This is a genomic window from Xanthobacter sp. YC-JY1 (assembly GCF_021730305.1).
GTDB lineage: Bacteria > Pseudomonadota > Alphaproteobacteria > Rhizobiales > Xanthobacteraceae > Xanthobacter > Xanthobacter flavus.
In genome coordinates, this window is sequence record NZ_CP032674.1 from 1,401,304 (window position 1) to 2,305,625 (window position 904,322).

Below are 904,322 nucleotides of genomic sequence, written 5' to 3' on the forward strand. Positions count from 1 at the left end.
TCGTAGAGCTTCACCTGCATCAGTCCGTAATCGGCGAGGCCGTGCAGGCGGCGCGTCTCCGTCTCGCGCGGTTCGAGGAAGCGCAGCGGCTCGGGGATGGGCACCTGGAAGACGATGGTCTGCCCCGCCTTCAGCTCCGCCTCCGGGATGCGGTGGCGGGTCTGGATGATGGTGGCGTCCTGCGTGCGCGTGGTGGTGGCGACGCCGGCCGTGGTCTCGAAGAAGGTGCGGATGGCCACCGCATTGGTGGTGTCGTCCGAGCCCTGGTCGATCACCTTGAGCACGTCGTCGGCGCCGAGAATGGCCGCCGTCACCTGCACGCCACCGGTGCCCCAGCCGTAGGGCATGGGCATCTCGCGCGAGGCGAAGGGCACCTGATAGCCGGGAATGGCGATGGCCTTCAGGATGGCCCGGCGGATCATCCGCTTCGTCTGTTCGTCCAGATAGGCGAAATTGTAGGTGATGGCCGGCATGGAAGAGGCCGGCGCGGTGGCGGGCGCGTTCATTCGGCGGCCTCCTTCATGTCCTCGGTGCCGGGGGCTGTCTCGGCCTCCGCGCGCATGCGGCGGATGAGGTCGAGTTCGGCCTGGAAGTCCACGTAGTGGGGCAGCTTCAGGTGCTCCACGAAGCCGGTGGCCTGCACGTTGTCGCAATGGGAGAGGACGAATTCCTCGTCCTGCGCCGGGGCGCTCTTTTCCTCGCCCAGTTCCTTGAAGCGCAGCGCGCGGTCCACCAGCGCCATGGACATGGCCTTGCGCTCGGATTGGCCGAAGACGAGGCCATAGCCGCGGGTGAACTGGGGTGGCTCGGTGGCCGAGCCCTTGAACTGGTTCACGCTCTGGCACTCGGTGACGGAGATGTCGCCGAGCGGCACGGCAAAGCCCAGCTCTTCCACAGGAAGGCTCACCTCCACCGTGCCGAAGCGGATTTCGCCCACGAAGGGATGGGTGCGGGCATAGCCGCGCTGGGTGGAATAGCCGAGCGCCAGCAAAAAGCCCTCGTCGCCCCGCGCTAGCGCCTGCAGGCGCAGCGGCCGGTCGGCGGGGAAGGAGAGGGGCTCGCGGGTGAGGTCGCGCGGCGGCGTGCCGTCATCGGCCGGGGAGGGCTCGATGAGACCCTCGCCGCCGAGGAGATCGGTGACCCGGGGCATGGGGGTTTCCCCCCTCTCCCCTTGCGGGAGAGGGGCCGGGGGTGAGGGGTGTGATCCATCCGTGGGAACAGCGCCAAACTCCCGGCCCTCCTCCCCCTCACCCCAGCCCTCTCCCGCAAGGGGAGAGGGGGCGCCTTCGGCCTTGGTCGCCAGCCGCTCGTCCATCAGGCGGTGCGTGTAGTCGAAGGTGGGACCGAGCACCTGCCCGCCAGGCAGGTCCTTGAAGGTGGCGGAGATGCGCCGTTCGATGCGCATGGCCCCCGTATCCACCGGCACCGAGGCGCCGAAGCGGGGCAAGGTGGTGCGGAAGGCGCGGGCGAGGAAGATCGCCTCGATCAGGTCGCCCCGCGCCTGCTTGATGGCGAGGGCCGCCAGCTCCCGGTCATAGAGCGAGCCCTCGGCCATCACCCGGTCCACGGCGAGGGAGAGCTGGCCGGCGATCTGGTCGAGCCCGATCTCCGGCACGCTTTCCTCGCCGCGCCGCTTCTTGGCGAGCAGCGCGTGGGCATTGCGGATGGCGGCCTCGCCGCCCTTCACGGCCACGTACATGGATCAGTCCTCCATCACGGGCTTCACCGAGCGCGGCAGGCCCATCACGGCCCCAAGTCCGTCAGGCCCTTGCGCGGTGAGGATGAGGTCGATACCGAGCGGATAGAGCGCGCGGTTCGCGGCGAGCCGGGCGGGCAGGTCGGCGGGCAGCGGCGCGGCGGAGAAGCCGCGATGGCCCTTGATGCCGGGGCCTGCGAGGACGAGGGCACCGGCGCCCAGCTCCTGAACCTGCACGATCAGCGTCGCCGAGCGGTCCGGATAGTCCGGCTCGCCCTGCGCGAAGGCGCCGAAGTCGGGCAGCGCCGCGCCATCCGCGATCAGCGCGAAGCGGGCGGCGGCGGGGTCGTCCACCACCGGCGCGCCGGTGTGGAAGCGCAGGAAGGCGGCCACCGCCGGCGCAGCGGAGAGTGCCGCGTCGAGGAACACCGGCGTTTCATAGTCCAGCAAGGCGAGAGCGCAGGCGGCGGCCTCGCGGGAGAGCGGCGCGGGCGGGTCGAGGTCGCTCGCCAGCGGCACGGCAAGGCCCGGCTCGGCCATGGCGCGCATCACCGCGGCAAAGCTGCGCTGGGCGTCGTGCACCGGATCGGCGAAGCCGGCGGCGAGGGGCGCCGCGAAAGCGGGGACGGCCATCAGTCCTCTCCCCGCGCCATGGTGAAGAAATTGACCTTGGTGGCCTCCGTCTCCTCCGCCGCGATCGCCGCTTCCACGGCGAGGCGCCGGCGCACGGGGGTGAGTGCGTCGGTGACGGCGAGGCGCAGCGCCGAGTCCTGCCAAAGTGCATCGAGGATGGCGGCGGCCTCCGCCTTCGCCGGGTCGCGGCCGAGCAGATAGGAGACCCCGGTGGCGCCGCCCGCGAGCTGCACGGCGGCGCGCGTCACGGTCGCCTCGCCCAGGTTGAACGGGGCGCCGTCGCCGCCGGTGCGGCCCTGCACCATGATGAGGCCGGCCTCGGCCGGGCGCAGCTTCTTGAGCTGGGGCAGCGGCTGGAAGCGCTCCACGGCGGCCTGAAGCTCGGCGCGGGTGGCGCGGGCATAAAGACCCATCATGACCTCCCGCGCCGTCTGCTCCGCGGCGGGGTCGGCAACGGCGGCGATTTGTGGCTCGGTGCGGGGCGGTTCGGACCTCACGGGCGGCCTCCAGATGTCCCTGACCCTGGCGCAAACGCTGCCGCGGGGCCTTGCTGGACATGATTTGTATAATAGTCTATACAAATGCGCAAGAAGGTATCTGCGCCCTTGGCGATTTCCCGGGGGCGGACGTGGGGAGGCAGGAATGTCTGGTGCGCCGCGCAGTCTCGCCGCCGACGGTCACAGCCCGATGACGGAGGACGACATTGGCGCCGCACCCGCCGGCTCCGTCGCGCGGGGCAGCGGCGTCACCCTCTGGCGGCAGATCGCCGAGAAGCTCGAGGCCGAGATCCTCGCGGGCGCGCTCGCGCCTGGCGTGCGGCTGCCGGTGGAGGCGGACTTGGCCGAGCGGTTCGGCGTCAATCGCCACACGTTGCGCCGCGCGCTCTCCCATCTCTCCGAGGCCGGGCTGATCGAGGCGACGGCGGGCCGGGGCACCTTCGTGAAGGAGCCGCCGCTGCGCTATCCCATCGGCCCGCGCACCCGCTTCTCCGAGATCGTGGCGGCGGGCGGGCGCGAGCCCTCCGGCCGGTTCCGCGGCTCCACGGTGGAGGCGGCGGATGCGGACGTGGCGCGCGAGCTGCAGCTCGCCATCGGCACGCCGGTGCTGCGCATCGAGACCACCCACGAGGCGGACGGCGTGCCCATTTCCTGCGGCTCGGCCTGGTTTCCTGCCGCCCGCTGCCGCGACCTCGATCTCATCTATGAAGCCACCGGATCGCTGACGCGGGCGTTGGCGACGCTGGGCATCGAGGATTTCCGACGGCGCGAGACCCGCATCACCGCCCGCCCCGCCAATCCGCGCGAGATGGACATTCTCTCCCTCGCCCCCGGCCGCGCCGTGATGGTGCTGGAGCGCCTCGACGTGGAGGCCAACGGCACGCCCCTGCAATGGGGCCGCTCCTCCTTCGCGGCGGACCGGGTCCAGCTGGTTTTCAAGCCCTAGGTGCTTGCGTCAGCCAAATCTTCTGCGCGAAAAATCAGGTAGCCCCGAAGGAGATACCGTTCCATGGCCGTTGTCGCCGATGAAGCCGCCCTGCGTCGTCTCTATGGCTCCGCCGCGGGGCGCAGCGTCGCCAAGCAGCTGGACCGGCTGGACCATCACTGCCGGCACTTCATCTCGCTGAGCCCGTTCGTGCTCATCGCCACGGCCGATGCCTCCGGCGCCGCCGATGTCTCGCCGCGCGGCGATGTGCCCGGCTTCGTCGCGGCGCGCGAGCGGGAGCTGCTCATTCCCGACCGGCCCGGCAACAACCGGCTGGATTCCCTCACCAACATCCTCACCACCGGGCAGGTGGGCCTGCTCTTCCTCATTCCCGGCGTCGACGAGACCCTGCGGGTGAACGGCAATGCCTTCATCCATGACGACGAGGAGCTGACGCGCCTCTTCACCGTCGCCGGCAAGGCGCCCCGCACGGTGTTGCGGGTGGAGGTGAAGGAGGCCTATCTGCACTGCGCCAAGGCCTTCATGCGCTCGCGCCTGTGGGAGCCGGAGGCGCAGGTGGAGCGGTCCGCCCTGCCCACCATGGGCGAGATGCTGCGCGACCAGATCGCAAGCAAGGACGAAGCCAGCGCCACCTTGTCCTTCGCCACCGAGGCGCCGGAGAGCCAGGAGCAGATGGTCGCGCGTTATCGGGAGATTCTGTACTGAGGGCGGCGCCCCTCACCCGAAGCGCGGTCACCCCATGCGGGATTTGCCGATGATGGCGAAGCGCAGGCGGGAGGAGATGAAGTCGATCACCGCCACCATGATGAGCATCATCAGGATGAGGAACGACACCTTCTGCCACTCCAGCACGCGGATCTGCTCGGCCAGGTGAAGGCCGAGGCCGCCCGCGCCCACGATGCCGACGATGGTGGACTGGCGGGCGTTCGATTCGAAGTAATAGAGCAGCTGGCTCGCCAGCACCGGCAGCACCTGCGGCAGCATGCCGAAGCGCACCGCCTCCAGGGGCGAGCCGCCGGTGGAGACGACGCCCTCCACGGGCTTCCGGTCCAGCGCCTCTACGGCCTCCGAGAACAACTTGCCCAGCTCGGCGAAGCTCGCGGTGGCGATGGCGAGGATGCCGGCGAACGGGCCGAGGCCCACCACCGTCACATAGATCAGCGCCCAGATCAGCCGGTCCACGCCGCGCACGGTGTCCAGCACGCGGCGCACGGCAAAATGGGCGAAGATGTTGGGAATGACGTTCTTCGCCGCGAGGAAGCCGAAGGGGAAGGCGATGACGGCGCCGCCCAGCGTGCCCAGGAAGGCGATGGCCAGCGTCTCGCCCAAAGCGTGCATGTAGAGCGGCAACTGCGTGCCGGGATCGGGCGGCATCATCAGCGTGACGAAGTGCGCGAGCTGCGCGATGCCGGAGCCCAACCGGCTGAAGTTGAAACCGAGCTGCCAGAAGCCGAAGGCGGCGAGGCCGGCGAGCACCGCGATAACCGCGCCGGTGCGCACCCGCGTGCCGGCCGGCGGCGAGACGAGGTGCGGATGGGCGGCGGCAAGGCGCGCGCGCTCAGCGCCCGAGAGATGGATGCGGGCGCGGCTCATCGCTGTGCTCCGAAGCCGAGCAGGCGGTGGCGCACCTTCTCGGTGACGAGATCGATGATCATCACCGCCGCGATGATGAGGAGGAGGATGGCGGAGACGTCGGAATAATAGAACTTGCGGATCGCCTCCACGAGGTCCTGCCCGATGCCGCCAGCGCCGACGAAGCCCATGATGGAAGCTTCGCGCACATTGATCTCGAAGCGCAGCAGGCCGTAGGAGGCGAAATTGGAGAGCACCTGCGGCACCACGGCGAAACGCACGGTGGTGAGCCAGGAGGCGCCGGAGGCGGTGGCGCCCTCCACCGGCTTCATGTCGATATTTTCTACCACCTCGGCGAACAATTTGCCGAGCGCGCCCATGGTGTGGATCGCCAGCGCCAGCACGCCCGGCAGCGGGCCGAGGCCGAAGGCGACCACGAAGAGCAGGGCGAACACCAGCTCCGGCACGGTGCGGCAGAATTCCAGGAAGCGCCGCGCGGCGAGGCGGATGAAGGGGCTCTTCACCAGATTGGCGCTGGCGAGGAAGCACAGGCAGAAGCCGCCGATGGCGCCGATGAGCGTGCCGAGATAGGCGATCATGATGGTATCGACCAGCAGCTTCAGCCAGTGGTCGAGATTCCAGTACCACTCGGAAAGATCAGCGCCGAGCGTGTCCCAGTGCAGGACCGGCGTGATGCTCCAGAAATAGTTGGGCAGCCGGTCGGCATGGGCGAAGAAGACGGAGGGCTTCACCTCGCCCATCCATGCGGCGAGGACGATGCACACGGCAATCACGCCGAACACGATCAGCGTATGCCGCCGCCGCGCCCGCACCGCCGCATCATAATGCGCGATCAGCGGGGCGATCTGCTCGTCGGGTAGCCGGGTGATGGCGTGGGACACGTGGGCTCTGCCTGTTCCTTCCCTCCGCCCTTGCGGGAGAGAGGCCGGGGTAAGGGGGGCGTCTAGACGCAGGATGCGATGGGCGCCGTCCGCGCCTTAGGAGCCGCCGTCATGGCCGGGCTTGTCCCGGCCATCCACGTCCCGCGGCCGGGAAGCCACCGCGGAACATCGCGCATGCGGCTCGACGTGGATGCCCGGGACAAGCCCGGGCATGACGCGCATTTCTTCGCCGGGGGGCGTCAGTCTCAGTTCTTCTTCTTGCGCAGGTCGTCGACGAACTTGTTCAGCTCGATGATCTGCACATAGGCCTCGTTGTCGATGGGCTGCCAGGGCTGCTGCTTGCCTTCATAGATCTTGTCGAAGGCTCCCTTGTCGTTCTGCTGGATCGAGAAGAAGGCGTCGCGGATCTTCGCCTTCAGGTCGGAGGGCATGTCCGAGAGATAGGCGTAGGGCGAGTTCACGATCAGGTCGGACTTGTAGATGATGCGGAAGTCGTCGTACTTCGCCATCCCCTTGCGCTCCATGCGCTTGAGGTTGGATTCCTGCTCGTCGTTCCACCAGTTGAAGGCGGCGTCGCAGGTGCCCTGCTGCACGGCGATGACGGCGTTCTCGTGCGAGCCGGCATAGACCACCTTGCCGAAAAACTCGTCGGGCTTGAGGCCCATCTTGTTCAGGGCGAAGCGCGGCACGTTGTTGCCGGAGGTGGAGTTGGGATCGACCAGGCAGAGGTTCTTGCCCTTCAGGTCCTCGATGGACTTGTAGGGGCTGTCGGCCTTCACATAGAGCACCGAATGATAGCCCTTGGTGCCGTCGAGGTTCACCTCGATGGCGAAGGCATCGATCTTGGCGCCGGTCATCAGGGCGCGGGCGAAGGAGGAGGGGCCGTAGGAGGCGATGTGGATGTTGCCGGCGCGCTGGCCCTCGATCACCGCGGCATAGTCGTTGGCGATGCGGAGCGTCACCTTGGTGCCGAGCTGCTTGGACAGGTAGTCCATGAGCGGCTGGAAGCGCTCGGTCACGCCCGAGGCGTTCTCGGCCGGGATGATGGCGAACACCAGCTCGGGATACTTCGCCTTCCAGTCCTGCGCGGCGGCAGCGCCGGCGGACATCACGAGCGCGGCGGCGGCCGCGATCAGGCTACGACGGTTCAGCATGTCTCGTGCTCCTGTCGGACGAAATCGAAATTGGGCAAGCAAGGTCGGCCGGCCCGCGGTCGCGGGTCGGCGCGGAAGGCACGCGCTCAGGCGAGCGCGGCCGCTTCGGGGATGCCGTCGTTGGCGGCGACGGGACGCCGCGCGGGCATGTCCATCACCTCGCCGGCCTCCAGGCCGTAGAGATCGTGCGCCACCTGCTCGGTCAGCGCCGCGGGCGCGCCGTCGAACACCACGCGGCCCTGCGCCATGCCCACGAGGCGGTCGCAATAGGTGCGGGCGAGGTCGAGCGAGTGCAGGTTGCACAGCACGGTGATGCCGAAGTGCTTGTTGATGCGCAGCAGCGCATCCATCACGATCTTGGTGTTGCGGGGATCGAGCGAGGCGATGGGCTCGTCGGCGAGGATCAGCGCCGGCTCCTGCGCCAGTGCGCGGGCGATGGCGACGCGCTGCTGCTGGCCGCCGGAAAGGCTGTCGGCGCGCTGGGCGGCGAGGGGGGCGATGTCGAACTGGTCGAGGGCGGAGAGGGCGATGGCCCGGTCATCCGCGCTCCAGCTCTTGGTGAGCGCGCGCCAGGCGGGAACGGTGGCGAGGCGGCCCATGAGCACGTTGGTCAGCACGTCCAGGCGGCCGACCAGATTGAACTGCTGAAAGATCATCGCCGCCTCGGCGCGCCACTGGCGCAGCGCTCGGCCCTTGAGGGCGGTGACGTCCCGCCCGTCGAAGGAGATGCGGCCGGAAGAGGGGTCCTGCAGGCGGTTGACCATGCGCAGCAGGGTGGACTTGCCGGCCCCGGATCGGCCGATCACGCCCACGAAGGCGCCCTGGCCGATGGCGAGGTTCACGTTGGATACGGCCTCCTTGTCGCCGAAGCGTCGGGTGAGGCCCTCGATCACCAGCATCCGGAGGCTCCCAGAGCACGCGCCGGCCCGCTTGCAGTGCAAGCCGGCCGGACAGCGCGGTCTCGATCACTGGCCGGCGGAGAATCGATCGGCCTGAGCCGAAACGATCCACACCAGCGCGTCGGCCTTTCGATAGCGCGGCTCCACAACACCCATGTGACGATCCCGCGCCGCGCTTCTGCGTTGGGTCGGGCGGCGCCGGCGGGGGTTGGGTCGATGGTCGCGGCATCGCCGTGTGACAGGCGGTTTGTGACGGCGATGGGCGTCCTGCGCCGTGCGGTGTCAACGCCCTGTCATGATGGGCAGGCAAAAGACGGCGGTATCCGGAGGCGCGACTGCCCGTGTTGCCGGACTCAGAAACGAACGGCGCCGGGGAGGTTGGCTCCCCGGCGCCTTCGATCGACCGGACCCCGGTTATTGCTGTTCTCGGGTCCCAAGAGGGCGGTGGCGGGTCCTGACCTCAGACCAGACCGAGCAGCACAGCGCCAACGAAGCCGAAGGCCGCGCACGTCTCGATCACGGTGAGGAGATGGCCGAATGTCACCTTTTGCCTCGCAGGGTCGATCTTGAGAGAACCTTAACAAACTCTCAGACTGCGAAAAGAGGTAAGTTGTGCTGCATCGCCGCTGCAAAGTGTTGCAGCGCATGACTTTATTCGGCAGGGCGGGGGCCAAGTCGAGCCCCCTTCTACGCTTTCCCTTCCGCTGCGGCGCACGGTCGGTCGCGGTGGAATACTGCATATCAAGCGGTAATGGCGGCTTCCACGAGGTTGGCGACGGCCAGCGCCTGCCGATCGCGCCCGAAACGCCCCACCACCTGCACCCCCACGGGCATGCCGTTGGCGGCGGATAGGCCGGCCACGTTGATCGCCGGGCAGCCCATGAGCGTCCACAGCCGGTTGAAGATGGCCGAGCCGGTGGAGGCGAAGCCTTCCGGTGCGTGGCCGGGGGCGGAGAAGGTGAGGATGGCGTCCACCTCCGCGAACACATCCCCCAGCGCATGCCGCGCCCGCTTGGCGGTGCGTCGCGCGCCGTCATAGAGATCGGGCGGAATGGCGCGCGCGGCTTCAAGATGGCTGCGCAGCAGGGGCGAGAGGCGGTCGCCGTCATAGGTGAGCTCGTCGCCCAAGGCGAGCGCGGCCTCGAAATCCTGCACCGTGCCGTGGATGGCGTCGGCCGCCTCCAGCGCCTCGGGCAATTCCAGATCGAAGATGCGGGCGCCCCTCGCCTCGGCGGCACGGGCGGCGGCGTCCAGCGCGGCGTGGGCGTCGGGAGAGGCGACGCTGGCACGGGCGGTGCGCACGATGGCGATGCGGGGCGCCTGAGCGGTCTCGTCCCCGATGTCGAGGCCGCGGCCGGCGATGGCATCGGCGGCGAAGGCCACGTCGCGCACCCGCGCGCCGAACAGGCCAACCGTGTCGAGATGCCAGGAGAAGGTCTTCATGCCCAACGTCGGCAGCAGGCGGAAGGTGGGCTTGTAGCCGGTGACGCCGCAGAAGGCGGCCGGGCGGATCACCGAGCCGCCGGTCTGGGTGCCGAGCGCCAGCGGCAGCATCCCTGCCGCCACCGCCGCCGCCGACCCCGCCGACGAGCCGCCGGGCGAGAAGGTGAGGCGGCGCGGATTGCGGGTGCGCGTGGGCTGGAGGAAAGCGAATTCGGTGGTCTCGGTCTTCCCCACGACAAGGCCGCCGGCCCGGCGGGTCATGGCCACAACCGGCGCGTCGGTGCGCGGGCGATAGCCGGCATAGATGGGGCTGCCGTAGGCGGTGGGCATGTCGCGGGTGTCGAGGATGTCCTTCACCCCCACCGGCAGGCCGGCCAGCGGCGTCGCGGCGAGGCCGGGCGCGCGGGCGGCGGCGCGGGCCGAATCGAGATCGAGCGTCACGAAGGCCCCGACCGCGCCCTCGTGCTCGGCGATGGCGGCGGCGACCTGTTCGAGCACGGCTTCAGGCGTGGTGCGGCCGGAACGGATATCGGCGGCAAGATCTCGGGCGGAAAGCAGGCTCATGCGCTCACTCTGCGGCATCCATGGGCGGCCACCATGCGCAACCCCCGCCGCCGACGCAATGGCGGGGCGAGGGCGCTCCACGGCTGCTCCGTCTTCCTGTTCGGGAGGGCGGGGTGAGGGGGGCGCCGAAACGGGACGAGGCGGCGCTTCCGGAAAAGCCCGCCCCCCTCACCCCCGGCCCCTCTCCCGCAAGGGGAGAGGGGAGGAGGGCGGTGCCTCGCTCCTCACATCCCCGCATACAGCGGGAAGCGGGTGCAGATGTCGCGCACGGTGGCGCGCGCCGCGACTTCGGCCTTGCCGTTGGCCTCGGCGCCGTTCGCCGCGAGGCCGGTGAGCACGTCGGCGATCAGGTCGGCCACCGTCTCGAACTCGGCGACACCGAAGCCGCGCGTGGTGGCGGCGGGGGTGCCGAGGCGGATGCCGGACGTCACGGCCGGCTTCTCGGGATCGAAGGGAATGCCGTTCTTGTTGCAGGTCAGGCCGGCCCGCTCCAGCGCGGCTTCCGCCGCCTTGCCGGTGACGCCGAAGGGACGCAGGTCCACCAGCACCATATGGCTGTCGGTGCCGCCGGAGACGATGGCCGCGCCGCGCCGCGACAGCCGACCCGCCAGCGCCCGGGCATTTGCGACCACCTGCGCGGCATAGGTGCGGAACTCCGGAGTCAGCGCCTCGCCGAACGCCACCGCCTTGGCGGCGATCACATGCATCAGCGGCCCGCCCTGCAGGCCGGGAAAGACAGCCGAATTGAGCTTCTTCGCGAGCGCCTCGTCATTGGTGAGGATCAGGCCGCCGCGCGGGCCGCGCAGGGTCTTGTGGGTGGTGGTGGTCACCACATGGGCGTGGGGGAAGGGGGAAGGGTAGGCCCCGGCGGCGATGAGCCCCGCATAGTGGGCGGCATCCACCATCAGCAGCGCGCCCACCTGATCGGCGATGGCGCGGAAGCGGGCGAAATCGATGATGCGCGGATAGGACGAGCCGCCGGCGATGATGAGCTTCGGCCGGTGCTCCAGCGCCAGGCGCTCTACCGCATCATAGTCGATCAAGGCGGTGTCCGGCGCGACGCCGTAGCCGATGGCGTTGAACCACTTGCCGGAGAGGGTGGGCGGCGCGCCGTGGGTGAGGTGGCCGCCGGCCGCCAGCGACATGCCGAGCAGGGTATCGCCGGGCTTGAGCGCCGCCATCAGCACGGCCGCATTGGCCTGCGCGCCCGAATGGGGCTGCACATTGGCAAAGCCCGCACCGAACAGCGCCTTGGCGCGGTCGATGGCGATCTCCTCCACCACGTCCACATGCTCGCAGCCGCCATAGTAGCGCTTGCCCGGCAGGCCCTCGGCATACTTGTTGGTGAGCACCGAGCCCTGGGCTCTCAGCACCGCCTCGGACACGATGTTCTCGGAGGCGATCAGCTCGATCTGGTCCTGCTGGCGCCGAAGCTCGGCACGGATGGCATCGAACACGGCGGTGTCGCCGGCCGGGGCGGAGGTGACGTGGAGAGTCATGGGCGGTTTCCTTGTTTGGGGTTATTCGGACAAAGTTTTCCCTCTCCCGTCGCGGGGAGACGGGGCGGGGATGAGGGGGCTTTCCCCGGTCTTCCGGGCGTCATGGCAAAGGGCGTGAGCACCCCTCTCCCGCACGGGAAGTGGGCGGCGCCTCAGCATTCCGGGACGTTCACCGCGAGACCTCCCTGCGAGGTCTCCTTGTATTTGGACTGCATGTCCGCCCCCGTCTGGCGCATGGTCTCGATGACCTGATCCAGCGAGACGAGGTGCACCCCGTCGCCCCGGAGCGCGAGGGAGGCGGCGGCGATGGCCTTGTTGGCGCCGAAGGCGTTGCGCTCGATGCAGGGGATCTGCACCAGCCCGCCGATGGGGTCGCACGTCATGCCGAGATGGTGCTCCATGGCGATCTCGGCGGCGTTCTCGATCTGCGCCGGGCTCGCCCCCAGAACTGAGGCGAGCCCCGCAGCGGCCATGGCGGCAGCCGAGCCCACCTCTCCCTGGCAGCCCACCTCCGCACCGGAGATGGAGGCGTTGCGCTTGATGAGCGCGCCCACTGCCGCGGCGGTGAGCAGGAAGTCGCGCAGCTGGGCGTGGGTGGTGTCGGGGCAGATGTCGCGCACATAGCGCAACAGCGCCGGCACGATGCCCGCCGCGCCATTGGTGGGGGCGGTGACGATGCGCCCGCCGGCGGCATTCTCCTCGTTCACCGCCATGGCGAAGACGGAGACCCAATCCATGATTTCGTGCGGCGGCCGGCGATTGGCGAGCCGGTCCGCCTCCAGCTGGTCGCGGATGGCCTTGGCCCGCCGGCGCACGCGCAGGCTGCCGGGCAGGGTGCCCTCCTGCGCGAGGCCGCGATCGATGGACGCGAACATGGCGGCGAGGATGGCATCCAGCCGTTCCTCAACCTCTTCCGCCGGACGCAGGGCGCATTCATTGGCCATCTGCAAGCCGGCGATGGTGAGGCCGGTGCGGGCGCAGGCGGAGAGCAGCTCGGATGCCGTGGCAAAGGGGTGGGGCACCTCCACCGGCTCCGGCTCGCGCGGCTCTCCCTCCGCCACCACGAAGCCGCCGCCGACGGAATAGAAGATCCGTTCATCGAGCAGCGCACCGTCCTCCGCCAAGGCGCGGAAGCGCATGGCGTTGGAATGCAGCGGCATCAGCGTGTCGAAATCGAAGATCAGGTCGGCCTCGGGATCGAACGCGATCCGCGCGCCATTGACCTCGATGGACTTGCGGATGAAGAGCCGGGCCACCAGCGCCGGTACGTCGTCCGGGTCCAAAGTCTCCGGCCGCGCGCCCATGAGGCCCAGCGCGATGGCCCGGTTGGAACCGTGGCCCTTGCCGGTCCAGGCGAGCGAGCCAAACAGCTCGGCGGTGATGCGGGCGGTTCGGGCCGGCAGCGCCTCCCGGAAGCGGCGCGCCGCCACCATCGGCCCCACGGTGTGGGACGAGGACGGCCCGATGCCGATCTTGAACAGGTCGAACACGCTGGTCATCCGTCTCCCTCCGGGAACGGCGCGATTATTCTATCGTTTTTTCAAATACTTGTCGCGCATCACTTGACCCGCCCCCAAGGCGGGGCGAAGCTTGATGATGCCTGCCGGCGGGGGCGCCCGCTCGACCCCGTGCGACTTTCGTCTGGAACAGATGCGACACGTCTCCACCGCCCGCCCCGCGCCGTCCGCCAAGCTCAGGGTGGGGTTCGTGCTGCTGCCCAATTTCACGCTGACGGCGTTTTCCAGCTTCGTGGACGTGCTGCGCCTTGCCGGCGACAAGGGCGACCGCTCCCGCCCCATCGACTGCTCCTGGCAGGTGATGAGCCCGCATCTGCGGCCGGCGCGCTCCTCCTGCGGCATCGACATCCAGCCCACCTCGGACCTGATGGACCCCAGGGGGTTCGACTATATCGTGGTGGTCGGCGGGCTGCTGCGCGGGGTGCCGGCGCGCAGCGATCCCGTGGGGGAGTATCTCAAGCGTGCGGCAGCGGCGGGCCTGCCCCTCATCGGCGTGTGCACCGGCTCGTTCCTCCTGTGCCGGCTGGGGCTCATGGCGCAGCGCAAATGCTGCGTGAGCTGGTATCACTACCGCGATTTCCTCGATGAGTTCCCCACCCTCGTGCCGGTGGCGGACCAGTTGTTCGTGGTGGATGGTGACCGCATCACCTGCTCGGGCGGCGCGGGCGTCGCGGACCTTGCCGCCCGCCTCGTCACCGAGCATCTCGGCGCCGCCACGGCCCAGAAGGCGCTGAACATCCTGCTCATCGACCGCCCCCGCGCGGCCGAGAGCGCCCAGCCCGCCCCGCGCCTCGCCGAGGGGACGGTGGATGATGCGCGCGTCTCGCGGGCACTGCTTCTCATGGAGCAGAACCTCGCGGAGCCGCTGGCCATCGCCGATATTGCGGACGCCCTCGGCGTCGGCGTGCGGCAGCTGGAACGGCTGTTCGCGGATCGCCTGCGCGAGAGCCCGCAGGAAAGCTATCTGGCGCTGCGCCTGCGCCATGCGCGCTGGATGCTCGCCAACACGCGCTTCTCCGCCGCCCGCATTGCCGCCGACCTCGGCTTTGCCGACGGCTCCCATTTCGGCCGTGCCTTCAAGGCCCGCTTCGGCGCCACCCCCGCCGCCTTCCGCCGCACGGTCGCCCCCCGCCCCGCCCGCAGTGAGGGCGATGGCGAAGGGCGGGTGTTCGAGACGCCGTAGGCGGTGTTCCGCGACGATCAGACCGTCGCCAGGATCACACCGTCGCGAAGATTTTGGCGAAGTCCCAGTCGTGCTGTGCCACGCCGCTGTTGTCGTAGGTCACGTGGCCCGGCGCATCGCCATGGTCGCGGCCGAGAGACCACATGGCCAGCGAGGCAATGTGGTCGTTGCCATCCGCGAAATCCACCAGCTGCTGGGCGTCCTGCAGGGTGAAGACCTCGCTCTGCACGTCGTTGATGCCCACCATGGGGGTGATGCCCACCTTGGCGTCGATGCCGAGGGCATGGAGCTGGGCGATGGTGGCCTCGGCGGCGTCGATGGCATCCTGCCCCATGTCGCCGGAATCGTGCGCCTCGCCGAAGTTCATCACCATGATGTTGACGGTGTCGATCTCGACGCCCGCGGCATGGGCCGCGGCGAGCAGGTCGAGGTCGTCCTGGGTGAGGCCCGTGGGTAGCACCGGCAGGGTGAAGGAGACGGAAAGGTCCGGATTGGCCGCCTCCAGCGCCGCCAAGGCTTCGTTGCGCAGGGTATTGGCGGCGGTGTTGGTGAGGGCATCGCCCTCGATGTCGAAGTCGAGGGAGGTGACGCCATAGGTGTCGATCACCGACTGGTAGGCGGCGGCAAGCGCCGTGGCGTCAGTGAAATAGAGCGCCGGCTCTTCCGCATGGCCGCCGCCGAAGGAGATAGTCAGGTCGACCCCGTTCGCCTGCAGCTGATCGACCATGGATGCGATGGAACTGCCGTCGGCGAGCGTGCCGTCGGCACCGAGGCCGGCCCAGCCGATCTGGTTGTCCCCGGTGCCGACCACGAAGGCGAGCGTGAGGGAGGTGATGCCGGCATCGGTCACCTGCTGCAGCAGGTCATCCGAACCGGACACCACGGACAGGTCCACATACGGCGAGAACACCTGCCCATCGGTCGCTTGGCTGCCCGCGGCATCGGTGGTGACGGAGAGCGGTGTCGAAGCCTGCGAGGCGCCGGCCTCGTCCAGGGCGACGATGCTGAAGCTGTAGGTGGTGTCGGCCGAAAGCCCCGACACCTTGAAGCTGCGCTCCGACGTGGTGCCGACCAGTGTGCCGTCCTCATAGATGGCATAGCCCGAGACGGTGCCCACCCCGAGCACGTCGGCCGCATCCCACGTGAGGGTGACGGAGCTGTCGGTGGTGGTGGCGGCGTGAAAATCGTCCGGCGCTTCGGCGACGACGGGGGTCAGGTCTGAATAGCCGATCCGGGTCCACACATGGCCGGAGCCGACGGCGCCGTTGTCGGTCTCGGGATTGCTGGCGAGGGTCCACCATTTGGCTTCATAGACCACATGGCCGACCGTCACCTGGTCGCCCGCCGTATAGACCGTGTCGGCGGACCAGTCCGGCGCCTCGATCACCTGGAGGTTGGTGTCCGTTCCGCTGCCGGCGTCTCCCGGCGTCTCGCCTTTCGCCTCGGCGATGGCCTCGGCCCAGGAGTCGGTCAGGAGGCTGGTCTTGGCGACGATATCGTCGGGGGAGAGGTCGGCGAGGGTGACGCCCTCGAGCGTGATGGTCTGCTGGTTGACGGCGAGGATGATGACCAGGGAGCCGTTCACCTCGGCGAGGGAGAAGTCCTGCGGCAGCAGCCAGCCGAAATCGAGCTTGTCCTGCGCCGGGTCGAAGTGGATGACCTGCTGCGTGTCCCACTGCCAGCCGACGCTGTAGGTGGTGCCCGCATCCGCGGCGGCCACCGAGGACCTCGCGGCAATCGAAGCGACGGCATGGTCGTCGGCCGCGTTGAGCGCGGCGCTCCATTCGGCGAGGAGGGCGCTGTCGTCGCCCTTGATGTTGGAGAGCGACAGGTCCGCGAGGCTGACGCCTTCAAGGATGTAGGTCTGCTGATACTTCGGCAGGAAGATCACCACCGAGCCGTTCGCCTCGGCGATGCCAATGTCGGATGCGGAAAGGCCGGCGAAATCGAGCACGTCGTGCTGGGGGTCGAACGCCAGGATCGTATCGGTGCCGCGCGCGATGGCGATGTCCACGGTTGTCCCGCCGGTGACGGTATGGACGGCCGGCAGCGCCGCGCTCCATTCGGTGAAGATGGAGGGGTCATTGCCGGTGATATTGGCGATGGAGAGATCCGCCAGCGTGACGCCTTCCAGCGTGTAGCTGTGGTTGTTGCCGGCGATGGAGATCACCACCGAGCCGTCGACCTCCGAGATGGTCACGTTGTCGGCGCTCATCCAACCGAAGTCGAGGATATCGGTTGCCGGGTCGAAATCGACGGTGTCGTGCGCGCCCCACGACCAGGTAATCGAGATGGTTGCCATGCGGCCCTCCCCGAGACGGCCCGCGAACCGAAGCGGGCAATCCCACGATAGCCCGGTGCGGTCTGGAATGAAGCTCAAAGTGAGCCCCAGCGCGCCATAAACTATTGAGGAGTCTCAACAAATTCATCGCAAAATGCGAAAACAACCAGCCTTGAAATGGGGCGCGCGTGTGCGCCCCGGTGCCTCAACTTGAGGGTGCGCGGGGGGCTGCGCCGCGGCCGGCGGGGATGTCTCAGGCTTCCGGCACGTTGCGCTCCAGCTCCGCCAGCCACAGGCCGGGGCCGCTGTCGGAGGGCTGGCGCCAGTCGCCGCGGGGGGAGAGGGAGCCGCCTGAGGAGATCTTCGGCCCGTTGGGGAGCGCCGAGCGCTTGAACTGGCTGGTGAAGAAGCGCGAGAGGAACACCCTCATCCATTTGCGGATTTCGGCGAGGTCGTAGGCCCGCTTCTCCCCCGCCGGGATGCCCTGCGGCCAGCGCCCCTTTTCGGCATCCGCCCAGGCGTGCTCCGAGAGGAAGGCGATCTTGGACGGCGGAAAGCCGTAGCGGGTCAAATAGAAGAGCGTGAAGTCCTGGAGCGGGTAGGGGCCGATGATGCTCTGGGTGGACTGGATGGTGCCGCCCTCGGTGGCCGGCACCAGCTCCGGCGAGATCTCGGTGGCGAGGATGGCGTGGAGGATGCTGGCCGTCTCTTCGCTCACGTCGCCGGAGGCGGCGACGAAGCGGATGAGGTGCTGGATGAGAGTCTTCGGCACGGAGGCGTTGACGTTGTAGTGGGACATCTGGTCCCCGACGCCATAGGTGCACCAGCCGAGCCCCAGCTCGGAGAGGTCGCCGGTGCCCACCACGAGACCGCGATGGTGGTTGGCGAGGCGGAAGAGATAGTCGGTCCGCAGGCCCGCCTGAACATTCTCGAAGGTGACGTCATAGGCCGCCCGGCCCTCCGCGAAGGGGTGGCCGAGATCGGCCAGCATCTGCCGCGCGGCGGGGCGGATGTCGATTTCCTCCGCGCTGACGCCGAGCGCGCGCATCAGCGCCCAGGCATTGCCCTTGGTCTCGTCGGAGGTGGCGAAGCCCGGCAGGGTATAGGCCAGCACGTTGGAGCGGGGATGGCCGCAGCGGTCCATGGCGCGCACGGCGACGATGAGCGCCTGCGTGGAATCAAGGCCGCCCGACACGCCGATGACCACCCGCGACATGCCGGTGGAGGCGAGGCGCTGGGCGAGGCCCTGCACCTGGATGTTGTAGGCCTCGTAGCAGTCTTCGCGCAGCCGCGCCGGATCGTTGGGCACGAAGGGGAAGCGCGCCACGTCGCGCTGAAGGCGCACGGGCTCGGCGGGCGGCTCGTAGGCGAAATGGGCGGTGCGGAAGGGCGGGGCGCGGTCGCGCTCCAGCCGCGCGCACTCCCCGAAGGTGTTGACCCGCATGCGCTCCTGCCGCAGGCGGCCGAGATCGATATCCGCCACCGCCATGGTGGCGCCGGGGGCGAAGCGCTCGGCCTCCGCGAGGGTGTCGCCATATTCGAAGATGGCGGCGTGGCCGTCCCAGGCGAGATCGGTGGTGGATTCCCCCGGCCCCGCCGCCGAATAGGCATAGGCGGCGATGCAGCGGGCGGATTGGCCGCCGCACAGCAGGCGGCGGGATTCCGCCTTGCCGATGGTGATGTTGCTGGCGGAGAGGTTCAGCAGCACTTCCGCCCCGGCGAGCGCGGCCCGCGTAGAGGGTGGCAGGGGCACCCACACGTCCTCGCAGATCTCCACATGGAAGGTGAAGGGCACCTCGCCTTCCGAGCGGAACAGCAGGTCGACGCCGAACGGCACCTCCGCCCCGCACAGTTCGATGAAGCCGTCATGCTCGTCGAGGCCGGGGGCGAAGTGGCGGCGCTCGTAGAACTCGCGATAATTGGGCGGGTAGCTCTTCGGCACCACGCCGAGGATGGCGCCGCCATGGATCACCACCGCCGTGTTGTAGAGCCGGCCCTGGTGCCGCAGCGGCGCGCCCACCGCCAGCACCGGCGAGAGATCCTGCGAGGCGGCGACCAGCGTCTCCAAAGCCGTTTCCACCGCGTCGAGCAGCGGTGTCTGGAAGAGCAGATCGTCGATGGCGTAGGAGGACAGGCCCAGCTCCGGGAAGAGCATCAAGGCGACGCCGTCCTCATGACCCTTCGCGGCCATTTCCAGCGTCTCGCGCACGGCGAAATCGGGGTCGGCCACGGCCGCGCGCGGCACGCAGGCGGCGATGCGCAGGAAATCGTGGCGGTAAAGGCAGCGGAAGTCTCGCATCTCGTCCCTGTCGTCCCGGATTCGTGCGGCGGGCAGGGCAGAGAATAGGGCGCGGGCCGGCGAATGCCAGCGAAAGGGCGTCGCTGCGGATGCCCCGCCCCGGCGCAATGGCCGGGGCGGCAGGGGATCAGAACCTGCGGCAGCGGCTCATTCGGCGGCGGCCAAAGCGTCGCCGGCGGCGAGGGCGCCGGCATAGAGGTCGCGCGGCAGGTCGTCGGTGCCCACCGGGGCGAGGAAGCGGGCGAGGTGCTTCGCGCGGTCGGCGACGAACAGGTCACGGCCGATGGCGGCCACCGCGCGCGGGATGTTGTGGCGCAGGCTCGCAATGTCGCCCACCGGGCGCCCGGTGCTGGTCATGGCCGAGAAGGCGAGGAAGTGGATGTCGGCGAGGAAGGGCGCGGCGCCCGGCTCGCGCTCCACCAGCTCGAAGGCCGGGCCGAGATAGGGTGCGCTGGCGAGCGCGGCGTCGGCCTCGTCCACCGCCACCTTGTCCGCCCAGCGGGCGATTGAGGGAGCGAAATCGGCGAAGGGCGGATAGAGGCGGGCGTCGGCCTGATAGCCGGTGCCGAGCAGGATGAAGTCGGCGTCGAAGGTCGCGCCCGAATTCAGCGTGATGCGCACGCCGTCCCCGTGGGGCGTGGCCGCGTTCCAGCCGGCGTCGAGGTGGATGCGGAAGTTGGCATGGGCCACCGCCCGCTTCACCGCCGCCGGTGGCGGGAAGGAGGCCCGGCGACGGAAATGGGCCATCACCGCCCAGCGGTCGGCATCGGGCAGCGCATGGAAATGCTCCCACGCCCCGAAGAAGCCGAAGGGCTTCATGGCCGAGCCGCGGGCGAGGTCCGCGCCGCGGGAGAACAGGTCCACCACCCCCGCGCCGGCCTCCAGCAGCGCGCCCGCCGCATCGAAGGCGGAGGCCGCCGAGCCGAGGATGGCGACGCGCCGGCCGGCAAGGGCCTTCGGGTCGAAGGCGTGGGTGTGGGCGTAAAGGTGGCCGGGCAGGCCGGCGACCACATCGGGAATGAAGGGGCCGCCCGAGCCGGCGATGCCGGTGGCGAGCACCAGCTTGCGGGTGGTCTCGGTGAAGGTCTTCCCTTCCGCCGTGAAGTGGAGCCGCAGCCCCCCTTCCTTTCGCCGCCCCTCCTGCGGCTCCACCCGCGCCAGGGTGACGCCATTGCGCACCTCGACGGCGGACGCCGAGCGGAACCACGCCACATAGTCCGCCCAGATTTCACGCGGCACGGTCGGCAGCGTGGCGTAGGCCTCGACCCCATAGGCCGCCTCGTACCAGGCCTGGAAGGAGAGGCTGGGCAGGCCCAGCTCCGGACCCGGCGGCACCTTGGGGGTGCGCAGGATGGTCATGCGCGCGGGGCCGCGCCAGATGCCTTCATGGCCGGCCGGCGCGGCATCGACGACACTGACGCGGCCGATGCCGGCGCGCCGGAGGCCGAAGGCGGCGGAAAGGCCGCTCTGGCCGGCGCCCACCACCACCACATTGTGGTCGATGCCCTCGGCCGGAGGCACCCAGTCCGTGCCGGTCTCGCCGATGCGGGCGAGATCGGCCTGAGCCTGTGCGGCAAGGCGGGCGAGGGCGTTGATGTCGGGGGTGGCGGGCGTGGTCATGGTCTTGTCCTGTTGCGGGAGCGGTCAGCCAGCCTTGGCGGCGATGCCGTCGCCGACGCGGTAGGGGCCGGGGGGCCAGGTGCCGTTCACCGCGAAGTCGCCGACGATGCGCTCGCGGTAGACGCGCGGATTGTGGGAGGAGAGGGTACGGGCGTTGCGCCAGTGGCGGTCGAGGCCCACGCCGCGCCGCGCCGAAGAGGCGCCCAGCGCGTCGAACAAATGGGAGGTGGCATCGAGGATGAGGGAGGTCACCACCGTGACGCCCTGGTTCACCTCGAGGTCCGCCACGGCCACCGAAAGGTCCTGCCCCTCGGATGTCTCCCGCTCGCGGGTGTCATAGGCCCGCTGCAGCGCCTCGGCCGCCTTCAGCACCACCGCGCCGGCCCCGTAGGCGCTGGCGCGCACCTTGCCAACGATCTGGAGGATCTGGGGATCGGCGCCCGCGCGGTCGGCATTGCCGTGGCTGAACACGCGCTTGCGCGCCGAGACGAGCCGCGCCACGTCGCCCGCCGCCGCGCGGCCGATGCCGGCGAGGGTAGCGAGGTGGACGAGCTGGTAGAAGGCGACCGAATAGCGGAAGCGCTTGCGCTGCGGATTGATGAGGTCGTCGGAGAGGGTGACGTTGTCGAACTTGGCCGTGCCGGAGGCGGTGAGCTGCTGGCCGAAGCCGTCCCAGTCGTCCACGATGCTCACGCCGGGCGCGCCGGTGGGCACCTGGGCGAGGATGAAATTGCCCTCCTCATCCTCGGCGCCGAGATTGATCCAGTCGGCGAACAGGGAGCCGGTGGTGTAGAATTTCTGGCCGTCGAGGCGCAGCCGGTCGCCGTCGCGCACGATGCGGGTGTTGAAGTGGCCGACCGCATTGTCCGCCCCCTCGGTGAAGCCGCTGCCCGAGGTCTGCTTGGCGGCGATGCGCTTCACCCAGCGGTCGCGATAGTCCTTGAAGGGCGAGTTCAGCACCTCCTCGGTGAAGCCGAAATGGGCGCGCAGCGCATTGGTGACGTTGCTGTCCGCCTCGGACAGCTCGATCAGCAGGTTGAACAGCTCGGGCAAGGTGGCGCCGAAGCCGCCTTCGTCCTTGGGCAGGCGCAGGGTGGTGAAGCCGGCCTCCTTCAGGGCGGCGATCTCGGCGCGGGGCAGGCGGTGGGTCTGCTCGCGCTCCACCGCGCTGTCGCGGATGTCGCGGAAGATGGGGCGGAACCGGCTGGCGAGTTCCTCGTACCGGTCGGTGGGGCCGGCGCCCCAGGCGTCTTCGATCTGGCTCATGGACGGATGGATCCTCGGGATGAAGGGTAGCTCAGCGGCCGGCGGCGACACGCGGCGCGGAGACCGCCGTGCCGGGGGCGAAGCGGCTGGCGGGGCGGGGCAGGCCGAAATGCTCCCGCAGCGTCCGGCCGGAATAATGGGTGCGGAACAGCCCGCGCTTGCGCAGCAGCGGCACCACGTGATCGACGAAGACTTCAAGGCCCTCGGGGAGCACGTCAGGCATCAGGTTGAAGCCGTCCACGGCGCCGGCGGTGAACCAGGCCTCGATGTCGTCGGCGATGGCCTCCGGCGTGCCGACGATGACGCGGTGGCCGGTGGAGCCGCCGAAGCGGCGGATGAGCTGGCGCACGGTGAGCTTCTCGCGGTCGGCCGCGCCCACCAAAGCGTCGAAGAAGGTCTGCATCCCATCCACCGGGCGCGCCACGTCAGGCAGCGGGCCGTCTAGGTCGAGGGAGGCGGGGTCCACCTTGAGGATGCCGGCGACGCGGCGCAGCCCGTAATCGCCGGGAGTGAGCGCCCACAATTCCTCCTCGCGGCGGCGCGCCTCGGCCTCGGTGGAGCCGATGATGGTGGCAAGGCCGGGCAGGATCACGATGTCGTCGCCGCTGCGGCCGAAGGTGCGGGCCTGGGTGCGCACCGAGCCCGAGAAGGCCAGCGCCTCTTCCAGCGTATGGGCGACGGAGAAAATGGCTTCCGCATGCCGCGCGGCGAGGCGGATGCCGTCCGCCGATCCGCCCGCCTGCACCAGCACCGGCCGGCCTTGCACCGAGCGCGGCACGTTGAGCGGCCCGCGCACCGAAAAGTGCCGGCCGCGATGCTCGATGGGGTGGACCTTGGCGGTGTCGATGAATCGGCCGGTGGCCTTGTCGCCGACGAAGGCGTCGTCCTCCCAGCTGTCCCACAGGGCCGTCACCACGTCGGCGAATTCGTCGGCCCGCTCGTAGCGATTGGCATGGGCCTCCAACTCGTCGGTGCCGAAATTGCGCGCGGCTGAGGCATCGGCGGTGGTGACGATGTTCCAGCCCACACGGCCATTGCTGGCGATGTCGAGGGAGGCGAAGCGGCGGGCGAGATTGTAGGGGTCGTTGAAGCTGGTGGAGGCGGTGCCGATCAGGCCCAGATGCTCGGTGGCGGCGGCGACGTGCGCCAGCACGATGGTCGGCTCCAGCGCCTGGAAGGGGCGCAGGTCCGGCCGGTCGGAGAAGGCCGGCACGTCGGCGAGGAAGATGGCGTCGAAGGTGCCGCGCTCGGCGATCTGGGCGACCTTCACATAATGGCCGATGTCGGCATAGGCGCGGGGATCGGACGACGGCGCACGCCAGGCCGAGCTGTAGAAGCCGGCATTGAGGGTGTTGACGTTCATGTGCAGCTGGCGTGGGGCCATGGCGTCTCTCCCGAAGGGCGGAGACCGGCCGGGGACTCACATTGGAAACGGGGCCGGCCAATCGGTGCCGGCTACTCTACGACCGTAAATAAGTTTGTCTATAAATTTAATAGAAATATCGTGCAGGCCGAGCCAGATGCACCGCCGGCCGCATCCGGGCCGGCGGCGCGGGCCGTTCAGGGCGCGGGGTTTCCGTGCAGTTGGTGCAGGGCGTCGATGCGGTCCTCGATCTCCGGCGTCAGGGTCACGTCGAGCGCGCCGAGATCCTCCTCCAGCTGCGCGAGGGTGGTGGCGCCGATGATGTTGGAGGTCACGAACGGCCGGCTGGTGACGAAGGCGAGGGCGAGCTGCGCCGGGCTCAGGCCCACCTCCCGCGCCAGCGCCACATAGGCGCGCACCGCCTCTTCCGTGCCGGGCTTCTCGTAGCGCTGGGCGCGGTTGAACAGCGTCTTGCGGGCGCCGGCGGGCAGGGCGCCGTCGAGATACTTGCCGGTGAGAAAGCCCTGCGCCAGCGGTGAATAGGCGAGCAGGCCCACGTCCTCGCGCTGGTGGAATTCGGCAAGGCCGGTCTCGTAGACGCGGTTCACGAGGTTGTAGGCGTTCTGCACCGAGACGACGCGCGGGCCGATGCCCTTTTCCGCCGCGGCGAGGAAGGCGGACAGGCCCCAGGCGGTCTCGTTGGAGAGGCCGATATGGCGCACCTTCCCGGCCTTCACCAGCGCATCGAGGGCCACCAGTGTCTCTTCGATCGCCACCTCCGGGCCGTCGCCGCCGCCCCGCGCGCGGGTGGTGGCGCGCTGGCCGAACAGGGGCACGGCGCGATCGGGCCAGTGGAGCTGGTAGAGGTCGATATAGTCGGTACCGAGGCGCTTCAGCGAGCCTTCGACGGCCTCGTTGATGTTCTTCGCATCGAGCCGTGTGGTGCTGCCGTCGGCGCGGAAATAGGTGGCGTCCGAGCGGCCCACCACCTTGGTGGCGATCACCACCTTGTCGCGGCCGCCGCGCGCCTTCAGCCAGGAGCCGATGATGCGCTCGGTGGCGCCCTGCGTCTCGGCCTTGGGCGGGATGGGATAGAGCTCGGCGGCGTCGATGAGATTGATGCCGCGGTCGCGGGCGACGTCGAGCTGGGCGTGGCCCTCGGCCTCGGTGTTCTGCTCGCCGAAGGTCATGGTGCCGAGCGCGATGGACGACACCGAGATGCCGGTGCGCCCGAGGGGGCGATAATCAAGCATGGGGAAATGGAAATCCGCAGGAGGGAACGGCGCGGAAGGTGACCGCGCCGGATGGGCGCGTCAATGCGGGAAGGGGACGCCGTGGCGCTCGGCGATCAGTTCCAGGATGCGGCGGGTGTCGGTGACGAAGCGGTAGGTGCCATAGGCCTGCGCATCCGCCGGGAGGGGCGCCGCGTCGCCGAGGATGAGGACGGGCAGGCCCTGATTGTCCGGCCCGAGCAGCGCCACCACCTCGGCCCGCGGCCGCAGGAAGGACACGCGCTTCACGGTGATGCGGCTGGCGAGGCCCGGACTGCTCGCGAGCACCCCCTCGATCTGGTTGCAGTCCGGGCAGAAGTAGCGCCGGCCGGGCTTCTGCGGATCGGTGAAACCGGGGGCGAGGAGGATGAGGAAGTCGCGGCTCATTGGGCGGCACTCATGGGTTGGGGCATCCGGGCTGATGAAAAAGGCGGGGCCGCGCGGGTGTCGCGCAGGCCCGGAAGGCGGGGAGGAAGAGAAAGACGGGAGGGTCAGGCGGTGCCGGCGGTGAAGGCCTCCAGCGGCTCGCCCTCGATGATGCTGGAGGGGCGCCCATCCACGCCCACCGGCACGTCGCCCTTGAGGGTGATGCGATAGAGCTGGCGGTCGAAGTCGAGGGAATAGATGTCGCGCGGGGCGAGGTGGGCGGTGGTGCGGTTGTCCCAGAAGGCGATGGAGCCCGGCCGCCAGCGGAAGCGCACGGTGAATTCCGGCCGCGTGATGTGCTCGAACAGCAGGTCCAGCAGCTGCTGGCTCTCGCGCGGGGTGAGGCCGGTGATGCTCTTGAGGAAGGAGGGGCTGACGAACAGCACCCGCTCGCCCGTCTCCGGGATGACGCGCACCAGCGGGTGCTCGCTCACCAGCGGACGGCGGCGGTTCTTCTCCTTGAAATCGGCGGTGCCGGCCTGGCCCTCGGGCGGGGCGAAGGCGTGGATGCCGCGCAGCGTGTCGACGAAGCCGCGCAAAGTGGGGGAGAGCGCCTCATAGGCGACAGCGAGGTTGGTCCAGAAGGTGTCGCCGCCATAAGGCGGAATGGTCACGCCGCGCAGGATGGAGGCGGCGGGCGGGTTCACCGCGGCGGTCACGTCCGTGTGCCAGCCGGTCCAGGGGCGGATCAGCGGCTCGCCGGTGTGGCGCGTGGCGAACCGGTCGCGGCCGATGGAATAGACCTGCGGGTAGCCCTCGACAAAGCCGAACACGGGATGGCCGATGGTGGGCGCGCCGAAGGCCGAGGCCAGCGCCACATGCTCGGCATGGCTCAGCAGCTGGTCGCGGAAGAACACCACCTTCCACTTGAGAAGCGCGGCGCAGATCTCGTCCACCACTTCCGGCGACAGCGGACGGGACAGGTCCGGCGCCTCGATCTCCGCGCCGATATGGCCGGTGAGCGGATGCACGGCGATATGGCGCGGCGCCAGGTCGGCGAATCCGCTTTCGCGGGAGGGGACGGGCGCGGCGCTCGGCATCGGTTTTCCTTTCGTGGCAGGCGGTTGGGCTCCCGGTCGTGGCGCGGCCGGTCGCGCCGGATGGTCCTCCGGCGCGTCTCGACGGACTATATTCTATCTTTTTTATAGATTTTATTAAAAAAATAATTGACGCCCCGGACCCCGGCCATATCGTTGGGCCTCGCGATCCCCCGCATCGCGATCCCCCATCGAAGGAGACCCGGCATGGCCCCGCCCGCTGACGCAGACCTGTCCCTCGCCTCGCGCCCGCGCCGGGCGGTCCTGAAGGGGCTTCTGGCGGCTGCGTGCGTGCTGGGCGCGGCGGCGGGAGCGCCCGCCTTTGCAGCGGATGCCCAGCCCGCCTCCCAGCCGGTGCGCGGCGGCGTGCTGCGCTTCCTGGTGGAGCACGAGCCATCCACGCTGGTGACCATCGCCCACACGGCGGGGCCGACCCAGCGCGTGTCGCCCAAGGTGACGGAGGGCCTCCTCACCTACGATCTCGACTTCAACCCCCAGCCCGCGCTGGCCACCGAGTGGAGCGTGAGCCCGGACGGGCTGACCTACATTTTCAAGCTGCGCGAGGGGGTGAAGTGGCATGACGGGCGGAACTTCACCGCTGATGACGTCGCCTATTCCATCCAGCTCCTGAAGGAAGGCCACCCGCGCGGCCGCGCCACCTTCGCCTCGGTGACGGCGGTGGAGACGCCCGATCCCCACACCGCGATCATCCGCCTGTCGAAGCCGGCGCCCTATCTCCTCACCGCGCTCGATGCCAATGAATCCCCCATCGTGGCGAAGCACATTTATGCGGGGACCGATCCGCTCACCAACAAGAACGGCGCGGCGCCCATCGGCACCGGCCCGTTCCTCTTCAAGGAATGGGTGCGGGGCAGCCACATCATCCTGGAGCGCAACCCCGATTACTGGGACAAGGGCAAGCCCTATCTGGACCGGATCGTGGTGCGCTTCATCGCCGACCAGAGCGCGCGCTCGGCGGCGTTCGAGGCGGGCGAGCTCGATCTCGCCGGCGGCCCGCCCGTGCCCTATGCGGACCTCGCCCGCGTCTCCGCTCTGCCGGGGATCGGCGCCGAGACGCGCGGCTATGAATATGCCGGGCGGATGACCCAGCTCTATTTCAACTTCGAGCGGCCCATCCTGCAGGACAAGCGGGTGCGCCTCGCCATCGCCCACGCCATCGACCAGCAGAAGCTGCTGGACGTGGTCTATTACGGCTACGGCAAGGTCGCGCCCTCGGTCATCAGCCCCAAGCTGAAGGCCTTCTACGACCCCGCGCTCGAGCCCTACGGCTTCGACCTCAAGGCCGCCAACCGTCTGCTGGACGAGGCCGGCTATCCGCGCAAGGCGGACGGCACGCGCTTTGCGCTGAAGCTTTATGCCAACCCCTTCAACACCCAGGCGGCGGGCGATTTCGTCAAGCAGGCGCTGGCGAAGGTCGGCATCGCCGTGGACTTCCAGTTCTTCGATTTCTCCACCTACATCCAGAAGACCTATACCGGCCGTGACTTCGACCTGACGCTGGAATCCCTGCAGAACCTGTTCGACCCCACCCTCGGCGTGCAGCGCACGCTCTGGTCGAAGAATTTCCGCGTGGGCCTGCCCTTCTCCAACGCCTCCCACTACGCCAATCCGGAGGTGGACCGGCTGCTGGAGGCGGCGGCCATCGAGCCGGATCCGGCCAAGCGCCGCCAGCTGTGGCTCGATTTCCAGAAGGTGGTCTATGCGGACGTCGCCGCCCTCGGCCTCATCGCCACCGACGGCGTCACCATCTTCAACAAGAAGGTGAAGAACCACACCATCGGCGTCACCGGCGTCGATGCTTCCTTCGCCGACGTGTGGATCGAGAAATGACCACGCGCCGTCTGCCCCGCATCCTCAAAGCCGTGCGGCGCACCGCGCTGCAGGCGGTGCCGACCGTCATCGGCATCCTCATCCTCAACTTCTTCCTGCTGCGCCTGACCCCGGGCGATGCCGCCGACGCTCTCGCGGGCGAGGCGGGGGCAGCGACGGTGGAGACGCTCGCCGCGCTGAAATCCAAGTTCGGGCTGGACCTGCCGGTGCTGGAGCAGCTCGGCGGCTATCTCTCCAACCTCGCCCATTTCAGCCTCGGCGTCTCGCCGCGCTACAACCAGCCGGTGGCGGAGCTGATCGCCGCCCGGCTGCCCAATACTTTGAGCCTGATGGGCCTCGCCCTCGTGTTCGCGCTCGTCATCGGCATCACGCTGGGCGCGCTGATGGCCAGCTTCGCCGGGCGGCCTACGGACCGGGTGCTGAGCGTCGTCGCGCTGCTGTTCTATTCCATCCCGAGCTTCTGGATCGGGCTGATGCTCATCGTCCTGTTCTCGGTGAAGCTCGGCTGGCTGCCCACCGGCGGGGCCGAGACCATCGGCGCGAACCTCACCGGATGGGAGGCGGTGCTGGACCGGGCACGCTACCAGATCCTGCCGGCGCTCTCCCTCGCGCTCTTCTACGTGGCCATCTACGCCCGCCTCACCCGCGACGACATGATCGAGGTGCGCACGCAGGACCACGTGCGCACCGCCCGCGCCAAGGGCCTCTCGCCCTTCGCTGTCACCCGGGACCACGTGCTGCGCAACGCGCTCATCCCCGTCACCACCATGGCCGGCATCCATCTCGCCGGGCTGATGGGCGGAGCGGTGGTGGTGGAGACGGTGTTCAGCTGGCCCGGCCTCGGACGGCTCGCCTACGAAGCGGTGATGGGGCGGGACTTCCATGTGCTGCTCGGCATCCTGCTTTTGTCGTCGCTGCTGGTGGTGGCGGTGAACGCGGCCATCGACATCCTCCAGGCGTGGCTCGATCCGCGCATCGAGGTGCGCTGATGCACGGCACCGACACCTTCCCCGCCGGCGCCCTCGCCGCAAAATCCCTCGCCGCAGACGCCGAGGACCGCGCGGCGGCCGCGGCGCTGGGCGCCGAGCGAGCGCCCGCCACGCCGACCGAGCCGGAGTTCTGGCCCAACGTCCATGCGCCGGATGCCGCGCGCACCGTGACGGCGGACGTGGCGCGATTGGCGCCCGTGGGCCGGCGCCATGCGCTGCTCGTGTTCCTGTCCAATCCCACTGCGGTGGCGGGCCTCCTCATCCTCGCCGTCGTGGTGGGGGCGGCGCTGGCCGCCCCCGTTCTCTTCCCCGACGATCCGCTGGAGATGGCCGGGCGGCCCTTGCAGTGGCCGGGCCAGAACCCGCGCTTTCCGCTGGGCACCGACGCGCTGGGGCGCGACGTGTTGGCCGGGCTCGTCCACGGCGCGCGGGTGAGCCTGCTGGTGGGCGCCTGCGCCACGTTGGCGGGGCTCCTTGCCGGCATTCTGGTGGGCGCCACGGCGGGCTATTTCGGCGGCGTGGTGGACGATGTGCTCTCCAAGCTCATCGAGATCTTCCAGACGGTGCCGGGCTTCATCCTGCTCATCGTGCTGGTGGCCATCGCCCAGCCCTCGGTGCCGGCCATCGCGCTCGCCATCGCGGCGGTGTCGTGGCCGCAGGTGGCGCGGCTGGTGCGGGCGCAGTTCCGCGCCATCAAGGAGAAGGATTTCGTCGCCGCCGCGCGGGCGCTGGGCTTCGGGCATGGGCGCATCATCTTCCGTGAGATCCTGCCCAATGCCCTGCCGCCGGTGATCGTGCTCGCCTCGGTCACGGTGGCCACCGCCATCCTCATGGAAAGCGCGCTCTCCTTCATGGGGCTGGGCGATCCCAACGTGGTGAGCTGGGGCTCCATGATCGGCACCGGCCGCGATCTCCTGCGCACGGCCTGGTACCTCAGCGCCGTGCCGGGCGTCGCCATCGTGCTCACCGTTCTGTCGCTGAACCTCATCGGCGACGGGCTCAACGAGGCGCTCAATCCGCGCCTCGGCGGGGAGGGGTGAATGGCGCCGCTCATCGACGTGCGCGACCTCTCCATCGCCTTCCCGCGCGCCACCCCGGTGCGCGGCCTCTCCCTCACGGTGGAGGCGGGGGAGACGGTGGCGCTGGTGGGGGAGAGCGGGTCCGGCAAGTCGCTCACTGCCCTCGCCCTGATGCGCCTGCTGCCCGACGCCGCGCGCATCGCCTCCGGAGAGATCCTGTTCCGGGGCCGCGACGGCACTGTTACCGACCTCGCGCGGCTGGACGATCGCGCCCTGCGCCGGGTGCGCGGGCGGGACATCGCCATGGTGTTCCAGGAGCCCATGACCTCGCTGAATCCGGTGCTCTCCGTCGGCCAGCAGGTGGCCGAGGTGGTGCGCCTGCATGAGGGCCTCTCCCGCCGCGCCGCCTTTGCCCGCGCGGTGGAACTGCTCGACCTCGTGCGCATTCCCGAGCCCCGGCGGCGGGTGGGGGACTATCCCCACGAACTCTCCGGCGGCATGCGCCAGCGGGTGATGATCGCCATCGCGGTCGCCTGCGCCCCGCGCCTGCTCATCGCCGACGAGCCCACCACGGCCCTCGACGTGACCATCCAGGCACAGGTCCTGGACCTGCTCGACGCCCTGCGCCGCGACCTCTCCATGGGCCTCCTGCTCATCACCCACGATCTCGGCGTGGTGGCCGAATGGGCCGACCGGGTGGCGGTGATGTATGCCGGCCGCAAGGTGGAGGACGCGCCCTTCGAAACCCTGTTCGGCGCGCCGCTGCACCCCTACACGCGCGGCCTGCTCGCCGCCTCGCCCCGGCTGGATGCCGGCCAGCATTATTCGGCCGGCGCGCTGGCGGAGATCGAAGGCTCCATCGCCTCGGCGGCGGGGGAGGAGGGCTGCGCCTTCGCCCCGCGCTGCCCGAACGCGCGGGCGCTGTGCCGCGCCGCCGTGCCGGCCCTCGATGCCGTGGCGCCCGGCCATCTCGTCGCCTGCCCCGTCACCACGGTGGCCGCACAAAGGGAGGCGCGCCATGCCCTTGCTTTCGGTTGAGAACCTGCACGCCGGCTACGAGTCCGGCGGGCGCCTGCTGCGCGCGGTGGATGGCGTGTCCTTCGCCGTGGAGCCGGGGGAGACGGTGGGCCTCGTGGGCGAGAGCGGCTGCGGCAAGTCCTCCCTCGCCAAGGTCATCATGCGCCTCGTCTCCCCCGCCTCCGGCCGGGTGGTGTTCGACGGTATGGATGTGGGCGGGCTCGAAGGCGCGCCGCTGAAGGCCTATCGCCGGCAGGCGCAGATCGTGTTTCAGGACCCGTTCGCCTCGCTCAACCCGCGCCAGTCCATCGCCGACATCCTCACCGCGCCTTTGGCGGTCCACGGCCTCGTGCCGCGCGGCGAGCGGCTCAAGGCGGCGGGGCATGCGCTGGAGCGGGTGGGCCTGCCGCGCGAGGCGCCGACGCGCTATCCACACGAATTTTCCGGCGGCCAGCGCCAGCGCCTCGGCATCGCCCGCGCGCTCATCCTTTCCCCGCGCCTTGTCATCTGCGACGAGCCGGTGTCGGCCCTCGACCTCTCCATCCAGGCGCAGATCCTGAACCTTCTGGCGCGGCTGAAGGCGGAGCTGGGGCTCTCCTATCTCTTCATCTCGCATGATCTTTCTGTCGTGCGCTATTTCGCCGACCGGGTGCTGGTGATGTATCTCGGTCGCATCGTGGAGACGGGCTCCTGGCAGTCCATCTTTGCCCGGCCGCTCCACCCCTACACACGCGCGCTGATCGAGGCCGTGCCGACGCCCGGGCGGCGGCGCCATGCCGCCCCGCTCTCCGGCGACCTGCCGAGCGCGCGCAACGTGCCGACCGGCTGCCGCTTCCATCCGCGCTGCCCGCTGGCGACGCCCCTCTGCACCCAATCCGACCCCGCGCTGCGCCCCCTCGGGGCCGGCCGCGCCGTCGCCTGCCATCACGCGCCCGAAGAGGCGCTTCACTGAGGATTTCGCCAATGACCGCCCACGCCATTCCGCAGCCCCCCGCGAAGTCCGTGACGCCGCCGGACTATCGCTATCTCGGCAAGAGCGGCCTGAAGGTGCCCAAGCTGGCGCTGGGCACCATGATGTTCGGCGGGCCCACCGACGAGGCCACGTCCCACCGCATCATCCACAAGGCGAAGGAGCAGGGCTTCTTCTTCCTCGATACGGCGGACGCCTACCAGAACGGGCGCACCGAGGAGATCGTCGGCCGCGCGGTGAAGGGCGACCGTGACGCCTATGTGCTCGCCACCAAGTTCGCCAATCCCGGCGGCACGGGGCCGAACCGGCAGGGCATTTCCCGCAAGTGGATCATCGAGGCGGCGGAGGCGAGCCTGAGGCGGCTCGGCACGGATTACATCGACATCCTCTATTTCCACCGCGCCATCTTCGACGCGCCGCTCGGCGAGGCGGTGCGGGCGGTGGCGGACCTCGTGAAGGCGGGGAAGGTGCGCTATTTCGGCGTCTCCAACTTCCGCGGCTGGCGCATCGCCGAGGTGGCGCATCTCGCGGACCAGTTCGGCATCGACCGGCCCGTCGCCAGCCAGCCGCTCTACAACATCGTGGACCGCACGGCGGAGGTGGAGCAGCTTCCCGCCGCCCATCATTACGGCCTCGGCGTGGTCACCTATTCGCCGCTGGCGCGCGGCGTGCTCACCGGCAAATACGTGCCCGGCGCGGCTCCGGCGGCGGACAGCCGGGCGGGGCGCGGCGACCGGCGCATTCTGGAGACCGAGTGGCGGGCGGAATCCATCGACATCGCCGAGGCCATCGCCCGCCACGCGGCCGAAGCCGGCATTCCGGCGGCGACCTTCGCGTTGTCCTGGGTGCTGAACAACAGCCTCGTCACCTCGGCCATCGCCGGGCCGCGCACGGAAGCCCAATGGGACGACTACGTCGCCGCCCTCGATTACGGCTTCACCGCCGCCGACGAGGCGCTGGTGGCCTCCCTCGTGCCGGACGGGCACGTCTCCACGAAATTCTACACCGACCCCAGCCACCCGGTGGAGGGCCGCGTGCCCCACACCGGCGGGAGCGATGCGGCCGCCCGCGTTCAGGAGCGCGCGCAAGAACGCGTGGCTACGCGTGTGGCCGCGCGCGTCGGCTGAGCCAACCGAATGTTCTGCCCCTTCACGCCTTGAGCGATCAAAGGAGAGATCCCATGGCACTTGCATCGACCCAAGCCGCCCAGGCCCGGCGGCAGCTCGTCCTCAACCTGTTCATCTATCCCGGTGGGCATCACGAGGCCGGCTGGCGCTATCCCGGCGCGCGGCCGGAGCGGCTGCTCGACATCACCTTCTACCAGGACCTCGCCCGCTCGGCCGAGGCGGCGAAGCTCGATGCGGTGTTCTTCGCCGACGGGCCGGCGCAGGTGGACAACATCCGCTACGCCTCGCGCTTCCGCCTGGAGCCGCTCACCTGGCTGTCGGCCATCGCCGCCGCGACCACCCATATCGGCCTCATCGGCACGGCCTCCACCACCTATTACGAGCCCTACAACCTCGCCCGGCTCTATGCCTCGCTGGATCATCTCTCCGGCGGGCGCGCGGGCTGGAACATCGTCACCACCGCCGTGCCGCAGGCCTCGGCCAATTTCGGCCTCGCCGAGACGCCTGGCCATGCCGAGCGCTATGCCCGCGCGGCGGAGTTCGTGGACGTGGTGACTAAGCTCTGGGACAGCTGGGAGGACGACGCCCTCGTCGCCGATCCCGTCTCCGGCCTGTTCGCGGATGACAGCAAGATCCACCCCATCGAGCATGTGGGCCGGCACTATCGGGTGAAGGGCGCGCTCAACACCCCGCGCATCCCGCAGGGCCGTCCGGTCTATGTGCAGGCGGGTTCCTCGGACGACGGGCGCTCGTTTGCCGCGCGCTATGCGGAAGCCATCTTCACCGCCCACCAGACGGTGGAGAGCGCCAAGGCCTTCTATGCCGACATCAAGAAGCAGGCGGCGGGGCTGGGGCGCAATCCGGACCATGTGAAGATCCTGCCCGGCATCAGCCCCTATATCGGCTCGACGGAAGCCGAGGCGCGCCAGCTGCATGAGGCGTTCAGCGACCTCATCCAGCCGGAATATTCCCTCTCGCAATTGAAGCAGATCACCGGCGTGGACTTCTCCGGCCACCCGCTCAATGCGGTGGTGGAGCTGGACGCCTTCAAGGATGCCGGCCCGGCCAAGCTCGTGGCCAGCCGCTTCCAGCTGGTGGTGGACATCGTGCGGCGGGAAAAGCCGACGCTGCGCCAGCTCATCGACCGCCTCGCCGGCGCGCGCGGCCATTACGTGGTGGTGGGCACGCCGGAGAAGATCGCCGACGAGATCCAGCATTGGTTCGAGAGCGGCGCGGCCGACGGCTTCAACGTGATGCCGCCCTGGTACGCCGCCGGCTTCGACCTTTTCGCTTCGCAGGTGGTGCCCATCCTGCGCAAGCGCGGGCTCTTCCGCGAGGAATACACCGGCCGGACGCTGCGCGAGCATTACGGCCTGCCGCGGCCGCAGAGCCAGTTCGCCGAGGCGGCGCGCGCCACCGCCTGAGGCATTCCCCATCCCTTCGTGCCGGCGCTCCCCAGGCGGCGACACGGATCCGGCCCCTTTCCCGGTCGCTCGGGGAAGGGGCCGGGGCTGTTTCCGTTCTCCCGCGAGGTATGCCATGTCCGCTCTCGTGTCCGCGCCCGTGTCTGCTGTCCCGTCCGAAGCCCCGCACCTGCGCGGCCCGCTGGACTTTCCCGACAGCCCGCTCTCCCGCTCCGCCCGCCAGCCGCTGATGCTGGGGCTGTTCCTGAACCTTCAGGACATCCACTTCTCCGACCATCCCACCAGCAACAGCTGGACCTACGACTACAATTCCGCCCTGGTGGAAAAGGCCGACGCGTTAGGCTTCGACATCGCCTTCTCGCGCACCCAGTGGCTGCCCAAGGGCGGCTATGACGGGGAGGCCTCGCTGGACAGCTTCGTGGCGCTGGGCGCCATGGCGGCGACCACGAAGAACATCCTCCTCATCTCCACTTTGCATGTGCTCTACGGCCCGTGGCACCCGCTGCACATCGCCAAGATCGGCGCCACCTTCGACCACATCTCCAAGGGGCGCTGGGGCATCAACATCGTCACCGGCCACCGCGCCATTGAGCACGAGATGTTCGGCTGGAACCGCATCGAGCATGACCGGCGCTACGACATGACGGGCGAGCTGTTCGACGTGCTCCACCGCCTGTGGAGCGACAGCGAGAACTATTCCGTCGAAGGCCGGCTGAACCCGTGGAAGATTGTCAACGGCTACATCACGCCGAAGCCGCTCTATGGCCGGCCCATCCTCGTCACCGCGACGGGCTCGGAGGCCGGCATCGACTTCGCGGCGGGACATTCGGACCTCGTGTTCCTCACCTCGCCCGGCGGCGCGCATATCGACAGCGCGCTGGAGACGCTGCCGGCCCACATCGCCGCCATCAAGGGGCGGGCGCGGGCGAAGGGGCGGGAGGTGAAGGCCATCATCAACCCCATCATCGTCAGCCGCCCCACCTCGGCCGAGGCGCACGATTATGCCCGCGCCATCGCCGCCGGGGTGCCGGCGCCGACCCACACCTCCTTCGGCCATCGCGGCTATGACAGCGATGCGGTGGCCTGGCTCGGCCGGCGCGATGCGACGCACAAGCAGGGGCTCAATCTCGGCGGCAATATCGAGATCATCGGCTCGCCGGAAGACGTGGTGGACCAGCTCGCGGCACTGAAGCGCACCGGCATCGACGGCGTGCAGCTCAACTTCTATGACTTCGCGGCCGACCTCGACCATTTCGCCACGGATATCCTGCCGTTGCTGAAGCAGGCCGGCCTGAGGCTCTGAGACCCGTTCCATCCACCTGAGGATTGCCCCATGACCGTTGCCGTTGCCCCCCGCCAGAGCGAGCATCCCGTCGAGCCGCTGTTTCTGGAGCGCTGGTCGCCCCGCGCCTTCACCGGGGAGGAGATTCCGCAGGCCGAGCTCAACTCCATCTTCGAGGCGGCGCGCTGGGCGCCCTCCAGCTTCAATTCCCAGCCCTGGCGCTTCCTCTATGCCCGCCGCGGCACGCCCGCCTTCGACACCTTCCTGAGCCTGCTCGTGCCGTTCAACCAGCAGTGGGCGCAGAATGCGGCCGTGCTCGTCTTCGTCGTTTCGGCTCGCAGCTTCGTGCGGCCGGGAACGAGCGAGCCGGTGCCGGCGCGCAGCCATTCCTTCGATGCCGGCGCCGCCTGGGCGAACCTCGCCTTGCAGGCGACGAAGCTCGGCTGGCATGCCCACGGCATGGGCGGCTTCGATGTGGAGAAGGCCCGCACGGAGCTGAAGGTGCCTGACGATTACGAAGTGGAGATCGCCGTCGCGCTGGGCCGTCGCGGCGACAAGTCCCTGCTGCCGGAGAGCTTCCACAAGGGCGAGACCCCGAGCGGCCGCCGCCCGCTGGCCGAGACCGTGTTCGAGGGCGCCTTCCCGGCGGCGTGACCCCCTAAAAAAGCAATGGCCCCGCCGGTGCGGCGGGGCCATCAGCGTGCGGCGCAAGACGCCGGATCAGAAGAAGCCTTTGGCCGGCAGCGGCGTGCCCTTCACCAGCAGTTCGCCGATGGCCTTCGCCTTGTAGCTCGCGGGATTGTGCGAGGCGATGGTGCGGGCGTTACGCCAGTGGCGGTCGAGGTTGACGGCCCGCTCGGTGGCCGAGGCGCCGCCGGTCTCGAACAGCAGCGAGCCGGACCTCAGCGCGAGATCGTCCACCACCAGCTTGGCCTGCGCCGCCGCCTTCGCGGCTTCGGCGGCGAGCGCCTGCGCGTCCTCGCCGCGATCACGGGCATCGCTGGCGCGGTCGAGGGTTTCGGCGGCGGCGAGGATCACCGCCTCGGCGGCAAAGGCGTTGGCCGCGAGCTGGCCCACGGCCTGATGCAGGAAGGGGTCGTCGGCGGGGGTGGGCACCGGCGCATAATAGAAGCTGCGCTTGCGCCGCTTCACCAGCGCGATGGCATCCTCCAGCGCGCCGCGCGTGATGCCAGCCACCACGGTGGTGAGGAAAAGCTGCGCCTGCGTGTTGGAATAAGCGAGGCCGTAGCCACGGCCGGGGCTGTCGAACACCGCCTCGTCCGCCTCCACCCGCACATTATGGTAGCGCGTGGTGCCCGAGGCGGTGAGACGCTGACCGGCGCCGTCCCAGTCGTCGACGATCTCGATGCCCTCGCGCCGTGTGGGGATGATGACCGCCGCCACCCGCCCGTCCGCCGTCGCCGCGCGGATCAGCATGGTTTCGGCGAACAGCGTGCCCGTGCTGTAATACTTCACACCGTTCAGGCGGAAGCCGTCGCCATCGGGATCGAGCCGCGTGTCGGGCGCGAACCCGCCCGCCGGCTTGTCGCCGGATTCGGTGGAGGCGAGGCCGAAGATGGCGCCCGCCGCCACCTCCGCCTGCCAGCCCTTGCTCTTCTCATCATAGGGCAGGCGGGCGTACTGCTCGGCCACCGTGAAGTGGTTCCGGAAGATGTGCGCCACATTGGCGTCGGCGGCGGCGAGGTCCAGCGCGAGCTTGTAGGTTTGGCGGAAGGTCGCGCCCGCCCCGCCATCCTTCTCGGCGAGCCGCAGCGCGCCGAAGCCGGCCTGCTTCAGGAGCCCCACCGCCTCGAACGGCAGCACCCGGTCGCGCTCGCGCACGCTGGACCCGGCGCCGATCTCCGCGAACAGGTCGCGCCAGTCGGCGGGATCGGCCGAGCGGCGCTTGGAGGGTGCGACAGGGGGAAGGGGGATGACGGGCTTGTTCATGGCATATCCTGGTGCGTGACGCATGCGGGGCGCGCGGGGCGGCGCGGGCGGGGCAGGGGGGTCAGATTTTGGCGAGGTGGTCCGAGACGGTGATGGGCTCGGGCAGGATCTTGCGCGCCGAAAGCCAGTCCGCGGCCTTCTGGAGATTGGCGACGAATTTCTGGTCGGAGACCGGGATCGCCGTATAGGTGCGGTTGCGCGCGATGAACTGGTCGCGGATCACCGGGCTGTAGCCGGCGCGGGTCTGCACGATGGTCTCGGCTTCCACGATGTTGGCGTTGTTCCACTTCGTCTCGGCCTCGTAGGCCTCGGCCACCGCCTTGACGATTTGCGAATTGTCCTGCGCGAACTTCCGGCTGGTCACGTAGGAATTGTAGTCGATGAAGAAATCGAGGTCGCGGCCCTCGATGAAGACGTCATGCGCCTTGTATTCGAGCCGCGCGATGTCCACGCCCGGGCTCCACATGCTCCAGGCGTCCACCTTGCCGGAGGCGAGCGCCGGGGCGGCGTCGGGCGGGTTGAGATAGACGAACTTCACCTTGGAGCGGTCGATGCCGTGCTTCTCCAGCGCAGCGACGGCGAGGAATTCGCCGAGGCCGGAGCGGTTCACCGCGACGGACTTGCCGACGAGGTCCTCCACCTTCTCGATGCCGGACCCTTCCCGCGCGATGATGGCGGTGGTGCGCGGCTCGTAGAGAATGAACTGGGAGAAGACGAGCGGCGAGCCGGCGAGGATGGCGGCGAAGGCAGGCGTGGTGGAGCCGCCGAAGCCGTAGTCCGCGCTGCCGCCGGTCACCGCCTGCAGGGTCGGGGCGTGGTTGGGGAAGGGGCCGAGCCATTCCACCTTGATGCCCTTCTCGCCCAAGGTCTTCTCGAACACGCCGCGCTCCTTGGCGATGAGCGTGAGCCCGCTATAGCCCCAGGTCAGGCGCACCGTGTCGGTGTTGCGGGTATCCTTCTGCGCTTGGGCGGCGAAGGGGGTGAGGCCGGCTGCGGCGGCACCGAGGCTGGCGGCGAGGATCTGGCGGCGGGAGGGCGTGAATTCGCGGGACATGGGGCTCTCGATGGGGCTCTCGGTTGGTTCAGGCGGCCGAAAGGTCGTTCTCGACCCCAAGCTCGGCGAGGAGGGTGGCGCGATCGGCGGCGGGCTGTCCGGGCGCCGGCGGGCGATGCTCGGCGGCGATGACGCCGGCGCGCATGACGAGGATGCGGTCGGCCAGAGCGATGGCCTCCTCCACGTCGTGGGTGACGAGGAGCACGCCGGGCCGGTGGCGGGCCACGAGCGCCTTCACCAGCACATGCATGCGGATGCGGGTGAGGGCGTCGAGTGCTGCGAAGGGCTCGTCGAGGAGCAGGAGTTCCGGCTCCTGCACCAGCGCGCGGGCGAGCGCCACGCGCTGCGCCTGCCCGCCGGAGAGGTTGCGCGGCCAGTCGTCCAGCCGACCGCCGAGGCCCACCTCCTCCAGCGCCGCCGCCGCACGCTCGCGCGCGCCGCGTTCGGGCAGGCCGAGGCTGACATTGCGCCACAGGCTGTCCCACGGCAGCAGGCGGTGTTCCTGAAACACCACGGCCGGCCGCCTCGGCGCCTCGATGCGGCCGCCGTCGATGGGATCGAGGCCCGCCAGCGCGCGCAGCAGGGTGGTCTTGCCGCAGCCGCTTTCGCCGAGCAGGGCGACGAACTCGCCGCGCTGGATGGTGAGATCGAGCCGGTCGATGACCACCCGGTCGCCATAGGCGCGGGTGAGGTCGGTGACGCGGGCGGCGGGTTTTGCCTCGGCGAGGGCGGGCGCGGTCATCGGGCCGCTCCGCCGAAATTGGGGTGCCAGGCCAGCAGGCGCCGTTCCAGCAGCCGCGCCAGCGAATCCGCGACCACGCCGATGAGCGCGTAGATGACGATGGTGAGCACCACCACGTCGGTGCGCAGGAACTCGCGCGCGTCCATGGCGAGGAAGCCGATGCCCGCCTGCGCGCCGATGGTCTCCGCCACCACCAGCGCCAGCCACGCGGTGGCCAGCGAATAGCGCACGCCGGTGAGGATGGAGGGCAGGGCGCCCGGCAGGATGATGCGCGAGATCATCTGGCGGGTGGAGAGGCCCTGCACCCTGCCGAGCTCGATAAGCTTGGGGTCCACCTGCCGGATGCCGAGGGTGGTGTTGATGTAGATGGGGAAGGCGACGCCCAGCGCCACGAGGAAGATCTTCTGCCCCTCGCCCACGCCGAACCACACGATCACCAAAGGCAGCAGAGCGAGGAAGGGTATGGCGCGCACCATCTGCACGCTGCGGTCCACCAGCGCCTCGGCGAGGCGCGAGAAGCCGACGAGGATGCCGAGCGCAAAGGCGATGCTGCCCCCCACCAGGAACCCCACCGCCGCCCGCACGAGGCTGGTGCCGAGATCGGCGAGAAGAGTGCCGGAGGTCGCGAGCTTGTAGGCGGTGCGCACCACCTTGCTCGGCGCCGGCAGCACATGGGGCGCCACATAGCCCACCTGCGCCAGCACCTCACACACCACGACCAGCAGCACCGGCGCGGCCCAGGAGAGGAGAAGAAGCTGGCGCGGGCCGAGGCCGGCCCGCCGGAGCGCTGCGGCCGGAGCGGCAGCGGTTTTGGCGACCGGCCGGGCGACGGCGGGCAGGGGGAAGGTTGCTGTGTGGTCGGCGTTGCTCACGTGGGGCTCCGCGGGCTCGTCTTGAGGATTGGGCTCAGCTGGCCGCGGCGATGGTCCGGCCGGCGGCGGCCGAAGCGGGGCGGCCGAGGCGGGGGAAGACCTCCGCGGCGAAGCGCCGAAGCTCGGCCCTGAGCGGCTGGAACTGGAGCATGAACAGCTCGATGCCCGCGGCATGGAAGGCGTGGATGCGCTCGGCCACCTGATCGTAGCTGCCCACCAGCCCGGCGGCGGTGCCGCCATTGGTGCCGACGCGCGGCGATTTCGCGAAGGAGCGGATCATCACCACGTTGGGATCGGTACGCGCCGCCTGCTCCTGCTTGGCCGGCGCATCCTTGGCGGCGAGGGCGAGGAGGCGGCGATATTCCTCTTCCGCCTCGCGCTCGGTCTCGCGGGCGATGACGAAGGCGGCAAGGCCATAAGCGAGCGGCGCGCCGGCGCGGGGGCGGCGGGCCAGATCGGCGATGATCGCCTTCACGTCCGCCAGGGGCTGGCCGTTGATGAAATAGACGTCGGCATGGTCGGCCGCCAGCGCCCGGGCGGGCTCGGATTCGCCGCCGAGATAGATGCGCGGGCGGGCGCGCACCGGGCTCTTCGGCGTGAGGCGATAGTCGGTCACGTCGAAATGCGCGCCCTTATGGGTGACGCTCTCGCCGCGCAGCAGCGGCTCGACAAGGCTGATCCACTCCCGGCCATAGGCATAGCGCGCGTCATGCTCGCCGAAGGGGATGCCGGCCTTCTCGAACTCGGCCCGGTTCCAGGCATTGACGAGGTTGAAGCCGAAGCGGCCGCCCGAGATGTTCTCGATCTGCAGCGCCATCTTCGCCAGCACCACCGGGTGGTAGAGATAGGGCTTGATGGCGGCGAGGATCTCGATGCGGCTGGTGAGCGCCGCCAGCGCCGCCGAGGCGGTCCAGGCCTCGATCTGGTCCTTGTCCCCGAGGTGCGGATTGACCGTGTGCTGGGCCACCAGCGTCGCGTCGTAGCCGAGCGCCTCCGCCTCCAGCACCGTGTCGCGGTTGTGCGGCCAGGAGGCGTCGAACGGCTCGGCCGGATCCTGCCAGGCGGCCCGCGGGCCGTGAACCGGCGCCCAGACGCCGATGCGGAGGGGAGATGTCATGAGTCACCTATTTATATTAAATTTATAGACAAACTAACGAACGAGTTTGTCAACCCCTCCGGATGCCCGTCTGTCCGCCTCTTTTGGGCGCGGTGCGGCCCTTCAGATCGCAGGCGAGAAAAAGCGTAGACACGGCCTTCCGGCTATGTAAATTAATTCCATCAAATTTATCAAATAAAGGTCGGCATCCACGCTCCCGCGGGTGCCGCCCCCACCACCGCCGGCTCCGAAGCCCCCTCCCTCACCGGCCCCGCCCGGTGCGGCTGAGGTCGTGCGTCCGGCCGCCCGACCCTGAACCAGGATTGATCCATGACCTCCCGCTTCCGCTCCCCCCTCGCGGCCCTCGTCTTCTCCGGCATCGCGCTGTTCGCGGCCGGCACCGGCGCGAACGCGCAGGCCCCGGCCGCCGACAAGCCGCTGAAGATCGGCGTTTCGGCAGGTCCTTACGGCGACATCCTGCGCGAGGCGGCGAAGCTCTCGGCCGAGCAGGGGGTGAAGGCGGAGATCATCGAGTTCACCGACTGGAACCAGCCCAATGCGGCGCTGCAGGCCGGCGACATCGACCTCAACAATTTCCAGAACCGGCCGTATCTCGCCAACCAGGTGAAGACGCGCGGCTACACCATCGTCGCGCTGGATGAATCCATCCTCGTGCCGGCCGGCCTCTATTCCAAGAAGTATACGAGCTTCGCCGACATCCCGGCCGGCTCCAAGATCGCCATTCCCAACGACCCGACCAATGGCGGTCGCGCGCTGCTACTGTTCCAGAAGGCGGGGCTCATCAAGCTGAAGCCGGGCTCGGGCCTTTATGCCAGCGTGCTCGACGTGGTCGACAACCCGAAGAACCTCAAGATCGTCGAGATCGACGCCGCCCAGCTGCCGCGCTCGCTGGACGACGTGGCCGCCGCCTTTGTCTCCTCCAACTATGCCTACCTCGCCGGCCTGCAACTGAAGAGCGCGCTTCTGGCCGAGACGACGCTGGAGGAGGCCAAGCCCTATTTCACCCTCGTCTTCGCCGTCCGCGAGGATCGCAAGGACGATCCGCGCATCGCCAAGTTCATCGCGGTCTACCGCTCCCAGCCGGTGAAGGACTTCACCCTCGCCAAGTTCAACGGCAGCCTCATCCCCACCTGGTGAGCGCGCCTGCCGGACCCCATCGAGGAGCGTTGACCATGAACCCGCCTGCCGCCCGTCCGTCCCATTTGTCCCTCGCCCCGGCCACGCCCGTGCGGCCCGACTGGATCGCCCTCGCGCAGGGCGTCGCCGATGCCCTGGCGCCGGATGCCGCCGAGCGCGACCGCATCGGCGCCTCGCCCAAGCGCGAGCTCGCGCTACTGCGCGAGGCGGGATTGCTCGAACTGCTCTTTTCCCCCGAGCACGGCGGGGGCGGTGGATCGTTCACCGACGCGCTCCGCGCCGTGCGGGTGATCGGCCGGGCGGATGCCTCCATCGCCCAGTTGCTCGCCTATCACTATCTCCACCTCACCAATGCGCTGTGGCGGGCGAGCCCGGAGCGGGCGGCGGCGCTGGCGCGGGCCTCGGTGGCCGGGCGCTGGTTCTGGGGCGGCGCCTCCAACCCGCGCGATCCGGAATCGCGCCTCGCGCCGGTGGAGGATGGCTACCGCCTCACCGGCCGCAAGACCTTCGCCTCCAATGCCGCGCTGGCTGATCGCATCACGCTGCGCGCGCAGCTCGGCGACGGCTTCGCCGTGCTCGTCGTGCCCGGCGACCGGGAGGGCGTGACCCACGGCAATGACTGGGACGCCTTCGGCCAGCGCCTGTCGGAGAGCGGCACCATCACCTTCGCCGACGTGAAGGTGGGCCGCGACGAGATCCTCGGCGATCCCGCCGCCCCGCCGCCGCCGCGCACCAGCCTCGTGGTGCCGTTCCACCAGCTGCTCATCGTCAATTTCTACATCGGCATCGCCGAGGGCGCGCTGGCCGAGGCGAACCGCTACATCCGCGAGGTCTCCCGCCCGTGGCAGGCCTCCGGCGTGGAGAAAGCGAGCCTCGACCCCTACATCCTCGAGCATTACGGCAATCTCGACGTGGAGCTGCGCGCCTCCACCGCGCTGGCGGATGTGGCCGGCCTACGCTTCGAGGCGGCGACCGCGCTGGGCAATGCCATCACTCCCGAAGAGCGCAATGTCGCCGCCGCAGCGATCTATGCGGCCAAGGTGCATTCCAGCCGCACGGCGCTGGAGGTCACTTCCCGCATCTTCGAGCTGATGGGCGCCCGCGCCACGGCCGGCCATTACGGCTACGACCGCTTCTGGCGCAACATCCGCACCCACACCCTGCACGATCCGGTGGTCTACAAATCCCGCGAGGTGGGCAATTACGCCCTCAACGGCGTCATCACGCCGACCCCGCTCTACAGCTGAGGGCGGACGCCGCCATGACCTCCAAACCGCTCAACCGCGACATCCGCTTCAACGCCTTCAACATGGCCTCGCCCGGCCACACCTGGGCGGGCCTGTGGGCGCATCCGCGCGACCGCGCCATCGACTATAACAGCCTCGATTATTGGATCGACCTCGCGGTGACCGCCGAACGCGGCCTGTTCGACGGCGTGTTCATCGCCGACGTGTTCGGGGTCTATGACGTCTATGGCAACAGCCCGGACGCGGCGCTGATCTCGGCCGCGCAAACGCCGGACATCGACCCCGCTCTGGTGGTGCCGAGCATGGCGCACGCCACCAAGCACATCGGCTTCGGCGTCACCGCCAATCTCACCTACGAGCACCCCTACCAGTTCGCCCGCCGCTTCGCGACGCTGGACCATCTCACCAAGGGCCGGGTGGGCTGGAACATCGTCACTGGCTATCTGGACAGCGGCGCGCGCGGCATGGGCGACACCGCCAATCGCGACCATGACGCCCGCTACGAGGCGGCGGAGGACTTCCTCGCCGCCGTCTACAAATTGTGGGAGGGCAGCTGGGAGGAGGGTGCCGTGCGCCGCGACCGCGCCGCCCGCGTCTTCACCGATCCCGCCAAGGTCCACCGCATCCGCCACAACGGTCCCTATTACCAGGTGGATGGCATCCAGCTCGCCGAGCCCTCGCCCCAGCGCACGCCGGTGCTCTACCAGGCCGGCACTTCGGGCCGGGGGCGGCTGTTCGCGGCGAAGCATTCCGAGGCCATCTTCCTCAATGGCCAGACCCGCCCCATCCTCGCCGAGGCGGTGCGCGCGGTGCGCACGGCGGCGGCGAGCTTCGGGCGCGACCCCTACGACATCCGCATGTTCCCCGGCGCGACGGTGATCGTCGCCCCCACCCGCGCCGAGGCCTTCGACCGGCTGGCTGAGTATGCCCAATATGTCCACACCGCCGGGCAACTGGCGCTGCTCTCCGGCTGGACCGGCGTGGACCTCTCCACCCTCGATCCGGAGGAGGCCATCTCCTACGTGAAGAGCAACGCCATCCAGTCCACGCTGGAAAACCTCACCTTGCGCAGCGCCGAGCCGCTGAAGGTGAAGGACCTCGCCACCCTTTCCGCCACCGGCGCCCGCGCGCCCTTCATCGTCGGCGCGCCCGGCGAGGTGGCGGACGAGATCATCTCCTGGGTGCGCGACACGGACGTGGACGGCTTCAACCTCAACCGCCTCGTCTCCCACGAGACGCTGGCCTCGTTCGTAGATCTCGTGGTGCCGGAGCTGCAGGATCGCGGCGTCTACAAGACGTCCTACGATGAGGGTACGCTGCGCGAGAAGCTGTTCCGCCGCGGTCCCCTCCTGCCCGACACCCACCCCGCCGCCGGCTTCCGCCGGACTGCGGGGGCCGTCGCCGTCGAGAAGCCGCGCGCCACAGCCTGATCGAGACCGCCTGATCGCATATGAGCGCCGTTCGCTGCGCCGTCCTACGGAGCTTGCCCCGATGTCCGACACTGCCGCCACCTCCGGCGCCACCCTCGCGCCCGATGAAGCCGCCGCCGCCCGCGCCTTGCTGGAGACCCGCTACGGCGCGGCCGAGGCGCCGCCCGGCATCCTCCTCAACGACACCATTGCCGGCCTGCTGAGCCATCGCAGCGTGCGCGCCTTCACGCAGGAGCCCTTGCCGGAGGGGCTGCTGGAAACGCTGGTGGCGGCGGCGCAATCCGCCCCGTCTTCCTCCAACCTCCAGACCTTCAGCGTGGTGGCGGTGGAGAACCCGGCCACCAAGGCGCGCCTCGCCGAGATCGCTGGCGGGCAGAAGCATGTCATCGAGGCGCCGCTGGTGCTGGTGTGGCTCGCCGACCTCGCGCGGCTGGAGGAGATCGGCCGCCGCAACGCCCACCCCACCGATGCGCTGGGCTTTCTGGAGACGCTGTTCGTCGGCTTCATCGACGCCGCTCTGGCGGCGCAGAATGCGCTGGTGGCGCTGGAATCCCTTGGCCTCGGCGGCGTCTATCTCGGCGCGCTGCGCAACCGGCCGGTGGAACTCGCCGAGCTGCTCGGCCTGCCGCCCAATGTGGTGGGCGTATTCGGCCTCGCCATCGGCTATCCCGACCCCGCCCGCCCGGCGGACGTGAAGCCGCGCATCTCCCAGCGCCTCGTGCTTCACCGCGAGCGCTATGATGCGAGCCTGCCGCAGGACGCTTTGGACCATTACGAGGCGGCGCTGAAGGACTTCCAGAAGGGCCAGAACATCCCCGAGATCGGCTGGATCGCCGCCGCTTTGCCGCGTGTGCGCGGCGCGGAATCCCTCGCCGGCCGCGACCGCATCCGCGATGCGCTGACGGCGCTGGGTTTCGGCCTGCGCTGAGGGCTGAGCAGGGGGTGCCGCCTCGGCGCGCGGGTCGAGAACATGCCAGTCCCCGGCCGTCCACGGATGGGCGGGGAGGGTGATTTCCTGCGAATTTCCAGACGGTTCTCCGGGGCTGCGCGCCCGGGAGCCGGCGCGCTTTGTTCAATTCATATAAAATAGATTGAAATTATCATATTGGTGGTGGATGCTTCCTCCGACCGGCTCTTCCGGCCGAAGCCATCCACCCGTTCCGCCCGCCGATCCTGCCCCTCGCGGCGCGCGACCCGCCAGAGATTTCGCCCCCTGGAGGCGACAGATGACCAAAGCGCGACAGATCAAGCTCGGTGCCTTCCTGATGACGGACGGCCACCACATCGCGGGCTGGCGGCATCCCCGCGCCACCGCGAACGCCAACGTCCGCGTCGATCACTACCTGCGCCTCGCGCGCCTCGCCGAGGCGGCGAAGCTCGACGCCATCTTCCTCTCCGACTCCCTCGGCGTGCGCGACACGAACCTTGATTCGGTGCACCGCACCTCGCGCAATGTGGGCTTCGAGCCGCTGACCCTGCTCTCCGCCCTTTCGGTGGTGACGCACCATATCGGCCTCATCGGCACCGCCTCCACCTCCTTCAACGAGCCCTTCCACATCGCCCGCAAGTTCGCCTCCCTCGACCAGCTCAGCGGCGGGCGCGCGGGGTGGAACCTCGTCACCTCCTCGGGCGAGGAAGAGGCGCGCAACTTCAATCTCGATGAGCACATCCCCCACGCGGACCGCTATGACCGGGCGCGCGAGTTCGTCGAGGTGGTGAAGGGGCTGTGGAACAGCTGGGAGGACGACGCCTTCCAGCGCGACAAGGTTTCCGGCACCTATTTCGATCCCGACAAGCTCCACGTGCTCAACCATCGCGGCAAGCACTTCAAGGTGGCGGGACCGCTCAACGTCGCCCGCTCGCCGCAAGGCCATCCGGTGGTGGTGCAGGCCGGCGCCTCCGAGGATGGCCGGTCGCTGGCGGGTGAGAGCGCGGAAGCCATCTTCTGCGCCCACCGGACGCTGGCCGAGGCGCGCGCCTTCTATGCCGACATCAAGACCCGCGCCGCCAATGCGGGGCGTAATCCGGACCATGTGAAGATCATGCCCGGCGTCTTCCCCGTCATCGGCCGCACGGAAGCGGAGGCGCGGGAGAAGTTCGAGGAACTGCAATCCCTCATCCATCCGGCGGTGGGGCTTCAGCTTCTCTCGGTGGTGGCCGGGGTCGGCGACCTCTCCGGCTACGATCTCGACGGGCCGCTGCCGGACCTGCCCGTGACCAACGGCCCCAAGAGCCGCCAGCAATTGGTGATCGACGCCGCGCGGCGCGACAACCTCACCATCCGCCAGCTCTATCTCTCCATCGCCGGGGCGCGCGGCCACTGGCAGGTGGTGGGCACGGCCGAGCAGATCGCCGACCAGCTGGAAGAGCGCTTCCGCAAGGAGGGCGCGGACGGCTTCAACATCATGGCGCCGCACCTGCCGGGCGGGCTGGAGGACTTCATCGAGCAGGTGGTGCCGATCCTGCAGGAGCGCGGCCTGTTCCGCACCGAGTATGAAGGCACGACCCTGCGCGAGAATCTCGGCCTGCCGTTCCCCACCCATCCCGCCGCGCGGGACGAGCGCCTGATCGCGGAAGCGGCGGAATAGGCCGCCGCCTCTCGTAGTATCGGCGCCCGCCGAGCGGGCGCCGGGGAGCCGCCTCAGGCGGCCTTCTTGTTCACGCCGGAGGAGGCGAGGCGGGAGAGGAGCTGGTCGGTTTCCTTCTCCTCCTTCAGGGTCGCTTCCAGCAGGGGCACCGCATCGGCGAGGCCGAGCTGGGCGGCCCAGGTCTTCAGAGTGCCGTAACGGGCGATCTCGTAATGCTCCACCGCCTGCGCGGCGGAGAGAAGGCCGGCGTCCAGCGCATCGGTGCCGGCGAAGTCCTCCATGATCTCCTTGCCCTCGTCCACGATGCCGACGATGGCCGGGCAATGCTTGCCGCGCGCCGCCTTGCCGAGCATGTCGAACACCTGCTCCAGGCGCTCGATCTGACCTTCCGTCTGCTCCTGATGGGTGAGGAAGGCGGCCTTCAGCTCCTCTGACTGGGCCGATTTCGCCATCTTCGGCAGCGCCCGAAGGATCTGCTTCTCGGCGTAGTAGATGTCTTTCAGCGTCTCGGAGAAAAGATCCTGCAAAGACTTGGCCTGTGCCATGTGATGGGTCCTTTCGGTTCGCGTTTCCGCCGGTTTTTTCGCGTTGCTCCAAGCCCGAGCGGAAGCGCCGTCCGGCAAGACGGCGCCGGTCCGTCCTCGTGGGGCACGGGCGGAGCGGGGAGTGGTCTCAGGCGATGTCCCGGGAGCTGCGTGCTCGTCGGGCTGCGAGCACAACGGGCAGGGGGCGGCGGAGTTCCGCAGCGTCGCGTCGCCGGCGCCTAGCGCTGCGCCTCGCGCACGAAGGCGGCGACGGTCTTCTTGCTCTCGGCGTCGATCAGCTCTTCACCATCCTGGGCGAGATCAGAAAGCGTCTGCGCCCGGAGCGACTGGCGCCACAGCTCTTCCGCCGCCAGCATCCGGCGCTTGATGAAGCAGTCCGTCTTGTAGGCGCAGGGGTCCTTGGACTTGCCCGGGCCGCGCCGGCGGATCTCCTTGCAGGTGAAGGCGGGATCCTTGCCGTCGATGGCCTCCACGATGTCGAGCAGGGTGATCTCGCCGGGGCGCCGCGCCAGCCGGTAGCCGCCGCGGGGGCCGGGCAGGGCTTCCACGAGGCCGGCCTCGGTGAGGGCGCGCATGTGCTTGAGCAGGTAGCTCTCGGAGAGGCCGTGCATCTCGGCGAGGCTCTTGCCCGGCAGCACCTTGCCCGGCTCCAGCCAGCACAGCACCAGCGCGCAGTGCAGCGCCGCCTCCACCCCGTCTCCCAACCGCCTCATGCCTGCTCCGGATACTGCCTCGGCTCCACCACCGGCCGGCCTCTTTCCTACTCCGATAATCATCGATATAATATGTCCATGATTCTCCGCCAGAGCCTGGCGGGATCGCACATCCGAGAGCAGACAGGAGAGCTGCATGGAACCCAGGATGAACGTGGCCGAGGCCGCCCCCGCCCTTTATGCCGCCGTGCGGGCGCTGGACGGGGCGGTGATGAAGTCGGGGCTGGAGAAGCGACTCCTGCATCTCGTCAAGCTCAGGGCGTCGCAGATCAACGGCTGCGCCTACTGCATCGACATGCATGTGAAGGAGTCGCTCGCCGACGGCATTCCCGCCCAGCATCTCCACATGCTCACGGCGTGGCGCGAATCGCCCCTCTACAGCGCCCGCGACCGGGCGGCGCTGGAATGGATCGAGAGCGTGACGCTGGTGTCGCAGACCGGCATTCCTGACAGCGCCTATGCGGCGGTGACGGCCGCCTTCTCGCCCGAGGAGATCGCCAAGCTCACCATCGCCATCGGCACCATCAATGTGTGGAACCGCATCGCGGTCTCCTCGCGCATGCTGCATCCGGTGGATCGCGCCGTCGCCGCCTGAGGCGAGACCACCGGCGCGCGGGGAAGCGCTATCCCCGCGCGGCCGCGCCCCGGAGGCGCTCGGTCAGTTCCTCGATTGTCCCGACGAACCAGAGGCTTTCGCCGCCATTGGCCTCGCGCACGAAGTCGCGCAGCGGCCCGCTCAAAGCCAGATGGGCCGAGATATCGCCGATGACGGCGAGGCGCAGGCGATAGTTCACGAAGCGCTGGGTGATGCGCCCGGCAAGCCCGCTCGCCAGACGGAAGAAATCTGGGCTGAGGCGCGCCGCTGGAATGGCAATGAGGTCCGCCCCCTCGCCGAAGGCCGTGCCGAGCAGATCGTCCGTGTCGCCCTCGCTGGCAATGGGCACCGCGTCGGCCCCGCACAGCAGCACCCGCAGCCCGCTGATCTCGGTCACGACGTCGGTGCTGGGGATACCCATGGGACTTCCGTTGCGTTCGGGGGGATGATCCGAGCAGATTGAATCGATCCAGCGGGTGCACGTCCAGAGGGTGCGCGCGGCGCGAGGCGGGAGAGATCGGAATGGTGGACAATCGCACGCCGGGTGGCTCACCCATGGACGCGAACGCAGGCCGCGACTTCTGGCTGCGCGAAGGGCCCTATCTCGCCATCCTCGCCCTCACCGTGGGCGGCGTCGCCTATGTGGCGATGACGCGCCGGCCGCTGGTCACGTTCTGGGAATTCGTGGCGCTGGCGAGCTGCGCCGTGGGCATCTTCGCCGGCTGGGCGCGCGCCACGCTGAAGGAGCAGCGCGTGCGGCTGGTGGTGACGCAGCTTCTCCACTGGGGCGCCTTCCTCGCCGCCATGAACCTCGTGTTCCTGCCGAGCGTGCAGGCAGTGGCGGATGCGGATTCCACCAGCCTCATCGTGCTCCTGCTGCTGGCGCTGGGCAGCTTCGTGGCGGGCGTGCACACCCAATCGTGGCGCATGGGGCTGAACGGCGTGTTCATGGCCCTGTGCGTGCCGGCCGTGGCGTGGCTCGACCAGTCCGCCCTCTTCGTGGCGCTGGTGGGCGCCGCCGCGGTGGTCGGCGCCGGCTTCATCTTGTGGGCGCGCCTGCGGATCTGAGGCGTTCCCCGGCCGCACCGCTAAGACAGAGGCTGTTCCCCGGACAAGCGACGGCAAAGCCGGAGCGCGGATCCGGGGGCCAGCGCAAAGGTGCCCGCGCAGCGGGGCAATGCCCGGGAACGGTGGGATCAGGAAGCGCCTTCGGCGGCCCCTTGCGCCGGGACCCGGCACGCATTCCGCTATCGATGCGTGCGTCCGGGCGGCAGGGCGGTTGACCGGACGGGCGTGGCTGGTTGCGCAATCCCAGCGTTGGGGCAAATGGCGCGATACCCCTCACCCCAGCCCTCTCCCGCAAGGGGAGAGGGGGCCGGCCGGTTCCGATGCGAGCGCCCCGCCCGGTCAGCTCCGCCCGAGTGCGCGGGCGATATCGGCCTGAAGCTGCGGCAGCAGCTCGGCGTCGAAATAGGGGTTCTTCTTCAGCCAGCCGGTGTTGCGCCACGAGGGATGGGGCAGGGTATAGACCGCCACCGGGTGGGCGAGCTTTTCCCCCGCCGCGCGCACCGCCCGCCAGTTGGCCACCGTCTCGGTGAGGCTCGACTTCAGGTGCGCCGCGAGGCCGAGGCGGGCGAGGTGATAGGCCTGCGCCGGCCGCCCCACCGCAAGGATCAGCCGGAACGGCGGCAAAGCGGCGAACAGCGTGTCGTGCCAGGTGGCGACGCATTCCCGGCGCGGCGGCAGGTCGCCCCCCGCCGCATCCTGCCCCGGAAAGCAGAAGCCCATGGGGGCGATGGCGATGTGGGCAGTATCGTAGAAGGTGTCCTTGTTCACCCCCATCCAGGCCCTGAGCCGGTCGCCCGAGGCATCGGTGAAGGGCAGGCCCGAAAGGTGCACCTTCGTCCCCGGCGCCTGGCTCGCCACCAGGATGGAAGCGGTGGCGGACACCCGCAGCACCGGCCGCGGCTCGTGCGGCAGGGCCGATCCGCGCGGCGCCTCCCGGCACACCCGGCAGGCGCGGATGCGCGCGACGAGCGCGTCGAGGCCGTCCTCAGATGCTGAGCTCAAGCCCGTCCTCGGCCACGGTGAAATGGGTTTGGTCCACCTCGCCCCGCCGCGCCCACATCTCGTCGCCCATATGGGTGAGCAGGATGTGCTTCGCGCCCAGCGCCGCGCGCTTGGCCGCGATGGTCTCATAGGCCATGTGGCCATGGGGGCTGCCGGCGAAGGCGAAGCACTCGCAGATGAAGAGGTCGGCACCATCGGCGATGGGCAGGAGCGCGTCCGTCCACTCCGTATCGCCGGAGAAGGCGAGGGTGCGCTTGCCGTCGGTGATCCGCAGCGCGGTGGAGGGCGCCCCGGAGGCGTGGATCACCTGCGCCGTGGTGAGGGTGAGGGGGCCGTGTCGGGAGGTCGAGCCGGGCTCCACCTCCTTCACCTCGAAGTCGAACCGCCAGTCATTGGAGGCCATCTTCGGGAAGAGCACCTCCATGGCCGCGTCCAGCCGTACCTTGGTACCAGGCGGGCCGATGATGGTCAGGGGCGTCGTCCGGCGATGGACGAACTGGCCGTCGAGCAGGAGGAAGGGCAGGCCGCCGAAATGGTCGCCGTGCAGATGGCTGATGAATACCTGGTGAAACCCACTCGAATCGATACCGAACCGGTGCATTTGAACGAGTGAACTCGCACCGAAGTCGAGGGTTGCGACGTGTCCGTCGGTCTCCACGTGGTAGCAGGAATTTCCCCGCCCGCCGGAGCCGAACGCATCGCCGCAACCCACCACCTTTAGCTTCATGATTTCAAGCCTTTGCGCTCGGCCGCTGGGAGACCACATCGTACCAGCGCTTGAGGTGGGTGTGGTGCTCCGGCACCTCGGTGCGGATCACCCGCAGGAAATCCACCGCCACCAGCATGGTGATGTCCGCCACCGAGAAGCGGGCGCCCGCCACGAATGCCCGGTCGGCCAGCTGATCGTTGAAAAAGCCAAGCGCGGCCAATACCTTGGGCTTGTTCGCCTCGCCCCATTCCGGCACCTGCGGCACCTCCATCTGGGCCATGGCCGGGTTGAGATGCCGGAGCACCATCATGATGGGGTAGAACAGATCCAGCTCCACCTGCCGCTGCCACATTTCCACCAGCCCCTGCTCCTCCGGCGTATGGCCGAACAGGTTGGGCTCGGGCTGCAAGGCCTCGAAATAACGGCAGATGGCCATGGTTTCGGCGATGGCCGTGCCATTGTCCAGCACCAGAAGGGGCACGCGCTGGCGCGGGTTGAGGCCGGTGAATTCGGCGCTCTTGTGCTCGCCCTTGCCCAGGTCGACGGGCTCGAGCGGAACCGAAATTCCCTTTTCCGCCAGGAAGATGCGAACCCGGCGCGGGTTCGGCGCCCGGTTGGTGTCATAGAGCTTCATGGTGGCGCGCCTCCCGTGCGGTGATTGTTGAGGCCAGCGAAAGACCATGCCTGCGGCGACCGCGCAAGGGTCCGCCCGTTCCGCGATCAGGGCGCGCGGGGATGCTCGGCCCGGTAGTCGGCGGGAGGCTGGAAGGTGCCCGCCCACAGGCCCCGCCGCGCCGCCCGGGCCTCCGCCTCGTCGCGTTGATACGCCTTGCCCAGATAGGCGACGGCCAGTCCCTTCTGGACCATCAGCGCGGAGAGGTCGGTGCCGCCGACGGTGCAAAAAAACCAATGGCCGCCTGTATTTGTCGCGCTTCTCGGCCCGGCATGACACCGGGCCTGCAGCCAGCGCCTCGTCCAGCGCCTCCCGCGCGGCCTCGCCGCAGCGCCAAAGGCGGCCATCCCTCTCACAGGTCTGGCGCAGCTCCGGCGCGTCGATGCCGGCGAGGCGGACATGCGTGCCCGCAATGTCCAGCGTGTCGCCATCCACCGCCTCGGCACGCCCGTCCATATGTTCGGCGCGCGAGAGCATTTCCACGGCGGCGGCCAGCACGGCGAGGATGATTGCGGCGCGCAGAATATCAAACAAACGCATGGCGTTGGACGATCCCGCCTCGGCCGCGCGATGGACGTGGCACGGCTCGGCGGGAGGATGGGGCGGGGGCGTTAACCAATCGTTAACCCACCTGCCGCAGGAGTCGGTGCCAAGGTGACGTCACGCAGGGTGGTCGATTCCACCGGCACTCTGTTCGCGAAGGGCTCCCGCCGCATGTCCGGCCCCCTCTGCCTCCCGCTCGGCAACGCCGCGGCCTCCAAACCGGAGCCGGCGGAAGCGGCGGAGGGATTCGCGGGGCCGGCTCTCCTGTCCTCCAAGGTCTTGATCCTGCTCGCCATACTCGCCTCCGGAGGTCTTGGGCTGGCGGGCGGTCTCGCGGCCGGCCTTGCCGGTGCGATCCTGGGGGCGGCAGTCGCGGTCGCTGCCTTCGTGGGTGTGGCCCGTCACGTCCGGCGGCTCCATGCGGCGCGTGAGGCGGCCGAGGCGCGGGCTCTGGCCGCCGAGGCGGAGAGCCAGCGGGCCGCGGCCGAAAGCCTTGCGAAGTCTCGCTTTCTCGCCGAGATGAGCCACGAGCTGCGCACCCCGCTCAACACGGTGATGGGCTTTTCCGAGATGATGGCCGAGGAGGTGCTCGGTCCGCACCGGGTGCCCGCTTATGCCGGCTATGCCCGCGACATCCACGGCGCCGGCCGGCACCTGCTGGCGCTCGCCGACGACCTGCTCGACCTTGCCCGCATCGAGAGCGGGCACCGCACGCTGGTGGAGACCCCGGTGCGGCTCGATGCGCTGGCGGAAGACTGCCTCGCCATGATGCGCCCCGTCGCGGCGGAGCGGCGTCTCAGTCTTTCCCTGGAACGGCTTGGCACGCCCCGGCTGTGGGGCGACGAGCGGGCCATCCGGCAGATCGCCCTCAATCTGCTGGCGAACGCCGTGAAGTTCACGCCTGTCGAAGGCCAGGTGCGGCTCGTCGCGGCCGTGGACGCGAAGGGCGGGACAGTCCTCATCGTCGAGGACAGCGGGCCGGGCATCGCCGACAGCGAGCTGCCGCTGGGCGGCGCCCATGCGCGCGAGAGCCGGCTGGACCTTGCGACCGGCCAGGGGGCCGGGCTCGGCCTCGCCATCGCCCGGGGGCTCGCCGCCCTGCATGGCGGGGAGCTGGAGCTGGCCCGCCGCGCGGGAGGTGGAACGCGGGCGCGCGTGACCTTCCCGTCCGCCCGGACCCTGCACGGCGCCTGATCGGCCTCAGCCCTCGGAGACGCCGGCCTCGGCGAAGGTCGCCATCCCGCGATGGCAGGCCACGGCGGCCTTCACCACACCGATGGAGAGCGCGGCACCCGAGCCTTCGCCGAGCCGCATGCCGAGATCGAGCAGCGGCACGAGGCCGAGCCGGTCCAGCAACTGGCGATGGGCCTTCTCCGCCGAGACATGGCCGGCGAGGCAGTGGTCGAGGGCGTTCGGGTTCATGGCGTGGAGCACGGCGGCGGCGGCGGTCACCACAAAGCCGTCCAGCACCACCGGCACCTTCTCGTGCCGCGCGGCAATGATGGCGCCGGCGATGGCCGCGATCTCCCGCCCACCGAGGCGGCGCAGCACTTCCAGCGGATCGGAGAGATGCTCCTTGTGGAAGGCGACCGCGGCGCGCACGGCGGCGATCTTGCGCTCCAGCACCTCGCCGGCGGCGCCGGTGCCGGCGCCCACCCATTCCTCCGCCGTGCCGCCATAGAGGCCGTGGCAGATGGCGGCGGCGACCGTGGTGTTGCCGATTCCCATTTCGCCGAGGCAGAGCAGGTCCGAGCCGCCGGCGATGGCCTCCATGCCGAAGGCCATGGTGGCGGCGCAGGCCTTCTCATCGAGGGCGGCGTTCGTGGTGATGTCCGGGGTCGGATAATCGAGCGCGAGGTCGAACACCCGCAGCCCGGCGTCGAAGGTGGCGCAGATCTGGTTCACCGCGGCCTTGCCGGCGGTGAAGGTGGCCATCATCTGCTTCGTCACCTCACCGGGATAGGGCGAGACGCCGAGATCGGCCACGCCGTGGGTCGCGGCGAACACCGCCACCATCGGCCGGTTGACCGTGGGCATGGAATTGCCCTGCCAGGCGGAGAGATGCGCGGCGATGGCTTCGAGCCGCCCCAGCGCGCCCGGGGGCTTCACCAGCTGTTCCTGCCGGGCGAGCGCTGCCTCGCGCGCGCCTTCGTTGGGGCCGGGCAGGGTGGCGACGAGCTGGCGGATGTCGTCGAAGGGCGAGCCGGGATCTTGCGGGAACATCGGGCGGAATGACCTCTGGGCGCCGGCTTCGCCGGGCAGGGAACGCTGCCGCTCAATAGAGCGGGCGTCCCGATCCGGCAAATCCGACCCTCCGCCCGGCGGAGCGGAACCGTGGCTCAGCGCTCTCCCTGCTGGGCCTGGGCCACATGGTCGCGCAGTTCCTGAAGCGAGGCAAAGCGGACCACGCCGGTGGGCAGCTCGGCCTGGATCGAGCCGTCCGAATAGAGCGTGTAGGCCATGCCGCCGACGATGCCGGACTTCAGAATGCGTGGCTCGTCGGGCTCGCGGGCGGGAGCCGGAGCGGGAACCGGGGGAGGCGCGTCGGTGGGGGCGGCGCGGGCCGGGCGGGGCGGCGGCTCATAGCCGGTGCGCGGACGGGGCGGTGCGGGCGGTGCGATCGGCGCCTCGGGAGCCGGCTCTGGACCACGCTGAACCCGCTGGCGGCGCGCCTCGACCATTGGGTCGGCCGGCTGGCCGGCTTCCGGGGGCGGCAGCAGCGGGGAGGGGCCGGCGGGTCGGCGGGGCGCCGGGTTGCGCTCTGCCTGACGCTCCTGCGGGCGTTCGGGGGCGCGCTCCGGAGCGCGTTCCTGCGGACGTTCCTGGGGCCGGTCGGCCGCACGTTCGCGGGCCGGAGGCGCTGCGGCCTCGGCGTCTGTCTCCTCGGAGCCGACCAGATCGTCCACGGAGAGGCGCGGCGCTGCGCCGCGGCCGGCGCGGGCGGAACGGGCCGCCGGCTGCGCGGCGGCTTCCTCGGCCTCGGCCTCACCGGCCGGGTAGGAGCGCTCGATCTGCCGGGTCAGCCGGTCCAGCTGGCGCAGCACCAGGCCCATGGCGGTGATGACGAAGCCGCCCGAGGCAGCGACGGCGCCGGTTGTGATGAGGGTATTGCCGAAGGCCGAGACGTAGATCGTCACCCCGAGGCCGATGACCGCAAGCCCGGCCAGAGCGATGAGAACGCCGAGAAGGACCAGGAACCACCACATCTCGCACCCCGCTTCCGCATGCCGGCCTCGGCCGGTCTAATCAAAGGTGGTACCTCGGCGCGAAAATCGGCCGCTTCAAGGTTGTTTGATGGCGAGCGCGACCCTATCTAGGTCCACGCTCGGACATGTCGTATACCCGGTGTGGCGCCGGGGCAGCGATTTCGCCCCGGGCGAGACGCCGGATAGATTGCGGAGATGTTTCATGTCCTTCACGCTGCCCGACCTGCCCTATGCCTATGACGCGCTTGCGCCGTACATGTCGCGCGAAACGCTGGAATACCATCACGACAAGCATCATCTCGCTTATGTCAACAATGGCAACAATCTCCTAAAGGGAACTGAATTTGAAGGGAAAACCCTTGAGGAGATCGTCGTGGGCTCGTTCGGCAAGAACGCCCCGCTCTTCAACAATGCCGGCCAGCACTACAACCATCTCCACTTCTGGAATTGGATGAAGCCCAACGGCGGCGGCCCCATCCCCGGTGAGCTCGAGAAGAAGATCATCGAGGACATCGGCTCGGTCGAGAAGTTCAAGGAGGACTTCATCGCCGCCGGTGTCGGCCAGTTCGGTTCGGGCTGGGCCTGGCTCGCGCTCAAGGACGGCAAGCTCGTCGTGCTGAAGAGCGCCAATGGCGAGAACCCGCTGGTGCAGGGCGCGACCCCGATTCTCGGCGTCGACGTGTGGGAGCACTCCTACTACATCGATTACCGCAATCGCCGCCCCGACTACCTGAAGGCGTTCGTCGACCACCTCATCAACTGGGACTACGTGGCCGAGCTGTACAGCAAGGCCGTCTGACGGTTTCCCATCCCCGGGCCTGCGCCTTCCTTTGAGGGGCGCGGGCCCGCTCCGTTTTTCGGGGCCCGCTTAGCTCGCGAATGCCTAGCAGGCGATCAAGTGCACAACTCAGACGCGGCCTTTATGTGTTTCTTTTCCCGCCAGTGATTGACTCTGCCTGCCAAGAACATTTTGCCGTTTAACCTTACCATCGGTCAGCTGTGCTGCCACAATTGCTCCTGAGGCTGCCTTAATTTTTCGCAACGCACAGCATAATTTTGTTGCGATCCTCCTCTACTCCATCTTAGCTGTGATCCGCGTAGCCATCTGCGGTATTATGGTGGCGTATCGCGCTGGGGGCCTGGGAGCGATCCCGGAAACGGCGCGACAGGAGTTGGGTTCGGGATCCTCCATCAATGTCGTTCCTCGAAATCGAACGTCGGCCGGGCGCGATTGCGGACGCTTGCGCCCTTGTCCTGATCGCCGGTGTCGCGGTCATCGCCGCGCTCACCTTCTCCGACTACGGCCTCGGCTGGGATGACTTCACCCATTCCCAGTATGGCGACCTGCTCTATTCCTATTTCTCCTCGGGCCTGACGCAACGGAAGGTCTTTTCCTTCGTCAACCTGTATTATTACGGCGGCGGCTTCGACCTTGCCGCCGCGGCTATCGCCAAGGCGCTGCCTTTCGTCGAGGTCTTCGACGTCCGCCGCCTGCTGGGCGGGTTCGTGGGCATCGTCGGCTTTGTTCTCGTGTGGCGAACCGGGCGGCGTCTTGCCGGTCCCTGGGGTGGTCTTGCCGCCGTCGCCCTGCTGATGATCTGCCCGCTCTATTACGGCCACATGTTCATGAACGCGAAGGATGCACCCTTCGCCGTGGCCGTGGCCGGCGTACTCTATGCTTGCGTGCGGGCCTTCGACGAGTTCCCCCAGCCGTCGCCGCGCACCGTCACCTTCTTCGGCCTGTTTCTCGGCCTCGCCATCGGCACGCGCGTCCTCGGGCTGCTGTGCGGTGTGTATCTGGCCGCGGCCATCGCCTTCGTGCTGGCCGTGGAATGCGTGCGCCTTGGCATCAAGCCGGCGCTGCTCCGCACGCTTCGCTTCACCGGCCTGCTCATGCTGGGCCTGCCGCTCGCCTACTTTGTGCTCGGCATGGTCTGGCCCTGGGGCGTGGTGGAGCCGCTCAATCCTCTGATGGCGCTCAAATACTATTCCCACTTCTGGGAAGTGCCCTGGCGTGAAATGTTCGAGGGCCGGCCCATCCTGGTGCCGGACATGCCGCGCACCTACGTGCCGACCCTCTTCTCCGTGCAGATGCCCGAGCTGTTCCTGGGCCTTGCGGTGGCGGGCGCGGCCGGGGCGATCGTGTCGGCCTTCGTGGGCAGGGACACGCCGGCGAAGCGGGCTCGGCTGGTGCTCATCGTCACCGCGGCGGCTTTCCCCGTCCTGCTCACCGTCGTCACCCGCCCGGTGATGTACAACGGCATTCGCCACTTCGTGTTCGTGACGCCGGCGCTGGCGCTCCTCGGGGGTTATGCGGCGTCCTGGCTATGGCAGAAGGCTCAGGCGCTGCCGCGCCTCGCCCAGGGGGCCGTGGCCGCGACCTTCGCCGTGGGTCTCGCCGTGCCGGCGGTGGATTTCCACAACCTGCACCCGTACGAATATACCTACTACAACCACTTCGTCGGCGGCATCAAGGGTGCCGACGACCTGTTCATGCTCGATTACTGGGGCCTCGCCTTCAAGCAGGCCACGGAGGAGCTGGACGAGTATGTGGAGCAGCACCGGCGGACCCTGCCGCAGGGTCGCAAGCTGCGCGTGGCCGTCTGCGGCCCCCACTTCGCCGCCGCCGCCGAATTGGGACCGCGCTACGAGACGACCTACGACAGCAGCAATGCGGACTTCTATATGCGTCTCGGCGAGTTCTACTGCGCCGACGTGAAGGCGCCGCTGCTGGTGAAGGTCGAGCGCGAGGGCGTCACCTACGCCACGGTCTACGACGTGCGCGGCCGACCCTTCCCGAGCGTCTTTGCGGCCGGTCAGTAAGGCCAGCCATTCCCAGCGAATCGAAAAGGCCGGGCGCGAGCCCGGCCTTTTGCATTCATGTGCCGGTCTTCCGGCTCACTTGGCGCCCAGCAACTCGGGCACGCTGAGGAGGACGAACTCGTTGTCGTCGTTCTTCTGCGGGTTGCGGCCGGCCGAGTAGGGCAGGTTGTTGTCGTTGCCCACCACGATCTCGGTGGGGCTCACCATCACAACATCCTCGATGGTGAAGAAGGGCAGGTCCAGCACACCCTCGGTGCCGCCCTGCTTCGCCTTGCCGTTCGGATCCTTGATGGAAAGAAGGTCGATATAGCCGACCTTGCGCACCGCCTGGCCGGAGGTCTCCGGCGAGAAGGCGATCTTGTAGACGCGCTTGAACTGCGCCGGCTTGTCGAAGCAGGTGGGCTCGACCTTGCCAGCGGCGCAGGCTTTGAAGCGCGAGCCCTCCAGGCTGTCGCGCTCGATGACGAGGCCGTGGGTGTCATCGACCATGTTGAAGTCGCCGATGGCATTGCCCGCAACCGCCAGCGGATACTTCCACGAGCGGCCGGTCCATTCGCGCTTGCCGAGATCGAACTCGACGATGCGCAGGACCTCGGCGTCGCCCACCTTCTCCTTGCCGGCGGCGGTCGCATCGAACAGCGGGCCTTCCAGCAGGGCGTAGAGCTTCGTCTTGTCCGGGGAGAGCGCCATGCCCTCGAAGCCCTTGGAGCGATAGACGTTGAACGCGACCTTGCCGTCCGGCGCGCCGGGCGTCGTGACGGTCGGGTGATCGGGCGAGCGCATCACCTTGCCGTCCACCTTGGTCTCGAACACGGCCTTCACCTTGCCGTCGAGATCGGTCTCGATGAGGAAGGGGCCGAACTCGTCGCCGAACCACAGGCTGTCGCCCACGCGCTGGATCGATTCAAGATCGAAGTCCGAGCCGGTCAGGTAGCGCGTGGCGGTGCCTTCCATCGTGATCGGGTAGGGCACCTTGCGGTCCGGGTCGCTGATGAAGATGGTCTTGAGACGCTCGATGGTGCCGGCCTTGAAGTCCATCTTCAGCCGGTGGGCGGTCAGCATGGCGTCGGGCGAGTTGGCCTTGGAGCCGAAGCCGTTGTCTGTGAGCACCAGGAACGCCCCGTCGCCCTCGGAGACGATGCCAGAGAAACCCTGCACCGGCTGGCCCTGGAACGGCAGGGAAAGGCCGGTCTCGCGCGGGGCGGCCGGATTGGACAGGACGCTCACGCCCTTCACGCTGCCGATGGCGTCGATGCGCGCACGGTCGGCATTGGTGAACTTGCCCGAGGTCTTCAGCGCATCCGGCGCGTCGGCAGGGGCGGGGACGAAGGTCGCGGCCGGCAGGACGACATGGCCAGCGAGGACGGCCGGGAAGGCGGTGCCTTCGGCGGCTTTTTCCTGACTGTTCTTGTCCTGGGAGAGGGCAGGGGAAACGAAGGCGGCGCCGGCAAGCAGCGCGAGGGCGATGCAGTTCAGGGTGCGCATGGGAAACCTCCAAAGGTCCGTGCGCACCGCATCTGCGGCACCATCCTTGACGCAGCGGCGACAGCCGCGCGAACTTTGCATGACCTAGAGGAAGATCAGATCCATTTCAGCCGGCGGAAGGTCCACAGCAGCACGAAGCCGAGCAGCAGCAGGAACACAGAGAGCGCCCAGAAAGCGGCCGGATCGCTGCTGCCGGGGATGCCGCCCACATTCATGCCGAACATGCCCGAGATCAGGGTCATGGGCGCGAACACGACGGTCACGACGGCCAGCACCAGCATGGACTTGTTCATCTGCTCGGCGCGAGCGTCGACCATCTGGTCGCGGATGACGGAGGCGCGCTCGCGCACGCTATCCAGTTCCTCGGAAAAGCGGGCCACCCGGTCGGCGGCGTCTCGCAGCCGGTTCCGGTCCTTCGGCCCCATCCAGGGATCGTCTTCCAGCGCGAAGTGATTGAGCGCCTCGCGCTGGGGCGCGATGTGCCGGCGCAGCTTGATGGCCACCCGGCGCAGCACGGCAAGCTTGGGCAGGAGCTCCGAGGTTTCCGTGATGAGCACGGCATCCTCAAGCTCGTCCGCCTCCTCGATCAGCGTCGTCACCACGGCATCCACCCGCTCGACGAGGCGCATGGAGAGATCGGCCACGAACTCGCCCTGGGAGCGTGGGCAGCGGCCGCGGCCGAGCGCATCCTCGAAATCGGCGATGGCCGAGAGGAAATCGTGCTGAACCGAAACGATTCGGCGTGCGTCCACCCACAGGTGGACGGTGATGAGTTCCTCAGGCAGCGCGTTGCGCTGCAGGTTGATGCCGCGCAGGGAGAGCAGGGCGCCCTCGGCGAACATCACGCAGCGCGGGCGGCAATGCTCTTCCGCCATGCTCTCCAGCGCTGGGGCATCGAGGCCGACGCCCTGTCGTAACCACGTCTGCGGCATCCGGGGCAGATGGCGGAAATGCAGCCAGACGAAGCCGCCGTCGGGCGCCGTGGCCGAGACCGCGTCTTCCGGCCGGAGACGGCTCGCACCTCCTTTGCCGTCGAACATCCACGCAGAGAGAAGGCCCTGCGTGTCGATGGTGGAGGCGAGTGCGGCCATGGCGGGTCCCGTCGCTGACGTATCGTGCGTTCCTCGCACGATTGCACGACGCGAAAAAGTCTTGGCGTTACGTCACTTCAGGCATGGGAAAGGGCGTCGAGGATCCGTACCCAGCTTCGCGTGCCCTTGTGGAAGGACGTGAGGTCGTACTTCTCGTTGGGCGAATGGACGCGATCGTCGTCGAGCGCGAAGCCGATCAGCAGCGTGTCCACCCCCAGCCGGTCCTTGAACTGGCCCACCACGGGGATGGAGCCGCCCGAGCCGATGGTGACCGGCGCGACTCCCCATTCCGCCTCAAGAGCCCCGGCGGCGTGGCCGAGGTCGGGGCTCTCCGGCGGCACGAGGAAGGCGCGGGCGCCCTCGCCCCAGTGGAAAACGGCCCGGCAGTCGGCCGGCACGCGCGCCGCCACGAACGTTTCGAAGCCCGCCCGCAGCTTGGCCGGATCCTGGTCCGCCACGAGGCGGAAGGAGATCTTGGCGGTCGCCCGCGCGGGGATGATGGTCTTGGTGCCGGCGCCGGTATAGCCGCCGAACATGCCGTTGACCTCGAAGGTCGGGCGCGACTGGATCTGCTCGATCACCAGCCGGTCGCTCTCGCCGGCCGAGACCGAGAGGCCGACCGGCTTCAGGAAGGCCTCGGCGGTGAGCCCCAGCGCCTGCCAGCGGGCGCGGACCTCGGCGGGCGGCTCGCGCACGTCGTCGTAGAAGCCGGGCAGCGTCACCCGGCCATCGGCGTCATGGGCATCGGCGAGGATGGCCGCCAGCACATGGATGGGGTTGCGCGCGGCGCCGCCGAACAGGCCGGAATGCAGGTCCCGGTCGGCGCCCTCGATGGTGAGCTCGGTGTGCAGGATGCCGCGCAGCGAACTGGTGATGGAGGGCGTGCGCTGGTCCCACATGCCGGTGTCGCACACGAGCGCGAGATCGGCCGAAAGCTCGCCTGCATGGGCGGCGAGGAAGCCGGGGAGGTTGGGCGAGCCGCATTCCTCCTCGCCCTCCAGCAGAACGGTGACATCCACCGGCAATGCCCCGCGGGTCGAACGGAACGCCCGGAGCGCCTCGAGGAAGGTCAGCACCTGTCCCTTGTCGTCGCAGGCGCCGCGCCCGACGATGGTGCGCCGCCCGTCCGGCGTGGTGCCAAGGCGGGGCTCGAACGGAGGCGTTTCCCACAGGTTCAGCGGGTCCACCGGCTGCACGTCATAGTGCCCGTAGAACAGCACCCGCCGCGATGCACCGGTGTCAGTCCGGGCGACCACCACCGGATGGCCTGCGGTTGGGTGGACGACGGCGGTGAAACCGAGGGCTTCAAGCTCTCCCGCCACCCAGTCAGCTGCGTTCCGGCAAGCGGCCGCGTGGGCGGGGTCGGTGGAGATGGACGGGATCCTGAGGAAGTCGAACAAACGCGCCAGCGCCCCGTCGAGCCCTGCATCCACCGCCTTCAGAACCGGATCGAGTTCCGTTGCCGCCATCTCGCCCTCCGCCAGCGCAACCTCTGTCACGGGTCGCGATGGACCCGGAATCGCTGGGATGCTGGCGGTAGCGGGACCGTCTGGCAAGGTGCCAGACGGTTGGGCGCCAGATCAGTTGGCGGTGACGAGATCGGCGGGCGTGGCGATCACTGCGGAAGCCGGACGCCCTAGACGGCGCGCGCGCTGGAGAACCGAGCCGATGCGGCGATACAGCAGCCGCGGGGCGACCGGGGTGCCGAGCGCGGCGTCATAGCCGGTCCGGCCGGCCACGCGCACCAGCTGCTGCGCCGGAACTTCGGCAACGAGCACGGCAGGAATGCCGGCACCGAAGCGGAAGGGATTGGTGGGGGCGTCCTCCGGATCGTCCACCTGCACCACGAGCACATCGGCCGTGCCCTGGGCGGAAGGATCGGTCACTTCGTCGATGGACGCGACCTCGCGCACCGATCCCACACCAAGTGCGGACAGGGCGAGGCGCGTCGCCTGGCGACGTTCCATATTTGCATCAAGGAGGACGATGCGGGCAGTGGGTAACACCTTCATGAGGCGCTCCAGTTCATGGCGCGCCTCGGTCCCCATCCGCACGGAAGAAGGCTCGGGCACGCGTGTTGAGCATCTCTGTCGGTGCGACCCCGCAATCCCACCGACACGCTATGAACCTACCGCTAGGAGACTTCTGACGCAACACTTTCAACGCCGCTACCGCAGAGCTGCCGCCCGGGCCGACAGCGATCGCGGCCAAGCTGCCGTTAGGTACCTGCGGGCGGTGCAGAAACACCTTGAGCGATGCTGTGACCGGATCGGCCTGGTGGAGGAAGCGCCTCAGCGTTTGCTGATGCTGCCGAGGATCCCCCTCAGGATGGCCTTTCCCAGCTGGGAGCCGACCTGAGTCGCCACCGAGCGCGCCACCTGCCGCACCACAACCTCGGTGGTGGACATGCGGGTGCTCGGCCGGGGGGCGGTGGAGCCGGTACCGGCCGATCGGCCGGCCGTGGTGGGGACGCGCGGGGCCGTCGAGCCCTGCCGCGGCGCACCGCCACGCGGCACGGGCTCCACCTTGGGCGTGCCCGTGGCGGTCCCCAGGACTCCGCCCAGGATGGTGTCGAGAATGCTGCCGCCGCCCGAGGACGGTGCCGCCTCCTCCGCGTCCGGCTGGGCCTTTTCCTCGGCCCGCGCCTGGAGCATCTCGAAGGCCGATTCGCGGTCCACCGGCGTGTCGTAGAGATGCCCGACCGGGCTCTTGGCCAGGATCGCGGCGCGCTCGGCCGGCAGGAGCGGGCCGATGCGGCCGGAGGGCGGGCAGATGAGCGTGCGTTCCACCATGGAGGGGATGCCGTTGCCCTCCAGCATGGAGACTAACGCTTCGCCCTTGCCCAGCTCCATGATGACCTTGGCCGTGTCGAGGTCCGGATTGGGACGGAAGGTCTCTGCGGCCGCCTTCACCGCCTTCTGGTCGCGCGGGGTGAAGGCGCGCAGCGCGTGCTGCACCCGGTTGCCGAGCTGGGCCAGCACGGTCTCCGGCACGTCGAGCGGGTTCTGGGTGACGAAATAGACGCCGACTCCCTTCGAGCGGATGAGCCGCACCACCTGCTCCACCTTCTCCAGCAGCGCCTTGGGCGCCTCGTTGAAGAGGAGATGGGCTTCGTCGAAGAAGAAGACGAGCTTGGGCTTGTCCGGATCGCCCACCTCGGGAAGCCGCTCGAACAGCTCCGATAGCAGCCAGAGCAGGAAGCAGGCATAGAGGCGGGGCGAGCCCATCAGCTTGTCGGCGGCGAGGATGTTGATGGTGCCGTAGCCGGAGCGGTCGACCCGCATGATATCGGCGATATCGAGGGCCGGCTCGCCGAAGAACTTGTCCGCGCCCTGGTTTTCCAGCACGAGCAGCTGGCGCTGGATGGCGCCGACGCTCTGCGCCGAGACATTGCCGTAGGTCGCGGTCAGCGTCGCCGCATTGGCGGAGACGTGGGCCAGCATGGCCCTCAGGTCCTTCAGATCGAGCAGCAGCAGGCCCTGCTCGTCGGCGATGCGGAAGACGATGTTGAGGACGCCCTCCTGGGTCTCGTTCAGGCCCATGAGGCGGGCGAGCAGCAGGGGCCCCATCTCGGAGATGGTGGCGCGCACCGGGTGGCCCTGCTCCCCGAACATGTCCCAGAAGATCACCGGGAAGCTGTCGGGCGTGTAGGTGATGCCCACCTCCTCGGCGCGCTTCAGCAGGAAGTCCTTGGCCTCGCCCTGGGCGGCGACGCCGGAGAGGTCGCCCTTGATGTCGGCGGCGAACACCGGCACGCCGGCCCGCGAGAAGCCTTCCGCCAGCACCTGCAGCGTCACCGTCTTGCCGGTGCCGGTGGCGCCGGTGACGAGGCCGTGGCGGTTGGCGAGGCGCAGGGTGAGATATTCGTCCTTGGACTTGGTGTGGGTCGCCGCCGCCTCCGACCGGCCGAGGAAGCTGCGTCCTACCAGGATGCGGCCGTCCGATTCGGGGGCCGGCGCCCGCCCGCCGGACGGCGCTGCGGACGAGGTTCTCGGAACTGAAGTGCGGCTCCAGGGGCCGGCCGGCGGCGCGGCATTGGCCGGGGCGCTCTGTTCAGGGCTCGTCCCGGAATTCGTCCCTGGGCTCTTGACCATAGCGGTGTCCTCATTCGGGGCACGTGGTCCAGCCGAATCGCGCGTTCGGGTCCGGCCGCGGCATCGGGGAGTTTTCGCCCGCCTTCGGGACGCGGGCAAGCCCGTCGCTGCACCGCTTGCGCTTGAGGGCACCGTCTGGAGGGGGCGGCCGGCCGCGCTTGCGAAAGTGCGCCACGCCCGGCAATCTCACGCCAGTCTCGCCTGCGATTGCGGCGCAAGGAGATGGCATGGACGAGTTGATTGCGCGTCTGACCGAGCGTGTCGAAGTGAATGGCCCGACGGCCGAGGCCTTGGTTGCCCTCGTCATCCAGTTTCTCGCCCGAGAAGCGCCGGCCAGCGCCATGGCGCCCCTCTATGATACCCATCCCTGGGCGCGGGCGCTTGCCGATGCTGCCCCCCGCGAGGATGCGACCTTGCCCTCCGAGCGCCATTTCGGCGGCATGGCGCGGCTCATGCTGGTCGCCGATCGCATGATGGCCCATGGCCTCACCATGCCGCAGGTGCAGCTCGCCGTGCGCGAGACGGTGGCCTATGCCCGCGAGACGGTCGGCGCGGAACCCGTGAACCTCCTCGTGCGCTCAGTGCCCGGCCTCACCCACGTGGTCTGAGGCGCCGGGAAGCCGGGCAGTTGACTCGGCCCACGGTTGTGGCCTGATCTTGCTGCCGGCATGCACAAGCCGGGTTTGAAGGGGGGTCGCATGTCCTATCCCATCATCGAGATCGAAGGCGTCGGCGCGGTCTATGCCGAGAAGCTGAAGACGGCCGGAATCACAACCACCGAGGGACTGCTGGAGAAGGCCAAGTCGCCCAAGCTGCGTAAGGAGCTCGCGGTGGCCACCGGGATCGACGAGAGCCGGATCCTGAAGTGGGCCAACATGGCCGACCTGATGCGCATCAAGGGCGTGGGCGAAGAATATTCCGAGCTGCTGGAGGCGGCGGGCGTCGACACGGTGAAGGAGCTGAAGACCCGCGTTCCCGCCAATCTCACCAAGGCGATGGCCGAGGCGAACGCCAAGCGCAAGCTGGTGCGCGCACTGCCCACCGAGAGCATGGTGGAGAAGTGGGTGGCGCAGGCCAAGGAACTGCCGCCCGTGCTCACCTACTGAGCCCATCCCATCCCGCACCGGCCGCACCGGACCCGCCCGCCGGTGCGGCGCGCGTGGGGATGCATTGCGGCGGACCCTTGAAAACCGATCGTCCTGCCCGTAATAGAGGCGCGCGTGCCGCGGTAGCTCAGCTGGTAGAGCAACGCATTCGTAATGCGTGGGTCGGGGGTTCGAATCCCTTCCGCGGCACCATCTGCTGGCGTCGATAGACGTCGAAAAATCAAAGAAAACCAATTAATTGTCCGCCCCAAGTGTCGCGGGACCTCGATAGCCGTCCGTCAGCATCGCTCAAACTTGTTGGGTATCGGCCGAGCGCCATCCGGATACCAACACGATGCGTCCGACGGAGGTGCCTTTCGTGCCATCCGCCTCCCGGGTCCGCTGTGGCAGGTGAGAGGCGAGGTCCCCGGGGGTGCCGAGCCAGCGGCCGGGTAGGAGAGCGGGGTGGGGGCCAAAAACGGCGGTCGAACAAGGCGCAGGTGCCCCGCCCACGCAACTGAGCTAAAAACGATCCGGGTTTCTGATTGTTCTGGCTCAATGATCCTTCAGCTCGCGACACACCTCGATGATATGGTTCATGACCGCCCGCACGCGGGCCGCGCGCTTCAGGTCCGGGTGAACTACGAGCCATAGCTCTCGCGTGACCTCGCCCTCCATCACGCAAGTGAGGTCGTCCTGCCTCGCCAGCACATGGGGGAGTGCGGCGAGGCCGATGCCCGTCCGCACCGCCGAGATGAGGCTGGAGAGATCGTTGCTCTGGAACACGATGGGACGCCCTTGCGCCACCGTTTCGAGCCAGATCTGCTGCGGGGAGCGAGCCAACTCCTCATCATAGCCCAGGTAGACGCGGCGCGGTTCCGGCGTCGCCTCCACATAGGCCCGTGCTCCATAGAGCCCATAGGCGAGGTCGCCCAGGCGTCGGGCCACGAGCCCCTTCTCCTGCGGTCGCGACAGGCGAAGTGCAAGGTCCGCCTCGTTCCGTGACAGGCGCGCGGCGGCAGGTGTGCCGGAAACATCGACTTTGAGGCCGGGATGGCGAGCGAGCAGCGGTACGAGGCGTGGCACCAGCCAGTGGCTCGCAAGCGCAGGCGGCGCGCTGATCCGGACCCGCCCGGCGATCCCCGGCGCGGCGCCGGATGCGAAGCGCTGCACCCCGTGCACCGCCTGTTCGACGAGGTTTGCGCGATCCAGCAACTGCTCCCCGTCCTCGGTGAGCGCATATCCGCGCGGCAGCCGGTCGAAGAGCTTCAGGGCAAGCGCTTCTTCCAACGCGGCGATGCGCCGGGCGACGGTGGAATGGTCGGCATCAAGATGCCGCGCGGCCTTGGACAGGCTCCCGGATCGCGCCAGCTCGACAAAGAAGCGGAGGTCGTCCCAGTTCAGCATCGCCACATCTGCGCAAAAATCCCCAGATAGTGTGCATTTAGCAGGAATTTCTGCCCGGACCCATCGTGGCTAGGGTCTCCGCGACCTCACAGGGGATCCGCGATGACCACGACCTTCGCCATAGAGTTGATCGCGCCCGGCGGCGTCGAGTGCTTCCGAGCCGCAACCCGAACCCTCGCCGCTCCTGGGCCGGGAGAGGTCCGCATTCGCCACACCGCGATGGGCGTGAACTTCGTGGACATCTACCAGCGCACCGGCCTCTATCCGGTCGGCGAAATGCCGGCCGTGCTGGGCGTGGAGGGCGCAGGCGTGGTCGAGGAAATCGGCGCGGATGTACATGAGGTAGCGGCAGGCGATCGCGTGGCTTATGCGGGCTTGCCATTGGGGGGCTATGCGCAGGGCCGCAACATTCCAGCGAGGCGGCTCGTCCGGATTCCAGATGGGGTTGACGATCGCATCGCCGCAGCGGCCATGCTGCGAGGTGTCACCGCCCACATGCTGTTGCGCCGCGTGTTTCCGGTGGGAGCCGGCACAACCATGCTTCTCCACGCTGCCGCCGGTGGGCTGGGGCTGCTGGTGACCGCATGGGCGAAGCGGCTTGGAGCGCGCGTGATCGGCACTGCCGGTTCGTCCGCCAAGGCGGATCTGGCCCTCGCCCAGGGTGCCGACCATGTGATCCTCTACAGGGAGCAAGATTTCGTCGCCGAGGTCCGCCGCCTGACCGATGGATGCGGCGTGGATTTCGCGATTGACGGCATCGGGGGCGAGACGCTCGCGCGCACGCTCGATGCCGTGCACCCATTCGGAATGGTGGCGAGCATCGGCCAGGCTTCCGGCGCTCTGCCCCATCTGCCTTTGACGGAGCTTGGCCCACGCCGCTCTCTGGCCGTCAGCCGGCCGAGCGTTTTCGCCTATGCGGCCGATCTCTCTGCCTACAGGCGGGCGACGAAAGAGCTGTTCGGTGAGCTCGTGGCCGGCCTGCCTGTGACGATCGGCGCTGAGTTGCCGCTCGCCCGCGTCGCCGATGCCCACATCATGCTCGAGCGGGGAGAAACCACGGGATCGCTGCTGCTGGTGCCGTAGGTTTCGTCGGAACGAAGCGCCAGCTGCGCCGGCCGCCGTCTGAGACTGGGTCACCTGTAGCTGCGTGATGGGCAAGCATGGCCGCCGATCGGTCTGCTGGCTCCGCGAGCACTGGGCTCTTCATCCCGGGCGGCGGATCGCCATGGGGCGCCAGCACCGCGGCTTCGTCACAGGGGCAGCGGTGAGGCAGAATGCGGTCACGCCGTTGTCGGGCCAGACGGCTTCGATTTTCGGCGTTTTCCTCCGCGAGGCGGTCCGCGATCATCTCGCACACACGGTGCAGCAGATGATCGGACGCCAAATGGCGCTCAGGCGGGAAGGGCGGCGATGAAGTCGTGCGCATTGGACACTGCGCCGAAGACGCCGCCCTGCATCTTCACCATCTTCACGGCAGCCGCATGGTTGCCGGGGTCGGTGGCGCCGCAACAGTCCTCCAGCAGGAGGCATTCGAAGCCGCGATCATTGGCCTCGCGCATGGTGGTGTGGACGCACACGTCCGTGGTGATGCCCGTGAGCACCAAGTTGCGGATACCCCGCGTCCGCAGGATCATCTCCAAATCGGTGGCGTAGAAGGAGCCTTTGCCCGGCTTGTCGATGACGATCTCGCCCGGCAGCGGCGCCAGTTCCGGCACGATCTCCCAGCCCGCCTCGCCGCGCACCAGAACCTTGCCGCACGGACCCGGATCGCCGATGCCGGCGCCGATCTGCCGCGAGCGCCAGCGCTTGTTCTCCGGCAGGTCGGAGAGGTCGGGCCGGTGCCCCTCGCGGGTGTGGATGATCCAGTATCCCGCCGCGCGCATGGCCGCGAGCACGCGGGAGATGGGCTCCAGCGGCGCACGGGTGAGCGAGATGTCGTAGCCCATCGCATCCACATAGCCGCCGGGGCCGCAGAAGTCGGTCTGCATGTCGATGACGACCAGCGCGGTGTCCTTCGGCGAGATGACGCCGTCGAAGGGCCAGGAATAAGGGTCGGCGGCAATGACGGGCACGGGCTCCTCCAGATTGACCGGGCGCCGCATCCAGCGCCCGCCCGGCTCGGAGCAAGATGCGGGCCGCGATCTATCGTGAAACTGAAACTGAAATTTATTCAATGATTTGGCGCGAGGGGGCGGCAAGCGAAACCGCACCACAGCGGCCATCCGGGACATCTTGCATACACTAGATATGCATTTGCCCAAGTTTTAGTCCTATTTTATCACGAGCGATCTAAATCAGAGGTAGCGCGGCCCGTACGTCACCTCTTTTCGATGCATGTACGGTGCCCATCCCGCCATGGCATAGGCTTCTGAGCCAACAGGCTTTTCTGCGCTGAGCCGCCGCGCCCGCGCGAAGCAGCGCCGACGCCACCGGCAGCTGGCCCCGCGCTTGCTTTGGAACCTACGGCGGACGCGGCGCTTGCGCGAGCGAAGTCGCGGGGCGTTCAGACATCACGACCTCAGTATGCAACTGTCCATTTCTGATCTAAAAATAGGCAAATAAATGCAGTCTGACATTTCAGGATGGCGTCGCTGGGGGTTCATGGCCATAGGGCCCCTGGCCCTCTTTCTCATCTGGTATGGCGTCTTCGCTGCCGGCCTTGTCACACCGAAGCTCCTTCCTTCCCCCGTGCGCACCCTCCAGGCCATCTGGGAGAACATGGGCACAGGGCTCGGGCAGGACTTTCTCTACACGCTCCAGCGCACGCTCCACGCCTTCGCCCTCGCCGCCATTCTGGGCGTGCCGCTGGGCATCGTGGTGGGCGCCAGCGAGAAATTCTATCGCTCCATTGAATTCCTGATCGACTTCTTCCGCTCCACGCCGGCCACGGCCATGTTTCCGCTGTTCATGATCATTTTCGGCCTCGGCGACTTCTCCAAGATCTCGGTGGCGGCCTTCGCGGCCTTCCTCGTCATCCTGTTCAACGTGGCCTATGGCGTGATGCACGCGCGGCCCACCCGCATGCTGGCGGCCCGCGTGATGGGCGCCTCCCGCCTGCGCGTGTTCAAGGACGTGATGTTCTACGAGAGCCTGCCGCAGACCTTCATCGGACTGCGCACCGGCGTGTCCATGGCGCTGGTGGTGATCGTTGTGGCGGAGATGTTCATCGGCTCCGACAACGGCCTCGGCAAGCGCATCATCGACAGCCAGATCACCTTCGACCTGCCGCAGCTCTACGGCACCATCCTGGTGTCCGGCATCCTCGGCTACGGCCTCAACCTTCTGTTTCTCGCCGCCGAGAAGCTGCTGGTCCACTGGGCCGGCCGCTGACCGCCCCTGCCTTGTCCCGCCCTGCTCTGTCCTGCCCCCTGAAGGAACCGACCATGACCACCCGCCGCAATTTTGTTCTCGGCGCCGGCGCCGGCGCCGCGACGCTCGCCGCCGCCTCGTCCTTCCCCCGGCCGCTCCGGGCCCAGCCGAAGGAGAAGGTGGTGGTCTCCTGGCTCCCCATCATGCAGTCCTTCGCCTATTACGTGGCGCTGGAGCAGAAGCTGTTCGAGAAGCGCGGCATCGAGATCGAGTCCGTGCGCTTCCAGGCGCCCAACCAGATCATCGATTCCCTCGTTTCCGGCCGGGCCGATGCCGGCGCGCCGGGCGCCGCCGCCGGCATCGCGGTGATCGCCGAGACGCAGTTTCCCGGTACGTTCAAGGTGTTCGGCCTGCAGGGCGGCGGCATCAAGGTGAACCGCATCAACGATGCGCTCATCGTCGCCAACAATTCCCCCATCGCCACCTTCGGCGATCTGAAGGGCAAGTCGCTGGGCCACCTGCCGGGCATCCAGTGGCGCACCCTCTCGCGCTACATGGTGCGAAAGGCGGGCCTCGATCCGGACAAGGACGTGCGCCTCGTGGAGCTCGCCGTGGGCCTTCAGGTGCAGGCGGTGGTGGCGGGCACGGTGGATGCCACCTTGTCCCTGGAGCCGGTCGGCTCCATCGCCGTCGCGCTGGGCGAGGCCAAGCGCGCCATCACCAATCCCATGTCGCTCGCGGTCTACGACCCGTTCTATTCGGGCGTGTCGCTGCTCACCACCAAGTTCATCAAGGAGCGGCCCAAGGTGGCCAAGGCCTTCGTGGAAGCGCTCGACGAGGCCACCATCATGGCCGAGAAGAATTACACTTCCCTGCGCTCCATCCTGCCCGCCTACACGGCGGTGAAGCCGGACCAGGTGGAGATCGTGGCCCAGCCTTATCTGCGGCCGTGGACCGAGCTGAACGAGACCGACCTCACCTCCTACCAGACCTTCGTCAACGTGTTCCGGTCCGAGGGCGCGCTGAAGCAGGACTTCGACATCAAGCCCTTCATTCTGAAGCCGTCCGACCTGTCATGACCGCCCCTGTCATAACTGCGGTGGAGCCCGCCACGCGTGAGCCGGCAGGGGGCGCCCCCCTGCCGGACCTCACCTGGTTCACGCCCGGCACGCACATCACCATTCGCGGGCTCAACAAGACGTTCCGCGGCAATCCGGTCTATACCGGCTTCGACATCGACTTCCCGCGCGGGGGCATCGTCTCCATCTTCGGGCCGAACGGCTGCGGGAAGTCCACGCTCATCAACATGATCTCCGGCATCCTGCCCTATGATGCCGGCCAGATCCTGTTCGACGGCAAGACCATCGCCGAAACGCGCATCGGCTATGTGTTCCAGAACTATCGCGAGGCGCTGTTTCCCTGGCAGAGAGCCATCGACAACATCCATTACCCGCTGAAGATGATGGGCGTGCCCAAGACGGAGCGGGAGCGGCGCATCGAGAAGCTGGCGGCGCAGTTCGACCTCAAGTTCGACCTCAACCGCTACCCCTATGAAATGTCCGGCGGCCAGCAGCAGACGGTCTCCATCATGCGCGCGCTGGTGGTGGATCCGGAGGTCCTGTTCCTCGACGAGCCCTTCTCCGCGCTCGACTACGAGATGACACTGACCATGCGCGACCTTTTGCAGAAGGTGCTCACCGAGACGCGCACCACCACCCTGCTCGTCAGCCATGATTTGGAGGAGGCCGTCTGGCTTTCCGACAAGGTACTCCTGCTCACCCGCCGGCCGTCCCGCATTGCCGAATACATGGACATCGACTTGCCCCGGCCGCGCAATTCCGAAACCATCTCGGACCCGCGCTTCGTGGCACTGAAGGCCCACGCGCTGGAGGTGTTCCAGACGGCGGTGAGGAGCAGCGCCCCATGACTTCAGACGCGCCCCAGGGCCAGCCGGAAGGCCCCTTTCGCGGCTATCACGACATCGGCGGCCGGCCGGCCGGCGCGGTCGCGAAGGACGAATACGCCTTCGCCGACTGGCAGAAGCTGTCCGAGGCCATGCGCGGCGCGCTGGAGGCCAAGGGGCGCATTGTCTCCCTGGACGAGATCCGCCGCGTGTTCGAGAGCTTCGGCGAGGATCTCTACAACACCCTCGGCTTCTACGAGCGGCGGGCGGAAGCCCTCACCGTGCTGCTGGACGAGAAGGGCATCGTGCCCCGCGCCGCCGTGCTGGCGCGGATGGAGGCCATCGCCGCCATGGAATGCCGGCAGGTGGACCACGTGACCAAGACGGTTACGAACAAGCCCACGATCTCACCGCCGGCCGGGAGCGCCGCACCATGAGCGCTCCCCGCTTCGCGCCGGGCGATCGCGTGCGGATCCTCGACATCGGCAAGCCGGGCCATGTGCGCATTCCCTGGTATGTGCGGCACAAGGTGGGGGTGGTGGAGCGCCATTGCGGCGCCTATCCCAATCCCGAGGAATTGTCCTGCGCGCGGCCGGGCCTGCCGGCCATCGACCTCTATCGCGTGCGGCTCGGCCAGCGCGACCTGTGGCCTGATTATGCCGGGGCGCCCGACGATACGCTGGAGATCGAAGTCTACGACCACTGGCTCGCGCCCGCACAGGACGATGCCCCATGACCTCCACACCCGCCGAAATGAGCGCCATCCCCGTGATCGAGGGGTATGACGGCGCGGACTATTACGCCCTGATGACTCGGGCCCTGCACCAGATCCTGCTGGAGGAGGGTCTCCTCGCCCCCGAGGAGACGGACAAGGTGATCGCCGCTTTGGAGGCCCCAAGGCCCGAATGGGGCGCGCGGCTGGTGGCGCGGGCCTGGGTGGACACCGCCTTCAAGGCCCGCCTTCTGGCGGACGGCGCCAGCGCCGCCGCGGAGCTGGGCTTCACCATCAAGGAGGCGCAGCTGGTGGTGGTGGAGAATACCGACGATCTCCACAACCTCATCGTCTGCACCCTGTGCTCGTGCTATCCGCGCTCCCTGCTGGGCCAGCCGCCGTGGTGGTACATCTCCAAATCCTACCGCGCCCGTGCCGTGCGCGAGCCGCGCGCGGTGCTGGAGGAATTCGGCATGGCCCTGCCGGAAAGCGTGCATGTGCGCGTCCACGACAGCAATGCGGACATGCGCTACCTCGTGCTGCCCCGCCGCCCGGCTGGCACGGAGGACGCGCGCGAGGAGGATCTCGCCCGTCTCGTCACCCGCGACAGCATGATCGGCACGGCCCAAGTCTCCGCGTCTTAGACTGCCGGCGGCCGCCGGCCCAAGCGGCAAGGAATTCGCCGTCCTCGCCCTCCTGGTGCGCCATCATGGCTGCCTCGTCGCCCACCGCCAGTTCCTCGCCGCGGTATGGGGGCGGCTCATGTAGACGCCTGTCCACTCACCGCCATCAGCCACACCCGCAACACGCTGGGGGATGATGCGGCACCCCCGCTTGATCCTCCTCGAGGCCGGGGTGGGCGATCGGCTCGGGGAAGGCGGATGGGCGCCAGCGGGGACACGGCCGACCTGCCTTTCAGTCCGCCACGGCCTGGAGATAGGACGGGACGGGGATCGGCTTGCCCTTGGCGGTGATCTCGAAGCGGCGGAGCCAGCGCTCGACGGCGTCCCTCAGATGGGCCTCGAGCGCCTTTGCGGCACGTTCCGGCTGGGCGTCCAGCAGCAGGTCGATGATCTCGATGTGCTCGTCCAGCGCCGCCACGATCAGCCGGATGGGGATGCCCAGGAACGGATCGAAGAGGTGGCGGGTGGGGCCGAACAGCAGGTGCGTGCGCTTCAGGGCGCGCATGATCTCCGGGTTCGCGCAATAGCCGAGCAGTGTGATGTGAAGATCGGTTTCCGCCTCGTCGAAGCGCGTGCTGCTGATGGGCGTCTGGGCGCGGGTGGCGAGGATGCGGGCGCGCATGTCCGCCAGCACGGCGGCAGGCACGCGGGGGGCCGCCTGGCGCAGGGCCGCCGGCTCCAGCAGGCAGCGCAGCTCGTAGAGATGGCGGATGCGATCCGGCGTCATCTGCTCGGCGATCCAGTGGCCTGCATGATCCTTGGCGATGAGGCCGACGCCGTGCATCCGCGCCAGCAGGTCCCGCGTCACCGTCCGGCTGACGCCGAAATGCTCGGCGAGGCGCAGTTCGTTCAGCCGCACCGAACCGAACAGGGTGCGCACGAACAATTCCTGCTCGACCTCCTGATACATGCGCTCCCACTGCCGGGGCGCCGACACGTCCACCGGATCGAGCACCGCGGTGTCGGAGGCTTCGCCGCCGGGAACCCGGTAGCCGCGCCCCTCGAGCGGCTCCACCACGCCATCCTCGCGCAGCCGCTCCAGTGCCTGACGCGCCGGCGACCGACTGATCCCGAAAGCGCGGACCACCTCCGCCTCCAGCAGGCGCTCGCCGGGACGGATCTGGCCGGCGGCGATCATCTCGCGGAGCTGGTGATAGGTCCGATCCTGGAGGGAGCCGCCCGCCGCGGCATCAGCGTCCTTGCTGGTTTTTGCGTCCCCCATGGCCTGCTCCGTTCCTCCGGGCCCTGCGCGGCATCGCCCGCGCCTATCGGCAGCGACGGGCCTGCGCAAGAGGCACGTGCCCTTGACAGGACCCGTCGCATGGCTTCTAACATAAAACGTATTTTGAATCCAAAGTACGTTTTTGATCGCGCCCAGGACAGCCAGAGTGATCTTCCCGAACGCGCCCATCACCTGCGTCGAGGACCTGCGCCGCCTGGCTGCGCGTCGGGTCCCGCGCATGTTCTACGATTACGTGGATTGCGGCTCCTGGACCGGTGCGACCTATCGGGCGAATGAGGAAGACCTTGCCGCTATTCGCCTGCGCCAGCGCGTGGGCATCGACATCTCCCGACGCAATCTCTCCAGCCGCATGCTGGGCGAGGATGTCGCCATGCCAGTGGCGCTCGCGCCCACCGGTCTTGCGGGGATGCAGTGGGCGGACGGGGAGATTCTCGCCGCACGCGCCGCCGAGCGGTTCGGCGTCCCCTTCACCCTGTCCACCGTCAGCGTGTGCTCCATCGAGGACGTGGCCGCCCAAACCTCGCGGCCCTTCTGGTTCCAGCTCTATCTGATGAAGGATCGCGCCTTCATGGAGCGGCTCGTCGCCCGTGCCCGCGATGCCGGCTGCTCGGCGCTGGTGCTCACCATGGATTTGCCCGTGCAGGGTCAGCGCCACCTCGACATCAAGAACGGGCTCTCGACCCCGCCGCGCCCCACGCTGCGCAATCTCGTCAACCTCGCCACCAAGCCGCGCTGGTGCCTGAATATGGCGCGGACCGAGCGGCGCACCTTCCGCAACATCGTCGGCCATGTGGAGGGGGTGAGCGATGCCTCCTCTCTGGCTCACTGGGTGTCCGAGCAGTTCGACCAGACGCTCGGCTGGGACCATGTGCGGTGGCTGCGCCGCATCTGGGACCGAAAGCTCATCGTGAAGGGCATCATGGACCCGGAGGATGCGCGGGCCGCGGCCGGCGCGGGGGCGGATGCCATCGTCGTGTCCAACCACGGCGGTCGCCAACTGGACGGGGCGCCCTCCAGCATCTCCGCGCTGCCGGCCATCGCCGAGGCGGTGGGCGCACGCACCGAGGTCCTGTTTGATGGCGGCATCCGCTCCGGGCAGGACGTGCTGAAGGCGCTGGCCCTGGGCGCCGCTGGCGTGCTCATCGGCCGGGCATTTCTCTATGGCCTCGGCGCCATGGGCGAGGCGGGGGTGACGCGCTGCCTCGAACTCATCCATCGCGAGCTCGACCTTACCATGGCCCTGTGCGGCCTCATCGACACGTCCGACGCCGCCCGCGCGTTGCTTGACGCACCCGCTTATCCCGAACCCGCCGCGCGCATTGCCGCGCCCGTCTGAACGACACACCCCGCGCGCCGGGGTCCGCCACAAAAGGAGAGGACCGATGTTCGGCAAGTATCCGATGCACCCCGGCAGCGGGGTCAACCCGCCGTATTCCCCGGCCTATCCGGTGGAGTGGGAATGCGCGCTGCGCACGCTGGAAGTGATGACCCGCGTCGATCCCGCGAAGACGCGGGCGCTGCTCGCGGACACGCCGTTCGAGCTGGTGAACGACCGCGTCGCCTTCCGCTTCATGGCCTCGCCGGGACACACCCTGTCGCTGCATCAGGGTCGCATGTTCGACCTGATGGTGACGGTGGCGGTGCGCTACGAGGACCTATTCACCCAGACGCACATCTACATGTACTGCTCCGATCCCATGGGCATCGCGGCCGGCCGCGAGCTGTTCGGCTACACCAAGAAGGACTGTACCTTCCGCTTTGACGAGGCCGAGACGGGCGCCATCGAGAGCGCGGTGATCCGGCGCGGCGTGCCGCTCGCGGAGGTGTCGTTCACGCCCGACCCGCAGGCTCCCATCGTGCGCCTCGTGGATGACGGGGAGCAGCCCGGCGGCGAAATCCATGTGCGTCGTCTGCCGCACCCCGAGCGGCTGGAAACGGCCTATGCCGATGTCGTCTACCGCCGCACGCCCATCGCCTATTCCGCGCCTGTCGCCGGCCGCGCGGTCATGAACCTGCACGAGAGTGCCTTCGATCCGCTGACCGAGCTGGAGCCGGAAATCCTCTCCGCCCAGTTCATGGTCTCCGACGTCTACGGCGGCGGCTTTGCGGTGGAGGACCGTCGTCTGCTCAAGCGGCTCATTCCCTGAGCTGCCACCAGAACAAGAACGAAGGGAGGAATATCCATGACCCGCAAGACAGACGAGACCATCGCCCGGCTCCGGCGCCCGCCATCGCTCGCCCGCCGGGCCGTGGTGGCCGCCGGCGCGCTGATGCTGGCGATGCCGGGGCTCGCCCTCGCGCAGGACCAGAGGACGATCAAGATCGGCGTGCTCACCGACATGTCCAGTCTCTATGCGGACGTGACCGGCAAGGGCTCGGTGGTTGCCACCCAGATGGCAGTCGAAGACTTCAACGCCGCCGGCAAGCCGCTCAAGGTTGAGGTAATTGCGGCCGATCACCAGAACAAGGCCGATGTGGCCGCCGGCATCGCCCGCAAGTGGTTCGACACCGAGGGTGTCGACATGATTGTGGACGTGCCGAACTCGGCCGTCGCGCTCGCCGTGGCCGCCATCGCCCGCGAGAAGAACAAGGTGATGATCGCCTCCGGTCCCTCCTCCTCGGACCTCACCGGAAAGGCCTGCTCGCCCAATACGGTGCACTGGACCTACGACACCTATGCCCTGGCCACCGGCGCCGCCACCGCGGTGGTGGAATCCGGTGGCAAGAACTGGTTCACGCTCACCGCCGACTACGCCTTCGGCCATGCCATGGAGCAGGACGTCCGGAACGTGGTCGCCCGCACCGGCGGCAAGGTGATCGGCGGTGTGCGCGCGCCTCTCAACACGCAGGATTTTTCCTCCTTCCTGCTGCAGGCGCAGGCGTCGGGCGCGCAGGTGGTCGGCCTCATCAATGCCGGCGGCGACACCATCAATTCCATCAAGCAGGCGGTGGAATTCGGCATCCCGCAGAGCGGGCAGCGCCTGGTGGCTACGGTGCTCTATCTCACCGATGTCCACTCGCTGGGGCTCAAGGTGGCGCAGGGCCTCCAGTTCACGGAGTCGTTCTACTGGGACCTCAACGAGGGCACCCGCGCCTGGACCAAGCGCTTCGCGCCGCGCAACGACGGACGCTATCCGAGCGCCCTGCATGCCGGCGCCTATGCCTCGACCCTGCATTACCTCAAGGCCGTCTCGGCCGTCGGCAATGCAACGGACGGTGTGGCGGTGGTGGACAAGATGAAGGCCCTGCCCACAGACGATCCCCTGTTCGGCAAGGGCTCGATCCGCGTCGACGGACGCAAGATCCACCCCATGTTCCTGTTCCAGGTGAAGACGCCGGCCGAATCCAAGTATCCGTGGGACTATTACACGGTGGTGAAGTCCATTCCGCCGGAGCAGGTGTGGCGTCCGCTGTCCGAAGGCGGCTGTTCGCTGGTCAAGTCGTGAGCGTCGCGCTGGTCACGGGCGGCGGCGGCGGCATCGGGCGCGCCATCGCGCTCAAGCTGGCCGCTGCCGGGCACGACGTGGCGTTGATCGACCGCGACGTGGCGCTCGGCGCCGAGACGGCCCGGCTGGTGGAAGGGGCGGGTCGCGCCGCCCTCTTCCTCGCGGCCGATGTCTCGTCGCCGGCGGAAGTCGCGGCCTTCGTCGCCGAGACCGAGGGGCAGCTCGGCCCCATTGAACTCTTCGCCAACAATGCCGGCATCGAGGGGGCGGTTGCGCCCATCTTCGACTACCCGGACGATGCCTTTGACGCCGTGATGGCGGTGAACGTCCGCGGCGTCTTCCTCGGCCTCAAGCACGTGCTGGCGCGGATGCGGCCAAGGGGGCGGGGCGCGGTGGTCAATACGGCCTCCACCTCCTCCATCCGGGGACGGCCCGGGCTCGCCGGCTATGTGGCGAGCAAGCACGCTGTCCTCGGCCTGACCCGCGTCGCCGCGCTCGACATGGCGGGCACCGCCATCCGGGTCAATGCCGTCCTGCCCGGTCCGGTGGAGACGCGGATGATCCGCGCGCTCGACGACAAGGCGGCCGCCGCCGGTGGCATCCGAAGGGCCGGTACCGCGCCCTATGGCGCCCCGGAAGATGTGGCGAGCGTGGTCGCCTTTCTGCTCTCGCCGGCGGCCGCCCATGTCAACGGCGCCGCGTGGACAGTGGATGCAGGCGTGACAGTGGCCTGACGGCCCGGCGCCGCGACGGTTTCTTTCAATCTGGGATGAACGACTATGAAGCTCTGCCGCTATGGCGCCCCGGGCGCGGAAAAGCCGGGTCTCGTCGATGGTGACGGCCGGCTGCGCGACCTCTCCGGCATCTGCGCGGACGTTGGGCCACGGGAGATATCACCCGAGGGCCTCGCCGCCTTGGCCGCAGTGGATCCCGCCTCCCTGCCCGAGGTGGAGGGCCGGCCCCGTTTCGGCGTGCCCTACAGCGGCATGAGCAAGTTCGTCTGCATCGGCCTGAATTATTCGGATCACGCCGCCGAAGCTGGGATGGCGGTGCCGGACGAGCCGATCATCTTCCTCAAGGCGCCATCGGCCCTCTCGGGACCGGACGACCCCATCATCCAGCCGCCCCATTCGACACGGCTCGACTGGGAGGTCGAACTCGGCGTCGTGATCGGCACAACCGCTCGCCATGTGAATGCGGCGGACTCGCTCGACTTCGTGGCCGGCTACTGCGTCGTGAACGACGTATCGGAACGCGCCTTCCAGATGCAGTCCTCCCAATGGGACAAGGGCAAGGGCTGCGACACGTTCGGCCCGGTGGGCCCGTTCCTCGTCACAAGGGACGAGGTGCCTGATCCGCAGAACCTCGACATGAGGCTCGACGTAAACGGGCGGCGCATGCAGAGCGGCAACACCCGCACGATGATCTTCGACGTCCGGGAGATCATCGCCTATTGCAGCCGCTACATGACGCTCCTGCCGGGCGACATCATCGCCACCGGCACTCCGCCCGGCGTCGGCATGGGGATGAAGCCCGAGCCGGTCTGGCTCCACCCGGGGGATGTGGTGGAACTCGAAATCGCCGGGCTTGGCCGGCAGCGGCAGCAGGTGACTGCCCATAGATGAGCCCTGGCTGGGCCCCACAACGCCGATCCCGCGGTCGCCAGTGAGCCGGGTGATTTCCCGGACTTTTTTACCCGCGCATGGACGCTGATGGTCAGATTGCTCCGGTGCGTTCCGGGCAGCGACCATCGGCTGCCATTACCGCCCGCTTCTTGATCGGGCCGCCCCGAGGGCCAATCCCGCCAAGACACCGCATTCCCGCCTCTGCCGATCGTCTCAATTTTGGAACGTGACGGGCGCTCAATGCGCGCTTTCCGCTCCCCGCGCTGGCTGGTACCCAACCTCACAGAGCTGCAAAACCAACCAATGGGCAGCCGGACTCTCCCGCCGTGTGGCGAGGGCTTCCGAAGACGGAGGATCATATGGGAATGCCGATCAAACTGGCGACCGAGGCGAAGCGAGCCCAGGGACTGGATCGCCTGCTTGGCGCGAAGTCGGTCGCCATCATCGGCATGTCGTCCAAGCCACAGTCGGCGGGCCAGATCGTTCTCAAAAACCTGCGGGAGAACAGCTTTCCCGGTGCCATCCATCTGGTGGGGCGCACCCCCGGCGTCATCGACGGCCTCAGTGTGATCACCGACATGGCGGAGCTGCCGCCCGGCGTGGACCTCGCCGTGCTCACCGTTCCGGCCGCAAGTGTCGAGGCGACGCTTGATGCCTGCATGGCGCGCGACGTTGGCTCCGCCATCGTCTTCGCCTCGGGCTTTGCCGAGACGGGCGAGGAGGGGCGGCGGGAACAGGAGCGCATCGGCGCGCGGGTGCGTGTGGGCGGAATGGTCGTGGTCGGGCCAAATTGCCTCGGCTTCACCAATTACGCGGCCGGATTCAGCATCACCTTCGTGGGCGTCAACAAGGTGCCGGCGATGCCGCAGGGCGCCCGCGATGCGGTCGCCATCGTCTCCCAGTCGGGCGGGCTCGCCAATCACCTGCGCCATGGTCTGAACGCGCGCGGTGTTGCGGTTTCCTACAATATCTCCACCGGCAACGAGATGGATCTCGGTCTCGGCGATTTCGTCGATCATCTGGTGGACGACGCGGCGACGCGGGTAATCATGATCTATGCCGAGGACATCCGCCGGCCGGACGTGTTCCTTGCTGCCGCCGCCCGCGCCCGGGCCATGGGCAAGCCGCTGGTCATGCTGTTTCCCGGCCGCAGTCCCCATGCGCGGGAAGCGGCCAAGTCACACACCGGCGCGCTTGCGGGCGACTATGCGGTGATGAAGGCCAAGGTGGAGCGCGCCGGCGTTCATCTGGTGGATACCCTCGACGAGTTCATGGATGTGGCCGAGATTCTCTCGCGCTATCCGGCGCCTTCCCGCGGGGGCCTCGGTATCCTCACCTTCTCCGGCGCCTTCTGCGGCATTGCCCATGATTTCTGTGCCGATATGGGCGTGGAGATTCCGGCCCTCTCGCCGGCCACGGAAGCCGAGCTGAAGGCGCTTCTGCCGGCGTTCATCTCGCCCCGGAACCCCATCGACCTCGGCACCGAGGCGGTGTGGCGGCCGGAACTGGTGGGGGCGGGCGTCGCGGCGCTGCTCAAGGAGCCGGCCATCGGCGCGGTCGCCATCTCCATCCCCATCGTGTCGCCCGCGCACGCCAAGGCCTATGTGGAGCAGGTGGTGGCGGCGCGGGGCGAGAGCACGAAGCCGGTGGTCATGGCGATGCTGGGGGACCAACTGCCCCTGCCGCCCGAATTCGTGGAGATCGCCCGCGCCAGCAAGGTGATCGTCTCGCGCTCATCGGACCGGGTGCTGAAGGCGCTGGCGCGGATCGTCCGCCAGCCTGATCCACGGCCGGCACCCCCAGCCGCGGCGCCGATGCAGGGGCGCGATCTGCCGCAGGGCACCCTGCCGGAGTGGCTGGGCAAAAGCCTGCTGGCGGGCGAGGGCATCAGGATTCCCGGCGGCCGTCTGGTTCGGACCCTGGACGAGGCCCGGGCGGCGGCGGAGGCCATCGGCTATCCCGTTGTCATCAAGGCGCAGGCCGGCGCGCTGGCCCACAAGACGGAAGCGGGCGGGGTGATCCTCAACCTTGCCGATGCCGACGCGCTCTCAGCCGCTTGGGCGACCCTGCATGCAAACATAGCCCGCGCCCAGCCCGGCCTCGTGCTGGAGGGCGTGCTGGTGGAGAAGATGTCGCCGAAGGGCCTGGAACTGGTGGTCGGCGGCCGCCGCGATCCACGCTGGGGGCCGGTGGTGCTCATCGGCCTCGGCGGCATCATGGTCGAGGCGCTGGGCGATGTCCGCCTTGTGGCAGCGGATGCCAGCCGGGAGGAGTTCGTCGCCGAGTTCGGCAAGCTGAAGGCGTCGAAGTTGCTTTACGGCTTCCGCAACCAGCCGCCCGTGGATGTGGCGGCGGCGGCGGATGTGGCGGTGGCGATCGGCCGCCTGCTGCTGGCGACGCCTGAGATCTCCGATGTCGAGATCAACCCGCTCATGGTCTACGAGCGCGGCCACGGCGCCGTGGCGCTCGATGCCCTCATCGTCAGCGCCGGCGGCTGAACCTTCCGCCGGCAAGCAAAGCGACAGTAACGCACCAAGTATCGGAGCCTGACATGCCCGCGCTCGTGACCTACGAGGTCGAGGACAACATCGCGCTGATCGGCCTCAACAGACCGGAGAAGCGCAACGCCATGAACGACGCGCTGCTGATGGAGCTTCGCGACGTGCTCAACGATGCCGGCGACAAGATCGACGCCGCCGTGCTGTTCGGCCACGGCCAGAATTTCTCGGCCGGGCTCGATCTCGCCGAGTTGTCGAAGCGCCTGACGCCGGAGGGGCAGGCGCCGCGCAGGCGCAGGCCGCGCCATCTGTGGCACTCCACCTTCGATCTGCTCGCCCGCGGCAACTTCCCGGTGGTCTGCGCGCTCCATGGCGCCACCATCGGCGGCGGTCTGGAGCTTGCTTCCGCGGCCCACATCCGCGTGGCCGATGAAACCACCTTCTTCGGCCTGCCCGAGGGCCAGCGCGGCATCTTCGTGGGCGGCGGCGGCAGCGTGCGCACCCAGCGTATCATCGGCTATCCCATGATGGCCGACATGATGCTGACCGGGCGTATCCTCACAGCCGAGGAAGGCAGCCGCTGCGGCCTCGCGCAATATGTGGTGCCGGCCGGGGAGGCGCTGGCGAAGGCCAAGGCGCTCGCCAGCGTCATCGCCTCCAACGTGCCCCAGACCAACTGGATGATCACCAACGTCCTGCCGCGCATCAACGATTTGTCGCACGACGACGGGCTCTTCATGGAATATCTCAACACGTCCATGACGCGACCGCCCGAAGCGCTGAAGCGCCTCGAAGATTTTCTGGAAAAGCGCGCGCCGGTGCTGGCGCGCCCCGAATAGACCCAAGAAGAACTTCAATAAGACAAATAAACACATAAAAGGGGAGGACGAAATGGGCCATCTCGTCGATCGGCGGACACTTCTGCGGGCAGGCCTGGGAGCCGGTGCGGGCGCTCTGGCGGGCTTCCCGATGCGGGGAGCATCGGCGCAGGGCGATGCCGTGCGCTGGGCCTATCTGGTGCCCGGCTTCACCGTGCTTATCGCCCGCTACATGCAGCAGAAGAAGCTCGGTGAAGCGCCGGGTGTCGGCCTCGCCGCACCAAACGAATACGCGACCGTCTCCACCTATTACAACGATTTCGCCGCCGGAAACTATGATGTCTGCATCGGCAGCTGGGACGTGTTCGCCCAGCGCTTCGAAGCCGGCGTGCCCATCCGCATGCTATGCACCATCACCACCGCGAGCATGATCTCGATCCTCACCGGGGAGCCGTCGATCAAGGGCATCCCGGATCTCAAGGGCAAGACGCTGGCGGCGCCGCAATCCACTGGCACGTTCCGCATGGTGTCGAGCCTCATCAAGGAGCGCTACGGCCTGGAGCTGGGGCGTGACATCAACATCCAGGGCGTCGACAATCCGGCCTCGTCCATGACCATGGTTCTGGCCAACCGGGCGGACGCAGGTCTCTCCTGGGAGCCGAACATCAGCGCCGCACTTGCCCGGCGGAAGGACCTGTCGCTCATCTTCAACGCGGGCAACGTCTATCGGGAGATCAGCGGCGGGGCCGAACTGCCTTATTTCGGCATCGCCGTGCGCCGCGAACTGGCCGAGCGTGATCCCGAGCGGGTGCGACGCATCCGTGCGGCGTTCGAGACCGCCATCAACGGCATCATCGCCGATCCGAAGGAGGCGGTGAGCCTCGTGGCGGATTCGGCCGGCGCGCCGGCCCCGGTGCTGCTCGATGCGCTTACCTCGAAGCGGCTCAGCTTCCGCTTCGGCTCCATGGCCTCGGCGGAGGAGCGCGCCCAGATGACCAAGGCCGGCGAGTTCCTGAAGCGGAACGGACTGCTGAAGCAGTCCATTGATCCCGGTTTCTTCATCGCGTCTTGAGGCTCGAAGGCTCCTTGCGCGCGTCGCCCGCCGGGCGGCGCCGTACAGGATCGGCCTGCTCGCTGCGGTCGAGCCGCGCCGGCCCGTCGGCGGCGAGGAATGACTCCACGTGGTCCAGGAACACGCGGGTGCGCTGCGGCACGTGGCGGCCCGCAAAATAGGTCGCCGTCGCCTGGAGTGCGGGGATTTCCTCCTCCATCTCCAGACGCACGAGACGGCTGTTGGCGACGTCGCCCCGGCACATGACATTCGGCAGCACGCCGGCCCCGAGGCCCGCGATCACCAGCTCGCGCGCGACGCCGATATTGTTCACGCGGACCGTGCCGTGCCGGTCCGCGTCCCCCCGAGCCTCCTCCCGCCATATGCCTTCGGCCACCTGCTGCTCGGTGAGCACGCCCTTGACATCTGCGAGGCGGCGGGGCGTCGTGGCGAGCCGCGCGAGATATTTCGGGCTGGCATAGATGCCGCGCGTGAGCGCCGTCAGCCGACGTGACGGCACTCCCGGATTGACGAGGCTGCCGAGCTGGATGGCGATGTCGTAGGTCTCCTCCGTCACATCCACCCATCGGCCGTTGACGTGGATGTCGAGGTCGATCATCGCGTACTTCTCGGCGAAGGACGCGATGGCGCTGCTGATCCAGCCGGTGCCGAAATCGATGGGCATGCTCACCCGCAGCTTGCCGCGCAGGCTGGTGCGCCGCTGCGTGGTCTGCAGCCCCGCGCTTTCCAGCTCCGCCGCGATGCGGGAGCAGTGGTCGTGCAGCCGGCGGCCCTCGTCGGTGACCAGGATGCGCCGGCTGGTACGCTTGAGCAGGGCCGCGCCGACCTGATCCTCCAGGTGCTTGATCTTCCGGCTGACGGTGGACTTGGGCTGGCCAAGTAACCGTGCAGCTCTAGTAATGTTTTCCTGGTTGACCACCTCGAAGAACACCACCAGCGCGTTAAGGTCGAAGTTCATCTCTTCCTCCCGGGCGATGGTTTCTAGCATCGTCCCAATTTTGGAACAACGCGCTGTGCGAATCCGCGCTTTGTGCCGCTGGAGGGGGTGCTATGGTCCGTTCAACGAAGGTGCTTCGGCTCCGGGGGCTGCGGCTCCCACGCCGTAACGGCGCCATCCGCCGGTCGCGCGCAGATGCTCGCGCACCCCATGGCGGGCAATGCGGGAGGTAGGGCACACGATGAGCGACAACCTTGTTGCGACAGGGCGGCCGCCTCTGCGGCCGGTGCCCGCCCGCAAGGCTTCAAGGCGCGGTTCCGGTCAGGGTGACGCGGTGGCGACGCTGGTCGTGGTCGCGGCGATGGTCATCGCGATGCAGATCGCCAGCGGCCATGTACCCGACTACATCATGCCCTCGCCCATGAGCGTGCTGCACGCCACCGGCGACATCCTCTTCGGCGACCGCATGCACGTTCTGGTGACGCTGGCGCGCCTTGCCGCCGCGCTCGCCTTCTCGCTGGTCGCGGGGGTGATCGTCGGAGCCATCATGGGAATGGTGCCGCTGGTGCGCCCCTTCCTACGCGCCATCATCGTCATCGACACCGGCATTCCGGCGCTCTCGTGGATGTTGATCGCGGTGTTCTGGTTCAAGGACACCGAGACGCGGATCTTCTTCATCCTCACGGTGATCCTGCTGCCTTTCTACGCCATGAACGTCTATGAGGGCATCCGCGCGCTGCCCAAGGACCTCGTGGACATGGTGGAGAGCTTCCGCCCGAGCCGCTGGCAGATGCTGCGGTACATGATCATGCCGCACATCGTCCCCTACATCTTCATCACCACCAAATCGGTCGTCGGCTATGCCATCCGCATGGCGGTGTTCGCCGAGCTGGTCGCCTCGGCCATCGGCATCGGCTCGCGCATGAGCCTTGCCCAGTCCAGCTTTCGCATCGATCAGGTGTTCGCCTGGACCTTCCTGCTGGTCATCCTCAACATCGCCTTGCAGTGGGGCGTCTCGGCCATCGAGAAGCTGTTCCTGAAGTGGCGGCCGGAAGTGGCGGTGCGGTGATGGGCACGATCGATCCGGTCATCGAGATCCGCAACATCCACAAGAGCTTCGGCGGCTTCGTCGCGGTGGACGACTTCAGCCTGCGCGTCGAGCCGGGCGAGATCGTTGCGCTTTTGGGACGCACGGGGGCCGGCAAGAGCACCGTGCTCAATCTGGTGATGGGCACCATCGGCCCCGACCAGGGCTCTATCCGCGTCGCGGGCTTTGATCCCTACGCCCAGTTCCGCGAACTGAAGGGCCGCATCGCCGTCTCCTTCCAGACCGACCGGCTGCTGCCTTGGCGCACGGCGGTGGAGAATGCCGAACTCGGCCTCCTCATCCTCGGCGTGCCGAAGGCCGAGGCGCGCACGCGGGCTCTGGCGTGGCTGGAGCGGGTGAATTTGAAAGGCGCGCAGGACAAGTATGTCCATGAGCTGTCCGGCGGCATGCGCCAACGCGTGTCGCTAGCCCGCGCCCTGGCGGTGGACCCGGCCATCGTGTTTCTGGACGAATCCTTCAGCCAGCTCGACCATGCGACGGCGGGCAAGCTGCGGCGGGATTTCCATCGCATCGCCAAGGAATTCGGCAAGACCTGCCTGTTCGTGACCCATCGCATCGAGGACGCGATCGAGATCGCGGACCGGGCCATCGTGCTCAATCCGGGCGCGCGCATCGTGCTCACGGAGGAGATTACGCCGGAGCTGCGTGCCGATCCTGCACGGGTTCGCGCCTGCCACGCCCGCATTGCCGAAGCCATGGGTGGCGAAGGCGAGGCGGACGACCAGGAGAGCCTCGCCCCCGTCACCGCCGGCTGATCGCCAGAGCGGCAGTCTTTCCAGCACCGGCGGCGCTGCGCAGCCGGTGATCGGCCGGCCCATGTCCGGGCGCCGGCCGTCCCAGCTTCATCATCCGGAGGTGCCGAATGGCACGGACAGACGTGGTCATCGCCGGCTATGCCGAGACCAGGGTGGTCTACCAGAGCGGTCGCTCGGCCTATGATTTTGCCGGCCTCGCGCTGAGCGAGCTCCTCGGCAAGACGGGCATCGCCAAGGACGAGATCGATGGCCTCTCGGTAACGCTGGCCTTGAGCGAGGGCAGCAATCCGTTCTTCGCGGTCTATATGGCCGACGCGCTCGGCCTCACCCCCACCTGGCTCAATGTCGGCGGCATCGGCGGCTGCTCGGCGGCGGGCGGCGTCGCGCGGGCGATGTGGGCCATCCGCGAGGGCGCGTGCCGCATCGCGGTCGTCCTCTCCGCGGATGCGCCGAGTACGGCCTTCCGGGCGAATTACGGGGCCTACCGGCCGGAATTCCAGGACCCGCAGGGCGTGCAGGGGCCGCCTGCCACCTTCGGGCTGCTGATGAGTCGCTACGATCACCAGTATGGGCTCGATCCCCGGGCGCTGGGCAAGATCGCGGTCACCCAGCGCGCGCATGCGCTGCGCAATCCCAACGCCCTCGACAAGTTTCGCAAGCCGCTCACCATGGACGACTATCTCGCCTCGCGACCGATCGCCGACCCGCTGCGCGTGCTCGACTGCGTGATGTATTGCGACGGCGCCAACGCCTTCCTCGTGATGAGTGCGGAGGAGGCCCGCGCCCGCGGGATCGAGAAGGTCGCCCATCCCACCGCCTATGCCGAGGTCACCAACCACAACGGCGCCGATCCGCTGGCTGATATCACCGACAGCGGCTTCTACCGCATCGCGCCAAAGGTGTTCGCCAAGGCCGGGCTTACGCCCGCCGGCATCGGCATGTTCCAGCCCTATGACGACTTCACCATCGCAGTGCTGATGCAACTCGAGGCGTTCGGTTTTTGCGCCCCGGGCGAGGGCTCGGCCTTCGTGCGCGACACTGATCTTTCCTTCACCGGCACCCTGCCGCTCAATACCGGCGGCGGCCAGATCTCGGCCGGCCAGCCGGGGCTCGCCAGCGGCGGGCTGAACCTTGCCGAGGCCGTACGGCAGCTGTTCGGCGAGGGCGGCGAGCGGCAGGTGCCCGGGGTGCGCAATGCGCTGGTGACGGGCATCGGCGTCATCCCATACGGCCGCAACTGGGGCTGCAGCGCCGCGATGATCCTGGAGGTGTGAGATGGCCGAGACCGAGGGACGGCTGGTGCCGGCCGCCAACCGCTATGTCCCCTCGCAGCCGTTCTGGGACGGCGCGCGCGAGGGCCGGCTGATGCTCCAGATGTGCCTCGATACGGGCCGCTTCCAGCATCCGCCCCACCCGTTGAGTGTCTACACTGGTAGCCAGAACGTGGAATGGCGCCAGGTGAGCGGGCTCGGCTCGATCTATGCCGTGACGGTGGTCCGCGTGCCGGGGCCGGGTCTCGCCGGACGGCTGCCGTTGATTGTTGCCACGGTGGAACTGGTCGAGGGCGTGCGCCTCATCGCCAACATCATCGACAGCGCAGCGGAGAGCGTTCGCATCGGCGCTGCGGTGGAGTTGGCATGGGACCACCTCGGCGACGGCACGCCCTATCCCGCATTCCGGACGCTGGCGCAGGGGGTGGCCGATGCTCAGGATTGAGACCGAGGCAGAGCAGGCGTTCCGCCGCGAGGTGCGCGACTGGTACGAGGCGGAGCTTCCCGAAGACCTGCGCGACCTCACTTTCCGCCCGGAGCCGGCGCAGGCGCTCGGCTGGTATCGCCGCCTGTCGCAGAAGGGATGGATCGCACCGCACTGGCCCAAGGCGTTCGGCGGCATGGGCGCCTCGCCGGTGGAGCAGGTGATCCTCATGGAGGAGGCCGCCCGCATCGGCGCGCCCGAACTGCCGACGCAGGGCCTCAACCAGATCGGCCCCATCCTCCAGCGCTTTGGCACGCCGGAGCAGCAGGCACGCCACCTGCCGGCGATCCTGAACGGGGATGTGATCTGGTGCCAGGGCTATTCCGAGCCCGGGTCAGGCTCGGACCTTGCCTCTCTGAGGACGCGCGGGCGGGTGGAGGGCGACGAGATCGTCATCACCGGCCACAAGATCTGGACCACGTGGGGCCACCATGCAGACTGGATCTATGCCCTCGTGCGCACCAACGAGGAGCTGCCGCGCCGGCAGGGCATCACCTTCATCCTGGTCGACCTGAAATTGCCCGGCATCACGCGCCGTCCCATTCGCACCCTTGCCGACGAGTGCGAGTTCTGCGAGGTGTTCTTCGACGCCGTGCGGGTGCCGCGGGCAAACGTGGTGGGCATCCTCGACGGCGGCTGGAACATCGTCACCGCACTGCTCGACGAGGAGCGCATCCAGCTCGGCGCGCCCTCCCACGCCTTGCGTGCGCTGGAGCGTGTGCGCCGCATGGCGCGGGCACTGGGGCCTGTATTGGGGGCGTCGGGCCGCCTCCGGTTGGCGGAGGCCGAGACGGAGGTGGCGGCGCTCACCGCCGCCTTCCTCCAGACACCGACCGAGGCAGAGCAAGGCCGCACCCCCGACGCCTCCAGCCTCAAGATCCTGTCCACCGAGACCACCCAGCGCGTGCTGGACATCGCACAGGAACTGGCCGGCGCGGCGGCGCCGCTCAAGAGCCCTGCCTCTGTCGGCGGCACGGTCATCGACTTCAGCGAGCTGTTCCTCCAGTCGCGCCGCCTCTCCATCTATGGCGGCACCAATGAGATCCAGCGCGGCCTCATCGCCGACCGCGTGCTGAAGCTGCCGAAAGGAAAGCGGCCATGATCGCGCCGACACCCGAGCAGGTGCTGATGCGGGACAGCCTTATCCAGCTCCTCGGCGATGGCGTCTCCCGCATGCGGGGCGCGGATGGCGGCCCTCCCGACCGTGCCGTCTGGGTCGATATCTGCGAGGCCGGGTGGCCGGGCCTGCTCCTGCCGGAAGCGTCCGGCGGCTGGGGCGGCACCGCGATCGACATGGTGATGGTGCTGGAAGGCGCTGCCGCCACGCTGGCGCCGGAGCCGCTGATCGCCGCTCTGGCGACCGCGCCCCTGCTCGCCGCCTGCGGTACCGAGCCCGCCCACGCCTTGCTTGCCAATATGCTCGCCGGGCAGACGGTGGTGCTGCCGGCGGAGATGGCCATTTCTCCGCTAGCGCCGGACGGCGGCTTCGTGCTGTTCGATGCTCCATGGGCGGACGTGGCTGTCATCGGGGCGGGGCAGGGGGACGGGTTCCGCCTCGTCGCGCTGTCGTCTGCCGAGATGGAGGACGCTCCCTTGCGCCGGACCATCGACGGTGGTGCACAGCGCATTCTGTCCCTCGCCGCGGGCGCAGGGCGGCTGCTGGCGGAAGGGCCGAAGGCGGCACAGGCATTTTACGCCACGCGCGATCTGCTGCGACTCGGGGCGGCCGCGAGCCTTGTGGGGCTCGTCGCCCGCGCATTCGCGCTCACAGTGGAATATCTCGGCATGCGCAGCCAGTTCGGCCAGCCCATCGGCGCATTCCAGGCCCTCCAGCACAGGGCGGCGTCCATGCATGTGGCCCACGCGGCGGCCTGGGCGCTGGTCTGCGAGGCGGCCCTTGCCGTGGGCGGGGACAAGGAGCGGGTCGCTTGTGCCATGGCCAAGGCGAAGGCGTCGGCCACCGCGCGCGGAGTGCTGAAGGACTGCGTGCAGATGCACGGCGCCATCGGTTTCTCGGACGAATACGTCCTCGCCCCGCTGTTCCGCCGTGCGGTCACGCTCGCCTCCGCCTTCGGCACGCCGGAGGCGTGTTTGGCCGAATTGGGCTGCGAGGGCTAAGTGGCTCAGGGCAATCCGGCGCTGTCGCCGCCCAACTCCGCGGCGCGGGAGAGGAGCCTTTTGGCGGCGAGATAGAAGGGGACCTCGATGAGGAAGTCTCCAAGCCGGGCGCGGTCGAGCCCCGCTGCCCGCGCCGCTTCGAAGGCCGCGACGATCTCGCTTGCCTCGGCGATGTCATCGTCCGAAGGCGTCAGCACGGCGTTGATGATCGCCACATGGGCCGGATCCACGGCGCTCTTTGCCGCGTAGCCCAGTTGGCGTCCGTAGCGCGTATCCGCCTCGCATCCCTCCACATCGGCGAAGGTGTAGGGGCAATCGATGGACACCACCCTGGCGGCCCGCGCCTCCAGATGCAGCCGCTGCCGGGCATAGGCGAGTTCCGTGGCCGCCCGGCTGCGCGGGGCGCCGAGGTCCTCGGCCAGATCCTCGGTGGAGCAGAGAACGGCACTGACCCGCGGGCTGGCGGTGGCAATGGCGTAGGTCTGCATGACACCGCGGGCCGTCTCGATGTTCGGGACGATCTCGATGGCCCCGGCCGGCAGGCCGAGCCGCAGTTCATGCCGAGTGATCTCGGCGTCGAGGGCGGTGATCTGGGCCGGCTCGGCGACCTTGGGCAGATGCACGGCGTCCGGCCGGCCCGCGATGACCCCCGCGAGGTCGGCGAGGCCGTCGCCCTCCAGCGGATTGATCCTGACGCAGGCCACGATGCCGGCCGCGCGCCAGGCTGAGAAGGCCTCGGCGGCCATGGCCCTCGCCTGAGGGCGAAGGTTGGGCAGCGTGAAGTCCTCCAGTTCCTGGATCAAAGCGTCGGCGCCGCACTGCGCCGCTCCGAGCAGCGCGGCACGATCACCCCCGGGGACGAACAGCCAGCTCCGTCGCAGGGCCGGCCGGCGGCGGCTGTCCTTCTGCGATAGCGGATGCGTCGTTCCCACGTCTTCCTGCGGCATGATCGGCTCTCTCTTGCGAACGGGCGCAAGATGGGCCGGAGGCGGGGCGCGGCGCAAGAACGGTGTCTGATCCCCTCAGGCCACTGCGCCGCCGGTCGCCGCGAGCCGGCGATATCCGCCATCGAAATAGAGCAGCGGCTCGGCACCGCGGCAGCTGACGCCGACCACCTCGCCGACGAAGATGGTGTGCGTGCCGGCATGGTGGCGCTCGCGCAGCCGGCACTCGATCACGGCCACCGCTTCGGCAAGGAGGGGGCAGCCGGTCTCACCCCATCCGTGCGCGACGCCCTCGAACGGTTCATCGAGCCGGCGGGCGAAGCGGCCGGCCAGATCCTGCTGGTGCGCGGCGAGGATGTTTACCGCGAAGGCGCCGCTGTCGGCGATCAGCCCGTGGGAGGTAGTCTCACGGTTCACCACGGCGAGAATCTGCGGTGGGGCGGTGCTGACGCTGCAGACCGCCGTCGCCGTCATGCCGTTGAGCTGGTCGCCGCGGCGGGAGGTGATGACCGTGACGCTGGCCGCCAGCGCCCGCATGGCGGCCTTGAAATCCGCCGCCTCCACGGGCGGCGCTGCGACGGGAGCGGCGCGGCTCATCAGGCCGCCCCCTCTGCGAGGAGGTCGCGCAACTGGCCCCCGGCATATCCGCGCCGCAGGTAGCCACGGGCCTGCAGGAGCGGCACGACCTCGCGCACGAAGTCCTCGAACGTGTCGGGCAGGAAGGCCGGCGACACGACGAAGCCGTCCGCCGCCCCGCTGTCGATGATGGCGATGAGCTGGTCCGCCACCTCCGCTGCCGTGCCCACCGCACGCGGGCACATGACGCCGCGCGCATAGATGCCGCCCGCCTCGGCGATGGTCATGCCGCCGTCGGGGGTGATGCTGCGGAGCGCCGCAAGGTTCCCCTGGCTGCCGGAGGCGGCGATCTCCTTCACCGTGGCATCCATCGGCAGGCTGGAGAAATCGGTGTTGGCGTGGGCGGCCAGCGTCGAGAGGCCGGCGACCGGGTCGGCGAGGGAATCGTGCAGGGCCTCTTTCTCCTCCGCCTCGGCGCGGGTGGAGCCGATGAAGGGCATGATGGCCATCAGCACCTTGCTGGCCCCGGGGGGCCGCCCGGCGGCTTTCAGTGCGCCCGCGACATCGGCCTTGAAGGCGTGCATCCGCTCCAGATTGGGCTGGAGCGCGAAGATCACGTCCGACCAGCGCGCCGCGAACGCCTTGCCGCGCCCGGAGGAGCCCGCCTGCACGATCACCGGCCGTCCCTGCGGGCTGCGCGGGATGTTGAGTGGCCCGCGCGACTGGAACCACGGCCCGCGATGGTTCACGTAGTGCACCTTGGCGGGATCGGCATAGATGCCGGCTGCCCGGTCGAGGACGAGGGCGTCTTCGTCCCAGCTGTCCCAGAGGCGGAAGGCGAGTTCCATGAACTCGTCGGCGCGGTCGTAGCGCTCGTCATGGCCGAGATGGGGCACGGTGCCGAAGTTCAGCGCCTCCCCGTCATTCATGGAGGTGACCACGTTCCACGCCGCCCGTCCGGCGGAGATGTGGTCGAGCGTCGCGAACTCGCGGGCGATGTTGTAGGGCGCGTCATAGGTGGTGGAGCGGGTCGCGCCGAGGCCGATGTGGCGCGTCACCGCCGCCATGGCGCCGAGGATGGGCATGGGGTCCATGCGGGTCGCGTCCTGGTCGCCCCGCGCGAGGCCGGCGGCATGGCTGTCGCCATAGCGGTCCGCGATGGCGAGACGATCGGCGAAGAAGAGGAAGTCGAAGCAGCCCTGCTCCAGAAGGCGGGCGATGCGCACGTAGTGGTCGAGGCTGAGGAACGGCGTGTCATGGGCGGGATTGCGCCAGATGGCGTGGCTGTGAACCACCGGGCCGGCGATCAGGAAGCCGCACAGATGCATGGATTTTGGCATGGTTGATCCTCCCTGTCCCGATTTCGGGCAAGGCTTTCCGGTTCACGCGCCGGATGCCCCGCGCATGCTGATGATGAGACTTTGATGGTCATACTGGATGGCCCTTCCCCGACCGTGCCGGGGAAGGGTGGGCTTGGAATTGGCGTCAGGTAATGATGCCGAGGGAGACGTTCTTTCCGCCCTTGATCTCCTGGACCAGGAAGGAGCGGTTGATCTGGTCGCCACGGGCGTCGAAGTCGCAGGTGGCGCCGGCGCCGACAAACTTGATCTTCTTCCCGGCGCGGATGAGTTCGAGGCCCTTCACCACGTCGTCCACCTCCTCGCCGGGAGGATTGCAGACCTCGAATACGGATTTCGCCCATACCTTCGCATCGGATGACTTGGCGTGCTCCATGGCGAGGGCCGTCACGCACATCTGGTCATGGGCATTGCCGGCAAAGAGGAAGACGGTGCCGGGCGCCGCGCCCATCTCCTTGACGAACCTCTTGTAGGAAGGCGCGTCCAGCGGCGGCGCGGGCTGAAGGTGGTAGATGCCGTTCGCCACCTCCGGGCCCACCGCCTGGAGGAACTTGCCCTCCGCATCGGCGCCGATGGAGAGCGCGACGATCTTGGACTTGAAGCCGCCGCGATAGACCTCCTTGGCGATGGAGACGAAATCCGTCAGCAGCGACAGGCAGAACACCGCGTCCGGATCTCCGCCGAATGCCTTCTCGACTTCGGAGCGGTAGGAAGGCTGGTCCGGGTTGTACATCACCACGTCGAGCACCTTGCCGCCGAGCTTGGCGAACTCCGCCTTGAAGGGCTCGATCATGGCCACGACGAAGGGGTTCTGCTGGGCCAGCACCACCGCCGTCTTGGCGCCGATGGTCTTCATCACCTTCGCGCCGGCGGGTCCCCAGGACGTGCTCTTCGCCTGGAAGCGGAAGACCATGCCCTTGGTGTCGCCCTCGGTCACCGCATTGGCCGAGCACGAGACCATCTGCACCTTGTCGGCGGCGAGAATGATGGGCTTGGCCGCCAGTGCGATTGGGCTGCCCCAGAAGCCGCCCACCAGCTCCACCTTGTTCACTTCCAGAAGTTTCTTGGTGGCGGTGACGCCCACTGTGGGATTGGTCTCGGAATCCTCAATGAACAGCTTCAGCGGACGGCCGCCGAGGATGCCGCCGGCATCGTTCACCCATCTGACCACCATCTCGGCGGCCTTCTTCATGTCCGGGCCATAGGGGCCGGTTGCACCTGAGAAGGGCAGGACCATGCCGACGGGGATCTCGGCCGCCTGTGCCGCCGCGGGCCGGCCCAGCAAGGCGGCAGCCGGAAGCGAGGCGAGGCCGGCGACCACGTGCCGGCGAGTGAGGGGCAGACTGCGCGTCACGGCTGTTCTCCTGCTGCTGTGTCGGGTTCGGGTTCGGGGTGGAGGTGGAGCAGCGCCTCCGCGGCGCCGTCATCGATCTGCAGTGCGTCGTTGAAGCGGTTGAAGAAGCCGGCGAGCGCCGCGCGCAGCGTCAGCTCGACGATCTGCGCCTCGGTGAAATGCTGCCGGAGGTCATCGAACACGTGATCGCGGATGCCCCAGGCGCGCTGGGTGACGAGCCGGGCGTAGTCGATCACCGCGCGGTCGGCGGCATCGAAGGCGGGATGGTTGCTCTCGGGGAGGGCGGCCACCGCGTCCGCCGGCACGCCCTCGACCTCGAGCAGGGGGGTGTGGTGGGAGACGCAATAGGGGCAGGCATTGAGCTTCGAGACGGTCACCACCGCCAGCTCGATGTAGCGGAACGGCACGCCTTCCCGCGCCCGCAGCTCCATCAGCATTCGGTAGAGATGGTCGAGCGCGGGCGGCACGTGGGCGAGCACCGACGCCTGGTCGCGAAAGTCGGAATAGCCGCCGGCGAAGGCTGTGAAGACCTCCGCATAGGGGGGCGGCAGGTCGGCCGCGGTGAGGGGGGCGACGCGGGGCATCAGGCTTTCTCGCTTTCGGGCGGGAAGAAATCGGCGAAGCGGCGCTTCGGCTCGGAGACGAGGCCTTCCGGCCGCAGGATGAGGAGCAGGACGATGCCCACCCCGATCATGCCGAGCCGCAGCGCGGAGAGCTGGACGCCATCGACGCCGGGGATCACGTCCTTCAGGAAGCGGGTCGCCTCCAGGATCAGCATGATCGAGCCGGCGCCGAGGACGAGGCCAAGGTTGGATCCGCGTCCGCCGGCAATCACCGCCATGAAGGCATAGGCGGTGATGATGGGGGTGAACTGGCTCGGGTCGATATAGGTGAGGAAGAAGGCGTGCAGCGCCCCCGCGAGCCCCATGATGGCGCCGCCGATGGCGAAGGCGCGCACCCGCAGGGCCAGCACCGGCTTGCCGAGCGCCGCTGCGGCCGTCGCATCGTCGCGGACCGCGCGCAGCGCCCGGCCGAAGGGTGAGCGGACCAGCGCCTCGCTGAAGGCGAAGACGATCACCACCAGCCCCAGAGCGAAGGCGAGGATCACCGCATCGCCCCATCCGGCCGGCGTGACGCCCGCGAAGGGTCGGGGAATATCGGCGATGCCGAGCGCCCCGCCGGTGAGGTCGCCGAGGTTGAGCAGCAGGATCCGCACGATCTCCGCGAAGCCGATGGTGACGATGGCGAGGTAGTTTTCCTCCAGCCGGATGGTGAGCAGCGAGAGCAGCATGGACAGCCCGGCGCACACGGCGGCGGACAGCGCGAGACCGGCCAGCCAGCCCACATGCGGCGCGCTGATTGCCAGTGTGTAGGCGCCGAGCGCGACGAAGCCGGCGACGCCGAAATTGACCAGCCCGGCAAGGCCCCATTGCAGGTTCAGCGCCAGCCCCACGAGGGCCGCGATGGCGACGAGGATGACGACGGTGACGAGGTAGGAGATCATTGCCGCACCCTCACTTTCGGATGGCCTTGGCCCCGAACAGGCCGTTGGCGCGGAACAGGAGGAGCAGCAGGATGACGCCGAAGCTGACGATCTGCCGGAAGGAGACGGGCAGGATGAGGGCGGACATTTCCTCCGCCACGCCGATGAGCAGCGCGCCCGCCACCGCGCCGATCGGGCTGCCCAGCCCGCCGAGGATGGCGGCGGCGAAGATGGGGATCTGGTAGTTCCAGCCCATCAGCGGATCGATGGCGCGATCCAGCCCCGCCAGTACGCCGGCGAGCCCGATCAGCGCGCCGGTGAGGGCGAAGGTGATGCGGGCGATGGTGCGCCGCTCCACCCCGCGCACGGCGGCAAGGGAGGCATTGTCCGCCACCGCCCGCATGGCCCGGCCGAGCGGAGAGGCGGTGATGAGAAGGTGCAGCAGCACCAGCGCGATCACCACCACGCCGGCGGTGATGAGCTGTTCGTGATTGATGCGCAGGCCATTCCAGCGGATCGGCCGCGCCACCGCGAGATCGAAGCTTCGGGCCGCATTGCCGAAGATGAAGCGGCAGATGTTCTCCACCACCAGCGACACCCCCATGGAGGCGACGAGTAGCGTGATGGACCCCCTCATCCGCAGCCGCTCGAACACCAGGGCATCGGCGATGAGGGAGGCGAGCGCCACCGTCGCCGCGGCGACTGCGGCAGCGATCGGCAGCGGCAGGCCGAGCACCACGTTGGCCGTGTAGGCCGCATAGGCCCCGAGGGTGAGGAACGCCCCCACCGCAAAATTGGCGAAGCGCAGGATGCCGAACACCAGAGTCAGCGCCAGAGCGGGCAAGGCGAGCAGCAGGCCGGTGACGAGGCCGTTGATAAAGAGCTGAAGCGCCATGGCTCAGGCCGCCTTTCCGAAGAAGAGGCCGGCGAGGTCCGCCTGGCGGATGTCGGCGGCTGAGGCGCGCAGCGTGAGCCGGCCGGCGACCAGCACCACCACCTCGTCGGCGATGCCGAGCGCGGCGGCGACGTTCTGCTCCACCAGCAGCACGGTGACGCCCGCCTCCCGCACGCGCACCACCGCCTCCATGGTCTCGCCGACGATCTTGGGCGAAAGACCGGCCGAGGGTTCGTCGAGCAGCAGCACCTCGGGATTGGCGAGGAGGGCGCAGGCGAAGGCCAGCATCTGCCGCTGGCCGCCGGAGAGGTTGCCGGCGAGCGTGCGCGGCCTGAGCCGGAGTTCGGGGAAGAGATCGAGCACCTTCTCCCGCTGCTCCGGCCCGACGCCGGCCCGCCCGCGCAGGAATTCCGTGGCGAGCTTCAGGTTTTCGGCGATGGTGAGGGTTGCGAAGATGTTGGCTTCCTGCGGCACATAAGCGAGCCCCGACGCCACCCGGCGCGCCGGCGAGAGGGTGGTGATGTCCCGCCCGGTCACCGCCACCGTTCCCGCCCGTGTCGGCACGAGGCCCGCGATGGTCTTGATGAAGGACGACTTGCCGGAGCCGTTCGGGCCGATGACGGCGACGATGCTCTCGGCCTTCTGGGCGAGATCGATGCCGCACACGATGTCGCCGCCCCGGCCATAGCCGGCGCGCAGGCCGGAGACGGCGAGTGCGAGGGAGAGTTCCTCCGCCTTCGGATCGCAGGGGCGCGCGCTCATGCTGCCACCCCGAGATAGGCGGAAACGACGCGCGGGTCCGCCGTGGCCTCGGCGAAGGTGCCGGAGACGAGGGCGCGCCCCTGGGCGAGGACGTGGACGTGGTCGCACACCTCCTCCACCAGATGCATGTCGTGCTCGACGATGCCGAAGGAAAGGCCTTCCGCCTTCAGCTCCCGCACCAGCCGCACGATCTCCAGCCGCAGTGGCGGCGAGACGCCGGCGCCGGGCTCGTCGAGCAGGATCAGTCTCGGCTTCATCAGCAGCGCCCGCGCCATTTCAAGCAGCTTCTTCTGGCCGCCGGAGAGCATGGCGGACGGCTGGTCGGCGAGCTTCACAAGGCCCACCCGCTCCAGCAGCGCGCGGGCGAGATCGGCGTTGGCGCGCTCCTGCGCCCACCATTTGCGGCGGCCGAACAGGGCGCCGGCGACCGTCTCGCCGCTCTGGGCCGGCGGAGCGGCGAGAAGCGTCTCGAACACGGTGAGGCTGGCCAGCTCGCGCACGATCTGGAAGGAGCGGACCACGCCCTTGCCGGCCATCACATGGGCCGGCATGCCGGTGACATTCTCTCCCTCCAGCAGCACCGTGCCACTCTCCGGCCTTGCGAGCCCCGTCAGCGCGTTGAGCAGCGTCGTCTTGCCGGCGCCGTTGGGACCGATGAGGCCGGTGACCTGACCGCGGGCGAGATCGAGGGTGACGCCGTCGAGTGCGGCGACACCGCCATAGCGCCGGGTCAGACCTTTGACCTGAAGGAAGGGGCTGGGGTTCACATCGTCTCCACGGCGCAGGGCGATAGTGCCTCGCTGTTGCGCAAATGCCTTTTTGATGTGCATCAAAATCTCAGATCTTGAGCAGTTATCAGATAGTCAATCCTGATCGCTCATAGATTAGACAGGTGCATTCAGATCAAATCAAATTTATATTGCTTTGCACTTTCCAAAGTTATTTTAATGATCGGCATGTCCCGGTCGCTGGAAATTGCCCTGCTGCGCACCTTCGTTCTCCTGGTGGAGGAGAAAAGCGTGACCCGCGTCGCCCGGCGCCTGAACCGCACCCAGCCTGCCGTGAGCCTGCAGATCCGGCGGCTGGAGGCGGCGGCGGGCTTTCCCCTGTTCGAGCCGGACTTGCGGCATCTCAAGCTGTCGCGGCACGGAGAGATGCTGCTGCCCCATGCGCGCACCATGCTGCGGCTGGATGAGGAAGCCCGCCTGCGGCTTTCCGCAGACGATGTGGCGGGCCGCGTCACGCTCGGCTGTCCGGATCTCTATGCCGCCTTTCTCCTGCCGGAGACCCTGGCCCGCTTCCGCGACACCTATCCGGGCGTGGAGGTGACGGTGCGCTGCGCGCTCTCGCGGCAGCTGGCGCAGGACATGAGCGAGGGCCTTCTCGACATCGCCATCGCCACCCGCATGCCCGGCGTCTCGCCTCGTGTCGGCACCGGCACGCTGCTGCGCCCCGAACCGCTGATCTGGCTCGGCGCCGAGGGTGGGAGCGCGCACCTCGCGGACCCCATCCCGCTCGCCATGCTGCCGGACGGCAACCTCTATCGCGATTACGCCCTGGCGGCGCTTGACCAAATCGGCCGGCGCTGGCGCATCGCCTGCATCTCCGAAAGCATCGCCGGGCTGCAATCCATGGCGCTGGCGGATTCCGCGGTGTGCGTTCTCGCGCAATCCGTGCGCACGCAGGGCCTCGTGCGGCTTGGCAGTGCGGAAGGTCTGCCGCCGCTCGAGAGCGTGGATCTCATCCTGTGGGAGCGCCATCCCGGCGGCTCGTCGGCGGCCGATCACCTCGCCGCCCACATTCGCCGGTCCGTGTCGGACCGGAACTGATCGCGCCGCTCCCGGGTCGGGCGGTCAGGTCAGTGCGAGCAGGCGGGCGAGGGCCTGATCGTCGGCGAGGGCCGCGGCCTTCTCCTTGGGCGAGAGCAGCGCCAGCGCCTCGCCGCGCGAGCGGGCATCCTCGATCTTGGCCCGCGCGACGAGGCGATCGGGGCGGACGTCACCGGGCAGGCGCTTGCCTTGCGCGTGCAGTTCATTGCGATGGAAGGCGAGAAGATCGGCATCGCCGGCAAGGCGCGCGACGGCCTCCGCCGGGCCATCGGTTCCCGTGAGCGCGGCGCGCAGGTCGGTCGCCGCACGCAGCACCGGCGGCGGGTGCTGGGCCTCCGGGGTCGACAGAAGTCCGCCGGGACGGCGCGGGCGACTGGTCCACACCGCGAGCGGCACGGCGGTGAGTAGCCCGAGGATCACCGGCGACATCCACGCCATGAGCGGCCACGCAATGGCGGCGGTTGCGGCCGCGAAGCCGAGGCCGAGGAGCGTGTGGGGCCAGAAGTGCCGGAAGGCCTCCCGCCACCCGAGGCTGCCGTCATCCCGCCGCTGCGGATTCCACCCGCCGTCGCGCCCCATGAGGATGCTGACCACCGCAAAGGACTGGGACACCATGGTCACCGGCGCCATTAGGCCGGAGAGGAGGATCTCGCTCATCATGCCGAGGAAGGTCCGCCCGCCGCCGCCGAAGCCGCGTCGGGCCGTGCCGTCACCCAGCATCAGCGCGAAGGCGATGAATTTGGGCATCAGCAGCACTGCCATGGTGCCGCCGAACACCCACGCGGCGCGCACAGGATCCTGCGCCGGCCAGACGGGGAACAGGGCGAAGCCGGAGGGAAAATAGTCCGGCGGCACGAACCGCGCCTGGAGTGATGTGAGAAGGCCGGCCAGCAGCATAAGGAGCCACAGCGGCGCCGAGACATACGAGCCGATGCCGGTGAGGAGATGAATGCGGCTCGCTGCGCTGAGCCCGCGCACCGGCAGCACGGCCGCGTGCTGGAGATTGCCCTGGCACCAGCGGCGGTCGCGCACGGCGAGATCGGTGAGGGAAGGGGGCCCTTCCTCATAGCTTCCGGGAAGGCCGGCAACCATGTACACGCCCCACCCGGCCCGCACGAGCAGCGCCGCCTCCACGAAATCGTGGCTCAGGATATGCCCGCCGAACGGCTTGCGCCCCTTGAGGTGGGGCAGGCCCGCCGCCTCGGCAAAGGCGCGGGTGCGGATGATGGCATTGTGGCCCCAGTAATTGCTCTGCGGCCCGTGCCACCAGGCAAGGCCCTGGGCGATGAGGGGGCCGTAGAGGCGTCCGGCAAACTGCTGGAGTCGCGAGAACAGTGTGCGCCCGCCCACGATCACCGGCAGCGTCTGGATCAGCCCTGCATCCGTGGTGCGCTCCAGCGCGTCGGCGAGGCGGACCATGCAGTCGCCGGTCATCACGCTGTCGGCGTCGAGGATAAGCATGGCCTCATATGCCGCCCCGAAGCGGGTGACCCAGTCCGCGATGTTGCCGGCCTTGCGGTCGATGTTCTGCGCGCGGCGGCGATAGTGGAAGCAGCCGCCGGTGCGCCGGCGCAAAGCGAGGAAGGCCGCCTCCTCTGCCACCCAGACGTCGGGATCGGTCGTGTCGCTGAGGATGAACACGTCGAACAGGTCGCCGCGCCCGGTCGCTTCCAGCGAGCGCCATGTGGCCTCCAGCCCGGCGAAGACCCGGTGCGGCTCCTCATTGTAGCAGGGCATCAGGAGCGCCGTGCGGATCGTCGGGGAGGGCAGGGGGGCGTCCGGATCGATGTCGAGCGCCTTGCGTCCCGACAGAAGGCTGATGGCGCCGCCGAGCGCATTGGTGAAGGCAAGGCCGATCCACGCGAAGAGGACGACGAACAGCACCAGAACCGCGTATTCGAGATAGGTGAGCCCGCCCACGTCGAGCACCTTGTACATCTCGTAGGCGGCAACGCCGGTCAGCGCGATGGCGCCGCCGAACACGAAGGCGCGCCGGGCGATGAGCGATGCACAGAGCCGGGTGCCGGACCTGACCCGCTGCGGCCTGCGGCGGAAATCCTGCGCCGGCATGGCGAGGGGCGCTTCCGGCGGCAGAGCGGGCTCTGGCAAAAGGCGTACGGCCGGAGCGGCATTCGTCAGGGCGTCCATCGGTAGAGCCAGGTTTCGGTCAGGGGAACGTCACCCTTGAAGACGCGTGCCCTTAGTTCCGAGAGCGCCGCGCCCTTCGGCTCGAAGGCGAAGGAGAGGCGCGTGCCGGAGATTTCGGGGTTGGGCTGGAGCACCACGTCGCGGACCTCGCCCTGGCTCGCGGAGACGTCCACGCGCACGCTGTCGAGCGCCAGTCCGGGCATGGGGCCATCCACGAGATCGATGACGAACAGGCGCCGCTCATCGGTGCCGCCCGCGCGTATGCCGGCGACGCGGCCAAGGCCCGGCGGGGTGGGCATGTCCCAGGTCCAGTGCAGGCGATAGGTGTAGGTGTATTCACTGCCCTTGCGCAGGGTGTCCTTGGGGCGCCAGAAGGCGACGACATTGTCGTGCACCTCCTGCGGGGTGGGAATTTCCACCAGATGCACCGCGCCCTCGCCCCAGTCGCCGATGGGCTCCACCCACACGCTCGGGCGCTTCTCGTAGCGCGCTTCCAGATCCTGATAGTCGAAGAAGGAGCGCTGGCGCTGCATCAGGCCGAAGCCGCGGATGTTCGAGCCGGAGAACACGCTGATCTGCAAGCGCCCCGGATTTGAGAGCGGCCGCCAGAGCTGCTCGCCCGTGCCGTCGGTGATGGCGAGGCCCTCGGCATCACGGACGGCGGGACGGAAATCGTCGAAACCCGCATGATCGGCGGGTCCGAACAGGAACATGCTGGTGAGCGGCGCGATGCCCGCCTCGGTGAGGTCGGTGCGCGGATAGAGCGCCATCTCCACCGTCATCACGGTGGCGTCGCCGGGCCGGATGGTGAAGCGGTGGGCCGCCGTGGCGCTGGGGCTGTCGAGCAGAGCGTGAACGACGATGGAGGGCACGTCCGGGCGCGGCTGCTCCACATAGAAGGCCTTGAATACCGGAAATTCCTCGCCGGACGCCGAAGCGGTCTTCACCGCAAGCCCGCGGGCGGAGGTGCCGTAGCCCTGCCCCTTGGCGACGGCGCGGAAATAGCTCGCGCCCTGAAACACCGCGATCTCGTCGAGATAATCAGGCCGGTTGAGCGGGCCGTGCAGGCGGAAGCCGGAGAAGCCGAGGTCCGCGCCGCCCTGGGGCGCCTTCAGCCCATGCTCGAAGCGGAACAGGCCGGGATCATAGGCGATGCGCCGGGCGCGCCCGTCGGCCACCACGAAGACATCCACCTGGTCGCGGAACAGGAAGCCCCGGTGCAGCAGCTGCATTTCGAACGGCAGCCGCTGGCCGCGCCAGATCGAGCGGTCGGCGTTGAAGCGGATGTTGCGGTAATCGTCATAGCTGAGCTGGTCGAACTCGGCCGGGAGGGACTGGTTGCCCTGCTTGAACGGCTTTGTGGCGAGCTGGCGCGCCATGTTGCGCACCGTTTCGGCATCGAAACGCTCGCCCTCCTGAGCATAGGCTTCGGAGGTCGCGACGACCTGAATTGCCGAGAGCACGGCGGCGCCCAGCATGAATGACCTGCGGTCGAGCAATGCGTCCCTCCGCCCCCAGCTGTTCGGACATGCCTCTGCGGCATGTGGACAGGAAGGCGCGAAAGCGCGTCACGGTTCCCCGGCGAGAGCGCGACATTGGGTCTCGCTTCGGGCACCGAGGCTTGAGGGGAGCCTCGGACGGTGGATCGCCCCTTTACGGGCGTTGAGCAGAGGCCGCGTCGGCGAGGGTCCGGATGCCCGGCCGGTAGGCTTTTCCCGTGGGGCCTGTGGGGAGCGCGGCCACCACATGGATAGCATCCGGCACCTTGAACCGCTCGATGCGCGCCGCGCACCATGCGCGCAGTTCCTCGGCAGAGGCAGCGCTTCCCGCCCGCAGCACCACGGCCGCATGGAGCGCCTCGCCGAGGCGCGCGTCGGGCACGCCTGCGGCGAGGGCCTGAGCGACCGCCGGGTGGGCGCAGAGCACGGTCTCGATCTCGGCCGGGGCGATCTTGTTGCCGCCGCGCGAGACGATCTCCTTGATACGGCCGACGATCTCCACGCAGCGGTCCGGGCGCCGCCGCGCCACGTCGCCGGTGCGGAAGTAGCCGTCGCGGAAGGCGGTCTCGGTGAGGTCGGGATTGTCGAGGTAGCCGATCATGCCGAAGGGCGTGCGGATCAGGAGTTCACCCGCCGCGTCCGGCCCCGCGCCCGCGGCGCCGGCGGCAGGATCGTCCGAGATGAGGTAATCGATCCCCGGCGTCGGCCGGCCGATGGAGCCGCGCCCGGCCACCGCCTCCGTGGGCGTCAAACAGAAATCGCACGAACCGGTTTCGGTGAGGCCATAAAGGTCGAACACGCCCGCGCCGGGCAGCTGTGCCGCGATGGCCTCGGACAGATGCGACCCCAGCCCCTCGCCGCCGGTGAGGATGGTCTGCAGGTGCGGCGCGGCCACCTCGCCCTCGCCGAACAGGGTGCGCAGCATGGAGGGGACGGTCGCGAGCACGGTGGCCTCGCCAAGGCGCGCCTTGAGGCCTGCGGGCGTGAACTTGCCCACCAGGTCGAGCCGCGCACCCGTCTTCAAAGAGAGCAGCGCCACCCACAGGCCGAAGATGAAGATGAGCTGGAGCGGCAGCACCACCTTGTCGCCGGGCGTGAGGGCGAGCAGCGCCTGCAGCGCATCGAGTTTTCCGGCAAAGCGCTCGTGGGCGAGCACCACGCCCTTGGGCTTGCCGGTGGAGCCGGAGGTGAAGACGATGAGGGCCGCGCCATCCAGCAGCGGCCGGGCCGGCGGCGGTGTCTCCGCAAGGCGTGACACGGTACCATCCGCCACGAGAAATCGGGCGGCGGTCTGGTCGAGGATGGCGGTGCGCGTCATCTCTGCCGCGCCGGCGTGGAGCGGCACCGCGACGCCGCCGGCCTGCCAGACTGCGAAGAGAGCGGCAATGTCCGCCGCACGGTTGGCGACGGCGACGATCACCGGCTCATCCGGCCCGAGCCCCTCGGCGCGCAGCCGCGCGGCGAGGCCGGAGGCTGCGAGGCGCAGGGCGTCGGCGGTGTGTGTCGCGCCGCCGTCCTCGGCCACGGTGCCGGCCGCTTCGTCCAGGATGCGGCAGAGCGCGCCCGTCTTCGCCATCACGGCCCCCTCAGCCTTCGCGGGTCGGGAAGCGCGCGTCGCGCCAGGCGATGGCGGCGCGCAGCCCCTCGCGGCGGGCGACGTCGAAGAAGGCGATCTTGTCCGCCGAGCCCGCGCCCTCGATGGCGAGGTCGATCTCCAGCGCGCTCTCCAGCGCCTGCAACATGCCCTGCGTTTCGAGCGCCCGGTTCAGGGCGCGCTTGGTTTCCTTCACGAGGCTGGGGTCGATGGCGCCGATGTGCCGGGCGATGCGCAGCGCCTCTTCCTCCAGCCGGTCGGCGGAAACGACGCGGTTGATCATGCCGATCTCGGCCGCGCGCCGGGCGCTCACCCGGTCCTCGCCGAGCAGGATGATCTCCTTGGCGATCTTCGGGCCGACGATCCACGGCAGCAGCATCACCACGATGCCGGCGCCGAACTTCAGCTCCGGCTCGCCGAAGAAGGCGTCTTCCGAGGCGATGGTCATGTCGCAGGCGAGCGCCAGCTCGCATGCGCCGGCAAGGCAGGCGCCGCGCACCATGGCGATGGTGGGCTTCGGGCAGTGCCAGAAGCGCATCACCGTGTCGAAATCCTTGCGCAGCACGGGCCGCCACGCGTCGACGCCCACCGGCCGGGCCTCCATCTGCGCCTTGAGATCGAAGCCGGAAGAGAAGGCATTGCCGGCGCCGCGCACGATCACCGCCTTCACGTCCGCATCCGCCTCGGCGCGGTCCATGGCGGCGTTGATCTCGCCGAGCATCTCCTGGTCCAGCGCATTGGTGCGCTCGGGCCGGTTGAGGGTAAGGAAGGCGATGCCGTCGCGGGTTTCGTAGGCGATCTTGGTGAAGGTCATGGAAGCCTCGTTGAGAGGGATCAGCGCCGGCCGCCGGCCATCGTGGCAGCCTCGGGCCGCAGGCGCAGGCGCAGCATGGCGAGGACGCCCAGGAAGGGGCCGATGGCGAGGATGAGGAAGGCGAAGCGCCAGCCGAAGGCATCCACCGCATAGGGCAGGAGGTGGATGCTCACCAGCGTGATGAGAAAGCCGACGCAGGTCTGCACCGTCAGCATGGTGCCGATGAGGCTGCGGTCGGACAGCTCCGTCACGGCGGCGGAGAATTGCGCGGAATCGGAGATCACCGTCACGCCCCACACCAGCGCCAGCGGCAGCACCAGCCAGATCGAGGCACCGAACAGGAAGCCGATGCCTGCCGCGCACAGGCCGCTCACCGCCATGGACAGCGCCGTGACGAAAGTGCGCCCCAGCCGGTCGGCCGCGAAGCCGCCGCCCAGCGCCCCCAGGGCGCCGATGGCGACCACACAGAAGGTGGCGAGGCGGGGATCGAGGGGCGGGGCATCTCCATAGCGCGCGGCGAAGCTCGCGGCGAAGAAGGCGCCGATCCACGCCCACATGGCGTAGAGCTCCCACATGTGGCCGAAATAGCCGAGATTGGCGAGCCTGAGCGCCGGGCGCCGGAACGCATCGAGGGCGTTGGAGAGCTTCAGCGGCGGCGCCTTCGCGTGATTGGGGCCGACCTTGGCGAAGCGGATGAGGAGGGCGGCCACCAGCGCGCTCACGGCTGCGCCCGCCACCGGCGCCCGCCAGTCGAGGCCGCCCATCGCCGCCATGGCGTGGGGCGAGGCCGAGCCCAGCGTGAGGGCCGCCACCAGCATGCCGATGAGCAGGCCGAGGTCTCCCTTCGCCCAGGTGGCCGCGAGCTTCATGCCCACGGGATAGACGCCTGCCATGCACATGCCGGTGAGAAACCGAAGCAGCGGCACGGCCGGATGGGTGGGTTCGAACAGGAGGATGGCTCCGTTCGCCAGAGCGGCCACGAGGGCGGAGACGGAGAAGAGCGTCCTCAAATCGGCGCGGTCCGCCAGCGAGAGCAGGGCGCTGAGAAGGGTGCCGGCGACGAAGCCCGCCTGCACGGAACTGGTGAGCAAGGCCTCCTGAAAGGGCGACAGGCTCCACTGCGCCCGGATCGCCCCCAAAGAGGCGGTGGTGGCGAACCATGTCGCCATCGCCGCCACTTCCGCGACCACGAGGATCGCGAGGGAGAAGGCCTTGCCGTCCGTGCGGGCGGCTGTTGCCGGCGCCGTCACCTCAGCCGGCCTTCTTCAGCATGGGGCAGGCCTCGGGCGACATGGGGCGGAAGGCCTCGTCGCCGGGGATGGTCGCCACCAGCTTCAGATAGTCGTAGGGGCCCTTGGACTCCTCCGGCGTCTTCACCTGCCACAGATACATGTCGTGGATGGTGCGGCCGTCGGCGCGGATGTGGCCCTTGCCGAACAGCGGGTCGTCGGTGGGCATGGCCTTCATCTGCGCGACGACGGCGGCGCCGTCATGGGCCTTCGCCTTGTCCATGGCGGCGATGGCCTTCATCCAGTGCAGAGTTGCGGCGTAGGTGCCCGCCTGGTTCATGGTGGGCATGCGGCCGTTGTTGCGCGCGCCGAACGCCTTGCCGAAGGCGCGGGTGCCGTCATTGAGGTCCCAGTAGAAGGCGTTGGTGAGCATGAGGCCCTGCGCGGTCTTCAGGCCCAGCGAGTGGATGTCGGACAGGAAGATGAGAAGGCTGACGAGCTTCTGCTTCTGCGACAGGCCGAACTCCGCCGCCTGCTTGACCGAGTTGATGGTGTCGCCGCCCGAATTCGCCAGCGCCACCACCTTCGCGCCCGAGCCCTGCGCCTGCAGGATGAAGGAGGAGAAGTCCGAGCTCTGGAAGGGTGCCAGCGCGCGGCCCATCACCTTCCCGCCATTGGCCTTCACCACCTCGGCCGCGTCGCGCTCCAGCGCATGGCCGAAGGCGTAGTCGGCGGTCAGGAAGTACCAGGAATCGCCGCCCTGCTTGATCATGGCGCGGGCGGTGCCGTTGGCGAGCGCCCAGGTGTCATAGGTCCAGTGGACGGTGTTGGGCGTGCAGGCCTTGGCGGTGAGGTCGGACGTTCCGGCGCTCGCCACCAGGAAGACCTTGTTCTTGTCGCGGCTGATATCGGCGACGGCGAGGGCGACGGAGGAGGTGGGCACGTCGACGATGGCGTCCACCTTGTCGAGGTCGTACCAGCGCCGCGCCACTGAGGAGCCGATGTCCGCCTTGTTCTGGTGATCGGCGGAGACGACTTCCACCTTGAAGCCGTGCTTCTCCGGATTGAAATCCGCGACCGCCATCTGCGCGGCGGTGACGGAGCCAGGGCCGGCGATGTCGGAATAGAGGCTCGACTGGTCGTTCATGACGCCGATGCGGAACGTCGGCAGATCCTGTGCCGAAGCCTTGTGAGCGGTCGTGATCGGGACGGCGACGGCGCACGACAGCACGGTCGCCGCTACGAGGGCAGCGCGCATTTCTTCTCTCCCGGCGTTTCCAGTATCTTCTTGCGTCGCGGCATCTCCGTCCGCGATCTGTGGAACCAAAAGGCTCATTTGAAGATTTGTCAAACGAATAATATTTCGGTTGATTTGACGCGGCCGATCTGAGACCAAGGGGATGACCACAGGCGTTCCCGGAACGGATCAGATGGAACCGAGCTACGGCCAGATCGTCACCACCAGTGCGGCGAGCCAGATCGCCGATCAGCTCCAGCAGGCCATCATGGACGGCCGGCTGAAGGTGGATGAGCGCCTGCCGACCGAAGAGGAGCTCGCCGCGCAGTTCGGCGTGTCGCGGCCCACGGTACGCGAGGCCCTGAAGCGGCTCGCGGCGCGGCACCTCATCCGTTCCCGGCGCGGCCCCACGGGCGGAACCTTCGTCACCGGCCCCTCGCCGGAGGAGCTGGCCACCAGCCTCGGCACGTCCGTGACCCTTCTCGTTGCCACAGGCGGCGTTTCGCTGGAGGAGATGGCGACGGCGCGGCTGGAGATGGAAGCCGTCTGCTGCCGTCTCGCCGCCCAGAACCGCACGGAAGTGCACCTTGCGGCGCTGGAGGCGGAGATTGCCCTTCAGCGCACGGCGTCCCTTTCGGATCAGGATTTCTGCGCCTCCGACGTGCGCTTCCATCGCACCATCGTGGATGCCGCGGGCAATGCTTTGCTGCGCTTCCTGATGAATGCGGTGGTGGAAGCGCTCATGCCGGTGAGCAACATGATCATCTTCCGCGTCCGCGACCGGAAGGAGATCGTCGCCCATCACGGGACGCTTCTCGCGGCGCTGCGGGATCGCGACGGCGAGGCGGCTGTGGCCGCGCTCGGCGGGCTCGTGCGCTACATCCGCGCCCAGTACGAGAAGGCCGAAGAGGCCCGCAAGGCCGCAAGGCCCTGAGCAAACCGCCTGCGCGGTTCACGCACATCACAGGGAAACGTCCAATGAGCACCGAGACCTTCCGCGCCCTCATGGCGCGCAAGACCGACGCCGGGCAGGCCATTGCCATCGAGACCATCACCGAGGCCGATCTGCCGGCTGGCGACGTGACGGTGGACGTCGAATATTCGTCCTTCAACTACAAGGACGGCCTCGCTTTGAAGGGCATGAGCCGCATCCTGCGCGCGCTGCCCATGGTGCCGGGCATCGATTTCGCCGGCACGGTGCGCGCGAGCGATAATCCGGGTTTCGCGCCCGGCGACAAGGTGGTGCTGACGGGCTGGGGTGTCGGCGAGAACTGGTCCGGCGGCTTCGCCGAGCGGGCGAAGGTGAAAGGCGAGTGGCTGGTGAAGCTGCCCGCCAGCCTCACCCCGCGCCAAGCCATGGCCATCGGCACCGCCGGCCTCACCGCCATGCTCTGCGTGGATGCGCTGGAGCGCTACGGCATCACTGAAGGCGGCGACGTGCTCGTCACCGGGGCGGCCGGCGGCGTGGGCAGCGTCGCGGTGCGCCTGCTCTCGCGCCTCGGCTACAAGGTGAGCGCGCTCACCGGCCGTCCGGCCGAAGCGGACTTCCTGAAGAGCCTCGGCGCCACCGACATCGTGGACCGCGCCACCTACGCCGCCGCCGGCAAGCCGCTGGCCGGCGAGCGCTGGCATGGGGCGGTCGATACCGTCGGCGGCACCATCCTCGCCAACGTGCTCGCCGCTACCCGCTACGGCGGCGCGGTGGCCGCGTGCGGCCTTGCGTCGGCGACGGACCTGCCCACCACGGTCTTCCCCTTCATCCTGCGCAACGTGGCACTGCTGGGCGTCGATTCCGTCAATTGCCCGACTCCGCGCCGCCTCGCGGCCTGGACCCGGCTCGGCGAACTCCTCACCGAGGCCGATTTCGATCTCGTCACCCGCGAGGTCACGATCGAAGACCTGCCGCAGGTGGCTGAAGACATCATCGCTGGCGGCGTGCGCGGGCGCACGGTGGTGCGCATCTGAGCGGGCAGAGCGGGCGTGCCGCTTGGCGCGCCCGTTCGTCCTCCCCGGACCAGGGTTGAAGGCAGTCGAAGGCGCGACGTGAAGGGAACGGCTGCTAGAAGCTCGGCGGGGTACAGGCGCTGATGACCTCGCAGGGGCGCGGGCCGATGCAGCGGAAGCGGTGCGGGCGGCGGCTCTCGAAATAATAGGCATCACCCGGACCAAGGATGCGCCTGACATCGTCAACGGTCACTTCCAGCCGGCCGGAGAGGACGATGCCCCCTTCCTCGCCCTCGTGGACGAGGGGGACGACGCCCGTGTCAGCTCCGGGCTGATAGCATTCCTTCAGGATCTGCAGCTTGCGGCCGAACACGCGCTCGCCGATCTGGCGATAGGAGATCGCGCCCTTGCCGATCTCGGAGAGTTCGTCGGCGGCATAGAACGTCTTTTTCGGCTTTTCCGGCTCGAATGCGAAGAATTCCGCCAGGCCGATGGGGATGCCCTCTAGAATCCGCTTCAGGGCGCCGACCGAGGGGTTCGAGGTGTTGGACTCGATCAGCGAGATGGTCGAGTTGGTCACGCCCGTTCGCTTGGCGAGCTCCCGCTGGGAGATGCCGTGCAGCAGTCGCAGCTGGCGCAGCCGGTCCCCGATGTCCATGGCGGAAGCCCCCGTTTCGGGTGTTGCGAATATCGAAAATCATGCCATCCGAGACGTGCATTTTCAATGAGATAGTGGGTTTCAGAAAACGACTTGTTCGGTCTTCCCGATTGGCCGATGTGAGGGCAGCCATGAGGAGAGCGGCATGACCCTTCACGTCCGGACCAACCAGCCCAATCTTGAAAATTTCTGGATGCCGTTCACGGCGAACCGCCAGTTCAAGGCCGCACCCCGGCTCCTGTCGGGCGCGAAGGGCATGTACTACACCGACATCGACGGCAACGAGGTTCTGGACGGCACGTCCGGGCTCTGGTGCGTCAATGCCGGGCATGGTCGCACGCAGATTGTGGAGGCGGTCGCGCGGCAGCTGGGTGAACTCGATTTCGCCCCGACCTTCCAGATGGGCCATCCGATCGTCTTCTCGTTCGCCGAAAAGCTCGCCGCCATCGCGCCGGGCGGGAAGGACGGCGGTCTCGACCGTGTGTTCTTCACCGGGTCAGGTTCGGAATCGGTGGATACGGCCCTGAAGATCGCCATCGCCTATCAGAGGGCGATCGGGCAGGGCACACGCACCCGCATCATCGGCCGCGAGAAGGGCTATCACGGCGTCGGGTTCGGCGGCATCTCGGTGGGCGGCCTCGTCAACAACCGCAGGGTTTTCCCGCAGATCCCCGCCGACCACATGCGCCACACGCTCGACATGGAGCGCAACGCCTTTTCCCGAGGGCTGCCGGCGCATGGCATTGAACTGGCCGAGGATCTGGAGCGGCTCGTCGCCCTGCATGGGGCGGAAACCATCGCCGCGGTCATCGTCGAGCCCATGGCCGGTTCGGCCGGCGTCATCCTGCCGCCCAAGGGATATCTGGAGCGCCTGCGGGCCATTGCCGACAAGCACGGCATCCTCCTGATCTTCGACGAGGTCATCACCGGCTTCGGACGCCTCGGGACGCCGTTCGCGACCGACTATTTCGGCGTCACGCCCGATCTCGTCACCACCGCGAAGGGCCTGACCAACGGCGCGATCCCCATGGGCGCCGTGTTCGCCTCGCGGAAGGTCCATGATGGCCTCATGACCGGCCCGGAAAGCCAGATCGAATTGTTCCACGGCTACACCTATTCCGGCCATCCGGTGGCGTGCGCGGCCGGGCTTGCGACGCTGGGCATCTATGCCGAGGAGGGGCTGCTGACCCGTGGGGCGGAGCTTGCGAACTACTGGCAGGAGGCCCTGCATTCCCTCAAGGGGATGCCCCATGTCGCGGATATTCGCAATCTGGGCCTCGTCGGTGCCATCGAGCTTCGCTCGCGGGACGGCGCGCCGGGTGCGCGGGCCTATGACGTCTTCGTCGAGTGCTTCCGCAAGGGGCTCCTCATCCGCGTCACCGGCGACATCATTGCCTTGTCGCCGCCCCTGATCGTCGAGAAGCACCAGATCGACACCATCGTCTCGGTCATCGCCGACACGCTGAAAAGCGCCGCCTGAGGGTGACGCTCAGCCGCCGCAAGGACCTTGCGGCGGCTGGCCCGATCATCCGGCCTTCAAGGTTTCGGCCAGGGTGGTGAGGAGGCGGTCGGCATCCGCCGCCGAGAAGACGAGCGGCGGCCGGATCTTCAGCGTGTTGGCGTGATATCCGGTCGCCGAGATCAGCACCCGGCGCTGGCGCAGCCCGTCCACCACGGCGAGGGCGGTCGCGGAGTCCGGTTGCTTGGTGGACCGGTCCTTCACGAATTCCACGCCGATATAGAGGCCCGCGCCCCGGACATCGCCGATCCGCTCGTCGGATTTGGCGATCTCCCGGATGCCGTCCTGGATCATCCGTCCGATGCGGGCCGCATTCTCTTGCAGTCCCTCCGATTTCAGCACCTCGAAGGTCGCCCGCGCGGCGGCGATGGCCACGGTGTTGCCGCCGAAGGTGTTGAAATAGCGCATCTCGTTGCCGAAGCGCTCGATGACATGGGGCGCCACAGCGACGGCGGCGACGGGGAAGCCGTTGCCCATGGGCTTGCCCATGGTGACGATATCCGGCCGATGGCCGTGGCGCTGGAAGCCCCAGAATTTGTCTCCGGAACGGCCGAAGCCCGCCTGCACCTCGTCGGCGATCACCACGCCGCCGGCGGCGCGAACCACCTCGGCGATGGGGGCGAGGATGTCGGTCGGATCGGCATAGATGCCATCCGACGAGAACAGGGAATCGGCGATGAAGGCGGCGAGCCCCTGGCCCCGCCGCTCCAGTTCCTCGATCTCGTATTTCAGCTGGCGAATGAGCGTCGCCGCGATATCCGCGCGGTTCATCCGGTAAGAATCCGGCCCCGGGATGCGCCGGACCCACTCGCCGAGCGGCGATTTCCGGCCCAGCGACGGCGACAGCCCGGCGGTGAGGAAGGAATTGCCGGTATAGGCCTCGGACGTGATGACGATGCCCTTGCGCCCGGTATGGTGCATGGCGATCCGCAGCGCGAGGTCGTTGGCCTCCGACCCGGTGCAGGTGAACATGATGTGGCGGATGGGATCGCCGAAGGTCGGGACGATCTGGCTCGCGAATTCCAGAATGCCGTCCTGCAGATAGCGCGTGTGCGTGCACAGCGTCTGCATCTGCTCATAGACCGCCTCAACCACCCGGGGATGGCAGTGGCCCACGGAAACGACGTTGTTGTAGGCGTCGAGATATTCGTTGCCCGCGCTGTCCCACAGGAGGGTGCCCTTCGCGCGCCGGATTTCCACCGGGTTGGCATACATGAGCCGGTAGGCGGGCCCGAGCAGCGCCTGCCGGCGCTCGATCATGTCCCGGGTCGCGGGATCGAGGGCCGAGATGTTGGCCGGATCGAAGCCGTTCACCATCCCGACGTTGACCTTGCGTTCCTTCACTGCGGTCATGACGGAAACGCCTCCTTCACATGGCGGGCTGAAAGCGGGGTCGCTGCGCCGAGAAAGGTCTCGCTGATCTCGTCGGCGGAGCGGCTGAGGAAATGGTCGAGCTGCGACCAGCTCTGGTGCGTGTTGCGCAGGATGTAGGTGGCATTGTCGGGGAACTGTTCCGCCCGCCAGGTGGTGATGAGCGCGCGGGCGATGATGCGGCCCATGACCATGTGCGGCAGAAGCAGCACCTCGTCCTCCGTTAGGTCGGCGATGCTCAGATAGCCGCGCAGCAGGTCGCGGCCGGCATCGAACATGCGCTCCGATCCTGTCGGGCTCAGATGATTGAGAAGGGCTGTCGAGAGGTCGATGACGATGGCGGTGCGCACCACGTCGCCGAAGTCGATGACGCCGGAAATGAACTCCGGCCTCTTGCGGTCGACCACCACGTTCGAGCGGCTGAAATCGTTGTGCAGCACCTGCGTGCGGCAGGCCGCGAGCCGGCCCTGCAATCCCCTGAAGCGCTCCAGCCCCTGTTCGAGCTTGGCGCGGCGCTCCCTGTCGTCGATCCGGTTGAGCAGGAAGGCGAGCTTGGGAAGATGCCGGACGTCCCAGGCGATCTCGCGCGTGTCGTGCGGGTGTGAGAAGCCGGCCATGGCAAGACGCAGGCGGCCGAGGGTCGCCCCCACCTTCTCCCGCTCTTCACTGGTCGCGTCCAGCCGGTCGAGCGGCGTGCCATCGAGATAGGTGAGCACCCGCACGAGCCGCATCTGCCCATGCCCGTCCTCATGGGGGAGAAAAGCTTCGCCCGCAGACGTGCGCACCAGACGCGGGACAGGCAGGAGGGGATCCGTCAGGGCCACGTGATCGAGCAATTCGGATTGCAGCGATATCTCGCGCGGATCCTCGTCGGGATTGGAGAACTTGGCGATGTGGCGGCCCTGCGCTCCGTCCACGAGGAAGGTGTCATCCTTCTCCGTGTCGAGCCGCGTCAAAGTCCCCGAGAGGCCGAAATGGCGGTGGAGGACGGCGGCCGCCTCATCCGGCGAAATGGTGCGGAACGCGGTGGCCAGTCCTCCCGACATGAGAAGGGACTCTGGGGCGCGGGAGGGCAAGCTCGGCATCGCAATCAGCTTCCTGGGAACAGGCTTCCTTGGAACGGGAGGGCGCGGTTGGCCAATCAGGATCAATCAGACCTTGGCGATCACGCGCTTTCTCCGACCGGGCTCGGCAGGAGGGGGAGCGGCCATCGCGTGTCCGTCGGCCGCCTCCCCGGGCGTCGGGCTCTTGGGAGCCCCCTGGGTGAGATAGGCGAGGGTCATGTCGATGATGGTGGTCCGGTGCTGCTCCAGATAATCCGCGCGCATCAGGTCGCGATCGAAGATCATGGACAGGGTGAAGCGGTTCGAGATGTAGAAATAGCCCAGAGCCGAGATGGAAATGTAGAGGTCGATTGCATCCACGCCCGGCCGAAATACGCCCTGCTGCTCGCCGTCGCGCAGGATGGCGTCCACGGTGCCCGCGAGGCGGCTGTAAAGCTGGCGGATGATCGGAGACTTGGCGACGTGGCGCCCGCGGTGGATGTTTTCCGAGTTCATCATCACGATGACCTCGGGCTCCTCGATGAAGGTCTGGAAGGTCGCCTCGCACAGCCGGCGGATGGCGGCCAGAGGCGCAAGGCCCGTGAGGGGAATTTCCTCTTGCCGGCGCCGCATCGCCTCATAGGTGCGTTCAAGCACCTTCACATACAGCTCCTCCTTGGAGATGAAGTGATGGTAGAGCAGGTTCTTGCTGATCTTCGCGCGCGCGATGATGGCGTCCACGCGGGCTCCGTCGTACCCCTTTCTGGCAAACTCCATCTGTGCAGCCGCGAGGATCTTGTCCTGCGTGCCGATGGAATCGCGCTTGCGGGGTTTCTCGCTCACGATCGGGCCTTCCTTGTTGACGACATTGCCATGAGGGTGCGCGCCACCGTGCCCGTCAACCGCAAACTGCGGCGCCAGGGCGTGGTGCGACGAAGGGCTCGCACCGTTCCAGGCTGATGCGCGTTGTTTCGGCGGCGTCCCGCGTCCACCAGTCGAGTTTCGAGAAGATTTCGATCTCGAACGGGCCATCATATTCCAGCTCGTCCAGCAGACGGCGATAGAAGGCGATGTCGATGACGCCATCGCCCACCATGCCGCGGTCCTGATAAACGTCGCGCGTCGGTACCAGCCAGTCGCACAGATGGAAGGTGAGGATGCGCCCCGCCCCGGCGGCCTTGAGCCCCTCCGGGAAGTCGGGGTCCCACCAGCAATGATACACGTCCGCCACGATGCCGGTACCCGCGCCCATGACCTCGACCAGATCGAGGCAATGCCGGAACGTGTTGAGGCACGAGCGGTCGGCCGCGAACATGGGGTGCAGCGGCTCCAGACCAAGGGCAACGCCAGCCGCGCGGGCATCCGGCAAGAGTTCGGACAGCGCATCCTCCACCCGGCGGCGGGCAGCGGCGATATCCTTCTCGCCCGTGGCGAGGCCGCCGGGAACCACGACCAGGCAGGTGGCCCCCAGTTCGTGGGCGGCATCGAGCCGCCGGCGATTTTCATCGATGGCCGCAGCGCGGGCGGTGGGATCGGCGAGGTTGACCCACGCCGTCGTGCACAGGCACGGAACGAACAATCCGGCATCGCGGATCAGCCGGCCGGCCGCCGAGGGAGTGATGCCTTCCAGATACTGGTTCCACACGCCGATGCCCCGCGCGCCATGGCGCGCGTAGGTGTCCACCGCCTCGGCGAGGGAGAGGGAGGGCGTGGTGATCTGATTGATGGCGAAACGGGAGAAATCGCCGGGCACCAGACTCATGCCTGTTCTCCCGCCATGGCGCTGCGCAGGGCCGCCGTCGCGGGGGTATCGACGGCGCCGTTCACCACCAGGACGCCGAAGCCGTCGCGGGCATAAGCGGGGCTGATCTTGCCGTCGAGCACGTCTTCCAGCACCAGTTCCGGCGGGCGCGCCAGCGGGTTGCCATAGCCGCCGCCGCCGGCCTGTTCGTGCCGGATCACCGTGCCCTTGGTCACGTTGCGCGTGACCTTGCTGGCCAGCAGCTCGAAATTGCCGGACTCGGACAGGAGGTTGCGCGAGAGCGCCCCGGGCTTGCCGCCGAACAATCCATACGGCGCATGGGCATAACGGTCCGCGCGCAGCTGCATCACCGCCTCGTCGGCCAGGAGGCGGTATTGCCGGACGACGCCGAGGCCGCCGCGTGTCTTGCCGGCGCCGCAAGAATCGTCGCGCAGCGCATATTCCTCGATCATGAGCGGATAGGTCGCCTCCATGATCTCGACGGGCATGTTCGACATGTTCTGCGAGGGGTTCGTTACCGCGTCGATGCCGTCCCGCGTCGCCCGCGCTCCGAGCGCGCCGTTGATCATGTCCACCACGATGAAGGGTTCGCGGGTCTGGGTGTCGTAGCCCCCGAGGCAGACCACCGTATTGCCGCCTTCGCCTGCCGCACACACCCGCTCGGGCACGATGGCGGCGAGGGCGCCGAGCACTGTATCCACCACCCGGTAGCCGGTCAGGGCGCGGGCGGCGACGGGCGCGGGGAATTCGGGATTGAGCACGGTGCCCTTCGGCGCGCTCACGTCGACGCAGCGATAGAGGCCCGCATTGTTCGGGACATCAGCATCCAGCGCGCAGCGCACGGCGAGGTAGGTGGCCGACTTCACGAAGGACAGCGTGGAATTGATCGCGCCCTTCACCTGGGGCGACGAGCCTTCGAAGTCCACGCCGATATGGTCGCCTTTGACCGTGATGGTCACGTGGATCGGGATTTCGCTCTCGTCGAAGCCGTCGCCATCGATGTAGTCGGTGAAGGCATAGGCGCCATCGGGCCAGGTGGCGAAGGCCTTGCGCACGAGGCGCTCGCCATAGTCCAGGAACTCCGCGAGGAATTTCTCCACCATCGGAATGCCGTACTTCTCGGTGAGGCGCAGGAACTCGCGCTCTCCCAGCGCGCACGTGGCCAGCTGTGCCTCAAGGTCGCCGATGACGAGATCGGGCAGGCGCACATTCTTCGAGATGATGTCGAAGAGCGTCTTGTTGCGCACGCCCCGGTCGAACAGCTTCAGGGGCGGGATGCGCAGCCCTTCCTGGAAGATCTCGGTGGAATCCGAGGCGTTGGAGCCCGGCACGCGGCCGCCCACGTCGCAGTGGTGGCAGATCACGACGGAATAGCCGATGTGCTGCGCACCGTCGAAGATCGGCTTGAACATGAAGATATCAGGCAGGTGCATCCCGCCGTCATAGGGGTCGTTCAGGATGATGACGTCGCCGGGATTGAGGTCGTCGCCATAGTGGCGCTGAATGGCCTCCATGGCGTCGGGAACGGCGCCGAGATGCAGCGCCACGGTCTTCGCCTGGGCGAGGATGCGCCCCTTGGCGTCGCACATGGTGGCGGAATAATCGAGCACGTCGCGCACGATGGGGGAGCGGGCGGTGCGCATGACCGTGTAGGCCATGTCGTCCACGATGGATTCGAACGCGCTCTTGAGCACCGCGAAGGTGACGGGATCGATGGTCTTGTCGGTCTGGTCGAGCATGGCGCGATCCCGTCAGGCGAGGGTGATCAGGAGATTGGCGTGGGCGTCCGCCTCGGCGGTGGCGCCGGGGGGCACCACCACGGTGCTGTCCGCCCCCTCGATGACGGCGGGGCCGACGATGCGCGCCGGACAGCGCGTGCGCTCATAGACCGGCGTCTCCATATGGCCTTGCTCCGCACCGTAATAGACGTGGCGGATGCTCGCGGGTTCGTTCGAGCCTTCCACCCGCGCATGGGCGGCGCGGAAGTCGATCTTGCCGGGCCTCAGGCCACGGCCGATCACCCGCAGGCTCACCACTTCGATGGTGTCGGAGGAGGAGTAGCTGTAGATGGCCTCATAGGCCGCCTTGAAGGCCGCGTGCAGCTGATCCCGGTCCGGGAGATAGGGCACGGAGAGGGACATTTCCTGGCCGCGGAAGCGCATGTCCACCTCGCGCGTCACGCTCATCAGGTGCTCGGCCACGTCCTCGCCGGCGAGGGCGGCGCGGGCATCGGCTTCCAGCGCGGCGAAGGCCGTCTCGGCCTCGACCGGCTGGAAATCGGCGAGCTTCACCGCGAACGGACGGATGAAATAGCGCTCCACGTCGCCCGCCAGCATGCCCATGGCGGTGAACACGCCCGGCGAGGCCGGCACCAGCACCCGCGGCATGGAGAGGAGGCGCGCGATGTCTGCCGCATGCACCGGACCCGAGCCGCCGATGGCCACCAGCGTGAAGTCACGCGGATCGACGCCGCGCTCCACCGTCACCGCCCGGATGGCGCGGGCCATGTTGGCGTTCACCACGTCGCGCACGCCGCAGGCGGCATCTTCGGGGGTGAGATTGAACGGGTCGGCGAGATCGCGGGCGATGGCGGCGCGCGCCGCATCCACGGAGAGCGCGCGGGAGCCGCCGGCGAGCTGCGCGGGCAGGTAGCCGAGCAGGAGATTGGCGTCCGTCACCGTCGGCCGCGAACCGCCGATGCCGTAGCAGGCGGGGCCGGGATCGGCGCCGGCCGAGACGGGACCGACACGCATCAGCCCGCCCTGGTCCACATAGGCGATGGAGCCGGCGCCGGAGCCGACCTCGGCCACGTCCACGGTCGGCACGCTCATCATGTATCCGCCGGCCTTGATGAAACGGCTGGGCGTGGAGATGCCGGCGCGGAACTCGTATTCGCTCACCCGCGTCAGCTCGCCATTCTGGACCAGTGATGCGGAGGCGGTGGTACCGCCCATGTCGAACACCACGAGGTCCTTGATGTCCAAGGCTTCGCCCAGGCGAGAGCCGCCGACGACGCCCGCCGCCCGGCCGGACGAGATGAAGAAGACGGGCTTTTCCCGCGCCGTGCCGGAAGAGGCGAGGGCGCCGTTGGAGTTGCACACCAGCAGCGGGGCATCGATGCCGGCATCGGTGAGGCCGCGCTCCAGGCGTGTGAGGTATGCCTCCAGAACGGGCCGGACGTAGGCGTTCACGACGGTGGTGCTGGTGCGCTCATATTCCTTGGCTTCGGGCAGCACGGAAATGGAGCTGGTGACCTGCACCTGCGGGAAGTGCTCGGCGATCAGATCGGCGGCGCGCTGCTCGTGCGCGGGGTTGCGGTAGCTGTTGAGAAAGCACACGGCAAAGGACGTAATGCCCGCCTCGACCAGTTCTTGCGCGGCCTTCAGGACGGCCGCCTCGTCCAGCGGGAGAAGGACGGTTCCATCGGCACGAATGCGCTCGGCCACTTCCTTGCGGTAGCGGCGCGCGACGAGCGGAACCGGCTTTTCCCACTGGAGATCGAACATGGACGGCGTGCGCAGCCGGCCGATCTCCAGAACGTCGCGGAAGCCCTTGGTGGTGATGAGCCCGGTGGGCGCGCCCACCTTCTGCAGAAGGGTGTTGGAGCCCACGGTGGTGCCGTGGACCACCTCCTTCACGGCGTCGGGCGTCAGCCGGGCATCGGCGATGATGGCCGCGACCCCTTCGAGGACCGCCTGCTCGGGCGCCGCGGGCGTGGAGGCGACCTTGCGATGGAACACTGCGCCGCGCCCGTCGGCAAGCACGAGGTCCGTAAAGGTGCCGCCGATATCGACGCCAATGCGGGCGCCCGTCGGAGCGTGCTCCAGGCCGGTGATTGTCCCCACGACATGTCTCCTGCGTTATTGGACTGAATGGTTAGTTCTGATCCATATTCGCGTCAAGAGACGAACTGCACAAACCATTTGCGGCGGATGATGCATAAATCTACTTGCGTGACATATTGGACCATATAGTCTCATCTCGATGCCGAAGAGGGGATCACAATAATGAAGATGACGTCCATCGCCGCCCGCCTCGTCCGGGCTGCCGCCGCCACCGCCCTGCTGGCCGGCCCGCTCGCTGCCGGTGCCGCCGCGGCAGAGGAGAAGATGACGATCCGTCTCGATTTCTCGCCCTGGGGCGTGCATGCCGGCATGCACCTCGCCAAGGAAAAGGGATGGTTCAAGGATGCCGGCCTCGATGTGGACATTCAGGACGGCCGCGGCTCCGGCAACACGCTTCAGCTGGTGAATGCGGGGCAGGTGGATGTGGGCCAGATCCAGGTCGGGCTTCTGCCGCAGGCCCGCGAGAACGGCTCCACCGCCAAGGCCTTCGCGGGCATCGACAAGCGCACGGACCTTGCCGTGCTCGTCGACCAGGAGTCTCCCGTCGCCAAGGTCGCCGATTTCAAGGGCAAGAGCCTCGTGGTCTTCGCCGCGAGCCCCTGGGCGCCCTTCATCGATTACTGGCTCAAGCAGGGCGGCCTTGATCGCACCACGGTCAACGTGATGTTCGTGGACCCCTCCGCCGTGTGGGGCACCTATACCGCCAAGCGCGCCGACGGCCTGATGTCCACCGAGCCCTCCGCCATTCCGGTGGCCGCCGCCAATCGCCCCTCCAAGGCCATCCTTGCCGAAGATGTGGGCATCACCTTCCCGAGCTACGGACTCGTCGCCACCGAGAAGACCATCGAAGGCCGCAAGGAGGCGCTGAAGAAGCTGGTCGAGGTGCAGCAGAAGGCCTGGACCTATATCCGCGACGGCCATGTGGACGAGGCGGCTGAAGCCATCATCAAGCAGCGTCCCAATGCCAAGCTGGACAAGAAGGTGCTGGCCGACCAGATCAAGCTCACCATCGACTTCTTCGATACGCCGAACACCAAGGGCAAGCCCATCGGCTACCAGTCGCCGGAAGACTGGGCCAAGGCGGCGAAGTCCGCGGTGGACGCCGGCGCCATCAAGCCGGGGACGGACCCCGCCACCTACTTCACCAACGAGTTCATTCAGTGAACGCTCACGTCGCCTCCATGACGGATGCCTCGACGATGGCCTATCTCTCGATATCTGGCGTCCGCAAGACGTACGGCTCGCCCCGCGGACCCGTCACCGCGCTGAAAGGCATCGACCTTGAGGTGAACGAGGGGGAGTTCGTCTCCATCCTCGGGCCCAGCGGCTGCGGGAAGTCCACTCTGCTCAAGTGCATCGCGGGGCTGGAGGATGCCAGCGCCGGAACGATCGCCGTGGACGGCCGCGCCCTCAAGGGGCCGCCCCAGAACATGGGCATCGTGTTCCAGCGCGACGTGTTGCTGGACTGGCGCACCATCCTCGACAACGTGCTCATCACCGCGGAGTTCGCCGGGCTGAAGGGCCCGGCGGTGCGGGAGCGCGCGCTGGCGCTTCTGGGGCGCTTCGGGCTCGGCGGGTTCGAGAGCCGCCATCCCTGGGAACTCTCAGGCGGCATGCGCCAGCGTGCCGCCATCTGCCGGGCGCTGCTTTGCGATCCCAAGCTGCTGCTCATGGACGAGCCGTTCGGCGCCCTCGACGCCATGACGCGCGACGACCTCAATCTCGAACTTGCGCGCATCTGGCAGGATACGCGCAAGACCGTGGTGTTCGTGACCCACGGCATCACCGAAGCCATTTTCCTCTCCGACCGGGTCGTCATGATGGACCGCAATCCGGGCCGGATCGTCGAGATCATCGACATCGACCTTCCCCGGCCCCGCCACCTCGCCGTGCGGGAGAGCGCCGAGTTCGGCCGGTATGTCGCCCATGTCCGCCACCTCTTCGCCAGCCTGGGCGTGCTGAAGGACGATGCCCCATGAGCGCCACCGAGAATCTCGACCCGCCCATGCCCGGACGCCTGCCCACATCGGTCGTCGAGGCCGGCATGGTCATAGGCCTGCTCGCCGTTGCCCTCGTTTTGTGGGAGGCGGCGGTCTACATCTTCAAGCCCGCGCCCATCATCCTGCCGGCGCCCAGCGCCATCTGGCAGGAATTCCTGCTCTCGCCGGGCTACTTCCTCCAGATGTCCGCCTTCACGCTCTACACCACCCTCGCGGGTTTCGGCCTCGCGGTGGTGCTGGGGCTGGCGCTGGCGGTGGGCATCGTCCATTCGAAGTTCATCGAGCGCACGGTCTATACGCTCCTCGTCGCGCTCAACAGCGTGCCGAAGGTGGCGCTGGCCCCGCTGTTCGTGATCTGGATGGGCACGGGTGTTGAGCCGAAGATCGCCATCGCGCTGATGCTCGCATTGTTCTCCGTCGTCATCGACGCCGTGCTGGGCCTGAGGTCCGTCGATCCGGACATGGTGAACCTCGCCCGGGCGAGCCGGGCCTCGTCCTTCGACATTCTCCGCAAGATCCGCTTTCCCAACGCCTTGCCCAGCATTTTCGCGGGCCTGAAGGTGGCGATCTCGTTCGCGCTGGTCGGGGCCATCGTCGGCGAGTTCGTGGCGGGGTCCGAGGGATTGGGCTTCGCCATCCTGACCGCGCAGGGGCAGTTCGACACGCCGCGGGTGTTCGTCTGCCTCATGCTGCTCGGCCTGCTGGGGACGGCGCTGTTCTTCGTGGTCGAAGCCTGCGAGCGCCTGCTCCTGCCCTGGCACGTGTCGCAACGCGGCGGTGGCGGCTCAGGTCACTGAGGTGGCGGCGCAGGGGAAAGCACCCCTTTCCGCCATCCTTGCCCTGCTGGCCACGGCCCTCCTGTGGGGCAGCAACCATGCGGCGGCGCGGGCGATCCATGACGCCCTGCCGTTGCCCTCGCTGGTCTTCTGGCGCTGGGCGATCGCGCTCGCGCTGCTGCTGCCGATCGCCTTGCCAGGGCTGTTGCGGGAGCGCAGCGCGATCCGCCGAAATGCAGGTCGCATCGCGCTCCTGGGCCTTGTGGGCGTCGGGCTCTTCTCCGTCTGCCTCTATGCCGGCGCCTATCTGAGCCCGGCGCTGGAAGTGGGCCTCCTGAACGCAACGACGCCCATCTGGGTGCTGCTGATCGCCACCTTCGTCGGGCGCGCGCGGCCCCGCTTCGCGCAGATCGCCGGCATCCTCATCGCCATGGTGGGGGTCACGCTCGTCCTGATGAAGGGCCTGCCAGCGGAGATCGAAGGCTTCCATTTCGGAGCGGGCAATCTCGCCTCCATCGCCGCCGCGGTGCTGTTCGCCGTGTACACATACAGCCTCGGGCAAAATCCCATCGGCATCTCGGCCTTGAGCCTGACTGCGCTGACGGCGCTTGCCGGCTTCGTGCTCGTCTTCTGCCCGGTGTACGTGGTCTTTCTCTGCCTCGGCGGGCAGGATCCCTTCACGAGCGGGCTGAAGGTGGAGCCCGTCACCCTGGCGGTGCTGTACATCGCGGCAGGCCCGACGCTCCTGGGCAGCCTGTTCTGGATCTACGGCGCGGCGCGGGTGGGCGCGGCGCGGGCCGGCCCGTTCCTTTATTTCTCGCCGCTGGCGACCATCGCGCTCTCCGCAACGTTGCTGGGCGAGACGATCATGCCGATCCAGATCGTGGGCGGCGCGGCCATTCTGGCGGGCCTCTGGATATCGACCCGGGCGGGAACGGGGCCTGTCCGGCCGGCGTCCGAAGCCCGGCAGGGCACGCCGAGCCCGTAGGCTCGGTTGCCTTTTTGCGGAGCCCCGACGGGGGCCGTTCTCAGGCGCGGTTATCGGCGACCGCGCTCCGCACCTCATGCTCAATGAGGTGCCAGATGCGATCCACCAGCGCACCGAACGCCTCGTGGCGCTTCACTTCCAGCGCGCGCGGGCGCGGCAGGGGGATCGGGATTTCCTCCCGCACCGAGCCGGGCCGGGCGGAGAAGACGATCACGCGGTCGGAGAGGAACACCGCCTCGTCGATCTGGTGCGTGATGAGCAGGACCGTGGTGCCGCTCTTCTGCCAGATGTTGAGCAGCTCCGTCTGCATGATCTCGCGCGTCTGCGCGTCGAGCGCGGCGAAGGGCTCGTCGAGCAGCAGGATCTTCGGATTCACCGCCAGCGCGCGGGCGACGTTCACGCGCTGGCGCATGCCGCCCGAGAGCTGGTGCGGATAGTGCTGCTCGAAGCCCTTCAGCCCCGCCATGTCGATGAAGCGCTGGGCGGTGGCGTGGGCGTCGCGCTTGGGCGTGCCGGCGATGGTGAGGCCGTAGGCGACATTGTCGATCACCGGCTTCCACGGCAGGAGCGCATCCTGCTGGAACACCATGGCCCGGTCCGCGCCCGGGCGCGTCACCGTGTGGCCGGACACCTTCACCACGCCGGAGGAGGCCGGCAGCAGGCCGTCGATGATGCGCAGCAGGGTCGACTTGCCCGAGCCGCTCGCCCCCACGATGGAGACGAACTCGCCTTCGCGGATGGAGAGGTTGATGTCGCGCAGCGCCTCCACGGAGGGCTTGCCCGCGCGCTCGAAGACCTTGTTGATGCCTGCGATGGAGAGAGCTTCGGCCATGACTTTCACCGTCCGGTTCATTCTTGCCGCCACGGCGCGAGCCGGCGTTCCAGCCACTCGAAGAAGATGCTGCCCATGAGGCCGAGCGCTCCCAGCATGATCACGTAGGCGAGCAGCGTCGCCGTGTCGAAGCTCTGCCCGGCGGCGAGGATGGCGAAGCCGAAACCGGCGAACGAGCCGAAGAATTCGGCGATGATGATGGCCACCAGCGCCCGCGCCCAGGCGACGCGGATGCCGGAGACGATGAACGGCACCGCGAAGGGCAGGGTCACCGTGGTGAACACCTGCCAGCGCGAGGCGTTGAAGGAGCGCGCCGCCTCGATGAGGATCTTGTCGGTGGCCTTGAGGCCCGTCTCCGTCGTCACCAGCACCGGGAAGATGGTGAAGATGGTGACGAGCACGAACTTCGACGCGAAGCCCAGACCGAGCCACGCGATGAAGAGCGGCGCCAGCGCCACCAGCGGCACGGAGTTCAGCGCCGTCAGCATCGGGCCGGCGGTGAGCGCCAGCAGGCGGCTCGACGCAAGCGCGAGGCCGATGGCGACGCCGATCAGCACCGCCACCGGGAAGGAGGCCGCCACCGCGCTCACGGTGGCGAGCGCATTGGTCCACAGCGCGCCGTTGCCGCTCTCCTTGGCGAGAGCGCGGAACACCTCCGCCGGCGGCACCAGCAGCAGCTTGTTGGTGACCACATAGGTGGCCAGCACCTGCCAGACCGCCAGCACGAAGGCGAGCGAAATGAGCATCCGCAGAATGCCTGCGGCGCGCGAGCGCCCTTCGAGGAAGTCGTAGACGCTGCGCCAGAAGGGGGCGGCTGCGGTCATTCCGCCGCGGCCTTGTGCGCGTGGCGGGCGGTGGAAACCGCCTGCTTGCCGTAGCCCTTCTCGCCGACCACCTTGCCGTCCACATAGATGGTGCGGCCGCGCAGGATGGTGCGCACGGGCTTGCCCTTGAAGCGGCGACCGGCATATGGGCTCCAGCCGACGAGGGAGAGCACGTCCTCGTCGCGCACCTCATATTCGGTGTCGAGGTCGACCAGCACGAGGTCGGCGTCGTAGCCGGGCTTGATCTCGCCCTTGCGGTCGAGGCGGAACAGGCGTGCCGGGCGGGTGGAGGTGGCCTCCACCACGCGCTCCAGCGGCAGCTTGCCCTCGGTGGCGGCGGTGAGGAACATGGAGAGGTAGAACTGGGTGGACGGCGTGCCGGTGTGCGCCTTCCAGCCGTCGGTCCAGCCGATCTCCTTTTCCTCGCGGGTATGCGGGGCGTGATCGGTGGCGATGATGTCGATGGTGCCGTCGCGCACGCCGTCCCACAGGCCGGGCACGTTCTTTTCCGGCACCCAGTAGGACAGGGCATAGGAGCCGAGGCGCTGGATCGCGGCCCACTCGCAGCCGAGGAACAGCGCCCAGGGATTGAGTTCGCACGTCACCTTCTGCCCGCGCGCCTTGGCCTCGCGGATCAGCTGCACCGAGCCGGCGGTCTGGGTGTGCAGGATGTGCAGGTGGCAGCCCGCCGCCTTCTGCAGGCGCAGCAGGGTGGCGATGGCGGTCTCCCAGATCACGCCGTCATGGGCGGCGTAGGCCTTGGCATAGGCCAGGGCGTCGCGCTCCCCGCGCGCCCAGAACTCCTGCTCGATCACGTCCATCAGCGCCTGGTCGTGGGGATGGATCATGAGCGGCACGTCGTGGGCCGCCGCCGCCTTCATGATCTCCAGGATCTTGCCGTGGTCGTGCACGCCGATGCCCGGCATGTGCGGATAGGAGCGGCCGGTATCCACCACCATGAAGAATTTGAAGGCGGCGATGCCCGTCGCGGCCATCCCCGGCACTTCCTCGAGGATGGTGGGGGCGGGATTGAAGTTCCAGTCCACAACCGCGTCGCGCTCATAGATGGCGAACTGCTTTTCCAGGAGATCCAGGGTGTTGGGCGGCGGGGTCACGTTGGGCATGGCGACCGAGGTGGTCACGCCGCCGGCGGCGCACTGGAGCGTCGAAGTGTAGATGGTGTCCTTGTATTCGAAGCCCGGCAGCGAGCCCTCGCGGTGGTGCGAGTGCATGTCGATGACGCCGGGCAGGATGGCGAGGCCCTTCGCGTCGATGATTTCGGCGGCGGCCGGCTCCAGCCCGGGCTCGAAGATGCCGGCGATGGCGCCGTCCTTGATGCCGATGGAGGCCTCGAAGCGGCCGTCCGCGGTCACGACGAGGCCGTTCTTGATGATGGTGTCCAAACTACTCTCCCGAGGACGAGGCCCGCACGGGCCAATTTGAAAAGGAAGGGCCCGAGGCGGTCAGGACGCCATGTCGAGCGGGACCGGGCGGCCGCGGATAACGTCCAGCACCTCAGTCACGTAGTCCTGCGACAGCCCGCGCGTGATGAAGACGATGCGCGAGCCCGCCATTCCCTCCGGCCAGGCGGACAATTCCACCGGCGGCGAAAACAGGCGCTGCACCGCCTGCACGACGACAGGCTTGCTGCGGCCGGCGATGGCGAGAATGCCCTTCACCCGCAGGAGGTCGTCGCCATGGGCGATGGCCAGCGCATCGAGCCAGGCCGAGACGTGCTCCCAGTGGAGCGGCTCCTCAAAGGCGAGGCAGAAGGAGCCGATATCCTCGCGATGCTTGACCGGATCTGCCGCCTCGAACGCCTCCGCCCGCAGCCACGCGCGCACTTCGCTCGGGCGGGTATTGGGATCGGCGGGGTCGATGCCGTCGAGCAGCGTGGGCTGGGCGAGGTGGGTGAGCGAGGACAAATGCAGGCGCGCGCCGGGCGAAAGGCCGGCGATGCGCGCTTCCAGCGGGGCCAAGTCGGCGCCCGCGAGGTCCGCCTTGGTCAGCACCACCTCGTCGGCGACGCCCACCTGCTTGCGCGCCTCCGCGTGGCGGTCGAGCGTGCCCATGCCCTGCACCGCATCCACCGCCGTCACCACGCGCCCGAGGCGATAGGTGCGCGCCACGGGGAAGGTGATGAGCGCCTGGATGACCGGGCCGGGGTCCGCCATGCCGGTGGTCTCGATGATGACCCGCGCGAACGCCTTCACCTCGCCCCGCGCGCGCTTTTCGGTGAGGTCGCGCAGCGTCTCCACGAGGTCGCCCTTGACCGTGCAGCACAGGCAGCCGGTGGACAGCTCGATGGTGTTGTCGGAACTCGCGGCGATCAGCGCGTGGTCGATGCCGATCTCGCCGAATTCGTTGACGATGACGGCGGCGTCGCTCAGCGCCGGGGCGCGCAGCCAGCCGTTGAGCAGCGTGGTCTTGCCCGATCCGAGGAAACCGGTGAGCAGCGTCACCGGCGTTCGCATGTCGCGAAGATGGGCCATGGCGGCGGCTCCTCTCGCTACGCTCAACTCACTTGCCGGCGATGTAGCTCGGGTCGTAGTAGCGCTTGAGGTCGAAGGGCTGGCTCTGGGGATCGCCACCCACCGCGGCGTCGATCTTGTAAAGGTTTTCAAGGCCCGCCGCCGGAACGGAGAGGTCGGCTGGAATGGCCTTCTGCTCCTTCACGATGAAGGCGTAGGAATCCTCGACCACGTCGCGCGGCGTCTTGGTGTAGGCGGCGAGCACGTCGATGGCCGCATCCTTGTTGGCGGGATTGTCGATGAAGGCAGCCGCCTCCTTCAGCGCCTGCGTCACCGCGATGGCGGCAGGGCGCGTGGCGGGCGCCTCACCCCAGGACTTGTTCAGCACCAGGGGGGTCTGGACATAAGGCTCGCGATAGACATCGAGCAGCACGGCGCCCTCGCGCCCGGCGAGGGTGTCGAAGGGGGCGATGAGCAGCGCGCCGGCGACCTGACCATTGCCCATGGCGATGATGCGGTCGCGGGAATTGGCGATGGAGACCATCTGCACCCCGGCCGGGTCCACACCCGCCTGCTTCAGCTGATACTTCAGGAGGTTGGCGGTACCGCCCTTCACCGCGCCGGCAGTGAGCGGCTTGCCGGCGAGGTCCTTGATGGACGCGGTGCCCTTGGCGCCGTAGAGGCGCAGGATGGTCTTGTCGAGCACCGCACCGGCGATGATCACCGGGGCGCCCTTGTCGATGGCGCGCACCGCGAGGTCGCCGAGGGCGATGCCCGCATCCGCGCTGCCGGACGCCACCGCCTGCAGCAGCGCCGGGCTGTCCGACGCACGCAGCTCGCGCACGGCGATGTTCCGCTTGTCGTAGAAGCCCTTGTCCATGGCGATGGCGTGCAGCCACAACAGCGCACTCGGGGCCAGAACGGCGAGCTTCACTTCGGTTTTCGGCGCCTGCGCATGAGCCCCGGCGAGCGGAACGCTGAGGGCCAGGGCGGCGGCAACGAGGCGGGGAAGGACGCGCTTCATCATCTCTCTCCGGGAAGGGGGACGCGTCTTGCCGCGCGTCATCTGCCGAAAGAGTGCTCGATCTTTGAAGGTGCTTCAAGCATAATTCGCAATAGATAGGAATTTTGCGAAATTCCTACTGAATGATATAAAGTATCATTCGTTGGGGGAGGGTGCGGTTGGCCAGCAGGATTCTTCAGGTCATGAGTTTGTTTCGCGGACGCCCGTGGCCGCTGACGGTGGAGGAGATCGCCCAGGAGACGGGCGTGTCCCAGAGTTCCGCCTATCGTGACGTGCAGGAGCTTTGCCGGGCCGGCTTCCTCGATCCCGTCATCGGCGCCGGCTATGTGCTCGGCCCCGCCTTCATCGAGTATGATCGGCTGTTGCGGCAGGGGGACACCCTGATCCCCATCGCCTCGCGGGTGATGCACGAGCTGCTCGACCAGACCACCCAGCGCGCGACGGCGATCCTCTGCCGGCGCTACCGCGACACGGTGATGTGCGTGCACCAGGAGCACGGCAGCGCGCCCCATCCCATCACCACCTACGAGCGGGGCGTCGCCATGCCGCTCTTCGCCGGCGCCTCCTCGAAGGTGGTGCTGGCCCATCTCGACGACCGCTCGCTGAAGCGCATCTATCTCGACAACGAGGACACCATCCGCGCCCGTCTCGGACACGGCGACTGGAAAGCCTTCAAGGCCGAGGTGCGCGCCATCCGCCGCGACGGTGTGGTCGAGACGGTCTCGGAGGTCGCCGAGGGGCGCGCGGGCATTGCGGCGCCAGTGCTCGTCAACAAGCAGGTCATCGCCGGGGTCAGCCTCGTGCTCGCGGCCGAGGATCTCGCCGGCGCGTCCCAGGCCATCCGCGCCGCCGTCGTCGATGCGGGACGGCGGATTTCGGAGGAGATCGCCGGCAGCGGCACGTGGGTGGCGCGGTGATTTTGGGTGCAGTAAGCTACCCTATCTTTAAGCGCGGCAGCAAATGATGGAGCAAAATCGGGGACGTATAAGGCGAGCAGGAAAAGGCCGAAGCCCATTGCTGCGGAATGCGAGCGAGCTTAAATGATCTAAATTGAAGAGGCCGGCGGTTGCATAGGATAGAGAAATAATATGGATCACGCCTATATGATCGATGATTTAATTGACATGAGGCGATATGTATACGGCAAATTCACCGGCGGATATAATAAGCATTATGAAGATGTTGAATTTGACGGAGTTGTTAGAAAATTTGATTTTCAAGCATGTTTAATGTTCCGAATTTGGGTGCCGGCGGGTCTCGAATCGTGTGGTCCTTCTCGTATTTTTATAAATAGCCGCTCAAAATCACCACCCGATTTCGGCTATGGGCCATGGGGCGAATTTCAACTTGTGTCGGAGTCGTTTGTCGACATCGTCGAGAGGCTCGATCCTGGGGTGCATCAGTTCATACGCATCCCAGAAACTTACATAAAGGGTGGGATAAGAATAAATAAGACATACTATATAATGAATGTCGTGAGAACGGTAGATGCATTAGATGTATTGAATTCAAACGTCAGGTTGGAAAAGCGGAGAGATTACAGCACTTCAGATATCGTTTACAAATCAAAATATCATATCAATCGTCCAGTAAAATTATCATTTTATCAAAATATTATCTGTAATATTAATATGTGGCGTGGTTCTAGCCAGGATATTGATAGATTATTTTTCTCTAAAAATCTTGTCAGTGAAGTTTTGTCGAGAAAATTGTCGTCACTTCCTTACATTGTGGTTGATTTGGTCTGATCACGTGTAGGTTCACCACTTGTGAGCGACGCAGAATCCGTCAAACATAATTGCCTTCTTTCCGATACCGCGGCGACTCGGTCTTTCGGAGCCGCCGCAGTCGAGGACGTCAGATGCGTGCGCTCAGACCAGCGCGCGGGGATCATGCCGGGCGAGGCGGGCCAGCAGATAGTCCACTTCCGCCCGCGCGGTGGCGGAGAGCGCCGAGCCGGGCTTGCGCTGCGCGTCGGAGGCGATGAAGCCGCGCTTCATCATCACATATTTGCGCACAGCGAGGCCGACGCCCTGCTGCTGCTCGTAGCGCATGAGCGGCAGGTGGGCATCGAACAGATCATGCGCCTTGTCCCGCTCGCCGGCCTTCTGCAGGCGCACCACGTCGCCCAGCATCTCGGGGAAGGCGTAGCCGGTCATGGCGCCGTCCGCCCCGCGCTCCATCTCGAAATCGAGGAACAGGCCGCCATTGCCGGTGAGGATGGAGATGGGGCGCATGGAGCCTTCCTTCTGGAAGGCGCGCAGCGCCGTGATCTTCTCCAGGCCCGGCCAGTCCTCGTGCTTCAGCATCACGCAGGAGGGGTTCTCCTCAACGATCTGGCGGATGACCTTCGGCGTCATCTGCACGGTGAGGGTGAGCGGATAGTCCTGGATGACGAAGGGGATGTCGGAGCCGATGGCCTCGATGGCCTGCCGATAGTAGCCGGTGATCTGGTCGTCGGTCCGCAGGGCCGGCGGCGGGGCGATCATGACGCCGGCCGCGCCCTTGTCCATGGCGGCGCGGGCCAGCCAGCGCATGGCCGCAAGGCCCGGCGCCGAGACGCCGACGATGACCGGCAGGCGGCCGAAGCCGGCGATGAAGCGCGCGGTGACGGCGAGGGATTCCTCCGGCTCCAGCTTGGGCGCCTCGCCCATGATGCCGAGCACCGTCACGCCGGTGGCGCCAGCCGCGAGATAGCGGGCGATCAGGGTGTCGAGGGAGCCCTCGTCGATCTTCCCGTCCGGCGTGAACGGGGTGGGGGCGATGGGGAACAGGCCGGAGGCGCTGGCGTCGAGAAGCATGATGAAACCGATCAGATGCTGGCGATGAGGCCGCCATCCACGCGGATGACCGAGCCGTTGACATAGGACGAGGGCGTGCCGGCGAGGAAGGCCACCACGTTGGCATATTCCTGCGGGTCGCCGTAGCGGCCGACGGGGATGGTGGCCGTGCTTTCCGCCGCCACCTCTTCCACGGTGCGGTTCTCGCGCTCGGCCTTCTTGGCATCGAGGAACTTGATGCGGTCGGTCGCGATGCGGCCGGGCAGCACGATGTTGGCGGTGATGCCGTCGCGCGCCACCTCGCGGGAGAGCGTCTTGGACCAGCCCACCAGCGACAGGCGCAGCGCATTGGAGATGGCGAGGTTGGGGATGGGCGCCACCACGCCGGAGGAGGTGGAGGTGATGATGCGGCCCCACTTGCGCGCCCGCATGCCGGGCAGCACCCGGTCGGCGATGGCGATCACCGAGAGCACCATGTCGTTGAAGCTCTTGGCCCACAGGGCCGGGTCCTGCCCGGCGGCCGGGGTGGGGGGCGGGCCGCCGGTATTGTTGACCAGCACGTCCACCGGGCCGAGCTTCGCCTCGATCTCGGCGATGCGCGCATCAATGCCGGCGAGGTCGGAGAGGTCGAACTTGAGCGCCATCGCTTCGCCGCCCACGGCCGCGATGCGCTCTGCTACCGCACCTGCGGCGGCCAGATCGATGTCGCCCAGGGCGACCTTCGCGCCTTCCGCCGCCAGCGTCGCCGCGATGGCGCTGCCGAGCCCGCCGCCCGCGCCGAGCACGAGGGCCGTCTTGCCTTTCAGTCCGAGATCCATGGTCCATCCTTCGTCATGTCGGCGCGCGGCAAATCCGTCCGCGGGCATTCAGTCGGCGATCGCCAGTCGACCCGAAGCCGCCGTGCCGGCGGTGCGCGCAAGGTAGTCGGCCTTGCTGTACTGCATGTGATCGACGCAGAGCTGCGCCAGCGCCCAGCTGTCCGTGCCCTGGAGCAGCTCGATCATGATGTCGTGCTGCCGGCGGGAGAGCTGGAGCCCGGCGTGATCGGCGAGATTCTTGGCGCGCATGGGCAGGGTATAGCCCATGTAGTCCTGCAGCGTGCGCACCAGATAGGGGTTTCCGCAGCCGGAGAACAGCGTGAGGTGGAACAGGTCGTTGGTCTCGTGGATGCCGCGCAGGTTGCCGGCATCGGCATGGCGGCAATAGTCGGCCTGGATCTCCTTGAGGTGGGCGATCAGCTCCGGAGGTGCGGGCAGGGGGATCATCAACGCCGCCTGCCGGGTGAGCATCTCGCGCACCGCGTAGATCTGCTGCACCTCCTGCGCCGAATAGGAGCAGACGGTGGCCCCCACATTCTTCTCGCGCCGCACGACGCCGGTGCGCTCCAGCTGCACCAGCGCCTGGCGGATGTAGTGCCGCGAGGCGCCGTAGCGCGCCATCAGCGTGTCTTCCACCAGCCGGGAGCCGGGGGCGAAGCGGCCGAAGATGATGTCATCCTCCAGCCGGCGCTGCACCTCGGCCTGCTCGTCGGCCCGCGATGCGGGAAGGGACGCTTCGCTCATGCGGCGCTCCTGTTCGCCGTCTCGAATCCGGAAAGCCTGTAGCAGTCTTCCACCAGCCGCAAGGTCTCCAGATTGTCCTCGGGCGAGGTCTCGAAGGGAGCCCCGCTCGCGAGGCAGGCGACGAAATGGGCGATCGTCGCGGCATAGGAGCCGAGATAGGTCGCCTCGGGATCATAGTCCAGCCGTTCCGGCTCAGGTCCGGCGAGCGAGAGGGCGGTGCCGTCGAGCCGCAGGGTGCCGGCCTCGCCGAGGATGGTCAGCCGGTCCGCCTGCTGCGCGGGCACGCCATAGGCGGCGAAGCTCGCGAAGATGGAGACGCCGGCGCCATCAGCGGTGGAGAGCTGGATGACAGCGCCGTCCTCGCCCGCCATGGCGTTGCAGGTGCGGCTGAGGGCGGCCGCCTCCACCTTCAGCGGGCCGAGCAGCATGCGCAGGGTGTCGAGGTGATGGATCAGCACTTCCGCCACCAGCATGCGGCGTTCCTCGCGCATGAAGGGCTGGCGCTCCAGCGCCTGGAAACGTCCCTCCGCATCCGGCACGGTACCGGACGTGACGAGGGAGAGGTGGGCGGCGCGCACCGCGCCGATGCGGCCGGCCCGCAGCCATTCGGCGGCCTGCCGGTAATAGGCACGGAAACGCCAGTTCTCATGCACCATCAGGCGCACCTGCCCGCCGATATCCGCCACCAGTTGCTCGGCCTCCGGGAGCGTGGGGGCGAGGGGCTTCTGGCACAGGATGGGCAGGCCGTGGCGCGCCGCGAGGCGGGCGAGCTCGGCATGGACGGCACGGGGCGCGGCGATGTCCACCGCATCGAGGCCGCCGGCCTCCAGCATCGCCTCGGCGCTGGTGAAGACGGCGGGGATGTTGAAGGCGCCCGCCCGCTCGGCGGCGCGCTCGGCGGACGGATCGGCGATGGCCACGACCTTCGCGGCGTCGCCCAGCGCGGCCCAGCCCCTCAGGTGATGCTGGGTGACCCAGCCGGCGCCGATCAGCCCGACGCGGAGCGGCGCGGCCATCAGTGCGTCCTCCGCTGCACGGCGGCGCGAACGGCGGCGGCTCCGGTCTCCAGCGGGGCGATGGCGTCGCCCGTCTCGACGTCGAACAGATAGGCGGCGTCGGCCCGGAAGAAGAGTTCCACCTCCTGGTCCGGCGCGGCGGTGACGTGGCGCGGGAGGCGGGCGGTGATCTCGCCGCCCCCGGGCAGTTCCAGCAGGAGCAGCGTCTCGGCGCCCAGCGGCTCCACCGCGATGGTGCGCCCCGTGACGCGCCCGCCCGGCGCGCCGTCGAGGGCGGCGGGATCGATCGCCATGTCCTCGGCCCGCACTCCGAGCGTCACCTTGCGGCCGTCCCGCGCCTGGAGCACGCCGTCGCTCCAGCGGGCGAGCGGCGCATCCAGCGCCGGGCTCGACGCGCGGCGGGTGGCGGCGGTGAGCGTCGCGTCCATCAGGTTCATGGGCGGCGAGCCGAGGAAGCGGGCGACGAAGGTGTTGGCCGGCTGCCAGTAGACGTCGAGCGGCGCGCCGATCTGCGCCACCTTGCCGGCGTTCATCACGCAGATGCGAGTGCCCATGGTCATCGCCTCTACCTGGTCGTGGGTGACGTAGATCATGGTGGAGCCGAGGCGGTGGTGCTGCTTGATGATCTCGCTGCGGGTGTTGACGCGCAACGCCGCGTCGAGGTTCGAGAGCGGCTCGTCGAACAGGAACACCTGCGGTTCGCGCACCATGGCGCGGCCCAGCGCCACGCGCTGGCGCTGGCCGCCGGAGAGGGCGCTGGGCTTGCGCGCCAGCAGCGGCGCGAGGCCGAGGATGGCCGCCACCTCCTTCACCCGCCGCTCGATCTCGCCCCCCGGAATGGACCGGCGGCGCAGGCCGAAGGCGAGATTGTCGGCGACGCTCATGTGCGGATAGAGCGCGTAGGACTGGAACACCATGGCGATGTCCCGGTCCTTCGCCGGCACGTCGTTCACCACCCGCCCGTCGATGGAGAGCGTGCCGCCGGAGATGCTCTCCAACCCCGCGATCATGCGCAGCGTCGTGGACTTGCCGCAGCCGGAAGGGCCGAGCAGCACCATGAACTCGCCGTCGTCGATGGTGAGGTCCACGTCCTCCACCACGACGGGGCCGCCGCCTCCGTAGCGCTTCACGATCTTGTCGAGTTTCACCACCGCCATGGCAGCCTCACTGGATTCAGCCTCACTTGATCGCGCCGGCGGTCATGCCGCGGATCAGCTTTTCGGAGAAGAAGACGTAGACGACGATGACCGGGATGACCGAGATCATGACGCCGGTGGCGATCATGCCGATGTCCTGGAAATGGTCGCCCATGAAGGCGCGGATGCCGATGGGCAGGGTGCGCTTGTCGGGATCGGTGATGAGCACCACCGCGAACAGGAACTCGTTCCACAGCTGGATGAAGTTGAGGATCAAGGTGGTGGCGATGGCCGGCATGCCCACCGGCAGCACGATGCGCCAGAAAATCTCCAGGTCGCCGTACCCGTCCATCTTGGCCGCGTCGAACAGATCCTGCGGGATGCGCGCGAAGAAGCCTTCCAAGAGATACACGGTCAACGGCAGCTGGAGCGAGATATAGACCAGCGCCAGCCCGAACAGGCTGTTGTAGAGATTATAGTCCACCAGGATCTGGTAGAGCGAGATCAGGGTAATCTGCGGCGGGAAGATGATGGACGAGAACAGGATGCCGTAGATCAGCCGGTTGCCGCGGAAGCGATAGCGCGCGAGCGCATGGGCCGCCGCGGCGCCGATGAAGGTGAGCACCGCCACCGCGCCCACCACCACCATGGTGGAGTTCCAGAAATAGGTGGCGAAATCGGAATCCACCCAGGCGGTGCGGAACTGGTCGAGATGCATCGGGCTCGGCCAGGCATAGGGATCGGCGCTGATCTCCGCCGTGGTGCGCACCGACATGGTGGCGAGCCACAGGAACGGCCCGAGCTGGTAGATGGTGTAGACGCCCAGCACGAGCGCGAGGATGCCCCGCGAGAACAGGCGCGGCAGCGGCGCGCGGCCGGAGGCGGCGGCGAGGAATGCGGCCATCTCAATACTCCAGCCGCTCGCGTGAGCCGAGCACGCGGTTGAGGATGATGACCGCGGCGCACACCACCAGGAACCACACGGTGGCGATGGCGGAGGGATAGCCGAGGTCGAAGGTGTTCCAGTTGAAGGCGCGCTTGTAGACGTAGGTGGAGACCGTCTCCGTCGCCCACAAAGGCCCGCCCTGGGTCATGATCCAGACGAGGTCGAACACTTTCATCTTGCCGATAAAGGACAGGATGTAGAGCGACAGCAGCGTCGGCCGCAGCATGGGGACGATGATGTAGCGCAGCTTGGCGCCCCATCCGCAATTGTCGAGGTCGGAGGCTTCCAGCACTTCCTTGGGCAAAGAGTGGATGGCCGCGAGGCACACCACCATGTTAAATCCGGCCCACTTCCACGCATGGGTGACGATGACGGCGGCGAGCGCGAGATTGGGATCGCCCAGCCAGGAGGAAGCGAGGTCGCCGAGGCCCACCGCCCGCAGCATCACGTTCAGCACGCCCCAATCGTAATTGTAGATCCACATCCACAGGATCGCGACGACCACATAGGAGAGCAGCACCGGTGTGAACCAGGCGACGCGGAGGAAGCGCGCGAACGGCACGCCGGCATAGAGCGCGAGCGCCAGCAGGAGGCCGGTGGCGACATCGATGACGGGGGCGACGAAGGACCAGATGAAGGTGTTGCGGACGGCGACCCAGAAGGTCTCGTCCCCCATCAGGTCGCGATAGTTCGCGAGCCCGACGAAGGTGGCGTCCATCCCCTCGATGGTGAAGAAGCTATCATAGATGGTGCGGAACGCCGGATAGGCGGTGAGCCCGCAATAGACCAGCAAAGCCGGCCCGAGAAAGATGGCGAGGACCAGCCGCGTAGCGCGCCTGGGATCGGCGAGGGTGGCCCGCGAGGAGGCTTTCGCCTCCCCGCTCTTGGCCGTGGTTCGAAGGGAAATGGCGTCGGGCATCGCTCACTTCTTCAGGCAGGCGGCGTCCATCTTCTCCGCCGCATCCGCAACGCTGATGAGGCCGGCGGGGAAGGCGTTGTTCATGACCTGGATGTAGGTCTCGGCGCACTTGGCGCGGTAGTAGAGCAGGGGCGTGCCGAAGAAATAGGTCACGTCCTTGTTGCGGGCGTTCAGCTCGTCGAAATAGGCCTTGTGGGGGCTGACGATCTTTGCCGGATCGGACTTGAGCCCGCTCTGCAGCGACACTTCGCTGATCCACTTGGTGCCATTCTCGGCATTGGCCATGGATTTGAGCAGCGCGCCGGCGCAATCCTTGTTCTTGCCCTTGGAATACATGACGAAGCTGCCCGCCACCGCCAGCGTCTTGCAGTTCGGGCAGGCGCCCTTGTCCATGGCCGGGAACTTCATGATGCCGAGCGGGAAGTTCGCCGGCATGCCGCCCTTCTCCGGCGCGGCGAAGGCGCGGCCGGTGAACCAGCTGGGATCGGGGAAGGTGAGGGCGCCCGGAGAATTGTAGAAGTAGAAATGGGACTCGCCGAGCTTCAATGTGGAGAAGCTCTTGGGATAGGCGCCGGCATCCACCAGCTCCTTCACGAAGGTCATCACCTCCTGCACGCGCGGGTCCTTGAATGACAGCTCGCCGTTGAGGAGCTTCATGTAGTCATCCGGCCCGAGCTTGCGCAGCAGGGATTCGAACAGCAGCTGCCCGCCCGGGAAAGGCCGGTCGCCCACGCCCTGCGACACCGGCGTGATGCCGGCGGCGACGCCCTTCTTCACCAGGTCGGTGAACTGCGCCTGCGTGAGCTGGAAGGAGGCCGGCACGTCCACGCCCACCTTCTTCACCAGATCCTTGTTGTAATAGAGCTCGACCGTATAGGCCTCCACCGGCACGCCATAGACCTTGCCCTTGGAGGTCCAGGCCGGCTTGGCCCAGTCTTCGAGACCGTTGAGGTCGATGTAGCCGTCGAGGGGCTCCAGGAAGCCGCCGGCGAGGAATTCCGGCTGGTCCGGCTCCATGTAGAAGATGTCCGGGGCCTGCCCGGTGCGCACGGCAGACTTCGCCTGGGTATAGATGTCGGCCTTGGGAATGAAGCTCAGCTTCACCGTGCACTGCTTGTTGGCGGCCTCGAACTCCTTCACCCGCGCCGTCACCCACTCCTTCTTGGCGGGCTCGTCGGGCCAGTTGCTCCACATGGTGATTTCGGTCTGTGCGAAGGCGTGGCCTCCGCCCATCGCTGCCGTCATGGCGATCGCCGCGCACAGGCCGCGGCCCCACGACGTTTTTCCAGCGCCTCGAATGCTCGTCATCCACGTTCCTCCCGCTAAGTCCCGTTATGCCCCGGGTTTGCGGGGAGACTGGGCGGCGGTCGGATGATTGTCAATAATGATTCCGAAGATCGGCGCATTTTTCATCTCATTGCGCTTATAGAGGCGTATATTATTGACAATCAAACCCAGCAGGGAAATTGTCCGCTTTCAGGTCGGCGATGATCGGCACGAGGAAGGCGAGGATGGCGCGGGGACTGCGAAAAGGATTGACGAGCTACGGCGACGACGGGTTCGCGCTGTTCCTGCGCAAGGCCTTCATCAAGGCCATGGGCTATTCGGACGATGCGCTGGACCGGCCCATCGTCGGCATCACCAACACCTACAGCGATTACAACCCCTGCCACGGCAACGCGCCCCAGCTCATCGAGGCGGTGAAGCGCGGGGTGATGCTGGCCGGGGCCATGCCCATGGTGTTTCCCACCATCTCCATCCACGAGAGCTTCGCCCATCCCACCTCCATGTTCCTGCGCAACCTCATGGCCATGGACACGGAGGAGATGATCCGCGCCCAGCCCATGGACGCGGTGGTGGTGATCGGCGGCTGCGACAAGACCTTGCCCGCACAGATCATGGCAGCGGCGAGCGTGGACCTGCCCACCGTAGTGGTCCCTGTCGGCCCTATGGTGGTGGGCCATCATCGCGGCGAGGTGCTGGGCGCCTGCACTGATTGTCGGCGCCTGTGGAGCGCGCACCGCGCGGGCGAGATCGACGAGGCCGAGATCGACATCGTGAACGGCCGCCTCGCGCCGTCGGTGGGCACCTGCATGGTCATGGGCACGGCCTCCACCATGGCCTGCATCACCGAGACGCTGGGCCTCTCCTTGCCCATGAGCGCGTCCATCCCCGCGCCCCATGCCGAGCGCGTGCGGCTGGCCGAGCAGAGCGGCAAAGTCGCCGCACGGCTCGCGGTGGAGGGCGGCCCGAAGCCGAGCGAACTGCTCACGCCCGCGGCCTTCCACAACGCGCTGGTGGTGATGCAGGCCATCGGCGGCTCCACCAACGGCATCATCCACCTCACCGCCATCGCCAACCGCGCCGGCGTGCGGCTGGAGCTGGAGACGCTGGACGCCATCGGCCGCGACGTGCCGGTGCTGGTGGATCTCAAGCCCTCCGGCGCGCACTACATGGAGCACTTCCACCATGCCGGGGGCGTGCCCAAGCTCCTGAAGCAGCTCGGTGATCTCATCGATCTCGACGCGCCGACGGTGCACGGCGGCACCCTGCGCGAGATGGTCGAGGCCGCCGAGGAGGTGCCCGGACAGGACGTCATCCGGCCCCGCTCCAACCCCATCAAGGCGCAGGGCTCCATGGTGGTGCTGCGCGGCAATCTCGCGCCCGGCGGCGCCGTGCTCAAGCAGGCGGCGGCGAGCGAGCGGCTGCTCCAGCACACAGGCCGCGCATTGGTGTTCGATTCGGTGGCCGACATGGCCGCGCGCATCGACGATCCCGACCTCGACGTCACCGCCGACGACGTGCTGGTGCTGCGCAATACCGGCCCCAAGGGCGCGCCGGGCATGCCGGAGGCGGGCTATCTGCCCATCCCGAAGAAGCTCGGGCGGCAGGGCGTGAAGGACATGGTGCGCATTTCAGACGCCCGCATGAGCGGCACGGCCTTCGGCACCATCGTGCTGCACATCACGCCGGAATCGGCGGTGGGCGGACCGCTGGCGCTGGTTGAGAGTGGGGACATGATCCGCCTGGACGTGGAAGGCCGGCGCATCGACCTTCTGGTGGCGGAAGACGAACTCGCCCGCCGCCGCGACGCTCTCGCGGACGTGCCGGAGAGGCCGCTGCCGGAGCGCGGCTATGCCCGGCTGTTCCAGCAGACCGTGCTGCAGGCGGACGAGGGTTGCGACTTCGACTTCATGGTCCCGCGCTGAGGTGCGCCCATGAGCGCCGACGCCCCACTCTGTCTGCCGCCGCGCCCCGTTCAGGCGGCGCCGGCCGCGCGCGTGCTGCCGCTCGGCACGTGCGACACGCACATGCATGTGTTCGGGCCGCCCGAGCGCTATCCGCTGGTCGCCGGGCGCAACTACACGCCCCAGCCGGTGACGTTCGAAGGCTACCGGCCGGTGATGGCGGCGCTGGGCATCGATCGCGCGGTGCTGGTGCAGCCGAGCGTCTACGGCACCGACAATTCCGCCCTGCTCGACACGCTGCGGGGTGATCCGGAGCGTCTGCGCGGCGTGGTCGTGGTGGCGCCGGAGGTGAGCGACGCGGAGCTGGCCGCGCTCCATGGGCTGGGTGTCCGCGGCATCCGCATCAACCGGCGCAATCCCGGCGGGCTCTCGCTGGAGGATCTGGCGCGCCTCGCCGCGCGGATCGGGGCATTCGGCTGGCACATCCAGCTTCAGGCGGTCATCGGGCCGGGCTTCAGCCTTGCGCCCATCGTGCGCGCCTGCCCGGTGCCCGTGGTGCTCGACCATATGGGCTTCCTCGTCCCCGGCCTGCCGCTGGCAGGCGGCCCCTTCGGCGAGGTGCTGGCTCTCGTTGCCGAAGGCAATCTCTGGGTCAAGCTCTCCGCGCCCTACCGCCTGTGCCGTCGCGGGCCGGACGGATATGGCGCGCTTGCGCCCTATGTGGCCGCGCTCGTCGCCTGCCGCAGCGACCGGCTGCTCTGGGCCAGCGACTGGCCGCACACCGAGCTGTTCGAAGGGATGCCTGAAGACCTCGACCCCGCGCTCCTGCTGGGCCTCGACCGCGCCGATCCGGACACGCGCCGCCGCATCTTCATCGACAATCCCGCCGCGCTCTACGGCTTCGATTGAGATCAGGCGCTCGCCAATATCTCGGCCATGAATTTCTCGAAGCGCGGGTCGTCCGCATAGGCCACATTGATCCGCAGCGACGGCCGTCGCGGCTCCGCATCGGGATGAAACACGGCGCCCGGCGCCAGCAGGATGCCGCGCTCGGCGGCGCGGCGGGAGAGGGCGCTGTCATCCAGCCCCTCCGGCAGTTCGCACCACAGATAGAAGCCGCCACCGGGCGGGCCGAAGATGGGCAGGCCGAGCCGGCCCAAAGTCGCCTGAGCCTGGTCGGTCGCGGCGGAGACACGGCCGCGCAGCCGCTTGAGGTGGCGGCGATATTGGCCGGACGTGATGAGATCGTGGACGATGCGCTCCACATAGCCGGAGGAGTTCACGCTCGTCACCATCTTGAGCGCGCCCAGGCGTTCGATGAGGTCGCCGGAGGCCACCACATAGCCGCAGCGCAGGCTCGCCGAGAGCGTCTTGGCGAAGGTGCCCACATGGATCACCCGCTCCAATTGGTCCAGCGAGGCGAGGCGGGGGTGGGAGGCGGGGAGAATGTCTGCGAACGGGTCGCTCTCCACCACCAGCAGGCCGTGGCGCGTGGCCACCTGAAGCAGCCGGTAGGCGACAGCGGGCGTGAGGGACGAGCCGGTGGGGTTGTGGGCCAGCGACTGGGTGAAGAACAGCTTGGCGCCGGACTGCGCCGCCTTTTCGGCAAGGTCCGCCACGTCGGGCCCCTCCGGCGTGCGGCGGACGCCAAGCGTGCGCGCCTTGGCCAGCCGCAGCTTGCCGAAGAGGGGGTAATAGCCGGGCGAATCCACCAGCACCGTGTCGCCCGGCTCCACCAGCATGCGCACGATCAGGTCCAGCGCGTGATTGGCGCCCTGCGTCAGCAACACCCGCGCGGGATCGGCGGCGATGGCCCGCTCGGCAAGAAGGCCGGCAATGGCCTCGCGCAGCAGAGGAAAGCCGAAGGGGCTGCCATAGCTGGCGGGGAAGGGGCGGCGGCCGGGGCGGTTGATGGGCTTGAGATAGCGCCCCACCTCCGAGCCCTCCATCCATGAGGGGGGAGGGCGCCCGTCGCCCACGCGCACGTCGTAATGCTGCTCCAGCTGCTCGCGCAGCAGCCACACGCTGTCCACCGCCTCGATGACAGCGGGCACGGCGGGCGGACGCACCGGCGCGGCGCGCGTGCGCATCACATAGAAGCCGGAGCCGGGCCGCGCCTCGATGCGGCCGGAGGCGGCGAGCCGTTCGTAGGCCTCAACCAGCGTGTTGCGCGAGACGCCGAAGGCCGCGAAGGCGGCGCGGATGGAGGGCAGCTTCTCCCCCGGCCGCAACTGGCCGGCATCGATGCGGCGCGACAGGAGGCGGACCACGGCGTCCACCCGCGTCAGGCCCTCTTTCTCCTCAAGAAGCTGTTCGATCGTACCCATGAAGTGAAGGGTACGGCGACATCGTTTCCGACGCAAAGTGTTCCTTGCCGTACCCCTCGCCGCAGCGGAAAGTCCGCTCCAACAGGCACGCCATGCGCGGCCGACAAAAGACAGGGACGAAACGCCGGAGACCGCGCCACCTCTCGGGGGGGCGAGGGGCCTTGCCTTCGCGCCTGCCTTGCGTCCGCCGCCCGGCGATGTCGCGAGACCACAGGAAGGCCCGAAGATGACCATCGCCGCCGGCTCCAACCGTTCTTCCCGCATCGCCGGCTTCCACAAGCTGAGCCCGCGCGAGCGGCTCGATCTCGTGGCCGGCTTCGCCGGGCTGGACGACGCGCAGGTCACCCACCTCGCCAACATGGGCAATCTCGATCCTGTGCTCGCCGACAAGCTGATCGAGAACGTCATCGGCACCATGAACATTCCGGTGGGCGTCGCCACCAACATGAAGATCGACGGCGAGGACGTGCTGATCCCCATGGCAACCGAGGAATCCTCCGTGGTCGCGGCCGTCTGCAACGCGGCGAAGCAGAATTACGAGACGGGCTTCTTCACCTCGGTGTCCGGCAACCTGATGATCGCGCAGGTGCAGGCGGTGGACGTGGCCGACCCGGCCGGCGCGCGCATCCGCATCCTGGAGAAGCGGGACGAGATCAAGGCCGCGTGCGATGCCTGCGACCCGGTGCTGGTGTCGCTCGGCGGCGGCTTCCGCGACGTGGAGGTGCGTCTGCTCGACACGCCGTCGGGCACCATGGTGGTCACCCATCTCATCGTGGATACCCGCGACGCCATGGGCGCGAACGCGGTGAACACCATGGCGGAGAAGCTCGCCCCCGCCATCGCCGCGTGGAGCGGCGGTCGGGTCTATCTGCGTATCCTCTCCAACCTCGCCGACCGCCGCCTCGCCCGCGCTCGGGCGGTGTGGAAGGCGGCCGATATCGGCGGCGAGGCGGTGCGCGACGGCATGATCAGCGCCTATGAATTCGCCGCGGCCGACCCCTACCGCGCCGCCACCCACAACAAGGGCATCATGAACGGCATCTCCGCCGTGGTGCTCGCCACTGGCAACGATACCCGCGCGGTGGAAGCCGGCGCCCACGCCTTTGCCGCCCGCTCGGGCCGCTATACCTCGCTCACCACCTATGAGGTGAACAAGGACGGCAACCTTTCCGCCTCCATCGAGTTGCCGCTGGCGGTGGGACTCATCGGCGGCGCCACGAAGGTACATCCCACGGCCCGCGCGTGCCTCGCCATCCTCGGCGTCACCACTGCCGAGCGGCTGGCGCGTATCATCGCGGCGGTGGGGCTGGCGCAGAACTTCTCGGCGCTGAAGGCCCTCGCCACCACTGGCATCCAGAAGGGCCACATGGCGCTGCATGCCCAGAACATCGCCATGATGGCCGGAGCCGTGGGCGAGGAGATCGACCGCGTGGCGCGCCTTTTGGTAGAGCGGGCCAGCGTGCGCATGGACGTGGCGCAGAAGGTGCTCGAAGAGGTGCGCGGCGGCTGACCGCGCGGCGTTTCAAGAACAGTCAAAAGAACACACAAGGGAGAGAACCATGCTCAGGAAGACCCGGCTCGCGCTCGCCGCGGGCGCCGCATTCCTCGCCGCGGCGCACTTCGCCGCGCCGACGCCCGCCCGCGCGGAAATCCCCGGCAACAAGATCCGCCTCGGCGTGCTGACCGATCTCTCGGGCTTCGCCTCCGATTCCACCGGCATGGGCTCGGTGGTCTCTGCGCGCCTCGCGGCGGAGGATTTCAAGAAGGAGCATCCCGGCATCGACGTGGAGGTGATCTCCGTCGATCACCAGAACAAGCCGGACATCGGCTCCGCCACGACGCGCAAGTGGATCGCCGACGGCACGGTGGACGTGATCCTCGACGTGCCCTTCTCCTCCGTCGCCCTGGCTGTCCAGGAAGCGGCGCGCGGCTCGAACGTGGCCTTCATCGCCTCCGGTCCCGGCACGGCGCTGCTGACCGGCGAGAAGTGCTCGCCCAATACGGTGCACTGGACCTACGACACCTGGGCGCTGGCCCACGGCACGGCGCTGGCGCTGCTGAAGGCGAAGAAGGACACCTGGTTCTTCGTCACCGCCGACTATGCCTTCGGCCACGCGCTGGAGGCCGATGCCATGGCGGTGGTGAAGGCGGAGAACGGCAAGATCCTCGGATCCGTGCGCCATCCGACCAACGCCTCGGACTTCTCCTCCTTCATTCTGCAGGCGCAGGCCAGCGGCGCGCAGGTGGTGGCCCTCGCCAATGCGGTGGGCGACACCATCAATTCCGTGAAGGCGGCGGCCGAGTTCGGCCTCACCCAGAAGCAGAGCCTCGCCGCGCTGCTGATGCAGCTCACCGACGTGCATTCCCTCGGCCTGCCGGTGGCGAAGGGCCTGTTCCTCACCGAGGGCTTCTACTGGAACATGAATGACGGCACCCGGGCCTATGCCGACCGCTTCGCGGCGCAGATGAACGGCCGCCGCCCGACCGCCAACCAGGCGGGCGTCTATTCCGGCGCACTCCACTATTTGCGCGCCGCCGCAGCAGCCAACACCACCGAGGGCCAGAAGGTGGTGGCGAAAATGAAGGAGATGCCCTCCGACGATCCGCTGTTCGGCAAGGGCCAGGTGCGCGCCGACGGCCGGCACATCCACAACATGTACCTGTTCCAGGTGAAGACGCCGGACCAGTCCAAGGGGCCGTGGGACTATTACAATCTCGTCGAGACCATCCCCGCCAAGGACGCCTTCCGCCCCATCGCCGAGGGCAACTGCCCGATGGTGAAGAGCTGAGCCGGGACGCGCGCCGGAGCCTCGGCGCGGTCCTCTGACATCGCACCCCGGCCTGTCCTTCAGGCCGGGGTTTTTTGTTGGCAGGTCAGGCCGGCACGCGCCGCCGGATCCGGCCGGACGGGTCAGCGAGGCTGAGCAGATAGCGCCCGGCTTCCTCGATATCGGCGACGATCTCCGCCTCGGCCGCGGCACCGTCGCGGCGGCGTAGCGCATCGAGGGCGGCCTGGTGGTGATCGGTGCCCTTCAGCAGCACCACATATTCCGGCACCACGAAGGACAGGATGGGCCCGCAGCGCAGCCACAGATTCTCGATCATCTCGTCGAGGATGGGGATGCCGGCCAGCGCATAGATGCCGAAATGGAAGCGGCGGTGCACGTCGAGATAGGCGTCGAGCGCGCGCCGGGCGATCATGCCCCGCATGTCCGCCAGCAGGGCGTCCAGCGCGTCGATGTCGGCCGGCGTCGCCTTCTGCGCGGCCTCGCGGGTGGCGCGGCCTTCCAGCTCGCAGCGGACCATCGTGATGTCGACCAGCGCGCTCTTGCGCAGGTCCGGCACCAGCGCGGAATTGCGCGGCCCCTGCTCCAGCACGCCTTGCGCCACCAGCCGGGCGAGAGCGTCGCGCACCGGCGTGATGGAGGTGCCGAACGTCTCCGCCAGATGCCGCAGGACGAGGGCGCTGCCCGGCTCGAACCGCCCGGCGAGAAGAGCCTCGCGCAGCTGCGCATGGGCGCGATCCCACAGGGGCTCGCGGGAGAGCCGGGAGAGGTTGCGGTCGGCGACGGTCGCGTTCGTGTCCATCATCCAAGGGGAGCACCGGAAAAGCGCGTTGACAAGCAGCTTATATGTCGTTTGTTATAACAAACAACAAAAGGGAGACGCGCCAATGAAGCACAGCCTTGCCCTCGCCCGGGGATTTGCCCCGGCCCTGGCCCTCGGAGCGACGCTGGGGGCGGTCCTCCTCGCGTCGGCCGGCAGCGCCAATGCCCAGGACAAGTTTCCGAGCCGCGAGGTGCGCCTCATCGTGCCGTGGAATGCCGGCGGCTCCAACGACATCGCGGCGCGCATGCTGGCGCCGATCCTCGCCGAGAACGGTGTGCGCATCATCGTGGACAACGTGCCCGGCGGCACCGGCACCATCGGCATGGGCCGCGTCGCCGGCTCCAATCCCGATGGATACACCATCGGCATGGGCACCTCGTCCACCCTCTCCATGATCGCCCAGAACAAGACGCCCCTGCGCAACGACCAGTTCACCGGCATCGCCCGCGTCTCCAGCGATCCGCTGATGCTGCTGGTGAAGACCGACGGGGCGAAGGACGTGGATGCCTTCGTGGCGCAGATGAAGGCCAATCCCGGCAAGATCACCATCGGCACGCCGGGCAGCTACAACATCAACCACATCTTCGCGACCATGACCGCCAAGGCGGCGGGCGTGGATTATGTGAACGTGCCCTATCCCGGCGGCGCCAAGGTCATCACCGATCTGGCCGGCGGCCAGATCGACGCGGCGGTGCTGAAGCCGTCCGAGAGCATCGCGCAGATCAAGGCGGGGCAGGTGAAGCCCATCGCCATCTTCGACACTCAGCGCCTCTCCGTCTTCCCCGACGTGCCGACCATGAAGGAGAAGGGCTACGACGTCTTCCCCTACGGCCCGGTGGTGCAGATGGCCTACATCGTCGCCCCCGCCAAGATTCCGCCGGAGGTGCGCAAGACGCTGGTCGAGGCCCTCCGCAAGTCCATCCAGGATCCCCGCTTCAAGACCTTTGCGGCCGAGAACGGCGTGCTGGTGGACGACCTCACCGGCGACGCGCTCGATGCCGAGGTGAACGCGGTCCAGAAGTCGCTGAACGCGGTCGCCACCCAGGTGTTCAAGGGCGCCGAATAGCGCGCCCCGGTACGGCGCGGGCTAGATGCGCCCGCGCCCCTGTTTCCTTCCCGATCCCAGCAGAAAGGGCGCGACGTGAGCGTCATCAAGAGTGTCCGGGCCCATGTCATGGCGGCGCCGGTGGAAAAGCCGTTCACCTCCTCGCGGGGCTGGCTCTACAAGACCCGCGGCACCTGCCTGGTGGAGATTGAGACGGCGGACGGCATCGTCGGCTGGGGCGAGTGCTACGGCCCCTCCGCCGTCGCCAAGGCCTTCATCGAGACCCAGTTCGGCCCGCGCATCCTCGGCCGCGACCCGTTCGACGTGGAGGTGATCTGGGAAGACCTCTACAACCGAATCAAGGACTACGGGAACAAGGGCATGTCCATCGCCGCCATCAGCGGCATCGACATCGCCCTGTGGGACATCATCGGCAAGAGCTGCGGCAAGCCGGTGCACAAGCTGCTCGGCGGCGCCTTCCGCACCGAGGTGGATTGCTATGCGACCGGCCTCTACTTTACCGATTTCGACCGGCTGGTGGATGAGGCGGTAGAGGAAGCCGCGGGCTATGTGGACGAGGGCTTCAAGGCCATCAAGATGAAGATCGGCCTTGGCAACATCACCAAGGACTATGAGCGGGTGAAGGCGGTGCGCGAGGCTATCGGGCCGAATATCCGCCTCATGGTGGATGCCAACCATGCCTTCTCCGTGCCCGTCGCCATCCGCCTCGGCCGCAAGCTGGAAGAGCTGGATGTGGAGTGGTTTGAGGAGCCCATCTCGCCGGAGGACATCGACGGCTATGTGGAGGTCTCCCGCGCCCTCGACATGGCCGTGGCCGGTGGCGAGAACGAGTTCACCCGCTGGGGCTTCCGCGACGCCATCGTGCGCAAGGCCATGGACATCGTGCAGCCGGACGTGTGCGCCGCGGGCGGCCTCTCCGAGTGCAAGAAGATCGCGGCGCTGGCCTCCACCCACGGCGTCGAGTGCGTGCCCCACGCCTGGGGCTCGGCGGTGGGCATCGCTGCGACGCTGCACTTCCTCGGCTCCCTCGCCGACCAGCCGCCGAGCCTGTTCCCCTTCGAGCCGTTGCTGGAGTTCGAGCAGTGCGAGAACCCCTTCCGCGATCACCTCGCCAAGGAGCCCATCGTACAGGAGCGCGGCCGGGTGAAGATCCCCACCGGCCCCGGCCTCGGCATTGAGATCGACCGCTCGGTCATCGACCGCTATCGGGTGGGCTGAGCCATGCGCTTCGTGAGCTTCCGCCACGCCGGCGAAGACCGTGCCGGCGTGCTTGAGGGCGATGGCGCGGGTGTCGATGACGGGGTGTTCGACCTCGCCCATCCGGCCATGGCCGATGCTCTCGGCGGTGTCGCCGCCCATGTCCATGCGTTGATCCTCGCGGGCCTGCCCGAGACGGTCGCCCGCATCGCCGCCCATGGCCTCGCCGATGCGGCGCGCCTGCCGCTGGCAGAGGTGGACCTGCTGGCGCCCTATGTGCCGCCGCGCATCTACGCGCTCGCCTTCAATTATCGCGATGCTCTGGCCGAGCGGGGCATGGCGCCGCCGGCCGAGCCGGTTCTGTTCATGAAGCAGGCCTCCACCGTGGTCGGGCCGGGCGCGCCGATCCTGCTGCCTCCGGATATCGGCGGCTGCACCTATGAGGTGGAGATCGCCGCCATCATCGGCCGGCGGGCGGAGAAGGTGGCGCGGGAGGATGCTCTCTCCCATGTCGCCGCCTACGCCGTCTTCAACGACATCAGCGCCAGCGAGATGATCAAGCGCGACGGCGGCTTCGCCCGCGGCAAGAACCTGCCGACCTTCGGCCCCCTCGGCCCCTTCCTCGCCAGCGCCGACGAGATTGCCGATCCGCACGCCCTTGCCCTCTCGCTGGAGGTGGACGGCGCGCGGCTGCAGGAGGGCGTCTCCTCCGACCTCGTGTTCGACATCGCCGATCTCGTCTCCCGCCTGTCGCAGGCGCACACGCTGGAGCCGGGGGACGTGATCGCCACCGGGACGCCGGCCGGCGTCGCCGGCATGCGCAAGCCGCCGGCCTGGCTTCGGCCCGGCTCAGTGGTGCGCGCCCGCGTCGAGGGGCTCGGCACCCTGGTCAATCCCATCTTGGAAGGTGCGCCCTATGGCGAATGAGCGGCCCATCGTCTTCGCCACCAATGCGCTGCACCCGGATGGCGCCGCGCTGCTGGAGGGCGTCGCCGAAATCGTCGTCGGCCCCGACACCTCCGACGACACCCTGCGCCGCCTCACCCGCGCCGGCGATGCGGTGATCGTGCGTGCGAAACTCCCGGACGACGTGTTCGAGGGCGCGGATCGTGTCAAGGGCGTGGTGCGGCACGGGGTGGGGCTCGACTTCATCCCGGTCGCGGCGGCCACCGCGCGGGGCATCCCGGTGGCGAACCTGCCGGGCAGCAACACCCAGACCGTGGCGGAATATGTGTTCTCCGCGCTCTTCCATCTGCGCCGCCCGTTGGCGCGCGTCGATGCACGGCTGCGGGCGGACGGCTGGAACCCGGCGCGCGCGCTGGGAGACGGCACCAGCGAGATCGCGGGCTCGACCCTCGGTATCATCGGGCTCGGCGCCATCGGCCAGCGGGTGGCGGCCATCGGGCGGGCCGGGTTCGGCATGCGCGTCGTCGGCACGTCCCGCTCCGGCGGGGCGGTGGAGGGTGTCGAGGTCGTCGATCTCGAAACCCTGTTCGCCCAGAGCGATGCGGTGGTCATCGCCTGCCCGCTGACGCCGCAGACGAAGGGCCTCGTGGACGGGCGCCTCCTGGCGCGCATGAAGCCCTCTGCCGTGCTCATCAATCCGGCGCGCGGCCCCATCGTCGATACGGATGCGCTCCTCACCGCCCTCAAGGCGGGGTGGATCGCGGGCGCGGCGACCGACGTCTACGACACCCACCCGGTGCCGCCCGGCAGCGCGCTTTTCGGCCTGCCGAACCTGCTGATGACGCCACACCTCGCCGGCATCACCGCCACCTCCATGCGGGCCATGAGCATCGGTGCCGCCGAGGAGGTGCTGCGCATCCTCAAGGGCGAGGCGCCGAAGAACCTCGTCAATCCCGACTACCGCGCCGCGCACGCCTGATCCGCGCCGCCAGATTAGAACCGAGAGAGCCCCATGCGCATCGCCTCCGTCCGTGCTGTCCCCGTCTCCTTCCGCGTGCCTGAGGGCAAGAACGTCACCCTCGGCATCGGCCGCGCGGTGAAGCGGGATGCCGTTCTGGTGCGGGTGGAGACGGATGAGGGCCTCGTCGGCTGGGGCGAGGCCCATCACGGCCGCTGCCCCGGCGCGGTGGCGAAGCTCATCGACACCACCTTGTCCGAGCTGGTGCTCGGCATGGATGCGCTGGACGTGGTGGGCGTGTGGCAGAAGGTCTACCGCATGCAGCTCGCCAGCCACGGCATGGGCGCCGCGGCCGCCTTGGCCCTGAGCGGGCTCGACATCGCCTTGTGGGACATCCGCGGCAAGGCGATGAATGCGCCCATCCATCGCCTGCTCGGCGGCGCGCCGAGGAAGATCAAGGCCTATGCCGGCGGCATCTCGCTGGGCTGGCAGGATCCGGCGGCGCTGGCGGAGGAGGCGCAATCCTACGTGGCGCAGGGCTATCGCGCCCTGAAGCTGCGCGTGGGCGACACGCCGCGCCGCGACATCGCGCGGGTGGAGGCGGTGCGCGCCGCGGTGGGTGAGGACATCGACATCCTCGTGGACGGCAACACCGGCTGCTCGCTGGACGACGTGCGCCGGGTGATGCCGGCCTATCAGGCGGCGAAGGTGGGCTGGTTCGAGGAGCCGTTCCCGCCGCACGATTATCGCAGCTATCTGGACGCCACGAAGCTCGGCACCGTGCCGCTGGCGGCGGGGGAGAACCACTATACTCGCTTCGAGTTCACCCGCCTGATCGCGGACGGCGCCGTCTCCTTCGTGCAGCCGGATCTCTCCAAGGCCGGCGGCATCACCGAATGCCACCGGATCGCGGTGCTCGCCTCCGCCTGGAAGATGTCGGTGAACCCGCACACCTCCGCCACCGGCATCAACATGGTGGCGACGCTGCACTTGATGTGCGCGGTGGACAATCCCGGCTATTTCGAGGGCGACGTCGCCCACCACAACCCGTTCCGCGACGAGGTGTGCGGCCTGCCGTACCAGCTTTCGCCGGACGGCACCGTCACCTGCCGCGAGGGGCCGGGCCTCGGCATCGAGGTGGACGAGGCTTTCCTCGCCGCCCACCCGCTCATCGAAGGCCCGTGCTACGTGTGACCGGGACGGTCTCCGGTCAGAGGAAGCCGGTGGAAATCCACGGCACGGCGGCGACGATGATGAGGCCGACGAGCAGCGCGATCATGTAGCCCACGATGGGCTTCATGCCGGCATCCGGGCTGATGCGGCTGATGGCGCAGGCGGCGTAATAGCCGACCCCGAAGGGCGGCGCGAACAGGCCCATGCCCATGGCGAGGATCACCACCATGGAATAGTGCACCTCGTTCACCCCCACCTGCTTGGCGATGGGGAAGAGGAGGGGGCCGAACAGCACGATGGCGGGGATGCCCTCCAGCACCGAGCCCAGCACCACGAAGGCGACGATGGAGACGGCGAGGAAGCTCGCCGACCCGCCCGGCAGGGCGCGCATGGCCTCGGCCAGCGCGTTGGAGAAGCCGGACTGGGTGAGGGCCCAGGCCATGCCGGTGGCGGCACCGATGATGAACAGGATGGCGCCGGAGAGCGCGGCCGTGTCCACCAGCATGGGGAACAGGCGACGGAAATCGAACCGGCGATAGATGAGCAGGCCCGCCACCACCGAATAAACGATGCCGATGGTGGACACCTCCGTGGCGGTGGCGACGCCCTCGATCACCGCCGCGCGGATCACGAAGGGCAGGGCGATGGCCGGCACGGAGATGATGAAGGCGCGGCCTACCTCGCCCCAGCTCGCCTTGGCGACGCCGCTCAGATCCTCGTCGCGATAGCGCCACCACACCACCGAGCACAGGGCGATGGCGAGCACCAGCGCCGGCAGCAGGCCGCCGGTGAACAAAGCGGCGATGGAGACGCCCGTGACGGAGCCGATGGTGATGAGCACGATGGAGGGCGGGATGGTCTCTGTCTGCGCGCCGGTGGCCGAGAGCAGCGCCACGAGGTCGCCGGGCTTGGCGCCGCGCTTCGTCATTTCCGGGAACAGCACGGGGGCGACGGCGGCCATGTCGGCGGCCTTCGAGCCGGAGATGCCGGAGACCAGGTACATGGCGCCCACCAGCACATAATGCAGGCCGCCGCGCACATGGCCGAGGAGGCTCGCGAGGAAGGCCACCATGGCCTTCGCCATGCCGGTCATCTCGATGAGCTGGCCGAGGAACACGAACAGCGGCACGGCGAGCAGGATGAGATGGCCCATGCCCTCGTCGAAGCGGCCGATCACCACCATGCTCGGTGTGTGGGTGGAGAGCGAGATGTAGGCGAAGGTGGCGAGGCCGAAGGAGAAGGCGATGGGCACCGCCATCAGCACCATCACGCCCACGCCGAACAGGAAGAAGATCAGGAGGTTGTAATTGCCGAGGGTGCGGAACACCGGCCCCAGCGCATAGAAGCCGCCGACGATGGCGGCCACGACCAGGATGGCGATCACCGCATCCCGCCCGGTGGCGTGCTGGGCCAGCTTGAGGAGCCCCACCATCAGCATCAGCGCCGTGCCCACCGGAATGGCGGCGGCGCGCCAGGTGTTGGGGATCTCCAGCGCCGGCATCACCACATAGGCTTCCTCCTGCGCATATTCGATGGCCGGGTGGAGGATCATCAGCAGGAAGGCGACGGCGGCGGCAATGGCGATCATGTCGAAGAAGGCACGGGCGCGCGGCTTCATCATGCCGACGATGGCCGTCATGCGCATGTGCTCGCCGCGGTTCAGCGCGATCACCGAGCCGAACAGGGACAGCCAGAGGAAGAGCATGGAGGCGAGCTCATCCGACCAGATGAGCGGCTTGTGCAGGGCATAGCGGAAGATGACGCCGGCCAGCAGCACGAGGATTTCGGCCACCACCAGCACCGCGGCGGGGATCTCCGTCAGCCATCCGAGGACGGCGCTGGCCTTGACCGCCCAGGCGCGTCCGATCACGTCCGAAGGGTCATGGGTGTGTAAAGACATGGAGACCTCTTGCCCGGATGCAAGCCAGCGCATCGACTCGCCAGCGCGCTGAACGGTCTGCGAAACTCGCTCCCGGCTCAAGGGGCTAGGGGGCGGATGGGGCGCGATCCGGCCCGCCGCGCGGGGCTTGCCCACGGCATTTTTGCTTTCGGGCGCGCTGCACAACGCTTTCGCGGCGTTTTGTGCGCCGCATCAATATCTTCCGCTGCGGGGTCGAACCTGGATGCACCGCCACGCCGATGCGGCCTACGGCCGCTCGCTTGGGAGGAAGAGACAGGCCGGAGGCTATTTCCGCAGCGCCACCCGGTGGCGTGCCATGATCTCGTTCATCTCTACCCGCAGGAGGCTCATGCTCTCGGACAGCCGCATGGCCATCTCCTGGATGGCGGCCTGCGCGGGATCCTGCAGCACCAGCTTCTTCGCCTTCTCGATGCAGTAGCCGGTGAACAGCGCGTCCTGCTCCGGGCTGAGGGCGAGGCCGGACTTGAGCGCGTGCACCTCGGCCGCGTCGGTGCGGTGGGACGTGACCTTCGGGCTGTAGAGCAAGGCGTGACGCCGCCAGTATTCCGCCTCCGCCGTCTGTCCGGCCATGAGCACGACGATGGCGTCGGCGACGCGGCGCCGGTCGGCCTCCAGAGTGAGGTCGAGGGGGAGGCTTTCGGCGCTGGCGAACCGGGTCTCCCCGCTCAAGCCGTCCGGCGGATGCAGCATCGCCTCGGTCACGTCCCGCTTGAGCAGGATGGCCACCAGCGCGTGCCCCGCTTCATGGACCGCGATGGCCTTGCGGCGGATGCCGAGGGGAATCTCGTGGGCGGGCGTGACGGTCATGGCGGGTTCGCGACAGCGGGACGTGAGCGAAGCATTTCCCGTACCAGCCGCGGCCCGCCGCCGTCCTAGCGTGGGCGCTTCACCACCTCGCCGTCCTCCTTGGTGAAGCTCTCCGGCGCGGTCTCCAGCAGATCGAGCACGAGTTCCGAGGGGCGGCATAGGCGGGTGCCCTTGGGCGTCACCACGATGGGCCGGTTCACGAGGATGGGGTGCTCGACCATGGCGTCGAGCAAAGCGTCGTCGGTGACATCCGGCCCGGCGAGCTTCAGCTCGGCGACGAGCGGTTCCTTGGCGCGCAGCAGGTCGCGCAGGGGTGCGCCGGTGGCGGCGGCCAGATCCTTGAGCTGAGCCTTGGTCCATCCGGTCTTCAGATATTCGATCACCGTCGGTTCGGTGCCGGCGGCGCGGATCATGGCGAGGGTGTTGCGGGACGTGCCGCAGCGCGGGTTGTGATAGATCGTGATGGGAAAGTCGCTCATGGGGGGACCTCTCGCGGAAAAGCCAGCCGCACGCGGCGGCGACGGCGCCCGCCCGTTGGGCGAGCCGGAACAGGAACGGACTGCGGCGCGATGCCGGAGCCGGTATCGCTCAGGCTGCGAATAACGGAATTCTGGCTCTCCGGCGACCGCCGGACTAGAAGTAACCCGACGGGAGATGACGTCTGTTCTGCCTAGCGTTTAAGCAGCGCTCATATGTCGGGCTTTGCAGTCGGCGCCTCTCGTGCGAATCAGAAGATGATTTCAAATCATTCCAGCCCGGCCTCCGCGCCTGCCCCAGATGCGCGTCGCCCGGCCGGGGAGTTGAGTGACATGATGAGCCACACGGCCGAGCTTTCCGAGGACACCGTCCGTTCCACCCTGGCCAAGGTGCGCACGCCCGAAGGCGTGGCCCTCTCCGTATCGCCGGCCCTCGCCGGCGTCGTGGTCACGTCGGGCAAGGTCTATCTCTCCATCAATATCGATCCGGCCCAGGCGCGGGCGTGGGAGGATGTGCGCATCGCCGCCGAAAACGCGGTGAAGGCGCTGCCGGGCGTCGCCTCCGCCCTCGTCACCCTCACCGCCGAGCGCAAGCAGGCGCCGGCCGCCCCGGCCCCGGCCGCGCACAACCACGGCCACGCCCATGGCGGCGCGCCGGCCCCGCGCGGCATCGCCGTGCCGGGCGTCGCCTCCATCATCGCCGTGGCCTCGGGCAAGGGCGGCGTGGGCAAGTCCACCACCTCCATCAACCTTGCCATCGCGCTGCGTGACCTCGGCCTCAAGGTCGGCCTGCTCGATGCGGACATCTACGGCCCCTCGGTGCCGCGCCTCACCGGCGTCGCCCAGAAGCCAGAGACGACGCCGGACGGCAAGACCATGCTGCCGCTGGAGAATTTCGGCCTGCAGCTGATGTCCATCGGCTTCCTCGTGGAGGAAGACACGCCGATGATCTGGCGCGGGCCCATGGTCATGTCCGCCATCTCGCAGATGTTGAAGGACGTGAAGTGGGGGCCGCTCGACGTGCTGGTGGTGGACATGCCCCCCGGCACGGGCGACGCCCAGCTCACCATGGCGCAGCAGGTGAACCTGGCCGGTGCGGTCATCGTCTCCACCCCGCAGGATCTCGCGCTCATCGACGCCCGGCGCGGCGTCGCTATGTTCGAGCGGGTGAACGTGCCGATCCTCGGCGTGGTGGAGAACATGGCCTATTTCGTCTGCCCCCATTGCGGCGGACGCTCGGACATCTTCGGCCATGGCGGCGCCCATGCGGAGGCGGACAAGCTGGGCGTGCCGTTCCTCGGCGAGATCCCGCTGCACATGCGCATCCGCGAGATGTCGGACGCCGGCCTGCCGATTCTCGTCTCCGATCCCGACAGCCCGCAGGCGGATGCCTACCGCCACGTCGCCACCGGCGTGAAGGCGGCCCTCGACAAGGCCACGGCCCAGAGCCGGCAGGCGCCCCGCATCGTCATCGAGTGACGCAACGACACTTCCGGCCGGTCCAGTGCCGTCATTTTGAGCCGCCGGGGCATTTTTTCCCCGGCGCGCCGCTTATCATACCTTCCTCTGCGTTGAGCCGGAACGACGCCTGCTCTAAAAGCGGTATGACGGCCCGCCCCAGAAGCGGCGCTGCGTTGAAAGAGCCCCAGGGAGTTCTCCATGAAACGCCGTGAGTTTCTCACCGCCGCCAGCGCGGGTGTCGCCGCTTCCGCAGCTGTGGCCATGCCGGCGATTGCCCAGTCGGCGCCGGAAGTGAAGTGGCGCTGCACGTCGTCCTTCCCCAAGTCCCTCGACACCATCTATGGCGCCGCCGAGCTGATGGCGAAGCAGGTGGCCGAGGCGACCGACGGCAAGTTCCAGATTCAGGTGTTCGCGGCGGGCGAAATCGTCCCCGGCCTGCAGGCGCTCGACGCCACCACCAACAAGACCGTCGAGATGTGCCACTCGGCGTCCTACTATTACGTGGGCAAGGACCCGACCTTCGGCCTCGGCACCGCCGTGCCGTTCGGCCTCAACGCCCGCCAGATCAATGCGTGGTTCCTGTTCGGCAACGGCATGAACCTGCTGAACGAGTTCTACAAGAAGTACGGCGTCGTCATGTTCCCGGGCGGCAACACCGGCGGCCAGATGGGCGGCTGGTTCCGTAAGGAAATCAAGACGGTCGAGGACCTCAAGGGCCTCAAGATGCGCATCGCCGGCATCGGCGGCCAGGTGCTCGCCAAGCTCGGCGTCGTGCCGCAGCAGCTCGCCGGCGGCGACATCTATCCCGCGCTCGAGAAGGGCACCATCGACGCGGCCGAGTGGGTCGGTCCGTATGACGACGAAAAGCTCGGCCTCTACAAGGTCGCGCAGTATTACTACTTCCCCGGCTGGTGGGAGGGCTCCGCCGCCCTCAACTTCTTCGTCAACCAGGATAAGCTCGCCGAGCTGCCGAAGAACTACAAGGCCATCCTCACCGCCGCCATGGCGCAGGCCAACGAGAGCATGCTCGCCAGCTACGACGCCAAGAACCCGGTGTCGGTGCAGAGCCTCGTGAAGGCGGGCACCCAGCTGCGCCGCTATCCCAGCGACGTGATGGATGCGGCCTACAAGGCCTCGCAGCAGCTCTATGAGGAAATCAGCGGCAAGAACGAGGACTTCAAGAAGATCTACGAGGACATGAAGACGTTCCGCAACAACGCCTATCTGTGGTGGCAGATCGTCGAGTTCACGTACGACGACTTCATGGTCCGCGCCCGCACCCGCGGCTGATCGTCTCTTCAATCAAGGCAAAGCCCCGGAGCGTCGCTCCGGGGCTTTTTCTTTGGTCAGTGCGTTCAGCGCGTGCCGCCGGGCGTCGCCTGCGTGCGGCCGCCTTCCTGCGCGGGGCCCTTGTGCGGGTCCTGGCCCGCGGCGGTGCCGGAGCGCGGGGTCACCGTGCCGGTGGTGTCCACGGCCGGCGTCCCCGCGGTGGAGGAGCCGCCCGGCGTCGCCTGGGTGCGGCCGCCTTCCTGCGCCGCGCCCTTGTGGGAATCCTGGCCGGCGGAAATGCCGGAGCGCGGCGTGGACGGAATGCCGGGGCTCGGCGCGGTCATGCCGCTGCCGCTGGGGCCGGGGGTGGCCTGGGTGCGTCCACCTTCCTGCGCGGGGCCGCTCTGGGTGTTCTTGCCGGGCGCGGTGCCGGACGTCTGGGCGCTGGCGGCGCCGGTCATGGCGATCATGGCGGCGGCGGCGGCGACGGGAATAGCGTACTTCGCGATGTTCATGCGGGGTCTCCCTCCAATTGACTGCACGGCAGGACAACCGCCGAGACCCCAATTCGGTTCAGTACGGATTTTCGATTGGCGAAAGCGAAGTTGCTGCCGCCACGTTGCAATCGCGCGGCCCTCTGCCTAGTGTCCGCGCGCCTGAGGCCCCCTTGTCCCGCCCCGCCGGGGAGGGCGCGCCTCGGTCACGTTGATGCGAGTTGTCCCGATGATCGACCAGAGCCTTCCCGCCCACATGCGCCCCGACCGCTCGTTCCAGGCGCTGCTCCTGACCCTTCAGCGATTCTGGGCGGACCAGGGCTGCGTGGTGCTCCAGCCCTACGACATGGAAGTGGGCGCCGGCACCTTCCATCCGGCGACGACGCTCCGCGCCCTCGGCCCGAAGCACTGGAAGGCGGCCTATGTGCAGCCCTCGCGCCGCCCCAAGGACGGTCGCTATGGCGAGAACCCCAACCGGCTCCAGCACTATTACCAGTTCCAGGTCATCCTGAAGCCCTCGCCTGAGAACCTGCAGGAGCTTTACCTGCAATCGCTGGCCGCCATCGGCGTGGACCTGAAGCTGCACGACGTGCGCTTCGTGGAAGACGACTGGGAGAGCCCGACGCTGGGCGCCTGGGGCCTCGGCTGGGAATGCTGGTGCGACGGCATGGAAGTGTCGCAGTTCACTTACTTTCAGCAGGTCGCGGGCTTCGAGTGTGCGCCGGTCTCCGGCGAGCTCACCTACGGCCTCGAACGCCTCGCCATGTATGTGCAGGGCGTGGAGAACGTCTACGACCTCAATTTCAACGGCCGCGAGGGCGCCGAGAAGACCACCTACGGCGACGTCTTCCTCCAGGCCGAGCAGGAATATTCGCGGCACAATTTCGAGGCTGCCGACACCGCCATGCTGTTCGAGCAGTTCCGCATGGCCGAGGCCGCCTGCCACAAATATCTGGCCTTCGGCGACAAGGGCGAGACGCACGAAATGGCCCTGCCGGCCTATGACCAGTGCATCAAGGCCTCCCACGTCTTCAACCTTTTGGATGCGCGGGGCGTGATCTCCGTCACCGAGCGGCAGAGCTACATCCTGCGGGTGCGCGAGCTGGCCAAAGCCTGCGGCGCTGCATGGCTGAAGACGGCCGGCGGCGGCGCTGCGGCCTGAGGCTCAAGCGGTAAGGGATTGCCCCGGCCCGGGGCCGGGTGTTAGCTGAAGCCGAGCCACAACCGCCCGCCTGTCCGGACACGCCATGACCGCCACCGATGCCGGCACCCGTGACCTGCCCGGCATCAGGCCGCCGGGCGCGTCCAATCCGGGCGGCTCGTCGCCGCGCCTGCTCGCGGCGGGCGCCATCGGCAATGTGCTCGAGTGGTACGACTTCGCCTCCTACGGCTTCCTCGCGCCGATCTTCGCCCGCACCTTCTTCCCGGCCGAGAATGCGCTGGTGGGGCTCATCTCCGCCTTCGGCCTGTTCGGCGCCGCCTTCCTGATGCGGCCTTTAGGGGCCATCCTGTTCGGCCATGTGGGCGACCGGTTCGGCCCCCGCATCGCGCTCATTGTCTCGGTCTCGGTCATGAGCTGCGCCACGGTGGGCATCGGTCTGTTGCCCACCTATGCCACGGCCGGCTTCCTCGCCCCCCTGCTGCTCCTCATCCTGCGGCTGGTGCAGGGCCTGTCCATCGGCGGGGAATACACCACCTCCTCCATCTATCTCGCCGAGCACGCCATGCCGCGCCATCGCGGGCTCACCGCGGCCTTTTCCACGGCGGGCGGGCAGACCGGCACGCTCATCGGCTCCGGCGTGTGCGCGCTGCTCAGCGCGCTTCTCTCGGCGGAAGCGATGCAGGCCTTCGGCTGGCGGGTGCCGTTCCTGCTCGGCGCGGTGCTCGGCATCACCGCGCTGGTGCTGCGCCGGCCCCGGCCCGGCGATCGTGGGGGTAGCAAGGCGCGGGGGCTGCCGCTGACACGCGCGTTCCGGGAGGCCGGCGGCTCCATCATCGCCGCGATGCTGGTGACCCTGTTCATCGGCGCCGACACCTACCTGCTGTTCGTTTACCTGCCGACCTATATCGAGCAGGAGGCGGGCCTTGCCCCTGCGACCGCCCTTGCCTTCACCACCCTCGGCCTCATCGTGTCCGGCACCTGCTGCCTCCTGTTCGCCGCCCTGTCGGATCGCATCGGGCGGCGCCGGATCGTGGCAGCGGGGCTTGCCGGCTTCGTCGTGTTGTCCTGGCCGCTGTTCCTGCTGCTGCGCGGCGGCAGTCCGGGGGCAGTGCTGGCGGCGCAGCTGGTCTTCTCGGTCATGGCCGCGGCGGTCACGAGCCCGATGCCGGCGATGCTGGTGGAGCTGTTCGAGACGCCGGTGCGCTGCAGCGCCATAGGGTTTGCCTGGAATCTCGGCATCGGCGTCTCCGGCGGCCTGGCGCCCATGCTCGCCACCTATTTCGTGACGGGCCTCGGCCTCACCATGGCGCCGGCGGTCCATCTGATGCTGCTGGCGGCCGTCGCGCTGGTGGGCGTCTCGGCCCTCACCGAACGGCGGGGCCGGGTGCTGGACGGGCCTTCCGATTGGCCCTAACGCTTGAGCGGAGCAGGAACGGGATCGATGAGCAGCATCACGCGCACGGATGCCCGAGGCGTCGCCGACGGGGCGACACCGCAGGGCGTCCCCGTCCTCTCCCGCCGGCTGATGGCCGCCGGCATGCTCGGCAACGTGCTGGAATGGTACGATTTCGCCGTCTACGGCTTCCTCGCCAGCATCTTCGCCCGCAACTTCTTTCCCGAGAGCAGCCCCACGGCGGCCATGCTCTCGGTGTTCGGCGTGTTCGCCGCCTCCTTCCTCATGCGGCCGCTGGGCTCCGTCCTGTTCGGCCATATCGGCGACCGGCTGGGCCGGCGCGCGGCGCTCATGTCATCCGCCGCGCTCATGAGCATCTCCACCTTCTGCGTCGGCCTTCTGCCCACGTATGAGACGGCCGGTGTGTTCTCCGCGGTGCTGCTGCTGGTGCTGCGCCTCGCGCAAGGGCTGTCGGTGGGCGGGGAATACATGACCTCCGCCGTGTTCCTGGCGGAAAATGCGCAGGTGCGCTGGCGCGGGGCGGTGACGTCGCTGGTCATCGTCGGCTGCAATGGCGGGATGCTGCTGGGCTCGGCGGTGGGGGCGCTAGTCTCCGGCCTCATGTCGGCGGACGACCTCGCCGCCTGGGGCTGGCGCATTCCCTTCCTGCTCGGCTGCCTGCTCGGTGGCTTCGCTTTGGTCCTGCGCCGGACGGTGGCGCGCGACGTGAAACCGGTACATCGCCCGAGCCTGCCCGTGGTGGAGGCATTCCGCGAGAATGGCGGCGGCATCCTGCGAGCGACGCTCATCAACATCGTGCTGGGCATCGCCTACTACCTCTCCTTCGTCTATCTCACGACCTGGCTGCAGCAGGTGGACCACTTCACCCCCCATGTGGCGCTGGAGCTGAACGCCGTGAGCATGGCGGTGGTGATGGCGGCCTGCCTTGGCTTTGCCGCGCTCTCCGACCGCATCGGCAGGAAGCCGCTCATCGTCGGCGGCTTCCTCTGTCTTGCCGTGTTCACCTGGCCGCTCTTCCTGCTGCTGCATTCCGGCTCGGCGGGGCTGGCGCTGCTGGGGCAGCTGGGCTTCGCGGTGATCGTCTCCATCTATGGCGGGCCCATCGCGGTGGCGTTGGTGGAGATGTTTCCCCGCCACACCCGCTGCACGGCGGTGGGGCTGAGCTGGAATCTGGGCCTGGGCCTCGGCGGCGGTACAGCACCCATGGTGGCGGTCTTGCTGGTGAGTCTCACCGGCGATGCCATGGCCCCGGCCTTCTACATGATCGCCGGCGGCGTGGTGGCCTTCCTCGCCGCTCTGGGCCTCAAGGAGACGCGCGGCCAGCCGCTCGACTGAGCCCGCCCCCTCGACGCGGCGGCCGAAAGGCACTAGCACAGGCCCCGAAATTCACCCGCCGCGCGCAAGCGCCAGCCTCCCCGCATGGGGAGGACGAGCCCGAACCGATGCCCGATCTTCTGCTCGAACTGTTCTCCGAGGAAATCCCCGCCCGCATGCAGGCCCAGGCGGCCGACGCGCTGAAGAAGCTCGTCACCGACGCTTTGGTGGAGCGCGGCCTGCTTTATGAGGGCGCGAAGGCCTTCGTGACGCCGCGCCGCCTGGCGCTCGCCGTGCATGGCCTGCCCGGCCGGCAGGCGGACCAGCGGGAGGAGAAGAAGGGGCCGCGCGTGGGCGCGCCCGAGCAGGCGGTGGCCGGCTTCCTGAAAGCCGCTGGCCTCGCCTCCCTCGATCAGGCGACCATCCAGTCCGACCCCAAGAAGGGCGATTTCTACGTGGCCGTGGTGGAAAAGCCCGGCCGCGCCACCACCGAGGTGGTGGCCGAGATCGTGCCGGACATCATCCGCAAGTTCCCCTGGCCGAAATCCATGCGCTGGGGTTCCGGCACGCTGCGCTGGGTGCGCCCGCTGCATTCCATCGTCGCCACCTTCGGGGCGGAGGGGGATGAGCCGGAGGTGGTGCATTTCTCCGTCGACGGCATCGAGGCTTCCAACGTCACCCGCGGCCACCGCTTCATGGCGGCAGAGCCCTTTACCGTGAAGCGGCTGGACGACTGGATGGCGAAGCTGGAGGCCGCCAAGGTGGTGGCCGACCGCGACCGCCGCAAGGAAATCATCCTCAACGACGCCAAGGACCTCGCGCTCGCCGCCGGCCTCGAGCTGGTGGAGGACGAGGGGCTGCTGGACGAGGTGTGCGGGCTGGTCGAATGGCCGGTGGTGCTGATGGGTTCGTTCGAGGCGCGCTTCCTCGACATCCCCGACGAGGTGATCCGCGCCACCATCCGCGCCAACCAGAAGTGCTTCGTGCTGAAGGACCCCAAGACCGGGCGCCTCGCCAACCGCTTCATCCTCATCTCCAACCTCGTCGCCTCGGACGGCGGCAAGGCCATCGTCGCCGGCAACGAGCGCGTCATCCGCGCCCGCCTGTCGGATGCGAAATTCTTCTGGGACACGGACCGGCTGAACGGCCTCGCCAGCCGCATGCCCAAGTTCCAGTCCATCACCTTCCACGAGAAGCTGGGCTCGCAGGCCGAGCGCATCGAGCGCATCGTCCGCCTCGCCAAGGAGCTGGCCCCCAAGGTGGGCGCGCCGGTGGCGCTGGCCGAGGAGGCCGCTCTGGTGGCGAAGGCGGATTTGCTCACCGAGGTGGTGGGCGAGTTCCCCGAGCTGCAGGGCCTCATGGGCCGCTACTACGCGCAGGGCGAGAACCTCCCCCCGGAAGTCGCCGCCGCTTGCGAGGAGCACTACAAGCCGCAGGGCCCGAACGACCGCGTGCCCATCGCTCCGGTCTCCGTGGCCGTGGCGCTGGCGGACAAGATCGACACGCTGGTGGGCTTCTGGGCGATTGATGAGAAGCCGACCGGGAGCAAGGACCCTTATGCGCTGCGGCGGGCGGCGCTGGGGGTGATCCGGATTGTGCTGGAGAATGGGATTCGACTCAAATTGGCAGGACGAGCCGTTGAGAGGCATTGTCTTGCTTTGTTGATTCAGCTGAAAGGAGCTGAGTTCACTAAGCTGGGTAATGAGGTCTTTTCGTCAAAAGTCCAAGAGCTTCTGTCAGCTGAGGAGAGAAGCTCTCTGGCGCTGCGTATGGTTGATGCCGATAAATCCTCTACTGAGCAGATGCTGCTCGGTCAGATGGATAAGATTGTTTCCGACCTCCTCGCCTTCTTCGCCGACCGCCTGAAAGTCTACCTGCGCGATCGTGGTGCCCGTCACGACCTCGTGGATGCCGTCTTCGCCCTCGAAGGGCAGGACGACCTCCTCCTCGTCGTCCGCCGCGTGGAGGCGCTGGCCGCCTTCCTCGCCACCGAGGACGGCAAAAACCTCCTCGCCGGCTATCGCCGCGCGGTGAACATCCTGCGCATTGAGGAGAAGAAGGACGGCCGCGCCTTTGCCGGCCCCACCGTCGCCGCTTTGCTCAAGGAGCCGGCCGAGGAACATCTCGCCGCGGCCATCGACGACGTGAAGGCCCGCGTCTCCAAGGCCGTTGCGGCCGAGGATTTCGAGGCGGCCATGACCGCGCTCTCGGACCTGCGCCAGCCGGTGGATGCCTTCTTCGACGCCGTGACCGTGAACGACGTCGATCCCGCGCTGCGCGAGAACCGCCTGAAGCTGCTCGACGAAATCCGCGCCGCCACCCGCGGCATCGCCGATTTCGACCGCATCGAGGGGTAGGGCAGGGGGACTTTCCCCACTCTCGCCGTCTTGCCCGGGCTTGTCCCGGGCATCCACGTCGGGCCGAAAGTACTATCGTCTGAAAGGTGTTCCCAGCCCCACGACGTGGATGGCCGGGTCAAGCCCGGCCATGACGGGCGCGAACAGCGGGTCGAATTGTCGGGCCACGACCGGCCACACATGCCACTCTCGCGTCCCGGCCGACTGCAACGCCGCGCAGCGGAGTGGAAGGAGAGCCGGGACCCAGCGCAGGGACGGCGCGCAGCGCGCAAATCCCGAGATCGCTGGATACGGAAGCGCCTTCGGCGACCCATTGCGCTGGTCCCCGGCTCGGCACTCCGGCTGAGCCGTCGCTGGTCCGGGGCACGAGAGCGGTTCCAAGCCCCTCATTTGACAATCCCGCCCGCCCTGCCTTTAGTGGCGGCGTCGAAGGTCCCGTGTTCCCACACGGGCGTAAAAGGGAATGCGGTGCGGAGGCGAAGAGCCTCCAATGCCGCGGCTGCCCCCGCAACTGTCGGCGGTGAGCCCCTGCCAGACGCCACTGGATCCATCCGGGAAGGCGGCAGGGGCGGTGAACCGCGAGCCAGGAGACCTGCCTTCGACGAGGTCCGCGCCGGGCGGGGTGCTCCGGTTCTGCGTCCCTTCGAGCCCGCATGCGCGGGCGCTCGCACCCGTGGACCGTTCCGTGGAGCGAGGCGCGATTCCCGACAGCACAGGGCCTGAGCCGGCCGGCGACAGCGCGGAAACCGGCTGTGCGCCCGCGACGGCGCGGCATCCCGCCCCGGCCGTCACCCTCCTCATCTGCACCACCTGCCGCGCCCCCGGCGTCGAGGCTCCGCAGGAAACTCAGCAGTTGGCCGAGCGCGACGGCGCACGTCTCCTCGCCTCGGCCTGCGCCACGGCCGTCCCCGAAGGCGTGGCCGTGGAAGGCGTCGCGGTCGTAGGGGTCTCTTGCCTCGCCAACTGCAAGCGCGCGCTGTCCGCCGCCATGGTCCGGCGCGACGGCTGGACCTATGTGTTCGGTGACCTCGCTCCGGACAGCGCCGCCGATCTCCTCACCGGCGCCGCCCTGCTCGCCGGCTCCGAAGACGGCCTGATGCCCTGGCGCGGCCGGCCGGATGTTCTCAAGCGCGGCATGGTCGCGCGCATTCCCCCGCTTTCCGCTAAGGAGACCCGATGACCTCGCTCGCCCGCGTGCCCTGTACCATCGTCACCGGCTTCCTCGGCGCCGGAAAGACGACGCTGATCCGCCACGTGCTGGAGAATGCCGGCGGCAAGCGCCTCGCGGTCATCGTCAACGAGTTCGGCGACGTGGGCATCGACGGCGAGATCCTCAAGGGCTGCGGCATCGAGAGCTGCGACGAGGGCTCCATCGTGGAGCTGGCCAATGGCTGCCTGTGCTGCACCGTGGCGGATGATTTCGTGCCGGCGCTGGACCAGATCCTCGCCCGCGCCCCGAAGGTGGACCATATCCTCATCGAGACCTCCGGCCTCGCGCTGCCCAAGCCCCTGGTGCAGGCCTTCCAGTGGCCGGCCATCAAGGGCCGGGTGACGGTGGATGGCGTGATCGCCGTGGTGGATGGCCCGGCGCTGGCGGAAGGCCGTGTCGCCCCCGATCTTGCCGCGCTGGATGCGCAACGGGCCGGGGACGAGAGCCTCGACCATGACGACCCGGTGGAAGAGGTGTTCGAGGACCAGATCGCCTGCGCCGATCTCGTCGTGCTCTCCAAGTCCGACCTCTTGGACGCGGCCGGCTTCGCCGCCGCCGAGAAGGCGGTGGCCGGCGCCCTGCCGCGTGCGGTGAAGCTGGTGCGGGCTTCCGGCGGCAAGGTGGATCTGGCGGTCCTGCTCGGCCTCGGCGTCGGCGCGGAGGACGTGATCGACGCCCGCCGCACCCACCATGACGACGAGGAAGACCACGACCACGACGAGTTCGAGAGCATTGTTCTGGCTCTGCCCGAGATCGCCGATCCCGCCGCGCTGGCAGCTCGGGTGGTTAAGGCGGCGGAGACCCCGGACGTGCTGCGCGTGAAGGGCTTCGCCGCCGTGGAAGGCAAGCCGCTGCGCCTGCTGGTGCAGGGCGTCGGCCCGCGCGTGTCGCACCATTTCGACCGGGCGTGGGGCGCCGGCGAGGCGCGGCGCGGGGCGCTGGTGGTCATCGGCCTCAAGGGCTTCGACCGCGCGGCCGTGGAACAGGCCATCCTCGGCTAGCCCATGCATATCCTCGCCACCACATCGACGAGCCTGGAGGAGTTGGCCGAGCCGGTCGACCTCGCCCAGCCGCCCGGCGACATGGTGGCCCTCTCCTTCACCGACAGCGATCTCATCGGCCTGTCCGCCGCCTGGCGGGCGCGCGGCGATGCGGCCCCCAGCCTCCGCCTCGCGCGGCTGAAGGACCTGCGCCACCCCATGTCCGTGGACCTGTGGGTGGAGAAGGTCGCGGCCAAGGCGAAGGTGGTGCTGGTGCGCCAGCTCGGCGGGCTGGACTGGTGGCGCTACGGCGCCGAGCAATTGGCGGCCATGGCCCGTGCCCGTGGCATTGCTCTCGCATTGCTGCCGGGCGAGGACCAGGACGACCCGCGCCTCGCCGCCCTCTCCACGCTGCCGCAGGACACGCTCGCCCGCTGGCTCGGCTATTTCCGCGCCGGTGGGCCGGAGAACATGGCGGCCCTGCTTTCCGCCATGGGCGAGGCGGCGGGCTTTCCCGCGCCCTATGCCATCCCCGCGCCGCATCCCGTGCCGGCCACCGCCTTCCACCGCCCCGGCGCCGGCCTCGCGACGCTGGAAGAGGTGCGGGCGGTGGGGCGGCCGAACGCGCTCATTCTCTTCTACCGCTCCCAATGGCTCGCCGCCGACACCGCCGCCGTGGATGCGCTGGCGGCAGCGCTGGAGGCGCGGGGCATTGCGGCCCACTGCCTGTTCGTCCCCAGCCTGAAGGCGTCGGACGCCCGCGCCGCCGTGCGGGCGGCGACGGCGGCGCTTAATCCCGCAATCATCCTCACCACCACCGCTTTCGCGGCGGGTGATGCGGCGGAGCTGTTCCCGGAAGGCGGCCCGCCCGTGCTTCAGGCGGCTCCTGCCACCACGGCGCGGGAGGCGTGGGCGGGGAGCCCGCGCGGCTTCTCGGCGGCGGACCTCGCCATGCACGTGGTGCTGCCGGAGCTGGACGGGCGCGTGCTGGCCGGCGCGCTCTCCTTCAAGGATTTCGCGCCACCCGACGCCGACCTCGCCTTCACCGCCGCCATCAACCGGCCGGAGCCGGAGGCGGTGGCCCATGTGGCCGACCGCGCTGCCGCGCTGGTGCGCCTCGCCGCCACGCCACGCGCCGAGCGGCGGCTCGCGCTGATCCTGCCGGATTATCCCGGCGCCGAGGGGCGGTCCGGCTATGCGGTTGGTCTCGACGTGCCCGAAAGCGCGCGGCGGATGCTCGGAACGCTCGCGGCGGCCGGCTACGGCACCGGCCCCGTGCCCGACGATGCAAAGGCGCTCCTCGCCGCGTTCCGTCCCGAACCGGCACTGACACTGGAGGCCTATCGCCGCCTCTTCGCCACCCTGCCGGAGGCCGCCCAGGCCGCCGTCACCGCCGCCTGGGGCGCGCCGGAGGACGATGCGGACGTGAGCGACGGCGCCTTCCGCTTCCGCCTCGCTCGCTCCGGCACCATCACACTGGCCTTCGCCCCCGATCGCGGCGCGAATCTCGACCGGCGGGCGGACTATCACGACGCCAGCCTGCCGCCGCGCCATGGGCTACTTGCCTTCGGCCTGTGGCTGCGCGCGGGGCTCGATGCCCATGCGGTCGTCCATCTCGGTGCCCATGGCACGCTGGAATGGCTGCCGGGCAAGGCGGTGGCGCTCACCCCAGCCTGTTTCCCGCAGGTGGTGATGGGGGCGCTGCCGGTGGTCTATCCCTTCATCGTCTCCAATCCCGGCGAGGCCGCGCAGGCGAAGCGCCGGCTCGCTGCCGTCACCATCGGCCATCTGCCGCCGCCGCTGGCCGCCGCCGGCCTCAGCGAGGCCGAGCAGCGGCTGGAGCGGCTGGTGGATGAATATGCGCAGGCGGATGGCCTCGACCGCCGCCGCCGCGAACGTCTCGCCGGCCTCATCGTCGAGACCGCCGCCGAGACTGGCCTTGCCGCCACCGCCGGCGTCTCCGCCGCCACCGATCCCGACGAGGCGCTGCGCCGCATCGATGCCTGGCTGTGCGACCTGAAGGACCTTGCGGTGAAGGACGGCCTCCACATCTTCGGCGCCATGGCCGAGGGCGAGGCCGACCCGCTGCGCGCCGCTTCGGCGGAGGCGGAAAGCCGCGCGCTGCTGACCGCCCTCGACGGCCGCTTCGTGCCCGCCGGCCCGGCCGGTGCCCCGGCGCGCGGGCGGCGGGACGTGCTGCCCACCGGGCGCAATCTCTTCACCGCCGATCCGCGCACCCTGCCCACCCCCACCGCCTGCGACCTCGCCCGCAAGGCGGCGGACGAGGCGCTGCGGTTGATCCTGCAGGAACAGGGCGACTGGCCCCGCGCGCTGGTGCTGGACCTGTGGGGCAGCGCCAGCCTGCGCACGGGAGGCGAGGAGATCGCCCAGGGCCTCGCCTTCCTCGGCTGCCGGCCGGTGTGGGAGGCGGCGACCGGCCGCGTCACTGGGGTAGAGGTGTTGCCGCCCGCCGTGCTCGGCCGCCCGCGCATCGACGTCACCTTCCGCATCTCCGGCCTGTTTCGCGACATCTTCCCCGCCCAGATCGCCTTGCTGGATGCCGCCGTGCGCGCGGTGGCGGCGCGCGACGAGGAGGGGAGCGAAAACCCCCTCGCCGAGGCCCGCCGCAAGGGCCAGGACCTCTCCCGGCTGTTCGGCTCCGCCCCCGGCGCCTATGGCGCGGGCATCGAGGCGAACCTGCAACGCGGCGCGTTCGAGACCCGCGAAGAGCTTGGCCACGCCTATCTCGCCGCCGCCTCCCACGCCTATGGCGGCGCGGACGGGGTGGCGCGCCCGGCGCCCGGCCTGTTCGCGGCGCGGCTCGCCGAAGCGGATGCCCTGGTACACGGCGCGGACGATGCGGCCCGCGACCTCCTCGATGGCAGCGAGGATGCCGCCTTCATGGGTGGCTTCGCGGCGGCGGGCGCGGCGCTGGGGCGCTCGGCCCATCTTGTCGTGCTCGATACCACGGACCCCGACCGTCCCCGCGCCCGTCCGCTGAAGGAGGCGCTCACGCGGCTGGTGCATGGGCGCGTCTCCGCCCGCTTCATCGCCGGACAGATGCGCCACGGCCCGCGCGGCGCATCCGAGCTGGCGGAGACGGTGGACCGCCTCGTCGCCTTCGCCGAGACGACGGAGCAGGTGCCTTCCGCGCTGCTCGACCGTCTCCATGCGGCCTATCTGGGCGATCCGGCGGTGCGTGCCTTCCTGCTCGCGCAGAACCCGGATGCCGCCCGCGCCATCGCCCGCCGCTTCGCCGATGCCCGGCGGCGCGGCCTGTGGCATGCGCGGCGCAACGATCTCGATGCCGATCTCGACGCGCTCACCGCCGAAGCCGGCCAGGAGGCCGCGGAATGACGCCCATTCCCCCCACCCGCCGCGGTGCGTGCCCGGCCTTCCTCGCCCCCATGGAGACCGGCGACGGCCTCATCCTGCGCCTCGTGCCCGCCGATGGCCGCCTCTCCCCGGCGCAATTGCGCGGGCTGGCGGCGGCCGCCCGTCGCCTCGGCAATGGCATGATGGAGGTGACCGCGCGCGGCAGCCTTCAGGTGCGCGGGCTCACCGCCGAAACTGTTCCGCTGCTTCAGGATGCGGTGCTGGCGCTGGGCATCACGCCGCGCCTCGGCCTCGCGGTGGATGTCTCGCCGCTGGGCGGGGTCGATCCGTCGGAGATTGCGGACGGGCATAAGCTGGCCGCCGAAATCATCGCCGGGGCGGAGCCGCTGGCGGGGAAGCTGGGGCCGAAGGTGTCGGTGGTGGTGGAGGGCGGCGGCGCCGTCAGCCTTGCCGGGCAGAAGGCCGATGTGCGGCTTGTCGCGATAGGACCGGGGCAGTGGGCGCTCACCGTCGGCAATGCGCCCGCCCGCGTGCTGCCGGAGGCGGACGCCGCGGCCGAGGCCTTGGCCGCGCTCGCCGCCATCGCCGCCCTCGGCCGAGCGGCCCGTGCCGCCGATCTGCCGGGCTGCGGGGGGCGGGCGCGCCTGGCCGAAACCGCCGCGCCGCTGGGGCGCATTCCGCTTGCCGACGGCACGCTGGCCTTCGGCTTCGGCCTGCCGTTCGGGGCCGGCGATGCCGCGCAGTTCGAGGCCATCGCCGACGCGCTGGACGCCGCGGGCGCGCGCGACGTGCGGCCGGCGCCGGAGCGCACCCTCATCGCCACCGGGCTTTCGGCAGGCGCCGCCGACGCCTTCGCGGCGCGGATCGCCACCCTCGGCTGCATCACCGCTTCCGGCGATCCGCGCGCCCGCGTCGCCGCCTGCGCCGGGGCGCCGGCCTGCGCTTCGGCCCATATCCCCGCCCGCGCGCTCGCGCCGGTTCTGGCGGAGGCGTTCGCGCCGCTCATGGATGGCACGGTGTCGCTGCACCTCTCCGCCTGCACCAAGGGCTGCGCCCATCCGGCGCCAGCGAGCCTTACCTTCGTGGGCATGGACGGCGGCGTCGCGCTGGTGCATGACGGCCCGGCCTTTGGCGCGGCGCGCCCGGTGCGGCCGGTGGCGGACTTTCCCGCCGCCGTCGCATCCCTCGCCGCGACGCTGGCGGCCCGGCGCAGGCCGGGCGAAACCACCCGCGCGCTCCTCGCCCGCCTCGATCCGGCGGGCCTGTGGGCGGACGGGGCGATGAACAGACGGGCCGGAAAAGACCACGTGACGAGCCGCGCAGAATGACCCTTCCCCTCGATTACGTGCGCGACGGCACGGCCATCTACGAGCGATCCTTCGCCATCATCCGCGCGGAAGCCGACCTCTCCGGCTTCGCGCCGGAGGAGGAGGACGTGGCTGTGCGCATGATCCACGCCTGCGGCCTCGTGGAGGCGGCGCGGGACTTCGTGTTCGGCCCCGGCTCGGTTGCCGCCGCGCGGGCCGCGCTTCAGGCCGGTGCGCCCATCCTGTGCGACGCGCAGATGGTGGCCCACGGCATCACCCGCGCCCGGCTTCCGGCCGGCAACGACGTCATCTGCACCCTGCGCGATCCGGGGGTGCCGGCGCTGGCGGAAAAGCTCGGCACCACCCGCTCCGCCGCTGCGCTGGAATTGTGGGGCGATCAGCTCGCCGGGGCCGTGGTGGCCATCGGCAATGCGCCGACCGCGCTCTTTCACCTGCTGGAAATGCTCGATCGCGGCGCGCCGAAGCCGGCGGCCATCCTCGGCATGCCTGTGGGCTTCGTCGGCGCGGCCGAATCCAAGGATGCGCTGGCGGACGATCCGCGCGGCGTGCCCTTCGCCATCGTGCGCGGGCGGCTGGGCGGCAGCGCCATCACCTCGGCCGCCGTGAACGCGCTTGCGAGGGCCGGGCTGTGAAGGGACATCTCATTGGCGTGGGCGTCGGCCCGGGCGATCCCGACCTCCTCACCCTCAAGGCGGTGAAGGCGCTGCAGAGCGCGGACGTGGTGGGCTATTTCGCCAAGGCCGGCAATGTCAGCCATGCGCGCACCGTGGCCGCCGCGCACTTTCCCGCCGGCGCGGTGGAGCTGCCGCTGCTCTATCCCGTCACCACCGAGATCCATCGGCACGACGACGCCTATCGCACGGCCATCGGCGCCTTCTACGACGCCTCCGCCGCCGCGGTGGCCGAGCATCTGATGGCCGGACGCACGGTGGCGGTATTGAGCGAGGGCGACCCGCTCTTCTACGGCTCCTACATGCACATCCATGTGCGCCTCGCCGGGCGCTTCCAGACGCAGGTCATTCCCGGCGTCACCGGCATGTCCGGCTGCTGGTCGGAGGCCGGCGCCCCCATCGCGCAGGGCGACGACGTGCTGATGGTGCTGCCTGGTACGCTGGACGAGGCGGAACTGGCGCGGCGCCTCGCGGAGGCGGACGCGGCGGTCATCATGAAGGTGGGTCGCAACCTGCCGAAGATCCGGCGCGCGCTCGCCGCCGCTGGCCGGCTGGATCGCGCCGTCTATGTGGAGCGCGGCACCATGGCCGATTGCGCCTTGGTCCCGCTGGCCGAGCGGGCGGACGAGCGCGCGCCCTATTTCGCAATCGTGCTGGTGCCCGGCTGGGAGCGCGCGGCGTGAGCGGGCGGCTCACCGTGGTGGGCCTTGGCCCTGGCGCGGCGCGGCAGATGACGCCCGAGGCGGCCGAGGCGGTGGCGGCGGCCGATATCCTGTTTGGCTACGCGCCGTATCTCGCCCGCCTGCCGGAGCGGCCGGGGCAGGAGCGGCGCGCCTCGGACAACCGCGAGGAGATCGCCCGTGCGTCCGCCGCCCTTGAGGCGGCCGTGGCCGGGGCGAAGGTGGCCATGGTGTCGGGCGGCGATCCCGGCGTGTTCGCCATGGCGGCGGCGGTATGCGAGGCCATCGAGCATGGCCCGGCGGAATGGCGGGCGCTGGACGTCGAGATCGTCCCCGGCGTCACCGCCATGCTGGCGGTGGCCGCCCGCTGCGGCGCGCCGCTGGGGCACGATTTCTGCGCCATCTCCCTCTCGGACAATCTGAAGCCCTGGCCGCTCGTGGAAAAGCGCCTCGCGCTCGCCGCAGAGGCCGGCTTCGTGATCGCCCTCTACAATCCCATCAGCAAGGCGCGGCCCTGGCAGCTTGGGCGTGCGTTCGAGCTGCTGCGCGAAAAACTGCCGGGCTCCGTGCCCGTGGTGTTCGGCCGCGCGGCGGGGCGGGAGGACGAGCGCATGGCGCTTGCGACGCTGGCCGAGGCCGATCCCGCGCAAGCGGACATGGCCACCTGCGTCCTCATCGGCACCACCGAGACGCGCATCGTGCCGCGCGCGGGGATGTCGCCCCTCGTCTACGCGCCGCGCTCGGCGCCCGCGCCGTGAGCGAGGATGCCGTCGAGCCACGCCTCGGCCTCGGCCGGGCGCTCCACGGCGGTCACGTCCGGCGCCAAGGGGCGGGCGATCAGGATCACCTCGATGCCCAGCGCCCGCGCCGCCGCCATCTTGCCATAGGTGGCGCTGCCGCCGCTGTTCTTGGCCACGATGGCGTCGATGCCATGGGCCTTGAGCAGCGCATGGTCCTCCGCCTCGCCGAACGGCCCGCGTCCGAGCACGTATTCGGCGTGCGGCACCGCCAGCGGCGGCGTGACGGGATCGACGCTGCGCACGAGATAAGCGTGCAGCGGCGCCGCCTCGAAGGCGCGCACCTCATTGCGGCCGAGGGCAAGGAAGGCGCGGCGGGGCACGTCCCCCAGCGCCGCCACGGCGGACGGCACGTCGGCCACCTCGCGCCAGCGGTCGCCCGGCTGGGGCTGCCATGGCGCGCGGCGCAGGGCGAGGAGGGGCACCCCCGCCGCCGCGCAGGCGAGCGCGGCGTTGAAGGACATGCGTGCCGCATAGGGATGCGTCGCATCGATGACGGCGGCGATGCCTTCCGCCTTGAGATAGTCTTCCAGCCCGGCCGGCCCGCCGAAGCCGCCGACGCGCACCGGCACCGGCTGCGGCGCCGGATTTTCCGTGCGCCCGGCCAGCGAAAGGGTGACGCGGATATCGGCGCGGGGCGCAAGGCGGGTCGCGAGCGCACGGGCATCGCCGGTGCCGCCGAGGAGGAGAATGTGGGGTTTCATGGCTGACGCAAAGGGGATCATCGCCGCCGACACTGCCCCGGCCGGGCGCTGGCTGTCCATCGTCGGCATCGGCGAGGATGGGGCGGAAGGACTCTCCCCCGCCGCCCGCGCCGCTGTTTCCGCCGCCGCCATCGTGTTCGGCGGGGCGCGCCATCTGGCGCTGGCCGGCGATCTGGTGAAAGGCGAGGCGCGGGTGTGGCCCAGCCCCTTCAGCCTCGATGGCGTGCTTGCCGCGCGCGGGCGGCGTGTGTGCGTGCTCGCCTCGGGCGATCCGTTTCTCTACGGCGTCGGCGCCAGCCTCGCGCGCCATGTGCCGGCGGACGAGATGTCCGCCTTTCCCGCCCCCTCCGCCTTCGCGCTCGCCGCCGCCCGGCTCGGCTGGGCGCAGCAGGAGGCGGACCTCCTCTCCCTCCACGGCCGCCCTCTGGCGCGGCTGCGGCCCTTCCTGCAGGACGGCGCGCGGCTGCTGCTGCTGACGTCGGACGGCGACGGCCCGGCGCAGGTGGCGGCCTTCGCCACCGCCCATGGCTGCGGCGCCTCCCGCCTCATTGTGCTGGAGGCGCTGGGCGGCCCGGCGGAGCGCATTCGCAGCACGACGGCCGAAGCGTTCGACCTAAAAGACGTCGCCGCCCTCAACGTGGTGGCGCTGGAGGTGCGGGCCGCGCCCGAGGCCCCCATCCTCCCGCTCGCAGCCGGCCTTGCGGACGACCTGTTCGAGCATGACGGGCAGATCACCAAGCGCGAGGTGCGCGCGCTCACCCTCCCCTCCCTCGCGCCGCGACGAGGGGAATTGCTGTGGGACATCGGTGCCGGGGCGGGCTCCATCGCCATCGAATGGCTGCTGGCGCATCCCTCCCTCTCGGCCATTGCCATCGAGGGGCATGGGGAACGCGCCGCCCGCATCGGCCGCAATGCGCATAAGCTCGGCGTGCCCCACCTGAAGGTGGTGGAGGGTGCGGCACCGGGCGCCCTTGCCGGATTGCCCACGCCGGATGTGATCTTCATTGGCGGTGGGGCCAGCGAGCCCGGCGTGTTCGATACCGCTCTGGCAGCGCTGAAGCCCGGCGGGCGGATGGTGGCCAATGCGGTGACGCTGGAAACCGAGGCGCTGCTGATCGCCGCCCATGCCCGCCTCGGCGGGACGCTCACGCGCATTTCGCTGGCGCGGTCGGTGGCGGTGAAGGGCATGACCGGCTGGCGGCCCGCCATGCCGGTGACGCAATGGCGCTGGGAAAAGCCCCGGCAGGGAGAGGGCGCATGATCGTGGCCGGGATCGGCTCGAAGCGGGGCGTGTCGGTGGAGGAGGTGATCGCCGCCTTCGACGCCGCCCTGGCGCGCGCCGAGCTTGGGCGGGATGACGTATCCCTCGTCGCCACCCCGGCGATAAAGGGCGGGGAGGCCGGCATCAGCGAGGCGGCGGCGCTGCTCGGCCTGCCCTTGGTGCTGGTGCCGCAGAGCCAGCTGGAAGCCGCCTCCAGCCGGGCCAAGACCCATTCGGAGCGGGTGGTGGCGCTGCTGCGCGTGCCCTCCGCCGCAGAGACGGCCGCGCTGGCAGCGGCGGGGGCCCATGGCCGCCTGCTCGGTCCGCGCCTCGCGCTGGGCCCGGTCACCTGCGCACTGGCGCGGCGGGAGGGTGTGGTTTGACCGTCCATTTCATCGGCGCCGGCCCCGGCGCTGCGGATCTCATCACCGTGCGCGGCCGCGATCTCATCGCTCGCTGCCCGGTGTGCCTCTATGCCGGCTCCATCGTGCCGGCGGAAATGCTCGGCTGGTGCCCGCCGGGCGCGCGCATCGTCGATACGGCGCCGCTCGATCTCGACCGGATCGAAGCGGAATATGTCCGCGCTTTCGCGGCGGGCGAGGACGTGGCGCGGCTGCATTCGGGCGATCTCTCCGTCTACAGCGCGGTGGCTGAGCAGATTCGCCGGCTGGAGCGGCGGGGCATTCCCTACACGCTGACGCCCGGCGTGCCGGCCTTCGCGGCGGCGGCCTCCGTGCTCGGGCGCGAGCTGACCGTGCCGGAGGTGGCGCAGAGCCTCGTCATCACCCGCGTCTCCGGCCGGGCCTCGGCCATGCCGGAGGCCGAGACGCTGACGGCGTTCGCGCAGACCGGGGCGACGCTCGCCATCCATCTCGCCATCCATGCGCTGGATCAGGTGGTGGCGGATCTGGTGCCCGTGCTGGGCGCCGACTGCCCGGTGGCGGTGGTGGCGCGGGCGACGTGGCCCAACGAGCGGGTGGTGCGGGGAACGCTCGGCGATATCGCGGGCAAGCTCGCCGCCGATCCCATCCCGCGCACCGCGCTGATCCTGGTGGGGCGGGCGCTGGCGGCGGCGGATTTCCGCGAGAGCGCGCTCTATGACACCGCCTATGTCCGCCGCTTTCGCGGGGGTGGTGAATGATCCGCCGCTCAGCGCTTTGCGGGGTGGAAGGGCGCGCGGCCCATGAGGGCGCCGTCGCGGTCGAAGACGGCGATTTCCAGCAGAACATCCGCCCGGTCGAGGGCGCGGGCGGCGGTGGTCCAGGCGGCGCGGGCGACGCAATCGCCAAGCGGAAACCCGGCCGCACCGGCGATCTGGAAAGCTTCCGCCACCATGTTCGCGCCGGCGATGCGGGCGCTGAGATCGGCGTCGGCCCCTGCCTCGGCGGCGAGGCGCGCGAGGGCGTCGAGATCGGCGCTGCCGCGCTTGGAGTGCAGATCGAGGAAGCCCTGCGCCAGCTTCGTCATCTTGGCGACGCCGCCGGCCACCGTCACCTTGGGCACGGGGTGGGTGTGAACATATTTCAGCATGCCGCCGACGAAATCGCCCATGTCGATGAGCGCCACCTCGTCGAGCCCGTGCAGCTTCTGCACCGCCGCCTCCGAGGCGGAGCCGGTGGCGCCGGCCACGTGGTCGAGCCCCATGGCGCGGGCCACATCGATGCCGCGATGGATGGAGTGGATCCACGCCGCGCAGGAGTAGGGCACGACGATGCCCGTGGTGCCCAGCACAGACAGGCCGCCGACGATGCCGAGGCGCGGATTGAGCGTCTTCAGGGCCAGCGCCGCGCCGTCCTCGATAGAAATCTCCACCTCGGCATCTGCGGCGACGCCATGGGCGGCGGCCACCTCGGCGATGCCGGCGGCGATCATGCGACGGGGCACGGGATTGATGGCCGGTTCGCCCGGCGGAATGGGCAGGCCCGGCCGCGTGACCGTGCCGACGCCCGCGCCCGCCTTGAAGGTGACGCCCGCACCCGCCCCGCCGCGCCGCACGGTGGCGCGGACGAGGGCGCCGTGGGTCACGTCCGGATCATCGCCCGCATCCTTCACGATGCCGGCGGTGGCGGTCTCCGTGCCGCGCTCGTGCATGGCGAGGGCGAAGGCCGGGCGGGCGCCGGAGGGCAGCTCCACCTCTACAGGGTCGGGAAAGTCGCCCGTGACCAGCGCCGCGAACGCCGCCTTGGCCGCGCCGGCCGCGCAGGTGCCGGTGGTCCAGCCGCGCTTGAGCGGCCTGTCGGGTGCGTCGTCGGCGGTGTCGCCCGTGCTCATGGGCTCCGTGATAGCCGGCCGGGTGCCAGCAAGGAAGGGCTAGCGGGATGAGCATTCCGACGCCTCGCGGCCTTCTCATCGCCGCCCCGCGCTCCGGCTCGGGCAAGACGACCGTGACGCTCGCCGTGCTGGCGGCACTGCGTCGGCGGGGCAGGGTAGTGCGGGCCATCAAGTCCGGCCCGGATTATATCGACCCCGCCTTCCACGCCGCCGCCACCGGCCGGCCGGGGCTGAACCTCGACAGCTGGGCCATGCCCCCGGCGCTGCTGGATCATCTGGCCGCGCTGGCGGGGGAGGGGGCGGAAATCGTCATCGGCGAGGGGGCCATGGGCCTGTTCGACGGGGTGGCGGTGGAAAAGGGCCGCACCGGCGCGGGGGCGGATGTGGCGGCCCGGCTCGGCCTGCCGGTGCTGCTGGTGCTGGATGTCTCCGGCCAGTCGCAGACGGCGGCGGCGGTGCTGCGCGGCTTCATCGGGCATGATCCGGCGGTGCGCATCGCCGGGGTGGTGCTGAACAAATTGGGCAGCGAGCGGCACGAGCGGATGATCCGCGAGGCCGTCGCGCCGCTGGGCGTGCCGGTGCTCGGCACGCTGCCGCGCACGGCGGACATCGTGCTGCCGGAGCGCCATCTCGGCCTCGTGCAGGCGGGGGAGACGGACGATCTGCCGGCCCGCCTCGCGGCGCTGGCCGATCTTGCCGAGGCGCATTTGGACCTCGACGGCATCCTCGCCGCCGCCGCGCCATTTCGGGCGGTTGAAGGGGAGGGGCAGGGAAACAACGCCGCGCTGCTGCCGCCGCCGGGCCAAAGGATCGCGCTGGCGCAGGATGCCGCCTTCGGCTTCGTCTATGCCCACATGCTCGCCGGCTGGCGCGGGCAAGGGGCGGAGATCGTGCCCTTCTCGCCGCTCGCCGACGCGGCGCCGGATGCGTCCTGCGACGCGCTCTGGCTGCCCGGTGGCTATCCGGAGCTGCACGCAGGCCGGCTTGCGGCGGCGGACCGCTTCCGTGCTGGTGTGCATGCCTTCGCGGCGGCGGGAAAGCCGGTGCATGGGGAGTGCGGGGGCTACATGGCGCTGGGGGCGGGCCTCGTGGATGCCGAGGGCGTCCGCCATGCCATGCTGGGCCTCATCGAGCTGGAAACCAGCTTCGCCAAGCGCCGCATGAATCTGGGCTACCGGCAGGCGCGGCTTCTCGCCCCCTCGCCGCTGGGGTCGGAGGGGGCCGTGGTGCGCGGCCACGAATTCCACTACGCGACCGTGCTCTCGCGCGGGGCCGACCAGCCCCTCGCCGATCTCTCGGACGCCGAAGGCCGTCCCCTCGGCCCTGCGGGCAGCCGCCGGGGCAGCGTCACCGGCAGCTTCTTCCACGCCATCGCGCGGGGGTGAGTCTCACGGATTGCCGTTGCGCACGGCCACGGTGGCGATGCCCGCCCCGATGAGCAGCGAGCCCCCCGCTTTGTTGATGGCGCCGATCACCCGCGGGCTGCGCACCGCGCGGCGGGCGCGGGCGGCGGCGAGCGCATAGCCGAGCGCATTCAGGAAGGCGAGGGTGAGGAATGTCGCCTGAAACACCAGCAATTGCGGCAGGAAGGCCGCGTGCGGGTCGAGGAACTGCGGCAGGAAGGCCACGAAGAAGGTGATGCTCTTGGGGTTCAAGGCCGTCACCAGCCAGGCATGGGCCGTCATCTTCAGCGGCGCCGATCGTTCGGTGCGCGGCGCCGCATCGAGTGTCCCGCCGGCCCGCCAGAGCTTGATGCCGAGATAGACGAGATAGGCCGCACCGGCCCATTTCACCGCAAGGAACACGCTCGCCGACGCGGACAGGAGCGCCCCCACGCCGAGCATGGACAAGGTCATGGCCGTGAAATCGCCGAGCGCGACGCCGACCGCCATGGGCAGGGCCGTCCGCCACCCCTGCCCGAGGGCATAGGACACCACCAGCAGCACGGTGGGGCCGGGAATGACGAGGAGCACGGCCGACGCCGCGGCGAACGCCGCCCATGTTTCGAGCGCCATATCGAGACCCATGGCCCGCTTTCCTTCCGCCGCAGAGACGAGGAGGATGGACGGGGTGCGCAGCGACGGTCAACCGTCGCCTCCGAAGTCGGGTGCCGACTCAGGCTCCCTCAGCCATCAGGCCCCCTTGGCCGTCAGCGCGAGGATACGCTTCGCCACCAGCACGGCGAAGGGAATGGCGACAACGGCGCCGACGGCGGCAGCGATGGGGATGAGGCGCATGTCCTGCCCGGCGAGCGAGGGGAGGGACAGGACGATCAGCACCGCGGCACCTGCAAGGGTGGTGGCCAGCACAAGCCAGACGAGAATCGCAATCTTGAGCATGACAAAGCTCCCGCGGGCAGACGCTCAACTTCTATCCCCTTCCCCAACGGCGCCTTTGATGCGGATCAACGGGAGATGGCCGCCGCGTGTCGCATGCGTTCAGAGCATGACCGGATTGGCGGAAGCGGCGTTATAGTCCTCAGAGGCGCGCCGGTCCGCCGGGCCGCAAGCACGCCCGGTTCCCCACGGGAGGGACGCGATGCAGTGCCAGAACAAGGAAGACGATTTCCGCCAGGCCGTGCTCGACATCGTCGGCGGCAAGGAAGGTCAGGCCATCATCATCCAGGTGGTTGGCGGCAACACCATCACCGGCTTTGCCCCCCTGAGCATCGGCAAGGACTATCTGCGCTGCCAGGTGGCGGCGGGGACCGGGCAGAAGGAGCAGATCGTGCCCTTCCACTCCATCACGTGCGTGCGCTGAATCCTCTGCGTGCGCTGATACCGACCCACTGGTCCGGCTCCGGCTGATCGTATATCCCACGGGCGCCGTCGCGCCCGGCACGAGCGCGCGCCCTTCGGCAGCCCACGGCCGGAGGCAGCAAGACCCAAGGAGCATGTCCATGGCCGCCACCCAGCCCGCCTTCACGTCCGAGGCCCACCGCTTCACCCTGCTGCGCGAAAAGATGCTCATCGGCGGCGCCTGGGTGGATGCCGACGGCGGCGAGACCATCTCCGTCGACAATCCGGCCACCGGCGAGATCATCGGCACCATTCCGAAGGCGGGCGCCGCCGAGACGCGCCGCGCCATCGAGGCCGCCGCCGAGGCCTTCAAGACCTGGCGCGCCACCACCGCCGCCGAGCGCGCGGGCAAGCTGCACAAGCTCGCCGACCTGATCCTCGCCAATGCCGACGAGCTGGCGCTCATCCTCACCACCGAGCAGGGCAAGCCGCTGGCCGAGGCCAAGGGCGAGATCGGTGGGTCGGCCGCCTATGTGCGCTGGTTCGCCGAGGAAGCCCGCCGCCTCTATGGCGACGTGATCCCCTCGCCGTGGCCCAACCGCCGCATCCTCGTCACCAAGGAGCCGGTGGGCGTGTGCGCGGCGGTGACGCCGTGGAATTTCCCCTCCTCCATGCTCTCGCGCAAGATCGGCGCGGCGCTGGCGGCCGGCTGCACCGTGGTGTGCAAGCCCTCCGAGCTGACCCCCTATTCGGGCCTCGCCTGGGGCGTGCTGGCGGAGATGGCCGGCATCCCGGCGGGTGTCGTCAACATCGTGGTGGGCGATGCCCCGTCCATCGGCGGCGAGATGACCTCCAACCCGGCGGTCAAGAAGGTGACGTTCACCGGCTCGACCCCCGTCGGCAAGCTGCTGATGAAGCAGTCCGCCGACACCATGAAGAAGATTTCGCTGGAGCTGGGCGGCAACGCACCCTTCCTCGTCTTCGACGACGCCGACCTCGACCTTGCCGTGGAGCAGGCCATCGCCTCCAAGTATCGCAACGTGGGCCAGACCTGCGTCTGCGCCAACCGCTTCTACGTGCAGGCGGGCATCTATGACGCCTTCGCGGCGAAGTTCGCCGAGGCCTCGAAGAAGCTGAAGGTGGGCAATGGCGTGGACGAGGGCGTCGTGGCCGGCCCGCTGATCGACGAACGGGCGCTGGCCAAGGTGGAGCGGCTCCTTCAGGACGCCCTCGACAAGGGCGCCAGCATCCTCACCGGCGGCAAGCAGCCGGCGCTGGGCGGCACCTTCTTCGAGCCCACCGTGCTCGCCAATGCCACGCAGGACATGGCCTTCGCCCGCGACGAGATCTTCGGCCCGCTGGCGCCGCTGTTCAAGTTCGAGACGGAGGAGGAGGCGGTCTCCTACGCCAACGCCACCGAATACGGCCTCGCCTGCTACTTCTTCACCAAGGACCTCGGCCGCGCCTTCCGCGTTTCCGAGCAGTTGCAGTACGGGCAGGTGGGCGTCAATGCCGGCGTCATCACCACCGAGGTGGCGCCTTTCGGCGGCGTGAAGGAGAGCGGCGTCGGCCGCGAGGGCTCCAAGTATGGCTGCGACGACTACCTGAACATCAAGTACGTCTGCATGGGCGGCATCTGAGGCAGGAGAGCCGCCCGGCAATCCGAACAAGCGTCATGCCCGGCCTTGTGCCGGGCATCCACGTCGGGCCGATCGAAACAATTATCCAAAATGTGTTCCCGGCCTCGCCACGTGGATGGCCGGGACAAGCCCGGCCATGACGGCGGTGGCCGGCGCCCTCACGCCTCGAAATTGAAGGCGATGCCGATCCGGTTCCAGGCATTGATGGTGGCGATCGCGACGGTGAGGAACATGGCCTCGTCCGCCGAGAATTCCTCCAGCACCGCCTCCCAGGCATCCTGCGAGGCCGCGCCGGTGCCAAGCAGAGTCAGTTCCTCGGTCCAGGCAAGCGCCGCCTTCTCCCGCTCGGAGAACGCGGAGGCCTCCTCCCAGGCCGCCAGCAGGTTCAGCTTCTCCTGCGGCACGCCGGCCTTGCGGGCGACGCCGAGATGGAACTTCAGGCAGAAGGCGCAGCCATTGAGCTGCGAGGCGCGCACCTTCACCAGCTCGGTCAGCCCCTTGTCGAGGCCGGTGGCGTCCACGCCCTTGGTGAGGGCGGCGAGGCCGGCATAGATATCCGGCGCGCGCTCGGTGAACGCCTTGTAGGTGGGGCGGGCAAAGTCTTCGGACATGATGGGCCTTTCGGGGCGGGTCAGCTCTTGAGCCGGTAGCCGGTGCGGAACATCCAGCGCACGATGAGCAGGCAGGCGATGAGGAAGGCCAGCGTCATGGCCGCGCTCACCTCCACCCGCACGTCGGCGGTGCCGAAGAAGCTCCAGCGGAATCCGGCCACCAGGTAGACGACGGGGTTGAACAGGGTGACGGTGCGCCACACCGGCGGCAGCATGTCCAGCGAATAGAAGGTGCCACCGAGGAAGGTGAGGGGCGTGATGACCAGCATGGGGATGAGCTGCAGCCGCTCGAACCCGTCCGCCCAGATGCCGATGATGAAGCCGAACAGCGAGAAGGTGACGGCGGTGAGCACGAGGAAGGTCAGCATCCAGAACGGGTGCCGCACCTCCATGGGCACGAACAAAGCGGCCGTGGCGAGGATGATGAGGCCGAGCAGCACCGATTTCGTCGCCGCCGCTCCCACATAGCCCGCCACGATCTCGAACGGCGAGACCGGGGCCGACAGCAGCTCGTAGATGGTACCGGTGAAGCGCGGGAAGTAGATGGCGAAGGCTGCGTTGCTGATGGATTGCGTCAGCAGCGTCAGCATCATCAGGCCGGGCACGATGAAGGCGCCGTAGGGCACGCCCCCCACTTCAGACATGCGCGAGCCGATGGCCGAGCCGAACACGACGAAATAGAGCGAGGTGGACAGCACGGGCGAGACGATGCTCTGGCCGATGGTGCGGCGCGTGCGGTTCATCTCGTAGGTGTAGATGGCGCGGATGGCTGGCAGGTTCACTTGCAGGTTCACGAGCGCCTCACCAGGCTGACGAAGATATCCTCGAGCGAGCTTTGCTCCGTGTGGAGATCGCGGAAGGCGATGCCCTCGGCGGACAGCGCCTCCAGAAGGGCGGTGATGCCGTGGTCGCGGCCTTCGCTACCCTCGGCGGTCGTGACATAGCTGTAGGTCAGGCAGCCGCCGCCATCGGAGAGGGTCAGGTTGAACGGGGCAAGGCGCGCCGGGATGGTCGCGAGGGGGGCGTTCAGCTCCACCGAGAGCTTCTTCTTGCCCAGCGTCTTCATCAGCGCGGCCTTCTCCTCCACGAGGATCAGCTCGCCCCGGCTGATGACGCCCACCCGGTCGGCCATCTCCTCGGCCTCTTCCAGATAATGGGTGGTGAGGATGATGGTGACGCCGGAATCGCGCAGCTCGCGCACGAGGCGCCACATGTCGCGCCTGAGCTCCACGTCCACGCCCGCGGACGGCTCGTCGAGGAACAGCACCTCCGGCTCGTGGGCCAGCGCCTTGGCGATGAGCACGCGCCGCTTCATGCCGCCCGAAAGGGTCATGATGCGCGAATCGCGCTTCTCCCAGAGGGAGAGGCTGCGGATGACCTTCTCCACATAAGCGGGATCGGGCTTCTTCCCGAACAGGCCGCGGGAGAAGCTCACGGTCGCGAACACGCTCTCGAAGGCTTCGGCGGTCAGCTCCTGCGGCACGAGGCCGATGCGCGAGCGGGTCTCGCGATATTGGGAGACGATGTCGAAGCCGGACACCGTGACGCTGCCCGCCGTGGGCTTCACGAGGCCGCAGATGATGGAGATGAGGGTGGTCTTGCCCGCGCCGTTGGGGCCGAGAAGGGCGAAGATCTCGCCGCGCCGGATATCCAGCGAGACGTTGTTGAGGGCCGTGTGGCCCGTTGCGTAGGTCTTGCTGAGGCCTGAGACGGTAATGACGTTCGGCATGGGCGCCTTATAACGCGTTCCGCCCGGGCGTGGACCCGGGCGGATGTAAATTCTAAATTCGCGTGGGTGTCCGAAGCGCCCGCGCTCAGGTCTCCTGAATGGCGCTGAGCAGCCACGGGCCGGCGCCGAACGGGCCGCGTTCGCGCACGAAGGTCCAGATTTCCGTCGTCTCGCCCACGGCGTCGGAGCCGGAGGTGACGCGGCCGGTGGTGCGGTCCACCATCTGGTCGCGGATGGCGTAGCGCAGGGCAACGGTCACGTAATCGCGCATGCCCTCGCGCCAGGCTTCGGCCACGTCGCCCTGCAGCAGCTTCACGTCGGAGACCTGATTGCGCAGGCCCTTCTCCGCATTGTCGCGCAGCTCGTCGCCGAGGAAGCCAAACATTTCCGGCGTGGTGTTCGCCTTCAGCTCGCCCTGGTCCTCGCGGGAGAAGGCGGTCTGGATGGTGGAAAGCAGGCGCTCGAACGTGTCGAGGTCCGCCGGCAGCACGCCGATCTCGTCCGTCTTGCCGCCACGGGCCGGGGACGCGGAGGGCTGGGGCGGAACCGGGCCACCGGCCATTCCGGCGCCCATTCCACCGCCGACACCATAGCCGGACATCGGGCCGCTGTTCATCGGAGCGCCGGGGTTGGGCCCGCCGGGGGTGGGACCACCGGGCATCGGCCCGCCCGACATGGAGCGGCCGTAGCCGGCGGCGGCCGGGGTCGGGTTGCGGCTGCGCAGGAAGCGCATCACCAGGAAGATGACGCCGGCGATGAGGGCCACCTGCAGCAGCAGGCCGAGCATGCCCGCCATGCCGCCGAGGCCGCCGCCGAACAGCATGCCCACGAGGCCGCCGATGAGTAGGCCGCGCATCAGCGCGCCGCCGAAGCCGCTGCCGAACATGGAGGGGCGCGCCGCCGTCTGCGGCCGGGCGGCGGGATTGGTCGCCTGCGGGCCGGGCTGGGGCGTGGTGGAGCGCTGGATAGGCGCCGCGGTGCTCGGGGCGGTCTGGGTCGGGGCCGGCGACTGGAAGGTCCGGGTGCCCCGGCTGCCGAAGGAGCCGCCCTGCCGCGCGTCGGCCTGATCGGCGACGACGAGGCTCAGCGCCATCGCGACGGCGATGGCCGCAATCCCGGAAACCTTGCGCGAACCCTTGCTAAATCTAGACATCTGTCCTCGATCCTCCCGCGCGGCGACTTCCGCACCGCTGCGCATTCCCTCGGACATATGGGAGGCTCGGAGCGTTTTGCGAGGGGCGGCCGCGCGATAATTTCCCTTACGTCATGTGCGCCACCCTGGCACCGGGACAACGGTGCCGTGGGGAGAGGTCGCGCTTTCCCGCCGGTGGATCGCACTGCTAAGGTCCGCCCGCCCCCGGACGACCGAGTTGCGGAGATCGTGATGCCTGCCTTGGAGATGCCTGCCTTCGAAACGCGCGTCTCGCGCCCCGGCGCCCGTCACAGCCTCGCCGCCCTCTTCGCCGTCCCGCTCCTGGCCGGCGCCCTCCTCGCCGCTTTTCCCGCGAAGGCGGAGCCGCTGGGGGTCACGGTGCGCAACGAGAGCGTCAACGCCACCTGCGCCGAGACCGACAACGTGACGCTTAAGCTGGTGTCGGACAAGGTGCAGAAGTTCAACATCAGCGTGCGCCACCCCGCTTATCTCGGCATGCTGCTGGTGGACAACACCGATCCCGACTGGGAAACCTGCGACATGTCCGGCGATCCGGTGGTGCCGGCCGATGCCAAGGCCCCGCAGCCGCCCACCGCCGCGCCCAAGCGCATCACCATCTTCGAGACGCCGGACATGTGGCTGACCGGCTTCGTCTTCCCCACCTTCTGGCGGGCGGCGACCGTGCCCTTCCGCATCGGCGGAGACGTGACGCAGGGCCTCCACATGGTGCAGCTCTGGGTGCGCGCCGAGGGCAAGGCCGAGGAGGTGCTGGTGGTCTACCCGCCGGACGGCTACTGGCGCGCGCGGCCCATGTCGCCGGCCCACATGCGCGACACCGCCTATGGCTCGTCTTTCCTCGTCGGCCCGGTGGAGCAGGCCGAGCGGCCCATCGTGCGGCTGAAGGAAGTGGATTTCGCCCCGCAGACCCGCACCTTCACGCTGCATTTCGCCGCCGGGGGCAAGGCGCGGATGCAGGTGGTGAAGGCGGGGTCGGATGAAGTGCGCCTGGAGGTCCAGCTCGACGGCACCCCGCCCGGCACCTTCGCCGCTTTGCGCTCCATGTATGTGACGGAGGGGAATGCGGATGTCGCCCGCGTCGCGTGGCGCAGCCTTGGCAGCGGCAAGGGCGGCGCCGGCGGCATCATGGGCGAGGCGCCGGTGCTCTCCTTCGCCGATGCGCAGAACGCCTCCATGCTGTGGGCCGGCCGCCTCGTGCCCTCGCGTCACAACACCAGCGCACCGGATTTCATCTTCGACGGCTTCCAGGGACGCTGAAACGACCTTATGATACCGTCGTTTGTTGCATTTTGCGATTCATGCGAAAACCATGATCCGCGATGCACCTTGAATGGCATGGCGGCTCACGCGTAAGTCGTGTTTGCGGCGAAGACGGGAGGGTTCTCCGCCGCAATCCAGCGTGCCGGTCCCGACAGGGAGCGGCCGGCCCTCATCAAGGTGAGATGCGCCCGTACACCATGCAGCCCGTGGGCCCGCCGACGGTGAAGCCGCCGGTTCCCCCGGCCCCGGACAGCCCCACCGGAATGGACGCGCCCGCGTTCGCGCCGCCGGGGCCGCCTGCGCCGCGCGGGTCCGCCGCCGATCTCGTCACCGACCTCACCCTCTTCGCCCTGTTCTATGGCGGCCTGCTCATCGCCTTCACCGAGATGGGCCGCCGGCTCGGGGTCTATCCGGCGGTGTGGCCCACCGACGCGCTGGCGGTGGGTGTCTATTTCCTCATGTTCCGGGATGCGGTGGGGCGGCTCTCCGCCGTCGTCGCCCTCGTCTCCATCGTCGTCCATCTGGTGGCGTTCGGGCATGACGTCGGCACGGCGCTGGCCGCCGGCTGCGCCAATGCGCTGACCTTCGCCCTGGTGGGCTGGGGCTGCGTGCGCGCGGGCATGGAGCGGGGGGCGCTGCGCAGCGTGCCCATGGTGGTCAGCCTCGGCGTGGTCGCGGTGGCCGGCACACTGCCGGGCGCCATCATCACCGCCTTCGTCCAGTTCATCGACACCAATGGCGCGTTCGGGCCGCTGCTGCTGCGCTGGTGGATTCCCGAAATGGCGAGCGTGGTGCTGCTGCTGCCGCCCTTCCTGCTGTGGCACGGGCGCGCGGAAGACGTGGGCCTGCGCGGCAGCGAGGGCCGCCGCCCGAAATTCTCCCGCGAGGAGGAGCTGGCCTTCGCCAGCCTCACGCTGGCCGCGTCGCTGGTGGCGAGCGCCTATTATCGCGAGCCGCTGCTGCGCGACCTCGGCGGCGCCATCCTCCTGTGGTTCGCCTTCCGCCTCGGCCTGTTCGCCACGGCGGTGGCCTCCAGCGCCTATGCGCTGGCCGTGCTGGGGCTGGGCATGGCCCAGGTCTGGCCGCAGCCGCTGCTTCTGACCGATCTCGTTGCCACCATGCTGCGCCTTCAGGCGCGGCTCGTGCTCGTCATGCTGCCGGCGCTGCTGATCGCCGCCATCATGGCCCAGCGCAGCCGCCAGCAGCGCGAGGTGCAGGAAGACCGCCGCCGCCTCGCTTATGCTCTGGAAGGCGCCAATGACGGCATCTGGGACTGGCACTTGCCGTCCGACGCCGTGTTCTTCAGCGCCCGCGCCCACCGGATGCTCGGCCTCGACCCCGACCACGCGAAGAAGCGGCTGACGGACTATGGCGAGGTGGTCCATCCCGAGGACCTGCCCGCCGTCGCCAAGTCGCTGAAGGACCATGCCGAGGGCCGGCACCTGCTGTTCCAGGCGGAGATGCGGGCGCGGCATCGCAACGGCAGCTGGCTGTGGGTGCTGGTGCGCGGCAAGATCGTCGAGCGCGATCCGGTGGGCCGGCCGACCCGGGCGGTGGGCACCGTCACCGACATTTCCCAGCGCAAGCATCTGGAAGCCGCGCTGGAGCACGCCGCCTCCCACGATCCGCTCACCGGCCTGTCCAACCGCGCCGGTTTCGACCGGGCGCTGGAGCAGGCGCGCCGCCGCCTCGTGCGCGACGGCGCGCTGTTCGCGGTGGTGCTTATCGACATCGATTATTTCAAGTCGGTCAACGACCAGCACGGCCACATGGCCGGCGACCTGCTGCTGACCACCGCGGCGCGGCGGCTGCAATCGGCCATCCGCGCCGGCGACCTCGTGGCCCGCTATGGCGGCGACGAGTTCGCCATCATCGCCGCCGGCAAGAGCCGGGAGGAATTCGCCGCCATGGCGGACCGCCTGCACAAGCACCTGTCGCGGCCGGTGGAGGTGGAGGGGCTGGTGCTGCCGTCCTCCTTCTCCCTCGGCATGGCGGTGGCTGATGACCGCACGCTGGATGCCGCCGCCCTCATCGCCGAGGCCGACGCGGCGCTCTATGCGGCCAAGGATGCCGGCCGCGGCACCTGGCGCGCGGTGGGCATCGCCGCCCGCACCGCCGAGGAAGCCGCCCACGAGACCCCGCGCCGCCAGATGCTCCCGCATTCCGGCCTGCGCGCCGATCGCCGCCCGCCGCAATAGCGGGCGGCGTCCCGCGCTCACCCGAGGGCGTGCACGGCCTCCGCCTCCAGCACGCCGCCGGCGCCGCCATTGACGACCTCTTCCAGCCCCTTGGCTTCCACCGCGAGATTCTCCGCGAAGAAGCGCGCCACCGTGATGCGGGCGGCCAGGCGGGGATCGGTGGCGCCGGCCGCGCGCTCGGCATAGGCGGCGAGGGCGGTCCGGGCGAGGAAGGCGCCGCCGGCCGCGCGGGCATAGAGCCGCAGATAGGGGGTGGCGGTGGCCAGCGCCTTGGCCGGCTCGTCGGCCACGCGGTCCAGCATCACCCGCGTCGCGCGGCCCAGCGCGTCCACGGCCTCGGCGAGGCGCGGGCCGGCATGGCCGAAGTCGGGCGCGTTGAGGGCCGAGACCTCTTCCGCCGTTTCGCGATAATCGGCGATCAGCGCGTTCACCACATCGCCGCCCTCCTGGGGCAGCTTGCGGGTGACGAGGTCGATGGCCTGGATGCCGTTGGTGCCTTCATAGATGGCGAAGATGCGGGCATCGCGCAGGTGCTGGGCGGCGCCCGTCTCCTCCACATAGCCCATGCCGCCGTGCACCTGGATGCCCAGCGACGACACCTCGATGCCGGCATCGCTGGAGAAGGCCTTGGCCACCGGGGTCAGCAGGCTCGCCTCGGCCAAAGCGGCGGCGCGGGCGATGGGGTCGGGCAAGAGGCGCGAGCGGTCGAGCGCGTCGGCGGTCTTCAGGCAGAGCGCGCGGGCGGCGTCGGTCTCGGCGCGCATGGTGAGCAGCATGCGCTTCACGTCCGGATGGGCGATGATGGGGGCGGAGCCCTCCACCCCCGCCGCCTTGCCCTGCTTGCGATCCCTCGCAAAGGCGAAGGCGCGCTGGGTGGCGCGCTCGGCCACCGCCACGCCCTGCACGCCGACGGCGAGGCGGGCGTTGTTCATCATGGTGAACATGCAGGCGAGGCCGCGGTTTTCCTCGCCCACGAGATAGCCGATGGCGCCCTCGCCCTTCTCGCCGAAGGTCATGGTGCAGGTGGGCGAGCCGTGCAGGCCCAGCTTGTGCTCGATGCCGGCGCAGACCGCATCGTTGCGCGCGCCGAGGCTGCCGTCCGCATTCACCAGGAATTTCGGCACCACGAACAGCGAGATGCCCTTGGTGCCGGCCGGCGCGTCCGGCAGGCGGGCGAGCACGAGGTGGACGATGTTCTCGGCGATGTCGTGCTCGCCATAGGTGATGAAGATCTTGGTGCCGAAAATGCGGTAGGTGCCGTCCGCCTGCTTCACCGCCTTGCTGCGCAGGGCGGCAAGGTCCGAGCCCGCCTGCGGCTCGGTGAGGTTCATGGTGCCGGTCCAGGTGCCGGACACCAGCTTAGGCAGGAAGATGTGCTGCAGCTCGGCCGAGCCGTGGGCGGTCAGCGCTTCGATGGCGCCGAGGGTGAGCACCCCGCAGATGCCGAAGGCGGGGGAGGCGGCATTCCAGAATTCGGTGAGCGCCGAGGTGACGGAGGTGGGCAGGTTCTGGCCGCCGAACTCCTCCTCCGCCGCGACGCCGCTCCAGCCGGCCTCGCTCCACGCCTCATAGGCGGCGCGCATGCCCTCCGGCGTCGTCACGGCGCCATCCTTGAGGGTGCAGCCCTGCTTGTCCGCCACGCGGTCGAAGGGGGCGATGACGGAGCCGGCGAACTTGCCGGCCTCGTCCAGCACGGCGTCCACCACGTCGAAGGAGAGGTCGACGAGGCCCTGGGCCATCAGGCTGGGAAGCGAGGTGGACGTCTTGAGGAAATAGGAGACCTCTTCCACCGGCGCGCGATAGCTCACTGGACCCTCCCTTAAGGTTTGGGACGCCGGCTTGACCGCTCCGGGCGGGCACGCTCTAAGCACGGCGATTGCCGGTCTCCCACATCGCGGCGCCGGCCTCCTACGTCAAGAGGCGCGCCCTGACCCATTGGTCGGGGGGCGCGGGTTCCAGCCATGGCCGTGTCCGCTCCCGATCGCTCCACCCGGCTCCTCGACGCCCATGCGCCGGGCGCGGTGGAGGAGGCCGCGCGGCTGCTGGCGGCCGGCGGGCTGGTGGCCTTCCCGACCGAGACGGTCTACGGCCTCGGCGCCGATGCCGCGAATCCGGATGCGGTGGCCGCCCTCTATGCCGCCAAGGGCCGCCCGGCCTTCAACCCGCTCATCGCCCACACCGCCGATGCCGCAGCCGCCCGTCGCCTCGGCCTCTTCAATGATGCGGCGGCGCTGCTTGCCGAGCGCTTCTGGCCGGGTCCGCTGACTTTGGTCGTGCCGTTTGCGGGAGGTGAGGGCGTGTGCGACCTCGCTCGCGCCGGGCTCGACACGGTGGGCCTGCGCGTGCCCGATGATCCCGATGCGCAGGCGCTGCTCGCGGCCTTCGGCGGCGCGGTGGTGGCGCCCAGCGCCAACCGCTCCGGCCATGTCTCCCCCACCGAGGCCGGCCATGTGATGGACGACCTCGCTGGCCGCATCGATGCGGTGCTGGATGGCGGGCTGACGCCCGTGGGGGTGGAATCGACCATCGTCGACTGCACCGGCGCCGATCCCGTGCTGCTGCGCCCCGGCGGGCTGGCGCGGGAGGAGATCGAGGCGGCGCTGGGCCGGCCCCTGCTGCTCCCCGTTTCCGAGAGCGATGCCGCGCCCTTGGCGCCCGGCCGTCTCGCCTCCCATTACGCGCCGCGCGCCGCGCTGCGGCTCGATGCCGACGCGGTGGCGCAAGGCGAGGCGCTGCTCACCTTCGCCGGCGCCCGCCCGCCCGGCAGCACGGCGGCGGCTGTTGTCCTCGACCTGAGCCCCGCCGGCAGCCTCACCGAGGCGGCCGCCCGGCTCTATGGCGCCCTGCGCAGTCTCGATGCGGCGGGCGTTGACGCCATCGCCGTGGTTCCCCTGCCGCGGGAAGGTCTCGGCGAAGCCATCGCCGATCGCCTCGCCCGCGCCGCCGCACCCCGTCCCCCCTCCGATCGCGAGATGCCGCAATGACCACCCAGACCCTCGACGTCGACGGCCTCACCATCGCCATCGGCCACGCCACCGACGCCGATACCGAGGCGCTGGCGGCGCTCTGGGAGCGGGCGGGGCTCACCCGTCCGTGGAACGATCCCCATGCGGACATCGCCCTGGCCCGGCGCGGGCCGCATTCCACCATCCTGGTGGCGCGGGAAGGCGGGCGCATTGCCGGTTCGGCCATGGTGGGCCACGACGGGCACCGGGGCTGGGTCTATTACCTCGCGGTGGAGCCGGACCTGCAGGGCCGTGGCCTCGGCCGGGCGCTGCTGCGCGCGGTGGAAGACTGGCTGCGTGCCCGCGCTATCCCGAAGCTGATGCTGCTCGTGCGCCCGGACAACGAGAAGGTCCGCGGCTTCTATGCCGCCGAGGGCTATGTGGAGGAGCCGCGCATCGTCTTCTCCCGCCGCCTCGACGGGAATTGAGGGTTTCTAGCGGTTCTCGCTCAGACGCCGCGCGGGCTTTTAGGGCGCGCCTCCGGCCCACGCCGCACCCAAAGGGATGAGGCCATTGGGCCGTGCGGCGGCAATAGTCTTGATCCGGCGCAACATCCTCCCGGTGTCGCTGGAATATGGTATGGCACAAGAAAGAACGTAAAGATTGCGCCAAGGGAGGGCGTTCCGATCCATGTCCACGCTGCTCGTCACCCATCCCGCTGGTCTCAGCCACGCAACGCCTGCCGGTCACCCCGAGCGCGCTGACCGGCTCCGCGTGCTGGATCGCATCTTCGAGCAGGAGAAGTTCTCGCACCTCGTGCGCGATCTCGCGCCGCGCGGCGAGCGGGAGGACATCATCCGGGTGCATCCGGGCGACTTCGTGGACGCCATGGGCGAGGCCGTGCCGCAGGACGGGCTGGTGCGCATCGATTCCGACACCATCCTCTCACCCGGCAGCTGGGAAGCCGCCCTGCGCGCGGTGGGCGGCGCCTGCTTCGCGGTGGATGAGGTGATGGAAGGCAAGGTCACCAACGCCTTCGTCGCCATGCGCCCGCCGGGCCATCATTGCGAGACGCGCAAGCCCATGGGCTTCTGCCTGATGAACCAGGTCGCCATCGCCGCGCGCCATGCGCAGGCGAAGTACGGGCTCCAGCGCGTCGCCATCGTGGATTTCGACGTCCATCACGGCAACGGCACGCAGGAGATCTTCTGGGCCGACGACAGCGTGCTCTACTGCTCCACCCACGAGATGCCGCTCTATCCCGGCACCGGGGCGCAGGGCGAGACGGGCGCGGTGAACACCATCGTCAACGCCCCGCTGCGCTCGGGCGACGACGGTGCGGTGTTCAAGGAGGCGATGGAGACGCGCATCCTGCCGCGCATCACCTCGTTCGCGCCGGACCTGATCCTGATCTCGGCCGGCTTCGACGCGCACGTGCGCGATCCGCTCGCATCGCTGCGTCTCGTGGACACCGATTTCGGCTGGATCACGCGCCGGCTGATGGAGATCGCCGACAAGAAGTGCGAGGGCCGCGTGGTCTCGCTGCTTGAAGGCGGCTACGACCTGGAAGGCCTCGCCACCTCCGCCGCCGCCCACGTCACCGCGCTGATGCACGGCTGAGGCGGGGCGAAGGCCGGGGAGCCCGGTTCGCGCGTTCGCCACAAAGCCCGCGCGGCGCTTGAGCGAAAACCACGCAAAAACCCGCGCGGCGCCGGTCATGGACCGGCGCCGTCGCTTTTACTGCCGGTAGTGCTGGATGCGCGTGGTGCGCAGGCCGGGCAGGCCGTGGCGGTCGATGGAGGCCTGCCACGAGAGGAATTCGTCCACGGTGAGGGTGTAGCGCTTGCAGGCTTCCTCAAGGGAGAGGAGCCCGCCGCGTACGGCTGCCACCACCTCCGCCTTGCGGCGGATGACCCAGCGCCGCGTATCCGGCGGCGGCAGGTCGGCGATGGTGAGGGGTCCCCCGTCCGGCCCGATCACATATTTGACCCTCGGCCGATAGGCATCGGTCATGTCTACGCACCTGTTACTCAAACCAACTCCGATGAAGATGGCAGGTGCCGATGAAGACTTTGCTAAAGCATGGAAATAAAAGGATTTTTACTTGTCTTAATGGGGCCTGAACAGGACCTTCCCGAAGCGTAAACACAAGGCTCAGCTTTCGCATTTTGCGAAGCGGGCAAGTTTTCGGCTCATGGTGTTGAAAAGAAAGGCGGCTCGGGCTTGGCCGCAGGGCGGCGCCGGGGCGGGGAGACGCCGACGATTCAGCACTTGTTCAGCTGTCTTAATGGATCACGAAGTAATGATTGGGCGCCTGCGGGGGGCGTGCGTGCGCTGCAATATGGGTTTTGTTGGCCCGGCGTCGCGGGGGGTGGCCTTTCCCTCACCGCCCTCACGTCCCGGCTTGTAAGGGGCATCACCTTCCCTTCACCGCCGTCATGCCCGGGCTTGTCCCGGGCAACCACGTCGGGCCGACGGGACGATGGACGCAGATGTGTTCCCGACCGATCCACGTGGATGGCCGGGACAAGCCCGGCCATGACGGTGGTTTGGGGCGGGGAGGGTGGCGCAGGGCGGGATAGGCCGCCCTGTCGGTCCTAGGCCTGCGACGCGGCCTGCCGGCCGCTCACATAAGCGCGCCAGCCGCCCAGTGCGGTGATTTCCTCGGCCTGGGCCACGGCATGGGCCTCGCACAGGAAGCCCGGCACTTCCGAGCCGTCCTCCAGCCGGAGCTTGCCCACCCCCAGCGGGGCGGGGATGGCGGCGACGAAGCGGCCGAAGGCGGCCGGCTCCAGCGCCCACACCTCCACCTCCAGCCCCGGCCCGGAAAAGCCGGGGGCGCGCACCACGCCGGGCTTGCGCGGCGTGGTGTCGGGCAGGACGAAGAGGCGATAGTCCGGCGCGGTGCGGCAGCTCTTCACCAGCACGCCGCCGGCGCCGGTGAGCTCGCCGTTGAGGGGCATTCCCGTGAGGTGCGCGCCCACCACGGCGATGGGCACGGCATCCGGCGGGAGAGAGGCGCGAGCGCCGCTGAGCGGGGTCTCGTTGGTCATCTTTGTCCTCACACGGTTTCGAGCACGCAGACCACATCGCCCGAGCGGACGGTGCGGCCCGGCGCGGCGCGGATCTCGCGGACGCGGCCGGCGGCGTGGGCGGTGATGGAAATCTCCATCTTCATGCTCTCGATGATGGCGATGGTGTCGCCTGCGGCGACCACCGCCTCCTCCTCCACCAGCACCTTCCAGACATTGCCGGGGACGTTCGCCGCGACGCCGAAGCATCCCTCTGGCATCTCGCCCTCGCTGAAGGGGCCGGCGCCGTCCTCGACGACGAAGCTGTCCAGCCCCTCCGCCTTCCAGCGCGCGCGCTCCGCCTCGAAGGCGGCCTGCTGGCGGGCCTTGCCGGCGGTGATGGCGCCGGAATTGGCGGCAAGGTTCGCCGCATAGTCCGCATAGGAGAAGCGGCTGTCCTCGATGCGCACGGGATAGGCCCCGTGCGGGAAGGCGGCGCGCGCCTCCATCAGCTCCTGGTGGGACACCGGGAAGAAGCGGATCTCGTCGAAGAAGCGCAGCAGCCAGGGCGTGTCGCGGAAGGCGGGGGTCCGCCTCCACGTGTTCCACATCTGGATGGTGCGGCCGAACAGCTGGTAGCCGCCCGGCCCCTCCATGCCATAGATGCACATATAGGCGCCGCCGATGCCCACGGCGTTTTCCGGCGTCCAGGTGCGGGCCGGGTTGTACTTGGTGGTGACGAGGCGGTGGCGCGGATCGATGGGGGTGGCCACAGGCGCGCCGAGATAGACATCGCCCAGACCGAGCACCTGATAGCTGGCGCCGAAGATGATGTCCTTCACCGCCTGCTCGTCTTCGAGCCCGTTGATGCGGCGGATGAACTCGATGTTGTCGGGACACCACGGCGCATTGGGCCGCACCAGCTCCTGATACTTGCGCATGGCGAGTTCCGCCTGCGGGTCGTTCCAGGAGAGGGGCAGGTGGACGATGCGGCTCGGCACCACCACGTCCTCGGCCGCCGGCAGGCCCTTCTCGATCTCCGCGAGGGCATCGAGCAGCTTGGTGCGCGGCAGGCTCGCCCCGTCATAGTGGATCTGCAGGGAGCGGATGCCGGGGGTGAGGTCGATGAGGCCCGGGAGCTTCGCGGCCTGAACCGCCTCGGCCATCAGATGCGCGCGCAGGCGCAGGGCGACGTCGAGATGCATGTCGCCGAACTCGACCAGCAGATTGTCGTCGCCCTGCCGGCGATAGACCACGCGCACCGGCCCGTCCTCATGGATGGCGAGGATGGGGGAGGAGGTCTCCTCCGGCGCGCCGATGATGGCGGGGCCGGCGATGGGGTCTTCCGGCCGGGGCAAGGGCACGAAGCGCACGCGGTCGCCGGGCTTCAGCTGGCCCATCTTCCACTGCTCGTCGCGGGCGATGACCGCTGGGCAGACGAAGCCGCCGAGCGAAGGGCCGTCCGGGCCGAGGATGATGGGCATGTCGCCGGTGAAGTCGATGGCACCAATGGCATAGGCGTTGTCGTGCAGGTTGGAGGGGTGCAGCCCCGCCTCTCCGCCGTCCGTGCGCGCCCAGCGGGGCGTCGGCCCCATCAGGCGCACGCCGGTGCGGGCGCTGTTGAAATGCACTTCGTAGGTGGCCGAGAACAGGTCGGCGATGTCGTCCGGCTGGAAGAAGTCGGGCGCGCCGTGGGGGCCGTAGAGCACGCCGATCTGCCAGTCGCGGGTGAGCGGGGCAGGGGCGGGCACTTGCGTCGCCGGGCCGGTCGGACGCGTGGATGCGGGGGCAAGGTGCAGCGCATCGCCGGCCTTCAGCGTGCCGGTGGCATGGCCGCCAAACTGGCCCAGCGCGAAGGTCGCCCGCGAGCCCAGCACCACCGGCGCCTGGAAGGCTCCTGCCACCGCCAGATAGGCCCGCTGGCCGGCACCCTCGATGGTGCCGATGGCGAGCATCTGGCCCGCCTTCACCGGGAAGGCGGCATCATGCGGCACCGGAGCGCCATCGAGCTTGGCCGGCATGTGGGCGCCGGAGAGGGCGACCGTGGCGTCATCGTGGAAACGCAGAGTGGGGCCGTTGACGGTCATCTCCAGCGCGCAGGCGGTCTCTTGATTGCCCACGAGGGCATTGGCGCGGCGGAAGGAATGTTCGTCCATGGGGCCGGACGGCGGCACGCCCACGTGCCACAGGTTCAGCCGCCCCGGCAGCTCCTGAAGGCTGGACTGGGCGCCGGGGACGACAACTTCCACGCTGGTGGGCCGGAAGGCGAAGTCCTTCAGCGCGGTGGTCGCCACCTTGCCGGAGGCGAGGAGGTCGGACGCGGCGATGGCGGAGAGATACTGAAGGTTCGTCTCGATGCCGCAGATGGAGGTTTCCGACAGCGCCTTCTGCAAGGCGGCGATGGCGCCGGGGCGGTCATCCGCCTTGACGATCACCTTGGCGAGCATGGGATCGTAATAGGGCGTCACCTCCGTGCCGGTCTCGATCCAGCCGTCGATGCGCGCCCAGTCCGGGAACTTCACCTCCGTCAGCAGACCGGCGGAGGGCTGGAAATTGGCGTGGGGGATTTCCGCATAGACGCGCACCTCCATGGCCGCGCCCTTGGGGGAGAGCGGGCCGGCGGAGGCGATGGGGTCTTCGCCCGCCGCCTGGCGGATCATCCATTCCACGAGGTCGATGCCGAACACCGCCTCGGTGACGGGGTGCTCCACCTGCAGGCGGGTGTTTACTTCAAGAAAATAGAACTCCTGCCGCGCCGGGTCGTAGATGAACTCCACCGTGCCGGCGCTCTCGTAACGGACGCTTTCGCCGAGCTGGACGGCAGCGGCGTGGAGGCGGGCGCGTACCGCGTCTGAGAGAAGGGGGGCGGGGGTCTCCTCCACCACCTTCTGGTTCCGCCGCTGAAGCGAGCAGTCGCGCTCGCCCAGCGCCACCACGCGGCCCTTGCCGTCACCGAAGATCTGCACTTCCACATGGCGCGCCTCGGAGACGAAGCGCTCCAGATAGACGCGGGCATCGCCGAAGGAGGCGCGGGCCGTGCGCTGGACGCGCTCGAACACGTCCTTCAGCTCGTCCGGTGTGTGGCACAGCTGCATGCCGATGCCGCCGCCGCCGGCGGTGGATTTCAGCATCACCGGATAGGTGATGGCCTCGGCCGCCGCCAACGCCTCCTCGGCGCTGTCGAGCAGGTCGGTGCCCGGCAGCAGGGGCACGCCTGACGCCTTGGCCAGCTCGCGCGCGGTGTGCTTGAGGCCGAAGGCTTCCAGATGCTTCGGCTTCGGCCCGATGAAGGCGATGCCTTCCTCCGCGAGGCGGCGGGCGAAGCGCACATTCTCGGACAGGAAGCCGTACCCGGGATGCACGGCCTCAGCCCCCGTGGCCTTGCAGGCGGCGATGACGGCATCGACATTGAGATAGCTCTCGGCGGCCGGGGCCGGCCCGAGGCGCACGGCCTCGTCCGCCTCCAGCACGCCGCGGGTGAAGCGGTCGGCGTCCGAGTGGACGGCCACGGAGCTGATGCCCATGGCCCGCGCGGTGCGGATCACCCGCCGCGCGATCTCGCCGCGATTGGCGATGAGGATTTTCGAGAACATCTCAATCCTCCGCGCCGAACACGAGCACCTGGATGGGCGTCGGGTTGAACCCGTTGCAGGGATTGTTGATCTGCGGGCAGTTGGAGATGACGAGGAGCACATCCATCTCCGCGCGCAGCTCCACATAGTCGCCGGGGCCGGAAATGCCGTCCACGATGGCGAGTTCGCCCGTGGGCTCCACCGGCACGTTCATGAAGAAGTTGATGTTGGGCACGATGTCCCGCTTCGTCATGCCGTGCTTCGACACCTCGATGACGAAATTCTCGCGGCAGGCGTGCAGATACTTCACCTGATGGCCGAAGCGCACCGTGTTCGCCTCGCACGAGCAGGCGCCCGCCGAGGTGTCGTGCCGGCCGCAGGTGTCGGCCGTCACGGTCAGCATCACATTGCCTTCGCTGGAGATCAGCTTCGTGCCGGTGGACACATAGGCCGAGCCTTGCACGCGCAGCGTATCCTGCGAGGAATAGCGCTCGGAAAAGTCATCGGCCTTGTAGAACAGCGTATCCACCGCCTGCTGGCCTTCCAGATCGACGATGCGCACGCTCTCGCCGGCCTTCACGAGGCAGGAGAAGGGGGCGTTGGCGGGGACGAAGTAGTCGCGCAGGGCAGAAGACGCATCGCGGACGGGAGAAGCAAAGAACCTGGTCATGTCGTCCTCCCTCAGCGCGCGTTGTTCTCGAAGCCGCGGACGGCCTCGATGGTGGCGGTGCGGCACAGGTCGTCCGCGCCGGGAGCGGGCGCCTTAAAGCGGATGGCTTCCACCGGGGGCGGGGCATAGTCCGGCGCCGGGTCCACGGGATGCGGGCAATTGGAGAGGGCGACGATGAGGTCCATCTCCGCCCGCAGGTCCACGAAATCACCCTGCTGGCGGGCGCCGTCGATCCAGCGGAAGTTGCCGTCCGCGTCGGTGCGCACGGGGGCGAAGAAGGTGAGAGCGGGCGGAATGTCCCGCTTGTCGAGGCCGAGCTTCAGCGCCTCCAGGATGAAGTTGTCGCGCGTGTTGCGCAGCACGGTCTCGCCATAGCGGGCGCGGTTGGAGGCGGGGGTGGAGCCGCCGACCAGGGCATCGTGCATGCCGGTGGTGTCCTCGATGAGGGAGAACATCACCCGGCCCATGTCGGAGAACAGCACGCGGCCCTTTCCGAGGGCGGAGGTCCACTGCACCTTCACCGTGTCGGCGTAGTTCAGCCGCTCGGAGGCGTCGGAGGCCGACCAGGCGATCATGGAGACCGCCGCCGGGCCGTGCGCCAGATGGATGCGCAGGGCCTCGCCCGCCTTGAGCGGCGTGGACCAGTACCAGCCGCCGGGAATGGTCTCGGCATGGATCGCCGCGCCCTCGGGCAACAACGTGCCGCGCGGCGTCGGGCCGGGCAGGGCCTTGGGCGCATGCTGCTGGCCGGCCGCCTTCAATTCCTCGTAGCGGCGCTTGTTCTCTTCGATGAACTTCTGGGTTTCGACGCTGACGGTCATGGCTGTCTCCTCAAGCCGTCTTCAGCGCCGGGTCGTCCCGGCCGGTGCCCGAGGGAATGGCCGGGTCGTCCCGGCCGGGGGCGGTGGATTTCAGCTTCAGCTGACCCGCAATGCGCTTGGGCCAGACCTCGATGTCCTTGGCGATGGTGGCGCCGTAGCGGGCCTTTTCCTCCGGCCGGTTGCGGCGGCGCTCGAAGGCGATGATACGAGTGGCGAGGGTGAAGGCCTCCTTGAGGTCGTGGGTCACCATCACCACGGTCATCTCGCAGGTGTTCCACAGCTTCAGCATGAGCTGGTGGATGTCGGCGCGGATGCCGGGATCCAGCGCGCCGAACGGCTCGTCCAGCAGCAGGATCTTGGGCTTGCGCATGATGGCCTGCGCCAGCGCGAGGCGCTGCTGCATGCCGCCGGAGAGGGCGGCGGGATACTTGTCCTCCGCGCCCTTGAGGCCGACCTCCTCGATGAGGGCGCGGGCCTCGTCCTGCGCCTGCCGGCGGCGGGCGCCGAACAGCCGGCCGGTCAGGGGCGCTTCCGCCATCTCGGCGGAGAGCAGCACGTTGCCGAGCACGGTGAGATGTGGGAACACCGAATAGCGCTGGAAGACGACGCCCCGGTCGGCGCCCGGCTCGCGGGCGATGGGCTGGCCCTCGATCAGCACCTCGCCCCGCGTCGCGGTCTCCTCCGAGAGCAGGATGCGCAGGAAGGTGGTCTTGCCGCAGCCGGAGGGGCCGACAAGGGCGATGAAGGAGCGCGGCGCGAATTCGAGGCTGATGTCCTCGAGCACGATCTGCTCGCCATATTCCTTCCAGAGATGGCGTACGGAAATGGCGGTCATTTCGCGCCTCCGAACCAGGGGAAGAGGGCGCGGCGGGCGCGGGCGAGGCCGAAATCCATGGCCACCGCGATGAGCGTGATCCAGGCCACGTAGGGCAGGATCACATCCATGGCGAGATAGCGCCGCACCAGGAAGATGCGATAGCCGAGGCCTGAGTCCGAGGCGATGGCTTCCGCCGCGATGAGGAAGAGGAAGGCCGGGCCGAGGGAGAGGCGCAGGCCGTCCATCAGGCGGGGCAATATCTGCGGCAGCACCACGCGCACCATCATCTGCCAGGTAGAGGCGCCCAGCGTCTGCGCCTTGATCATCTGCTCGCGCGGCAGCTCCTCCACCCGCATGGCGAGGTCGCGCACCAGATAGGGCGTGATGCCGATGGTGATGAGGGCGATCTTGGATTCCTCGCCCAGCCCCATGACGATGAACAGGATGGGCAGGAGAGCCAGCGGCGGCACCATCGACACCATGGCGACGAACGGCGCCAGCAGCGCCCGCACGATGGGCAGCATGCCCACGAGCACGCCGATGACGAGGGCGACGATCGTGGCGATGGCCAGCGCCGAGAGCAGCCGCTCCATGCTGGCAAGGGTATCGGTCCACAGCAGATAGTCGCCAGTGCGCGCATCGGCGGTGAAGGCCATCTTCACGATGGCATTGCCGAGGGAGGGCAGGCTCGGCAGCAGCTTGTCGTCCGGGTTCTCCGCAAGGCGCTCCGCCGAGCCGAGGATGTAGGCGAGAACGACCAAGGCGAACGGGAGGACGGCAAGGAACAGCGCCGTTCCCCGATCCGGCCTGACATTGATGAGGCGCATCAGCGCTGCTCCTGAAGGGTGCGTTTTCGAATTGCGGATCAGCCCGTCCGCCGTCATGCCCCGGCTCGTCCGAGGCATCCACTTGTCCGCTTGGAGGGTTCGGGCGTGTCGGAGAGCCGACTCGCTGGGCCGTGGATCCCCCGGACAAGCCGGGGGATGACAGCTCGTCGAGTTGCCCCCCGGCGGGCTCCCTCTCCCCTTGCGGGAGAGGGCTGGGGTGAGGGGTGTGGTGTCCCTCGTCCGGGCGCCGGGGTGGGGCGGTGAAAGCCCCCTCACCCCCGGCCCCTCTCCCGCAAGGGGAGAGGGGAGGAGGGAAGGCGCTACCCCCTCAGAGCTTCCCGTCGGCGACCATCGCCATCCAGGTGTCGGTGAAGCGCAGCTTCACGTTCTTGGCGTCGCCCAGCACCTTGCCGCCGGGCAGCTCGATGCCGATGGCGTCGGCGGACTTGGCGCCGGAGCCGAGCAGCTCCTTCTCGAACAGGAACTTGCGCACGCGGTCCATGGTGGTGCCCACATCCGGCGAGCGGACGAAGGCCACCGCCTCGGGCGCCTTGGCGAAAAGGCGGGTGGCGGCGAGTTGGCTGTCGAAGCCGGCGAGGTCGGTGCCGGAGGCCTTGCCCATGGCCTCCCGCGCCGCCTTGCCTTCCGGCGTGTCGGCGGTGAAGAGGGTGGTCGTGTCGTACCAGATGCCCACCAGCGCCTTGGCGAAGTCCGGGTTGTCCTTCAGCACGGCGGTGTTGGCGACGAGGAGGTCCATGATCTCGCCGGGGATCTTGGAGGAATCGAACACCGCATGGGCGTTCTTGTCGGTCAGGATTTCCGACACCAGCGGGTTCCAGGTGACCACCGCGGTGACCGCCTTGGTCTTGTAGGCGGCGACCATGTCGGCGTCCGAGGTGTTCACCACCTTCACGTCGCGCTCCTTGAGCTTGATGCTCTCGAGCGCGCGGGCGAGCAGATAGTGGGAGACCGAGAATTCGACGAGGTTGACCTTCTGGCCCTTGATGGCGGCGAGGTCCTTCTTGCCCTTCAGGATCACGGCGTCATTGCCGTTGGAGAAGTCGCCGACGATGACGGCGGTGGTGTCCACGCCGCCGGCGGCGGGCACGGAGAGGGCATCCATGTTGGTCACGGTGAGCGCGTCGAAGGCACCGGCCGTGTACTGGTTGATGCTCTCCACATAATCGTTGAACTGCACCACATCGATCTTGATGCCGTACTTGTCGGCCCACTTCTTCACGATGCCGGTGTCGTTGGCGTAGCCCCAGGGCATCCAGCCCACATAGATCGACCAGGCGACCTTGAATTCCTTCTTGGGCGCGGCTTCGGCCGGGCCGGCGCCGAGCGCGAGGCCGGCGACGGCGGCAAGGCCCAGCGCGCCAGCGAGCGCGGATTTCAGACGATGAAGTTTGGACGAAACCGGAGTGCGCATTCAAATTCCCCTTCGCTTCGACGATTGGGAATTGGCGAGACCAGTGCCGCCAATTCCTTGGCCACTGAGGTCTCCCGGGCTTTTATCCCGCCGTGCACCCGCGCCGGATGTCTCCCGTCGCGGTGGCAGCTCTCGGACCAGCGCATCTCTTGGATGCCGGAACCCTAGCCACCAACTCGACATCTCTAGAAGCAACCGGCGTGCCAACCCATGGCGCGTTTGTTTTCAACGCCTTGCCGGAACCGCCCGGCACACGCCTGCGCCTCGGCTGGGCATGTGGAGCCGCAATTTTGTGCAGATGTGCCGGTTCTGATGCGCATTGCATACACGCGCAGGCTCGCCATCCGCCGCGCGCCGCGCCATGCTCCGGGTGAGGGAGGCGGGGCGATGATCGACCGGCGCACGATCCTGAAGGGGGCCCTTGCGGCAGGCGTTCTTTCCCGCCCGGCCTTCGCCGCGGGCTATCCGCGCGTGCCGTTCGAGGCGCTCCAGCAGATGACGGATCAGGAGGTGGCGCGGGCCCGCGCGCAGCATGGGGCGCGGCTCGCGGTGGTGCTCGGCGTGGTCAATCCGCGCGGCAACGGCCAGCTCTTCCTCGCCGCTGCGCCGGACCTCACCCATCCCGGTGGGCGGCCCATGACGCTGGATGGCGGAACGCCGTTCGCCATCGGCTCCATCTCCAAGGTGTTCACCGCCTGCCTCCATTATCAGGCGCACGGGCCGTTCAAGGGCAATCTCGGCGACTGGCTCGCCCCCCGTGCGCTCTCGCCGGGCCTTGCGCGCATTCCGCTCGCCGATATCGCGCGCTACCAGTCCGGCATGGCGCAGGACAATCAGGGCGGGGTGCATCCGCCCGGCGTGATAGTGAGCTTCGGGACGATGTTCCCCTATCTCGCGACGCTTCGGCCGCCCTCGCCGCCGGGCAGCTGCTATTCCTATTCCAACCTCAGCTGGTCGCTGCTGGCGCTGGCCGGATCGGGGGCGGGGCAGGGCAGCATGGTGGAGGGCGCCGAGCGCTACGACCGCGCGCTGAAGGCTTTCGGCGCCGGCATGGGCATGTCCGCCACCGGCATCTTCCGCTCGGCGATGAAGCCCCGCCTGCCCGCCGCCTACCGGCGCAACTGGCAGCCTTTGCCACCGGCCGCGGACTACGCGCCGACCCGCCTCACCGGCGTCGGCGCGGGCGGCATCGTCTCCACCGGCTCCGACATGCTGGCCTTCCTCACCGCCAGCATGGGCCATGGCGCGGCCGGCATGGAGAGCCCGGCCCTCGCCTATCAGCAGGGCAACATCTTCTCCTCCCCCCGCTGCGGCGGCGGGAGGGCGCCGCGCACGGCCTATGGCTGGATCATGCATGACGTGGCCGATGCCTCCGGCCCTCTCGCCCTCGTCACCAAGGACGGGGCGGTGGCGGGCTTCACGGCGTGGATGGGCTTCCTCGCCTGGCAGGGCACGGGCGCGCCTTCGCCCTTCGGCGTGTTCGCGCTCGTCAACGGGCCGGGCGCCGCCGGCCTTGGGCTCCGGGCCATGCGGCGCATCCTTGTCGCGTGAGCCCTCGCTAATTCCGTCCGCGTCAGGTAATCGCCATCCGGCAACGGGAGACGGACGAATGCGGGGTTTGGTGGGGCTGGCGGCGGCGGTGGTCGTGTTCGCGGCGCTCTACGTGACGGGGGCGCTGCTGGCGCCGGTGGCCTTCGCGCTGCTGGTCATCGCCGTGGTGCATCCGCTCCTCGCGCGGCTGGAGGCGAAGCTGCCGAAGATGATCGCCGTGCTCGGCACCCTCGTCATCACGCTGGCGGTGGTGGGGGCGGTGTCCTCGGTGGTGGTGTGGGGCTTCAGCCACGTGGCCGCCTGGGTGTTCCAGAACGCCTCCCGTTTCCAGCGCCTCTATGGCGAGGCGGCGATCTGGCTGGAGGGCCATGGCTTCGTCCTCGCCGGCCTGTGGGCCGAGCATTTCGACGTGCGCTGGCTGCTGCGCCTGTTCCAGGATCTGTCCGGCCGCCTGCAGGGCATGGCGAGCTTCCTCGTCTTCACCTTCATCTACGTGCTGCTGGGACTGCTGGAAGTGGAGGCGATGAAGAGCCAGGTCATGCGGCTGTCCCGCTCCGGCCGCGCGCCCTTCCTCGCCCCGGCGCTCGCCGACATCGCCCGCAAGATGCAGACCTATATGGCGGTGCGCACGCTGATGAGCATCGCCACCGGCGCGGTGGTGTGGGCCTTCACGCTCACCGCCGGGCTGGAACTGGCCCTCGCCTGGGGCGCCATCGCTTTCGCGCTGAACTACATCCCCTTCATTGGCCCGTTCGTGGCGACGCTGCTGCCCACCCTCTTCGCCCTCGCCCAGTTCGAGAGCTGGGAGATGGCGGTGTTCGTGTTCGTGTGCCTCAACGTCATCCAGTTCCTGTCGGGCAGCTATCTGGAGCCGCGCCTCGCCGGCAAGGCGCTGGCGGTGTCGCCGGTGCTGGTGCTGTTCGCGGTGTTCTTCTTCGCCTTCCTGTGGGGCATTGCGGGCGCCTTCATCGGCGTGCCCATCCTCATCGCCGGCCTCACCTTGTGCGCCCACCACCCCGACACGCGGTTCGTGGCGGAGCTGTTCTCCGGCCGGGTGGCGACCGAGGAGGCGGGGCAGGCGTGAGCTGATGCCCGTGAGCTGCCGCGATCGGGCGCTTTGCGCCCGGGGCGCGCGGGCTGCGTCAGGGGGCTAGGGCTGCCGGAACCGGGCGCGGATGCGGCGCTCCAGTTCGTCGCGCACCTCCCGGTAGGCGTCGAGGCGCTGCTCGCGGTTGCCGCCTTCGCCGGTGGGGTCGGGGGTGGGCCAGTATTCCACCTTGAGGGCGTTGGTGCGGGTCAGCTCCAGCGCGCGGTGGTGGGCATCGGGCGACAGCGAGATGGCGAGGTCGAAGTTTAGCCCCTCGTATTCCTCCAGATCCTCGACGCTCTGCGGCCGGTGCTTCTTCACGTCGAGGCCGATCTCCTCCATCACCGCGGTGACGAAGGGGTCGGGATCACCGGCGATCACGCCGGCCGAACCCACATAGATGGACTTGCCGAACAAATGCCGGGCCAGCGCGGACGCCATCACCGAGCGCACCACGTTCTGTCCGCACATGAAAAGAACCGATTGCGGCCGCGCTGAGCGCTGTGGCGCCGCAGGGGGCTCCATCGCCGGTCAGCCTTTCCAGTGCAGGGCGCAGATGAGCGTGAACAGGCGCCGGGCGGTGTCGAAATCCACCACCACCTTGCCGTTGAGGCGCTCCTGCAAAAGCGTCGATCCCTCGTTGTGGAGGCCGCGCCGACCCATGTCGATGGCCTCGATCTGGCTCGGCGAGGCGGTGCGGATGGCGTTGTAATAGCTCTCGCAGATCAGGAAATAGTCCTTCACCACCTTGCGGAAGGGGGTGAGCGAGAGATGGTGCTGCACCACCTGGTCGCCGCTCTCGCGCTTGATGTCCAGCACGAGGCGGTTGTCCGCCAGCGAGATGAAGAGCTGGTAGGGCCCCTCGCCCGGATCGTTGCAGGGCAGGAAGCTGTTGTCCTCGATCAGGTCCCAGATCGCGGTGGCCCGCTCGTGCTCGATATCCGGGCTGCCGGCATGGCCGATGGAGGCGTCGTCAAGGGTCACGGCGCTGAGCCGGGCCGAGGGCTTTGTCTCCGGCTTGTCGCTCATCGCTATTTCCCCGTCATCTGTTGGTGCGGATGGAGACGGACCGCCCGTGCGCATCGAGCCGCTCCACGGCGGCGAGACGCACGGCGGCCGGTCCGAGCTTTTCCAGCGCGTCGGCATCGAGCTTGAGGATGGACGTACGCTTCATGAAATCGAGCACGCCGAGGCCGGAGGAAAAGCGGGCCGAGCGCGCGGTGGGGAGCACATGGTTGGTGCCGCCCACATAGTCGCCGATGGCCTCCGGCGTCCAGGCGCCGATGAAGATGGCGCCCGCGTGCCGCACCTTCGCGGCCAGCGCGTCGGCATCGGCCGCATGGATTTCCAGATGCTCGGGGGCGATGCGATCCACCAGCGGGATGGCGTCGGCGAGATGGTCCACCAGGATGATGGCGCCATGGTCGCGCCAGGAGGCGGAGGCGATCTCGGCGCGGGGCAGGGTGGCGAGCATGCCCTCCACCGCTTTCTCCACCGCGCCCGCCAGCTCGGGCGAGGAGGTGATGAGGATGGACTGGGCGGCGGTGTCGTGCTCCGCCTGGGCGAGGAGGTCGGCGGCGATGAAGTCCGCGCTCGCATCGCCGTCGGCGAGGATCAGCACCTCGGAGGGGCCGGCCACCATGTCGATGCCGACCTTGCCGAACACCTGCCGCTTGGCCGCCGCGACGAAGGCGTTGCCGGGGCCGACGATCTTGTCCACCGGGCGGATGGTTTCCGTGCCATAGGCCAAAGCGGCCACTGCCTGCGCCCCGCCCACGCGATAGACCTCATGCACGCCGGCGAGCCGCGCGGCGGCGAGCACCAGCGGCGCGATCACGCCGTCCGGCGCCGGCACCACCATGACGATGCGCGGCACGCCCGCCACCTGGGCGGGCACGGCATTCATCAGCACGGAGGAGGGATAGGCCGCCGTGCCGCCGGGCACGTAGAGGCCCACGGCGTCCACGCTGGTCCAGCGGTGGCCGAGGGTGACGCCGGCGGCGTCCACATAGGTCTCGTCCGACGGCTTCTGGCGGGCGTGGTGCGATTCGATGCGGGCCTTGGCGAAATCGAGCGCCGCGCGCGTCTCCTCCGGGATGGAGGCCAGCGCCGCGTCCAGCTCGGCATCGCTCACCTTGATGCCGAGGGCGTCCAGATCCACCCGGTCGAAGGTGCGGGAGAGGTCCACCAGCGCGCGGTCGCCGCGGGCGCGGACGTCGGCGATGATGGTGGACACCTTGTCCTGCACGTCCACGGACGCCTCGCGCTTGGAGCCGAGGAAATCGATGAAGCGCTCGGGAAAGTCGGGCTGGCTGATGGTGAGGCGGATCGGCATGCCGCCTTGCTAGAGCAGGTTCGCGCGCGAGGGAAGCCCCAAGCGGTGCGGCGGCCTTTGCCGCGCAACCGCCCGCAGCCCGCGCCGGCCCGGAATGTCAGGCGCCGGAGGGGCTGGCGGTGGCGAACGCCTCCTGCGGCCAGAGCGGGCGGGCGAACAGATAGCCCTGCCCGAGATCGCAGCGCTGGCTGAGCAGGAAATCGGCCTCCTCCCGCGTCTCCACCCCCTCCGCGACGGTGGTCAGCTCCAGCGTCCGGCCGAGGTTGAGCATGGAGGAGATGATCTTGCAGCTCTGCGCCTCTGTGGCGATGAGCCGCGTGAACGAGCGGTCGATCTTGATCTTGTCGATGGGCAGCTCGTTCAGGTGGCGCAGGCTGGAGAAGCCGGTGCCGAAATCGTCGAGGGAGACGTGCACACCAGCCTCCTTGAGCACCGCCAGCGTGCCGCGCGCCGTCTCGAAATCCAGCAGCAGGCCAGTCTCGGTGATTTCCAGCTCGATCTGTCCCGGCGGAATGTTCATCTGCGCCAGGAGGTCGAGGATGCGCTGCGGCAGCTGCGGGTCCACGAGCTGAACCGGGGAGAGGTTCACCGCCACCCTCAGCGGCATATGCCAGGTGGCGAGGTCCTCGCCCACCCGGCGCAGCATGGCGGTGAAGAGGGCGTCGATGAGGCCTTCGTCTTCCGCGATGGGAATAAACTCGGCGGGGCCAAGGATGCCGCGCTTCGGATGCCGCCAGCGCGCCAGCGCCTCGAAACCCACCGTCTCGCCCGTCGCTAGACGCACCACCGGCTGGTATTGGGCCACGATCTCGCCGGCCTCGAGCGCGTGCCTGAACTCGGATTCCAGGCTCCGGCGCTCGCGCCCGCGCGCGTCGAGGTCGGAATCGTAGAGCGCGTAGCAATCCTTGCCCACGGCCTTGGCCTGCCGCAGGGCCTTTTCCGCCGATTGCAGGAGCACGGTCGCCGACGATCCGTCTCGCGGATATTTGCTGATGCCGATGCTGGCGGTGATGTTGATCCGGAGGCCATTGCAGTCGAACGGCTCGCGCAGCCGCGACAGGATGCGGCTCGCCAGACGGAACAGTTCCTCTGTCTCGTCAGCCCCCATGGGGAAGAGGACGGCGAATTCGCCGCTGCCGAGCCGGGCGACCATGCCGCCGCGGTGCGGCACCGAGATGAGGCGCCCCGCCAGCTGGCGCAGGAGATCGTCGCCAGCGCCATGGCCGTGGGCCTCGTTGACCGAACGCAGCAGGTCCACATCGACCACGAGGAGGGCGAGGCGCTTGCTCTTGTTTGAGGTCTCCTTCAGCTCGCGGCTGAATTCCGACTGAAACTGTAGGCGGTTGGCGATGCCGGTCAGGCTGTCGAAGGCGGAGGCGTCGTCCACCAGCTTCTGGGTCTCGCGCTGCTGGATGATGAGCTTGCGCAGCTGGCCCTCGCGGACGATCAGGATCGCGATGAGCGCGCCAGTCGCAACGATCCACGCGGCGAACAGTTCGTGGAGATGCCAGGCTTCATGCGCCTCGCCGACGAAAAAGACGGAGTGGATGAGATGGGTCTGCTGGAGGGCAAGAAATACTACGATTGCCGTTACTATTATACTTCCGAAAATCAGAATCCAACGCCGCGGCAATGTCGAAGCCGACGCTGTATTTAAAGGACGAAACAACATAGCGGCGCGAACTGCGATCCTCTGCCGGCGGGTCTCCGGCCATCTAAGCTGATTTTGCGACCTTATTACGTCCGGTTGCAAGGATCGGATCTGCCCGGCCGTGCGGACGTGTCCCCAACGGGCGTATCAGCCTGCGATACAACGCGGAAAGGCCGCCGCAAAGTGGCGGCCTCTTGTGGTCTCGATCCTGGTTAATGGCCGGCGTTCAGCTCTGTCCGGCGCTCCCGCCGACGCCGGCGGGGGGCGCGGCAACTTCCGGATGCTTGGGGGCGTGGGTGCAGCCCCAGGCGGGGCCGAGATCACGCAGGCCCGCCTCGATGCACTCGACTTCGAGCCGCACCTCGGCACCGCCGGAGAAGGTGAGGTAGACGAAGCCGGAAGGCAGGTCGCCGGGCATGAAGGTGACGGCGAGCAGGTTGAGCACGCCGGTGCGCTGCCCCTCCTCCATGCCGCGGCACTTCACGTCGCGCACCCGCTCGAAATGCAGGCCGGTGCGGCGGCGGACCGTCTCGTTGGCGACGACCTTCTGGTCCCAGTCAAAGCGGTTCAGCACCAGGGCGAAGCGCTGCAGCCGGGGCAGGAAGCCCATGTCCACCGTCTTCACCACCGCATCCTGCAGATGGGCGGAAAAAATGGCGAGGTCTTCCTCGTCGAGGGCGATGAGCTTCAGGTTTTCCATGGCGATGCAGCCTCTTGGGGGCGTGAACCGCAGATAGCGACGCGACCCGCCTGCCGCAAGGGGTTGAGGGGATGAAGGTGGTCTCGCAGCGGTCCTTCCTCCCCTCTCCCCTCGCGGGAGAGGGGCCGGGGGTGAGGGGGCTGGCGTCGCAATCCCAACCTCCGGGCAAAGGGCGAAACACCCCTCACCCCAGCCCTCTCCCGCAAGGGGAGAGGGGGCGCGGCCGGCGCCTTCCCGGGTCCCGGCCGCATCCCGGCGACGCTCAATCGGGGGGCGCACGGGCGGTCGCGTCGGCGTGCTTTGCCGGCAAGGCTGAGCCCTGTAGGTTCGCCCCGAGCGAAGGGGGACGGGGAATGGGGGCGGTCGGGTTCATGTGGCGGGGCACGAAGCGCACGGCGAAAATCGTGGCGCTGCTGATCTTCGCCGTGGTCGCCACCATCTTCGTGGTGCGGGCGGTGGATTCCCAGCGCGGCCCGCCGCTGGACCGCTGGCACACCTACCATCCCCCGGAGCTGAGCCGCAGCGCCCTCGCGACCGCCAACCTTGCCGCCTACATGGCCGCCGAGGACAAGGCCTTCGCCGGCGTGAAGGCCAACGTGACCGACAAGGTGGACCCGGAGGACCGCGTCCGCTTCAATCGCTATTTCGCGTCGAGCCCCATCTATCCGCCCGGCTTCGCGCAGGATTTCAACCGCACCTACGTGCTCCAGCCCAAGGGCGAGCCAGCGGGGGCGGCGGTGTTCCTGCACGGGCTCACCGATTCGCCCTACAGCCATCGCCATCTGGCGCAGCTCTATGCGGACCATGGCTTCATCGCCATCGTGCTGCGCCTGCCCGGCCACGGCACGGTGCCGGGATCGCTGACGCAGATCGGGCACGAGGAGTGGATCGCCGCGACCGCCCTCGCCATGCGCGAGGCCCGCAGGCGCGTGGGGCCGGACAAGCCGGTGCATATCGTCGGCTATTCCAATGGTGGCGCGCTGGCGCTGATGCACGCACTCGATGCGCTGGATGATCCCAGCCTCGTGGCGCCGTCGCGCATCGTGCTCATGTCGCCCATGGTGGGGGTGACGGAGTTCGCCCGCTTCGCCGGCCTCGCGGGCCTGCCGGCCATCTTCCCGGCCTTCGCCAAGGCGGCGTGGCTGAACATCACGCCTGAGTTCAACCCCTTCAAGTACAATTCCTTTCCGGTGCACGCCGCGCGTGAGTCCTTCCAGCTGACCCAGGTGCTTCAGGCCAACATCGAGCGCCATTCCCGCGCCGGCCGCCTCACCGGGCTGGCGCCGGTGCTCACCTTCCAGTCGGTGCTGGACCACACGGTGAGCGCGCGGGCGGTGATCGAGCAGTTGCACGCCCGTCTCGACGACAATGGCAGCGAGCTGGTGCTCATCGACATCAACCGCTCCGGTCAGTTCGAGGACCTTTTGAACCGCCGCTCCGACACCGCCATCTCGTCCCTGCTGCCGGCGGCGCCGCGCCGCTTCCGCACCGCCGTCATCGGCAACTCGACGCCGGGCTCGTCCGCCACCGTGGTGCGCGAGACGCCGGCCGGCGCGACGCAAGAGACGGTGCGGCCGCTCACCGCCGTCTATCCGGAGGATGTGTATTCCCTCTCCCACGTGGCGGTGCCATTCCCCCTGTCGGACGGGCTCTACGGGCTCGAGCCCGACCCGGCGGAAAAGTTCGGCATCCGCCTCGGCGACATCGCGGCGCGCGGGGAATATGGCGCGCTGGTGGTGGACGTGGACATGCTGGTGCGCATGTCCTCCAATCCTTTCTTCCCCTATCTGGAAGAGCGCGTCGCCGCCGGCCTGCCCCCCGCGCGGGCGCCTTAGCGGGCGGCGCGCCTTACATCCCGGCTTGTCTGCCGCGCGCGGCTCTGCAAGGGTGCCGCCACGTCAGACGAACGACGTCAGACGAACGACGTCAGAACGAACGATTGGGGACTTCACCGCCATGGGTTTCAAGGGACTTCTCGCCTCGACCGCGCTCCTCGGCACCCTCGCACTGTCCGGCGCGGCCGCCGCCGATCCGGTGAAGGTGGGGCTGGTCTCGACCCTCTCCGGCCCCTCCGCCGTGCTCGGCCAGCACATGCGCGACGGCTTCCTGCTGGCGGTCAAGGAGCTGGGGGGCAAGCTCGGCGGGCAGCAGACCGAGGTGATCGTCGTCGATGACGAGCTGAAGCCCGACATCGCCGTGCAGAAGGTGAAGGGCCTGCTTGAGCGCGACAAGGTGGACTTCGTCGCTGGCGTGGTCTTCTCCAACGTGATGGGCGCGGTGGCCAAGCCCGTGACGGCGAATGAGACCTTCCTCATCTCCGGCAATGCCGGCCCTTCCACCATCGCCGGCGCCGGCTGCAGCCCCTTCTTCTTCTCCGCTTCCTACCAGAACGACCAGAACCACGAGGTTCTCGGCAAGTATGCGCAGGACAAGGGCTTCAAGAAGGTGGTGCTGATCGCCCCCAACTATCAGGCGGGCAAGGATTCGCTGGCCGGCTTCAAGCGCTATTACAAGGGCGAGGTGGCGGACGAGATCTACACCCAGCTCGGCCAGCTGGATTTCTCCGCCGAGCTCGCCAAGATCGCCGCCGCCAAGCCCGATGCGGTGTTCACCTTCATGCCCGGCGGCATGGGCGTGAACCTCGTGAAGCAGTACCGGCAGGCGGGCCTTGCCGACACCACGCCCTTCCTCTCCGCCTTCACGGTGGACGAGACGACCCTGCCGGCCACCGGCGAGGCGGCGCTGGGCTTCTTCTCCGGCGCGGCCTGGGCGCCGGACCTCGACACCCCCGCCAACAAGGCCTTCGTCGCCGCCTTCGAGAAGGAATACGGCTATATCCCCGCGCTCTACGCCGCGCAGGGCTATGACGCGGCCAAGCTCATCGACAGCGCGCTGAAGGCCACGGGCGGCAAGACCGCCGACAAGGCCGCCGTGCGCGCGGCGCTGAAGAAGGCGGACTTTTCGAGCGTGCGCGGCAACTTCAAGTTCAACACCAACCAGTTCCCCATCCAGGACTTCTACCTGGTGAAGGTGGGCAAGCGCCCGGATGGCAAGGTGGAGACCATGGTGCAGGAGAAGGTCTTCTCCAACTATGGCGACGCCTATGCGGAAAAGTGCGACATGAAGTGAGGCCCAGGCCTCACTTCATGTCGCACCCCGGACGCATGCAGCGACAGCGGAATGCGAGCCGGGGTCCTGTGCAACGCTCCGCCGAAGGCGTCCCGACCGGAGGCCGCCGGGGCTTTCGCCAGCTTCGTCGACGTCTCTTCTAGACCCCGGATCGGCGCTCCACCTGCGGTGTCGCTTGTCCGGGGAGCAGCCTCCTGTTTAATAGCCGTCATGCCCCGGCTCGTCCGGGGCATCCACCCCACTGCTTTTTTGCTGCCGGCGATTAAGTCACTCGCCCGGCCGTGCCGTGGATCCCCCGGACACGCCGGGGGATGACGGTCCTGAAGCGGTGGCGCATCCTCCTTGAGCCGTCCCGGTCCAGCCTCGCCCCGCTCATGACCCTCACCCTCTTCCTCGTCCAGATGCTCAACGGGCTCCAGCTCGGCATCCTGCTGTTCCTGGTGGCGGCGGGGCTGACGCTGGTGTTCGGGGTGATGGATGTCATCAATCTCGCCCACGGCGTGCAATACATGCTGGGCGCCTATCTGATGGTGACGGCCACCGCGCTGACCGGCAGCTTCTGGCTGGGCCTGCCGCTGGCCCTTGCCGCCGCGCTGGTGCTGGGCCTGCTGTTGGAACGCCTCGTCATCCGCCAGCTTTATGGGCGGGACCATCTCGATCAGGTGCTGGCCACCTTCGGCATCATCCTGTTCGTGAGCGAAGCGGTGCGCATGGTCTGGGGCTCGGCGCCCCTCGCCATCCCCATGCCGCAGGCGCTGTCGGGCTCGGTGCGGCTGATGGACGGGCTGAACTATCCCGTCTACCGCCTCGTCCTCATCGGCGCCGGGCTGGGCGTGGCGGGGCTGCTCTATGTGCTGGTCACCCGCACCCGGGCGGGGATGCTGCTGCGCGCGGGGGCCACCAACGCGCCCATGGTGTCGGCGCTGGGGGTGGACATCACCGCTTTGTTCGCCCGCATCTTCGCCTTCGGCGCCATGCTGGCGGCCTTCGCCGGGGCCATGGCGGGGCCGATCCTTTCCGTGGAGCCGGGGATGGGGGACAATCTCCTCATCCTCGCCTTCGTGGTCATCGTCATCGGCGGCATCGGCTCCATGCGCGGGGCGTTCGTGGCGGCGCTGCTGGTGGGGCTCATCGACACGCTCGGCCGTTCCTTCCTGACCGACATCCTGAAGCTCGTCATGTCCGCCTCCGCCGCCAGCGCGGCCGGGCCGGCGCTCGCCTCCATGAGCGTCTATGTGCTGATGGCGGCCATCCTCTTCTTCCGCCCGCGCGGCCTGTTCCCGGCGCCGGCATGAACAGGCTCATCCTCGCCTTCGTGCTGTTCGCGGCCCTCGCCGCCGTGCCGGCCTTCGCCGACACCGCGATGCTGACGCTGGTGGCGCGAGCCATGATCTTCGCGCTGGCCGCCACCAGCCTCGGCTTCATCCTGGGGCAAGGCGGGCTCGTTTCCTTCGGCCATGCGGCCACCATGGGCATCGGCGCCTATGCGGTGGGCATATTGATGGAGGAGGGGGTGCGCGACGCCCTCGTCGCCTTCCCCGTGGCCATGGCGGCGGCCGGCCTGTTCGCGCTCGTGACGGGGGCGATCTCGCTGCGCACGCGCGGCGTCTATTTCATCATGATTACGCTGGCCTTCGGGCAGATGGCCTTCTTCGTCACCCAGAGCCTGTCGGCCTATGGCGGCGACGATGGCCTGACCCTCGCCGCCCGCTCCACCGTTGCGGGGGCGCGCTGGCTGAAGGACCCGAAGACCTTCCATTATGTGGTGCTGGGCCTCCTCGCGTTCACCGTGCTCGTCTCGACGGTGCTGGCGCGCGCGCCCTTCGGCCGGGTGCTGGCGGCAGGACGGGACAATGAGCGGCGGCTGCGCGCGCTGGGGGTGGACCCCTATGCCTATCGCCTCGTCGCCTATGTCATCGCCGGTGCCTTCGCCGGTCTCGCCGGCGCGCTCTATGCCAACCTCACCGAGTTCGTGAGCCCGGCCTATCTTTCCTGGCACCGCTCGGCGGAATTCATCGTGATGGTAGTGGCGGGCGGGCCGGCGACGGCGCTGGGCCCCGTGCTCGGCGCGCTGGGCGTGGTGCTGCTGGAGGATGGGCTCGCCCACCTCACCGAACACTGGCGCATCATCTTCGGCCCGCTGCTGGTGCTGCTGGTGCTGGCGCGCGGTGGCATCGCGACCCTGCTCGTGGGGCGGCGCGATGGCTGACGCGCTGCTGGATATCGCCGGCCTCGCCAAGGCCTATGGCGCGCTGCATGTGACGGCGGGCGTCGACCTCGCGGTGCGGCCCGGCGAGATCCATGCCCTCATCGGCCCCAACGGCGCCGGCAAGACCACCCTCGTCGGCCAGATCGCCGGCGAGGTGATGCCCGATGCCGGCACGATCCGCTTCGACGGGGCGGACATCACGCGTCTGCCAGTCCACCGTCGGGCGCGGCTGGGCCTCGCGCGGGCGTTTCAGATCACCTCCATCTTCCCCCGCTTCACCGCGCTGGAGCATGCGGCGCTGGCCGTGATGGCGGCGCGCGGGCGCACCTTCCGCCTGCTGCGGCCCGCCGCCTCCGACCGCGCGGCGCGGGAAGAGGCTGCCGGCCTGCTCGATGAAGTGGGGCTGGGCGCACGCGCCGAAGTCGCGGCGTCCGCCCTCAGCCATGGGGAGAAGCGGGCGCTGGAGCTGGCCATGGCGCTGGCCGCCCGCCCGCGCCTGATGCTGCTGGACGAGCCCATGGCCGGCACGGGGCCAGCGGAATCCGCCGCCATGGTGGCGCTGCTCACCCGCCTCAAGGGCCGCTGCGCCATCCTGTTGGTGGAGCACGACATGGATGCGGTGTTCCGCCTCGCCGACCGCATCAGCGTGCTGGTCAACGGGCGCATCATCGCCTGCGGCACGCCGGACGCCGTGCGCGCCGACGCCGCCGTGCGCGCCGCCTATCTGGGAGACGGCGAATGACCGCGCCGCTCCTCACTATTGCGGGGCTCACCGCTGGCTATGGCGGTACGCCGGCCTTGTTCGGCGTCGATCTTTCCGTTTCGTCCGGCGGCGCGCTGGCGCTGGTGGGCCGCAACGGCATGGGCAAGACCACCACGATCCGCGCCCTCATGGGTCTTCTTCCGCCCAGCGGCGGCGCGCTGACCTTCGACGGTGTGGCGCTCAAGGGCCTGAAGCCCCACCGCATCGCCCGCCTCGGCCTCGGCCTCGTGCCCGAGGGGCGGCAGATTTTCCCCACGCTCACCGTGGAGGAAAACCTCGTGGCCACCGCCGCCCCCGGCCGCTCCGGCCTGCCGCTTTGGACGCTGGAGCGCGTCTATGGGCTGTTCCCCCGCCTCGCCGAGCGGCGGCGCAACTATGGCAACCGCCTCTCCGGCGGCGAGCAGCAGATGCTGGCCATCGGCCGTGCGCTGATGACCAATCCGCGCCTCCTCATCCTGGACGAGGCGACCGAAGGGCTGGCCCCGCTCATCCGGGCGGAGATCTGGGCAGTGCTGTCGGTGCTGAAGGGGGAGGGGCTGTCGCTGATCGTCGTCGACAAGCACGTCTCGGCGCTGGCGGGCGTGTGCGACGAGGTGGCTGTGATGGAGAAGGGACGGGTGGTCCACACCGGCGCGGCCGCGGATTTCGCCGGGGATGCCGGGCTGGTGGGGCGCTATCTGGGGGTGTGAGGGGCGGCGGCGACGCAATCGCTTTCCCGGATAAGCGACGGCGCGGCAGGGGCGCCAGGCTTGTCCTGTGCGCGCGTCATCGCCCGGCTTGTCCGGGCGATCCACCCCTCCGCTGGCGCGCTGTCCGAAAGTCCGACCTGGCCCTCCCGTGGATCGCCCGGCCAAGCCGGGCGATCCACGGAATGGCAGGGCTCCCGGCCTCGCAGATCGCGCCAAGCGGTGCCGTTCCCCCTCACCCCAACCCTCTCCCGCGAGGGGAGAGGGAGGCAAACGGCGACGGGGCGCGGGGATATCAGGCTGTCGTTCCGCGCACCGACGGGGACGCATCCCGTCGCCATCTTGCGCCGCCATAACTCCCCTCTCCCCTTGCGGGAGAGGGGCTGGGGGTGAGGGGGCAGGCCGGGCTCCGGCCTCCGCAGTCCGCGCCAAGCGGTGCCAGAACCCCTCACCCCGGCCCTCTCCCGCAAGGGGAGAGGGAGAGCCCCCCCCCCTACGCCGCGCGGCGCTGGTGCTTTCCTTCGCGCACTTCCTCGATGATCTTGCGGCTGAAGCCCTCCAGATCACCGGGGTTGCGGGAGGTGATGACGCCGGCGTCGGTGACGACGGAGGCATCCTCCCAGCGGGCGCCGGCATTCTCCACGTCCGTGCGGATGGACTTGTAGGAGGTCATGCGCTTGCCCTTGGCGATGCCGGCCTCCACCAGCAGCCACGGGGCGTGGCAGATGGCGGCGACCGTCTTGCCGGCATCGTAGAAGGACCTGATGAGGGCGATGGCGGCGGGCTCCACCCGCAGCAGATCCGGGTTGATCTGGCCGCCGGGCAGGACGATGGCGTCGTAGTCGCTCTCGCGGGCCTCGGAGAGGGTCTTGTCCACCTTCACCGCGCGGCCCCAGTCCTTCTTGTCCCAGCCCTTGATCTCGCCGGCCTCGGGCGAGACCACATGCACCTGCGCGCCCGCTTCCTTCAGCCGGTCGCGGGGCACTTCCAGCTCGGACTGCTCGAAGCCGTTGGTGGAGAGGATGAGAATGCGCTTGCCGTCCAGTGGACCGGGCATGTGTGCCTCCATCGTTGTGGATATGGAGGTCAATCGCGAGAGGCAGGGGATGTTCCGAGCCAAGTGCGCTGCGAGCGTATTGCAACCTTAGGCTTTGTCGCTAGATTGAATGGCCAAGCTTGGAGGGTAGCCCGTGAAACTGAACGAAAGCGCAGTTGCTAAGCTTGTTGAAAACAACAATGGCGGAAAAGTCGAAGAAGTATATGGCCCAGCGCCGATTGGATCTTCAGCGGCTTGGGAGGTGTGGGCTTATGTTTCAGAAAAAGGACAATTTTATACGCGTTTTGTGATCGAGAAGAGTGGCTCGGATCCTCTGTATTTCTCAGATTTTCAGCAAGTATGTACGCAGCTAAATGACGATATAAACGAATACCACATTAGAAAATGGACGTTTTACGTCGCAGCGTTTTCTTTTGTGGTTGTGCTTTTAGCTATGCTTTACATCACTTTAACTCGAGCTGACGCTCAAATAATTACAGCAATTTTAGGTGTTTTGGCTAGCGGTGCCGCTTTCTTCTTCGGACGCCGCGTTGAAGCCCAAAAATAAACGGCTCCGCCATAAAATGGCGGAGCCGCTTCATGTCAGTTGTCGAGGAACGAGCGCAGCTTGCGGCTCCGGCTCGGGTGCTTGAGCTTGCGCAGGGCCTTGGCCTCGATCTGGCGGATACGCTCGCGCGTCACGGAGAATTGCTGGCCGACTTCTTCCAGCGTGTGGTCCGTGTTCATGCCGATGCCGAAGCGCATGCGCAGCACGCGCTCCTCGCGGGGGGTGAGGGAGGCCAGCACCCGGGTCGTCGTCTCGCGCAGATTGCTCTGGATCGCGGCGTCGATGGGCAGGATGGCGTTCTTGTCCTCGATGAAGTCGCCGAGGTGCGAATCCTCCTCGTCGCCGATGGGCGTTTCGAGGGAGATGGGCTCCTTGGCGATCTTCAGCACCTTGCGCACCTTCTCCAGGGGCATGCCGAGCTTCTCGGCCAGTTCCTCGGGAGTGGGTTCGCGGCCGATCTCGTGCAGCATCTGCCGCGAGGTGCGGACGATCTTGTTGATCGTCTCGATCATGTGGACCGGGATGCGGATGGTCCGCGCCTGGTCGGCGATCGAGCGGGTGATGGCCTGCCGGATCCACCACGTGGCGTAGGTGGAGAACTTGTAGCCGCGGCGGTACTCGAACTTGTCCACCGCCTTCATCAGGCCGATGTTGCCCTCCTGGATGAGGTCCAGGAACTGCAGGCCGCGGTTGGTGTACTTCTTGGCGATGGAGATGACGAGGCGGAGGTTCGCTTCCACCATCTCCTTTTTGGCCTGGCGGGCTTCCTTCTCGCCCTTCTGCACCATCTGCACGATCTTGCGGAACTCGGCGATCTCCAGCCCCGTCTCGGTGGCGAGGGCGTGGATGTCGCCGCGGATCTCGTGGATGGTGTCCTTCTCGTGGGCGACGAAGCCCTTCCAGCCGCGCGTGCCGAGCTTGGAGATGCGCAGCACCCACTTGGGGTCCAGCTCCGCGCCCATGTAGTTTTTCAGGAAGTCGTCGCGGGAGACGCCGTAGCTGTCGGCGAGACGCAGCAGGCGGCCCTCATAGCCCACGAGGCGCTTGTTGATCTCGTACAGCTGCTCCACCAGGGCGTCGATGCGGGCCTGGTTGAGCGACAGGCTCTTCACGTCGCCGACCAGCTCTTCCTTGAGCTTCTTCGCCTTGCGCTCCTGCGCGGGCGAGAGGGTCTCGTTCTTGAGCTTGGACTCGACGTTCTGGTCCTGCAGCCGGCGCAGCTTGGTGTAGCTGGAATGGATGCGGTCGAAGGTCTCCACGACCTTCGGCTTGATCTCCGCCTCCATGGCGGCGAGGGACATGGAATTCTCCATGTCGTCTTCCTCGCCCTCGGGGCCGGCGCCGTCGCCGAGCAGGCCGTCCTCGCCCGCCTCGGGGGCAAGGGCCGCCTCCTCGCCGAGCGCGGCGGGCGGGTTCTTGCCCTCGGGGCCGGCATAGGTGGCTTCGAGGTCGATGATGTCACGCAGCAGCACGCGACCTTCGGTCAGCTCGTCGCGCCAGATGATGATGGCCTGGAAGGTGAGGGGGCTCTCGCACAGGCCGGCGATCATGGCCTCGCGGCCCGCCTCGATGCGCTTGGCGATGGCGATTTCGCCCTCGCGGGAGAGCAGCTCCACCGAGCCCATCTCGCGCAGGTACATGCGCACCGGGTCGTCGGTCCGCTCGGCCGGCTCGGACTTGGTCTCGGCGCGGGCGACGGCGCGCGGGGCGGCCTCCGTCAGCTCGCCGCCTTCGGCCTCCTCCGGCTCGTCCGCCGTCTCGGCTTCCTCGCCGCCCTCTTCGGCCTCGGCTTCCTCGGCCTCGATGACGTTGATGCCCATGTCGTTGAGCATCGCCAGCGTGTCCTCGATCTGCTCGGAGGTGACTTCCTCGGAAGGCATCACCTCGTTGAGCTGCTCGTAGGTCACGTAGCCCCGCCGCTTGGCGTTCTTGATCATCTTCCGGACAGCGGCGTCGGACAGGTCGAGCAACGGCCCGTCGGGGGCGTCGGTCTCCTTCTCCGGGGCCTCTGTGGCTTCGGAAGATTGCTTCGCCATCGACTTCTCCTGCTGATCCCGCCGATTTCCAACAGCAGAACGGCGGCGCGGCTCCTCAGCCTCGCCACCTTTTGCCCTTGAACCCGGGAGCGGCTTTTTTGACGCCATCCCGTTAAACCAGCCTGAACGCGCTTCCAACCCCTATGGTCGTCGGCGGCAGGCTGCCTTCCGTCCCGTGGGCCGCGGGTCCGGCATTTCCCGCTGTGCGGGCCATGCCAGACGCTCTTGGCCAAATTGTGCCGCTCTGGCTTCCGATCAAAGCGATCGAACCGCCGAACGGCCTGAGGAGGCACCGAACCCTTCCACCAGCGCCTCGGTGCCGTCGATCGCCGAAAGGCGCTCTCGGACATCCCTGAGCCAGGCGAAATTGGCTTCGCTCGGGTCTTCCCCCAGCGTGCGCTCGGCTTCCTTCAGCTCTCTAGATAGCGCGTGAGCCTTGCGATGCAAGGCCGTGCGCTGATGCCACCAGAGCCGGACATCGGTCTCTGCGGTATCTGAATAGGCCGGCCAGTCATGCCGGGGGTTGGCGAGGGCCTTCACCCGGCGGGTCAGGGCGTCGAGATCGGAGCGGTCCAGATGGGCGGCGAGGGCCTCTCCATCGAGCCCCTCCAGATGCGCCTCGATGAGCGCGCGGCGCAGCCGGTCGGCCTCCGGATTGGCAAAGGGCAGGCTGGAGACCTCCTCGCCCGCCTCGTCCAGCAGGAAGGGGTGGTTGATGAGGCAGAACAACAGCAGCGCCTCGTTGCGCGGCAGGGCGGCCATGGGCCCGCGCACCAGCGCGCTCCTTGCAATCTCCTGTCCGCGCGGGGCCAACGGCGGGGCCGAGGGCTTGCCCGGAAACTTGCCGCCGCGTCCCCGTCCGGGTGTGAATCCGGGTGACCAGCTCTCCCGGCGGCCGGACGGCCGGGCCCGCTCGGCGGGCGCCATCAGCGCGTTGAAGCGGCCCATGAGATCGGCCCGATAGTGCTTGCGCACCGTCTCGTCGCCGATGGCGTTCACCACCTCGTTGAGCCGGCCTTCCAGCGCCGCGCGACGCTCGGGTGTTTCGAGCGACGCATTTTCGCTCTCGCGCGCCCAAAGTTCCGCTGCGAGCGGCCGGGCCTGTGCCAGAACCTGCTCCATGGCCTCCCGCCCGGAGCGGCGAATCAGGTCGTCGGGGTCCTGACCTTCCGGCAGGGCGGCGAAGGAGAGGCTGCGGCCGGCCTTCAGGTGCGGCAGAGCGAGGTCGATGGCGCGATGGGCCGCCCGGCGGCCCGCCTTGTCGCCGTCGAACAGCAGCAGCGGCTCTTCCGACATGCGCCAGAGCAATTGCAGCTGCTCTTCGGTGAGAGCGGTGCCGAGCGGTGCCACCGCACCGCCAAAGCCCGCCTCCACCATGGCGATGACGTCCACATAGCCTTCCACCGCGATGACGCGGGCGCCGGTCTGGGCGGCGGTGCGGGCGGAAAAGCCGTTATAAAGCAGGGAGCCCTTGTGAAAGAGCGGGGTCTCCGGGGAATTGAGGTATTTCGCCGGAACATCCTTCTCCAGCGCCCGGCCGCCGAAGGCCACGACGCGGCCCTTCAGATCGGTGATGGGGAACATCACCCGGTCGCGGAAGCGGTCGTAGGGGACGGGGATGTCCTCGCCGGCGATCAGCAGGCCCGCTTCCACCATGTCGGCGACGGAAACCCCCTCCTTGCCCAGCGCCTCCTTCAGGTTGAAGCGCTCGCCCGCCGCATAGCCGAGGCCGAATCGCTTCTGCGTGGCGGGGCCGATCTCCCGGTCGGCGAGATAGCCGCGCGCCTTCGCGCCGAGGCGGGATTGCAGGGTGGCTTCGAAATGCTTCGCCGCCAGCGCCATCACCTCATAGAGCGTGCGCCGCCGCTGCTCCTTGGCCGCCGCCTCCGGCGTCTCCTGCGGCAGGGACAGCCCGGCCATGGCGGCCAGCCGCTCCACCGCCTCGCCGAAGGAGGCGCCCTCCGTCTCCATCAGGAAGTCGAACACGTCGCCGTGCTTGCCGGAGGAGAAGCAGTGGTAGAAGCCCTTCTGATCGTTGACGAAGAAAGAGGCCGTCTTCTCCGCATTGAAGGGCGAGAGCCCGGCGAACTCGCGCCCCTGCTTCTTGAGCTTCACCCGACGGCCGACCACCTCCGACACCGGAAGCCGGGCGCGGATCTCGTCGAGAAAGGCGGGCGAAAAGCGCATGGGCAGGCGGAGCCGGCAATCTGTGAGGGGCGCGCGACGTCGGTCACCCAAAGTCAGGCGCCCGGAGAGCAGCCCTTCAGTCTAGCCGGGATGGCGGGCGGGGGGAACGGGGGCTACAGGCAACGAAGCCGCCTTCGTTCCCCGGACAAGCGACGGCGGAGCCGGAGCGCTGATCCGGGGTCCAGCGCAAGACTCCCGCGCAGCGGGCAAAGCCTGAGAGCGTTGGGGTTTAGCAGCGCCTTCGGCGGCTTTTTGCGCTGGGCCCCGGCTCGCATTCCGCTTTGCTACATGCGTCCGGGGCGCGAGGGCGGTAGGGGCGTCCCGCGCTTCCACGGCTATGCTAGCCTGCAGCCATGCAGGGCTTTGCCGTCTACATCCTTGCAAGTGGTCGCAACGGGACGCTCTACGTGGGTGTCACGAACGATCTGGCCCGGCGCCTGTTCGAGCATCGCTCCGGCGCCGTCCCCGGCTTCACCCGCAAATATGCCGTCCATCTCCTCGTGCATGTGGACCTGTTCGACGACCTGGATGCCGCCCGCGCCCACGAACGGCGCCTGAAGAAGTGGCATCGGGACTGGAAACTCGCCCTCATCGAGGGGGATAACCCCGAGTGGCGTGATCTGGCCGAAGACTGGCTTTGACGATCGCGTTCCCCGGACAAGCGACGGCGGAGCCGGAGCGCTGATCCGGGGTCCAGCGCAAGACTCCCGCGCAGCGGGCAAAGCCTGAGAGCGTTGGGGTTTAGCAGCGCCTCCGGCGGCTTTTTGCGCTGGGCCCCGGCTCGCATTCCGCTTTGCTACATGCGTCCGGGGCGTGAGGGCGGTTCGGTGTCGGGCAGCGGCGTGCGCAATACCCCCGCAATCCCACTTATCCACAACCTCCCGTCGTCTCCGAATTGTGTCCACAAAATGGCGTTCAGGGTGACGTTGGGGATAGACCGCCTGCATGCCGCTGATAAGCTTCGCCATTCAGGGGGGGCTGGCTGACATGGATGCGGTGATCGATTTCCTCAACACCATCTTCTGGGGCTATGTCCTGATCTACGGGCTGCTCGCGGTGGGGGTGTATTTCACGCTGCGGCTCGGCTTCGTGCAGATCGTGCATTTCCCCGAGATGCTGCGCTCGGTGCTGCGCTCCAACGACACCGACAAGTCGGGCATCACGCCGTTCCAGGCCCTGTGCACCTCGCTCGCCTCCCGCGTCGGCACCGGCAACATCGCCGGCGTGGCGGTGGCGCTCACTTTGGGCGGGCCGGGGGCCATCTTCTGGATGTGGGTGGTGGCGGCGCTGGGCATGGCCACCGCCTTCGCCGAGAGCACGCTGGCCCAGCTCTACAAGGTGAAGGACGACGAAGGCCGCTATCGCGGCGGGCCGGCCTTCTACATCGCCCATGGCCTCAAGGCCTCGTGGGCGGGCGGGCTGTTCTCGGTCTGCCTCATCATCTCATTCGGCCTCGTCTTCAACGCGGTGCAGGCCAATTCCATCGCCGACGCGGTGGAGGGCGCCTTCGGCGTACCCAAGCTCGGCACCGGGCTGGTGGTGGCGGTGCTGTCGGGCGTCATCATCTTCGGCGGCATCGCCGCCATCGCCCGCACCGCCGAATTCGTGGTGCCGTTCATGGCCCTCGCTTATGTGGGCCTCGCCTTCTACGCGCTGGCCACCCACATCTCGCTGGTGCCGAGTGTGCTTGGTCACATCGTCGGCAGCGCCTTCGGCGTGGGCGCGGCGGCGGGCGGGGTGGCCGGCTCGGTGGCGGCGGCCATGATGAACGGGGTGAAGCGCGGCCTGTTCTCCAACGAGGCGGGCATGGGCAGCGCCCCCAACATCGCCGCGGTGGCGACGCCCGATCCGCACCATCCGGTGAGCCAGGGATTCGTACAGTCGCTGGGGGTGTTCATCGACACCATCGTCATCTGCACCGCCACCGCGCTGCTGATCCTGCTGTCGGAGGTGGTGCCCTCGGCGGAACTGACCGGCACCCAGCTCACCCAGGCGGCGCTGGAAGTGCATGTGGGGTGGCTCGGGCGCTATTTCGTGGCCATCGCCATCTTCTTCTTCGCCTTCACCTCCATCATCGGCAACTATTCCTATGCCGAGAATGCGCTGGTCTTCCTCGGCCACGGCCATGTCTCGGGCGTCATCGTGCTGCGCCTCGCGCTGCTGGCCATGGTGGTGTGGGGATCGCTGCAGAGCGTCGCCACCGTGTTCAACGCGGCGGACGCCTCCATGGGGCTGATGGCCTCCATCAACCTCGTCGCCATCGTCCTGCTCTCGGGCACGGTCGTGCGGCTGACGAAGGACTACCTGGCGCAGCGCAAGGCGGGGACGGAGCCGGTGTTCGTCGCCGACGAGATGGCCGACCTGCCGCCCGGGGTCGACCGGCAGATCTGGAGCCGGAAGTAAGGGGCGGGCCGCCCCGGAAATGAGAGATAGGGGTGGAATCAGGCTGACGTTCGCCGAACGTCACCGATTCCACCCCTGAACAGCACCCGAAAAGGGGGTGTGAACGGCCGCGATCAGGCCGCCGTCAGCGCTTCCTTGACCCAGCCGGAGGCCTTGCCGAAATCCAGCGCGCCGGCATGGCGCTCCTTCAGCACGGCCATGGTGCGGCCCATGTCCTTGATGCCCTTGGCCTCGATCTCGGCGATCACCGCGGCGATGGCGGCGCGCGTGTCTGCCTCGGAAAGCTGTTTTGGCAGAAAGGCCTGGATGTAGGTAATTTCCTCGCGCTCCTGCGCGGCGAGCTCGGGGCGTCCGCCCTCGTCATAGATCTTGGCGCTCTCTTCCCGCTGCTTCACCATCTTGGCGAGCAGGGCACGCAGCTCGTCGTCATTGAGCGGGTCCTTGCCATGTCCCCGCTGCTCGATATCCCGGTCCTTGAGCGCCGCATTGATGAGGCGGAGCGTCCCGGTTCTCTTTTTATCCTGGGCCTTTAGCGCCTCTTTGAGAGCCGCGTTGATGTCGTCGCGAAGCACGATCGTCTGTCCTGTGTTGAAGCGCGCCATCGAGGGCGGCGGGGCCCGGCGACCCGATGGTCAGCCTGGACCGAGGCGCACAAATTCCTGCGAGAGGCGCTGGAAACGCGGCGCGCGAGCCTCTATCTAGGCGATCCATGACCAGCGAACAAGACCACGCCCCCAACGCCCCCGAGGGTTGGGCCGAGCCCCGGCCCACCGCCCTGCTCGTGCTCGCCGACGGAACGGTGCTCGAAGGCTTCGGCATCGGCGCCACCGGCCGCCTCGCCGGCGAGGTGTGCTTCAACACCGCCATCACCGGCTATGAGGAGATCCTCACCGATCCCTCCTATGCCGGGCAGATCATCACCTTCACCTTCCCGCACATCGGCAACGTGGGCACCAACGAGGAGGACATCGAGACGGTGTCCATGGCCTCGGCCTCCGGCGTGCGCGGGGTGGTGCTGCGCACCGCGGTGACGGATCCGTCCAACTACCGCGCCACCCGCCATTTCGACGACTGGCTGAAGGCCCGCGGCATCCCCGGCATCACCGGCATCGATACCCGCGCGCTCACCGCCCTCATCCGTGAGGCGGGCATGCCCAATGCGGTCATCGCCCATGCCCCCGATGGCGTGTTCGACATCGAGGCGCTGAAGGCGGAAGCCCGGGCCTGGCCCGGTCTCGTCGGCATGGACCTCGTGCCCGGCGTCACCTCGATCCAGCGCTTCGACTGGGACGAGACCACCTGGGACCCGGAAACCGGCTACGGACGGCAGGAGGCGCCGCGCCATCATGTGGTCGCCATCGACTACGGCGTGAAGCGCAACATCCTGCGCCTGCTCGCCCGCGCCGGTTGCAAGGTCACCGTGGTGCCCGCCACCACCTCCGCCGAGGACATCCTCGCGCTGCAGCCGGACGGCGTGTTCCTCTCCAACGGCCCCGGCGATCCAGCGGCGACGGGGGAATATGCGGTCCCGGTCATCCAGAAGGTGATCGAGAAGGGGGTGCCCACCTTCGGCATCTGCCTCGGCCACCAGATGATCGGCCTCGCCGTCGGCGGCCGCACGGTGAAGATGCACCAGGGCCATCACGGCGCGAACCATCCGGTGAAGGACCTCACCACCGGCAAGGTGGAGATCACCTCCATGAACCACGGCTTCGCCGTGGACCGCGACAGCCTGCCGAAAAATGCGGTGGAGACCCATGTCTCCCTGTTCGACGGCTCCAACGCCGGCATCGCGCTGGCCGACAAGCCGGTCTTTTCGGTGCAGTACCACCCCGAGGCGAGCCCCGGCCCGCAGGACAGCCACTATCTGTTCGATCGCTTCGTCACGATGATCGAGAAGCACAAGGCGGCCTGAGCTGTCTTCGCTCGACAAAAGAAAAGGGCCGGTGCGCGAGCGCCGGCCCTTTTCTTTTGTCGGTTCGTGCGGCGCGCAGGCTAGTTCAGGAACTCGCCATGCTCCGCCACGTGCCGGGCGAGGCCGAGGGTATGCTCGCGGACGAGACGCTCGGCGAGGTCCGGATCGCGCTTCTCGATGGCCTCGACGATATGCGTGTGATCGACGATGGAGCGCTGGGCCCTGTGCGCCTGGCCGATGGTGACCTTGCGGACGCCGCGCATGTGGGGGAACAGGTTTTCCGTCGTCTCCGCGATCAGGGCGCAGCCGGACATGCGGATGATGAGCTTGTGGAAGGCGAGATTCGCCTCCGAATATTCGGAAACGAACTCTTCCGGGTTGCGGTTGGCGAAGGCGCGGACGTTCTCGCGCAGCTGGCGGATCTCCGTCTCGGTGGCACGCTCGCAGGCGAGCCGCGCCGCCATGCTCTCCAGCGCCGCCCAGACGGTAATCATCTCGATGACTTCCTGCTTGGTCTTGCGCACCACGAAGATGCCCCGGCGGGGCACGGAGCGCACGAAGCCCTCCTGCTCAAGCAGCGTCATCGCCTCGCGGATGGGCGTGCGCGAAACGCCGAGCTTCTCTGAAAGCTGGCGCTCCTCGAGGCGAATCTCCTCGGGGTGGCTGTAGATGTCCATCTCCATGATGGCCGCCTTCAGCGCCTTGTAGGCCTTCATCCGGAAGCTCGATTCCGTCTCGATCGGCTTCACGTTGATATCCTGGTACGTCATCGCACCCCTTCGCCTTAGGCTTTCGGCAGTCAGTCGGGCCTGAAGTGATTCCCGTCTTGCGCACCAAATACATCATATCACATGCGAGGAAGAGTGCGTCGGCAAGCAATGCCGCAGGTGTCCCGAAAACTTGTGGCAATGCAGCATCTTCTGCGCAGGTGCGGGACGCTTCTTGCGTTGACAGGATGTATTTTGAATACCACGATGATCCGAGGGAAGACGGGCGACAACAAGGCCCCACCCGCCCCGGCGAAGCTTTCGCCGTGGCAATGGGCGAGCATTCGCCAGGGGAGGACACGCCAATGATTACCGTGGACGATATCCTGCGGGAAAAACGTGACACCCGCATCATCACCCTGCGCATGCACGAGACGGTGGCCGACGCCGTGCTCGTGATGAAGCGGGAGAATATTTCCTCCGTCATCATCAAGGATGTCTGCCGCACCGAGGGAAACACGGTGGTGGGCGTCTTCTCCGAGCGCGACGTGACCCGCGCGGTGCTGGAGCACGGGGCCAACACGCCGAAGGTGGTGCTGGCCTCGCTCATGAAGCGGGACGTCATCTCCTGCACCCTCGAAGACACGATCGAGACCGTGCTGCGGCTGATGGTGGAGCATCAGGTGCGTCACCTGCCGGTCATGGAGAGCTACGCACTCGTGGGCGTCATCAGCGCCACCGACCTGATGCGCCATTACCTTAAGGAATCCGAGGCCCATCCTGCACTTGAGGCCGTCTCCGGCGGCATCGAGGCGGGCCTCGCCGCCCTGCGCTGAGGCGCGGGAACTTTTCGGGGCCGCCTGTATCCCGCTGCGGCCCCGAGGTTTTTTCCGACTTTCGTCTAAGAATGACTCAAAACCCGTTTGCGAACGGCCGAACGCAGTGTTACAGTTCTGTATCTGGCATACGTAATTCAAAACTTGAAATGCCAGAGGGTGGGTTCCTCCGATCGTATCTCCGAGGGCGCATCCAAGCTGGCGCAGACCGGCACCAAAGGAACAGGGCAGGAAATTCCGGGAGTGGGTGCATGGGCAAGGCGCTTGACGGCGTGCGCGTCCTGGACATGACGCACGTTCAGTCCGGCCCTTCGGCGACGCAACTTCTTGCGTGGCTGGGCGCGGATGTCATCAAGGTGGAAATGCCGCGGCGCGGGGACATCACCCGTTCGCAGCTCAGGGACAAGTCCAACGTGGACAGTCTCTATTTCACCATGCTCAACGCAAACAAGAAGAGCGTAACCCTCAACATCAAGACCCCCGCCGGCCAGGAGGCATTGAACCGCCTCGTGGAAACCTGCGACGTGCTGGTCGAGAATTTCGGCCCCGGCGTGCTCGATCGCCAGGGCTTCGGCTACGATCAGGTCCGCACCCGCAATCCGCGGCTGATCTATGCCTCCATCCGCGGTTTCGCCGAAGCCTCGGGTGTCGACGCCAAGGCCTACGAGACCATCGCCCAGGCCATGGGCGGCGCCATGAGCACGACCGGCTGGCGTTCCGGCCCGCCGACGGCCTCCAGCGCCCAGATCGGCGACACCGGCACCGGCATCCATTGCGTCGCCGGCATCCTTGCCGCGCTGTTCCAGCGCACGGTGACGGGCGAGGGCCAGAAGGTGGACGTGGCCATGCAGGACTGCGTGGTCAACCTGCTCCGGGTGAAGCTGCGCGACCAGCAGCGCCTCGATGCAGGCCCGCTCGCCGAATATCCCGGCGCGCCCACGGGCGAATGCGTGCCGCGGGCCGGCAACTGCTCCGGCGGCGGCCAGCCCGGTGCGGCGCTGCGGTGCGCGCCCGGCGGCGAGAACGATTATTGCTACGTCATCATCCAGCCTCAGGGCTGGGCGCCGCTGATGCGGCTCGTGGGCCGCAAGGACCTGATCGACGATCCCAAGTTCGCCTCCCACGAGGCCCGCGCCCAGCGGCTGGACCAGTGCTTCGAGATCATCGAGCGCTGGACCGCCCGCCGCACCAAGTTCGAGGTGATGGAGGCGCTCAACGCCATCGACGTGCCCTGCGGGCCGGTGCTCTCCACCAAGGACATCATGGAAGACCGCGCGCTCTACGACCGCGGCTTCCTCGTGGAGGTGCCGCACCCCGAGCGCGGTACCTATGTGACGGTCGGCTCGCCCATCAGCCTGTCCGCCAATCACGTGCCGGTGGAGCGCGCGCCGCTCCTCGGCGAGCATACTGACGAGGTCCTCGCGAGCGTGGGCTTCTCGGCCGAAGAGATCGCCGGCATGCGTGCCGCCGGTGCCGTCTGACGGGGAGGGAACGACCCGTCCGAAAAACGAAACGCCGCGCCACGAGGGACAAAAAGAGGGTGGGGCGGTCAATCAGATCAAAAATATAAAAATGGTCTAAGGGGTAGGAATAATGAGCGAAATGGCAGTAAAGGCGCCAGCGACAAATCGCTGGCTCCAGTTGGTCGCCGGCGTCGTCTGCATGGTGGCGGCAGCAAACATCCAGTATTCGTGGACGCTGTTCGTCCCCGAGATCGTTTCGACGCATGGCTGGACCCGCGCGTCCGTCCAGGTGGCCTTCACCGTGTTCGTCGTGGTGCAGACCTGGCTCACGCCCATCGAGGGCTACTTCATCGACAAATACGGCCCGCGCGCGATGGTGCTGGTCGGCGGCTTCTTCACCGGCCTCAGCTGGGTGATGAACTCCTACGCCGGTTCGCTGACCGCCCTCTATGTGGCTGCGGCTCTCGGTGGCATCGGCGTCGGCTGCGTCTACGCCACCTGCGTGAACGCCGCGCTGAAGTGGTTCCCGGATCGTCGCGGTCTCGCGGTCGGCATCACCGCCGCCGGCTACGGTTCCGGCACCGTGCTGACCATCCTGCCCATCGCCGCGATGATCAAGTCGAGCGGCTATCAGGAGACCTTCTTCACCTTCGGCCTGGTTCAGGGCGCGGTGATCATGCTCGCCGCCGGTTTCCTGCGCGCGCCGTCCAAGACCGAGGTGATCTTCTCCTCGACGGTGGCCCAGTCCCGCCGGGACTACACCCTCGGTGAAGCGCTGCGCACCCCGGTATTCTACGTGATGCTGACCATGTTCGTCCTCACCGTCTCCGGCGGCCTGATGGCGGTGGCGCAGCTGGGCGTGATCGCCGAGGACCTCGGCGTGAAGCACATCAACGTCGACCTGTACTTCTTCGCCATGGCCGCGCTGCCCTTCGCGCTGATGCTGGACCGCATCCTGAACGGCTTCTCGCGTCCCTTCTTCGGCTGGATCTCGGACCATATCGGCCGTGAGAAGACCATGTTCTTTGCCTTCGCCCTGGAAGGTATCGGCATCGTCGCCCTCGGCACGTTCGGAACCAATCCCTGGGCGTTCATCATCCTCTCCGGCGTCGTCTTCCTCGCCTGGGGTGAGGTCTACTCCCTGTTCTCGGCGACGGCCGCGGATACCTTCGGCTCCAAGCACATCGGCAAGATCTACGGCATGCTCTACACCGCCAAGGGCTTTGCCGCCCTTCTGGTGCCGCTTGCCAACCTGCTGATGGAGGCGACCGGGACCTGGACGACCGTGCTCTACACCGTCGCCGCCATGGACCTCACCGCCGCCTTCGCCGCGCTCTTCGTCCTGCGGCCCATGCTCGCCCGCCATCACCGGCTCAATGCCGAGGCGGCCGCGTCTGCCGCGGCCACGCGCCAGGCCACGGCCTGAAGCTTGGATCCGGGCGGTGAAAGCTGCCCGGACTAACCTAGGTTACGCGCCGCCATGGCGGCACCGGTGTGCGGGAAAGGGGGAGGTCCCACCCGAATACGCCAGATTTCAATCCGCGCGGCCCGCTCGCGCGCCAACGAGTCCCTCCACCGCCATCTGGCGGTCCCTCAAGCCCCGGCTTCGGCCGGGGCTTTTTTCGTTTGAGGCTCAGGAAAGCAGGGCCGAGAGGGTGCCGGTGATCCGCGAACCCGGTCCGGGCCGAGCAGCGCGGCCTGGAATGACGGGGCTTGGTGCGCTCGTGATGGTGATGTAGAAGTGCGTAATGATTCGGTGTTTGTTTATGTATCTGAAGTAGACAAAAAGCTTATTTAGTTGGCGTGGTCTATGTGTGGTTTCCGACATCGGGAAGTGAGACTTGGGCTGTGCCCTCTCTTCACGGTCCGCATCTGGTCGGTGGCTGCCGAACCGGCCCTCGAAACCCCGAATTACAGCGGAAAGTAACAGTTACATAGCCGTAACGGCATTCTGTATACCAGATTCTGTGTGCACCTTCCGCCTCGGTTCGCGAACGGGTCGATGAACGGCCCGAACAAGAATGGCGACCGTCACGGGCCGTTCATCGCATTCGATGATCCCCAGTGAGAAAGGGAAGGAAATGGCTCAGAACTCCGCAGCGCCTGTCGGCGGCCCGATTGGAGGGCGTTGGCTGCAACTGCTCATCGGCGTGGTCTGCATGTCGATGATCGCCAATCTTCAATATGGGTGGACGCTGTTCGTCGAGCCCATGAACGAAAAGCATCAGTGGGGCCGCGCCTCCATCCAGGTGGCCTTCACCATCTTCGTGCTGTTCGAGACCTGGCTGGTGCCGGTCGAGGGCTGGTTCGTGGACAAGTTCGGCCCGCGGATCGTCGTGTTCATCGGCGGTATCCTGTGCGCCCTGTCCTGGTTCCTGAATTCGCGGGCCGATAGCCTCGCCATGCTCTATGTCTCGGCGGCCCTGGGCGGCACGGGTGCGGGCGCGGTCTATGGTACCTGCGTCGGCTCCGCGCTGAAGTGGTTCCCGGATCGCCGCGGTCTCGCCGCCGGCATCACGGCCGCCGGTTTCGGCGCCGGCTCCGCCCTGACGATCGTGCCCATCGCGGCCATGATCAAGTCGCAGGGCTACGAGCACACCTTCCTGTTCTTCGGTCTGCTCCAGGGCGCCGTCGTGGTGGCCCTTTCGCTGCTGCTCCAGGCGCCGAAGGAAGGCCAGCTTCCCGTGGTCAAGGCGTCCGCAACCCAGAGTCGCCGCAATTACGGCCCGGGCGAGATGGTGAAGGCCCCGGTGTTCTGGGTCATGTACCTCATGTTCGTGCTGGTGGCGGCCGGTGGCCTGATGGCGACCGCGCAGCTCGGCTCCATCGCCAAGGACTTCAAGATCGCCGACGTGCCGGTCTCCATCCTCGGCCTGACCATGCCGGCGCTGACCTTCGCCCTGTCCATCGACCGCGTGCTGAACGGCCTCACCCGCCCCTTCTTCGGCTGGGTGTCGGACAATATCGGCCGTGAGAACACCATGTTCATCGCCTTCGGCCTCGAAGCGGTGGGCGTGCTTGCCCTGGCGCACTTCGGCTCCAACCCGGTGCTGTTCGTGCTGCTGACCGGCCTCGTGTTCTTCGCCTGGGGTGAGATCTACTCGCTCTTCCCCGCCACCTGCGGCGACACCTTCGGCGGCAAGTTCGCCACCACCAATGCCGGCCTTCTCTACACCGCCAAAGGAACGGCCTCGCTGGTGGTGCCGATGGCCTCGGTGGCTGTGGCCAGCCTCGGCAACTGGGACCTGGTGTTCATGATCACCGCCGCGGTCAACGCGATCGCCGCTCTCATGGCCATCTTCGTGCTGAAGCCGATGCGCACCCGCTTCGTCGCCGGCGCCGCTGCTCAGGCTGCTGCCGAGCCTGCGAGCGCGAAGGTCACTGGCTGAGGCTCTGCCTCAAACTTTCGGCCCACCTACCCCGGGCCCAACTGAGGGAGCGGCTTGCCGCTCCCTTCTTTTTTGTTGGTCAGTTGCCGCGCGACACGGGCGCGGCGAAGGGGCCGGCATGGACCATGACGAGGTTCGAGGCCGTGCCCTTCGTATCGGTCGAGGGGGTAACGCGGGCAAAGCGGGGCTCGGGCGTCTGCAGCAGGACATCCTCGATCGGAATGCCGGGGCCGCCGGCAACCGTCATGTACGGCTTCTGCGCCGTAAGGCCGTTGGCGGCGAAGGTGAGGACGATCCCGAAAAGGCCGAAGGCCGTAAGCTCAAGCGCGTTCATAACTCTCTCCCGGCATGATGCCGAAGGGATGCGGCGCGTTTCGCCGGGCTCGATCCAAGTCGCCCGACGCATCCGCGTCCCGGTACAGTCACCTTGTACCGCGCTTGTCCAATCTCGTGGTATACAAAATACGCAGAGGCGGACCCGCAATGCTGCATAGCAGCATTGCCCCTCGCCGCCCGCAAGCGCGCACAAGCGCGCAGGCACGCCTCCTCTGGAATCAATCACTTCAGGCTTGGGCCAGCCCGCCGAGATAGGCCAGGAGGCCGGCTGTCGACCCGGATGCGCCGGGGGGGAGGGCGCCGCCCTGCACGGCGGGGAGGAACTGAGTCGCCAGCTCCTTCCCCAGCTCCACGCCCCACTGGTCGAAGGCGTTGATGCCCCACACGGCCGCCTCGACGAACACCCGATGCTCATAGAGCGCGATGATGCGGCCGAGGGAGAAGGGGTCGAGCTCCGCATAGGCGATGGTGATCGAGGGGCGGTCTCCGGGGAAGACGCGATGGGGGGCGATCGTGGCGACCTGCTCGGCTGAAAATCCCTTCTGGACGAGCTGGGCCGCGGCCTCCTCCAGGGTGCGGCCGCGCATCAGCGCTTCCGCCTGGGCGAGGCAGTTGGCCACCAGAAGGTTCTGGTGGTTCTTCAGGTTCGGCTCGTGGCCCTGCGCGGCAATGAGGAATTCCACCGGCACGGTGTCGGTGCCCTGGTGGAGCAGCTGGAAGAAGGCGTGCTGGGCATTGGTGCCCGGCTCTCCCCAGACGATAGGCCCGGTACCGCGCGCGGCCGGCCGGCCGTCGCGCGTCACGCTCTTGCCGTTGCTCTCCATGTCGAGCTGCTGGAGATAGGCCGGCAGGCGCGCGAGGCGCTGGTCGTAGGGGATGATCGCGCGGCTGGGATAGCCGCAGACATTGCGGTGCCAGATCCCGACGAGACCCAGCAGCACCGGCATGTTCTGGTCCAGCGGCGCGGAGCGGAAATGCTCGTCCATGGCGGCGGCGCCGGCGAGGAACTCGCCGAAGCGGTCCGGCCCCACGGCGATCATCACCGGCAGGCCGATGGCCGACCACACCGAATAGCGGCCGCCCACCCAGTCCCAGAATCCGAAAGTCCGCTCGCGCGAGATGCCGAACGCCTCTACCCGATCAAGCGCCGTGGAGACCGCGGCGAAATGGTCACCCACAGCCGCCTCGCCCAGCGCATCCGCGATGAAGGCGCGGGCCGTTCCCGCATTGCACATGGTCTCGACGGTGGTGAAGGTCTTGGAGGCGACGATGAACAGCGTCGTCGCCGGATTAAGCCCCTTGATCGTATCGGTGATGTGGGCGCCATCCACGTTGGAGACGAAGTGGCAGCGCGGCCCGTCATGATAGGGCGCGAGAGCCCCGGTCACCATGGCCGGGCCGAGATCCGAGCCGCCGATGCCGATATTCACCACGTCGGTGAAGGCGTTGCCGCGCGCACCGGCGATGCGCCCCTCGCGCACCGCATGGGCGAAGGCGGTGAGGTTGCGCAGGGTCTCGTCCACGCCGGTCTTCACGTCGATGCCGTCGACGGGAATGCTCTCGTCCGCGCGGTTGCGCAGCGCCGTGTGCAGCACCGCCCGGTCCTCGGTGAGATTGATGTGGTCGCCAGCGAACATGGCGTCCCGCAGCTGTTCCACGCCCGCGGCCCGGGCGAGATCCAGCAGCTGCGCCAGGGTCTCATCGGTGATCGCGGTCTTGGAGAAATCGAGCAGCAGGTCACCATAGCTGGTGGAGAAGCGCTCGAAGCGGTCGGAGGCGGCGAACAGGTCGGCGATGCGCCCGGTCCGGCCTTTCCAGGCGGCGTCGAGGGCGTCGAAGGCGGCGTCGGTCGCGCTCGGCTGGGCTTCAGTCATGGCTCGGACCTCTTGTTCAGGGGCACCACATCACGTCGAGGGGCGCACGCGCCCTCAGGACGGAGCGGATGGGCAACTCTTCGACAGGGCCGCCAGCGCAGGCACGCTCCAGCACCGCGCGCTTGGTCATGCCCTCGATGTGCAGCACCAGCGTGTCGGCCGAAACCAGCCGGGGCAGGGTGAAGGTGATGCGCGGCTCGCCCGCCGCATCCGCGCGTACGGCGGCGAGAATTTCGGGCGTCGCGGCATCGATGGCTGCGGCAAGCGTCTCGGCGCCGGGGAAGAAGGAGGCGGTATGCCCGTCGTCCCCCATGCCGAGCACCACGGCTGCGAAGGGGGAGGGAAGGGCGGCGACCCGCCCGACGGCCTCCGCAAGTCCGTCCTCCGGCGTCGCCGCGCCGGTATAGAGCGGCACGAAGCGGGCTGCGGCCGCCGGCCCCTTCAGCAGGTGGTGTCGCACTAGAGCGGCGTTGGAGCGGTCCGATGTCTCCGGCACCCAGCGCTCGTCCACGAGCGTCACCGCCACCCGGGACCAGTCGATCGGAGCGCCGGAGAGGGTTTCGAAGAAGGCGAGCGGGGTGCGCCCGCCCGAGACGGCGAGGCTCGCCGTGCCATCGCGGGCGATGCGGCGGCGCAGGGCCTCGGCCACATGGGCGGCCAGCGCCCGGGCGAGGCCGGCCGAATCGTCATAGACATTGAGGGCGATGGGTGTGGTCGGCGGGGTCACGGGAGGCCTCAGGCGTCATCGGTCCAGGTGCGCCCGTCCCGTTCGATCAGGGCGATGGCGGCGGAAGGCCCCCATGTCCCGGCCGTGTAGGGCTTGGGCTGGTCACGCGAGGCCCGCCATGCGTCGAGGATGGGATCCACCCAGCGCCAGGCGGCTTCCACCTCGTCGCGACGCATGAACAAGGTCTGGTTGCCGCGCACCACGTCCATGATAAGCCGCTCGTAGGCGTCCGGGTTCCGCACGCCGAAGACGGAGGCGAAGCTCATGTCGAGCGGCACATGCTGCAGGCGCATGCCGCCGGGGCCGGGATCCTTGATCATCAGCCACAGCTTCACGCCCTCGTCCGGCTGCAGGCGGATGACGAGACGGTTCGGCATGATGGGGCCGGCATGGTCGTCGAACACCGAATGGGGGATGGGCCGGAACGCCACCACGATCTCGGACACGCGCGAGGCGAGGCGCTTGCCCGTGCGCAGGTAGAACGGCACGCCGGACCAGCGCCAGTTGCCGATCTCCGCCTTGATGGCGACGAAGGTCTCGGTGCTGCTCTCGCCGGAGCCGAGCTCTTCCAGATAGCCGGGGACCGCCCCGCCGGCCGAGGCGCCGGCGCGATACTGGCCGCGCACCGTCATCTGCGCGAAATTGCTCTCGTTGATGGGCTCCAGCGCCTTGAGCACCTTCAGCTTCTCGTCGCGCACCGCGTCCGCGTCGAGCGAGACGGGCGGCTCCATGGCGACGAGGCAGAGGAGCTGGAGGATATGGTTCTGCACCATGTCGCGCAGCGCGCCGGCGGTGTCGTAATAGCCGGCGCGGCCGGCGGTGCCGATGCTCTCGGCCACGGTGATCTGCACATGGTCGATGTGCGCGTTGTTCCACACCGGCTCGAACAAAGCGTTGGCGAACCTGAGCGCCATCAGGTTTTGCACCGTCTCCTTGCCGAGATAGTGGTCGATGCGGAACACCGCCTCCTCGCGGAAGACGCGCCCGACCGCCGCATTCACCTTCTGGGCGGAGGCGAGGTCCTTGCCCACCGGCTTTTCCACCACCACGCGGGACAGGTCGGTGACCAGACCGAAGGCGCCGATGCGCGCGCAGATGGGATCGAACAGGTCCGGTCCCACGGCCAGATAGAAGACGCGGACGCGATCCTCTCCGATCTTCAGCGTGGCGGCGAGATCGGGCCAGCCCTCGTCGGAGAGGGCGTCCACCGCCACATAGGTCAGCCGGTTGAGGAAGCGGGCCAGCACCGCCTGATCCACATCCTCGACGCCATCCGCAACGCCGAGCGCATCGCGGGCGAAGGCGCGGAAGTCTTCGTCGGGCAGGGGGCGGCGGGAGGTGCCGATGATGCGCGCGTCGTCCGGCATCTGGCCGGCGAGGTCGCGCTCGAACAGCGCTGGAAGGAGTTTGCGACGGGCGAGATCGCCGGTGGCGCCGAAGACGACGATATCGAAGGGCTCGACAGTGACCACGCGCGCGACCATTCGGCCTTTCTCCCTCATCGGAGGCCTTGCGCCCCCTGCGCCGACCGGCCGACCCGCAGCCGGATCAAGGCCCGGCATGCCGGCGCAACTTCAGTCTAGAGCAGGCGTCGCTCGGATTGCACCGCAATCTGAGGGAACAACACTTTCTCTTCCCACGGCTTTGGAGACAGGCGCGCGACAGGCGGGAGCGCGGCGGCAAGCGGTCCACGAAAAAAGGTACTGCCGCCACAAAAGCAAATCCGCGCGACGGAGGTCGCGCGGATGCAAAATCTTGAAACCGACTGAGGGGACGCTTTCGACGGTCAGCTCGAATGCCCGGCGTTGCGGACCTCAGCGACCTCAGCGTCTCAGCGGGTGGGGCGCGGCTTGGACGGGATCAGGCCTTCGCGCTGGGCGCGCTTACGGGCCAGCTTGCGGGCGCGGCGGATGGCCTCGGCCTCCTCGCGGGCGCGCTTCTCGGACGGCTTCTCGTAGTGGCCACGCAGCTTCATCTCGCGGAAGATCCCCTCGCGCTGCATCTTCTTCTTGAGCGCCTTGAGGGCCTGATCGACATTGTTATCGCGGACGAGAACTTGCACGTGTTTACCTCTTCGAGCTGTTGCGCCGAGCCGGAGCCTTACCTGATCTGAAACGCCGGACCGCAGAAGATGGCGCGTGCGCCTGTCCTCGACCTGTCCGAAGGAAGCGCTCTCTTACCAGAAGAGGTGCAGCTTGTCCACACGCCTTGAAGCGGCGGAAAGGGGAGGCGGCGCCTTGCGCCGGCTCACTTTCCCGCGGGCCGGTTTGGCCTGGCGGGGGGAGCTCCAGGCCTCAGCAGCCAGGGGCCGGCAGGCCGGATTCGCTGCGGGCGGGCGACATGAAGATCGGGCCGCCCCGCTTCTGCGCCTCGCGGCACAGACCGTCCAGCTCGTTGCGGATGCTGGGGTCGGAAAAGCAGGTGGCGGCCTCGCGGATGCCCTGCATGAAGCGCAGCTCGATCTGGATCACCCGCCAGCTGCAATAGCGGCCGGACCGGGCCATGTGCCGGGCGAGGTCGCGCAGCCATTCGGAGAAGCGGTCCTTGATGCGATCGTCGGACAAAGACATCTGCCACCACAAATTCGGGTCATGGCTTCGGCGGTACAAGAAAACCGCCGCGGACAGCAGAGTCATGCGTCAAATGCTGCGACGCGTCATCAGGGCGATTCGTCTCAGTCCCTAGCGGAAGAGCCGGCTCACAAGTCAGCAGCCTTCGCCATCCGGTATGTTGGCGCAGGCTTCGGGGTCGCGCGAAACCCGCACAACATGGCCCATCTTGCGGCCAGCGCGGGCTTCCTCCTTCCCGTAGAGGTGCAGGTGTGTGCCCGGCTCTGCGAGCAAAGCGTGCCAGTCATGCACGTCTGCGCCGATGAGGTTGGTCATCTGCGCCCGGCCGAGACGGGAGACCTCGCCGAGCGGCCAGCCGGCGATGGCCCGCACATGCTGCTCGAACTGGGAGGTGACGGCGCCGTCCTGGGTCCAGTGCCCGCTATTGTGCACGCGCGGGGCGATCTCGTTGACGATCACCCGCTCGTTCGAGCCCTGGCAGACCACGAACAGCTCAACCGCGAACACGCCCTCATATTCGAGCGCATCGCCGATGTCCCGCGCGATGGCGCGTGCCTTCCGGGCCGCATCGGCGGTGAGGGTCGCGGGGACCGTGGAGGTGTGCAGGATGTGCTCGCGATGGACGTTCTCGGTCACGTCATAGGCGCAGAAGGCGCCGTCGCCGCGTCGCGCGGCCACCACGGACACCTCGCGCACGAAGCTCACGAAGCCTTCGAGGATGGCGCTCTGGCGCCCGAGGGCGTGCCACGCGGCGGTGAGGTCCTCGCCGGGGCGGATCATCACCTGCCCCTTGCCGTCATAGCCGAAGCGGCGGGTCTTCAGCACTGCGGGCAGGCCGAGCTGCGCGACCGCGGCTTCGAGATCGGCGAGGCTGTCCACCGGGGCGAAAGGCGCGGTCTCGATGCCGAGGTCGCGCACGAAGCTCTTCTCGGCGAGCCGGTCCTGGGTGATGGCGAGCGCCTTGGCGCCGGGCCGCAGTGGCACCCGCGCGGCGAGGAACTCGGCGGTGGCCAGCGGCACGTTCTCGAACTCGTAGGTCACCACGTCGACGCCGGCGGCGAACGTCTCCAGCGCGTCGAAATCGTCATAGGCGGCGCAGACATGCGCGGCGCTCACATGGAAGGCGGGGCTGTCCTTGTCGGGGCAGAGCACATGCGCCTTGAGGCCGAGTTCCGCGGCCGCAAGCGCGATCATGCGGCCGAGCTGGCCGCCGCCGAGGATGCCGATGACGCTGCCGGGACGAAGCATGGTCAGACGGGCCGTTCCGCCACCGCATCGGTGCGCGCGGCGCGCCAGGCGTCGAGCCGTTCGGCGAGGGCGGGATCGGAGATGGCCAGCACGGCAGCCGCTAGCAGGGCGGCGTTGGTGGCACCTGCGACGCCGATGGCCAGCGTGCCCACCGGGATTCCCGCCGGCATCTGCACGATGGAATAGAGGCTGTCGAGGCCGGAGAGTGCCTTGGATTGCACCGGCACGCCGAACACCGGCAGGGGCGTCAGCGCCGCCACCATGCCCGGCAGATGGGCCGCGCCGCCGGCCCCGGCGATGATGACCTTGAAGCCGTCCGCCTTCGCGCTTTTGGCGAAGGCATACATGCGATCCGGCGTGCGATGGGCGGAGACGATGCGGCAGTCGTGCGCGATCCCGAGCGCATCCAGCGTCTCGGCCGCATGGCGCATGGTCTCCCAGTCGGACTGGCTGCCCATGATGACGGCAACGTCAGCCGTGCTCATCCCTCGTACCTTCGCGAAAACGGAAAGCGCGGGCTTTATAGGATTGGCAGGGGCGCGGCAAGGGGGAGGGGGTGGAAACCCTCACCGCCACCGGCGGTGGAGCCAGAGCCATTGCTCGGGATATTCGCGCACCCAGCCCTCGATCACCGAGGTGACCGCCTGCATGGCGCCCACCACCTCGATCTTGCCCTCGCCGTCGCGGGGGAGGGGGATTTCCTCGGTGATCTCCACCCGGAAGCGGGCGCCGGGCAGGCGGATGACGCGCATGCCGTGCACCGGGCAATCGAACTGGCGGGCGAGGCGGGCGAGCGTCGGGTTGGTGGCGCAGGGGCGGCCGAAGAACATCACCTCGGGCCCGCCGGTCCAGTATTGGTCGATGAGCATGCCCAGATGCTGCCCCTCGGCGAGCATCCGCGCCATCTGGCGTCCCGCATCGCGGCCGGCGCGCACGAGGCCGGGCATGGTGCCGGAGCGCATCTCCTCGATGAGTTCGGCGGCGCGCTTGTTGTTGGGCGCGCGATAGAGAACGCCGCCGGGCACGTCGAACTTGGCGCCGGCGATGGCGCACAATTCCCAATTGCCGGTATGGGCGGTGAAGAACAGCGCCGGGCGGCCGTCGTCGCGCAGGCGCTGGAAGATCTCCGCGCCCTTCACCTCGATCCGGCCTGCGTTCGGATGCGCGGGATCATAGTCCCACAGGCGATCCTGCTGGGCGAACTCGGCGGCGAGGCGCCCCATATTGGCCCAGATGCCGCGGACGAGGGTGTTGATCTCCGCCGGGCTCTTCTCCGGGTAGGCGGCGGCGAGATTGCGCCGCGCCACCTTGCTGACCGCGAAGAAGGGCCCGAGCAGCTTGGCCCAGAAGGCCATGCCGCCGGCCGAGAGCCACAGCGGCCACAGGCGCAGCCACCACACGGAGAAGCGCACATAGCCCGCGACCAGCACCTCGACGGCGGGCGCGAGCGCCAGCTTCAGCCGGTGGATGGCCTTGCGGACGGGGAGGGGGAGCCGGGCCACGATTGTGTGCGCCGCCCCCGCCTCAGAACTTCACCACGATCTTGCCGAACACCTTGCGGCTTTCCAGCCGCTCCAGGCCCTCGTTGAAGTTCTCGAGGGGCACCACGGTGTCGATGACGGGCTTGACGCCACGGCCCATCTTCTCGAGCCCGTCGGCCACGTTGCGGATGGTGGCGCCGAACGAGCCGAAGATCTTGTACTGGCGCTGGAACAGCTGCATCAGGTTCATCTGCACCGAGACGCCCGAGGTGGAGCCGCAGGTGACGAGGCGCGCGCCGGGCTTCATGGAGAGCAGCGAGGCGTTCCAAGTGTCGGCGCCCACATGCTCGAACACCACGTCCACGCCCACCTTCTTGGTGATCTTGCGGACCTCGTGCTCGAAACGGTCCTTGCGATAGTTGATGACGTGGTCGGCGCCCAGCGCCTTCGCCTTGTCCATCTTCTCGTCATCGCCCACGGTGGTGATGACGGTGGCGCCCACATCCTTGGCGAGGCGGATGGCGGCGGAGCCGATGCCCGAGCCGCCGGCATGGACGAGCACGGTCTCGCCCTTTTCCAGCTTCGCATTGTCGAACAGCATGTGCTCGACGGTGGAGAAGGTGATGCCGGCGCAGGCCGCTTCCTCGAAGGAGACGCCATCGGGGGCGGGGATCACCAGCCGCTCGGGCATGTTCAGCACGTCGCGGGCGAAGCCGTCGATGTGAAAGCCGAGCACGCCGCCCACGTTCTGGCAGAGATTGTCGCGGCTCTTCAGGCAGTTGGCGCAGTGGCCGCAGGTCATGGCGCCATACATGGCGACCGTCTGGCCGACCTTGAGCCCGCGCACGTCGGCGCCCAGCGCCACGATCTCGCCGGCAGCCTCGGCGCCGACCACGAGCGGCATCTTGCGCTTGGCGAAGGCCATGCCGCGCCAGCCCCAAACGTCGATATGGTTGAGCGCCAGCGCCTTCACCCGGATCTGCACCTCTCCGGCGCCCGGGGCTTCCGCCTCGGGGAGATCGACGAGTTCGAGCTTGCGGTCGGAGACGAGCTGGAGGCCACGCATTGTTGTTCTCTGAATATGATGTCAGCGGTGGGCGGCGAGCGAGGCGGAGAGCCCGCCATCCACCGGCAGAACGGCGCCGGTCATATAGCCCGCGCCGGGGGAGAAGAGGAAGGCCACCACCTGCGCCACGTCGTCGGGCGTGGCGAAGCGGCCGGCGGGGATCTGCGCCTCCATCTTCGCCCGATAGTCCGCGAACTTCTCCAGCATGGCGGTATCGATGAAGCCGGGGGCGACATAGTTCACCGTCACGCCGCGCCGGGCGGTCTCGATGGCGAGGCCGCGCACATGGGCGAGCAGAGCGGCCTTGGAGGCGGCGTAGGCGGCATTGCCCTGGTTCGCCTGCAGCGCCGCCACCGAGCCGATGGCGACGATGCGGCCGGCCCGGGCGCGGGTCATCGGCCGCACCAGCGCGCGGGTGAGACGGACGAAGGCGAAGTGGTTCACCTGCATCACCGCCTCGGCCTTGTCCTGGTCGATCATGGCGGCGAGCGTGTCGTAGGAGGCGCCGGCATTGTGGCAGAAGCCGAAGAATGTCTCCCCGGCTTCCAGCTCCTCGGCAAATGCCTCCACCGCCGCGCGGTCGGCGAGGTCGAGGGGCCGGGCGGAGACGACGGCGTCCGGCGCCGTGGCGCGGATGTCGGCGATCAGCGCCTCCGCCTCGGCAACGGCCGAGCGGTAGGTGAAGACGACGGGATAGCTGGCCCCAGCGAGACGCCGCACGATGGCAGCGCCAAGCCCGCGGCCGCCGCCGGTGACGAGGATGGGGGCGGTCATCGGCTGAGGCCAGTCCCGGTGCGCGATCCGCTCACGCCGGCTCTGCCGCCAGCACGAGGCAGACGTTCTGGCCGCCGAAGCCGAACGAGTTGGAGATCACCCGCCGCACCTGGGCGTCGCGGGCGACGTTCGGCACCACGTCCAGCGGAATGGCCGGATCGGGGATGTTGTAGTTGATGGTCGGCGGGATGCGGCCATTCTGGATGGTCAGCAGCGACACCGCCGCCTCGATGGCGCCGGCCGCCGTCAGCGTGTGGCCGATCATGGACTTGTTGGAGGAGATCGGCGTCTGCGCCAGCTTCTCCTCGCTGAACACGCCCTTGAGGCCCACATATTCCATGCGGTCGTTCTCGGGCGTCGAGGTGCCGTGGGCGTTGATGTAGTCCACGTCGTCCGGCGTCACGCCGGCATCGGCGAGGGCATTCTTCATGCAGCCGACGATGGGGCGGCCGTCGGGGCTGGAGCGGGTGCGGTGGAAGTTGTCCGCCATCTCGCCGCAGCCTTCCAGCACGCCGAGGATCTTCGCGCCGCGGGCGACCGCATGGGCGTAGCTCTCCAGCACCAACGCGGCGGCGCCTTCGGCCATGACGAAGCCGTCACGGTTCTTGGCGAAGGGGCGGGCGGCCTCCTCCGGCTTGTCGTTGGCCGTGGTGAGGGCGGAGAGCAGCGAGAAGCGGATCAGCGCCTCGGGATGCACCGAGCCGTCCGTGCCCAGCGACAGCGCCACCTCGGTCTCACCGCGACGGATGGCCTCGACGCCGAGCTGGATGGCGGTCGCGCCGGAGGCGCAGGCGGTGGACAGGGAAATGGGCTGGCCCTGGGTGCCGAACTTGTCGGCCAGGCGATCCGCCACCGAGCCGAACAGGAAGCGCTCGTGCCACGGCCGGAACTTGCCGGAGGCGGCGGCGCCGAGGAGGTCGTGATAGACGATGGGGTAATGACCCACCGCCTCGGCGAGCTGCTGGCGCTCGGGCCATTCCAGCTCCACGGGCGGAACGGCGGCGAACAGCGGGCCGGGGAACTCGCCGGGGGTGCCGATGCCGGATTCGGCGATGGCTTCCTCGGCGGCGAGGGTCGCCAGCTTCTCGGAGAGGTTGGGGGCAGCCACGCGGCCGTCGAACAGGAAGTCCACCGTGCCGGCGATGGTGGTGCGCATGCCCTCGATGGGGAAGCGCGTGATGGTGTGGATGCCGGATTCACCCGCGGTGAGGCGGCGCCAATTGTCTTCCTTGCCCTGGCCGAGGGAGGTGACGACGCCGATACCCGTCACCACCACGATGGGGCGGCCGAACTTGTCGAGATGCGCCTGCGTCATGATCGCGGCTCCTGTCGTTGAAGCGCGCCCGCCCCGGCGCTGCTCGAAGGGCGCGCCGGGACCCGCGCTGTGGGAGGGCCCGGCACTCGCGCCGGAAAATACGCCGAAGCCGGCGCAAAGGACAATCGTCCTGCCGCCTTGTCCGCACGCCTAGAGGGGCGCCAAAGGGCGCACCAGAAGGGAGGTGTGGCCTCAGGCCTTCTCCACCAGTCCGGCGCCTTCGCCCCGCCAGTGGCCCACCTGGGTCACGATCGCGCGGGAGATGCCGTCCGCCGCCTTTTCAAGCGGGTCGCCAGCGAGCGGCGGGAACAGGGTGCCCTTGGACACCGCCAGCGCCGCGAGGGCGAGGGCGGCGATGAACTGGGCCTCGAAGCCATGGCCGATGCGGTTGGCGACGGCGCGCACGGGCAGGCCGCTCGCGGTCAGCGCCTCGGCTTCGGCCTGGGTCGCATCGCGGGCGCCGGTGACGCCGGAGATGACGGCGGTGCCCGGCGCGGTGCCGGCCTTGTCGAGAAGCGCCTTCACCTTGGCGGGCACGGCCCCGGCCACGGCGCGCTTGGCGCGCTCCGACCAGACGCCCGACAGCTTGGCGATGGGCGTCGCGCCGCGGGCCTTGGCATGCTCAGGCGATTCCAGCACCAGGAACGCGCCCATGGAGCCGGAGGCGATGCCGGGAGCGGTGAAGGCCGGGCTGAACGCGCCCTTCATGCAGAAGGCGTCGAGATCGTTGAGGAGCAGCGTGTCCTCGCGCTCGGCATTGTAGGCGCCGCCCACGAGTCCGATCTCGCTCTGACCCGCCGCGATGCGCGCATAGGCGATGCGCGCGGCGTCAACGCCCGAGCTTTCCTCGCCCATGAAGGTGCGCGAGGAGCCGGTGACGCCGTGGACGATGGAGATGTTGCCGGCGAGCAGATTCGAGAGCTGGGCCAGCGAGAGGGTCGGCCGCAGGTCCGACAGCAGGCGCTCGTTCAGGAGCCGGCCGGCATCGTTGGAGGCGGAAAGATCGTTCAGGATCGCCGCATCCACCTGGAAGTCGCGCTCGCCGCCGCCGGCCGCGACCACCATGTCGGTGTTCGACAGGATCTCGGCGTTCTTGGCGATGCCCGCGGCGTCCAGCGCAAGGCCGGCCGCATAGGTGCCGATGCGCTGCCAGGGCTCCATCTGCCGCTGGTCGCCCTTCTTCGGGATCTGGCTGTCGAAATTCACCTTCACCAGCGGATGAACCACATAGGGAGCGAAGGTGGTGTTGTCCGTCACCGGGGGCGAGCCGGCGGTGAGCGCCTGCCAGTGGGCATCGAGCCCCTCCCCAAGGGAGGAGACGAGGCCGATGCCGGTAATCCAGACGTCGCGCTGGTTCCGGCTCCGGCCTTCAGTCACGTCAGGCATCGGCAAAATCCGCAAGGGGGAAGGAGACGTACTCGGCAACCTTCATCACCACCGGCTTCATCTTGCCTTCGGGCCAGGGCAGCACGCGGAAGGTGAGTTCGGCGCTGCAGATGGGCTTGCCCTCGAGGGTGGCGTTCGTCTTGGCGACGACGAAGCCCGAACCCTCGTGCAGGATTTCCGAGTAGAGATCGAGATTCTGCCCGGGCAGCACGAAGGTGCGCAGCTTCGCTTCCTTCACGGTGGCGAGGAAGGGCATCTTCTCGAAGCGGTTGCGCGCCAGGACCAGCCAGCCGGTGGTCTGGGCCATGGCCTCGATGAGCAGCACGCCGGGCATGATGGGATAGCCGGGGAAGTGCCCCTCGAAGATGGAGCTTTCCTCGGGCACCATACCCTGGCAGTGGATCTTCTGGAGCGACGGGTCGATGGCGACGACCCGGTCGATCATCTTGAAGACTTCAGGACGCATCTATCGGCCTCAGGCCGCCTTCGCAGCGACCAACTCGTCGATGCGGGCGCAGAGGTTCTTGAGCACGAAATACTGCTCGGTCGTGGCCTTGCCGTCGTTCACTTCCTGCGTCCACTGCTCCAGCGGAAGCTTGATGCCGAACGCCTTGTCGATGGCGAACGCGATGTCGAGGAAGTCGAGGCTGTCGATGCCCAGATCGTCGATGGCGTGGCTGTCCGGCGTGATGGTGTCGCGCGGAATGTCGCAGGTTTCCGCGATGATGTTGGCCACCGTGTCGAACGTCGAAGACATGGACTGACGCCTCTCGTATGCTCGGCCCTTGCGGTCGCGGCCCGCCCGCGTGGCGCGCAGGCATGGTGCAAGGCACCGACCGGGGCCGAGGGATGGCCGCATGGCCCCTTCGGAATGAGTTGTCGGCCCCTATAGCGAAGGCTGCAAGAGGTTTCAATGGCCGACGCCGAACGGTCCGCGCGAGAGGCTTCTCCCGCGGCGGCGCCGTGCGTTGCCGCTGCTTCGCACGCCAGCCGCCCGGAGGCAAGGGGGCATGCGTCGGGGCATGGCTCCCGCCGCGCTCAAGCAGAGGCGGGAGAGCCGGCCCGGAACAGGCGTTTGACGCCCCGGCGGCGTGCGGTCGCCGGTGAGCTGGGGCCGGCACAAGCGGCCATCAGTCGGGCCATTCCGTTGGGGAATGGCCCGACGATTCGGCCTCTGCTGGCGTGGGCCTCCCTCAGATCGCGCCGGAGAAGGTATTGCACTGCTGCATGGAGCCGGTCTTCAGCCCGCGGGTGAACCAGTTCACCCGCTGCTGCGACGTGCCATGGGTAAAGCTGTCCGGCACCGCGAAGCCCTGGGAGCGCTTCTGCAGCGTGTCGTCGCCGATGGCGCTGGCGGCGTTGAGGGCCTGCTCCACGTCGCCTGGCTCCAGAATGCGGAAGCGGGCATTGGCGTGGTAGGCCCATACGCCGGCGAGGCAGTCGGCCATCAGCTCGACACGGACGGAGAGGTTGTTCGCCTCGGCCCGGGACGAGGCGCGGGCCTGGGCCTGCTGCACCTTGGGCAGGATGCCGATGAGGTTTTCCACATGGTGGCCGACCTCGTGGGCGATCACATAGGCCTGCGCGAAATCGCCGCCCGCCTTGAAGCGGTTCTTCATCTCCTGGAAGAAGGTGAGGTCGAGATAGACCTTCTGGTCCAGCGGGCAATAGAACGGCCCCATGGCCGACTGGGCGCCGCCGCAGGCCGAGCGCGTGGAGCCGGAGAACAGCACCAGCTTCGGATCCTGGTAGGTCTTGCCGTCGGCGCGGAACAGCTCGGTCCACACATCCTCGGTCTGGGCGAGGACCGCCGCCGCGAAGCGCCCGAGCTGGTCGTTGGGCGGTGCCGTCGGCCGGCCGCGCTGGGGCGCGGGGGCGGCCTGCTGGGTCGAGCCGCCGCCGCCGTTGATGGCCTCCAGCCCGCCGATCAGCACCGCCGGATTGATGCCCAGCGCCCAGCCGATCAGGCCGACAATGATGATGGTGCCGATGCCGAGGCCGCCACGGCCGCCGGGCATCTGGAACCCGCCGCCCCCGCCGCCATCGCCGCGCCGGTCCTCCACGTTGTCGCTGGAGCGGAAATCCTCCCACCGCATGCTCTTCTCCCGCAGACGCCAATGCCGGCAGCTTGCACCCTTGAACTTGAACATGGGCTGACACGGCACAAGGAGCAATCCCCGGCTCCCGTGCCGGTTCCATGCTATCAACGACGGCGTGGCCGAATCGCTCGGCCCGCCTGTCGCCGGGGCCGCATCGGGCGAACGCCGGACCGATGCCGCCGCGCCGAGAGCCGAACCCCAGCCGCACCTCGATCGAGCCGCAGCCCGCTGCGCGCCCGCGCGGCCGGCCGCCCAAGGTCAAGGTGCCCAAGGTCGCAGTGCCCGTCGCGGATGCGTGGATCGGTCTCGATTTCACGCGGGAGCGCGGCCTTTACGCCCAGGGGCATGCGCCCATCGCCGGTGCGGACGAGGTGGGGCGCGGGCCGCTGGCCGGGCCGGTGGTCGCGGCCGCCGTCGTGCTCGATCCGGAACGGGTGCCGCAGGGCCTCGATGATTCCAAGCGGCTGACGCGCGCCAGGCGCGAGGCGCTTTATCTCGAAATCTGCGCCACGGCCGAGGTGGCGGTGGCCATGGCGCCGCCCGAGCGCATCGACCGCGACAATATCCGGCAGGCGACCCTCTGGGCGTTGGCCCAGGCGGTGCGCGGATTGCCGTGCCGCCCGGCCTTCCTGCTGGTGGATGGCAACGACCCGCCCAAGGTGCCCTGCGCGGTCGAGGCGGTCATCGGCGGCGACCGGCTGATCGCCTCCATCGCCGCTGCGTCCATCGTCGCCAAGGTGGTGCGCGACCGGCTGATGGCTTCTCTCGGCGCGGCCTTTCCCGCCTATGGTTTCGAGCGGCACATGGGCTATGCGACGGCGGAGCACAGCACCGCGCTCGTCACCCACGGCCCCTGCCTGCACCACCGCCGCTCCTTCGCGCCGGTGCGCGAGCAGCAGCTCGGCCTGTTCGGCGGTGGGCCGGTCTCGGACGCCGCGGAATAGCTCTCAACGAGAGATTGGAAGCAGTCGAGAAGCTGGCGCAAGCCGGCGCCGCGCCACGCGTTTGAGCGGTCCGCTCGAATTGGCCCAATCCAAATCTGGCGCAAGATTGATGCGTGCCGATTGATCCGCCGCCGCCGGCTCCTGCACACCCGTGCGGGAAGCGCGGCCGTGGCCGGCGATGCACATGTGCCGGTGCCGCTCTTCCCCGTTCCGCCGGCGTGTCATGCGCGGCGGTTCCCTCTTGGTGGAGAAGGCGATGGTCAGTGAAAAGCTGGAAGCAAAGCTGAACGAGCTGTTGAACGGCGAGATGGAGGCCCATCACGTCTACACCCAGGCCGCCGCCTGGGCGTCCGCCCACAAGTTCGAGGGCGTGACCAAGTTCCTTCTCGGCCATGCCAAGGAGGAGATGGGGCACATGCTGAAGTTCTTCGAGTTCCTCGACGATCTCGGCGCCCAAATCGCGCTGCATGGCCACCAGCGGCCGGTGATCTCCGCGGGCAACGTCCGCGAGCTGTTCCTGCGCATTCAGGAAGAGGAGCGCAAGGTGACGGCCCACATCGTCGAGGCCATCACCCTCGCCCGCGCCGAGAACAGCTTCGAGACCGATTCCTTCCTCGAGTGGTTCTCCCGCGAGCAGCACGAGGAAGAGAAGCTCTGCCGGAAAATCCTCGACCGGATCGACCTGATCGGGGAGGGACCCCACACCGCCTATTTCATCGACAAGGAACTGGGCAGCCTCGCCGCCTGAGCCAAGGCCTGAGGCGGGGGCTATGAGGCGGGGGCCGGGGCCGGGGTCGTCCGGCCGTGGCCCTGGCTTCAGTGGTAGCCTTCGCCTTCCCGCACTTTGCCGCGGAAGATCCAGTAGACGAAGACGATGTAGCCCAGCACCACCGGCAGCAGGAAGATGACGCCGAACAGCATCAGGATCTGGCTGGGCGGGGCCGCCGCCGTCTGCCACACGGTCAGGCTAGGCGGGACCAGATAGGGGAAGGTGGAGATCGCGAGGCCGAGGAAGCCGAGCACGAACAGCCCGATGGTGCCGAAGAAGGGCAGCATCTCCCGCCCCGTCTTCAGCCAGTGCCAGACCAGATAGGTGAGCACGGCGGTGATGATGGGCACCGGCGCCAGGAAGAAGATGTTGGGCCGGGAGAACCAGCGCGTGGCGATGCGATCGAACGCCAGCGGCGTCCACAGGCTCACCAGCCCCATCAGCACGACGACGGCGAGAAGCAGCGGTATGGCGTGGCTGCGCGCCCGGTCTGCAATGACGCCCTCGGTCTTCACCAGCAGCCAGGTGGCGCCGAGCAGGGCATAGCCCACCACGACGCCGACGCCGCACAGCAGGGCGAAGGGGGTCGCCCAGTCGAGCGGGCCGCCGGCGAAGGCGCCGTCCTTCACCGTGATGCCCTGCACCAGCCCGCCCAGGATGATGCCCTGGAAGAAGGCCGCCACCAGCGAGCCGGCGGAGAAGGCGAAGTTCCAGAGCCGCCGGCTGGACGCCGCGACCCATCTGAATTCGAAGGCGACGCCGCGGAACACCAGGGCCAGCAGCATGATGATGACCGGGAGATAGAGCGCCGGCATCACCACGGCATAGGCCTTGGGGAAGGCCACCCACAGGCCGCCGCCGCCGAGGATGAGCCAGGTCTCGTTGCCGTCCCAGAAGGGGGCGACGGTGTTCATCATGACATCGCGTTCCTTCTCCTCCTTGGCGAAGGGGAAGAGGATGCCGATGCCGAGGTCGAAGCCGTCGAGCACCACATACATGATGACCGCGACGCCGATGATGAGGCCCCAGATGACGGGGAGATACCATTCCATGGTCATGTCCTCCTGCGCGTCGGCGGGTCAGGTTCCGGGGGTCATCTGGCCTTCGCCATGGGCGGCGGCGATGGGGCGGGTGGGAAGTTCGCGGGCGGGTGGCTGGATCAGGGTCTGGTCGGGACCCCGCACGATCAGCCGGTTCATGAAGTGGATTCCGGTGGCGAAGATCACCGCGTAGATGATGACGAACAGCGTCAGCGACAGCCCCACCGTCCAGCCGGCAAGGGGCGACATGGCATCCTCGGTTCGCAGCAGCCCCTCCACCACCCAGGGCTGGCGGCCCTGCTCGGTGACGATCCAGCCGGAGAGGATGGCGATGAAGCCCAGCGGCCACGCCCAGGAGGTGACGACAAGGTACCAGCGCGTCGTGGTCTCACGGCCCTTGAAGATCAGCCAGGCGCCGATCCAGCCCAGAAGGATCATGACGACGCCCACGCCCACCATGGCACGGAAGCCGAAGAAGGGGCCGAACACCGGCGGGCGATCCTGCGGCGGGAAGTCCTTGAGGCCCGGAAAGAGGCCGTCGAGGCTGTGGGTGATCATCAGCGAGGCGCCGTGCGGGATCGAGATCTCGAACAGGTTCTTCTCGGCCTTCTCGTCCGGCCAGGCGAACAGCACCAGCGGCGCGGGCTTGGTGCTGTCCCAGTGCGCCTCCACGGCGGCGATCTTGGCCGGCTGGTAGTGCGCGGTATTGAGGCCGTGGCTGTCGCCGACAAAGGCCTGGATGGGACCGACGATGGCGAGCATGCCGATGCCCATCACCATCATCACCTTGGATTCGTCCTTGAACTTGCCGGCGAGCAGATAGCGCGCGCCCACCGAGAGCACCACCAGCGAGGTGGTGAGGTAGGCGGCGAGCAGCATGTGCGGCAGGCGCCAGTGGAAGCTCGGGTTGAAGATGATCTCGAGCCAGTCGAGCGGATAGCCGACGCCGTTGCGGATCTCGTAGCCGGCCGGCGTCTGCATCCAGCTGTTGGCGGCGAGGATCCAGAAGGCCGACATGAAGGTGCCGAACGCCACCACGCAGCAGGACAGAACGTGCAGCCACGGCGGCACCCGGTTCCAGCCGAACAACATGATGCCGAGGAAGGTCGCCTCCAGGAAGAAGGCGGTGAGCACCTCGAAGCCGATGAGCGGCGCGATCACCGAGCCGACGAACTCGGCATAGCGGCTCCAGTTGGTGCCGAACTGGTAGGACAGGACGATGCCGGACACCACGCCCATGGCGAAGGAGACGGCGAAGATCTTGGTCCAGAAGCGCGCGAGGCGATGGAACACATCCTTGCCGGTCTTCAGCCAGATCAGCTCCAGAGTCGCGATGAAGGCGGACAGGCCGATGGTGAAGGCGGGAAATATGACGTGGAAGGAGACCGTGAAGGCAAACTGCATCCGCGCGAGGGTGACGGGATCGAAATCCATGGCGTCCGCTCCTGGCAATCCCGGCAGGGCTGCGCGCCATCCCGCCGCGGATGGGTGCGATGCAACCTGCAGGATGCAGGTCGGACCATAGACGGGGGGACCGGCGGCGTCGATACGCAGGCGCGTGAAACGCCCCTCCGGTCCGCTGCCCGGATGCCGCACCCTGCGCGTAACGCTAGCTGCGGCGGCGCAGGACGCAGAGGAGTGCGGCAATGAGCGCCATGATGGCGACGAGGACGATGCCCCATTCCACCGCGTTCACCAGCGCGGGACCCGACACATCCCTCATCCGGTCGGTCATCCCTCCGGCCTGCTTGAGGCCCAGCGACAGGGTGGACGTCGCGCCCGCGACGCCGAGGCTGGTGCCCAGCACGCGCATGAGGTTCAGCAGGGATCCGGCCTGCGTCGCCAGCTCCGGGGGCGCGGCCTTGAGTGTGTCGTGGTTGTTGGGGGCGATGAACAGGCCGAGGCCGGCGCCGAACAGCAGGAAGGCGACGAAGCTCATCAGCCGGCTTGCTGCGGGATCGCCGACGCCGAGGCCGAGCACCAGAAGGCCGAGGAGGCACACGCCCATGCCGCTGGCACCCAGAATGCGGATGCCGAGGCGATCGGCGAGGGCGCCGCTGAACGGCGCCACCAGCCCGAGAATCACCGGAATGATGGCAAGGCGCAGGCCCGCCGCCCACGCCTGCTCGCCATAGCCGTGCTCCAGCAGGAACGACATGAGAAAGAACATGGCGTAGAGCATGGCGTAGCCGAGCACCACGGCGCCGGCCCCCAGCGCGAAGCCGGGATTGGCGAACAGCTTCAGGTCCACCAGCGGAAACGCCGCGCGCCGCTCCTGCCGCACAAGCAGCCAGATGAGCCCGGCCGAGAGGATGACGCTGCCGATCGTCTCGGGGGAGGTGAGGCCCCAACCAGCGGCGTGGTTCAGCGCGCGCACCAGGATGACCAGAGCCGGTGCGAGCAGCAGGGCGCCCAGCCAGTCGAACCGTGCCTCGGGTCGCGCGCCGCGCGTGCGGGGCAGGGCGATCCAGCCGGCGATGGCGGCGAGAATGCCGAACGGCACCGTCAGCCAGAAGATCCACGGCCAGCCCAGCGCACCGAGCACGATGCCGCCCACCGCCGGCCCCGCGCTCATGCCGATGGCCTGCGCCGCGGCGAACACGCCCAGCGCTCGCCCGCGCTTTTCTTCCGGCACGGCGGCGATGAGGATGGCGATGCTGTTGGCGCCGAGCAGCGCACCGCCGATCCCCTGCACCACCCGCGCCGCCACCAGCGACGGCAGGTCCGGCGCCAGCGCGCACAAGGCACTCGCTGCGACGAAGACGAGATAGCCGAGGAGATAGAGCGTCTTGCGGCCATACATCTGGCACAGGCGCCCGAAGATCGGCAGGAAGGACGCGAAGGCGACGAGATAGCCGAGCGACACCCAGCTCACCGCATGCAGCCCGGCATCGAACGTGGTGGCGAGCGTCGGGAGGGCGAGCTGGACGATGGTCGCGTCGAGCTGGCCGACGAAGGCGCCGATGCAGACGAGGCTGACGACGATCCAGGAATGCCACGGCAGGGCCTCAAGCGCCGCGAGCGGGGCCGGTTCGTGCGTGAGGCGGGCGAGGCGCGCCCTCAATGGGCTGCGCGCGGACCCGTCCGCTGCGGCGCTGCCTGGAAGTCCCTGCTCCATCGTTCCATCGTCGCTGTGTACGGCCGTGTTCTAGTCGATGGCGGCTGGTCTTGTCATGCGGGCACGGTGCTGCCGCGCAAGGCTGGAGATCGGCCGGGCGATCTTCTATCACCGCCTTGGTCGGCCGCTGCGGCGGCGGGACGCAAGCGAGGACGGACGATGGCGCAAAGGCTCGATCTGACGGGGCAGGTGGCGGTGGTGACGGGCGCGGCAAGCGGCATCGGCCTTGCTGCCGCGACCGCCATGGCGGAGGTCGGCGCCCGCGTGATCCTCGCCGATCGCGACGGGGCGGCCGCCGCGCGCGCCGCCGCCGGCATCCCCGGCGCCGAGGCGCTCGCCCTCGACGTCACCGACGAAGAGGCGGTCTCCGCCGCGTTCGGGCAGGTGGTGGCCGGCCATGGCGGCCTCGACATCCTCGTGAACAATGCCGGCCTCTCCATCCGCAAGGGGCTGACGGAGCTGGACCTCGCCGACTGGGAGAAGGTGTTCGCCGTGAACGTCACCGGCGGCTTCCTCTGCGCGCGCGCTGCGGTGCCGTCCATGACGGCGCGGGGCGGCGGTGCCATCGTGAACGTCTCGTCCATCATGGGGCTGAGCGGTGGCGGGCCCTATCCCAACCCGGCCTATCAGGCGAGCAAGGGGGCGGTGGTGAATTTCACCCGCGCGCTGGCCATCGAGTTGGCGCCGGTGAAGATCCGCGTCAATGCGGTTGCGCCCACCTGGGTGCGCACGCCCTTCATCGATCCGCTGATGCGCGATCCGGACAGGCTCGCCGCCATCGAGAAGCTGATGCCGCTCGGCCGCATCGCCGAGCCGGAGGAGGTGGCGGACGCCATCCTGTTCCTCGCGAGCCCCATGGCGGCGATGGTGACCGGCCATGTGCTGGCGGTGGACGGCGGCTTCCTCGCCCAGTGAGACGCCCGGCGCAATGGACGGGAAGGCGGTCCGCCCCCGGCCTCTACGCTGCGGCGGCCTGAGCCAGCGGTCCCGTTCCCTCCATTGTGCCGTCCGCGCGCACGAAAAGCGCCGCGAGGCCGAGGCGGCGGGCGAGGGCCGGTCCCTCGCTGGCCCCGCGCACCAGCAGAGCGGTCGCCCAGGCGTCCGCCGCCATGCAGGTCTCGCCGAGCACGGTGACGGCGCACAGGTCGTTTTCCAGCGGCGCACCCCGCGCCGGGTCCATGGTGTGGGAGAGGACGCGACCGGCCACTTCCACCCGATGGCGATAATTTCCCGAGGTGGCGACGGCGGCGCCGGAGAGTTCCAGCACGCCGAGAATGTCCCGCTCGCCGGCGGATGGCCGCTCATGCGCCACCGTCCACGGCCGGCCGTCCGGCTTCAGGCCTTCGGCGCGCATCTCGCCGTCGATGCCCACCAGCCAGGAGGAGAGGCCGGCCCCGCGCATCTCGCGGGCCAGCTCATCCACGCCGAAGCCCTTGGCGATGCCGGCCAGATCGAGCCGGAGCGGCGCCAGCCGGCGGGCGCGGCAGCCGGCCGGATCGAGCTGCAAGGTCTTGGGCGGCTCGAACGAGGGCCGGCCGGCAAGCCCCGCGATGCGTCCGCCATCGGGTCCCGGCGACGCGCCGAAGCCCCATGCCCTCACCAGATCGCCCACCCCGATGTCGAACGCCCCGCCCGAGAGGCGGCCGATCTCGAGCGCGGTCGAGAGGACGTGCATCAGCTCGCGGGGGATGGGCATCCACGCCCCGATGGGCGCGGCGTTCAGCCGTTCCAGATCGGAATCGGGCCGGAAGGTCGACATCTGCTGTTCCACCTTCTCCACCGCGGCCTGGAGGCGGCGGGTGAGCGCCGCTTCCTCCACATCGTCGGCGGCAAAGAAGGTGGCGGACCAGCGGGCGCCCATGGCCGGTCCGCTCAGGGCGTGGCGCCGGAGCGCCGTCGCATCCCGACCCGCATCAATAGACATCTTCGACATAGCGTCCGCTCGATTTGAGGGTGGGAAGGTCGAGGCCCAGCGGGCGCACCACCGGCTCCAGCGCGCGGGTCACGGCCTCGGCCATGTCCCGGCCGCCGCAGACGAGGATCTGCGCGCCCTGCTTCACCAGTTCCCGCAGGCGCGGGGCATCGGCGGCAATGCGGTCCTGCACATAGGCGCTCTCGTCCGCATCCCGCGAGAAGGCAGTGCGCAGCGTGGTCAGCCGCCGCTCGGCGAGGTGCTGGGCCAGCTCGTGCTCATAGAGGAAGTCGGAGGCCGCGCTCCGCCCGCCCCAATAGAGATGCACCGGCCGGCCCGCCGCATTGGCCCGCACGAAGCCGGCCAGCGGCCCGATGCCGGCCCCCGCGCCGATGAGGATGAGCGGGCCGCGTCCCTTGGCCGGACGGAAGGTGGGATTCTCGCGGATGAAGGCATCGATGCCCTCGCCGGGCCGCAGCCCGTGCAGGAAGGTGGAGCACAGGCCGCCTTCGCGCAGCCGCACGCAGATTTCCAGCACGTCGTCGCGGGTGGAGGAGGCCAGCGAATAAAAGCGCGGCATGGCATCCCCGGGCCTCCCTTGTCCCGGCGGCACGATGCCCACGAGGTCGCCGGCCTCGAAGGCGGGCAGGGGGCCGGGCGCGCCGGTGCGCGGGTCAACGGGCGCGGTGAAGCGCAGGATCGCCACGGGCGCGCCCACCGCCTCGCCGTAAAGCTCCCGCCCCACGAGCACCAGCCGGGTGGTCTTGGGCGGCTCCGCCACATGGGTGAGCGTGAGGTCGTGCCCCAGCACGTCTCCCAGATCGTGCCCCCATTGGGCGAATTCCTGGGGCGAGCGGCGATCCACCCGTTTCATGGGCAGGAGCTGCGGGCAGCCGCGCGCGTCCAGCGCATCGGCGACATCACGCGCGAACCGGCAGAAATGCGGGAAGCTGCGATCGCCGAAGCCCAGCACCGCCACCGCCGGCTGCCCCGGCAGCTTTGCGAGGCGGGACAGGAACAGTCTGGCCGATTGGGGCGCCGCCCCCTCGCCATAGGTGGCGGCGAGCACCAGCACGCGCGGGGCGGCAAGATGTGCCGCGCTCACATCGTTCATGGCGGCGGTGTGGACCTTGTGACCGGCGGCGACGAGGGCCTTGTGCAGGGTGCCCGCGAAGCCCCAGGTGGAATTGCCCTCGCTGCCCACGAGGATCACCGTATCCGCCGCCCGAGCCGGGACATTGGCGGTGATGCGCGGCCGCGCCGCCCGCCGCCGCAGCCACAGGACGAGGCCGGTTCCGCCGAGCACGGGGACCATGGCCGAGGCGAGGCCCAGGAACAGGCCGAGCACCCAGGCGCCGCGCCCGGTGTGCAGCGTGCGCACGAGGTCGTTCATCCGCTCCAGCGTGGTTGCCGGCGTCATGGCTAGGGTGGCGCCGGTGGCGGCATCCACCAGCCGCTCGCCGTCGGCGGCGACGAGGGTGAAGACGTCGGTGGGGTCGGCGGGATCGGGGAAGGTGAGCTCGCGCAGATCCCGGAGCTTCACGGTGTTCAGGCCGGTGAGCGTGCCGACGGGAGCCGGCGCGCCGCCGCTGGCGGTGACGGCGGGGGTCGTCGCCACCGTTTCCGGCAAAAGCCCGAAGGTGCCGGCCGACATCCACAGGCCGGTCAGCGACGACAGGAGCAGGCCCACGGCCGCGAGCCGGCCGAGTTCGCCATGCCAGCGCTGCGCCGGGGTGCCGCGGATGGGCCGCAGCAGCGCGCTCATGCCGCCGAGCCGGCGGGCCAGCAGCAGGAGGCCGGACAGGCTGAGGCCGAGCATCGCCAGCGCGCCGATGGCCGCCCCCACGCGCCCCGCATCGCCCAACAGGAAGGCGCGGTGCAGGTTGGTGATGAAACGAATGGTGTCCGACACCGCGTAAGGCCCCAGCCCCGCGCCGGTGGCGGGGTCGATGCGTTCCACGCCGCGCGTGCCGCCCTCATCGAAGGCCGCCGTGAGGCTGCCGTCCGCCCGCAGCCGGATGGCGCTGACGCCGGGATGGCGCGCGGCGACCTGGGCCGCGACGTCCGCGACGCTGGCCGCCGCCGGGATCGCCGGTACGGCGGCGCGATCGAGCGCCGGCTGCACGGAAAGGACCACGCCGGTGAGGGCGGTGACGGCAAGGACCAGCGCCAGCGCGATGCCGGGCAGGCCATGGAGGCGGCGAAGCATTTTGGGGGGTGTCCGAAGGGGGATCAGAAGGTGACGGTGAAGGATTTCACATAGCCCTTGCCGGCCACGGGCTTGCCCGATGCGGCAGAGGCGAGGGGCGCGACCACCTCGGAGGGATTGTCCATCCCGTCCTCGACCGCCGTGTCCACATGGACCTGGTAGCCGGCATCGATCATGGCATCGGCGAGATCGAGGGTGATCTTCAGCGTCTTGCCGGAGCCGATGCTGGCGCCGGTGATGCCGTCGATCTCGGTGGGGCGTCCGCCGGAGGCACGCTGCCAGTCGGAGAGGTGGCGGTAGTATTTCGCCTTGCCCCCGGCCATCCAGAGCGTGCCCTTGTAGGCGCCGGCCGCATCGGTGACGTAGAGCACCACATAGGCGCCGTTGCCGCCGTAGGGCTTCAGGGTGGTCTCGAACGTGACCTGCCGCGCCTCGGCCAGCACCGGCGAGAGCAGGGTGGCGGTGGCCGCCACGGCGGGAAGAACGAATTTCATCTGATTATTCCTTTGAAGGTGCGCGGGGTCGGCCGAGGGTCACTGCACCTCGACCTTGGGCCGGGCCTTGCCCTGGAACAGGCCGTTGTCCGGCACCGGCGCGGCGGGATCGGCCGGGCCGTTCTGCGGAACGGCACCGGCGCGGGCGCCCGGGCGGCCGTCATCGTCGTCGTCGTCATCATCGTCGTCGTGATGGCGGCCGTGATGGCGCTCCTTGCCCTCCCGCCGGTGGTCATTGTCGGCGAGACGGAGGGGACGGGCGTCGGCGCGGGGGGCGTCGTCACGGCTGTGGAAGGGGAGGTCGAGGTGGTCGATCTGGGTCGCCGCCAGCGCGACGCCGAGGCCGGCGGTGGAGAGGAGGAGGGCGGTCCCGATCAGGGTGCGCGTCTTCATGGAGGGGCTCCGGCGTTTGATGACGCTGACACCCTCTCGAACCAACCTGACAGCCGCCTGAACCCCCTGCGGAATCGCGTTCAGCTTGCTGTCAGGTTCGCAGGTTCGGTAAAGCGCACGATGGCGCTGAAGCCCTCCGTCTCCCCCGGGATGGGCGAGGCAATCTCCAGCGATAGCCCCGCCCCGCGGCAGATGGCGGCGGCAATGGCGAGGCCGAGGCCCGAGCCCTCCGCCCCCGTCGGCCCCCGCTCGAACGGCCGCAGCAACTGGGCCATCCGTTCCGCCGGAACGACCGGGCCATGGTTGGAAATGTCGAGCCGGTCGGCGGTGAGGCGGACCTGGACCGGGGTGTCCGGTGCGCCATGTTTCAGTGCATTTTCAATGAGATTGCGGGCCAGAACTGCGAAGGCGTCGGGGTCGAGATCACTGACGGGCCCGCCCTCTGCCGCGATGCTCAGGTCGATGTCTTCTGCGCGTCCGGTCTGGCGGTCGAGGTCGGCGATCACATGGCGCAGTACGGGCGCGAGTGGCGCAGGCGCCTCCGCGAGCAGGCCGGCGCCTTCCGCCTTGGCCAGCTGGAGCAGCTTCTCCGACAGGCGCGAAAGGCGGCGCAGCGCGCCCGCGATGGTGCGCGCCCGCTCCTGCGCCGGCCCTTCCGGCAACTCCGCCACGAGCCGCTGGGTCTGCGCCAGGGCGGCGGCGATGGGGGTGCGCAACTCATGGGCGCTGTTGGCGGCAAAGCCCCGCTCCGCCTCCAGCGCGCCGCGCAGGCGCTCCATGAGCGCATTCACGGCGCCGGCGACGGGTGCCATCTCCTCCGGCAAACCCTGCTCCGGCAACGGCGCGAGGTTGCCTCGCCCCCGGGCGGCGATGGCATGGCGGAAGGCGAGCACCGGCTTCAAGGTGAGGCGAAGCGTGAGCCAGACACCGGCAAGCGCGATGGGCACGAGGGCGACCAGCGGCCAGATGAGCGCCATGACCGCCCGCCAGACCGCGGCGGCGCGATGGTCCAGCTCCTCCGCCGTGGTGACGATGACGGTGCCCCGCACCGCCGCTTCCGTGTAGGTGCGCAGCCGGGGCGTGGTGTGAAAGCCGGGGGCGAGGCCGGCCGGAATGGCCATCTGCTCGGCATCGCTGGACTGGAGCAGCACACGGCCCTGGGCGTCGCGCACCACATAGGTGATGAATTCGCGGTGTGGGCCCACGGGCGGCATGTGGTGCGCACCGGCCCCGTCCTCGCGCGCGAGCAGCTCGGAATAAGCGAGGGGCAGCACACGCTGGGCCACCTCCTGCAACGCGCTGTCGAAGACCTCGTCGATCTCGTGCTGCAGCACCAGCCCGGCGACTGTCGCCGCGGCGAGCCACAGCGCGGCGACCGACAAAGCGAGCCACAGGCCGAGGCGCCGGCGCAGGCTCCAGCGCCCGCTCATGCGCCGCCTCCCGGCGTACCCAGGCGATAGCCCATGCCGCGCACGGTCTCGATCACGTCGGCACCCAGCTTCTTGCGCAGGCGGGCCACATAGACCTCTATGGTGTTGCTCTCCACTTCCGCATCGAAGGAATAGAGCCGTTCCTCCAGTTGCGGCTTCGACATGAGCTGGTGCGGCCGCTGCACGAAGGCCTCGAACAGCGCCCATTCCCGCGCTGTCAGCGCGATGGTCTGCCCGGCACGGCGCACCGAGCGGGCGGAAAGGTCCACCTCGATGTCGCCGAGCGTGACAAGCGGGTTGGGATTGCCCGCATAGCGCCGGCCCACGGCGCGGATGCGCGCCGACAGCTCGAACAGGTCGAACGGCTTCACCAGATAGTCGTCGGCGCCGGCATCAAGGGCGGCGATGCGGTCGGAGATCTGGTCGCGGGCGGTGAGTACCATAACCGGCGTCGCATCGCCCGTGCTGCGCAGCTTCCGGAGGAAGTCGGAGCCGCGCCCGTCGGGCAGCATGAGGTCGAGAAGGATCAGATCGAAGGCCGCGGCATGGACGGCGTGCTCGGCATCCGCAAGGCGCGTGACCCAGTCGGCGCCGTGGCCGTCCGCGACGATCTGGTCGCGCACGGCCATGCCCAGGACGGGATCGTCTTCGATCAGCAGGATACGCATTTGTCACCTCGGCGGGGCGGGTGGCAATCTAGCGCGGCCGGACGTGGAAGGGGGGAGAGAATCTGCCTCGACGTTCAGGTGGGTGTCAGCTGGGCATGCTTTTCATCGGGCTTGATCGGAAGGAGTCTGTGCGGTGAAGCGCTCGGGGTTGGCATTGCGTAATATCCTGGCGGGCCTGGTCGTTGCCGCCCTTGCCGCCACGCCAGCGGTCGCGGGGCACGATTGCAATGTGCCTCTGGCTGACTGGCAGCCGCGGGACGCGCTGCAGAAGAAGCTGGAGGCCGAAGGCTGGACGGTGGTCTCCATCCGCTCGGACGATGGCTGCTACAAGGTGCGCGCCACCAACGCGCAGGGCGCGCGGCTGAGGGCTAAATTCGACCCCGCCCGCCTGGAGCCGATCCCCGACCGGGATGACGATTGATCGGCGGGGCAGTCGAGCTGCCGGCACTCTCGGAGCGGAATGCCCGCCCGGTTCCACCCTGCTCCCGTTCGTCAGGCGCTCAGAAAGCGCATGCGCAGGGCCTGGTCGGACATGAGGTCCTGCGAGCTGCCGCTCCACACGATACGTCCCTTCTCCAGGATGTGGTGGCGGTCGGCGAAGCGGCAGAGCATGTCGATGTTCTTGTCGATCACCAGCACCGACTGGCCGCGTTCCCTTATGCGCACCAGCGCATCCCAGATCTCGCGGCGGATGCGGGGCGCGAGACCCTCCGTCGCCTCATCGAGAATGAGCAGGCGGGGATTGGTCATCAGCGCACGGCCGATGGAGAGCATCTGCTGCTCGCCGCCGGAGAGCAGGCCGGCGCTGCGGCGGGCGAGGGGGGTGAGGGCCGGGAACAGGCCATAGACCGCCTCCAGCGTCCACGGTGAGTTTGCCCGGCCGCGGTTCGCCGCCGTGGCGACGAGGTTTTCCTCAACGGTGAGATTGGGGAACACCTGCCTTCCCTCCGGCACGAGCGCGAGGCCGTTGCGGGTGACCTTGTAGGCCGGCAACCCCGAAATGCGCGTGCCGCGGAAGCGGATGTCGCCCTGGGTGAGGGAGACGAGGCCCATGATGGCGTTCACCGTCGTGGTCTTGCCCATGCCGTTGCGGCCGAGGAGCGTCACCACTTCGCCCTCGGCGATGGCAAGGTCGACGCCGAACAGCACCCGGCTCGAGCCATAGGCCGCTCCCACCTGCCGCAGCTCCAGCATCACAGATCCTCCCCTTCGCCGCCGAGATAGGCGAGTTGCACGCGCGGATCGGCGCGCACCACTTCCGGCGGCCCGTCCGCCACCCGCGCGCCGGAGGCCAGCACGAAGACCCGGTCGGCGAGGCTGAAGACCGCTTCCATGTCGTGTTCCACCAGGAGAATGCTGAACCTCCCCTTCAGGCCGGTGATGAAGTCGATCATGCGGCGCGCCTCGGCGATGCCGAGCCCGGCCATGGGCTCATCCAGCAGCAGCACGCGCGGCTCGACGACGAGGGCCATGGCGATTTCCAGAAGCCGCTTCTCCCCGTGGGAGAGCTGGGACGCCGGCCGGTCGGCGCACTCCGACAGGCCAAGGCCGGCGAGCTGCGCCTGTGCCTTGCGGCGCAGGGGCGCCTCTTCCGCCACCTCCCGCCAGAAATGGAAGCTGTGGCCGGCGTGCGCCTGGGCGGCGAGCGCGACGTTATCGAGGACGCTCAGCTCGGGGAAGATGCTGGCGACCTGGAAGGAGCGGGCAATGCCGAGCCGGGCACGGGCATCCATCGGCAGGCGGGAAATGTCCCGCCCCTCGAACATCACGGTGCCCGCATCGGGCCGGAGTGCGCCGGAGAGGAGATTGACAAAAGTGGTCTTGCCGGCCCCGTTGGGGCCGATCACCGCCACCAGCTCGCCCGCCGCGAGCTCGAAATCCACCGCATCGACCGCATTGAGCCCGCCGAACCTGCGGGTCACGCCCGCGGTCTGAAGAAGGGTCTTGCCCATCGGAATGATCCCTTGTGAACGGGCGTCGTCTGCCCCGCCGGACCCGGCGCGAACAGGGCGCTGAGCCCGCCCCGGCCGAGGAAGACGAGGAGGATGAGCAGCGCGCCGAAGCCGAGCCGCCAGTGGATGGTGAGATCGGAGAGATATTTCTCGATGCCGAGGTAGGCGAGCGCGCCGATGATGGCGCCGAAGGGCGTCGCAAGGCCGCCGGCCACCACCATGATCATCAGCTCGGCCGAGCGGGTCCAGTCCATGTATTGCGGGCCGACGAACTCCGCCGCATTGGCGAGCATCGCCCCCGCAAGCCCGCACACCGCCGCAGAGAGGACGCAGGCCGCGAGCTTGTAGCGGAAGGTGGGAAAACCCGCCGCCTCCATGCGCCGCTCATTGATGCGGATGCCCTTCAGCACCGTGCCGAAACGCGCCCGCGCGAGGCGGATGTTGAGGCCGGCGAGCACCACCAGCATGGCGAGGGCCAGATAGTAGAACTGCCGGGAATCGTAGAGGTCGACCAGCCCGCCAAAGGTGCTGCGGACGGCGAGGTGCATCCCGTCGTCGCCGCCATAGTCGTAGAGGCTGGAGGCGCCGTAGAACATCATCTGCGCGAAGGCGAGGGTGATCATGATGAAGAAGGTGCCGGAGGTGCGCAGCGCTACCATCGACAGCGCCGCGGCCAGCAGCGCCGAGATCGCCATGGCCAGCGGCCACTGCACGAAGCCGCTCTCCACCCCGGCGTCCGCCAGGATGCCCACCACATAGGCGCCGATGCCGAGATAGAGCGCGTGCCCGAAGCTCACGAGCCCGGTCTGGCCGAGGATCAGATCGAGGCTCAGGGCGGCGATGGCGAAGATGATGACGCGCAGCCCCATATCGACCCAGAAGGGCTGGTCGGCGAGGCCGGCGACCAGCGGCAGCAGCAGGAAGGCGCCGCCGAGGAGGCCGATGGCGGGCACGCGCCATCGCGCCAGCACGCCCGGACCGGTCGGGCCGTGGTCGGACGCTTCCGGCGGCGCCTCCGGCCGGCGCAGGCCGGCGGCGGGGATGAGACCCTGCGGGCGGAAGAACAGGATGACCGCCATGAGGATGTAGATGAGCATGGACGCCAGAGCCGGCGCCACCGTGTTGGCGGCCACCGGCGAGAGCACCAGCGCCATGAGATCCTTCAGATAGGCCCGGCCGATGGTGTCGATGACGCCCACCAGCAGGGCCGCCACGAAGGCCCCCTTCACCGATCCCATGCCCCCCACCACCAGCACCACCAGTGCCAGGATGAGCACATTGTCGCCCATGCCGGGATAGACGGTGAGGATGGGCGCTGCGATATAGCCAGCGAAGCCGGCCAAAGCCGCGCCGATGCCGAACACCACGGCATAGATGGCGCCGATATTGACCCCCAGAACGCTCGTCATCACCCGGTTGCTGGCGCCGGCGCGGATGAGCATGCCCATCCGCGTCCGGCCGATGAGGACATAGAGCAACCCCGCGATGGCGAGGCCGGCACCAATCATCGCCAGCCGGTAGGCCGGATAGGGCGCGCCGGGAATGAGCTCCACTGAACCCGCGAGAAAGGCCGGGATGGGTGCGTGCAGCGGCTCCGGCCCGAACACCATCCGCGTCGCCTCGTTGAGCACATAGACGAGGCCCACCGTGCACATCACCTGGTCGAGATGGCTGCGCGCGTAGAGATGCCGGATCACCAGCCGCTCCAGCACGAGGCCGATGACGAAGGTGGCAAGGCCGGCCGCGACGAAGCCCGCAACGAAGGAGCCCGTGACCAGCGCGAAGACGACGCCCAGATAGGCGCCGAGCATGAACAGGGAGCCGTGCGCAAGGTTCACCAGATTCATGATGCCGAAGGTGAGCGTGAGCCCCGCCGCCATCAGGAACAGGATCACCCCGAGCTGAACCCCGTTCAGGAGTTGCTCGACGAACAGGAGTTGCATGACCGCCTTCCCGCTGTGTCAGGATTTCTCTTCAAGATCATCCGCGATCACTTCAGCGGGCAGTCCTGGTAATAGGCGTCCTTGGCGTCGGTCATTACCTTCTCGACGGTCTTGGTGACGAGGGTGCCGTCCTCGCCCTTCACCACCTCGCGGACATAGTAGTCCTCGATGGGGAAGTGGTTGGTGTTGAAGGCGAACTTGCCGCGGTTCGAGGCGAAGTCGGCCTTCTGCAAAGCCTTGCGGATATCGTCCTTCCGGCTCATGTCGCCGCCCACCGCCTTGACCGCGCTGGAGACGAGCAGGATGGAATCATAGGCGTGGGCGGCGTAGTCGTTGGGCAGGAAGCCGTTCTTCTGCTTGAAGTCGGAGACGAAGCGGGCGTTCGCGGCATTCGGCAAATCGACGCTCCAGACATTGCCCGAGCGCACGCCGATGGCATCGTCGCCCACCGCGGGCAGGGTGGCCTGATCCACGGTCCACACGGTGTAGAGCGGCGTCGACTTGGCAAGGCCGGCCTGGGCGTATTGCTTGACGTACTGCACGCCCATGTCGCCGGGATAGAAGATGAACGTGGCCTCGGGGGCAGCGGTGCGCAGTGCGCTCAATTCCGCGGCGAAGTCGACCTGTCCGAAGCGCGTGTAGACCTCGCCCACGAGGTCGCCCTTGAAGTTGCGCTTGAAGCCGGAAACCATGTCCTTCCCGGCCTGATTGTTGACCGTCATGACATACACGCGCTTGACGCCGAGCTTCTCGAGATAGGCGCCGAGCGCCTCGGCCTGCTGGTCGTTCTGGGACGACACGTTGAAGAAGTTCGCCGAGCAGGACTTGCCGGCGATGGGCGCCGGTCCCGAAATGGGCGAGATCACGAAGGCATCGGTGCGGGCGAGGCCGCCGTGCACCGCCATCATCTCCGAGGAGAAGACCGGGCCGACGAGGAAGTCCACGCGCTTCGACTTCACCATCTCGTCGGCCAGTTGCTTGGCGACGTCCGCCTTGCCCTGGCTGTCGCTCCAGAAGAACTCCACCTGCTGGCCACCGAGTTTGCCGCCCTCGTGTGCGACGGCAAGCTCAATGGCCGCCTGCATCTGCTTGGCGAGCACGGCGCCGACGCCGGTCTGGGGCAGGATGACGCCCACCTTGACCGGATCGGCCAAAGCGGGGGCGGCGCAGAGAAGGGACAGGGCTGTGCTGAAAAGGATGCTGGCTTTCATGGAATGCGCTCTCGGTTTCAAGGGGGCAGACGGGCGGCTTCCAGATGGCTGTTATGGGTTCGGCCGCGGCAGGAGCCCGGCCGAACAGGGATGTCAGGCGAGGCGCGCGGCCTGCTTGGTCGTCGCGTCGTCGCGGTAGCTCGCCCAGACCTCCTCCATGAAGGCGAGGCTTTCTGGGTCGAGATCGAAACGCGGCTCGGGGTCGCGATCCCAGTGGCCGTGCCGGTCTTCGCCGGCGATCAGCAGGGCGGAACGGCGCCCGAGCATCGAGCGGCAATGGGCCGGCATGTAGAAGAAGGCGATGCCGATGCGTCGGTCGTCGGACATGTTGGCGGGCGAGCCGTGCACCGTGCGCTCGTGGTGCAGGGAGAACTCGCCCGGCTCGAGCGGCATGTCGACGGCGAGGCTCTCGTCCACCGTAACCTTCTGGCCGCGCGCGAGCAGGTTGTCGGCATCGAAGGTCTCCTCGTGGACGAGGTCCGGGCCGAGATGGCTTTTCGGGATCACCTTCATGCAGCCACTCTCAGTGCTGGCGCGCGACAATGCGAGCCAGACGGTGACTTCCTGGTGCGGGTTCAGCCCGTAATAAGCGGAATCCTGGTGCCAGGAGACGAAGCGCGGATCACGCGCATTCTTGGCGAAGGCGGAGGAGCCGAACAGCAGGACATCCTGCCCAAGGATGTCCTGGACGGCGGATACGATGCGCGGATGCCGCGCCAGCTCCACGAGCCAGGGGAAGGCCAGGTGCGCCTTGATCTTCAGGCGCTTGTTGACCTCCTCGCCGGACCGGGCCTCGAAGTCTTCGATTTTATTGCGATAGAGGCGTGCCTCTTCCGCGCTTAAGGCGCGGACCGGACAGAGATATCCCTCGGAATTGAAATGCGCGACCTGTTCGGGGCTGAGCACGCCAGTCATTGCGCTTCCTCGCTGTGTTTGCGTATGCCTGCACATCTGCGGGCGGATTTGGGGCTTCGCAGGATGGCGGCGCCGGCCGACGCACACCGTGGGCTTCGCTCGATGGATCCGGATAAAAGCGACAGTGTGTAGTTTTAATCAGCCCGTTCGATTGTCAAGTTGAAGGGACGGCGATAATCTGGGCAGAATCTCGATGATGGGCGTCAAAATTTGAGCACGAACAATAAAACCGTTCGCCGCCGCGGTCGCCCGCAAGGTGATGAGGTGAAGATCGCAATCCTGAAGGCCGCGAACGAGCTGCTCGAAGAGCAAGGACTTTCGGGATTTACGATCGATGCCGTCGCAACCCGTTCGGGCACGGCGCGCTCGTCCATCTACCGCTGGTGGCCAAATCGGGGGGCTCTGGCGATTGCGGGCTTTCTCGCGGAGACTGCCCAAAAGATCGGCTACCCGGTGACGGCCTCCGCCGTTGCGGACGTGAAAAGCCAGATGATGCGGGTCGCCGAGGTCTACGGCCAGAAGGTGGGGCGCACCATTTCCGCGCTGGTGGCCCAGGGCCAGAGCGATCCCGAGGCGCTGCGCGCCCTTCTCGACGGCTACGTGCTGCCGCGCCGGGAAGAGGCGAAGAAGGCCCTCCTGCGCGGCATTGCCAATGGCGAACTGCGGGCCGACATCGATCTCGACGTGGTGATCGATGCGCTCTACGGGCCGATCTGGTACCGCATTTTGGTGCCGCACGCGCCGCTGACGCCGGAATGGGCTGCGACCCTCGCCGATTATGTGTTCAACGGCCTGCGTCCGGGGGGCGGAGCAGAATGATGGACGGCGGGGGTGCTTCAGGCCCCTGCGGGCGGGCGGTTGTAGCCGGGGGGCTGGGCGCGCTCGAACGCCGCCGCCGCGCGCACCACGTCGTCCTCGCAGTATGAACGGCCGACGATCTGCAGGCCGATGGGCATGCCCTGCGGCGAGAGACCGGCGCAGACCGCCCCGGCAGGGTGGCCGGTGAGGTTGAAGGGATAGGTGTAGAACACCCAGGACACGAGGTTGCGGTCCTCCAGCCCCTCCGGCAGGTTGCGCCCGGCCTCCAGCGCGCTCACCGGCAGCACCGGGGAAATGAGCAGGTCGTAGCGCTCGAAGAAGAGGCGCATCTTCTCGCGCAACGCGTAGCGGGCGAAGACGCTAGCATAGTAGCTCTTCATCTCCTGGCCGAGGGCCGGCATCAGGATGTCCGCCACCGCCGGGTCCAGAAGCTCGCGCCGGTTTTCCAGCACATCGCGCAGGCGGGTGCCGACGCCGGCATAGAATTCCGCAGTCCACAGGTCGGCGGGGTCGGTGTCGAACATCGCGTCCACCACCTCCACATGGCAGCCCAGCGCCTCGAAGGTTTGGGCGGCGCGGTCTGTGGCGGCGACCACCTCAGGGGCGGGGCGGGCGTAGCCGAAAGTCGGGCTGTAGGCGACCCGCATGCCAGCCACCGAGGCCTGTGCCGCGCCCATCACGTCCGGCACCGGGCCGGCGACGGAGAAGGGGTCGCGCCGGTCGTGCCCGGCCACGGCGGAAAACAGCAGCGCTGCATCGGCCATGGAACGGGCGAGGGGACCCACATGGGCCAGCGTCGGCGTCGCCGAGGTGGGCCATACCGGCACCCGGCCGAACTGGCCCTTCAGGCCCGAAAGCCCGCTGAAGGCGCAGGGAATGCGGATTGAGCCACCACCGTCGGTGCCCAGCGCGAACGGGGTGATGCCCGCCGCCACCGAGGCCGCCGCGCCCGCGCTCGACCCGCCCGGCGTCATGGCGAGGTTCCACGGGTTGCGGGTGATGCCGGTGAGCGGGCTGTCGCCGATGGGCTTGCAGCCGAATTCGCTGGTGGTGGTCTTGCCGATGAGGATGCCGCCCTGCGCTTTGGCGCGCTCCACGGCCGGGGCATCCGCCTCGGCGACGGTGTCGGCCATCGCGCGGGAACCGGAGGCATAGGGCGCCCCTTTCACCGCCATCAGGTCCTTGGCGGAAAACGGCAGGCCGTGGATGAGGCCGAGCGGCGCGCCCTTCATCACCGCATCCTCGGCGATGCGGGCAGCGGCCATGGCCTCCTCCTCCAGGATGACGAAGAAGGCGTTGAGGGTCGGCTGGGTGGCGATGGCGCGATCCAGCGCGCGGCGCGTCAGATCCACCGGCGAGACTTCGCGCCGGGCCACCATCGTGCGCAGGGCCGTCGCGCTCAGGGTGTCGAATTCGGCGGACATGAAGCTGCTCCGGCGCGCGGGGGATCTTGGAATGGTATCGCAAGGGGAGTGCTGCTGGATGGTCGGCAGTGACCATCCAGCAGACCCATACGTCTAGTCAGGGCAGAAGAGACGTATTTGCAAGGTCAGTTGAGGATGGCGAAGGCGCGCACCGGCGATCCCGAGCCGCCCTTGAATTTCAGCGGCACGCCGAAGAACTGGAACTCGCCCTTGCCCACCAGTTCCTCCAGGTTCACCAGCCATTCCCAGTGACTCATGCCGAGGTCACGGCACAGGCGGTGCTGAGCGAAGATGTTGTCGGAGGGCTTGTCGGTGGAAGGGCCCTCCACGCCCTGCATCTTCGAGCCGCGGTCATACAGCCACTTGGTGGCTTCCGCGGTGAGCAGCGGATTCTTCCACACGGAATCCAGGCTCGGATAGTTGCGGTTGTGGAAGCCCGTGCACAGCAGCACGATGTGCCCGTCCACCTTCACGCCGGCGGCCGCCTCGGCCTTCTCCATATCCTCGACGGTGATCTCGCCGAGGTCGGGGATGTGGCGCAGGTCGAAGCACACGGCCTTGCCCATGAACATCTCCAACGGCATCTCGTTGATGGCCGCGCCGTCCGGCTTCACATGGCGGAAGGCATCCACGTGGGTGCCCACATGGTCGAGCATGGCGATGAAATTCGTCTGGAACGTCATGGCGTCGCCGGGCACGCCGAGGCCCAGCGCCTTCGAGCTTTCGTGGCTCATGTGGGTGGTGATCACCGGCCGCTGGAAGAGCTTGTGAGCAGGCATGTTGTCTTCGATGAGCAGGCTGAGGTCGACAATTTTGGACATGGGGGCTCCTTGGACTGGACGGACTTGCAAAATTATGAGGCTCAGGCCGCCGGTTTCTTGCGGCCGAGGAAGGCTTCCATCACCTCGGGATCGCGGGCGAGCACCTGGCTCGGCCCCTCCCGTGCGACGCGGCCATTGGCGATGACATAGGCGTGGTCGGCGATGGCCAGCGCATAGGAGGCGAGCTGCTCCACCAGGAGGATGGTGAGGCCAGATTTGTTGAGGGCCGAGAGCACGCCCATGAGCTGGTCGACGATCTTGGGTGCAAGGCCGAGCGACAGCTCGTCGATGATGAGCAGCTCCGGCTCGGCCATCAGCCCGCGGGCAATGGCCAGCATCTGCTGCTCGCCGCCGGACATGGAGCCGGCCTGCTGGGCGAGGCGTTCCTTCAGGCGCGGAAACAGCTCCAGCACCTTGTCGCGGGTCTGCTTCGCCCGCGCGCCTTTCAGCCCGCCATGGACGTAGGCGCCGAGGATGAGGTTGTCCTCCACGCTCTGGTCGGGGAAGATCAGCCGGCCTTCCGGCACCATGACGAGGCCCTGGCCCACCTTGGCGTTGGCGCTCATGCGGGTGGTGTCGGTGCCGCGAAACAGCACCTTGCCGCCGGAGGGGGTGACGAGGCCCGTCGCGCCCTTCACCATGGAGGACTTGCCGGCACCATTGTTGCCGATCACCGCCACCAGCTGGCCGCGCTTCACCCGAAGGGAAATGTCGCGCACCGCCACCGCCGCGCCGTATCGCAATTCCATGGACTGGATGTCGAGCAGCACGTCCGCCGTGTTGGTCTCGGGAGGGGTCATGCCGTCACCTCGGCCGTGTTCGCGTGATCGAGGGAGGTGCCGAAATAGGCCTCGATGACACGCGGGTTCTCCTGCACCACGGCGGGGGTGTCGCTGGCGATCACCTGGCCGTAGTCCAGCACGGTCACCGTGTCGGCCACGGCCATGATGAGTTCCACATGGTGCTCGATCAGCAGCACCGAGACCCCCAGCGCCGCGATGCGCCGGATCATCTCTTCCAGCTCGTCGATCTCCTGGGTGGTGAGACCGGCGGCGGGCTCGTCGAGCAGCAGCAGGCGGGGCCGGGGGGCCAGCGCCCGGGCGATCTCGAGGCGCCGCTGGAGGCCGAAGGGCAGGAAGCGGGCCTCCTCGTTGGCGTAATCCTGAAGCCCCACGAATACGAGCAGGCCGATGGCGGCGCGTCGGCATTCGTCATCCTGCCGCCGCATGGCGCCGGTGCGCAGCAATGCGGCGAGTAGCCCGTAGCCGAGGCGCTGCTGGTAGCCCACCATCACGTTCTCCAGCACGGTCATCTCGCCGAACAATTCGGTGTTCTGGAAGGTGCGGGAGAGGCCGGCGCGGGCGATCTCGTGGGAGGCCTTGCCGGCGAGCTGGATGCCGTCCAGCTCGAAGGCGCCCTCGCTCGGCTGGTAGAAGCCGGAGATGGTGTTGACGAAGGTGGACTTGCCGGCCCCGTTCGGCCCGATGAGGGCATGCACCTCGCCCGGCTTCACCCGCAGCGAGGCCTTGGCCAGCGCCGTGAGCCCCCCGAACCGCACGGTGAGGTCCCGCGCCACCAGCTCGGATTTCTGGCTGCGGGGATCGAGGCGCAGGGTGTCCTCGGCGGGCAGGCCTTCGGAGGCGGCAACCGCACGCGGCACCGGCACCAGCCGCTTCAGGCCGGCGGCGAGCGAGCCCATGATTCCGCGCGGCATGACGAACATGACGACCAGCAGCAGCGCGCCATAGGCGAACTTCTGCCACACGGCGAAATCCTGCAGGTATTCCGGCAGATAGGTGAGGATATAGGCGCCCAGAACCGGCCCGAAGGTGGAGGCCGCCCCGCCCAGGATCACCATGAGCAGGAAGCGCACGCTGTCCGAGAAGGTGAAGATATCGGGTGAGATGTAGGAATTGAGGAAGGCGTAAAAGGTGCCGGCCAAGCCCGCCGTCACCGCCGCCGCCACGAAGGCCAGCGTGCGCATGGCAGTGGCGTCCACGCCCAGCGCCCGCGCCGCGATCTCGCTCTGCGACACCGCCAGCATGGCGCGGCCGTAGCGAGAGACCTTCAGATTGTGCGCGGCCGCGGTGGCGAGGAAGAGAACCACCGCCAGCACGCCGTAGAAGGCATAGCCGGACAGCCGGACCCCGAACGCATTGGGCGCGGGAATGGAGGTGATGCCAGTGGTGCCGCCGGTGAGCGACTGCCACTCGATGGCGACATTCTCCACGATGAGACCGAAGGCGATGGTGACCACCGCGAGATAGACCCCGCGCACCCGCACCGTGGGATAGGCGAGGAGCACGCCGAAGCCGGCCGCAACCAGAGCGGCGATGAGGCTCGACGAGATCATGTCGAAGCCGAGCCGCGTCGCCACGATGGCGCCGGTGTAGGAGCCGAGCGCGAACAGGCCCGCCTGTCCGAGGGAGACGAGGCCGGTGAGCCCCACCAGCACGTTCAGGCCCACGGCGATGATGCCGTAGATCAGGAACAGCATGAACAGGCGCAGCTCATACTCGTTGCCGGAGGTGAGGGGCACGATCACCAGGATGGCGGCGAGGGCCGCGAAACCCAGCAAAGTGAGATGGCGGATGAGGTGTCTCATACCTTCATCACCTCCCGCTTGCCGAACAGGCCCTGGGGGAACACCAGCAAAGTGAGGATCATGAGGGAGAAGCCGATGATCTCGCGCGCGGCCGTGGAGATGTAGCCTTCGACGAACTTCTCCATCACCCCGTAGACGAGGCCGGTGATGACCACCCCGGGCGCCGAGGTGATGCCGCCGATGATGGCCACGGCGAAGCCCTTCAGTCCCGGCAGTACGCCCATGGCGGCGGAGGCCTGCACCACCGGAGCCACCAGCACGCCGGCTGCCGCGCCCAGAAGCCCGGCGAGGGCGAAGGAGAAGGCGACCACGGCGTTCACATTGATACCCATGAGGGCGGCTGCATTCTTGTTGTGGGCGACCGCCCGCATGGCACGGCCCACCAGGGTGTGGCGCTGCAGCGCCCGCAGGCCCAGCATGGCCACCACCGCCACCAGCGGGATCACCAGCTCCTGCGGATAGATGCCCGCGCCGAGGATGTGCACGGAGGAGACCACCCCCGGCGAGGGCAGCGGCCGGGCGTAGCCCTGGGTCTGGATGGTGGCGAAGCTCTCCACCATGATGCCCACGGCGATGGTGGTGAGCATCCAGCCCACCGAGCCCTGCTGGGACAAAAAGGGGCGCACCGCGATGCGCTCCAGCACCAGCCCGAACAGCCCGCCGGCCGCCACCGCGACCAGGCAGGCGAGGCCCAGCGGCAGGCCCGCCGCCAGCAGATAGACGGCGAGCAGGCCGCCGATCATCAGCGTGTCGCCATGGGCGAAGTTCACGGCCTTGGCCGACGACCACATGATGTGGAAGCCGAGGGCCACCAGGGCATAGATGCCGCCGATGGCAAGGCCGGACAGGATGTATTGCACCACTGTGGTCATTGCGGGCGACCTGTCGGTGAGAGGGGCCCGGCCGTGGCCGGTCGAGGCGAGTGGTGGCAGGGTGGACGAGACAGAAAGCGGGAGGCGGCGAGGGAAACCGCCTCCCGCGCGGGCTCACTTGTCGTAGGGCGAGCCCTTGAGGGGGATCAGCTTGCCGTCGTGCCAGACGGTCAGCAGGTAGTATTGCGGCAGGATGGCGTCCTGGCGCTCGGGATCGGCCTTGTCGAAGGCCGGCTTGTAGGGGGCGACGAGGCCGTCACGGCTCACCTGGTAGAGGGCCTGCTGCACCTTCTTCCAGTCGAAGGAGCCGGCGATCTTGATGGCGTCGGCCAGCACGTAGACCGCGTCGTAGGAATTGGCGATGCCGGAGGGAGCCTTGATGTCCTTCGGGTCCTTGATACCGGTCCGGGCCTCCACGGCGGCGAGCAGCTTCTTGCCGGCCTCGCTTTGCGGGGTGAGGAAGGAATAGGTCTGCATCACCCGCACCCCGTTGGCGAGGGGGCCGGCCAGCTCGCCGAGATTGCCGGAGATGCCCCAGGCGCCGACAATGGCCGGCTTCCAGCTCGCCTTGTCCATGGACCGCAGGATCTGGTTGGCCTCGCGGTCGAGGGACCACACGATGACCACGTCCGCCCCGGCGTCGCGGGCGCGGATCACCTGGGGCGACATGTCCTGGTCGTTCCAGTTGAAGGTCTCGGCGGCGACCAGCTCCTTGCCCTTGGCGGCAAGCGCGGCCTTCACGTCCGGCAATGCGCCGTTGCCCCAGCCGGTGTTCTCGTAGAAGAACGCCACCTTGCCGGTCTTGGACACCTTCAGCGCCTCGTCCACCAGGAAGCGGGCGACCCACTTGTCCTTGGCGGAGACGCGGAACATGAAGTTGGGATCGCGCCCGTTCTCGATGGCCTTGGTGTTGGCCGCCCACACGCCCATGTAGGGAATGCCGATCTCGTGCACCGGGTCCACCTGCGCCAAAGCGACGGTGGAATGGAAGCCGCCGAGCACGGCGATGCACTTGTCCGCCAGCGCGATGCGGCGGGTGTTGTCGACGCCGCGCGGCGGGGCGCCGGCGTCGTCATACTGGATCAGCCGCAGCTTCTTGCCGAGCACGCCGCCCGCCGCGTTGATCTCCTCGATGGCGATCTCCGCGCCCATCTTGATGGCCTGGCCGGAAAAGGCGGCCGGGCCGGTGACGGCGGCGGAATTGCCGATGCAGGGCTCCTGATCGGCCAACGCCGCGGTGGCCGAAAGGCTGGTGGAAAGCCCAAGCGCCACCGCCGCAGCCAGAAGCTGGCCGCGCAAAATGCTCTGTGGAGGCATGTCTGTTTTCTCCTGCCGTGTACAGGACGTGCCGGGCATCACCGCCCGAAAATCATCTGCGAGATGAGGCTGATATAGGCGCAGCCTCAGGACAAAGATTATTTTCCGATCATAGATATAGGCTATGACTATAGGATCAGATAATAGGCTGGAGTGTTCTCTAGGTATCGATCATAACTAGTTGATTTTTATAGATATATATGAAAATATCGCTCATAGTTTAGGCATATGACTATATATCATGCAATTTGACAATCGCTTTTGAGCGATGCCATTTCATCTGGTGCAAAGGTGATCCATGGATCTTCGTCAGCTCAAATACTTCGTCCAGATTGCAGAAAGCGGGAATTTCTCGCGCGCGGCGGAGGTATTGCGCATTGCTCAGCCCTCGCTGAGCCAGCAGATGAAAAATCTGGAGGAAGAGCTGGGCGTCGCACTGCTCATGCGCCATGCCCGTGGCGTCACGCCCTCCGAGCTCGGCCAGCAATTCTACGACCATGCCCGCCGCATCCTGGAGGAGGTGGACCGGGTGAAGGACCAGGTCCGCTCCAAGTCGCTCAATCCCTCGGGAAGGGTGTCGGTGGGGCTGCCCACCTCCGCCTGCCGGGGCCTCGGCCTGCCCCTGATCTCGGCCATGGCCGAACACCAGCCCAACATCGCCCTTCACGTCGTGGAGGCCATGACCGGCTATCTCGACGATTTCCTTCAGGCCGGCCGGCTGGACGTGGCCCTGCTCTACGACCACAAGGCGTTCGAGCACGTGGCCTGGACCGAGATGATGGTCGAGGAGCTGATGCTGTTCGTCGCGCCGGACCACCCTTTGGCGGCGCGGGGCAGCGTCTCGTTCCGCGACATGTTCGCGTGGCCCATCGTGCTGCCCGGCGCGCCCAATGTGATGCGCACGGTGATCGAGCAGTTCGCCGCCCGCAATGACGTGGAGCCCGTCGCCATGGCGTGCGACAGCCTGCCCACCATCGCGCGGCTGGTGCGCTCCGGCCGGGCGCTGGGGGTGATGCCCCATTTCGCCTTCATGGATGAGATGGCGCGCGGCGAGATGGTGGCCGTCTCCATCCTCGACCCGACGCCATCCTGGCGGCTGTCCGTCGTCGTCTCCCAGCGCAGCATGAACCCGCGCGGCTCCGAGGCGGTGGCCCAGGTGATGGCCGATGTCATCGCCGAGATGGTCGAGACCGGAACCTGGCGCGCCAAGCTCAAGGGCGAGAAGGCCCGCGCCACCGTGAAGTGAACCCCGCCAGCCCGTCGAGACGCCCCATGGACCTCATCGTTAAGAACGCCCGCCTGCCAGACGCACCGGACCATATCGTCGATATCGCCATCGCCGCCGGCCGCATCAAGGCCATCGGGCCCGACATCACGGCCGACGCCGAGGTGGTGGATGCCGGGGGATGCCTCGTCGCGCCGGGCTTCGTGGAAACCCACATCCACCTCGACAAGTCGTGCATCCTCGATCGCTGCGCGTCCCGCCGCGGCGATCTGGAGGAGGCCATCGCCGAGGTGGCCCGCGCCAAGAAGGACTTCACGCCGGAGGACGTGTACGCCCGGGGCCGGCGCACCATCGAGAAAGCCATCTCCCAGGGCACCACCCACATGCGCAGCCACCTGGAGGTGGACCCCGGCATCGGCCTGCGCGGGTTCGAGGGGGTGATGCAGTTGGTGGAGGATTATCGCTGGGCCATGGACATCGAGGTCTGCGTGTTTCCGCAGGAGGGCCTCACCAACAATCCCGGCACGGACGAGCTGATGGTGGAGGCGCTGCGGCGCGGGGCGAAGGCGGTAGGCGCCGCGCCCTATACGGACACCGACCCCCACGGCCAGATCGACCGGGTGTTCGAGATGGCCCGTGATTTCGACGTGGACATCGACATGCATCTGGATTTCGGCGCCGACCCCACGGCGCTCGATCTCGATTATGTCTGCACGCTTACCGAACGGTTCGGCTGGGGCGGGCGGGTGGCCATCGGCCATGTCACCAAGCTCGCTTATGTGGAGCCGGAGCGGCTGGCGCAGATCGCCACGCGCATGCGCGATTGCGGCGTCGCGCTCACGGTGCTGCCCTCGACCGACCTGTTCCTCATGGGCCGGGATCGCGCCTTCGCCAAGACGCGCGGCGTCACGCCGGCCCACCTGCTGCTGCAGCATGGGGTGAACTGCTCGCTCTCCACCAACAATGTGCTGAACCCCTTCACCCCGTTCGGCGACTGCTCGCAATTACGGATGGCGAACCTCAACGCCAACATCTGCCATGTGGGCTCGGCCCACGACATGACCGAGTGCTTCCACATGGTCACGAGCCGCCCCGCCCGCCTCATGAACCTTGCGGATTATGGGCTGGAAGCCGGCAAGCCGGCGGATTTCGTCATCATCGACAGTTCCTCTCCACGCGCTGCGGTGGCCGAGCTGTCCCCTGTCCTCGCGGCCTTCAAGGGCGGTCGACGCACCCTGACGCGGGAGCGGGCGAAACTGCACTTTCCCGGTTGCGGGTGCGGACAATGAGCGGTGCCGACGCCCTTGGTGCCTTCATCCCCGGCCCGCGCCTTGCCCGGCCCGGTGCGGCGTCCGGCGTGCTCGCGGGCCTCGCCTTCGCCGTGAAGGATGTGATGGACGTGGCCGGCACCTCCACCGGCAACGGCCATCCCGACTGGCTCGCCACCCACCCGCCCGCGACGCGCTCTGCCGTGGCGGTGGAGCGCCTGCTGGCCGCGGGCGCAAGCCTTGCCGGCAAGACCATCGCCGACGAGTTGTGCTACTCGCTCACCGGCGAGAACGTGCATTACGGCACACCGCTCAATCCGGCCGCGCCGGACCGCGTGCCGGGCGGCTCCTCCAGCGGCTCGGCCTCGGCCACGGCGGGCGGCGCGGTGGATTTCGCCCTCGGCACCGATTGCGGCGGCTCCGTGCGCGTGCCGTCGAGCTATTGCGGCCTGTTCGGCATGCGTCCCACCCATGGGCGGATCCCGCTCGACGGCGTCGCCCCGTTCGCCCCCAGCTTCGATTGCGTGGGCTGGTTCGCCCGCGACGCCGCCCTGCTGGAGCGCGTGGGGCGCGTGCTCCTGGCCGATGCGGCACCCGCTCTGCCCCTTACCCGCCTCATCGCGCCGCGCGAGGCGTTCGGCCTTTTGTCGCCCGAGGCGGCAGCCGCCCTCGAGCCCTCGCTCCGACTGGCGCAGGAGACGATTGCGCCCTGTGAGGAGATCGCCCTCACAACCGACGGGCTCGATGCCTGGTCCGCCACCTTCCGCACCTTGCAGGCGGCCGAAATCTGGACCTCGGTGGGGCCATGGATCGAGCGGGTGCGGCCGGCCTTCGGGCCGGGTGTAAAGGAGCGGTTCGACGCTGCCCGTGCCGTCGCCCCCTCGGCGGTCGAAGCCGCCGCCGCTCGTCGGATCGCCATCCGCTCCCGGCTCCGCGACCTGCTGCAACCGGGCACGGCATTCCTCATGCCCACGGTGCCGCGCCCCGCTCCGCTGCGCGGCATGGCCACCGCCGAGGTGGAAGTCACCACCCGGCATCTGGCGATGAACCTGTTGTGCATCGCCGGCCTCGGCGGCCTGCCTCAGGTGTCCCTGCCGCTGGCGCAGGTCGATGGCGCGCCGTTCGGCCTGTCGCTGGTCGGGCCAGCGGGCAGCGACACCGCCTTGCTGCGCGCGGCCTCGGTGATGGCCGGGCACTGACCTTCGCGCAATGTCACTGGCGGCGGCGTTACAGCTGTAAGGGGCATTGTGGAGAGTTCAGCGGGCTTGTTCCGAGTTCGGCGCCGCGCACCGCCGGTTCGTTCTTCAGAATGGCGGCTGGGCCGTAAAGCGAACCGCCTGCCTAAACCAAGGGGCGGCAGGGTGAGCTACGCAATGCGCCTGCCCGTGGAGCGCCTGTGACGTATTCCCCATTTCCTGCCGGTCATAAGTTAGGTCCGACTGGTTTGTGTCCCGGTGGGACCGGTTGGCGGACATCGACGGGCACAAGACGCCGAGGATCGTATGGTGTCCGACGGCGCTTCTATCGATCCGCCAAGCCTCGATGATCAGTGTCTGGCCTATATGGTCAACAGCCCTGGCTCAACCTGCCTCCTGCCTGATCGTGACGACGGTCGACGCAACGCCCTGGAGGCGGCCGAAGAGGTAGCCCAAGCTCGCGGTCAGGATGAGGATCACCGCCCCGACGAAGTCAGGTGAGGTTCCGATCCGGCCACTTGGCTCACTGACCAGAGAGCCGGAAAGAAAATAGGCCGAAGCGACGAGTGAAGCAGCGACGACGCAAAGGCCAGCGAAGCGCATTCCGCCCGAGCTTGCCTGTGGCCCGGGGGGCGCGGCAGAAAATGCGCCATGCGAAGGGGTGGCAGGGGGTGTTGCGGTGGAGGCCATCCCAGGCATCGCAGACGACGCCGGCGCGTCCCCCTGCCGTCCGTCCCCGCGCGCGACGATCTCCTGCGCAAAACGCTTGAAAAAGGCTCCGGACATCTGCTTCGCCGTCGCGTCGATGAGCCGGGCGCCGAGCTGGGCGAGCTTGCCGCCGACCTGGGCCTCGACCTCGTAGCGCAGGATTGTCCCGTCGCCATCCGCCTCCAGACGCACCATTGCCTCGCCCTTGGCGAAGCCTGCCATGCCGCCCTGTCCTTCGCCGCTGATGCGGTAACTGTTCGGCGGATCGAGGTCGCAGAGAGTCACCGCGCCTTCGAACCGCGCGCTCACCGGGCCCACCTTGAGCACCACCTTCGCGCTCATCTGCGTGTCGGAGCTTTTCACCAGTTCCTGGCAGCCCGGGATGCAAAGCTTCAGGATCTCCGGATCGTTGAGTGCTCGCCAGACCACCTCGCGCGGGGCCGGGATGCGCTGTTCGCCTCTCATGTCCATGTGCGTGTCTCCCTTCCGCTTCAGGCTGGCGTGTCGATGCCGCCGAGGCAGAGGTATTTGATCTCCAGATAGTCCTCGATGCCGTATTTCGAGCCCTCACGGCCGAGCCCCGATGACTTCACGCCGCCGAACGGCGCGACTTCGGTGGAGATGAGCCCCTCGTTGATGCCGACGATGCCCGCCTCGATGGCCTCCGCCACGCGGAAGATGCGGCCCACGTCCCGACTGTAGAAATAGGCGGCGAGGCCGAACTCGGTGGCGTTGGCGAGGGTGATCGCCTCGGCCTCCGTCTCGAACCGGATCAGCGGGGCGACCGGCCCGAATGTCTCCTCGGAGAAGATGAGTGCATCCTTCGGCACGTCAGCCAGGACGGTCGGCTCGAAGAAGCTGTGGCCGAGGGCATGAGGCTGCCCACCGGTAACAATGCGGGCGCCCTTCGACACTGCATCGGCGATGTGCTCCTCCACCTTGGCGACGGCGGCGGCATTGATGAGCGGCCCCTGGGTGACGCCCTCCACCATGCCAGGGCCGACCTTCAGGAGCCCGACCGCATCAGCCAGTTTTTCGGCGAAGGCGTCGTAGACGCCGGCCTGCACCAGGAAACGGTTGGCGCACACACAGGTCTGCCCCGTGTTGCGATACTTGGAGGCCATGGCGCCCTTGACCGCCTCGTCCAGGCCGGCGTCGTCGAAGACGATGAAGGGCGCGTTGCCGCCAAGCTCCATGCTGGTCTTCTTCACGGTCGGCGCGCACTGGGCGAGGAGCAGTGCGCCCACCCGCGTGGACCCGGTGAAGGACAGCTTGCGCACGAGGGCGTTCTCGCACAGCTCCTTGCCCGTCTCGGAAGAGGGGCCGGTGATAATGTTGCAGACACCGGGCGGCAGGCCCGCGCGCTCAGCCAGCACGCCCAGCGCGAGGGCGGAGAAGGGCGTCTCGCTCGCGGGGCGGATCACCCCGGTGCAGCCTGCGGCCCAGCCCGGCCCCGCCTTGCGGGTGATCATGGCCGAGGGGAAATTCCAGGGGGTGATGGCGGCGAAGACGCCGATGGGCTCCTTCTGCACAATGATGCGCCGGCCCGGCAGGGGAGCGGGAATGGTGTCGCCATAGACGCGCTTGGCCTCCTCGGCGAACCACTCGATGAAGGCGGCTGCGTACGCGATCTCGCCTTTCGCCTCGGCAAAGGGCTTGCCCTGTTCGGCGGTCATGATGCGGGCGAGGTCGTCCTGGTTTGCCATCATCAGGTCGAACAGGCGCCGCAGGATTGCAGCGCGCTCCTTGCCGGTCTTCGCCCGCCAGCTCTTCTGCGCCGCATGGGCCACATGGATGGCGCCCGCCACTTCAGGGCGCGACAGGGCGGGCACATGGCCGATGAGCGTGCCATCCGCCGGATTGGTGACGGCTATGGTCGCACCGCTGGCGGCGGACACCCATTCGCCGCCGATGAGGTTGGCCTCTCGGAAGAGGCTCGGATCCGCGAGCCCAAGCGTCGCGGCGGAATTCTTGTCGGTCATTGCGCCCTCTCAGCTCTGGAAGTCCACGACGAGACGCACGACGGAACCATCGTGCAGCCGATCGAAGCCTTCGTTGATGTCTTCGAGCGGGATGCGCCCGCTCATCAGGCGGTCCACGGGGAGACGGCCTGCCTTGTAGAGCTCGATGTAACGCGGCACGTCGCGCACCGGCACGCAGGTGCCGATATAGCTGCCCTTCACCGTCCGCTCTTCCGCGACGAGGCTCACGATGTTCACCGGCAGCACGGCATCCGGCGGTGGCAAGCCGGCGGTGACGGTGGTGCCGCCGCGCTTGGTCATCTTGTAGGCATTCTCAAGCGCCGGCGCGGAGCCGGCGAACTCGAACACGAAATCGGCGCCGCCGCCCGTGAGCGCCCGCACCTGCTCGATGGCATCGGGGGCGCGTGCGTCCACGACGCCGGTGGCGCCAAGGTCCTTGGTGAGCTGCAGCTTTTCCGGCGACAGGTCCACGGCGACCACCCGTGCGGCGCCTGCCGCCAGAGCCCCGAGGACGGCGGCGAGACCCACGCCGCCGAGACCGACGACAGCCACGGTCTCGCCGGCCTGGACACGGGCGGTGTTCACCACGGCGCCGACGCCCGTCAGCACCGCGCAGCCAAACAGCGCCGCGACGTCGAGCGGGATATCCTTGTCTATTCGAACCAATGAACGGCGCGACACCACCGCGTGGTCGGCAAAGGCGGAGCATCCCAGATGATGATGGATGGTCTCCTCGCCCTCGTGTAGCCGGATCGCTCCGGTCAGGAGTTCGCCCTTGCCGTTGGCCACCGCGCCTGGCTCGCACAGGGCCGGCCGCCCCTGAGAGCAGGGCTGGCAATGGCCGCAGCTGGGCATGAATACCATGACCACGTGATCGCCCGGCTTCAGGTCGTCCACTCCGTCGCCGGCCTCGACCACCACGCCCGCCGCCTCGTGCCCGATGGCCATCGGCATGGGCCGCGGCCGGCTGCCGTTGATGACGGAAAGATCCGAATGGCACAGGCCCGCCGCCGCGATCTTTACCAGCACCTCGTCCCGGCCGGGTCGATCGAGCTCCACCTCCTCGATATGGAGCGGCTGGCTCTGCGCGTACGGCATCTGAGCGCCCATGCTGCGCAGGACGGCGGCTTTGATCTTCATGGCGTGGTGCTCCCTTACGTCCTTCGAGCGCGCATGCCGCCTCTGGCCCGGGCAGCTTGACACCGATTAACATAGTCTAATAATGCAAGTCACTAGGGAACGGAAACCGACATGCCGGAAATACGCCGATGAAGCCCGCCCGGTTCGACTATGTTCGCGCCGAAAGCATCGCTCACGCGGTGGAGGCGCTTGCGGGTGCAGGCGGCGACGGCAAGGTGCTCGCGGGCGGGCAGAGCCTGATGCCGATGATGAATTTTCGCCTCGTGAAGCCATCGGTTCTGGTGGATATCAACCGCATCCCGGACCTCGACCGCATCACCCTCGAAGCCGGCACGCTGCGGCTCGGCGCGCTGGTGCGCCACCGCATGACAGCGGAGGATGTGCTGGTGGCCCGGCACATCCCGGTGCTGCACGCCGCCATGAAGCATGTGGCGCATCTCACCGTGCGCAACCGCGGCACCTTCTGCGGCAGCGTGTGCCATGCCGACCCCGCCGCCGAGATGCCCATGATGACGCTGCTGCTCGACGGCACCATCCATATCGCGTCTCCGCGCGGCACTCGCACCATGCCGGCGCGGGACTTCCTCATAGGCTCCCTCGCCACCGCGCTGGAGCCGGACGAGATGGTCACGGCCGTCGATCTCGCCATACCTGCGGACGGCACCGGCTGGGCCTTCGAAGAGTTTTCCCGCCGCCACGGCGACTATGCGCTGGCGGCCGTCGCCGTGCTCATGGAACGCAGGGACGGGCGGGCGCGCAACGTGCGCATCGCCATGATGGGCATCGCCGACACCGCTCTGCGGCTGAGCGATGTGGAGGCAGCCCTCGAGGGCCGCGAAGGCACCGCCGAAGCGTTCGACGAGGTGGTCGCGCGGCTCAAGGCATCGCTGGCGCCCAACTCCGACCTCAACGCCTCCGCCGACTATCGCCGCCATCTTGCCGGCGCGCTCGCCCGCCGCGCCCTCGCCGACGCCTGGGACCGCGCCCGCGAGGCGCATATGGAGCCGGCCTGATGGAAGACCGCGCCACCATCACGCTCACCGTCAATGGGCTGACCCAGACCCGCGCGGTGGACGCGCGCCTGCTGCTGAGCGACTTCCTCAGGCACGACCTCGGCCTCACGGGAACCCATGTGGGCTGCGAGCACGGGGTGTGCGGCGCCTGCACCATCCTCCTGGACGGGCGCAGCGCGCGCTCCTGCCTCACCCTTGCCATCCAGGCGGACGGCGCCACCATCGAGACGGTGGAAGGGCTCGGCCGCATGGGCGACCTTGGCCGCGTGCAGCAGGCGTTCCGCGATCACCACGGCCTGCAATGCGGCTTCTGCACGCCGGGCTTCCTGATGACCATCACCGACATGCTGCGCCATCACCCGCTGGAAACCGACGACCAGATCCGCGAGGCCCTGTCCGGCAACATCTGCCGCTGCACCGGCTACCAGCATATCGTGGATGCGGTGCGCGAGCTGGCACGCGCACGGGGGCCGCTGACGTGACCGCGTTTGACGCCTCCGTGGAAATGCGGCCCAAGCTGGTGGGCCAGCGCATCAAGCGCACCGAGGACCCGCGCCTGCTCACCGGCTCCGGCCGCTATGTGGACGACATGAACCCGCAGGGCGTGCTGCACGTCGCTCTGCTGCGCAGCGACCAGCCCCATGCGCGCATCCGGTCCATAGACGTGGGCGAAGCCTTCGCGGTGCCCGGTGTCGTCGCCATCTTCGATGCGGGCGACATCGCCGGCGATTTCAAGCCCGCCATCCCAACGTCCCGCATGAAGGGCTATTACGCGACGCCCTTCCGGCCCCTTGCCGAGGGCAAGGTGCGCTATGTCGGCGAGCCGGTGGTCGCGGTGGTGGCCGAAAGCCGTTACGCCGCCGAGGACGCGCTGGAGCTGATCTCCATCGACTACGAGCCGCTGCCCGTCGCCGTCTCGAAGGATGAGGCAGCTGTAGACGGCGCTCCGCTCCTGCATGAGGAAGCCGGCACCAATGTGATCATCTCCCGCACCTTCGCCCGGGGCGACGTGGACGCGGTGATCGCCGCGGCGCCGGTGGTGGTGAAGGGCCGCTTCCGCATGACGCGCAAGACGCCCATGCCCATGGAAACCCGCTCCTATCTCGCCGAGTGGGACCGGCGGCGCCAGGCGCTCACCCTGCATTCCTCCACCAACATCCCCGGCATCATCTGCGACGTGCTCGGCACCTGCCTCGACCTGCCCGGCAACCGGATCCGCGTGGTGGCGCCCGACGTGGGCGGCAGCTTCGGCGGCAAGGGATCGCTGAACCACGAGGAGATGCTGGTCTGCGTGCTCGCGCGCAAGCTGGAGCGCCCGGTGAAGTTCGTCGCCGACCGCATGGAGGACCTCACCGCCATGAGCCAAGCCTTCGACGAGACCATCGAGGCGGAGCTGGCGGTGGATGCGGACGGACACCTCCTGGGCCTCAAGGCGGACGTGATCGGCGATATCGGCGCCTATTCCATCTATCCCTGGACCGGCGCGCTGGAGCCGGTGCAGGTGGTGAGTTTCCTGCCCGGCCCCTACCGCATGGAGCATTATCGCGGCCGGGTGCGCGGCGTGCTCACCCCCAAGCCGCCGACAGGACCCTATCGCGGTGTCGGCCGCCCGTCCTCCACCTTCGCCATGGAGCGATTGATGGATATGGCGGCCCGCAAGCTCGGCATGGACCCGGCCGAGATCCGCCGGCGGAATCTCGTCACGGCCGAGGAATTTCCCTACCGCACCGGCTCCGGCATCATCTGGGACCGCTCCGCCTTCCAGGAATGCCTGCAGGGCGTGTGCGATCTGGTGGATTATCCGGCGCTGGTGCGCCAGCGCGATGCGGCCCGGGCCGAGGGCCGCTGGGTCGGCATCGGCTTTGCCAGCTATGCGGAGCTGACCGGCATCGGCTCGCGCATCGCCGTCGCGCCGGGCATGCCCATCAACACCGGCACCGAGACCGCCTCCATCCGCATCGACGCGACAGGCGCCGTCACCGCCGCCTTCGGCATCTCGTCCCACGGACAGGGGCTAGAGACGACGCTGGCCCAGGTGGTGGCCGACGAACTGGGCTGCCGCATGGAGGACATCGAGATCCAGCACGGCGACAGCGCTCTCGTACCCATGGGCACGGGCACCTATGCCAGCCGGTCGGCCGTGCTCGGCGGCGGCGCCGCCACCAAGACCGCCCGCGTGGTGAAGACCAAGGTGCTGAAGGCCGCCGCCTTCCTCATGGATGTTCCGGCGGAAGACCTCGAGGCCGAAGGCGGCGTCATCCGCGCCCGCTCCTCCAATGCAACAATGACTTTTCGAGAGGTCGCCCACGCGGTCTATGCGCAGATGGGCCGCATCCCGCACGAGCAGCGGGAGGATCTCGTCGGCTCCGAGAGCTACGACCCCTATCTCGGCACGGCCTGCGCCTCGACCCACCTCGCCATGGTGGAGATCGACCCCGCCACCTTTGCCGTCACGGTGACGCGCTTCGCCGTGGCGGAGGATTGCGGGCGCATCATCAATCCGCTGATCGTGGACGGCCAGGTGCACGGCGCCGTGGCGCAGGGCATTGGCGCTGCCCTCCTGGAGGAGGTCGTGCACGACGATGGCGGGCAGTTGCTGACCGCGAGCCTCGCCGACTATCTCGTGCCCATCGCCAGCACCATGCCGCAGATCGAGATCCTGCACGTGGAGGCGGAACTGCCGAACAATATCGGCGGCTTCCGGGGCATGGGAGAGGGCGGCACCATCGGCGCGCCGGCGGCCATCGCCAATGCGGTGTCGGACGCGCTGGCGCCGCTCGGCATCGAGGTGGACACCCTCCCGGTGGCGCCCGATCGCCTCTTCCGGCTGGTGCAGGCCGCGCGGGCCTCCGCATCAGGCTGAGCCGCCCCCCGCAGACCCATCCGCAAAAAAGAGCAGGCGCCGGACCCGAAGGATCCGGCGCCTGTCCCTTTGCGGGAAGTCGGCGGTGCCGCCGGGTCAGGGCAACGGCTGCACCATCTCCTTCAGCCGAAAGCGGATGATCTTGCCGGAGCCGGTGCGCGGAATCTCGTCCACCTGATGCACCACATGGGGCACCTTGTAGGACGAGAGATGAAGCCGGCAGTGGTCCAGCAGCATGTCCGCGTCGAAGCTGGAGTCGCGTGGCACCACATACAAAGCCGGCACCTCGCCGAGCTGGGGATGAGCGACACCCGCCACGGCGCAGTCGAGCACGCTGGAGAAGAGCAGCACCACCTCCTCGATCTCCGCCGGGGCGATGTTCTGCCCGCCGCGAATGATCAGCTCCTTGAGTCGGCCGGTGATGGTGACGAAGCCGTTGCGATCGGCACGGGCGAGGTCGCCGGTGTGGTACCAGCCGTTGCGTAGCGCCTTGGCCGTTTCCTCCGGCTTGTTGTGATAGCCGAGCATGACGTTCGGCCCGCGCACGATCAGCTCGCCCTCCTGCTCGGCATCGAGGTCGCGCAGGCTCGCGGGATCGACGATGCGCAGCGCGACGCCCGGCAGGGGCAGGCCGCACGACCCCATGACGCGCGAGGACGAGGCCGCGTTCATCGTCACCATGGTGGAGGTTTCAGTGATGCCGTAGCCATCCAGCAGAGGCACGCCGAAGGCCCCTTCGAACGCCGCGTTCAGCGTCGCCGGCATGATCGCCCCTGCCGAAACGCACACGCGCAGACCCGGCAGGGAACTGCGCCCCTCCGCCTGAGCCGCCTCCATCAGATAATGGAACATGGTGGGCACGCCGGGAAAGACCGTGAACTCGCCGGTCTCGAGAAGGCGCATGGCCTCGCGGGTTGAGTATTTCTCCAGGATGTACTCGCTTGCGCCCGTGGCGAGGATGGAGAGAACCGAGAAATTCAGGGCGTAGGAATGAAAGAGCGGCAGCGGCGACAGCACCGTGTCGTCCGCATTCAGGCCCACGACCGGGCTCCAGCACGCCGCCGTCACCCACAGCATGCTGCGGCAGGTGAGCAGCACGCCCTTGGCGCGTCCGGTGGTCCCGGAGGTGTAGATGATGAAGGACGCCGCATCGATATCATCGGGATCGCGCGCAGGCGCGGCGGATGGCAGCTCCGCCAGCGCCTCGAAGCTGCGCAGATCGTCGGCCGGGGCGTCCACCAGCAGCAGGCCGGCGACGCTAGGTGCCTCAGCCCGCAATGCCTCCACCATCTCCGCGCGGGCGGCCGTGGTGATGACGATCCGGCACGCGGCGTCGGACAGGCGGTAAGACACCTCTCCGGGCGCCGCCTCGGCGCTGATGGGCACCGCGACGCCCCCGGCCCGGACAATGGCAAGGCAGGCCTCCACCCAGGAGACGCTGTTCGGCAGCAGGATCGCCACGCGATCGCCGGACCCGACGCCGAGGCCGGCGAGATGGCCGGCGAGGTTCGCCGTGCGCCGCGCCAGCTCGGCATAGGTGACGGCGCGCCGGGCATCTCGGAACGCGACTTTCCCGCCGCGCTCCGTCGCATGCCGCCGCAACAGCTCCGCCACCGGAGCGATCAGATCCGCCTTGAGCATCCGTTCCTCCCCTTTGATGACCGCGTTCTTGTGCGCGGCTGTCTTCACACCATGCAGAAGCCGCCGGAGATGGAGATCACCTGCCCGGTGATCCACGACCCCTTCGGCGAGGCGAGCAGGGCGACGGTCGGTGCGATGTCCTCCGGCTGGCCGAGGCGGCGCAGCGGATAGAATTTGGTGAGCTTGTCGCGATTGGCTTCCACCCACGAGCGGTCATGGGCGGTCTCGACGAGACCGAGGGAAACGGTGTTGGCCGTCACGCCGCTGCGGCCCAGTTCTCGCGCCAGCGACTTCATGAGGGCGATGGTGCCCGCCCGCGCCGCCGCCACGATGGCGAGGCCGGATTCGCCCACGCGCGAGGAGTCGCCGACGATGGCGATGAGGCGCCCGTCGCCCGCCTTTTCCAGATGCGGGACGGCCGCATGGGCGAGATGGATGGCGCCATAAAGGCAGGTATCGATCTGCGCCTTCCACTCCTTCTCGGTGGAGTCGGTGAACTTCTGCCGGATGGCGAGGCCGGCATTGTTGACCACGATGTTCAGGCCGCCGAAATCGGAAACGATGGCCTCGACCATCGCCTTTACGGCGGTGAAGTCTGCGACGTCCGCCTTGTAGGTCTTGGCCTCGCCACCGAGCGCGCGGATCTCGTCCACGACGGCCTGCGCCTCTTCCGCCGAGTTGCGGTAGTTCAGCGCGACGGTCGCGCCCTCGGCGGCGAGGGCGAGCGAAATCTCGCGCCCCACGTCGCGCGCCCCGCCGGTGACCAGCGCAACCTTGCCCTTGAGATTGAGATCCATGGAAAATCCGCCTTGACTGAGAGGATGGATAGAAACGGGACTGCGCCTCACTCGTAGGCGTCGGCCCCCTTCCGCAGGGTCTGCCACTGGGCGTCGTCATGGCCGCACAGGACGGTGGCGCCGCCTGCCTCGATCCTGCGGATTTCCGCGATGGAGCGATGGTGAAGATCGACGTTCCAGGTGTTCTTCGGCACCACGCCGGGGTCGAGGCTGGTCCGCAGGCTCACCGCGTCGGAGGCCAGCAGGAAGGCGCCGTCGCGGTCCAGGGTGACGAGCGCACCGGTGAGGCCCGGCGTGTGGCCTGGCAACGGGATGAGGGTGACGCGCCCGTCGCCGAACAGATCCTTCTCTCCCTCTATCAGCTCCAGGGGATTGCCCTGGTCCCACTCGATCGGGAGATAGCCTGCGGAAGCGGCATTCTCCGCCTTCGCTGCGGCGAGTTCCGCCGTGTGGACGATGACCGTCGCCTTGCGGAAGAAGCCGTTGCAGCCGCAATGGTCCGGGTGGAAGTGCGAGCAGACCACCACGTCGATGTCGTCGGCCCCAAGACCCACGCAGGAGAGCTGGGAGACCACATTGTCCTCGGGCCCCATGATCGGCGTCATGGCCCGCGCCACGCCGCCCCATCGCGCCTCGGCATCGTCCACGACGGACGGGTGGCAGCCCGTGTCGAACAGGACGTTGCCCTGGGCATGTCGCAAGAGGATCGAGGCAACCGGCAGCTCGATGCTCTCGCTGCGGTCGGCATCGGGCTGGTAGATGTGCCGCTTCATCCGGAGGCGGCCGCCGGAAAGCACGTGCATCTTCATGGCTGTTTCCTCCCGTGCGGGACCGCTCACCGCCCCTCGAAGCGCGGCGGGCGCTTCTCGGCGAAGGCATTGCGCCCCTCCTTATAGTCGAAGCTGCGGGATGCACCGTCGATGCGCGCCTGGGCGGCATCGAGATCGAGCGCCCCGGGCCCCATGGCGAGACCGTCGAGGATGAACTTCGCCCCGCTCACGGAGAGCGGCGCATTCGCCGCGATGCGTCCGGCGAGGGTTCGGGCCGCAGCCATCGGGTCGTGAGCCAGGTCGTCTGCGAAGCCGATGCGCAGCGCCTCTTCGGCGGGGATGCGATCCGCCGTGTAGAGGATGCGCTTCGCCTGCGTGAGCCCGACGAGCGAAAGCAGGCGCTGGGTGCTGCGCACGCCATAGACGATGGAAAGCTTGGCCGCCGGAATGCCGAAGATGGCGGTCGGCGCGGCGATGCGAAAATCGCAGGACATGGAGAGGTGGCACCCCCCGCCGAGGCAATAGCCGGAGACCACGGCGATGGTCGGCTTGCCGGCCCCAGCGATGGCGTCGGACGACGCATCCACCGCCACTTCATATTCCACGCTCTGCTCCAGCGTGTGGCGCACAACCGGGAATTCGGAGATGTCCGCCCCGACGCTGAAGTCGGCGCCCGCGCCTGCGAGCAGGATCGCCCGTACATCGCGGTCCGCGCCGAGCTCGGAGAATATCCGCGCCACGTCGCGCCACATGGCGAGCGTCATGGCGTTGCGCTGCGCCGGACGATTCAGCGTGACGGTGGCGATGTGGTCCGCGACGGCAACCTCGATATCCGCCATTCAGCCCTCCCTGGTCCCAACGCCCGCCTCGCCGACGACGAGGGGCGCAAGAACATGGCGCAGCTTGTCCGGGAGCGGAACCGGCCGGTTCGTGGCGCGGTCCACATAGACATGGATGAAATGCCCCTGTGCGGCCGCCACATCGTCCGCATCGCGAAAGAGGCCGATCTCGTATCGCACACTGGTGGTTCCGAGGCGCCCGACGCGCAGGCCCGCGTGCACCTTCGAGGGAAAGGACAGGGACGAGAAATACTGGCAGCGCGTCTCCGCCACGAGCCCGATGACGGGACTGGCCTCGACGTCCAGCGCACCTGTCTCGATCAGGTAATGACCGACGGCCGTATCGAAGAAAGAGTAATAAACCACGTTGTTCACGTGCTGGTAGACGTCATTGTCCATCCAGCGCGTCGTGATCTCCCGGAAGTGTCGATAGTTCTGCCGTCGGTCCGGCATTTCGCGCGCGCTCACCTGCCGCCTCCCTTCCAGGCCTGCCCGCGGGCGGGCACCAGCGGTTCTTGTCCGGCCCGTCGTGCCGCCGGACGGCGGTCGCGTCGATCGGATCCGCTGATCAATTCGTAACTTGCATTAATAGACTGAAAGTGCTGTTGTCAATGCCGCACCGACCGATACGGGACCGACGAACCGGCCTCAGACAGCATTTCCTGCGGCGCGCAAGACTCCATACTGCACCGCGGGATGAAATGACCGGGACGCGGCAATTCAAACGTCCATTTATGAAAGACATGGGTCGGTGCGGGGACAGACCAGCCGGACGCTAAGCCGGAAAGGCGCGCCGGATCACGCAGGAGGAAGACGGATGTCCAGGATTGCACACGTGGCGACGATATGCGCCGCGCTTGCCATGTCGCTGCCGGCCCATGCTCAGACCCCCGCGGCTCCGCCCGCGGCCGGCAAGATCGCCAATGACATGGTGAAGATCGGCGTTCTCACCGACATGTCGGGGCAGTTCTCCCATGAATCGGGTGAGGGATCCGTCACGGCGGTGAAGATGGCCGTGGAAGACTTCGGCGGGAAGGTGCTCGGCAAGCCCATCGAGGTCATTGTCGCCGACCACCAGAACAAGACCGAGATTGCCATCGCCAAGGCGAAGGAATGGTTCGACGTCGACAAGGTCGACATGATCGCCAACCTCATCAATTCTGCCGTGGCCATCGGCGTCGCCGGGGTGGCGAAGGAAAAGAACGGCATCGCCATCATCAACGGCTCGGGCTCCTCGCGCCTCACCGGCGACATGTGCACGCCGAACTCGATCCACTATGCGTACGACACCTATGCGCTGGCCGTCGGCACGGGGAACGCACTCATCAAGCAAGGCAAGAAGAACTGGTTCTTCCTGACCGCGGACTATGCCTTCGGCCACGCTTTGGAGGCCGACACAGCGTCGGTGGTAAAGGCAGGCGGGGGCAACGTGGTGGGCGCTGTGCGCTACCCCATCAATACCCTCGATCACGGCTCCTTCATGCTTCAGGCGCAGGGATCGGGAGCGGACGTGATTGCGGTCGCCGGCTCCGGCACCGTCTTCATCAACGCCGTGAAGGCCGCGCACGATTTCGGGCTGACGCAATCCGGCAAGCAGTCCCTCGCCGGGCTCCTCGTGTGGATCACAGATATCCATTCCATGGGCCTTGAGAATGCCCAGGGCCTCGTGCTCACCAATGCCTTCTACTGGGATCGGGACGATGAGACCCGCGCCTTCTCCAAGCGCTTCGAGGCCCGCATGGGCCGCAAGCCGCACATGGGCGATGCGGGAGACTATTCCTCCACCATGCTCTATCTGAAGGCTGTCGAGGCTGCCGGAACCGATGAGGCTCAGGCCGTCATGGCCAAGATGCGCGAGATGAAGGTCAACGACTTCTTCGCCAAGAACGGCTACATCCGCGCCGATGGCCGCTTCATCCACGACATGTACGTCTATCAGGTGAAGAGCCCTTCGGAATCGAAGGGACCGTGGGACTATTACAAGCTGGTGCAGGTCATTCCGGGCGAGCAGGCTTTCCGCCCGCTGTCCCAGAGCCAGTGCCCGCTGATCAAGAAGTAGCGGTCCCTGGGCGGCCCCGGCGTGGGGCCGCCCGCTTCCCCGGCCGGGCCTCATCCTGCGTCGCCCGGTCTTGGCTGGGCACATCCTGAGCAGGCGCATCCTCCCCCGACACCAAAATCTCGACTATCCGGTCGCCGGCCTGCGGAGCGCCGTAGAGGGCCGGATCGTAGTTGAGGCGGTAGCGCATGTCGGGGGCCTCGATGGGCTTGCGGCACTTGTTGCACACCACCACTGCGGAAAAATCGTGCCCGCAGTCGAGATGCGTCAGGACCAGCGGCGGATCGCCGGCGGACAGCCACCGGTCGCCCCACGCGCCCATGGTGATGAATGCGCCGTAGAGGTCCTTGCCCATTTCGGTGAGCCGATATTCGTAGCGCTCGGGCAGATCCTGGTACTTGACCCGATCGAACACGCCGCGCGTTACGAGCCGCCCGAGCCGTTCGGTGAGGATGTTGGGTGCGATCCTGAGCTCTGTCTGCATCTGGTCGAACCGCCGCACGCCGAAGAATGCCTCGCGCAGGATAAGAAAGCTCCAGCGGTCGCCGATGATCTCCAGGGAACGCGATACCGAGCTCGGGCGGCCGCGCGAGAAGCTCGATGACTCAGCTGTGCGTCGCGCCCGCTTCGCCGGCTCCACGGGGGTGCGGCCAGCGCCCGGTCCGTCGCGGTAGCGCACACGGTTTGCCTTCACCTCGCCGAGGCAGTGGGAACAAGCCACATAGGGTTCGCATTCCTGCCCACAGGTGGCGTGGATCAGCTTGAGCGGCGGCCCTTCCGGGTCGGAAAGCCAGCGGTCGCCGAAGCGGATCAGTGCGACGAAGCTCGGGTACAGCTCCATTCCACAGCGCGTGAGATGATATTCGGCTCGGCTTGAATTCGCCGAATAGTGCACCTGGCGGAAAATGCCGCGCACGGTGAGGCGCTTCAGCCGTTCCGCAAGCGTGCCGCGTGGCAGCCCGAGCGCGGTCCGGAACTGTTCAAACCGCCGCGCGCCGAAGAACGCCTCGCGTATGACGAGGAAGCTCCACGCATCCGACATGATGGAGATTGTGCGTCCGACCGAGCAGTTGCGTTCAAACAGCTGAGGCACCGCCTGGCTCCTGGATGCGGTCTTCGCATTCGCTCCGGGGCCCGCACGCTTCTCGTTCGGCATCTGGCCGCGCACTCCATGTGGCAATTTTCAGTCCAACTATAGTACCAATGAATCAGGACGTCGCGCGGATATCTATATGGCCGCGAGCGACCTTCGGTGCCCACCTTTTCATTCGCCGCGCCGAGGCTGCTATAAGATAAATATGCCCCCGGCGAGGGTCGTAGGTGAGTTAAGAAATTTAGACTACAGAAAAGTCGATCGAGATATCATTTATTTGATGAGGTGCGGTGTATTCTCTCAGGCATCATAAAATCTGATTGATATTTCATATGTTCAAATCAATGCGAACATGTCCATTTCTGCGGCCTCAACCTTGACTCTGGCCCCACCATTTCCCGCAATGAAAATAACAGCGGCGGCTTCGAGAGCGGTGCAGATCGCGGCGCTGTCCGAGAAACGATCCATCGTCTCCGAGAATCTCGACAGCATCGTCGACGCGTTCCCCTACGCCAGCACAGCCAGGGCTGCGACTGTGCGCATCAAGCCCCATGCCCGCGCGACGATGCCAGTCGCAAACCCGCAGCACCTGAGCGATACCGACCTGAAAAAGCGACGTTTGGCGACCTGCTGCGCCTAGGTCGAGATGCGCCGCGCGATCCCGCTGCGGCGCATGCGGCGGTGGATCGTCGTGCGGTCCACCCCGAGGTCGCGGGCGACGGCGGAGATGTTCCATCCCCGCGCACGCAGGGCCGCGACGAGCCCGTCACGCGCGGCGTCCGCCTCTCCCCTGAGGAGGGCAGGCGAGATCGCAGACCCATGGGGCAGGGCGTCCCCCGCGAGCAGGCCTTCGGGAAGGTCGTCGGGCTCGATCGTCCCTCCGGAGGAGAGGGCGCAGGCGAGATCAAGCGTGTTCATCAATTCGCGGATATTGCCGGGCCAGCGATGGTCGCGCAGCAGACCGAGCGCGACCGGCGACAGGCTGAAACGCGTTTTCTCCACCTTGCCACGCTCCTCCAGAAGGCGCTCCACCAGCCAGTCGAAATCGGCGCGGCGGCGCAGGGGCGGCAAGGTGAGCACCGCGCCGCTCAGGCGGAAATAGAGATCTTCGCGGAACCGGCCTGCGTTGACCTCGGCGCGCAGATCGCGGTGGCTCGCTGCGATGACGCGGATGTTCACGGGCACCGGCCGGGTGCGACCCAGGGGAGTCACCTCCCGCTCCGCCAGCACGCGCAGCAGGCGGGTCTGGAGGGGCAGGGGCATGTCGCCGATCTCGTCGAGAAAGAGCGTGCCGCCATCCGCCTCCAGTACCAGCCCCTTGCGGCCGCGCGCCGCCGCGCCGGTGAAGGCGCCGGCCTCGTAGCCGAACAGCTCGCCCTCGATCAGCGTCTCCGGCAGCGCGGCGCAGTTCACCGCCACGAACGGCCGCGCCGAGCGGGCGCCGGCGGCATGGATGGCCTTGGCGAGGAATTCCTTGCCGGTGCCGGTCTCGCCACAGACGATGAGGTTCATCTGCGTGTTCACCAGCCGCGCGGCGCGCTCCACCACACCGGCCATGGCGGGATCGCCGCCATTGAGGCCGGCGAGAGGCGCCGGCAGGCTTGGCGGGGCGGCGGCGACCGACCGGGTGGAAATGCGGGCCGGCAGCTGGCAGTGGGCGAACATGGGCGTACCGGTGCCGGCGAGGCGCACCATGCGCTGCGCCACCGGGCTTGCCGGGCTGAGGCGCGGCAGGTCGTCGAGGGCGATCTCGACGATGTCGGAGAGGCGGCGCCCCACCAGCGGCCGCGCGGCATCGGCCGTTGGGCGCGACTCCAGTTCGCGCCGCAACAGGGCGCGGGCCTTGCTGTTGAAGCCGGCGATGCACCCCGCCCGGTCCACCGCCAGCACATAGGGCGGGTCCACATCCGCAAATTCGGGCGAGGGCGCGAGGCGCAGGATGAACTCGCCGCGGAAGCGGTTGAGCAGGTTCGCCGTCTCGATCTTGTGAGCGATCGACTTCACCAATTGCAGCGCGAGCAGCTGGCTCTCCTTCGGCTGCGGCGAGCGCAGGGCGGAGATGTCGAGCACGGCGGCGAGCGCGCCGGAGGGATCGAACACGGGCGCCGCCGTGCAGGTGAGGGGAATGTGCGTGGCGTCGAAATGGTCGGTCTGGTGAACGGTCAGAGCCTCCCCCGTGGCGATGCAGGTGCCAACCGCGCAGGTGCCCGCGCTCGGCTCCTTCCAGTCGGCGCCGAGATAGAGGCCGGCGCGCATGAGACTGGCGTCAAAGGTGGGATCGCCGATGAAGTCGACGGTGATGCCCTTGGCGTCGGTCAGCAGCAGCACGTAGCCGAGGCCCGCCACGTCCCGATACAGCGTCTCCACACCGAAGCGCGCGGTGTGGATGAACTCGTCCATGGCGTCCTGATGCTCGCGCAACTGGGTCGAGGGTAGGATCAGGGGCTCGCGCAGCACCACCGGATCAAGACGATGCTCGCTGACGCAGCGCTGCCAGGACTGGGTGATGACCTGATCGCGCGTCGCGCGTGATGGCACAGGCAAGCCGCTCGCCGCGCGCATGAGCTCGTCGATGTGCGCGACCTGCTCCTGTCGCATGACGATCCTCCCAGATCGTTTTTATTGAGAGCGAGTGTTGCCGCGAAATGAAGCGCCGGCAAGCCTTTCCGAGGGTCAGGCGCGTGTCGGCGAAATCCATGGCGAGGGTCACGCTGCAACACCTGTGGCACGCGCGGCGCCACACCTGTGGCGCTGCCGCCTCAGGTGTCCACGCGCTACGCTCGCGGCTCCGCCTTGTGCCGCAACGGTTTGGCGCGACGGGTGCGGTTGGCCTGCCCCTTGCTCATGTCCTTCCCATCAAGCCGGCCCGAAGTCGGCGCCGAAGAATATGGCAGGGGAAGGAAACGTGGCCCGCTCCATCAGAAGCGGTGCCGTGAGCAGGCGCGCCTGCGGTTGCCTTTCTCCCTGCCGGTCCGGTCGATCTCAAGGAGGAGGAAAAGCCCATGTCCATTCAGACGCCCATGCAGTCCACCCACGGCGCCTTGTCCAACAATCCGATCCCGCTGGAGAAGGACGCGCTTCTCGCGTCCTATCGCACCATGCGTACCATCCGCGATTTCGAGGAGCGGCTGCATGTGGAGTTCGCGAAAGGCGACATTCCCGGCTTCGTCCACCTCTATGCCGGCGAGGAGGCCTGCGCCACCGGCATCATGATGCACCTCACCGACAGCGACCGCATCGCCTCCACCCATCGCGGCCACGGCCACTGCATCGCCAAGGGCGTGGATGTGGCGGAGATGATGGCCGAGATCTACGGCAAGTCCTCCGGCTCATGCCGTGGCAAGGGCGGCTCCATGCACATCGCCGATCTCTCCAAGGGGATGATGGGCGCCAACGGCATCCTCGGCGCCGGCGCACCGCTTATCTGCGGCGCGGCGCTCGCCGCCAAGTTCCGGGGTGACGGGGGCGTGGGCATCACCTTCTTCGGCGACGGCGCGGCCAACCAGGGCACGGTTCTCGAAAGCATGAACCTCGCCGCCATCTGGAACCTGCCGGTGATCTTCGTGCTGGAGAACAACGGATACGCGGAGGCGACCTCCGTCATCTACGCCACGGGCGTCGACAGCTTCCTCGACCGCGCCCACGGCTTTGGCCTGCCGGGCGTCAGCGTGGACGGCACGGACTTCTTCGCCGTCCACAAGGCGGCCGGCGAGCTCATCGCCAAGGCGCGCGCGGGCGGCGGGCCGGCGCTGCTCGAATGCAAGATGGTGCGCTTCTACGGCCATTTCGAAGGCGACAGCCAGACCTACAAGGCCAAGGGCGAGAACGACTTCAACCGCCTCAACCGCGACTGCCTCAAGATATTCGCCGATCGCGTGACGGCGGCGGGCGTCGTGTCCGATGCCGAGATCGCGCTCCTCGACCGCGAGGTGGCGAACCTCATCGACGAGGCCGTGTCCTCGGCCAAGTCGGCCCCGCAGCCGACCCATCACGAGCTGACCAGCGACGTCTACGTCTCCTACTGAGCCCTTGCAGCGAACCCGCACGGCCAAACGATTTCCTGGAGGAAACCATGTCCCGCACCCTCAGCTTCAAGCTGGCGATCAACGAAGCCCTCGACCTTGAAATGCGTCGCGACCCCACCGTCATCCTGCTCGGCGAGGACATCGTCGGCGGCTCCGGCTCGCCGGGGGAGATGGACGCCTGGGGCGGCGTGCTCGGCGTCACCAAGGGTCTCTACGGCAAGCACGGCAACCGCCTCATCGACACGCCCCTGTCCGAGAGCGCCTATATCGGCGCGGCCATCGGCGCCGCCGCCTGTGGCATGCGGCCGGTGGCGGAGCTGATGTTCCTCGACTTCATGGGCGTGTGCTTCGACCAGATCCTGAACCAGGCGGCCAAGTTCCGCTACATGTTCGGCGGCAAGGCGAAGACGCCCGTGGTCATCCGCGCCATGGTCGGCGCCGGCTTCCGTGCCGCTGCTCAGCACTCGCAGATGCTCACTCCCATGTTCACCCACGTGCCCGGGCTGAAGGTGGTGTGCCCCTCCAACGCCTATGACGCCAAGGGCCTGCTGATCCAGTCCATCCGCGACGATGACCCGGTGATCTTCTGCGAACACAAGAACCTCTACGCCAGCGAGGCCGACGTGCCCGCCGAGCCCTATGCCATCCCCTTCGGCGAGGCGAACGTGGTGCGTGACGGGCGTGACGTGACCATCGTCAGCTACGGCCTCACCGTTCACCGCGCGCTGGAGGCGGCGGCGACCCTCTCCAAGCGCAGTGGCCTCGAGGCGGAGGTGATCGACCTGCGCACCCTCTCGCCCATCGACTGGGACACGGTGATCGAGAGCGTGGAGAACACCGGCCGCCTGGTGGTGGTGGACGAGGCCAACCCGCGCTGCTCCATCGCCACGGACGTGGCGGCCTACGTCGCCCAGCACGCCTTCGGGGCGCTGAAGGCGGCGCCGCAGATGGTGACAGCGCCGCACACGCCGGTGCCGTTCTCGCCTGCGCTGGAGGACCTCTACATCCCCTCCGCCGACGCCATCGCCGCCGCCGTTCTGAAGACCCATCCCCAGGCGCTCGCAGCCTGATCGCCGGAGACATCGGACAATGACGGACACGCGCATCAAGCCCATCGTCATGCCCAAGTGGGGGCTCTCCATGGCGGAGGGCAAGGTCACGGGATGGCTGAAGCCCGAGGGCGCCAAGATCGCCGTGGGCGACGAGATCGTCGAGGTGGAGACCGACAAGATTGCCGGCGTGGTCGAGGCCGGCGACGCGGGCGTCCTGCGCCGCACGCTCGGCGCGCCTGGCACGGTCTATCCCGTCAAGGCGCTCATCGGCGTGCTGGCGGATGAAGATGTACCCGACGTCGATATCGACGCTTTCGTCGCCGCCTTCGCGGTGCCGGCGGAGACGGAAGAGGCGGCGGACGCGGCCGGTCCGCGCTACGAATTCGTTGACACGCCCGCCGGCCGCCTGCGCTACGCCCGCCGCGGCGAGGGCGAGAAGACCGTGGTGCTGGTCCATGGCTTCGGCGGCGATCTCGACAACTGGCTGTTCAACATCGATGCTTTGGCCGGCGCCGCCACCGTGTATGCGCTCGACCTGCCGGGGCACGGGCAATCTGACAAGGCGGTGGGGGAGGCTAGCCTCGCCTTTCTCTCCGGCGCTCTCATCGCCTTCATGGATGCCCTCGCCATTCCGCGCGCGCATCTCGTGGGCCATTCCATGGGCGGGGCGGTGGCAAGCGCCGCCGCGCTGGAGCATCCGGGGCGCGTGGCCTCCCTCGCGCTCATCGGCTCGGCCGGGCTCGGGCCGGAGATCAATTCCGGCTACACGGACGGCTTCGTCGCCGCTGGCTCGCGGCGCGACATGAAGCCGGTGCTGGAGCAGTTGTTCCATGAGCCGGCGACGGTCACGCGCCAGCTGATCGAGGACATCCTCAAGTACAAGCGCCTCGATGGCGTGGATGGTGCCCTCTCCGCGCTCTCGGCCAATCTCTTCCCGGCCCAGCGGCAGACCCATGTGCTGGCCGACAGGCTGAAGGAGACGGACGCGCCCATCCTCGTGGTGTGGGGCGAGACCGACCGCGTCATTCCCGCCGCCCATGCCGGCGCGCTGGAGGGCCGCGCCACGGTGGAGGTGCTGCCCGGCGCCGGCCACATGGTGCAGATGGAGAAATCCAGCCGGGTGAACGAGCTGCTGCTCGACCACCTCAAGCGCTGACCGCCGACAATTCCTGAACCCTGGAACGCCGGCGCGCCACCGCGACCGGCGAAGGAGGACCCATGTCCGATCTCAAGGACAAGAGCATCATCATCACCGGCGCAGCCGGTGGCATCGGCGCCGCCATCGCCAAGGCGCTCGCTCAGGACGGCGCGCGCATCACCGTCGCTGACCTCTCTCTCGCCGCCGCTGCCAGGGTGGCGGATGAGATCACGGCGGCGGGCGGCACCGCCATCGCCGTTCCGGTGGATGTGCGCGAGCGGGCGCAGGTGCGCGCGCTCATCGACCGGACGGCGGAGGCGTTCGGGCGGCTCGATGTGCTCTTCAACAATGCGGGCGTCGCCCAGACGCGGCCCTTCCTCGACATCACCGAAGAGGATTGGCGCTTCGTCACGGATGTGAACGCGCTCGGCGTGCTCATCGGCATGCAGGAAGCGGTGAAGACCTTCCGCAGGCAGGGCGGCGGCGGCAAGATCATCAACACCGCCTCCATCGCCGCCAAGCAGGGCTATGAGCCCTTGGCCCATTACTGCGCCAGCAAGTTCGCGGTGGTGGCTATGACCCAGGCCGCCGCCCGCGCCTTCGGCAGGGAGGGCATCACCGCCAACGCCTTCTGCCCCGGCGTGGTGGCCACCGACATGTGGAAGGTGATCGACAAGGGCTTCCGCGACAGCGGCCTGACCCACGGCGAGAACGAAGCCTTCGACACCTTCGCGGCCGGCGCCGTGCTAGGCCGCGCCTCACGCCCGGACGATCTCGTCGGCGTCGCCCGCTTCCTCGCCTCGTCCCAATCCGACTTCATGACCGGCCAGTCCCTGCTCGTGGACGGCGGCATGGTCTTCACCTGAGGAACCGCCATGACGACATCCGTACCCCAGCAATTGAGAGACATGAACCAGCGCTTCGGAGCCCTCGCCAAGGCGGCGCCGCAGGTGATGAGCGCCTTCCGGGGCCTCATGGGCGAGGCGTCGAAGTCCGGCGCGGTGCCGGCGAAGATGAAGGAGTTGGTGGCCCTCGCCATCGCCGTCCACCAGGGCTGCGCCGACTGCGTCGTGTTCCACGCCGCCAATGCGCGGAGCCACGGCGCCAGCCGCGCGGAGCTCGCCGACATTCTCGGCGTGTGCATCGAGATGGGCGGCGGGCCGTCCGCCGTCTATGCGGGCAAGGCACTGGAGGCGTTCGACGCCCTCGCCACCGAGCCGGCCTGACCCCCCCCATCAAGAACGAACCGAAGGGAGAACCACTCATGAAGGCCGCCCGCTTCCATGCCAAGCGCGACGTGCGTGTCGAAGACATCCCCGAACCGCCCGCCCCCGGCCCGCGCGAGGTCGTTATCCGCAATGCCTTCTGCGGCATCTGCGGCACCGACCTGCATGAATATGCTGCCGGGCCCATCTTCATTCCCACCACGCCGCATCCCTACACCGGCGCGAAGCTGCCGCAGGTGCTGGGCCATGAATATGGCGGCACCGTCGTCGCCATTGGCGGCGAGGTGCGGAACGTGAAGGTGGGCGACCGCGTTTCGGTGCAGCCCATGGTGTCGCCGCGCGACGACTATTTCGGCACGCGCGGCCTTTACCAGCTCTCCGAAAGCCTCGCCATCATCGGCCTCGGCTGGCAATGGGGCGGCATGGCGGAATATTCTCTGGTGAACGACTACAACGTCTTCGCCATCCCCGATTTCGTCAGCGACGAGCAGGCGGCCCTGGTGGAGCCCACCGCCGTCACCGTCTATGCGGCCGAGCGCGGCGGGGTGAAGCCGGGATCGAGCGTGCTCGTGACCGGCGCCGGCCCCATCGGCCAGTTGCAGATGCTGGCGGCGCGGGCCGCGGGGGCGACTCAGATCTTTCTCTCCGACACCAACGACAACCGCCTCGCCATGGCGCGGGCCATCCTGCCTGATGTCATCACCCTCAACCCGAAGCGCGATGCGGTGGCCGACGCCATCCGCGACCAGACGGAAGGCCACGTGGGCGTGGACGTGGCGCTAGAATGCGTCGGCGCCGAGGCGGCGCTCGCCACCGGCATCGATGCGGTGCGGCGGCAGGGCGTGGTGGTGCAGGTGGGCCTGCATGTGGGCAAGCCGGCGGTGGACACCTTCACCGTCACTTTCAAGGACATCGATGTCCGCGGCTCGTGGTGCTACTCGACCCTCATGTGGCCCAAGGTGGCGGCCCTCATCGGCAAGGGCCTGCTGCCGGCGGAGAAGGTCGTCACCCGCCGCATCGGCATCGACGAGGTGGTGGAGAAGGGCTTCGAGGCCCTGCTCGATCCCGCCGGGCAGGAACTGAAGATCCTCATCGACCTGCGCTGAGCCGCGCCTCTCCCTCGCGGCACGGCAGGTGTCACGTTTCCCGCCGTGCCGCGGGAAACGTGACTCTGGCCTAGTGCTTCGTCGCGGCACGGATCCTCTCGCTTCGGGACACGATCGTTCGGCGGTAGCGCTCGTGGTTCGGCGCCTGACGTTTCGGCACCATCGAACGTCGTCTCGGGCGGTGATAGCTTCCTGTCACCACCTGTGGGAGGGAACCATGAAGACGCTCGCAATCGCGCTCGCCCTGCTGTCGCTTTCTGCCGCCGTCGCCTCGGCTGACACCTGCGTTGCCAATGCCGACGCAAAGAAGCTTGTCGGCGCAGCGCGTACCAGCTTCCTGACCAAGTGCCAGAAGGATGCGACGACAGCCTGCGAGGCCCAGGCGACGGAGAAGAAGCTGCAAGGCGCGGCGCAGGCCAGCTTCACCAAGAAGTGCCTGAAGGATGCCGTGGGGCAGTAGGTATAGCCGCGACGCCGAGTTGTGCCGCCGCATGTGACTTGCGCCAAGGAGGAAATGGTGCCGGGTGATGGCATCTTAATTTTCGCATATCTATTTGGAAATAAATATAAATTTCAATCTTATATCAAGCTTGCGCCAACACAAATGCCAACAAATCGGGGCGATGCTCCTGGAGGGCGCTATCCGGCGAACTGCCGGGATTATGCGGGAAGAGGCGGGACGACGGCCGATCAGGCCCCCTCCCATACCCGGTTCAAGATCTGAGCGGCGAGCGCGGCCTTGTCTACAAAGGCGCCGCCGCCAGGACCGAAGGCCGCCTCTCCTAGCCCAGCGCTGCGAGCACCATCCCGGCCACGCCACAAGCCGCGAGTGTGGGAAGCATCCCGAGCCTGAGCCGGAACATGGCGAGCATGGCTAAGGCCGAGAGCGCTGCCGCACGCCAGTCGATGGAGGAGGGCACGGGCAGGTCCGGCCCGATGCCGTGCCAGTCCACGCTCACCACCTGCCGGAAGACGACGTGGATGGCGAACCACAAAGCGAGGTTTAGGATAACGCCCACCACCGCCGCGGTGATCGCGGAAAGAGCTGCCCCGAGCGCGCGGTTGCCGCGGAGCGCCTCCACATAAGGCGCCCCGAGGAAGATCCAGAAGAAGCAGGGCGCGAAGGTCACCCAGAGGGTCAGCAGGGCGCCGAGGCACCCCGCCAGCATCGGGTTGAGAATGCCAGGCGCCCGATAGGCGGCGAGGAAGCCGACGAACTGGAGCACCATGACGAGCGGGCCGGGTGTCGTCTCGGCAAGGCCGAGGCCGTCGAGCATCTCGCCCGGCGCGAGCCAGCCGAAGCCGTCCACCGCTGCCTGCGCCACATAGGCGAGCACCGCATAGGCCCCGCCGAAGGTAACGACCGCCATCAGGCTGAAGAAGGAGCCGATCTGCGTCCACACGCTCCCGCTGCCGAAGGCCAGCCACAGCACCACGACTGGGCCGAGCCACAGGGGCAGCCAGACGGCGATGATGCCGGCCGCGCGCTGCAGCGATGGCTCGGCATGGGTCAGTTCCCCCCGCTCCAACATCTGGTCCACCACACCGTGGGTGTCGGCCTTCGCGCCGCCGTGGCCCGCGCCCTGGAACAGGTCCGGCGCGGCCCGGCTGCCTGCCCATCCGGCGAGGCCGGCGGCAAGGATGATCAGCGGGAACGGTATGCAGGACATAGATGGCCAGGAAGGCGAGGCCGGCAATCACCACCATGAGGCGGTTCTTCAGCGCGCGGCGGCTGATCCGCAGCAGCGCCTCCACCACGACCGCCAGCACGGCCGCCTTCACGCCGAGGAAAGCGGCATCGATGAGCGGCACATGGCGGTACAGCGCATATAGGATGCTGAGGGTCAGCATCACGACGGCGCCGGGCAGCACGAAGAGCAGCCCGGCCGCCAGCCCGCCTGCGGTGCGGTGCATCAGCCAGCCGATATAGGTGGCGAGCTGCTGCGCCTCCGGGCCGGGCAGAAGCATGCAGTAGTTCAGGGCGTGCAGAAACCGCTGCTCGCCGATCCAGCGGCGCTCCTCCACGAGTTCCCGGTGCATGAGGGCGATCTGCCCGGCGGGGCCGCCGAAGCTCAGGCAACCGATCTTGGCCCAGACTTTCACGGCCTCCCCGAAGGTCGGGCGCGCGGGCGCGACGGCGGAGCCGCTCGTTTCCAACGTGATGGCCATGGCGCGCCCCTCACCCCTGCCTCTGCTGGCCGGCGGGCCAGTTGTGGGTTTCCTCCACGGCGTCACGGCACCAGCGATAGAAGGCGTCGTAGAGCATCATGCCGGCATCGAGCTGCTGCAGGTCTTCCCGATACATGCGGGAGAGGCCAAGAGAGGCCGCGAGGAAGCCGGCTGCCTGCGGCGACAAATCGAGCCGCGCCGTGTCGGCGGCGCGGACAATGACCGCAAGGCGGTCGAGCACGGGTGACCTGAGCCCGAATTCCTCGATAATTGTGTCGAAGGTGCAGCCCTCGCCGCGGTGGCTCAAGAAGGCGCTGTCGATATCAAAGGGCGCGGCACCGAAGGCGGCCGGTACGCCCTCTACCTCGGAGGCGCCGACGAAGAGGAAGGCGGCGTCGGGATCGATGAAGCGGCGGATCAGCCACGGGCAGGCGATGTGATCCACCTTTGGGCGGGCGCGGGTGCCCCACACCGTTCGCCCAGCCGCATCGCGCGGCGGCAGGGCTGCTTCCGATAAAACACACCGCCGCTGTCTCTCCACGCCTCGAAGCGGCCTTCCAGCGTTTCCGCCGGAAGCCCACGGAGCCGCAGCCATGCGGCTACGCCTTGGCTGAGCTTGTTGCCTTTCTGGCAGACCACGACGACGGGCCGGTCCGCCAGCGCGGGGCCACAGCTCGTCACGTCGGCGTAGGATCGCAGGCGAGTCGCCGGTAGCAGGCGTCTGTCGGCGGCGAAGTCGTCGTCGGTGCGAGGCTATCGCGACCTTCAAGCCATCCCCACCTCGCGAACCGCGCCCGATAGCCTGCGCGCAGCCGGCGTAGGTTCGGCGGCGCAGCTCGGTCAATCCCGAGCTGCAAACTTTCCAGCTCGACGTAGAGTAGATTGAACGCTCCGCCGTGGACGATGCCCTGTCTCCTACCAACGGTAATTCAAAGAGGCGTAGACGGTGCGGCGCGTGCCGTAGATCACAGAGTTCCAGTAGAAGCCGGCTGTGTAATATTCCGTGTCGAAGATATTGGTGCCCGAGAGCGAGAAGGTGGCGCCGCGTAGCCGCTGGTCGAGCTTGCCGAGGTCGTAGCGAAGCGAAGCATCCACCAGGGTATAGCCGGGGATGGCGATCTGGCCGCCATTCGCATCGTTCATGACGGCCCAGGAACTTCCGACATAGCGCAGGCCGGCACCGATGCCGAGCCCATCCAGTGTTCCCTCATGGAATGTGTAGTAGGCCCACAAGGCCGCGCTGTTGTGCGGCACACTGGAAGGGGTGGTGCCGACTTTGCTGACGCCGGCATCGTTGGCATTGTCCTGCGTGACCACCGTGTCGAGATAGGTGTAGGAGGCGATGATATCGAGGTTGGCGGTGATGTTCGCCTTGGCCTCGAGCTCGATGCCGCGCGAGCGCACTTCGCCGTCCTGCACCGAATAGCCCACGTTGACGGGATCCGTGGTGAGCACGTTCTGCTGGGTGATCTGGAACACAGAAGTCGTGAACATGGCCCGCCAGCCCTGCGGCTCATACTTGATGCCGGCCTCGTACTGCTCGCCGGTCGTTGGCTTGAAGGACCGGCCCTGGAAGTCCGTCCCAGCCACCGGCAGGAAGGAAGTGGCGTAGCTGGCATAGGGCATCACGCCGTTGTCGAACTTGTATCCCAGGCCCGCGCGCCATGTGAAAGCGGAATAATTGGCCGCAACAACTTCGTCCGTAAAGCCGTAGTCTGCGAGGATGGTGCGCGAGTAATAATTGGCTTCCTCGTTGCGCGCCCAGTCCTGGCGTCCACTCAAGGTGAGCAACCAGTTGTCGAGGGTCATCTGGTCCTGCGCGTAGACCCCGATCTGGGAGATGGTGCTCTCCGTATCCGACCAGGGGCGACCGAACGTATAGATGAAATTGTAGTCCGGGGCGAAAATGTTGATGGAGTTGTAATTGGTGGAATTCGTTCGGACTTCGCTCGCATTGTACCATCCCCCGTCGACGCCGAGCAGGATCTTGTGTGCCACCGGCCCGGTCTGGAAATCGCGGGAGAGATGTGTGTCGATCAGGAGGCTGTCCGAGACCTTCGGCCGCAACTGCACGCCGACATTGAAATATTTGTTGTCGACCACCGCAATCGGCCAGTCCCAGCCCCAGGCGGAGGCGTAATCCACATCGGAATGAGTGTAGCGCGCATTCTGGACCAGCTGCCAGTCGTTCTCGAACCTGTGCTTGAACTCGTAGCCGACCGAGGTGTTCTCGACGTTCCAGCTGCTCAGTCCGGGCGCGCCGAGATAGAGGCTCGGCGATATCTTCGGCCCCAGCTGAAACAGGCTGTTGGCCATGGGGATGCTCTGCTCCGAGCCGCCCTTCTCCGTCTTCTGGTAGTTCGCCAAGAGGGTAAGCGAGGTATTGGCGTTGGGCTGCCAGGTAACGGCGGGAGCGATGTAGATGCGATTGTCCGGGGAATAGTCGATCTGCGTGCCGCTGTCCCGAAACAGTCCGGTGAGGCGATAGAGCCAGGTGCCGTCTTCGGTCGCAGGCCCGCCGATGTCGAAGGCGCCCTGGATACGGTCGTAGTTGCCGCCGAGGATCTCGATCTCGTGCAGCGGCGTGGCCGTCGGGCGCTTGGTGACGGCGTCGATGATGCCACCCGGGGTGCCGGCGCCGTAGAGAGCCGAAGTCGGCCCCTTGACCACATCCAGGCGCTGGAGGCCATAGACCTCGATATCGCTGTCATAGTTGTTGAAGCCGTTGCGCAGGCCGTCGCGGTAATTGGCATTCTGATCGATCGCGCGGAAGCCGCGAATGTAGATGTCCGGCATCCCCTGGCCGCCGGGATAGTCCACGGCCCGCACGCCCGGGGTGTAAGCCACGGCAGAATTGAAATCCTGCACGCCGCGCTGGTCCATTTCCGCCCGCGTCACCACGCTGATGGATTGCGGGGTGTCGATGAGCGGCGTCTCGGTCTTGGTCCCGGCCGACGTCTCGAGCGCCACCACCTGCTGGGTGTTATCGCCTTCCACGTCCACGGTGCCGAGCCAGGCCTCGCCGGAGCCGGCCGCGCCCTGCGCCTGCGGCGAGGTAATGGTTACGGTGTTGGCGCTGGTGAAACGATAGACAAGGCCGGTGCCTGCCAGCAGGCGGGCGAGGCCCGCATCGCGCGAATAGGTGCCGAACAGCCCCGAGGTGCGGCGCCCGGCCACCAGATCGGATGGGAAGAGCAGGCGCAGGCCGGCCGTGTCAGCAAAGCGCGTCAGCGCGCTGCCGAGGTCCTGCGCGGGAATGCTGAAGGCGATGCCCGGCGCCCCCTCCTGCGCGTGCGCCGCGCCGGGGCAGGCTATCGCCAGCAGGGCGCAGACGGCGGTTCCCGAGAGCCATGCCGTCCGCCCCGCCTTCCCGTCCGCCCGCCGCCGGAGCCGTTCCCATCCCGCCGCCATCGTCTCTCTCTCCGTCAGGCCGGCCCACCAGCGCGCCGCCGTTCAGGACCTTCGAAGACAAGGACGAAGCGACACCGGCGACCTTGCAGCGGCGCCTGCGTTTTTTTTCGCGCTCAGAGGATGACGTTGATCAGCGGCAGGCGGACAACGCGCACTGGCAGCGTCTGCTCGATGGTCTCCAGCACCGATGCAGGATCGGCCAGTTCGAACACGCCGGTCACCTCCAGCCCCTTGAGGCGGCCGCTGGCAATGATGATGCGTGCGTGGGTGTGGCGCTGGAGCTCGGCCACCACCTCCACCAGCGGCCGGCGATCGAAGATGAGCTTGCCCCGCCGCCAGGCGGTGACGGAGTCGGCATTCACCGTCCGTGGGCCGATCACCCGCCCGCGCGCGTCATAGCGCAGACTCTGGTCGGCGCGCAGGGTGACGCCGTCCTCGCCCGCCGCCACCGTGACGACGCCCTCCACAACTGTCACCACCACCCCGTCGGGCTGCATGTCTACGTCGAAGGCGGTGCCGATCGCGCGGGTCCGCCCGTCCGCTGCAGTGACGACAAAGGGGCGGCCCGGATCGCGCGCGACGGTGAACAGGGCCTGTCCGGAGAGCAGCTTCACGCCCCGTTCGGTTGCGCTGAAATCAAGCGCCAGCGCCGTGCTGGCATTGAGAAGGACGCGCGATCCGTCCGGCAGGTCCGTCGCCCGCACTTCGTTGACACCGGTAGCAACATCGGCGGCGAGATGATCGCGGATGGCACCGGCGGCGAGCGCGCCGAGGCCCAGCGCGGCGCACGCCCCGCCGCCAATCAGCGCCCGGCGCGTGACCTTTCCGCGCGATGCCTTGTGCGCCGTATCCCGCGCGACGGCTCCGGCGCCGCCGAGCCCGTGCCACAGCGCCTCGGCCTCACGCGCCGCCGCCTCGTGCTCGGGGCTCTCGGCGCGCCAGCGCGCGAAGGCCTGTGCCTCCGCTTCCGCCCCCGGCGCCCCGGAATGGATGCGCACGAGCCATTCGATGGCGCGATCGCTTGCCGCAATGGGGGCGCGGGCGAACGCGGGCGAGACGGAGCGGGGCGTGGGCGTCATGCGCGGATACCGATGCAGGGTGCCGAGGCTAGTCCAATGCGCGCAGCCTGTCGCGGCAGTGCCGCAGGGCTTGAACCAGATACTTCGCGACCATGCTGTCGGAGACTTTCAAGCGTACGCCGATCTCTGCATGTGTCAGCCCGTCGCACCGGCTCAGCAGCAAAGCGGCGCGGGGCCTCTGTTCCAACTCGGCAAGGGCATGCACCAGCGCCCGCAATTCGTCGCGGTGCAAAGCATAGGCTTCCGGAGAGGGCGTGGCGTCGGCAATCCCGCGCAGCACTGCCTCGTCGCTGATCTGCCGGGCGGCATGACGGCGTTCTCGCCGCAGCAGATCGATGGCGATGTTGCCAGCGATGCGCAGGAGGAAGGCATGGCAGTCACGCACCCCCACCGGAGCCGGCCCCATGCCGGCAAGCCGCAGCCAGGTCTCCTGAAGGGCCTCTTCGGCAAGGTCCCGTGAACCGACGCGGCGACTGAGGTGGGCCCGCAGGTCACGCCATTGGCGCATGTAGGCCAGCATCAGATCGCTGCTGGGGTCAGTTTTCGCAATCATCGTGGCGGGGCAGGCGGCTATTCGGTGAAGAAGAGCCGAATTGGTAACCGCTTCGCCGCAAGCGAGCAATCGCGATGATTTGGAGAAATGATAAGGAAGCGTCAAAAGCAATCGTCTAAATGCGCTATGACATACATAACTGATCGTATGTTGGAAATATTCTAACGTCCGCGTATCTCACGACGCGGGTTGTCATCGTCTATCTGTGCCAAGGGATGCGTATAGAAATTCACGGTAACTATTCCACTGTGGCGAGCCCGGTGGCGATGGTGCCTGCGCAGGCATGGAGCGCAGGAAGATACGCCGCCCCTCCGGATCTCCTGGGCGCACTATCGTGGCGACTGGCCGCGCGTGTCCTTCGCGTCTGCGGCGCCACGCTGCTGGGGGACTGATCATACGCCGCATGGGCGAGTTTAGCCGTGGGCAGCTTGAGTGTGGCTGTGCGCTTGTAGCCGCCCATCATCAGGACTTGGCGCATGAGCTAGGCCCGGCCCATGACCTGGATCCGATTTTTCCGTTCAATATTTGATGGGAGGAAATTTCTCTCCCTTTGGGGCAAAAAGGCAGAACTTGTAATCGCGTTCCAGGCTACCTTCTAAGGAGATCCTCTCCGAGCCCGGCGAGGTGCTGCGCGCCGTCTCCGGATATTGCGACAGGCGGCCCACTTGGCGGCCACGGTCCGATGCAGGGCTGATCTTGGGAAAGGCATGGCAGTGGCAATCGATGTGGTTCAACTCGAAACCGACGTGCTGGTGATCGGCTCCGGCGCTGCCGGCATGATGGCGGCGCTGGAGGCCGGCAAGGAAGGCGCGGGCGTCATCCTCGCCGACCGCAGCCTCATCGGGCGCAGCGGCGCTACCATCATGGCGCAGATGACCGTGGCGGTGGCGCTCGGCTCCCAGACCCCAGACGGCTGCGAGCACCACCTCGCCGATACCCTCGCCGCCGGCCGCGAGCTGTGCGACGCCTCCCTCGCCCAGCTGGTGTGCGAGGAAGGTCCCCGCGACATCCTCCAGCTCGACGAGTGGAAGGTGGGCTGGGCGCGCAACGACGACGGCTCCATCCGCCAGGCGTTGGCGCCGGGGCACGACCGGCCGCGTTGCGTCTACGTGGACTTCCTCTCCACCGGCCCGGCGGTGGCCAAGACCCTGCGCGGCCGCGTGCTGCGCCAGAAGGAGGTCACCCGCATCGGCGACCTCTACATCACCGACATCCTGGTGACCGGCGGCGTCGCCACCGGTGCGACGGGCTTCTCGCTGGCCGACGGACGGCCCGTCGTATTGAAGGCCAAGGCGGTGGTGATCGCCACCGGTGGCCTTACCCGGCTTTACCAGCGCAACAGCGCCTCCGCCAACATGAGCGGCGACGGATACGCCCTCGCGCTGCGCGCTGGTGCCGAGCTGACCGACATGGAGTTCGTGCAGTTCTTCCCCATCGGCCACCTTGCCCCGCGCCTCGTGGGCATGGATCCCATCATGTGGGACCCCTTCCGCTACAAGCTCGGCGGCCGCCTGCTCAACGCCGAGATGCGCGAGTTCGTCAACGACTACGGCAATGAGGAGGCCGGCACCTATAACGTGACGCGCGACCGCGCCACGTTCGCAATCCTCTCCGAGGTGAAGGCCGGCCGGGGCTCTCCCGCGGGCGGCGCCTTTCTGTCGTTCCAGCACATCCCGGCGGAGACGCTGCGGGCCTCCTTCGGACCGGTCATCGACCGGCTCGCCGCCAACGGCATCGACCTCACCCAGATGCCCATCGAGGTGGCACCCATCGCGCACTACCACATGGGCGGGGTGAAGGTGGACGCCCAGATGCGCACGAGCGTGCCGGGCCTGTTCTCCTGCGGCGAGGCGAACGGCGGCGCCAACGGCGCCAACCGCCTCTCCGGCAATGCCATCACCGAAGCCTTCGTGTTCGGCCGCATTGCCGGCCGCACCGCATCGCTCCATGCGCGTTCAGCCGGGAATGCCGATGCTCCGGTGCCGGCCGGCGCGCTCGACCTCGTCTCCGCAGTGACGCCCGATGGCGGCGAGATCCACGCCGGCCTCATCGCCGACCTGCAGCAGACCATGGCCGTGAATGTCGGCCCGTTCCGCACCGAGGAGGGCCTTCGCCAGGCGCTCGCCGCCATCGCGGACCTCAAGACGCGCCTCGGCGCACTGCCGCCGGGTGCGCCCGGCCCTTACAACATGGCGCGGCTCGACTGGTTTGATCTGCGCACCATGCTCCTCGTCGCAGAGGCGGTGACGCGCTCCGCGCTCCTCCGCAAGGAGAGCCGCGGCGCCCACCAGCGCGACGATTTCCCCGCCATGGATCCCGCCTTCGTGCTGCACCATACGGTGAAGCTGGCGGGAGACGACATCGTACTCGGCCGAGCTCCGGTCGAAGGCCGTACCCTCTGCGAGGTCGCGTGATGCGTGAGACAGCCACCCTGATCGTCCGCCGCGGCCACGCAGATGAGGAGAGCCGCACCTCGACCTATGAGGTGCCCTACACGCCCGGCCAGTCGGTTCTGGACGGGTTGCGCTTCGTGCGGACCAACCTCGATTCCACGCTGTCCGTCCGCCACTCCTGCATCAATGCCAACACCTGCAAGGAGTGCATGATCATCGTCGACGGCAAGGTGGATTATGCCTGCACGGCCCGCCTTGAGCCGCGCGAGATGGTGCTGGAGCCACTGAGCAACAAGGCGCACCTTCGCGACCTCGTGACCGAGATCGCGCCCCCGGACGAGCGCTTGGAGCACGCGCTCAAGTCCGGCCTCGGTAAAGCCGTGGCGGGCGCCTGAGGACGACGGCCGCGTCGCAGCAGGCGCAGGCGTCTGGGCTACCGAGTTTGTCGCCCTGCGGAACTGGCGGAAGGGAGCGCGATGAAGGACCAGCCTTGGATGTCGCCCGACGCACCGCGCTCAGCTGCGGAAATAGGCTGGCCAGAGCGCGACGAGATCCGGCGCATAGGCGAGCGAGTTGGACAGATGCGTGCGCAGCGCCTCCTGCGCCCCGGCGGCATCGCCGGCCCTCACTGCGGCGGCCACCGCCCGGTGCTCGCCCAGCACCCGCTCCGCCTTGCCCGGCATGGGCAGATGCAGGCGGCGGATGCGGTCGATATGGCCGGAATAGCGGCGCACCATCAGCCACAGGCTGTGGATGCCGGTGGCATCGAACAGCGCGCGGTGGAAGTCGCGGTCGCCCGCATCGAAGCCGGGCAGGTCGCCGCGCGCGAGCCTCTCGTCCTGGAGGGCGATCACCCCATCGAGGCGCGCGGCGATCTCCGCATGGTCCTCGCCCAGGGCCACCGTGCGCACCGCCTCCAGCTCGATGGAGCGGCGCAGAAAGTGCGCTTGCCGGGCTAGTTCCAGATCAATGGGGCTCACCACGGTGGCGTGCTGGGGAAAGATCTCCACCAGCTGCTCCTCCTGCAGCTTGAGCAGCGCGTCGCGCACCGGCGTCGAGGAGAAGCCGAACAGGTCCTGCAACTCGGCGCGCGAGATCAGGGTGCCCGGCGGCATCTCCAGCGTGATGATCCGCTCGCGCAAATAGTCGAACACCTGCGGCGCCGCGTGGCGGGACGGATCGCGGGAGGGCCGCGCGCTGCGCGTCAGGTCCATGGTCGTCGTGTCCATGGCGGAAGGATAGCAAATCGGGCGCTTGACGCCACTGATGCATTAGAGTTTTAGTGGAACTATAAACGAGAAGGCTCCGCCTAAGGCAGGGGCCGCCGAGGAAACGACCGCCACCGGCGCATCCGCCCGCCCTCAGTCCGGGCGGCATGGATGGCGCCCGTGAAGACCGCGCATCGCAACCGCGCTGCCAACCGGCCTCTGGGAGGACATATGATTCGCCTGCAACGCCCGTCCCGCTCCTTTGCCAGCGGCGTGCTTCTCGCCGCGCTCGCCGCCACCGCGCTCACCCTCGCCGGCCCGGCGGCGGCGGACACCTATCCGCAGCGGCCCGTCACCGTGGTGGTGCCCTTCCCACCCGGCGGCGCGTCCGACAGCACGGCCCGGCTGATGTCCGCCAAAGCCAGCGAATCCCTGGGCCAGCCCGTGGTCATCGACAACCGCCCCGGCGCCAACGGCGGCACCGGCGCGACCCATGTGAAGACCGCGCCGGCGGACGGCTACACGCTGCTGGTGGGTTCCATCGGCGTCTTCGCCATCAACCCGGCGCTCTATCCGGCACTGAGCTATTCGCCGAAATCCGACTTCGACCTGATCACGGTGGCCGTGCGCACGCCCAACGTGCTGGTGGCCAACCCCGATTTCCCGGCGAATTCGGTGAAGGAGCTGGTGGAGTATCTGAAGAAGAACCCGGACAAGGTAACCTTCGCCTCCTCCGGCGTCGGCTCCTCCGACCATCTGACCGCCGCGCTGTTCTGGCAGAAGACGGGGACCTCTGGCATCCACGTGCCCTACAAGGGCGGCGGACCGGCCATCAGCGACCTCATGGCCGGCCATGCGAACGTCTCGTTCCAGAACCTCGGGGCGGTGGCGAACCAGATCAAGGCCGGCAAGCTGAAGGCCCTCGGCGTCACTGCCGCCACGCGCAATCCCGTGCTTCCGGACGTGCCGACCCTCAAGGAGGGCGGCGTGGACGGCATCGACGTTTATTCCTGGCAGGCCGCGGCAGCGCCCAAGGGCCTGCCGCCGGAGGTGAAGGCCAAGGTGGTGGCGGCCTTCAAGGCGAGCCTGTCCGATCCCGCCGTCAAGACCAAGTTCACCGACCTCGGGTTCGAGGTGGTGGCCAACACCCCGGCCGAGTTCGCCGCCTTCCAGGCCGACGAGGAGCAGCGCTGGCGCGAGGTGGTGAAGGCCGGCAACATCGTGGTCCAGTAATCGCCCACCCCAACTTCGCGCCGGGCGGTCTCGCCCGGTGCCCAAGACAAGTCTTAGAGACACGGGTTCTTGAGACATGACACGCCAGAAGACACCGGACCTTCTGCGCAGCGCGCGCTGGTTCGCCGCCGACGACCTGCGCAGCTTCGGCCACCGCTCCCGCCTGCGCCAGATGGGCTACGCCCCGGAGGATTGGGCGGGACGGCCAGTGATCGCCATCCTCAACACCTGGTCGGATTTCAACTCCTGCCACGCCCATTTCCGGGACCGGGTGGAGGACATCAAGCGCGGCGTGCTGCAGGCCGGCGGCTTCCCGCTGGAAGTGCCGGTGCACTCGGTGTCCGAGACCTTTCTCAAACCCACCTCCATGCTCTACCGCAACATGCTGGCCATGGAGGTGGAGGAGGTGATCCGCTCCCACCCGGTGGACGGCGTGGTGCTGATGGGCGGCTGCGACAAGAGCACCCCGGCCCTGCTGATGGGCGCCACCAGCGCCGGCGTGCCGGCCATCTATGTGCCCGCCGGCCCCATGCTGCGCGGCAACTGGAACGGCAAGATGCTGGGCTCCGGCTCGGACGCGTGGAAGTTCTGGGACGAGCGGCGCGCCGGCAATATCGGCGAGGCGGAGTGGAATGAGATCGAGGGCGGCATCGCCCGCTCCTACGGCCATTGCATGACCATGGGGACGGCCAGCACCATGACCGCCATCGCCGAGGCGCTGGGCATGACGCTGTCCGGCGCCTCCTCCGTTCCGGCGGCGGATGCGGGCCACATGCGCATGTGCGCGGCCTCGGGCCGGCGCATCGTGGATATGGTGTGGGAGGACCTGACGCCGGCCCGCATCCAGACCCGCGCGGCGTTCGAGAACGCCATCATCGTCGCCATGGCCATGGGCTGCTCCACCAACGCCATCATCCATCTCATCGCCCAGGCCCGCCGCGCCGGTGCCGACATCACCCTCGATGATTTCGACGCGGCCAGCCGCCGCGTGCCGGTGCTCGCCAACGTGCGGCCGAGCGGCGACGCCTACCTGATGGAAGACTTCTACTTCGCCGGCGGCCTGCCGGCGCTGATGGGGCGCCTTACGGACTTCCTTCACCTCGATGCCCTCACCGTCTCCGGCCGCACGGTGGGCGAGGCCATCGCGGGGGCGAAGGTGCACAATGACGACGTGATCCGCCCCCTCGACAAGGCCATCTACGACGAAGGCGCGCTCGCCGTGCTGCGGGGCAACCTCGCCCCGGAGGGTTGCGTCATCAAGCCCAGCGCCTGCGCGCCCCATCTGCGGGTCCACACCGGCCCGGCGCTGGTGTTCGACGATTATCCCAGCCTCAAGGCCGCCACCGATGACGAAAACCTCGACGTGACGCCGGGCCATGTGCTGGTGCTGCGCAATGCCGGCCCCCTCGGCGGCCCGGGCATGCCCGAATGGGGCATGCTGCCGATTCCCAAGGCGCTGGTGAAGGCGGGCGTGCGCGACATGCTCCGCATCTCCGACGCGCGCATGAGCGGCACCAGCTACGGCGCGTGCATCCTCCACGTCTCGCCGGAGAGCCATGTGGGCGGGCCTCTGGCCCTGCTGCGGACCGGCGACCTCGTCACCGTCGACGTGCCCAACCGGCGCATCGACATGGAGGTGTCGGCGGAGGAACTGGAGCGCCGCCGCGCCGCTTTGCCCGCGCCCGTGCCGCGCTATGAGCGCGGCTATGGCTGGATGTATTCCAAGCACATCAGCCAGGCGCATCTCGGCTGCGACTTCGACTTCCTGGAAACCTCCTTCGGTGCCGCCCCCGGCGAACCGGCCATCTACTGAGCAAGGAACCCCCCGTGGAACTGCCTCGCAACGCCTTCAAGCGCGCCATCTATGCCGGCCAGCAGCAGATCGGCCTGTGGAGCAGCCTCGCCAGCCATGTGTCGGTGGAGATCCTCGCCGGCGCCGGCTTCGACTGGCTGCTGCTGGACACCGAGCATTCGGCCAACGAGGTGCCGATGGTGCTCAGCCAGCTCCAGGCCTGCATGGAGCACCCCTCCGTCATGCCCATCGTGCGCCCGCCGGTGAACGATCCCGTCGCCATCAAGCGGCTGCTGGACGCGGGAGTGCAGACCCTGCTTCTGCCCATGGTGGACAGACCGGAACAGGCCGCCGACGCGGTGGCGGCGACGCGCTATCCGCCCGCCGGCATCCGCGGCTTCGCGAGCGCCTCCCGCGCCTCGCGCTTCGGCCGGATCAGCAACTATCACCAGCGCGCCCATGAGGAGATCTGCGTTCTGGTGCAGATCGAATCCCGGCTCGGCATGGACAATCTGGAGGCCATCTGCGCCGTGCCCGGCGTGGACGGCGTGTTCATCGGCCCCGGCGATCTCTCGGCGGCGATCGGCTATCTGGGCGACCAGAACAACGAGCAGATTGTCACGCTCATCGAGGGGCTGATCGGCCGCATCGTGACCGCCGGCAACCGCGCTGGCATCCTCACCCCCAGCGAGCCGCTGGCCCGGCGCTACATCGCCGCTGGCACCGTCTTCACCGCGGTGGGCTCCGACACCGGCCTCCTCGCCCGCAACGCCGAGGCGCTGGCGAAGCGCTTCCACGAGTAGGGCGCGCCCTACACCGCCTTCCGGTAGAGCCCGGTGAGGATCACCATGTGTGACAGCAGCGGCTGCGGCGCCGCGCGCATGCGCGTGCCGAGCCCCTCCATCAGCCGCTCGGCGAACAGCGCGCGGAAGGCGGCATCGCAAGTGCCGTCGAGGGCGGCCAGCAGCGCCTCTTGAAGCCCGGGATGGGCTTCGATCAACGCGATGACCCGCCGAACCTAATCACAAGCTCACCGGCCCTTCCTCAGCCTCACGCCCGGCCCCTCGCCGTTCTCCGCAACGAAGATCACGCCGGCGGATTCGAGGGCGGCGCGGATCGCGGCACCGCCCGCGCCGTGTGAAACTTGAGCCGTGGTAGACGCAGCGAGATACCGCAACCTAAAGCAGAGCAGCAAGAGCCGGGCGCACATGCGGGGGAATGGCGCCCGGCCCTTTCCGTCTGGCTGAACGGAGCGTCAGGGCAGACGTGTGTTTCTAGCAGAAGCCCCGCATCGGAATACCCCTCAAATGAGGGAGAGCCGGACGATCTGACACCAAACCGCCCGGCTTCTTGTACGCCCCTGTCAGGGCGATGATGGGGGCGAATGCCTCCTGCTACCACGGTCGCGTCCATTTCCCTCCAAAATCGGAAAGACTTCCGAGGGGTTATAACGAAAGGCGGGATATTCAATCGGTTGAAGTGGTTGTATGCGTCAGTTGTCAAACGCAGAGAGCAGAAGAATGGGCGGGCCAGGAGCAGGAGTGTCCGCCGAAATGCGGGGCCTAGAAGCCGGGCGGATGGGGCGGCCTGAGCGGGTCCTCAGTGCCCTAATCATCCTGATCTTCATTCTGACCCTGAGCGCCGGAGCAGCGCTGCTTTTTCACCAATACCGAGGTTTGCCCATGGGCGTCGAGACTGCGCCCGGCCACAGTGGTGGCCTCGCTTCCGACGAGACCTAGCTGGCGGGGAATTAGGCGTCAGTTCGGAGAGGGCGCGGCAGGCGCTTCTCGAGATTATTGAGGCTGGGGTCGCTCCAACGCCGGCCGAGTAGCTTCAGGCCGCCTCCGCCTCGCGGCCCGCGCTCACCATGGCTTGCGCGCAGGCGGCGTAGGTTCTGCGGTGAAGATTGCCCGCAGAGATGGCGCGTCTGAATTAGGGCCGACGCGCAGGTGCTTCGGCGTCTGGCCGCGAATTGAGCCTGCCCCTCCAGGCGGTTGAAAAGTCCAGCGTCCGTACCATGGTAAAGCTATCGCACCATCGGACGCCGAAGTGATTGCATACATCCGGTATTCTTCGATTTGCCCGCCGGCACGTTGGCTTTGACACCTCGGAAGCCACGACGTGCCGATCATGAGGCGCCGCCATTGCATATGCGATTAGGAATGGGTCTCGTCCAACTTCGATTAGCACAGTATCATCTAGATCACTCGCGTATCCTTCTGAAATTACTTGATGAAATAAAGAAATATCGACATCTTCTTCGAGCAATAGAGCGCTTCTATGTTCGCGAATCCTAAGCCAGTCCGCTAAATTATCTGCGCCGCCGGTCATTTCATCCATGATTTCTAAGGGGATCTTGAGCGCGCCAGCCTCTCCCATATGAACAATGACGTTGCCCCCAACTTCTATCCAGCTTTGAGTTCGTTCTGGCGGTTGGATTTGCCCTTTCGGGCGTGCTGGGCGGCGGGGGCAGACGCGGAACCACTCATGTTGCGGAGCGTCTGATCCCGCCGCGGGTGGAACGTTGAGGCGAAGGCGCTTGGCGTCTGCCATCCGAGCTTCGAGTGCGGGCGGTCGGTGTTGTAATCGACCTGCCATCGGGCGAGGGCGGCCCTGGCTTGGGACAGGCTGGAGAACAGCGTCTCGTTCAACAGCTCGTCCCGCAGGCGGCCGTTGAAGCTCTCGATGAAGCCATTCTGCATCGGTTTGCCGGGCGCGATGTAGTGCCACTCGACCCGGGCCGCGTCGGTCCAGGCCAGAATGGCATTGGAGGTGAACTCGCTGCCATTGTCGCTGACGATCATCTTGGGCCGGCCGCGCTCTGCTAGAAGCCTGTCGAGTTCGCGAGCGACCCTGACCCCGGACAGCGACGTGTCCGCTACCAGCGCCAGGCACTCGCGAGTGCAGTCGTCCACGATGGCCAGCATCCGGAAGCGCCGGCCATCGGTCATCTGGTCGGCGACGAAGTCGAGCGACCAGCGCTCGTTCGGTCGCAGCGGGATCATCATCGGCGCCCGCGTTCCGATGGCCCGCTTGCGACCACCGCGCTGGCGCACCATCAGCCGTTCCTCACGATAGAGCCGGAACAGCCGCTTGTGGTTGACCGTGAAACCCTCCCGCCTGAGCAGGACGTGGAGACGGCGATACCCGAACCGCCGCCGTTCCTGGGCGATGGCCTTCATCCGCTCACGCAGCAAAGCGTCATTCCCGCGCTTGGCTCTGTATCTCATGGTCATGCGGCAGAAGCCGGTGGCTTTACACGCCCGCCGTTCGCTCATCCCGTGATGCTCCACGAGATGGGCGACAGCTTTGCGCTCGGCAGCGGGCGTCACCACTTCTTTCCCAGGAGATCCTTCAGCGCGACGTTGTCCCGCATGGCGTCGGCGAGCATTCGCTTCAGCTTGGCGTTCTCGTCCTCCAGCGCCCGCAGCCGCTTGGCCTCTGATATGTCCATCCCGCCGAAACGGGCCTTCCACTTGTAGATGCTGGCGTCGCTGACCCCGTGCTTCCGACACAGGTCCGAGACCGGCACCCCGGCCTCGTGCTCCTTCAGGATCCCGATGATCTGCTCCTCGGTGAACCGGCTGCGCCTCATGTTCTGGTCCTCTCATTGGGCCAGAACGAACTCAAAGCTGGATTAGCCAGGAGGGGCAACGTCAGTTGATCGGAGCCGACCGGCACTTTCATGTCGGCCCCGTGCCTCCATCTTTTTCAACACGGAGAGGACCTCCGCGGCGGTGATCTCCGAGATTGGGCGATTTCCAAGTTCCTCCCTGGCGAACCCCAACAGCCAAGCGACCTTGTCCAGCGTTGTGGCGGACCGATTTTCCTGAGCCAGCTTTTCCAGAAGCTCGTCGGCGATGAGATTGAACGTGTTCGCTGCCGCCGTCTGACGCGCAGCTTTCTCCGCCTTTGCCTTCGCGGCTGGATCGACGCCTGCCGCCAAAGCCGACTTTGCCGCGTCCCGTGCTTTTCGGGCGTCGGCGAGCCCAACTGCCGGGTAGGCGCCCAGCGCGAGCTGCTTCTGTTTGCCTTCGAAACGGTAAGCCAAGCGCCAAAGACGGCCGCCCGTGGGCGTGACCAGCAAGTGGAGGCCGCCTCCGTCAGACAACTTCACGGGGCGCGGCTGGGGCTTTGCGGAACGAACGGCGACATCAGAAAGCGCCATATTGTTGGCATCCAGACTTGTTGGCACCTGACGATGCCAACAATCATGCCAACAAATCCGCTGAATGCCAACAGCTGATGGCTTATGCCCACTAACGCCGACCTAGCGAAAAAACCTGTATCTGGGCCATTTTCTTTATGTCGGTGAATGTCAGCTAAGGAGGAAATGGTGCCGGGTGAGGGGATCGAACCCCCGACCTTCGGTTTACAAAACCGCTGCACTACCGCTGTGCTAACCCGGCTCCGGCCCCATGCTCTAGCAGCGCCTCGAGGGCTGAACAAGCCGGGGGCGGGGGGAAATGAAAACGGCCCCGCTTTGGGCGGAGCCGTTCGCTTGGGGGAGACGCGCGGCGGTGCCGCGCGCAACCTCAGTGCCAGTGATCGATGTTGCGATCCTTGGTCTCGGGCACGAACAGAAGACCGATGACGAAGGTCATCAGCGCGATCACGATCGGGTACCAGAGGCCGTAATAGATGTCGCCGGTGGCGGCCACCATGGCGAAGGCGGTCGCCGGCAGAAGGCCGCCGAACCAGCCGTTGCCGATGTGGTAGGGCAGCGACATGGAGGTGTAGCGGATGCGGGCCGGGAACAGCTCGACCAGAGCTGCCGCGATCGGGCCGTACACCATGGTCACGAACAGCACGAGGATGAAGAGCAGCCCGATCACCGCCGCCACCTGCGGGCGGAAGATGTCGAACGGATGCGCCATCTTCACCACGTCCTTGTTGGTCGCCGCCGCCGGATAACCCGCCGTCTGGAGCGCCGCGAGGGCGTTCTTGTTGAAGTCAGGCGTATAGGGGATCACGGTGTCGTTGATCTTCAGCTGCACCGGGGACCCGGCGGGGCCGGCCTCGGTCGAGTACTTCACCGAGGACTTCGCGAGGAAGTCGCGGGCGAGGTCGCAGGGCTGGGTGTAGATGCGGGTACCCACCGGGTTGAACAGGCTTCCGCAGTTCCCCGGATCGGACACCACCGTGACCCGGATGTTCTGGATCGCCTTTTCCAACGGCGGGTTGGCGTAGGTGGTGATCATGTTGAACAGCGGGAAGTAGCTCGCCGCGGCGATCAGGCAGCCGGCGAGGATGATGGGCTTGCGGCCGATCTTGTCGGACAGCCAGCCGAAGAACACGAAGAAGCCCGTGCCGAACACCAGCGACCACGCGATCAGCAGGTTCGAGGTGTAGCCATCGACCTTGAGGATCGATTGCAGGAAGAACAGGGCGTAGAACTGACCCGTGTACCAGACGACGCCCTGACCGGCGACGAGGCCGAACAGCGCGATCAGCACGACCTTGAGGTTGCCCCACTTGGCGAAGGCCTCCGACAGCGGTGCCTTCGAGGTGGTGCCCTCTTCCTTCATCTTCTGGAAGGTCGGCGATTCTGAGAGCTGGAGACGAATCCAGACCGAGACGCCGAGCAGCGCGATGGAGACGAGGAACGGCACGCGCCAGCCCCACGCCGCGAAGTTCTGCTCGCCCACGATGGTGCGGGTGAACAGGATCACGATCAGCGACAGGAACAGGCCGAGGGTCGCCGTGGTCTGGATCCACGAGGTGTAGAAGCCGCGGCGGCCGTGCGGGGCGTGCTCCGCCACATAGGTCGCGGCGCCGCCATACTCACCGCCGAGGGCGAGGCCCTGAAGCAGTCGCAGGCCGATCAGGATGATCGGAGCGGCGATGCCGATGGAGGCCGCGTTGGGCAGGATGCCGACGATGAAGGTCGACAGGCCCATGATGAGGATGGTGACGAGGAAGGTGTACTTGCGGCCGACGAGATCGCCGATGCGCCCGAACACGATGGCGCCGAAGGGGCGCACCAGAAAGCCGGCGGCGAAGGCCAGAAGCGCGAAGATATCGCGGGTGGCCGGCGGATAGGCCGAGAAGAACTGCGCGCCGATGATGGCCGCCAGCGAGCCGTACAGATAGAAATCGTACCACTCGAACACGGTGCCCAGGGACGAGGCGAAGATGACCTTCTTCTCCTCCCGGCTCATGGGGCGAGGCTTGGCTGCCGCCCCCGCTGTGGTCACGCTCATGGAACCTATCCCTCCCATCGCTTCGGGTTCCGCCGCCGGCGGATGTCGGACCCAACAGGTCCTGCGAGAGAGGGTCTTTTCGGCGCAAGCCCACAGCGCCGTGCGCACGCGGGAGTGCGACGGATCTCAGGGCGTTCCTCCGGTAGACCCTCTGGGTTCCGCGTCATTGTTGGCGCGCGGATATCCCGCAGGGCTGGGCGCGCACGGCGCGCCAAGCGGTATCATGGCGAAGGTGTGGCAGCCTTACGATTGGTCATTGGTCTTAGGTGCAAGGCGAAAAATGCATGCGCCGCAGCATGGCGGCATGCCTTTTGGCCGGCTTCCCTACGTCAGCTCTTCTTCAGCGCGCGGCGGGCGATGCCGAGGGCGAGGGCGGCGGCATTGGAGACGTTGAGGCTCTTGATGGCGCCGGGCAGGTCGATGCGGGCCAGCACGTCGCACGTCTCGCGGGTGAGCTGGCGCAGGCCCTTGCCCTCGGCGCCCAGAACCAAAGCGAGGGGGGCACTCAGCCGGGTGTCCTCGATGTCCGCCGGCCCCTCGCTGTCGAGGCCGACGACCAGCATGCCGTTGTCCTTCAGCTCGGTCAGCGCCCGGGCGAGATTCTGCACGAGGCAGAAGGGCACATGCTCCAACCCGCCAGAGGCGCTCTTGGCCAGCACGCCGGTGGCCGCCGGGCTGTGGCGGGCGGTGGTGACGATGGCGCTGACCCCGAAGGCCGCCGCCGAGCGCACGATGGCGCCGACATTGTGCGGGTCGGTGATCTGGTCGAGCACGAGGACAAGCTCGCTCTGCGCGAGATCCTTGAGCGGGGGCGACCGCAGGTGGTCGACTTCCGCGAGGAGGCCCTGATGCACCGCGTCCGGTCCCAGCAGCTTGTCGATGTCGCCGGGGCGCACCACCTCGGGCGTGACCGGCGGGACGAGTCCCTCCTCGGCCAGGCGGTTGATGGCGTTCTCCGTCGCCATGAGCTTGCGGAAGCGCCGCTTCGGGTTGCCGATCGCCTCGGCGACCGTGTGCCAGCCATAGAGCAGCGCGACATCGTCGGCGCCGGCCCACGGCGGCGGCTTGCCGCCACCCTTGCCCTTGCGCGGGGGAAACGGCGCGCCGGATGGGCGCGGGCCGCCACGGCCGGCGAAGGGCGGGCGGGCGCCGGGGCGGCGCGGTTCGCGGGGCGGACGATCAGACATGCCGTGGCTTTGTCAGACACCGCCGCCGCGCGCAAGGGGCGTCGGAGCGCGGAGGGGCGTTTCGGTGCCGGTTGCGGCGGCACGCCGGGCCCGGCCGTCCACAGGGGCGGGGATCGAGGCGCCGGGCCGGGCGATTTCCGGTTGACTTCGGGACGGTGTTTTCACATAAACCCGGCCTCGGATGGCGATTTGAGTTCACGCTCTGCGTCACCTTCGGCCGCTGGCGCTTTCCTGCATCACCAGTCCGGCTCGAAGGCGTCCTGCTCCGGCAGGCAGGTCCGCGATGACGGGCGTCGTTATGGAGGGGTGCCCGAGTGGTTAAAGGGGACGGACTGTAAATCCGTTGGCTCTGCCTACGTTGGTTCAAATCCAACCCCCTCCACCACCCGTCGTCGCAATGCGCTCTTAGGAGCGGGGCCGGTGTTCGCCGGCCCGCGGAAGCAGGAGGGAGCCGGCCCGTCCGGTCGCCCGCCACCTCTTCCGCGCTTTGAACCGGCATGCTAAGCCAGCCGGCATGCGGGTGTAGCTCAATGGTAGAGCAGCAGCCTTCCAAGCTGAATACGAGGGTTCGATTCCCTTCACCCGCTCCAGCTTCGTCTTCTGAAATTTAGTCCGCGCCGCTCCAGCCGGCTCATGAGCGCCGATCGCCTCGGGCTCTGAGCGTTGGGTGCCGAGCCGCCGTCCGTGCGATTCGTCGGGGCGCGACCATGCCCGCGACACCGATGGCTCTGACCATTGCCCGCTCCAGACAGAAAATGGCCGTCAGGGGCGCTAGGCGCCCCTGACGGCCTGTGGAACCTCGCTCGCTGCACGGCGGCCCGGGGCCGACATCGCACACCCCACCGAGGTCGAGGTCCCAATCCTTCAAGCGGTCGTCACGCGACCGTTCACTGCACCGCGTTGATGGCGAGGCCTTCCACGTAGGTGAACTTCGCGTTGACGCCCTGCTGCAGCGTCTGGAGGTCGCTGAGGACCTTGCCGTTGGCGGCCTTCAGGGTGCGCAGGTAGCCATCCGGGCCCGGGAAGCTCACGGTGCCGGCGGCGGGATCGGTGCCGACCATGGGGGCGACGATGGTCACCTCGCGCAGGCCGAAGCCCTCGGGCAGGCCGGGCAGGCCGTCATTCACCACGACCTCGTTCAGAACTTCCGCGGGCTCGTTCTTGGCAGGCTTGGCGATGGCGGTGACCACGCCGGGCAGCTTGCGGATCAGCAGGCTCTGGCCGTTGCGGAAGGCGGTGAGGTCGCCGACCAGCGGCGGGGCGATGACGGCCCAGCGCTTTCCGGCCGGGGTCTCCAGCACGACCCGGCGGGTCGCCGGATCGGCAGAGACGAAGCGGACCTTGTAGCTGAGGACGGTGGCGGTGCCGACGCCCGGCAGGGTCACAACCTCGACCGCCTCGGGCTTCGGCACTTCGGGGGCCTGGGCCGCGGCCGGCAGGGCGGCGGCGAGGCTGCCGGCGACGATGGCCAGCTTCAGGGCATTAAACGTCATGTGGTGTTTCTTCCTGGTGGATGTTCGGATGGGGCATGTGCATCGATGCGCCCGCCACCGCAGGCCGCCGGTCTGGCGGCCCGGGTTCCGGGAGCTGCGATTTCGCTTGATCTCCGCCGCGTCGTGCGGCGGCGATGTCAGGACGCCGTGACGGCGGGAATTTTCCAGCTTCCGTCGAGAATCGACGGCTTCTTCGGGTTCGGCCAGTACATGCGTAGCATGAGAATGAACTCGCCGGAGGGCGCCGGAAGCCAGTTGGCGTCCTTGTCCGCGCCGGGGGAGTCGTGCTGGATGTAGAGATCGACCGAGCCGTCGGCATTCGTCTTGAGGTTTTGCCGTGCGCTGATCGAATAGCGGTTGAGCGGGTTGGCGACGAAGAAATAATTCTCGTCATACATGGTCAAAGACCAGAAACCCTTCACCGGAGGCAGCTGCCCCTTGGGGAAGTGCATGACATACTTCTTCGAGCCGTCATACTTGCGCGCCAGTAGGCCGCTGCCAGACTTCAGCGAGGTCGGGTAGACCGCATCCTCGGGACGGTTGGCGCCGAGGCCGATGGCCGCGATGAGGGCGCGCTGGATATAGTCCGTGCCGTACACGCCGGTCGTCGTGGTGAAGCGCCAGCCGTTCACGTTCTTGATCTCGGGGCCGGTCACGAAGTGCAGCATGATGCGGTCGACGCTGAGCTTCGGCACGCGGTTGAGCACGGCGGGGTCCGCCGCCTTGGGGTCGAAATCCTTGCCGGGCACCACGCCGATCCGCGCCAGCTTGGGCAGCATGGGGGCGTCGGCCGCGGCGGGCGGGTTGGTCTTGAGGAGGTCCGCCAGCAGCTTGAAATAGTCGACGCCGCTGAGGCCGTTCACCTGGTCACGCACCGCCGTCTTCATGTCGATGGCGGCGTCCACATTTCCCGCCGGCGGCGCATAGTCCTTCCCGAAGGCGCTGAGGGGATAGGTCTTGCAGGCATCCTGCAACGCATGCACAGCGGCGTAATCCTCCGGCGTGCCGGTGCAGTAGATGCGGCCGAGCAGCCAGACGATGGCAGTCGGGGACTTGTACTGCACGACGCCGGCCGGCAGCGTGCCCTTCCAGCCCGGCCCGGTGATGGCATAGGTCTGCGCGCCGGTGCCGGTGGTGCGCGTCCCGGGCACCTGGAACACGTCGGTCCAGCCGTCGAGCATGGGGAACAGGAAGTAGCGCCCCTTCATGTCCGGAATGCTGACGATCCACGGCTCCTTGCCCACGTCCAGCCAGGCCGTGGTGTAGAGCGTGTCGGCGTTGGGCGCGGTGACGTCGCGAAAGCTCGCATCGGGATAGGAGCGCAGGCGCACGAACTGGCCCATGGGCGCGCGGGTGCCCTCCGCTGCGGCGACATTCGTCATCACGCGGCGGGTCATTTCCATGGTTACGAGCGCATAGCCGTAGATATAGGCTTCCGACGCGGCGCGCAGATCTTCCGCGTCTGCCGCCAGCTCGTGGATGAAGCCTTCCGCCTGAGCCGAGCCCAGCGCTGTGCTCGCACCCAGAAGACCGAGACCGGCCGTCACTGTGCGCCTGGAAAGGTTCATGTGCGTTTCCCCCAATCAACAAAGGCAACGTCGTTGCATCTGGTCGCCTTGCGGCGCGGCGGGACGTTATATCAAGCCCAAGCGCCGCGTTTTGCTTTGCGCGCCATGGCAGAAGGGGCGGGGACGCATGTCGATACCTGCCGATACGGCGGGCGGTATGCTAGTGTTCGCGCCTGGGCGGAAAGCGCCGGCTTGAAAGTCAGCCTTTTTCAACGCCTGCGCCGATTTCCATGGCCATTATAGGCTGACAAGCGGCGGAAGATCTTTTCCCCGCCGAAAATTGGCTTCAACTTCTGCTGAGTGGAACGCGGCTCGCCGAACTCAGCGTGGTGGGCGTTTCGCGACGCGCCTATCGTCACTTGCCCACATTGGCGGATTGGCCGGCGGCCCGCATCACCGCATCGGTATCTGTCAGCCAGACCAGATCCTCGGCTTTCAGGGCCTCCAGCACCCGCCGCATGGCCGCGGCGCCCGCCGGCGTGCCGACGACGAAGGGGTGGATGCCGATGGCGACCACGGTCGCTTGCCGGGACGGATCGGCCTTCGCCTCCCGGGCCAGTTCGCGGACATAGTCGATCCAGAGCCGGGCGAGGTCGTCGGCTTCCTTGAAGCGGGAGAGATATTGGCCCATGTCCACCACGCTCGGCGGGTAGGGCACGAGCACCAGAGGCGACGGCTTGGTGTCGAGCCGCGACAGCACGTCGGAATCCATGCCGTCGAGGGTGTAGCGGATGCCTTCGGCGGCGGTCGCCTCGAACGTCTGCGCATCAGGATAGACGCTCGGGCTCGACCAGCCGGTGGAACGCACGCCGGTGTCCGCCTCGATCATGTCGAGCGTCTTGCGGATATAGGCGCGCTGGGCTGCGGGCCCCTCCGACAAGGGCAGGAGATCGGTGGAATTGTTCAGCCCGTGGGCGATGATCGGAGCGGACGGAACGAGCGCACGGAGCGTCGCCCACACCTGCGGCTGCGCCTTCGGGAACTGGGCATTCAGCGCGAGGCTGAGAGGAACGCCCATGTCCCTGAACAGCCGCCCGGTGCGGGGCAGGCCGAAATTGATGGCGTATTGCCGGAACCCCTCGTCCACGAGGTCGGGCGTCCGGCCCGTCATGTCGGGGCGGAAGTTGGGACCCTGTCCGTGGCCCCACGTCTCCACGTAGAGGACGAACAGCACGGCGACCTTTTTTCCGCCCGGCCATGCGGCGACGGGAATGTCCTGCCGGGGCAGGCCGGTGATCCAGTCGGTCCCCGCGCCGTCGGCCGCTTGGGCGCGCACGGGGGTCAACGCCGCGAAAGCGGCAAGGAGAAGGGCGAAGATCGCTACCCGCATGTCCCACCTGCCTGCCTGCAAGACCCCGGGCACGGACGTCCCGCGCCCGGGGCGCCGTTCAATGGATATCGTCGAGGGAGGCGGCGCCCGATCCGCCGGAGATCAGCGCCGGCCACTGCTTCGAGCCGAACGGAACCTGCGGCGGCAGGAACGCTTCCTGCCCGCGCGCCTTCATCTCCGCGATGATGGCCTTGCGGGCATCGCCTCCCATCAGCTCGTAGTCCATCAGCCGGTCGTTGTTGAAGAACAGGCCGCCCACCGAGCGGTCGGAGATGATGCGCACCACCGCGGTCAGCATGTCCTCCGGCGTGGTGGTGAAGGAGACGGTCTCGATCAGGAACAGGCGGTCGTTGATGGCCTTCTCGCCGAAATATTGCGCGAGCACGCTGAACAGCACGTTGTTCTGGCGCGCCACATAGATGGTGTTGCTGGCCCCGAAGGCCTGATCGAAGCTGCCGCCGAGATCTTTCTTCCAGCCGTCCAGCACGCCCATCCAGTGCTTCACCTGCGTCTGGGCGGCCCAGGCGATGGCGTTGCGCAGAACCGGCGCCTGCGTCTTCGCATAGGCCTGCACCGCATCGAGGGTGACGGCGCCCTTGGCGAGGCTGGCCTCCATGAAGGCGATGTTGTTCTCCAGGATCGCGCGGGAATTGGCCCGCCACGCATCAGGCATCTCCGCCGCGCCGATGGTCTCCAGCGCGCTCTTCATTTCCGTGAGATAGGCCCGCATGGGCGCGACCCAGGAGGTGTCGGCCGGCGTATCCACATAGGGCAGCACGACCTCGGAAATGGCCATGGCGCTGTGGCCCAGCGACTTCATCACCTGATAGGCCTTCGGCACCGACGGCGCCTCCAGCGGGGGCTGGCCCGGCCGGTAGAGGATCATGCGGCCACCCGCGCCGGAGAACAGCGCGAGGATGACCGGATGGTTGGCGAGGATGTTGCGGCGGAAGGCGACGCCGGCGCTGTCGTACAGCGAGAACATGGTGGTGTTGAGCTGGAGGACATTGCGATTGGCGAGGTCCTGCGCGGAGGGCGGTTGCGGCGGCCCGGAGATGGGCTTGAGATAGTCCGGTCGCTCGGCCGCCATGGCGCCGGCCAGCGGCAGTGCGGCGAGTGCCGCCGCCACGGCCCATCCGACGGAACGGTATTTCATTGTTTCCTCCTCCATATTTCATTGCGGGCAGGCGGCGCCGCTCTCGACCCACGCCTTGACCAAGGCTTTCGCTTCCTGTTGCGAGCCCGGCGCGGGCACACGTGCGCCGCCCGGATGCCAGGCCCAGCCGACCAGCGTGTCGTCGCCGATATGGGCGACGAGATCGGCGAGAGACCGTCCGCCATTGCGGCTCGGGTCCTTGATCTGGATGCATATTTCGGCGGGGCTCTTGCCTTCCCAGGCCATCTCGGCGGGCGCGAGATGCCATTCGGGATGGCCGGGCACGCCGGCCGGCTCGTAATTCGCGCCGTGATGGCAGGTGCCGCACCGCAGGCTCGCGGTGCCGAACCCGTCGGCGCCGCGTGTCACCGGCGGCTGATGAAGACGCGCGGAATTTCCCTGCCGGGGGCGATCCGTGGCGGGGTGGCAATTGGTGCAGCGCGGGTGGGTGAGCACCTTGCTCAGCTCACCGAAATACGCCGCCGAGCGTTGTGCCGGATCGGCGATGGCGACGAAGGCGTCCGGTGGCGCGAGCGTTTCGGCAGGTGCCGAAAGCGCGATCCCGGCTGCCGCCAGCAGCCCGGCGAGGGCCGTAGCAGGCAGGATCGTTGCGAGGCGCCTGTCGAACAGCATCGAAGCCCCTCAGGTCAGGAAGCGTTTGGGGTCGGCGAGCACCACGTCGCGCACCGCCTGGTGGTATTTGACGTAGCCGGAGCAGCGGCACAGATGGCCGTCGAGGGCTTCGGCGATGGTGCGCTCCAGATCAGCCCGGGGAATGGGCGCCCGTTCCAGCCGCTCCAGCAACACCTGCCCCTCATTGAGGAAGCCGGGGGTGCAATAGCCGCACTGGAAGGCGAAATGGGCGACGAAGCTTTTCTGCAGGGGCGTCAGCTCGCCGTTCGTCGCGTGGCCTTCCACGGTGCGGATGACGAGCGTGTCGAAGTCTGTGGCGGGCGCGATGCAGGTGGGCGTGGTCGAGCTGGTGCCGTCCGCATGATCCACGATGACCGCGCAACTGAGGCACTGGGCGGCGCCGCAGCCGAACTTGGTGCCGGTCATGCCCAGCACTTCCCGCAGGAAGTCGTTCATGCTCAGGCCCTCGCGGACCTCGATGGGACCGTGGCTGCGACCGTTGATGGTGAGTGAGACCGGGGGCACGCGGCTTCTCCCTTCACAACACCCGCCGGACATCGTCCGGCGTGACGGGCAAGGCACGGAAACGATGCCCAGTGGCATCGTGGATGGCGTTGAGAATGGCGGGCACCACCGGGATCATGACCACCTCGGCCATGCCCTTCGGGGGCTCATTCGGCGCGACCCGTGGCAGCACTTCAACCTCCAGCGCGTGGATGGGCAGGTCGGAGCCACGGGCGACCACATAGTCGCCGAGGGTCCAGCGGCCGTTGCCGGGTCCGTCCTCGAACGGCGGGAGGGTTTCGAGCAGGGCGTAGCCGAGGCCCATGGCGAAGCCGCCTTGCGCCTGGCCGACCACCACCTCGGGCGTGAGCACCTCGCCGCATTCCAGCACGCTGTAGGCCTGGGAGACCCGCACCGCGCCGCTCGCCTTCTGGATCTCGACCTTGACCAGCGTGCCGCAGCTCGATGTGAAGGAGGTGCCGATCCGGTTGTAGCTCGCCGGCGGGAAGGCGATGAAGCTGCGGTCCAGCACCTTGAACGCGCCGCCGCCGCGCCGTACCGCCAGCGCATCGAGGTCCACCACCCACTCGAACCCGTCCAGCGGAAAGGCCGCCTGCGCCCATGCCCAGCGGGAGAAGGCGTGGGCCATGGCGCCGGTGAGGCCGCCCATCTCGTGGGCGCGGGCGGCCACCTTCTCCTGCTTCAGCGGCGGCAGGCCGGAGAGGATGAGCGCGCCGTCGAACCAGAACGCCTCCTGCCACAGGAAGCGGCGCGGATCGTCCTGCGCGATGCCCCACAGGCTGAGTGCCGCCGGCCATAGCCCGAAGCGGAAAATGAGCCGCGCCGCCTCGGCCGCCGCCTGGGTTCCCACATGGGCGCCGATGGAGGCGCTGGTGGCGGAGCTGATCGCCGGCACCCAGCGCGGGTTGCGGGCGGCTTCGTCCTGCTCCGTCTGCGTGAGGGTGTAGGGATCTCCGGATGTCACCAGCCCGAGTTCATCGAACGCATCGATGCGGGCAACGGAGACCTCGTCCGCCCGCCGCCCGAGCAGGCCCGCAACGCGGTTCGCCACCGCCGTGCCGATGCCGTTGCCCATCTCCACCGCGTCGCAGAAGATGCGGATGCGCCCTTTGGGATCGACCTCCACCCGGCCGAGGGAGCAGTCGGCGCCCGTCCCGTAATCCTTGGCGCAGACGGCGACGCCGGTGCCGACCAGCGTCCCGGCCGGGGCCGCCTTGCGGGCGGCAGCGCGGCCCCGCCACAAGGCGTGGCCTTCGAGCTTGTCGAGGATTTCCGGCGTGCGGATCGAGACGGTCCACGGATTGCCGGTCATGGTGAGGCCGCCGGCCTTCAGCAGGTTGCGCCGCCGAAGGGTGATTGGGTCGAGCGACAGGGCCTGCGCTGCCTCGTCCACCAGGGTCTCCAGGGCCGTGGTGGTCTGGAGCACGCCGTAGCCGCGCATGGAGCCGGCCGTCACGCCACGCGTGTGTTCGGCGAGGGTGGTCACGTCCACTTTCGGGATATCGTAGATGCCGATGGCGGAGGTGGCCGACACTGCGGCCACGCTCGCCGAATAGTTGGCGAGGCCGCCACCATCGAGGACGTGGTCGGCCGCAAACGCCCGCATCCGCCCGGTGGCGCGGTCGAAGGCCACCTGCGTGTGCATGTCGAAGGCATGGCGCTTGATGCCGCCCTGGAACTGCTGGAGCCGGTCGTGGGCGAGCCGGATGGGGCGGCCCGGCAGGAACATGGCGGCCAGCGCCACGTAGAACGGGAATGGGGTATGATCGCGCCCGCCGAACCCGCCGCCCACATGGGCGAAATGGCTCTCGATCCGCTCGGGGCGAAACCCCGCCGCTGCCTCTCCCAGAAGGTGGGCCAGCTCCTCGCTCGCCTCGAGCGGCGACTGGACGCCGAGCACCATGCGCAGCGCCTTGGCCCGCGGGTCGTACCAGGCGAGGCCCCCCTCCGGTTCCAGGAACATGGGGTCCACGGACTGGGTGCGGAATTGGCGATCGAGGACGAGCATGTCCGGCGCGCTGGCGGCGATGAAGGCGCGGATGGCCTCGCCGTGGAGCGCGCCCTTCTTGTATTGGCCGCCTTCCGAGGTGGGCAGCGGCTGCCAGACGGGCCGGCCGCCGGGCTCGAAGACGCCGGGGCTGATCCAGCCCTCGATCAGCGGCGAATAGACATCCGGCTTGTCGGGCGTTTCCCCAGCGACGCGGGTGAAGCGCAAGGCGGCGTAGTTCGGCTGCGCCACGGGCCCGGTCTCGGCGCCGAACCGGGCGGGATTTTTCTCGCGCAGGATCGCCCGCGCCCGGTCATAGGCATCGAACGTCTCGAACAGCAGAAGCGCCAGCGGCTGGCCGAGATAGAGCGGTGTCTTGCCCGCCGGGCAGAGCAGGTCGCCGGCATAGAAGGGCGGCACGCGGACCCCTGCGCGCTCTAGATCCTGCGCTGTCACCACCTGCGCCGGACGGGCGCCGGCGTCCAGCGCGGAGAGATCGAGCCCGGTGAAGACGTGGGTGGCGTCGGCGGCGCGCAGGAGCAGGGCATGAGCGGTGGTCTCAGGCCACCCCTCCATGTCCGCCGCGCGGAAATCCGATGCGTAGAGCTTGGCGCCCGTCACCTTGGCGAGGGCATCGATGCGCCCGGCCGTGGCGCCCGGGAGGCGGGACGCTGCCGTGCCGGGGAGTGTCTGGCTCGCCTCGAAGCCGGCGGCCCGCACTGGCCCGATGCGGCTCATCGCCAGCATGATGCCGCTGGCGGCAACCCAGGTCACGAAATCACGCCGCGATGGACGCATGTTTTTTTCTTCCCCGGACCAAGTAAAAACCACGGTATCAGCAATTTATGGAAGCCGATACGCCATATAATTGCTGGTACCATGGAACTTAAATCAGACGTTCAGTTTTTAATTTGGATGCGCAAGCGCCCGTGCTCCCGGCGAGGGCGCATACGGTCCCGTGAAGCTGTCCGCGCTTCACACATGCTTCCGCCGACGCTGCAGCTTGCCCTGCATACCAAACGCGCCGGACTTCTTCCTATTCCCTCATTTGAGGGATGGGGCCGAGACTGCGGTCGTCAGCCCGCCTCCTGTACGGTCGGCCGGCGGTCGCCGCCGTCGCCCATCTGGAACCGCCGCAGCAGGGTGGCGTGGGAGCGGACGCCGAAGTGGCGATAGACCGCTCTCTGGTATTGCGCGACCGTGTATTCGGACAGGTTGAGGCTGACGGCGATTTCCTTGCGCGTGCGCCCGTCGAGCAGAAGGTTCAGCACCAGCCGCAGCCGGGGGGACAGGCGAGGTACGCTGGCGCCGCGATCGCTCGGCCATCCCTGCTCGTGCAGCCAGGGCAGCTCGCTGAGAAGGATATGGGCGATCCGCGCTTCCCGCTGCGAGAACGGGTCCGCGTCCCGGCGGCGGAAGAGCGCGATGGTGCTCACGGCGCGCTCGTCGATGGGCCGCAGCGAGAAGATGAAGGGGCCGATATCCGCGTCAGCGAGATGGCCGCCGACCCCCGAAGCGATGAAGGTGGCCTCATCCACGATCTGCTGTCGCGTCCGCGTGACGTGGGCATTGTGGGCGCGCATCTCGCCGAGCAGCTTCGCCGAGGTCCAGGCCATGTCCGGATGGGCGGCGGCGAGCAGGAGGCGTCCATAGCGGGCCTCGTCGAAGCCGCCATGCGCCAGTCCCAGATAGACCGGCTGCTCGCCTGGCTCCGCGAGGCAGCCGAGGCTCCAGGTCCAGCAATCAGCGCCGATCAGCGTCGAGATGCCGTCGATGAGCTGCCGCTTCACGCAGGAGAAATCCGCGCGCGAGACGATGACGTCGCCGAGCAGCCTCACGATGGCGCGCACGTCGGAAGCGGACAGGAGGTCATCCGGGGCGCAGGAGAGAGGGGACATGTCAGGGCTCATGTCGCACCCGTGCTGGCGGTGAGGCCTTTGCAATTCCTTCAAGTTCGCAAAGACAGTTGCACTGTGACGGTTCGCGCACGCGGCGGCAAGGCGCCAGCTCGCGGCGATCAGCTGCTGTCGCCGGACCGCCGCGTTGCGCATTCGCCGGCCTCGACTATTGTCCCGGCATAGCTTTGGGGAGACGCAGGTGGGTGCAGTTCGACGTGGGGCCGTCGGTTTCGCGGCCGGGGTGATTCTCACTGCCGCCATGGCTGTACCGCCGCTCGCCGCCGCGCCTGTTGAAACGCTCTCACCCGGTACGCTCTCGGTCTGCATGTTCGCCACCTTCCCGCCCTTCGTCGGCAAGTCCGACGACGGCGTCTGGGAGGGATGGGACGTGGACTATCTCAAGGCCTTCGCCGCGGCGCAGGGGCTGCGGTTCCAGCCGGTGGAGGTGGCGGATTTCGACGGACTGTGGACGCGTCCTGGTGCCGATGCCTGCGACATCGCGGCCTCGGGCATCGCTGACCTCGAGGCGCGCCGGCAGGCGACGGGCGCGGCGGGGGTGTGGTCCGATCACTATTATTTTGTGCTGCGCGCCTTCGGCGTGCGCAAGGCCGACGCCGGGAAGCTGACACGCGCGGCCGATCTTGCCGGGCGGACCATCATGGTCATCGCGGGCTCGACGGCGGATGTGGATGCCCGCAGCCGCATCGCGCACGATCAAATCGCGAACGTGACCATCATCGGCACCTCGGACGATGTGGAAAATGCCCGGCGGGTCCGCGACGGCGCGGAGGGCGAGGGGCCGTTCGCCTTCGGCTCGGGGCTCGGCACCGTTCAGTATCTTTCGAAGAAGATGGGCCTCATCCCGGTGTGGTCGCACTGCATGATGACGCCGGACGGAAAGGTGCGGAACGAGCCGTTCTCCTTCATCGTCCGCACGAAATCGACGGGCGTTGCGGAGGCGCTGAACGCCTTTATCGCCGCGACGCCCTATGGCGCGGGCCGTGGCACGGAGGGCTGTCCCGGCGAAGGCGGATAGGCGGGGGAGGGGGCCGCACCGCCCCAGGGATTAGGCCGAGGGCTTTTCGGCCAGCCAGCCCTTCACCTTGCCGATCACCGCGGCGGCGATGCTGTCCACGGATTCGCCGCTGAACTGCGCCGCCGAGCTCGATGCCTTCACATCGGCCACCGAGGCGAGCACGGCCCCGGAGGGAATGTCCACGAGGGCGACGTCGCAGGTGATGAAGATGCCCTGTGTCGTGCTCACGGCGACGCCGGCGGCGATGGGGCCCGCGATGATGGCAGTCAGGGCCGTCGCGGCAACGACCTGCCCGGTCCGCTCGGACGCGGTGGGTATGAGGAGGCTGCGCACGGTAATTTCCAGCCGCGCGGGGCGCGTGCCTTGCATCAGGCTCGGGAGGAGGCGGTGGCTCTGGGTGGTCAGGGCCGCCGCGATACGATGCTCCGCATAGGAATTGAAGCCGGCGCGCTCGATGCGGTGGAGGTCGGCGTTGGGCGTCTCCTGCTCCTTCTTCTCCAGCGCGTCGGCCTCTGCCCACTTCACGCGACTGTCGGAGGGAAACGTTACCTTCACGCTAGCAAGCGCGAGGCCGGCGACGTCGGCTTCCGTCAGCGTGTGTTTGGGCAGGGTCGAACAGGCCGCAAGAAGGACCGCGACGGCGAGCATCGCCATCGTGCAGATTCGTTGTTTCAAGCGGTCCCTCCCCACCTTGTGCTTGGCGAGGCTGTGGTGCCGGCGCGCGATTGACAAGGCGAATTCCGTTAGGGAGTGCACGTTTTGGATGTGTGTGGTTGCGGCGACACGCCGGCGCGAAGTCCAGAACGGCGGAAGAGCCTGAGGATACGCGCATGCGCGCGTGATCCACGTGGGCGCGATTGTCCCGCCTCTTGCATCCGCTTCTGAAACCCCCTATCCCACGGCGGATTTTTTGGCGGCCCGCGCGGGGCGCTGACCGAGAGTGAGAGAGACGAAATGGCCAAAGAGAAGTTCAACCGCTCGAAGCCGCACTGCAACATCGGCACGATCGGTCACGTTGATCACGGCAAGACGTCGCTGACGGCTGCGATCACGAAGATTCTTGCGGAGTCCGGCGGCGCGACGTTCACGGCGTACGACCAGATCGACAAGGCGCCGGAAGAGAAGGCGCGCGGCATCACGATCTCCACGGCACACGTGGAGTACGAGACCAACAACCGCCACTACGCGCACGTCGACTGCCCCGGGCACGCCGACTACGTGAAGAACATGATCACCGGCGCGGCGCAGATGGACGGCGCGATCCTGGTGGTGTCCGCCGCCGACGGCCCGATGCCGCAGACCCGCGAGCACATCCTGCTCGCCCGTCAGGTCGGCGTTCCGGCGCTGGTGGTGTTCCTGAACAAGTGCGACATGGTCGACGATCCGGAGCTCCTCGAGCTCGTGGAGATGGAGGTGCGCGAGCTCCTCTCGAAGTACGACTTCCCCGGCGACGACATCCCGATCATCCGCGGCTCGGCGCTGGTTGCGCTCGAGAACGGCGATCCGGCGCTCGGCCGTGACGCGGTGCTGAAGCTGATGGAGGCGGTCGACGCCTACATCCCGCAGCCCGAGCGTCCCATCGACCTGCCGTTCCTGATGCCGATCGAGGACGTGTTCTCGATCTCCGGCCGCGGCACCGTGGTGACCGGCCGTGTCGAGCGCGGCATCATCAAGGTCGGCGAGGAAGTCGAGATCGTCGGCATCCGCCCGACCGTCAAGACGACCGTGACCGGCGTCGAGATGTTCCGCAAGCTGCTCGACCAGGGCCAGGCTGGCGACAATGTCGGCATCCTGCTGCGCGGCACCAAGCGTGAGGACGTGGAGCGTGGCCAGGTCGTGTGCAAGCCGGGTTCGGTGAAGCCGCACACGAAGTTCAAGGCCGAGGCGTACATCCTGACGAAGGAAGAGGGCGGCCGCCACACGCCGTTCTTCACCAACTACCGCCCGCAGTTCTACTTCCGCACGACGGACGTGACCGGCGTGTGCACGCTGCCCGAAGGCACCGAGATGGTGATGCCGGGCGACAACGTGTCGATGGACGTGCACCTGATCGTTCCGATCGCCATGGAGGAGAAGCTGCGCTTCGCCATCCGTGAAGGCGGCCGCACCGTCGGCGCCGGCGTCGTCGCCGCCATCATCGAGTGATCGCAGCACTGGACCTCTTGTCCAGCGCGTGACGGAATAGGGCGGTGCCTTCGGGCGCCGCCTTTTTCGTTTGTATCGCCATGCGCCGTTGGATTTTTGCCGCCTGCCTCGCGGTCCTGCTGCTGCCTGCTGCGTTCCTGCAGGCCAAGGAGGCTTGCCCCGAGCGGCCGCCGTGCCGTGGCTGTGGCTGCAAGGGCGGTCCCGGCTATCGCGGACCGGACGGCCGCTGCGTTGGCTTTGTGGACCTGTCGAAGATTTGCGGCGAGCCGCCGACCCAGCGCTGCGTCTTCGAGAATGCGCCCGGCACCGGGGAGAACCGCGCCTGTGCCACCGGGAAGCCTCCGCCGGTTCAGCCACCTGCGGCCGCGCCGCGCTGAGCTGCCGGATTTCTCCCCCCGGCTTGCGTGTCTTGCCAGTGCAGGCCAATCTGGGAGGGGATCGGGTGAGACGCGTCAGGACGCAGTCCGCCCCATGCTTCCACCACATTCTCTCCGAAACTGAAGAGGCAGGCGGCTATGGCACGCGGCTCCTCGCGATTCATCGTGCTCACGGGCGGTCCGGGTTCGGGCAAGAGCACAGTGCTCGGTGCCCTTGAAGTCGCCGGGTATCCCATTGCGCCAGAGGCCGGCAGGGCGGTCATCCGCCAGCAGGTGGCCATTGATGGTCCAGCGCTACCCTGGCGGGACCGCATGGCATTTGCTGAGGCTATGCTCACCTGGGACATGCGCTCCCACGAGGAGCAGGCAGAACGCACTGGCCCGGTCTTCTTCGACCGCGGCGTTCCCGACGTTGCGGGATACCTCACCCTGTGTGGCCTCCCCATACCCGAGCATATCTCCCGCGCCTGCGCGGCGTTCAGATATGACCGCGTCGTCTTCGTCGCGCCGCCATGGCGGGAGATTTATGCCAACGACGCCGAGCGCCGGCAGGACTGGGACGAATCCGTGCGGACCCATGCTGTCATGGTCGATACGTATCGCAACCTTGGCTACGATATGGTGGAGCTGCCGCGGACCGATGTCGCGGGACGAGTGGCATTTGTGCTGGAGCGCCTCCCGGCGCCATAGCGGTGAACAGCATTAGCGGTGGAGAGGGTAGCGGAGCGCCCCGAGCCCCTTTACAGCTGCGCGGCATCCCACTAAACACAGCCGGCCGATGCGCTGGGTCACTTCCCGGCGCGGCGGAGTCTACCCTCGAGGCAGGCTGATCGCTGAAAAGCTGATTCTGCCAAGCTTTGGGGCGCAGGCCTTAGGAGTGTAGCTCAACTGGTTAGAGCACCGGTCTCCAAAACCGGGGGTTGGGGGTTCGAGTCCCTCCACTCCTGCCATCTTCGGGACGCCCACGATCCGGGCTGATGCGGGATGGCAGGTCAGGCGAGACGACGACGCCGGAATGGCACGGCTTGTAGGCGCGTTTCGGGCAGCCCATATGAGGCGAGGTCCGGCCCCGCCGAAGGCAAGCCCGCAGCAACGTCTCGCGAGAGCCGAAGCCGGCGGGAAAAGGATTTACGCGGCGTGTGCCGCTTCGCGTCATCGGAAGGTTCCGGTGCGTGGCAACCGGCGGCGCGGGAACGGGCGGCAACAGGAACGGACGGCGAGACGCCATGGCGAAGAACAGCCCGATGGAGTTCTATCAGCAGGTCCGCGCGGAAACGGCCAAGGTCACCTGGCCCACCCGCCGCGAGACGCTGATCACCACCGCCATGGTGTTCGTGATGGTCTTCCTGGCGTCCATCTTCTTCCTCGTCTCCGACCAGATCATCCGGTTCGGCGTCTCCACGCTGCTGACCCTCGGGCACTGAGGCGGGAGGCCCACATGGCGAAGCGCTGGTACATCGTTCACGCTTATTCCAACTTCGAGAAGAAGGTGGCCGACTCGATCCGCGAGCAGGCTGACCAGCGTGGCCTGACCGATCTGTTCGAGCAGATCCTCGTCCCCACCGAGAAGGTGGTGGAGGTGCGTCGCGGCCGGAAGGTGGACACCGAGCGCAAATTCTTCCCCGGCTACGTGCTGGTGAAGATGGACCTCACCGACGAGGCCTTCCATCTCATCAAGAACACGCCGAAGGTCACCGGCTTCCTGGGCGCCGACAACAAGCCCATGCCGATCTCCGAATCGGAGGCCATGCGCATCCTGCAGCAGGTGCAGGAGGGCATCGAGCGTCCGAAGCCGTCGATCTCCTACGAGGTCGGCGAGACGGTGAAGGTGTCGGACGGTCCGTTCGCCTCCTTCAATGGCATCGTGGAAGAGGTCGACGACAGCCGCTCGCGCCTGAAGGTGGCCGTGTCCATCTTCGGCCGCGCGACGCCGGTGGAACTCGAATTCGGTCAGGTCGAGAAGGTCTGACCGGAACGGCCCATCGCTCCCTCGTGGGGCGATGGTCCGAAGTCTGGTGCGCTGCTAGAGGGCGGTGCACCGGCGTGGGAGGGGAGGGGGCGTCTCGCCAAGCGCCCTTTTGATCCGCACCACGCAATCCCGCCCGCAGATCCCTCACCGGACGGCGGCGCATTCTGGGAGTTGTTGAAATGGCGAAGAAAATTACGGGTTACGTCAAGCTGCAGGTGCCCGCCGGCAGCGCCAATCCGGCCCCGCCGATTGGTCCCGCGCTCGGTCAGCGCGGTCTGAACATCATGGAGTTCTGCAAGGCGTTCAACGCCCAGACCGCCCAGATGGAAAAGGGCATGCCGATCCCGGTGGTCATCACCGCCTACCAGGACCGCTCCTTCACCTTCGAGCTGAAGACCCCCCCGGTCTCCTACTTCCTCAAGAAGGCCGCCGGCCTCGAGACGAAGAAGAAGCCCGGCTCGGGCTCGAAGACGCCCGGCAAGGGCACCTTCGTCGGCAAGGTCACGCGCGCCCAGCTCGCGGAGATCGCCGAGAAGAAGATGAAGGATCTGAACTGCGACACCGTCGAGGCCGCCGTCCAGATGATCGAAGGTTCGGCCCGTTCCATGGGCCTGCAGGTTCAGGGGTGAGCGCCATGGCGAAGGAAGGCAAGCGCATCCGCGCCGTCAACGAGGGCATCGACCGCAACAAGCTTTACGGTCTGGATGACGCCCTGAAGCTCCTCAAGGAGCGCACCACCGCCAAGTTCGACGAGACCATCGAGGTCGCGCTGAACCTCGGCGTCGACCCCCGCCATGCCGACCAGATGGTCCGCGGCGTGTGCAACCTGCCCAACGGCTCGGGCCGTACCGTTCGCGTGGCGGTGTTCGCCCGTGGCGCCAAGGCCGATGAGGCCAAGGCGGCGGGCGCCGACATCGTGGGCGCCGAGGATCTCCTCGAGACCATCCAGGGCGGCACCATCGATTTCGATCGCTGCATCGCGACCCCGGACCTGATGCCGCTCGTCGGCCGTCTCGGCAAGGTGCTCGGCCCGCGCGGCCTGATGCCGAACCCGAAGGTCGGCACCGTGACCATGGACGTGAAGGGCGCCGTCGCCGCCGCCAAGGGCGGCGCGGTGGAGTTCCGCGTCGAGAAGGCCGGCATCATCCACGGCGGCATCGGCAAGGCCTCGTTCCCGGCTGACAAGCTGGCCGAGAACATCCGCGCCTTCGTGGACGCGGTGGTGAAGGCCAAGCCGGCCGGCGCCAAGGGCACCTACCTGCAGCGCGTGGCGGTTTCCTCCACCATGGGCCCGGGCATCAAGGTGGAGCCGTCCAGCGTGCTCACCGCCTGATCGGCAAAGATCAAGCTTCTGGAAAGGCCGGGCCGGTGGGTCCGGCCTTTTCGTTTGGATGTCACGTTTCGGCGAGGTCGGCGCGGCCCTTCCGCCGGCGCATGGCAGGCGGGCGGTTGCCGTATGCAAAAAGTGCGCAAGACCGGCGATCGGGGCGTGACAAGGGTGTCGCCAGCCTTTATATGGGCTGTTTCCGGGTGGCGTGCCGCCCGGATCAGGTATTGTGGCTTTCGCCCTTGACCGGGTGGAAGGGCTGGGAGGGTTCGCCCGCCCGGCCTTGTCGTCTGTCAGGCGTTCGGGTGGCTCCTTGGAGCTTTTCGGGCGAACCAGCAGGCAAAGTCCTGTCCGAGACTGCCGGTGCCTCGATGGAGGCCTGATGGAGATGCGCCCCGCAAGGGATGTTCGCTCAATCGGGCCGAGGATCAAGGCTTAATTCCCGACATCCGCCCTAACAGGTGGTTAATGGGGAGCCAGCATAGACGGGGAAGACCGGAATTTGCCCTCTGACCGGCGTTGAGTCGGCGGAGATGAAGATCGGTTCGGAACCAGCGCCTTGCGCTTCGCGACACGGTTTTCCGTGCCCGGGCAATAGGGGACAGGGCATGTGAGCGTCGCGGAACGCGGCCTTCCATGTCGTCAGACAGGTTGGCCGCAGGACGCGGCAAGGCGCAACCGGCGGGACCGGATGCCTCCTTCGGGAGGTGGAGGGTGCCGCCAAGGCTTAAAGAGAGCCAGACGTGGATCGAGCGGAAAAACAAGAGCTCGTCACGACGCTCACGGAAGTGTTCAAGACCACTTCCGTCGTCGTGGTCGCCCACTATTCCGGCCTCACCGTGGCCCAGATGTCGAAACTCCGTCGACAGATGAAGGCCGAGGGTGCGACCGTGAAGGTGGCCAAGAACCGCCTCGCCAAAATCGCTCTGGAAGGCTCCGACGTCGCCCATGTGGCGTCCCTGCTGAAGGGACCCACCGTGATCGCCTATTCCAGCGATCCGGTTGCGGCGCCGAAGGTTGCCGTCGAGTTCGCCAAGGCCAACGACAAGTTCGTTATCCTCGGCGGCGCGATGGGCAAGACGGCCCTTAACGTGGACGGTGTGAAGGCGCTTGCCACACTCCCGTCCCTGGACGAACTGCGTGCCAAGCTCGTCGGCCTCATCCAGGCCCCGGCGACCAAGATCGCGCAGCTCACCACGGCACCGGCGGCCAAGCTCGCCCGCGTGTTCGGGGCCTATGCCAAGCAGGACGAAGCAGCGTGAGGCGGCGGCCGCCATTGGCGGCCTGATCTCGCAATTCCAAAATCCGAACCTATCTTAAGGAATATCCCATGGCTGACCTGACCAAGCTCGTCGACGAGCTGTCCTCCCTCACCGTGCTCGAGGCCGCCGAGCTGGCGAAGCTCCTCGAGGAGAAGTGGGGCGTTTCCGCCGCCGCCGCCGTGGCCGTGGCCGCTGCCCCGGCCGGCGCTGCCGCCGCCGCGGTGGAAGAGCAGACCGAGTTCACCGTGATGCTTGCCGCCGCCGGCGACAAGAAGATCGAAGTCATCAAGGAAGTCCGCGCCATCACCGGCCTTGGCCTCAAGGAAGCCAAGGACCTCGTGGAAGGCGCTCCGAAGCCCGTCAAGGAAGGCGTGGCCAAGGACGAGGCCGAGAAGCTCAAGGCCCAGCTCGAGAAGGCTGGCGCCAAGGTCGAGCTCAAGTGAGCCTTTGACGTTTCGGGTCCCGGCCTCGCGCCGGGACCCGTTCCATAGCCGGCCGCAAGGCCGGACACGGAGAGCGACGGTTCTCCCGGCAGCCGGTCCGGACAAGGTTCGGGGGCTGCCGGGAGAGCCGTCATGGTGCTGAAAGGGGATGGCGTTTCGCCCCCAACCCTTGAAGGCACGATGGCTGACAGAGGTTCCGGTGCCGGCGCGGCGAGCCCGCCTCCGAACAGGAGGACAGGGGCCGGCCCGAGAGACCAGGACGGACGAGGATCGAGATGGCGCAAACGTTCACCGGTCGTAAGCGGATCCGCAAGTTCTTCGGCAAGATCAAGGAAGTGGCCGAGATGCCGAACCTCATCGAGGTTCAGAAGGCGTCCTACGACCAGTTCCTCCAGATCGAGGAACCCAAGGGCGGACGCGACGACGACGGCCTGCAGGCGGTGTTCAAGTCGGTATTCCCCATCTCCGACTTCTCCGGCGCGGCCATGCTGGAGTTCGTCCGCTACGAGTTCGAGCCCCCGAAGTATGACGTGGACGAGTGCCGCCAGCGCGGCATGACGTTCGCTGCCCCGCTCAAGGTGACGCTCCGCCTCATCGTGTTCGATGTGGACCCGGATACCGGCGCCAAGTCCGTCAAGGACATCAAGGAGCAGGACGTCTACACCGGCGACATCCCGCTGATGACCATGAACGGCACGTTCATCGTCAACGGCACCGAGCGCGTCATCGTCTCCCAGATGCACCGTTCGCCGGGCGTCTTCTTCGACCACGACAAGGGCAAGACCCACTCCTCGGGCAAGCTACTGTTCGCGGCGCGCATCATTCCCTATCGCGGGTCCTGGCTCGACATCGAGTTCGACGCCAAGGACATCGTCTATGCGCGCATCGACCGGCGCCGCAAGATTCCCGTCACCAGCCTGCTCTACGCGCTCGGCCTCGACAGCGAGGAAATCCTCTCGACCTTCTACGAGAAGATTCCCTACGAGCGGGCCAAGGGCGGCTGGCGCATGCCGTTCGATCCCAAGCGGATGAAGGGCTACAAGGCGGTCTCCGATTTGGTGGACGCTGACACCGGCGAGGTCGTGCTCGAGGCGGGCAAGAAGCTCACCGTGCGCGCCGCCCGGCAGCTGGCCGAGAAGGGCCTGAAGTTCCTCAAGATCTCCGACGAGGAGATGGTCGGCCAGTACATCGCTGAGGACCTCGTGGACATCGCGTCCGGCGAGATCCACGCCGAGGCCGGTGACGAGATCACCGAGAAGACGCTGAAGCTGCTCGAGGAAGCTGGCTACAACGAGATCCCGATCCTCGACATCGACCACGTCAACACCGGCGCCTACATCCGCAACACGCTGGCGGCCGACAAGAACGTGACCCGCGAGGACGCGCTCTTCGACATCTACCGCGTGATGCGCCCGGGCGAGCCGCCGACGCTCGATTCGGCGCAGGCCATGTTCCACTCGCTGTTCTTCGATCCCGAGCGCTACGACCTCTCCGCGGTCGGCCGCGTGAAGATGAACATGCGCCTCGACCTCGACTGCCCCGACACCGTGCGGGTGCTGCGCCGCGACGACATCCTCTCCGTCATCAAGACGCTGGTGGAGCTGCGCGACGGCAAGGGCGAGATCGACGACATCGACCACCTGGGCAACCGCCGCGTCCGCTCGGTCGGCGAGCTCATGGAGAACCAGTACCGCGTCGGCCTGCTGCGCATGGAGCGCGCCATCAAGGAGCGCATGTCGTCCGTCGACATCGACACCGTGATGCCGCAGGACCTCATCAACGCGAAGCCGGTGGCGGCTGCGGTGCGCGAGTTCTTCGGCTCCTCGCAGCTGTCGCAGTTCATGGACCAGACCAACCCGCTCTCCGAGATCACGCACAAGCGGCGTCTCTCGGCGCTTGGCCCGGGCGGTCTGACGCGCGAGCGCGCCGGCTTCGAGGTGCGCGACGTGCACCCGACCCACTACGGCCGCATCTGCCCGATCGAGACGCCGGAAGGCCCGAACATCGGCCTCATCAACTCGCTGGCGACCTTCGCCCGCGTGAACAAGTACGGCTTCATCGAAGCGCCCTACCGCCGTGTGGTGGATAGCAAGGTCACCGACGAGGTGGTCTATCTCTCCGCCATGGAGGAGGGGAAGTACTACGTCGCGCAGGCCAACATCCCGCTCGACAAGGACGGCCGCTTCGAGGAAGACCTCATCGTCTGCCGCCATGCGGGCGACGTGCTGCTCGTGAGCCCCGACCGCGTGGACTTCATGGACGTGTCGCCGAAGCAGCTCGTTTCGGTGGCCGCGGCGCTCATCCCGTTCCTTGAGAACGACGACGCCAACCGCGCGCTCATGGGCTCCAACATGCAGCGCCAGGCGGTTCCGCTGGTGCGCTCGCAGGCGCCGCTCGTCGGCACCGGCATGGAGGCCGTGGTGGCCCGCGACTCCGGCGCCGCCATCGCCGCCCGTCGCACCGGCGTGATCGATCAGGTGGATGCCACCCGTATCGTCATCCGGGCCACGGAAGAGGCCGACCCGTCCAAGTCGGGCGTCGACATCTACCGGCTGATGAAGTTCCAGCGCTCCAACCAGTCCACCTGCATCAACCAGCGTCCGCTGGTGCGCGTGGGCGACCAGGTGAAGCGGGGCGACATCATCGCCGATGGCCCGTCCACGGAGCTGGGCGAGCTCGCGCTCGGCCGCAACGTGCTCGTCGCCTTCATGCCGTGGAACGGCTACAACTTCGAGGACTCGATCCTCCTCTCGGAGAACATCGTCAAGGAAGACGTGTTCACCTCGATCCACATCGAGGAATTCGAGTGCATGGCCCGCGACACCAAGCTCGGGCCTGAGGAAATCACCCGCGACATTCCCAACGTCTCGGAAGAGGCGCTGAAGAATCTCGACGAGGCCGGCATCGTCTATATCGGCGCCGAGGTCCGCGCGGGCGACATCCTCGTCGGCAAGATCACGCCGAAGGGCGAGAGCCCGATGACGCCGGAAGAGAAGCTCCTTCGCGCCATCTTCGGCGAGAAGGCCGCCGACGTGCGCGACACCTCGCTGCGCCTGCCGCCGGGCACCACGGGCACCATCGTCGAGGTGCGCGTGTTCAATCGCCACGGCGTGGACAAGGACGAGCGCGCGCTCGCCATCGAACGCGAGGAGATCGAGCGTCTCGCCAAGGACCGTGACGACGAGCAGGCGATCCTCGATCGCAACGTCTACGGCCGCCTGACCGAGATCCTCGACGGCAAGGTCGCCATCGCGGGGCCGAAGGGCTTCAAGAAGGAAACCGCCGTCACCCGCGAGATCCTCGGTGAGTATCCGCGCTCGCAGTGGTGGCTGTTCGCCGTCGCCGACGACGCCATCATGGCCGAGCTGGAGGCGATCCGCGCCCAGTACGACGACTCGAAGAAGCGGCTCGAGCAGCGCTTCCTCGACAAGGTCGAGAAGCTGCAGCGCGGCGACGAGCTGCCCCCCGGCGTTATGAAGATGGTCAAGGTCTTCGTCGCGGTGAAGCGCAAGATCCAGCCCGGCGACAAGATGGCCGGCCGCCACGGCAACAAGGGCGTGGTCTCGCGCATCGTGCCCGTGGAGGACATGCCGTTCCTTGAGGACGGCACCAACGTCGACATCGTGCTGAACCCGCTGGGCGTGCCGTCGCGCATGAACGTCGGGCAGATCCTCGAGACGCATCTCGGCTGGGCCTGCGCGGGCCTCGGCCGGCAGGTGGCCGCCGCGGCGGAAGCCTATTATTCGCGTCAGGACCTGAAGCCGGTGCGCGATCGGCTGGAGACCATCTACGGCAAGGAAGAGATCGATCAGCTCAAGGATTCCGAGCTGCCCGAACTCGCCGAGAACCTGCGCAAGGGCGTGCCCATGGCGACGCCGGTCTTCGACGGCGCGCACGAGGCGGACATCGAGCAGGAGCTGGAGCGGGCGGGTCTCGACCGTTCGGGCCAGTCCACTTTGTTCGACGGACGCACCGGCGAGCCGTTCGATCGTAAGGTGACGGTCGGCTACATCTACATGCTGAAGCTGCATCACCTGGTCGACGACAAGATCCACGCCCGGTCCATCGGTCCTTACTCGCTCGTCACCCAGCAGCCCCTGGGCGGAAAGGCGCAGTTCGGCGGCCAGCGCTTCGGCGAAATGGAGGTGTGGGCCCTCGAAGCCTACGGCGCCGCCTACACGCTGCAGGAGATGCTGACCGTGAAGTCGGACGACGTGGCCGGCCGCACCAAGGTCTACGAGGCCATCGTGCGCGGCGAGGACACGTTCGAGAGCGGCATTCCCGAGAGCTTCAACGTGCTCGTGAAGGAAATGCGCTCGCTCGGCCTCAACGTCGATCTCGAGAATACCTGACGGGCGCCAGAGCCCGTCGCACCCGCGAAAAGCGGATTGCCCGACCGGCGCTTCTGCCGGCCGGGCCTCAAGTTAAAGGCCCACTTCGTTTGGGAGCCAGCTCATGAATCAGGAAATCCTGAACGTCTTCAATCCGACCGTTCCGGCCCCGAGCTTCAATCAGATCCGCATCTCGATCGCGAGCCCGGAGAAGATCAAGTCGTGGTCCTACGGCGAGATCAAGAAGCCGGAAACCATCAATTACCGCACGTTCAAGCCCGAGCGTGACGGCCTGTTCTGCGCGCGCATCTTCGGTCCGATCAAGGACTACGAGTGCCTGTGCGGCAAGTACAAGCGGATGAAGTACAAGGGCATCATCTGCGAGAAGTGCGGCGTCGAGGTCACCCTGTCGCGCGTGCGCCGTGAGCGCATGGGCCACATCGAGCTCGCCGCCCCGGTGGCGCACATCTGGTTCCTGAAGTCGCTGCCGAGCCGCATCGGCCTGCTGCTCGACATGACGCTCAAGGACCTCGAGCGCATCCTGTACTTCGAGTATTTCGTCGTCATCGAGCCGGGCATCACCAAGCTCAAGTACCGTCAGCTCCTCTCCGAGGACGACTACCTGCGCGCCCAGGACGAGTATGGCGAGTCGAGCTTCACCGCCATGATCGGCGCCGAGGCCATCCGCGAGCTGCTGCGCTCCATGGACCTCGAGAAGATCGCTGCGGACCTGCGCCAGGAGATCGCCGAGGCGACCACCGAGCTCAAGCCCAAGAAGCTCGCCAAGCGCCTGAAGATCGTCGAAGCCTTCCAGCTCTCCGGCAACAAGCCGGAATGGATGATCCTCACCCACGTGCCGGTGATCCCGCCGGACCTGCGTCCGCTCGTCCCGCTCGACGGCGGCCGGTTCGCGACGTCGGACCTCAACGACCTCTACCGCCGCGTCATCAACCGCAACAACCGCCTCAAGCGGCTGATCGAGCTGCGCGCGCCGGACATCATCATCCGCAACGAGAAGCGCATGCTTCAGGAGGCGGTTGACGCGCTGTTCGACAACGGCCGCCGCGGCCGCGTCATCACCGGCGCCAACAAGCGTCCGCTGAAGTCGCTCGCCGACATGCTGAAGGGCAAGCAGGGCCGGTTCCGCCAGAACCTGCTCGGCAAGCGCGTGGACTATTCCGGCCGCTCGGTCATCGTGGTGGGCCCGGAGCTGAAGCTCCATCAGTGCGGCCTGCCCAAGAAGATGGCGCTGGAGCTGTTCAAGCCCTTCATCTATTCGCGCCTCGACGCGAAGGGCCATTCGGCGACCGTCAAGCAGGCGAAGAAGCTGGTGGAGAAAGAGCGTCCCGAGGTTTGGGACATCCTCGACGAGGTGATCCGCGAGCACCCGGTGATGCTGAACCGCGCGCCGACGCTCCACCGCCTCGGCATCCAGGCGTTCGAGCCGGTGCTCATCGAAGGCAAGGCCATCCAGCTGCACCCGCTCGTCTGCTCGGCGTTCAACGCCGACTTCGACGGCGACCAGATGGCCGTGCACGTCCCGCTCTCACTGGAAGCCCAGCTGGAAGCGCGCGTGCTGATGATGTCCACCAACAACATCCTGCACCCGGCGAACGGCCAGCCGATCATCGTGCCGTCGCAGGACATCGTGCTCGGCCTCTACTACCTCTCCATCATGAAGGAGAAGGAGCCCGGCGAGGGCATGATGTTCGCCAACATGGCGGAGATCGACCACGCGCTGAACGCCAAGGCGATCACCCTCGCCACCAAGATCAAGGGCCGCTACATCGGCATCGGCCCGGACGGCAAGCAGTATTCCAAGATCTATGAGACCACCCCCGGTCGCATGAAGATCGGCGAACTGCTGCCCAAGGATCCGAAGCTCTCCTACGACGTCGTCAACAAGCTGATGACGAAGAAGGAAATCTCCAACATGATCGATGCCGTGTACCGGCACTGCGGTCAGAAGGAGAGCGTGATCTTCTGCGACCGCATCATGGCGCTCGGCTTCTACAACGCGTTCCGTGCCGGCATCTCGTTCGGCAAGGACGACATGGTGGTGCCGAAGAAGAAGTGGGAGCTCGTCGAGGAGACCCGCGCGCTCACCAAGGAATACGAGCAGCAGTACAATGACGGCCTGATCACCCAGGGCGAGAAGTACAACAAGGTCGTCGACGCCTGGGGCAAGTGCTCCGATCGCGTCGCCGAGGAGATGATGAAGGAAATCTCTTCGGTCAAGAAGGACCCGAAGACCGGCCGCGAGAAGCAGATCAACTCGATCTACATGATGAGCCACTCCGGAGCGCGTGGGTCGCCCGCTCAGATGAAGCAGCTCGCCGGCATGCGCGGCCTCATGGCCAAGCCGTCGGGCGAGATCATCGAGAGCCCGATCATCTCGAACTTCAAGGAAGGCCTGACCGTGATGGAGTACTTCAACTCCACCCACGGCGCGCGTAAGGGCCTTGCCGACACCGCTCTGAAGACGGCGAACTCGGGTTACCTCACCCGTCGTCTCGTCGACGTGGCGCAAGATTCCATCATCACCGAGCGCGATTGCGGCTCGGAGAAGGGAATCCACATGCGCGCCATCATCGACGCGGGCCAGATCGTGGCCTCGCTCGCCTCGCGCGTCCTCGGCCGTACCGCGGCGGAAGACATCGTGGAGCCGGCGACCGGCGACGTCATCGTGCCCAAGGGCCAGATGATCGAGGAGCCGCACGTCGAGCGGATCAACAAGTCGGGCATCCAGGAAATCAAGATCCGGTCGGTGCTGACCTGCGAGACCCGCAACGGCGTGTGCGGCACCTGCTACGGGCGCGACCTCGCCCGCGGCACGCCCGTCAACATGGGTGAGGCGGTGGGCGTCATCGCCGCCCAGTCCATCGGCGAGCCGGGCACCCAGCTCACCATGCGCACCTTTCACATCGGCGGCGCGGCGACCCTCGCCGACTCGTCCTTCGTGGAAAGCAACTTCGAGGGCACCGTCCGCATCCGCAATCGCAATGTGGCGCGGAATTCGGACGGCGACCTGGTGGTGATGGCCCGCAACCTAGCGGTGGTCATCGTCGATCATGACGGCACCGAGCGAGCGGTCAACCGCGTGCAGTACGGCGCCCGCCTCAAGGTGGACGAGGGCGACACCATCAAGCGCGGCCAGCGCATCGCCGAGTGGGATCCCTACACCCGCCCGATCCTCTCCGAGGTGGACGGTACGGTGGCCTTCGAGGACCTGATGGAAGGCTCCTCGATGAACGAGCAGGTCGACGAGTCGACCGGCATCGCCAAGCGCGTGGTGACGGATTCGCGGTCCGGCCGTGGGCCGGAACTGCGTCCGGCCATCCTCATCAAGGGCAAGGACGGCAAGATCATCAAGCTGCCGCGCGGCGGCGACGCCCGCTACGCGCTCCCGGTGGAGGCCATCATCTCGGTGGACCCCAACCAGACCCTCAAGGCTGGCGACGCGGTGGCCCGCGTGCCCTTGGAAAGCGCCAAGACGCGCGACATCACGGGCGGTCTGCCGCGCGTGGCGGAGCTGTTCGAGGCGCGTCGTCCGAAGGATGCGGCCATCATCGCGGAGATCTCCGGTTCCATCCGGTTCGGCCGTGACTACAAGAACAAGCGCCGGCTCTCCATCGAGCCGACGGATGGCGGGGATCCGGTCGAGTACCTGATCCCGAAGGGCAAGCACATCCATCTCCAGGACGGCGACGTGGTGGAGAAGGGCGACTTCATCGTCGACGGCAACCCGGCGCCGCACGACATCCTGGCGATCAAGGGCGTGGAAGAGCTTGCGGCCTTCCTCGTGAACGAGATCCAGGAGGTCTACCGGCTCCAGGGCGTGCACATCAACGACAAGCACATCGAGGTGATTGTCCGGAACATGCTCCAGAAGGTGGAGATCGACGACTCCGGAGAGACCGACTTCCTCGACAACGAGCAGGTCGACCGGCTCGAGTTCCTCGAGGCGAACGAGAAGGCCGCGGAGGAGGGCAAGAAGCCCGCCACCGGCCATCCCGTGCTCCTGGGCATCACCAAGGCGTCGTTGCAGACCCGCTCCTTCTTCTCGGCGGCCTCCTTCCAGGAGACCACCCGCGTCCTCACGGAAGCGGCGGTCAACGGAAAGATCGACCCGCTGGAAGGCCTCAAGGAGAACGTCATCGTCGGCCGCCTGATCCCGGCCGGCACGGGCGCCCAGATGTCTCGCCTGCGCACCATCGCGACCAACCGCGACGATCTCATCGTCGCGACCCGCGACGAGCAGGGCGAGGGCCAGCCCCTCGTGGAAGGCCCCGCCGACGCGGCGGAGTGATCCCGGCGTCAAACGCCCCGATGAATTGGAAAGGCCGCCTCCGGGCGGCCTTTTCTTTTGCCGGTTTGCCGGCCAGCAGACGGAGCAGATCGGGTCGATCTCCGGCATTGCCGAGCTGACGGTAGCTCGCTGACATTGCTCGCGATCTCCAGGCTGAATCGGGGCGCGTACCATGGTCAAGCTGAAGCGTAATCTCGGGCCGGTCGAGGCGGTGGGGCTTTCGGTTTCGGTGATGGCGCCGACCATGTCCATGGCGCTCAACGTGACGCTGGCAGTGGGCGCGGCCGGGGTGGCTGCGCCCCTCGGCTTCGCCGTCGGCACGCTGCTGGTGGCCATCGTCGGCTTTTCCTTCGTCTTCTTCGCCCGCAAGACGACCCGCGCCGGCTCGGCCTATTCCTATATCGGCCAGACCTTCGGCCCGCGGGCCGGCTTCATCGCCGGCTGGTGCATGCTGCTCCTCTACATTGCCGGCGGCTCGGGCAGCGCGGCGCTGGTGGGCGACTTCCTGCGCGCCGCCTTCGCCGATCACGGCATCCATATCGGCGGCTGGTGGCTCGCGCTGGGCGTCGCGGCGCTCCTCGCCGGCACGCTCTTCGCTTACCGCGACATGGCGGTCGCCGCGCGGCTCATGCTGCTGCTGGAACTGGGCTCCATCTGCGTCATCGTCTATCTCGGGGTAAAGATTCTCACCGCCGTGAGCGCCACCGGCGGCCTCACGGCCGCGCCGTTCCGGCCCGACCCGGCCATGGGCTGGTGGGGTGTGGGCTATGCCGTGGTGTTCGCCGTGCTCTCCTTCGCCGGCTTCGAGGCGGCGGCGACGCTGGCCGAGGAAACGGGCCAGCCCGGCCGTGCCATCCCCGTCGCGCTCTTGGGCTCGGTGGTCCTCGCCGGCCTGTTCTTCGTCTTCGCCTCCTACATCCAGGTGGTGGGCTTCGGCGTCGACAACATGAAGGCGCTCGCCGCAGACGAGGCGCCGCTCAACACGCTGGCGCTGAAATACGGCACCGTCCGCATGGCGACCGCGCTGGACATCGCCGCCGCGGTCTCCGCCGTCTCAGCGGTGCTCGGCACGCTCTCGGCCGCCGGGCGCATGCTGTTCGTGCTTGGTCGCGCAGGATTGTCGGAGACGGCGGCTCGGGTGCATCCCGTCCACGGCACGCCCTCGGTGTCGGTGGTCGTCGTGGGTCTGCTGATGCTCGCGGGGCTCCTCGCCTGGGCGCCCTTCATCGGCCCAGCGGATTATTACGACAATGTGGGCACCATCGGCGTCTTGGCCCTGATCGTCGCCTATCTCGGCGTCACGCTGGCCGCTTTCACCCACGCGGTGAAGGCGAAGAGCATGGTCTGGCTGGCCCTGGGGCTACTTGGGACGCTGGCGATGCTGTGGCCGCTCTACAATTCGGTCTATCCCGTGCCGGCCTTCCCGGGGAATCTGTGGCCTTACGTCGTCGCCGCCTGGATCGCGCTCGGCGCGGCACTGGCGACGCTGCGCCCGGGCGTCCGCGACGCCGAGCCCTGAGGCGCCGCCGATCTGGCTTCAGTCCTGCATGGCCGTTTCTGGGATGCGAAGATTGCGGTGCCTTTCCGACAGGAGGGGGCGGCGGATGCGCGTCTCGGGATCGGCTCGTGTCAGACACATGCGCGAGCAGGCACAAGGCGCGTCGCATGAACGACACGGGTTCAACCGGGACGGAGCAATGGGTCGTCTGGAACGGCTCTCTGGGCGTGCTCGACATGGTCACCATCGGCCGTGTCGAGGCGGACGCGGGCGGGCGGCAGGCGTGGCTTGATGCGCCCTACGGCATCGTCGGCCCGTTCAGCCTGGACGAACTGGAGCAGACGGGTCGCATCGCCTTCGGGGCCTGCTTCGTCATGTCCCGCCGGCGCTGGCAGGAAGATCAGGTGGAGCTGCGACTGGCGGCGCAGAAGGCGCGCCGCGCGCTCATGGCCATGTTCGACGGGGAAGACGACAGCACCCACCGAGAAGCGCTCGGCCTGCCGCTGGACGGCCGGCTGGATGCCGCCGAGATCAACGCCGCCTTCCGCCGCCGCGCCAAGACCGCCCATCCCGATGCCGGCGGCAGCGATGCCGACTATCGCCGCATCGCCGAGGCGCGCGACGCCCTGCTGGAGATGCTGGCGACGGTGTAAGGGCGGCCGTGATGGTCAAGGCTGGCGCCATCGCCTATGGTGCGCCCCCATTTCCAGCCTGATCGTGTCTCAGTGAGCTTCGCCGCAATTCTGCAAGCAACCCTCGATTTGACCGAGGAGGTCGACGCCGTCGCGCGTCCGGCCGATGCTGTCGTCTCCGACTTCTTCCGCACCCGGCGCGATATCCCCGCGCCGCAGCGCGGCCCGATCTCCGAGCTGCTCTATATCCTGCTGCGCCACCACGCCCGTCTCGGCTGGTGGCTGAAACGGCATGGGCGTCCGGACACCCCGCGCAACCGGCTTCTGGCCTGGCTGGTGCTCGGCGCCGGCAAGACGCGGGATCAGGTGCAGGCGCTGTTCTCCGGCGTCAAGTTCGGCCCCGCGCCCCTTTCCGAGCAGGAGCGCGCGCTTCTGGTCAAGCTGCAGGGCGCGCGGATCGACCATCCCTCCATGCCGGAGGATGTGCGCTACGAATGCCCCGAATGGGGCGCGGAGGAGCTGCATCGTCGGTTCGGGGAAGACTTCCCCCATGAGATGGCGGCGATGCTGACACCGGCGCCCCTCGACCTGCGCGTCAACCCCATCAAGGCCGACCGCGCACAGATGCTGTCGGCCCTGCGTGCGCTGGGCCTGCCGGCCGAGCTGTCGCCCCTCTCGCCCTATGGCATCCGGGTTAACGAGCGCCCGGCGCTCAACCGCCTGCCCATGCTGAAGACGGGCGAGGTGGAAATCCAGGACGAGGGCTCCCAGATGGTGGCCGTCGTCGTGGATGCGAAGCCCGGCGACCGGGTGGTGGATTTCTGTGCCGGCGCGGGCGGCAAGACGCTCGCCATCGCCGCCCAGATGAAGAACAAGGGCCACGTCATCGCCTGCGACGTGCTGGAGAACCGCCTGAAGCGCGCCGCCGAGCGGTTCCGCCGGGCCGGCCTCCACAATATCGAGACGCGCCCGCTCGCCAGCGAGACCGACCGCTGGGTGAAGCGCCACAAGGGCGGCTTCGACCGTGTGCTGGTGGATGCGCCATGCAGCGGCACCGGCACATGGCGGCGTAATCCCGATGCGCGCTGGCGGGTGCTCGGGCCGGGGCTCGATGCGCTGCTGCCGCTTCAGGCCCGCATCCTCGCCAGCGCGGCGCGGCTGGTGAAGCCGGGCGGGCGGCTGGTCTACGCCACCTGCTCTCTGCTCGCCGAGGAGAATGAGGAGCAGGTGGCCGCCTTCCTCGCGGCGCACCCGGCCTTCCGTGTGGTTCCCCTGAGCGAGGTGGCGCCGCAGATCACCGGCTCGGCGCATCCCGACTATCTGGCGCTAACCCCCGCGCGCCACGACACGGACGGCTTCTTCGCCGCCGTGCTGGAGCGCGAGGCCGCGCCGATCCCCGAGACTGCCCCGATCCCCGAGTAGGCGCGCCTCACTTCTTGCGCAGCGGCACGCCCTTTGTGGTGAAGCGCTGCGCCCCCGCAGGGGCGGGCCGCACCGGACGGCGCGTGCCGGCCGCCTTGCCGGTGCCGGGCGGCTGGTGGGCCGGCACGAGCTGGTCGGGGCGCGGGCCGATGAGATCGGCGCGGCCCATGGCTTTCAGCGCCTCGCGCAGCAGCGGCCAGTTGTCCGGATCGTGGTAGCGCAGGAAGGCCTTGTGCAGCCGGCGCTGGCGCAGCCCCGTGACGGTCGCTACCCGTTCGCTGCCGCCGCGCCGCACCGCCCGGAGCGGGTTGACGCCGGTGTGGTACATGGCGGTGGCGGTGGCCATGGGGGAGGGCAGGAAGGTCTGCACCTGGTCGGCGCGATAGCGGTTCTTCTTGAGCCAGAGCGCGAGGTTCATCATGTCCTCGTCGGTCGTGCCCGGATGCGCGGCGATGAAATAGGGGATGAGGTAGTATTTCTTCCCCGCCTGCTTCACCGCGGCGTCGAACATCTCCTTGAAGCGGTCATAGGTGCCGATGCCCGGCTTCATCATCTTGTCGAGCGGGCCGCGCTCGGTGTGCTCCGGGGCGATCTTCAGGTAGCCGCCCACATGGTGGGTCACCAGCTCCTTCACATATTCCGGGCTCTTCACGGCGAGGTCGTAGCGCACGCCGGAGGCCACCATCACCTTCTTCACCCCCTCCACCTCGCGCACCTTGCGATAGAGGCGGATGAGGTCGTCGTGGGAGGTGTTGAGGTTGGGGCAGATGTCCGGGAAGACGCAGGAGGGGCGCCGGCAGGCCGCCTCGATCTTCGGGTCCTTGCAAGCCATCCGGTACATGTTGGCGGTGGGGCCGCCGATGTCGGAGATGACGCCGGTGAAGCCCGGCGTCTTGTCGCGGATCAGCTCGATCTCGCGCAGGATCGAGCCCTCCGAGCGGTTCTGGATGATGCGCCCCTCATGCTCGGTGATGGAGCAGAAGGTGCAGCCACCGAAGCAGCCACGCATGATCGTCACCGAGAAGCGGATCATGTCCCACGCCGGGATCTTCGCTTCGCCATAGGAGGGATGCGGTGCGCGGGCGTAGGGCAGGTCGTAGACCGCATCCATCTCCTGCGTGGTGAGGGGAATGGGCGGCGGGTTCAGCCACAGATCGCGGTCGCCGTGGCGCTGGACCAGCGGGCGGGCGTTGCCGGGATTGCTCTCCCGGTGCAGCACGCGGGAGGCGCGGGCATAGGCCTCCTTGTCCACCTCCACCTGCTCATAGGCGGGCAGGCGGATGACCACGTCGCCGGGGCGGCGGGCGGCGCCCTCGTCCGAGGCGTCGAGATCGTCGGCGTGAAGCTCGGTGTAGTGCTCGGGCACGCGGCGGAACAGGGCGACGCCGCGCACGTCGTCGATGTTGCGCGGGGCCTCGCCGTCGGCGATGCGGTTCGCCACCTCCACCACGGCGCGCTCGGCGTTGCCGTAGATCAGGAGGTCCGCCTTGGCGTCCGCCAGGATGGAGCGGCGCACCTTGTCGGACCAGTAGTCGTAATGGGCGATCCGGCGCAGCGAGGCCTCGATGCCGCCGAGGATGATGGGCACATCCTTGTATGCCTCGCGGCAGCGCTGGGTGTAGACGATGGTGGAGCGATCCGGCCGCCGCCCGCCTTCGCCACCGGCGGTATAGGCATCGTCATGGCGCAGCCGGCGGTCCGCCGTGTAGCGGTTGACCATGGAGTCCAGGTTGCCGCCCGTGACGCCGAAGAACAGGCGCGGCTTGCCCAACGCCTTGAACGGCTCCGCCGACTGCCAGTCCGGCTGGGAGATGATGCCGACGCGAAACCCCTGCGCTTCCAGCAGACGGCCGATGATGGCCATGCCGAAGCTTGGGTGATCCACATAGGCATCGCCCGTGACCAGAACGATGTCGCACTGATCCCATCCGAGCGCCGCCATCTCGGCGCGGCTCATGGGCAGGAAGGGTGCCGGCCGGCTGGCCGGGGCGGGCCAGGGCAGGAAAGTCAAAGGCTTTGCGGGGCAGACCTGTGTGTCCATGGGTGACGAATAGGGATCAAAGGCCGCAAATTCAACCGATCGAAGCCCGCAGGGGAACACATCTTCTCGTGCAGGCCGGTTCTCGTGCAAAGCCAGCTTGCGGACACGAAAGATGCGCGAGCCGGCGTAGCGGGCTAGGTTGGCCCCAGATTTTCACAGCCCAGAAGTGTCTGCCTTGAAGAAGATCGGCTTTCTTTCGTTCGGCCACTGGACGCCTTCGTCCCAGTCGCAGACCCGCTCGGCGGCGGATGCGCTGCTGCAATCCATCGAGCTTGCCGTGGCCGCGGAGGAACTGGGCGCGGACGGCGCCTATTTCCGCGTCCATCACTTCGCCCGCCAGCTTGCGGCTCCGTTCCCGCTTCTGGCGGCCGTGGGCGCGCGCACCAAGCGCATCGAGATCGGTACCGCCGTCATCGACATGCGCTATGAGAACCCGCTCTACATGGCGGAGGATGCCGGCGCGGCCGATCTCATCGCCGGCGGCCGGCTTCAGCTTGGCATCAGCCGCGGGTCACCGGAGCAGGTGATCGATGGCTGGCGCTATTTCGGCTATGGCCCGCCGGAGGGGCAGACCGCCGCCGACATGGCCCGCCGCCACGCCGAGGTGTTCCTGGAGGTATTGAAGGGCGAAGGCTTCGCCCAGCCCAATCCCCGGCCCATGTTCCCCAACCCGCCCGGCCTCCTGCGGCTTGAGCCGCATTCGCAGGGCCTGCGCGAGCGCATCTGGTGGGGCGCCAGCTCCAACGCCACGGCAGTTTGGACGGCCAAGCTGGGGCTCAACCTGCAAAGCTCCACCCTGAAGGACGACGAGACGGGCGAGCCCTTCCATGTCCAGCAGGCGGCACAGATCCGCGCCTATCGCGCCGCATGGGCCGAGGCCGGCCACACCCGCACCCCGCGCGTCTCGGTGAGCCGCTCCATCTTCGCGCTCGTGGACGACCGCGACCGCGCCTATTTCGGCGGGGGCGGCAAGGAAGAGGATTCCATCGGCTTCATCGATGAGAAGACCCGCGCCATCTTCGGCCGCAGCTACGCCGCCGAGCCGGACGCGCTGATCAAGCAGCTCGCCGAGGACGAGGCGATTGCCGAGGCCGACACGCTGCTCCTCACTGTGCCGAACCAGCTGGGCGTCGACTACAACGCCCATGTCATCGAGGCCATCCTGACCCACGTGGCGCCGGCCCTCGGCTGGCGCTGAGAGGAAGAGGGGCGCTGCCCGCCGGGGAGCGCCCCTGAAGTCCCCCGCGGATGCGCGGAGGAGGCCTTGTGAATGACCAAGGCACCTCAATCTCTCAGCGCAACCGGTTCACGAGCCACAGCGCGCACCACGATCCGAGCAGGGTGACCACCATCATGGCGGCGAGCGCGATTTGCATCACCCCGCCTCCCGCAGCCGCCACCGACGTCGACCCGCCCATGAACGGACCGAGCAGGAGCGACACAACCATGCCGCCCGCGGGGGCGACGAGAAAGGCACCGACGAGCGACACCACGATGCTCACGATCCAGCCAAGGACTCCTCGGTGTTTCGTCCAAGCCTCATGGACCCCGACGGCGAGTGCGCCGAAAAGAACAGCAAGCGCGATCATCATCGGCCCGCCGACGCTGTCCATAGGAATTGCGCCGCTCGCCTGAAGTAACAGGATGCCGACCACTGCAATCGGCACGATGTATTGCATGATGTTCCTCCCTGCTGCTTTCATGGCAGCGTGACACCACCGCCTTGGCGGGTAGAATACATCAAACAAGCAGCAAGTTCGTCATGCGCTGGTCCATATGCCAGCACCGGCGCGGCCCCTGTCCGCCGCGCCTTCCGTGGGGCGCGGGACGACGAAACCGGATGGGGAAGGACAGATATAATTTGTATTGCAATGCAAATTATATTCTGCTCTTCATGCCGCATGACACTCGATCCCGCTTCACCGCGCGCCCGCTTCGGCGTGCGTTTCGCGCTGCTTGCCCGTCGCTGGCGGCGGGCGCTGGACGCCCGTCTCGCAGAGGCGGGGCTGTCTGACGCCACATGGGTGCCGCTGGTGCATCTCCAGGAGTCCGGCGACGGCATCACCCAGAAGGAGCTCGCGGCGCTGGTGGGCATCGACGGGTCGAGCCTCGTGCGCCTGCTGGACATCCTGAGCCGGCAGGGGCTCGTGGAACGCCGTGTCGACGCCTCCGATGGGCGCGCGCGGCTGGTTCACCTCACTGAAGCGGGCAGGGCGCGGGTCGCCGAGATCCGGAGCGAGCTGTCCAGGGGGGAGGCGGAGATGTTGGCGGACCTCTCGGACGCCGATATCGCAACCATGCTCGGGCATTTCGAGCGCATCGAGCAGCGGCTGCAAAGCCTTCAGGTCCAGCGCCGGGAAAAGGCGATGCCATGAGCCTGTCTGACCCCCCCCACGCGGCGTCTGCCGATTCCGACGCCCTTGCCACCCGCCGCTTGGACGCGGCGCGCCATCTGCTCAAGCCGCACCAAATCCGCGAGAGTTGGGCGCTCGCCGCCCAGCCGTGGCAGCGCAATGCGGCGCTGGCCGGCTTGCAGGCATCTCTCGCGGCGGCGATCGCCCTGCCGCTGGCCCTCGTCTCGCCCTGGCCGCACCTTGTCGGCTTTGCCTCGCTGGGAACGCTCGCGGCCCTGTTCGGTCGTTTCGCTCCGCAGGCGGGGCGGGGCCGCATCGTCCTGCTCTGCGCCATGTGGCTGACCGTCTCGGTGCTCGCCATGTCGACAGCGGCGTGGCTCGGCGCGCCCTATCTCCTACAGCTGGCCCTCTTGGCCCTTGCCTGCGGCCTGTTCTTCTTCGTCGCCAACACCGGGCAGTATGGGCCGCCGGGCGCGCTCATCTTCGTGTTCGCCGCCGGGGCGGCGATGGGCCATGTGGCGTCCTGGCAGGAGGTGGTCGAGCGCGCGACCGCGACCGCGCTGGCGGCTGGACTGACGTGGCTGATCTGCGTGGGGACGGAAGCGTTCCGCCAGCAGGAAACGCCCGAGGCGCCTTTTCCGGTGGAGCCGGTTCGGCCGCTGGACCATCGCCTCATCGCGGCGGCGCGGATCACCCTCGGCTCGGCGATCGCGGCGTTTGCCGCCTATGCCGCCGGCGCGGCGCATCCCGCCTGGGCGGCCATGGGCACGGTGGCGGTGATGCAGGGGACGCACCTGCACATCAGCATGAGCCGCGCCATGCAGCGTATGTCCGGGACCGTGGTCGGCGCGGGCCTTGTCTGGCTCATCCTCTCGCAGGAGCCATCGGTGTGGAGCGTGGTCGCTCTGCTCATCTTCCTTCAGTTTGCGACCGAGATGATCATCGGCGCGAACTACGCCCTCGGCCAGATCCTGGTGACCCCCATGGCCCTGCTGATGAGCTACCTCGCGGCCCCCGGCGCGGCGGGGACCGCCATGGCGCCGGAACGGGTGTTCGATACGCTGGTCGGCGCAATCATCGGCATCGTGCTGGCGGTGGTCTGCTCGACGCTGGATGACCGGCTCTATCTCGCCCGCCACCATGCGGCGCACGCGGATCGCGGGAGCGCGAGCCGCTAGAGCCGATGGCGACGGCGCGAGGGAGATCGCATCCGCGCTCCGGCGCCGCGTTTACCAGCCGCTGCAGAGCCGCATCCAGTGGCGGTGTTCGCGCGGGACGCGGCCGGCTTCGCAGGCGCGCCGGGCGTCGCCGTCAAGCGCCATGAAGCACGACTTGCCCTCGCGCAGGTGCTGGCACCAGCCGCGATCGTAAGCGTCATTGAACGACATGAAGCACGATTTTCCTTCGACATAGGCCTGGCAGAAGCCGCGGTCCGGCCCGTCGAAGGTCATGAAGCAGGATCGCTTCTTGGAGCAGATTTCGGGCACCGGCTGAGCCTGGGCGGAAACGCCGCCCAGCGCTGCCAGAAGCATCAGCAATCCGAGAAGCCGTCTCATAAGGTCCGCCGTTCTTGGTTCCTGTCGACGGGGCTTGCGCCACCGTCGACAGGAACGGGGCGTCAGGCCTTGTGGCGGATCTTACCATTCATCATGGTCAGCTCGACCTTTGCCTTGTGGATATCGCGGGGATCGCCCTCGAGGATGTTGCGGTCGAGCACGATCAGGTCGGCGAACTTGCCGACCTCCAGCGATCCGATCCTGTCGTCCATGCGGAGCTGGTAGGCGGCGCCCATCGTGTTGGCGTGGATCGCCTCGGCCACCGTCAGCCGCTCGTCGGCCGGCACAAGCACGGCGGCGTCCTCCTTGCCGATCAGCCGGCGGGTCACGCCCACCTCGATGGAATCAAGGGGCTTGTAGGTGGAGAAATAGCCCGCCGCCGGCCAGTCGGTGCCGAACGACACGCGCCCGCCCTGGTTCAGGATGGTCTTGGTGCGGTACAGCTTGCTGGCGCGGGGCTGCCCGTAGCGGGCCAGCATGTTGATCATCGTGTCCGGATCGGCCGACGACCAGTTGGCGGAGAACTGCGCCGTCACGTTCATCTTGGCGAAGCGGGGGGAATCGCTGTCCTCCACATAGACCAGATGGGCGATGGCATTGCGGCGGTCGCGCTTGGGATTGGTCGCGATCGCCTTCTCCATGGCGTCCAGCGCCACGCGGGCCGTGCGCTCGCCGCAGGCATGGACGTGGACGTCGTAGCCGGCCGCGTCCACCGCCCCGATCAGCTGGTGCCACTGGGCCTCGGTGAAGGGCGAGGCGCCGATGGAGTTGGGCATGTCGGCATAGGGCTCGATCAGCCACGCCGTGTACCCGCCCTGCGAGCCGTCGCCGACGATCTTCACGATGTCCACGTGCACCAGCTCGCTCGACACCCGGCTGCGGACGTCCTTGAACTGTTCGACCACGTCGTCGATGGGCAGGCTCTTCACCGAATAGGAGGCCGATACCCGGAACGGCAGCGCATCGCGCTTCTCCGCGTCCACATAGATGTTGATGACGGCGCCCTGGTCGGAGCCGATGGGCGGCACGCCGGCGTCGAACAGCGAGGTGATGCCGGCCGCTGCGGCCTTGGGCAGCCAGCGATCCAGCAACTTGCCCAGGTTGGCGGCGGTGATCGGCTCCACCGCATTGACGAGGGCGAGCACGGCGTTGACTTCGAGAACATAGCCGGTGGGCTCGCCCTTCTCGTCGCGGGCGTAATAGCTGAAGCGCGGGATGGGATCCGGCGTGTCGCGGGTCACGCCGGCCATCTCCAGCGCCTTGGAATTCACCCACAGGCTGTGGCCGTCGATGGCGAAGAAGAAGGCCGGCCGGTCGGGCAGGATGCGGTCGAGGTCCGCCCGCGTCGGGCCCTCCGGCGGGAACATGTCCACGCGCCAGCCGAAGCCACGGATGGGGCCGGTGGGGTTCTCCTTGGCGTATTGCTCGATGGCCGCGAGGGCATCCTTCATGGTCGGCAGCTGAAGGTCGATGCCGGAGGTCAGGAAGGCGCCGAGCAGGGGATGGGTGTGCCCCTCCACGAAGCCCGGCATGAGCAGGCGGCCCTTGAGGTCGATCACCTGCGTCTTCGGGCCGGCGAGCGCCATGGCCCCGGCCTCGTCGCCCACATGGATGATGGTCTTGCCGCGCACCGCGACCGCCTTCGCCCAGGGCTGGGCGCCGGCGACGGTGTAGACCAGCCCGTTGTGGAATACGAAATCGGCCGGGCCGCTGGTGGCGGCGCGGGCATCCTGTGCCTTCACCTCGGTCGCGCGGAACACGGGCGCGATGGCCGCCGCCGCCGTCATCGCCATGCCGGCTCCGAGAAGCGAGCGGCGGTTCAGGCCACTCGCCCGGCCGAACGCCTCGAAATAGGGTGCCCACTCACACGCGATGCACATGCCAACCCCTCCCACGCGCGGCGAAGTGCGTCGCAAATCACCCGCCTTTCCATAGGGTAACCTGATCTTGCAGCGGTAAAAACGACTTCTTTTGTGGTTTGCAGCCTGTTGCAGCGCAGGACGCAGCCGATCCCTTGACGCGCGCGCTTACGTACCCAAATCAAGGGCCGCCGGCCCCCAGGCCGGCCATGACATCGCACGATGCGTGCGAGGTGCTTGTACCCATGTTGCTCGAAGGAGGATGTGGCTATGAGAACCACGCGAGACGGGCGGCCGCAGGCGCCGCCGTCCTCTCAATCTGAAGGCGTCCTGGTGCATCCGGACCAAGTGCTGGATCATCCGTTCATGAGTGATGCGGAGAAGCGGACGCTGCTGTCGTCCTGGGCGTCGGATCGCCACGCGGTCGAGAATGCCCCGGCACTCAGGCGCCTCGACAGCGGCGCGGTCGTTCCCGTCGACGACATTCTCGCCGCTTTGGCGGCGCTTCCCGCCGATCCGCCGTCCCTCGATCAGGACGCCGGCTGGACAGCCATGGAGCGGCGCCAGCGGCCCTTCTTTCCGCCCTGGCGGAAAGCGCGGTGGAGGGTGAAAGGCGGCCCGCCGCCGCGCGGCGGCGCACGCGCCGCTTTGCGGCTGGTGCCGGCGTTCGACGTGAACGCGTGACGGGACGGTGCGGCGCTGGTGCGAGCCGGCGCCGTGCCGAAGCCGCCGCATCACCCAGCAGGTTGCCGGCGGGTCGGGAAGATCAGACCCGCGCCTGTGCCGGCGCAGGCACGACGGCGACGATTTCCAGCTCGTGGCGTCGTCCGTCCCGGGCGGTCCAGGAGATGGACTGGTTTTCGGACAGTCCGATCAGCGCGGCGCCTATGGGCGTCATCACCGACACCTTGCCGTCCGCGATATCCGCATCTTCGGGATAGACGAGCCGCACGGTGCGCGTGCTGTCCGCCGACCTGTAGGTGACGGTGGCGCCCATCTGGACCGAGTTCGCCGGCGTGCGATCGGGCGACACGAGCCGCGCCCGTTCGAGTTCGGACAGCAACTCCTCCGCGACGTCCGGGATCCGGTCGAGGGCGGCGGTGGCGAGGCCGGTGAGGCGCTCGTGATCGGCGCGGTTGAGGACGAGCGCCGGCAAGCGCGCGCGGCGGGATGGCTTTGTCATCTGGATGGACTTTCAAACAGGCGCAGGCCGACGCTGCTGCTGGAAGGCTGTCGCCGGCTCAAGACGCGATTGGGGGCTGGTCTGCGCTATCGCTGGTCGCCGCGCGCGATGCGGGCACGGCGTCGCGTCACCCCGGCGCCCGGGGCGCAAACGCCGGACGCGGGGCTACTGTCCTGCGATGGGGCAGGGGCGGCAGTGGTGGTGGCGATCAGCGCTCATGCGGTCATGAGGCCCCCGACCTTCCCTTATGTCAAGTCGCGCCAGCCACGCCCCAGCCGGTGGGCCGGCGTCAGCCGGAGGCGGCGTCCTCGGCCGTTCCGAAGGTGCTGACCTCGGCCGCCGTGGCGGCGATCAGCTCGTGGAGGCCGGACAGCCGCCGCTTCTTGTACGCCGCCACGAAGGGCACGGGGGCAGGGTCACACGTCGTCCGCAGTACTCGCAGCCGGCCGGACGCGATGTCGTCGCCATAGCAGGCCGGCGGCAACACGCTGATGCCTGTGTTGGCGATCATGAGCGTGGCGATCACCGTCATGCTGTTGCACAAATCGGGGCGCTGGGCCGAGCTGCCGCGGTCCAGCAGCGACAGGATGGTGCTGTAGTGCACGGAGTTCTCGCCGAGGGAGAGAACCCTCAGGCGCGTCAGGTCCTGGGCGGACAGCACATGATCCGGCAGATCCATGCCGGCGCCGGCCATCCACCGGAACGCCACCATGCCGAGTGGATGGACCACCAGCGCCGGGTCTGCGATCTCGCCCGGCAGCAGGACCACATCGAGGTCACCGGCCAGCATCCGTGCGCGCAGCGGCGCGGTGAGGGAGATGTCCAGCTCCAGCGAGATGTGGGGGTAGCGCTCGTGCACGGTGGCGACGAAAGCTGGAAGCCAGGTCATGGCCACCAGCTCCGCAACGCCGACCCGCACGATGCCGGAGAGCATCTGCCGGGGCGTGATGTGGTGGAGGATCTCGTCGTGCAGTTGCAGCGCGCGCTCGGCGTAGCTGACGAGCTCGCGCCCTTTCGAGGTGACCGCGATCTTTCTCTGGCTTCGGTCGAACAAGGCGACGCCGAGTTCGCTCTCAAGCTCCTGGATGCGGGCCGAGACGGTTGATTGCGTTGCATTCAAATTGTTTGCTGCAGCTGCGAAGCTTCCGAGGCGGATGATCTCCAGGAAGGTTTGTAGTTGCCGGAAATTCATTTTTATTTTCCTCCCGCTGATCGATTATTCCGTCGCGTCTCAATCGAAAACAATCGCTTTTTGCGCTCAACCCACATGGTTACGCTGCTCTCGGCTGGGGGAGACTCCCTGCCGAAACACAGCCCCGTGCAGGCGAAGCCGTCTGCATCCGCCCGCCGTGGTCGGCCACACGCGCCGTATCGCCACGCGGGCTCGCAGCGCGCCTGGGCGGGAAAAACAGAAAAAGCGCTCCGTCACGGAAGCGTCTGGGAGGAATGAATGGCCCCGAACCCGCAGACGTCGCCCATGAGCGACGCTGATCTGTCGCGCCATGCGAAACGCGCCGTGCTGGCCTCGACTGTCGGCACCATGATCGAGTGGTACGATTTCTATCTGTACGGCCTTGTCGCCGCGATCGTCTTCGGCAAGCTCTACTTCCCGTCGCAAGATCCCTATTCGGCGACGCTGCTCGCTTTCTCCACCTTCTTCCTCGGATTCGTCGCGCGGCCGGTGGGGGCCATCATCTTCGGCCATTTCGGCGATCGCATCGGCCGCAAGGGCACACTGGTGGCGACGCTCATGCTCATGGGCATCAGCACCGTCTTCATCGGCCTGGTGCCGACATACGAGCACATCGGCATCTGGGGTGCCGTCGCCCTGACCGTGCTGCGTGTCCTGCAGGGCATCGGCGTCGGCGGTGAGTGGGGCGGGGCGATCGCGGTCGCCACCGAGTGGTCCAAGTTCAACCGCAGCCGGGGCCTCGCGGCCAGCTGGCCGCAGTTCGGCTCGCCCCTCGGCATGCTGCTCGCCGTGGGCATGCTCACGCTCACGTTGCAGATGGGCTCCACCGAGTGGTTCGAAACCATCGGCTGGCGCATTCCCTTCCTGGTCAGCGCCCTGCTGATCTTCGTCGGCCTCTACATCCGGCTCGGGGTTCTGGAAACACCGGTGTTCCAGCGCATGCAGGAGAAGAAGGAAATCGCCCAGGCGCCGGTGATCGAGGCGGTCCGCGGCTTCTGGAAGGAAATTCTCCTCACCTGCCTGATGCGGACGGGACAGCAGGCGCCGTTCGTGATCTTCACGACGTTCCTCCTGTCATATGGGACGTCGCAGCTCGGCCTGCAGAAGTCGTTCCTGTTCAACTGTGTGCTGGTGGCGGCGACACTCTCGCTCTTCACCACGCCGTTCTTCGGCTACCTGTCGGATCGCATCGGCCGCAAGCGGATGTACCTGATCGGCGCCTTCACCATGATGGTGTTCGCCTTCCCCTATTTCTGGCTGCTCGACACCGGGGTTCCGGCCCTGATCGTCCTCGCCATCCTGGTGTCGCTGCCCATCCACGACATGCAGTATGCGCCGCAGGCGGCGTTCATCGCCGAGAGCTTCCCGCCCAGCGTGCGCTACTCCGGCTCCTCGATCGGCTACCAGCTCGCCTCGATCACGTCGGGCGGCCCGGCACCGATCATCGCAGCCTTCCTGCTGCACACCTACGGCACGTCAGCGGCGATCAGCGCCTACATCGCCTTCATCGCCGCGATCAGCTTCGTCTCGACCCTCTTCCTGAGGGACCGCTCGCGCGACGACTACACGAGCAATGCCGGCTGGGTGCGCGATGATGGATCCGTGGCCGTCCATCCCGGCGCATCCCCGATGACACCGCGTGCGGCCTCGTCACCGAGCGAATAGGCCGAGCGCAACAGTGAAGAGAGGGACGGCCTTGTGCTGTCCCTCTTGTTCCAAGGCATCGATTTTAACGATCAAAAAATATCGAAAACAATCGTTTTTTACGGTCAACCCCAGCCTCTAGGATTTACCTGCCAGACAAGAAGAGGGTGGCTCACCGCGAGACCTGCCCCCGGATCTGGCGGGACCTGAAACGGGAGGAAAAGTCATGGTCAAGATTTCAGGGCATAAGCCGGCGCTCTCTCCGCTGGAACAAGCCAAGGCCAACCCGCTGATGCTGGGATTGTTCCTGCCCATCCAGTCCGGCGCCTGGAGCCCTTCGACGGCCCCGCGCGATACATCCTGGACCTTCGACTACAACGCCCGCTGCACGGTGATGGCGGAAGAGCTCGGCTTCGACCTGGTGTTCGGGCTGGCCCAGTGGATGGGCAAGGGCGGCTATGGCGGCGAGATGAAGTTCCGCGAGATGGCGACGGATCCGCTGCTGGTGACCGCTGGTCTTGCGGCGATCACCCGGCGCATCCTGCTCGTGTCCACCGTGCATATCCTCTACGGCTGGCATCCGCTGCATCTCGCCAAGTTCGGCGCCACCATCTCGGAGATGAGCGGCGGGCGCTGGGGCCTCAACATGGTCACCGGCTACAAGAAGAGCGAGTTCGAGATGTTCGGTCTCGAGCAGATCGAGCATGACCACCGCTACGTGATGGCCGACGAGTTCGTGACCATGATGAAGCGCCTGTGGTCGGAGGATGAGAACATCACCGTCGACGGCCGCTTCTGGAAGATGAAGGAGGCCTTCATCGCGCCGAAGCCCGCCGGCGGAAAGTGCGTTCTGGTCAACGCTTCCTCGTCGGGCGCGGGGCTCGACTATGCGGTGAAGCACTCCGACCTGATCTTCGTCACCAGCCCGGCCGGCGCCAACCTCGACCGCGCCTGCGCTGCGCTCCCGCCCCATACGGCCCGCATCAAGCAGGCGGCGGCGGCCCAAGGGCGAGATGTGCGCACCCTCATCAATCCGCACGTCATCTGCCGCGAGACCGAGGCGGAGGCCTGGGCCCAGTACGACGCCATCCTGCGCCACCAGGACCCCGTGGCGGCGGAGAACTTCTACCGCACCTTCACCGGCGGCGATCAATCTTCCTGGAAGGCGGCGACGCGGGAGGAATGGACCATCGGCGGCAACGTCCACATCGTCGGTACGCCGACCCAGGTGGTGGAAGGCTTCCAGCGCCTCAAGGCCGCCGGCTGCGATGGCGTTCAGGTGAACTTCTACGACTTCCTTCCTGACCTGAAGTTCTTCGGTGAGCGGGTTCTGCCGCTCATGCGCGAAGCGGGCCTGCGCCTCGACCAGCCCCTCGCCACCGCCGCCTGATCTTCGATCTATCCGGAGACTTTCCAGCCATGTCCGAGACCAAGTCTGCCCCCTCAGCCGTCTCCGCCAACGAACTGCGTGCCTTCGCCGGTCATTTCGCGACCGGCGTTGCGGTGGTCACCACCGCCCATCCCGACGGTGCCCTTCACGGCCTCACGCTCAATGCGGTGACCTCGCTGTCCCTCGACCCGCCGCTCTACCTGATCTGTCTCGATCATCGGTCGAACACGCTCAAGGCGCTCAAGGAGAGCGGCCACTTCGCGGTGCATTTCCTTGATCGCAGCCAGTCGGAGATCTCCCGCGTCTTCGCCTCCAAGCAGGAGGACAAGTTCGCGGGCGTCGAACACGTCGTCGGCGAGAGCGGAAGCCCGCTCATCGGTGGTGTCCTGGCCGCCGCTGAATGCCGGCTGTCGGAAATCTGCACGGTCGGCGACCACATGATCGTCATCGGCGAAGTGCAGCGCACCCATGTGTTCGGGGGCGAGCCGCTGCTCTATCACCGCGGCGGCTACACGGCGCTGGAAGTCGAGAGGAAGGTCGCATGAGCACCTCTTCCAGCACCCCCAAGCCGCTGGCCGGACTGCGCGTCCTGGAGTTCGCGCAGATCGCCGCCGGCCCCTTCACCGGCAGCCTCCTGGCCGATCTCGGCGCGGATGTGGTGAAGGTGGAGCGTCCCGATGGTGGCGACGGCATGCGCGGCTGGCCGCCGCTTCATGACGGGCCTGAGGCGGGGGAGGGGGTCTTCAGCGGCAATTTCACCTCGCTCAACCGCAACAAGAGGTCCATCGCCCTCGACATCAAATCGCCGGCGGACCGCGACCGGCTGCTTACGTTGATCGAATCTGCCGATGTCTTCATCGAGAACTTCCGCCCGGGCGCCCTCGTCCGGGCTGGGCTCGGCTATCAGCAGCTCCAGGCGCGCAACCCGCGCCTGGTCTATTGCTCCATCACCGGCTACGGCCAGTCCGGTCCCTATGCCCAGAAAGGGGCGTTCGACGTCACCGTGCAGGCCATGAGCGGGGTGATGAGCGTGACCGGCGAGCCGGACGGCCCGCCCGTGAAGTGCGGGGTTCCGGTGGGAGATTTCGCCACCGGCCTCTACGCTGCCTTCGTCACGCTCGCCGCGGTGATGCGGGCGCGCGAGACGGGGCGGGGCGCCTATGTGGACTGCTCCATCCTGGGGGCGTTGCTGGGCATATCCGCGCTGCAGACGAGCGAATATTTCGGCACGGGCGTGCCGCCGCGCCGGCTCGGCTCGGCTCACCCGCGCAACGCGCCCTATGCCGGGTTCGACGCATCGGACAAGCCGTTCACCATTGCCGCTGGCAATGACAAGCTCTGGCGCGACACCTGCGACATCGTCGGGCGGCCCGATCTCGCCGATGACCCGCGCTTTGCCACCCAGTCCCTGCGGGCGCGCAACCAGCAGGAGCTGGCGGCGATCCTCCAGCCCATCTTCGCCACCCGGACGGCGGCGGAATGGCTGGCGGCGTTCGACGCGCAGGGCGTGCCCTGTGCACCCATCAACGACTTCGCCGAGATCCTGTCCGATCCACATGTGCAGGACAGGGGCTGGGTGCTGCCCATCGCCATGCCCAATGGTGCGGTGGCCGACACCGTGGGCTTTCCGGTGGGACTGTCGGACTTCGCGTTCGAGATCAGCCGGCGGCCGCCTTTGCTTGGCGAGCACAATGACGAGGTGTTCGAGGAATGGACCGCGCGACCCCTGAAAGCAGCGCAGTGATCGACCTCAGCGAGGCCGGAGTGCTCAGGATCGCCACGCTGGCGCGTCCCGAGCAGGCCAATGCCCTCGACCCGGCGCTGGTGGCCGGCCTGAGCGCGTTCGTCCAGCAGGCTACGGAGGAAGGGCGGCCGTTCGCGCTGGCGGGCGGCGGGGTGTTCTGCGGCGGCTTCGATCTCGCCGGCTTCGAGCAGCAGAGCGAAGGCGACTTGCTGCTGCGCTTCGTGCGGCTCGAACTGCTGCTGCAGTCCGTGAGCCGCGCACCCGTGCCATCCTTCGCCCTCATCGCAGGGGCGGCCATCGGGGCGGGTGCAGACCTCGCCGTGGCCTGCACCTACAGGATCGGCACTCGCCGGGCGCGCTTCCGCTTTCCCGGCTTCCGCTTCGGCGTGGCGCTGGGCACGCGGCGACTTGCAGCCATCGTCGGAACGGATCGCGCCCGCGCCATCCTGCTGGCAGACGCGACCGTCGGCGCCGAGGAGGCGCTGGCGATCGGTCTTCTCACGCACCTGGTCGAAGAGGACGACCTGCTGCCGAGCGCGGAACTCATCCTCGCCGCGCAGAGCGGACTGACGCCGCCGGCCACCGCCCGCATTCTCGGCCTGACCGGACCTGACACCGGCGATGCCGACCTCGCCGACCTCGTCCGCTCGTTGGCGGCGCCGGGGCTGCGGGAGCGCATTGCGTCCTATCGCGCGGGCAAGACGCGCTGAGCGCGCTTGCGCCGTAGCACAGACCTGACGCCCGACCCGTCTCGCGGGGACGGCTCAGTCGGCCGCGCCCGCGCGCGGATTGAGGCGGATGCGACGGCTGGTCGAGGCACGGCTTTGCTGCTTCTGCTGGGCTTTCAGCCGCGCGACGAACACGTCCGCCGCGCGCAGGATGTGGTCGCGGCCGAGCCGCTCGGCCTTCTCCCCGTCTCCCGCGACGACCGCGGCCATGATGGCGGAGTGCTCATCCCAGATGTTGCTGGGCATGCCCACGTCCTCTCTCAGCACTTCGCCCATCACGCGGCGCAGCGCCGGCCAGTGGGGTGACGTCGTCTCATTGAGGAGCGGATTGCCGGATATCTCGCCGAGAAAGGCGTGGAAGGCGATGTCCGCCTCGATCTGTTTGTCGAGCGAGCCGCTCTTCACCGACTCAAGTCCCATCTCGATGAAGCGTGTGCCTTCCGCTTTCGCCCGGGCGCTGCCGTTGCGCGCGGCGAGGCTTGCGGCGAGCCCTTCGATGGCGGCGCGGATCTGGTAGAGGTTGCGGATGAAGTCCACGTCGAGCGGCGCGACGATCAGGCCCCTGCCTTCCGCCTCCTTCACCAGCCCCCGACTGCGCAGCAGAAGCAGCGCCTGCTGGACCGGCTGGCGCGACACGCCATAAGCGCGCGCCAGCTCGTCCTGGATCAGGCGCGAATTCGACGGGAGATCACCGCGGACGATCTCCGCGGTGATGGCCTCGACAACCTGGTCGACAAGGCTGGGCTGGCTGGCAAGCGCGCGCATCTGTCCCCTCTCTGAGCCCCAAATATACCCCCTGCCGGCCGCGTCTGGATAGGGCTTGCATTTGATTTTCGAATTCGTATTCTGAATTCGAATTCAGACTGGACATTCAGTCCGGCACGCCTGCCCCGGGAGAAACGCCAGATGACCACCTTCAATCGACGCTCGTTCCTTCAGTTCACTGCCGCCTGCGGCGCTGCCATGGGCGGTGTCTCGCTCACGGCGCCGGCCGTGTTCGCCAAGCCCGAGCCGCTGAAGCTGAAGTTCGGCAACGACCTGCCGGACAGCCATTCCGTGAACGTGCGCCTGCGCGAGGCCATCGCCGCCATCTCGGCGGAAACCGGCGGCGCGCTCGACATCTCGCTGTTCCCCAACAATCAGCTGGGCAGCGATCCGGACATGATGAGCCAGCTGCGCTCCGGCGCCCTTGAGCTCGCGACCATGCCGGGCACCGTGCTCTCCACCATCCTGCCCATCACGGCCCTCACCGGCGTGGGCTTCGCCTTCACCAGCTATGACAAGGTGTGGGCGGCCATGGACGGGGCAGTGGGCGACCTCATCCGCTCCAACCTCGTGAAGGCCAACCTCGTCGGCTTCGACAAGGTGTGGGACAACGGCTTCCGCCAGATCACCAGCTCCACCCGGCCGATCCGGGAGCCGGGCGACCTCGCCGGATTCAAGATCCGCGTGCCGCTGGTTCCGCTGTGGGTCTCCATGTTCTCGGCCTTCGGCGCATCGCCGGTATCGATCCCGCTCGCCGAAGCCTATTCGGCGCTCCAGACGAAGATCGCCGATGGGCAGGAAAACCCGCTGGCGCTCATCTACACCGCCAAGTTCTTCGAGGTGCAGAAGTATTGCTCGCTCACCAACCATGCGTGGGACGGCTTCTGGCTGCTGGCCAGCGGCAAGGTCTGGAAGAGTGTGCCGGATGACCTGAAGCAGGTGATGGCAAAGCACTTCAACGCCGCCGCCATCAAGCAGCGGTCGGATATCGTGAAGGCCAACCAGACCCTGCAGGCCGATCTCGAGGCGAAGGGCCTCGTCTTCAACACCACCAATGCCGAAGTCTTCCAGCAGGCGCTCGCCAAGACGTCCTTCTACAAGGATGCCCGCGCCAAGTTCGGCGACGAAGCCTGGAACCTGCTTCAGAAATTCGCCGGCCCCGTCGGTTGAACGGGAGGCCGACGTGCAGCTCGAGATGGGCATCGCCCCCGCACGGGCCGTTGCCGCGACCGGAATTCCGGCGCGCATCGGCACCTTGATCCGCAACGTGACGGGGGCCGCCGTGGCGGTCCTCGTCGTGGCCGAAATTCTCGTGCTGTTCGCCGGCGTTCTTGCGCGCTACGTGTTCCACGCGCCGCTGATCTGGTCGGACGAGCTGGCGAGCATCCTGTTCCTGTGGCTCGCCATGCTCGGGGCCGTCGTCGCGTTCGAGCGCGGCGAGCATATGAGGATGAGCGCCTTCGTGGGCGGCCTGCGCCAGCCGTTCCGTGGCTTCTTCGATGCGCTGGCCATCGCGGTTCCGCTGCTCTTCCTCTCGCTGGCCCTCGGCGCGGCCTACGAGTTCGCGGTGGACGAGATCATCGTCTCGACCCCCGCCCTCGACATCTCCGCCGGCTGGCGCGTGGCGGCGCTGCCCGTGGGCTTCGCGCTCATGCTGGTTCTGGCGGTGCTGCGCCTCATCGAACGGACGGATTGGCGGGTGACGCTCGCCGCCGTGGCGCTCGTGGTGGTGGCGGCGGCGGTCTTCGCCGCTTTGCGCCCCTCCTTCACCGGTCTCGGCAACCTCAACCTGCTCATCTTCTTCGTGGGACTGGTGGGGGCGATGGTTCTGGCCGGCATTCCCATCGCGTTTGCCTTCGCCACGGCCACCTTCGGCTACATCGCGCTCACCACGCGCCTGCCGCATTCGGTGGTGATCGGACGGATGGACGAGGGCATGAGCCACTTCGTCCTGCTCTCGGTGCCGCTGTTCGTCTTCCTCGGCGTGCTCATCGAGATGACCGGGATGGCGCGGGCCATGCTGGCCTTCCTTGCCAGCCTGCTCGGCCATGTGCGCGGCGGACTGCAATATGTGCTGGTCGGGGCGATGTATCTCGTCTCCGGCATCTCCGGCTCCAAGGCCGCGGACATGGCCGCCATCGCCCCCGTGCTGCTGCCCGAGATGGAGAAGCGCGGGGCGGATCGCGGCGAGCTGCTCGCCCTGCTCGCCGCCACCGGCGCGCAGACAGAGACCATTCCGCCCTCCCTGGTGCTGATCACCATCGGCTCGGTCACCGGCGTTTCCATCGCTGCGCTGTTCGCGGGCGGCCTCATGCCGGCTTTGGTGGTGGGCGCGCTGCTGTGCTGCGTGGTGTGGCTGCGCAGCCGCAAGGATGACCTCTCCGGCGTGCGCCGGGCGAGCTTCGGCGAGATCGCGAAGGCGCTCGTGGTGGCGCTGCCGGCGATCGCGCTGCCGTTCATCATCCGGGCGGCGGTGATCGAGGGCGTCGCCACCGCCACGGAGGTGTCCACCATCGGCATCGCCTACGCGCTGCTGGCCGGGCTCCTCATCTATCGCCGGTTCGACTGGCGGCGGCTCTATCCCATGCTGGTGGATACGGCGGCACTTTCGGGGGCGATCCTCCTCATCATCGGCGCCGCCACGGCCATGGCCTGGGCGCTCACCCAGTCCGGCTTCTCCGCTGCGCTGGCCCACATGATGACGAGCCTGCCGGGCGGTGCCGTGGGCTTCATGTTGGTGTCCCTCGTCGCCTTCATCGTGCTCGGCAGCCTGCTGGAAGGCATTCCGGCCATCGTGCTCTTCGGGCCGCTCCTGTTTCCCATCGCCCGGCAGGTGGGGGTGAACGAGGTGCACTATTCCATGGTGGTGATCCTCGCCATGGGCATTGGCCTCTTCGCCCCGCCGTTCGGCGTCGGCTACTACGCGGCCTCCGCCATCAGCCGCATCCGGCCGGACGAGGGCATGCGGCCCATGATCGGGTACATCGCGGCGCTCTTCATCGGCACGCTCATCGTCGCCGCCGTGCCGTGGATCTCAACCGGCTTCATCCGTTGATCGCGCGGCCCCGAGCGCCGCATTCGGAGATCGCATCATGACTGACGTGCTGAATTTCGGGCAGATGCTCGCCGCCCACGCGCGCCTATCTCCCGAGCGGATCGGTGCCCGCGACCTGGAGCGGGAGATGAGCTTCGCGCTGTGGAATGTGCGGGCGTGCCGCCTCGCCAACGCCCTGCTCGGGCTCGGCCTCGTCAAGGGCGACCGGGTCGCGGTGCTCGCCTACAACTGCATCGAGTGGGTGGAGATCTACGCCGCCACGGCCAAGGCCGGCCTGGTGGCGGTGCCCATCAACTTCCGCCTCACCGGACGGGAAGTGCGCTTCATCGCCGAGAATGCCGACGTCGCCGCCCTCATCGTGCAGGATGCGCTGGCGGGCGTGGTGGAAGAGGTGCGCGCCGACCTGCCCATCGGCGACGAACGCATCATTCATTTCGGCTCTCGGCCGGCACCTGCGGGCTTTCGCGACTACGAGGCGCTGCTCGCCGCCGCCTCGGCGCGCGAACCCGGGCAGGTGGTGCTGGAGCATGATCCCTGGACGCTCATGTACACGTCCGGCACCACCGGCAACCCGAAGGGGGCCATCCGCAGCCATCGCGGCAGCGCGCTGCTCGCGCTCACCACCGAGATCGAGCTGGGCATCCACCGCAAGGACGGCGCCCTGCTGGTGATGCCCATGTGCCATGCCAACTCGCTCTATTTCTTCGGCGCCTTCGCCTATTGCGGCGGCACAATCAACATCTACTCGCGAGCGAACTTCGATCCCGAGCATTGCGTACGCACCTTGGCGGAAAGCGGCGCGAGTTTCACGTCGCTGGTGCCCACCCATTACGTGCTGATGCTCGGCTTGTCCGGTGCCGAGCGGGCGCGCTACGACCTCGGCTCGGTGACCAAGCTCATGGTCTCGTCAGCCCCCGCGCGGCCGGACACCAAGCGCGCGGTGATGGAGATGTTTCCCAATTCCGGCCTGTTCGAGCTTTACGGCGCGACAGAGACCGGCTGGGTGACTTTCCTGCATCCCCATGAGCAGTTCTCCAAGCTCGGCTCGGTGGGGCGCGAATGCATCGGCTCGGCGCCGATCCGCCTCCTGGACGAGGACGGCAACGAGGTGCCGGACGGCAGCGTCGGCGAACTCTTCTCGCGCACGCCCTACACCTTCGACGGCTACTGGCGGCTGCCGGAAAAGACCCGCGAGGCCTTCCGCGGCGACTATTGCTCTGTGGGCGACATGGCGCGGCGAGATGCGGACGGATACATCCATCTCGTCGACCGCAAGAGCAACATGATCATCTCCGGCGGGGAGAACGTCTATCCCTCCGAGGTGGAGCAGGTGCTCGCGGCTCATCCACAGGTGCGCGACGTGGCGGTCATCGGCGTGCCGGACGGCAAATGGGGCGAGCGCGTCCACGCCGTCATCGTCACCGAGAACGGCGCCTCGCTCTCCGAGGCGGCGCTCGCGGAATGGGCGAAGGATGGGCTCGCCGGCTACAAGCGCCCGCGCTCCTTCGATTTTGTCCGTCACGAGGACATTCCCCGCAACGCCACCGGCAAGATCCTCTATCGCGAGCTGAAGACCCGCTTCGCCCGCGAGAAGGTCTGACCCCCAAGGTTCGCCGCATCAGAACAGCGCCGCGCTGCTGCGCAGGCGCCAGGGAGAACGTCCATGAAGGTCTCTGCCGACAGCGTCGCCGCCATGGTGGCTAAGGTGTTGAAGCAACGCGGCGTGAAGCGCGTGTTTGCCCTGTGCGGCGGGCACATCATGCCGCTGTGGATGCGTCTCGACGCCGAGGGCATCGCCATCATCGATGTCCGCGACGAGCGTGCGGCGGTGCATATGGCGCAGGCACACGCGGAGCTGACGGGCGACCTCGGCGTCGCCCTTGTGACGGCCGGGCCGGGCGTGACCAATGCCATCACCGGCATCGCCAATGCCAATGTCTCGCGGGCGCCGGTCCTGATCCTGTCCGGCGCCTCGCCCCGTCCGCAGGAGAACCGCGGCGGCCTTCAGGACATGGACCAGAGCCAGCTGCTGCGCCCCATCACCCGTTATGCCCGCACCGTGCGCGAGCCCTCCCTGGCGCTTGCCGAGCTGGACGAGGCGATCTCGTGTGCGCTGGGCGAAGGCGTCGTGCCCGGGCCGGCCTTCATCGATTTCCCGGTGGACACCCTGCGCGCTCCTGTCCCCGAGGCGCTCCAGATGGCGGAGCATATGACCGCCAAGCCGCGCGTGCGCGCGCTGCCTGACCCGGACCGTGTCGCCGGGGCGGTGGATCTCCTGTGGAGCGCGCGGCGCGTTCTCGTCATCTCCGGCCGCGGTGCGCGGCAGGCGGGGCCCGAACTTTCCGCATTCCTCGATCGGCTCGGCGCCATCTATCTCGACACCGGCGAGAGCCGCGGCGTAATCCCCGATGACCACCCCGCCGTGGTCGGCGCCATGCGCGGCGCGGCCATGGGCGATGCGGACGTGGTGCTGACCGTGGGGCGCAAGCTTGATTTCCAGCTCGGCTTCGGTTCGCCCGCCGTGTTCGGTGCCGCGCAGTTCGTGCGCATCAGCGATGCCGCCGCCGAGGTGCGCGACAACCGGCGCGGGGCGGTGGAGATCGTCGCGGACGTGGCGGCGACCCTCGGCGCCATGGTCGAGGCCGCCGGCAATCGCGCGTCCGCCATCGATCCGGACTGGGCGGGCAAGCTGCGCGACGGGCACCGGGCGCGTGCGGCGAAGCTGCGCCAGTCCATGGCTGCCGCCCCCGCCGGCGCTGACGGCCGGCTCCACCCCAATCGCCTGCTCGCCGCCTTGCAGGACGCGGTCGGCCGTGATGCGGTGGTCATCAATGACGGCGGCGATTTCCTCGCCTTCGGGCGCGTCGGCCTCAGCGCCGATGCGATGCTCGATCCCGGGCCGTTCGGCTGCATCGGCGTGGGGGTGCCCTACGGCATCGCCGCCAGCCTCGAATATCCCGACAAGCCGGTGCTGGTGGCCACCGGCGATGGCGCCTTCGGCTTCAATGCCATCGAGATCGACACGGCGGTGCGCCACAAGGCGCCGGTGCTCATTGTCGTCGCCAATAACGGGGCGTGGCAGATCGAGGTTCATGACCAGGAGGAGACCCATGGCAAGGTGGTGGGCACGCGCCTCCAGCATTCCGATCATGCCATGATGGCGCGGGCCTTCGGCATGCATGCCGAGCGCGTGGAGCGCGAAGAGGACCTAGCCCCCGCCATCGCCCGCGCGCTGGCCAACCGGCCGGCGCTGCTGGATGTGGTCGTCACGTCGGACGCGGTGTCCTCCGATGGCAAGTCGGGCCTCGCCTGGGTGCCCGATCTCCAGCCGCTCGCGGCCTGGGACGAGGCCGAGCGGGCATGGCGGCAGGGCTGAACCCCGGGCACGTCTCGCCGCTCACCGCAGGGCGGCGGCATCGCCAGTATGGCGCTCTGTCGTCATTGTAGGCCGGCTTCCAATTCGCTGATATTTCGATTCCGTATCGAATGACCGCACACCGAAGGACGTTCCCATGAGTGGCGCCGAAGTCTTTTTCGTTTCAGCAGCGCGTACGGCCATCGGCGATTTCGGGGGAAGTCTGAAGGACGTGCCGGCAACGACGCTCGGCGCGCACGCGGCCCGCGCCGCCATCTCCCGGTCCGGCCTTGCGGCCGAGGAGATCGGTCAGAGCGTGGTCGGCAATGTCATCCATGGCGAGCCGCGCGACATGTACATCTCCCGCGTCGTGGCCATGGAGGCGGGCGTGCCGAAGGAGGCGCCGGCGCTCACGGTGAACCGTCTGTGCGGCTCCGGCCTCCAGGCGATCCTCACCGCCGCCCATGGGATCATGCTTGGCGATGCGGAGACCGCGCTCGCGGGCGGTACCGAGAGCATGAGCCGTGCCGGCTACCTGCTGCCCGGCGCCCGCTGGGGGCAGCGCATGGGCAATGCGCAGGCAGCGGACATGATGGTGGGTGTGCTGACCGATCCGTTCGGCCACGGCCACATGGGCGTGACCGCGGAGACCGTGTCGCAGCGCTACGATGTCAGCCGGGAGGCCCAGGACGCCGCTGCGCTCGAAAGCCACCGGCGGGCCGCGCACGCCATCTCGGCGGGATACTTCAAGGACGAGATCGCCCCCTTCGAGCTCTCCGGCCGGAAGGGCACCGTCATTTTCGACACGGATGAGCATGTCCGGCGCGAGGCGAGCCTTGAGGATTTCGCGCGGCTGCGCCCGGTCTTCGCCAAGGGCGGAACCGTCACCGCCGGCAATTCATCGGGCATCAATGACGGCGCGGGCGCAGTCGTCCTCGCCTCGCGGGAGGCGGTCGCCAAGCGCGGCCTGACGCCGCTGGCGCGCCTCGTCTCCTGGGGGCTCGCGGGCGTCGATCCCGCGGAAATGGGTATGGGCCCGGTGCCGGCCGTGCGCACAGCCCTCGCCCGCGCGGGCATTGGCGTGGACGACCTCGACGTGATCGAGTCCAACGAGGCTTTCGCCGCTCAGTCCTGCGCGGTCGGAGCGGCGCTCGGTTTCGACCCGGCCAAGGTCAATCCCAATGGCGGGGCGATCGCACTCGGCCATCCCGTGGGGGCGACCGGGGCCATCCTGACCGTCAAGATCCTCCATGAGCTCAAGCGCATCGGCGGCAAGTACGGGCTTGTCACCATGTGCATCGGCGGCGGGCAGGGCATCGCCATGGTGGTCGAGGCGGCCTGAGGCACCCTCGACGTCCTTGCGCGTGTGGGCGGGGCAATGACGCGCGCCCACACGCTCTTCCCTCAGGCTCCGGCCGCGATGGCGTCGAGCCGGTCTTTCAAGGCCGCCGGAATGCTCACCCCCGCTTCCGCCGTCAGCCGGCGGGCCGCGGCGCGGCGGGTCCCGGGGAGGCGCGCGCCCTCCTGCTCCACGATGGCCGCGAACAGGTGCGCCAGCCGCGCCGCCGCGTCGGGCCCGGCCAGCGGGCCGGGATCCACCGCGATGAAGAACTGCCCGGTGCGCGGCGAGCCGCCGGCATTGTCGGCGAAGGAGGAGGCGTCGATGGAGAGGTTCGCCCCCGTGATCCAGGCCGCGAACAGCTCCACGATCAGCGCCAGCCCCGCGCCCTTGTGACCGCCGGAGGGCACCATGGTGCCCCCGTCGAGAGCGGCGGCGGGATCGTCCGTGGGCTGGCCGTTGCGGTCGAGCGCCCAGCCGAGGGGGATCGTCTGGCCCCGCTGCTGGTGCACCACGATCTCGCTCTTGGCGATGACGCTGGAGGACTGGTCGAGCACCAGCGGGTCTTCACCGGCGCGGGGCACCGCGAAGGCGACGGGATTGGTGCCGAACACCGGCCGCGTGCCGCCCACCGGGGCGATGGAGGCCGGGGCATTCACGAAGCCCAGCGCCATCAGGCCGGCCCTGGCGATGCGCTCCACATGGTAGCCCACGACACCGCAATTGTAGGAGTTGGTCACCGCCAGCGCCGCGATGCCCTGCGCCTTCGCGGCCGCGACCAAGGCCGGGAGCCCGAGATCGATGGCGGGATGGGCGAAGCCGTCTTGTGCATCCACACGCACGAGGCCGGGCCGCGGGCGGGTCAGGTCCGGCGCGGCATGGCCATCGATCTTCTTGACCTTGGCATGGGCGCAGTAGGTGGGCAGGCGCGCAAGGCCGTGGCTGTGCACGCCCTCGGCCTCTGCGGCCACCACCGACGCGGTGACCGAGAGGGCGTTGGCCGGGCTGACGCCGCAGGCGATCAGCGCCCGGAAGGTCAGATCCTCCACCTGCTTGAGGCTGAGGCTGGCGATGGGCACGGAAGGTTTGGCGCTCACGCCGCCTCTCCCTTTTCCGCCTCGCTGGCGTAGCCATACAGGGTGCGGGCGGCTTCCTCCGTCACGAGGCCTTCGGCGATGTCCTCGGCGAGGCGCGCCGGATCGCGGTCCGCCGGGTTGCCGAAGCCGCCACCGCCGGAGGTCTTGATGGTCACCGTGTCGCCGGCCTGCAGCGGAATGCCCGAGACCTTGGAATTGAGGCTCACGGCTGAGCCGTCCGCCCGCGTGACGGTGGTGGAGGAGAGGGAGCCGGGCTTTCCGCCCTTGATGCCGTAGGGCGGGAAGCGGAAGCGTTCGAAATTGGTGGAGAGGGAGCCCTCCGGCGCCTCAAGCCGGAACTCGCGCACGAGGCCGAGCCCGCCGCGGTTCTCGCCCGCGCCGCCGCTGTCCGGCAGGAGGCCGTAGCGGGTGAAGACCACGGGATACTTCGCCTCCACCATCTCGATGGGCGCGTTGGTGTTGTTGTGGAGCCCGCAGGACAAAGCGCTCGCGCCATCTCCGCCCGCATGGCCGCCCCAGCCGCCCACCTCGATGTCGAAATAGACCTGCCGCTTGGCATTCGGCCGTACCAGCGAGACCGCATAGACGTAGGAGATGGCGTAATAGGCCGCCGGAATGCGCTCCGGCGCGATCTGGGCGAGGGCCCCGAACACGGCGGTGGCGATGCGGTGGTTCACCACCATGCGCCCGGCGACGGGGGCGGGGAATTGCGCGTTCACCACGCTGCCTTCGGGCAGGACGACACTCACCGGCCGGTAGCAGCCGGAATTGGCGGGGATGTCCGAGCCCAGGGCGGCGAGCAGCGCGTAATAGACCGCCGAGCAGGTCATGGCCGGCGTGTTGTTCACCGGGCCGCGCACCTGCGGGCTGGAGCCGGCGAAATCGAGGGTGATGGACTCCCCCGCCTTGGTGATCGTCACCTCAAGGCGAATGGGCTCCTCCGACTGACCGTCATCGTCCACCGTCTCCACGAAGGAGGCGGTGCCGTCCGGCAGCGCGGCGATGGCCGCGCGCATCATGCGCTCGGAGCCATCGAGGATGGCGGACATGGCGGCGGAGAGCGTCTCGCTGCCATATTTTAGGGCGATGCGTGCCACCGCCTTGGCGCCGATGCCCAGCGCCGCGATCTGGGCATTGAGGTCGCCGCGCGTCTCCTCCGCCTGGCGCACATTGTAGAGCAGCATCTCGAACACGCCGGTGTTGAGCGTGCCCTTCTCCACGAGGCGCAGCGGGGGAATGCGGATGCCTTCGTGGAAGATTTCGGTGGCCGCCGCGTAGTAGGAGCCGGCCGCGCCGCCGCCCACGTCCACATGGTGGCAGAGCGTGCCGACGATGGCGACGCGCTTGCCGTCCACGAACACCGGGCGGAAGGTCTGGATATCCGGCAGATGCTGTCCGCCGGCATAGGGATCGTTGGTGACGATGACGTCGCCCTCGGACCAGGCCTCCAGCGGAATGTGGGCCTCCAGAATCCGCTTCAGGCAGTCGGACATGGAATTCAGATGCACCGGGATGCGGGCCGACTGGGCGATGTTGCGGCCCTCGGCATCGAACACGGCGGTGGAGAAATCGAGGATCTCGCGCACCACGGTGGAGCGGCTGGTGCGCCAGATGGTGAGGCTCATTTCCTCGGAGGCGGCGACCAGCGCATTGCGGATCACCTCGAGGCGGACGGGATCGATGGGTGTCATGACGTGAAGGTCCTCAAGGTGTCAGTGGCGCTGGGTGCGCTCGGCCACGAGCGCGCCGGTGGCATGGGAGCGGATGGTCCAGCCGGCGGGCAAGTAGGTGGCGGTGTAGACCTCCTCCACCACGGCGGGGCCGGCGATGCTCTCGGCGGTCACCGCCTCGCGGGCCACCACGCGGGTGTCCACGAACCCGCCCCGGCCATAGACGGAGCGGGACTTGTCTGCGGCGGCGACGCCCGCCACGGCCGGAGCCGGCGTGGGCTTGGCGAGTCGGCCGATGGCGGACAGGCGCAGCGCCACCACCTCCACCGGCACGGCGGGCTCGTCATAGGAGAAGCGCTGGCGGTGCAGCGCGTGGAAGGCGGCGGCGGCGCGGGCGATTCCCTGCGCGGAGAAGTCGGCCTCGTCCAGCGGCACGCGCAGGTCGAAAGCCTGGCCCTGGTAGCGCAGGTCCAGCGCCCATTCGAAGCCGCGATTTCCGGCTGCGACGCCATCTTCCGCCAAGAGCCGGTCGCCATCCTGCGCCAGCTGGACGGCGCGCTGGGCGAGGCTGTCGCCGAGGTCCGCCAGAAGCCCGATCTGGGTGGAAGAGAGGTCGTGGGTGATGTCCGACCACAGGATGCCCCAGGCCGACAGGGTGGAGGCGTGGGCAGGGAAGATCACCTTGTTCATGCCCAGCTCCTCGGCCACCTCGCAGGCATGGACGCCACCGGCGCCGCCGAAGGAGAGAAGGGCGAAATCCTCCGGGTCCATGCCCTTCTCGAACAGGGACAGGCGGATGGCGGTGGCGAGGCTGGAATTGGTGACGGCGATGACGCCCGCCGCCGTCTCCTCGGCCGAGAGCTTCAGCTTGCCGGACACCTCGTCCGCCGCCCGCGCGGCTGCGGCGCGATCAAGGCCCATGCCGCCGCCCATGAAGCTCGATCCGTCGAGCCGGCCGAGCAGCAGGTTGGCGTCGGTGACGGTGAGGCGCTTCCCGCCGCGCCCGTAGCAGGCCGGGCCGGGCTCGGCGCCCGCGCTGTGGGGTCCGATGCGCAGGCGTCCGCCGTCATCCACCCAGGCGATGGAGCCGCCGCCGGCGCCGATAGTGCGCATCTCGATCATGGGCAGGCGCACGGGCAGGCCGTCCACTTCGCCTTCATTGACCATGGAGACGTTGCCCTCGTGGACCACGGACACGTCGAAGCTGGTGCCGCCCATGTCCACGGCGACGAGGTTCGGTTCGTCGAGCGCCACCGACAGGCGCTTGGCCGCGGCCGCGCCGCCGGAGGGGCCGGACAGCAGCAGCCGCGCCGGCTCGCGTCCGGCCTTCGCAAGGCCCGCCACGCCGCCGTTGGACTGGACGAGATAGACCTGCGTCTGCGGCACCTCTTCCTTCAGCTTGCCGGCGAGGCGATCGGTGTAGGTCTTCACCACCGGCACCAGCAGCGCGTTCAGCGTGGTGGTGGACATGCGCTCGTATTCGCGCAGCTCGGGGGAGATGTCGGAGGAGAGCGAAATCTCGATGCCCGGCAGGAGGTCGCGCAGGATAGCGCCGGCCTGCTGCTCGTGGACGGGATTGGCATAGGCGTTGAGGAAGCAGACGGCGACCGACTTCACGCCGGCCTGGTTCAGCTGGCCGGCCAGCGCCTTCACCTCGGCCGGGTCGAGGGCGGTGATGATGCGGCCGTCGGCGCCGATGCGCTCGTTGAGGCCGTAGCAGAAGCGGCGCTTCACCAGCGCCGGCTGGGGCGAGGCGGTGATGGCATAGACATCGGTGCGGCCGTGGCGGCCGATCTGCATCACGTCCTCGAAGCCGGCGGTGGTCACCACCGCGCCGAGGGGGAGCTTGCGCTCCAGCACCGCATTGGTGGCGATGGTGGTGCCGTGCAGCAGGTATTGCACCTCATCCAGGGAGAAGCCGAAGCGCTGGCTTGCCTGCTTGATGCCGGTGAGCAGGCCGATGGACGGATCGGACGGCGTGCTCGGCGTCTTCATCTGGTGGATCTCGCCGGTGCGCCCGTCGAGGATCTCGATGTCGGTGAAGGTGCCGCCGATGTCCACGGCGATACGGATGGAAGGGGTGCTCATGGGGTCACTCGATGTCTTGATGAAGGGGCGGGTCAGATGAGGCCTTCGGCGGAGAGGCCATCCACCAGGGACGCGAAGGCGGCGCGCACCATGTAGAACTGCGCGCCCACCACGGTGACGGACACGTCGTGCGCCTTGGCGAAGGCGCGCTCCGGCTGGGTCCAGCAGGGCATCACCCAGGGCTTGCCGGCCGCCTTCGCGGCAGCGGCGATGCGGGCGATGTCGGCCTTGTCGGCGTCGGAGAAGGTGTAGCGCTCGTTGCCCGCGGCCATCGCGAGGTCGGTGGGGCCGGCGAACAGGCCGTCCACCGTTGGCAGGGCCGCGATGGCCTCCACGTCGGCGAGGGATTCCCGGCTCTCGATCATCGGCCAGCACTTGACCCGGGCGTTCTCGTCCGAAGCGTAGGTGGGCGAGGCGGGGCCGTACATCACCGTGCGGCCACCGGCGTAGGAGCGCACCCCGAGCGGGGGATATTTGGCGGCGCCCGTCACCTGCCGCGCATGGTCCACGCTGCCGATGTGGGGAATGATGACCGCATCGGCGCCGAAATCGAGCGCCTGCTGGATCGGCTCGGTGAGCGGGCCGAGCACTTTGGCGTAGACCTTGATGCCCAGCGCCCGGCAGAACGGGATCACCCGGTCGAGGTCGTCGAGGTTGAAGGTGCCGTGCTCGATGTCGAGCACCACGGCGGTGAAGCCGGCATCCCGCGCGATCTCGATGTGCGGGAACACCGGGGCGGTGAGCCAGAAGGCGAAGGAGGCGAGGGAGGAGGTCACGTCAGGGCTCCGAGCGTCAGGCAAGGCTCTCCCGTTCCCGCGCAAGGCGGGTCGGCGGCAAAGCGGTGGGAAGGGGCCGGCGTCAGCCGCCGGCCGATGTCATTTCACGAAGGTCCGGGTGAGGCCGGCGGTGCGGTCCACGACCAGCACGACGGCGAGGGTCAGCACCACGAGCAGCACCGAGATGGCGGCCGCCATGGGGTCCGCCTGCTGATCCACGTGGTTGTACATGGCCACCGGCAGCGTCTGCAGGCGCGGTCCGGTCATGAACAGGGAGAGCACCACCTCGTCGAAGGAAACGAGGAAGCACAGCGCCGTAGTGGAGACGAGCCCCGAGCGCATCATGGGCAGGGTAACGCGGAAGAAGACGGTGAGCGGCCGCGCGCCGAGCATTCCGGCCGCCTCCTCCACCGTGAGCGGCAGGTTGGCCAGCGCCGTGGAGAGCACCCGCACCGCATAGGGCAGCGTGACGATCAGATGGGCGGCCACCAGCCCCTGGAAGGAGCCGATGAGGCCCATGGGCGCGAACACCAGCAGCAGGGCGAGGCCGAGCACGATGGTGGGCAGCAGGAGCGGCGCCGAGAACAGATTGGAGAGGGCTTCCGCGCCCGGCGGCTTGAGGCGCACCAGCGCATAGGCCGCCGGCAGGCCGATGCCGAGCGACAGCACGGTGACCACGAAGGCCAGCGCGAGGCTGATCCAGAAGGCGTTCATCATCACCGAATTGGCGAAGATGGCGCCATACCACTTCACGCTCCAGCTGGAGGGCGGGAAGGCCATGAAGTCGTCGCCGCTGAAGGAGATGGGCAGCACCACCAGCAGCGGCGCCAGCAGGAACAGGAACATCAGTCCGGCGGCGATCTTCAGGGCCGGGGAGACGGGGCGTTCGTCCATGTCTCTCCTCCTCAGGCGATGCGCCGCAGGGCGCGGGCGTAGAGCGTGAGGGAAATGCCGAACACCACGAGCACGATCATGGAAAGCGCGGCGGCGAGCGGCCAGTTGAGCGTCACGATGGCCTGGTCGTAGATCTCGGTGGCGAGCAGGAACACGCGCCCGCCGCCGAGCAGCTTCGGCGTGACGAAGGAGGAGATGGCGAGCACGAAGCACAGGAGCCCGCCCAGCGCCATGCCGGGCGCAGTGAGGGGCAGCACCACCCGCCAGAAGGTCTTGAGCGGCGAGGCGCCCAGCGTCAGCGCCGCTTCCTCCAGCCGCGGATCGAGCCGGCCGAAGCCGGAGAGCAGCGCGAGGATCATGTAGGGCATCAGGATCTCGGTGAGGCCGATGACGACGCCGGTGAGGTTGAACATGAGGCGCGGCGGCTCCGCCATGCCGAGGGCCATCAGCGCGTTGGCCACCAGCCCCCGGTCGGAGAGGATGGCGATCCAGCCATAGGTGCGCACCACAGCGGAGGTGAGCAGCGGCGCCACCACCAGCACCATCAGCACGGTTCTCCATGTGCCGGTGGACCGGTGCAGGTAGAGCGCGATGGGGTAGGAGGCGATGAGCGTCAGCACGGTGATGAGGAGGCTGACCCCCACGCTGTTGGTGATGAGCTCCAGCGTGAAGCTGTCGGTGAGGGCGTTGGTCCAGGTGTCCAGATTGTAGCCCGCCCCGAGCGCGCCGGAGGCCTGCGCCTCGCGGAACGACATCTTCAGCAGGTTCACCACCGGCCACAGGAAGCCGATGGCATTCACCACGGCGATCGGCAGCAGCAAGGCGCTGGCCGTGCCGAGGGGGCCGAGCCGTCGCGGTTCCGCGTGGCAGAGAGTGAGGCTCGTCATGACGCGGCGTACACGAACGTGTCCTGGGGGCGCCAGGACAGGGTGACGGGCGTGCCCGGGGCAAGCAGGGCCTCGCCGCCGCGGGTGGAGGCCTCGGTCTTCAGGAGGGTGCCGGCGGCTTCCACCTCATATTCGAGGATGTCGCCGGCGAAGGTGGCGCGGGTCACGGTGCCGGAGAGCTGGTGCAGCCCCGCATCGGCCGGGGCCGGACCGGTGGACAGGACCATGCGGTGTGGCCGCACCATCACGTCCACGTCGCCCTCGAAGCCGGGGGCGGAAACCGTGATCCCCGCCACCTGCGCCACGCCGCCGGACGCCCGGCCGGACAGTCGGTTGATGCGGCCGACGAAGCCGGCCACGAAGGCGGTCTTGGGGTGCTCGTAGATCTCGTGGGGCGTGCCCACCTGCTCCAGCCGGCCGTGGTTCATCACCACCACCTTGTCGCAGATGGTGAGGGCTTCCATCTGGTCGTGGGTGACGAAGATGGCGGTGATGCCGAGCCGCTTCTGGATGTCACGGATCTCGGTGCGCATCTCGTCGCGCAGCTTGGCGTCGAGGTTGGAGAGCGGCTCGTCCAGCAGAAGGATGGAGGGCCGCACCACCAGCGCGCGGGCCAGCGCCACGCGCTGCTGCTGGCCGCCGGAAAGCTGGGCCGGGCGATGGTGCTCGCGGCCGGTGAGGCGGACCATGGCGATGGCCTCCTTCACCCTTTGAGCCGCCTCGGCCTTCGGCACCTTCCGCATCTCCAGCCCGAAGGCCACGTTGCGGGCGATGTCCATGTGCGGGAACAGGGCATAGGACTGGAACACCAGCCCCATGTCCCGCTTGTAGGGCGCCACGCCGGTGAGGTCGCGGCCGTCCACGACGATATGGCCGGAAGAGGCGGGGACCAGCCCGGCGATCATGCGCAGCGACGTGGTCTTGCCGCAGCCCGACGGGCCGAGGAAGGCGACGAGCTCGCCCTTGGCCACATCGAGATTGAGGTCGTCCACCGCGGTGAAATGGTCATAGCGGCGGGTTAGGCCCCGCAGGGACAGGAAGCCCTGTCCCTGCGCCAGGCGCGTCATCTCGGCGGGCTCGGCGTGGATCATGGCTGCCCTCACCGGCTGGCCGGCAGGACGCGGCGGCGCCACTGCTCCGCGATCTTGTCGCGCACCTGCGCGAGGGCGATCCAGTCCACCGCCATCACCTTGTCGAGGTTCTTCACGGCGGTGCGGTCGAGCGCGGCACCGGTGATCTCGGCCTTGGAATTGGTGGGGGCGTAGAACATGGTCTCGGTGAAGCTCTTCTGCGCCTCGGGGGAGAGCGCATAGTTCACGAAGGTCTTCGCCGCCTCGGCCGCGGGGGCGCCGGCCACCAGATTGATGGTGTTGATCTGGAAGATGGTGCCTTCCTGCGGGATGGTCGCCTTGATCTTCCCGCCGGACTGCTCGCTGTTCACCTGGGCGCGGGCGTTATAGCCGACGCCGAGGGCCGCCTGCCCGGTGATGATGGGGGCGTAGACCTCGGGCTTGGGCTCCCACGTCTGCACGTTGGGGGCGATCTCGGCGACGGCGGCGAGGCCCTTGTCCACGTTGGCGAGATAGTCGGTGCCGCCATTGGCCTTGTTGAGGATCAGCACGAGGCCGAGGCCCTGGATGTCCGGCACGCCGGGGATCACCACCTTGCCCTTGTAGGGCGCCTTGGCCATCTCCATCCAGGACTTGGGAGCCTCCTTCACCTGCTCCGCATTGTAGAGCAGCACGAGGTTGTCGAAGGTCACGCCCACGCCGGCCACGCTGGGGATGCGGGCGTTGGGATAGAGGTCCTTCACGTTGGGGATGTTGGTCTCGTCGATCTTGGTGAAGAGGCCTTCATCCGTGCCGGCCTTGGAGACGGACACGTCCATGATCACCACATCCGCCTGCGGCGCGGCCTTCTGGGCGCGCAGATTGCCCAGCATGGCGGCGGAGGAGGGCAGGGGGAAGAAGGTGACCTTGATGTCCGGATGCGCCTTCATGAAAGGCTCAAGGACCGCCTTCGTGTAGCGCTCCTGGAACAGGCCGGAATAGGCCATCACCGTCAGGTTGGTTTCCGCCGCGGCCGGACCTGCCATGAGGCCGGCGGCGAGGAGGCACAGGGTTCCGAACTTGTGTGCTGCGTTCATCTGGTTGTCCCTCTGGAAAGGTGACCGGGCCGCTTGGGCGGCCTCTCGTGAAGGGTTGAATCAGCGGTTGGGCGGGCTCAGGCGGACAGGAGCTTCGCCTCCACCATGGCGCGGGCGCCGGAGATGTCGGGAAGCTTCTCGCCGGCCGCGAGGCGCGACAGGAGGACGACCTCCGCCTCCTGCATGGCGATGGCGCGGGCCGCCACCGCCGGTGCCTCGGCCGGCTTCAGCACCACCACGCCGCTCTCGTCGCAGAGCACGGCGTCGCCGGGCGAAACGGTCTGGCCGCCCACGTTCACCGGCACGTTCAGCGCGCCTTCGAGGCCGAGCAGCTTGGTGGTGATGGGCGAGGGGCCACGGCACCACATGGGCATGTCCACGCGCACGATTTCCGAGAAATCTGTCGCCGGGCCGTCGATGACGCCCGCCTTCACCCCGGCCATCTTCATGGCGTTGGTGATGACCCCGCCCCAACAGGCATGCCGCGCGTCGCCGCAGCGCTCGATCACCACCACGTCGCCGGGGCGCACATAGGCGGTGAGATAGTGCAGCAGGGTGGAATCGGCGTGCGGAATGCGCAGGGTCACCGCGGTGCCGGCCACCCGCTTGCCCGGCAGAACGGCGCGGATGTCGGGATCCACGAAGCCGGAATGCAGCACGTGGCCGATGGTCGCCACCTCGCACTTTTCCAGCTCGGCGACGAGGTCCGGCGCAATCTGCTCCGGCATGGGGTTGACGATGAACATGGGGCAGGCTCCGCTCAGGCGAGGACGTGGTGGCGGGCAACGGGAACGTTGGCGCGCACCTTGCCGGTGTAGGAAAAGTCGAGGCGCGCGGAGGTGAAGCCGATCCCGTCCGAGCACTGGGCCGCGATGTGGCCCCAGGGGTCGATGACCATGGAATGGCCCCAGCACCACTTCCTGCCACCGGCGTGGGAGCCGGTCTGGCCCACCGCGAGGAACCAGGTCTGGGTTTCGATGGCGCGGGCGCGGGCCAGCACCTCCCAATGATCCTTGCCGGTCATCAGGGTGAAGGCGGCGGGCAGCACGATCACGTCGGCGCCCTTGTCGGCCAGCTTGCGGAACAGCTCGGGGAAGCGGATGTCGTAGCAGATGGCGCAGCCGACGGTGGTGTCGCCGATCCTGTACGTCACCACCTCGTCGCCACGGCTGACCGTGTCGGATTCGCGGTAGACAGTGCCGCCGGTGATCTCCACGTCGAACAGGTGGATCTTGCGGTAGCGGGCGATCTCGCTGCCATCCGGGCCGAACACCAGGGTGGTGTTGTAGAAGGCGTTGCCGTCTTTTTCGGCGACGCTCCCGGCATGGATCGCCACCTTTAGGCGCCGCGCGAGGCCGGACATGAGCTGGTAGGCCTCCCCTTCCGGGAAGATCTCGGCGGAGGCCTGAGTCTCCTCGGGCGTGTCGCCGAGGCAGGCGTAATATTCCGGCAGGACCACGAGGTCGGGACGTTCGAGAGCGACCGCTTCCTCGATCAGTGCTTTGGCGGCGCTGAGGTTCGCCGCCTTGTCGCCCTGGCTGTTCATCTGGATGAGCGAAACCTTCACGCCCCTGCCTCCTTGCTGGTGAGGCAAGCAGAGCAGAGGCGCCAAGGCCCGACAAACGCGAAATAATTGTCCGCCGTGACAAGCAATGCTTATGAGAACGGCATAGGCGGGGGCTGCTTATTCCGTGTGCAGCGCAGCATGCCCATCGAGAGGGTCGCCGGCGGCGATCGCGGCGGCCATGTGGGCGATCAGGCCGGGCAGGGGGCTGCCGGGTTCGTCGCGGAAAATGGCGTGCAGGTTCAGGGGCGGAATACGCGCATCCACATCCAGCAGCACGAGTTCTTCCCGCTCCAGCATCTCGGCAACGACCACGTCGGGCAGAACCGCGACGCCCATGCCGTCGCGTACGAGGCGGGTGATGGTGGCCAGCGAGTTCGAGTTGAGGATGCGGACGAGGTGCGGGTCGAGTCCGGAGGATTCGATGAGCTTCTGCACGTTCTGGTGCGGCTGCGATCCGCGCGAGAAGGCGAAGATGGGCTGGGTGGTGATGTCCTCCAGCATCAGGCGGCGGCCGTGCAGCCCGAGGCGTGGGGAGGCGACCCACACGCAGCCATAGCTGCACAGCTCGATGTTGCGGCAGCCCGGCGCCAGCACCGGGCCGGCGATGAGCGCAAGGTCCACTTGGCCCTCGAGCAGCATGCGCGCCACCGTGAGGCTGTTGTCCACGGTGAGGTCCAGGTCCACCTCGGGATAGATGGACTTCACATGCTCCACGAGGCGCGGCAGCCACGCATAGACGATGGTGTCGATAGTCCCGATGGCCACCCGCCCGCGCAGCCGGTGCGGATCGCCCACGCCGAGCCTGAGATCGGCCGCGAGCCGCACGATGGTCTCGGCCTGGGCCAGCGCCCGCTCGCCGGCCGGCGTGAGGCTGACATTGCGCAGGTCCCGGTCGAACAGGCGCACGCCGAGGTCCTTCTCCAGCGTCGCGATGCGGTTGGAGACGGCCGCCTGCGTCGTGCAGAGCCGGTCCGCCGCGCTGGAGAAGCTGCGCAGCCGGGCAACCCAAAGGAAGGTTTCAAGGAACCTTATGTTCATTCGCCCTGAAGGCTCCCGCCGCGACCGAAGGGCGCGATCATGCCCCTTGCGACCAGAACTGCAACCTCCGCCAGGGAGCGAACCTCGGGAGCCGTGGGAAGGCGGCTGTTATGGCTGGCGCAGTCGGCTAGAGCGCGTACGCTCACGGACCAATCAGGGGATTATGGGCTGGAATGGTGCTGCGAGAGAGGATTGAACTCTCGACCTCTCCCTTACCAAGGGAGTGCTCTACCACTGAGCTACCGCAGCGTGCCGGCGGGCCGCACGGAAGCGGGAACCGCGGCGACGGGTGTGCCGTCGTCAGGAGCGCTCCTCTAGTACATGCGGCGCTGCGGTGCAAGGGGCTCGGCATCGATGGCAGTGGATGACGTAGCCGGCCGGCCCGGTTGGGCGTTCGGCGGGCGGCGGTCGCTGAAAAAATGCGCCTGCTTGCGGCTTGAGCGTTTCCTTCCGCACGGCTAGCCTTCGTTGCACGAGGCCTGGATGGGGGAAGTCATGGCAGCGGACAAGGCGCGCAAGGAAACCATCGGCGCCGTCCGGCGCACATTCGCCCCCTGGAAGGATCCAACCCAGACCCCGCTCATCCGCTTCGAGAATGTCGTCAAGCGGTTCGGCGATTTCACCGCGGTCAATAACGTCAGCCTCGATATCTATGAGCGGGAGTTCTTCGCCCTGCTCGGTCCCTCGGGCTGCGGCAAGACCACCCTCATGCGGATGCTCGCCGGCTTCGAGGAGCCAAGCTCCGGCCGTCTGACGCTTGCGGGGGAAGATCTCGCGGGGGTGCCGCCCTACCGGCGGCCGGTGAACATGATGTTCCAGTCCTACGCGCTGTTCCCGCACATGAACGTGGCGGACAACATCGCTTTCGGCCTGAAGCAGGACAAGATGCCGAAGGCCGACATCGACGCCCGCGTCGAGGAGATGCTGACGCTGGTGAAGCTGGAGAAGTTCGCCAAGCGCAAGCCGCACCAGCTCTCCGGCGGCCAGCGCCAGCGCGTCGCGCTGGCCCGGTCGCTTGCCAAGCGCCCCAAGGTGCTGCTGCTGGACGAGCCCCTCGGCGCCCTCGACAAGAAGCTGCGCGAGGAGACCCAGTTCGAGCTGATGGACCTGCAGATGGACCTCGGCATGACCTTCCTGATCGTGACTCACGACCAGGAGGAGGCCATGACGGTGGCCGACCGCATCGCCGTCATGAACCATGGCGTGCTGGTGCAGGTGGACCCTCCGGCGGAGATCTACGAGCAGCCCGCCACGCGCTACATCGCCGACTTCATCGGCGAGGTGAACCTGATCGAATCGACCGTCACCGCCTGCGAAGGCGAGATCACGCGCCTCACCTCGGAGATCACCACGTCTCCCCTCACCGTGGCGCATCCCTGCGAGGTGGCTGCGGGCGGCAATGCCTGCATCGCCATCCGGCCCGAGAAGCTGCGCATCTCCCTCGATCCTCCGCCGGAGGGGAGCGAGAATGTCTTTGCCGGGGAAATCTGGGACATCGGCTATCTGGGCGATCTCAACATCTACCATGTGGAGCTCGCGTGCGGTCAGCGCCTCAAGGTGTCCCAGCCGAACCTGTCGCGCCGCGTGGCGCGGCCCATTTCATGGGACGACAAGGTGTGGGTCACGTTTGATCCCGACGCCGGCGTCCTTCTGACCCGTTAGGAGGCAATCATGGCCATGGCGGGCGAGAAGGGCAGGGGCCGCTGGGTGGTGATCGCGGTTCCCTATCTGTGGCTTCTGGCGCTGTTCCTGGCGCCCTTCCTCATCGTGTTCAAGATCTCGCTGTCGCAGGATGTGGTGGCCCAGCCGCCTTATGCGCCGCAGCTCGATCTCTCCAACGGCCTTGCGGGCATCACCGAGTTCCTGTCCGGCCTCTCCTTCGCCAATTATGGCTATGTGCTGGATTTCTCGAACGAGTTCCTGGAGGCCTACGGCTCCAGCCTCGTCATCGCCTCCATCTCCACACTTCTTTTGCTGCTGGTCGGCTATCCCATCGCCTACGGCATGGCGCGGGCGCCGCGCTCCATCCAGCCGACGCTGCTGATGCTGGTGATCCTGCCCTTCTGGACCTCGTTCCTGATCCGCGTCTACGCCTGGATCGGCATCCTCTCGCCGGAGGGACTGCTCAATCAGGGCCTGATGGCGCTGGGGGTGATCGACACGCCGCTGGAGATCCTGAACACCAATCTCGCGGTCTATATCGGTATCGTCTACTCGTACCTGCCATTCATGGTGCTGCCGCTCTATTCGGCGCTGGAGAAGCTGGATCTCACGCTTCTTGAGGCCGCGGCCGATCTCGGCTGCCCGCCGGTGAAGGCCTTCTGGAAGATCACCTTCCCGCTCTCTATCCCCGGCGTCGCCGCGGGTGCGCTCTTGTGCTTCATCCCGGCGGTGGGCGAGTTCGTGATCCCCGATCTGCTCGGCGGTTCCGACACGCTGATGATCGGCAAGTCGCTGTGGACGGAGTTCACCGTGAACCGCTCCTGGACGGTGTCTTCGGCGGTGGCGGTGCTGCTGCTGCTCGTGCTGGTGATCCCCATCGTGATCTACCAGAACATCCAGCAGCGCGAACTGGAGGCAGGCAAATGAGAAAGGGCCTCACTTGGTTCAACGTCACGTCCATCGTGCTGGGCTTCGCCTTCCTCTATATCCCGATCATTCTTCTGGTGATCTACTCCTTCAACGCCTCGCGGCTCGTCACCGTGTGGGCGGGGTTCTCCACCCAGTGGTATTGGTCGCTGCTGGAGAACGAGCAGCTCATCGATGCCGCCTGGGTGACGCTGCGCATCGCCTTCTTCTCCTCGCTGGTGGCCACCGTGCTGGGCACCATGGCGGCGCTCGCCCTCACCCGGTACGGGCGGTTCGGCGGGCGCACGCTGTTCTCGGGCATGATCTATGCGCCCCTCGTCATGCCCGAGGTCATCACCGGCCTGTCGCTGCTGCTGCTGTTCGTGGCGGTGAACTTCGACCGCGGCTTCTGGACGGTGCTGCTCGCCCACATCACCTTCACCATGTGCTTCGTGGCGGTGGTGGTGCAGTCGCGCCTCGTCACCTTCGATCGCACGCTGGAGGAGGCGGCGCTGGATCTCGGCTGCCCGCCCTTCCAGACCTTCTTCAAGATCACCCTGCCGCTCATCCTGCCGGCGGTGGTGTCCGGCTTCATGCTGGCCTTCACCCTGTCGCTGGATGATCTCGTGATCGCGAGCTTCACCACCGGCCCGGGCGCCACCACGCTGCCCATGCGCATCTATTCGCAGGTGCGCCTCGGCGTGACGCCGGAGATCAATGCGGTCTGCACCATCCTCATCGCCATTGTGACGGTGGTGGTCATTGTCGCCTCCATCGTCACCAAGCGTGCGGAGAACCAGCGGCAGGCGGAGGAGAGGGCGGCCCTGCAATAGGCGCCGTGGAACGGGCGCGTCGCGCGCCCTAGATCGCGGCGAACCGCACGATGACGCTGCCGTGGATGACGCTGCCATCGGCGACGGCTTCCGCTGGCCATGCTCCGGAGGGCCGGCTCCCCGCGGGAGATGCGGCGGCGGCAAAGGCGCTGAAGGCAGTCACGATCTGGATCATGAGCAGCAAGGCGCCGGCCAGCATCGCCCCGCCCATCAGCAGCGCGAGCCCACGGTTGCGGTCGGCGGATACGGAGGCGGCGGTGGCCATGCAACATGCTCCCGGTGTTCGAGTGACCGGGAGCGTGGCAGCAAATCGTTAACCATAACCTTAAGTTTCGGCATCCCGGGTCCGCGCCCGGAAGGCCGCCTCAGCGGCCCTCGCGCACCCAGGCGGCGGTGATGACGCCGAGCAGCAGGAGCAGGCCGGAGAGGCCCGCGAACATCGGGAACAGGCCGATGCCGCGCACCACCGAGACGTCTCGCGTCTTCAGGCCCATCCAGTCCTCGCCGGCCAGCCGGTCGGAGGCGGAAACCTGAACGAGGCGCGGCACCTGCCCGTTGAGGTCGGCGAGCCGCCACACGCCGCCGCCCGTGGCTGCAGCGATGGGGGCGAGCACCTCGCGGGTGCTGGTCACCTCGGCGAATTCCTTGGGGTTCAGAGGGCCGATATTGGCGAGGGCGTTCAGCGTGCCATTCTGCGCCCGCCACAGGCCCAACTCGTCCGCCGGCGTCTTGGCCTGCCACAGGCCGGGCTCGACCTGCGCGAGGGTGAGGGTGCGCAGCGCGCCGGAGGGCGTGGTGACGGTGGCGGGCGGCACCTGATCCGCCATGGTCTGGCGCTCCACCACCAGATCGCGGCCGGACACGGTGAGCTTGAGGCGCTCCTCCTCCAGGTCCGGCTCCTTCATCAGCCAGTGGGAGAGGCGGCGCAGCAAATCGATGTGCGGACCGCCGCCCTCATAGCCGCGCGCCCACAGCCAGATGTGGTCCGAAAGGAGGAGGGCGACGCGGCCCTCGCCCACCCGGTCCACCAGAAGCACCGGCTTGTCGCCGGGCGCGGACATGAGGCTGGTGCCGGAGCGCGCCTGCGCATCGATGACGCGGAAGAAGCGGCTCCAGTGGGGTGGGTCGCTCTCCGATCCTGGCAGGTTGCGAGTGACGGGATGGCGCTTGCCGGGGTCCGTGAGCTTGGCGTGATACGGAGCGTCGGTGGCCTCGCCGCGCGGTATTCCGGGAAGGATCTCCTCCAGCGGCGTGTTGTAGAGCGAGCCGGTGTCGAGGAAGTCCGTTCCCGCCGCCACCAGCACGGCGCCGCCGGCCCGAACATAGCGCACGATATTGTCGAAATAGATCTGCGGCAGCACGCCCTGCTGGGCGTAGCGGTCGAAGATGATGAGGTCAAAATCCTTGATCTTGGTCTGGAACAGCTCGCGGGTCGGGAAGGCGATCAGCGAGAGTTCATTGATGGGCGTGCCGTCCTGCTTCTCCGGCGGGCGCAGGATGGTGAAGTGGACGAGGTCCACATTGGCGTCGCTCTTCAAGAGGTTGCGCCAGGTGCGCTCGCCCACGTTCGGCTCGCCGGAGACGAGGAGCACGCGCAGCTTGTCGCGCACGCCGTCGATGGCCACGGCGGTGCGGTTGTTCACCTGCGTCAGCTCACCCTCGAGCGGGGGCACCTCGAACTCGACGATGTTGGGGCCGGCGTGGGTGATGTCCACATCGATGCTGGCGCTGCGGCCGGTGGTGACGGTGGGCCGGCCGATCACCTCGCCGTCGCGGCGGATGGTGACGGGCACGCGGGCGCCGGCGGGGGCGCCTTCGTCCGTCACCTTGAAGGTCACGGTCTGCTTCTGGCCGACGATGCCGAAGCGCGGCGTCTTCTCCAGCGCCACGCGGCGGTCGCGCTCGCCGACGCGGCCGGTGATGAGGGCGTGGACGGGGGCGGAAAAGCCAAGCGCGCCGGCATTTTCCGGCGTGTCGTGGACCCGCCCGTCGGTGATCATGATGGCGCCGGCCACCCGCTCCGGCGGCACATCGGCGAGGCCGGCCGAGAGGGCGGAGAACAGGCGCGTGCCGTCCACCGAGCCGTCGCCTGCATCGGCCTCGATGGTGCGCACCTCGACGCCGGAAAGCTTGCCGAGCCGCTCGGCGAGCTGGGCGCGGGCGGCCTCGGTCTGCTGGGTGCGCTCGCCGAAGGATTGCGACTGGCTCTTGTCCACCACCAGCGCCACCACGGAGGACAGTGGCTCGCGCTCCTCGCGGGTGAAGGAGGGGTTGGCAAGCGCGAGCAGGCCCACGGCCAGCGCCAGCGCGCGGAACACCGAGCCGCGGGTGCGGGAATAGACCAGCAGCCCGGCCAGCAACGCGGCCGCGACCGCGACCGCGATCAGCGCCGGCAGCGGCAGGAAGGGGGAAAAGGTGAGGCCGTAGCTCATAAGGTCCGTGTCTTCCTCACTGCCCCAGCCGCTCCAGAAGCGCCGGCACGTGCACCTGGTCCGCCTTGTAGTTGCCGGTCAGCACGTACATCACCATGTTGGCGCCGGCCCGGAAGGCGATCTCCCGCTGGCGCGGTTCACCGGGGGTGAGCGGCAGCATCGGCTCGCCCGAGCGCGAGACGGCCCAGGCGCCGGCCAGATCGTTGGAGGTGATGATGACGGGGGACACGCCGTCGCCGGCGCGGGCGGGGCGGTCGGCATCGTCGCGGGCGGCGGGGAGCGCCTCCACCCAGGTGGTGCCGCCGGTGAAGCGGCCGGGGAAATCCTTTAGGAGATAGAAGGCCTTGGTGAGCACGTGGTCGCGTGGCACCGGTTCCAGCTCGGGGATGTCGAGACGGGAGAGGATCTCCTTCAGCCGCGCCTGCGCCGGGGTGAGCGGCGCGCCGGGGCCGCCGGGGGATTCGATGGCGTCGCGCGTGTCGAAGATCACCGTGCCACCCTGCTTCATATAGGCGTCGATGCGCGCCAGAACCGGCTGCGCGGGCACCGGTGTGTTGGCGAGGATGGGCCAGTAGAGCACGGGGAAGAAGGCGAGTTCGTCCTTCCCGATATCGACCCCCATGGCCTCGCCGGCCTGCAGCGCGGTGCGCTGGGCGAGGAAGGTGGCGAGGCCGTCGAGGCCGGCGCGGGAAATGTCGTCCACCTCGCTGTCGCCCGTCACCACATAGGCGAAGCGGGTCTGCGTGGTGGCCTTCAGGGCGAAGCTGTCGTCCGCCTGCGCCGGGGCGGGCAGGAAAGCGCCGGCAGTGGCGCCCAGCATCACGGCGGCGAGCAGGACGGCGGCGGCTCCTGGGCGCGGCCGCGTCCCGCCCATGCGGGAGAGACCGCCGGCGAGGAACAGCACGGCCAGCGCATCCAGCAGCAGCAGCAGCATGGCGCCGATGAGGATCGGCCCGCGCATGTCGCGCGGCGCACTCTCCTGCAATGGCTCCGTGCGGCCGCCCAGCGCCGCGAGGTCGAGCGCCTTGGGCCGGTCGGCGGGGAGCAGGGTGTTCACCGCCACGAGGCCGTCCGGCGGGCCGTAGAAGCCGGGCGGATGGTCGGCGGTGGAGCGGCCGCGATAATCGGCGGGCAAAGCGCGTGCGGTGGGGCCGGCGGGACGGAAGGCGCCGAAGCCGTCGAGCACGCGGGCGGGCGGCAGCGCCGCCACATCCGGCCGTCCGGCGGGCTGGACCGCGGTGCCGGCGGGCGCCGTCTCGGGCGGGGGCGGGGCGTCGGAGAGGGCAACCACGTGGCGCAGCATCTCAACAAATGTGCCGGAAAGGGGAAGGTTCGACCAGGACGTGTCGCCGGTGACGTGGAACAGCACCAGCGCGCCCTTGCCCCGGCGGGTGCCGGTGACGAGGGGCGTGCCGTCCGCCAGCGTCGCCCAGGTGCGGTCGCCCAGTGTGCCGTCCGGCTCGGCGAGCACCTGCCGGTTCACTGTCACGTCGTCGGCGGGCTTGATGTCGCGGAAGGGGCCTTCCGGCGTCAGGGAGCCGAGCTTCTGCGGCGTCTCCCATGAAAGGGAGCCGCCGAGCACACGGCCGCCGCGGCGCAGGCGTACCGGCAGGAGATCGTCCTGCGCGTTGGCGAGGCGCGGCCCGGCGAAGCGGATGAGCACGCCGCCGTCTTCCACGAACTTGGCGAGGCGGTTGCGGGTGGCGGGCGGGATGGTGCCCACGTCGGTCAGCGCCAGCACGGGCAGGCGCTGGTCGAGGAAGCGGTTGATGTTCTCGGTGGCCGATCCCGTCTCCGCCACGCGTAGGTCGGCGAATGGGCCGAGGGCGCGGGAGAGGTAATAGGTGGGCGCAAGGAGCGGCTGCCCGGTGTCGGTGGAGGTGCCGGAGACGACGCCCACCGACCGCCGCCGCCAGCGCTTGTCGAGAAGCTGCACGGCACCGGCCGAGTGCTCGCCGGCAATCTCCAGCCGCGCCACTTCGTTGCGCAGTTCCACCGGCAGGTCGAAGCGGGCGTCCACCTCGCTCGTTCCCTCCGGCAGGGTGAACGGGGCTTCGGCGAGCACAAGGCCACGCATGTCGCGGGCCGTCACCCGCCCGGCGCGCGGGGCGCCGGCGGTGGGGCGCAGCACCTTCACCGTGAGCGCCTCAGCGGCATTCTCCGCGCCGGCCAAGGCTAGCGGCTCGGCAACACCGCCGCCCACCACCAGCAGACGCGCCCCGGCGCCGAGGTCGGCGAAGGCGCGGGCGGTGTCGGGATCGGCGCCGAGATCCACGCCATCGGAAATATAGACCACGCCGGCAGCGGGCTCGGTGACGAGGAGGCGCCCGGCCAGCGCCAGCGCCTCCTTGCGGGCCGGCGCATAGGGCACCGGCTCCAGCGAGCGCAGGCGATCGCGGGCGGCGGCGGGGGTGGAGAGGGGCGCCTCACGCGGCACGTCGCCGGTGGGGATGAGCGCGACGCCGCGTCCGTTGGTCTCGGCTTCGTCGATGAGGGCCGCGGCGGCGCTGCGGCGCGCCTCCCAGCTCGCGGCGGCGGGCCAGCCCTGATCGATGACGAGGAGAAGCGGCCCCGAGCCGGTCGGCGCCGCCGCAGGCGGGTTCCAGATGGGGCCGGCGGCTGCGAGGATCACGAGAGCCGCCAGCAGCATCCGCAAGGCGGTGAGCCACCACGGCGTGCGCGCCGCGCTCTCCTCCTTGGGGGTGATGCCAAACAGCAGGCGCAGCGGGGGAAAGCTGACCTCGCGCGGCTTCGGCGGCACCACGCGCAGCAGGAACCACAGCAGCGGCAACGCCAGGAAGGCGGTCAGCAGCAGCGGCGCGGAAAAGGCGAGGGGAAGACCGAACATCAGGCCGGCCCTCCGGAAACGTACGCATGTCCGCCGCCCTTGGGCATGGCGGAAGGGCCACCGCCCACGCTCATGCGCTGGTGCAAAGCGAGCAGCATTTCGCTGGCCGGCCGGTCGGTGCGGTGGATGGCGAAGCTCCAGCCCAGGCGTTCAGCGGCGGCTCTGATGCGGGTGCGGTGCTCCACCAGCTTCAGGTCATAGTCGGCCCGCCAGCTCTCCGCCCGACCCACGGTGAGGCGCGCGCCCCCCTCCGGCTCGCGGAACTCGATGCGTCCGGAGAAGGGGAAGGTCTCTTCCGTGGGGTCCACGATCTGCACCAGATGGCCGTGGGCGCCCGAGGCGGCCAGCATGTGAAGGCGCTCCGAAATCTCCTCTGCGGGGCTCCAGAAATCGCTCAGCAGCACGATCTCGGAGAGCGGCGAAGGGCCGAATTCGGGCGGCAGGCTCGTCGGAAGGCGGGGCGCCAGCACCACGGCCTCGGCCATGCGCTCGACGATGCGGCGATTGGCGGAGGGGCGCATCAATTCGGGAATGCCCACGCGCTCGCCGCCCTTCACCAGAAGCTCGGCGAGAGCGAAGGCAACCACCAGCGCCCGCTCGCGCTTCGGTGCCTGTCCGCGGGAGGCGTAATCCATGGAGGCGGAGAGGTCGGGCCAGATCCACACCGTGTGGCTCGCCTCCCACTCGCGTTCGCGGACATAAAGATGATCGTCGCGGGCGGAGCGGCGCCAGTCCACGCGGTTGGCCGGCTCGCCGTCCACGAAACGGCGATACTGCCAGAAATTCTCTCCCGTGCCCGCGCGGCGCCGCCCGTGCAGGCCGTGCTGCACGCTCATGGCGATGCGGCGCGCCTCCAGCACGAGGCGCGGCATGGCCGCCGCGAGGTCTGCGGCGGCGAGGGCGGACGTCTCTACGGCGTGACGCTGCGCGTCCTCGGGCGAGCCTTTTTGCGGGGCGTTGGCCATGGGAGCGGCCATGGGCGCGGGCCGGTCCGCGCTCACCCGAGCCGCTCGGTGAGGCGGCGGATGATGTCGGTGACGCTCTGGCGTTCGGCCCGGGCGGCGAAGGTCAGCGCCATGCGGTGCTTCAGCACCGGCTCGGCGAGGGCCACCACGTCGTCGAGGGAAGGCGCATAGCGCCCGTCGAGCAAAGCGCGGGCGCGAACCGCCAGCATCAGCGCCTGGCTGGCGCGCGGGCCGGGGCCCCAGGCGATGTAAGCCTGCTCCGGCCCTTCGGCGCCGGGACGGGCCGAACGGACGAGGGTGAGGATGGCTTCCACCACCGATTCGCCCACGGGAAGGCGGCGGACGAGGCGCTGGGCGGCGATGAGATCGTCCACCGTCATGGCGGCGCGGGGCTTCTGCTCCTCCGCCGAGGTGGTCTCGAACAGGATGCGCCGCTCGGCGTCGCGATCCGGATAATCGACGTCGATCTCCATGAGGAAGCGGTCGAGCTGCGCCTCGGGGAGGGGATACGTGCCTTCCTGCTCCAGCGGGTTCTGGGTGGCGAGCACGTGGAAGGGCTTGGGCAGGTCATGCCGCTCGCCGGCGACGGTGACGTGATATTCCTGCATGGCCTGCAGCAGGGCCGACTGGGTGCGCGGCGAGGCGCGGTTGATCTCGTCCGCCATCAGGAGCTGGGCGAAGATCGGCCCCTTGATGAAGCGGAAGGCGCGGCGGCCGCCGGCCGATTCCTCCAGCACTTCGGCGCCGAGGATATCGGAGGGCATGAGGTCCGGCGTGAACTGCACGCGGCGGGCGTCGAGCCCGAGCACGGTGCCCATGGTGTCAACGAGCTTGGTCTTGGCAAGGCCGGGCACGCCCACCAGCAGGGCATGGCCGCCGGCGAGGATGGTGATGAGCGCGCGCTCCACCACCGTCTCCTGGCCGAAGATGACGTTGGAGATGGCCGCGCGGGCGGCCTTCACATGGGCGGCGGCGGCTTCCGCGTTGCGGATGATCATCTGGTCGAGGTCGAAGGTCTCGCCGGCAGCCGACATATGCTCATCTCCTACACGCCAAATACGAACCGCACGCCCAAATTGCCTGCATGCCGAACACGCACCGCAAGCTTGCTGCCAAAAGCGGCAACAAAACGCCTCCGGCCTTCATCCGCCGGACCGTTTCGCCCTTTGCCTGTTTAACGGGCAACGGGCGGGCCGGTCCATGCGCCGGCCTGGGACGGATGCCGCACCGCGGAGCCGCCATGCTGTCTCCTCGCGAAAAGGCCCGTCTCGCGAAGTCTTGCAAACGTCGCGCCACCCGGACAGAGAGCTTACGATATGATGCGCGCCCGTCGAGCCCCCGCGGAGACGACGCGGGTGCGTCGCACTCACGTCATCGCGAGCCAGCCGCCTTTCGCAGCGTGACCCGGCCAAGGAGACCAGATGCCTGCCCCCGCGCCAGACACGCCAGCGATCCCGCCCCCCACTTCCGATGCGCCGTCGGCGTCGGGCCGGCTGGAGGCGCTGATGGCGGCCGCGCGCGCCGGCGGCGGCAAGGGGCCGGCGCCGGTGGAGCTGTGGAACCCGCCCGATTGCGGCGACATGGACATGGTGATCCGTGCCGACGGCAGCTGGACCTACATGGGCACCCCCATCACCCGCCCGGCTCTGGTGAAGCTGTTCGCCTCCGTACTGGCGCGCGAGGGCGAGCGCTTCGTCCTGAAGACGCCGGTGGAGAAGGTGGGCATCAGGGTGGAGGATGCCCCGTTCCTCGCGGTGGATCTGGCCGTGGAACCGGCGGCTGAGCCGGATGCGGCCGTGGGCCGCACCGCGAATCGCACGCTCGTCTTCCGCACCAATCTGGATGACGTAGTGCGCTGCGGCCCGGGCCACGAACTCCGCTTCGCTCCTGGCTCCGGGGAGGGCGAGGTGGTGCCTTACCTGCATGTCCGGCGGGGGCTTGAGGCGCGGTTGTCACGCGCCGTCCATCTGGACCTCATGGATCTCGGGGAGGTGCGGGAGGAGGGTGGCGTCCCCATGTTTGGCGTGGCGTCAGGCGGCCTCTTCTTCCCCATCCTGCCGGCGGCCGAACTGGGACTGGACTGATGCGGGCGTCCGATGATGCGTTCTCCGAGGCCAACAGCGCAGGCGGCAGCCTCGACGATTTCATGCGGCGCGCGACGGAGCGTCTGTCGCGGGAGCCGCCTCCCTTTTATTCGGAAAGCGCCTTTCTCACCCTGAACGGCGACCACGCCTTGCAGCCGGAGAAGGTCAGCCTCATTCCGCAGGACCGTCCGCGACACGCGGCGGTGCTCGTGCCGGTGATCGCGCGGCCGGAGCCGACCATCCTTCTCACCCTGAGATCGTCCCACCTCTCGCAGCATGCGGGACAGGTGGCCTTTCCCGGCGGGCGCATCGATCCCGGAGACAAGGACGAGGTCGACGCTGCCTTGCGCGAGGCGCGCGAGGAGGTGGGGCTCGATTCGGCGCTGGTGCGTCCGCTCGGCTTTCTCGACGGCTATCTTTCCGGCACCGGCTTCTGGATCGTCCCGGTGGTGGGGCTGGTCGATCCCGCCTACACGCTCACGCTCAATCCCGCCGAGGTGGACGAGGCGTTCGAGGTTCCGCTCGGCTTCCTCATGAGCCCGCGCAACCACGAGCGCCAGTCTCGGGAGTGGAAGGGCACGCTGCGGCATTTCTACGTCATGCCGTTCGAGGGCCATAACATCTGGGGCGCCACGGCCGGAATGTTGCGCAACCTTTACGAGAAGGTTTACGCCTGATGGCGCGCAGCCTGCTCATCGAACTGGCGCTGTTCCTCACGCCGTTCCTGCTCTACGGCGCCCTGCTGATCGCAACCAAGGGATCGGCTGTGCCGGCCAATTGGTCGCCACGTGCTCTCGCGATCACCGCCGCGGCGGCGGTGGCCTTGGTGGCGCTGGGGCTGTTCTTTTTCGAGCACGGCCGTGTGGCCCCGCCCGGCGCCCATTACGTCCCCGCGCAGACCAAGGACGGCGTGTTCGTGCCGGGACATTTCGAATGACCGCCAGCGTTGCCGGGGCCCCCTTCTGGGCGACGCCGGGCCTCGCGCCGCTCCTTGCCGTGCTGAACGGCCAGGGGGAGGAGGCGCGGGTGGTTGGCGGGGCGGTGCGCAACGCTCTCCTCGGCCTGCCCGTGATCGACGTGGATATCGCCACCACCGCCTTGCCGCAGGAGGTCGTCGCCCGTGCAGCCCGCGCTGGCCTCAAGGCGGTGCCGACCGGCATCGAGCATGGGACGGTTACGGTGGTGTCCGGCCATCACGGCTACGAGGTCACCACCCTGCGGGAAGATGTGGAGACCGATGGCCGCCGCGCCGTGGTCCGCTTCGGCCGGAGCTGGCAACACGATGCGGAGCGGCGGGACTTCACCCTGAACGCGCTCTATGCGGCACCCGACGGCGCGGTGCTGGACCTCGTGGGCGGCCTTGCGGACCTTGAGGCACGGAAAATCCGCTTCATCGGCTCACCCGAGGCGCGCATTCGCGAAGACTATCTGCGCATCCTGCGCCTGTTCCGCTTCCACGCGGCCTATGGGGCGGGCGCAGTGGACCAGGCGGCCTTTTCCGGTGCGGTTCGCCTGCGGCAGGGCCTGCTGGCCCTCTCTCACGAACGGGTGCGCGCCGAATTGCTCAAACTGCTCCTCGCCCCCGGGGCGGCGGCGACACTTGCCGTCATGAGCGATGCGGGTCTGATCCAGCCGCTGATCGGCGGCATCGCCGATGCCAACGCGTTCGCACGGCTGGTGGAGATCGAGGCGCTGTGGCGCGCAGAGGGCTGGAAGGTGCCGCCGGCCGCCATAAGACGGCTCGCCGTCCTTGCCCTGCGCGTGCCGGACGATGCCGAGCGGCTGCGCGAAAAGCTGCGCCTGTCCAATGCCGAGGCGCGGCACCTCGCCCTCATGGCCGGCCCTGTGCCGGACATTGCCGACGATGCGGCGGCGCAGGCCTTCATCTACCGCACTGGGGTAGATGCCGCGCGCGACCGCGCCCTTCTGGCGGCGGCTCACGGACGGCCGGGCATGGAACGGATCGGCCGGCTCACCGCTCAGTGGGCGGTGCCGCGCCCGCCATTCGGCTCAGCGGACCTGATGGCGCTGGGCCTCAAGCCGGGACGGGCGCTCGGAGCCGCCCTGCGACAGGCGGAGGCGGACTGGATCGACGCCGGCTTTCCCGAGGAGCCCGGCTCCATCGCCGCCCTGCTGCGGGCGGCGATCGCCGCGGATGATGGGTCGTTGTAGACCCTAGTCCTCGTCGTCTTCTTCCTCGTCCTCTTCCTCGAAATCGGCGATCTCGAGCTTCTCCACCGCGACGGCGGGCAGGGTTTCCCTGCGGAACTCGCTCACGTCCTCGGCGAACCACACCACCGAAATCTCCGTCTCGGAGGCGGTGACGACGGTGAGGGCGGGGCTGCCGGACTTGAGCTGAACGATGTCTCCGGGGGCGAACGCCATGGCTGTGTCTCCGGGCCGACCGCGAATGGGCCGACGCAGCAGCAGCCTTAGTGCCCCTTTATGACGGGCCGATCACGGCCACTTCACCACCGGGGGCATGGAGGAGAGGATCGAATCCACATTGCCACCCGTCTTGAGGCCGAAGATCGTGCCGCGGTCATAGAGCAGGTTGAATTCCACGTAGCGCCCGCGGCGGATGAGCTGTTCCTCCCGGTCCTCCGGCGTCCACGGCGTCGCCATGTTGGCGCGCACGAGGCGGGGATAGACATCGAGGAAGGCGAGGCCCACGTCGCGGGTGAAGGCGAGATCGTCCTCCCAGCGGCCGGTGCCGGCGGCGGCGGAATCGAGATAATCGTAGAAGATGCCGCCGATGCCGCGCATCTCGTTGCGGTGCTTGAGGAAGAAATAGTCGTCGCACCACGCCTTGTAGCGGGCGTAGTCCGCCACCTTGTGGGCGGTGCAGGCGGCTTCCAGGGCCTTGTGGAAGGCGATGGTGTCTGAATCCTCCTGCGTGCGCCGCCGGGCGAGCACGGGGGTGAGGTCCGCCCCGCCGCCGAACCACGCCTTGGTGGTGACGACGAAGCGCGTGTTCATGTGCACGGCCGGCACATGCGGGTTCGCCATGTGGGCGATGAGAGAGATGCCGGAGGCCCAGAAGCGGGGATCCTCCGCCGCGCCGGGGATCTGGGCGCGGAACTCGGGGGCGAACTCGCCGAACACGGTGGAGGTATGCACGCCCACCTTCTCGAACAGCCGCCCGCGCATGAGGGCCATGGTGCCGCCGCCGCCGGGCGCGCCGGTATGGTCGGTGCGCGACCAGGGCGTGCGGACGAAGCGGGCGGGGGAGGGGCCGTAAAGCGCGGGATCGGCTGCTTCCTCCAAAGCCTCGAAGGCGGCGATGATGCGACCCTGCAATTCCTCGAACCAGGCGCGGGCCTCGGCGCGGCGGGCATCGAGCAGCGCATTGCCGGGCTCGGCGGGGGCGGCAGGCTCGGTGGCGGCAGGCTTGGGATTTTCCATGGGCGTTCCGCCTTCGGTGTTCTTCTGGCTGGCGGCGCTTCTATCGCCTCCCTGCGGCGGAAGAAAGCTCAGGCCGGCAGGCCGCCGGTCTGCCGCAGCGCCTCGGCGAGGACGATGCCGGCACTGACCGCGACATTGAGCGAGCGCATACCCGGCCGCATGGGAATGCGCACCCGCGCATCCGCCGCGTCATGCACCTCCGGCGGCACGCCGGCGGATTCGCGGCCGAACAGGATCACGTCTTGGGGCTCGAAGGAGAAGCCGAACAGCGGCTCGGCGCCGGCGGTGGTGAGTAGGACGAGGCGCCGGCCCTCGGCGCGTCGCTCCGCATCGAAGGCGGCAAAGGAGGCGTGCCGCCGCCAGACCACCTGGTCGATGTAGTCCATCCCCGCGCGGCGGAAACCGGCATCTCCCACCGGGAAGCCTGCCGGCTCGATGATGTGCACTTCCGCCCCGAGGCAGGCACCGGTGCGCAGGATGGCACCGGCATTCTGCGCGATGTCCGGGCAATAGAGGGCGATGCGCAGGGTCAAGAGAGGGCTCCGGCGGGGACGCCGCCGGAGCGGGTCGTCAGGTCAGTTGCTGCAGGTCATCTTGTTCCAGGTCGAGCTGAGCGGGAACAAGGTGAGCGTCAGCTTGGTCGGCGCGGGGACCGAATTGTAGCTGCTCTGCTCGCACACGTCGTCATACGGGAACGTGTAGGCCTTGCCGTTCAGGGACGCCGAGTGGATGTACTGGGAGTAGAGGTTCTGCGGCAGGCCCTGGTACGGCTTCACCGAGCAGTTCGAGATGCTGTTGGTGCTGTTGATGAAGGTCGAGCGGAGGAACGCGGCCTGCATCCACCTCTGCAGGCTGGCGACGGGTCCCGAATCGCCGCTGGCGAACGTGGGGCCATTCTGCCAGAGATCCTTGGACGACGGCTTGTTGAAGACCGTGGCGGCGCCGCCCGTCGTCGGCTTCAGCGTGATCTGGGTGCTAGAGGTCGTTCCGGTATAGGGGGTCGTGACGCTCCCGACCTGGTTGTTCAGGGTGAAGCTCTTGCCCGCCTTGGAATAGGTGCTCAGAACCAGAGCGATGTAGCTGTCCCAGTAATTGGTCGGAAATTTATAGCCAGCCTCCATCCCGTGGTTGGGGCTGAGCACCTGGGTCGGACGCCCCTTTTTGTCGGTGATAAGCAGAGTGCTCCACGGAGGCGTTGCGACGAGGGCCTTGACGACGGTCTGGGCCGAGTTGGAGTCGGTAAAGCCTGCCGTCACCGTCTTGGAGGCGTTCTGCAGCACCATCTTCATGGGGATGCCGAGTGAATCCACCTGCGTCGTGTTGACGTTGAAGTTGTTGTCCGGCCCCCACGTATATTCGGCGAAGTCGATCACCGAGGTGTGGTTCTTGCTCGACGTGTTCCAGGGCGCCGGCGAATTGGGCGCAAGAGGCCCGCTGCCGTTGCCCGTCGGAGTAACTGTGAGATAGGAGGGCTGGCAGAAGGAAATATAGATCCGCCCGGAATTCAGGCGCGGAACATTGAAAGTATACGTGCTGGTCGAATCGGTATTGAAGCCGTAGTCGGACGGCGTGTTATTCGATGTGTTCAGCGGTTTTGTTTGTCCTGCCGCATCGCTCACCAGATAAGATGTGGGATTGGCCGGGTCCTGGCCATAGACGGTGACATACATCTTGCCGGTAATGCCGGTGTTGTTGACGATCGTCACTGGAACCGTCTGGGCATGGGCGGCTCCTGCCGCGCCGATGCTGGCCACTGCCGCGAGGCAGGCCAAAGTGCGTCTTGCCATTCGTTTCTCCCCGTTCTGATTGGGCGCGCGGCACACCCGCCCTCGCGGTCCGGGACGGGTGGGGCCGACACCGGCAGGACGGGGCAGACTGCGCCAAAGGAAAGCACGGCCACGCTACCGCTCGACTGGCGGTAGTGCAATGCTTGATCTTAACCATAGGTCGGAGGCGCGGGTCTCGGAGATCCTTGGCGGCTGCCGTTTGGCGGTATCCGTGGGGCACCCCGTCCCGACCTTTCGCAGCGACATGGAGTTGTCGCAGTGCAGGACCGCGTGCCGCATCGCCATGATCTGGACAAGATGGGGCTAGGGTGCAATTAGAGGCGCTTGAAATTGGCGGCTCGCATGTCCATGCGGCTGCCCTGTTGCGTGCGGCCTGTTGCCGGCGGTTTCAGAGGCCGGCGGCTGCGGGACGTGCATCGGGACGACAACATTATCGGGGACTGCGCCGTGGCACATACGGAGACGTCGGACACGACGACGCGTCGGGACTTCCTCTACATCGCAACCGGCGCCGTGGGCGCCGTCGGTGCCGCCGCAATGGCGTGGCCCTTCATCTCCCAGCTTCAGCCCGACGCGTCCGTGCTCGCGCTCTCCACCACCGAGGTGGACCTCTCCCCCATCGCCGAGGGGCAGATCGTCACGGTGCAGTGGCGCGGCAAGCCCATCTTCATCTCCCACCGGACCCCGGCGGAGATCAAGTCGGCGGTGGACACGCCCCTCTCCGACCTCAAGGACCCGCAGCCCGACTCGGCGCGCGTGAAGACGGGCAAGGAGCAGTGGCTGGTGGTGATCGGCATCTGCACCCATCTCGGCTGCGTGCCGCTCGGCCATCAGGGCCAGTACAACGGCTGGTTCTGCCCCTGCCACGGCTCGGTGTACGACACCTCCGGCCGCATCCGGCAGGGACCGGCACCGCTCAATCTCGAATTGCCGCCCTACGCCTTCACCACCGACACCAAGATCGTGATCGGCTGACGCGCGCATCGTCGCCGCTTTCAAAAAGGTTGGACTCATGGAAGGACATTCCACCTACCAGCCCAAGGGGAAGGTCGCGCAGTGGTTCGAGAGCCGCTTGCCGATCGTCGGGCTGATCCATTCCTCGGCCATCGCCTATCCGGTGCCGAAGAATCTCAACTACATGTGGACCTTCGGCGCGATCCTGAGCTTCATGCTCGTCTGCCAGATCGTCTCCGGCGTCGTGCTGGCCATGCACTATGTGGCCTATGCCCCGGTGTCGTTCGCCCGCGTCGAGCACATCATGCGCGACGTGAACTACGGCTGGCTAATCCGCTACATCCACGCCAACGGCGCCTCGATGTTCTTCATCGCGGTCTACATCCACATCTTTCGCGGCATGTACTACGGGTCCTACAAGGCCCCGCGCGAGGTGCTGTGGATCCTCGGCGTCATCATCTACCTCCTCATGATGGCCACCGCCTTCATGGGCTACGTGCTCCCCTGGGGCCAGATGTCGTTCTGGGGCGCCACGGTCATCACCAACCTCTTCTCGGCCATTCCCTGGGTCGGCACCACCATCGTGGAGTGGCTTTGGGGCGGTTACTCGGTCGGTGATCCCACGCTCAACCGCTTCTTCTCGCTGCACTATTTGCTGCCCTTCATGATCGCCGGCGTGGTCGGCCTCCACATCTGGGCGCTCCACCATGTGGGCCAGAACAATCCGGACGGCGTGGACATCAAGAACGTGGCGAAGGACTCGGTGCCCTTCACCCCCTACGCGACGATCAAGGACATCTTCGCGATGGTGGTGTTCCTGATCTTCTTCTCCTGGTTCATCTTCTATATCCCGAACTATCTCGGCCACTCGGACAACTACATCCCGGCCAACCCGCTCTCCACGCCGGCGCATATCGTGCCTGAATGGTACTTCCTGCCGTTCTACGCGATCCTGCGCTCCATCCCGGACAAGCTCGGCGGCGTGCTCGCCATGTTCGCGGCGATCGCGGTGCTGGCCTTCCTGCCCTGGCTCGACACCTCCAAGGTGCGCTCGGCCAAGTACCGTCCGCTGTTTCGCCAGTTCTTCTGGGTGTTCGCGGTGGTTGCCGTCCTCCTCGGCTACATGGGCTCCCAGCCCGCCGAGGGCGGCGCGCTCATCATCTCGCGTATCCTGACGGCCTACTACTTCATCCACTTCCTCGTCATCCTGCCGCTGCTCGGCCTGTTCGAGCGCCCCAAGCCCGTGCCGGCCTCCATCGCGGATGCCGTGCTCGCCAAGGCGAAGGGCGGAGCGGTGGTGGTCGCCGGGGCGGCCGGTCCCGAGACCAAGTGATCGGCGCGGAGAGAACAGCAATGACCATTCGTAGCTCTCTCTTCGGTGCCGTCGCGGCGGCACTGCTCCTGACAGCGGGCGCCTCCGGCGCCCGCGCCCAGGATGCCCACGCCCAGCCGCGTCCGCATCGCATGTCGTGGTCCTTCGCGGGTCCCTTCGGCATGTACGATCCGGCGCAGCTGCAGCGCGGCTTCAAGGTGTTCAAGGAAGTCTGCGCCGCCTGCCACTCGGCCAATTACCTGTACTTCCGCAACCTCGCCCAGGAGGGTGGCCCGCACTTCACCGAGGCGCAGGCCAAGCAGGTGGCGAGCGAGTACCAGATCACCGACGGTCCGAACGATGCCGGAGACATGTTCCAGCGTCCGGGCCGCTTGTCCGATCACTGGCCGGCGCCGTTCCCGAACGACAACGCCGCCCGCGCCGCCAACGGCGGTGCCCTGCCGCCGGACTTCTCGGTGCTGGCCAAGGCCCGCTCCTACCATGTGGGCTTCCCCGGCTTCATCACCGACGCCTTCATCCAGTACCAGGAGCATGGCGTGGACTACATCCACGCGCTGCTTACGGGCTATGAGGATGCTCCGGCCGGCGTCCATCTGCAGCCGGGCCTGAACTACAACGTCTATTTCCCCGGCCACCAGATCGCCATGCCGAAGCCCCTCAGCGACGGCCAGGTGGACTACACGGACGGCTCGCCCCAGACGGTCGACCAGTATTCCCAGGACGTGGCGGCCTTCATGATGTGGGTGGCCGAGCCGCACCTCGACCAGCGCAAGCGCATCGGTTTCCAGGTCATGATCTTCCTGATCGTGCTCGGCGGCCTGCTCTACTTCACCAAGAAGAAGGTGTGGTCGAACGTCGCTCACTGATCGGGCGCGCCCGCGCGACGTCCGACCGAACGATCAAGGGCCCCGCAAGGGGCCCTTTTTCGTTTCGGCTCCTCACCGATCACGACTGCGCGGGATGGGCGCTTTTGGCGGCTGCGCTGCTTTCCCCCGTGCCGTCGCCGCCTTAGCTTCTCCGCCAAACCGGAGCCTGTCATGACCCCTGCCGACTTCGCCGCGTCCATCCGCACCATCGAGAATTATCCCAAGCCCGGCATCCTGTTCCGCGACATCACCACCCTGCTCGGCGACGCCCGCGCCTTCCGAAGGGCGGTGGACGAGCTGGTGCAGCCCTGGGCGGGCGCGAAGATCGACAAGGTGGCCGGCATCGAGGCCCGCGGCTTCATCCTCGGCGGCGCGGTGGCGCATCAGCTCTCGGCCGGCTTCGTGCCCATCCGCAAGAAGGGCAAGCTGCCCCACCAGACGGTGCGCATGGCCTACGCCCTCGAATATGGCGAGGACGAGATCGAGATGCATGTGGACGCCATCACGCCCGGCCAGAGGGTGCTGCTGGTGGATGACCTGATCGCCACCGGCGGGACCGCCACCGGCGCGGTGAAGCTGCTTCAGACCTGCGGGGCGGTGGTGGAGGCGGCGTGCTTCATCGTCGACCTGCCGGACCTCGGCGGCGCCGAGAAGCTGCGCGGGATGGGTGTGTCGGTCCGCACGCTGGTGGCCTTCGAGGGTCATTGATCGAGAGCTGACCCGGGAGCCTCAGATTAGCCGGAGGCCCTTCAGGCTCGCGTGCCCGTCCTTGCCGACGATGATGTGATCGTGAACCTCGATGCCCAGCGGCTTCGCCACGTCGATGATGCGGCGGGTCATGTCGATGTCAGCGCGCGAGGGGGTGGGGTCGCCCGAGGGGTGGTTGTGGCAGAGGATGAGCGCGGAGGCGGAAACCTCCAGCGCCCGCTTGACCACCTCGCGGGGATAGACGGGGGCATGGTCCACCGTGCCCGTCTGCAGCACCTCGTCGGCGATCAGCTGGTTGCGCTTGTCGAGGAAGAGCACCCGCACCTGCTCGCGATCGGCATAGGCCATGGCGGTGCGGCAATAGTCGATCACCGCGCTCCAAGATGACAGCGCCGGCCGCCGCTTTACCTGCCCCTTGGCGAGCCGCTGGGCCGCCGCCTCCACCACCTTCAGCTCGGTGATGATGGCGTCCTTCACGCCGGGCACCTCGGCCAGCAGCTGCACCGGAGCTGCCACCACCTCTGCGAAGGAGCCAAAGCGGTCCACCAGCGCCTTGGCAAGCGGCTTCACGTCCCGCCGCGGGACGGCACGGAACAGCACCAGCTCGAGCAGCTCGTAGTCGGCGAGGGCCTGCGACCCGGCCGAGCGGAAGCGCGCGCGAAGCCGGTCGCGATGCCCGTGGAAGTGGGGCGCCTCGTTCAGGCCGTCTTCCGGAGCTTCGGCCATCCGGCTCCCTCAGGCGGTGATGTAAGGCGGCTTGTGATAGCCCTTGGGGCTCAAGGTGAAGATCTCGACGCCGGTCTCCGTCACGCCAACGGCATGCTCGAACTGGGCGGAGAGCGAGCGGTCCCGCGTCACCGCCGTCCAGCCGTCGGAGAGCACCTTCACATGCGGGCGGCCGAGATTGATCATCGGCTCCACGGTGAAGATCATGCCCGGCACCAGCTTCGGCCCCTCGCCGCGACGGCCCACATGCACGATGTTGGGTTCGTCGTGGAAGACCTGCCCGACGCCGTGGCCGCAGAAGTCGCGCACCACGCTCATGTGCTGCGGCTCCACGAACTCCTGGATGGCGGCACCGATGTCGCCCACATGCGCGCCCGGACGGATGGCGCGGATGCCCCGCATCATCGACTCATAGGTCACGTCCAGCAGCCGCTCCGCCCGGCGGGGGATGGCGCCTACCGGAAACATGCGGCTCGAATCGCCGTACCAGCCGTCGACCACCAGCGTGACATCCACGTTGACGATGTCGCCGTCGCGCAGCGGGCGGGCGTTGGGCATGCCGTGGCACACCACATGGTTCACCGAGGTGCAGACCGAATAACGGTAGCCGCGGTACATGAGGGTGGCGGGGTAGGCGCCATGGTCCATGGCGAAGTCGAAGATGAACTCGTCGATGGCGGTGGTGGTCACCCCCGGCCCGATCATTTCCGCAACGGCATCGAGCGCCTTGGCGGTCAGCGCGCCGGCCCGCCGCATGCCCTCGAAGCCTTCCGGCCCGTAGAGCTTGATATGGCCGGTCTTGCGCAGCGGCGCGTTTGCCGCCTCAACATAGTTCATGGCGCTGCCTTCACGGACGACGCGCGAAGCCGTCCTCAATCTCGGAATTCAGTCTACACAATTAGTCCTTGCCGGCGTCAAAGCAAGCTTGGTCGTCATCTTGGCCTTGCGGAATCTCGGGCCCGGGCGGGTTTCCGGCGATTTCGTGCGGCCGGCGCGACCCGGTAAGATCGCCCGATCCGAATCGTGATGAGCTCCATGTCCATTCGCCGCCTGCCCCCCGTCCTCATCGACCGCATCGCCGCCGGCGAGGTGGTGGAGCGGCCGGCTGCGGTGGTGAAGGAGTTGGTGGAGAACGCGCTCGATGCCGGGGCGCGCAGCATCGAGGTTGTGATCCAGGCCGGCGGGCGGCGGCTCGTGCGCGTCACCGACGACGGCTCGGGCATGGGGCCGGACGATCTCGCCTTGTGCGTGGAGCGCCACGCCACCTCCAAGCTCTCCGGCGAGGACCTGCTCGCCATCGCCACCCTCGGCTTCCGGGGAGAGGCGTTGCCCTCCATCGGCGCCGTGGCGCATCTTGCCATCGCCAGCCGCCCGCCGGGTGCCGCCCATGCCTTCGAGGTGCGCGTGGATGGCGGCGTGGTGACGCCGCCGCGTCCGGCCGCCTTGGGTGGCGGCACGCGGGTGGAGGTGCGCGACCTCTTTTATGCGACGCCCGCCCGCCTCAAGTTCCTTAAGTCCGACCGGGCGGAAGGCGTGGCAGCTGCCGATGTGGTGCGGCGCCTGGCTCTGGCCCGGCCCGACGTGGCCTTCACCCTCGCCACCGACGAGCGCGCCCCGGTGACGTTTCCCGCCCGCCCGGACGACGAGGCCGGCCGTGCGCAGCGGCTCGCCGATGTGCTGGGCGCCGATGCGGGGCGCAATGTCATCGCCGTCTCCGGCGTCCGGGAAGGGGTTCGGCTCGATGGCCTCGCCGGCCTGCCGACCTTTTCCAAGGCCAATTCGCTGAGCCAGTATCTGTTCGTCAACGGCCGCCCGGTGCGCGACAAGCTGCTGATGGGCGCGGTGCGCGCGGCCTATGCGGACCTGTTGCCGTCCGATCGCTATCCCGTGCTGGCGCTGTTCTTCACGCTCGATCCGCGTGACGTGGATGTGAACGTCCATCCCGCCAAGACCGAGGTGCGCTTCCGCGACGGGGGCAACGTCCGGGCGCTCATCGTGCGCACGCTTTCCGATGCGCTGGCCGCCCGCATCCCGTCCACCGCCGCCAGCATGGCGGATCGCCTCGTGGCGCTGGCGCAGACGCCCAGCCTTCCCGCCCGCACCGCTCCGGGCCTTGCGGAGCCGGAGCGCGGCGGCGCCTTCGCCGGCTTCCGGGCGGCACCACGGCTCGATTACGACTGGCGGCAGTCGCCAGCGCGTCCCGAGCCCTTCCGGTCGGGCGAGGAGCAGGTGCGCCTTGAGATTGCCGAGCCTTCGGCCGATGCCCGCGCCGATGCCGCGCCCGTCTCGGCCGTCGATCTCGACCGGCCTCTGGGGGCAGCCCGCGCACAGCTGCACGAGACCTATATCGTCGCCCAGACCCGCGAGGGCCTCGTCCTCATCGACCAGCACGCCGCCCACGAGCGTCTCGTCTACGAGAAGCTGAAGGCGGCCATGGAGCGGGATGGAGTGGCGCGGCAAGGGCTGCTGATCCCGGCCGTGGTGGACCTTGACCCGGCCGATGCCGACCGCCTCACCGAGCGCGCCGCCGACCTCGCCGCTTTGGGGCTGGTGCTGGAGTCGTTCGGCCCGGGCGCGGTGCTGGTGCGGGAGGTGCCGGCTTTGCTGAAGGATGCGGATGTCACCCGCCTCGTCACCGACCTCGCCGAGCATGCCGCCGAGTGGGACGATGCGCTGCCGCTGGAGCGGCGCCTGCTGCATGTGGCCGCCACCATGGCCTGCCACGGCTCGGTGCGGGCGGGGCGGCGGCTGAGGGTCGAGGAGATGAACGCGCTGCTGCGCGAGATGGAGCAGACGCCCAATGCCGGCGAGTGCAACCACGGCCGGCCGACCTTCGTCACGCTCTCCCTGAAGGACGTTGAGAAGCTGTTCGCGCGGCGGTAGGGGAGGCTGTTCCCACGCGTGGCGCGGTCATCGCCCGGCTGTTCCGGGGGATCCACGCATCCGCCTGTGCTGTCAACAGAGAATGGATGCCGCCCGGCCCAAAAGGGAATCGCCCGCACTAGGCGGGCGATGACGGCCACGGGTGTTGGACTAGCGCGGGAGCCCGCCCGTCTCAGGCCTTCTTGAGCAGCTTCTGCAGGTCGCGGCGGATCAGTTCGTTGCCGGCGATGATGTGGCCGTTGTCCAGCATCTTGTCGCCGTCATCCATGTCGGAGACATAGCCGCCCGCTTCGCGCACCAGGACGATGCCGGCCGCCATGTCCCACGGCGACAGGTTGCGCTCCCAGAAGGCGTCGAAGCGGCCGGCGGCGGTCCAGGCGAGGTCGATGGCGGCGGAGCCGGTGCGGCGCAGGCCCGAGACCTGCGGCTGCACCAGTTCGAGCTCGCGGTTGAACTGGGCATGGTCGCCCCGGCCCATGTGGGGCACGCCGCAGCACACCACGCAATCGGCCAGCTTGCGCCGGGCGGCGACGCGGATGCGCCGTTCGTTGAGATAGGCGCCCTGGCCGCTCTCGGCCACGTAGAGCTCGTCGCTCACCGGATTGTAGATCACGCCCGCTACCGGCACGCCGTTGCGCACCAGCGCCAGCGAGATGGAGAAGATCGGGATGCCGTGCAGGAAGTTGGTTGTGCCGTCGAGCGGGTCCACCACCCAGGTGTTCGCCGGGTCGGTGCCTTCCACCGCGCCGCGCTCTTCCATCAGGAAGCCGTAGTTGGGCCGGGCGCGGGAGAGTTCGGCGAAGATGGTGTCCTCGGCCTTGCGGTCGGCGGCGGAAACGAAATCGCCGGGGCCCTTCATGGAGACCTGAAGCTGCTCCACCTCGCCGAAGTCGCGGGCGAGCGTGCGCCCCGCCTTGCGGACGGCCTGGACCATGACAGTGATGAGGGGCGAGCGGATCATGAAAAACCTGACGTGAGGCCGAAAGCCGGCGCGCCCGGCGCCGGGGCAGCGGGCAGGGAAAGCGATTGAACCAGCGTTTGCCCGCCTTAGCTGCCCCCGTCAAGGCGCGTTCGGCCGCGCCCCGGGATCGTTTGGAGGTAGCCGTCTAAGCTCAGGAGCGCAGCGGCGACCAGGCCGGGTCCGAGCCATAGCTCGGGGTGGGCAGGCGCTGCTCGTTATAGCCGGTCACGTCCACGGTATAGAGGGACGGGCCGGAGGCGCCGCCCGGATCGCGGAAGAACATGAGCACGCGGCCGTTGGGGCAGAAGGTCGGCCCTTCATTGTGGTAGCCCTCGGTGAGCACGCGCTCGCCGGAGCCGTCGGTGCGCATCACGCCGATGGCGAAGCGGCCTTCCGCCTGCCGCGTATAGGCGATCCAGTCGCCCTTGGGCGACCACACGGGCGTCGAATAGCGGGCATTGCCGAAGGAGATGCGCTTGGCGCCGGAGCCGTCCGCATTCATCACATAGATCTGCGAGGTGCCGCCGCGGTCGCTCTCGAAGCAGATCTGCCGCCCGTCCGGCGAATAACAGGGGGCGGTATCGATGGCCGCCGTATCGGTGAGGCGGGTGGTGGCGCGCGAGCGCAGGTCCATGACGAAGATGTTCGAGTTGCCGCCCTGCTGGAGGCTCATGATGACCTTCTGCCCGTCCGGCGCGAAGCGGGGCGAGAAGCTCATGCCGGGGAAGTTGCCGACGATCTCCCGCTGGCCAGTTTCGATGTTGAGCAGGAACACCTTGGGATCACCCTGTCCGTAGGACATGTAGGTGATTTCCTGGCTGGTGGGCGAGAAGCGCGGCGTCAGCACCAGGCTGTCGCCGCGGGTGAGGTAGCTCACATTGGCGCCGTCCTGGTCCATGATGGCGAGGCGCTTGATGCGGCGCTCCTTCGGCCCGCTCTCGTCCACGAAGACGATGCGGGTGTCGAAATAGCCCTTCTCGCCGGTCATCTTCTCATAGATGGCGTCGGCGACGATGTGGGCGATGCGGCGCCAGTTCTCCGGCTGGGCCACGAACTGCTGGGCCGCGAGCTGCTGGCCGGCGAACACATCCCACAGGCGGAACACCACCTGTACCCGCCCGTCGGCCTGCCGCGTGACGCGGCCGGTGAGCAGGGCCTGGGCGTTGATGACGCGCCAGTCCTGGAAGCGGGGCGTATCGGGGTTGGTGATCTGCTCGACGAACGCCTTCGGATCGATGGGCGCGAACAGGCCGCAGCGGCGCAGGTCCGAGGTGATGACGCCGGAGATGTTGCGCCCCAGCTCCGGCTCGCCCAGCAGGTCGGTGATGGCGATGGGGATGGGCTTGAAGGCGCCGGGGGTGATCTCAATGCGCGCGGCCTGGGCATGGGCCGCGCCGAAGCCGCCATGGAGGATCCCCGCGGCGCCGGCGGCCATGCCCGTCATCAGGAAGGCGCGGCGGCCGAGCCCACGCGCCAGCGTCCCGCCGAGGGGCGAGGCACCGGCGTGAACATCGTCGAGTGGGCGCTGGGAGTTTTCCGGGCGTCCGGACCGCGTCATTTTATCCTCGTTCTCTTCGGGGCCGGGCGGCGCCGCGTGCCGGCGAACCGGGGGCGCCGGCCTCTCTATTGGCTGAACATCTTGTCGCTGAGGGTGATGCCGAGGGTCTTCCACTGGGCATACTTCTCAGGCCGGAACATCTTGTACGGCTGGCACTGGGTGATGGCGCGCACGCCAATGCTCGCCACCGCCTGGAACGTGGGGTTGGACGCGCCCGACTGGCCGGGCACCACGCGGGGCGTCGCCGAGAGCGTGCCGTCCTGGTTGAAGGAGATGTCCACGTCCACCAGCGTCGGCGCGTTGAGGTTGCCGGGAATCTCGGTCCAGCAATCGCGCAGCCGGCGCTTGAAGGCGTCGATCTCGCTCACGCTGAGCGTTGCCGCCTGTCCGTTCGGCACGCCGATGGAGGAGGTGTTGGAAATCTCGCTCGCGCTCGCCACCTGGCGGGTGGGCGTGCGCTTGTCGATCAGCTGCTTGATCTGGTCGGTGTTGAACTCGCGCGGCTGGGAGTTGGCCTCGATGGGCTTCGGCGTCTCGCGCGGCGGCGCGGGCTTCTTGGGCGGCAGCGGCGGGGCAGCATCAGCCTTCGCCTGATCCTGCGGCTGCTCGTGCTTCTTCGGCTCGTTCTTCAGCGCCACCTCTGCCGTTTCCTTGGGCGGGGGCGCCTGCTCGGCCTTCTGCTGGGTCTGCTGCTCGGCCTTCTGGGGGGGCGGGGGCGGAGGCGGGGGAGGAGGGGTGGTCGCCTCCACCGGCGGCTTGTCGCTGACCTTCAGCTTGGGGTCTTCCACCGGGGTCGGCGGGGCGACCTTCTCGGCCACCTGCTTGGGCTTTTCGGTCTTCTGTCCGCTGGTGAGGCCGCGGGTGAGCTTGGTGTAGTCGGAGGCCGAGATCACATCCACGGGCACAGTCTCGGTCATCGGCTCAAGCGTCTTCACCCCGGAGAAAGACACCAGGGTCAGAGCGAGCACGCCCACATGGAGCGCCGTCGATGCCGCGAGGCTGCTGCGCATGGGATTGATGGTTCAGCCCCCCTGCTCGACTTCGGTGACCAGAGCCACCTTCTTGAAACCCGCCCCCGAGAGGCGGCCCATGACACGCATGATCTGTCCGTAATTGGCGTTCTTGTCGCCGCGGACGAAGATTCGCTCCTCGAAGCCGCCGCGCGCCTGCGTCACCGCTTGCAACTTTGAGACCAGATCCTCGTACTTGATCTCGCTGTCGCCGAGATAGATCTGCCCGTTGGGCCGCACCGAGAGGGTGATCGGCTCCTTGTTGTCCTGGTTCACCGCGCTCGCCTGCGTCTGTGGCAGGTCGATGGGCACGCCCACCGTGAGCAGCGGCGCCGCCACCATGAAGATGATGAGCAGCACCAGCATGACGTCCACCATGGGCGTCACGTTGATTTCGGCCATGACAGGGGCGGCGCGCCGGCGCGAGCGCCGGCTCTGCCAACCTGCTGCCCCTCCGCCCGACATGCCCATGGTTCAGCCCCGCTCGTCGATCTGGCGCGAGAGGATGGCGGAGAACTCGTCCGCGAAACCCTCCAGCCGCTGGGCCTGGCGCCCGACCTGGGAAATGAACTTGTTGTAGAAAATCGTCGCGGGGATGGCGGCAATGAGGCCCATCGCGGTCGCGAACAGCGCCTCCGCAATGCCCGGCGCCACCACGGCGAGCGAAGTATTCTTGGATGCGGCGATGGACTGGAACGAGGTCATGATGCCCCAGACCGTGCCGAACAGGCCGACGAACGGGCCGGCCGAGCCGACGGTCGCGAGCACCAGCAGGCTGTTCTCCAGCCGCTCCACCTCGCGGGCGATGGTGACGTTCATCACCTTGTCGAGCCGCTGGTTGAGGCCGGCGAGGGAACGGGCGCCGCCCTCATAAGTGCGCTTCCACTCGCGCATGGCGGCGACGAAGATCGCGGCCATGCCGTGGTTGGAGCGTCCCGCGAGGGTGCGGTAGAGGTCTTCGAGGCTCTGGCCGGACCAGAACACCTGCTCGAAGCGGTCCATCTCCCGCTTGTTGCGCGAGAACAGCATCCACTTGTTGATGATGATGGCCCAGACCCAGATCGAGGAGACGATCAGGCCGATCATCACCAGCTTGACCACGATGTGGGCTTGCAGGAACAGGCCGAGGAAGGAGAAGTCGGCGGCTGGCGGCGGCACGGCGCTGCCGATCGGATCCTGGGCGAGCGCGGGCAGGGTACCGAGAAGGAGGAGGCCCACCGCCGTGGCGATCGCCGGCGTCAGGCGGGAAACGGTGCCGGTGCGGCTCGTCACATCAATCATCCTCGGCTCCGCGGCGCCCTCCTCAAGGAGGGGCCGCTTCTGCGCTCGGGAGGGGGCGTACCCGCCCGGAGCATCCGGCTCCCGCCTCGGCTGGATGCCGCGCGGGTTTCGAGCGCCGGACGTCACATTCAAAGTTCGCGGGCCCTTTGAACGGGCGAAACTGTCTAAACTTTGACGGGCGTGCCGGTCTGCGCTGCGGTGCGAAGGCGTCGCAGCCCGGTGAAGCTGTGCATGAACGCGCTTAATGCGGCGTTAGCGCAGCGCCGTGGCGGTAACGAAAGTCGCGATTTCCCAAGCGTCAGCGGCGGATTTCGCCGAGCGCCTCCGCCTCGCGGGCATCAGCGAGGGTCGCCTGACGCAGGGAATCAGGGATGCGCTTGGCGCGGCCCTCGGAGACGAAGGCCACCCGCACGGTGGCGGAGACCAAGAGTTCCTCCCCGCGCTTCACCTGCTGAAGCAGGGTGATCGAGGCACCCGCCACATCCTTGGAAAGGGTGACGATCTGCAGCACGTCGTCGATGCGCGCGGGCTTCAGGAAGTCGATCTGCATGGCGCGCACGACGAAATGGAAGCCGGGGGCTTCCTCCGCAGCCTGCGCGAAGAGTTCGCCCTGCACCACGCCCAGAAGCCGCATGTAGTCGGAACGGCCACGCTCCATGAAGCGCAGATAGTTGGCGTGATAGACGATGCCGGAGAAATCCGTGTCCTCGTAATAGACGCGCACGTCCAGCGCATGGCCGCCGGGAATGAGGCGGCCGGCGAGGTGGAGGCTCGTATCGGACGGGGAGGGAGTCGGACGCTCGATCATGGCGCCTCCCATAAACGAGACCGCGCCCCTTGTGAACAAAGGGCGCGGTTCGGCCGGTACGGAACCTGGGGGGCGTTGGCGACCATACCGACGTTCTTGACCGGCAGTCCTGCCGGTATTTCGGTCAGCCGTTGCTGGACGCGTCCGGCTGCGTCTCGTTGGCGCGGCGACGACGCTCGGCCATGAACTCGTCGAACTCGGCCTTGTCCTTGGCCTGACGCAGGCGATCGAGGAAGTCGCGGAACTCCTTCTGCTCCTCTTCGAGGCGGCGCAGTGTGTCCTGGCGATATTCATCGAAGGCGCGGTTGCCGCTGGAGGGAGCCGAACGGGTCCAGCATCCAAAGCCCTTCATCGTCTCTCCTCCCTGTTCCTGCCAGCGGGCGAAGCTGCGCTTGCCGCATCCGAACCGTCCGCTGCCGATGGCGAAGGCGAGGATGGCGAGGCCCAGCGGCCACCAGGCCATGAAGCCCAGCACCGTGAGCGCGATCCACGCCGGTTTACCGTAGCTGTCGAGCTTGTAAGCGAGCTCCATGGCTGTCGTTCCCGGTTAATGTAAATAACATTCACATAGATAGGTCGCAGGGTGCTTCTTGTCAATGGGCGCCTGCCGCGACCCTACTCGGAGGGGGCGCCGAGGCCCTTCAGATAGACGAGGAATCCGGCTTCAAGAAGGTCGTCCGCGTCCATGGGCAGCTTCCGCCGTCCGCCATCGGCGCGGCCGAAAAGCGAGGCGATGCCATGAGCGAGGGACCAAGTGTGCAGCGCGACCATCAGCGCCGGCGGACGGCCGGGGCCGGGAATGTGAGAGACCAGAACTTCGGCGGCCTCGCGCAAAGCGCCGAAGGCCTTGTCCCCCGCCTGCTTCAAACCCTCGTGACGGTCGGGGGAGAGGCCGGATTCGAACATGGCCACATATTCCGCCGGCCGGCTGCGGGCGAAGGCCAAATAGGCGCGGCCGACCCGCTCGAACGCTTCCGAGGCCTTGGGGCGGCCGCCCTGCCAGGCGGCCTGCAAGGTCTCAGTCAGCCGCTCGAACCCTGCGGTGGCAACGGCTGCGAGCAGTTCGTCCCGGTCGCGGAAATGGCGGTAGGGGGCGGCGGGGCTGACCCCCGCGCGGCGTGCCGCCTCGGCGAAGGTGAAGCCGGCGACACCCTTCTCGGCCACGAGATCGAGCGCGGCCTGCATCAGGGCTTCCCGCAGGTTGCCGTGATGGTAGGAGCGCGTTTCGCCGTTCCGGGTCCAGCTCATGTCAATGTGCTTTACATTCCGCGCGCGCTGCCGTCGACTCGTCCGTCACTCGCCTTCGTCGAACAGCGGCATCTGCTTGACGGATGGCGGCTCCGCAAGCCCGAGGTGCCGGAAGGCGGCGCCGGTGAGCATCCGCCCGCGCGGCGTGCGCTGGATGAGGCCCTGCTGCACGAGGAAGGGCTCGACGATCTCCTCGATGGCGTCGCGCGGCTCCGACAAGGCGGCGGCGAGCGTGTCCACGCCCACCGGGCCGCCGCCGTAGAATTCGGCGATCACCGTGAGATAGCGCCGATCCATGGCGTCGAGGCCGGCGGCATCCACCTCCAGCGCGAGGAGGGCGCGGTCTGCAATCTTGCGGTCGATGCGCTCCGCCTCCGCCACCAGCGCGAAATCGCGCACGCGCCGGAGCAGCCGGCCGGCGATGCGCGGGGTTCCGCGCGCACGGCGGGCGATCTCGGTGGCGCCGTCCGGGGCGATGGCGATGCCCATCACCCGCGCCCCGCGCACCACGATCTTCTCCAACTCCTCCACCGTGTAGAACTGGAGGCGGACGGGAATGCCGAAGCGGTCGCGCAGCGGCGTGGTCAGCAAGCCGGAGCGAGTGGTGGCGCCCACCAGGGTGAATTTCGGCAGCGAGATCTTTACCGAGCGGGCGGCGGGGCCTTCTCCGATCACGAGATCCAGCTCGTAATCCTCCATTGCCGGATAGAGGATTTCCTCCACGGCGGGGGAGAGACGGTGAATCTCGTCGATGAAGAGCACGTCGCGCTCTTCGAGATTGGTGAGGATGGCGGCAAGGTCGCCGGCCTTGGCGATGACCGGGCCGGAGGTGGAGCGGAAGCCCACCCCCATCTCGCGCGACATGATCTGCGCCAGCGTGGTCTTGCCGAGGCCGGGCGGCCCCACGAACAGCACGTGGTCCAGCGCCTCGCCGCGCGCCCGTGCCGCCTTGATGAAGATTTCCAGATTGGCGCGCGCCTGCGCCTGGCCGACGAACTCCGACAGGAGCTGCGGGCGCAGGGTGGAATCGGCGGCATCATCGCCGCGCTTTTCGCCCGAGAGGAGGCGGGTGTTCATGACGAGAGCCTTGCGCTCCTCGGGACCAGCGACTCGCGCGACTGTAGTGCCTGCCGGCCGGGTACGGAAGGGGAACGGACCGGCCCGGCGTGATCTGGATTAATGCGCGCGCGGGCAGCACGTGGAAAGCTGCCGCCTCCATCTCAGGAGGTCGCCATGGGCCGTGCCATGAAGGAGCTTCCGCTCGCGGAGGTCTACAAGCTGATCGAGCCGGGGCCGGTGGTCCTGCTCACGACGGCGGCGCGGGGGCGGGCCAACGTCATGGCCATGTCATGGCACATGATGGTGGAGTTCACCCCGCCGCTGATCGCCTGCATCGTCTCCTCCGCCGATTTCAGCTTCAGGGCGCTGCGCACCACGAAGGAATGCGTCATCGCCATTCCCGCCGTGGCGCTGGCAGAGAAGGTGGTGGCCGTGGGCAACTGCTCCGGCGAAGAGGTGGACAAGTTCTCCGCCGTCGGGCTCACGCCCGTTCCCGCGGCGCTGGTTCAGGCGCCGCTGGTGGCCGAGTGCTTCGCAAACCTTGAGTGCCGGGTGGTGGAGACGCGCCTCGTCAACCGCTTCAACCTGTTCGTGCTGGAAGTGGTGAAGGCGTGGCGCGACCCGGCGCAGAAGGCGCCGCGCACCATTCACCATCGCGGCTACGGCACCTTCTCGGTCGATGGCGAGGAACTGAAGATCGCCTCGCGCATGCCCTGAGTGGCCTACTTGGCCAGTTCCTTGAGCCCGAGGCGGATCAGCGTCTCGGTCTTCGCGTCCTCACCGGCCGAGCGCAGGGCGGCGGCGATGGCGGCGTTGGCCTGGGGCGCGCCATAGCCGAGATTGACGAGGGCGGACATCGCATCCGCCGCCGCGCCGCCGGCGACGGGGGCCGCCGCCGGGGCGCCACCGATGTCGGCGAGGGAAACCGAGCCCGCGCCGAAGCCGGGCATCTTGTCCTTCAGTTCGGTGATGATGCGGGTGGCGACCCGTGGCCCGACACCGGGCGCGCGCGCGACTGTCGTCTTGTCGCCCAGCGCGATGGCCTGCGTCAGCTCCGAGGCGGTGAGGGTGGAGAGCACCGCGAGCGCCGTCTTGGTGCCGATGCCTTGAACCCCTTGCAGCAGGCGGAACCAGTCCCGCTCCGCCGCCGAGGAGAAGCCGAACAGGCGGATCGCGTCCTCCCGGACATGGGTCTCGATGAACAGCGCCGTCGCCTCGCCCGCCCGCGGAAGGGCGGAGAGGGTGCGGCCGGAGCAATGGACGAGATAGCCCACGCCGTGCACGTCGATGATGGCGTGGTCCTCGTTCAGTTCGTCCACCACGCCTTTGAGCTTCCCGATCATGTGCGACCCTTCAGCCCGTGGCTGCGGTGAAAAAGACGAAGGTGGCGAGCGCGCCGAGGCCGGTGCGAACCATATGCAGCTGCCCCCAATTGGCGATGAGCCGGCGCGTGTGCGGCCCGGCTTCCTCTTCCCGCGCGCCCATGAGCGCTCGGTTGGTGGGCATGATGCCGACCAGCGTGAACGGCCAGTTGGCGATCATCAACACCGCGCCGGCGAGCCAGCGCCAGTCATTGTCCGTGGCGAAGGCGGTGGCGCCCAGCAGGGCGCCGGCCAAAGCCAGCGTCGCCTGCATGGCGAAGCCGCGCCGATAGGCCGGTTTCCACTGGGCGAGCGCCGCACCGTCCGGCAGCATCAGCCGCGCAGGCTGCTCCACCGCATTGATATAGAAGGCGGCGCCGGTGAAGACGGCCGCCGTGACGAGCGCCAGCTGTCCATAGATCATGGCGAGCATCCCCTGGGGTCGCCGGGGAGTTTACAGCGCCGCGCGCGCACGCGCAGCCGCACCGCGATGGTGGGCGTGCGTGATGGCGATGGCGAGGGCGTCGGAGGCGTCGTCGGTCTCGGGCGTCGCCTTGGGCAGGAGGATGCCGATCATCATGCGCACCTGGGCCTTTTCGGCCCGGCCGGCGCCCACCACGCTCTTCTTCACCAGCAGCGGCGCATATTCGGCAACGGGCAGCCCCATCTGCGCCGGGGCCAGCATGACGACCCCGCGTGCTTGGCCGAGCTTCAGGGTCGATGACGGGTTCATGTTCACGAACGTCTCCTCCACCGCCGCCTCGGCCGGGGCGAAGCGCAGGAGAACATCCACCAGACCGCGATGCAGGAAGGCCAGCCGCTCGGCCATCTCGCCCGCCTCGGGGGGCAGGATGGTGCCGCAGGCGACGAAGGAGAGGCGCGAGCCCAGCACGTCGATGACGCCCCAGCCCGTGCGGCGAAGGCCCGGGTCGAGGCCGAGGATGCGAATCGCGTTCAGGTCCATGGGGCCAAGGTGCGCCAGCGGGCGAACCGGGGAAAGGGGATGCCGGGAGACCGGCACCCCATCCCTCAGCGCGTGGCGCCGGCGGAGCTTGCGACCCGCGTCGCAGCCTTAGTGGGGGTGGCACCGGCCACCACATCGGGGGCCTGCTCCTGCCATTCCGGCTTGATGGTCACCGTATTGGCGGCGGCGACCGGTGTCGCGGGAACGAAGGCGGTGGAGGCCTGCTGGGCCTTGGCCAGCACGGCGGGATCGGCGTCGCGGCTCAGGATGTCGCGCTTGCGGGCGCTGTCCTCGTCGCCCTGACGGGCGGCGAGATCGAGCCACTTCCAGGCTTCCGCCGCGTCGGCGCTCACGCCGAGGCCTCGGGCATAGATGACGCCCAGATTGTACTGGCTGTCGCGATGGCCGAGATCGGCGGCGGCGCGGAACCACTTGAGCGCGCCGACCCAGTCCGGCTTGCCGTTGAGGCCCGGCAGGGTGCCCTCGGACAGAAGCATGGCAAGAGCGTGCATGGCGCGCACGTTCCCTTGCTCGGCGGCCCAGGTGTAGAAGCGTCGCGCCTCGCCCATGTCCTTTCCGGCCGACTCATAGAGTGCGCCGAGCCTGAGGGCGGCCGGGGCAGAGCCCCGCTGCACCGCATAGCCGAGCCATTTGGTGGCGGCGTCGAGATCGACGTCGGTGCCCCGGCCTTCCGCATAGCGGCCGGCGACGAGGAAGGCGGCGGCGGGATCGCCGTCGCGGGCGGCGGTCTGCAAAGCCGACGGGCCGATGGCCGGCGGCAGTTCGGTCGGGGTCACCCCGGCGACGGCAGGGGCGGCGAGCCGGCGCAGGGCTTCGGTCAGGCCGGTGACGATCTCCGGCCCGTTGCGCACGGCCATGCCCACGCTGAGGCCGGTGAAGACGGTGGTCGCACCCGCAATCAGGGCCACCATGGCAATGTGGCGGCGCCGCGCGAACAGGCTGGCGAACACACCCGGCGTGTGCGGGCGGCGTTCGCGGGCCTTCTCGGTCTTGCGGGGACGCTTCTCGACGCGCGGACGCTCCTCCTCCGCTTCCTTTGCGTGCGCGGGGGGCGTGCCCCAGTCGACGCGGCGGTTCGGGCGCGGCCACGGCACGTCGCTCGCGGCGGCGCGAAGGGTGCTTTCAAGCGGATCAGCCTCGGCGGCGTCGCCTGCGGAGCGATGCTGCGGCTGCGTCGCGGCATGGTCGGCGCGGGCCTGAGGGGCCGGCTGGTGCTCCGGCTCCTGGTAGGCGGGTTCCTGGTAGGCGGGCTCCTGGTAGGTATGGGGCTGCGGGGCCTCCTCATAGAGGGGCTCCTGATAATATCCCCGCTCCGGATACACCGTCTCTTGATACGCGGCTTCGTGTGCCGGCGCCGTCCGGGGGGCATAGGTGCCGTCCCCTTCCTGCGCGAGGGCGACGGAAATGCTGTCGAGCTGCTGCTCCAGCTCGGTGGCGTAGAGCTCGCCGGCCCGGCGCTCCATCTCGTCCTGGCGGGCTTCGAGAGCGGCAAGGCCGCGCTTCAAGCCGAGCACGGCGGAACCGTCCGGATGGTCCGAAACTTTTGCCGCCACGGCTGCGGCGGCCTCGTTGGCGACCGAGCGGGTATCCTCGCGGACATTGCGGACTTCTTCGCTGAGGCGCCGGAGGCCTGATTCGATCTCGTCGAGCCGGCCAAGCCGGTCATGGGCCTGACGCAGCTGGTCCGACAGGCCAGACAGGTGCCGCTCCATCGCATCGACGAGCGGATTGCCCGACCGGCCGTTCTCCTCCGCCGCGGCGAGACGCGCAGTGATGGCTCCGAGCCGCTGGGAGATTTCAAGTCCGAGCGCCGGCGAGACGCTCGCCGCCTGATCGGAAATCTGCCCGGACATCTGATCGAGCCGGGCGTGGACGCCGTTGAGCGATTCGAGAAGGGAGGTGCGCAGGTGTTCGCTTGCCTGCGCATCGCCGGCGCGGCCGCGCGCCTCCACCTCGGCGAAGCGCCGCAGGAGGGCATCGGCATTGCGCTCGAAATCGCCGGCCGCCTCGGTGAGACGCCGGGCGGCCTGTTCGCCGGCGAGGGCGACGCCCTCGGCGCAGGCGTTGAGCCGCTGGGCGAGCTTCGCCATGGCGTCCTGTCCCTGCGGACTGGTGACGAGGCGCTGCACGAGGTCGCGCATCTCGTTCATCTGGCTCTGCAGGCGGGCGACCTCCACCGGGTCCACGGCGCGGGCGCCGAGAAGGTCGATCTTGCGGCCGAGGGCATCGATGCCCGATTCGACCACCTTGAAGCGCTCGCCAAAGCGGTCGTTGCGGCCCACCTGGCCCAGGCTGTCGCGGATGGAGGCGAGCTCGTCGAGGATTGCCTGGTCCGCCCCGTCCCGGGTTGCGCCGGCCTCGCGCAGGTCATCGACGCGGCGGGAGAGAAGGGTGATGGCGCGGTCCATCTCGGTGACGGCCCGCTTGGGGGCTGCCGTCGCCAGACGCTCACGCAGGATGCCGATTTCTCCGCGCAGGGCCTCGATGGCCGAGGCGGGGAGATCGAAGACGTCCCATGCGGGGACGTCCGGATGATCGGCCTGCGCATGGGGATCGAAGCCGTGATGGCTTTCGAAGCCCGGGCGTGTCCGGGCCGTGCGCTCAAAACGCTCCATTGCGGCCTCCCGCGGGGCGAACGGACGACCTTGAGGTGTCAAAGTACCATGCCCCGATTCGGTGATGTCCTCAGCTCAGAATCTGGGATCAAGGTAAATTGCCGGTTAACCATGCGCGCCGCGGTCGGCAGGGGCGATCTGGCGGTGACGGGCGGCACAGGTGGACGCTCTCGCCGGGTCGAGAGTGCATTGCGGCGAAATCTGGCCGCATCTTCATCGCAATTTTCATCGCCCGCAGCCCGGGTAGCGCGCCCCTACGTCCGGGCTATCTGTTCGGCACCCTCCGCTGCGGCAACCTGAGAGAGCTTGAGCGGCGCTGTTCGAGCAGCAAGTGCGTCTATCTAAGTCTATGATTTTATAGACTTGTAACTGTTACTTTCCCCTACGGTAGCCCCTAGAACCTCCCCACGACAGCGGCGCGACGGTAGGCATAGTGGCGCTGCGGCACCTCGGGGTTCGGTCTGATCATTTCCAGTCCGCCGAGACAGCCGGTTCCGCTCTTGGGGAGCGCACGTGACGTGCGTGGGGGGGGCGGCGACCACGACATGATCGTCACCGGCCATCGTCCGCGCCACGGACTTTATGGCGATAAGGGGAATAGAGGCATGGACGCCAACACGTTCGAGAAGACTTTCGACCACGGACTGGGATCCGTCGTTCCTTCGCAGACCCATGTGGCTGCCGAGGCCTACCGCGAGGGCGTGGTCTTCACCATCGGCGACCTCTCCCGCGAGTTCGGGATCACCCTGCGCGCCCTGCGCTTCTACGAGGACAAGGGCCTCATCTCTCCCCGCCGTGATGGCATGACCCGGCTTTATTCCGAATCCGATCGCAAGCGTCTGGCTGTGATCCTGAAGGGCAAGCACCTCGGCTTCACCCTGGGGGAGATCCGGGCGCTGGTCGCGGCCCATGAAGGTGGCGAGAGCGAGCTGTCTCTGTCGCGCGATCGCTGCCTGTCGCAGATCGCCCAGCTTGAGCGTCAGCGCGGCGAGATCGACACTGCCATCGCCGAGCTGAAGTCCATGGCCACGGCGTTCGCCGCCTGAGGCCGAAGGAGAGGCGGTGATGCCGCCTCTCAAGAGACCTGAATGCGAGCGGCCCGGTCTTGCCGGGCGCTCATTTTCTTACGGCGGGCGCCGGATCAGGCGCTCAGCTTCGCCAGCAGAGCGTCGGACAGCTCGAAATTGGCGGTGACGGTCTGCACGTCGTCATTGTCCTCGAGGGTCTCGACGAGGCGCATGAGCTTCTCGCCGGTCTCGTCGTCCACCGCGACGGTGTTCTGCGGCCGCCAGATGAGGGCGGCCTTGCTGGGCTCGCCGAACTTCTGCTCCAGCGCCCGCTGGACTTCGGCCAGGTTGTCCGCCGCGCAGATCACCTCATGACCATCCTCGCTGGAGGACACGTCGTCCGCGCCCGCCTCGATGGCCGCTTCCATCATGGTGTCCGCGTCCGCCTTGTTGGCCGCATACTCGATGCGCCCCACACGGTCGAACATGAAGGACACCGCGCCGGTCTCGGCGAGGTTGCCGCCCGACTTGGTGAAGTAGGAGCGGACTTCCGAGGCCGTGCGGTTGCGGTTGTCAGTGAGCGCCTCGACGATCACGGCGACGCCGCCCGGGCCGTAGCCCTCATAGCGAATCTCGTCGTAATTCTCGGTATCGGCACCGGACGCCTTCTTGATGGCGCGGTCGATATTGTCCTTGGGCATGTTCTCGGCGCGGGCCGCGAGGATGGCGGCGCGCAGGCGCGCGTTCATGTTGGGATCCGGCAGGCCCATCTTGGCCGACACCGTGATTTCGCGCGCCAGCTTGGAGAACAGCTTGGAACGCATCGCGTCCTGCCGCCCCTTGCGGTGCATGATGTTCTTGAATTGTGAATGCCCGGCCATGGCCACCGTCCCGTTGTGCGGACCCGCCCCGCGCCCCGCGCAAGCGGCGCCGCCCGGACCGATCCTGTTGACTGGATCGGGCCTTATAGGCGGCCCGACGGGAAAAGGGCAAGGAAGCGGGTGCAGCATGGCGCGGCCGCGCATTTCCTGCCGCTAGGGCAGGGGGGCGTCAGTCCCAGAAGGTCGGCCGGGACGGCTCCAGCCCGGCGCCGAGGCGCACGGCCGCTACCTTTACCGCAAGGCCGGTCCGGTCGTCTGTCTCCACCGCGACGCCGGACAGCGCCGCCGGGCCGGACGCCGGCTCGAACCGGCCGGAGGCGAGCTTGCGGGTGAAGCGCCGCAGCGGCTCTTCCTTGTCCATGCCGATCACGCCGTCATAGGCACCGCACATGCCCGCATCGGTCATGTAGGCGGTGCCGCCGGAGAGAATGCGGTAATCGGCGGTGGGGACATGGGTGTGGGTGCCCACCACGAGGGAGGCGCGGCCGTCACAGAAATGACCGATGGCCTGCTTCTCGCTGGTGGTCTCGGCGTGAACGTCCACCACGATGGCATCCACCATCTCGCCCAGCGTGGCCCCGTCCAGTGCCCGATCGAGGCCGGCGAAGGGGTCGTCGAGCGGGTCCATGAAGATGCGGCCCATAACGTTCAACACCAGCACCCGCGCGCCGTTGCGCGCTTCCACCAGTGTGGCGCCGCGGCCGGGGGTGCCGGGCGGATAGTTCAGCGGACGGACCAGAGCGGGGGCGCGCTCGATGAAGACGAGGGCGTCGCGCTGGTCGAAGGCGTGGTTGCCGAGGGTGATGGCGTCGGCGCCGGCGGCGCGCAGCTCGTCATAGATCGCCTCGGTGATGCCGAAGCCGCCGGCGGCATTCTCGCCATTCACCACAACGAGATCGAGGGACCATTGGGCGACGAGGCCCGGCAGGTGCGACACGACGCATTCGCGGCCCGAGCGGCCGACGACATCGCCAAGAAACAGAATGCGCATGAACTTTTCCGGCAGGCACGAAAGAGGGGCAGCGGGCGGGCGTCAGGGGCGCGCCGTCACGCTGAAAGATTCCCTTTCCGTTATCATCATGTCCACCGGCTCGTCATGGGGTTCGGCGGGAACCTCTTCGACCTCCTGGCACGCAAAGGCATAGCCCAGAGCCCGCACCGGGCGTCGGACACGAAGCAGGGCGAGCGTGCGGTCATAGAAGCCGGCGCCGTAGCCGATGCGGTAGCCGCGCCGATCAAAGGCGGCGAGGGGCACCGTCAGCACGTCGGGAACGACTTCCTCGGCATCGGCGGGCGGCTCGGGGATACGGAAGGCGCCTGCGGGGATCAGCGTATCTTCGGCCCGCCACAGTCGGAACAGCAGCGGCCGGTCGCGGCCGAGGATGACAGGCAAAGCGAGGCGGGCGCGCCGGGCGCGCAGCTCGGCCGCAAGCGGGGCGGTGTCGATCTCATCGCGGAAGGCACAGAAGAGAGAGACAGTCAGGCCGGAGATGTCGCCCAAGGCGGCGACAGCATACCGAGCCGCGGCTTCGGACGCTGCCCGGCGGGCCTCCGGCCCCATGGCCGCGCGCCGTCCGAGAGCGAGGAGGCGCAGCCGCTTCTTTTCGGCGGCCAGACGTTCGCCGGCCGCATCTTCAGAGGCCATGTCGTTTGAAGCGTGTCGTGAAGGGAAGACGTGCGGAGCCACAAAAGCCGTCGGAGGTCGATCCCGGGAAACCTACAACGTAGGTGGGCGCCATATGTCCAAGCCCGGAGGCGAGGTCAGGGACAGCTCCCTTAAGGATCGATAAGGCCCCGGGGAAAAGTCTCCTAACGAGCCCCGCAGCCCCGCATTGCCAATGTAGGGACGAAAGGGGCGTGACGCCAGTCCCTTCGGGCCGAAGCTTCAGCCCATCCCCACCGTTCCGCGCTCCTTGGGCGCAAGCTCCGCCACAAGGCGCTCGATGCGCTCGGCCACGGCGTCGATGGTGCGGGCCACCTCTTCCTCGCTGGCCTCGATGCGGGCCATGGCGGAGGCGCGGGCGTCGCGCTGGCTCTCGATATCGCTCTCCAGCGCGCGGATGCGGCCGCGGGCCGAGGCCAGCTCGTCAGCGATGGTGATGGCGGCCATGACGACGAGGCGCTGGTCGCCGATCTCGCCGAACGCGCCGCGCAATTGCGTGATGCGGTCGTCGATGTCCCGGGCGAGGCGGATGAGGTGTTCTTCCTGCCCCTCGTCGCAGGCCATCCTGTATTGCCGGCCCGCAATGGTGACGGAGACGTGCGGCATCGCCTCAGCCACCGTGGGTCGCGAGCACGTCGCGAATGGTGCTCATGGCCACGTCGAGGCGGCGGATGATCTCGCGCCCCGCTTCTTCCACCTCGCCGGCCTCCGCCTGGGCCACGTCGAGCTCGGCGGCGAGCCGGGCGCGGTCGTTGCCGAGGGCGTGGAGCTGGGCCAGCAGCGCCTCCTGATGCCGATCGGCGTCGCGCCGGCGATCGATGGCGTCGGTGAGCGCATCGAGCGCGGCGTGGAGGCGCCGGGTCGCCGCCTCAATGGGGGCGTCCTGCAGCGGCGGGCGTTGCTTCAGCGCGTACATAGGCAGACTTTAGCCGAGTCGGACGGTCGGCGGAACGCCGCTCTTTCCAGTCTGTCAACATGAATGCGGCGCCCTGAGGAGGCAACCCGCAACCGGGGCGCGAGAGCGATGTTGCGCTGCACCGTGTCCGAAGCGCGATCTTGCGTCGCCGCGACGATGCAGCGCGCCCAGTGGTGTCATGCCCGCCTTGACGCGGGGAGATGAGGCAGGTTTGACAGCGCGGTGAGCCTTGGTACAAGGCGGCTCAAATGCCGGACCCTGGGTCCGGGCGGGCCGTGCCAGCTTCGCCGACGGACCCAAGCGCCGGGCCCGTGAACCCCTGAGTGCCTCTAGCCGGCCGGCTGCCGAGAGCGCCGGCACCGGAGATACGGGAATATGTCCAGCCGCACGAGCGACAGCATCACGAGTCACGACCGCCTGGCCAACGCCATCCGGTTCCTCGCGATCGATGCCGTCGAGGCCGCCAACAGCGGCCATCCGGGCCTGCCCATGGGGGCGGCGGACATCGCCACCGTGCTGTTCACGAAGGTGCTGAAATACGATCCCTCGCGTCCGTTCTGGCCGGATCGTGACCGCTTCGTGCTCTCCGCCGGCCACGGCTCCATGCTGCTTTACTCGGTGATGCATCTCGCCGGGTACGAGAAGGTGACGATCGACGAGATCAAGCGCTTCCGGCAGCTCGGCTCGCTGACGCCCGGCCATCCCGAGAATTTCGTCACCGAGGGCATCGAGACCACCACCGGCCCGCTCGGGCAGGGCATCGCCACCGCCGTGGGCATGGCCATGGCCGAGCGTCTGCTCGCCGCCCGCTTCGGTTCGGACGTGGTGGACCACTACACCTACGTCCTCGCCTCCGATGGCGACCTGATGGAGGGCATCAGCCAGGAGGCGGCGGACCTCGCCGGCCACCTGAAGCTGTCCAAGCTCATCGTCATGTGGGACGACAACAAGATCTCCATCGACGGCCCCACCTCCATCTCTGGCTCCACCAACCAGCTCGCGCGCTTCGCCGCCTCCGGCTGGGCGACGGCAGCCGTGGACGGGCATGATCCCGAGGCGATCCTCGCCGCGCTCGAGGCCGCCAAGGCCTCCGACCGGCCGACCTTGATCTCCTGCCGCACCACCATCGGCTTCGGCTCGCCCAAGAAGGCCGGCTCCGAGAAGGTCCACGGCTCGCCGCTCGGCGCCGAGGAGATCGTCGCCACCCGCGCCGCCCTCGGCTGGGAATCGCCGGCCTTCGTGGTGCCCGAGGATGCGCTCAATGGCTGGCGCGCCGCCGGTGCCGCCGGCCGTGCCACCCGCGAGGCGTGGGAAGCCCGCTTCGCTGCCCGCCCGGCCGAGGAACGCACCGAATTCGAGCGCCGGGTCGCCGGCACGCTGCCCGCGGCGCTGGAAGGCGCCATCGTCGCCGCCAAGGAAAAGGCGGTGAAGGACGGCGGCGCAGTCGCCACCCGCAAGTCGTCCGAGATGGTGCTGGACTTCATCACCCCGGCGGTGCCCGAGATGGTGGGCGGCTCGGCCGACCTCACCGGCTCGAACAACACCAAGGCCAAGGGCGCGAAGTCCGTGACGCCGGACGACTTCTCCGGCTCCTTCATCCATTACGGCGTGCGCGAGCACGGCATGGCCGCCGCCATGAATGGCATGGCGCTGCACAAGGGGCTCATCCCCTTCTCCGGCGGCTTCATGGTGTTCTCGGACTATTGCCGCCCGGCCATCCGCCTTGCGGCGCTGATGGGCGAGCGGGTGATCCACGTGCTCACTCACGATTCCATCGGCCTCGGCGAGGATGGCCCCACCCACCAGCCGGTGGAACACCTCGCGGCGCTGCGCGCCATTCCCAACCTCCTCGTGATGCGCCCCTGCGACACGGTGGAGACGGCCGAATGCTGGCAGATTGCGCTACAGTCCACCGACAGGCCCTCGGCGCTCATCCTGTCGCGCCAGAACCTGCCGATCCTGCGCACCGACGCCACGGCCGTGAACCGGTCGGCGGAAGGCGCCTACGAAATCCTCGCTGCGTCCGGGCCGGCGCAGGCGAGCCTGTTCGCCACCGGCTCGGAAGTGTCCTTGGCGGTTGAGGCTGCCAAGCTGTTGGAGGCGCAGGGTGTTCCCACCCGCGTCGTCTCCATCCCCTCGTTCGAACTGTTCCTCGAAAGGCCCGCCGCAGAGCGGGCGAAGGTGATCGGGGACGCTCCGGCCAAGGTTGCGGTGGAAGCCGCGATCCGCATGGGGTGGGACGCTATCGTCGGTTCGAACGCCGCCTTCGTGGGAATGACATCGTTCGGCGCCAGCGCGCCCGCAAAGGAGCTTTACGCCCATTTCGGCATTACTGCCCAGCAGGTCGCGGCGCGCGCGCTCGACCAGCTCCGGCAGGCCTGAGGTTCGGCGCACGGCGGGCGCGAGAGGACCGCGCCGCGGGTGAACCGCAGGCGCGCAACGCAATTCAGGGAGGCCGGGCTTCAAGCCGGCTCAGGAGGACCCAATTATGAGCGTCAAGGTGGCCATCAACGGTTTCGGTCGCATCGGTCGCAATGTGCTGCGCGCCATCATCGAATCGGGCCGCACCGACATCGAGGTGGTGGCGATCAACGACCTCGGCCCGGTGGAGACGAACGCCCACCTCTTCCGCTTCGACAGCGTGCACGGCCGCTTCCCCGGCGAGGTCAAGGTCGCCGGAGATACCATCGACGTGGGCCGCGGCCCCATCAAGGTCACCGCAGTGCGCAACCCCGCCGAGCTGCCCCACAAGGAGCTGGGCGTGGACATCGCGCTGGAATGCACCGGCATCTTCACCTCGCGTGACAAGGCTGCGGCGCACCTCGCCGCCGGCGCCAAGCGCGTGCTGGTCTCGGCCCCGGCCGACGGCGCGGACCTCACCGTGGTGTTCGGCGTGAACCACGAGAAGCTCACCAGCGAGCACCTCGTCGTCTCCAACGCCTCCTGCACCACCAACTGCCTCGCCCCCGTGGCCAAGGTCCTCAACGATGCCGTCGGCATCGAGAAGGGCTTCATGACCACCATCCACTCCTACACCGGCGACCAGCCCACGCTGGACACCATGCACAAGGACCTCTACCGCGCCCGCGCGGCAGCCATGTCCATGATCCCCACCTCCACCGGTGCCGCCAAGGCGGTGGGCCTGGTGCTGCCCGAGCTGAACGGCAAGCTGGACGGCACGTCCATCCGCGTGCCCACGCCCAACGTCTCGGTGATCGACCTGAAGTTCGTCGCCAAGCGCGCGACCAGCAAGGAAGAGATCAACGAGGCGATCATCGCCGCGGCGGCGCAGGAGCTGAAGGGCATCCTCGGCTTCACCGACCAGCCCAACGTCTCCATCGACTTCAACCACAATCCCAACTCCTCCACCTTCCACCTCGACCAGACCAAGGTCATGGAAGGCACGCTGGTGCGGGTGCTGTCGTGGTACGACAACGAGTGGGGCTTCTCGAACCGCATGGCCGACACCGCAGTCGCCATGGGCAAGCTGGGCTGACCGGGAAAAAGGAGGCGCCATCATGATCGCCTTCCGCACCCTCGACGACGCCGTGGACCTCGCCGACAAACGGGTCCTCGTTCGCGTCGACCTCAACGTTCCCATGGAGAGCGGGCGCGTCACCGACGCCACCCGTCTCAAGGCCATCCTGCCCACCATTCGGGACATCACCGGCAAGGGCGGCAAAGTCGTCCTGCTGGCGCACTTCGGGCGGCCCAAGGGCCGCGACGAAAGCCAGTCGCTTGCCCCGGTCGCCAAGGCCCTTGAGGGCGAGCTCGGCCGCAAGGTTGCCTTCGCCTCCGATTGCATCGGCGACGAGGCGAAGAGCGCCGTCTCCCGCCTCGCTTCCGGCGAGGTGATCGTGCTGGAGAACACCCGCTTCCATGCGGGCGAGGAGAAGAACGCGCCGGACTTCATCGAAGCCCTCGCGAGCCTCGGCGACATCTATGTCAACGATGCCTTCTCCACCGCCCACCGCGCGCACGCCTCCACCGAGGGGCTGGCCCGCAAGCTGCCGGCCTATGCCGGCCGCTCCATGGAAAGCGAGATCGAGGCACTGACCAAGGCCCTCGAGGCGCCCCAGCGCCCCGTGCTCGCCGTTGTCGGCGGCTCCAAGGTGTCCACCAAGCTCGAACTGCTCGGCAATCTCGTGCAGAAGGTGGATATCCTGGTGATCGGCGGCGGCATGGCCAATACCTTCCTTGCCGCTCTCGGCAAGAAGGTGGGCAAGTCGCTCTGCGAGCATGACCTCGGCGATACCGCGCGGGACATCCTGGAGAAGGCCAAGGCGGCCGGATGCGAGATCGTCCTGCCGGTGGATGCGGTGGTCGCCACCGAGTTCAAGGCCAATGCCGCGCACCGCGTCGCCAGCGTCGATGACTTGAAGGATGACGAGATGATGCTGGATGCCGGCCCGGAGACGGTCGGCATCGTCAAGCAGAAGCTCGACGCGGCGAAGACCGTGGTCTGGAACGGGCCGTTCGGCGCGTTCGAGCTGACCCCGTTCGACGCCGCGACGGTGGCCGTGGCCCGCTATGTCGGCGACCTCACCCACAAGGGGAAGCTGCTCTCGGTTGCGGGCGGCGGCGACACCGTGGCTGCGCTCAACCATGCGGGGACGGCGGAGCGCTTCTCCTACGTCTCCACTGCCGGCGGTGCCTTCCTCGAATGGCTTGAGGGCAAGGCGCTTCCGGGCGTGGAGGCTCTGCGGCGCTGATATTGCGCTGCGGAATGAAATGACGAAGATTGCGCCCGCCCGGTCCTCCGCGGCGGGCGCTTTTCGGGTAGGGCACCGGTCGGGAACCCGGTGCCGGCTCCAGGACTTGCAGGCGCGCAGACAGATGCGCCGCGGTTCGGGCGCAAAGACAATCAATCTGCCGGAGTGCCACGCTCCGGCGTCCATGCCCGCCGAGGGGCGGCAACAAGGCAGGTGAAGAACATGACGGCGGAGCTCGACGCGATCGCGCAGAAAATGGTGGCCGACGGCAAGGGCATTCTCGCGGCAGACGAGAGCGGCGGTACCATCAAGAAGCGGTTCGATGCCATCGGGGTCGAATCCACCGAGGAGAACCGTCGCGACTACCGCGAGCTGATGTTCCGCTCTCAGGGCATGGACTACATCTCCGGCGTCATCCTCTATGACGAGACCATCCGCCAGAAGGCGAAGGACGGCACCCCGCTCGTCTCCGTCATCGAGAAGTCCGGCGCCATCCCCGGCATCAAGGTCGACGCCGGCGCCAAGCCGCAGCCCTTCTGCCCGGGCGAGACCATCACTGAGGGCCTCGACGGCCTCGCCGGTCGCCTCAAGGAGTATTACGACCTCGGCGCCCGCTTCGCGAAGTGGCGCGCGGTGATCGACATCGACACCACCAAGCACATCCCGTCCTACACCTCGCTGCGCGCCAACGCCCACGCGCTCGCCCGCTATGCGGCGCTGTGCCAGGAAGCGAAGATCGTCCCGATCGTCGAGCCCGAAGTGCTCATGGACGGCGCGCACGACATCGACACTTGCTACCGCGTGACCGAATGGGCGCTGAAGACGGTGTTCGAGGAGCTGTACTACCAGCGCGTCCGCCTGGAAGGCATGGTGCTCAAGCCCAACATGATTGTGCCCGGCAAGAAGAGCCCGGCGCAGGCCTCGGTGGCCGAGGTGGCGGAGAAGACCGTGCGCGTGCTGAAGGCCTGCGTGCCCACCGCCGTGCCCGGCATCGCCTTCCTCTCCGGCGGCCAGTCGGACGAGGACGCCACCGCCCATCTCGACGCCATGGTGAAGCTCGGCGGCCTGCCCTGGAAGCTCACCTATTCCTATGGCCGCGCTTTGCAGGCCGCGCCCCAGAAGGCGTGGTCCGGCAAGCCGGAGAACGTGGCCAAGGCGCAGGCCGCCTTCGCCCACCGCGCGCACATGAACTCCCTCGCGGCCCTCGGCAAGTGGTCGGCCGAGGAAGAGCGCAAGGCCGCCTGAGCATCGGGCACATCACGTTCGGAAAGGGCCGGCTTGCGCCGGCCCTTTTCTTATGGTCTGGCGAAAGCCGACGACATTCCGCGTCCGTGCCCCCAATTCGCCGATTTCTTGGCAGACCGATCAGACCATGGCCAATCCTCCGCCCGCCACTGGCGCCCGCCTCATGCTCGTCTTCACCGTCACGCCTGCGCTTGACCCGCGCACGGTGGAGGCGGCGGTGCGCGCGGGCGATGTGGCCTGCGTGGTCCTGCGCGCTCCTGTCGGCGAAAAGCTCGATGCGGCGCGGCTCGCCGAGATCGCAGCAGCGGCCCAGCGACATGATGCGGCGGTGCTGCTCGAAGGCTCCGAGGGGCTCGTCGCTGCCGCCGGCCTCGACGGCGTGCACGTGGCGGCCGGACCGGGGCTCGATTCGGTGCTGCGGCTGCTGAAACCCGCCGCCATCGTCGGCGCGGGCGGGCTGGTCACGCGCCATGAGGCCATGGTCGCGGGGGAGAGCGGGGCTGACTATGTCGCTTTCGGCGCGCTGGCGCCCGAGGCCGGAGACTTCTTTCGCGTGCGCGACCTCGTGGAGTGGTGGGCGGAGCTGTTCGAGGTCCCCTGCGTCGGTGTCGCCTCGACCCTCGACGAGGTGACGGCGCTCGCCGGGGCCGGCGCCGATTTCGTTGCGCTCTCGGACGCACTGCTGGCATCCGGTGAAGGCGCGGCTAAAGTGGTCGCGGCGGCACAGGCGCGCCTTGCAACGGGCGACGACGCGCAATGATGTCGGCCGTCCGCGCGCCCTTCCGCAAATTGAGATTTGCCGTTTCGGGCCGCGCCGTGCTGCTCGCCGTCGCGGTGGCGGGAGCGCCGTCCCTGGCTTATGCGCAGGCGCCGGCCGGCGGATCGTCCTCGACCCAGCCGGCGAAACCCGCCGCGAAGCCCAAGACCGATGCGAAGCCGGATGCCAAGTCCGGGAGCAAGCCGACCACGAAGCCGGATCCAAAAGCTGCCCAGCGCCCGCGCGAACCCGTGCCCATGCCGCTGCTGGGCCAGCAGATCTCCTATCCCAGCCTCGATACGCCGGGCGGCTCGGGCGATATCGCCTATGGCGCCTACCAGCGCGGCTATTACATCACCGCCTTCAATGAGGCCCTGAAGCGCGCCCGCGCCGGAAACGATCCGGCGGCGATGACGCTGCTCGGCGAGCTTTATTCCGAAGGTCTCGGGGTTCCGCTTGATCCCAAGAAGGCCATCGAGTGGTACCGCAAGGCGGCGGACGCAGGCTCGCCCGGCGCGTTGTTCGCGCTCGGCAACATGACGCTCGCCGGCCGTGGCGTTCCCTTGGACGAGCCTGCCGCGGCGCAGCTTTTCAAGCAGGCGGCCGAGAAGGGGAGCGCGGGCGCGGCCTACAATCTCGGCCTGCTCTATCTCCAGGGCCGAAAGATCCCCAAGGAGCCCTCCGAGGCCGCACGCTGGTTCGAGCTCGCCGCCGCCAAGGACGTGGAAGACGCCCAGTACGCGCTGGGCGTGCTGCTGAAGGAAGGCAACGGCGTTGAAAAGGATATTGCCGCCTCGGCTCGTATGATGGGGGCCGCCGCCCGACTCGGCCACATCACGGCGGAGGTGGAATTCGCCATCATGCAGTTCAACGGCACCGGCGTGGCCAAGGACGAGGCCGCCGCTGCCGCCCTGTTCCGCAAGGCGGCGCTGGCCGGCAACGCCATCGCCCAGAACCGCTATGCGCGGCTGCTCGCAGTGGGACGTGGCGTGACGCAGGACAAGGTGCAGGCCGCGGCCTGGCATCTGGTCGCCAAGAACCGTGGCCTCGGTGATCCGATGCTGGACGAGGTGGTGGCCAAGCTGCCGGAACCGGATCGCAAGAAGGCGCAGACCCAGGCCGCACGCTGGGAATCCGGTCGCTCCTGAAGACGGAGTGATGAGGGGGGCCGAGCGAGGGCTCGGTTGTGGCCCTTTTGCAACGCCGGCCGCCGCCGTATCGCTGCCTTCACCCCTGCACCTCCGCGCCATGATGACGCCACGTCCCGGCATCAGTGAAGGGCGTGTCGGACGAGGGGCGTTGTCGCCTCTCCCGGCCTTTCGGGCAAACACCTCATTCACCTGCCGTGCCGGTTTCTGCACGTGGGAGAGGGAGGCTCGTACCGGCCCGAAGGGCGATGATAACGGCCCGGAAACCATGGCGAGCGGGAGTGGCCCGCATCCTCCGGTTTTTGGCCCTCGGAGCGGCCAAGAGGCCGCGTACGGAACGTTCGCTTAACCGGACGGCTTTAGACCCGAAGCCTCCGGTGCAGCGTTGAGAAGGGAGTTACCGGATGCGTTTCCTCAGCCTTGCTCGCGGCTTCCGGTTCGCGGCTCTGTTTGGCTTCGCGCTGGCGCTTGCCGCGTGCGCCAACAATCCCAACCAGAATGCCGGCGTCGGCGGCGCGGGTGGCCCTCCCGGTTCCCCTCAGGAGTTCGTGGTCGCCGTCGGCGATCGCGTGTTCTTCGAGAGCGACCAGACCGATCTCACCCCGCAGGCCCGCGCCACCCTGGACCGTCAGGCCCAGTGGCTCCAGCAGTACAACCGCTACACCTTCACCATCGAAGGTCATGCGGACGAACGCGGAACCCGCGAATACAACATCGCGCTGGGGGCTAAGCGCGCCCAGAGCGTGCGTGACTACCTCGCCTCCCGCGGCATCGACCCGGCCCGGATGCGCACCATCTCCTACGGCAAGGAGCGCCCGGTGGCGGTGTGCAACGACATCTCGTGCTGGTCTCAGAACCGCCGCGCGGTGACGGTGTTGAACGGCGGCGGCGCCTGATCCTCTTTCCGAAGTCTCGCGAAGGCCGGCGCCCACGGGTGCCGGCCTTTGTGCGTCCAGCTCCCGCTGAACCTCGATCGGTCCACGGCAAGTCGTTGCCGGGTCACACTTTGGACGCGATCAGCAGGGTAAAGTCGCACAGGCCGAACCGGTAATTTTTCGGCCGTGCTCCCCGCCACCAGCCCCAAGCAAAAGTCACATGAAGATGCGCCTGCGCCCGGTCGGTGTTCTTGTTCGCACCTATGCCGTCCTTTTCAGCCTTGCCTGCGCTGCGGCCCTCGGCACGGCAGCGCCGGCGGCTGCGCAGAACGACGGGAACCTCTTCGGCAACCTGTTCAAGCCGCCTCAGCCCGCGCAGGAAGCTTCGCGCGAGGATCCCGAGCTGATGGAGCGGATGGAGCGTCTGGAATCGACCCTCCGCCAGCTCACCGGACAGGTCGAGCAACTGCAGTATCGCAACCAGCAGCTCGAAGCGCAGGTACGCCGGCTGGAGGAGGCCGGCGGCGGCCGACCCTCCGCTGCGCCGTCTGCGGCCGCGCCCGTGGCCGCGCCGGTCCAGGCGCCGGCGGTGCTTCCTTCCGGCCGTCCGGCCGCAGCGCCAGCCGCCCCGGTGCGCCGCTCCGACGCCTTCGATCCGAACATGGACCCGGCCGCGCCGGGCGCGCCCCAGCCGCTCGGCTCGCCCGCGAGCGCCACGCCCGCGCCGCGCGCGGTGGATGTCGCCCCCGTCCGTCCAACCGGCGGACAGCAGGTGGCCGCGCTGCCGTCCGCCGGCGCCACCGTGCGCGAGCTTTACGATGCCGGCCAGTCCCAGCTTCAGCGACAGGACTATGCCGGCGCCGAGCAGACCTTCCGCCAGATCATCCAGTCGTCGCCCAACGACCGCCTGATCGCGGACGCGACCTTCATGCTCGGCGAGAGCCTTTTCCTGCGGCAGAACTATTCCGACGCCGCAGCCTCCTTCCTCGAGGTCTCCACCAAATACCAGAACTCCGCGCGCGCCCCCGAGGCGCTGCTGCGGCTCGGCCAGTCGCTCGCCGGCCTCGGCGAGAAGGAGACGGCCTGCGCCACCTTCCAGGAGGTGGACCGCAAATATCCTCGCACGGCCTCCTCCGTCCGGCAGGCCGTGGAGCGCGAGCAGAAGCGCGTCGGTTGCTGAGGCCGATGGCGGCGGATTCCGCAAGCCTGTCTCCCGACTCCCGCTCGGCGGTTGCCGACAGCGAACTCGACGCCCTCTTTTCCAGCTTCGCCGGCCGTCCGGCCGTTCTCCTCGCTGTTTCCGGCGGGCCTGATTCCACAGCTCTGCTCCACCTCGCCGTCCGCTGGCGCGCTCGGTATCCAGGTGGCCCGCGGCTTTTTGCGGCGACGGTCGATCATGGATTGAGGCCCGCGGCAGCCGAGGAGGCGGCCGATGTGGCGCGTTTGGCCGCTCAATTGAAGGTGCCGCATCGCACGCTTCGCTGGCAGGGCGAAAAGCCCGACCGCGGCCTGCAGGAGGCGGCTCGCGAGGCCCGCTATGCGCTGCTCGCCGCCGAGGCCCGCCGGGTTGGAGCGCCGGCGCTCGCTTTGGCCCATACCCGCGACGATCAGGCGGAGACCGTGCTGTTCCGCATGGCGCGGGGCTCCGGCCTCGCCGGCCTTGCAGGAATGAGCGCCGAGACGGCGCGGAGCGGCCTTACCCTTCTGCGCCCCTTCCTCGATCTGCCGAAGGTGCGGCTCGTGGAGACGCTCGATGCGGCCGGCATCGCCTATGCGAGCGACCCATCCAATGTGGACGCCCGCTTCGCCCGCCCCCGCCTGCGCGCCCTCGCCCCCGCCTTGGAACGGGAGGGCCTCGACGCACGCGGCCTCGCCCGCCTTGCCCGCCGTCTCGCCCGTGCCGACTCGGCACTGGAGGCGGTGACGGACCGGGTGGAAGCGGAACTGGTTACCGTCGAGAAATCGCACGCCGCCATCGCGGCCGCGCCGTTCGCCGCGCTGCCGGAGGAGATTGCGCTCCGTCTGCTGGGCCGCTGCGTCGCGGCGCAGGGAAGGGAAGGACCGGTCGAACTGGCCAAGCTCGAGGTTCTGCTGGCCGCGCTTCTGGCCGCGCTGGCGTTGCCGGCTGCTCCATTTCGCCGCACCCTGGCCGGTGCCAGTGTGACCGTCCGGAGGGGGCGGGTGCTCGTATCCACCGCACCACCCCGACGGCCGATCGGGACCATCGCGACGAATTCAAGTGCGCAGAAGGCGCCTGTCCTTGGCAAGACGGGGCCTCGCACCTAAATTAGGCGCAGGACGGTGCGGGAGGTTCCACCGACGGCGGTGCGGTGCGGAGGTTTTCCTTCCGTATGGTGAGGCGTCGAAGCAGGACCACCCTTCTGTCCCCACGAGGGTTCAATGAACGCCAATCTACGCAATTTCGCCCTTTGGGTGATCATCGTCCTGCTGCTGCTGGCGCTGTTCTCGCTGTTCAACAGCCCGGGTCAGCGCACGAACGCGAACGAAATCTCCTTCTCGCAGCTCCTCAACGACGTGGACGCCGGCAAGGTGCGCGAGGTCGTGATCGAGGGGCCGAACATCACCGGCACCTATTCCGACCGCTCGGGTTCCTTCCAGACCTACGCGCCGAACGACCCCTCGCTCGTGCAGCGCCTGTACGGCAAGGGCGTGCAGATCACCGCGCGCGCGCCGTCGGACAACGTGCCGTGGTTCGTGAGCCTGCTGCTCTCCTGGCTGCCCTTCCTGGCGCTGATCGGCGTGTGGATTTTCCTGTCGCGCCAGATGCAGGGCGCCGGCGGTAAGGCCATGGGCTTCGGCAAGAGCCGCGCCAAGCTCCTCACCGAGGCGCACGGCCGCGTGACCTTCGACGACGTGGCCGGCATCGACGAGGCGAAGAGCGACCTCACCGAGATCGTGGAATTCCTGCGCGACCCGCAGAAGTTCCAGCGCCTCGGCGGCCGCATCCCGCGCGGTGTGCTGCTCGTCGGCCCGCCCGGCACCGGCAAGACGCTGCTCGCCCGCGCCATCGCGGGTGAGGCCAACGTGCCGTTCTTCACCATCTCCGGCTCGGACTTCGTGGAGATGTTCGTGGGCGTCGGCGCGAGCCGCGTGCGCGACATGTTCGAGCAGGCGAAGAAGAATGCGCCGTGCATCATCTTCATCGACGAGATCGACGCGGTGGGTCGCCACCGCGGCGCCGGTCTCGGCGGCGGCAATGACGAGCGCGAGCAGACCCTTAACCAGCTGCTGGTGGAGATGGACGGCTTCGAGGCGAACGAGGGCATCATCCTCATCGCCGCGACCAACCGTCCGGACGTGCTCGATCCCGCGCTGCTGCGTCCCGGCCGTTTCGACCGTCAGGTCATCGTCCCGAACCCGGACGTGGTCGGCCGCGAGCAGATCCTGAAGGTGCATGCCCGCAAGATCCCCGTCGCTCCCGACGTGAATCTCAAGACCATCGCCCGCGGCACCCCCGGCTTCTCCGGTGCGGACCTCGCGAACCTCTGCAACGAGGCGGCGCTGATGGCGGCCCGGCGCAACAAGCGCATGGTCACCATGGCCGAGTTCGAGGACGCCAAGGACAAGGTGATGATGGGCGCCGAGCGTCGCTCCCTCGTGATGACCGAGGAAGAGAAGATGCTCACCGCCTATCACGAGGGCGGCCACGCCATCGTCGCCCTCAATGTTCCGGCGACCGACCCGGTGCACAAGGCCACCATCATCCCCCGTGGCCGGGCACTCGGTATGGTCATGCAGCTTCCGGAGCGCGACAAGCTCTCCATGAGCTACGAGCAGATGACCTCGCGCCTCGCCATCATGATGGGCGGCCGCGTGGCTGAGGAACTCGTGTTCGGCCACGACAAGGTGACGTCCGGTGCGGCCTCCGACATCGAGCAGGCGACCCGCCTCGCAAAGATGATGGTGACGCGCTGGGGCTTCTCCGACCTGCTCGGTCAGGTGGCGTACGGCGAGAACAACGAGGACGTGTTCCTCGGCATGTCCATGCAGCGCCACCAGAACGTTTCCGAAGCCACGGCCCAGACCATCGACAAGGAGGTCCGACGGCTCGTGGACGAGGGCTATACCGAGGCGAAGCGCATCCTCACCGAGAAGTACGACGACCTCGAAGCTCTGGCCCGCGGCCTGCTCGAATACGAGACGCTCTCGGGCGACGAGATCGTGGACCTCCTCGACGGCAAGACGCCGAACCGGGAGAGCGTGCTCGAGCCCTCCAACCCGCGTGGCTCGGCCATTCCGACCACCAAGCGCCCCCGCCCCGGCGGTGCCGGCGGCTCCATCGAGCCTCAGCCCCAGGCCTGAGACGAATGATCGACCGGAAAACGCCCGCGCAAGCGGGCGTTTTTCGTTTGTGACGAGCGTCCTCGTCCGCGGTGCGCGCCCTGCGCTGGGCTCGGAGGGCAAGTTCTGCGCGGAGCCCATCGACACAATCGGCCGCGCGAGGCATAGGCAGGGCTCATGTCCCTCCTCGCCCGCACCTCCATCGTCTCGGCGGCAACCCTCGTGTCCCGCGTGTTGGGCTTTGCACGGGATGCGGCCACGGCCGCCGTGCTCGGCGTAGGGCCGGTAGCGGATGCATTGGCGGCGGCCATGGCGCTGCCATTGCTGGCGCGCCGGCTGCTGGCTGAAGGCGCCTTCAATCTCGCCTTCATTCCGGCGCTCGCCCGGACGAGCGGGGTCGTGGGAACGGGCGATGAAGCGGCTGGCCGGCTGGCGGGAGCGACCCTGCTTCTGCTGTGCGGCCTCCTTCTCGTGTTCGCGGCCGTCGTCGCGCTCTTCATGCCGCAGGTGATCGGCCTGATGGCGCCGGGCTTCGAGGCGGGCGGCCAGCGGGCGGACGTCGCCATCCTCTGCGGTCGTGTGGTGGTGCTCTACATCCCCCTTGCAGGGCTCGCCGCCATCTTCGGCGGCATCGCCAACTCCGCGCATCGCGTGCTGTTGCCGGCGCTGGCTCCCGCTGCGGCCAATGTCACGGTGCTCGCGGTTATCGGTGTGCTGCTCGCCAAGGGGCTGATGGAGAGCGATGCCGCAGCCTTCGCCATCGCGGCGGCGCAGGTGGGGGCGGGCTGCGCCCAATTCGCCATCATGAGACTGGCCGCCGGGGGCTGTCCGGCCCAGCCGCTGTTCCGCGTTCTGACGGTTCGCGATCTCCGGGCGGCGCTCGGTGTGCTGCGGGCGGCGTCGCCCGCCTTGCTGTTTGCCGGGCTGAGCCAGCTTCGCTTCATCATCGTGGTCGCCGCCGTCTCCGCCACCCCGGGCGCCGCCGCCGCCCTGAACTACGCGCAGCGGTTGATGGATCTCCCTTTGGGCCTCGTCGGTGCCAGCGCGGGGGCCGTCCTCGTGCCGGCGCTGCTCCGGCGGGGGAGAGCCGAGGCCGCGGACGATGCCGGGCGCGCGGTGCTGGCGGCGCTTGCCTTCGCCTTGCCAGCGGCGGTCGGGCTGGCTGTTCTTGCCGAGCCCATCGTGGTCACCCTGTTCCAGCGGGGTAGCTTCGACAGCGAAGACGCCCGGTTCACCGCCGCGCTGCTGGCCGTGCTCTCGCTGTCGCTGCCGGCGCAGGGCCTGGAGCGCATCCTCTCCGCTGCCGCTTCCACGTCCGGACAGATCAAGGCGGCGGAGCGAATCGCGCTCGGCTCGCTGCTGCTGTGCATGGTTGCCGCTGCGGGGCTCGGAACGGTGGGCGGCCCCTTGATCGCGGCGGGGGCGGTGGCGCTGTCCGCCGTGGCGTCCATCCTGGCCCTGGGGGGCGTCCTCATCGCCCGTGGCGCGCTGCGCTTCTCGGCGCCGGTGCTGCTCTCGGCTGCCGGTCTCGCGGCCGCGAGCCTCACCATGGGGGCCGGGGTTGGCGCACTCGCCACGATGTGGCCCGTGCCCGAGGGGACGCTGGTGGGCACCCTGCGGCTGGCCGGGCTCGTCGCGAGCGGCGGCGTCATCTACGGCGCCGGTGCGCTCGTGGTGAAGGCGGGAGTCTCCAAGGCCTGGACGGGCCGCGTCTGAGCCAGGCAGCAGCGTTGCGGGCCGTGCCCTTGCGCCGTGCCGCCCCAGGTGGCATGACGCGCCGCATTCACTTTTGCGGGCCGTTGCCCGTGTTCAGGTCGAGCGGCGCGCCGCTCTTTGGGGAGTTCGCCATGGCGGCGGTCGCAGAACGCGTATTTTCCGGCGTGCAGCCCACGGGCAACCTGCATCTCGGCAATTATCTCGGCGCCATCAAGCGCTTCGTGGAGCTGCAGAAGAGCCACGAGTGCATCTATTGCGTGGTCGACCTCCACGCCATCACCGTCTGGCAGGACCCGGAAGAGCTGAAGCGCCACACCCGCGAGGTGACGGCCGCCTTCATCGCCTGCGGCATCGATCCCAAGGCCCACATCGTGTTCAACCAGAGCCAGGTGTCCGGCCACGCCGAACTCGCCTGGGTGTTCAACTGCGTCGCCCGCATGGGCTGGCTGAATCGCATGACGCAGTTCAAGGAGAAGGCCGGCAAGGACCGCGAGAACGCCTCCGTGGGCCTCTTCGCCTACCCCACCCTGATGGCCGCCGACATCCTGCTCTATCGCGCCACCCACGTGCCGGTTGGCGACGACCAGAAGCAACACCTGGAGCTGACGCGCGACATTGCCCAGAAGTTCAACACGGACTTCGCCCCCTCCATCGCCGCCAACGGCTATGGCGAGGGCTACTTCCCCATCACCGAGCCGCTCATCGCCGGGCCGGCGACGCGGGTGATGAGCCTGCGTGACGGTTCGAAGAAGATGTCGAAGTCGGAGGCCTCCGACTTTTCGCGCATCAACCTCACCGACGATGCCGACACCATCGCGGGCAAGGTGCGCAAGGCGAAGACCGATCCCGAGCCGCTGCCGTCCGAGGAAGAGGGCCTCAAGGGTCGTCCGGAGGCGGACAATCTCGTCGGCATCTTCGCGGCCCTGTCCGATACCGCCAAGGCGCAGGTGCTGGCGGACTATGGCAATGCCCAGTTCTCGGCCTTCAAGGCGGCGCTTGTGGACCTTGCCGTCGCGAAGCTCGGCCCCATCGGCACCGAGATGCAGCGCCTCATGGCCGATCAGGCTGCCATCGATGCCATCCTCATCGACGGTGCCGACCGCGCGCGGGTGATCGCCGACCAGACCATCCGCGACGTGAAGGACATCGTGGGCATGGTGCGCTGAGGAGCCAGCCCGGCGCGGCCTTGCCCGCGCCGGATGCCGCGCCTAAGTGTGGGGCATAGTCCCCCGCCGCCGAGGAGGCCGTGATGCCGCAGATGAACGCCACGGTCGATCCGGAAGAGGTCTCCCGCTTCGAGGCGCTCGGCGCGCAGTGGTGGGACGTGAAGGGCAAGATGGCGCCCCTGCACGCCATGAATCCCGCGCGCCTCACCTTCCTGCGTGACACGCTGGTCCGCCATTTCTCCCGGGACGCCCGGTCGCTTCGCCCGCTGAAGGGCCTCTCCCTCGTCGATATCGGCTGCGGCGGAGGCCTGCTCAGCGAGCCGCTGTCCCGCATGGGGGCCGATGTGACGGGCATCGATCCCGCCCCCGGCAATGTGGACATTGCCCGCGCCCACGCCGCGCAATCGGGTCTCACCGTGACCTATGAGGCCGAGACCGCCGAGGCGCTGGCCGAGCGGGGCGCCCGCTTCGATGTGGTGGTGGCGCTGGAAGTGGTGGAGCATGTGGCCGATGTCGGGCTGTTCGTGCGCACCGCTGGCCGTCTGGTGGCGGATGGTGGCCTGCTGGTGCTCTCCACTTTGAACCGTACGCCCAAGAGCTTCGCCCTCGCCATCGTCGGCGCCGAATACGTCCTGCGCTGGCTGGAGCCCGGCACCCATCGCTGGGAGAAGTTCGTGACGCCGGAGGAGCTGGAGGCGACGCTCGCTTCAGCCGGCTTTGCCGCTCGGGAGAAGGTGGGCCTCGCCTACGAGCCCTTTTCCGGCGATTTCCGCCTGACCGAGGATCTCTCGGTGAACTATTTCATGGTGGCGGAGCGCGAGGCCTAGGCCTCAGTTCCGATCTTCCGGCAGCACGGGCAGGGGGAACACCTCCACCTCGTCCTCGCGCAGGGCCTTAACCTCTTCCACAGTCGCCTCGCCGCGGATGGGACGATGCTCGATCTCCCCGTCATGCATCTTGCGGGCGAGGTCGGCGAAGCTGTCGCCGACATCATCCGAGTTGGCGACGATGTGGTCGCGCAGCTGGCGGATCAGCGTGCGCAACTCGCTGTCGGGCCGCGCCATCATCGCCACGGGCGTCGCCTCAGACGAAGGCGCTTCGGCAGCCGCGCCACCGTCGGGCAGGCTCGTGGGTGCGCCGACAGGCTCCCTGTCCGGCATCCCCTTGTCGGTGCGCGCGACGGACGGGGCCATCACCGCCTTGTCGACCTTGGCTGAGTTGCAGGTGGGGCAGGTGACGAGGCCGCGTGCGCGCTGGGTGTCGTAGCTGGCCGAGGATGGAAACCAGCTCTCGAACTCGTGGCCTTCGTCGCACTTGAGAGTGTAGCGGATCATGAGGAGGCACGCACCACGTGGAGGTGGCCGATCTGCCCCGGCTCGGTGATCTCGAACCGGCGGCCATTGGCGAGCGAAGGCACGCGGGCGCGCGCCGCGGCGACTTCCGCCATGTCGATCTCGGCGAGGATCACGCCCGGGTCAGTGCCGCCCTCGGCGATGACACGGCCCCAGGGGTCGATCACCAGTGAATGGCCATAGGTCTCGCGGCCATTCTCGTGTCGCCCCCCCTGCGCGGCTGCGAGGACATAGGCGCCGTTCTCGATGGCGCGGGCGCGCAGCAGCACATGCCAGTGGGCTTCCCCGGTCGGCCGGGTGAAGGCGGATGGCACGGTCAGCACCTTGGCGCCGCCCTCTGCGAGCGCCCGGTAGAGCGAGGGAAAGCGCAGGTCGTAGCAGATGGTCATGCCGAGGCGGATGCCGTCCACGTCGGTCAGGATAGCACGCTCGCCGGGCCGGTAGGCGTTCGACTCGCGGTAGCTCTCGCCCTTGCCGAGGTCCACGTCGAACATGTGGATCTTGTCGTAGCGGCCGGTGATCTCGCCGTCCGGGTCGATAACGAAGCCGCGGTTCACTGCCTTGGCGTCGGAAACCTTCAGCGCGAGGGAGCCGATATGGAGCGTGATGCCCAGTTCGCGCGTCAGCTGGCGCAGGGCTGCGAGGGTGGCGTCGTTGCCCTCTTCCTGCAGCTTCTCGAACAGGACCTTGCGATCCAGCTCCATGATGTTGGTGACTTCCGGCGTCTGGACATAGCGCGCGCCATCCCGCGCCGCCTCGCGGATGAGGGCGGCGGCGGCGTCCAGGTTCGCGGCCGGTTCGCGGCCGCTGCGCAACTGGACCAGACCGACGCGGAGGGTCTTGCCGGTGGGCGCGTCGGGCGCGGTCGGTTCCGAGGTGGTCATGAGGCTTGCTCTCTCGCTGCCGCCGGAGCCGGGATCGCCGTGTCGCGCCCGGCGCGGCGCGACATCAGACAGATATGGTCTTCCCGGCCGGAATGCACGGGGCCCGTCGTCCGCGTGCCCCGGGCCCGGGTCAGGCCGCCAGCGCGTCCAGCCGGCCGGCTTCCTCCAGAGCATAGAGGTCGTCGCAGCCGCCCACATGGGTCTCGCCGATGAAGATCTGCGGCACGGACGTGCGGCCATTGGCGCGGCGGATCATCTCCTGCTGGCCCTCGGCGTCGGTGGTCACGTCGATTTCGGTGAAGGTCAAGCCTTTGCGCCGCAGCAATTCCTTGGCGGAATGGCAGTAGGGGCACCAGCTCTTGGTATAGATTTCGATGGGCTTCATGATGTCACGACAGATGGGACGGCTCGGGGGGCGTGCCGTCACGAAAGCGTCGCATCATAAGGGCTCAGCCGAATTCGACAACCCGCGCAAACGTGAGGGCATCAATGCCGGTGGCACCGGCGCGACGGAGCGCCTGCGCACAAGCATCGAGCGTCGCGCCGGTCGTATACACGTCATCGACCAGCAGCACGCGCCGGCCTTCAATGCGATGGGCCGCGTTATGCGGCACTGCAAAAGCGCCAGCGACATTTGCGCGTCGTGCATTGCGCCCCAGAGCGGTCTGCGACGGCGTCCGGCGCCGCCGCACCAGCGCGCCGGCTTCGACGGGCAAGGCTGTGGCCGCCGCCACATGCCGGGCAAGGAGCGCCGCCTGGTTGAACTTGCGCCGCCACAGCCGGATCGGATGGAGCGGCACCGGCACGATGATCTCGGCCGAGCCCGTAAGATCGGTGCCGGCCTGCAGCATCAGCCGCGCCATGGGGGCCGCGAGATCGAGGCGGTCGGCGTATTTCAGCTTGTGCACGAGGCCACGGGCCACGTCGTCGAAGGTGACAGCCGCGCGGGCGCGATCATAGGCCGGCGGATCGGCGAGCGCCTCGGCTGAGAGCCAGCCATCGCCGAACACGCGGTCAGGATCATGGCTGAACGGCGCGCCGGTCCGCTCGCAATAGGGCCGGCTGATGAAGGAGAGCTTGCCCCAGCACGGCCCGCACAATCCCCCCGCCGCCCCGGTGATGCTGCCGCAGGCGATGCAGGTAGGCGGCAATGCGAGGCCGAGAAGAGCGGAGCCGAAGCCGCGCGCCACGGCGCCGGCCCGGCCGATCCGCTCCGAAATATCAGCTGCTGAAAGACCCATGGCTGCCCCCGGATCGATTTTCCGTCCGGGGGCGGCGCCTGTAAAGCCGCGCCTTTGCTCAGCGCGGGGTGAAGGTCCGCAGCAGCAGGGCGTTGGCGATGACGCTGACCGAGGAGAGCGCCATGGCCGCCGCCGCCACCATGGGCGACAGGAGCAGGCCGAGGCTGGGATAGAGCACGCCGGCCGCAATCGGCACGCCCGCCGCATTGTAGAGGAAGGCGAACAGCAGGTTGCGGCGGATGTTTGCCATGGTGGCACGGGAGAGGGCCCGTGCGTGGGCGATACCGGCCAGGTCACCCTTGAGCAGGGTGATGCCCGCGCTCTCCATGGCGATGTCGGTGCCCGTGCCCATGGCAATGCCCACGTCCGCCACGGCGAGAGCCGGGGCGTCGTTCACGCCGTCACCGGCCATGGCCACCACATGACCTTCCTTGCGCAAGCGCTCGACCACCTCGGCCTTGCGGGCGGGCAGAACTTCCGCTTCCACTTCGATGATGCCGAGGCGCTTGGCCACGGCCAGCGCCGTGGTCCGGTTGTCACCCGTGAGCATGACCACGCGCACGCCGTGCTGCTGGAGGCGCCTCAACGCGGCCTCGGTCGTATCCTTCACCGGATCGGCGATGGCGACGAGGCCGGCCGCCTTGCCGTCGATGGCGACGAACACCGCCGTCGCGCCCTCTCGGCGGAAGCTCTCGGCGATCGCCGTCTGATGGTCGGTGTGAATACCGATCTCGCTCATGAAGGCGGCGTGGCCCACGGCGACAGCGTGGCCTTCCACCTGCCCGACGATGCCCTTGCCCGCCGGGCTCTCGACACCGGACGGTTCGGAGGTGACCAGCTCGCGCGCTGCCGCCTCATGCACGATGGCGGCGCCGAGGGGGTGCTCGCTCGCCCGTTCCAGCGCGGCGGCGAGGCGCAGCACCTCATCCTCGCTGCGGCCGTTGAAGGCGCGCACGGCGATCACCTTGGGCTTGCCGACGGTGAGGGTGCCGGTCTTGTCCACCACCACCACGTCCACCTTCTCCATGCGTTCCAGCGCCTCGGCGTTGCGCACCAGCACGCCGAGCTGGGCGCCGCGGCCGACGCCCACCATCACCGACATGGGGGTGGCGAGGCCGAGGGCGCAGGGGCAGGCGATGATGAGCACGCTCACGGCCGCCATCAGAGCGAAGGTGAGACGGGGCTCGGGGCCGACCGCCATCCACACCGCGAAGGCGACGACGGCGGCCGCGAACACCAGAGGCACGAACCAGCCGGAAACCTGATCCGCCAGCCGCTGGATCGGCGCGCGCGAACGCTGCGCCTGGGCGACCATCTGCACGATCTGGGACAGCAGGGTGTCGCGGCCCACCTTCTCCGCCTTCATGGTGAAGACGCCGGAGGCGTTGACCGTGCCGCCGATGACCTTCTCGCCCGGCTCCCGGGAGACGGGCAGCGACTCGCCGGTGACGAGGCTTTCGTCCACCACGGCGCGGCCGTCCGCCACCGTGCCGTCCACCGGCACCTTCTCGCCGGGGCGCACGCGCAGGAGGTCGCCGGGGGCGACGAGGCCGAGATCGATGGTCTCGTCCGAGCCGTCGGCCCGGATGCGCAGGGCAGTCTTGGGCGCGAGGGAGAGCAGGGCCTTGATGGCGCTCGATGTCTGCTCGCGAGCGCGCAGCTCCAGCACCTGCCCGAGCGCGACCAGCACGGTGATGACCGCCGCTGCCTCGAAATACACGGGCACGCCGCCGCCATGGGCGTGGAAATCATGCGGGAACAGGCCGGGCGCGAAGGTGCCCACGAGCGAATAGAGGTAGGCGACCCCCGTGCCCATGGCGATGAGGGTGAACATGTTGAGATGCCGCGTCTTCAGCGACAGCCAGCCGCGCTGGAGGAACGGCCATCCCACCCAGAGCACCACAGGCGTCGCGAGGACGAACTGGACGTAGTTCGAGATCTGCTGCGGCAGCGGGGACCAGCCGAAAAGGTGCCTCCCCATCTCCAGCACGAAGACGGGCAGGGTAAGGGCGAGGCCGATCCAGAAGCGGCGGGTCATGTCCACCAATTCGTGGTTCGGCCCCTCGTCGAGGGTGACGACCTCCGGCTCCAGCGCCATGCCGCAGATGGGGCAAATGCCGGGGCCGATCTGCCGGATCTCCGGGTCCATCGGGCAGGTGTAGATGGTGCCGGCCGGGACCTCGGCGGGCGGAGGCGGCGCGCTGCCGCCCACGTAGCGCACGGGATCGGCCTTGAACTTGGTCTCGCAGGACGACGAGCAGAAGAAATAGGGCTTCTTCTCGTGCCGGGCCGAGTATTTGGCGGTGCCGGGCGACACCATCATGCCGCACACCGGGTCCTTCACCGGCGCGAGATAGGTCTCGGGCGCCGCCTCGAACTTGGTCTTGCAGCCGTTGCAGCAGAAGAAATAAGTGCGCCCCTCATGCTCGGTCGTGGGCTTGCCGGCCGCCGGGTCGGTCTTCACGTCCATGCCGCAGACCGGATCCTTCACCGTCTCGGGCAAGGCCGGCCTGGCAGCCGCCGACAGGTCGAGCGGCGGCGGTGCCTTGCCACCACAGCAATCGCCGCCGTGCGAGGAATGGTCGTGCGATGAATGATCCTGTGCCATGGCGGCTCCGCAAATCCGGTTGCCAGCGTTAGGCCGCATCGGGGCAGATGGCCTTGCGCTGGCTCATGTTCAAGACGGCAATAACCCCCCTGGGGGTATTCTCTCTTGTCCAATATACCCATAGGGGGTATAGGGCAAGCCATGCGCAGCCCGACCAAAGAGCAAGTCCAAAAGCGCTTGAGCCGCATTGAGGGCCAGGTGCGCGGCCTCTCCCGCATGGTGGAGGAGGATCGCTACTGCATCGACATCATCACCCAGCTCTCGGCGGTCCGCGCCGCCTTGCGGCGGGTGGAGGAGGAGGTGCTGAAGGATCATGTGGGGCATTGCGTCGAGCACGCCATCCGCTCGGGCGACGCGGAGGACCAGCGTCGCAAGGTGGCGGAGCTGATGGAGGTGATCGTCCGCAGCGAGCGGTAACGGAGGGGCTCAGGCCCGCTCGATGAAGGTCAGCTCGCTCTCGTCGTAGGCACGCCGTTCGATCTCGCGGAAGCCGTCCGGCGTCACGAACAGGCCGGTGCGCTCCTCGATGATGAGCAGTGCATCCGCGGTGAGCCAGCCGCCTTCGACCGCAGCGGCGATCGCCTGCTCGGCGAGGCCCTTCCCGTAGGGCGGATCGCAGAAGACGAGGCCGTAGGGTTCGCCCAGTCCCATGGGTCCGAGGCTAGTGGCGTCGCGGCGGAACACCTTGGTGACGCCAGTGAGGCCCAGCGCCTCCACATTGTCGCGGACGAGGCCTCGCGCCTCCGCCGCTTCCTCCACGAACAGCGCAAAGCGCGCCCCACGGGACAGCGCCTCGATGCCCAGTGCACCGGTGCCGGCGAACAGGTCGAGTACCCGCGCGCCGTCGCACGGATCGCCATAAGCGTGGGCGAGCATATTGAACAGGCTCTCGCGCAGCCGGTCGGAGGTGGGGCGCGTGAGGCTGGAGGACGGGCCTTTCAGTGCCCGCCCCTTGAGTCGGCCACCCACGATGCGCATGGGTCAGACGTTCCCGTCAGCGCTTGCCGCGCGGACCGCCCGGCTTGCCGGGGCCTGAGCGTCCGGCGCCGGGCTTGCCCCCCGGCTTTCCGCCGGAAGGCCGACCACCGGGCTTGCCGAATCCCTTGCCGGGGCCCTTCGCGCCGAAGCCCCCGGGCTTTCCGCCCGGCCGCCCGGCAGGCTTGCCGCCACCGGGACGATCCTCGAACGAGCGGGTGCGGCCGGCTGGCTTGTCGCCATAGCTGCGCTCGCGCGGCGGCCTGTCACCGAAATCGCCGCGACCTTCCGGCCGGGGCCGGGCACGGGCGGGGCGCTCGCCCTCGGCCTTGTCTCCGCCGAAGCTGCGCGCGCGTGCGGGCTTGTCGCCATAGTCGCCGCGACCCTCCGGCCTGGGCCGGGCACGGGCGGGACGCTCACCCTCTGCCCTCTCGCCTGCGAAGCTGCGGCCGCGTGCTGGCTTGTCACCGAAGTCGCCACCACGACCCTCGGGGCGCGGACGGCGGGTCGGACGGTCGCCCTCGGGCCTGTCCCCGCCGAAGCTGCGACTGCGGGCGGGCCTTTCACCGACATCGCCGCCACGTCCCTCAGGGCGCGAGCGGAACGGACGGTCGCTCTGGGGGCGGTCGCCTTCGCGGCGGGGCCCGGAGCGCTTGACGCCGCCGTCATCCTCATAGCGGCGCGGCCGCTCGTCGCCGCCGCCGGAACGTGTCGGGCGACGGCGGAAATCTTCCTTTTCCTCGCGCGGGCCGCGTCCACGCGGCGCGTCATCGCGGAAGGAGGGGCGACCCTCGCGGCGCGGACGCTCAGCGGCACCTTCGTCCCGGCTGCGACGGAAGGGACGGCCCTCGCCTTCGCCGGCGGCGGAACGGGCGCGGCGCGGCGCCTCGTCCTTCGGCGCGCGCACGCGCTCAACCTTCACGGAGCGACCCTTGCGGTCGGCGACCGTGCCGACCCGCTCGGTGCCATGCTCCTCGCTGGCGCGTCGGCGAATGCGCGGCGCGGCGGGGCGGATGATGTCCTCGACGGGCGCGTCGAACTCCTCCCGCTCGCGGCTGGCGCGGCGGGCCGGCACCTTCAGTCCGCCGGCCTTGTCAGCCTCGGCCTGACGGCGTCCGGCGGGGCGGTAGGCCGGACGCACGGGGGCTTCCTCGATCTCCCGCTCCACCAGAAGGCCAGTGAAATCGGCCCCGGCTGCAGCGGCAAGGTCTGCGCCGATCTGGTCGCGCAGCACGCGGGTGCGGACTTCCTCGACGCTGCCCTCGGGAATCTCGCCCAGCTGGAACGGGCCGTAGGACACGCGGATCAGCCGGTTCACCGCGAGGCCGAGCGCGCCGAACACGTTGCGGATCTCGCGGTTCTTGCCCTCGCGCAGGGATACAGTGATCCAGGCATTGGCGCCCTGCACGCGATCGAGCTCGGCCTCGATGGGGCCGTACTCGACGCCGTCCACGGTGATGCCCTTGATGAGCGTATCGAGCTTCGCCTGGTCGATCTCGCCGTTGGCACGCACGCGATAGCGCCGCAGCCAGCCGGTCTCGGGCAGCTCCAGCACGCGGGCGAGGCCGCCGTCATTGGTGAGCAGCAGCAGGCCCTCGGAATTGAGGTCCAGCCGGCCCACGCTGACGAGGCGCGGCAGGCCCTTGGGCAGGATCTCGAACAGCGTCGTGCGGCCTTCCGGGTCGCGGTTGGTGGTCACGACGCCCTTGGGCTTGTGGTAAAGGAAGAGGCGGGTGCGCTCCCGCTCGGGGAGTGGCTCCCCGTCTATTGTGATGGCATCAGCGGGCGTGACGGTGACGGCAGGGCTGGTGAGCACCTCGCCGTTGACCGCCACGCGGCCGGCCTCGATCCATTCCTCGATCTCGCGTCGCGAGCCGAGGCCGGCGCGGGCGACGACCTTGGCGACACGCTCGGCCTCCTTCTGAGGGGCGGCGGGAAGTTCGCGCTTCTGGCGCGGAACGCGGTTCTTGTCCTTGCGGGGCGGTGATGTGCGCGGCATGAGGGGGAGTTAGCACAGCGCAGGCTGCGCGGCGAGCGCGGCGATGGGCTGGGCGAGATCAGGGGCGGTTAAAGGCACCATGTCGGGAACCTTCATGCAGATGGCGCTCAACGAGGCGCGCGCGGCGGCCGAGCGGGGCGAGGTTCCGGTCGGCGCGGTTCTCGTGCGCGGGTCGGAGGTTGTCGCCCGCAATGGCAACCGCACGCGCGAGCTGAACGACCCCACCGCCCACGCGGAGATGCTGGTGATCCGCGCGGCGGGCGCGCAGTTCAAATCCGAGCGGCTGATGAACTGCGATCTCTACGTGACGCTGGAACCCTGTGCCATGTGCGCGGCGGCGCTTTCCTTCGCGCGCATCCGTCGGCTTTATTTCGGCGCGCCCGATCCCAAGGGCGGCGCCGTGGAGCATGGTCCCCGCTTCTTCTCCCAGCCTACCTGCCACCATACGCCGGAGGTCTATGGCGGCATCGCCGAGCGGCAGGCGGCCGAGGTGCTGCGGAGCTTCTTCCAGGAACGCCGGTAGCTGAACTACGGCCGTCCCTGCGCCAGGAAGGGCATCGCCACATCGAGCGTCGCCTTCGGGGCTTCCTCCGCCAGGAAATGGCCCGCCTCGATGGCCTGTCCTTCCACCTGCGGCGCGAACGCCTTCCAGGCCTCCAGCGGGCTCGCGCCCCGGCTCGGGATGCCGGCTGCGCCCCACAGCGCGAGCGTCGGGCAGGAGAGGGTGCGCGCGGCGGCGATGTCCGCCTCATCGTGGGCGAGGTCGATGGTGGCGCCGGCCCGATAGTCCTCACACATGGCGTGCAGCCGGTCGGGCGAGGAAATCGCGGCACGATAGGCCGCCATGGCGCGCGGATCGAAGGCCGAAAGGTCCTTGTGCGCGGTCCAGCTCGCCATGGTCCAGTCGAGGAACCATCCGGGATTAGCACCCACCAGCTTCTCGGGGAGGGGCTTGGGCTGGGCCAGCATCGCCCAGTGATAGACCTGCAGCGCCCGCGCCCGGTCCATGCGATGCCACATCACGTAGGTGGGCACGATGTCGAGCACCACCAGCCGGTCGAGGCGGCCGGGATGGTCCAGCCCGAGCCGGTAGGCGGCCCGGGCGCCGCGGTCATGGCCCATGACGGAGAAATGGGCAAAGCCCAGGTTTTCCATCACCTCCACCATGGCGGCGGCCATGGCGCGCTTGGAATAGGGGAAATGATCGGTGCCGCCTTCCGGCGCCGCGCTCCAGCCGTACCCGGGCAGGTCGGGGATGATGAGGGTGTGCTGCTCGGCAAGCTTCGGCGCCACGCGGTGCCACATCACGTGGCTCTGGGGGAAGCCGTGGAGCAGGAGCAGGGGCGCGCCCGTTCCCCCCTGCCGCAGAAAGATGCGGCCGGCCTTCGTGTCCACATAGTGTGAGGCAAATCCGGGAAACAGATCAGACAGATCAGACACATGAACCTCCCTTGAGCCGTCCCGTGGGCCGGGGCGGCCGGAATTGCGGACAGCTCTTCAAGACGGGATCAAGGCGGCGGGTTCCGGGATCAGTCGAACACCTTGTCGGCCGCCGTGATGAGACCGAGGCTGGGCGAGGACGCGCAGAAGCCGGCGAGCTTTTCGGCATTCTTCACGAACTTGTCCGTGTCGATGACCGGCGGGGCGTCGTCGTCCTTGTAGTAGGCGTCGAGCCACGTGAGGATGATGGTGATCGTATCCTTGTCCGCCTGCAGGAATTGCTGGCAAGTCATGGTCGAAAGGTCCCATTTCTCGGCCGCCGCGGGGCTCAGGCCCGCGAACAGGACGATTGCACCGACACCCAGACGTTTCAGCATCGCGCCCTCCCATGGTGCTGCGGCCCCTCGGCCTGCGGTGGCATGATGCGCCGGGGAGGGAAGCGGCACCAGCCGGAGGCCGGCACCGCGGCCGAGCACGTTCACGCGAGCGCGGATGAGGCCTCAGCGCGCGTCGAGCACCGCCGCGCAGGCGTCCGGCAGGTCGGCGAGGGTGAGGGGCGGCTTGGGCTTGGAGGGCTCCTTCTCCGGCTTGGGGTGCAGCACGGCGTCGGTGAACCACCAGTCCAGCTCCGATCCGCAGCCATCGCCTGTCGGCGTGGCTTCCTGCGGCCGGCAGTCGGGGCTGGAGGCCGGGCAGGTGAGGCGGATGTGCATGTGGTAGTCGTGCCCCCAATAGGGCCGCACCTTGGCGAGGAACGAGCGGTCCCCCGTCGCCTCCCGGCAGAGTGCCTTCTTGATGGCGGCATTGACGAAAATGCGCTCCACCCGCGGCTCGACGGCGGCGGCGCGGATCACTTTCCAGGTGTCCGGCCGCCAGTTGGCGGGGTCGATGTCCTTGCGGTCGGCGCGGACCATCATTGAGGCGGACAGCTTTTCCCGTTCCTCGCGGGTGAGTTCCCGGCCGGGGCTGGGCGTCAGCCAGATGTCGGCGTCGAGGCCGATCTGGTGGGAGGCATGGCCGGTGAGCATGGGACCGCCCCGGGGCTGGGCCATGTCGCCGACCAAAATCCCTTGCCAGCCAGACACTTTAGGCACCTGCGCCGAGAAGCGTTCAAGGAAGGCCACGAGGTCCGGGTGGCCCCAATTGCGGTTGCGCGACAGGCGCATGACCTGCCAGTTCGGACCATTGACCGGCAAGGCTTCGCCGCCGGCCAGGCAGCCCTTGGAATAGAAGCCGATGCTGCGCGCGGCCATGGGGGCCGGCTGGGTGGCGCGGCCGAACAGTTCCTTGGCGGGCACCGGGGCTGCGGGCTTGGCCGCCGGCTGGGCCTGGGCGGCGGTGCCGAGGAGGGCGATGACTGCCGCCGCGGCGAGCCGGCGCATCAGCTCGTAACCTTCTGGGCCAGAACGACGAATCCTCCATCGCTCCGGGTTCCGGGATGGGCGGGCAGGTCGGTGAGGAACAGCGTCGCGCCCGGCGCCACCAGCGCCGCCACCTGCTTGTTGATGGAGGGATCGACGCTGATCCGGGCCAGCGCATTCTGCGCCTGACCGGCCGCGACGCCGCTGCCCTCATAGGAAACGGCGCTCCAGCGGGGCGCGGTCCCGTCCTTGCTCATCAGCACATAGACGAGATTTCCCAAGGGGTTCTGCGGATCGCGGATGCTCACGGGACCCTGCACGGCGGTCTGCGCGCCCTTGAGGACGGTGATGGTGCTGTCGGCCCGGCTGACCACCATGGAGACCGGCTCCGGGGCGGCGGTGGCATCCTGGGGGGCGCCCTCGCCGGTGGCGGAGGTGGCGAGCTGCTGCTCCAGCCCCTCGCTCATGATAAGTCCCGGATGCAAAACATCTTCTGGCGCCGAATGGCTGTCGGCGATGATCACCGGGGTGCCCAGATGGGTGATGCCGAAGACCAGCTTGGAGAAGGCCAGCGGCAGGTGCACGCAGCCGTGGGAGGAGGGGTATCCGGGGAGGCCACCCGCATGCAGGGCCACGCCGGACCACGTCAGGCGCTCCGTGTAAGGCATTGATGCGTCGTTATAAAGCGAGGAATGGTGGTCCACGTCCTTGCCCAGGATCGTGAATACCCCGGTAGGGGTATCGTGCCCTTCCTTGCCGGTGGAGACCGTGGATGCCCCTATCCGGACACCGTTGCGGTAGACGAAGCACAATTGGTCCGTCAGATTTATCACGATGGCGACGAAGCCGTCCGGCGCGCGCTCGGGATACCAGACGTAAGTGCCTGGTTTCAGAGCCTTAATTTCCGCGAGGTCGGGATCGTCGGCGGCGATGGCGGGCAGCATCGCATCGGCCACCACGGCACCGGCGAGGGTTGCGGCGAGCTTCAGGGTTCCGCGGCGGGAGAGGCTGAACGGGACGGCCATCGGCGATTCACCCCAGGTTTCCGAATCGGGTTTCACCACGTTTTCGCCCGGGGTTCGGTGCCTGTCCAATGCTGTCAGCTCTTGAATCGACCAAATCAGCCGAGCATGGGCACCATCCGCGCCACCGCGATGCCCTCCGGGGTGATCCGGCAGGCGAGGGCGAGGGCCTCCACCCCGGCGTCCCGCGCCCGGTCGAAGGCGCGCTTGTAGGCCGGGTCGAGATCGCGGGCGAGGGCGATGGATTCGGCCGAGGCGATCTGGCTGATATAGACCATCACCGCCCGCCGCCCGGCCGCCACCTCGCCGGCCAGCTCCTCCAGATGCTTCGCACCCCGGGCGGTCACGCAGTCGGGGAACTCGGCCTTGCCGGGGGCGCGCATGAGGTGGACGTTCTTCACCTCCACGAGGCAGTCGGGACGGGCGTCGTCTTCCAGCTTGATGTCGACGCGGCTGGCCTTGCCGTATTTCACCTCCCGCCGCATCCGGGCGTAGCCGGAGAGGGGCGGCACCTGGCCGGCGGCGATGGCCTCGGCCACCAGCAGATTGGGGTGCATGGTGTTGACCCCCACCCATTCCGGCCCGGCACCGAAATCGGCCTCCACCAGCTCCCAGCTCAGGGCCAGCTTGCGGGCGGGGTTGAGGGAGCGGGAGAGGAGCACGCGGCTGCCGGGGGCATCGAGCCCCAGCATGGCGCCGGAATTCGCCACATGGGCGGTGGTCTCGGTGCCGTCGTCCAGCACCACGTCGGCGAGGAAACGCTTGTAGCGCCGGACCAGCCGGCCCGGCAGCAGGGGGGCCGCGAACAGCATCAGGAGGCGCGGGCGGTCGAGTAGCTATGGTCGTTGAAGCGGCGCATAAGTTTGGTTTCTAGATCGGATGGATAATCAAAGGTCGCAGCGGCAGCGGGCCAGCATACGAGGTTGATCTTGTTTTTTGGTACAATCAGAAATCTCGATTCGCACGGATCTACCCAATGCCTCTCGACGTCGAAAAAAAGCAGATGGTATTAGAGTATTGCGAGCGCGATCTACCAGATAACATTTGGTTTTTAAGGCAATTTGATTTTGTAGACAATATCCCACTGAAGCAAAAATTAGCACAAGAATTCTACGCGGCAAGGTACATCTACAAACTTGGAGAAGCTCTTTCAGTTGATGAAGCCCGACTTCATGCGCATTTAAAATTTCAAATAATGCAATATGCGTCAATATATGAGGCGATTATAGTTTACCTTCTATGGGATAAATTTACATCACATTCAGAGTTGGAAAAGATTCAATACCATAAAACATATAAATTGGCTGCGACTTTTCCAGGCGGATTGAATATCACAAACGCAGACGGAGAAGAGGTGTTCTTGTGTGTTCAAAGAAAAGAAAAAACTAGTACATTTTCGATAAAATTCGACGACAAAGTTGATGCGGCAGTTGCAATCGGATTCGTTCAAGAGTCAATTGGAAGCGAAATTAAGGAATTCTATCGTCTGAGAAATGCAATTCATTTGGAAACGGCAATAAAAAAATCGATTGAATATGAGTTAGGTCAGGCGCAGTTGGCTTATTGGAGGATGCAGCCATTTATCGAGTACATTAAGGCTCAGCTTCCCGTTCTCCTTCGTGATGGAGAGGGAGGTGCCACTTCTCTCCTAAGTGCCCCCCCGGTTGATCATGTGATGGATAGTGCGCCAGTCGCGGATAATTTGGAAGCTGCAGTCCCTCCTTTGCCTCCGGCTACCTGATTCTTTCCATCAGCCGGCCCGGCAGCAGGGGGGCCGCGAACAGCATCAGGCGCGCACGTCGCTGCGGCCGGCGAGGCACATGAGGGTCTGGGTGGCGGTGGCGCAATGGATGCGCGCGCCGTCAGCCTCGGCATAGACCTCCACCTTCGCCACGGTGAGGGTGCGCCCCGCCCGCGTCACCTCGCCCACGGCCACCAGCCGCTCGCCCTTGCCGGGGGCCATGATGTTGATCTTGTACTCCACCGTCAGCACGGTCGAATCCGGCGGAAACAGGCTGAAGGCGGCATAGCCGCCGGCGGTGTCGGCGATGGCGCCGATGGAGCCGCCGTGGAAATAGCCGTGCTGCTGGGTCACCTTGTCCGCATAGGGCAGCACGATCTCCACCCGGCCCGGCGCCACCGCGCCGAGCTCGGCGCCGAGGAGGATCATGAAGGGCTGGCGGGCGAAGCTGTCGCGCACCTTGGTCTCGAAGGCGGGGTCGCGGGGGGTGAAGGGCTCGGTCACGGTGGCCGTCATGCTGGGAAGGGGAGGGGAGGGAGCATAGCCGGGCGATGACGGCACCTCCAACTGAAAGGCGGGGCCGGCCGGCGCTGCGGAGTTTCCCCGCGTTGACACCAGCGGGGCCGGCGCCTTTGCTGCGCTGGGGCCGCGGAGTGCCGCGGCATGGGGGCCGGTCACATGAGCTACGTCTATCTTCTCATCGCCATCGTCGCCGAGGTCATCGCCACCTCGGCCCTCAAGTCGGCGGAAGGCTTCACCAAGCTCGGCCCCTCGGTCATCGTGGTGATCGGCTATGCCATCGCCTTCTTCTGCCTGTCGCTGACGCTCCGCACCCTGCCGGTCGGCATCGCCTATGCCATCTGGTCCGGCGTCGGCATCGTGCTCGTCACGGGTTTCGCCTGGATCTATTACGGCCAGAAGCTGGACCTCGCGGCGCTGATCGGCCTCGGGCTCATCATCGCCGGCGTGGTCGTCATCAACCTCTTGTCGAAGAGCGTCGCCCACTGAGGCGAAGCATCGGCGAGACGCCTACAGCTCCTCGGCGCCTTCCTTGGCGCGGGAGAGGAGCTTTTTCGCCTCGATGAGCGCGTCCTTCTCCGGGTCGTGCACCACGGCGCCGAACGCGCCGGCGAGGGCGGCGAGCACGGCCATGGCGCTCACCTCCTCGCGGATGTCCCCGGTCCACTTGATGTCGGCGGCCACGTCCCGCGCGCCCAGCACCGGGGCGAGGGCGGGATATTTGCCGCCATCCTCCCCCACGTCGCGAAACCGCAGGGTGAAGCCGGCATCCTCGCCGTGGAGGGTGCAGGGCAGGTAGCCGGAGGTTTCCAGCGGCACATAGCCGTCATCCAGCACCAGCTTGAGCTTAAAGGCATCGAGCGCCGCCTGAAGCGCGGCACGGTCGGGCACATCGGCCCGGTTGAGATAGGCGGTGCGGGCGCGCGCCATGGCGGGCAGCTCCAATGACTTGACTGAAAAGGGTGCCGGTCGGGCCGGCGGCGGATGAAACGGGGGAAGTTTAATTGAGACGCGTGGCTGACGGTATCCCGCCGCATCAGCGTGTCGCGCCTCGCGCCCCGGACAAGCGAGGCGCCCCGGGCGCATGGAGCGTCAGCCCAATGCGAGCCGGGGCCCAGCGCTAAAGACCGCCGAAGGCGCTTCCGGCCCCCGACGCTCTCAGGGCATTGCCCCGCTGCGCGGATATTCTGCGCTGGACCCCGGATCAGCGCTCCGGCTGCGCCGTCGCTTGTCCGGGGAACGAGGCACCGGGCGCCCGCAAAGGCAGCGCGATGTGAGGGGCGGTAAGCCCGTGCATGACGACCGGACAAAGCGGAATGCGAGCCGGAGCCCGCACCCGGAAACGAAAACGGCGCCCCGGCGGTGAGGCCGGGACGCCGTGTTCAGGGCTCGAAACCGGCGCCGGGGCGCCAGCGCCGCAGGCCTCAGACCGAAATCAGGCTTCCTCGCCTTCCTCGGCGGCCAGTTCGGCGGCCACGGCGGCGCGCTCGATGGCGAGCTCGGCCTCGATCTCGGCGTCTTCGTCACGGGCGGTGCGCACGTCCTCGCCGCGGGCCTGACGCTCGGCCTCTTCCGCGTTGCGGGCGACGTTGACCTGCACGGTCACCTCGACCTCGGGGTGCAGGCTCACCGGCACCACGTGCAGGCCCAGGGTCTTGATGGGGTGGTTCAGCACGATCTGGCCGCGATCGAGGTGGAAGCCGGAAGCGGTGAAGCCGTCGGCGATGTCGCGGGTGGAGACCGAGCCGTAGAGCTGGCCGCTCTCGCCGGCCTGACGGATCATCACCACGGCCTGGCCGGCGAGCTTCTCGGCCACCGCCTCGGCGTCCTTGCGGCGCTCCAGGTTGCGGGCCTCGAGCTCGATCTTCATGGTCTCGAAGCGGTCCTTGTTCGCCTTGGTGGCGCGCAGGGCCTTGCCGTTCGGCAGCAGGAAGTTGCGGGCGAAGCCGTCCTTGACCTTCACCACTTCGCCCATCTGGCCAAGCTTGGCGACGCGCTCGAGAAGAATGACGTCCATTTTGATTCTCCTGTCTCTGATCGTTGGATTGGGTTGAATTTCAGCGGTCGTTCGCGGCGGGCGGGCTTTGCCCCGTGCCCATGCGCGAGCGGAAGTCGAACATGGCGTCGACGAAGCCGAGCACCGCCATGGCGAGGATCGGCCAGCCGAGCACGGCCGTGGTGAGCCACAGCGCGCCGAGAATGAGGAAGCGGGCCGAGTGGCCGATGGTCACGGAATGGACCACGGCGAAGCCCGCGAGCGCATACGCGCACACCAGTGTCGCGGCCGCGGCGGAGGCGGACAGTCCCACCATCGCCCCGGCCATGGACAAGGCGATCGCCACCGCCAGCACCAGCGAGGTGACGGGCGGCAGGCGGAAGGCCGACAACGTCGGCCACGGACGCCTGAGGCGCCCGGAGATCAGCGCGGCGCGGGCCGCGAGATAGAGGCAGACGAGCTGCGAGACCATGGACATCACCGCCGCCATGCCCGGCAGCAGGCGCGCCACGATGGCGCCCACGGCGGCGGGATCGGTCGGCTGCGCGCCCGGCAGCACCTGGCCCGAAAGCAGCGCCTCGAACGCGGCGATCACCGCCCGGCGATAGCTCTCGTAATCGCCGGCGACGGCGAACAGGGCGATGATGACGGCAAGGGTCGAGACGGCGGCCGAGAGCAGCACCAGCCCGCCCACCGGGAACCACACCAGCCCGTCGCGCCCGGCGGAATCGGGCCGGGCCAGCATTGCCGCATAGGACAAGGCGAAGGCCGGTCCGCCGAGGCTGACCATGTATGTCAGGAGGAAGGTGCCGCCGAAGCCGAGGCCGAGGCCTGCCCCGCCCACCATCACGGCGACGAAGGCCGCCAGAGGCGAGAAGGCGATGCCGGCGATCATCACCGGCAGGGGCGAGAGATAGAACAGGGGCACGGCCAACGCCGATCCCGCCGCGGCTCCGGCGGCAAGAAGGGCGGATGCGAGGCCGGCAGCCACGCCTGTGAGAAGAAGGTACACCATCTCGACAAGCTGTCCCGCGGGTGCGGTTAGAGGCGGGTTTTCCGCCCCAGCAGACGCTCCGGAGGTCATTCCCCGAAGCGCGTCGCTAAAGGAAGGGCGCCCTCCCGAAGGGGGCGCCCCAATCAGCGGATCAGGCGATCAGCGGATCACGAAGGGCAGCAGGCCCAGGAACCGCGCGCGCTTGATGGCGGTGGAGAGCTCGCGCTGCTTCTTGGCGGAGACCGCCGTGATGCGCGAGGGCACGATCTTGCCGCGCTCGGAGATGTAGCGCTGCAGGAGACGCACATCCTTGTAGTCGATCTTCGGCGCGTTCGGGCCGGAGAAGGGGCAGGTCTTGCGACGGCGGAAGAAGGGACGGCGCTGACCGCCGCCGGCGCCACCGGACGATGCGAAAGCCATCAGTTCTCCTCCTCGGCCTGCACTTCTTCAGTCGGACGCGGACGGCGGGGGCGATCCTCGCGGCCGCCGAAGCGGTCGCCACGATCACCGCGGTCGCCACGCTCTCCGCGCTCGCCACGATCGTCCCGGTCACGCTTCTGGAGCATGGCGGACGGGCCGTCCTCGTGCTCCTCGACGCGCAGGGTGAGGATGCGCAGGACGTCCTCGTCGATGCGCTGCTGGCGCTCCAGCTCCTGCACCGCCGCCGCGGGGGCGTCGATGTTGAGCAGGGTGAAGTGAGCCTTGCGGTTCTTGTTGATGCGATAGGTGAGGGACTTCACGCCCCAATACTCGGTCTTACCGACCGAGCCGCCATTCGCCTCGATGACACCCTTGAATCGGGTGGTGAGTTCCTCGACCTGCTGCGCCGTGACGTCCTGGCGCGCGAGGAACACGTGCTCGTAGAGCGGCATGTGTTCACTGCCTTTCGGTTTCACTCTTCCGCCCACCGGCGCCAAGCCCTTCTTGCCTTTCGGAAAGGCGCGAAGCTCGGAAGGCGGGGACACGGGACGACGGACTTTCGCCCTGCCTTCCTAAACCTTGGCCAAACCCGTGGGATGGGCCGCGGCAAAAGAAGACCGTCCGTTCAGCCCCCGGCCGGGTGCGACGGAAGCGGGGCGTATAGCAGGTTTCGACGGAAAGGCAAGGCGCCCCGGACAAGCGACGGCGGCGCCGGAGCGCCGATCCGGGGCCAGGGAAACATCCGCGCAGCGGGGCAAAGCCCGAGCGTGCGGGATTAGGAAGCGCCTTCGGCGGTTCCTTGCGCTGGACCCCGGCTCGCATTCCGCTCGCGCTGCATGCGTCCGGGGCGCGAGGTGGTTCTCCCGCCCCTGTTCCCTCAGTACAGCCCGACGCTGGCCGGCGGGCGGGGCGCGGTGGAGGCCGGCTTGGTGTTGGCGGGCTTGGCGCTGACGGGCTTGGGGGCGGTGGAGGCCGGCTTGGCGCCGGTGGAGCCGGTCGTGTTGGCGGCGGCCGCCGTGCTCTGCGCCTTCGGCTTCTTCTTGGGCGCCGGGTTGAGGGAGGCGACCTTGGGCTCGGGCATCGCCTTGTTCATGGCGATGAGCTGCGAGACGGTCACGAACTTGTAGCCCTTGGCGAGGAGGTCATCGAGCGTCTTGGGCATGGCATCCACCGTGGTGGGGTGGATGTCATGGGCGAGGATGATCGCGCCGGGATGCACATGGGAGACAATGCGGTCGTGGATGACGGTGGGATTGCGGTCCTTCCAGTCCAGCGGGTCCACGGACCAGTAGATGAAGGTGGAGCCGAACTTCTCGCGCAGGTGTGCGCGCAGCGCCGGGGTCATGGCGCCGTAAGGCGGGCGCACATTGTGGATCTTGAGGCCGGTGATCTGCTCGATGGCGGCGTTGGTGTCGCCGATCTGCTTGTCGGCGGCGGCCACGGGGATCTTGGGCAGCTGGGGGTGGTCCCAGGAATGGTTCGCCACCTCGTGCCCCTGCGCGATCATCTGCTTGATGATGTTGGGCGAGGCGACGGCGCGGCTGCCGAGCACGAAGAAGGTGGCCTTGATGCCGCGCTGCTCCAGCATCTTCAGCAGGCGTGGCGTGGTCTCGGGGTTCGGGCCGTCGTCGAAGGTGATGGCAATGTAGGGGCCATCGACCGTCGCCGAGGAGTAGGCGATGAGGTTGTGCGGATTGGTGCCGGTCAGCTCCGCGGCGGGTGCCGACATGCCGGAGCCCGACGAGAGGTTGGCCGGGGCCGGCTCCATCATGGAGGAGGGCACCGGACCGGTCATCAGAGCGGGCTTCGGCGGGGTGAAGCTTGAGGTGGGCGGCGCGGAAGGCGCGGTTCCGGACGGCGTCAGCGTCTGCGCGCAGGCGGGGACGATGACGGTGGCGGAGAGGAGAGCGGCGGCAAGAAGCGCCGGAAATCCCCGGATGGCCTTCACTTCAGGCTTCACGGCGGAACCACTTTCTGATGCGGACGTGCAGAGCTGCGCCCAATGTCCCTCGCTCGTTATGGATAAATTGTGAAGCGGGCGTGGCCAAGCCCCGCTTTCCTTATCGTAAGGTTGGCTTGACACAGTCGCGCCGATTGACCGGGTGATTCCCCTGCCTTGACTCGCCCACAATCCCGGTGTCTCTGCGCTCCCCAATTTCCAGCCGGAGGGCCGCCCATGAGCGAAGGGTCGCGCACAACACCCCAGACCGCCTTCATTTTCCCGGGTCAGGGCAGTCAGGCCGTGGGGATGGGCAAGGCCCTCGCCGACAATTTTCCCGCCGCCAAGGCGGTCTTCGAGGAGGTGGACGCCGCCCTCGGAGACAGCCTGACCAAGGTGATGTGGGAAGGTCCGTCCGACGAGCTGACCCTGACCGCCAACGCCCAGCCGGCGCTGATGGCGGTATCCATTGCCGCGCTGCGGGTTCTCGAATCGGAAGCCGGGCTTGATCTGGCCCGCGAGGCGGCCTTCGTCGCCGGCCATTCGCTGGGCGAATATTCGGCGCTGGCCGCCGCCGGTGCCCTCACCGTCACCGAGGCGGCGCGGCTCCTGCGCATCCGTGGCCGCGCCATGCAGGATGCGGTGCCGGTGGGCCAGGGCGCCATGGCCGCCCTGCTCGGCCTTGACTACGACCAGGCCGTCGCGGTGGCGGCGGAAGCCGCCGGCGACGACGTGTGCGAGGCGGCCAACGACAACGCCCCCGGGCAGGTCGTGGTCTCCGGCACCAAGGCCGCCGTGGAGCGGGCCATCCTCATCGCCAAGGAGCGCGGGGCGCTGAAGGCGGTGCTGCTGCCGGTGTCCGCCCCCTTCCATTGCCGCCTCATGGGCCCCGCGGCCGAGGCCATGGAAGTGGCCCTTTCCGGCTCCACCGTGATGACGCCGCGCGTGCCGCTGGTGGCCAATGTGCGCGCCTCCCCGGTCACCGACCCCGCCGAGATCGTCCGCCTTCTGGTGGAGCAGGTGACGGGCACCGTGCGCTGGCGCGAAAGCGTCATCTACATGGCTGGCGCGGGCGTCACCCGCGTGGTCGAGGTGGGCGCCGGCAAGGTGCTCTGCGGCCTCGTGAAGCGCATCGACAAGCAGATCGCGGCCAGCGCCGTGGGCACGCCCGACGACGTGGCGGCCTTCATCGCCGCCCGCAACGCGGCCGCTTCCGCCGCCTGACATCTTCTCACCGACGGACGCCCTCCCCGGAAAAAAATCCGGGCGAGGGCGTCCGCGCGTCGGGACACCACCCGACCAAGCCGATACAACCGGCGGCGCAAAAGCCGCGACACCCGAAAGAAACTGGGGGCTGACATGTTCGATTTGACCGGCAAGACCGCGCTCGTGACCGGCGCCACCGGCGGCATCGGCGGCGCCATCGCCAAGGCGCTGCATGCCCAGGGCGCCACCGTCGCCGTCTCCGGCACCCGCCGCGAGGCGCTCGATGCCATCGCCGCCGAGATGGGCGGCGAGCGCGTCATCGTGCTGCCCTGCAACCTCGGCAACACCGAAGAGGTGGAGAAGCTCATCCCCGCCGCCGAGGAGGCGCTGGGCGGGCATGTGGATATCCTCGTCAACAATGCCGGCATCACCCGCGACAACATCTTCATGCGCCTGTCGGATGAGGCGTGGGACCAGGTGATCGCGGTGAACCTCACCGCCGCCTTCCGCCTGTCGCGCGCGGCCGTGCGCACCATGATGCGCCGCCGCTCCGGCCGCATCATCTCCATCACCTCCATCGTCGGCGTCACCGGCAATGCGGGGCAGGGCAACTATGCCGCCGCCAAGGCCGGCATGATCGGCATGTCCAAGTCGCTGGCGCAGGAAGTCGCCTCGCGCGGCGTGACGGTGAACTGCATCGCCCCCGGCTTCATCGCCACCCCCATGACCGACGCGCTCAACGAGAAGCAGCGCGAGGGCATCCTCAAGGCCGTGCCCGCCGCCAAGCTCGGCACGCCCGAGGACATCGCCGCCGCTTGCGTTTACCTCGCCTCCAACGAGGCCGCCTACGTCACCGGCCAGACGCTGCACGTCAACGGCGGCATGGCGATGATCTGACCCGATCCCGTCGCGTCCACCCGGTACCTTCAACCGGGTGGACGTTGTACGCGGGATGGGAACTCATCTATTCTTGATGTGCGTGCGGGGGCATGGGAGGCACGCATGAGGATAGAGCGGGTGCGCGCGGGCTCTCGGCCGGCGGATGTGCCTTTGCGGCAGAAGCCGAGGGGCGCGCTGTCGCGTTTCTGGGGCCGCATTCTCGATTTCTCGCTCGTTCTGTGGGTGGTCCGGGTTCCGCTGCTCAGCGTCCTCCTCGGCCTCGCCATGATGGCCGGCGTGACGCAGGCGCAGGACGTGACCCTCGACGTCGCCATGGCCGGCGCCCCGGTGGGCGCGACAGCCGGCGTCTCCCGCGCAATCCTCTCCCTCGTCGGTGCCGTCTTCCTGCTGTGGGCCATGCCGGTGCACTACGCCGCGCGGCTGCTGGTGGAGACGGACAACGGCCTCGCCGCCAAGGTCGCCCGGCGCGATTCCGCCGCCGGCCGCCGTGGCATTGCGGGGCACGACTGGCTGATGGCGGCGATGGTGCGCGAGGTGCCCCGCCTCATCGGCGTGCTCCCCTTCCTCATCTTCGCCATCGGCGCCAACGCGGCCATCTCCAACCTGCCGACGTTGGCGGACCGCCCCGCCGTCGATGCCGCCCACCACCAGCTCGTGCTGCTGGTCTGGGCCATGCTGGCGGCGGTGCCGCTCTTCTATCTTTATTGCGTGCTGCGCGGACGGCTGACGCAGGTGCAGGCCCTGGCCGCGCTCGATCGCGCGCTCGGGCGCTGGCTGAAGCCGGTGTTCGGGCTGCTCGGCATCGCGCCCCGGCGGGACGATGCCGAGGGCCAGCTCCACGCCTCCGGCCGCCTCGCGCTCCTGGTCTACGCATTGCTGGTGGTGGCCGTGCTGGTGGCGAGCCCGCACTGGCTCGCCGCGCGCCTGCCGCTCGCTTATGCCGTGCCGCTGATCTTCGGCGGCTGGGTGCCCATCCTCGCCTATTTGTCCTCGGTGGGGCGGCGCTTCCATGTGCCGATCCTGACCGGCCTGTTCATCGCCGGCGCCATCGGCGTCTATGTGTTCGGCGACAATCACGCGGTGCGGACCGTGACCGCCGACGAGCCGGCCTACCGCCGCACCAGCCTCGTGCAGGCCGTCCATCTGTGGATGCAGGCCAATAGCTGCGCCGGGCAGCCCTCGTCCTGTCCACGCCCGATCATCGTCGCCGCGGCCGGCGGGGCGAGCCGGGCGGGCTTCTTCACCGCCAGCGTGATCGGCCATTTCCTCGACTACGACCAGCAGAAGCCGGCCTTCAGCTTCACCCGCGCCGACGGCTCCAAGGTGAGCCGCGTGGCGCGGGATGACGGGCGCTTCACGCCGGCCATCCAGAGCGCGCTTGATGGGAAGGACATCGCCACCCGCCTGTTCGCCATCTCCGGCGTCTCCGGCGGCTCCTACGGCGCGGCGGTGGTCGCCGCCGCCTTGTCCGCCCGCACCGGCAAGGCGCCGCCTTGCCCGGAGAAGGCGCCGGCCCACTGGTTCGGCGGCGCCATCCATGGCTGGCGCGACTGCCTGGAGAGCATGACGGCGGACGACTTCCTCACCGCCACCTTCTTCGGCCTCGCCTTCCACGATCAGGTGCAGCTCTTCCTGCGCGATCGCGCCGCGCTGCTGGAGGAGGCCTGGGAGGCGAGCTTCGCCCGTCACGCGGGGGCGCCGGGCGCCCCTGCCGGCCCGGGCGCCGCCCGCCGCCTCTCCGAGCCGTTCCTCAGCGCCCCGCGCGATCCCGAGCACTGGGTGCCCTATCTCGTCCTCAACGGCACCTCGGTGGAGACCGGCCAGCGCATCATCACCACCGACCTCCTGCCGACCTACGCGGCCGCCAGCCGCTGCCCGAGCGGCGGCCCCAACGCCGAATGCCCCATCTTCACCCACGCCATCGACTTCCACAGCCTCGTGCGCTCGGACCTCGACGTGCGGCTCTCCACGGCGGCCACCAATTCGGCCCGCTTCCCGGTGATCTCGCCGCCGGGCTCCATCTATCAGGTGGACACGGACGTGGTGGACCGCATTGTGGACGGCGGCTATTTCGAGAATTTCGGGGCCGAGAGCGCGCTCGAGCTGGCGCAGGCCATGGTGGACGTGGAGCCGGCGCTCGCCCCCTTCGTCCTCGTCATCTCCAATGATCCGCAGAGCGTGCTCACCGAGGAGCGCACCGCCCGCGGCGTGGTGGTGCCCGACGCCGCCGAGCACAGCTTCCTGCCCGAGGTCGCCGGTCCGTTTGGCGCCATCGGCGCGGTGCGCGGCGGACGCGGCCGGCTCGCCGTCGCCCACGCCGCCGCCTGGCTCGATGCCCGCTTCGGCGGGCGCTGCCCGGTGAACCTCGTGCAAATCAAGGTCTGGCCCGAGGATAGCGCCGGCCGCTGCCCGGTGGGCACCGCCACCCCGGAGAAGATCCGGCAGGTCTCCATGAGCTGGTGGCTCTCCAAGCCCGTGCAGATGAACCTGCACGAGCAACTGGAGCCCACCGCCGACCGCTGCAACAACCGCACGGCGGTGGAGCAGGTGTGGAGCGCCCTCGCCACCCGCTCGGAAGCCTGCACCGGGCCGGCGCCCTGAGGGGCGAAGGCTCCGCACCCCGCCATCTCCAGCGTCGCCGGGTCAAATCGTCGCGTGCCGTATTGCGGTGCGGCACGGTTGGTGTTTTCATCTCTCCGTTGCGGCGCTTCAGGCAGGGAATTTCGGGTCGCAGGGGGTGGCCCGAACGCTCCTTGCGCCGCGTGCTGGTGCCGGTTCGCAAGTCATCGAAGCTCCAGCGCAGGCGTTGCCGGGAGGCGGGAAAGGATCGAGCGGACGAGCGCGGAGGCGGCCGATGGAACGGTTGCTGGAAATACTGCTGCGACGCGTCATCGTGGATGGCGCGCTGAAGGTCACGACGGCCTCGGGCCGGAGCTTCACAGTGAGTACGCCCCCCCGCGCCGGACCGCCGCCCGCGCCGCTCGCCGTCCGCTTCACCAGCGCCGAGGCCGAGCGCGGCATCATCCTCGATCCCGAGCTGAAGCTCGGCGAGGCCTATATGGACGGCACGCTGGTGATGGAGGTCGGCAGCATCGCCGATCTCCTCGCGCTGCTCATGTCCCAGCCCGCCGCCTTCAATCCGAGCGTACCGGCCAAGGCATTCCATGTGCTGCGGCGGCTGGGCCGGCGCATCGCCCAGTTCAACCCGCCCGAGCGGTCGCGGCGCAACGTGGCGCACCATTACGACATCGACGGCCGGCTCTATTCCCTCTTCCTCGATCACGACCGGCAATACAGCTGCGCCTATTTCGAGCATGAGGGGCAGAGCCTCGACGACGCCCAGCTCGCCAAGAAGCGCCACATCGCGGCGAAGCTGGTGCTGGACCGGCCGGGGTTGAAGGTGCTGGACATCGGCTCCGGCTGGGGCGGGCTTGCGCTCTATCTCGCGGAGATGGCGGGGGCGCAGGTCTCCGGCGTCACCCTCTCGCAGGAGCAGCTGGCGCTGGCCACCGCCCGCGCCGACGAGCGGGGCATGGCGGGGCATGTCTCCTTCGCGCTGCGCGACTATCGGGACGTGGAGGGTCCGTTCGACCGCGTCGTCTCGGTGGGCATGTTCGAGCATGTGGGCGTGGCCCATTACGGCGAATTCTTCCGCAAGGCGAAGGGCCTCTTGAAGGAAGACGGCGTGATGCTGCTGCACGCCATCGGGCGGTCCGACCCGCCGGGCGTCACCAACCCGTTCATCGCGCGCTACATCTTCCCCGGCGGCTACATTCCCGCTTTGTCGGAGGTGACGCCGCACATCGAGAAGAGCGGGCTCGTCGTCACCGACATCGAGCTGCTGCGGCTGCATTATGCCGAGACGCTGAAGGCATGGCGCCAGCGCTTCCTCGCCCGCCGGGAGGAGGCGGCGCGGCTCACCGACGAGCGTTTCTGCCGGATGTGGGAATTCTATCTCGCGGCCAGCGAGATGGGCTTCCGGCACCAGGGGCTGAACGTGTTCCAGATCCAGCTTGCCCGCCGGCAGGATGCGGTGCCGCTCACCCGCGGCTACATCGCCGAGGCGGAAGCACGGCTCCGCCGGGCCGAGGCCGGCTGCGCCACGCCGCTGCGGCTCGCGGGGGAATAGCCCCCGCGAGGACCGCCCTCAGACGAAATACAGCCAGGTGATGAGGGCGAAGGGCGGCAGCAGGAAGGTGAGGGACCACGCCATGTAGCCGAAGAAGCTCGGCATCTTCACGCCGCGGTGGCGGGCGATGGAGAGCACCATGAAGTTGGGCGCGTTGCCGATATAGGTGATGGCGCCCATGAACACCGCGCCGGCCGAGATGGCCTCCAGCGTCACCGCCAGCGGCCCCATCAGCTGGTGGGGGTCGCCGCCGGCGAGGTTGAAGAAGACGAGATAGGTCGGGGCGTTGTCGAGGAAGGCGGAGAGCGCGCCCGTCAGCCAGAAGTACCAGACATTGACCGGCTGGCCGTCCGGGGCGGTGACGAGATTGACCAGCGGGGCCAGCGCGCCGCTGGTGCCGGCCTTGAGGATCGCGATCACCGGAATGATGGTGAGGAAGATGGCGGCGAACAGCTTCGCCACCTCCTTGATGGGTTCCCAGTCGAAGCCGTTGCGCTCGCGCACCAGCGCCGGGGTGATGGCCAGCGAGATCAGGGCGAACACCAGGAGCAGAACGTCGCGCACCACCCATTGCAGCTCCACGTGGGTGCCGTAGACGTCGAAATTGATGCCCGGCTTCCACAGCGCCGAGATGAGGATGGCGCCGATGATGCCGCCCAGCAGCGGCACGTTCTGCGCGCCGCGCAGGCCGAGGCGCTCGGTGGTGGGCGTCGGGTCCGGCGCCTTGCGCGCGGTCGCATCCTCGCGGCTGTAGAAATAGCGGTCCAGCAGGTAGTAGGCGACGAGCAGGAAGGCCGCGACCACCGCCGTGTCGTGCAGCAGATGCGTGGTTGTCCAGAAGAAGTTCACGCCCTTCAGGAAGCCGAGGAACAGCGGCGGATCGCCCAGCGGCGTCAGCGAGCCGCCGATGTTCGACACCAGGAAGATGAAGAACACCACCGTGTGCACGTTGTGCCGGCGTCCGTCATTGGCGCGCAGCAGCGGGCGGATCAGCACCATGGAGGCGCCGGTGGTGCCGATGAGGCTGGCGATGACCGTGCCGATGGCGAGGATCACCGTGTTCACCAGGGGCGTGCCCTTGATGTTGCCGGTGACGAGGATGCCGCCGGACACGGTGAACAGGGCGAACAGCAGGATGATGAAGGGGATGTATTCCAGGATCGCCGTATGCACCACCTCGTGCGCCGTCGCCGACGGCCCGTAGGTGAGGGAGAAGGGCACGGCGAAGGCGAGGCCCCAGAACAGCGCCACCTTGCCGTAATGGTGGTGCCAGAAGTGCGACGCGAGCAGCGGGAACAGGGCGATCGACAGCAGCATTCCGGCAAAGGGAATGCCCCAGAGCAGCGGGAGCTTGGCGCCGTTGAGGGCGGGGACTCCGTCCGCCGCCAGTGCCGGCGCGGCCGAGAGGGTGGTCAGGAGGAGTGTTGCGGCAATTCCCGAAGCGACTCTCATCCCGCGACCCGGCGCCGTCATCGCCACCCTCCCCGTAGATATCCCAGGGTTTGATGGACGATGGGCCGGCATGTGGCAAGGCCAAACCGGCCCCGTTGTCCGACAGGAGAACCGCCCGCGCGCCCCGGACGCATGCCGCGCCGGACGCATCCAGCGTCATCGGAATGCACCGGCCATGCCCCTCTCCCCTCGCGGGATAGGGGTGGGGTGAGAGGGGAGAGGTGAGGGGTGAGGGGTGTGGTTCCCCTTGCCCCGTCGGATGGGTCGTGCGGCGCCAGCCCCCTCACCCCCCGGCCCCTCTCCCGCGAGGGGAGAGGGGGGACGGCCCGCTGCGCGGGAGTTCTTGCGCTGGACCCCGGATCAGCGCTCCGGCTGGCGCCGTCGCTTGTGCGGGGAACGGTGGGGGGGGCTCGCGTTGGCCGCCGTCGCTCGAGGAAGCGCTTCGGCGGTGCGGGAAGGTTGACCGCAGGGTTGGTTTCTGTCCTAGTCCCGGCCGTTTCGACGCCTGACGGACCCATGACCCAAGATCGTATGACGGAGCACGCCCCCGAGCGCGCGCAAGAACGCACCCAGGACCGCTACAACGCCCGCGAAGCCGAGCCGAAGTGGCAGAAGACCTGGGCCGAACGCGGCATCTTCCGCACGCGCAACGACGACCCGCGTCCGAAATTCTTCGTCATGGAGATGTTCCCCTATCCGTCGGGGCGCATCCATATCGGCCACGGCCGCAACTATGTGATGGGCGACGTGCTCGCGCGCTACAAGCGCATGCAGGGCTTCAACGTGCTCCATCCCATGGGCTGGGACGCCTTCGGCCTGCCGGCGGAGAATGCCGCCATCGAGCGCGGCATCCACCCCAAGAGCTGGACCTACGAGAACATCGCCTCCATGCGCGAGCAGCTCCAGCTGCTCGGCCTCTCGCTGGACTGGAACCGCGAGATCGCCACCTGCGACCCGTCTTATTACGTGGAGCAGCAGCGCATCTTCCTCGACTTCCTGGACAATGGCCTCGCCTACCGGAAGGAGAGCGAGGTCAATTGGGACCCGGTGGACAACACCGTGCTCGCCAACGAGCAGGTCATCGATGGCCGCGGCTGGCGCTCCGGCGCCATCGTGGAGCGGCGCAAGCTGTCGCAGTGGTTCCTGCGCATCACCCAGTTCGCCCAGGAGCTGCTCGACGCCATCGACACGCTCGACCGCTGGCCGGACAAGGTGCGCCTCATGCAGCGCAACTGGATCGGCCGCTCGGAAGGTCTCGAGGTGCTGTTCGAGTTCGCCAAGGGCTCGCTCGCCGCCGGCAAGCTGCCGGCCGACACCAAGGCGGTGAAGGTCTACACCACCCGCCCGGACACCCTGTTCGGCGCCTCCTTCCTCGCGCTCTCGCCCGACCATCCGCTGGCCAAGCACCTCGCCGGCACGGACGGGCAGCTCTCCGCCTTCATCGCCGAGTGCAAGCGCGGCGGCACCTCGGCGGAAGAGATCGAGACGCAGGAGAAGAAGGGCTACGCCACCGGCCTCAGCGTCGTCCATCCGCTGGACGCCACGCGCACCGTGCCGGTCTATGTCGCCAACTTCGTGCTGATGGACTACGGCACCGGCGCCATCTTCGGCTGCCCGGCCCACGACCAGCGCGACTTCGACTTCGCCACCAAATACGGCCTCGCCATCACCCCCGTGGTGCTGCCCGAGGGCGCGGACCCCGCCACCTTCTCGGTGGCCGAGGGGCCGTATGACGGCGACGGCACCCTGTTCAACTCCGCCTTCCTCGATGGCATGAGCGTGCCCGAGGCCAAGGAGGCGGTGGCCCGCCAGCTGGAGCGCTTCCGCGTCGCCGGAGAGCCGCAGGGCACAAGGCGGGTGAACTTCCGCCTGCGCGACTGGGGCATCTCGCGCCAGCGCTATTGGGGCTGCCCCATCCCGGTCATCCATTGCGACGATTGCGGCCCGGTGGGCGTGCCCCGTGACCAGCTTCCGGTGGAATTGCCGGACGACGTCACCTTCGACCGTCCCGGCAATCCGCTCGACCGCGCCAAGGCGTGGCGCGACGTGCCGTGCCCCAAGTGCGGCAAGCCGGCCCGGCGCGAGACGGACACCATGGACACCTTCGTGGATTCGTCCTGGTACTTCCTGCGCTACGCCTCGGACAACGTGGAGAAGCCGCTGGACAAGGCGGCGGTCTCCCACTGGCTGCCGGTGGACCAGTATATCGGCGGCATCGAGCACGCGATCCTGCACCTGCTCTATTCCCGCTTCTTCACCCGCGCGCTCAAGCATTGCGGCCGGGTGGACCTGGAAGAGCCGTTCGCCGGCCTCTTTACCCAGGGCATGATCGTCCACGAGACGTACAAGGATACCGAGGGCAAGTGGCTGTTCCCGGAGGAGGTGAAGCTCCTCGGCAACGGCAAGGCGGTGCGGATCTCGGACGGCACGCCCGTCACCGTCTCCCCGCCGGAGAAGATGTCCAAGTCCAAGCGCAACGTGGTGGCGCCCGAGGTGGTCGCGGATACCTACGGCGTGGACTGCGCCCGCTGGTTCATGCTCTCCGACACCCCGCCCGAGCGCGACAGCGAGTGGACGCAGGGCGGCATCGAGGGCGCCTGGCGCTTCGTGCAGCGCGTGTGGCGCCTGGTGAACGAGGCGGTGGAGCTGGGCGCCAAGCCCGGCGCGCCGCGCCCCGCGACCTTCGGCGAGCAGGCCCTCGGCCTGCGCCGCGCCGCCCACGGGTTGGTGGCGACGGTGGCCGAGGACATCGAACGGCTGCGCTTCAACGTGGCCGTGGCGCATGTCCACGAGTTCGCCAACGCCTTCGGCTCCGCCATCGCAGCCGCCCGCTCGGCGCCCGAGGTTCCGGAAGACCTCGCCTTCGCGCTCCGCGAAGCCGCCGAGATGCTGACCGGCGTCGTGGCGCCCATGACGCCGCACCTCGCGGAGGAGTGCTGGGGCGTGCTCGGCCACGGGTCGCTGGTGGCGGAGGCCTCTTGGCCGGCCACCGAGGCCGATCTGCTGCGCCGTGACACGGTCACACTTCCGATCCAGATCAATGGCAAGAAGCGCGACGATATCGTCGTCCCGCGCGAGGCGACCCCGGCCGAGGTCGAGGCCGCCGTGCTCGCGCTGGAAAGCGTCCAGCGGGCACTCGACGGACGCGCGCCGAAGCGTATCATCGTGGTGCCGCAGAGGATCGTGAATGTCGTCGCCTGATCCGTCCTTCCGCATGCGCCCCACCGCCCTTCTCGGGCGGCTGATGCTGGTGTGCGCCCTTTCCGGGGCGCTCGCGGGCTGCTTTCAGCCGCTCTATGCCGAGAATTCCACCACCGGCGGGCCGGCGCTGCTCGACAAGATGAAGGACGTGGAGATCGTCCAGATCCAGGGGCGGCTCGGCAACGACCTGCGCAACGACCTGATCTTCGCCCTCACCGGCGGCGAGGGGAATCCCAAGGGCGCGCCGCTGCAGATGATCATCACGGTGGATTCCTCGGTCTCCACCGCGCTCATCAATTCGGCCTCGGGCTTGCCCGAGAACCAGATCATCCGCGTCACCGCCAACTGGCGCATCATCAAGGCGGATGACAAGAAGAAGGCCACCGTGACGGAAGGCGCCGCCACCGGCACGGCCACCATCGACACCAGCGACCAGCGCTTCGCCAATTACAGCGCGCAGATCGACGCCGAGAAGCGCGCCGCCCGCTCCGTGGCGGACCAGATCAAGGCGCAGCTCGCCGCGTGGTTCATCCGCACCGGCAACGCGCCGCCGGCCCGTTCGGCGAGCTGAGCGGATGGTCGCGGTCCGGCCCGGCGACGCCGACGCGGCGCTCGCCCGGCGCGACCGGACAAAGAGCGTCATCCTCATCTACGGACCCGACACCGGCCTCGTGCGCGAACGCGCCGAGGGACTGGTGCGCCGCGCCGTGCCCGATGCCCACGATCCCTTCGCGCTGGTGCGGCTGGAGGGCGACGAGATCGCCTCCGATCCCCGCCGGCTGATCGACGAGACCTCCACCATCGGCCTGTTCGGCGGCGAGCGGGTGGTGTGGGTGCGTGCCGGCTCCAAGAACATCGTGCCCGCGATCCAGCCGGTGCTCTCCAACCCCTGCGACGCGCTGGTGGTGGTGGAGGCCGGCGACCTGAAGAAGGGCGCCCCGCTCCGCACCCTGTGCGAGAACGCCCAGAACGCCCTCGCCATCGCCTGCTATGCCGACAGCGAGCGGGATCTGGCCCGCCTCGTCGATGCGATGATGGCGGAGGCCGGCCTGTCCATCGATCGCGACGCGCGCGAACTGCTCGTCTCGCTCATCGGCGGCGACCGGCTGGCCTCGCGCGGCGAGATCGCCAAGCTCATCCTCTATGCCATGGGCACCGAGCGGGTGACGCTGGAGGATGTGCGCCTCATCGTCGGCGACGCCTCGGCCCTGGCGCTGGACGACGTGGTGGATTCCGCCCTCGCCGGCGAGACGCGGGACGCGCTGGCGGCGCTCTCCAAGGCCTTCGGCGCCGCGACGCGGCCGGATGCCGTGCTCGGCGGCTTGCTGCGCGCACTCACCGCCTTGCATCCCATGACGCTGGCCGTGGCGGGGGGATCGAGCCCCGAGACGGTGGTCGGCTCCGCCCGCCCGCCGGTGCATTTCTCGCGCAAGCCCAAGCTGGAGAAGGCCCTGCGCGGCCTCGATCCCGACCGCTGCATGAAGGCGCTGCTCGCCGTGGACGACGCCGTCCTCGCCGCCCGCCGCAACGCGCCCCTCGCCCCCGCCATCTGCGAGCGCGTGGTGCTGCAGGTGGCCCAGCAGGCGGGGCGGCGGCGGTAGGGGCGCTCTTAGGCGTCGTCATTGCGGGGCCTGTCCCAGCCTTCACTCCCGAACCGCCGTCATGGCCGGGCTTGTCCCGGCCATCCACGTGGTCCGGCTGGGACTAATCCTACGGACAGTGGCGCCGTCGGCCCGACGTGGATGCCCGGCACAAGGCCGGGCATGACGGCACCGATAGGGGTGAGCGCCGCTCACAGGCGGGCGATATCAACCCGGACGGACCCGCCCTTCGGGCCATTTTCCGCCATCGGGCGCTGGCGCCCAGCGATGCCATAAGTCCGGGGAGGGCGGCTTCGTCTCGCGTGCCGCCCGCACCAGCCTGCCCGGAGCGTCGCATGAACTGGATCCTGCCGGAACGCATCGACAACCACTTCCCCGGCCACCGTGCGGTGGTGGCGGTGTTCGCGGTGATCACGGCCATGACCATCGGGCGCAGCCTGTTCCACATGTTCGCGCCGGATGGCGGGGCGCAGTCTGTGGCGCATATTCCGCTGAGCACCTTCTCGCCCGTGCAGGCGGGGCAGGCGGTCATTTTCGTCTTCGCGCTCTGGGGCCTGTCGCAGCTCATCATGGGGCTGCTCTACGTGGTCGCGCTGGCGCGCTATCGGGCGCTGATCCCGCTGCTGCTGGTGTTCATCGTCGTGGAATATACCGGCCGCTATTTGCTCGGCCACATGCGCCCGCTGGATGTCACCCACGCCCCGCCGGGCAAGATCCTGGACCACGTGATGATCCCGCTTGCCCTGGTGCTGCTGTTCTTCAGCCGGCCCGCCTTCGGCCGGCGCTGAGGCGCGCCGCTCAGGCCCTGTCGCGGGCCAGCTCGGCGAAATGGCCCTTCATCTGCAGCCAGAAGAGGGCCGCCAGGCCGGGCAGGCCAGCGACGGCGGTGAGGATGAAGAATAGCGGCCAGCCCGACGCCTCGGCGATGGCGCCGCTGGAGGAGCCGAGCAGGGTGCGGCCCACCGCGGTGAGCGCCGTCAGCAGCGCGTACTGGGTCGCGGTGTGCTCCCGCGCGCCGCACAGGGCCGAGAGATAGGCCACGAAGATCACCGTGCCGATGGCGCTGGTGAAGTTCTCGATGAGGATGACGCCCGTCAGCACCGCCTCGTTCGGGCCCACATAGGCCTGGAGCGTGAAGCCGAGGTTGGAGGTGATCTGCAGCACGCCGGAGATCCACAGGCACGTCACCAGCGGACGGGCACGGGCGATCCAGGCGCCGACGAAGCTGCCGGCGATGGTGCCGCCGAAGCCCACCACCTTCACGATCTCCACGTAAGTCGCCTTCGAGAAGCCGATGTCCAGCACGAACGGCCCGGTGAGCACGCCGGCGAAGGCATCGCAGAATTTGAACAGCATCACGAACAGCAGGATCATCACCGCCTGGTTGCGGCGCAGGAATTCGCCGAACGCGCCCACGGTGGTGGCGACGAGCCGATGCCCGGTGCCTTCGTCCGGCGCGCGCACCGGCGCCCGGGGCTCGCGGGCGAACAGGGTGGCGATGACGCCGATGGCCACGCACCCGGCGGCGATCATGTAGCCCCAGAACCAGCTGGTGCCGCGCGGCAGGCCTAGCGCCGTCTCCAGATAGGCGACCAGCGCGATGACGCCGGCGCCGGTGGCCAGCATGGCGATGCGGTAGCCGGTGACGTATCCGGCCATGCCGGCGGCCTGTTCGCGGGCGCTTTCCAGCCGCTCCACGCGGAAGGCATCCACCGCGATGTCCTGCGTCGCCGAGGCGATGGCCACGGCCAGCGCGCAGGCGGCGACGCCGAAGGGGGCGGTGATGGGGTCCTGGAGCGCGAGCGCCGCGATGGCGGCGATGAGCACGATCTGGCAGGCCAGAAGCCAGCCGCGCCGCCGGCCGAGCAGGCGGGACAGGATCGGTACGTCCACCGCGTCCAGCACCGGCGCCCACAGGAATTTCAGGGTGTAGGGCAGGCCCACGAGGCTGAACAGGCCGATGGCGGTGAGCGTCACCCCCACGTCCTTCATCCACAGCGAGAGCGTGCCGCCGGTGAGGGCCAGCGGCAGGCCGGAGGAGAAGCCGAGCAGGCTGACGGAGAGCACGTCGCGCTGGGTATAGAGCGCGACGGCCTCCTTCAGGGAGCGCCGGCGGGGGGCGTCGGCGCCGGTCGGGCTGAGGCTTTGCTCGGTCATCTCGATCCTTCCGCCATTCCCGGAACGCCGGTGGCGTGCCGCTGCGGGATGCTGCGCGCGGCATCCCGGTCTCGCCCTGCTTTATGAGCGTGACCGGTGAAGAGGTCCCTACCGCGGCAGAAAGGGCCGGTCCGCGCTCACGCCTGCGGATGGCTCCACAGGCCCTGCTCCACCTTGGACACCGCGATCACGGCCTGGGTGCGGCTTTCCACCCCGAGCTTCTGCAGGATGGCGGAGACGTGGGCCTTCACGGTGGCTTCCGAAACTGACAGCTCGTAGGCGATCTGCTTGTTGAGCCGGCCCTCGGCCAGCATCATCAGCACCCGCACCTGCTGGGGCGTGAGGGTGGAGAGGCGGGCGATGATGGCGTCGGTCTCGGCATCGGCCTTGGTGGTCACGTTGATGTCGGGCGGCAGGAACGTCTCGCCCTTCAGCACCTGCGCCACCGCATCGCGCATGTTGCCCACGCTCATGCTCTTGGGGATGAAGCCGGAGGCGCCGAGATCGAGGCAGCGGCGGATCACCGCCGGCTCCTCGTTGCCCGAGACCACAACCACCGGTATCGCCATGTACTGGGCGCGCAGATAGATGAGGCCGGAAAAGCCCCGCGCGCCGGGCATGGTGAGATCGAGCAGGATGAGGTCGAAGTCCTGGTCGCGTTCCAGCAGCGCCGTCAGATCGTCGAAGGTGCCGACCTCCTCGATCCTGGCATCGGCGCTGCGGCCGAGCACCGCCTCGCGCAAAGCACCGCGGAACAGGGGATGGTCGTCGGCGATGACGAGGCGCAGTCCGTTCCCGGCATCTTCCACCATGCTTCCTCCCCCGCAAGGCTTCAGCTTCTTGTCGCTTGTCCGCCGCAACGTCCGCGCGAATCGATTCTGCGATCATCAATCCGTGGCGAAGCGGTGACAAGCCGATCAGGGAAATTGACCAAGCGTTCCGGTGAAAGTCAAAACCACCTCGCGCCGGTGCGGCCGCTCGCGATGCTCCACGAGGTAGATCCCCTGCCACGTGCCGAGCCCCGGCCGCCCGCCACGCACCGGGATGGAGAGGCTGGAATCGCTGAGCATGGTGCGCACATGGGCCGGCATGTCGTCCGGCCCCTCGGTGTCGTGCACCCAGCGGAAATTGCGCGGCGCGAGGGTGCGCAGGGCTGTGAGAAGATCGGTCTGCACGTCCGGGTCGGCATTCTCCTGGATGGTGAGGGAGGCGGAGGTGTGCCGGCAGAAGACGGTGAGCACGCCGTCGCCGGCCGAAATCTCGCTGAGGAAGGCGGTGGCCTCGCGGGTGATGTCGGTGAAGCCCTCCCCGGGCGTCTCCACGTGAAGCACCGCCTCGGCGTGGCGCACGGCTCCGCTCAGTCTCGCCGGGGTGCGGCTGGTGCGCGCCATGGTGATCTCTCCTCCTGCTTGCGCGGCTTTCGCCCGCCACGTACCAGTTGGGGACCTGTCACGCCGCGCCTTCGGGGCGGTTATTCCCGAACCATCAGGGTCCTTCAATGTCGAAGCTGGTTCTCGATCCCGCCGTGTTCTCCGACGCGGCCGTCGCGCCCGACACGCGCATGGTCAACGATGCCATCGTGAAGGTCCTGGGCGCCATTCCCGACCGCTGGGCGACCCCGCTGCCGGACATCCGCGCCGCCCGCCTCGCCGGCAAGGGCGTGTTCCCGCTGGCCCCGGAGAGCCCGCGCGCCTCGGTGGAGACCATTCCCGGCCCGCGCGGCCCGGTGCCGGTGCGAATCTTCCTGCCGGACGGGGCGCCGAAGGGCGTCTATCTCCACATCCACGGCGGCGGCTGGACGGTGGGCTCGCCGCGCGAGAACGAGGCGCTGCTCGACCGCATCGCCGCCAATTGCGGCCTCGCCGTCGTCTCGGTGGACTATGCGCTGGCGCCGGAAGAGCCCTATCCCGCCGGCCCGGACGATTGCGAGGCGGCTGCGCTTTGGCTGGTGAAGGAGGGCAAGGCCCGTTTCGGCACCGAGCGCTTCGCCATCGGCGGCGAATCGGGCGGCGCGACGCTGGCGGTCGTCACGCTGCTGCGCCTGCGCGACCGGCATGGCATCGCACCCTTCTCCGCCGCCGTGCTCACCGCCGGCTGCTACGATTTGCGCCTGACCCCCTCCGCCCGCAACTGGGGCGACCTGCCGCTGGTGCTGAACACGCGCGACATCACCTTCTTCGTCGGCAATTACCTGCGCCTTCAGGGCAAGGCGGACGACGCGGACGTCTCGCCGCTCCTCGCCAACCTCAAGGGCCTGCCCAAGGCGCTGTTCATCGTCGGCGGCCGGGACGCGCTGGTGGACGACACGCTCTTCATGGCCAATGCGTGGGCCGCGGCGGGTAATGGGGCGGAGCTGGAGGTCTATCCCGGCGGCTGCCACGTCTTCATCGCCTTCCCCGGCACCATCTCCGACCAGGCGCTGAAGCGCATCGACGGCTATCTGACGGAGTTCTGAGGCGGGCATCTGCACCGCAGTCCGTTCGGAGAACAGCTCTCGTGCCCCGGACGCATGCAGCGACAGCGGAATGCGTCCGGGACCCAGCGCAAGGGTTCGCCGAAGGCGCTTCCGACACTGCACCGCTCTCAGGCACTGCCCCGCTGCGCGGGAGTTCTTGCGCTGGACCCCGGATCAGCGCGCCGGCTGACGCCGTCGCTTGTCCGGGGCACCCCCCTCACAGCTTCTCCTGCCCGTTGGGTGCGCGGAATTCGTCGATGAGGCCGCGCAGGCGCTTGTAGAAGCGCTCGGCATAGTCGAGGGCGCGGTCCATGTCGGATGTATCGGCGTTGGGCCCCGGCGTCGGCGGCAGAGGCGGGATGGGCGGAAGCTGGGCCGCGCGGCGCAGCGTCTCGTTTTCCGCCTGGAGGCGGGCGATCTCCGTCTCATAGGCATCACGCGAATCCGGCACCGCCTCGCAGGTGAAGCCGGCGCCGCGCTTGGCGCACAGGGAGACGCGGCCGGTTTCCCGGTCGAGCTTCAGCGCGCCGCCCTCGACCGGCGCGAAGGAGAAGCGCGGGGCGGCGGTTTCCCCGGCCGGCGAGGCGGGGGCCTGCGCGAACGCCGGCGCCGCCAGAAGCGTGGCGGCGAGGACCGCCGCGAGGGAGAGACCGGCCGACTGCGCCGGATGAGCCGGGAAGACCATGCGCGCCTCCGCATTGCGCGGCCCATTCCGCCGCGTCACTCCCGCTAGATAATCACGCCGATCGGGGCCGGAAGGGGGCAGGGCGCCTCAGGCCACGTCCGGCCGGTAGGGCGCGCGTCCCGAGGTGAGCGCCTCGTCCAGCAGATCGATGCGGTCCTGACCCCAGAACACCTCGCCATCCAGCACATAGGACGGCGCGCCGAACACATCGGCGGCGAGCGCCTTGACGCGGTTTTCCAGATAGATGGCGGCGATCTTCTCATTCTGCGCTGCCGCCACCAGCTCGGCCCCGGGCAGGCCCACGGCGTCGGCGCAGGCGGCGATCACCTCGGGCAGGCCGAGATTTTCCTGCCGCTCCCACACCCCGGAGAAAATGCGGCCCATGAGGTCGCCGGGCGCGTGCCCCGCCTCGATGGCGGCGATGATGGTCTGGTCGGCCAGCGTGCCGTCGAACGGCCAGTGGGTGGGGTGGACGTTGAGCGCCACGCCGCGCTTCTCGCGCCAGCGCTGCAGCTCGAGAATGCGGTAGCGCTGGCGCGGCGGGGCGCGCTTGGGCAAGGGCAGCCCGCCCGTCTCGGCGAAGACGGGGCCGAGCGACACCGGATGAAAGCGCACGGTGACGCCATGGCGCGCGGCGACCGCCATCACCGGGCCATGGCCCAGGAAGGTCCAGGGGCTCACGCTGGAGAAGAAATAGTCGAGGCTACGCGGCGCGGCGGCGGTGGGGCTCATTCGGGGCAGGCCTTCTTGCGTGACGTCCTTGGGCAGGGGGATGCTAGAGGCTCTTTCCACCGCCTTGAAGCCCACTGATCCAGATCAATCAGCGGATCAATCGACCGATCCGGAAGTTGTCCTTGCGCGGGGCGGCTTGACAGGGCGGCGCACGGTGCTTCCCTTCAGGCGGCCCGGAGACGTTCCGGGAGGCGGTATGAGCGACGAACGGGAATCCGAGCTGGTCGGGCTCCAGAGCGAGCTGGCAGGGGTGGCGCTGAGGGCAGCCATGGCCAAGGATCCGCCGGGCGGACCCGAGGCGGCGGCCGCAGCCGGCGGTGCAAAGGCGCGGCGGACCGTGCGGATGAATCCGCTGGCATGGATGGCGGTGTCGTTTCTGGCCGGCGCGGTGGCGGGTTCGCTGCTCCGCCCGGTCAGGTGGGTGCGCAGAGGAAGGGACGCGGGATGAATTTCGACCAGCTGACGCGGAATCTGAAGATTCTGCTGCGCACCAACACCATCATTGCCGAAATCCACCTGCGCCACATCGCGGCCCGCGCCGGCCTCTTCGCCTTCGCCGCTCTGGTGGCGAGCTTCGGCGTGGTGATGCTGGGTGTCGCGCTGTTCCTGGCGCTGGAGCAGTCCATGGGGCCCATCTGGGCTGCCGTGGTGGTGGGCGGCGGCGGGCTCTTCCTCGCGCTCATCGTGGCCATCATCGGCGCGACGCTGAAGCCCTCCCGCGAGCTGGCGCTGGCCAACCAGGTGAGCCAGTCGGCCATGGATGCGGTGTCGGCGGACCTGCGCGCCACCCAGGCCAACGTCGCCTCCTACGCCTCGCTCGCCGCCGTGCCGGGGCTGATCCTGCCGGCGCTGACGCTGCTCGCCCGCCTGTTCCGCCGCCAGCCGCGGGCTTGAGGGTTTCGGGCGCCGTCATCCGTCGGCTAGTCCGGAAGTTGGCGGTTGCCGACTTCCGTTCGCAAAGGCGGACCCGGCTGCAGCCGTGTTCCGGGGGATTCACTTCGCCGCCTTGCGGCTCTCAGTGTCCCGGAACGCTTTTCGCGGCGGGGTGGATCGCCCGGACAAGCCGGGCGATGACGCGACGAGGGGCCGTTCGCCCGCCGAAGACGCGCGCGCAGACCAACCCTCGCAGGGGCGACCGCCTGCCTTACGCCTTGCGCACCCAGCGCCCGTTTTCGTCCTGCTGCCAGTAGGTGAGCTCGTTGCCCGGCACCGCCTTGGCCTCGCGCCACCGCTCGCGGGCCTTGGCCACCTGCTCGTCGTCGCGCCCGTCGAAGAGATGGACGACGCGCGCATAAGGCGAGGCATCGGCGAGCGGCACCGCATCCACCAGAAAGCGCACCTGGGCGCCGTTGGGGTTCGCCTCGGAGGTGGCGATCAGCACCGGCTGGCGCTCGGGCAGCGGCTGCGCCTCCGTGCCGTGGGGCAGGAAGGACGCCTCGCTATAGGTCCACAGATGGGAATCGAGCGCGTCCCGCCGCTCCGCCGACCCGCACTGCACCACACACCGCCAGCCGCGCTCCAGCGACTTCTCCAGCAGCATCGGCAGCACCTGCTCCAGAGGGCGGCGCTCAAGGTGGTAGAAGAGGATTTCTGTCATTGCGCGGAGGCTAGCACGCGGGGGCGGGAGCGTCCTGTCTCGTGGGGCGGTCGTCCTCCGGCTTGACCGGAGGACTTGTGGCACCGTTGGTCCCAGCCGTCAGCGGTTGGCGTCGGCGGGGAAGGGTGCCCTCCGGTCGAGCCGGAGGGGCCGGTGGTGAGAGAGGCAGCCCCCTCACCCCTCGTAGTGATCCTTCACCAGCTGGTCGAGCAGACGCACGCCCCAGCCCGAGCCCCAGCTCTTGTTGATGTCGCTCGCGGGCGAAGACATGGCCGTGCCGGCGACGTCGAGATGCGCCCACGGGGTCTTGTCCACGAAGCGGTGCAGGAACTGGGCGGCGGTGATGGAGCCGGCGTTGCGGCCGCCGGTGTTCTTCATGTCGGCGAACTTGGAATCGATCAGCTTGTCGTATTCCGGGCCGAGCGGCATGCGCCACACCCGTTCGCCGGTCTCCTGGCCGGCCTGGGTGAGGCGCGCCGAGAGCTCGTCGTCGTTGGAGAAGAGGCCGGCATATTCCGAGCCCAGCGCCACCAGGATCGCGCCGGTGAGGGTGGCGAGGTCGATCATGAACTTGGGCTTGAAGCGCTCCTTGGCGTACCAGAGCACGTCGCACAGCACGAGCCGGCCCTCGGCATCGGTGTTGATGATCTCGATGGTCTGGCCGGAGAGCGAGGTGACGATGTCGCCGGGGCGCTGGGCGGCGCCGTCGGGCATGTTCTCCACGAGGCCGATGAGGCCCACCGCGTTCACCTTCGCCTTGCGGGCGGCGAGCGCATACATGAGGCCGGTGACGCAGGCGGCGCCGCCCATGTCGCCCTTCATGTCTTCCATGCCGGCGGCCGGCTTGATGGAGATGCCGCCGGTGTCGAAGGTGACGCCCTTGCCGATGAAGGCGACGGGGGGCTCGTCCTTGGCGCCGCCGTTCCAGCGCATCACGACGACGCGGCTTTCCTTGATGGAGCCCTGGCCGACGCCGAGCAGCGCCTTGAGGCCGGCTTCCGCGAGGGCGGCATCGTCCAGCACCTCGATCTCGACGCCCACGCCGGATAGATGCTCCTCGGCGCGACGGGCGAATTCCGGCGGGTCGAGCACGTTGGCGGGCTCGTTCACCAGGTCGCGGGCGAACAGGACGCCGTCGCCCACCGCCTGCCGGGCGGCATAAGAGCGCTTGGTGCCGGCCTCGTCGGAGACGAGGAGGGTCACGGCGCGGGCGGTCGGCTCGGCGTCGTCCTTCTTCTTGGTCTTGTAGCGGTCGAAGCTGTAGCTGCGCAGCGAGATGCCCAGTGCCACCTCGGCGGCGGCGTCAGCGGAGATCTTGGTGCCGGGCAGATCGAGCACCACGCTCGCCTCGCGGGCGGAGGCGGGGAGCTTGCCGGCGATGAGGCCGCCGAGCTTCAGGAAGTCCTTGGGCTTGAGGTCCGCCGCCTTGCCCACCGAGATGACGATGAGGCGCGGCGCCTCGATGCCGGCGGGGGCGAGCAGGTCCAGCGCGCTCCAGGCCTTGCCCTTGAACTTCTCGGCGTCGAACGCGCGGGTCAGCGCCTTGTCCGCCCCCTTCACCAGCTTCTGCGCCTGCGTGCCGAAGGCGAGGCTTTCGTCGGTGAGCACCACGAGGACGCCCTTGGCGGCGGCGGTGAGCCGGGCGAACGAGACGGTGACGGGATCGGACATCAGGCGCTCCAGAAGCAGCGGGAGGGGCAGAATGGATTCAGAATATGCGTCGCCCTTGTCTAGCCCGGTCGGCGGACAGGGGGAACCGCCCTTGGCGTCACGGTGGTGCCGCCGCGCCCGAGCTTTCGGGGCTGGGGCTTAGATAGGTGCCGGGGCGCGGTTGTGAACCGTTGTGCCAAAAGAAAAGGGGGCGCCAGGCGCCCCCATTCCTCATCTTCCCGAAAGGAAAGCCTCACTCGGCGGCTTCGCCACCGGCGGCCGCGGCGGCCTTGTCGGCCTTCTCCTTGGCGCGCTCCTGGGCCTTCTGGCCGGGCTCGGCCTTCTTCGGGTTGTTGCGGGTTTCGCGCTTCAGCAGGCCGGCGGCGTCGAGGAAGCGGGCCACGCGGTCGGTGGGCTGGGCGCCCTTCTCGAGCCAGGCCTTCGCCTTCTCGGTGTCGAGCACCACGCGGGTCTCGGAATCCTTGGCGAGCAGCGGGTTGAAGGTGCCGATCTTCTCGATGAAGCGGCCATCGCGCGGGGCGCGGGCGTCGGCGACGACGATGCGGTAGTAGGGACGCTTCTTGGCGCCGCCGCGGGCGAGACGGATCTTGAGGGACATGGTCTTCTTCCTTTTTAAATCAGTGTCTTGATTGTCGTGTTCGGGTGATCGTCCGGTGTTTCCGGTATCGAAGTGACGGCTGTCGAGGAGGCGGCGTCACTTCTTCTTGCCGGGCCCTCCCACTCCGGGAAAGCCCTTCGGCAGGCCGGGGAGCCCGCCGGGGAATTTGGAGGGCAGGCCGCCGCCGGGCAGGCCGGGGAAGTTCGGCGGCAGGCCGCCGGGCGCGCCGGGGCCGCCCTTGCCCATCTTTTCCGCCATCTCCTGCAGCATCTCGGGCGAGGGGCCGCCGCCGCCGAAGCCCATCATGCCGGCGAGACCGGCGAGCGGGCCGCGCTTGCCGGCGGCGCCGCCGAGCGACTTCATCACGTCGGCCATCTGGCGGTGCATCTTCAGGAGGCGGTTGATCTCCTCCACCTTGGTGCCGGAACCGGCGGCGATGCGGCGCTTGCGCGAGGCGTCGAGCAGCTTGGGCGCGCGGCGCTCCTTGGGGGTCATCGAGTTGATGATGGCCACCTGCCGCTTGAACACCTTGTCGTCGAGATTGGCGTTGGCGATCTGGTTCTTCACCTTGGCGACGCCGGGCATGAGGCCCATGAGCCCGCCGAGGCCGCCCATCTTGGCCATCTGCTCCAGCTGGCCGCGCAGGTCGTCAAGGTCGAAGGTGCCCTTGCGCATGCGCTCGGCGGTGATCTTCGCCTTCTCGATGTCGATATTTTCGGCGGCCCGCTCCACCAGGGCGACGACGTCGCCCATGCCGAGGATGCGGCCGGCCACGCGATGGGGATCGAAATCCTCCAGCGCGTCCATCTTTTCGCCGGTGCCCAAGAGCTTGATGGGCTTGCCGGTGACGGCGCGCATGGAAAGCGCGGCGCCGCCGCGGCCATCGCCGTCGGCGCGGGTCAACACGATGCCGGTGAGGCCGACGCGGCCGTCGAAGGCCTTGGCGGTGTTCACCGCGTCCTGGCCGGTGAGGCTGTCGGCGACGAGCAGCACTTCGTGCGGGCCGGTGACGGCCTTCACCTCGGCCACCTCGGCCATCAACCCCTCATCGAGGGTGACGCGGCCGGCGGTGTCGAGCATCACCACGTCGTAGCCGCCGAGCTTCGCCGCCTCGATGGCGCGCTTGGCGATCTGCACGGCAGACTGGCCGGCGACGATGGGAAGGGTGGCGACCTCCACCTGCTTGCCCAGGGTGGCCAGCTGCTCCATGGCCGCCGGACGGCGGGTGTCGAGCGAGGCCATCAGCACCTTGCGCTTGCCGCGTTCGGTGAGGCGCTTGGCGATCTTGGCGGTGGAGGTGGTCTTGCCCGAGCCCTGCAGGCCGACCATCAGGATCGGCACCGGGGCGGGGGCGTTCAGGTCGATGGGGTCGGCGTCGGAGCCGAGGGTCGCCACGAGCTCGTCGTGGACGATCTTCACCACCATCTGGCCGGGGGTGACGGACTTGATGACCTCCACGCCCACGGCGCGCTGGCGCACGCGGTCGGTGAAGGACCGCACCACGTCCAGCGCCACGTCCGCCTCGATCAGCGCGCGGCGCACCTCGCGCATGGCCTCGCCGACGTCGGCCTCGGTGAGAGCGCCGCGCCGCTTCAGCTTGTCGAGTATGCCGCCGAGGCGGTCGGAAAGGGTATCGAACATGGGCACCCATGCGTTGAGGGTTCACACCGGACGGTTCTGATCTCCCGCGCTGCGCAGGACGAGATGACGCCGCATCAAGCCAACGCAAAGCACGCCCGAGGGCGCATCGCGCTGTCGGGCGGGGGCCTCCGGGCTCTCGGCCCGGTCGGCGGGATCGGCATGGCCGTCCGTGTGAAGCTGGGGCTGTTAGCAGGTTTGGGCCCGGGAGGCAAATGTGCCGCCGAAACGGGCAGGCGCGCGGCCGTGGCGCGCGCCCATCCTTCACCCACTCCGGGCGGTGAGGCAAGCAGCGCCCTGCAAGCGAAGTTTGCACCGAACGCCCCTACACGCTGTCATTGGGAGAGCGCATGTTTCCCTTAGCGCATCACGCGCGGGTCCGCCGGCCACCGGCGGGGAGGAAGCCATGCCCCAGACGCCTTCGACCGCTGACCCCGAAGCGAGCCAGATCGTTCCCTTTCCCGCCGATTTCCGCATCGCGGAGATCGCGACCAACGGCACCACCCTCCATGTCCGCACCGGCGGGCAGGGGCCGGCGGTGCTGCTCATCCACGGCTATGGCGAGACCGGCGACATGTGGGGCGCGCTCGCCAACGCATTGGCGCCGACCCATACCGTCGTGGTGCCGGACCTGCGCGGCATGGGCCTCTCGGCCAAGCCGGCGGGCGGCTACGACAAGAAGACCCAGGCCGCGGACATGGCCGGCGTGCTCGATGCCCTGGGCATCGAAACCGCGGCCCTCGTCACCCACGACATCGGCAACATGGTGGGCTTCGCTTTCGCCGCGCTCTACCGCGATCGGGTGACGAAGTTCGCCCTCATCGACGCGCCGCTCCCCGGCGTCGGGCCGTGGGACGAGATCCTGAAGAACCCGCTGCTCTGGCATTTCCGCTTCGGTGGGCCGGACATGGAGCGCCTCGTCGCCGGGCGCGAGCGCATCTATCTCGATCGATTCTGGAACGAGTTCTCCGCCGATCCCAGCCACTTCTCCGAGGCCGCGCGGGAGCATTACGCCGCGCTCTATGCCCAGCCCGGCGCCATGCATGCGGGCTTTGCCCAGTTCGCCGCCTTCGACCAGGACGCGGTCGACAATGTGGAATTCCTCACCCACGGCAAGCTCGCCATACCGGTGCTGGCGCTGGGCGGCGAGCATTCCTTCGGCCTCGGCATGGCCGAGGTAATGCGCTTCGCCGCCACCGACGTGACCGGCGACGTGGTGCCGGGCAGCGGCCACTGGATCATGGAGGAGAACCCCGCCGCCACCATCGCGCTGGTGACGGACTTCCTCGACGGGAAGTAGACGCCCGCTCAGGCCCGTCTCCCCCCTGCTCGGCGGTCGTGCTAAATCACGGCCGTCACAGGAGGTCAGCCCATGTCCGAGAACAACGAGTTCACGCGCTTTTTCGGCGGTTCGCCGGCCTGGGTGCTGGTGCGCCTCGTGCTGCTCTCGGTGGTGGTGGGCGTGATTCTGGCCGCCCTCGGGCTCGACCCGATGAACATTCTCAACAGCCTCCAGCGGCTCATCCGCAATCTGTTCAGCTTCAGCTTCGAGGCGGTGGAGCGCATGTGGCGCTATTTCCTCCTCGGCGCGGTCATCGTCATCCCGCTCTGGATCCTCATGCGCGTGTTCGGCCGGCGCTGAGGCCGTGTCGCTCGCCGCTGTCTCGGGGGGCGTAACGCACCGCCGCGTGCTCGCCATCGCGCTGCCCATGACGCTGGCGCACCTCACCACGCCTTTGCTGGGCGTGGTGGATGCGGCGGTGGTGGGCCGGCTCGGCAGCGCGTCCATGCTCGGCGGCGTGGCGCTCGCCGCCGTCATCTTCGACATGCTGTTCTGGGTGTTCGGCTTCCTGCGCATGGGCACGGTGGGCCTTGCCGCGCAGGCGCTCGGGCGGCGCGATGCGGTGGAGGAGCGGGCCGTGCTGGCGCGCGGGCTGCTGGTCGCCGGTGCGCTCGGCCTCCTGATCGTGCTCCTGCGCACGCCCATCGAGAGCGCGGCCTTGTCTCTGGCCGGGGCGAGCGACGAGGTGAATGCGGCGGTGCGCGACTATTATGCCGTCCGCATCTTCGCCGCGCCCTTCACGCTGGCGAACTATGTGGTGCTGGGCTGGCTGGTGGGTCTCGGCCGCACCGGGCGGGCGCTGGCGCTGCAGGTGGGCATCAACTTCCTCAATATGGTGCTGTCGGCCGCCCTCGTGCTCGGCGCCGGATGGGGCGTCGCCGGCTCGGCGGCGGGCACGCTGGTGGCCGAGATTGCTGGGGCAGTAGCGGGCCTTATCCTGTGCGGCGCGCTGCTGGGCGGGCGCCTCGGGGTGGCGAAGGCGGTGCTGCTGGACAAGGCGCGCCTGTCCCAGACTGTCATGCTCAATCGCGACATCATGATCCGCACCGCGGCGCTGATGTTCGCCTTCTCCTTCTTCGCCGCGCAGGGCGCGCGGGCCGGCGACGTGACGCTCGCCGCCAACGCCATCCTGCAGAACATGGTGATGGTCGCGGCCTATTTCCTCGATGGTTTCGCCACCGCCGCCGAGCAGATCTGCGGCTCCGCCGTGGGGGCCCGGCGCAAATCGGATTTCTCCGCCGGGGTGCGGCTGTCCATCGTGTGGGGATTTGCCTTCGCGGTGCTGGCGGGGGTGGTCTACCTCGTCACCGGCCCGGCCATCGTGGACGCCATGAGCACCAGCCTGGAGGTGCGGGCCGAGGCGCGCATCTATCTCCTCTACGCCGCTTTGCTGCCGGTGGCGGGCGTCACGGCCTATGCCTTCGACGGCGTCTATATCGGTGCGCTCTGGTCGCGCGACATGCGCAACCTGATGATCGCCTCCCTCGTCGTCTATCTCGCCGTGTTCCTGGCCCTGCGCCCGCTGGGCAATCACGGCCTGTGGCTGGCCATGCTGGCCTTCCTCCTCGCGCGCGGCGGTTTCCAGGCACTGCGACTGCCGACGCTCGTGCGGCGGACCTTCGGCTGAGGCCAAGCCCGCGCGGCGCTTGAAGCGTCACCCGCTCGGCATCGGTCGAAGACCAAAGCCGGTGGGATCAGTCCAGCTCAGGGAAGACGTGCGCCCCGTCCGCGCCCAGCGGCAGGTCGCGCACCCATGTCACGGCGGTGAGCGGCAGCGGCGCGTAAAGATGGGGGAAGAGGGCGCCGCCGCGCGAGGGTTCCCACTTCAGCGCCGCGCCCAGCGCCGCCGCCTCCACCGCCACCAGCTTCAGGTCGCTCTGGCCGGCGAAGTGCTTCGCCGCCGTCTCGCGCGCTTGGGCAGCGGTGGAGAAATGGATGTAGCCGTCCGCCACGTCCACCGGCGCCCCGGTAAACACGCCCGCCTGCTCGGCGGCGGCCCAAAAGGCGGCGGGGGCGATCTTGTAGATGAGGCTGGCGGCAGTCACGGGCGATGCTCCTCGGTGGATCGGCGACGCACATAGGGCGACACGAACGAAAGGGCAACTGCGCTCGCCTTATGGTTGCATACGGACTGAAGTCCTGTACAAATGGGGAACAAATTCTTATCGTCCATGCATCGGGGGGCGCGGCGTCGCGCGGGTGGCCCCGGTGCGCATCCGGATTCGCTGTCGAGGCCAAGGAACGTCGAGGCAAGGAACGTCTTTCCCATGCTGACCCACGGTAAGATCTGGCGTGCCGTCGACGAACTCGCCGAGCAGCACGGCCTGTCCACCTCCGGCCTCGCGCGGCGGGCGGGGCTCGATCCAACCACGTTCAACCGCTCCAAGCGCGTGACCATCGACGGCCGGCCGCGCTGGCCCTCCACCGAGAGCATCGCCAAGGCGCTCGCCGCCACCGGCACCAGCCCGGAACACTTCTTCTCCTTGCTGGACGCCTCCGATAGGCCGGCCCATGGCGGCGGCGCGGGCTTTGCCGAAGACGCACCCGCCCCCCCGACGCGGCCGCTCAATGCCATTCCGCAGATCGGCTTCGCCCAGGCCGGCTCAGGCGGCTTCTTCGACGATGCAGGCTTCCCGGTGGGCGCAGGCTGGGACGAGATCGTCTTTCCCGACGTCCACGATGCCCACGCTTATGCGCTGGAAATCGCCGGTGATTCCATGGAGCCGGTCTATCGCGACGGCGACGTGGTGGTGGTCTCCCCCGCCTCCGAGCCGCGCCGCGGCGACCGGGTAGTGCTGAAGACCAAGGAGGGCGAGGTGCTGGCCAAGGAGCTGGTGCGCAAGACCGCCCGCCACATCGAGCTGCGCTCCCTCAATCCCGCCCACGAGGACCGGCAGATTCCCCTCGATCAGGTGGACTGGATCGCCCGGATCGTGTGGGCGAGCCAGTAGGAGCGGGCCGGTTCCTCAAAAGATAAATGTACAATTCACTGCGATGACGATGAGCGGGATGGCGCAGAACATCGTCCACACGCAACCGAGAGCGATAAAGAACAGGGTGAACGAAGTCGGGATCGGAGAACCCAAACCGTAAATTTTTGGCCGATCACCGGTTCTTACAACGTGATCTGCTATTTTTTTGCTTTGCCGGTGAGCTAAAGCCGCTTGAACGCAGGCCCAGAGCGCCGCCAAGCTAACAATGACGAGCATGTTCCACGCGCCAACGCTTGCCTTGCGGCAATCGGCGCCATGGGCGTCTGGATCGAGATTCGACAGGATCAGGAGCGCGACGAGGCAGAGCGAGACGCTCGCCGCGGCTGCGGCCCAAGCCATGCGCTGGTAGACGACCGGCCGAAATGCGTCATCTCGATCGAACATCACCAGCGTCCCAAGTCTCAGGAATCAAGCGATCCTACCCCAGCAACGCCTCCAGCGTCTCCAGCCGGTCCGCCTCGCCCGGCGGCTTGTCCCATCTGAGGCGGGCGATGCGGGGGAAGCGCATGGCGATGCCGGAGCGGTGGCGGGTGGAGCGGGCGAGGCCCTCGAAGGCCACTTCCAGCACCAGCCCTTCGTCCTTTTCGTGCACCACCTCGCGCACCGGGCCGAAGCGGTTGATGGTGGCGCGGCGCACGAAGGCGTCGATCTGCTTCAATTCCTCGTCGGTGAAGCCGAAATAGGCCTTGCCCACCGGCACCAGCACGTCCTCGCCCTCGTCACCTATCGTCCACACCCCGAAGGTGTAGTCCGAATAGAAGGACGAGCGCTTGCCGTGGCCGCGCTGGGCATACATGAGCACCGCATCCACCGTGTGCGGATCGCGCTTCCACTTCCACCATGGCCCCTTGGGCCGGCCGGGGAGATAAGGGCTGTCGGCCCTTTTGATCATCACCCCTTCCACCGCCCCGGCATCCGCCCCTGCCCCGGCGGAGGCGGGGTCGCGGCGGGCGGCGGTCAGCTCCTCCCAGGTCGAGAAGGGCACCATGGGCGAGAGGTCGATGCGCGGGGTCTGGAGCCGGGCGACGAGCGCTTCCAGCCGGGCGCGGCGGGCGGCGAAAGACTGCTCGCGCAGATCGTCCGTGCCGTCCACGAGCAGGTCATAGGCGCGGATATGGGCGGGGAATTCCGCCAGCATCTTCACCGTCACCGTCTTCCGGTTCAGCCGCTGCTGGAGCACGTTGAACGGCTCCACGCGGCCATCGCGGACGATGAGCAATTCGCCGTCCATGGCGCCGTCGAAGGTGATGGCTTCCGCCATGTCTGGAAAGGCGTCGGAGATGTCCTCCCCGGTGCGCGAATAGAGCCGCACCACATGCACCCCGTCCGGGCCCGTGCCGGCCACCGCCTGCACGCGGATGCCGTCCCACTTCCATTCGGCGCTGAAAGCGGCCGGGTCGAGGGTGGTGAAGTCCGTTTCCTCGATGGCGTGGGCCAGCATCACCGGGCGGAACGGGGCGGGGTTGGAGGTCTCCGGCCGCGGCCCGCGCCCCTCCACCCAGGCGAACAGCTCCTCATAGGGCGGCTCAAGGCCGGGCCAGACCAGCTCCACCTCGTCGGGCGTCACCGCTCCAAGGCTCGCCACGGCTGTCTTGGCAAGGCGCGCTGAGGCGCCCACCCGCATGGAACCGGTGATGAGCTTCAGGAGCGCCCAGCGGCCGGTCTCGTCGAGGCCGTCCAGCCAGTCCGCCAGATGCCGGGGCAGGGACACCTTGGAGAAGGTGGAGAGGCCATGGACGATCTCGGACAGCAGCGGCGCGTGCGGCCGCGCGCCCTCCGGCCGGGGCCACATGAGCGCGACGGTCTCCGAGAGGTCGCCCACATAATCATAGGACATCTCGAACAGCACCGGGTCCGCCCGTTCGGCAATCAGCGTCCGCACGACGCCCGGCTTGGCATTGGCGAAGGACAGCGCCCCGGTGAGCGCCGCCAGCGCGAGTCCGCGCTCGGGGTCCGGCGTCGAGCGGAAATAGTCCGCCATGAGCCGGATCTTGGCATTGCGCCCGGCCTCATAGGACATGCGATCGAGCAGCGCGGCGAAGCGGTTCATGGGCGCCGGCCTTGTCCAACTGCGACCAACATCGCTCCCTGACGCGCCACCCTCTCCGCCGTCATGGCCCGGCTCGTCCGGGCCATCCACGCCTCCGCCGGAGGGGCGCCCGGAAGGGAGGCGGCGGACTTGCGGCGCGGTGGATCCCCCGGACGAGCCGGGGGATGACGGCTGGAGAGGGGCCGGCTCACCTCTGGCGTCAGGGGCAGTGCCGCCGGCCACTTGGTGGCCTGCCTCTCCGCCGTCATGGCCCGGCTTGTCCGGGCCATCCACGCCTCCGCCGGAGGGGCGCCCGGAAGGGAGGCGGCGGACTTGTGGCGCGGTGGATCCCCCGGACGAGCCGGGGGATGACGGTTGGAAAGATCGCGATCAAGGCCGGGCAATGTCATCGTACAGATCCAGCCAGTGCGGATTTTCACGTTCGATGAGATTCATTTTCCACTCGCGCGGCCATTTCTTCAGCCGTTTCTCACGTGTGATGGCCCCATAGGCCGTGTCATGCTGTTCGAAATAGACGAGCTGCTTGACGCCGTAGGTTTTCGTGAAGCCTTTTGCTTCTTCGCTGCGGTGTTCGAAAACTCTGCGCACGAGATCGTTCGTCATTCCGATGTAGAGCGTTCCATTGGGTTCGCTGGCGAGGATGTAGACGAAGAAGGCGGCGCTCATCCCCCCGCCTCCTTCTCCCCCTCCGGCGCCGGCACCACCGCCTCCTCGTCCTCCTCGCCGTAGCCCACCATGTGGAGGGGGCGGGCGCGGAGCTGGCGGGTGTGGGCCCAGTGGACGAGGGCGTCCTCGGCGCCGTGGGTCACCCACAATTCCTCGCAGCCGGTGGCGCGGATGGAGGCGCAGAGGCCGTCCCAGTCGGCGTGATCCGACACCACCAGCGGCAGTTCCACCCCCCGCTGCCGGGCGCGGGCCCGCACGCGCATCCAGCCGGAGGCGAAGCAGGTGATGGGATCGGCGAAGCGCCGCGCCCACAGGTCCGTCATGGAGGAGGGCGGGGCAATGACGATGGCCCCGGCGAAGGCGGATTTCGGCGCGCCCTTCACCGGCAGGATCTCGCCGAAATCCATGCCGCAGCTCGCATAGTACTCGGTGATGTTGACCAGCGCGCCATGCACGTAGATGGGCGCGTCGTGCCCCGCCCGGCGGATCAGCGCCATCATCCGCTGCGCCTTGCCAAGGGAGTAGGCGCCGACGATGTGGGTGCGCTCGGGGAAGATGCGCACCGAGGCGAGCAGCTTGTCCACCTCGCCCGCCGCCGGAGGATGGCGGAACACCGGCAGGCCGAACGTCGCCTCGCTGACGAAGACATGGCAGCGGATCGGCTCGAACGGCGCGCAGGTGGGGTCGGCGGCATCCTTGTAGTCGCCGGAGACGACGATCACGAGGCCGTCCTTCTCAAGCCGCACCTGCGCCGAGCCGAGCACATGGCCGGCGGGATGAAGGCTCACCTTCACCCCGTTGAGGATGATCTCCTCGCCATAGGCAAGCGCCTGCGTCGCCCCCGCGAAGCCCGGCCCCATGCGCAGGGCCATGATGTCCAGCGTCGCGCGGGTGGCGAGCACGTGGGCATGGCCGGCGCGGGCATGGTCCGAGTGGCCGTGCGTGATCACCGCCCGCGGCACGGCGCGGGTGGGGTCCACATAGAAGTCGCCGGCCGGGCTGTAGAGGCCCTTGGGCGAGGGGCAGATGAGGTCTTCCGGGCGCATCACTTTATCGGGCGGGTTCACCACTATATGGGGAGACTTGCGCGCCTGCGCGAGGTTCCCCAACTGCGAGATCGAGCTTGTCCGCTGCTGCCTTCGACACCTCCGGCGATCCCGTCCTCGACCGACGGCTCGACTGGGCGCGCGCCTTCCTGGCCGAAGCCGATTTCGCCGCCGCCGCCGAGCTTCTGGCCGAGACGGTAGAGGCGGCGCCGAATTTCGCCGCCGCCTGGTTCCTGCTCGGCGAGGCGCGGGAAGGGCAGGGCGAAGGCGAGGCCGCGCGGGAGGCCTATGGCCGGGCGCTGGCGCTCGATCCCGCCGACCGGCTGGGCGCAGGGCTGCGCCGCGCGAGGCTCGGCGGGGCGCCGGAAGGGGCGGAAGGCGTCATGTCGGCGGCCTATGTGCGCACCCTGTTCGATCAATATGCCGACCGCTTCGACACCGCTTTGCGCGAGAAGCTCGCCTATCGCGGCCCCGAGCTGCTGCTGGAAGCGGTGCGGGCCGGCTGCGATGCCCTCGGCCGGGAGCTGCGCTTCGGCGCGGCGCTGGATCTCGGCTGCGGCACGGGCCTCGCCGGCGTGCTGTTCGCGCCGCTGGTCGAGCGGCTCGACGGGGTGGACCTCTCCCCCGCCATGCTGGAGAAGGCGCGGGCCCTCGGCCTCTATGCCGCCCTCGAAGCTGGCGAGATGGGCGCGGCGCTGGGGGCGATGCCGGCCGGCGGCCTCGATCTGGTCATCGCCGCCGATGCGCTCTGCTATGTGGGCGATCTCGCCCCCATCTTCCACGCCGCCCGCGCCGCGCTGGCCCCGGGGGGCCTCTTCGCCTTCACGCTGGAGACCCATGAGGGCGAAGGCGTGCTGCTGCGCGAGACGCTGCGCTATGCCCACGCCGAGCAATATGTCCGCGCGCTGGCGCAGCATGTGGGGCTCGCCGTCGTCCTGCTGGAGCGGGCCTCCACCCGCTCGGAAAAAAGCGTGCCGGTGCCGGGCCTCGTGGGCGTGCTGGCGGCCGACTGAGGCCGCTTCAGCCTCTGGCGGCGTTCCGTCCCGACAGCAGGGTGATGGCGAGCGCCGCCACGCACAGGCTGAGGCCGGTGGCGCAGACGGCGGCCCAGCCGCCCCACACCCATGCCATGGTGGCCACGGCCGAGCCGAAGGCGCCGCCGAGGAACATGGTGCCCACCAGGATGGTGTTGAGGCGGGCGCGGGCGGCGGGCCTGAGCGCGAAGATGCGGTGCTGGTTGCCCACCAGCGCACTCTGGATGCCGAGGTCGATCAGCACCACGCCGACGCCCAGGCCGGCCAGTTGCGGCCACAGCGAGAAGAACAGCCACGCGGCGAGCGCCAGCACGGTGCCGAGCACCACCACGCTGGACGGTCCCCGCCGGTCGGTGAAGCGGCCGAACAGGGGCGCCGCGAGCACACCCACCAGCCCGAGGATGCCGAACAGGCCCGCCGCCTCCGCACCGAGGCCGAAGGGCGGCCCCTCCAGCCGGAAGGCGAGGATGGTCCAGAAGGCGATGAAAGAGGCGAAGATCAGCGCCTGCGTGATCGCCGCCCGCCGCAACGTCGGGAACTCCTTCCACAATCCGAAGAGCGAGGCCATCAGGCTGCCATAGCTCAGCGTGCCTTCCGGCTTGCTGCGCGGGAGCATGGCCGCCATGAGCGCGGCTGCCGCGAGCGCCATGGGCACCGCCAGCCAGAACATGGCGCGCCAGCCCGCATGGGCGGCGACGAAGCCGGCCAGGGTTCGGCTGAGCAGGATGCCGGCAAGAATGCCGGACAGCACGGTGCCCACCGTCGCCCCGCGTTTCTCCGGCGGCGCCAGATGGGCGGCGAAGGGCACGATCTGCTGCGCCACCGTGGAGCCGAGGCCGAGCAGGAGAGACGCGGCGAGCAGCGCCAGCGCGCCCTGCGCCAGAGCAGAGAGGGCGGCGGCCGCGGCCACGGCGACGAAATGCACCACGATGAGCCGCCGCCGCTCCATCTGGTCGGCCAGGGGCACCAGCAGGAACAGGCCCGCGGCATAGCCGAGCTGCGTCACGGTGGGCACCAGCGGCGTAAGCGGGCCAGGCAGGTCCGCCTCCATCACCGCCAGCATGGGCTGGTTGTAATAGATGTTCGCCACGGCGATCCCGGCGGCGGCGGCCATGGCGAAGATGCGGGCGAAGCCCAGCTGGTTCGGGCTCGGGGCAGAAGCAGACATGAATGGTCTCTGGCCGGGGCGGCCGGGGCAGGGCGACAGAGCGTGGGGAGGCAGGCAGGGTGCCCGATGCCCGGTCTTTCGGGGATGAGTTGCGGCGCAACATAGCCCACGCCCGCAAGGCAGGCGAGTTGCGCCCGCGCGCAGCCGCTCTCCGGGCCACGCGCCCGGTGCAGACCTGAAATCCCGCGCGAAACCCCGTCCCCGGGGACGCCGACCGCTCCCCTCAGGCCACCGGCAGGGAGAAGGGCTCGCCCTCGAAGGCGTCGGCGCCGCGGCCGATAGAGTGAATGGCGGCAACCATCCGTCCCTCCCGCTTCAGCGCCGCATCGGCGAGGGAGACGATGCGCGGGTTGGGCGTCGCGGTGGGCGAGGCATGGCGCAGGCGCTGGGCCAGCTCCATCTCGTCGCGATCCGGCAGCAGCGCGCAGAGCGTGGCATAGGCCGCCGCCGTGGAGCGCGAGATGCCGGCATAGCAATGGATCACCAGCGGCGTCTGCCGCGGCCAGGCGCGCACGAACTCGAACAGCTCGAGCATGTGGGCCTCGCCCGGGGCAACCAGGCCCTCGATCTCCTCCGCGATGTCGTTGATGCCGAGGAAGAGGTGGTTGGTGGGGTCGACGTTGCTCGGCCGGGTCAGCACCGTGCCGCCATTGATGAGGGTGATGACATGCCGCGCGCCGGTCTGTTCCACCGTTTCGTGCAGCTTGGCGAGGGAGCAGACATGGATCATGGCGCAAGCTCCTCGAATCTCTTGAGGAAACGGGCTTTCGCCGTTTCCGCCTCCCAGGGGGTGAGATAATCCTTTTCCACCCCAGCGTCGAGGCGGGCCGGGCGGCCGAAAAAGGCCTTGGCCTCTTCCTCCGCGAATCCCGCCAGCCGCGTTGACTCGAAATAGGCCGAGGCGCGGTCCGCCGCCTTGACGATCTTCAAAAGTTGATCGGGCCAGCCCACCGGCAGCGAGAAACGCACGCAGATGGCACTGAGGAGGCGCGCCTCCACCGCCTTGTAGTCGCCGCCCAGCACCGCCTTGAAGGGGGAGATCATGTCGCCGATGACGTATTCCGGTGCGTCGTGCAGCAGCACGCACAGGCGCCAGCGGGCGTCGAGATCCGGATGGGTGCGGCGGGAAATTTTCTCGACCAGCAGGGAATGCTGCGCCACCGAGAAGATGTTGGCGCCGGAGGTCTGGCCGTTCCAGCGCGCCACGCGGGCGAGGCCGTGGGCGATGTCCTCGATCTCCACGTCGAGGGGGGAGGGGTCGAGCAGATCGAGCCGGCGGCCGGAGAGCATGCGCTGCCATGCGCGCGGCGCGGCGCGGCGGGGGGCGGTCTTTGCAACGGGTTTGGCAATAGGTTTGGCGGGGACGTCAGGCTCAGTCACGAATCGCGTGCTCCTCGGATCGGGGAAAGGTAAGCTCCGGCCGAAACCTCACAAGCCGCCCGTCACGGCTCCGGCTGCCTAGCCTCGCCCGAGACCCTTCATGTCCGATACCCATGAGAGCGAAACGGCCGTTCCCCCGCGGGTGGAGGTGCGCCCGACGCTTGCCGCCAGCGCCGCCGTGTTCCGCGGCCCCCTCGTGCTGCTCGCCCGCCGCGCCGCCAATCCCGGCGCCGGGCTGTGGAGCCTGCCGGGCGGACGGGTGGAGCCGGGCGAGACGGTGGCCGAGGCCGCCATGCGTGAATTGATGGAAGAGGTGGGGGTCGAGGCCGAGATCGTCGGCCTCGCCGCCGCCCGGGACATCATCGTCCGCAACCGCGAGGGGGAGCTGAAGGCCCATTTCGTGGTGCTCGCCCATGCCGCCCGCTGGCGCGGCGGGGAGCCCATGCCGGGCGAAGAGGCGGCGGAGGTGGGCTGGTTCCGGCCCAACGAGGTCGCCGGCCTCACCACCACCGAGGGGCTTGCCGAGGTGGTGGCCAAGGCCGCGCTCCTGATGGGCGAGATGTGAGCCGCGGGTTCGCCGCCCCCTTGACCGCGGACGGCGGGCGCCGCAGGAGTGGCGGCGGAACCATGCTGATGCGCGCGCCCTCTCGTCTCCTCGCCCTTCTTCTCGCCTGCGGCCTCGTGCTCGCCGGCCCCGCATCGTCCCGCGCCGCCGGGCCGACGGAAGGCGCCGCGCCGCCCTATGACGGCGACCTGATGCGGCTCGCGGAGATTCTCGGCGCCCTGCATTACCTGCGGCCCCTGTGCGGCGTCACCGCCGAGGCGCAGCGCTGGCGCAACGAGATGCAGGCGCTCATCGACACCGAGCAGCCCTCGGATGCCCGCCGCGCCAAGATTATCGCCAGCTTCAACCGCGGCTATTCCAGCTATGCCGAGGTCTATCGCAGCTGCACGCCGGCCGCGCGCGTGGCGGTGGATCGCCAGCTCGACGAGGGCGGGCGGCTCACTCACGAAATCGTGGTGCGGTATGGGGGGAATTGACCCCTTCTGTGTTAACCTTTTGGTCAGAACTCGCCTGAATCCCCCAGCGTGAAGTGCTAGATATCCGGTGCGCCGTTCGGTTCTGCGGCGCGGAGGCAGCCCATCGTGTCCACCTTGACCAACCCCGTCATCGACCTGCCCGAAATCTCGGACATGGCCGCCGATGACCGTCACGCCGCCCTGACCTATCTGAACGATGCGTGGGTCGAGGCCGTGCGCGAAGGGCTGGACGAGGACTGCCTGGTGCAGGCCGCGCTCTTCACCGCCCTGCGCAGCCTCGTCGCCACCTATGGCGAGGCCGCCAGCTCCGAATATGTCGCGCGCGTCGCCGAGCGCGTCGCCGCCGGCGAATACACCGTGGTCAGCCGCTCGCACTGAGCGCTGCGACGAGCCCCCCTCGTCGCTTTTCTCTTCGTCGCATTCCTCCCGCCGGGCGTTCTCGCGAACGTCCGGTTTTTCTTGTGCGCCGGCTCAAAAGAAAACCGGCGCCCCGAAGGGCGCCGGCTTGGTCTTGGTTTCGCTTTCACCGCCGTCATCCCCCGGCTTGTCCGGTGGATCCACGGAGCGGCCGGGCCGGATCATTGATGTCGATGCCGGTCCGTCGGCGGGGTGGATGCCCCGGACAAGCCGGGGCATGACAGCATAGAGGAAGTGTCCTCAGGCCGCGTCGCGCTTGTTCTGGCGGTTGCTGATGAGGTCTTCCACCACGCCGGGATCGGCCAGCGTCGAGGTGTCGCCGAGGCTCTCGAACTGGTCTTCCGCGATCTTGCGCAGGATGCGGCGCATGATCTTGCCCGAGCGGGTCTTGGGCAGGCCCGGCGCGAACTGGATGAGGTCGGGCGAGGCGATGGGGCCGATCTCCCGGCGCACCCAAGCCACCAGTTCCTTGCGCAGCTCCTCGGTGGGCTCCACGCCGTCCATCAGGGTGACATAGGCATAGATGCCCTGGCCCTTGATGTCGTGCGGGAAGCCGACCACGGCGGCCTCGGACACCTTCGGATGGGCGACGAGGGCGCTTTCCACCTCCGCCGTGCCCATGCGGTGGCCGGAGACGTTGATGACGTCGTCCACGCGGCCGGTGATCCAGTAGAAGCCGTCCGCGTCGCGGCGGCAGCCGTCGCCGGTGAAGTACTTGCCGGGATAGGTGGAGAAGTAGGTCTGCTCGAAGCGCTCATGGTCGCCATAAACCGTGCGCATCTGGCCCGGCCACGAGTCGGCGATCACGAGGTTGCCCTCGCAGGCGCCCTCCTGCACCGCGCCCGCCGCATCCACCACTTCCGGCTGGACGCCGAAGAAGGGACGGGTGGCCGAGCCGGGCTTGAGCTTGGTGGCGCCGGGCAGCGGGGTGATGAGGATGCCGCCGGTCTCGGTCTGCCACCAGGTATCGACGATGGGGCAACGGCCCTCGCCGACCACGTGGTAATACCACTCCCAGGCTTCCGGATTGATGGGCTCGCCCACCGAGCCGAGCAGGCGGAGGGAGGCGCGCGAGGTGCGCTTGACCGGCTCCTCGCCCGCCTGCATCAGCGAGCGGATGGCGGTGGGGGCGGTGTAGAAGATCGACACCTGGTGCTTGTCGATCACGTCCCAGAAGCGGGACACGCTCGGATAGTTCGGGATGCCCTCGAACATCAGCGTGGTGGCGCCGTTCGCGAGCGGGCCATAGACGATGTAGGAGTGGCCCGTGACCCAGCCCACGTCAGCGGTGCACCAGTAGATGTCGCCGGGGTGATAGTCGAACACGTACTGATGCGTCATGGACGCATAGACGAGATAGCCGCCGGTGGTGTGCAGCACGCCCTTCGGCTTGCCGGTGGAGCCGGAGGTGTAGAGGATGAACAGCGGATCTTCCGCATTCATCGGCTCGGCCGGGCATTCGTCCGTCACCATGGCGGCGGCTTCGTCGTAATAGACGTCGCGGCCGGGGGTCATGTCCACCTTGCCGCCGGTGCGGCGCACCACGATCACGTGGTCCACGCCGCCGTCGATCTGGTTCACCGCCGCGTCCACATTGGCCTTCAGCGGCACCTTGCGGCCGCCGCGCAGGCCCTCGTCGGCGGTGATGACGACCTTGGAGCCGCAGTCGGCGATGCGCCCGCCGAGGCTGTCCGGCGAAAAGCCGCCGAACACGATGGAGTGAATGGCGCCGAGCCGCGCGCAGGCGAGCATGGCGAACGCCGCCTCGGGGATCATCGGCAGGTAAATGGTGACACGATCACCCTTCTCCACGCCGCGGTTGCGCAGGATGTTGGCGAGCTTGTTCACCTCGGAGGAAAGCTCGCGATAGGTGATCTTGCGGCTCTCGTCGGGGCTGTCGCCCTCCCAGATGATGGCCACCTGGTCGCCGCGGGTCTCGAGGTGCCGGTCCACGCAGTTGTAGGCGACGTTGGTCACGCCGTCCTCGAACCACTTGATGGAGACGTGGCCCGGATCATACGAAGTGTTCTTCACCTTCGTGTAGGGCGTGAACCAGTCGATCCGCTTGCCGTGCTCGCCCCAGAAGGCGTTCGGGTCGTTGACCGAGGCGGCATACATGGACTGGTAGTGCGCGTCGTCCACATAGGCTTTCTGGGCCCACTGGGACGGAACGTCATAGACCTTGTCGGACATTCTTCTGCCTCCCTCGCGCGGACCGCTTCGTCCGCTGTCCATCATTCACGGCGGTACCCGCCTTGGTTGGGGCGGATTATGCTGAGCGCCTCGACGCTTCACAAGGCACCGCCGGTCAAGACTTTGGGCTCATAGCCCTTGGTTGGTCTCCGGGGTGCGCTCCCCCGTTCGGCCTCGCATGGATCCACACCGGCGCACCGCCAAGGCCGCGCGCGATGCCGCAGCCGGCGCGGCTCCCGCGATCGGCCCGCGGGGCGTATAGACAACCGCCCGCGATGCGCCGCAGAAAACGCCCGACAGGATACACCCGATGGACCTCTGGACCCGTCTTCTCGTCCTTCTTGCCGGCCTTTTCGGTGCGGCCGGTGTCGCGTCCGCGGCTGCTGCGGCCCATGTGGGCGGGGGCACCAACCTCGAAACCGCGTCGCACTTCCTGCTGTTCAACGCCGCGACTTTGGCGGCGCTGGTCGCTCTTGCCCTCCAACTCACGCGCGGCGGCGTGCTGCTGAAGGTGGGGGCGAGCACCATCGCGCTCGGCACGCTCCTCTTTTCGGGCGATCTCGCCGCGAGGGCCTTGATGGACGTCAAGCTCCTGGGCGGCAGTGCGCCATTTGGCGGCAGCCTCATGATCCTCGGCTGGCTGATGGTGGCCGCGACCGCGCTTCTCGCCCGGCGGCACTGAGCCGGTTCGGCGTCACAACCTGCGGGCGGCGACGCGGGCCTCCGCCCAGCCGATCAGGGTGTCGAGACGATCGCCCCCACCCAGCATGAGGCTGACCGGCAGCTGGGCGATGTTGGCGGTGACGGTGAATTCCGGGCCCAGTCGCACGAAGTCCTTCTGCGTCGTCACCAGCCGCGCGCCGAGGCGCCGGGCCTCGCCCGCGAGATGGGCCATCTCCTCGGGGCGATAGGGGTGATGGTCCGGAAAGGCGTGGCGCCCGACCAAATTGAGCCCTTCCGCCTCCAGCGTGGCGAAGAACTTCTCCGGTCGCCCGATGCCGGCGAAGGCCACGAGCGGCCTGCCGCGCAGCGCCGCGATGGCGGACGCCTCGGGCGCGAGGTACCCGCTGAGCACGGGCAGGTCTGCCGCGCGGGCCGCACCGGCCACCACCGCGCCGGGGGCGCCATCGCCGATCACCAGCACCGCGTCCGCCTTGGCCAGTTGCGGGGCGAGCGGCGCACGCAGGGGGCCGGATGGCGTGACGCAGCCATTTCCGACGCCGACGCCCCCGTCGATCACCAGCAGCGTGCAGTCCTTGTGCAGGGAGGGATTCTGGAAGCCGTCGTCCATCACCACATGGGTCGCGCCGGCCTTCACTGCCAGTTGCGCTCCGCCCAGCCGGTCGCCGCCGGCGACGATGGTCGGGGCATGGCGGGCGAGCAGCAGGGCCTCGTCGCCCACTTCGGAGGCGGTGTGGTGGGCAGGATCGACCCGCAGGGGCGCCTTCGCCTCGCCGCCATGGCCGCGCAGCAGCGCGAAGGGCTGCGCGCCGCGCGCCTTGAGCCGCTCGATGAGGGCGATGGCGGTGGGGGTCTTGCCCGCGCCGCCCACCGTGGGATTGCCGATGCAGATCACCGGCACGTCCACCATGCCGCCGGCCTGCCCCAGCCGGCGCAGGGCCACGCCGCCGATGATGGCGGCGATAGGCGAAAGCAGGGCGGCGGCTAGGCCCGGCCGGTCGCGCCACCAGAAGGCGGGCGCGTGCAGCATCAGCGGGCCTGCAGGCGGATGTGGACGAGATAGGGTTCGATGGCGACCAGCGTGCGGTCCAGCGCGCCGCCCAGCGACGTCACCGCCGCGTGGGCCGCATCCGCCATCTCGCCATGCAGCTGCGGGTCCTTGATGAGGGCATAGGCGGCGCGGGCGATGCCCAGCGCGTCGGTGACCTCCGCCGCGCCCTCATCCGCATCGAGCCGCTCGTAGATGTTGGCGAAGTTCCACACATGGGGGCCGTGCAGCACCACCGCGCCGAGCTTCGCCGGCTCGATGGGGTTCTGCCCGCCATGCTCCACCAGCGAGCCGCCCATGAAGACCACCGGTGCCATGCGATAGAACAGGCCCAGCTCGCCGATGGTGTCGGCGATGTAGATGTCGGTCTCGCGGTCCGGCAACTCGCCGAGGCTGCGCTGACGGGTGGCGAGGTCCGCCGCCTGGGCGAGCGCCGCCACATCCAGCCCGCGCTCGGGATGGCGGGGGGCGATGACGGTGACCAGCTCCGGGATCTTGGAGGTCAGGATCTCGTGCGCTTCCAGGATCAGCGCCTCCTCGCCCTCATGGGTGGAGGCGGCGAGCAGGATCGGCCGCTTGCCGAGCGCCTTGTCGAGCCGCTGGAGCTCCGCCGGGTCGGCGGAGGGGGGCGGCACGTCGAATTTCAAATTGCCGCAGACTTCCACCCGCGGCGTGCCCAGCGCCCGGAAGCGCGCGCCGTCCTCCTCGCTCTGGGCGAGGCACAGGTCCACGCGGGAGAGCAGCGCCCGCGCGCTCTTGGGCAGCTTCTTCCAGCGGTTGGCGGAGCGCTCGGACAGCCGGCCGTTGACCAGCACGACGGGCGTGCCGCGCCGGCCCAGCTCCGCGAGCAGGTTCGGCCACAGCTCGGATTCGGCGAGCAGCACGAGGTCCGGCGACCAGTGGTCGAGGAAGCGGGCGACGAAGGAGCGGGCGTCCAGCGGCACGAACTGATGGATGACGCCGGGGGGCGCCCGCCGTTCGGCCACGCGGCTGGAGGTGAGCGTGCCGGAGGTGAGCAGCACGCGGAAGCCGCGCTGGCTCAGCCGCTCGATCAGCGGCAGGACGGAGATGACCTCGCCGACGCTGGCGCCATGCACCCACACCAGCGGGCCCGGGGGGCGCTCGGTGCTGGCATAGCCGCGCCGCTCGGACAGGCGCGCCGGATCTTCCTTGCCCTTGCGGACGCGATAGGAGAGCCACGCCGGCGCCAGCAGCGCCGCCACGGAACTCGCCCGCCGGTAGGCCCGGAGGGTGAGAGGCAGCTTGCGCCCCTTCATGCCCGCGCCTTCATCGACGCGACGTCCGCGCGGCCAGCGCCTCGGCCCGGCGGGTGACGTCCTCAAGGCTGGCCTGCACCTGGTCACGGGCGGCGATGAGGCCGGCCTCGTCCACGTCGCGGTCGACCCAGATCGGCGCGCCAGCGACGGCCGCGCCCTTCCCGAACGGCAGGTTCAGGCTCGCGCGGTCCCAGCTCTTCAGGGTGATGCGATTACGGGTCGCCATGGCGACCGGGATGATAGGGCGTCCCGAGTAGCGTGCAATGGTAACGACGCCCATGCCGACCTTGCGGGCGATCTTGGGCACGTCGGCGGTCATCGCCACGTTGATGCCTTCCGCAAGGGTATCCAGCATCTGATAGGTGGCGGAGACCGCCCCCTTGCGGTGGAAGTCGCGCTTGGAGGTGGCGCCGGAGCCGCGAATGGTTCCGACGCCGAGCTTCTCGGCGGCGATGGCGTTGATCTCCGCATCCGCATGGCGGGAGATCAGCACCTTGGCCTTGTGGTGGGGCTTCATGGCGAACGGCGTGAGGAAATGCTGGCCGTGCCAGAAGGTGACGATCACCGGCAGGTGCTCGTCGATGGCCTCGAAGACGTCGGGCGGTTCGACGACGAAATCGGTCGTATGCGCCACCAGCTTGAAATAGGACGCAAACGTCGTTCCCGCTGCCACCTTGAAGGCGCGGTTTGTCCTCAGTCGCCGCCACATCTATGGTTTGCCCACTGTTGTTGCGTCCCGCATCTGGTGCGGGACGAGGAACCCGAACTTCACCCGCCCTGAACCTTGCCGGTTTCCGGATCGAGGAGGCGGTGGAGGTGTACCACGAAGTAGCGCATCATGGCGTTGTCCACCGTCTGCTGCGCCTTTGCCTTCCAGGCCGCCGTCGCGCTGGCATAGTCGGGATAAATGCCGACGATGTCGAGCTTGGTCAGATCCTTGAACTCGGAGCTGTCGATCGCGGTGAGCTCCCCGCCGAAAACCAGGTGGGGCAACTGCTTCTTCGTCTCAGTCATGGCGTATCCAATGCGGCTTTGAAAGAAACGGGTGCGCCCATCGCCTCAAGTGCGGCCTGGTGCAAGGGTGCGCCGGCGCAGACGAGGGGGGCGTGGCTGGGAACCGGCGCATTGTAGCGCAGCGCCATGCCGTCGTGGCCGGTGAGGCGGCCCTGCGCCTCGCTCACCACGAGATCGGCGGCGGCCAGATCCCAGTCATTGGAATTGCCGCCGGCGAGGGCGACATCGATCTCGCCGGTGGCGACCCGCGCGAGGCGCAGCGCCAAAGAGCGGATGCGCGGCAGGCGCTCGATGCGGGCGGCGCGGGCGATGCGGTCGAGATCGGCCGGCGGGCCGGCGACCCGGGCGCCTTCTAGCCGCGCGCGGGCGTCGATGGCGAGGGGGTGGCCGTTGCGGAAGGCGCCGGCGCCGGCCATGGCGGTGAACATCTCGTCTGTGACCGGGGCGAACAAGGCGGCGGCCACCGGCCGTCCCTCCACCACCAGCGCCACGGACACTGCCCAGTCGCTGCCGGCCGCCATGAAGGCGCGGGTGCCGTCGATGGGGTCCACCACCCACAAGCGCTGGGCGGAGAGGCGCGCGGGCGTGTCGGCCGATTCCTCGGAGAGCCAGCCGGCGGCGGGATCAAGCGCCGTCAGGTGCTGCCGCAGGAAGGCGTCCACCGCCATGTCGGCCTCGGTGACCGGGGAATCGTTGCCCTTGGTCCAGGTCTTCACGCCGGCCGCGAACATGCTACGCGCCATCTCGCCGGCCTCGGCCACCGTATCGACCATACGGCGGGCGAAGGCATCATCGATGGCGGACCGGGGATGATCCCCGCCGCCGGCGCGCGTCGGTTCGGTGCTCATTGCCCTGCCAAATAGGGGCGCAGGCGCCGCGAGGCAAGCCACCTCATGCTGCACCGCGTCAATCGGACCACCCCGAAGGGTGTCGTTACGGCAGGAGAGGCAGGATGGTGTTGGGCAGGAGGGTGTCGAGGGCGAGGCCCACGAACAGGATCAGGCCGGCATCGCGATTCGACTTGAAGACGGCGAGGCAAAGCTCGGGATTGTCGATGTCGAGCCGGCGCACCTGCATCCACAGGTGAATGGCGAAGCCGATCAGGCCGAGATAGGCGAACGGCCCCACCGGCACCGACATGAGCGCCGCCGCGAACAGGAACACCACCAGCGCGTAGCACAGCGACACGGCTAGGCCGGTGCTGCGCCCGAACAGGAGCGCGGTGGAGCGCACGCCGACGATGGCGTCGTCCTCCTTGTCCTGATGGGCATAGATGGTGTCGTAGGCGAACACCCAGAGCACCGAGCCGGCGAATAGCAGCAAAGCGGGATCAGCGATGGTGCGCATCACGCTCGCCCAGCCCATGAGCGCGCCCCAGGAGAAGGCGATGCCGAGAATGAGCTGCGGCACCGAGGTGACGCGCTTCATCAGCGGGTAGACGGCCACCACGCCGAGGGAGGCGATGCCGGTGACGATGGCGAAATGCGGCAGCGAGAGCAGGACCGCGAGGCCGACGAGGGCCTGAAACACGAGGAAAGCAAAGGCCGCGGGAACGCTCACCTGCCCGGATGCGATGGGGCGGCCGCGGGTGCGCGCCACCTGCCGGTCGATCTTGCGGTCGAGGATGTCGTTCCAGGTGCATCCCGCCCCGCGCATGGCGACGGCGCCGATGGCGAACAGCACCAGCAGCTTGGGCGAGGGATAGGGGTCGTCATTGGCGATGGCGGCGAGCGCCGTGGACCACCAGCAGGGCAGAAGCAGGAGCCACGAACCGATCGGACGGTCCATCCGCGCGAGTCGCAGGTACGGACGCACCGGGCTCGGGGCCAGGCGCTCCACCCAGTTACCACGGGGGGCATCAGCGATCGGTGGGGCGGCAGCCCCTTCGCGGGCACTCAATCCGGCGACCTCACTTCAGCGCGTTGCCGTTGAGGGTGCCGAAGACGCCAGTGTTCTTGCCGGAATCGATGCTGTAGCCGGTGGTGATACCGAGCGCGCTGGACATGGAGCCCTGCGGCGGGGGCTTGTTGGGGCCGCCAACGCCGGTCGCGCCGTTGGCGGCGGCTTCGCAGACCCGGTTGCGGATGTCGACGGTCTTCTTGCTGGAGGCGTTGGCCTGATCGATCGCCTGCTGCGGGATCTGGCACCAGTCCTTGTTGTCGGCGAGGAACTTCACCCACTTCTGCTCGGCGGCGGCGAAGGCGCGAAACGCGGGGCAGAGCACCTGCGGATCCTTTTCCTTCTTGTTCACCACCGCCTGCAGGGCCTTGCCCTTCTGTTCCAGTTCACCGCGCACCGACGCGACATCGCTCTGGCAATCCGCCAGAGCGGCGCCGGCGGACAGCGCAGTCGCGACCAGAGTGGCCGAAATCGCGAGCGTGAACTTCTTCATGAGGCAGAGCCCCTCCTCATCGGGATCCCTCGGGACCGCAGGTTTGATATACAGACCCCCAACTTTGGGCAATATCACGGCGGAAGCCGCAGAAAGCTATCACGCATTCCCTAACGGAGTGCGTCGGCGCTGGATACCCCCTTTCCGTGTCGCCCCTCTCGCCGGGGCCTGACAGGGGGGCTCGCGCAGGTAACAATTTTCTAAGGATGCACGACAGGGCTGCGCAGATGCGGTTGTGGGAGCGCGGCTGCGGAGAGGGGGCGTCCTCCACACTCCGCGGCGCGTTCCCCCAAGGCGCCTTTTCGAGATCGGCCGCGGAAACACGGTCCAGCTGGGACGCGGCGGTCAGTGGGGCTTCGAGGGGGCGGTTAGGTCGGTCTGAACCTCAAATTGCGAAGAGAGGCTTTGTGCTGGCTTGGTTGCGGAGGTCAGGAAGTTCTGGCTCGCGATATAATTGAATTTCCCGGTTTCTGCAGCGTAAAGTAAGCGAAAGCCTAGCGTGCCGACCGCCCAGATGATGGCTCGGACGGTGCTTTTTAGCCCGTGGGGAATGGGTTTGTCCTCGAACGACGAGACTTTTTCGAAGCCTACGGTGCGCAAAAGCTGTCGCATCGATGTGGCTGTGAATGAAATTTCATGTGTAACGTCGCCATAGCGGATGCTATTTCCGAAAATGCCGGATGCATTTGGTGTGTGTATGAAGATAATTCCGTTCGGCTTCAGTATGCGGAATATCTCATCTGATATCTGGAATAATTCACATTTTGATAAATGCTCGAAGATGTCGAAGCAAATTACGACATCAAGGCTGTTGGATTGTGTGTTTGAAAGAGCTTGATTGATATCACTTAGATATGCTTCTGGTACGCCTCGGCTGTGTGCCAGGTCGATCATTTCGGGAGAGATGTCGAAACCCGATATGTTTTTATAGTTCGCCTGTTTCAGCCAGTAGATGACGTCTCCGGCGCCGCATCCGACATCGAGTATTTTTATTTTACGATCCGCCGGAATATGGCGACTGATGAATGAGTTTATGTGCGGGCCGCGTACGGAATATCCAATAGATGCATCATGGCCGCCTTGGTTGCTCGATACGTACGCATTGTATAGACGCGTTTGCCATTCTTGCATCGGACGCCTCCCTTACTCGTTCGTTGTTTTTTCCAGCATAATGTGGATGAGCGCGGGGCGGTATCTAATCGTCAGTCGTATATCCCTATGTCGGAATCTATTGGGTGAAGTTAGGTAGCCTGTTCCGCTTTGTGGTGGTAATTATGGGTCAGCTCCTCTCCGGGCCGGCTGGGCCTCCGCTTCCGGTGGTTGCCGCTTGACGGCGCGCTCGGGCGTCGGTAATTTCGCGCAACTTTTGAAAGGGACGGCGCCGACATGCGCAAGATCGTTATTCTTCTCGTAGGGTGGTGCGCCACTTTCCGTCCGGCCTGAAGGCCGTGACGAACGAGGTGGCGCGTGACGAGGGGCCTTCGGGCCCCTTCGTCGTTTCTGAGCCGGGGCGCCGGCACGGAATTCGGGAGCGAGCCGGGCCGCAGGCCGGGTGGAGACAAGGATAAAAGTCCGGCGTAGCGCGCCGGCCGGGACCGGATGGATCCCGCAGGGAGTTGGACCATGAGCAAGCAGATGACCGGCGCCGAAATGGTGATCCAGGCCTTCGCCGACCAGGGCGTCGAGCACATCTTCGGCTATCCGGGCGGCGCCGTGCTGCCGATCTACGATGCGCTGTTCCACCAGAACCACATCGAGCACATCCTCGTGCGCCACGAGCAGGCGGCGGTGCATTCGGCCGAGGGCTATGCCCGCTCCTCCGGCAAGGTCGGCGTCGTGCTCGTCACCTCCGGCCCCGGCGCTACCAATGCCGTCACCGGCCTCACCGACGCGCTGATGGATTCCATCCCGATCGTCTGCATCACCGGGCAGGTGGCGACCCACCTCATCGGCAACGACGCCTTCCAGGAATGCGACACGGTCGGAATCACCCGCCCCTGCACCAAGCACAATTATCTGGTGCGGGACGTGAACGACCTCGCGCGCACGCTGCATGAAGCCTTCTATGTCGCGCAGAACGGCCGGCCCGGACCGGTGGTCGTCGACATCCCGAAGGACGTGCAGTTCGCCACCGGCACCTATGTCGGCCGCGAGAACATCCAGCACAAGACCTACCGTCCCAAGCTCGACGCCGAGGCGCCGCAGATCGCGGCGGCGGTGGAGATGCTGGCCGGGGCGAAGCGGCCCATCTTCTACACCGGCGGCGGCGTCATCAATTCCGGGCCGGAGGCGAGCCGCATCCTGCGCGAGCTGGCGCGCATCACCGGCGTGCCCGTCACCTCAACCCTCATGGGCCTCGGCGCCTTCCCGGCGGCCAACCGCCAGTGGCTGGGCATGCTGGGCATGCACGGCACCTACGAGGCCAACATGGCCATGCACGGCTGCGACGTGATGGTCTGCATCGGCGCGCGCTTCGACGACCGCATCACCGGCCGCCTCGATGCCTTCGCGCCGGGCTCCAAGAAGATCCACATCGACATCGACCCCTCGTCCATCAACAAGAACGTCAAGGTGGACCTGCCCATCATCGGCGACTGCACCCGCGTGCTCGCGGACATGCTCGCTGCCTGGAAGGCGCGGGACCTCTCCATCGACAAGGGTGCGCTGGACGCCTGGTGGACGCAGATCGACCGCTGGCGGGGGCGCAACTGCCTCGCCTACCGGCACTCGGACGAGATCATCAAGCCGCAATATGCCATCGAGCGGCTCTACAATCTCACCAAGGACCGGGACGTCTACATCTCCACCGAGGTGGGCCAGCATCAGATGTGGGCGGCGCAGTTCTTCCGCTTCGAGGAGCCGAACCGCTGGATGACCTCCGGCGGCCTCGGCACCATGGGCTACGGCCTGCCGGCCGCCATCGGCGCGCAGAAGGCGCACCCCGACGCCCTGTGCATCGACATCGCCGGCGAAGCCTCCATCCTCATGAACATGCAGGAAATGTCGACCGCCGTGCAGTTCGACCTGCCGGTGAAGATTTTCATCCTGAACAACAAGTACATGGGCATGGTGCGCCAGTGGCAGGAACTGCTGCACGGCGGGCGCTACTCCCACTCCTATTCGGAGGCGCTGCCCGACTTCGTGAAGCTGGCCGACGCCTATGGCGGCGTGGGCATCCGCTGCGACAAGCCGTCCGATCTCGATGCGGCCATCGAGGAGATGATCGCCATCAAGCGGCCGGTGATCTTCGACTGCATCGTGGACCAGCAGGAAAACTGCTTCCCCATGATCCCCTCGGGTCGCGCCCACAACGAGATGATCCTCGGCGACATGGCCGTGGATCTCGACGAGGCCATCACCGACGAAGGCAAGATGCTGGTGTGAGGCGCGCAGCCGCCGGGCGGAACCGCCCGGCGCTGGCCAGACGGACGTAAACCCCGCACCCCACCCCTCTCCCGCACGGGGAGAGGGGGTCTCTTCTCGGCGCCCCGCCGCTCTCTTTTCGATCCGAGACTTCCATGCCCAACTCTTCCGAGCCCATCGAGCGCCACACCCTCTCCGTCCTGGTCGACAACGAGCCGGGCGTGCTGGCGCGCGTCATCGGCCTGTTCTCCGGCCGCGGCTACAACATCGACAGCCTCACGGTGTCCGAGGTGAGCCACGAGGGGCACCTCTCCCGCATCACCATCGTCACCACCGGCACGCCCATGGTGATCGAGCAGATCAAGAACCAGCTCGACCGACTCGTGCCCGTGCACCGGGTGCGCGACCTTACCGTGGAGGCCTCCTCCCTGGAGCGGGAGCTGGCCATGGTGAAGGTGCGCGGCGTGGGCGAGGCCCGCGGCGAGGCGCTCAGGCTCGCCGAAGCCTTCCGCGCTCGCGTCATCGACGCGACGCGCGAGAGCTTCGTGTTCGAGATTACCGGTAAGTCGGACAAGATCGACCAGTTCGCCTGGCTCATGGAGCCCCTCGGCCTGGTGGAGGTGGCGCGCACCGGCGTGGTGGCCATCTCCCGCGGCCCGGAAGCCATGTGAGGATCGTGGCCTGACCGTGTGACCGATCGGAAACAGGCGTTCACCGGCAGGGGTGCCGGGCGAAACGCCTGTTTCCATTTGCCGCGATCCGGTGCAAAGGAGCCGCGGCCATCCCCCAATTCGAGATAACGCCCATAAGGAGACAATGATGCGCGTTTACTACGATAGCGACGCCGACCTGAACCTGATCAAGGGCAAGAAGGTCGCCGTCATCGGCTATGGCAGCCAGGGTCATGCCCACGCGCTCAACATGCGCGACTCGGGCGTGAAGGATGTCATCATCGGCCTGCGTCCCGGCTCCGCCTCCGCCAAGAAGGCCGAGGCCGAGGGCTTCAAGGTGATGGCGCCCGCCGAGGCCGCCAAGATCGCCGACGTGGTGATGATGCTCACCCCCGACGAGCTGCAGGGCGACATCTATCGCGAGAGCCTCGCCGACAACATGAAGCACGGCGCGGCGCTGCTGTTCGCGCACGGCCTCAACGTGCACTTCAACCTCATCGAGCCCCGCAAGGACCTCGACGTGCTGATGGTCGCCCCCAAGGGCCCCGGCCACACCGTACGTTCCGAGTACCAGCGTGGCGGCGGCGTGCCGACCCTCATCGCCATCGCCCAGGATGCCTCGGGCAATGCCCATGACCTCGGCCTCTCCTACGCCTCCGCCATCGGCGGCGGCCGCGCCGGCGTCATCGAGACCACCTTCAAGGAAGAGTGCGAGACCGACCTGTTCGGCGAGCAGGTGGTGCTCTGCGGCGGCCTCGTGGAGCTGATCCGCGCTGGCTTCGAGACGCTGGTGGAAGCCGGCTACGCCCCCGAGATGGCCTATTTCGAGTGCCTCCACGAGGTGAAGCTGATCGTCGACCTCATCTATGAGGGCGGCATCGCCAACATGAACTACTCGATCTCCAACACCGCCGAATACGGCGAGTATGTCACCGGCCCCCGCATCATCACCGCCGAGACCAAGGCCGAGATGAAGCGCGTGCTGAATGACATCCAGTCCGGCAAGTTCACCCGCGACTGGATGCTGGAGAACAAGGTCAACCAGGCCTCCTTCAAGGCCACCCGCGCCCGCGTCAACGCCCACCCCATCGAGGAAGTCGGCGAGAAGCTGCGGGCCATGATGCCCTGGATCAAGGCCAAGGCCCTCGTGGACAAGTCCAAGAATTGATCCTCACTCGCTGAGGCACGCCCCGGAGCGGCGAAGGCTGCTCCGGGGCTGTTTTATGGGCGGGGGCTCACCGATCCCTGGTCATTTTCCCGGAGCCGCGCGCGCGTTCTGATCCACCGGGAAAGCCATGAACCGGGCGATGCGCCAGAGGCCGTCGGGGTCGCGGCGGAAGATGTCCATGCCCTCGTCGCGCGAGAGCGCATTGCCGTCCGGCCGCTCGGTGAGCACCCAGGTGAGGCGCACCATCGCGAGGTCGCCGGACACCAGGATTTCGTGGATCTGGCAGAGATAAGCGAGCTTGCCGGCCGACTTGGCTAGGGCCTTGGCGATGCGCGCGCAGACGGCCGCCTTGTCCCCCGCCGGGGCGCCCTGGACGTCGGATTTCAGGTCGTCGGCGAACAGGTCGCAGGTGGCGGCGGCATCGCCCCGGTTGAACGCCTCGGTCCAGGCGGCGAGGCGAGCGCGGATGGCGGCTTCGACGGCGCGATCCGCCGCGGACCGATCCTCGGCGTGAGCGAGTGTCGGCGCCAGCAGAAGAGCGAGGACAAGGACGGCGCGGCGCAGCATCTCGCAGGTCTCCGCGCCGGCGGGCGCAGAGCGACTAGAGCACCGCCGCACGTAGCCCGGCAACCGTCAGTCCGTGATGCGCGCCTGAATGGTCAGGATGTCCCACGCCGGTGCCTCCGGCGGGTTGGCATAGACGGTGGTGAAGCTGCCGATGCCACCGTCCGGCCCAACCCAGCGGCGGGCCTCGCCGCCAATCTCGGCGCCATGCACTTCGATCAGGATGGCGGAAGTGGTGGCCGAGCCGTTGGCGATGGCCAGCCCGTCTCCGTCCTTGGGCGCGAAGGCATCCACCGCGCCCGCACCGAGTCGCTTCTCCGCCGCCCGCGCCACCGGTGGCGCGCCATCGGGCAGAGCAAGACGCTGGCGCACGATCTCCCCGCGCAGCACGCCGGCCAGTTCCCAAACCGTCTGCTCGCACACCGGCAGGGCGGCGCCGGGGGCGAGCACGGTGGCGATAACGGTGAAGCGGGTCATCTGGTCCGCATAAAGCTGGTACTGGCGGAACGGCTGGTCATCGAGCCGGGCGAAAACCTCCGGGAGCCAATCGTCATGAGCCACCAGCCGGCCCATGAGGTCGTGGCCGATCATCAGGATTTCGCGCGGATCATCCGCCAGTTCCACCATGGACTGGATGTCCCACGAGAAGCGGCGGAGCGGCTCGGGCGGGGCGGCGATGGTGTCCGGCAAGGGCTCGGTCCCTGTCTCAGTGGTCATGATCGTGATCGTCGTGGTGATGATCGTCGTGCTCGCTGGCCGTCTTCGGTTTCGGCTTGACGAGGGAAGCCGTCAGCACGCTGCCGGCGGCGATGATGCCGTCGTCGTCCACCCCATGGCCGAGGGCCGGCCGCCGCATGCTCTTCGCCGGCAGGCCGAGCGCTTTCAGGCGATCGCGGGTGGCGACCATGTCGGCGAGGGGCACGACGGTGTCGTCCTCGCCATGGATGAACACCACCGGCGGCTGCGTGCGCGGCACGCCAACATCGCGTGCCTCGGGCAGGGCGCCGCCGAAGGCGATGATGACGGCGGGCGGCACGGCCCGGCGCAGGCCCACGTCGAGCGCCAGCATGGCCCCTTGCGAGAAGCCGACGAGGGCGAGATGGTCGCCCGGCAGGCGCCGTGCCGCCAGCATCTCGTCGAGAAAGGCATCGAGCAGCGGCGCGCTGGCAGTAAGGCCGGCGGTGATGGCGTCAGGGGAAAAGCCCTCGCCGGGAAACCAGCGGGCGCCTGCCGACCCGGGGAAGGGCGCCTCGGCGGCGAGGAAGTCCGCCTTCGGCAGTTCGGGCGCCCAGTTCAGGGCAAGGTCGATCACCTCCTGCCCGCATCTGCCCTCGGCATGAAGCAGCACCACGAGATAGACCGGCTTGCCGCAGGAGAGCGCGGCGATCTTCGGCCCGGCAGTGATCTGCGGCGTCTCTGCCGATGCGGTTGCGCAGGCGGTCATTGGGCCGTCGTCCGAAGAGTGGGCCGGACCGGGGCGTGTCGGCTTTGCGACGTGGCGCCCAGCTCCTCTTCGGGCGGACAATCCTTTCGGAAAAACAAGAGCATGGCCATTCCCACCCAAGGCGCGTCCCGCGCCTCCGGCGCGCGTGATGGGGCGCGACGCAAGAACAGGGCCGGGCCGAAATCGGGCTCCGCACGCGCACGACGCGTTGCCGCTCGATCACCGCTCCGGGGAGGCGCACAATTTGGGATGCTAGATCTGTGTGCGCCTGCAATGCCGCGATGCACAAAATGTCCGGCGAATTCATATGAATCTATAGAAACATTACTTATCAATAGCTTGCATCATGAACTGCCTTTTGCATTCTTTCCGTTGACAACCCATTTTTCCAGAAATAGCCTTTTGTCCGACAAAGCCTGCTTTTGGGGATTTTCCGCCCGCGATGGAACGGTTTGACCGCATCAAGGTCCCTTCCGCCTACGAGATGGTCGCGGAGGCCATCGAGGCCGAGATCGTGTCCGGCCGGCTGCGGCCCGGGGACGAGATCGGCACCGAGGCGGCGCTGGTGCGGCAGTTCGGGGTGAACCGCTCCACTGTGCGCGAGGGCATCCGCGTGTTGGAGCAGGGCGGTCTCGTGCGGCGGGAGGCGAGCCGCAAGCTGTTCGTCTGCGAGCCACGGGCGGGCGGCCTCTCCACCCGCATCAGCCGCGCGCTGGTGCTGCAGGATGTGACCTTCCGCGAATTGTTCGACACCGCCATGGTGCTGGAGGTGGGGGTCGTCGAAGGCGCGGTCTTCCATGCGGACGCGGCGACGCTGGCCGCGCTGGAGCAAAATCAGGAGCGCCTTGAAGCGGCGGTGAACAATCCCGTGGTGGTGGCGGAACTGGATTCCGAGTTCCACGCTTTGCTCGCCCGCGCCTGCGGCAACCGCGTGCTGGAAATGGCGCGCGAGCCCGCCGCCTTGCTGTTCTTTCCCTCCACGGAGATGATCTGCCGGAGGGTGCCCGAGGGGGCCGGGCGCATGGCGCAGGCGCACCGTTTCATCATCGATGCCGTCAAGGCCCGCGACCTCGAACTCTCCCGCACCTGGATGCGCCGGCATCTGGTGGACTGGCGCAAGGGCTTCGTGCGGGCTGGCCGGGAGATCGACGAGCCGGTGGAGCGCATCTTCGCGCGCTACGCTTTGAGCAAGTCGCAGAGTTGAAGTGAAGTAAAGCCAAGATGATCGCCGGAAAACCGGCGGCTTTGGAGGGAATGCCTTGGAACACGTCAACTCGGTCCATGGGGCCGGGCGGCGCGCGTGCGCCGGCTCGCGGCCGGGGAGGGGGGCATGAGCACCTCTTCCAGCCCGGTGGAAACATCCGCGCCTGTCGCCGCGCATCTGGCGGTGGATGGCCTCGGCCTGTGGTTCGGCGGGCTGAAGGCGCTCACCGATGTGTCCTTCGAGGTGAAGCCCGGCACCATCACCGCCCTCATCGGCCCGAACGGCGCCGGCAAGACCTCGCTATTCAACTGCATTTCCGGCTTCTACCGCCCGCGCGCCGGTTCCATCCGCCTCGATGGCGTGGACATCACCCGCACGCACCCGCCGGAGCGGGCGAAGGCAGGGCTGGCGCGCACCTTCCAGAACATCGCGCTCTTCAAGGGCATGACCGTGCTCGACAACATCAAGCTCGGCCGGCACGCCCACATGAAGACCAACCTCTTGCAGGCGCTCACCTATTGGGGTGCCGCCCGGGCCGAGGAGATGGAGCTGCGCGCCGAGGTGGAGCGCCAGATCATCGATTTCCTCGAGATCGACCACATCCGCAACAAGCCCGTCGCCTCCCTCTCCTACGGCCTCCAGAAGCGCGTGGAGCTGGCCCGCGCCCTCGCCATGCGTCCCCGCCTCCTCATGCTGGACGAGCCCGTCGCCGGCATGAACCGGGAAGAGACCGAGGACATGGCCCGCTTCATCCTCGACGTGAAGGAGGAGTGGGGCATCTCCATCCTCATGGTCGAGCACGACATGGCGATGGTCATGGATATCTCCGACCATGTGGTGGTGCTCAATTTCGGCAAGGTGATCGCCCAGGGGCTGCCCGCCGAAGTGCAGGGCAATCCGGAGGTCGCCGCCGCCTATCTCGGTTCCGGCGATCCCGCCGAGCTGATGCGGCGCCTCTCGGGCGTGGGGGAGGCGGCCTGATGGATTGGCTCTTCTTCACCGAGGTGACGCTGGCGGGGCTCGGCTCCGGCGCGTTGCTGTCGCTCACCGCTCTGTCGTTCGTGCTGATCTACAAGGCGACGCGCGTCATCAATCTCGCGGTGGGCGAGATATTGATGCTGGGCGGCTATCTCTTCTTCGCCTTCGTCACGGCCTTCGGGCTTGCCACATGGCTCGCCATTCCGCTGGCCATCGCCGGCGGCGCCCTGTTCGGCTTCGTGGTGGAGCGCACGCTCATCCGGCCCATGCTGGGCGAAAGCTCCATCTCCGTGCTGATGCTCACCGTGGGGCTCGGGTCCGTGCTCATCGGCGCCACGGAGCTGATCTGGAACACCGATCCGCGGGCCCTGCCGGACTTCATGGGGCAGACGCCGGTGTTCATCGGCGAGGCCTATGTCTCGCGCAAGATCGCCATCGGCTTCGTGGTGTCGGCGCTGGTGATCGCCCTGTTCCTGCTGCTGTTCCGCTTCTGGCGTGGCGGCGTCGCCCTGCGCGCCACGGCGACCGACCAGGCGGCGGCCTATTCCTGCGGCATCAACGTGCCGGCCGTGTTCTCGCTGGCCTGGATGGTGGCCTGCGCCACCGCCGCCGGGGCGGGGCTGCTGGTGGGGGCCATCGGCGGCATTTCGCCCACCATGGGCGTGTTCGGCCTCTCGGCGCTGGTGGTGGTCATCATCGGCGGGCTGGACAGCGTGCTCGGCGCGCTCATCGGCGGCATCCTCATCGGCCTCGTGGAGGCCTGGGCCGGCACCTTCCTCGGCGGCGAGTACAAGCTCGTCACCACCTTCTCCATCCTCATCGCGGCGCTGATGATCCGGCCCTACGGCCTGTTCGGCACCGTGGAGATCGAGCGGCTCTGATGCGCATCGCAACCGCCAAGGAAACCTACATCGCCGACGAGGGGCTGCTCGTCACCGCCACGCAACGCGCGTGGATGGGCGTGCTCCTCGCCATGCTTGTGCTCGCGCCCTTCATGCTCAACCAATACTGGTTGTATCTGGCCTGCCTCGTCGCCATCAACGTGGCGAGCGCCACGGGGCTGAACATCCTCACCGGCTATACCGGCCTCGTCAGCCTCGGGCAGGCGGCCTTCATGGCGGTGGGGGCCTATACGGTCGCCTTCTTCGAGGGGCAGGTGGGCACGCCCTTCCTCCTCAACATCCTCGCCGCCGGCCTCGTGTCCGCTTTGGTGGGCGTGCTGGTGGGCATTCCGAGCCTGCGGGTGAAGGGGCTGTACCTCGCCATCGCCACCATCGCGGCCTCGGTGATCCTGCATTTCGTCTTCACCCACTGGGTCTCGGTGACGGGCGGTGTGCGCGGCATCAATGTCGCGCCGGCACGGTTCTTCGGGCTGGAACTGGCGAGCCCGTTCGCGCTCTATTTCGTCATCGTGCCCATCACCTGCCTGATGGTGCTGGGCGCGGCGAACCTGTTCCGCACGCGCATCGGCCGCGCCTTCATCGCCATCCGCGACCGGGACATCTCGGCCGAGGTGCTGGGCATTCCGCTGCTGCGCTACAAGCTCATGAGCTTCGCCCTCTCCTCCTTCTATGCGGGCGTGGCGGGCGGCATGTGGGCCTATTTCTTCCGCGTGGTGACGCCGGAAAGCTTCCCCTTCGCCACCTCCATCTTCTTCCTCGCCGCGGTCATCGTGGGCGGGCTCGGCACCATCATCGGCTCGGTGCTGGGCGCGGCCTTCATGACGCTGGTGCCGGAGCTGCTGAAGTATGTGGTGGATTGGCTCGCGCCCATCTTCCCCAATGCCGGCGCCGCGCTCTCGCCGGTGCGCACCATCGTGTTCGGGGCGCTCATCATCCTGTTTCTCGTATTCGAGCCGCATGGACTTGCAGAAATGGTGCGCCGTGCGCGCCGCTTCTTCCATCTGTGGCCGTTCCGGACGTGACGAAAGACAAGACGAAGTAAAAATCCCAAGGGAGCAAACGCCAATGACCAGTCTCAACAGACGCCAGATCATGGGCCTCGCCGCCGGCGCCGGCCTTGCCTCGGCCTTTCCGGGCTTCACCGCCTACGCGCAGGAGAAGGAGATCGTCATCGGCGGGTCCATCCCGCTCACCGGCGTGTTCGCCTTCGCCGGTGTCGCCATCGAGGCCGGGATGTCCGATTATGTGAAGCTCACCAACGAGGCGGGCGGCATCGCCGGGCGCAAGCTGCGCCTCGCCTATGAGGACACCGCCTACAAGGTGGATACCTCGGTGGCGGTGTTCAACAAGCTCACCACCCAGAACGACATCCATCTCTATTATGGCGACAGCACCGGTTTCGCCAAGACCATCAACGAGGAGCTGAACCGCCGCGGCACCATCCTCATGGCCGGCGCCTCCTTCGGCAGCGAGCTGAACAATCCCGAGAAGTATCCGTTCCAGTTCATGGCCGGGCCGGACTATGTGGAAATGTTCGCCATCCTGCTCGAATACATCGCCAAGGCGCAGCCGGGGGCGAAGCTCGTCTTCGTGAATTCGGACACCGAGTTCGGCCGCGATCCCATCGAGGCGAGCGTGAAGCGGGCGAAGGAGATGGGCCTCGACGTGGTGGCGCAGATCGTCACGCCGCCCACCGCGGTGGACGTGTCGACCGAGGTGCTGAAGCTGCGCCGCGCCAATCCGGACTTCACCATCTTCCACGGCTACGTGCTGGCGCCGCTGCCGGAATTCATGTCGCAGGCCAAGCAGCTCGGGCTCAAGACCAAGTTCATGGGCACCTTCTGGTCCATGGACAACTCGCTCTGGGCCAATGTGGGCGCCCCGGCGGACGGCTTCATGGGCGTGATGCCGTATCGCTACTATTACGACACCTCGCCCGACGCGCCGATCCTTGAGAAGATCCGCAAGCTGCGCCCCACCTATCAGGCGACGGGCTACATGCAGGGCTTCCTCACCGCCATGCTCATGGGCGAGGCGGCCAAGCGCACGCTGGCGGCGGGCAAGGAGCTGAACGGCAAGACCCTCAAGGCCGCGCTCAATTCCATCAAGGACTTCGACACCGGCGGCATCATCGGCGTGCCGATCTCGGTGCCCGGAAACTCCGTCCCCGTCGGCCGCATCTACCAGTTCAACGCCGCCGACAAGCAGATGAAGCCGGCGTCCGACTGGATCAGCCTGAAGAAGTGATGGCGATGACCGCGCACGCCATACTCGACATCTCCAACATCGAGGTCGTCTACAACAAGACGATCCAGGTGCTGCGCGGCCTGTCGCTGAAGGTGGAGGCCGGAAAGGTGGTGGCGCTGCTGGGCTCCAACGGCGCCGGCAAGTCCACCACCCTCAAGGCGGTCTCCGGCCTTCTCGCGCTGGAGGACGGCGACGTCACCTCCGGCGCCATCACCTTCGACGGCGCGCCGAGCGGCGCGCTGAAGCCGCACGACCTCGTGCGCCGCGGCCTGTTCCATGTGATGGAGGGGCGGCGCATCTTCGAGGATCTCACGGTGGAGGAGAACCTCGTCGCCGCCACCTATGCGCTCACCGGGCGCAAGGCCAGTTCCGGCAGGGCATCCTCGTCCTTCGATGCGGTCTACGAATACTTCCCCCGCCTGCACGAGCGCCGCAATGGTCGCGCCGGCTATCTCTCCGGCGGTGAGCAGCAGATGCTGGCCATCGGCCGCGCGCTGGTGGCGGAGCCGAAGCTGATCCTGCTGGACGAGCCCTCCCTCGGGCTCTCGCCCAAGCTGGTGGAGGAGATCTTCACCATCATCGCCCGCATCAATCGCGAGCGGGGCGTCTCCATGCTGCTGGTGGAGCAGAATGCGGCGGTGGCGCTCGCCGTCTCCCACTATGGTTACATCATGGAGACCGGCAAGATCGTGCTGGACGGCCCCACCGAGCGACTGATGGCGGACCAGGACGTGCGCGAATTCTACCTCGGCATGGCCGGGGAGGCGGGGGCGAAAAGCTACCGCGACATCAAGCACTACAAGCGCCGCAAGCGCTGGCTTTCGTGAGCGCGCGACCATGACCGCATTTGGCTTTCCCGACCTCACCCTGCCGCAGATGCTGCGCCTCAACGCGCAGCGCATCGGCGCGCGCACCGCCATTCGCCAGAAGGATTTCGGCATCTGGAACCCGGTGTCGTGGCAGGCCTATTTCGAGCGCGCCGCCCTCGCCGGGCATGGCCTTCGTGCCCTCGGTCTGCCCGAGGGCGGGCATGTGGCGGTGCTCTCGGAAAACCGCATCGAATGGGTGCTGACGCAGCTCGGCGCCGGCCTCCTCGGCGCGGTGACGGTGGGCGTCTATCCCACCAGCCCGGCCAATGAGGTTGCCTATGTGCTCGGCCACGCGGAGGCGGAGATCGTCGTCTGCGAGGACCAGGAGCAGGTGGACAAGGTGCTGGAGCGGCGGGCGGAGCTTCCGAAGCTCCGGCGCATCGTGGTGGTGGAGAAGAAGGGCCTGCGCACCTATACGGGCGGCGAGGTCATCGCCTTCGACGCGATGATCGAGATGGGCGCCGCCCACCGCGCCGCCCAGCCCTGGATCATCGAGGAGGCTCTGGCGCGCCAGTCCCTCTCCGATGTGGCGCTGATGATCTACACCTCGGGCTCCACCGGAAAGCCCAAGGGCGCGATGCTCACCTATCGCAACCTGCGCGCCGAGGCGATCGCGCTGTCCGAGCGGCTGGGGCTCGACGAGACCACCACCCACGTCTCTTACCTGCCGCTCTGCCACGTGGCCGAGCAGATGCTCACCACCATGGCGCCCATCTATCTGGGGTCGCAGGTCAATTTCGGCGAGAGCATCCGCACCATCCAGGAGGATCTGCGGGAGGTCGCGCCCTCCATGTTCCTCGGCGTGCCGCGCATCTGGGAGAAGCTGGCCGCCTCCATCACCATCAAGATGATGGAAGCGGGCGGCCTGCGCCGCGCGCTCTACGAACGCCTCGTGAAGGTGTGCGAGCCGTTCGCCGAGAAGCATCCCTCGGCGCGGACGTTGAAGGAGCGCGCGCTCTTCTTCATTGCCTACCTGCTCTACTTCCGCGCGCTGCAGAATTTCATCGGCCTCCGGCGCGCGAAGGTGGCGATGACCGGTGCGGCGCCCATCTCTCCCAACATCGTGCGCTTCTTCCGCACCCTTGGCGTGCCCCTGGTGGAGGTCTACGGCGCAACCGAGACCACCGGCATGTGCACTGGCCAGAGGCTCGACGACCTGCGCCCGGGCTGCGTCGGCCCGGCTGCGGAGGGCGTCGAGGTGAAGCTCGGCCCGCACAACGAACTGCTGGTGAAGGGCGACCTCGTCTTCGCCGGCTACTATCGCAACGAGGAGGCGACGGCCGCAGCGCTGCGCGACGGCTGGCTCCACACCGGCGATGTGGTGGAGATGGTCGGCGATCAGGTGAAGATCGTCGATCGCCTCAAGGACATCATGATTACGGCGGGCGGCAAGAATTTGAGCCCATCGGAGATCGAGAACGTCGCCAAGTCCTCCGTCTTCATCAAGGAATGCATCGTCATCGGCGAGGCACGCAAATATGTCTCCGCCCTCATCCAGATCGATTTCGAGACGGTGGGCAAATGGGCGGAGGAGAAGTCGCTGGCCTACACCAATTTCCGCAACCTCGTCGAAAATCCGCAAGTGCGCGCGCTGATCGAGGGCGAGGTCGCCAAGGCCAATGCGGAGCTGGCGCAGGTCTCCCACATCCGCCGCTTCCACCTCCTCACCAAGGAGCTGGACCACGACGACGACGAGGTGACGGCGACCATGAAGATCCGCCGCTCCAACATCCAGAAGAAATACGCCACCGAGATCGAAGGCCTCTACGCCTGAGCGGCACGGCTGCAAGGACCCTCCATGCCAGACGCCTATATCTTCGACCATGTGCGGACCCCGCGCGGCCGCGGCAAGCCGGATGGCGCGCTGCATGCGGCAACGCCGGTGCATCTCGCCGCCACCGTGCTTTCCGCCTTGCGCGACCGCACCGCCCTCGATACGGCGGCTGTGAGCGACATCGTGATGGGCGTCGTCATGCCCATCGGCGAGCAGGGCCAGTGCCTGCCGCGCATCGCCGCGCTGCGTGCAGGCTATGACGATGAGGTGGCGGGGGTGCAGATCAACCGCTTCTGCGGCTCCGGGCTGGAAGCGGTCAACATGGCCTCCGCCAAGGTGATGGCCGGCCAGGCGGACATGGTGATCGGCGGCGGCTGCGAAAGCATGTCGCGCATTCCCATCCTCTCGGACGGCGGGGCGTGGAGCCAGGACCCGGACGTGGCCTTCGCCACCCGCTTCGTGCCGCAGGGCATCAGCGCCGATCTCATCGCCACCAAATGGGGCTATGACCGCGCTGCGGTGGATGCCTTCGCCGTGGAGAGCCACCACCGTGCTGCACGGGCGTGGGCGGAAGGCCGCTTCGCCCGCTCCATCGTGCCGGTCACCGACCATATCGGCGAGGTGATGCTGGACCGCGACGAGACGGTGCGGGGCAATTCCAGTGTCGACGATCTCGCCCGCCTCAAGCCCGCCTTCGCGGCCATGGGGGCGGACCCCGGCTTCGACGCGATCGCGCGCCTGCGCTATCCCGAAGTCGGCGAGATCGCCCATGTCCACCACGCCGGCAACTCCTCCGGCATCGTGGACGGCGCGGCGGCCGTGCTCATCGGCACGCGGGAGGCCGGGGCGGCGGCGGGCCTGAGGCCACGCGCGCGCATCCGCGCCTTCGCGGAGATCGGCTCGGAACCCACCATCATGCTCACCGCGCCGTCCTTCGCGGCCGAGAAGGCGCTGAAGCGCGCGGGGATGCGGGTCACCGACATCGACCTCTACGAGATCAACGAGGCCTTCGCCGCCGTGGCGCTGCGCTTCATCGACGCCTTGGGGCTGGACCCCGCGCAGGTGAACGTAAACGGCGGGGCCATCGCCATGGGCCACCCGCTCGGCGCCACCGGAGCCATGATCCTCGGCACCGTGCTCGACGAACTGGAGCGAACGGGCAAGGCCACGGCGCTCGCCACCTTGTGCATCGGCGCCGGCATGGGCGTCGCCACCATCATCGAACGGGTCTGAGCCATGCTGCGAACGGAGATCGACGGCGACGGCATCGCCATTCTCGTCCTCGACCAGCCCGGCCGATCGGTGAACACGCTGGGCTGGGAGCTGGTGGAGGCGCTGGAGGCCGAGGTGGATCGGCTGGCGGCGGACGGCGCCGTCTCCGGCATCATCGTCACCTCGGGAAAGTCGTCCTTCCTCGCCGGGGCAGATCTCGCGATCATGAACGGCCTCGCGGCGTCAGACGTGACATTGCCGGAGGCGGCGCGCCGCATCGGCCGCATGGGGGCGCTGTTCCGCCGGCTGGAGACGTGTGGCAAGCCGGTGGTCGCCGCCGCGCCCGGCACGGCGCTGGGCGCGGGGCTGGAGCTGATGCTCGCCTGCCATCACCGGCTCGTCACTGATAATCCCAAGGGCTTGTTCGGCTTGCCGGAGGTGACGCTCGGCATATTGCCCGGCGCTGGCGGCACCCAGCGCGTGCTGCGGCGCCTGGGCATCGCCGCCGCCTTGCCGATCCTGGTGGATGGCCGGCCCATGAGCGCCGCCGAGGCGCAGGCGGCCGGGCTCACCGACGCCATTGTGGCTGCGGAGAATCTCATTCCCGCCGCCAAGGCCGCTTTGCGCGAGGGGCGGGTCAGCCCGGTCGCGCCATGGGATGTGAAGGGCTTTCGCCTGCCGGGCATCGCGCCCACCAGCACGGCGGCAGGCGATCTCTTCGCCCTTTGGAATGCCCGCGTGCTGGCGCGGACCAGGGGGGAAGACCCCGCGCCGCGCGCCATCCTGTCCTGCGTGTTCGAGGGCGCGCGCCTGCCCCTGGACAAGGCGCTGAAAGTGGAGCGCGACTATTGCGCTGGCCTCATTCAGAGCCCGCAGGCGCAGGACAAGATCGCCGCCTTCTTCGCCCGCCAGGCCGCCAAGGCGGCCGCCGTCTGAGCGGGCTCCCGGATCAAGGACACGCGGCCCTGCCGCACGAGAACAAGGACCATCCCATGCCGCTTCCCGCCGCCTTCGAGGGCCGCCTCAAGATCCCCGCCGTTTCGGCTCCCATGTTCCTCACGTCCGGCCCGGATCTCGTCGTCGAGGTCTCGCGCTCGGGCATGGTCGGCACTTTTCCGGCGCTGAACGCCCGCACCAGCGAGGGTTTTCGCGACTGGGTGCGCGAGATCAAGGGCCGCCTCGCCGAGGTGGAGGATGCGGCGCCCTTCGGCGTGAACCTCATCGTTCACAAGTCCAACCCGCGCGTGGAGGCGGACCTCGCCATCTGCGTCGAGGAGAAGGTGCCGCTCGTCATCACCTCGCTCGGGGCGGTGCCCGATCTCGTGAAGGCGGTGCATTCCTATGGCGGCGTCGTCTTCCACGATGTCATCAGCCGCCGCCATGCGGAGAAGGCGGCGGAAGCCGGCGTGGACGGCATCATCGCCGTCTCAGCCGGCGCGGGCGGCCATGCGGGGCAGATCAGCCCCTTCGCCCTCGTCACCGAGATCCGGCAGGTGTTCGCCGGCACGATCCTGATGGCCGGAGCCATCAATACCGGCGCGCAAATTCTCGCCGCCCGCGCGGCCGGGGCGGACCTCGCTTATATGGGCACGCGCTTCATCGCTACCCGCGAGGCCATGGTGCAGCAGGAGTTCAAGGACATGATCCTGTCCTCCGCAGCTGCCGACATCCTCTACACGCCGGCCATCAGCGGCGTGAACGCCAATTTCCTGAAGCCCAGCATCCGCGCCGCCGGGCTGGACCCGGACAATCTCCAGGGCCACGCCAAGCTCGACATGTCCAATGAGGCCAAGGCCTGGAAGACCGTGTGGTCGGCGGGGCAGGGGGTGGGCGGCATCGCCGATCTGCCGGGCGCCGCCGAATTGTGCGCGCGTCTGCGGGACGAATATCGCGCGGCGCTCAAGGCGCTTTGCTCGGATGCGTTCGCCGGGGCCTGAGCAGCCAAGTGGCGGAATGGGGGCGCGACGGCGCAGGTGATGGACCCGCGCCGACGCCGGGGCTACGGTCTGGCTCCCGCTTGCTGCCCCTGACGCCTGCCCAATGCCCGTTTCCGGAACGCACCTCGTCGATCCGCCCCATGCCGAGCCTCCGCTGGGGCGCGTGATGAGTCTCGATGGCCTGCGGGGCTTTGCCTCCTGCACGGTGGCGATCTTCCATTTCTTCTACGCCTTCACGCCTGGCCCCTTCCGCTCCTGGGGCCGCACGGGTTTCTCGGTCTCCGACACGCCGCTCGCCGTGCTGTGGAACGGGCATTTCTCCGTCGCCGTCTTCTTCGCCTTGAGCGGCTTCGTGCTGGCGGCCTCGGCGCCGCGCACGCTGAAGGAAGCGCCTCTGTTGATCGGCCTCCGGTACTTCCGCCTCGCTTTGCCGGCGCTCGCCGGTTCGCTGATCGCCTGGTTCTGGATCACCGGCTTTCCCGATGCAGGCAAGGCGGCGCAGGCGCTCTCAGGCAGTTCGTGGTTCCGCTGGACCCATCAGCCGCCCCTCCCGCCCTTGTGGGTGGCGGCGTGGGAAGGGGCGGTGGGGGTGTTCGTGCAGAAGGGCCAGCCGCTGTTCGACAATCCGTTATGGACCATGCGCATCGAGCTGACGGGCTCGTTCCTCATCTATGGCGGCTATGCCCTCATACGCGGCCGTGCGCGGGTGCCGGCGCTGCTGGCCGGGCTCGTTGGTCTTGCGATCGCAGGCAATTTCTCACTCGCTGCCTTCTGCGGCGGGGCGCTTCTGTTCGAGCTGCGCGGCTGGCTGAGGCCGCTGCCCATGTGGGGCACGCTGCTTGCGCTCCTCGGCCTCGTGCTCGGCGGTACCTATCCCGGCCATGCGGACGGGCCAGGCCTTGCCGACGCCATCCTCTCCCGCCTCGGCGCCGAGGGATGGCGGGAGGCGGGGGCGCTGCTCGTCATCATCGCCTTTCTCACCACGCCCTGGCTGCGCGATCTGTTCGAGCGGCCGGCGCTGCAGCATCTCGGCGCGCTCTCCTTCCCGCTTTATCTGGTGCATGTGCCGCTCATCGTCGGGCCGGCGGCATGGGCCTTCGTTCATTTCGCGCCTCTGGGCGTGGCAGGGCTCGCGCTCTTGTTCGCGCTCACCGCGCTCGCGACGTTCCTCCTCGCCAGCCTGTTTCTGGTGCTGGTGGAGCGGCCGGTGCTGGATGGCCTGCACGCCGTCCGCAAATGGGGCCGGGCGCGGCTGGCCGAGGCGTGAGCGCTGCGTTCGCTTAAGTAGCCGCGCGGGCTTGTGCGTTGCCTTCGCTCAGGCGCCGCGCGGGCTTAGAGAGCCACCGCCATCGCCGGAATGGGGATCACCTCTTCGTCGTCCGGCCCGTAGTCGCGCCACATGAGGAGTGCGAACGGGGCGGGGGCATCGAGCACGGTCAGCGGGGCGTGCCAGGTGCCCGGCGCCAGCGTGATGCCCTGTCCCGGCGCGGGCAGGAAGGCTTCCGCCGCCGTGAGGTCCGGCCCGTCCTCGGCCGTGCCCGGTGCCACCACGATCACCCAGCGCGCGGCCGCCATGGGCACGAAGCTCTGGGAGGTGAAGACGTGCCGCTCGATCACCTCCACCGCCACCGGCTGCGGCACCGGCGAAGCGAGGATGATAGAGAGGCTGGCGGGCACATCGGGCTTCAGGTTGGCTAGCCCCTTGTCGAAGGAGGTGCGCACGCCCACCGTCTCTGGCACCGCGAACACCTCGCCATAGGGCGCGAAGGCCGCCGCCGTCAGCGGGCGCGGGACGAGAGGCCTCACGCGCCGCCGCCCGCCACCGCGAGCACCGCGTGCAGCAGCACGTTGGCGCCGGCGGCGCACTCCTCCGGCTTGGCGGATTCCAGCTCGTTGTGGCTCACGCCATCCTTGCACGGCACGAAGATCATGGCGGTGGGCACCACCGTGGCGAGGTGGAAGCTGTCATGCCCCGCGCCGGAGACGATGGGCCGGTGCGGCAGGCCGAGCCGGTCGGCGGCGGCGGCGATGGCGCCGGTCATGGCCGGGTCGAAATGGGTGGGTTCCTTGCGCCAGATGGTGTCGAGGCGGATGTCCACCTTCCGCCGCGCGGCGATCTCCTTGACCTGCGTCTGAAGCGCCTTGTCGAGAGCATCCAGAATGGCGGCGTCCGGCGTGCGGAACTCGCCGGAAAAGGCGATCTCGCCGGGGATCACATTGCGCGAGGGCCGCGCGATCACCGCCTCGCCGACGCTGCCCACCGCGTTCGGCCCGTGGGCCTTGGCGAGGCCCTCGATGGCGAGAACGATCTCGGAGAGGGCGGCGAGCGCATCCTTGCGCAGATGCATGGGCGTGGAGCCCGTATGGCTCTCGAAGCCGCTGATGCGAGCGTCATACCAGATGATGCCCTGGCCGTGCTCCACCACGCCGATGGGAAGGCCCTCGGCCTCCAGGATCGGCCCCTGCTCGATGTGCAGTTCGAGGAAGCCGGAGAATTTCCGCGCGCCGACCTCTTCCGGGCCGCGATAGCCGATGGTGTCCAGCGCCGCGCCGACGCTGATGCCCTCCGCATCGGTGCGGGCGAGGATGTCGGAGACCGGCAGGTCGGCCACATAGCCCGCCGAGCCCATCATGGCCGGGGCGAAGCGGGAGCCTTCCTCGTTGGTCCAGTTGCAGACGCAGATGGGCGCCTCGGTCTCGATGCCCGCGTCATTGAGCGTGCGCACCACTTCCAGCGCCGCCATCACGCCCAGGATGCCGTCGAACTTGCCGCCGGTGGGCTGGGTGTCGAGATGCGAGCCGATGCCGAGCGGCGGCCTGGTCATGTCCTTCCCTGGCCGCAAGGCGAACATGTTGCCGAGGCCGTCCACGCTCACGGTGCAGCCGGCGGCCTCGCAGGCGGCGCGGAACCAGTCGCGCACCTGCCGGTCCTCCTCCGACAGAGTGAGACGGCGCACGCCGCCCTTGTCGGTGCCACCGAAGCGGGCGGTCTCGATGATGGAGCTCCAGAGGCGGTCGGCGTTAATGGTCAGGTTGGTGGCGGGTGCGGACATCAATTCACCGGAACGGGGGTTTCAGCCAGAACACAGCGCACGTCGCGGCCGGGGCCGAGATGGACGAGCGGCGGCGGCGCAGTGGTGCAGCGCGGCTGCACGAAGGCACAGCGCGGCGCAAAGGAGCAGGCGACGGGCGCCTTGTCGAGGGAGGGCGGCGTGCCGGGGATGGTCTCCAGCCGAGCCCCGCGCGCCGCCCCATGCACGGTGGAGGCGAGCAGCCCGCGCGGATAGGGATGCTGCGGCGTGCGGACGATCTCGCCCAGCGTGCCGGTCTCCACGATCTGGCCGGCATACATCACCGCCACCTTGTCGCAGATCTCGATGGCGACGCCGATGTCGTGGGTGACGAAGATCACCGACATGCCCATCTCCCGCTGCAACTCGCGCAGCAGCAGCAGGATCTGGATCTGCACGGTGGCATCGAGCGCGGTGGTGGGCTCGTCCGCCAGCAGGATCTTGGGGCGGCAGGCCAAAGCGAGGGCGATCATGGCGCGCTGGCGCATGCCGCCGCTCATCTCGTGGGGATAGGCATCCAGCCGGCGCTTTGCCGATGGGATGCGCACCAGCTCCAGCATCTCCAGCGCGCGGGCGGTGGCGTCGCGCTGGCTCGCGCCCTCGTGGCGCATGACCGATTCCGAAATCTGCCGGCCGATGGTGTAGACCGGATCCAGTGCCAGAGCCGGCTCCTGGAAGATCATGGAGACGGTGCGCCCGCGGAAGTCGGAGAGCGTGGCGTCGTCCATGGCGAGCACATCCTGCCCCGCCACATGCACGCTGCCGGAGATCACCGAGCGCCGCTTGGGCAGGAGGCGCATGAGCGCGCGCATGGTGACGCTCTTGCCGGAGCCGGATTCACCCAGCAGCCCGAGCACCTCGCCCTCGCCGAGGGAGAGGGACACGCCGTTCACCGCATGGACGGTGCGCTCGCCGGTGAAGCGGATGGTGAGGTCGCGGATGTCGACGAGGGGCGTTGGGACAGCAGCCATCATGCCTCCTCCGGCATCTGTTCATGAAAATCGGTTTCGCGCTGGAAGGCTGCGCCGATGCGGATCAGCGTCGCCTCGGCGAACGGCCGGCCGATCACCTGCAGGCCGACGGGAAGTCCCGTGCCGGTGAAGCCGCAGGGCAGGCTCACGGTCGGCAGGCCGAGATAATTCACCGGGCGGGTGAAGCGGGTGATGCGCTGGATCATCGCCTCCGCGCCCGGCCCGCCGTCCGTGTCGGTCTCGGCGATGGTGGGGGCGGGCATGGGTGCGGTGGGGGCGAGCACGGCATCCACCTCGGCAACTGCCGCGAGGTGCTCGGCCAGCGCCGGCCCGCGCCAGCGGAGCGCCTCCAGATAGGTCACGGCGGGTATGGCGAAGCCGTTCTCCAGCCGGGAGCGGATCTGCGGGCCGTAATCCTGCGGGCGCTCCAGAAGCCACGCCTTGTGACTGGCGGAGGCCTCGCAGTTCAGCACCACCTGCGAGGCGCCGGAGAGCTTCATCTGGTCGGGCAGCGACACGCTGACGATGCGCGCACCGCCGCGCTTCAGAGTGGCGATCGTCTCGTCCAGCACGCGGGCGACCTCGGGGTCGAGATCGTCCACATAGAAGGCATCGGGGATACCGATGGTGAGGCCCTTGAGGCGGCCTTCGGCGGCGGCGAGATAGTCCGGCACCGGGGCGGTGGCGGTGGTGGGATCTAGCGGATCATGCCCGGCCATGAGGCTGAGCAGGATGGCGCAATCCTCTACCGTGCGGGCCAGCGGGCCGATGGTGTCGAGGGAGAAGGAGAGCGGCATGGCGCCGTAGCGGCTCACGAGCCCCACAGTGCTCTTCAGCCCCGTGACGCCGCAGAAATGCGCGGGCATACGGATGGAGCCGCCGGTGTCCGAGCCGAGCGCGCCATAAGTGAGCCGCGCCGCCACCGCCGCTCCCGAGCCGGAGGAGGAGCCGCCGGTGACATGGGCGGTGTTCCACGGGTTCCGCGCCGCACCGAAATGGGCGTTGTGGCCGGTGGGGCCATAGGCGAATTCCACCATGTGCAGCGCGCCGAGCCGCACCGTGCCCGCCGCCTTGATGCGGGCGAGCGCCGTGGAGTTCGTTGTCGCCACCTTCTCCCGCAGGATCTTCGAGCCGCAGGTGGAGACGTGGCCGTCCTCGTAGAACATGTCCTTGTGGGCGAGGGGCAGCCCGTGCAGCAGACCCTTCACCTCGCCCTGCGCCAGCGCGGCATCGGCCGCATCGGCGGCGGCCAGCGCCGCTTCGGGTTCGATGGCGATGAAGGCGTTGATGGCGGGCTGGAGCCGCGCGATGCGGGCCAGGCACGCCTCGGTTGCTTCGCGGGAGGAGAGCACGCCGGCGCGGATGGCCATGGCGGCTTCCGCCAGCGTCATCAGCGCCGGATCGGCCGGTGCGCCGGCGGAGGGGCGGAGCGACAGGCTCATTGGCCGCCCTCCTTCGGCTCCGCGCAGGGCCGCTGCACCGCGAGGAAGGTCGCCGGCTCCAGATCGAACGGCAGGGTGCCGGCGATGGCCGAGAAAGCGGCGAGGCCCGGCGAAATGCCGGAAGCGATGCGCGCCGCATCACTGGCGGGAAGATCGAGGCCGGCGGCGCGGATGATGGCGGCGGCGTCTTCAGACGAAAGATGCTGGCTCATGCGGCGACCTCCGTCGCGGCGGGCGCGCGGCTATGGCCGGAGCCCGGGATCACCATGTGGCAGGCGGCGAGATGCGCATCGGGCGCCGTATCGCCCGGCGTCGCCGGGGAGAGCGCCGGGCCCACCCGCCCGCATACCTCTTCCGCGAAGGAACAACGGGTGTGGAAGCGGCAGCCGGCGGGCGGATCGATGGGGTTGGGCGGATCGCCCGAGAGCGGCGGCGTCTCGGTGCGCTTGTCCGGGTCGAGGGCCGGCATGGCGGCGAGCAGAGCGCGCGTATAGGGGTGGGCGGGGGCCTCCCACACCTGATCCACCGGCCCCACCTCCACCACCTGTCCGAGATACATCACCAGCACGCGGTCGGAGATGTAGCGGACCACGTTGAGGTCGTGGCTGATGAAGACATAGGTGAGGCCGAACTCGCGCTTGAGGTCGGTGAGCAGATTCAGCACCTGCGCTTCCACCGACTTGTCGAGCGCCGAGACCGCCTCGTCGAGGATCACGAGCCGGGGGTTCAGCGCGAGGGCGCGGGCGATGTTGACGCGCTGGCGCTGGCCGCCGGAGACCTCATGGGGATACCGGTTGGCGAAGACCTCGGGGCGCAGGCCCACCTTGCCCATCAGCTCACGGGCAAGCGCGCGTGCTTCCTTGTCGGCGACGCCGTGGACCTTGGGGCCGAAGGCGATGCTGTCCTCGATGGTGAGGCGCGGGTTCAGGGACGCATAGCTGTCCTGAAACACCATCTGCATGCCGCGCCGGAACTCGCGCATGGAGAGGCTGTAGCCGACGACCTGGCCGTCGAACAGGATCTCGCCGGAGGTGCGCGGCATGAGGTGCATGAGCAGGCGCGCGGTGGTGGACTTGCCGCAGCCGCTCTCGCCCACGATGCCGAGCGTCTCGCCCTTGGCGACGGCGAAGGACACGTCGTCCACCGCCCGCACGGTCTTCTTCTCGGCGAACAGGCCGCCGCCGATGGGGAAGTGCTTGGTGAGGCTGTTGACGGCGAGCAGCGGCTGGGCCGGTCCGCCGAGGTCCTCGAGAGGTTCGATGGTGCTCAATTGCGGATGTCCATGGCGCTGCGCAGCCCGTCGCTGAGCATGTTGAAGCAGATGGAGACGGCGAAGATCATCACGCCCGGCAGCGCCGCGACGCCCGGATTGACGTAGATGGCGGTGCGCAGGGTGTTCAGCATCAGGCCCCACTCGGGCTCCGGCGGCCGGGTGCCGAGGCCGAGGAAGGAGAGGCCCGCCGCGAGGATCATGGAGACGGAGATGAGCCCCGTCGCATAGACGAAGATCGGCCCCAGCACGTTGCCCAGCATGTGCACGCGCATGATGGTGAGCGCCGAGGCACCCGACGCCCGCGCTGCATCCACGAAGTCCAGCGAGCGCACCGAGGTGGTGACGCTCTCCGCCACGCGGGTGATCTGCGGCACGAACACGACGGTGAGCGAGACGATGGAATTGACGATGCCGGCGCCCAGCACGCCGGAGATGGCGATGGCCAGCAGCACGGAGGGGAAGGCGTAGAACACGTCGATCGTACGCATGATGATCGTGTTGACCTTGCCGCCGAGATACCCCGCCAGCAGCCCGAGGCTGGTGCCGATGCCGAAGGCGAGGATCACCGGCAGGATGCCGATGAGCAGCGAGAGGCGCCCGCCATAGACGAGGCGGGAGAGCATGTCGCGGCCGAGCTCGTCGGTGCCCAGCGGATAGCCCGGCGTGCCGATGGGGCGCAGCCGGCGGATCATGGAGCCCTGGTAGGGATCGGCGAGGCCGAGCCAGGGCGCGAAGATGGCGGCGAGCACGATGAGGATGAGGATGGCCGCGCAAGCCATGCTCACCTTGTCGCGGGAGAGGCGGCGGGCCACCGTCGCCCAGTAGCCGCGGGCCTTCTCGACGGGGGCCGCCTCGAGGGCGGCGTCGCTGGTCATCGCCACGATCAGGCCCTCTTGATGCGCGGGTCGATCGCCGCCTGGGCGATGTCCACTACGAGGTTGAGGAAGACGAAGAACAGCGCCAGCACGAGGATCGTGCCCTGCAGCAGCGGCAGGTCGCGTTGGAAGATCGCCGAGTTCAAAAGGAAGCCGGTGCCCGGCCAGGAGAAGACCGTCTCGATGAGGATCGAGCCGCCCAGCAGATAGCCGAGCTGGAGGCCCATCACGGCGATGGCGGTGGGCAGGGCGTTCTTCACCACATGGCGGAACACCTGGGTCTCGCGCAGGCCCTTGGAGCGCAGCGCCTCGACGAAATCCTGCGAGAGGATGTCGCCGGTCAGCGCGCGCACCGTGCGCGTCACGATGCCCATGGGGATCACCGACATGGTGACGGCGGGCAGGATGAGGAAGCGCAGATGCTCCCAGTTCCACGCCCAGCCGCCCGGCCCCATGCCCACGGCGGGCAGCCAGTTGAGCCACACCGAGAAGATGATGACCAGCACCATGCCCAGCCAGTAGTGGGGTACGGAGACGCCGGCCACCGCGATGGAGGTGGCGAGCTTGTCCACCCAGGTGTTGCGGAAATAGCCGGCGATGAGGCCGAAGAAGGCGCCCATGACGAAGCCGATGAAGGCGGCCGTCACGGCGAGGATGAAGGTGTTGCCCACCGCCGCTGTGACTTCGCTGAGCACGGGTCGGCCGGTGGCGATGGAGGTGCCTAGATTGCCGTGCAGGGCCTTCCAGATCCAGATGCCGAACTGCACCGGCAGCGGCTGGTCGAAGCCGTAGGCCGCGCGCATCTGCGCCGCGAGTTCCGCGGAAGCGTCGGGCGGGAGCACCGCCACCAGCGGGTCGCCGGGTGTGATGTGCACCAGAAGGAAGCACACCAGCGCCACCGAGACGACGATGGGGATCACGTAGACGATGCGCCTGAGGACATAGACCAGCACGGGGCCACCTTGTGGATGCTGATGGGGCGCGGGGCCGGTGGGCCCCGCGTGGGTCGCTTCTGTTCTCCCCCCTCTCCCCTTGTGGGAGAGGGGTCGGGGATGAGGGGGAAGGGCTTCTCGGCCCCCGACACCGTCCGGCCGGTGACGGCCCCCTCATCTGTCTCGCGGCTGCGCCGCGATCCACCGCCTCACTGGCTGATGGACACCGGCGAGAAGTCCACGAACCAGCTCTTGGGCTGCACGAAGCCCTTGATCTTCGGGCTCAGCGCGCGGGGGCCGACATCGTGGGCGACCCACAGGAAGGCCGCGTCGTCCACCGAGGCCGCGTGCAACTCGGCGAGCGCCGCATCACGCGCGGCGGGATCGAAGGAGTTGCGCGCCTTCTTCACCAGCTCGTCGAACTTCGGGTTGTTGATGTAGCCCCAGTTGTTGGACACCGGCGGCGCCATGCCGGACTGGAGGAAGCGCACCATGGCGAAGAAGGGGTCCATGGCGGCGTAAGTGATGTTCACCGCGTTGGAGCCGTTGGCGGAGGGGTCCTTCGCGCCCTTGCGCCAGTTGGTGAACAGCGTGTTCCACTCGATCACGTCGAGCTTCACGTCGAAATAGCATTCGGCCAGCGCCTGCTGCAGGTATTCGTTCATGGGCAGGGGCAGCATCTGCCCCGAGCCGGACGCCGACGTCTGCGTTGTCACCTTCAGCTTCTTGTCGGGGCCGAAGCCGGCCTCCTTCATCAGCTTCTGGCCTTCCTTCACATCATACTTGATCTGGAAGGTGGGGTTGCCGCGCCAGGGGTGGCCGGGCTCCACGGTGCCGGTGGCGGGGGCCATGAGGCCGCCGAGCAGGCCTTCCTTCATCCCCTCGCGGTCGATGCAGAGGTTCGCCGCCTTGCGCACCCGGATGTCGTTCCACGGCGAGCCCTCGATGCGGGAGAACTGCCAGGGCCAGACGTGCGGCTGCTCGTTCGCCTCGATCTTGAAGCCGCGGGACTTCAGCTGGGGCAGGGCGTCGGGCGCCGGTGCCTCGATCCAGTCCACCTGGCCGGCGAGGAGGGCGGCGGTGCGGGCGTTGGCCTCGGGCATGGGCAGCAGCACCATGCGGTCGGTCTTGGGGATGCGGTCCTTGTCCCAGTAGACGGGGTTCTTCACCAGCTCCAGCCGCTCGCGCGGCACGAAGGCGGCCATCTTCCACGGGCCGGTGCCGGAGGCGCTGCGGGCGAAGATGGTCCAGGCCGCGGCGGCCTTCGCCTTCGCGTCGGCGCCCTCGGCCGTCTCATAGAGCTTCTGCCAGTGGGCGGGGCTCGCCATGAACAGGTTGGTGAGGTTGTAGGGCAGGAAGGAGTCCGGCTCCTTGGTGGTCAACTCCACCGTCAGGTCGTCGATCTTCTTCGCCGATGCGAGGGTGGGCATGCGCGAGGCGGTGACGCCCACCTGGCTGGCATCGAACTGGGGTGCCTCCTTGTTGAGCACCTTGTCCACGTTCCACACCACGGCATCGGCGTTGAACGGCGAGCCATCATGGAAGGTCACGCCGGGGCGCAGCTTGAAGACCCACTTGGTCTTGTCCTGATCGTCCACCTTCCATTCGGTGGCGAGGCCGGGAACGAGGACGCTGGGCTTGGTGGCGGAGGACAGATCCCACAGCACCAGCGCGTCATACATGGTGAGGCCGGTGAAGCGATTGCCCTCGAAGCCCTGGTCGGGCTGGCCGAGGGTGCGCGGAATGTCGGCAGCCGTCATGCCGATGCGCAGGGTGGTCTCAGCAGCGGCAAAGCCCGGTACCAGAAGGGCCGGGACGGCGATGGCGCCCCCCGTGGCCACGAGAAAGGCGGCCGTCCGCAGGAGGCGGCTGGCCGGGCTGTTGCGCAGGTCTTTCTTGAGCATCGTCGAGTCCTCTTCGGCGCGATGCCCATGCTGGCTAGCAACCCCTGTGCCATGCGGTCGAAGCCGCCGCGATCCTTTGTGCCGCTACGGAATGCTTGCAACAGTTCGTCGTCAAATCATCAACGAATTACGCATGTGCCCACCTATTAGGCAGAAGCGGTCCATCGCATGCATTTTGGCCTCGCCGGCGTGCGTGCCGCTTTTCAGCGCGGCCTGCGGGTGCTTCCTTTGGGGCGGGCAGGGGAGGGCGCTTTGAAGATTCTGGTTCTCAACGCGAATACCAGCAAAGCCGTGACCGATCGCATGGTGGCGGCGCTGGGCCGTCGCGCGCCCGCGGGCGTCGAACTTGTCGGCGTCACGGCCACGTTCGGCGAGCCCTATGTCACCACCCGCCAATCCGCGGCGGTGGCGGGCCATGCGGCCCTGGAGGCGGTGGCGTCGGCCGTGGCGAAGGAGCGGGAGGAAGGGCGCCCGCCGTTCGATGCCGCCCTCTATGCCTGCTTCGGCGAGCCGGGGCTTGAGGCGCTGCGCGGCGCGTTCGCCTTCCCATTTGCCGGCATGGCCGAGGCGAGCATCCTCACCGCGCTCCAGTTGGGCGAACGCTTCTCCATCGTGGTGCCGCACGGCGAATGGCCGGCCATGCTGCGCGAGCTGATGCGCCGCACCCATCTGGACGGGCGCTACGCGGGCATCGCCATGGTCCCCGGCGACGCCCTCGGCCTGTCCGCGCGCCATGCGGACGGCTCCTCGGACAAGACGTGGGCCGTGGCGCGGGTGGTGGAGGAGACCATCGCCGCGCAGGCGCCCGACGTGCTCATTCTCGGCGGAGCGGCCCTGGCCGGCTATGCGGCCGAGATCGAGGTCGCCGCGCCCCTGCCCGTCATCGATTCCCTCGAAGCCGGCTTCGAGCAGGCGCTGGCCCTCGCGCGGCTCGGCTCCTGCCGCAGGGAGAGGCGCTGAGAGGCTTACTGGGGCTTGGCCTTGCAGGGGATTTCTGTCGTGCCGGGCCGGGCGGGCTGCTATAGGCGGGGGCCGGCGCCTGCGCGCGACCGGCGCCCGTTCCCGCGCGAGGGGCGGCTGCTGCAGCGAGTTCCCCCTTGATCGTTGATCCCCTCTTCTATGCCGCCGCTGTGCCGGCCACCATTGTGGTGGGCCTCTCCAAGGGCGGCTTCACCGGCCTGTCGGTGCTGGGCCAGCCCATTCTGGCGCTGGTGATGTCGCCCATCCAGGCGGCCGCCATCATCCTGCCGGTGCTGATCGTCCAGGACGTGGTGAGCCTCTACGCCTACTGGCGCCGCTGGAGCCGGAAGGAGCTGCTGCGCACCCTTCCCGGCGCCATCGCCGGCATCGTTCTGGGCTATCTCCTCGCGGCCTCGGTGTCCGACGCTGCGGTGGCCTTCGGCATCGGCGTGCTCTCGGTGGCGGAGGCGGGGCGCTCCTTCCTGTCGCGGCGGCTGAAGCGGACGCCGGGGGAGTCCGGTCCCATCGCCGCCGCGGTGTGGAGCGCCGTTTCCGGCTTCACCAGCATGATCGCCAATGCGGGTGGTCCGCCGTTGATGATCTATCTGCTGCGGCGCCCGCTTCCCGTGCAGCAGTTCGCGGCGACGGCCACCGCCTTCTTCGCGGTGGTGAACTGGGTCAAGCTGCCGTTCTTCCTCGCGCTGGGTCAGGTCTCGTTCCAGAATCTGGCGACCTCGGCCGTGCTGATTCCCATCGCCGTGCTCTCGACCATGGCCGGCGTCTGGCTGGTGCGGCGGGTCTCGCCTGAGCGCTTCTTCGGCCTCGTCTATGCCATCCTCGCCGTGGTCGGCGTGAAGCTGATCTATGACGGGGTGACGCACTTCTGAGCGCGCCCCCCGTTGCGTCCGCTCAGGTCAGCGGCGTCGGCATGAGCCCTTGGACCGACGGCCGCGCCTTCAGCCGTACGTACCAGGCGGAGAGGTTGGGCAGGTCCGGCCGTTCCAGCCCGGTGCCCTCCAGCGGCATGTTGAACCAGCGGTGGGCGCAGCAGGCGAGGGGGATATCGGCGACGGTGAGGCTCTCGCCCACCAGATAGTTTCGGCCGGCGAGCGCCGCCTCCACGATGGCCACCGCCGCGCTGAGACTGGCGAAGGCCGGCGCGAGGGCCTTCGGATCGCGCTTGTCCGGCGCGGTGCGCACGATGCCCCAGGTCAGCGCGCTCAGGGGGGCGGCGACGGTGCCGAGCTGGAAATCCATCCAGCGCCCGGCCTCGGCCTGCGCTTGGAGGTCGGCGGGCATCAGCGTGCCGAGCCCGTGGCGGGTGGCGAGATAGCGCACGATGGCGTTGGATTCCCACAGCACGAAGCCGTCATCCTCTATCACCGGCACCCGGCCCACCGGGTTCATGGCGCGGAAGTCCGGGGTGTCCACCACGCCGAACGCGCCGCCCGCCTCGATCCGCTCGAAGGGAAGGCCGAGCTCCTGCGCGGTCCAGATCACCTTTTCCACATTCACGGAATTGATGCGGCCCCAGACCTTCAGCATGTGCTGTCCTCCGCTTGTGCGACGCGGCGCTTCTAGCCCCGTTCGCGGGCAGGCGCGAGCTTTCAGCGCTCGGTGAAGGCGCGGGCCATGGCGTCGGCGAGGGGGCGGAGCAGATAGCTCATCACCGTGCGGGAGCCGGTATGGAAGGCGACCTCCGCATCCATGCCCGGCTGGAGCCGGCTCCGCAGGTCGGCCGGCACGTCCGTCTCGTCCACGCCGACGCGGGCGAGGAAATAGGGCTGGTGGGTGGTCTCGTCCACCAGCCGATCGCGCGAGACCGACGCGAGATGGCCGAGCACCATGGGCGTTGTGCGGCCATGGAAAGCGGGAAAGCGCACTTCCACCGCCTCATGGAGGTCGAGCCGGTCGATGTCCTGCACCGGCACGCGCGCCTCCACCACCAAAGGCGCGTCCACGGGCACGATCTCCAGCAGCGTGTCGCCGGGGCGCACCACGGCACCCACCGTGTAGATGCGCGGATTGATGTTCTGCACGATCCCGCCGCTGGGGGCGCGGATATCGATGCGCTCCAGCACGCTGCGAGTGACCTGAACTTTCTCCTTCAACTCCGCCAGCTTCTCGCGGATGTCGAGCAACTGGGAGCCGACATCCTCCGCCCGCTGCTGCGTGAGCTGGACGATCTGCATCTTCTGCTCGCCGATGGAGCCGCGCGCCTTGGCCTCGTCGGCAATGTTGCGGCCGACGAGACCGTCCAGCCGCGCCTTTTCCCGCTCGAGCGAGGAGACGCGCGACTTGTTGACGAGGTGCTTGCGCTCCAGCTCTCGAACGGCGGTCAGTTCGTCCTCGACGAAGGCCAGTTGCTGCCGGGCCGAGGCGCGTTCCTGGGCAAGTCCCTCCAGCTCATGGCCGAACTGGACGATGCGTCCGTTCAGGATGTCGATCTGGCTCTGGAAGGCGGCGCGGCGATCGCGGAACTGGGCGATCTGGTCGGCCATGGCCTCCCGGACGGCGGGCACGCGGGCAAGTTCCAGAAGCTCGGGCGGGAAGGTGATGGCGGGAGCATCGTCCCGCTCGGCGACGAGGCGGGCTTCCAGGGCGAGGGCGGCCCGGCGCTGGGCGAGGGCGGCTTCGTCATTGGCCCGCGACTGGGTGGGATCGAGCCGGAACAGGGTTTCGTCCCGCCTCACCGTCTGCCCCTCCTGCACCAGGATGGCGGCGACGATACCGCCTTCCAGATGCTGCACCACCTGCCGCTTGCTCTCGACGCCGATCACGCCCGGCGCGACCACGGCGCCGTCGACGCGGGCCATCGCCGCCCACCCGCCGAAGCCAAGGAAGGTGACGGCGATCAGGGCATAGCCGAGCAGCGCGACGCTGCGATAACCCGACGGCGGCCGGGGCGAGGCGCCGGCGAAGGGGCGGTCGGGGAAAGCGGGTGAGGTCATGCCCGCCTCACGGTTGGTTCGCCGGACCGGCCGACGAGGCCGGCGCGGCGCCGAGGCCGGCGACGGATTTGCGGACGCGAACAGTCGGTGCGCCACCCGCGGCAGAGGCTGCGGGCTGGGGCATCTGTGTGGGCGCCGAACCCTGGGCGACGCGCTTCATCACCTCGTCGCGCGGGCCGAAGGCGAGGGCGGCGCCATCCTTGAGCGCGAGCACGAGATCGCACTGGGCAAGGGCGGCCGGCCTGTGGGTGATGAGCACAACCGTGCGGCGCGCCGCCTTCAACTGCTTCAGCGCTTCGGTGAGCGCGGCCTCACCGGCGGGGTCGAGGCTGGCATTGGGTTCGTCCAGCACGATCAGCGCCGGCAGGCCGAACACCGCGCGGGCGAGGCCGATGCGCTGGCGCTGTCCGCCCGAAAGGGCGAGGCCGCCGTCGCCGATCTCGGTGTTGTAGCCCTGCGGCAGCTGCTGGATCATCTCGTGAACGCCGGCGAGCTGCGCCGCCGCCACCACGGCCTCCGGCTCGGCCGCGGTGAAGCGGGCGATATTCTCCGCGATGGTGCCGGCGAACAGCTCCACGTCCTGCGGCAGGTAGCCGACATGGCGGCCGAGCTGCTCCTCGTCCCAATGGGCGAGGTCCGATCCGTCGAGCCGCACTGCGCCGGAGGCGGCTGGCCAGACGCCGACCAGCGCCCGCGCGAGGGTGGACTTGCCGGCCGCCGTCGGGCCGATGACGCCGAGGACGCTCCCGGCATCGAGGCGGAAGGACAGCTGGCGCAGCACCGCCACCTCGCGGCCCGGCGCCCGCACGAACAGGTTCTCCACGCTCACCGTTCCCGTGGGGTCCGGCAGGCGCAGCCGCTCGGGCGGGGGAGGGGCGGCGCGCAGCAGCAGCTGGATGCGGCCATAGGCGGTGCGCATGTTCACCACCGATTTCCAGTTGCTCACCGCCTGCTCGATGGGCTGGATGCAGCGCCCGACCAGGATGGAGCCGGCGATGATCATGCCGGGCGAGATCTGCTTCTGGATGGCGAGCCACGCGCCGAGCCCGAGCACGATGCTCTGCACCAGCGCCCGATTGAACTTGGTGATGCCGATGAGAAGCGCCCCCCGGTCGCCGGCCCGGCTCTGCCAGCCCATGGCGTCCTCGTGCGCGGCGTTCCAGCGCGCGCGCAGCGCCTGGGACATGCCCATGGCCTTCAGCACTTCCGCATTGCGCAGGGTGGCGGTGGCGAGGGCATTGGCCTTGATGCCGGCGCGACTCGCCTCGGCGAGGCTCTGGCGGGTGGCGCGGTTGTTCAGCACGGCGAGGAAGCCGGAGAACAGGCAGCTCGCCACCGCCAGCACTCCGTAATAGGGATGCAGCAGGGTCGCGCAGATCATGTAGATGGGCACCCACGGCACGTCGCAGAGAGCGGCGAGGCCGGCACCGGCATAGAAATCGCGCACGGTGTCGAGGTCGCGCAGCGCCTGCGCCTGTCCGTTGCCCGGCGCGCGCAGCGCCATGCGGCGCACGGCATCGAACACATCCGCCGCCACCTTGGTGTCGAAGGCGATGCCCGCCCGCTCCAGCAGGCGGGAGCGCAGTCCCTCCAGCGCCGCCCACACCAGATAGAGGAAGGCGGTGATGAGGGTGAGCAGCACCAGCGTCTCGATGCTGCGGCTGCCGAGGACCCGGTCATAGACCTGCATCATGTAGATGGAGGCGTTGAGGCCGAGGAGGTTGATGAAGAAGCTGAACACCACGACGCTGACGAAGGCCGGCCGGATCGTCCGCAGAGCATGGTCCAGCGCCGTCGGTGCGCCCGCGGCGGCTGGTTCTCTCGATCCCGTAACGCTCATGCCCCAGCGTCTCCGGCCCGGCTTCGGGCCTGTGCTCGTCTCGCGCGCGACGGCGCTCCTCCCTTGTATGCGGGCGAAGCGGCCGGCGGAAGCCGCGCAGCGACACGGCGCGGCGGCAATCTGCCGTGTCCTTGCGGCAGGTGGGCGTCTTCGACTTTGCCACAATGCGGTGCGAAGATGACGGCACGGAAAGACCATGGCCCGCATCTTCGCCTTCCTCGTCGTCTTCATCTCGCTGCTCGGCGCGGCGCCCTGGCTCGTGCCCGTGGCGAAGGAGAGCGCGAAGCTCCTCGCTGCCCGCGACGATCCCGCCGCCCTTGCCGATCTCGGCCTCCGGGACTTCACCGGGGAAGACGCCGCGCGTGCCATCGCGGCGGCGCTGGCGGAGGACGATACGGCCCTCGCCACCTCCTATCTGGCCTTGGCCGATGCCCGGCACCTCGCCGTTCCCCCGGAACTGCGCAAGCAGGTGGAGGCGGCCAACGGCGGGGCGGCGCAGGCGCTGCATTCCGCCAAGTCGTTCGGCATGGGCTTCGTCACCGGCCAGCCCAATGATCTCGCCGGCCTTGCGGGGGCGGCGGCGAGTGACCTGATGGTGTGGGGCGACATCCGCGACGCCGGCCGCGAAGGCCTCAAGATGGCCCGTGGCGAGGAGCCGGATCAGCTCATCCTCGGCCTGTCCGCGGTCGGCATCGCCGTCACCGCGGGAACTTACGCCACCGTGGGCGCGAGCCTGCCGGTGCGCATGGGCATCTCGCTGGTGAAGGTGGCCAAGCGCACTGGCCGCCTCTCCGCCGGCCTGCTGCGCGCCTTCACCCGGGCCGCCCGCGAAAGCGTGGATTTCGTCGCCCTGCGCCGCCTCCTCTCGGGCTCGACGGCGGTGGACGGGGCGGCGGTGAAAAGCGTCGTGCGCACCGATCGCCTCGCCACACTCACCCGAATGCTGGATGACACCGCCCGCATCGAGGCGAAGGCCGGCACCCGCGCCGCGCTGGAAGGCCTGAAGGTGGCCGAGGGCGGACGTGACCTCTCCCGCGTCGCCCGCCTCGCCGACGCCAAGGGCGCCCAGACGCTCGCCATCCTGAAGACGCTGGGGCGCGGCGCCATCGCCATCACCAGCCTGTTGTTCCACCTCATCTGGTGGGGCTTCCTCGCCGTCTTCTATCTCTTCGCGCTGGTATCGAGCTTCAATTCCTTCTGCGTGGCCTGCGCCCGCCGGACGTGGCGGCACAAGCGGCGGCGGGGGCGCCGGCACGCGGCGTCCGGCGCGATGCCACGCGGAACGCTCTTCGTGCGGCGCGCGCCGACCGTTGCGCCCGTGGCGGAGATCGCGGTTCCCGCTGTTGCCGCCGCCGATGTCATCGCCGAGGCCACCCGCGACGTGCTCGCCGCCACCGAGGCGGTGCGGGCGCTGGCGCGGGACGGCGAGACGGGTGGGGAGTTGGCAGGCGGGGAGGGACCTTCTAGTTTCCCGGCCCGCGCGCCCGAGCGGCGCGACACATTCCCGCTCGCCGTTCCCCGCGAAGGTTCCTCATGCCCCATTTCTCCTCCGACGGTGTCGATATCGCCTATCTCGATCAGGGCGCCGGCGAGCCGGTCCTCCTGATCCACGGCTTCGCCTCCACCAAGGAGATCAACTGGGTCGGCCCCTCCTGGACCAAGACGCTCACCGAGGCGGGCTACCGCGTCATCGCCTTCGACCATCGCGGCCATGGGGAATCCGAGAAGCTCTATGATCCCGCGCTGTACGACACCCGCGTGATGGCAGAGGACGCCCACCGGCTGCTGCGGCATCTCGGTCTCGATCGGGCGGATGTGATCGGCTACTCCATGGGCGCGCGGGTCGCTGCCCAAATGGCACTGCATTTTCCCCATGCGGTGCGCTCGGCCATCTTCGGCGGCCTCGGCATCCATCTCGTGGAAGGCGCGGGCCTGCCGCAGACGGTGGCGGACGCGCTGGAGGCGCCGAGCCTCGACGACGTCACGGACCCCATGGGCCGCATGTTCCGCGCCTTCGCCGATGCCAACAAGGCGGACCTGAGGGCGCTGGCCGCCTGCATCCGCGGCTCGCGGCAGGTGCTGTCGCGGGAGGAGGTGGGGCGCATCTTCCAGCCGGTGATGGTCGCCATCGGCACCCGCGATGCGGTGGCCGGCGCCGCCGCGCCGCTGGTGGCGCTGCTGCCGGACGGCACCCAGCTCGATATCCCCAACCGCGACCACAATCCCGCCGTGGGCGACAAGGTGTTCAAGCAGGGCGCTCTCGACTTCCTGAAGTCCCGGCCCTGACGCCGGCCGGCGGGAGCCTCTCGCCTTGCCGCAGCATGTGCTAGAACAGGGGCAAGTTTGATCCCCGAGGAGGCAGAGATGCCGCAAGTGCCGATGGTTTCCCAGATGCCGGAGCTTGCCGTGCCGCGCGTGACGCGCCTTGGCACCGAGCGCTGGCACGATGTGGTGGACCCCGTGTGGGCGCGCCTGCGCAACGAGGCCGAGGAGGCCGCCGAGCGCGAGCCGCTGCTTGCCGGCTTCTTCACCAGCGCCATCCTCGGCCAGCCCAGCCTCGAAGCCGTGATCGGCGAGCGCATCGCCGCCCGCCTGGGCGACACCGACCTGCCGGGCTCGGCCATCCGCGCCGCCTGGCTCGATGCGGTGGCCCGCGACAAGGACATTTCCCAGGCCCTGCGTGCCGACGTGATGGCGGTGGTGGACCGCGACCCCGCCGCCGACCGCACCCTGGAACCGGTGCTCTATTTCAAGGGCTTCCACGCCATCCAGTCGCACCGGCTCGCGCACTCCCTGTGGGGCAACGGGCACAAGGATTTCGCGCTCTACCTCCAGAGCCGCGCCTCATCCGTCTTCGCCGTGGACATCCATCCGCAGGTGCCCATGGGCCGAGGCGTGTTCTTCGACCATGCCACCGGCATCGTCATCGGCGCGACGGCGGTGATCGAGGATGACGTCTCCATCCTCCAGGGCGTGACGCTGGGCGGCACCGGCAAGGAGAGCGGCGACCGCCATCCCAAGATCCGCCGCGGCGTGCTCATCGGCGCCGGCGCCAAGGTGCTGGGCAACATCGAGGTCGGCCGCTGCGCCCGCGTCGCCGCCGGTTCGGTGGTGCTGAAGCCCGTGCCGCGCAATTCGACCGTCGCCGGCATCCCGGCCAAGGTGGTGGGCGAGGCCGGCTGCGCCGAGCCCGCGCGCTCCATGGACCAGATGTTCGAGGACAACATCTGGTCCGGTGCGGACATCTGACCCCGCCGGCTTGAACGCACGCCCGATGGCGGCCATAAGGCGGCCTTCCGCTCTCAGGAGGATACCCCTTGGACAAGACCGAGATCGAGCAGGTGCAGCGTTATATGCGGACCCTTTTCAACAATCCGCAGATCAACGTGGCGGCCCGCGCGAAGCCGAAGGGCAGCGCCGAGGTGTTCCTCGGCGAGGAAGCCATCGGCACTCTGGACAAGGACGAGGAGGACGGCGAGCTTTCCTATCATTTCCGCATGCCGGTTCTGGATAAGGACGCTCCCAGCTACCTGCGGACCAAGTTCGGCAACCCGAAGTTCAAGGTGGTCGCCTTCGCCAAGTCGAAGGACACGGCCGAGGTCTATCTCGGCGAGGATTCCATCGGCACCCTCACCAAGGACGAGGAAAAGGGGAAGGTCGTGCAGAACTTCCGCATGGCCATCTTCGAGACCGACCTCGAGTGATCGCATCGCGGTAGCCACGGCCGCCCATCCCGTGCTTGCGCCTTCGCCTGAACGCGCTACACCTCTGGCATATTGAATCCAGAGGGGAGGGCGCCGTGGCGCTGCTGGAGGTCTCCGGGGAGCGGTTCAGGGTGGAGGTGACGGGTCCGGAGGGCGCGCCGCCGCTCATTCTCTCCCATTCCCTCGGCTGCACACTCGGCATGTGGGACGAGGTGGTGCCGTTGTTCGCGGGCCGCCGCCTCGTCCGCTACGACGCCCGCGGCCATGGCGAGAGCGCGGCGCCCGACCAGGTCTATTCCATGGGCGACCTCGGCCGCGACGTGCTGGCCATCATGGACCGGCTCCATCTCGCCACTGCCGATTTCTGCGGCCTGTCGCTCGGCGGCATGGTGGGCCAGTGGCTGGCGCTGAACGCGCCGCAGCGCCTCACCCGCCTCATCCTCTCCAACACCACCGCCCACGCCGGCCCGACGCGCTTCTGGGATCACCGCATCAAGGCAGTGCGCAAGGATGGCACGGGTCCGATTGCCGATTCTGTCATCGACAGCTGGTTCACGCCCGAGTTGAAGGCACAGCGTCCGGCGCGGGTGGCGGAGGTGCGGGCGATGGTGACGGGCACCAGACCCTCCGGCTACATGGGCACCAGCGCCGCCATGCGCGACATGGATTTCCGCACCGACGTGGCGCGCATCGCCACCCAGACTTTGGTCATCGTCTCCGACGGCGACCGCTCGACGCCGCCGGCCTGGGGCGAGGCCATCGCCGCCGCCATCCCCGGCGCGAAGCTGGCGCGCCTGCCGGGCGGGCACCTCTCCGCCATGGAGCAGCCGGAGGCGTTTGTGCGGACCGTCTCGGCCTTCCTCGGCTAGGCGCGCGCTCGCGCCGCGCCGGCCGGGCGTGACATCGCCCGGCGCTTGTGGAAGATGCCGCGCGAATGCGTGGAGGCGCGGCATGGCATCCCTTCAGAGCGGTCACGGCCACGATCACGACGACCACGATAGCCACGACCAAGACCACCACCACGACCACGCCGGCCATTCGCACGGTCCTGGCGGGCACGGCCATTCCCACGCTCCGCCGGATTCGCTGCGGGCCTTCGCCATCGGCGCCGGGCTGAACCTCGGCTTCGTCGTCATCGAGGCGGGGTTCGGCTTCATGTCCGGCTCGCTCGCCCTGCTGGCGGATGCGGGACACAATCTCTCCGACGTGCTCGGCCTGCTGCTCGCCTGGGGTGCTGCGTGGCTGTCGCGCCGGGCGCCGACGCCCAAACGCACCTACGGCTATGGCCGCTCGTCCATCCTCGCCGCGCTCGCCAATGCGATGCTGCTGCTGGTCGCCACCGGTGGCATCATCCTGGAAGCCTTCGGCCGGATCGCCGATCCCGCGCCGATCCAGACCGGAATCGTGATGGTTGTGGCGCTGGTGGGCGTCGGCGTGAACATCGGCACGGCACTGCTGTTCATGGCGGGGCGCAAGGGCGACCTGAACGTCCGGGGCGCCTTCGTCCACATGGTGGCGGATGGCGCGATCTCGCTGGGCGTGGTGATCGCCGGCGCAGTCATCGCGCTCACCGGCTGGCTGTGGCTCGACCCAGTGGTGTCGCTGGCCATCTCCGTCGCCATCGTCGCCGGCACGTGGGGGCTGCTGCGGGACAGCGTGAACCTCGCCATGGACATGGTGCCTGCGGGCGTCGACGCCGCGGAGGTGGAGGCCTATCTCGCCGCGCGGCCGGGCGTGAGCGAGGTACACGACCTGCACATCTGGGGACTCAGCACCACCTCAGTGGCGCTCAGCGCCCATCTGGTGCGGCCCGGCGCGACGCTGGACGATGATTTCCTGTCGGAGACGTGCGCGGAGCTGAAAGCCCGCTTTGGCATCGCCCACCCGGTGCTTCAGGTGGAGGAAGGGCGCATGCAGTGCGCCCTCGCGCCGAGGGACGTGGTGTAGAAGCCGATCGCCCGCATGCGGCGGGCGATCGGGCGAAATCAGGCCGCCTTTGGCGCCTGCAACCCTTCCAGCGCCTCGCGGGCGATGGGCTGAAGGCCCTCGCCGCCGTGCGCCACGTGCTCGGCGATCTTGGAGCGCATGCGCGGGTCCCAGAACTTCTTGATGTGGGTGCGCGTCGCCTCCACAGCCGCCTCGTGCTTCTGCGCGGCGAAGGCGGTGGCGATCTGGTTGGCCATATAGACCAGCTTCTCGGTGGAGTTATGCGACATGGTCCCGTTCCGATGAAGCGGGCGCGATGCGCCCGGGATGGGTGAAAATCTCGAAGCCGTCATCGCGCACGATGGCGGCAAGGGTGATGCCCGCCGCCTCCGCCGTCCGGATGGCGAGGGAGGTGGGGGCGGATACCGCGGCGATGACGCCCACGCCCAGCACCGCCGCCTTCTGCACCATCTCGATGGAGACGCGGCTGGTCAGCAGCAGCAGGCCGCGCGCGGTGTCGAAGCCGGCGTCGGCGGCCATGCCGACGAGCTTGTCCAGGGCATTGTGGCGGCCCACGTCCTCCGCCAGAGCGAGGATGCCCCGGCCGGGTTCGAAATAGGCTGCGGCGTGCACCGCGCGGGTTTCGCGGTTCAGCGCCTGAAGCGGGCCGAGCGTGGCCATGGCGCCCAGCACCACATCCGGCGCGAAGACGGACGTCGCGGTGACATGGGCGGCGGGCTTCACCGCCTCGGCAAGGCTCTCCACGCCGCACAGGCCGCAGCCGGTGGGGCCGGCGAGCGCGCGGCGCCGGGCGGAGAGATGCTTCATCTTCTCCTCGGCGATCCACATGCGCGCCTCGATGCCCTCATCGACGACGATCACATCGCGGGAGAGGATCTCCTCCTTCGCCGCGACGATGCCCTCGGTGAGGGCGAACCCCAGCGCGAAGGCGGCGATGTCGGTGGGGCTCGCCATCATCACCGCATGGGTGGTGCCGTTGAAGGTGAGGGCGACCGGCACTTCCTCCGGCACCGCCCGGGTGCCGGAAGAGACCTGCCCGTCCCGCAGCTGCACGCGCTCCACCCGCCGCGCCGGAGGGGGCGCGGGGAGGTCGGCAGGCAGGGGGCAGGCAGGCTCGTCGGTCATCTCGTCCATTCAGATGGGAACACCTGAGGGCACCCGGAAGGGGGGAGCAGGGGGCGAAGCCCCCGGCCCTCACTCCGCCGCGATGCGGCGGCTGGTGCGGCTGAGGTTCTCGTATTCCTCCTGCCACTGGGTCGGGCCGTTGGAGGGCGAGACCTGCACCGCCGTCACCTTGTATTCGGGGCAGTTGGTCGCCCAGTCCGAATAGTCGGTGGTCACCACGTTGGCCTGAGTCACCGGGTGATGGAAGGTGGTGTAGACCACGCCGGGCGCGACACGATCGGAGATCACGGCGCGCAGCGAGGTGGAGCCGGCGCGGCTGTCCAGCTTCACGAAGTCGCCGTCGCGGATGCCGCGGACCTCGGCGTCGTGGGCATGGATCTCCAGCACATCCTCGGCGTGCCAGACCACGTTCTCCGTGCGCCGGGTCTGGGCGCCCACGTTGTACTGGCTGAGGATGCGGCCGGTGGTGAGCAGCAGCGGGAAGCGCGGCCCGGTCTTCTCGTCGGTGGGCACGTACTCGGTGAGCATGAACTTGCCCTTGCCGCGCACGAAGCCGCCGATGTGCATGATGGGGGTGCCTTCCGGCGCCTTCTCGTTGCAGGGCCACTGCACCGAGCCCATCTCGTCGAGCAGCTTGTAGTTCACGCCGGCGAACGAGGGGGTCAGCGCCGCGATCTCGTCCATGATCTCGCCGGGATGGCTGTAGTTCATGGGGAAGCCGAGGGCGTTGGACAGCATCTGGGTGACTTCCCAGTCCGCATAGCCGTTCTTCGGCGCCATCACCTTGCGGATGCGCTGGATGCGGCGCTCGGCATTGGTGAAGGTGCCGTCCTTCTCGAGGAAGGAGCAGCCCGGCAGGAAGACGTGGGCGTAGTTGGCGGTCTCGTTCAGGAACAGGTCCTGCACCACCAGGCACTCCAGCGCGGCGAGGCCGGCGGAGACATGCTTGGTGTCGGGGTCGGACTGGAGGATGTCCTCGCCCTGCACGTACATGCCCTTGTAGGTGCCTTCCACGGCCGCATCGAACATGTTCGGGATGCGCAGGCCCGGCTCGTCGTCGAGCCCGACGCCCCACAGGGCCTCGAACGCGGCGCGGGTGGCGTCGTCCGAGATATGGCGGTAGCCCGGCAGCTCGTGCGGGAACGAGCCCATGTCGCACGAGCCCTGCACGTTGTTCTGGCCGCGCAGCGGGTTCACGCCCACGCCGTTGCGGCCGATATTGCCGGTGGCCATGGCGAGGTTGGCGATGGCGATGACGGTGGTCGAGCCCTGCGAGTGCTCGGTCACGCCCAGGCCGTAATAGATCGCGCCGTTGCCGCCGGTGGCATAGAGCCGGGCCGCGCCGCGCACCGCATCAGCGGGAACACCGGTGTACTTCTCCACCGCCTCGGGGGAGTGGCGCTCCTCGGCGACGAAGGCGGCCCATTCCTGGAACTCCTCCCAGTCGCAGCGTTCGCGCACGAACTGCTCGTTCACCAGCCCTTCGGTTACGATGACGTGGGCGAGCGCCGTCACGATCGCCACGTTGGTGCCGGGGCGCAGCGGCAGGTGGTAGGCCGCCTCGATGTGGGGCGAGCGCACCACGTCGGTGCGGCGCGGATCGACCACGATGAGCTTGGCGCCCTGGCGCAGCCGCTTCTTGAGGCGCGAGCCGAACACCGGGTGGCCGTCGGTCGGGTTGGCGCCGATGATGAGCACCACGTCGGACTCTTCGATGCTGTCGAAGTCCTGCGTGCCGGCCGAGGTGCCATAGGTCACGGACAGGCCGTAGCCGGTAGGCGAGTGGCAGACGCGGGCGCAGGTGTCCACGTTGTTGTTGCCGAAGCCGCCGCGGATCAGCTTCTGGACGAGGTAGGTCTCCTCGTTGGTGCAGCGCGAGGAGGTGATGCCACCCACCGAACGCTTGCCGTACTTCTCCTGGATGCGCTTGAACTCGGAGGCGGCGTATTGGATCGCCTCCTCATAGCTCACTTCCTTCCACGGCTCGTGGATGGAGGAGCGGATCATGGGCTTCAGGATGCGGTCCTGGTGGACGGCATAGCCATAGGCGAAGCGGCCCTTCACGCAGGAATGGCCGCGGTTCGCCTTGCCGTCCTTGTAGGGCACCATGCGCACCAGCTCGTCGCCGCGCATCTCCGCCTTGAAGGTGCAGCCGACGCCGCAATAGGCGCAGGTCGTCACCACCGAATGCTCGGGGGTGCCGATATTGTACATGGCCTTCTCGTTCAGCGTCGCGGTCGGGCAGGATTGCACGCAGGCGCCGCAGGAGACGCACTCCGAGGAGAGGAAGCTCTCGTCCATGCCGGGCGAGACGCGGCTGTCGAAGCCACGGCCGGAGATGGTCAGCGCGAACGTGCCCTGCACTTCCTCGCAGGCGCGGACGCAGCGATTGCAGACGATGCACTTCGACTTTTCATAGGTGAAGTAGGGGTTGGACTCGTCCTTCCCGAGCTTCGTGTGGTTCTCGCCCTGATAGCCGTAGCGCACGTCGCGCAGGCCCACGACGCCGGCCATGTCCTGCAGCTCGCAGTCGCCGTTGGCGGAGCAGGTCAGGCAGTCCAGCGGGTGGTCGGAGATGTACAGCTCCATCACCCCCTTGCGGATCTTCTTGAGCCGCTCGGTCTGGGTCTTCACCACGATGCCATCAGCCACCGGCGTGGTACAGGAGGCGGGCGTGCCGTTGCGGCCCTCGATCTCGACGAGGCACAGGCGGCAGGAGCCGAAGGCGTCGAGCATGTCGGTGGCGCAGAGCTTGGGGATCTGGTTCCCCACCTCCATCGCGGCGCGCATGATGGAGGTGCCTTCCGGCACCTGCACGGTCATGCCGTCGATGGTGAGCGTGACCAGCTTCTCCGACTTGGAAGCCGGCGTGCCGTAGTCGATTTCATGGACGAGCGACATGGGGGCGTTCCTTTACGGTCATTCGGCCGCGACCGGGAGCTTCGGCGTGGCGCCGAAGTCTTCCGGGAAATGGGTGAGGGCGCTGACGACGGGGTAGGGCGTGAAGCCGCCGAGCGCGCAGAGCGAGCCGAGCTTCATGGTGTGACAGAGGTCTTCCAGCAGCGCGAGGTTCTGCTCGCGCTTCTCGCCGGCGACGATCTTGTCGATGGTCTCGACGCCACGGGTGGAGCCGATGCGGCAGGGCGTGCACTTGCCGCAGCTCTCGTGGGCGCAGAACTCCATGGCGAACTTGGCCATGTGGGCCATGTCCACCGTGTCGTCGAACACCACGATGCCGCCATGGCCGATGAGCGCGTCCTTGGCCGCGAAGGCCTCGTAGTCGAACGGCGTGTCGAACTGGTGCACCGGCAGGTAGGCGCCCAGCGGCCCGCCCGCCTGAACCGCCTTCACCGGACGGCCGGAGGCGGTGCCGCCGCCGATCTCATTGACCAGCTCGCCCAGCGAGATGCCGAACGCTGTTTCGAACAGGCCGCCATGCTTGATGTTGCCGGCGAGCTGGATGGGCATGGTGCCGCGCGAGCGGCCCATGCCGAAGTCGCGATAGAACTTGCCGCCCTTGTCGAGGATGATCGGCACGGTGGCGAGCGAGACGAGGTTGTTGATGACCGTGGGCTTGCCGAACAGGCCCACATGCGCCGGCAGCGGCGGCTTGGCCCGGACGAGGCCGCGCTTGCCTTCCAGGCTCTCCAGCAGCGAGGTTTCCTCGCCGCACACATAGGCTCCGGCGCCCATGCGCATTTCCATGTCGAAGGAGACGCCGGAGCCGAGAATGTTGTCGCCGAGCAGCCCCGCCATGCGGGCCTTCTCGATGGCCTTCTCCATCACCACGAAGGCGAGGGGATATTCCGAGCGGCAATAGACGAAGCCCTTCGTCGCGCCCACGGCGAGGCCGGCGATGGTCATGCCCTCGATGAGGCAGTAGGGGTCCGCCTCCATGATGAGGCGGTCGGCGAAGGTGCCCGAGTCGCCCTCGTCGGCGTTGCAGACGATGTACTTCTGGTCGGCCGGGGCAGCGGCGACCGTGCGCCACTTGATGCCGGTCGGGAAGCCGGCGCCGCCGCGACCGCGCAGGCCGCTGTCCACCACCTCTTCCACCGTGGCGGCGGGGCCCAGGTCGATGGCCCGCTTCAGGCCGCGATAGCCGCCGTGCGCCTCGTACTCGGTGAGGGAGAGCGGATCGATGATGCCGATGCGGGCGAAGGTGAGGCGCGTCTGCTTCTTCAGCCAGGGCAGCTCATCCACCACGCCGATGCACTTGGGATGGTCGGCGCCGGTGAGGAAGCCGGCGTGCAGAAGCTCGTCCACGTCGGCGGGCGTGACCGGGCCGTAGCCGATGCGGCCGCGCTCGGTCTCGATCTCCACCAGCGGCTCCAGCCAGAACATGCCGCGCGAGCCGTTGCGGGTGATGTCGGCGGTGATGCCGCGGGCGAGAAGGCCGGCCTCAAGCCGCTTGGCGACGCGGTCTGCGCCGCAGGCGATGGCGGTGGCGTCGTTGGGAACGAAGATGCGGGGGGACTTCATCACACCTCTCCGAAGTGCTTGCCGGCGGCGACGCATTCGGCGATTTCGTCCACCGTCGCGCGGTCGAGGCGGCCGACCAGTTGCCCGTCCACCAGAGCGGAGGGGGCGCAGGCGCACAGGCCGAGGCAGTAGATGGGCTCAAGCGTCACGCGGCCGTCGGCCGAGGTCTCGCCCATGGAGACGCCCAGCTTCTCTTCCGCATAGGCGGTGAGGGCGGTGCTGCCCATGGACTGGCACGCCTCGGCGGCGCAGAGCTTCACCACGGTGCGGCCCGGGGGCTCGCGGCGGAAGTCGTGATAGAAGGTGAGGACGCCATAGACCTCGGCGCGGGAGAGATTGAGCGTCTCCGCGATCATCGGCACCACGGGATCGGGCACGAACCCGAACGTCTCCTGCATGGCGTGCAGGATCGGCATGGTGGCGCCGTCCAGATGCTTGTGCTCTGCGATCACCTGCGCTGCGCGCTCGGTGCTCCAATCCTCATAGACCGCCATGGACGTCTCACTTTCCCCAACTGACCGAGGCCGCGTTGCCGCTGCTTCGTGTTGCTTGGGGGAAAGTGTGTCACATGCAGCCTCTCGATCAAGGCAGCTGTGGGATGTTGCGATAGAACATCTCTATCAAGCCGCACCCGTTCGAGACGGCCCGGAACCGGGAATCAAGGCGCTGGCCTGCGTCATTCCGGTCAGTCTGGGATGGTTCTTGGTATATTGATCGTGTTTTTCTATGCGAACACGGTTTTGGGAGCGGCTTTGGCCGCTCCGTTTTATTGCATTGCAGCAATTGCAGGATCGGTCAGCGTGGCCTGTTCGAGCTTCGGCGCGATGCGCCGGGCTTCAGCGACGAGAGCTGCCGTGATGGGCGTGGTCGGCTCCCGATGGGGCACCACGAGGCCGATGGAGTGGGAAATGTCCGGCTCCAGAATCGGAATCGACCGCACCGTCGAAGTCAGCCCAAGCGAATCCGCGAGCATGGCCGGCATCACGCTGGACCACAGGCCGGTGCGAACATGGGTGAACAGCACGATCATCGAGTTGGATTCGAGCGTCGGCTTGTGGCTGGCGCCGGCGGCTGCGAGGAGATTGTCCACGATGCGCCGGTTCTGCATGTCCGGGGTGAGCAAGGCGAGCTGCAACTCGGCCACTTCCGCCCACGTCACGCTCTCCCGGTCGCCATACTTGGCGTCGGCGGCGGTGACGAGGCGGTAACGCTCGCGATAAAGCGGCACGGTGTTCACGCGGCCGAGGGGCTCGTTGTCGAGATAGGTGAGGCCGGCGTCGATCTCCAGATTTTCGAGGTGGTTCAGGATCTCGATGGAGGTGCGCGAGATCACCGTGAAGCGCACGTCCGGATGGCGGGCGCGGAACGGGGTCGTCAGCGCCGCCACCATGGGCAAGGCGGTGGGAATAGCGGCGATGCGCAGGGGGCCGGCGAGGCCGCGCTTCAGCGCGTCGATGTCCTGCCGCATGGCGCGGGAATCGGCCACGATCCGCCGCGCCCATTCCAGCGTCCGCTCGCCCTCAGGGGTGAAGCCCATGAAGCGGGAGCCGCGCTGCACCAGGAGCACCCCCAGCGTGTCCTCCAGCTGCTTGATGCCGGCGGAGAGGGTGGGCTGGGTGACGCCGCAGGCTTCGGCGGCCCGGCCGAAATGACGTTCACGGGCAAGAGCGATCAGGTATTCGAGCTTGTCTATCATGCCGCCATATCAGTGCGCCGGGCGGTGGCGCGCAAGGCGGCTTCGTTGCCGCACCGCAGCGCTGGCGAATGTCATCCACTGCCACGGCGCGAAATGGGAAACATCGCTGCCGGCGGCGGTGGTAGGCGGAAGGTGCATCCGCTGAGTCGCACAACCCCTCCTCTCGCGAACGTGACCTTAAGCACAGGAACCGTCCACCATGAATTAAGGTTATATTAGGGATGGCGATGGTGCGGCGGACCATCAGCCGAGTTCGGGGAGAGGGAGTCCCGAGATGCCCCGCGTAGCCAATGGGTCTGTTCTGATTTCCGTGGTCGTGATGCTGTTCGCCACCCTGCTGGTGGCGACGCCCACCCTTGCCTTCCTGACGCAGCCGCAGGAGCGCCCGTCCGAAACGCCCAGGCCGCCTGTTCGCAGCGTATCCGCCTTCGCCTGACATCCTATCGTCATCAAGCTTGGCTGTGGCTTGCACGGCCCGGCTTCCTGGCGATAGTGCTCGTCTTGAGCCCCATGCCCCGGGGCATGACGCGCGGCGAACCGCGCCAAATTCGATGCCAGCGCCTTCGGCCCGGATGTCTGCTGCCCTGACCGGCATCGAACGCCCGGCGGGAACGATTGGGTCGACGCATGCGTCTTAAGCCTGAGCGGGCTTTTCGCCAGCGCCAGCCTTGAGACAGCGCGTGGCCTACGACGCGCCGAGACGCTTGGGATGGGGTGGAAAATGGCAGAACGATCGGAGCAAGGTGCGCGGCAGGCCCCAAAGCTTGGCGAGGGCGAGCCGCCATCGGGACGTGGCAGGGATGATGGGCTGCTGGCCCTGATCGCGGCCCTCGCCCTGGGCCTCGCCCTTGCACTTGCGCCCCTTGGCGGCGAGGCCAAAGCGCAGTCGCGCGGAATGTTCCCGTCACACAGCGGGTCGCCCCTCACGGACTTCTTCTCGGCCTTGTTCGGCGGGCGCCCGTCCTACCGGTCCAGCGAACAGCCCCGCATCCTCGTCACCCCGCGACCGCTCGACGTGGCGCCGAGCTACAGCGGCGGCGGGCACGGCTTCTGCGTGCGCACCTGTGATGGCCGCTATTTCCCGCTTCCCGGCCGCGCTGGGGTGGAGAAGAGCGATATCGCCCAGTGCGCCGCCTTCTGTCCGGCGGCGAAGATGACGGTGGTCAGCACCTCGGATCCCGCGCGCGGCATCGACGGGGCTGTCACTCGCGAGGGCAAGCCCTATTCGGAACTGCCCAATGCCTATGTCTACCGCCAGCGGCTGGTGGAGGGCTGCACCTGCAACGGCAAGGTCGGCGGCCTCACCCATGTGGACGTCATGGAAGATCCTACGCTCAAGCGTGGCGATGTGGTGATGACCAGAGAGGGTAGCCGCGTCTTCACCGGCAAGACCAAGGGGCCGCCTTATCGCACGGCGGACTTCGTCGAGCCGTCCCGTTTCCCCGAGCTGCCGCGCTCCATGCGGGCGCGCCTCGACGAGCTCACGGTGGCCTCGCGATAGGGCGCTACCTGCGCTTCGATGCCTGCCGGGCGACGTTGAGGGCGACGGCAGCCTGTATCAGCGTCTTGAAGGCGCCGGCCTCCACGTCCTCCCCTTCATGAATGTCGATGGCCCGGCGGGTGCCGCCGCCGAGGCCGGCATTGAAGAGCCCGCTCGGGTCATCCAGCGCCGCGCCGTGGGTGAAGGTGAGCTTCACATAGGTCTTGTAGACCTCACCGGTGCAGAGGATGCCGGCATGTTCCCATGTGGGCACGCCGGACGGATTGGTGGGCTTCACCCACTTCACCACCTCGGTCACCTGCGGATCGGCCTCGTGGATCAGCGCGCGCACGCGGGCCAGTACGGCGCCGCGCCAGTCTGCCAGTCCCGCAATCTTCGCGTCGATGCGGGCCGCAGGGGAATCAGGGTCGCTCATGCAACCTCCTCGGCTGTCCGAGAGGCGGCGCGCGTCCGACCGGATGATTCAGACGGCCGCCCGGCTGCGCGCCGACTTGCGACTGCGACGGACGGTGCCATCGGACGGAACGGCACTGGCTTCGGTCGCCGGAGCGTCGCCGGTGGATGCCTCTTCTTCGGCGCTGCCGTCGGTTTGATCAAGCAGGGCGCGGATGCGCGCGGCAAGGTCTCCTCCTCCGCCGTCCGCCACGGCTTGGCGGATGGGGGAGCCATTGCCCTCCAGCCGAGCCGTGAGGGCGGCGAGGCGGGCCGCGAGGTCGGTCATGCTTTCGCGCAGGATCGCGTTGCCGGCGCCGTCGGCAGGAGCGATTTCGCTCGCCAGCGGGACAGGCGCCGCGCTGCCGTCGTCCCGGCGGCGCTGCACGGCCTCTTCCATGAGGGCATGGTCGGCCTTGAGCATGCGCAGGGCATCCTCAAGCCGCCGGTTCTCGGCTTCGGCCGCGACGAACTCGCTGGCGCGGCGCTGTTCGAAGGCGTGGACGACGGAGCGGTTGGCGTCGAGGTCGGCCTCCGCCGTGGCGAGGGTCTGGGCGAGCCGGTCGCGCTCGGCCTCCAGCGCGGCGATGGTTTGAGCCCGCACCTCGCTCTCGGCCGCCTTCAGGGCGAGGGCTTCCTGCGTTTCCGTGAGATCAGTCGAAAGCTCGGTGGCGGCCTGCGCGGCGATGGCGCGGGCCTCGAGGGTAGCCGCACGCTCGGCTTCCAGCGTGGCGGTGGTCTCTTCGAGCCGGCGGGTGGTGTCGGCAAGGCGGGCGCTCAGGCTCGCCACGTCCGCTTCGAGTCCAGTGATGCGGGCGCGGGCGGAGGACAGCGCCTCCTCGCGGGCCTTCAGGGCCTCGGCCTGGGCGCGGGCATCGCCGGTGAGGGTCCCGTGGGCGGCTTCCAGCGCGGCGAGGGCCGCGGTGCGGTCGGCCAGCGCCTCTTCGAGGCGGGCAACGGTGGAAGTGCGGTCGGCGAGCTGGTCCTGGGTTTCGCCCAGCAGCACGTCGCGCTCGGCGCTGGTGGCCTGCAGCAAGGCGTGCTGCGCCTGGAGGGTCTTCAGCTCCCCTTCCAGCTCGAAAGTGCGCTGGCGCTGGGTCTCGATGGTGGCGGCATTGGCGACGATGGTGTCGCGCATGGCGTCGGATTGCAGCTCCAGCCGCCGCTGGTTGAGGGCGAAGAAGGCGCGCTGCTGGTCCTTGTCGGCCTGCACCTCGAAGATGGAGATGGGCACGGCCGCCTCGACCCTTTTGGTGGTGAGCCGGACGGCCCGGTGCCAGACGGCGGGCAGCACGAGCAGAGCCACGAGCGTTGCGATCAGCACGCCCAGCATGAAGTACATGATCTGCTCGATCACGCGCGCACTCGCCCTTTGCCTAGAGGCCACATCGGCGAAGCCGCCCTGCGACCGAGCCTTCCGCCCGCCGTTGCGGACGGGCGCCAGCCTCATTCATGCCATGGCCCGCGCGCGCGTGCCAGCGCCGTCAGGCCCCCAATGCGATCAGAAGGGGTTCCAGGTGGGATTGGGGGTGAACTTGAGGTAGCCGAGATTGGCACCGAGGCGCACGCCCACGCCAGAGCGGATCGGAACGACCACGATCCCGTCGGCGCCCAAAGCGGTCATGCCGAATCCCGCGACGAGATAGGCCGAGCCGGAGATGCCGCCGAAGCGGCGGAAGATGTCGTCTACGCTCTTGAGATTGTAGACGAGGATCATGGTGCGGGCGCCGTCTCCGCCGAAGTCCCAGCCCACCGATGGACCCTGCCAGTAGACCTTCAGGTCGCCGGCGTTGCGGGTATAGAGCACGCCCTCGCCGTAGCGCAGGCCGCCGATGAAGGCGCCGGCGCCTTCCTGGCCGAGGATGTAGCCGTTGGGCTGGCCCCACTGGCCCACCGCCTTCTCGATGGACAGCGCCAGCCCGCGGGAGACGCTGCCGAAGAAGGAGTGACCCTTGCTCACCAGTTCGTTGGTTGAATAGTTCTGCGGCGTCTGGCCCTGTGCGGCGGCCGGGGCAAGCCCGGCGGCAACCGGCAGGCCCGAGACGAGGCCCACGGCGACCGCCAGCGCGCGGGCGGTCTTCAGGAGGCTCCGGGGGAAGCGGACAGAAGAGAAGCGCACGGAAGCAAAGCGCATGGGGTCTCTCGCGGTGGGCTTCGGCCGGAGGGCTTCAGCGGGCGGGCGGTGAAATTCGCAAGCAGCGGGACGAATCGGGTCGATTATGGCGACCAGTGTGACCGCGCAAAGGCGTGCCGTCGCTTGTCCCGAGCCGTTGCATCACAATCACCATGGTGATCGCGTATTATCGCAGCGTTAATCGGCGGTGCTCGCGCGGGCCGGGCCGCCGGCGCCCCAGGCAATAAAACCGTGCACCTTGTAGCCGGTTTCGGCGTGGCCGTAGGTCAGCGGGCTGCCGTCCGGGCGGGTGACGCTGCCGCCCGCTGCGGCGACGAGGGCATGGCCGGCGGCGCTGTCCCACTCCATCACTGTCCCGAGGCGGGGATAAAGGTCCACCTTGCCCTCGGCGAGCAGGCCGAACTTGAGGGCCGAACCGGCCGGGATGCGTTCTGCCACGTCATAGCGGCCGATCAGCGCGTCCGTGGCGGGGTCGCCGTGGGAGCGGCTGGCCGCGACGACGATCGGCCCTTCGGGGACGGCGCGGCAGGCGATGGGCGTCCAGTCCTGCGCATCCACCGCCGCGCCGGGCGCGCGGATGGCGCGGAAGGCGGCGCCGGGCCGGCCGGCGAACAGCAGCGCCCGCGCCGGGGCATAGACGATGCCGAGCACCGGCGTGCCGTCCTCCACCAGAGCGATGTTCACCGTGTATTCGCCATTGCCGGAGATGAACTCCTTGGTGCCGTCGAGGGGGTCGACCAGCACGAAACGGTTGCCGCAGTTCACCTGCGCCCCCAGCGCCATGGCCTCCTCCGCTACCACCGGAACGCCGGGCAGGATGCGGGCCAGCGCGGCGCAGATGATCGCTTCCGCCGCATGGTCGGCCGCCGTCACCGGGCTGAGGTCCGCCTTGTGGCTGGGATCGATGCCCTCCGCCTCGATGCGCCGGATGGCAACGCCAGCCTCAAGCGCCGCCTCGGCCAGCCCCGCGAGGATGGCAGCATCGGTGGGCGCGGGGGAGCGGGGAGGGCGCTGGGTCATGATGGGTCTCGATGGGCTCGTTCCGGCCGTCTCTAGACGGGTGGGGACCCCGTGTCGATGCGGCGGGAGGCTCGCGCGGCTTGTGGCCCTTCCCGGCGGCGGTGTATCAGGGCCGGCCGTCCCTTGAGACGGATTCGTCATTCGAGACGCATGCGGTGCCCGGCGCCGTCTCCGTCGCCGCCCGGGAAACGTCATGTCCGCCGACGCCCCCCGCATTCCGCTCGCCGTTTCCGCGCTCGATCTCGGCGCGCTCCTGTGCTCGCGGGTCTGCCACGACGTCATCAGCCCGGTGGGCGCCATCGTGAATGGCCTCGAGGTGCTGGAGGACGAGAACGCCGCCGACATGCGCGACGTCGCCCTCGACCTCATCGCCAAGAGCGCTCGGCAGGCCTCGGCCCGCCTCCAGTTCACCCGTCTCGCCTTCGGCGCGGCGGGCTCGGCCGGCGCCCGCCTCGACACGGGCGATGCGGAGCAGGTGGTGCGCGGCGTGATTGAGGATCAGCGCACGTCGCTGGAATGGACGCTGCCGCGCGTGCTGCTGCCCAAGAACCGGGTGAAGCTGCTGCTCAACCTCGTCCTGCTGGCCGGCACCACCGTGCCGCGCGGCGGCGTCATCCGCGTCACCGGGGCGGGGGAGGGGGACGACGTGACGTTTGCCCTCGTCTCCACCGGCCAGAGCGCCCGCATCCCGCAGGGCATCGAGGCGCTGGCCAAGGGCACCCTTCCCGAGGGTGGGCTCGACGCCCATTCCGTCCAGCCTTTCTATGCCGGGCTTCTCGCCCGCGACTGCAGCCTTTCGATCGGCTTCACCCAGGACGGCGATACGGTTACCCTGACCGCCGCCTGATCGTACCCAAGGACGTGGCTCCATGAGCCTGACCGCCCGACTTCTCCTGCTTGTCGCGCTGCTCTGCGGCGCGCTGGGGCTGGCGGGTGCGACCAGCGGTGCGGTGTTCGCCAATGTCGGCTGTCATCACGAAGCTGCGCAGGGCACGCCGGCCAAGGCGGGCCCTGACGAGGTGACCGCCGCCGTGGCGGCGAGCCTAGCGGCCTCCGTTTCGTCCGAGCAGCACGCCTCATCGCATCGACCCGCGCGGCCGGTCGCGACGACGCACCTTGGCCATGCGGGTGGTGCCTCCGTGCCATCCGGCGCGTCTTGCTGCTTCGGCACTGGCTGCCTGATGGCCTGTCATTGGGTCGCGCTGGAGCTTGTCCCGGCCGTCGCGCCGCTCGGCGTCGGCGTGCGTCTTGGCTTCGCCACCGCGGGCGATTGGCCCGCTGGAGGGCCGGAAGTCCAGCTGCCGCCGCCTAGAAACCGGGCCTGAAGGCCACGGCGCCGGCCGATGGCGCCGGAACGGACATTTATTCGAACAGGAGAGACCCCATGCGGTCCCGCACTTTCGCGGCGCGCTTTCGCGCGGCCGTGCCCTTCACCTTCGCTGCTGTCGTTGTCGCCAGCTTTCTGTCCGTCAGCCCGGCGGCGGCCCAGTCGGCCATGCCCGGCGGTCCGATGATGCACGACATGCAGAACATGCCCCATGCCATGGGCGGTCCGGCCTCGGCTGCGGCCGACACTCCCTCCACGGCCGCGTTCAAGGCCGCCGGGGCGCGGATGCACAAGGACATGGACATCGCCTATTCCGGCGACACGGACGTGGACTTCGTGCGCGGCATGATCCCCCACCACGAGGGGGCGGTCGCCATGGCCAAGGTTGAACTCGCCTTCGGCAAGGATCCCGAGATCCGCAAGCTCGCGGAGGGGATCATCAAGGCCCAGGAGGAGGAGATCGCCTTCATGAAGGCCTGGCTTGCCCGCGCGCCGGCCAAGAAGTAGCCCAAGCCCCGAAAGGCAAGAGGGCCCGAGACGTTACGAGGCCCCAAACGCAAGAGGCCCCGCTGGAGCGGGGCCTCATGACGAGAAGGAAAGGGAAAGGGCAGTCAGGTTAGACGGCGATGCGCTCGGCACCGTGCATGGGCTCCCGCAGCACATAGCCGCGGCCCCAGACCGTCTCGATGTAGTTCTTGCCGGCGGACGCGTTCGCCAGCTTCTTGCGCAGCTTGCAGATGAACACGTCGATGATCTTCAGTTCGGGCTCGTCCATGCCGCCGTAGAGATGGTTCAGGAACATCTCCTTGGTGAGGGTGGTGCCCTTGCGGAGCGAGAGCAGCTCCAGCATCTGATATTCCTTGCCGGTGAGGTGGACGCGGTTGCCCTCCACCTCGACGGTCTTGGTATCCAGGTTGACGATGAGGTCGCCGGTCTGGATCACCGACTGGGCATGGCCCTTGGAGCGGCGCACGATCGCGTGGATGCGGGCGACCATCTCGTCCTTGTGGAAGGGCTTGGTGAGGTAATCGTCGGCACCGAAGCCGAAGCCCTTCACCTTGTCTTCCGTATTGGCGAGACCCGAGAGGATGAGGATCGGCGTCTTCACCTTCGCCACGCGAAGAGAGCGCAAGACCTCGAACCCGGACATGTCGGGCAAATTCAGGTCCAGCAGAATGATGTCGTACTCGTAGACCTTACCGAGGTCCACGCCTTCCTCACCGAGGTTGGTCGTATAGACGTTAAAGCTCTCGGTCTTCAGCATCAGTTCGATGCCTCGGGCCGTAGCACTGTCGTCCTCGATGAGCAAGACGCGCATGGCTATCCCTTTCCTCGCAACTAGCCGAAAGGCGGCGGCGCCGACTTTCGTTGCTCGGCCATCGGGGTGATTCGCGTTACGTGTGTAGAATCGTTAACAGAACTCGATTCCTGCCCACAAGAGTCTGCGCAAAAATCTTTGTGCATGAGAGTCAAGACTGACTCCGTTTCAGGCACTTAAGGTTTTTCCACAGGCCCCACGCAAACCGTCCGACCACCCCTCGCCCGAGCCCCTTGATCCGGCGTCCGGCTGAGCGCGCGGCGGCGCATCACCCGAACCGTAGCGTCATCATTAACGAAGGCGGTAAACGATTGGTTGCCGACGGGGCGGTTCGTACGATTTTCCCGCGACGGCGACGCCGAAGGTAAGGAAAGGGCAACCAGCACAGGACATTCTCATCGCCCGGAGGCCCCGGCGCACATGGCAGGCAATATGGGCAGGCAGCATGCGCGATGACCGAAGGGCAGCGTCATAAGTACCGGAGTAGACGCCGATGAAGTCGCGTGACCCCCTGATCCGTGCCAAGCGGTTCCAGATCGACGATGCGCGCCGGCGCCTCGCGCAAATCGATACGATGATCGCCGAGTTCGAGCGCATGGCCCAGGAGCTCGACCGCGACATCGCCGCCGAGGAGTCGCGCTCCGGCATCACCGACCCGCGCCACTTCGCTTATCCGCCGCTGGCGCTCGCCGCGCGCAACCGCCGGGACAATCTGCGGCGCTCCGCTGATGACCTCAAGGTGCAGCAGGACGAGGCCAAGGCCACGCTCGCCGAGGCGGAGGCCGATCTGGCGCTGGTGGAGGCGGCCGGCGAGATGGACCGTTCCGCGCGTGTGGAAAACGCAACCCGCCGCCCGCCGCTGCGGCCCAACGCGCCAGTCCGCTTCTGAGTGCGGTATGGCTTAAGTTTCAAGGGGGTACGCGGGTAGCCGTCGCTGCAGTGCGGGAGACGATTTTTCTCGTCTGCGGGCGGTTCCTGCAACCTTGAGGCTTCCATTCGGGTCTACCGCTCCGGTAGCTTCTGCTCGGCCAAACCCCGAGCACGAGTGTTCCGTGACTCCCCACCGCAAGGTCCATGCCCTCGTCGATGCGGTTGCCGCCGGCGATCTGCGCGCGTTCGAGGAGCTTTACCGGCTGACCAGCCCGAAGCTCTACGGCATCGTGCTGCGTCTGCTGCGCCGGCCGGAGCTCGCCTCGGAAGCCATGCGGCAGGCCTACCGACGGGTGCGCTCGGAGGCGCATACCCTTCGGCAGAACGAAGACCCGGTGTGCTGGATGGTCTCCATCGCCCGCGGCTGCGCCCTCGACATGGCCTGGAAGCGCCCGGTGGGCGACGCCTTCGAGCCGTTCGACGCCGCCCAGCGCGGTAACGATCCCATCGCTTCGCCCCACCGCAGCCCGGCTTTGACGCGGCTCCTCACCTGCCTCGGGCGGCTGCCGGAGGAGCGGCGGCGGATGCTGCTGCTCGCCTTCTATGACGGCTGGAGCTATGAGGCGCTCTCGGTCTATTTCGATGCGCCCGCGCCGGCCATCCGCGCCTGGATGGCCCGCAGCATTCACCAACTGGGCGAGTTCCTGGGGCGGCGGTCATGAGTTTCACCCCATGAGCCCCGCCTCGCCCGATCGCCTGCCCGAGCGTGTGGCGCCGCCCGATGCGGACCGCATCCTTGCCGCCGAATATGTGCTGGGCACCCTCGACAATGAGGACCGCCGTCGCGTGCGCGCCCGCTGCGCCGCCGAGCCGCAGTTCGCCGCCCTCGTCCGCCTGTGGGAGCGCCGGCTTGCGCCGCTGCACGAACTGGCGGTGCCGGTCATCCCCTCGCCCGATATCTGGCGCGCCATTGCCTCGGATCTGAGGAGCGCCCCGCCGGCGCTGCGCGGGGCGACCATGCCGCGTGGCATGTCGCCTTCGCCCGATCCGCCCCGCCGGCCGGCCATGCCGGAAGGACGGCCGCTGCGCTCCGGGACGGGGGCGGGGGAGGGCGCGGTCTCGCGGGTCCGCCGGCTGTTCGGCCTCGGTCGGGGCGCCGAGCCGGGGCGTGTCGAGCCTTTGCGGGGTGCCGAGCGGCCGTCCCGCCGCCGGTCCTTCCCGCCGCTCGAGGCCGGCCCGATGGGGCCGGCCCAATCGATGGATCCAGGCCGGGCGCCGGTCGGGGCGATCCGGGACGCGCGGTCCCCGGGGCTGCTGTCTCCCGTAACGTCCGAAATGTCGCATCCGGCCTTGCCCCGGCCGGAGAGCGCGTCCATTGCCCCGCGGTTGCCGGAGCCGGCAGCGCCGCTGCAACTGGTGCCGCCTCCGCCGCGCCCCCGCCCGGCGCCCGAGCCGCTGACGCCCCCGCCGGCCTTCATGTTCCTGGAGCCTGATCCGCCGCCGGAGCCCGTCGCCGGGGCGCCTGCGCCGGCCGGGGATGGCGCGCCCGTCGAAACGGCGCCGGTCGCGGAGAGCCTTCCGCTGACCGCACCGGTGACTGAGCCGGCCGAGGCAACTCCGCTGCCGGAAACGGCCGCGGCCGTTCCGGAGCCGCCCGTGGTGGAGGAGGCGACGGCTTCGGCGGTTTCGGGTGAAGTGCCGGATATGGCCGAGCCCGCGCCGGTCGCTCCCGTTTCCCCGCCGCCGCCGGTTGAAACGGAGCCGGCCGTGCTGGAGGCCGCTCCGCCGTCTGTTTCCGAAGCGGTGCCTGAGCCTGTCGCGGTGCCCACGTTGCCTGAGCCTATCCCTGCGCCCACGGTGCCGGATGTGATCGAGGCCCCGGAGCAGAAACTGGAAGAGGGGGCAGAGGCGGTCGCTCCGGCTGCCGTATCCGCAGATGCCCCCGAGGCGTCTTCCCCTGAAACCGCGCCCCAGGAGACGCCGGCGAGCGAGCCCCCGTCCGCCGATCCTGCTGCCGGCGAGAAGGCCGAGGAGGCGCCGTTGCCCGGATGGGCGGCTGAGGTCGCTTCTGGTGAGGTGTCGGCGCTGCCGGACGAGCCGAATCCACCCACGCGCGTCGTCGTGCGTCATGGTCCCTGGCGCGGGATTTCCCTTCTCCTCGCGCTGCTCTGCCTGGGGCTGGGTGGAGTGGCGGCCTATCGCGAATGGGTCTGGCCGGGTGAGGGCTATTGGGTCGCGGTGATGCAGGCGGAGCCGCTGCCGGCGGTATCGGTGCGGATCGATCCGGATAGCGGCGCCGTCCATGTGCGCTCGTTTGCCCCGGCACCGCCGGAGGGCGAGACCTATCGCCTATGGCTGGTCTCTCCCTCCGCCAGCGCGCGCCTGATCGGCGCCTTCTCGTCAGGCTTGTCCGAACGCCTGCCCGAGCTCGCGCGGCTCGGCCGGAAGGGGCTTGCGGGCACGGAGCTGGTGGTGACGCGTGAGCCGGCCGACCGGCCGGACACGTTGAAGGGGCCTGAGTCCACCGTGGTCTATCGCGGGCGGCTGGTGCCGGAATGAGCGCCCTCTAGCGCGACGGCTCGGCGGCGATTACGCCGTGTCCCGGCAGCTCACGTGGGGCGCTGACGGCCTCGCCGGCGGGGGGCTGGGCGATGACAGTGCGGTTGCGGCCCAGAGCCTTGCCGGAATAGAGCGCGCCGTCGGCGGCGATGATGAGGTCGGCAATCGTGTCCGGCCCGCCGCTGCCCGGAATGTAGGTCGCTGCGCCGACGGTGAGCGTGACGCCGATGTCGTGGCCACCGATATCGCGGAGCTGCTCTTCCACCAGCAGCCGCAGCCGCTCGGCGGTGGCGAAGGCGCCCTTCGCTTCCGCCCCCGGCAACAGGATGCAGAATTCCTCGCCCCCATAGCGTCCCGCCACATCGTTGGCGCGGATGCTTTGGGGCACCAGGGCGGCAAAGTGCTTGAGCGCCAGATCGCCCACGTCGTGGCCGAAGCGGTCGTTGACCGATTTGAAATGGTCGAGGTCGGCGAGGAGCAGCGAAAAAGGCTGGCGCCGGGCGCGGGCGAAGCGCAGCAGCTCCTCCCCCCGCTGGAGGGCGGCGCGGCGATTGAGCAGGCCGGTGAGGTCGTCGAGGGAGGCGACCTTCTCCAGCACCATGTACAGGCTGCCGAAGGTCCAGCAGATGGCGAGGCCGAGGCCGGCGATGACGACCAGCACCTCCGCCGGGCCGCCATTGCCCGGCAAAGGGAGCAGCCCGAACTGCACGCCGACGCCCCGGATCGTGTAGCCGGCGGCCACCATGATCAGGACGATGGCGGAGGCGACGCGCGAAATGATCGGGCCGCAGCCGGGCGTCTGCAGCAGGGCGCGTCCGGCTGTCGCACTCCAGCAGCCGACGAGAATGGAGCTGATGGTCACGCGGTCGGCCATGTTGTTGCCGCTCCACAGCGACAGGCCGAGAAGACCCGTGCCGAGCAGCGCCACCGTCGCGACGGCGGCGAGCCCCGGCGGGCGTTCATCGAAGACGCGGATGCCGCTGTAGATGAGCCCCATGCCGATGAGGATGCAGCCATTGCCGACCAGCACGCTCGCCGGAAGCCCGATGTCCACGCGCGCGGCAAGGAAAACGCACCCGGCGGTGAGGAACAGGTTGGCGAGCGACCACACGAACAGGCAGGACTGCCGCAACCGCCATCCCGCCAGAAGTTGCAGGCCAGCCAGCAGCAGGCCCACCACGGCCGAGACCGACAGCACAGTCTGGACCTGGAAATCCATGTCTGGGGCCGCTCCGGGGGCGTTGAACCACACGCGGGGAGAAAAATGGGTTGTATGCGCCAATAGCGTGTAGATGACGTGCGCACAAGTCGTTCGTCCTACTATTGTACGGCGTAATTTTGTTTCCGAACTTGGACGGTGTCCTGCGTGCAACTGAGACGGCGCAACACTGCCCCCCTGGAGGGGGGGCGTTGCGTCCCATGGCCGTACTATCGGGCCCATGGGCCTTCGCTATGATGCGCGCGCGGATGGCCGGCGGCGCTGGTTCGTTCGCGAAAAGAGCCAGCGAGGACAATATGGCCGATCCGACCCTTCCCCGCCCCGTCGACCGTGCGCTGGATCCGGGCTTCCGCCACGGCCAGTCCACCGAGCCGAATTATTCGGGCGTCGCGTCCTTCTTGCGCCGGCGCTATGCCCGCGATGGCGGGGGCGCCGAGGTGGTGGTGTGGGGGGTGCCGCTCGATGTCGCGGTGTCGAACCGGCCCGGCACGCGCTTCGGGCCGCGCGCTATCCGCGCCGCGTCCTCCATCCTTGACGGTGATCCCTTCTATCCGTTCGGCTTCGACCCGTTCGAGACGCTGGACGTCGCGGATGGTGGGGACTGTGTGTTCGATTACGGCCTGCCCGCCGGCATTCCCGGTGCCATCGCGGCGCAGGCTGCCGCCCATTACGCCCGGGGCAGCCACCTCGTGACCCTCGGCGGCGACCATTTCCTGACCTACCCCATCCTGCGGGCGCTGACGGCGCGCCTCGGGCAGCCGGTGGCGTTGGTGCAGTTCGACGCCCATCAGGACACGTGGGACGACAACGGGGACCGGGTGGACCACGGCACCATGATCACCCGCGCCGTGAAGGACGGCCTGATCAGGGTGGACCGCTCCATCCAGGTGGGCATTCGCACCCATGCGCCTCGCAGCTATGGCATCGAGATCGTGCACGGGAATGTCGCGGGCGAGATGGGGCCTGCGGCCCTCGCGCGGCAGATCTGCGAGCGGGTGGGGGATGCGCCGGTCTATCTCAGCTTCGACATCGACGCCCTCGATCCCGCGTTCGCGCCGGGCACCGGAACGCCGGTCTGCGGCGGGCTCTCCACGCGGGAGGTGATCGCCTGCCTCAGGCGTCTGGGCGCCCTCGACCTCAAGGGATTCGATGTGGTGGAGGTGTCGCCGCCCTACGACCATGCGGAGATAACGGCACTGGCCGGCGCGACGCTCGCCTCGCTCTATCTGTGCCTCCTGGCGGAGCGCAAGGAGGGCGGACGCTCGCCCGGGCTCTAAACCGAAAGGCGCACGGAGGATGGCTATACCTTTTGGCGGACGGGCAGGATAAGGGAAGGCAAGCTCACCGAACGCCATTGCCAGCTTCAGGAAGGGGAGAGATGGGAAAGCGGTCCGCCGTCTCGGCCTATGTCCTGCCCGCTTCGGGCATCCTGCTGGCGCTGACCTTCTTCCTGTGGCCGAGCCTTTCGCCTGCGGCATCGGGCTTCCTGCCCGGAGTGCTGGCCTTCGGCTCGATCGCGCTGCTGTGCGGATCGGCCTTCTCCGCCGTCGGCCATGCGGACGTGGTGGAGGCGCGGCTCGGCCAGCCCTGGGGCACCCTGGTGCTCACGCTCTCGGTGACCGTCATCGAGGTCTCGGTGATGGCCTCCCTGATGCTCAACGGGGAGAACAACCCAACGCTCGCCCGCGAATCGGTGCTCTCCGTGCTGATGATCGTGAATGCGGGCATCGTCGGGCTGTGCCTTCTGCTCGGCAGCATCCGCCATCGCGAGCAGACCATTCAGCAGCAGGGCATCTCGGGTTATCTCTCGGCGACGATCGCCCTCGGCGTGATGCTGCTGATCCTGCCCAGCGAGACGCGAGCCGGAGCCTCGGGCATCTTCTCGCCATTCCAGCTCGTCTACATGTCGGCGATCGCGCTCGCGCTCTATGCCGCCTTTCTCTACATGCAGACGGTCCGCTACCGCGAACATTTCAACGCGCAGCCGGAGGGGCATGCGGAAGCCCCCCCGGAGCTGGGGGCGTTCATTCTCGCCATCGTCATGCTGCTGGCGAGCCTTGGAGCGGTGGTCGCGCTTTCGGGCTGGGTGGCGATGTCGTTCGAGGACTTCATCTCCCAGTTCGCCCTGCGCGACCCGGATGCTGTGATCGGCGCGCTCGTCGCGACCCTCATCCTCCTGCCGGAAGGCATGAGCGCAGTGCGCGCCGCCGCGCGCAATCACCTGCAGCACTCTCTCAACATCGCCCTCGGCTCGGCGCTCGCCACGGTGTCGCTGACCATCCCGGCCATGGCGTTCATCAGCGTCATGATCGGACGGCCCATGGTGCTCGGCCTCGACAACGAGGACCGCACCATGCTGCTGCTCACCTTCGTCCTCGCGGTGCTCTCCTTCGGCACCGGAAAGACCAATGCGCTCAATGGGGTGATCCACCTCATCGTGTTCTGCGTCTATGTGATGCTGCTGTTCGCGCCCTAAAGCGCCGGTGGGTCGTTGTGCGGCGGTGGACATCGGGCGGGTCGAGTGGCATGTTCCGCGCGACTTGAACGAGGCGCGGGCCGTGAAGAATTTTCTGCTCTACATCTTCACCTGGTGGAACAAGCAGACCGTCGGCACCATGTGGTGGACGAAGCGCTTCGGCGAGTTCGTGGGCGAGGACGAGTTCGGCAATCGCTACTATCGCACCAAGGGCGGCAAGATTGACCCGACGCTGGGTTTCGAGCGCCGCTGGGTCATCTATCCCGGCTATGCCGAGGCCTCGACGATTCCTCCGGGCTGGTGGGGCTGGATTCATCACCGCGTGGACACGCCGCCGGTGGATGAGACCTACACCGCCCGTTCCTGGCAGAAGCCGCACCGCCGCAACATGACCGGCACGCCTGGCGCCTACCGCCCCAAGGGCTCGGTGCTGGCCGGTGGCCTGCGTCCCCGCGTCACCGGCGACTACAAGGCCTGGACGCCCGGCGAATAGGCCGCGGCCTCGGCGCTTCGGCGTCGCGCGGTACTTCTGCACGGTCTCCTTCTGCGGCGGCTCCTTCCGGCACCGCCTTGCCGCCGCCTGATTCAGGCGGTCTGAAGGGGAGAAGGGCCGGCCCGCTTCCGGCGTCGCCGCCTTCATTCCACGGGTTCACAGACTGATGCGCTTCCTCTGCTCCGTTTCGCTGCTGGCCGCCGGCCTGATCGCCGCCGCGATGCCTCAGGCGCTGGCGCAGAGCCGAGGCACCATCGAGCAGACACCGCTGCCGCCGCCCGGAACGATTCCCAACCAGCGTCCGCTGCCCGCGGTGCCCAACAGCGTTCCGGTGATCGCCGCCCCGCCTGCGGCTCCCGCGCAGCGCCCGGCGGCCCCGGCTGCGATTCAGCGTGGCCCCGCGCCCCCGCCTCCGGCCGCCGCGCAACAGCCTCCGGGCGGCCTCCAGCCCGCCCCTCCCGGGGATGAGGGCGACGTAGTGGTGGTGCAGCCGCCGACGCAGAAGATCGCCAACGACTATGCGGTCTATGCCGGCCTCGACAAGATCACGGGACGCATCACCTCGTTCGATATCGCCATCGGCGAGACCGCCCAGTTCGGCGCGCTGCAGGTGACGCCCCGCGTCTGCTACACGCGCCCCGCGACCGAGACGCAGAACACCACCTCATTCACCGAAGTGAACGAGGTGACCCTGCAGGGGCAGGCCAAGCGCATCTTCACCGGCTGGATGTTCGCGGCGAGTCCGGGCCTGCACGCGGTGGAGCACCCGATCTATGACGTCTGGCTGATCGGCTGCAAGGCGGCCTCGCCGGTCACGGCCCGGGGCCAGCAGTAGAAGTCGCCCTCCACCTCGAGGGCGTTTTCCAGCAGCTTGTGATAGTGCCGTCGTGACACCTCCAGCGCCCCGAAGGTCTTGAGGTGGCTGGTGACGAACTGCGTATCGAGCAGCCGGAAGCCGCCGGCAATCAGCCGCCCCACCAGATGCACCAGCGCCACCTTGGAGGCGTCTCGCTCGCGGTGGAACATGCTCTCGCCGAAGAACGCGCCACCCAACCGCACACCATAGAGCCCACCCACAAGTTTCCCGTCGCGCCAGGCTTCCACGGTGTGGCAGCGCCCGCGGGCGAACAGTTCGCCATAGAGGCGGCGGATGGGATCGTTGATCCAGGTCTTGTCGCGGCCTTCCTGCGGCTCGGCGCAGCCGTCGATCACCGCCTCGAAATCGCTGTCCACGCGGACCTCGAACTTGTCCGCGCGGACCGTGCGGGCGAGGCGGGAGGAGACGTGGAAGGCGTCCAGGGGGATGATGCCGCGCCGCTCGGGCTCGATCCAGTAGAGGCCGGGATCGTCGGCGCTCTCGGCCATCGGGAAGATGCCGCAGGCGTAAGCCTTCAGCAGCACATCGGGCGTGATCTCGACGATCTGGTCGTTCGGCCGGCTCATGACGGGCCATCCTACCAGCAAATCAAGCGCCCGTGTGGCGCGGCGGCGTGACGGCACAGTCTCGGGCCACCGCGACCCATTGACACGCGCCGCGCTCGCAACGGGGCGCCGATGTCAGCCCCGCTTGAGGAAATCGCCGATGCGCCGGACCGCTTCCACCATGTCCGGGCCCGACCCGGCGTAGGAGAAGCGCAGGAACTGGCGGCCGTGGAAGGGGTCGAAATCCACCCCCGGGGTGGCAGCCACATGGGCGGCATCGAGCAGGCTGCGGGCGAAGGCGGCCGAATCGTCAGTGAAGTCGGAGACATCGGCATAGAGGTAGAAGGCGCCGTCCGCCGGCAGGAAACGGCCGAGACCGGCCGCGGGCAGCCCTTCGGTGAGGATCCGGCGGTTCTCCACGTAGGTCGCCTTCACCTGATCCATCTCGGCGCGGCCTTCGAAGGCAGCGTCGGCGGCGATCTGCGACAGGGTGGGCACCGAAATCGAGAAATTCTGCTGGAGCCGCTCCATGGTGCGCGAGACGCCGGGCGGCACCACCATCCAGCCGACGCGCCAGCCGGTCATGCAGAAGTATTTGGAGAAGGAATTGATGACCGTGACGTCCTCGCCGATCTCCACCGCACTCACGGCCGGGAAGGCGTAATCGAGGCCGTGATAGATCTCGTCGGACACGAAGGCGAGGCCGAGATCCCGGGCGCAGGCATGAAGCGCCGTCAGGGCGGCCCGGTCCATCATGGTGCCGGTGGGATTGGCGGGGCTCGCCACCAGAACACCCTTGAGCGGCGCGGCGCGGTGCGCCTCCATGAGCCGCTCGGGGGTCAAAGCGTGGCGGTCTTCCGCGCGGGTCTCGATCAGCACCGGCTCGCAGCCGAGGGCGGAGAGGACGTGGCGGTAGGGCGGATAGCCCGGCGCGGCAATGGCTACGCGATCGCCCGGCTCGAACAGCGCAAGGAAAGCGAGGACGAAGCCCCCCGACGACCCGTTGGTGACGACGATCCGCTCGGGATCGACGCAGACGCCGTGCTGCTCTTGGTAGTGGCGGGCGATGCGCGCCCGAAGGGCGGGAATGCCGAGGGCGGCGGTATAGCCCACCTGTCCGGCCGCAAGCGCCGCCGTCGCCGCCTGCCGGGCCACCAGCGGCGCAGGGGCTGCCGGCTGGCCCACCTCCAGATGGATCACATGCCCGCCCTGCGCCTCGATCCGGGCGGCGTGCTCCATCACGTCCATGACGATGAAGGGCTCGACCGCGCTGCGCCGGGAGAGGAGGGGAAGAACCTGCCGCATTGCCGAAATTCCGTTGCGTTCCTGCGGGTGCAAGCCGCGCCGATGCTCGCGCTGCCGTGCTGCCGCCTTATTCTGCCTGTCCCTGAGGCGGGTTCGCCCCAACGTGAAGGCCAGCGGATTGACCTCGGCATCTGCCGAAGCCAGTGTCCGGCAGTCTCGTAACCTGTGCCTCGGAGCGAGCCAAGGCGGATATCGGCTTAGTCCCTGCGTGAATGGCGGCTTGCGTGGTGGTTGACGGAATGGAACGAGCCCAAGCGGATCAGCGGATCGGATGGGGGGATCGTGCCGGTGGCGCGCTTCGCGCAGCCGGGCGCGTGCTCTGCCTTGCTGCGGCGACGTCCCTGCCGCTCCAGACGGCATGGATCGGTGCCGCGCAGGCTCAGGAAACGGTGCCCCAGAAGGGGCCGCAGACCATTCAGGACACCGAGATCGAGGCCCTGCTCAAGGATTACACCCGCCCGATCCTGAAGGCGGCGGGGCTTGCCCAGCAGAATGTCGAGGTGGTGCTCATCTCAAGCCGCGCCTTCAATGCCTTCGTGGCGGATGGCCGGCGCATTTTCGTGAATACCGGCGCTCTCGTCGATTCGGTGACGCCCAACCAGATCATCGGCGTGCTCGCCCACGAGACCGGCCATATCGCCGGCGGCCATCTCGCCCGCATGCGAGAGCAGATCGCCGGTGCGCAGACCATGGCGATCGTCGCCATGCTTCTGGCGGCAGGCGGTGTCGCAGCCGGCGCGGCGAGCGGCATGAATGGCCGCGACGTGGGCAATGTCGGCGCAGCCGCAGTCTCGGCGCCGCAGGAAATGATCCGGCGCTCGCTGCTGTCCTACCAGCGCGGCGAGGAATCGGCCGCCGACCGATCGGCGGTGAAGTATCTCAATGCCACCGGCCAGTCGGCCAAGGGTATGCTGGAGACGTTCGAGCGCTTCCAGAACGACCAGCTTTTCATCAGCCAGCGGGTCGATCCCTACGTGCTGAGCCACCCCATGGCGCGCGAGCGCATCGGCGCGCTGGAGCAGCTCGCCAAGTCGAGCCCCTATTACGAGGTCAAGGACCCGCCGGCGCTGCAGGCGCGGCACGACATGATGCGGGCGAAGCTCATCGGCTTCATGGAGCGACCCGAGGCGGTGGCGCGGCGGTATCCGCCGTCCGATACCTCCATGGCGGCGCAGTATGCGCGAGCCATCTCGGCCTACCGCTTTGGGAACGTCGATTCGTCCATCCGCCAGATCGATGCCCTGATCGCCAAGGAGCCATCAAATCCCTACTTCCTGGAGCTGAAGGGACAGGCGCTGCTGGAGGCCGGGCGAGCGGGCGAGGCGATCGCTCCGCTGCGCAAGGCGGTGCAGATGACCAACGGCGCGCCGCTCATCCGGGCGATGCTGGGGCAGGCGCTGGTGCAGTCTGGCAATCAGTCCAACACGCAGGAAGCGATCCGCGAACTGATCCAGGCAACCCAGCGCGATCCCAATTCCCCGTCCGCATGGCGCTCCCTCGCGCTCGCCTATGGACGTTCCGGTGACACCGCCAATGCCGACCTTGCCTCGGCGCAGTCGTATTTCGCATCCGGCGACTTCAAGCTCGGGCGTGAGCTTGCCGCCCGCGCCCGCATGAAGTTTCCGCAGGGCTCGCCCGGCTGGCTCAAGGCCGACGACCTCGTGAATTTCAAACCACCCGCATCGGCCGCCAACCAGCGCTGATGCTCAAAGACCGCTTTTCACCCAAGGAGCCCCGCATGTTCTCCCCCACGGGCCTGGCCCGAACCGGCTTTCGGCACCTCGCCGCCCGCCTTTCCGCGCTGGCGCTGGCCGCCGTGCCGGCCTTCTTCCTCGCCGCAAGCCCGGCCGCGGCCTTCACGGACGCGGAGAAGAAGGAACTCGGCGGTATCATCCGCGAGTATCTGATCCAGAACCCGGAAGTCCTCCAGGAAGCCATCTCCGTGCTGGAAAGCCGGCAGATGGTGGCCGATGCCTCCCAGCGCAGCAAGGCGGTCGCCGAGCTGAAGCCGCTGCTGCTGTCCAGCCCGCGCGGCATCGTCGCCGGCAACCCGCAGGGTGACGTCACGCTGGTCGAGTTCTTCGACTACAATTGCGGCTACTGCAAAAAGGCGCTGTCGGACCTTCAGGATCTCATCAAGCAGGATCCGAAGCTGCGCGTGGTGCTGAAGGAGTTCCCGGTGCTCGGCCAGGGCTCGGTTGAGGCCGCGCAGGTGGCCGTGGCCGTGCGCATGGTTGCCCCCGAGAAGTACATGGCCTTCCATCAGGCCCTGCTCAGCGGCCGTGGCCAGGCTGACCGCGCCAAGGCGCTGGCGGCGGCGAAGGAGGTCGGCATCGATCCCGCGCTGATCCAGAAGCAGGCCACCTCGCCCGAGCTGAACGCGACCCTCGACGAGAGCATGAAGATCGCCGAGGCGCTCTCGCTCAACGGCACACCGTCCTATGTGGTCGGCGATCAGGTGGTGATCGGTGCCGTCGGTTTCGACAAGCTGAAGGCCGCCATCGCGGAAGCCCGCAGCAAGCAGGCCGGCAAGTAAGGGTCAACAGACCCGATCGCCCGCAGGCATGGCCCGCCTTTCACATGGCAGACCGTCCTGCGGGCGCTCTTTCCATCGGACGCGCGCACCCCTATAAGGCTGCGACCCGGCCGACAGGAGGCCGGCGGCAGATCACGCACGGATGACAGACACTGTCCACGTCCTGAACGGGCCCAACCTCAACCTGCTCGGAACCCGCGAGCCTGGCATCTACGGCGCGGCGACGCTTGCCGATGTCGAGGCATTGTGCCGGGCCGAGGGGGAGGCGCTGGGCTTCGATATCGTCTTCCGCCAGACCAATTCGGAAGGCGCGCTGGTGGATTTCATCCAGGCGGCGCGTGGAGCGCGGGGGATCGTCCTCAATGCCGCTGCCTACACCCACACCTCCGTCGCGCTGCGCGACGCGGTGTCCGCGGTGGGGGTGCCGACCATCGAGGTGCATCTGTCCAACGTGTTCGCGCGGGAAGACTTCCGCCACCATTCCTACCTGTCGCCCGTCGTCCGCGGAGTGATCTGCGGCTTCGGCCCCCAGAGCTATGTGCTGGGCCTGCGCGCCGTCGCCGGCCTGCCGCAGACCCCTTAGATCCAGCAACGCCCTCGCGCGGCCTGATGGCCGGCCAGAGCCAGGAACATCATGAAGCCCTCCAACCCTCCCATCGACACCGCCATCGTCAAGGAGATCGCCGATCTCCTCTCGGGCAGCGACCTGACCGAGATCGAGGTGGAGCACGAGGGCCTGCGCATCCGCGTGGTGCGCGCGCCCGCCCCGGTCACCATCGCCCAGGCGCCCTACGCCGCTCCTTATCCGGCAGGCGCGCCCGTCGCGGCGGTTGCCCCGGCGGTTGCGGCCGAGGCCCCGGCGGACCTCTCCAAGCATCCCGGCGTCGTTGCTTCCCCGATGGTGGGCACCGCCTATCTCGCCGCCGAGCCGGGCGCTCCCCCCTTCATCGAGGTGGGTGCCAGCGTGCGCGAGGGGCAGACCGTGCTCATCGTCGAGGCGATGAAGACCATGAACGCCATTCCCGCGCCGCGGTCCGGTACCGTCACGCGCATCCTCGTGGGCAACGCGCAGCCGGTGGAATACGGCGAGCCCCTGCTCATCATCGAATGAGCGCGCCCGCACGAGGCAGGCACCCACGAGGCAGGCACCCACAAGGTACGCACCGCTGATGTTCAGAAAAATCCTCATCGCCAACCGCGGAGAGATCGCGCTGCGCATCCTGCGCGCCTGCAAGGAGCTGGGCATCGCGACGGTGGCGGTCCACTCCACCGCCGACGCCGACGCCATGCATGTGCGCCTCGCGGACGAGAGCGTGTGCATCGGCCCCCCGCCGGCCCGCGAGAGCTATCTCAACATCCCCTCGCTGCTCGCCGCCTGCGAGATCACCGGGGCGGATGCGGTACATCCGGGCTACGGCTTTCTCGCCGAGAACGCCCGCTTCGCCGAGATCCTTGCCGATCACAACATTCATTTCATCGGTCCCAAGGCGGAGCACATCCGCATCATGGGCGACAAGATCGAGGCCAAGAAGACGGCGCAGGCCCTCGGCATCCCCGTGGTGCCCGGCTCCGATGGCGGCATCCATTCGGACGAGGAAGCCCACCGCGTCGCGGCCGAGATCGGCTTCCCGGTTCTGGTGAAGGCGGCTGCCGGCGGTGGCGGGCGCGGCATGAAGGTGGCGATGACCGCCGACGACCTGTCGCAGGCCCTCTCCACCGCCCGCACCGAGGCCAAGGCGGCGTTTGGCGACGATGCGGTCTATCTGGAGAAGTATCTCTCCACCCCGCGCCACATCGAGGTGCAGATCCTGGGCGACGGCAAGGGCCACGCCATCCATCTCGGCGAGCGCGACTGCTCGCTCCAGCGCCGCCACCAGAAGGTGTGGGAAGAAGCGCCGTCCCCGGTCATCACCGCGGCCCAGCGGGCCGAGATCGGCGAGACCTGCGCCGCCGCCATGCGCAAGCTCGGCTATATCGGCGTCGGCACCATCGAGTTCCTGTACGAGAATGGGAACTTCTACTTCATCGAGATGAACACCCGCATCCAGGTGGAGCATCCGGTGACGGAGATGGTCACCGGCATCGATCTCATCAACGAGCAGATCCGCGTGGCGGCGGGCGAGCCGCTGACCCTCACCCAGAAGGACGTGGTGATCGAGGGCCATGCCATTGAGTGTCGCGTGAATGCGGAGCACCCGACCACGTTCCGCCCGTCGCCCGGCAAGATCACGCACTATCACGTGCCCGGCGGCCTTGGCATCCGCGTCGATTCCAACGCCTATCAGGGCTACGTCATTCCCCCCACCTACGACAGCCTCGTGGGCAAGCTCATCGTTCACGGCAAGACGCGGGACGAGTGCCTGCGCCGCCTGCGCCGTGCGCTGGACGAGTTTGTGGTGGACGGCATCGACACCACCCTCCCGCTGTTCCGCACGTTGGTGCGCACCCGCGACGTCGCCGAGGGTCAGTACGACATCCACTGGCTGGAGCACTTCCTCGCCGAGGGTGAGGGCAAGAACGTCGGCTGAGGCAAGGCGAACTGAGCCCCAACAGATGAAAAAGCCCGGCCAAGTGCCGGGCTTTTGCTTTTGGAGGGGCGTTGCCCCCTCAGCCGAACTTGGCCGCTCGCTTGAGCTGGGAAGCCGCCGTCGCGAGTTCGCGGACCTTGGCGAAGTTGCCGGCGCGGATGGCATCGGTCGGCACCACCCAGGAGCCGCCCACCGCCACCACGTTGGGCAGGGCCAGATAGTCGCCCGCATTCGCCGGGCCGATGCCGCCGGTGGGGCAGAAGCGCAAATGGGGCAGGGGCCCTGCGATGGACTTCAGGAAGGCCGCGCCGCCCGAGGCCTCCGCCGGGAAGAACTTCAGCACCTCGAACCCCAGTTCCGCCAGCCGCATGGCCTCGGAGGCCGTGGCGCAGCCGGCCATGACGGGGATCGGCGTCTCGGTGAAGGCGGCGGCAAGCTCCGGCGTGGTGCCGGGGCTGACAAGGAAGGTGGCGCCGGCCTCGATGGTCGCCTCGATCTGCGCGCGATTGGTTACGGTCCCGGCGCCGGCGATGGCGCCTTCCACCTCGGCCGCGATCAGACGCAGCGCTTCCATCGCCACCGGCGTGCGCAGGGTGACCTCGATCAGCGGCAGGCCGCCTTCCACCAGCGCGCGGGCGAGCGGCACGGCATCCTCAAGGCGCTCGATGACCACCACCGGCACCACCGGGGCCTTGGCGACGAAGGGGAGGGGGCTCGGAAGGCTCATGAGGTATCTCCGTTAAATCGTTTGAAGCGCAGTCCTGCGGCCGTGTCGAGCCCAATCGCTCCGGTCAGCCCACGTCGAAGGTCACGCCCTGGGCCAGCGGCAGGCTGGAGCCGTAATTGATGGTGTTGGTGGCGCGGCGCATGTAGGCCTTCCAGCTGTCCGAGCCCGCCTCGCGCCCGCCGCCGGTCTCCTTCTCGCCGCCAAACGCGCCGCCGATCTCGGCGCCCGATGGCCCGATGTTCACATTGGCGATGCCGCAATCCGAACCCGCCGCCGAGAGGAACCGCTCCGCCTCCCGCAAATCGGTGGTGAAGATGGCGGAGGCGAGGCCCTGCGGCACCTCGTTGTTGAGGCGGATGGCGTCGGCGAGGTCCGAATAGCGCAGCACGTAGAGGATGGGCGCGAAGGTCTCCGCCGCCACACTGTCCGTCTGCGCCGGCATCTCCACCAATGCGGGGCGGACATAATAGGCATCGAGGGCGAACTCGGCCCCCAGCCGCTCGCCGCCGGTGACGATGCCGCCCGCCGCGCGCGCCGCCTCGAGCGCCACTTGCATGGCCTCGAACGCCCCCGCATCGATGAGCGGGCCCACCAGTGTGCCCTCTGCTCGCGGATCGCCGACGCTCACGGAGGCGTAGGCCGACTTCAGGCGGGGCAGGAGCGCATCATAGACGCTCTCATGCACCATCAGCCGGCGCAGCGTGGTGCAGCGCTGGCCGGCCGTGCCCATGGCCGCGAAGGCGACGGCGCGCAGGGTCAGATCGAGGTCGGCAGAGGGGCAGACGATGGCGGCATTGTTGCCGCCCAACTCGAGGATCGACCGCCCGAAGCGCTGCGCCACGCGCGGCCCCACATGGCGGCCCATGGCGGTGGATCCGGTGGCGGAGACGACCGGCACACGCGCATCGTCCACCAGCGCCTCGCCGGCGGCGCGGCCACCCAGCACCAGCGTGGAGAGGCCTTCCGGAACACCGCCGAAGCGGGCGGCGGCGCGGGCGAAGATGGCGTCCACGGCAAGAGCGGTCAGCGGCGTTTTCTCCGACGGCTTCCACACGACGGAATTGCCGCACACGAGGGCAAGCGCTGCATTCCAAGCCCACACCGCGACCGGAAAATTGAAGGCGGAGATGACGCCGACCACGCCCATCGGGTGCCAGGTCTCCATCATCCGGTGGTCCGGTCGCTCGGTGGCGATGGTGAGGCCGTGGAGCTGGCGGGAGAGGCCGGTGGCGAAGTCGCAGATGTCGATCATCTCCTGCACCTCGCCGAGGCCCTCGGAGGTGATTTTGCCGGCCTCCAGCGTCACCAGCGCCGCAAGGTCGGACTTGGCGGCGCGCAGTTCCTCGCCGAACAGGCGCACGAGCTCGCCGCGCCGCGGCGCCGGCACCATGCGCCATTGGAGGAAGGCGGCATGGGCGCGGCCGATGGCGTCCTGAACACCGGGGGCGTCCATCTCCGTGATGCGGGCGATGACTTCCCCGGTCAGCGGCGTCACCGCGGCGCGCGCGCCTTTGAGGCGGTCGGCCGGGATGCCGAGGCGTGCCAGCAAGGCGTCTGCGTCCGCTCCAATTTCGCCGGTGCCGGGAAAGCGCGCCATGGTCGTCTCCTCGTTCTGATTTGGCCTGTTCTAGCCGTCCTCTCGGCCGGCGGGAACCATCGGGCGCGGCCGGGGGTTTTCGGCGAGGGGGCGAGGCGCGTCGAAGCGCGCCCTTCAACTTGCGCGGAGGACCGAAAATGCCCCACGCCACCAACCCTGACACCCTCGGCACCAATCCCGGCCCGGCGACCAACGCCCTGTCCGGCCTCTCCGATACCGAGCGCGACCGCATCCGCTGGCGGGCCCACGCGCTGTGGCGGGAGGACGGCTGTCCGCAAGGCCGCGACCGGGAATACTGGGAGCGGGCGGAGCTGGAAATCCTCAAAGGCCGGCGTTCCTACTGACGGAGGCTCCAAATGCCTGCAAAATCAAAGGCCCAGCAGATGGCGGCGGGCGCCGCCCTCTCCGCCAAGAGGGGCGAGCGCAAGAAATCCTCGCTCAAGGGCGCCTCCCGCGAGATGGTGGACTCCATGAGCGAGAAGGAGCTTCATGACCTTGCCGCCACCAAGCAGAAGGGCAAGCCTTCCCATGTCTCCAATGACTGAGCGGTGAGCCGGCCATGGCGCCGCGTGCCTTCTGGAAGGGCTATCTGAAGCTCTCCCTCGTGACGTGCCGGGTGTCCATGACGCCGGCCACCTCTGAGCGGGAGAAGGTGCGCTTCCACACCCTGAACCGGGTGACGGGCAACCGCATCGTCTCCCGCTATGTGGACGAGGTCTCCGGCAAGCCGGTTTCCGAGGAGGACGAGGCTCGCGGCTACCAGACCGGCGACGACAGCTATATCCTTGTCGAGGATGAAGAACTCGACGACGTCGCGTTGGAGACCACCCGCACGATCGACATCGAGAGCTTCGTCGCGCGGGACAGCATCGGCTGGGTCTATCTGGATAAGCCGCATTATCTCGTGCCCGACGACGAGGTGGGCGCGGAAGCCTTCGCGGTGATCCGCTCGGCCATGGAGGAGACGAAGACGGCGGCGCTCTCGCACCTTGTCATGTATCGCCGCGAGCGGGGCGTCATGCTGGAGCCGCGCGGGCGCGGGCTCATTCTGTGGACCCTGCGCTACGGCGACGAGGTGCGCCATTTCGATGGTGCGCCGGAGGCGGAGGAGGCGCCGGACAAGGCAACGCTCACCCTCGTGAAGAAGCTGATTTCCGAGCGAACCCAGGCGTTTGAGCCCGAGATGGTGCACGATCCGGTGCAGGAAGGTCTCATCGACCTCATCGCCTCCAAGCGCAAGAAGCGCCCGGCGAAGAAGGCGGCCAAGCCTGTCGCGGAGGAGGCGACGGGGGGAAATGTGGTGAGCATCATGGATGCGCTCCGCCGCAGCCTCTCCACCGAGAAGGGCAAGCGCAAATAGGGGTGCGCCCGCCCTACGTACCCGGCAGCGGCACGGCCGCCGCCCGAAAGTCGCCCCACGGGTCGTGGCCGAGATTCATCAGCCTTGCCAAGGCATTGCCCACATTGAAATGCTGCGGGCCGATGGCCTCGCCCAGCTCATCCCAGGCCAACGGCATGGACACCGGCGCCCCCGGCCGCGCCCTTGTGGAATAAGGCGCCACAGCCGTCGCCCCGCGCTGGTTGCGCAGGTAGTCCACCAGAATCCGCCCCTTGCGCTTGGATTTGGTGATGGTGGCGACGAAGCGGTCCGGGCTGTCGGACGCCATCTCTTCCGCCATCGCCTTGGTGAAGGCCTTCAGCCGAGCCCAGTCGGCCTTGGGCGTGAGGGGCGCGCAGATGTGCAGGCCCTTGCCGCCCGATGTCTTAAGGAAGGCGGAAAGTCCTTTCTTCTCAATCCGTTCGCGCACCTCCTCGGCGGCGGAAATCACGTCCCGCCAGGGGACGTCGTCGCCCGGATCGAGGTCCATGGTGAGGAGGTCAGGCCGCTCCCAGTCTGCCAGGGTGGCGCCGAAAGGGTGGATCTCCAGAGCCGCGCCCTGGACCAAAGCGGTGAGGCCGTCGAGGTCGCGGATGGCGAGGTAGGGGGCTTCGTCCTTCGCCTTGGGATCGGGGACCTGGAGGATGTTCTTGTCCAGCCCCTTCCACGGGTGCTTCTGGAAAAAGCGTTGACCATCAATGCCTTCCGGGCAGCGCACCAGCGCGAGCGGGCGGCCGGTGACGAAGGGGGCCATGAAGCGCCAGACCTGCGCATAATAGTCCGCCAGCCCCTCCTTGGTGAGGCCGACATCCGGCCAGTAGACCCGGTCCGGATGGGTGAGGCGCACCCGGCGCTTCAGCGTGGGCGGGTCGGAAGCCTTTGGTTCAGAAGGACTTTCCCGCACGATCTCCGTTGCCGGCTTGTCCTCCCTGAGGCCGCGGAAGGCGGCGTGGCGCAGGTGGCCGTCGCCGGTCCAGGCGCCGAATTCCACCTCCGCCACATGGAGCGGCTCGACGAAGGTGACGCCCCGCGCTTCCTCCGCCGTGAGCTTGACGGAGAAGCGGGAAACATCAGTCTTTTCAGAGGTTAAGAGCTTGTGGAGATCAGCCGCGACGCGCTGGGTGAAGCCGGTTCCGACCCGCCCCACGTAACGCAGCTTGCCGTCCTCGAACACCCCTAGAACCAGTGAGCCGATGGCGGTGCGCGAGGTGGTGGAGGGGACGAAGCCACCCACCACAAACTCCTGCCTTTCCAGGCACTTGGACTTGATCCAGTCGCGCGATCGGCCGCTGTGATAGGGGGCGGTTTTCAGCTTCGAGACCACGCCTTCCAGGCTCAGGCGGCAGGCGTGGCGCAGGACGAGGGCGCCGTCGTCCTCGAAATGCGCGCTGTAGCGCACCTTGTCCCCATCCTGTCCCACCAGTTTTTCCAGCAAGCCCTTGCGATCCTTGAGGGGAAGGGGTGTCAGATCGTGGCCGTCGAGGTGGAGAAGATCGAAGACGTAATAGACGAAACGGTCGCTGCGCCCCTCCGAAAGGTCGGCCTGAAGGGCGGAGAAATCGGTGGCGCCATTGCCGGATTCCACGACGATTTCACCGTCGAAAAGCGCGGTTCGGATGGGGAATCGGTTGAGTTCGGCAGGGATGCCGGTGCCGAACCTGTCCGTCCAGTCGAGTCCGGTGCGGGTGAGGAGGCGCACCTTGCCGTTTTCGCCCCGCGCCTGGATGCGGTAGCCGTCGAACTTGATCTCGTGGAGGTATCGCGTGCCGGCCGGCGCCTTCGTCGCCAGAGTGGCGAGGGCGGGGGGTATGAAGGCGGGGAGGGGGGCGGCCTTCGCTCCCCTGGGCAGGGTGAGCGGGGTGCCGGTGGTCCCCGTCGTGTCATGGGGCGGGGGATCGTCAGCGGGCGGGGTGGGGGACTTCTGCGCCGCCTTCTTCGTGCCCGTCGCCCCGGCTTTGGCGGCGCGCATTTTCGGCGGCGGATCATCGGCCGAAAGGGCGTCCACGGCTCGGCCGGAGACGACCGACAGCGGCTCCTCTTCGAGGATATCCGGCGCGCCTTCCGGCCGGGCGAATGCGTCCTCGGCCTTGATGAGCAGCCAGTTCTCGTTCTTCTCTCCGCTGCGCGGGGCCATGCGCACCAGATGCCAGCGGCCGTGCAGCTTTTCGCCGTCCAGAGTGAATTCCATATGGCCCTTGGCATAGGCCTTGTGCGGATCGCCGATGGGGGTCCAGGTGCCGCGATCCCAGATGATGACGCTGCCGCCGCCATACTGGCCCTTGGGGATGGTACCCTCGAAACCGCCGTAGTCGAGCGGGTGGTCCTCCACATGCACGGCGAGGCGCTTCTCGCCGGGCACGAGGCTGGGGCCGCGGGTGACGGCCCAGCTCTTCAGCACCCCGTCCATCTCCAGCCGGAAATCATAGTGCAGGCGCCGGGCCGCATGTTTTTGGATGACGAACGACCCTTCCGGTCGCGCCGCCTCGCCCTTCGCCTTGCGCCGGGCCGCTCCTGAGGGCTCTGGGGTGGCGGCGAAGTCGCGCTTGGCGCGGTAGCGTTGCAGGTCGGCCATGGATCAGCTCGCCTTGCGCGTGGATTTGCGGGCGGTGGCGGGCTTCGCGGCCGGCTTTTTAGCGGGCGCCTTGGCGGCGGCCTTGCCGGCTTTGGCAGACGCCTTTTTGCCCGTGCCGTCCCCGCCCGAAGCCTTGGCGCTGGCGCGCAGAGCGGCGAGCAGGTCCACCACCTTCTCCTCCTTGCGCGGCGCCGCCTTGGGCAAAGGCTTGCCCTCGATCTTGGCGCGCACCAGCTCGGCGAGAGCGGTTTCGTAGCGGTCCTGATAGGCTTCGAGATCGAATTTGCCCGCCTTGGTCTTGATGATGTGGGTGGCCAGCTCCCGCATCTCGTCGGTGATCTTCACATCCGGCACCTCGGCGAAGGCTTCTTCCGCCGAGCGCACCTCGTAATCGAAGGAGAGGGTGGAGGCGAGGAGCGCGCCGCTCTCTCCCGAGGGGCGGATGAGCAGCTTGCGCACGCGGCGGAACAGGAGGGCCTCGCCCAGCGCCGCCACCTTCTGCGCCGCCATTCCGCGCTTCAGCAGGTCGAACACTTCGGCGGCGGCCTCGTCCACGGGGGCGAGGAAATAGGGGCGGTCGAGATACACCGTGTCGATGCCATCGCAGGGCAGGAAGGCGTCGATGGAAATGGTCTTGTCGTTGTCGGGCAGCACGGCGGCCGCCTCTTCGGGCTCGATGGTGATGTATTCGCCCTTGGAGACCTCGTAGCCGCGCACCTGATCGTCGTTTTCGACCGGCTTGCCGGTCTCCTCGTCCACATATTGCCGGCGCAGGCGATGGCCGCTCTTGCGGCTCAGCATGTGCAGGCTGATGCGCTCGGAGGTGGACGCAGCCGCGTAGAGGCCGACGGCGCAGCTCAGCGCGCCGACCGTGAGAAATCCCTTCCAGCTCGCCCGTGGCGCCATCTCGCCCCTCGTTGCAGCCGTTCTCTCAACGCCGCTCACAGCACACCCGCGCGGATATGCGGGCAAGGGAAATCGGTTCCTTTCGCCGTCATGCCCCGGCTTGTCCGGGGCATCCACTTCGCCGCCAAAACGGTGCTTCGGAAGGCGGGGCGGACCCGCCCGAACCGTGGATCCTCCGGACAAGCCGGGGGATGACGGAGGTGAGAGAGCCTCACCCGTGCAGGCGGCGGGCGTAGAAGAGCGCCAGCAGCCGGGCCTCGGCCTCGGAGCCCGCACGGATGGGGGCGGAGGCGTCGTCCAGCACGCGCCATGTCCAGCGGCGGTCGTGGCAGTCGAGGCGGGCGATGGGCATGCCGTCGCACACCAGCATTTCGGTTCCCGGCGCCTGCGCGCGCCACTCGAGGATCGGCTCGGAGCCCGGCGGCGCCTGGAAGAAGTTGCCGGCCTGATGGAGAAAATGGCGGATGCTTCCGCTGCTTGCGGCATCGTGTTGCATCGGTGGTCTCCTTTGCAGAACCAAGTTGTCGCGCGGCCCTTTGGTTCCGTGGCGTTGCGGCGCCGTGCCGCGCATGCTGTAGAAGATGTTTCCGGAAGGAGAGGCGGGATGGTCGCGTTCTACGATGCGGGCGAGGTCGAGGCGGCGCTGACCTATGAGCGTCTGGTGCCGGCGCTGCAGGCGGCCTTCGCCGCGGCGCAGGTGGAATCGCCGGTGCGCGGCGTCCACCATGTGGGCAATGAGGAGACCCCCGGCCGCCTTCTCACCATGCCCGCCTGGCGGCCCGGCCAGGTGTTCGGCGTCAAGCTGGTGAACGTGTTCCCCACCAACGGCGCGCGCGGGCTCGGCGCGGTGCATGGCGTCTATGCCCTGTTCGACGGCTCCACCGGCATTCCCACCGCCATCATCGAGGCCGATGCGCTCACCAACCGGCGCACGGCGGCGACCTCGGCGCTGGCCTCCACCTTCCTCTCGCGCATGGACAGCGAGACGCTCACCTTGGTGGGCACCGGCAATCTCGCCTTTCAGCTGGCGCAGGGCCATTGCGCCGTGCGGCCCATCCGCCGCGTGCTGGTGTGGGGCCGCGCCCCTGAGCGCGCCGCCGCCATGGCGGCCAATCTCGCGGCGCTGGGCCTGCCGGCGGAGCCGGTGAGCGACCTCTCCGCCGCTGTCGCCGCCGCCGATATCGTCACCAGCGCCACCACCTCGAACGATCCGCTGGTGCTGGGGCAGGATGTGAAGCCCGGCACCCATGTGGATCTCGTGGGCGCCTTCACCCCCACCATGCGCGAGAGCGACGACGCCCTCATCCGCGCCAGCGATGTCTATGTGGACACCTATGCCGGCGCCCTCGGCGAGGCCGGCGACCTGCTGTTGCCGGTGGCGGCGGGGGTCTGGTCCACCGATCAGGTGAAGGCGGACCTCTACGAGCTGTGCGCCGGCACGAAGGAGGGGCGCACGGACCCTAAGGCGATCACGCTGTTCAAGTCCGTGGGCGCGTCCATCGAGGATCTGGTGGCGGCGGAGCTGGTGGCGGGGAGGTAGGGTCCCGCCACCCCGCGACATGCGCCGGGCTGGCGTTCAGCCGGCCGCCGACAGCGCGGCGTCGAGCGCCTGTGAGACGCGCGCGTCGTCGGGCGCCACGTTCGGTGCGAAGCGGGCGACGACGCGGCCGTCGCGGCCCACCACGAACTTCTCGAAGTTCCAGATCACGTCGGACGTGGCGGGGGCGGAGCGGCCGCGGCTGGACAAGAGCGCGCGCATGGCCTCCGCGCCCTCGGCCTCGGGCCGGGCCGCCACCAGCGCATCATAGAGCGGATGGCGAGTGGCGCCCGTAACCGAGATCTTTTCGAACATGGGGAAGGTGACGCCATAGGTCAGGCTGCAGAAGCTGGCGATCTCGCTTTCGGTGCCGGGCTCCTGACCTGCGAAATCATTGGCGGGGAAGCCGAGGATTTCGAGCCCCTGGTCTTTGCGCGCCTCATACAGCTTTTCGAGCGCCGCATACTGCGGGGTGAGCCCGCATTTGGAGGCGACGTTGACCACGAGGAGCACCTTGCCGCTGAATTCACCGAGCGTCGCCGGCGTGCCGTCGATGCGCTTCAGGGGGATGTCGAACAGCGTCTGGGACATGAGAGCCTGCCGGGATGCGTTGCGTCGGCACGCAGGCTAGCACGCCCTCCGTTACCTGCGCAGATCGCGCTGCGTCAGGTGGTCAGGCGTCGCGCTCCAAAGCAGCAAGACGCATGTAGAGGGTCGAGCGGGCGATGCCGAGGCGGCGGGCGGCGCGGGTGAGGTTGCCGCCGCAGGCCTCCACCGCGGCGCGGATGGCGGCTTCCTCCACGGTGCGCAGATCGGTGGCGGCGGGCGCGGCGGCGGCCGCCGTGGCGATTTCCGGCGGCAGGTCGCCCACATCGATGGGCGCGTCGGCGCTGCCCATGGCGATCAGCATCTCCACCACGTTGCGCAGCTCGCGCACATTGCCGGGCCAGGAATAGGCCGCGAGCGCCGCGCGGGCGGCTTCCGTGAAGCGCGGGGCGGGAAGGCCGGCGCGGGCGGCGGCGCTGCGGCCGATATGATCGAGCAGGAGCAGCACGTCCTCGCCCCGCTCGCGCAGGGGCGGAATGCGCAGGCGCAGCGCGGCGATGCGATAGAACAGGTCCTTGCGGAAGCGCCCCGCTGCCACCTCTCCGGTGAGGTCGCGATTGGTCATGGAGACGAGGCGCAGATCCACCCGCCGCCCGGTGTGGCCGCCGACGCGATAGACCACGCCGTCTTCGAGCACGCGCAGCAGGTAGGATTGCAGCTCCAGCGGCATCTCGCCGATCTCGTCGAGGCAGAGCAGCCCGCCATCCGCCGCCTCCACCTTGCCCTGCTTGCCCGAGGTGTCGGCGCCGGTGAAGGCGCCCTTCTCGTAGCCGAACAGCTCGCTGGCGATGAGATCGCGCGGGAGCCCACCGCAATTGAGCGGCACGAAGGGGCCGGCGGGGGCGCGTGCGCCGTGGATGGCGCGGGCGAACACCTCCTTGCCCACGCCGGTCTCGCCTTCCAGCAGAATGGGCAGGCCGCTCTCCGCCATGCGGCGGGCCTTGGCCTTCACCTCCTGCATGATCGCGCTCTCGCCGATGATGGCGTCGAAGGCGAGGGGCTCCAGCTCCCGGCCGGGATCGCGCTGGGAGGTCTCGCGCGAGGCGGGTTTGGGCCGGCGGGCGGCGTGGAGCACCACGACGCCGCCGATCTCCTCGCCATCCTCGCGCACGATCTCGACGCTGGCGCCGGGCAGCAGCTGGGCGATGCGGGCGGCCCAGGCGTCGGGCGTCACGTCCTTCAAGGCGGTGAGGCGGCCGTCGGTGATGAGGCGGTCCGAGCGCCGGGCGGCCTCCTTCAGCGCGCGGTCGGTGGAATAGATGAGCGCGCCGGAGCGGCCGAAGGCGAGGATCTCCTCGGTGAGCCAGAGCGAGCGCTTGGAGAGGAAATGGCGCAGCACCTGCTCGTGCTCCATCTCCATGCGCCGGCCCAGCACCGCCTCGATCTGGTGGGCGAGGGCCACCGCATGGGCGAGGTTCTGCGGGTTGAAGGTGTCGGTGGAGCCGGAGATGTCCACCGCGCCGATGATCTCCCGGTCGAGGGGATGGCGCACGGGGGCCGCCGCGCAGGTCCAGCGCTGGACGGGGGCGCAGAAATGCTCGGCGGCATGGATCTGCACCGGGCGCCCGCAGGCGAGCGCGGTGCCGATGGCGTTGGTGCCGATCTCGGCCTCGCACCACAGGCCGCCCTGCTGGAGCTTCACCTCCTGCCCGGTGTCGAGGGCGCGGGCGTCGCCCTCCGCCTCCAGGATCGTGCCGTCCGGATCGGAGAGGATGAGCATGGAATGGGCGTCGGAGAGGAGGTGACGCGCCTCCTCCATGGCCGGGCGGGCAGCGGTGACGAGGCGGTTGTTCTGGTGGCGGCGGCGGAACAGCTCCGCCTCGCTCACCAGAGGGGCGGCCGCGCGGTCGGCGGCGATGAGATGGAGGCGGGAGCGCTGCCAGGACGCCATCACCGCCGGGCGGATGACGGCGGAGGCGGCGCCGTCCTGGTGAAACGCCTCCCAGGCGCGCGCAATCTCGCGATGTGGCACCAGCTCTGCCCTCCGGGCCGGGCGGCGCGGCGTTCCCGTTGCGCCGCCTGAGCCATTGGCCGGCGGGCCGCCCCGGCCGGTGGCCGAAGTGCCCGCAGGCGGGTTCACTCCCTGATATGCCGCATTCTGACCGCCGGCATCGAGGCCGGCGGCGGCGGCTTTGGCCGGAGAATACGCGCACTTTCATGCCTCTCGCAAGTCCGGCCGGGGGGTGGGCGTCAGTCGTCGTCTGAAACGATCGGGCGGCGGACAACAAGTGTCCGGAAACCGGACAGTCGAAGACTTCCATATTACATGATGCGTTGCACAAATATCAGGAGAATCCTCGAATTTATACAGTCTAGCCGCATTGGCACGCATCCTGCCCCTGATGCTGCGAGCCGGCACCCAAAAGCCAACGCCGGCAAGACAGGGAGGAAACGAGCGTGAACGTTCCCGTGGGAAACCTGCGCAGCGTCCAGGTGCTCGGCATCGATGCCGGCGGCACTATGACGGACACCTTCTTCGTGGATCAGGACGGCGACTTCGTCGTCGGCAAGGCCCAGTCCACGCCGCAGAACGAGGCCCTGGGCCTCATCGCTTCCTCTGAAGACGGGCTCGCCAACTGGGGCATGTCGCTCCATGAGGCCCTCGCCCAGCTCCAGACGGGCGTCTATTCCGGCACCGCGATGCTCAATCGCGTGGTCCAGCGCAAGGGGCTCAAATGCGGCCTCATCGTCAATCGCGGCATGGAGGATTTCCACCGCATGGGCCGCGCGGTGCAGAGCCACCTCGGCTACGCCTATGAGGACCGCATCCACCTCAACACCCACCGCTACGACCCGCCGCTCGTGCCCCGCCAGCTCACCCGCGGTGTCATCGAGCGCACGGACATGATGGGCACGCAGGTGATCCCGCTGCGCGAGGAGAGCGCCCGCGAGGCGGCCCGCGACCTCATTGCCGCCGACGTGGAAGGCATCGTCATCTCGCTGATGCACTCCTACAAGAACCCGGTGAACGAGCGCCGCGTGCGCGATATCGTGACCGAGGAAGTGGAGAAGAGCGGCAAGAAGATCCCGGTCTTCGCCTCGGCCGATTACTACCCGGTGCGCAAGGAAACCCACCGCACCAACACCACCATCCTCGAAGGCTACGCCGCCGAGCCCTCGCGCCAGACGCTCTCCAAGATCTCCAACGCCTTCAAGGAGCGCGGCACCAAGTTCGACTTCCGCGTGATGGCGACCCATGGCGGCACCATCTCCTGGAAGGCGAAGGAGCTGGCGCGCACCATCGTCTCCGGCCCCATCGGCGGCGTGATCGGCGCCAAGTATCTCGGCGAGGTGCTGGGCTACAAGAACATCGCCTGCTCGGACATCGGCGGCACCTCGTTCGACGTGGCGCTCATCACCCAGGGCGAGATGACCATCAAGAACGACCCGGACATGGCCCGGCTCGTGCTGTCCCTGCCGCTGGTGGCGATGGACTCGGTGGGCGCCGGCGCCGGCTCCTTCATCCGGCTCGATCCCTACACCCGCGCCATCAAGCTCGGCCCGGATTCGGCCGGCTACCGGGTGGGCGTGTGCTGGAAGGAGAGCGGCATCGAGACCGTCACCATCTCCGACTGCCACATGGTGCTCGGCTATCTCAACCCCGACAACTTCCTCGGCGGCGCAGTGAAGCTCGACCGGCAGCGCTCGGTGGATGCCATCAAGGTGCAGATCGCCGACAAGCTCGGCCTCTCCGTGGAAGATGCGGCGGCCGGCATCATCGAGCTGCTGGACTCCGATCTGCGCGATTACCTGCGCTCCATGATCTCGGGCAAGGGCTATTCGCCCCAGAGCTTCGTCTGCTTCTCCTATGGCGGCGCGGGGCCGGTCCACACCTACGGCTATACGGAAGGCCTCGGCTTCGAGGATGTGATCGTGCCCGCCTGGGCGGCTGGCTTCTCCGCCTTCGGCTGCGCGGCGGCGGACTTCGAATATCGCTACGACAAGTCCCTCGACATCAACATGCCGCCAGACGCCCCCGAGGCGGACAAGGTGAAGGCGGTCGAGACGCTTCAGGCGGCGTGGGAAGAGCTCACCCACAATGTGCTGGAGGAGTTCAAGCTGAACGGCTATTCGGCCGACCAGGTGACGCTCCAGCCCGGCTACCGCATGCAGTATCGCGGGCAGCTCAACGACCTGGAGATCGAGAGCCCCATGGCCTCCGCCGCCACCGCGGGGGACTGGGACCAGCTCACCGACGCCTTCAACGCCACCTATGGCCGCGTCTATGCGGCGTCCGCCCGCTCGCCGGAGCTAGGCTATTCGGTCACCGGCGCCATCATGCGCGGCATGGTGCCGATCCCCAAGCCCCGCATCCCGAAGGAGCCGGAAGAGGGCGAGACCCCGCCGGAGGAAGCAAAGATCGGCACCCGCAAGTTTTATCGCAAGAAGAAGTGGGTGGACGCGCAGCTCTACAAGATGGAAGCGCTGCGCCCCGGCAACCGCGTCATGGGCCCCGCCATCATCGAATCCGACGCCACCACCTTCGTGGTGCCCGACGGCTTCGAGACCTGGCTCGACGGGCATCGGCTCTTCCACCTGAAGGAGGTGTGAGGGAGCACGGTTACTCCCTCTCCCCTTGCGGGAGAGGGTTGGGGTGAGGGGTGTCCCTCCCTTTGCTCCGAAGCCGGGACATGCGGCGCCGCCCACCCCTCACCCCCAGCCCCTCTCCCGCAAGGGGAGAGGGGAGAAACGGGAAGATGCCCTCTCCCGCACGGGGAGAGGGGAGCAAACCCAAACAATCTCAAGAGGAAACGAACCCATGAACGTCAACGTCAAGCAGACCAGCCTTCAGGGCGCTACACGCGGCATCGTCCGTGGCGGCGAGACGCTCAAAGAGCATCGCGACCGGCTGATGACCGCCACAAAGGCCACCGGGCACTATGCCGGCCTCAAGAAGCTGGAGCTCCGCGAGAGCGAGCCCATCCTCTACAACAAGCTGTTCTCCCGCCTGCGCGCCGGCGTGGTGGATGCCCGCGAGACCGCCAAGAAGATCGCCGCCTCTCCCATCGTGGAGCAGGAGGGCGAATTGTGCTTCACCCTCTACAATGCGGCGGGCGACAGCCTTCTCACCTCCACCGGCATCATCATCCATGTGGGAACCATGGGTGCCGCCATCAAATACATGATCGAGAACAATTGGGAGGCCAATCCCGGCGTCCACGACAAGGACATCTTCTGCAACAACGACAGTCTGATCGGTAACGTCCACCCCTGCGACATCCACACCATCGTCCCCATCTTCTGGGAGGGCGAGCTGATCGGCTGGGTGGGCGGCGTCACCCACGTCATCGACACCGGCGCGGTGGGGCCGGGCTCCATGGCCACCGGCCAGGTGCAGCGCTTCGGCGACGGCTATTCCATCACCTGCCGCAAGGTGGGCGCCAATGACGAGCTGTTCCGTGACTGGCTGCACGAGAGCCAGCGCATGGTGCGCACCACCCGCTACTGGATGCTGGACGAGCGCACCCGCATCGCCGGCTGCCACATGATCCGCAAGCTGGTGGAAGAGGTGGTCGCGGAAGAGGGCATCGAGGCCTATTGGAAGTTCGCCTACGAGGCGGTGGAGCATGGCCGCCTCGGCCTTCAGGCCCGCATCAAGGCCATGACCATCCCCGGCACCTACCGGCAGGTGGGATTCGTGGACGTGCCCTACGCCCATGAGGACGTGCGGGTGCCCTCCGATTTCGCCAAGCTCGACACCATCATGCACGCCCCCTGCGAGATGACCATCCGCAAGGACGGCACCTGGCGGCTGGATTTCGAGGGGTCGAGCCGTTGGGGCTGGCACACCTACAATGCCCATCAGGTGAGCTTCACCTCGGGCATCTGGGTGATGATGACCCAGACACTCATCCCCTCGGAGATGATCAACGACGGCGCGGCCTACGGCACCGAGTTCCGCCTGCCGAAGGGCACCTGGATGAACCCGGACGACCGCCGTGTCGCCTTCTCCTATTCCTGGCACTTCCTGGTGTCCGCCTGGACGGCCTTGTGGCGCGGCCTGTCGCGCTCCTATTTCGGCCGCGGCTATCTGGAGGAGGTGAATGCGGGCAACGCCAACACCTCCAACTGGCTCCAGGGCGGCGGCTTCAACCAGTATGACGAGATCCACGCCGTGAACTCGTTCGAGTGCGCCGCCAACGGCACCGGGGCGACCGCGGTGCAGGACGGCCTCTCCCACGCCGCCGCCATCTGGAACCCGGAAGGCGACATGGGCGACATGGAGATCTGGGAACTGGCCGAGCCGCTGATCTATCTCGGCCGGCAGATCAAGGCCTCCTCGGGCGGCTCCGGCAAGTATCGCGGTGGCTGCGGCTTCGAGAGCCTGCGCATGGTCTGGAACGCCAAGGACTGGACCATGTTCTTCATGGGCAATGGTCACATCTCGTCCGATTGGGGCCTGATGGGCGGCTATCCCGCCGCCTCCGGCTATCGCTTCGCCGCCCACAAGACCGGGCTGAAGGAGCTGATCGCCTCCGGCGCCGACATCCCGCTCGGCGGCGACACGGACCCGGAGAACCCCACCTGGGATGCGATGCTGCCCAAGGCGCAGATCAAGCGCGACAAGCAGGCCATCACCACCGAGGAGATGTTCTCCGACTACGACCTTTACCTCAACTACATGCGCGGAGGCCCCGGCTTCGGTGATCCGCTCGACCGCGAGCCGCAGGCCGTGGCCGACGACATCAACGGCGGCTACGTGCTGGAGCGCTTCGCCGGCGATGTCTACGGCGTGGTGGTGCGGAAGGGGGCGGACGGCCTCGTGGTGGTGGACGAGGCGGCCACCAAGGCGGCCCGCGCGCAGATCCGCAAGGACCGCATCGCAAAGTCCGTCCCCACCCGGGAATGGATGAAGGGCGAGCGCGAGAAGATCCTCGCCAAGGAAGCGGGCACCCAGGTGCAGCAGATGTTCGCCGCCTCCTTCAAGCTGGGCCCGAGGTTCGAGCAGCAGTTCCGCAGCTTCTGGGATCTGCCGGAGAGCTGGGTGCTCAACGAGGAAGACATCGGCGTGCCCACCTACGGCTCGCGCTACTCCATGGACATCTCCGAGCTGCCGGACGTGACCACCGTGCAGTTCGTGGAGGAGTGAGGGGTCTTACGCGCTCTGACACCCTCTCCCCTCAAAGTCGGCTTTTGCCGACTTCGACCTTCACGAACCGAACTCGGCAACAGCCGAGTTTGGGCGGGAGAGGGCTGGGGTGAGGGAGTATCGCCCCCTTGTCCCGGCGCCCGGCCCCAGCCGGAGCCTTACCCCTCACCCCCGGCCCCTCTCCCGCAAGGGGAGAGGGGAGGACTCTCAAAACCAATCAGGAGGAAACCATGTCCTATACCCGCGCCAAGATCGTCGATCTCGTGGAAGGCAAGATCGATCCCGATACTCTGCACCAGATGCTCTCCACCCCGAAGGACCCCGAGCGGTTCGTGACCTATGTGGAGATCCTGCAGGAGCGCGTGCCGTGGGATGACAAGATCATCCTGCCCCTCGGCCCGAAGCTCTACATCGTGCAGCAGAAGGTCTCGAAGAAGTGGACCGTGCGCTGCGAGTGCGGCCACGATTTCTGCGACTGGAAGGACAATTGGAAGCTGCACGCCCGCGTCCATGTCCGCGACACGCCGCAGAAGATGGAGGAGATCTATCCCCGCCTCATGGCTCCGACGCCCTCGTGGCAGGTGATCCGGGAGTATTTCTGCCCCGAGTGCGGCACGCTCCATGATGTGGAGGCGCCGACCCCCTGGTACCCGGTGATCCACGACTTCGAGCCGGACATCGACGCCTTCTACACCGAATGGCTTGGCCTGCCGGTGCCGGAACGCGCCGCGGCGTGAGGAGTGGGTCGTGGCTCTGGTGCGGACTTCGCCGTTCGCGCCCCCTCTCCCCTCGCGGGAGAGGGCCGGGGTGAGGGGGCTGACACCGCACAAAGCGCCGCGGGGGCGTGGTGAGCGGAAGAATACCCCTCACCCCCAACCCCTCTCCCGCAGGGGGAGAGGGGAGTAAGGCCGTTCAAGCAGACGGGGCAGTCGAGCCTCTTGCAAGGCCCGCCGGGCTCTTCGCCGGGAGCCCGGCGTCACGCGGGAGGAAGGGGGCTCAGGGCACCCCTTCCTTTCGCCGCTTCAGGCGCCGGCGCCTTCCGTATTTCCGGTCATCGCCCTGCCGGTCATCGCCGTGCGGCGGCCGGCGGCGCGGGGGGCGGGCGGGTTGATGGCGGCGAGGACCGCCACGGCGAGGCCGATGACCAGCACCCACACCGCCGGGCGGGGTCCGAGGTCGAAGGTGAAGTTGGCGTCCAGCACCAGCCACGGGTCCACCCGCGTCGCGACCGCATACCAGAGCATTTCCACGCCGGCGGTAAGCGCCGCCCCGGCCACCGAGAGGCCGGCCATACGGAGCGGCGTCACGGTCTTCCCGCCGCGTCCGGCCACGCGGAAGGCGAAGAGCAGCAGGAAAATGCCGGCCATCAGCACCGGCTCGGTCACATCCAGCTTCGACTGCATGAAGAAATGCACCGTGCCCAGCACGGCGATGGCGTAGACGGCCATGTGCAGCCGGTTCCAGCGGGTCGAGCCGAGCCGCCGGATGGCGCCATCGGTGGAGGTGGCGCCCAGCGCCACCAGCAGCGCCACCGCCACCGCGCCGATGGTGAGATAGATGCGCAGCACGATCTCGCTGAGCGCGCGGCCGAAGCCCTGATCGATGATGTAGAGCGTGAGATGCAGCGCCGCGTAGCCGAGCGCCGCGAGGCCGAAGATGCGCCGGCCGAAATAGAGCTTGGGCATGTTGAACAGCCGCCGCAGCGGCGTCACCGCCAGCGTCACCGCGAGCAAGCGGATGGCCCACAGGCCGGTGAAATGGATCGCCTCCGTCCATGGCCGCGCGCCCAGCTGGCCGTTGGCGGCAAGGCCCACCAGCCACACCGCCGGCAGGATGCTGGAAACGAGGAACAGGGTCTTCTCGGGGCTGAAACGGCCGGACCGCTCGTGAAACAGGGGCATCGGGACCTTTCCGGCAATGCTGTGCAGGCGCCCGCCCGGCGCCTGCTTCCCCTTACGCCGCCCCCTGCGGCGGCGTTACGGCCCTCGCCTGCACGATGGCGTGAGGTGGGACGTGGGTGTGCTTCAGGCGTTCAGCTCGCCGTCGATCTGCGCCTTGAGGCCGGGATCGATGCCGAGCGCGCCCGCGAGCCAGTCCAGATAGGCGTGCTCGGCGTCGTTGTCCGGCCGGATGGCGAGGGCGGAAGCCGCGTAGATCTGCAGCGCCGCCTCGGGCGTCGTCGCGGCGGCGACCACCTCGTTGGGATCGACCGGGGTCGTGAGGATGGCGATCAGCGCGTCGCGTTCCGGCGAACCGGCCCCCATGCGCTCCAGCCCGCCGCCGATGCGCGACACCTCGTCCTCGTCGATCTCCCCGTCCGCCTGCGCCGCGGCCGCCATGGCAGAGAGCAGCACGCCGGAGAAGGCTTCCGGGCCCCCCGGCGCGGCGGCGGGGGAGAAGGCGGCGTCCGGTGTGCCGGAGGAGAAGGCCGAGCGCCCGCCGGAACCGGCCTGCCACTTGCGCAGCGCCTTCCACGCCAGCATCCCGATGACGGCGAGCCCGCCATACTTGATCAGGCTGCCGCCGCCCGACGCGCCGGACGGCTGGTGGCCGGGCTGGGGCGAGGGCTGCGGCTGGCGATAATCGGAGGGCATCTCCGGCGGGGTATAGCCGCCGGCCTGACCCGAGCCGCCGCGACCGAGGGCGTCCGAGGCGAAATCACCGAGATCGCCCCCCGTACCGCCGGACATGCCGCCCCCCTGCGTGGAGCCGCCGGACGGCCCGCCCGCGCGGCCACCGCCCAGGATCTGGCCGAGAATGTCTTCCAGCCCGCCGGAAGAACCGCCCGAGGCGCCGCCGGACGGGCCGCCCTGCGGCGCTCCGCGCCCACCGCCGAGCACCTGCCCGAGAATGTCGCCGAGGCCGCCCGGCAGGCCCGAAGGCGCCCCGCCCGATCCGCCGCGCTGGCCACCGCCGCCGAGCACCTGCCCGAGGATGTCGCCAAGGCCGCCCGGCAGTCCCGAAGGTGCCCCGCCCGAACCGCCGCGCTGGCCGCCGCCGCCGAGCACCTGTCCGAGAATGTCGCCGAGCCCGCCCGGCAGCCCGCCTCCGCCTTGCTGGGCGCCGCCGCCCCGCACGCTGCCCGAGCCGAGCGCCGCGCCGATGAGCTGTCCCAGAAGATCACCCGTTCCGGCCATGGCTTCCTCCCTGTTGGTGCCGCCACAGGCGCAAGGCCCGGCCGCGATCGAGGCTGCTAGCACCTTATTGAGTCCAACCGCGGGCACGGTCTCACGCTAGGGAAGGCCCATGGGAAGGTCCATGCCCGCGTTCGAGCTAAGGACGAAGCCGGCACCCGGACAAGCCCGAAGATGCTGCGTTCCAGTCTGGCGCGCTTACGAAGTCGCGAGCAGATGGCGCCGGATTTCGTCCGCTGCCGCCGCCGCATGGGTCTGCGCCAGATCATGTCCCGCCCCCGGCACGATGCACAGGCGGGACGCGGGGAGCAGGCTAGCGAGTCTTTCCCCGACCGCCACCGGGCTGATGGGATCGGCTTCGCCCCACAGCAGCAGCGTCGGCGCGCGGACCGTCGACAGTCGGTCGGACAGGTCCTCGACCGGATCGGCGATCCAGCGCGCCGCGTCCGGGAAGGCGCCGAAATAGTCCGCCCGCCAGTCTTCCCCGCCGAGGTCGGCCACCGGAACTCCGCCGGACGTCACGCACAGAACCAGCGTCTTGACGAGATGCGGGAAGGCGAGCGCCAGCTTCAGTGCGATATACCCGCCCATGGACTGGGCGACGATGGCCACGGGCTCGCGCATCCGCTCCGCGACCAGCCCGACCAGATCGTCGATGCTGTTCACGTCCGCGCGGGCCGGCTGGCGGCCCAGTCCGGGCCAGGAGAAGAACGTGCCGTCCCATTCGGCCCGGTCCGCGACGGGCCGCCAGAACGCGGCGTCCCCCGTTGCGCCGGGCAGGAACAGCGTCTCGATCATGATTTGGCTGGCGGTCGGGACAAGGTCCTAGACCGCCACCGGTGCCTTGATGGCCGGGTGGGGGTCGTAGCCCACGATCTCGATGTCCTCGTAGCGGAAGGCGAAGATGTCCGTCACCGCCGGGTTCAGCCGCAAGGAGGGCAAAGCGCGCGGGGTGCGGGAGAGCTGCTCGCGGGCCTGATCGAGGTGGTTCACATAGAGGTGCGCGTCGCCCAGCGTATGGACGAAATCGCCGACGCCGAGCCCCGTCACCTGCGCCACCATGTGGGTGAGCAGCGCATAGGAGGCGATGTTGAACGGCACGCCGAGGAACACGTCCGCCGAGCGCTGGTAGAGCTGGCAGGACAGCTTGCCCTCCAGCACGTAGAACTGGAACAGGCAGTGGCAGGGGGGCAGGGCCATCTTCGCCACATCAGCCGGATTCCAGGCGGTGACGATGAGGCGGCGCGAATCGGGGTTGCGGCGGATGTCGGAAACCACCTGCGCGATCTGGTCGATCACGCCGCCCTCCGGCGTCGGCCAGGAGCGCCACTGGTGGCCGTAGACCGGGCCGAGATCGCCCTTGGCGTCCGCCCACTCGTCCCAGATGGAGACGCCGTTTTCCTTCAGGTAGCGGATGTTGGTGTCGCCGGCGAGGAACCACAAAAGCTCGTGGACGATGGATTTCAGGTGCAGCTTCTTGGTGGTCACCAGGGGGAAGCCGCGCGCCAGATCGAATCGCATCTGGTGCCCGAACACCGAGAGGGTGCCGGTGCCGGTCCGGTCGTCCTTGCGCACGCCCTCGTCGAGAATGCGGCGCAGGAGCTGCTGGTAAGCTTCCATTAGGTATGTCCGGCCAAGATCAAGCGCCATAAGGCTTTCGCCGTCCGACTTTAGCCCGCCCGCCCGGACGCGGCCAGCACCCGCCGGCCTCCGTCCACATGCGGGCGGGAACATGGTTGCCGGCGTCTTATGGCAGGGCTGACGCTGGGACAGGTGTGGCATGGCGGGGGCTGATGGCGAAAAAGTGAGTGATTTCCGCTGCGTATGACCCTTGGAGACCCCCTTTTTCGCCACGACGTAGCCGTATTAGACCAGCATTGAACGCTCAAGTTGACGATCAAGGGCAAGACACATGAGCTCCCAAACCAACCTCAAGGCCGCGCTGATGGAAGTTCGCGCCTATCTGGCGCAGGAAGCCCAGGCCGAGGACTTCCGCAACGAAGCCGCCTGGGAGGCGGGTTCGAGCCGCGAGGAGCACGCCGCCAGCGATGCCCTCACCCGGCTCGACGAGGTGCTGCGCCAGCTCAAGGCCCAGCAGCGCCCCTGCAAGGACGAGCACACCGTGAAGGGTGAGCGCGCCCATTCGCGCGGTCACGAGCGGGTGCGCCTGCACCCGACCGAACTCGCGGCCTGAACAAGGATTTCCCCTCTCCCGCCGAAGGGAGAGGGCGTTTGCGTCTTTCCGCCTACCCCCGCACGCCGGCGCCGCCGATGGCGTCGAACAGCGCGGCATCCGCGCCGAGGCCGGCATTGGGGGTGGTGAGCAGCGTGTCCCCGTAAAACACCGAATTCGCCCCCGCGAGGAAGCACAGGATCTGCGCCTCGCGGCTCAGGGCGGCGCGTCCGGCAGAGAGGCGCACCCGCGAGGCGGGCATGACGAGGCGGGCGGTGGCCACCATCCGCACGATCTCCAGCGGGTCCACCGGCGGGCGATCGGCGAGGGGGGTGCCTTCCACCGCCACCAGCGCATTCACCGGCACGCTTTCGGGATGCGGATCGAACCCCGCCAGCACCTGCAGCATCGCGGCGCGGTCGCGCATGGTCTCGCCCATGCCGATGATGCCGCCGGAGCACAGTTCGATGCCCGCCGCGCGCACGGAGGTGAGGGTGTCGATCCGGTCCGCATAGGTGCGGGTGGTGACGATCTCGCCGTAGAAATCCGGACCCGTATCGAGATTGTGATTGTAGGCGGTGAGCCCCGCCTCGGCGAGGCGCTGGGCCTGATGCGGCTCCAGCATGCCGAGCGTGACGCAGGCTTCCATGCCGAGGCCGCGCACGCCGCGCACCATCTCCAGCACGGCGTCGAACTCGCGCCCTTCCTTCACCCGCCGCCACGCCGCGCCCATGCAGAAGCGCTCGGCGCCGTTGGCCTGCGCCTGCTCGGCGAGGGCGACGACGGAGGCTGGATCGAGAAACTTCTCCCGCGTCAGGTCCACCTCCGCATGGCGGGCGGACTGGGAGCAATAGGCGCAATCCTCCGGGCAGCCGCCGGTCTTGATGGAGAGCAGGCTCGCGCGCTGGACCTCGTTGGGGTCGTGATTGGCACGGTGGACGGCATTGGCCCGGCCCACCAGCTCCAGCAATGGCAGGTCCATGAGCGCCGCGATCTCGTCAACGCTCCAGTCGTGGCGGATCGTGCCGTCCTCAGTCTTGGCCATGCCCATGCTCCTGCTTCCGCGCGATGTGGGAGGGCCGGTCTAGTCGTGTTTGCGGCGCGTTCCAATACCGCCGGCCTTCCCAAATGGGTGACTTGACCTATGCGTTCGCTGCAGTGCAGCGTTGACATTGGGCTTTCGTATACATCACAGTGTCCCCGTTCCAAGGGGGGCCCCGGAAGGGGCTGAGATATCGCAAGTTCGCGGAAGTTATCCTTCCGCGGCGCCGCGATGACCCTTCGAACCTGATCCGGGTCATACCGGCGAAGGGATCGGAACTTGTGCTCCCGGCGCTCAGCGTCGCCCCGCACCCGTCTCCTAGCTCTACACCCCGGGTCTCGTTGAAAGCGCAAGCTGAACGGAGATCCGCAATGCTGGACGAAGCCTCGACGTCCTCCCTGAAAGTCACCACCGGGCCGCTGCCCCATTCGCGCAAGGTGTTCGTCTCCGCCACCCGGCCGGACGTGCGCGTCGCCATGCGCGAGATTTCGCTGACCGACCCGTCTGAGCCGCCGGTGAAGGTGTACGACACCTCCGGCCCCTATACCGACCTCGATGCCGTGATCGACCTCACCAAGGGCCTGCCGCAGCTGCGCGCCCAGTGGATTCGCGAGCGCGGCGACGTGGAAGAGGTGGAGGCCCGCGCCGTCCGCCCCGAGGATAACGGCCTGAAGGAGGGCCAGTCCTCCACCCTGCCGCAGTTCGATCTTTCCGGCCGCAAGCCGCTGCGCGCCAAGGCGGGCAAGCGCCCGACCCAGATGGCCTATGCGCGCGCCGGCATCATCACGCCGGAGATGGAATATGTCGCCGCCCGCGAGAACCTCGCCAAGGTGAATGGCGGCGCCCATCCGCACCATCAGGCCATGGGCCTCGGCGCGGCGATCCCCTCCGACATCACGCCGGAATTCGTGCGGCAGGAAGTGGCGCGCGGCCGCGCCATCATCCCCAACAACATCAACCACCCCGAAACCGAGCCGATGGCCATCGGCCGGAACTTCCTGGTGAAGATCAACGCCAATATCGGCAATTCGGCCGTGACCTCGGGCGTGGCGGAAGAAGTGGACAAGCTGGTGTGGGCCACCCGCTGGGGCGCCGACACGGTGATGGACCTGTCCACGGGCAAGAACATCCACACCATCCGCGAATGGATCATGCGCAACTCGCCGGTGCCCATCGGCACCGTGCCGCTCTACCAGGCGCTGGAGAAGGTCAACGGCGTCGCCGAGGACCTGACCTGGGAGATCTTCCGCGACACGGTGATCGAGCAGGCCGAGCAGGGCGTGGACTACATGACGGTGCACGCCGGCGTGCGCCTGCCCTTCGTGCCGCTCACCGCCAACCGCGTCACCGGCATCGTCTCGCGCGGCGGCTCGATCATGGCCAAGTGGTGCCTCGCGCATCACAAGGAGAGCTTCCTCTACGAGCATTTCGAAGAGCTGTGCGAGATCCTCGCCCAGTATGACGTGGCCTTCTCCCTCGGCGACGGCCTGCGCCCCGGCTCCATCGCGGACGCCAACGACGCCGCCCAGTTTGCGGAGCTGGAGACGCTCGGCCAGCTTACCGAGATCGCCTGGAAATACGACTGCCAGGTGATGATCGAGGGCCCCGGCCATGTGCCGCTGCACCTCATCCGCGAGAATGTGGAGAAGCAGCTCAAGGTCTGCCACGAGGCGCCGTTCTACACCCTCGGCCCGCTGGTGACGGACATCTCCCCCGGCTACGACCACATCTCCTCCGCCATCGGCGCGGCGATGATCGGCTGGTTCGGCACGGCGATGCTCTGCTACGTCACGCCGAAGGAGCACCTCGGCCTGCCGGACCGTGACGACGTGAAGGCCGGCGTCATCTCCTACAAGATCGCCGCCCACGCGGCCGATCTCGCCAAGGGCCACCCGGCCGCGCGCATCCGCGACGATGCGCTCTCCCGGGCCCGCTTCACCTTCCGCTGGCGCGACCAGTTCGCGCTCTCGCTTGACCCGGAGACGGCCGAGCGCTTCCACGACGAGACGCTCCCCGCCGAGGGGGCCAAGGTGGCGCACTTCTGCTCCATGTGCGGGCCGAAGTTCTGCTCCATGAAGATCTCGCAGGAGCTGAAGCTGGAAGCCGGCGACATCGCCCGCGCCCAGGCCGACAACCTCGCCTCCGCGGGCATGGCCGAAATGGCCCAGAAGTTCCGCGACGGCGGCGGCCTGATCTACACACCGGCCCCCGAAGTCGCCCCCCCGCCGCCCGCCGCGGCGGAGTGAGGGGCATCTGAGCGTCGCCCTCCGGCTTGACCGGAGGGCGATAGGCTGTGGCAAGGGGATGCCGATACAATAGCCCAGGCCCCCTTTCCATACGACAGCTTGGCCTTGTGGGTACCGCTCGGTGAGTGCCATATTCAGGCACCATAGGGAGCTGGCCTCATATGCCTATTGTCAACCTCGGTCGCCTGACGACCGTCAGTATTTCGGACGTCTGGAAGAGTGAGGCTCACGATTTTACCCCTTGGCTTGCTCAATCCGATAATCTGAAGCTGCTCTGCGATATCCTCGGCATTGAGGAACTGATCGACGTTCGTCGGGAAGACCCGGTCGGACGCTTTCGGGTCGATATTGTCGCGCGCGAGCAGGACGGCGGCACGATCGTCATCGAGAACCAATTCGGGAAGACCGACCATGGTCATCTCGGACAGATCATGACCTATCTGGCGGGGCAGCAGGGGCCGGTGACGGTCGTGTGGATCGCCGAGCGGTTCAACGAGGAGCACCGTGCGGTCATCGACTGGCTCAACGCCAACACCGATGACGAATATGCCTTCTTCGCCGTTGAGGTTGAGGTCCTGCGCATCGGAAGTTCCGAGCCCGCGCCGTGGTTCAATGTCGTGGCCAAGCCGAACATCTGGAGCCGCACGGTACGAGTTCGGTCGGCCGAGGGAGAAGGCGGCGAGCTAGCGACCCGCCATCAGCAGAGGATGGCGTATTGGGCGGCTTTTTCAGAATACCTTCAAGCCAATAATTCGGAGTTCCGTATTCGCCGCGCATGCAAGGACCATTGGTTTGAATTCCCCACTGGGCGGAGCGGGTCCGTCATTTCAGCCACGATTAGCGTGGAGCGCTACAAGCGGATCGGAGTGGAGCTTTACAACCACGGCGATGTCACCAAGGGGATCTTTGACCGGCTTTTGGCCCAGAAGCCCGAAATTGAGGCGGAGATTGGCACGCCGCTCGAGTGGCAGAGGCTTGACGGAAAGAAGGCGACACGCATCGCACTCTTCAAAACGGGAGAGGACCCGTCAGATCCGGAAGAATGGCCGCGGCAACACGCGTGGATGATGGCCCAAATGGTGAGGTTCAAACGCACCTTCTCGCCCAGGCTTTTGGCAATGCCGGCGCCGGATTTGAGCAACGGCGCAAAAGCCGAAATCTCCGAGCACGAGGATATTATCTAGAAGACATCTTGGTATGCTTCGCGCAAGCCTTGGATTTCAATACCCCAATTGGACTCTAGTTTGTGGCTGTGCCGGCCACGTGTCTTGCGTTCTATAAATGTCGCCACCTCCCCATCACCACCCCCAGCGCCTGCTCCGGCGTTGCGCGCGCCCAGTCGGGCATCTGGTGGCAGAAGAAGGTGGCTTGGCGCTTGGCGTAGCGGCGGGTGTCGCTCTGGCCCTCGGCGATGGCGTCGGCGAGGGACATCTCGCCTTTCAGATAGCGCGTGAGGGCCGGCGCGCCGTGGGCCTTCAGCACCGTGCGGTCGGGGGCGAGGTTGCGGGCGGCGAGGGCGCGCACCTCCTCCAGCGCCCCGGCGGCCATCATCGCCTCGAAGCGCACGTCGATGCGCTGGCGCAGCAGGTCGCGGTCCACCTCCAGCACGATCTTCGCGCAGCGCGCCGCGTCCAGCACCGGCGGCTGCGCATCCCGATGCCAATCGGTCAGCGAGCGGCCGGTGGCGTGGATCACTTCCAGCGCGCGCAGCACACGCTGGCGGTCGTTTACCTTCAGCCGCGCGGCGCTCTCGGGATCGCGCGCGGCGAGGCGGGCGTGGAGGGAAGGGCTGTCCAGCGCCTCGGCCGCGCCGCGCACCTCGGCGCGCACGGCTTCGGGAATGGCGGGAATTTCGGCAAGTCCCTGCGTCAATGCGCGGAAATAAAGCCCCGTGCCGCCCACGAACACCGGCAGGCGCCCGGCCGCACGCGCCGCGGCGAGGGCGCGCTTGGCGTCCTCCAGCCAGCGGCCGACGGAATAGTCCGTGTCGGCATCCACATGGCCGTAGAGGCCGTGGGGCACCTCGGCCATTTCCGCGACGGTCGGCCGCGCCGTGAGTACGGACAGATCGCCGTAGACTTGCATGGAATCTGCATTGAGGACGATGCCGCCCGTCCGCTCGGCGATGCTCAGCGCGAGCGCCGACTTGCCGCTGGCGGTCGGACCTGCGATGAGCACTGCCAACGGTTTTCCCCCTTCGAGCTTCGAAAATTCCATGGCCTACGTCGCGACGCTGATTTCAAACCCATCTGCCCCGGCTTTGACCTATGAGGCAATCCATGCCGCGCTCGCGGTGCTGCCGCAGGCGCAGGACCCGGTGGTGCTGGAAGACGGCGTGGCCGTGGACATCCATTTCGCGCCCGAGCTTGCGGCCGATGCGGGCGCGCTGGCGGACGCGGTGCGCGGCGCGCTCGGGGACGCCCCCATCGACGTGGTGGTGCAGCTTGAGACCGGCCGGCGCAAGCGCCTGTTCCTCGCCGACATGGATTCGACCATGATCGGGCAGGAGTGCATCGACGAACTGGCCGACCTCGTGGGCCTGAAGGCGCACGTCTCCGCCATCACCGAGCGCGCCATGCGCGGCGAGATCGCCTTCGAGCCGGCTTTGCGCGAGCGCGTGGCGCTGTTGCGCGGCCTTTCGGCGAGCGTGGTGGGCGATGTGCTGCGCGAGCGCATCACCCTCACCCCCGGCGGGCCGGAGCTGGTGGGCACCATGAAGGCCAACGGCGCCTATGCCGCCCTCGTCTCCGGGGGCTTCACCCTGTTCACGCAGGAGATCGCCGCGCGCATCGGCTTCGACGAGAACCGCGCCAACGAACTGCTGGTGGAAGACGGCACGCTGCTGGGCGCGGTGGCCGAGCCCATCCTCGGGCGCGACGCCAAGCTCGCGACGCTGGTGGAACTGCGCGACCGGCTGCACCTTGCCCCGTCCGAGACCATGGCCGTGGGCGACGGCGCCAACGATCTCGCCATGCTGGGAGAGGCGGGCCTCGGCGTCGCCTATCATGCCAAGCCGGCGGTGGCGGCGGCCGCCCATGCCCGCATCGACCACGGCGACCTCACGGCGCTGCTCTACATGCAGGGCTACAGCCGCAGCGAGTTCCGCGTCGCCTGAGGGCTTGCCCGCTCACTCGGTAAGGAGGGGACTGTCATCGCCCGGCTTGTCCGGGCGATCCACGGGCGGGCCGGGTCGAATGATCGTGGAGCGCGCAGGCGCAAGGGTGGATCGCCCGGATAAGCCGGGCGATGACGCGCGCTGAAGGCGGGTCAGACTCCCGCGCCTTGCTTTACTGCGCGGTGCCCTGGCCGGCAGCGGCGGCGCCCTGCTGATTCTGGGCGTTCTGCGAGCGCGGCAGCGGGATGATGCGCACCTTGCGCTGACCCGGCTGCTCGGAGGCGGGCGCGAGCGGCGCGGCGACGGTGGCGGCGACGGGACCACCCGCCGCAGCTTCGGCCGCAGCGGTGCTGCCCGCCGGTGGCTTCGCGGCCGCCTTGCCGCCCTTGGGCGTCTCGGCGGGGCGGGGCGCGGACATTTCGCGCGCCTGTTCCTCGGTCACCAGGATGTCGCCCTTGCGCAGGGTGGTCTCGTCCTCAAGCCCGGCGAGGGCCTGCGCCCAGGACTGGCCGGCCGGTTTGCACGTGCAGGAGGGCACCAGCTCCTTGCGGTAGCGCAGGGCGTTGGGCAGCGACATGTAGGACTGGCCGGAGATGCTCACCGCCGACTTGATGTCGCCGCTATAAGTGAAGAGCTGCGCATCCGAGCCCGGGCACAGCCGCTTGCAGAGCTGGTCGTCCTGCGCGTAGCGGGTGGAATTGGTCGAGCTCGCCATGGGGAAGAAGTAGCCGTCGCAGGTCCGCACGCACACGGTGCGCGAGGAATAGGTCTTCGGCTGCTCCAGCGGCATCAGGTCGAGGTCCGGCGAGGTTTCCTCGCTCTGCGGCTGCTGGGAGCCGAAGATGGCCTCGAAGAAGTTCTTCGGCTTGGCCGGCTCGGCGGCGCGGCGGGCGGCCTGGACGGCGGCGGTGTATTGCGGGCCGCAATTGTTCTGGGCAAGGGCGATGATGAGCGCCCGGCGCTGGCCGCCATTGTCGGCGCCGCCGCGCTCCAGCCCGGCGATCTGCGACCTGAGGCGCGAGACCTGATCGTCGATCTGGTCGCACTGGGGCGGACGGGGCGGGCCCTGGAAGATGAGGAAGCCGCGCGGCGCATCGCAGCCCATGCCGCGCGCCTGGGCGGACAGACGGTCGAGATCGCCGCGGAGCTTGGCGGCCTGCGCCTGCTGGTTGGCGACGCCGCCGGCGCTGCGGTCGAGGGCCATCAGCGAGCCTTCGAGCTGCTGGCAGGTGGGGCTGCCGGCCTGCGCCAGCGCGGTGCCCGCGGTGGTGAGGGCGACCATGAGGCCCAGCGCCAGACGGCGCGCAGCCCCTCGCACAGCCTTCCCACGGGCTGCAATCCGGGCCATCCGAATGGCGCCGATCCCTCGCGCGGACTCCATCCTCAGCTCTTCTCTCCACTGGCGCCGTGCCGATCCGGCGCCCCTCTATAGACCGACAGCGGGGGACAATGGTGACGAAACTGTGGCCCCTCTCCGGAAGGTGAGGGGCCGGCCCGGTTGCGTTCCGGCCCGCTCAGCCGCGGCCGCGCGAGCGGATGTTGAAGCTGTCGAAGGCATATTCGGCGATCTGCCACCACACCAATTGGTCGGCACGGATGGCGTTCATGGAATCGAACGCCTGCTTGAAGGCCGGGTTGGTGGCGGCCAGCTCGTTGTAGAGCTCGAAGGCCGCCTTGTAGCCCGCTTCCATGATGGACTGCGGGAAGGGCTTCAGCTCCACGCCCTGCTGCACCAGCCGGCGCAGCGCCGGAGGGTTCACCGAATCGTACTTCGCCAGCATCCAGTTGTTGGCCGCCTCGGCGGCGTTGCGGACGATGGCTTGGTAATGCTTCGGCAGCGCGTTCCACTGGGCGCTGTTGATGACGAGGTGCAGCATGGCGCCGCCCTCCCACCAGCCGGGATAGTAGTAATACTTGGCCACCTTCACGAGGCCGAGCTTCTCGTCGTCATAAGGGCCGACGAACTCCGCCGCGTCGATGGAGCCGCGCTCCAGCGCCGGATAGACGTCGCTGGGGGCGATCTGCTGCGGCACCACGCCGAGCTTCGCCAGCACCTGCCCGCCGATGCCGCCGATGCGGAACTTCAGGCCCTTGAGATCGTCGACGCCGGCCAGCTCCTTGCGGAAGAAGCCGCCCATCTGGCAGCCGGAATTGCCGAGCGGCATGGAGGTGACGTTGTACTTGGCGAGCACGCCGTTGATGATCTGCTCGCCGCCGCCGAAGAACCACCAGGAATGCTGCTGGCGCGAGTTGAAGCCGAACGGCACGCCGGTGCCGAAGGCCAGCGCGGTGTCCTTGCCGGTATAGAAATAGGTGGCGGTCTGGGCGCACTCCACCGAGCCGGTGGAGACCGCATCGAGCGCCTGCAGGCCGGGCACCAGCTCGCCCGCCGGGAAGGTCTGGATCTGGAAGCGGCCGTCGGTGGCCTCGGCCACATACTTGGCGAAGATCTGCGCGGTGCCGAAGATGGTGTCGAGGGAGCGCGGGAAGGAGGAGGTGAGCCGCCACTTCACCTCGGGCTGGGTCTGCGCGAGAGCGGGGGCGGCAACCGCGCCGGTGGCGAGCGCGGTGGCGGACGCGCCAATGAAATGGCGGCGCTTGATCTCCATGGATGTGCTCCTCGGGCCGTTGATCGGGCTCTATGGGGTAGGGCGAAACCTTGCGATGGGGCGAAAGGGGTGTCACGCGGCGCGGCAGCCGTCAATGTCGTCGGTCGCCGGCACGGCGATATTGCGCGGCTCTTCCGCTGCGGGCGGGGCATCCCATATGTCGATGGCCTGCCTGTGGCAGCTTTCCGGGGAGTTCCATGACGCACGCTTTCTCGACCACCCGTCCCAGCCTCACCCGCCGTCTCGGGCGCCTCGCGCTGGCCGGCGCGCTCGGCGTCGCGGCGCTCGCGGGCGGGCCGGCGCTGGCGCAGGAGCCCAACCTCATCTTCCGCAAGTCCACGGTCTGGAAGTTCCTGACCCCCGACGACAAGCTCGCCGTCTACGGCATCGACGACCCGGTGGTGGAGGGCGTCGCCTGCCACTACACGACCCCCGAGAAGGGCGGCGTGAAGGGTATGGTGGGCCTCGCGGAGGAAGTCTCCGACATCTCGCTCGCCTGCCGCCAGGTGGGGCCGATCTCGTTCAAGTCGAAGTTCGAGCAGGGCGACGTGGTGTTCCGCGAGAGCCGCTCCTTCTTCTTCAAGAAGATGCAGATCGTCCGCGGCTGCGACACCAAACGGAACGTGCTCGTCTATCTCGTCTATTCCGACAAGCTGATCGACGGCAGCCCGAAGAACTCCACCTCCACCGTCCCGATCATGCCGTGGGGCGGCAATACCGACGTGCCGAAGTGCGCGGATTTCCTGAAGTAGCGGCAGGATGAACGCCGCGCGCCCGGGCCGGTGATCCCTCCGCCCGGACGCGCGGCGCGGTACTCAGAGGAAGGTCACCTTGCCCGTGCCGATGTCGTACATGGCGGCGGCCGACTTCAGCTGACCGGCGGCCGCCCGCTCGGAGAGGATCGGCCCTGCGGTCTGCGCCAGCTTGGCGTTCAGCTTCACGTTCTGGTCGCTGGCGGCGGCGAGGAGATCGGACGGATTGCTCCGCATGGCCTCATAGACGGCCGGGCGGATGGCGTTGACGAGGCTCGGCAGGTGGCCGGGCGGCAGGGTGTTGTCCTTGATGGACGTGATGGTCGCCTGCACCGCGCCGCACGAGGCATGGCCGAGCACGAGGATCAGCTTCACGCCGAGCACCGCGGTGGCGAATTCCAGGCTCGCCAGGCCGTTTTCATCGATGAAGTTTCCGGCCACGCGCACGATGAACAGTTCGCCCGGCCCCTGGTCGAACACCAGTTCCGGCACCACTCGCGAATCCGAGCAGGCGACGATGGCCGCGAACGGCTGCTGTCCCGTCGCGCGCTTCAGGCGGCCGGCGGAATAGTCCGCCTGCTGGGGCGTGCCGGCCACGTAGCGGGCATTGCCGTCCACCAGGCGCTTCATGGCCTCGTCTGGCGTGACCGGGGTCGCCGTGCCATATCCACCGCTGGTCTGGGCGAAGGCGGAGGCGGCGAACAGCGGCGCGGCCGCAAGGGCCAGTCCACCCGCCAGCCCGCCGGCGAGGAGGCGTCGGCGTCCGATGGATGGTGATGAGCACGTCTCGCACATGGGCGATCCTCTCCCGGTAACGGTGGTTCAGGCATGTTTGGACCCGCCCGCAGCGTGTCGCAGGGGCAGGTCAGGGCCGAACATAGCTGATCCGGGAGCGATGGACCGTACCCGGCGATCACAAATCGCTGACCTAAAGCTTTGCCTTAAATCGCCATTTTCGCCTTCGGCGCGGCGGCCGGGACGGCCCGCCGGAGCCGGGCTAGCGCGAGCAGGTGATGGCCACCGTTTCCGGGCAGAGCGGGCCGGTGCAGGTCGCTGCAGGTGGGGCGACGCTGGAGGGGGTGAAGGCGGAGGCGTGCGCCGTCACGCGGCCGAAATCGATGACCTGGCTGTAGGCGTGGGTGCGGCACCAGGCTTCCGCCACCTTCTGCCCGCACGGCGCGCCGGAGGCGAGGCAGGAATCGATGCTGGAGCCGTCGGAATTGTCGATGAGGAAGATGCGCGTCTCCGCCATGGCCGGCGCCATCAGCGACAGGCTCGCCACGGCGACGGCGGCGAGGGTTCGGATCAGCGGCATGGACAGGTCGGCACCTCTTTTACAGGCGCGTCCCGAATGCGGCGGCGCGCTTTCGGGTCACGGGCGGGATCATCGGATGCGCCCCGACCCCCGCCCGGCGCAACTCAGCCGGGGATAGACGCTCACGAAGGGGCAGGTCAAGCTGGGGAAGATAACGATATCCGGAGGTGCGGGGCCACGTCGGGCGGCGTGAAACATCTTGACGAGCGCCCGCGCCCGAACCATTGTCCCGCGCCATGAACGGCGGTCTCGTCACCATCTGCGCCATTGCGGCGATTATTTGCGGTTAGCCGAAAAGCTGGCCGCGGCCGTCCTTTGCTCATCTTCTTAGACAAGGATCTGGACGCCCCGGCCGGTGGACCGGCTTGGCGCTTGTGCTGCGCCATTCGGGGGAACGATCCATGGAGCTCAGGCTCTACAACACGCTGACCCGCTCGAAGGACCTCCTGCGTCCGCTCGATCCCGCCAACGTGCGCATGTATGTCTGCGGACCGACGGTCTACGACCATGCCCATATCGGCAATGCCCGCCCGGTCATCGTCTTCGACGTTCTGTTCCGGCTGCTGCGGCGCCTCTACGGGGCGGAGCAGGTCAAGTATGTCCGCAACATCACGGACGTGGACGACAAGATCAACGCTCGCGCCGCCGAGCGCTCCATCTCCATCCGCGACCTGACGGAAGAGACCTACCGCTGGTTCCGCGAGGACACGGCCGCGCTGCACTGCCTGCCGCCCACCGTGGAGCCGCGCGCCACCGAGCACATCGAGGAGATGCGCACGCTCATCGAGCGGCTCGTCGCCTCCGGCCATGCCTATGTGGCGGAAGAGCATGTGCTGTTCCACGTGCCCTCCATGCCGGACTATGGCCGCCTCTCCCGCCGCTCGCTGGACGAGATGATGGCTGGCGCCCGCGTGGACGTCGCCCCCTATAAGCGCGACGCCATGGACTTCGTGCTGTGGAAGCCGAGCGCCGCGGGCGTGCCCGGCTGGCCCTCGCCCTGCGGCATCACCACCCCCGGCCGCCCCGGCTGGCACATCGAATGCTCGGCCATGAGCTGGAAGCACCTGGGCGAGACCTTCGACATCCATGGCGGCGGCATCGATCTCGTCTTCCCGCACCACGAGAACGAGATCGCCCAGACCCGCTGCGCCTTCCATTCCGGCGTCATGGCGCAGATGTGGATGCACAACGGCTTCCTGATGCTGGAAGGCGAGAAGATGTCGAAGTCCCTCGGCAACTTCGTCACCATCCGCGAGCTGCTGGACGAGTGGCCGGGCGAGGTGCTGCGCCTCGCCATGCTCTCCACCCACTATCGCCAGCCCATCAACTGGACCCGCCAGGGCCTCGGCTTCGCCGCCAAGACGCTGGACAAGTGGTATCGCGTGATCGGCGACGTGGAGGCCGAGACCGGCGACGCCAACCCGTTCGAGACCGAGATCGCCGATCGCCTCGCCGACGACCTCAACACGCCCTCCGTCATCGCCCACCTGCACCACCTCGCCGAGGTGGCGGAGCACGAGGACACCTCCTCCGCTTTGCGCCGCCGCTTCAAGGGCGCGGCCAACCTGCTGGGCCTGCTCGGCGATACCGAAACCGGGTGGCGCGCGCGGCAGAAGGAAGGCATTGCCCTCGACGAGGGGGTGATCGCCGATCTGATCGCCCAGCGCATCGCCGCCCGCAAGGCGAAGGACTTCAAGCGCGCCGACCAGATCCGCGAGGAGCTGGCGGCCAAGGGCATCGTGCTGATGGACAACAAGGACGGGACCACCAGCTGGGAGGTGTCGCGATGAGCGCGATCGCCCTGCGTCCCTATCTTCCCGCCGATGCCCCGGTGCTGGCGGCGCTGTTCCGCGCCGCCATCGCGGAGCTGACCGGCGAGGATTACGACACCGAGCAGCAGGAGGCGTGGGCCGCCAAGGCCGACGACGCCGAGGCCTTCGCCGCCCGCCTCGCCGCCAGCCTCACCCTCGTCGCCCTGCGCGGCAAGGAGGTGGCCGGCTTCGTCTCGCTCAAGGACAACGCCCACATCGACATGCTCTATGTGGCGCCCGATGCCGTCGGCACCGGCGTCGCCAAGGCCCTGTGCGACGCCGCCGAGACGCTGGCCAAGGCGCGTGGCAGCCGCAAGCTCACCGTGGACGCCAGCGACACCGCCCTCGGCTTCTTCCAGAAGCGCGGCTACGAACCCCAGCGCCGCAACATGGTGCCGCTGGCCGACACCTGGCTCGCCAACACGGCCATGGAAAAGAAGCTGGGGGAAGGGGCCGGGCAATGACGGCATCAGCCGCAGACGGGCGTGAACGCCTCTATCTCTTCGACACCACCCTGCGCGACGGGGCGCAGACCAATGGTGTTGATTTCACCGTGGCCGACAAGCTGCGGGTGCTCTCCCTGCTGGACCGGCTGGGCATGGACTATGTGGAGGCCGGCTATCCCGGCGCCAATCCCACCGACACCCAGTTGTTCGCGCAGAAGCACGAGGCGAAGGCGCGCGTGACCGCCTTCGGTATGACCAAGCGCCCCGGCCGCTCGGCCTCCAACGATCCCGGCGTCGCGGCGCTGCTGGCGGCCCATTCGGATGCCATCTGCTTCGTCGCCAAGTCCTCCGCCTATCAGGTGCGGGTGGCGCTGGAGACGACCAAGGAGGAGAACCTCGCCTCCATCCGCGAGAGCGTCGAGGCGGCGATTGCCGCCGGGCGCGAAGCGCTGGTGGATTGCGAGCACTTCTTCGACGGCTTCAAGGAAGACCGCGACTTTGCCCTCGCCTGCGCCCGCACCGCCTATGAGGCCGGCGCGCGCTGGGTGGTGCTGTGCGACACCAATGGCGGCACCTTGCCCCACGAGGTGGAGGCCATCGTCGCCGAGGTGGTGAAGGTGGTGCCGGGCACCAATGTGGGCATCCACGCCCACAACGACACCGAGCAGGCGGTGGCGAATTCGCTCGCCGCCGTGCGGGCCGGCGCGCGGCAGATCCAGGGCACGCTGAACGGCCTCGGCGAGCGCTGCGGCAACGCCAATCTCTGCTCGCTCATCCCCACCCTTTTGCTCAAGAAGGACTATGCGGAGCGCTTCGATATCGGCGTCAGCGAGGAGGCGCTGGGCGAGCTGGTCCACGTCTCCCGCACGCTGGACGAGATGCTGAACCGCGCCCCCGACCGGCACGCGCCCTATGTGGGCGAGAGCGCCTTCGCCACCAAGGCCGGCATCCACGCCTCGGCCATCCTGAAGGACCCCGCCACCTACGAGCACGTCGCACCGGAAAAGGTCGGCAATCGCCGCCGGGTGATGGTCTCCGACCAGGCCGGGCGCTCCAACGTCCTGTCCGAGCTGGAACGCCTCGGCGTGCAGGTGGACAGGAAGGACCCGCGCATCTCCCGCCTTCTGGAAGAGGTGAAGGAGCGCGAGGCGCTGGGCTACTCCTACGAGGCGGCGGACGCTTCCTTCGCCCTGCTGGCCCGGCGGATGCTGGGCTCGGTGCCCGACTATTTCGCGGTGGAGCGCTTCAAGGTGAACGTGGAGCGCCGCTACAACGCGCAGGGCGAGCTCGTCACCGTGGCGGAAGCCATCGTGAAGGTGAAGGTGGACGATGAGACGATGATCTCCGCCGCCGAAGGCAACGGCCCGGTGAACGCGCTGGACGTGGCCCTGCGCAAGGATCTCGGCAAGTATCAGCCCTTCATCTCGGGCCTTCACCTCACCGACTATCGCGTGCGCGTGCTGAACGGCGGCACGGAGGCGGTGACGCGGGTGCTGATCGAGAGCGCAGACGAGACCGGCGACCGCTGGACCACGGTGGGCGTCTCTCCCAACATCATCGACGCCTCCTTCGAGGCGCTGCTGGATTCCATCACCTGGAAACTGCTGAAGGAAGGCGCGCCGGCCTGATAAACGTCCTCTCTCATGCACTGCTGCAAACGCCATTTGCAGCAGTGCGCGAGGGGATTGCCTGAAATCAATGTCTACCCTGTTACCGGGACTAAGGTTTCATCCAAGCTTGATAGCGAGCTTGCAGGCTCAAAGCCTGCGAATATCGGGAGCTTGGTCATGTCCAACGTTCAATCCCGCTTCGACGTCTCCGATCCGATGGTCGTGACGCGAATCCTGTGCGGCCTCTTCTATTTTCCCCACGCGATTTCCAAGATCATCGGCTTTTCCGGTGCCGTCGGATTCTTCGCCAAGGCGGGCCTCATGCCGCCGGAAGCCTTCGTGGTGCTCTCGATCGTCATGGAGCTGACCTGCGGGATCGGCCTCACCTTCGGGCTGTTCACCAAGTATGTGGGGGTCATCTCGGCCGGGGTCATGGCGGTCGCCGCCTATGCCATCGTCGCGGTCTATGGCCTCGGCTGGTTCTGGGCCGGGCACGGCATCGAGTATCTGGTGTTCTGGGCCGTCGCCTCGCTGGCAGTCGCGCTCGATGCGTGGAACCGTAATCCCGGCGTCTTCGGCCTGTTCGCATGGCCCCTGAAGCGGACCAAGGCGGTCACGGCCTGACAGGCCCGCGAACCGGAATGCAAAAGGGCCGGGCAGCGAATGCCCGGCCCTTTCTTTTCAGTTCCCCGCCAGCGCCTTCAGCGCGGCAAGCACCGCTTCCGTATCTGCCCCCAGCCGCGGGCTCGCGCTCTTTGCCACCTGCCGCTCGCCGTCGAGCACGATGGGGCTCGCTACGGCCGGAATGGTGCCGCCGCCGGCCTCGGCGAGGTCCACGCGCAGGCCGCGGGCCTTCACCTGTGGATCCTCGAACACCTGCGAGACCGTATTGATCGGCCCCGCCGGCACGCCCTTCGCCTCCAGCGCGGCGAGGAGGTCGTCGCGGGCGAAGGTCATGGTCAGCGCGGTGAGTTTCGGCACCAGCACGGCGCGGTTGGCGACGCGGGCGGGATTGGTGGCGTAGTCGTCCTGATGCGCCAGCTCCGGCGCGCCGAGCACGGCGCAGAAGCGGGCGAACTGGCCGTCATTGCCGATGGCGGCGATGAAATAGCCGTCCGCGCAGGGGAAGACCTGATAGGGCACGATGTTGGGATGGGCATTGCCCATGCGCTTGGGCGCCTTGCCGGAGGTGAGGTAGTTCATGGCCTGGTTGGCGAGCACGCCCACCTGGGTGTCGAGCAGCGCCATGTCCACATGCCCGCCGGTGCCGGTCTCGTCCCGCCGCCGCAGCGCGGCGAGGATGCCCACGGTGGCATAGAGGCCGGTGAAGATATCGGCGAAGGCGACGCCCACCTTCTGCGGCTCCCCATCCGGCGCGCCGGTGAGGTCCATGATGCCGCCCATGCCCTGCACGAGGAAGTCATAGCCCGCGCGCGGCGCATAGGGGCCGTCCTGCCCGAAGCCGGTGACGGAGCAATAAACGAGGCGCGGGTTTTCTCTCCTAAGGCTCTCATAGTCGAGCCCGTATTTCTTCAGGCCGCCGACCTTGAAATTCTCGATGAGCACGTCGCTCTGCCGCGCGAGATCGCGGATGATCTTCTGGCCTTCTTCCGTCTCGAAATCCACCGCCACCGAGCGCTTGCCGCGGTTGGTCGAATGGAAATAGGCGGCGCCGAGGTCCGCCCCGTCCGCCCCCTTCAGGAAGGGCGGCCCCCAGGTGCGGGTATCGTCCCCGCCGCCGGGCCGCTCCACCTTGATGACCTCCGCCCCGAGATCGGCGAGCAACTGCCCGCACCAGGGCCCGGCGAGGATGCGGGCGAGTTCAAGGACGCGAAGGCCGGCGAGGGGAGGGGACATGGGGGGACTCGCTTTTACCGGCCGGCGATTTCAAAACCATCGTCATGGCCGGACTTGATCCGGCCATCCACGTGGCAGGGCCGGGAACGATGTTCGGTTGTCAGCGCATGTGGCGAGACGTGGATGCCCGGGTCAAGCCCGGGCATGACGCTGTTTCTGAAAGGGCAGATCTTCCCGCTCTCAGAAGAACGCCTGAATCCCCGTAATCGCCCGGCCGAGGATCAGCGCGTGGATGTCGTGCGTGCCCTCGTAGGTGTTCACCGTCTCCAGGTTCGCCGCGTGGCGGATGACGTGGAATTCGGCGGAGATGCCGTTGCCGCCGTGCATGTCGCGGGCGGTGCGGGCGATGTCCAGCGCCTTGCCGCAATTGTTGCGCTTGAGGAAGGAGATGGCCTCGATGGGCAGCTGTCCCTCATCGAACATCCGCCCCGCGCGCAGCGCGAGCTGGAGGCCGAGCGCGATCTCGGTGGCCATGTCCGCCAGCTTCTTCTGCACCAGCTGGGTGGCGGCCAGCGGCCGGCCGAACTGCTTGCGGTCCAGCGTATACTGGCGGGCGGCCGCATAGCAGGCTTCCGCCGCGCCCATGGCGCCCCAGCCGATGCCGTAGCGGGCGCGGTTGAGGCAGCCGAACGGGCCGGGCAGGCCGGCGGCGTTGGGCAGGAGGTTCTCCTCCGGGATCTCCACGTCTTCCAGCACCACCTCGCCGGTGATGGAGGCGCGCAGCGAGAGCTTGCCCTCGATCTTGGGGGTGGAGAAGCCCTTCATGCCGCGCTCCACGACGAAGCCCTTGATGGCGTTGTCGTGCGCCGCGGACTTCGCCCACACCACCGCGAGGTCGGAGATGGGCGAATTGGTGATCCACATCTTCGCGCCGTTGAGGCGATAGCCGCCGTCGATCTTCTCGGCGCGGGTGCGCATGCCGGCGGGATCGGAGCCGGCGTCCGGCTCGGTGAGGCCGAAGCAGCCGACCCACTCGCCGGTGGCGAGCTTGGGCAGGTACTTCTTGCGCTGCTCTTCGGTGCCGTAGGCGTAGATGGGGTGCATGACGAGAGAGGACTGCACGCTCATGGCCGAGCGGTAGCCCGAATCCACCCGCTCCACCTCGCGCGCGGCGAGGCCGTAGGCCACGTAGCCGAGGCCGGCGCCGCCGTATTCCGCCGGGATGGTGGGGCCGAGCAGGCCGAGCTCGCCCATCTCGTTCATGATCTCGCGGTCGAACCGCTCGTCGAGATAGGCCGAGGTCACGCGCGGCAGCAGCTTTTCCTGCGCGTAGTCGCGGGCGGTGTCGCGCACCAGCCGCTCGTCCTCGGTGAGCTGGCTGTTGATATCGAAGGGGTCGGCCCAATCGAAGATCGGCTTTCCGGATGCGGCCATGGTGCGTCTCCCGCGCTTGAAGGTACCGCCGGGTGGCGGCGGGCATTTACATTCCTACCAGTCGGTATATAAATAAAAGCCAATCGTCAAGGAGCACGACGCTGCAGGATCGAGGCGACCACGAACAGGATGCGCCGGCCCGCCCGGCCCCCGCCCGGCGGCGCGGACGTCCGCCGAAATCGGCGGCGCTGCGCGTCGCGGCGGAAGGCGACGGCGCACGCCTCGGCCGTCCGCCGATGATGAACGACCCGCGCGCGGAAATCCTGCGGCAGGCGGCGCAATTGTTCGCGCAGAAGGGCTATGTGGAATCCTCGCTCAGCGAGGTGGCGCGGTCGCTCAACTATTCCAAGGGCGCCATCTACAATTATTTCTCCTCCAAGCAGGAGATCTATGACGCCATCATCATCTTCACGCTCACTGGCCTCAACGACGCGTCAGCGGCGGCGGTGAAGCGGGAGGACACGCCGGCCGAACAGCTCAAGCAGTTCATGGTCGCCCACGCCCGCTTCCTCGCCGACAATTACGATTGCTTCGTCACCATGCTGGTGGGCTTCTCCGGCATGGCCAATACCGGGCTGAAGGACGATGCCCTCGCCTTGCGCGACGCCCATGAGGGCCTGCTGCGCCGGATCATCGCCGACGGTGTCGCCGACGGCTCCTTCCGCGCGGTGGGCGCGGCCATGACCGGGCGCGCGGTGCTCTCGCTGCTGAGCTGGATGGTGCGCTGGTTCAAGCCCGGCGGCGACAAGTCGGCGGAAGACGTGGCCCTCGAATATCACGACTTGCTGGTGCGCGGGCTGGTGGCCTGAGGGCGGAAGGAAAGGCGGCGCCGGATGGCGCCGCCCTCTGATCGTCAGTTCGGATCGGCCACCACGCGGTAGACCACATGGCCACCCACGAACTGGGGCAGGTACCAGTTGGGCCCGCACTGCTGATAGGCGACAGCGCCCACCACCACCTGCGTGCATTCATCCGGCAGCGAATAGACATAGCTGCCGATGGCCGCGGCCGTGACCGCCGCACCCACCGCCGCCCCGGCCGCCGCCGCACCCCACCAGCCGTTCGGATAGTAAGGGCCGGGCCAATAGCCGGGATGGTAGGGCGGATATGGTCCGGGTCCGGGCCAGGGATGCGGCCCAGGTCCCGGTCCAGGTCCGGGGTGCGGTCCAGGTCCGGGTCCAGGTCCGGGTCCAGGTCCCGGTCCAGGACCAGGGTGCGGTCCGGGGCCCGGCCCAGGTCCAGGGTGAGGTCCAGGCCCAGGATGAGGCCCCGGCCCGGGGTGCGGTCCGGGGTCGGGGTTGGGGGCCGGCTTGGGAAAGTGTCGGCCCGGGTCGGGATTGGGCGCCGGTTTCGGGAACTGGCGGCCGGGATCGGGATTGTGCGCCGGCGTGGGGAAATGGTGGCCGGGCGGGATCGGTCGGTTGAAGCTTGGGTGCGCGTTGTAGTGGGGCGACGCATTCATGTGCGGGGCAGCCATGTCGAATCCGCCGCGCCCAAATCCCCCGCGACCGAAATCGCCGTGGCCGAAGCCACCGCCCCCGTGGAAGGCGAAGCCGCGGGCCTGCACCGGCCCTGCTGTGGCCGCGGCGAGGGCGAGGAGGCTCGTCGCCACGCCAAGGCGCTTGGCGAGCGACCTGGTGCGTGATCTTGCGTGCTGAGCCATCACTTGCCTCCCTTGCCGGTGGTGGCCTCGGGCTTCAGCACCTCGATGCGCACCACGTCCTTGCCGGGCGTGAAGGTGAACACGTCATCGCCGAAGGTCGGAGCGGTGACCCATTTGAGGCGGGCGGAGAAGCGCGGGCTGCCGTGGACCCGGTGATCGACTAGTGCGATCTTGAGCGGCAAAGGCGTATCGCCCTGCTGGACCCAGAACTCCACGTCCACATTGCGACCGAGGAGGACGTAATGGTCGGTCGCCACGCCATCCACCTTGGCGGTGCCGACGGCGAAGCCGCGATGGAACGGCTTCAGCGCGGTCGCGGGATCGGACCACTCGTAGAGGTCGGCGAGCGGCAACTCCACGTCGAGGGTCTGGGCGGCGTCGATGAGCGTGTCGCGGATGGTCGGTTTGGCAGGCACCTGCCCGTAATAGCCTTCCGCCGGCGCGACGATGGTGAAGGTCTTCCCGTCGAGGAAATATTGCCGCTTCACCGTGTCCGTCTCGCTGTCCACCCGCACGTGACCGGGGAACTGGACGAAGTAGTGCACGGTGCCGCCGATCTCCACCTGATGGCCGCCGCGCAGCACGGTCTCGATGGTGGTGTCGGCGGTGAATTCGAAGCGGGTCAGGCCGGCGAGATATTTGCCCATGGCGGTCAGGCCGGTGACGACGGCGGGGTCGATCGCCGCTGCCGACTGGTTCTTTCCGGGGCCGGGGGGCGCGGCGGCCGCGGGTGCGCCTCCGCCGCCCCACACGACGCCGGCCACGGCAAAGGCCGCGGCGGCGCGCTTCAGGCTGTTCGCAGTGAACATGAATGCCTCACAGGGTCGCGATTCTGCTGGCCGGATGGCCGGCTGGCCCTGGTGGGGCGCCCTGTTCGCGTGGGCTGCGGGGGACCGTTCCGCGTCGCCGCCAGCGCCGCCCGGCGTCCCCGTCTTCCGGCCATGCGGCGGAGATGCCGTCTGCCGCTGCCCATCCGGGCCGCCCCGGCCCAAGGTATGGCCAAGCTAGCAGAGAACGGTACTGCGGGAAGCGTACCCCGTCATTGACACCAACAAAAAGGCCCGCGCGAAGGCGGGCCTTTGGGTCTCGTTGCGGCAACCTCGCTTCGTCACGCCACGCAGGCAAGGAAGCCCTCTTCGAGCAGGTCGCGCTTCAGCTGGCGGCCGATGAAGACGATGCGGCTCAGCCGCTTCTCGTCGTCCTTCCAGGGGCGCTGGTGGTCGCCGTCGAGGATCATGTGGACGCCCTGGAACACGAAGCGATCGGGGTCGTCCTTGAAGGAGAGGATGCCCTTCGAGCGCAGGATGTTCGGCCCCTCCACCTGCACAATGTTCTGCACCCAGGGGAAGAACTTGTCCGGGTCCAGCGGCTTGTCGGTGGAGAAGGAGACCGACTGGATCTCCTCGTCATGTACCGCCTTCAGCCCGTGGTGGTGGTGGTCATGATCGTGGTCGTGATGGTCGTGGCCGCAATCGGGGCCGCAGGCCTCGCCGTGCTCATGATGGTGGTGATGGTGCTCGTCTTCCTCGAGGAAGGCGGGCTCCAGCTCCAGCACGCGCTCCAGGTCGAAGGCGCCCTGGTTCAGCACCTTGGCGATGTCGATCTCGGACTTCTGGGTGCGATAGAGCTTGGCGTAGGGGTTGATGCCGCGGATGCGGGCTTCCACCGCGTCGAGTTCCGCGCCGGTCACGAGGTCGGTCTTGTTGAGGAGGATTACGTCGGCGAAGGCCACCTGGTTCTTCGCCTCGGGGGCGTCCTTCAGGCGGTCGGACAGCCACTTGGCGTCGGCCACCGTGACCACGGCGTCGAGCTTGGTCTTGGCCTGCACTTCCTCGTCCACGAAGAAGGTCTGGGCGACGGGCGCGGGGTCGGCGAGGCCGGTGGTCTCCACGATGATGCCGTCGAAGCCGCCCTTGCGGCGCAGCAGGCCGTCGATGATGCGGATGAGGTCGCCGCGCACGGTGCAGCAGATGCACCCGTTGTTCATCTCGAACACTTCCTCGTCGGCGCCCACCACGAGGTCATTGTCGATGCCGATCTCGCCGAACTCGTTGACGATGACGGCGAATTTCTTGCCGTGGGGCTGCGACAGGATGCGGTTGAGCAGCGTGGTCTTGCCGGCGCCCAGGTAGCCGGTCAGCACGGTGACGGGGATCTTCTCGGCCTGCGTTTCAGCCATGGCTTCACCTTGGTACGGCGGCGGCCGCGCATGGCGGCCGCCGGAGGGGTACGGGCGCTCGCTCAGCTCGACAGGGCGGTGGAGAGCTCGCGCACGTTGGAGTGCATCATGTCGATGTAGGTGCTCGCGGGGCCTTTGTCATCGGACAGCGCGTCGGAATAAAGCTCGCCGCCCACCTTGGCGCCACTCTCCTTGGCGATGCGCTGGATGAGGCGCGGGTCGGTGACGTTCTCGACGAACACCGCCGGGATCTTCTGCGCCTTGATCTGGCGGATGATGCGACCCACGTCCTTGGCCGACGCCTCGCTTTCGGTGGAAACGCCCTCGGGGGCGATCAGGGTCAGGCCGTAGGCCTCGCCGAAATAGCCGAAGGCGTCGTGCGAGGTGATGATGCGGCGCTGCTCGGCCGGGATCTTGGCCATGGAGGACTTCACCTCGGCCTCCAGCGCGTCGAGCTTGGCGGTGTAGGCGGCGGCGTTGGCGGTATAGGCGTCGCGGCCGTCCGGATCGGCGGCGATCAGGCCGTCGCGGACGTTGGCGACGTAGATCTTGGCGTTGGCGATGGACTGCCAGGCGTGCGGGTCGATGCCGCCGTGGTCGTGGCCGCCTTCCTTGGCGTGGTCGTGCTTGTCCTTGCCCTTGCCCTTCGGCTTCTCGTCGTCGTCATGATCGACGAAGCCGGTGCGCGGCGTGATGCCCTTGGTGGCGACGACGATGGGCGCCTTGGTACCGGAGGCCTTGATGAGGCGATCCATCCAGCCCTCGAAGCCGAGGCCGTTCACGAACACCACCTTGGCGGCGGCCACCGCCTTCGCGTCGGCGGGGGTGGGCTGGTAAACGTGGGCGTCGCCATTGGGGCCGACGATGGTGGTCACGGCCACGCGGTCGCCGCCCACCTGCTTCACGAAATCGCCGAGGATGGAGAAGGAGGCCACCACGGGCATCTTCTGGGCGGGCGCCTGCGCAAGCGCAGGTCCGGCCATGGGCAGGCCAAGGCCGGCGGCCAAAGTGCCGGCAACGCCGGCGGCGAGGAGGAGGCGTCGGGAGATCATGAAAGTCCTCTTCAGGCTTCAAGGTGACGGCGAGGGACGAAGCGGCCGGCGAGGCCGCCGATTGGCCCGAGGATGACCGCGCCGGCATAAGCGAGCCCGGCGACCAGGATGATGGATGGGCCGGACGGCGTGCCGAGGTGGTAGGAAACGAGCAGCCCCGCGACGCCGGAGCCGAAGGCGATCAGCGTCGAGGTGGTGACGAGGGCGGTGAGGTCCCGCACGAAGAAGCGCGCGGTGGCCGCCGGCAGCATCATCAGCCCCACCGAGAGCAGCGTGCCCAGCGCGTGGAAGCCGCCCACGAGGTTCAGCACCACCAGGGACAGGAAGGCGATGTGGCTGACGCCGCCGCTGCGGCTCACCGAGGCGAGGAAGGTCGGGTCCACGCATTCCAGCACCAGCGGCCGCCAGACCACGGCGAGGGTCAGGAGCGTGACGGTGGTGATGCCGGCAATCAGCATGAGCGTCGCGTCGTCGATGCCCAGCACGGTGCCGAACAGCACATGCAGCAGGTCCACGTTGGAGCCGCGCAGCGAGACGATGAGCACGCCCAGCGCCAGCGAGATGAGATAGAAGGCCGCCAGCGAGGCGTCCTCCTTCATCCCCGTGGCCCGCGCCACCACGCCCGCGCCCACGGCCACCAGAAGGCCGGCCGCGAGGCCGCCGGCGGTCATGGCGTAGAGATTGAGGCCGGCGAACAGGAAGCCGATGGCAGCGCCGGGGAGGATGGCGTGGGCCATGGCGTCGCCCGTCAGCGACATGCGCCGCAGCATCAGGAACGCGCCCACCGGCCCCGCGCCCAGCGACAGCGCAAACACGCCGGCGAGCGCGCGCCGCATGAACTCGAACTCCGCGAAGGGAGCGAAGAAGGTGTCAAAAAGGCTCATCGAACCATCCCGGGCCGCGCGCCGCGCGAAAGGCGGCCGGCCGGATCAGTCATCGCCATGCCCTTGCGCTTGGCCGGGGAGCCGATCCGGTGGGTTGGAGGAACCGGATCGGCCTCGGACGGAGCCCGTGGTCCCCGGCCAAGCGAAAGAGCAGCGATGTGCGTCCATGGAACCGGCTGAGGCCGGTCGGTGAAGTCTTTCCGTCAGGCCGCGTCGGAGCAGGGGAGGGCGTCATCCCTCCACGACTCGCCCAGGCGGCGGGCCTTGAGCAGGTTCTCGGGGCCGAGCGCTTCCGCGGTGGGGCCCCAGGCGACGGGGGTGCGGGCGAGGAGAAGCGTCTCCGGGAAGGTCGCGCGCACCAGGTCGAAATCGTGCAGCACCGCGATGACGGTGCGCTTCTCGCCGTGCCAGCGGCGGACGAGGTCCACGAGGTCCGACACGGTCTTGGCATCGAGGGCCGTGAACGGCTCGTCGAGCAGGATCACGCGGGCGTCCTGCAGCAGTAGGCGGGCGAAGAGGGTGCGCTGCATCTGCCCGCCGGAGAGCGTGCCGATGGGGCGGGTCTCGAAGCCTTCGAGGCCGACGGCGGCGATGGCGTGCTCGATCTTGGTGCGGTCGGCGCGGCCGATGCCGCCGAACAGGCCGGCCCGCCGCCACAGGCCCATGGACACCATGTCATAGACATGGATGGGGAAGCTGCGGTCGATCTCGGCGCCCTGCGGCAGGTAGGCGATCTCGCGTGGGTCGAGGCCGTGGCGGTCGATGCTGCCGCCGAGCGGCTTCAATGCGCCGCCAATGCCCTTGAGCAAGGTGGACTTGCCGGCGCCGTTAGCGCCGCAGATGGCGAGCAGCGCGCCCTGCTTCACCTCGCCGGAGAGGTGATGCACGGCCGGATGGCGCTCATAGCCGAGGGTGAGGTTGCGGAACGAAATCTGCGCGCTCATGCACCGCCTCCCGTCACCAGCAGCACGGCGCCCCACAGGACGATGATGAGCGCCGACACCAGCGCGAGCCGTCCGGCCAGGGACATGCGCAGCACCGATGCGCCGATGCGCACGGGCGGCCTGCGGTCCGCCGGGGAGGCTGCATGGGCGTGAGCGGCATGTGCAGCGGCGTGCCCATGGCTGGCCGGGTCGTGTCCCCCCGCGGCGGCAGCGCCCACGGGCGCGGCGCGGTCCTGCCGGGCGGTCGCCTCGCGGGCCGGCGGCGTCGCTGCGGAAGGGGAAAGGGACAGGGACATGGGGTCCGGCGTGCTGTTTTCGATGGCTAGTTGATACAGTGTATCGCTCAGCCTTGTCCAGCCCGCCGACACCCCACCGCACGCTTTTGTGCGGTTCCCCTCAGTCAGTCGGCGTGCCTATTCGGCGGCCGCGGAAAAGGCGCGGAAGCTGCGGAACTCGGTGATGTCCCGCGCCCCCTCCAACGCCGCCGCCTCGGCGAGGAAGCCGGTGACGCGGCTGCCGTCGTCCAGCTCCACCTGCCCGAGGCCCAGGGGCGCGGGAATGGTGGCGAGGAGGCGGCCGACGCCCTCGAAGGGCAGGGACCACACCTCGCCCTCCACCGCCGCGCCGTCCGCAGTCACGCGAACGACGCCGGGGCGGGGAATCGCGCCCGGGAGAAGCTTCATGCGATAGGACGGCACGGTCTTCGCGGCGCGCACGAAGCGCGCGCCCATGGCCTTCAGGTCGCCATTGAGCGGCATGCCGGAGAGGTGGGCGCCGAACACGCAGACATCGAGCCGTCCCGGCTCGCTGGCAGGCGCGAGCGCAGGCAGAGCCGGCGCCGGCGCATGGCCGCAGCCCAGCGGCAGGGTGCCCGCCGCCACATAGGCGCGGCCCAGCGCCGCCATCTCCGCGTCCCGCCCGGCGGGAGCGAGGAGGGTGATGCCATAGGGCACGCCGGCCGCGGTGATCTTGGTCGGCACGGCGATGCCGCACAGATCCATCAGGTTCACGAAATTGGTGTAGGTGCCATTGCGCGAATTGAGGCGGATGGGATCGGCCAGCACCTCTTCCACCGTGTAGGCGGAGGGCGCGGTGGGCAGCAGCAGCGCGTCGATGCCGGCGAGGATGGGGGCGACGCGCGCGCGCAGCTCCTTCAGCCGGTACATGGCGCGGAAGGCATCCGCCGCGCTCGCCTTGCCGCCCGGCTCGGTGATGGCCCGCGTCACCGGATGCACCGCATCGGGGTCGGTGGTCAGCAAATGCTCGGCGGCGATCCAGCGCTCCGCCACCCACGGCCCCTCATAGAGCAGGCGCGCGGTCTCGGCGAAGGCGGAAAAATCGATCTCCTTCAGCACGGCGCCCAGCGCGGCGAAGCGCGCCAGCGCTTCCTCATAGGCCACGGCGGATTCGGCATCGCCGAAGAACTCCCGCTGCGCCTCGGGCAGGATGCCCAGCACCGGCGCGGGCGGCGCGGCGGTGAGCGGGCCGACTGGCAGATCGCGCGAATAGGCGTCCTGCTCGTCGAAGCCGGCGATCACGTCCAGCACCGCCATGGCATCGTCCACGGTGAGGGCGAAGATGGAGATGCAGTCCAGCGTCTTGCAGGCCGGCACGAGGCCGGTATTGGGCACAAGGCCGAGGGAGGGCTTCAGCCCCACGATGTTGTTCAGCATGGCCGGCACGCGGCCGGAGCCGGCGGTGTCGGTGCCCAGCGACACCGGCACGATGCCCGCGCCCACCGCCACCGCCGAGCCGGAGGAAGAGCCGCCCGGCACCAGCTCCGGGTTCACGGAATTGCGCGGGATGCCATAGGGCGAGCGCACGCCCACGAGGCCGGTGGCGAACTGGTCCAGATTGGTCTTGCCGATGATGAGCGCGCCCGCCGCCTTGAGCCGCGCCACGACGGTGGCATCGCGCTCCGGCACATAGGCGAAGGCCGGGCAGGCGGCGGTGGTGGGCAGGCCGGCGACGTCGATATTGTCCTTCACCGCCACCGGGACGCCGTAGAGCGGCAGGTCCGTGTTGCTGGCGGCTTCCAGTGCGGCCGCCTCGGCCAGCACGTCGGCTTCCTCGCGCAGGGTGATGAACATGGCCGGGTCGTCATGCACCGCAAGCCGGGCATAGACGCCGCGCACCGTATCCGAGACGGAGCGGAGGCCGGACCTGTGGGCTTCGAGGAGGCTGGCGACGGTCTGCATGGTCTACCCTGATGACGGCGCTCCACGCGCCTGATGGCAGGGGTCTAGCAGGAAGCGCGCCACTTGTATGCAATTTCTGATAAATTCATAAATATCAGATGGTTGATTTAAAAGAGTTGCGCCCCGCCGCGGCTGGATTTGCCACTGCGGGGCGCAGGAAACGGGGTTTGTGCCCAGAAATTAGGCGCCGTTTACGGGCGGGTGCCGTTCTGCTCCGACGGCGAGAGTGTCCGGCCGGGCGCCGCATCGGGCGCTGTGGTCAGCGGCGGGGGATTTCCGCGCGGCACCGTGATGTTTTCCGGTGCGGTCTCGCTTGGCGCCGGCGTGCCGCGGTTGGAGAACATGTTCGCCGCGACCAGCGCGAGGACCAGCACGAATGCCGCGGCGATAAGCATGCCCTGGCGTTGCATGGGGCTCTCCTTTTTGTGGATGTCGCCCCTTCAACGCCCCGGCCCCGGTGTCGGGTTCCGCTTTGTGACGCTCAGTCGCGGAACACCACGGTGCGGGAACCGTTCAGCAGCACCCGGTCCTGCAAGTGCCAGGAGATGGCCCGGGCCAGCACGCGGCGCTCGATGTCGCGGCCCTTGCGCACGAGATCCTCGGGCGAATCCTGGTGGGAGATGCGCTCCACGTCCTGCTCGATGATCGGGCCTTCATCGAGGTCCGAGGTCACGTAATGGGCCGTCGCGCCGATCAGCTTCACGCCGCGCGCATGGGCCTGGTGGTAGGGCTTGGCGCCCTTGAAGCCGGGCAGGAAGGAGTGGTGGATGTTGATGCACTTGCCCGAGAGCTTGGCCGACAGCCCGTCGGACAGCACCTGCATGTAGCGCGCGAGCACGGCGAGTTCCGAGCCGGAGGACTGGAAGATTTCCCAGACCTGCGTTTCCTGCTCCAGCTTGGTGGCCTTGGTCACCGGCAGATGGTGGAAGGGGATGCCGTCGAAATCGAGGTGGGCATAGGTCTCACGCGGGTGGTTGGAGACGATGCCGGAGATCTCCATGGGGATCTCGCCGATGCGCCAGCGATAGAGCAGATCCGCGAGGCAGTGGTCGAACTTGGAGGCGAGCAGCAGCACCTTCCGCTTTTCCGACACGGGGCGGAGCGTGAAGCTCAGCGAGAAGGTCTCCGCCACCGCCGAGAAGCCGGAGCGGATCTCGGCGAGGCTGGCCTCGCCCTCCACCACGTTGAACACCACGCGCATGAAGAAGCGGCGGGTCTCGGTGTCGTCGAACTGCTGCGCCTCAAGAATGTTGCAGCCCTTCTCGAACAGGAAGGTCGAGACGCCGGCGACGATGCCGGGTCGGTTGGGGCAGGAGAAGGCGAGGATGAACGGCTCGTTGGGGCTGGTCATGGTGCGTCCTTAAGATGCGTCCTGGGGTGGCGCGCCGCGCGAGGTCGCAGGCGGGCGCCTTTCGGCAATTCGGGGGTGGCAGAGGAGGCGCGCGCCGCGCTGCCGTCAACCTCGATCGGTGCCGGAGAGGGCGAAGCCGTATTCCGCCGCGCTCGCCGCCAGCCAGCGCAGAAAGGCGGGCGCGAAGGTGTTGCCCACCGCGAAGCGATAGCTGGGCGCGTTGTCCCGCTGCCAGAAGGTGACGCCCACGTGGGAGACCGGCGTGGTCGCCGCATCGCCCGGCTGGAAGGCGCGGGGATCGAGATCCACCGCCACGCCCTTCACCAGCGCCTCGCGCGCCTTGGGGCCGCAGATGTCGAGCACGAGATTGGCGTCGCTCTGGTCGGTCACGGCGCCAAGGTCGGTCGCCAGCTCTTCCAGACGCCGGCGCAACGCGGCGCCGCTCGATCCTTCGGAAAACACCTGCCATTTGCCGGGGCCGGTGCCGACGGCTTCCAGTCCGGCGCCGCTGCTCGCCTTCGGCGCATCGACGAGCGGCAGGCCGGACGCGGTGGCGGCGGCGATCAAAGCGGCGGTCTTGCCCTTGCGGGCGACCAGCGTCGCGGCGGCAAGGTTCGTCACCACCTGCGCTGTGACGCCGGTGATGCCTTGAACGCCATAGTGCCCGGCCGGGAGGAGACGGGCGGGGGAGAGGGACTGGAAGAGGTCAGACACGCTGCTTCTCCCCTTCGGGATCGACAAAGTGGGGAGAGCACACCTCGACCTCGATGTCACCGCCCCGCACCGGGTCATAGGCGCGCAGCGTCTCGCCGATGCGCTCCGGCCCGCGCTTGAGGAGGCCGAGGCCGATGGAGTGGCCGAGGATGGGCGAATAGGCGACGGAGGTCATGTAGCCCTCGTCATTCTCAGTGGTGGGGGCCGCGCCGAGCGCGAGGAAATGCGCCCCGGCCTTGAGCCGCGCGCTCCGGTCCACCGGACGGAAGCCGACGAAGGTGGGCCGGTCGGGATCGGTGAAAGCGGGGCGTCCCGCCATCACGCGGCCGATGAAGTCCTTCTTGGTGGAGGCCATGCGGCCGAGGCCGAGGTCGCGGGCGGAGGTCTGCCCGTTCAGCTCGCTGCCGGAGACATGGCCCTTCTCGATGCGCAGCACGGCCAGCGTCTCGACGCCGTAGGGCGTGATGCCATAGGGCGCGCCGGCCGCCATGATGGCCCGCATCAGCGCGTCGCCATGGCGGGCGGGCACCGCGATCTCGTAGCCGAGCTCGCCGGAGAAGGAGAGGCGGAAGACGCGCGCCTCGACGCCGCCCATCACCGTGGTCTGGAGCGCGCCCATGAAGGGCAGGCCGGTGTTGGAGACATCCGCGCCGTCCACGAGCTTTGCCAGCACATCGCGGGAGCGCGGGCCGGAGACGGCGATCTGCGCCCACTGTTCGGTGATGGAGGCGAGGCACACGTCCAGTTCCGGCCACAGCACCTGCAGGCAGAACTCGAGATGCTGGAACACCTTGGCCGCGTTGGCGGTGGTCGTGGTCATCACATAATGGTCGTCGGCGAGGCGGGCGGTGGTGCCGTCATCCATGACGATCCCGTCCTCGCGCAGCATCACGCCGTAGCGCGCCTTGCCGACACCGAGGGTGGAGAACATGTTGATGTAGACGCGATCCAGCAGCCGGCCCGCGTCCGGCCCCTGAAGGTCGATCTTGCCGAAGGTGGAGACGTCGATGACGCCGACGCTTTCGCGCGTCGCCTTCACCTCGCGGTTCACCGCCGCCTGCCAGTCCTCGCCGGCCTTCGGGAACCAGGCGGCGCGCAGCCACTGTCCGGTCTCCACGAACACCGCGCCCTGTTCCTCCGCCCACTGATGGGTGGGGGTGGGGCGGCTGGGCTTGAAGTCCACGCCGCGATGGTGGCCCGCGAGCACGCCGAGGGCCACGGGCGTGTAGGGCGGGCGGAACACGGTGGTGCCGGTCTGCGGAATGCCCTTGCCAGTCAGCTCCGCCATGATGGCGAGGCCCGCCATGTTGGAGGTCTTGCCCTGGTCGGTGGCCATGCCCATCGTGGTGTAGCGCTTCAGCAGCTCCACCGCCCGGAAGCCTTCGCGATGGGCGAGGGCCACGTCCTTGGCGGTCACGTCGTTCTGCTGGTCCACGAAGGCGGGGCCCTTGGCGTGCACCTGCCAGAAGGCCTTGAGGCCGTTGGGCGCATCGCCCGCCACGGGGGCGGGAGCCGCGACGGGCGCGAAGCCCGCGTCCTCGGCCGCAGCGGCACCCAGCGCGGTGCCATCGGCGAGGCTTTCGGCGAGCGTCAGGTGCCCGGCCGCCGCGCCCGCCACCGCCATGCCCACCGGCAGGGCGCCGGGCACGAAGGCGGCGATGTCCTCGCGCCAGATGGGCCTGCCACCCTGATGGCAGGTGAGGTTCACATTGGGCGTCGCGCCGCCGGAGACGCCGAGCGCCTCCACGGAGAGCGTGCGAACGCCCTTGGGCGTGCGCACCGTGACGCTCGACAGGCATTTGCCGGAGGTGGCGATGACCTCGCTCCCGGTGAGGAGATCGACGCCCAGCGCCTTGGCCCGCGCGGCCAGCGCCGGGGCAACAGCCTCCCGCACGTCGGCGATGGCTTCCAGCTTCACGCCGGCCGCGGCGGCATCGAGCAGCGCGGCGACGGCGTGGTCGTTGTTGGTGAAGCCCGCCGCCCGCGGCCCCGCGCCGACGCCGAAGCGCGTGGCATAGGTGGCGAGCGCCAGCGCCGACATGACGCCGGGCCGGTCATTGCCGGGGAAGACGATGGGCCGGTCGAAGGCGCCCGCCGCCAGCACGGAGCGCTTCGCGATGAAGCGCCACAGCCGCTGGCGGGGCTGGAACGGGGCGGGGACGGCGAGATGGTCGCTCACCTTCTCCACCGCGCCGAATTCGCCGCCGTCATAGGCGCCGAACACGGTGGTGCGCGGCATGAGGCGCACATTGGGCAGGCTCGAAAGTTCCGCGAGGGCGCGCGCCACGAAATCCGCCGCGCTGCGGCCGTCGATCTCGGCCTGCTCGGACAGGAGCCGGCCGCCGAGGCGGAAATCCTCGTCCGTCAGCACCGCCCGTGCGCCGGAGCGCCCGGCCGCAAGGGCCGCCGCAAGGCCGGCGGCGCCGGAGCCGATGACCAGCACGTCGCAGAAGTGGGTGGCCTTCTCGTAATGGTCCGGGTCGGCTGCCTCGGCGGCACGGCCAAGGCCGGCGGCGCGGCGGATCATGGGCTCGTAGACCTTCTCCCAGAAGGCGGCGGGCCACATGAAGGTCTTGTAGTAGAAGCCCGCGCCGAGGAAGGGCGACACGAGCTGGTTCATGCTGAGGAGATCGACGTCCAGCGAGGGCCAGCGGTTCTGGCTGGTGGCCTCCAGCGCGTCGAACAGCTCGATGGTGGTGGCGCGGGTGTTGGGCTCGCGCCGGGCGCCGGAGCGCAGTTCCACGAGCGCGTTGGGCTCCTCCGAGCCGGCGGTGACGATGCCGCGCGGCCGGTGATACTTGAAGGAGCGGCCGACGAGGCGCACGCCATTGGCGAGCAGCGCAGAAGCCAGCGTGTCGCCGGGATGGCCGGTGTAGCTTTTGCCGTCGAAGCTGAAGGAGAGGGTGCGGCTGCGGTCGATCAGCCCCCCTGCGGAAAGCCGGGTCATTCGGCCGCCTCCGTCCCGGTGAAGCGCATGGTCGTGAAGCGCACTGCGGTGATGGCGTGGGTGCGGGTGTCGCGCGTGACGGTGAGCCAGCGGCGGCAGCCGCCCGAGTGGTACCAGAGCTCGTCCATCACGCCGGCGACGTTGTCGCGCTCGTAGACATAGGCGTTGAAGGCGTCCGGCGCCTCAGGATCGGCCGGGTCCGGCCGGGTCGGCGCGGCATCGCCGAGATAGGCGAACTCATGGGACGACCTCGCGCCGCAATAGGGACAGGTGATGCGCATGGGTCAGGTCCGGGTGGGATGGTGAGCGGTGTGGCTCCCCGCTCGCCTCGCGGGAGAGGGGCGGAGGGTGAGGGACGCAGGCGCGCCCATCAGTGCAGGTTCGGCTGGGCGCCGACTCCCTTTTCGTCGATCACATGGCCGGTGCGGAAACGGTCCAGGCGGAAGGCGGCGTTGAAGCGGTGCGCCTCTTCCTTGGCGATGGTCCAGGCGAAGCACCAGCCGGAGGCGGGCGTCGCCTTGAAGCCCCCGTAGTTCCACGCGGTGTTGAGGAACAGGCCGGGCAGGGGCCCCACGTCGATGATGGGTGAGCCGTCCATGGACATGTCCACGAGGCCGCCCCAGGAGCGCAGCATGCGCAGCCGCCCGATTAGCGGCATCAGCGCCATGCCGCCCTCGGCCACGTCCTCCACCACCGGCAGGTTGCCGCGCTGGGCGTAGGAATTGTAGCCGTCGATGTCGCCGCCGAAGACGAGGCCGCCCTTGTCCGACTGGCTGACGTAGAAATGCCCCATGCCGAAGGTGATGACGCCCGGCACCAGCGGCTTCAGCCCCTCGGAGACGAAGGCCTGTAGCACATGGCTCTCGATGGGCAGGCGCAGGCCGAGATGCTTGGTCAGCCGCGAGGTGGAGCCGGCGACGGCGAGGCCGACCTTGCCGGCGCGGATCGGGCCGCGATTGGTCTCCACGCCCACCACCGCGTCACCCTCGCGGATGAAGCCGGTGACCTCGCAGTTCTGCACGATGTCCACGCCCAGCCTGTCGGCGGCGCGGGCATAGCCCCACACCACGGCATCGTGGCGCGCAGTGCCGGCGCGGGCCTGCATCAGCCCGCCCTTGATGGGGAAGCGGGAATTGTCGAAATCGAGGAAGGGGCAGAGCGCCTTCACCTGTTCGCGGTCCAGCAACTCGGAATCCGCGCCCGCGAGGCGCATAGCATTGCCGCGCCGTGCATAGGCGTCGCGCTGGCCGTCCGAGTGGTAGAGATTGATGATGCCGCGTTGGGAGACCATGGCGTTGTAGTTGAGGTCCTGCTCCAGGCCCTCCCACAGTTTCATGGACCACTCGTAGAACGGCTCGTTGCCGGGCAGCAGGTAGTTGGAGCGGATGATGGTGGTGTTGCGCCCCGCATTGCCGGAGCCGATATGCCCCTTCTCCAGCACCGCCACGTTGCGGATGCCGTGCTCCTTGGCGAGGTAGTAGGCGGTCGCGAGGCCATGGCCGCCGCCGCCGACGATGATCACGTCATAGGAGGGCTTGGGCACTGCATCGCGCCAGGCGGGCGTCCAGCCCTTCTGGCCGTTGAGCGCGTTGGCGATCAGGCTGAATACAGAATAGCGGGACATCGAACCCCTCGGAACACCTCTGCACACCTCCGACACCGTTCGGCGCGGACGCGGCTGCACCCCTTTGGAAAAGATATAGCCCCACCAAAAACCACAGGTAATATAAATCCTGCTTATTCTGTGGGGATGCCCGTGCGCGAGCTGCTGCCGTTCGATCTGAAGGCGCTGGAGATCTTCCTCGCCGTCTGCGAGGCCGGCGCCATGGCGGGCGCGGCGCGGCGGCTCGGCCTCACCCAGCCGGCGGTGTCGCAGGCGGTGGCCGAGCTGGAGACGCGCATGGGCGTCGCTTTGTTCGATCGCAGCGTCCGGCCGCTGGGGCTCACGGCCGCGGGCGGCGTGCTCCGGCAAAAGGCGAGCGCGCTGCTCTCCGAGGCCCGGCAGATCGTGCCGGCGCTGAAAGAGACCGAGCACGGCCGCCTGCCGCTGATCCGCGCCGGCCTCGTCGATTCCCTCTCCCGTGCGCTGTCCGCGCCTCTGGCCGGGCGGCTGTGCGCGGTGGCGGAGGAGGTGTCGTTGCTCGCCGGCCTCACGGCGGCCCACGCGAGTGCGCTGCTGTCCCGCCAGCTCGATCTCTTGGTGGGCGTGGACGAACTCGCCGACATCGAGGGGCTGGAGCGCTTCCCGCTTTTGACCGAGCCCTATGTGCTGCTCCTGCCAGCCGGCGAGAGGGCGCCCGAGCGGGTCGAGGAGATGGCGCGCCTCGCGCAGCGCCTGCCGCTGGTGCGCTTCTCCGCCCGCTCGCGCACCGGCATCGAGGTGGACAGGCAGCTGCGCCGTCTCAAGCTCGATTTGCCGCGCCGGCTGGAGTTCGACACGCCCTTCGGCGTCTCCGCCACGGTGGCGGCGGGGGAGGGGTTCGCGGTGACGACGCCGCTCTGCATCTTCGAGGCGGGGCTGGATGGCGATCAGGTCCGTTACGCGCCCCTGCCTGGGCCGGCTTTCTCCCGCAGCCTGACGCTGATCGGGCGGCGGCAGGAACTCGGCCGCCTGCCGCGTGACGTGGCGACCTTCTGCCGGCAGACGCTGGAGGAAGCGGTGCTGCCGGCCCTGCGCGCCACCCTGCCGTGGCTGGGCGACACGCTCGCATAGATGGTGCGGGACGCCTTGCGCCGCCTAAGGCCAAGCTTTGAATCTTCGCCCGTCTCCGGCCGAAAAAGTCACGCGTCCGACCTGACGTTAAGTTTGTGCGGAAAAGTCCGGCGTGCCGGAGGCCCATGCCCGCTGTCGGCCCCAAGAGTTTAATGATACCCCTCATACGTTTTCGGGAGTTCATATAAACGGGGTGGGGAAAAACATGAGGATCGGTGGAGTTCTATTTGCGGCGGTAATCCTGGCTGGCTCTGCCTCTGCGGCAGGCGCGCAGACCATGAGCTATGCGCAGGCGGGCGCCCTTCTGGCGCGCAGCTGCGGCCCGGACATCAACAAGTTCTGCTCGAACGTGAATCTGGGCGAGGGCAAGCTGCTCGCCTGCATGGACGGGAAGATCAATCAGGTCAGCGCCAAGTGCAAAGCCGACTATGCGACGGCGAAAACCTCCATCGCCGAGCGTGATGCGGCGCAGGATTCCATCCAGGAAGTCTGTTCGGCGGATACGGCGCGCCTGTGCCCCGGCATGGTGCCCCAGGACGGCAACCTGCTCTCCTGCCTGCTTCAGGCGACGCGCGTGGTGAGCGACCGCTGCAACGCCGCGATCACCAACGCCGGCTACCGCTGAGCACTTCCTCCTCTTCTGATCTCGAACCAAGGACGATTGCGATGACATCGCCTTTGACCCGCCTCGCATTGGCCGCGCTGCTCGCTGCCGCCGTGCCGGCGATCACCCCCGCCAAGGCCCAGACCGCCCTTTCCGATGGCCAGATCCTCAAGGGTCTGGAAGGACTGAGCGAGAAGGCCCCGACCATCACGGCGCAGCAGCTGCGCTCCATGGTCCAGACCCACATGGCCCAGAACCCGGGCGAGGCGCTCACCCGCCCGTCGCTGGCCCTGAAGCTGGACCAGCTGCCGCAGATCAATGTGCAGATCCAGTTCCGCCTCGGCTCCGCGATCATCGAGCCGTCGTCCTACGGCACGCTCGGCGCGATCGCCGACGCCATGCACAACCCCATCCTGCACGGCTACAAGTTCATCGTCACCGGCAACACCGATGTGACCGGCCCGCGCGAGGTGAACCTCAAGCTCAGCCAGGCGCGTGCGGATGCGGTGGTGAGCGCGCTCGTCACCGTGTTCAACGTCAATCCCACGCGCCTCGAGGCGGTGGGGCTCGGCGAGGAAGTGCTGCTTGATGCGAAGCGGCCGACGGACCCCATCAACCGGCGCGTCCAGATCTTCACTGTGGGCCGCCTCGCACCCTACGTCGCCCAGCGCTGACGCATCGACGATCGTGCATGAGGAAGGCGCCGACCCCGGCGGGGGCGGCGCCTTTTTCGTTGCGTCCAGGCCGGTGGCGCGGCCTCTCGCCGCGCGCGGAAATCCCGTTATCCTGAGGAGCCTGCGCGGCGCGCGGGCCAATACTGGGAGGACAGGATCATGCTCGCTCGACGCCGGTTCATCTCCTGCGCCATCTGCTCCCTGGCGGGGTTCGTCGCCACGCAGGTCGGTGGCACTCAGGCCATGGCGCAGGGCCAGGCTGCGCCCGCCGCGGCGCCCGCGGGGATCTCGCGCAAGGTGCTCGGCCGCACCGACGTGCCGGGGGACAAGTATGTCGCCATCCTGATGGAGGCGGAGTTCGACGGCGGCCTCAAGGTGGCGCGCCACACCCATCCCGGCATCGAGAGCACCTATCTCATCGCCGGCGGCGGCGTGCTCTCGGTGAAGGGCCAGCCCGACCGCACGCTGGCACCGGGCGACGGCTTCCAGATCCCGCCCGAAGTGCCGCACGCCTTCCAGGTGGGGGGCGACAAGACGAAGCTCGCCATCACCTACATCGTTGAAAAGGACAAGCCGCTGGCGACGCCCGCGCCGGAGTGAGGCGCGCGTCGCTTGTGGGGCCGACGGGAGTGACGACCGGGAAGGGGGCATGGCTGGCATGGGTGATCTGTTCACGCGGTTCGCAATGGCCCCGCGGCGCGCGCCGCCCGACACAGGGGCCGGGACGTCCAGGCGTTTCGACCGCCGGGCGTTTCTCGGCTGCGCCCTCTGCGCGGCGGCGCTTGCCGTGCGCCCGGCGCGGGCGGAGCAGATCGTGCCGGGGGTCGATCGTCTCTTCCTCAAGCGCATCGACTATCCCGACGAGCGCCATGTGATCGTGCTCGCCGAGGTCGATTATGGCCCCGGTGCGCTGCTGCCGCGCCACATCCATCCGGGCGTCGAAAGCAGCTACATGGCTGCCGGTTTCGGCACGCTCGCCATGGACGGGCACGCCGATCTGCTGGTGCCGGCGCGGCAGGGTTTTCAGGTGCCGGCGGCGCTGCCTCACAGCTTCCGGGCGGGCGTCGAAGGTGCGCGTATCGTCGCCAATTATGTGGTGGAGAAGGACAAGCCCCTCTCCACCTGGGTGCCCTGATGATTTCGCAAGCAAAAAAGGCCCCGGTGCGGTTTGCGCCGGGGCCTTTTCTATTTGGTTCGGGGGAAGAGGATCAGATGTCGAGGGTGTTGTCCCGCTCCCACTGGGTGAGGTGGCGCGAGAAGGCGTTCCATTCCTCGTTCTTCAGCTTCAGGTAGCCGTCGACGAAGGGCTTGCCGAGGCGGTCGGCCAGCACCTTCGACTTCTCCAGCGCGCGCATGGCATCGAGCAGGTTGAGCGGCAGGCGCTTGGCGCCCTTCACCTTGTGCCCGTCGGTGTACATGTTGATGTCGAGGCGCTTGCCCGGATCGCGCTTGTTCTCGATGCCGTCGAGGCCGGCGGCGGCGAGGCCCGCCTGCAGCAGATAGGGGTTGGCCGCGCCGTCGGCGAGGCGGAACTCGAAGCGGCCCGCATCGGGGATGCGGATCATGTGGGTGCGGTTGTTGCCGGTGTAGGTAACGGTGTTCGGCGCCCAGGTGGCCCCCGAGATGGTGCGCGGGGCGTTGATGCGCTTGTAGGAATTCACCGTCGGGTTGGTGAGGGCGCAGAGCGCGTCCGCATTGTGGATGAGGCCGCCGATGAAGTGGTAGCCCAGCTCCGACACGCCCAACTCGCCCTTGGGATCGGAGAAGGCGTTCTTGCCCTTCTGCCACAGCGATACATGGGCATGGCAGCCCGAGCCGGTGAGGTTGATGAAGGGCTTCGGCATGAAGGTCGCGCGCAGGCCGTGCTGCTCCGCGATCGACTTGACCATGTATTTGAAGAAGACATGGCGGTCGGCGGTGAGGAGCGCGTTGTCGTAGTTCCAGTTCATCTCGAACTGGCCGTTGGCGTCCTCGTGGTCGTTCTGGTAGGCGCCCCAGCCGAGTTTCAGCATGGCGTCGCAGATGTCCTTGATGACATCATAGCGGCGCATGAGGGCGGACTGGTCGTAGCAGGGCTTCTCGGCGGTGTCGGCGGTGTCCGAGATGGACTTTCCGTCCGGCGTGATGAGGAAGTATTCGCACTCGACGCCGGTCTTCATCTCGTAGCCGAGGGCGGCGGCGGCGGCGAGCTGCCGCTTCAGCACGGTGCGGGGCGCCTGGTCCACCTCCTTGCCGGCCATGTAGAGGTCGGCGGCAAGCCAGCCGATCTCTTCCTTCCACGGCAGCTGGATGAGGCTGGTCGGGTCCGGCACGGCGAACAGGTCGGGATCGGCCGGCGACATGTCGAGCCAGGTGGCGAAGCCGGCGAAGCCGGCGCCTTCCTTCTGCATGGGGCCGATGGCGGCGGCGGGCACCAGCTTGGCGCGCAGGCCGCCGAAGAGGTCCACGTAGGAAATCAGGAAATACTTGATGCCGCGGTCCTTCGCGACCTTGGCGAGGTCGATCTGGGCAGCGGCGGAAGCGCGGCCTTCGGCCTCGCGAAGCGGCGTGCGGAAGTGGTCCATGCGAAATTCCCCGGAATTTGGAAGCGGTGTTCTTTGAAAAAGGCCGCGCCGATCGAGCGGCGCGGCCTGTAGGGTCGGATCAGTATCCGCCGGTCTTGCCGGGCACCCAGGTGGTGCCGGCCAGCGGCACGCCGGCCATGGCGGCGGCCTCCACGGTCAGCGCCACGAGGTCTTCCGGCTCCAGATTGTGCAGGTGGCTCTTGCCGCAGGCGCGGGCAATGGTCTGCGCCTCCAGCGTCATCACCGACAGATAGTTGGCGAGGCGGCGGCCGGCCTTCACCGGATCGAGCCGCTTGGACAGCTCGGGATCCTGGGTGGTGATGCCGGCGGGGTCGCGACCCTCGTGCCAGTCGTCATAGGCCCCGGCGGTGGAGCCGAGCGCCTGGTATTCGTCTTCCCACTGGGGATCGTTGTCGCCGAGCGCGACGAGGGCGGCCGTGCCGATGGCCACCGCGTCCGCGCCGAGCGCCAGAGCCTTCGCCACGTCCGCGCCGGTGCGGATGCCGCCGGAGACGATGAGCTGCACCTTGCGGTGCATGTCCAGGTCCTGGAGCGCCTGCACGGCCGGGCGGATGGCGGCGAGGATCGGGATGCCCACGTGCTCGATGAACACGTCCTGCGTCGCCGCGGTGCCGCCCTGCATGCCGTCGAGCACCACCACGTCGGCGCCCGCCTTCACCGCCAGCGCGGTGTCGTAATAGGGCCGCGAGGCGCCGACCTTCACATAGATCGGCTTCTCCCAATCGGTAATCTCGCGCAGCTCCTCGATCTTGATCTCAAGGTCGTCCGGGCCGGTCCAGTCGGGATGGCGGCAGGCCGAGCGCTGGTCGATGCCCTTGGGCAGGGTGCGCATGGCGGCCACGCGATCGGAGATCTTCTGGCCGAGCAGCATGCCGCCGCCACCGGGCTTGGCGCCCTGGCCGATGACGATCTCGATGGCGTCGGCCTTGCGCAGGTCCACCGGGTTCATGCCGTAGCGCGACGGCAGGTACTGGTAGACGAGGGTCTTGGACTGGCCGCGCTCTTCCGGCGTCATGCCGCCGTCGCCGGTGGTGGTGGAGGTGCCCACCGTGGAGGCGCCACGCCCCAGCGCTTCCTTCGCCTGCGCGGAGAGCGCGCCGAAGCTCATGCCGGCGATGGTGACGGGAGTCTTCAGCGTGATCGGCTTCTTGGCGAAGCGCGTGCCGAGGGTGACCTCGGTGCCGCACTTCTCGCGATAGCCCTCCAGCGGGTAGCGCGACATGGAGGCGCCGAGGAACAGGAGGTCGTCGAAGTGGGGCAGCTTGCGCTTGGTGCCACCGCCACGGATGTCATAGATGCCGGTCGCCGCGGCCCGGCGGATCTCGGCCAGCGTCGCCGGATCGAAGGTCGAGGAGAAGCGCGGCGGGGTGCGCGGCGTATTGTTGTGGGCGGTCATAGGGTCCTCACCCGGAAAAGTTCGAATGCGGTCGGTGCGTCCCGCCCGTGGCGGGAGCGACGGCGGCGCGCGTCAGTAGGCGGACGCGTTGTCCACGTGGAAGTTGTAGAGCTGGCGGGCGGAGCCGTAGCGCTTGAACTCCGAGACATCGACCGCGCCTTCGAGGCCGGCGGCCTTCAGCTTCTGGGCGAGGAGCGCCTTGTGCTCGTCCCGCATCTCCTTCTCGATGCAGTCCGCGCCGAGGCTCTTCACCGTGCCGCGCACGAAGAGCTTCGCCTCGTAAAGGCTGTCGCCCAGCGCCTCGCCGGCATCGCCCAGCACCACGAGGGAGCCGGACTGACCCATGAACGCGCTCATGTGGCCGATGGAGCCCTTCACCACGATGTCCACGCCCTTCATGGAGATGCCGCAGCGGGCGGAGGCATTGCCATCCACCACCAGCATGCCTCCATGGGCGGTGGCGCCTGCCGACTGGCTGGCATCGCCGCGCACATGCACGAAGCCGCTCATCATGTTCTCGGCGACGCCCTGACCGGCATTGCCGTGGATGATGACGGAGGCTTCCGCATTCATGCCGGCGCAGTAGTAGCCGACATTGCCCTCGATCTCGACGGTGAGGGGCATGGCCAGCCCGACGGCCACCGCGTGGCGGCCGTTGGGATTCAGCACCCGCCAGCGGCGGGCGTTGGATTCAGCGGTGGCCTTGTGAAGGGCCTCGTTCAGCTCGCGCAGCGGCGTGGTGGCGAGGTCGAAGGTCACGTCGGGCGCAATGGCGTTCACTGTGCGCGCTCCCAGAAATACACGGTGGCGGGCTCGGGCTCGAAGACCTTGGCCTTGGAGATGCCGGGCAGGTCGACGAGCGCGCGGTACTCCGAGCCGAAGGCGACATACTGGTCGGTCTCGGCCATCACGGCGGGCTTGCAGGCGATGGGATCACGCAGCACGCCGAAGCCGCTCTCGGTGCCCACCACGAAGGTGAAGAAGCCGTCGAGGTCCTTCAGGCCGGCTTCCAGAGCCTGCCCGAGGGAGGCGCCTTCCCGCATCCGCCAGGTGAGATAGCCGGCGGCCACCTCGCTGTCGTTCTCGGTCTCGATGGTGATGCCCTCGCGCTTCAGCTGGCGGCGCAGGGCATTGTGGTTGGACAGCGAGCCGTTGTGCACGAGGCACTGGTCGGCTCCTGTGGAGAAGGGGTGCGCCCCGGCGGTGGTCACTGCGCTCTCGGTGGCCATGCGGGTGTGGCCGATGCCGTGGGTGCCGCGCATCTGCGCGAGGCCGAAGGTCTCGGCCACGGAGGAAGGCAGGCCGACCTCCTTGAAGATTTCCATGCGCGAGCCGGTGCCCACCACCGCGACCTCGGGATGGCGCTCGGCGAGGAAGGCGCGCACGGCGGCCTCACGCACCTGCGGGATTTCCACCACCGCGTGGGTGCCGTGGAGGGCGAGGGCGGGCATGCCGTTCGCCGGGCCGGACAAGCCGGCGGCGAGGCCCTCGAAATCATAGCCCCTGGCGGCGCGCAGGGAGAGCTTCACACTGTCCTTGCCGCCTGCGCCATAAACCGCGAAGCCCGCGCTATCGGGGCCGCGATCGGTCATGACGCAGAGCATGGACGCGAGCATGGCGCCCAGCTCGCCCTCGAGCTTCGGGTCCTTGAGGAAAAGTCCGACGATGCCGCACATGGCGTTTGATTTTGCTCCATTGCGGGCCGCCGCTGCGGCCTTGTCACAAAGGAGTACGCCCGTTAGGCAAAGGCGTCAATCATCGGAGAATATAATTTTCTCTGCAGGAAAATTTTCGCGATCGGGACGGGCAAGGCGTCCCGCCGGCTCAGTGCCGGTCGCGGCCGTAGACGATGATGGACAGGTAGGTCATCGGCGCCTTGATGAGGTCTTCCGGGCCATGGGCGGCGCCGGAATCGAACATCAGCGCATCGCCGGGACGCAGGTGATAGGTGCGGTCGGCGTGGCGGTAGAGCACCTCGCCGGAGAGCATGTAGATGAACTCCACGCCCGCATGGCGGAAGCCGGTATAGGGCGCCGCCTCCTCCGTGAGGGTGATGAGATAGGGTTCCACCACGATGTCGCCGCCGAGGCCGTGGCCGAGCAGCTCATACTGGTGGCCCACCTTGGTGCCGCGCCGCTCGATGATGACGCCCTGCTGCGCCTTGACGAAGGAGCAGTCGCGCCGCTCCTCGAACGCCGAGAAGAGCGTGGTGAGCGGCACGTTGAGCGCCTTGGAGATGGATTGCAGCGTGGCGAGGGACGGCGAGATCTGCCCGTTCTCGATCTTCGACAGCATGCCCACCGAGATGCCGGCCGCGCCGGCAAGGTCGGAGACGGTCAGGTCGAGCTCGCGGCGGATGGAGCGCACCTGCACGCCCAGCGCCTCCTCCAGCGTCACAGCCTCCGCCGCGGGCGCGCTGGACCCGGTGACATAGTCGGCTGCCTCCTGGTCGACGCTCTTCGGCTCGGCGACGCTCTTCATCTTGCGCTCGGGCACACCATCCCCCGTCGTTCCCCGTCCCGCCCGGCCGCAACCCTGCGCCCGAGCGGTGATTTGCCGGCCATTGTGCCAGCTTCCGCGCAAGAATGCATCGCACCGTTGGCGACTCGCGCCACGCCGCGTGGGCGAGCAATCAGCACCTCCCGCAGGGCGCCCGGGCGCCCTGCGGGAGCGGCCGGCGCTGCGCCCCCGTCACGCGATTCCGTTCAGTAAGGGTTGAATCGCAACGCTTTGCGACGATCGCGGGCGACCCTTGTCCACAGCCCGCAGGCGCCGCTCCACCGACAACGCGCCGGCTCTGGACACGGCCCAACTTCCTCACTATACACTCGCCGCTCCGAAGGGGTTGACGCCCCTCCGGACCCGGGCCCCGGCCCGGCGGATGCCCAGGTAGCTCAGTTGGTAGAGCATGCGACTGAAAATCGCAGTGTCGGTGGTTCGATTCCGCCCCTGGGCACCATCATCGTTCTAAAATTCTTGAAATTAACGCGTTTCGCAGCGCGAGTTTAGTGGGCGCCATCTCCGTGCGCCCTTTGGAGCCCAGCCCGGACCTCAGCATGCCCCCGGATAGCGTCGACCGAAAAGCCGGCGCTCGCGTCATCGATGGCCGGCTAGCTCGCTCTCCCGTCACATGCGCTGCCGAGCCTTAGATCCCTCGATCGCTCTGGCGCGTGTGCATCCACCGTTGCGATGACACGGTCCCGCAACCGCCCTATGGTCATCTGCGAATCACGTGGGCGGCGATAGGGGCGGCGATGTCGAGCGTCCGGGTACTGTTACTTTATCCTCGGTTCGCGCAGGACAGTTTCTGGCGCAATCTGGAGCTGGCGCGGCTTAAGGGCGCGCGCTGCATGGCGCCGCCGCTGGGCCTCATCACGGTTGCGGCGCTGCTGCCCGCCCACTGGGAGGCGCGGCTTTGCGACCTGAACGCCCGCACCCTCGACCCTGCTGATCTTGCATGGGCGGACGTGGTGTTCGTCAGCGGCATGCTGCCCCAGCGCCAGGAGGCGCTGGCCGCCGTCGCCGCCATGCAGGCGGCGGGCAAGGTGGTGGTGGTCGGCGGGCCGGATGTGTCCTCCAGCCCCGAAGCCTATGCGGCCGCCGACTTCCGTGTCCTCGGCGAGGCGGAGGCGACGCTCTCGGCCTTCGTCGAGGCTTGGGAGGGCGGAGCCCGTTCCGGCCTCATCACCGCGCCCGAGGAGCGGCCGGACGTGTCCCGCACGCCGGTGCCGCGCTTCGATCTGCTCCATTTGCCGGACTATCTGTTCGTGGGCGTGCAGTTCTCCCGCGGCTGTCCCTTCACCTGCGAGTTCTGCGACATCATCGAGCTCTATGGCCGGGTGCCGCGCACCAAGACGGCGGAGCAGATGCTGGCGGAACTCGATGCGCTGTACGCGCTCGGCTATCGCGGCCATGTGGATTTCGTCGATGACAATCTCATCGGCAACAAGAAGGCGGTGAAGGCCTTCCTGCCGCACCTCATCGCGTGGCAGCAGGCGCACGGCCACCCGTTCCATTTCTCCACCGAGGCCTCGCTCAACCTCGCGGACGACACCGCGCTGCTCGATCTCATGGCGAAGGCCGGGTTCTATCTGGTGTTCGTGGGCATCGAGAGCCCCGATCCCGAGGTGCTCCGCTCCACCCAGAAGAAGCAGAACACGCGGCGGGACATCGCCGCCAGCGTCCACCGGATCTATGCGGCGGGCATGGTGGTGATCGCCGGCTTCATCGTCGGTTTCGACAATGAGGCCCCCGGCGCGGCGGACGCCATGGCGGAGCTGATTGAGGAAGCGGCCATTCCGGTGGTCTCGCTGGGCCTGCTCTATGCGCTTCCGGACACCCAGCTCTCGCGCCGGCTGGAGCGGGAAGGGCGGATGTTCCCGCTCAAGGAAGAGGACTTCCAGCATGGGGACCAGACCGGCGCCGGCCTCAATTTCGCGACGCTGGAACCGCGCATCGACGTGCTGCGGCGCTACCGCGAGGTCTATGCCCGGGTCTATGCCCCGCGCGCCTTCTTCGGCCGCATCCGCCGCCTGTCGGAGCTGGTGGGGCGGCAGGAGGGGGGCGTCACCTCGACCGAGCCGCCCGCCCCGCCGGAGCCCATCGACGTCAGGCAGCTGCTCGCCGATCTCGGACGGCTGTTCGGCGTGCTCGCCACCGTCACCTGGCGCCACCCGCGGGCGGCGGTGCACATCTGGCCGGTGGCGCTGCGCGGGCTGAAGCGGCTGGACAGGCTGGAGCAGTTGCTCTCGCTGGCGCTCTTCTACATGCATCTGGGCCCCTTCTCCCGGAAGGTGGTGCGCGATGTCTCGCGCCAGATCGCCGAGATCGAGGCGGGCCGCTGGGTCGATCCCCGCGAGGCGGCGCCCGCGCAAAGCCCGCTGCGCGCCGCAGAATAGCCCGAGGCCACAAGCATTAAGGTTGACGTCGCCATTCCCTTGGGTTCAATCCGGAGCGCGCTCCGGACTGGTCGGCGCTGTCTTCACAATCTGGTCTTGCCATGCGCCGTCTTCGCCGTTTCGCTCTTCCCCTGTTCGCCGTCGCCTTCTCCGCTCTGGTTCCCGCAGCCGCTTCGGCGGCCGGCGGATGCACCGCGCGTCCGTCTCCGGCGCTCTCCATGCCGGCCGGCGTCAAGGCGCTGAAGGAAGGCCAGCCGCTGCGCATCCTCGCCATCGGCTCTTCCACGACCGCCGGCGCGGGCGCGTCGAGCTCCGACCAGAGCTATCCGAGCCAGCTGGCCCGTCGACTCGCCACACTCATGGGCGAGGGGCGCGTGACGGTGATGAATGCCGGTGTCTCGGGAGAGACCGGCCCGTCCACCCTCGCGCGCCTGCAGTCGCTGGTGCAGAGCCAGCCGGCGCCGCATCTGGTGATCTGGCAGGTGGGCACCAACGATGTCGTGTTCGGCGGCGATCCGACCCGCCTGCGCGCGACCGTGACACAGGGGCTTTCGGCCATCGCGGCGGCGGGCGCCGCGGCGATCGTGATCGACCAGCAGTATTTCCCCGGCATCACCGATGTCGCGCGCTACGAGACGTTCGTGGACGCGGTGGATTCCACGGCGACGGGCCGGGGCGTTCCGCTCCTGCGCCGCTATGCCATGATGAAGCAGTGGGCCGCGCAGGATCCGCAGGGCTTTCGCAAGACCCTGGCGTGGGACAGCTTCCATATGAATGACGCGGGCTATTCCTGCCTTGCCGAAGCCCTGGCGCCGGCCATTGTCGCCGCGTCTCGGCAGGGCAGCGGCGGCACCGCGATGGCCCCGGCGAAGCCGGCCCGCTGAGCTTCGAGCCCAAGCGGACCGGACTTCGTTTCAGGCCGCCGCCGCGCCGGTCCGCGCGAGCCAGTCGCGCATGGCCGTCATGTCGGTGGGCGTGAGGCCATGGCCGCCCGGCAGCACGTGGTGCTCCACGCGGGCGCCTCGCTCATTGAGCTGGGCGGCGAGCCGGGCCGCGTTGGACGCGGGCACGATGGGGTCCGCCGCGCCCGAGAGCATCAGCACCGGCGTTCCCGGAAGAGAGCCTGCCGGCGGGTTCGCCAGGGGCACCATGGCCCGCAGCAGGGCCGCGCCGGAGAGCGCGTCCGGACGCAGCATCAGCATGGCCGCCGCGATGTTGGCGCCATTGGAGAAGCCCACCGCCACCGGGGCGGCCAGGCCATAGGCGGTGCGCGCCTCGCCGATGAAATCGGCCAGCTCGGGGGCACGCCGCACCACGTCTTCCTCGTCGAACACGCCTTCCGCCAGCCGGCGGAAGAAGCGCGGCATGCCGCCTTCGCTGATCTTGCCGCGGGGCGACAGCAGCGCCGCGCCGGGCGAGAGCATCCGGCCGAGGGGGATGAGATCGTTCTCGTCGCCGCCGGTGCCGTGGAGCAGCAGCAGCGGCGCCGCGGCCGGATCGGTGGCGGGCACGAAGCGGTGGGTGAAGGAAAGGGCGCCCCGCGCGGGGGCAGCGGGGGTCGCAGGCAGGGCGTTCATGGGGGCAGATCCTTTCGGTGCCCGGCCGCTGGCGCGGCCGGGCGATGATGGGGTGTCGGGTCTGTCCGCTCAGGCGACCTGCGGCAGAACCCGCTCGATCTCGGCGCGGTGCGCCTCGTACTGGGCCGGCAGCTTCAGCGCCTCGCCGAGATGCTCGGGCGCCTCGTCCACGGCGAAGCCGGGATCGTCCGTGGCGATCTCGAACAGCACGCCGCCGGGCTCGCGGAAGTAGACGGAGCGGAAGTAGTTCCGGTCCCGCTGCTCGGTGACATGGCGGCCGTGGCGGGCCGTCAGCTTCTCCACCATCTCGGCCTGGGCCGCGTCGTCAGAGGCGCGGAAGGCGATGTGGTGGACGCTGCCGCGTCCCTGCCGACCGGAGAGGAAGCCGCCGGCCTCGCGGATGTCCACGATGCCGCCCACGGCCACGCCCGGCGCCCGGTAGCGGATGCGGGTGCCTTCGCGACCGGCCTCCTCGAAGCCGAACACGTCGGTGAGGATGTCCGCGGTGGCACCGGCCTCCTTCAGCAGGAGGGTCACGGAATGCATGCCGCGGATGGCGTTCGCCTCCGGCACTTCGCCGCCGGCCCAGGCGGGCTCGGCCTCGATGCCGGGGACGCCGACGAGAGCGATGCGCATCCCGTCCGGGTCCTTGAACGCGATGACCGTCTCACCGAAGCGCTTCTCCGGCAAATCGGGCGAGAGGCCCGCGCCGATGAGGCGCTCGGTCCAGTAGCTCACCGCCGCCTCCGGGATGCGGAACGCAGTCTCCTGCGTCTCGCCCACGCCCGCCCGGCCGGTGCCGGCGGCTTCCCAGGGGAAGAAGGTGAGGATGGAGCCGGGCGAGCCGGCGGCGTCGCCGAAATAGAAGTGATAGGTGCCGGGATCGTCGAAATTGACGGTCTTCTTCACCAGCCGCAGCCCGAGGGTGCGGGTGTAGAAGTCGAGATTGCGACGGGCCGGGCCGGCGATGGCGGTGACGTGATGAAGTCCGATGCTGCGCATGGTCTGCTCCTTGATCCTCTGGGCGGCACCGTGGGCCGCCGTTGAAACCAATCTATGCAAGCATTGGCGGAATGAAAGTGGATGTTGATTGCATCCGCGCAATCTAAAAATGCGAGGGGTTGGGTCGGTCCCACAGCGCTGTCGTGCGAATTGCGAGGACAGCGTTGCGTGGCGGTATGATCGTGGCGCGTACCCCATGCGCCTGTGGCAAAAATGCTTTTACGTGACGGAAATGCGCATGAATCCTTGGCTTCGTCGGCGCGTGGAATCCCCTTCCGGCACACGCAATGGTAAGGATCGCTGCATGGGCAAGGGGCGGGGCCTTGCCAGCAAAAGCCGGATGGTCAGGCATGCTGGTAAAGCGGTACAATACTCGGGTTGCGGACCCGAGCAGGGGTAGCTTGGGGGCTGGGGTGTCCGTGCGCGGCATCGTGCTGGCCGTGGCGCTGGGCGCGATGGCGGGACCGGCGCTGGCGGCGCAGCAGACCGCGTTGGCGGATGCCGACCCCGAATTCAACGCCTTGTTCGACCAGTCCCTGAAGCGTCCGGCGGACGTGGAGCTGGCCTTCCGCCTCGCCCGGCGTGCGGTGGAGGTGGGCGACTACGAGGCCGCCATCGGCGTCTACGAGCGCATCCTCTTCTACAATCCCAAGCTGGTGCGCGTGCGCCTCGAACTGGCGCGGCTCTATTACCGGCTGGGCTCTTATGAATCCGCCCGCTCTTATTTCGAGCCCATCGCCCAGTCGCCGGAACTGTCCGGCCAGGAGCGGGACAATATCGCTGCCTATCTGGTGGAGATCGACCGCCGCCTCTCCACCAACCAGTGGAGCGTCTACGGGCAGGTGGGCGTGCGCTACCAGTCCAACGCCAATTACGGCCCCTCCAGCCGACTCGTGATCGGCCAGGATGTGGGCGCCCTGCTGCCGCCGAGCGCGGCCGCGCAGGCAGACGGCAACGCCTTCGCCCTCGCCTCCATCCGCCACGTCTACGACTTCGGCAACCAGCGCGGCGATGTCTGGGAAACCAACCTCAATCTCTATTATTCGCAGCAGTTCCAGCTGCAGCAGCTGAACCTCGGCTTCGCCGAGTTCAACACCGGCCCGCGCTTCGCGCTGGCGCCGGACGCGCTGCCGGGCTCGTCCATCCGCGCCTATGTGCTCGCGGGCGGCGTGGCGCTGGGCGGCTCCGGCTATCTCGGCACCTACGGCGCGGGCGTCTCGCTCTATCTGCCGTTCAGCGCCTGGTTCGGGCTGGAGCCCTTCGCGGAGATCCGCCAGCGCGACTACCAGTCGTCGCAGGACTATCCCACCGCCTCCTTCCAGAGCGGCGAGATGTGGACGGTGGGCGGCAACGCCTTCGGCCGCATCACCGACGACTGGCGCTGGCGCGCGCGGCTCTCCTACAACGACGCCTCGGGCGACCTGCGCTGGTACTCCTACAACACCTTCGCGGTGGACCTCGCCCTGCCGTTCGAGTTTCAAGGCTTGTGGGGTGTGAAGCGCTGGATTGTCATCCCGAGCGTCGGCTACACGCGCTACAATTATGACGCGCCCAACCCGTTCATCACCAAGTTCATCACGGAACAGGACAACCAGTACCGGGTCGGCCTCGCGCTTGACGTGCCGGTCCACGAGCAGTGGGGGCTGCTGACGCAGGTCCAGTACAGCTGGTCCACCTCGACCTTGCCGAACTATGCATTCGACAATTTCAGCGTTTCCATTGGCCCGAACGTGCGGTTCTGAGGAGCAACGCATCATGCCCATCAGCACCCCCGCCCGTCTCCTGGCGTCCGTCGCCTCCCTCGCCATCGTGGCCGCCACCGGCCCGGCGCTGGCGCAGAACAGCGTCGGCACGGCCGCCGCGGTCAATCCCCGCTCCACCGGCAATGCCGGGTCGGGCGTGCGGACGCTGGAGCTCGGCTCCAGCATCATCCACCGCGAGCGCATCGAGACCAGCTCCGCCGGCAGCGTTCAGGTCCTGTTCGTGGACAAGACCACGCTCAACATCGGCCCCAACTCGAACCTCGTTATCGACGAGTTCGTCTACGACCCCAACGCCAAGGCCGGCTCCATGGCGCTCACCCTCACCAAGGGCGCGGCGCGCTTCGTCGGCGGCAATGCCAGCCACACCGGCGGCGCCGAAGTAAAGACGCCGGTGGCGACCATCGGCATCCGTGGCGGCGTCGCGGCCATCATCCACCGCGACGGCGAGACCCAGGCCATCCTCCAGTTCGGCACCCTCACCGTGGTGGGGCCGGGCGGGGAGACGGTGGTGATCCGCCGGCCCGGCTTCATGGTCACGGTCGGGCGCGGTGGCATGAACGGTCCGGTGCGCGTGTCGCAGGGCCAGATCGATGCGGTCATCGCCCAGACCCGCAGCCAGACCGGCCAGACCGGCGGGCGCCGCGGCCCGGTCGCGGACACGACCGGCCTCGACCGCGGTTCCAGCCATCCGTGCGGCGTGCCGGTGCAGGGCCAGACCACTATGGACCTCGCGGCGGCGACCTGCCGGTCGGTGAACACCCAGCTCCAGGGCGAGGCGGACACCATTGCCCAGCAGGCCTCCCAGCAGAACCAGGGCAACGTCGTCATTCCCGTCACCCCGCCGCCTTATGGCTACGGTGGCGGCGGCGGCTTCCCCGGCGGCTATGGCGGCGGTGGCGGCTTCCCGAGCTTCCCCAACCTGCCGACCTTCCCGAATATCCCGGGCTTTCCGGGCTTCCCCGGTGGCGGCGGGGGAGGGGGCGGTGGCGGGCCGATCGGCTACTGACCGGGCCTAGAGGAGCGCGCGGCAGCGCTCCGTCAGCACGTCGAGCGGATCGCGGGCGGCGAGTTCCGCCCGGTGCATCCGGCCGGCTGCTGCGGCGATCATGGCCATGTCCCTGTCTTCCAGCGCCGCCAGAACCGGCTTCGGCGCCACCCGTGCATCGGGATGGAACAGCGGGAAGTTGCGGCTGAGCCCGGCGGCGGCGAGCGCCTCGCCGTTCAGCCAGTGTTCCACATGCACCGAGAAGGTGACTTGCGGCACGCCGGCCGCGAGCGCATCCGCTGCCACGCCGGCACTTCCTTGGTGGATGAGCAGGCGGCTCCGGGCCATGGCCTCCGCCATGGAGACCGGCCGCCCGTGCACGACGGCCCCGGCCGCCGAGAGCGGCGCCAGCCAGGACGGATCGACGCCCGGCACGAAGATTTCCAGCCGCGGGGCCAGCGCCATCAGCACCGCCGCCACGTCCGGGCGCGAGGCCACGTCGGTGTGGACATAGGCGAAGACGGTGCGGGCGCCGGGTGATGCTTCGCGCATGGCTTCGGCCATCACGGGCCCTTCGGCCTGCCGGCTGCGCAGGTCCGCATAGGGATCGAGCAGCTGGAAGCTGCGCACGAAGGCGTCGTCGCCGGTGAAGAGGGCGCCGATGCGGTCGATGGGGGCAAGGCCCTCGTCCGCCAGCGCGGCGTTCACCGCCGACACCACCTCCGCGTCCGTGTGGAGCGGCGGCACGAAATCGTGGAACACCGGCATGGCGTCCAGATCGGCCGGCGGCAGGCAATAGGCGGTGCTCGCCTGCATCACCGGGCAGCGCCCGCGCGCGGCAAGCCCGGCGAGGGGGGCATAGTCGCAGACCATCAGGTCCGGCCGCTCGGCATCCAGCAGGTCGCGCCACGCGCGCAGCACCGGGCGCACGCAGTCGGGATCGCGCAGGCCGACGCGCGCAAGGCTGTCGGTCAGTGTCGCCGAGGCGGGGATATGGTCGTTGGCGCGCGGGGCAGGGGCGGGCCATGGCGGCGCCTGGATGAGGCGGATGCCGGCCTCGGCCAGTGGCCCGGCGTTCTGCAGATAGCGCACCGCGGCCGCCACCTCCGAGCCGGCTTCGGCGAGCCGCCGGCCGAGGCGCGCGAGTTGGACGGTGTGGCCGAACCCCGCGCCCTGCTCCCAGGTGAGCAGCACCCGCCGTGCCATGGCCCCTCCGCTCGTCGGCATCCCTCATCGACTGGAGTGGCCCACGCGGCGGGATCTGTCCAGCGGGGGGAAGGGCGCGGTTTGCACATGACCTAAGCAATCTGCCGATCTTGAGGGCAGGAGCTGCGTGCCTCATCGTGCGGCAGTCGTCATTCCGCGACGCTCCGGGCGCCCGTGGCCTGCCGCTGCGGCGTCCGGCGCCGCTGGCATGGCGGTTGCAGTCCACGGCAGCGAAACCGAGGAGCTTTTTTCATGAGCCTGATGCGTTCCGTTTTCGCCGCGGTCCTCGCCACGCTGGCGGCAGCGCCGGCTCTGGCCGAGACCGACGTGAAATTCGCGCTCGACTGGAAGTTCGAAGGGCCGTCCGCGCCGTATTTCGTGGCGCTGGACAAGGGCTACTACAAGGCCGAGGGCCTCAACGTGACCATCGACAGCGGCCCCGGCTCGGTGGCCGGCATCGCCCGTGTGGCGGCGGGCACCTATCCCATCGGCTTCTTCGACATCAACTCGCTGATGAAGTTCCGCGATCAGAACCCGGACAAGAAGGTCGTCGCCGTCCAGATGGTCTATGACGAGCCGCCCTTCGCCATCGTCAGCCTGAAGAAGACCGGCATCACCAAGCCGAAGGACCTCGAGGGCAAGATCCTCGGCGCCCCCGCGCCGGACGGTGCCTTCGCCCAGTGGAAGGCCTTCGTGAAGGAGAACGGCATCGACGCCGAGAAGGTGAAGATCGAGAATATCGGCTTCCCGGTGCGCGAGCCCATGCTGGCCGATGGCAAGGTGGACGCCATCACCGGCTTCTCCTTCTCCTCCTTCTTCAACCTGCGCCAGAAGGGCGTGCCGGCGGATGACATCGCGGTGATGCTCATGTCCAAGCACGGCCTCGTGCTCTACGGCAACGCCATCATGGTGAACCCCGATTTCGCCAAGGCCCATCCCGAGGTGGTGAAGGGCTTCGTGAAGGCCACCATCAAGGGCATCATCGACACCGCCAAGGATCCCAAGAGCGCCATCAAGTCCGTCATGAAGCGTAACGAGACGGCCGACGAGGCCATTGAGCTGGCCCGCCTCGAAATGGCGCTGAAGGACAACATCGTCACCGACTGGGTGAAGGCCAACGGCACCGGCGACGTGGACCCCGCGCGTCTTGCGAAGTCCATCGACCAGGTGGGCATCACCTACGAGTTCAAGGCCAAGCCCACCGCCGCGGACATCTTCACCAGCGAGTTCCTGCCGCCGGCGGCAGAGCGGAAGATGTGAGGCGATTTCGTACCCCGGACGCATGCAGCGACAGCGGAATGCGAGCCGGGGTCCAGCGCAAGGGACCGCCGAAGGCGGCCTAATCTGAGGCCGCCGGGGCTATCGCCGGCTTCGCCGACTTTTCCCCTGGACCCCGGATCAGCGCTCCACCTGCGGTGTCGCTTGTCCGGGGAGCGGCCGACGCCGAACCGAAAGGCCTTCCCGTGATCGTCCTCGACAATGTGACCCTGACCTATCCCGGCCGCACCGGCCCGGTGACGGCGCTGGCCGGCACCACGCTCCATGTGCGCAAGGGCGAGTTCGCGGCGGTGGTGGGGCCTTCGGGCTGCGGCAAGTCCACGTTGATGAAGCTCGTCACCGGCCTCATCCGCCCCACCTCCGGCACCGTCTCCATCGACGGCGCGGAGGTGAAGGGGCCGGTGAAGGTGGCGGGCATGGCCTTCCAGCATGCCAACCTGCTGCCGTGGCGCACCGTGCTGCAGAATGTGATGCTGCCGCTGGAGATCGTCGAGCCCTACCGCCGCCGCTTCTCCCGCGACAAGGCCGAGTTCCAGGACAAGGCCATGGCGCTGCTCAACGTGGTGGGCCTCGGCGCCTTCGCCGATCGTTTTCCGTGGGAGATGTCCGGCGGCATGCAGCAGCGTGCCTCGCTCTGCCGCTCCCTCATCCACCAGCCGGCGCTGCTGATGCTGGATGAGCCCTTCGCCGCGCTGGACGCCTTCACGCGAGAGGAGCTGTGGTGCGTGCTGCGCGACCTCTGGCAGGAGTTCGGCTTCACCGTCATCCTCGTGACCCACGATCTGCGTGAGGCTGCCTTCCTCGCGGACACAATCCACGTCATGAGTGCGCGCCCCGGCCGCATCGTGGAGACGCGGCAGGTGCCGTTCCCCCGGCCGCGCGATCTCGATGTCTGCTACCGGGCCGAGTTCACCGGATTGGTCCACGAGCTGCGCAACAAGATCGCCGAAGTGCGGCAGGCGGCGTGACATGATGAAGAAGCTCTCCGTCGAGAACCTCGCCCCGGTCTACTTCACCGTCGCATTGTTCGTGATCTGGGAGGCGGCGTGCCGCCTGTTCAAGATCGATACCTTCATACTCCCGGCGCCCACCGAGATTTTCGCCGCCATGGTAAAATACTGGTGGCCGCTGCTGAAGAACTCGTTCGTGACCCTGTGGACCACCATGGCGGGATTCGCCATCGCGGTGGTGTTCGGCATCGCGCTGGGGGTGGTGGTGGGCTGGTCGCGCACCATCTATCGCGGGCTCTATCCGGTGATGATCGGGTTCAATTCCGTGCCCAAGGTAGCGGTGGTGCCCATCCTCATCATGTGGTTCGGCATCGGCGAGGTGCCGGCCATCCTCACCGCCTTCCTCATCTCCTTCTTCCCCATCGTGGTGAATGTCGCGACCGGCCTTGCCACCACCGAGCCGGAGCTGGAGGACGTGCTGCGCGCGCTCGGCGCGTCCAAGCTCGATATCATGCGCAAGGTTGGCATTCCCCGCACCGGGCCCTATCTCTTCGGGGCGCTCAAGGTGGGCATCACGCTCGCTTTCGTGGGCGCGGTGGTGTCCGAGACCATCGGCGCAAATGCGGGGGTGGGCCATCTCATGGTGCAGGCGGGCTCCAACTTCCAGATGCCGCTCGTGTTCGCCGGCCTCATCTCCCTCGCCATCCAGGGCATCCTCATGTACGCGATCTTCGCCGTGTTCGAGCGCCGCATGGTGGCCTGGGCCTTCCGCTCGTCCCAGAGCGCGGGAGGCTGAGAGCGTGGCGATCGCCTTCGTCCTGAACGGCGAGCGGATCGAGGTGGCGGATGCCGCCCCCTCCATGACGGTGCTGGACTTCCTGCGCACCCGCCGCCGCCTGACCGGGACCAAGGAGGGCTGCGCGGAAGGCGATTGCGGCGCCTGCACCATCGCCCTCGGCCGGCAGGAAAGCGGGGCGGCGCGCTGGCAGGTCGCCAATTCCTGCATCCTGCTGCTCTCCCAGATCGACGGCAGCGAGGTGAAGACGGTGGAGGGGCTCGCCGGCCCGTCCGGCCTCCACCCCGTGCAGACGGTGCTGGCCGAGAGCGACGGCACCCAGTGCGGCTTCTGCACGCCGGGTATCGTCATGTCGCTCTATGCCCTCGCGCAGGAGCGGGCAGGCGAAACGCCGGTGAGCGATGCCGATATCCACGAGGCGCTGGCGGGCAATCTCTGCCGCTGCACCGGCTATCGCCCCATCGTAGATGCCGCCCGCGCGCTCTGCGCTGCCCCGCCGGTGGCGGAGCCTGAGAGCGTCCCGCCGGTTGCCGGCACCCGCATCGCGGGACAGGGGGAACTGCATCTCGTGCCGCAGACCCTCGCCGAACTGGTGGCGCTGCGCAGCGCCTATCCGGACGCGGTTCTGATCGCCGGTGCCACCGACCTCGGCCTCATCCCCGCAAAGAAGCGGCAAGGCTTCCCCCTCGCCATCTCCACCCGTCGCGTGACGGAGCTGAAGCGCATGGGGTGGGAGGGCGACCAACTCGTCCTCGGCGCCGCCGTCACCTATGCGGATGGGCTGGAGACGGTGGAGGCGGCTTTTCCCGCTTTCGGCGCCCTCATCCGCCGCATCGGCTCGCGGCAGATCCGGACCATGGGCACCTTCGGCGGCAATCTCGGTACCGCCTCGCCGGTAGGCGACACGCTGCCGGTGCTGCTGGCGCTGGATGCGGAGGTGGAGCTTGCCGGGCCCGCCGGCGTGCGGCGCATGAAGGTGGCCGAATTCCTCACGGGGTATCGCCAGACCGCGCTGGCGCGGGACGAGGTGATCGCGGCGCTGCGCCTGCCGCGTCTTGCGGAGGGTGAAGAGCTGTTCGCGTGGAAGCTATCGCGCCGCTTCGATCAGGACATCTCCACTCTGCTCGGCGCCTTTCGCGTGCGGGTGGATGGCGGACGGATGGCGGCTCTCGCAGCGGCCTTCGGCGGCATGGCGGACCGGGCGAAGCGTGCCCCAGCTCTGGAAGCTCTCGTCATCGGCGCACCATGGGGCGATATTCCGCCCGGAGGTATCGAAGCTGCGCTGGACGCTGATTTCGCACCCCTCTCCGACCATCGCGCCAGCGCCGCCTATCGGCAGGCCGCCGCCGCCAATCTCGTACGGCGCCTGCACCTCGCCACCACGCGCCCCGGTGTGCTGCTGGAGCTGGAGGCGCTATGACCCGCGCCGTCCATGTCCCCGCCCGTCACGAGAGCGCCAACGCCCATGTGAGCGGCCGTGCCGTCTATCTGGACGACATGCCGGAGCCGCCCGGCCTGCTCCACGCGGCCTTGGTGCTCAGCCCCCATGCCCGCGCGCGCATCGTCGCCATCGACCTGTCCGCCGCCCGGGCTCTGCCGGGCGTCGTGGCGGTGGCGGCGGGCGACATTCCCGGCGTCAACGACATTGCCCCCATCCGCACCAACGAGCCGCTGCTGGCGGCGGGTGAGGCGGACTATGTGGGCCATCCCGTCGCCGCCGTGGCCGCGCCGACCCTCGATGCCGCCCGCGCTGCCGCCGCTCTGGTGCGGGTGGAATATGAGGTGCTGCCCGCGCTGCTCGATCTCGATGCGGCTTATGAGGCCGGTGCTCGCGTCGCGCCGGACCAGCAGGTGGGGCGAGGCGATGTGGCGGCCGCGCTTGCCGGCGCACCCTTGCGCCTCTCCGGCGAGGTGCGGTGTGGCGGGCAGGACCATTTCTATCTGGAAGGGCAGATCGCCATCGCCATCCCCGGCGAGGACCGGGACATGTTGGTCCATTCCTCCACCCAGCATCCCACCGAGGCGCAGCATGGCGTCGCCCGTGTGCTGGGCCTGCCGTTCGCGGCGGTGACGGTGGAAGTGCGGCGCATGGGCGGGGCCTTCGGCGGCAAGGAGAGCCAGGCCACCATCGTCGCCGCCATCGCGGCCCTCCTCGCCCATCACGCCCGAAAGCCGGTGAAGCTGCGCCTGCCGCGCGAGGTGGACATGGAAGCCACCGGCAAGCGCCATCCGTTCCGCGTGCGCTGGGAAGCCGGCTTCGACGGGGACGGGCGCATCGCCGGGCTCGACATGGAATTCGCCGCCGATTGCGGCAACGTCGCGGACCTCTCGCCCGCCGTGGTCTCCCGCGCCCTGTGTCACGCGGACAATTGCTATTTCATCCCGGCGACGCGCTTCCGCGGTGTGCTGGTGAAGACCAACACCGTCTCCAACACCGCCTTTCGCGGCTTCGGCGCGCCGCAGGGGATGCTCGCCATCGAGGTGGTGATGGACGAGATCGCCCGCCATCTCGGCCAGCCCATCGAGGTCGTGCGCGCCGCCAACCATTATGGCGCGGCCCCGCGCAACATCACGCCCTATGGGCAGGAGGTGGAGGACAGCCTGATCGAGGAGGCCATGGCCCATCTCGATGCCAAGGCGAACCTTGCCGCATGGCGCACCGAGATCGACGCCTTCAATGCGCAGAGCCCGGTGATCCGCAAGGGCCTCGCCACCATGCCCATCAAGTTCGGCGTCTCCTTCAACCTGACGACGCTGAACCAGGCGGGGGCGCTGGTGCATGTCTATACGGACGGCTCCGTCCACCTGAACCACGGTGGCACGGAGATGGGGCAGGGGCTGTTCGTGAAGGTGGCGCAGGTGGTGGCGGATGCCTTCGGAATCCCGCTCGACCATGTGCGCGTCTCCGCCACCAGCACAGCGAAGGTGCCGAACACCTCCCCCACGGCGGCCTCCTCGGGCTCCGACCTCAACGGCATGGCGGCGCTGATCGCGGCGAAGGAAATCCGGGGCCGCATGGCGGGCGTTGCGGCGGCGCATTTCGGTGCGCCGGTGGAGGAGGTGGTGTTCGCCGAGGGCCGCGTGAGCGTGGGCAATCGCAGCCTCTCCTTCGGCGAAGCGGCGCACATGGCGTGGCAGCAGCGCGTGCCGCTCTCCGCCACCGGCTTCTACAAGACGCCGAAGATCCACTTCGACATGGCGAAGTCCGAAGGGCGGCCCTTCTATTATTACACCTACGGCGCCGCCGCGGCCGAGGTGGCGGTGGATACGCTCTCCGGCGCGGTGCGGGTGCTGCGGGCGGAGATCGTGGGCGATTGCGGGCGCTCGCTGAACCCAGCCATCGACATCGGACAGATCGAGGGCGCCTTCGTGCAGGGCATGGGCTGGCTCACCTGCGAGGAACTGAAGTGGGACGCCCGCGGTCGCCTCGCCACGCGCGGCCCCTCCACGTACAAGATCCCCGGCTCGCGCGACGTGCCGCCGGTGCTCAACGTCCACCTGCTCGACAAGCCCAACGCGGAAGAGACGGTGCTACGTTCCAAGGCGGTGGGCGAGCCGCCGCTGATGCTCGCCATCTCGGTCTGGCTGGCCATTCGCGACGCCCTCGCCGGCCTGCCGGGAGACGGGCCGGTGCATCTGGATGCCCCCGCGACACCCGAGCGCGTGCTCGCCGCCGTCGCCGCGCGGCGGGAGGGGCAAGCGCGGGCGTGAATGCGCAGACGGTCGCGCCCGGATACCGTCGGTTCGATGCCCTTGGCGCCTGACGATACGGGTGGGAGGGTGCTTGATGCGCCGTCTTCCCCAATGTCAGCGGGATCGGCCACCGCGATTTGCGTTGCCTGACGGGGTCGGTGTCGGATATGTCCCGGCGGCGGCACCGCTGCGGGGCGCGGGTGCGATTGAGAGGATGTAAAAGATGGCGCTTACCGGTCTCATCCCTTCCCTCCGTCTCTCGCTCCTGTCTGCTGTCTTCGCCGCATCGGCCTTCGCCCTTCCCGCCGCCGCCCAGACGGCCGCCGCGCCGGCTCCGGCCGCTGCGCCTGCTGCCGCTTCTGCCGACCCGACCGAGACCCACTCGGTGCACGACGACTGGACCGTGCGCTGCAAGGGCAAGGACGACAAGCGCGGCTGCGAGGCGGTGCAGACGCTGCAGACCCCCGACCTCGCGCACATCCTCGCCCATGTCGCGGTGCGGGCCGAGAAGAGCGGGCCGGTGCGCCTCATCGTCCTCACCCCGCCCGGCGTGTGGCTGCCGTCCAACGTGGCGCTGAAGGTGGGTGGCGTGGCGGACGTGGTGCTCACCTTCAAGCGCTGCGGCCAGCATTGCGTCGCCTCCACCGAGCTGACGCAGGATCAGCTCACGGCGCTGAAGGCCAGCTCCGGCAAGGGTGAGATCGTGTTCGAGGACGGATCGCGCCGCCCGGTCATTCTGCCGCTGTCGTTCAAGGGGCTCGGCGCCGCCATGCAGGCCAGCCTCAAGGGCTGATTTTCCGCCGCAGGCAAACAGCATTGAAGGCCGGTGCCAGAGCGCCGGCCTTTTTCGTTTGCGCGTCCCGTCTTGTGCTGGTGCGGGCGCTGTCAGTTCGCCGGAGGCTGCTGCGGGTCCGCCACTGACGCGCCGCCATCCATGGCCCGTTCTGCGGCGGGGGCGGTGGTGCGTCCCTTCACCGCCTCCAGCAGGGGCAGCGCCGCGCCCGAGCGCTCGATGAGGCTGAGCGGGTCGGCCATGATGCTCGGCTCGTCCCACGGTCCGCGGACGCTGAACGGCAGGTCAATGGCGCCGGTCTTCGCGCCCTTGGTCGCCGGCAGAGCGGCGTGGCCGGCGAGGTCCAGCGCGCGCTGGGCGATGGAGAGGGAGCCGGTCATCTCGATCTGCGCGCGCGGTCCGCGCATGGCCAGCTCCTCCACCGTGCCCACGCCGTCGCTGATGGCGATGCGGCCGTTGATCTCGGTGAAGGCGGTGCGCCCGCCGCGCCAGTCGCTGGTCGCGGAGAGGGGACGCCGCTCGATGCGCTGCAGCAGCTGCGCCACGTCGAAGCCGTTGAGATAGCCGTTGGCCGCGGTCAGTCCCGCGCTGCCCTGAAGGTTCGCGGCGATGTCCTGGATGCTGCGCCCGGCCCCCGTCACGTCGACCTGAAGCGTCCCGGTGCCGTCGATGCGGCGGAAACCGCCGATGTCGTCGAGGGCGCGGGCGAGCTCCACGTCGGTCGCTTCCGCCTCCAGCCGCAGCTCCGCGCCCGCTGAGCGGTGGGCCTGGGGGGCGGCAGCGTCGGGGGGCGCGGGGGCGAGGGTGAGGGAGGCACGCAGCACGCCGCCCCAGCCATGGGCCTCGCCGATGGCGAGCACGAGACGGCCGGCGGACAGAACCGCGCTGGCGGCGACGGTGGACAGCGCGGTGTCGCCCACATCCACCCGGGCCGCCGAAAGCCGCAGGTCAAGGTCGCAGGCGCCGAGGGCGGAGAGATCGACCGCCCCCCGGTCCCAGCCCTGCCGGTCGCCGCCGGTCAGGCGCATGGCGCCGTAGGGGGCCAGCGTGATGTGGTCGGCGGCAAACGTGCCCTGGATGAGGGGGCGTTGACCGGAGACCTTCACCAGAAGGCCGCCGTCGCCGCGATTGCCGTCGAGATCGACGCTCGCCTCGGTCAGGGCCACCTCGCCCTTCTCAAGCTTGAGGCGGGAGGCGAGGGAGAAGGGGCCGAAGCCGCTGCGCGTGGGCGCTTCCATGCCGGCCCAGTCGAACAGGTCGCGCAGCGAATCGGCGTCCGCCGTCACCGCGCCGTCCATGGTTGGCGACTTGCCGAGCGCCGCGCGGCCGTGGAAGCGGGCCTTGGCGCCGTCCGTCGCCACGGTCACCCGCATGGGGGCCGGCGTGCCGGCCATGAAGGCGGTGATGTCGTCGATGAACAGCGTTGCGTTCACCGGCTGCTCGCGCCAGTCGAACTGGATGGCGACGGCGATGCCCGCGCGGTCGAGTACCCGGTCGAGGCTGGCGGTGATGCCGCTCACCAGCTCGCGGGTCAGTCCGCTGCCGCTGCGCCATGCGATGGTGCCGTCGACGATGCGCAGTTCGGGGCGGTCGGTGGCCGCAAGCACCGGCGCGATGCCGAGGGCGGGCGCCATGCCCTCGCCGGTGAGGACGAGGGTGGGGTGCTCGACGATCACGTCGTTCACGGCCACCCGTCCGGCGACGAGCTGGAGCAGGTCGAGCCGCGTGACCACGTTCTCGGCATCGAGCGACTGGCCGGCCGGGAGCGGGAAGCTGACCTTGCCGAGCACGACGCGGGGGGAGGGGAAGAGGCGAATCGAGGGCTCGCCAAGAATCTCCACCTTCTGGCCGGTGGAGCCGGCGAGCGCCTGCGCCGCCACCCGCCGCAGCTCGGCGGCCGGCACCAGGAAAGGCAGTACCGCCATGGCGACGAGCAGCAGCGCGGCACCCGCGCCCAGCACGGATGCAGCGATGAGCCCGGCCCGGCGGGTGTTCTGGCCGACACGCAGCATGAAGATACAGATGTCTCCGAGGGAGCAGGCGGGGCGATGCGCGCGACGCCTGTGGCCACGTTGGATCGTGGCCGCACCTTTAGCGGGCTCTGTGTCGCTTTGATGGCCTGGGGGATGTGCCGGCGGGCGGCTCAGTCCCGGGCCGGGGAACTGCCGCGTGCGCCGTCCGCCGAAGCGGCCAGGGCGGATGACGACATGCGGGCGAGGAGCATCACCGGCCCCAACCCGACGAGGAGAATCACCAGCGCCGCCAGCGCCCCGTCCTCATAGGTGCCCCGCGCCGCCTCGCCATAGACGTGGGTGGCCAGCGTTTCGAGGCCCAGCGGTCGCAGCAGCAGGGTGGCCGGCAGCTCCTTCATGGCGTCCACGAACACCAGAAGGGCGGCGGTGGCGAGGGCCGGCCGCAGCAACGGCAGCAGCACCCGGCGCACGGTGCGCGGCTGCGACGAGCCAAGGCTGCGGGCGGCCATGTCGAGATGCGGGGAGAGTTTGGCGAATCCCGCCTCGATGCCGCCGACGGGAATGGCGAGGAAGCGGATGGCGAGCGCCATCACCAGCGCCGCCCCGGAGCCCGACAGCAGGAGGCCGGTGGAGATGCCGAACGCCTGCTTCATCGCGGCATCCAGCATGTTGTCGAAGCCGGCGAGCGGGCTGAGCAGGCCGACCGCGAGCACCGTGCCCGGCACCGCATAGCCGAGGCTCGCAACCCGGGCGAAGCCGGAGGCGAGGGGGGCGCGCGTCAGCCGCTGCCCGAGCGCCACCAGCAGGCCGAGGCCGAGGCCGAGGGTGACCGTGCCGGCGGCGAGGGCGGCTGTGGTGGCGGCTTCTCCCAGGATCCGGGTGGGAAAGCCTGTCTCCGCCATGCGCCGCGCGGCCGAGATGGACAGATGCAGCAACGGCACGAGGAAGCCGAGCATGACCGGCAGGGCGCAGAGGGCGGCGGCGGCGAAGCCCTGTAGCCCGGTCAGCCGCAGCGGCGCCTGCGGCCGGGCCGAGCCGGTGGCGACGAATCGGCGGGCGCGCCGCGCCCAGCGCTCCAGCAGGATCAGCCCCAGCACGAGAGCGAGCATGACGAGGGCGATCTGCGCAGCGCCCGGCAGGTTCGAGCGGTTCACCCAGGTGGAATAGATGGAGACGGTGAGGGTGCGCACACCGAGGAATTCGGAAGCGCCGATATCGCCCAGCACTTCCAGCAGCACCAGCGTCAGCCCCGCCACGATGGCGGGGCGGGCCAGCGGCAGGCCGATGCGCAGGAAGGCGCGCCAGCGGCTGGCGCCCAGCGTGCGCGCGACTTCCAGCGCCGCCGCCGATTGCAGCACGAAGCTCGCCCGCGCCGAGAGGTAGACGTAAGGGTAGAGCACGGCCGAAAGCACGAGAATGCAGCCGCCGGTGGAGCGGACATCCGGCAGGCGCAGGCCGCGCGGGCTGGCGATGCCCAGCAGCGCGCGCAGCGCCTCCTGCACCGGCCCGAGGGGGTGCAGCACGTCGAGATAGGAGAAGGCGACGATGTAGCCCGGCACGGCCAGCGGCAGCAGCAGCGCCCATTCCAGCACCGAGCGGCCGGGAAAGGTGCAAGTGGCCACCAGCCAGGCGCACGGCACTGCCACCACCAGCGTCACCACGCCGACACCGAGCACCAGCAGGCCGGTCTCGGCCAGCGCATCGGGCAGCACGGTGGCGATGAGGTGGGGCCACATGTCTCCCGACCCGCGCGCGGCGATGCCGGCGAGGGCGAGGAGCGGCAGCAGAACGAAAAGAGCCACCAATCCCGACGCCATGAGGAGCGGGGAGAGGTGGCGGGGGAGGCGGAGCCGCGTCGCGCGCGGCTCGCCGGTCAATGCGGTCTCAGCCATCGGCCGTCAGTTGTCGAAGCCGACCTTGTCGATAAGCTCGCTGGCGCGCTTGCGGTTCTTGGCGATGTCCACCAGCGGGATGGGATCGACCTTGAGCGGCCCCAGCGCGCCGATGATGGGATCGACCTCGGCCGCGGCGATCACCGGATATTCCAGGTTCTGCTTGGCGTAGATCGCCTGCATCTCCGGGGAGACGGCGAATTCGAGCAGCTTCACGGCGGCGTCCTTGTGGGGCGCGTTCTTGGCCACGGCGGCGCCGGAGACGTTCACATGGGTGCCGCCGCCCTGGAAGGTGGGGAGCAGCACGTTGATGCCGTCGCCCCACGTCTTCTGGTCCGCGCCGCCCTTGCCCGAGCGCATCAGGCCCACATAGTAGGAATTGCCCACCGCCAGATCGCAGATGCCGCCGAGGATATCGCGGGCGCCCTCTCGGTCGCCGCCGGCCGGCTTGCGGGCAAGGTTCGCCTTCAGGCCGCGCAGCCAGGCCTCGGCCTTCTCCTCACCGTGATGGACGATGTAGGCCGCCACCAGCCCCACATTGTAGGGGTGCTGGCCGGAGCGGATGCAGATCTTGCCCTTCCATTTGGGGTCGGCCAGATCCTCGTAGGTGATGGCCGAGAGCTTCACCTCGTCCTTCGCCGCATAGACGAGGCGGGCGCGCAGGGAGAGGGCATACCAGTTGCCGGCCGGGTCGCGCAGGTTGGCGGGAATGGCGGAGAGGGCGGGGGAGGTCACCGGCTGGGTGATGCCGGCATCCACCACGTCGAGCAGGTTGCCCACGTCCACGGTCATCAGCACGTCGGCGGGGGAGCTGGCGCCCTCCGCCTTCACCCGCTCGGCGAGGCCGTCCTTGATGAATACGCTCTTCACCTCGATCCCCGTCGCCTTGGTGAAGGCCTCGAAGAGGGGGGCGGCAAGGCCGGGCTCGCGGGTGGTGTAGACGTTGACGACCTGCTGGGCGCTGGCGCCCTGCGCCGCGACAAGCAGTGCGCCACCGGCGAGAAGGCTGCGCAAGAGATGAAGGCGACCCATTGAAATCCCCACACGCGGGCTCGGAACGAGCACGAAAAGACTATGGAGAATTGGCTAGCCCGAGGCGTTACGAAGGGTCAATGAAGAAGGGTGTGAGCCCGGAAACATTGGAAATTATCTAATTCCGAAATGCTTTGCCGCGCGATCACCCAGTTTATACTTTCTCCAATCTGGTTCACGGCCCAAACAAAAAGCCCGGCATGAGAGCCGGGCTTTGCGTCGGTATCGTGCGGATGGCGGAGGGATCAGTCCTCGTCCATCTCGCCGATGTGATGCTGGGCGTAGAGCTGGAGGCCGAGCTTGGACACGAGGTCGAGCTGGGTCTCGAGGAAGTCGATGTGGCCTTCCTCGTCCGCCATCAGCTCCTCGAAGAGGTCGCGGCTCGGATAGTCCTTCACCGAGTGGCAGTAGGTGGCCGCTTCCTGGTAGAGGGCGCGGGCATCGAGCTCGGCGGCGAGATCGCAGTCGAGGATTTCCTTCACGTCCTGGCCGATTCGCAGGGGGTCGAGCACCTGCATGTTCGGGAAGCCGTCGAGGAACAGGATGCGGTCGGTGAACTTGTCGGCGTGCACCATCTCCTCGATGGACTCGGCGCGCCACTTCTTGGCCAGCGCCTTGTAGCCCCAATTGTCGAGCATCCGGTAATGCAGCCAATATTGATTGATGGCGGTCAGCTCAGAGCGCAGGCCCCGATTGAGGTATTCAATAACCTTCGGATCGCCCTTCATCATCAGCTCCTGGTGCCGTAAGGACAGTTAGTTTGGATTAAGCGTTAGACTAATTCTAATGTGGTGGCAAGGTACCCAAGGGTACGCCCGGCTCATCGCCGGGCGGTTCGTCGTGCTTTTAGGAAGCTTATTCGGCCGCGACCATTCCGGTAAGTCCCGCGACGGGACATTCGTCGGCGCAGGCGCCGCAGTCGTGGGCCTGCACCTGATCCATCAGGGTGCGGATGGTTCGGGCGCAGCGTCCGCACTGGGGCGAGCAGCCGAGGCAGCGATAAACTTCGCTGGGGGAGCGCAAAGGCGTTCCGGCAAGTGCATCAAGCACCTGACGATCTGAAAAGACGTTGCATGAACAAACGATCATGGCGCGGCTCGAAGCTAACTTGGAAGGCTTCTAAAAACTTGTTTCTATTACATTTTTCGCAGAGGGCGGTCGGATCCGTCAACTCCGTAGATATGCGACATGGTGGGTCGCGCGCCGTTCGGACAGGGTTTTGGATGAACAATGGAGTTGTTCCATTGTGCGGATACCACCCGATCGGTGGCTGAACACCGTTTGCCGGCGTTCAAGCCGGCAAAGTGAGCCGGGCGATCATGCCGCGGCGCCGGCCGAGATCTTCGCCGGCCTGATTCATCCCGACGGGATCAATCTCAAGGGTTCCGCCCAGCGCCCGTGCCGCTTCCGCCATGCGGGTGAGACGCAGCGGGCGCCCCTCCGCGGCGAAGCGGTCATCCGGCGAGAGGCCGGACAGCGGATCGAGCGCCGCGGCCGCCTCCGTCGCGTCAAGGCCCATGCCGGCATCGCTCAGCTGCACCTTGGTGCGCGGTCCCTTGTCACCCTCGTTGTCGGTAAAGACCGAGACAGCCACCGCCCCGCCGGCCGGCGTGGCCGCAACGGCCTCTTCGACCAGCATCGCCACGAGGTCCGCGAGCGGCGCTTCGGCGGCCTGGGCCGTGACTCCTCCGGCATCGTCGAGGCGCAGCGCCAGCCGTCGCCGCCGGGCAGCGGGAAGAAGCGCGGCCACGGCGGCGCGCACCGCCGCCGACACGTCACAGGTGACGGCTTCCGTAGGTGCAGTCGGCTGGGAGAGCGCGTTGAGGTCATCAAGCGTGGCGTTGAGGGACTTCAGCGCGTCCCGCAGGGGATCGCTCAGGGCCTCGGCGGGCGCCTCGCGAAGGATCGCCATGGGGCCTTCGAGTCCGGCGCGGAGGCGGCCGGCGAGGCGCGGCAGGAGGTTCGTCGCGGGTTCCGGCTCGGGCACCGCCACGGGCGCCAGCTCGGGCTGTTGCGGCACCGGACCGATGACGACGCAGAGGATCTGGTCCTCGGCACCGGCGCGGGTCACGGCCGCCAGCCCCGGCAGGAGCTCGCCCTCGCGATTGCGCAGTGCGAGCGCGACCTGCGCGGAGGCGCCGTCGTCCCGCACGCGGTCGAGGGTGGCGACGGCGTCGGCGCGGTCGGTCGGCCCGACGGCGGTGGTGAAGGGTTCGCCGGCGAGATCATGGGCCGGAAAGCCCAGCCGCTCGGCCGCCGCGAAATTGGCGAGGCGGATGGTGCCGTCCATCTCCAGCAGGAAGACGGGCCAGGGCACCATGTCGAGCGCCGCGCGGCGGGCGCTCGCGCGGGCCTCGCGGTCGTCGTCGGTGGTGTCGAGGGCGCGGATGACGTGGATCAGCGCCGGCCGGCCGAGAAATGGCGCGGCGACGAGGCGCACTTCCACCGGCAGGCGGGTGCCGTCCGGCGTCAGCACATGGAGGGCGCCGGATTCGCGGGAGAGGACCCGCTCAAGCCCGCCGGCCTCCGCCAGTGCGTCCAGTCCGCTCCAGCCGGTGAGGGCGAGAAAGGCCCGGTTGGCGTGGACCAGCTCGCCTTCCTGCTGCACCAGCAGGCTCACCGGAAGCTTGTCCAGCAACTCCGCCTCATCCCCGGAGGCGGGCGGGGGCTCCGGCTCGGCGTATGCGGCGTCCAGATTGTCGGGGGGCGCGGTATCCGGCGGAATTCTCGGCCAGTCCTCGATGGCGGCGGCGAGGGTCCGGGCGATCTCGCGGAAGGCGGAGCTTTCCTGCGGCGACAGGCTGCCCTGCCGGAGCGGCACCACATTCCGGCCGAAGGCGACCGGGGGCTGGGGGGCAGGAGCGCTCGCCTGCGGCGCTTTCGGCGGCTGGGGCAGCGGCGCTTCCGCCGCGGTCACGATACCGAAGCCGCGCACGCCCCTGAGCCGGCGCTCCGCATCGAACAGGGGCGCGCCGCCGAGACTGAGGTCGAGCGGGGATTCGACGCCCACCGGCGGCACCGTCGCCGTGCGCTCGGTGAAGCTTTCGCCCGAGGCCATGGCATCGATGAGCGCGTCGGCGTCGGTCAGGTGGCCGTCACGCTCAAGATCCGCGAAGCTCGCGCCGAGGAAGGTGCCGGAGCGGCTGCCGAGCGCCGCCGCGAACAGGGGGGAAAGCGCGCGCAGGCGTCCCTCCGCATCGCTCTCCCAGGTCACGCGCAGCGGCTGGGCCAGCAGGGGGCGCAGCGCCGCCGGCACGGCCGGTGCCGCCGCCGGGAGCGTCGGCGAAGGCGCAGCGGGCGCGAATGCGGCCGGGTCCGCGAAGAGGAGCGCGGGGCCGGAGGGCAAAGCGAGGGCGGCAAAGCGCAGGGTGCGGGGCGAGAGATCCCCGGGCAGGCGCAGCCGCGCCACGCCGAAGCCGGCGGCGGTGCGCCGGGCGAGGCGGGTGGCCACCGTTGTCACCGGCTCGGGTGCCGGTTCGCCGGGCGCGATCGCCAGCCGTGCGGCTGCCGACGTCGCCGCGAGGATACGCCCGGAGCCGAGGTCGAGGAGGAAGGAGGCGAATTCCTGCCGCGCGAGGGGCGCCAGCACCGCCTCCGCGCCTGGAAGAGCGGACGCGATGGCTTCCACGCCCTCCCCGGAGAGGGGAGACGGGTCGTCCGGGCTGCCGTGGTGCTGCGTCATCGTTTGCAGGATCGCACCTTGCGGAGGAGGAGTGAACCAAGGCGGGACCACCCCGCCGGCTCATATTCTCGCTGCCATTGATTAACGTCAGTGCAACTTCGCCGCGCGCCTGCCATTCATATTGGCGAAGCGGCGGTACCGTAGATTAAGATCGGTCGCTGCGCGGTGGCTTGCGCCGCCCGACACCCGGAGGAGAGACGGCCATGACGACGAAATTCGGTCCGGAGCTGGAACTGCCGCCTGAAATGCGTGCCATTGCCGAGAAGAACGTGGCGCAGGCCCGGCAGGCGTTCGAGACCCTGTTCCAGAATGCGCGTGAGACGGTCGGCGAGAGCGAAGGCCATATCGAGGAGGTCCGCTCCAACATCAAGGACTTCCGCCAGAAGGCCATCGGCCTGATGGAAGCCAACGTCGAGGCGAGCTTCGACTTCCTGCACAAGCTGGTCGCGGCCAAGAGCCCGCAGGAGATGATGAGCCTGCAGGCGGAGTTCCTCACCAACCAGCTGAAGTCCGTCTCCGAGCAGGCGAAGGCCTTCGGCGACGACGCCAAGGCCCTCGGCGAGAACGCCGTGCGCACCATGGACGAGCACGCCCGCACTCTGGCCGAGCGGCTGAAGGCCCTCGCCGCGTCCGCCGCCCAGAGCGCCCAGGCTGTCGCCCAGGACCTGAAGACGGTGGGCGAGACGGCCGTGCGCGAGGCCCAGGCCGCCGCGGCCAAGGCCACCGACCCCAAGCAGCAGGGCTGACGGGATTACTCTACCCGTCCGCACCTACCCCCGTAGTCGCGGAAGCTTGACTTGTGCAGCGCAGAATTTCATTTTGCGCTGCACGTTTACTGCTGTATAACCCTATTGTCGGGGTTAAACACAGCTCACCTATGAATGCTCGAAACGCAAGCGTTGCACGGCGCTGCGCCTTGCGTGTCGTTCTGGTGGCACTGCAGCAATACACCTCGGCACGGATCGCCATGCCCCGTTTCCGAGGATGACATGAACGACACCTTCATCAAGGCTTATCAGGACCAGATCGAGGCGGCGAAAAAGGCGTTCTCGACCCATGCCGTTCCGGGCGTCGAAGTGCCGCCGGCCGTGCGCGAGATCGCCGAGAAGGGCATCGCCACCTACCGCGAGAACTACACCAAGCTGAAGGCCGCTGCCGAGCAGGTGAACGCTGCCCTCGAGGACACCTGCACCACCGCCTCCAAGGGCGTGGCCCAGTACAATGCGAAGGTGCTCGAGGCGGTTCAATCGAACGTGAACTCGGCCTTCGACTATTTCAATTCGCTGCTGTCGGCCAAGACCGTCGCCGAGGCCGTGGAGCTCTCCACCGGCCACGCGCGCAAGCAGTTCGAGGCCCTGACCGGCCAGGCCAAGGATCTCTCCGCCCTCGCGCAGAAGGTCGCGGCCGACTCGTCCGAGCCGATCAAGTCGTCGGTCGAGAAGACGATCCGTCCGGCCGCCTGAGCCTTCGCTCCATCAACGACCGCCGCGTCCGGGCCAGCGTGCTTGACGCGGCGGGTCCGCCTTGTCATGACGCGGGGCGTTCCACCCCGCGAGTTTTCGCATGCGTGCCCTCGGTTCCGTATCGCCGCTCCTGCTCGTCGGCCCCTCGTGGGTCGGTGACATGGTTATGGCGGCGAGCCTTGTGGACGTGCTGCGCCTGCGCGAGCCCGGCCGGCCCATCGATGTGCTGGCGCCGCCCGCCTCCCTTCCCGTCGCCCGCATGATCCCCGGCGTTCGCCGCACCATCCCGCTGGGGCTGGGCCATGGCGAGCTCGGCCTTCTCGCCCGCTGGAAAGCCGGCCGCGCCCTGCGCGGCGAAGGCTACGGCAAGGCGATCATCCTGCCGCGGGCCTTCAAGGCCGCCATCGTTCCGCTCGCCGCCGAGATTCCCGAGCGCGTGGGCTATCGCGCCGAACTGCGCAGCGCGCTTCTCACCGACGCCCGCCCCGACCCCGATCGCAAGACCGCCCGCACGCTGGATCGCTTCGTCGCGCTCGGCCTGCCACCGGGCTCCATCGCCCGCGCGCCGCGTCCGCGGCTGATGCTGCCCGATGGCGCCGTGGACGTGGCCGCCGCCAAATACCCCCTCGCTGGCGAGGGGCCGGTGATGGTGCTGTGCCCGGGTGCCGAGTACGGGCCGGCCAAGCGTTGGCCGGCGGCGAAGTTCGCGGCGCTTGCCGCGCTGGCGGTGAAGGAGGGCTATCGCATCCGTATCCTCGGCTCGCCCAAGGATGCCGACGCGGCGGACGCCATCGAGGCCTCGGCCGGCGTGCCGGTGGACAATCTCGTCGGCCGCACCACCCTCTTCGAGGCCGCCGCCATCCTCGCCGGGGCGGACGTGGTGATTTCCAACGATTCCGGCCTGATGCACATCGCCGGCGCCTTCGACCGCAAGTTGGTCGTGATCTACGGCGCGTCATCCGAGAAGATGACGCCCCCGGCCTCGCCCTTCGCCCGCGTGGTCTCCCGCGACCTGCCGTGCCGGCCCTGCCACAAGCGGGAATGCCCGCTGAAGACGCTGGCGTGCCTCGAAGGCATCGCCGCAGAGGACGTGCTGGCCGCGGCCGAGCAAATGCGCCGATGAAGCTGCTGCTGGTGAAGCTGTCGTCGCTGGGGGACGTGGTCCACACCTTCCCCGCGCTGACGGATGCCGCCGCCCGCGTGCCCGGCCTCACCGTGGACTGGGCGGTGGAGGAGGCCTTCGCACCGGTCGCCCGGCTCCATCCCGCCGTCCGCCGCACCATCACCGTTCCGCTCCGCCGCATGCTGCGCCGGCCGTTCGCCGCGCTTTCGGGCGGGGAGGTGGGGCGCGTGCGCGGGGCGCTGGCGGCCGAGCCTTATGATCTCGTCATCGATGGCCAGGGGCTGATGAAGAGTGCCGCCGCGGCGACGCTGGCCCGCGGCCCGCGCCACGGTTTCGACAAGGCGAGCGCGCGCGAAGGGCTGGCAAGCCTCCTTTATGGCGCGCGCCACCATGTGCCCGAGGTGGAGCACATGGCGGTGCGCCTCCGGAAGCTTTTCGCGGCGGCCCTAGGCTATCGGCTCGATGATCTGCCCGCCGACACGGGCCTGCGGCCGGCTCCCGGCGGCGTGCCCTATCTCGTCTTCCTGCACGGCACCACGTGGCCGACCAAGACGTGGACCCTCGACGGCTGGCGCGCCTTGGCGGGGCTGGCGGGTGAGGCGGGGGTGGAGGTGCGCCTGTTCGCCCACGGCACCGAAGAGCGTGCCCGCGCCGAGGCCATCGCCGCTGGGAAGGACAACGTGCGCCTGCTGCCGCCCCAGGGGCTGGAGGGGCTCGCCCCGCAGATCGCCGGAGCGGTGGGCGTCGTGACGGTGGACACCGGCCTCGGCCATCTCGCCGCGGCCTATGGGGTGCCGACCGTCGGTCTTTATGGACCCACCAACCCGGTGCTGACCGGCCTGTTCGGCTCGCGCGTCGTGGAGCTGAAGGCGCGTCGCGACTGTGCGCCCTGCGAGAAGGCCCGCTGCCGCATCGCGCCCGCGACCATCGAGGGGCCACCCTGCCTTTCCGACATCTCCGCCGCCGAGGTCTGGCAGGCGCTCGGGAGGTTGAGCGCGGCAGCCTGATACTGGCGGCTTCGGCAATGGTCGAGATGGACAAGGTATCGGCGGGGTGGCACACCCTGCGTCCGATGGACTGGATGGGATGCCCGCTATGACCCGATCGGTGGCGTTGAGTCGTGACCTTCTGCTCGTCACCGGCGGCGCGGGCTTCATCGGCTCCAATATCGCCCGCGCGGCGGCGGAGGACGGCTATCGCGTGGTGGTGGCCGACTGGCTGGAAGACGGCCCCAAATGGCGCAACATCTCCGACATCCCGCTCCATGACGTGATCCGTCCCGAGACGATCAACGACTTCGTGGAGAAGGAAGGCGGGCGGCTCGCCGCGGTGGTCCACATGGGCGCCATTTCCGCCACCACCGAGCGCGACGCCGACAAGATCGTCGCCCGCAACATCCGCGCGACGCTGGACCTGTGGGACCTGTGCGCGCAGAAGGCGCTGGGTCTGATCTTCGCCTCCTCGGCCGCGACCTATGGCGACGGCACCCAGGGCTTCCGCGATTCCGAGGCGGGGGACGATCTCGCCGCGCTCGCGCCGCTCAATCCCTATGGCTGGTCGAAGCTGTTCGTGGACCGCCGCATCATGGCGGATATCACCGAAGGCCGGCCCCGGCCGCCGCAGTTTGCGGGCCTGCGCTTCTTCAACGTGTACGGACCCGGCGAGGCCCACAAGGGCGACATGCGCTCGGTGGTCCACAAGATCTATCCGAACGCCGAGGCGGGGGAGAGCGTGACGCTCTTCAAGTCCCACGACCCGCGCTACACGGACGGCGGGCAGCTGCGCGACTTCGTCTATGTGGGCGACTGCGTGGAGGTGGTGCGTTGGCTGCTGGAGAGCCCGGACGTGTCCGGCATCTTCAATGTGGGCACCGGGGAGGCCCGCTCCTTCGCGGATCTCGCGACGGCCGTGTTCACCGCGCTCGGCAAGGCGCCGAACATCACCTATGTGGACATGCCGGAGAGCCTGCAGAAGGCCTACCAGTATTTCACCCAGGCCGACGTCTCCAAGCTGCGCGCGGCCGGCTTCACCCGGCCGTTCACCTCGCTGGAAGACGGTGTTTCGACCTATGTGAACCGCCACCTCAAGCCGCGCAACACGGCAGGGTGAGAGCGGCGGCTCGGCCTTACGGGCGCCGGAACGGGCCCCCGTTTCGCAAGAACTGACACCTGAATATCGGTATATGGGTGCCGTCAGGGGCAGTGGCGGCGCCGTTTTGCGCGTCACATCGCGGCGGCCCGCGAATACAAGCGGTCGCGCTCTACTGTAAGCGCTTGCAGCGTTGGTACGCAACGCCGCGACAGCGCGGGCAATGGCCGGAGCCTCAATGGCCCAGCCAAATTGCAGATATACCAGCAGTCATCCCGGCAAAACGGAAAGCAGGAGGGGAGGGTGCGTCTCTCTTGCCACCCGGCGAGCGGCGGCGAGTGCAGGAATATTTTCCTTTAATCAAAAAATCATTATTTATCAATATGATACTGGAATAAATGGATGTGTTAATGCATTATGTTAAGTGGTATTTTAAAACCGTACATTGGCATCATTACTCGATAATCAATTGTTTTTAATAATGAAATTGAAATTTCGCGCGAGGCCTTTCGCGCCCAGCCATGTAAGATAACATTAAACATTAACAATAAATAATTGATTTATATGAAAAATTCTACTTTCTTAAAGTGACTTGCGATGCGCGCGATGCGCCACGAAGGGGCCGCGAAGCCTTCCCTGCCCCATCCGGCGATATGGATGGGAGCGGTGCGGTCGTGGCGGTGCGGAGGTATCCCGGCGCCCAGCCTTCACCGTCTGTCGGTTTGCGGGCGGGGGACCCATGCCTATAGTCGCGGCTGTTTCGCCGGAGGTGGCGGTGGAGGAGTCGTGATGGGACTATGCCGGTCCGGCCGTGCGAGCCGCGCCTCACGCCGGTGCCCAAGCGTGCCGGTCATGGTGCGCGCCTGATGGCGGAGGCTACGTCGGCTCCCGAACTCGTTCTCGTCCTCGGCGGCGCGCGCTCCGGCAAAAGCCGGTTCGCGGAAGGCGAGACCGTGCGCCATCCCGGCCCCTGGACCTATGTCGCCACAGCCCAGCTCGGCTATGGCGGGCAGCCTGACCCGGAGATGGAGGCGCGCGTCGCGCTGCATCGCGGCCGCCGAGGCGCAGGGTGGGAGACCGTGGAGGCGCCGTTCGATCTCGCCGCCGCGCTCGGCGCGCTCCCGCCGGATCGGCCGGTGCTGGTGGATTGCCTCACCCTTTGGCTCACCAACCATCTCCTCGCCGACCACGACCTCGACGCCGAGGCGGCGGCGCTGGAGGCCGCCCTCGTCGCCCGGCCTGGGCCGACCATCTGCGTCGCCAACGAGGTCGGCTTCGGCATCGTCCCCGACAATGCCCTGGCCCGCCGCTTCCGCGACGCCGCGGGCCTCCTCAACCAGCGCCTCGCCGCCCGCGCCCGCAAGGTGGTGCTGGTGGTGGCCGCCCTGCCCCTGACCGTGAAGGACGTAACCCCGTGAGCGATCCCGTCCCCCCGTCCCCGGCCGAAGACGAGGCCGCCGCCCGCCATCGCGCCAAGATGGAGAAGCGCAAGGCGGTTCAGGACAAGGAGGTGGCCGAGAAGACCATCGAGAAGGGCCTGCTCGTGGTCCATACCGGCCCCGGCAAGGGCAAGAGTACGGCCGCCTTCGGCCTTGCCTTGCGGATGCTGGGGCGTGGCGGACGGGTCGGCGTGGTGCAGTTCATCAAGGGCGCCTGGCAGACCGGCGAGCAGGACGCCTTCCAGGCCTTCGGTGATCGGGTGAGCTGGCACACCATGGGCGAGGGCTTCACCTGGGAGACACAGGATCTCGCCCGAGACAAGGCCGCCGCCGCCCGCGCCTTTGGCAAGGCGCGCGAGCTGATGGCGGACGAGACCATCTCCCTCCTCGTCCTCGACGAACTGAACATTGCCCTGCGCTACGACTATCTCGACCTCGCCGAGGTAGTGGCCACCCTCGCGGCGCGGCGTCCCGGCCTGCATGTGGTCGTCACCGGGCGCAATGCGAAGCCCGAGCTTCTCGCCGCAGCCGACCTCGTGACCGAGATGGGGCTGGTGAAGCACCATTTCGCCGCCGGGGTGAAGGCGCAGCCGGGCATTGAGTTCTGATGGCGCGCGCGCTGATGTTCCAGGGCACCGGCTCGGATGTGGGCAAGTCCCTCATCGTCGCCGGCCTTGCCCGCGCCTTCACCCTGCGCGGTCTCAAGGTGCGGCCCTTCAAGCCGCAGAACATGTCCAACAATGCAGCCGTGACGGCGGACGGCGGGGAGATCGGCCGCGCGCAGGCGCTGCAGGCGCGGGCCGCGCGGGTGCGCGCGAGCGTGCATATGAACCCCGTGCTGCTGAAGCCGCAGGGCGAGACCGGCGCGCAGGTGGTGGTGCAGGGGCAGGTCCATGGCACCGCCAAGGCCGCCGCCTACCAGTCCCTCAAGCCGACGCTCATGCCCGCCGTGCTGGACAGCTTCGCCCGTCTGAAGGGCGAGGCCGACCTCGTGCTGGTGGAAGGGGCGGGCAGCGCCTCCGAGGTCAATCTGCGCGCGGCGGACATTGCCAACATGGGCTTCGCCCGGGCGGCGGACGTGCCGGTGGTGCTAATCGGCGACATCGACCGGGGCGGCGTCATTGCCAGCCTTGCCGGGACGAAGGCGGTGATCGACCCGGCCGATGCGGCCATGATCCGCGGCTTCATCGTCAACCGCTTCCGGGGCGACCCGGCGCTGTTCGCCTCCGGCATGGATCTGATCGCTCGCCTCACCGGCTGGGACGCCCTCGGCCTCGTGCCGCACTTTCCCAATGCGGCCCGCCTGCCGGCGGAGGATGCCCTCGCCCTGTCGGCGCCGCCGCCGCCCAAGGCCGGGGCCCGGCTGCGCATCGCCGTGCCGATCCTGCCCCACGTCTCCAATTTCGACGATCTCGATCCGCTCGATGCCGAGCCGGGCGTCGAGGTGCGGCGCATCCGCCCGCACGAGAGCCTGCCGCTCGATACCGATCTGGTGCTGATGATCGGCTCCAAGGCGACCATTGCAGACCTTACGGCGCTGAAGGCCGGCGGCCTGCACCATGACATTCTCGCCTTCGCACGGCGTGGTGGGGCGGTGCTTGGCCTGTGCGGCGGTTACCAGATGCTCGGCCGGACCATCGCCGATCCCGATGGCGTGGAGGGCGAGGCCAGCATCGCCCGCGGCCTTGGCTTGCTCGATGTCCATACGGTGCTGACCGGCGAGAAGCGGCTGGAGGAGGTGAGCGGCACCGCCGAGGGCGCCCCCTTCCACGGCTACGAGATGCATATGGGCGCAACCCACGGCGCCGATTGCGATCGGCCCTTCGGCCATCTCGCCGATGGGCGGCCGGAAGGCGCGCGCTCGGCCTCGGGCCTTGTCGCCGGCACCTATGTACACGGCCTTTTCGCCTCCGATGCCTTCCGCGCGTCCGTGCTCGGCCGACTGGGCGGGGAGGGCGGCGGCATCGCCTATGAGGACGGCGTTGAGGCGACGCTGGATGCGCTGGCAGTCCATCTCGCCACGCATCTCGATCTCGACCGTCTGCTCACGCTGGCGCGCTGACCCCTCAGACCATCAGGCCGACGGCCGCGCCGGCGAGCACCAGCAGGATCATGAGCGCGTCCGCCCGGCGGTAGACCTTCAGCGCCATCCGCACGTCCTGCGCCGTGGCCTCGCGCCGGCCGTCGCCCATATAGGCGTCCTGGGTGAGAACGCCGGCATAGACCTTCGGGCCGTTGAGCTGCAGCCCGAGCGCCCCCGCCATCGCCGCTTCCGGCCAGCCCGCATTGGGCGAACGGTGGCGCGGGGCGTCGCGCAGCATGGCGCGGTGGGAATGGCGGGGATTGGCGCCGGGCGTGAGCGCGGCGCCGGCGATGATGAGCATTCCGGCGAGGCGCGAGGCGGGCAGGTTCACGTAGTCGTCTGCCCGCGCGGCGGCCCAGCCGAAGGCGGCGTGACGCTCCGTGAGGTGTCCGATCATACTGTCGGCGGTGTTGAGCGCCTTGTAGGCGGCGCCCCCCGCAAGGCCGGCCACGCTCAGCCAGAGGGTCGGGGCCACCACGCCATCGGAGAAATTCTCGGCGAGGCTTTCGATGGAGGCGCGGGCGACGCCCGAGGCGTCCAGCGTCTGCGGATCGCGGCCGACGATATGGCCGACGGCTTCGCGCGCGGCATCAAGGCTGCCGGTCTCCAGCGCGTCGGCAACCCGCGCCACGTGCCAATGCAGGGACCGCTGCGCGATGAGGCTCGATCCGGCGAGGCCGAGAATGAGCAGCCCGAAGGGGAGGGGACGCAGCAGCGCCTCCAACGCGAGGGCCGGCAGGGCGGCCGCCGCGAGCACCAGCACGACCGTCACCACACCCATCAGCCGCCGACGGCCGGGGGCGAATCCCGGGCGGTTCAGCCGGCGGTCGAGAAAGAGGATGAGGCGGCCGATCCAGATCACCGGATGGCCGATCCGCCGCACCAGCGCAGCCGGATACCCCAGCAGCACCTCGAAAAGGACCGCCAGTGCCGCGACGTCAAAGGCCATTCTCTCCCCCGCTACCGCACTGCGGAAAAATATTGCACCGCTCGCGTGATACCTGAGTTGTTATTGTTGCATTGCAACTAAAAGATCGCCAGAATCGAACTCGTGCGTTATATTAGGGGCTTACCAGTGGTTCGTGCGGGGGCATTGACACCAGCAGGGATGTTGCGGACATGACGATGCTGAAGATCCGCCCGAACAGCACCGTGACAGAACACTTTCGCGACCCGGCCATTCCGCTCGTCCCGGACCATATGCGCATCTATGCCGTCGGCGACGTCCACGGCCGCCTTGACCTGCTCACTGCGCTCCAAGCCGCCATCGACGAGGACATGGCCGCTCACCCCGGCCCCGACTGCGTCGAGGTCTATCTCGGCGACTATGTGGATCGCGGCGCGCAGTCGTCCGGCGTGCTGGATGCGCTGCTGCAGCGGCAGAAGGATCGCAAGGCGATCTGCATCTCCGGCAACCATGAAGCGGTGATGCTCGAGTCCCTGCTGTCGCAGGAGTCCTTCTCGCGCTGGCTGCGCATGGGCGGGCTTGAGACCGTCTTCTCCTATGTGCGTCCCGCCGCCGGTGCGGATGAGGCCAGGCTCTGGAATGAGTGGCGCGCTGCGGTGCCCGCCGAGCACATCTCGTTCCTGCGCAAGCTCACCAGTTTTTTCGTCTGCGGGGACTATGTGTTCGTCCATGCCGGCCTGCGCCCGGGCATCCCGCTGGAAGAGCAGAGCCGCGAGGACATGATGTGGATCCGGCGCGAGTTCCTGGATCATCCGGATTGGTTCGGCCACTGCGTCGTCCACGGGCACACGCCTATGAAGGACCCGGAAGTGCTGAGCAACCGGATCAACATCGACACCGGCGCCTATGCCACCGGCCATCTGACCTGCCTGGTGCTCGAAGGTGCGGATCGCTTCCTTATCGCAACCTGAGCGCGACGGTAGCGCTGCGTTGCAATCGCGCACGATCGCTGAGTCGCAGCCGCGTCGCCGCTTGCAAAAAGCGAGACTATCAGGCCATTGGCAGCATTAACCTTTACAGCTCGCGCTGCCCCTACCTTAGTACGGTTTTCCGTGTGGCCGATGAGTCACATAGGGGGTAGAAACGGCGTCGTTGAGCCATTTCTGTGTTGCTCTGCAATATGCCCTCCGGCCCCTGCGTGTTAGGTAGAAGCACGTATCCCACGGGGGCTCTGGCAGTGCATTTTGCCACCGAAAATTGGCTTGGACGGTTCCGTCGCGTGACGGGGATGGCCGTATCCGTCGCCGTGTCTGTCGCATTGGCCGGCTGCAATCTCCTTCCCGCCTCCGGGCCCTATTCGGTCGAGGTGACCAATCCCGCGACGCAGGACACCGATGGCCTGAGCTACAAGCTCGTGCCGTTGACCGCCCAGGTGGTCAGCGTGCTCTCGACGATGGATTCCCAGGGCCTGATCGGCACGTTCCGCAACGATCGCCGTCCGGTGCCGGACATCAAGATCGGCGTAGGCGACATCGTCGGCGTGTCGATCTTCGAAGCTTCCTCGGGCGGTCTCTTCATCCCCGCCGAGGCGGCCTCGCGCGCTGGTAACTTCGTCGACATCCCCACCCAGACGGTGGACGTCAACGGCAACATCTCTGTGCCCTATGCCGGGCAGGTGAGGGCGGCCGGCCTGCAGCCCGCGCAGGTGGAGAAGGAAATCGTCGAGCGCCTGCGCAATCGCGCCATCGAGCCCCAGGCGGTGGTCTCGGTGAAGTCCCAGCGCTCCAATTCGGTGACGGTCATCGGCGAAGTGAGCGCGCCGGTGCGTTTCCCCCTCACCCCCACGGGCGAGCGCGTGCTTGACGCCGTGAGCCGCGGTGGCGCCACCTCCAGCAAGGGCTACGACCTGTTCGTGACCCTCCAGCGCGGCGGTCGCGAGGCGACCATCAGCTTCAACCGTCTGGTGCGTGAGCCCGCGAACAACGTCTATCTGCAGCCGGAAGACACCATCTACATCTTCAGCCGCCCGCGGACCTTCCTGGCCTTCGGCGCGACCGGCAAGCAGGGGCAGTTCAACTTCGACAACGACGCCATCAGCCTCAGCGAGGCGGTGGCCAAGGCGTCGGGCCTTGTGGACGCGCAGGCGGACCCGCAGTCGGCCTTCCTGTTCCGCATCGAGAACCGCACCACGCTCGAGCGGATGGGCGTGGACGTCTCGAACCTCCCCGAGAAGCGGATCGCCACCATCTATCAGGTGAATTTCCGCGAGCCGACGGGCTACCTGCTCTCCACCAAGGTGCCGATGCGGGACAAGGACGTCCTCTACATCGGCAACGCCGGTTCGGTGGAACTCACGAAGTTCCTGAACCTCGTGCTCCTCGGCGCGCTGACCGTGGAAAGCATGACCAACACCAACGCCAACCTCTACGGCGTGAACTGAGGATTTCCGCCGCCACGAAGGCGGCGGGGCCTCTCCAGACATGAAAATGCCCCGGCCGGTGCCGGGGCATTTTCTTTTTGCGGCGTGACCATTTTCTTTTGCGGCGTGACTTGGCGGGAGGCGCTCGGCCGGCAATTTTGCGTCGCGTCGCGCGGGCGCGCTATGTTTCGGTCCCGAAGGGCGAAATGGCCCCGCGACATACCGCGTTGGAAGGGTGAGGGCGCGATGTTCATTGCCTTCTTCGAGGCGCTCAAGGCCGCAGGCGTGCCGGTCTCGGTGCGGGAATATCTCACCCTCATGGAGGCCATGGACCGCGACGTGGCCGGCCGGCAGGTGGATGCCTTCTACTATCTCGCCCGCGCGAGCCTCGTGAAGGACGAGCGCCACCTCGACCGCTTCGACCAGGTGTTCGGCCGCTGCTTCAAGGGGCTAGAGCAGGCGCTGGGCGAGGAGGGGCATTCCATCCCCGAGGACTGGCTGCGCAAGCTGGCCGAGAAGCACCTGACCGACGAGGAAAAGGCGCAGATCGAGGCCATGGGCGGCCTCGACAAGCTCATGGAGACGCTCAAGAAGCGACTCGAGGAGCAGAAGGGGCGCCATCAGGGCGGCTCCAAATGGATCGGCACGGCCGGCACCTCCCCCTTCGGTGCCTACGGCTACAATCCCGAGGGCGTGCGCATCGGCCAGGACGGCAACCGCAATTTCCGCGCGGTGAAGGTGTGGGACAAGCGCGAGTTCAAGGACCTCGACGACGGGGTGGAGCTGGGCACCCGCAACATCAAGGTCGCCCTGCGCCGGCTGCGCAAGTTCGCCCGCATCGGCGCGCCCGACGAACTGGATCTCGACGGCACCATCCGGGAAACCGCCCGCCAGGGCTATCTCGACGTGAAGCTGCGGCCGGAGCGGCGCAATGCGGTGAAGGTGCTGCTGTTCCTCGACGTGGGCGGCTCCATGGATTGGCACGTGGAGCAGGTGGAGGAGCTGTTCTCCGCCGCGCGCATGGAGTTCAAGCACCTCGAGCACTTCTATTTCCACAACTGCGTCTATGAGAGCGTGTGGAAATCCAATGCCCGCCGGGCTTCCGAGCGCATTCCCCTGTTCGACGTGCTCCACACCTACGGCCACGACTACAAGCTGATCTTCGTCGGCGATGCCTCCATGAGCCCCTACGAGATCACGTTCGCCAACGGCTCGGTGGAGCACAACAATGCCGAGCCGGGGAAGCTGTGGCTCGAACGCCTGCTCACCACCTATCCCAAGGCGGTCTGGCTGAACCCGGTGCCAGAGCCGCACTGGGGCTATACGGAATCCATCCGCCTCGTGCGCCACATCCTGGAAGGGCGCATGTTCCCCCTCACTGTGAAAGGCATCGACTCCGCCATGCGGGAGCTGACGTGACGGCCACTTCTCCCGCGGGACCGATCAGTTATTCGCATCTGCCCCGCCTCGGCGGCGCGGGAGTGCGGCTGGAGCTGGACCGGGTGGCGCTCGCCTGGAGCATCGGCCCGCGCGAGGGCCGGCTGCCGTTGGCGGACATCACATCGGTGCAACTGCGCTTCCTGCCGGCCAAGTTCGCCGCGCCCAGCTTCGAGATGGAGATCGCCGGGCGCGATGGCACGCGTCTGAAAGCGGGCTCTGCCTCGCGCATCTCGCTCACCGGTGTGCGCGACCAGCGGGAGGATTATGCGGCGTTCGTCCGGGCTCTGCACCGGGCGCTCGCCAACACGGCCGCGCGGCCCCGCTGCCGCGGCGGCTATGCGCCGTTCCGCTTCTGGATGATGGTCGCGGCGGGCCTTGCTGCGCTCGCCGGCCTGCTTGCGGTCTTCGGCTTCGCCATCTGGCAGCAGGAATGGGCCTTTGCCCTGTTCCTCGGTGCGCTGGGGGCGTTCGTGGTATGGCCCACCGCCGAGATGATCTGGCGCAACCGGCCCGTCACCTACACGCCCGAGGCCCTGCCGCGTCACCTATTGCCGGCGTGAGGCCACCGTTTCCTCTTCCTCGGCCTTGCGCATCAGCCCGGTGGCCACATCCGAGAGGCGCGGGGCGGGCAGGGCGGTGAAGGGCAGCGGCCGTGTCACCGCGATGGCGGCAAGGCCGAGCCGGGCCGTGAGCAGTCCGTTCACCACGCCCTCGCCCAGCCGGGCGGAGAGCCGCGCGGCCAGACCCTGGCCGACGATCTGCTGCACCAGCGTATCGCCCGCCGCCATGCCGCCGGTGACGGCGAGATGCCCGAGCACATGGCGCACGAGGCGGAAGGTGCCGAGCGTGCCCGGACGCCCGCCATAGAGATAGGCGAGGCGGCGCATCAGCGTCACCGCGCTGTAGAGCACGAAGGCGAGGTCCACCGCCGCGCGGGGCGACACCGCGGTGACGACGGAGACGTTGCGAGCGGCGTCCGACACCATCTGCCGTGCCTGCGCATCCAGCGAGGGCAGCAACGTGCGCTCGGCGAGGCGCACGAGGTCGGCACCGTCGATGATGCCGGAGAGATGGCCTTCCAGATCCATGCGCGCCCGCGCGAGGGTGGGGGCGTGGGAGGACAGCTTCAGCACGTCCTTGACCACGCCTCCGGCGAGCGGCCGGTCATCCTCGGCCAAGGCGCGCTCGGCGCGGTCGCGGATGTCGTCGAGGCGGGCCAGCCGCGAGAGCCCCGCCACCTCGCGCGCGATGATCAGCATGGCGGCGATGAGAAGTAGCGCGGTGACGCCGATGCCCACCCAGCCGAGCCACGGCGCGCGGGCGTAGAGGTCTTCGACCAGCTTGCTGAGCCCCACATAGGCGGCAAGGCTCAGCACGCCCCCGAGGGCGGACCAGAACAGCCCGGCAAGGGACAGGCCCCAGCCGCGCTTCGGCGGCACCGGAACGGGCAGAGCGGCTTCCACCTCGGCCATTTCGGGCGGCGCCAGGGTGATGTTCGCCTCGTCGAGGCGGAACACCTGCGGCCGCCGGGGGGAATTGCGCTCGTCGCTCATGGTGCTGAGATGTCCCCGAATTGCGGCGTCCGCAAGGGCCGGGCGCGCGCGCCAACCGCGCAGGGCGCCGCTCACAAGCCGGCGAGCGCGGCGAAGTGTGGCTTGCCCCGGCCGGCGCGGGGCTCCAATAGGGGCGCAAAGAGGGGCGTTCCCGTCCACCAGAAGAGAGCCGCGACCCAAGAATGGCCGACGTGACCCTGCCTGCCGCCTTCCTCGCCGGCCTCGCAAGCTTCGTTTCCCCCTGCGTCCTGCCTCTGGTGCCGCCTTATCTGTGCTTTCTCGGCGGCAGCACGCTGGAAGACCTCGCCGGCGCCGAGCCGGTGAAGGAGGTGGAGCGGCGCGCGCTGGTCGGGGCGGCGCTGTTCGTCTCGGGCTTCAGCGTGGTGTTCGTGGCGCTGGGGGCGGGCGCCTCGGCCATCGGCGATGTGCTCCGTGCGCATCTCGACGTGCTGTCGATCATCGCCGGGCTCGCCATCATCGTCATGGGGCTCAACTTCCTCGGCGTGTTCCGCATCCATCTGCTGCACCGCACGGCGCGGCCGCATGTGCAAGCGCCGGCAGGATTGTGGGGCGCCTTCGTGATGGGCCTCGCCTTCGCCTTCGGCTGGACGCCGTGCCTCGGCCCGGTGCTGGGCGCCATCCTCGCGGTGGCGGGATCGGAGGCGACGGTCTCCAAGGGCGCGGGCCTGCTCGCCGTCTATTCGCTGGGACTCGGCGTGCCCTTCCTGGCGGCGGCGTTCGCCGTGCGGCCGTTCCTGCGCGGCCTCGTCCATATGCGCAAGATGCTGCCGGTGGTGGAGAAGGCCATGGGCGCGCTGCTGGTGCTCACCGGCATTGCCTTCATGTCCGGCTGGATCGCCCATGTGAGCTACTGGCTGATCGAGACCTTCCCCTCGCTGTCCACCATCGGCTGAGGAGATTGCGCGTTGGCGGGGCTTCCGGGATACTCCGCGCCCCGAACCCTTCCTCGCGCGCCGGCGCAATGCCGGATCATCCCGCGCACGCCCGCAAGCCACCCGAGGCAATCCCATGAAGATCACCTGGTACGGCCACGCCGCCTTCCGGCTTGATTTTGCCGACAAGGCCGTCCTCATCGATCCCTTCTTCACCGGCAATCCCAGCTTCCGCTCCACCGTGGAGGAAGCCTCGCGCGGGGTGACGCATATCCTGCTCACCCACGGCCACGGCGACCATATCGGCGACACGCTCTCGCTGGTGGAGGACGCCGCCGACGCCAGCCGGACCCTGCCGGTGGTGGCCAATCCCGAGCTGTGCGCCTACCTGTCGGCCAAGGGCGCGGGCAATGCGCCGCAGATGATGAACACCGGCGGCAAGCTCGACCTCGGCGGCTTCACCGTGACCATGGTGCGCGCCGACCATTCCTCGGGCGGCCCTGCGGCGCCGTCCGAATATCTCGGCAACCCCACCGGCCTCATCGTGAAGGCGCCGGGCGAGCCCACCGTCTGGCACATGGCCGATACGGACATCTTCTCCGACATGGGCCTGCTGTGCGAGATCCACGCGCCGAAGGTGGTGTTCATCCCCATCGGCGACCGCTTCACCATGGGGCCGGAGGTCGCGGCGCTGGCGGTGAGGCGTTTCCTGCCGGGCGTCGAGGTGGTGGTGCCGATCCACTACGGCACCTTCCCCATCCTGGTGCAGGACGCCTCCGCCTTCGTTGAGGCGCTGAAGGGCCACCCGGTCAAGGTCGTCGTCCCGGAGAGCGGCGGCTCGTTCGAGGTCTGAGCGGGGAGGGGGCTTCTCCTGAGCGGGGGCTTCCCGGCCCCGCCCATTGCGTCCCGGCGCCCGCAAGGCTAGGCCTTGCGGGACCAGAACAGGCTGAAGACAGGCCGCATGAGCGAACACACCGTCCGTACCGCCATTTATGGCGGCTCCTTCGATCCGCTCACCAACGGCCATCTGGACGTGGTGCGCTCCGCCTGCCGCCTCGCCGACCGGCTCGTGCTGGCGGTGGGCATCCATCCCGGCAAGGCGCCGCTGTTCGCCGCCGAGGAACGGCTCGCCATGCTGCGCGAGGTGTGCGGGCCGGTGGCGGCGGAAGAGAATGCGACGCTGGAGGCCATCACCTTCGACGATCTCATCATCACCACCGCCCAGCGGCTCGGCGCCACGCTGCTCATCCGCGGCCTGCGCGACGGCACGGACCTCGACTACGAGATGCAGATGGCCGGCATGAACGGCACGCTGGCGCCGGGCATCCAGACGGTTTTCCTCCCCGCTTCGCCCCGCGTGCGCCCCATCACCGCCACTCTGGTGCGGCAGATCGCGTCCATGGGCGGGGACGTCTCCGCCTTCGTGCCGCCGCAGGTGCTGGCGCGGCTCGATGCCAAGTTCAAGCGATAGCGCCCTCATTCGCCGCCGCGCCCATGCGGCCAAACCGCCCCGAGGCCGGGGCTTTCCGGGAGAGACCCATATGACGCGCCTATTCGGCCGCTTCCTCGCCGCAGCCTTCGTCGTGCTCGCCTTCGCGCTGCCGGCGGCGGCGCAGACCAAGCAGGAGGCAGAGAACATGCTTTATCTCGACACGGCCTACGGGCGGGTCGTTATAAAGTTGCGCCCCGATCTCGCTCCCAAGCACGTCGCGCGCATCAAGGAACTCACCCGCACGGGCTTCTATAACGGCGTGCCGTTTCACCGGGTGATCGCCGGCTTCATGGCGCAGACCGGCGATCCCACCGGCACCGGCACGGGCGGCTCCGGGCAGAAATTGGCGGCGGAATTCTCCAACACCCCCTTCACGCGCGGCGTCGTCGGCATGGCGCGGGCTTCCTCGCCCGATAGCGCCGATTCCCAGTTCTTCATCATGTTCGACTCCGCCCCGAGCCTGAACGGCCAGTACACGGTGCTGGGCCAAGTGGTGTCGGGCATGGAGTTCGTGGACAAGATCAAGAAGGGCTCCGGTGCCGGCGGTACGGTGTCCAATCCCGACAAGATCGTGAAGATGCAGGTCGCCGCCGACGCCAAATAGGCGTCAGCAAGAAGATGCCCCGCCGCGGCCGGCTCAGCCGCCGCAGCGGTTTCCCCGACCGGCGCCCGGTGCGCCGCAAGTGAAGGAAGAGATTGATGAGCGATGAAGTCCTGATCCTCGAAACCACGAAGGGCCCGGTGACCATTGCGTTCCGCCCCGATCTGGCCCCCGGCCATGTCGCCCGCATCAAGGAGCTGGTCTCCGAGGGCTTCTACAACGGCGTGCCGTTCCACCGCGTGATCGAGGGCTTCATGGCCCAGACCGGCGATCCGACCGGCACCGGCATGGGCGGCTCGGGCAAGAAGCTGAAGGCGGAGTTCAACGCCCAGCCCCACGTCCGCGGCACCTGCTCCATGGCCCGCGCGCAAAACCCCGATTCCGGCGACAGCCAGTTCTTCATCTGCTTCACCGACGCCCGCTTCCTGGACCGCCAGTACACGGTGTGGGGCGAGGTGATCGACGGCATGGACAACATCGACCAGATCAAGCGCGGCGAGCCCGTGAAGGATCCGGACAAGATCGTTACCGCCAAGCTCGCCCCCAAGGCGGCCTGAGCTTCGGTTCCCGCACAGGTCGAAAACAAGAAGGGCGCCCGCTGGGGCGCCCTTTTTCATTCCTCAGAAGGCTTTGTGCCTCAGGCCTCGTTGACCACCCTTGGGCGGGCGTTCTTCAGGTAAGGCGGCTTCGGAATGGAGGCGTGCGCCGAGCGCAGCGCGGCCGACCAGCGCTCGCGCAGATCGTGGAAATAGGGCTCGCCGGGCTCGATGCGATAGATCAGCTCGGAGTGGAGCGAATCCGGCGTCACCACCATCACGTCGATGGGCAGGCCCACGCCGAGATTGGAGCGCATGGTGGAATCCATGGAGATGAGGCTCGATTTCAGCGCCTCGGAAATCTCCATGTCGTAGTTCACTGCGCGGTCCAGCACCGGCTTGCCGTATTTGTGCTCGCCGATTTGCAGGAAGGGGGTGTCCTGCGTGCACTCGATGAAATTGCCGGCGGAATAGACCATGTAGAGCCGCAGGCTGTCGCCGGCGATCTGGCCGCCGAGAAGGAAGGACACGTCGAAGCTGACGTTGGACTGCTCCATGAAGGCGCCGTTGACCTTGTGGACCTGGCGGATGGCGGTGCCCACAAGCTGGGCGGCCTGGAACATGGTCCGGCAGTCGCGCAGCTGCCTGCGCTCCCCGATTTCGTGGTCCTCCACGCCCTCGTTCAGCATGCTGACGACCGACTGGGAGACGGAGAGATTGCCGGCGGTCGCAAGGCCGAGCACATGGTGGCCCGGCTCCTCAAAGATGTGGAGCTTGCGGAAGGTGGAAATGTTGTCGAGGCCCGCATTGGTCCGGGTGTCGGCGATCAACACCAGACCATCCCGAACCAGAACCCCACAGCAATACGTCATCGCCTGTCCCCAAGATTGGCGGGGGGACTATAGCGACCCGCCCGTGAGCCGGGCAACGGGCGGATGATGTCGCATTGGGGAGAAAGCGCACGCCTGCGTCTGCGGGACCGGCCCGGAAGCCGCCTAGTCCTGCTCCTCCTCCTCGCAGCGCCGGAACGGGCCGAGCTCGGTCAGCACCGCCGAATCTTCCTCCACATGGGTGCGCTCGCGCTCCAGATATTGCGCGACAGCGCCGGCGAGGCCTTGGTGCACGATGTAGTGAGCGGAGAAGGTGGCCTTGGGCAGATACCCCCGCGCCAGCTTGTGCTCGCCCTGCGCTCCGGCCTCCACCACCTTGAGGCCCGTGGCGATCGCATAGTCGATGGCCTGATGGTAGCAGACCTCGAAATGCAGGAAGGGATGGTGCTCCACCGCGCCCCAGTAGCGACCATAGAGCGTCTCGGCGCCGATGAAATTCAGGGCACCGGCGATGTAGCGCCCGTTGCGGCGGGCCATCACCAGCAGAATCTGGTCGGCCATGCGCTCGGCGGCGCGCTGGAAGAACTGGCGGTTGAGATAGGGCGTGCCCCATTTGCGGCCGCCGGTGTCGAGATAGAACATGAAGAAGGCGTCGAAGGCTTCTTCCGTCAGGGTCTTGCCGGTGAGCCACTCGATGGAGATGCCATCCGCGATGGCCTCCCGCCGCTCCTTCTTCAGCGCCTTCCGCTTGCGGGAGGCGAGTTCGGCGAGGAAATCGTCGTAGGTGGCGTAGCCCGCATTGGTCCAGTGGAACTGCCGGTCGGTGCGCTTGAGGAAGCCCAGAGACGCCAGCTCCTCCCATTCCTCCTCGGTGGAAAAGGTGACATGGGCCGAGGACGCGCCGCGCAGCCGCACGAGCTGCTTGATGCCGGCGCCCAGCGCCAGCCGGCCCACCGGATCGTCCGGATCCTTCAGAAGGAGCCGCCGGCCGGTGACGGGGGTGAAGGGCACAGCCACCTGAACCTTGGGATAATATTCGCCGCCGGCCCGCATATAGGCGTCGGCCCAGCCCTGATCGAAGACGTATTCCCCGCGCGAATGGGATTTCAGATAGGCCGGGCAGACCGCGGCGGCTTTGCCATCCGGCCCGTCGAGCACGAGGTGCTGCGGCAGCCAGCCGGTGCGCGCGGCGGCGCAGCCGGATTCCTCTAGGGCAGAGAGGAAAGCGTGGCTCACAAACGGTTCGGGGTGGGCCGCCCCGCCCGCCGCACAGGCGTCCCAGTCGGCCGCCTTGATCTCGGACAGGTTGGGCAGGATGCGGATGTGGGCGTCGGGCATCGAGCTTAAGTGTGCATTGCGGCAGAGACTAACCACCGCGACAGGACGCCGCAGATTTACGCCCCTATCCCTGCGGCGTGAACCCCTCGAACACGATCTGGTCCGCGCCGGCCAGCGCGCGGGCGGCATCCTTCGGGCTGCGAACGGTCCAGGCGGTGACGGGCACGCCCCGCGCGCGCGCCGCGATCAGCGCCGGATGGTCCAGATCGGTGAAATGATAGGTGATGAAATCGTAGCCGCTGGAGGCATGGTGATCCATGTCCGCCAGCATCCGTGCGCGCTCGGGCGTCATGCCCGGCCAGTGGGCGCCGTCATAGCGCGCCTGAGCGATGATGCCGCGGGGAATGTGCGGCGCACGGGCTTTCGCCTCGGCCAGCATCTGCGGATCGAAGGAGATCAGCGCGACCTTGCCGCCATGGTCTTTGAGCACATCCACCGCCCGCACCGCGAGCCGCGTGTCGCCGGACAACGCGCTCTTGATCTCGATGAAGAGCGGCACCCGCCCGCCGACGCAAGCAAGGAAGTCGGCGAGGGTGGGAATCGTGTCCGGCGTGCCCATCAGAGCCGTGCGGCCCAGTTCCGCCGCGCTCAGCGCCGAGACCGCGCCCTTGGCCGCCGTGAGGCGATCGAGGGTGAAGTCGTGGAACACCACGGCCTCGCCGTCGGCGCTGATCTGGATGTCCAGCTCGATGGGATGGCCCGCGACGGCCGCCGCCTCGGCGGCCGACAGGGAGTTCTCGATGCGGCCGCGGTCCTTGTCGTGCAGGCCGCGATGGGCGACCGGGCGGGCAGTGATCCAGCTCAGGTCGCCCATGGTCATCTCCGCTCAGGCGATCTCGACGATGGCTTCCACTTCCACCGAGGCATCGAAGGGCAGGCCGGAGACGCCCACCGCCGAGCGGGCATGCCGACCCTTGTCGCCCAGCGCCTCGACGAAGAAGTCCGAGCAGCCGTTCACCACCTTAGGATGGTCGGTGAAGTCGCCGGTGGCATTGACGAAGCCGACGAGCTTCACGATCCGCACCACCTTGTCGAGGTCGCCGATGGCGGCCTTCACCTGGGCGAGGATGTTGATGGCGCAGAGCTTCGCGGCCGCCTGGCCGGCCGCCACGTCCACGCCCGCGCCGAGCTTGCCGGTCGCCATCTTGCCTTCGCCGTCGACGGAAACCTGCCCGGAAATGAACAGCAGGTTGCCGGTGCGCACCGCCGGCACATAATTGGCGATGGGCGGCTTGGGGCTCGGCAAAGTGATTCCGAGTTCGGCGAGCTTCTTTTCGACGGATGAAGTCATGATGGCCTCCTGCCATATGCAGCGCGCAATTAAGCCATCCTCTTCGCCGAAGAGCCGCGCCGGCGCAAGCAACGCGACACGCGGGCGGCACGCATGCGTTGTCCGCGCCGGACGCCCGGAAGGAGTTGAGACATGAGCACGCATTTGCGCCTCGCCGCGGCGATGATGGCCGGCCTGTGGAGTTTCTCCGCGCTGCCTGCCGGCGCGGTGAACCTGCTGCCGCACAAGGCGACCTACCGCCTCTCCCTCGACGGCTCCAAGCCCTCGGGCCAGCTCGAGGAGATGAACGGCGAGATTCGCTACGAGATCACCGGCGACGCCTGCGCCGGCTACACCACCGTCACCAGCCAACAGAGCGCCGCCTCCACCGGTGGCGAGCCGCTGCGCCAGACCGTCACCTCCAAGGCCTGGGAGGACGGCGCCGGCAAGACCTATCGTTTCCTGGCCACCACCGAGGGCGGCGACGACGACGGGCTGGAGCTTGAGGCCAATGTCGAGCGACAGGAGCCGCCGGCCCTGAGGGTCGTCGTCACCAAGCCCGAGTCGGCCACCTTCACCCTCAAGGGCAACATCCTGATGCCCACCGAGCATGTGAAGAAGGTGCTGGCCGCAGCTGCGGCGGGGGAAAGCGTCTATCAAGCCAAGGTCTATGACGGCGCGAGCGACCCGCAGAAGGTGTTCGACACCCTGGCCGTCATCGGCCGCCCCAGCACCGACGAGAGCCGCCTCGCGGCCCCGGCCAAGGCGACGCTCGCCGGGCGCACCTTCTATCCCGTCACCATCAGCTATTTCGACGAGGGCGGCGTGGACCGCACGCCCGCTTATGTCATGAGCTTCTCGCTCTATGACAACGGCGTCGTGGGCAGCCTAAAGATCGACTACGGCCGCTTCGCCTTGGTCGGTGCCATGGCGTCGTTCGAGGTGCTGACGCCGCCCGGCGCCTGCACGGAATAGGCGCCTATGCGCTATGTCCATGTGATGCTGCGCGGGCGGGTGCAGGGCGTCGGCTATCGCGCCTGGTGCGCGCGGGAGGCGGAGGGGCGCGGTCTCCTGGGCTTCGCGCGCAACCGCCGTTCCGGCGCCGTGGAGGCGGTGTTCGCCGGCCCTCCGGAGGTGGTCGAGGCCATGCTCGCGGCCTGCCGCTCCGGCCCCGCCGGCGCCCGCGTCGACGAGATGCTGGTGCATGAGGTGTCCGACGCGGCGCTGGCCGCCGGCGGGCGCGACCGCTTCACCGTGCTCGAAACCCTCTAGTTTTCCCTGCCCGTTCCGGCATCGCTCGACGCCGCAGCCCCGCGCTCGCCGCGGTGGCGCCTCGCCCTCCGCGACAGTATAGAGGCGCTGATGAGGAGTGCCCCGTGACCGACACTTATCTCGACAGGGATGCGCCCGCGTCCGCAGCGGCTGGCGCGCAGGGGGCCCCCTTCTGGGCCCGGCCCGAAGGCGTCGCCTTCATCGTCGGCCTCTGGATGGTCCTGCACGCGGTGATCGCGGTGGTGTTCGAGATCGCGGTGAACGCGGACGACGCCATCGAGAGCTACATGGTGCAGTCGCTGGAGCTCTCCTACGTCCCGCGCAACCCGCCGCTGTTCGACTGGCTGCTGTGGGCCCTGCAGCGCGTGCTCGGCGTCGGCACCCTGTCCTTCGCAGTGCTGCGCTACACGCTGCTGTTTGCCTGCGCCATGCTGGTCTATCGGGTGGCGCGGCGGATGATCGCCGATCCGCGGTTGCAGGCGCTCGCCACCTTCTCGCTCTCGTTCATCTGGGTCATCGGCTATCACAGCCACCGCATCCTGACCCATTCCAACGTGATGATCGTCGCGATCGCCGGCGCCTTCCTCACGGTGATGGCGCTGAGCCGCCATCGGAGCCTCGGCCTTTATGCCGGGCTCGGGCTGTGGATTGCCGCCGGCACGCTCGGCAAGTTCGGCTTCGTCGCCTTCCTCGGCGTGCTGCTGGTGGCCTGCCTGCTGGAGCCGACCTACCGGAAGGTGATTCTCGATCCCCGCCTGCTCGTCACCTTCGTGGTGGCAGCGGTGCCGCTCGGCATCTACGGCTTCGCGCTCTGGCACTACGGACAGAACGTCGCCGAGGCCACGGCCCAGACCATCGGCATCACCGGCGCGGGATGGGACGCGGTGGTCTCCGCCACGGTCGGCGCCCTGTTCGGCTATGTGCTGCCTTTGGTGCTGGTCGTCGCGCTGGTGTTCCTCCCCTACAATCGCGGCGATGGGGCCACGCCCGACGCCCCCGAGCGCGGCGCCGCGCGGCGCGTGCTGCGGTCCGTCATCGTCATCGGCATCGCCGTCACCTTGGTTTCGACGCTCGCCATGGGCACCGCGAGCCTGCGCGACCGCTATTTCCACGTCTTCCTGCTGCTGCTGCCGGTCTATCTGTTCGCCGAGCTGGAACGGCTCGGCGGCTGGCGGCCGCGGGTGTGGATCTATCTCACCCTGCTGGCGGTGGTCAGCGGCGGCATCATGGTCTCGCGCATGGTGGTGCCGCTGTGGCCCGACCCCCGGCTGTGCGGGCGCTGCATCGCCGCGGAGCCCCTCTACAAGCTTCAGGTGGCGGTGGCGAACAAGCTCGGCGCCGCCCCGACCCTCGTCGCGGACGACCGGACCTCCGCCGGTCGGCTGAGGGCCGCCATCCCCGGGGCGCGGGTGGTCATCGTGCGCGAAAACCAATACCGGCCGCCGTCCCGCCCCACCACCGGCTGCGCCCGCGTCACCGGCATCTTCAACGGCCTGCCCAAGTTGCTCCTGCCGCCGGCGGATCAAAGTACCATCGAAGTGTCGGTGAAATGGTGGTCCCCCTGGATGAATCCCCACCGCTGGAGCGATTGGCAGATGACCATTCTCCCGCCGGACGACCCGCTGTGCCGCTGACACCCGAGCCCGCGCCCCCCGCCGGTCTCCTGATCCGCGAGGCCCGCCCCGGCGACCTTCCCACGCTGGTGGCGCTGTTCGCCGCCGACACGCTGGGCGGCCATGGCGACACCACCGCACCGGATGCGCTGGACCGCTATCGCGCGGCTTTTGCCGCCATTGCGGAAGATCCGCGGGCGCACCTTTATGCAGCCGAGCTGGAGGGGCGTGTGGTGGGCACGTTCCAGCTGGTGTTCGTGACCAGCCTCCCGGGGCAGGGCGCCAGGCGCGCATTCCTGGAAGCGGTGCAGGTGGACGGGAGCCTGCGCGGCCAGCGCATCGGCGAGGCCATGGTGCGCTTCGCCATGGAGAAGGCGGCTGCGGAAGGTGTGGCCGCGCTCACGCTCACCTCCAGCAAGCTGCGGTCCGATGCACATCGATTCTATCGCCGGCTCGGCTTCGCGAATTCCCACGAGGGCTTCAAGATCGTTCTGGCCTAGGAGGCGGGCGCCTTCGGTGGTCCCCCCTTGCCCCGGCCCCGGGGGGTGTCTACCTCTTACCGAAGCGGCGGCACAGGCCGCAGGGAGGGCATGATGGCCGCAGTCCAGTCTTCGCCGATCGAGCTTTATTATTGGCCGACGCCTAACGGCTACAAGATCAGCATCATGCTCGAGGAGTGCGGGCTTCCCTACACGGTGAAGCTCGTGAACATCGGCAAGGGCGACCAGTTCCAGCCCGATTTCCTCGCCATCTCCCCCAACAACAAGATGCCCGCCATCGTCGATCCCGATGGGCCGGGGGGTGAGCCGATCTCGGTGTTCGAGTCGGGTGCCATCCTGCAGTATCTCGGCCGCAAGACCGGCCAGTTTTATCCCTCCGACGAGCGCAAGCGGGTCGAGGTGGAGCAGTGGCTGTTCTGGCAGATGGGCGGCCTCGGCCCCATGGCCGGGCAGGCGCACCATTTCCGCATCTATGCGCCGGAAAAGATTCCCTACGCGGTCGAGCGCTACACCAACGAGGTGCACCGGCTCTACGGCGTCATGAACACGCGCCTGAAGGACCGGGAGTATCTCGCCGGCGACTATTCCATCGCCGATATCGCCTGCATCGGATGGGCCAAGCTGTGGGAGCGGCAGGGCCAGCACATCGAGGAATTCCCCCACTTCAAGGCCTGGCTGGAGCGCGTGCTCGCCCGCCCGGCGGTGCAGCGGGGCCTCGCGGTGAACCAGGAGGAGCGTGCCAAGCACGACCTCTCCAAGGACAAGGAAGCCCAGAGCATCCTGTTCGGCCAGCGCGCCCGCACCTGACGGCAGTAAGGTTCACGCGACCGCGCGGACCGACCACGCACGCCATTGGGGGGCGCATGCAGAAGGATTTTCGGGCCGACCTCGCCCGCGCCGGGGCGCTGCATCGGGAAGGGCGCCTGGATCAGGCGATCCCCATCTACCGGGCGATCTTGCGCGAGGCCCCGAATTCCTTCGAGGTGGCGCGGCTGCTGACGCTAGCGCTGCTTCAGTCGGGCCGTCCGAAGGAAGCCCACGCGGTCGCGCGCAAGGCGCGGGACGGCCACAAGTCCAATCCCCACGCCCAGCTCATCATGGGCGCCGTCTACCAGGCCGAGGAAAAGTGGGACCGCGCCCTCGCCGCCTTCGAGAAATCGGCAGAGCTCGACCCTGGCCTCGTGGAGGCCCACTACCTCGCTGCCAACACCCTGGCGCGTCTTGGTCGTCTGGAAGAGGCAGTGACGGGCTATAACCGCGTGCTGGGGATTGACGGCAGGTCGGTCGAGGCGCGGGCGAACCGCTCGACGGCATTGCTCCAACTCGGCCGTCTTCAGGCTGCGCTCAGCGATATCGAGCAGCTCATTTCCCAACTGCCGGGCGAGGCGCGATTCTGGGCGGCCAAGGCGACCACGCTTTACGAACTCAATCGTCCGGGTGAAGCCGTGAATGCGGCGACGCAGGCGATCCGCCTCGCACCGAGGTCAGCGGAGGGGTACGTCATCAAGGGCCGAAGCCTCATGGCGAGCGGTCAGCTCAAGGAGGCGCGAGACTGCTTTGTCGCCGGCCTTGAGCGCGACCCTTCGGATATGAAGGCGCGCGAGGCGTTGATCGTCGTGTTGCGGCATCTGGAGGAGTTCCCGGCCGCGCTCGCTCAGTGCAACCTCGCTCTGGCCCAGACCCCCGGTGCAGCCCTCTTCCTGCAGCATCGCGCCGAAATCCGCCGGGCGGAAGGCGATTTCGCCGGGGCGCTGGCCGATGTGGAGGCCGCCCTCGCCGCCGATCCGCGGCTTGCCTCCGCCCATGTCACCCGTGCCCGCCTTCTCGGCGACCTTGGCCGCCCGGATGAGATGCGCCCGGCGCTGGACACTGCCCTTCGCCTTGACCCCAACGAGCCCAATGGCCGCTTTATGGCTGCCGCCGACGATCTGGCGCGGGGGCGCTGGGAGGTGGGCTGGGCGGCGTACGAATCGCGCGATCACCTGCTGCCGCCGCCCTATCGGCCGCTGGATTTCATCCGGTGGGACGGGCGCGAGCGGCCGGAACTGCTCGTGGTGGTGGGCGAGCAGGGAATCGGCGACGAGCTCTTGTTCTTCCGTCTGGTCCGATCGCTCGCCGATGACGGGATCCGCACGGTGCTTCTGACGCGGCCCGGGCTGGTGCCGCTGCTTAAAAACCTTGATGCGCGCGTCGCCGTCGCCGGAGACCTGTCGGCCATCGACACCACTCAGCCGGGTCTGCGCTGGGTTCCAGCCGGCAGCCTGCCGCTCCTGCTGCAACCGAAGCCCGAGAAATGGCCAGCGGCGCCTTATCTCACGGCCCCGCCGGAGCGCATCGCCAAGTGGCGCTGGGTGCGCGACGAGGGGAGCTTCAACGTCGGCATCAACTGGCAGGGCAACCCGTCCCGGAACGTGGATGTCGGCCGGTCCATTCCGCTCGCGGCGTTCGCGCCCCTCGCCGAGATTCCCGGCGTCCGTCTCGTCAGCCTCCAGCATGGGCCGGGGACGGAGCAACTCCGCAAGGTGGCATTCGCCAATTCCATCATCGAGCTTGGCGACGATTTCAACGCGGACGGCATTTTCATCGATACTGTCGGCATTCTCCATCACCTCGATCTCGTCGTATCGAGCGACACGGCGCTGACCCACCTGTGCGGTGCGCGGGCGCACCCGACCTTTGGGGCTTTGCGCGCGGTGCCGGACTGGCGATGGGGATATTCCGGCGACCGCAGCGTCTTCTTTCCCAGCGTGCGTCTGTTCCGGCAGTCCGAGGCGGGCGAGTGGGGCGGGGTTTTCAACGCAATCGCCGACGAAATCCGTGCCATGGCGGCAGGGCGCTGAGCTGGCCCGACGCGGGTTGGCAGCGTGAATTTCGATGCCGCAGAGCAGTTTGGCGGGGAGAAGCCGTGCAGGGAATGGCTATGGCGCCTTGCAAAGGGCGCAGCGGTCCGGCATAGGAAGGGGCGTTGGAGACGTGGCCGAGAGGCTGAAGGCACTCGTTTGCTAAATGAGCAGACCCCCAAAAGGGTCTCGAGGGTTCGAATCCCTCCGTCTCCGCCACTTTCCCCATAAGGTTTTGAAAAAGCCCGCGGTTTTGGCGGGCGGCAGTGCAGTGTGCGCTTCCACCCACTGACCGGCCGGCCATAGTGCTCAAGAGCCCAACCGCCCAACCGCGTCATCCCCGAGGCGCTGGAATCACGGCTTGGGTGATCGAGACACAGCCTCATGTCGGGGCTCATTCCTACTCCTGCCAGTTTATGGCAGCTGCCGGTGGTGTAGACTTGCGGGCATGTCCCGTTCGGAACGCCTTCTCGACCTTCTCCATGCTTTGCGGCGCCATCGTCACCCGGTGAGCGGCAAGGTCCTGGCGGATGAGATCGGCGTCAGCATCCGCACCCTCTACCGCGACATCGCCAGCCTTCAGGCGCAGGGCGCGACCATCGAGGGCGAGCCCGGCGTTGGTTACGTCCTGAAGCCGGGCTTCTTCCTGCCGCCGCTGATGTTCTCGCCGGAGGAGATCGAGGCGCTTGTCCTCGGCTCCCGCTGGGTGGCGGAGCGGGCGGACAATCGCCTGCGTGACGCGGCCCGCAGCGCGCTGGCGCGCATCAGCGCCGTCCTGCCGCCCGATTTGCGGGACGAGCTGGACGCGTCTTCCCTCCTGATCGCGCCGGGTGCGGATATTCCGGCCGACGCGATCGATCCCGCCATTCTGCGAAAAGCGATCCGGACGGAACGCAAGCTGTCGATTGCCTATCGCGACGGCTCCGGCGCGCCGTCGCAGCGTGTGGTCTGGCCGTTCGCGCTGGCCTTCTTCGACCATGTGCGCGTTCTGCTGGGATGGTGCGAACTGCGCCAGGACTTCCGCTCCTTCCGCACGGACCGCATCGCCCTCGCCGACCTTCTGGATGCACGCTATCCCGAGCGTCGTCAGGCTTTGCTGAAGCGATGGCGGATCGCCCAGAAAAAGCAGCCGCCGGACGCATGATGCTGCCGGAATCTGGCAGTATCGAACTCTAGGGTCTCGCCTGTCCTTCATGACAGGAACCCGAAATGACCAACAAGAACAACGTTCTCCTTTACGTCTCCGATGCGGTGGCGAGCGCCGCCTTCTATGCGACGCTGCTTGGAATGGAGCCCGTCGAAGCGAGCCCGAGCTTCGCCATGTTCATCCTCCCGTCCGGGCTGGGCCTCGGCCTATTGGGACGCGGCGGCGTGACGCCCGCGCCGGTCGCCGCCGGTGGAGGCTGTGAAATCGGCTTCAAGGTGGATGCGCCCGCGGCGGTCGATGAGACGCACGCCGAATGGCTGGCTAGGGGCGCGGCCATTGCTCTGCTGCCCATCGACCTCGAATTCGGCCGAAGCTTCGTCGCGCTCGATCCGGACGGCCACCGTCTGCGCGTCTATGCCCTGAGCCAGGAGATGTAGGCGTTGGCGGTGCTGGCCCTGCTCATCCCATGGCCCGGGCCAGCGCCGTGAGCACCCGCGGGTCGCCCATCTGCGCCACGTTGAAACGCAGGAAGGCGCTGGCGGACTGGGCCACGCTGAAGACGTTGCCGGGGGCAAGGATCACCCCTTCTTCCCGGCAGCGTCCCGCGATCATAGCGGACTCAAGCCCCTCCGGCAGGCGGCACCACAGATAGAAGCCGCCTCGTGGCATCAGCCATGGGACGATGCCGAGCCGGCCGAGCTGTTCCGCCGCCTCCAGCCGGGCGCGGGTCAGGCGATGGCGCACCTCCTCCATGTGCTTGCGATAGCCGCCCCCGGTGAGGATGCCCGCCACCAATTCGCCCGCCACCGGGCTGACCGCGCCGAAGCTCGTGGCGATCTGCAGGTCGCTCAAGGCCTCGATCCACTCCGGCCGTGCCGCGATGTAGCCGCAGCGGATGGCAGAGGAGAGGGTCTTGGAGAAGCTGCCGATGCGGATCACCTGGTTGAGGCCATCGAGGATGGCGAGGCGCGGGGAGGGCGCCGGCTCGAAATCGGCGAAGATGTCGTCCTCGACGATGGTGAGCCCGTGCGCCTGCGCGAGCGTGAGGACGCGGTGGGCCGCCTGGGGGGAGAGGGTCGCTCCGGTCGGGTTCTGGAGCGCGGAGTTGGTGATGTAGAGGCACGGCGTTTCCGCCCCCAGCACCCGCTCGAACGCGGCCGGATCCGGCCCGGTGTGCGTCATGGGAACGCTGACGACGCGAACCGGATGGGCGCGCAGCAGCGCCTGGAAGTTGAAATAGCAGGGGTCGTCCACCAGCACGGCATCGCCCGGCCGCAGCAACAGCCGGCAGATCAGATCGATGGCCTGCGTGCCCGAGCCGGTGAGCATCACCTGGTCGAGCGTTGCGCCGATACCCTCCTCGGCGAACCGCCCGAGCAGCAGCCGGCGCAGCGCCGCTGGGCCGCGCGTGCCGCCATATTCCGTGAGCAGAGCGCCGTCCGCGCGGGCGAGCGTCCGCAGCCCCTTGCGCAGGGCGGAGACGGGCATCCAGTCGTCCGGCAGCCAGCCGCAGCCGGGCTTGAGCACGGACGGCCCGGCATCGAGCGATTGCTTCGAGACCCAGAACGGGTCGATATCCGGCGCGCGCGGCGCATCCGCATGGCCGAGCGCCATCAGCGGCGGATCGCGCGGCAGGCCGGTGGCGGTCGCGTAGAAGCCCGAACCGCGCCGCGCGCGGATGACGCCTTCGGCCTCCAGCCGGTCATAGGCCTCCACCACCGTGGACGGCGAGACGCCCATCGCCGCGGCGAAGCGGCGGACCGAGGGCAGGCGATCACCGGGCGGCAGGGCGCCGCCTGAGATGCGGGCCCGAATTTCCGCCATCAGGGCCTCGGTGCGTGTCGTGCCGGGCTTTGGCAATGCCACTGTGTGGTTCCGTGAACTAATACAGTTTGGCAGAATTGTATGTGAGTGTGGCTGTCTCCGCCACCGGCGCAGGCGTATCGCGGGCCCGAAAGCGAGGTCACATGGAACGCAATGCAGCCGGCTGGGGCAGCGGATTTCTCGGCGTCGTCATCTTCAGCGGCTCGTTGCCGGCGACGCGGCTCGCCGTCGTCGATTTCTCGCCGCTCTTCCTCACCTCCGCGCGGGCCGTCATCGCCGCGATCATTGGCGGGGTGTTCCTGGCCGCGCATCGGCAGGTGCGACCGGCCGCGGATGACCTCTTATCCTTGGCCATCGTCGCCATCGGCGTCGTGGTCGGGTTTCCGCTGCTCACCGGACTGGCGCTGCAACACATCACGGCGGCCCATTCCATCGTCTTCATCGGCCTCTTGCCGCTCGCCACCGCCATCTTCGGCGTGCTCCGTGGCGGCGAGCGGCCGAAGCCGGCCTTCTGGCTGTTCTCCTGCGTCGGAGCGGCGACTGTGGCAGGCTTCGCGCTGTCACGGAGTGCGGACGGCTCACTGTCAGGCGACATGCTGATGATTGGCGCCGTCGTGCTCTGCGGGCTCGGCTATGCCGAGGGCGCGACGCTCTCGCGGCGCCTCGGCGGCTGGCAGGTCATCTCATGGGCGCTGCTGCTGGCGTTGCCCTTCATGGCAGCGATTGCCCTGACCGTCCGCCCCGACCACTGGACGGGAATCGGAATGCCGGCCTGGGCGAGCCTCGCCTACGTCTCGGTGTTCAGCATGCTGATCGGATTCGTCTTCTGGTATCGCGGCCTGGCCCTGGGGGGAATCGCCGGGGTCGGACAGCTCCAACTGTTGCAGCCCTTCCTCGGGCTGATGCTGGCAGCCGCGGTGCTGGGGGAGAGCATCGCCTGGCCCATGCTCGCCGCCACCGGCGTGGTGGTGCTGTGCGTGGCCGGCGCCCGGCACTTCGCCCGCCGCTGAATGGCAGGGTGAACCGAGCGCCTCGATTCGAGCCCGGGTGCCATAGGGGAAACCGTTGCGCGGTATGGTGCGGCGGCAGAAAAGTCGCCTCAATCGCGGGACACCGGCCGTTTCTGCTTGTCGTCACGACCGGGGGCCGGCGGGGCCTGGAGCCGGTGCGGCGGCCCATCGGGGCGGCACCATGGTGGGTGTCCCCAACGACGGGAACGGGTCGCCTCAAAGGCTCAGCTCAAGCGCATCGCCGAACCCGGTGTTGCAAAAATACACAATCATTATCAATGACTTAACCTTAATGACCTTCGGTCATGCGGCGAATGGGGCTTGGTATCGAGGTAGGCCATGACCTAGCGTGCCATTCCTGCAACACCCGCTGGAAAAGCACCCTCTCGGGGCCGTGATCGGCATGGTTTGGATTGATCACAGGTTGGCCTTTTGTATGTTGGCTTTGCGACGAAGGGGGGCAGTCCCCGGTCGACCGGTCCGCGCTCGGGGGGTCTGAGGGCGGAATGGGAATCGGGGCAAGAACCCTCTCGGGGTGCAGCCGCACCGGCGAAGCGGAACTCGCTCCCTCGGAACCAACTTGGAGGTCACGATGAAGATGGTGAAGAGCCTTCTCCTCGGCAGCGCGGCGGGTCTCGTCGCGGTCGCTGGAGCCCAGGCCGCCGACCTGCCTGTCAAGGCAAAGCCGGTTGAGTATGTGAAGGTCTGCTCTGCGTATGGCGCGGGCTACTTCTATATCCCCGGCACCGACACCTGCATCAAGATCGGCGGCTACGCCCGTTTTGACACCTATGTGAACGCTGTCGGCACCTTCAACCCGGCCATCTCGTCGACCACCGGCACGGCCTTCAACGGTCCCGGCGTCGGCGTGTTCGCCTATCCCTTCACGGATGGCGATGATCCGGACTACCTGACCCGCGTCCGCGGCGTCATCGACTTTGACGCCCGCACCCAGACCGACTACGGCACGCTCCGCTCCTACGTGCGCTTCGGCGCCGAGTGGAACTCGCAGTCTGGCGCCGGCGTCGGCGCGAGCAACGGCCTCTACTTCGAGCGCGCGTTCATTCAGTTCTCGGGCTTCACCTTCGGTTACACCCAGTCGTTCTTCGACCCGGGCGTTGGCTACATGCTGACCACCCCGTATGCGGGTTCGAACCGTTGGACCACCATGCTCGCCTACACGGCGCAGTTCGGTAACGGCTTCTCGGCGACCATCTCGCTGGAAGACGCTGCCAACCGCACCACCGGCGTGCAGATGACCGGCTCCACCGCGACGCCTGTCTTCAACGTCACCACCGCCGCCACCGGCCTGACCTACACCAACTACCAGGGCGGTCAGCAGGCTCCCGACATCGTCGCGAACCTGCGCTATGACGGCGCTTGGGGTACGGCTCAGCTGTCTGGTGCTCTGCACCAGGTCGTGAGCACCCTTGCTCTGTATAACGGCTTCTACCCGGGCATGGGCACCACCAGCGAGTGGGGTTGGGCGATCGGCGGTCACGTCGAGTTCAAGCTCCCGATGCTTGCGGCTGGCGACAGCCTCTTCATCCAGGCTGGCTACGAGCAGGGCGCCGTGTCCTACATCGGTCTGTCGGGCACGTCGCAGGGCCAGGCCACCTCGGTGGGCTCGGTCAGCCTGACCCAGGTCGGCGGTTCGCTGTTCGCTTCGGGCGCCTTCTACACCGTGGCTGATGCCGTGGCCGACCTCTTCGGTCAGCCCGCGCTCACCACCGGCTGGGCCATCCAGGGCCAGTTCCGCCACTACTGGACCCCGGGCCTGCGCTCGGCGCTCTATGCTGGCTACCTGAAGTACGAAGTTCCCACGAACATCGTCGCCGCTCAGAACTTCAACATGTGGCAGGTTGGTGTGAACACCATCTGGTCGCCGGTGAAGAACCTCGATATCGGCGCAGAACTTCTGTACTCTAAGGTTGACGGCTCTGTGCCGCTCGGCCAGTACGCTGCGGTCAACGCTGCGGGCGCCACCATCGGCTCGCTCGTGGGCGGCTCCACCGACATCTGGTCGGGCGGCGTCCGCGTGCAGCGCAACTTCTGATCCTTCGCGATCGGACGAAGAACCCCGGTGGGCAACCACCGGGGTTTTTCTTTGTCTGTACTTCACCTTGCGGGGGCTTTTTGTCTTCGCCATCGAGTGTGGTCTTTATCTGAGACCCATCGCGCATTTCCCGTGCGCGCGTCGATGTGCCGGCCGCGCCATCACAGTCCGGCGCCCGCGCAATTTCGGCATTGCTCGAATTTACTTCGCGCTATACTGCGCTCAGGCCATGAGCGGATCGCGGCACGCCCGCCGTCTGCATTTTCAATTTTTCGCTTCTACCGCGGACGCGGGTTGCTCTGTGAGTGCCATCTAGGGTTGGCAATGGCGGCTCTGCACGTCTGTACACGTTGAGCCCGCTGCTGGTCGCTCGTGATTACCGCGAGAGGGGTCGATGCCGATCGCCCGCGCCGTCGTATTGCGCCGTCTCCACTGCCTGATCCTTGCCGGCGGGGTCGTCGTCGCGGCAGGTTGGGCGCAGGGACGGGCTGCCGCCGCGGACCTGATATCGCAACGGGCAGCCGACGCCCGCGTGAGAGCCTGCACGGCACAAGGGCCGGGCTTTGTCTTCATTCCGGGTACTGACACCTGCCTGCGTGTCGGCGGGTACCTTTGGGTCGAGGGTTATTACAACACCTATACCCAGTACCCGCCGAACTACGACAAGACCTATTCCATCTCGACCGGCGGGCTCATTCTCGACACCCGCACGGCGACCGACTACGGCACGGTGCGCGCCTATTTCGAGACGCGGTTCCGGTGGCGAACATCCGATCCCTGGTCGGATGGCCCGATAACACCCACGGGCTCGAAGCCGGCGCAGATCGACCTGCGCGACGCCTACGTCCAGATTGCGGGCTTCACCATCGGCCACGGCCAATCGGTTTTCGATTTCTATGGCAACGCCAACGTGCTGGGCACCGACCCTGCCACCATCGGCGACGACACGCGGCTGAACCTCGTCAGCTACACCTACGAATTCTCCAAAAACCTCAGCACGAGCTTTTCGCTGGAAGATGCGGCGAACCGCCAAAGCGGTATTCTCGCCCGCAATCCAAACCTCTTCGGCCCTTATGACGATCAGGGTGGAGTGAGCGCTCCCGATTTGGTCGCGAACCTGAAATACCAGGCGTCCTGGGGCACGCTGCAACTGTCCGGCGCCCTGCATCAGGTCAGTGCGACCGCTGTGCAGACTCCGACCGTCACGCTCGGCGGCGGCTGGGGCTATGCGCTGCAGGCGGGCGTCATGTTCAACCTGCCGGCGCTCGGCGAGGAGGATACGCTCTATCTCCAGTCGGCCTATACGAGCAGCGCGACGTCCTATCTCGGCCTGCAGGATCCCTCGGGCGACTATGGCGTGCCGGACGCTTTCGTCGGCGCTGGCAGGAACGTCACTAGGGTGTCCGGCTGGAACGTCACCGCCTCGCTCCTGCACAATTGGAACGAGCGGTGGAGTTCGGCCCTGTTCGGCGGCTATGCCGCTTACGAGTTCAACACCACTGGCATCCAGGCCTTCTATGGCGCGTCGGGTGGCAAGAATTACAATGTCGGTGGCTATGTCGCCTTTGCACCGGTGAAGAAAGTCTCCATCGCCTTGCAATATGACTACACCTACAATTCCGCCACCAGCTACAGGCCCACGGCCTTCGCGCCGGCGCTGCCTTCGGTGGGCGCACAGCAGGTGCTTCTGTTCATCTCCCGCGATTTCTGAGGTGACCCGGCACACCGCGGCGCCCCTCTAATGCCGTCTTCACCCGCGAGGCTTCCGGTGCGACGGCGAAGTATGCTGAAGTCCCCTTCCGGCTCCCGAGAGCGGGGCGGACAGCGGGGTGTGCGTGGTGCGGCAAGGCGAGGCGAACACGGCGGGCGAGGGCGGGCTCGAGCAGGGCCAGCCGCGCCGGGGCAAGGGCTGGCAGCGCCTGTGGCCGCTGGCCGCCGGGCTCGCTGCGCTCGCCGCCCTTACGGTCTTCACCATCCTGTTCGCCCGTGGCCCCATCGAGGCCGATCTCGATTCGGCGGCGCGCGATGTGCTTGCGCGTACGGGGGAGTCCTGGGCGTCCGCCCGCTTCCAGGGCCGCGACGCCACCATGGAGGGCGAGGCCCTGGCCGAGGAGGCGCGGGCGAAGGTGCGCGCTTCGCTGGAAGGCCTGTTCGGCGTTCGCGTGGTACGCGATGCAACCACCCTTCTTCCCGAGCGGCACCCCTTCACCTTCAGCGCGGTGAAGGACGGGCGCACGATCGCCCTCGATGGCTACGTTCCCTCCGCCGATGCCCTCGTGCGGATCGTCGCGGCTGCGCGCAGTGGCGGGGAGCAGGTGACCGGGCAGAACCGGCTGGTGCGGGCCCGCGGGGCGCCGCCCGGTGATTTCGCGGCGCTGGTCATCTTCGGCCTCGGCCAGCTGAAGCGCTTGCCGTCCGGCCGGCTCACGCTGTCGGATGGCGCAATTGCGCTGGAAGGGCGGGCCCGCGACCTCGCGAGCTATGACGAACTGGCCCAGACCCTGCACGGCCCGCTGCCCGGCGGCATGGTGCTCGCGCGCTTCGAGGTGCGCCCGCCGGTCGCCGCCCCGTTCCTGTGGTCGGCGGTGCGCGATGGGACGGTGCTGCGGCTCAGCGGCTACGTTCCATCGGCAGATGCGCGGTCCGAGGTGGCGAAGGCCCTGTCCTCGACCGTGCCGGGCATCGGCATCAAGGACGACACCCTGCTCGCCGATGGTGCGCCGAGCGCGGAGCTCTGGATGCGGGCGGTGCGCTTCGCTGGCGCGGCCCTGGCCCAGCTTCCCGAGGGACGGGTGACGCTGTCGGATTCGACCATTTCCATCGAGGGCGCCGCGCCCAGCTTCACCTCCTTCGACATCCTCCTCACGCTGCGCCGGCAGCCGCCCGAAGGCTTCCAGATCGTGCGCTTCGCAGTGGAGCCGCCGCGCGCCTCGCCGTTTACCTGGCAGATCGAACGCAGTCCCGAGCAGGTGCGGCTTTCCGGCTTCGCGCCGTCCGAGGAGGCCCGACGCCTGCTGCTGGACGCCGCGCGCTCGGGCTTTCAGGGCGTGCCGGTCGCCGACGACCTGCAGCTCGCTTCCGGCGGCCCGGCGCCCGAGGTATGGGCGAGCGCCGCCAGCTTCGCCGTCGCTCAGCTCGCCCGCATGCATGCCGGCTCGGCGGAGGTGTCCGGCACGCGGATGGTGCTGTCGGGCGAGGCGGCCGATTCTGCGGGCTACCTTGCCGTGATGCAGGCGGTGCGGACGCCGCCGGCCGGTGTCATCGTCGACGCCAAGGGCGTGCGGCCGCCGGCCATCTCGCCTTATGTCTTCTCGGTCCGGCGGGAGGCCGGCGAGCTCACGGTCTCCGGCTTCTATCCGGACGAGGCGGTGCATCTCGCCATCAAGGCCGCGCTGGAGCGCGACTTCCTGCGCGAAAAGGTCAATGATGTGTCGGCGGTCGGCGGCGGAGCGCCATCCGGCTTCCGCGACGCGGTGCTCGCCGGGCTTGCCCAGCTCTCCCGTCTGTCCTCCGGCGAATTGAGTGTCGCCGATGCGCAGATGCGCCTGAGCGGAACGGTGCTCGACACAACCGTGGGAGGCGAGGTGGAGGCGGCACTGAAGCGAGCTGCGCGACCGCCCTTCGTGGTCGAGACGGCGCTCCAGCTGGCTCCGTCCGCCCCGCCGGTGAGCGTGGCGGAATGCGGCCGGCTGGTCGGGGAGCTGCTGTCGCGCGGGACGGTCCGCTTCGTCGGCGCCACGGCGGACATCGATCCTTTGAGCCGCGGCCTCGTGGATCGTATTGCCGCCGTGCTGAAGCGATGCCCGGAGGGGCTGGTGCGGGTGTCCGGCCATACGGACGGCATCGGCGATGCGGCTGCCAATGTGCGCCTCTCCGAGGCGCGGGCGAAGGCCGTGGTCACCGCGCTGGCCGCCGAGGGCATCGCCCCTGACCGGCTGACGGCAGCCGGGCTCGGCTCGGGTCAGCCGGTGGCCCCCAATGACACCGAGGCGGGCAGGGCGCTGAACCGGCGCATCGAGGTCGAGGTGAAGGAGCGCGCGCCATGATCTATCTCGCCGTCGCGCTTTGGCCTTACGTGCTCGGGGCTGCGGTCATCGGCCTGGCCACCGGCTACGCGCTCGGCCGGAACGGGGGGAGCCGGCCATGACCGCCTTTGCCGTCGAGGTGGCGCTGCTTCTCGCCCTCGTCTTTGGTCTGGCCCTTGCCGTCGGCTATCGCATCGGCCGTAAGCAGCGTCCGCCCGAGCCGTTGCAGGTCGCGGTGCCGCCCCCGCCCGCCGCCATGGAGCGTCAACCCGCCCCGGCCACGTCGGCGCCCCCACCGGAGCCGCCGATCGTGGTCGAGCCCGCTCCTTCGCCTCAGCAGGATCTGTTCGCGCGGCTCGGCATCGCCGACATGAATGCGGTGCCGCCTCTGGATGACGAGGAGGAGGACGAGCCACCGCCCCCGGCCGTGCCATCGCCGACCCGTCCGGCCCCGCGCGCCCGGCGCCGGCCGCCGGAGAGCCTGCCGGGCATGCGCCCGCCCGCCCTCGCCGCGCCGGAGGGCGGGGGGGCGGACGATCTGAAGCAGCTGAAGGGCATCGGGCCGCAGAACGAGCAGCGGCTCAACGAGATCGGCATCTTCCATCTTCGGCAGATCGCCGCATGGACGCCGGAAGAAGCCGCCTGGGTCGGCAGCTATCTGGCCTTCCCCGGCCGCATCGAGCGCGAGGACTGGATGGGGCAGGCGAAGGCCATTCTCGAGGGTGGAGCACCGCCGCCCCGTCGGCGGCGATGAGCCGGGCTCAGCGCCCGCCGCGCAGGTCGGCTTCCATCTGGAGCTTGCTCGGGATGTTGAAGCGCACCTTGTAGACTTGGTAGTTCTCCATCACCCGCTGCACGTAATTGCGGGTCTCGGAGAAGGGGATGCACTCCACCCAGTCCACCACGTCCACGTCCGGGTCGCGCGGGTCGCCGTAGCGGGCGATCCACTTGGCGACGCTGCCGCGCCCGGCGTTGTAGGCGGCGAAGGCCAGCACGTAGTTGCCGCCATATTGCGCCACCAGCTCGCCCAGCTCGGCGGCGCCGAACTGCACATTGTAGGACTGGTCGCTCATCAGCCGGCGCTCGTCATAGGCGACGCCCGTGATCTTGGCGACCTGCCGTCCGGCTTCCGGCGTCACCTGCATCAGGCCCATGGCCTTGGCGCTGGAGACGATGGCGGGGTTGAACTGGCTTTCCTGCCGGGCGATCGCATAGACCGCCGCCTTGTCCACCGGATCGCCGATGGGGCTGTAATTGGGCAGGCCGAAGGTCGGGAAGGCCTCGGCCTCCAGCGGATGGCCCTCGGCAAGCCCTTCCTTGCCCACCACGAGCGCGCCGCGCGGATCGTTGTTGGATTCGGCGAGGGTCGCGAGCATGGCGAGCTGGCTCGAATCCTCCATCCGCCAGGCGAGGTCGTAATAGATGGTCAGCGGGATATCGCGTGCGCCCACCGCATAGAGCATGCGGATCGCCTTCACCGGCTCCAGGCGGGCGAAGGTGTCGCGCGCGCCGAAGGACGGGGAGGGCGCGCCGCGCAGCACCACCGGCGCCATGCCGAGCTTGGTGCGCGAGAGCTGGCCGTAATAGGTCGCCGGGAATTTCGCCGCCGCCTGATAGGCGGCATTGGCCCGGCCGCGGTCGCCCATGGCCTCGGCCGCGCGGGCCTGCCAGTAATAGGCGCGCGAGAGGGTAATGGGGTGCTTCTGGTCGTCGTCGACCTTAGCGAAATGCTGGGCCGCCCGGCTCGGGTCCTTCAGGAAGCGCAGGGCGATCCAGCCGGCGGTCCACTGCTGCTCGGCGCGATAGTTGTCGGCCTGCGGCGGCACGCCGGTGGCGGCGACCTTGTAGGCGGTCTGGAAATCCCCGGCATCGAGCAGTTCACGCGCGACAAGGCGGCGCTCGATCCACCATTCGTCGGGGTCCGCCAGCACCTGATCCGAGCTGGAGCCCGCGAGCAGCGCACGCGCCGCTTCCTGCGGCTTGTCGGCCCGGCGCAGCAGCTGGGACTTGGCGAAGAGATAGGCGGGATCGCTGGACAAGGTGAAGGGCACGAGGCCGAGCAGCTTCTCGCCGTTCGCCTCCTTGCGCGCGATCGCCATGCGCGCCTTGGTGAGCGCCACGATGTCGCTGCCGGCGCGCGCGGCGGCGCGCAGGGCGCGATCCGTGTCCGGCTTGTAGCTGAAGTGGTCGGCCCTGAGCTTGTGGTCGGCGCGGGTCAGGAAGCCGGAGAACTCGTCGATGATCTTGCTCTCGAAGAGCTCGTTCAGCTCGTCGTTGCGCCAGGCGTCGCGGACCCACTCGGCCGCGTCCTGCCGCTTGCCGATGGAGACGAGATAGCGGGCGAGCGCCACCTTGCCCTCGCCGGAGAGCGGCGCCTGATCGGCGAAGAAGGCCTGCGCCTTGGCCGGATCCTTGTTCTCCTGGAACAGCACGCGCTCGGCGCGACGGCGCAGGGTGGACTGGGTCGGCCAGCCCGGCTTTTCCTGGATGAATTCGTTGATGGCGTTGAAGCCGAGATCGTTCGGGGCGTGCCGGATGACGAGCCATGTCACCAGCGTGCGCGCCACCGGATCGTCGAGCTGCTGGGCCGCCCCCATGGCCTCGGCGGCGCGGCCGTTGCGGGCGGCGGTCACCGCGACCTTGAGCGCGGCGAGGTCACCGCCGGGGATGCTGGACGAAGTGCCGACCGTCGGCGCGGGCTGATGGACGGTGGGCGCGACGCGAGCGGCAGCGGGCTTGCCGGCTGCCGGCTTGGTGGTCGCGCTCTTGCTCGCCGCCGGCTTTGCGGCCGCGGCAGGCTTGGCAGGCGTGGACGACTTCGAATCCTTGGCCTTCGTGTCCTTGGCCTTGGCATCCTTCGATTTGGAATCAGCCGTCTTGCTGTCCTTGGATTTTGCGTCCTTGGACTTGGCGTCGGACGACTTCGAATCCTTGGAGGCGGACGCGGACGGCTTGGCCGGGGGTGTCGGCGCGGATTCCGCGACCGCCGGCATCGCCCCGCTCCAGGCAAGGGCGAGCGCAAGCGCGCTCACGGACATCAGGCTCGATACAGGCGACATGAAGCTTCCTCGCGGGCGCGGGCTGTGGCGGCGTGTTCCCCCACCCGCATGTTCGGCCACCGGCGTTGACGAAACCCTAACCTCAATGAAGTCCGAAAACCGGGCGAAACCACGGCTTTCGGGATCCCGGCAGTTGTGCCGGGGCAAATCTGCCGCGGGCTACCCCTTTGCGGCAGTTCGCTACCATTCCCGAAGGGCATTTTGCCTTGATGGCAATGATCGTCGTAGCGCATCCCCCTTTCCGGCCGGGCGGCAAAAGGATAAGGGTCAAGGTCCGCACCCGCCGCTCTCCCGAGCCGGCGCGGCGCCGGGCCGGTCGTTCGCGACAGGTCCCGGCCAACCACAAGCTCCCAGGAACCCAAGGCGTTCGCCATGTCGCCCATCCCGTCTGCGTCCCGTTTCCGCGGCTCGTTCACCGCCCTCGTCACCCCGTTCCGCGACGGCGTTCTGGATGAGAAGGCGTTCCGTGCCTTCGTGGACTGGCAGATATCCGAGGGGACGCACGGCCTCGTTCCGGTCGGCACCACCGGCGAAAGCCCCACCGTCTCCCATGAGGAGCACAACCGCGTGGTGGAATGGACCGTGGAGCAGGCCGCCGGCCGCGTTCCGGTCATGGCCGGCGCGGGCTCCAACAACACCGCCGAGGCGGTCGCGCTGGCCGAGCACGCCCAGAAGGTTGGCGCCGACGCGCTCCTCGTGGTCACGCCCTATTACAACAAGCCCACGCAGGAAGGGCTTTATCGCCACTTCAAGGCGATTGCCGACGCGGTGGACCTGCCGATCTTCATCTACAACATCCCGAGCCGCTCGGTGATCGACATGTCGGTCGAGACCATGGCTCGGCTGTTCGAGATCAAGAACATTGCCGGCGTAAAGGATGCCACCGCCTCCATGACCCGCGTGTCGCTGCAGCGGCAGGTGCTGGGGCCGGACTTCATCCAGCTCTCGGGCGAGGATGCGACCGCGCTCGGCTTCATGGCCCATGGCGGCCACGGCTGCATTTCGGTTGCCTCCAACGTCGCGCCGCGTTTGTGCTCGGAGTTCCAGCTGGCCTGCCTCGCCGGCGACTTCAAGGCGGCGCTGGCGATCCAGGACAAGCTGATGCCGCTGCACACGGCGCTGTTCGTGGAGACCAACCCGGCCCCCACCAAGTATGCCCTCTCGCTCCTCGGCAAGATGAGCGAAGAGGCGCGCCTGCCTATGGTGCCTGTCTCCGAGACCACCCGCGCCGTGGTGCGCAGCGCGATGGTGCAGGCCGGCCTCATCAACTGAGGTCGATGGATCGGGGGATCAGGCGACCCGCCGTCGCCTGATCCCCCGTTCTCCAACGCTCCGCCAACCGACCTGACCCCTTGCGGCTTGCTTCGGCGGTGCGCTGCGACCACATTCCCCCATCATGACATCCAAGAAGACCGAAGCCCCCCGCAAGATCGCCGCCGACAACCGGCGCGCCCGCTTCGATTTCGAGCTCGGCGAGACGTTCGAGGCCGGCATCTCCCTCACCGGCACCGAGGTGAAGAGCCTGCGCAACGGCAAGGCCACCATCGGCGAGAGCTACGCCGCCCAGAAGGAGGGCGAGATGTGGCTCTACAACGCCTATATCCCCGAATATCTGGAAGCCAACCGCTTCAACCATGAGACCCGCCGGCCACGAAAACTGCTGCTGCACAAGCGGCAGATCGCCAAGCTCGGCCAGGCCGTGGAGCGCGAGGGCATGACGGTGGTGGCGACCAAGATCTATTTCAACGATCGCGGTCGCGCCAAGGTGGAGCTGGCGCTGGCCAAGGGCCGCAAGGCGCACGACAAGCGCGAGGCCTCCAAGGAACGCGACTGGGCGCGCGACAAGGCGCGCCTGATGCGCGAGCGCGGGTGAGGGAAAGGGCGCCATGCCGGGCAAGATCGCCTTCGACCATTGCGTCGTCCATGTGAGCGATTTCGCCCGCTCCAACGCCTTCTATGCGTCCGTGCTGGGCGCGGAAGTGGTGACGGTGGGCACGGGCTTCGCCTACCGCTTCGGTGACCGCCAGCTGAACCTGCACGGGCCGGGCGTCGACCCGGTGCCGGTGGCGCGCCTGCCGGTGCAGCCGGGCAATTCCGATCTGTGCTTCCGCTGGGATGGGCCGATCGCGGAGGCCGTGGCGCACCTCGCCGCCCACGGCATCACGCCCGAACTTGGCCCGGTTCGTCGCTTCGGCGCACAAGGCCATGGCACCAGCGTCTATTTCCGCGATCCGGATGGGTCGCTGCTCGAATTCATCTCCTACGACACCTCTCAGGGGGACGCGTCATGAGCACTTCCGGCTACACCAGCCTGCCCGATGACCTCCCGTCGCCGGAAGACGATGGCCTCGCCGCGCACCTGCCGGGGCTCGAGCTGCCCATCATCACCCTTCCCGCCACGGACGGCCGCCACATCGATCTCTCCGGCCTCTCCGGCCTGACGGTGGTCTACGCCTATCCGCGCACGGGAGTTCCCGGCCAGCCCATGCCGGAGGGCTGGAACGCCATTCCCGGTGCGCGCGGCTGCACGCCCCAGTCCTGCGCCTTCCGCGACCATTTCGCCGATCTGCGCGACGCCGGCGTGGAGCATGTGTTCGGCCTGTCGCTGCAGGACAGCGACTATCAGCGCGAGGCGGCGGAGCGGCTCCATTTGCCGTTCCCGCTGCTCTCCGATCATCGGCATGAGCTGACGACGGCGATCCGCCTGCCGACCTTCGAGGTGGAGGGGGCGAAGCTGCTGAAGCGCATCACCCTCATCATCGAGGAGGGCGCCATCAGCCATGTCTTCTATCCGGTTTTCCCGCCGGACCGGAACGCGACGGACGTGCTGGCCCATCTGCGCCGGCGGCGGGAGGACTGACCGCTCAGCCCGGGCTGCTCAGCCCAGGCTGGCGCGGACGGCGGAAAAGACGGAGCGGAACATCTCGGGCGTCAGCACGCCGGTGTTCGTATTGTAGCGCGAGCAGTGGTAGCTCGCGAACAGCCGCACGCTGCCCACCTCGTCCGACACGCCGTGGCCGAACTTCAGCCGCGAGGCCTTCTGGCCCAGCGCGGCCAGGGTCGAATCGTGGGCGATCTTGCCCAGCGTGACGATGGCCCTGAGCGCCGGCATCTCGGCCATGGCGGCGGAGAGGAAGGGCCGGCAGGTGCGGATCTCCTCGGGCGTCGGCTTGTTCTGGGGTGGCACGCAGCGCACCGCATTGACGATGCGCGCGCCGGTGAGGGTCAGGCCATCTTCCGGGTGCGCCGCATAGGGGCCGCGGGCGAAGCCGTATTCGATCAGCGTCGCGTAGAGCAGATCGCCGGCATAGTCGCCGGTGAACGGGCGCCCCGTGCGATTGGCGCCGCGCAGGCCCGGCGCGAGACCGACGATCAGCAGGGGCGCGTCGACCGGCCCGAAGGCGGGCACGGGCGCATTGTGCCAAGCGGGTTCATTCGCCCGCCATTCCTCGCGAAAATCCACGAGGCGCGGGCAAAGTGGGCAGTCGCGCCCCGGCTCGGACGCCGCGGCAGGCCGGGCGGCGGCTGTCTTGGCAGCCATCTTGGCGGGCACGGGCGGCGTGTCAGTCGTTGCCGTCGCCGGCCGCGGTCGTGGCGCTGCGCCGCTCGAGGAAGCGGGGCGTCTCCTGCATCCGGCCCTGCCGCTCTGACGGGTCGCGGCCGATCTTGGGCTGGAGGTCCACCAGATCGATGAAGACGTCCGCCTGGCGGCGCAGGTCATCCGCGATCAGCGGCGGCTGGGTGGAGATGGTGGACACCACCGAGACCCGCACGCCCTTGCGCTGCAACGCTTCCACCAGCGAGCGGAAGTCGCCGTCGCCGGAGAACAGGACGATGTGGTCCACGTGCTCGGCGAGCTCCATGGCGTCCACGGCGATCTCGATGTCCATGTTGCCGCGCACACGACGGCGGCCCTGCGCGTCCGTGAACTCGCGGGCAAGCTTGGTGACCACCGAATAGCCGTTGTAGTCCAGCCAATCGAGCAGCGGCCGGATGGAGGAGTATTCCTGGTCCTCGATCAGCGTCGTGTAGTAGAACGCGCGAAGGAGGTATCCGCGGCTCTGGAACTCCTTGAGGAGCCGCTTGTAGTCGATATCGAAGCCCAACGCCTTGGTCGCGGAATAAAGGTTGGCGCCATCAATGAGAAGAGCGATCTTTTCCTGGCCCTGCATACAAAAGTCCGCCGATGGAATGGGATGGGCAGAACGGGGAACGGCTGCAAACCACGTCGTCCTGTCGCCTTTCTCCGACGAAGAACCGTTCAAGGCAAGCGAAAAAGGCGCGGCGCTTGGTCGGCAGGGTTGCCCCTTTGGCCGAATTGCTGTATCGACGCCCTCTTCTCAAGGCCTGTATTCTGTGCGCATCGCGCATAAGGGAGTGACGAGCCCATGGCCCGTGTCACCGTAGAAGACTGCATCGACAAGGTGGACAACCGGTTCGAGCTGGTTCTGCTCGCCGCCCACCGCGCGCGCATGATCTCGTCCGGCCAGCAGATCACCATCGACCGGGACAACGACAAGAACCCTGTCGTCGCCCTGCGCGAGATCGCCGACGAGACCGTGAGCCCCGAGGATCTCAAGGAAGACCTCATCCACTCGCTGCAGAAGTACACCGAGGTGGATGAGCCCGAGCCCGAGGCCGTGCCGCTCATCGCGTCCAGCGACAGCTCCGGCGGCGAGGACAGCGACGTCATGCTCGACCGCATGACCGAGGAAGAGCTGCTCGCCGGCCTTCAGGGCCTCGTGCCCCCCGAGCATAACGACGACGACGAGGGCTGATCGCCGCTTCGGCGACGGACCCAACGTTCGCGGCCGGGCACTGCCCGGCCGTTTGCGTTTCGGGCGCCCGTCGCCGGCATTTCGCGGCTAAAACGATTTGCCCATCGGTTGACGCCTCCTTCCGGGGAGCCTAACGTCCGCGCCATGCTCCGTTCCGGATACCATATGCCGGGCCTCCTTCCGGCCCTGCGGCGAATTCGTCGCCCGGTCGACCCTGTCGGCCGGGTAGACTTGCGCGCCTGAGGCCGTCGACGGCCGCGGCGCGATCCTCCGCCGGGGCAGGCCCATCAGGTGACTGCCCAGAGAATTGCGCGGCAAGGCCCGCATCAGTCCGGATCGTCCCCCATGTCCAGCCGTGAACCCGCCGCTCAGCGCGACGGCTCCTCCCCTGTTCGTCCTCATCACTCCTCGTACCGCCTCGCCGTCGCGGCCGAGCCGGCCACCAACCTCCTGCTGCGCCTGCTGGAGCCGTTCGTGATCCACGACGTCCTGCCCGGCCGCATCGACTGCCGGACGGATGCGGACACACTCACCGTCACGATCGAGTTCGCCGCGGAGGAGGCCGTCGCCGTGCGCCTCGGCCAGAGGCTCGGCGTCATGGTCGGCGTCCGCAGGGTGGACCTTGCGACCGCCGAAGAGACGGCGCAGATGCGGGCGGCCTGACGGAAACGGCCATGCTCAACACGTTCGCGGACATTTCCGTCATCGTCCTGCCGGTGTTCGGCATGGTGCTGGTGGGCTACATCTCCGCCCGCATCGGCCTCGTCAGCGAACGGGCGACGGACGGGCTGGCGGAGTTCGTGTTCAGCTTGTCGGTGCCGGTCCTCATCTTCAAGACGCTGACCGAATCGAAGCTGCCCGAGGCTCAGCCCTGGGGCTACTGGATCGCCTATTTCGCCGGGGCCTTCTTCGTGTTCGCCATCGCCATGGTGGCGGCGGAACGGCTGTTCGGGCGGGGGCGGCAGGAAGCGGTCATCCACGGCTTCGCCGCGGGCCAGGCCAACACCGTGTTCGTTGGTGTGCCGTTGATCCTGAAGGCCTATGGCGAGGCGGGAGCGGTGCCGCTGTTCCTGCTCATCGCCATCCACCTGCCGGTGATGCTGGTGGCGGCCACCGTGCTTCTGGAGGGCAGCCACGGCTTTTCCCGTGCGACCATGATGCGGCTCGGCAAGGCGCTCGCCTTCAATCCCATCCTGCTCGGCATCTATGCCGGGGCGCTCGCCAAGGTGGTGGGCATCCAGGCCGTGGGCGTGCCGAAGCAGATGATCGATCTTCTCTCGGCCGCGGCGACGCCCTGCGCGCTCATCTCCCTCGGCCTGTCGTTGAAGCGCTACGGCATGGCGGGGGGCGATCTTCTGCCCTCGGCGCTCATCAGCTTCCTGAAGCTCATCGTCCATCCGGCGGCGGTGTTCGCGCTCACCATGGTCTTCAGCATGCCGCCGGTGTGGGCCGGCGTGGCGGTGCTGTTCGCGGCCATGCCGAGCGGCGTCAACGGCTACCTGCTGGCGCAGCGCTATGGCGTGGGGGTGGCTGCCTCCACCAGCGCGGTCTCCCTCTCCACCGGGCTCGCGGTCGTCACCGTGGCATTCTGGCTCTACATCCTCGGGGTCGGCTGAGGCGCGTCGAGCTCCAGCCGCGTGCGGATGTCCCCGGGCGTCGCGCCGCAGGTCCTGAGCGCCAGGAGGCTGGTGGCCGAATTGCTCTTGGAGAGCTTGTGGCCGCTGCCGTCCAGGATCAGCCGGTGATGGTGGTAGACGGGCGTCTCTAGGCCCAGGAGCCGCTGCAGCAGCACGTGGACCGAGGTGGCGTGGAACAGGTCCATGCCGCGGATGACGCGGGTGATGCCCTGCAACGCGTCGTCCACCACCACCGAGAGATGATAGGACGTTGGCACGTCCCGCCGCGCCAGCACCACATCGCCCCACTGCGCCGGATCGGCCGGCGCCGCGACGGCCGGGCCTTCCGGCAGATCCCGGGCTTCCGGCCAGAAGAGCGGCCCGCTGCCGACGGCCTTAAGCGCTGCCGCCATGTCGAGCCGCAGCACATAAGGCTCGCCCGCCGCCCGCCGCTGCGCGCGTTCCCCATCGGACAGCCCTGAGCGCTGGAAGGGATAGAGCGGCGCCCCGTCCGGGTCCCGTGGGGCCGGGCGCCCCTGCTTCGCCTCGGCCTCGATTATCGCGCGCGCGATGTCGGAACGGCTCTCGAAGGTGGGATAGACGAGGCCCATGCCCTCCAGTCGCGCCAGCGCTTCCGCATAGTCGGCGAAATGCTCGGACTGGCGCCGCGGCGGCGCGGCGGGCACGATGCCGAGCCAGGCGAGGTCATCGAGGATGCCCCGTTCGAATTCGGGTCGACAGCGGGTGGTGTCGATGTCCTCCATACGCAGCAGGAAGGTGCCGCCGGTGCGCGCCGCCGCCTCGGCATTCACCAGCGCCGAGAAGGCGTGGCCGAGATGCAGCCGGCCGTTGGGGCTCGGCGCGAAGCGGCAGACGAAGGGAAGGGGAGGCTGGGGCATGGCGTGCGCTATTAGAGCGATATCCCGGTGTGACAGACAAGCCTGCGGGTTTGCGCAATGAAGGAGCCGCTGCTCACCGACCAAGGCGTATTCGACCGCGCCTTCGCGCAATTGCTGGAGCTGGATGATCGCCTCGTTCCGGTGGCGGAGGTGGCCGGCCGCCCGGCCCTGCGCCGCCGGTCGCCCGGATTCGCCGGCCTGTGCGCCGTGGTGATCGCGCAGCAATTGTCGGTCGCCTCGGCGCGGGCCATCTCCGCCCGGTTCGAGGCCGCGCTGGGCGGGACGCCCACGGTGGAGGCCATGCTGGCCGCGCCGGTGGAGACATTGCGCGCAGCCGGCCTGTCCGCACCGAAGATCCGCACCCTCACCGGCATCGCCCGCGCGCTCGCGGAAGGCGAGGTCGACCTTGAGGCGGTGGCGCGCCTGGAGGCGGACGCCGCGGCCGAGGTGATGACGCGGCTACCCGGCATCGGGCTTTGGACCGCCGACATCTACCTCCTGTTCTGTCTCGGCCGCGCCGATGCCTTTCCCCATGGAGACCTCGCGCTGCAGGTGGCGATGGGCGATGCGTTCGAGCTGGGCGGCCGCTGCACGCCCCTCGGCCTGCGCGCCATCGCCGAGGACTGGCGGCCGCTGCGTGGCGTGGCGGCTCATCTGCTGTGGGCGTATTATGGTGCGCGGCGCGCCCGCCTCGGCGCCCCGGCCTGAGAAGAGCGTGCCCATGTCCTTTCCCCTCGACGGCGTTTCCCTCGACGAGCCCATTCTCGACGGCCCGCGCCTGCGTCCGCGCAACGGCGGCGCGCCTGACAGTCTCGTCGTGCTGCTGCACGGCTATGGTGCGGACGGGCGCGACCTCATCGACCTCGGCAATGCCTGGGCCGACCTGCTGCCCGGCACCGCCTTCATTTCCCCCCACGCCCCCGACCCCTGCGGGGAGGCACCGGTGGGCCGGCAGTGGTTCCCGCTGAGCTTCCGGGATCCCCACGAACTGGCCCGCGGAGCCGAGGGTGCGGCGCCAATGCTCGCTGCGTTCCTGGAGGTGGAACTGGCGAAATACGACCTGCCGCCGTCGCGGCTGGCGCTGGTCGGCTTCAGCCAGGGCGCGATGATGGCGCTGAAGATCGCGACCACCGCCGCCGTCGCACCGGCCGCCGTGGTCGCCTATTCGGGGCTGTGGGTGGAAGCGGCGGGCGGGGTGCCGCGCGACCTGCAATTGCACACGCGCCCGCCCATTCTTCTGGTGCACGGCACGGAGGACGAGGTGATTCCGGCTCAGGCGCTGTTCGCCTCCGCCCGCGGCCTCGCCGAGGCCGGCGTGCCGGTGGAATGGCACCTCAGCCAAGGCCTCGGGCACGGCATCGACGATGGCGGCCTCGCCCATGGCGGCGCTTTCCTCGCCGAGTTCCTCGCACCCAAGTCGCGCTGAGACGGTAACGGAAGCAGGCACAGCCGGTGGCGCGAGTAAATGCCCGGAAATGGCCGTGGTTTGGCCTCGGCTTCACAACAGTGACACGGAGCATATAGAGTATCCGCCGCGTACCGGGATCGTCAGGCGCGATTCGGGTGCGAAGACGAGGAGTTCGGTCCTTGACCACTGCTTTGTCACCAGGTGCCTGGCCAGCGCTCGTGCTCAACGCGGACTACCGCCCGTTGAGCTATTACCCGCTGTCGGTCTGGAGTTGGCAGGACGCCATCAAGGCGGTCTTTCTCGACCGGGTGAACATCGTCGAATATTACGACAAGGCGGTGCGAAGTCCGGGCTTTGAAATCCGACTGCCGAGCGTCGTTTCACTGCGCACCTTCGTGAAGCCGACGCGGCAGCCCGCCTTCACCCGCTTCAATGTCTTCCTGCGCGACCGCTTCTCCTGCCAATATTGCGGCTCCCGCGAGGATCTCACCTTCGACCACGTGATTCCGCGTTCGAAGGGAGGCCAGACGACCTGGGAGAACGTGGTCGCCGCCTGCTCCCCCTGCAATCTGCGCAAGGGCGGCCATATGCCGGCGGATGCGGGGATGTGGCCCGCCCAGACGCCCTTCCAGCCCTCCGTCCACGATCTCCATCAGAACGGCCGGCATTTCCCGCCGAACTACCTGCATGAGAGCTGGATGGACTATCTCTACTGGGATACCGAGCTGGATCCGTAGGCGATATAGCCTCGCCAATATCCGGCAGCTTCAGCGCCCACGAACCCGCATGCGCAGGCACGCTTCAATTCAAGACGCGAAACGTTCCGAAGCCGGCTCCGCTGGAACAGGCTCGGAACTTCGCCGCATGTGCGGCCCCGCGTGAGGCCGCACACCGCACGTCGTCAGCCGACGGCAATCTCCTTGCCGCTCGCGCCCCATTCGGTCCACGAGCCGTCATAGAGGGCGAGGGGCTGCTTCCCGACCATTTCCAGCGCCACCCAGAGGATGGCCGCCGACACGCCCGAGCCGCATGAGGTGATCACCGGCCGCGAGAGATCGAGGCCGGAGCCATCGATGGCCTTGCGCAGCTCGGCCGGCGGCAGGAGGCGGCCGTCCTTTACGATCTGGCCGTGCGGCAGGTTGAAGCTGCCCGGCATGTGGCCGGAGGGCAGGCCCTCGCGGGGTTCCGGCGCCTCGCCGCGGAAGCGGGCGTCCTGGCGGGCGTCCAGCACCTGCGCGGAGCCAGTCTTGAGCGCCTGATCCACGCGCTCGATGTCGGCGACGAGGGAATGGTCGAGGCGGGGGGTGAAGCTGGCCGGCAGGCGGCGCACCGGTCCGTCTTCCAGAGGACGTTCCTCGGCCTTCCACTTGGGCAGTCCGCCATCCAGCAGCTTCACGTCGCTCGCGCCGAAGGCCCGGAAGGTCCACCACACGCGCGGCGCGGAGAACAGGCCGACGGAATCATAGACCACGATGCGCAGGCCGTCGCCGATGCCCAGCGCCCCCACGGCCACCGCGAAGCTGTGCGCGTCCGGCAGCATGTGGGGCAGGGAGGTGGAGTGGTCGGCGATGGTGTCGATGTCGAAATGCACCGCGCCGGGAATGTGCTCGGCGAGATATTCCTTGGCGCCGCTGCGGCCGGAATTCGGCATGTGCCAGGAGGCGTCCACCACCACGAGGTCCGGCGCGCCGAGATTGGCCGCGAGCCATTCAGTGGAGACGAACGGGCTCTGCGGGGTGTCCACCGGCAGGGTGCTCTCGGGCGATGTGCTCATGACGATCTCGCTCGCGTTTGGGCGGGGCGCGGTTTCCTCGGCCGGAACGCGCCCCGCGTCAAGCCGTCAGACGAGGACGTTCGGTACCTCGGCCTTGCGCTCCAGCCACGCCGGGACCGGCAGGTTCTTGGAGCGCAGGAATTCGGGGTTGAACAGCTTCGACTGGTAGCGGGTGCCATAGTCGCAGAGGATGGTCACGATGGTGTGGCCCGGACCCAGCTCCTTCGCGAGGCGGATCGCGCCGGCGACGTTCACGCCCGACGAGCCGCCGAGGCACAGGCCTTCGTGCTCCAGCAGGTCGAACACGACGGGGAGGGCCTCTTCGTCCGGGATCTGGAAGGCGGCATCCACCGGCGCGTCGACGAGATTGGCGGTGATGCGCCCCTGCCCGATGCCCTCGGTGATGGAGGAGCCCTCGGCCTTCAGCTCGCCGGTCGTGTAATAGGAATAGAGCGCGGCGCCCATGGGATCGGCGAGGCCGATCTTGATGTCCTTGTTGCGGGCCTTCAGCGCCATGCCGATGCCGGCCAGAGTGCCGCCGGTGCCGACGGCGCAGATGAAGCCGTCCACCTTGCCCTGCGTCTGCTCCCAGATTTCCGGGCCGGTGGTGTCGATATGGGCTTGGCGGTTGGCCACGTTGTCGAACTGGTTGGCCCAGATGGCGCCGTTGGGCTCGGTCTTGGCCAGCGCCTCGGCGAGGCGGCCGGAGACCTTCACGTAATTGTTGGGATTGGCGTAGGCCACGGCCGGCACTTCCACCAGCGTCGCGCCGGCGAGGCGCAGCATGTCCTTTTTTTCCTGGGACTGGGTCTCGGGAATGACGATCACGGTGCGGAAGCCGAGCGGCGCCGCCACCAGGGCGAGGCCGATGCCCGTATTGCCCGCCGTGCCTTCCACGATCACGCCGCCGGGCTTCAGCTCGCCGCGGGCCACCGCGTCCTGGATGATGCCGAGTGCCGCGCGGTCCTTCACCGACTGGCCGGGATTGAGGAACTCCGCCTTGCCGAGGATGTCGCAGCCGGTCTCTTCGGAGGCCCGCTTCAGACGGATAAGGGGTGTGTTTCCGATAGAGTCCACAAGGCCGTTACGGATCATGGAAGAAATACCTTCATCGCAATGTGAAATTTAATGGGCCTTATGCTGCCTCGGCGCGCGTCTCCCCTCAATAGCGGCGTTGCAGGGCCGGCGCAAACTCATGGGATTGCGCCGGGAAGAGGCTCAGCGGACGGCCGCGCGCGCCTCTGCGGGGGCCGCGTGCCGCAGATGCTCGAAGGCGCGCAAAGCGCGGTCGCGGGCGGCGGCGTGGTCCACGAGGGGCTTGGGATAGGTGTGGCCCAGCCGGATGCCGGCGGCCGCGAGGGTGTCCTGCGGGGCGGTCCATGGCTGGTGGATGAGCTTCGCCGGCAGGCGCTTCAGCTCGGGCACATAGGTGCGCACATAGGTGCCGTCGGGGTCGAATTTCTCGCCCTGCATCACCGGATTGAAGATGCGGAAATAGGGCGCGGCATCGAGGCCGGAGCCGGCGACCCATTGCCAGGAGGCGGCATTGTTGGCGGCGTCCGCATCGACCAGCGTGTCCCAGAACCAGTCTTCGCCGGCGCGCCAGTCGATGAGCAGGTGTTTCGCGAGGAAGGACGCCACCACCATCCGCACCCGGTTGTGCATCCAGCCCGTCTGCCAGAGCTGGCGCATGCCCGCATCCACCAGCGGATAGCCGGTGAGGCCGCGCCGCCAGGCCTTCAATTCGCCCGAGCATTCGCGCCAGGGGAAGGCATCGAAGCTCTGCTGGATATTGCGCCGGGCGATGTCTGGCTCCTCGGCGAGCAGATGGTAGGAAAACTCCCGCCAGTACAGTTCAGCCTCGAACTTGGCCGCATCGCTGCCCGGCACCTCGCCGGCATCCACCGCGTGGCGCACGGCGAAGAGGATCTGGCGTGGGGACACCTCGCCGAACCGCAGGTGGGGCGAGAGGCTCGAGACGTGCTCGAGGTCCGGCCGGTCGCGGCCCGTGGCGTAGCCCTTGAGGCCGTCGGCGATGAAGGCGGACAGGCGCGCGCGCGCCGCTGCCTCGCCGACATGCCAGGCGGTACGCAGGCCCCCGGCCCAGTCGGGCTTTTCCGGCTCCAGTGCGAAGCTTTCCAGCGTGTCGCCCTCCGGCGCACGGGTCACGCCCTTGAGGCGCTTGGGTGCGGGCAGGGGCGGGGAGAGATCGCGCTCGCGCAGGGCAGCGCGGTGGAAGGAGGAGAAGGTGCGCGGCATGCGCCCCGATCCGCCCAGCACCGTTCCCGGCGGGTGGAGCAGGTGGGCGCAGAAGTGCAGCACGCGGCGATCCTCGGCCGCCAGCCGGGCGGTGATGGCCCGGTCCAGCTTGCCCTCGGCCTCGCCCGCCCGATCATTGAACGCGACCGTGGCCGCGCCCAGCGCGGCAGCCACCTCCGGCACGATGCGTGTGGCTGGTCCCTGCCTGAGGATCAGCGGAATGCCGTGATGGGAGAGGTCTGCCCGGAGCGCCCTCAGGGATTGGGCGAGCCACCAGCGGGCGGCGCCGCCGAGCGGGCGGATGTGGGGGCTGTCCTCGTCGAGGACATAGAGCGCGGCGATGGGCGCGCCGGTCTCGGCGAGGGCGTTCAGCGCCGGGTTATCGGCCAGGCGCAGATCGTCGCGGAACCACAGGAGGGATGGAGCGGCTGTCATGACGCACCTTCCTACGCGGACGGGGCAGGGGAGGTTCACTCCCTTTTCCCGTCCGGCGCAAGAGGGGCGTCACAAGAGGGCCATCGTGCCCTCAGTGGTCCATGTTCACGTCGCGCGTCTCCTTGCCCAGCACCAGGGCGATGAGGGTGAGGAGTGCCATGACCGAGAGATAGATGCCGACCCAGAACGGGCTGCCGCCGCCATAGCTCCACAGCGCCACGGCGATGAACGGGGCCACCGCCGCGCCGAGGATGGAGGAGACGTTGTAGGAGATGCCCGAGCCCGTGTAGCGCACATTGGCCGGGAACAGCTCCGGCAGCAGCGCGCCCATGGGGCCGAAGGTGAGGCCCATCAGCGTGAAGCCGATGATGAGCCATGCCATCACGCCCACCGGCCCGGCGGAGAGAATCGGCACCCACAAAAGGCCGAACAGCACGATGGCGGCGGTGATGCCGATCAGCGTGCGGCGGCGGCCCCAGCGGTCGGCCCAGGGGCCGGAGACGAGGGTGAAGATGCCGAAGAACACCACGCCGCCGATCATCATCAGCACGAAGGTGCGGTAGTCATATCCGAGCCCCGGCACCGCCGCCGTGGTCGGGGCGCGACCGTAGCTGAGCGAGAAGGTGGTCATCAGGTAGAACAGCACGTAGGTGGCGAGCATGTAGAAGGTGCCGAGGATGAGCTCACGCCAGTGCGTCTTGAACGCCGCGGCCAGCGGCAGCTTCTGGATGCGGCCGTGCTCCAGCGCCTTTGCGAAGGCGGGGCTCTCCACCAGCGAGATGCGCACCCACAGGCCGACGATCACCATCACCGCCGAGAACAGGAAGGGCAGGCGCCAGCCCCAGGAGAGGAAGGCATCGGACGGGCGGGACGGATCGCTCGACGGCATCAGTGCCGCGATGGCGAGGAACAGGCCGTTGGCGATGATGAAGCCGATGGGCGCGCCAAGCTGCGGGAAGGTGCCATAGACGGCGCGCTTGCCCGCCGGCGCATTCTCGGTGGCCACCAGCGCCGCGCCGCTCCATTCGCCGCCGAGCGCGAAGCCCTGGGCGAGGCGCAGGATCACCAGCAGCAGGGGCGCGAACCAGCCGGCGGTCTGGAAGGTGGGCAGCAGGCCGATGAGGAACGTGGCGATGCCCATGGTGAGCAGCGCGCCCACCAGCGTCAGCTTGCGCCCCTTCTTGTCGCCGAGATGGCCGAAGAAGATGGCACCCAGCGGCCGCGCCACCATGGCCGCGCCGAAGATGGCGAACGATGCGAGCAGCGCCGTCGTGTCATTGCCGGCCGGGAAGAACAGGTGCGGAAACACCAGCACCGCCGCCGTGGCATAGACGTAGAAGTCGTAGAACTCGATGGTGGTGCCGATCAGGCTCGCGAGGATGACGCGCGAGCGGGGATTGACGGCGGGCGCCGCATCGGCGGCGAAGGTCGTGGACATGCCGGTACTTTCCAACTGCGCCCCGTAAAGGCCGGGAGCCGTTGGCGGCGGCTGAAGGGTCCGGCAATTTTCTGTCGCGACGGCAGGGGGCAGAGAAGGCCGGCGCGCAGGCTGTTTGCGGGTTCTGATAGTTTATTGCGCCCGCCTTCGCCAGTGCTTGCATCCTGAGCCGACGAGAGGCCGCCCTGCGGGCAGCGCATGGCGGACCGGCGCCGATCGTCTCCCATCCCCATCGCAAGCTGTGGATGACGGTGATGACTTCCCGGCTCCCCCCATCGGGCTCCAGCCTGTCACGGGCACGTGAAAATCGAGCCGGCGCAAGGCCCGTTAGGAATTTGATAACCTGCGGGTAGGCACCATATATAGTAGGAAGAGGGGTCAGATGGCCCCAATTGGTGGCAAAGAGGGGTTTGACCGGCGGGCCAGACTCGCACTAGCGTTCGGTCCTCGGCAGCCGGCATCCCACGGGTACGTATCGGTGAATGCTGGCGGGCCTCCCGGAACCCGCGAACTTCCGACCCGCCTGGCGCGGCGCGCTGCGCCATGCCTGTCGGTTTGTCACGTCCGCCATATTCGTCCTGTAGAATGATCGGCCCGAGCGGGGCCGAGCCGAAGGAGCACCGGTCATGCGCGTTGAACGCCGCTACACGCAAGAGGGTCGTTCCCCTTACGCGGACATCGCCTTCCGCGAGACCGTGAGCGAGATCCGGAACCCCGACGGCTCCGTGGTCTTCCGCCAGGAGGGGATCGAGGTTCCCGCGCAGTTCTCGCAGGTCGCCTCCGACATCCTCGCGCAGAAATATTTCCGCAAGGCCGGCGTGCCCGCGCGCCTGAAGAAGGTGGAGGAGAATTCCGTCCCCTCCTTCCTTTGGCGCTCCGTGGCCGACGAGGCGGCGCTCGCCGCCCTCCCCGAGAACGAGCGCTATGTGGGCGAGACCACCGCGCAGCAGGTATTCGATCGTCTGGCCGGCACCTGGACCTACTGGGGCTGGAAGGGCGGCTATTTCGACAGCGAGGCCGACGCGCAGGCCTTCTTCGACGAGCATTGCTACATGCTGGCCATGCAGATGGCCGCGCCCAACTCGCCGCAGTGGTTCAACACCGGCCTGTTCTGGGCCTACGGCATCGACGGGCCGGGGCAGGGCCACTTCTATGTGGACTACCAGACCGGCGAGCTGATGGCCTCCACCTCGGCCTATGAGCATCCCCAGCCGCACGCCTGCTTCATCCAGTCCGTAGGCGACGACCTCGTCAACGAGGGCGGCATCATGGACCTGTGGGTCCGCGAGGCGCGCCTGTTCAAGTACGGCTCCGGCACCGGCTCCAACTTCTCCGCGCTGCGCGGCGAGGGAGAGAAGCTGTCCGGCGGCGGCCGCTCGTCCGGCCTCATGAGCTTCCTCAAGATCGGCGACCGCGCGGCGGGCGCCATCAAGTCCGGCGGCACCACCCGCCGCGCCGCCAAGATGGTGGTGGTCGACGCCGACCATCCGGACATCGAGGCCTATGTGGACTGGAAGGTGATCGAGGAGCAGAAGGTCTCCTCCCTCGTCACCGGCTCCAAGCTCAATGCCAAGCACCTCAAGGCGGTGCTCAAGGCCTGCGTGAACTGCGAAGGCAATGGCGACGACTGCTTCGACCCGGAGAAGAACCCGGCCCTCAAGCGCGAGATCAAGGCCGCCCGCAAGGCGGCGGTGGCCGACGCCGCCATCCGCCGGGTGATCCAGTATGCCCGCCAGGGCTACAAGGACATCGATGTCGCCATCTACGACACCGATTGGGACGGCGAGGCCTACATCACCGTCGCCGGCCAGAACTCCAACAATTCCGTCCGCGTCACCGACGACTTCCTGCGCGCCGTCGAGGCCGATGAGGACTGGAAGCTCATCCGCCGCACCGACGGCAAGGTCGCCAAGACCATCAAGGCCCGTGAGCTCTGGGAGAAGATCGGCTCGGCCGCGTGGCACTGCGCCGATCCCGGCATCCAGTTCCACACCGCGGTGAACGACTGGCACACCTGCCCGGCGGCCGGCGAGATCCGCGCCTCCAACCCGTGCTCGGAATACATGTTCCTCGACGACACGGCCTGCAACCTCGCCTCGTTGAACCTCCTGCAGTTCCGCGACGCCGAGAAAAGGTTCGACGTGGAGAGCTACGAGCACGCCGTCCGGCTGTGGACCGTGGTGCTGGAAATCTCGGTGCTGATGGCGCAGTTCCCCTCGCGCCGCATCGCCGAACTCTCCTACGAGTACCGCACCCTCGGCCTCGGCTACGCCAATATCGGCGGCCTGCTCATGTCGAGCGGCATTCCCTATGACTCCCCACAGGGCCGCGCCATCTGCGGTGCGCTCTCGGCCATCATGACCGGCGTCTGCTACGCCACCTCCGCCGAGATGGCGAAGGAGCTGGGCACGTTCGCGGCCTATTCGGCCAATGCCCAGTCCATGCTGCGGGTGATCCGCAACCACCGCCGCGCCGCCCATGGCATCGCCGAGGGCTATGAGGGCCTCTCCATCTCCCCGGTGCCGCTCGATCACCTCTCCTGCCCGGACACCCGCCTCGTCGCCCACGCCACCGCGGCCTGGGACAAGGCGCTGGAGCTCGGCGAGAAGCATGGCTACCGCAACGCGCAGGTGTCCGTGATCGCCCCCACCGGCACCATCGGCCTGGTGATGGACTGCGACACCACCGGCATCGAGCCCGACTTCGCGCTGGTGAAGTTCAAGAAGCTGGCCGGCGGCGGCTACTTCAAGATCATCAACCGCGCCGTGCCCGAGGCGCTGCGCACCCTCGGCTACAAGGAAGCCGAGATCGCCGAAATCGAGGCCTATGCGGTGGGCCACGGCTCGCTCGCCAACGCGCCGGCCGTCAACCACGGCTCGCTGCGCGCCAAGGGCTTCGACGACGCGGCCATCCAGAAGGCCGAGGCCGCGGTGAAGACCGCGTTCGACATCAAGTTCGCCTTCAACCGCTGGACGTTCGGCGAGGAATTCCTCGCCAACACCCTGAAGGTGCCGGCGGCCCAGCTCGCCGACCCGAAGTTCGACCTCCTCGCCTTCCTCGGCTTCTCCAAGGCCGACATCGACGCCGCCAACGTGCATGTCTGCGGGGCGATGACGCTGGAGGGCGCGCCGTTCCTCAAGCCGCAGCACCTGCCGGTGTTCGACTGCGCCTCCCCGTGCGGCCGCATCGGCAAGCGCTATCTGTCGGTGGAGAGCCACATCCGCATGATGGCGGCGGCGCAGCCCTTCATCACGGGCGCCATCTCCAAGACCATCAACATGCCCAACGACGCCAGCGTCGAGGATTGCAAGGCGGCCTACCTGCTGTCCTGGCGCCTCGCGCTGAAGGCGAACGCCCTCTATCGCGACGGCTCCAAGCTCTCCCAGCCCCTCAACGCCCAGCTGGTGGCGGACGAGGAGGACGAGGACGACGCGCTGGATGCCGTGCTCTCCCAGCCCAACGCGGCCCGCACCGCGTCGGTCACCGAGAAGATCGTCGAGCGGGTGGTGGAGCGCATCGTCGAGCACCGCGTGCGTGAGCGCGAGAAGATGCCCGACCGCCGCAAGGGCTACACCCAGAAGGCGGTGGTGGGCGGCCACAAGGTCTATCTGCGCACCGGCGAATATGATGATGGCCGCCTCGGCGAGATCTTCATCGACATGCACAAGGAGGGCGCGGCGCTCCGCTCGCTCCTCAACAACTTCGCCATCGCCATCTCGCTCGGCCTCCAGTACGGCGTGCCGCTCGAGGAATATGTGGACGCCTTCACCTTCACCCGCTTCGAGCCCGCCGGCCCGGTGCAGGGCAACGACACCATCAAGTACGCCACCTCCATGCTCGACTACGTGTTCCGCGAGCTGGCGGTGAGCTATCTCGGCCGCAACGACCTCGGCCATGTGGACCTGTCCGAGACCGGCTTCGACGCGCTCGGCAAGGGCGTGGACGAGGGCAAGGCGCCGACCAATCCGTCGGCCCGCATCGTCTCCAAGGGCCTCGTGCGCGGCAAGACGGTGAACCTGCTGGTGCCCCAGCCTGTCGCCCCCGAGCCGCGCTCCGGCACGGACAACGTGACGATGCTGCGCGCAAGCACCGTCGGTGCCACCGCGCTGAAGACTGACACCGCCGAACTCAAGGATCCGGCGCCCCAGCCGGAGGAGATCGAGGAAGCGGTGGAGAGCCTGATGGAGAAGTCGCTCCCCTGGTCCGCGACCGCCCGCAAGGCCGAGGCGCGCGCCGAAGCCAAGGCCAAGGGCTACGAGGGCGAAGCTTGCCCCGAGTGCATGAACTTCACCATGGTGCGCAACGGCACCTGCCTGAAGTGCGACACCTGCGGCGGGACGACCGGCTGCAGCTGAGGTATTTTCGCCTCCGTAAGAACAATGCCCGGGCCTGCGGTCCCGGGCATTTTTCGTTTTGACAGGGTCTTGAGCCTTGGATGTCGACTCGCCTCTCTGCATCGGGCTTCCCGCCGCAGCGTCGGATTGGAGAAACGGATCTCGCGCCACGGGATTGGGAAGCCGGCCCACATCCCCCGACGGTGGATGTCTGAGCGGAAAATGTGCGGTGGAGCGCGGGTTCTGGTTGACGCCTCAATGCAATTTCTGAATATGGCGTGGTTTCGTTTGCCCCGCCGATATTCGCCGCCAGCCCCATCAGAGATGGGTTCGCTGCCGCCCTTTGACACACGTGAAATCTGGTACCATGGCAGGAGGCCGATATGGATTACGCTCATCCGCTCGCGCTGGCGGTTCGCCGTATCGGCCAGAAGGCCGGAGTACTCAGGCCTCTCGTTAAATTGTACCGCAAGATTGCCAGGACCGGCTACGAAGATGCCTTCGGCGTGGCGCTCCTGAACGATGTCAGGACGGCCGACATCGTCTGGGACGTGGGCGCCAATACTGGCCTTTACAGCCGAAAATTGGCCGAGGCCGTGGGGGTGACTGGAAAGGTCGTCGCTTTCGAACCCACACCCTCAACCCTTCAGGCGTTGCGCGGCACGATTGCGCCCTATCCTCAGGTGACCGTCGTTCCGGTTGCGCTTGCCGACTATTCCGGCGTGGCACATTTCGGCACCAGCGACCATCACGAGAGCAACACGCTCAATGCCAGTGCCAAGTCGAGCGAATGCATCGAGGTGAAGGTCGAGCGGGGCGATGTCTATGCGGTCGATCAGTGTCCCAATGTCATCAAGATTGACGTTGAGGGCTTCGAGCTCGATGTGGTCAGGGGCCTGACGCGGACGCTGGCGCAGCCCCAACTGCGGTCTGTTTTCGTGGAAGTCCACTTCCTCGAAATGGCTAAGCGGGGCCTAGATGACGGTGCGGGGCAACTGAAGGCTGCCCTCGAACGAGTCGGCCTTCGTGTCACTTGGCTCGATCCATCCCATATCGTCGCGCGCAGAGCATAGCAGACCGCAGACGGAGGCGGGGCAGCCCTCCGTCCCCGGACAGCGCCTGATCAGGCGGCGTTCTTGATGCTCAGGCCGTCCTCGTAGGACACTTCCTTGTAGTGCGAGACTTCCGCATATTTCAGCCCCACGTCGGCGAGGGCATCGAGCTTGGCGGCGGTGTCGAACTTCTTGAGCTTCACCTTGTCCACGTAGAAGGTGTCGATCAGCTCATTGTAGACCGAGGTTTCGTCGAGGAAAATGGCGAAGATCTTCACGTCGCCGAAGCGAATCAGCAGGCGGTTGCCCTGCGGCAGATCCGAGATATAGACGAAATACTTGCCCTCGCCGTCGAGGGCGGCGCCGAGCGTTTCCACCAGCTTGGGCAGGCTCTCGTAGCTGGTGATGGAGCCGGCAAGGAAGCCGATGGCGGGCTTGCCGTCCTCGCACACCGAGAACACTTCCTTCAGCACCGCCTCAGGCCCGTCGTAGGAAATCTCGCCGCGGAAGCCGAAGCGGCCGGCCACATGGGTGTCGGCATTCAGCGTCGGCTTCAGGAGCCGCCCCTCGGTGCTCAGCTTGGCAAAAGGCGTATCAGCAACAGCGGTCATGGAAAAATCCTTGGGTGAGGTCGCGGTGGGCGAGGCCCTTTTGGGCGTGCCGTGGAGAACCTCGTGTGCGCCGGCCTGGGAGGGCCGGACCGGGCACGAGGCCCCGGTCTGCCGTGCCCCTTCGGACACGACCTCTTGTCCAGCGGAGGCGTGAGGCCTCAGTCGCCGGTAATCAGCACCTCCGGGACCTCGTTGGGGTCCTCCACGTCCAGGCCGTCCTCTTCGGCGAGGGGGACGTTGACGAGGCAGACGTCGCCGTCATCGACGACGATCTCGATGGGGGTGAGGGATTTGCCCTTGCAGGGGCCGATGAAACAGGCGCCGGTATCGGGGTCGAACTTCGCCTGGTGCCGCCCGCAGGCGAGGAAGTTGGCCTCGCGGTCCAGGAATTCGCCGGGATAGGCGTCGAGCCGCTTGCCCTCGTGCGGGCAGACATTCTCGTAGCCGTGGAAGCTGTTGCCGCGGCGCGCGATGAAGATCGGCCACGCCTTCTTGTTGCCGTCCGCGTCGAGCCGCGCGAGCACGAAGCCGCGGGCGTCGCCATCCTGAATCTCGTAGGTGGCGCAGATGGCGAAGAGTTCGGTCATTACAGAGCTTTCTCAGGTCCGGAGGGACCGGGAAAGCTCGTGCAAGAATTGGGCCGCCGCTCCGGCGGCCCCGATTGTCGTGTCTCCGACACAGCCCGCCGGAGGGCGGAATGGCCGGTGGCGGGACTGATTTCCTCGGGGGAGATCAGTCCACGTCGTCGACGCTCTCCGGCCCGCCGCCATAGGCGCGCTGGGCGAGGGCGGCCTGCATGAACGGGTCGAGATCGCCGTCCAGCACCTCCTGCGGCGTGCCGGAGGTAACGCCGGTGCGCAGGTCCTTCACCAACTGATAGGGCTGGAGCACATAAGAGCGGATCTGGTGGCCCCAACCGATGTCGGTCTTGGCCGCCTGCTCGGCCATGGCCTCCGCCTCGCGCTTCTTCAGCTCGAGGTCGTAGAGCTTGGCGCGCAGCATGTTCCAGGCGGTGGCGCGGTTCTTGTGCTGGGAGCGGTCACCCTCGCTCACCACGGCGATGCCGGTCGGGATGTGGGTGAGGCGCACCGCCGATTCCGTCTTGTTCACGTGCTGGCCGCCGGCACCGCCGGAGCGCATCGTGTCGACCCGCACGTCCGCTTCCTTGATGTCCACCACGATGCGGTCGTCCACCACGGGATAGACATCCACCGAGGCGAAGGACGTCTGGCGCCGGGCGTTGGAATCGAAGGGCGAGATGCGCACGAGGCGGTGGACGCCCGCCTCGGTCTTCAGCCAGCCATAGGCATTGTGGCCCTTCACCTGGATGGTGGCGGACTTCAGGCCGGCCTGCTCGCCCTGGCTCTCGTCCATCAGCTCCACCTTGAAGCCGTGGCGCTCGCACCAGCGGCGATACATGCGCAGCAGCATCTCCGCCCAGTCCTGGCTGTCGGTGCCGCCGGCGCCGGCATGGACTTCGAGATAGGAGTCGTTGGAATCGGCCTCGCCCGAGAGCAAGGCCTCCAGCTCGCGCCGGGCCAGCTCCGCCTTCAGCCCGTCGAGGGCTCCGGCGGCCTCGGAGATCACACCCTCGTCGCCTTCCGCCTCGCCGAGATCGATGAGCTCGATATTGTCCGCAAGGTCGCGCTCCACCCGATCGATGGCGCCGAGGCCATCCTCCAGGCTGGTGCGCTCCTGCATCAGCTTTTGCGCCCGCTCGGGATCGTCCCAGAGCTTGGGATCTTCAACGATGGCATTCAGCTCCGCGAGACGACGGCGCGAACGGTCCACGTCGAGGTGGGACCGCAACAGGTCGAGGGAGGCTTTGATCTCGTCGACTTTTGCGGCGAGTTCCGCGCGCATGGCTCATCTTTCTCCGGCTGAGGGCCGCGGAAAATAGCGGCGGGGGGCGCGGGTGTAAACGCCGGGCCGGCGGGGAGGGGGCTTCGGGGGCAGAAAGCTTCAGCCGGCGCGCCGTGCCGCGAGCCAGGAGCCGATGTCCGCCGCTTCGATGGGACGGGCGAACAGGAAGCCCTGCGCCGCGTGGCACCCGAGGAATCGCAGGAGATCGGCCTGCGCCTGCGTCTCGACGCCCTCCGCCACCACCGTCATGCCGAGGCTGTGGCCTATGCGGATCACCGCTGTTGCCAGCGCCTGGGCGTTCTGGTCTTGCTCGATGGAGAGCATGAAGGACCGGTCGATCTTCAGCTCGGCAATGGGGAGGCGCGAGAGGGCGCTGAGGCTGGAATAGCCCGTGCCGAAATCGTCCATGGCGATGCGCACGCCGAGGGCCTCGATGGCGCGCGCGGTGGCGAAGGAGTTCGGGTGCTGGTCCATCATCACCCGCTCGGTGATCTCGACCCTGAGGTCCGAAGGCTTCAGGTCGTACTCGCGCAGCGCGCCAGAGATGAAGCCGACGATATCGCCGCTGCGGAAACTGAGCGGGGAGAGGTTCACCGACACGTGGGGGACGTCGACGCCCTCCTGCCGCCATGTGGCGATACGCTGGCAGGACGCCTCGACCGCCCATTCGTCGATGCTCTCGATGAGGCCATATTCCTCGGCGAGCGGGATGAAGCGGGTGGCGGGGACATCGCCGTGGATCGGATCCGTCCAGCGGGCGAGCGCCTCCACGCCGTGGAGCGCGCCGGAGGAGAGCAGCACCTGCGGCTGGTAGACGAGGCGCAAAGCGCGGTTCTGGATGGCCTCGCGCAGCGCGACGGACAGCACCAAGCGGTCCAGCACCCGGCGGTTCAGCTCCTCGGTAAAGAAGTGGAACTTGCCGCGGCCTTTGCGCTTGGCCTCGTGTACGGCGGTATCCGCGTGCTTGAGGAGCGTTTCCGCGTCCGTTCCATGGTCGGGATAGAGCGCGATGCCGACCGACGCGGACATGGTGAGGTGGAGCGCCTGCGCCGTGATGGGCGCGGCCACGTATTCCAGCAGCCGCCGGGCGATGCGGGCCGCCTCCTCCGCGGTGCAGTCATGCACCAGCACGAGGAATTCGTCGCCGCCGGTCCGCCCCACCACGTCACCGGTGCGAAGCTGCGCCTTGAGCCGGCGGGACACTTCCACCAGCAGCTGATCGCCCGTTGAATGGCCGAGCGTCTCGTTCACGTCCTTGAAGTGGTCGATGTCGAGGTAGAGCACGGCGAGCGGCTGCTCCAGCGTGCGGGCCTCCACCAACAATTCCTCGAGGATCGCGTGGAGCTGGCGCCGGTTGGCGAGGCCGGTCAGCGTGTCCACATTGGCCAGCATCTCGATGCGCTTCTTGGCCTCGAAGCGCTCCAGCGCCAGGGCGCAGAGATCGGAGCAGGCAGCGACGACGTTCTCCAGCCACGGCGTCGGGCCGTGGGCGGTCTGGAAATAGAAGGCGAAGGTGGCCGCAACCTTCCCGCCGCGCAGTTTCACAGGGATGGACCAGCAGCCGGTGATGCCGGGCGGGATGGGAATGTCGCGGAAGTCCTCCCAGAGGGGACTGGTGGCGATGTCCTCGACCAGCACCGGCGTGCCGCGGAAGGCCGCCGTGCCGCAGCTGCCGCTGCGGGGGCCGATGGGTAGGCCTTCGACGGCGGCGGAAAACTCGGCCGGAAGGCTCGGGGCCGCCAGCACCGTCAGACGATCGTCCGCGGTGACGCCGAGAATGGAGCAGAGCGCGTTGGGTGCGAGGCCCTGCACCTTGCGGCACAGGATGTCCATGATGTCGGCCATGGGCGCATCGGCGGCCAGTGCGCCGAGCACCTGACGCTGGAGGTCCTCCACGAGCCGGGTGTGGGTGATGTCCGCGACGACGGCGACCACTTGCTCCAGCACGCCGGTCTGGCGATCCATGATCGGAGTGACGCTTGCCGACACCCAGACCTCCATTCCCGATTTGCCCTTGAGCGCAACGTCTTCGGACAGGGCGATGCGCCGGTCCATGGCGTCCTGGATGTGGTCTGCGAAGCAGGCGTTCCCCAGCCGGCCGCAAAACAACTCGGCCAGGGTGACGCTCTCCGGCCATTCCGTACCGTCATCCAGCATGTCACGGAAAGCGGGGTTGGCGTAGATCACCTTGCCGTGCGCGTCGGCGACAAGCACGCCGCGGTCGGTCTTCTCGGCGACAGCGGCTAGGATTGCGAGGCTCTTGGTGTGCACGGGCGGGTTCAGAGTGGGGCGGACGAAGGCGATGTAATAGGTCTCCCGTTTATGCTTCGCGCGGGTGACGGAGACGAGGCCCTCCACGCGGGAGCCGTCGTCCCGCGTGATCAAGAGGGGAAGCTCTCCACTGGGCTCCCCTCCCGCGCCGGGAATGAGATCGCCCACGGGGCGCCCGATCGCCTCCCCCTCGTTCAGTCCCCACAGGCGCTCGGCGGCCGTGTTGATGAACGTGACGAGGTTGTTCGTGTCGAAGAAGACAACAGCCTCGCGGCCTTGGGCGCGGGCAGCTGCTGGGCGATCCGCCATATTCCCGTCCATGGCTGAAGCTCCCGGCTGTACGCCCTCTGCGTGAGAGGACGCCACAAGGCCATCCACGCGCGAAAACTTCAGCTTACCCAATGGCAAGTGGCACGCGTGACTAGCTTACCTATCTCGGCGGGCTTGTACAGGAACGGTACGAGAATGAGGTTAATCTGCGTCAAAATCCGGGCTGGTGGCCGGGGGCAGAGACCGCATAACGCAAGGCTATGACCCGTCGGGAAAGCTTGCCAATGCAGCGCCGCTGCATCCCGGAAGACGCGGGCACTTTGCGCTGCAGCATACTGACGCACAGCAACGCTCAAGCGCCCGCCGCGGGCCTGCCGACCGCTGTGAGCGGGGGAGGGGGCCGCGGGGGGATCAGGACTTGAGCTTCAGTAGAGGCCGCCGGTCCCGGTCCGGGCCACTGGGGTGACGGGCTCGGGATTCGACCCATCGGTGCCCGCATAGCCCGCCACCGAATAGCCGTCCGGCGGCGCAGTGCCGGGCTTGAAGGCTTCGAGGATGGCGTTGCCGTCGCCGGCGCTGGTGCGCTGGCCGCTCTTGCGGTCGATGCGGACCAGCTTGATGCCGGCGGGCACGCGGAACGGGATGGCCGGGCGATCGGCGATGGCCACCTTCATGAAGTCGCGGGCGATGGGCGCCGAGAGGAGGCCGCCGGTGGAGCCCTTCCCCATGGGCTTGGGCTTGTCGTAGCCGAGATAGATGCCGACCACGATTTCCGGCGTGAAGCCGATGAACCAGGCGTCCTTCTCGTCGTTGGTGGTGCCGGTCTTGCCCGCGATGGGCTTGCCCAGCTCCTTGAGCGCCGTACCCGTGCCGCGCTGCACGACGCCCTCCATCATGGAGGTGATCTGGTAGGCGGTCATGGGGTCGAGCACCACCGGGCGCCGGTCGATCAGCGACGGCTCCGGCTGGTTTTCCCACTTGGTCGCCTCGCAGCCGCGGCACTCTCGCTCGTCGTGGCGATAGATGGTGTGGCCGTAGCGGTCCTGGATGCGGTCGATTAGCGAAGGCGTCACCTTGCGACCGCCATTGGCGATCATGGCGTAGGCGCCGGTCATGCGCATAAGCGTGGTTTCACCGGAGCCCAGCGCCATGGCGAGGTAGGGCGGCATGTCGTCATAGATGCCGAAGCGCTTGGCATATTCGGCGATGATGGGCATGCCCACGTCGTTCGCTAGGCGCACGGTCATGACGTTGCGCGACTGCTCCAGGCCGAAGCGCAGCGTCTGCGGGCCGTAATACTTCTTGGAGTAGTTCTCCGGCCGCCAAGTGTCCTGGCCCTGCTGCTCCAGCTCGAACGGCGCGTCGACCACAATGGTGGACGGCGTGTAGCCGTTGTCCAGGGCGGCCGAGTAGACGATGGGCTTGAACGAGGATCCCGGCTGCCGCATGGCCTGCGTCGCACGGTTGAACTGGCTCTCGTCGTAGGAGAAGCCGCCGGAAAGGGCGAGCACGCGGCCGGTGGTGGGCTCCATGACCACCATGGCGCCTTCGACGCCGGGCGGCTGGCGCAGGCGCCACTGGCCGCCGGAGCTGCCGAGCGGCTCCACATAGACCACGTCGCCGGGCTTCAGAACCTGGTTGATGGCCTTGCGCGTCCATTTGGCGCCCTCGGCCGGGATCAGGCCGACCTCGCGCTCGATGGACCTTTGGCCGGATTTGGTGCGCGACGGCTGGAGACCGATGCGGGCATTGTCCTTGCTCACGTCGAGCACGATGGCGAGGCGCCAGGGAATGTCTGTCCATTCCCGCACTTCGCCCAACTTCACGCCCCAGTCGTCGCCGGGCACGAGGTCGATGTGGGTGACGGGCTTGCGCCAGCCGCGCTCCTCGTCGTAGCGCACCATGCCGTCGGTCAGGGTCTTCTTCGCCAGCACCTGCAGCTTGGGATCGAGCGGCGTGCGCACGGAGAGGCCGCCTTCGTAGAGCTTGCGCTCGCCGTAGCGCTCGTAGATCTGCCGGCGTACCTCTTCCGCGTAATATTCCGCAGCGAAGATCTGCGCGCCCGTGGCGCGGGGGGTGACCTCCAGCTGCGCCCGCTTGGCGGCCTCGCCCTCCTGCTGGGAGACGAAGCCGTTCTCCACCATGCGGTCGATCACCCAGTTGCGGCGATCGGTGGCGCGGTTGCGCTCGCGGAAGGGGTTGTAGTTGGAGGGAGCCTTCGGCAGGGCGGCGAGATAGGCCACTTCCTGCACATTCAGCTCGTCCACGGACTTGTCGAAATAGACCAGCGCCGCCGCGGCGATGCCGTAGGCGCCCATGCCGAGATAGATCTCGTTCAGGTACAGCTCGAGGATGCGGTCCTTGGAGTAGGCGCGCTCGATGCGCAGAGCGAGCAGGGCTTCCTTGATCTTGCGGTCAAGGCTGCGCTCGTTGGTCAGGAGGAAGTTCTTCGCCACCTGCTGGGTGATGGTGGAGGCGCCTTGGGCGCGGACGTTCTTGCCGTAGTTCTGCGCGAAGGTCAGCGCGGCGCGGAAAATGCCGGTGGGGTCGATGCCCCCGTGCTCGTAGAAATTCTTGTCCTCGGCCGAGAGGAACGCCTCGATCACGAGGCGCGGCACGGACTGGATGGGGATATAGAGGCGCCGCTGCTTGGCATACTCCGCCACCAGCGCACCGTCCGCCGCATGGACGCGGGTCATCACCGGCGGCTCGTAATTCTGCAGCTGGGAGTAGTCGGGCAGGTCCTGGGAATATTTCCAGACCAGATAGGTCGCGCCCGCCGCACCCGCCAGCAGGACCAGCGTCGCGAGCGCGAACAGGAAACCCAGGAACCTCAAAATCACCCGCATCTCGCAGCTTCCTCCCGCCGCAACCCGAGGGACGCCCTACGCCGGGCCCTGACTGCCGCCGGTCCGGCCGTCGCAATCCTCGCCTGACCGCACGCTGTCCACGCCGACCGCCAACCCGGCGGCCGCCTTGGCATGACCGCGATCTTCAAGAGCGCGACTTGCCATAACCCGACTTGGCACCGATGCGAAGCGACTACATTGGGAAACCCAGGGCCCCAAGGCAACCGTTCACCGCATTTGCGCTCGCCTTAACGTTGCGTCACGGTGGGCGGCCAGTATCGGAATTCGTCAACCGTGTCCGCCCTCAGGGACTCGCACGGCCACCGCTATGGGGGCGAAACGTGGCCTCTTCGCGACGGAAGAGCGCTTTCGGCCGGGGGCTCCTTTCGAACCGGATACCCCACATGAAAAGGGCCTCCCGAAGGAGGCCCTTTCACATTCAGGACAGGTTTGGCCGGAAGGCGTCAGCCGCCGAACAGCTTGCGCTGCCACCAGCCCGAGCGGGGCTTGGCGGGGGGCGTGGTCTCTTCGGCCGGCGCTGCGGGCGTCTCGGGCGCCGGGGCAGGCTCGGCAGCGGGGGCCGGCGTTGCCGCCTCGGGAGCAGCAGCCTCAGGGGCGGGCTCGGCGGCCGGCTCGGAAGGCGCTTCCGCCGCAACGGGTGCGACCGGGGTGGCGATGCCGCCCTCGGACAGGATCACCGGCGCCTTCTCGCGAATGGTGGAGCGACGACGGCGGGGCGCCGCCTCGGCGCTTTCCGCCACCGGCTCGGGCGTGGGGGCCGGCGTGGCGGGGGCTTCGGCTACCAGCTCGGCCCGGACTTCAGCGGGGGCCTCGGCAAAGGTGGGCGCGGTGACGGGAGCTGCCGCAACCTCGGCCTCTGCGGCCACCGGCTGCTCGTCGTCGCTTTCCTCGGAGCCGTCGCTCTCGCCGTCGGCGCTCCCCGGAGCATCGTCGTCGCGCTCGCGGCGGTTGCGACGGCCACCGCGGCGGCCGCGGCGACGGCGACGGCGGTCGCCGTTCTCGTCGTCGGAACGCTCGCCATCGGCGCGCTCGTCTTCGCCACGCTCTTCGTCGTCGCGCTCGTCATCCTCGCGGGCGTTCTCGTCGCGCGTGCCGTCCTGGGCCTCAGAGGCTTCAGCGGAGGCGTCATCCTCCTCCTCGCCTTCGGCACCCTCGGCGCTCTCGCGGCCTTCTTCGCGATCACCCCGCCGGCGACGGCGGCGGCGGCGGCGCTTGCGGCCGGCCTCGTCGGTCCGCTCGCCATTGCCCTCGGACGCTTCGGCCTCAGCCTCAGCCTCGGTCTCGGCTTCCTCGACGATCTCCTCCTCGTCCTCCTCGAGGAAATCCTCGTCGGGCAGGATGGAGTCGGGCTGCACCACCGTGCTCGGCCGCGGGGCGGCGGGCGCGGGTGCGGCCAGATCACCCTTCTCGATGATGAAGGGCTGGTGGCCGGTGACACTTTCGTCCGCCGCGACGGAGAGGGTGACGCTGAAGCGCTCCTCCAGCTCGCGCAGATGGGCGCGCTTCTGGTTCAGCACGTAGAGCGCCACCTCGGTGCGGGTGCGGGCGATGAGATTGTGGGTCTGCGAGCGCAGCAACTGCTCTTCCAGCGCGCGCAGCAGCTGGAGCGAGACAGAGGCCGCCGAGCGCACGTGCCCGGTGCCGCCGCAGTGCGGGCACACCTCGATGGAGCTTTCCAGCACGCCGGTCCGGATGCGCTGGCGCGACATCTCCAGAAGGCCGAAGTGCGAGATGCGGCCGATCTGGATGCGGGCGCGGTCGTTCTTGAGGCAATCCTTGAGCTTGCGCTCCACCGACCGGTTGTTGCGCTTCTCCTCCATGTCGATGAAATCGATCACGATGAGGCCGGCAAGGTCGCGCAGGCGCAGCTGGCGGGCGATTTCCTCGGAAGCTTCGAGGTTCGTCTTGAGGGCGGTGTCCTCGATATGGTGCTCGCGGGTCGCCCGGCCCGAGTTCACGTCGATGGAGACGAGCGCCTCGGTGGGATTGATGACGATGTAGCCGCCGCTCTTGAGCTGCACCACAGGGGAGAACATGGCATCGAGCTGCTGCTCCACGCCGTAACGGGCGAAGATGGGCTGCGGCTCGCGATAGGGCATCACCGACTTCGCATGGCTCGGCATGAGCATGCGCATGAAGTCGCGCGCCTCGCGGAAACCCTCCTCGCCGGCGACGTGGATGTCGTCGATGTCCTTGTTGTAGAGGTCGCGGATAGCGCGCTTGATGAGCGAGCCTTCCTCGTAGACGAGGCTCGGCGCAGTGGAGGAGAGGGTCATCTCCCGCACCGTCTCCCACAGCCGCAGGAGATATTCGAAGTCGCGCTTGATCTCGGTCTTGGTGCGGTTGGCGCCTGCGGTGCGCAGGATGATGCCCATCCCTTCCGGCACCTCCAGGTCCTGCACCACTTCCTTCAGACGCTTCCGATCCACGGCGTTGGTGATCTTGCGGGAGATGCCGCCGCCACGGGCGGTGTTCGGCATCAGCACGGAATAGCGGCCGGCGAGGGAGAGGTAGGTGGTGAGGGCCGCGCCCTTGTTGCCGCGCTCTTCCTTGACCACCTGCACCAGCATCACCTGACGGCGACGGATGACTTCCTGAATCTTGTAGCTGCGGGCGCGGCGCTGCGGCGCGCGCTCCGGCACCTCCTCGAGGGCGTCCTCGTCGGCGCCGAGGTGCTCGATTTCCTCTTCCTCGTCGATCTGGTCGACATCGCTGTCGTCCTCGTCTTCGTCCTCGTCCTTGTCGCGCTTGCGATCATGCCGGCGGCCGCGATGACGGCGGGAGCGGGGCTGCTCCTCGTCGTCGGAGCGCTCCTCGCGAGCGGACTCCTCAGGGGCCTTCTCTTCTGGAGCCTCGTCGGAGTCCTCTTCGTCTTCCTCGTCCTCGTCCTCTTCGGCGTCGTCGTCCTCGTCGGTCTCCGACTCGGGCGCCTCGTCCTCGCCGGACGCGGAGGTAACGGTCACTTCCTCGCGGATCACCGCTTCGCCTTCGAGAATCGGCGCGGGATCGCTCTCGCCCTCGGCGGCCTCGCGGCGGCGCAGGGCCTCCTCGTCATCCGCCGCCTGCTCCTGCGGGGCGGGGAGGGGGGTGCCCAGGGGAGCATCGATGGCGGCCTCGACCACGGCGGCAGCGGCTTCCGCGGCCTCAGCGGGGGCCACCAGCGCGCTCATTGGCTCGGCGTGATGCGCGGAAGACACCTCCGGGGCCTCGAAGGGGGCCTCGGTGACGGCATCCTGTGCGGGCGCGGCGCCTTCGGCAGCTTCAAACTCTTCGGCAGCAGGTGTCTCGCCGGCTTCGGGGGCCGGATGCTCCACCGGCTCGGCGGCGGTGCTGATGCTCTGGTCCGGCTGGGAGCGCTTGGCGCGGCTGCGCTCGCGGCGGCGATCCTTGAGGTCGGCCTCGTCCTCGGCAAGGCGCGCGGCGCGCTCCTCCTCCTCGATCAAAGCGAGGCGGTCGGCGACCGGGATCTGGTAATAGTCGGGATGGATCTCGCTGAAGGCGAGGAAGCCGTGGCGGTTGCCGCCGTACTCGATGAAGGCCGCCTGAAGCGACGGCTCCACGCGCGTCACCTTGGCGAGATAGATGTTGCCCCGCAGCTGCTTGCGGGATGCGGACTCATAGTCGAATTCTTCGACCCGGTTCCCGCGCACGACCACGACCCGGGTCTCCTCCGGGTGGGTCGCATCGATGAGCATCTTGTTGGCCATGGAAATCTCTCTTCACGGCGCCGGGAGCAATGCTCCGCGACGGCCGCGGCTCGACCCCTGCGGGCGCTGCCGCGACACCGTTCTGGCGCCGGATGTGATGACGTGAGGAAGAAGGGGAGGCACAGGTACGCCCAAGCGCGTCGCTCGCACGCTCGGGGGCGGGGCACACGGAAGCGCGCTCAGCGCGCATGTCGTGCGGAAAAAATTCCATGCCCTCGGCTACCCGCTCCTCGATGAAGGGTTCAGGCCGGGGCGGAGGCGGGCGCCTCGTTCCGGCCACGGTACACACTCGCCCGATTCCCCAGATCGTCCCCTCGCGGACCATCGGCGAAGCTGGCTTCGAGGCATGCCGCCCGCGCCGGTTCGGCGCTTGCCTAAAGGGTCCTCGGTGACGGGGGATCGTCCCTGAGGTGCCGCCGTCGGCAATTGGGGCTGCCTTGATTCCGGGCTATCGCATGCGCAGCGACCCGCCCGGATTCTCGACACGCCCTGCGGCAGCCGCGGCAACCGGGGCCGAAGAGCCTGTTCCGGAACGCGAACTGTGTACGGTTCCCTTCTTACCCGCCCGACTTCCCGCTTGGCAAGGATCATGCGTCCTGAACCTCGCACCGGACGGCTATAACGCTCCGTCAACGGGCCGTTTACACCCCCGCCTTAAGCCTGCCCCTCTCTTGTGGCCCGCTTCTGACCGCTGCCGACGGGCGGCCTGCACGAGGGTGAGATTGCGATGATGCGACGCCGCCCCGGCCCCGCCGCCTTGTCTGTTCTCCCCAGGTGGGGGCTGCGCGGCGCTGCTGCTTTCTTGATCCTGTTCACTTTTGTGGCAGGGGTCGCCTGCCCCGCTTGGGCGCAGGGGGAGGGGGGCGCACCGGCACTGGCGCGGGAGGCGCGGCTCGCCGGCGACGCCAAGCGCACGCGGCTGATCGTCGACCTCGATCGTGCCCCCGCTTTCCGGGCCTTCACCCTCGCCAACCCGCCACGGGTGATTCTCGACCTCTCCGACGTCACCTTCGCCCTAAAGCCCGATGCCGGTCAGCTCCGACGCGGACTGGTGACGGCGTACCGATTCGGTGTCTTTGCGCCGGGCAAGGCGCGCATGGTGCTGGAAGTGTCCGGCCCGGTCGCCATCGACAAGGCGTTCGTGCTGGACGCGGTGGACGACCAGCCGGCCCGTCTGGTGGTGGACCTCGTCAAGGCCGATGCGGACGCCTTCGCCCGCTCCATCGCCACCGAGGCCGAACAGCGCACCGCGCTACCGGCTGCGGCTGTCGCCGCGCCGCCGGCCGGCGGCACGCGCCCGGTCATCGTCATCGATCCGGGGCATGGCGGCATCGATTCCGGCACGTCCGGCTATTCGGCCTTCGTCGAGAAGACCATCGTGCTGGAAACCGCCCTCGCCCTGCGCGACCGGCTGGAGAAGGCCGGCGGGTATCGCGTGGTGCTGACCCGCACCACCGACACCTTCATCCCGCTCGCCGACCGGGTGCGCATCGCCCGCACGAACCGGGCCGACCTGTTCATCTCCATCCATGCCGATGCGCTCGCCCGCGGCGATGGCAGGGCACGCGGCGCCAGCGTCTACACCCTGTCGGAGACCGCCAGCGACACGGAATCCGCCCATCTGGCGGACAAGGAAAACAAGGCCGACCTCATCGCCGGCGTCGATCTCTCCGACGAGACCGACGAGGTGGCGGGCATCCTCGTGGATCTCGCCCAGCGGGAGACACGCAATTTCTCCGCGCTCTTCGCCCGCACGCTGGTCGGCAGCATGAAGGCGGCGACGCGGATGCACGGCACGCCGCTGAAATCTGCCGGCTTCCGCGTGCTGCGCGCCCACGACGTGCCGTCCGTGCTGGTGGAGCTCGGCTATATGTCGAGTCCCGACGACCTCAAGCAGCTCACCTCCGAAGCCGGTCGGGACCGCATGGCCGACGCCATCGCGGCCGGCGTCACGCAGTTTTTCGCCCACAAGGGGGCGGCGGGACATCAGGCGGTGGAAGACGGCGATTCCGGTCCTGGCCGGTAGAGCGTGATCCGATCGGGTGGTCGCGCAATCGCTCGATGGAAGGTTCGAAGGGGCCAGCCATGGCCGATGGCCAAGCCGGTGCGGCGAGTTCGATACTTCCAAATGTGACGTTTCGCGGCTGCGATTAACCTTGGGCGGGGTCTCTCCTAGTCACAGTGTTGAGCGTGAGCTAGACCATTTCCCCAATATCAAATCATAGAACGGCGCGCTCGCTTGAGCGGACAACCGATCGTGAAACTGGGTGTGTGATCCACACTCTACTTGGGGGGCGAAGTTGGCTGACAATCAGAATACGGCACCTGGACCGTTGCTTTCTGGCGTGACCGTGATCGATCTTTCGCGAGTGCTCGCGGGGCCGTTCTGCACAATGAACCTCGCCCATCTCGGCGCGCGTGTCATCAAGGTGGAAATTCCCGGAACTGGCGACGATTCGCGCGCGTTCGGCCCGTTCGCCAACGGGAAGTCCATGTATTTCTCAGCCATCAACTGCAGCAAGGAGAGCATCGCGCTCAATCTCAAGCAGGCCGACGATCGCGCCATCTTCGAGAAGCTGCTCGAAAAGGCCGATGTGCTCGTCGAGAACTATCGGCCTGGCACCATGGAGAAGCTCGGCTACGGCTGGGATACGCTCCACGCCCGCTATCCCCACCTTATCTACGGCGCCGCCTCCGGCTTCGGCGATAACGGCCCTTATTCCCGCCGTGCCGCCTATGACATGGTGGTGCAGGGCATGGGCGGTATCATCAGCCTTACCGGCTATCCCGGCGGGCGGCCGGTGCGGGTCGGCATCTCCATCGGCGACATCGCGGCGGGGCTCTATCTGACCATGGGGCTCAATGCGGCCCTGTTTAAGCGCGCCCAGACCGGCGTCGGCTGCAAGGTCGACATCGCCATGCTGGATTGCCAGGTGGCGATAATGGAAGACGCCATTACCGCGTATGACAAGACCGGCGAGGTGCCGGGTCCGCATGGCACGCGCCACCCCTCCATCGCTCCGTTCCAGGCCTACAAGGCCTCCGATTCCTACGTCATCATCGCCGCCGGCAACGACCACCTGTTCAAGTTGACTGCGGAGGCTCTGCAGGAGCCGGCCCTGCTCACCGACCCGCGCTTCGCCACCAACGAGCTGCGCCACGAGAATGTGGATGCCCTGCAGGACGAGATGGAGAAGGTGCTCGCCAAGCAGCCGGTCGCCCACTGGCTCGATGCGCTCAACGGCAAGGGCGTGCCGTGCGGCCCCATCAACGACATCCCGCACATGATGCAGGACCCGCAGGTGGCGGCCCGCAACATGGTGGTTTCGGTGAATGATCCCGTCGCCGGGACCATCAAGGTGGCCGGCAATCCCATCAAGGTAATCGGCCAGCCCGAGCCGGCCACCTTCGCGCCGCCGCCGGAGCTTGACGCCAACCGCGCCCAGATCCTCGCCGAGTTCGTCGGCGCCGGTGCAGGAGCCAAGGCATGAGCGCCCCCGCATCGCCGACGCCGGCCCCGGCGCCCATGGTTATCGCCTCGGTGACCAACGGGGTGGGCACCATCTCCCTCAACAACGTCGCTCGTCGCAACGCCCTGAGCGCCGCTCTGCTGGACGCCTTCATCGACGCTCTTGCGGACTTCAAGGCCAAGTCGGTGCGGGCGGTGATCCTGCGCGCCGCGCCGGGCCTCAAGGTCTGGTCCGCCGGGCACGACATCAAGGAGCTGCCGCGGGGGCACGAAGACCCGCTCGGCTACGGCGATCCCCTGGAGCGGGCGCTGCGGGCCATCCGCAGCTATCCCGGGCCAGTGATCGCCATGATCCAGGGCTCCGTCTGGGGTGGCGCGTTCGATCTGGTTCTTTCCTGCGACATCATCATTGGCGACGAGACCAGTGAATTTGCCATCACGCCGGCGAACCTCGGTCTGCCCTACAACACGACCGGCCTTCTCCATTGCCTCAACCGCCTGCCGCTGAATCTCATCAAGGAGATGTTCTTCACCGCGACCCCGGTGAAGGCGGACGATGCGGCGCGCTGGGGCATCCTCAACCATCTGGTGCCTTCGGCTCAGATCGAGGCCTACACTCAGTCCCTCGGCGAGCACATCACCACCAAGGCGCCGCTGGCAATTGCGGTGGTGAAGGAGCAGCTTCGGGTGCTCTCGGACCTGCAGCCGGTGGCGGCACAGGTCTTCGAACATATCGAGGACATGCGTCGGCAGGTCTACGAGAGCGCGGACTACGAGGAGGGGATCAACGCCTTCTTCGAGAAGCGTAAACCGCAGTTCAAGGGGGTCTGATCCGGCCGGCGAGCGGCGCGGTGCGACCCGCTGTGCCGGGGCGGTGGCCCCGCCTTAAATGCGGCCCTGCCGCCCGTTGCAGTTCCGCGCCCGCTCGTCACCAGGCCGTGTTGGCCGGGGCATGAGCCCCGGCCGTTCCGCCCGGATGCTCGGGCGGCGCCACGTTGCTCATGTGTGACTCTTGTCGACATGAGCCTTGCCCTGCGCCAGCGACCGAGTACCATGGCCCGGGCCGGGTCTCCCGCTGGGATTTGAAACGATTGAAATTCCCGCCGGAAGCCAAGCTGCATCGAGCACAAAAGCGGACAAAGACGCCGCATTCCGTGTGGGAGGAAATTGATGATCGACCGTCGCCGTGGCCTTGCGGCCGCGTTCGCCCTTGCGGCTGCCTTCACGCTCGGCGGGCCGGCCAGCGCCCAGACCAAGCTCAAGTGGGCGCATGTCTACGAGCCGTCCGAACCCTTCCACACCGCCTCCGTCTGGGCTGCGGGCGAGATCGCCAAGCGCACCAACGGGCGCTACCAGATCGATGTCTATCCCTCCTCGCAGCTCGGCAAGGAGAGCGACATCAACCAGGGCCTGACGCTCGGCACCGTGGATATGATCATCTCCGGCTCGAGCTTTGCCGGAAAGGCCTATCCGCCCATTGGCGTCACCTATTACCCCTACACCTTCCGCGATGCCGGCCACCTGCTGGCCTACGCCAAGAGCGACGTGTTCAAGGATCTCGCCAAGGGCTACGAGGACAAGACCGGCAACCATATCGTCGCCGTCACCTATTACGGCGTGCGCCAGTCCACCTCGAACAAGCCGTTCAAGACCTGCGCCGAGATGAAGGGCCTCAAGATCCGCGTGCCGGACGCCCCGGCCTATCTCGCTATGCCCAAGGCCTGCGGCGCCAACATCACCCCCATCGCCTTCGCCGAGGTCTATCTCGCCCTCCAGAACGGCACGGTGGATGCGCAGGAAAATCCGCTCACCACCATCGAGGCGAAGAAGTTCTACGAGGTGCAGAAGAACATCGTGCTGACGGGCCACATCGTGGACCACCTCAACACGATCATCTCCAGCAGCCTGTGGAAGAAGCTCTCGCCCGAGGACCAGAAGATCTTCACCGAGGTCACCCAGGAAGCGGCCGCCAAGGCCACGGCCGAGGTGGCGCAGCGGGAGAAGGAACTGCTCGACATCTTCAAGCAGAAGGGCCTCACCGTGGTGGAGGTGGACACGGACGACTTCCGCAACACCGTGATGAAGAACATCACCTTCGAGAGCTTCGGCTATCGCAAGGCCGACTGGGACCGCATCCAGGCCATCAAGAGCAACATGTGAGGCTGGGCGGTCTCCGGCTGCTCATATCGCCTCACAGGTCTCAACAACCGTCATGCCCCGGCTTGTCCGGGGCATCCGCGGTGCCGCCGATGCGGTGCCCGTGATGCTCTCGCCGTTCTCGCCGATACGTGGATCCCCCTGACAAGCCGGGGGATGACGGCGGCGGGCAGGGCTCCGCTTTCTTGATTTCCGCGCGCACCTTTCCCTCAGCCCGGACCCCTTCATGGCCCAAGAAGTCCACACCCGCGTCACCGGCGAGGAACTCGCCCATACGTTCGAGCAGCAGGAGGAGGTGGACCTCTCCGGCTACGCCTTCGAGGACTGGATCACCCTCGCCATCTTCTGGATCATGGCGGGGCTGGTCTTCACCCAGTTCTTCACCCGCTACGTGCTGAACGACAGTTTCTCGTGGACCGAGGAGCTTGCCACCTATTGCCTCGTGGCGGTGGTGTTCATCGGTGCGGCCATGTGCGTGCGGCTCTCCCGGCACATCCAGGTGGACCTCATCTACCGCTTCCTGCCGGAGCGGGCCGGGCACGTGCTCTCGCTGTTCGTGGACCTCGTGCGCACCAGCTTCATCGCCTACGGCGTGTGGCTGATGGTGCGCTACATCGCCCTCGTCGGCGACGAGCCCATGGTGATGGTCGATGCGCCGAAGAGCGTCGTCTACTACGCGGTCCTGTTCGGCTTCGTGATGATGCTGATCCGCTCGGTCCAGGTCGCCATCGGCAACATCCGCCGCGGCTACAGCGTGCTCGAACGCCCCGAGGCGTTCGAAGGCACCTACGATCACAAGGGGGACTGAGCCATGTGGCTGCTCATCGGCGGGTTCCTCTTCCTGATGCTCTGCGGTGTGCCGGTGGCCATCGCCATGGCCGGGGCGTCGCTCGTCTACATCCTCGTCAGCGGCACCGTGCCGGACGTGGTCATCGCCCAGCGCATGATCGCCGGCGTGGAGAGCTTTCCGCTTCTGGCGGTGCCGTTCTTCATCCTTGCCGGCAACCTCATGAACATCGCCGGCGTCACCGGGCGCATCTATGCCTTCGCGGTGGCGCTGGTCGGCTGGATGCGCGGCGGCTTGGGCCAGGTGAACATCATCGGCTCGGTGATCTTCTCCGGCATGTCCGGCACCGCCATTGCCGATGCGGCCGGGCTCGGCACCATCGAGATCAAGGCCATGAAGGACCATGGCTATTCCACGGAGTTCGCGGTCGGTGTCACCGCCGCCTCTGCGACGCTGGGGCCGATCATTCCGCCCAGCCTGCCGTTCGTGATCTACGGGATGCTGGCCAACGTCTCCATCGGCGCGCTCTTCCTCGGTGGCGTGGTGCCCGGCGTGGTGATGACGCTGCTGATGATGGCGACGGTCGCCTATTTCGCCCGCCGCAACGGCTGGGGCTCCGATGCCGCCTTCAACTGGCGGCAACTGCTCTCGGCCAGCATCGAGGTCGTGATCGTGCTGGCCTTCCCGGCGGCGGTCTATGTGATGATCGAGGTCGGGCTCTCGACCAACCAGGCCGTCCTCATCGCCCTCGCGGTGCTGATCGCCCTCGACTGGTACTTCGACTTCTCCGCCGTCATGGCGCTGATGACGCCGGTCATCCTCATCGGCGGCATGACGCTCGGCTGGTTCACGCCCACTGAGGCGGCGGTGGCGGCGGTGATCTGGTCGCTGTTCCTGGGGCTGGTGCGCTACCGCTCCATGACATTGAAGACGCTGGCGAAAGCGACCTTCGATACCATCGAGACGACGGCATCGGTGCTGTTCATCGTCACCGCGGCGTCCATCTTCGCGTGGCTGCTGACGGCGAGCCAGGCGGCGCAGATGCTGTCGGACGCCATCCTTGGCTTCACCCAGAACAAGTGGGTGTTCCTGGCGCTGGCCAACCTGCTCATCCTGTTCGTGGGCTGCTTCATCGACACCATCGCGGCCATCACGATCCTGGTGCCGATCCTGCTGCCCATCGTGCTCAAGCTCGGCATCGACCCGATCCATTTCGGGCTCATCATGACGCTGAACCTGATGATCGGGCTGCTGCACCCGCCGCTGGGCATGGTGCTGTTCGTGCTGGCGCGGGTGGCGCGGCTCTCGGTGGAACGCACCACCATGGCCATCCTGCCCTGGCTGGTGCCGTTGATGATCGCGCTGCTCGCGATCACCTACATTCCCGGCCTCACCCTCTGGCTGCCCCATGCCATGGGGCTTGGACGCTGAGGGCGATCAGGCGCCCGTCCGTCCCTCGGGGGCGGACGGGGCGATGACGCGGCGGCCTTCCTCGGCCTTGTAGTAATACTGGCTCGCCACCAGCCAGCCCTTCAACGGCCGCAGGGGCGGGATGCAGGTGAGCAGCAAAAGGGGCAGCGTGGTCACGAGGTGGACCCAGTAGGGCGCCTGGAAGGCCACCTCCAGCCAGATGGCGAAGAGAACCGCCGGCACGCAGGCGAAGCACATGACGAAGAAGGCCGGCCCATCCGCCGGATCGGCGAAGGAATAATCGAGCCCGCAGACCTCGCAGGCCGGGGCAATCGTCAGGAAGCCATTGAAAAGGTGGCCCTCGCCGCAGCGGGGGCAACGGCCTCTCACGCCCGTCGAAAGGGGCGAGAGCCTCGGCCAATGTTGTTCGTTCATGTCTTCTCCCGGGCCGGTGCGGGCGTCTGCCCATCCGGCGTCACGCGGGTCTGGCGATTGTTCGCCGGCGCAGTGTGCTCCCGTCAGGTAAGTGTCGACCGAGCCACCCGCAAGTGAGACCGAGTCGCAGCGGCACCAGGCCGCATCCATCCTGACGCAGGGGGTGACACGCGGCCGGACGCCCTTTATTCGGCTTTCAGGAGGCGCAACCCAAGGGAACGGGGCGGGCATGGATATCGTTTTCGTCGGTGCCGGGCTCGCCAATTGCCTGATCGCCGCCCGCATCGCCGAACGGCGCAGCCGCGTGCGGGTGCTGTTGCTGGAGGCCGGCGAAAGCGTCGGCGGCAACCACAGCTGGTCCTATCATTCCAGCGATTTCGGCCGCATGCAGCACGCCTTCCTCAGCCCGTTCCGCGCCCATGTGTGGATGGGGCACGACGTGCACTTCCCGGCCTACTCGCGCATCCTCAAGGGCCATTACGGCACCATCACCTCCGAGCGCATGTCGCAGGTGATGCACGAGCGCCTCCATCCATCCATCCGGCTCAACGCCAAGGTGGCCCATGTGGCGGCCGATCATGTCGTCCTCGCCGGCGGCGAGCGCATCGATGCTGGGGCGGTGATCGACGGACGCGGGCCGGTCTCGTCGCGCCACCTTGACCTCGGCTTTCAGAAGTTCCTCGGCCAGGAGGTGCAGCTCACCCGTCCGCACGGCCTGCACCGGCCTTTCATCATGGATGCGCGGGTGGAGCAGATCGACGGCTATCGCTTTGTCTATGTGCTGCCGCTGGACCCGCAGACGCTGCTGATCGAGGACACCTATTATTCCAGCGGCGCCGAACTCCCCATCGAGACACTGCGCGGCCGCATCGCCGCCTATGCCGCCACGCAGGGCTGGGAGATCGACCACGTGGTGCGCGAAGAGGAAGGCGTCCTGCCCATCGCCCTTGGCGGCGATATCGGCGCCTTCCTGGCCGAGGCGCCCCAGGGGGTCGCGCGGGTCGGGCTGCGAGCGGCACTGTTCCACCCCACCACCGGCTATTCCCTGCCGGATGCACTGGAACTCGCGGACCTCGTGAGCGAGCTGCCGGATATGTCGGGCCCGGCGATCGCCGCCTTCGTGCGTCAGCACGCGGCCCGACGCTGGGAGAGCCGCGGGTTCTTCCGGCTGCTCAACCGGATGCTGTTCCGCGCGGCCGCGCCGGATCGCCGCTATGCCATCCTCGAGCGCTTTTACCGCTTGCCCGAGGACCTGATCCAACGCTTCTACGGGGATCGCCTCACGTTCAAGGACAAGGCACGCATCCTTACGGGCCGTCCGCCCGTATCGGTGCTGAAGGCCCTTTCCTGCCTCCCCGAGACGAAATCCGCTATCGGTCCCAGATAATGCTCGACGTCACCAAGTCTCCCCGCCGCGCCGCCGTCATCGGGTCCGGATTCGGCGGGCTCTCCCTCGCCATCCGCCTGCAGGCAGCCGGCATCGCTACCACCATCTTCGAGCAGCGGGACAAGCCCGGCGGCCGGGCCTATGTCTACGAGGACAAAGGCTTCACCTTCGATGGCGGGCCGACCGTCATCACCGACCCCTCCTGCCTCGAAGAGGTCTATGAGGCGGCCGGACGGCGGCTCAGCGACTATGTGGACCTGATCTCGGTCTCGCCCTTCTACCGGCTGCTGTGGTCGGACGGCCGGCAGTTCGACTATGTGAACGAGCAGACCGCCCTCGACGCCCAGATCGCCGCCTTCAACCCGGCGGATGTGGAAGGCTACCGGCGCTTCTTCGCCTATTCCAAGGCGGTGTTCGAGGAGGGCTATCTCAAGCTCGGCGCCGTGCCGTTCCTGAATTTCTCCGACATGATGAAGGCCGGCCCGCAGCTGGCGAAGCTCCAGGCGTGGCGCTCGGTCTATTCCATGGTGTCGAGCTTCATCAAGGACGAGCACCTGCGGGAAGCCTTCTCCTTCCACTCGCTGCTGGTGGGCGGAAACCCCTTCTCCACCTCGTCCATCTACGCCCTCATCCATGCGCTGGAGCGCAAATGGGGCGTGTTCTTCCCCCGCGGCGGCACCGGCGCGCTGGTGCGCGGCATGGTGAAGCTGTTCACCGACCTCGGCGGTACCATCCACCTTTCCGCCAAGGTCGATGAGATCGTCGTTGAGGGCGACCGCGCCACCGGCGTGCGCGTCGGAGGGGAGATGCGACCGTTCGACCTCGTCGCCTCCAACGCGGACGTGGTGCACACCTATGCCCACCTCATGCGCAACAGCGCGCGCGGGAAGGCGGAGGGCGCCAAGCTGGCGCGCAAGCGGCATTCCATGTCGCTGTTCGTCATCTATTTCGGCGCCAACCGCACCTGGGACCATCTCCAGCACCACACGGTGCTGTTTGGCCCGCGCTATCGCGGCCTTGTGGACGAGATCTTCAAGGGCCCGCGCCTGCCGGACGATTTCTCGCTCTATCTCCACGCACCGACCGTGACCGACAAGTCGCTGGCGCCGGAGGGCTCCACCGCCTTCTACGTGCTCTCCCCCGTGCCGCATCTCGGCATGGCGGAGATCGACTGGGAGGTGGAGGGCCCGAAGTATCGCGACCGCATCCTCGGGCATCTGGAGCAGCGTCTGCTGCCGGGGCTCAAGGAAAGCCTCGTTACGACGCGCATCCTGACGCCCTTCGGCTTCCGGGACGAACTCTCCGCTCATCTCGGTTCGGCCTTCTCGGTGGAGCCGATCCTCACGCAGTCGGCCTGGTTCCGCCCGCACAACCGCGACGACAAGATCGCCAACCTCTATTTCGCCGGCGCCGGCACCCATCCGGGCGCGGGTGTGCCCGGCGTGGTGGGCTCGGCCAAGGCGACGGCCGGCCTTATCCTCGAAGATCTCGGCATCGCCGCCCGGTCGCCGGCATGAGTGGGGCAGACGCTGCTCCGGACGTGGTGGGTGCGAGCGAGGAGGCCATCGCCAAGGGCTCCAAGAGCTTCGCCGCCGCCGCCCGGCTGTTCGCGCCGCGCATGCGCGAAGACGCGGTGATGCTCTATGCGTGGTGCCGCCACTGCGACGACGTGGTGGACGGGCAGGAGCTGGGCCACGGCCGCATCGCGAGCGCGCAGACGCCGGCCGAGCGGCTGGATGCCCTGTTCGAGGAGACACGCCGGGCCTATCGCGGCGTCCCGTCCTCCCATCCCGCCTTCGCCGCCTTCGCCGAGGTGGTCCGCCGCAACGACATTCCCGAGCGCCATCCCCTCGACCTGCTCGAGGGCTTCCGCATGGATGTGGAAGACCGCCGCTACGAGACCCTCGATGACACGCTCACCTACTGCTACCACGTGGCCGGCGTGGTGGGGGTGATGATGGCGCTGATCATGGGGGCGCGGGACGAGGTGGTGCTGGACCGGGCGAGCGATCTCGGCCTCGGCTTCCAGCTCACCAACATCTCCCGCGACGTGATCGAGGATGCCGGCATCGGCCGCGTCTATGTGCCGGAGACCTTTCTTCTCATGGAGGGCGTGCCGGACGGCGGGATCGCCGCACCCGAACATCGTCCGCAGGTCGCCGCCGCCGTCGCGCGGCTGCTGGACGTGGCCGAGCCCTATTACGAGCAGGCGGTGATCGGCATGGGCGCCCTGCCGTTCCGCGCCGCCGCCGCCGTGGGCGCCGCGCGCTGCGTCTATCGCGCCATCGGCACCGAAGTGCGCCGGCGCGGGCCGAAGGCGTGGGATGCGCGCGTCTCCACCACCAAGGCGCAGAAGATCGGCTATCTCATGCAGGGCATCGGCCTCGCCCTCGCCACCCGGCGCAGCGGCCCGCAGCCGCCGCGCCCGACGCATTTGTGGACACGGCCGCGATGACCCATTTCGCCGTCGTCGCCCCGCCGCTGCCGGGGCACTACAACCCCTTGCTGGTGCTCGCCCGCGAGCTCGGCGCGCGTGGCCATCGCGTCACCTTCGTCCATATGGCGGATGCGGCGCGGCTGGTGGAAGGCAGGGGCGCGGGCTTCGCGGCGGTGGGCGCGCGCGATTATCCCGCTGGCGCCCTCGACGCCTATGTGAACCGCCTCGCCAAGCCCACAGGCCTGTTCGGCCTTCTGGGTACCCTGCGCGCGACCGCCGCGCAGACGGACATGCTGTGCCGCGATCTGCCCGGCGTGCTTCGCGACGTCGGGGCGGACGCGGTGATTGCGGACCAGACGGAGGCCGCCGGCACGCTGGTGGCGCGTCATCTCGGCCTGCCGGTCATCTCAACCGCGACGGCGCTCTTGCTCAACCGCGAGGTGGGCGTGCCCCCGCCCTTCGTGCCCTGGCCCTATGAGGCGGGGGAGAAGGCGCTCGTTCGCAACAAGGGCGGCTATCGCGTCACCGATTTCCTCATGTCCTCCATGCGCAAGGTTCTGGCGCGCCATGGCGCGGCGTTCGGGCTCGACCCGTTCGCCGATGGCGGCTTCTCGCCACTGCTCACCGTGGCGCAGATGCCCGAGGGGCTGGATTTTCCCCGCACCGAGCTGCCCGCCACCGTCCATTACGGCTCGCCATGGCGCGATGCCGCCGCCATCCCGGCCGCGACCGCGCCGTTGCCGAATGCTGAGGGCAAGCCCCTCGTCTTCTGCTCGCTGGGCACGCTGCAAGGGGCGCGCGCCGATCTTTTCCGCAAGGTGGCGCTGGCGGTGCGGGAGGTGGGCGTGCGCCTGCTCATCGCCCATGGCGGTCTTCTCTCGCAGGCTGAGGTCGCCCGGCTGAGCGATCTCGCCGAGGTGCGCGCCTTCGTGCCCCAGCAGGAGGTTCTGAAGCGCTGCGCGGCGGCTGTGCTCCATTGCGGGATGAACACGGTGCTCGATGCCATGGCCGAGGGCGTGCCGCTCGTCGCCATGCCTATCGCCTTCGAGCAGCCGGCCACGGCCGCGCGCCTCGCCTATGCGGGCGTGGCCGAGGTCGTGCCCGCCGGCCGCGCCAGCCAGAAGCGGCTCACAGCAGCGCTGCGCGCGGTGCTGGAACAGCCGAGCTATCGCGAGAATGCGCGGCGTATCGCGGCCGAAATGGCGCAGGGGCGCGGCGTGAAGGATGCCGCCGATCTCATCGAGGCGGCGGTGGTCAGCCCCGCGCTTGTGACCGTCTGAGGCGATAGAGCACCTGCCGCCGCAACGGGTGTCCCGGCGGCGTCGACGGCAGGTCGAAATCCCCGTTTTCGTCCCGCACCATGCCGAGCCGTTCCATCACCGCCCGCGAGCGAAGGTTCGCCGGCACGGTGATGGCGACGATCTCCTCCAGTCCCAGCGTCTCGAAGCCGAAATCCAGCGCCGCCCGCGCCGCCTCGGTGGCGTAGCCGTGGCCCCAGAAGGCGGGATCGAACCGCCAGCCGATCTCCACGGCCGGGGTGAAGTGCTCCGCGTAGGGCACGTGGACCAGCCCGCAATAGCCGGCGAAGTCGGTGACGCCGGGCGCCTCCACCACCCACAGGCCGAAGCCGTGGCGGGCGAAATGCGCCTCGGCACGATCCGCAACCGCATCGCTCGCGGGGCGATCGGGCACCGGCATGAGAAATTCCATGGTGCGTGGGTTGGACTGCATCCGCCACAGACCATCGCGATCCGATGGGCGCCAGGGGCGCAGCGTGAGGCGCGCGGTAGCCAGCGTCGGCGCGGTCATGGCCGGCGTCTCATGCGCCCTCGATCAGGCTGCGCAGGCGTTCGGCGGCCACGGTGGAGGGGAGAGGGCGTCCCTCCAAGGTCGCGACGGAGCGGATGCCGAGTGCCGAGGTAAGCAGGATTTCCTCGGCCGAGGCGAGGTCATCCACCGTCAGCGGCCGTTCCTGCGCACCGGCGGCGACCACCTCAGCCCGCATCACGCCGGGCAGGACGCCCTCGGACAAAGGCGGCGTGATGAGTACCCCGTCTATGACTGCGAACAGGTTGGCGATGGAGGTTTCCGCTACGCCGTCGCGCGTGTTGAGCAGGATGGCGTCATCCGCGCCCCGTCGCGCCGCTTCCTGCCGCGCGAGGATGCCGTCGAGATAGTTCAGCGACTTCACCTGCGCGAGCGGCGAGCGGTCGTTGCGGCGGGTGCCCTGCGCGATCACGAGGCGCGCGGCCGGCAAGGGCGGGGAGAGCGGCGCGGCGGTGATGACCAAAGTGGGCTTCGGCTCGGCCGGCGGCAGCACGCCGCGTGGGCCGGTGCCACGGGTGAGGGTGAGGCGCAGCACGCCCTCGCTCAGGCCGTTCGCCGCCGCGGTTTGCGCCAGCGCCGCTGTGAGATCGATGGCCGGCAGGGGCATGCCCAGCACGTCGGCCCCGGCGGCGAGGCGGGCGAGGTGCGCGTCCACGCGCAACACCTTGCCGCCCTTGATCCGCAGCGTCTCGAACAGGCCATCTCCAAGCGTGAAGCCGCGATCGAAGGGCGAGACGGTCGCGTCCGCCTCCTCCACAAGCGCGGAGCCGAGGAACAGCTTCATGCGCCCTCTCCCGAAAGCGCGCGCAGCATGGGCGAGAGCTTGATGAGGCTCTCCTCATATTCGTCCGCCGGATCGGAATCCGCGACGATGCCGCCGCCCGCCTGGGTGAGCAGCGTGTCGCCGGAGCGGGTGATGGTGCGGATGACAATGGAGGAATCCATCGCCCCGTCAAAGCCGATCCACGCAACCGAGCCGCAATAGACGCCGCGCGGGGTGGGCTCCAGCTCGTGGATGATCTCCATGGCGCGGATCTTCGGCGCGCCGGTGATGGAGCCGCCGGGGAAGCAGGCCTTCAGGAGGTCCACCGGGCCGAGGCCGGGCCTCAACCGGCTGTCGATGACCGAGACGAGGTGATGGACGCTGGCGAAGGTTTCCAGCCCACACAGCACCGGCACTTTCACGCTGCCCACCTCGGAGACGCGCGAGAGATCGTTGCGCATCAGGTCCACGATCATCAGGTTTTCCGCCCGGTCCTTCACCGAGGCGAGAAGCGCGTCGGCCAGCGCCTTATCCTCTGCCGGATCGGCGCTGCGGCGGCGTGTGCCCTTGATGGGGCGCGTCTCGACCCGCCCGTCCGAGGAGAGGGAGAGGAAGCGCTCGGGGGAGGCGGAAAGCACCGCGAGCTCGTCGCCCGCACGCAGGAAGGCGGCGAAGGGGGAGGGGCTCAATGCGCGCAGGCGGGTGTAGAGGGCAAGGTCGGTGAGGCCCGCCGGCACCTTCGCCCGCATCTGGTGGGTGAGGTTGGCCTGGAAGATGTCGCCGGCGCGGATGTATTCGATCACCCGCGCGACGGCGGCCTCCACCTCCGAGCGCGGCTGGTCGGGCGCGAATGTGCCGGTGCGGCTGAAATCCGCGGCGGGCGCCGTGCCCGGCGCGGTGGCGATCCGGTCGAACAGCTCCTGTGCGCGGTGCTGGGCGCGGGCCTCGGCCGCATCTCCGGTTTCGGGCCGGCCGTTGGAGACGATGAAGGCGCGCTTCTCCAGCCCGTCGAAGGCGAGGATGGCGTCGTAGAAGCCCATGGCCATCTCAGGCACGGAGGGCGTCGCCGGCCGGGGCGGCGGCAGGCGCTCCAGATGCCGGCCCAGCTCATAGCCGAGATAGCCCATGGCGCCGCCGAGGAACGGCACGGGCGCCGAGGAGGGGCCGAGACACGGCGGCAGGTCGCCGGGATTCAGCGCACGGGCCAGCACGTCGAACGGTGTGCCGGGCACGAGATCGCCGTTCAGCCGGACGCCGTCCGCGCCGGAGGTGATGAAGGCATAGGGATCCGCGCCGATATAGGACCAGCGCGCCCGCACGTCGCTGTCCGCCGCGCTGTCGAGAAAGGCGCATTGGGGAGCGTCGGCGAAGGCCTGGAACGCGGCGAACGGGTCGCGATACGGGATTTCAACGATAAGCACAGGGGGCGACCGATTCAGAACGCTTCGGTCCCACCATGGCGCTACGGCGCCGCCGGGGCAATCCGCGCGGGCGAGACGACGCAGGCTCCGCCGCGACCGCCGGCCGCGGAGACCTCACCCCGATCCGCGACAGCAGCCCCGGATGGCGGTGTCTCAAGCGTGCGCGAACCGTCTCACGCCGCCTTGGCGAATGGCGGCTGGTCTTCCGGCTGCTCCGCCTGCGTGGCGTTCAGTAGCTTGGACTGGACAATTTCGGCAACTGCGACCAGTTCGGTGCTCCAGGCGAGCGCCGATTGCTGCAGGAACGCCGCCTCGCGGGTGACGAAGGCAGACGGGTTCTGCTCGCGCGAGAGCTGGCCGAGAAGCTCCACCTGCTCCTGCACCTGCCGGCCGACGAACTGCTGCAGGTGCGTGCTGACCGCGACCGGGCAGTCGAAGAACAGGTTCTTCCATGCGGTCACCGGCCAAGCCATGGGCGGCGTGGCGGGCGACAGCGCGCGGGCGAGACCCTGGAACATCACCGAGTCGTTCATGTCCATTTCTCCCGTCTGACGATGACCCCCGGACCTGAGCACTCCCCCAGCGCCCACTGGAATTACCGTTTCACGGATGTGAGACTTCGGCGTTGCGGAAGGTCAAATGCCTTGCGCGCCGGATCGGGGAAAATCACATTTCCACGCGTCGCCCCTCGGGCGACATCATCATCGCACTCCGCCGGCCCGCTGCCTATGGTTGCGCCGGCCCGGCGAAGGGCGAAACAGGCTTCCGTCAACGCATCGTGATGTCCGCGCTCGGGACGGAGCCACAGGCCGCAAGGTCGGGGAGAAAAAAGCATGACCCAGTTGCCGCACGGCTTCCGTCAGATCCGCATGGAGCTTGCCCGCGAGAAGGGGCATCCGGATGGCGCCCGCAATCACGGCTACAGCTTCGTGGCGCCCCTCGACAGCGCCGGCCACATCGATGCGGCGGAGTGGGCCAAGCATCGCGACAGCTGCCGGGTGGTGAAGTTCCGCCCCGATGAGGCCGACGAGGTGGGCCATCTGGTGCGCCGGCCCGGCGGCAGCTGGGCGTTCCGCTATGACATTTCCGGCACCGACGATGACGAGGCCGGCTACCGCTTCGGCGACGAGCGGTTCGAGGTGGGGGAATATGTCTCCGTCCACGAGGACGACGAAATGCACACCTTCCGTGTGGTGTCGGTGGTCTGATCCGCGAATGCGGTCCGCCCGAGGGGCGGACCGCTGCTTCGTCAGTAGCTCTTGTATTCGGCCGTGCCCTTGGACAGGGCGAATTCCTCCTCCGGCGACAGCACCAGCTTGTGCCGGCCCCAGATGCCGAAATAGGCGATGCCGGCCGCGAACCAGATGGCCACGCCGATCACGCCATTGCGGTAGATCGGGTCGGAGAGCTGGAACCAGATGGTGACGATCGCGATCACGATGGTCGCCACCGCACCGGGGATGCCGAACGGGCTCTTATAGGGCCGCTCGATGTGCGGCATGTTCTTCCGCATCAGGATGAAGGAAATCGCCTGCATCACGTAGGAGAGCATGGCGCCGAACACCGCCATGTTGAGCAGCGTGCCGCCGATGGCCGCGGCGCCCGCCTCCGCCCCCAGCGCGAACCAGATGCCGATCATGATGACGAGGCCCACCACAGCGCCGGCCACCATGGCCACATGCGGGGTCTTGCGGCCGCCATGGGTGACGGACAGGCCGCGCGGGAAGTAGCCGGCCCGCGACAGCGAATAGATCTGCCGGCCCTGGGCATAGATGATGGTGTGGAACGAGGCGATGAGCCCGATCACCGCCACCAGCGCGAGGAGCTTCGCCAGCCCGTCGCCATAGATGGCCTTGAAGCCGTCCAGCAGCGGCTCCAGCGAGGTGGAGAGGCCGAAGGAGCCGTTCGCCACCGACGAATTCAGCCAGAGGATCATGAAGGCGGAGACGATGAGCGTCGCCATGCCCAGCATGATGCCCTTGGGCATATCCGTCTTCGGGTCCACCGATTCCTCCGCCGCCAGCGGCAATTGCTCGATGGCGAGGAACAGCCAGACGGCGAAGGGCAGGGCGGCCAGCGCGCCGCCGATGCCGAAGGGCAGGAACGGCCCGCCGCCATTGGGCAGTTCCACCGCCGTGCCGTCCGGCCCGACGCCGATGTTCAGCGCCCAGCGGGAGAAGTTGGCCACCGGAATGGCGCTGACCCAGAAGGCGACGAGGCAGGCCAGCGCCGCCAGCGTCACCACCAGCGTCACGCGGAATGAGAGCTCCACGCCGGCGATGTTGAGGCCCACGAAGATGATGTAACCGAAGATCCAGTAGACCGGCTGGAACGCCGGCGGCGTGCCGAAGATGGAGCCCATGTAGGAGCCGATGAAGGACACCACCACCGCCGGGGTGATGACATATTCCACATTCTCGCACAGGCCGGTGACGAAGCCGCCCCACGGGCCCATGGTGGTGCGGGCGAAGGAATAGGCGGCGCCCGTGTGAGGCAGGGCCGGCGACATCTCGGCGATGGAGAAGGTGAGGCCCAGATACATGATGGCGATGATGACGGCGGCGATGAACATGCCGCCCCAGCCGCCCGAGGCAATGCCGAGGTTCCAGCCCGAGAAATGGCCGGAGATGACCGCCCCGACTCCCAGCGCCCAGAGCGACCAGACGCGGGCGTGCCGCTTCAGGGCGCGCTGCTCGAAATAGGAAACATCAACCGTGGTGTAGGTAACGCCGGATTTGCTGCCTTCGGCCATGCCCAGCCCTCCGATAGCACCAGAGTAAGGTCCGGCGCGCTTGCCCTACAGGCAACTTTGTTGCCATTCCCTAATGGTGAGGGCAAAAACCGTCAGCGCGCGCCGAGATGCAGCGGCGGCAGGCCGGTTTCGAGCAGGAGATCGCTCTCGTCCTTCAATTCGACGCCGGTGATCTGGCGGGCGAATGCCTCGCGAATGTGCCAGGCGAGCTTGAAGGCGGCCAGATCGTAGGCAAGACCCTCCGGACGCACGTTAGAGATGCAATTGCGCTCCGCGTCCGATCGGCCGGGCTTGGGATTGTAGGTGAGGTAGAGGCCGAGGCTGTCCGGCGAGGAGAGGCCGGGCCGCTCGCCCACCAGCAGCGCCACGGCGCGCGCCTTCAGCAGGTGCCCTACCTCGTCGCCGAGCGCCACCCTCGCCTGCGAGGCGATGACCACCGGCGCGGTGGTCCAGCCGGCGTCAGTGATCCGTGCCTTCAACGCCGCGAGGAAGGGGAGCGTGTGGGCGTGGACGGCGGCGGAGGAGAGTCCATCCGCCACCACCAGCACAAGGTCCACCGGCTCGCCCGCCGCCTGCGCGAGGCGGGTCCGGCTTTCGTCCGAGAGCCGCCGCCCGAGGTCCGGCCGGCGCAGATAGACGTCGCGCGCCTGCGCCGCGCTTTCGGCGCGCAGGGTGGAGAAGCCGAGGCCGCGCACCTCCTCTTCCACCCGCGCCGCATCGAATGGCGTATGCACGGCATCGCGCGCCTGGGCATGGGCGAGGGCGAAGCGCAGCACTTCCTCGGTGGGCAGGCTCGCACCCGTGCGGCCCAGAGCGATGCGGGCCGGGGTGTGGCGGGAGAGCTTCGACCAGGGATCGCGCGCGATCATGCGGCGCGCTCCACCACATAGCCAAGCAGGGGATGGCGGGCGTCGGCCGGCAGCAGGCGCCCGTCCGTGCCGGTGATGTCCATCTTCTCCAGCCACGCCTCGAACTCCGGCGCCCGCTTCAGCCCGAGCACCTCGCGGATATAAAGCGCATCGTGGAACGAGGTGGACTGATAGTTCAGCATCACGTCGTCGGCGCCGGGAATGCCCATGATGTAGGTGACGCCAGCCGCCCCGAGCAAGGTGAGCAGCGTGTCCATGTCGTCCTGATCGGCCTCGGCATGGTTGGTGTAGCAGACGTCAACCCCCAGCGGCACGCCGAGCAGCTTGCCGCAGAAATGATCCTCCAGCCCGGCGCGGATGATCTGCTTGCCGTCATAGAGATATTCCGGGCCGATGAAGCCCACCACCGTGTTCACCAGCAGCGGATCGAAGGCGCGGGCGACGCCGTAGGCGCGCGCTTCCAGCGTCTGCTGGTCCACCCCGTGGTGCGCGCCGGCCGAGAGGGCCGAGCCCTGGCCGGTCTCGAAATACATGGCGTTCTGCCCCACCGTGCCGCGCTTGAGGCTGCGGGCCGCATCGGTGCCTTCTGCGAGCAGTTTCAGGTCGATGCCGAAGGAGCGGTTCGCCCCCTCCGTGCCGGCGATGGACTGGAACACGAGGTCCACCGGCGCGCCGCGATCCATCAGCGCGATCGCGGTCGTGATGTGGGTGAGCACGCAGCTCTGGGTGGGAATCTCGAAGCGCGAGATGATCTCGTCCATCAGCTTCAGCAGGCGGTCGATCACCGGCACGCTGTCGGAGGCGGGATTGATGCCGATCACCGCATCGCCGCAGCCATAGAGCAGGCCGTCGAGAATGGCGGCGGAGACGCCGGCCGCGTCGTCGGTGGGATGGTTGGGCTGGAGGCGCACCGCCATGGTGCCGGGCAGGCCGATGGTGTTGCGGAAGCGCGTCACCACCCGGCACTTGCGAGCGGCGAGGATCAGATCCTGATTGCGCATGATCTTGGAGACCGCCGCCGCCATCTCCGGCATGAGGCCGGGCGCGAGGGCCGCCAGAACCTCCGGCGTTGCGGCGGGGGAGAGCAGGAAGTCGCGGAAGTCGCCCACCGTCATGGCCGAGACCGGCGCGAAGGCCGCGCCATCGTGGCTGTCGAGGATGAGTCGTGTCACCTCGTCCCCTTCATAGGGCACCAGCGGCTCGGCGAGGAAGGTCTTCAGGGGCAGGTCGGCGAGGCACATGCGCGCCGCCACATTCTCCTCCGCCGTGGCGGCGGCGATGCCGGCGAGCATGTCGCCCGAGCGCGGCGGGGTCGCCTTGGCCATCAGGTCCTTGAGGTCGGAAAAGACGAAGGACTTCGCTCCGATGCGATGGACATGAGCCATGGCGCGCTCCGATCGGGCGGGCGCGGCGCATCTGCCGCGTCCTCAGGCCCTAGCGATAAGCAACAAATATGCCTTCGAGGAAAGCCCCGTCTATTTCGGCACGCCGTTGATGACGAAGAGCGCGTTGAGGAACTGGTCCGGCGGGAACTTGCCGAAACTCTTGGCATAGATGTCGCGGATGCGGTCAGTCCGGTAGAGATCGGCGAGGGTGGTGTCCACCAGAAGGCGGAACGCCTGATCGCCGCGTGGCAGGCCCAGCGCATAGGTTTCGAAGGTGAAATACTGGTCCGAGAGGCTGAGGCGGCTGCCGAACGGCGTGTTCGCGATCAGGTAGTTGAGGATGCCGCGGTCACCGAAATAGGCGTCGAGCTTGCCTTCGGCCAGTTGCTTCAGGCCGTCCGGATGGTCGGTGACGGTGACGATGGTGGCGGCGATGCCCATCTGCGCGAGGGTCGAGCGCAGCGTCTCCTCGGTCGTGGTGCCCTTCAGCACGCCGACCTTCTTGGCCCGCAGCTCTTCCAGCCCCTTCACCGCCGGACCGCGCGTGACGACGCCGGCGCCATCCAGGAAGGTGGGCAGCGAGAAGTCGACCAGCGCCCGCCGCGACATGGTCATGGAGGTGGGCTCGCACAGGATGTCGATGCGCCCGTCGCGCACCGCCTCGAAGCGGTCCTCGGCCGAGACCTTCACGTATTCCACCGGCAGGTTGGGCAGCTTGAGGGAGCGCTTGAGCGCATCCGCCACCTCGCGGCAGAGATCCACGATGTAGCCCGCCGGCTGGCCGTTGCTGGCGGCATATGAATAGGGCGGGGCGAACTGGCGATAGCCGATGCGGAAGGGGTCTCCCTTTGCAAGGCGGTCCAGCGTCTGCGCGCCGGCCGGCGCGGCCAGCGCGAGGAGGAGGGCGGCGAGTCCGGCGACGATGGTCGCCACACACAGTCCCGCGAACCTGATGTTTGAGCTGAACCCCAGCCCGATCTGCCCACCCATCCGCGCCCCCTTGTGCCGCCCCCCGCGGTCCATTTCGCCTGATCTTGCCCGGCCGGCCGGGCGCGGCCAAGGGCTTCGGCGCCTCTTGAGGGACGCGGGCGCGCATTGTGGCGCGAAAGCAACCCTCCCGGCTTCCCGCCGCCCTTGGCGTACGCCTGCGGCGCCCATCCGTGGCCGTTCCGCCGCAGCCCTCCCGGCTTTGTCCGGAAGCGAAATTGTTATATTGAAATGGATATAGCTTTGCCGGCCACGCCGGCTTTTTCTGCCGGGGAATTGGACATGACCGTGTTGCTCAACCGGCGCCGCATGTTGGGTGCCATCGCCGCCGCGACAGCCGGCGCCTGCGCCGCGCCGATCACTTCGGCGCTGGCCGCCCCGGCGAAGGGGCTGGAGATTCTCGGCGCGCCGAACGGCTCCACCATCGTGCTGCTGCGCCTTCTCCAGTCCGGCGCCCTCAGCGCGAGCGCGCCCGACGCCACCTTCCGCCTGTGGCGCGATACGGACGAATTGCGCGCGGCCATCGTCTCCGGCCGCACCAGCCTGTTCACGACACCAACCCATGTTCCGGCGAACCTCGCCAATCGCGGCCTGCCGCTGAAGCTGTTCGCCATCCTCTCCATGGGCCATCTGTTCGTCATCTCGTCCGACGCGAGCATCACCTCGTTCAAGGATCTCGCCGGCAAGGAGCTGGTGGGCTTCTTCAAGAACGACATGCCCGACCTCGTCTTCCGCTCCATCGCCCGCGGCTACGGCATGGACCCGGACAAGGACATGACCATCACCTATGTGCGCACCCCCATGGAAGCGGCGCAGATGCTCGCCGCCGGGCGCGCCACCACGGCCATCCTCTCCGAGCCGCCGGCCACCGCCGCCATCATGATGGCGAAGAAGGAGGGCCGCACCCTGAACCGTGCCATCAGCCTTCAGGACGACTGGAAGAAGCAGCATGGCGGCCTCGGCCTGCCCATGGCCGGCATCGCCGTGCACGAGCGGCTGATCGAGGAAAGCCCCGAGCTGCTCAAGGCCATGGCCGCCGGCCTGCCCGGCGCGCGCGACTGGGTGCTGTCCGATCCGGCTGCCGCCGGCCAGCTGGGTGAAGAGAAGATGGACATGAAGGCGCCCATCCTCGCCAGCGCGCTCTCGCATTTCAACGTGGTTGCAGAGCCGGCGGCGAAGCTGAAGCCCGGCCTCGTCGCCTTCTACGAGACGCTGCTCTCCTTCCAGCCGGAGGCGCTGGCCGGAAAGCTGCCGCCCGACAGCTTCTATCTCGACTTCTGAGCGCCGCCATGGCGGTTCCTGCGCGCCCGCTCTCCCCTGCGCTCCTGTCCGCCATCTGGGGGATGGCGGGGCTCTTGGCTCTGGCTGGCGCGTGGCAATGGGGGGCGATGGTCTTCGGGCCGTTCGTGCTGCCGAGCCTTGCGGAGACAGGGGAGGCCGTCGTCCGGCTCGTCGACAGCGGAAAGGCCGGGCCGGCGCTGCTGGCGACGCTGGTGCACGCTCTGGCCGGCTGCGCCGCGGGGGGCGCGGTTGGCTTCCTGCTTGGCGTGGCGGGCGGGCTGGCGATGCCAGTGGGGGCCATGTCCTATCCGGTCTTCACCGCGCTTCTCGGCACGCCGCCCATCGCCTGGGTGGTGCTGGCGCTGCTCTGGTTCGGCCCCGGCGGTGGTGCCGCGACCTTCACGGTCGCCATCACCGCCGCGCCCATCCTCTTCATCGCCACGCTCCAGGGCATGCGCAGCCGCGACCGTGGGCTCGCAGAGATGGCCCAGCTCTATCGCGCGCCGGCTTTCATGCGTTTCACCGATCTCGTCCTGCCCGCGCTGGCGGACTTTCTCATTCCCGCGCTCGCCACCGCGCTCGCCTTCTCCTTCAAGGTGGCGGTGATGGCCGAGGTGCTCAGCGGCGCGGACGGCGTGGGCGGCGGCATCGCCACTGCACGCTCCCATTTCGACCTGCCGGAAACCATGGCGTGGATCGTGCTGGCGATCGCCGTGCTGATCCTCGCCGACGCCCTGCTGCTTGCGCCCCTCCGGCGTCGGCGTGCCGGGAGGGGGGCGCCCGTGCCCCTCTCGGCGGAGGCGTGAGAATGCTGTCCCTGAGCGGCCTGAGGCTGCGGTTCGGCGCGGCCGAGATCATCGCCGGGATCGACCTTCATATCGGCGCGGGCGAACTGGTGGTGCTGCTCGGGCCGTCGGGCTGCGGCAAGACCAGCCTCCTGCGCATCGCCGCCGGGGTCGAGCGGGCGACCGCGGGACGGGTCGAGAACGGCTTTCGCCGCGTGGCCATGGTGTTTCAGGACCCGCGCCTGCTGCCCTGGGCGGATGCGCGCGACAATGCCGCCTTCGGCCTCAAGGCTGCGGGAATGGGCAAGGCCGAACGCCGCACCATCGCCGAGGCGATCCTGCTGCGCCTCGGCTTTTCGGCGGGGGATCTGGACAAGCGCCCGTCCCAGCTCTCGGGCGGCATGATGCAGCGGGTCGCCATCGCCCGCGCCTTCGCTCTTTCGCCGGACCTCGTGCTGATGGACGAGCCGTTCTCTGCCCTCGACGTGGGTCTGCGCCACGATCTCCAGGCGCTGCTGCGGGCCGAGGTGGAGGGCGCGGGTGCGGCGGTGCTGTTCGTCACCCATGACGTGACCGAGGCGGTGCGCCTCGCGGACCGGATCGTCGTCTTCTCCCCGCGACCCGCTTGTGTGGTGGCGGACGTGACGCAGGCGCCCATGCTCGCGTCGGTCGGTGCGGCCTATGAGGCCTCCGCCGCGCTGCTGCGCCGGGCCGAAATCGCCGCCGCCCTTGCGCCACCTGGGGCATCGCCGCTGGCCTTGGCGGGCGCACGCGAACGGCTCTCCCTCGCAGGCAAGGCGAGCGCTGCGCGGCGCTGAAGCGGCAGCGCCCTATTTAATGCGCGGCTTGTGCGCGGATGTCGGCGCCGCCTCCGCTGCGGCGCGCCGGACGCGTTCGGCGAAGCGGGCCACGGCGTCCTGCTCCAGCGTGCGCTGGATGGCCTTGGCGGCCACCACCCCGTCGGCCATGGAGGTGACGCAGCACGGATGCATCCGCTGCGCGATCTCGCCGATTGCATAAAGGTTGGGGACCGAGGTTTCGCAATCGAGGCTGGTCTCGACGAAGCCGCGCGCATCCCGCGCGAGGCCGAGGTGGCGCGCGTAGGGCAGATAGGGCTCCCAGCCATAGAGCACGAGGAAACGGTCAAACCGCTCGCCCGCCACCGCCGGCACATCCGGCTCCACCGGATAGGGGCCGATGCGTACGTCCGCTGGTGGTACCTTCTCCAGGAACTCGCGCCGCGCCCTTATGGTGCGGGCGAAGAGGGTGACGCGGGCGGCACCGCGCTTGCGCACGAAGATGTAATTCTCGAACGCATTGTCGCCGCCACCGAGGATGGCGACCGAGCAACCCTCGAAATCCGCATTGAAGAGGGTCTGGCCCGGCCCGATGATGACGTCGTCGGAGGCGGTGAAGCCCCCCTTCACCGGCCGCACGCCAGTGGCAAGGACGCAGGCGCGCCCCATCACAATTTCTCCGGTGGCGGTCGTGATGCGGAAGCCGCCGGGCACCACCTCCAGCTCGGTCACCGCCTCGCCGGTGCGGCAGACGATGTCGTGGTCGCGCATGTGGCGGTCGACTTCGGCCGCGATCTCGATGCCAGTCTTGTCGCGGATGGGTGCGATCCACTGGTTGGGGTAGGGATTGTCGTTGCCGAGCCCGCCCAGCACCGGCCGGCGCTCGACGATGCAGGGCCGGAAGCCGAGCATCTTCAGCCAGAGCGCGCACGACGCCCCGGCTGGACCGCCGCCGATGATTACCGCGTCGAACATGCCGATCCCGATCCAGCCTGCGCGCCCATGGCGCCTGTCGCAGCTTATGCGAGGCTGTCGTCCGCGGCTAGGAAGGGCCGCCTTGCGGCCTCAGGCCGGCATTAGCTGCCGGCGCGCCAGAGCCTCTTCCCAATCCAGCGCCGAGCGGACGATGACCTCGAGATCGTCGAACCGCGGTTTCCAGCCGAGCTCGGCCTGGATGCGGCTGGAATCCGCGATCAGGCGGGCAGGATCGCCCGGCCGACGCTCGCGCAGCAGAACAGGGAAATGGACCCCAGACACACGGCGCACCACGTCGAGCACCTCGCGCACCGAGAAACCACGGCCATAGCCGCAATTATAGACCAAGCGAGACGACCCAGCCCTCAGGCCATCCAGCGCGGCAAGGTGCGCCGCCACGAGGTCAGCCACGTGCACATAGTCGCGGATGCAGGTGCCGTCGGGGGTGTCGTAATCCTCGCCGTAGAGATCGACGTGGGGCCGGCGGCCCGCAACGGCTTCGGCCGCCACCTTGATGAGGTGGGTCGCGCGGCGCGAGGACTGGCCGCAGCGCCCGGCCGGGTCGGCACCAGCCACGTTGAAGTAGCGCAGCACGGCGTGGGAGAGGCCGTGCGCCGCGGCGATGTCCGTCAGCATCCATTCAGTCGCGAGCTTCGAGCGGCCATAAGGGGTGATCGGGAGCTTGTCCGCCGTTTCGGGGATGAGTTCGGTTCCACCCTCGCCATAGACGGCCGCGGTGGAGGAGAAGATCAGGCGCTCGACGCCGCTCGTCACCGCAGCCTCGAACAGGGCGCGGGAGCGCACCGTGTTGTTCATGTAGTAGTCGAGCGGCTGGGCGATGGAATCCACCACCACGATCCGCGCGGCGAAATGGACGATCTCGCGAATCTGGTTCGCCTTCAGGACCGACTGCACCAAAGCGACATCACCCACGTCGCCGACCACCAGCGTCGCGGCGGCCGGAACGGCATGGCGGTGGCCCGTGGAGAGGTCGTCCAGCACAACCACGCGCTCACCGCGATCGACGAGGGCGTGAGCCATGTGGCTACCGATATAGCCCGCGCCGCCCGTTACCAGAATAGACATCTCGCTGATCTCCAGCCGCCTGCAATCCTTTCGCTCATTCCCTATCGCAGTGCAATAAAAACGTGCCGAATGGCTACCTCGGGTGGTTGCGGCCTCGTAACACGTTGTCATCTCACGTCGGTTGCACGGCTGTCGCAACGCAGAGTAAGGCAGTGGTCGGCATCGCAGGAGGTTGAGATTCGATGCGCGGCGTGCCGCAGGACGTTCCGAGACTCTCCCTGCGGCCATTGCGCGTCGCGCTGTTCGTGCACGCCTTCTATCCGGACCATGTCTACGGCACCGAGGCCTACACGCTCGCTCTGGTGCGCCAGTTCAAGGCTCTGGGACACGTCCCCACCGTTGTGACCGCGCGGGCGGCCGGCGAGCCTGAACAGGCGGAGGAGATCGTACGCTACGAAGTCGAGGGCATTCCGGTAGTGCGGATCGATCGCAACCGGACGCCCTCCCACTCGGCCCGCGAAGACTACGACCACCCCGGCCTTGCTCCGCTCCTCGAACGCATCCTGCACACGCTCGCGCCGGACGTGGTGCACATCTGTCACCTCGCCAATTTCACTGCCGTCCTGCCGCATGTGACCGCGCGGCTGGGCATTCCGACGTTCGCGACGCTCACGGACTTCTTCAATCTCTGCATCACCACCCGGCTGGAGCTGCCGGATGGCGGCCTGTGTCACGGGCCCAATGCGATCCGCAGCAATTGCCTGTCCTGCGGCCTGCTCGCGCGGTCGGCCGAACGGCCGGACAGCGCATTCTGGCGGACGCTGGCGCAGCCCGCCGTCCGTTCCGCTGCCGCTGTGACGGCCGCCACGCTCGCACCCGTGCTGCCGTTCTCGCTCGGCCGCGACGCGCGGGCCGTTCGCGACCGGGCGCAGGTGCTACGCGTCGCTTTCGCCCATTGCCGGGCGGCCTTTGCGCCCAGCGCCTTCCTTGCCGAGCTGTTCGATGCGCACGGGGCGGGGCCGCCGCTGTTCCGCTCGCCGTTCGGCGTCGAAATCGACCGCGCGCCCAAGCCCGCCGCGCCCGCCCGGCCGGTGCGCTTCGGCTTCATCGGCCAGCTCGCCTATCACAAGGGGCCGCACCTGCTGCTCCAGGCGTTGCGGGCGCTGCCGCGCGATGCCTTCACCGTCGATATCTGGGGGTCTGAGAGCCTGTCGCCGGCCTATGCCCGCGATCTGCGCGGGGTGGCGGAGCAGACGGTTCCGCCCTTGCCGGCGCGGTTCCGCGGCACCTTTCCGGAAGCGGAGATGGCGGGTCTGCTGGCAGAGGTGGATGTGCTGGTCATGCCCTCCACCTGGTTCGAGAATGCGCCTTTGACCCTGCTGAAGGCCCTCGCCACGCACACGCCGGTGGTGGTCTCCGACGTACCGGGCATGACCGAGTTCGTGGAGGAGGGCGTCAACGGCTTCTCCTTCCCGCGCGGCGACGCGGAGGCACTGGCCCTGGTGCTCCAACGCTTCGTGGACGAGCCCGGCCTCGCTGCGGCCCTCAGCCGGACGACCTCCTACGAGCGCACCGAGCGCGACATGGCGCTCGACCTTCTCGCCATGTACCGCGCCTTCGGCGCTGTACCGGCAGACACCGTGCCGGTCTCTGCTTGAGGGGGCCGGCATGAGGATCGCCATCCTCGCCTCCGGCGTCCTGCCGGTGCTTGATGGTGTCACCGTCAGCGTCGATGCCCGCGTGCGCCGGCTGGTGGCGCGGGGCGACGAGGTGCTGCTGCTGGCGCCCGCTTCTGCCGACCGGACCCGCCCCGCCGGTCTGCCGCCGGCCGTCACCTTTGCGGCATTGCCGAGTGTGCCCTTCGGCGCGGCGGCTTCGGACCGCAACGTGGTGCCTGAGGCTGCGGCCGAGATCGACCGGGCGCTTGCCGCTTTCCGACCCGACCTCATTCACGTGGATGAGCCCGAGCGTCTCGCCCTGGGCCTGCGCCGCCTTCCCGCCCGTGCGTTCGCTCGGCGCCACCGCGTGCCGCTGGTCGCTTTCTTCCACACCAATTTCGCCGATTATCTCGGATCTGGCGGCAACCGTTACGGTCTTTATGCCCCGCTGCGCGCGGTTGTCTGGCGGGCGGTGGCGCAGCTCTACAATCGCTACGCCGCCACCCTTGTCCCAAGCGCGGCCAGCTTGGCACGGCTCCGACGTTTCGGCCTCGCGAACGGCCTCACCGGCCGGTTCAATGGGACGGATACGCAGGACTTCCATCCCGATCTGCGCCGTCCCGGCTACTGGAGTGCGCGCTGGGGCCGCCCCGATCTCGATGGACGGGCCGTGATGCTGATCGCCGGACGGCTGACTGCCGACAAGGGGTGGGCGGACTGGCGGCAGGTGTTGCCGGCGCTCGCCGAGAGGCTGGGCGACTCACTTGCAGTGGTGGTTGCGGGCGACGGCGCGCTGCGGGGGGACGTCGAGCAACTGGTCGCGGCGCTGCCCTGCGGCTTCCTCGCTGGGCCGGTGCCACGCGCGGAAATTGGCGCCCTTCTCGCCAACAGCGATCTTTACGCCACCTTGTCGCGCTTCGAGAACGCCAGCTTAGCTGTCTACGAGGCCCTCGCGAGCGGTCTTCCCGTGCTTGCGCTTGAGGCCGGCGGCCTGCCCGGGCAGGTGCGCCACGGCGTCAACGGCCTGCTGTTCAGGCCCGGGGATGCGCCCGGCTTCGTAGCGGGCGCCGCACGACTGGTGGAGGACGCGGCGGCCCGCCACGCCCTTCGCGCGGGGGCGCTGGCGGAGCGTCCGCTTCTGGACTGGGACCGCGCCTTCGCCGCGTGGCTCGATGCGCTCAGCGCGGTCGATCCTTGATCAGTCCCAGCGCGCCGGCCTCCTCGGCCAGCGCCGTCAGGGCCGCGTCGATCTGCTCTGGCCGGTGCGACGCGGAGAGGAAGAAACGCAGCCGCGCCGAGCGTTCCGGCACCCCCGGCGGCAGCACCGGGAACGCGTTGATGCCGCGCTCCAGCAGGCGCTGGGCGAGGATCACGGTCCTGATGGTCTCGCCCACCATGATCGGCACGATGCCGGCGCCCCAAGATGGACCTACGTCGAGGCCGAGTGCGGCGGCGCCATCGCGGAAGGCCCGGCTGTTGGCCTGAAGCCGCTGCACGCGCTCAGGCTCTTCCAGCATCAGGCCCAGCGCCGTGCGCGCGGCTTCCGCCACCGGCACCGGCAGGCCGACGCTGTAGACCATGCCCGGCGCAAAGGCCTTGAGATAGCCCACCATCGCCGACGGCCCGGCGATGTAGCCGCCGCAGCTCACCAGCGACTTGGACAGCGTGCCGAACCAGATGTCCACGGCCCGCGGATCGACGCCCGCATGCTCGGCGATGCCGCGTCCCGTCGCGCCCAGCACGCCGAGGCCGTGCGCGTCGTCGATCATCAGCCAGAAGCCGAACCGCTCCTTCAATGCGACGAGACGGGCGAGGTCCGGCCCGTCGCCATCCATGGAGAACAGTCCCTCGCTGACGACCAGCACCCGCTCGAAGCGGTGGCGCTCGCGACTGAGCATCGTCTCCAGCGCATCGAGATCGTTGTGGGGGAAGGTGCGGCGGGTGGCGGGCGAATATTGGGCGCCGAGCACCACGCTGTTGTGCATGAAGGCGTCGGTGACGACGAGATCCTTCGGGCCCATCAGCGTCGGGAGGGCGGCGATGGCGGTGGCATGGCCGCTCACGAACGCGACGGCATCCTGCGACCCGTAGACGTCAGCCAGCGCCCGCTCCAGCGCCAGATGCGCCGGCCGCTCGCCCGACGACAGGCGGCTGCCGGAGACGCTTGTGCCCCATGTCTCGACCGCGGCGGCGACGGCGCGGGTGATGCGCGGGTCACCATTGAGGCCGAGATAATCGTAGCTCGCGAAGTTGACGACCTCGCGCCCGTCGATGCGCGCGGTGGCCCCGGACCGTCCTTCGTGCAGCCGGTGATAGGGGTTCTTCAGCCCCAGCATGTCGGCCGCCGCCTGCTGCGCCGTCAGTTCCTTGTAGCGCGGCAGGCTCTCGAACGAGAGCAGCCCGTCCCGGTCGACGAAGGCGGGTGAGGGAGCGGGCGCCGGCGCTGCCGTGCCCGCACGCATCTCGCCCAGCAGATGCGCGAGATCCTCGTCTGACAAGCCGCGACGCCCGCTCATGGCACGGGCCTCACGAACCTGTCCCCGCAGCGTCGCGTGCCGATGCGGCGGCCATCTCGGTCAAGGCCTCGATGGACTCCGCATCGAGCCGCACGCCGTGACGGGCCGCAAGGGCGGCTTCCTCGGGAGCGAGGACCACAGCCGGTGCGGCCGCCTCGGCAGGTGCGGCATTCTCGGGCGTCCTGAGGCTCGACAGCGCGACAGCCGCCAGATCGTCCAGCGTGCGCCCGCTGCCGATGGAGAGCAGCGGCAGCTCAAAGCCGAACTTCTTCTCCAGCGTCAAGCGCAGCTCCAGAGCCATCAGCGAATCCATGCCGAGCTCGGACAGCGCGGCCGTACCTGTCACCGCGTCCGGCGGCAGGCGCAGGATGCCAGCGACCTCACGGCCCAGCACCTCGCGCAGAAGGACGCGCGCCTCCGCATCGCCGAGACCGGCGATCTGCTCCATCAGATCCTCGCCGCTCCCCGCTGCCCCGTCGGCCGCGGTGGAGAACAGGCGGGGGAAGGTGGGCGTGCGCAGCACCGGCAGCTGGCTCGCGATGGCGGTGCGGTTCACCTGCGCGTAGACGTTCACCACGTCCGCGGCATCGCCCTGCGCCATCAGCCGGCCGAGGAAGCCGAGCGCCTCGGCGGAGGCGATGCCGGCGACGCCGGTGGCCCGCGTCAGCCTCTGGCCGAGTTCCTGGTCCTTGGCGATGACGCCGGCATCGGAGATCGCACCCCAGGCGACCGCAAGGCCCGGAAGCCCGCGCGCGCGGCGGTTGCGCACCACGCCCTCCAGGAAGGCGTTGGCCGCCACATAGGCACCCTGACCGGGACTGCCGATCATGGCCGAGGCGGAGGAGTAGACGACGAAATGGTCGACCGGATGCCTCTCGGTGATCCGGTCGAGGGTCAGAACGCCGTCGACCTTCGGCGCCAGAACGGCGTCGAGGCTCTCCGCATCAAGGTTGGGAATGGCGCCGTCGCGCAGCACCATGGCGGTGTGGACCAAGCTGCGAAGCGGGCCGTGCGCGGCGACGAGCCGCTCCACCAGAGCCTCGAGCGCCGCCTCGTCACGCGCATCCGCCTGCTCGACGACGATCCGCGCGCCGGCCGCGCGGGCCGCCTCGATGCGTGCAAGATCGCCGGCCACACGCACGCCGGAGCGCGAGGCGATGGCCACCGTACCGGCGGTCTGGGCCGCCAGCCACAGGGCTGTCTCAAGCCCGAAGCCGCCATTGCCGCCGAGCACGAGATGGACGCCCTCGCGCAGCGCGGGCGTCTCCGGCGCGTTGGAAGCGACACGGCCCGTGCGGGGCGGGCGCACCACGATCTTGCCCACGTGCCGTGCCGCTTGCATCTGGCGGAAGGCGTCTTCCGTCGCCGATCCTTCCATGACGCGGTACGGAATGGGTTGGAGCGAGCCGTTCGCAAAGGCTTCGCCGATCTCGGCCATCAGCGCCGTCGCCCGCGCCTTGTCGTGGGCAAGCAACTGGTCGAGGTCCACGCCGAAATAGCTGATGTTGCGGGCGAAGGGGCGTAGCCCCACCGTCGTGTTGGAGAGGAAGTCGCGCTTGCCCAGCTCGACGAAGCGACCAAACGGCTTCACCAGCTTCAGGCTTGCCGCCATGGCGTCGCCGGCCAGCGAGTTCAGCACCACGTCGACCTTGCCGTGATCGCGCGCGATGTCGCGGGCGAAGGCGAGATCGCGGGAGTTGTAGACGGCCTCCACGCCCAGCGCCTTGAGGAGAGCCGCCTTTTCCGGCGTGCCGGCGGTGCCGATCACCCGCGCGCCGCGCGCCAGGGCGATGCCCACGGCCGCGAGGCCCACGCCACCGGCGGCGCCGTGCACCAGCACGGTCTCGCCAGCAGTCAGGCGGGCGCGGTCGACGAGGGCGTACCAGGCCGTGGCGAACACCACCGGTACGGCGGCTGCCGCCTCAAGGGCGAGCGTCTCCGGCACCTTGAAGGCGAACCACGCCGGCACTGTCACATGGGACGAGAACGCGTCGGGGGCAAAGCCCATCACGCGGTCCCCCACGGCGTGATCGCTGACGCCGGGACCCACCCGCGTCACCGTGCCAGCCATCTCGAAGCCGAGTGACGCACCGGTAAGGCCCGGTCCGAGGATGTCATCGTCCAGCGCGCCCAGCGCCAGCATCACGTCGCGGAAATTGAGGCCGGTCGCGGCCACCTCGATCTCGATCTGCCCGGCATCGGGGGCGATGCGCGGCTCGGCGCGCCACTCCATGGCCCCGAGCGCGCCCTGGCGGCCCACATGGAGCCGTGTGCGATGGGCGTCGTCGATCGAAGCCGCCTCGTGGGCAGGACCGCGGCGAACCCGGATGGCATATTCCCCCGTGGGGCGCGAAACCCGTTCCGTCTCCAGCCCGGACGCGTCGATGATGCCGCGGACGCGGCGCGCGGACGCGGCGTCGAGCGCCCCCACGTCGATGAGGCGGATGTCGAGGCCGGGCGTCTCGTTCATCGCCACCCGGACGAAGGCCGAAACGGCGACCGCCATCGGATCCAGCACCTCACCCGGCTGTTGCCGGCCACGCACCGTGATGATCCAAAGCGGCGTGTTCGCCGTCGCCGCCCAGGCGATCTGGGCCTTGAGGTCGAGCAGGGCGGACGCCAATGCGTCGCGCGGTGCCGGCTCGGCGTCGAAGACCATCGGCAGGACCAGCGCCCGCGGGGTGGTCTTCGGCTCGGGCGGCGTTCCGCCGATGACACGATCGGCAGGGCCCGCCAGCGCCAGCGCGAAGGCCGGGGCACGATCGCCGATGACCCAGACAGGCGCGGTCGCCTCGGGGGGCGGCGCGGGGAGGGACGCAGTGAGCAGGACGGTGCCGGAACCGTCGATCCGGGTGGCATCAACCACACCGGCGCGCCGCAGGGCATCTTCCACCAGTTCCGGAGCCGGCCGCTGTCTCGCCGTGGCGGCGTGGGGATCGGCTGCGCCCAGCAGAAGGTCGAGCGCAGGGTCGAAGGCCGGAACGGCGATCGCGACCTGTGCGCCGGCGCAGAGGGGGGCGACGCGCTCAAGCACGTCGATGTCGGCGGTGGTGTCGGCAAGGCCGAGCACGAGATCGACGGGCAGGAAGGCCGCATCCGGTGCCGCGCCGTCGACCACGGCAAAGGCGTCCATGCCCGGCATGGACGCGAGGCGCTCACACTCGGTGGCATTGGCGCCGACGATCGTCACCTGAGCGCGACCATCGCGGGCGAACGGAAGCAGGAGGGCCATCAGCGCAGCGCCGGGCCGCGAGCCGGCAACGATCTGGATCGGTCGCGGCGCGCAGGCGGCAATACTCGCCTCGATGGCTTCGCGCAGGGTTCCGAGCGTCGCGGCGGCGGAGACCGACTCCGTCTCGAACTGCTCGGCCAGGTGTGCGGGAAGGTCTGAGCCCCCTCCCGAGAGCGACGCGGGCAGGCTGGCCATGAGATGCGCGGCAAGGCGGATCTCGGCATTCGCCTGCGGAAACCGCTCGGCGAGCGAGCGGAAGATCAGCTGGGACGGAGGAGGAGCCGCCTCCTTCAGGTGCCAGCCCGTTTCATAATGGTCGGCAAGGCCGCAGGCGGCCAGATAGCCCATGAGGACCGCCGCGCGGCCTTCGGAGGCGCGCAAGAGGAGGCCGGCATCGGCTTCGGATGCGCACTCATACGCGAAGGAGCGCACGAAAGCGCGTAGCAACAGCGCCGCGTCGCTCGCTTCGGGCTGCACCTCGAACGCGCGGCCGGGCGGCGTCGCCGCGTCCATGCGCACGGGCTCGATGTCCACATGGAACTGGCGTTCCTCGTCCGGACGCTGGGACAGCACCACCTCGCGCAGCACGAGATCGGCGACCTCGGCGACGACGCTGTCGTCGGCGGCGAGCAAGGTGAGGTCCACCACCGCGGTAAAGCGGTTCTTGCGCTTGCGGCGCATGATGCTTCGGGTGACGGCGGCGCCCGGCTGCCAGACCCTGAGCGCGCCAAGGCGCACCGGCAGATGGGTGTGGGTCTCGCCCTCCACCACGTCGGCGTCGAGGAACAGCATGTGCAGCGCCGCGTCGAGCGCGGTCGGGTCGATCAGCAGCCTGTCCTGATAGGCGCCGAGCGGCGGACGGCCCGGCGCGATCTGCGCGATGCCGGAGTCGGCATCGCGGACCACATGGCGTACGCGGCGGAAGCTCGGCCCGTAATCGAGGCCGCAGCGGATGGCGGCGGCATAGACCTCGTCCTCGCTCACCTGCCAGGCGGCGGAAAGCTCCGGCCCGGGCTGGCGCGCGGCCTCACCCACCGCGAGCGAGAGCCGGCCGGTGGCGTGCAGCACGAAAGCGCCGCCGGCGAGCCGGTGGCGGGACCAGATCTCACAGGTGCGGGTGGTCGCCTCGAAGCGGGTGGAGACCTCCCGCATGCTGCCCTCGGCGAGGGCGAGCGGACGCAGGATGTCGAAATCGGAAAGCTCCAGCGGGCCTTCGCCGAGTTCCGCGCGGCCGACCGAGAGCATCATCTCGGCAAGCGCAGCGCCGGGCACCACGGCTACGCCGTCCACCCGGTGGTCGCCGAGATAGGGCACGATCTCCGCGTCCACCCAGGCATGCCATTCCGGCACGCCCTCGCTCACCTTCAAGCCCAGCAGGGGATGGGGCGCGGGCGCATCGTTGAGCCGTCCGTAGAGGCCGATGGCCTCCGACGTGGTGGGCAGGACGTAGTGTTGCCGGTCCCAGGCATAATTGGGCAAAGAGAGGGGCGGGGGAGGGGAGCCGAAGCCCCGCTCTGCGTCGGGTTCGAGGCCGCGCGCCGCAAGGCGGGCGACCAGCGCACGCACCGGATCGCCGTCGGTCTGGTCGTCCCGCTCGGAGAGGCTGCCGAGGCATTCGGCGGCGACGCCGGCCTCGCGCAGGGTGTCGCTCGTGGGGCCGACCAGGATGGACCGTGCGCCGATCTCGACGAAGTGGGTGCCGCCCAGTGAACCGGCAGCCTCGACCGCCGCCGCGAAACGCACCGGCAGGCGGATGTTGTGCCACCAGTATTCGGCGTCGAGGGCCGGTCCGGCGAGGACCGACCCGGTCACGGTCGAGACGAAGGCGGCGCGGGTTTCGCGCGGGGCGAGGCTTTTTAGGTCCTCGCGGATGGCCTGTTCGGCCCCATCCAGGAGGCCGGAATGGAACGGATAGGCGATATCGAGGGCGACGGTGGCGATGCGCTGCAGCCGAGCCGCCTTTTCCGCGAGCGCGATCGAGGTCTCCGGCCCGCTGAGCGTCACCGATCCCGGGCCGTTATAGGCCGCGACCACGAGGCCGGGCGCGGCGAGAGCGGCGACGAAGGCATCCGCCTGTGCCGGCCCGGCGGCGAGCGCGATCATGCGGCCGAGGCCGGCAACGCTCTCCTGCCGCTGGCTGCGGTGGTGGATGAGATGGACGGCCTGCTCCAGATCGAGCGCTCCGCTCGCCAGAGCTGCGGCCACCTCGCCGACGCTGTGGCCCAGCACCACGTCGGGTACCACGCCCTCCGCCTCCAGCGCGGCCGTGAGCGCGGCCTGGATGGCGAAGAGCAGCGGCTGTGCCACGCTGGTGCGGCCGAGGCGGGTGGCGAGGTCCGGTGCTTCCAGCGCTTCCGCCAGAGACCAGCCGCCGATGTCCCGATAGAGGGCATCGATCGCGGTGAAGGCCGCGCGAAAGGCGGGGTTACGGACGAGTGCCGTTCGCCCCATGCCCACCCACTGGGCGCCATTGCCGCTATAGACGAAGACCGTTTTTCCAGGGCGCCCCTGAACCTTGCCCGTGGCAACGGAGGGGGCCGCCTCTTCCCGGGAAAATCCGCGCAGGGCCGCCGCCATGTCCCTGGCATCGCCCACCGGCAGTGCGAGCCGAAGGTCCATCCGTTCACGCTGGTGGAAGGCGGCGGAGGCGATCATCGCGGGCGGCACGTCCCCGGCCTCGATCCGCTCGGCATAGCCGGCGGCAAGCCCCCGCAGCGCGGCCTGGGACCGGGCGGAAAGGAGAAGCAGGCGCGCCCCGGAAGCCGGCTGCTGCTCGGGCTCCTTCTCCGGTGCGCGCAGGATCACGTGCGCGTTGGTGCCGCCGAAACCATAGTTGGATACGCCGGCGAACGGCGTGCGGGTCAGGTCGAGGGCCACCTCTTCTCGCGCCGGCGCGAGGTTGAGCGCGGCGAAATCGATGTAGGGGCTCATCTCGTCGAGATAGAGCGTGCGCGGCAGGCGGGCTTCGGCGAGGGCCATGCCGGCCTTCACCAGCCCCGCGAGGCCGGAGACGCATTCGAGATGTCCGATATTGGACTTGACCGAGCCCACCGGCAGCGCCGCCGAACGGCCCCTGCCAAGCGCGGAGCCGATGGCGCTCGCCTCGATGGGGTCACCCACCGGCGTGCCCGTGCCATGTGCCTCGACAAATGCGAGCTGGTCCGGCGTGATGCCGAGCCGCTGATAGAGCGCGGACATGAGGGCCGCCTGGCCCTCAGCGGAGGGCAGTGAAATGCCGGAGGTGCGACCGTCCGAATTGGCGGCGGCGCCGACGATCCCGGTGCGAATCCGCTGACCGGCCGCGCGGGCGTCCGACGCGCGCCGCAGCACGATGGCGATGGCGCCCTCCGACCGCACGTAGCCATCGGCGGCCGCGGAGAAGGGGCGGCAGCGCCCCGTCGGCGACAGCATGGAGGCGCGCGAGAAGCCGATGAAGGGCGCCGGCGACAGAAGCAGGTTCACGCCCGCGACGACCGCGGTGTCGATCAATCCGGCATCGAGCGCAGCCGCGGCCTGGACCAGCGCCACGAAGGACGATGAGCAGGCGGAATCTACCGTGAAGCTCGGGCCGCGCCAGTCGAAGATGTAGGAGATGCGGTTCGAGATGATCGACAGGGAATTCCCCGTCATGAAATGGCTCTCGATGGCCGCGGGATCGCCTGCCGCGCCGGACTGGTAGTCCACGTTCGAGGCGCCGACATAGACGCCGATCTCCTGCCCCGCGGTGCGCGAGGGGGGCAGGCCGGCATCCTCCAGGGCCTCGAAGACCACTTCCAGCAGCAGCCGCTGCTGCGGGTCGATCTGCTGCGCCTCGCGCGGCGAGATGCCGAACACCGCCGGATCGAAGCCGAAGGGGTCCTCCAGATAGCCGCCGGCAAAGGTGTAGCTGAACCCCGGCTCGGTGCGACGCGGGTGCAGCGCGCGCTCGATGGGCCAGCGCCCGGTCGGAAAGTCGCGGACGGATGACTGTCCGGACTTCAGAAGACGCCACAGCGCATCGGCACTCGCCGCGCCAGGCAGGCGCAGGGCGTGTCCGACGACCGCAAGATCAAAGCCACCCTGACTGGAAACAATCTCAGAACGCAACCCCGTCGTCTCCCGCTGTGCTTTTCGGGTCCGCGCCCGACAATGCCGCCATTGCACTTTCGCACGGTCAGACGCGGCCCGAGATCACCCGGGGCAGTTCGGGCGCCCGACGCGGCGTGTCGTCGAGAGCCCATTCGAGATATTGCCGCGCCGCAGTTGCGACGGGAACCGGTGGCCGCAGGCTTTGAACAAGACGATCCCAACGGTCCGAGTCGGTGGCGGCCAGAAGGCTTTCGCCCCAGTCGGTAGCATTGCCTACCCCCACGTGCAGTCCGTCGACGCCGTCACGTACATGCTCGGCCATGCCGCCGATGTTGGAGCACAGGATCGGCCGGCCAAAGCGGCGCGCTTCCTGGATCACCACTGGTGAATTTTCCCACCACACCGATGGCACGACCACCCAGTCGATGCGCGCCATGCGGCGAGGGAGATCGTCCCGATGGTAGGCGCCGGGCCAGTGCAGCACGCCCTCTTCCATCAGCGGCCGGCGCAGCGCCTCGATGCGCGCTCGGAAAACGTCATCCTGCTTCTCGAGATTGGCGCCGTGAATCTCCAAGTGCAGGTTTCGGCGCTGGGCGCGGCTGAGGTTGTTGAGCGCGGCGAGCAGCACGTCCACGCCCTTGAACGGCGTCACCTGGCCGAAGAAGGCGAAGCGGTTGCGGCGGCCGTCCCCGGCGAGCGGGCGCGGCGGCAGGCGCTCGCCCGTCGGCTGACCGTTCTCGATCACCGTGATCCGGTCGGGCGCGATGCCCCAGTCGATGTAGCGCTGGCGCAGGAATTCGGACGGCGCGATGAAGCGGTCCACAGCATCGAAATGGCGGCGGATGAAATGCTTCCGCAGCCAGAAGTCCTCCTCGCTGCGTTCGGGGAAGCAGACGGTGCAGGCTTCGGGCATTGCCGAGTAGCACAGCTCATTGGTGCCGGCCTTCACCATCTGGCCGCCGTTGCTGCACATGGCGTAATATTCATGAAACGTGAGAATTAAGCGCGCATCTGGGCAGGTCCGGCGAATTTCGCGCAACATCTCAAGGCCGATGTTGGCATAATGGTGGACAAACACCACGTCGGGCCGTACCCGTTCCAAGAAGTCGCGGAAGGCGCCGAACACGCTATGCCGCAACCCCGACTGGAACTTGAACCAGTTCGAGATTCCGGTGCTCCAGAGATACTCGTTGGATCTCAAGGGGCTGATGAGCCCGCTGAGACTACGGCCTTCATGCCGGGCGAGGAGGATGACGTTGTCGGCTGCCTGACTCTCTCTCAGGGACGTGAAGAGCTGGTGGGCAGCAACTTCTGCGCCGCCGGTGCTGAACTCTCGGTGGCCGTGAGCGATGACCAGAATTGTTTCGGTCATGCTCCCGCCTCCAAACTCTTCCTAGCTTCAAATTTCTCGATGTCACTACGCCAGCGCGTCTCGTGAAGCCATGCGTTGAAGAGCGTCACGCCGAGCCGGAACTCTCCCGAGCCCTGGAAGCCGAAAGACTGCCGCTCCAGATGCGTGAGCGTGATGTCCGCGCAGACCCCCACGCGTCTGCCGCCTCCTCTGGCCTTCAGGCAGAGGTCGGAATCCTCAAAATCGCCAATAAGATAGCTTTCGGAGAAGCCGCCGAGGGACAGGACTTCCAGCCGGTCGCCGAGCAAACATGCGCCCGTCGCCGCGGGCCATTCCACGACAGAGCCAGGCGTTGCGTCGAGAGGAGGCAGTCCTTTGCCGGGGTGGTCATTCATCCACACGCCGAATGAATTTATGTAGCGAAAAACCATCCCGTCATGCTGGACTCCGCCGGAGGGAAACAGCAGCCGGGCGCCGAGGAGGCCGTAGTCGGGATGGTCGTCGAGCCGCCGGCTCATTGCGGCGAGCCAGCCGGAACTCATTGGTACCACATCGGAATTAAGGAACAGCACCTGCCGCCCGCGGGCCAGCGAAAGCCCCAGATTGCTGGCGCCGGAGAAGCCGCGGTTGCGGCCGCCCCATACCAGGGTAAGGGGGACGCCGTAGAGCTGCCACCAGGTGTCCAGGGCCGCGAAGACCGGGGTACGGATGGCCGGGTCATCGACCACGTAGATGACCTCGCAGGTGTTGCGGATGAACGGGTCGTCGGCAAATTCCAGCAGCTGATGCTCGACGAAGTCGTACCGTCCGAACAGTGGGATGACGAGCGACACCTCCGGCTCGGCAGGCACGGTTCCTGCACGTTCCACCCAGGTTTTCGAGGCCCGTTCGGTGCGGTTCAGGAGGGCTTTCAGCACCGTTCCGTCGTGCCGGGCGATGCGCTCGACCATCCGCTCGGGGGGCACCGGGAAGGAGAAGGCCCAGCGGGCATACCCCACCGCGTCGCGAGGGGCGGGATCGACCCCGCGCTCGTGCAGCAGGACGAGAGTGTCCCCATCGCGGGCGATGAGGCGGGCGGTGCGGCCGAATCCGGCGGGGAGCGCCTGCAGGAAGCCGGCGTCTGCGCAGTCGGCGCCGTAGTCGGCGGCGAAGGCGTCAAAGATGTCCTGCCGGTTCCAGCGCACCGGCGCCTCCAGCGGCTGGCAGAGCCCGGCCTCGTCCACCAGGAAGAACGGCCCAGCCCCCAGCGTCCATCCGACGCAGAGGCCGCCGGCGCCGGGCACGCACTTGAGGATCTCCATGTGGCCTTGGGGCGCGCCGGGCCGAGGGGAGCGGACGGCGGAGCGGGCGACGGCGGCCAAATGCTCCGGCAGGTCGCGGACCAGATCGATCAGCTGGGCACGGGCGGCGGCGTATTCGGCGAGGATGCGGGAAAGGTCGCGCTCCAGCCGCTCGGGCGGGAAGGCGGCGACCTCACCGGCGCGGGTCTGCTCGCCGGCGCGGGCGACGATGCGGCTTCCCGTCGGGGTGGGGCGGAAGGCGAGCAGCAGGCCCTGCACTTCGCCGGCGAAGCCATAGGCGGCGGCCACATCTGGCCGCGGCACGGAGATGGAGATATCCGGCGCCAGACAGCCCTGCGGGCCTTCCAGCGAAAGCGCGGCATTTCCCGTGGCCCAACCCGTGAGCACTAGCAGATCGCCGTCCCGGAACACGCGGTCGAGCCCGGCGCCGGACACGGGACGATGGCCGTCGCTGTCGAGCACAGGGGGCCAGACCGGCCCTGCATCGCCGGCCGGGGGCGCCACCGCCGGAGCCGCGTCGGTCTCGATCCGGGCGGATGAGCCGAGGTCAACGGCTTCCGGAGCGCTACGCCGGAACAGATATGAGAGCCAGCCCATCCCCTTCTCCGCTCGCCTCTGCCGCACGCCTAGGTTTGGCTGCAGAAATGTTCAATTAGCGTTCGGGGTGGGGGGTGTCAAACCCGATGACGCAACGCAACAGCGAGGCACCAGACGCGCTTGACGGGGGCTAGCCCAATAACTTGGAGGTGGGTCTTGACGATCGAGCTTACCGGCCGCGTGAGCTGGAACATATCAATCCATTCGATAAAAATAGTCCTTCCGCCGCTGTAGGGCGACATCCCGCTTGTCAGCCATCGGGTGAAAGATCGCCAAGCTGTCAATACGACGATCTAGCTGAAGAAACTCTTCAACAACAGAATATTGTGGCCGATCAAAATAGTCATGAATCATAATTGTAGCATCGTCTCTACAGGAAATCGCTGCATCGGCTGCAACGGAAACTCTAAAGCGTCCGTCAATCAGTATAAGATCAGCAGATGATTCCTTTGTTGGCCACGAGATGTAGTTTTCAATCTGTCGATCTGTAGGGCGATTAAGGGGGAATCCCCATTTTCCGGTCGGTCCCACAAATGCATGGCGGAGATGGAGGCGTCCTGTATCAATGAATTTCCGAAGCGAATACTTCTTTATAATATCGGTACAGAAATTAAGGTCAGTTTCAATCGAGGTGATCCGTTGTGCCCCGGAATGGCATGCGAGCGGTGTTGTTCCTCCTGCGCCGAATTCGAGGTAGTGGTCGCAGTCCTTAAGATAATTTGCAATCTCCGAAATTTCCGCAGGGGTGGCAACGATCTGACTGAGATAGGGAGCCTCAATTCGGGAGATCTGATTTAGATCTTTGACAGGATGCACGAAGGCACCAGAAATTGGCGCTTCGAAACACTGGGGCGTCACGTTGAATTCATTGAGACAGGTAAAGTTCAAGCTAGGCGAACTCAGATCCACGAGTTTGGCACGGGACTTCCTCGCAAGCGTCGGCATCAAGGCCTCGTAATGACCCGTCCATCCCTCGCAGAGGGACGCCGCGTAAAAATCGATGAATTGACGATTGAATGTCATGAGAGGCAAGAATGCGGCATATCTGTCGTCAATATCGATAATAGAGTTGTCGGGGGATCGCAGAGTGGGCCAGTACATCCATTCCGGATCGTGATGGCCGTTACGAATAAAACTGGCGGAAAAAGAGTTGGAGCGGGCTAGGTCGCATAGATCTGCGGCGCGCTCATCAGCGATATCGCAAGGCCATACATCGAACTCTATTCTTATAAAATTATTATAATCCTGAAGGGCAGTCGTCGCCGCTATAATTTTAAGATCGACATTCCCGGGAATTAAGAAGTCTCCCTTTGAATGCGGAATCGAATCGAAAATTTCTGCACGAGAGAGCTCAACTGTGCGTAAGAAGCTCGTGCCCGGCGGTCGCGATCCGTCGAAAACGGCAAATACGTCACCATATTTTTCGAAGACACTTGCAATTCGGTTATAGGTGCGTGTCAGAAGTTCGCTACCTACCTGTCGATGGGCGTCGAAAATGACGCACAGGCGATCTGACTCTTCCATCCTTGCTCCTCACGGTCGAATTTTCATTCCTTTATGAGATATCGCTGGAATGTCGGCAACCCGGAGTTATCAACGCCCGTCCTCCTCCACCTTATTTCAAGGGGGCGGTCATTTTTTTTGAGGCGATGTCGCTTGATATTCGAAGGCGCTGGAGCGTTCGGCGAATCAATTTGACGCGTAGTCCGTTGGGCCTCCTCTGCGTCGTTCGATCACCGACGCGCGAGGTCGCGGACAAAATCCTCGATGTCGGAAGAGCCGACGGCGACCTTTCTCAACATGGGTGTGTCGCGCGTCTTTGCTTCCCTAATCGCGGCCATGGACCGAAATATGTAGGGGCGAGGCTCGCGCGTCCAGTCCGTAAACACCAGCGCCTTTGCGTTAGCCAGGGGGCCGATGACGGTATGAATGTATTGCTCTTCGGGAATGGCTGAAAATTCGAAACTTTCGCGGAGATGGAGATCGCTGTGATAGGTGGTAAGGAACTTGTCGATGTGAGGCCTCGTCAAGCTCCACCATGTACCTCCGTCGAACATTCGGTTGATCTTGGCTTTGCCCTTCTGCTGCAATAGTCCGAGACGTCTGACGGAGTCGACCATTTCCGGAGTCCACGCGCGATCCAGTCGCTCGACTGTTCTGGGATTGGTGGCGAATGAGTCGAGGAAGAAAAATCGCTCGTATCGGGCGATCCAATCCGGGTGGCCTGTGGGGTAAATCTGAATCCACTCGATGTCGCTCTTCATGCGGGCGGAAAACTCCGACTTGGCGATGAGCGGGATGGTGTCTTCGGTAATGAAGGCAATCCGGGCGTAGTCCTTGGTTCGAATTGCCTGCTGTATCGTGGCGACGCAAGCCTTGACGGTGTTGAAGCCGCCCCAGAAGATTGGAAGTCGGACGTCAGCCAATGTAATGTTCGGGTGCCGGGTGGCGGCCTCGGTATAAGGTGTTATGTCTGACTTTGAGTCGACATGAATATAAAAGTCACCAATATCAGTAAAATAATCGGCAAGTAGCGAGGCTCCTGCAGCGCTCTTCATGTAGCATAGGCATATAATCGCAAGCGACATATTTTTTTGCCTTCCTGTTATATGTGTTTATACGATCTTCCGCGCCGCTGCCATTATCACCATTCCAAGCGTGACGATTCCGAGTATCATTGAATTAAGTAATATTTGATTGAAAAATGAGCTATAGTATTCGGAATAATAAGACATTCGAAGGGTGTCTATTATTTGGCATAGTGGATTGTACATGAGAATGTTGGCTAGGCGTTCCGGAATTGCGTCGGGGAGGAAAAAGATGCCGGATATACCCCACAACAGGGGGCCGAGGATGTTGCCGAACAGATATGCGATCGGCAGCAGCGGCCCAAGGGCGCCAAATATCAGGCCGGTGCCGACCCCGAAAAGCCACGCCTGAATCAGTGCGAGAAGAAATCCCTGCCAGTTCGCCACAGCCGGCTGGTGGCCGATGGCCGCGAGCGTTCCGAGCACGATGAATACAACGAGCGTCGCGGTGACGATTTCTAGGATTATTCGGGATGCAAAAAGGTCGAAAAGATCAACTCCTGGGAAATAGAGCAGGGACCGGTTCTGGGAAAGTGTCTGCATGATCTGGCGGTGTCCGTAGAGCCAGACGACGAAGGGCAGGACGCCGGTCATCAGGAAGATCGGAACATCGGTCCCGATGGCTGCCGGACGGCCGAGGATCGCTGTGACCACGATCGCGATCGTCAGATGCGCCAGAGGGATCAACAGCCCCAACAGGAAGCCGAAATAGCCCGTCCCGAACCGCGTCTGCAGGTCGCGCATGATAACGGCACCGACCACGCGGGCGTGCATGGCCGAGGCGTCGGCCCAGGTTTCGGCGGCGTGGCGGGTGCGGGTCTCGCCCGGATGTCCGCGTGCGTGTCCGTGGGTGTTTCCCGGGGCGGAGCGGGGGCGCTGCATCCTCAGGCCTCCATCGCCTGGCGGTGGACCTCGATGGCGTCGTTGATGTCCTCGAACACCATCAGCCGCCCCTTCTGCAGCACCATCCCGGCCGAGCAATATTCCTTGATGGTGCCGGTGGAATGGGAGGCCATGATGAGCCCGGCCCGCGCCCGCCGCTCGGCGAAGGCGCGGGCGCATTTCAGCTGGAAGCGGGCGTCGCCCACGGCGGTGATCTCGTCCACCAGATAGAATTCGAACTCGATGGCCATGGAGACCGCAAAGGCGAGGCGCGAGGTCATGCCCGAGGAATAGGTCTTCACCGGCATGTCGAGGTCGCGCCCCAGCTCCGAGAAGTCCTCCACGAACTCCGTCACCTCGGCGATGTCCGCATCATAGACGCGGGCGAGGAAGCGGATGTTCTCCCGCCCCGTCATTTGCGGATGGAAGCCGCCCGCGAACCCCAGCGGCCAGGAGATGCGCACCGAGCGGTAGATGCGCCCGGAGGTGGGCGCCTCGGTGCCGGCGATGAGCTTCAGGAAGGTGGACTTGCCGGCCCCGTTCTGGCCCAAAAGACCGTAGCTCGCCCGCGTGTCGAGACTCACCGACACGTCGGAGAGCACAACCTTGCGTCTGAGGTGCGTCCAGTAGGTCTTGGTGAGGTGGTCGGTGACGATCATGCCCGCCTCACGACTTGATGTGCCGCATCAGCTCGAAGGCCGAGACCAGCAGCAGCCACATGAGCCCGAATACCAGCGCCGCCGCCACCGGTAGCCAGAAGCGGTGCGGCCAGTCGTGCTCCTGCGCCAGCACTGGCTTCACGAAGGTGGCAAGGTACATGCCCTGCCGCTCCGCCGCCACCCGCGCCTGCTCCAGCGCCGCCGCCGCTGCCGTATATTGCCGCTCGGCGATCTGGCGTTCGAGATCGAGCGCGTCATAGCGCGTCATCACCGCGGAGAGGGTATCCTTGTCCGATCCCGTGCCGCTGGTGAGGCGCGCTTTCAGCAGCGCGATGTTCTCGCGCACCGCCTGCCGCCGCGCGTCGAGCAGCATGAATTGCGGCGCGTCCGGGCTCAGGGTGCGCCGGGCGGTGGCGATCTCCTGGTCGATGAGCACCTGGTCGCTCTCGAGGTCGGCGATGAGCTTGGCGATGCCCTCGTTGGTGCGGGCGGGATCGATGACGCCCACCTCGTTGCGCAGGTCGCGCACCGCGGCGCGCGCCTTGCGCAGTCGCGCCTCCGCCCGCGCGACCTCCTTCTCGGCCTGTGAGATGGCGTCCGTGCGGGTGCGTTCGCCGAGCTTGTTCACCATGTCCTCGGAGAGAGCGACGATGGCCTGGGAGATCTTGAGCGAATCCTGCGGTGAGAAGGCCCACACCTTCACGGTGATGATGCCCGACGGCGCCTCGATGGCGGTGTCGATCTGGCTGCGCCAGCTCCGCTCCAGCCGCTCGATGGGGCGATTGGGGTTGAAACGGGAGAACCAGTCGATGCCGGGGCGGGAATAGAGCTGGCGCAGGTTCACCCGCTCTTCCAGTGCTTCCACCACGGCGAGGCTTTTGACGTAATTGGCGATGATGAGGCTGTCCTGCACCTCGGCCAGGCCGCCGAGACCGGCGCCGGAGAGCGTCTCCAGCCCCGCATGTTCGGATGCGCGCACCGCGAAGCGCGCCTCGGAGAGGTACTGGCTCGATGCGATGAAGACGAAATAGAGCGTGGCGAGAAGGGTGGGAATCACCGCCACGACGATGAAGCTCGCCATCAGCGGCAGGCGGAACTCGGCGATGGCGCGCACTTCCGCGCCCCAGAGGGCCGCGGCCGAGGGCCGCACCACGGAGCGCTGCAGGCGCGCCTCGCGGGCCTGTCGCCTGAGCTCCTCGCGCAGCCGCGAATTGCGGCGCACAAGCAGGTCTGGCGACCCGCCCCGTGCCGGCAGCCGGACGCGCGATGCGACCTCCTGGTTCACTCCTAGACCCTCCCGGAGCGCCCCATACTGCCCCAGTTCTCCAGCCTGCGCGCCGCCGCAACCGGCGCGCGTGCCGGGACACGCCGCTACTAGCAGCCGGCGGGCTTGTGTGTCTATCCTCGCCGCCTGCCGGCCAGACCATGGCCTGAGATTACCCAACAAAAGGTTCGCGTTGCAGATGCCTCGTCCGTTCGTCGCCGGTCCGCCCTCAGCCGATCCCGTGCCGGACGGGGACGACGCCCTCGCCGCCCGTCTCGACCGGATGGAGGAGACCCTCGCCCGCCTTGCGGCCGGGCAGGAGGAGATCGTCCGCCGGCTGGAGGCGCTTCAGGACCATGCCAATCTCGTCGGCTACAAGGTGGAGCAGATCGCGGCCGGGCGGCCGTCCCGCACCTTCAACCTGTCGCTACCGCTGCCGCTGGAGCGGCTGCGCGATCTCATCGTGGCGCCCGGCCCCTCCGTCGGCACGCTCGTCGAGATGTGGCGCGCCGCCGGCCGCACCACCGTTGTGCCGGAGCGCGATAGCGCCGGCCTGCTGAAGGCGCGCGCGCAGCCGGCCCGCCGTGCCCGCACCTTCGGCCGCGACTTCACCGGCCTCGTGTTCGGGCGCAAGGGCGTGGTCTACCGTGTGCGGCCGCACCATCCGCCGGTGCCGGCGCGCCCGCGCATGCTCCACATCATCCCCAACGTGTTCGTGGGCGGCTCGACCCAGTTGGTGGTTGACCTCATGGAGCGCCTCGGCCACCGCTACGAGATGCAGGTGCTCACCGCCGCCTTGCCGCCGCAGGGCCGGCACGAGAACATGGTGATCCACCATTTGCCCCTGGGCAGTCCGACGAGCGCCTTCGCCCACGTCCTGGCGCAGGTGGCGCCGGACATCGTGCATATCCACTATTGGGGCGACAGCGACCGGCCCTGGTACGAGGCGGCGCTGGAAGCGGCGCGGCCGACCCCGGCCGTGCTGGTCGAGAACGTCAACACGCCGGTGGAGCCGCTGCGCGATGCGCGGATCTCCACCTATGTCTTCGTCTCGGACTATATCCGCGCCGCCTTCGCGCCGGACATCGCCAACGGACGGGTGGTCCACCCCGGCATCGACCTCGACGCCTTCACGCCCGGCCCCTGGATCGGGGATGCGGCGGACAGCATCGGTATGGTCTATCGCCTCCATCCGGACAAGCTCGGCGAAAACTCCGTGGACCCGCTGATCGCGGTCGCGCGGCGCCGGCCCCAGACGCGGATCATCGTGGTGGGCGACGGCGAGCTTCTGCCCGTGTTCCATGCCAAGGCCGTTGCGGCCGGCGTCATCCACAACTTCGAGTTCGCCGGTACCGTGCCCTATGCGGATCTCCCGACGCTCTATCGCCGCTTCCGGGTTTTCGTGGCGCCGGTGGTTCGGGAGAGCTTCGGGCAGGTGACGCCCTTCGCCATGGCCATGGGGCAGGCGGTGGCCGGCTTCAAGGTTGGCGCCCTGCCGGAAATCCTCGGCACCTCGGAGACGCTGGCCAAGGATTCCGAAGGGCTTGCGGGCGTCATCTGCGACCTGCTGGACGATCCCGCGCGGCTCGACGCCGTCGGCGCCCACAATCGCGAACGGGCGCGGATGTTCGGCCTCGACGCCATGATCGCGGCCTATGCCGAGATTTATGCACAGGCGCTCGGCCGACCCACCGACCTCATGCCGGGCTTCCCTCGGGCCAGCCTGTTCGCTGAAGTTTAACCAACGTTGCTGCATATTGCGGTGCGATACGGACTGGCGGGTTCGAATCGTTCGCGCTAAGGTAGCATCTGAGGTGGTGGGCTGGTCCCAACGGCAGGTGCCGACTGAGGCTTGATCTTGGCCGCTTCTGTAAACTTCACTCTGTGGAGGGTGCGGGGAGGCGGTGCCTCGCGCCGGCGGTGCATGACATCACTGGTTGTGGGGGGCGCAGGCGTCATCGGGCGTCGTCTGTGTCAGAAGCTTGCGGAAAGTTCGGTCGGCACCATCGCCACCACCCGCCGGCTTGAGCATGCGCCCTTCCATCGTGGCGTACGCTGGCGTGCCCTCGATCTTGCGACCTTCACCGGCTGGGATGACCTGCTCGACGGCGTCAGCACGGTCTATCATCTCGCCTGGTCCACCATCCCTTCCAGCGCCTGTCTCGATCCCGCCCGCGACATTCTGGAGAATGTGGTGGGCAGCGTGCGCCTCATGGAAGCCGCGCGCCGCTATCCCGGCATCCGCATCGTCTTCGCCTCCTCCGGCGGCGCCGTCTATGGCGCGCCGGAGCAACTGCCGGTGGCAGAGCATCACCCCGCCAAGCCGTTCAGCGCCTACGGCATCTCCAAACTCATGGTGGAGCATTACCTGGAGAAGTTCCGCCGCTTGCACGGCTTGGACGGCATCGCGCTGCGCATCGGCAATTGCTACGGCGCGGGGCAGACCGAGCTGGGCGGCCTCGGTGCCGTCACCCTCTTCACCCGCGCTGCCCTGCGAGGTGAGCCGGTGAAGCTGTTTGGCAACGGCTCCACCGTCCGCGACTACGTGCACGTGGACGACGTGGTGAGCGCGCTGCTCGCCGCCGGACGGATGCACAATGTGCCCGGCCCGGTGAACATCGCCTCCGGCACCGGCCATTCCCTGTCCGAGCTGATCGCCAAGGTCGAGGCGGCGGTCGGGCAGCGCATCATCATCGAGCCCATCGCGGCCCGCCCCTTCGACGTGCCCGCCTCCGTCCTCGACATCCGCCGCGCCAGCGAGCGGCTTGGCTGGGCCCCCGTCATAGATCTCGATCTCGGCATCGAGATGCTCGTCAACGAGCTGAGGACCGAAGCAGACGTTCAATGCGGGTCGCCCTTTACGTCCATTGCTACTTCCCCGACCATTTCTACGGCACCGAAAGCTACACTCGCACCGTAGCGCGGGAGCTGAAGGCGCTCGGGCACGAGCCGGTGGTGGTCACGGCCACCTTTCCGGGCGAGCCGGCCCAGGGCGCGCTGGTGGAGCGCGACAGCTTCGACGGCATCCCGGTCATCCGCATCGACCGCAACGTCCATCCCAATGCCGCCCTGCGCGACACCTTCCACCTGCCGGCCCTGCGCTTCATCCACGAGCGCATCCTGAGGGACATCCGGCCGGACATCGTGCATGTGTGCCATCTCATCAACCACACCACGGCGCTGCTGGAGGTGACGGGGCGGCTCTGCCTGCCCACGGTCGCCACCTTCACCGACTTCTTCGGCTTCTGCTTCAACAACAAGCTGGATGCCGCCGACGGCAGCCTCTGCGCCGGGCCGGATGCCGACCGCGCCAATTGCGTCGCCTGCGCGTTCTTCGCCGGCGGCAAGGACAAGGGGCCCGTGCAGGGTCTGCTGCGCGCCGTGGTGCCGCCAGTGGTGGCGCGCGCGTCGCGCCTCGCGCCGGCCGACTGGCGCGGCACCATCGCCGCCCTCAAGGAGCGGCCGGGCCATCTCGCCGCCGCCTATTCCGCCTATGCCGGCGCGCTCACCCCCACCCGTTTCATGCTGGAGAGCTATCGCAGCTCGGACATCCGCGTGCCGCTGGTCCTGTGCCGCTTCGGCATCGACATCGACCGCGCGCCCAAGCCCGAGCGATCCGGCGGGCCGCTGCGCCTCGGCTTCATCGGCCAGCTCGCGCCCCACAAGGGCCTGCACCTGCTGCTGGAGGCCATGAAGTCGGCGCCGGCGGAGGCCTTCAGCCTCGACATCTATGGTGACGAGCGCATGGACCCGGCCTATGCCGCAGAGGTCCGCGCGGCCTCGGCCGGGCTTCAGGTGGCGTTCCGCGGCACCTTCCCGGTGGAGCGGATGGCCGCGGTGCTGGCGGAGATCGACGTGCTCGTCATCCCCTCCGTGTGGGTGGAGAACAGCCCGCTGATTCTGCTCCAGGCCCTCGCCACCCACACGCCGGTGCTGGTCTCCGACGTGGAGGGGATGAGCGAGTTCGTGGAAAACGGCGTCAACGGCTTCACGTTCACAAAAGGCTCGGTGAAGGCGCTGTATGGCAGGCTGGAAGCCTTCGCGCGGGATCCGGGCCTTGCCCGCACCCTGTCCGCCGGCACGCGATACGATCGCACCTCGCGCCATATGGTCGAGGATGTGGTCGCCTTCTATGATCGCGCCCGCCAAGGCAGGGCGTCGGCCTGAGGGCGTCGGGGTACTTAGCGGGGAGACGGAAGAGGCGTGATGAGCATCGAGGCGGAGACGATGGCGGGTTCGCAGAGCGACGGCACGACAGCGGGTGAGCGGGCGGACGACGGGGCGGGCGCGCGCGCCCAGGCCGCGGCGCCGGCCACCGTCGCCTCGGGCATCGCCGGGGATTTCGATGCCTGGCTCGCGCTCAATCTCGCCGAGGCGGCGCCCGAAGGCGCCATCGCGCCGTTTCCGCCTGAAGAGCTGATGCACAACACCACCGGCCTCACCGCCACGCGCGACTTCGCCAGCCACGGCGTCGATTTCCTGCGCGCGCTGCAGGCGCTGAGCCCGGTGCCGCTGGCCAGCTACCGCTCGCTGCTCGACTTCGGCGTCGGCGTCGGGCGGCTGGCGCGCATGTTCCACGGCTTTTCGGGTCGTTACGTGGGCATGGACGTGGATGCCCGCCACCTCGCCTGGGTGGGGCAAAACCTCGCCCATGTGGAGCCGGTGCTGAGCGTGCCCCGCCAGCCGCTGCCGGCGGCGGACGGCAGCTTCGATGCGGTGGTCTCCATCTCCGTCTTCAGCCACCTGAGCGAGCGGGACCACCTGTTCTATCTGTCGGAGCTGCACCGGGTGTCGGCTCCCGGGGCGCTCCTGTTCCTCTCCATCCACGGCGACCGGGCGTTCGCGCGGGCGTGTGACGAGACCCCCATCTTCGAGATGCTCGCCATCCCCGAGCCGGAGCTTGCGGCCGCGCGGCCTTCAATGGGGGGCGGGCACGGGTATGTCTTCATCCGCCAGGACGGGCATCTCACCAGCGCGGCCTACGACTACGGCATCACCTTCGTCAGCGCGGCCTATGTGCGTGCCCACTGGAGCCGCTGGTTTGACGTAGTGAAGGTGGGCGCAGGGGCGCTGCACGATTTTCAGGACGTCGTGGTCCTGAGAGCGAGGTGACGATGGGCCTGCCGTCGGCGCCGCCCATCCGGGTGCTGATCGAGCGCAGCCGCGCCTTCGTGGTGCTACCGTTCGTGAAGCCGGCGCTGCGCTGGCGTCGGTTGCCGCGTACCTTCGGCACCGGTGCGTCGGCCTCGCAGCAGTGGTTCCGCCTGCTGCGCCTCACCTTCGCCGCTGCGGTGCTGGTTCCGGCCGCACTGTGCGCCTTCTATGCGGGCGTGATCTCGAGCCCCGTCTATGTCTCCGAGGCGCGCCTCGCCGTGCGTGAATCCCTCGGCGAGAGAGCCATGCCGGACTCTGGCGAGGACGGTGCCCGCGGCGCCATCGCGGGGGTCATGCGCGGTCTTTCCAGCCTGTTCGGCGGGGCTACGGGCAGCCAGTCGCAAGCGCCGTTCGTGCTCGCCAACTATATCGCCAGCCGCTCCTTTGTCGCCGCGCTCGACGCCGACGGCTGGCTGCGCCGCTTCTTCTCTCGCCCCGGGCTCGACCCACTTTCCCGCCTCTCCCCTGATGCGACGCTGGAGGAGCTTTGGCGCTATTGGAACCGCCACGTCTCCGCCGCGGTGGATCGCCGCTCGGAGATCGTGCTGCTGCGCGTCCGCGCCTTCTCTCCGGAGGATGCGCACACCATCGCCGAGCGCGTCGTCCACGACGGCGAGGTGCTGCTGAACGACATCGTGTCCCGCTCCCGCGCCGACAGCGTCACCCGCGCCGCCGACCAGCTGAGCCGGGCCAAGGCGCGCTATGTGACCGCACTCGCCCGCCAGCAGGAATGGCGCGGCCGGCAGCGCGCCGTCGATCCCGTCCAGGCGGCCGAGGCACTGGGCGCGAGCCTTTTGCGGCTGGAACAGGAGCGCATCTCGGCCGACAAGGAAATGCGCGCCTTGGAAAAGCTCTCCGCCCCCGATGGTCCGGCTCTCGGCGTGCTGCGCGACAGGGTGCGGGCCATCGATACCGAGATCGCCGCCTTCAAGGCGCGCATGGGCGGGGCGGGCAGCGGGCAATCCTCCGCGGTCAACGCGCTCACCTCCTTCGAGGAGGCAGAGCTGGAGGTGCGTTTCGCGGAGACCATGCAGTCCATCGCCGTTGCCGGCCTGCAGGAGGCGGAGCGGCGGGTGCGGGCGCAGAGCGCCTTCGTCAACGTGTTCGTGCCGCCGAGCCTGCCCACCACCGCCACCGAGCCGAGCTGGTGGCGCACCGGCCTGTTCGTGCTGGCGCTGGCCGGCATCTTCTGGCTCAACGCCATGGTCCTGGCCGCGGTCATCCGCGACCATCGCCGGTGAGGCGCCGATGATCGCGCCCCACCTTGACCTTCAGGGGGAAAACCGGCGTGCTCTTTAGCATCGACGAAGACGCCGGCAGCCGCATCGTCGGCTGGATCATGCCGGACAATCCTGCCGCCACGCCCCGCGTCGCGGTGCTTGTGGGCGGAGAATTGCGCAAGGCGATCCCGGCCACCGTGCTGCGACCGCTGCTGCGCGAGCAGGGCCTGCACGAGACCGGCATCTGCGGCTTCGTCGTGGACGAGCATGTGATCCCAGGGCTTGCCGGCCTCACCGACATCGAGCTTTATGACGAGACCACCAACATCCGCATCTACCGGCGCCGCCCGCCCTCGGCCAAGGCCGATCAGAAGCTGTTCCGGCTGGAGACGCGGGTGGTGCCGCAGGCGCAGCTGAACCTGCCGCTGCAGGATCTCTTCCACATGCCCTTCACCAGGCTGGAGCGCATCCCCGAGGAGGCGGTGAAATCCATCCTCGGCATCGCCTTCACCCAATCCATCTTCTGCACCGGCCGGGTGTTCTTCCGCACCTACGAGCCGCTGCTGCGCGACCGCGGGTTCAAATGCACGGTGTTGCTGCGGGATCCGTTCGAGGAACTGGCCGAGGAGCTTCTGGTGCTGCGCTGGGCGGTGAAGACGCCGAACCTTGCCGCCTCGGTGCTCACCGACGTCTACAAGCCGCTGGTGGACAGCCTCGCCAAGGCGGACCTAGCCGATATGGCCGAGCTGGAAATCTGGCTCGGCACCCTCTCCGCGTTCGAGCGCAGCCTGATCGCCAATCCCATGGCGCGGCTGCTCACCTGCCGGGGCTCCGATGACGCGCTGGACACCTCGGCGGTCGAAAACGCCCTCGACACCCTCTCCGAAATGGATGTGGTGGGCCTTGCCGGCGACGAGGATGTGTGGTGGGAAACCCAGCGCGTGGTGCTGGATCTCGACCTGCCGCCGCTGCCGGAACTCGCCTGGTCGCGACAGGTGGGCGAACTGCGCGAACGGGTGGCCGAATGGCCGGCGGCGCAGGACCTTCTCGCCGTCGACGCACGCATCTTTTCCGACGTCACCGCTGCCGTCGGTCGTGTGGACGAGGCCACGGACGAGGCCGCCGAGGATGGCGGCACCGGTGCTGCCGAATCGGACCAGCACACGCCTGCGTAAAAGGGACGGGCTCCTGGTGTGCCAGCCTGCACGCTGTCTCTGCCGTTATGCCCGGCCTCGCGCGGCGCATCCCCATGGGGCGCTCCCAGCGCCGTGTGAAAGACCGTTCCCGACCGCGCCATGTGGATGGCCGGGACAAGACTGGCCATGATGGATCGCGAAACGGTGGAGCGGTCTCAAGTCGGGCCGGCGCCGCCCTCTGCCCGGCAGCCCTTGCCTTACCGCGTCCGGGCGTAGACGCTCGCCACGTAGAGCGCGCCGATGGCCCAGGCGGCGAACAGGATGGAGAAGACGGCGCCGGCCTGCAGTGGGGGGGTGGGGAAGGCCTTCTCGTGCGGGAGGGTCGGGGCCATGAAGGCGAGGATATAGACCTGCTGGCGTGCCCGTTCGGCGCGCGCGCCGAGAAGCTCTGCCTCGGCCTGCTTCAGTCGCTGCTCGGCGAGGCGGCGGCTTGCCTCCAACTCGGCGCCGGCGACGAGATTGCCGCTGGAACCGGCGGAGGCGGCATCGCCGAGGAGAGAGGTGTCGAGCGCCGCGATCTTCTCATCCAGCGAGCGCAGCCGCTCCTTCAGGGCCCGCACCACGGGGGAATCCTCGTCGAGCCGGGCCCGCGCGGCGTTGAGGTCGGTGTTCAGGGCCGAGCGCTGGTCGCGCAGCTTGGAGATGACCGCGAAGGCGTCGCTGGCGCTCCTGGTCGGATCCAGCGTGCCTTGGGCGTTGCGGAAGGCTTCCAACTCGGTGCGCACCACCGCAAGCTCGGTGAAGGCGGCCCGCTCTTCGGCCTCGGCCTGCACCACCCGGTCGCTGCGGTTGCGGGCGGTAAGATCGTTGGTCACCTGCTCGGCCTGGCGGACCACGGCGGCGGCGAGCAGGGCCGCGCTCTGCGGGCTGAAGGCATAGACCTGCACCTTGATGACGCCGGACATCTGCTCGAGGCTGACGCTGACCTGCCGGTTCCAATAGGTGACGAGATCTTCCGTGCTGGCCTCGGGCGACAGGGCGAACACCGGGTCGCGATCGGAGATGCCGAAGATGCGCTTCAGGTCGAGCTGCTCCTGGAGCGCGTCCACCATGGCGCGGCTGCGCAGGTAGTCCACGACGACCCGCGCCTCCTGGGTGTTGGCCACCTGCGGAATGCCATTGGCCGCAGGGGAGGCCGAGGCGTTGGAGACGGTTTCCAGATTGCCGCGCACCACGAGGCGCGCCTCGGAGCGGTACTGGGGGGCGGCGACGAAGGTGAGATAGAGCAGGGTCGCCACCGCCGGCAGCAGCACCAGCAGCCCGAAGCTGCCGAGGGCGAGTTCCGTGCGGGTGAGATGGGCGCGGCGCCCTTCCGCAAGGGTCGCCTGCGCCTCGTTCCGTGATGCGGCGCGGCGACGGGATATGGCCGCGCCGACGCCGCGCAGCAGCGGAAGCGGCAGGAAGCGCTGGATCCGCGCGACGGCCGGGGAGGCGGCGACGGCTGGCTCCTGAGCCACGGCTGGCTCCTGGGTGACTCTGTCTGGGGCGGCGGCGGTCCTGCCGACCCGCGCGCGGGTCGATCCGTTGTCGCGGGTCGCCTGCGCCGGGGAGACCATGCCGGCCCTATTGCGCCACCGAGACCGTGCTGACCACGGGCTGGGCGACGGAGTTGAACAGCGAGGTGATCTTCTGCAGGTCCGCCAGCGGCGCGTTGGCGACGTAGATCGCATCCTTGTTACGGATATGGAACCCGCGGGCGAGGAAGACGAAGTTCGGATCGCGCATGTTCCAGCGGTAGATCACGCGCACGTAGCCGTTGCTCTCCAGCGGCTGAGAGTCCGGCCGCAGGCGGGAGGCGAAGCGCACCGGCTCGATGCGCATCAGATAGACGCCGGAGGGATCGGCACGGGCGTCGAGCACGCCGCCGACACGTGCCACCGCCTCTTCGAGCGTGATGCCCACCGCGTCGAAGGGCACAATGGTCGGGTTTCCGGCTGCGCCGAACACTGTGTAGGTCTGCGGGTCGCGGATCAGCACGATCTTGTCCAGCGGGCGGACGTAGACGTCCTCCTTGGGATCGTTGAGCAGCGCCTGCATGGGCACCGTCACGGTGCTACCGCCACGGCTCAGGCGCACGAACACCTCGTGGGCGGGAATCTTGATGCCGCCGGCCGCCGCGATCACGTCCAGCACGCGGTCGCCGCGCGGGGAGAGGGGGACGACGGCGCCGGATGTCGCCTCGCCAAGCACGGTGGCGGCGTTGCTGACGCTGCGCGTGACCACCACCACCACCTGCGGCTCGATGGCCTTGCCGCTCAGCTTCTCGACCACCGCGGTCTCGATCTGCGCCGTGGTGCGCCCCGCCACCGAGATGCGCCCGGCATAGGGAACGGTGATGGAGCCGTCCTGCGCCACCTGCTGCTCCGGGATCGCGGCACTGCGCGAGCCGGTGCCGAGCCGATCGATGACCGGACCGGAGAACAGGCCGCCGGCTGCCGCCTCCCAGATGGTGACAGAGATGACGTCGCCGACGCCCACCACGTAGCGGGTCGGCGGACGATAGTCGCCGAAGCGCCCGCCGAAGGAGGCGGGGCGCTCCTGCGCCAGAAGCGAAAGGGTGCGGTCGTCAACGTCCACCAGCAGATAGCGCTGATCGTCGGACGGCTGCGCCATCTCGATCTCGACGCGCGACGGTCCGGAAGAGGGCAGCGCCGTGCAGCCGCAGGTTGCGGCTGCGAGCAGCAGCGACGCGAGAAATTTTTTTGCCGACAACATTGACGCGCTACGGTCCCGCCGCTGGAGGAGCAGGGCTGTTATACATCCCCTCGCCTTGCACAGCGACCTAGCCACACAACGTTTAAGGGAGCGTTGCGGTACTGCAACACGTCAACGTTGTCCCGCAAAATTGCGCAGTCGGTACGTGCAGTTGCAAGGTAAAGCGCTCCCATCGGCACCGTAGATTACCTACGGGAAGACGGTAATGAGGTAAGTCTGGCATGTCGCAGCACTTGGTCGCAGCAGGGTCAGGTCCCCCCAAACGGCCCCTCGCCATCATCAGCGGCGGATCGAGCGGCATTGGCCTCAGCGTGGCGGAAGTCCTTGGAAAACGGGGTTGTACGGTTGCGATCCTCGCCCGCGATCCGGCGCGCCTCGCTCAGGCCCGCGCGAATCTCGAGGCACAGCGAATCGTCGTGTCCGCCCACGCGCTCGACGTGCGCGACGTTGCGGCATGCACTGCGCTGGTGGACTCCCTTGTCTCGGAGCACGGGCCGCCGCTCTGGGTTGTGGCGAGCGCCGGCATCGTCGAGCCGGGCTTCTTCCTGGAGCAGGATGCCGCGGCCACCCTGGCCCAGATGGAGATCAATTTTCTCGGCACCACGAATCTCGTGCGTGCCGCAGCCCCGTCCATGGTGGCGGCGGGGCGGGGGCACATCGCCATGGTCGCCTCCGCCGCCGGCCTGTTCGGGGTCGCGGGCTATGCCGGCTATTGCGCGTCCAAGTTCGCGGTGCGTGGCTTCGCCGAGGCGCTGCGCATTGAGCTGGCCGCCGCGGGCGTCAGCGTGACGGTCTCTGTGCCCCCGGACACCGACACGCCGCAGCTCGCTTATGAGCGGCCGCTGCGTCCCGCCGCCATCGCGCCATTTGCCGGTTCCGGTCGCCCGCTGCCGCCGCAGGTTGTGGCGGCGCATCTCGTCCGCACCGCCGAGCGCGGGGGCTTCCTGTCCGCGCCGACGGCGCAGCTTGCCGCGATCGCCCGGATGCAGGGCCTCGCCTCCGGCGTTTTCGCACGCGTGCAGATGCGGCTGCTACGCCGGAACAAGCCCTGATGTCTCAGCGCCCCAGCGCGTCCAGCAGCGGCTGGATGGCGGGGCCGTAGCGCCGCCAGCGGCCGACCGAGGTGGCGTAGAGCGGCTCGCGCACCTGGGTGATGCTGGCCGTGCGCACCGGCCGCTCGGTCTCGTGGAACTTCAGGCAAACCGGGTCCCATTCCTCCCCGCAGGCGGCGATGAGGCGGCGGGCGGCGCCCTCGATGTCGGCGACCACCGCCTCGTAGTCCATGGGCAGGATGGTGCCTTCCGGCAGCACCTCGTCCCAGTGCGCCATCAGCCCGGCATAGGCGTGATGGTGGCGAGCGAGTTCACCGAAATCGTAGCTGTAGGGCAGGTCGTCCCGGAACAGCTTGGAGAAGCAGGAGATGGCCGTGTCTACCGGATCGCGCCGGCAATGGATGATGACGGCGCGCGGGAACAGGATGTGGATGAGGCCGAGATAGAAGTAGTTGTTCAGCATCTTGTCCGCCACCAGGCGCTTGCCGGGGGCGCGGGCGGGCAAGGCGTCGAGATAGGCGGACGTGATCTCGGCCATCTCCGGCCGCTCGATGAGATGCATCAGCTCGGGATAATGGACCATGCCGCCGAAGGCCTGGTCGATGCGGTTCACCGCGCGGTGGAACAGGTCCATCTCGCCGCCGCCCTGGATGGCGGGATGGCTGGCGAGGATCTGCTCCACCAGCGTGCTGCCCGAGCGCGGCATGCCGACGATGAAGATGGGCCGCGCCTGCACATGTCCCATCCCGGCCCGCTCGGCCATGAAGGCGGGGGTGAAGATGGCGCGGATGCGCTCGAAGGTGGCGAGCGACGCGGGCTCGTCATAGGTCAGCTGCGCCCGCTTCAGCCGGGCGCCTGCGATGAACTGCTCCATGGCCTCGGCATGGCGGCCGAGGTCGTCATAGGCCTTGCCGAGGGCGTAGTGGAGCGGGATGCGCTCGGTCTCGCCGGCCTCGGCGGCGAGCGCGCCCTCCAGAGCCGCAACCATATCCTCGTCCGGCCGCACCTTGCGGGCCGCGACGAGGTTGATGCGGCTGTTGACCGAGGCGGGATCGTTCGCCAGCGCCCGCTCGAACAGGGCGCAGGCGCCGCGCAGGTCGCCAGTTTCCATCAGCAGAAGGCCGAGCACGTTCAGCGCGTCGAGATCATCCGGGGCGAGCGCCAGCGCGCGGCGGGCCGCGTCCATCGCCTCGTCGCCGCGCTCCAGATCGCGCAGGATGCGGGCGAGCAGGACGAGGGTCGGCACATGGTGCGGGTTGGCGCGCAGCGCCCGCTGGCAGGCCGAGCGCGCGCCCTCCGCCTTGCGCTCGTTGAGCAGGCCCTGCGCCAAATAGAAGGCTGGCTCCGGCCGCTCGGGCGCCGCCGCGATGGCGAGCGCCAGCACGGCGAAGGCCTCCTCGCTGCGCTCCTGCGCGAACAAGGACAAGGCGAGGGAATTGTAGGGCTCCACATAGTCCCGCCGCTGGGCGATGGCGGTGTGGAAGGCGGCGTCCGCCTCACGGAAGTCGCCCTGCTCGCGCAGCACGTTGCCGAGATTGTGCCAGGCTTCCGGATAATGCCCGCGCTGGGCCAGCGCGGCGCGGAAGGCGGCTATGGCCTCGCTTGGCAGACCCTTGGCGCGCAAGGCGTTGCCGAGATTGTTGTGGGCCTCGGCAAAGGCGGGGCGCAGCGCGATGGCCCGGCCGTAGCAGGCGAGGGCCTCCTCCAGCGCGCCGGTCTCGAACAAGGCGATGCCGAGATTGTTGTGCCCGGCCGCATAGGCGGGATCGGCCGCGACCGCCGCGCGCCCTGCGGCGACGGCGCCCGCCCGGTCGCCGGTCTGGCGGCGCATCTCGCACAGATTGCTGTGGTAGGAGGCCCGGCCGGGATCAGCCCCGGCCGCCCACGCCATGAAGGTGACGGCTTCAGCCGTGCGGCCAGTCTGCGCGAGGATGACGCCGACAAGGTGCGCCGCCTCCGCCGTTGCCGCCTGCTCGCCCAGAACGGCGCGCTGGACGATGGCCCGCGCCACCGCCTCCGCCCCGCCGAGGTCTCCGGCGCGGTAGAGCTCCCACGCGCGCTCCAGCGTCGGCAGAGGGCCGCCGCGATCCGCGCCCATCCCCTCCGCCATCAGAACCGCAGCCGCAGCTGTGCGGATGCCGTGCTGTTGGAATAGCCGTCGCCGAAGCTGCCGCGATATTCGAGGTAGCCGTCGAGATTGGCCGAGAGCGCGAAGGAGAGGCCCGCCGCAGCCAGCGCCATGTCGCTCGGTCCCCCCGACAGGATATTGAAGGCGATGGTGCTGTCGGACAGGAAGGCGGCGCCGAGGCTCGCGCCCGTGTCGAGATATTCGTGCTGCCAGCCCGCCTCCAGCCGCAGCGTCACCGGCAGGGTCGAGAACGACAGGGGCTGGATGACGCGCAGGCCAAGGGTGGATTGCAGCGACTGGGTGGTGTCCGCGGCGACGTTCAGGTTGAACACGCCGGCCCCGCGCTCGGCGAAGGTCTCGGTGCCGAGCGCCGCATAGGCGAGCCGCAGATAGGGCTCGAGCTTGGCTCCGGGGGCATAGGCGTAGTCATAGCCCGCCTCGCCCACCACCGCGCCGGCATTGCCCGCAAAGTTCGAGCGCGCGGTGAAGAGCGTGCCGCCGTACGCGATGGAGCGGCTCATGTCGTAGGTCTGGTAGCCGTAGGTGCCGAACAGGTTGGCGTAGAAGGCGCCCCACTGCTTTTCCGCATAGAGCGAGGCGGTCCACTGGTCCACCGATCCCGAGGCCGGAGTGGTGAAGCCGAGATTGGCCGTCTGGTAGCTGAAGACGGCGCCGCCACGCGCATTGTCGCCGAACGCCCGCTCGATGCCGCCGAGCACGCCGCCGCCGGAGCTGGAGACCGTGCCGTTGCTGGTGTCGTAGCTGCCCCAGTTGCCGAACGGCCGCAGCCACACGCCGTTCTGCGGCGCCGGCGCGGCTGCCGGCGAGAGCGCGGCCCACGGGCTGGAGCTTCCCGACGCGGAGCCGGTCGCGGCATAGGCGTTGCCGGAGAGGTTCACCTCACCGGCGCCATAGGAGAGGAGCGCGCTGCCGCCGCTGGGCAGGGCGCCGGTACCACGCGTGGCGGCGAGCTGCTGGCTGATCTGCCCGTTGATGGTGCCGAACGAGGCCATGCCGGCCGTCTTCGCATCGGCCAGCGGCGCGCCGGACATCTGGTTCAGCAGGTTCGCGACCTGCCCGTCGGTGCCGGAATAGAAGCTGTCCAGTACCGGGCTCAGCGGCGAGGAGAGGGAGAGCCGCTGGTAGTTGAGATCGATGCCCGCCGCCAGCGAGCGACCCGCGAGGGAGAGGCCCGCGAGGGAGGTGGTGGCGTTGCGCGTGAGCACCAGCGTTGCCCCGTCCGCATCATAGGTGACGGCGGCGGAGAGCAGGCTGTTGGGGGTGGTCACGTCGGCGAAAGAACCGGAGATGTCGGACGAGGCGACGAGATCGTAGCTCGTGGTCTTCGCCCGCAGCCCGGAGGCGCCCAGCACCGCCACCGTGCCGCCCAGATCGGCGCTGGTCGCGACGATGGGCGCAGCGGTCCATTGCGGGGAGAGATAGACGCCCAGCGTGCCGCCTGCGGACTGGGTGTAGGACTTGGTTTCGATGGCGCTGTCGGAGGTGAGGATCAGCGTGCCCTGGTCCTTCACCGCGAAGGTGCCGATGCCCACCGCCGTGCCGGTGAAGGCGAGGCTCACCGGCGTGCCGTCGCCGCCGACGCTGACATTCGCGAGGCTCTCCAGCGTGCCGGAATAGGCGAAGGCCGTGTCCACGCCGGCCAGCACCGTGAGGCTGCCGAGCCCGCCGCCGAGCACATCGCCGCTGAGCGTGCCGCCGCTCCATGTGATGGCGTCGGCATAGGTGGAGGAGAGGGCGAGATCGCCGTAGACGGCGCCGTCCTGCAGCAGGACGCGGGTGGCCGAGCCCTCGCCGGTGAGGTCGATGGCGATGCCGGCGGTGTTGCCCTCGGCGGCGATGATGCTGCCGCGATTGGTGAGCGTGCCGATGCTGCTGCCGCCGGCCACCTTGATGGCGGTGGCATTGCCCGAGGCGCCGGTGGTCGCGGCGATAGTGCCGGTGTTCACGAGACCGTCCGTCAGCGTCACCACCCCGGCCACGGCGAGCGCGGTGTCCACCTTCAGGGTCTCGAGCGTCGTCACCTCAGCCGCGCCCAGCGCCTTGCCGTCGATGGTGGAGCCGATGGCGATGCCGATGGCGGTGGCGTCCGTGCCGCTCGCCTGCGCGGCGATGGTGCCGGTGTTGGCGAGCGCGCCGCCCACCGTGCCGGAGGCGAGCTGGAGGCCCACCGCCGTGGCCTTCGCGCTGCGGCTCGCACCGGTGGCGTCGGCCCCGGCGATGGCCATCACGGTGCCCGAATTCACGATGCTGCCGCCGATGCCGCCGGTGGCATTGAGCGCGAGGCCATAGGCGAAGGCCGAGGCATCTGCCGTGCCGCCGATCGCGGTCGCGGAAGCGTTGGCGACGGCGCCGATGGTGCCCGTATTGATGAGATCGCCACCGATGCCGGCGCCGGCCCCGGTGAGGAGGCCGAAGGCCGAGGAGACGGCGCTGGCGTCGGTGGAAACCGTCCCGCCGCTGCCCGACGCGGTGACGCTCGAAAGCGCGGTCGCGCCGATGGTGCCGGTGTTGGTGAAGCCGCCGGAGATCTTCCCCGGGCCCGACAGCATCACGCCCAGCGCCATCGCCGAGCCGACGCCGTGGGCCGATGTTTTCACTTCGCCGCTGCCGCTGCCGGCGGCCGAGACCGTGGTCTTGGCGCTCGCCCTGGAGAGGATGTCGGCAGTGTTCGAGAAGCCGGCCATGCCGTCGGCGGAAGCGATGATGCCGCTGGCGAGCACGATGCCGGTGGCGTCCGCGTCGGCCTCCGCCTTGCCACTTGCCGCCGTGGCGCTCGCTACCGCGCCGAAGGTGCCGGAGGCGATGGCGGCGATATCGCCGGAATTCACCAGCGATCCGGTGACGGCGCCGGGCAAGGTGAGGATGCCCATGGCCACTGACAACCCGTCCGCGACGGAGGTGGCCTGCGCGCTCGCGCCGGCGGCCGAGCCGACGGTGGTGATGGTGAGCGCCTGATCGACCGAGATCACGCCGGAATTGGTGAGATTTCCGGCGAGTCCGTCGAGGCGCGCATAGACGCCGTAGCTCGCGGCGATGGCGCCGTCGAGGCCGGGCAGGCTGCTCAGCGCCGTGGACTGGTTCAGCGCCGAGACTACCGCCGCGCCGTCGGAGAGGCTTGCGTTCGCCGCGGCGACGTTGGTCAGCGCGACGGCGGAGGAGAGGGCGATTGTGCCGGAATTGGTGATGCCCGTGGTCGCGACCGTTCCGGTGGAGGGGCCACCCGCCACCTCGGTGATGTTGAGGCCGAAGCTGTTGAAGGAAGAGGGGCCGGAGGTCGCCGTGGCCGTCGCCGTCTTGCCGTCGCCGCCCGCGGTGGCGGAGAGGTTGGAGGCATAGGTGGAGGAGACATCGATGATGCCGGAGTTCGTCACCTCGGCCACGTTCGGTGCGCTGATATAGACGCCTGCGGCGGAGTTGGTGGCGAAAAGCAGGGCGCCGGACAGGAAGTTCGCGCCGGCGCTGTAGGTGACGGTGGCTTCTGCCTCCCGCTCCGACAAAGCGAGGCCGGACTGCGAGCCGGTGGCCTTCGAGGTCAGCTTGATGACGCCCGAATTGCGCACCGTGGCGCTGTAGTCGCTGGCGGCATACCCGCTGGCGACCACGCTGATGCCGGCGAGGTGGGTGTAGAGATAGCCGCTTGCCGCCACCTCGGCCTTCTTCTTCGTCGGATTGCCATCGAAACTGGCGGTCGACTGGCTCTGCAGCGAGGCCGTGGCCGAGAGGTTGACCGAGCCGCTGTTGAGGATGGGGCCGGTGAGGGTGTCGGCGGCCACATTGATGCCGGTGAGGGTGACGGCTGCGAAATTCTGCTGCGCGACGCGGGTTTTATCGAGCGCGGAGGCGGATGCGCTCGCGGTCGTGTCGGCGACGCCGGTCACGTCGATGCTGCCGCTGTTGGTGAGGTCGCCCAGGCTACCGTTGGCGAAGGAGACGCCATAGGCCGTCACCGAGCCGCCCACCGAGCCCATTTCCGGGTTCGTCTGCGGGCTCTTGGGATCGTTGTAATTGAGCAGGGCCGCGGTGTTGTAGGCACTGACGCTCGCATTCGAGACGCTGAGGGCCGAACCTCCGACGGAAATGGTGCCGGTGTTCTGAAAGCTCGTGATCTGTGCCTCGGTGGTGCTGATCCCCGAGGCGAAGACGACCGCGCTGGATTCAATCAGACGGGCCGGGGGAATGTTCAGGGTGGTGGCGACGGTGAAGTTGGTGGTGTGGGTGATGGAGGCCACCACATCGATGATGCCGGAGTTCGCCAGGGTGGCACCCGAGACGCCGGGCGGCATGCTGGCGCCGAGCTGGCTCATCTGGACGCCGATGGCGCGGGCGGTGGCGGCCGCCAGAAGCCAGGCAGCCGAGGATGTCACCAGTTTCTCGGTGATGGCCCCGCGCGCGCGGACGGAAATGGTTCCGGCATTGTCGATGCTGTTTGCCGCGGCGCTGCTCACCGAGAGCACCCCGATCGCCGAGACGTTCGTGGTGAGCGTCATCGAGCTATTGCCAGCGACCGGGCTGTAGACGGCGGTGACATCGTTGGAGATGTCGAGAACGCCGCTGTTGGTGTTAACGATGCCGCCGGCGAAATACGTCGCGACGTGAATGCCTTGGGCATATTCGTTGACGGCGACGTCGCCGCTACCGATGACCGGAGCGGCATTGATGATGCGGCTCGCCTGGATGCTGCCGCTGTTCTCGATGCTGCCGGACAGCGGGGTGGGCGAGGGAGCCGGGTAAATCAGGATGCCCTTGGTTTCGGCACTGGTGCTGGGCTGGGTGCTGCCAGCGGCGACGCTCAGCTTGGTGAGGGATTGGGTGACGCTGATGGTACCGGCATTGAGGATGCCGTTCGTCAGCGAGGGGGCGTCCACGGTCAGCGCGAAGGACGAATTCTTCGCTGTCTCGGAATAGACGATGCCGCCCTGGTTGATGACGCTGCCGAAGGGAGCGCCGGGCGTCGAGGTGCTCACCACCACCGGGGCGGCGACAACCATGCCCGAGGGGATCACATAGTCCCCGGCATTGGCCACCGGGCCGGCCAGCGCGAGCGCGAGCAGCGAGGTGGAGGCGAGCAGGCTGGTCGCAAACAGGCGGGACATGCGCACCTCTCCCGGAACAACGGGGCAGCTTTGGTTGCAGGACGGACGAGTGGAAACCTAACGGAAGTTACCTCCCGATTCGGCATAAGCGCAACGCTAAGCTGGCGGTTGTCGGCCACCATTCCGCGGCATTCTCCGCCTTGGTTAAGGCGTTGCGGCGCACACAGGAAATGCTGCTCCTGCGCACTTGATCGCCCCCAGCTGCACGGCGAGACTGGGGCGTCGCCGCCGGGGCGGCCGGGCACCTGTTTCATGCGTCTCCTGCTGGTCGAGGACAATCACGAGCTTGCCGACTGGCTCGCCAAGATCCTGCGGCGGGACAATTTCGTCGTGGACGTGCTGAACGACGGGGAGGCGGCCGACCAAGCGCTGAGCCTCGAGACCTATGATCTTGTCATTCTCGACCTCGGCCTGCCCCGCATGGGCGGGATGCAGCTTCTGAAGCGCCTGCGCAGCCGGGCCAATGCGGTGCCGGTCATCATCCTCACCGCCAATGCCAGCCTCGACGGGCGTGTGGCCGGGCTGGACGAGGGGGCGGACGACTATCTCGCCAAGCCCTTCGACATCGCCGAGCTGGAGGCGCGCATCCGCGTGCAGCTCCGCCGCTCGGCGCGCCGGCCTGATCCGGTCATCACCTGCGGCACGCTCGCCTTTGACACCAACACCCGCCTGTTCCGCCTCGGCCCCGAGCCGCTGGCGCTGACCCCGCGTGAGCATGCGGTGCTGGAAGCCCTCCTCATCAAGGCCGGGCAGACGGTGAGCAAGGCCCAGCTCTCGCAGAGCATCTTCGGCCTCGATGATTTGGCCGACCCCAGCGCCATCGAGATCTACGTTCACCGCCTGCGCAAGAAGCTGGAGGGCTCCGACGTGCGGATCGTGACCCTGCGTGGGCTCGGCTATCTGTTGCAGCATGCGCATTGACAGCCTCCGCCTCCAGCTCCTGCGGTGGCTGCTGCTGCCGCTGGCGGGGCTCGTGGCGGTCAACGTCTTCACCAGCTGGCGGCAGGCGAGCGCCACGGCCGATCTCGTCACCGACCGCACGCTGGACGCCTCGGTGCGCGCCATCGCCGAGGATGTGCGCATCGATCGCGGCGTCATCGACGCCATCGTGCCGCCCGTCGCGCTGGAGATGTTCGACACCGGGCATCGCGACCGGGTGTTCTACCGTGTGGATACCGCTGCCGGGCGGCTGCTCACCGGCTATCCCGATCTGCCGCTGCCCGAGCCGCCGCCGAAGGCGAGCGCGCCGGTGCATTTCACCGGCAGCTATCGCGGTAATGATCTGAGGCTCGCGGCCCTGTCCTATCCGCTGGTGGGCGCCACCGACGGGGAGCGGGTGACGGTGGTGGTGGGTGTCACCCTCGCGGGCCATGCGGCCATGGTGCGGGAATTGTGGGTGGGCAATTTCGGCCAGCAGCTCATCCTTCTGGTGGCGGCCGGCGTGCTGGTCATCATCGGCCTCGGGCGGGGGCTGGCGCCGCTGATGCGGCTGCGCGAGGCGGTGATGGAGAAGGGGCGGGACGATCTTTCCCCCTTGCCGGACCACGCCGTGCAGAGCGAGCTGCGTCCGCTGGTGGCCGCGCTCAACACCTATATGGGCCGGGTCGCCGGGCAGATGGCGGCGCAGCGCCGTTTCGTCGCCAATGCGGCCCACCAGTTGCGCACGCCGCTGGCGCTGCTCTCCACGCAGGTGGCCTTCGCCCGCCGCACCGGGGAGGCCGCCGAGCGGGCGGAGGCGCTGGCGGGCGCCGAGGAAAGCACCCGCCGCCTTGCCCGCCTCGCCTCCCAGCTCCTCACCTTGTCCCGCGCCGAGCCGGGCAGCCGCCGTCCGCGCGACGAGGATATCGACCTCGCCCAGTCCGCCCGGCAGGTGCTGGAAGGGCTGGCCCATCTCGCGGTGGAGCGGGACATCGATCTCGGCCTCGACGTGAATGCCGCCGCCGTGACGCGCGGCGATGGCGCCATGATGCGCGAGGCGGTGGTGAACCTCGTGGAGAACGCCCTGCGGTACACGCCGAAGGGCGGCACCGTCACCGTCACGGTGGACGGCGGGGCAGGGGAGGCGGGTTCCGAGGCTGTGCTGGTGGTGGAGGATTCCGGGCCGGGTATTCCGCTGGAGGAGCGCGACAAGGTGTTCGAGCGCTTCTACCGGGTGCTGGGCACGCCGGGGGAGGGTTCCGGCATCGGCCTCTCCATCGTGCGCGAGGTGGTGGATGGCGCGGGCGGAACGCTCGTCCTCGGCACGGCGGCGGCGGGCGGGCTGAGGGTTGAGATGCGGCTGCCGGGCGTGTGACACGGCTCTCGTGCCCCGGACGCATGCAACGAAGTGGAATGCGAGCCGGCGCCCAGCGCAAGGGTCCGCCGAAGGCGGCAATAACACCCACCACAGTCGGGTATCGCCGGCTTCGCCGGATTTTCCCCTGGACACCGGATCGGCGCTCCGGCTGCGCCGTCGCTTGTCCGGGGCACCGGAAACGGCAACGGCCCCGGAGGTCATCCGGGGCCGTCGTGCGTGAGGGATCAAGCCCTCAATTCTGCTCGCTGTAGGGCACTGGACGCCACTTCACGAGACGGTTCTCCACCAGCGTGATGAGGAATTCCATCACCAGCGCCACCACCGCGAGGATGATCATGGCCGCGAACACGCCGTTGGCGTTGAACGCGCCCTGGGCGGTGGCGATCAGGAGGCCGACGCCCTGCTTGGCACCGAGGAATTCGCCCACCACCGCACCCACCAGCGCGAAGCCGAAGGAGACGTGGAGCGAGGCCAGGATCCAGCTCATGGCCGAGGGGATGATGACGCTCGTGGTGATCTGGAAGGGCGAGGCGCCGAGGATCTGGGCGTTGGCGATCATGGCGCGGTCGGCCTCGCGCACGCCCTGGAAGGCATTGGCGAACACCACGAAGAACACCATCACCACCGCCAGCGCCACCTTGGACGCCATGCCGAGGCCGAGCGCGATGATGAAGATGGAGCCGAGCACCACGCGCGGAATGGAATTGGCGATCTTGATGTAGATGGAGAACACGTCCGCCAAGAGCTTGTTGCGGCCGAGAACGATGCCGCACACGATGCCGCCCACGGCGCCGATGAAGAAGCCGAGGATGGTTTCCTCCAGCGTCACCATGATCTGCACCCAGAGCGGGCCCTGCGAGGTGCCTTCCGTCATCCACACCCAGATCTGCTCGGCGATGCCGGAGGGGCTGGCGAAGAAGAACGGGTCGATGAAGCCGGTGCGCGCGCCGATTTCCCAGATGCCGAGCACGGCGACGAGGATGGCGATGCGCAGCGAGATGACGAGGGCGCGGCGGGCCTTCAGCCGGGCGCGGGCCTTGGCCTCGATCTCGGCCTCGGTGGGCACCGCGCGGGCGGCGGCGAAGGGGGCGGAAGCGGCGTCTGCCTGCATGGTCATGGTCGTTCCTCCCGTTCAGTGGCCGGTGTCGAGGGTGCGCTGCTGGCCGATCTGCACTTCCTCGCGCAGGTCGTCCCAGATGGTGCGGCAGCGTTCGACGAAGGCGGCGTCGTAGCGGATTTCCGCCATCACCCGGGGGCGCGGCAGGTCGATGGTGTAGACGCTCTTCACCGTGGCCGGGCCGGCGGTGAGCACATAGACCTTGTCGGCGAGGGCAACCGCCTCTTCCAGGTCGTGGGTGACGAACACCACCGAGGCGCCGGAGCCGGACCACAGGCTCAGAAGCTCGTCCTGCATGTTGGTGCGGGTCTGCACGTCGAGGGCCGAGAAGGGCTCGTCCATGAGCAAGATCTTCGGCTCGTTGATGAAGGTCTGCGCGAGGGCCACGCGCTTCCTCATGCCGCCCGAGAGCTGGTGCGGATAGTGGCTCTCGAAGCGGGCGAGGCCCACGCGGGCGATCCAGTCGCGCGCCTTCTCATAGGCCTGGGCCCTGGGTAGGCCGCGATAGAGCGGGCCGGCGGCCACGTTGTCCAGCACCGAGCGCCAGGGGAAGAGCGCATCCGCCTGGAAGACGAAGCCCACGTCCTTGTGGATGCCGTTGACCGGCTGGCCCATCACCCGCACTTCGCCGGCGCTGGGCTTGGCGAGGCCGGTGACGAGGTTGAGCGTCGTGGACTTGCCGCAGCCGGTGGGGCCGACCACGCAGGCGAACTCGCCGCGGTCCACGCTCATGTTGAAGTCCCGGAGCGCCGTCATGGACTTGCCGTTGGGCGTCAGGAACCGGCGGGTGACGTTGTCGAGCTCGATGGCCGGGCCGAGGCCGGCGGCCGTGAAGGCTCCGGGAACCACCGCCGGGCGGGCGGGATCGAGGGTCTGAAGGGACATGAGTTTCCTCCCGCCGCCGGCGCGGGGCGCGGCGACCTCAATTCTTTCGGGGTGTGATGAGGGGCGCCGCGACGTGGTCGCAGCGCCGGGGTCAGCGGACGCGGGTCAGGTGCCGCGCGTCAGTTGCCGAGGGTTTTGGCGGCGTTGTCCACGTAGGTGGTGGTGTAGGTCTTGGACAGGTCGATGGCCTTGCCCTGCACGTTCTTGGAGAACGCCTCCAGCACCTTCAGCACCGTCTCGGGACCACCGGCGGGCATGCGGCCGTCGGGCGTGAACTGCGCCTTCCCCTCGGCGAGACCCTGGATGTAGAGGTCCTTGTCGCCGACGTAATAGTCCTTCGGCATCTTCTCCGCGATCTCCGCCGCCGAGTGACTGGCGATGAAGCGCATGGTGCGCACGAAGGCGTTAGCGAGCTTCTGCGCCTCCTTCGGATGGCTCTCCAGCCAGCTTGCCTGCACGTAGAACGAGGCGGCGGGATAAAGGCCGCCGAGGGCCGCCACGGTCTTCTCTGGGGTGCGCATGTCGATGAGGATCTTGGCGACGCCCATCTTCACTAACTGGCCGATGGTCGGCTCGGTTGTCATGCCGGACTGGATCTGGTCCTGCTTCATGGCGGCGATGAAGGTGTTGCCCGCGCCCACCGGCAGCAGGGAATAGTCGCCGGGCTTCAGGCCGCCCTTGAAGGCGAGATAGCGGGTGAGAAAGTCGGTGGAGGAGCCGAGGCCGGTCACGCCCAGCGTGCGGCCCTTGAAGTCGGCCGGCGACTTGATCTGGTCGGCATACTTGGTCGCCACCATCTGCACTTCGCCGGGCGCCTGGCTGAACTGTACCACGGAGGTGATGAACTTGCCCTTGGCCTGGAGGTCGATGGTGTGATCGTAGAATCCCACCACGCCCTGCACGGCGCCGGCGAGCAGTTCGTTCTCCGCCTCGACGCCGGCGCGGGAGTTGATGAGCTACACGTCGAGCCCTTCCTCCTTGAAGTAGCCGAGCGCATTGGTGAGGGCGGCGGGCAGGTAGATCTGCTTTTCCATGCCGCCGACGATGATGGTCAGCTTCTCAGCATGAGCGGCGGCCGGGCCGAGCAGGCCGGCGGCAATGACGGCCGCGCCGGCGAGCGCCTTCAGGCGACCGCGCGCAAGAATGCGAGCAGAGGATTTCAGCATGTGATGCCCTTCCCTTGAGGGCGCCCTGCGCCCGCGTTTCCCGGTGGTGGACCTGCGGCGCTTATGAGACGGCCGGCTTCTCCACGCCAACACGGATAAACCCATGCAGCTTTCAGTCGGCTTTCATTCCTGAAAGGAACCCTAAAGGAATTGGAATGCCCTTTCGTCAGCTCGCCGGCCATGTCATGAGCAGCGAGGCTGTCAGGATCGGGCTGGAGAAACGCATCATGTCGCTGCCGTCGCGCGTCGTCGCCTCGCTCAAGGCGTCCATCGGCGATGTGGTGTTCGGCATGGAGGACGGCACCGTCTCCATCTTCGGCCTCGTCTTCGGCGTCGCCATGAGCACCAACGATCCCCGTGCGGTGCTGATCGCCGGCGCCACCGGCGCGGCTGCGGCGGCCGTGTCCATGATGGCGGGCAGCTATCTCGATGCGGAATCGGTGCGTGACGCCCGCCGCGCCCGGCGCAAGGGGCCGGTGGATGCGACGGAGGCCGCAGCGCAGGTGGAGACCGTCGCGGCGGCACTCACCCGCGGCGGCATGGCGGCGGCCGACGTGGCGCAGGTGTCAGAAGCGCTGAAGCGCGCGCCGCGCGCCACCCTCGGCCTGCGCTCCGAACTCGACGAGGCGGACGACGGCGCCAGCCCCACCTCGCACGCCTTCTGGATGTTCGTCTCGGACCTGTTCGCCGGTTTCACCCCGGTGCTGCCCTTCGCCTTCCTGCCCATGGACCAGGCGCGGATCGTCTCGCTGGTGCTGACGACGGTGCTGCTGGTGGCGCTGGGCATCGGCCGCGGCATCGTGGGGAAGCGCTCCATCGTGCGCGCCACGGCGGAGACGCTGGCCATCGCCGCCTCCGCCGCTGCGGCGGGCGTGCTGGTGGGGCGGCTGCTCTCGTAAAGCTCAGCGGCGGCGGCCGCGTCGCGGCCTGGTTTAGTCCGCGGGCGGTCTCAGCGTCTTTGAACGTCCGCCATGCGCGCCTCAAACCGCGCCACCAGCCCGGACGGCATCCACGCCTTCACGACGCCGCCCTTCCCGAGCAGTCCCATCTCGATCAGAAGAGACCCGAAGCTTCGCCGGCCGGGCTCGCTCACCATCGGGCCACCCGACTCCTGCCAGCTCATCCGAAGCGTCGGCTCGCCTGCCTCTTCGTCGATCGTCCACGACAGGTCGACCTTGCCGCCGGGGACGGACAGCGCCCCATGCTTGGCCGCGTTCGTCGCCAGCTCGTGAAGGAGCAGGGAGAGCGAGAGCGTGGTCTTCGGACCGAGTTCGATATCGGGGCCGGATGTCGCGATGCGGCCGTCGTCCCCATGAAGTTCGAGCATCGGTCGCACGACGCTCATCATGGAGGCCGCCATCCAATCCTGCTGGAGCAACTGATCGTGCGCGATGCCCATGGCCGCGATACGCCGGCAGAGGGCGTCGACCGCATCGCGCTCCTGCACGCTCTTGAGCGTCTGGGTCGCAATGGCCTGAACCATGGCCAGCGTATTCTTCATCCGGTGCGTGATCTCGGCATTCAGGATGGCCTGCTGCTTCTGCGCTTCGTCACGCTCGCGCAGGGCCTGCCGGAGCTCCAGCTGCCGCATGACCTGACGGGCGAGCACCTTGAGGGCGTCCTGCTGAAGCTGGGAAAGCTGCCGGGGCTGGTAATCCAAGACGCACAGTGTGCCGATGGCATGGCCTTCGGTGGTCTTCAACAACGCGCCTGCATAGAAGCGCAGGTTCGGCTCCCCCGTGACCAGGGGATTGCAGGCAAAGCGCGGGTCCTGGGTCGCGTCAGGAACGAGAAGAAACTCCTGTTCCAGGATCGCCTTGGCGCAGAACGAGCTGTCCAGGGGCGTCTCGCGGACCCCCAGGCCGACCTCGGCCTTGAAGAACTGACGATGTTCGGCGATGAAGTTCACGACGGCGATCGGCGTTTCGCAGATGCGCGAGGTCAATTCGGCAATCTCGTCGAAATCCCGCTCTCTCGGGCTGTCCAGCATATTGAAGCTGGCGAGCGCCTTGAGCCGCTCATTCTCCTTCAACGCTGTATTCAAAGGCGCATCCCGAGCTTGCCGACAGGTCGATTCTCAATGGCACTTTCTCGCAAGGGAGCATAGCGCTTTTCACCGAAGCCCCCGAATGCGCGGAGCGGGGCAGGGGCCAGCGGTTGGCCCGCGACCTGGTGTCCCTCGTGTGCGAAGCGGCGGCGTCTGGCATTGAACTTGTTTGCGCCCTGGCGGAGGAGCCAAGGGAGGAAGCCCGATGCAGCAAAAGCCGGACGCCGACGACTATCTCGCACTCTTCGGTCGCTACAAAGAGGATTTCGGGGATGTCTACATGGACCCCGAGGACGAGCGCTTCCGCCTGCTGTTCGACCAGATCTGCCGCATGCTGACCCAGCCTTCGCCCTTCAATCTGGCCCTGCCGGAGCAGTTCCGCTCCACGGCCTTCCGCTATCTCGAGGGCGATCCGCACACGGTGGCGCACATGACCACCATCGAGAACCGGCACTTCATGCTGAGCGACCTGTTCGACTACGTCCACCTCGTCAACACCATGGGCGGCCGCTGGGACCAGCGCGGGCGCTAAGGCGCCGCCCTACTGCGGTTCGGCGAACGCCTGCCGCACAACCGAACGGGCGCCGCGCGACCAGGCATAGTCCGCCCCCATGCGCAGCCCGCTCGAACGTAACATGACGAGTTCGCCCGTGCGTGCGTCCCGCAGCTCGATCCGCAGCGTGAACTCTGTGCGGCTGATGCGGGTGACGACCCCCACAAGCGAGAGGTCGGCGCCAAGGACGCGGGCGACCTCAGCGTCGCAGCCGTGACAACGATAAAGCGTACGTGTGCGCACCTCTTCGCCCGCCGCCGGCGCGACGTCGACCAGCGCATAGCGCGAGTTGGCGGCGACCAGCCGCCGGGCCTCCTCGGTCGCCTCGTCGAGATGGCGGCGGTCGGAGGCTGCATCCCCGGCGACCCCAGCGCCGCCGCTGAAGTCATCCAGCTCGAAAGCGAACACCGCCACGCGGGTTGGGGCATTCTCCGCCGCCCCGGCGGGTGTGGCGAGGCCGAGAAGCAGCGCGATGACGTAACGGAGGCGTTTCGGTGCGGTCTGGCAAGGCATGGGGGTCTCCCTTGGCGTGAGCGGACGCGGTTCAATCCTGCGGCACGGTCAGGATCTGGCCGGCGATGAAGGATTCCGCCCGGCGCCATGCTTCGTCGTTGTCGCCCCGGAAGGTGTAGAGCTTCTGGAACACCACGCGCCCGGCCTTCGCGGCGACCACCTCCACCTTGGCCATCTGCACCAGCGTGCTCATCTTGTGGATGCCGCCGACCACGAGCAGGTCGGCGCCCGCCTGCTTCGCCGCCTCGGCCAGCTCGGGCACCGCGCCGGCCGTGAGGGTGCAGGGGGCGGGATCGCAGTGGGGCGTCACCACGCGCAGGCCTCCGCCGGCGGCAAGGTCGGTGGCGAGGGCGGCCATGAAGGCCTTCAGCCGTGCCTGATGCTCGGCGGTCTGGTCGCGCGGCTCGCCGGAGGAGTCGCTGTAGGTGAAATCGATGATCGCCACGCCGGGCGGCTCGGCGGCCATGGCGCCGCCGCCCATGAGCGTCGCGAGGAAAGCGAGGGCGGGCAGGAACGGGAAGGGGCGCAGCGCCATGGTCGTGTCTCCGGTCTGATGGCCTGAGCGTGCCGCTCGGACCGCCCCTCGGCCAGAGACGGGTTCACGCCGGGGGCCGGGAAGATTTCCCGACGTGCGCCGGCGATCTTCCGCCCGCGCGCCGGCGTCCCTAAGGTCTTGCACCGGCATCGCGGCCGCTGCCGCGATGCCCGCCTGCGAGTAAACCGATGACCCGTTCCCGGCTCGACCTCAAGCTCCGGCTGACCCTCCAGATCGCCGGTCTAATGGCGCTGTGCCTCGCAGGAGCGGTGGGCTGGCTGCTCCTCGACGGCGCGCGGGCGGGCGAGGCGCAGGTGGCCCGCATCGCCGATCTGATGGCCCGCGATCTCGCGTTCCAGCGCCAGCAGATGCAGTGGGTGCGCGGCGCGCCAGGGGTGTTCCCCGATCTCCAGCGCCTCGCGCCGGCCCTGATGGCGCCGGGCCTGTGCATCGCCTTCCGTCCCGCCGGCGCCGATGGCTTGCAGCGCCTGTGCAGCGGCGCCGAGCCGGACGACGGGCGCACGCCGGAGCTGTTCCAGCGCCTCTATGACGGCCTGTTCGGCGCGCGGGGCACAGCAGAGCGCACCGTGGAAGTGGCGGGCGCGACGGAAGGCGTCGTCACCGTCAGCCTCGCCCCGGAGACTTTGGCGGGCAAAGCGTGGCGCGAAGTGAGCCGCCTCGCCGGGCTGGTTGCGGCCATGCTGCTGGTGCTGTGCGCGCTGGTCTATCTCGCTCTGGCGCGGGCGCTCAGGCCCACCCGCACCATCCGGGACGGGCTGGACCGGCTGACCCACGGCGACCTCTCCGCCCGCATGCCGGCCTTCGATCTCGCCGAACTGTCGGCGGTGGGGCAGGTGTTCAACGCGCTGGCGGGGCGGCTCGAGGCTGCCTTGGCGGAGAGCCGCAGCCTCACGCGTCGGCTGATCGCGGTGCAGGACGAGGAGCGGCGCTCCCTCGCCCGCGAGCTGCACGACGAGTTCGGCCAGAGCCTCGCCGCCATCGGCGCAGTGGCGGCCCTTGCCGGCCAGACGGCGGCGCGCGACTGTCCAGCCCTTGTGCCGGAATACCAGAGCATCGGCCGCACTGCCCAATCCATGATGCAGGCCCTGCGCGGTGCGCTTCTGCGCCTGCGGCCACCGGAGGTGGAGGAACTCGGCCTCGTTGCCAGCCTGGAGGGGCTGGTCGCGGGATGGAACGGCCGGCTTGGCGCCACGACCCGCTTCAGCCTCGATGTCTCCGGCCGGCTCGATCCGCTGGAACCGGCCTTCGCCGCCGGCCTCTACCGGATTGCGCAGGAGGCCATCACCAATGCCGCGAAGCATGCCGGCGCCTCCCGCGTGCGGCTCGTCCTCGCGCGCGAACGGGGGCCGGCGGGCGATGCCGTTGCGCTCACCGTGGAGGATGACGGCCGGGGTTCCCAGGCGCCGGCGGCGGACGGGTTCGGCCTGCTCGGCATGCGCGAGCGCGTGGCCGCCATGGGGGGCGAACTCTCCATCGGGACCGCAGCCGCCGGTGGCCTTCTGCTGCGTGCCGTGCTCCCGCTCCCGGCCGGGGAGGCAAGATCATGACCCAACGCATCATGCTGGTGGACGACCACGCCGTGGTGCGCGAGGGCTACCGCGCCCTTCTGGACCGCCAGCCCGGCCTCGCCGTGGTGGCGGAGGCGGGGGAGGGGGCCGAGGCCTACCGGCTGTTCAAGCAGGCGCGGCCGGATCTTGTGGTAATGGATCTGTCCCTGCCCGGCTTCGGCGGCGTGGAGGCCATCCGGCGCATCCGGCAATGGGACGGGACAGCGCGCATCCTCGTCTTCACCATGCACCAGAATGCCGCCTTCGCGGTGCAGGCCATCCGCGCTGGGGCGCAGGGCTACGTGACCAAGAGCAGCCCGCCGGAGGTGCTGATCGGCGCGGTGCGCGACGTGCTTGCCGGCCGCATGGCGTTGAGCCCGGACATCGACCACGAGCTCGCGCTCTCCCGCCTCAAGGGGACCCCTTCAGTCGCGGAGGTGCTGAGCCCGCGCGAGTTCGAGGTGCTGCGGCTGCTCCTCGCCGACAAGGGCACCGACGACATCGCCGAGACCCTGAACCTCAGCCCCAAGACGGTGGCCAACATCCGCTCCCAGATCCGCGCCAAGCTCGGCGTCCAGTCTGACATCGCCCTGACGCTCCTCGCCCTGCGGCAGGGGATTTCGGCCTGAGGCGATCAGGCCGCGGTGACCGCCACGGCTTCGATCTCGAACCGCCATTCCGGCCGGGCGAGGGCGGCGGCGATCACCAGGGTCGAGGCCGGTTTGTGGCCCTTGAGCAGCGCGGTGCGCAGCGCGCCGTAGCCGGCATAGTCGGCGGGATCGGTGAGAAACGCGGTGACCTTGGCGAGGTCGCCGAGCCCCATGCCGGCGGCCGCGAGCACCGCCTCCAGATTGGCGAAGGCGGCGCGCACCTGCCCCTCGAAATCCGCCGGCACCTGCCCCGAAGCGTCGATGCCCACCTGTCCAGAAATGTAGAGCGTGCGCACCGGGCCGCTGGCGAGCATGGCGGGGCTGTAGGGCAGGGCGGCGTCGGCGGGGGTGGCGAGTACGGGCGAGAGGGCGGGCATTCAGGCCTCCGGAGAGCAGGCGAGGGCGAGGATCGCGCGGGTGAGCGGGTCGGCGCCGCCGGCCAGGGGATCAAGTAGGGTGAAATGGTTGCGGCGCGCCGGCTCCATGTGCTGCACGGCGCCGCCACGCGCTGCCCACAGCTCGGCGAAATCGCGGCTCCATCGCTTGAAGCCGTCCGTCTCCTCGCCTCCTACGGCAGCCAGCAGCGGCATCAGCCGCGCGCCGGGTGGAAGGTCGCCGAGGCGCAGCAGCGGGCTCATCGCCGCCGCTTCCGGCGCGGAGAGGCCGAGGTCGGCATTGATGGAGGTGTGCCGCAGGGGGCGCAGGTCATACACGCCGGAAAGTCCGGCGAGGGCGCAGATGGGGCCGTCGCCCCGTTCCGCCTGATCGAGCGCCAGCATGGCGGCGAGCTGCCCGCCCGCCGAATGGCCGGCCACCACGATGCGGGAGGGGGCGAGGTTGTCCACCACCCAGCGCAGCGCGAGACGCATCTCGTCCAAGATGTCGGCTAAGCGCACGCCGGGCACGAGATCATATCCCGGCGCCACCAGCGTCACCCCGGCGGCGAGGCAGGGACCGGCGATGAAGGAGACATCGGACTTGTCCAGCGCCCGCCAGTAGCCGCCATGGATGAAGAACAGCACCGGCGCCCCTTCGCCCGCCGGGAACACATCCAGAAGACAGCGTGGCCCCGGCCCGTAGCGCTGGTCGAGCCGCCAGCTGCCGGCCGCACGCAGTGCCGCGCCGAGACGGCGATGGCCGTCATAGACGCTCTCGCGCTCGGGATGCCGGCGGCGCAGGGCGTATTCGGCTTCGAGCGCGGGATCGATGAGGGTATGCGGCATGGGATTTCCGAAAACTCACAGGCCGAGATAGGCGGCGCGCACGCCGTCGTCATGGAGCAGGTCGGCACCCGCGCCGTCGCGGACCACAGACCCTTCGGCGAGGACATAGCCGTGGGCGGCGCTGCGCAAGGCCATGCTCGCATTCTGCTCGGCAACGAGGAGGGACATGCCCTCGGCATTGAGGCGGCGGATGGTGGCGAAGATCTCCTGCACCACCTTGGGCGCGAGGCCCATGGAGGGCTCGTCCAGCAGGAGAAGGCGGGGGCGGCCCATGAGGGCGCGGCCGATGGCGAGCATCTGCTGCTCGCCGCCGGAGAGCAGCCCCGCCGCCTGCCGCCGCCGCTCGGCGAGGCGCGGGAACAGCGCGAACACCATGTCGAGATCGGCGGCGACGCCCTGCGCCCGCCGTGGCCACAGCCGGCGGAAGGCGCCCATCTCCAGATTTTCCTCCACCGTCATGGGCGCGAACACCCGGCGCCCTTCCGGCACCAGCGCCAGCCCGCGCGACAGGCGGGAGGAGGTGGAGAGGTTGGTGATGTCCGCCCCGTCGAACATGATGCGCCCCGCCGTGGGGCGGATAAGGCCGGCGAGAGTGCGCAGCAGGGTCGTCTTGCCCGCGCCGTTGGCGCCGATGAGGCAGACGGACTGCCCGCGCGCCACCTTCAGGGAAACCGCGTGCAGCACATCGGTGCCGCCATAGCCGGCGACGAGGCCTTGCACCTCAAGCATCGACCGCCTCCTCGCCGAGATAGGCGGAGAGCACCTCCGGGTGGCGGCGGACCTCTTCCGCCGTGCCCTCGGCGATGCGCCGACCGTTGTTGAGCACCAGAATGTCGTGGGAGAGCGACATGACCATGCGCATGTTGTGCTCCACCAGCAGCACGGTCATGCCGTCGCGGTTCAGGTCGCGGATGGTCTCGGCCATCTTGTCCGCCTCGGCGTGGGGCAGGCCGGCGGCGGGCTCGTCCAGCAGCAGCAGGCGGGGCTCGCAGGCGAGGGCGCGGGCCAGCTCCAGCACTTTCATCTGCCCGAAGGCCAGCGATCCCGCCGGCAGACCGGCCTTGGCGGCGAGGCCGAAGCGCTCCAGCAGGGCCATGGCGGTGGCCTCCATCGCCCGTTCCTCGGCCCCCACGGACGGGATGTGGAGGAGGGCGGACAGGGTGGTGGCGCGGCCGCGCAGATGGCGGCCCACCATCACGTTCTCCAGCACGCTCATCTCGCAGAAGATCTGCAGGTTCTGGAAGGTGCGGGCGATGCCGCGGCGGGCACGCGCGTGGGTCGGCAGGCGGTCGATGCGCGCGCCGTCGAACTTTATGGCGCCGTCGGTGGGGCGGGTGACGCCGGCGATCATGTTGAACAGCGTGGATTTGCCCGCGCCGTTGGGGCCGATCACCGCCTTGATCTCCCCGGCCTTCACGCGGAAGGAGAGGTCGTCCACGGCGGTGACGCCGGCGAAGCGGCAGGTGAGGCCTTCGACCTCCAGAAGATCACCGGTGCTGCGCGGCGTGTTCATGCCCGCCTCCTGCGCACAAGGCCGGCCAGCGCCGCGGGGATGCCGGCGAGGCCGCGGGGAAAGAGGATCAGCACCACCAGCAGGCCGAGGCCGAACAGCATCAGCTCGGCATCCTCGTAGTCGAGCAGGATCTGCGGCACGGCCGTGTAGATCAGCGCGCCCAGCATCGGCCCGTAGAAGGTGCCCGCGCCGCCGATGGCGACCATCACGAGGAGCATGATGGAGGGCGCGATGCCGAAGGTTTCCGGCGAGGCATACTGGTTGATGTGGACATAGAGACTGCCCGCGATGCCCGCCATGCCGGCGCTGAGCACGAAGACAGCGAGCTTGGTGCGGAAGCTGTCGATGCCAAGCGACTGCGCGCCTAGCTCGTTGGTCGCCACCGCGCGGATGCTGCGGCCGATGCGCGAGGCGAGGAGATTGGAGATGGCGAGCATCACCAGGAAGGCCACCGCCCAGGCCAGCGGAAAGGCCTTCGCTTCGGTGTCCAGGGCATGGCCGAAGATCGAGAAGGGCGCGACGCCGAGGAGGCCGTTGGGCCCGCCGGTGAGCCCCACCAGCTGGGTGAAGAAGACGACGAGGATGGCGTTCCACCCCAGCGTCGCCATGGCGAGGTAATGCCCCCGCAGCCGCAGCGCGGGAATGCCGATGAGGAGCGCGCCGAGACCGGCGACGACGGCGGCCGCCGGCAGCCCGGCCCAGGGCGGCAGGCCATAGCGCACGTTGAGGATGCCGCTCGCATAGGCGCCGAGGCCGAAGAAGCCGGCATGGGCGAGGGAGATCTGGCCGCCATAGCCCATCAGCAGGTTGAGCGAGGCGATGAGCACCAGATTGATGAGGGCGAGATTGGCCAGCGAAATCCAGTAGGCGTTGGGCACCACGAAGGGCACCGCCGCCAGCGCCAGCCACACCAGCGCGAGGCGGGCATGGCGGGACAGGCCGCGCCGGGGGAGGCGGCTGTGGGTCATTGGTCCGGTCTTCGCCTCGATGCTCGCCATGGCCTCACACCTTCACGATGTCGGCCCGGCCGAGCAGGCCGGAGGGGCGAACGAACAGGATGAGCAGCAGCACGGCAAAGGCGATGGCATCCTTGAAGTCGGACGAGATGTAGAAGCTGCCGAATGCCTCCAGCAGTCCCAGCGCCAGCCCGCCCACCACGGCGCCCGGCAGGCTGCCGAGCCCGCCCAGCATGGCGGCGCTGAACCCCTTGAAGCCGAACATGGCGCCCTGGTCGTAGGAGGCGAGGGTGAGGGGCGTGACAATAGCCCCGGCCAGCGCCCCCGCGAGCGCAGCGATGCCGAAGGAGAGCAGCACGGTGCTTCCCACATTCACCCCGACGATGGCCGCCGCCTCCCGGTCCGCCGCCGCCGCGCGCAAAGCCTTGCCGAGGATGGTGCGCTCGAAGAAGGCGTGCATCACCACCAGGAAGGCAAGGGTGATGGCGATGATCCAGAGCGTCTGGCTCTGGATGCTCACCCCGCCGACCGAGAGCGCGGTGTTGCCGGAGAAGCCGGAATAGCCCACCGGCTTCTTGCCCAGCACCAGCATCACGAGGCTGCGGCTGACGATGGAGAGGCCGATGGTGACGAGGGTGATGACGAGGGCATCCGGCTTTTTCAGCGGCTGCACCGTGAGCCGCTCGGAGAGCAGGCCCACGATGCCCACCAGCACCACCGCCGTCACCACCGCGAGGCCGATGCTGGAGAAGGCGCCGATGAGGAGGGCGGTGACCATGCCGCCCATCACCACCCATTCCCCTTGGGCGAAATTCATCGCGCCGGTGCTCTTGAAGACCACGTTGAAGCCGAGCGCCACCAGCGCATAGACGGCGCCCGTGCCGATGCCGGCTGACAGAACCTGGAGGAGGGCGGTTGCGGTCTGCATGGGGGTGACGGCCAGCCTTCGGCGCGTTGGAAATGACGTGCCCCGTCAGGGGATGAAGGTCCCGGCCGCCGCGCTCCGGAGCAATCAGGGCTTTCCCCCGTGGACGCGGACGGCCGGGACAGGTTCGGGCTGGGCGCGAGGCCCGCCCGCTTCCTCGGAACGAGACGCCCGAGGGGTCAGAAACTGCGCATGCGGTTGGTCTCGAACAAGGGCACCATCACCCCCAGTTCCGCGAGGCGGGCGCGGGCGTTGCCGGCGAAGGTGGCGAGCGCATCCTCCTCGGCCGCGCGCGGCGCGCCGCCGAGACCGGCCTCGGCCGTGATCGCATCGGCTTCCGCTTCGGCCGCAGCGTGCTCGGGCGCGAGCCAGGGGCAGTGATAGCCCTTCAGCACCACGTCCCGCACATAGTCGGACAGCTCGGCGGCGATGGTCTCGCGCTCCGCCTTCGTCCAGCCCTCCGCCTTGGCGGCGAGATAGAGCCAGCCGAAGGCGGCGTGGCGCTCCTTGTCGGCAATCACGAAGTCGAGCATGGACTGCACGGCCGGATTGGTGGCGGCGGCGCGCCAGGCCTTCGCGAGTTCCAGCTCCAGCCCGTCCTCGAAGGCGGCGTGGGCGGCCACGTAGGCGTCGAGCAACTGGCCGGCATCCATCACCCGGCGGTGCAGGTGGCGGTTGAAGACGGCCTCATAGGCCTTGGCCGCCGGCCGGGCGAGGCGACCGCCGAAGGTCTCGGCGATCTTGTCGTAGCACTCGACGTGCCACGCCTCTTCGGTGTTGCGGGTGGTGAGGTAGAATTTCGGGTCGATCTCCCGGCCCACCTCCATGCAGAAACGCACGATGAGGGCCGGCGTCTCGGTGAGGCCGGTGGCCTCGGTCCACACCCGCCGGCTCCAGGTGCGGCGGGCGGCGGCGCGCACTTCCTCCGGATAGGTCTCCGGCTTGAGCGCGCTCCAGTCCACGTCGCGATGCGGGTTCCAGCGGCCGGCCTTGCCCGTGTCATAGAGCGCGCGGATCTCCGGCAGCGTGACGTTCATCTCGAGCGGAAACCGCCGCTCGACGAGAAGCCGCACCGGCGGCAGCGAGGGCTCGGCCCGCGTGGCGTGGAGCGGCATGTCAGATGGTCCCGAGCTTGGGATGCGTGAACGGGGGCAGTTCGATGCCGAGCGCGCGCATCTGCTCGCGGATGCGCTGCACGGTCGCGATGAAGACCGGCTTTTCCTCGTCCTCCACGGTGGCGCCAAGTCCCGCCTCGTAGGTGATGCGGTCGGCCTCCACCTCGGCGTTGGAGGCCGGGTTCTCCGGCGCCAGCCATGCGCTGTGGTAGCCGTTCAGCTCCACCTTCTCCATCATGGTGATGACGGCATCCTCGATCATCTTCTTCTGATCGGGGGTGAGCTGCTCGCAGATGGCTTCGAGGAAATACCAGCCGAAGGCGCAGTGCCGGCTTTCATCGCGCATGATGTAGCGCACGATCTGCTTGGCGACCGGATCATGGGTGACGTCGTTCAGGTGCTTGAAGACGTCGAAGGCGATCTCCTCCGCCGTGCAGACGAGGGCGGCGATGATGCCCTCCAGCGGCACGTCGGCATTGAGGGCGGCGCGGCGCACGCCGTGGGTGGAGACGGAGCCCTCGAAGAGCTGCTGCACCGGCTTCTCGATATAGCCGCCGAGCTTCTCCGCCATGGCGTGGCAGACCTCGGCGTGGCGCGCTTCTTCCTGGGAGCGGATGGTGAAGAAGAGCTGCATGTCGGAGGGGCGGTTCTCCACGCCGAAGCGCACCTGAAGCGCCGGGCTTTCGGAGATGGCGCCATACTCGCTCCACGCCCGGCGGCTCCAGTAGAGCCGCGCCGCGTAGCGCTGCTCGTCGGTGTATTTCGCGGGGTCGAGCTGGTCCCAGTCCACGTCGGTCTTGGGGTCCCACTGGTTCCGCGTCGCCGCGTGGAACAGCTCGCGGATGCGCGGCAGATCGGAATTGAAGGTCAGCGGAAACCGGTCCTCGGGGGCATCCAGCAGCGTCTGGACCATCTCGAACGCCTGCTCGGCGGACATGTCACGCGAAAGGGCCATGGGTGTTTCCTCCCGTTGGTGTTTCCCGTCAGGCGTAGTCGGCGAGGTTGAAGCGGCCATCGCGCCAGTTGACCAGCACGATGTCCTGCTTCGAGAGGCCGGAATGGCGCTCGGGCGAGAAGGTGAAGACGCCGGAGATGCCGGGGAAATCCTTGATCTGCTCCATGCCCTGGCTGAGCTTGGAGACGTCGCCGCCCACCTTCTTCAGCGCCTCGCGGGCGAGCAGCGCGCCGTCGTAGGATTCCGCCGCGTAGATGCTGGCGGGACGCTTGAAGCGGGCCTCATAGGCCTTCATCATCTTGAGGATGCCGGCCTTGAGCGGGTCGCTGTCCGGCAACTGGTCGCCCACGGGCAGCTTCAGGCTGGCGAGGAGCAGGGTGTTGGCGGCGTCGCCGGCGAGCTTCATGTAGTCCGCCGAGACGAACCCGTAGCTGTGGATCAGCGTCTTCTTGTCGAGGCCCAGCTGCTGCGCCTGCTTGAGGAAGACGACGCCGGCGGGGGTCACCGTCCAGCAGATGATGGCCTCGGCCCCGGCATCGCGGATGCGGGTCAGCTGGGGCATCATGTCGGTGTCGGAGGGGGCGAAGGATTCATACATCACGTCGAGGCCGCGCTTCGGCCCGACGATCTTCATCTGCCCCACCGCGCCCTGGCCGAAGCCGGACGTGTCGGCGATGAGCGCCACCTTCTTGATCTTCTTCTTGTCGAGATAATCGGCGATGCGCTCCAGCACGTCGCCGTCGTCCACCGTGCTCTTGAACACATACTGGCGTTCGGCCACCGGCGTGACGATAGCGAGGGCGCCCTCGGACGAGATGAAGGGCACCTTGGCGGCGTTGGTGATGGGCGCCATGGCGAGCGCGATGCCGCTCATGTTGCCGCCGCTCAGGATCACTTCCACCTTGTCCTGGCTGATGAGCCGGCGGGTGGCGGTGATGCCCTTCTGGGTCTGGCTCTCGGCGTCGTAATAGGTCCACTCGATCTTGCGGCCGCCCATGCCGCCCGCCGCGTTGAACTCGTCCACCGCGAGTTCGAGGCCCGCTTTCATGTCCTCGCCGAGGAAGGCCGCCGGCCCGGTCACGGAGAGGATGGAGCCGACGCGCAGCGGCTCGGCGGCGCGCGCGGCGCTGCTCCACAGGCCGGCCACGGTCCCGGTGCCGGTGGCCGCAAGGGCGGCGGCGGGCACCATCTTCAGGAAGCTGCGTCGTCCGAACTGCACTTCTGGCCTCCTCTGGAAGGGCGCTTCGGGCGCCTCGTTCATCGTGCCCCGGACGGAATGCCCGGAGCGGAAACGGCTGCGGGCGCGGCGGTCAGTCGTCGTGGACGCCGCTGCGGTCGATCTCGGCGGCGGGACCGCCGTCGCGGGAGAGGGGAACACTCAGCGAATAGCGCACGAGATCGGCGCGGTGCACCGTGTGGCCGGACAGAGCGAGCCGGCCCGTGGCGTCGCGGTAGCTCAGGGCGCGGATCAGCACCGGCGCGCCCTTGGAGAGGTGCAGATACTCCACCTCCTCCGGCCCGGCGACGCCGGCCTCGATGGTGAAGTCGCCGGTCTTCAGGTCCACGGCCTGCCACAGGCGGTGGAGGGGCGAGCCATGCACCGCCTCTTCCGTCCAGTCGGCGGTGAGGTCGGCCGGCAGATAGCGATAGTCGATGGCGAGCGGCACGCGCGCCGCCGCACGCAGGCGCTTTATGAAGAGGACCTTCGCGCCGATTTCGGTCTCGAGGCTCGACGCGATGGTCTCGTCGGCTGCGATGCGCTCGAAGGCGAGCACGGTCGCCTGCATGGGCATGCCGGTGGCGGCCCACTGGTTCAGGAAATCCATGCCCGGATTGAAGCGCTCCTCCAGCTTGCGTACGGCGACGAACGTGCCGAGGCCACGGCTGCGGGTGAGCAGGCCCTCCTGCACCAGCTCCGCCACCGCTTGCCGCGCAGTGTCTCGGCTGACCGAGAACATGGCGCAGAGCTGCTCATCCGAAAAGAAGCGCCGGTCGCCCTGGTCCCACTTGAGGATCAGGCCGATGAGCCGCTGCTTGATCTGGGCGTAGAGCGGCAAAGGGGAGGCGCGATCGAGGGGCGGGAAAGGCCCCTCGGCATCCAGTGCGGCAACGCTTGTCAACGTCTCGGACATGATGCGTGACCCTGGCGCAATCGCGCTCGCTGGGACCCGACCGAAGCGTGCTTCAAGCCGGCTTTATATGAATGTATGATCAAGCATACATTTCACGCAACAGCTTTCTTCGCAGTTCTTAATTGGGGGCGCATCTGCACAGAAGCAGGAGGGATATCAGCGGCCCCAAAAGCACGCGGGCCTGCGCCGGAGTAACTCCGAACGCAGGCCCGGCTGGGGCGGAGGCGCTGGCGAAGCCCGGAAGCGAGGCGAACGGCCTCGCGGTCTCCGACGCCGCAGGTGTGGCCGCGGGCTACTTGCCGATGCGGTGGAGCGGGCGCCCACCCACACCGAGGCACAGGGCGATGAGGATTTCGTCCGGCCGCGGCGCGTCAGGGATGGCGATCTCCGTCGAATCCATGTCGTCGAAGCTCCAGATGTTGTTCTTGTTGGTGAGCGGCATGAGGAGCGGCGCCCCCGGTCCGCCCATCTTCTTGGTGCCGGGGATGATGTCCTTGCCGGTGCCGACCGCAGCCCGGACCGGTGCGCCGAACCGCGGATGCAGCAGGGCGGCCGAGTGTTCCAGCTCCCCGTTGACCCCGACCACGGCCCCCTTGCCGTAGCTCACCACCTCATCCGGCGCGATCCCCAGCGCCGCGACGCCACGGGTCGCCAGCAGGCCGCCCACTTCCGCGCCGAGGTCGTAGAGCGGGGTTAGGTCCTCCACATACTTGCCCGCGTAGGGATTGGCGATGACGGCGGCCACCGTAACCTTGCGGCTGGGCGGGGAAACCTCGCGGCCCATTTCCTCATGGGTCTCTTCCACCTGCACCACGAGCTTGCGCACCTTCAGCAATGACATGACATTTCCTTCGGACTTGGATGACGGGCGAAACCTCGGTCAGCTCTTCAGCAGGGCGCATTCGCTCTGGGAGAGCGGGCGGAAGGCCTCCTCGGCGGGAATGGTGGCGCGCAGCTTGTAGTAGTCCCACGGCGCCTTGGATTCGGCGGGCTTCTTCACCTCGAACAGGTACATGTCGTGGATCTTGCGCCCGTCCGCACGGATGCGGCCCTCGCCGAACAGGGGGTCCTTGATGGGCTTGGCCTTCATGGCGTCCACCACCTTGCGGCCATCCTTGGCATCGCCCAGCTCCGCCACCGTCTTCAGATAGTTGAGGGTCGCGGAGTAGACGCCGGCCTGCACCATGGTCGGCTTGGCGCCGCGCATCTTCTCTGCGAAACGCTGGGAGAAGGTGCGGGTCTTGTCGTTCATGTCCCAGTAGAAGGGCGAGGTCAGGATCAGCCCCTGTGCGACAGGCAGGCCCATGGAGTGAACATCGGAAATGTAGATGAGCAATCCTGCGAGGTTCTGTCCGCCGGCCACGATGCCGAATTCAGCCGCCTGCTTGATGGAGTTAGTGGTGTCCGCCCCGGAATTGGCGAGGCCGACGATCTTTGCTTTCGAGCCCTGCGCCTGCACAAGGAAGGAAGAGAAGTCGGACGTGCCCAGCGGAACGCGCACGCGGCCCACCACCTTGCCGCCGTTCTTCTCCACCACGTCTGCCGTATCGCGCTCCAGCGCCTGGCCGAAGGCATAGTCGGCGGTGAGGAAGAACCAGGTGTCGCCGCCCGTCTTCACGATGGCCTGTCCGGTGCCGTGGGCGAAGGCCCAGGTGTCGGAGGTCCAGTGCACGGTATTGGGCGAGCAGGCCTTGCCGGTGAGATCCGAGGTGGCGGGGCCGGAGGCCAGCATCACCTTGTTCTTGTCCCGCGTGATCTGGTTGACGGCGAGGGCGGCCGCCGAATTCGTCACGTCGGTGATCATGTCGACGCCGTCCACGTCGAACCAGCCGCGGGCGACGTTGGCGGCAATGTCGGCCTTGTTCTGGTGGTCGGCGGAGACCACGTCGATGGTCCAGCCCTTCTGCTTCAGGCCGGAATCCTCGATGGCGAGCTGCGCGGCGACGACGGAACCGACACCGCCCATGTCGGCATAGGCGCCGGACTGGTCGTTCAGGACGCCGATCTTCACCGTCTTCGGGGCCTGCGCGCTCGCCGCGGTCGTTGCGGCAAGAAGAATGGCAAGTCCCATAAGGATGCGTGATTTCATCTTGTTTCCTCCCTTGTTTTTGTTCGTTCTGCTTGCGGATTCCCCGTTATGTCCCAGAGCTTCGTTTGGCGCCGAAGGTCAGAGGGTCTTCAGGTAGGAGATGACCGCGGAATAGTCCCGACCGCGCCCGCCATTGGCCGCGTAGCGCCCGAAGATGTCCTCCGCCGCCGCGCCGAGGGGGGTGCGGGAGCCGCTGGCGTCGGCGGCTTCCTGCGAGAGGCGCAGGTCCTTCGCCATCAGCTCGGTGGCGAACCCCGGCGTGTAGCCGCGATTGGCCGAGGCGGTGGGCACCGGGCCCGGCACCGGGCAATGGGTGGTGAGCGCATAACACTGGCCCGAAGAGGTGGAGGCCACCTCGAACAGGGCCTGATGGGAGAGGCCGAGGGATTCGGCGAGGTTGAACGCCTCGCTGACGGCGATCATCGAGACGCCGAGGATCATGTTGTTGCAGATCTTGGCGACCTCGCCATTCCCAGGCCCGCCGCAATGCACGATGCGCCGCCCCATGGCCGCAAGCAGCGGCTGGCCGACGGCGAAGGCCTCATCCGTGCCGCCGGCCATGAAGGTCAGCGTGCCGGCGGTCGCGCCCTCGGTGCCGCCGGAGACCGGCGCGTCGAGGGAGAGCAGCCCCGCAGCCGCGGCCAGATCATGGGCCGCGCGGGAACTGGTGACGTCGATGGTGGAGGAATCGATCATCAGCGCGCCCGGCGCCATCTGGGGCACGGCCCGCGCCCACACCTCGCGCACAGCCGCCCCGCTCGGCAGCATGGTGATGACCACGTCCGCGCCGGCGAACAGGCCGTCCTCCGACGCGGCGACCTTCAGCCCCGCCTCGGCGGCTGCCGTGCGCGCCTCGGCCGACAGGTCGAAGCCGGTGACCGAATGATTGGCCTTCTGGAGGTTGGCCGCCATGGGGCGGCCCATGTTGCCGAGGCCGATGAAGACGATATGTGCCACGCCGAAAATCCCCTTCTCACGCGACCGACGCCTCTGAAGAGCCGCGCGCGAATGTGCCGCAACGAGGATTAGCTGTTCCTCCACGGACAGGCGCTGCTTATGTTTCCGCCATAGTTGTGCAGAAATGGGCAGCGGGGCGCGGCATGAACTGGGACTATCTGCGGGCGCTCATCGCGGTGGCGCGGGGTGGCACGCTGTCGGCAGCGGCGAAGATGCTGGGCGTGAAGCATTCCACGGTGAGCCGTCATCTGGCGGGCCTGGAGGCGGAGATCCGCACCCGCCTCGTGGTGCGCGCGCCGGGCGGGCTGACGCTCACCGACGCAGGCCTGCGCCTGCTGGAGGCCGCGGAGGCCATGGAGCTTCAGGCCCAGACCGCGCAGGACGAGATATCGGGGCGCGACGTGTCCATCTCCGGAACGGTGCGCATCGGCGCGCCGGATGCCTTCGGCGCCTATTTCCTGTCGCCGCGCCTCACCCGCCTCCTGGACCAGAACCCGGCGCTGAAGGTGCAACTCGTGGCCACGCCACGCTCCTTCAACCTCACCAAGCGCGAGGCCGATATCGCCATCGCCCTGACCATGCCGGAGCGCGGCCGTCTCGTGACCCGCAAGATGGCGACCTATGGGCTCGGCGTGTTCGCCAGCGCCGCCTATCTCGCGGACAAGCCCGCGATCCGCAGCGTGGACGACCTGCGCCGCCATCGCTTCATCAGCTATATCGACGACCTCATCTTCACCCGCGAGCTGGACTATCTTGGAGAGGTCGCCACCGGCATCGATGCCGCCTTCCAGAGCTCGAACCTCTTTGCCCAGATGCATGCGGCGCGGGCGGGGCTGGGCGTGTGCATCCTGCCCTACTTCCTCGCGTCCGGCTGTCCGGACCTGAAGCTGGTGCTGCCCGATGCGGTGCGCCTCGTGCGGTCATGGTGGATCATCGTCCACGAGGAGCAGAAGAACATCGCGCGGGTACGCATCACCGCGGATTTCATCACGCAGGAACTCGCCAACGAAGCCGCCCTGCTGATGCAGCCGGCCGCGCATAACCTGTGAGGCGGCCTGCGCCGCGCCGGTCCGTCGCTGTCAGGTCCAGAAGGCCTTGATCGTCGGCGCCTCGGTTGCAGCGCACGCGTATCCCGTACGCAGGGCCGGGGTGATCTGCTTCGGGTCGAGCAGGTTCTCCGCTCTCGCATTCCCCCGTTTCCGCACGGCTGCCTCAACCGTCCAATGGCGAGGGAGCGGGGATGAGGCTAAAGAACCTCAAGCTGGCGAGGAGAACGATTCATGCCGAAGCCCCCATTTCGCCGAACCGGTCTATCGTCGCGCGACGCTGCCGAAGCCGCGTTCAAGTCGGCGACGACCAAGCCGGTCGAAGCCCCGCCCAAGGCTCCTGTCATTCCCAATGCCCGGGAACTGGTTTCCATTCGGATCGATCGTGACGTGCTGGAGCACTTTCAGGAGGGTGGCCCCGGCTGGCAGGAGCGGATCAACGATGCGCTCAGGAAGATCATCGAGGGGAAGTCCTGAGCCTTCGCGCCGAGGGACGCCGCCCACGGATCGAGCCTAATCCCCCGAAGGCCGACCGGCCTGAGCCCGCGACCCGTTACCTTCGCTTCCCGCCGCCACATCGAGGTTCGCGGGCCGCTCGGCCTCGGCTTTGACCTCATCAAGTGCGAGCAGCAGCGAGGCGACCCGGTTCGCGGAAGACCGCCACTCGGCGAGGCGGGCATAGCTGTCGGTGATCCAGTTGAAGGCGGCCTGCACGATGGTGAACGCCGCGGAGGCCTGGACCACCTCACCGAGGCTCATCAGGCCGACGAGGTATTTCGGCATGCAGAGCAGCAATCCGATCACCGGCGTCAGCAGCAGGTTCGTCTGCGATACCAGCGTCATGCCCATGAGCTGCCAGCACAGGGCGCGCCATTGGGCGATCACCTTCGCCAGTGCATCGCCGATGACCCCGCGTCCGTCCGGCCGCGCATCGGGCGCGAGAGGGTGTTCTCCACTTTCGCGCAGATGAGCCCCGATCGCCCGCAGGTCTGCCTCGGCGCGCTTGCTTTCCCCCAAGACGCGCATCAGGTGGCGCCCGATGAACATCATCGCTGCCGTGACCAGCGCCGAATAGCCCACGACAGCGAGCACAAGATAGCCGGGAATGGTGATGTGCCGGCCAAGTGCCGGGAGGACGAGCGAACCTCCGACACTCCAGAGCACCCCGATGAACGTTATGGCATTGAGCACCGAAGAGAGCAGGCCGACCGCGAGATCCACGGGCACGTCGGTGGCGACCTTCGCGTCATCTGCAATGCGATATTCCGGGGTCTGATGCTCGCCGAGCATGAATCTCAGCCGACGAGAGCGCGCGCCGCCCAGCCAGAAGTCATACAGGTGGCTGCTGAGCCATTGGCGCCATTCGCGCTGCATCGTCATGCGGCCCCAGACCGAGACGATGGCAAGGAAGATGCTGGCGGCGGCCAAGGGTACGAAATGCTGCGCCTGCCGCCACAGCTCCTGCCCATCCCTTCGACCGACCGCATCGAAGAAATCGCGGTTCCAGAAATTCAGCAGATACTGGGTCCACAGCTGCAGGAACACTGTGGCCACCATCAACGCCACCAGGAACCACGCGCGCCAGGCGGAGCCGCCGCGCCAGAACCCCGCCGCACTTTCCCAGAAACGCGACAGAAGGCGCCGTTGGTCTGGCAGAAGGTACGGATCGTGCGACATCGCAACCATCCCAGAAACGCCGGACAGGCACCACGGCGCGCCGCGCTGAAGGGGCGGCCGTCAGCCTCCTCCACGCTCGCGCCGCCGGTCAAGGGCCGAGCGTGCGCCGGGCGCGCCCCGGCATCAGGCCCCTATTTTTCCTCGATGGAAATGCCGCTCTTGCCGAAATTGATCTCGATGCCGGAGGGCTTCTGGCGCTCCTTGTAGAGTTGGTAGCCGACGACGCCGACGACGATCAGGAGTACGCCGATAGCCAAATAAAGAATATTGCGGTTGAGCATCGCGATCGACCTTTGTGACGGGGCAGTCTGGTGTGGCACCACGCTTGTTTTCGCCCCCAAAATGGGAGGCACCGACGCTGTGCGCGTGAGTAGTTTCCGATCCTGCTCTTTCTTCGATCGGACGTGCACCCTGCAGACGGTGCGTTCCCCCGCCGCGGCTTGCCGCGATCGTGCCCTGCCGGCGGCGGCGTTCTGCCGCCGGTAGATCTCACGACTGCATCCGTCGGAGGGCGCTCTATGGTGCTGATGCACAGAACCTGGTGCGGCCTGTTCGGCTGGGACGAAGATTCCAGCGGCACGGCGGCCCTATTGCTTCGGGACAATGCAAATGATGCTGCGGATTCTGATCGTCGAGGACGATTTCATGATCGGGGTCCATCTGGCCGAGATGCTCGAAGACATGGGCCATGAGGTCTGCGCCGTCGAAACCACCGAGGCGGAGGCCGTCGCAGCCGCCGATCGCTGGAATCCGGACCTGATGATCGTGGATGCGTATCTGCGCACCGGCAGCGGCATTGCGGCGGTGGAGACCATCTGCCGAACCCGGAAGGTGCCGCATGTCTTCGTCAGCGGCGATCCGGCGCGCGTCAAGGCGGTTATGCCGGCTGCCGTCGTCGTGGAGAAGCCGTTCCGGCCCGAAGTACTGACCACCGCCATCCAGCGCATGATCGACGGCCTGCCGCCGCTCTGAGCGGAACGGCGGCCGGCGTTCACACGGGCCGGCCAACGCATGTGGCCGCCCCGTATCCCGATCCGTCTCGATGCGTCAGATGCGCAATCCCTGGAGCCCGCCCAGCAGCCACAGCACAAGGATGACGACCAGGATCAGGCCCAGCACACCACCGAGCCCGCGGGTGCCGTAGCGGTTGAAGCCATAATATCCTCCGCCGCCGAACAGCAGGATAAGAACCACGATCAATAGGATTGTGCTCACGTTCCAGTCTCCTTTATTGATTTTTCGACTGACGAAACGCTTCGCGCTCTGATCACCAGATGTCTCTGGCTCGCAGGCCTTCAGGCCACGTCAAGCGGCAGGCGCCCCGCTTCCGCAGAAACGCCGTATCTCTTGCATTTTAGCTTCGCCTGAGCGTGGCGGCAGGCTCGGAAACTACTCAGCTTCGCCGCAGTCCGCCGCTCACGAGGGCGAGCCTAGCTGAAGTTTTCGCCGGATCCGGTCCACGTCGCGGCGAGCGCGATACGGGCGAGGGCCGGCAGGGATTTCGCGCCGGTCTTCTTCATGATGGCCGCCCGGTGGTTCTCGACGGTGCGCTGGCTGATGCCGAGGTCCGCGGCGATGTTCTTGCTGGGATGACCGGCGAGCACCAGATCGAGGATCTCCCGCTGCCGATGGGTGAGTGACGACAATTGCTCGGCCGCCGCCGCGTGCCACACCGGCCTCTGCGCGTTCTGCGCTTGGTCGAGCGCCTGCGTGACACAGGCGAGCAGGTCCCTCCGGCCGACAGGCTTCTCGATGAAGTCGAAGGCGCCGGCCTTCATGGCCTCGACCGCCATCCGCACATCGCTGTTCCCGGTAATCATGATGGCGGCCATGCCATGGCTGGACGCCTGCAGGTGCTTCAGCAGCTCCAGCCCCTTCATTCCGGGCAGATAGGCATCCACGAGCAGGCAACCGGGCCGCCCGCTGCCGAAGGCCTCGATGAAAGCCTCGCAGCTGTCATAGTCCTCGACCGTCCGGCCATCCTCCTCCTGCACGCTGCGCATGCCCTGCCGGACGAGATCGTCATCATCGTCGATGAAGACGGTGGGCGAGGCCGCCGGGGCGTGTTCGCCCACCGGGGCGGGGGCATCCTGCGCCACGGGTGAAGGACGGGCGGCAAGCAGTCTCTGGATGATGAGCGTCAGCTCGTCTGCCTTCACCGGCTTGTTGAGCTGCACGCAGTCCTGGCCCGCAATGTCGCGCAGGGTGGTGGTGGAGATGTCGCCGGTGACGATCACCACGGGGATCCGCCGTCCCAGCCGGGCCCGCAGGCGCGATGCTGTCTCCAGCCCCGTCATGCCGTTGGGCAGGTTGTAGTCGGCGAGGATCAACTCGGGCCGGATCGCGTTGCGCTCCACCAGAGCTACCGCCGTGTCGCCGTCGGGCGCCACGGTCACGGCATGTCCCTCGGTGGTGAGCAGCAGCTCCAGCAAAGAGCGCACGTCCGGGTCGTCCTCGATCACGAGGACCGCGGCAGCCTTGCGGCTCCCCGCATCCTTGCCGGGCAGCGGGGCAGGCAGCGTCGGGACGCGCCGCTCGGGCGCCGGGGGCGCGCGCTTCACGTCGATGGAAAACACCGACCCATGTTCCGGGCGCGAGCGCACCTGGACGGGATGCTCCAGCAGCCGGCCGAGCCGCTGCACGATGGAGAGGCCAAGGCCAAGGCCGAGATTGCGTTCGCGGGCGGCGTTGTGAAGCTGGTGGTACTCGTCGAAAATGGCGCGCAGCTCGGTCTCGGGAATGCCGATCCCGGTGTCCCATACCTCGATGCGCAGCCACGGCCCATGCCGGCGGCAGCCCACCAGCACCCGGCCGCGCGGCGTGTATTTCAGCGCGTTGGAGATGAGGTTGCGCAGCATCTGCTCCAGAAGGCGCGGGTCGCTTTCCACCGAAAGACTGCACGGGATCACGCTCAGGCTCAGCCGTTTGCTGCGCGCGTGATAGGTCAGCTCCTCCCGCATGCGATCCAGCAGATCGTTGATGGGGAAGGTCACGACCTCGGCCTTGATGGTGCCGGCCTCGATCTGGTTGATGTCCAGCAGCGCGTTCAGCATGCCGGACATGGCACTGATGGTCTCGTCGAGCCGCTTGACCAGCCGCTCGACCTTCTCCCCCGATGCCACCTTCGCCAGAAGCCCCTGAAGCAGGACCAGCGACTGCAACGGCTGGCGCAGATCGTGGCTGGTGGCGGCAAGGAAGCGTGACTTGGCGTTGTTGGCCAATTCCGCGTCGTGCTTGGCGGTTTCCAGCGCATCGGCGGCCCGCCGGCGTTCGGTCACATCGACGAACGTGATGACCACGCCGTCGACGCCGCCGGCCTGCGTCCGGTAGGGCAGGATGCGGCGCAGATACCAGGCGCCGTCCCGGGTCTCGATCTCCTGCTCCTGGGCCGCCTGATCCGACAGCACGGCCTTGACGTCGGTGATCAGCGTCCCGTCGGCGGCCAGCGAGGCGAGATCCGAGAGCGGCCGGCCCACATCGCTCGGGATGACGTTGAAGAGCGCGCGTGTGGCCGGCGTGAAGAAGCGGATCTTCATCTCGGTGTCGAGGAACAGGGTCGCCACGTCCGTGCTGTAGAGCACGTTCTGGAGGTCGCTCGACGTCGTGCGTTGCCGCTCCAGCGTTTCCTGAAGCTGGCCGTTGAGGGCCGTCAGCTCCTCATTGAGGGACTGCAACTCCTCCTTGGACGCCAGAAGCTCCTCATTGGTGGACTGGAACTCCTCGTTGACGGACAGCGCTTCCTCGTTCACCGCCTTCTGCTCTTCGCTGGAAAGCTCGAGGTTGCGGATGGCGCCTTCGAGTTCCGCGCGGGTGGTTTCAAGCTCCCGCTCCAGCTCGGTCACGCGCGAGACATTGCGCGTGGGGTGCGACGGGGCAGGAGAGACGCCGGGCGTGGCGGCATCGAGGAAGCAGACCAGCAGCAGGTCCTCGCCTTCGCTTTGCAACGGATGCACGGCGATGCTGAAGGAGAAGGGCTCGCCATCCCGGCGGGCGCGGCCGCCCGTGACCACGACGCGCTTCTTGTCCTGGCTGGCCTGATGGATCGCGGCCCGGAGCTTTGTGCGGATGCCCTCCCGCGCCATGGAGAGCAGGTCCTGGGTCGGGTGGCCGGGAACAAGCCGCAGGTAGGGGTCTGTTGACCCCAGATAGTACAGGCACTCGCAGGCGCGGTTGATCAGCACCGCCGCCGGAGCATACGAGTCCAGAACCACCTGCCGGCACAGTTCGGCGAAGGCCGCCTGCCGCGACGGGGTGGCAACCTTGGCCGGACGGGCGGGAAGGTACACCCCATCCTTCGTGCCGATCGGAAAGGGCAGCGCACCGGGCCGGCGTTGCCCGACACGCCGGTAAAGCCGCAGGGGCTTGGAGAGGAGCGCGAAGCGGAGGTCGCCTCCGTTCACCTCTTCGGAGGTTCCCAGCAGCAGAAGGCCATTGTCGAGCAGCGCGAAGTGGAACAGGGAAATGGCCTTCGCCTGCGCCTCCGGCGTCAGATAGATCAGGAGGTTGCGGCAGGAGATCATGTCGAGGCGGGAAAAGGGCGGGTCCGCCAGCACGTTCTGCACGGTGAACACCACCGCGGCGCGCAGGTCCGCCGAGACCCTGAAGCCCCCGCTGTCCTTCACGAAAAACCGTTCGAGGCGCTGCGGTGAGACACTCTCGGTGACGGCATCCGGATAGAAACCCTCCCGCGCCTTGGCGACGGCATCGGGATCGACGTCGGATGCGAAAACCTGAAGGTGGACGCTGCGCTTGAGCGCCGCGATCGCCTCGAAGAACAGCATCGCCAGCGAATAGGCTTCCTCCCCCGTGCTGCACGCGGGCACCCAGATGCGCAGGGGCCGACCCGGCGGGTGGTCCCGGACCAGATCGGGGATGATCTTTTCCTCGAGGGCCGTGAACACTTCGGGATCACGGAAGAAGCCGGTGACGTTGATGAGCAGGTCCTTGGCCAGCAGGTCCAGCTCCACCGGGTCCTTGCGCAGCACCTCGAGATAGCGGTCCATCTCCCCGGTGCCCATGGCGGCCAGGGCCATGCGCCGCTCGGTGCGGCGTTGCAGCGTGCCCGGCTTGTAGAGGGTGAAGTCGAAGGCGGTGCTTGCCCTGAGCAGGGCGACGATACGCGCCAGGGCGGAGGGCGCGGGCGCATCGGCGGGCTGCCGGGCGCGGGCGAGAAGGGCCTCGGGGATTTCCGTCACCGGCGCGACCAAATCCACGGCCCCGGCGCCGATGGCGCTGCGCGGCATGCCGTCGTAATCGGCCTCCTTTGGGTCCTGCGCGACGGTGAAGCCGCCCTTCACCCGGACGGCCTCAAGGCCGATGGTGCCGTCCGTGCCGGTTCCCGAAAGCACCACCCCCATGGCGGCGGCGCCATATTCGCCCGCCAGCGACTTCAACAGGAAATCGAACGGGAGGCGCGCGCCGTGCGGCGCCTCGGGCGTGGAGAGGCGCAGGTGGCCAGCCTCTACCGAGAGGTAGAATGCGGGGGGAATGACATAGAGATGATCGGCCTCCACCGGCATGCCGTCGGCCGCCTGCTGCACCACCATGGAGGTGTGCGGGGCGAGGAGATCAGCCATCAGGCTTTCATGGGTGGAATCCAGATGCAGGACCAGGATGAACGCCATCCCGTGACCGCCGGGCAGTGCCGAAAGCAGCCTCTTGCAGGCATCGAGCCCGCCGGCCGAAGCCCCGACGCCGACCACATGGAAGTCCTGTGGCCTGTGCGACGCGGTTGCTCCACCCGCGGAACGTTCACGGGATCGTGGCGCGGTCGAACGCGCCGCGCGCGAGGGCAACTTCGGCATCGTTTTTATCTGCTCACCACAAGGAGCTATCGCGGACGCGCTCCAAACATTCGGCAATTGCCGCAGAATTCTCGGACAATCGCGACGATTAGTCCTTGTTTCCTATCAATAATGAAGTCGTCGAAAGCCGCGCCAAACAGCAGATCTGGAAATCGGATACAGTGACGCTCAAGTCGGCCCTTATGTACAAGAGCACATCCGGTAGTACCATGATAGGGTTCTTATTGAACCGCGGCCCTTGGCATCGGCGGTACAGGGCTCGGGTACCGCCCGGACCGGTTTCGTCGCGGGCCGGCAGCCCGCTGCCAGGTCCATGATCGAGCGCAATGCGGCGGGGGCGGGACGCGGGTAGGGAATTGCGGTGGATCAGACGCACATGGCCGATCATCGCCTTGCCCCCGAGCGCCCGGTGCGAACCCGGATCGCGCAAGTAGTCTGGCGTCGCAAATGGCAGATCGGCGGCGCCGTACTGCTCGCTGCCGCCCTCGCCTGGGCGCTGATGCGCTGGCTGCTGGGGCCGGAGGTCGTCGTCTATCCCGTCACCCGCGGCGAGCTGGTGAAGACGGTGGTGGCGAGCGGCCATGTGGAGACGGCGTTCCGCGTCGAGATCGGCAGCCAGATCACCGGGATGGTCCGGGAGGTGCTGGTGGATGAAGGGCAGGCCGTCACCCAGGGCCAGCCCCTCGTCGCCCTCGAAACCAACGAGCTGAAGGCCCTTGAAGTGCAGGCCGACGGTGCGAAGGCCCAGGCGGAGGCGCGCGTCCGCCAGATGCGGGAGCTGACCCGCCCGGCCGCCGAGGAGGCGCTGAAGCAGGCTAAGGCGAACCTGGCCAATGCCGAGGCCGCCTATGACCGCGCCCAGCAGCTGGCCAAGTCCGGTGCCGGCACGCGCGTTACGCTCGACGACGCCACGAAGAACATCGATGTGGCCCGCACGCAGGTGCGCACCGCGGAACTTCAGGTCTACACCTCCAGCCCGGGCGGCAGCGACTATGTGATGGCCGAGACCCAGCTGAACCAGGCCAGCGCCAACCTCGAAATGGTGCAGGCGCGCCTCGGCTACGCCACCATCACCGCCCCGCGCGACGGCGTCCTCATCTCCCGCAACGTGGAGCGCGGCGCCGTCGTCCAGGCGGGCAAGGCGCTGCTGGTGCTGGCCCCGGCCGGCGACATGCAGCTGGTTCTCCAGATCGACGAGAAGAATCTGGGCCTGCTGAAGCTCGGCCAGACCGCATTGGCCTCGGCCGACGCCTATCCCGACCAGCGCTTCGCGGCCACGGTGACCTACATCAACCCCTCCGTGGATATCACCCGCGCCTCGGTGGAGGTGAAGCTGACGGTGGTCGATCCTCCGGCCTACCTGCGGCAGGACATGACCGTTTCCGTGGACATCGCCGTGGACCGCCGGGCGGCGGCGGTGATCGTTCCGGCCCGCACGGTCCACGATGCCACCTCCGCCGCGCCCTGGGTGCTGGTGGTGCGCGATGGCCGGGCGCGGGTGCAGAAGGTGCGCATCGGGCTGCGCGCGGGCGAATATGTGGAGATATTGGAGGGCGTCGCCCCCGGGGAAATGGTGCTGCCGCTCTCGTCCGGCGTGCGCGCCGGCCAGCGCATCCGGCCGGTGCAGGCGTGAAACGCTGGCTTCCCTTCGCCTGGATCGCGGCGCTGCGCTTCCTCGCCGAGGGGCGGATGCAGACCACCTTCATCCTGAGCGGAATCGCCATCGGCGTGGGGGTGATCGTCTTCATGTCGGCCATGCTGGCCGGGCTCCAGGCCAATTTCATCAAGCGTGTGCTCACCTCCCAGCCACAGATCCAGCTGCTGCCGCCCGACGAGGTGGCCCGGCCGCTGCGGCGGGGGGAGGGGGTGTTCGAGGCGGCGGTGGTGCAGCGCCCTGCCCAGCGGGTGCTCTCCATCGACCAGTGGCAGGCCATCCGCGATGCCATGCGGGCGCGGCCGGACGTGGTTGTGGCGGCCCCCACTGCATCCGGCGCCATGCTGGCGGTGCGGGGCGATGCCAGCCGCTCCATCACCCTCACCGGCATGGAGCCGGAGCAGTATTTCAAGATCGTTCGGGTGCCGGACTATATCGTCGCGGGCGAGCTGCGGCTGGGCACCGACGACATCCTCATCGGCACCGAGCTGGCCAAGGACCTCGGCGCCTCGGTGGGCGACAAGCTCAACGTCACCTCCGCCGAGGCGCGCAGCCGCATCCTCACCATCACCGGCATCTTCGACCTCGGCAACAAGGGCGCCAACCAGCGCAACACCTTCGTGGCGCTGCGCACCGCCCAGAGCCTGCTCTACCTGATCGGCGGCGTGACCACCATCGATCTGACGGTGAGCGACATCTACGCCGCCGAGACCATCGCCCAGGAGATCGAGGCGAGCCTGCCGGTTCAGGCGGAGAGCTGGATCGCCACCAATGCCCAGTTCTTCACAGCGGTGCGGGCGCAGCAGAATTCCAATACGCTGATCCGCCTGTTCGTGGCGCTCTCGGTGGCCTTCGGCATCGCCGCGGTGCTGATCGTCTCGGTGATCCAGCGCTCCAAGGACATCGGCATCCTGCGGGCCATGGGCACCGCCCGGCGGCAGATCCTGCAGATCTTCCTCATCCAGGGCGGGGTGCTCGGCTTCCTCGGCTCCCTCGTCGGCTCCGTGCTCGGCGCCGGCGCGCTGATGCTGTGGCACCATCTGGCGCGACAGGTGGACGGCACCGAGCTGTTTCCGCTGGTGCTGGAGCCCGGTCTTTTCGTCGCCGCGGCGGCGATCGCCACCCTCACCGGCGTCGCGGCGGGCGTCGCCCCCGCGGTGCGGGCGGCAAGCCTTGATCCGGTGGAGGCGATCCGTGGCTGACGTGCTCGTGCTCGACCAGATCCGCAAATCCTACAATGTGGGCACGCCGGTGGAGGTGGAGGTGCTGCATGGCATCGACCTCGCCATCCGTCCCGGCGAATTCGTCGCTCTCATGGGGCCGTCCGGCTCCGGCAAGAGCACGCTGCTCAACATCATCGGGCTGCTGGACCGGCCCACGTCCGGGCGGCTCCTCATCAATGGCGAGGACACCACCGACCTGCCGGACGCGGCCCTGACCAAGCTCAGGGGCCACACCATCGGCTTCGTGTTCCAGTATCACTATCTGATCTCGGCCTTCACCGCGGCCGAGAACGTGATGATGCCCATGCTGGTGGATCGCGGCCACCCCGATCGCCAGATGGAAGAGCGCGCCGCCGAATTGCTGGACCGGGTCGGCCTCGGCAAATGGCGGGACAACCGGGCCACCAACATGTCCGGCGGGCAGCAGCAGCGCGTCGCCGTCGCCCGCGCCTTGGCCATGGACCCCACCCTCGTTCTCGCGGACGAGCCCACGGGCAATCTCGATACGGCCTCGGCCAATGCGGTGTTCGAGCTGATGCGGCAGATCAACCGCGAGCGGTCGACCACCTTCCTGATCGTCACCCACAATATGGACCTCGCCCGGCAGTGCGACCGCATCGTCGAGGTGGTGGACGGCCGGATCACGCCGGCGCGGCAGCCGCCCGGCTGATCTGGGCGCGATGTTCCGCCCTAGAAAAAGGCCGGATAGCCGAGGATGGGCAGCAGCCGGGAAATGATCGCCCCCAGGCAGACCAGAGCGACGAGGATCTTGAGAAGCTGTGCGAGCCGGCCATCCGTGCAGAACTTATCGATGGCCCAGAACAGGATCGCGCCGACAACAACGATAATCAAAATCCCGATGACCAGACTGATCATGACAACCTCCCGTCGCCCATGCGAACGCAATACGAGATTACCACATACAACCAGAATGATGCGGTCTTGTGTGGCTCAATCTTGGCGTTGGCTTCGTGCGGGGTCCTACCCTCAGGATGAAGCGATAAGGGGGCGCATCCATGCCCCCTTATCGCCGGTCCGTCAGGTCGGGTTTTCCAGATTGAACTGGCCAGTATGCTCGTCATAGCCGAACAGCTCGCCGTAGCGGCCCCAGGTGATGAGCGCACGCAGGGTGGTTTCGGCGAAGTCCTCGGACATGTGGTCTTCCAGCTCTTCGCTGAAGCGGCTGAAGGGCGCGCGGTGGGTGGGACGCTCGTCCAGAACCCGGCGGATCAGGCCGGCCAGCGGCACGTAGGCCATCAGGTGATCCGCGAACAGGCGCTTGCGGACATCCACCTCGGATTCCGCGAAGTGCCGACCGGCCTCCGACAGCGTCACGTCGCCCGCTTCCACCCCCGCGAAACGCAGCAGCTGCAACGTCTCGACAATCGGGAACAGCTCGTCCACCTCCATCTGCAGGGCGGCTGCGAGAACGGGAAGATCGGCCCTGCCATTGTAAGGCGGCGCGGCCAGCGTCTCCATCAGGCCCGAGAGGAGGTTGGTGGAGATGTTGGGCAGAGCGGTGCCGATGCCCGCGGTGCCGGCGCCCTCGTGCCTGGGCTCGCTCTTTTCCAGCGGAGCCCGCTGGGTCATGCGGCCATAGATGTCATCCACGATGGCGCGGAACACCGGGTCGAGGCGCGCGCGCGGATGCGGCAGGTCGATCTTGATCTCCGCCGCCACCCGGCCGGGATTGGAGGAGAAGATCAGGATGCGGTCACACATGAGCACCGCTTCCTCGATGTTGTGGGTGACCATGAGGATGGACTTGATCGGCAGCCTTCCCTCAATCCACAGGTCGATCAGGTCGGTGCGCAGGGTCTCGGCGGTGAGCACGTCGAGGGCGGAGAAGGGCTCGTCCATGAGCATCAGGCGCGGGTGCACCACCAAGGCGCGGGCGAAGCCCACGCGCTGGCGCATGCCGCCGGACAGCTCCTTGGGATAGGCGCTCTCGAAGCCGTCGAGGCCGATGAGGTCGATGGCCGCGAGCGCCCGGCGCCGGCCTTCCGCTGCCGGCACGCCGATGGCGTCGAGACCCACCTCCACATTCTCCAGCACGGTGAGCCAAGGAAAGAGCGCGAAGCTCTGGAACACCATGGAGAGGCCCTCGCACGGGCCGGTCACGGGCTTGCCGCACCATTCCACGCGACCGGTTGTGGGCTTCACCAGGCCGGAGATGATGCGCAGGAGCGTGGACTTGCCAGAGCCCGAGCGGCCCAGCAGCCCCACCACTTCCCCCTCATTGATGGTGAGGGCCACGTCGTCCAGGACAACCAGATCGGAATTTTCGCCCTTGTGGTAGATCTGGCGGACGCCTGAAGCGGAGACGAGGACTTTCTTTTCGCTGTCGACGGCAGAGGCGTTGTGTTCCATCAAGGTCATCTCATCCTCCATCAGTCGAGGCGCAGACGGCGGCCGGCGAAGACATAGAGCGGGCGCCAGAGCAGACGGTTGAACAGGATCACGAAGATCGACATCACCGCGATGCCGAGCACGATGCGCGGATAGTCGCCGGCAGCGGTGGCATCGGCGATATAGGCCCCGATGCCGTGGGCGCGCAGCGTCGTGTCACCCCAGCTCGCGACCTCGGCGACGATGGAGGCATTCCAGGAGCCTCCGCTCGCGGTGATGGCGCCGGTGACGTAATAGGGGAAGATCCCCGGCAGCATCACCTTCTTCCACCAGCTCCAGCCGCGGATCCGGAAGGTGCCCGCCGCTTCCCTCAGGTCGTTGGGGAAGGCGCTCGCCCCGGCCACCACGTTGAACAGGATGTACCACTGGGTGCCGAGCACCATCAGCGGCGACAGCCAGATGTCCGGGTCGAGGCCGAGCCGGACGATGGCCACCACCGCGAACGGGAAGATGATGTTGGCCGGGAAGGCCGCGAGGAACTGGGCCATGGGCTGCACCCGCTCGGCCCAGGCCGGCCGAAGGCCGATCCAGACGCCGATTGGCACCCAGATAAGGGTGGCGAGGGCGATCAGCACGATCACCCGCAGCATGGTCAGTACCCCGAGGCCGAAGGCCTGCGCCACCTCCGGCAAGGTCAGTTCTGTGGCGACGAAGGTGACGATGGTCCACAGGCAATAGGCCGTCACCGCCAGCACAAGGGCGAGCCACACCTTGTCCGAGAGGGGACTAGACAAAGCCCTGCGGGCGTCCGCCGGCACCGCCACCTGAAGGGCAAGGCGCTGGCGTGGGACAGCGGACAGCAGCGCGCCCAGCGGCCGCAGCAGACGCTGGAACAGGCGCGTGCGTCGGGCCGCCGAGAGCAGCCAGGAGGAGGGCGCGGCCCCGCTGGCGGAGGTCTCCACCCGGAACTTGTCTGCCCATGCCACCAGCGGGCGGAACAGCAGCTGGTCGTAGATGAGGATGACGGCCAGCATGGCCAGCACCGCCCAGCCCACCGCCGGCAGGTTCTGCTCCTTGATGGCGAGGGCCACATAGGAGCCCACCCCCGGCAGGGTGATGGTGGTGTCGCCCACCGAGATGGCCTCCGACGCCACCACGAAGAACCATCCCCCGGACATGGACATCATGGTGTTCCACACCAGCCCCGGCATGGAGAAGGGCACTTCCAGCCGCCAGAAGCGCTGCCAGCCGGTGAGGCGGAAGGAGCGGGTGGCCTCGTCGAGGTCGCGCGGCACGGTCTTCAGCGACTGGTAGAAGCTGAAGGTCATGTTCCAGGCCTGGCTGGTGAAGATGGCGAAGATGGCCGCCAGTTCCACCCCCAGCACCTTGCCCGGGAAGAGGGACATGAAGCCCACCACGGTGAAGGACAAAAAGCCAAGCACCGGCACGGACTGGAGGATGTCCAGCATCGGGATGAGCACCATCTCCGCCCGCCGGCTCTTGGCCGCCAGCGCGCCGTAGAGGAAGGTGAAGACCAGCGAGGCGAGGATGGCAGCCAGCATGCGCAGCGTGGTGCGCAGCGCATACTCGGGCAGCTGGGCGGGATCGAGGGAGACGGGCGTCTGGTTCAAGGCGGCGAGGGGCACGAGGGTGCCCTGACCCCCATGCACAATCAGGATGAGCGCGCCGAACAGCAGGCCGAAGGCCAGCGCATCCCACAGGTTCGGCGCGAAGCGCCGCCGACGGCCCGCTTCCAGGGCCGGGTGCTGCATCGTCATGACTACAGATCCGAATGCGATGGGAATTTACGGCGCCGACGGGCAGCCGGTGCCGGGAGGCTTCGCATGGGACTGGGGCTCACCTTGTCCTTACGGGACAGCAGGAACCGCCTTGCCCGAGGCCGCGCAGCGGAGCACTGCCATGCGACGCGGCCGTGACGGCGCCGCATTGGGGCTGTGGTCAGCCGGGATGGCTACAAGGCCAGCGCCCGTGCGCGCATCGGCTTCGATCGCCGTCCTCGTTACGATGAGAGAACGCGATAGGTTTGCGGAAATACAGCGCCCGCATGGCTCACCTCTTGTCCCCGGAGCCTGCCGGCGGGACGGTGAACCGGACGCGAAACGTCAGGTCCGCGCGACCGCAGGCGGGCTCGAGCTAGATCGACTGGAACTGTCCATCACTCGCTTGCTTTCAAGAAATCCGGCCGGCCTGACGGTGGAGTGTTCGATAGGCCCGCGAACGGGCATGCTCCATCTCCGGGGCGTCCGGTGTCGCCGCCTATCGCGCCGGGCGCCGACAGGGTCAAGGGGAAAAATGCGCCGTGCGGCAAGCTGTCCGTAGGGGTGCCGCACAGGCAATTTCGCCGCGCCCGGACGATCGACAGCAATGGACCGCGGGCGCGCGCCGCATGGTGCGGGGCTGACGGAGGGGCGGACTCCATCGGGCTCGCCGGCATCCTTACGGCATCTTCCGATGCGGTAAGCTCGACGCGGGGGGCGTCAGCGCGAGGCCTTCGCGCCAGCAACCGGCATTGGGGCGCACCGTTGCCGCCGTGCGCACGGTCCTTGGCGCGTTCAGGTTCTTCGGAGGCAGCCTCCTGCCCAAAAAAAACCGGAAGGCGAGAGCTATCCCAGATAGCTCTCGATGACTGCCCGGTCGCGCCGCAGCTCGGCGGCCGGGCCGCTGAGGGCGACGCGCCCGCGCTGCAGCACATGGGCCTCGTCTGCTGTATCGAGTGCGAGCAAGGCGAGTTGCTCGACCAGAAGCACCGAGAGGCCATCGTCGGCAAGGCCCCGCAGCGCCTTGAGAATGGTCGTCACCACCTGCGGCGCGAGGCCGAGGGATGGCTCGTCCAGCAGCAGCACCTTCGGCCGCATCATCAGCGCGCGGCTCACCGCGAGCATCTGCTGCTCGCCGCCGGAGAGGTTGCCGCCGAGGATGTGCTGGCGTTCCTTCAGCACAGGGAAGCGGGCGAACTCCCGCTCCAGTCCCTCGGCGATGGTGCCGGCGTCGAGGCCGGCGCGGTCGGCGCCGATCACGAGATTGTCCCGCACGGTCAGGCCCGGAACGATCTGCCGCCCTTGCGGCACATGCACCAGCCCGGCGCGCGCCAGCAGATGGGGCTTGATGCCCGCGGTCGGCCGGCCGTCGAAGCGGATGGTTCCGGAGCGGGGGCTCACGATGTTGGACAGCGTGCGCAGCAGCGTGGTCTTGCCGGCCCCGTTGGCGCCGATCACCGTGACGAGGCGGCCCGGCGCAAGGCGCAGCGAGACATCGTGGAGGATGCCCACGGGTCCGATGGCGACATCGATGTGATCGACCTCGATCATGCCGCATCCCCCACGGCGCCGAGATAGGCGCGGATGACTTTCGGGTCCTTCTGCACCTCGGCCGGCGTGCCGCTGGCGATGGGGTTGCCGAAATCGAGCACCGTCACGCGGTCGGCGAGGCCCATCACGAACTCCATGTTGTGCTCCACCAGCAGCACGCTGATGCCGGCATCGCGCAGCTTCGCCACGATGCGCGCGACCTCGCGGGCCTCCTGCGGGTTCACGCCGGCCACCGGCTCGTCCAGCAGTAGGATCGCGGGCTTCTGGGCGATGGCGCGGGCGAGTTCGACCAGCTTGCGATGGCCGTAGGACAGGTCCTTGGGCTTCATGTCGGCGAGCTGGCCAATACCGAGGAAGGCGAGGATGGAGGCTGCCTCCGCGCGCTCGCGCGCCTCATGGCCGGCGCCGCCGAGAAAGGCGAGCACATCGGCCGCAAGGCCGCGGCGCCGCTCCATGCCCAGCATGACGTTTTCCAGCACGCTGACGCCCTGGATGAGCTGGAGGTTCTGGAATGTCCGCACAAGACCCAGGCGGGCGCGCCGGTGCGCGGGCAGGTCGGTCACGTCGACGCCGCCGATGCGGATGTGGCCTGAGGTGGGGGCGTAGAGCCCGGCCACCACGTTGATGAACGTGGACTTGCCGGCGCCGTTCGGGCCGATCAGCGCGTGAACGGTTCCGGGCTCGACCGAGAGGGTCGCCTCGCGCAGCGCCACCACGCCGGCATAGCTCTTGGTCACGCTTTCCACGTCGAGCCGTCCACCGGCGCGTCCGCGTCCGGCAATGGCAGGATGGAAGGCGGGAGCGGCTTCGGGTGCGACGGCGGCGGTCGCCCGACGGCGGCCGAACAGGCCGATGGCGCCCTCGGGGAAGACCAGCAGCACGACCAGCAGGATGCCGCCATACAGCATCAGCCCGATATCGTGGACGGCGGCGATGGCCTCGGCGATGCCAATCAGGATCGCGGTGCCCAGCAGCGGCCCCGCCGAACGTCCGAGCCCGCCGATGACGGTGGCGATCAGCAGCGAGATGGTGAGGCGGATATTGAAGGCGTCGGAGGAGACGAACCCGCTCTGGTGCGCGAACAACACGCCGGCGAGGCCCGCCAGCGCCGCGCTCGCCGCGAACACGCCGATGCGCCAGAGCGGCACGTTGAGCCCCACCGTCGCGGCGAAGGATTCGCTTTCCTTGATCGCGTTGAGGCGTCGGCCGATGGCGGAGCCGAACACGTAGTCGCTGCCAACCTGCACAAGCAGGAGGATGCCCGCGGCCACCCAGAAGAAGTAGGTCGGCCCCATGCGGAAGTTGCCGAAGTCGATCTGCGGCACGCCCATGACGCCCATGGTGCCGCCGGTGACCGAGACCCAGCGCTGGGCCACGATCTCCACGATGAAGCCGAAGGCCAGCGTCGCCATGGCGAGGTAGAGCCCGCGTGTCCGCAGGGCGACCGCGCCCACCAGCAGGCCGGCGAGAAGGCAGGCGGCGAGCGCCACGCCCATGGAAAGGGTCAGCGGCCATCCGTAGGTGGTGGCGAGGATGGCGGAGACATAGGCCCCCACCGCATAGAAGCCGCCGTGGCCGAGCGACATCTGCCCGGACAGGCCGAGCAGGATGTTGAGGCCGATCACCGCGATGGCGGTGTAGGCGAAGGTCTGTCCCACATGCACGAAGAACGGATTGGGCGCGATGAGGGGAAAGATCGCGATGACCGCGATGGCGAGGGCGTAGGCGGCGAGGCGCGGGGTGCGGGGCATGATCGGGGCTCCTCAGCGCACGTCGGCACGTCGCTCGCCGAACAGCCCGGACGGGCGCACGGCGAGGAGGGCCATGACGAAGAGCAGCGGGTAGAGATCGCCGAAGGCGCTGTCCCAGTAGTTGGAGAAGGCCTCGGCGACGCCGAACAGGAGCCCGCCCAGCAGGATGCCCACGGGATTGGTGAATCCGCCGACGGCCGCCACCGCGAGCGCCTTGATGGTGAAGATCAGCCCCATGTGCGGATGCACGGAAACCAGCGGCCCGACAAGCACGCCGGAAATGCCGGCCATGAGCGCGGCAAGCACGAACACCAGCACGACGACGCCGCGCACATCGATGCCGAACAGCGAGGCCGCTTCCGGATTGAAGGCCACCGCATAGACGGCCTTGCCCCAGCGCGAGCCGAACAGAAACCAGTAGAAGGCACCAACGACGATGAAGGCGGTGATGATGATCGCCGCCTCCTCAAAGAAGATACCGACGCCGAGGATGCTGATGACGTTGTCCCGCGTCTTGGAGAACAAGGGCGGCGCATATTGCGCGGACTTGCCGAAGCCGAGCTCGACGATGTTCTGTAGGATCAGTGCCGCGCCGGCGGTCGTGAGCACCCAGGAATAGGCGCCGGCGCGGTCGCCGAGCCGGTCGAGCGGGCGGATGGCGAAGCGCTCCAGCAGATAGCCGAGCACGCCCATGAGGACGAGCACGCCCAGCACGGCGAGCGGCGCGGGCACGCCTGCGGTCAGCATACCGATGGAGGCGAAGGCGCCCACCATCAGGAAGTCACCCTGGCCGAAGTTCAGCCGGTGGGTCGCGAGATGGGTGATGAACAGGCCCTTGGCGGTGAGCGTATAGATCGCGCCCATGGCGATGCCGCTGACCAGCAGCTGGAAGAAATTGAGCAGCGTCACGATACCCCTCCCGCGCCGGGCGGATCGGACGGACGCACTGCGTAGGGTCTCGTGGACATGCGCTCTCCCGAAGGTCTTCCGGGCCGGTCTGGCGCCGGCCTCGTCGTGCGAACTCAGCGGCCGGCGTCGGCCGGCGCAAAACGTGTCATGCCCGGGCCCCCGCCGCAGACGCGCATCCGCGCGCCGAGCGGCGGGGCATCGGCCTCCTCCATCGGTACGTCTGCAAGCCGCCCCGTCAGGCGCACGCCGCAGTCGAGGTCCACCACCGCAACCGCATAGGGGCCGTCCGCCTGGAAGCGGGTCGGCGGACGGCGCACGAGCGTCCAGGAGACGAGCACGCCGTCCCCCTCGACCGTGACCGGCTCCATTCGGGGGCTGTGGCAGGTGGGGCAGAGTTCGCGCGGACCGGCATCGAGCTGGCCGCACGCGGCACACCGCAGGATCTCGACGGGGGAAAAGGCGGAAGACATGGGACGGGCGTGATCCTGATGGCAGCGGACGGGGCGGGCTCAGCGACCCTGGAAGTCGGCGTCGCGCTTATCGCGGAAAGCGGTGGTGCCCTCGACGATGTCCTGGCTCTGGCCGAGATCGAAGAAGGAGCGGGATTCGAGCCGCAGCGCTTCGCCCATGGGCATGCCGACGGCGCGCCGCATCACCTCCTTGGCGAAGCGGTGGGAGAGGGGCGAGCGCTTCGCCAGCATCTGCGCATAGTCGAGCGTGAAGGCCACCAGCTCTTCGGCGGGCACGATGCGGTTGACGAGGCCGATACGGAACGCGTGCTCGGCGTTCACACGATCGCCGGAGAGGATGATCTCCATGGCATGGCCGAGGCCGACGATCTGCGGCAGGCGGATGAGCCCGCCATCGCACGCATGAAAGCCCCACTTGGCGTCCTGCAGGGCAAATTCCGCGTTGGGCGCGCAGAAGCGGAGGTCGCAGGCGAGCGCCAGCTCGAACCCGCCGGAGATGGCAAAGCCGTTCACGGCGGCGAGGATGGGTTTGTCGATCTCCACCGAGCGGGTGATGCCGCCGAAGCCCGGGCCGTTGGTGTAGCGGGTGCGGAATTCCGGCGCCGGGGTGCGGGCGAAATTCACCGTATAGGTCTTGAGGTCGGCCCCTGCGCAGAAGGCCTTGTCGCCTGCGCCCGTGACCACGGCCACGTGGGCGCCGTCGTCGCGATCGAAGTCGCGGAAGACTTCGACCAAATCGTCGTTGGCGGCGAAGTCGAGGGAGTTCATCACCGCCGGGCGGTCGATGGTGATGAGCCAGACCTTGCCGTGGCGGTCGCAGCGAATGTCGCCCATGGGATGTTCCAATGCTGTGTGGGGGCGCGCGCTCAGGCGTCGGTGGCGCGCAGGATGTTGACGGTGCAGGCGACGCCCGTGCCGCCGAGATTGTGGGTGAGGGCCACCTTGGCCCCTTTCACCTGGTTGGTGTGCATGCCGCGCAGCTGGAGCACGCTCTCATAGATCTGGCCGAGGCCGGTGGCGCCCACGGGATGCCCCTTGGCGAGCAGGCCGCCGCTGGCATTGATCGGCCGGTCGCCATCCACCGCTGTGCGGCCCTCGGCGGCGTAGCCGGCACCGGCCCCGCGCGGCATCAGGCCGAGATCTTCCGCGTCGATGATCTCGGCGATGGAGAAGCAGTCGTGAAGCTCCACGCAGCTCACCTCGTCGGCCGTGATGCCTGCCTGGGCATAGGCGCCCTGGGCTGCGGCCACCGTCGCCTCGAAGGTGCACAGGTCCGGATGGCCGGCGATGCGCGCGCTGCCGCGCGCCTGGGCCGAGGCCAGCACCTGGACAGGTTGCGGGATCACGTCTCGCAGGCGGTCACCGGACACGAGCAGCACCGCCGCCGCGCCATCGCTCGCCGGGCAGCAGTCATAAAGGCGAAGGGGATCGCAGATCAGGCGGGCATTGCCGATCTCTTGGGTGGAGAGATCCGCCCCCATCTGGGCGAGGGGGTTCTTCAGGCCGTTGCCCTTGTTCTTGCGGACCACGGCGGAGATGTCGTCGCGCGTCGCGCCGTAGCGCTGCTCGTAGAGGCGCCAGGCGAGGCCGAACAGGCCGGGGAAGGTGAGCCCGCTCACCCCGTCGCTGCGAAAATCCATGGCGCAGTTGAGCGCCGAGGTGACGGCTGCCGTGTCGGCGTGGGTCATCTTCTCCGCGCCCACGGCGAGCGCCATGTCGCACATGCCGGTCGCCACCGCGAGGTAGGCATGACGGAAGGCGATGCCGCCGGAGGCGCAGGCGCCCTCCACCTTGGTGCAGGGAATCTGCGGCAGGCCGAGCCCGTCCGCCACCAGCCCCGCCAGCACCTCTTGCCCCAGCAGTGGGCCGGCGACGAAGTTGCCAAGATAGAGCGCGCCGATGTCGCTCCGGTCGAGGCCCGCCTCGCGGATCGCCGCATCTGCCGCGCGAATGGCGAGGGCTTCGATGGACGTTTCCGAGTGGCGACCAAAGGTTGAGGAGCCGATGCCGGCGACGAAAACGGGCCTCATGAGGCGGCTCCCTGCTGCTGCGTCCGCGCGGCCGCGTCGTCTTCCGCCAGCCGGCGGCGCAGCTCGGTCTTGAGGATTTTTCCGTAGTTGTTCTTGGGCAGCGCTGCCTCGAAGCGGTAACGCTTGGGGCGCTTGAAGCGGGCGATGTTGTCGAGGCAGAGCTGGTCCAGCTCGGCAGCGTCGACCTCCGCCCCCGGGCGCACGGCGACGAACGCCACCACCTCCTCGCCCCAGTCGGGATGGGGCGCGCCGATGACGGACACCTCCAGCACGCTCTCATGCCGCAGCAGCACTTCCTCCACTTCGCGGGGATAGATGTTGCTGCCGCCGGAGATGATGAGATCCTTGGAGCGGTCGCGCAGCGTGAGGTAGCCGCGCGCATCGAGGCTGCCCACATCGCCGGTGTAGAGCCAGCCGTCGCGCAGGGCGGCGGCCGTGCCGGCGGGATTGTTCCAGTACCCTTCCATCACGCAGTCGCTGCGGGTGATGACTTCGCCCACTTCGCCGGCCGGCAGATCGTGCCCGTCCTGGTCGACCACCCGCACCTCCTGCCCGGAGCGGGGGAAGCCGCAGGAGCCCAGCACGGCGTCATCCGCCGGAGCACCATCGGCGCCGACATGCAGGCTCTTGGGGAGCAAGGTGATGGTCATGGGGGATTCCCCCTGGCCGAAGATCTGGCACAGCTTCGGCCCGATGACGCGGAGCGCCTGCTTCAGGTCGGCGACGTACATGGGCGCGCCGCCATAGTAGATGGTCTTCAGGTTGGACAGATCCGCGGAGATCGTGGCGGGATGGTTCACCATGCGCGTGAGCATGGTCGGAGCCGCGAAAATCGTGACCTTGCTGTAGCGCGCGATGGCCTCCAGCACCTCCTCCACATCGAAGCCGGGCAGCACCACCTGATGCCCGCCTTTCATCAGGAAGGGCAGGGCGTAGAGGCCCGCGCCGTGGGAGACCGGCGCGCATGCGATGTGCGTGTCATCGGTGTCGATGGGATCGACATCGGAATAATAAGCGAGCGACATGGCCAGCAGGTTGCGGTGGCTGAGCATCGCGCCCTTCGGCTTGCCGGTGGTGCCGGAGGTGTAGAACAGCCAGGCGCGCTCTTCCGGCGCCGCATCCTCGCAGGCCATAGGCTCGGCGGCGACAAGGCGGGCGTAGGCCTCGGCGCCGGTCGAGATGACCGCAAGCCGGGCGAGGGTGTCGATCTCCGCCGCAAGGGCCTCGGACAGGCCGGGCGTGGTGAAGAGCGCCTCGGCCTCTGCATCCTCCGCGATGCCGATCACCTCGCGCGGATGCAGCTTGGCGTTGACCGGCACGGCGCACAGGCCGGCGATCCAGCAGCCGAGAAGGCATTCGAAGAAGGCGCCGGTGTTCTCCATGAAGAGCACGACACGCGCGCCCGGCTTGAGACCCATCGCGCGCAAACCGCCGGCTATTCGGGCCGACCGCTCGGCGAAGGCGGCGTAGGTGAGGGTGCCGTTGGCATCGGTGATCGCGGGATTGTCCGGCAGGCGACGCGCGGTCTGCAGGATGAGCGTGGCGATGCTCATCGGTCCTCCCTACCATTTAGTATTTATATTTACTGATGAGTCAGGCTAGCTGTTTTGCGAGTTTTATGCAAGCATGCGACACAGTATTTGTTCGAAGGCTGGCGCGCCGGATGCTTTCTCCGGCAAGCCGATCCTCGTCATCGTAGAAAGCAGGACCCGCCAGTTCATGAGTGACACTCCCAGCGCGGCGACCCGCGCTCCCGCGCCGGGGCGTGCGGCCTTCGACCGAGACGAGCAACGCCGCCGCAAGCGCGAGGCGGTGCTGCGGGTGGCTGCATCCGCCTTCAACCGTCGCGGCTTCGCCAACACGTCCATGGATGATGTGGCGTCGGTTCTCGGCGTGTCGAAGCCGACGCTCTACCAGTATTTCAAGAGCAAGCAGGAGTTGCTTTACGCCTGCCACCAGGTGGCCATGGACAATGGCGAGGCGGGTCTTGCTCTCGCCGCGGCCCATGACGGTACTGGCCTCGAAAAGCTGATCATCTACCTGCGCCGCTACATGGAAGGCATCTTCGGCGACCTTGGAAACTGCCCGGTGCTCACCGACGTCGATTCGCTGGTGCCGGAAGATCGTGCGAACGTGGTGGCCCGCCGCAAGCGCATCAGCGCCGCCACGAAGGAGCTGATCGCCCTTGGCGTCGCCGACGGCTCCATCGGCCCCTGCGATCCGAAGCTTGCGAGCCTGTTCGCCCTCGGCGTGGTCAACTGGATTCCGGCCTGGTATCGGGATTCCGGCCCCAACACGCCGGAGGAGATCATGGAGAGCTTCGCGGCGCTCCTGATCTCCGGCCTTGCGGCCCCGGCCGCGCCCAAGCGCCAGCGCGCGAAGGCGAAGCCGAAGGCCTGATTGCAGGTCGGGCCTATTTCGGCGCCGGAACCACGGTGTCGCCCTTCCAGATGCCGAGGAAGATGTCGCCCTGGCCGAGGCATTCGTGATCGTTCGGCCCGAACGGCTTTGCCGGCGTGGCGGAGATCGCCTGGACGCCGTCGATGTTCTCGATGGCATCCCGCAGCTTCGCCGGGTCCGACTTGCCGACCTTGTCCACGGCGGCGAACATGATCTGGCCCGCGTCATAGCCGAGCGCGGCGACAACCGGCCAGCGATAGTCCTTGCCGTACTTCTCGGTCATGCGCTTGTTGAAGGCCTGCGCCTTGGGATCGGAGAGATCGAGCGCCTGGCCCATGGCGGTGCCCTGGATGGCCTCCACGCCCACGATGTCCTTCACCTTCAGGGACGACAGGCCCCAGTTGCCGGCGAAGGTCGGCTTGTAGTCGAGGCGCGGCAGGGGCCGATACGGCAGCTCGAACGACTCGTGGAAGTGCAGGATGAGATCGGCGCCGGCGTCGCGCATCTTGATCATCTGCGGGGTCAGGTCGTTGACGCCGGGCGCCGCCGCCTCCACCGCCACGAGCTCCACGCCGCGCGCCTTCAGGCCGGCGGTCGCCTCCTGCGCGGCGAAGTTGCCGTAGCCGGTGGTCGAGTGAAGCAGGCCGATCTTCTTGTAGTTCTTCACCGCCCAGTCGAGGATCGCGTCGATCTGGTACTTCTCGATCATCGAACAGCGGAAGATGAAGCTCGGCTTCTGGTCAATGAACTTGGTGGTGATATCCGTCGCCGCGGAGGGGCCGGCGATGAGCGGAACGCCCGCGCGCTGGAGCACCGGTGCAAAGGCCATGACATTGCCGCTCGAGACCGTGCCGATGACGCCCGCGACGCCGTCGTTCTGGATCAGGCGCTGCACCACGGAGACCGCGCGCTGGGGATTGGCCTCGTCGTCATAGACCACAAGCTCGATGGGCGTCTTGCCGCCCTTGGCCTTGTAGTCCTCCAGCGCGAGCTTGATGCCCTGCAGGTAGCTCTCGCCGAAATCGACGATGGCTGGCGGCCCGCTGAGGCCTTCCACGACACCGATCTTCACCGGCGTCTGGGCCAGTGCCGGGCCGGCCGCCCCGAGCAGCAGCGCGAGCGCCGTGGCGGCGCTTCGGAGCAGTGCGCCTCTTACCGCTTCCATCCGAACCATACCCATTCCTCCCCTTCACCTCTCATCGGTTCAGCGGCCCCAGCGTGGCCACAAAACTCGTGAGTAAGTTTTATATGCTTTTTAGTAGGCGTATCGGATCGTGTGGCGCTCTGCAAGGGGCGGAACGCAAGCCGGCGCGTATCTCGAATCCCGCTGGTACGGCCCTTCCTGCCCGAGGCCGCGCCTTTAAGCGTGCGGAGGCGGCGCGAAGCTGGGGCTTGCCGCGCAGATGCTCAATTCGGGGAGGAGCAGGAGAGGGGGGAATCATTCCGCCGCGTTCAAGCTGGCGCCGGATCGCCTCCGCGGAGGGCACCGGAACTTGCGCCCGTGACGACAGACGGCGTCCTGTGCCCCGGACGGGCTCGGGCATCAGGAGAGAGGGTCTAGATTTCTGAATGGCTTGCGATGGTACAGGTGGGTGGGCTCGAACCACCGACCTCCGGTTCCACAGACCGGCGCTCTAACCAACTGAGCTACACCTGCACGGCTTCCGGCGCGCCGGGCGCCGGAAGAGAGGGCGGAACCTACGCGGGGCGCTCCGCAATTTCAAGGGGGCGAAAGCCACTGGCCACAGCGGCATTGTGCGCGGGGTCAAATCGAGTACCGGCGCGGGCTCGCGCCTGGTCGGCCCGGTCCGGGGGCATTGCCGGGCTTCAGTTGGCGCGGGACGGGATGTCCTCGTCCTGCACCAGTTCCTCGACCTTGGTCATGATGGAGACCCAGGTGCGATGCTCCTCCACCTTCCCGCCGATCTCGAAGCTCTCGGCCATCCGGTGGGCAAAGGCGACGCCCTCCGGCCCGTATTGCTCGGCGATGATGAAGGCGGTCCGCCAGACATCTTCCTCGGTCACCATGGGTCTCATCCTTCCTTCGCCCCGGGGCAGCAAGCGCGAAGCGGATTTGTCACAAATCCAACACCAGCAGGTCGCCTTTGGCACGCGAGACGCACGCCAGGAACCAGCCCTGTTCCTTCTCCTCGGGCTTGAGGCGCTTGTCGCGGTGGTCCACCTCGCCCTCCAGCACCTTCACCTTGCAGGTGCCGCAGGCGCCCTGCTCGCAGGAGGTGGGGATCTTCACACCCGCCTCTTCCATGGCGGTGGAGACGGAGCGGTCGCCGGGGATCTTGATGACCTTGCCGGTGGAGGCGATCTTCACCTCGAACACCTTGTCCAGCAGCGGGGGCGGTGCCTTGCCGGTGAAGCGCTCCACATGGATGCGGTTGACGCCGAAGCCCTTCTGCTGCGCGCTGGCGATGATTGGGTCGAGCCACCAGTCCACCCCGCACAGGAAGAGGTGCGTGTCATCGGGCCGGTCCCCGAGCAGGTTCGCGGCGTTGAGGCGCGGCTCGGTGGCCTCGAAATAGAAGGTGGTGTTGGCGGCGAAGGCCGACGCCTCGATGGTGGACTTGAACGAGCCCGGCGAGCCGCCCGCGAAGAGGTAGTGGAACTCGAAGGGGATATTCTTCGCCTTCAGATGATCGGCGATGGAGAGGATGGGCGTCGCGCCGATGCCGCGGGCGAACAGCAGCGCGCGCTTGGTGTCGCGCGGCACAGCGAAGCGGTTGCGCGGGGTGCCCACCGCGAGGCGGTCGCCCTCGTTCACCTGCTGGAACATAGCTTTGGAGCCGCCGCGGCTGTTGGCGTCCTTCCACACGCCGATCACGTAGCGATGGCGCTCGCTCTCGCTGTTGATGAGCGAATATTGCCGCACCAGACCGCCGGGGATGCTCACATCCACATGGGCGCCCGCCGTGAAGGCCGGCAATTCGCCGCCCTCGGCGGGGATCAGCTCGAAGGAGGCCATGTTTTCGGCCTCGATCGTCTTCTTGGCCACGATCACCGGGCTCAGGGCATCGTCCGACATCGCATCCTCCAAACCATCCGCACAGGAACGCTGATGGGAGGAGGTGCAAACGTGGGGCCAATTTCGCTGCGGTGCGGCAGATGGTGTCCGCGTGGGACTGTTCAGGCGAGCCGCGCCAGCGCCTCCTTGGCGAGCTTGCGCGTGAGGTCGGCGGCGGGCAGGCGCGGGCTCAGGGCGGCGGACTGGCCGCACCAGAGGTTGGTGAAATCGTCTCGGCCCTCGGCCTCGGCCTTCGCGCGCAGCGGGGCGAGGGCGCCGCCGGAGGTCGGGAAGGCCGATGCCTCCGGCGCGATGGGGCCGATCTCGCGCATCACGCGGTTCATGATGCCGCGGGCCGGGCGGCCGGTGAAGATGTTGGTGAGCGCTGTGCTCTCGTCCGTCGCCGCCTCCAGCGCGGCGCGGTGGACGGCGGGCACCTTCGCTTCCGGAGAGAACATGAAGGCGGTGCCGATCTGCACCGCCGAGGCCCCCAGCGCCAAAGCCGCCACGATGCCCCGCGCATCGGCGATGCCGCCGGCGGCGATCACCGGTACCTTCACCGCATCCGCCACCTGCGGCACGAGGGAGAAGGTGCCCACCTGCCGGGCCACGTCCTGCCAGCTGATGGGCGTCTGCGAATAGTCGCCCCCGAGGAAGAGCGCGCGGTGGCCGCCCGCCTCGAACCCCATGGCGATGATGGCGTCGCAGCCATGGTCCTCCAGCCAGCGCGCCTCAGCCACGGTGGTGGCGGAAGAGATGATCTTCGCCCCCGTCGCCTTCACCCGGGCCATGAGGTCCGGCGCTGGCAGGCCGAAATGGAAGCTCACCACCTCGGGACGCACCTCCTCCACTACGGTGCAGAAGGTGTCGTCGAACGGGGCACGGGAGGGGGATGGTGTGCTGGCGGCCGGGTCGAGCCCGGCCTCGACATAATAATCGGCGAGACGCGCCCGCCAGCGCAGCGCCCGCGCCGGGTCGTCCTGCGGTGGGGTGTGGCAGAAGAAGTTGAGGTTCAGCGGCTTGTCGGGCAGGCCGGCGCGGATCTTCGCCACCGCCGCCTTCAGATCATCCGGCGCATACATTGCGCAGGGCAGGGACGCGAGCCCGCCGGTCGAACCCACCGCGATGGCGAGTTCCGGCGAGCCGGGGCCGGCCATGGGGCCGAGCAGGATGGGATGGGCGATGCCGAACAGATCGAGGATGCGCCGGTCCGGCCAGCGGGCGGCAGCTTCGGCATTCAGGGCATCGGTCATGGCGTCGGTCCTCCCGCGGGGCTGGCCGCCATTATCGCGTTTCCGCCAATCATTGAAATTGAAATATTCTGATATTATCGTTCACTTCTGATGATGGAATGGCGATGATGGACCTGCGCGATTTCCGCTTCCTGGAAGCCGTGGCCGAGACCGGCAGCGTCACCCGCGCCGCCGGGCGGCTCGGCTGCGTGCAATCCAATGTCACCACCCGCCTGCGCAAGCTGGAGGACCGGCTCGGCCAGAAGCTGGTGGAGCGCATCGACGGGCGCATGGTCCCCACCGCCGCGGGCGCGCTTGCGCTCGATTATGGCGCGCGCATCGTCCGCCTGTCGGAAGAGGCGGAGAAGCGGCTGCGCTCGGCGGCCGAGGCCTTTCCGCCGCTGCGTCTCGGCACCATGGAGACCACCGCCGCCGTGCGCCTGCCGCCGCTGCTGAAGGCGGCGCGGGCGAAGCTGCCGGACCTGCGCCTGTCCATCACCACCGGCACCAGCGGCGAGCTGGTTGCGGCGCTGGGACGGGGCGACATCGACCTCGCCTTCGTGGCCGAGGAGGCGGTGGAGGCGCGCTTCGCCAGCGTGCCGCTGTTCGAGGAAGAGCTGGTGGAAGTGCTGCCCATGGGCGGCGCGGCGGAGGCTGCGGCCGTCGTTTTCCGGGCCGGCTGCTGCTACCGCGCGCGCTTCGCCGAAGCGTTCGGCGACCTGCCTTTGCTGGAGCTTGGGACGCTGGATGGCATCATGGGCTGCGTCGCTGCTGGGCTCGGCCGCACGCTGCTGCCGGCAGCGGCGGTGGAGCGCTGGCGCCGGGCGGGGGAGGTGGAGACCCGTCCCCTTCCTGCCGGGCGGGGCCTTGTGCGCACGCTGGCGCTCTTCCGCCCCGCGAGCCCGTCCCGTCGCTCCATCGATGCCCTCATCGGCCTTGCCGGCGCGTGAGCAGGGGCGCCTTTTTCCATCGCCTCGCAAGATCGTGCGCAGGGCGGGTGTAACGGCGAAGGTCCGCCGCACGAACACGGCCGTAGAAACCACACGCGCGCTCCGGCGTTAAGGTGGGAGGCGGTTCAGGTCGAACCGGGTGAGCGAGGAAGAATGAACAAGCCCTGGAACCCGCTCGCGATACCGCAGCCTTCCTCATCCGCCACCGGGGACACCGGGCGCGGCGCCGCGATTGCGCGTTTTCTGAAGGTGCGGGGACAGACCGAAGCGCTGGCGCGGGATCTCCATCCCGAGGATCAGACGGTGCAGTCCATGCCGGATTGCAGCCCCACCAAATGGCACCTCGCCCATGTCTCGTGGTTCTTCGAGACCTTCCTGCTGGTGCCGCATCTTGCCGGCTATAAGGTCGCCAGCACGGACTTCGCCTTCCTGTTCAATTCCTATTACGAGGCCGCCGGCCCCCGCCACGCCCGCTTCGCGCGCGGGCTCATTACCCGCCCCACGGTGGATGAAGTGGCCGGCTATCGCCACCATGTCACCGAGGCCATGACCGATCTTCTGGCCGGCGCGGACGAGGAGGCCTTCGCCCGCCTTGCGCCGCTGGTGGAGATCGGCCTCAACCACGAGCAGCAGCATCAGGAGCTGATCCTGATGGACATCCTGAACCTGTTCGCCGCCAACCCCCTGCGCCCCGCCTATCGGCCCGACGGCCCGGCGGCCGGGGGGCAGGCGGCTGCGCTCGCCTTCCTCGACTATCCCGGCGGCATTTTCGAGATTGGCCATGCGGGGGAGGGGTTCTCCTATGACAATGAAGGCCCGCGCCACGAGGTGCTGCTGCGCCCCTTCCGCCTCGCCTCCCGGGCCGTGACCAACGGCGAATGGCTCGCCTTCATCGCGGACGGCGGCTATCGCCGGCCGGACCTGTGGCTGGCGGATGGTTGGGCGCGGGTGAAGGCGGGGGAATACGAGGCGCCGCTCTATTGGGAGTTGCACGACGGGGACTGGCAGGCCTTCACGCTCAATGGCTTGAACCGGCTCGATCCTGCCGCGCCGGTGGTGCATGTGAGCTATTACGAGGCCGACGCCTTCGCCCGCTGGGCCGGCAAGCGGCTGCCCACGGAAGCTGAATGGGAAGTGGCCGCGCGCGGCCTGCCGGTCGCCGGCAACTTCCTCGACAGCGGCGCGCTGCGCCCGCTTCCGGCGGCCACCGACGATCTGCCCGCGCAGATGTTCGGCGATGTCTGGGAATGGACCCAGAGCCCCTACGTGGCCTATCCGGGCTACCGCCCCGCGCCCGGCGCGCTCGGCGAATACAACGGCAAGTTCATGTCGTCGCAGATGGTGCTGCGCGGCTGCTGCTGCGCCACGCCCGAGGGCCATGCCCGGGCCACCTACCGCAATTTCTTCTATCCCCACCAGCGCTGGGCCTTCGCCGGCCTGCGCCTTGCCGAGGATGCCTGATGCGCGCTTCGACCCTTGTTCGCGCCGAACAGAGCCCGCAGACCCCCGAGCGCGCCGCCTTCCGCGCCGACGTGATCGAGGGGCTGTCCGCCAGCCCCAAGCAGCTTGCGCCCAAGTATTTCTATGACGAGGCCGGCTCTCGCCTGTTCGATCTCATCTGCCGCCTGCCCGAATATTATCCCACCCGCACCGAGCGTGGCGTGCTGAAGGCCCATGCGGGTGACATCGCCGCTCTCGCCGGGCCGGGCGCCAGCCTCGTGGAATTCGGTTCCGGATCGAGCGTGAAGGTGCGCCTCCTGCTCGATGCGCTGGAGTGGCCGGCCGCCTATGTGCCGATCGACATTTCCGGCCCGCACATGCGCGCCGCCGTCGCCGCGCTGGCGCGGGATTATCCGACGGTCGCCATGACGCCGGTGGAGGGTGATTTCACCCGGCCGCTGGAGCTGCCTCACCTCGGCGAGGGCGGGCGGCGCATCGGCTTCTTCCCCGGCTCGACCATCGGCAATTTCACGCCGGCGGAGGCCGAGGCATTCCTGACCCATGCGCGGCAGTCGCTGGGCGCTGGCGCGGCGCTGGTGCTCGGCTTCGATTTGCCGAAGGAGCGCGCGGTGCTGGAAGCCGCCTATGACGACCATCAGGGCGTCACCGCCGCCTTCAACCTCAACCTGCTGACGCGGATCAACCGCGAGCTGGGGGCAGACTTCGACCTCGCCGCCTTCCACCACCGGGCGCTCTTCAACGAGGCCGAAAGCCGCATCGAGATGCATCTGGAGAGCCGTGCGGCGCAGACCGTGCGGCTCGACGGCGCGCGCTTCACGTTTGCGCCCGGCGAGACCATCCACACGGAGAATTCCTACAAGTATGCCGTGGCGCGCCTGATGGGCATGGCGCAGGCCGCCGGCTGGCGGCAAGCCGCGCTCTGGACCGACCCGCGCGGGTGGTTTGCGGTTGCGGTGCTGGAAGCGGTGTGAGCCGGGAAACAAACCGGCTTCCGCCTCGTTAGTCCTCCACCATGGCACGCTTCTGGGAAACCGAACTCCTCCGCCCCATCTGGCTACACGACGGCTCATGGCTGGCGACGGTGGGCGATTGCGGGCGCGTGCTGCTCCAGCGGTTCAGCGAGGGGGAGAAGGGGCCCGAGCTGGACTCGGCCCTCAAGGCGCTCATCGGTGCCGCAGAGGCAGGACGTCCGGAAGATGTGGCCTTCGCCGAGCGGCAGGTGCGCCTCTTCTTCCAGGTCCGCGCCTTGCTGTGAGGCAGGGCGCAAATGCGGCCATCATGTGACCGCGATCATCCGCTATATGTTCTCGATGATCTGCGCCGAATGCGACCGTTGCCACCGCCGCTCCATCCTCTCGCCACGCGGCGAGGAGGAGGGCAAACTCGAAAACTCCAGCGAAACCGCTGCGCTCGCCTTGCGCTGCGACCTGTGCGGCAGTCGCCGGGTGCGGCTCGTGCGCGTGGCGTCGCCATTCGAGGCCGTGGCCTTCATCAACGGCCGGCTGGCGACGGATCGCTCCGGCGGGTAATTCAAGCGATTTAGGAGAGCATCAGGCCCGGCTCGGAGCGGCCATTGTGATACGAACGCTCGGAAGCGCCGAAGCCGTGGAGTGAGCCGCTGGAGTAGAGGGCGCCGTTCTGGATGTTGCGCCCCTCGGCATCGAGGGCATAAACGCCAACCCAGGTGCAGTGATCGCCGTCGTCGTCCGCCATTGCGAAGGCAAGATCGCGATCGAAGCAGACGGTTTCACTCTGGAGGAGAAGTTTCCCCTCTTCGCTTACCATCGCCATGACAAGATAGGCGTTGGGGGTGCGGCTAGATGTCATTCGCGTACCTTTCCGCCCCCGGATCGGTCTTTTTGCAATACAGAATTGGTAATTCCACACCGCGACACTAGGAACCTTACGCCTTAGACGAACGTCGCGCTACTGTTACGTTCTGGATTCGAGGGGGGTGAGGCTTTTCGAGCACATGGGATCGGTTGTCGTCTCCAATATCGTCCTTCTTGTGGTTGCGGCTCTGGTTGTGGTTGGCACGTTGTCCAGCCTGCTCGCCGCCCGCTTCGGTGCGCCGATCCTCCTCGTCTTCCTCGTCGTCGGCGTCGCCGCCGGTGAGGGGGGGCCGGGCGGAATCCATTTCGACGACTATTGGGCCACCTACATGGTGGGCTCCGCCGCGCTGGCGGTGATCCTGTTCGATGGCGGCCTCCGGATGCGGGTCGCGTCCATGCGCGGCGCGATCCTGCCCGCCGTGGGCCTTTCGACGGTGGGCGTCGCCTTCACCGCCGCTCTGGTGGCGCTGGTGGCCGCGCCGCTTCTCGGCCTCGGCTGGATGGAAGCCCTGCTGGTGGGCGCCATCGTCGCTTCCACCGATGCCGCGGCGGTGCTGTTCCTCGTGCGGGCGCAGGGGCTACATCTCGGCCGGCGGGTGGGCTCGGTGATCGAGATCGAGTCGGCCACCAACGATCCTGCCGCGGTGTTTCTCACCGTTCTACTGGTGGAGCTCCTCACCAGCCACCTGGCCGATCCCGGTCTCATGGTGGTGTTCGGCGCGCTGCGGGAGATGGTGGTGGGCGCGGTGCTGGGCGTCGCCGGCGGCTATGCGCTCGTGGCGCTGCTCAATCGCGTGGACCTGCCGGGCGGCCTCCATCCGGTGATGGTGGTGGGCGTGGCGGTGCTGCTGTTCGCGCTCACCTCGCTGCTGCACGGCTCCGGCTTCCTCGCCGTCTATCTCGCCGGTCTGGTGGTCGGAAACCGCCCGGTGCGGGCCATCGCCTCCATCACCTCGTTTCTCGATACCATCACCTGGCTCTGCCAGATCGTGATGTTCGTGATGCTAGGCATGCTCGTCTCGCCCGAGAAGATCCTGCAATACGCCCTGCCGGCGCTGGGGGTGGCGGCCTTCCTCATTCTTGTCGGGCGGCCGGCGGCGGTGTTCGCCTGTCTCGCACCGTTCCATTTCTCGCTGAAGGAGAAGCTGTTCGTCTCCTGGGCGGGCCTGCGCGGGGCGGTTTCGATCTTCCTTGCGACCATCCCCATGCTGGCGCACCTGCCCATGGCCGAGGTGTATTTCAACGTCGCCTTCGCGGTGGTGCTGGTCTCGCTCATCTTGCACGGTTGGACCATGGCCTATGCGGCGCGGCGGCTCGACGTGGCGCTGTCCGATCCCGATCCCGGCGTGCGGCGTTTCGAGATCGACCTGCCGGGGCAGACCGACATGGAGCTGGTGGCCTATCCCGTCATGGCCGCGACGCCCGCGGTGGGGCAGGCGCAGCTTCCCCCATGGGCGCGGCTCGTGATGGTGGTGCGGGCCAACGAGACGCTGACCCCGGAGGCGGCCGGTCCCCTGAAGGCGGGGGACTATGGCTATCTGCTGGCGCCGCCCAAGCGCGTCCACCAGCTCGACCGCATGTTCCGCCCGGAGGAGACGACGCCGCTGGACGACAGCGCGGCCTTCCCCTTCGTCGGCGAGGTGCGGCTCGGCGATCTCGCCAGCTTCTACGGCCTCGCCGTGCCGGACAGCGAACTCGGCCTCACCATCGCCGACGCCTTCGCTGACCGGTCCGACGACCAGCCTGCGCCGGGCATGCGTATCGCCTATGGGCATGCGGTCATCGAGGTGCGCGGCGTGACGGACGGGCGGGTGACCTATGCCGTGCTGCGACTGGAGGCGGGGCGGCTCAAGCGCTCCATCGCCCGGGTCCGCCGCCTGCTCGGTTTTCCCCCGGAGCAGGATGAGGACGACGAATAAAGGGCGAAGTCGCGCCACCGTCATGTTCATGCCGCGAGCGTGGGCGAGACAGGGCCGCCGTTGAAGTCGTCCGTACACGGAGATCCACTGGATGCGACTGTTCATGCGCCGCCGCGGCGAGGCGGGCCCCGCCCTCGATGCCTCGCGTGCCCTCGCGGACCTGGTGCGCACCACCCTGTCGCTGGAGGAGGAGGCCACCGTCTCCGTCTCCGAGATTTCCTGCGGTGATCCGGCCTGCGGCGGGGCCGAGACGGTGGTGCTGGTGATGCGCCCCGGCCGCCGCACCGAGGCCGCCAAGGTGCTGATGCCCATGGCGCAGGTGACGCCGGAGGCGCTGCTGGCGGCGCTCCGGCCGCTGATGCCGGGGGAGGCGGGCGTCTCCACCGGGCTTTCCGAAGGCGCCGGAAGGGTCTAAAGGGCGCTGGCCCGCCGGGCCCCGACCCCTTGCCATCGCGAATTTCCCATGTCCCATCCGCAATTTACGCCCCGTCCGCTCAATCCCATCTATGCCGGGCTGCCCACCACCATCTTCGAGGTGATGTCCGGGCTCGCCCGCACCCATGAGGCGGTGAACCTCGGCCAGGGGTTCCCGGACGATCCCGGCCCCGAGGACGTGCGCCGCAAGGCGGCCGAGGCGGTGGTGGACGGCTGGAACCAGTATCCGCCCATGATGGGCCTGCCCGAGCTGCGCCACGCCGCCGCCGCGCACTATCGCCACTGGCAGGGGCTGGAGCTCGATCCCGAGGCGGAGATCATGGTCACGTCGGGGGCCACCGAGGCGTTGGCCGGCGCGCTCTTCTCGCTCATCGAGCCAGGCGACGAGGTGGTGCTGTTCCAGCCGCTCTATGACGCCTATCTGCCGCTGGTGCAGAGGGCTGGGGGCATTCCCCGCCTCGTGCGGCTGGAGCCGCCCTCCTGGGCCATGACACCGGAGAAGCTGGATCAGGTGTTCTCCGAGCGCACCAAGCTCGTCCTGTTCAATAATCCCCAGAACCCCACCGGCGTCGTCTACGACCGCGCGCAGATGCAACTGCTCGCCGACTATTGCGTGCGCTTTAACGCCTATGCGGTGTGCGACGAGGTGTGGGAGCACGTGGTATTCGACGGCGTCACGTTCGAGCCGCTGATGGCGCTGCCAGGGATGCGCGAGCGCACAGTGAAGATATCTTCCGCCGGCAAGATCTTCGGCATGACCGGCTGGAAGGTGGGCCTCGTCTTCGCAGCGCCCCATCTCATGAAGGTGCTGTCCAAGGCCCACCAGTTCCTCACCTTCACCACGCCGCCGAACCTGCAGGCGGCGGTGGCCTACGGGCTCGGCAAGCCGGACGATTATTTCACCACCATGCGCGCCGGCCTCCAGCGCTCCCGCGACCGCCTCGTGGCGGGGCTGAAGGAGCTGGGCTTCGAGGTGCTGCCTTCGCGCGGCACCTATTTCCTCTCCATCGACCTCGCCGCCCAGGGAAACGCCCGCGAGCCCAACGCCTTCGACGACGAGGCCTTCTGCCTCGATCTCGTGAAGACCCGGAAGGTCGCGGCGATCCCGGTTTCCGCTTTCTACGCGGAGGATGCGGTGAAGAGCGTGGTGCGCTTCTGCTTCGCCAAGCACGACGCCACCATCGACCGGGCGCTGGCGCATCTGGCTGATCTCGCGCGCAAATCCTGACCAAAGGTCAAGTTGAGCGCGGGCTTGGCTGTTCACGAATGCGTCATTACTGTCACTTCCATCGCGTAAGGCGTGACAAAAGCTTAATTGGACCAGAGCGCTGAATTGTTGTTGCATCGCGGCGCGAACGGGTCTGACGCTGCGGAGTTTCGAGGACATTCATGCCAGCCGAGAATGCACCGGGTAGCGCGAAGAGCGGCGGATCGGCCGGCCGCAAGATGGTCCTCGCAGTCCTGTTTCTGGCCCTCCTCGGCGGCGGGGCATGGGTCTGGGACAAGAAGCCGTGGCTCGCCGCCAGCGGGCAGAAGGCTCCGCCGCCGCCGCGCGTGGTCGCGGTGCTCGCCGGCAAGGCCGAGCGCACCTCCCTGCCGGTGCGCGTCGAGGCTTTGGGCACGGTGGAATCCATGGTCACGGTGCCGGTGCGCTCGCGCGTCGCCGCCGCCGTGGAGAAGGTGGGCTTCGCCGACGGCGCGACCGTCAAAGAGGGCGACCTCCTCTATCAGCTCGACCCACGGGTGATCGACGCGCAGATCCTGCAGGCCGAGGCGACCCTCAACCGGGACAAGGTCCAGCTCGAAAAGAACCTGCGCGACGTGGAGCGCTATGCCGGCCTCGCCACCCGCAACGCGGTCTCGCAGGTGCAGGTGGACGATGCCCGCACCACGGCTGACGTGCAGAAGGCGGTGGTCGCGCAGGACGAGGCCAACCTTAAGGCGCTGAGGGTGCAGCGCGGCTATTACGAGATCCGCTCTCCGGCCACCGGCCGCATCGGCGTGTCCTCGGTGCGTCCCGGCACGGTGATCCGCGTGGACGACACCCTCGCCACGGTGCGCCAGCTCGCGCCCATCTATGTCGCCTTCGGCCTGCCCGAGCGCTACATCGCCGGCCTCAGGGCGGCGAAGGATGCCAAGGTGTCCTTCACAATCCAGGGCACCGGCGAGACCATCTCCGGCGGGACCGTGGCGGTGATCGACAACACCATCGAGCCGCAGACCGGAACCCTCACCGCCCGCGCTATCTTCCCCAATGCCGACGAACGGCTGTGGCCGGGCGCCCTCGGCGCGGTGACGGTGACGCTGCGCATCGAGGACAACGTGGTCGCGGTGCCGAGCGAGGCGGTGCAGAACGGGCAGGACGGCCCGTTCGTCTTCATCGTCGACGACGGCATCGCCCATGTGCGGCCGGTCACCGTCACCCGCACGGTGGACGGGCGCAGCGTGATCGCCAAGGGGCTCGACGGCGGCGAGACGGTGGTGACGGATGGCCAGCTCTCCCTGCGCGAGGGCAGCCGCGTGAGCGTGCGCACCCGCACCGCCGTGCCGGCCACCGGGAGCTGAGCCCATGTTCTCCGAACTGTGCATCCGACGCCCGGTGATGACGACGCTGATCATGCTGTCGCTCGTGGTGGCGGGCCTGTTCGCCTATCGCCAACTTCCCGTCGCGGCGCTGCCGCGGGTGGATTTCCCCACCATCAACATCTCGGCGAGCCTGCCGGGCGCCAGCCCCGAGACCATGGCGACCTCGGTGGCGACGCCCATCGAGCGCCAGCTCGCCACCATCGCCGGCATCTCCTCGCTCACCTCCTCGTCCACCCAGGGCTCCACGTCGATCACCGTGCAGTTCGACCTGAACCGCAGCATCGACGCGGCGGCCCTCGACGTGCAGTCCGCCCTCTCCGTCGCCCAGCGCCAGCTGCCCGACGAGATGACCACCCCGCCGAGCTTCCGGAAGGTGAATCCCGCCGACGCGCCGGTGATCCTGCTCGCCATCTCCTCGGACACGCTGCCCCTGTCGGCGGTGAACGAATATGCCGACACGCTGATCGGCCAGCAGATCTCCCAGCTCCCCGGCGTGGCGCAGGTGCAGATCTACGGCTCGCAGAAATATGCCGTGCGCATCCGGGTCGATCCGGCCGCCGCCGGCGCGCGCAACATCTCGGCCGACGACATCCAGCGGGCGGTGGAGGCAGCGGCCTCCAACACGCCGCTCGGCATCGTCTCCGGGCCGAAGCAGGCGCAGACCATCGACATGGGCACGCCCAAGGCGGACGCCTCCCAGTTCCGCCGGGTGGTGGTGAAGGCGCGCGACGGCTCGGTGGTGCGGCTCGAGGAGATCGCCGTCGTCTCGGACGGCGTGGAGAACGAGCGCGTCGCCAGCTGGTTCAACGACCGCCGCGCGGTGGTGCTCGCCGTGGTCCGCCAGCCCGACGCCAACACCGTGCAGGTGGTGGACGAGGTGCGCGACCGCCTGCCCCAGTTCCGCGCCCAGCTGCCCGGCTCGGTGGGCATCGAGGTGCTGAACGACCGCTCCGTCTCCGTCCGCGACGCGGTGGCGGACGTGCAGAAGACCCTGTTCGAGGCGATCGTCCTCGTGGTGCTGGTGATCTTCCTGTTCCTGCGCAACGTGCGCGCGACGATCATCCCCTCGCTGGCGCTGCCTTTGTCCATCATCGCCACCTTCGCGGCCATGTGGGGCTTCGGCTATTCCATCAACAACATGACGCTGCTGGCGCTGACGCTGTGCGTCGGCTTCGTGGTGGACGACGCTATCGTCGTGCTGGAGAACATCTATCGCCACGTGGAGGCGGGGGAGAGCCCGTTCCGCGCGGCGCTGCGCGGCTCGCGCGAGATCGGCTTCACCATCATCTCCATGACGCTGTCGCTGGTGGCGGTGTTCATTCCCGTGCTGTTCATGGGCGGCGTGGTGGGCCGGGTGTTCCGCGAGTTCGCGGTGACCATCTCGGTGGCCATCCTCGTCTCCGGCTTCGTCTCCCTCACGCTCACGCCCATGCTGTGCGCCCGCGTGATGAAGCCGGTGGACCACACGAAGAAGCCCGGCTGGTTCTTCCGCGTCACCGAACGGATGTTCGACTCTTGGCTCAACGCCTACCGGGTGAGCCTCGATTTCGTGCTGCGGCACAAGCCCTTCATGCTGGTGGTGACGTTCGCCACCATCGGCCTGTCGGTATATCTCTACATCGTCATCCCGAAGGGCTTCTTCCCGCAGGAGGACAACGGCTTCATCACCGGCACGGTGGAGGCGGCGACGGACAGCTCCTTCGCCGCCATGGTGGAGCGCCAGAAGCAGGTGGCGGACGTGGTGCGCGCCGATCCGGCCGTGGACTATATCGTCTCCACCGCCGGCGCCACAGGCAGCAGCCGCACCACCAATACCGGCCGCCTGTTCATCGCCCTGAAGCCCAAGGGCAACGGGCCGGGCGAGCGCGTGGGCTCAGCCAACGACGTGATCCAGGGCCTGAGGAAGCGCGTTGCGCAGGTGCCCGGCGTCAACGTCTTCTTCCAGCCGGTGCAGAACATCAACGTGGGCGGCGTCGCCTCCAAGAGCCAGTATCAGTACACGCTGCAAAGCCCGGACACGGAGACCCTCTACGCCTTCGCCCAGACGATGGAGCAGCGCCTTGCGCAGCTTCCGGGTCTTCGCGACGTGACCTCCGACCTCCAGATCACCAATCCCCAGCTCACCATCGAGCTGGACAAGGACAAGGCGGCGGCCCTCGGCATCACCGAGCAGCAGCTGCGGGATGCGCTCTACACCCAGTTCGGCACCCGCCAGATCGCGACGCTCTACACGCCCACCAACCAGTTCGCGATCATCGCCGAGGTGCAGCCCATCTTCCAGCGCGACCCGAGCGACCTCGGCCGCGTCTATCTGCGCACGACCTCCGGCAATGTGGTGCCGCTGGAGACGGTGGCGAACATCAAGCGCACGGTGGGCCCGCTCTCGATACAGCACCAGCAGCAGCAGCCATCCGTCACCATCTCCTTCAACCTCGCGCCGGGCACCTCGCTCGGGCAGGCGGTGGAGGAGATCAATGCGGCGGCCGCCGAGGCACGCGTGCCGGATAGCGTCATCCCCGGCTTCCAGGGCACCGCGCAGGTGTTCCAGGATTCGCTCTCCAACCAGCCGCTTTTGATCCTGGCCGCGGTGGTGGTGATCTACATCGTGCTGGGCGTGCTCTATGAGAGCTTCATCCACCCCATCACCATCCTCTCGGGCCTGCCCTCCGCCGGCATCGGTGCGCTGCTGACCCTGATGGCGGCGGGAATGGAGCTGTCGGTGATCGCCATCATCGGCATCATCATGCTGGTGGGCATCGTGAAGAAGAACGCCATCATGATGATCGACGTGGCGCTGGAGCGGCGGCGCGCCGGGGCGGCGGCGCAGGACGCCATCCGCGAGGCTGCGCTGCTGCGTTTCCGCCCGATCATGATGACCACGCTCGCCGCCATCTTCGGCGTGCTGCCCATCGCGATCGGCGCCGGAGCCGGCTCCGAGCTGCGCCAGCCCTTGGGCGTCGCGGTGGTGGGCGGCCTTCTGGTGTCGCAGCTGCTCACGCTGTTCATCACGCCGGTGGTCTATCTCTATCTCGACCGGCTGGACGCTATCGTGCACCACGCCGTCTCCGGCCGGCACGAGGACAAGGCCCATCCCGCGCATCCGGTCCCGCCGGTGCCGCCGGAGCGGATGGCGGCGGAGTAGGGGGCTTCTGCCACCCCGGCGCGCATGCCGGTGGGAGCTACCTCCGGGTGTTGCACCCGCGCCCCATGACAAAATGATTAAGGAACCGTGACCATTCCTCGCCTTGCGAGGAATTGCCCCAACGTCGCCGCTTTGTTATCCCGCCTGTGGCGAGGTTTGCGCGCGGGCGGCTGCGCGCCTTGATCCGGGGGCGGGGCATGAATCTCAAGTATCGGCCGGATATCGATGGCTTGCGCGCCGTCGCGGTCGTGGTGGCGCTGCTGTTTCACGCCCACATTCCCCCGTTTCGCGGCGGCTTCATCGGCGTCGATATCTTCTTCGTCCTGTCTGGCTACCTGATTACCTCCATTCTGTACAACGACATGATGAAGGGCGAGTTCTCCCTCGTCGATTTCTACGACCGCCGCATCCGGCGCATCTTCCCGGCGCTGTTCGTCGTGCTGCCGGTGACCACCTTCATCGCCGCCTTCCTCCTGATGCCGCGGCAGATGGTGCTGTTCGCGCAATCCATCATTCCTTCCGCCCTGTTCTACGCCAACATCCACTTCCAGGGCCTGATGAACTATTTCGGCCCCCAGGCCGACGAGACGCCGCTGCTCCATCTGTGGTCGCTGGCGGTGGAGGAGCAGTATTACATCTTCTTCCCGCTGCTCATGTTCGCCTTCCTCAAGACCGGCGGGCGGGTCGCGCTCGGCCCGCGGCGGATGGCGATCCTCGGCTTCCTCATCATCGCCGTCGTCTCTGGCGTCTATGCAGAACTGAGCGCACGCACCCAGCCCACCGCCTCCTTCTTCCTGCTGCAGAGCCGCGCCTGGGAATTGCTGGTCGGCGCGCTGCTGGCGCTGGTGCACATGCCGAAGGTGTCGGAGAAGACGGCCAACTGGATCGGCGTGGCGGGGCTGCTCGCCATCGTGGTCCCGGTCTTCGCCTACAGCCACGACATGACCTTCCCGGGCCTCTCCGCCGCGCCCATCGTGTTCGGCACGGCGGCGGTGATCTATGCCGGCACCATCAACCCCGCCGGCTATGCCAACTTCCTGCTCAGTCGCCCGAAGGTGGTCTATGTGGGGCGCATCTCCTATGCGCTCTATCTCTGGCACTGGCCGCTGCTGGTGTTCGGCAAGACCTATATGGGCCGCGCGCTGACCTATTTCGAAGCCGGCGGCATGCTCATCGTCGCCTTCATCTTCGCCTCGCTGTCGCTGAAATACGTGGAGACGCCCCTGCGCCACGCCGGCTCGCTGGGCGGCAAGCGCCGGGGCCGCTTCGCGGCCGGCATCATGGCCATGGCCATGACGCTGGCCGTGGGCGTGCTGTTCGAGCGCCTGGGCGGTGGCTTCTACCCCATCTCCCCGCTGGGCGCCCGCGCCGAGGCGGCCATGGAGGACAGGAGCCCCTTCAGCCGCTCCTGCAACAACTCCCCCAAGGGCTTCAGCGCCGCCGTGCTGAACCCGGCCTCCGCATGCTCGGTGGGGCCGGGCGCGGCCAAGGGCGAATATGACGTGGTGGTGTGGGGCGATTCCCACGCCGGCGCCTCCTTCATCGGCATCGCCGAGCAGGTCGCCGCCCTCGGCCACACCGCCCGGCTCCAGACCATGGCCGGCTGCCCGCCTTTGATCGGCGGACAGGCCCATCGCGACGACATGCCGAGCTGGACCTGCACCGCCTTCAATGCCGAAGTGCTGCAGGAAATCCGCCGCATCAAGCCAAAGGTCGCCGTGCTGGTGGGCCGCTGGGCCATGTGGACCAGCAAGGCCGGCCCGGCCTTCACCCTCACCTCCGACGAGGTGCCGGGCGGCGGCGTGCGGTCCAGGGAGGTGAGCCAGAAGGTGTTCGCCCACATGCTGGACCGCACCCTGAAGGACCTCTCCGACCTCGGCATCCACGTGGTTCTGGTGGGCCAGACGCCGGAGTTCGGCCGCTCCCCCGGCCGCTGCGTGGCCGAGAAGGAGTTCTACAACCGCAGCAAGCTCGGTAATTGCCTGGAGCTGCCGAGCGCGGCGGCGGACAAGGTGCTCGGCATCAGCAACCAGATGATCGCCAAGGCGGCGACGAGCTTCCCCGGCACCACCACCTTCCTGCTGTCGGACGTGTTCTGCCGGGACGGGACCTGCCGCGCCGGCGACGGCGAGAAGTTCTTCTATGTGGATGCCGATCACCTCTCGGCCACCGGCGCCCACCACATGAGCCAGGACCCCGCGCTGCGCACGGCCCTGCTCAAGGCGCTGGGCGAGGGCGGCAACACCAGCGCCTCGCTCGCCCCGGCGACGGCCAAGGACTGACCGGGGCGACCGGCCGCCCGCTGGTTCTCACCTACCCCCTGCGGCTCCGCTTTTCCTGAGCTGGAGCGTGGCCGCGCGGAACCGCAGCGAACGTTGCGTCAGCCCCGGATGGGCGGCGCGGCGGGCTTCCGCGCGATTTGCCCCAGCCGGATTTTGTCGGTAAGCGGTCCCCGCGGGGGCGTGCGCGTAGGGCGCGCCGATCAAGGACACCAGGATGAGTCTGGCCTACCGGTCCGACATCGACGGCCTTCGGGCCATCGCCGTCGGCAGCGTGGTTCTGTTCCATGCACGAATTCCGCCCTTTACCGGGGGCTATATCGGCGTCGACGTCTTCTTCGTCATCTCCGGCTTTCTCATCACGTCCATCCTCCATCAGGAGATGACGGCGGGCACCTATTCGCTGGTCGATTTCTACGATCGCCGCATCCGCCGCATCTTCCCCGCGCTATTCCTGATGATGGCGGCGACGACGCTGTTCGCCGCGCTCATCCTGATGCCGCGGCAGATGCAGGGCTATGTGGGCACGCTGGTGCCCTCGGCCCTGTTCTTCGCCAACATCCATTTCGAGAGCCTGCTCAACTATTTCGGCCCCGCCGCCGACGAGGTGCCGCTGCTGCACCTGTGGTCGCTGGCGGTGGAGGAGCAGTTCTACATCTTCTTCCCGCTCGTCCTGTTCGTGCTCATGAAGCTGGGCGGGCGCCGGCTCGCGGTCGGGGTGCTCGCCCTCATCGCGCTCGCCTCGCTCGCTTATGCCGAGAGCATCGTGGAGACCGAGCAGTCGGCCGCCTTCTTCCTGCTGCAGAGCCGGGCTTGGGAGCTGCTGGCCGGATCGCTCCTCGCCATGGTGACGCTGCCGCGCCTGCCGGAGAAGGCCGCGTCATGGCTCGGCATCGCCGGGGCGCTGGCCATCGTCGTCCCGGTGTTCGCCTATGGCAAGGAAACCGTCTTTCCCGGCCTCTGGGCCCTGCCGCCGGTGCTGGGCGCGGCGGCGATCATCCTGTCCGGCGGATTCGCGCCGAACGGCATCGTCGCCCGCGTGCTCAGCCTGAAGGGCATGGTGTATGTGGGCCGCATCTCCTACGCGCTCTATCTGTGGCACTGGCCGATGCTGGTGCTCATCGCGATCTGGAAGGGGCGGCACACCACCTATATCGAATCCGGCATCGTCATCCTGGTGGCCGGCATCATCTCCGGCCTGTCGCTGAAATATGTGGAGGCGCCGCTCCGGCGCGGCAGCGCGCTGGGCGGGCGTCGCCTGATGCGCATCGGCGCAGGGGCCTGCGCTATTCTTCTCACCGTGGGCGTAGCCTTGGCGCTCCAGAAGGCCGGTCGGGGGATGTTCCCCATCTCACCGCTCGGCGCGGCGGCGGAGGCGGCGGCCGACGACCGCAGCCAATTCCAGCGCACCTGCAACAACAACGCCCGCTTCTGGACCCCGGACCAGATGCAACCCATCGCCACCTGCGCGCTCGGGCCGGGGGCGGCGAAGAGCAGCTACGACATGCTGGTGTGGGGCGATTCCCATGCCGGCGCGACCTTCCTCGGCATCGCCGAGGTGGCGGAGAAGCTGGGGCTGACGGCGCGGCTCCAGACCATGGCCGGCTGCCCGCCGCTCGTGGGTGGCATCGCGCGGCAGGATCACAACAACGGTGCCGTCTGCGCCAGCTACGTCGCCGCCGTGATGGACGAGATCCGCCGCATCAAGCCCAAGGTGGTGGTGCTGGTGGGCCGCTGGTCCATCTGGACGACGCGGTCGAGCGCCGGCTTCTCCCTCATCAGCAGCGAGATTCCGGGCGGCATGACGCGTGACCGGGCCACCAGCAAGCAGGTGTTCGCCCACATGATGGAGCGCACCGTCGCCGAACTGCGCCAGATCGGCCCGCAGGTGATCGTGCTGGGCCAGTCCCCGGAATACAAGCCGGCCCCGGCCGGCTGCGTCGCGACGCGCGAGTTCAACGGGACGGGCGGTGCCGAAGGCTGCATGAGCCAGCCGCGCGCCAGCGCGCTCGACATGGTCGGCTTCGGTAACGACGTCATCACGGCCACGGCCGGCCGGCATCCCGGCGTCTCGGCCTTCCGCATGGCGGACATCTTCTGCCGGGACGACCGCTGCACCGCGGGGGAGGGCACGCGCTTCTTCTATGTGGACGGCGATCACCTCTCCGTCACCGGCGCGCGCTATGCGGTCCAGGACAAGGCGTTGCGCCAGACACTGATGCAGGCGCTCGCCGCCGGTGGGGCGACCACCGCGACGGCGAACGACTGAGGAGAGAAGGGGCTGCGGGCCTACCGGCCCCGGCTCAGTCCTTGTCGAGCAGGCCGGCGAGCTTCAGGGCGACGCCCTGCGAGCCTTCCACCTTCAGCCGGCCGGTGGAGAAGGCCATCATCGGCCCGATCCGGCCGGTGATGAGCTTGTCCAGCGTGTCGGTGGAGAGCTTCAGCACCGCATCGGCCTCGCCCGTGCCTTCGCCCACCTCGACGCTGCCGCCGGTGGCATCGAGCAGGATCGCCTCGCCCGTGTCGCTGAGATCGAAGCGCACCTTGTAGCCGAGCTCGGAGAGGGCTTCGGCGCGATCGCGGATGGCTTCGACGAGGGAGGCGAGATCGGCCATTGGGTTTTCCTGGGCAGGCGTCCGTCCCCCGGGCTGCGGAAGCGGGAGGCGGAGGAGAAGGGAAAGCCGCCGCGGCAACATCCACCGCGGCGCGCGGTATTCAGAACATGGCCTCATCGAGCGCCATCATGGACCCCTTGCCGGCCTTGATGGAGCCCCACAGGGCCGCCACCTCGGGCAGCAGCTTCTCCATGAAGAAGCGCGCGGTGACGATCTTGGCATCGTAGAAGGCGGCGTCGTCCGGGTTGGAGACGCGCTTCTCGTAGGCCACTTCCGCCATGCGCACCCACATGTAGCCCAGCGCCACGAGCCCGAACAGCCGCAGATAGTCGGTGGCGGCGGCGCCGGCCTCCTCCGGGTCCTTCAGGCCCTTCTCGGCGATGTGGGCGGTGGCGAGCTGGAGCGCGCCGAACGCCTTGGAGAGAGGGGTGATGAGCGGGCCGAGATTCTCGTCGTCCAGCTTCGCATCCATGTAGTTGAGCACGGGATGGAAGAAGGAGCGCAGGTAGCGGCCCATGTGCGCCGGCAGCTTGCGGCCCACGAGGTCCAGCGCCTGCACGCCGTTGGTGCCCTCGTAGATCATGGCGATGCGGGCATCGCGCACATATTGCTCCATGCCGTGGTCGCGGATGTAGCCGTGTCCGCCATAGACCTGCATGCCCATGGAGGTGGCCTCGAAGCCGAGGTCGGTGAACAGGGCCTTCACGATGGGCGTCATCAGCGCCGTGAAGTCCTCGGCGCGCTTGCGCTCCTCCGGATCTTCCGCCCGCTCCATCAGATCGAGCGCGCGGGCGACCCAGCCGGCGAGCGCCCGGCAGCCCTCATTGTAGGCCCGCATGGTCATCAGCGTGCGGCGCACGTCGGGATGCACGATGATCGGATCGGCCGGCTTGTCCGGATGCTTGGCACCGGAGAGGGCGCGGCCCTGCAGGCGCTCCTTGGCGTAGACGACGGCGGCCTGATAGGCGGCTTCGCCAAGGCCGAGGCCCTGCGTGCCCACGGAGAGGCGCTCCGAATTCATCATGGCGAACATGGCGCGCATGCCCTTGTGGGGCTCGCCGACCAGCCAGCCGGTGGCCTCGTCGAACGACATCTGGCAGGTGGACGAGCCGTGGATGCCCATCTTGTGCTCGATGCCGGTGCACAGCACGCCGTTGCGCGGGCCCACCGAGCCGTCTTCCTTCGGCAGGAACTTGGGCACCAGGAACAGGGAGATGCCCTTGATTCCCTTGGGCGCGTCCGGCAGGCGGGCGAGCACGAGGTGGACGATGTTCTCCGTCATGTCCTGCTCGCCGGCGGAGATGAAGATCTTGTTGCCGGTGATCTTGTAGGAGCCGTCCGCCTTCGGTTCGGCCTTGGTGCGCACGAGGCCGAGGTCGGTGCCGCATTGCGGCTCGGTGAGGCACATGGAGCCGGACCACACGCCATCCACCATCTTGGGCAGGAAGCGCTCCTTCAGCTCCTCGGAGGCGTAGGCCTTGAGCGCCTGATAGGCGCCGTGGGTCAAACCGGGGCAGATGCCGAAGGCGAGGTTGCCCGAGCAGAGCATTTCCTCCACCAGCTTGTTCACGCTCGCCGGCAGGCCTTGCCCGCCGTATTGCGGATCGCAGGCGATGCCGTTCCAGCCGCCCTCACGGAAGGCGGTGTAGGCCTCCTTGAAGCCCTTGGGCGTGCGCACCACGCCATTCTCATAGGTGCAGCCTTCGAGGTCGCCGGACTGGTTGAGCGGCGCGAGTACCTCGGTGACGAACTTGCCCGCCTCCTCCAGCACCGCATCGATGAGATCGGGCGAAAGTTCCTCCAGTCCCTTGAGCTTGCTCAGCTCCTCGCTGCCGTGCAGCTCGTGGAGGACGAAGCGCATGTCGCGCAGCGGGGGGGTATAGACCTGCATGGCGTTGGCTCCCGTGTTGTGTTTCTCCCCTCTCCCCTTGCGGAGAGGGGGCGGGGGTGAGGGGGCGGCCGCCTGCTCCGGAGCGTTGTGCCCGGCGGAGCCATACCCCTCACCCTGACCCTCTCCCGCAAGCGGAGAGGGGATTCCTTCGCTCAGTTCCTGAGCGGCCGGCCGGTTTCGAGCACGTGCTCGATGCGGTCCAAGGTGGCGGTGGTGCGGATGAGCTTCATGAAGCCTTCCCGCTCCAGCTCCAGCACCCGCGCCGCCGGGACCGGGGCGATGTGGTCCGCATCACCGCCGGTGAGCACCTCGGCGAGGGCCGCGGACACCACCTTGTCGTGCCGGGTCGCGAGGCCCTTCTTCGCGAAGCCTTCCACCGCCATGTCCATGGCCGCCTTGCCGGAGGGGCCGGGCAGGAAGAATTCCACGGGCTTGGGCGGCTGGTAGCCATCCACCATGGACAGGGCCTTGGCCTTGGCGTCGGCCAGAAGCCGGTCGCGGTTCATGGTGATGCCGTCACCCTCGCGCAGGAACTTCAGCTCCTTCGCCTCGGCGGCGGACTTGGCGACGGTGGCGGTGGAGACCGTCTCGAACACCTTCGAGGGGGCCGGCATGGGTCCCTTCGGGAATTTCGGATCGGCCGCCCAGCGCTCCAGCATGGCGGTGCAGCCGCCCCAGGCCGGCAGAACCCCGACTCCGCACTCGACAAGCCCGATATAGCTCTCGGCATGGGCCTGAACGGCACCGACATGCAGCAGAATCTCGCACCCGCCGCCGAGGGCCAGGCCGGACGGCGCCGCCACCACGGGGAAGGGCGCGTACTTCACGTCCTGATAGGTCTTCTGCCCGGCTGCGACCAGCTTCTCGACTTCGCCGAAGGCGCCGATGTTGCAGGCAAACAGAGCGAGGCCGAGATTGGCGCCGACGGAGAAGTTCGAGCCCTCGTTGTAGATGACGAGCGCCTTGTACTTGTCCTTCACCAGCTTCAGCGCCTTGGCGAGCATCGTGATGATGCCCTCGTCCAGCGAATTGCTCTTGGAGGTGAATTCCAGGCACACCACGCCGTCGCCAATATCCCACAAGGCAGCAGAGCCATTCTTGGCCAGCGGCTGGGACTTCAGCTTGATGTCGGCGAGCAGCAGCACACCTTCGGGCCGGACGATATCGCGGTAGGTGCCATCCAGCGTAAGGTATTGGCGCTGGCCGTTTTCCACCCGGTAGAAGGGTTTGTCGGCGGCGCGCGCCAGCAGCGGCGGCGCCTCTTCCCCGTCCGCTTTCAACAGCTCGATCAGGCGGGCCGCGCCGATCTTGTCGATCAGCTCGAACGGGCCGGATTTCCAATTATATCCCAAGCGCATGGCATCATCGATGGAGACGATGTCGTCGGCCGCCTCGGGCACGAGGCGCGCGGCATAGGCGAGGGTGCGCACCATGACGGAGCGGGCATAGCGCCCGCCTTCGCCGGGGGCGGAGAGAAGGGCGAAGAGATCCCGCCCGCCGCCGTCCTCAAGCTCGGCCACCTGCGCCTTGGCCTGCGGGCGATAGGTGCCGGTGGAGAGGTCGATGGCCTCCTTGAGCTTCTGTCCGCCCTCGCGGTTGAGCCGGTAGAAACCGCCTTTGCCCTTGCGGCCGGTGTAGCCGGTCGAGATCATTTTCTCGATCAGCGGCTCGTCGCGAAGCGTTGCGTGGAAGGGGTCCGTGGCCGGAAGCGCCCGCTTCAGCGAGCCCTGGACGTGGGGCATCAGATCGAGGCCCACGAGGTCGATAAGGCCGAACACGCCGGTCTTGGGAAAGCCGAACGGCCGGCCCATCACCGCGTCCGCATCCTCCACTTTCATGCCCAGCGCGAAGGCCTCGCCCACCGCCAGCTGCAGCCAGTAGGTGCCGAGCCGGTTGGCGATGAAGCCGGGGGTGTCCTTGCACATCACCACCGTCTTGCCGAGCTTCACGTCGGCGAAGCGGGCGACGGCAGCCACCGTGTCCGGATTCGTCTCCGGGCCGGAGACGATCTCCAGAAGCCTCATGTAGCGGGGCGGATTGAAGAAATGCGTGATGAGGAAGTCGCGGCGGAAGCTATCGGGCAGTCCCGCCGTTAGGTCCGCCAGCGGAATGGTCGAGGTGTTCGAGGACACGGCAGATCCGGGCCGGCGCGCCGCCTCGATCTTCGCGTAAAGCGCCTGCTTGAGGTCGAGGCGCTCGATGATGGCCTCGATGATGAGGTCGCAGTCGGCGATGTCGGCGAGGTTGTCCTCGATGTTGCCGGGCTTCACCAGCTTCGCCGCAGCCTTGGACATGAAGGGCGCGGGATCGGCCTTCAGCAGCTTCTCCACCGCCTTCTCGGCGATGGCGTTGCGGTTGGCTGCGCCCTCGGGAACGATGTCGAGGAGCAGCACCTCCACGCCCGCATTGGCCACATGGGCGGCGATTCCGGCGCCCATGACGCCGGCGCCGATGACGGCGACCTTCTTGATTTCAAAGGACATCCGGCCCTCCTCAGACGCGCTCGAGGACGGTGGCGATGCCCTGTCCGCCGCCGATGCACTGGGTGGCGAGGGCATACTTGCCGCCTTCGCGCTTCAGCAGCGCGGCCGCCTTGCCGACGATGCGCGCGCCGGTGGCGCCGAGGGGATGGCCGAGCGCGATGGCGCCGCCATCGAGGTTCAGAACCTCATCCTTGATGCCGAGCTCCCGCTGGCAGGCGAGGGCCTGCGAGGCGAAGGCCTCGTTCAGTTCCACCACCTCGATCTCGGACACGTCGATGCCGGCGCGGGCCAGCGCCTTCTTGGTCGCGGCGACGGGGCCGATGCCCATGATCTCCGGCGCGCAGCCGGCCACCGCCACGCTGCGGATGCGGGCGAGGGGGGTAAGGCCGTTCTTCAGCGCATAGTCCTCGGAGCACACCAGCACGGCGGAGGCGCCGTCGGTGAGGGGAGAGGCGGTGCCGGCCGTAACCGTGCCATGCTCGTCGAAGGAGGGCTTCAGGGCGGCGAGGGCCTCGGCCGTCGCGTCGCGGCGGATGCACCCGTCCTGATCGACCGTCTTGTTGACCTTGCCGTTGGCCTTGATGGCGACGATCTCGTCCTTGAAGCGGCCTTCCGCTTCGGCCTTCGTCGCCTTCTGATGGCTCTTGAGGGCGAAGGCGTCCTGGTCGGCGCGGGTGATCTGCCACTTGGCCGCGACATTCTCGGCGGTCTCGCCCATGCCCATGTAGGCCTGCGGCATGGACTTGTAGAGCGCGGGATTGGGCATGGGGTTGAAGCCGGTCATGGGCACGCGGCTCATGCTCTCGATGCCGGCGCAGATGAACACTTCGCCCGCACCGAGCTGGATCTGCCCGGCGGCATTGTGGACCGACTGCATGGAGGAGCCGCAGAAGCGGTTCAGCGTCACGCCGGCAACGCTCTCGGGCAGGCCGGCGATCATGCCGATGAGGCGGGCGACGTTGAAGCCCTGCTCGGCTTCGGGGAAGGCGCAGCCGACGATCAGATCCTCGATGTCCTCCACCTTCACGCCGGTGCGGGCCACGAGCTCGGCCACCACCTGGGCGGCAAGATCATCGGGGCGCACGCGCGCCAGATCACCCTTCTTGGCGAGGGTGAAGGGCGAGCGGGCATAGCCTGCAATCACGACGTTTCGCATCGGCGCGTTCATTGGGCTCTCCTGCCTGTCCATTGTTGTCGTCCGCCGCTTTGGTGCGGCGGGTTTTCGCGGTTGTTCGCCGCCGCTTCACGCGTCGGACGTAACGGGGCGATCCGCGCGAATGAAAAATCCGCCCGGGGAACGCCCCACGAAAAACTCAGGATGGCCTGCGCCGGGCCCGGCTGCGGCCGGGCGGCGTCGGCCTAGCCGGCGGCCTTCTGGTCGCCGGTCTCGCTGCTGGCAAGGGCAGACAGGGCCTGCTCCTCGATGTCCTTCAGCTCGATGATGGTCTCCTCGAGGGCGAGGCGCTGGTCCTCCAGCATCTCGAGGCGGTCCTGGACCTTCTTGAGCAGCAGGCGGATCTGCTCGCTCTGGCTCGGGTCGAGGTCGTAGAGGTCGAGGTAATCCTTGATCTCGCGGAGCGAGAAGCCGAGGCGCTTGCCGCGCAGGATCAGCGCCATGCGGGCGCGATCGCGCTTGGTGTAGACACGCATGGTGCCGGCGCGGCGGGGGGTGATGAGACCCTTGTCCTCGTAGAATCGGATGGTACGCGGCGTGACCGAGAGGTCCCGCGCCAGCTGCGTGACGGTGAAGAACGTGTCGGTCAAAGCGGACGCGCCGCCACGTTTGCCAGAGGATGCCACCAGTTCACCTATACGTCACCCAGTCGCCCTGAAGATACATGCTTTGACCTTCTCCGCAAGACCCGTTTGGCAGATGACGGAACGGTTGTGCCTTCACAACCGGTCGAGCCGGCGGGTCGCCACAAGGTGGTGGATAGAAGCCCGGCCAGCGCTGGGAAATCTAGACAGCATCGCTTCCATTTCGGCACTGTTGCATCGGCGCAACGCCCGCCGAATTCCCCAGCGTCTTGGCCCGCTACGCTGCAGGAAGTCGGTTGACGGATCATCCGCGAAAGGCATGCTGGGTGACGTATAGGGCACCGATAAAACGTATAGTGCACCGCAGCGTGCCGGGCCCGGAGGAATAGCCTAGGAGGGGGTCTTCATGACGATGCACAAGTGGGCCAGAGCCAGTCGCGATTGGTCACGGCACGTGGCTCCGGTGCTTGCCATTCCCGCCATTGCGATTCCCGTCGCACTGGCGAGCAGCGCCGCCCACGCCGGCGGATTCGGGCTCCGCGAGCAGAGTTCCTACTATCAGGGCACGTCTTTCGCCGGCACGGCGGCCGGCGGCGACGGCCTCGCCTCCATGTTCTGGAACCCCGCGGCCATCAGCTTCAATCCGGGGCTGAGCGTGGAAGGCAACGTCACCTATATCGCGCCGCATGCCTCCATCGACGTGTTCTCGGCCACCGCGCCCATCACCGGCACCAGCCTGGGCAATGTCGGCGTGAGCGACATGGTGGACAACGGCACGCTGCCGACCTTCTTCGCCACCTATGCCTGGGACAGGTGGGCGATCGGCTTCGGTGTCACCTCGCCGTACGGCCTCGTGACGGACGCGCCGTGCAGCTGGTCTGGGCGCTATTACGGCTGCTACAGCAGCATCTTTGACATGAACGCCCAGCTCTCGGTGGCCTACAAGCTCACCGACTGGATGACCATCGGCGGTGGCCTCAACGTCAATTACATCAACGCGAAGCTCACCAACGCGCAGTTCGCGGGCTTCGCGCCGCCGAGCAATAATCTCTATGCCCAGGTCAACGGCGACGACATCGGCTACGGCATCAATCTTGGCGTGCTGTTCACGCTGGCGCCAGGCACCACGCTCGGCATCGGCTACAAGTCGCAGATCTCGCAGACCTTGAACGGCATGCTGGACGTGTCCGTCGCCAACATCGTCCCGGTCAAGAGCGTCAACGCGACGGCCGGCCTGACGCTGCCGGACCAGATCACCGCCTCGTTCCGCTCGAAGCTCGATGCCCAGTGGACCGTGCTCGGCACGGTGGAGTGGACCAACTGGTCGACCGTCCAGGAACTGACGGTGAAAGCCTACGGCCTGCCGGTCAGCACGCTCGACCTCCAGTGGAACGACGGCTGGTTCTTCTCCGGCGGCGTCGAGTATCAGTGGGACCCCAAGCTCGCTCTGCGCGCCGGTATTGGCTACGAGCTGACGCCCGTGCCCGATTCCACCCGCTCGCCGCGCCTGCCCGACACCAACCGCTTCTGGCTCTCGGGCGGCTTCACCTACAACTTCACGCAACAGTTCGCGGCGGATTTCGCGTACACCCACATCTTCGGCGAGACGAGCCCGATCCTCCTCACCCCCGCCGATCCGGCCAATGCCCTGCGTGGAACGCTGGTCGGCCAGGTGAGCAACGGCTATGTGGACATCATCTCCGTGGGCCTGCGCTACAAGTTCGATGCGCCCCAGGCAGCGGCCCTCATCACCAAGTAGGGCCTTGCGCCATCCCCGGCGGCGTCCGCGCCGCCGGTTTGCGCCTTACTAGACCCGGCACAAACCGCCTTTCTGGCGCAATCGCGCGCCAGCATTCTTGAATCACGGCGTTGGTGACCCAACGTCGGAGATCACGCCGCCGGCTTGCCCAAGAAAACAGAAAAGCGCCGGCGCAGGAGGGACATCATGCTCCATCGCACCGATGCGGCGGCCATCGCCATCTCGCCCGTGCCCGAGCTTCTGGAGGCCAGCGTCGCCGCGCATGGCGCGAGGCCGGCCCTGAGCTTCCTCGGCCGTAAGTGGACCTATGCCGAGGTCGGCGCCGCGGTGAACAAGGTGGCGGCAGGGCTTCAGGCCATGGGCGTGGGCAAGGGCACCCATGTGGGCCTGTGCCTGCCCAACACGCCCTATTCCGTCATCTTCTTCTTCGCGGTGATGAAGGCCGGCGGCACGGTGGTCAACTTCAGCCCGCTCTATGTGGAGCGCGAGCTGAGGCACCAGATCCGCGATTCCGGCACCACCATCATGGTGGTCCCAGACCTCAAGCTGATCCACTCCCGCGTCCTGGCGGTGGCGCATGAGGCGGGGCTGAAATCCATCATCGTCTGCCCCATGTCCGGCATCCTGCCGTTTCCCAAGGGGCTGCTCTTCAACCTGTTCAAGCGCAAGGAGAAGGCGGTCTACAGCACCGGCGACGGGATGCATGTGGACTATGCTTCCCTGCTGAAGCACGGCGACCGCCCCAAGCCGGTGGAGGTGGACCCGGCCAAGGACCTCGCGGTGCTCCAATACACCGGCGGCACCACGGGCGTGCCCAAGGGCGCCATGCTCACCCATGCAAACGTTTCGGCCAATGCCCGCCAGCTGGTCCAGCATGCGGAGTGCGAGCGCATCGGGGTGAAGCGGGTGCTGGGCGTGCTGCCCCTGTTCCACGTCTTCGCCATGCAGACGGTGATGCTGATCCCCATTTGCCTCGGCGCCGAGATCATCCTGGTGCCGCGCTTCAACCTCATGTCTCTGCTCGACGATATCGAGCGCGAAAAGCCCACCATGTTCCCCGGCGTGCCGACGATCTATGCCGCCATCAACAATGTCGGGGACATCGAGAAGCGCGACCTCTCCTCCCTCACGCTTTCCATCTCCGGCGGCGCGCCGCTGCCGCTCGACGTGCGCACGCGCTTCCAGGAACTCACCGGCTGCCCCCTGGTGGAGGGCTATGGCCTCTCCGAAAGCTCGCCGGTGGTGAGCGCCAACCCGCCTCTGGGCCTCGTCAAGGATGGTTCGGTGGGCACCGCTCTGCCAGAGACGGTGATCGAGATTCGCGACCTCGCCGATTCAACCCGCCTGATGCCCGTGGGCCAGAAGGGTGAGGTGTGCGTGCGTGGTCCGCAGGTGATGGCCGGCTACTGGAATCGCCCGGACGAAACGACCGCCGTCTTCGTGGACGGGGCATTGCGCACCGGCGACGTCGGTCTTCTGGACGAGGACGGCTATCTGTTCCTCGTGGACCGCATCAAGGACGTGATTCTGTGCGGTGGATATAACGTCTATCCCCGGATGATCGAGGAGGCGCTCTACCTCCATCCGGCGGTGGCCGAGGCGGTAGCCATCGGCATTCCCGACAGCTATCGCGGGCAGGCGCCCAAGGCCTTCGTCACCCTGCGCAAGGACGCGCAGGCGACGCCGGCCGAGCTGATGGAGTTCCTCTCCGCCCAGATTTCCAAGATCGAGATGCCCAAGGCCATCGAGATTCGCGACAGCCTGCCCAAGAGCGTGGTGGGCAAGCTCTCCAAGAAGGAACTGGTGGAGGAGGAGCGCCAGCGCGCCGCCGCCGGGTGAAAGTGGCGGTCGCAGCCCCGTATCCCGTTGCGGCCGCCGCCGTATAGTCCGCCGTCGTGGCCGGTCGCGCCGGAACGGTACGGCGATGGGGGAGGGCATGCCCCCGCAGGGCGCCGCCCTTGCCTATCAGCCCCACCTCGTGTATGTGCCCGACCCATTCCGCACGCGGACACAGGCCAGATCGGCCATCCGGTGCCATTCGCCATTGGCGAAGGTACGTCCGCGGAGGCTCAACCGGAGAATACCAAAGTGGCTCTTCCCGACTATTCGATGCGTCAGCTCCTCGAAGCTGGCGTGCACTTCGGACATCAGTCCCACCGTTGGAACCCCAAGATGGCTCCGTACATCTTCGGCGTTCGCAACAACATCCACATTCTCGACCTGTCGCAGACCGTGCCGGCGCTTCACCGTGCCCTGCAGGCCGTGTCCGACACCGTGGCCCAGGGTGGCCGCGTGCTGTTCGTCGGCACCAAGCGCCAGGCGCAGGAGCAGGTGGCGGACGCCGCCCGCCGTTCCGCCCAGTATTATGTGAACTCCCGCTGGCTCGGCGGCATGCTCACCAACTGGAAGACCATCTCCAACTCCATCGCCCGGCTGAAGAAGCTGGAGGAGATGCTGGCTGCCCCCGAGGCGTCTTCCGGCTACACCAAGAAGGAGCGCCTGACGCTCTCCCGTGAAAAGGAGAAGCTGGACAAGGCGCTCGGCGGCATCCGCGACATGGGCGGCCTGCCGGACCTCCTGTTCGTGATCGACACGAACAAGGAAGACATCGCGGTCAAGGAAGCGCAGCGCCTCGGTATCCCGGTGGCGGCCATCCTCGACACCAATTGCGATCCCGACGGCATCGCCTATCCGGTCCCGGGCAACGATGACGCCGGCCGCGCCATCCAGCTCTATTGTGACCTCGTCGCCCGCGCCGCCATCGACGGCATCGGCCGCGGCCACAGCGACCTCGGCTACGACGTGGGCGCCGAAGAGGCCCCGCTCGTCGAGGACCTGCCGGTCGAGACCAGCGTGTGGTCGTCCTTCGAGCCCCTCTCTGGTCCCCGCGGCGTCGCCGACGACCTGAAGAAGCTCACCGGCGTGAGCCCCGAGATCGAGCAGAAGCTCAACGATCTCGGCGTGTTCCACTTCGGCCAGATCGCCGGCCTCGATGCCAACGATGCGCACCGCATCGGCGAGGAAGTGGGCCTGCCGGGCCGCGTGGACGGCTGGGTTGTCCAGGCCAAGGAGATGTCTGCCGAGGTCGAGTGACACCCGTCACCGTCCTTGTCGCAGATCTGAAAACGAATCGAGAGTAATGGGGCGCGCACCGCGCCCCCACGGCCGGCTCGGGCGCACCGTGGCCGGCCGTGGCGCGAGAAGAAGGGATTGAACATGGCTGCGATCACCGCCGGGCTCGTGAAGGAACTGCGCGACAAGACCGGCGCAGGCATGATGGACTGCAAGTCCGCGCTCACCGAGACGAACGGCGACGTCGAGGCTGCCATCGACTGGCTGCGCAAGAAGGGTCTCGCCAAGGCCGCCAAGAAGGCTGGCCGCGTGGCCGCCGAGGGCCTCGTTGCGGTCGAGTCTTCCGGCCACTACGCCGCTGCCGTCGAGGTGAATGCCGAGACCGACTTCGTGGCGCGCAACCCGGACTTCCAGGCGTTCGTGCGTGAGGTGGCCAAGGTCGCCCTCAACACGGACGGCTCCTTGGAGGCCGTCGCCGCCGCCAAGTTCCCGGGCGAGGACGTCACCGTCGCCGACCGCCTCACCGCGCTCATCGCCACCATCGGCGAGAACATGACGCTGCGCCGCTCGGTGAAGCTCACCGTCTCCAAGGGCGTTATCGCTTCCTACGTCCACGGCGCCGTGGTCGAGGGCCAGGGCCGCATCGGCGTGCTCGTGGCGCTCGAGTCCGAGGGCGACGTGGAGAAGCTCTCCACCCTCGGCCGGCAGATCGCCATGCACGTGGCGGCCCTCAACCCGCTGGCGCTCGACGCCTCCGGCATCGACGAGGCCACCATCGCCCGCGAGAAGGCCATCCTGCTCGAGAAGCACCAGGGCAAGCCCGCCAACGTGCAGGACAAGATCGCCGAAAGCGGCATGAAGAGCTTCTTCAAGGAGAACACCCTCCTCGACCAGCCCTTCGTGCATGACGGCTCCAAGTCCGTGGCCCAGGTGCTGAAGGAGGCCGAGGGCCAGGTCGGCGCTCCGGTCAAGCTCACCGCGTTCGTGCGCTACGCGCTCGGCGAGGGCATCGAGAAGGAAGAGACCGACTTCGCGGCCGAGGTGGCCGCCGCCGCCGGCCAGTCCTGATCGCAGGCGGGGAGGGGGCTCCCATGACCGCCATCTCCGACGACTCGGACTATCCGGAACCCCCGGCGCCCTTCGCGGCGCCGGGACTGCCTTATCCCCGCATTCTGGTGAAGGTCTCGGGCGAGGCCCTGATGGGCGCCGAGCCCTTCGGCCTGCATCCGCCCACCGTCGCCCGCATCGCCCGCGACCTCGTCGCCGCCCGCGCGGCGGGGTGCGAGGTGGCGGTGGTCGTCGGTGGCGGCAACATCCTGCGCGGCGCGCGGGTGGCGGACGAAAATCTCGATCGCGCCACCGCGGACCACATGGGCATGCTCGCGACCGTCATGAACGGCCTCGCGCTGGAACGGGCCATCGAGGCCGCCGGCGCGCCCGCCCGCACGCTTTCCGCCATTCCCATGCCGACGGTGTGCGAGCCCTACGCCCGCCAGCCGGCCATGCGGCACCTGCGGCGCGGCCGCATCGTGGTGCTCACCGGCGGAACGGGAAATCCCTATTTCACCACCGACACCGGTGCCGTGCTCCGCGCGGCCGAGCTCGACTGCGACGCGGTGCTGAAGGCGACCAATGTGGACGGCGTCTATTCCGCCGACCCCAAGCTTGATCCCTCCGCCACCCGCTACGACCGCATCACGCACGACGAGGCGCTGTCCCGCGACCTCAAGGTGATGGATGCGGCGGCGTTCGCGCTTGCCCGCGAAGCGGCGTTGCCGATAATCGTGTTTTCCATCCGTGAGCCGGGCGCCATCGCCACGGCGGCGATGGGAGAGGGGCGCGTCACGGTCGTCGCGCCCTGATCCGGCGAGACGGACCGCGGCTTGAGGTTTTCCGGACGGACAGGGGGCGCTGTCGACGGATGAAGGCAAACGGCTCGCTCCGGGGCATCGCCCTGGGCGCGAGCCGCGTTCGGCACGGCCACTGAATTGCCGTGCCGGCCTGCCATGTCCACGCGAGCCGCGCCCTCGACCCGAACGCCACCCGCCGCACCTTTCCCGCCGGGACAACGCCGATGCATGGAATCCGAAACGTTTCCGTGCGATTGAAGCGTGCCCGCGATCTTGAAGACAGAGGATAGTCATGACCACCGGGACCTTCGACATGGCCGATCTCAAGCGCCGCATGCATGGCGCGGTCGGCGTGCTCAGGGACGAGCTTGGCGGCCTGCGCACCGGCCGCGCCTCGGCCAGCCTTCTCGAGCCGATCACCATTGAGGCCTATGGCGCGCGGATGCCGCTGAACCAGGTGGCCACCGTCTCCGTCCCCGAGGCCCGCATGCTCTCCGTGCAGGTGTGGGACCGCGGCATGGTGAATGCCGTCGAAAAGGCGATCCGCGATTCGAATCTCGGCCTCAATCCGGCGACGGAAGGCCAGGTGCTGCGTCTGCGCATCCCTGAACTCAACCAGGAGCGCCGCCAGGAACTCGTCAAGGTTGCGCACAAATATGCCGAGGCCGCCCGGGTCGCGGTACGTCATGTGCGTCGCGACGGGATGGACCTGCTGAAGAAGCTGGAAAAGGACAGCGAGATGGGTTCCGATGAACTCGACCGCCTGTCCAAGGACGTCCAGAAGGCGACCGACGAGACCATCTCCGAGATCGACCAGACGCTCGCCCAGAAGGAAAAGGAAATCCTGTCCGTCTGAGCGGGGACAGCGGCGGCGGGAGGCCAGGGACGCGGTTGACCGATGCCGGTCGGCTGCCACGGTTTGAGAGCCAACGCGGTTTGAGGACGAAGGTGTGAGCCCTGAGCAAGCCATGACCCTGCGCGCCGCGAGCGACGCCGCCGTCCCCGGCCGGCCGTCGCCGGCCACGCCTGCGTCCGCCGGTCAGCCGACGCCCGCTCCTGCCGGCCAGTGCGTTCCCGTGCATGTCGGCGTCATCATGGATGGCAACGGCCGCTGGGCCACGTCCCGCAAGCTGCCGCGCGTGGAAGGGCATCGCCGGGGCGTGGAGGCACTGCGCCGCTGCGTGCGCGCCGCCCGCGAGATCGGCATCCGCTTCCTCACCATCTACAGCTTCTCCGCGGAGAACTGGTCCCGTCCCGTCACCGAGGTGACGGAATTGATGCGCCTGCTGAAGTTCTTCCTGCGACACGACCTGGCCGAGCTGAACTCTGCCAACGTGCGGGTGAAGGTGATCGGCGAGCGGGCGGCCCTTGCGCCCGACATCCGCCAGCTCCTGGACGATGCCGAGGCGCTGACCTGCACCAATACCGGGCTGACGCTGGTCGTCGCCTTCAACTACGGCGCGCGGCAGGAGATCGCCTCCGCCGTGGCGCGCATCGCGGCGGATGTGGCGGCCGGGCTGGTAAAGCCCGAGGATGTGGACGTGGAGATGATCTCCCAGCGGCTCGAAACCGCCGGCATCCCCGATCCCGACCTCATCGTGCGCACCTCCGGCGAGCAGCGGCTGTCCAATTTCCTGCTGTGGCAGGCCGCCTATTCGGAATTCGTGTTCCTGCCCATCTACTGGCCTGATTTCGACAAGGCCGCCCTCATCGCGGCCATCGACGAATATGCCCGGCGCGACCGGCGGTTCGGCGGCGTGACGCCTCGCCCCGGACCCTGACCCACGTGCATTTCGGCTCCGATCTCGGGCACCGGACCCTTTCCGCTCTCGTGCTGGTGCCGCTGGTGCTCGCCACCGCGTGGTATGGCGGCATTCCCTTTGCAATTCTGTGGGTAGCGGCGGGGCTCCTCGTCCTCAATGAATGGGCGGTCATCGCTCGCCTCGATCATCGCCCGGTCTATCTCGGCCTCGGCGGCCTCGGCATCGTCGCCGGTGGCGTGCTGGCGGTGACATCGGACCCGACCTGGGCCTTCAGCGCCGTCGTGCTGGGTGCGGCAGCCTGCAGCCTCGCGGTGCCGCGCCAGAGCGCCTGGGCCATGGCCGGCGTGCTGGTGGCGGCCAGCGCAGCGCTTCCTGTGGTGGTCTTGCGCGGCAGCTCGGCGCTCGGCCTCTCCGCGGTGCTCTATCTGTGCGCCGTTGTCTGGGCGACGGACATCTTCGCCTATTTCACAGGTCGCGCGCTGGGCGGGCCGAAGCTGTGGCCGCGGGTGTCGCCGAACAAGACCTGGTCCGGCGCCATCGGCGGAACCCTGCTCGGCACCCTCTGCGGCCTTGCCGTGGCCTACGTTTCCGGAGCGCCGGCTTTGCTGCCGCTCGCCGGCCTCTCCCTCCTGCTCAGCATCGTCAGCCAGGCTGGTGACCTCGCGGAATCGGCGTTCAAGCGCCTGTTCGGTGTGAAGGATGCTAGCCGGCTCATTCCCGGCCATGGCGGCCTGCTCGACCGGCTGGACGGCTTCGCGGCCGCCGCGCTGGTGGCGGTCGTCGTCGCGGTGCTCCGCAATGCGGGCGACCCGGCGACTGGTCTGCTTTTGTGGTAGGACGCTCCCCATGAAACGTCTCTCCGTGCTCGGGGCCACGGGCTCCATCGGCCATAGCGTCCGCAAGGTTCTCGCGGACGCCCCGGACCTCTACCGGGTCGAAGCCGTCGTTGGAGGTCGCGACGCCGCAGCGCTTGCCGAGACCGCCCGCGCCCTTGGCGCCAGCTTCGCGGCAGTGGCTGACCCCGCGGCTGGCGCGGCCCTGAGGGAGGCCCTCTCCGGAACCGGCATCGAGAGCGGCGCCGGACCGGAGGCGGTACTGGAAGCCGCGCGGCGCGACACCGATGTGGTGGTGAGCGCCATCGTCGGCTGCGCCGGCCTAGCCCCGACGGTCGCCGCGTTCGCGCCCGGCCGGCGCATCGCGCTCGCCAACAAGGAATGCCTCGTCGCCGCCGGCACCTTCTTCATGGCCGAGGCGGCGCGGCTCGAAACCGAAATCCTCCCGGTGGATTCCGAGCACAACGCCATCTTCCAGGCACTGGCGGCCGGCCCGCAGCGTGCGGTGGAAAAGATCACCCTCACGGCGTCCGGAGGCCCCTTCCGCCTCAAGAGCCGGGAGGAGATCGCCCGCGCGCTGCCGCAGGACGCGCTGAAGCACCCCAACTGGAACATGGGCGCGAAGGTCACCATCGATTCCGCGACGCTCATGAACAAGGGGTTGGAGCTGATCGAGGCCCAGCACCTGTTCTCCGTCACCGCCGACCAGCTGGATGCGGTGGTGCACGCCGAGTCGGTGGTGCACGGCCTCGTCTCCTTCATCGACGGTTCGGTGACGGCGGGGCTGGCGCTGCCGGACATGTGCGTGCCCATCGCACACTGCCTCGCCTATCCGGAGCGGGTGGCGACCTCCTGCCGCAAGCTCGACCTCGTGGCCCTCGGCCGCCTCAGCTTCGAAGCGCCGGACGTGGCCCGATTCCCGGCACTCGCCTTGGCCCGGGAGGTGTTGAAGCAGGGCGGCGTCGCCGCCACCATTCTCAACGCGGCGAACGAGATCGCCGTTGCGGCCTATCTGGACGGTCGGATCGGCTTCTACGGCATCACGGACATCGTCGCGGCGACCCTCGACCGTATCAATGGTGGTCCGGCACCTTCGAGCGTCGCCGACGCGCTGGAGGCGGACCAGCTTGGGCGCCGCACCGCCTCCGGACTTCTGCCCAAGTTTGCCGCAAAGGCGTCTTAAGAGCAGTTTTCCGTCCGCAGGTCCGGTGCACCGAGGCTGGCGAGCGCGGGATAAGTGTGTAGGGTTGGCCCGCTCCGGGCGCCCGGGAGATGAGGAACGGATGATGGATGTGATTTCCGGTCTCGGTGCGAACCTTGGCACGCTGTCCTCCACTCTCCTCGGCTACGTCATTCCCTTCCTGTTCGTCCTGACGCTGGTGGTGTTCTTCCACGAGCTCGGCCATTTCTGGGTGGCCCGCCGCGCCGGTGTCCGGGTGGTGACATTCTCGTTGGGCTTCGGACCGGAGATCGCCGGCTTCAACGACAAGCACGGCACCCGCTGGCGCATCGCCGCGATACCCCTCGGCGGCTATGTGCGGTTCTTCGGCGATGAGGATGCGGCTTCCACGCCCGATTCCGCGCGCCTCTCCCAGATGACGGCCGCCGAACGCAACGAAAGCTTCTTCTACAAGCCGGTAGCGTGGCGCGCGGCCATTGTCGCGGCCGGTCCGATCGCCAACTTCCTCCTGGCCATCGCCATCTTCGCCATCGTCTTCATGGTGTTCGGCAAGCAGGTGACGGCACCGCGTGTCGACCAGATCAATCCCGGCAGCGCGGCGGAGATGGCGGGCTTCAAGCCCGGCGACCTGGTGCTGGAGATCGACGGCGCCAAGGTGGACAGCTTCTCCGACATGCAGCGCATCGTCGGGTCCCATGCCGGCCAGCCGCTCGCCTTTACCGTCGCCCGGGGCGACCGCGAGGTTACGCTGACGGCCACGCCCGAGCTGAAGGAGGTCAAGGACCCCTTCGGCAACAGCCACCGGACCGGCCTCCTGGGAATCTCCCGCTCCCTCGCCGCCGGCGACGTGACGACTCAGCGCTTCGGCCCGGTCGAGGCCATCGGCATGGGCGTGCAGGAAACCTGGTTCGTGGTGGCCCGCACCTTCGATTACCTCGGCGGTCTCGTGGCCGGACGCGAGTCGGCGGACCAGTTGGGTGGCCCCATCCGCATCGCGCAGGTATCCGGGCAGGTCGCGACATTTGGTATCGGGGCACTTCTGTCCCTGGCCGCGGTGCTCTCCGTGTCTATCGGATTGCTTAACCTCTTTCCCATCCCGCTGTTGGATGGCGGCCACCTTCTGTTCTACGCTTTCGAGGCGATCCGTGGCCGCCCGCTGAGTGCGCGGACGCAGGACATCGGCTTTCGTATCGGCCTTGCGCTTGTGCTGATGCTGATGATCTTCGCCACCTGGAATGACGTGCTGCATATTGCTGCAATGTAAGGGATTTTGATTTGTCGCACCGGGGTCGTGGCGAGCGGGCAACGGTCTCCGGAAAAGGTCAGTCTTCAGCCGCGGCTTGGTTTGCACCTGCGGTAAAAGACTGTACAAGCGGCAGCGCAGGGTGAGAATCCGTCCCTGTGACCTGGCCTTCGGTCGGGGAAGGGCGGCGGGTTCGAGAACAACGAAATTTCAAGGTTGCGCACCATATGACTGCTTCGCTCCGGGTTCTGAGAAATCTGGCCGCCGCCTTTGGTCTCGCCGCCTGCGTTGCGGCGGGTTCGGTGGCCGGTTCTCTCGTTGTGGCGTCCCCCGCTGCAGCCCAGTCCAGCTCCATCGTGGTCGAAGGCAACCGCCGTGTGGATGCCGACACCATCCGCTCCTACTTCGGCTCTGGTCCCTATACCGCGGCCAAGATCGACGAGGCCTGGAAGGCGCTCTACGCCACCGGCCTGTTCTCGGACGTGCAGATCAACCAGTCCGGCGGTCGCATCGTGGTGCGGGTGGCCGAGAACGAGGTGATCAACCGCGTCGTCTTCGAGGGCAACAAGAAGATCAAGGACGAGGTGCTCGAGGGCGAGGTTCAGTCCAAGCCCCGCGGACCGTTCAACAAGACGGTCGTCCAGGCGGACACCCAGCGCATCATCGAGGTCTATCGTCGGTCGGGCCGCAGCGACGTGCGCGTCAACCCGGTCACCATCGACCGCGGCAACGGCCGCGTCGATCTGGTCTTCGAGATCAAGGAAGGCGACAAGACCGGCATCAAGGACATCAAGTTCGTCGGCAACAAGGCCTTCTCGGACTGGAAGCTGAAGGACGTCATCTCCACGACCCAGACCAACTGGCTGTCGTTCCTGAAGTCCACGGACGCCTATGATCCGGATCGGGTGAACTCGGACCAGGAGCTGCTGCGCCGTTTCTACCTGAAGAACGGCTATGCCGACTTCCG

812 protein-coding genes, 9 tRNA genes, 1 other RNA gene, 6 pseudogenes and 3 riboswitches (2 of these 831 only partly in view) are annotated in these 904,322 nt (G+C 68.2%); of the genes and pseudogenes, 388 read left to right on the forward strand and 440 right to left on the reverse strand.

The window, feature by feature from the left end; genetic code table 11:
* The 4 genes in view from D7006_RS06565 to phnG are tightly spaced (at most 29 nt apart) and all read right to left on the reverse strand, a layout consistent with a single transcriptional unit that may run on beyond the window.
* Positions 1–473, reverse strand: partial view of an alpha-D-ribose 1-methylphosphonate 5-phosphate C-P-lyase PhnJ gene (locus D7006_RS06565; RefSeq protein WP_237356866.1) — the 5' portion only. 550 nt of this gene lie to the left of the window's left edge; 473 of the gene's 1,023 nt are visible here — the first part of the coding sequence; it begins with the start codon at positions 471–473; its stop codon lies off the left edge, out of view.
* A gap of 29 nt (positions 474–502) precedes the next feature.
* A complete protein-coding gene (locus tag D7006_RS06570) occupies positions 503–1,699 on the reverse strand; it encodes a carbon-phosphorus lyase complex subunit PhnI (protein WP_237355997.1) in 1,197 nt (398 codons plus the stop codon).
* 3 nt (positions 1,700–1,702) lie between these two features.
* Positions 1,703–2,329, reverse strand: coding sequence for a phosphonate C-P lyase system protein PhnH (gene phnH / locus D7006_RS06575; protein ID WP_237355998.1), 627 nt, complete (start codon positions 2,327–2,329; stop codon positions 1,703–1,705).
* Entirely contained in the window at positions 2,329–2,826 is a 498-nt protein-coding gene (gene phnG, locus D7006_RS06580) for a phosphonate C-P lyase system protein PhnG (protein ID WP_371745052.1), read from the reverse strand. Before phnG ends, phnH begins: the two co-directional genes overlap by 1 nt.
* Before the next feature lie 145 nt (positions 2,827–2,971).
* On the opposite strand from phnG, the gene phnF reads away from it, so the two are divergent.
* Both phnF and D7006_RS06590 read left to right on the forward strand, forming a co-directional pair.
* Positions 2,972–3,772 carry a phosphonate metabolism transcriptional regulator PhnF gene (gene phnF / locus D7006_RS06585; protein WP_371745053.1) on the forward strand — a complete coding sequence of 267 codons (801 nt, stop codon included), beginning with the start codon at positions 2,972–2,974 and terminating at the stop codon, positions 3,770–3,772.
* Between the two features lie 63 nt (positions 3,773–3,835).
* A complete protein-coding gene (locus tag D7006_RS06590) occupies positions 3,836–4,477 on the forward strand; it encodes a pyridoxamine 5'-phosphate oxidase family protein (protein WP_237355999.1) in 642 nt (213 codons plus the stop codon).
* A 27-nt stretch (positions 4,478–4,504) separates the two neighbouring features.
* On the opposite strand, the gene phnE (D7006_RS06595) is transcribed toward D7006_RS06590, so the two are convergent.
* From phnE (D7006_RS06595) to D7006_RS06625, 7 genes are all read right to left on the reverse strand, one after another.
* Positions 4,505–5,365 (reverse strand): phosphonate ABC transporter, permease protein PhnE, encoded by an 861-nt coding sequence (phnE, locus tag D7006_RS06595; protein ID WP_237356000.1) that lies wholly within the window; start codon positions 5,363–5,365, stop codon positions 4,505–4,507.
* Positions 5,362–6,246 carry a phosphonate ABC transporter, permease protein PhnE gene (gene phnE, locus D7006_RS06600; protein WP_237356001.1) on the reverse strand — a complete coding sequence of 295 codons (885 nt, stop codon included), beginning with the start codon at positions 6,244–6,246 and terminating at the stop codon, positions 5,362–5,364. The genes phnE (D7006_RS06595) and phnE (D7006_RS06600) overlap by 4 nt, the downstream gene beginning before the upstream one ends.
* 245 nt (positions 6,247–6,491) lie before the next feature.
* Entirely contained in the window at positions 6,492–7,400 is a 909-nt protein-coding gene (gene phnD, locus D7006_RS06605) for a phosphonate ABC transporter substrate-binding protein (protein WP_237356002.1), read from the reverse strand.
* An 86-nt stretch (positions 7,401–7,486) separates the two neighbouring features.
* Complete coding sequence (gene phnC, locus D7006_RS06610; RefSeq protein ID WP_169122537.1) at positions 7,487–8,299, reverse strand: phosphonate ABC transporter ATP-binding protein; 813 nt, start codon at positions 8,297–8,299, stop codon at positions 7,487–7,489.
* A gap of 741 nt (positions 8,300–9,040) precedes the next feature.
* Entirely contained in the window at positions 9,041–10,300 is a 1,260-nt protein-coding gene (locus tag D7006_RS06615; protein WP_237356869.1) for an amidase, read from the reverse strand.
* A 230-nt stretch (positions 10,301–10,530) separates the two neighbouring features.
* Positions 10,531–11,805, reverse strand: a complete 1,275-nt coding sequence (gene glyA / locus D7006_RS06620) for a serine hydroxymethyltransferase (RefSeq protein WP_237356003.1) — start codon at positions 11,803–11,805, stop codon at positions 10,531–10,533.
* Positions 11,806–11,957: 152 nt separating this feature from the next.
* Positions 11,958–13,304, reverse strand: a complete 1,347-nt coding sequence (locus tag D7006_RS06625; RefSeq protein ID WP_237356004.1) for an L-serine ammonia-lyase — start codon at positions 13,302–13,304, stop codon at positions 11,958–11,960.
* Between the two features lie 151 nt (positions 13,305–13,455).
* Between D7006_RS06625 and D7006_RS06630 the strand changes: the two genes are divergently transcribed.
* Positions 13,456–14,505, forward strand: a complete 1,050-nt coding sequence (locus tag D7006_RS06630; RefSeq protein WP_229645404.1) for a GlxA family transcriptional regulator — start codon at positions 13,456–13,458, stop codon at positions 14,503–14,505.
* Positions 14,506–14,539: 34 nt separating this feature from the next.
* Here the strand turns inward: D7006_RS06630 and D7006_RS06635 are convergent, their stop codons facing one another.
* The 8 genes from D7006_RS06635 to D7006_RS06670 form a co-directional block, all read right to left on the reverse strand.
* Positions 14,540–16,807, reverse strand: a complete 2,268-nt coding sequence (locus tag D7006_RS06635; RefSeq protein WP_237356005.1) for a fibronectin type III domain-containing protein — start codon at positions 16,805–16,807, stop codon at positions 14,540–14,542.
* A 232-nt stretch (positions 16,808–17,039) separates the two neighbouring features.
* Positions 17,040–19,085, reverse strand: a complete 2,046-nt coding sequence (locus tag D7006_RS06640; protein WP_237356006.1) for an NAD(+) synthase — start codon at positions 19,083–19,085, stop codon at positions 17,040–17,042.
* Between the two features lie 147 nt (positions 19,086–19,232).
* A complete protein-coding gene (locus D7006_RS06645) occupies positions 19,233–20,705 on the reverse strand; it encodes an FAD-dependent oxidoreductase (RefSeq protein WP_237356007.1) in 1,473 nt (490 codons plus the stop codon).
* Positions 20,706–20,729: 24 nt separating this feature from the next.
* The gene (locus tag D7006_RS06650; RefSeq protein WP_237356008.1) at positions 20,730–21,971 is read right to left on the reverse strand and encodes an acyl-CoA dehydrogenase family protein; all 1,242 of its coding nucleotides are present in this window, start codon (positions 21,969–21,971) and stop codon (positions 20,730–20,732) included.
* A 31-nt stretch (positions 21,972–22,002) separates the two neighbouring features.
* Positions 22,003–23,355: an LLM class flavin-dependent oxidoreductase gene (locus D7006_RS06655; RefSeq protein WP_237356009.1), complete on the reverse strand. Its 1,353-nt coding sequence runs from the start codon at positions 23,353–23,355 to the stop codon at positions 22,003–22,005.
* Between the two features lie 176 nt (positions 23,356–23,531).
* Positions 23,532–24,587, reverse strand: a complete 1,056-nt coding sequence (locus D7006_RS06660) for an aldo/keto reductase (protein WP_237356010.1) — start codon at positions 24,585–24,587, stop codon at positions 23,532–23,534.
* Between the two features lie 60 nt (positions 24,588–24,647).
* Complete coding sequence (locus D7006_RS06665; RefSeq protein WP_237356011.1) at positions 24,648–24,992, reverse strand: DUF3088 domain-containing protein; 345 nt, start codon at positions 24,990–24,992, stop codon at positions 24,648–24,650.
* A gap of 104 nt (positions 24,993–25,096) precedes the next feature.
* A complete protein-coding gene (locus D7006_RS06670; protein WP_237356012.1) occupies positions 25,097–26,071 on the reverse strand; it encodes a TauD/TfdA family dioxygenase in 975 nt (324 codons plus the stop codon).
* 204 nt (positions 26,072–26,275) lie between these two features.
* Here D7006_RS06670 and D7006_RS06675 point away from each other — a divergent pair, with 204 nt between their 5' ends.
* The 9 genes from D7006_RS06675 (at position 26,276) to D7006_RS06715 (ending at position 36,401) form a co-directional block, all read left to right on the forward strand.
* Entirely contained in the window at positions 26,276–27,919 is a 1,644-nt protein-coding gene (locus D7006_RS06675) for an ABC transporter substrate-binding protein (protein WP_237356013.1), read from the forward strand.
* Positions 27,916–28,908 carry an ABC transporter permease gene (locus D7006_RS06680; protein WP_237345994.1) on the forward strand — a complete coding sequence of 331 codons (993 nt, stop codon included), beginning with the start codon at positions 27,916–27,918 and terminating at the stop codon, positions 28,906–28,908. The genes D7006_RS06675 and D7006_RS06680 overlap by 4 nt, the downstream gene beginning before the upstream one ends.
* The gene (locus D7006_RS06685) at positions 28,908–29,948 is read left to right on the forward strand and encodes an ABC transporter permease (RefSeq protein WP_237356014.1); all 1,041 of its coding nucleotides are present in this window, start codon (positions 28,908–28,910) and stop codon (positions 29,946–29,948) included. The genes D7006_RS06680 and D7006_RS06685 overlap by 1 nt, the downstream gene beginning before the upstream one ends.
* The gene (locus tag D7006_RS06690) at positions 29,949–30,965 is read left to right on the forward strand and encodes an ABC transporter ATP-binding protein (RefSeq protein WP_237356015.1); all 1,017 of its coding nucleotides are present in this window, start codon (positions 29,949–29,951) and stop codon (positions 30,963–30,965) included.
* On the forward strand, positions 30,946–31,896 hold the full coding sequence (locus tag D7006_RS06695) for an ABC transporter ATP-binding protein (RefSeq protein ID WP_237356016.1): 951 nt from the start codon (positions 30,946–30,948) through the stop codon (positions 31,894–31,896). Before D7006_RS06690 ends, D7006_RS06695 begins: the two co-directional genes overlap by 20 nt.
* Before the next feature lie 11 nt (positions 31,897–31,907).
* Complete coding sequence (locus D7006_RS06700) at positions 31,908–33,041, forward strand: aldo/keto reductase (RefSeq protein ID WP_237356017.1); 1,134 nt, start codon at positions 31,908–31,910, stop codon at positions 33,039–33,041.
* A 53-nt stretch (positions 33,042–33,094) separates the two neighbouring features.
* The gene (locus D7006_RS06705) at positions 33,095–34,465 is read left to right on the forward strand and encodes an LLM class flavin-dependent oxidoreductase (RefSeq protein WP_237356018.1); all 1,371 of its coding nucleotides are present in this window, start codon (positions 33,095–33,097) and stop codon (positions 34,463–34,465) included.
* A gap of 115 nt (positions 34,466–34,580) precedes the next feature.
* Positions 34,581–35,768 (forward strand): LLM class flavin-dependent oxidoreductase, encoded by a 1,188-nt coding sequence (locus D7006_RS06710; RefSeq protein ID WP_237356019.1) that lies wholly within the window; start codon positions 34,581–34,583, stop codon positions 35,766–35,768.
* A 30-nt stretch (positions 35,769–35,798) separates the two neighbouring features.
* Positions 35,799–36,401 (forward strand): nitroreductase family protein, encoded by a 603-nt coding sequence (locus D7006_RS06715; RefSeq protein ID WP_237356020.1) that lies wholly within the window; start codon positions 35,799–35,801, stop codon positions 36,399–36,401.
* A 66-nt stretch (positions 36,402–36,467) separates the two neighbouring features.
* Here the strand turns inward: D7006_RS06715 and D7006_RS06720 are convergent, their stop codons facing one another.
* The 5 genes from D7006_RS06720 to D7006_RS06740 all read right to left on the reverse strand — a co-directional run bounded on the left by D7006_RS06720 (position 36,468) and on the right by D7006_RS06740 (position 41,482).
* Positions 36,468–37,697, reverse strand: coding sequence for an acyl-CoA dehydrogenase family protein (locus tag D7006_RS06720; RefSeq protein WP_237356021.1), 1,230 nt, complete (start codon positions 37,695–37,697; stop codon positions 36,468–36,470).
* 61 nt (positions 37,698–37,758) lie between these two features.
* The gene (locus tag D7006_RS06725; protein ID WP_229643488.1) at positions 37,759–38,751 is read right to left on the reverse strand and encodes an NrtA/SsuA/CpmA family ABC transporter substrate-binding protein; all 993 of its coding nucleotides are present in this window, start codon (positions 38,749–38,751) and stop codon (positions 37,759–37,761) included.
* Between the two features lie 28 nt (positions 38,752–38,779).
* The gene (locus tag D7006_RS06730; protein ID WP_237356022.1) at positions 38,780–39,493 is read right to left on the reverse strand and encodes an ABC transporter ATP-binding protein; all 714 of its coding nucleotides are present in this window, start codon (positions 39,491–39,493) and stop codon (positions 38,780–38,782) included.
* A complete protein-coding gene (locus D7006_RS06735) occupies positions 39,490–40,365 on the reverse strand; it encodes an ABC transporter permease subunit (RefSeq protein WP_371745054.1) in 876 nt (291 codons plus the stop codon). The genes D7006_RS06730 and D7006_RS06735 overlap by 4 nt, the downstream gene beginning before the upstream one ends.
* Positions 40,366–40,399: 34 nt before the next feature.
* On the reverse strand, positions 40,400–41,482 hold the full coding sequence (locus D7006_RS06740; RefSeq protein WP_237356023.1) for an LLM class flavin-dependent oxidoreductase: 1,083 nt from the start codon (positions 41,480–41,482) through the stop codon (positions 40,400–40,402).
* A 309-nt stretch (positions 41,483–41,791) separates the two neighbouring features.
* On the opposite strand from D7006_RS06740, the gene D7006_RS06745 reads away from it, so the two are divergent.
* The 5 genes from D7006_RS06745 to D7006_RS06765 all read left to right on the forward strand — a co-directional run bounded on the left by D7006_RS06745 (position 41,792) and on the right by D7006_RS06765 (position 47,884).
* Positions 41,792–42,619, forward strand: a complete 828-nt coding sequence (locus tag D7006_RS06745; protein WP_237356024.1) for a MetQ/NlpA family ABC transporter substrate-binding protein — start codon at positions 41,792–41,794, stop codon at positions 42,617–42,619.
* A 35-nt stretch (positions 42,620–42,654) separates the two neighbouring features.
* A complete protein-coding gene (locus D7006_RS06750; protein ID WP_237356025.1) occupies positions 42,655–43,866 on the forward strand; it encodes an acyl-CoA dehydrogenase family protein in 1,212 nt (403 codons plus the stop codon).
* Positions 43,867–43,880: 14 nt separating this feature from the next.
* Entirely contained in the window at positions 43,881–45,296 is a 1,416-nt protein-coding gene (locus D7006_RS06755) for an LLM class flavin-dependent oxidoreductase (RefSeq protein ID WP_237356026.1), read from the forward strand.
* A gap of 61 nt (positions 45,297–45,357) precedes the next feature.
* A complete protein-coding gene (locus tag D7006_RS06760; protein WP_237356027.1) occupies positions 45,358–46,224 on the forward strand; it encodes an NADPH-dependent oxidoreductase in 867 nt (288 codons plus the stop codon).
* A gap of 298 nt (positions 46,225–46,522) precedes the next feature.
* The gene (locus D7006_RS06765) at positions 46,523–47,884 is read left to right on the forward strand and encodes an LLM class flavin-dependent oxidoreductase (RefSeq protein WP_237356028.1); all 1,362 of its coding nucleotides are present in this window, start codon (positions 46,523–46,525) and stop codon (positions 47,882–47,884) included.
* A gap of 53 nt (positions 47,885–47,937) precedes the next feature.
* On the opposite strand, the gene D7006_RS06770 is transcribed toward D7006_RS06765, so the two are convergent.
* Positions 47,938–48,429, reverse strand: coding sequence for a ferritin-like domain-containing protein (locus tag D7006_RS06770; RefSeq protein ID WP_169122512.1), 492 nt, complete (start codon positions 48,427–48,429; stop codon positions 47,938–47,940).
* A gap of 218 nt (positions 48,430–48,647) precedes the next feature.
* On the reverse strand, positions 48,648–49,142 hold the full coding sequence (locus tag D7006_RS06775) for an Rrf2 family transcriptional regulator (RefSeq protein WP_237356029.1): 495 nt from the start codon (positions 49,140–49,142) through the stop codon (positions 48,648–48,650).
* 136 nt (positions 49,143–49,278) lie between these two features.
* Here D7006_RS06775 and D7006_RS06780 point away from each other — a divergent pair, with 136 nt between their 5' ends.
* Positions 49,279–49,737, forward strand: a complete 459-nt coding sequence (locus tag D7006_RS06780) for a carboxymuconolactone decarboxylase family protein (protein ID WP_169122510.1) — start codon at positions 49,279–49,281, stop codon at positions 49,735–49,737.
* Positions 49,738–49,765: 28 nt separating this feature from the next.
* Here the strand turns inward: D7006_RS06780 and D7006_RS06785 are convergent, their stop codons facing one another.
* Positions 49,766–50,158, reverse strand: coding sequence for a DUF4180 domain-containing protein (locus D7006_RS06785; protein ID WP_237356030.1), 393 nt, complete (start codon positions 50,156–50,158; stop codon positions 49,766–49,768).
* A gap of 134 nt (positions 50,159–50,292) precedes the next feature.
* On the opposite strand from D7006_RS06785, the gene D7006_RS06790 reads away from it, so the two are divergent.
* Positions 50,293–50,805 (forward strand): hypothetical protein, encoded by a 513-nt coding sequence (locus D7006_RS06790; RefSeq protein ID WP_237356031.1) that lies wholly within the window; start codon positions 50,293–50,295, stop codon positions 50,803–50,805.
* Positions 50,806–51,144: 339 nt separating this feature from the next.
* Here D7006_RS06790 and D7006_RS06795 read toward each other — a convergent pair whose 3' ends face one another.
* From D7006_RS06795 to D7006_RS06810, 4 genes are all read right to left on the reverse strand, one after another.
* Complete coding sequence (locus D7006_RS06795) at positions 51,145–51,807, reverse strand: uracil-DNA glycosylase family protein (RefSeq protein ID WP_237356032.1); 663 nt, start codon at positions 51,805–51,807, stop codon at positions 51,145–51,147.
* A complete protein-coding gene (locus tag D7006_RS06800) occupies positions 51,791–52,534 on the reverse strand; it encodes an MBL fold metallo-hydrolase (RefSeq protein ID WP_237356033.1) in 744 nt (247 codons plus the stop codon). Before D7006_RS06800 ends, D7006_RS06795 begins: the two co-directional genes overlap by 17 nt.
* A gap of 4 nt (positions 52,535–52,538) precedes the next feature.
* Entirely contained in the window at positions 52,539–53,150 is a 612-nt protein-coding gene (locus D7006_RS06805) for a glutathione S-transferase family protein (RefSeq protein WP_229643475.1), read from the reverse strand.
* Between the two features lie 86 nt (positions 53,151–53,236).
* Positions 53,237–53,383, reverse strand: a complete 147-nt coding sequence (locus D7006_RS06810) for a thermonuclease family protein (protein ID WP_237356034.1) — start codon at positions 53,381–53,383, stop codon at positions 53,237–53,239.
* A 205-nt stretch (positions 53,384–53,588) separates the two neighbouring features.
* On the opposite strand from D7006_RS06810, the gene D7006_RS06815 reads away from it, so the two are divergent.
* Positions 53,589–53,804 carry a hypothetical protein gene (locus D7006_RS06815; protein WP_237356035.1) on the forward strand — a complete coding sequence of 72 codons (216 nt, stop codon included), beginning with the start codon at positions 53,589–53,591 and terminating at the stop codon, positions 53,802–53,804.
* A 39-nt stretch (positions 53,805–53,843) separates the two neighbouring features.
* A complete protein-coding gene (locus D7006_RS06820; RefSeq protein ID WP_237356036.1) occupies positions 53,844–54,926 on the forward strand; it encodes a HAMP domain-containing sensor histidine kinase in 1,083 nt (360 codons plus the stop codon).
* Between the two features lie 6 nt (positions 54,927–54,932).
* On the opposite strand, the gene cobT is transcribed toward D7006_RS06820, so the two are convergent.
* Complete coding sequence (gene cobT, locus D7006_RS06825; RefSeq protein ID WP_229643472.1) at positions 54,933–55,955, reverse strand: nicotinate-nucleotide--dimethylbenzimidazole phosphoribosyltransferase; 1,023 nt, start codon at positions 55,953–55,955, stop codon at positions 54,933–54,935.
* A 116-nt stretch (positions 55,956–56,071) separates the two neighbouring features.
* A complete protein-coding gene (locus tag D7006_RS06830) occupies positions 56,072–56,938 on the reverse strand; it encodes a hypothetical protein (protein ID WP_237356037.1) in 867 nt (288 codons plus the stop codon).
* A gap of 202 nt (positions 56,939–57,140) precedes the next feature.
* Here D7006_RS06830 and D7006_RS06835 point away from each other — a divergent pair, with 202 nt between their 5' ends.
* Positions 57,141–57,737, forward strand: a complete 597-nt coding sequence (locus D7006_RS06835; RefSeq protein WP_169122501.1) for a superoxide dismutase — start codon at positions 57,141–57,143, stop codon at positions 57,735–57,737.
* 395 nt (positions 57,738–58,132) lie between these two features.
* Positions 58,133–59,761 (forward strand): glycosyltransferase family 39 protein, encoded by a 1,629-nt coding sequence (locus D7006_RS06840; protein ID WP_237356038.1) that lies wholly within the window; start codon positions 58,133–58,135, stop codon positions 59,759–59,761.
* A gap of 75 nt (positions 59,762–59,836) precedes the next feature.
* Here D7006_RS06840 and D7006_RS06845 read toward each other — a convergent pair whose 3' ends face one another.
* The 5 genes from D7006_RS06845 to D7006_RS06865 all read right to left on the reverse strand — a co-directional run bounded on the left by D7006_RS06845 (position 59,837) and on the right by D7006_RS06865 (position 66,431).
* Entirely contained in the window at positions 59,837–61,246 is a 1,410-nt protein-coding gene (locus D7006_RS06845) for an esterase-like activity of phytase family protein (RefSeq protein ID WP_237356039.1), read from the reverse strand.
* A 95-nt stretch (positions 61,247–61,341) separates the two neighbouring features.
* The gene (locus D7006_RS06850) at positions 61,342–62,337 is read right to left on the reverse strand and encodes a zinc transporter ZntB (RefSeq protein ID WP_169122498.1); all 996 of its coding nucleotides are present in this window, start codon (positions 62,335–62,337) and stop codon (positions 61,342–61,344) included.
* Positions 62,338–62,414: 77 nt separating this feature from the next.
* Positions 62,415–63,806: a M20/M25/M40 family metallo-hydrolase gene (locus D7006_RS06855; RefSeq protein WP_237356040.1), complete on the reverse strand. Its 1,392-nt coding sequence runs from the start codon at positions 63,804–63,806 to the stop codon at positions 62,415–62,417.
* 111 nt (positions 63,807–63,917) lie between these two features.
* Positions 63,918–64,349, reverse strand: a complete 432-nt coding sequence (locus D7006_RS06860; RefSeq protein ID WP_237356041.1) for a hypothetical protein — start codon at positions 64,347–64,349, stop codon at positions 63,918–63,920.
* Positions 64,350–64,628: 279 nt separating this feature from the next.
* Entirely contained in the window at positions 64,629–66,431 is a 1,803-nt protein-coding gene (locus tag D7006_RS06865; protein WP_237356042.1) for a helicase HerA-like domain-containing protein, read from the reverse strand.
* Between the two features lie 227 nt (positions 66,432–66,658).
* On the opposite strand from D7006_RS06865, the gene D7006_RS06870 reads away from it, so the two are divergent.
* The 3 genes from D7006_RS06870 (at position 66,659) to D7006_RS06880 (ending at position 67,729) form a co-directional block, all read left to right on the forward strand.
* A complete protein-coding gene (locus D7006_RS06870) occupies positions 66,659–67,039 on the forward strand; it encodes a hypothetical protein (RefSeq protein ID WP_229643466.1) in 381 nt (126 codons plus the stop codon).
* A gap of 90 nt (positions 67,040–67,129) precedes the next feature.
* Positions 67,130–67,537, forward strand: coding sequence for a DUF4332 domain-containing protein (locus D7006_RS06875; protein WP_237356043.1), 408 nt, complete (start codon positions 67,130–67,132; stop codon positions 67,535–67,537).
* A 116-nt stretch (positions 67,538–67,653) separates the two neighbouring features.
* Positions 67,654–67,729 (forward strand) — tRNA-Thr (locus D7006_RS06880).
* 342 nt (positions 67,730–68,071) lie between these two features.
* On the opposite strand, the gene D7006_RS06885 is transcribed toward D7006_RS06880, so the two are convergent.
* Positions 68,072–68,923 (reverse strand): LysR family transcriptional regulator, encoded by an 852-nt coding sequence (locus tag D7006_RS06885; RefSeq protein ID WP_237356044.1) that lies wholly within the window; start codon positions 68,921–68,923, stop codon positions 68,072–68,074.
* A gap of 102 nt (positions 68,924–69,025) precedes the next feature.
* Here D7006_RS06885 and D7006_RS06890 point away from each other — a divergent pair, with 102 nt between their 5' ends.
* Positions 69,026–70,006 carry a quinone oxidoreductase gene (locus D7006_RS06890; protein ID WP_237356045.1) on the forward strand — a complete coding sequence of 327 codons (981 nt, stop codon included), beginning with the start codon at positions 69,026–69,028 and terminating at the stop codon, positions 70,004–70,006.
* Between the two features lie 308 nt (positions 70,007–70,314).
* On the opposite strand, the gene D7006_RS06895 is transcribed toward D7006_RS06890, so the two are convergent.
* Positions 70,315–71,025, reverse strand: a complete 711-nt coding sequence (locus D7006_RS06895; RefSeq protein WP_371745055.1) for a cysteine hydrolase family protein — start codon at positions 71,023–71,025, stop codon at positions 70,315–70,317.
* A gap of 499 nt (positions 71,026–71,524) precedes the next feature.
* On the opposite strand from D7006_RS06895, the gene D7006_RS06900 reads away from it, so the two are divergent.
* Genes D7006_RS06900 through D7006_RS06920 form a run of 6 tightly spaced genes read left to right on the forward strand, consistent with a single transcriptional unit; the run spans position 71,525 to position 75,491 of the window.
* Positions 71,525–72,253 (forward strand): ABC transporter permease, encoded by a 729-nt coding sequence (locus tag D7006_RS06900; RefSeq protein ID WP_237356047.1) that lies wholly within the window; start codon positions 71,525–71,527, stop codon positions 72,251–72,253.
* Positions 72,254–72,306: 53 nt separating this feature from the next.
* The gene (locus D7006_RS06905) at positions 72,307–73,311 is read left to right on the forward strand and encodes an ABC transporter substrate-binding protein (RefSeq protein WP_237356048.1); all 1,005 of its coding nucleotides are present in this window, start codon (positions 72,307–72,309) and stop codon (positions 73,309–73,311) included.
* A complete protein-coding gene (locus D7006_RS06910; protein WP_237356049.1) occupies positions 73,308–74,159 on the forward strand; it encodes an ABC transporter ATP-binding protein in 852 nt (283 codons plus the stop codon). Before D7006_RS06905 ends, D7006_RS06910 begins: the two co-directional genes overlap by 4 nt.
* The gene (locus D7006_RS25280) at positions 74,156–74,572 is read left to right on the forward strand and encodes an SH3-like domain-containing protein (RefSeq protein WP_256444960.1); all 417 of its coding nucleotides are present in this window, start codon (positions 74,156–74,158) and stop codon (positions 74,570–74,572) included. Before D7006_RS06910 ends, D7006_RS25280 begins: the two co-directional genes overlap by 4 nt.
* Positions 74,569–74,871, forward strand: coding sequence for an SH3-like domain-containing protein (locus D7006_RS25285; RefSeq protein ID WP_256444961.1), 303 nt, complete (start codon positions 74,569–74,571; stop codon positions 74,869–74,871). The genes D7006_RS25280 and D7006_RS25285 overlap by 4 nt, the downstream gene beginning before the upstream one ends.
* A complete protein-coding gene (locus D7006_RS06920; protein WP_237356050.1) occupies positions 74,868–75,491 on the forward strand; it encodes a nitrile hydratase subunit alpha in 624 nt (207 codons plus the stop codon). The genes D7006_RS25285 and D7006_RS06920 overlap by 4 nt, the downstream gene beginning before the upstream one ends.
* 271 nt (positions 75,492–75,762) lie before the next feature.
* Here the strand turns inward: D7006_RS06920 and D7006_RS06925 are convergent, their stop codons facing one another.
* Positions 75,763–76,752, reverse strand: coding sequence for a GntR family transcriptional regulator (locus tag D7006_RS06925; protein WP_237356051.1), 990 nt, complete (start codon positions 76,750–76,752; stop codon positions 75,763–75,765).
* A 238-nt stretch (positions 76,753–76,990) separates the two neighbouring features.
* Here D7006_RS06925 and D7006_RS06930 point away from each other — a divergent pair, with 238 nt between their 5' ends.
* From D7006_RS06930 to D7006_RS06965, 8 genes are all read left to right on the forward strand, one after another.
* A complete protein-coding gene (locus tag D7006_RS06930) occupies positions 76,991–78,109 on the forward strand; it encodes an alpha-hydroxy acid oxidase (RefSeq protein ID WP_237356871.1) in 1,119 nt (372 codons plus the stop codon).
* 46 nt (positions 78,110–78,155) lie between these two features.
* Complete coding sequence (locus tag D7006_RS06935; protein WP_237356052.1) at positions 78,156–78,920, forward strand: acetoacetate decarboxylase family protein; 765 nt, start codon at positions 78,156–78,158, stop codon at positions 78,918–78,920.
* A 36-nt stretch (positions 78,921–78,956) separates the two neighbouring features.
* The gene (locus tag D7006_RS06940) at positions 78,957–80,219 is read left to right on the forward strand and encodes an ABC transporter substrate-binding protein (RefSeq protein WP_371745056.1); all 1,263 of its coding nucleotides are present in this window, start codon (positions 78,957–78,959) and stop codon (positions 80,217–80,219) included.
* On the forward strand, positions 80,216–80,953 hold the full coding sequence (locus D7006_RS06945) for an SDR family NAD(P)-dependent oxidoreductase (RefSeq protein WP_237356053.1): 738 nt from the start codon (positions 80,216–80,218) through the stop codon (positions 80,951–80,953). Before D7006_RS06940 ends, D7006_RS06945 begins: the two co-directional genes overlap by 4 nt.
* 45 nt (positions 80,954–80,998) lie before the next feature.
* A complete protein-coding gene (locus tag D7006_RS06950) occupies positions 80,999–81,844 on the forward strand; it encodes a fumarylacetoacetate hydrolase family protein (RefSeq protein ID WP_237356054.1) in 846 nt (281 codons plus the stop codon).
* Between the two features lie 365 nt (positions 81,845–82,209).
* The gene (locus D7006_RS06955; protein WP_237356055.1) at positions 82,210–84,342 is read left to right on the forward strand and encodes an acetate--CoA ligase family protein; all 2,133 of its coding nucleotides are present in this window, start codon (positions 82,210–82,212) and stop codon (positions 84,340–84,342) included.
* A gap of 53 nt (positions 84,343–84,395) precedes the next feature.
* Entirely contained in the window at positions 84,396–85,181 is a 786-nt protein-coding gene (locus D7006_RS06960) for a crotonase/enoyl-CoA hydratase family protein (protein WP_229643562.1), read from the forward strand.
* A gap of 130 nt (positions 85,182–85,311) precedes the next feature.
* A complete protein-coding gene (locus tag D7006_RS06965; protein ID WP_237356056.1) occupies positions 85,312–86,232 on the forward strand; it encodes an ABC transporter substrate-binding protein in 921 nt (306 codons plus the stop codon).
* Here D7006_RS06965 and D7006_RS06970 read toward each other — a convergent pair.
* Positions 86,219–87,190, reverse strand: coding sequence for a LysR family transcriptional regulator (locus D7006_RS06970; protein ID WP_237356057.1), 972 nt, complete (start codon positions 87,188–87,190; stop codon positions 86,219–86,221). The genes D7006_RS06965 and D7006_RS06970 overlap by 14 nt on opposite strands.
* Positions 87,191–87,503: 313 nt before the next feature.
* Here D7006_RS06970 and D7006_RS06975 point away from each other — a divergent pair, with 313 nt between their 5' ends.
* From D7006_RS06975 to D7006_RS07000, 6 genes are all read left to right on the forward strand, one after another.
* The gene (locus D7006_RS06975) at positions 87,504–88,238 is read left to right on the forward strand and encodes an ABC transporter permease (RefSeq protein ID WP_237356058.1); all 735 of its coding nucleotides are present in this window, start codon (positions 87,504–87,506) and stop codon (positions 88,236–88,238) included.
* Positions 88,238–89,032 (forward strand): ABC transporter ATP-binding protein, encoded by a 795-nt coding sequence (locus D7006_RS06980; protein WP_237356059.1) that lies wholly within the window; start codon positions 88,238–88,240, stop codon positions 89,030–89,032. Before D7006_RS06975 ends, D7006_RS06980 begins: the two co-directional genes overlap by 1 nt.
* Before the next feature lie 107 nt (positions 89,033–89,139).
* Positions 89,140–90,306: a thiolase family protein gene (locus D7006_RS06985; RefSeq protein WP_237356060.1), complete on the forward strand. Its 1,167-nt coding sequence runs from the start codon at positions 89,140–89,142 to the stop codon at positions 90,304–90,306.
* Position 90,307: 1 nt separating this feature from the next.
* Positions 90,308–90,748 carry a Zn-ribbon domain-containing OB-fold protein gene (locus D7006_RS06990; protein ID WP_237356061.1) on the forward strand — a complete coding sequence of 147 codons (441 nt, stop codon included), beginning with the start codon at positions 90,308–90,310 and terminating at the stop codon, positions 90,746–90,748.
* Positions 90,735–91,889, forward strand: coding sequence for an acyl-CoA dehydrogenase family protein (locus D7006_RS06995; protein ID WP_237356062.1), 1,155 nt, complete (start codon positions 90,735–90,737; stop codon positions 91,887–91,889). Before D7006_RS06990 ends, D7006_RS06995 begins: the two co-directional genes overlap by 14 nt.
* Positions 91,886–92,905, forward strand: a complete 1,020-nt coding sequence (locus tag D7006_RS07000) for an acyl-CoA dehydrogenase family protein (protein WP_237356063.1) — start codon at positions 91,886–91,888, stop codon at positions 92,903–92,905. The genes D7006_RS06995 and D7006_RS07000 overlap by 4 nt, the downstream gene beginning before the upstream one ends.
* A 5-nt stretch (positions 92,906–92,910) precedes the next feature.
* Here the strand turns inward: D7006_RS07000 and D7006_RS07005 are convergent, their stop codons facing one another.
* The 9 genes from D7006_RS07005 to D7006_RS07045 all read right to left on the reverse strand — a co-directional run bounded on the left by D7006_RS07005 (position 92,911) and on the right by D7006_RS07045 (position 101,044).
* Positions 92,911–93,852 carry a CoA ester lyase gene (locus D7006_RS07005; protein WP_237356064.1) on the reverse strand — a complete coding sequence of 314 codons (942 nt, stop codon included), beginning with the start codon at positions 93,850–93,852 and terminating at the stop codon, positions 92,911–92,913.
* A 75-nt stretch (positions 93,853–93,927) separates the two neighbouring features.
* The gene (locus D7006_RS07010; RefSeq protein ID WP_237356065.1) at positions 93,928–94,446 is read right to left on the reverse strand and encodes a flavin reductase family protein; all 519 of its coding nucleotides are present in this window, start codon (positions 94,444–94,446) and stop codon (positions 93,928–93,930) included.
* On the reverse strand, positions 94,446–95,765 hold the full coding sequence (locus D7006_RS07015; protein WP_237356066.1) for an LLM class flavin-dependent oxidoreductase: 1,320 nt from the start codon (positions 95,763–95,765) through the stop codon (positions 94,446–94,448). Before D7006_RS07015 ends, D7006_RS07010 begins: the two co-directional genes overlap by 1 nt.
* 145 nt (positions 95,766–95,910) lie before the next feature.
* Positions 95,911–97,137, reverse strand: coding sequence for an ABC transporter substrate-binding protein (locus tag D7006_RS07020; protein WP_169122467.1), 1,227 nt, complete (start codon positions 97,135–97,137; stop codon positions 95,911–95,913).
* Positions 97,134–97,721: a carboxymuconolactone decarboxylase family protein gene (locus tag D7006_RS07025; RefSeq protein ID WP_237356067.1), complete on the reverse strand. Its 588-nt coding sequence runs from the start codon at positions 97,719–97,721 to the stop codon at positions 97,134–97,136. Before D7006_RS07025 ends, D7006_RS07020 begins: the two co-directional genes overlap by 4 nt.
* A complete protein-coding gene (locus D7006_RS07030) occupies positions 97,721–98,641 on the reverse strand; it encodes a branched-chain amino acid ABC transporter permease (protein ID WP_237356068.1) in 921 nt (306 codons plus the stop codon). The genes D7006_RS07025 and D7006_RS07030 overlap by 1 nt, the downstream gene beginning before the upstream one ends.
* A 10-nt stretch (positions 98,642–98,651) precedes the next feature.
* A complete protein-coding gene (locus D7006_RS07035) occupies positions 98,652–99,515 on the reverse strand; it encodes a branched-chain amino acid ABC transporter permease (protein ID WP_229643548.1) in 864 nt (287 codons plus the stop codon).
* 3 nt (positions 99,516–99,518) lie between these two features.
* A complete protein-coding gene (locus D7006_RS07040) occupies positions 99,519–100,277 on the reverse strand; it encodes an ABC transporter ATP-binding protein (RefSeq protein WP_237356069.1) in 759 nt (252 codons plus the stop codon).
* Positions 100,274–101,044 carry an ABC transporter ATP-binding protein gene (locus tag D7006_RS07045; protein ID WP_237356070.1) on the reverse strand — a complete coding sequence of 257 codons (771 nt, stop codon included), beginning with the start codon at positions 101,042–101,044 and terminating at the stop codon, positions 100,274–100,276. The genes D7006_RS07040 and D7006_RS07045 overlap by 4 nt, the downstream gene beginning before the upstream one ends.
* Before the next feature lie 189 nt (positions 101,045–101,233).
* Between D7006_RS07045 and D7006_RS07050 the strand changes: the two genes are divergently transcribed.
* Positions 101,234–102,106: a LysR substrate-binding domain-containing protein gene (locus D7006_RS07050; RefSeq protein ID WP_237356071.1), complete on the forward strand. Its 873-nt coding sequence runs from the start codon at positions 101,234–101,236 to the stop codon at positions 102,104–102,106.
* A gap of 24 nt (positions 102,107–102,130) precedes the next feature.
* Here D7006_RS07050 and mdoH read toward each other — a convergent pair whose 3' ends face one another.
* The 6 genes from mdoH to D7006_RS07080 form a co-directional block, all read right to left on the reverse strand.
* Positions 102,131–104,254, reverse strand: a complete 2,124-nt coding sequence (mdoH, locus tag D7006_RS07055) for a glucans biosynthesis glucosyltransferase MdoH (RefSeq protein WP_237356072.1) — start codon at positions 104,252–104,254, stop codon at positions 102,131–102,133.
* Entirely contained in the window at positions 104,242–105,732 is a 1,491-nt protein-coding gene (locus tag D7006_RS07060; RefSeq protein ID WP_237356073.1) for a glucan biosynthesis protein G, read from the reverse strand. Before D7006_RS07060 ends, mdoH begins: the two co-directional genes overlap by 13 nt.
* Positions 105,733–105,907: 175 nt before the next feature.
* Positions 105,908–107,329, reverse strand: coding sequence for a class I adenylate-forming enzyme family protein (locus tag D7006_RS07065; protein WP_237356074.1), 1,422 nt, complete (start codon positions 107,327–107,329; stop codon positions 105,908–105,910).
* A 10-nt stretch (positions 107,330–107,339) separates the two neighbouring features.
* Complete coding sequence (locus tag D7006_RS07070; protein ID WP_237356075.1) at positions 107,340–108,161, reverse strand: enoyl-CoA hydratase/isomerase family protein; 822 nt, start codon at positions 108,159–108,161, stop codon at positions 107,340–107,342.
* A gap of 20 nt (positions 108,162–108,181) precedes the next feature.
* Positions 108,182–109,411 (reverse strand): MFS transporter, encoded by a 1,230-nt coding sequence (locus tag D7006_RS07075; protein WP_237356076.1) that lies wholly within the window; start codon positions 109,409–109,411, stop codon positions 108,182–108,184.
* A 1-nt stretch (position 109,412) separates the two neighbouring features.
* Positions 109,413–110,648: an ABC transporter substrate-binding protein gene (locus D7006_RS07080; protein WP_237356077.1), complete on the reverse strand. Its 1,236-nt coding sequence runs from the start codon at positions 110,646–110,648 to the stop codon at positions 109,413–109,415.
* 172 nt (positions 110,649–110,820) lie between these two features.
* Between D7006_RS07080 and D7006_RS07085 the strand changes: the two genes are divergently transcribed.
* A complete protein-coding gene (locus D7006_RS07085) occupies positions 110,821–111,561 on the forward strand; it encodes a FadR/GntR family transcriptional regulator (protein ID WP_237356078.1) in 741 nt (246 codons plus the stop codon).
* 44 nt (positions 111,562–111,605) lie between these two features.
* Positions 111,606–112,592, forward strand: a complete 987-nt coding sequence (locus D7006_RS07090; protein ID WP_237356079.1) for an MDR family oxidoreductase — start codon at positions 111,606–111,608, stop codon at positions 112,590–112,592.
* A gap of 94 nt (positions 112,593–112,686) precedes the next feature.
* Here D7006_RS07090 and D7006_RS07095 read toward each other — a convergent pair whose 3' ends face one another.
* Complete coding sequence (locus D7006_RS07095; RefSeq protein WP_237356080.1) at positions 112,687–113,229, reverse strand: cupin domain-containing protein; 543 nt, start codon at positions 113,227–113,229, stop codon at positions 112,687–112,689.
* 145 nt (positions 113,230–113,374) lie between these two features.
* On the opposite strand from D7006_RS07095, the gene D7006_RS07100 reads away from it, so the two are divergent.
* Positions 113,375–114,709 carry an aspartate aminotransferase family protein gene (locus tag D7006_RS07100; RefSeq protein ID WP_237356081.1) on the forward strand — a complete coding sequence of 445 codons (1,335 nt, stop codon included), beginning with the start codon at positions 113,375–113,377 and terminating at the stop codon, positions 114,707–114,709.
* A gap of 45 nt (positions 114,710–114,754) precedes the next feature.
* On the opposite strand, the gene D7006_RS07105 is transcribed toward D7006_RS07100, so the two are convergent.
* From D7006_RS07105 to D7006_RS07130, 6 genes are all read right to left on the reverse strand, one after another.
* Complete coding sequence (locus D7006_RS07105; protein ID WP_237356082.1) at positions 114,755–116,101, reverse strand: aspartate aminotransferase family protein; 1,347 nt, start codon at positions 116,099–116,101, stop codon at positions 114,755–114,757.
* Positions 116,098–117,165, reverse strand: a complete 1,068-nt coding sequence (locus D7006_RS07110; protein ID WP_237356083.1) for a phosphotransferase — start codon at positions 117,163–117,165, stop codon at positions 116,098–116,100. The genes D7006_RS07105 and D7006_RS07110 overlap by 4 nt, the downstream gene beginning before the upstream one ends.
* Positions 117,166–117,270: 105 nt before the next feature.
* The gene (locus tag D7006_RS07115; protein WP_237356084.1) at positions 117,271–118,005 is read right to left on the reverse strand and encodes a TetR/AcrR family transcriptional regulator; all 735 of its coding nucleotides are present in this window, start codon (positions 118,003–118,005) and stop codon (positions 117,271–117,273) included.
* A gap of 55 nt (positions 118,006–118,060) precedes the next feature.
* Entirely contained in the window at positions 118,061–118,924 is an 864-nt protein-coding gene (locus D7006_RS07120) for a sugar phosphate isomerase/epimerase (RefSeq protein ID WP_237356085.1), read from the reverse strand.
* Entirely contained in the window at positions 118,921–120,663 is a 1,743-nt protein-coding gene (locus D7006_RS07125) for a hydantoinase B/oxoprolinase family protein (RefSeq protein ID WP_237356086.1), read from the reverse strand. The genes D7006_RS07120 and D7006_RS07125 overlap by 4 nt, the downstream gene beginning before the upstream one ends.
* Positions 120,664–120,675: 12 nt before the next feature.
* Entirely contained in the window at positions 120,676–122,769 is a 2,094-nt protein-coding gene (locus D7006_RS07130) for a hydantoinase/oxoprolinase family protein (protein ID WP_237356087.1), read from the reverse strand.
* Positions 122,770–122,931: 162 nt separating this feature from the next.
* On the opposite strand from D7006_RS07130, the gene D7006_RS07135 reads away from it, so the two are divergent.
* Genes D7006_RS07135 through D7006_RS07150 form a run of 4 tightly spaced genes read left to right on the forward strand, consistent with a single transcriptional unit; the run spans position 122,932 to position 126,533 of the window.
* Positions 122,932–123,933 (forward strand): ABC transporter substrate-binding protein, encoded by a 1,002-nt coding sequence (locus tag D7006_RS07135; RefSeq protein WP_237356088.1) that lies wholly within the window; start codon positions 122,932–122,934, stop codon positions 123,931–123,933.
* Between the two features lie 17 nt (positions 123,934–123,950).
* Positions 123,951–124,748, forward strand: a complete 798-nt coding sequence (locus D7006_RS07140; RefSeq protein ID WP_210257715.1) for an ABC transporter ATP-binding protein — start codon at positions 123,951–123,953, stop codon at positions 124,746–124,748.
* Positions 124,745–125,566, forward strand: coding sequence for an ABC transporter permease (locus D7006_RS07145; protein WP_229643530.1), 822 nt, complete (start codon positions 124,745–124,747; stop codon positions 125,564–125,566). The genes D7006_RS07140 and D7006_RS07145 overlap by 4 nt, the downstream gene beginning before the upstream one ends.
* Complete coding sequence (locus D7006_RS07150) at positions 125,547–126,533, forward strand: DMT family transporter (protein ID WP_237356089.1); 987 nt, start codon at positions 125,547–125,549, stop codon at positions 126,531–126,533. The genes D7006_RS07145 and D7006_RS07150 overlap by 20 nt, the downstream gene beginning before the upstream one ends.
* 40 nt (positions 126,534–126,573) lie before the next feature.
* On the opposite strand, the gene D7006_RS07155 is transcribed toward D7006_RS07150, so the two are convergent.
* The 5 genes from D7006_RS07155 to D7006_RS07175 are packed head-to-tail and all read right to left on the reverse strand — an operon-like array spanning position 126,574 to position 131,687.
* Positions 126,574–127,365 (reverse strand): ABC transporter ATP-binding protein, encoded by a 792-nt coding sequence (locus tag D7006_RS07155; RefSeq protein ID WP_237356090.1) that lies wholly within the window; start codon positions 127,363–127,365, stop codon positions 126,574–126,576.
* A 17-nt stretch (positions 127,366–127,382) separates the two neighbouring features.
* A complete protein-coding gene (locus tag D7006_RS07160) occupies positions 127,383–128,189 on the reverse strand; it encodes an ABC transporter permease (RefSeq protein WP_237356091.1) in 807 nt (268 codons plus the stop codon).
* Positions 128,186–129,592: a dihydroorotase family protein gene (locus D7006_RS07165; RefSeq protein WP_237356092.1), complete on the reverse strand. Its 1,407-nt coding sequence runs from the start codon at positions 129,590–129,592 to the stop codon at positions 128,186–128,188. The genes D7006_RS07160 and D7006_RS07165 overlap by 4 nt, the downstream gene beginning before the upstream one ends.
* 60 nt (positions 129,593–129,652) lie before the next feature.
* Positions 129,653–130,681: a GTP-binding protein gene (locus D7006_RS07170; RefSeq protein ID WP_237356093.1), complete on the reverse strand. Its 1,029-nt coding sequence runs from the start codon at positions 130,679–130,681 to the stop codon at positions 129,653–129,655.
* 28 nt (positions 130,682–130,709) lie between these two features.
* Positions 130,710–131,687 carry an ABC transporter substrate-binding protein gene (locus D7006_RS07175; protein ID WP_237356094.1) on the reverse strand — a complete coding sequence of 326 codons (978 nt, stop codon included), beginning with the start codon at positions 131,685–131,687 and terminating at the stop codon, positions 130,710–130,712.
* Between the two features lie 179 nt (positions 131,688–131,866).
* Between D7006_RS07175 and D7006_RS07180 the strand changes: the two genes are divergently transcribed.
* Positions 131,867–132,601: an IclR family transcriptional regulator gene (locus D7006_RS07180; RefSeq protein WP_237356095.1), complete on the forward strand. Its 735-nt coding sequence runs from the start codon at positions 131,867–131,869 to the stop codon at positions 132,599–132,601.
* Positions 132,602–132,772: 171 nt separating this feature from the next.
* Entirely contained in the window at positions 132,773–133,432 is a 660-nt protein-coding gene (locus D7006_RS07185) for a DUF1629 domain-containing protein (protein WP_237356096.1), read from the forward strand.
* A gap of 123 nt (positions 133,433–133,555) precedes the next feature.
* On the opposite strand, the gene D7006_RS07190 is transcribed toward D7006_RS07185, so the two are convergent.
* The 8 genes from D7006_RS07190 to D7006_RS07225 are packed head-to-tail and all read right to left on the reverse strand — an operon-like array spanning position 133,556 to position 141,351.
* Positions 133,556–134,485, reverse strand: a complete 930-nt coding sequence (locus D7006_RS07190; protein ID WP_237356097.1) for a dihydrodipicolinate synthase family protein — start codon at positions 134,483–134,485, stop codon at positions 133,556–133,558.
* Positions 134,486–134,496: 11 nt separating this feature from the next.
* Positions 134,497–135,282: an SDR family oxidoreductase gene (locus tag D7006_RS07195; protein WP_237356098.1), complete on the reverse strand. Its 786-nt coding sequence runs from the start codon at positions 135,280–135,282 to the stop codon at positions 134,497–134,499.
* A 48-nt stretch (positions 135,283–135,330) separates the two neighbouring features.
* Positions 135,331–136,026 carry a GntR family transcriptional regulator gene (locus D7006_RS07200; RefSeq protein WP_169122439.1) on the reverse strand — a complete coding sequence of 232 codons (696 nt, stop codon included), beginning with the start codon at positions 136,024–136,026 and terminating at the stop codon, positions 135,331–135,333.
* Positions 136,023–137,042: a Gfo/Idh/MocA family protein gene (locus tag D7006_RS07205; protein WP_237356099.1), complete on the reverse strand. Its 1,020-nt coding sequence runs from the start codon at positions 137,040–137,042 to the stop codon at positions 136,023–136,025. The genes D7006_RS07200 and D7006_RS07205 overlap by 4 nt, the downstream gene beginning before the upstream one ends.
* Positions 137,042–138,199 carry an ABC transporter ATP-binding protein gene (locus D7006_RS07210; protein ID WP_237356100.1) on the reverse strand — a complete coding sequence of 386 codons (1,158 nt, stop codon included), beginning with the start codon at positions 138,197–138,199 and terminating at the stop codon, positions 137,042–137,044. Before D7006_RS07210 ends, D7006_RS07205 begins: the two co-directional genes overlap by 1 nt.
* A gap of 22 nt (positions 138,200–138,221) precedes the next feature.
* A complete protein-coding gene (locus tag D7006_RS07215; RefSeq protein WP_237356101.1) occupies positions 138,222–139,082 on the reverse strand; it encodes a carbohydrate ABC transporter permease in 861 nt (286 codons plus the stop codon).
* A 1-nt stretch (position 139,083) separates the two neighbouring features.
* Positions 139,084–140,043, reverse strand: a complete 960-nt coding sequence (locus tag D7006_RS07220) for a carbohydrate ABC transporter permease (RefSeq protein WP_237356102.1) — start codon at positions 140,041–140,043, stop codon at positions 139,084–139,086.
* 3 nt (positions 140,044–140,046) lie between these two features.
* On the reverse strand, positions 140,047–141,351 hold the full coding sequence (locus tag D7006_RS07225; protein ID WP_237356103.1) for an ABC transporter substrate-binding protein: 1,305 nt from the start codon (positions 141,349–141,351) through the stop codon (positions 140,047–140,049).
* Between the two features lie 203 nt (positions 141,352–141,554).
* Here D7006_RS07225 and D7006_RS07230 point away from each other — a divergent pair, with 203 nt between their 5' ends.
* Together D7006_RS07230 and D7006_RS07235 are read left to right on the forward strand one after the other, a co-directional pair.
* A complete protein-coding gene (locus D7006_RS07230) occupies positions 141,555–143,252 on the forward strand; it encodes an IlvD/Edd family dehydratase (RefSeq protein WP_237356104.1) in 1,698 nt (565 codons plus the stop codon).
* A 9-nt stretch (positions 143,253–143,261) separates the two neighbouring features.
* Complete coding sequence (locus D7006_RS07235; RefSeq protein WP_237356105.1) at positions 143,262–144,140, forward strand: amidohydrolase; 879 nt, start codon at positions 143,262–143,264, stop codon at positions 144,138–144,140.
* Between the two features lie 2 nt (positions 144,141–144,142).
* Here D7006_RS07235 and D7006_RS07240 read toward each other — a convergent pair whose 3' ends face one another.
* Positions 144,143–145,558, reverse strand: a complete 1,416-nt coding sequence (locus tag D7006_RS07240; RefSeq protein ID WP_237356106.1) for a PLP-dependent aminotransferase family protein — start codon at positions 145,556–145,558, stop codon at positions 144,143–144,145.
* Between the two features lie 226 nt (positions 145,559–145,784).
* Here D7006_RS07240 and D7006_RS07245 point away from each other — a divergent pair, with 226 nt between their 5' ends.
* Both D7006_RS07245 and D7006_RS07250 read left to right on the forward strand, forming a co-directional pair.
* Entirely contained in the window at positions 145,785–147,068 is a 1,284-nt protein-coding gene (locus D7006_RS07245) for a hydroxymethylglutaryl-CoA reductase, degradative (RefSeq protein ID WP_237356107.1), read from the forward strand.
* Between the two features lie 49 nt (positions 147,069–147,117).
* The gene (locus tag D7006_RS07250) at positions 147,118–148,347 is read left to right on the forward strand and encodes an ABC transporter substrate-binding protein (RefSeq protein WP_229643511.1); all 1,230 of its coding nucleotides are present in this window, start codon (positions 147,118–147,120) and stop codon (positions 148,345–148,347) included.
* Between the two features lie 85 nt (positions 148,348–148,432).
* Here D7006_RS07250 and D7006_RS07255 read toward each other — a convergent pair whose 3' ends face one another.
* Entirely contained in the window at positions 148,433–149,149 is a 717-nt protein-coding gene (locus tag D7006_RS07255; RefSeq protein WP_229643510.1) for a GntR family transcriptional regulator, read from the reverse strand.
* An 82-nt stretch (positions 149,150–149,231) separates the two neighbouring features.
* Here D7006_RS07255 and D7006_RS07260 point away from each other — a divergent pair, with 82 nt between their 5' ends.
* The 5 genes from D7006_RS07260 (at position 149,232) to D7006_RS07280 (ending at position 154,488) form a co-directional block, all read left to right on the forward strand.
* Positions 149,232–150,233: a tripartite tricarboxylate transporter substrate binding protein gene (locus D7006_RS07260; RefSeq protein ID WP_237356108.1), complete on the forward strand. Its 1,002-nt coding sequence runs from the start codon at positions 149,232–149,234 to the stop codon at positions 150,231–150,233.
* A 75-nt stretch (positions 150,234–150,308) separates the two neighbouring features.
* On the forward strand, positions 150,309–151,451 hold the full coding sequence (locus tag D7006_RS07265; RefSeq protein WP_237356109.1) for a mandelate racemase/muconate lactonizing enzyme family protein: 1,143 nt from the start codon (positions 150,309–150,311) through the stop codon (positions 151,449–151,451).
* A gap of 3 nt (positions 151,452–151,454) precedes the next feature.
* Positions 151,455–152,357: a fumarylacetoacetate hydrolase family protein gene (locus D7006_RS07270; RefSeq protein ID WP_237356110.1), complete on the forward strand. Its 903-nt coding sequence runs from the start codon at positions 151,455–151,457 to the stop codon at positions 152,355–152,357.
* Positions 152,347–153,315: a hydroxyacid dehydrogenase gene (locus tag D7006_RS07275; RefSeq protein WP_237356111.1), complete on the forward strand. Its 969-nt coding sequence runs from the start codon at positions 152,347–152,349 to the stop codon at positions 153,313–153,315. The genes D7006_RS07270 and D7006_RS07275 overlap by 11 nt, the downstream gene beginning before the upstream one ends.
* 33 nt (positions 153,316–153,348) lie before the next feature.
* The gene (locus D7006_RS07280) at positions 153,349–154,488 is read left to right on the forward strand and encodes a mandelate racemase/muconate lactonizing enzyme family protein (RefSeq protein ID WP_237356112.1); all 1,140 of its coding nucleotides are present in this window, start codon (positions 153,349–153,351) and stop codon (positions 154,486–154,488) included.
* A 16-nt stretch (positions 154,489–154,504) separates the two neighbouring features.
* On the opposite strand, the gene D7006_RS07285 is transcribed toward D7006_RS07280, so the two are convergent.
* The 3 genes from D7006_RS07285 to arsC all read right to left on the reverse strand — a co-directional run bounded on the left by D7006_RS07285 (position 154,505) and on the right by arsC (position 157,674).
* A complete protein-coding gene (locus tag D7006_RS07285) occupies positions 154,505–156,367 on the reverse strand; it encodes a TRAP transporter large permease subunit (protein WP_237356113.1) in 1,863 nt (620 codons plus the stop codon).
* 285 nt (positions 156,368–156,652) lie between these two features.
* Entirely contained in the window at positions 156,653–157,195 is a 543-nt protein-coding gene (locus D7006_RS07290; protein WP_237356114.1) for a hypothetical protein, read from the reverse strand.
* A 65-nt stretch (positions 157,196–157,260) separates the two neighbouring features.
* Complete coding sequence (gene arsC / locus D7006_RS07295; protein WP_169122421.1) at positions 157,261–157,674, reverse strand: arsenate reductase (glutaredoxin); 414 nt, start codon at positions 157,672–157,674, stop codon at positions 157,261–157,263.
* Between the two features lie 330 nt (positions 157,675–158,004).
* Here arsC and D7006_RS07300 point away from each other — a divergent pair, with 330 nt between their 5' ends.
* Positions 158,005–159,150, forward strand: a complete 1,146-nt coding sequence (locus D7006_RS07300; protein WP_237356115.1) for an Mrp/NBP35 family ATP-binding protein — start codon at positions 158,005–158,007, stop codon at positions 159,148–159,150.
* A gap of 180 nt (positions 159,151–159,330) precedes the next feature.
* Entirely contained in the window at positions 159,331–160,422 is a 1,092-nt protein-coding gene (locus D7006_RS07305) for a TRAP transporter substrate-binding protein (protein ID WP_229643500.1), read from the forward strand.
* A 65-nt stretch (positions 160,423–160,487) separates the two neighbouring features.
* Here D7006_RS07305 and D7006_RS07310 read toward each other — a convergent pair whose 3' ends face one another.
* The gene (locus tag D7006_RS07310) at positions 160,488–160,916 is read right to left on the reverse strand and encodes a hypothetical protein (protein WP_237356116.1); all 429 of its coding nucleotides are present in this window, start codon (positions 160,914–160,916) and stop codon (positions 160,488–160,490) included.
* Positions 160,917–161,151: 235 nt separating this feature from the next.
* On the opposite strand from D7006_RS07310, the gene D7006_RS07315 reads away from it, so the two are divergent.
* From D7006_RS07315 to D7006_RS07365, 11 genes are all read left to right on the forward strand, one after another.
* Positions 161,152–162,057 carry a glycine--tRNA ligase subunit alpha gene (locus tag D7006_RS07315; RefSeq protein WP_210257712.1) on the forward strand — a complete coding sequence of 302 codons (906 nt, stop codon included), beginning with the start codon at positions 161,152–161,154 and terminating at the stop codon, positions 162,055–162,057.
* Positions 162,058–162,142: 85 nt separating this feature from the next.
* Entirely contained in the window at positions 162,143–163,471 is a 1,329-nt protein-coding gene (locus tag D7006_RS07320; protein WP_237356117.1) for an MFS transporter, read from the forward strand.
* A gap of 27 nt (positions 163,472–163,498) precedes the next feature.
* A complete protein-coding gene (locus D7006_RS07325) occupies positions 163,499–164,806 on the forward strand; it encodes an MFS transporter (RefSeq protein ID WP_237356118.1) in 1,308 nt (435 codons plus the stop codon).
* Between the two features lie 107 nt (positions 164,807–164,913).
* On the forward strand, positions 164,914–167,142 hold the full coding sequence (gene glyS / locus D7006_RS07330; RefSeq protein ID WP_237356119.1) for a glycine--tRNA ligase subunit beta: 2,229 nt from the start codon (positions 164,914–164,916) through the stop codon (positions 167,140–167,142).
* A gap of 413 nt (positions 167,143–167,555) precedes the next feature.
* Positions 167,556–167,757: riboswitch (cobalamin riboswitch) on the forward strand.
* Between the two features lie 58 nt (positions 167,758–167,815).
* Positions 167,816–168,322 carry a DUF1636 family protein gene (locus D7006_RS07335; RefSeq protein ID WP_237356120.1) on the forward strand — a complete coding sequence of 169 codons (507 nt, stop codon included), beginning with the start codon at positions 167,816–167,818 and terminating at the stop codon, positions 168,320–168,322.
* Entirely contained in the window at positions 168,319–169,353 is a 1,035-nt protein-coding gene (gene cobW / locus D7006_RS07340) for a cobalamin biosynthesis protein CobW (RefSeq protein ID WP_237356121.1), read from the forward strand. Before D7006_RS07335 ends, cobW begins: the two co-directional genes overlap by 4 nt.
* A 3-nt stretch (positions 169,354–169,356) precedes the next feature.
* The gene (cobN, locus tag D7006_RS07345; RefSeq protein WP_237356122.1) at positions 169,357–172,689 is read left to right on the forward strand and encodes a cobaltochelatase subunit CobN; all 3,333 of its coding nucleotides are present in this window, start codon (positions 169,357–169,359) and stop codon (positions 172,687–172,689) included.
* Positions 172,686–173,996 carry a precorrin-3B synthase gene (gene cobG / locus D7006_RS07350; RefSeq protein WP_237356123.1) on the forward strand — a complete coding sequence of 437 codons (1,311 nt, stop codon included), beginning with the start codon at positions 172,686–172,688 and terminating at the stop codon, positions 173,994–173,996. The genes cobN and cobG overlap by 4 nt, the downstream gene beginning before the upstream one ends.
* Positions 173,993–174,628, forward strand: a complete 636-nt coding sequence (locus D7006_RS07355) for a precorrin-8X methylmutase (RefSeq protein ID WP_237356124.1) — start codon at positions 173,993–173,995, stop codon at positions 174,626–174,628. The genes cobG and D7006_RS07355 overlap by 4 nt, the downstream gene beginning before the upstream one ends.
* Positions 174,625–175,350 carry a precorrin-2 C(20)-methyltransferase gene (locus D7006_RS07360; protein ID WP_237356125.1) on the forward strand — a complete coding sequence of 242 codons (726 nt, stop codon included), beginning with the start codon at positions 174,625–174,627 and terminating at the stop codon, positions 175,348–175,350. The genes D7006_RS07355 and D7006_RS07360 overlap by 4 nt, the downstream gene beginning before the upstream one ends.
* Complete coding sequence (locus D7006_RS07365; RefSeq protein WP_237356126.1) at positions 175,347–176,105, forward strand: precorrin-3B C(17)-methyltransferase; 759 nt, start codon at positions 175,347–175,349, stop codon at positions 176,103–176,105. The genes D7006_RS07360 and D7006_RS07365 overlap by 4 nt, the downstream gene beginning before the upstream one ends.
* Here D7006_RS07365 and D7006_RS07370 read toward each other — a convergent pair.
* Positions 176,075–176,848: a cobalt-precorrin-6A reductase gene (locus D7006_RS07370; RefSeq protein WP_237356127.1), complete on the reverse strand. Its 774-nt coding sequence runs from the start codon at positions 176,846–176,848 to the stop codon at positions 176,075–176,077. The two genes, D7006_RS07365 and D7006_RS07370, sit on opposite strands and share 31 nt — an antisense overlap.
* On the opposite strand from D7006_RS07370, the gene cbiE reads away from it, so the two are divergent.
* The 3 genes from cbiE to cobM are packed head-to-tail and all read left to right on the forward strand — an operon-like array spanning position 176,847 to position 179,250.
* Positions 176,847–178,109 (forward strand): precorrin-6y C5,15-methyltransferase (decarboxylating) subunit CbiE, encoded by a 1,263-nt coding sequence (gene cbiE, locus D7006_RS07375; protein ID WP_237356128.1) that lies wholly within the window; start codon positions 176,847–176,849, stop codon positions 178,107–178,109. The genes D7006_RS07370 and cbiE overlap by 2 nt on opposite strands.
* Positions 178,106–178,492 carry a cobalamin biosynthesis protein gene (locus tag D7006_RS07380; RefSeq protein WP_029557630.1) on the forward strand — a complete coding sequence of 129 codons (387 nt, stop codon included), beginning with the start codon at positions 178,106–178,108 and terminating at the stop codon, positions 178,490–178,492. The genes cbiE and D7006_RS07380 overlap by 4 nt, the downstream gene beginning before the upstream one ends.
* A complete protein-coding gene (gene cobM / locus D7006_RS07385; RefSeq protein WP_237356129.1) occupies positions 178,489–179,250 on the forward strand; it encodes a precorrin-4 C(11)-methyltransferase in 762 nt (253 codons plus the stop codon). Before D7006_RS07380 ends, cobM begins: the two co-directional genes overlap by 4 nt.
* A gap of 8 nt (positions 179,251–179,258) precedes the next feature.
* Here the strand turns inward: cobM and D7006_RS07390 are convergent, their stop codons facing one another.
* Positions 179,259–180,380: a cobalt-precorrin-5B (C(1))-methyltransferase gene (locus D7006_RS07390; RefSeq protein ID WP_237356130.1), complete on the reverse strand. Its 1,122-nt coding sequence runs from the start codon at positions 180,378–180,380 to the stop codon at positions 179,259–179,261.
* A 47-nt stretch (positions 180,381–180,427) separates the two neighbouring features.
* Between D7006_RS07390 and D7006_RS07395 the strand changes: the two genes are divergently transcribed.
* Entirely contained in the window at positions 180,428–181,765 is a 1,338-nt protein-coding gene (locus D7006_RS07395; RefSeq protein ID WP_237356131.1) for a cobyrinate a,c-diamide synthase, read from the forward strand.
* A gap of 3 nt (positions 181,766–181,768) precedes the next feature.
* Here the strand turns inward: D7006_RS07395 and D7006_RS07400 are convergent, their stop codons facing one another.
* The gene (locus tag D7006_RS07400) at positions 181,769–182,395 is read right to left on the reverse strand and encodes a LysE family translocator (protein WP_237356873.1); all 627 of its coding nucleotides are present in this window, start codon (positions 182,393–182,395) and stop codon (positions 181,769–181,771) included.
* A gap of 117 nt (positions 182,396–182,512) precedes the next feature.
* On the reverse strand, positions 182,513–182,719 hold the full coding sequence (locus tag D7006_RS07405) for a hypothetical protein (protein WP_237356132.1): 207 nt from the start codon (positions 182,717–182,719) through the stop codon (positions 182,513–182,515).
* A 199-nt stretch (positions 182,720–182,918) separates the two neighbouring features.
* Between D7006_RS07405 and D7006_RS07410 the strand changes: the two genes are divergently transcribed.
* The gene (locus tag D7006_RS07410; RefSeq protein WP_169122402.1) at positions 182,919–183,140 is read left to right on the forward strand and encodes a hypothetical protein; all 222 of its coding nucleotides are present in this window, start codon (positions 182,919–182,921) and stop codon (positions 183,138–183,140) included.
* 139 nt (positions 183,141–183,279) lie between these two features.
* A complete protein-coding gene (locus tag D7006_RS07415; protein ID WP_305852710.1) occupies positions 183,280–184,758 on the forward strand; it encodes an NAD-dependent succinate-semialdehyde dehydrogenase in 1,479 nt (492 codons plus the stop codon).
* Positions 184,759–184,916: 158 nt separating this feature from the next.
* Here the strand turns inward: D7006_RS07415 and D7006_RS07420 are convergent, their stop codons facing one another.
* The 4 genes from D7006_RS07420 to D7006_RS07435 all read right to left on the reverse strand — a co-directional run bounded on the left by D7006_RS07420 (position 184,917) and on the right by D7006_RS07435 (position 188,308).
* Entirely contained in the window at positions 184,917–185,369 is a 453-nt protein-coding gene (locus D7006_RS07420; RefSeq protein ID WP_237356133.1) for a carboxymuconolactone decarboxylase family protein, read from the reverse strand.
* Between the two features lie 20 nt (positions 185,370–185,389).
* Positions 185,390–186,151: an ABC transporter permease gene (locus tag D7006_RS07425; protein WP_169122731.1), complete on the reverse strand. Its 762-nt coding sequence runs from the start codon at positions 186,149–186,151 to the stop codon at positions 185,390–185,392.
* An 8-nt stretch (positions 186,152–186,159) separates the two neighbouring features.
* A complete protein-coding gene (locus tag D7006_RS07430) occupies positions 186,160–187,098 on the reverse strand; it encodes an ABC transporter ATP-binding protein (RefSeq protein ID WP_229643396.1) in 939 nt (312 codons plus the stop codon).
* A gap of 85 nt (positions 187,099–187,183) precedes the next feature.
* A complete protein-coding gene (locus D7006_RS07435) occupies positions 187,184–188,308 on the reverse strand; it encodes a TIM44-like domain-containing protein (protein ID WP_237356134.1) in 1,125 nt (374 codons plus the stop codon).
* A gap of 174 nt (positions 188,309–188,482) precedes the next feature.
* On the opposite strand from D7006_RS07435, the gene D7006_RS07440 reads away from it, so the two are divergent.
* Both D7006_RS07440 and D7006_RS07445 read left to right on the forward strand, forming a co-directional pair.
* Positions 188,483–189,526 carry a hypothetical protein gene (locus D7006_RS07440; RefSeq protein WP_237356135.1) on the forward strand — a complete coding sequence of 348 codons (1,044 nt, stop codon included), beginning with the start codon at positions 188,483–188,485 and terminating at the stop codon, positions 189,524–189,526.
* A 266-nt stretch (positions 189,527–189,792) separates the two neighbouring features.
* Positions 189,793–191,727 (forward strand): diguanylate cyclase domain-containing protein, encoded by a 1,935-nt coding sequence (locus tag D7006_RS07445; protein ID WP_237356136.1) that lies wholly within the window; start codon positions 189,793–189,795, stop codon positions 191,725–191,727.
* Positions 191,728–191,744: 17 nt separating this feature from the next.
* Here D7006_RS07445 and D7006_RS07450 read toward each other — a convergent pair whose 3' ends face one another.
* Entirely contained in the window at positions 191,745–193,535 is a 1,791-nt protein-coding gene (locus tag D7006_RS07450; RefSeq protein WP_237356137.1) for an acyl-CoA dehydrogenase, read from the reverse strand.
* A gap of 153 nt (positions 193,536–193,688) precedes the next feature.
* Here D7006_RS07450 and D7006_RS07455 point away from each other — a divergent pair, with 153 nt between their 5' ends.
* The 3 genes from D7006_RS07455 to D7006_RS07465 all read left to right on the forward strand — a co-directional run bounded on the left by D7006_RS07455 (position 193,689) and on the right by D7006_RS07465 (position 196,292).
* On the forward strand, positions 193,689–194,711 hold the full coding sequence (locus D7006_RS07455) for an L-threonylcarbamoyladenylate synthase (protein ID WP_237356138.1): 1,023 nt from the start codon (positions 193,689–193,691) through the stop codon (positions 194,709–194,711).
* The gene (locus D7006_RS07460) at positions 194,708–195,160 is read left to right on the forward strand and encodes a GNAT family acetyltransferase (protein ID WP_237356139.1); all 453 of its coding nucleotides are present in this window, start codon (positions 194,708–194,710) and stop codon (positions 195,158–195,160) included. The genes D7006_RS07455 and D7006_RS07460 overlap by 4 nt, the downstream gene beginning before the upstream one ends.
* 202 nt (positions 195,161–195,362) lie before the next feature.
* Entirely contained in the window at positions 195,363–196,292 is a 930-nt protein-coding gene (locus tag D7006_RS07465) for a histone deacetylase family protein (RefSeq protein WP_237356140.1), read from the forward strand.
* A 117-nt stretch (positions 196,293–196,409) separates the two neighbouring features.
* Here the strand turns inward: D7006_RS07465 and D7006_RS07470 are convergent, their stop codons facing one another.
* The 8 genes and pseudogenes from D7006_RS07470 to D7006_RS07505 all read right to left on the reverse strand — a co-directional run bounded on the left by D7006_RS07470 (position 196,410) and on the right by D7006_RS07505 (position 205,822).
* Complete coding sequence (locus D7006_RS07470; protein ID WP_012113328.1) at positions 196,410–196,685, reverse strand: DUF1153 domain-containing protein; 276 nt, start codon at positions 196,683–196,685, stop codon at positions 196,410–196,412.
* 584 nt (positions 196,686–197,269) lie between these two features.
* A pseudogene (locus tag D7006_RS07475) lies at positions 197,270–197,671 on the reverse strand (amidase); the annotation flags it as partial.
* 62 nt (positions 197,672–197,733) lie between these two features.
* Positions 197,734–201,276, reverse strand: coding sequence for an urea carboxylase (uca, locus tag D7006_RS07480; RefSeq protein WP_237356141.1), 3,543 nt, complete (start codon positions 201,274–201,276; stop codon positions 197,734–197,736).
* A 1-nt stretch (position 201,277) separates the two neighbouring features.
* On the reverse strand, positions 201,278–201,925 hold the full coding sequence (locus tag D7006_RS07485; protein ID WP_237356142.1) for an urea amidolyase associated protein UAAP2: 648 nt from the start codon (positions 201,923–201,925) through the stop codon (positions 201,278–201,280).
* Between the two features lie 11 nt (positions 201,926–201,936).
* Positions 201,937–202,746, reverse strand: a complete 810-nt coding sequence (locus tag D7006_RS07490) for an urea amidolyase associated protein UAAP1 (protein ID WP_237356143.1) — start codon at positions 202,744–202,746, stop codon at positions 201,937–201,939.
* 10 nt (positions 202,747–202,756) lie between these two features.
* Positions 202,757–203,581: an ABC transporter ATP-binding protein gene (locus tag D7006_RS07495; RefSeq protein ID WP_029557650.1), complete on the reverse strand. Its 825-nt coding sequence runs from the start codon at positions 203,579–203,581 to the stop codon at positions 202,757–202,759.
* A complete protein-coding gene (locus D7006_RS07500; RefSeq protein ID WP_237356144.1) occupies positions 203,578–204,390 on the reverse strand; it encodes an ABC transporter permease in 813 nt (270 codons plus the stop codon). The genes D7006_RS07495 and D7006_RS07500 overlap by 4 nt, the downstream gene beginning before the upstream one ends.
* Positions 204,391–204,718: 328 nt before the next feature.
* The gene (locus D7006_RS07505; protein ID WP_229645631.1) at positions 204,719–205,822 is read right to left on the reverse strand and encodes a putative urea ABC transporter substrate-binding protein; all 1,104 of its coding nucleotides are present in this window, start codon (positions 205,820–205,822) and stop codon (positions 204,719–204,721) included.
* Positions 205,823–205,891: 69 nt separating this feature from the next.
* Positions 205,892–206,001: riboswitch (guanidine-I (ykkC/yxkD leader) on the reverse strand.
* Between the two features lie 208 nt (positions 206,002–206,209).
* Between D7006_RS07505 and D7006_RS07510 the strand changes: the two genes are divergently transcribed.
* A complete protein-coding gene (locus tag D7006_RS07510; protein WP_237356145.1) occupies positions 206,210–207,373 on the forward strand; it encodes a serine hydrolase in 1,164 nt (387 codons plus the stop codon).
* A gap of 58 nt (positions 207,374–207,431) precedes the next feature.
* On the forward strand, positions 207,432–208,457 hold the full coding sequence (locus tag D7006_RS07515; protein ID WP_237356146.1) for an AI-2E family transporter: 1,026 nt from the start codon (positions 207,432–207,434) through the stop codon (positions 208,455–208,457).
* Between the two features lie 66 nt (positions 208,458–208,523).
* Here D7006_RS07515 and D7006_RS07520 read toward each other — a convergent pair whose 3' ends face one another.
* The 5 genes from D7006_RS07520 to D7006_RS07540 form a co-directional block, all read right to left on the reverse strand.
* Entirely contained in the window at positions 208,524–208,985 is a 462-nt protein-coding gene (locus D7006_RS07520; protein ID WP_169122384.1) for a low molecular weight phosphatase family protein, read from the reverse strand.
* Between the two features lie 6 nt (positions 208,986–208,991).
* Positions 208,992–209,489 (reverse strand): UPF0262 family protein, encoded by a 498-nt coding sequence (locus tag D7006_RS07525; RefSeq protein ID WP_169122383.1) that lies wholly within the window; start codon positions 209,487–209,489, stop codon positions 208,992–208,994.
* A gap of 13 nt (positions 209,490–209,502) precedes the next feature.
* A complete protein-coding gene (hisD, locus tag D7006_RS07530; RefSeq protein ID WP_237356147.1) occupies positions 209,503–210,795 on the reverse strand; it encodes a histidinol dehydrogenase in 1,293 nt (430 codons plus the stop codon).
* Positions 210,796–210,892: 97 nt separating this feature from the next.
* Complete coding sequence (locus D7006_RS07535) at positions 210,893–212,428, reverse strand: bifunctional diguanylate cyclase/phosphodiesterase (RefSeq protein ID WP_237356148.1); 1,536 nt, start codon at positions 212,426–212,428, stop codon at positions 210,893–210,895.
* Between the two features lie 244 nt (positions 212,429–212,672).
* On the reverse strand, positions 212,673–213,146 hold the full coding sequence (locus tag D7006_RS07540) for a DUF2948 family protein (protein WP_237356149.1): 474 nt from the start codon (positions 213,144–213,146) through the stop codon (positions 212,673–212,675).
* 371 nt (positions 213,147–213,517) lie between these two features.
* Here D7006_RS07540 and D7006_RS07545 point away from each other — a divergent pair, with 371 nt between their 5' ends.
* The 6 genes from D7006_RS07545 to D7006_RS07570 all read left to right on the forward strand — a co-directional run bounded on the left by D7006_RS07545 (position 213,518) and on the right by D7006_RS07570 (position 219,936).
* Positions 213,518–214,981 carry a carboxylesterase gene (locus D7006_RS07545; protein WP_237356150.1) on the forward strand — a complete coding sequence of 488 codons (1,464 nt, stop codon included), beginning with the start codon at positions 213,518–213,520 and terminating at the stop codon, positions 214,979–214,981.
* 121 nt (positions 214,982–215,102) lie between these two features.
* Positions 215,103–216,275, forward strand: a complete 1,173-nt coding sequence (locus tag D7006_RS07550; RefSeq protein ID WP_237356151.1) for an ABC transporter substrate-binding protein — start codon at positions 215,103–215,105, stop codon at positions 216,273–216,275.
* Between the two features lie 374 nt (positions 216,276–216,649).
* Positions 216,650–217,570, forward strand: coding sequence for a branched-chain amino acid ABC transporter permease (locus D7006_RS07555; RefSeq protein WP_229646828.1), 921 nt, complete (start codon positions 216,650–216,652; stop codon positions 217,568–217,570).
* A complete protein-coding gene (locus D7006_RS07560; protein WP_237356152.1) occupies positions 217,567–218,484 on the forward strand; it encodes a branched-chain amino acid ABC transporter permease in 918 nt (305 codons plus the stop codon). The genes D7006_RS07555 and D7006_RS07560 overlap by 4 nt, the downstream gene beginning before the upstream one ends.
* Positions 218,477–219,226 carry an ABC transporter ATP-binding protein gene (locus D7006_RS07565; protein WP_237356153.1) on the forward strand — a complete coding sequence of 250 codons (750 nt, stop codon included), beginning with the start codon at positions 218,477–218,479 and terminating at the stop codon, positions 219,224–219,226. The genes D7006_RS07560 and D7006_RS07565 overlap by 8 nt, the downstream gene beginning before the upstream one ends.
* A complete protein-coding gene (locus D7006_RS07570; protein ID WP_237356154.1) occupies positions 219,223–219,936 on the forward strand; it encodes an ABC transporter ATP-binding protein in 714 nt (237 codons plus the stop codon). The genes D7006_RS07565 and D7006_RS07570 overlap by 4 nt, the downstream gene beginning before the upstream one ends.
* 490 nt (positions 219,937–220,426) lie before the next feature.
* Here the strand turns inward: D7006_RS07570 and D7006_RS07575 are convergent, their stop codons facing one another.
* Positions 220,427–220,990 (reverse strand): type 1 glutamine amidotransferase domain-containing protein, encoded by a 564-nt coding sequence (locus D7006_RS07575; RefSeq protein WP_237356155.1) that lies wholly within the window; start codon positions 220,988–220,990, stop codon positions 220,427–220,429.
* 133 nt (positions 220,991–221,123) lie between these two features.
* On the opposite strand from D7006_RS07575, the gene D7006_RS07580 reads away from it, so the two are divergent.
* Entirely contained in the window at positions 221,124–221,537 is a 414-nt protein-coding gene (locus tag D7006_RS07580; RefSeq protein WP_237356156.1) for a hypothetical protein, read from the forward strand.
* Positions 221,538–221,572: 35 nt separating this feature from the next.
* Here the strand turns inward: D7006_RS07580 and rpoD are convergent, their stop codons facing one another.
* Entirely contained in the window at positions 221,573–223,573 is a 2,001-nt protein-coding gene (gene rpoD / locus D7006_RS07585; protein WP_169122373.1) for an RNA polymerase sigma factor RpoD, read from the reverse strand.
* Between the two features lie 255 nt (positions 223,574–223,828).
* Positions 223,829–225,760, reverse strand: a complete 1,932-nt coding sequence (gene dnaG / locus D7006_RS07590) for a DNA primase (protein ID WP_237356157.1) — start codon at positions 225,758–225,760, stop codon at positions 223,829–223,831.
* Between the two features lie 353 nt (positions 225,761–226,113).
* Between dnaG and D7006_RS07595 the strand changes: the two genes are divergently transcribed.
* Together D7006_RS07595 and D7006_RS07600 are read left to right on the forward strand one after the other, a co-directional pair.
* On the forward strand, positions 226,114–226,401 hold the full coding sequence (locus D7006_RS07595) for a GIY-YIG nuclease family protein (protein WP_237356158.1): 288 nt from the start codon (positions 226,114–226,116) through the stop codon (positions 226,399–226,401).
* Positions 226,402–226,747: 346 nt separating this feature from the next.
* Complete coding sequence (locus tag D7006_RS07600; protein ID WP_229645645.1) at positions 226,748–228,163, forward strand: sodium:alanine symporter family protein; 1,416 nt, start codon at positions 226,748–226,750, stop codon at positions 228,161–228,163.
* Between the two features lie 113 nt (positions 228,164–228,276).
* Here D7006_RS07600 and D7006_RS07605 read toward each other — a convergent pair whose 3' ends face one another.
* Entirely contained in the window at positions 228,277–228,735 is a 459-nt protein-coding gene (locus D7006_RS07605; protein ID WP_169122369.1) for a GatB/YqeY domain-containing protein, read from the reverse strand.
* 137 nt (positions 228,736–228,872) lie between these two features.
* Between D7006_RS07605 and carA the strand changes: the two genes are divergently transcribed.
* Positions 228,873–230,078 carry a glutamine-hydrolyzing carbamoyl-phosphate synthase small subunit gene (gene carA, locus D7006_RS07610; RefSeq protein WP_229645646.1) on the forward strand — a complete coding sequence of 402 codons (1,206 nt, stop codon included), beginning with the start codon at positions 228,873–228,875 and terminating at the stop codon, positions 230,076–230,078.
* Between the two features lie 80 nt (positions 230,079–230,158).
* Here the strand turns inward: carA and D7006_RS07615 are convergent, their stop codons facing one another.
* Complete coding sequence (locus tag D7006_RS07615; protein WP_169122367.1) at positions 230,159–230,848, reverse strand: GntR family transcriptional regulator; 690 nt, start codon at positions 230,846–230,848, stop codon at positions 230,159–230,161.
* A gap of 302 nt (positions 230,849–231,150) precedes the next feature.
* On the opposite strand from D7006_RS07615, the gene D7006_RS07620 reads away from it, so the two are divergent.
* From D7006_RS07620 to oxlT (D7006_RS07635), 4 genes are all read left to right on the forward strand, one after another.
* Positions 231,151–231,621 (forward strand): CBS domain-containing protein, encoded by a 471-nt coding sequence (locus D7006_RS07620; protein ID WP_237356159.1) that lies wholly within the window; start codon positions 231,151–231,153, stop codon positions 231,619–231,621.
* Positions 231,622–231,872: 251 nt separating this feature from the next.
* On the forward strand, positions 231,873–233,102 hold the full coding sequence (gene frc, locus D7006_RS07625) for a formyl-CoA transferase (protein WP_237356160.1): 1,230 nt from the start codon (positions 231,873–231,875) through the stop codon (positions 233,100–233,102).
* Positions 233,103–233,283: 181 nt separating this feature from the next.
* Positions 233,284–234,510 (forward strand): oxalate/formate MFS antiporter, encoded by a 1,227-nt coding sequence (oxlT, locus tag D7006_RS07630; protein ID WP_237356875.1) that lies wholly within the window; start codon positions 233,284–233,286, stop codon positions 234,508–234,510.
* Between the two features lie 655 nt (positions 234,511–235,165).
* Positions 235,166–236,473, forward strand: coding sequence for an oxalate/formate MFS antiporter (gene oxlT, locus D7006_RS07635; protein WP_169122364.1), 1,308 nt, complete (start codon positions 235,166–235,168; stop codon positions 236,471–236,473).
* 79 nt (positions 236,474–236,552) lie between these two features.
* Here the strand turns inward: oxlT (D7006_RS07635) and D7006_RS07640 are convergent, their stop codons facing one another.
* The 16 genes from D7006_RS07640 to D7006_RS07715 form a co-directional block, all read right to left on the reverse strand.
* Positions 236,553–236,807 carry a hypothetical protein gene (locus D7006_RS07640; protein WP_169122363.1) on the reverse strand — a complete coding sequence of 85 codons (255 nt, stop codon included), beginning with the start codon at positions 236,805–236,807 and terminating at the stop codon, positions 236,553–236,555.
* 229 nt (positions 236,808–237,036) lie between these two features.
* Complete coding sequence (pgi, locus tag D7006_RS07645) at positions 237,037–238,683, reverse strand: glucose-6-phosphate isomerase (protein ID WP_237356161.1); 1,647 nt, start codon at positions 238,681–238,683, stop codon at positions 237,037–237,039.
* A 16-nt stretch (positions 238,684–238,699) separates the two neighbouring features.
* The gene (pgl, locus tag D7006_RS07650) at positions 238,700–239,410 is read right to left on the reverse strand and encodes a 6-phosphogluconolactonase (protein WP_237356162.1); all 711 of its coding nucleotides are present in this window, start codon (positions 239,408–239,410) and stop codon (positions 238,700–238,702) included.
* A gap of 8 nt (positions 239,411–239,418) precedes the next feature.
* On the reverse strand, positions 239,419–240,894 hold the full coding sequence (zwf, locus tag D7006_RS07655) for a glucose-6-phosphate dehydrogenase (protein ID WP_237356163.1): 1,476 nt from the start codon (positions 240,892–240,894) through the stop codon (positions 239,419–239,421).
* Positions 240,895–241,241: 347 nt separating this feature from the next.
* On the reverse strand, positions 241,242–241,472 hold the full coding sequence (rpsU, locus tag D7006_RS07660; protein ID WP_012113273.1) for a 30S ribosomal protein S21: 231 nt from the start codon (positions 241,470–241,472) through the stop codon (positions 241,242–241,244).
* 232 nt (positions 241,473–241,704) lie between these two features.
* Positions 241,705–241,980, reverse strand: coding sequence for a hypothetical protein (locus D7006_RS07665; protein ID WP_237356164.1), 276 nt, complete (start codon positions 241,978–241,980; stop codon positions 241,705–241,707).
* 135 nt (positions 241,981–242,115) lie between these two features.
* Positions 242,116–243,228, reverse strand: coding sequence for a 5-(carboxyamino)imidazole ribonucleotide synthase (locus D7006_RS07670; RefSeq protein WP_237356165.1), 1,113 nt, complete (start codon positions 243,226–243,228; stop codon positions 242,116–242,118).
* Between the two features lie 2 nt (positions 243,229–243,230).
* On the reverse strand, positions 243,231–243,713 hold the full coding sequence (purE, locus tag D7006_RS07675; RefSeq protein ID WP_237356166.1) for a 5-(carboxyamino)imidazole ribonucleotide mutase: 483 nt from the start codon (positions 243,711–243,713) through the stop codon (positions 243,231–243,233).
* A gap of 81 nt (positions 243,714–243,794) precedes the next feature.
* Complete coding sequence (locus tag D7006_RS07680; RefSeq protein WP_237356167.1) at positions 243,795–244,730, reverse strand: lipid A biosynthesis lauroyl acyltransferase; 936 nt, start codon at positions 244,728–244,730, stop codon at positions 243,795–243,797.
* 22 nt (positions 244,731–244,752) lie between these two features.
* Positions 244,753–245,775: a zinc-binding dehydrogenase gene (locus D7006_RS07685; RefSeq protein ID WP_237356168.1), complete on the reverse strand. Its 1,023-nt coding sequence runs from the start codon at positions 245,773–245,775 to the stop codon at positions 244,753–244,755.
* 21 nt (positions 245,776–245,796) lie between these two features.
* Complete coding sequence (locus tag D7006_RS07690; protein WP_237356169.1) at positions 245,797–246,549, reverse strand: SDR family NAD(P)-dependent oxidoreductase; 753 nt, start codon at positions 246,547–246,549, stop codon at positions 245,797–245,799.
* Positions 246,550–246,580: 31 nt separating this feature from the next.
* Entirely contained in the window at positions 246,581–247,864 is a 1,284-nt protein-coding gene (locus D7006_RS07695) for a beta-ketoacyl-ACP synthase (protein WP_229645656.1), read from the reverse strand.
* Positions 247,865–248,056: 192 nt separating this feature from the next.
* The gene (locus tag D7006_RS07700) at positions 248,057–249,250 is read right to left on the reverse strand and encodes a beta-ketoacyl-ACP synthase (protein WP_237356170.1); all 1,194 of its coding nucleotides are present in this window, start codon (positions 249,248–249,250) and stop codon (positions 248,057–248,059) included.
* On the reverse strand, positions 249,243–249,716 hold the full coding sequence (locus D7006_RS07705) for a 3-hydroxyacyl-ACP dehydratase FabZ family protein (RefSeq protein ID WP_169122353.1): 474 nt from the start codon (positions 249,714–249,716) through the stop codon (positions 249,243–249,245). Before D7006_RS07705 ends, D7006_RS07700 begins: the two co-directional genes overlap by 8 nt.
* A 9-nt stretch (positions 249,717–249,725) precedes the next feature.
* Positions 249,726–250,007 carry an acyl carrier protein gene (locus D7006_RS07710; RefSeq protein WP_012113283.1) on the reverse strand — a complete coding sequence of 94 codons (282 nt, stop codon included), beginning with the start codon at positions 250,005–250,007 and terminating at the stop codon, positions 249,726–249,728.
* 436 nt (positions 250,008–250,443) lie between these two features.
* Positions 250,444–251,346 carry a neutral zinc metallopeptidase gene (locus D7006_RS07715; protein WP_169122352.1) on the reverse strand — a complete coding sequence of 301 codons (903 nt, stop codon included), beginning with the start codon at positions 251,344–251,346 and terminating at the stop codon, positions 250,444–250,446.
* A gap of 176 nt (positions 251,347–251,522) precedes the next feature.
* On the opposite strand from D7006_RS07715, the gene D7006_RS07720 reads away from it, so the two are divergent.
* Positions 251,523–252,293, forward strand: coding sequence for a ribonuclease HII (locus tag D7006_RS07720; protein WP_237356171.1), 771 nt, complete (start codon positions 251,523–251,525; stop codon positions 252,291–252,293).
* Between the two features lie 256 nt (positions 252,294–252,549).
* Positions 252,550–253,041, forward strand: coding sequence for a ferritin (locus D7006_RS07725; RefSeq protein ID WP_029557685.1), 492 nt, complete (start codon positions 252,550–252,552; stop codon positions 253,039–253,041).
* 68 nt (positions 253,042–253,109) lie between these two features.
* On the opposite strand, the gene cydB is transcribed toward D7006_RS07725, so the two are convergent.
* The 3 genes from cydB to D7006_RS07740 all read right to left on the reverse strand — a co-directional run bounded on the left by cydB (position 253,110) and on the right by D7006_RS07740 (position 257,220).
* Entirely contained in the window at positions 253,110–254,114 is a 1,005-nt protein-coding gene (cydB, locus tag D7006_RS07730) for a cytochrome d ubiquinol oxidase subunit II (RefSeq protein ID WP_229646830.1), read from the reverse strand.
* A 27-nt stretch (positions 254,115–254,141) separates the two neighbouring features.
* A complete protein-coding gene (locus D7006_RS07735; RefSeq protein ID WP_237356172.1) occupies positions 254,142–255,536 on the reverse strand; it encodes a cytochrome ubiquinol oxidase subunit I in 1,395 nt (464 codons plus the stop codon).
* A gap of 175 nt (positions 255,537–255,711) precedes the next feature.
* Complete coding sequence (locus D7006_RS07740) at positions 255,712–257,220, reverse strand: MFS transporter (protein WP_237356173.1); 1,509 nt, start codon at positions 257,218–257,220, stop codon at positions 255,712–255,714.
* A gap of 159 nt (positions 257,221–257,379) precedes the next feature.
* Between D7006_RS07740 and D7006_RS07745 the strand changes: the two genes are divergently transcribed.
* Positions 257,380–258,135, forward strand: a complete 756-nt coding sequence (locus D7006_RS07745) for an SDR family NAD(P)-dependent oxidoreductase (protein WP_237356174.1) — start codon at positions 257,380–257,382, stop codon at positions 258,133–258,135.
* 43 nt (positions 258,136–258,178) lie between these two features.
* Here D7006_RS07745 and D7006_RS07750 read toward each other — a convergent pair whose 3' ends face one another.
* The 6 genes from D7006_RS07750 to D7006_RS07775 all read right to left on the reverse strand — a co-directional run bounded on the left by D7006_RS07750 (position 258,179) and on the right by D7006_RS07775 (position 264,326).
* Positions 258,179–259,153, reverse strand: coding sequence for an FAD:protein FMN transferase (locus D7006_RS07750; RefSeq protein WP_237356175.1), 975 nt, complete (start codon positions 259,151–259,153; stop codon positions 258,179–258,181).
* Positions 259,134–261,341 (reverse strand): PepSY domain-containing protein, encoded by a 2,208-nt coding sequence (locus D7006_RS07755; RefSeq protein WP_237356176.1) that lies wholly within the window; start codon positions 261,339–261,341, stop codon positions 259,134–259,136. Before D7006_RS07755 ends, D7006_RS07750 begins: the two co-directional genes overlap by 20 nt.
* Positions 261,342–261,364: 23 nt before the next feature.
* Positions 261,365–261,835 (reverse strand): DUF2271 domain-containing protein, encoded by a 471-nt coding sequence (locus D7006_RS07760; RefSeq protein WP_237356177.1) that lies wholly within the window; start codon positions 261,833–261,835, stop codon positions 261,365–261,367.
* 39 nt (positions 261,836–261,874) lie between these two features.
* Positions 261,875–262,228, reverse strand: coding sequence for a hypothetical protein (locus tag D7006_RS07765; protein ID WP_237356178.1), 354 nt, complete (start codon positions 262,226–262,228; stop codon positions 261,875–261,877).
* A gap of 80 nt (positions 262,229–262,308) precedes the next feature.
* Positions 262,309–263,658, reverse strand: a complete 1,350-nt coding sequence (locus D7006_RS07770) for an ATP-binding protein (protein ID WP_237356179.1) — start codon at positions 263,656–263,658, stop codon at positions 262,309–262,311.
* On the reverse strand, positions 263,655–264,326 hold the full coding sequence (locus D7006_RS07775) for a response regulator transcription factor (protein ID WP_237356180.1): 672 nt from the start codon (positions 264,324–264,326) through the stop codon (positions 263,655–263,657). The genes D7006_RS07770 and D7006_RS07775 overlap by 4 nt, the downstream gene beginning before the upstream one ends.
* 229 nt (positions 264,327–264,555) lie before the next feature.
* Here D7006_RS07775 and D7006_RS07780 point away from each other — a divergent pair, with 229 nt between their 5' ends.
* Complete coding sequence (locus D7006_RS07780; RefSeq protein WP_371745059.1) at positions 264,556–264,747, forward strand: PepSY domain-containing protein; 192 nt, start codon at positions 264,556–264,558, stop codon at positions 264,745–264,747.
* 71 nt (positions 264,748–264,818) lie between these two features.
* Here the strand turns inward: D7006_RS07780 and D7006_RS07785 are convergent, their stop codons facing one another.
* The 6 genes and pseudogenes from D7006_RS07785 to D7006_RS07810 all read right to left on the reverse strand — a co-directional run bounded on the left by D7006_RS07785 (position 264,819) and on the right by D7006_RS07810 (position 270,347).
* Entirely contained in the window at positions 264,819–265,520 is a 702-nt protein-coding gene (locus D7006_RS07785) for an ABC transporter ATP-binding protein (RefSeq protein WP_237356181.1), read from the reverse strand.
* The gene (locus D7006_RS07790) at positions 265,520–266,278 is read right to left on the reverse strand and encodes an ABC transporter ATP-binding protein (protein ID WP_237356182.1); all 759 of its coding nucleotides are present in this window, start codon (positions 266,276–266,278) and stop codon (positions 265,520–265,522) included. Before D7006_RS07790 ends, D7006_RS07785 begins: the two co-directional genes overlap by 1 nt.
* Positions 266,245–267,147 (reverse strand): branched-chain amino acid ABC transporter permease, encoded by a 903-nt coding sequence (locus D7006_RS07795; protein WP_237356877.1) that lies wholly within the window; start codon positions 267,145–267,147, stop codon positions 266,245–266,247. Before D7006_RS07795 ends, D7006_RS07790 begins: the two co-directional genes overlap by 34 nt.
* A 165-nt stretch (positions 267,148–267,312) precedes the next feature.
* A pseudogene (locus D7006_RS07800) lies at positions 267,313–268,221 on the reverse strand (branched-chain amino acid ABC transporter permease); the annotation flags it as partial.
* Positions 268,222–268,268: 47 nt separating this feature from the next.
* The gene (locus tag D7006_RS07805; protein WP_237356183.1) at positions 268,269–269,432 is read right to left on the reverse strand and encodes an ABC transporter substrate-binding protein; all 1,164 of its coding nucleotides are present in this window, start codon (positions 269,430–269,432) and stop codon (positions 268,269–268,271) included.
* A gap of 93 nt (positions 269,433–269,525) precedes the next feature.
* Positions 269,526–270,347 (reverse strand): phytanoyl-CoA dioxygenase family protein, encoded by an 822-nt coding sequence (locus D7006_RS07810; RefSeq protein WP_237356184.1) that lies wholly within the window; start codon positions 270,345–270,347, stop codon positions 269,526–269,528.
* A gap of 264 nt (positions 270,348–270,611) precedes the next feature.
* Here D7006_RS07810 and D7006_RS07815 point away from each other — a divergent pair, with 264 nt between their 5' ends.
* A complete protein-coding gene (locus D7006_RS07815; protein ID WP_237356185.1) occupies positions 270,612–271,166 on the forward strand; it encodes a TetR/AcrR family transcriptional regulator in 555 nt (184 codons plus the stop codon).
* A 17-nt stretch (positions 271,167–271,183) separates the two neighbouring features.
* On the opposite strand, the gene D7006_RS07820 is transcribed toward D7006_RS07815, so the two are convergent.
* The 6 genes from D7006_RS07820 to D7006_RS07845 all read right to left on the reverse strand — a co-directional run bounded on the left by D7006_RS07820 (position 271,184) and on the right by D7006_RS07845 (position 278,205).
* Entirely contained in the window at positions 271,184–272,590 is a 1,407-nt protein-coding gene (locus D7006_RS07820; RefSeq protein ID WP_237356186.1) for an amidase family protein, read from the reverse strand.
* Between the two features lie 125 nt (positions 272,591–272,715).
* Positions 272,716–273,411 (reverse strand): cyclase family protein, encoded by a 696-nt coding sequence (locus tag D7006_RS07825; protein WP_229644344.1) that lies wholly within the window; start codon positions 273,409–273,411, stop codon positions 272,716–272,718.
* Positions 273,412–273,452: 41 nt separating this feature from the next.
* Entirely contained in the window at positions 273,453–274,211 is a 759-nt protein-coding gene (locus D7006_RS07830) for an ABC transporter ATP-binding protein (protein WP_237356187.1), read from the reverse strand.
* Positions 274,208–276,016 (reverse strand): ATP-binding cassette domain-containing protein, encoded by a 1,809-nt coding sequence (locus tag D7006_RS07835; protein WP_237356188.1) that lies wholly within the window; start codon positions 276,014–276,016, stop codon positions 274,208–274,210. Before D7006_RS07835 ends, D7006_RS07830 begins: the two co-directional genes overlap by 4 nt.
* A complete protein-coding gene (locus tag D7006_RS07840) occupies positions 276,013–276,888 on the reverse strand; it encodes a branched-chain amino acid ABC transporter permease (RefSeq protein ID WP_237356189.1) in 876 nt (291 codons plus the stop codon). The genes D7006_RS07835 and D7006_RS07840 overlap by 4 nt, the downstream gene beginning before the upstream one ends.
* 114 nt (positions 276,889–277,002) lie before the next feature.
* Complete coding sequence (locus D7006_RS07845) at positions 277,003–278,205, reverse strand: ABC transporter substrate-binding protein (RefSeq protein ID WP_169122329.1); 1,203 nt, start codon at positions 278,203–278,205, stop codon at positions 277,003–277,005.
* Between the two features lie 298 nt (positions 278,206–278,503).
* On the opposite strand from D7006_RS07845, the gene D7006_RS07850 reads away from it, so the two are divergent.
* From D7006_RS07850 to D7006_RS07860, 3 genes are read left to right on the forward strand one after another with little or no spacing between them, the layout of a single operon-like run.
* Positions 278,504–279,451, forward strand: a complete 948-nt coding sequence (locus D7006_RS07850; protein WP_237356190.1) for a LysR family transcriptional regulator — start codon at positions 278,504–278,506, stop codon at positions 279,449–279,451.
* Positions 279,452–279,477: 26 nt separating this feature from the next.
* Entirely contained in the window at positions 279,478–280,719 is a 1,242-nt protein-coding gene (locus D7006_RS07855; protein WP_237356191.1) for an amidohydrolase family protein, read from the forward strand.
* Positions 280,716–281,897, forward strand: a complete 1,182-nt coding sequence (locus D7006_RS07860) for an amidase (RefSeq protein ID WP_237356192.1) — start codon at positions 280,716–280,718, stop codon at positions 281,895–281,897. The genes D7006_RS07855 and D7006_RS07860 overlap by 4 nt, the downstream gene beginning before the upstream one ends.
* Before the next feature lie 381 nt (positions 281,898–282,278).
* Here the strand turns inward: D7006_RS07860 and D7006_RS07865 are convergent, their stop codons facing one another.
* The 3 genes from D7006_RS07865 to D7006_RS07875 are packed head-to-tail and all read right to left on the reverse strand — an operon-like array spanning position 282,279 to position 285,724.
* Positions 282,279–283,073 carry a carbon monoxide dehydrogenase subunit G gene (locus D7006_RS07865; RefSeq protein ID WP_237356193.1) on the reverse strand — a complete coding sequence of 265 codons (795 nt, stop codon included), beginning with the start codon at positions 283,071–283,073 and terminating at the stop codon, positions 282,279–282,281.
* Positions 283,074–283,093: 20 nt separating this feature from the next.
* Positions 283,094–284,584 carry an NAD-dependent succinate-semialdehyde dehydrogenase gene (locus D7006_RS07870; RefSeq protein WP_237356194.1) on the reverse strand — a complete coding sequence of 497 codons (1,491 nt, stop codon included), beginning with the start codon at positions 284,582–284,584 and terminating at the stop codon, positions 283,094–283,096.
* 9 nt (positions 284,585–284,593) lie between these two features.
* Positions 284,594–285,724, reverse strand: coding sequence for a zinc-dependent alcohol dehydrogenase family protein (locus tag D7006_RS07875; protein ID WP_237356195.1), 1,131 nt, complete (start codon positions 285,722–285,724; stop codon positions 284,594–284,596).
* A 128-nt stretch (positions 285,725–285,852) separates the two neighbouring features.
* Here D7006_RS07875 and D7006_RS07880 point away from each other — a divergent pair, with 128 nt between their 5' ends.
* The 3 genes from D7006_RS07880 to D7006_RS07890 are packed head-to-tail and all read left to right on the forward strand — an operon-like array spanning position 285,853 to position 289,600.
* Positions 285,853–286,737 (forward strand): xanthine dehydrogenase family protein subunit M, encoded by an 885-nt coding sequence (locus tag D7006_RS07880; protein WP_237356196.1) that lies wholly within the window; start codon positions 285,853–285,855, stop codon positions 286,735–286,737.
* On the forward strand, positions 286,737–287,219 hold the full coding sequence (locus tag D7006_RS07885) for a (2Fe-2S)-binding protein (RefSeq protein WP_237356197.1): 483 nt from the start codon (positions 286,737–286,739) through the stop codon (positions 287,217–287,219). The genes D7006_RS07880 and D7006_RS07885 overlap by 1 nt, the downstream gene beginning before the upstream one ends.
* 23 nt (positions 287,220–287,242) lie before the next feature.
* Complete coding sequence (locus D7006_RS07890) at positions 287,243–289,600, forward strand: xanthine dehydrogenase family protein molybdopterin-binding subunit (protein ID WP_237356878.1); 2,358 nt, start codon at positions 287,243–287,245, stop codon at positions 289,598–289,600.
* A gap of 96 nt (positions 289,601–289,696) precedes the next feature.
* Here the strand turns inward: D7006_RS07890 and D7006_RS07895 are convergent, their stop codons facing one another.
* Genes D7006_RS07895 through D7006_RS07915 form a run of 5 tightly spaced genes read right to left on the reverse strand, consistent with a single transcriptional unit; the run spans position 289,697 to position 294,100 of the window.
* Positions 289,697–291,241, reverse strand: a complete 1,545-nt coding sequence (locus D7006_RS07895) for a class I adenylate-forming enzyme family protein (RefSeq protein ID WP_237356198.1) — start codon at positions 291,239–291,241, stop codon at positions 289,697–289,699.
* Between the two features lie 44 nt (positions 291,242–291,285).
* Positions 291,286–292,038 (reverse strand): SDR family NAD(P)-dependent oxidoreductase, encoded by a 753-nt coding sequence (locus D7006_RS07900; protein WP_237356199.1) that lies wholly within the window; start codon positions 292,036–292,038, stop codon positions 291,286–291,288.
* A gap of 47 nt (positions 292,039–292,085) precedes the next feature.
* Complete coding sequence (locus D7006_RS07905) at positions 292,086–292,847, reverse strand: N-acyl homoserine lactonase family protein (RefSeq protein WP_237356200.1); 762 nt, start codon at positions 292,845–292,847, stop codon at positions 292,086–292,088.
* A gap of 26 nt (positions 292,848–292,873) precedes the next feature.
* Entirely contained in the window at positions 292,874–293,647 is a 774-nt protein-coding gene (locus D7006_RS07910; RefSeq protein WP_237356201.1) for an enoyl-CoA hydratase-related protein, read from the reverse strand.
* Positions 293,648–294,100, reverse strand: coding sequence for an acyl-CoA thioesterase (locus D7006_RS07915; protein ID WP_371745105.1), 453 nt, complete (start codon positions 294,098–294,100; stop codon positions 293,648–293,650).
* A gap of 364 nt (positions 294,101–294,464) precedes the next feature.
* Between D7006_RS07915 and D7006_RS07920 the strand changes: the two genes are divergently transcribed.
* Entirely contained in the window at positions 294,465–295,706 is a 1,242-nt protein-coding gene (locus D7006_RS07920; RefSeq protein ID WP_237356203.1) for an ABC transporter substrate-binding protein, read from the forward strand.
* Here the strand turns inward: D7006_RS07920 and D7006_RS07925 are convergent.
* Positions 295,696–296,859, reverse strand: a complete 1,164-nt coding sequence (locus tag D7006_RS07925; protein WP_237356204.1) for a helix-turn-helix domain-containing protein — start codon at positions 296,857–296,859, stop codon at positions 295,696–295,698. The two genes, D7006_RS07920 and D7006_RS07925, sit on opposite strands and share 11 nt — an antisense overlap.
* Before the next feature lie 289 nt (positions 296,860–297,148).
* Here D7006_RS07925 and D7006_RS07930 point away from each other — a divergent pair, with 289 nt between their 5' ends.
* A complete protein-coding gene (locus tag D7006_RS07930; protein WP_237356205.1) occupies positions 297,149–297,436 on the forward strand; it encodes a hypothetical protein in 288 nt (95 codons plus the stop codon).
* Here D7006_RS07930 and D7006_RS07935 read toward each other — a convergent pair.
* A complete protein-coding gene (locus tag D7006_RS07935) occupies positions 297,433–299,394 on the reverse strand; it encodes a sigma-54-dependent Fis family transcriptional regulator (protein WP_237356206.1) in 1,962 nt (653 codons plus the stop codon). The genes D7006_RS07930 and D7006_RS07935 overlap by 4 nt on opposite strands.
* Before the next feature lie 404 nt (positions 299,395–299,798).
* On the opposite strand from D7006_RS07935, the gene D7006_RS07940 reads away from it, so the two are divergent.
* From D7006_RS07940 to D7006_RS07970, 7 genes are all read left to right on the forward strand, one after another.
* Positions 299,799–300,821: a thiamine pyrophosphate-dependent dehydrogenase E1 component subunit alpha gene (locus D7006_RS07940; RefSeq protein ID WP_305852711.1), complete on the forward strand. Its 1,023-nt coding sequence runs from the start codon at positions 299,799–299,801 to the stop codon at positions 300,819–300,821.
* 47 nt (positions 300,822–300,868) lie between these two features.
* Positions 300,869–301,891 (forward strand): alpha-ketoacid dehydrogenase subunit beta, encoded by a 1,023-nt coding sequence (locus tag D7006_RS07945; RefSeq protein ID WP_229644325.1) that lies wholly within the window; start codon positions 300,869–300,871, stop codon positions 301,889–301,891.
* Between the two features lie 19 nt (positions 301,892–301,910).
* Positions 301,911–303,029 (forward strand): acetoin dehydrogenase dihydrolipoyllysine-residue acetyltransferase subunit, encoded by a 1,119-nt coding sequence (locus D7006_RS07950; protein WP_229644324.1) that lies wholly within the window; start codon positions 301,911–301,913, stop codon positions 303,027–303,029.
* 62 nt (positions 303,030–303,091) lie between these two features.
* A complete protein-coding gene (locus tag D7006_RS07955) occupies positions 303,092–303,877 on the forward strand; it encodes a glucose 1-dehydrogenase (RefSeq protein ID WP_237356207.1) in 786 nt (261 codons plus the stop codon).
* Between the two features lie 9 nt (positions 303,878–303,886).
* On the forward strand, positions 303,887–304,237 hold the full coding sequence (locus tag D7006_RS07960) for a carboxymuconolactone decarboxylase family protein (protein ID WP_237356208.1): 351 nt from the start codon (positions 303,887–303,889) through the stop codon (positions 304,235–304,237).
* A 38-nt stretch (positions 304,238–304,275) separates the two neighbouring features.
* Positions 304,276–305,343, forward strand: a complete 1,068-nt coding sequence (locus D7006_RS07965) for a 2,3-butanediol dehydrogenase (protein ID WP_237356209.1) — start codon at positions 304,276–304,278, stop codon at positions 305,341–305,343.
* Between the two features lie 217 nt (positions 305,344–305,560).
* Positions 305,561–305,803: a hypothetical protein gene (locus tag D7006_RS07970; protein ID WP_229644320.1), complete on the forward strand. Its 243-nt coding sequence runs from the start codon at positions 305,561–305,563 to the stop codon at positions 305,801–305,803.
* Positions 305,804–306,125: 322 nt separating this feature from the next.
* On the opposite strand, the pseudogene chrA reads toward D7006_RS07970, so the two are convergent.
* The 5 genes and pseudogenes from chrA to D7006_RS07995 all read right to left on the reverse strand — a co-directional run bounded on the left by chrA (position 306,126) and on the right by D7006_RS07995 (position 312,522).
* Positions 306,126–307,512, reverse strand: a pseudogene (gene chrA / locus D7006_RS07975) (chromate efflux transporter).
* A 10-nt stretch (positions 307,513–307,522) separates the two neighbouring features.
* Positions 307,523–308,262 (reverse strand): annotated as a pseudogene (locus D7006_RS07980) (chromate resistance protein ChrB domain-containing protein); the annotation flags it as partial.
* Between the two features lie 165 nt (positions 308,263–308,427).
* A complete protein-coding gene (locus D7006_RS07985) occupies positions 308,428–310,923 on the reverse strand; it encodes a TonB-dependent siderophore receptor (RefSeq protein WP_237356210.1) in 2,496 nt (831 codons plus the stop codon).
* A gap of 113 nt (positions 310,924–311,036) precedes the next feature.
* Complete coding sequence (locus D7006_RS07990; RefSeq protein ID WP_237356211.1) at positions 311,037–312,002, reverse strand: FecR domain-containing protein; 966 nt, start codon at positions 312,000–312,002, stop codon at positions 311,037–311,039.
* 28 nt (positions 312,003–312,030) lie between these two features.
* Complete coding sequence (locus tag D7006_RS07995) at positions 312,031–312,522, reverse strand: RNA polymerase sigma factor (protein WP_237356212.1); 492 nt, start codon at positions 312,520–312,522, stop codon at positions 312,031–312,033.
* 740 nt (positions 312,523–313,262) lie between these two features.
* Here D7006_RS07995 and D7006_RS08000 point away from each other — a divergent pair.
* Together D7006_RS08000 and D7006_RS08005 are read left to right on the forward strand one after the other, a co-directional pair.
* Positions 313,263–314,969, forward strand: coding sequence for an FAD-binding protein (locus D7006_RS08000; protein ID WP_237356213.1), 1,707 nt, complete (start codon positions 313,263–313,265; stop codon positions 314,967–314,969).
* Positions 314,969–315,343 carry a 2Fe-2S iron-sulfur cluster-binding protein gene (locus D7006_RS08005; RefSeq protein ID WP_237356214.1) on the forward strand — a complete coding sequence of 125 codons (375 nt, stop codon included), beginning with the start codon at positions 314,969–314,971 and terminating at the stop codon, positions 315,341–315,343. The genes D7006_RS08000 and D7006_RS08005 overlap by 1 nt, the downstream gene beginning before the upstream one ends.
* A 120-nt stretch (positions 315,344–315,463) precedes the next feature.
* Here D7006_RS08005 and D7006_RS08010 read toward each other — a convergent pair whose 3' ends face one another.
* On the reverse strand, positions 315,464–316,162 hold the full coding sequence (locus tag D7006_RS08010; RefSeq protein ID WP_237356215.1) for a GntR family transcriptional regulator: 699 nt from the start codon (positions 316,160–316,162) through the stop codon (positions 315,464–315,466).
* Positions 316,163–316,387: 225 nt separating this feature from the next.
* On the opposite strand from D7006_RS08010, the gene D7006_RS08015 reads away from it, so the two are divergent.
* From D7006_RS08015 to D7006_RS08025, 3 genes are all read left to right on the forward strand, one after another.
* The gene (locus D7006_RS08015; RefSeq protein ID WP_237356216.1) at positions 316,388–317,389 is read left to right on the forward strand and encodes a tripartite tricarboxylate transporter substrate binding protein; all 1,002 of its coding nucleotides are present in this window, start codon (positions 316,388–316,390) and stop codon (positions 317,387–317,389) included.
* Positions 317,390–317,465: 76 nt separating this feature from the next.
* Positions 317,466–319,202 (forward strand): L-arabinonate dehydratase, encoded by a 1,737-nt coding sequence (araD, locus tag D7006_RS08020; RefSeq protein WP_237356217.1) that lies wholly within the window; start codon positions 317,466–317,468, stop codon positions 319,200–319,202.
* 14 nt (positions 319,203–319,216) lie between these two features.
* Positions 319,217–319,984 carry an HpcH/HpaI aldolase/citrate lyase family protein gene (locus D7006_RS08025; protein ID WP_237356218.1) on the forward strand — a complete coding sequence of 256 codons (768 nt, stop codon included), beginning with the start codon at positions 319,217–319,219 and terminating at the stop codon, positions 319,982–319,984.
* Positions 319,985–319,992: 8 nt separating this feature from the next.
* Here D7006_RS08025 and D7006_RS08030 read toward each other — a convergent pair whose 3' ends face one another.
* The 8 genes and pseudogenes from D7006_RS08030 to rlmB form a co-directional block, all read right to left on the reverse strand.
* Positions 319,993–320,181: a hypothetical protein gene (locus D7006_RS08030; RefSeq protein ID WP_237356219.1), complete on the reverse strand. Its 189-nt coding sequence runs from the start codon at positions 320,179–320,181 to the stop codon at positions 319,993–319,995.
* A gap of 30 nt (positions 320,182–320,211) precedes the next feature.
* Positions 320,212–320,304, reverse strand: a pseudogene (locus D7006_RS25380) (transcriptional regulator); the annotation flags it as partial.
* A gap of 809 nt (positions 320,305–321,113) precedes the next feature.
* Positions 321,114–321,560 carry a DUF4411 family protein gene (locus tag D7006_RS08040; RefSeq protein ID WP_371745061.1) on the reverse strand — a complete coding sequence of 149 codons (447 nt, stop codon included), beginning with the start codon at positions 321,558–321,560 and terminating at the stop codon, positions 321,114–321,116.
* A 26-nt stretch (positions 321,561–321,586) separates the two neighbouring features.
* Positions 321,587–322,776 (reverse strand): IS3 family transposase gene (locus D7006_RS08045; RefSeq protein WP_237356221.1). Its coding sequence is split into 2 segments (ribosomal slippage): positions 321,587–322,527 and positions 322,527–322,776, totalling 1,191 coding nucleotides; the frame shifts between segments, so codons are not numbered across the junction.
* A 42-nt stretch (positions 322,777–322,818) separates the two neighbouring features.
* Positions 322,819–323,349, reverse strand: a complete 531-nt coding sequence (locus D7006_RS08050; RefSeq protein WP_237356222.1) for an integrase arm-type DNA-binding domain-containing protein — start codon at positions 323,347–323,349, stop codon at positions 322,819–322,821.
* A 166-nt stretch (positions 323,350–323,515) separates the two neighbouring features.
* Positions 323,516–323,590, reverse strand: a tRNA-Thr gene (locus D7006_RS08055).
* Positions 323,591–323,716: 126 nt separating this feature from the next.
* Positions 323,717–325,384 carry an MFS transporter gene (locus D7006_RS08060; protein ID WP_237356223.1) on the reverse strand — a complete coding sequence of 556 codons (1,668 nt, stop codon included), beginning with the start codon at positions 325,382–325,384 and terminating at the stop codon, positions 323,717–323,719.
* 329 nt (positions 325,385–325,713) lie between these two features.
* Positions 325,714–326,571 (reverse strand): 23S rRNA (guanosine(2251)-2'-O)-methyltransferase RlmB, encoded by an 858-nt coding sequence (rlmB, locus tag D7006_RS08065; RefSeq protein WP_237356224.1) that lies wholly within the window; start codon positions 326,569–326,571, stop codon positions 325,714–325,716.
* 300 nt (positions 326,572–326,871) lie between these two features.
* Between rlmB and D7006_RS08070 the strand changes: the two genes are divergently transcribed.
* Positions 326,872–326,956 (forward strand) — tRNA-Tyr (locus D7006_RS08070).
* A gap of 131 nt (positions 326,957–327,087) precedes the next feature.
* Positions 327,088–327,161 (forward strand) — tRNA-Gly (locus tag D7006_RS08075).
* 297 nt (positions 327,162–327,458) lie between these two features.
* Here D7006_RS08075 and D7006_RS08080 read toward each other — a convergent pair.
* The 8 genes from D7006_RS08080 to D7006_RS08115 all read right to left on the reverse strand — a co-directional run bounded on the left by D7006_RS08080 (position 327,459) and on the right by D7006_RS08115 (position 337,161).
* Entirely contained in the window at positions 327,459–328,064 is a 606-nt protein-coding gene (locus D7006_RS08080; RefSeq protein WP_237356225.1) for a hypothetical protein, read from the reverse strand.
* Between the two features lie 137 nt (positions 328,065–328,201).
* Complete coding sequence (locus D7006_RS08085; RefSeq protein ID WP_237356226.1) at positions 328,202–329,632, reverse strand: DUF1254 domain-containing protein; 1,431 nt, start codon at positions 329,630–329,632, stop codon at positions 328,202–328,204.
* A 355-nt stretch (positions 329,633–329,987) separates the two neighbouring features.
* Positions 329,988–330,962, reverse strand: a complete 975-nt coding sequence (locus tag D7006_RS08090) for a polysaccharide deacetylase (protein WP_237356227.1) — start codon at positions 330,960–330,962, stop codon at positions 329,988–329,990.
* A 58-nt stretch (positions 330,963–331,020) separates the two neighbouring features.
* Positions 331,021–332,118, reverse strand: coding sequence for a hypothetical protein (locus D7006_RS08095; RefSeq protein WP_237356228.1), 1,098 nt, complete (start codon positions 332,116–332,118; stop codon positions 331,021–331,023).
* A gap of 18 nt (positions 332,119–332,136) precedes the next feature.
* Positions 332,137–332,751 carry an Isoquinoline 1-oxidoreductase subunit gene (locus D7006_RS08100; RefSeq protein ID WP_237356229.1) on the reverse strand — a complete coding sequence of 205 codons (615 nt, stop codon included), beginning with the start codon at positions 332,749–332,751 and terminating at the stop codon, positions 332,137–332,139.
* A 9-nt stretch (positions 332,752–332,760) separates the two neighbouring features.
* Positions 332,761–333,276, reverse strand: a complete 516-nt coding sequence (locus tag D7006_RS08105; protein ID WP_237356230.1) for a (2Fe-2S)-binding protein — start codon at positions 333,274–333,276, stop codon at positions 332,761–332,763.
* A gap of 13 nt (positions 333,277–333,289) precedes the next feature.
* Positions 333,290–336,061, reverse strand: a complete 2,772-nt coding sequence (locus D7006_RS08110) for a xanthine dehydrogenase family protein molybdopterin-binding subunit (RefSeq protein WP_237356231.1) — start codon at positions 336,059–336,061, stop codon at positions 333,290–333,292.
* A gap of 278 nt (positions 336,062–336,339) precedes the next feature.
* Positions 336,340–337,161: a LuxR C-terminal-related transcriptional regulator gene (locus tag D7006_RS08115; protein WP_237356232.1), complete on the reverse strand. Its 822-nt coding sequence runs from the start codon at positions 337,159–337,161 to the stop codon at positions 336,340–336,342.
* 199 nt (positions 337,162–337,360) lie between these two features.
* Between D7006_RS08115 and D7006_RS08120 the strand changes: the two genes are divergently transcribed.
* Positions 337,361–338,197, forward strand: coding sequence for an ABC transporter substrate-binding protein (locus tag D7006_RS08120; RefSeq protein WP_237356233.1), 837 nt, complete (start codon positions 337,361–337,363; stop codon positions 338,195–338,197).
* Between the two features lie 30 nt (positions 338,198–338,227).
* Here the strand turns inward: D7006_RS08120 and D7006_RS08125 are convergent, their stop codons facing one another.
* Positions 338,228–338,851, reverse strand: a complete 624-nt coding sequence (locus D7006_RS08125; protein WP_237356234.1) for a hypothetical protein — start codon at positions 338,849–338,851, stop codon at positions 338,228–338,230.
* A 300-nt stretch (positions 338,852–339,151) separates the two neighbouring features.
* Here D7006_RS08125 and tuf point away from each other — a divergent pair, with 300 nt between their 5' ends.
* From tuf to D7006_RS08200, 15 genes are all read left to right on the forward strand, one after another.
* Entirely contained in the window at positions 339,152–340,342 is a 1,191-nt protein-coding gene (gene tuf / locus D7006_RS08130; RefSeq protein ID WP_229645841.1) for an elongation factor Tu, read from the forward strand.
* Between the two features lie 44 nt (positions 340,343–340,386).
* Positions 340,387–340,719 carry a hypothetical protein gene (locus tag D7006_RS08135; protein WP_237356235.1) on the forward strand — a complete coding sequence of 111 codons (333 nt, stop codon included), beginning with the start codon at positions 340,387–340,389 and terminating at the stop codon, positions 340,717–340,719.
* Positions 340,720–340,857: 138 nt separating this feature from the next.
* Complete coding sequence (locus D7006_RS08140; protein WP_237356236.1) at positions 340,858–341,409, forward strand: AAA family ATPase; 552 nt, start codon at positions 340,858–340,860, stop codon at positions 341,407–341,409.
* Between the two features lie 183 nt (positions 341,410–341,592).
* Positions 341,593–341,669: transfer RNA gene (locus D7006_RS08145), tRNA-Trp, on the forward strand.
* Between the two features lie 276 nt (positions 341,670–341,945).
* A complete protein-coding gene (gene secE / locus D7006_RS08150; protein ID WP_169121424.1) occupies positions 341,946–342,143 on the forward strand; it encodes a preprotein translocase subunit SecE in 198 nt (65 codons plus the stop codon).
* A 14-nt stretch (positions 342,144–342,157) separates the two neighbouring features.
* Positions 342,158–342,688: a transcription termination/antitermination protein NusG gene (gene nusG, locus D7006_RS08155; protein WP_029557789.1), complete on the forward strand. Its 531-nt coding sequence runs from the start codon at positions 342,158–342,160 to the stop codon at positions 342,686–342,688.
* A 179-nt stretch (positions 342,689–342,867) separates the two neighbouring features.
* A complete protein-coding gene (gene rplK, locus D7006_RS08160; protein WP_169121423.1) occupies positions 342,868–343,317 on the forward strand; it encodes a 50S ribosomal protein L11 in 450 nt (149 codons plus the stop codon).
* Between the two features lie 5 nt (positions 343,318–343,322).
* Positions 343,323–344,021, forward strand: a complete 699-nt coding sequence (rplA, locus tag D7006_RS08165) for a 50S ribosomal protein L1 (RefSeq protein WP_169121422.1) — start codon at positions 343,323–343,325, stop codon at positions 344,019–344,021.
* Between the two features lie 737 nt (positions 344,022–344,758).
* The gene (rplJ, locus tag D7006_RS08170; protein WP_168456326.1) at positions 344,759–345,277 is read left to right on the forward strand and encodes a 50S ribosomal protein L10; all 519 of its coding nucleotides are present in this window, start codon (positions 344,759–344,761) and stop codon (positions 345,275–345,277) included.
* Positions 345,278–345,345: 68 nt separating this feature from the next.
* Complete coding sequence (gene rplL, locus D7006_RS08175; RefSeq protein WP_029557790.1) at positions 345,346–345,720, forward strand: 50S ribosomal protein L7/L12; 375 nt, start codon at positions 345,346–345,348, stop codon at positions 345,718–345,720.
* A 275-nt stretch (positions 345,721–345,995) separates the two neighbouring features.
* Positions 345,996–350,072 carry a DNA-directed RNA polymerase subunit beta gene (gene rpoB / locus D7006_RS08180; RefSeq protein WP_237356237.1) on the forward strand — a complete coding sequence of 1,359 codons (4,077 nt, stop codon included), beginning with the start codon at positions 345,996–345,998 and terminating at the stop codon, positions 350,070–350,072.
* Between the two features lie 103 nt (positions 350,073–350,175).
* Complete coding sequence (rpoC, locus tag D7006_RS08185; RefSeq protein ID WP_169121420.1) at positions 350,176–354,360, forward strand: DNA-directed RNA polymerase subunit beta'; 4,185 nt, start codon at positions 350,176–350,178, stop codon at positions 354,358–354,360.
* Positions 354,361–354,532: 172 nt separating this feature from the next.
* Positions 354,533–355,879 (forward strand): APC family permease, encoded by a 1,347-nt coding sequence (locus tag D7006_RS08190; protein WP_237356238.1) that lies wholly within the window; start codon positions 354,533–354,535, stop codon positions 355,877–355,879.
* 146 nt (positions 355,880–356,025) lie between these two features.
* Positions 356,026–356,511, forward strand: a complete 486-nt coding sequence (locus D7006_RS08195; RefSeq protein ID WP_237356239.1) for a J domain-containing protein — start codon at positions 356,026–356,028, stop codon at positions 356,509–356,511.
* 108 nt (positions 356,512–356,619) lie between these two features.
* Positions 356,620–357,912, forward strand: a complete 1,293-nt coding sequence (locus D7006_RS08200; RefSeq protein ID WP_237356240.1) for an RsmB/NOP family class I SAM-dependent RNA methyltransferase — start codon at positions 356,620–356,622, stop codon at positions 357,910–357,912.
* A gap of 7 nt (positions 357,913–357,919) precedes the next feature.
* On the opposite strand, the gene D7006_RS08205 is transcribed toward D7006_RS08200, so the two are convergent.
* The gene (locus D7006_RS08205) at positions 357,920–359,953 is read right to left on the reverse strand and encodes a YgiQ family radical SAM protein (RefSeq protein ID WP_237356241.1); all 2,034 of its coding nucleotides are present in this window, start codon (positions 359,951–359,953) and stop codon (positions 357,920–357,922) included.
* 175 nt (positions 359,954–360,128) lie between these two features.
* Between D7006_RS08205 and D7006_RS08210 the strand changes: the two genes are divergently transcribed.
* Positions 360,129–361,151 carry an LLM class flavin-dependent oxidoreductase gene (locus D7006_RS08210; RefSeq protein WP_237356242.1) on the forward strand — a complete coding sequence of 341 codons (1,023 nt, stop codon included), beginning with the start codon at positions 360,129–360,131 and terminating at the stop codon, positions 361,149–361,151.
* Between the two features lie 94 nt (positions 361,152–361,245).
* On the opposite strand, the gene D7006_RS08215 is transcribed toward D7006_RS08210, so the two are convergent.
* Entirely contained in the window at positions 361,246–361,632 is a 387-nt protein-coding gene (locus D7006_RS08215; RefSeq protein ID WP_237356243.1) for a hypothetical protein, read from the reverse strand.
* A gap of 222 nt (positions 361,633–361,854) precedes the next feature.
* On the opposite strand from D7006_RS08215, the gene D7006_RS08220 reads away from it, so the two are divergent.
* Together D7006_RS08220 and D7006_RS08225 are read left to right on the forward strand one after the other, a co-directional pair.
* Positions 361,855–362,328, forward strand: coding sequence for a MarR family winged helix-turn-helix transcriptional regulator (locus D7006_RS08220; RefSeq protein WP_237356244.1), 474 nt, complete (start codon positions 361,855–361,857; stop codon positions 362,326–362,328).
* Positions 362,325–363,485 (forward strand): FUSC family protein, encoded by a 1,161-nt coding sequence (locus D7006_RS08225; protein WP_237356245.1) that lies wholly within the window; start codon positions 362,325–362,327, stop codon positions 363,483–363,485. Before D7006_RS08220 ends, D7006_RS08225 begins: the two co-directional genes overlap by 4 nt.
* A 51-nt stretch (positions 363,486–363,536) precedes the next feature.
* Here D7006_RS08225 and D7006_RS08230 read toward each other — a convergent pair whose 3' ends face one another.
* Positions 363,537–363,758: a hypothetical protein gene (locus D7006_RS08230; RefSeq protein WP_237356246.1), complete on the reverse strand. Its 222-nt coding sequence runs from the start codon at positions 363,756–363,758 to the stop codon at positions 363,537–363,539.
* A gap of 167 nt (positions 363,759–363,925) precedes the next feature.
* Positions 363,926–365,743: an amidohydrolase gene (locus tag D7006_RS08235; RefSeq protein ID WP_237356247.1), complete on the reverse strand. Its 1,818-nt coding sequence runs from the start codon at positions 365,741–365,743 to the stop codon at positions 363,926–363,928.
* A gap of 345 nt (positions 365,744–366,088) precedes the next feature.
* On the opposite strand from D7006_RS08235, the gene D7006_RS08240 reads away from it, so the two are divergent.
* A complete protein-coding gene (locus D7006_RS08240) occupies positions 366,089–366,406 on the forward strand; it encodes a hypothetical protein (protein WP_237356248.1) in 318 nt (105 codons plus the stop codon).
* Between the two features lie 82 nt (positions 366,407–366,488).
* On the opposite strand, the gene rnk is transcribed toward D7006_RS08240, so the two are convergent.
* Positions 366,489–366,905 (reverse strand): nucleoside diphosphate kinase regulator, encoded by a 417-nt coding sequence (gene rnk, locus D7006_RS08245; protein WP_237356249.1) that lies wholly within the window; start codon positions 366,903–366,905, stop codon positions 366,489–366,491.
* Positions 366,906–367,194: 289 nt separating this feature from the next.
* Positions 367,195–368,097: a LysR family transcriptional regulator gene (locus D7006_RS08250; RefSeq protein ID WP_237356250.1), complete on the reverse strand. Its 903-nt coding sequence runs from the start codon at positions 368,095–368,097 to the stop codon at positions 367,195–367,197.
* Between the two features lie 285 nt (positions 368,098–368,382).
* Here D7006_RS08250 and D7006_RS08255 point away from each other — a divergent pair, with 285 nt between their 5' ends.
* The 5 genes from D7006_RS08255 (at position 368,383) to D7006_RS08275 (ending at position 373,585) form a co-directional block, all read left to right on the forward strand.
* Positions 368,383–369,762, forward strand: coding sequence for an MFS transporter (locus D7006_RS08255; RefSeq protein ID WP_229643152.1), 1,380 nt, complete (start codon positions 368,383–368,385; stop codon positions 369,760–369,762).
* Positions 369,763–369,967: 205 nt separating this feature from the next.
* Positions 369,968–371,131 (forward strand): LLM class flavin-dependent oxidoreductase, encoded by a 1,164-nt coding sequence (locus D7006_RS08260; protein ID WP_237356251.1) that lies wholly within the window; start codon positions 369,968–369,970, stop codon positions 371,129–371,131.
* Between the two features lie 29 nt (positions 371,132–371,160).
* A complete protein-coding gene (locus tag D7006_RS08265) occupies positions 371,161–371,676 on the forward strand; it encodes a flavin reductase family protein (RefSeq protein WP_237356252.1) in 516 nt (171 codons plus the stop codon).
* Positions 371,673–372,875: a CaiB/BaiF CoA-transferase family protein gene (locus tag D7006_RS08270; RefSeq protein ID WP_237356253.1), complete on the forward strand. Its 1,203-nt coding sequence runs from the start codon at positions 371,673–371,675 to the stop codon at positions 372,873–372,875. Before D7006_RS08265 ends, D7006_RS08270 begins: the two co-directional genes overlap by 4 nt.
* A complete protein-coding gene (locus tag D7006_RS08275; protein ID WP_237356254.1) occupies positions 372,842–373,585 on the forward strand; it encodes an enoyl-CoA hydratase/isomerase family protein in 744 nt (247 codons plus the stop codon). The genes D7006_RS08270 and D7006_RS08275 overlap by 34 nt, the downstream gene beginning before the upstream one ends.
* 54 nt (positions 373,586–373,639) lie before the next feature.
* Here D7006_RS08275 and D7006_RS08280 read toward each other — a convergent pair whose 3' ends face one another.
* The gene (locus tag D7006_RS08280; protein ID WP_237356255.1) at positions 373,640–374,368 is read right to left on the reverse strand and encodes a GntR family transcriptional regulator; all 729 of its coding nucleotides are present in this window, start codon (positions 374,366–374,368) and stop codon (positions 373,640–373,642) included.
* 141 nt (positions 374,369–374,509) lie between these two features.
* Here D7006_RS08280 and D7006_RS08285 point away from each other — a divergent pair, with 141 nt between their 5' ends.
* From D7006_RS08285 to bktB, 5 genes are all read left to right on the forward strand, one after another.
* Positions 374,510–375,538 (forward strand): TRAP transporter substrate-binding protein, encoded by a 1,029-nt coding sequence (locus D7006_RS08285; protein WP_237356256.1) that lies wholly within the window; start codon positions 374,510–374,512, stop codon positions 375,536–375,538.
* A gap of 25 nt (positions 375,539–375,563) precedes the next feature.
* Entirely contained in the window at positions 375,564–377,423 is a 1,860-nt protein-coding gene (locus D7006_RS08290; RefSeq protein ID WP_371745106.1) for a TRAP transporter large permease subunit, read from the forward strand.
* 37 nt (positions 377,424–377,460) lie between these two features.
* Positions 377,461–379,023, forward strand: coding sequence for a class I adenylate-forming enzyme family protein (locus D7006_RS08295; protein ID WP_237356258.1), 1,563 nt, complete (start codon positions 377,461–377,463; stop codon positions 379,021–379,023).
* A 63-nt stretch (positions 379,024–379,086) separates the two neighbouring features.
* A complete protein-coding gene (locus tag D7006_RS08300) occupies positions 379,087–380,799 on the forward strand; it encodes a thiamine pyrophosphate-binding protein (RefSeq protein ID WP_237356259.1) in 1,713 nt (570 codons plus the stop codon).
* 136 nt (positions 380,800–380,935) lie between these two features.
* Entirely contained in the window at positions 380,936–382,120 is a 1,185-nt protein-coding gene (gene bktB / locus D7006_RS08305; protein WP_237356260.1) for a beta-ketothiolase BktB, read from the forward strand.
* A 62-nt stretch (positions 382,121–382,182) separates the two neighbouring features.
* On the opposite strand, the gene D7006_RS08310 is transcribed toward bktB, so the two are convergent.
* From D7006_RS08310 to D7006_RS08365, 12 genes are all read right to left on the reverse strand, one after another.
* Positions 382,183–383,214 (reverse strand): Ldh family oxidoreductase, encoded by a 1,032-nt coding sequence (locus D7006_RS08310; protein WP_237356261.1) that lies wholly within the window; start codon positions 383,212–383,214, stop codon positions 382,183–382,185.
* On the reverse strand, positions 383,211–384,905 hold the full coding sequence (locus D7006_RS08315) for a hydantoinase B/oxoprolinase family protein (protein WP_237356262.1): 1,695 nt from the start codon (positions 384,903–384,905) through the stop codon (positions 383,211–383,213). The genes D7006_RS08310 and D7006_RS08315 overlap by 4 nt, the downstream gene beginning before the upstream one ends.
* A 21-nt stretch (positions 384,906–384,926) precedes the next feature.
* Positions 384,927–386,972 carry a hydantoinase/oxoprolinase family protein gene (locus D7006_RS08320; RefSeq protein WP_237356263.1) on the reverse strand — a complete coding sequence of 682 codons (2,046 nt, stop codon included), beginning with the start codon at positions 386,970–386,972 and terminating at the stop codon, positions 384,927–384,929.
* Positions 386,973–387,004: 32 nt separating this feature from the next.
* Positions 387,005–387,748: an aldolase/citrate lyase family protein gene (locus D7006_RS08325; RefSeq protein WP_237356264.1), complete on the reverse strand. Its 744-nt coding sequence runs from the start codon at positions 387,746–387,748 to the stop codon at positions 387,005–387,007.
* Positions 387,749–387,847: 99 nt separating this feature from the next.
* Positions 387,848–388,642, reverse strand: coding sequence for an ABC transporter permease (locus D7006_RS08330; RefSeq protein WP_169121393.1), 795 nt, complete (start codon positions 388,640–388,642; stop codon positions 387,848–387,850).
* A gap of 11 nt (positions 388,643–388,653) precedes the next feature.
* Entirely contained in the window at positions 388,654–389,529 is an 876-nt protein-coding gene (locus tag D7006_RS08335) for an ABC transporter permease (RefSeq protein WP_237356265.1), read from the reverse strand.
* Positions 389,526–390,620 carry an ABC transporter ATP-binding protein gene (locus tag D7006_RS08340; RefSeq protein ID WP_237356266.1) on the reverse strand — a complete coding sequence of 365 codons (1,095 nt, stop codon included), beginning with the start codon at positions 390,618–390,620 and terminating at the stop codon, positions 389,526–389,528. Before D7006_RS08340 ends, D7006_RS08335 begins: the two co-directional genes overlap by 4 nt.
* 8 nt (positions 390,621–390,628) lie before the next feature.
* Positions 390,629–391,675, reverse strand: coding sequence for an ABC transporter substrate-binding protein (locus tag D7006_RS08345; protein ID WP_237356267.1), 1,047 nt, complete (start codon positions 391,673–391,675; stop codon positions 390,629–390,631).
* A gap of 77 nt (positions 391,676–391,752) precedes the next feature.
* Positions 391,753–392,421, reverse strand: a complete 669-nt coding sequence (locus D7006_RS08350; protein WP_169121390.1) for an RraA family protein — start codon at positions 392,419–392,421, stop codon at positions 391,753–391,755.
* Positions 392,422–392,435: 14 nt separating this feature from the next.
* Entirely contained in the window at positions 392,436–393,242 is an 807-nt protein-coding gene (locus tag D7006_RS08355; protein ID WP_237356268.1) for a carbon-nitrogen hydrolase family protein, read from the reverse strand.
* 117 nt (positions 393,243–393,359) lie between these two features.
* Positions 393,360–394,280, reverse strand: coding sequence for a LysR family transcriptional regulator (locus D7006_RS08360; RefSeq protein WP_237356269.1), 921 nt, complete (start codon positions 394,278–394,280; stop codon positions 393,360–393,362).
* A 174-nt stretch (positions 394,281–394,454) separates the two neighbouring features.
* Positions 394,455–394,529: transfer RNA gene (locus D7006_RS08365), tRNA-Thr, on the reverse strand.
* Between the two features lie 246 nt (positions 394,530–394,775).
* Between D7006_RS08365 and D7006_RS08370 the strand changes: the two genes are divergently transcribed.
* The 3 genes from D7006_RS08370 to D7006_RS08380 are packed head-to-tail and all read left to right on the forward strand — an operon-like array spanning position 394,776 to position 397,681.
* Entirely contained in the window at positions 394,776–395,942 is a 1,167-nt protein-coding gene (locus D7006_RS08370; RefSeq protein ID WP_237356270.1) for an ABC transporter ATP-binding protein, read from the forward strand.
* A 9-nt stretch (positions 395,943–395,951) separates the two neighbouring features.
* Positions 395,952–396,869 (forward strand): ABC transporter permease subunit, encoded by a 918-nt coding sequence (locus tag D7006_RS08375; protein WP_229643172.1) that lies wholly within the window; start codon positions 395,952–395,954, stop codon positions 396,867–396,869.
* Positions 396,866–397,681 (forward strand): ABC transporter permease, encoded by an 816-nt coding sequence (locus D7006_RS08380; RefSeq protein ID WP_169121387.1) that lies wholly within the window; start codon positions 396,866–396,868, stop codon positions 397,679–397,681. Before D7006_RS08375 ends, D7006_RS08380 begins: the two co-directional genes overlap by 4 nt.
* Before the next feature lie 28 nt (positions 397,682–397,709).
* Here the strand turns inward: D7006_RS08380 and D7006_RS08385 are convergent, their stop codons facing one another.
* The 5 genes from D7006_RS08385 to D7006_RS08405 form a co-directional block, all read right to left on the reverse strand.
* Positions 397,710–397,946 carry a hypothetical protein gene (locus D7006_RS08385; RefSeq protein WP_237356271.1) on the reverse strand — a complete coding sequence of 79 codons (237 nt, stop codon included), beginning with the start codon at positions 397,944–397,946 and terminating at the stop codon, positions 397,710–397,712.
* A 100-nt stretch (positions 397,947–398,046) separates the two neighbouring features.
* Complete coding sequence (locus D7006_RS08390; RefSeq protein ID WP_237356272.1) at positions 398,047–400,113, reverse strand: hypothetical protein; 2,067 nt, start codon at positions 400,111–400,113, stop codon at positions 398,047–398,049.
* A 16-nt stretch (positions 400,114–400,129) separates the two neighbouring features.
* Positions 400,130–402,961: a DUF4159 domain-containing protein gene (locus D7006_RS08395; protein ID WP_237356273.1), complete on the reverse strand. Its 2,832-nt coding sequence runs from the start codon at positions 402,959–402,961 to the stop codon at positions 400,130–400,132.
* A complete protein-coding gene (locus D7006_RS08400) occupies positions 402,961–403,926 on the reverse strand; it encodes a DUF58 domain-containing protein (protein ID WP_169121518.1) in 966 nt (321 codons plus the stop codon). The genes D7006_RS08395 and D7006_RS08400 overlap by 1 nt, the downstream gene beginning before the upstream one ends.
* 32 nt (positions 403,927–403,958) lie before the next feature.
* On the reverse strand, positions 403,959–404,924 hold the full coding sequence (locus D7006_RS08405; protein WP_371745107.1) for an AAA family ATPase: 966 nt from the start codon (positions 404,922–404,924) through the stop codon (positions 403,959–403,961).
* Positions 404,925–405,347: 423 nt separating this feature from the next.
* Between D7006_RS08405 and D7006_RS08410 the strand changes: the two genes are divergently transcribed.
* From D7006_RS08410 to D7006_RS08425, 4 genes are read left to right on the forward strand one after another with little or no spacing between them, the layout of a single operon-like run.
* On the forward strand, positions 405,348–406,010 hold the full coding sequence (locus tag D7006_RS08410; protein WP_237356275.1) for a DUF1285 domain-containing protein: 663 nt from the start codon (positions 405,348–405,350) through the stop codon (positions 406,008–406,010).
* Complete coding sequence (locus D7006_RS08415) at positions 406,010–406,687, forward strand: CoA pyrophosphatase (protein WP_237356276.1); 678 nt, start codon at positions 406,010–406,012, stop codon at positions 406,685–406,687. Before D7006_RS08410 ends, D7006_RS08415 begins: the two co-directional genes overlap by 1 nt.
* Positions 406,687–406,947, forward strand: a complete 261-nt coding sequence (locus D7006_RS08420; protein ID WP_169121380.1) for a DUF6111 family protein — start codon at positions 406,687–406,689, stop codon at positions 406,945–406,947. Before D7006_RS08415 ends, D7006_RS08420 begins: the two co-directional genes overlap by 1 nt.
* On the forward strand, positions 406,944–408,182 hold the full coding sequence (locus tag D7006_RS08425; protein WP_237356277.1) for a CCA tRNA nucleotidyltransferase: 1,239 nt from the start codon (positions 406,944–406,946) through the stop codon (positions 408,180–408,182). Before D7006_RS08420 ends, D7006_RS08425 begins: the two co-directional genes overlap by 4 nt.
* 3 nt (positions 408,183–408,185) lie before the next feature.
* Here D7006_RS08425 and D7006_RS08430 read toward each other — a convergent pair whose 3' ends face one another.
* From D7006_RS08430 to D7006_RS08445, 4 genes are all read right to left on the reverse strand, one after another.
* Entirely contained in the window at positions 408,186–408,395 is a 210-nt protein-coding gene (locus D7006_RS08430; RefSeq protein WP_169121378.1) for a YodC family protein, read from the reverse strand.
* A 72-nt stretch (positions 408,396–408,467) separates the two neighbouring features.
* Entirely contained in the window at positions 408,468–409,415 is a 948-nt protein-coding gene (hemF, locus tag D7006_RS08435; protein WP_237356278.1) for an oxygen-dependent coproporphyrinogen oxidase, read from the reverse strand.
* Between the two features lie 68 nt (positions 409,416–409,483).
* Positions 409,484–409,948: a tRNA (cytidine(34)-2'-O)-methyltransferase gene (locus tag D7006_RS08440; protein ID WP_237356279.1), complete on the reverse strand. Its 465-nt coding sequence runs from the start codon at positions 409,946–409,948 to the stop codon at positions 409,484–409,486.
* A 42-nt stretch (positions 409,949–409,990) separates the two neighbouring features.
* On the reverse strand, positions 409,991–411,202 hold the full coding sequence (locus D7006_RS08445) for a beta-1,3-glucanase family protein (RefSeq protein WP_237356280.1): 1,212 nt from the start codon (positions 411,200–411,202) through the stop codon (positions 409,991–409,993).
* Between the two features lie 447 nt (positions 411,203–411,649).
* Here D7006_RS08445 and petA point away from each other — a divergent pair, with 447 nt between their 5' ends.
* The 4 genes from petA to D7006_RS08465 all read left to right on the forward strand — a co-directional run bounded on the left by petA (position 411,650) and on the right by D7006_RS08465 (position 415,063).
* Positions 411,650–412,177 carry a ubiquinol-cytochrome c reductase iron-sulfur subunit gene (gene petA / locus D7006_RS08450; RefSeq protein WP_169121374.1) on the forward strand — a complete coding sequence of 176 codons (528 nt, stop codon included), beginning with the start codon at positions 411,650–411,652 and terminating at the stop codon, positions 412,175–412,177.
* A gap of 37 nt (positions 412,178–412,214) precedes the next feature.
* Positions 412,215–413,489, forward strand: a complete 1,275-nt coding sequence (locus tag D7006_RS08455) for a cytochrome b/b6 (protein ID WP_169121373.1) — start codon at positions 412,215–412,217, stop codon at positions 413,487–413,489.
* A gap of 20 nt (positions 413,490–413,509) precedes the next feature.
* On the forward strand, positions 413,510–414,355 hold the full coding sequence (locus tag D7006_RS08460) for a cytochrome c1 (RefSeq protein WP_237356281.1): 846 nt from the start codon (positions 413,510–413,512) through the stop codon (positions 414,353–414,355).
* Positions 414,356–414,526: 171 nt separating this feature from the next.
* Positions 414,527–415,063 (forward strand): adenine phosphoribosyltransferase, encoded by a 537-nt coding sequence (locus D7006_RS08465; protein ID WP_229643181.1) that lies wholly within the window; start codon positions 414,527–414,529, stop codon positions 415,061–415,063.
* Positions 415,064–415,084: 21 nt separating this feature from the next.
* Here D7006_RS08465 and radC read toward each other — a convergent pair whose 3' ends face one another.
* Together radC and map are read right to left on the reverse strand one after the other, a co-directional pair.
* A complete protein-coding gene (gene radC / locus D7006_RS08470) occupies positions 415,085–415,789 on the reverse strand; it encodes a DNA repair protein RadC (RefSeq protein WP_024279755.1) in 705 nt (234 codons plus the stop codon).
* A 9-nt stretch (positions 415,790–415,798) separates the two neighbouring features.
* Entirely contained in the window at positions 415,799–416,626 is an 828-nt protein-coding gene (map, locus tag D7006_RS08475; protein ID WP_237356282.1) for a type I methionyl aminopeptidase, read from the reverse strand.
* 198 nt (positions 416,627–416,824) lie between these two features.
* On the opposite strand from map, the gene mutL reads away from it, so the two are divergent.
* Positions 416,825–418,672, forward strand: a complete 1,848-nt coding sequence (gene mutL, locus D7006_RS08480; protein WP_237356283.1) for a DNA mismatch repair endonuclease MutL — start codon at positions 416,825–416,827, stop codon at positions 418,670–418,672.
* Positions 418,673–418,844: 172 nt separating this feature from the next.
* On the opposite strand, the gene D7006_RS08485 is transcribed toward mutL, so the two are convergent.
* From D7006_RS08485 to ruvB, 9 genes are all read right to left on the reverse strand, one after another.
* Positions 418,845–419,633, reverse strand: a complete 789-nt coding sequence (locus D7006_RS08485) for an inositol monophosphatase family protein (protein ID WP_210257556.1) — start codon at positions 419,631–419,633, stop codon at positions 418,845–418,847.
* A gap of 151 nt (positions 419,634–419,784) precedes the next feature.
* The gene (gene tolB / locus D7006_RS08490; protein ID WP_237356881.1) at positions 419,785–421,077 is read right to left on the reverse strand and encodes a Tol-Pal system beta propeller repeat protein TolB; all 1,293 of its coding nucleotides are present in this window, start codon (positions 421,075–421,077) and stop codon (positions 419,785–419,787) included.
* Positions 421,078–421,256: 179 nt separating this feature from the next.
* Positions 421,257–422,201 (reverse strand): cell envelope biogenesis protein TolA, encoded by a 945-nt coding sequence (locus D7006_RS08495; protein WP_237356284.1) that lies wholly within the window; start codon positions 422,199–422,201, stop codon positions 421,257–421,259.
* A 12-nt stretch (positions 422,202–422,213) separates the two neighbouring features.
* Positions 422,214–422,672 (reverse strand): protein TolR, encoded by a 459-nt coding sequence (tolR, locus tag D7006_RS08500; RefSeq protein WP_029557868.1) that lies wholly within the window; start codon positions 422,670–422,672, stop codon positions 422,214–422,216.
* Positions 422,673–422,675: 3 nt separating this feature from the next.
* Entirely contained in the window at positions 422,676–423,287 is a 612-nt protein-coding gene (tolQ, locus tag D7006_RS08505; protein ID WP_371745108.1) for a protein TolQ, read from the reverse strand.
* Positions 423,288–423,780: 493 nt separating this feature from the next.
* Positions 423,781–424,290, reverse strand: coding sequence for a tol-pal system-associated acyl-CoA thioesterase (gene ybgC / locus D7006_RS08510; RefSeq protein WP_169121366.1), 510 nt, complete (start codon positions 424,288–424,290; stop codon positions 423,781–423,783).
* Between the two features lie 124 nt (positions 424,291–424,414).
* Positions 424,415–424,822 carry a DUF2852 domain-containing protein gene (locus D7006_RS08515; RefSeq protein ID WP_237356285.1) on the reverse strand — a complete coding sequence of 136 codons (408 nt, stop codon included), beginning with the start codon at positions 424,820–424,822 and terminating at the stop codon, positions 424,415–424,417.
* A gap of 83 nt (positions 424,823–424,905) precedes the next feature.
* On the reverse strand, positions 424,906–425,538 hold the full coding sequence (locus tag D7006_RS08520; protein WP_237356286.1) for a TetR/AcrR family transcriptional regulator: 633 nt from the start codon (positions 425,536–425,538) through the stop codon (positions 424,906–424,908).
* A 45-nt stretch (positions 425,539–425,583) separates the two neighbouring features.
* Positions 425,584–426,615: a Holliday junction branch migration DNA helicase RuvB gene (gene ruvB / locus D7006_RS08525; protein WP_237356287.1), complete on the reverse strand. Its 1,032-nt coding sequence runs from the start codon at positions 426,613–426,615 to the stop codon at positions 425,584–425,586.
* Positions 426,616–426,783: 168 nt separating this feature from the next.
* On the opposite strand from ruvB, the gene D7006_RS08530 reads away from it, so the two are divergent.
* Positions 426,784–427,314, forward strand: coding sequence for a flavin reductase family protein (locus D7006_RS08530; protein ID WP_237356882.1), 531 nt, complete (start codon positions 426,784–426,786; stop codon positions 427,312–427,314).
* 5 nt (positions 427,315–427,319) lie between these two features.
* Here the strand turns inward: D7006_RS08530 and ruvA are convergent, their stop codons facing one another.
* From ruvA to D7006_RS08550, 4 genes are all read right to left on the reverse strand, one after another.
* On the reverse strand, positions 427,320–427,940 hold the full coding sequence (gene ruvA / locus D7006_RS08535) for a Holliday junction branch migration protein RuvA (protein WP_237356288.1): 621 nt from the start codon (positions 427,938–427,940) through the stop codon (positions 427,320–427,322).
* Positions 427,941–427,950: 10 nt separating this feature from the next.
* On the reverse strand, positions 427,951–428,382 hold the full coding sequence (locus D7006_RS08540; protein WP_371745065.1) for a DUF1772 domain-containing protein: 432 nt from the start codon (positions 428,380–428,382) through the stop codon (positions 427,951–427,953).
* A 30-nt stretch (positions 428,383–428,412) separates the two neighbouring features.
* Positions 428,413–428,922 carry a crossover junction endodeoxyribonuclease RuvC gene (gene ruvC, locus D7006_RS08545; RefSeq protein ID WP_024279740.1) on the reverse strand — a complete coding sequence of 170 codons (510 nt, stop codon included), beginning with the start codon at positions 428,920–428,922 and terminating at the stop codon, positions 428,413–428,415.
* Positions 428,923–428,987: 65 nt separating this feature from the next.
* Positions 428,988–431,558, reverse strand: coding sequence for a tetratricopeptide repeat protein (locus D7006_RS08550; RefSeq protein ID WP_237356289.1), 2,571 nt, complete (start codon positions 431,556–431,558; stop codon positions 428,988–428,990).
* 605 nt (positions 431,559–432,163) lie between these two features.
* Between D7006_RS08550 and D7006_RS08555 the strand changes: the two genes are divergently transcribed.
* Positions 432,164–432,604, forward strand: coding sequence for a MerR family DNA-binding transcriptional regulator (locus D7006_RS08555; protein WP_229643189.1), 441 nt, complete (start codon positions 432,164–432,166; stop codon positions 432,602–432,604).
* A gap of 95 nt (positions 432,605–432,699) precedes the next feature.
* On the opposite strand, the gene D7006_RS08560 is transcribed toward D7006_RS08555, so the two are convergent.
* The 6 genes from D7006_RS08560 to D7006_RS08585 all read right to left on the reverse strand — a co-directional run bounded on the left by D7006_RS08560 (position 432,700) and on the right by D7006_RS08585 (position 436,025).
* A complete protein-coding gene (locus D7006_RS08560) occupies positions 432,700–433,446 on the reverse strand; it encodes a YebC/PmpR family DNA-binding transcriptional regulator (protein WP_169121359.1) in 747 nt (248 codons plus the stop codon).
* Between the two features lie 169 nt (positions 433,447–433,615).
* Complete coding sequence (locus D7006_RS08565) at positions 433,616–434,437, reverse strand: TIGR00282 family metallophosphoesterase (protein WP_169121358.1); 822 nt, start codon at positions 434,435–434,437, stop codon at positions 433,616–433,618.
* Between the two features lie 42 nt (positions 434,438–434,479).
* Positions 434,480–435,091 (reverse strand): 5-formyltetrahydrofolate cyclo-ligase, encoded by a 612-nt coding sequence (locus tag D7006_RS08570; RefSeq protein ID WP_237356290.1) that lies wholly within the window; start codon positions 435,089–435,091, stop codon positions 434,480–434,482.
* A 31-nt stretch (positions 435,092–435,122) separates the two neighbouring features.
* Positions 435,123–435,277, reverse strand: a non-coding RNA gene (gene ssrS / locus D7006_RS08575) — 6S RNA.
* Positions 435,278–435,331: 54 nt separating this feature from the next.
* Complete coding sequence (locus D7006_RS08580; protein WP_024279734.1) at positions 435,332–435,715, reverse strand: cell division protein ZapA; 384 nt, start codon at positions 435,713–435,715, stop codon at positions 435,332–435,334.
* A 4-nt stretch (positions 435,716–435,719) separates the two neighbouring features.
* The gene (locus tag D7006_RS08585; RefSeq protein WP_051460620.1) at positions 435,720–436,025 is read right to left on the reverse strand and encodes a DUF4164 domain-containing protein; all 306 of its coding nucleotides are present in this window, start codon (positions 436,023–436,025) and stop codon (positions 435,720–435,722) included.
* Positions 436,026–436,400: 375 nt separating this feature from the next.
* On the opposite strand from D7006_RS08585, the gene tkt reads away from it, so the two are divergent.
* The 13 genes from tkt to ubiG all read left to right on the forward strand — a co-directional run bounded on the left by tkt (position 436,401) and on the right by ubiG (position 452,773).
* Positions 436,401–438,407, forward strand: a complete 2,007-nt coding sequence (tkt, locus tag D7006_RS08590) for a transketolase (protein ID WP_237356291.1) — start codon at positions 436,401–436,403, stop codon at positions 438,405–438,407.
* 106 nt (positions 438,408–438,513) lie between these two features.
* Positions 438,514–439,521 (forward strand): type I glyceraldehyde-3-phosphate dehydrogenase, encoded by a 1,008-nt coding sequence (gene gap, locus D7006_RS08595; protein ID WP_169121354.1) that lies wholly within the window; start codon positions 438,514–438,516, stop codon positions 439,519–439,521.
* Between the two features lie 22 nt (positions 439,522–439,543).
* Positions 439,544–440,737 (forward strand): phosphoglycerate kinase, encoded by a 1,194-nt coding sequence (gene pgk, locus D7006_RS08600; protein ID WP_237356292.1) that lies wholly within the window; start codon positions 439,544–439,546, stop codon positions 440,735–440,737.
* Between the two features lie 222 nt (positions 440,738–440,959).
* Entirely contained in the window at positions 440,960–441,982 is a 1,023-nt protein-coding gene (locus tag D7006_RS08605) for a class I fructose-bisphosphate aldolase (protein ID WP_169121352.1), read from the forward strand.
* A gap of 127 nt (positions 441,983–442,109) precedes the next feature.
* A complete protein-coding gene (locus tag D7006_RS08610; RefSeq protein ID WP_237356293.1) occupies positions 442,110–442,742 on the forward strand; it encodes a thiamine phosphate synthase in 633 nt (210 codons plus the stop codon).
* A complete protein-coding gene (locus D7006_RS08615) occupies positions 442,739–443,887 on the forward strand; it encodes a tetratricopeptide repeat protein (RefSeq protein WP_237356294.1) in 1,149 nt (382 codons plus the stop codon). Before D7006_RS08610 ends, D7006_RS08615 begins: the two co-directional genes overlap by 4 nt.
* 404 nt (positions 443,888–444,291) lie before the next feature.
* A complete protein-coding gene (gene pal / locus D7006_RS08620; RefSeq protein ID WP_024279727.1) occupies positions 444,292–444,783 on the forward strand; it encodes a peptidoglycan-associated lipoprotein Pal in 492 nt (163 codons plus the stop codon).
* Positions 444,784–444,982: 199 nt separating this feature from the next.
* The gene (gene ybgF, locus D7006_RS08625; RefSeq protein WP_237356295.1) at positions 444,983–445,942 is read left to right on the forward strand and encodes a tol-pal system protein YbgF; all 960 of its coding nucleotides are present in this window, start codon (positions 444,983–444,985) and stop codon (positions 445,940–445,942) included.
* Positions 445,943–446,085: 143 nt separating this feature from the next.
* Complete coding sequence (gene tilS, locus D7006_RS08630) at positions 446,086–447,048, forward strand: tRNA lysidine(34) synthetase TilS (protein ID WP_371745109.1); 963 nt, start codon at positions 446,086–446,088, stop codon at positions 447,046–447,048.
* A 114-nt stretch (positions 447,049–447,162) separates the two neighbouring features.
* On the forward strand, positions 447,163–449,085 hold the full coding sequence (gene ftsH, locus D7006_RS08635) for an ATP-dependent zinc metalloprotease FtsH (RefSeq protein ID WP_169121348.1): 1,923 nt from the start codon (positions 447,163–447,165) through the stop codon (positions 449,083–449,085).
* Between the two features lie 156 nt (positions 449,086–449,241).
* Entirely contained in the window at positions 449,242–450,780 is a 1,539-nt protein-coding gene (murJ, locus tag D7006_RS08640) for a murein biosynthesis integral membrane protein MurJ (protein ID WP_237356297.1), read from the forward strand.
* Positions 450,781–450,911: 131 nt separating this feature from the next.
* Positions 450,912–451,946: a tryptophan--tRNA ligase gene (trpS, locus tag D7006_RS08645; RefSeq protein ID WP_237356298.1), complete on the forward strand. Its 1,035-nt coding sequence runs from the start codon at positions 450,912–450,914 to the stop codon at positions 451,944–451,946.
* A gap of 83 nt (positions 451,947–452,029) precedes the next feature.
* Entirely contained in the window at positions 452,030–452,773 is a 744-nt protein-coding gene (gene ubiG, locus D7006_RS08650) for a bifunctional 2-polyprenyl-6-hydroxyphenol methylase/3-demethylubiquinol 3-O-methyltransferase UbiG (RefSeq protein ID WP_169121345.1), read from the forward strand.
* 3 nt (positions 452,774–452,776) lie between these two features.
* On the opposite strand, the gene D7006_RS08655 is transcribed toward ubiG, so the two are convergent.
* From D7006_RS08655 to D7006_RS08675, 5 genes are all read right to left on the reverse strand, one after another.
* Positions 452,777–453,280, reverse strand: a complete 504-nt coding sequence (locus D7006_RS08655) for a DUF1178 family protein (protein WP_237356299.1) — start codon at positions 453,278–453,280, stop codon at positions 452,777–452,779.
* On the reverse strand, positions 453,277–454,182 hold the full coding sequence (locus D7006_RS08660; protein ID WP_237356300.1) for a carbon-nitrogen hydrolase family protein: 906 nt from the start codon (positions 454,180–454,182) through the stop codon (positions 453,277–453,279). The genes D7006_RS08655 and D7006_RS08660 overlap by 4 nt, the downstream gene beginning before the upstream one ends.
* Positions 454,183–454,312: 130 nt before the next feature.
* Complete coding sequence (gene grxC, locus D7006_RS08665; protein WP_169121342.1) at positions 454,313–454,567, reverse strand: glutaredoxin 3; 255 nt, start codon at positions 454,565–454,567, stop codon at positions 454,313–454,315.
* 64 nt (positions 454,568–454,631) lie between these two features.
* Positions 454,632–455,423 carry a ComF family protein gene (locus tag D7006_RS08670; protein WP_237356301.1) on the reverse strand — a complete coding sequence of 264 codons (792 nt, stop codon included), beginning with the start codon at positions 455,421–455,423 and terminating at the stop codon, positions 454,632–454,634.
* A 58-nt stretch (positions 455,424–455,481) separates the two neighbouring features.
* The gene (locus D7006_RS08675) at positions 455,482–458,031 is read right to left on the reverse strand and encodes a heavy metal translocating P-type ATPase (RefSeq protein ID WP_237356302.1); all 2,550 of its coding nucleotides are present in this window, start codon (positions 458,029–458,031) and stop codon (positions 455,482–455,484) included.
* Between the two features lie 141 nt (positions 458,032–458,172).
* On the opposite strand from D7006_RS08675, the gene D7006_RS08680 reads away from it, so the two are divergent.
* Positions 458,173–458,448: a metal-sensitive transcriptional regulator gene (locus D7006_RS08680; RefSeq protein WP_024279715.1), complete on the forward strand. Its 276-nt coding sequence runs from the start codon at positions 458,173–458,175 to the stop codon at positions 458,446–458,448.
* A 9-nt stretch (positions 458,449–458,457) separates the two neighbouring features.
* On the opposite strand, the gene rsmD is transcribed toward D7006_RS08680, so the two are convergent.
* Both rsmD and D7006_RS25335 read right to left on the reverse strand, forming a co-directional pair.
* Positions 458,458–459,009, reverse strand: coding sequence for a 16S rRNA (guanine(966)-N(2))-methyltransferase RsmD (gene rsmD / locus D7006_RS08685; RefSeq protein WP_237356303.1), 552 nt, complete (start codon positions 459,007–459,009; stop codon positions 458,458–458,460).
* Positions 459,010–459,025: 16 nt separating this feature from the next.
* Complete coding sequence (locus D7006_RS25335) at positions 459,026–461,005, reverse strand: pseudouridine synthase (protein WP_305852712.1); 1,980 nt, start codon at positions 461,003–461,005, stop codon at positions 459,026–459,028.
* Between the two features lie 79 nt (positions 461,006–461,084).
* Here D7006_RS25335 and D7006_RS08695 point away from each other — a divergent pair, with 79 nt between their 5' ends.
* Positions 461,085–461,528, forward strand: a complete 444-nt coding sequence (locus tag D7006_RS08695) for a nucleoside deaminase (RefSeq protein ID WP_237356304.1) — start codon at positions 461,085–461,087, stop codon at positions 461,526–461,528.
* A 5-nt stretch (positions 461,529–461,533) separates the two neighbouring features.
* On the opposite strand, the gene D7006_RS08700 is transcribed toward D7006_RS08695, so the two are convergent.
* The 5 genes from D7006_RS08700 to sfsA form a co-directional block, all read right to left on the reverse strand.
* Positions 461,534–462,445 carry an alpha/beta fold hydrolase gene (locus D7006_RS08700; RefSeq protein ID WP_237356305.1) on the reverse strand — a complete coding sequence of 304 codons (912 nt, stop codon included), beginning with the start codon at positions 462,443–462,445 and terminating at the stop codon, positions 461,534–461,536.
* 89 nt (positions 462,446–462,534) lie between these two features.
* On the reverse strand, positions 462,535–462,822 hold the full coding sequence (locus D7006_RS08705) for an HdeA/HdeB family chaperone (RefSeq protein WP_156026371.1): 288 nt from the start codon (positions 462,820–462,822) through the stop codon (positions 462,535–462,537).
* A gap of 123 nt (positions 462,823–462,945) precedes the next feature.
* Positions 462,946–463,827, reverse strand: a complete 882-nt coding sequence (gene mepA / locus D7006_RS08710) for a penicillin-insensitive murein endopeptidase (RefSeq protein WP_237356306.1) — start codon at positions 463,825–463,827, stop codon at positions 462,946–462,948.
* Entirely contained in the window at positions 463,827–464,831 is a 1,005-nt protein-coding gene (locus D7006_RS08715; protein WP_237356307.1) for a L,D-transpeptidase, read from the reverse strand. Before D7006_RS08715 ends, mepA begins: the two co-directional genes overlap by 1 nt.
* Positions 464,832–464,926: 95 nt before the next feature.
* Entirely contained in the window at positions 464,927–465,640 is a 714-nt protein-coding gene (gene sfsA / locus D7006_RS08720) for a DNA/RNA nuclease SfsA (protein ID WP_237356308.1), read from the reverse strand.
* 164 nt (positions 465,641–465,804) lie between these two features.
* Between sfsA and D7006_RS08725 the strand changes: the two genes are divergently transcribed.
* On the forward strand, positions 465,805–466,569 hold the full coding sequence (locus D7006_RS08725) for a hypothetical protein (protein ID WP_237356309.1): 765 nt from the start codon (positions 465,805–465,807) through the stop codon (positions 466,567–466,569).
* Positions 466,570–466,614: 45 nt separating this feature from the next.
* On the opposite strand, the gene D7006_RS08730 is transcribed toward D7006_RS08725, so the two are convergent.
* A complete protein-coding gene (locus tag D7006_RS08730) occupies positions 466,615–467,073 on the reverse strand; it encodes a PaaI family thioesterase (protein WP_371745067.1) in 459 nt (152 codons plus the stop codon).
* Positions 467,074–467,247: 174 nt separating this feature from the next.
* Here D7006_RS08730 and D7006_RS08735 point away from each other — a divergent pair, with 174 nt between their 5' ends.
* Positions 467,248–467,577, forward strand: a complete 330-nt coding sequence (locus tag D7006_RS08735) for a multidrug efflux SMR transporter (protein WP_024279705.1) — start codon at positions 467,248–467,250, stop codon at positions 467,575–467,577.
* A 21-nt stretch (positions 467,578–467,598) separates the two neighbouring features.
* Here the strand turns inward: D7006_RS08735 and D7006_RS08740 are convergent, their stop codons facing one another.
* From D7006_RS08740 to D7006_RS08765, 6 genes are all read right to left on the reverse strand, one after another.
* Positions 467,599–468,018 (reverse strand): hypothetical protein, encoded by a 420-nt coding sequence (locus D7006_RS08740; RefSeq protein ID WP_169121330.1) that lies wholly within the window; start codon positions 468,016–468,018, stop codon positions 467,599–467,601.
* 505 nt (positions 468,019–468,523) lie between these two features.
* Positions 468,524–469,105, reverse strand: coding sequence for a 50S ribosomal protein L9 (gene rplI / locus D7006_RS08745; protein ID WP_169121329.1), 582 nt, complete (start codon positions 469,103–469,105; stop codon positions 468,524–468,526).
* A 40-nt stretch (positions 469,106–469,145) separates the two neighbouring features.
* On the reverse strand, positions 469,146–470,099 hold the full coding sequence (locus D7006_RS08750) for a DUF2232 domain-containing protein (protein ID WP_237356311.1): 954 nt from the start codon (positions 470,097–470,099) through the stop codon (positions 469,146–469,148).
* 138 nt (positions 470,100–470,237) lie between these two features.
* Complete coding sequence (gene rpsR, locus D7006_RS08755; protein ID WP_169121327.1) at positions 470,238–470,498, reverse strand: 30S ribosomal protein S18; 261 nt, start codon at positions 470,496–470,498, stop codon at positions 470,238–470,240.
* Positions 470,498–470,950, reverse strand: a complete 453-nt coding sequence (rpsF, locus tag D7006_RS08760) for a 30S ribosomal protein S6 (RefSeq protein WP_169121326.1) — start codon at positions 470,948–470,950, stop codon at positions 470,498–470,500. The genes rpsR and rpsF overlap by 1 nt, the downstream gene beginning before the upstream one ends.
* 425 nt (positions 470,951–471,375) lie before the next feature.
* On the reverse strand, positions 471,376–472,458 hold the full coding sequence (locus tag D7006_RS08765) for a polysaccharide deacetylase family protein (protein WP_237356312.1): 1,083 nt from the start codon (positions 472,456–472,458) through the stop codon (positions 471,376–471,378).
* 216 nt (positions 472,459–472,674) lie between these two features.
* On the opposite strand from D7006_RS08765, the gene fabD reads away from it, so the two are divergent.
* From fabD to D7006_RS08785, 4 genes are all read left to right on the forward strand, one after another.
* Complete coding sequence (gene fabD / locus D7006_RS08770; protein ID WP_169121320.1) at positions 472,675–473,661, forward strand: ACP S-malonyltransferase; 987 nt, start codon at positions 472,675–472,677, stop codon at positions 473,659–473,661.
* A 135-nt stretch (positions 473,662–473,796) separates the two neighbouring features.
* Entirely contained in the window at positions 473,797–474,540 is a 744-nt protein-coding gene (gene fabG / locus D7006_RS08775; RefSeq protein WP_024279697.1) for a 3-oxoacyl-[acyl-carrier-protein] reductase, read from the forward strand.
* Between the two features lie 105 nt (positions 474,541–474,645).
* A complete protein-coding gene (locus D7006_RS08780) occupies positions 474,646–477,144 on the forward strand; it encodes a hypothetical protein (protein WP_237356313.1) in 2,499 nt (832 codons plus the stop codon).
* 253 nt (positions 477,145–477,397) lie between these two features.
* Positions 477,398–478,672 carry a cyclopropane-fatty-acyl-phospholipid synthase family protein gene (locus D7006_RS08785; RefSeq protein ID WP_237356314.1) on the forward strand — a complete coding sequence of 425 codons (1,275 nt, stop codon included), beginning with the start codon at positions 477,398–477,400 and terminating at the stop codon, positions 478,670–478,672.
* Positions 478,673–478,690: 18 nt separating this feature from the next.
* Here the strand turns inward: D7006_RS08785 and D7006_RS08790 are convergent, their stop codons facing one another.
* Complete coding sequence (locus D7006_RS08790) at positions 478,691–480,124, reverse strand: sodium:proton antiporter (RefSeq protein ID WP_229645761.1); 1,434 nt, start codon at positions 480,122–480,124, stop codon at positions 478,691–478,693.
* Positions 480,125–480,640: 516 nt separating this feature from the next.
* On the opposite strand from D7006_RS08790, the gene leuS reads away from it, so the two are divergent.
* The 4 genes from leuS (at position 480,641) to D7006_RS08810 (ending at position 485,714) form a co-directional block, all read left to right on the forward strand.
* Positions 480,641–483,325 (forward strand): leucine--tRNA ligase, encoded by a 2,685-nt coding sequence (gene leuS, locus D7006_RS08795; RefSeq protein ID WP_237356315.1) that lies wholly within the window; start codon positions 480,641–480,643, stop codon positions 483,323–483,325.
* Positions 483,312–483,896, forward strand: coding sequence for an LPS assembly lipoprotein LptE (lptE, locus tag D7006_RS08800; protein ID WP_237356316.1), 585 nt, complete (start codon positions 483,312–483,314; stop codon positions 483,894–483,896). The genes leuS and lptE overlap by 14 nt, the downstream gene beginning before the upstream one ends.
* 4 nt (positions 483,897–483,900) lie before the next feature.
* Positions 483,901–484,926, forward strand: a complete 1,026-nt coding sequence (gene holA, locus D7006_RS08805) for a DNA polymerase III subunit delta (RefSeq protein ID WP_237356317.1) — start codon at positions 483,901–483,903, stop codon at positions 484,924–484,926.
* Positions 484,927–485,261: 335 nt separating this feature from the next.
* Positions 485,262–485,714 (forward strand): hypothetical protein, encoded by a 453-nt coding sequence (locus D7006_RS08810; RefSeq protein WP_229645764.1) that lies wholly within the window; start codon positions 485,262–485,264, stop codon positions 485,712–485,714.
* A 10-nt stretch (positions 485,715–485,724) separates the two neighbouring features.
* On the opposite strand, the gene D7006_RS08815 is transcribed toward D7006_RS08810, so the two are convergent.
* From D7006_RS08815 to D7006_RS08825, 3 genes are all read right to left on the reverse strand, one after another.
* Entirely contained in the window at positions 485,725–487,083 is a 1,359-nt protein-coding gene (locus D7006_RS08815; protein WP_237356318.1) for an MFS transporter, read from the reverse strand.
* A 137-nt stretch (positions 487,084–487,220) separates the two neighbouring features.
* Positions 487,221–487,895: a response regulator transcription factor gene (locus D7006_RS08820; protein ID WP_169121311.1), complete on the reverse strand. Its 675-nt coding sequence runs from the start codon at positions 487,893–487,895 to the stop codon at positions 487,221–487,223.
* A 105-nt stretch (positions 487,896–488,000) separates the two neighbouring features.
* Positions 488,001–488,474, reverse strand: coding sequence for a secondary thiamine-phosphate synthase enzyme YjbQ (locus D7006_RS08825; protein ID WP_237356319.1), 474 nt, complete (start codon positions 488,472–488,474; stop codon positions 488,001–488,003).
* A gap of 107 nt (positions 488,475–488,581) precedes the next feature.
* Between D7006_RS08825 and D7006_RS08830 the strand changes: the two genes are divergently transcribed.
* The gene (locus D7006_RS08830) at positions 488,582–489,538 is read left to right on the forward strand and encodes an alpha/beta hydrolase (protein ID WP_237356320.1); all 957 of its coding nucleotides are present in this window, start codon (positions 488,582–488,584) and stop codon (positions 489,536–489,538) included.
* 217 nt (positions 489,539–489,755) lie between these two features.
* Here D7006_RS08830 and D7006_RS08835 read toward each other — a convergent pair whose 3' ends face one another.
* Together D7006_RS08835 and D7006_RS08840 are read right to left on the reverse strand one after the other, a co-directional pair.
* The gene (locus D7006_RS08835; protein WP_237356321.1) at positions 489,756–490,223 is read right to left on the reverse strand and encodes a hypothetical protein; all 468 of its coding nucleotides are present in this window, start codon (positions 490,221–490,223) and stop codon (positions 489,756–489,758) included.
* 87 nt (positions 490,224–490,310) lie between these two features.
* Entirely contained in the window at positions 490,311–490,955 is a 645-nt protein-coding gene (locus D7006_RS08840) for a 2-hydroxychromene-2-carboxylate isomerase (protein WP_237356322.1), read from the reverse strand.
* 196 nt (positions 490,956–491,151) lie between these two features.
* Here D7006_RS08840 and D7006_RS08845 point away from each other — a divergent pair, with 196 nt between their 5' ends.
* Together D7006_RS08845 and D7006_RS08850 are read left to right on the forward strand one after the other, a co-directional pair.
* A complete protein-coding gene (locus D7006_RS08845) occupies positions 491,152–491,403 on the forward strand; it encodes a hypothetical protein (RefSeq protein WP_169121306.1) in 252 nt (83 codons plus the stop codon).
* Positions 491,400–491,849 carry a phage holin family protein gene (locus D7006_RS08850; protein WP_169121305.1) on the forward strand — a complete coding sequence of 150 codons (450 nt, stop codon included), beginning with the start codon at positions 491,400–491,402 and terminating at the stop codon, positions 491,847–491,849. The genes D7006_RS08845 and D7006_RS08850 overlap by 4 nt, the downstream gene beginning before the upstream one ends.
* Positions 491,850–492,099: 250 nt before the next feature.
* Here the strand turns inward: D7006_RS08850 and D7006_RS08855 are convergent, their stop codons facing one another.
* The 4 genes from D7006_RS08855 to ffh all read right to left on the reverse strand — a co-directional run bounded on the left by D7006_RS08855 (position 492,100) and on the right by ffh (position 496,462).
* A complete protein-coding gene (locus D7006_RS08855; protein ID WP_169121304.1) occupies positions 492,100–492,552 on the reverse strand; it encodes a DNA polymerase III subunit chi in 453 nt (150 codons plus the stop codon).
* A 174-nt stretch (positions 492,553–492,726) separates the two neighbouring features.
* Entirely contained in the window at positions 492,727–494,223 is a 1,497-nt protein-coding gene (locus tag D7006_RS08860) for a leucyl aminopeptidase (protein WP_237356323.1), read from the reverse strand.
* A gap of 232 nt (positions 494,224–494,455) precedes the next feature.
* Positions 494,456–494,821, reverse strand: a complete 366-nt coding sequence (gene rpsP / locus D7006_RS08865; protein ID WP_169121302.1) for a 30S ribosomal protein S16 — start codon at positions 494,819–494,821, stop codon at positions 494,456–494,458.
* Positions 494,822–494,917: 96 nt separating this feature from the next.
* Positions 494,918–496,462, reverse strand: a complete 1,545-nt coding sequence (ffh, locus tag D7006_RS08870) for a signal recognition particle protein (protein WP_237356324.1) — start codon at positions 496,460–496,462, stop codon at positions 494,918–494,920.
* A 403-nt stretch (positions 496,463–496,865) separates the two neighbouring features.
* Here ffh and D7006_RS08875 point away from each other — a divergent pair, with 403 nt between their 5' ends.
* The 3 genes from D7006_RS08875 to D7006_RS08885 all read left to right on the forward strand — a co-directional run bounded on the left by D7006_RS08875 (position 496,866) and on the right by D7006_RS08885 (position 499,428).
* On the forward strand, positions 496,866–497,759 hold the full coding sequence (locus D7006_RS08875; RefSeq protein ID WP_237356325.1) for an alpha/beta fold hydrolase: 894 nt from the start codon (positions 496,866–496,868) through the stop codon (positions 497,757–497,759).
* A 72-nt stretch (positions 497,760–497,831) separates the two neighbouring features.
* Positions 497,832–498,101 carry a DUF6460 domain-containing protein gene (locus D7006_RS08880; protein WP_237356326.1) on the forward strand — a complete coding sequence of 90 codons (270 nt, stop codon included), beginning with the start codon at positions 497,832–497,834 and terminating at the stop codon, positions 498,099–498,101.
* Positions 498,102–498,105: 4 nt separating this feature from the next.
* Positions 498,106–499,428, forward strand: coding sequence for an MATE family efflux transporter (locus tag D7006_RS08885; protein WP_237356327.1), 1,323 nt, complete (start codon positions 498,106–498,108; stop codon positions 499,426–499,428).
* Positions 499,429–499,495: 67 nt separating this feature from the next.
* Here the strand turns inward: D7006_RS08885 and D7006_RS08890 are convergent, their stop codons facing one another.
* A complete protein-coding gene (locus tag D7006_RS08890) occupies positions 499,496–499,846 on the reverse strand; it encodes a DUF952 domain-containing protein (RefSeq protein WP_237356328.1) in 351 nt (116 codons plus the stop codon).
* A 222-nt stretch (positions 499,847–500,068) separates the two neighbouring features.
* On the opposite strand from D7006_RS08890, the gene D7006_RS08895 reads away from it, so the two are divergent.
* Complete coding sequence (locus tag D7006_RS08895; RefSeq protein ID WP_237356329.1) at positions 500,069–500,752, forward strand: helix-turn-helix transcriptional regulator; 684 nt, start codon at positions 500,069–500,071, stop codon at positions 500,750–500,752.
* Positions 500,753–500,767: 15 nt separating this feature from the next.
* Here the strand turns inward: D7006_RS08895 and D7006_RS08900 are convergent, their stop codons facing one another.
* The 4 genes from D7006_RS08900 to D7006_RS08915 all read right to left on the reverse strand — a co-directional run bounded on the left by D7006_RS08900 (position 500,768) and on the right by D7006_RS08915 (position 504,556).
* On the reverse strand, positions 500,768–501,178 hold the full coding sequence (locus D7006_RS08900) for a hypothetical protein (RefSeq protein WP_237356330.1): 411 nt from the start codon (positions 501,176–501,178) through the stop codon (positions 500,768–500,770).
* Positions 501,179–501,212: 34 nt separating this feature from the next.
* On the reverse strand, positions 501,213–502,844 hold the full coding sequence (locus tag D7006_RS08905; RefSeq protein ID WP_237356331.1) for a cisplatin damage response ATP-dependent DNA ligase: 1,632 nt from the start codon (positions 502,842–502,844) through the stop codon (positions 501,213–501,215).
* 369 nt (positions 502,845–503,213) lie between these two features.
* Positions 503,214–503,510 (reverse strand): GIY-YIG nuclease family protein, encoded by a 297-nt coding sequence (locus tag D7006_RS08910; RefSeq protein WP_229645777.1) that lies wholly within the window; start codon positions 503,508–503,510, stop codon positions 503,214–503,216.
* Complete coding sequence (locus D7006_RS08915) at positions 503,507–504,556, reverse strand: ligase-associated DNA damage response exonuclease (RefSeq protein ID WP_237356332.1); 1,050 nt, start codon at positions 504,554–504,556, stop codon at positions 503,507–503,509. The genes D7006_RS08910 and D7006_RS08915 overlap by 4 nt, the downstream gene beginning before the upstream one ends.
* 77 nt (positions 504,557–504,633) lie before the next feature.
* On the opposite strand from D7006_RS08915, the gene D7006_RS08920 reads away from it, so the two are divergent.
* Positions 504,634–505,569, forward strand: coding sequence for a methyltransferase domain-containing protein (locus D7006_RS08920; RefSeq protein ID WP_237356333.1), 936 nt, complete (start codon positions 504,634–504,636; stop codon positions 505,567–505,569).
* A 7-nt stretch (positions 505,570–505,576) separates the two neighbouring features.
* On the opposite strand, the gene D7006_RS08925 is transcribed toward D7006_RS08920, so the two are convergent.
* The 3 genes from D7006_RS08925 to D7006_RS08935 all read right to left on the reverse strand — a co-directional run bounded on the left by D7006_RS08925 (position 505,577) and on the right by D7006_RS08935 (position 508,048).
* Positions 505,577–506,758 (reverse strand): MFS transporter, encoded by a 1,182-nt coding sequence (locus D7006_RS08925; protein ID WP_237356334.1) that lies wholly within the window; start codon positions 506,756–506,758, stop codon positions 505,577–505,579.
* 223 nt (positions 506,759–506,981) lie between these two features.
* Complete coding sequence (locus tag D7006_RS08930; protein ID WP_237356335.1) at positions 506,982–507,488, reverse strand: tyrosine phosphatase family protein; 507 nt, start codon at positions 507,486–507,488, stop codon at positions 506,982–506,984.
* A complete protein-coding gene (locus tag D7006_RS08935) occupies positions 507,485–508,048 on the reverse strand; it encodes an HD family hydrolase (RefSeq protein WP_237356884.1) in 564 nt (187 codons plus the stop codon). Before D7006_RS08935 ends, D7006_RS08930 begins: the two co-directional genes overlap by 4 nt.
* Positions 508,049–508,238: 190 nt before the next feature.
* Here D7006_RS08935 and D7006_RS08940 point away from each other — a divergent pair, with 190 nt between their 5' ends.
* From D7006_RS08940 to D7006_RS08950, 3 genes are all read left to right on the forward strand, one after another.
* Positions 508,239–508,703 (forward strand): NUDIX hydrolase, encoded by a 465-nt coding sequence (locus D7006_RS08940; RefSeq protein WP_229645781.1) that lies wholly within the window; start codon positions 508,239–508,241, stop codon positions 508,701–508,703.
* A gap of 68 nt (positions 508,704–508,771) precedes the next feature.
* Positions 508,772–509,179 carry a TIGR02301 family protein gene (locus tag D7006_RS08945; RefSeq protein ID WP_309298285.1) on the forward strand — a complete coding sequence of 136 codons (408 nt, stop codon included), beginning with the start codon at positions 508,772–508,774 and terminating at the stop codon, positions 509,177–509,179.
* A gap of 105 nt (positions 509,180–509,284) precedes the next feature.
* A complete protein-coding gene (locus D7006_RS08950) occupies positions 509,285–509,557 on the forward strand; it encodes a hypothetical protein (protein WP_229645783.1) in 273 nt (90 codons plus the stop codon).
* Between the two features lie 279 nt (positions 509,558–509,836).
* Here D7006_RS08950 and acs read toward each other — a convergent pair whose 3' ends face one another.
* Entirely contained in the window at positions 509,837–511,789 is a 1,953-nt protein-coding gene (acs, locus tag D7006_RS08955) for an acetate--CoA ligase (protein WP_237356337.1), read from the reverse strand.
* A gap of 310 nt (positions 511,790–512,099) precedes the next feature.
* Here acs and D7006_RS08960 point away from each other — a divergent pair, with 310 nt between their 5' ends.
* Positions 512,100–512,471, forward strand: a complete 372-nt coding sequence (locus D7006_RS08960; RefSeq protein WP_229645785.1) for a DUF423 domain-containing protein — start codon at positions 512,100–512,102, stop codon at positions 512,469–512,471.
* A gap of 12 nt (positions 512,472–512,483) precedes the next feature.
* Here D7006_RS08960 and lpxK read toward each other — a convergent pair whose 3' ends face one another.
* The 8 genes from lpxK to D7006_RS09000 all read right to left on the reverse strand — a co-directional run bounded on the left by lpxK (position 512,484) and on the right by D7006_RS09000 (position 519,332).
* Positions 512,484–513,497 (reverse strand): tetraacyldisaccharide 4'-kinase, encoded by a 1,014-nt coding sequence (lpxK, locus tag D7006_RS08965; protein WP_371745110.1) that lies wholly within the window; start codon positions 513,495–513,497, stop codon positions 512,484–512,486.
* Positions 513,498–513,499: 2 nt separating this feature from the next.
* Positions 513,500–514,795, reverse strand: coding sequence for a 3-deoxy-D-manno-octulosonic acid transferase (locus D7006_RS08970; RefSeq protein ID WP_169121289.1), 1,296 nt, complete (start codon positions 514,793–514,795; stop codon positions 513,500–513,502).
* A gap of 10 nt (positions 514,796–514,805) precedes the next feature.
* Positions 514,806–515,504 carry a lysophospholipid acyltransferase family protein gene (locus D7006_RS08975; RefSeq protein ID WP_169121288.1) on the reverse strand — a complete coding sequence of 233 codons (699 nt, stop codon included), beginning with the start codon at positions 515,502–515,504 and terminating at the stop codon, positions 514,806–514,808.
* Between the two features lie 59 nt (positions 515,505–515,563).
* Positions 515,564–515,809: a DUF4170 domain-containing protein gene (locus D7006_RS08980; RefSeq protein ID WP_237356339.1), complete on the reverse strand. Its 246-nt coding sequence runs from the start codon at positions 515,807–515,809 to the stop codon at positions 515,564–515,566.
* Positions 515,806–516,657, reverse strand: coding sequence for a 3'(2'),5'-bisphosphate nucleotidase CysQ (locus tag D7006_RS08985; RefSeq protein WP_237356340.1), 852 nt, complete (start codon positions 516,655–516,657; stop codon positions 515,806–515,808). The genes D7006_RS08980 and D7006_RS08985 overlap by 4 nt, the downstream gene beginning before the upstream one ends.
* Before the next feature lie 85 nt (positions 516,658–516,742).
* On the reverse strand, positions 516,743–517,597 hold the full coding sequence (gene ubiA / locus D7006_RS08990; RefSeq protein ID WP_229643585.1) for a 4-hydroxybenzoate octaprenyltransferase: 855 nt from the start codon (positions 517,595–517,597) through the stop codon (positions 516,743–516,745).
* Positions 517,598–517,718: 121 nt separating this feature from the next.
* Positions 517,719–518,201, reverse strand: coding sequence for a hypothetical protein (locus D7006_RS08995; RefSeq protein WP_169121284.1), 483 nt, complete (start codon positions 518,199–518,201; stop codon positions 517,719–517,721).
* A 345-nt stretch (positions 518,202–518,546) separates the two neighbouring features.
* Positions 518,547–519,332 (reverse strand): bifunctional 2-polyprenyl-6-hydroxyphenol methylase/3-demethylubiquinol 3-O-methyltransferase UbiG, encoded by a 786-nt coding sequence (locus D7006_RS09000; RefSeq protein WP_237356341.1) that lies wholly within the window; start codon positions 519,330–519,332, stop codon positions 518,547–518,549.
* Positions 519,333–519,824: 492 nt separating this feature from the next.
* Between D7006_RS09000 and D7006_RS09005 the strand changes: the two genes are divergently transcribed.
* The 3 genes from D7006_RS09005 (at position 519,825) to ilvC (ending at position 523,403) form a co-directional block, all read left to right on the forward strand.
* A complete protein-coding gene (locus D7006_RS09005) occupies positions 519,825–521,585 on the forward strand; it encodes an acetolactate synthase 3 large subunit (RefSeq protein ID WP_237356342.1) in 1,761 nt (586 codons plus the stop codon).
* Positions 521,586–521,719: 134 nt separating this feature from the next.
* The gene (gene ilvN, locus D7006_RS09010; RefSeq protein WP_169121281.1) at positions 521,720–522,235 is read left to right on the forward strand and encodes an acetolactate synthase small subunit; all 516 of its coding nucleotides are present in this window, start codon (positions 521,720–521,722) and stop codon (positions 522,233–522,235) included.
* 148 nt (positions 522,236–522,383) lie between these two features.
* A complete protein-coding gene (ilvC, locus tag D7006_RS09015; RefSeq protein WP_024279649.1) occupies positions 522,384–523,403 on the forward strand; it encodes a ketol-acid reductoisomerase in 1,020 nt (339 codons plus the stop codon).
* An 81-nt stretch (positions 523,404–523,484) separates the two neighbouring features.
* Here ilvC and D7006_RS09020 read toward each other — a convergent pair whose 3' ends face one another.
* The 3 genes from D7006_RS09020 to D7006_RS09030 form a co-directional block, all read right to left on the reverse strand.
* Entirely contained in the window at positions 523,485–523,970 is a 486-nt protein-coding gene (locus D7006_RS09020; RefSeq protein ID WP_237356343.1) for a nuclear transport factor 2 family protein, read from the reverse strand.
* A gap of 66 nt (positions 523,971–524,036) precedes the next feature.
* Positions 524,037–524,684 (reverse strand): hypothetical protein, encoded by a 648-nt coding sequence (locus tag D7006_RS09025; protein WP_237356344.1) that lies wholly within the window; start codon positions 524,682–524,684, stop codon positions 524,037–524,039.
* The gene (locus tag D7006_RS09030; protein ID WP_237356345.1) at positions 524,674–525,411 is read right to left on the reverse strand and encodes an alpha/beta hydrolase; all 738 of its coding nucleotides are present in this window, start codon (positions 525,409–525,411) and stop codon (positions 524,674–524,676) included. Before D7006_RS09030 ends, D7006_RS09025 begins: the two co-directional genes overlap by 11 nt.
* A gap of 442 nt (positions 525,412–525,853) precedes the next feature.
* Here D7006_RS09030 and D7006_RS09035 point away from each other — a divergent pair, with 442 nt between their 5' ends.
* The 11 genes from D7006_RS09035 (at position 525,854) to D7006_RS09085 (ending at position 537,801) form a co-directional block, all read left to right on the forward strand.
* Positions 525,854–526,615 (forward strand): FadR/GntR family transcriptional regulator, encoded by a 762-nt coding sequence (locus tag D7006_RS09035; protein WP_237356346.1) that lies wholly within the window; start codon positions 525,854–525,856, stop codon positions 526,613–526,615.
* A 126-nt stretch (positions 526,616–526,741) separates the two neighbouring features.
* Positions 526,742–527,596 carry an ABC transporter ATP-binding protein gene (locus tag D7006_RS09040; protein WP_237356347.1) on the forward strand — a complete coding sequence of 285 codons (855 nt, stop codon included), beginning with the start codon at positions 526,742–526,744 and terminating at the stop codon, positions 527,594–527,596.
* A complete protein-coding gene (locus D7006_RS09045) occupies positions 527,596–528,474 on the forward strand; it encodes a branched-chain amino acid ABC transporter permease (protein ID WP_229643594.1) in 879 nt (292 codons plus the stop codon). Before D7006_RS09040 ends, D7006_RS09045 begins: the two co-directional genes overlap by 1 nt.
* Positions 528,474–529,517, forward strand: coding sequence for a branched-chain amino acid ABC transporter permease (locus D7006_RS09050; RefSeq protein ID WP_237356348.1), 1,044 nt, complete (start codon positions 528,474–528,476; stop codon positions 529,515–529,517). Before D7006_RS09045 ends, D7006_RS09050 begins: the two co-directional genes overlap by 1 nt.
* 43 nt (positions 529,518–529,560) lie before the next feature.
* Positions 529,561–530,742 (forward strand): ABC transporter substrate-binding protein, encoded by a 1,182-nt coding sequence (locus D7006_RS09055; protein WP_169121274.1) that lies wholly within the window; start codon positions 529,561–529,563, stop codon positions 530,740–530,742.
* Positions 530,742–531,569: an ABC transporter ATP-binding protein gene (locus D7006_RS09060; protein ID WP_371745073.1), complete on the forward strand. Its 828-nt coding sequence runs from the start codon at positions 530,742–530,744 to the stop codon at positions 531,567–531,569. The genes D7006_RS09055 and D7006_RS09060 overlap by 1 nt, the downstream gene beginning before the upstream one ends.
* 10 nt (positions 531,570–531,579) lie before the next feature.
* A complete protein-coding gene (locus D7006_RS09065) occupies positions 531,580–533,385 on the forward strand; it encodes a long-chain fatty acid--CoA ligase (protein ID WP_237356349.1) in 1,806 nt (601 codons plus the stop codon).
* 24 nt (positions 533,386–533,409) lie between these two features.
* Positions 533,410–534,618, forward strand: coding sequence for an acetyl-CoA C-acetyltransferase (locus D7006_RS09070; RefSeq protein WP_237356350.1), 1,209 nt, complete (start codon positions 533,410–533,412; stop codon positions 534,616–534,618).
* A 3-nt stretch (positions 534,619–534,621) separates the two neighbouring features.
* Positions 534,622–535,533: an enoyl-CoA hydratase-related protein gene (locus tag D7006_RS09075; protein ID WP_237356351.1), complete on the forward strand. Its 912-nt coding sequence runs from the start codon at positions 534,622–534,624 to the stop codon at positions 535,531–535,533.
* Between the two features lie 56 nt (positions 535,534–535,589).
* A complete protein-coding gene (locus tag D7006_RS09080) occupies positions 535,590–536,534 on the forward strand; it encodes a nitronate monooxygenase family protein (protein ID WP_237356352.1) in 945 nt (314 codons plus the stop codon).
* A 103-nt stretch (positions 536,535–536,637) separates the two neighbouring features.
* Positions 536,638–537,801 carry an acyltransferase gene (locus D7006_RS09085; protein WP_237356353.1) on the forward strand — a complete coding sequence of 388 codons (1,164 nt, stop codon included), beginning with the start codon at positions 536,638–536,640 and terminating at the stop codon, positions 537,799–537,801.
* A gap of 65 nt (positions 537,802–537,866) precedes the next feature.
* Here D7006_RS09085 and D7006_RS09090 read toward each other — a convergent pair whose 3' ends face one another.
* The 9 genes from D7006_RS09090 to D7006_RS09130 form a co-directional block, all read right to left on the reverse strand.
* Positions 537,867–538,340, reverse strand: a complete 474-nt coding sequence (locus tag D7006_RS09090; RefSeq protein ID WP_237356354.1) for an ureidoglycolate lyase — start codon at positions 538,338–538,340, stop codon at positions 537,867–537,869.
* Positions 538,337–539,587, reverse strand: coding sequence for a Zn-dependent hydrolase (locus tag D7006_RS09095; RefSeq protein ID WP_237356355.1), 1,251 nt, complete (start codon positions 539,585–539,587; stop codon positions 538,337–538,339). Before D7006_RS09095 ends, D7006_RS09090 begins: the two co-directional genes overlap by 4 nt.
* On the reverse strand, positions 539,587–540,579 hold the full coding sequence (locus D7006_RS09100) for an ABC transporter ATP-binding protein (protein ID WP_237356356.1): 993 nt from the start codon (positions 540,577–540,579) through the stop codon (positions 539,587–539,589). Before D7006_RS09100 ends, D7006_RS09095 begins: the two co-directional genes overlap by 1 nt.
* Positions 540,576–542,018: an amidase gene (locus D7006_RS09105; RefSeq protein ID WP_237356357.1), complete on the reverse strand. Its 1,443-nt coding sequence runs from the start codon at positions 542,016–542,018 to the stop codon at positions 540,576–540,578. The genes D7006_RS09100 and D7006_RS09105 overlap by 4 nt, the downstream gene beginning before the upstream one ends.
* The gene (locus tag D7006_RS09110; RefSeq protein WP_229643607.1) at positions 542,015–542,230 is read right to left on the reverse strand and encodes a hypothetical protein; all 216 of its coding nucleotides are present in this window, start codon (positions 542,228–542,230) and stop codon (positions 542,015–542,017) included. The genes D7006_RS09105 and D7006_RS09110 overlap by 4 nt, the downstream gene beginning before the upstream one ends.
* Positions 542,227–543,288, reverse strand: a complete 1,062-nt coding sequence (locus D7006_RS09115; protein ID WP_237356358.1) for an ABC transporter ATP-binding protein — start codon at positions 543,286–543,288, stop codon at positions 542,227–542,229. The genes D7006_RS09110 and D7006_RS09115 overlap by 4 nt, the downstream gene beginning before the upstream one ends.
* Complete coding sequence (locus D7006_RS09120; protein ID WP_169121505.1) at positions 543,285–544,166, reverse strand: ABC transporter permease; 882 nt, start codon at positions 544,164–544,166, stop codon at positions 543,285–543,287. Before D7006_RS09120 ends, D7006_RS09115 begins: the two co-directional genes overlap by 4 nt.
* Positions 544,167–544,174: 8 nt before the next feature.
* Positions 544,175–545,119 (reverse strand): ABC transporter permease, encoded by a 945-nt coding sequence (locus tag D7006_RS09125; protein ID WP_169121261.1) that lies wholly within the window; start codon positions 545,117–545,119, stop codon positions 544,175–544,177.
* Positions 545,120–545,307: 188 nt separating this feature from the next.
* The gene (locus tag D7006_RS09130; protein WP_237356359.1) at positions 545,308–547,002 is read right to left on the reverse strand and encodes an ABC transporter substrate-binding protein; all 1,695 of its coding nucleotides are present in this window, start codon (positions 547,000–547,002) and stop codon (positions 545,308–545,310) included.
* Positions 547,003–547,254: 252 nt separating this feature from the next.
* Between D7006_RS09130 and D7006_RS09135 the strand changes: the two genes are divergently transcribed.
* Positions 547,255–547,962 carry an aspartate/glutamate racemase family protein gene (locus D7006_RS09135; RefSeq protein WP_237356360.1) on the forward strand — a complete coding sequence of 236 codons (708 nt, stop codon included), beginning with the start codon at positions 547,255–547,257 and terminating at the stop codon, positions 547,960–547,962.
* 137 nt (positions 547,963–548,099) lie between these two features.
* Positions 548,100–548,849, forward strand: a complete 750-nt coding sequence (locus D7006_RS09140) for a sulfite exporter TauE/SafE family protein (RefSeq protein ID WP_169121258.1) — start codon at positions 548,100–548,102, stop codon at positions 548,847–548,849.
* Positions 548,850–548,871: 22 nt separating this feature from the next.
* On the opposite strand, the gene D7006_RS09145 is transcribed toward D7006_RS09140, so the two are convergent.
* The 3 genes from D7006_RS09145 to D7006_RS09155 form a co-directional block, all read right to left on the reverse strand.
* Positions 548,872–549,507, reverse strand: a complete 636-nt coding sequence (locus D7006_RS09145; protein WP_237356361.1) for a glutathione S-transferase family protein — start codon at positions 549,505–549,507, stop codon at positions 548,872–548,874.
* 62 nt (positions 549,508–549,569) lie between these two features.
* The gene (locus tag D7006_RS09150; protein WP_237356362.1) at positions 549,570–550,913 is read right to left on the reverse strand and encodes an HlyD family type I secretion periplasmic adaptor subunit; all 1,344 of its coding nucleotides are present in this window, start codon (positions 550,911–550,913) and stop codon (positions 549,570–549,572) included.
* A gap of 7 nt (positions 550,914–550,920) precedes the next feature.
* The gene (locus tag D7006_RS09155) at positions 550,921–552,753 is read right to left on the reverse strand and encodes a type I secretion system permease/ATPase (RefSeq protein ID WP_237356363.1); all 1,833 of its coding nucleotides are present in this window, start codon (positions 552,751–552,753) and stop codon (positions 550,921–550,923) included.
* Positions 552,754–552,949: 196 nt separating this feature from the next.
* On the opposite strand from D7006_RS09155, the gene D7006_RS09160 reads away from it, so the two are divergent.
* The 6 genes from D7006_RS09160 to D7006_RS09185 all read left to right on the forward strand — a co-directional run bounded on the left by D7006_RS09160 (position 552,950) and on the right by D7006_RS09185 (position 558,404).
* Complete coding sequence (locus tag D7006_RS09160; RefSeq protein ID WP_237356364.1) at positions 552,950–554,359, forward strand: hypothetical protein; 1,410 nt, start codon at positions 552,950–552,952, stop codon at positions 554,357–554,359.
* Positions 554,287–555,039, forward strand: coding sequence for an alpha/beta fold hydrolase (locus tag D7006_RS09165; protein WP_237356365.1), 753 nt, complete (start codon positions 554,287–554,289; stop codon positions 555,037–555,039). Before D7006_RS09160 ends, D7006_RS09165 begins: the two co-directional genes overlap by 73 nt.
* A gap of 78 nt (positions 555,040–555,117) precedes the next feature.
* Positions 555,118–556,002 carry a serine O-acetyltransferase gene (gene cysE, locus D7006_RS09170; protein ID WP_210257553.1) on the forward strand — a complete coding sequence of 295 codons (885 nt, stop codon included), beginning with the start codon at positions 555,118–555,120 and terminating at the stop codon, positions 556,000–556,002.
* A 68-nt stretch (positions 556,003–556,070) separates the two neighbouring features.
* Positions 556,071–556,457 carry a DUF3126 family protein gene (locus D7006_RS09175; RefSeq protein ID WP_229643817.1) on the forward strand — a complete coding sequence of 129 codons (387 nt, stop codon included), beginning with the start codon at positions 556,071–556,073 and terminating at the stop codon, positions 556,455–556,457.
* A 95-nt stretch (positions 556,458–556,552) separates the two neighbouring features.
* Positions 556,553–557,326, forward strand: coding sequence for a 3-oxoadipate enol-lactonase (gene pcaD / locus D7006_RS09180; RefSeq protein ID WP_237356366.1), 774 nt, complete (start codon positions 556,553–556,555; stop codon positions 557,324–557,326).
* 82 nt (positions 557,327–557,408) lie between these two features.
* Positions 557,409–558,404 carry a cation diffusion facilitator family transporter gene (locus D7006_RS09185; protein ID WP_237356367.1) on the forward strand — a complete coding sequence of 332 codons (996 nt, stop codon included), beginning with the start codon at positions 557,409–557,411 and terminating at the stop codon, positions 558,402–558,404.
* A 38-nt stretch (positions 558,405–558,442) separates the two neighbouring features.
* Here the strand turns inward: D7006_RS09185 and D7006_RS09190 are convergent, their stop codons facing one another.
* The 6 genes from D7006_RS09190 to D7006_RS09215 all read right to left on the reverse strand — a co-directional run bounded on the left by D7006_RS09190 (position 558,443) and on the right by D7006_RS09215 (position 565,707).
* Positions 558,443–558,673, reverse strand: a complete 231-nt coding sequence (locus D7006_RS09190; protein WP_024279615.1) for a formate dehydrogenase subunit delta — start codon at positions 558,671–558,673, stop codon at positions 558,443–558,445.
* Positions 558,663–559,529, reverse strand: coding sequence for a formate dehydrogenase accessory sulfurtransferase FdhD (gene fdhD, locus D7006_RS09195; RefSeq protein WP_237356368.1), 867 nt, complete (start codon positions 559,527–559,529; stop codon positions 558,663–558,665). Before fdhD ends, D7006_RS09190 begins: the two co-directional genes overlap by 11 nt.
* Positions 559,530–559,598: 69 nt before the next feature.
* Positions 559,599–562,430: a formate dehydrogenase subunit alpha gene (gene fdhF / locus D7006_RS09200; RefSeq protein ID WP_237356369.1), complete on the reverse strand. Its 2,832-nt coding sequence runs from the start codon at positions 562,428–562,430 to the stop codon at positions 559,599–559,601.
* 18 nt (positions 562,431–562,448) lie between these two features.
* Complete coding sequence (locus D7006_RS09205; protein WP_237356370.1) at positions 562,449–564,011, reverse strand: NADH-quinone oxidoreductase subunit NuoF; 1,563 nt, start codon at positions 564,009–564,011, stop codon at positions 562,449–562,451.
* On the reverse strand, positions 564,011–564,505 hold the full coding sequence (locus D7006_RS09210; RefSeq protein WP_237356371.1) for a formate dehydrogenase subunit gamma: 495 nt from the start codon (positions 564,503–564,505) through the stop codon (positions 564,011–564,013). Before D7006_RS09210 ends, D7006_RS09205 begins: the two co-directional genes overlap by 1 nt.
* A 272-nt stretch (positions 564,506–564,777) precedes the next feature.
* Complete coding sequence (locus tag D7006_RS09215) at positions 564,778–565,707, reverse strand: LysR family transcriptional regulator (protein WP_168456480.1); 930 nt, start codon at positions 565,705–565,707, stop codon at positions 564,778–564,780.
* A 274-nt stretch (positions 565,708–565,981) separates the two neighbouring features.
* Here D7006_RS09215 and D7006_RS09220 point away from each other — a divergent pair, with 274 nt between their 5' ends.
* Both D7006_RS09220 and D7006_RS09225 read left to right on the forward strand, forming a co-directional pair.
* Positions 565,982–566,143, forward strand: coding sequence for a hypothetical protein (locus D7006_RS09220; protein WP_169121246.1), 162 nt, complete (start codon positions 565,982–565,984; stop codon positions 566,141–566,143).
* A gap of 459 nt (positions 566,144–566,602) precedes the next feature.
* Entirely contained in the window at positions 566,603–567,208 is a 606-nt protein-coding gene (locus D7006_RS09225) for a DUF2865 domain-containing protein (RefSeq protein ID WP_237356372.1), read from the forward strand.
* Between the two features lie 4 nt (positions 567,209–567,212).
* Here the strand turns inward: D7006_RS09225 and D7006_RS09230 are convergent, their stop codons facing one another.
* The 4 genes from D7006_RS09230 to cysQ form a co-directional block, all read right to left on the reverse strand.
* Positions 567,213–567,623 (reverse strand): DUF1801 domain-containing protein, encoded by a 411-nt coding sequence (locus D7006_RS09230; protein WP_237356373.1) that lies wholly within the window; start codon positions 567,621–567,623, stop codon positions 567,213–567,215.
* A gap of 48 nt (positions 567,624–567,671) precedes the next feature.
* Positions 567,672–568,997: a hypothetical protein gene (locus D7006_RS09235; RefSeq protein WP_237356374.1), complete on the reverse strand. Its 1,326-nt coding sequence runs from the start codon at positions 568,995–568,997 to the stop codon at positions 567,672–567,674.
* Positions 568,998–569,141: 144 nt separating this feature from the next.
* On the reverse strand, positions 569,142–569,774 hold the full coding sequence (locus D7006_RS09240; RefSeq protein WP_371745074.1) for a DUF1134 domain-containing protein: 633 nt from the start codon (positions 569,772–569,774) through the stop codon (positions 569,142–569,144).
* A gap of 177 nt (positions 569,775–569,951) precedes the next feature.
* Positions 569,952–570,794 (reverse strand): 3'(2'),5'-bisphosphate nucleotidase CysQ, encoded by an 843-nt coding sequence (cysQ, locus tag D7006_RS09245; protein WP_237356375.1) that lies wholly within the window; start codon positions 570,792–570,794, stop codon positions 569,952–569,954.
* A 193-nt stretch (positions 570,795–570,987) separates the two neighbouring features.
* Between cysQ and chpT the strand changes: the two genes are divergently transcribed.
* From chpT to D7006_RS09260, 3 genes are all read left to right on the forward strand, one after another.
* Positions 570,988–571,641, forward strand: a complete 654-nt coding sequence (gene chpT / locus D7006_RS09250; RefSeq protein ID WP_169121241.1) for a histidine phosphotransferase ChpT — start codon at positions 570,988–570,990, stop codon at positions 571,639–571,641.
* 22 nt (positions 571,642–571,663) lie between these two features.
* Entirely contained in the window at positions 571,664–572,119 is a 456-nt protein-coding gene (locus D7006_RS09255) for a hypothetical protein (RefSeq protein WP_237356376.1), read from the forward strand.
* Positions 572,120–572,289: 170 nt separating this feature from the next.
* Complete coding sequence (locus D7006_RS09260) at positions 572,290–572,628, forward strand: DUF305 domain-containing protein (protein ID WP_371745111.1); 339 nt, start codon at positions 572,290–572,292, stop codon at positions 572,626–572,628.
* 109 nt (positions 572,629–572,737) lie between these two features.
* On the opposite strand, the gene ctrA is transcribed toward D7006_RS09260, so the two are convergent.
* Positions 572,738–573,439: a response regulator transcription factor CtrA gene (gene ctrA / locus D7006_RS09265; RefSeq protein ID WP_024279602.1), complete on the reverse strand. Its 702-nt coding sequence runs from the start codon at positions 573,437–573,439 to the stop codon at positions 572,738–572,740.
* A 493-nt stretch (positions 573,440–573,932) separates the two neighbouring features.
* Between ctrA and D7006_RS09270 the strand changes: the two genes are divergently transcribed.
* The 3 genes from D7006_RS09270 to D7006_RS09280 all read left to right on the forward strand — a co-directional run bounded on the left by D7006_RS09270 (position 573,933) and on the right by D7006_RS09280 (position 576,868).
* Complete coding sequence (locus D7006_RS09270; RefSeq protein WP_169121239.1) at positions 573,933–574,328, forward strand: flagellar export protein FliJ; 396 nt, start codon at positions 573,933–573,935, stop codon at positions 574,326–574,328.
* A 163-nt stretch (positions 574,329–574,491) separates the two neighbouring features.
* Positions 574,492–575,031 carry an RNA polymerase sigma factor gene (locus D7006_RS09275; protein ID WP_237356377.1) on the forward strand — a complete coding sequence of 180 codons (540 nt, stop codon included), beginning with the start codon at positions 574,492–574,494 and terminating at the stop codon, positions 575,029–575,031.
* A 10-nt stretch (positions 575,032–575,041) separates the two neighbouring features.
* Positions 575,042–576,868 (forward strand): hypothetical protein, encoded by a 1,827-nt coding sequence (locus tag D7006_RS09280; protein WP_237356378.1) that lies wholly within the window; start codon positions 575,042–575,044, stop codon positions 576,866–576,868.
* 7 nt (positions 576,869–576,875) lie between these two features.
* Here the strand turns inward: D7006_RS09280 and D7006_RS09285 are convergent, their stop codons facing one another.
* Entirely contained in the window at positions 576,876–578,087 is a 1,212-nt protein-coding gene (locus D7006_RS09285; protein ID WP_237356379.1) for a GGDEF domain-containing protein, read from the reverse strand.
* A 296-nt stretch (positions 578,088–578,383) separates the two neighbouring features.
* Between D7006_RS09285 and speB the strand changes: the two genes are divergently transcribed.
* The 4 genes from speB (at position 578,384) to D7006_RS09305 (ending at position 581,891) form a co-directional block, all read left to right on the forward strand.
* Positions 578,384–579,364 carry an agmatinase gene (gene speB / locus D7006_RS09290; RefSeq protein WP_229643832.1) on the forward strand — a complete coding sequence of 327 codons (981 nt, stop codon included), beginning with the start codon at positions 578,384–578,386 and terminating at the stop codon, positions 579,362–579,364.
* Positions 579,365–579,465: 101 nt separating this feature from the next.
* A complete protein-coding gene (locus D7006_RS09295) occupies positions 579,466–580,563 on the forward strand; it encodes a calcium:proton antiporter (protein WP_169121234.1) in 1,098 nt (365 codons plus the stop codon).
* An 82-nt stretch (positions 580,564–580,645) separates the two neighbouring features.
* The gene (locus D7006_RS09300) at positions 580,646–581,056 is read left to right on the forward strand and encodes an NADH:ubiquinone oxidoreductase subunit NDUFA12 (RefSeq protein ID WP_237356380.1); all 411 of its coding nucleotides are present in this window, start codon (positions 580,646–580,648) and stop codon (positions 581,054–581,056) included.
* A gap of 166 nt (positions 581,057–581,222) precedes the next feature.
* The gene (locus D7006_RS09305; protein WP_371745075.1) at positions 581,223–581,891 is read left to right on the forward strand and encodes a DUF2155 domain-containing protein; all 669 of its coding nucleotides are present in this window, start codon (positions 581,223–581,225) and stop codon (positions 581,889–581,891) included.
* Here the strand turns inward: D7006_RS09305 and aat are convergent.
* Positions 581,828–582,499, reverse strand: a complete 672-nt coding sequence (gene aat, locus D7006_RS09310; protein ID WP_169121231.1) for a leucyl/phenylalanyl-tRNA--protein transferase — start codon at positions 582,497–582,499, stop codon at positions 581,828–581,830. The two genes, D7006_RS09305 and aat, sit on opposite strands and share 64 nt — an antisense overlap.
* Before the next feature lie 114 nt (positions 582,500–582,613).
* Positions 582,614–583,783: a pyridoxal phosphate-dependent aminotransferase gene (locus D7006_RS09315; RefSeq protein ID WP_237356381.1), complete on the reverse strand. Its 1,170-nt coding sequence runs from the start codon at positions 583,781–583,783 to the stop codon at positions 582,614–582,616.
* Between the two features lie 239 nt (positions 583,784–584,022).
* Between D7006_RS09315 and D7006_RS09320 the strand changes: the two genes are divergently transcribed.
* From D7006_RS09320 to accC, 5 genes are all read left to right on the forward strand, one after another.
* Positions 584,023–585,486 carry a M48 family metalloprotease gene (locus D7006_RS09320; RefSeq protein WP_237356382.1) on the forward strand — a complete coding sequence of 488 codons (1,464 nt, stop codon included), beginning with the start codon at positions 584,023–584,025 and terminating at the stop codon, positions 585,484–585,486.
* 35 nt (positions 585,487–585,521) lie between these two features.
* Complete coding sequence (locus tag D7006_RS09325; protein WP_169121228.1) at positions 585,522–586,319, forward strand: DsbA family protein; 798 nt, start codon at positions 585,522–585,524, stop codon at positions 586,317–586,319.
* A 142-nt stretch (positions 586,320–586,461) separates the two neighbouring features.
* On the forward strand, positions 586,462–586,902 hold the full coding sequence (aroQ, locus tag D7006_RS09330; RefSeq protein ID WP_169121227.1) for a type II 3-dehydroquinate dehydratase: 441 nt from the start codon (positions 586,462–586,464) through the stop codon (positions 586,900–586,902).
* Positions 586,903–586,953: 51 nt separating this feature from the next.
* Positions 586,954–587,430 (forward strand): acetyl-CoA carboxylase biotin carboxyl carrier protein, encoded by a 477-nt coding sequence (gene accB, locus D7006_RS09335; RefSeq protein ID WP_210257552.1) that lies wholly within the window; start codon positions 586,954–586,956, stop codon positions 587,428–587,430.
* 58 nt (positions 587,431–587,488) lie between these two features.
* Complete coding sequence (accC, locus tag D7006_RS09340; protein ID WP_169121226.1) at positions 587,489–588,847, forward strand: acetyl-CoA carboxylase biotin carboxylase subunit; 1,359 nt, start codon at positions 587,489–587,491, stop codon at positions 588,845–588,847.
* A 79-nt stretch (positions 588,848–588,926) separates the two neighbouring features.
* Here accC and eda read toward each other — a convergent pair whose 3' ends face one another.
* Both eda and D7006_RS09350 read right to left on the reverse strand, forming a co-directional pair.
* Entirely contained in the window at positions 588,927–589,574 is a 648-nt protein-coding gene (gene eda, locus D7006_RS09345) for a bifunctional 4-hydroxy-2-oxoglutarate aldolase/2-dehydro-3-deoxy-phosphogluconate aldolase (RefSeq protein WP_229643836.1), read from the reverse strand.
* A 64-nt stretch (positions 589,575–589,638) separates the two neighbouring features.
* Positions 589,639–591,171, reverse strand: a complete 1,533-nt coding sequence (locus D7006_RS09350) for an aldehyde dehydrogenase family protein (RefSeq protein ID WP_237356383.1) — start codon at positions 591,169–591,171, stop codon at positions 589,639–589,641.
* Between the two features lie 137 nt (positions 591,172–591,308).
* On the opposite strand from D7006_RS09350, the gene D7006_RS09355 reads away from it, so the two are divergent.
* The 3 genes from D7006_RS09355 to D7006_RS09365 are packed head-to-tail and all read left to right on the forward strand — an operon-like array spanning position 591,309 to position 592,531.
* Positions 591,309–591,515 carry a DUF2934 domain-containing protein gene (locus D7006_RS09355; RefSeq protein WP_237356384.1) on the forward strand — a complete coding sequence of 69 codons (207 nt, stop codon included), beginning with the start codon at positions 591,309–591,311 and terminating at the stop codon, positions 591,513–591,515.
* Between the two features lie 12 nt (positions 591,516–591,527).
* On the forward strand, positions 591,528–591,716 hold the full coding sequence (locus D7006_RS09360) for a DUF3008 family protein (RefSeq protein ID WP_169121222.1): 189 nt from the start codon (positions 591,528–591,530) through the stop codon (positions 591,714–591,716).
* A 14-nt stretch (positions 591,717–591,730) separates the two neighbouring features.
* On the forward strand, positions 591,731–592,531 hold the full coding sequence (locus tag D7006_RS09365) for a Ku protein (RefSeq protein ID WP_237356385.1): 801 nt from the start codon (positions 591,731–591,733) through the stop codon (positions 592,529–592,531).
* Positions 592,532–592,544: 13 nt separating this feature from the next.
* Here D7006_RS09365 and ligD read toward each other — a convergent pair whose 3' ends face one another.
* The 3 genes from ligD to D7006_RS09380 all read right to left on the reverse strand — a co-directional run bounded on the left by ligD (position 592,545) and on the right by D7006_RS09380 (position 596,523).
* Complete coding sequence (gene ligD / locus D7006_RS09370) at positions 592,545–595,121, reverse strand: DNA ligase D (RefSeq protein WP_237356386.1); 2,577 nt, start codon at positions 595,119–595,121, stop codon at positions 592,545–592,547.
* Positions 595,122–595,124: 3 nt separating this feature from the next.
* A complete protein-coding gene (locus D7006_RS09375) occupies positions 595,125–596,027 on the reverse strand; it encodes a Ku protein (protein WP_237356387.1) in 903 nt (300 codons plus the stop codon).
* Positions 596,028–596,238: 211 nt separating this feature from the next.
* Positions 596,239–596,523, reverse strand: coding sequence for a hypothetical protein (locus D7006_RS09380; protein ID WP_229643842.1), 285 nt, complete (start codon positions 596,521–596,523; stop codon positions 596,239–596,241).
* Positions 596,524–596,631: 108 nt separating this feature from the next.
* On the opposite strand from D7006_RS09380, the gene D7006_RS09385 reads away from it, so the two are divergent.
* The gene (locus D7006_RS09385) at positions 596,632–597,567 is read left to right on the forward strand and encodes an ornithine cyclodeaminase family protein (RefSeq protein ID WP_237356388.1); all 936 of its coding nucleotides are present in this window, start codon (positions 596,632–596,634) and stop codon (positions 597,565–597,567) included.
* Positions 597,568–597,603: 36 nt separating this feature from the next.
* Here D7006_RS09385 and D7006_RS09390 read toward each other — a convergent pair whose 3' ends face one another.
* Positions 597,604–598,155, reverse strand: coding sequence for a glutathione peroxidase (locus tag D7006_RS09390; RefSeq protein WP_237356389.1), 552 nt, complete (start codon positions 598,153–598,155; stop codon positions 597,604–597,606).
* Positions 598,156–598,237: 82 nt separating this feature from the next.
* Positions 598,238–600,142: a sigma-54-dependent Fis family transcriptional regulator gene (locus D7006_RS09395; protein ID WP_237356390.1), complete on the reverse strand. Its 1,905-nt coding sequence runs from the start codon at positions 600,140–600,142 to the stop codon at positions 598,238–598,240.
* 425 nt (positions 600,143–600,567) lie between these two features.
* On the opposite strand from D7006_RS09395, the gene D7006_RS09400 reads away from it, so the two are divergent.
* The 3 genes from D7006_RS09400 (at position 600,568) to D7006_RS09410 (ending at position 605,997) form a co-directional block, all read left to right on the forward strand.
* Complete coding sequence (locus D7006_RS09400) at positions 600,568–602,721, forward strand: hydantoinase/oxoprolinase family protein (protein WP_169121214.1); 2,154 nt, start codon at positions 600,568–600,570, stop codon at positions 602,719–602,721.
* 208 nt (positions 602,722–602,929) lie between these two features.
* Positions 602,930–605,260, forward strand: coding sequence for a hydantoinase B/oxoprolinase family protein (locus tag D7006_RS09405; protein ID WP_237356391.1), 2,331 nt, complete (start codon positions 602,930–602,932; stop codon positions 605,258–605,260).
* 230 nt (positions 605,261–605,490) lie between these two features.
* Entirely contained in the window at positions 605,491–605,997 is a 507-nt protein-coding gene (locus D7006_RS09410; protein WP_169121212.1) for an acetone carboxylase subunit gamma, read from the forward strand.
* Between the two features lie 285 nt (positions 605,998–606,282).
* Here the strand turns inward: D7006_RS09410 and D7006_RS09415 are convergent, their stop codons facing one another.
* The 4 genes from D7006_RS09415 to D7006_RS09430 form a co-directional block, all read right to left on the reverse strand.
* Positions 606,283–607,161 carry a sulfite oxidase heme-binding subunit YedZ gene (locus D7006_RS09415; protein WP_237356392.1) on the reverse strand — a complete coding sequence of 293 codons (879 nt, stop codon included), beginning with the start codon at positions 607,159–607,161 and terminating at the stop codon, positions 606,283–606,285.
* Between the two features lie 123 nt (positions 607,162–607,284).
* Positions 607,285–608,397, reverse strand: coding sequence for a tellurite resistance TerB family protein (locus D7006_RS09420; RefSeq protein WP_237356393.1), 1,113 nt, complete (start codon positions 608,395–608,397; stop codon positions 607,285–607,287).
* Between the two features lie 195 nt (positions 608,398–608,592).
* Complete coding sequence (locus D7006_RS09425) at positions 608,593–609,192, reverse strand: alpha/beta fold hydrolase (RefSeq protein ID WP_237356394.1); 600 nt, start codon at positions 609,190–609,192, stop codon at positions 608,593–608,595.
* Positions 609,193–609,219: 27 nt separating this feature from the next.
* Positions 609,220–610,014, reverse strand: a complete 795-nt coding sequence (locus D7006_RS09430) for a thymidylate synthase (RefSeq protein WP_169121208.1) — start codon at positions 610,012–610,014, stop codon at positions 609,220–609,222.
* A gap of 292 nt (positions 610,015–610,306) precedes the next feature.
* On the opposite strand from D7006_RS09430, the gene D7006_RS09435 reads away from it, so the two are divergent.
* Positions 610,307–610,588, forward strand: coding sequence for a hypothetical protein (locus D7006_RS09435; protein ID WP_237356395.1), 282 nt, complete (start codon positions 610,307–610,309; stop codon positions 610,586–610,588).
* Between the two features lie 52 nt (positions 610,589–610,640).
* On the opposite strand, the gene bioB is transcribed toward D7006_RS09435, so the two are convergent.
* Positions 610,641–611,612 (reverse strand): biotin synthase BioB, encoded by a 972-nt coding sequence (gene bioB / locus D7006_RS09440; protein WP_169121206.1) that lies wholly within the window; start codon positions 611,610–611,612, stop codon positions 610,641–610,643.
* Positions 611,613–611,765: 153 nt separating this feature from the next.
* Positions 611,766–611,899, forward strand: a riboswitch (TPP riboswitch).
* A gap of 81 nt (positions 611,900–611,980) precedes the next feature.
* Here bioB and thiC point away from each other — a divergent pair.
* Complete coding sequence (gene thiC, locus D7006_RS09445; protein ID WP_169121205.1) at positions 611,981–613,855, forward strand: phosphomethylpyrimidine synthase ThiC; 1,875 nt, start codon at positions 611,981–611,983, stop codon at positions 613,853–613,855.
* A 161-nt stretch (positions 613,856–614,016) separates the two neighbouring features.
* A complete protein-coding gene (locus D7006_RS09450; RefSeq protein ID WP_237356396.1) occupies positions 614,017–615,039 on the forward strand; it encodes a DUF4268 domain-containing protein in 1,023 nt (340 codons plus the stop codon).
* Positions 615,040–615,130: 91 nt separating this feature from the next.
* On the opposite strand, the gene miaA is transcribed toward D7006_RS09450, so the two are convergent.
* A complete protein-coding gene (gene miaA / locus D7006_RS09455; protein WP_237356397.1) occupies positions 615,131–616,072 on the reverse strand; it encodes a tRNA (adenosine(37)-N6)-dimethylallyltransferase MiaA in 942 nt (313 codons plus the stop codon).
* Between miaA and serB the strand changes: the two genes are divergently transcribed.
* Positions 616,071–616,970, forward strand: a complete 900-nt coding sequence (gene serB / locus D7006_RS09460) for a phosphoserine phosphatase SerB (RefSeq protein WP_229643853.1) — start codon at positions 616,071–616,073, stop codon at positions 616,968–616,970. The two genes, miaA and serB, sit on opposite strands and share 2 nt — an antisense overlap.
* A 172-nt stretch (positions 616,971–617,142) precedes the next feature.
* On the opposite strand, the gene D7006_RS09465 is transcribed toward serB, so the two are convergent.
* Both D7006_RS09465 and D7006_RS09470 read right to left on the reverse strand, forming a co-directional pair.
* Positions 617,143–618,252 (reverse strand): DUF2865 domain-containing protein, encoded by a 1,110-nt coding sequence (locus D7006_RS09465; RefSeq protein WP_237356398.1) that lies wholly within the window; start codon positions 618,250–618,252, stop codon positions 617,143–617,145.
* Between the two features lie 232 nt (positions 618,253–618,484).
* Entirely contained in the window at positions 618,485–619,573 is a 1,089-nt protein-coding gene (locus tag D7006_RS09470) for a TRAP transporter substrate-binding protein (protein ID WP_229646999.1), read from the reverse strand.
* A 203-nt stretch (positions 619,574–619,776) separates the two neighbouring features.
* Here D7006_RS09470 and D7006_RS09475 point away from each other — a divergent pair, with 203 nt between their 5' ends.
* The gene (locus D7006_RS09475; protein ID WP_024279558.1) at positions 619,777–620,331 is read left to right on the forward strand and encodes a CreA family protein; all 555 of its coding nucleotides are present in this window, start codon (positions 619,777–619,779) and stop codon (positions 620,329–620,331) included.
* Positions 620,332–620,394: 63 nt separating this feature from the next.
* On the opposite strand, the gene D7006_RS09480 is transcribed toward D7006_RS09475, so the two are convergent.
* Positions 620,395–621,126 carry a carbonic anhydrase gene (locus D7006_RS09480; RefSeq protein WP_229644885.1) on the reverse strand — a complete coding sequence of 244 codons (732 nt, stop codon included), beginning with the start codon at positions 621,124–621,126 and terminating at the stop codon, positions 620,395–620,397.
* 202 nt (positions 621,127–621,328) lie between these two features.
* Positions 621,329–621,646 (reverse strand): hypothetical protein, encoded by a 318-nt coding sequence (locus D7006_RS09485; RefSeq protein WP_169121199.1) that lies wholly within the window; start codon positions 621,644–621,646, stop codon positions 621,329–621,331.
* Between the two features lie 401 nt (positions 621,647–622,047).
* Here D7006_RS09485 and cysS point away from each other — a divergent pair, with 401 nt between their 5' ends.
* The 4 genes from cysS (at position 622,048) to D7006_RS09505 (ending at position 626,137) form a co-directional block, all read left to right on the forward strand.
* On the forward strand, positions 622,048–623,436 hold the full coding sequence (gene cysS, locus D7006_RS09490; protein ID WP_229644883.1) for a cysteine--tRNA ligase: 1,389 nt from the start codon (positions 622,048–622,050) through the stop codon (positions 623,434–623,436).
* Positions 623,433–623,921 carry a GNAT family N-acetyltransferase gene (locus tag D7006_RS09495; protein ID WP_237356399.1) on the forward strand — a complete coding sequence of 163 codons (489 nt, stop codon included), beginning with the start codon at positions 623,433–623,435 and terminating at the stop codon, positions 623,919–623,921. Before cysS ends, D7006_RS09495 begins: the two co-directional genes overlap by 4 nt.
* Complete coding sequence (gene cimA, locus D7006_RS09500; RefSeq protein WP_237356400.1) at positions 623,918–625,531, forward strand: citramalate synthase; 1,614 nt, start codon at positions 623,918–623,920, stop codon at positions 625,529–625,531. The genes D7006_RS09495 and cimA overlap by 4 nt, the downstream gene beginning before the upstream one ends.
* 159 nt (positions 625,532–625,690) lie before the next feature.
* Positions 625,691–626,137 (forward strand): DoxX family protein, encoded by a 447-nt coding sequence (locus tag D7006_RS09505; protein WP_169121195.1) that lies wholly within the window; start codon positions 625,691–625,693, stop codon positions 626,135–626,137.
* A gap of 57 nt (positions 626,138–626,194) precedes the next feature.
* Here the strand turns inward: D7006_RS09505 and D7006_RS09510 are convergent, their stop codons facing one another.
* Together D7006_RS09510 and D7006_RS09515 are read right to left on the reverse strand one after the other, a co-directional pair.
* Positions 626,195–627,370, reverse strand: a complete 1,176-nt coding sequence (locus D7006_RS09510) for a CaiB/BaiF CoA-transferase family protein (RefSeq protein ID WP_237356401.1) — start codon at positions 627,368–627,370, stop codon at positions 626,195–626,197.
* A gap of 180 nt (positions 627,371–627,550) precedes the next feature.
* Positions 627,551–628,744 carry an acyl-CoA dehydrogenase gene (locus tag D7006_RS09515; RefSeq protein WP_169121193.1) on the reverse strand — a complete coding sequence of 398 codons (1,194 nt, stop codon included), beginning with the start codon at positions 628,742–628,744 and terminating at the stop codon, positions 627,551–627,553.
* 236 nt (positions 628,745–628,980) lie between these two features.
* Here D7006_RS09515 and D7006_RS09520 point away from each other — a divergent pair, with 236 nt between their 5' ends.
* The gene (locus D7006_RS09520; protein ID WP_237356402.1) at positions 628,981–629,553 is read left to right on the forward strand and encodes a TetR/AcrR family transcriptional regulator; all 573 of its coding nucleotides are present in this window, start codon (positions 628,981–628,983) and stop codon (positions 629,551–629,553) included.
* 44 nt (positions 629,554–629,597) lie between these two features.
* Here the strand turns inward: D7006_RS09520 and D7006_RS09525 are convergent, their stop codons facing one another.
* The 14 genes from D7006_RS09525 to D7006_RS09590 form a co-directional block, all read right to left on the reverse strand.
* Positions 629,598–629,771, reverse strand: a complete 174-nt coding sequence (locus D7006_RS09525; protein ID WP_169121191.1) for a hypothetical protein — start codon at positions 629,769–629,771, stop codon at positions 629,598–629,600.
* A 635-nt stretch (positions 629,772–630,406) separates the two neighbouring features.
* The gene (locus tag D7006_RS09530; protein WP_237356403.1) at positions 630,407–631,216 is read right to left on the reverse strand and encodes a DUF2092 domain-containing protein; all 810 of its coding nucleotides are present in this window, start codon (positions 631,214–631,216) and stop codon (positions 630,407–630,409) included.
* A 299-nt stretch (positions 631,217–631,515) separates the two neighbouring features.
* Positions 631,516–632,586: a GTP-binding protein gene (locus D7006_RS09535; protein ID WP_237356404.1), complete on the reverse strand. Its 1,071-nt coding sequence runs from the start codon at positions 632,584–632,586 to the stop codon at positions 631,516–631,518.
* Positions 632,587–632,648: 62 nt separating this feature from the next.
* A complete protein-coding gene (locus D7006_RS09540) occupies positions 632,649–633,638 on the reverse strand; it encodes a metal ABC transporter solute-binding protein, Zn/Mn family (protein WP_229644878.1) in 990 nt (329 codons plus the stop codon).
* 11 nt (positions 633,639–633,649) lie between these two features.
* A complete protein-coding gene (locus D7006_RS09545; protein ID WP_237356405.1) occupies positions 633,650–634,522 on the reverse strand; it encodes a metal ABC transporter permease in 873 nt (290 codons plus the stop codon).
* A gap of 203 nt (positions 634,523–634,725) precedes the next feature.
* Positions 634,726–635,466 (reverse strand): zinc ABC transporter ATP-binding protein AztA, encoded by a 741-nt coding sequence (gene aztA, locus D7006_RS09550; RefSeq protein ID WP_237356406.1) that lies wholly within the window; start codon positions 635,464–635,466, stop codon positions 634,726–634,728.
* Positions 635,463–635,762 (reverse strand): hypothetical protein, encoded by a 300-nt coding sequence (locus D7006_RS09555; protein WP_237356407.1) that lies wholly within the window; start codon positions 635,760–635,762, stop codon positions 635,463–635,465. Before D7006_RS09555 ends, aztA begins: the two co-directional genes overlap by 4 nt.
* Positions 635,763–635,879: 117 nt before the next feature.
* Positions 635,880–637,664 (reverse strand): allophanate hydrolase, encoded by a 1,785-nt coding sequence (gene atzF, locus D7006_RS09560; RefSeq protein WP_237356410.1) that lies wholly within the window; start codon positions 637,662–637,664, stop codon positions 635,880–635,882.
* Between the two features lie 191 nt (positions 637,665–637,855).
* Positions 637,856–638,074 (reverse strand): hypothetical protein, encoded by a 219-nt coding sequence (locus D7006_RS09565; RefSeq protein WP_237356411.1) that lies wholly within the window; start codon positions 638,072–638,074, stop codon positions 637,856–637,858.
* 71 nt (positions 638,075–638,145) lie between these two features.
* Positions 638,146–639,015, reverse strand: coding sequence for a formyltetrahydrofolate deformylase (gene purU, locus D7006_RS09570; protein WP_169121183.1), 870 nt, complete (start codon positions 639,013–639,015; stop codon positions 638,146–638,148).
* Between the two features lie 105 nt (positions 639,016–639,120).
* Positions 639,121–639,729 (reverse strand): sarcosine oxidase subunit gamma, encoded by a 609-nt coding sequence (locus tag D7006_RS09575; protein WP_237356412.1) that lies wholly within the window; start codon positions 639,727–639,729, stop codon positions 639,121–639,123.
* Positions 639,722–642,676, reverse strand: a complete 2,955-nt coding sequence (locus D7006_RS09580) for a sarcosine oxidase subunit alpha family protein (RefSeq protein ID WP_237356413.1) — start codon at positions 642,674–642,676, stop codon at positions 639,722–639,724. The genes D7006_RS09575 and D7006_RS09580 overlap by 8 nt, the downstream gene beginning before the upstream one ends.
* Positions 642,673–642,957: a sarcosine oxidase subunit delta gene (locus D7006_RS09585; protein ID WP_237356414.1), complete on the reverse strand. Its 285-nt coding sequence runs from the start codon at positions 642,955–642,957 to the stop codon at positions 642,673–642,675. The genes D7006_RS09580 and D7006_RS09585 overlap by 4 nt, the downstream gene beginning before the upstream one ends.
* Positions 642,958–643,046: 89 nt before the next feature.
* On the reverse strand, positions 643,047–644,300 hold the full coding sequence (locus D7006_RS09590; RefSeq protein ID WP_237356415.1) for a sarcosine oxidase subunit beta family protein: 1,254 nt from the start codon (positions 644,298–644,300) through the stop codon (positions 643,047–643,049).
* A gap of 126 nt (positions 644,301–644,426) precedes the next feature.
* Between D7006_RS09590 and D7006_RS09595 the strand changes: the two genes are divergently transcribed.
* The 5 genes from D7006_RS09595 to D7006_RS09615 all read left to right on the forward strand — a co-directional run bounded on the left by D7006_RS09595 (position 644,427) and on the right by D7006_RS09615 (position 647,802).
* Positions 644,427–645,389, forward strand: coding sequence for a LysR family transcriptional regulator (locus D7006_RS09595; RefSeq protein WP_237356416.1), 963 nt, complete (start codon positions 644,427–644,429; stop codon positions 645,387–645,389).
* Positions 645,390–645,666: 277 nt separating this feature from the next.
* On the forward strand, positions 645,667–646,014 hold the full coding sequence (locus D7006_RS09600; RefSeq protein WP_237356417.1) for a cysteine rich repeat-containing protein: 348 nt from the start codon (positions 645,667–645,669) through the stop codon (positions 646,012–646,014).
* A gap of 41 nt (positions 646,015–646,055) precedes the next feature.
* Positions 646,056–646,667 carry an OmpA family protein gene (locus D7006_RS09605; protein WP_229644870.1) on the forward strand — a complete coding sequence of 204 codons (612 nt, stop codon included), beginning with the start codon at positions 646,056–646,058 and terminating at the stop codon, positions 646,665–646,667.
* A 159-nt stretch (positions 646,668–646,826) separates the two neighbouring features.
* Entirely contained in the window at positions 646,827–647,267 is a 441-nt protein-coding gene (locus tag D7006_RS09610; RefSeq protein WP_237356418.1) for a cupin domain-containing protein, read from the forward strand.
* A 49-nt stretch (positions 647,268–647,316) separates the two neighbouring features.
* Entirely contained in the window at positions 647,317–647,802 is a 486-nt protein-coding gene (locus D7006_RS09615; RefSeq protein ID WP_237356419.1) for a hypothetical protein, read from the forward strand.
* Between the two features lie 73 nt (positions 647,803–647,875).
* Here D7006_RS09615 and glnT read toward each other — a convergent pair whose 3' ends face one another.
* The 5 genes from glnT to D7006_RS09640 form a co-directional block, all read right to left on the reverse strand.
* Complete coding sequence (gene glnT, locus D7006_RS09620; RefSeq protein ID WP_237356421.1) at positions 647,876–649,231, reverse strand: type III glutamate--ammonia ligase; 1,356 nt, start codon at positions 649,229–649,231, stop codon at positions 647,876–647,878.
* Positions 649,232–649,310: 79 nt separating this feature from the next.
* Positions 649,311–650,648: an FMN-binding glutamate synthase family protein gene (locus tag D7006_RS09625; RefSeq protein ID WP_168456546.1), complete on the reverse strand. Its 1,338-nt coding sequence runs from the start codon at positions 650,646–650,648 to the stop codon at positions 649,311–649,313.
* 72 nt (positions 650,649–650,720) lie between these two features.
* Positions 650,721–651,428: a protein glxC gene (locus D7006_RS09630; protein WP_024279532.1), complete on the reverse strand. Its 708-nt coding sequence runs from the start codon at positions 651,426–651,428 to the stop codon at positions 650,721–650,723.
* Positions 651,425–652,324, reverse strand: a complete 900-nt coding sequence (locus D7006_RS09635) for a glutamine amidotransferase family protein (RefSeq protein WP_237356422.1) — start codon at positions 652,322–652,324, stop codon at positions 651,425–651,427. The genes D7006_RS09630 and D7006_RS09635 overlap by 4 nt, the downstream gene beginning before the upstream one ends.
* Positions 652,325–652,472: 148 nt before the next feature.
* Positions 652,473–653,129: an XRE family transcriptional regulator gene (locus D7006_RS09640; RefSeq protein WP_237356423.1), complete on the reverse strand. Its 657-nt coding sequence runs from the start codon at positions 653,127–653,129 to the stop codon at positions 652,473–652,475.
* A 402-nt stretch (positions 653,130–653,531) separates the two neighbouring features.
* Between D7006_RS09640 and D7006_RS09645 the strand changes: the two genes are divergently transcribed.
* From D7006_RS09645 to D7006_RS09655, 3 genes are all read left to right on the forward strand, one after another.
* Positions 653,532–653,607 (forward strand) — tRNA-Phe (locus D7006_RS09645).
* A gap of 295 nt (positions 653,608–653,902) precedes the next feature.
* Positions 653,903–655,546: a B12-binding domain-containing radical SAM protein gene (locus D7006_RS09650; protein WP_237356425.1), complete on the forward strand. Its 1,644-nt coding sequence runs from the start codon at positions 653,903–653,905 to the stop codon at positions 655,544–655,546.
* A gap of 101 nt (positions 655,547–655,647) precedes the next feature.
* A complete protein-coding gene (locus D7006_RS09655; protein ID WP_169121120.1) occupies positions 655,648–656,430 on the forward strand; it encodes an SGNH/GDSL hydrolase family protein in 783 nt (260 codons plus the stop codon).
* A 30-nt stretch (positions 656,431–656,460) separates the two neighbouring features.
* Here D7006_RS09655 and D7006_RS09660 read toward each other — a convergent pair whose 3' ends face one another.
* Together D7006_RS09660 and D7006_RS09665 are read right to left on the reverse strand one after the other, a co-directional pair.
* Positions 656,461–657,123 carry an alpha/beta hydrolase gene (locus D7006_RS09660; RefSeq protein ID WP_237356427.1) on the reverse strand — a complete coding sequence of 221 codons (663 nt, stop codon included), beginning with the start codon at positions 657,121–657,123 and terminating at the stop codon, positions 656,461–656,463.
* A gap of 69 nt (positions 657,124–657,192) precedes the next feature.
* Complete coding sequence (locus tag D7006_RS09665) at positions 657,193–658,125, reverse strand: ring-cleaving dioxygenase (protein WP_169121118.1); 933 nt, start codon at positions 658,123–658,125, stop codon at positions 657,193–657,195.
* 413 nt (positions 658,126–658,538) lie between these two features.
* On the opposite strand from D7006_RS09665, the gene D7006_RS09670 reads away from it, so the two are divergent.
* Together D7006_RS09670 and D7006_RS09675 are read left to right on the forward strand one after the other, a co-directional pair.
* Positions 658,539–659,867 carry a lipopolysaccharide assembly protein LapB gene (locus D7006_RS09670; protein ID WP_237356429.1) on the forward strand — a complete coding sequence of 443 codons (1,329 nt, stop codon included), beginning with the start codon at positions 658,539–658,541 and terminating at the stop codon, positions 659,865–659,867.
* Between the two features lie 13 nt (positions 659,868–659,880).
* The gene (locus D7006_RS09675) at positions 659,881–660,894 is read left to right on the forward strand and encodes a FecR domain-containing protein (RefSeq protein WP_237356430.1); all 1,014 of its coding nucleotides are present in this window, start codon (positions 659,881–659,883) and stop codon (positions 660,892–660,894) included.
* 6 nt (positions 660,895–660,900) lie between these two features.
* Here D7006_RS09675 and D7006_RS09680 read toward each other — a convergent pair whose 3' ends face one another.
* Complete coding sequence (locus D7006_RS09680; protein ID WP_237356432.1) at positions 660,901–662,079, reverse strand: hypothetical protein; 1,179 nt, start codon at positions 662,077–662,079, stop codon at positions 660,901–660,903.
* A 252-nt stretch (positions 662,080–662,331) separates the two neighbouring features.
* On the opposite strand from D7006_RS09680, the gene D7006_RS09685 reads away from it, so the two are divergent.
* The 6 genes from D7006_RS09685 to D7006_RS09710 all read left to right on the forward strand — a co-directional run bounded on the left by D7006_RS09685 (position 662,332) and on the right by D7006_RS09710 (position 669,589).
* On the forward strand, positions 662,332–663,339 hold the full coding sequence (locus D7006_RS09685; RefSeq protein ID WP_237356434.1) for an ABC transporter substrate-binding protein: 1,008 nt from the start codon (positions 662,332–662,334) through the stop codon (positions 663,337–663,339).
* A gap of 203 nt (positions 663,340–663,542) precedes the next feature.
* Positions 663,543–664,325: an ABC transporter ATP-binding protein gene (locus D7006_RS09690; RefSeq protein ID WP_237356436.1), complete on the forward strand. Its 783-nt coding sequence runs from the start codon at positions 663,543–663,545 to the stop codon at positions 664,323–664,325.
* A 1-nt stretch (position 664,326) separates the two neighbouring features.
* A complete protein-coding gene (locus D7006_RS09695; protein WP_371745079.1) occupies positions 664,327–665,103 on the forward strand; it encodes an ABC transporter permease in 777 nt (258 codons plus the stop codon).
* Between the two features lie 4 nt (positions 665,104–665,107).
* Entirely contained in the window at positions 665,108–666,523 is a 1,416-nt protein-coding gene (gene xdhA / locus D7006_RS09700) for a xanthine dehydrogenase small subunit (protein ID WP_237356438.1), read from the forward strand.
* Positions 666,520–668,814: a xanthine dehydrogenase molybdopterin binding subunit gene (xdhB, locus tag D7006_RS09705; protein ID WP_237356439.1), complete on the forward strand. Its 2,295-nt coding sequence runs from the start codon at positions 666,520–666,522 to the stop codon at positions 668,812–668,814. The genes xdhA and xdhB overlap by 4 nt, the downstream gene beginning before the upstream one ends.
* A gap of 205 nt (positions 668,815–669,019) precedes the next feature.
* The gene (locus D7006_RS09710; RefSeq protein ID WP_237356441.1) at positions 669,020–669,589 is read left to right on the forward strand and encodes an invasion associated locus B family protein; all 570 of its coding nucleotides are present in this window, start codon (positions 669,020–669,022) and stop codon (positions 669,587–669,589) included.
* A 92-nt stretch (positions 669,590–669,681) separates the two neighbouring features.
* Here the strand turns inward: D7006_RS09710 and D7006_RS09715 are convergent, their stop codons facing one another.
* The 6 genes from D7006_RS09715 to D7006_RS09740 all read right to left on the reverse strand — a co-directional run bounded on the left by D7006_RS09715 (position 669,682) and on the right by D7006_RS09740 (position 678,168).
* The gene (locus D7006_RS09715; RefSeq protein WP_237356443.1) at positions 669,682–671,601 is read right to left on the reverse strand and encodes an AsmA-like C-terminal region-containing protein; all 1,920 of its coding nucleotides are present in this window, start codon (positions 671,599–671,601) and stop codon (positions 669,682–669,684) included.
* A 131-nt stretch (positions 671,602–671,732) separates the two neighbouring features.
* Positions 671,733–673,454, reverse strand: a complete 1,722-nt coding sequence (locus tag D7006_RS09720) for an iron ABC transporter permease (protein WP_237356444.1) — start codon at positions 673,452–673,454, stop codon at positions 671,733–671,735.
* Between the two features lie 6 nt (positions 673,455–673,460).
* Entirely contained in the window at positions 673,461–674,486 is a 1,026-nt protein-coding gene (locus D7006_RS09725) for an extracellular solute-binding protein (RefSeq protein WP_237356445.1), read from the reverse strand.
* A 245-nt stretch (positions 674,487–674,731) separates the two neighbouring features.
* Positions 674,732–675,214 carry a bacterioferritin gene (gene bfr, locus D7006_RS09730; RefSeq protein ID WP_169121107.1) on the reverse strand — a complete coding sequence of 161 codons (483 nt, stop codon included), beginning with the start codon at positions 675,212–675,214 and terminating at the stop codon, positions 674,732–674,734.
* Positions 675,215–675,341: 127 nt separating this feature from the next.
* Complete coding sequence (locus D7006_RS09735) at positions 675,342–675,575, reverse strand: bacterioferritin-associated ferredoxin (RefSeq protein ID WP_081762651.1); 234 nt, start codon at positions 675,573–675,575, stop codon at positions 675,342–675,344.
* 202 nt (positions 675,576–675,777) lie between these two features.
* Complete coding sequence (locus D7006_RS09740; protein ID WP_237356446.1) at positions 675,778–678,168, reverse strand: PAS domain-containing protein; 2,391 nt, start codon at positions 678,166–678,168, stop codon at positions 675,778–675,780.
* A 203-nt stretch (positions 678,169–678,371) separates the two neighbouring features.
* Between D7006_RS09740 and D7006_RS09745 the strand changes: the two genes are divergently transcribed.
* From D7006_RS09745 to D7006_RS09780, 8 genes are all read left to right on the forward strand, one after another.
* Positions 678,372–678,914: a phasin family protein gene (locus tag D7006_RS09745; RefSeq protein ID WP_169121105.1), complete on the forward strand. Its 543-nt coding sequence runs from the start codon at positions 678,372–678,374 to the stop codon at positions 678,912–678,914.
* 243 nt (positions 678,915–679,157) lie between these two features.
* Positions 679,158–679,631, forward strand: a complete 474-nt coding sequence (locus D7006_RS09750) for a phasin (protein ID WP_169121104.1) — start codon at positions 679,158–679,160, stop codon at positions 679,629–679,631.
* Between the two features lie 100 nt (positions 679,632–679,731).
* Positions 679,732–680,754 carry a lipopolysaccharide heptosyltransferase II gene (gene waaF / locus D7006_RS09755; RefSeq protein WP_237356447.1) on the forward strand — a complete coding sequence of 341 codons (1,023 nt, stop codon included), beginning with the start codon at positions 679,732–679,734 and terminating at the stop codon, positions 680,752–680,754.
* On the forward strand, positions 680,751–681,761 hold the full coding sequence (gene waaC / locus D7006_RS09760) for a lipopolysaccharide heptosyltransferase I (protein WP_237356448.1): 1,011 nt from the start codon (positions 680,751–680,753) through the stop codon (positions 681,759–681,761). The genes waaF and waaC overlap by 4 nt, the downstream gene beginning before the upstream one ends.
* Before the next feature lie 88 nt (positions 681,762–681,849).
* A complete protein-coding gene (gene rfaD, locus D7006_RS09765) occupies positions 681,850–682,863 on the forward strand; it encodes an ADP-glyceromanno-heptose 6-epimerase (RefSeq protein WP_237356449.1) in 1,014 nt (337 codons plus the stop codon).
* An 845-nt stretch (positions 682,864–683,708) separates the two neighbouring features.
* Positions 683,709–684,260, forward strand: a complete 552-nt coding sequence (gene cobU / locus D7006_RS09770; RefSeq protein WP_237356450.1) for a bifunctional adenosylcobinamide kinase/adenosylcobinamide-phosphate guanylyltransferase — start codon at positions 683,709–683,711, stop codon at positions 684,258–684,260.
* Between the two features lie 59 nt (positions 684,261–684,319).
* Entirely contained in the window at positions 684,320–684,889 is a 570-nt protein-coding gene (gene cobO / locus D7006_RS09775) for a cob(I)yrinic acid a,c-diamide adenosyltransferase (RefSeq protein WP_237356887.1), read from the forward strand.
* The gene (locus D7006_RS09780; protein WP_237356451.1) at positions 684,889–686,343 is read left to right on the forward strand and encodes a cobyric acid synthase; all 1,455 of its coding nucleotides are present in this window, start codon (positions 684,889–684,891) and stop codon (positions 686,341–686,343) included. Before cobO ends, D7006_RS09780 begins: the two co-directional genes overlap by 1 nt.
* A 4-nt stretch (positions 686,344–686,347) precedes the next feature.
* On the opposite strand, the gene cbiB is transcribed toward D7006_RS09780, so the two are convergent.
* Entirely contained in the window at positions 686,348–687,313 is a 966-nt protein-coding gene (gene cbiB, locus D7006_RS09785) for an adenosylcobinamide-phosphate synthase CbiB (protein ID WP_237356452.1), read from the reverse strand.
* 170 nt (positions 687,314–687,483) lie between these two features.
* Here cbiB and D7006_RS09790 point away from each other — a divergent pair, with 170 nt between their 5' ends.
* From D7006_RS09790 to D7006_RS09805, 4 genes are all read left to right on the forward strand, one after another.
* On the forward strand, positions 687,484–688,242 hold the full coding sequence (locus tag D7006_RS09790) for a metallophosphoesterase family protein (RefSeq protein ID WP_237356453.1): 759 nt from the start codon (positions 687,484–687,486) through the stop codon (positions 688,240–688,242).
* A gap of 317 nt (positions 688,243–688,559) precedes the next feature.
* Positions 688,560–689,711 (forward strand): polysaccharide biosynthesis/export family protein, encoded by a 1,152-nt coding sequence (locus D7006_RS09795; RefSeq protein ID WP_169121097.1) that lies wholly within the window; start codon positions 688,560–688,562, stop codon positions 689,709–689,711.
* A gap of 225 nt (positions 689,712–689,936) precedes the next feature.
* A complete protein-coding gene (locus D7006_RS09800; RefSeq protein ID WP_169121096.1) occupies positions 689,937–691,109 on the forward strand; it encodes a VWA domain-containing protein in 1,173 nt (390 codons plus the stop codon).
* Positions 691,106–691,690: a hypothetical protein gene (locus D7006_RS09805; protein WP_169121095.1), complete on the forward strand. Its 585-nt coding sequence runs from the start codon at positions 691,106–691,108 to the stop codon at positions 691,688–691,690. The genes D7006_RS09800 and D7006_RS09805 overlap by 4 nt, the downstream gene beginning before the upstream one ends.
* Here the strand turns inward: D7006_RS09805 and D7006_RS09810 are convergent.
* Positions 691,676–692,683 carry a YcjF family protein gene (locus D7006_RS09810; RefSeq protein WP_237356454.1) on the reverse strand — a complete coding sequence of 336 codons (1,008 nt, stop codon included), beginning with the start codon at positions 692,681–692,683 and terminating at the stop codon, positions 691,676–691,678. The two genes, D7006_RS09805 and D7006_RS09810, sit on opposite strands and share 15 nt — an antisense overlap.
* Before the next feature lie 182 nt (positions 692,684–692,865).
* On the opposite strand from D7006_RS09810, the gene D7006_RS09815 reads away from it, so the two are divergent.
* From D7006_RS09815 to D7006_RS09835, 5 genes are all read left to right on the forward strand, one after another.
* A complete protein-coding gene (locus D7006_RS09815; RefSeq protein ID WP_169121093.1) occupies positions 692,866–693,597 on the forward strand; it encodes a cytochrome c biogenesis CcdA family protein in 732 nt (243 codons plus the stop codon).
* Positions 693,598–693,712: 115 nt separating this feature from the next.
* Positions 693,713–694,429, forward strand: coding sequence for a metal-dependent hydrolase (locus tag D7006_RS09820; protein ID WP_237356455.1), 717 nt, complete (start codon positions 693,713–693,715; stop codon positions 694,427–694,429).
* A gap of 108 nt (positions 694,430–694,537) precedes the next feature.
* Positions 694,538–695,047, forward strand: a complete 510-nt coding sequence (coaD, locus tag D7006_RS09825) for a pantetheine-phosphate adenylyltransferase (protein ID WP_229643950.1) — start codon at positions 694,538–694,540, stop codon at positions 695,045–695,047.
* Between the two features lie 70 nt (positions 695,048–695,117).
* A complete protein-coding gene (locus D7006_RS09830) occupies positions 695,118–695,672 on the forward strand; it encodes a peptidylprolyl isomerase (protein WP_229643951.1) in 555 nt (184 codons plus the stop codon).
* A gap of 95 nt (positions 695,673–695,767) precedes the next feature.
* Complete coding sequence (locus tag D7006_RS09835; protein ID WP_024279472.1) at positions 695,768–696,226, forward strand: peptidylprolyl isomerase; 459 nt, start codon at positions 695,768–695,770, stop codon at positions 696,224–696,226.
* An 80-nt stretch (positions 696,227–696,306) separates the two neighbouring features.
* Here D7006_RS09835 and D7006_RS09840 read toward each other — a convergent pair whose 3' ends face one another.
* The 4 genes from D7006_RS09840 to D7006_RS09855 form a co-directional block, all read right to left on the reverse strand.
* Positions 696,307–697,077, reverse strand: a complete 771-nt coding sequence (locus D7006_RS09840; RefSeq protein ID WP_169121088.1) for a proteasome-type protease — start codon at positions 697,075–697,077, stop codon at positions 696,307–696,309.
* Positions 697,078–697,200: 123 nt separating this feature from the next.
* A complete protein-coding gene (locus tag D7006_RS09845; RefSeq protein WP_237356456.1) occupies positions 697,201–698,373 on the reverse strand; it encodes a GNAT family N-acetyltransferase in 1,173 nt (390 codons plus the stop codon).
* Between the two features lie 64 nt (positions 698,374–698,437).
* Positions 698,438–699,187, reverse strand: coding sequence for a glycerophosphodiester phosphodiesterase family protein (locus D7006_RS09850; RefSeq protein WP_237356457.1), 750 nt, complete (start codon positions 699,185–699,187; stop codon positions 698,438–698,440).
* Positions 699,188–699,199: 12 nt separating this feature from the next.
* The gene (locus D7006_RS09855; RefSeq protein WP_169121085.1) at positions 699,200–699,664 is read right to left on the reverse strand and encodes a RidA family protein; all 465 of its coding nucleotides are present in this window, start codon (positions 699,662–699,664) and stop codon (positions 699,200–699,202) included.
* Between the two features lie 132 nt (positions 699,665–699,796).
* Here D7006_RS09855 and D7006_RS09860 point away from each other — a divergent pair, with 132 nt between their 5' ends.
* The 9 genes from D7006_RS09860 to D7006_RS09900 all read left to right on the forward strand — a co-directional run bounded on the left by D7006_RS09860 (position 699,797) and on the right by D7006_RS09900 (position 707,452).
* Positions 699,797–700,618: a cell envelope integrity EipB family protein gene (locus D7006_RS09860; RefSeq protein ID WP_237356458.1), complete on the forward strand. Its 822-nt coding sequence runs from the start codon at positions 699,797–699,799 to the stop codon at positions 700,616–700,618.
* Between the two features lie 6 nt (positions 700,619–700,624).
* Complete coding sequence (locus D7006_RS09865) at positions 700,625–700,915, forward strand: acylphosphatase (protein WP_169121083.1); 291 nt, start codon at positions 700,625–700,627, stop codon at positions 700,913–700,915.
* Positions 700,916–701,019: 104 nt separating this feature from the next.
* Complete coding sequence (locus tag D7006_RS09870; RefSeq protein ID WP_237356459.1) at positions 701,020–702,549, forward strand: glycosyltransferase family 39 protein; 1,530 nt, start codon at positions 701,020–701,022, stop codon at positions 702,547–702,549.
* Positions 702,540–703,028 (forward strand): GNAT family N-acetyltransferase, encoded by a 489-nt coding sequence (locus D7006_RS09875; protein ID WP_237356460.1) that lies wholly within the window; start codon positions 702,540–702,542, stop codon positions 703,026–703,028. Before D7006_RS09870 ends, D7006_RS09875 begins: the two co-directional genes overlap by 10 nt.
* Positions 703,029–703,121: 93 nt before the next feature.
* Entirely contained in the window at positions 703,122–703,835 is a 714-nt protein-coding gene (locus tag D7006_RS09880) for a glutathione S-transferase N-terminal domain-containing protein (protein WP_169121080.1), read from the forward strand.
* Positions 703,836–703,891: 56 nt separating this feature from the next.
* Positions 703,892–705,868 (forward strand): tetratricopeptide repeat protein, encoded by a 1,977-nt coding sequence (locus tag D7006_RS09885; RefSeq protein WP_237356461.1) that lies wholly within the window; start codon positions 703,892–703,894, stop codon positions 705,866–705,868.
* Positions 705,869–705,995: 127 nt separating this feature from the next.
* Positions 705,996–706,087, forward strand: a tRNA-Ser gene (locus D7006_RS09890).
* 229 nt (positions 706,088–706,316) lie between these two features.
* Entirely contained in the window at positions 706,317–707,012 is a 696-nt protein-coding gene (locus tag D7006_RS09895) for a YafY family protein (RefSeq protein WP_237356888.1), read from the forward strand.
* Positions 707,013–707,077: 65 nt separating this feature from the next.
* Complete coding sequence (locus tag D7006_RS09900) at positions 707,078–707,452, forward strand: VOC family protein (RefSeq protein WP_237356462.1); 375 nt, start codon at positions 707,078–707,080, stop codon at positions 707,450–707,452.
* A gap of 22 nt (positions 707,453–707,474) precedes the next feature.
* On the opposite strand, the gene D7006_RS09905 is transcribed toward D7006_RS09900, so the two are convergent.
* Positions 707,475–708,839 (reverse strand): PLP-dependent aminotransferase family protein, encoded by a 1,365-nt coding sequence (locus D7006_RS09905; RefSeq protein ID WP_237356463.1) that lies wholly within the window; start codon positions 708,837–708,839, stop codon positions 707,475–707,477.
* Positions 708,840–708,982: 143 nt separating this feature from the next.
* Between D7006_RS09905 and D7006_RS09910 the strand changes: the two genes are divergently transcribed.
* The 5 genes from D7006_RS09910 (at position 708,983) to D7006_RS25385 (ending at position 716,684) form a co-directional block, all read left to right on the forward strand.
* Positions 708,983–709,849, forward strand: coding sequence for a DMT family transporter (locus D7006_RS09910; RefSeq protein WP_237356464.1), 867 nt, complete (start codon positions 708,983–708,985; stop codon positions 709,847–709,849).
* Positions 709,850–710,441: 592 nt separating this feature from the next.
* Complete coding sequence (locus tag D7006_RS09915) at positions 710,442–711,905, forward strand: porin (protein ID WP_237356465.1); 1,464 nt, start codon at positions 710,442–710,444, stop codon at positions 711,903–711,905.
* Between the two features lie 394 nt (positions 711,906–712,299).
* On the forward strand, positions 712,300–713,616 hold the full coding sequence (locus D7006_RS09920) for a porin (RefSeq protein ID WP_229643965.1): 1,317 nt from the start codon (positions 712,300–712,302) through the stop codon (positions 713,614–713,616).
* Positions 713,617–713,734: 118 nt separating this feature from the next.
* Entirely contained in the window at positions 713,735–715,951 is a 2,217-nt protein-coding gene (locus D7006_RS09925) for an OmpA family protein (protein ID WP_237356466.1), read from the forward strand.
* A 97-nt stretch (positions 715,952–716,048) separates the two neighbouring features.
* Positions 716,049–716,684, forward strand: coding sequence for a hypothetical protein (locus D7006_RS25385; protein ID WP_371745080.1), 636 nt, complete (start codon positions 716,049–716,051; stop codon positions 716,682–716,684).
* 7 nt (positions 716,685–716,691) lie between these two features.
* On the opposite strand, the gene D7006_RS09935 is transcribed toward D7006_RS25385, so the two are convergent.
* Complete coding sequence (locus tag D7006_RS09935) at positions 716,692–718,989, reverse strand: lytic transglycosylase domain-containing protein (protein ID WP_237356467.1); 2,298 nt, start codon at positions 718,987–718,989, stop codon at positions 716,692–716,694.
* A gap of 372 nt (positions 718,990–719,361) precedes the next feature.
* Between D7006_RS09935 and dapA the strand changes: the two genes are divergently transcribed.
* The 4 genes from dapA to D7006_RS09955 all read left to right on the forward strand — a co-directional run bounded on the left by dapA (position 719,362) and on the right by D7006_RS09955 (position 721,849).
* Positions 719,362–720,261 carry a 4-hydroxy-tetrahydrodipicolinate synthase gene (dapA, locus tag D7006_RS09940; RefSeq protein ID WP_210257541.1) on the forward strand — a complete coding sequence of 300 codons (900 nt, stop codon included), beginning with the start codon at positions 719,362–719,364 and terminating at the stop codon, positions 720,259–720,261.
* 124 nt (positions 720,262–720,385) lie between these two features.
* Complete coding sequence (smpB, locus tag D7006_RS09945) at positions 720,386–720,862, forward strand: SsrA-binding protein SmpB (protein WP_024279430.1); 477 nt, start codon at positions 720,386–720,388, stop codon at positions 720,860–720,862.
* Positions 720,863–720,875: 13 nt separating this feature from the next.
* Positions 720,876–721,280 carry a VOC family protein gene (locus D7006_RS09950; protein WP_237356468.1) on the forward strand — a complete coding sequence of 135 codons (405 nt, stop codon included), beginning with the start codon at positions 720,876–720,878 and terminating at the stop codon, positions 721,278–721,280.
* The gene (locus D7006_RS09955) at positions 721,277–721,849 is read left to right on the forward strand and encodes a peroxiredoxin (protein ID WP_237356469.1); all 573 of its coding nucleotides are present in this window, start codon (positions 721,277–721,279) and stop codon (positions 721,847–721,849) included. Before D7006_RS09950 ends, D7006_RS09955 begins: the two co-directional genes overlap by 4 nt.
* Before the next feature lie 18 nt (positions 721,850–721,867).
* Here D7006_RS09955 and D7006_RS09960 read toward each other — a convergent pair whose 3' ends face one another.
* Positions 721,868–722,530 carry a uracil-DNA glycosylase gene (locus D7006_RS09960; RefSeq protein WP_237356470.1) on the reverse strand — a complete coding sequence of 221 codons (663 nt, stop codon included), beginning with the start codon at positions 722,528–722,530 and terminating at the stop codon, positions 721,868–721,870.
* A gap of 22 nt (positions 722,531–722,552) precedes the next feature.
* Positions 722,553–723,161: an NYN domain-containing protein gene (locus D7006_RS09965; RefSeq protein ID WP_029558161.1), complete on the reverse strand. Its 609-nt coding sequence runs from the start codon at positions 723,159–723,161 to the stop codon at positions 722,553–722,555.
* A gap of 216 nt (positions 723,162–723,377) precedes the next feature.
* Between D7006_RS09965 and rpoZ the strand changes: the two genes are divergently transcribed.
* From rpoZ to D7006_RS09980, 3 genes are all read left to right on the forward strand, one after another.
* A complete protein-coding gene (gene rpoZ / locus D7006_RS09970; RefSeq protein WP_024279425.1) occupies positions 723,378–723,767 on the forward strand; it encodes a DNA-directed RNA polymerase subunit omega in 390 nt (129 codons plus the stop codon).
* 345 nt (positions 723,768–724,112) lie between these two features.
* Positions 724,113–724,430, forward strand: a complete 318-nt coding sequence (locus D7006_RS09975) for a hypothetical protein (RefSeq protein WP_237356471.1) — start codon at positions 724,113–724,115, stop codon at positions 724,428–724,430.
* Positions 724,431–724,441: 11 nt separating this feature from the next.
* Positions 724,442–725,383 (forward strand): AEC family transporter, encoded by a 942-nt coding sequence (locus tag D7006_RS09980; protein WP_169121067.1) that lies wholly within the window; start codon positions 724,442–724,444, stop codon positions 725,381–725,383.
* Here D7006_RS09980 and gluQRS read toward each other — a convergent pair.
* On the reverse strand, positions 725,362–726,282 hold the full coding sequence (gene gluQRS, locus D7006_RS09985) for a tRNA glutamyl-Q(34) synthetase GluQRS (protein WP_237356472.1): 921 nt from the start codon (positions 726,280–726,282) through the stop codon (positions 725,362–725,364). The two genes, D7006_RS09980 and gluQRS, sit on opposite strands and share 22 nt — an antisense overlap.
* Before the next feature lie 57 nt (positions 726,283–726,339).
* Between gluQRS and D7006_RS09990 the strand changes: the two genes are divergently transcribed.
* The 3 genes from D7006_RS09990 to D7006_RS10000 all read left to right on the forward strand — a co-directional run bounded on the left by D7006_RS09990 (position 726,340) and on the right by D7006_RS10000 (position 728,427).
* A complete protein-coding gene (locus D7006_RS09990) occupies positions 726,340–726,990 on the forward strand; it encodes a DNA-3-methyladenine glycosylase (RefSeq protein ID WP_237356473.1) in 651 nt (216 codons plus the stop codon).
* A gap of 13 nt (positions 726,991–727,003) precedes the next feature.
* Complete coding sequence (locus D7006_RS09995; protein ID WP_237356474.1) at positions 727,004–727,708, forward strand: alpha/beta hydrolase; 705 nt, start codon at positions 727,004–727,006, stop codon at positions 727,706–727,708.
* A gap of 161 nt (positions 727,709–727,869) precedes the next feature.
* Positions 727,870–728,427: an HNH endonuclease gene (locus tag D7006_RS10000; protein WP_081762648.1), complete on the forward strand. Its 558-nt coding sequence runs from the start codon at positions 727,870–727,872 to the stop codon at positions 728,425–728,427.
* A 164-nt stretch (positions 728,428–728,591) separates the two neighbouring features.
* On the opposite strand, the gene sseA is transcribed toward D7006_RS10000, so the two are convergent.
* From sseA to D7006_RS10020, 4 genes are all read right to left on the reverse strand, one after another.
* On the reverse strand, positions 728,592–729,464 hold the full coding sequence (gene sseA / locus D7006_RS10005; protein ID WP_229644853.1) for a 3-mercaptopyruvate sulfurtransferase: 873 nt from the start codon (positions 729,462–729,464) through the stop codon (positions 728,592–728,594).
* Positions 729,465–729,530: 66 nt separating this feature from the next.
* Positions 729,531–730,559 (reverse strand): cysteine synthase A, encoded by a 1,029-nt coding sequence (locus tag D7006_RS10010; protein ID WP_024279417.1) that lies wholly within the window; start codon positions 730,557–730,559, stop codon positions 729,531–729,533.
* A 123-nt stretch (positions 730,560–730,682) separates the two neighbouring features.
* On the reverse strand, positions 730,683–732,158 hold the full coding sequence (locus D7006_RS10015) for a deoxyribodipyrimidine photo-lyase (protein ID WP_237356476.1): 1,476 nt from the start codon (positions 732,156–732,158) through the stop codon (positions 730,683–730,685).
* Positions 732,159–732,249: 91 nt separating this feature from the next.
* Entirely contained in the window at positions 732,250–733,596 is a 1,347-nt protein-coding gene (locus D7006_RS10020; protein WP_237356478.1) for an MFS transporter, read from the reverse strand.
* Between the two features lie 626 nt (positions 733,597–734,222).
* On the opposite strand from D7006_RS10020, the gene D7006_RS10025 reads away from it, so the two are divergent.
* Entirely contained in the window at positions 734,223–737,951 is a 3,729-nt protein-coding gene (locus D7006_RS10025) for a vitamin B12-dependent ribonucleotide reductase (protein WP_237356480.1), read from the forward strand.
* 362 nt (positions 737,952–738,313) lie between these two features.
* On the forward strand, positions 738,314–739,003 hold the full coding sequence (locus tag D7006_RS10030; RefSeq protein WP_237356481.1) for an FkbM family methyltransferase: 690 nt from the start codon (positions 738,314–738,316) through the stop codon (positions 739,001–739,003).
* Between the two features lie 50 nt (positions 739,004–739,053).
* Here D7006_RS10030 and D7006_RS10035 read toward each other — a convergent pair whose 3' ends face one another.
* The 6 genes from D7006_RS10035 to D7006_RS10060 all read right to left on the reverse strand — a co-directional run bounded on the left by D7006_RS10035 (position 739,054) and on the right by D7006_RS10060 (position 750,574).
* Entirely contained in the window at positions 739,054–739,593 is a 540-nt protein-coding gene (locus tag D7006_RS10035) for a hypothetical protein (RefSeq protein ID WP_229644847.1), read from the reverse strand.
* Between the two features lie 158 nt (positions 739,594–739,751).
* Positions 739,752–740,180, reverse strand: coding sequence for a Rieske 2Fe-2S domain-containing protein (locus D7006_RS10040; RefSeq protein WP_169121056.1), 429 nt, complete (start codon positions 740,178–740,180; stop codon positions 739,752–739,754).
* Positions 740,181–740,325: 145 nt separating this feature from the next.
* Entirely contained in the window at positions 740,326–741,456 is a 1,131-nt protein-coding gene (prfB, locus tag D7006_RS10045; RefSeq protein ID WP_169121055.1) for a peptide chain release factor 2, read from the reverse strand.
* Positions 741,457–741,555: 99 nt separating this feature from the next.
* Positions 741,556–744,048: an EAL domain-containing protein gene (locus D7006_RS10050; RefSeq protein ID WP_237356482.1), complete on the reverse strand. Its 2,493-nt coding sequence runs from the start codon at positions 744,046–744,048 to the stop codon at positions 741,556–741,558.
* A gap of 374 nt (positions 744,049–744,422) precedes the next feature.
* Positions 744,423–746,846 (reverse strand): penicillin-binding protein 1A, encoded by a 2,424-nt coding sequence (locus D7006_RS10055; RefSeq protein WP_237356483.1) that lies wholly within the window; start codon positions 746,844–746,846, stop codon positions 744,423–744,425.
* Between the two features lie 464 nt (positions 746,847–747,310).
* Positions 747,311–750,574: a ribonuclease E/G gene (locus D7006_RS10060; RefSeq protein ID WP_237356484.1), complete on the reverse strand. Its 3,264-nt coding sequence runs from the start codon at positions 750,572–750,574 to the stop codon at positions 747,311–747,313.
* A gap of 802 nt (positions 750,575–751,376) precedes the next feature.
* Here D7006_RS10060 and D7006_RS10065 point away from each other — a divergent pair.
* From D7006_RS10065 to D7006_RS10090, 6 genes are all read left to right on the forward strand, one after another.
* Entirely contained in the window at positions 751,377–752,600 is a 1,224-nt protein-coding gene (locus D7006_RS10065) for an N-acetylmuramoyl-L-alanine amidase (RefSeq protein ID WP_237356485.1), read from the forward strand.
* A 367-nt stretch (positions 752,601–752,967) separates the two neighbouring features.
* Positions 752,968–754,065 (forward strand): CaiB/BaiF CoA-transferase family protein, encoded by a 1,098-nt coding sequence (locus D7006_RS10070; protein WP_237356486.1) that lies wholly within the window; start codon positions 752,968–752,970, stop codon positions 754,063–754,065.
* A complete protein-coding gene (gene scpB / locus D7006_RS10075; protein ID WP_237356487.1) occupies positions 754,062–754,874 on the forward strand; it encodes a methylmalonyl-CoA decarboxylase in 813 nt (270 codons plus the stop codon). The genes D7006_RS10070 and scpB overlap by 4 nt, the downstream gene beginning before the upstream one ends.
* A gap of 339 nt (positions 754,875–755,213) precedes the next feature.
* Complete coding sequence (locus tag D7006_RS10080; RefSeq protein WP_237356488.1) at positions 755,214–756,203, forward strand: sialic acid TRAP transporter substrate-binding protein SiaP; 990 nt, start codon at positions 755,214–755,216, stop codon at positions 756,201–756,203.
* A 223-nt stretch (positions 756,204–756,426) separates the two neighbouring features.
* A complete protein-coding gene (locus D7006_RS10085) occupies positions 756,427–757,008 on the forward strand; it encodes a TRAP transporter small permease (protein ID WP_169121050.1) in 582 nt (193 codons plus the stop codon).
* A 3-nt stretch (positions 757,009–757,011) separates the two neighbouring features.
* Positions 757,012–758,418: a TRAP transporter large permease gene (locus tag D7006_RS10090; protein WP_237356489.1), complete on the forward strand. Its 1,407-nt coding sequence runs from the start codon at positions 757,012–757,014 to the stop codon at positions 758,416–758,418.
* Positions 758,419–758,424: 6 nt separating this feature from the next.
* Here the strand turns inward: D7006_RS10090 and D7006_RS10095 are convergent, their stop codons facing one another.
* Positions 758,425–758,832, reverse strand: a complete 408-nt coding sequence (locus D7006_RS10095; protein ID WP_169121048.1) for a DUF983 domain-containing protein — start codon at positions 758,830–758,832, stop codon at positions 758,425–758,427.
* 229 nt (positions 758,833–759,061) lie between these two features.
* Here D7006_RS10095 and crtY point away from each other — a divergent pair, with 229 nt between their 5' ends.
* From crtY to D7006_RS10115, 4 genes are read left to right on the forward strand one after another with little or no spacing between them, the layout of a single operon-like run.
* A complete protein-coding gene (gene crtY / locus D7006_RS10100) occupies positions 759,062–760,219 on the forward strand; it encodes a lycopene beta-cyclase CrtY (RefSeq protein ID WP_229643973.1) in 1,158 nt (385 codons plus the stop codon).
* The gene (locus tag D7006_RS10105; protein WP_237356490.1) at positions 760,219–761,736 is read left to right on the forward strand and encodes a phytoene desaturase; all 1,518 of its coding nucleotides are present in this window, start codon (positions 760,219–760,221) and stop codon (positions 761,734–761,736) included. Before crtY ends, D7006_RS10105 begins: the two co-directional genes overlap by 1 nt.
* Positions 761,733–762,674, forward strand: a complete 942-nt coding sequence (locus D7006_RS10110) for a phytoene/squalene synthase family protein (protein ID WP_237356491.1) — start codon at positions 761,733–761,735, stop codon at positions 762,672–762,674. The genes D7006_RS10105 and D7006_RS10110 overlap by 4 nt, the downstream gene beginning before the upstream one ends.
* Positions 762,671–763,936, forward strand: a complete 1,266-nt coding sequence (locus D7006_RS10115; protein WP_237356492.1) for a glycosyltransferase — start codon at positions 762,671–762,673, stop codon at positions 763,934–763,936. The genes D7006_RS10110 and D7006_RS10115 overlap by 4 nt, the downstream gene beginning before the upstream one ends.
* Here the strand turns inward: D7006_RS10115 and D7006_RS10120 are convergent.
* The 4 genes from D7006_RS10120 to D7006_RS10135 all read right to left on the reverse strand — a co-directional run bounded on the left by D7006_RS10120 (position 763,911) and on the right by D7006_RS10135 (position 767,200).
* Positions 763,911–764,465, reverse strand: coding sequence for a GNAT family N-acetyltransferase (locus tag D7006_RS10120; RefSeq protein WP_237356494.1), 555 nt, complete (start codon positions 764,463–764,465; stop codon positions 763,911–763,913). The two genes, D7006_RS10115 and D7006_RS10120, sit on opposite strands and share 26 nt — an antisense overlap.
* Positions 764,466–764,475: 10 nt before the next feature.
* A complete protein-coding gene (locus D7006_RS10125) occupies positions 764,476–765,267 on the reverse strand; it encodes an aminotransferase class IV (protein ID WP_237356496.1) in 792 nt (263 codons plus the stop codon).
* On the reverse strand, positions 765,264–766,667 hold the full coding sequence (gene pabB, locus D7006_RS10130) for an aminodeoxychorismate synthase component I (protein WP_237356497.1): 1,404 nt from the start codon (positions 766,665–766,667) through the stop codon (positions 765,264–765,266). The genes D7006_RS10125 and pabB overlap by 4 nt, the downstream gene beginning before the upstream one ends.
* 173 nt (positions 766,668–766,840) lie before the next feature.
* A complete protein-coding gene (locus D7006_RS10135; protein ID WP_169121041.1) occupies positions 766,841–767,200 on the reverse strand; it encodes a hypothetical protein in 360 nt (119 codons plus the stop codon).
* A gap of 300 nt (positions 767,201–767,500) precedes the next feature.
* Between D7006_RS10135 and D7006_RS10140 the strand changes: the two genes are divergently transcribed.
* Positions 767,501–767,875 (forward strand): hypothetical protein, encoded by a 375-nt coding sequence (locus D7006_RS10140; protein WP_169121040.1) that lies wholly within the window; start codon positions 767,501–767,503, stop codon positions 767,873–767,875.
* Positions 767,876–767,916: 41 nt separating this feature from the next.
* On the opposite strand, the gene D7006_RS10145 is transcribed toward D7006_RS10140, so the two are convergent.
* From D7006_RS10145 to D7006_RS10160, 4 genes are all read right to left on the reverse strand, one after another.
* Complete coding sequence (locus D7006_RS10145; protein WP_237356498.1) at positions 767,917–769,419, reverse strand: amino acid permease; 1,503 nt, start codon at positions 769,417–769,419, stop codon at positions 767,917–767,919.
* Between the two features lie 92 nt (positions 769,420–769,511).
* Entirely contained in the window at positions 769,512–770,288 is a 777-nt protein-coding gene (gene eutC / locus D7006_RS10150; RefSeq protein ID WP_237356499.1) for an ethanolamine ammonia-lyase subunit EutC, read from the reverse strand.
* Positions 770,285–771,673 (reverse strand): ethanolamine ammonia-lyase subunit EutB, encoded by a 1,389-nt coding sequence (locus D7006_RS10155; RefSeq protein WP_237356500.1) that lies wholly within the window; start codon positions 771,671–771,673, stop codon positions 770,285–770,287. Before D7006_RS10155 ends, eutC begins: the two co-directional genes overlap by 4 nt.
* A gap of 90 nt (positions 771,674–771,763) precedes the next feature.
* The gene (locus D7006_RS10160) at positions 771,764–772,606 is read right to left on the reverse strand and encodes an amino acid ABC transporter substrate-binding protein (RefSeq protein WP_237356501.1); all 843 of its coding nucleotides are present in this window, start codon (positions 772,604–772,606) and stop codon (positions 771,764–771,766) included.
* A 336-nt stretch (positions 772,607–772,942) separates the two neighbouring features.
* On the opposite strand from D7006_RS10160, the gene D7006_RS10165 reads away from it, so the two are divergent.
* Genes D7006_RS10165 through D7006_RS10175 form a run of 3 tightly spaced genes read left to right on the forward strand, consistent with a single transcriptional unit; the run spans position 772,943 to position 775,544 of the window.
* Positions 772,943–773,941: an ABC transporter substrate-binding protein gene (locus D7006_RS10165; RefSeq protein WP_237356503.1), complete on the forward strand. Its 999-nt coding sequence runs from the start codon at positions 772,943–772,945 to the stop codon at positions 773,939–773,941.
* Between the two features lie 8 nt (positions 773,942–773,949).
* On the forward strand, positions 773,950–774,747 hold the full coding sequence (locus D7006_RS10170) for an ABC transporter permease (RefSeq protein ID WP_237356511.1): 798 nt from the start codon (positions 773,950–773,952) through the stop codon (positions 774,745–774,747).
* Positions 774,748–774,749: 2 nt separating this feature from the next.
* Positions 774,750–775,544 carry an ABC transporter ATP-binding protein gene (locus D7006_RS10175; RefSeq protein WP_237356513.1) on the forward strand — a complete coding sequence of 265 codons (795 nt, stop codon included), beginning with the start codon at positions 774,750–774,752 and terminating at the stop codon, positions 775,542–775,544.
* A gap of 12 nt (positions 775,545–775,556) precedes the next feature.
* Here D7006_RS10175 and D7006_RS10180 read toward each other — a convergent pair whose 3' ends face one another.
* Both D7006_RS10180 and galE read right to left on the reverse strand, forming a co-directional pair.
* Entirely contained in the window at positions 775,557–776,498 is a 942-nt protein-coding gene (locus D7006_RS10180; RefSeq protein ID WP_237356515.1) for an NAD(P)/FAD-dependent oxidoreductase, read from the reverse strand.
* A gap of 90 nt (positions 776,499–776,588) precedes the next feature.
* On the reverse strand, positions 776,589–777,584 hold the full coding sequence (galE, locus tag D7006_RS10185; protein ID WP_237356516.1) for a UDP-glucose 4-epimerase GalE: 996 nt from the start codon (positions 777,582–777,584) through the stop codon (positions 776,589–776,591).
* Between the two features lie 182 nt (positions 777,585–777,766).
* Between galE and D7006_RS10190 the strand changes: the two genes are divergently transcribed.
* Both D7006_RS10190 and D7006_RS10195 read left to right on the forward strand, forming a co-directional pair.
* The gene (locus D7006_RS10190; protein WP_237356517.1) at positions 777,767–779,182 is read left to right on the forward strand and encodes a glycosyltransferase; all 1,416 of its coding nucleotides are present in this window, start codon (positions 777,767–777,769) and stop codon (positions 779,180–779,182) included.
* Between the two features lie 10 nt (positions 779,183–779,192).
* On the forward strand, positions 779,193–780,380 hold the full coding sequence (locus tag D7006_RS10195) for a glycosyltransferase (protein WP_237356518.1): 1,188 nt from the start codon (positions 779,193–779,195) through the stop codon (positions 780,378–780,380).
* Here D7006_RS10195 and D7006_RS10200 read toward each other — a convergent pair.
* The 9 genes from D7006_RS10200 to D7006_RS10240 form a co-directional block, all read right to left on the reverse strand.
* The gene (locus D7006_RS10200; RefSeq protein ID WP_237356519.1) at positions 780,361–781,698 is read right to left on the reverse strand and encodes an aminotransferase class I/II-fold pyridoxal phosphate-dependent enzyme; all 1,338 of its coding nucleotides are present in this window, start codon (positions 781,696–781,698) and stop codon (positions 780,361–780,363) included. The two genes, D7006_RS10195 and D7006_RS10200, sit on opposite strands and share 20 nt — an antisense overlap.
* Before the next feature lie 10 nt (positions 781,699–781,708).
* Positions 781,709–789,016, reverse strand: coding sequence for a type I polyketide synthase (locus D7006_RS10205; RefSeq protein ID WP_237356521.1), 7,308 nt, complete (start codon positions 789,014–789,016; stop codon positions 781,709–781,711).
* 67 nt (positions 789,017–789,083) lie between these two features.
* Positions 789,084–790,370: a glycosyltransferase family 4 protein gene (locus D7006_RS10210; protein ID WP_237356522.1), complete on the reverse strand. Its 1,287-nt coding sequence runs from the start codon at positions 790,368–790,370 to the stop codon at positions 789,084–789,086.
* Positions 790,367–792,247 carry a glycosyltransferase family 2 protein gene (locus tag D7006_RS10215; protein ID WP_237356524.1) on the reverse strand — a complete coding sequence of 627 codons (1,881 nt, stop codon included), beginning with the start codon at positions 792,245–792,247 and terminating at the stop codon, positions 790,367–790,369. Before D7006_RS10215 ends, D7006_RS10210 begins: the two co-directional genes overlap by 4 nt.
* Positions 792,248–792,442: 195 nt before the next feature.
* A complete protein-coding gene (locus tag D7006_RS10220) occupies positions 792,443–793,771 on the reverse strand; it encodes a hypothetical protein (protein ID WP_237356525.1) in 1,329 nt (442 codons plus the stop codon).
* A 209-nt stretch (positions 793,772–793,980) separates the two neighbouring features.
* On the reverse strand, positions 793,981–794,805 hold the full coding sequence (locus D7006_RS10225; protein WP_237356526.1) for a beta-1,6-N-acetylglucosaminyltransferase: 825 nt from the start codon (positions 794,803–794,805) through the stop codon (positions 793,981–793,983).
* Between the two features lie 57 nt (positions 794,806–794,862).
* Positions 794,863–795,717: an ABC transporter permease gene (locus tag D7006_RS10230; protein ID WP_237356527.1), complete on the reverse strand. Its 855-nt coding sequence runs from the start codon at positions 795,715–795,717 to the stop codon at positions 794,863–794,865.
* Between the two features lie 2 nt (positions 795,718–795,719).
* A complete protein-coding gene (locus tag D7006_RS10235) occupies positions 795,720–796,376 on the reverse strand; it encodes an ABC transporter ATP-binding protein (protein WP_237356528.1) in 657 nt (218 codons plus the stop codon).
* A 7-nt stretch (positions 796,377–796,383) separates the two neighbouring features.
* On the reverse strand, positions 796,384–797,661 hold the full coding sequence (locus tag D7006_RS10240) for a hypothetical protein (protein WP_237356529.1): 1,278 nt from the start codon (positions 797,659–797,661) through the stop codon (positions 796,384–796,386).
* 178 nt (positions 797,662–797,839) lie between these two features.
* Between D7006_RS10240 and D7006_RS10245 the strand changes: the two genes are divergently transcribed.
* From D7006_RS10245 to D7006_RS10270, 6 genes are all read left to right on the forward strand, one after another.
* Positions 797,840–799,381, forward strand: coding sequence for a glycosyltransferase family 4 protein (locus tag D7006_RS10245; RefSeq protein ID WP_237356889.1), 1,542 nt, complete (start codon positions 797,840–797,842; stop codon positions 799,379–799,381).
* Between the two features lie 183 nt (positions 799,382–799,564).
* The gene (locus tag D7006_RS10250) at positions 799,565–800,560 is read left to right on the forward strand and encodes an NAD-dependent epimerase/dehydratase family protein (RefSeq protein WP_237356530.1); all 996 of its coding nucleotides are present in this window, start codon (positions 799,565–799,567) and stop codon (positions 800,558–800,560) included.
* Entirely contained in the window at positions 800,485–801,807 is a 1,323-nt protein-coding gene (locus D7006_RS10255; RefSeq protein ID WP_237356531.1) for a glycosyltransferase family 4 protein, read from the forward strand. The genes D7006_RS10250 and D7006_RS10255 overlap by 76 nt, the downstream gene beginning before the upstream one ends.
* A 39-nt stretch (positions 801,808–801,846) precedes the next feature.
* Positions 801,847–802,752 (forward strand): class I SAM-dependent methyltransferase, encoded by a 906-nt coding sequence (locus D7006_RS10260; protein WP_237356532.1) that lies wholly within the window; start codon positions 801,847–801,849, stop codon positions 802,750–802,752.
* A 2-nt stretch (positions 802,753–802,754) separates the two neighbouring features.
* Positions 802,755–804,035 carry a hypothetical protein gene (locus D7006_RS10265; protein ID WP_237356533.1) on the forward strand — a complete coding sequence of 427 codons (1,281 nt, stop codon included), beginning with the start codon at positions 802,755–802,757 and terminating at the stop codon, positions 804,033–804,035.
* 47 nt (positions 804,036–804,082) lie between these two features.
* Complete coding sequence (locus D7006_RS10270; protein ID WP_237356534.1) at positions 804,083–805,189, forward strand: hypothetical protein; 1,107 nt, start codon at positions 804,083–804,085, stop codon at positions 805,187–805,189.
* A gap of 218 nt (positions 805,190–805,407) precedes the next feature.
* Here the strand turns inward: D7006_RS10270 and D7006_RS10275 are convergent, their stop codons facing one another.
* Together D7006_RS10275 and D7006_RS10280 are read right to left on the reverse strand one after the other, a co-directional pair.
* Positions 805,408–806,667, reverse strand: coding sequence for a hypothetical protein (locus D7006_RS10275; RefSeq protein WP_237356535.1), 1,260 nt, complete (start codon positions 806,665–806,667; stop codon positions 805,408–805,410).
* A 106-nt stretch (positions 806,668–806,773) separates the two neighbouring features.
* Positions 806,774–807,823, reverse strand: a complete 1,050-nt coding sequence (locus D7006_RS10280) for a polysaccharide biosynthesis/export family protein (protein ID WP_237356536.1) — start codon at positions 807,821–807,823, stop codon at positions 806,774–806,776.
* Between the two features lie 323 nt (positions 807,824–808,146).
* On the opposite strand from D7006_RS10280, the gene D7006_RS10285 reads away from it, so the two are divergent.
* Complete coding sequence (locus D7006_RS10285; protein ID WP_237356537.1) at positions 808,147–808,977, forward strand: SDR family NAD(P)-dependent oxidoreductase; 831 nt, start codon at positions 808,147–808,149, stop codon at positions 808,975–808,977.
* A gap of 4 nt (positions 808,978–808,981) precedes the next feature.
* Here D7006_RS10285 and D7006_RS10290 read toward each other — a convergent pair whose 3' ends face one another.
* Together D7006_RS10290 and D7006_RS10295 are read right to left on the reverse strand one after the other, a co-directional pair.
* Positions 808,982–811,075, reverse strand: coding sequence for a tetratricopeptide repeat-containing sulfotransferase family protein (locus D7006_RS10290; protein WP_237356538.1), 2,094 nt, complete (start codon positions 811,073–811,075; stop codon positions 808,982–808,984).
* Between the two features lie 11 nt (positions 811,076–811,086).
* Positions 811,087–816,219: an autotransporter outer membrane beta-barrel domain-containing protein gene (locus D7006_RS10295; protein ID WP_237356539.1), complete on the reverse strand. Its 5,133-nt coding sequence runs from the start codon at positions 816,217–816,219 to the stop codon at positions 811,087–811,089.
* A gap of 252 nt (positions 816,220–816,471) precedes the next feature.
* On the opposite strand from D7006_RS10295, the gene D7006_RS10300 reads away from it, so the two are divergent.
* Both D7006_RS10300 and D7006_RS10305 read left to right on the forward strand, forming a co-directional pair.
* A complete protein-coding gene (locus D7006_RS10300) occupies positions 816,472–817,140 on the forward strand; it encodes a response regulator (RefSeq protein WP_237356540.1) in 669 nt (222 codons plus the stop codon).
* A complete protein-coding gene (locus D7006_RS10305) occupies positions 817,130–818,512 on the forward strand; it encodes a sensor histidine kinase (protein WP_237356541.1) in 1,383 nt (460 codons plus the stop codon). The genes D7006_RS10300 and D7006_RS10305 overlap by 11 nt, the downstream gene beginning before the upstream one ends.
* A 235-nt stretch (positions 818,513–818,747) precedes the next feature.
* Here the strand turns inward: D7006_RS10305 and D7006_RS10310 are convergent, their stop codons facing one another.
* The 3 genes and pseudogenes from D7006_RS10310 to D7006_RS10320 form a co-directional block, all read right to left on the reverse strand.
* Positions 818,748–819,632, reverse strand: coding sequence for an ABC transporter permease (locus D7006_RS10310; RefSeq protein ID WP_371745082.1), 885 nt, complete (start codon positions 819,630–819,632; stop codon positions 818,748–818,750).
* Positions 819,633–819,647: 15 nt separating this feature from the next.
* Positions 819,648–820,517 carry an ABC transporter ATP-binding protein gene (locus D7006_RS10315; RefSeq protein WP_237356542.1) on the reverse strand — a complete coding sequence of 290 codons (870 nt, stop codon included), beginning with the start codon at positions 820,515–820,517 and terminating at the stop codon, positions 819,648–819,650.
* Positions 820,518–820,636: 119 nt separating this feature from the next.
* Positions 820,637–821,683, reverse strand: a pseudogene (locus D7006_RS10320) (ABC transporter substrate-binding protein).
* 155 nt (positions 821,684–821,838) lie between these two features.
* Between D7006_RS10320 and D7006_RS10325 the strand changes: the two are divergent.
* A complete protein-coding gene (locus D7006_RS10325; RefSeq protein WP_237356543.1) occupies positions 821,839–822,582 on the forward strand; it encodes a VIT1/CCC1 transporter family protein in 744 nt (247 codons plus the stop codon).
* Positions 822,583–822,632: 50 nt separating this feature from the next.
* On the opposite strand, the gene D7006_RS10330 is transcribed toward D7006_RS10325, so the two are convergent.
* A complete protein-coding gene (locus D7006_RS10330; RefSeq protein WP_237356544.1) occupies positions 822,633–823,715 on the reverse strand; it encodes an HWE histidine kinase domain-containing protein in 1,083 nt (360 codons plus the stop codon).
* Positions 823,716–823,935: 220 nt separating this feature from the next.
* Between D7006_RS10330 and D7006_RS10335 the strand changes: the two genes are divergently transcribed.
* Positions 823,936–824,262, forward strand: coding sequence for a hypothetical protein (locus tag D7006_RS10335; RefSeq protein WP_169120986.1), 327 nt, complete (start codon positions 823,936–823,938; stop codon positions 824,260–824,262).
* Positions 824,263–824,271: 9 nt separating this feature from the next.
* Here the strand turns inward: D7006_RS10335 and D7006_RS10340 are convergent, their stop codons facing one another.
* A complete protein-coding gene (locus tag D7006_RS10340) occupies positions 824,272–824,796 on the reverse strand; it encodes a DUF3280 domain-containing protein (RefSeq protein ID WP_237356545.1) in 525 nt (174 codons plus the stop codon).
* A 31-nt stretch (positions 824,797–824,827) separates the two neighbouring features.
* Positions 824,828–825,331, reverse strand: a complete 504-nt coding sequence (locus D7006_RS10345) for a DUF2380 domain-containing protein (RefSeq protein ID WP_237356546.1) — start codon at positions 825,329–825,331, stop codon at positions 824,828–824,830.
* 188 nt (positions 825,332–825,519) lie between these two features.
* On the opposite strand from D7006_RS10345, the gene D7006_RS10350 reads away from it, so the two are divergent.
* Entirely contained in the window at positions 825,520–826,899 is a 1,380-nt protein-coding gene (locus D7006_RS10350; RefSeq protein ID WP_237356547.1) for a histidine kinase, read from the forward strand.
* Positions 826,896–827,528, forward strand: a complete 633-nt coding sequence (locus tag D7006_RS10355) for a response regulator transcription factor (protein WP_237356548.1) — start codon at positions 826,896–826,898, stop codon at positions 827,526–827,528. The genes D7006_RS10350 and D7006_RS10355 overlap by 4 nt, the downstream gene beginning before the upstream one ends.
* A 5-nt stretch (positions 827,529–827,533) precedes the next feature.
* On the opposite strand, the gene D7006_RS10360 is transcribed toward D7006_RS10355, so the two are convergent.
* The 13 genes from D7006_RS10360 to mmsB form a co-directional block, all read right to left on the reverse strand.
* Entirely contained in the window at positions 827,534–827,926 is a 393-nt protein-coding gene (locus tag D7006_RS10360; protein ID WP_237356549.1) for a RidA family protein, read from the reverse strand.
* Positions 827,927–828,772, reverse strand: a complete 846-nt coding sequence (locus D7006_RS10365) for an alpha/beta hydrolase (RefSeq protein WP_237356550.1) — start codon at positions 828,770–828,772, stop codon at positions 827,927–827,929.
* Positions 828,773–828,787: 15 nt separating this feature from the next.
* The gene (locus tag D7006_RS10370; RefSeq protein WP_237356551.1) at positions 828,788–829,501 is read right to left on the reverse strand and encodes an ABC transporter ATP-binding protein; all 714 of its coding nucleotides are present in this window, start codon (positions 829,499–829,501) and stop codon (positions 828,788–828,790) included.
* Positions 829,494–830,285 carry an ABC transporter ATP-binding protein gene (locus D7006_RS10375; RefSeq protein WP_237356552.1) on the reverse strand — a complete coding sequence of 264 codons (792 nt, stop codon included), beginning with the start codon at positions 830,283–830,285 and terminating at the stop codon, positions 829,494–829,496. The genes D7006_RS10370 and D7006_RS10375 overlap by 8 nt, the downstream gene beginning before the upstream one ends.
* Positions 830,282–831,283, reverse strand: coding sequence for a branched-chain amino acid ABC transporter permease (locus D7006_RS10380; protein WP_237356553.1), 1,002 nt, complete (start codon positions 831,281–831,283; stop codon positions 830,282–830,284). Before D7006_RS10380 ends, D7006_RS10375 begins: the two co-directional genes overlap by 4 nt.
* 4 nt (positions 831,284–831,287) lie before the next feature.
* The gene (locus D7006_RS10385) at positions 831,288–832,169 is read right to left on the reverse strand and encodes a branched-chain amino acid ABC transporter permease (protein ID WP_237356554.1); all 882 of its coding nucleotides are present in this window, start codon (positions 832,167–832,169) and stop codon (positions 831,288–831,290) included.
* 176 nt (positions 832,170–832,345) lie between these two features.
* On the reverse strand, positions 832,346–833,281 hold the full coding sequence (locus D7006_RS10390) for a hypothetical protein (RefSeq protein WP_237356555.1): 936 nt from the start codon (positions 833,279–833,281) through the stop codon (positions 832,346–832,348).
* A 1-nt stretch (position 833,282) separates the two neighbouring features.
* Positions 833,283–834,236, reverse strand: a complete 954-nt coding sequence (locus D7006_RS10395; RefSeq protein WP_237356556.1) for a ferritin-like domain-containing protein — start codon at positions 834,234–834,236, stop codon at positions 833,283–833,285.
* A gap of 28 nt (positions 834,237–834,264) precedes the next feature.
* Entirely contained in the window at positions 834,265–835,455 is a 1,191-nt protein-coding gene (locus D7006_RS10400; RefSeq protein WP_237356557.1) for an ABC transporter substrate-binding protein, read from the reverse strand.
* A 91-nt stretch (positions 835,456–835,546) separates the two neighbouring features.
* The gene (locus D7006_RS10405; RefSeq protein ID WP_237356558.1) at positions 835,547–836,368 is read right to left on the reverse strand and encodes a GntR family transcriptional regulator; all 822 of its coding nucleotides are present in this window, start codon (positions 836,366–836,368) and stop codon (positions 835,547–835,549) included.
* Between the two features lie 292 nt (positions 836,369–836,660).
* Positions 836,661–837,209 carry an amino acid synthesis family protein gene (locus D7006_RS10410; RefSeq protein ID WP_237356559.1) on the reverse strand — a complete coding sequence of 183 codons (549 nt, stop codon included), beginning with the start codon at positions 837,207–837,209 and terminating at the stop codon, positions 836,661–836,663.
* 39 nt (positions 837,210–837,248) lie between these two features.
* A complete protein-coding gene (locus tag D7006_RS10415; RefSeq protein ID WP_169120959.1) occupies positions 837,249–838,457 on the reverse strand; it encodes an ABC transporter substrate-binding protein in 1,209 nt (402 codons plus the stop codon).
* Positions 838,458–838,535: 78 nt separating this feature from the next.
* A complete protein-coding gene (gene mmsB / locus D7006_RS10420; protein ID WP_237356560.1) occupies positions 838,536–839,414 on the reverse strand; it encodes a 3-hydroxyisobutyrate dehydrogenase in 879 nt (292 codons plus the stop codon).
* Positions 839,415–839,557: 143 nt separating this feature from the next.
* Here mmsB and D7006_RS10425 point away from each other — a divergent pair, with 143 nt between their 5' ends.
* Entirely contained in the window at positions 839,558–840,463 is a 906-nt protein-coding gene (locus D7006_RS10425) for a LysR family transcriptional regulator (protein WP_229644693.1), read from the forward strand.
* A 231-nt stretch (positions 840,464–840,694) separates the two neighbouring features.
* Positions 840,695–840,937, forward strand: a complete 243-nt coding sequence (locus tag D7006_RS10430) for a BrnA antitoxin family protein (protein ID WP_237356561.1) — start codon at positions 840,695–840,697, stop codon at positions 840,935–840,937.
* A gap of 36 nt (positions 840,938–840,973) precedes the next feature.
* Here D7006_RS10430 and D7006_RS10435 read toward each other — a convergent pair whose 3' ends face one another.
* Both D7006_RS10435 and D7006_RS25290 read right to left on the reverse strand, forming a co-directional pair.
* Positions 840,974–842,137, reverse strand: a complete 1,164-nt coding sequence (locus tag D7006_RS10435; protein ID WP_237356562.1) for an SbmA/BacA-like family transporter — start codon at positions 842,135–842,137, stop codon at positions 840,974–840,976.
* A 131-nt stretch (positions 842,138–842,268) separates the two neighbouring features.
* A complete protein-coding gene (locus tag D7006_RS25290; protein ID WP_256444967.1) occupies positions 842,269–842,394 on the reverse strand; it encodes a hypothetical protein in 126 nt (41 codons plus the stop codon).
* 352 nt (positions 842,395–842,746) lie between these two features.
* Between D7006_RS25290 and D7006_RS10440 the strand changes: the two genes are divergently transcribed.
* Positions 842,747–843,109 carry a response regulator gene (locus tag D7006_RS10440; protein ID WP_237356563.1) on the forward strand — a complete coding sequence of 121 codons (363 nt, stop codon included), beginning with the start codon at positions 842,747–842,749 and terminating at the stop codon, positions 843,107–843,109.
* A 75-nt stretch (positions 843,110–843,184) separates the two neighbouring features.
* Here the strand turns inward: D7006_RS10440 and D7006_RS10445 are convergent, their stop codons facing one another.
* On the reverse strand, positions 843,185–843,352 hold the full coding sequence (locus tag D7006_RS10445; RefSeq protein ID WP_169120945.1) for a DUF3309 family protein: 168 nt from the start codon (positions 843,350–843,352) through the stop codon (positions 843,185–843,187).
* Positions 843,353–843,567: 215 nt separating this feature from the next.
* Positions 843,568–847,941 (reverse strand): chemotaxis protein CheB, encoded by a 4,374-nt coding sequence (locus tag D7006_RS10450; RefSeq protein WP_371745084.1) that lies wholly within the window; start codon positions 847,939–847,941, stop codon positions 843,568–843,570.
* 376 nt (positions 847,942–848,317) lie between these two features.
* Between D7006_RS10450 and D7006_RS10455 the strand changes: the two genes are divergently transcribed.
* From D7006_RS10455 to D7006_RS10465, 3 genes are read left to right on the forward strand one after another with little or no spacing between them, the layout of a single operon-like run.
* On the forward strand, positions 848,318–849,574 hold the full coding sequence (locus D7006_RS10455; RefSeq protein WP_237356565.1) for an efflux RND transporter periplasmic adaptor subunit: 1,257 nt from the start codon (positions 848,318–848,320) through the stop codon (positions 849,572–849,574).
* Positions 849,571–850,797 carry an FtsX-like permease family protein gene (locus D7006_RS10460; protein ID WP_237356566.1) on the forward strand — a complete coding sequence of 409 codons (1,227 nt, stop codon included), beginning with the start codon at positions 849,571–849,573 and terminating at the stop codon, positions 850,795–850,797. The genes D7006_RS10455 and D7006_RS10460 overlap by 4 nt, the downstream gene beginning before the upstream one ends.
* The gene (locus tag D7006_RS10465) at positions 850,790–851,488 is read left to right on the forward strand and encodes an ABC transporter ATP-binding protein (RefSeq protein WP_237356567.1); all 699 of its coding nucleotides are present in this window, start codon (positions 850,790–850,792) and stop codon (positions 851,486–851,488) included. The genes D7006_RS10460 and D7006_RS10465 overlap by 8 nt, the downstream gene beginning before the upstream one ends.
* A gap of 20 nt (positions 851,489–851,508) precedes the next feature.
* Here D7006_RS10465 and D7006_RS10470 read toward each other — a convergent pair whose 3' ends face one another.
* The 10 genes from D7006_RS10470 to D7006_RS10515 all read right to left on the reverse strand — a co-directional run bounded on the left by D7006_RS10470 (position 851,509) and on the right by D7006_RS10515 (position 863,209).
* A complete protein-coding gene (locus D7006_RS10470) occupies positions 851,509–851,694 on the reverse strand; it encodes a hypothetical protein (protein ID WP_169120935.1) in 186 nt (61 codons plus the stop codon).
* A gap of 162 nt (positions 851,695–851,856) precedes the next feature.
* The gene (locus D7006_RS10475; RefSeq protein WP_371745086.1) at positions 851,857–853,197 is read right to left on the reverse strand and encodes an AAA-associated domain-containing protein; all 1,341 of its coding nucleotides are present in this window, start codon (positions 853,195–853,197) and stop codon (positions 851,857–851,859) included.
* Positions 853,198–853,208: 11 nt separating this feature from the next.
* Entirely contained in the window at positions 853,209–854,945 is a 1,737-nt protein-coding gene (locus D7006_RS10480; protein WP_169120933.1) for an ABC transporter permease subunit, read from the reverse strand.
* An 846-nt stretch (positions 854,946–855,791) separates the two neighbouring features.
* Positions 855,792–856,496, reverse strand: a complete 705-nt coding sequence (locus D7006_RS10485; protein ID WP_229644680.1) for an ABC transporter ATP-binding protein — start codon at positions 856,494–856,496, stop codon at positions 855,792–855,794.
* Positions 856,493–858,247 carry an ATP-binding cassette domain-containing protein gene (locus D7006_RS10490; protein ID WP_237356568.1) on the reverse strand — a complete coding sequence of 585 codons (1,755 nt, stop codon included), beginning with the start codon at positions 858,245–858,247 and terminating at the stop codon, positions 856,493–856,495. The genes D7006_RS10485 and D7006_RS10490 overlap by 4 nt, the downstream gene beginning before the upstream one ends.
* Positions 858,248–858,259: 12 nt before the next feature.
* Positions 858,260–859,156, reverse strand: a complete 897-nt coding sequence (locus tag D7006_RS10495) for a branched-chain amino acid ABC transporter permease (protein ID WP_169120928.1) — start codon at positions 859,154–859,156, stop codon at positions 858,260–858,262.
* Positions 859,157–859,269: 113 nt separating this feature from the next.
* Positions 859,270–859,626, reverse strand: a complete 357-nt coding sequence (locus tag D7006_RS10500) for a Zn-ribbon domain-containing OB-fold protein (protein ID WP_237356569.1) — start codon at positions 859,624–859,626, stop codon at positions 859,270–859,272.
* A 39-nt stretch (positions 859,627–859,665) separates the two neighbouring features.
* Positions 859,666–860,460: an enoyl-CoA hydratase/isomerase family protein gene (locus D7006_RS10505; protein ID WP_237356570.1), complete on the reverse strand. Its 795-nt coding sequence runs from the start codon at positions 860,458–860,460 to the stop codon at positions 859,666–859,668.
* 32 nt (positions 860,461–860,492) lie between these two features.
* Complete coding sequence (locus D7006_RS10510) at positions 860,493–861,656, reverse strand: beta-ketoacyl synthase N-terminal-like domain-containing protein (protein ID WP_237356571.1); 1,164 nt, start codon at positions 861,654–861,656, stop codon at positions 860,493–860,495.
* A complete protein-coding gene (locus D7006_RS10515; protein WP_237356572.1) occupies positions 861,653–863,209 on the reverse strand; it encodes a long-chain fatty acid--CoA ligase in 1,557 nt (518 codons plus the stop codon). The genes D7006_RS10510 and D7006_RS10515 overlap by 4 nt, the downstream gene beginning before the upstream one ends.
* Positions 863,210–863,375: 166 nt before the next feature.
* Between D7006_RS10515 and D7006_RS10520 the strand changes: the two genes are divergently transcribed.
* Positions 863,376–864,056, forward strand: a complete 681-nt coding sequence (locus tag D7006_RS10520) for a TetR/AcrR family transcriptional regulator (protein ID WP_169120918.1) — start codon at positions 863,376–863,378, stop codon at positions 864,054–864,056.
* A 13-nt stretch (positions 864,057–864,069) separates the two neighbouring features.
* On the opposite strand, the gene D7006_RS10525 is transcribed toward D7006_RS10520, so the two are convergent.
* The 5 genes from D7006_RS10525 to D7006_RS10545 all read right to left on the reverse strand — a co-directional run bounded on the left by D7006_RS10525 (position 864,070) and on the right by D7006_RS10545 (position 868,325).
* On the reverse strand, positions 864,070–865,236 hold the full coding sequence (locus D7006_RS10525) for an ABC transporter substrate-binding protein (protein ID WP_237356573.1): 1,167 nt from the start codon (positions 865,234–865,236) through the stop codon (positions 864,070–864,072).
* Between the two features lie 400 nt (positions 865,237–865,636).
* Positions 865,637–865,713: transfer RNA gene (locus D7006_RS10530), tRNA-His, on the reverse strand.
* Between the two features lie 170 nt (positions 865,714–865,883).
* Positions 865,884–866,084 carry a hypothetical protein gene (locus tag D7006_RS10535; RefSeq protein ID WP_169120914.1) on the reverse strand — a complete coding sequence of 67 codons (201 nt, stop codon included), beginning with the start codon at positions 866,082–866,084 and terminating at the stop codon, positions 865,884–865,886.
* Positions 866,085–866,133: 49 nt separating this feature from the next.
* Positions 866,134–867,093: a PDR/VanB family oxidoreductase gene (locus tag D7006_RS10540; protein WP_169120912.1), complete on the reverse strand. Its 960-nt coding sequence runs from the start codon at positions 867,091–867,093 to the stop codon at positions 866,134–866,136.
* Positions 867,094–867,194: 101 nt separating this feature from the next.
* Entirely contained in the window at positions 867,195–868,325 is a 1,131-nt protein-coding gene (locus D7006_RS10545; RefSeq protein WP_237356574.1) for a nitronate monooxygenase family protein, read from the reverse strand.
* Between the two features lie 98 nt (positions 868,326–868,423).
* On the opposite strand from D7006_RS10545, the gene D7006_RS10550 reads away from it, so the two are divergent.
* The 5 genes from D7006_RS10550 (at position 868,424) to D7006_RS10570 (ending at position 872,244) form a co-directional block, all read left to right on the forward strand.
* Positions 868,424–869,254, forward strand: a complete 831-nt coding sequence (locus D7006_RS10550; protein ID WP_237356575.1) for a LysR substrate-binding domain-containing protein — start codon at positions 868,424–868,426, stop codon at positions 869,252–869,254.
* A 153-nt stretch (positions 869,255–869,407) separates the two neighbouring features.
* The gene (gene egtB / locus D7006_RS10555; protein WP_237356576.1) at positions 869,408–870,715 is read left to right on the forward strand and encodes an ergothioneine biosynthesis protein EgtB; all 1,308 of its coding nucleotides are present in this window, start codon (positions 869,408–869,410) and stop codon (positions 870,713–870,715) included.
* On the forward strand, positions 870,715–871,686 hold the full coding sequence (egtD, locus tag D7006_RS10560; RefSeq protein WP_237356577.1) for an L-histidine N(alpha)-methyltransferase: 972 nt from the start codon (positions 870,715–870,717) through the stop codon (positions 871,684–871,686). Before egtB ends, egtD begins: the two co-directional genes overlap by 1 nt.
* Positions 871,687–871,727: 41 nt before the next feature.
* Positions 871,728–871,970 (forward strand): hypothetical protein, encoded by a 243-nt coding sequence (locus tag D7006_RS10565; RefSeq protein WP_169120906.1) that lies wholly within the window; start codon positions 871,728–871,730, stop codon positions 871,968–871,970.
* Between the two features lie 25 nt (positions 871,971–871,995).
* On the forward strand, positions 871,996–872,244 hold the full coding sequence (locus D7006_RS10570) for a hypothetical protein (protein ID WP_229644662.1): 249 nt from the start codon (positions 871,996–871,998) through the stop codon (positions 872,242–872,244).
* A gap of 10 nt (positions 872,245–872,254) precedes the next feature.
* Here D7006_RS10570 and D7006_RS10575 read toward each other — a convergent pair whose 3' ends face one another.
* Entirely contained in the window at positions 872,255–872,542 is a 288-nt protein-coding gene (locus tag D7006_RS10575) for a hypothetical protein (RefSeq protein ID WP_237356578.1), read from the reverse strand.
* A 127-nt stretch (positions 872,543–872,669) separates the two neighbouring features.
* On the opposite strand from D7006_RS10575, the gene D7006_RS10580 reads away from it, so the two are divergent.
* From D7006_RS10580 to D7006_RS10610, 7 genes are all read left to right on the forward strand, one after another.
* A complete protein-coding gene (locus D7006_RS10580) occupies positions 872,670–874,466 on the forward strand; it encodes a potassium/proton antiporter (RefSeq protein WP_237356579.1) in 1,797 nt (598 codons plus the stop codon).
* Between the two features lie 91 nt (positions 874,467–874,557).
* Positions 874,558–874,881 carry a hypothetical protein gene (locus D7006_RS10585; protein ID WP_237356580.1) on the forward strand — a complete coding sequence of 108 codons (324 nt, stop codon included), beginning with the start codon at positions 874,558–874,560 and terminating at the stop codon, positions 874,879–874,881.
* 48 nt (positions 874,882–874,929) lie between these two features.
* Positions 874,930–876,129, forward strand: a complete 1,200-nt coding sequence (locus D7006_RS10590) for an aminotransferase (RefSeq protein WP_237356581.1) — start codon at positions 874,930–874,932, stop codon at positions 876,127–876,129.
* A gap of 218 nt (positions 876,130–876,347) precedes the next feature.
* Positions 876,348–877,466: an efflux RND transporter periplasmic adaptor subunit gene (locus D7006_RS10595; protein WP_237356582.1), complete on the forward strand. Its 1,119-nt coding sequence runs from the start codon at positions 876,348–876,350 to the stop codon at positions 877,464–877,466.
* A 4-nt stretch (positions 877,467–877,470) separates the two neighbouring features.
* The gene (locus D7006_RS10600) at positions 877,471–880,629 is read left to right on the forward strand and encodes an efflux RND transporter permease subunit (protein ID WP_237356583.1); all 3,159 of its coding nucleotides are present in this window, start codon (positions 877,471–877,473) and stop codon (positions 880,627–880,629) included.
* A gap of 197 nt (positions 880,630–880,826) precedes the next feature.
* Positions 880,827–882,911 carry an acyltransferase family protein gene (locus D7006_RS10605; protein WP_237356584.1) on the forward strand — a complete coding sequence of 695 codons (2,085 nt, stop codon included), beginning with the start codon at positions 880,827–880,829 and terminating at the stop codon, positions 882,909–882,911.
* Between the two features lie 214 nt (positions 882,912–883,125).
* The gene (locus D7006_RS10610; protein WP_237356585.1) at positions 883,126–885,177 is read left to right on the forward strand and encodes an acyltransferase family protein; all 2,052 of its coding nucleotides are present in this window, start codon (positions 883,126–883,128) and stop codon (positions 885,175–885,177) included.
* Between the two features lie 34 nt (positions 885,178–885,211).
* On the opposite strand, the gene D7006_RS10615 is transcribed toward D7006_RS10610, so the two are convergent.
* The 5 genes from D7006_RS10615 to D7006_RS10635 form a co-directional block, all read right to left on the reverse strand.
* Entirely contained in the window at positions 885,212–885,523 is a 312-nt protein-coding gene (locus D7006_RS10615; protein WP_169120886.1) for an SCP2 sterol-binding domain-containing protein, read from the reverse strand.
* 100 nt (positions 885,524–885,623) lie between these two features.
* Positions 885,624–887,414, reverse strand: a complete 1,791-nt coding sequence (locus tag D7006_RS10620) for an acyl-CoA dehydrogenase C-terminal domain-containing protein (RefSeq protein ID WP_237356586.1) — start codon at positions 887,412–887,414, stop codon at positions 885,624–885,626.
* 152 nt (positions 887,415–887,566) lie between these two features.
* A complete protein-coding gene (locus D7006_RS10625; RefSeq protein WP_237356587.1) occupies positions 887,567–889,897 on the reverse strand; it encodes a 3-hydroxyacyl-CoA dehydrogenase/enoyl-CoA hydratase family protein in 2,331 nt (776 codons plus the stop codon).
* A 10-nt stretch (positions 889,898–889,907) separates the two neighbouring features.
* On the reverse strand, positions 889,908–891,053 hold the full coding sequence (locus D7006_RS10630) for a thiolase family protein (RefSeq protein ID WP_237356891.1): 1,146 nt from the start codon (positions 891,051–891,053) through the stop codon (positions 889,908–889,910).
* 203 nt (positions 891,054–891,256) lie between these two features.
* Positions 891,257–891,661, reverse strand: a complete 405-nt coding sequence (locus tag D7006_RS10635; protein WP_210257537.1) for a MerR family DNA-binding transcriptional regulator — start codon at positions 891,659–891,661, stop codon at positions 891,257–891,259.
* 400 nt (positions 891,662–892,061) lie between these two features.
* Between D7006_RS10635 and D7006_RS10640 the strand changes: the two genes are divergently transcribed.
* From D7006_RS10640 to bamA, 11 genes are all read left to right on the forward strand, one after another.
* Positions 892,062–893,414, forward strand: coding sequence for an OmpP1/FadL family transporter (locus D7006_RS10640; RefSeq protein WP_237356588.1), 1,353 nt, complete (start codon positions 892,062–892,064; stop codon positions 893,412–893,414).
* Positions 893,415–893,600: 186 nt separating this feature from the next.
* Entirely contained in the window at positions 893,601–895,253 is a 1,653-nt protein-coding gene (locus tag D7006_RS10645; protein WP_237356589.1) for a long-chain fatty acid--CoA ligase, read from the forward strand.
* A 249-nt stretch (positions 895,254–895,502) separates the two neighbouring features.
* Positions 895,503–896,507: a 30S ribosomal protein S2 gene (locus D7006_RS10650; protein ID WP_237356590.1), complete on the forward strand. Its 1,005-nt coding sequence runs from the start codon at positions 895,503–895,505 to the stop codon at positions 896,505–896,507.
* Between the two features lie 123 nt (positions 896,508–896,630).
* Positions 896,631–897,554, forward strand: coding sequence for a translation elongation factor Ts (gene tsf / locus D7006_RS10655; protein WP_024279302.1), 924 nt, complete (start codon positions 896,631–896,633; stop codon positions 897,552–897,554).
* Positions 897,555–897,577: 23 nt separating this feature from the next.
* Positions 897,578–898,348: a UMP kinase gene (gene pyrH, locus D7006_RS10660; RefSeq protein ID WP_024279301.1), complete on the forward strand. Its 771-nt coding sequence runs from the start codon at positions 897,578–897,580 to the stop codon at positions 898,346–898,348.
* A gap of 280 nt (positions 898,349–898,628) precedes the next feature.
* The gene (frr, locus tag D7006_RS10665; protein ID WP_169120870.1) at positions 898,629–899,192 is read left to right on the forward strand and encodes a ribosome recycling factor; all 564 of its coding nucleotides are present in this window, start codon (positions 898,629–898,631) and stop codon (positions 899,190–899,192) included.
* Positions 899,193–899,304: 112 nt separating this feature from the next.
* Positions 899,305–900,117 (forward strand): isoprenyl transferase, encoded by an 813-nt coding sequence (locus D7006_RS10670; protein ID WP_237356591.1) that lies wholly within the window; start codon positions 899,305–899,307, stop codon positions 900,115–900,117.
* A 5-nt stretch (positions 900,118–900,122) separates the two neighbouring features.
* Complete coding sequence (locus D7006_RS10675) at positions 900,123–900,935, forward strand: phosphatidate cytidylyltransferase (protein WP_237356592.1); 813 nt, start codon at positions 900,123–900,125, stop codon at positions 900,933–900,935.
* Between the two features lie 10 nt (positions 900,936–900,945).
* A complete protein-coding gene (dxr, locus tag D7006_RS10680; RefSeq protein ID WP_237356593.1) occupies positions 900,946–902,115 on the forward strand; it encodes a 1-deoxy-D-xylulose-5-phosphate reductoisomerase in 1,170 nt (389 codons plus the stop codon).
* A 103-nt stretch (positions 902,116–902,218) separates the two neighbouring features.
* The gene (gene rseP, locus D7006_RS10685) at positions 902,219–903,376 is read left to right on the forward strand and encodes an RIP metalloprotease RseP (protein ID WP_169121478.1); all 1,158 of its coding nucleotides are present in this window, start codon (positions 902,219–902,221) and stop codon (positions 903,374–903,376) included.
* A 206-nt stretch (positions 903,377–903,582) separates the two neighbouring features.
* On the forward strand, positions 903,583–904,322 hold the start of the coding sequence (gene bamA / locus D7006_RS10690; RefSeq protein WP_229644645.1) for an outer membrane protein assembly factor BamA. The gene runs 1,759 nt beyond the window's last position; only the first 740 of its 2,499 coding nucleotides appear in the window; it begins with the start codon at positions 903,583–903,585; its stop codon lies beyond the right edge, outside the window.

What these genes read in the sequence shown, in the direction of transcription:
- D7006_RS08390 (WP_237356272.1), bottom strand. Translation starts at nt 400,113, where the DNA reads ATGAGCTACGGCCTCACCTTTTCCCCCTTCCTGCCGCTGCCGGCGCTG.
- D7006_RS09410 (WP_169121212.1), top strand. Translation starts at nt 605,491, where the DNA reads ATGTCCTATACCCGCGCCAAGATCGTCGATCTCGTGGAAGGCAAGATC.
- phnC (WP_169122537.1), bottom strand. Translation starts at nt 8,299, where the DNA reads ATGCTGGTGATCGAGGGCCTCACCCGACGCTTCGGCGACAAGGAGGCC.
- D7006_RS07180 (WP_237356095.1), top strand. Translation starts at nt 131,867, where the DNA reads ATGAGTTTGTTTCGCGGACGCCCGTGGCCGCTGACGGTGGAGGAGATC.
- D7006_RS07285 (WP_237356113.1), bottom strand. Translation starts at nt 156,367, where the DNA reads ATGTCTTTACACACCCATGACCCTTCGGACGTGATCGGACGCGCCTGG.
- D7006_RS09045 (WP_229643594.1), top strand. Translation starts at nt 527,596, where the DNA reads ATGGATTGGCTCTTCTTCACCGAGGTGACGCTGGCGGGGCTCGGCTCC.
- waaF (WP_237356447.1), top strand. Translation starts at nt 679,732, where the DNA reads ATGCGTGCCCTCGGTTCCGTATCGCCGCTCCTGCTCGTCGGCCCCTCG.
- cobW (WP_237356121.1), top strand. Translation starts at nt 168,319, where the DNA reads ATGACCTCGCTCGCCCGCGTGCCCTGTACCATCGTCACCGGCTTCCTC.
- hemF (WP_237356278.1), bottom strand. Translation starts at nt 409,415, where the DNA reads ATGGAAAATCCCAAGCCTGCCGCCACCGAGCCTGCCGCCCCCGCCGAG.
- D7006_RS09920 (WP_229643965.1), top strand. Translation starts at nt 712,300, where the DNA reads ATGCCGATCGCCCGCGCCGTCGTATTGCGCCGTCTCCACTGCCTGATC.
- D7006_RS09040 (WP_237356347.1), top strand. Translation starts at nt 526,742, where the DNA reads ATGAGCACCTCTTCCAGCCCGGTGGAAACATCCGCGCCTGTCGCCGCG.
- phnE (WP_237356000.1), bottom strand. Translation starts at nt 5,365, where the DNA reads ATGAGCCGCGCCCGCATCCATCTCTCGGGCGCTGAGCGCGCGCGCCTT.
- D7006_RS07040 (WP_237356069.1), bottom strand. Translation starts at nt 100,277, where the DNA reads ATGAGCGCGCGCCCCTGCGATCCGAAGGCGGAGGAACTCTCCCTCGCA.
- rseP (WP_169121478.1), top strand. Translation starts at nt 902,219, where the DNA reads ATGGATGTGATTTCCGGTCTCGGTGCGAACCTTGGCACGCTGTCCTCC.
- D7006_RS07225 (WP_237356103.1), bottom strand. Translation starts at nt 141,351, where the DNA reads ATGACGAGCATTCGAGGCGCTGGAAAAACGTCGTGGGGCCGCGGCCTG.
- D7006_RS10425 (WP_229644693.1), top strand. Translation starts at nt 839,558, where the DNA reads ATGAACTGGGACTATCTGCGGGCGCTCATCGCGGTGGCGCGGGGTGGC.
- D7006_RS10315 (WP_237356542.1), bottom strand. Translation starts at nt 820,517, where the DNA reads ATGTCCCTTCAGACCCTCGATCCCGCCCGCCCGGCGGTGGTTCCCGGA.
- D7006_RS10350 (WP_237356547.1), top strand. Translation starts at nt 825,520, where the DNA reads ATGACCCGTTCCCGGCTCGACCTCAAGCTCCGGCTGACCCTCCAGATC.
- D7006_RS09935 (WP_237356467.1), bottom strand. Translation starts at nt 718,989, where the DNA reads ATGTCGCCTGTATCGAGCCTGATGTCCGTGAGCGCGCTTGCGCTCGCC.
- D7006_RS10120 (WP_237356494.1), bottom strand. Translation starts at nt 764,465, where the DNA reads ATGACCGCGCCGACGCTGGCTACCGCGCGCCTCACGCTGCGCCCCTGG.
- D7006_RS06740 (WP_237356023.1), bottom strand. Translation starts at nt 41,482, where the DNA reads ATGACATCTCCCCTCCGCATCGGCGTCTGGGCGCCGGTTCACGGCCCG.
- D7006_RS09715 (WP_237356443.1), bottom strand. Translation starts at nt 671,601, where the DNA reads ATGCTGCGTGTCGGCCAGAACACCCGCCGGGCCGGGCTCATCGCTGCA.
- bfr (WP_169121107.1), bottom strand. Translation starts at nt 675,214, where the DNA reads ATGAAGGGCGATCCGAAGGTTATTGAATACCTCAATCGGGGCCTGCGC.
- D7006_RS06675 (WP_237356013.1), top strand. Translation starts at nt 26,276, where the DNA reads ATGGCCCCGCCCGCTGACGCAGACCTGTCCCTCGCCTCGCGCCCGCGC.
- D7006_RS06925 (WP_237356051.1), bottom strand. Translation starts at nt 76,752, where the DNA reads ATGGGGGACGCAAAAACCAGCAAGGACGCTGATGCCGCGGCGGGCGGC.
- D7006_RS07770 (WP_237356179.1), bottom strand. Translation starts at nt 263,658, where the DNA reads ATGAGCGGGCGCTGGAGCCTGCGCCGGCGCCTCGGCCTGTGGCTCGCT.
- D7006_RS09680 (WP_237356432.1), bottom strand. Translation starts at nt 662,079, where the DNA reads ATGGCACGGCGGGTGCTGCTCACCTGGGAGCAGGGCGCGGGGTTCGGC.
- D7006_RS09165 (WP_237356365.1), top strand. Translation starts at nt 554,287, where the DNA reads ATGCCCCATTTCTCCTCCGACGGTGTCGATATCGCCTATCTCGATCAG.
- gap (WP_169121354.1), top strand. Translation starts at nt 438,514, where the DNA reads ATGAGCGTCAAGGTGGCCATCAACGGTTTCGGTCGCATCGGTCGCAAT.
- D7006_RS09910 (WP_237356464.1), top strand. Translation starts at nt 708,983, where the DNA reads ATGGAACGCAATGCAGCCGGCTGGGGCAGCGGATTTCTCGGCGTCGTC.
- D7006_RS09605 (WP_229644870.1), top strand. Translation starts at nt 646,056, where the DNA reads ATGACATCGCCTTTGACCCGCCTCGCATTGGCCGCGCTGCTCGCTGCC.
- D7006_RS07315 (WP_210257712.1), top strand. Translation starts at nt 161,152, where the DNA reads ATGCGCCCCGACCGCTCGTTCCAGGCGCTGCTCCTGACCCTTCAGCGA.
- D7006_RS10210 (WP_237356522.1), bottom strand. Translation starts at nt 790,370, where the DNA reads ATGACCGAAACAATTCTGGTCATCGCTCACGGCCACCGAGAGTTCAGC.
- D7006_RS08405 (WP_371745107.1), bottom strand. Translation starts at nt 404,924, where the DNA reads ATGATCATCCGCAACGCGGAAGCCGCCGCCGCCCATGTGAAGGCCGCC.
- D7006_RS09215 (WP_168456480.1), bottom strand. Translation starts at nt 565,707, where the DNA reads ATGATAGACAAGCTCGAATACCTGATCGCTCTTGCCCGTGAACGTCAT.
- D7006_RS06770 (WP_169122512.1), bottom strand. Translation starts at nt 48,429, where the DNA reads ATGGCACAGGCCAAGTCTTTGCAGGATCTTTTCTCCGAGACGCTGAAA.
- zwf (WP_237356163.1), bottom strand. Translation starts at nt 240,894, where the DNA reads ATGGTCGCGCGCGTGGTCACTGTCGAGCCCTTCGATATCGTCGTCTTC.
- D7006_RS10475 (WP_371745086.1), bottom strand. Translation starts at nt 853,197, where the DNA reads ATGACCTTGATGGAACACAACGCCTCTGCCGTCGACAGCGAAAAGAAA.
- D7006_RS07485 (WP_237356142.1), bottom strand. Translation starts at nt 201,925, where the DNA reads ATGACCAGGTTCTTTGCTTCTCCCGTCCGCGATGCGTCTTCTGCCCTG.
- cobN (WP_237356122.1), top strand. Translation starts at nt 169,357, where the DNA reads ATGCATATCCTCGCCACCACATCGACGAGCCTGGAGGAGTTGGCCGAG.
- tsf (WP_024279302.1), top strand. Translation starts at nt 896,631, where the DNA reads ATGGCTGCGATCACCGCCGGGCTCGTGAAGGAACTGCGCGACAAGACC.
- D7006_RS06590 (WP_237355999.1), top strand. Translation starts at nt 3,836, where the DNA reads ATGGCCGTTGTCGCCGATGAAGCCGCCCTGCGTCGTCTCTATGGCTCC.
- D7006_RS07945 (WP_229644325.1), top strand. Translation starts at nt 300,869, where the DNA reads ATGTCCCGCACCCTCAGCTTCAAGCTGGCGATCAACGAAGCCCTCGAC.
- D7006_RS09505 (WP_169121195.1), top strand. Translation starts at nt 625,691, where the DNA reads ATGTCCAACGTTCAATCCCGCTTCGACGTCTCCGATCCGATGGTCGTG.
- tuf (WP_229645841.1), top strand. Translation starts at nt 339,152, where the DNA reads ATGGCCAAAGAGAAGTTCAACCGCTCGAAGCCGCACTGCAACATCGGC.
- D7006_RS09360 (WP_169121222.1), top strand. Translation starts at nt 591,528, where the DNA reads ATGCCTGCAAAATCAAAGGCCCAGCAGATGGCGGCGGGCGCCGCCCTC.
- dnaG (WP_237356157.1), bottom strand. Translation starts at nt 225,760, where the DNA reads ATGCGCTTTTCGCCCGCCTTTCTCGACGAGATCCGCGCCCGGCTTCCG.
- D7006_RS09075 (WP_237356351.1), top strand. Translation starts at nt 534,622, where the DNA reads ATGCTGCGAACGGAGATCGACGGCGACGGCATCGCCATTCTCGTCCTC.
- D7006_RS08350 (WP_169121390.1), bottom strand. Translation starts at nt 392,421, where the DNA reads ATGTTCATCGTCAACCCCATGCCGGAGCAGATTGCGCCGGACCTCGTC.
- glyA (WP_237356003.1), bottom strand. Translation starts at nt 11,805, where the DNA reads ATGACTCTCCACGTCACCTCCGCCCCGGCCGGCGACACCGCCGTGTTC.
- chpT (WP_169121241.1), top strand. Translation starts at nt 570,988, where the DNA reads ATGTCCGCCGACGCCCCCCGCATTCCGCTCGCCGTTTCCGCGCTCGAT.
- D7006_RS07925 (WP_237356204.1), bottom strand. Translation starts at nt 296,859, where the DNA reads ATGCCGAACGAGAAGCGTGCGGGCCCCGGAGCGAATGCGAAGACCGCA.
- egtB (WP_237356576.1), top strand. Translation starts at nt 869,408, where the DNA reads ATGAACAAGCCCTGGAACCCGCTCGCGATACCGCAGCCTTCCTCATCC.
- D7006_RS07420 (WP_237356133.1), bottom strand. Translation starts at nt 185,369, where the DNA reads ATGTCCGAAGACTTTGCCCGCCCCACCTACAAGGCGTTCACCGAGCGC.
- D7006_RS07325 (WP_237356118.1), top strand. Translation starts at nt 163,499, where the DNA reads ATGAGCAGCATCACGCGCACGGATGCCCGAGGCGTCGCCGACGGGGCG.
- D7006_RS09120 (WP_169121505.1), bottom strand. Translation starts at nt 544,166, where the DNA reads ATGACCAGCGACGCCGCCCTCGAGGCGGCCCCCGTCGAGAAGGCCCGC.
- D7006_RS09995 (WP_237356474.1), top strand. Translation starts at nt 727,004, where the DNA reads ATGTCCTTTCCCCTCGACGGCGTTTCCCTCGACGAGCCCATTCTCGAC.
- leuS (WP_237356315.1), top strand. Translation starts at nt 480,641, where the DNA reads ATGACCCAAGATCGTATGACGGAGCACGCCCCCGAGCGCGCGCAAGAA.
- D7006_RS09035 (WP_237356346.1), top strand. Translation starts at nt 525,854, where the DNA reads ATGGAACGGTTTGACCGCATCAAGGTCCCTTCCGCCTACGAGATGGTC.
- D7006_RS08975 (WP_169121288.1), bottom strand. Translation starts at nt 515,504, where the DNA reads ATGTGGCGGCGACTGAGGACAAACCGCGCCTTCAAGGTGGCAGCGGGA.
- D7006_RS07705 (WP_169122353.1), bottom strand. Translation starts at nt 249,716, where the DNA reads ATGCGTCCTGAAGTCTTCAAGATGATCGACCGGGTCGTCGCCATCGAC.
- ligD (WP_237356386.1), bottom strand. Translation starts at nt 595,121, where the DNA reads ATGGCCGACCTGCAACGCTACCGCGCCAAGCGCGACTTCGCCGCCACC.
- D7006_RS07355 (WP_237356124.1), top strand. Translation starts at nt 173,993, where the DNA reads ATGACCCTTCCCCTCGATTACGTGCGCGACGGCACGGCCATCTACGAG.
- ruvB (WP_237356287.1), bottom strand. Translation starts at nt 426,615, where the DNA reads ATGAACACCCGCCTCCTCTCGGGCGAAAAGCGCGGCGATGATGCCGCC.
- rnk (WP_237356249.1), bottom strand. Translation starts at nt 366,905, where the DNA reads ATGACAAAGCCATCCCGCCGCGCGCGCTTGCCGGCGCTCGTCCTCAAC.
- D7006_RS08110 (WP_237356231.1), bottom strand. Translation starts at nt 336,061, where the DNA reads ATGCGTCCATCGCGGCGTGATTTCGTGACCTGGGTTGCCGCCAGCGGC.
- D7006_RS10505 (WP_237356570.1), bottom strand. Translation starts at nt 860,460, where the DNA reads ATGGGCGACATTCGCTGCGACCGCCACGGCAAGGTCTGGCTCATCACC.
- D7006_RS10110 (WP_237356491.1), top strand. Translation starts at nt 761,733, where the DNA reads ATGAGTGGGGCAGACGCTGCTCCGGACGTGGTGGGTGCGAGCGAGGAG.
- D7006_RS06640 (WP_237356006.1), bottom strand. Translation starts at nt 19,085, where the DNA reads ATGCGAGACTTCCGCTGCCTTTACCGCCACGATTTCCTGCGCATCGCC.
- D7006_RS07095 (WP_237356080.1), bottom strand. Translation starts at nt 113,229, where the DNA reads ATGGACATCGGGGACCGGCTGCGCCAGCTGCGACTGCTGCACGGCATC.
- D7006_RS10500 (WP_237356569.1), bottom strand. Translation starts at nt 859,626, where the DNA reads ATGTCTTCCGCCTTTTCCCCCGTCGAGATCCTGCGGTGTGCCGCGTGC.
- D7006_RS08300 (WP_237356259.1), top strand. Translation starts at nt 379,087, where the DNA reads ATGAAGGTCTCTGCCGACAGCGTCGCCGCCATGGTGGCTAAGGTGTTG.
- D7006_RS07665 (WP_237356164.1), bottom strand. Translation starts at nt 241,980, where the DNA reads ATGTCTTTGTCCGACGATCGCATCAAGGACCGCTTCTCCGAATGGCTG.
- D7006_RS08000 (WP_237356213.1), top strand. Translation starts at nt 313,263, where the DNA reads ATGGCAGTGGCAATCGATGTGGTTCAACTCGAAACCGACGTGCTGGTG.
- D7006_RS10195 (WP_237356518.1), top strand. Translation starts at nt 779,193, where the DNA reads ATGAGGATCGCCATCCTCGCCTCCGGCGTCCTGCCGGTGCTTGATGGT.
- D7006_RS06655 (WP_237356009.1), bottom strand. Translation starts at nt 23,355, where the DNA reads ATGGCCCCACGCCAGCTGCACATGAACGTCAACACCCTCAATGCCGGC.
- D7006_RS06840 (WP_237356038.1), top strand. Translation starts at nt 58,133, where the DNA reads ATGTCGTTCCTCGAAATCGAACGTCGGCCGGGCGCGATTGCGGACGCT.
- D7006_RS08815 (WP_237356318.1), bottom strand. Translation starts at nt 487,083, where the DNA reads ATGACCGAGCAAAGCCTCAGCCCGACCGGCGCCGACGCCCCCCGCCGG.
- D7006_RS10260 (WP_237356532.1), top strand. Translation starts at nt 801,847, where the DNA reads ATGAGCATCGAGGCGGAGACGATGGCGGGTTCGCAGAGCGACGGCACG.
- D7006_RS06775 (WP_237356029.1), bottom strand. Translation starts at nt 49,142, where the DNA reads ATGAGGCGGTTGGGAGACGGGGTGGAGGCGGCGCTGCACTGCGCGCTG.
- D7006_RS08190 (WP_237356238.1), top strand. Translation starts at nt 354,533, where the DNA reads ATGGTCAAGCTGAAGCGTAATCTCGGGCCGGTCGAGGCGGTGGGGCTT.
- D7006_RS06780 (WP_169122510.1), top strand. Translation starts at nt 49,279, where the DNA reads ATGGAACCCAGGATGAACGTGGCCGAGGCCGCCCCCGCCCTTTATGCC.
- D7006_RS07155 (WP_237356090.1), bottom strand. Translation starts at nt 127,365, where the DNA reads ATGGCCGAAGCTCTCTCCATCGCAGGCATCAACAAGGTCTTCGAGCGC.
- tkt (WP_237356291.1), top strand. Translation starts at nt 436,401, where the DNA reads ATGTCCAGCCGCACGAGCGACAGCATCACGAGTCACGACCGCCTGGCC.
- D7006_RS07080 (WP_237356077.1), bottom strand. Translation starts at nt 110,648, where the DNA reads ATGCGCGCTGCCCTCGTAGCGGCGACCGTGCTGTCGTGCGCCGTCGCC.
- D7006_RS08445 (WP_237356280.1), bottom strand. Translation starts at nt 411,202, where the DNA reads ATGGCAAGACGCACTTTGGCCTGCCTCGCGGCAGTGGCCAGCATCGGC.
- D7006_RS08430 (WP_169121378.1), bottom strand. Translation starts at nt 408,395, where the DNA reads ATGGCGTTCGCCCCCGGAGACATCGTTCAGCTCAAGTCCGGCAGCCCC.
- D7006_RS09880 (WP_169121080.1), top strand. Translation starts at nt 703,122, where the DNA reads ATGGCCGCAGTCCAGTCTTCGCCGATCGAGCTTTATTATTGGCCGACG.
- D7006_RS07810 (WP_237356184.1), bottom strand. Translation starts at nt 270,347, where the DNA reads ATGACTGGCGTGCTCAGCCCCGAACAGGTCGCGCATTTCAATTCCGAG.
- D7006_RS10640 (WP_237356588.1), top strand. Translation starts at nt 892,062, where the DNA reads ATGACGATGCACAAGTGGGCCAGAGCCAGTCGCGATTGGTCACGGCAC.
- D7006_RS10595 (WP_237356582.1), top strand. Translation starts at nt 876,348, where the DNA reads ATGGTCCTCGCAGTCCTGTTTCTGGCCCTCCTCGGCGGCGGGGCATGG.
- ctrA (WP_024279602.1), bottom strand. Translation starts at nt 573,439, where the DNA reads ATGCGCGTCTTGCTCATCGAGGACGACAGTGCTACGGCCCGAGGCATC.
- D7006_RS09905 (WP_237356463.1), bottom strand. Translation starts at nt 708,839, where the DNA reads ATGGCGGAAATTCGGGCCCGCATCTCAGGCGGCGCCCTGCCGCCCGGT.
- D7006_RS09540 (WP_229644878.1), bottom strand. Translation starts at nt 633,638, where the DNA reads ATGATCTCCCGACGCCTCCTCCTCGCCGCCGGCGTTGCCGGCACTTTG.
- D7006_RS08925 (WP_237356334.1), bottom strand. Translation starts at nt 506,758, where the DNA reads ATGTCTGCTTCTGCCCCGAGCCCGAACCAGCTGGGCTTCGCCCGCATC.
- D7006_RS08140 (WP_237356236.1), top strand. Translation starts at nt 340,858, where the DNA reads ATGGCACGCGGCTCCTCGCGATTCATCGTGCTCACGGGCGGTCCGGGT.
- D7006_RS10535 (WP_169120914.1), bottom strand. Translation starts at nt 866,084, where the DNA reads ATGGTGACCGAGGAAGATGTCTGGCGGACCGCCTTCATCATCGCCGAG.
- D7006_RS10165 (WP_237356503.1), top strand. Translation starts at nt 772,943, where the DNA reads ATGACCGTGTTGCTCAACCGGCGCCGCATGTTGGGTGCCATCGCCGCC.
- D7006_RS09230 (WP_237356373.1), bottom strand. Translation starts at nt 567,623, where the DNA reads ATGAGCGACCCTGATTCCCCTGCGGCCCGCATCGACGCGAAGATTGCG.
- rplL (WP_029557790.1), top strand. Translation starts at nt 345,346, where the DNA reads ATGGCTGACCTGACCAAGCTCGTCGACGAGCTGTCCTCCCTCACCGTG.
- D7006_RS09895 (WP_237356888.1), top strand. Translation starts at nt 706,317, where the DNA reads ATGTCCCGTTCGGAACGCCTTCTCGACCTTCTCCATGCTTTGCGGCGC.
- D7006_RS07820 (WP_237356186.1), bottom strand. Translation starts at nt 272,590, where the DNA reads ATGTCCGCCGAATTCGACACCCTGAGCGCGACGGCCCTGCGCACGATG.
- D7006_RS10470 (WP_169120935.1), bottom strand. Translation starts at nt 851,694, where the DNA reads ATGATCAGTCTGGTCATCGGGATTTTGATTATCGTTGTTGTCGGCGCG.
- D7006_RS10145 (WP_237356498.1), bottom strand. Translation starts at nt 769,419, where the DNA reads ATGGCCGAAGGCAGCAAATCCGGCGTTACCTACACCACGGTTGATGTT.
- D7006_RS10245 (WP_237356889.1), top strand. Translation starts at nt 797,840, where the DNA reads ATGCCTCGTCCGTTCGTCGCCGGTCCGCCCTCAGCCGATCCCGTGCCG.
- D7006_RS09375 (WP_237356387.1), bottom strand. Translation starts at nt 596,027, where the DNA reads ATGGCGCCACGGGCGAGCTGGAAGGGATTTCTCACGGTCGGCGCGCTG.
- D7006_RS10180 (WP_237356515.1), bottom strand. Translation starts at nt 776,498, where the DNA reads ATGTTCGACGCGGTAATCATCGGCGGCGGTCCAGCCGGGGCGTCGTGC.
- D7006_RS06665 (WP_237356011.1), bottom strand. Translation starts at nt 24,992, where the DNA reads ATGAGCCGCGACTTCCTCATCCTCCTCGCCCCCGGTTTCACCGATCCG.
- D7006_RS08220 (WP_237356244.1), top strand. Translation starts at nt 361,855, where the DNA reads ATGACACTCGATCCCGCTTCACCGCGCGCCCGCTTCGGCGTGCGTTTC.
- D7006_RS06810 (WP_237356034.1), bottom strand. Translation starts at nt 53,383, where the DNA reads ATGGTCCAGAAGGGACTGGCCGTCGCCTATCTGGGCAAGGCGTATCAA.
- D7006_RS06830 (WP_237356037.1), bottom strand. Translation starts at nt 56,938, where the DNA reads ATGTGGTGGTTCCTGGTCCTTCTCGGCGTTCTCATCGCTCTGGCCGGG.
- D7006_RS07185 (WP_237356096.1), top strand. Translation starts at nt 132,773, where the DNA reads ATGGATCACGCCTATATGATCGATGATTTAATTGACATGAGGCGATAT.
- D7006_RS09160 (WP_237356364.1), top strand. Translation starts at nt 552,950, where the DNA reads ATGGCCCGCATCTTCGCCTTCCTCGTCGTCTTCATCTCGCTGCTCGGC.
- D7006_RS07690 (WP_237356169.1), bottom strand. Translation starts at nt 246,549, where the DNA reads ATGACCGCCCCCATCCTCGTCACCGGCGGCGGCCGCGGGCTTGGCGCT.
- D7006_RS07700 (WP_237356170.1), bottom strand. Translation starts at nt 249,250, where the DNA reads ATGCCTGACGTGACTGAAGGCCGGAGCCGGAACCAGCGCGACGTCTGG.
- D7006_RS06660 (WP_237356010.1), bottom strand. Translation starts at nt 24,587, where the DNA reads ATGCTTGATTATCGCCCCCTCGGGCGCACCGGCATCTCGGTGTCGTCC.
- D7006_RS07850 (WP_237356190.1), top strand. Translation starts at nt 278,504, where the DNA reads ATGGATCTTCGTCAGCTCAAATACTTCGTCCAGATTGCAGAAAGCGGG.
- D7006_RS07370 (WP_237356127.1), bottom strand. Translation starts at nt 176,848, where the DNA reads ATGAAACCCCACATTCTCCTCCTCGGCGGCACCGGCGATGCCCGTGCG.
- D7006_RS07805 (WP_237356183.1), bottom strand. Translation starts at nt 269,432, where the DNA reads ATGAAAGCCAGCATCCTTTTCAGCACAGCCCTGTCCCTTCTCTGCGCC.
- D7006_RS10415 (WP_169120959.1), bottom strand. Translation starts at nt 838,457, where the DNA reads ATGAAATCACGCATCCTTATGGGACTTGCCATTCTTCTTGCCGCAACG.
- D7006_RS09815 (WP_169121093.1), top strand. Translation starts at nt 692,866, where the DNA reads ATGGCCGACGTGACCCTGCCTGCCGCCTTCCTCGCCGGCCTCGCAAGC.
- D7006_RS07670 (WP_237356165.1), bottom strand. Translation starts at nt 243,228, where the DNA reads ATGCTTCGTCCCGGCAGCGTCATCGGCATCCTCGGCGGCGGCCAGCTC.
- D7006_RS08835 (WP_237356321.1), bottom strand. Translation starts at nt 490,223, where the DNA reads ATGGTCTTCCCGGCTCATCCGGCGCAGTCGGCCGGTCTCTCCCTCGCG.
- arsC (WP_169122421.1), bottom strand. Translation starts at nt 157,674, where the DNA reads ATGAGCGACTTTCCCATCACGATCTATCACAACCCGCGCTGCGGCACG.
- D7006_RS09095 (WP_237356355.1), bottom strand. Translation starts at nt 539,587, where the DNA reads ATGTCCGCACCCGCCACCAACCTGACCATTAACGCCGACCGCCTCTGG.
- D7006_RS07575 (WP_237356155.1), bottom strand. Translation starts at nt 220,990, where the DNA reads ATGCCCGGTCCACTGGACGGCAAGCGCATTCTCATCCTCTCCACCAAC.
- D7006_RS07880 (WP_237356196.1), top strand. Translation starts at nt 285,853, where the DNA reads ATGAAGCCCGCCCGGTTCGACTATGTTCGCGCCGAAAGCATCGCTCAC.
- D7006_RS09790 (WP_237356453.1), top strand. Translation starts at nt 687,484, where the DNA reads ATGACGATGCTGAAGATCCGCCCGAACAGCACCGTGACAGAACACTTT.
- D7006_RS08880 (WP_237356326.1), top strand. Translation starts at nt 497,832, where the DNA reads ATGTCCGAGAACAACGAGTTCACGCGCTTTTTCGGCGGTTCGCCGGCC.
- D7006_RS09305 (WP_371745075.1), top strand. Translation starts at nt 581,223, where the DNA reads ATGCGCTTCCTCTGCTCCGTTTCGCTGCTGGCCGCCGGCCTGATCGCC.
- D7006_RS10450 (WP_371745084.1), bottom strand. Translation starts at nt 847,941, where the DNA reads ATGCCGAAGTTGCCCTCGCGCGCGGCGCGTTCGACCGCGCCACGATCC.
- cobU (WP_237356450.1), top strand. Translation starts at nt 683,709, where the DNA reads ATGGCGGAGGCTACGTCGGCTCCCGAACTCGTTCTCGTCCTCGGCGGC.
- D7006_RS10295 (WP_237356539.1), bottom strand. Translation starts at nt 816,219, where the DNA reads ATGTCCCGCCTGTTTGCGACCAGCCTGCTCGCCTCCACCTCGCTGCTC.
- D7006_RS10135 (WP_169121041.1), bottom strand. Translation starts at nt 767,200, where the DNA reads ATGAACGACTCGGTGATGTTCCAGGGTCTCGCCCGCGCGCTGTCGCCC.
- D7006_RS06960 (WP_229643562.1), top strand. Translation starts at nt 84,396, where the DNA reads ATGCCCGCGCTCGTGACCTACGAGGTCGAGGACAACATCGCGCTGATC.
- D7006_RS07855 (WP_237356191.1), top strand. Translation starts at nt 279,478, where the DNA reads ATGGACCTCATCGTTAAGAACGCCCGCCTGCCAGACGCACCGGACCAT.
- D7006_RS10630 (WP_237356891.1), bottom strand. Translation starts at nt 891,053, where the DNA reads ATGCGAAACGTCGTGATTGCAGGCTATGCCCGCTCGCCCTTCACCCTC.
- D7006_RS06950 (WP_237356054.1), top strand. Translation starts at nt 80,999, where the DNA reads ATGAAGCTCTGCCGCTATGGCGCCCCGGGCGCGGAAAAGCCGGGTCTC.
- D7006_RS08985 (WP_237356340.1), bottom strand. Translation starts at nt 516,657, where the DNA reads ATGAGCACCGAACCGACGCGCGCCGGCGGCGGGGATCATCCCCGGTCC.
- oxlT (WP_237356875.1), top strand. Translation starts at nt 233,284, where the DNA reads ATGGTGGCGGCAGCAAACATCCAGTATTCGTGGACGCTGTTCGTCCCC.
- D7006_RS08050 (WP_237356222.1), bottom strand. Translation starts at nt 323,349, where the DNA reads ATGGCGCTTTCTGATGTCGCCGTTCGTTCCGCAAAGCCCCAGCCGCGC.
- D7006_RS10380 (WP_237356553.1), bottom strand. Translation starts at nt 831,283, where the DNA reads ATGGCGAGCATCGAGGCGAAGACCGGACCAATGACCCACAGCCGCCTC.
- D7006_RS07290 (WP_237356114.1), bottom strand. Translation starts at nt 157,195, where the DNA reads ATGACCGTCACGCCCGCCCACGAGATTCCCCTCGGCATCCGCCGCAAG.
- D7006_RS08570 (WP_237356290.1), bottom strand. Translation starts at nt 435,091, where the DNA reads ATGGCCTCTGAAGATGCGGCCGGCGAACGTCTGGCCGCCGAAAAGAAG.
- cysS (WP_229644883.1), top strand. Translation starts at nt 622,048, where the DNA reads ATGGAGCTCAGGCTCTACAACACGCTGACCCGCTCGAAGGACCTCCTG.
- D7006_RS08195 (WP_237356239.1), top strand. Translation starts at nt 356,026, where the DNA reads ATGAACGACACGGGTTCAACCGGGACGGAGCAATGGGTCGTCTGGAAC.
- D7006_RS07275 (WP_237356111.1), top strand. Translation starts at nt 152,347, where the DNA reads ATGGCGAATGAGCGGCCCATCGTCTTCGCCACCAATGCGCTGCACCCG.
- D7006_RS09660 (WP_237356427.1), bottom strand. Translation starts at nt 657,123, where the DNA reads ATGAACGCCCTGCCTGCGACCCCCGCTGCCCCCGCGCGGGGCGCCCTT.
- D7006_RS06725 (WP_229643488.1), bottom strand. Translation starts at nt 38,751, where the DNA reads ATGTCCCGCGAATTCACGCCCTCCCGCCGCCAGATCCTCGCCGCCAGC.
- D7006_RS07380 (WP_029557630.1), top strand. Translation starts at nt 178,106, where the DNA reads ATGATCGTGGCCGGGATCGGCTCGAAGCGGGGCGTGTCGGTGGAGGAG.
- ubiA (WP_229643585.1), bottom strand. Translation starts at nt 517,597, where the DNA reads ATGGACCGTCCGATCGGTTCGTGGCTCCTGCTTCTGCCCTGCTGGTGG.
- D7006_RS07695 (WP_229645656.1), bottom strand. Translation starts at nt 247,864, where the DNA reads ATGACGCAGGCGCATCTCGACAAGTTCGGCCGCCCCATCGTGGTGGTG.
- rsmD (WP_237356303.1), bottom strand. Translation starts at nt 459,009, where the DNA reads ATGCGCATCGTGGGTGGCCGACTCAAGGGGCGGGCACTGAAAGGCCCG.
- D7006_RS08370 (WP_237356270.1), top strand. Translation starts at nt 394,776, where the DNA reads ATGGCAGCGGACAAGGCGCGCAAGGAAACCATCGGCGCCGTCCGGCGC.
- mdoH (WP_237356072.1), bottom strand. Translation starts at nt 104,254, where the DNA reads ATGGACGCCCTGACGAATGCCGCTCCGGCCGTACGCCTTTTGCCAGAG.
- D7006_RS09240 (WP_371745074.1), bottom strand. Translation starts at nt 569,774, where the DNA reads ATGCGCTTTGCTTCCGTGCGCTTCTCTTCTGTCCGCTTCCCCCGGAGC.
- D7006_RS09965 (WP_029558161.1), bottom strand. Translation starts at nt 723,161, where the DNA reads ATGCAGGGCCAGGAAAAGATCGCTCTTCTCATTGATGGCGCCAACCTT.
- D7006_RS09085 (WP_237356353.1), top strand. Translation starts at nt 536,638, where the DNA reads ATGCCCGTTTCCGGAACGCACCTCGTCGATCCGCCCCATGCCGAGCCT.
- gluQRS (WP_237356472.1), bottom strand. Translation starts at nt 726,282, where the DNA reads ATGCCCCAGCCTCCCCTTCCCTTCGTCTGCCGCTTCGCGCCGAGCCCC.
- D7006_RS07005 (WP_237356064.1), bottom strand. Translation starts at nt 93,852, where the DNA reads ATGCCGCAGGAAGACGTGGGAACGACGCATCCGCTATCGCAGAAGGAC.
- xdhB (WP_237356439.1), top strand. Translation starts at nt 666,520, where the DNA reads ATGACCCGCGCCGTCCATGTCCCCGCCCGTCACGAGAGCGCCAACGCC.
- D7006_RS09405 (WP_237356391.1), top strand. Translation starts at nt 602,930, where the DNA reads ATGAACGTCAACGTCAAGCAGACCAGCCTTCAGGGCGCTACACGCGGC.
- D7006_RS10575 (WP_237356578.1), bottom strand. Translation starts at nt 872,542, where the DNA reads ATGACATCTAGCCGCACCCCCAACGCCTATCTTGTCATGGCGATGGTA.
- D7006_RS07510 (WP_237356145.1), top strand. Translation starts at nt 206,210, where the DNA reads ATGATCGACCGGCGCACGATCCTGAAGGGGGCCCTTGCGGCAGGCGTT.
- D7006_RS08255 (WP_229643152.1), top strand. Translation starts at nt 368,383, where the DNA reads ATGAGCGACGCTGATCTGTCGCGCCATGCGAAACGCGCCGTGCTGGCC.
- egtD (WP_237356577.1), top strand. Translation starts at nt 870,715, where the DNA reads ATGCGCGCTTCGACCCTTGTTCGCGCCGAACAGAGCCCGCAGACCCCC.
- D7006_RS07205 (WP_237356099.1), bottom strand. Translation starts at nt 137,042, where the DNA reads ATGGCCGCGCCGCTCCGCGTCGGGCTGATCGGCGCCGGCTGGGTCACC.
- D7006_RS09865 (WP_169121083.1), top strand. Translation starts at nt 700,625, where the DNA reads ATGCGCTATGTCCATGTGATGCTGCGCGGGCGGGTGCAGGGCGTCGGC.
- D7006_RS09980 (WP_169121067.1), top strand. Translation starts at nt 724,442, where the DNA reads ATGCTCAACACGTTCGCGGACATTTCCGTCATCGTCCTGCCGGTGTTC.
- D7006_RS10600 (WP_237356583.1), top strand. Translation starts at nt 877,471, where the DNA reads ATGTTCTCCGAACTGTGCATCCGACGCCCGGTGATGACGACGCTGATC.
- D7006_RS08290 (WP_371745106.1), top strand. Translation starts at nt 375,564, where the DNA reads ATGGGCATCGCCCCCGCACGGGCCGTTGCCGCGACCGGAATTCCGGCG.
- cbiE (WP_237356128.1), top strand. Translation starts at nt 176,847, where the DNA reads ATGGCTGACGCAAAGGGGATCATCGCCGCCGACACTGCCCCGGCCGGG.
- D7006_RS08750 (WP_237356311.1), bottom strand. Translation starts at nt 470,099, where the DNA reads ATGGTGTACCTTCTTCTCACAGGCGTGGCTGCCGGCCTCGCATCCGCC.
- D7006_RS08790 (WP_229645761.1), bottom strand. Translation starts at nt 480,124, where the DNA reads ATGAGAGTCGCTTCGGGAATTGCCGCAACACTCCTCCTGACCACCCTC.
- D7006_RS10105 (WP_237356490.1), top strand. Translation starts at nt 760,219, where the DNA reads ATGCTCGACGTCACCAAGTCTCCCCGCCGCGCCGCCGTCATCGGGTCC.
- D7006_RS07435 (WP_237356134.1), bottom strand. Translation starts at nt 188,308, where the DNA reads ATGTCCGAGGGAATGCGCAGCGGTGCGGAAGTCGCCGCGCGGGAGGAT.
- D7006_RS10340 (WP_237356545.1), bottom strand. Translation starts at nt 824,796, where the DNA reads ATGCCTTGCCAGACCGCACCGAAACGCCTCCGTTACGTCATCGCGCTG.
- D7006_RS09545 (WP_237356405.1), bottom strand. Translation starts at nt 634,522, where the DNA reads ATGAGCCTTTTTGACACCTTCTTCGCTCCCTTCGCGGAGTTCGAGTTC.
- dxr (WP_237356593.1), top strand. Translation starts at nt 900,946, where the DNA reads ATGAAACGTCTCTCCGTGCTCGGGGCCACGGGCTCCATCGGCCATAGC.
- D7006_RS08060 (WP_237356223.1), bottom strand. Translation starts at nt 325,384, where the DNA reads ATGAGCGTGACCACAGCGGGGGCGGCAGCCAAGCCTCGCCCCATGAGC.
- D7006_RS07735 (WP_237356172.1), bottom strand. Translation starts at nt 255,536, where the DNA reads ATGGATTTCGATCCCGTCACCCTCGCGCGGATGCAGTTTGCCTTCACG.
- pgk (WP_237356292.1), top strand. Translation starts at nt 439,544, where the DNA reads ATGATCGCCTTCCGCACCCTCGACGACGCCGTGGACCTCGCCGACAAA.
- D7006_RS09495 (WP_237356399.1), top strand. Translation starts at nt 623,433, where the DNA reads ATGAGCGCGATCGCCCTGCGTCCCTATCTTCCCGCCGATGCCCCGGTG.
- D7006_RS10230 (WP_237356527.1), bottom strand. Translation starts at nt 795,717, where the DNA reads ATGCAGCGCCCCCGCTCCGCCCCGGGAAACACCCACGGACACGCACGC.
- D7006_RS09100 (WP_237356356.1), bottom strand. Translation starts at nt 540,579, where the DNA reads ATGATGGCTGCTGTCCCAACGCCCCTCGTCGACATCCGCGACCTCACC.
- ruvC (WP_024279740.1), bottom strand. Translation starts at nt 428,922, where the DNA reads ATGGACCTGAACGCGATTCGCATCCTCGGCCTCGACCCGGGCCTTCGC.
- D7006_RS09795 (WP_169121097.1), top strand. Translation starts at nt 688,560, where the DNA reads ATGGCCGTATCCGTCGCCGTGTCTGTCGCATTGGCCGGCTGCAATCTC.
- D7006_RS07220 (WP_237356102.1), bottom strand. Translation starts at nt 140,043, where the DNA reads ATGCCCGACGCCATTTCCCTTCGAACCACGGCCAAGAGCGGGGAGGCG.
- D7006_RS06765 (WP_237356028.1), top strand. Translation starts at nt 46,523, where the DNA reads ATGACCAAAGCGCGACAGATCAAGCTCGGTGCCTTCCTGATGACGGAC.
- D7006_RS09615 (WP_237356419.1), top strand. Translation starts at nt 647,317, where the DNA reads ATGGCTGGCATGGGTGATCTGTTCACGCGGTTCGCAATGGCCCCGCGG.
- D7006_RS10015 (WP_237356476.1), bottom strand. Translation starts at nt 732,158, where the DNA reads ATGACAGCCGCTCCATCCCTCCTGTGGTTCCGCGACGATCTGCGCCTG.
- D7006_RS08840 (WP_237356322.1), bottom strand. Translation starts at nt 490,955, where the DNA reads ATGAGCCCCACCGCCGCCGCGCCGCGTAGCCTCGACTATTTCTTCTCC.
- D7006_RS10050 (WP_237356482.1), bottom strand. Translation starts at nt 744,048, where the DNA reads ATGGACGGGAATATGGCGGATCGCCCAGCAGCTGCCCGCGCCCAAGGC.
- D7006_RS07560 (WP_237356152.1), top strand. Translation starts at nt 217,567, where the DNA reads ATGAACAGGCTCATCCTCGCCTTCGTGCTGTTCGCGGCCCTCGCCGCC.
- D7006_RS08560 (WP_169121359.1), bottom strand. Translation starts at nt 433,446, where the DNA reads ATGGCCGGGCATTCACAATTCAAGAACATCATGCACCGCAAGGGGCGG.
- D7006_RS09850 (WP_237356457.1), bottom strand. Translation starts at nt 699,187, where the DNA reads ATGGGCGACCTGAGCTGGATCACTGCCCGCCCGGTCGCCCATCGCGGC.
- D7006_RS08375 (WP_229643172.1), top strand. Translation starts at nt 395,952, where the DNA reads ATGGCCATGGCGGGCGAGAAGGGCAGGGGCCGCTGGGTGGTGATCGCG.
- D7006_RS08605 (WP_169121352.1), top strand. Translation starts at nt 440,960, where the DNA reads ATGACGGCGGAGCTCGACGCGATCGCGCAGAAAATGGTGGCCGACGGC.
- D7006_RS06710 (WP_237356019.1), top strand. Translation starts at nt 34,581, where the DNA reads ATGTCCGCTCTCGTGTCCGCGCCCGTGTCTGCTGTCCCGTCCGAAGCC.
- D7006_RS10370 (WP_237356551.1), bottom strand. Translation starts at nt 829,501, where the DNA reads ATGCTTGAGGTGCAAGGCCTCGTCGCCGGCTATGGCGGCACCGATGTG.
- rpsF (WP_169121326.1), bottom strand. Translation starts at nt 470,950, where the DNA reads ATGCCGCTCTACGAGCACGTGTTCCTCGCGCGCCAGGACGTCACGGCG.
- D7006_RS07235 (WP_237356105.1), top strand. Translation starts at nt 143,262, where the DNA reads ATGAGCGCCGACGCCCCACTCTGTCTGCCGCCGCGCCCCGTTCAGGCG.
- D7006_RS06705 (WP_237356018.1), top strand. Translation starts at nt 33,095, where the DNA reads ATGGCACTTGCATCGACCCAAGCCGCCCAGGCCCGGCGGCAGCTCGTC.
- D7006_RS06870 (WP_229643466.1), top strand. Translation starts at nt 66,659, where the DNA reads ATGGACGAGTTGATTGCGCGTCTGACCGAGCGTGTCGAAGTGAATGGC.
- D7006_RS10265 (WP_237356533.1), top strand. Translation starts at nt 802,755, where the DNA reads ATGGGCCTGCCGTCGGCGCCGCCCATCCGGGTGCTGATCGAGCGCAGC.
- D7006_RS10225 (WP_237356526.1), bottom strand. Translation starts at nt 794,805, where the DNA reads ATGAAGAGCGCTGCAGGAGCCTCGCTACTTGCCGATTATTTTACTGAT.
- D7006_RS08580 (WP_024279734.1), bottom strand. Translation starts at nt 435,715, where the DNA reads ATGCCGCACGTCTCCGTCACCATTGCGGGCCGGCAATACAGGATGGCC.
- D7006_RS07710 (WP_012113283.1), bottom strand. Translation starts at nt 250,007, where the DNA reads ATGTCTTCGACGTTCGACACGGTGGCCAACATCATCGCGGAAACCTGC.
- aroQ (WP_169121227.1), top strand. Translation starts at nt 586,462, where the DNA reads ATGACAGACACTGTCCACGTCCTGAACGGGCCCAACCTCAACCTGCTC.
- D7006_RS09835 (WP_024279472.1), top strand. Translation starts at nt 695,768, where the DNA reads ATGAGCGATGAAGTCCTGATCCTCGAAACCACGAAGGGCCCGGTGACC.
- D7006_RS07875 (WP_237356195.1), bottom strand. Translation starts at nt 285,724, where the DNA reads ATGAAGATCAAAGCCGCCGTCCTGCGCAGCATGGGCGCTCAGATGCCG.
- D7006_RS08610 (WP_237356293.1), top strand. Translation starts at nt 442,110, where the DNA reads ATGGCCAATCCTCCGCCCGCCACTGGCGCCCGCCTCATGCTCGTCTTC.
- D7006_RS09055 (WP_169121274.1), top strand. Translation starts at nt 529,561, where the DNA reads ATGACCAGTCTCAACAGACGCCAGATCATGGGCCTCGCCGCCGGCGCC.
- D7006_RS09065 (WP_237356349.1), top strand. Translation starts at nt 531,580, where the DNA reads ATGACCGCATTTGGCTTTCCCGACCTCACCCTGCCGCAGATGCTGCGC.
- D7006_RS08265 (WP_237356252.1), top strand. Translation starts at nt 371,161, where the DNA reads ATGTCCGAGACCAAGTCTGCCCCCTCAGCCGTCTCCGCCAACGAACTG.
- D7006_RS10090 (WP_237356489.1), top strand. Translation starts at nt 757,012, where the DNA reads ATGTGGCTGCTCATCGGCGGGTTCCTCTTCCTGATGCTCTGCGGTGTG.
- D7006_RS06625 (WP_237356004.1), bottom strand. Translation starts at nt 13,304, where the DNA reads ATGACCAGCGTGTTCGACCTGTTCAAGATCGGCATCGGGCCGTCCTCG.
- D7006_RS10215 (WP_237356524.1), bottom strand. Translation starts at nt 792,247, where the DNA reads ATGGGCTGGCTCTCATATCTGTTCCGGCGTAGCGCTCCGGAAGCCGTT.
- D7006_RS07210 (WP_237356100.1), bottom strand. Translation starts at nt 138,199, where the DNA reads ATGGCGGTGGTGAAACTCGACAAGATCGTGAAGCGCTACGGAGGCGGC.
- rpoZ (WP_024279425.1), top strand. Translation starts at nt 723,378, where the DNA reads ATGGCCCGTGTCACCGTAGAAGACTGCATCGACAAGGTGGACAACCGG.
- D7006_RS10175 (WP_237356513.1), top strand. Translation starts at nt 774,750, where the DNA reads ATGCTGTCCCTGAGCGGCCTGAGGCTGCGGTTCGGCGCGGCCGAGATC.
- D7006_RS06645 (WP_237356007.1), bottom strand. Translation starts at nt 20,705, where the DNA reads ATGACCACGCCCGCCACCCCCGACATCAACGCCCTCGCCCGCCTTGCC.
- rpsP (WP_169121302.1), bottom strand. Translation starts at nt 494,821, where the DNA reads ATGTCCCTCAAGATCCGTCTCGCCCGCGGCGGCGCCAAGAAGCGTCCC.
- D7006_RS10510 (WP_237356571.1), bottom strand. Translation starts at nt 861,656, where the DNA reads ATGAGGCCCGTTTTCGTCGCCGGCATCGGCTCCTCAACCTTTGGTCGC.
- miaA (WP_237356397.1), bottom strand. Translation starts at nt 616,072, where the DNA reads ATGGAATTTTCGAAGCTCGAAGGGGGAAAACCGTTGGCAGTGCTCATC.
- D7006_RS08485 (WP_210257556.1), bottom strand. Translation starts at nt 419,633, where the DNA reads ATGATCCGCTCGCCCCTCATCACTGTCATGGTCCAGGCCGTCCGCAAG.
- D7006_RS10170 (WP_237356511.1), top strand. Translation starts at nt 773,950, where the DNA reads ATGGCGGTTCCTGCGCGCCCGCTCTCCCCTGCGCTCCTGTCCGCCATC.
- frc (WP_237356160.1), top strand. Translation starts at nt 231,873, where the DNA reads ATGGGCAAGGCGCTTGACGGCGTGCGCGTCCTGGACATGACGCACGTT.
- D7006_RS10200 (WP_237356519.1), bottom strand. Translation starts at nt 781,698, where the DNA reads ATGAGCGGGCGTCGCGGCTTGTCAGACGAGGATCTCGCGCATCTGCTG.
- D7006_RS07570 (WP_237356154.1), top strand. Translation starts at nt 219,223, where the DNA reads ATGACCGCGCCGCTCCTCACTATTGCGGGGCTCACCGCTGGCTATGGC.
- D7006_RS07550 (WP_237356151.1), top strand. Translation starts at nt 215,103, where the DNA reads ATGGGTTTCAAGGGACTTCTCGCCTCGACCGCGCTCCTCGGCACCCTC.
- D7006_RS10190 (WP_237356517.1), top strand. Translation starts at nt 777,767, where the DNA reads ATGCGCGGCGTGCCGCAGGACGTTCCGAGACTCTCCCTGCGGCCATTG.
- D7006_RS10540 (WP_169120912.1), bottom strand. Translation starts at nt 867,093, where the DNA reads ATGTCGGACGATGCCCTGAGCCCGGTGATCGTGGCCAAGAAGACGATC.
- D7006_RS09325 (WP_169121228.1), top strand. Translation starts at nt 585,522, where the DNA reads ATGTTCTCCCCCACGGGCCTGGCCCGAACCGGCTTTCGGCACCTCGCC.
- D7006_RS08615 (WP_237356294.1), top strand. Translation starts at nt 442,739, where the DNA reads ATGATGTCGGCCGTCCGCGCGCCCTTCCGCAAATTGAGATTTGCCGTT.
- ilvC (WP_024279649.1), top strand. Translation starts at nt 522,384, where the DNA reads ATGCGCGTTTACTACGATAGCGACGCCGACCTGAACCTGATCAAGGGC.
- D7006_RS09655 (WP_169121120.1), top strand. Translation starts at nt 655,648, where the DNA reads ATGCGCCGTCTTCGCCGTTTCGCTCTTCCCCTGTTCGCCGTCGCCTTC.
- D7006_RS07070 (WP_237356075.1), bottom strand. Translation starts at nt 108,161, where the DNA reads ATGACCTTCACCAAGATCGCCTACGAAACCCGCGACGGCATCGCCTTC.
- D7006_RS07990 (WP_237356211.1), bottom strand. Translation starts at nt 312,002, where the DNA reads ATGACGCCCACGCCCCGCTCCGTCTCGCCCGCGTTCGCCCGCGCCCCC.
- D7006_RS06835 (WP_169122501.1), top strand. Translation starts at nt 57,141, where the DNA reads ATGTCCTTCACGCTGCCCGACCTGCCCTATGCCTATGACGCGCTTGCG.
- D7006_RS10285 (WP_237356537.1), top strand. Translation starts at nt 808,147, where the DNA reads ATGTCGCAGCACTTGGTCGCAGCAGGGTCAGGTCCCCCCAAACGGCCC.
- D7006_RS07905 (WP_237356200.1), bottom strand. Translation starts at nt 292,847, where the DNA reads ATGAAGATGCACGTGCTTTCCGGCGGCCGCCTCCGGATGAAGCGGCAC.
- thiC (WP_169121205.1), top strand. Translation starts at nt 611,981, where the DNA reads ATGCTGGACGAAGCCTCGACGTCCTCCCTGAAAGTCACCACCGGGCCG.
- araD (WP_237356217.1), top strand. Translation starts at nt 317,466, where the DNA reads ATGACACGCCAGAAGACACCGGACCTTCTGCGCAGCGCGCGCTGGTTC.
- D7006_RS10455 (WP_237356565.1), top strand. Translation starts at nt 848,318, where the DNA reads ATGGCCGATCATCGCCTTGCCCCCGAGCGCCCGGTGCGAACCCGGATC.
- D7006_RS07305 (WP_229643500.1), top strand. Translation starts at nt 159,331, where the DNA reads ATGAAACGCCGTGAGTTTCTCACCGCCGCCAGCGCGGGTGTCGCCGCT.
- D7006_RS08995 (WP_169121284.1), bottom strand. Translation starts at nt 518,201, where the DNA reads ATGAAGAAGTTCACGCTCGCGATTTCGGCCACTCTGGTCGCGACTGCG.
- D7006_RS10220 (WP_237356525.1), bottom strand. Translation starts at nt 793,771, where the DNA reads ATGGAAGAGTCAGATCGCCTGTGCGTCATTTTCGACGCCCATCGACAG.
- D7006_RS07725 (WP_029557685.1), top strand. Translation starts at nt 252,550, where the DNA reads ATGGTCAGTGAAAAGCTGGAAGCAAAGCTGAACGAGCTGTTGAACGGC.
- D7006_RS10620 (WP_237356586.1), bottom strand. Translation starts at nt 887,414, where the DNA reads ATGCAGGTCTATACCCCCCCGCTGCGCGACATGCGCTTCGTCCTCCAC.
- D7006_RS10485 (WP_229644680.1), bottom strand. Translation starts at nt 856,496, where the DNA reads ATGATCGAGGTCGATCACATCGATGTCGCCATCGGACCCGTGGGCATC.
- D7006_RS07540 (WP_237356149.1), bottom strand. Translation starts at nt 213,146, where the DNA reads ATGGAAAACCTGAAGCTCATCGCCCTCGACGAGGAAGACCTCGCCATT.
- D7006_RS10055 (WP_237356483.1), bottom strand. Translation starts at nt 746,846, where the DNA reads ATGCGGGTGATTTTGAGGTTCCTGGGTTTCCTGTTCGCGCTCGCGACG.
- D7006_RS09000 (WP_237356341.1), bottom strand. Translation starts at nt 519,332, where the DNA reads ATGCAAGAATGGCAAACGCGTCTATACAATGCGTACGTATCGAGCAAC.
- D7006_RS09210 (WP_237356371.1), bottom strand. Translation starts at nt 564,505, where the DNA reads ATGGCGGTCTATGAGGATTGGAGCACCGAGCGCGCAGCGCAGGTGATC.
- D7006_RS07060 (WP_237356073.1), bottom strand. Translation starts at nt 105,732, where the DNA reads ATGCTGGGCGCCGCCGTGCTCTCGGCAATTCAGGTCGTCGCGACCTCC.
- D7006_RS07085 (WP_237356078.1), top strand. Translation starts at nt 110,821, where the DNA reads ATGGAACCGAGCTACGGCCAGATCGTCACCACCAGTGCGGCGAGCCAG.
- D7006_RS10670 (WP_237356591.1), top strand. Translation starts at nt 899,305, where the DNA reads ATGACCCTGCGCGCCGCGAGCGACGCCGCCGTCCCCGGCCGGCCGTCG.
- D7006_RS07865 (WP_237356193.1), bottom strand. Translation starts at nt 283,073, where the DNA reads ATGGACATGAGAGGCGAACAGCGCATCCCGGCCCCGCGCGAGGTGGTC.
- D7006_RS07125 (WP_237356086.1), bottom strand. Translation starts at nt 120,663, where the DNA reads ATGCTCGACCAGACCGACAAGACCATCGATCCCGTCACCTTCGCGGTG.
- D7006_RS09750 (WP_169121104.1), top strand. Translation starts at nt 679,158, where the DNA reads ATGAACGACACCTTCATCAAGGCTTATCAGGACCAGATCGAGGCGGCG.
- D7006_RS07105 (WP_237356082.1), bottom strand. Translation starts at nt 116,101, where the DNA reads ATGACCGCAGTGAAGGAACGCAAGGTCAACGTCGGGATGGTGAACGGC.
- D7006_RS10030 (WP_237356481.1), top strand. Translation starts at nt 738,314, where the DNA reads ATGGATTACGCTCATCCGCTCGCGCTGGCGGTTCGCCGTATCGGCCAG.
- D7006_RS08465 (WP_229643181.1), top strand. Translation starts at nt 414,527, where the DNA reads ATGACCCCTGCCGACTTCGCCGCGTCCATCCGCACCATCGAGAATTAT.
- D7006_RS07750 (WP_237356175.1), bottom strand. Translation starts at nt 259,153, where the DNA reads ATGTCGAAGATGTCTATTGATGCGGGTCGGGATGCGACGGCGCTCCGG.
- D7006_RS10155 (WP_237356500.1), bottom strand. Translation starts at nt 771,673, where the DNA reads ATGGCTCATGTCCATCGCATCGGAGCGAAGTCCTTCGTCTTTTCCGAC.
- D7006_RS09425 (WP_237356394.1), bottom strand. Translation starts at nt 609,192, where the DNA reads ATGATCGAGACGCTGTTCCTGCCCGGCGCAACGGGGGACGCCGCGTTC.
- D7006_RS07775 (WP_237356180.1), bottom strand. Translation starts at nt 264,326, where the DNA reads ATGCGTATCCTGCTGATCGAAGACGATCCCGTCCTGGGCATGGCCGTG.
- D7006_RS08080 (WP_237356225.1), bottom strand. Translation starts at nt 328,064, where the DNA reads ATGACGTTTAATGCCCTGAAGCTGGCCATCGTCGCCGGCAGCCTCGCC.
- D7006_RS07795 (WP_237356877.1), bottom strand. Translation starts at nt 267,147, where the DNA reads ATGGGGCTGCGCGTCATCATCTTCGCCATCGCCGCCCTGAGCCTCGAT.
- D7006_RS08860 (WP_237356323.1), bottom strand. Translation starts at nt 494,223, where the DNA reads ATGTCCGATCCCGTCACCGTCTCGTTCGCCCGGCTCACCGCCGCCGCC.
- D7006_RS09485 (WP_169121199.1), bottom strand. Translation starts at nt 621,646, where the DNA reads ATGCCGCTGATCCGAACCCTCGCCGCCGTCGCCGTGGCGAGCCTGTCG.
- D7006_RS08345 (WP_237356267.1), bottom strand. Translation starts at nt 391,675, where the DNA reads ATGAACGCAGCACACAAGTTCGGAACCCTGTGCCTCCTCGCCGCCGGC.
- D7006_RS09255 (WP_237356376.1), top strand. Translation starts at nt 571,664, where the DNA reads ATGAGCCTGACCGCCCGACTTCTCCTGCTTGTCGCGCTGCTCTGCGGC.
- D7006_RS07915 (WP_371745105.1), bottom strand. Translation starts at nt 294,100, where the DNA reads ATGCCGGACCGACGGCAGAACTATCGACACTTCCGGGAGATCACGACG.
- D7006_RS25285 (WP_256444961.1), top strand. Translation starts at nt 74,569, where the DNA reads ATGAGCGCTCCCCGCTTCGCGCCGGGCGATCGCGTGCGGATCCTCGAC.
- D7006_RS07970 (WP_229644320.1), top strand. Translation starts at nt 305,561, where the DNA reads ATGAAGACGCTCGCAATCGCGCTCGCCCTGCTGTCGCTTTCTGCCGCC.
- D7006_RS07250 (WP_229643511.1), top strand. Translation starts at nt 147,118, where the DNA reads ATGCTCAGGAAGACCCGGCTCGCGCTCGCCGCGGGCGCCGCATTCCTC.
- D7006_RS08085 (WP_237356226.1), bottom strand. Translation starts at nt 329,632, where the DNA reads ATGAACCTTTCCAGGCGCACAGTGACGGCCGGTCTCGGTCTTCTGGGT.
- D7006_RS08100 (WP_237356229.1), bottom strand. Translation starts at nt 332,751, where the DNA reads ATGCTGTTCGACAGGCGCCTCGCAACGATCCTGCCTGCTACGGCCCTC.
- D7006_RS08015 (WP_237356216.1), top strand. Translation starts at nt 316,388, where the DNA reads ATGATTCGCCTGCAACGCCCGTCCCGCTCCTTTGCCAGCGGCGTGCTT.
- D7006_RS07640 (WP_169122363.1), bottom strand. Translation starts at nt 236,807, where the DNA reads ATGAACGCGCTTGAGCTTACGGCCTTCGGCCTTTTCGGGATCGTCCTC.
- D7006_RS10140 (WP_169121040.1), top strand. Translation starts at nt 767,501, where the DNA reads ATGACCCAGTTGCCGCACGGCTTCCGTCAGATCCGCATGGAGCTTGCC.
- D7006_RS07920 (WP_237356203.1), top strand. Translation starts at nt 294,465, where the DNA reads ATGTCCAGGATTGCACACGTGGCGACGATATGCGCCGCGCTTGCCATG.
- D7006_RS07555 (WP_229646828.1), top strand. Translation starts at nt 216,650, where the DNA reads ATGACCCTCACCCTCTTCCTCGTCCAGATGCTCAACGGGCTCCAGCTC.
- rfaD (WP_237356449.1), top strand. Translation starts at nt 681,850, where the DNA reads ATGACCCGATCGGTGGCGTTGAGTCGTGACCTTCTGCTCGTCACCGGC.
- D7006_RS08905 (WP_237356331.1), bottom strand. Translation starts at nt 502,844, where the DNA reads ATGAACCGCTTCGCCGCGCTGCTCGATCGCATGTCCTATGAGGCCGGG.
- D7006_RS10430 (WP_237356561.1), top strand. Translation starts at nt 840,695, where the DNA reads ATGCCGAAGCCCCCATTTCGCCGAACCGGTCTATCGTCGCGCGACGCT.
- D7006_RS10440 (WP_237356563.1), top strand. Translation starts at nt 842,747, where the DNA reads ATGATGCTGCGGATTCTGATCGTCGAGGACGATTTCATGATCGGGGTC.
- D7006_RS07025 (WP_237356067.1), bottom strand. Translation starts at nt 97,721, where the DNA reads ATGCCCCGCGTCGCCCCCCTCACCGCGGCCGACCTGCCGCCCCCCTAT.
- purE (WP_237356166.1), bottom strand. Translation starts at nt 243,713, where the DNA reads ATGAGCACGGCTGACGTTGCCGTCATCATGGGCAGCCAGTCCGACTGG.
- D7006_RS10305 (WP_237356541.1), top strand. Translation starts at nt 817,130, where the DNA reads ATGCGCATTGACAGCCTCCGCCTCCAGCTCCTGCGGTGGCTGCTGCTG.
- D7006_RS07200 (WP_169122439.1), bottom strand. Translation starts at nt 136,026, where the DNA reads ATGAGCGAAGCGTCCCTTCCCGCATCGCGGGCCGACGAGCAGGCCGAG.
- D7006_RS07270 (WP_237356110.1), top strand. Translation starts at nt 151,455, where the DNA reads ATGCGCTTCGTGAGCTTCCGCCACGCCGGCGAAGACCGTGCCGGCGTG.
- D7006_RS07505 (WP_229645631.1), bottom strand. Translation starts at nt 205,822, where the DNA reads ATGCGCACTCCGGTTTCGTCCAAACTTCATCGTCTGAAATCCGCGCTC.
- rpoB (WP_237356237.1), top strand. Translation starts at nt 345,996, where the DNA reads ATGGCGCAAACGTTCACCGGTCGTAAGCGGATCCGCAAGTTCTTCGGC.
- D7006_RS06790 (WP_237356031.1), top strand. Translation starts at nt 50,293, where the DNA reads ATGGACGCGAACGCAGGCCGCGACTTCTGGCTGCGCGAAGGGCCCTAT.
- D7006_RS08735 (WP_024279705.1), top strand. Translation starts at nt 467,248, where the DNA reads ATGAGCTACGTCTATCTTCTCATCGCCATCGTCGCCGAGGTCATCGCC.
- D7006_RS09960 (WP_237356470.1), bottom strand. Translation starts at nt 722,530, where the DNA reads ATGGCTGCCAAGACAGCCGCCGCCCGGCCTGCCGCGGCGTCCGAGCCG.
- D7006_RS09080 (WP_237356352.1), top strand. Translation starts at nt 535,590, where the DNA reads ATGCCGCTTCCCGCCGCCTTCGAGGGCCGCCTCAAGATCCCCGCCGTT.
- D7006_RS08410 (WP_237356275.1), top strand. Translation starts at nt 405,348, where the DNA reads ATGCCTGCCCCCGCGCCAGACACGCCAGCGATCCCGCCCCCCACTTCC.
- D7006_RS10520 (WP_169120918.1), top strand. Translation starts at nt 863,376, where the DNA reads ATGAGTGACACTCCCAGCGCGGCGACCCGCGCTCCCGCGCCGGGGCGT.
- D7006_RS08260 (WP_237356251.1), top strand. Translation starts at nt 369,968, where the DNA reads ATGGTCAAGATTTCAGGGCATAAGCCGGCGCTCTCTCCGCTGGAACAA.
- D7006_RS08380 (WP_169121387.1), top strand. Translation starts at nt 396,866, where the DNA reads ATGAGAAAGGGCCTCACTTGGTTCAACGTCACGTCCATCGTGCTGGGC.
- D7006_RS09900 (WP_237356462.1), top strand. Translation starts at nt 707,078, where the DNA reads ATGACCAACAAGAACAACGTTCTCCTTTACGTCTCCGATGCGGTGGCG.
- D7006_RS07300 (WP_237356115.1), top strand. Translation starts at nt 158,005, where the DNA reads ATGATGAGCCACACGGCCGAGCTTTCCGAGGACACCGTCCGTTCCACC.
- D7006_RS06630 (WP_229645404.1), top strand. Translation starts at nt 13,456, where the DNA reads ATGCGACACGTCTCCACCGCCCGCCCCGCGCCGTCCGCCAAGCTCAGG.
- bktB (WP_237356260.1), top strand. Translation starts at nt 380,936, where the DNA reads ATGAGTGGCGCCGAAGTCTTTTTCGTTTCAGCAGCGCGTACGGCCATC.
- radC (WP_024279755.1), bottom strand. Translation starts at nt 415,789, where the DNA reads ATGGCCGAAGCTCCGGAAGACGGCCTGAACGAGGCGCCCCACTTCCAC.
- ffh (WP_237356324.1), bottom strand. Translation starts at nt 496,462, where the DNA reads ATGTTCGATACCCTTTCCGACCGCCTCGGCGGCATACTCGACAAGCTG.
- fdhF (WP_237356369.1), bottom strand. Translation starts at nt 562,430, where the DNA reads ATGTCGCTCGTCCATGAAATCGACTACGGCACGCCGGCTTCCAAGTCG.
- D7006_RS07965 (WP_237356209.1), top strand. Translation starts at nt 304,276, where the DNA reads ATGAAGGCCGCCCGCTTCCATGCCAAGCGCGACGTGCGTGTCGAAGAC.
- D7006_RS06905 (WP_237356048.1), top strand. Translation starts at nt 72,307, where the DNA reads ATGACCACCCGCCGCAATTTTGTTCTCGGCGCCGGCGCCGGCGCCGCG.
- D7006_RS06845 (WP_237356039.1), bottom strand. Translation starts at nt 61,246, where the DNA reads ATGCGCACCCTGAACTGCATCGCCCTCGCGCTGCTTGCCGGCGCCGCC.
- D7006_RS09435 (WP_237356395.1), top strand. Translation starts at nt 610,307, where the DNA reads ATGAGCTCCCAAACCAACCTCAAGGCCGCGCTGATGGAAGTTCGCGCC.
- D7006_RS07940 (WP_305852711.1), top strand. Translation starts at nt 299,799, where the DNA reads ATGTCCATTCAGACGCCCATGCAGTCCACCCACGGCGCCTTGTCCAAC.
- D7006_RS09580 (WP_237356413.1), bottom strand. Translation starts at nt 642,676, where the DNA reads ATGACCCGGCTTTCCGCAGGGGGGCTGATCGACCGCAGCCGCACCCTC.
- D7006_RS08930 (WP_237356335.1), bottom strand. Translation starts at nt 507,488, where the DNA reads ATGATCCATGTCTGCTCCCTCGCCAAGCTGCACGAAACGGTGGAACAG.
- D7006_RS10020 (WP_237356478.1), bottom strand. Translation starts at nt 733,596, where the DNA reads ATGTCCACGACCTTCGCCGCCGATGCGGCGCCCGCCGTCAATCCCCGC.
- D7006_RS06680 (WP_237345994.1), top strand. Translation starts at nt 27,916, where the DNA reads ATGACCACGCGCCGTCTGCCCCGCATCCTCAAAGCCGTGCGGCGCACC.
- D7006_RS08125 (WP_237356234.1), bottom strand. Translation starts at nt 338,851, where the DNA reads ATGGCGATGCTCGCCGTCGCGGTCCTTCTTGCGGCCTGTTCGACCCTG.
- glnT (WP_237356421.1), bottom strand. Translation starts at nt 649,231, where the DNA reads ATGGACCACTTCCGCACGCCGCTTCGCGAGGCCGAAGGCCGCGCTTCC.
- D7006_RS06800 (WP_237356033.1), bottom strand. Translation starts at nt 52,534, where the DNA reads ATGAAGCTAAAGGTGGTGGGTTGCGGCGATGCGTTCGGCTCCGGCGGG.
- D7006_RS10010 (WP_024279417.1), bottom strand. Translation starts at nt 730,559, where the DNA reads ATGATCCGTAACGGCCTTGTGGACTCTATCGGAAACACACCCCTTATC.
- fdhD (WP_237356368.1), bottom strand. Translation starts at nt 559,529, where the DNA reads ATGACCGACGAGCCTGCCTGCCCCCTGCCTGCCGACCTCCCCGCGCCC.
- D7006_RS09430 (WP_169121208.1), bottom strand. Translation starts at nt 610,014, where the DNA reads ATGGAAGCTTACCAGCAGCTCCTGCGCCGCATTCTCGACGAGGGCGTG.
- D7006_RS06890 (WP_237356045.1), top strand. Translation starts at nt 69,026, where the DNA reads ATGACCACGACCTTCGCCATAGAGTTGATCGCGCCCGGCGGCGTCGAG.
- D7006_RS08295 (WP_237356258.1), top strand. Translation starts at nt 377,461, where the DNA reads ATGACTGACGTGCTGAATTTCGGGCAGATGCTCGCCGCCCACGCGCGC.
- D7006_RS06690 (WP_237356015.1), top strand. Translation starts at nt 29,949, where the DNA reads ATGGCGCCGCTCATCGACGTGCGCGACCTCTCCATCGCCTTCCCGCGC.
- D7006_RS09020 (WP_237356343.1), bottom strand. Translation starts at nt 523,970, where the DNA reads ATGCTGCGCCGCGCCGTCCTTGTCCTCGCTCTTCTGCTGGCGCCGACA.
- mutL (WP_237356283.1), top strand. Translation starts at nt 416,825, where the DNA reads ATGTCCATTCGCCGCCTGCCCCCCGTCCTCATCGACCGCATCGCCGCC.
- D7006_RS09585 (WP_237356414.1), bottom strand. Translation starts at nt 642,957, where the DNA reads ATGCGCATCACCTGTCCCTATTGCGGCGCGAGGTCGTCCCATGAGTTC.
- D7006_RS09990 (WP_237356473.1), top strand. Translation starts at nt 726,340, where the DNA reads ATGAAGGAGCCGCTGCTCACCGACCAAGGCGTATTCGACCGCGCCTTC.
- D7006_RS07740 (WP_237356173.1), bottom strand. Translation starts at nt 257,220, where the DNA reads ATGGAGCAGGGACTTCCAGGCAGCGCCGCAGCGGACGGGTCCGCGCGC.
- D7006_RS08895 (WP_237356329.1), top strand. Translation starts at nt 500,069, where the DNA reads ATGCTGACCCACGGTAAGATCTGGCGTGCCGTCGACGAACTCGCCGAG.
- cobT (WP_229643472.1), bottom strand. Translation starts at nt 55,955, where the DNA reads ATGTTCCCGCAAGATCCCGGCTCGCCCTTCGACGACATCCGCCAGCTC.
- D7006_RS08855 (WP_169121304.1), bottom strand. Translation starts at nt 492,552, where the DNA reads ATGACAGAAATCCTCTTCTACCACCTTGAGCGCCGCCCTCTGGAGCAG.
- D7006_RS09530 (WP_237356403.1), bottom strand. Translation starts at nt 631,216, where the DNA reads ATGTTCACTGCGAACAGCCTGAAGCGCGCCGCCGCGGCCTTTGCCGTG.
- D7006_RS09285 (WP_237356379.1), bottom strand. Translation starts at nt 578,087, where the DNA reads ATGGATTTCCAGGTCCAGACTGTGCTGTCGGTCTCGGCCGTGGTGGGC.
- D7006_RS07790 (WP_237356182.1), bottom strand. Translation starts at nt 266,278, where the DNA reads ATGGGCAAGACCCTTCTTCAGACCGCGGGCGTGACCCGCAGGTTCGGC.
- D7006_RS07490 (WP_237356143.1), bottom strand. Translation starts at nt 202,746, where the DNA reads ATGACCGTCAGCGTCGAAACCCAGAAGTTCATCGAAGAGAACAAGCGC.
- D7006_RS06750 (WP_237356025.1), top strand. Translation starts at nt 42,655, where the DNA reads ATGAACCCGCCTGCCGCCCGTCCGTCCCATTTGTCCCTCGCCCCGGCC.
- D7006_RS08875 (WP_237356325.1), top strand. Translation starts at nt 496,866, where the DNA reads ATGCCCCAGACGCCTTCGACCGCTGACCCCGAAGCGAGCCAGATCGTT.
- D7006_RS09380 (WP_229643842.1), bottom strand. Translation starts at nt 596,523, where the DNA reads ATGCAACACGATGCCGCAAGCAGCGGAAGCATCCGCCATTTTCTCCAT.
- ybgC (WP_169121366.1), bottom strand. Translation starts at nt 424,290, where the DNA reads ATGATCGAGCGTCCGACTCCCTCCCCGTCCGATACGAGCCTCCACCTC.
- D7006_RS07050 (WP_237356071.1), top strand. Translation starts at nt 101,234, where the DNA reads ATGTCCCGGTCGCTGGAAATTGCCCTGCTGCGCACCTTCGTTCTCCTG.
- D7006_RS09005 (WP_237356342.1), top strand. Translation starts at nt 519,825, where the DNA reads ATGAGCAAGCAGATGACCGGCGCCGAAATGGTGATCCAGGCCTTCGCC.
- D7006_RS08910 (WP_229645777.1), bottom strand. Translation starts at nt 503,510, where the DNA reads ATGAGCGCCGCCTTCTTCGTCTACATCCTCGCCAGCGAACCCAATGGA.
- D7006_RS07065 (WP_237356074.1), bottom strand. Translation starts at nt 107,329, where the DNA reads ATGGCGAAGACGGGCGCGCTCTGCCGCATCCTGGACGAAGCGGCCGGC.
- D7006_RS07960 (WP_237356208.1), top strand. Translation starts at nt 303,887, where the DNA reads ATGACGACATCCGTACCCCAGCAATTGAGAGACATGAACCAGCGCTTC.
- D7006_RS07760 (WP_237356177.1), bottom strand. Translation starts at nt 261,835, where the DNA reads ATGAAATTCGTTCTTCCCGCCGTGGCGGCCACCGCCACCCTGCTCTCG.
- D7006_RS06685 (WP_237356014.1), top strand. Translation starts at nt 28,908, where the DNA reads ATGCACGGCACCGACACCTTCCCCGCCGGCGCCCTCGCCGCAAAATCC.
- fabD (WP_169121320.1), top strand. Translation starts at nt 472,675, where the DNA reads ATGAGCGAAGGGTCGCGCACAACACCCCAGACCGCCTTCATTTTCCCG.
- D7006_RS08935 (WP_237356884.1), bottom strand. Translation starts at nt 508,048, where the DNA reads ATGCTCTCCGGCCGCCGGCTCGATCTGCTCGACCCCTCCCCCCTCGAC.
- cobO (WP_237356887.1), top strand. Translation starts at nt 684,320, where the DNA reads ATGGAGAAGCGCAAGGCGGTTCAGGACAAGGAGGTGGCCGAGAAGACC.
- D7006_RS07600 (WP_229645645.1), top strand. Translation starts at nt 226,748, where the DNA reads ATGGATGCGGTGATCGATTTCCTCAACACCATCTTCTGGGGCTATGTC.
- D7006_RS06855 (WP_237356040.1), bottom strand. Translation starts at nt 63,806, where the DNA reads ATGGCGGCAACGGAACTCGATCCGGTTCTGAAGGCGGTGGATGCAGGG.
- D7006_RS07310 (WP_237356116.1), bottom strand. Translation starts at nt 160,916, where the DNA reads ATGAACATCGCGAAGTACGCTATTCCCGTCGCCGCCGCCGCCGCCATG.
- D7006_RS10040 (WP_169121056.1), bottom strand. Translation starts at nt 740,180, where the DNA reads ATGACCGAACTCTTCGCCATCTGCGCCACCTACGAGATTCAGGATGGC.
- D7006_RS10035 (WP_229644847.1), bottom strand. Translation starts at nt 739,593, where the DNA reads ATGACCGCTGTTGCTGATACGCCTTTTGCCAAGCTGAGCACCGAGGGG.
- prfB (WP_169121055.1), bottom strand. Translation starts at nt 741,456, where the DNA reads ATGCGCGCGGAACTCGCCGCAAAAGTCGACGAGATCAAAGCCTCCCTC.
- D7006_RS25335 (WP_305852712.1), bottom strand. Translation starts at nt 461,005, where the DNA reads ATGCCGCGCACATCACCGCCCCGCAAGGACAAGAACCGCGTTCCGCGC.
- D7006_RS09710 (WP_237356441.1), top strand. Translation starts at nt 669,020, where the DNA reads ATGGCGCTTACCGGTCTCATCCCTTCCCTCCGTCTCTCGCTCCTGTCT.
- D7006_RS07390 (WP_237356130.1), bottom strand. Translation starts at nt 180,380, where the DNA reads ATGAGCACGGGCGACACCGCCGACGACGCACCCGACAGGCCGCTCAAG.
- D7006_RS09745 (WP_169121105.1), top strand. Translation starts at nt 678,372, where the DNA reads ATGACGACGAAATTCGGTCCGGAGCTGGAACTGCCGCCTGAAATGCGT.
- rpsR (WP_169121327.1), bottom strand. Translation starts at nt 470,498, where the DNA reads ATGGCTTTCGCATCGTCCGGTGGCGCCGGCGGCGGTCAGCGCCGTCCC.
- D7006_RS08740 (WP_169121330.1), bottom strand. Translation starts at nt 468,018, where the DNA reads ATGGCGCGCGCCCGCACCGCCTATCTCAACCGGGCCGATGTGCCCGAC.
- D7006_RS09725 (WP_237356445.1), bottom strand. Translation starts at nt 674,486, where the DNA reads ATGGGTCGCCTTCATCTCTTGCGCAGCCTTCTCGCCGGTGGCGCACTG.
- oxlT (WP_169122364.1), top strand. Translation starts at nt 235,166, where the DNA reads ATGGCTCAGAACTCCGCAGCGCCTGTCGGCGGCCCGATTGGAGGGCGT.
- eda (WP_229643836.1), bottom strand. Translation starts at nt 589,574, where the DNA reads ATGAGCCTTCCGAGCCCCCTCCCCTTCGTCGCCAAGGCCCCGGTGGTG.
- D7006_RS10250 (WP_237356530.1), top strand. Translation starts at nt 799,565, where the DNA reads ATGACATCACTGGTTGTGGGGGGCGCAGGCGTCATCGGGCGTCGTCTG.
- D7006_RS08515 (WP_237356285.1), bottom strand. Translation starts at nt 424,822, where the DNA reads ATGGAGCTCGCTTACAAGCTCGACAGCTACGGTAAACCGGCGTGGATC.
- D7006_RS07470 (WP_012113328.1), bottom strand. Translation starts at nt 196,685, where the DNA reads ATGACCGATGCCTATCGGCCGAGGGTCAAATATGTGATCGGGCCGGAC.
- D7006_RS07615 (WP_169122367.1), bottom strand. Translation starts at nt 230,848, where the DNA reads ATGACGTACCAGGATATCAACGTGAAGCCGATCGAGACGGAATCGAGC.
- carA (WP_229645646.1), top strand. Translation starts at nt 228,873, where the DNA reads ATGACCAGCGAACAAGACCACGCCCCCAACGCCCCCGAGGGTTGGGCC.
- D7006_RS10610 (WP_237356585.1), top strand. Translation starts at nt 883,126, where the DNA reads ATGAGTCTGGCCTACCGGTCCGACATCGACGGCCTTCGGGCCATCGCC.
- D7006_RS09025 (WP_237356344.1), bottom strand. Translation starts at nt 524,684, where the DNA reads ATGACCACTGAGACAGGGACCGAGCCCTTGCCGGACACCATCGCCGCC.
- D7006_RS06935 (WP_237356052.1), top strand. Translation starts at nt 78,156, where the DNA reads ATGTTCGGCAAGTATCCGATGCACCCCGGCAGCGGGGTCAACCCGCCG.
- D7006_RS06910 (WP_237356049.1), top strand. Translation starts at nt 73,308, where the DNA reads ATGACCGCCCCTGTCATAACTGCGGTGGAGCCCGCCACGCGTGAGCCG.
- D7006_RS09610 (WP_237356418.1), top strand. Translation starts at nt 646,827, where the DNA reads ATGCTCGCTCGACGCCGGTTCATCTCCTGCGCCATCTGCTCCCTGGCG.
- D7006_RS10390 (WP_237356555.1), bottom strand. Translation starts at nt 833,281, where the DNA reads ATGCCGCTCCACGCCACGCGGGCCGAGCCCTCGCTGCCGCCGGTGCGG.
- D7006_RS09260 (WP_371745111.1), top strand. Translation starts at nt 572,290, where the DNA reads ATGCCCGGCGGTCCGATGATGCACGACATGCAGAACATGCCCCATGCC.
- D7006_RS06805 (WP_229643475.1), bottom strand. Translation starts at nt 53,150, where the DNA reads ATGAAGCTCTATGACACCAACCGGGCGCCGAACCCGCGCCGGGTTCGC.
- D7006_RS07170 (WP_237356093.1), bottom strand. Translation starts at nt 130,681, where the DNA reads ATGGCCCATCTTCGCGACATGCGAACGCCGGTGACGCTGCTCACCGGT.
- D7006_RS07935 (WP_237356206.1), bottom strand. Translation starts at nt 299,394, where the DNA reads ATGCGACAGGAGCAGGTCGCGCACATCGACGAGCTCATGCGCGCGGCG.
- tolB (WP_237356881.1), bottom strand. Translation starts at nt 421,077, where the DNA reads ATGACGGGCATGGCCGCCGGCGCCGCGGGGATCCTCCATGGCGGCTTC.
- D7006_RS06955 (WP_237356055.1), top strand. Translation starts at nt 82,210, where the DNA reads ATGCCGATCAAACTGGCGACCGAGGCGAAGCGAGCCCAGGGACTGGAT.
- D7006_RS10335 (WP_169120986.1), top strand. Translation starts at nt 823,936, where the DNA reads ATGCAGCAAAAGCCGGACGCCGACGACTATCTCGCACTCTTCGGTCGC.
- D7006_RS08565 (WP_169121358.1), bottom strand. Translation starts at nt 434,437, where the DNA reads ATGCGCATTCTGTTTCTTGGCGATGTCGTCGGCCGCTCGGGCCGCGAA.
- D7006_RS08205 (WP_237356241.1), bottom strand. Translation starts at nt 359,953, where the DNA reads ATGGACACACAGGTCTGCCCCGCAAAGCCTTTGACTTTCCTGCCCTGG.
- D7006_RS09190 (WP_024279615.1), bottom strand. Translation starts at nt 558,673, where the DNA reads ATGTCGCATAACTCCACCGAGAAGCTGGTCTATATGGCCAACCAGATC.
- D7006_RS07445 (WP_237356136.1), top strand. Translation starts at nt 189,793, where the DNA reads ATGGACGCGCCCGCGTTCGCGCCGCCGGGGCCGCCTGCGCCGCGCGGG.
- D7006_RS06900 (WP_237356047.1), top strand. Translation starts at nt 71,525, where the DNA reads ATGGCCATAGGGCCCCTGGCCCTCTTTCTCATCTGGTATGGCGTCTTC.
- D7006_RS08555 (WP_229643189.1), top strand. Translation starts at nt 432,164, where the DNA reads ATGGACGCCAACACGTTCGAGAAGACTTTCGACCACGGACTGGGATCC.
- waaC (WP_237356448.1), top strand. Translation starts at nt 680,751, where the DNA reads ATGAAGCTGCTGCTGGTGAAGCTGTCGTCGCTGGGGGACGTGGTCCAC.
- D7006_RS07400 (WP_237356873.1), bottom strand. Translation starts at nt 182,395, where the DNA reads ATGGCGCTCGAAACATGGGCGGCGTTCGCCGCGGCGTCGGCCGTGCTC.
- D7006_RS09955 (WP_237356469.1), top strand. Translation starts at nt 721,277, where the DNA reads ATGAGCACTTCCGGCTACACCAGCCTGCCCGATGACCTCCCGTCGCCG.
- D7006_RS08115 (WP_237356232.1), bottom strand. Translation starts at nt 337,161, where the DNA reads ATGTCCCCTCTCTCCTGCGCCCCGGATGACCTCCTGTCCGCTTCCGAC.
- D7006_RS08820 (WP_169121311.1), bottom strand. Translation starts at nt 487,895, where the DNA reads ATGGTGGAAGATGCCGGGAACGGACTGCGCCTCGTCATCGCCGACGAC.
- D7006_RS09855 (WP_169121085.1), bottom strand. Translation starts at nt 699,664, where the DNA reads ATGACTTCATCCGTCGAAAAGAAGCTCGCCGAACTCGGAATCACTTTG.
- D7006_RS08980 (WP_237356339.1), bottom strand. Translation starts at nt 515,809, where the DNA reads ATGACTGAGACGAAGAAGCAGTTGCCCCACCTGGTTTTCGGCGGGGAG.
- D7006_RS09625 (WP_168456546.1), bottom strand. Translation starts at nt 650,648, where the DNA reads ATGACCGCCCACAACAATACGCCGCGCACCCCGCCGCGCTTCTCCTCG.
- D7006_RS10125 (WP_237356496.1), bottom strand. Translation starts at nt 765,267, where the DNA reads ATGAAGCTGTTCCTCGGCTCCGCGCTTGTGGAGGAGGCGGACGCGACC.
- D7006_RS10115 (WP_237356492.1), top strand. Translation starts at nt 762,671, where the DNA reads ATGACCCATTTCGCCGTCGTCGCCCCGCCGCTGCCGGGGCACTACAAC.
- D7006_RS07175 (WP_237356094.1), bottom strand. Translation starts at nt 131,687, where the DNA reads ATGATGAAGCGCGTCCTTCCCCGCCTCGTTGCCGCCGCCCTGGCCCTC.
- D7006_RS07885 (WP_237356197.1), top strand. Translation starts at nt 286,737, where the DNA reads ATGGAAGACCGCGCCACCATCACGCTCACCGTCAATGGGCTGACCCAG.
- D7006_RS10480 (WP_169120933.1), bottom strand. Translation starts at nt 854,945, where the DNA reads ATGACGATGCAGCACCCGGCCCTGGAAGCGGGCCGTCGGCGGCGCTTC.
- D7006_RS10060 (WP_237356484.1), bottom strand. Translation starts at nt 750,574, where the DNA reads ATGGCCAACAAGATGCTCATCGATGCGACCCACCCGGAGGAGACCCGG.
- D7006_RS06970 (WP_237356057.1), bottom strand. Translation starts at nt 87,190, where the DNA reads ATGAACTTCGACCTTAACGCGCTGGTGGTGTTCTTCGAGGTGGTCAAC.
- D7006_RS08725 (WP_237356309.1), top strand. Translation starts at nt 465,805, where the DNA reads ATGCCTCTCGACGTCGAAAAAAAGCAGATGGTATTAGAGTATTGCGAG.
- serB (WP_229643853.1), top strand. Translation starts at nt 616,071, where the DNA reads ATGGCCTACGTCGCGACGCTGATTTCAAACCCATCTGCCCCGGCTTTG.
- D7006_RS09225 (WP_237356372.1), top strand. Translation starts at nt 566,603, where the DNA reads ATGTTCCCGTCACACAGCGGGTCGCCCCTCACGGACTTCTTCTCGGCC.
- D7006_RS07720 (WP_237356171.1), top strand. Translation starts at nt 251,523, where the DNA reads ATGCCGCCGCGCCGAGAGCCGAACCCCAGCCGCACCTCGATCGAGCCG.
- speB (WP_229643832.1), top strand. Translation starts at nt 578,384, where the DNA reads ATGGCCGATCCGACCCTTCCCCGCCCCGTCGACCGTGCGCTGGATCCG.
- D7006_RS09830 (WP_229643951.1), top strand. Translation starts at nt 695,118, where the DNA reads ATGACGCGCCTATTCGGCCGCTTCCTCGCCGCAGCCTTCGTCGTGCTC.
- rpoC (WP_169121420.1), top strand. Translation starts at nt 350,176, where the DNA reads ATGAATCAGGAAATCCTGAACGTCTTCAATCCGACCGTTCCGGCCCCG.
- D7006_RS07035 (WP_229643548.1), bottom strand. Translation starts at nt 99,515, where the DNA reads ATGGCGCTTCAGCTCTTTATCAACGGCCTCGTCACCGGCCTGCTGCTC.
- D7006_RS10515 (WP_237356572.1), bottom strand. Translation starts at nt 863,209, where the DNA reads ATGAGCATCGCCACGCTCATCCTGCAGACCGCGCGTCGCCTGCCGGAC.
- cimA (WP_237356400.1), top strand. Translation starts at nt 623,918, where the DNA reads ATGACGGCATCAGCCGCAGACGGGCGTGAACGCCTCTATCTCTTCGAC.
- D7006_RS07410 (WP_169122402.1), top strand. Translation starts at nt 182,919, where the DNA reads ATGCAGTGCCAGAACAAGGAAGACGATTTCCGCCAGGCCGTGCTCGAC.
- D7006_RS08005 (WP_237356214.1), top strand. Translation starts at nt 314,969, where the DNA reads ATGCGTGAGACAGCCACCCTGATCGTCCGCCGCGGCCACGCAGATGAG.
- D7006_RS09860 (WP_237356458.1), top strand. Translation starts at nt 699,797, where the DNA reads ATGAGCACGCATTTGCGCCTCGCCGCGGCGATGATGGCCGGCCTGTGG.
- D7006_RS08280 (WP_237356255.1), bottom strand. Translation starts at nt 374,368, where the DNA reads ATGCGCGCGCTTGCCAGCCAGCCCAGCCTTGTCGACCAGGTTGTCGAG.
- D7006_RS09030 (WP_237356345.1), bottom strand. Translation starts at nt 525,411, where the DNA reads ATGACCGCCTGCGCAACCGCATCGGCAGAGACGCCGCAGATCACTGCC.
- D7006_RS07010 (WP_237356065.1), bottom strand. Translation starts at nt 94,446, where the DNA reads ATGAGCCGCGCCGCTCCCGTCGCAGCGCCGCCCGTGGAGGCGGCGGAT.
- D7006_RS08915 (WP_237356332.1), bottom strand. Translation starts at nt 504,556, where the DNA reads ATGCGCCCGGAAGACCTCATCTGCCCCTCGCCCAAGGGCCTCTACAGC.
- D7006_RS09070 (WP_237356350.1), top strand. Translation starts at nt 533,410, where the DNA reads ATGCCAGACGCCTATATCTTCGACCATGTGCGGACCCCGCGCGGCCGC.
- ruvA (WP_237356288.1), bottom strand. Translation starts at nt 427,940, where the DNA reads ATGATCGGGAAGCTCAAAGGCGTGGTGGACGAACTGAACGAGGACCAC.
- D7006_RS10625 (WP_237356587.1), bottom strand. Translation starts at nt 889,897, where the DNA reads ATGTCCTTTGAAATCAAGAAGGTCGCCGTCATCGGCGCCGGCGTCATG.
- D7006_RS09185 (WP_237356367.1), top strand. Translation starts at nt 557,409, where the DNA reads ATGGCATCCCTTCAGAGCGGTCACGGCCACGATCACGACGACCACGAT.
- D7006_RS08095 (WP_237356228.1), bottom strand. Translation starts at nt 332,118, where the DNA reads ATGAAATACCGTTCCGTCGGATGGGCCGTGGCGGCGGCACTCGCCGCA.
- D7006_RS07455 (WP_237356138.1), top strand. Translation starts at nt 193,689, where the DNA reads ATGGCCGTGTCCGCTCCCGATCGCTCCACCCGGCTCCTCGACGCCCAT.
- D7006_RS10615 (WP_169120886.1), bottom strand. Translation starts at nt 885,523, where the DNA reads ATGGCCGATCTCGCCTCCCTCGTCGAAGCCATCCGCGATCGCGCCGAA.
- D7006_RS09060 (WP_371745073.1), top strand. Translation starts at nt 530,742, where the DNA reads ATGGCGATGACCGCGCACGCCATACTCGACATCTCCAACATCGAGGTC.
- grxC (WP_169121342.1), bottom strand. Translation starts at nt 454,567, where the DNA reads ATGAAGCCCATCGAAATCTATACCAAGAGCTGGTGCCCCTACTGCCAT.
- D7006_RS08400 (WP_169121518.1), bottom strand. Translation starts at nt 403,926, where the DNA reads ATGGCCAACGCCCCGCAAAAAGGCTCGCCCGAGGACGCGCAGCGTCAC.
- D7006_RS07160 (WP_237356091.1), bottom strand. Translation starts at nt 128,189, where the DNA reads ATGACCGCAGCCGCCCCCTTCTGGCGCAGCGTCTACGACTTCCTCGAA.
- D7006_RS07895 (WP_237356198.1), bottom strand. Translation starts at nt 291,241, where the DNA reads ATGCTCAAGGCGGATCTGATCGCTCCGGTGGCGGAGCTGTTGCGGCGG.
- D7006_RS09390 (WP_237356389.1), bottom strand. Translation starts at nt 598,155, where the DNA reads ATGTCCCAGACGCTGTTCGACATCCCCCTGAAGCGCATCGACGGCACG.
- D7006_RS07745 (WP_237356174.1), top strand. Translation starts at nt 257,380, where the DNA reads ATGGCGCAAAGGCTCGATCTGACGGGGCAGGTGGCGGTGGTGACGGGC.
- galE (WP_237356516.1), bottom strand. Translation starts at nt 777,584, where the DNA reads ATGTCTATTCTGGTAACGGGCGGCGCGGGCTATATCGGTAGCCACATG.
- D7006_RS07830 (WP_237356187.1), bottom strand. Translation starts at nt 274,211, where the DNA reads ATGACCCCTCCCGAGACCAACACGGCGGACGTGCTGCTCGACATCCAG.
- D7006_RS06760 (WP_237356027.1), top strand. Translation starts at nt 45,358, where the DNA reads ATGTCCGACACTGCCGCCACCTCCGGCGCCACCCTCGCGCCCGATGAA.
- D7006_RS10325 (WP_237356543.1), top strand. Translation starts at nt 821,839, where the DNA reads ATGCCCTTTCGTCAGCTCGCCGGCCATGTCATGAGCAGCGAGGCTGTC.
- D7006_RS07240 (WP_237356106.1), bottom strand. Translation starts at nt 145,558, where the DNA reads ATGGGTACGATCGAACAGCTTCTTGAGGAGAAAGAGGGCCTGACGCGG.
- D7006_RS08270 (WP_237356253.1), top strand. Translation starts at nt 371,673, where the DNA reads ATGAGCACCTCTTCCAGCACCCCCAAGCCGCTGGCCGGACTGCGCGTC.
- D7006_RS10585 (WP_237356580.1), top strand. Translation starts at nt 874,558, where the DNA reads ATGCGACTGTTCATGCGCCGCCGCGGCGAGGCGGGCCCCGCCCTCGAT.
- D7006_RS09480 (WP_229644885.1), bottom strand. Translation starts at nt 621,126, where the DNA reads ATGTGCGAGACGTGCTCATCACCATCCATCGGACGCCGACGCCTCCTC.
- D7006_RS06570 (WP_237355997.1), bottom strand. Translation starts at nt 1,699, where the DNA reads ATGTACGTGGCCGTGAAGGGCGGCGAGGCCGCCATCCGCAATGCCCAC.
- D7006_RS07545 (WP_237356150.1), top strand. Translation starts at nt 213,518, where the DNA reads ATGTGGCGGGGCACGAAGCGCACGGCGAAAATCGTGGCGCTGCTGATC.
- D7006_RS06885 (WP_237356044.1), bottom strand. Translation starts at nt 68,923, where the DNA reads ATGCTGAACTGGGACGACCTCCGCTTCTTTGTCGAGCTGGCGCGATCC.
- fabG (WP_024279697.1), top strand. Translation starts at nt 473,797, where the DNA reads ATGTTCGATTTGACCGGCAAGACCGCGCTCGTGACCGGCGCCACCGGC.
- rplA (WP_169121422.1), top strand. Translation starts at nt 343,323, where the DNA reads ATGGCGAAGGAAGGCAAGCGCATCCGCGCCGTCAACGAGGGCATCGAC.
- D7006_RS08230 (WP_237356246.1), bottom strand. Translation starts at nt 363,758, where the DNA reads ATGACCTTCGACGGGCCGGACCGCGGCTTCTGCCAGGCCTATGTCGAA.
- D7006_RS07405 (WP_237356132.1), bottom strand. Translation starts at nt 182,719, where the DNA reads ATGCTCAAGATTGCGATTCTCGTCTGGCTTGTGCTGGCCACCACCCTT.
- cobG (WP_237356123.1), top strand. Translation starts at nt 172,686, where the DNA reads ATGACGCCCATTCCCCCCACCCGCCGCGGTGCGTGCCCGGCCTTCCTC.
- D7006_RS09535 (WP_237356404.1), bottom strand. Translation starts at nt 632,586, where the DNA reads ATGGCTGAAACGCAGGCCGAGAAGATCCCCGTCACCGTGCTGACCGGC.
- D7006_RS09780 (WP_237356451.1), top strand. Translation starts at nt 684,889, where the DNA reads ATGGCGCGCGCGCTGATGTTCCAGGGCACCGGCTCGGATGTGGGCAAG.
- D7006_RS07000 (WP_237356063.1), top strand. Translation starts at nt 91,886, where the DNA reads ATGATCGCGCCGACACCCGAGCAGGTGCTGATGCGGGACAGCCTTATC.
- D7006_RS08670 (WP_237356301.1), bottom strand. Translation starts at nt 455,423, where the DNA reads ATGGGTCTTTCAGCAGCTGATATTTCGGAGCGGATCGGCCGGGCCGGC.
- D7006_RS10545 (WP_237356574.1), bottom strand. Translation starts at nt 868,325, where the DNA reads ATGACCGATGCCCTGAATGCCGAAGCTGCCGCCCGCTGGCCGGACCGG.
- D7006_RS09950 (WP_237356468.1), top strand. Translation starts at nt 720,876, where the DNA reads ATGCCGGGCAAGATCGCCTTCGACCATTGCGTCGTCCATGTGAGCGAT.
- D7006_RS07520 (WP_169122384.1), bottom strand. Translation starts at nt 208,985, where the DNA reads ATGGAGCCCCCTGCGGCGCCACAGCGCTCAGCGCGGCCGCAATCGGTT.
- D7006_RS06930 (WP_237356871.1), top strand. Translation starts at nt 76,991, where the DNA reads ATGTTCTACGATTACGTGGATTGCGGCTCCTGGACCGGTGCGACCTAT.
- D7006_RS07415 (WP_305852710.1), top strand. Translation starts at nt 183,280, where the DNA reads ATGGCCGCCACCCAGCCCGCCTTCACGTCCGAGGCCCACCGCTTCACC.
- D7006_RS06875 (WP_237356043.1), top strand. Translation starts at nt 67,130, where the DNA reads ATGTCCTATCCCATCATCGAGATCGAAGGCGTCGGCGCGGTCTATGCC.
- D7006_RS08550 (WP_237356289.1), bottom strand. Translation starts at nt 431,558, where the DNA reads ATGGAGCGTTTTGAGCGCACGGCCCGGACACGCCCGGGCTTCGAAAGC.
- D7006_RS09820 (WP_237356455.1), top strand. Translation starts at nt 693,713, where the DNA reads ATGAAGATCACCTGGTACGGCCACGCCGCCTTCCGGCTTGATTTTGCC.
- D7006_RS09105 (WP_237356357.1), bottom strand. Translation starts at nt 542,018, where the DNA reads ATGAGCCTGTCGCTCCGCCCCTCCGCCGGCGCACCGGCCGATCCGGCG.
- tolR (WP_029557868.1), bottom strand. Translation starts at nt 422,672, where the DNA reads ATGGGCATGTCGGGCGGAGGGGCAGCAGGTTGGCAGAGCCGGCGCTCG.
- D7006_RS10070 (WP_237356486.1), top strand. Translation starts at nt 752,968, where the DNA reads ATGAACCTCGCCCATCTCGGCGCGCGTGTCATCAAGGTGGAAATTCCC.
- ubiG (WP_169121345.1), top strand. Translation starts at nt 452,030, where the DNA reads ATGCCGCAGATGAACGCCACGGTCGATCCGGAAGAGGTCTCCCGCTTC.
- D7006_RS07620 (WP_237356159.1), top strand. Translation starts at nt 231,151, where the DNA reads ATGATTACCGTGGACGATATCCTGCGGGAAAAACGTGACACCCGCATC.
- D7006_RS09840 (WP_169121088.1), bottom strand. Translation starts at nt 697,077, where the DNA reads ATGACGTATTGCTGTGGGGTTCTGGTTCGGGATGGTCTGGTGTTGATC.
- D7006_RS09740 (WP_237356446.1), bottom strand. Translation starts at nt 678,168, where the DNA reads ATGACGCAGCACCACGGCAGCCCGGACGACCCGTCTCCCCTCTCCGGG.
- D7006_RS10385 (WP_237356554.1), bottom strand. Translation starts at nt 832,169, where the DNA reads ATGCAGACCGCAACCGCCCTCCTCCAGGTTCTGTCAGCCGGCATCGGC.
- D7006_RS09385 (WP_237356388.1), top strand. Translation starts at nt 596,632, where the DNA reads ATGGTCGCGTTCTACGATGCGGGCGAGGTCGAGGCGGCGCTGACCTAT.
- D7006_RS10280 (WP_237356536.1), bottom strand. Translation starts at nt 807,823, where the DNA reads ATGGCGCAGCCGTCCGACGATCAGCGCTATCTGCTGGTGGACGTTGAC.
- D7006_RS09150 (WP_237356362.1), bottom strand. Translation starts at nt 550,913, where the DNA reads ATGACCTCACCCGCTTTCCCCGACCGCCCCTTCGCCGGCGCCTCGCCC.
- glyS (WP_237356119.1), top strand. Translation starts at nt 164,914, where the DNA reads ATGCCCGATCTTCTGCTCGAACTGTTCTCCGAGGAAATCCCCGCCCGC.
- D7006_RS07835 (WP_237356188.1), bottom strand. Translation starts at nt 276,016, where the DNA reads ATGAGACACCTCATCCGCCATCTCACTTTGCTGGGTTTCGCGGCCCTC.
- D7006_RS07955 (WP_237356207.1), top strand. Translation starts at nt 303,092, where the DNA reads ATGTCCGATCTCAAGGACAAGAGCATCATCATCACCGGCGCAGCCGGT.
- D7006_RS07910 (WP_237356201.1), bottom strand. Translation starts at nt 293,647, where the DNA reads ATGGCGGATATCGAGGTTGCCGTCGCGGACCACATCGCCACCGTCACG.
- D7006_RS06720 (WP_237356021.1), bottom strand. Translation starts at nt 37,697, where the DNA reads ATGAACAAGCCCGTCATCCCCCTTCCCCCTGTCGCACCCTCCAAGCGC.
- D7006_RS09145 (WP_237356361.1), bottom strand. Translation starts at nt 549,507, where the DNA reads ATGCTGAAGGTCTGGGGCCGCATCAATTCCGTGAATGTGGAAAAGGTG.
- acs (WP_237356337.1), bottom strand. Translation starts at nt 511,789, where the DNA reads ATGTCCGACAAGGTCTATGACGTTCCGTCCCAGTGGGCCCAGAAAGCC.
- D7006_RS09295 (WP_169121234.1), top strand. Translation starts at nt 579,466, where the DNA reads ATGGGAAAGCGGTCCGCCGTCTCGGCCTATGTCCTGCCCGCTTCGGGC.
- D7006_RS09885 (WP_237356461.1), top strand. Translation starts at nt 703,892, where the DNA reads ATGCAGAAGGATTTTCGGGCCGACCTCGCCCGCGCCGGGGCGCTGCAT.
- D7006_RS08225 (WP_237356245.1), top strand. Translation starts at nt 362,325, where the DNA reads ATGAGCCTGTCTGACCCCCCCCACGCGGCGTCTGCCGATTCCGACGCC.
- bioB (WP_169121206.1), bottom strand. Translation starts at nt 611,612, where the DNA reads ATGGCCAAGACTGAGGACGGCACGATCCGCCACGACTGGAGCGTTGAC.
- D7006_RS07255 (WP_229643510.1), bottom strand. Translation starts at nt 149,149, where the DNA reads ATGATGGACACGAACGCGACCGTCGCCGACCGCAACCTCTCCCGGCTC.
- D7006_RS08780 (WP_237356313.1), top strand. Translation starts at nt 474,646, where the DNA reads ATGAGGATAGAGCGGGTGCGCGCGGGCTCTCGGCCGGCGGATGTGCCT.
- D7006_RS08335 (WP_237356265.1), bottom strand. Translation starts at nt 389,529, where the DNA reads ATGACGAGCCTCACTCTCTGCCACGCGGAACCGCGACGGCTCGGCCCC.
- D7006_RS07755 (WP_237356176.1), bottom strand. Translation starts at nt 261,341, where the DNA reads ATGCTTCGCCGCCTCCATGGCCTGCCCGGCATCGCGCTGGCGCTGGTC.
- D7006_RS10490 (WP_237356568.1), bottom strand. Translation starts at nt 858,247, where the DNA reads ATGCCCCGCACCCCGCGCCTCGCCGCCTACGCCCTCGCCATCGCGGTC.
- D7006_RS08215 (WP_237356243.1), bottom strand. Translation starts at nt 361,632, where the DNA reads ATGCAATACATCGTGCCGATTGCAGTGGTCGGCATCCTGTTACTTCAG.
- D7006_RS08320 (WP_237356263.1), bottom strand. Translation starts at nt 386,972, where the DNA reads ATGAGCACCCCTTCCATCCGTATCGCCGTGGACATCGGCGGCACCTTC.
- D7006_RS07525 (WP_169122383.1), bottom strand. Translation starts at nt 209,489, where the DNA reads ATGAGCGACAAGCCGGAGACAAAGCCCTCGGCCCGGCTCAGCGCCGTG.
- D7006_RS09130 (WP_237356359.1), bottom strand. Translation starts at nt 547,002, where the DNA reads ATGCTCAAGAAAGACCTGCGCAACAGCCCGGCCAGCCGCCTCCTGCGG.
- D7006_RS08425 (WP_237356277.1), top strand. Translation starts at nt 406,944, where the DNA reads ATGACCGCCAGCGTTGCCGGGGCCCCCTTCTGGGCGACGCCGGGCCTC.
- D7006_RS07320 (WP_237356117.1), top strand. Translation starts at nt 162,143, where the DNA reads ATGACCGCCACCGATGCCGGCACCCGTGACCTGCCCGGCATCAGGCCG.
- hisD (WP_237356147.1), bottom strand. Translation starts at nt 210,795, where the DNA reads ATGCCGATCCGCCTCACCATCAGCCAGCCCGACTTTCCCGAGCGCTTC.
- D7006_RS09685 (WP_237356434.1), top strand. Translation starts at nt 662,332, where the DNA reads ATGAGCCTGATGCGTTCCGTTTTCGCCGCGGTCCTCGCCACGCTGGCG.
- D7006_RS07715 (WP_169122352.1), bottom strand. Translation starts at nt 251,346, where the DNA reads ATGCGGTGGGAGGATTTCCGCTCCAGCGACAACGTGGAGGACCGGCGC.
- D7006_RS10355 (WP_237356548.1), top strand. Translation starts at nt 826,896, where the DNA reads ATGACCCAACGCATCATGCTGGTGGACGACCACGCCGTGGTGCGCGAG.
- D7006_RS06755 (WP_237356026.1), top strand. Translation starts at nt 43,881, where the DNA reads ATGACCTCCAAACCGCTCAACCGCGACATCCGCTTCAACGCCTTCAAC.
- D7006_RS06995 (WP_237356062.1), top strand. Translation starts at nt 90,735, where the DNA reads ATGCTCAGGATTGAGACCGAGGCAGAGCAGGCGTTCCGCCGCGAGGTG.
- D7006_RS08360 (WP_237356269.1), bottom strand. Translation starts at nt 394,280, where the DNA reads ATGAACATAAGGTTCCTTGAAACCTTCCTTTGGGTTGCCCGGCTGCGC.
- D7006_RS09280 (WP_237356378.1), top strand. Translation starts at nt 575,042, where the DNA reads ATGAGCCCCGCCTCGCCCGATCGCCTGCCCGAGCGTGTGGCGCCGCCC.
- pyrH (WP_024279301.1), top strand. Translation starts at nt 897,578, where the DNA reads ATGACCGCCATCTCCGACGACTCGGACTATCCGGAACCCCCGGCGCCC.
- D7006_RS08850 (WP_169121305.1), top strand. Translation starts at nt 491,400, where the DNA reads ATGAATTTCGACCAGCTGACGCGGAATCTGAAGATTCTGCTGCGCACC.
- D7006_RS08785 (WP_237356314.1), top strand. Translation starts at nt 477,398, where the DNA reads ATGGAACGGTTGCTGGAAATACTGCTGCGACGCGTCATCGTGGATGGC.
- D7006_RS09635 (WP_237356422.1), bottom strand. Translation starts at nt 652,324, where the DNA reads ATGTGCGGCATCGTCGGACTTTTCCTCAAGGACCCGAAGCTCGAGGGC.
- D7006_RS07900 (WP_237356199.1), bottom strand. Translation starts at nt 292,038, where the DNA reads ATGGATCTCAATCTCAAGGGCAAGGTTGCGCTGGTCACCGGCGGGGCG.
- D7006_RS07460 (WP_237356139.1), top strand. Translation starts at nt 194,708, where the DNA reads ATGACCACCCAGACCCTCGACGTCGACGGCCTCACCATCGCCATCGGC.
- D7006_RS08695 (WP_237356304.1), top strand. Translation starts at nt 461,085, where the DNA reads ATGTCGGGAACCTTCATGCAGATGGCGCTCAACGAGGCGCGCGCGGCG.
- D7006_RS10435 (WP_237356562.1), bottom strand. Translation starts at nt 842,137, where the DNA reads ATGTCGCACGATCCGTACCTTCTGCCAGACCAACGGCGCCTTCTGTCG.
- D7006_RS06980 (WP_237356059.1), top strand. Translation starts at nt 88,238, where the DNA reads ATGGGCACGATCGATCCGGTCATCGAGATCCGCAACATCCACAAGAGC.
- aat (WP_169121231.1), bottom strand. Translation starts at nt 582,499, where the DNA reads ATGAGCCGGCCGAACGACCAGATCGTCGAGATCACGCCCGATGTGCTG.
- phnH (WP_237355998.1), bottom strand. Translation starts at nt 2,329, where the DNA reads ATGGCCGTCCCCGCTTTCGCGGCGCCCCTCGCCGCCGGCTTCGCCGAT.
- D7006_RS08540 (WP_371745065.1), bottom strand. Translation starts at nt 428,382, where the DNA reads ATGATCTATGGACAGCTGGCGCTCGTCACGGCGGCCGTCTTCACCGGC.
- D7006_RS09355 (WP_237356384.1), top strand. Translation starts at nt 591,309, where the DNA reads ATGCCCCACGCCACCAACCCTGACACCCTCGGCACCAATCCCGGCCCG.
- D7006_RS09515 (WP_169121193.1), bottom strand. Translation starts at nt 628,744, where the DNA reads ATGGCCGCATCCGGAAAGCCGATCTTCGATTGGGCCGACCCCTTCGAT.
- D7006_RS08385 (WP_237356271.1), bottom strand. Translation starts at nt 397,946, where the DNA reads ATGGCCACCGCCGCCTCCGTATCCGCCGACCGCAACCGTGGGCTCGCG.
- D7006_RS09365 (WP_237356385.1), top strand. Translation starts at nt 591,731, where the DNA reads ATGGCGCCGCGTGCCTTCTGGAAGGGCTATCTGAAGCTCTCCCTCGTG.
- D7006_RS09845 (WP_237356456.1), bottom strand. Translation starts at nt 698,373, where the DNA reads ATGCCCGACGCCCACATCCGCATCCTGCCCAACCTGTCCGAGATCAAG.
- D7006_RS07785 (WP_237356181.1), bottom strand. Translation starts at nt 265,520, where the DNA reads ATGCTGGAGCTGCGGCAGGTGGGAGCGGCCTATGGCTCGAGCCGGGTG.
- rplK (WP_169121423.1), top strand. Translation starts at nt 342,868, where the DNA reads ATGGCGAAGAAAATTACGGGTTACGTCAAGCTGCAGGTGCCCGCCGGC.
- D7006_RS08040 (WP_371745061.1), bottom strand. Translation starts at nt 321,560, where the DNA reads ATGGGAGAGGCTGGCGCGCTCAAGATCCCCTTAGAAATCATGGATGAA.
- D7006_RS06965 (WP_237356056.1), top strand. Translation starts at nt 85,312, where the DNA reads ATGCGGGGAGCATCGGCGCAGGGCGATGCCGTGCGCTGGGCCTATCTG.
- D7006_RS08285 (WP_237356256.1), top strand. Translation starts at nt 374,510, where the DNA reads ATGACCACCTTCAATCGACGCTCGTTCCTTCAGTTCACTGCCGCCTGC.
- D7006_RS06815 (WP_237356035.1), top strand. Translation starts at nt 53,589, where the DNA reads ATGCGTGCCCGCAATGTCCAGCGTGTCGCCATCCACCGCCTCGGCACG.
- D7006_RS06635 (WP_237356005.1), bottom strand. Translation starts at nt 16,807, where the DNA reads ATGGCAACCATCTCGATTACCTGGTCGTGGGGCGCGCACGACACCGTC.
- D7006_RS08250 (WP_237356250.1), bottom strand. Translation starts at nt 368,097, where the DNA reads ATGAATTTCCGGCAACTACAAACCTTCCTGGAGATCATCCGCCTCGGA.
- atzF (WP_237356410.1), bottom strand. Translation starts at nt 637,664, where the DNA reads ATGCAGACCGTCGCCAGCCTCCTCGAAGCCCACAGGTCCGGCCTCCGC.
- D7006_RS09510 (WP_237356401.1), bottom strand. Translation starts at nt 627,370, where the DNA reads ATGTCCCCTCCCCTCGCCGGCCTTCGCGTCCTTGAACTCGCCCGCATC.
- D7006_RS08825 (WP_237356319.1), bottom strand. Translation starts at nt 488,474, where the DNA reads ATGGCGCGCACCAGCCGCACCCCGGCGAGACTGAGCGGAGCCGTGCGC.
- D7006_RS06670 (WP_237356012.1), bottom strand. Translation starts at nt 26,071, where the DNA reads ATGCCGAGCGCCGCGCCCGTCCCCTCCCGCGAAAGCGGATTCGCCGAC.
- D7006_RS08715 (WP_237356307.1), bottom strand. Translation starts at nt 464,831, where the DNA reads ATGGCCGTCCCGTTCAGCCTCTCCCGCCGCGGAACCCTGAAGCTCGCC.
- D7006_RS10095 (WP_169121048.1), bottom strand. Translation starts at nt 758,832, where the DNA reads ATGAACGAACAACATTGGCCGAGGCTCTCGCCCCTTTCGACGGGCGTG.
- map (WP_237356282.1), bottom strand. Translation starts at nt 416,626, where the DNA reads ATGAACTATGTTGAGGCGGCAAACGCGCCGCTGCGCAAGACCGGCCAT.
- D7006_RS08315 (WP_237356262.1), bottom strand. Translation starts at nt 384,905, where the DNA reads ATGACACCCATCGATCCCGTCCGCCTCGAGGTGATCCGCAATGCGCTG.
- sseA (WP_229644853.1), bottom strand. Translation starts at nt 729,464, where the DNA reads ATGAGCACATCGCCCGAGAGCACCCTGCCGGTGGACACCCCGCAGAGC.
- D7006_RS07845 (WP_169122329.1), bottom strand. Translation starts at nt 278,205, where the DNA reads ATGCCTCCACAGAGCATTTTGCGCGGCCAGCTTCTGGCTGCGGCGGTG.
- D7006_RS09415 (WP_237356392.1), bottom strand. Translation starts at nt 607,161, where the DNA reads ATGCCCCTGTTTCACGAGCGGTCCGGCCGTTTCAGCCCCGAGAAGACC.
- D7006_RS25385 (WP_371745080.1), top strand. Translation starts at nt 716,049, where the DNA reads ATGACCGCCTTTGCCGTCGAGGTGGCGCTGCTTCTCGCCCTCGTCTTT.
- rpoD (WP_169122373.1), bottom strand. Translation starts at nt 223,573, where the DNA reads ATGGCGAAGCAATCTTCCGAAGCCACAGAGGCCCCGGAGAAGGAGACC.
- D7006_RS10395 (WP_237356556.1), bottom strand. Translation starts at nt 834,236, where the DNA reads ATGGCCCTTTCGCGTGACATGTCCGCCGAGCAGGCGTTCGAGATGGTC.
- D7006_RS09520 (WP_237356402.1), top strand. Translation starts at nt 628,981, where the DNA reads ATGATGAACGACCCGCGCGCGGAAATCCTGCGGCAGGCGGCGCAATTG.
- ilvN (WP_169121281.1), top strand. Translation starts at nt 521,720, where the DNA reads ATGCCCAACTCTTCCGAGCCCATCGAGCGCCACACCCTCTCCGTCCTG.
- D7006_RS08940 (WP_229645781.1), top strand. Translation starts at nt 508,239, where the DNA reads ATGTCCGATACCCATGAGAGCGAAACGGCCGTTCCCCCGCGGGTGGAG.
- D7006_RS08660 (WP_237356300.1), bottom strand. Translation starts at nt 454,182, where the DNA reads ATGACCACCTCGGAACCGACCGCGCCCGACGCGCCCACCGGCAAGACC.
- D7006_RS07280 (WP_237356112.1), top strand. Translation starts at nt 153,349, where the DNA reads ATGCGCATCGCCTCCGTCCGTGCTGTCCCCGTCTCCTTCCGCGTGCCT.
- D7006_RS10300 (WP_237356540.1), top strand. Translation starts at nt 816,472, where the DNA reads ATGCGTCTCCTGCTGGTCGAGGACAATCACGAGCTTGCCGACTGGCTC.
- nusG (WP_029557789.1), top strand. Translation starts at nt 342,158, where the DNA reads ATGGCGAAGCGCTGGTACATCGTTCACGCTTATTCCAACTTCGAGAAG.
- D7006_RS08010 (WP_237356215.1), bottom strand. Translation starts at nt 316,162, where the DNA reads ATGGACCTGACGCGCAGCGCGCGGCCCTCCCGCGATCCGTCCCGCCAC.
- D7006_RS07245 (WP_237356107.1), top strand. Translation starts at nt 145,785, where the DNA reads ATGACCATCGCCGCCGGCTCCAACCGTTCTTCCCGCATCGCCGGCTTC.
- D7006_RS09975 (WP_237356471.1), top strand. Translation starts at nt 724,113, where the DNA reads ATGTCCAGCCGTGAACCCGCCGCTCAGCGCGACGGCTCCTCCCCTGTT.
- D7006_RS07890 (WP_237356878.1), top strand. Translation starts at nt 287,243, where the DNA reads ATGCGGCCCAAGCTGGTGGGCCAGCGCATCAAGCGCACCGAGGACCCG.
- trpS (WP_237356298.1), top strand. Translation starts at nt 450,912, where the DNA reads ATGGCGGCGGTCGCAGAACGCGTATTTTCCGGCGTGCAGCCCACGGGC.
- smpB (WP_024279430.1), top strand. Translation starts at nt 720,386, where the DNA reads ATGACATCCAAGAAGACCGAAGCCCCCCGCAAGATCGCCGCCGACAAC.
- aztA (WP_237356406.1), bottom strand. Translation starts at nt 635,466, where the DNA reads ATGAGCGCGCAGATTTCGTTCCGCAACCTCACCCTCGGCTATGAGCGC.
- D7006_RS07565 (WP_237356153.1), top strand. Translation starts at nt 218,477, where the DNA reads ATGGCTGACGCGCTGCTGGATATCGCCGGCCTCGCCAAGGCCTATGGC.
- D7006_RS06895 (WP_371745055.1), bottom strand. Translation starts at nt 71,025, where the DNA reads ATGCGGCGCCCGGTCAATCTGGAGGAGCCCGTGCCCGTCATTGCCGCC.
- D7006_RS07995 (WP_237356212.1), bottom strand. Translation starts at nt 312,522, where the DNA reads ATGCTGGCCTACATGCGCCAATGGCGTGACCTGCGGGCCCACCTCAGT.
- D7006_RS09315 (WP_237356381.1), bottom strand. Translation starts at nt 583,783, where the DNA reads ATGCGGCAGGTTCTTCCCCTCCTCTCCCGGCGCAGCGCGGTCGAGCCC.
- D7006_RS09050 (WP_237356348.1), top strand. Translation starts at nt 528,474, where the DNA reads ATGCGCATCGCAACCGCCAAGGAAACCTACATCGCCGACGAGGGGCTG.
- phnF (WP_371745053.1), top strand. Translation starts at nt 2,972, where the DNA reads ATGTCTGGTGCGCCGCGCAGTCTCGCCGCCGACGGTCACAGCCCGATG.
- D7006_RS07090 (WP_237356079.1), top strand. Translation starts at nt 111,606, where the DNA reads ATGAGCACCGAGACCTTCCGCGCCCTCATGGCGCGCAAGACCGACGCC.
- D7006_RS09205 (WP_237356370.1), bottom strand. Translation starts at nt 564,011, where the DNA reads ATGAAGTCCCCCCGCATCTTCGTTCCCAACGACGCCACCGCCATCGCC.
- D7006_RS08240 (WP_237356248.1), top strand. Translation starts at nt 366,089, where the DNA reads ATGAGTGATGCGGAGAAGCGGACGCTGCTGTCGTCCTGGGCGTCGGAT.
- D7006_RS25280 (WP_256444960.1), top strand. Translation starts at nt 74,156, where the DNA reads ATGACTTCAGACGCGCCCCAGGGCCAGCCGGAAGGCCCCTTTCGCGGC.
- D7006_RS09110 (WP_229643607.1), bottom strand. Translation starts at nt 542,230, where the DNA reads ATGAGCCAGCATCTTTCGTCTGAAGACGCCGCCGCCATCATCCGCGCC.
- D7006_RS08960 (WP_229645785.1), top strand. Translation starts at nt 512,100, where the DNA reads ATGGACCTCTGGACCCGTCTTCTCGTCCTTCTTGCCGGCCTTTTCGGT.
- D7006_RS09600 (WP_237356417.1), top strand. Translation starts at nt 645,667, where the DNA reads ATGAGCTATGCGCAGGCGGGCGCCCTTCTGGCGCGCAGCTGCGGCCCG.
- D7006_RS08810 (WP_229645764.1), top strand. Translation starts at nt 485,262, where the DNA reads ATGAACTGGATCCTGCCGGAACGCATCGACAACCACTTCCCCGGCCAC.
- D7006_RS08330 (WP_169121393.1), bottom strand. Translation starts at nt 388,642, where the DNA reads ATGGACGAACGCCCCGTCTCCCCGGCCCTGAAGATCGCCGCCGGACTG.
- D7006_RS09650 (WP_237356425.1), top strand. Translation starts at nt 653,903, where the DNA reads ATGTCGAGCGTCCGGGTACTGTTACTTTATCCTCGGTTCGCGCAGGAC.
- D7006_RS10375 (WP_237356552.1), bottom strand. Translation starts at nt 830,285, where the DNA reads ATGAACACGCCGCGCAGCACCGGTGATCTTCTGGAGGTCGAAGGCCTC.
- rplI (WP_169121329.1), bottom strand. Translation starts at nt 469,105, where the DNA reads ATGGACGTCATTCTTCTCGAGCGCGTCGCCAAGCTTGGCCAGATGGGC.
- D7006_RS06865 (WP_237356042.1), bottom strand. Translation starts at nt 66,431, where the DNA reads ATGGTCAAGAGCCCAGGGACGAATTCCGGGACGAGCCCTGAACAGAGC.
- D7006_RS08395 (WP_237356273.1), bottom strand. Translation starts at nt 402,961, where the DNA reads ATGTTCGGTCTTCCCCTCGCCTTTTCCGCGCCGCTGCTGCTGACCGCC.
- D7006_RS07595 (WP_237356158.1), top strand. Translation starts at nt 226,114, where the DNA reads ATGCAGGGCTTTGCCGTCTACATCCTTGCAAGTGGTCGCAACGGGACG.
- D7006_RS09915 (WP_237356465.1), top strand. Translation starts at nt 710,442, where the DNA reads ATGAAGATGGTGAAGAGCCTTCTCCTCGGCAGCGCGGCGGGTCTCGTC.
- cydB (WP_229646830.1), bottom strand. Translation starts at nt 254,114, where the DNA reads ATGGAATGGTATCTCCCCGTCATCTGGGGCCTCATCATCGGCGTCGCG.
- D7006_RS08520 (WP_237356286.1), bottom strand. Translation starts at nt 425,538, where the DNA reads ATGAGCTGGACCCGGAACGGCGAAACGCGCTCCTACCATCACGGCAAC.
- D7006_RS07120 (WP_237356085.1), bottom strand. Translation starts at nt 118,924, where the DNA reads ATGAGTCTGGTGCCCGGCGATTTCTCCCGTTTCGCCATCAATCAGATC.
- D7006_RS08275 (WP_237356254.1), top strand. Translation starts at nt 372,842, where the DNA reads ATGGACCGCGCGACCCCTGAAAGCAGCGCAGTGATCGACCTCAGCGAG.
- D7006_RS08970 (WP_169121289.1), bottom strand. Translation starts at nt 514,795, where the DNA reads ATGAAGGGGCGCAAGCTGCCTCTCACCCTCCGGGCCTACCGGCGGGCG.
- pal (WP_024279727.1), top strand. Translation starts at nt 444,292, where the DNA reads ATGCGTTTCCTCAGCCTTGCTCGCGGCTTCCGGTTCGCGGCTCTGTTT.
- dapA (WP_210257541.1), top strand. Translation starts at nt 719,362, where the DNA reads ATGTCGCCCATCCCGTCTGCGTCCCGTTTCCGCGGCTCGTTCACCGCC.
- D7006_RS10255 (WP_237356531.1), top strand. Translation starts at nt 800,485, where the DNA reads ATGCGGGTCGCCCTTTACGTCCATTGCTACTTCCCCGACCATTTCTAC.
- D7006_RS10645 (WP_237356589.1), top strand. Translation starts at nt 893,601, where the DNA reads ATGCTCCATCGCACCGATGCGGCGGCCATCGCCATCTCGCCCGTGCCC.
- cbiB (WP_237356452.1), bottom strand. Translation starts at nt 687,313, where the DNA reads ATGGCCTTTGACGTCGCGGCACTGGCGGTCCTTTTCGAGGTGCTGCTG.
- D7006_RS07515 (WP_237356146.1), top strand. Translation starts at nt 207,432, where the DNA reads ATGCGGGGTTTGGTGGGGCTGGCGGCGGCGGTGGTCGTGTTCGCGGCG.
- ybgF (WP_237356295.1), top strand. Translation starts at nt 444,983, where the DNA reads ATGAAGATGCGCCTGCGCCCGGTCGGTGTTCTTGTTCGCACCTATGCC.
- D7006_RS08495 (WP_237356284.1), bottom strand. Translation starts at nt 422,201, where the DNA reads ATGCGCAGCAGCCTCGCGGCATCGACGGCGCTCCATGTGGGCGTGCTC.
- D7006_RS07190 (WP_237356097.1), bottom strand. Translation starts at nt 134,485, where the DNA reads ATGCTTCTCGACGCCAGCGCCTCCGGCCTGTTCCCCATCGCCCCCACC.
- D7006_RS10365 (WP_237356550.1), bottom strand. Translation starts at nt 828,772, where the DNA reads ATGCCGCATACCCTCATCGATCCCGCGCTCGAAGCCGAATACGCCCTG.
- phnD (WP_237356002.1), bottom strand. Translation starts at nt 7,400, where the DNA reads ATGCTGAACCGTCGTAGCCTGATCGCGGCCGCCGCCGCGCTCGTGATG.
- D7006_RS10410 (WP_237356559.1), bottom strand. Translation starts at nt 837,209, where the DNA reads ATGTCATTGCTGAAGGTGCGCAAGCTCGTGGTGCAGGTGGAAGAGACC.
- frr (WP_169120870.1), top strand. Translation starts at nt 898,629, where the DNA reads ATGACCACCGGGACCTTCGACATGGCCGATCTCAAGCGCCGCATGCAT.
- D7006_RS07430 (WP_229643396.1), bottom strand. Translation starts at nt 187,098, where the DNA reads ATGCCGAACGTCATTACCGTCTCAGGCCTCAGCAAGACCTACGCAACG.
- purU (WP_169121183.1), bottom strand. Translation starts at nt 639,015, where the DNA reads ATGACCAGCCCCAACGAGCCGTTCATCCTCGCCTTCTCCTGCCCCAAC.
- coaD (WP_229643950.1), top strand. Translation starts at nt 694,538, where the DNA reads ATGAGCGAACACACCGTCCGTACCGCCATTTATGGCGGCTCCTTCGAT.
- D7006_RS10310 (WP_371745082.1), bottom strand. Translation starts at nt 819,632, where the DNA reads ATGACCATGCAGGCAGACGCCGCTTCCGCCCCCTTCGCCGCCGCCCGC.
- D7006_RS09640 (WP_237356423.1), bottom strand. Translation starts at nt 653,129, where the DNA reads ATGAAGAGCGTCGCCGAGCCGAAGAGCGTCGACCAGGAGGCAGCCGAC.
- murJ (WP_237356297.1), top strand. Translation starts at nt 449,242, where the DNA reads ATGTCCCTCCTCGCCCGCACCTCCATCGTCTCGGCGGCAACCCTCGTG.
- D7006_RS06730 (WP_237356022.1), bottom strand. Translation starts at nt 39,493, where the DNA reads ATGACCGCGCCCGCCCTCGCCGAGGCAAAACCCGCCGCCCGCGTCACC.
- D7006_RS06860 (WP_237356041.1), bottom strand. Translation starts at nt 64,349, where the DNA reads ATGAAGGTGTTACCCACTGCCCGCATCGTCCTCCTTGATGCAAATATG.
- D7006_RS09350 (WP_237356383.1), bottom strand. Translation starts at nt 591,171, where the DNA reads ATGGCGCGCTTTCCCGGCACCGGCGAAATTGGAGCGGACGCAGACGCC.
- D7006_RS09590 (WP_237356415.1), bottom strand. Translation starts at nt 644,300, where the DNA reads ATGTCCCGCTATTCTGTATTCAGCCTGATCGCCAACGCGCTCAACGGC.
- D7006_RS07030 (WP_237356068.1), bottom strand. Translation starts at nt 98,641, where the DNA reads ATGATCTCCTACCTCGTCACCGTCGTCATCCTCGTCGCCATCGCGGCC.
- rlmB (WP_237356224.1), bottom strand. Translation starts at nt 326,571, where the DNA reads ATGTCTGATCGTCCGCCCCGCGAACCGCGCCGCCCCGGCGCCCGCCCG.
- D7006_RS07145 (WP_229643530.1), top strand. Translation starts at nt 124,745, where the DNA reads ATGAGCGCCACCGAGAATCTCGACCCGCCCATGCCCGGACGCCTGCCC.
- accB (WP_210257552.1), top strand. Translation starts at nt 586,954, where the DNA reads ATGAAGCCCTCCAACCCTCCCATCGACACCGCCATCGTCAAGGAGATC.
- D7006_RS06700 (WP_237356017.1), top strand. Translation starts at nt 31,908, where the DNA reads ATGACCGCCCACGCCATTCCGCAGCCCCCCGCGAAGTCCGTGACGCCG.
- D7006_RS08945 (WP_309298285.1), top strand. Translation starts at nt 508,772, where the DNA reads ATGCGCGCGCCCTCTCGTCTCCTCGCCCTTCTTCTCGCCTGCGGCCTC.
- eutC (WP_237356499.1), bottom strand. Translation starts at nt 770,288, where the DNA reads ATGATCGCGCGCGATCCCTGGTCGAAGCTCTCCCGCCACACCCCGGCC.
- D7006_RS08900 (WP_237356330.1), bottom strand. Translation starts at nt 501,178, where the DNA reads ATGTTCGATCGAGATGACGCATTTCGGCCGGTCGTCTACCAGCGCATG.
- crtY (WP_229643973.1), top strand. Translation starts at nt 759,062, where the DNA reads ATGGATATCGTTTTCGTCGGTGCCGGGCTCGCCAATTGCCTGATCGCC.
- D7006_RS07135 (WP_237356088.1), top strand. Translation starts at nt 122,932, where the DNA reads ATGAAGATGACGTCCATCGCCGCCCGCCTCGTCCGGGCTGCCGCCGCC.
- sfsA (WP_237356308.1), bottom strand. Translation starts at nt 465,640, where the DNA reads ATGCTGTTCGCGGCCCCCCTGCTGCCGGGCCGGCTGGTCCGGCGCTAC.
- D7006_RS08415 (WP_237356276.1), top strand. Translation starts at nt 406,010, where the DNA reads ATGCGGGCGTCCGATGATGCGTTCTCCGAGGCCAACAGCGCAGGCGGC.
- D7006_RS09465 (WP_237356398.1), bottom strand. Translation starts at nt 618,252, where the DNA reads ATGGTCGCCCTCACCACCGCGGGCACCGCGCTGGCGCAGGCCGGCAGC.
- lptE (WP_237356316.1), top strand. Translation starts at nt 483,312, where the DNA reads ATGTCGTCGCCTGATCCGTCCTTCCGCATGCGCCCCACCGCCCTTCTC.
- D7006_RS09720 (WP_237356444.1), bottom strand. Translation starts at nt 673,454, where the DNA reads ATGGCTGAGACCGCATTGACCGGCGAGCCGCGCGCGACGCGGCTCCGC.
- D7006_RS07110 (WP_237356083.1), bottom strand. Translation starts at nt 117,165, where the DNA reads ATGTCGGGAGGACTGGCCACCGCGTTCCGCACCATTTCGCCGGATGAG.
- D7006_RS08235 (WP_237356247.1), bottom strand. Translation starts at nt 365,743, where the DNA reads ATGTGCATCGCGTGTGAGTGGGCACCCTATTTCGAGGCGTTCGGCCGG.
- D7006_RS09420 (WP_237356393.1), bottom strand. Translation starts at nt 608,397, where the DNA reads ATGGCCGGAACGGGTGATCTTCTGGGACAGCTCATCGGCGCGGCGCTC.
- scpB (WP_237356487.1), top strand. Translation starts at nt 754,062, where the DNA reads ATGAGCGCCCCCGCATCGCCGACGCCGGCCCCGGCGCCCATGGTTATC.
- D7006_RS09270 (WP_169121239.1), top strand. Translation starts at nt 573,933, where the DNA reads ATGAAGTCGCGTGACCCCCTGATCCGTGCCAAGCGGTTCCAGATCGAC.
- D7006_RS06695 (WP_237356016.1), top strand. Translation starts at nt 30,946, where the DNA reads ATGCCCTTGCTTTCGGTTGAGAACCTGCACGCCGGCTACGAGTCCGGC.
- D7006_RS06940 (WP_371745056.1), top strand. Translation starts at nt 78,957, where the DNA reads ATGACCCGCAAGACAGACGAGACCATCGCCCGGCTCCGGCGCCCGCCA.
- D7006_RS07870 (WP_237356194.1), bottom strand. Translation starts at nt 284,584, where the DNA reads ATGACCGACAAGAATTCCGCCGCGACGCTTGGGCTCGCGGATCCGAGC.
- D7006_RS08845 (WP_169121306.1), top strand. Translation starts at nt 491,152, where the DNA reads ATGAGCGACGAACGGGAATCCGAGCTGGTCGGGCTCCAGAGCGAGCTG.
- D7006_RS06785 (WP_237356030.1), bottom strand. Translation starts at nt 50,158, where the DNA reads ATGGGTATCCCCAGCACCGACGTCGTGACCGAGATCAGCGGGCTGCGG.
- ftsH (WP_169121348.1), top strand. Translation starts at nt 447,163, where the DNA reads ATGAACGCCAATCTACGCAATTTCGCCCTTTGGGTGATCATCGTCCTG.
- D7006_RS10525 (WP_237356573.1), bottom strand. Translation starts at nt 865,236, where the DNA reads ATGGGTATGGTTCGGATGGAAGCGGTAAGAGGCGCACTGCTCCGAAGC.
- D7006_RS08530 (WP_237356882.1), top strand. Translation starts at nt 426,784, where the DNA reads ATGAAGGAGCTTCCGCTCGCGGAGGTCTACAAGCTGATCGAGCCGGGG.
- D7006_RS10290 (WP_237356538.1), bottom strand. Translation starts at nt 811,075, where the DNA reads ATGGGCGCGGATCGCGGCGGCCCTCTGCCGACGCTGGAGCGCGCGTGG.
- D7006_RS06850 (WP_169122498.1), bottom strand. Translation starts at nt 62,337, where the DNA reads ATGGCCGCACTCGCCTCCACCATCGACACGCAGGGCCTTCTCTCTGCG.
- D7006_RS10235 (WP_237356528.1), bottom strand. Translation starts at nt 796,376, where the DNA reads ATGATCGTCACCGACCACCTCACCAAGACCTACTGGACGCACCTCAGA.
- D7006_RS10025 (WP_237356480.1), top strand. Translation starts at nt 734,223, where the DNA reads ATGCGCGTTGAACGCCGCTACACGCAAGAGGGTCGTTCCCCTTACGCG.
- D7006_RS08655 (WP_237356299.1), bottom strand. Translation starts at nt 453,280, where the DNA reads ATGATCCGCTACACTCTCAAGTGCGACGAAGGCCACGAGTTCGAGAGC.
- D7006_RS08680 (WP_024279715.1), top strand. Translation starts at nt 458,173, where the DNA reads ATGCGCAGCCCGACCAAAGAGCAAGTCCAAAAGCGCTTGAGCCGCATT.
- D7006_RS10565 (WP_169120906.1), top strand. Translation starts at nt 871,728, where the DNA reads ATGGCACGCTTCTGGGAAACCGAACTCCTCCGCCCCATCTGGCTACAC.
- D7006_RS08455 (WP_169121373.1), top strand. Translation starts at nt 412,215, where the DNA reads ATGGAAGGACATTCCACCTACCAGCCCAAGGGGAAGGTCGCGCAGTGG.
- D7006_RS09595 (WP_237356416.1), top strand. Translation starts at nt 644,427, where the DNA reads ATGCCCGTGCGCGAGCTGCTGCCGTTCGATCTGAAGGCGCTGGAGATC.
- uca (WP_237356141.1), bottom strand. Translation starts at nt 201,276, where the DNA reads ATGTTCTCGAAAATCCTCATCGCCAATCGCGGCGAGATCGCGCGGCGG.
- D7006_RS09450 (WP_237356396.1), top strand. Translation starts at nt 614,017, where the DNA reads ATGCCTATTGTCAACCTCGGTCGCCTGACGACCGTCAGTATTTCGGAC.
- D7006_RS07440 (WP_237356135.1), top strand. Translation starts at nt 188,483, where the DNA reads ATGCCTGCCTTGGAGATGCCTGCCTTCGAAACGCGCGTCTCGCGCCCC.
- D7006_RS07500 (WP_237356144.1), bottom strand. Translation starts at nt 204,390, where the DNA reads ATGCGCCTCATCAATGTCAGGCCGGATCGGGGAACGGCGCTGTTCCTT.
- cysQ (WP_237356375.1), bottom strand. Translation starts at nt 570,794, where the DNA reads ATGACCCAGCGCCCTCCCCGCTCCCCCGCGCCCACCGATGCTGCCATC.
- holA (WP_237356317.1), top strand. Translation starts at nt 483,901, where the DNA reads ATGGTCGCGGTCCGGCCCGGCGACGCCGACGCGGCGCTCGCCCGGCGC.
- D7006_RS09565 (WP_237356411.1), bottom strand. Translation starts at nt 638,074, where the DNA reads ATGCAACGCCAGGGCATGCTTATCGCCGCGGCATTCGTGCTGGTCCTC.
- cysE (WP_210257553.1), top strand. Translation starts at nt 555,118, where the DNA reads ATGCCGCAAGTGCCGATGGTTTCCCAGATGCCGGAGCTTGCCGTGCCG.
- D7006_RS07985 (WP_237356210.1), bottom strand. Translation starts at nt 310,923, where the DNA reads ATGGCGGCGGGATGGGAACGGCTCCGGCGGCGGGCGGACGGGAAGGCG.
- D7006_RS08090 (WP_237356227.1), bottom strand. Translation starts at nt 330,962, where the DNA reads ATGCGGGTAGCGATCTTCGCCCTTCTCCTTGCCGCTTTCGCGGCGTTG.
- D7006_RS10345 (WP_237356546.1), bottom strand. Translation starts at nt 825,331, where the DNA reads ATGGCGCTGCGCCCCTTCCCGTTCCTGCCCGCCCTCGCTTTCCTCGCG.
- D7006_RS09320 (WP_237356382.1), top strand. Translation starts at nt 584,023, where the DNA reads ATGGAACGAGCCCAAGCGGATCAGCGGATCGGATGGGGGGATCGTGCC.
- pgi (WP_237356161.1), bottom strand. Translation starts at nt 238,683, where the DNA reads ATGACTGAAGCCCAGCCGAGCGCGACCGACGCCGCCTTCGACGCCCTC.
- D7006_RS07215 (WP_237356101.1), bottom strand. Translation starts at nt 139,082, where the DNA reads ATGGCCGCATTCCTCGCCGCCGCCTCCGGCCGCGCGCCGCTGCCGCGC.
- D7006_RS07840 (WP_237356189.1), bottom strand. Translation starts at nt 276,888, where the DNA reads ATGACCACAGTGGTGCAATACATCCTGTCCGGCCTTGCCATCGGCGGC.
- accC (WP_169121226.1), top strand. Translation starts at nt 587,489, where the DNA reads ATGTTCAGAAAAATCCTCATCGCCAACCGCGGAGAGATCGCGCTGCGC.
- D7006_RS09675 (WP_237356430.1), top strand. Translation starts at nt 659,881, where the DNA reads ATGCCCATCAGCACCCCCGCCCGTCTCCTGGCGTCCGTCGCCTCCCTC.
- D7006_RS09475 (WP_024279558.1), top strand. Translation starts at nt 619,777, where the DNA reads ATGACGCACGCTTTCTCGACCACCCGTCCCAGCCTCACCCGCCGTCTC.
- mepA (WP_237356306.1), bottom strand. Translation starts at nt 463,827, where the DNA reads ATGCGCCGGCTCGCCGCGGCGGCAGTCATCGCCCTCCTCGGCACCGCC.
- D7006_RS07140 (WP_210257715.1), top strand. Translation starts at nt 123,951, where the DNA reads ATGACGGATGCCTCGACGATGGCCTATCTCTCGATATCTGGCGTCCGC.
- D7006_RS07765 (WP_237356178.1), bottom strand. Translation starts at nt 262,228, where the DNA reads ATGAAGACGCGCACCCTGATCGGGACCGCCCTCCTCCTCTCCACCGCC.
- D7006_RS07465 (WP_237356140.1), top strand. Translation starts at nt 195,363, where the DNA reads ATGTCCACGCTGCTCGTCACCCATCCCGCTGGTCTCAGCCACGCAACG.
- D7006_RS08675 (WP_237356302.1), bottom strand. Translation starts at nt 458,031, where the DNA reads ATGGCACAGGATCATTCATCGCACGACCATTCCTCGCACGGCGGCGAT.
- D7006_RS10605 (WP_237356584.1), top strand. Translation starts at nt 880,827, where the DNA reads ATGAATCTCAAGTATCGGCCGGATATCGATGGCTTGCGCGCCGTCGCG.
- D7006_RS10550 (WP_237356575.1), top strand. Translation starts at nt 868,424, where the DNA reads ATGGCGATGATGGACCTGCGCGATTTCCGCTTCCTGGAAGCCGTGGCC.
- D7006_RS06745 (WP_237356024.1), top strand. Translation starts at nt 41,792, where the DNA reads ATGACCTCCCGCTTCCGCTCCCCCCTCGCGGCCCTCGTCTTCTCCGGC.
- secE (WP_169121424.1), top strand. Translation starts at nt 341,946, where the DNA reads ATGGCGAAGAACAGCCCGATGGAGTTCTATCAGCAGGTCCGCGCGGAA.
- D7006_RS07015 (WP_237356066.1), bottom strand. Translation starts at nt 95,765, where the DNA reads ATGCCAAAATCCATGCATCTGTGCGGCTTCCTGATCGCCGGCCCGGTG.
- D7006_RS08705 (WP_156026371.1), bottom strand. Translation starts at nt 462,822, where the DNA reads ATGCTGAAACGTCTGGGTGTCGGTGCAATCGTCCTGTTCGCGGGCCTG.
- D7006_RS08460 (WP_237356281.1), top strand. Translation starts at nt 413,510, where the DNA reads ATGACCATTCGTAGCTCTCTCTTCGGTGCCGTCGCGGCGGCACTGCTC.
- D7006_RS07260 (WP_237356108.1), top strand. Translation starts at nt 149,232, where the DNA reads ATGAAGCACAGCCTTGCCCTCGCCCGGGGATTTGCCCCGGCCCTGGCC.
- D7006_RS07930 (WP_237356205.1), top strand. Translation starts at nt 297,149, where the DNA reads ATGTCCATTTCTGCGGCCTCAACCTTGACTCTGGCCCCACCATTTCCC.
- D7006_RS07395 (WP_237356131.1), top strand. Translation starts at nt 180,428, where the DNA reads ATGAGCATTCCGACGCCTCGCGGCCTTCTCATCGCCGCCCCGCGCTCC.
- D7006_RS06715 (WP_237356020.1), top strand. Translation starts at nt 35,799, where the DNA reads ATGACCGTTGCCGTTGCCCCCCGCCAGAGCGAGCATCCCGTCGAGCCG.
- D7006_RS07950 (WP_229644324.1), top strand. Translation starts at nt 301,911, where the DNA reads ATGACGGACACGCGCATCAAGCCCATCGTCATGCCCAAGTGGGGGCTC.
- D7006_RS09220 (WP_169121246.1), top strand. Translation starts at nt 565,982, where the DNA reads ATGCCCCGCGTAGCCAATGGGTCTGTTCTGATTTCCGTGGTCGTGATG.
- D7006_RS07100 (WP_237356081.1), top strand. Translation starts at nt 113,375, where the DNA reads ATGACCCTTCACGTCCGGACCAACCAGCCCAATCTTGAAAATTTCTGG.
- D7006_RS10360 (WP_237356549.1), bottom strand. Translation starts at nt 827,926, where the DNA reads ATGCCCGCCCTCTCGCCCGTACTCGCCACCCCCGCCGACGCCGCCCTG.
- D7006_RS07230 (WP_237356104.1), top strand. Translation starts at nt 141,555, where the DNA reads ATGGCGCGGGGACTGCGAAAAGGATTGACGAGCTACGGCGACGACGGG.
- tolQ (WP_371745108.1), bottom strand. Translation starts at nt 423,287, where the DNA reads ATGATCGGCCTGATCGTCTCCTCGATCTGGGTCTGGGCCATCATCATC.
- D7006_RS10080 (WP_237356488.1), top strand. Translation starts at nt 755,214, where the DNA reads ATGATCGACCGTCGCCGTGGCCTTGCGGCCGCGTTCGCCCTTGCGGCT.
- D7006_RS10405 (WP_237356558.1), bottom strand. Translation starts at nt 836,368, where the DNA reads ATGTCCGAGACGTTGACAAGCGTTGCCGCACTGGATGCCGAGGGGCCT.
- D7006_RS10590 (WP_237356581.1), top strand. Translation starts at nt 874,930, where the DNA reads ATGTCCCATCCGCAATTTACGCCCCGTCCGCTCAATCCCATCTATGCC.
- D7006_RS09810 (WP_237356454.1), bottom strand. Translation starts at nt 692,683, where the DNA reads ATGAGCGACGAGCGCAATTCCCCCCGGCGGCCGCAGGTGTTCCGCCTC.
- D7006_RS07195 (WP_237356098.1), bottom strand. Translation starts at nt 135,282, where the DNA reads ATGGATCTCGGACTGAAAGGCAAGACGGCCCTCGTGCTCGGCGCGGGC.
- D7006_RS10085 (WP_169121050.1), top strand. Translation starts at nt 756,427, where the DNA reads ATGGCCCAAGAAGTCCACACCCGCGTCACCGGCGAGGAACTCGCCCAT.
- D7006_RS07495 (WP_029557650.1), bottom strand. Translation starts at nt 203,581, where the DNA reads ATGACCGCCATTTCCGTACGCCATCTCTGGAAGGAATATGGCGAGCAG.
- D7006_RS08585 (WP_051460620.1), bottom strand. Translation starts at nt 436,025, where the DNA reads ATGTACGCGCTGAAGCAACGCCCGCCGCTGCAGGACGCCCCCATTGAG.
- D7006_RS07825 (WP_229644344.1), bottom strand. Translation starts at nt 273,411, where the DNA reads ATGTCCAAAATTGTCGACCTCAGCCTGCTCATCGAAGACAACATGCCT.
- D7006_RS08420 (WP_169121380.1), top strand. Translation starts at nt 406,687, where the DNA reads ATGGCGCGCAGCCTGCTCATCGAACTGGCGCTGTTCCTCACGCCGTTC.
- D7006_RS09695 (WP_371745079.1), top strand. Translation starts at nt 664,327, where the DNA reads ATGATGAAGAAGCTCTCCGTCGAGAACCTCGCCCCGGTCTACTTCACC.
- D7006_RS09555 (WP_237356407.1), bottom strand. Translation starts at nt 635,762, where the DNA reads ATGTCCCTGTCCCTTTCCCCTTCCGCAGCGACGCCGCCGGCCCGCGAG.
- D7006_RS07860 (WP_237356192.1), top strand. Translation starts at nt 280,716, where the DNA reads ATGAGCGGTGCCGACGCCCTTGGTGCCTTCATCCCCGGCCCGCGCCTT.
- D7006_RS06920 (WP_237356050.1), top strand. Translation starts at nt 74,868, where the DNA reads ATGACCTCCACACCCGCCGAAATGAGCGCCATCCCCGTGATCGAGGGG.
- D7006_RS09665 (WP_169121118.1), bottom strand. Translation starts at nt 658,125, where the DNA reads ATGCGCAGCATCGGACTTCATCACGTCACCGCCATCGCCGGCCCGGCC.
- D7006_RS09155 (WP_237356363.1), bottom strand. Translation starts at nt 552,753, where the DNA reads ATGAGCGTTACGGGATCGAGAGAACCAGCCGCCGCGGGCGCACCGACG.
- D7006_RS06990 (WP_237356061.1), top strand. Translation starts at nt 90,308, where the DNA reads ATGGCCGAGACCGAGGGACGGCTGGTGCCGGCCGCCAACCGCTATGTC.
- D7006_RS07685 (WP_237356168.1), bottom strand. Translation starts at nt 245,775, where the DNA reads ATGCGTGGCCTCCAGCTCGTCTCCGACCGCAAGCTCGAACTCGTCGAT.
- D7006_RS09800 (WP_169121096.1), top strand. Translation starts at nt 689,937, where the DNA reads ATGTTCATTGCCTTCTTCGAGGCGCTCAAGGCCGCAGGCGTGCCGGTC.
- D7006_RS06650 (WP_237356008.1), bottom strand. Translation starts at nt 21,971, where the DNA reads ATGAGCCAGATCGAAGACGCCTGGGGCGCCGGCCCCACCGACCGGTAC.
- D7006_RS06985 (WP_237356060.1), top strand. Translation starts at nt 89,140, where the DNA reads ATGGCACGGACAGACGTGGTCATCGCCGGCTATGCCGAGACCAGGGTG.
- D7006_RS08830 (WP_237356320.1), top strand. Translation starts at nt 488,582, where the DNA reads ATGTCGAAGCTGGTTCTCGATCCCGCCGTGTTCTCCGACGCGGCCGTC.
- D7006_RS08340 (WP_237356266.1), bottom strand. Translation starts at nt 390,620, where the DNA reads ATGATCCACGCCGAGCCCGCCGAGATGACGCGCCTGGCGCAGGGACAG.
- D7006_RS09735 (WP_081762651.1), bottom strand. Translation starts at nt 675,575, where the DNA reads ATGATCGTTTGTTCATGCAACGTCTTTTCAGATCGTCAGGTGCTTGAT.